This window comes from Desulfosporosinus lacus DSM 15449 (assembly GCF_900129935.1).
GTDB lineage: Bacteria > Bacillota > Desulfitobacteriia > Desulfitobacteriales > Desulfitobacteriaceae > Desulfosporosinus > Desulfosporosinus lacus.
In genome coordinates this window covers 1-753,102 of sequence record NZ_FQXJ01000003.1, presented here as the reverse complement: position 1 = coordinate 753,102, position 753,102 = coordinate 1, and the positions used below count along the sequence as shown (strand labels likewise).

Sequence of the window (753,102 nt, the reverse complement as noted above, 5' to 3'; positions counted from 1 at the left end):
AATTGCCCTTCACCATCGGCACTCGCTTTATCGTGAACTCCCACGAATGGGTTCTCTTGGCAATTGTCCCCTTGCTTTCTGGTCGACTAGGTTAGAGACGGGGGGATGTTTTAGGGTGATTTGGGGTCTTTGAAAGTCAGGGGAAATTGCCCGTTCACACACGTTTCCGTTCCCTGGCTCGTTAGATGCCGAAGGAATTTCGCCAACCTCTGGGCGGCGCAGGATGTGAACCTGGGCGAAATTGCCCTTCAGCATCGGCACTCGCTTTATCGTGAACTCCCACGAATGTGTTCTCTTGGCAATTGTCCCCTTGCTTTCTGGTCGACTAGGCTAGAGACGGGGGGACCGTTTTAGGGTGATTTGGGGTCTTTGAAAGTCAGGGGACTCTTGCCCGTTCACACACGTTTCCGTTCCCTGGCTCGTTAGATGCTGAAGGAATTTCGCCAACCTCTGGGCGGCGCAGGATGTGAACCTGGGCGAAATTGGCCCTTCAGCATCGGCACTCGCTTTATCGTGAACTCCCACGAATGGGTTCTCTTGGCAAGTGTCCCCTTGCTTTCTGGTCGATTATAAATACGATACCCTCGCTTAAGCTTTCTTAAACGAGGGTATCGTATTACTGCTTTAATTCCATTCGTTCTGTCAGGAGTTCCAAACTGTATGACAATTCGTTGTGTTCCCGATCTGTGTACCCTCTGAGCACTTCACTTAAGAATTTTTGTCGTTCGGCGATCACTGCTTCCAGTGCAGCCTTCCCCTTAGATAATAAATGCAGTCTGACTATCCTTCGGTCCTTGTCGTCTCGAACACGTTCGACAAGCTCAACCAGTTCCATTCTGTCTGCTAAATCAGTTGCTGTACTGCAAGCCACAAACAAGCTCTTACATAATTCGCCCATCGTTTGAGGCCCATATTCTTGAATGCTTATAAGGGCATTGAACTGAAGTTCAGAAATTTCCAAGTCTTGTAGAACCGCTCGACCACGTTCAAACAAAATAATATTAGCACGTCTCAAAAATTGCTCTAAGAGTTTTGTTAATTCTCCGTTTGGTACCGCCATTCCCACCCTCATTTCCTAAATATTATAACAATTCTATATTATCATAAATTATAGCCTTGTCCACCAAAATGAAACACGATTAACAAAAAATTGCATAGAAAACGAAAAACGGTTCTTAGTCAATTATTGAACTAAGAACCGTCCCTCGTGCCATGTTTACACCACGTCTTCCTGCCAGTTTGGACAACGACCCCGCACTAGATCCGGTGTTCCGAGCCTTTCCGCTTAGGTTGAACTGGGGGGATAATTGAAAAGGTTAATTGAGCTCGGAGAATTAGGCAGGGCTTCGTTATTATTTTGGTTGCTGCTATCGTTATTATTATTGCTAGCATTGTTGTTAGCATTATTGCTATTGCCATTAGTATTAGTATTATTGCTATTGTTGTTAGTACCGCTGCTTGGTACGACTACTCCTAAGCCCGCGTTTCCGGTTCCGGTATTGGGGACAACTGGATTGGCCGTAACTGCCGACTTAACTAAACTTGCCTTGTATACTAGATTTGTCGCAGCAACGGTCCCATATTTAGTGATAGGAGCCCCCTCAATTCGAATCTGGACTTGCTTGATTGTGGAAAACTGAGTCAATGTATTAACGAGTCCATATAAGGCAACTTCAGGAGAAACTTTGGAGTTAGGTTGCATAAACTCTTTACTTAAATCTACAATAACCACGTTATCTTTAATCGCGATATCCCGCAGGGTGGTGACCGTGGAAACGGAGCTCTGCATGGTCTCTGTCATAATCGGCCCTTTTAACCACTGATTGACCGTCTCTCTAGCCATGCTCACAGTCTTTTGTAATGTCCGTTCTTCCTTCAGTAAGTATTTGCCACTGGTATCCGGGAAATAGAGTGCAATCACCACGCCCTCTCCAGGGGTTGTTGTTGCGGGAAGAGCGGTCCCCTTATCTTCGTTCGCTCCTATCCAGTCCGCTAGCGGAGTGGAGGCTCCATCCTTTTTAACTAATGTCTCCAATGTCCCACAGCCTGTCATGAGAATTAAGCTGAGGAAAATAACCCCCATAAGAATACAATTTCGCGCCCGTACTTTCATACTTTTAGCCCCTTCCTCAGACAAATTTTCGGCTTTTATTAAGGTGATTTAAACTCCACTCGCTGAAGTTTTCTATACCCTCTTTTCTAACCTATGCTTTGTCCAAAAAAATAGTACAGGTTCCTACTATAAAAAGAGCCCTTTGATCTTCTCCCAAAAGAAAAAACGAACCTTTGGCTTGCTTTTCAGAGCGTAGTCTGTCTGACTTTTTCCATCTACTTGAACCGCAGTGGAATGCTCGACGTCCACAAAGCAAAGTGCAGGAAAAAGAACACACCACCAATTTGATCCTTGTCCCTCTCCGATTACCACCCGCAATGCTTCATATTCTCCAGCAGGCAACACTAAGGTCCCATAGGATTTAGTCGGGAAAGGAAAATGCCCATATTCCGTGTGAACGGTATAATTCTTGTTCCAAGCTTGAATTACAGAGAGTGCAATCCCCTCCATATTCGGCTGAATCTGCTTAACAATTTGCCTTGATTCTTCTATGGACTGAGCAGCGGCCAACTGTGGTGCAACGTCTTTTAAGATTGCATCTCTAACCGCCCGCTTCAAGGCTTGGTCTTCGTCACTATCTGAATTGGCCAGGACGTGAAAACGAATTAATTGATCTGGTGTTTGCGCCAGTGATGTTTCTACCTTCGCTCTTCCCACCGCAATAGGCCCTCCAAAGGCCCCAAATGTCAGAATTCCTATCATACTTATAATAATTGCACTGATAATAACTCGAGCTCTCATGCCTAAACCCCTCTTCCGAAAACATTTCTCTCTAATACAAGCCTGTCCAGGAATGTGAAGGTTTAAACAAAGTAGCAACTCTAAACAATAATATTCTCACGGGACAACACCTTTCTCGTATAAAGCACGACTCTCAGCCATAAATATGGGTATCGTGATGTTACATAGAAAGGAGCTTCTTATGCACGACATCTTCGAGATCGTCTGGATCAGTATGATTGCCGGACTGGCTACTACGCTTGGCAGCCTTCTTGTCCTCATGTTTGGCAAACCAAAAGAGCGTATCCTTGCCTCCCTTTTAGCTGGCGCCGGAGGAGTGATGTTAGCAGTTGTGAGCATTGATTTGCTCCCGGAGGCTTGGGAGGTCGGGCCACCAATTCAAGTAGGCTTAGGGTTTGTCCTCGGACTGCTTTTCATGTATCTGGCAGACATTCGCCTCAATGTCTCCCATGACACCCTCCCTCTGTCACGACGACAAAGACTTAAAAAAACCGGCCTGCTCGTCGCTGCCGGTATTGCCTTACATGATATCCCCGAGGGGATGGCCATTGCAGTCAGTCAGGAAGCCGCTCCCGGTCTGGGGTTTTTGATTGCCTTTGGAATTACGTTACATAATCTTCCTGAAGGAATGGCTACGACAGCTCCCTTAAAAATGGCTCAAATCCGTTGGTGGAAGATCCTTCTGCTTAACATCGGAATTGCTTTTTTCACGCCCCTTGGTGCCTTGCTCGGTCTCCTCGCCCTGGAGGGTGTAAAAGATTCCCTCGCCTTCTTTCTGGCCTTTGCAGCCGGTGCCATGACCTTACTCGTTTTTGCTGAGTTGATGCCCCTTTCCCGGGAGCGGCACCCCCGCTACGCGTTGCTCGGTGGTACCATTGGATTCATCTTATTTGCCTCGATCAGTCTGTTGCTTCCAGCCTAAGGGCGTTTTAGCTGGAGCGATAAAGGAAAAAGCATCTATACATAATACGATCCATCAAAGAATTAGCAGGGGCGTAACGAAATAATTTCGTTACGCCCCTGCCTTTTAGAAAAAGATATTTTATAATCATAGAACAATCGTTAAGTTAACTTTTAATTAATCGTTGTTAACGTTGTTAGCCTTTGTGAAATCTTCTGAGCTTAAATATAGCTTCCACTTTACTTAAGCACCTGAGCCGCATAGTCTCCCATTGCTTTATATCCTTTGGCATTGGGATACTTATCATTAATGGTTAACCCGGTTAAATATTTCCCCTCAGTATCAAATAATGCTTTTGAAAAGTCTAAGGTTAAGATTTCCTCCTGCTGAGCGTAACCCCATTCCCATTCTCGAATCTCATTAATACTTTCACTTTCTCCGGGATACTCGATCGGCAAGGCAAGAATAGGGATAATGTGATTAGATTTAGCTTTTTCCACCATAGCTGTAATATTTGTCTGGACTTCGGTAAGGGGCACATCTTGAAGTGCATCCCCAATTCCGGCAAAGATGATGACCCTGCCGGGTTTCTCTGCAACCACATCTGTGTCAAAGCGATCAAGCAAGTCTTTCGCAGTTTGCCTTGATTTCCCCTTATTGATCACAGGGACCTGAAGAACCTCCGCCGTGCGCACAGTCCAAGAATTTTCTGGGTCCAAAGGATAACCGAGGGTAAAAGAATCTCCTAAGGCAACAATCTTCGGGTTGCTTAGTGATGGATTCGTTGTTGTCGAATCAGGATTCACGGGAACAACAGGCGCCTTTTCACCTTGACCCCAAAATCCTGTAAAACCCGCAATCAAGACAATTAAGGCCAGACCAACGGCTACTTGAATTAAGCGTATCTCCAGCCGATATGTTCGCATTAAAAATCCCTCCTTCCTTTATCAATTATTCTACATCCTTGACCACTTTCCTTCTTCATTCAACATTCATTCTAACTGATCTTGTGAACGCATCATACACCAGTATGCACGATGACGCATATTTTGGTATAAGGAAAAAAGGAGGTAGCCTTATGAATTACATTATCAAGGCCCGCGAATTAGGAGAAGCCTTGTCTCAAACTCCGGAAGTTCAAGCATTAAAAGCTGCCGAGGCTTCTATCATGGCCGATCCTATGAGTAAAGAGGCATTTGTTCAATATCAAGAAAAAGAACGCGGGCTTGTAACCACTCAAATGCTCAGTAAAATTGTTCCGGAAAAGGACACCCTAGCCCTTCTCGATCTAAAAGTTCGTTTAATGAACAAACACCCTCTAATTAAAGCCTATTTTGTTCAACAGCAAAACTATGAAAAACTAATGGCTATGGTTAATTTAACCCTGACTACAGCGATGCATGGAATGCCATCTGCCAGTGACCTGCCCATTCCGGAAGAGTTTAAAGGCATGGCCCAGCAAATTCTTGACAAAATCAGTGGTGGGAACGCTATGGAGAAAATGCAAATCACGCCTGACATGTTAAAAGGCATCAAACTCCCTCCCAATCTCTAATCATAGAAGGTGTGATTGAGTAATGAGACCCTCCGGTTATCAGGGAGCACATTTTATCAACGATATCTCGCATCCTTTGACATTAATTGCCTTTCTTATTGTCATTGTATTAGGAGGGTGGGTAACTATACGCGCTTGGTTCTGATGACTAGCAGAAAGGGGGAACGCCGTTATCAACAAACATGACTGTATAGCACCGTTACCGGCGACTCCTTTCTCCTTTTCTATCTTAGTGACAAGCCCTATCCGCCGAAACCTATTGTACTGTCCTGTCAGTTCCATCATATTTCCTTTGGCTAAAACAAAAATTCAGTTTGCTTCTATGATTGTGGCAGGCTTAGATATCTTTATAGCCTTTCTCTTTAAACGTTCTTTGGCTCATCCTCCAGACCTCTCCCGCCCTGCTCCTGAGCAGTATCCTGTGACCTTGACCATGCCGCAGCTAAATCACTTGATACGCTCAGCCCTTAATGGGGAAATCCCTCTGTCTTCATCACAGAGATCTGTTCCTGGGCAAGGCTTTGGTCCCGTCGGACTGGATGAACCGCTTTTCCCAGATAATCTGAGTGTCTCCTTGATCATTTCAGCTCCATTTGCACCCTTCGACGGCAGCCCAGACACATCATTTAATGTCCCATTATTCGAAGTCCCAGGTGTCCCCGGCAACCTAATTATCGCTGTAAGTATACTCATCGCCCAGTTTCTCATCGAACGAGCGGGAGTCGGAAATGGGGACAACAACTCAAATGGGAAGGCTGCCATAAGACGAGCTGAGGGAGGTATTCCATATGTCAATGCCCTTTAAGTCCCCATCCTATCCCGATCGTTTCCCCCCCACTTCTGCCCCTTGTTCAAGACCACCCTTAGATTCTAAGACTTCAGATTCTTGGAATTATACCTTAAAGCGCCTTATACCGCTTCTGGAATATCCAACTGTTGGAGTCGGCCTTCTGGCCTGTACCTTTTTCTTCTTCATTGCCTTTCTTTCAGATCCCATCTTAGCCAATATAACCTCGATGACATTAGGGATCGTCGTAACAATAACTACATTCAGCCTGCTGATATTGATCGTTTTTATTCAGGTATTATTATGAGTCAAGACAATGGCTCTGCCCTTTAAAGAATTATAACTGACGAAGCGGGGTTTATTATAGAATTTAGCAGAGTTCTAACACAAATTAGGGGCCGTAACGAAACTTGAGGTTTTTTCAAGCTGGTGGTGCGTTATCCCAAAATAGAGGACTGTACACCTTGAAGTGGTGAACAGTCCTCTATTATATAAGGGGATTAACAAATAGAGTGGGGATGAAATAAACCGGAAAACAAGTTTCCTTACATCCCCAAAACATCGGATTTAAATAAGTTATTATTATTAGTCAAAGGGTCAAGCTCTTTCTATAACTGATTGGGGCCACCCAGCGGAGGAATGGTTGGCGGAAGCGCAGGGACAGGATTTTCTGGATTTACACCCATCTGATTTAAAGATTGCAGTAACTCTGAATTCATCGGTACTTCTTCCGGAACGATCGGTGCCTTTTTCCTGCCATTCATGAAGCCTGTAATCTTACCCCAGATAGATGTTGCAGTTGTCTTCATGGGGCGGAGAAAAGTCATCACACCCATTGGATCTTTGACTTTCAGAATCAAGGGACCATTCGGAGCTTGCCCCAGCTGTGCGGGATTTTCTGCGGAAACTACCACACGGTCGTAATGATGCAGCGGAACCGGGCTTTGGAAATGAGCACGATAAACTCCTTGACCAACTTGACGCAGAGTTCCTACTAAGAACCCTGTCTTTCCTTTATCATCCACCAAATAAGCAGCATATACCCCCGGTTGTCCCAGTCCGAGAAAAGTTTGCGGTGCCGGAAGATTGGCAATCAGAAGAAAACTATTGTCCGGGGAAATGGTCGCCACCCCATTGCCATTAATCCCTTCTTGGGCAGCTTGTAAGATAAGCTGGCGCGCTTGACCCGGGTTATAGGGGATACCTTGATGATACCCTTGTTCCGGCATATATCCCATACCCGGATTAGGTCCACCTTGTACCGGAGGCGGCCCCTGCCACTGGTTTCCTGGACCTGGGGGGTGCTTAGCTCCAATAAAGCCTCCCCTCATATTTTGGATTTGTCCATCCTTTTGGAAGACTCCACTGGCCTTAAGTCCTGAACCAAGTGTATTGCGAATCGAACCCGGAGAGTATCCCGAGCCAAATTGACCATTGGGTAATTGACCAGGGAACCCCTGCGGTCCGATGGGCTCATAAGGATTGTTCGGTTTATCCCCAACGAACCTCACTATGCTCCCTCCTTTATTCACTTCAATGTAACTTTATATCATGATATGATAGTGCGCATAGAAGGGTTCTGAAAGGAGGACACAATGCCCAAGAAATTGACTCACCCTCTTGCCAAAAAAGTATCTCGCCGTAATTTCTTCCGTGGAATCGGCGGTTTCATAGCAAATCATTGGCTTCTTTCTTCAATCCCCCTTGCCGGAGCAGGAGTCCTCGGCTGGGCAGAATACGACACTCTTACCTTAAAACGCCAAGAGTGGGATTTATATTACCCGAACCTGCCGGCAGCCTTAGAGGGAAAGACCATCTGCCAACTAAGCGATTTGCATCTCGAAACTTTACGAATTTCCCCCAAGAATATATACGAGAGCGTGATGGCTGAAAAACCGGACCTCCTCGTGATTACAGGAGATATCATATCTACCCGCACGGATCTGGATAAATTAGACCCCTATTTGGGGGGATTAACTGCTCCATACGGGAATTTCGTCGTCCTGGGGAACAACGATTACAGTCACCTTTCCCGCACTCTTTTTAAACGCTATCTCCAAGAATTGAACAACATTGGATGGACTCCCTTATTGAACGATGCCGCTTTTCTCCCGAACCTCAACCTTTGGGTCATTGGAATCGACGACCCGGCGACCGCTCATGATGAAGTAGATTTAGCTTACCAAAAAGTATTCTCTTCTCAGCAACTTGCAACTGATCCTCCCTTTCGCCTCGTCTTAGCCCATTCCACAGATTGTCTGGACGATGTAGCAAAAAACGGAGCAGATCTTCTTCTCACGGGGCATACCCATGGCGGACAAATCCGCCTGCCGGGATTCGACCCTCTGATCACCAATACTTATTTAGGGGACCTGGGGTTTTATGAAGGTTACCATGTCATCAATGGAGTTCCCTTGTATATCAATACGGGTATTGGAGAAAGCATGATCCCTTTGCGCTTTAATGTCCCTCCCGAAATCGCTTTCTTCACCTTGCGTAAGGGGAATGCGGAGCCGGGACATCAGACTTCCTAGCGAGGGACTTGTATGAGCCATCGTTCGGTCATACGACGCAGAGCAAACTAACCGTTTAAGCAACTGCTTTGGGGAGCGGGGTTCACCCTTCGGCGATAGTATCATTTTAGGGAACCCGCCTACGGCGATAATCTCCACTGGAGACTATCGTACCAGATGAGCCATCCTTGGCTCACTGGCGGCAGTGTACATCCGCCGGCCATGGATGGCCAAGTGTCCCCGGAGCCCGAAGACACTGTCTTCGCACGGATTAGCCTTCTTGCAGGATGGCGGGAGGGGACCTTGTACACTGCCCCGTATCTGGGGTCGGTCGCTTAAACGGAAGTTTGCTTTTCTGCTTACGTATAGACGTCGCGCTGTCTCACTGCGTCCCTGGTCTTAGGTCAAGGGGGACGTTGCTTGGGAGAAGGCACATTTCATGTGCTCCTTCCTGCCTTCCTTTTGTATACTACGCGTTTCTGGGGTCTGTGCTAATATATAGAATGCTTATTTTTTCTGCTTACTTAGAGACGCCGCTCTCATGTTTCACTGCATCCCTCGGCTTAGGTCAAGGGGAGCGTTGCTTGGGAGAAGGCACATTTCATGTGCTCCTTCTGAGTGTATCTTTGGGGACGGTTCTCAGAACTTTTCAGTTAACCCTGAATTAGCTTATTGGTCCAATCCGCCGAATAAGATGAGGCTGGCTAAATTACGCGCTCGTATACCGAAAGCCCCACAACATCGATTGTTGTGGGGCTTTCGCACTGAGTGGGCCTTTACCTCTAAATGCTGAACGTATGGTTGCCAATTCGTTTGATAACGGTACGGCTCTTAATCCATTGGTCTGTTGCGGTTTTTGGGTTGTAGTAAAAGATTGCTCCATTGGTTGGATCCAGACCGGATAGAGCTGCTTCGGCTGCCTTATAGGCCTGATCATTTGGGTCTAGATGAATTTGTCGATCATTTACCGCAGTAAAGGCTCCGGATTGGTATACGATTCCTTGTATTGTTTTCGGAAAACGAGGATCCTTCAAGCGATTAAGTACAACTGCTCCGACAGCAACTTGTCCCATGAAATCTTCCCCTCTGGCTTCTCCATAGATGACACGGCTCAACAGTTCGATCTCCTGTTCGGAGACTAAACGGCCTAGTCCTCGTGAATGAATCTGGCTTTCAGAGGAGACAGCCGAAACGGCTTTAGAGTTCTCTAGTGTCTGACTGTCGTTTTTAGTTGGCGGGAGCGGGCTTATGGTTAATTTCTCAGGTAACTGAGTGTCTTGGTTTACGAATATTTCGTAGGTTTTGATCTTGGACTCGGTTGATGGAAGTAAGTTGCTTGAATCTGCAGTGGTGTAATCTTCTTGATGGTTTTTTGCAAAAACTGGAATGCTCCGTAAAATACTTACCCACCAAGGTGTATAGGCTTCATCATCTTCTTCAGCAACTTGTTCCCTCTCTGCTGCTTTTACTTTTGCTTGCGCTGAAGTTACCAAGATTTTATCGGTATATTCCTTTACATCCATCGGCTTGAGATCTTCAGATCTCTTCTTTGTTACTGGGGTCGGAACCCATAATGATTGCCCTTCTCTGATTTGATCCGGGCTTTTTACACGGTTAAGCTTTACGAGTTGGTCGACTGTTGTTTGATACCTTTGGGCTAAATCCCAAAGGGTTTCTCCACGCTGAACTACGATTTTCATCGTGGCTATTGAATTAGTATTGAGCCCGTTATTTGCATTGGTAGTAGTTTCGCTCCCTAGCCCCAACACAGGATAAATATTGGCTTGCCATAAAAACAAGCACATTATCCCACATAGGACTATCGCCAAGGATTTCCGACATCGTCGGTGTGGTAATAAAATAAAAATCACCTCTTGATTATTAGACTATTTCTAGTCTTTCCCATTTGAGGTGAGTTTTATAACAACGCAAAATTAAATGCATAATAGTGGCAGAATGCTTAACTATTATTTGTCATAAGCTACTAACGCAAACATATATTATAATGACTAAGCAAAGATAGATTAGTCTCATCTTTTGTTTCGTCAAGCTTGGTAAGTGAGGTGAGGCTGACAACTATGAAGGCTTTTATTAAAAACCTGTTATTGTCGTTTTCTCCCCCCGAAGAAGCCCCGCTCAGCGAGGAAGAACGCCTGCTAATGGAAATCGAAGAGACTAGAGAAAAAATGGACCATGCCTGGAACCGCCTGGATTATGCAGACCCGGAATACGTAGATATTGCAGTACTTGAACTTCTGCTGGTAGAGACCCAATATGGGATTCTTAATAAACGCTATCGTTTGATGTTAGGTATAAACGATAATTCTTACTTCGTACCATCGGCTGCCAAGGCGTTATCCTCTACACTGGAGAAGAATTGCCGAAACCACGCCTTCTATGGCTCTCTACTAAATCGCATTGAAAGCCCCCCCACGAAATCAGTTACTCCCCCATTGAATTCCCCAAATCCTTATCAGTCATAAAGAGCTCCGCCGATTCGGCGGAGCTCTTTAATATCTGTTTGTTATCTGAGCCCTCTCAATATCACATCCACGATTGCCGGATGATCTATCTCCCCTATAGGTCTTGGACCGATAAAAACCCTTTGTTTACAAAACTGATCCAGTGTTCCAATAATACAACAGGTAGCTAATTCTACATCAAGGTCGGATCTTAATTCCCCTTTTTCTTTAGCGCCCTTGACCATCTCTTTGTAATATTCGATAATAACCGACTGAACCGCCATGTAATGAAGACGAATATCTTCCGAAAGGATTTTAATCTGCATAGCAATGTGTACGAACTCCATATGATCGTTCATAAATTGAGCGGTAAAGCTTGAGCAGTTCATAATCTTTTGCTCAATAGACTCTCCCTTTTCCAGACTCTCTTTAAGCCCAATTCTAAATTTCTCCACACTAAATTTGAGTATTTCTTCAAATAAGCGATCCTTGCTTTCAAAGTACTCGTACACTGTTCCTTTTCCGATTCCCGCCTCTTTGGCAATATACTCCATCTTTGCGCCGTCGAAGCCGTATTTAGAAAAAACCCGGATAGCAGCTTTAATTATTTCTGTCTGTTTTTCTTCTCGCGACGCCGTGGGTACCATCTCCTTTAAACTGAGGCGATGATCGATGCTCTTAGATGAACCTCGATCATCCATCGAGCATCGAAGCCAGCCATTAAACTGAGTGCGTTGTCTGAGGTGCAGTGCTTTGCTTTTGCTTTTTCTTTTCCTTTTTACGTTTTCTTGAATCCCGAATATCCTCAAAAATCGTATAAATAACGGGTACAAGCAACAGGGTTGAGACTGTCGAGAGTGCAAGTCCAAAAATTACGACGATCGCCATCGGGGCCATAGTTTCTGAACCTTCTCCAATCCCTAAAGCCATCGGTAACAGACCGAGGATGGTTGCAAGTGTGGTCATCATAATCGGTCGCAAACGAATCGGACCGGCGTTTTCGATAGCCTCTTCTCGTTCCTCTCCCCGCTCTCTGCGTTTTATAATATAATCCACCAAGACAATGGCATTACTCACGGCAATACCTACCAGGAGAATCAAACCGATGAACGAGGGCACGCTTAAGGTTGTTCGGGTAATAAACAGTCCCAACATCCCACCCGAGAATCCCATCGGCAAGGATAGAATAATCGTGAATGGGTGTAATAAGGATTCGAACTGAGATGCTAAAATCATGTAGACGAGGAGGATTGCCAGTACTAAGGCCATCCCCAAATCCGCAAAGGATTCCATCAGTTCTTCATTCTCACCCAATACCTCATACGTATACCCATCCGGAATCGGATACTCGTTTAACTTTGTTTCAATATCTGTCGTGACACTCCTCAAATCCCGGTCGATAATCTGACTCGTAACATGAACCACCCGGGTCTGTCCCGTGCGCTCAATTTGCACCGGACCACGCCCTATCTCAACTTCAGCGACTTGACTGAGAGGAATGGTAATTCCTGAAGGTGTGGGAATCGGAGTCTGCCCCAGGTTTTCAAGACTGGTCTTAAAGGTCTCATCCCCAGAAAGTACGACATCGATTTCCGATCCTTCATAACGATAAGTTGTCGCAGTGGTTCCGGAAATGGTTCCCTTGACAGCCTGGGAAATCTGAGCTGCCGACAAACCAAATTGGGCGGCATTGGGACGATTGACTTTTACAACGACCTCCGGGACCCCGTCCGTCATACTTGTCTTAACTTCACGGGTTCCGTCAACCGACGAGACGATCGTCTGTATCTCCGTTCCTATCTTCTTAAGCTCATCGAGTTCCTCCCCTTTGATTGCAATGTCAATGGGAGTTGTTGATCCTCCCATTTGCATATTATCCGATACTGTCACTTGAATTTCAGCACCGGGGATGTCTTTTGTCAAAGAACGAATCTCATCGCTCACCTCTACGACGCTCCGCGTTCTAGCGTCCAAATCCACTAACTGAATACTGACTGATCCGGTATTGGCCGTATCTCCTCCAAATGACAATCCGCCGCTGGTTCCGATTTGGGTAAAGATTGTTTCAATCTCAGAAATACCTTCCAGCTTCTCCTCGATTTGTGTAACCGTGTTTTCAGTGTCCTCAACCTGGGCTCCATCCGGCATAGTCGCGCTGATTCTTAATTGTCCGACATCTGACGCAGGCATGAATTCCGCTCCCAAGCTGAGTACTGAGGCAGCTGAGAGAACGAAAAGTAATGTTGCAGCCGCCATTACCATCTTTCGATGATGCAAAGCATAGTGGAGAAACTTCTTGTAGACAGCTTCAATTCGCCCAAAGATCTTGTCAAACCCGCGACTAAAGCCGTCGATAAGCCCTTTAATTCCGGTACGTCCCTCCGGAATAGCCCCGGTTTTCATGAGCTTAGCAGAAAGCGTCGGAACTAAGGTTAAGGAAACCAGGAGTGAGGCCATCAGAGATATAGCAAAGGTCATGGCCAATTCCCTGAAAATTATGGACACAGTCCCCTCAACAAAGACGATGGGGAGAAAGACCGCAACTGTGGTCAACGTGGAGGCGAAAACAGCCATCCCGACCTCAGATACCCCTTTAATGGCAGCCTCGTATTTGGAGTATCCTTCCTGGCGATGTCGATGAATGTTTTCCAAGGCTACGATATTATCATCCACCAGACGTCCCATGGCCAGGGTTAATCCCCCCAGAGTCATCATGTTAATAGTGATTCCTGCAAAATAAAGAACTGCAAAAGTCGCCATCATGGCAATCGGAATCGCCGTCGCTGTAATAAAGGTGGTTCTGATATTATGGAAGAACAGGAAAACCACAATAATGGCTAAAATACCACCCATAATAGCTTCATTTTCAACAGTTTTTATGGATTGCTTGATATCAATAGACTGATCCATGACTATATTAACTGTCAAATCAGGGTACTCTTTGGCGAAGGCTTCAACGGTAGCATTTACCTCATCTGCCACTTGAACAGTATTTGTCCCTGATTGTTTTTGAACAGAGACACTAACACTCTTTTCTCCATTTGATTTGGAGATTGCGGTGACTTCCTTATGCTCTATGCCAACATCCGCTATATCTTTTAGTCTAATCTGCCCTCCGCTGGGGAGCGGAATCAAAAGGTCTTTTATTTCCTCCACAGATTCGAACTCACCTGTTGTCCGAATCGTAAGTTCCTGGTTGCCTTTTTGAACCTCACCTCCTGGGGAGTTAAGGTTTTCTGCGCCAATAAGTTGCGCTAAGGAATTAATGGTTAGACCGTACCCGTTCATTTTCTCCAGATGGGTTTTGATCTTAACTTGATCCTCATACCCTCCGACAACCGAGACTGAAGCAGCCCCTGACACCCGCTCAAGTTGTGGTTTAAGCTTATCTTCCGCAATAGACTGCAACTTAGCCAAGTCAGCATCGTGTCCGCTCAGGGTCAGTGTAACTACAGGCATTGCATCTAAATCCAACTTCATGACCATCGGGGCCCCTGCCTCAGAAGGTAAACTACTCTTAATCTGGTCAACCTTCTCCCGCATTTGAAGGGTCGCAAAGTCCATGTCCGTTCCGTTTTTAAACTGTGCTATAACGATTGAGTTCCCCTCAGTTGTTGTCGAAGTAACCGTATCAATATTTTCGACAGTGGAAACGGCTCCTTCCAGAGGATTAGTAATAAGTTTCTCGATTTCTTGGGGACCTACCCCAGTGTACTGTGTCACTACGATCGAAACAGGAACTTCTATGTTCGGCAAAAGGTCAATCGGCAGGCGAGTCAGAGAAATACCACCCAGAAGAATGATAACCAGCATCGCCATAATGATTGTGACCGGGCGCTTAACCGAAACTTCTACTAGCTTCAAGACTCTTCCCCTCCCACAATCTTCACCTTGTGGCCTTCGTCAACTAAGGTTTGCCCTTTAACGATCACCGTGTCGCCCTGGTTCAACCCTTCGAGGATTTCTATGTCCACCCCCGTATCCAGGCCGGTGACAACCTCTTTGGCAACAGCTTTATCTTCTTGTACTATCCAAACAATTGTTTTTTCATTTTTAAGAACGACGGCCTCACTTTTAATCGCCATTACGTCTGCTTTCTCATCAGTAACCAGTTCGACTTTAGCAAACATGCCTGGTTTAATTAAACCGTCCATATTCTCAATCAGAACTTTAAGTGGATAGAGCTGAGTCTTCGGGTCAGCTGAAGGACTAATATTATCAATCTTCCCTGCAAAGTTCTTCTCGGACACCGACGGAACCGTAACCTTTACTTCACGATTCTTATTCAGTCTGTTCACCAAATTCTCCGGAACACTAATCGTGCTATAAAGACTGTCGGCACTCGTAAGGCTTAAAGCGGCTTGGGCGCTCGTTGCCGTATTTCCCACCGTTACATTGACCTGAGAGACGATCCCATCTACAGGGGCAGTCACGGTTGCATTATCCAGAGATTCGCGTGCTTGGGTAAGCTGAACTTCAACCAACTTCAAACTGCTGTCTGAAGCCTGCACACTTAATTGTTCAATCTGGCCGGCATAGGACGATTCCAGCTCCTTGAGTCCTAACTCTGCTTGGTCGAGTTGAGACTTTGAAGCTGCACCGGCATCATAAAGGGCCTTTGTATTGGCTAGAGTTAGTCTGGCATCGGCAATCTTTTCTGAAGCAAGAGCCTTTGTTCTTTCCAGGGAGGTTTTTGCAGATTCCCACTGTTCTTTGCTGTTTTGATATCGAGCTTCAGCTAACTGATAGTCATTACTTAAATCCGTCATGTCGATAGTTAAGAGAACCTCTCCCGCATGAACTGCATCTCCTACCTTCACGTTAACAGACTCAACCTTGCCCTGAACCTTTGGAATGACAGCTACATCGGTCTCAGATGAAACCTTTCCACTCAAAATGGCTGTATTAACGAGGGCTTTATTCCCAACCATTTCTACTTCTACTGGTATGTATTTTTCTTCGACGACGGCAGTGGGCTCACTTCCACTGCACCCTGTCAGCAATCCAAACGCCAACAGCGCCACGATCAGGATCCGGACCTTTCCCTTTTTCCAGGTTTTCTTTTCCAACGCCAATCTCCTCCACTTTTACCCATATATTATCTCTAATCTTCAAAACCGACTGTTCGGTCACTTCTTAGTTATACCTTGAATACCCTTGGAAATCAAGCCTAATTACTAAATAATCTGCTGAAAAATAAGAGTAACCCACCAGTTAAACTGATGGGCTGCTAATTATTTGCTCAGCTGTCTGAAGCTTCCTTTTTCCGTCCTCGAATGTCCTGCCATAAGGCCATTAGTTGTTTTATTCCCTCTAAGAAAACAGCAATAAAGCGCAGTGGATTCTTTCTCATTTCCTCCAGACTCACTGCCACCTCATTCACCGTTCCACCCACTTGCTCACTTGTTTGTCTCACTACGGAGGTAACCGCCTGAACATCCGATAGCAGATAAGGCAAATGAGCATTAATGTCCTGTACTGTCTGCTTAGCTTCATCCGTTAGTTTCCGCGCGGAGCGTATCCAAAGCATTAATTCAACGCCGATCACTCCGAAAATGATAGTAGCTACAAGAGCACACACTTCAAAAACCATGGCTCATCCTCCACTCTGTCGTCCTATCGTCCTACATCCTATCGTCTTATCTTTTCACTTAGATCCTTAATAGCGGCGCCATAGTCCGGATCATAAGGAGGGGTCATGTTTCTCTCACTAATCCTGTCCGTGATCCTGTCGTTCGCCTTAAAGGACTGAATCTTGGAAGTGCCTCCAACTTCTTCACCTCCACTGATCGTATGTGCGATGGCCAGGCCACCCTCTTGCAAGGACTGACCGGAGGCTCCCAGGACTGTCGGATGAATGACCAACCAATAGGTCGTATCCGGAGTTAACTCAACCTGAGGAATCACTTGCATACCATAAGTCCCCAGCGGTTCAAACGTCGAAAGCGTCCTCTCCCCTGTATTGCTGTTAATCAGCTCGATGCTGGAGTTATTTACGCTCTGCCAATCTATCTCCCCTGAGAAATTCACTGTGAATTTCTTGTCCAGCCGAATTTCTGATAGCTGGGCAACTTGGCGATAGCTTGAATAATAATGGAGATAACTTAAAGAAGGTTGTTGTGAATTATTTTCAACCACACCCGACAGTTCACCCCAAGCTTCCCAATAATCATTCGTCCGTGCCATAGCAAGTGCCTGGGTCGAATCTGTTAACATAAGTTCCGCTGCTTTGAGCGAGTCTGCGTGCTGGATTACCACATTGGGGCTAACCCCTACTTTATCGATCTGGTTCCCTAGTGGGGAATAAAAGTGATCCACCGTCATTTTAAGAACTCCGCCATTCTCTAGCGGAAACATGCTCTGAACCGAGCCTTTACCATAGGAGGTAGTTCCGACAATAGTCGCCTTGCCATGATCCTTGACCGCTGCAGACAAAACCTCTGAAGCGCTGGCACTGTTTTCATTGATTAGAAAGATAACCCGTTCATCGATTTTCCAACCGGGATCCCTTGCCTCAATGGGAGAAAGCGTACTGGTCCGGTCCTCTACGCGTACCGCAATATCCGATCCAATAAAATAGCCCGCCAACTCAAGAGCCGAGCTCAAATATCCGCCTCCGTTATTTCTCAAATCAATAATCCAACTATCTGCGTTTTGATCTTTTAACTGCTTAGCTGCAATCTCGAATTCCTCTGGTGTATCACTCCCAAAGGAATTCAGATCCAGGTAGCCTATATGTCCGTCCAATATCTCCCCCGTCACAGTGGGCTCTGAAATCGCTCTGCGCTCAACCTTCAGATCCCGGGTCACTGTGCCTTGCTTTACCTTGAGTTGAACCTTACTTCCTTCAAGGCCCCGAATTAAGTTCACAGCCTCTTCCGAAGTAAGCCCTGCTAAGGATTGCCCGGCGGCACGAGTAATAACATCTCCTGCTTCTAAGCCAACCTCTTCTGCTGGGGAGCCAGCAATGACACTCAATACCTCTACTCCTTCAGGTACCATCTCAATATAAATCCCGATCCCCGTGAAACTCATATTAATACTTCCGACGAAATCCTGGTATTGCTCCGGCGTGAAATACATGGTGTGCGGGTCTCCCAGTCTTTTCAGCGTCTCTTCCACAGTTGGCGCATTTAGGACATCATTTGAAACCGGCTCGACATACCGAGTTTTAATAAGAGAACGAATTTCAGTCAATACTCCGGCGTCGGAAGCCAAGACCATTGTTGAATTACTCAGTATTAAGAGTAAGACGAGCATAATGCTTAAGAGACTGTGACCGACCGCTTTTTTTCGTAAAAATCTTGCTAGCATAGTTTAATAATCTCCCCTCCGAAGTTCCAGACCTCATTATGGATTAGATTCGACGCGGGAATGTAATTACCTTCGACCAGCGCTAAAAGTTCTTTTAGTGTGAAAAGTTCTTTCAACGCATAAAAAAATGCCCTCTATAGTTACCTCACTAAAGAGAGCATTTTTATTCGCTGAATCGAATATCAAAATATTTCATTTATATCGCCTTCCGTTTTGTAATTACATCACCTATAGTGTTTATCGTACCTTCTACATTGCTTACCGTATGTTTTAGATTATCGATCTCTGCCCTATGCACTTGATTGTTATGCTCTATAGCCTTTACAACCAAATATATCTCATCTTGTCTAGACTCTAAGTTATTCATTCTTAACTCTAAGCTATCCATTCGCAACTCTAATCTATCCATTCGTAATTCCATTTTCGACTCTAAATTATCCACTTTTGACTCTAACCCATTCAGTTTATTGAGTATAAGCCCAAGCATCCCTTTAATCTCATTCTCCATTGTTTCACCACCTATCTTTCAAAATTATACCATTCTTAACTCCCTCCAACAAGCTAAATTATACTCAAAAGAAAAGGAAAAGGTCACTAACAACCTTTTCCTGAATATAAAAACCTATTGGCCGTTCCTCTTATTGTCCCTGCCTCTTTGAGGTGCGGCAGTGCCTCCACGGAAATCGGCGCCTTTTCTCCTCGACCAGGTATCCACCTTTTGACCGTAGCCATCACGATGGAAGTTTCCTTGCTGAGGTCTGGCATTCCCCATGTTTCTGCCGCCCATGCTTCTGCCCCGAGCCGGTGCGGCTTCGGTCAAGCGAACTTCGACATTGTCAGGTTCTTTGGTAATAATCTTGAGCGCTGCGGACAAAAGTGTTACTGAATCGTTTTCAGCCAGTAAATCTTCAGCGACTCCTTTATATTTCTCGATGTCTTCTTCTGCAATGACACGCAAGATCTCAGTCATAGTCAGGCGTTGTTGCCCTTGGACTGCTTCTACGATGGTTGGAATAGGTTTACGAATGATTCTTCGCTTAATTACAGATTCAATCAGGCGAAGCATACCTATCTCCCGTGGAGTGACTAAGGTAATCGCCAGACCGGATTTCCCTGCCCGGCCGGTACGGCCTACGCGATGGACATAACTCTCTGGGTCTTGAGGGATATCAAAGTTAAAGACGTGAGTTACTCCGCTGATATCGAGCCCCCGGGCAGCCACATCAGTAGCGACCAAAACTTCTATAGTCCCGTCTTTAAACTGTCTCAGGACGCTGTCTCTCTTGCTTTGAGTTAGGTCTCCATGAATGCCTTCAGCGGAATACCCACGCTTACTCAAGGCCTCAGAGAGCTCATCCACGCGCCGCTTGGTTCGGGCGAACACAATCGACAAATCTGGGGATTGAATATCTAAGATACGTGATAAGACGTCGAACTTTAAACGCTCCGTGACTTCCACGTAATGTTGCTCAATATCAGAGACCGTGACACCGGTCGCTTTAATACTAATCAGCTCTGGGTTCTTCATAAACCGCTGGGCAATGTTTTGAATCTGTCTGGGCATCGTTGCCGAGAAGAGCAATGTCTGGCGTTCTTCAGGGATTTCCTTCAGGATGGTTTCGATATCATCCAAAAAGCCCATATTCAGCATCTCATCCGCTTCGTCCAGAACAACGATTTTGATTTCATGAAGGCGAATCGTTTTCCTTCTCATGTGGTCCATCAAACGTCCTGGAGTCGCCACAATAATATGTGGTCTCTTCTTAAGAGCTCTAATTTGCCAATCGATTCCTTGTCCGCCATAAATGGGTAAGGCATTAATTCGTTTAAATTGCCCGATCTTGTTTAGCTCCTCAGCCACTTGGACCGCTAATTCCCGAGTAGGTGCCAGAACAATCCCTTGTATATGTTCGGCTTGAGACATAATTCTCTCAACCAAAGGTATCCCGTAAGCAGCTGTTTTGCCTGTTCCGGTTTGGGCCTGCCCGATTAAATCTCTACCTTCCATTGCTGTAGGAATCGTCTGTTCTTGAATTGGAGTTGTTTCTTCAAACCCCATGTTGATAATCGATCGAATAACCGGTTCACTTAACGATAAGTCTGTAAATGTAGCCAATACTTTCATTCTCCTTTTTATATGTTATATTCTTTAAGTTTTCCAATTGCGTCCTTATCTATAACTGCGAACTATGACTGCGAAGAAAAAATATCTTATCTATCAATTAACCGCCGAAACAGAATATTCGCGATAGCGCGTGAGTTTCGCCAACGAGAGAAATAGACGCTTTATGGCACCAACTATATATTATACCATAGTTATCCATTAATAGAAAGCACATGAAATAAAATTCTAATCTAGACATACTAAAGGACCTCCGCGTCCGGAGGTCCCAATTGCGCAAGTCAATGGTTCAATAGGGCCTTAACTGACTTACAAAATAAAATTAGCACTAATGTTTGCGAAAGTCAAGATAAATCCACAGATTTACCCCTAGATTGTGGATACATGAATATTTTTCAACTATGCTTGTGGCATTCCTTTTAAAAACCATTCGTAATTGCATTTTGCATTAAACAAATCGATTTGCTTTGTTTTTACTGCATTTTCTTGAAGCTGATAGTTCGTTGTTGCTTCATCCAGTTCCAATTGTGAAATCATCCCTAGGCCTTTCCTGAGTTGAGCTTCTGAAAGCTTCACTTTTTTATCTCCAAGAGTTTGCTCTGCCAGTCGAAGATCGCTTTGAGTTTTCGCGATATTATCGATCATAGTATGATAATTTGATTTTAAGGTGTCATTCATCTGAGTAAGCTTCAAGTTGGCATTAGTTAAATCATAATTTGCCTTCTTATACTGCTTCGATGAGGCTCCATTATCCTTTTTAGCTCTATCAAGAGTAGCTTGATTCATTGTAATCTGTAGTTCCTGCAATTTTATTGCATAACTGTTCTCTAAAGCCTTTTCTAAATCTGCCTCTTCGTCTTCAATGATAAAGTCTTCAACCGTAGCAGGGGTACTCCCGATTACCAAAGTATTTTCTTGATCGTTAAACAAATTTTTAAGTTGGCGCTCTAAAGAAGCTTGTTGAAATTCTGTGCTTTCAAGTTGAGTCTGCAAGTTTACTAAATTAGTTTTAAGCTCATTGATATTATTATGGGAAATCATCCCTAAACTCTCTTGCAACTGCATCGCAACTAGTTGCTTTTCCAAAGTTTTTATGCTTGAGGAGATAGTTAAAATACCTAAATCCGCCTGATTAACACCAATAAATAAACTTTCCGCCGCACGAACAATCAATTCATCGTTCATTGAGTTGTTAAGATCAATCCTAGCTTCCAAAGTAGGACGATCGATTGCACCTCTCTCATATTCCTTTAGTGCATCGAGTAACATACGTTTTTCGGCGTTAATAGCCATTATCTCGCCAGTAGTGATACCTGTACTATCCCTTTGATTATCTAGATCTTCTAGGTCATCCTCTAAATCTTTAATATTTTTCTTTATATTTGAGAAGTCTACTTTATCTTTCAGACTGGAGTTCTTATTGATTTGAACGTCAATATTTTGTTCAGCAATAATACCCTTAATATCCGCGAAGTTGATTACCTTCGTACTCGTTGCGTCAGCAAACGCCATAAAAGGTTGCCCTAAAATTAACATAGTTGATAATATTGATATTCCGATTAGTTTCTTCATATGTAACTTCCTTTCATGATACCTTGTAACTTCCTTTCATGATACCTATGCGCTTATTGTAGTTTACAGTTTTTCTAATGTCAATTGTAATAATAGGTTTATTTGTAACAATTGTGGCTTTTGTATCTCGAGGGAAGGAGCGTGTACACTTCACTCGAGGTTTGCCACCTATTTCAGTGTAGCCTGCTTAAGCAGTTTCCCTTCTTTGGCAATTGGCAATAATAATATCAATAGGCCTGTCAAGATATTTTTCTTTAATAATCTAGCTGTATTTTTCAACAACTTGATCCACGGACAGTTCCTGCTCATTATTTATTACTATATCAACGTTTACTCCACGTTGTTCTCCTTCCTCTACCTGAACCATGACACGTTCAATTCCTTCTTCTGCTTCCAGCTGTTTTGCCAGATCCGTCATCACTCGCAAATGTATTCGCCTTAGACTCAGTCTCCTGATTCACCTGGTCCTCTACTGTTGTTTCCGGAACCGGATTTCGAACCTTAACATCCTGTTATCAAAAGAAACATCGTTATTACACCGATAATCCTTAACTATTTATGCTTAACCACTGTTCTATGTCCCCCTTTTCGATTTATATGGTGGATTCTAACAGATACAATTTCAATTGTAAAGTTAGTGACATAGATAATAAAAAAGAGGCAACCTCCGAGGCGCCAAAAGAGTCCTTTGCCCATGAAAGCAAAAGACTCTTTTCGCGTATTGTCAGAGGTACTTCCTGTCGTTTAGATCCTATCCTAGTGACAATTTATTAGTCTTGTTTCTAAATATATTATAACTTTCGATCTCCCGTTGTTGGCTGAGTACTCAAGCTCTTCTTCTGCTTCTCCAACATATAATTAGTACTAATACCTAGTCCCAAGAGAACCCAAAACACTGGAGCCACTGAAACGACACTATCATTAAAGAATGCTGCACCGAGATAACCACAAACTGCAACAAAGATACCTACACCGGCCTGGGAAACAAAATCACTATAATCACTTCTAAAATAAAGTCTTACGCTCCTGACAAAATAGGCAATGAACAAGGATAAAAGAGCTAAAAGGGAGATAATCCCAGTGTTAAGTCCAACCTGTAAGTATAAATTATGAGGCTTATCCACCACTTGCCACATATCTCCGGAATAAGCATAGGATTTCCCCATAAAGTCATTTTGGGGGAAATAGATTGCAAAGGTATCCGGCCCGTAACCCATAAATAAGGTATGTTTCAGTAAAGGAATTGACCTGGACCAGATGTAACCCCTTGAGGACCCTAACAATTCTTTACCTTCAAACCCCCATTTTTCGACAGGTTCCATATTGACTACCTGACCTTTATTGTTTAACAAAGTTACTTGGTCCTTAGCTAGTTTAAATTTGAATTTCATGTTCCCTTTTGTTAATTGTAAAACATTCGCATCATTCAACTTACCCAAAGTCAGTTTGTAGTCTTTATACCTATCATCTTCTAAATTTAACTTACCTTTACTTTCCTCATAACTCATTTGAATCGGATTACCATCTTTGTCCTTTAAAGCAATTTGATCACCTTCAACCGAAAGTATAAGTATTTCGGTAGATGTCACCAACGTTGCTTGGTTTCCGTTTATATCTAATCCTTGCAAGGGCATATTAGCTTTAGCACCGCCATTATCGGCACTTTGAGTAAACTCCAGGGCATTGTTAATTAAGGAACCTATCCTTGAGCCTAAATACCCATTCGATAGATAATTAAGCCCGAATACTAGAGCTCCTAATATAATCAATCCACTTAGGAAATACTTCCAGTTCTTAATTATCACTTTGTTAATCATAACCATTAAAATTACAATTGCAAGAGTACCACCGAACATACCAGCCCGTGAAGTAGATCCTAGCCAGTTAACTGCCATTAAAAGGGCTAGTAAAGCAAAGAGAACTTTAAGCCATCCTTTTTTCGTAAGGATAAACAGTGCAAAAGTTAAGGGGAAAAGCATGGCCATATAACTACCAACATAGTTAAGGTGATAAAGGGTTGAGTATATTAAATTCTCGCCAAACTGAAACTGCAATTTGTCCGCCATAGGTTCGTAAACCTTAGGTAAAATGAGATTTTTTCCAAAGCCTGATTTAAAGAAATCGTAACCTATATATTGAAATACACCTATAAGGCCGATCATAACAGCTCCCGTAAATAGAGCTACTAAGAGGACTTTGATATGCTCTTCCTTATTCACAAGATTGATGGTGACAAATAAGATAGCCATATAGGCTAAAAGCACGTACATTCCTTCGTATCGATCGGTAAAACCTGTTAACGAGATATCCGTATACTTAGAAAACTCTGTCGAAAGAATCACAAAAAAAGCATAAACTGCCATTGGGATATAATAATAGGTTCCCCTAATCCTATCAAGTCCGTTAAGCATAACAATTAATGCCATAACTCCGACTGCAATGAGGCTACTAATCAAGATCCAAACCATCTTGTAATAAGAGAAAAAGTCCAGATTTTCCTTCTGCCCGGTCCAAAAATCAAAGGATGCCCCGGTTAGTGGTACAACTTTGAGATAAACTATTAAAGGCACAACCGCCAGTAAGAACATTAGAGGCAATAATAAATACCATTTATAGTTTATCTCAGTATTTTTTACAACCATAAATCTCCCCCCCTCCTGAACGTTGGAAAAATTAATAAAAACTTATTTAAGTTAAATATCTAAATTGTCTTCTTGGCTTCTAAGGAACTAAAGTTTAGCTCAGAAATGTGGTACATTCGTAATCCCTTATTTAGGTTAAAGCCAAGTCATATTGTCCATGTAATCGCCCCTTAAAATTGGAATGAGTTTGCTTCTTAAAGGTTCTTCAATGTCCCTCAGTCTCTGGTTATCAATTTTTAAGATATCCACGGTATCCAATTTCAATTTGCCCGCCAATTCCTTGGCAGTCAAGTTTTGGTTTTTTCGGAGCTCTTTGATGGTTTTTTTATCCTTGAACTCCAAGCCAAAAAACAAGGTAATTCCTCCTATCCTTAGAACTTTTATCCCAGATACTTAACAATGTTTTAGTCAACTGTCAAATCTACCGTCTTTACTCACTCAGCCCAAGTACAATGTTCTTCTACTTCTTCCCAGGTCATATAAATTCGGACAATATCCTCCTCAACAAGGTCACTACCCATCTGGACTTCGATAAATTCCAAATCAGTGACAGCCCTTAAACCATGTTTAGCTCCAACCGGAATATCTAACACATCTCCTGGCTTAACACGACATACTACCCCGTTAAAAGCATAAAGACCTTCACCACTAATAATGGTCCAGACCTCACTCCGTTTATTATGATATTGATAACTAAAATTCCTGCCCGCCATTAAGCTTAGCCTCTTAGTTAGAACCTCGTTGCCACCCTCAAACACCGTACGGTCTAAAACTCGATACCACCCCCAACGTCTCTCCTCATACATCGGCCGCAGGTCAAACTTACCCACTAAGTCCTTAATCGACGGACTGGAGTCTTTATCTGTGACTAAAATTCCGTCAGGACTTACAGCTATTACCGCATTGGAGACACCAAGAACCACGACCGGAATATCCAACTCATTAATAACATGGGTATTAATCGAACCCTCACTTAAGATCGCATTACCCACTAGACCATTAGGCATTTCCTCTGTTAAGGTATTCCAGGTACCCAGGTCTTTCCATTCACCATCGTATCTAAGAACGACAATATGCTCAGCTTTTTCCACCACTTCATAATCAAAACTAATTTTAGGCATTGCTGTATATTGTTGCAGCAACTCTTCGTAGTCAGTTGGAAGACCTTTTTGGGTTAGTTGTGAAATAATGTAATTAAGTTTGAATGCAAATACTCCACAATTCCAGAGAGCCTGTTGCTGAATAAGTTTCTCAGCATCGGTGCCCTTGGGCTTTTCCCTAAAATAACTGACCCTAGAATAAGGTCGGTTATCCTGGTTAAGCTCAGGCACGATATACCCATACTTTTCCGAAGGAAACGTAGGAGATACTCCAATGAGTGCCAAATTAGCCTTGGAATCCTCGAGTACCTTCTCCAACTCTTTAATCTTACTAAAAAAACCAACCTCGACATGAGGATCGACAGGTAAGACGACCACTGTCTCATCTAATCCGGTCTTTTCCACGGAATAAAGATAAGAAGCAGCCAAAGCGATCGCCGGAAAAGTATCTCTTCGCTCTGGTTCAACAATCATCGTAACAGCTTGTCCCAATTGACGTTGAATCATATCAACTTGGGATTTACTAGTGGCTACCAATGAAGAATGAGCCAGTCCCACTGAATCCAACTGCTCCCACACCCGTTGAACCATGGAAACTGGTTCACCTTGCTTATTTTGTAGTACTTTTAAAAATTGCTTTGACCTTGCATCATTGGATAAAGGCCAAAGCCTTTTACCAGAACCACCCGAAAGTAAGATTAATTTCATCTTGAACACTCCTAAATATTTATGTAATCTATGTGACCAATCTCAATCAGGAACTGGGTTCGATAATACCCCCAATTCCACTAAGACATTTAGCAAAGACTTCTTGAAATTTTCCTTGCTAAATTCGCCAGCTTTACTCCTTAACAAGGAGGGCTCAAAATCCCCTTGACCTTTACCGCTTAATTCCTCAAAGCGTAAAATCCCTGCCATCATTCCCTCGGCGGTCTGCTCTTTAAATAATACACCCGTTACACCGTCTTCGACAATATCAACCGCTCCACCTTGACCATAAGTAATCACTGGACAACCAGAAGCTAAGGCTTCTACCATAGTTAAGCCAAAATCCTCTTCTCCGGGAAACAGAAAGGCTCGAGCACGGGCTAAATAATCTGCAACGACTAGATCACTCTGGCGACCCAGAAACTTTATCATTTCACCTTTACTACGATCCATAGCCTTTAAGCGTTTTTGCTCCTCACCATCACCAATCACTACTAGATTACGTCCTAAACGATTGCAGGCCTCGATCGCTAAGTCAACCCTTTTATACCCCACTAATCTAGAGACAACCACATAAAACTCTTCCCTTACACAAGTAGACGTAAACCGATCGATATCCACAGGTGGATATACCACGCGTGATTCACGCCTATAATGTTTTCGGATCCGTTCTTGAACCGCATGCGATATGGCAATAAAATGATCCACCCTGTCCGCACTGAGCCGATCCCACATACGAATCCGATGCATTAGCCAAACTGCCAACCAACGCTTTAGACACTTTAAAGATTTCATGTAAAAATGATATGAATCCCAAGCGTAGCGCATCGGTGTATAACAATAGCAGACATGAATCGTCTTAGTCCCAGTGATTACCCCTTTCGCACAAGACGAAGAACTACTGAGGACCAAATCATAATCACTTAAGTCGAATTGTTCAAAGGCATAAGGCATTAAGGGCAACAAGTTTTGATGTTTACGCATGAATTTGGGAAGACGCTGTAAAAAGGACGGGCGAACATCAGCCTCAGCCAAACTTGGCTCCAAGTTAGCCGATTCATATAAGGATGTATAGACAGGAGCATCTGGAAAAAGTTCTAGAAGGACACCTACCACTTGTTCCGAACCGCCCATATTGGTCAACCATTCGTGAACTATGGCGACTTTTAGTTGGTATTCTGGATTTTTCATGTGTACAACTTCTTTTGCATTATTAGTCATCTTGTCCCCCATGTATCAATTCCACTAAGCCAGCCATAGCTTTGATCAGCATCCAACTCCCGAATACTTAAATATCTTTTTAACTTCAATATTCTTGGAAAAGACATTACGCAAATCAAAGAAATAGTCGTTTTTCATAACATCCTTAACTTTGTTCAGGTAGGCACCTCTAAACTGATGCCATTCAGTCAAAAGAATGATAGCATCGGCCCCCTCAGCGGCTTCATACTCGTTTCTACAATACGTCATGGAGTCCTCAATATCTTTTAATCTCCATTTTGCCTCCTTCAAACCCTCGGGGCAATAGGCACGAATTTTTGCACCTACACTGACAAGTGCACGGATAATGTCAATAGAAGGCGCGTCACGCATATCGTCTGTTTCCGGTTTAAAAGATAAGCCCCATATTGCAAAAGTGGCGTGTTCAAGGGGAACCTCTTGCGAAACGGTGCTGATAATCCTTTCGCTCATTTTTCGTTTCTGCTTCTCATTGGCCTTGATAGCCGCTTCAATAACCAGCAATTGCTCATCATATTGATGGGCAATATCTGCAATTGCCTTGGTATCCTTAGGAAAACAGGAACCTCCGTAACCAGGGCCAGCATGTAGAAACTTAGGGGATATTCTACCATCCATTCCCATTCCCCGAGCAATTTCCTGAATATTAGCGCCGACCTTATCGGCAAGCAATGCCATCTCATTAATAAAGGAAATTTTCACTGCCAAAAAAGCATTGGAAGCGTACTTAATCATTTCCGCAGTCTCAAGATTGGTGATTAGAAAGGGCGTCTGATTAATGTAAAGTACATCGTATACCTTTTTCATAATATCAACGGCTTTTTCACTTTCTGCACCAATGACAACTCTATCTGGCGTCAGGCAGTCGCGAACCGCCTTGCCCTCACGGAGAAATTCAGGATTGGATACAATGTCAAATTCAAAGTTGCCACCTCGTCTATCAAGCTCTTCCTGAACAATGTCGCGTACTATTTTTCCTGTCCCAACTGGTACGGTAGACTTGTCCACAATGATCTTATAACCGTTCATGTATTTACCAATACTTTTAGCGACTGCCTGAACATATTGGAGATCGGCGCTTCCGTCATCTTGAGGTGGTGTTCCAACCGCTATAAAAATGACATCGCTTTTTTCAACTGTTTCCTGTATGTCCGTTAAAAAGTGTAGCCTACCTGAAGTGACGTTTTTGTCGAGCAGTTCCTTGAGTCCCGGCTCATAAATTGGTAGAATACCCTTTTTCAGCTTTTCGATCTTTTCCGATACTACATCCATGCAAATAACGTTCATGCCGAACTCTGCCATGATAACGCCCTGCACAAGGCCGACATAGCCTGTGCCAATTACGCCTATGTTATACATAACATCCATTCTCCTTTTGAAATTCCTGTCTATTCGGATCTTGCACCCAATTTATCATAAATCACCCTTTTTTCCGAGAAAAACAGTTGCAAAAAAGAATATTAAATCTCCCATTACTGTCATCACTCGCCCTAACGCCACAGCCAGTAACAAATCCACCTCTACAACTACACCCTTTAAGAGAAATAATAAAACTATTTCTCGCACCCCCACTCCTGCAGGTGCGCCAGGTGTAATCAGTCCAACGAGCCAAGCTATAACATAAGCTCCAACTAATTTAATCACTATATCTATAGTCATAAAACTCGGTGATATAATTACAAGTACTCCCATAAATATTAAACCAGACATTACTAAAAATAATACATGCCATCCCAAGGCCAATGCTAATGATAAATCAAGCCAGCGCCTAATCGCTAGAACTACGACGAGTAACACCATTACAAATAACATTAATGCTAAAAAAGTCGGGAAGCTCTGCCACCACAGTGGCAGAGCCAATAGCCCGAACAAAGCGCCTACGAATGCAATCAGCCCTATTTCCCATACGGAGGATTTAGCCAATGCCCACCCAGGTACCCCTGCCGCCACGCCTAACGCTTGTCTACTAGCGAGATGAAAAATATTGCCCGGAACATATTTAGCCAGTTGTGACATTCCATATACATAAGCGGCCTGGTACAAACCGAGCGGCGCTCTTAGGAACACTAGAATTTGATACCAGGCTAAAACGAGTGCAACATTTATAATTGCGTATAAAATAGCAAGGACTAAAAACGCGAACCAATCGATCGGCTGTATCCATGACAGATCAAGCTTGTCGATATAACCAACTAGCCGAATCACAACAAAAAGTACACCAATAATGGAAAGCGCCCCACCAACCCATGATAAAGCTAATTTGAGTTTATTGAGAACTTCTCCGCGATCTATCATAATATATTGCACCATCCATCAATTGAAAAATCGTAAACTCTTGATTGAATTAGGGTTATCCTGATAATGTTGATCTCCAGACGATCGCCCGGTCGACTAGAGGAAAAGTAATAAATTAAATATTACTGGATCATTGACTTTAGCCTCTGAGACCAGATTCCTATACTATATGTTTTGCACGGCACAATACCATCGTCCAAGGTAGTGGGTTCTTTACTTCTAAAACATTAAAATACTTATTCACGAGGCATAGAAAGCTTTTTTTCGACCAGTGCTGCATATGGCCAGGTGTATTCCCTAAATGGGCTATATATTTACCTCGTGCAAGATTGAGGATACGCCATAATGGTTCCCGAGGTACACTTAAAATTATATAGTTTTTAGCGATCCTTTGTAATGCGGCCATTCCAGCTTCTGGATCTTCCAAATGTTCAAGAACCTCACAGCATACAATCAAATCCGCCGAGTCACGATCATGAATGAGGTCATATATACTAAACTGCTCGAACAACAAATCAGATATTCCCGATTCCACCGCATTAGTTCGGGCTATATTGATTACTTTTCTAGAAAAATCAGATCCCCTAGCCTTAATATTTTCTTGATGCCAACGTAAAACCCAATAACCTTCACCACAACCAATCTCATGAATATCTTTTGGCTTTGTTTTACGTACTAATTCACTTAATGCATTATCATAACCACTCATAATGACCTTGACAATGCGGTTTCTTGAACCATATTTATCATAGGTATTACCTACGACCACACCATCTTCTATTTCACCGTGTGAGGTTTTCATAATAATTCTTCACAACCTTTTATCCGAGCTGTTGCCAAACTTTTTTGACCTAATTCCACTAACCCGACTATGATTAAAGTGATTCCTATCATTTGATTTAAATCAAGCCTCTTTTTTTGAACACTCAATCTTCCTCACTCTATATTGAACATCCTCAAGTATCTTTCGGTTGGCCGCGATAATATCCGCTTGCAATCCAACGATAAAGATTTGCACACCCATTAAAATCAGAACAGCTGATAAAATAAGGGACTGAATATGTCCATCTCCTGCACCTACCAAATAGTAAAACAAAAATCGAACGCCAATGGCAACACCAAGCAAAAAGGCAATGGTCCCCCATGATCCAAAAAACTTAAGAGGCTTGTACATCATAAAAGCTCTTATAATCACCGAGGCAGACCGCTTCATATAGGCCCACATGTTTTTAAACAAGCGGGATTCCCTTGTCTCTGGATTGGTTCGGATGGGAACGGAGGTCATGGCAATTTTATTGTGCCCGGCCTGAATGATAGTTTCCAGAGTGTATGTATACTCGTTTACCACATTCAGACGCATTGCTGCCTCCCGGGAATAGGCGCGAAACCCGCTGGGGGCATCCGGAACTTTTGTCCCCGATGCCAACCGCACCACCCAACTACCTATATACTGAAACTTCTTTTTCTTCCACGAAAAATGCTCAGTCTCATTAATAGGGCGCTCGCCGATAACTATATCCGCTTTTTCCTCCAGAATTGGGCTCACCAACTTTTCGATATCCGCTCCGCGATACTGGTTATCCGCATCAGTGTTGACAATGATATCTGCGCCAAGGTGCAAGCAGGCGTCAATCCCCGCCATAAACCCTTTCGCAAGACCTTTATTTTGCTTAAAAGACACTATGTGGTGAAATCCTAGCTCCTGTGCCACTTCAACGGTTCGATCGCTGCTGCCGTCATTGATGATGAGATACTCTATTTCCTCAATTCCATCAATTTGTTTTGGCAAATCCGCATAGGTTACCGCTAGGGTTTCCTCCTCGTTATAGCACGGTATTTGAATAATAAGCTTCATAATGATTATATCCCCTTTGTTAATTCAGTTAATTAACATTATAATTCTTTCGATAATTTCTGACCAATATCCATGTTTAATCTATCCGATCGTTAATTAGAGGGTTCTTGCTTATCAAGCTCTTAAGGACAGTATGCCTCTTATCAGTATTATTTTTTTGGATACAATTCTCACAAGTATATTTGCCAAATTAGTTTTCGGCGAAAGTAATGAAGCATCTACCAATATGTTAACTGTTATGCTGAATTCCCTTTGCCAGGATTCTATTTTGATTTCACCACGATAAGCTCATATCCATTCAACCTTACTACATCTGATGCACCCACATGCACCCGCACCTCGATGTCATCGACAGACGAATCAAGCGACACCTCACCAGTGGCCAATACACCGGTAGGACCGTTACCTGCAATTGAAAGCGGAAATTTCGCATGTTGGATTGTACCCTTATGTGATACCACATCCACCCATGCATCCTTAATCGCACTGGCCTCACCCTTAACTGTGAGGCGGTAGCGCTCAGCATTGAGAGGCTGATACGGACCGTAGGCTAGAAAACCAGCTTGACTCGTCGTAAACATTACATTCTTCTCAACGCGACCGACTTGATGAAGCGCAAAATCAGTTGTGAAATAATCCCTCTTTAGACCAAGCGGCGGGCTTGGCATATCTGTCGCTAGAATATTTAGAAGTACCGACGAATCTGCCTGCGCTGCATATGCCGGTTTCAGGCGCACCACCGCATAACGTTGACGATGAACAACTTCGAATAATTTTGATGCTTCGAGTTCCTTCTCGGCCGGTTTGAGCTCAGCCTGATATTTGTCCGGGTACGGCCAAGCATGAGCAGCCCAAAGCATGTCAATGTAAGGCAATACCACGGCATTCGCCTCACCCGTCGCGAGCAACTGTGCCACGCGACCTGAAAACCCGGGATCAACCTGATCCATTTTAAACTGTTTCATAATGTCTGGCCAGTGCGTACGTGCTTCGGCCAGATTCTTGTCACCACCGACGTTGAAAGTTCGAATACCCAACTTCGGTGCTAGGTAATTCACCAGAAAATCGTTCCGATACGGCAGAAACGCTACTGTCTCACCAGGCTTAAGATCTTGGGAAAGTGGTTTCACGAGATCATGATCCAATGCTAAAAACATAATACGATTGTTTTTAGCTGCCTGCCATTGACCGGTAAGATTCGGCAGGTTATTCAAAATCAGAAAAACGATTAGACCAATAATAACAAATCGGGCAGAAGAGGACTGCTTTCGCGCCAATAGCAACAACACCAATGCCCAAAATCCAAACATGCCCAAAGCACTCCAGCGATAGGCTGCGCGCATATTATTAAATCCCGGCACATATTTAGACAGAACTGCGTTGCCAGTGGGCGCAATAGCGAGGTCAGCGGGCATTAAAGCACTCATCTGATGGGGCATAGCGATCTGCATGGATTCCGGTTTGGTTGAATCAACCTTCAGCGAGGGACCTAACGCCATATAAAACCCGAAAAGCGCCAATATTAAAAAGCCAGTAGCTAACCTGGAACTTTTACGAGTCGACCACCAGGCCACGGCACCTAATAGAATCAAGGGTAGAGAGAATGTCGTTACCCATACAGACGCGTCACCAAAAAACTGCGCATCTGAACGTGCAACACTTAACCTCAGTAAATCCCATAACCAAAGCATACCCTTCGTTGGGATAGCGATAAACGAGAGATCAAGCCCCCAACCGCGAAAGAAATCCATCAGTGCAGGACTATAATCCGCCTTGCCGATATATAACGCGTAAAGCCCATAAGCCCAACTAAAAGCCAAAACATGAATGGGAAGTGCGTATTTTATTAAATAAGTGCGCATCTCTTTATAATGAATAAGAATATAACCCGCGAAGATACTCGATCCGACAGCAAAAAACATAAAACTGTAGCCATCCATGAATACTGCGATGATAGGAACCACCAAGTATCCAATCATCGACTTCAAATTGGCTCGCCCCATCGTCACAGTATTTACTAGAAAAATCACTACAGTAGAAAAATAGAAAGGCAACAGAGCAATACCCAGACTAAGCATCGAATATCCCGCATGCGCCCAAATGATGGGAGCACTCGTCCACAACAGAGCACCCAACGCAGATAAGGATGCCGACAGCCCCAGAAAACGCCCCACTCGCCAAGCACCCCAGAAAGCCACAGTTAGCCAAACCGCAATCATGATCGTATAGGCGTCAGATGGATTCAACCCCATCGCGATCAATATTCCAGCCGGGTAAGCACCCGCTAAACCGAAGGCGATCGAAGCTGGATGGGGATATCCAAAATTCGTTGCTTGAATGGAAAGTAACGAATTTTGAATAAACGAGAGTGAAAACCCTGTCGTCCAAACAGCCTGTGCCAGTGTCGGTAATGACCAAAAGGGCACCGCACCATTTATAAAAAGCATAAAACACCAAGTAGCAATAGTAAACAGGGAGGCTAGCATACGGTGACTCATAATTAATCTTATATTCATACTTTACTCCGTTTCCTAAGATTCGCAGGCCTCTAAAAATCTCCCAATATTGTCACTACTCGTCCTATCGTAAACGGCCAGCACCAAATCCGCCTCTTTAACTACGCCGTACAAAAAACTGGATAAATTCCCTTACGCCCACTCCGGCAGGTGTTCCTTGCGTGAGTAGTCCAGCGAGACAGACAATACAAAAATGCCCCTACCAGTCCAAGTATCATCCTGGCAGTCAAGGAATCTGGTGAAATTAGTAATAGCACTTCGTTAAGTATTAGCCCAAAAACTACCAAAAAGGATAGCAACCTACGACAATGCCATTGTCTACTAGTCCCACGACATGTGAACAAAAACGAAAAACAATAATGCAAGTAGAATCGAAAACTCAAGCCACTAAGTGACATAGCCAATAAACCAAACAAAGCCAGTGAACAAATTAGTTCCCATCTTCTGAAACCCACCCTGAGCAAATCCGCCATCTAATATTAACATAGGCACTGGTGTTAACTAGAAGTTAGCTCAATACATACCTATAAGCCTCCATAGTTTTATTCAGTGTATTCTCCCAAGTAAATTGCTTTGCTCGTTCGAAGCCCTTTTGCTTCAGTTCTTCTTTTATTTCACGACTGCCAAGAATCCCCCTAATAGTTCTATTCATATCCTCTTGATCACGAGGATCAAAAAGTAACGCCGCATCTCCTGCAACCTCAGGAATAGATGAAGTGTTTGACGCAACTACAGGGGATCCACAAGCCATTGCCTCCAGTATTGGAAGACCAAATCCCTCATACAGCGAAGGAAAAACAAACAGTTCAGCAGAACTATATAAAGCAACAAGTTCCTCTTGCTCAACTGAACCTAGAAAATAAACATTGTTAGCTTTCATAATTCCCTTACTAAACCCGCTTCCCCTCCAGTCCCCCCCCACTACAGCCAAATCTACACTATACTTCTCGCTAATTCCTTCAAAGCTATTTATTAATCGAGCTACATTCTTTCTCGGCTCATTTCCTCCTATCGTCAGGAGAAATGGTCGCCTAAGTCCAAACTTTTCTCTAACGTTTTTTAACCTATTCATTTCGAGAACTGGTTTAAATTCTTTCCCGCACGCCAAAGGAATAACCCTTATCTTTTTGATTGGTACATCTAAGTACTTAATAATTTCATTCATAGAAAATGCTGAATCTGTAATTATCATGGATGACCGTGATATCGCCACTTTTAACGCTAAATTATAATAAGTGCGTTCCACAAATGTCTTGAGATATTGATCGCTAAAGACTAAAGGAATTACGTCATGTATAGTTACAACAGATTTACAGACCTGTTTTATCGGGAGTCCATGATTCATAGGATTATGCAGAATGTCAACTTGATTTTTACGGAGAAGATTCGGTAGTTTTTGCTGCTCCCACCACAGTCTGCTTAAACGGTTTATGTAACCTCGTAGCTTCTGTCTTGAAATTATTACGTTATCTGCAACCGATACCGTCTTTATTGTTGCAGGAAAGAGCTTAGGAAGTCCTTCAAAGAGAGCTTGACTATAATTTCCGATACCTGTTCTTGGCAACGCCCTCATGTCGATTGCCACTTTCATCTCTTGACCTCCATTTTTTATTATAAATGAGCTGTCTCTAAAATACCTCATTAAGCAACTTTTGCGCGCTCTCTCTCCACGTAAGGTAAGGCATCCCTATGGACTGCGGAGTTTTGCCTTCGCTATCCAGTGTTAACCATCTCTCAATGGCGTCTGCCAAAGCTTGTGGTTTCTCTCCCACAAAATAAAATGCATGCTCGGCAGCTACTTCACGAAATACTGGGATGTCACGGGCGATGATGGGCAGTTTATGCTGCGCGGCTTCAACGAGAGGCAGACCGAATCCCTCGCCTTCGCTGGCGGCGATGAGGCAGGTACTTACGGCATAGACCTTTTCTAGATATTCATCGCTGATCCCATCCAGCCAGAACAGATGCTCATTTAGTTTTATGTGGTGACGTAGCTTCTCAATAAGTGCTTCGACCTTCCAGCCTTGCTTACCGACGATAACAAGATTAGCATCAACACCTTTGGCCCAAAGCCGATCCATGGCCTCTAACGTCTGAGCATGACCTTTGCGAGGTTCAATTGTTCCAACCATCAAGAAGCTAGAGCGTTTACGAATTTTCTCTATCACTGCATCGGCATCATCAGACAGACCGCTAGAAGGTACTGAGTTTTTAATGTCCGCACCAAGGTGAAACCAGCCAATCTTGAATGACCGCAGCCGGTGAGGAGCATTTTTCTTGAACCACCCGCTCAGTTCATTAGCCACGGCTTTAGAAATGCACACCGCACCATCACTTTGAAATACCACATCTAGCCAGTCTTTATGCAGTTGTGCAATCCCTTCTGGAAACGCCCGTGGCATCATGAGCGGTAATAGATCGTAGACCATAAACCTAACTTCAGTGCCATGGCGACGCATCTGCTGATAAGTTTCTTGTTGCTTCAGAGCGACATGATGTTGAAGATCCAACCCTAAGAAGAGATCACCAGACCGATATTCGATAGGGTCATCAGTCAAGCCGGTAGTCGGACAGCCTAAAAATCCTGCGGTAAAACGACGCGCATATCGATAGCCCGCATCAAGCGGGGCATACACGGGTTCGACCCGCCACCCTGAAGGCGGATGCTCAAGCCAGACTCGAAGGATACTGCGCACCACGCGCTGGATGCCAGATTTGGCGTCGCCTTGAACCAGCACCGAAATATCAACAAGCAATTGCCTGGAAGCAAGTTTAGTTGGCAATGAATGCGCGATACAACTGGCTAGCGTCTGATAAGCCGAAGAATCCTTCGGCGCAGATTCAATCCGGGCAATCGCCTGCGTCAACCCAGAAATACCTGTAAAAGCTTTCTTGTACATACCCTCGATTGCATCACAATACTGTTTGGCACAAGCACGAGGCGCATTATTGGTAACAATAGCCTCCCGGGCTTGCTCTCCCAGTCTTTGACGCAACGACTCATCCCGCCATAACACCTCCAAGGCCTCCTTGAGCTCATCCTCGCTAAATTCATCTGGAATTTTCCATACCACGTCATCAGGCAGATCTGCCATACTGCCGTTTGCATTAACGATAGTGGGCAGGCCATAATTCATGCAATCCAACACGGCGCCCGATGTTTCACCACGGGAAAGGGTGCGCAACTGCACTCCCACATCAACCGCAGCAAGATATTGACGGAAGGAGGCAATATCCAGCCATCCAGTTACTCTGATACGTTTAGTCAGTCCGCTGTTGCTTATGTCATTAAGTAAGCGCTCTCCATAATCCCCTTTATCGTTTTCCCCTGCAAAAACCAGTATGCAGCTTTGGTTTTTTGCTAGACTTGAACTAAGCCAGGCCTTTAGTAGACGCTCGTTGAGCTTGATTGGGCCTAGCAGACCGAAACTGCAAACGATGAAATCGTCCGCGTCAAAATTCAAGGCTTGACGGGCTCTGGTACGATCTTGCACTGTGGCAGGAATTCGCAAGAGCGGAACTACCAACCAATCTTGAGCCACAGACGCACCGTACCAAGACTCTGCCAGTCGCCGAGAATTTTCAGAGTGCACGATGATGCCCCGTGCATTATGCAGGACGCCGTAATTACAAGGATACTTCCATACTACTTCATCCCGAGAGGTAGCATGGAAGCGTTCTTGCATTGCCTGATAGCCATGCGCCCGATATAATTCAATAGCCCAACAATTTGGGACATCCCCGTTAAAATCTATATGGGAAACGATACCTGATAGGAAAAAATCGTGAAGTACGACCGTGCCAGGGATCTCATCAAGAAGCGCGAACATATGTTGATGAAAAGGGGAATTACCAAAGTGGTAAAGCACCCGGTCATAGCGAGGAGCGTTGGCACGGAACCACTCAACGCTTCGAATGGAACAATTTGCTTTTACCCAAGTGTCAGAAACAGTATCTTGTGCCACAATGACATCGATATCGTAGTAACATGCCAGTTCTGGCAGGAGTTCAGCACTATAGTCACTTATACCACTACGTTCAGGTAGTAATGGGGAAATGTACGCTAATTTTAGTCGGCGCGGCGAGATACAAATTGGCGTTGTCCTTTGTTCCTGATGTGCAAGCCATTTTTCAAAGGTAATAATCGTCTGTTTAGCACTATTCTCCCATGAGAACTTTCTAGCCTGTTCAATTCCGTACTGTTCTAGTTCTTGACGAAAGACGTCATCAACTAGTACTTGAGTCAGTTTTTCAGTAATTGCCATGTCGCTATGAGGATCAAAGAGGGCATCTTCTCTGCCAATAACTTCTGGCAAACTTGTTGTATTTGCACCGATTACTGCCTTTCCACAGCTCATAGCCTCTAGTGCTGGCAGTCCAAAGCCTTCGTGCCAAGAAGGAAAAATAAAGACCTTACAAAGGTTGTAAAGAACAATTAGGTCCTCTTCCGGCACAAAACTAGTAAAAATAACCTCATCGCATGAAAGACCATATTTTATGGCAATATTGTACAATCTTTCGCGGTCCTGTGGCTGAATGGAACAGACTACTGCTAATTGGTGACCATCTCGAAGTGTTTTGGACAACCTTGCATAGGCACGAATCAATCCTTCAATATTTTTACGGTGGTCGATGCCTCCAGTATACATTACGAAAGGACGTAACAGTCCATAGCGTTGACAAATTTCTGTTGCTTGAGTAGTTTTTATTAACTTGGGTTGAAAATGAGATTCGGCTGCTGTAGAGATGTTGATGGAATTGTCCGAAGAAAAGCCAAGATAAGACATGCTCTCCTGCCGTGAAGATTCTGAAATAGCAAGTAACATCTTGGCGCGGCGCAGGTGACCAAGCTTGTTCTCATACCATGACTCGACTAGTGGATTTTCCAGATACGGCTGGCGGTGAATAAGAGGAATTAAGTCATAAAGAATCACCGCTGTCGGGACTGTACTACTCAGCGTATCAATACTTGTAACAGCATCATCATTAAACCCCTCAAAAAGACTACTAATTAAAACGATATCTGGGTTAAGTCTCGCCAAAAATGCCTCTCGGGTTAACTCTGCTACGCGACGGCGCCAAATATTCTCAACATTTGAGCTACTCACCTGTCCTGGCGCATACCAGATGAGGATGTTCTCCTGCGGTAGTAGATCGACGAAAGCTGCACGGATGGGTTCAATGGTATCGGGGAAGAGGCCGTTCAATGCGAGGATTATTTCGTGTTCACCTTGATTAAGCGCTATAGCTTTAGCGAGTGAAAGAGTATAACGACCAATACCACGATTTCGGCTACCAGTTGATTGTGCTCCTTGCATATCCAGTACGATACGCATCAGTTATCCTCCTTTTGGTGCTTAGCAATTGCCCCTGTTAGATCCTCGTAAATGTGTCGTGCATGGCTGCTTAGTTGGGCAATATTGGGGTTCAGATGTAGGTTTTCTGATTGATCAGGTATCGGTAGACGAGATGGCTCAGCGGAACCAGACCGATGTACTAATATGCCATTATTGGATACCACCGAGCGAAGACGGGCTTTGAATTCAGGATGCTTAGCGAGAAGATTTGTACCTTTTGCTTTTAAACTAGGTCTTGCTAGTACATAAAGTACTGCTATGCTCACTGTGCGCTTAACAATACGTTTGGGTAGAGAGAGCATCCAACGTACCATCCTCAATAGGAAAAAAGATAACTGCCGTAGGAATTTCATAACCATACGTAATGGCCCAGTGATACGCCAGGACTTGCTGTGATAAGCAGCTTGCATCTCTTGGTTTAGACCGTCAGCCACCGTCCACCAATGTTGAGAATAATGGTTTAGTTCGTCTATTTTTGCGTTAGCTGTATTCCACTCGTCTTGAAGATGCTGAGCGCGGGCCTGTTGTTCAGTCAACGCAGTTTGTGTTTCTGTGAGCTTTTGATTTAATTCATCAAGTTGTAAAGTTTGATGCTGGTTATTGATCTGTTGTTCAACGATCGTACTATTTTGCTCTGTCATCATTCGATTAATTTCGTCAAGCTGTAAGGTTAGATACTCAATATGTGCGTTGGCTATAGACACCTCTTGGGTAGCAAAGTCATCAAACACATTGGGAGGCGTTATAAAACTTTTTCTGAGTTCTGGATGTTCTTGCGCCACGTAAAATCGATTCAAGCCATCGAAGTATACATAATCGTAATTTGCATTCAGCAAAATAGGTTCCCAGTTTGCATAATCTTCTATTTGAGTGTTCGGTAGCGTAGATTCTACTACCACAATCCACGGCCTAAGTTTAGAAAAATCAATCCCTTCGAGTACCTCATTCTCGGCACCCTCGACGTCAATTTTCAGAAAATGAATCGGAGCTATATGCAGGTTAATACAGATCTCTGTCAAGGTTTTAACATGCACTTTATACTCGACTTTTCGATAACCCCGCTCCGTCTCATGTCGTTCCGCAATTGATTTATCCATGGTAGACAAGCCCGTGTCAGGTAGATCGTAGATTATTGTCTCTCCTGACTGAGCACCCACGGCAACTTGCAGGTTAATGTCCCGTGTACGTTCACTTACTAACCTATTAAACCACTGGGAGACTGGCTCGATATTGATACCACGCCAACCGCGTTCGTAAAACGCCTTAGTTACAGAGTCATGCTGTGGGTCATTTGCACCAACATCGACATAGAATCCTATCTCTACATGCTTAAGCGCCCGCCAGAGCATAACATCTTCAAAATTCTGGGCATAAGAAATAAATCTCATTTACCATACTCCTCTATTGTTATCCTCGACTCGATCCACATACAACCAGCAAAATGCACCTTATCGATATTTATAACATTAAAAACCAAGGCAAGGTCAAGCCATTCGTAGTTAGCTGTAAGGTGCGTGTCACGATCGACCAATGCGGTCTGAATGGAGTAGCTGCCCACTCCCAGGTTTGCTTGAAAGGCGATGACGAATTCATATTCACTTCCAACATTTGGTTTGTTGATAACTTGCTTCGTATGCCAAGTGTTTGTACCATGCATTACTTGGCCTAAACGATCTTTGATACCATAGCCCAATACCAAGGTTTCAATGGATTGATAAACCTTAACCTTGATTCGTAATTCAACCCGCTCACCCACTCCGACATATTCAGCAACTTGACCTTTAGCATTATACAGAGCAACCTCTATTACTTTAGCTTCAGCGGTTCCGGAGCGTGTTTGTATGCCTCCGTTACCCATTACCACCTGTTCAATCGTGCTATTTGCTTTCTCTGCGATTAGAGCATTGTAGTAGTCGGTTATCTCCTCCGGATCGCCATCTCTAAGCAGGTGACCCTTGTCAAGTAAAATAGCCCTATCACATAAGGCCAAGATTGCTCCTTTATCGTGTGAGACAAAAAGAAGGCTTGTCCCTTGTTCTCGAAACTCGCGGATACGATCGAAACTTTTGTGCTGAAAGTAAGAGTCTCCCACACTAAGTGCCTCATCGATAATCAGAATATCAGGACGAAAAGCCGTCGCGACTGCGAAAGCCACGCGCATCTGCATCCCACTTGAGAAAGTGCGCACTGGATCTTCAAAATACTTGCCGATCTCAGCAAATTCCTCAATATTATTAATGACAGTATCGATTTGTTCGCTGGTATAACCCATTAATCCTGCCGAATGATAGACGTTTTGACGGCCGGTGAGGTCTGGATTAAACCCCATTCCTAGTTCTAAAATCGCGGCAATCTTGCCCTTCACTTGCACGCTTCCATTTGTGGGTTTAGTCGTGCCTGTGATGATCTTGAGGAGTGTGCTTTTACCAGCACCATTTTGTCCGATAATCCCCACAGCCTCTCCTGGAGAGAGCGAAAAGCTAATGTCTTCGAGCACCCATGTCTCTTTAGCCGGGTAAACATTCGGGACAAACCATGAAGCAACACGCTGAATTTCGCCTTTATACTGACGGTACGCTTTAGCAACGCCGTTTACGTCCAATGCACCACTCATAAAACATCCACCATTTCCGCACTTGCACGACGATATACAAAGACCGCAAGTAACAGCAACCCTGCTGATATGCATCCAATGACTCCTATTCCTGTCATGTTAGGAGTTTTTTGAAATACAAATATATTATGATACGCCGAGATGATAGGGTACATCGGATTGAGAGCTATATACTTACCATATCCTTTTGGCAAGATCGCCTCCATATAAACTACTGGAGTGAACCAATACCAAATCTGCAAGATGATCGGCATGATTTGTCCGATGTCACGTATAAATACATTAAGTACCCCCAAAAAAAGACCAAGTCCAACCGCAAATGCGATCGTCACAATCATAACAAAAGGTAACCATAAGATAGCTGAGGACACCGTATGACCCAGCATAGCAAAAATTACGATCACAGATACAAGCAAGAGCAGATTGTTCACAAGGGCCGAACCTACGACTATAACTGGAAGGGTGCTTTTAGGAAAAGCAAGTTTTTTCATGGTGTTACCATTATCAATAAAGACAGTCAGGCATCGATTAAAAATCTCAGCGAAGAGTGACCATCCAACAGTTCCAGCCATCAAATAGATCGCATAGGCATACTTGTTTTCAATGCCTGGTAATTTTGCAGACAAAACTTCTGAGAGGATAAACGCAAAGATCACCACTTGCGCCAATGGATTAAGGATCATCCATGCCGCCCCTAGGCGACTTCGTACAAATCGCGCACGAAATTCGTTCACTATAGAAGTTCTAATAAAATAGCGATAGTAATATAGTTCTCTGATCCAGCTCATTTAGTGCTCCCAGCCACTTCACTGCCCACCTGTTTCAGGTCCGCCACGACCATTTTTCGAACAAGTTCCTCAAACCCCACAGCCCGTTCCCAGCCTAATACCTGATATGCTTTATCAGGGTTACCAAGAAGCAGTTCTATTTCTGCCGGACGGAAAAACCGCGGGTCCACAGCCACTAAGACTTTTCCCGTCGCCCGGTCCAGTCCCTTCTCTCCTACACCCTCCCCGGTCCAATCTATTTCAAACCCAGCATGTCGAAACGCCAGTTCTACAAACTCGCGTACCGGGTGAGTCTCACCTGAGGCGATGACATAATCATCCGCTTCCTTTTGCTGAAGCATCAACCACATGGCCTTGACATAATCTCCAGCGTAACCCCAATCCCTTTTGGCATCCATATTGCCCAAGTATAGAGTGTCCTGTAAGCCATACTTAATTCGTGCCACGGCGTCTGTGATCTTTCGTGTCACAAATTCCAAGCCGCGTCGTGGAGACTCATGGTTGAATAAAATACCAGAACATGCATACATCTGGAAACTTTCACGATAATTTTTAGTAATCCAATGCCCATAGAGCTTGGCAACTCCATAAGGACTCCGTGGATAAAAGGGAGTTGTTTCAGTTTGAGGAGTCTCTTGTACTAAGCCGAACATTTCACTGGTTGATGCCTGATAGAAACGCGCTTCAGGCTTCACAACGAGGATAGCCTCGAGCAAATTGGTTACTCCAATAGCGTTAATCTCTGACGTTGCTATCGGCTGCTCCCACGAAGTGGCTACGAAGGATTGAGCGGCTAAGTTATACACTTCGTCTGGTTGTGCGATCTTCATGGCACGGATAAGTGAGGCCATATCTGTCAAGTCGGCATAGATAAATTCAATGTCCTTCTTAAGATGTTCCACAGTTCCAAAGTCAGCCTTACTCTTACGTCGAACAACCCCATATACCTTGTATCCCTTTTCTAACAAAAGCTCTGTTAGATAGGAGCCATCCTGACCAGTTATTCCAGTTATTAATGCGCGTTTCATCTAAACAATCCCTTCCTAGCTCGTTATATTTCTATCTACTTGCACAGTACACGCTTGACCACTGTAGCATATTTCCACGATCATGTTTAAGCATACTAAAACTCAAAGCCGATTCTCCCACTCGGCTAATACCCCTTTCAAACTATCTTCAATAGAATAAATGGGTTCCCATGTAACAGCAGTACGGATTTTATTATTATCCCCTACGGAGTAGATATTCTCCACAGGGCGTAACTTACTTTCGTCAAGCTCTACGCTTAGGTTTCCACGTTCGGCGCGCATAAGATCAAGAATATCACTGATTTTCTTAGCTTCTCCCGAACAAATATTGTACGTTTCGCCCTGTTGACCTTTTTCCGCCAATAAACGATATGCTCTGACAATATCCCTTACGTCTGTAAAATCACGATAAACATCGAGTCGTCCGACTCGAATACTTTCGTCTCGCTTTGAGGCTTCTATTATTTGACGTGCAAAGTCAGGCACCACAAATCCCTCATTTTGTCCGATTCCAATATGATTGAACGGGCGGGTTACTATAACTGGAAGTTTGTACATCTGACCTAACTGTAATGAAATGCGTTCTGATGCATACTTCGATGTAGCATAAGGACTCTGTGGATTCGGGGGCATTGACTCACTAAATCTCTCTCCTAGGCGTCGTCCTGGTCCATAAAGCTCTGATGAACTAACATTAATAATAGCCCGAACATCTTGTCCTTTTAACGATTCCAACAAGTTAATTGTTCCGATCACATTTACTTCAAATGAAGCCTTTGGATCAAGCCAAGAATGTCCGACTGACGCTACACCTGCTAGATGAAATATCATATCAGGCCTTAGTTCTTTCATTGCCCGTTCCAAGGCAATCTGATCCGTTATATTTACTTCTTTATACTGAACATCTGGCAAATCAAACTGTCCCATACCTATTCCACTCACTGAGTAGCCTTTTTCCTGAAGTTCTTTTGCAAGGTATTTCCCTACAAACCCATTAACTCCTGTAATCAGTGCCTGCAATGTTATATTTACCTCCCCTGTTACGCAACCATCTTACGGCGACTACATCTAATTTACGACTCATTCAGGAATCTACTGATCCTTATATCTTAATGGTTATCATCCCAGATTTTTACATGGCACCCTTGCCAAGTAGCACAACGGGGATTGTCTGAATGATTATTTTTGCGTCAAAAACAAGTGACCAGTTATGAATATAATAAAGGTCCATTTGAATCCTGTCTTCATAACTTACGTCATTGCGGCCACTCACTTGCCATAAACCTGTAAGCCCAGGCTTCACACGTAGAATAACATTTCCATGGGTACCATACCGTACAATTTCCTCTGGAACAATAGGTCTAGGACCCACAAAACTAAGGTCGCCTTTTAGAATATTAACGAGCTGTGGTAATTCGTCTAAGCTAAGCTTCCTTAAATACTTACCAAGCGAGGTTATCCTCGGGTCATTCTCGATTTTGAAATTATCATGATAATCTTTTTTTATCTCCTCGTTTTCAAGCAAAGCCGAAAGTTGTTTATCGGAGTCGACAACCATTGTCCTAAACTTATAAATCCGTACTTTCCTTCCATCTAACCCCAATCTTTCTTGAGCGAATATGGCGGGTCCCGATGAACTGAGCTTTACTGTTGTCCATACTAGCACTAGTAACCAAGATGTAAGAAATAATCCAGCAGCCGCTAGGATTACATCCATCACTCTTTTTAACCGTTTTGAGACTCCATCAACAATTAAGTCTTGCGGTCCAAAAATAAGAATTCCTTTATAATTAATTGTCTTTAGTGGTATCGACAATAACCTGCTCACCGAGGGCACTATATATAGTGGGATATAATTGAGCTCACAGTAGGATATCAGTGGCTCCAGCTCACCTACTCTTTCTTCATAAACTAGCATGCCCAGTTCCCTTGGACTCACTACACCTAAGGTGCTAGCCAATTTGCGATGACTGTTAACTATCTCCTCTAGTTCCGTGTTTACCGCTGTCGTTGCTACCACTCTGAGTCCCATTTCTTGAACCAATTTTTCTAAAAGATTATCTGCTGTTAACTCAAATCCAATGGCCATTAACGGTAGTTTAGCCTCATCTCCTAATTTCGACTTATATACTTTCGCTAGCAAATACCTCACTATAATCGCAAATAAAAAATTGACCAAAAAGAATACTGTAAAATAAACACGTGAATAGCTAACACTACGCAGGTAAAAGGACATAACATAAAAAAAAGCTGCACCATATATTAATGAGCGGAAATAAATCTGTGGCTTAACTTTTAATAACTCAGATGTTTCATAATTCCCTGATAGATATAATAAGCCCATGAAGATTATACCGATCATCGATATCATTATCAAATATGCACTTATATTTATCGCTGAAATATCACTCAGGAACTTCATATACCCGACTAAAAAGCCGCTTATGGTATAGACCAATATATCAGAGATGAAAAACTGTACACTTAGTCTGGTTACTCTTCCAGAGTACAACAATTATCATAACCTCCACGTTGTAAGAAAAATTCCGGCATAATTATACTTCTCACTTATTAATTCGACGCTATTCTCATATTTCCTTTATATTAATATGTGCATGTATGGTTTTTAAAGTATAATGTAGCAAGTCATGTGTACTTTTCCAATTTGTTATAGGTTACTGTACGTAATAGTTAAGTATAGATTGTCAATAAAACTGACCACTTAAGTGGTCAATTTTAATTGACAATCTGCAGAAGATTAACCACTCACTGACTATGCACCTGAAGATTAAGCACTCACGAAACTTTTGCAGCTTGTTAGATGTGCTTTCATCCCGATAATTAGAGAAAGAGTCTTTTGCCTAATCAAAGACAAAAGACTCTTTCTTTAGATTGCCTAATAGTTAGCCCATTAGCGAGCTTCCCATTGGAAAGGAGCCATCAGCTACTTCCCACGATCATTGCCTCAGTCTTTACCATTGGCAAGAGCCAATTATTCAAACATGAAGTACTTAACAAAATTAGAATTCAGCTCATCTTTTACAATTGTTACGTTAGTTTTACCGCGAAGATCAGCTAATGTTTCGACAGTAATATCATTGTTGTCTGTTCCATCAAGTACTTCACCGTCAGAAACAAGTTTGTATATTTGTCCGCCGATTGTAACTTCTCTCGAACCAACGTTTACATCTGCAAGACTGATAGCCGCACCGGTTGTTGCATTAGCTATTACACGGCCAGTATACTCAGCCCCAGAAGTATGGATATTAGTAACTAGTTCCGAACTGCTATCGTCTATTTCGAGAACCGCTACATCACCCTTAGCAAGAGTTGCAAGTGTGACTTCGTCCACTGTATAAGTTTTCTCAACGCCATTTACGTAAGCAGTGACTTTCACAATATCTTTGTCTGTGTTGCGAATAATGCTTGTAATAACAGCTTCCTCATAAGATGTATCCGAGGTTGTAGTAGTTTTAATAACTACGGCGATTACCTCGTTATCATCATTGATGATGAAATCTGGATTGCTGATATCGGTGCCTTCGTAATCACTCCATTTTGTAACTGAAACGTCACCAGCTTTGACGTCCACAAGCACGCCACTGTTGTCATAACCTTTCTTTGCATCAAAGACAAGCGTACTAGATAGTAGTTTTTTACCATCGAGATAGGTGTCACCAGCTTCTAGAATAGAAGTTGAGGACTTGAAATCGGCTGAGAAGAATCCAAGCTCTTTCACGTTACCATTATCATCTAATTTGAATTCCATTAGCTTTCCTTCAGTATTGCCAAAGCTAACAGTTACTTGGGTGCCGGCTGAGTTTACTAAAACTAGATCACTACTTACAATAGTTGGATTCCATTCGTCAGTTGCAGTTGGAGTACTATCAATATCATAATCCACGCCATCAACTGTAATTGTATCTAAGTCTTTAAGAGTGAGATCGTATACCTCTTCATCACCATTTTCAAGAAGAACTGAGAACTGAGCTTTAGCATTACCGTAAGTTGATGAGCCATATTCAATATCATCTGTGAGAATAGCTGTTAGTGTATTACTTTCGACATCAGCTAAATCTCCAGCGATGTATACTAAATTACCAGCACGGTCAAAGTAAAGCTTCACATCTCCAGCTGCTTGAAGCTCCTCAGCTGCATCACTATCAACTAAAGCGGTTTCACCGTCTGCATCAATATAGACAGCGCTACTAGCATAGTTAGTGTCATACTTAGTCAATTCGTTTTGGTCATAAACAAAGTCATACGTATCACCATCTACTGTTATCGACTCATAATATACATCGTCGATTGCACCAGTTACTGTTTTGTTGTAAACTTCAGCAAATCCATCTTTGTCATCAGCATCAGTACTGAAGAATAAAACATCACCTTTTTCAAGATCATCAAGAGTAATTACTTTTCCGTCTTTTATGATCGTAGCATCTTCAGCGTCAAATGATCCGCCAGTTCCGGGACCATCAACACCAACGACTTCATCGCCATCAACCTTGTCTACTATTAAGAATTGTTTAAGGTTATACGCACTAACATATTCAACATTTCCAGATTTGTCAAAACCAACCTTTGCAAAGTTGAATTTATCACCCATAATAGCACTTGGGGATGTTGATTCTCCATCTAGATAAAAAGCGTATTTATCATCATCATTAGCATACTCTTCATCTGATGCATCGTACTTATTATCTTCTGTAAGGAGTTTGATTTCATCTACTTTTGTAACTTCAATTGAATCATATTTTGCAGTTGTAGTTGCAAGTTGGGACTTTAACAATTCATTATCTGTGTTGTACCAAACCTGAATAAGCTCACCGAGTACAGCTTGATAATCAAAGTTAGGATCAAGTACTTTAAGAGTTTTAGAAGCACCACTCTTATTGTCAACAACTGTTATTTCTTTATCAGCTACATCAATGTCCACTACACGAGTTTCTAAGGAATATGGACGGTTGAAATTAGCAGTTAAAATTGTACCGTTAGCCTGAACAGTTACTGTGTAATCTGTCAAGTATTGAAGTACGTTTACATTATCTACGTTTGAGAATAACTCTAGTTGAGCGCTCATTCCGTCAGCTGCAAGTGTAACTGTCTTCACACCATAACTAGCAAGTGTCTTAGCATTTTTAATGGAGATATCAGAAGGCTCAAGGGATGTAGTTACGGCTTTGCTGAAATCAACTCTCAAGAAAGTATTTGTATCGTCAAGTGCACTTATCGATACAATTTTAAACTCATTCGTTACTGGTGTAACTTGACCAGCAGCAATCCCTAGGCGTACACTCTCAGAAACAACAAACTCGCCGCCGAGGGCAGTAACTACAGTGCTAGTAGCGGATTTGCTGTATGTGAAAGCAGCTGCAGCAGGAACTGATTTGCCGTCTGTGAGTACGATAGGAGATTTGGTTTGAGCTGCAAGAGGAGCACCTGCGAGAGCATCAATACCAGTTACACCGCTAGCAACATAGACATTGTCAAATTGAAGAGCAGCAGCGAAGTCTTGGATAACTTGGTTGTTGGTGTCATAAGCAGTCATACCAGCGTGACGAGTTGCGCTTGGAAGTCCAGCTACTACTGCATCACTGATGACGCCTGTTCCACCGATAACATCACTGGTTGTAACGCCAGCACTTGCTAAGTAAGCAGCTACACTAGCAGGAAGAGCATCTTTGTTAGTTAAAAGGATTGGTTCATTAGCAGCCGAAGCTACTGCAGCAATGGAGAGTGCGTCTACAACAGTGTTAGCAACTGCAACTTTGGTTACGCCAGTCATTTTCTTAGCGATGTTGACGGATGTTTCAGCACGGTCATATCCACCAAGAGCAACAACTTCAATACCCATAGCTTTTAACTCATCAATAACACTTTGTTTGATAACAGCAGTTCCGCTAGTTACATAGACGGTTTTAACTGCAAGTTTAGTAAGTTCAGCTTTAGTAGCAGCATCAATTGCGTTTCCAGCTCCGGTTAATAGGATAGGAGCTTTCAAGGAAGCTGCGAGTGGGCCAGCGGTCAATGCATCAACCATACCATAGGAGGTTGAGGATGCAAGGATAGCAGCGCCTGTGTAGCCAGTTTGATCAGCGATTTTTACTGCGGTTTGTTCAGCAGTTACACCCGCAAGACGAGTTGGAACTGTTGAAGCAGCGAAAACATTAAAAGGAATCATGCTTAATGTCATACCTGCGATAGCTAAGGTAGCTAAGGCTTTTTTAGTTTTCTTCATGTAGTGAATTTCTCCTCTCGTAATTGGATCTCTTTCTTTTTTGGGAAATGAACCATCTCTCTTTACCAGGACGTCTTTTAGTCGCCCCTCACCCCCTTAAAATGTGTAGCACAATCTTTAGACATTGCGCAATATCTAAAAGCATTCCACAGAATAAGCGGGAGCGTCCCCCCAAAGGATGACGGTATTCATCCCTCCTGTGGCGTACCATTTAGAACGCATGGGAAATGAAGAAACCACAAAAAGGTCTATATTAGCTATATATATTCTTCATCATAGCCAATATTCCTGCTTGTTGTCCGATTTTTTTTATGAGGACTTGCACAAGGCCTAATCCTCTCGGACAAGTTTCAGTCTCCAATGTTACTCGTCTTAGTTTACACTAAAACCAACTAGTTTTCCACCATTAGTCAAAAAATATACTTGCTTCTAATGGAATAAATAAAGTATAGCATATAATTCGACTCTAAATGTGGACATTTTGTGGAGTTTCTACAAAATATTTGTTTTGGTTTGTTTGGCCTGCTTGGTACTTTTAAATACTTTTAAAATTAAACATGCCTTATCTCGAGAATCAATGCCCAATTTCAGGAATACTAAATCATTTATGCCTAGTACCCTTTGAAGCTTAGAATTCCTCGGTATATTCCTTGAGCGGCCGTTTTTTGAAACTCCGGAGAGCTTAGGAGATTTTCTTCGGTTGGGTTGGATAGAAAACCGAGTTCTATTAAGACTGCAGGCATTTTTGTGTTTTTAACTACATAAAAAGGCGAGTTTTTGACTCCACGGTTGGTTAAGCCGATTGATTTGATCAGTTCACCCTGAATATTCTGTGCCAGGGACAAGGATTGATCGGCCACTGGATTTAGTGAACTGTAATAGGTAGTTGTACCGGAGGCAGCAGGATTGCTAAACGAATCGTTATGCAGGCTAACAAATAGATCTGCATTCAGATCGTTGGCGATTTTAGTTCTCGCCTCAAGGTCTGCCCTTTCTGAATAAGCTCCCTCAGCCGGTGAAACGTCAGTGCTTCTTGTTAAGACAACATGAGCCCCCGCTGAACGCAACAATGCTGCGAGATTAAGGCCAACAGGCAAAGTGTTGTTCTTCTCATACGTTCCTGACGCTCCAGAAGCACCTGGATCAGGACCTCCATGCCCTGGATCAACGACAATCGTCAGACCTGCCAACAGGTAGGAAGGTTGCTCGGTACCCTCTAGCATCCCCTTAACTTTATTTGTGATTACAGCCGTCCCTCCTATGATTACGACTTGGAGGGGGCTTTCTGCCGGTCTGGACAAGACCGAATAGGTGGGTCCAGGCAGACTAGTCGTTTGGGTCATGACGATGCTTGCGCGCTGTTTTGCAGCCAGCCCGCCTGCCGCGAGAGCATCGGGAAAGTTTTCACCCGTTACCAAGTACGCAGTTTGAGAAGACAAAGTATCACGGGCAAACTCATAGATTTCAGCCGCAGTTTCATATCGGTCGTTCCCAAAAATCCGTTCTACACTTTTTAAACCACCTAATGTAGCAGAGGATACCACGGCTTCTCCGCCAACGACAATCGTATGCAAATCCCCTTCATCCTGAAGGCTGTCAAGCGCTTGCTGAGTGGAACCAGGCATTTGCTTCGATTTTGTCAGCAGAATCGGAATCTCTTTTGCGCCCGCGTAAGCTGATATTGAGAGTGCATCCGGAAACTGTTCTCCGCTTGCCAAGATGACTTCTCCCTTAGCCCCCACTCGTTCGGCAACTTTTTGAGCTGTTTCATATTGATCATACCCATAAATTCGTTCGGGTTGGTCTAAGCCTGCTTCGACGATATCTTGCTCAACCTTTTGACTTAAAGCTGCGGTTCCTCCTAATAGAATCACTTTCTCAGCACCCAAACGTTTAATTTCTTCCATAACCTTGGCATCGACTCCCCCTGATGGGGTTAACAGAATGGGTGCATCCAACTGATGGGATAGTGGTGCCGCTACTAAAGCATCGGGGAAATTATCGCAATTGGCCAGTAAGACAGTTTCCGCCTGCTCCCACCCATATTTAGAGACGCTTATGGCTGTGTCTATCTGACGCACCCCATAAATTCTTGACGTTTCTAAGGCTAATGGAGTGGCGTAGACCGGATTCTGAAACCCTGCCAGAAATCCCAAGCCTAATGCCAACATCCCTAAGAGTCTCCATTTCAACTTTGCCACTTCATCACTCCTCGTTAGTAGAATCTACACCTATTGACTAATTTGAACAAAACACCCGCTGTTCCTGCCAGACTTTCGTCCTAATTCGAGTTTAAATTACTGAGCCCAGGTTCGCACAGTTTGAACTACATTTTCCGGCAAGGCTAAGGTTCCACCCAAAGCTTCTATCTTATATCCCTGCCAAGACTTTAAAAGGAGAGTCAGACTCGAAGGAATGGGCGACTGTGTGGGGACTAAGACGACTCTCGCTCCGTAGAACGCTGCCCGCACTGCTCCTGTTAAGGCATCCGGGTAATTTTCACCGGTAGCTACTTCTAGCGTGGCTGTGGTCGGCGGATACGCTTGTAAGACGGCAGCTGCGGTGTCATAAGCCGTTATTCCGCTGATTCGTTTAGGAAGAGGCAGTTGCTCCATGACTTTAGACCCGACAACCGCTGTTCCTCCGACTACTAGTGATTCAGTAACCTTGAGATCCTGCAAAGAAGTTTGAGTTTCGGCAGATAAAGTCTGGGGCTGTGTCAGCAAGATCGGGATCCCTTGCCTGGCTGCCCATGATGAGATGACCAGGGCGTCTTGAAAGTAACGTACACTGGCTATGACAGCCTTGCCCTTGGTACCCAGTTCCAGCGCTATCGCTCGAGCGGTTCCTTCTGCTGTATACCCGAAGAGACGCTTTACTTCATACGTTTGTTGAAGTTCTTTTTCGATCTGGACTGAGAGAGCTGCTGTGCCTCCCAAGAGATAGACTTTCTTTGGGGCCAGTCGCTGTATTTCCGCTCGGACCTCTTCTGAAAGACCTGCGCTTGATGAGAGCAGGATTGGGGCCTGCAGTTTATAGGCCAGCGGTGCTCCGGCCAGAGCATCTGGGAATTGGTTGACCTGGGCTAAAATGACCGTATCCGCACCAGTCGTAAAGGTCTCCTTGGAAATCTGTACTGCGGTCCCCTCCGCTGTCACTCCTGCGAAGCGCTGGCTCTGTTGCCCGCTGTTTTGGGCTGTTCCAAAGACATAGATCCCTGGCATATAGAGGCCAAATCGGGCTTCTCCCTTGCCGATTTCCCCGCCTAAGGAGATCCAGCGTGAGCCGGTCCATCGATAAAGGTTTCCTCCTGAGGCACCTTTAAGGGCGGGATCGCTCCATTTTAGAGAGAGCATCTTCTGGGGTGTGGCACTTCCCCAGTTAACTTGAAATGCCGGGGTTAAAAATGTCTCACCCTTTGGCAGGTCAGAAGGAGCAGGCATCGCTTTTAGGGTTACGTTCACTGCTTGATCAAAGGCTTGTGATGGAATGGTTAAATTGATCTGGGTTGATCCTTCAACTGCTTCGATAATTCCACCTAATGAATCAATGACCGCTGGGGATGTCCGTTTATCCAGGGTTTGATTGGTAAGAGTTAAGGCAAGCTTCACATCCACCAGTCCGTGACCATATTGATTATCTTGCCCCGGAGAACCTAGATCTTCAGTCCCTTGCTCAAGAGCCTGAATCACTTGATCTCTGGACCATTCGGGGTGTTGGCTCCAGATCAAAGCCGCTTCCCCTGAGACAAACGGGGCAGCCAGAGACGTCCCGCTTGCGTAGGTATAACCGGATCCCTCCGCTCGTTCCCATCCATCTGTCGGGATGAAATCTCCCGGTGCGGCTAGATCCACTTCTGAACCTGTGGCTGAGTAGCTTGTCACCTTACCGGCTATATCAGTGGCGGTGATTGCCAGAACACGTGGGTCAGAGGCGGGGTAGCTCACACCTGGGTTTGCTTGAGATTCTGAGTCATAATTTCCACTTGCGGCGATTAACAAGCACCCTTTAGTAACCGCATAAGTTACTGCTTGCTTTAAAATATCCGAGGAGACGGACCCATTTTCTGAACCGAGGCTTAGATTAATAATCTGGGCTCCATGATCTGCAGCCCAGATTATCCCCTCGGCTATGGCATCGTCATACCCCACTCCTTTAGCACCAATAGCCTTGATGGGCATAATTTTAGCTTGATAGGCCACTCCGACAATTCCCACGCCGTTGAGTTCAGCGGCCGCAATTCCGGCAACTTGAGTTCCATGTCCATTATTATCCTGATTTGCTCCCGCTGCTTCGCTCCCGGTAATTGCATTGTACCCCGGAACTAAATTCGCCTTCAAATCCGGGTGTTCCAGATCGATTCCCGTATCGACGATGGCAATGGTCACTCCTTGACCGGTCGCCCCCATTTCCCAGGCCCCTTGAACATCCCTATTGATCAGTGGCCATTGTTTAGAAAACAGTGGTTCATTGCTTGGGTTTTCCTCAGCTGCGCTTTGGATGCTCCGTGAATAGTTTTCTTCAGCCCCTGTAATTCCCGGAGTATTTTTAAGTGTTTCTATGACTTCTTGCAAATCGCTCCCCGGAAATTCCAGGGTAGCAAAGTTTAAGGGGCCCTGGCGTATAATCTTTGCGCCAAAGGTTTTTGCCACTAAATCGAGGTTTGTCCCTGGGGCTAAAGATAGGACGACTTGGTGTGAATCTGATTGAATTGTTTCTCCTTGAGCGGTGCCAGGGGGATCAGCCAGCGCAGGTATTGGAGCCGCCCCAAAGTTTAAAAACATTATCCCTGCAATCCCTAAAGACAGCAGTCCGGATTTGGTTCGATAAAACCAGATTTTAAACATCTCTTCAGCCTTTCTTTGCATAAATTTAGGTAACATTCATCTGTGATACTTTTAATTAGGATGTAATACGATAATTCGACAAATTATTCCGCATTCCTTCGCCTACCCTACTGTTATAATTTGGACGTTGTTATTCCTCTCTTGTTGGAAGGATTTTGCCATATTTAAAAGAATAATTAGGCAGTAGGGTCTTTTGTGACTATTTTAGATTTGCTTACCCATCAATGATTGTCTACTTATGGCCGTTAAACATCCCTAAAGACGCTTTTGACACTTAAGCAATTAATTAAGAAAGAGGTTAGCTTATTAATGAACTTTATCACAAAAACCGTCATTAACAAAAAAATCCTGAGTATTTTCTTTAGTTTAATAATTCTTCTAAGTCTTACACCTATACTCCCATTTCAGGAGGTGCAAGCTGCCCCTGCTGAATCTGTCACTGATCGTATTTACGGTAATACACTGTATGATACGGCTGTGGAAATCTCTAAGGAAGGCTGGGATTCCGCCCCTATCGCTGTCCTGGCAACCGGAAAGAATTTTCCAGATGCTCTGACTGGAACCGTCCTCGCTCATAAGGTCAATGGACCCTTGCTGTTGACCGAGTCGGATCGTTTAAGTCCGGTAGTAGCTGCTGAACTCCAACGCCTCGGTACACAAGAGGTATATCTTCTTGGCGGTACGGTTGCTTTGAGTCCTGGGATTGAAAAGTCTCTTAAAGAACTGGGGATTTCTCCTAAGCGTCTCTCGGGATGGGATCAATACGGGACGGCTGCGGAGATCGCCCGCGTAGCAACCCCAAGGTCTAATCAGGCTTTTCTGGTGAATGGGGAGCTTTTTCCGGATGCTTTAAGTATCTCTTCTTATGCTGCTGCTCAAGGGATTCCTGTCCTGCTCACACGTTCGGATGCACTGCCGCTAGAATCCGCTAAAGTACTCGATGAACTTGGAGTTTCCGAGGTGACGTTAGTCGGTGGTACAGCTGTAATTAAAGACAGCATCGAGGAACAGCTGAGCAAGCTCCCTCAACCTGTCAAAGTTACTGCCCGTTATGCAGGGTATGATCAGTACGAAACAAACACCGCAGTCTTAAACCAGTTATCGTTCGATACTTCCAAAGTCTATGTAGCAACAGGACAGAATTTTCCGGATGCCTTAGCCGGGGCAGCCCTGGCTGGAAAGAGCAATACGCCGATTTTATTAATTCCCAGCACCCAGTTAGGGGACTCGACAACCAATTATCTTAATCAAAGACGAGCTTCTGGCTCAGCCTTTACGATTTTCGGGGGGTGGGGTGTTATCAGTTACAAAATGGAGAGCATGATTCGTACCGGTGCTGTCCAACCGCGAGTTTCCCTTCAATATACTCAGGGCGGTTATGGCGGCACAAATGGTATGCTCAATCAGGTCAAATCAATTCCTTCCCCTGCCACAGATTATGCCGATATCATTGCTCCAAGCTGGTATTACCTGGATGATACCGCCGATGGCAATGTCGTTGGAGGGTGGGATGCAACCCCTAATGATTACAAGCAGTTTACTTCCTTCGTTCAATCTCGAAATTTAAAAGTTCTTCCTGTTTTTCAATCCTCTTGGGACACCCCTAAGACAGTTGACACCGTCATGGCTTCAGAAACTACTCGGGCTAAGCTGATTGTAGAAATCATGGATCTGGTCAACAGCGTCAATGCTGACGGGGTCGTGATTGATTTTGAATTTATGAGTAATGATACTGGGCCTTATCTAACTCAGTTCATGAAAGAACTTTACGCCAAACTTCACCCCTTAAATAAGTTAGTGATTCAGGCCGTCATGCCCCGGACAGGTGCTGAAGTCTGGCTCGAAGAGTTTGACTACCCTGCTCTTGCCCCCTATGTCGATTATTTGCACATTATGACCTATGACTACAGCCACGGGGCCCCCGGGCCCATCGCCCCGCTGGATTGGAGCAGCAAGGTTATGAAATATACCCAGGATCAAGGGGTTGACATGCGGAAGGTTCTCCTCGGGATTCCCTACTATGGAGTAGACTGGACCGCTACAGGCAACACCTCCGCTCCCTATAGCCGTGTCTCTCGTGGGCTGCACACCCTTTATGGAACAACTGCGGATAAAGACTTGGGCGGAATGATGGAACTGATAGCACAGTATAATAGTCCAGTCCAACGAGACTCCTCACAGGTCCCTTATTTTAGTTACACGGATACTGCCGGTACTCACACTGTTTATTATGACGATGCCCAAAGCTGGAATGCCAAAATGGGGTTGCTCAGTCAATACGGTCTAGGCGGCGTTGGAGCCTGGTCCCTCTACTGGGCGTCAAACCCTGAAAGTTCTAGTACGATCTTTGCAGTCTTAAAACAACATCTGCGATGATGTTCTAAAAAGGGTAAAAACAGTTAAGCCGTTCACTGAATTTAAGTTACAGTGAACGGCTTCTAATTTATATCTGTTTATATATCTGTGTTATTATTTTTGTGGATTTTGTGTTTACCCAAAGTATCATCGATAACGTGTAAGGAATATCTCTCCTATCATATGAAGTACTCAATCAATGATTTCCCATCGTTCATCATCTGGATATGTTAAGTAGTCTGCATACGTGTACTTCCTAACTTCTTTTGATAATGGCATAACATCTTCCTCCTCGCCTATATATTATACCAAATATTTCAAGGGGTTTCATGTCATGGATTAATATTCATCCATCAGCAAAAATTCTGCCAGATTTTTATGTTTGATACCTTCGATATTATCTTGCCAAAAGTCCTCCATTGTAACAACATATTTTGGATAATGATCTCTTATGCCGAGCAATACCCCAAATTCTCTCTCTACTGTTGATTCTTCCACTAATTTATAGGCTACCTGGACGTAGACTTTTTGTTCTTTTTTCACTGCCACAAAGTCAATTTCCTTATCATCGAACTTTCCAACATACACCTGGTATCCTTTGCGTTTGAGTTCTAAGAAAACTATATTTTCTAGAATTCCTGATATATCTCTATCTTTATAACCCATCACCGCATATTTCAAACCTTGGTCACCAATAAAGTATTTCTCGTTGGTTTGCAAAACCTCTTTGCCCCTCAAATCATATCTCGGAACTCGATAGATGATAAAGGCCCCTTCTAGAGCATTTAGATAATTGTATACTGTTTCTATATCAACCTTTCTCTGTTGATTTTTGAAATAATCAGCTACCTTCTTTGCAGAAAACATATTTCCAATGTTTTCAAAGACGTATTTTACTACCTTCTCCAACAGCTCAATATTTCTTATACGATTGCGCTGGACAATATCTCGCAGAATTGCGGAAGCATAAATATCATTTATGATTTTATAGGCATCCTCACGAGAATAACTAGCTGTATGAATAATTGGGAACCCACCCATTCTTATGAATCGTACTAATTCCTTATGAATATCTGTTGGATCTATTCTGGTAAGAATCTTTTTGAATTCTAGATTCTCTTTAAATGATAAAGGTGTCACATTGATTTCGATATATCTTCCTGCAATATAAGTGGCAAGTTCCGAGGATAATAACTTTGAATTTGAGCCTGTAATATAGATGTCAACATTAAAATCCACTAAAAAAGAATTGATCGCTTTTTCCCAACCCTTAACTTCCTGAATTTCGTCTAAGAGAATGTAACATTTAAGTTCACTTGAAACTTTCGATTTTACAAATGAATATAGACTTTTCGCATTATCCATATCAGAGTGTTCCATTGACTCAAAGTTGATATATATTATGTTTTCATCCTTGACTCCACGCTGTGTTAATTCCTCTTGCAACATCAATAAAATTGATGATTTACCGCTTCGTCTAATACCGGTTAGTACCTTAATTAATGGTTTATCAATAAATGGTCGCAGCTGTTCTAAATATAGTTCTCGTCTAATTATGGCAATCACCCCCTATATAGATTATACCCTATTATCGGTATAATCCAAACCATATTTATAGGTTATAACCATCTAAACCATATAAGATTTATTTGTTTTTCTGTTTTTAATTTTCTTTTAAGATTTCCCTCATTAGACCATATTCCGATTTAGAACTTTCGTGTCTCAATACAACTTTGAATGTTCTTTAAGATATAATTTTGCTGCCAACTATCTTCTTTCCTTAATACACTTGCTTAAAAACGCTCAAATTGTATAATGTTTTAGAATGCTAATCTAGAGAGTATGAGGTGGACATCTTGTTAGTTCTCCTAACAATCATTAATTCAATGCTCATGGTAACGGGGCAAACCCTCTGGAAACTAGGGGCCTCCGGAAAAGAGATACATAGCCTCGGTCAACTCCTGCGCATTTTCTTAAGCCCTTATGTGATTTCCGGCCTCGCGGTGTATGCGTTTGCTTCCGTCCTCTGGATTTATATTTTAAATAAAGGCGAGTTAAGCTATGTCTATCCGATTCAAAGCACGGCCTTTATATTTGCCCTTCTAATAGGAACAACAATTTTCAAGGAACAGCTCACGGCCTCGAAGGTCATCGGAGTTTTAGTGATTTGCCTGGGCGTAATTATTATCACTCGAAAGTAGGCATCAGTATGTGGACATCAGTTAAATATCTGCCAGAGAATCTGCCTGAAACCATTGAAATGACGCGTGAATACTACGGAGATTCCTGGATTTCAGACTCAGACTTCCTGAAGTGGCAGTATGAAGCGAACCCTGCCGGGCCGGCCATGATTCGATTAGCTCGGGATGTCGAGACCGATCAGCTGGCAGGACAATATGTTGTAATCCCCATGCGTTTTAAAGCGTTTAATGAACTCATTGAAGGAACCCTCTCCTTAAACACCCTCACCCGTCAAATCTATGGAGGACAAGGGATTTTTACCGGATTAGCCAAGGCCGTCTATCAGGACTGCGCTGAGCAAGGGTCCCTCTTTTGCTATGGGTTTCCTAATCCCAATTCCTATCCGGGATTCATCAGAAAATTAGGGTTTACAGACCTAGGAAGCGTCCCCCTCTTGCTCCGCCCCTTAAACACCAATGCTTTAGTTAGAAAAAGATTAGGTTCTTTGCTTGCTACTCTCTCCCTGCCATTTCACTTCTATTATAAGGTGAAGGACCGCTCAGATGAACGCTATGAGGTTTATCCACTTACTCCCTCAAATCTCTCTGAGATGAATGCTTTCTGGGCTAAGGTACAGGACAAATACCCCATCATGGGAATTCGTGATGCTGACTATCTCCGCTGGAGGTATTTCGATATTCCCCTTCGCGACTATCAAGTCTACGGAGTTCGCCAGAAAAATAGCACTCAGTTACTGGGATATATTGTGGGACGATGCACAGAAGTAGCCTCTATGTCTTCCGGTATGATTGTTGACTTCCTGGTTGACTCAGAGCATCCTGCCGCAGGAAACTGTCTCGTGAATACTCTTCTGCGCTTTTTTGTCGATAAGAACATGGATTTAGCCGGCTCCCTAATGATGCCTCACACCGAAGAATCCCGTATCCTTAAAGGCAATGGATTCTTTACTTGCCCAAAATCCTTCGAACCTCAGCCCTTTCCGGTCATTTACAGGAGACTTGGACCTTTAAAAGGGAATTATAAAGAAGGAGAAAAGGACGACGATCCTTTTCTCCGACTGAATCAATGGTTTTTAACTATGGGCGATTACGACGTTATATAATTTCCGTTTAGCCTTCTAAATTAGGGTTTGCTAATTTATCGACAAGTCTAGACTTTACACGGATTTACCGGTAGTTCTGCCTAAAATATGTGCATGTAAAAACAGCCTTTGGCCACAAAAACCGTCAGACCCGGCCGGGCTTGTCCAACAATCGACAGCGCTGTCGATTGTTGGACAAGCCGAAGAGGAGGATCCCACCCTTGTCGGGATTGCCCAAAGTCTGATTTTCATTACAATCAATCCAAATGATGATAGGATGAGGATGAGGATTGGTTTTGGCTAATAAAGTTTAATCTATGTAATTTAACTGCTTGTGCAGACGAAAGTTGAGTTAAGCAATGAAGAATATCTTAACCATTGATCTAGAGGAATGGTTTCACGCCAACTATCATGATGACGTTTTTGATAACCAAAAATCGTATGAAGTGCGCATTCTCCGGAACACGGAACGTCTATTAACCCTCTTTGAGGAAAACAAAGCCCAGGCCACCTTCTTTGTCCTAGGCTATGTTGCCGAAAAACATCCCCAACTGATCCGGGATATTGTAGCTGCCGGACACGAAATCGCCTCCCATGGGTATGCCCATCAACTTATTTACAAACAAACACCCAGCGAATTTAAAGAGGACGTGAGCCAAGCTAAGCAACGCGTTGAAGATATTATCGGCACAAGCGTCAAAGGCTACCGAGCCCCTTCATGGTCTATCACTCCAAAATCTCTCTGGGCCTGGGAGATCCTCCAAGACTTAGGCTTTGTTTATGATGCCAGTGTTTTTCCGATTGAAACCTATCTCTATGGCCTGCCCACCGCCCCCCGTTTTCCCTATCACCCAAAATACAATGGAAAAATACTCAAGCTGCTTGAAGTCCCTTCTTCAACGGTGCGAGTGTTAAACAAGAATCTTCCCTTCGCTGGTGGCTTTTACTTCCGAGCCCTTCCCTATCCTGTGATCGCACAGTGCATCAAAACCGTCAACAAAGAGGGTCAACCCGCGATTGTCTATCTCCACCCCCGCGAAATCGACCCAAATCAACCCCGCCTCACCCTCAGCGGCAAAGAAAGCCTCATTCATTATTACGGTATTAATGGATGCGAGCAAAAGCTGATACGCGTGCTGAAGAAGTTTGAGTTCACCTCGATAGAAAAGTATTATAGGCTTTGACACTCCCCACAGATGAATCTGGAGTAAAATTTATTTATAATAAAAAAAACGAGATGGCAGGTTTTATTCCTACAATCTCGTTTCTTATTTTACAGCCTTTAGCCTAGCGATGTCACTCCAATTACTCGCTGTAATTAACTCAACATTTAATAGGTCTTTTCTAATGGATTTGAGATCTCCACTTATCTCCGCTATATTAAACGACATCTTATCATGTTCTGCTTTATTTATCTCTGCCAAATGCTCTAAAGCCTTTAATATCTGCGTATTTTCTTTAATTTGGGTTCCTTGGTTATCTACCTTTTCTGATAGCGTAGTGATCTGTTTTCCCTGGCCGTCTACTTTTTCCGACAACGTAGTGATCTGTTTTCCCTGGCCATCTACTTTTTCCGATAACGTAGTGATCTGTTTTCCCTGGCCATCTACTTTTTCCGATAGCGTAGTGATCTGTTTTCCCTGGCCATCTACTTTTTCCGATAACGTAGTGATCTGTTTTCCCTGGCCATCTACTTTTTCTGATAACGTAGTGATCTGTTTTCCCTGGCCATCTACTTTTTCCGATAACGTAGTGATCTGATGTGATAGACCTTCAAGTGCCTGGAGGATTTTATTTTCCATCCCTTCACATCCTTCTAATCTTAAATATATCTTTAATTATATCATAGCTTGGATGAATTCACTGGACTTTTCTCCTCACAACATATGTTAATTTAAGGCATTGAGCTAAAATCATACAAGACATCATCCTAATATCCCGAAAACTTGCTTCAAGTCAATTGTAAGATCAGTAATGACTCCGCTCTTCAGTTGACAATCCTCCATGAAAATGCTTGGTCTCCCGTATTGATAGTCTTCACCTAATGTAAAAACCATGACGGTATTATCAATGGGGTGTATGATCCAATACTCTTTAACATGGTATTTCTCATAGAGAGCTAACTTTTTTACATAATCAAGGCTAATGGATGTTGGTGAGATGATTTCAATAATTAAATTCGGAGCACCTAAACAACCCTTATCATCTAATTTCGACTTGTCACATACAATCGTAAGGTCCGGTTGGACCACGTTCACTATTTGCTCGTCTTTCTGCTTTGGCTCACTAAAACGAACGTCGAAGGGCGCTGAATATATCTTGCAAGACTTGTCAGCAAGACAGCTACGAATCTGGTAGAATAATTCACCAGAAACTTCCTGGTGTCGACGAGACGGCGCAGCAATGTTGAATGCAATACCATCAAGCAATTCCCACCGCTTGTCATCAGACCACTTTAAATACTCGGCATATGAATATCTCTTATTATCCTTTTGCGCAGGCAATGACATTCACTGACACCTCCGTTAAATAGCTTAAAGCAAGCTTAAAAAATCCGGGGCAACTATAGCTATATTACAATCATACCAATTACGTGGACACGTTAATATCAAAAACTTTGCTTAAATCCACGACTAAATCAGGAAAAATTGACACTGTCACCTTATCCGTTTCGGTATACAGCTCAATCCTTCCATATCTCTTGTTATCCTCTAAAACAAAGACATTTACAAGTTTGGTGTCAGGCTCTACGATCCAATATTCCTTTACACCGACCTTTTCATAAATATTGAATTTTAAAAGCCTATCAATTCGCACTGTAGAGGGTGATAGTATTTCAATTATCAAACTAGGAACTCCATAATAACCAGTTCCTCTTAAGCGACTGTTATCACAAACGACCAATAGATCTGGCTGATAAACATTTGTAACATCTTCCTCAATGTCTTTTTCCTCAATCTCCGGCAAACGTAAATCAAACGGTGACGCAAACACCTGACACTGATTATTGCGCAAATACTCGCCAAACTGCAACATTAATTCTCTAGATATACTTTGATGCTGCCAAGTGGAAGCTGATTGCATATAGGATATTCCATCTATAATTTCCCATCGTTCAGAGTCTGGAAATTTAAGATAGTCAGCAAATGTATATTTCTCCTTTTCTTTTGACAACGACATTTGACTTCCCCCTTACTTATATTGTACCAAATATTTACATGAATAACATCTGGTCTTCTCTCTATAAATAAGACTTTTATGAATTCTTAAGTGAACTCGTTCAACTAAAGATGAATTTAAAAAAACAAGATCGAAAAGTTCTCACCCTCGATCTCAGCCTTAATCTTAACTAGTGACTACCAGTTTGTCTTGTTACTCTATATCCATATTTCGCAAGTAGTATAGTGAGTTGTTTGCCATCAATATCACGCGGAATCCTCATATAGCGACGATCTCTTCCCTAATAAAGTGCAATCGAATAATTCGAGGAACTTTGTCTTCATCAAAGTGACACCGAACTGCATCCTTTGCTCTTTCTCCAATAGCATCAAGAGAATCACTTTCAGTAAATATCGAATAACCTAAAGCTCTCGCAACATAACCGCCTTCTGGGGCTTCTTCGACCAAAAAAATAATCTCCTTGTCCATTATTTCATCTTCTTCTCTATCATTATATTCAATTATGCCACAAAAAAGCCTTCAAGAGTCATTTTTCAAGCAAAACACAGACGAAGACGGTCGCCTTAGTTACAATTATGCTTACCATAATTCATTCTGAGGTTCGGACGCGCTCTCGAACCGTCCAGCACGTCAGCGGCGTAACGTGCTGACGTGTGCAGAAAAGCGCTCCCCCCAAACTAAGCCCAAGGAGCGCCTTTCTAAAAGCCATTCCCTTAAAACTTACCCCAGAGGAGCGCTTTTCTGCTAAGCGGAAGCATCAGTGAAGTCGCGGTCCAGACGTGCGCCGACGGTTCGCGTCCCTCGTAGCGCGCCGCAGGTTCACATGCATCACGCCCTGAGGTTCGGACGCGCTCGCGAACCGTCCAGCACGTCAGCGGCGTAACTTGCTGACGCGTGTATAGAAAACTTGGCTAGCGACAAGCCGCAGGCGAAGTCGGTCGCCTTAGTTGCACTTATGCTTACCATAATTCATGCTTTCGGATAGTGCAGAAAAGCGCTCCCCCCCGTAGCCACTCAAGGCAGGCTTTGTTCAAAAAGCTCTAATCATTCCAAATCCTACTCATCATCGAGTTAAGAATAATCGCCAAACTCACTTTAAACATATAATACCCGCTCTTAAAAGGCGTAATCGACGAACTCCCGGACAAGCGTGCATCCATTTCAACAGAAATTTCTATCACCCGCAGTCTATTCTTAAGCAAAGTAACAATAGCATCGGGTTCCGGATAATCCGTGGAATAATGGGCGGACACAATCCTCAAGGCCTTTTGATTATAAGCACGAAATCCAGAGGTAGGATCCGTAAAATTCTTACGCACAACGGACTGGAGAGTTTTACTCAACAGATAGATTCCTAATCGCCGGGGCCAAGCTGATTTATATGAGGTCTTTTCGAGAAATCTCGATCCAATGGTTACGTCCGCTTCCCCAAGAAGGACAGGATCCACTAATTTCTTGATTTCTTCTCCTCTGTGCTGTCCATCCCCATCAACTTGCAAAGCCACGTCATAGTCGTTCCTTAAGGCATACAAAAACCCGGTTTGTACCGCGCCCCCTATGCCCAGATTAACAGGCAAAGAAATCACTTTTGCTCCATGGGCACGAGCAACCTCGGCGGTCTGATCAGTAGATCCATCATCTATGACCAGCACATCCAGCCAAGGGGATGTTGTAATTAGATTCCTCACAACGGGACCGATATTATCCACCTCATTTAAGGCGGGAACAATCGCTAAAATTCTCATGACTCAACGTCCTTACAGAATGGCTTATTTTCCGGATCAGCAGAGTTTTCTTCCAAGTTTTTTAAGTCATCCTCGAGCAGGGCGATCCGTTGTACCAAGACTCGATTGTTCGAACTTAATCTGGATATCTCTAAAGAGAAATGAACACATAAAACAAACACCAGAATCCCAAAAATGACGAAGATCGCAGACGGAGCATAGTAAATGCCCATCAAGTCCGCTATGTACTCTATCCCATCTTTCCAGAGGGATAAAACAATCATTCCCATTCCTGCGACAATCCAAATCAGAGAATATTCCACAGCTAAACGCCGGCGACGAACTTGCTCAACGATAAAGCCGGTTACAAGTAAGCTGATTATTAGAACGACTAATTGAACACGTGACATTAAACTTATACCCTCCTGCCCGTTCGCCGATTACCTCCAGATAATTTCCCTATGCCCTTAATAGCTATAACTAAAACCAGAGATCCTAAAAGGATCATTCCAGGCATTACCGGCAGGCGATAGCGAGCGCCATCAACTACAGTGATCATACTCACTATAAAACTGTAATAGGCAATAAAAAGTAAGAGAAAGCTGTATTTTTTCAAACTAAAAAGACTAAGCAATGCCCCAACAAGGCCCAAGAGGAGATACCATTTGTCCAGTAGAACTCCCTTGATTTTGTAGGCTCCACCTAAGGTAGGAACCGGTTGCCAAAAAAGGTCCTTTTCTTTGGCAAAGGTTCGCTGCAAAAACAGTACGGGATGTTGAATTATATAAGACACAGCCAATTGCTTATATTCCTTTTCTTGTTCGGGGATGGGCAATTTTTCGATCCGAGCTTTAACTTGGGGGTCATAGCTCGGTTGAGCAAAATAAAAGTATTGATCCGTAATAGTCAAGGGATTATTCCCCAGGTAAAACTCATAGGAACCATAATTTGAGACAGCAATGAACTGATGGTATTTGATGCCATTGCGGATCCACCAAGGGCTCATCACCACCACTGTCATCACAAGGATGACGGCAAAATCCCGCAGAGCCATTTTCAAATTCCAACCCTTGGCCCACCAAATCCAGATTCCCAAAACAGGGAAATAGAGCAACAGGAGCGGACGAACCAGGTTCGAAACCCCCATGGCTGCCCCTAAGAACAAGAGAGTTTTCAGTTTTGGCCGGTCGACTTCTTTCGCATAACGGGCTAATAGATAAAGGAAAAGTGTGATGGTAAAAACATAGGTTGCCTCTGTGAGAACGTACATCCCCCAGAAGGCAAATAACGGATATCCCAGTGTCAAGCAATAGGGGATCCAAGCATACCCCTTGCCAAACAAGAGTTCACCCGTCTTATAAGCGAACACAGCGCTGGCAGCTCCGAGCAGGGAGTGCAGAACAAGGATAACCATCTTAAAATTCATCATGCCAAATATCCCATAAATGACCGCCAAGAGCATAGGGTAGACCGGGCCTACCACATACTCTCGTGTTTGAGCGACTTCTCGGATGACACCGTCATCCCCCTGGACAAAATTCGCTGTATTCACGAGCCCATTGCCATGAAGGAAATTCTCAGCTATGTTGGAATAATGTAAACCATCGGGGGAAATAAAGTAGCCTGCCCCATATGCTCTGAAATATAGGACTTCTACAGTGAGGGCAATGAGAAATAAGAGCCCCGTAAACCACAACTTCTTTCGAAGCACGAAGTTCGAGGCACGAGATTCGAATTCTTGATTTATTCCATACTCTCTAGTCAATAATTTTCCATCCTCTGCCTATTTAGGATCATTGAGAAGTCAAAAGGCTCCCCATTGTTTTTTCATTTGTGCTTGGAATTACCCCGGTCCCACCCAAAATATAAGCTGTTTTGGTCTTTCCGCACAGTCCCTTTAAGTAAGTACTGGTATCCGAATTCAGATCCCCTTTGGGGACGAGAATCATAGGGCTTCCCGTCAAAGCTGCAAAAGCTCCTCCGGATAAGCCATCTGGGAAGGTCTCCCCCGTAGCTATGACGATTGATTCAGAATTTTGGTTAAAGTGTTTCACAATTTGTAACATCGTATCATATTTTGTATTCCCAGCCAAGCGCAAAGGACCATAGGGTTCTAAGGGACCTCCTTTGGCATCAAACGTTGTGGATACCGCAAATTTCCCTCCTACGATGATGGTTTTTGTCACCCCGAAGTCTTTTAGTATTTGCTTAGTGGCCGCGGGCAATTTGTTTTGTTCTGTCAGAAGAATTGGAATCCCTAAAGCCGCTGCCGGAGCAGAAGCCGAGAGAGCATCCGGAAAGCTGGTACTGGAAGCTAAGATCACCTGTGAACTGGGTCCAATCTTCCTGGCAATAGCGGCGGCTGTATCTGCCGCAGAATCTCCGTAGATTCGTTCATAGGATAAACCCTCTTCTACAAGGGTGTTTGTCACTGGCTTCAGTATCGCTCCCTCACCCCCAATGACATAGACTTTAGCATTAGAGGACAGACGTTTTATCTCTTGTAAAACCTCTTTGTCTAACTGATAAGGGGACGTTAAGAGTAAGGGTGCCTTAAGCTTCTTGGCCAAAGGGGCTGCCGCTAAGGCATCTTGGAAGCGGTCTACTCGTGCAAGGAGCACGACTGGGGCAGAATTGTTTGCCCAGCCTGTTTGGGCTATTTTGATCGCCGTGTCTTCTGCCCTCGTCCCATAGAGCCGCTCGATGCTTAACTCCTCGGGGTTTGGGGTTGGAGTCGGAGTCGGAGTCGGCGTTGGCGTTGGCGTTGGCGTTGGATTGGGAGTTGGCAAAGGGTTAGTGCCCTTTATTTTTTCGTACCCGACTCTGGCGCGTTCTGTGAGGTTGGCATCCAGGACTTGTCCCTGCACAACCGTCAAATAGTATTTTGCCGCAGTCTCATTAGAGGAAGCTGTCCCTTCCAGGGCTAATTTATCTGCTTCAGACAAGAGCTTTACATAGGTGTTTTGCAGGCCATTTTTAGCCTGTTCTTCAAGACTGGCGTCCAGATTCGATTGCTGTAATATTATTCCATAGTCCTGGGCAGCAGTCGCATAACTGATGCTGTCTGCAAGCGCCAATTTATCAGCTTCAGCTAAGAGCTTGTTTAAGGCACTAAGATGACCTGTTTGCGCACGTTTCTGGATAGAAGCATCCAGGTCTGGTCCCTGCAAGATTGTCCAGTAGTATTTAGCCGCACTGGCATAGGAAGTGTCGTTCTTTTCGAGCATCAAAACATCTGCTTCCGTTAACAGTTTGCCATAGGCATTAAGAATTTTCTTTTCGACAACCTCTTTATCTGTAACCGATGGGCTCTTATAAGCAGTAACGTAAAATCCTAAAGCATAATACGAACTCCAACGAGCATAGTTGTACCAGTAATCACCATTGGCGGATTCTGCACCGGTTCCTCCACCGGAATCAACCAAGCTGTCTTCATCAATCTCTAAATCTCCTAAATGAATCGAGGCCGGGGTACTCCAACGACCGGATAAGTAAGGAGGATTTACCGGGGGTAAAAGTTCCTTCGGGAATTTTGTGGCTCCCGGCGCAAAGGTTATTGCACTATTGTACTTTTGACCCATCAAACTAAACACTGAATCCTGATAAGCAGTTTTACCTGTTAAGCAATTTGGATTATTTCTTGTTGCCCAACTATTGTAACCCCAGATGGCAAAATACCAGTTTTCTAAAACATTACGGTCCCCGTCACCAATCTTGGGGTAAGCCCGCCATTTTTGGTTGAGCATCTGACAACCAATCTCAATATTATAGTCGATATCATTTTTTAATCTGTCCATAGTCGCTGTGTCCTTGGGATCGTATGAGGAAACTTGCATAATCCCAATTCCAATTCCGTCACGTCCTATTAACGGTTTATCGGTAATAGGCTGTCCGGTGGCAGTATCCAGTTCCCATTGCTTCCATCCACTCTCCATCCAAGCAACTGCTTTGAGGAGTACAGGCGGAATATTATATTTATTGGCCATATCCTCTAACTTTTCACCAATCTCATTATAATAGGCCTTCTGATCTACGGCTGCCATGACCGGTTTAGCCGGGACTAGCTGGATAATAATAAGTCCGATGATAAGTACTGCCATGATCTTCTTGACGCGTTGTGCCCCCATACTCCTACTACCCCTCTCTATGTGTCTAAGACAATATTCCATTTCTTATTCGACACCAAAGGAGAGGATTCCTGCCCAAAAACTGTTTTCCACTTGTAGAAGTGGGAGCCTTACGATTGGATAAAAAAAAGCCCCCTAAATCTAACTGATACAGTTGACCTAGCAGGGCCGAGAGCATACAAGATGAAGTTGATCGCCGCCATTTATACCAGGCGGCCGGAAAAAATCAGAAAACCAAACATCACAAAATGAAAGGTCACCAATATCGCTGACAGATCCCAGATCGGTCCTGTCCCCCAATACTTCCAGGTTTTGTTCTTGCGTTCCAGAAAGTCAAAGCCAATCATCAGTCCCGCATGATAGAGCCCATACAAGACATACTGGAGCTGGGTTCCGTGCCATACTCCCATAATGCCAAAAAGGAAGAGATAACCCACATAGGAAGCCGTATAACGATTTTTAAAGCGCTTTTTCTTAGCTGAATCAAGGACAAAACGCATGTAGATGTAATCTCTAAACCAAAATGACAACGAAATATGCCAACGGTTCCAGAAATCTTTAATATTTTTAGAAATAAAGGGTTTATCAAAGTTGATGGGAGTCTTAATACCCATCAGATAACTGACTCCGATAGCGAACGCGCTATATCCGGCAAAATTAAAGAAGAGATAAAAGCCGTAAACGTACATGTACTTAAGGGTTGGCAGGAATCCAAAGGTCTGGTTCAAGGGCTCAAGCCAATACTTATTGATAAGATAGGCGATAATAAACTTATACAGAAAGCCCCGGAAAATATAGTCCATTCCCTGGATGGCCAGCTCACCATATTCCTGCCGGGTAAGGGGTTTATAGAGATCTGTAACAAAGCGTCGGTAGCGGTCAATCGGACCGGAGGCAATGGTCGGGAAAAAGAGGACAAAACTGATGAAATCCACTAATCGAACCTCTTTAATCAACCCATCGCGAATTTCCATAATGATCCCTGCCGTACGGAAGGTTAAATAGGAAATCCCTATAAACCCGATCACAGTTTGCCAAAATCCCAACGCTATAAAACTAGGGTTAATTTTTACGATCACTAAGGGCAGAATCGCTAAGAAAGTTACCAGATAAAAGACACCGGCGCGATTTTTTCCCAGTGTACTCAGTCGATAGGACAAGTAAAGCCGTACTATAATCCATTGGAACAAAAGATAGCCTTCAATCTGATAGAGCACGCTCAGTGGTCGTCCAATGAGCAGAAGCATACCCAAGGTAGAAAGTAAGACCCAGGCAGCTCGTACTTTACCGGATACTCCGAGAATCCCAAGCAAAACTGCTGGGACCATTGGGATAAGCAAATAGATAAAAAAGGAAAAGTCCTCAAAAGGCGTCATTTATTGGCCTCCCAACAAAGCACGCCGGTCTGCCTTACCATTCGGTGTCATGGGCATTTTCTCGATGAATTTAAACCGGCGCGGGATCATATATTCGGGCAGGTGTCTGCGCAAATCTTCCTTCAGAGCAAGAGTCGCCGTAAATTCGTCTTCCACAGGCTTACTCACTGTAATAAAGGCCTGTAAATATTCCACTTTACCCCGTCGTTCAATGGGTAAAACTACAGCATTCTCAACCATCGCTAATCGCCTGAGATTTTCCTCGATTTCTCCTAATTCGATCCGGTAACCATGAAGTTTAACCTGAAAATCTAACCTGCCTTGGTAAAAGAGGAAGCCCTCTTTAAACAGCCCAGAATCTCCCGTTCGGTAAGCATTCCAAGTTACCCCTTGTTCTTGCCAGCTAAAAAAGGCCTTGGCAGTTTGCTCTGGATTGTTAAGGTAACCCACACTCACATTGGGGCCGGCAATAACCAGCTCCCCCGCCTCTCCCTCGGACAGGGTCTCAGGTCTTTGGGGCAAAATCCCCTTCTCGGCGGCTATCGTTGCCGTGAGGTGATCGGTATCACAAATGAGGACCAGAGCATCCGGTTTAACCCTTCCTACCGGAAGTGGATTAAACCCGTTCAGAATGTCCTGGGTGATGGTCAGGTTAGTTACCGCCACTGTGGCTTCGGTGGGGCCATAGAGATTTTCCACCTTTGCTCGCGGAAAGCGCTGAGCCAGTTTGGAAGCACAATCATGGGTAAGAATCTCTCCGCAGAAGAGAAAACCCTTGACCTGGGGCAACAGGGTATCATTAAAACTGGGATCCATTAAACATACCTCGGCAAAGGAAGGGGTTGATACCCAGTAACTAATTTTCGAGGAAGCCAAGGAGGCAAAGAGTTCTTTGGGGTTAGCAATTTGGTTTTTGTCCACACTCCAAAGGGTCCCTCCTGTACTTAAGGACATATATAAATCCATCACCGAAAGGTCAAAGGAAAAGGGGGCCTGATTGAGAAAGACCTCATTCATTTCCTCTGGCTGAAAGGCCGGGTTGACCCAGTTGAGAAAACTCTCTAAGGCCCCCAGGGTAATCTGAACTCCCTTGGGTACGCCTGTACTGCCGGAGGTGTAGATGATGTAGTAAACTTCATCCGGTTGTACCTGCCATGAGGATGACGGTACTTCCAATTGATATCCCTTAAGGATACTGTCCTGCCCGTCCAGGGAAATCATTTCTTCGATCATAACTTTGGGCGAGGCATCCCCTTTAGGCACAATTTGAGGAGAAAGGACTGTTCTTGCGCCAGAAGCCTCAATAATTTGCCACAGTCGCTCCGCCGGCACGGAGGAATCCACAGGAATATAAGGATGGCCTGCTTTGACGCAAGCCATAAATAATACCAGCATCTCATTTTCTTTATGCCCATACACCACAACCGGAGTTTGGCGAGTTATTCCCTCAGCTAAATTCAGTTCATGAAGCCACACTGCAGCAGCATTAGATCCGCTTTCTAAAGAAGCATAGGTTAAAGCTGAATTCCCATGTCGATGTGCCACCCGCTCCGGACATCTTATGGACCAATCATGGATTTTTTCACTAAGCATGAAACACATTCCCCATTCGCCTAAAAGTTATTGTAAATAAACGGAACTGTAGTTTGTTGCTTTTGCACTAAATAAAGAATAAACAACCCCATCAGGATAAGGTAGTAATAGGCAATTCGGCCACACCATATTAAGGTGGGATTCCATTCCTTAGGTCCCTTCCCTTTCGTGATAAAATCCGTCCAGTACTTCATCGATGTTCACCCACCCTTTCCAGCCCAAGTGCATCGTGTCCTGCAAGAAGTAAGCATCATATTCGTGATCTCCGAAATTTGCAACCGCAAACCCTCTGTCCTTGATCATCTTCTCAGCTCGTAAATAATACGCCTTACGTTCATCTATCGGAAAACCTGTATAATCATACCAAGTTCCATTGACTGGCACAATAATAAACATCGGTTGAGCCTTAGTCTCTTGGAGCAAATTCAACAATAGCTCCAGATCCTGGTATTCAGGCGAGGGATATAGTCCTGAATGGGGCGATGAATTCCTATTCTCCGCGAGCTTGGGTTGTATATTCTCTGAATAGTACTGATCTAAGATGCCAAAGCGATTATTTTGGGCCATTTTTTCACCCTGCCTGGTGGCCTTCTCTTTTAATTCCTGCCATGAGGCAAGAGGCGGTGCCGTTACAGCAGCATTTATTGAAACACTTTTTGGGTTGATTAGCCGGGCGTAGGCAATGGTTTTTAACGCGTCTTGAGCTTCGAGGGCGGCCATTTCAACTCTTCCCCGAACTGCTAATCTCAGACTCCCAAAGCTTGGTTTTTGGCTTGTAAGCAAGTGCTGGTTTAGAAGCGCATAGAGAGTGGGTTGCTCCTCAAAGGCTTCGGGAAAGTCTAAGAGGCGGGTTATTAATGAAGTTTTAGTCTCTGCAGATAAAGAGGAGTTAAAAACCATTTGATAGGCGTGGAGCGGGGAAAAATTCTGTTTAAAATACGCGGGACTGATTCCTTCCGGAGTAAACCATTGTGCAGAAAGTATTACGGCAATTTTTTTGCCCTTAAGAGACTCTCCTAAAGCTGCCATGTTTAGAGCATGGATAATGTCCTGGGTCCCTCCTCTCCCCACAAGAAAAGGGGCAAACCCGGTGGGTTTTCCCTCAAAAAGAAGTGACGGATGAAATTCCGAGACAGCCGAAAATTCTGAAGACCCGTAAACAGGAAGAATATCCGGGGACTCCAGGGCTTTTTCCTGCAAGATCGTACCCTGAAAACTTACAGGAGTTTGGGAGCCGCCGATGGTTTGGGTAACGCCTTGTTTAAGCCAAAAAAGCCCCACAACCTGTTGAGTCAGTGGGCCCATCCAAACTATTGTTACAGCAAAGAGAAGCACGGCAATAAGCATTGGCCCTAGTCGACTTCGAATCATCAACCCCTACGCTCCTCCAGGTAAGCAATGATTTTATTGGCGGTCTCCCATTCCTCACGTTCCATTTCTGTTGGGGCCACTTCAATGGCCAGCTGCTCGTGAATGGCCACAAATAATTCAATGATTCCAAAGGAATCAAGCAATCCATTCTTAAATAATTCCAGATCCGGGTTCCGCTTTATCTCATCTGTACCACAAATATCGGTAAGTATATCAAGAATCTTTTCTCTTATCACGTTTATTCCTCCTCTATGCAAGAACCTTCTTTTCCTATTCGACAAGATAGAAAGCAGTTCCTCCCTGAAACGTCCTGCTTTTTATGAATTGTTCTTAGTATTCTTTAGATCCTTCCCCAATAAATCATAACCATTTATTGGTTATTTATCCCTTATTTTCATTTTAGAGTTATGCTAAAGGTGTTACATTTGTCACATCAGAATTGGCTAAATACTGATTTTAGACCAAGACAAGAAGTTGTCATAGCGCCATTACCCTATACTTTATCCTGAAAGACCTTGCCCCTGAACCTCTTCACGATTCAAACTTAGTTTGCGCGAGACGGCGCTAAGCGAGAACCTTAGAACATTTTTAAGTAATAGACTTGATCCAATCAAGACTAGAATATAAAGACTAAGGGACAGTACTTTGTTTGGCAAAACATAAGGCAGACAGAGCTTATACATGAAAACAGCCTCAAATAAATAAATTTCATAGGAAATCGAACCAATAAACCCAAGCAACCTTGAATAAAGCCCAAATCGCTCCAAAATAATCATCAACGAGACAGTCGCTATGGCGAAACCTAAATTAGAGAGCATGTAAGGTCCTAAACCGAGGGCATTATCCTTGAGGTTAATGAAATATACCGCCAAGCCTGCGATCCCGCTAAAGCTAAATAGTATTGTAATGATTTTCTCACTTAAGTTTTGCAGTCTTACTAGGGCGAAGAGTGCTCCCAGCGGGAACATGACAGCGTGAAGACCCCATTGCCAATAAACTGGTTCCGTGAAACTCACCCTAGAATGATATCGTAAAAGATAGGCAAATCCGAATAGCAACCCGACTTTCAAAACATTAGGTAGCTTAAGGCTGAATACAAGATAGAAAACCAGATACCACATCAAGATAAAGGATATGTACCACATCGTGGCATCCAAAGTGAATTGAAAATCCAAGCCTATTAAAGAAAGCGCGATTGTCCATGTGGGATAAATTATGCCTTTAGTATAATCATACAAAAACCATATCAGAGTCACTAAGGAATAAGGAAGCAATACAGTTCGTAACCGCCGTACAAGGAATTTATGATCGATCCCATTTTTTAAAAAGGATGTTGTCATTCCATAGCCCGAAAGTATTAAGAAAATGGCCACCCCTTGTGCGCCTAAATAACCAAAGGCTGCGTTCTGGCTGTTAATGAACTTTGTCACAAACAGGTGCCCGAAAACAACCAAAAGGATCGCAATTCCTTTTAGCTGTTCTGATGATCGTTTATTCATTAGTAAGCCCCTTTACCGGAGAAGACGACGGAGAAAGTTTTCCACAAAATCGATAAATCCAACCAGATATTCCATCGCCTGACGTATTCCACATCATAGGCGAGGGTTTCTCCCAAGGTTAGTTCACTCCGCCCGTTGACTTGGGCTAATCCAGTGACCCCCGGCAAGACGTTAAGGCGCAGGCGTTGTTCTGGCGTGTAGTGTTTTGCAATATCCGGAACCTCCGGGCGAGGTCCTACAAGACTCATATTGCCAAGCAAAATATTTAGGAGCTGAGGGAGTTCATCCAAACTGGTTTTACGCAAAAACTTCCCGCTCCGTGTAATCCGGGGATCATTTTTCTCCTGGAAAACGAAGTTTTCGAGATTTTCAACTTTTTCCAGCTTTGACTTCATTAAGGCATCCGCATTCGCTGACATCGTCCTGAACTTATAAATAGTATAGGGCTTGCCCCAAAGTCCCACCCGGGTTTGTGTGAAAATGGCCGGTCCCGAAGAATCCAAGCGAATCCAAAGGACTATAAAAAGCCACAACGGTGATATGATCACAAGAAGAACAACAGCGACTAAAAGGTCAAGCAGCCGCTTCAGCGCAAGTTGCCAACGTGAATACATAAGCTCTTTACTTTCAGCAGATGCCGCCAATCTCTGACCCATTGGTTTGTCTCCTTTCCCTATCTTACTTGCGAAAACCCTCGACAATTCGTTCGACAGCTTCAATGACATCTTCCGTATCTTGCTTACTCATCTTCGGATAAAGGGGCAAGGAGATAATACGTTCAAAGGTCGTTTCAGCCTGGGGAAAATCTCCTTTTTGGAAACCGAAGGTATCTCTATAGAAGGGATGCATTGGCACAGGAATAAAGTGCACACTCGTTCCAATCTGTTCCTTCTTCAATTCTTCGATAAACTCTGTTCTGTCTATGGATAGTTTCTCCAGATTTAGCTTTATGATATACAGATGCCAAGCATGGCGGGCATATTCCTTTTCAGGAGGAATTTCCAGTTCGGGCATTTTGCCGAATGCTTCGTTAAATCGCTCGGCTATTTCCAGTCGAACTCCCTGCATGCGCTCGAGCTTTGCCAATTGGGACAGACCGAGAGCCGCCTGAATATCCGTCATATTGTATTTATATCCGGGATGGAGAATTTCGTAGTACCAGGAACCTGACGCCGAATAGCGGTTCCAGGCATTTCGGCTCATGCCATGTGAACTCATTATCCTGATTTTATCGGCAAGGGCCTCATCGTTCGTGGTGACCATGCCCCCTTCTCCCGTCGCCAAGTTCTTTGTGGCGTAGAAAGAAAATGCCGTTGCATTCCCGATGGTACCGATTAATTTCCCTTTGTACTTAGTATACACAGCATGGGCTGCATCCTCTAGTACAAAAAGATTATATTCCTTGGCCAGCTCCATAATTTCATCCATTTCACACGGATGTCCGGCAAGATGAACCGGAATAATGGCTTTAGTCCGGGGGGTTATCTTTTTACGAACTTCGTTGACATCGATGTTCATCGTCACCGGGTCGATATCTGCAAAGATTGGTGTTGCTCCGGTATGAATAATAACGTTTGCAGAGGAAGCAAAGGTCATGGGAGTTGTGATCACTTCATCCCCTTCACCGATTCCCGCAGCCACCAGCGCGAGATGCAACCCTGCCGTGCAGGAGTTCACAGCTATAGCATATTTGACTCCGATATACTCAGCAAAGCGTTTCTCGAACTCGTGGGTTTTGGGTCCCTTGGTAATCCAATTTGATCTGAGACTGTCCACAACTTCAGCAATATCATCCTCTTCAATAAGAGGCAAACCGTAGGTTAAAAATTCTTTACGCATTGGATTTATGTCTCCTTTCAAATTCGAGCATATAAAGAATTAAACTTATCCTTTCTGACTGGTTCGGAGTAATCGCCGATACACGGCTTCCATTTGAGTTACATTTTTTTGCCAATCATAGTGCTTTAGCACATTTGCCCTTCCTTGTCGGCCTAAGCTATCCCTCAGGGCAGGATCTTTAATGAGACGTTCCATAGCCTCGCCTAACTCGGTGATATTCTCTGAAGAAACAAGTAAACCTGTCTCTCCTTCTATAATTACTTCGGTTAATCCGCCAACCCTGCTGGCAATCACGGGACGGGCGCAGGCCGATCCTTCCACTGCTGTTACACCAAAGCTCTCTTGACGGGAAGGAATGACCACAATATCAATACTTCGATAGAAATCAGCAACCTTAGCATTAGGAAGTTGCCCCAGCCATTCAATATATGCGCTAACTCCAAGCTTCTCTGCCAAGTCCTCTAGCTGGCCGCGCTGTGGACCTTCCCCCGCAATCCGCAGACGCGTCTGAGGAAAATGACCATGAACCTGAGCAAAGGCCCCGATCAAAAGATCTAATCCATACACAGAGTGCAGGCCTTTGGCAATGCCGAACACTACGAGATTGTCTGTACTGCCGCTGCCGCTTTTAGGATAAGAAACCTGTTCTCCCTGGGGGGGAGAAAAGTGAGTGGTATCCACTCCAAAGGGAATAATTTCTATAGCTTGTTCCGAGCCAATATAGCGATGCATCTCCTGGGCCATTATTTCACTGCTTGAGCATAGCACATCTGCACGACTCAGAATCCATTTTAACAGTCTTCGATGCAAAAAGGAGGTTCGGGGAAAGGAAAAAATATCACTGCCCCAGGCGGAAATAACCAAAGGATGCCTGCGGGTTAACGCTCCCAGCAAGCCAAAGCTCGTTGCATAATGGGAATGGATCAGATCCGGTTTAATCTCGGCGACCTTTTCCCTGACCCAAGTCTGGCGCAATAGTACATCCACCTTATCACCGGCCAAGCGAGGTATGACATGCACTTTAATCTTTGGCAGCTCTGCAGAGAGAAAACTTAGGATTTCTACCTCCCACCCTCGTTCTGACAGAGCTATGGCCCATTTCTCGGTATGAGTGCTGGCTGCGTTGGCCAATAAGCAAAGTTTAGCCATCCCAGCCCTCTCCCCAAGGTTTCCATTGAATGGCTAGACTCAATCCCCAGAAAGCCCAAACCATAGGGTCTTCGAAAAACCGTCCTTCCCCCTGGGAGCTGAGCCAAACCACGAAAATACTAATTAAGATTGCTTGTGCAAAAGAATTCATCTGATTCAACACACGCAAATTCATACTCGCTATAATAATAAGAAAAACAAACATGCTCACAAGGCCAAGTATGCCCATCTCAGCCGCTACCGTAATTAAACTGGTATGAGAACGAGTGACCGCATCACTCCAAGGCACCAGATAATGGTAGGGCTGTTCTATTGCCCACTGAAAATTTCCCAACCCCACTCCGGTCAAGGGATTTTCGATAAACATGGCCCAACCACCCTTGATCAGGTGCTCACGCTGTCCGAGAGCGCTCATCCCGGTGAAGAGTGTTTCAAACCGGATGCGGATACTTGGGATGAGATAAATAGCAATTGCCCCCACCCCTCCAAGCCCCAGTATACTCCAAGGCGTCCTGGGATTTTTCGCTGAGCTAAGGGCTATAATAACAATTCCTATCAGCAGGGTCAACCATCCTGTTCGCGAAAACGTAACTCCCAGAGCTGCCACTTGGATAAGGAGTGCCAAGGCAGTTCCGATATTTAAAAACCATTCCCGCCGCACGAGAAGGAGTAAAGTCCCCAGGATAGAGATATTCAAATAACGTGCAAACAGATTAGGATCGATGAAACTTGCATTCACCCTTCGTACTCCGGAGATATTAATACCTCCGCCCCAAATCCAGTTCCCACTCAGATATTGGGCTAATCCAATGATTGCAGTAAGAGTCGCCATAGCAAAAATCACCTTAAACACTCGGTCAAAGACTGTTTTTCGGTCCGCACCCAAAGCCATGCTTATCCCGACAGCAAATAGAAGAAGCAAGCGCACCCCTTCATTAATCGTTGTTTGTGGTTGCAAGCTTGTAATCAGTGAAACAAGGACGGCGATGAACAAGGGAATGACCGCCCAAATCAATGGAACCCCAGCAAGACGCTTTAAGGTCTTCCCTATTCCTAATTGAACAAAGCGCACTGCTCCCCAAGCTAACAAGAGAATCATCCCTATGCGCAAAAAGGTTAAAGAGGTTGGTGTTTCCGCACCGCTTTGATAGGGGGGGAACAGCACTTTACTGATATCCCAAGGCACCAAAGCAAAAAACAAGGGAATAATCCAATCACCCCACCGTTTCACACAGCCACTTCCTCTCATTTATAAACTTCTTACCTTCCGGCTATTTCAGCTCTTTTAGCCACTGACTGACAATACTGTCCCAAGAATAATGCTCTTCTACATAGCGCCTGCCGTTCTCTCCCATAGACTTTCCCTGGTCACTTAACTCGTATAGGGAACGAATGGCTTGGGCCATCTCAACAGGGTTTTCCGGTTCAACGGTAAGTCCCGCTCCGGCCTCCCTGATCAGCTCTACGGCTTCCCCTTCTCCACTATAGATAACAGGAACCGCACAGCCCATGGCCGGAAACATCTTAGACGGACGTGCCCCTTCAAAGAGTTTTAGCTTCTTTAAGGGAATTATACTTCCCGCAGCTAAGGACAAATAGCGTGGCATATCTGTAACCGGTTGAAATCCGAGAAATTGCACATTTGGCAACTTCATTTCTCTCGCCATTTCTTCAAGTCTCGGTTTTTCCGTCCCATCCCCTAGAAAGAGAAAATGATACTGTGGTTCAGAACGCAATAAGTTAGCTGCTTCCAATACACTTTCTAACCCCTGCGCGTATCCCATCGTTCCGGTATAGACCAAAACAAATTTATCTTGAAGTCCCAGCTTTTCCTTAAATTCTTGATCTGGTGGAAGGGAGCGAAAGAGATCGAGGTTTACTCCGTTAGGCAAAAAAGCGATTTTCTCAGCCGGTATTCCCCGTTTTATCCAGGTGTCGCGAATTCCTAATGTCACCGCAGACAGTTTCCAAGAACGATTGTACAGCCAAGTTTCCAGTGCCTCTGTCATTCGGATCATGGTCTTATTGCTAACCAACCCCAAAGCTACTGCGGATTCCGGCCAGAGATCTGACACATTAAACACCAGGCGGGCACGTTTAATCCAGCTTCCGAGTACAGCAGTCATCCCCAGAAATAGTGGCGGGGACTCCACGAAAAGGACGTCACAAGGCCCTGCCTTTAGGATTCCCCATAAAGACGAAAAGGTAAACGAAAAATAATTTAAAAGGCGTTTCCAAAAATGTCCCCGTTGCACAGGGTAAACCCAGGTTCGGTAGACGGGTAATCCTTCCACTTCATCTTTCATCGACCAATATCCTCGATACTTTGGCGGAATCACCCCTGAGGGATGATTAGGAAAGGCAGTGACAATGACAACCTCATGCCCCTGGCGCTGCAATCCTTTTGCCAGTTCTTTAAGCCGCACTTGAGCAGCCCCTGTTTCCGGAGGAAAGTATTGGGTCAAAATTAAAAATCGCATTGATTTACCTTCCTTATCCAACTTTCTGAGATTGGAGCAATACTTTATTTATCGCCAATTAAAGTCATAAACTTTAGTATTGGTTAATATTTTTCTTTCCAAACGTTGCTACAATTTGCTCTGCGGCCTTGCCATCACCGAAAATACTCGGACGGTTTTCTGGAGGAGTAAACATCTCTACAGCCTCTAGAATTTTCCCTTCATCCGCGCCAGTCAAGCGGTTCCATCCCACGTCGACTGTTTCGACCCACTCTGTTTCATCCCTCATCGTAATGCAAGGGACACCAGCAAAATAAGCTTCTTTCTGGACTCCGCCTGAATCCGTAACTAACTTTAAAGTATGGGCTTCAAGTGTAATCATATCAAGATAACCGACGGGTTCAATTACGTTAAGTCGATCAAGCAGTGATGTTAAACCCAATTCATGCACGATCTTACGGGTTCGGGGATGTAACGGAAGGACCACAGGCAGCGAAATCTGGGATAATGCTTTTAAGATTTGAGTTAAACGTGCTGGATCGTCCGTGTTTTCAGCGCGGTGTATTGTACCGAGAATATATGATTTTGGTCCTAAATTGAGCGTCTGGAGAATATTGGATTTCTCCTTGGCCAACTGAAGGTTATAAAGAAAAGCATCGTACATGACGTCTCCGTCTTGAGAAACTCCCTCTGTAATCCCCTCAGCGCTAAGGTTCTTAACGGCAGTTTCAGTCGGACAGGAAAGCCAACTGGAAAGATGATCTGTTAAAATTCGGTTGATCTCTTCAGGCATTCTGCGATTAAAACTTCGAAGTCCCGCTTCGATATGGATTACAGGGATATGAAGCTTCGAGGCTGCCAAAGCCCCCGCCAGTGTCGAATTCGTATCCCCGTAGACTAACAGAGCATCAGGAGTTTCTTGAATCAGCACTTCCTCAACCTTTTCCAGGATTGCCCCAGTCTGAGCGCCATGTCGACCAGAACCGATTCCTAGGTGAAAATCCGGTCGAGGAATATGCAATTCATCGAAAAAAATATCGGACATGTTAGTATCATAGTGTTGTCCGGTATGAATTAGTATTTCTTGATGGTCCCTTCTTAAAACACGGGAGACTGAAGCCGCCTTAATAAACTGGGGCCTTGCTCCTACGACCGTTGCAATTTTCATAGTTTCGTATGTTCCTTTCTTATCTGTTGGTTGGCTAACTGAGAGACTGAGACTAACATTGCCCAAAGGATCCAAAGCAACGGTTCTTCATATAATCGTCCTTCTCCTTGAGCACTGACAAAAATCGCTATTACTCCTGCCACTATGCTGGCATTCAAGAAACGCAGGCGCTCATGACGGATTGTACGGGAAATGTCCCACCCTCTTTGGAGTGTCTTGCCAAAAAGAAAATAAAGAACGGTAAAGCCGATAATCCCGGTTTCCGCCAACACGGTAAGGATCGCCGTATGCGACAGAGAAACATAAAAGGTAGAGTAAGGATTGAAGTAAGGATAGATCGTTGTAAAGGCCACTCCAAAGGCCCCCACTCCAATGCCAACCACCGGATGATCCCTCACCATAGCTATTCCCGACCGCCACAAATACTCTCGAATCCCTCCGGAGGCACTCAATAAACCCGTGCGCAAGCTCTCAATCCGTGCCATGATGGCGGGATTAAAGACAGCCGCCGCAACAATAGCGAAAATCATTAGCACCATGGCGGAAAGCGTCAACTTGCGTCGGGGAATGAGAATCACGAAGATAATCGACGAAACACCCAGAGCCAAAATTCCGCCTCGTGAGCCGGTGATTCCCAAGCCGGCACCCTGCAGCAAAATAGCAACGAGCGGTATAAGGCGCGATGACCATGAAGTGCGTCGTTCAAGCTCAGCCACAGAGAACCAGAATGTGACAACTAAAAAACGAGCAAAGATATTTGGGTCAGCGAAGGTAGTGTTAGAACGGCGATTAATGACGACAGCAGAAGTCGGGATGAAAAACCATTCTGTTAGATACTGCACAATGGCAATTAAACCCAGAACCGCTCCAGCTGCAATCAGCGTATAGCCTAAGCGCTGCAAATCCTTTTCGTCTTCGACGTAGGCTATGACAAGGTAAAGGGTGATAACCAAGGAAAGCAAGCGCACGGTTTCTGCAAACGAATGTGCCGGCGCAATAGAAAAGGCCGTTGAAAGCAAGTAAACTCCTAAAAGCGCGATTGGGAGCCATAAAAGGGCGTCTGTCTTTATACGTTTCCAAATCTTAAATTTATTGGCTATGTGTGCCCGATGGTCTTTATGAGTCTGCCAAAGATCACATAACCAACGCAGGCCTAAGGCCAGTTGTGTAAGACGAAAAAAATCTAAGATAGAAACATTAAAACCAGCTAATCGCTCTGGTAAGCTGTAAGCCGGTATGAACATTTTCGAAACCTCAAGGGGAAATGTGACGATAAGTACCGCCGGCAACCACCTGGGACGTTTTACGGCAACCCAAACAATCCCCCACAGATAACCCAAGGTTATTAAAGTCGACGGATAATAGACCCAGCGAAGGATCATATAAAGCCATAATATGGTGACAAAGACCTCAAGAATCAGGAGCAAACGGTTTTCACTCAGATTATTTTTTTCCATCGTGCATCTCCTTTCTCCTCGAGATCCATTTAGTGCTCACCTGCTTAATAAACAAAGTCATCTCTCTTATGTCCTCCCGCGTAAAAATCAAAACGGTTTTAAACTTTTCGCCGCTTTCACGGCGGTAAAAAACATAGTTCAGGGTAAAAAGGGATATGTAAACTAAGCTTGAGGCCATGGAGGCTCCCATAATACCCCAAAGGGGGATGAGAGTAAAATCAAGGATCAAGGTTAGTACGACTGTGATCCCGGAAGAGATACTTGAGTAAATCGGCTTTCCTCGGGCCATTAAATCCCCCGAAAGCACTACAGATCCACCAAGGGCCACAATCCCAGGCAATAATACCAGCAAAGGGTAGAAAGCTCCACTAAAGCGCGCCCCAAAGAAGAGGAGAATCAACGGGTAAGCGATTATAGCCATTCCGAGCGCGGCAAGAAAGGTCAGCATTATGGTTAAGCGCGTGACTTTAGGAGTCATAGAGAAGGTAAGGCTGTCTTTCTCAGAAGCCAGTTTTGGAATGAGAGCCGTATTGACCGCATTGCCCAAGTATCCGACCATTTCGGCGAGGGTGACTGCAGTAGCATAAAGACCAACTTCAGATAGGGGCAAAAATCCGGCGATTATGAAGAGGTCGAGTCGATAGTTAATAACCATCATGACGTTAGCTAAGTAGGACTTAGCCCCATAACTGAGAGTTTGTCTTATATACGACGGGCTAAAGACATGGAAACGCCAGCGAACAATCTTGGCCATTTCCGGCAGCATATACAGGGTTGTCAAAATATTTCCGGCTACCCATATCCCAAACCCAGTGGTCACTGTCAAACGATCCAAGGCAGCCGCTGCCGAAACTCCTGCGGAGAGGACTACGAACTGGACCAGTAAGGCCAAGTTGTACTTGCCTATGGAGTCCAATCCCCATAACACACTCAACCAATAGAGATTAAGCAGTCCGAAAGGAATTGCCAGCAGAATCAATCCCAATTGGAGGGGCGTTACTGCCTGCATGTACCCATTCTTCAAAAAGTGATAAGCAATACTTACACATACCACCATCAACCCGCCCAAAAAAGCAGCCATACCCAGTGAACTTCCCACAGCTTTTTTGCCATCTTCAGGGTTTCGTGCAACGTAGTAAGTATTGGCATAATTCAATCCTAAACTGCACAGCGGTACCAATACCGTGGGGATCTGGACAAGAAAGGAATACAAGCCCTTTCCCACGGGTCCCAGCACGCGAGAGATGATGATTTGAGTTACCATGGAAAAAACAACGCGTCCCAGGGTTCCAAACAGGGTCAAAAAGCTGTTTCGAACAAAACTCATGGGGTTTCACCATTATCAGGATTACCCCACAAGACATCGGGATCCACAGTCTCCCGTGTGACCTCTATACTTGTCGGGAATATGGAAGAATACTTCACCTCTATAACATTCCCGTTTTTCAATTGATCCCTCTGTTCCTTGGTCAGATAAAATGTCCAAGTATATTTGGCATTGGGCTTTGGAGCCAGAGTGATATAGTAGGGATATTTTTCGAAATCAAAATCCCTTTCCAATTCTAGCCCTTTGATCATGGTGGTTAACCAAAGATCAGTAATATAGCCCGTAGCTACTTTTTGGGTATTAGGGGCTGGTTCGACAAGGCTATCCCCCGGCGAGTGATACGTTACCCGAACACTGTTCAGTGTTTTAAGAGTTGCTAGTTTAGCAGCATCAACAATAAAGCGTTGAACTGTGTCCTCTTTAAAGGAGTATACAACACAATAGAATTGATCATTGTTCTTCGGAGAAATTCTCTCTAAAGAATTAATTTCTCCATCCATAATCTTCTCCTCTGGAAAGACGGTCGTCACGTATGAGACATAATTGTCTACCCCAACCCATTCAACCTTTTGACCTGGGCTTGGTTTGTCCTGCGGAGTAACAAAGGAGATTAGGTTTTTTCTGCCTTGAGGTGTTTCCACTTCATAAACTGTTCCCACAAAGAAGTAATGCTTTATATCAATAAGTTGACCTTGACCGATCTCCAATTCTCCGTTAAGAAAACGAGTAGCCCCACTCTGGGCTTCCTGAATTTCCGTTTCTGTAAACGGCCCTTTTACCTGTTTATACCCTGAAAAAACACCCAGGAGCACAAATAGAAACAGGCCGATTAGAACAAGATTCCCTCTGCGCAACGGTCCTAGCTTCCTAACGCTATTTTCCACGGTATACTCCTTCGATCACGCGGACAATTTCTTCTTGCTCCGTTCTTGAAAGTTCGGGATAGCAAGGAATTGCCAAGGCTTCCGTACATGCTTTCTCCGTGATCGGGAAGGAGCCCTCTTTATAGCCCAAATCATGAAAAGCCTTCTGTAAATGCAATGGAACCGGATAATAGATTGCACAGGCGATATCCGCTTGTTTAAGCGCCTCCATCAGTTCCTGGCGACGATCCGACCGTAAGACATAGAGATGATATATGGGGGTGCCCGCCGGATCCCGGCCGGGCAGAGTCAGTGGCAGTTGCCCTAATAGTTCGTCATAAACTGCCGCCTTTTCCCGACGGCCTTCATTCCATCCATTTAAATAGCGTAACTTAACCCGTAAGATGGCAGCTTGAATCTCGTCAAGACGACTGTTATAGCCGATTTTATCATGATAATATTTTACTTGGCACCCGTGGAATCGCAACATACGCAATTCTGAGGCCAAATGCTTGTCGTTAGTGACGATCATGCCTGCATCTCCATAAGCCCCTAAATTTTTGGTAGGGAAGAAACTAAACGTTGCAGCATGTCCGATTGAGCCGGCTTTTTTACTCTTGTATTCTGCTCCAATAGCTTGAGCGGCATCTTCGATGACCTTTAGGTCGTGGCGTGCGGCGATTTCCATAACTCTCTCCACATCCAGCATCTGGCCAAAAATATGTACGGGGATAATGGCCTTTGTCCGAGAGGTTATTTTCTTCTCTAATTGAGTTAAGTCCATGTTAAGTGTCACCGGGTCAATATCAACGAAAACAGGAGTCGCACCAACCTGAGCAATGGTTTCTGCAGAGGCAAAGAAGGTGAAGGGAGTAGTAATCACTTCGTCTCCGGGGCCAATGCCAAAGGCTTTAAGAGTCAGTACTAAAGCATCTGTACCGTTAGCAACCGCGACAGCTTCCTCCGTGCCGCAGAAAGCCGCAACTTCCTTTTCCAAAGCCTTCATCTGCGGCCCCAGAATATATACCGACGAATCCAGCACGCCCATAATGGCTTGATTGATCTCATCCTTTATCGTCAAATACTGAGCCTTAAGATCTAAAAGAGGAATTTTCATTATAATCTTCCCTTTCTCTTCTATATTCAGCCCACAGTACGTGAATTAGTTTGTGGGTTCATTTTGTTGGTCTTTGAAAGTAAGGAGCCATTGTACATTCACACACGTTACGTTTCACTTGCTCGTTGGATGTTGAAGTCTTCAACATCTGCACTCGCTTTACCGTGAACTTCACTAATGTGTTCACTTAGCAGTTGTCCCCTCAATTTCTGGTCGCCCGAGGTGCTATAGCAGCTCCTCCTCAGGTACCGCTCGAAGATCTTTGGCGGGGAACCCTTTAATAACTCGCTTTTCCGTGGTATCTTTGCTAACCAAAGCCCCTGCAGCTACAAAGGTTTCCGGGGCTACCTTCACCCCTGGCAAAAGGATCGAGCCTCCGCCAACACGGGCCCCTCGCTGAATGGTGGGGCCTTTGATTTCTTTAAAGCGTTTTTCAGTCCGTCCCATGTAATTGTCATTAGTCGTCGTAACCATGGGAGCTATAAACACTCGTTCTTCGATTTCCATATAGGCAGTTATATATGAACCTGTCTGTATCTTGGTGAACTCGCCAATCTTGGTGTCATTTTCTACTACTACTCCACTGCCGATAACCACGTTCTGCCCAATCGAACATTTCTCTCGAACGACTGCTCCATCTCCGACAAAGGCCTTATCAGCATAGTTGGTGCCGGCATAAAGAACGGCAGAACAACCTATGGTGAATCCATTACCCATCTGAAGAGAGGGCATATCCGCTTGTGCTTTAACTGTACTCGTTGCCGAAGCCTTCGGTAAACGTCCGATTGAAGAATTGCTGCCGATAAACCCATCTTCCCCAAGAATAGTTTGCGGATAAATGGTGGTATGATCTCCTATGCGGGTACGATGTCCGATTACTGCACCCCGACCAATACTCACGTAATTACCCAGCTTAACTCCGTCCCCGACCTTTGCTCCGTCACCAAGGACACACCCAACTCCCAAGATGACATTTTCCCCAAGCACAACATTTTCTCCGATCACACAAAACGGCCCGACGGTTGTGGTTAAGGGCACGGTTGCACTGTGGGCTATGAGATTATGATTCATTATTCTTCGCTCCTTTCAATAGCGGGGTGGATTTTGATTTACAACGTTCGCTTCATAAGCTACGTAGACCAAATTACCGCTCAAAGCCGTCCGCTCCGACGAGTTCCCGGCAATTCGCCATCCGATGGCCAAGGACGGCCGAGTGTCGCCGGAACCAAGGATGGTGGCAGGCGACCTTGGCTCAGTGCCGGTTGGAAACGTCCTTGTTTCCAACTCGTCTCCGCTGCCTGCTTTTCGCGAAGTTTGGTTAGCTACTCGCTTAAGTCGTTCTCTTTTGTAAATCAAAATCCACGTACTGCTCATGAGAAACGTCCATGATTGTCTTCGTAGCATTTATGGAAAACATGCATAGCCGCGAAGACCCGTAATCTTAGCCTAGGAGAGTTGATTTACAGCAAGTGAGCCCTCTACGTGAGCAGCCCACCAAACTTAGGCCAACCTGCCTTTCATCAGCGGGGCGGGATCCAAGGACGGATCCCGCGCCAACTGAGACACGGATGTCGAATTTGGCGGAACCCCGCCCGCTTGCATTAGCAGGTTTGCCTTTAGTTTGGTCTGCGAGCGTGGGGGCGAAGCGGCTGTAAATCAACTCTCCTCTAACGGAAACACGATCGGCTCCTTCGTCTCCTGGCACTTATAAATCGCCAGAATAATCTCTAATGCCTTGCGTCCCTCTTCTCCCGGAATGGCCGGTACTCTGTCTTCTCGAATCGCTTGAATCATATCTGAGATGATTTCTCGGTGGCCGAAGCCGTAAACGTTTGGAGGGTCCCCTACTTGGCTGGCGAAGATCTTTACTTTTTCCTCTGCGCTGTCTGGGAACTCCCATACTTCGATGCGGTTAACTGCGATTCCGCCAACAATGACGGATCCCGTTTCACCGAAAACGTTTAAGGTCTCTTCAATGTTCGTAGGGTAAATAGTAGAGGCCGCCTCAATGATTCCGATGGCACCGCTTTTAAATTTGATAACGGCTGCTCCCATATCTTCCATTTCAATTTTGCGCATAAAGGTTTCTGTATATCCAAAAACTGACTCCACAGGCCCAAAGGTCCACTGCAGGAGGTCAATGTTATGTATCGACTGATTCATGAGTACCCCGCCGTCATGGAGTTTTGTCCCGCGCCAAGGTGCTTGAGTATAATAGTTATCATTCCGATTCCAACGCACTGTAGCCTGTCCATGAGTCAATTTACCAAAACGTCCATCTTCTAATGCCCCGCGAAGGAGTTTCACTGAGTCATTAAAACGGTTTTGATGAATGACACCTAATTTTACACCCGCTTTTCGGCAAGCCGCAATCATTGCATCCGCTGTTTTCAAGGTCATGGCCATTGGCTTTTCTACAAGTATATGTTTGCCGGCTTCAGCTGCAGCAATTCCGATTTCGGCATGTATTCCACTGGAAGTTGCGATCGTAACGACATCAATGTCTGTCCTTTTCAGCATTTCCATATAATCGGTATAGGGCTCTGCCCCATATTTATCGGCAAAGGCTTGGGCCAACTCCGGCACTATATCACATACGGCGACTAGGTCTGCCTCAGGAAGGGAAACTATAGATTCTGCATGTTTTGGGGCAATTCGCCCACACCCTATAATTGCAAACCGAATTTTGTTTTCTCCGTTCATATAAATACAACCACTCTTTCCTTGATTTATCAGTTCCGAGACTCCCACTTCTTAATTTTAAGAATATGCTGTTCTTTGCTGTACTGTACAGCTTTAAGGGGAATCTGATGATTCCCCTTAAAGCGTGGGTTTCTATACCTCAATCGCCATATTTCAGAGTCTAGATTTTGGCAATCTTCTCACGATTGCTGAGGACATTTTTTGTGGCATTACGGGTATCCACTACGAGTTTAGCCTTGTCAACAACTCTCTCATAATCTACTGCCGTATGATCGGTTAGGATTAAGACAGCGTCCGAATTAGCTAAAACTTCATCCGTCAGTGGGACACTCTCCAAGTGAAGCATACTTCCACCGTGTGGCTCAATAACCGGAATATAGGGGTCATGGTAGGTGATACTTGCTCCTTGCTTACGCAGGAGTTCGATGATTTTCAAAGCTGGAGATTCGCGCATGTCATCAATATCCTTTTTATAGGCTACCCCAAGTACAAAGATCTTAGCATCTTTCAAGCTCTTGTTGACACTATTTAAGGCACGCACGACTTTGTTGATAACATAATATGAAACTTCTACATTGATCTCACCGGCAAGTTCAATGAAGCGGGTATGGAAATCATACTCACGAGCTTTCCAGGTGAGGTAGAAGGGATCAATAGGGATACAGTGACCGCCTACTCCCGGACCGGGGTAAAAGGTTTGAATTCCGAATGGTTTTGTTCCCGCGGCTTCAACGACTTCCCATATATCGATTCCCATGCGGTCACAGAGCATCATTAGTTCGTTCACCATAGCAATGTTTACCGCTCTGTAAGTATTTTCAAAGACTTTGGTCAACTCAGCAGCCGCTGGTGAGGATACGGGAACGACATTGGATATGGTTTGGGTATAGAGTGAATAAGCAATCTCTAAGCATGTGGGAGTCATCCCTCCCACCACTTTAGAGGTGTTTTTCGTACTGAAGCGTTTGTTGCCTGGATCGACGCGCTCCGGTGAGAAGGCGAGGAAAAAGTCGCGACCCACTTTGAGTCCTGTCTTTTCTAATAAAGGCAGAATGACTTGCTCTGTTGTGCCTGGATAGGTCGTGCTCTCTAAGGTGATTATCTGTCCCGGACGAAGATATTTTCTGATCTCTTCTGTCGATGCCTGCATGTAGGAAATATCCGGATCACGGGTGATCGTTAAGGGAGTGGGTACACAAATGATTATGACATCGCATTCCGCTAAGCGCGAGAAATCTGTGGTTGCGATCAACAACCCGCTCTGCACAACATCCTTGAGATCTTCATCTTTGACATCCCCAATATAGTTGTCCGCTGCATTGACGCGGTCAACACGTGCCGGGTTGATGTCAAAACCTGTCACGGGAAATCCGACTTTCCCTTTTTCTACAGCTAAGGGGAGTCCTACATATCCTAAACCGATAACTCCAATTCTTGCTTCATGCTTTTCGACTTTTTCTTTGAGAGCTTTGGCAACCACATCTTCGTCAGTAATTACATTCTGTACGGTTAACATCTTATAAATCTCTCCTTAATCCATTCTAAGACTCCCACTTCTGAAGTGGGAGTTTCACTTTTCTGTTTTGTCTCAAGTCTGGCTTTAGCTAGACTTAGTTCAGTGATTAACTACAACTTTTTCCACCTTCTTACGGAAAGAGGGGATCACGGTCTGCAACAATTCAATAACTTCATCTCTGGTTAAAAAGCTGCCTCGTTCTCGAATGACATGGGTTAACTCTTCCAGGAGTTTTACGTCAATTCCATTCGGTTTTGCAACGAAGATTCTACTGTGTTTAGTCGATGTGACTCCTTCTTCAGCCGTCAATAATTCTTCGAAGAGCTTTTCACCCGGCCGAATCCCTGTGAATTGGATCTTAATATCAACATCGGGTTGGAAACCCGAAAGCCTGATTAGGTCTTTGGCTAAATCCACAATCTTAACTGGTTTCCCCATATCTAAGATGAAGATCTCACCGCCGCGTCCCATGGCACCTGCTTGGATAACTAACTGGGCCGCTTCAGGAATTGTCATAAAGTAGCGAACCATATCCGGATGAGTAACCGTAACTGGGCCGCCTTGAGCAATTTGCCGTTTAAAGGTAGGAATCACACTGCCACGGCTTCCTAAAACATTGCCAAACCGAACGGCTACAAACTTCGTTTGAGAACGAAGATCCAAGCTTTGGATAAGCATTTCCGCGGTACGCTTAGTAGCTCCCATAACACTTGTTGGATTAACTGCCTTGTCTGTAGAAATTGAAACAAAGGTCTTTACTTTTACTTGATCGGCCGCTTCAGCTAAATTCTGTGTCCCAACAACATTATTCTTTAGAGCTTCTTCGGGGTTTCTTTCCATCAAAGGGACATGTTTATGGGCTGCAGCATGGAAGACAACCCCCGGCTTATATCTATTAAAGATTAAGAAAACCTTTTCTCGGTCTTTGATATCCAAGATCTCGGTTATGTAGTCGATTCCCGGGTGTTCGACACGCAATTCTTGTTCGATGTCAAAAATACTGTTCTCCCCGTGTCCAAGCAGAACCAGCTTCCCTGGATTAAACCTGGCAATCTGACGACAGATTTCCGAGCCGATTGATCCACCGGCTCCTGTAATAAACACCGTTTCTCCTGCAACATAACCTGCTACTTCCTCCAGATCAACGGAAACCGGGTCACGACCAAGCAAGTCCTCCACCTGAACTTGTCGAATTGGGTTAACATTTATGTCTCCGCTAATAATGTCATAGACACCCGGCATTATTTTTAAAATGACCCCGGATTCTTCGCATATTTGCACAATTTCGCGAACGGATTCGCCTGAAGCCGATGGCATGGCAATGATAACTTCATCCACGTTATGTCCTTTTACAATACGGGCAATATCGATCCTCGTGCCTAAGACTGGGATTCCAAGTAACTGCAACTTCTGTTTTGAATGATTATCATCGATAAAACCAACTGGGCGACCATCCCGATAATTACGGTTTTTTAATTCTCGTGCAGCTAATACTCCGGCATCTCCTGCCCCAACAATAAGTACTTGTTTCTGCGAGCCTGGGACATGACGATCCAAGGTATTTTCCTGTAAGATCCGCCAAATAAACCGCGAACCTCCAATCAAAAAGACCATTGCCAACCAAAGAAGCACCGCAGCAGTATGCGGCATTCTAACATAAGAGAGAGTGTCAGCATTAGAGAGACCATAAAAATAAACCGCCGCGACAGTTCCGCCCGTTCCAACGGAAACAGCATAGACAATTGAGAGTAACTCCCCTGTGCTTGCGTACTGCCAAAGCCGGTTATACAGCCCAAAGACATAGAAGACCACAAGATATAAAATAGTCCCGCCAATGGCTGTGTGATAATAGGTTTGGTAATAATCTAAAGGTATGCCTTCTTCAAAGCGCAAATAAAAACTGCCGAAAGCTGCCAAGTTGATTAACAAAGCATCAATCAGCATTAAAATCAACGTACGTTTGCGGAATAACACGTTGCTCAACCCTTTCTCGCTACACCTCAACATTAAACTTTATCGTTCTAAAGTTTACTACAACTCACTTGGTTTTACAACTATGAACAATCGGCAGCCTCTGTTCAAGGCAACTCAAAAAATCCCTTTAAAGATCTTAATTTACGATCTATTTCTGCTCTGAGATCCTACTAAATAGTAACTAAAAGGAAGGAAACTAACCAGCCTAATACTTAAATAACTTAAAATAATCGTGACAGCAAATACTATTGGATAAAAAGTCCAACTATCAAAATCTATCTGATAGTTCTTGAGAATTTTGATAGCGGATTGGTTAAAAAAGATATGGATTAGATAGATTCCAAATGAATAATCTCCGATTCTTTTAATAACTTTAGCAAGGATACTTCTCCTTTTCCCAAGAAAGCTCATAGACACATTAAAGAGAAATAAAAAGGAGATGACTCTCAGAACAGGATATATGAGCTCCGGACCTATGAAGAAGTAGGCTGGAATGGAGTCATATCTATAGCCTGTCGTTAAACCGATAATTATAAAAAAACTGGTTCCTAAAGTTAGGGCAATGGACATGATGAATAAAAAGGACTTTGGCAACGTGAATTTCCTCTTAAAGGAGTCAAAATGATCCCAGGTATAAATCCCTAAGCAAAAGTAAAAAAGAAAGCCCATAAAGTTAATTTTTGTACCTGATAAATATGAGGTATGTAGGCCAGCCATAAAAAAGGTCTGTATCATTAACATTAGAACCAACAACAGTTCTGCTCTATTTCTCTGTTTGAATAACGAGTAAATTCTTATGATCAGGGGATAGAGGATGTAAAATTGAATGATGATCGAAAAAAACCATAGATGATATGAAGCATCTGCAAGCCAAATACTATTTAGTAAAAGTGCGAAGTTAGTATCCAACGCGCTATTTTTCATGATGTCCCAATTGTTAAATGCTGTATATAAGATAGAAAACAACAAGTATTGGGGAATAATCGAGCGTACTCTTTTTCTGTAGAACTCCTTTAATGCGAATGACTCACGATAGTTCTTAGCTAACACAACCCCCGATATCAAGATAAACAGCGGCACTGCGAATTGAGAAAAAATATCTACCCATAAATTCACCAGAACCAAGGAATTGAACTGTTTAACTTCTGTAAAGTAGCCTGTTGTATGAATAGCGATTACTGCTAAAACCCCAAATCCTCTTAAATACCCAATTTCCTCAATTATATCGGGTTTGACATTACTTGTTCTGCTTCGAATCATGTTGATATTCCCTTCTCTGATTGGTGGGTTCTCCGAGCGCAACGATTTTCTATATGGAATTCAACGGACGAGTTCACTTGAAGTGCGCCATAAGTTTAACTGAGCACTAGTTTATCATACACCTTAATTTTCTGCATAAAAAAACTCGGCAAGCGCCAAGCGTCGTATCCCACCCGACAATACACCAAGAGTATCAATTTATTCTATTATAAATAAACATACCCTATAGAGTAGCCTTTATTAATTGTCTACTCTATAGGGTATGTTTTATATTTAGACTGTAGCCCTTTTTAACCAATTACTGTATTGTACTCTCTCCCGTGATTACCCAACGCGAATTTTGTTTAACAAGATTGACACGAACTTGAACAATCTGTTCATGCTCTTCCCCGACTGCAGTTCCATCAGTTAAATTGTAATCCCTTGCTGTATAACGATAATCCACTCGCAGGGTGGCAGCGTTTTCAGAGACACTTTCCACATCAACTTGGTCGAAGACTATTTGACTCACATCTAAGCCTATACCTTGTACCAAATACTCTTCTGCCCGCCGCGCATGTTTTTCAAATAAATCCCCCGTATACGCTTTAGCTAGTTTGAGACGAAAGCTAGCCATATCTGTTGATTTCCAGGCTCCGAAAAAAATTCCGATGTTCTGCTTATAGTCTGTGATAACTTGTTGCGCCATGAGTGAATCCTTATTAGAAAGGGAGTGAAGATCACTTTCAGACATGCCGGCTGTTGCAGGGTCTAGCGGCGGGGTCTGAATCGGGTCATTCACGGTACCCGAAACTGTCTGTATCTTATCTTGGCCACGCAACTTGGAGATAAATGAAGTTGGGGAACTCGAATTCGTGAGTAAAGACACACCTAGTGTCCCGACCAGTACACCAAGTCCTAACGCCAGCGCTCCAAACAAATAATTCATCTTACGCATAAAGACCAATATCTCCTTCAAATGGTTTTTATTACTATATTGACCAAAGAAAGGGGATGTTAGACATTTATTTTCTATATTTAATAAAAAATACAAGGCCTGTCCATTATAGACGGCCTTGAGTTATTTATCATTTATTTAATTTTAAAACAATCTTGATCAGCTTCTAACCTTGTAAACACAAGGTCATTCTCCACTAATCCAATTGCCGATTCAATTTTCAACGGAATAATATTCTCAATTTATTCTTTTCGATAGGCCGGTCTCCCTCCGCTTTAGCAGATTGTCAATCCATAAAATAACCAATTTGATGGATCAATATATATAAAAAATCCGAGAGTCTTATAATGCTCATCAAAACATTGTACTTCTTAGTCTTATCTACAAAAACCTCATTATTAACTACAAGGGCGCCATTGTGCACCTTGAATACAATTTAGTGCAGTTAGTTACCGCCTATAATGCTACAGCTAAGCTTCATTTCATTCTTATGTTCATTGCCTCAGTTAATACCTAAATTATGTCCGTTTGGTTGCAAATGGCGTCGCTCCGTAGATTTTTGAACTTGCGTCATTGCGCATAAGATGAGCATCGAGATCGTGAATTCCTTGGTGGAACTGTTCGATCCTGGTTTTATCCTTCGAATCAAACGAATCGATCCCACTGTTTAACAGCACATCCAGGTAACTCGTAAAGGCTGAAGCTTTAGAAGCATTCGCTTCATTTTTATACTGCTTGTCCAGCAATGTTTTATGGAATACGATGTACTTCTTAATGTCTTCTTCGTTCATCTGGGGACCCGCTGCTGGCCCATAGAGATAACCATCTACATATTGGTGGATATTCCATGCGGAGCCAAAGGCTAATGTTTTTGCATCATTGCTTAATGCAGCCTCTCCGAAGAATGCAGTGACAGACGGCGCCAAGTCTATCAGCTTAGTGTCCGGTTCCCTGTACTTATTTTTTGATCCCGAATCACTTTGTGGAGGTGCATTAATGGTCGTGGGTGCTGCAGTGGGCGTTGTTTCCGCTCCTCCTTTTACTGCAGGTGGAGCAGTCCCTTCAGGCAACATCGTGCCATTACTGCCGTTAATACTGTTATTGCCGTCAACGGCTGGTGTTTGAATAACCACCTGGTCAGTAATAGCACTTTGTTGCCTAAAAACCTTCCAGACACTTGGGCCATACACCCCTGCTGCAACAACAGCACCCGCAAGAACTAACGTTCCGGCTAAGGTTACTATCCTCTTTTTGTCTAATGGTATCATTAGTCTCTTCCCTCCTTTAGACTTTTTTTATACTACGAGAGCATTTTACCAATTTTTGGGAGAGAAGGGTGTCGTTTTTGCTGTAGAGTCTGGTTCATTTTCTGTTCTCTATGTTCACGAACTGTCAAAAGCCTTCAAGCAGTCCATATAATTCGCGATAATCAAGCAGCATTGTCCAAAAAAAGTCGGTAATTTAAAGGTAAGGAACCTCTGTAAAATATAAAACCCCCACCAACGCGGTGAGGGTTTAAAATATTATCTGTTCTCGTCTTCCCTTCGAACTAACTCTCGAAGATAGTCAAATAGGTCTTCCGAAAGATCTCCTCTGCGCAGGGCATAGTCGATCGTTGCTTCCACAAAACCTAGCTTATCTCCGACATCATACCGACGACCTTCAAATTCATAAGCGAGTATTTCCTGATAGCGCCCCAGTTCCTTAATTCCATCTGTAAGCTGTATTTCTCCACCCCTGCCAGCTGGCAGACCCTCCAAGATACCAAATATTTCAGGGTTTAAGATATATCGACCCATGATAGCTAAGTGAGTTTCCGGAGCCTCCTCCGGACGCGGTTTCTCTACCATATTCTTGGCCCGATAAAGTCGATCAGCAAACTTCTCCCCATCCACGATCCCATATTTAAGAGTATCCTCGAGTGGAACCTCTTGAACTCCTACTATACTTGCCCCATAGCGCTGATAGTGATTGATCATTTGCTTCAAAGCAGGCACTTCTGAATAAATGACATCATCCCCTAAAAGGACCGCAAACGGTTCGTTACCAATGAATTTCCGGGCACTGTAAATTGCATGTCCCAAACCTAAGGCTTCTTTTTGCCGAACATAATAAATATCCGCCATCTGAGCAATATCCTGAACCAAATCTAGAAGTTCGTCTTTAGCATTCTTTTCCAAGAAAGCTTCAAGTTCCATCGAACGATCAAAGTGGTCTTCAATGGCCCGTTTATTCCGACCTGTCACAATAACAATATCCTCTATTCCAGATTGGATAGCCTCTTCTACTATGTATTGAATAGTTGGTTTATCCACAATCGGCAACATTTCTTTTGGTTGGGCCTTTGTTGCTGGTAAAAAACGAGTTCCCAGCCCGGCTGCCGGTATCACTGCTTTACGTATTCTACGCATGCTAACGCTCTCCTTTGTTATAAGACTTTGTGCGCTCAATTAAGATTTCTTAGGGACTATATAAATCACACATTCTTTCACTAAGAGGGTTTCGACGAGCAGTCATTAATTACCTTCTACTTTTTACATATTTGTAAAATAATACATACGATGAGCTTTTTCATCGTTATTTTCCAAAACATTCCTGGATTCTTTGGAATGCTCTAAAATTATCTTACCATACTAAGAAAATGGAAAAACTTAAACGCTTCTTTATCTACGGAATTATTGGCCTCGTCGTTGAGGTCATATATACGGGTTTAGCTTCCCTTCTCAAAGGGGACTTAAGCATGCAAGGGTTCACCTTCTTAATAATGATCCCCATATATGGACTCTCGGTATTTCTAGAACCCTTACACACCTCTCTGCGCTCTCATTCCTGGTGGATTAGGGGGTTAATTTATCTTGCCGTAATCTGGACGATAGAATATTCCAGCGGTTCGATCTTGGCTTTAATCTTAAGAAGTTGCCCTTGGCAATATAATGACTCGTTAAATATTAACGGGTACATTACCCTCCGAATGGCACCCGAATGGTTTCTTTTCGGATTAGGGTTCGAATATCTCCATGATTTTATGGATAAATTACCCTTCAAAATATAAAGACGATATAAAGACGGATCTCAATATCGCTTCCGCAGCACTGTTGATGAGACTTTTTTCCCTAGTCAGATTAATTAGTCTGACTAAACTATTATAAATGCGTGCCAAAGAATTGTTTTAAGGTTACAACTAAGAACGCAAGAGCGATAGATCGTCCTTGCGTTCTCAAAGTTGTTACTCTTTGACTTATCTTACTTTTCTTTTTCTACAGGAGTTTCCAGTTTTTCCAGAACTTGGTCAACAAGCCCATATTCTTTGGCTTCCTCCGCCGTCATATAATAATCGCGCTCTGTGTCTCTTTCAACTTTCTCAATGGGTTGCCCCGTTCTCTCAGCAAGAATTCTATTCATCTTTGCTTTAGTTCTGAGCAATTGTTTAGCATGAATTTCAATTTCCGTCGCTTGTCCGGAAAGTCCATGCCCACCAATTAACGGCTGATGAATTAAGACTTCAGCGTTAGGCAAAGCTACTCGTTTTCCCTTAGCACCGCTCGCTAAAAGGAATGCCCCCATACTCGCTGCCATTCCGATACAAATCGTACGTACATCTGAGCGAATATATTGCATGGTATCATAAATGGCCATTCCTGCAGTGATCGAACCACCGGGACTGTTAATATACAGATTAATATCTTTTTCAGGATCTTCTGCTTCGAGGAAAAGCATTTGTGCTACGACAAGATTGGAGACATCATCATCAATGCCACCCCCGAGGAAGATAATACGATCTTTCAAAAGACGAGAGTATATATCGTAGGAACGTTCCCCACGATTTGTTTGTTCTACTACCATTGGGACGAGATAACCCATTTACAATTCCCCCTATTCACTTTTATTAAGGATACTGTACTTAACTCATTATATTCTTGCCGATTAACTTTATTTTAGTACAAAGGTCAGTTAAGGTCAAATGATTTGTTGTAAAAAACCTACCTGTATCATATAATCCAGAATTTTCTTCAGATAATCCTCAGTAATATCTGGCCACTCAAACCCGGTTTCATTTAAATAGGCTTGAGTAACATTACTCTCGATCTCAACTTTACGCTCAGGGTCAATATCGCGCTCCTCAGTCAGGTCCAAAACAAATCCACTGAGCGAAGGCAACGACTCTACATAGTATTCAATTAATTCGTAAAACGATTTCATATCTAAAGGCTTAATTCTGATATCCTGTGTATGAAGGATATCGATTAGTTTTGTCATCTCGATTTTCTTATGGTTAAACATGTGAAATACTCGACCAGCTCGTGTATTTGTCTTAATGCTATTAATAATGCCTTGAGCGCATGAATCTACTGGGGTAAATTCCAGTTCCTGATGCAGTTTATCACTTGGAATCGCTCTAATCTCCAGTATCGATTTTAGCTTCTGATAAAAAGCATTTTCGTGAATATTTTCTTGGAATTGACCATCTGAATATCTGCCGGTCAATACTCCTACTCTAAAGATAGCAGCTTGAAGTCCCAATGAGGTTGCTTTAAAAATATTCACCTCTGCCTCAAACTTACTTCTAATATATAAATTATCACGATAATTTTGACCTATATACAGTTTAGTTTCACTAAAACACCCGTTCTCAAATTCACCCGTTAATTGATTCCCAGCAATACTTAGAGTGGATACATGGTTCAAAGGCGTGCCGAAGGTTAAGCAAAAATCAATTACCTCCTGTGTTCCCTGGACATTTACTTTCTCAAAATCAGAATAATCTCCATAATGTTTAACCAGCCCCGCTGCATGAACCACAGTTGAAACATTCTTGCCTAACTCCGTATAGTCTTCAGAAGTTAGGCCAAGAAGTTTTTGGGAAATGTCACCTTTGATAATTTTTATTCTGGTATAGTCACACTTCGCTGATACCGAGAAGTACCTATTAAATAGGCGTCGAAACCGTCTCTCCGTTTCACTCCCGCGAGCTAAACAGTATATAGTGCTTGAAGTATTATTCAAGAGTTCCCAAAGCAGATGCATCCCTAAAAAACCAGTTGCTCCCGTTAAGAGTACGTTCTCCATCAAAACAGGCATCAAGCTTTGTAAAGGTTGATCATAATCCGCATCTGGCTGTGGAAATTCTTCCTCTAACTTAATAATTCTGCTTTCTTCAATTTCTCCCCTTACCTTATCCGAAAGTTGCCGAATCGTAGGATAATCATAAAAGTCCTGCGCATTTAAATCCCATTTTCTAAACCAAATCTCTGTGAGTATCTCGATAATCGCCAGAGAATCTCCCCCAAGAAGAAAAAAGTTATCATCAATGCCGACCTCTCCAACTCCTAATACTTTGGACCATAGTCTAACCAATTCTTCTTCTACTGGATTTCTCGGAGGTATCAGTATTGTATCCTCCAACTCTGCTCTCGATATCGGATCAGGCAGACTCTTTTTATCTACCTTGGAGTTGGGAGTCAGGGGGATCGCGTCAAGCCACACAAATTTTGCAGGAATCATATATTCTGGTAAGCGTTGCCCTAAATATCCTCTCAATTCCAAGGTAGAGCAGACCTTATTTCCGACTAAATAAGCGCAAAGATAATTCTTCTTATTCCCATCCTCACGAGTTATAACAACAGCTTCTTGAACTTGTTCATGTTTAATTAAACATTTCTCAATTTCCCCTAACTCGATGCGAAAACCTCGGACTTTGACCTGATCATCATTTCGACCTAAATATTCAATCTCCCCTTCAGCAGTCCAACGTCCAAGATCTCCGGTTCTGTACATAATTTTCCCTTCATGAAAAGGATCGGGAATAAATCTTTCTTGGGTAAGATCTGGACGATAGAGATATCCTCGAGCAAGCCCTTCTCCTCCAACATAAAGCTCCCCTGTTACTCCCATGGGTACAAGCTCCCTGGTACTATTAAGAATATAAATCTGAGTATTGGCAATAGGCCTTCCTATAGTTACGTGTTCATCTTGAGTTACCTCTTTATACATACACCACACAGTCGTTTCAGTAGGCCCATACATATTGTAAATTCTTGCGGCTGGGGCAACTTTCTGTAAATTATTGAGCACTACTTCAGAAAGCGGTTCTCCCCCGACGAAAATATCCATTAAGGGTGTGAAACCTGCAGAACATTGGGGGTCTTTTAACAAGGATTGGATTTTTGAGGGTGTAGCCTGGAGCATCTCAATATTGTTCTTCTTGACAAGATCGAACAAGAGATTGGGAATTTTCTGTTCAGCTTCATTAGCCATAACCACACATATCCCATAGGATAGCGGTACCAGAGTCTCCATAACAAAGATATCAAAAGCTACTGTGGTCAAGGAAACAATTGCCTTCTTTTCTGAGAAGTAAAAAAATTTCCATAGAGCATGAATAAGATTATTAACTGATCGATGTTCAATCATTACTCCCTTGGGAGCACCCGTTGATCCAGACGTATAAATTACATAGGCTAAATCATTTGGCCTATTAACATTGTCCAGATCCGAGGCTAACCCTGAGTATAATGATGAATCATTAAGATCGATTTGCTCTAAAGCTACGGCTTTTTCCAATTTCCCTACAACTTCTCTTTCTTCAATACTGGCAGGGTTCGTCAGCAACATATGTGTCTGGCTATTATGCAACAGGCCCTCAATTCTCGCAACCGGATATTGGGGGTCAATGGGCAGATAGGTGCCTCCTGCTTTGAGTACTGATAGTATACCGATCATCAGTTCGGGGGAACGATTAAGCATAAGCCCAACAACACTATTTGGAGTTACACCTTTTTGCCTTAAGGTCCTGGCTAGTTGATTGGCACGTTCATTTAATTCTCGATATGTAAGCCTGTTATCATTAACAATTAACGCAATATGCTCTGGTGTTTTCATCACCTGTTCTTCAAACAACTGATGAACTAATTTTCCTTTTGGATAATCTAGCTTTGTAAGGTTAAGTTCATGGACAAGTTTGTATTTATCTTGTGTCGTCAACAGAGAGATTTGGGACAAGGTTTTGGAAGGCTCTGAAATTGCGTCTTTCAAAAGATTTATAAGGTAACGATGAATTTCTTCAACTTCTTCATCACTTAAAGCTTCAACTGAATAATCATAATCGAGCCTCAACATTCCATCATCTTTCCAGTCACTTATGCTAAGAGACAGCGTGTTAATTTCATGTCCATTAAAACTCCAAAAAGTTTCTAGGTCCATGTTTTCTACATCTAATTTAGAAACTTGATACGAAAAAGCGATATCGTTTAAAGTCCCTGAAAAACCGTACTTTGCCCGAATGTCTTTCAGAATCTCTTTATATGGATAGCGTTGGTTTTTTAACAATCGCTTCCATACCTTAGCAGTATGGTCAAGAAATGTTAAGAAGTCCCATTCTCGATCAAGGGTTATAGGAAAAGGTATATTGCTTATAAACATTCCAGCCGTATTCCTCTGTTGATAGTTTGCCCTATTAAGTACTGGAGTCCCAATCACAAGGTCCCGTTTAGATGTTACTTTTGATATGCATAAGGAAAAAATGGCAAAGAAAAATATAAAACCAGAAACATTATGTTTTAGTGAAAAGACTTTAACGTCTTCACAGAGATCACGGGATAACATCATGGTTTTTCTTTTAGCTTGACTATTCCTCTTTCCTCGATTTTTTACATTTAACAAAGTAGGCTCAGGAATTGTCTCAAACAATTGTTGCCAAAAAACTTTACGTTCCATATATTTAGGGGAATCACTATAACTAATCTCTTCTAAAATATAACTTAAGTAAGAAGGTTTTTGTTCTATCTTAAAGGTTTTATAGTTTATTAAATGACTATAGACGTTAAGTACTTCTTTGATAATCATCGTCAGACTCCACGCATCCGAAATAAGATGGTGGAATTTAAAATACAATGCTACTTTAGAGTTTCTTAGTCTAACACAGGCAATATAAAATAAATCAATGTCTAAAAGCTTAAAGGGAACCCGTGTTTGATGATCCTTCCAGTACTCAAACTCTTTTAATCCGTTTGAATGACTAAAATTCAGTCGTTCGATCTGGTATTCCCGGAACTCGGATATAAATTGGCGAGGTTCTCCCTCAACCATAATGAATCTCAAACGAATAGCTTCATGCATTTGGATAATTAAATTAACCGCTTTCTCAAGAACGTCCATATTTATATCTTCTCGGATTATCACACCAACTGCTAAATTAGCATGGCTTGTATTTCCATAAAATGTTTCTATGTCCCATATGGATTGTTGCGGGAAGGTCAGAGGGTAAAGTATTGGATTATTCATCTTCCATCCTCCTAATAATCACTAATATTTTCTCCATCCCTTTATCAAGCTGAAATGAGAAAAATTTAATTATTTGGCTGATAAGGTTACCAAATAGTAACCAATTTTTAAAACTATCGGTAAGTTCTTGAAGGAATGTGATTGATTATGTCGAAATAATAATATGTTTTATCTAACCATATTTGAAAGGTGGCTTTTTTCGCCAATGCCTTCTCCATTCCTAAAACTCCCTGATAAATATGAACAAGAATTTTTTAATGAAATAGTACGTTTAAATTTTTTACGCTCGCGCAATCTTGCACTGGTTCTTTCCCTTCTTAATATTTTATTTATTATTTTTGATATAAAGAATTATCAGGAAGGGCTATGGTATTGGTATACCCCATCTGGGTATTTGACCTTATTTTACCTTCATGTATTCTTAGGCCTTATACTATCAATTTTCCTCCTATTGTCATGGTTCAATAGACTAAAGTCAGAGGACCAAGTACTGACTCGTTGGCATTCTTTGTTGGGGACCTTTTTTTCCGCTTTCATTATCCTTTTCAGTTCCTGTATCTCCATAAACGATCAGCTCCTTCACAATCAAATCACTGTCTTTATTCTTGGTTCTATTTTAATTGCAACCAACAACTACCTAAAACCGATAATCAGTATAACTGTATTTGCTTCTTCCATGATTTTATTTATGATTGGAATTACGTTCTTGCAATCGGATTTAGACGTTCTTAAGGGTAATTATATCAATGGCACAATTCTGATCATTTTCGCATGGTTTCTATCTTTTACTATATATAACATGAAAATTCAAGACTTTATTAGTCAAAAAACGATCCAGCAAAAAAACAAAGAGGTCGAAGACTACAATAACGACCTCATCGAGATCAACAACCGTCTTGAAGAGTCTCTACAGGCCTTAGACGAATCTCAAAATGTAATTTTCACCTTGGCTTCGGCCTTGGAATCTAAGGATACTTATACGCGTGGACATTCCGAGCGTGTTGCAAACTATGCCCTCCAGTTGGCACAGACCCTTGGACTTTCACTCAATGACCAACAAACCGTTTGGCGAGCAGCACAATTACATGATATTGGAAAAATTGGAATACCCGATGCAATCTTAAATAAATCCGGTAAACTTAACGAGGAAGAATGGGAAATCATGCGCTCGCATCCTGAAATGGGAGAAAACATTTGTTCTACACTCAGTTTTGCTCGTAATTTCCTCCCTCTTATTCGCCATCATCATGAACATTTTGACGGAACAGGCTATCCGGATGGATTGAAGGGAGAGGAAATACCCTTTTTAGCTAGAATTATTACGATTGCCGATGCTGTAGATGCCATAACCTCTCATCGTTCCTATCGGCCAAGCCGAACCATCGACTATGCATTAGAAGAATTAGCGATAGGAAAGGGTTCCCAATTCGATCCTTCTATTGTTCAAGCTTTTATTGAGTCCTTTAACTATGCATAGCTGATAGATAAAGGAACTTTGAACTTAACGAAGAATGTTGATCCCATAGGGCTGGATTCGATCGAAATTGTTGCATTATGCCGTGCAACAATTCCGTAACAGACTGCCAATCCTAACCCCGTACCAGTCTCTTTAGTCGTAAGAAAAGGAGTGCCTAGCCGATCTATTATTTCTGGTTTAATACCCGTCCCTTCATCTTGAATGACTAGAATTACTTTTTCGTCCTCAAAGTGTGTTCTTATGGTTAGGCAACCGCCTTTAGACATCGCTTCAAATCCATTTCGGGCCAAATTAAGAATCATCTGACGCATTTCTTTATCATCTAAAATCAGATCGGGAACTACATCAAGTTGAGTCGTTACGCACTTGTCACTCCGAATAGCATCTACCTGAACAAGAGGTAGGATGCTATTAATAATATCATTCAGATTATGTCTGGCAGCCTCAGTTACCTTAGTCCGGCTTATAGAGAGGAATTCCGTAATAATATGATTTGCGCGATCAAGTTCGCTAATCATGAGCGGAATATAGCCGCTGTATTTAGCAGAATTAGTATTTTCACCGAGTAACTGTAGAAATCCTCTAACGGTTGTCATCGGGTTTCTCACCTCGTGACCGATACTTGCCGCCATTTCACCGACCAAATTCATCTGATCCATCCGTGTCATTTCTTTCTCTATCTTCTTTTGAGCAGTAACATCCCTGACAATGGTTGATGCTCCAATAATCGTTTCATTGTGATTCTTAATCGGAGATACAGTCAGATAAACTTCAATAATCCGTCCATCTTTTCTTTGACGAGTAGTCTCATAATGTGAGACAGACATCCCTTGGGAGATGGTTAACATAATATCATCCAGCTCAAACTGCTTGTCCACAGGGAACAACTTTCTAACTGACAAGCCCACCATCTCTTCCTCCGAGTATCCGTAAATACACTCTGCCCCTCTGTTCCAATCAATGACGATACCTTCTAAAGTCATCCCTATAATGCCATCTTCTGTTGACTCGACAATAGATGCCAACCGAAAGATCTTTTTTTCTATTTGTTTGCGTTCACCTACTTCTCGCATGAGCTGATGATTAATTTCTTCCAGTTCCTTCGTGCGTTCTTTTACTAGACGCTCAAGGCTATTTTGATGCAAAAAATCTCGGACTTTAGAATTATAGAGAGTTAACGATAAAACCCAAGAGACAAATATCAGCATAAAAGTATTAATGTAATGTCCATTTAGTATTAGAGAATCCGGCTGATTTCGCGCTATTCCCAGAATAACAATAATGTAGGACAAAAAATAAGCCCAGAAGCTCTCCATCGGACTTAAACTAAAAAAGACAGCTATTATTAGGCAAACCATAATGTAAACTGTCAATTGTCCATGAATCCTTTGGTCCACCCAGCCGGTAATAACTGCAGCCATGACTAAGCAAAAGACCGCAAAACAAATCTCATATACATTATGAACCCATCTTACATCCTCCACTGACTGCAGGCTAATTTTCCAATATAATATTGTGATTACTGTCATTCCAAGGCCAAATACAACATGAGAGTAGAAAAGCCATTCATACCCAGGAGTACTGCTCCAAAGACCCTGTTGATAATTACGGTAATCCGTAAAAAGAAAGAGCAAATCTAATACAAGCAAGACCATTGATAAAATTCTCAGGCGAAAGTAATTTGAAAACAATTTATTCTTAAAGAATTCCTTCTGAGTCTCTTTTATAATAAATTTATTATTTGTTTTGATAGTTTCCATTGTCCACTCCTGTCCAAAATTATGCTTAAACTCATACGATGAAACTTATATATATTCCTTTTTAATTACCAATAATCCTTCTTTTTCTCAAAAAATACCCATCGACTCTTATTCCACTTTAACCCAATTCCGACGCGTGGAATATGATGGAATATAACTTTGGGAAAGGCGGCGAATCAGACGTGCAATCCAAGACAAAATCTCCCCCTTATCCTCCCTATTTTAGCCCTTATCCACTAGCGCCTAACAACTTACGGGGGTATAAACCTTCACTTCCAAACAAGCATAGTTGTTCTACAGCCTGTTTACCTCTTCTTCCTTCAGTGCCCAAGTTTTCTCTTGGCTACTGGGAATTACTATCGCCTGCTCTTTTCGGGACTGCTGGGGCTCTTTTTTTAAGCCTTTTCTCGAGCAAAGATAATCTAGTTAAACAATTTGGAGGAACCCTCTTTAAATTTTCGCTCGTCGGGTATGCTATCGGTGCGACGGTCTCAGTTTCCTTAGCAATATCTGAAGTCATAAAAGAATCCAAAGCTCCCTACAACCATTTACTCTTTCCCATCGGTGGGGGGATTCTCGCAATTATCTTTCTTTTCGGGTCAGAGTATCTACTCCTCTATAGATTTTTCCCTTCCAGTTTTACAGGGAATGTGGGAGATAACTTAGGAATTCAATTTCTTTCATTTTTATATTTGAGCATTACGACGATTGCTACTGCTGACTTAGGCGATATCTTGCCGACCGATATTACGCCCCGTTTGTTGATCGCCACAGAAATAGCCTTTAACCTGTTTACTTTGGCAACCGGAATTCAGCTTCTACTTGCACAAAACAGCTAAAATCAGGGGGATATTTCCAGAAATGTCCCCCTGAAAGATGGCCTTGACAATGTATAATGAATTCATTCGAAAAGATACTTATAATTGGACAAGATTCGTTGTAATATAAAAGGCGAATTAAAATCTATTAATTACAAAGGGGTAATTTAAAGATGAAAATTTTGGGAAACGTAATGGAACAAGTTGTGAAGAAAAACCCGAACGAAACCGAGTTTCACCAGGCTGTAAGAGAGGTCCTAGAATCTATCGATCCAGTTGCTGAGAAGCATCCTGAATGGGTAAATTCTGGAATATTCAGCCGGATTGTTGAACCAGAGAGACAAATCATGTTCAGAGTCTCCTGGGTTGATGATAGTGGAAGAGTTCAAGTAAATCGTGGATTCCGAGTACAATTTAATAGTGCCATCGGTCCTTATAAAGGCGGTTTAAGATTTCATCCATCCGTTAATCTAGGAATTATTAAATTCCTGGGATTTGAACAAATCTTTAAAAATTCACTCACAAGCCTTCCTATTGGTGGAGCTAAAGGTGGATGTGATTTCGATCCAAAAGGTAAATCAGACGGAGAAATCATGAGATTCTGCCAAAGCTTTATGTGTGAGTTATCTAAACATATTGGTGCCGACACAGATGTTCCTGCAGGAGATATTGGTGTAGGTGGTCGTGAAATCGGCTACATGTATGGTATGTATAAAAGAATCCGCAACGAGTTTACCGGTATTCTTACCGGTAAAGGATTAGCCTACGGCGGGAGCTTAGCACGTACTGAGGCTACCGGTTATGGCCTTTGCTATTTCATGGAAGAAGCTCTTAATGCAAAAGGCAAATCCTTTAAGGGTGCGACTGTTACCATTTCCGGATCAGGAAATGTTTCTATTTATGCCGCAGAAAAAGTCCAACAATTAGGTGGAAAAGTTGTTGCGATGAGTGATTCCAATGGTTATATCTTTGACCCAGCAGGAATTAACCTGGACACTGTTAAGCAAATCAAAGAAGTTGATCGACTCAGAATCAGCAAATATGTAGAATCTCATCCAACTGCAACTTACAAGGATGGATGTGCTGATATCTGGAGTGTTAAATGCGATATTGCTCTTCCATGTGCTACTCAAAACGAATTAGACGGACAAGCTGCCCAAACTCTGGTAGCTAATGGATGCTATGCTGTCGGCGAAGGCGCTAATATGCCTTCTACTCCAGAGGCGGTTAATCTTTTCATTGATAAAAAAGTAGTTTTTGGCCCGGCAAAAGCGGCTAACGCTGGCGGGGTTGCGACTTCCGCTCTCGAAATGTCCCAAAACAGTATGAGATATTCCTGGAGTTTTGAAGAAGTCGATGCGAAACTTAAAGACATTATGATTAACATTTACAAAAATGCCAGCGAAGCTGCTAAGGAATATGGCCAAGAAGATAATCTCGTTGTAGGTGCGAACATCGCCGGCTTTATTAAGGTTGCTACTGCGATGTATGCTCAAGGAATTGCTTATTAAGCTTGACTGGTAATGAACTAAGTTTATACGTTTGATAGAGACAAGGCACCTTGGCAAAGTTACCAAGGTGCCTTGTCTATTTTTACACTTAGCTCTTTTCCCTAATCTACACTTATCAGGTAAAATGCCCGTAGAAAGAAACTTATTGTCCTTTGATTAACTATTTGTTTCGGTTACGGCTAAAGCGGCTAAGAAATTCCTTAATTCCTCCACGTTTCTCCGTCGGTTCTTGTACCTTCAAAGTATCTGACAAACGCCCAGCTTCACCTTGTGAATTCGGTCCTTGGAGGTCTGGTCCTCTGAAATTGGAACCTGGAATATTTCCTCCCTGGGGAAATGGCGGATAATTCATTCCCCTTTTCTGCATAAAACGTTCAAGACCCCTCATAGGAAATGGGTTTTGTCCCAAGCTTTGCATAAGATTTGGGGTATTTGGGTTATTAAAAAGATTAAGTCCTCTAATTGACACTCTACCTTCACCTCCTTGACTTGATCTAAATCATGAGACTCCCACTTCGAGTGGTACTCCCGGTTCTGCTTCGGTGGGGGTAAAGTCCCCCACCAAAGTTTCGATGTTCAACTTTTGTTGAACAAGTTCATTAAAGAGATTTAACGATAATGGGCTCCCTAGTGATAGGAAGCCCCGTTTCAGATGAACCTTAGAAGATAACTCCCAAAGCTATTAGAATTAAAATCGCAATCGTGATGATTCCAACTCCTACTCCGGTACCAACAGCGGGAGCAACACGACAACCTCCACCATAACCGTACATATTATTATACCTCCTATATTAGGTGAATTACTTAAACAGTGGGCTCCTTAGAATACAATTCCCATCGCGATGAGGAGCAAAATAATAACAACTACCACTGCAATACCAGCGCCAACGCCGCCAGCTCCGTCAGCTCCGAATGCCATTTAAAATCCCCCTTTCGTTCTTTCTACATTATACGAAGATCCCTCTGTTTTGTTTACATATATTGGTTATTTTTCATTTATTTACTTGTATTTCATAATCAATAACTCCTACTATTGTTAATTACTTATCACAATAGAAAAAAAGACCGTCCCCTTATTTAGAGAACGATCTTATGTCTTTGATTCTTTATTGATGTTCTTTTGATGATCATACCTTTGAGTGTTGATAGTATCCCCTTCTTGTTTAGTTATAATGCTTGTTCTCCACTGGCTCCTGTTCTTATTGTATAAACATTATCCACTGAAGATACAAAGATCTTTCCGTCGCCAATCTCCCCAGTCCGTGCTACTTGGGTAATGACCTCGATGACCTTATCAACATCACTGTCAACAACCACAACCTCGATCTTCACCTTTGGAATAAGATGAATGGTATACTCAACACCTCTATAAACCTGAGTATTTCCTTTTTGTTTTCCACACCCGATCACTTGGGTCACTGTCAATCCATTAACCCCATGTGAACCTAAAGCATCTTTTACATTGTCTAACTTTCCAGGTCGAATAATCGCCTCAATTTTCTTCATAATTAAATCCTCCATCTATAATTTAGTTTGCTTGTTTTTTATCAAGCGACTATGGATGTAACTGACTTACCCCATTAGATAAACTCTGAATATGCGGTTTCTCCATGTAGCGACAAATCCAAACCATTTGCTTCCTGTTCTTCACTGACGCGCAATTTGGTGAACAAGCCTATTACTTTTAATATGACGAACGTTGCTACTACAGCAAACACCACGGTAACTAAAACACTCGTGGCCTGAATACCAAATTGGGACATATTTCCATAGAGCAATCCATCTGCACCAGCTGAATTAATGGTCTTGGTAGCAAAAATTCCTGTAGCCAGTGCTCCCCAAGTTCCTCCAATGCCATGGCATCCGAAGGCATCTAAAGCATCATCATATCCGAATTTCGCTTTCATTACGCTGATTGCGATATAACAAACTAATCCACCTACTAAACCGATAACTATGGAGGAGAGTGGGGTCACAAATCCGCAAGCAGGGGTGATGGCTACTAACCCGCTGATCGCACCGCTGGCTACGCCAAGCATCGTGGTTTTCCCTCGATGGATGCGTTCCACAAATGCCCAGGCAATGGCAGCCGCAGCAGCGGCAGTATTTGTATTAACAAAAACCATTCCCGCTAAACCATTAGCACCCAAGGCGCTCCCTGCATTAAAACCAAACCAGCCAAACCACAGGAGCCCTGCACCTAAAACGGTCATTGGCAAATGATGAGGTGCCATTGATTCTTTGCCGAGTCCTTTGCGCTTTCCAAGTATCAGGGCTGCAACTAAAGCGGAGTAACCGGAACTAATATGAACCACATTTCCTCCCGCAAAGTCTAACGCTCCCATATTCCTTAAGAAACCGCCGATACCCCAGACCCAATGGGCCACGGGATCATAGACAAACGTTGCCCATAACAGCATGAAGAGTATAAATGCAGGAAAGCGCATCCGTTCTGCAATAGCACCGCTAATTAATGCGGGAGTAATTACTGCAAACATCATTTGAAAAGCCATAAAAACAATAGCGGGGATAGTGGCGGCATAATCCGCATTGGGATCCATCCCGACTCCATTTAAACCCAGCCAGTCTAAGCCACCAATTAAACCGTGTTGATCCGTTCCAAAAGCTAGAGTAAATCCAATTAAAATCCATTGCAATGAGATGAGGCCAATGGCAATCCAACTATGCATAAATGTACCAAGAACATTCTTTTTACGAACCATACCACCATAGAAAAGTGCTAAACCAGGTGTCATCAGAAGAACCATAGCTGACGAAACTAAAATAAAGGCTGTATCTCCCGTATCCATAATTATTCCTCCTTACTTCGAAAACTTGGCTAATGCCAAGCCATAAGCCTAGTAAAACAAAAAGGCGCTTTGAGTACTCTTGCGAGTATCCCAAAGCGTCTTTGCTTTGCCTAAATGTATTAACCTATAGGGTTTCGGTTGTGCACAACCTTATGTTAGGTATTCTAGCATAAAGGCCAAACCAATTACAATACTTTCTTTTCATGAATCTTGTATACGTGATTTTCTTTAAGCGGTTCAGCGGACATAGTTCATTAAAACTGACATGATGAGAGGGTTATAGACAAACTCCAAGAATAAAAACAAGATGAGTCCCACAATTCCACCGATCATCGAGCCATTGATCCGAATCCATTGTAAGTCGTTACCCGCTTTATCCTGTACAAACTGATTGAGGTCCTGATCCGTGTACGCTGCCAGCGTCTCCCTCACCATCTGTCCAATCATGTCATGTTCATTTTTGATTACGCGACATAATGTATCCACGATGAACGAATTCACCTTATCCCTAAGTGCTTTATTTTCCTGAATGTTAACCCAATATTTTTCTAGATAGAAGTGTAACATGCGATGCAGGGCATTTGGCTCGGAGGTTAGTGACGGAGAAGTTGCAGTGTTGATGGCCGTCCCTATGACAATTTCTAAAAAGTCCTCAAACAAATGATCTGTCAAAAGATCATCTTTCCAGCGCTCTATCTGGACTTCAAACTCTGGATCTTGAGCCAATGCCACTATTTCAACCATTAGATTGTCCCTCAAAGTTACGCGCAAAGGATTGTTTTGATCTTTCAATTTGCGCAAAGTTAGAAGTAACTCAACTTGCAAGGCATCAGCTGCTTCAGCAAGGTTTAATCCATCTGACATCTCTACAAAACCTAGTAGAGTACGGAATATAGACCCTCCGTTGCTTACCTTTTCTTGCTTTATCTCCTCAAGGTATCGGAGAATAACTTGCCTTGTTTCCCCTTGGGCAGCTTTATCCCACAAACCTTCTGCCAACTGATCTAATCCTTGATCAATATAGCCATGATTCAATGCCCATCCGCTCGCAGCCTCAACCTTGGGTGCTATGAGCCAGGCCTTAGAATTTTCTCGAAGATACACAGAAAGTTTCTTCGCTAACTGGTCCGGAGATTGTCTTTCTATATAACGCTGAAGGTAAGGAGTTAATTTGTTCGTAAGATATACTGAACCGCCTTCCTTTTTAACATAGTTAACAAGGGACTCAATAAAGGGAACTCCTTCAATCTTCTGTCGAATCAGATCAACGCGTAATAGCTCTGACTGCACCATGGACGCAACTGCTTCAATGACCTTTTCCCTGTTTCGCGGGATTAGCGCAGTGTGAAAGCCCCAGCCCAGCGGCTTCTTGAAAATTGCAGTTACAGCAAACCAATCGGCGATTCCACCTACCAAGGCTGCTTCTAGGACAAAATACACTAGCCTGATCCCAAAGTTATGAGGATTAAAATGTTCTATGACTGCTGCACCTATAAAAAGGATAAAAACTGCGGTCAAAACGAGATTTGCCTTTTTCTGATAATTCATGACTGCAACACCATCCCGAGCAAGTAAATCAGCATTCCAGCTAAGCCGCCAACGACTGAGCCGTTAATTCGAATCATTTGCAGATCATTTCCGGCTTTATCCTCAATCAGCTCAACCAGCTTGTCATCTGTCAAAGGATCCAGCCCTTCGCGTACTATGCGTCCGATGGCATTGTGGTGGTATATAATCTGTTTTTCAAGAATACTTTTTACCTCTTCATTGACTTTCGACCTCAAATCTTTATTATGTTCGATTTTTTCAAGATACCCCTGCCAATTGTCCCTTAAATTTACGAGCAGGTGCTCAGTCACAGGCGAGGAGCTCTCAGAGCTTGTCCCTGAGGAACCTGAAACTATGTTCTTTGCCTCCAAAGTTTCCAGTCCCCCATCTAAAGCTTTGATAACCAAGAGATCCAGACGCTCTTGGAGCGAAGTCTTGGTTTTGAGTTCCAAGACAAACTGGAGCAAGGATTCCTTAAGCCACTGTACGACGGTCCCGTCCTGTAATATCATTTTGACCTTTTCTTGCAGGCCATGCGCCAGCTCAGCAGGTGAAGGGAGGAACTTTCCAATCATTTTACGTGTGGAATTGTTTTCTTCATACCTTGTTAAGGCTGCTTCCATCATATTCTTGAGAGTATTCTGAACGACAGGTTGATCTACGAATTTAGTGATTGCCTGACAAATAACCGTCAAGACCCGATCGATATCTCCATGTTCTATTGAAAACTCGATGACTTCTGCCAGAGTTTGAGATAGCTTTAAATCCTTTATGTTCTCTTTAAGCAACTCCTTAATTTGTCCCCTGAGTACTTCCGGCTCCCGATGGTTCCAGATATCCTGCACGAGATTGGCAAGCATAAGATTCACAGTTTCCTGAACTTCCCGCTCCTGAAAGACTCGAATCAGCACTCCAGAAAAATCCCAAGCGGACAGTTTACGTCTAAGTATGTCTTGAGAAAGCAATTCGTGTTGCACCATATCTGCTAAAGCTGTAAAAATTCGTTCTCTGTTCTGGGGAATAATCTCAGTACGCACGACTTTACCTGGCCGAATACCTAGCGGCCGCCGAAAAAGGGCCGTTACCGCAAACCAATCGGCAAGCCCTCCTATCATTCCTGCACTGCATCCACTTGAGATGAGCCCACCAAGAAAACTGCCTTGTAGATAAAATGGATAGCTCACTAAAAAACCTAGGGTAATTCCTCCCAAGGTTAGGTTGGCACTCTGGGTATTATTTCTTTTCGTCATTTTTTTCACCTGCATCAAACATTATGAGGAAATTTCTGGTTTCTTTGTCCCCTCCCTACCTATTCTAGCCTATTTTTTATTCCTATGCCAGTATCCATAACCTTTGTATCTATTTTACTTCCTGCCATCAATCGTACAGAAAGTTCGAGATTAGAGCATATCTATAGAGGCCGGATGCCGTAACGGACTGGTATCAACGACTCAGGCTCAAATAAAGTGTACCCTATAGGATTGACGTTTTTTCAAATGCCTCCTCTATAAGGTACACTTTAAAAATCTTTAACAGAGCTTGAGTCTCTTTACATTGTTGGCGACCTTATGCCTCGTTAGGAACTATTCATAGACCTTCTCTTCCATCAAATGTGCGTTTTCAGCATCTTCCTCGATTGCTCGATGGTTAGACATCTGGGTTTTTAATTCCTTGTAATATTCATGCTGAATAATGAGATCCATCACTTCATTCGTGCCCGTCCAAATCATGATTAATCTTGTATCCCGCAAAAGCCTTTCTACTGGGAACACATTCGTATAGCCAATCCCCCCCATAATTTGCATGGCATCATTAACGACGGCCCAGGCAGTACTGGTGGCAAATTTTTTGGCCTCAGATACTAGGCGTCTGCCTTGGGCCGCCGGCACTCCTGAGTCAATAGCTCGAGCAGTCGTGTAGACTAAGGCGCGTGCAGCATCCAAACGGGTGATGGAATCAGCAACTTTGAAACTCACTGCTTGGAAATCTTTGATAGTGTGATTAAAAGCCTTGCGCTTGGTACTGTAAACTGAGGCTACTTCTAGAGCTGCACGGGCCATGCCTAAGGCTCCAGCCGCACTTGTCATTCTTTCCGGAATCATCATCTGATAGAAAATCTCAGCGGCTCCGTTTTCGGTGCCCAAAAGGTTTTGGCGAGGAATCCGTACATCCTTAAAAACAACACGCCCTGCTCCGCCACCTCTGGTCCCCATTAGTCCGTACACATGCCCGACTTCTACGCCTGGGCCCCGGTCAACGATGAAAGCACTCATGCTTTCATGGGATTTGCCCTCAGGATTGGTCTTGGCATACACCATGAAGTAATCTGCTCCTTCAGCCCCAACGACAAATCTCTTTTGGCCGTTAAGTATAAAATCCTCCCCATCTCGTACCGCAACTGTGGTGGCACCAAAGAAGTCTGAGCCGCCCCGGGGTTCAGTCAGCGCCTCGGCGGTGTAGATTTTCCCTTCTAGAGTGGGTTTTAGGTAGCGTTGTTTTAAGTCCTCCGAACCAAAACGAGCGAGAGCTTCCCCAACGATGGAAGGCAACGAGTAAAGGCAGGCTAAACTGGTGCCTAAAATCCCAATTTCCTCTAAAACTCCGACTTCATCAACCCAGTTAAGCCCCCGACCGCCATACTCTGGGGCAAAACGCAAACCTAAAAGATTTGCTTCTCCAAGATCTTTAATGTATTCAACGGGATAAACCACTTTCTCGGCATCCATATCCAAAATTAATTGCTTGGGGACCTTTTCTTTCACAAAGGCAATTGCCTCGTTTTGCAGTTCTTTTTGGGCGCTGGTCAAAAGAAAGTCGAACATTATTCTCTCCTCCTTGTTCATGGTAGATTTTATTCACTTGACTATCTTATTTGTCCGTTGGCAGGTCATCTTCTTTACGACGTTATTCCTCTGTACATTTCTTCAGTAACTCTGTAAATTGCTGATGATAGTCTAGTAATTCTGCTTTAAGCAGGGTGAATTCTTGGATTTTCTCCTCAAGCTCCTGCAGGCGCTTTTCTCCGTAGGCCACTGCACGTTCCAATTGGAGACCCTCCGTACGATCAATATCATAGAGATTGATCATTTCCTTAATTTCACTCAGAGAAAACCCCAACCTTTTACCTCGAAGAATTAACTTTAAGCGAGCTCTCTCTCGTGCCCCATATAGCCTCTGGCTCATTTTTTCGTGGTGTACTGGGGTCAACAAGCCCATCTCTTCGTAATAGCGAATAGTTCTCGGTGTAATTAGAAATTCTTCTGCTAAATTTGAAATACTCACGAGGGGCTGTTCAACAACCAAAAAATGCACTTCCTTTCAGAATATTAGAGATTACTATTACGAATATTCTGACACCAGTTTACGTTAGCGTCAAGCCCTTTATTTTAAATACCACGTTCCCCATGCATAATTTTTTAAGGATTTTTTATTTTATCTCGTACGGTCAAACTCTATTTTTGAACTTACAAGGATTCCTTGCAAACTATACGTAAATCTTGGAAAACTGGGAACTATAAAAGAAACTCCTCAGAATAGAACCTTACTAAAGGAGGATTCCATGAGCAACAACAACTCTTTAATTAAAGATCCTTATCAACTGTTGGATGACTATATTGACAGCCTCCCCTACAAAAAGGAGAATCTTATTTTAATTCTCCACCATGCGCAAGGACTTTTTGGCTACCTGCCCGACAAGGTGCAATGGCATATTGCACAGAAATTGGACATCCCCTCAGCCAAAGTCTATGGCGTTGTGAGCTTCTATTCATTCTTTACCATGAAGCCCCGTGGGCAACACGTGGCGAACGTTTGCATGGGCACCGCCTGTTTTGTACGAGGCTCTGAGAAGTTACAACAGGAAATCGAGAGTCAACTAGGGATTAAAACCGGGCAAACTACGGAGGATCATCTTTTTTCCTTAGATTCTGTGCGTTGCATTGGAGCGTGTGGCTTGGCTCCTGTCATAACAGTGGATGGAAAAGTCCACGGACGTTTAGAAAATACCGAGGATATTAAAGAGCTTTTTGCTAAGTATCGCTCGGAAGCGACACCCGATGCACAAAGCGAGATATCTAACATCGAACCTATTCAAGACGTGAAGCACGCTACTTGAAACTATTTCGGGGCGCGATACTTAAAAGTTGCAGACTTCAGTTCGGACTTCGAACTTCGAACTCGCGCCTCCGCTCCTCGAACCTCGACTAAAGGAAGGAAAGTCATATGAAACTCAAAGACACCGCTGCGCTGAATGCCCTAAAAACCGAGAGCCTGACTCTTCTTGATAATCGGCGTATTGCTAACCCACTAACGACTATGGACGCCCAAGGCAAACCGCGGCATATTATGGTTTGCGGAGGAACCGGTTGCCACGCTTCAGATAGTCCTGAAATAGCAAAATTACTAAAAGAAGAACTTGACCGGCGCGGATTATCTGATCAAGTTGAAGTGCTCCAAACAGGTTGTTTTGGTTTTTGTGAAAAAGGGCCAATTCTTGAAATCCACCCCGATAATACCCTATATGTAGAAGTATCCACCAGCGATGTAGCAGATATTGTTGAGGAACACTTCGTTCAAGGGAAGCAGCTTGAACGACTTCTCTATATTGACCCCAACACAGAACAGCGTTTTGCTTCCGACCTCCCCTTCTATCATAATCAACTTCGTATCGCCCTCCGCAACTGCAGCTATATTGCCCCTGAAAACATTCGCGAATATATTGCTGCCGATGGCTATCAAGCCTTAGCCAAAGTCCTTTTTAAGATGACCCCTGATTCAGTTATTGAAGAGATAAAAAAAAGCGGCCTCCGCGGAAGAGGCGGCGGCGGATTTCCCACCGGGGTAAAGTGGGAACTAACACGTCAAGGCGAGGCGAAACAACGCTATATTATTTGTAATGCTGACGAGGGGGATCCCGGGGCTTTTATGGACCGCTCTATCCTCGAAGGCGACCCTCACAGCGTTTTAGAGGCGATGCTCATAGCCGGCTTAGCGATCGGATCAACTCATGGATTTATCTATATCCGTGCTGAATATCCACTAGCTATTCACCGTTTAGAAATCGCAATCACCCAGGCGAGAGAGTATGGATTACTTGGAGAAAGAATTCTAGGTAGTGATTTCTGCTTTGATGTTGAAATTAAATATGGAGCAGGAGCCTTTGTGTGCGGAGAAGAAACTGCCCTTATTCATTCCATCGAAGGTGCTCGTGGGGAGCCTTCGGTTAAACCCCCTTTCCCCGCTCAGGAGGGACTGTGGGGCAAGCCCACCTGTGTCAATAATGTGGAAACCTTTGCAAATATCACCTCCATTATTTTAAGAGGAGCGGACTGGTTCTCTAATATCGGAACGGAAAAAAGCAAGGGGACTAAGGTTTTCGCCCTAGCTGGAAAAGTTAACAATGTTGGGCTGGTAGAAGTCCCTATGGGAACGACCCTGCGTCAAATTATTTTTGATATTGGCGGGGGGATCAAACATCATAAGACCTTTAAAGCAGCGCAAACCGGCGGACCTTCTGGCGGATGTATTCCCACCAAATATTTGGACACCCCCATTGACTACGAATCGTTGATCTCCATCGGTTCTATGATGGGTTCTGGGGGATTGATTGTTATGGATGACAGCGATTGTATGGTCAATATCGCGAAATTCTTCCTCGAATTCACAGTAGACGAGTCTTGCGGTCGGTGCACCGCCTGTCGGGTCGGCACAAAACGTCTTCATGAAACCCTGACAAAAATTACGGAGGGCAAGGGAACCTTAGACGATTTAGACAGTTTGGAAAAACTGAGCAAGATTATTAAGGATACCTCACTTTGCGGACTTGGCCAAAGTGCGCCCAATCCTATTCTCTCTACCTTGGAGTATTTCAGGGACGAATATCTGGCCCATATAGTCGATAAATCTTGTCCGGCTGGAGTTTGCAAGAGTTTACTGAGGTATAAGATTACTGACAAATGCAAAGGGTGTACTCTTTGCACTAAACATTGTCCAGCCAACTGCATTTCCGGCTCCGTCAAGGAACCGCACGTTATCGACGAAGAACGTTGCCTCAAATGCGGGGCGTGTATGGAAAAATGTCGATTTGGTGCCATCATTCGCCATTAAGTTACCCCTTAAGGAGGTCTCCGTTATGGATATTCAACTAACAATCAACGACATATCCCTTACCGTTCCGGAAGGAATGTCCATTTTAGACGCTGCTCGAACCATAAATATTGATATTCCAACCTTATGCTACCTCAACCTGCATGAGATGAGAATGAATAATCACATAGCTTCCTGTCGTGTCTGCGTGGTCGAAGTAGAGGGTCGACGAAATTTAGCCCCAGCATGTTCCACTCCTGTATTCAATGGCATGGTCGTTAAAACAGATACTTTGCGTGCTGTCCAAGGCAGACGGACCATGGTAGAACTCCTGCTTTCTGATCATCCCAAATCATGTTTAACTTGTCCTAAAAACCTGGATTGTGACCTCCAATCCCTAGCGGCAGATCTAGGTGTACGAAATATTACCTATGAAGGGGAAGAATCCGAGTTTCCAATTGATAAATCCAGTTTAGCTATTATTCGTGACCCAAATAAATGCATACGCTGTCGCCGCTGTGAAACGATGTGCAACGACGTTCAAACGGTTGGCGTATATTCTGCAGTGGGACGGGGTTTTGAAACAGTAGTTAAAACTGCCTTCGACTTACCTCTACACGACACCTCTTGCACGTTCTGCGGACAATGTGTAGCGGTATGCCCTACTGGGGCCTTGATGGAACTTGATCAAGTAGATAAGGTGTGGAAGGCCCTTAATGATCCGACTCGTTACGTTATTGTAGAAACGGCACCTGCTGTACGGGTCGCTCTCGGAGAAGGATTCGGACTGGAACCGGGAACGATTGTGACAGGAAAAATGGTTGCCGCCCTCCGGAGGCTTGGTTTTGACCGTGTCTTTGATACGGAGTTCGGGGCTGACGTAACGATTATGGAAGAGGCTACTGAGCTGATTCACCGTATAGAACACGGCGGGCGTCTGCCGATTCTCACAAGTTGTTGTCCTGCATGGGTCAAATTCTTTGAGCATCAATTCCCAGATTTACTGGACATCCCCTCAACCTGTAAATCTCCTCATGAAATGTTAGGGGTCTTGTCTAAAAGCTATTATGCTGAGACTTATGGGATTGATCCTCAAAAAATTACCGTTGTCTCGATTATGCCTTGCATAGCCAAAAAATACGAAGCAGCCCGCCCAGAGTTGGGGCAAGATCCGGTCACTCCGGATGTGGACATCGTCATTACAACCCGCGAACTTTCGCGTATGATCAGGGAAGCTGGGATTCATTTTGATCACCTTAAAGAAGAAGACTTTGATCACCCCTTAGGGGAATCAACGGGTGCAGCTGTGGTTTTTGGAACTACCGGCGGCGTCATTGAAGCGGCCTTGCGAACTGCCTACGAGTGGCTGACGGGAAAACCCTTGGAGAACGTGGAATTCGAGTCTCTTCGGGGAATGGATGGAATTAAGGAAGCAGTCATTCCAATTGGAGAGCGTGACTTTCGAATTGCAGTCACACATGGTCTGGGGAATGCCCGAACCATTCTGGAAAAAATCCAATCAGGTGAAAGTCATTATGATGCCATCGAAATAATGGCTTGCCCCGGTGGATGTATTGGGGGCGGAGGACAGCCTTATCACCATGGAAATATAGAAATACTGCAAGCCCGTGCTAATGCCATCTATCAAGAAGACCGCTCCAAGCCTTTGCGCAAATCCCATGAAAATCCCGCGGTACTTAAGCTGTACAAGGATTTTATTGGCGAACCCTACGGAGAAAAAGCCCATCAACTACTCCATACCAGCTTTACAAAGCGTCGAAAAATCTAGCTTCCTTTCCTACTATTTCTTAATGTTAAAGGTTATGATAAACTTTGAGAGTAAATTTTTAAAGAAGTGGTGGGAATATGCAACACGAATTCTCTAGGACTGAGCTTCTTATTGGCAATACTGGTCTGGAAAAGCTTCGTAAAAGCAGTGTTATGATATTTGGAATTGGAGGAGTAGGCTCTTTCACTGTGGAAGCCCTGGCCCGCGCCGGTATTGGCCATTTAATCCTAGTTGACTTTGACGATATATGCCTTACGAATATTAACCGACAATTACACGCTCTCCGCTCCACCGTGGGCGAAGCGAAAGTTGAGGTCATGAAACGGCGAATTCAAGAGATCAATCCGGCAGCCCAAGTGGAAACCATCAAAGAGTTCTATTCGGCGGCTGATGCGGAACGCTTTCTTGATCGAAAGCCAGACTATGTTGTTGATGCCATTGATACTGTTTCCAGTAAAGTCAGTTTGGCTAAAGAATGCTTACTGCGAAAAATCCCCTTTATCTCCAGTATGGGAGCGGGAAATCGCCTTACTGCCGAAAATTACAAAGTTACCGACCTTTCTAAAACTAGCGGAGATCCACTAGCTAAGGCCATGCGCAAATTGCTGCGCAAAGAAGGAATCACTAAAGGAATTAAGGTAGTATTTAGCCCCGACCTGCCGCTTACTCCAATCCCCTCCGACAACGACTGTCGAACAAATTGTATCTGCCCAAGCGGGGATGCCCACTGCGCTGAAAATCGCCAAATTCCTGGGAGCATTTCCTTTGTTCCACCTGTTGTTGGTCTGCTTATTGCCGGAGAAGTTATTCGGGATTTACTTAATTGCGAGATAAATGCGTAGGTTAAAATTTAAATCTTTTTAGAAAGCACTGAAGTCTTAGGACGCTTGTCTTGACTCACCATAGTCTTGAATACGAGAAAAAATACTCCGATATCAATAAGGATATCTCCAACACTAAACATTTGTTTTTTTAATCCTAGGATATCCAGATAGAAACGATCTGCTAAGAAACTCAGGTGAGTCATTGATGTCATCAAACCATGAGTACCTTGTCCCTCTAACAATGCTTTGCGGCTCTCCTCTGGAAGAAACAATGGATCGACGGGCATTACTCCTCCGTTTACACCAATCACAATAGTGTTAAGCAAAATCCCCAGAGTAATCCAACTCATACCTGGGCATGTTCTGTTACGCCATGTGAAAAATAGTAATAAAAAATAGGACCCTGTACCAAGCGACTGAACGAGCCAACTTGAGTCTAGTCCAACTTCTCTAACAGCGGCCCAGTAGAGACCACTTTGTATTATAAGCGCAACTGGGACCAGCCAAGATACCCTTAAAACGAGCTGGCCTAAGCGGTTAATTTTCCCTCCCCATAACAGACTTATTATTAATGCCAGAATTAAAGCTTCTATGAGCATACTTCACCTCTTGAGTAGAAATTAAGCAATTTGCACGTGTTCCACATTAACCCTTTGGGCTACCTCGTCCGTAACCACATTGCAGAAAACTTCTACAATTTTTGGATCTAATTGTGATCCTGCTACCCTTTTCAACTCAGCAATAGCCTCATCATGAGTACGCCCTTTGCGGTAACTGCGATCCGAAGTAATCGCATCATAGGTATCGGCAACAGCAATGATCCGTGATTCCAGTGGAATCTCTTCCCCTTGGATCCCATCTGGGTATCCTTTTCCATCAAACCGCTCGTGATGATGGCGAACTACTTGTCCAATATCAAATAAGAATTTAATACCTTTGATAATCGTTTGACCAATCACAGGATGACTGCGAATAGCCTCCCACTCCACCTCTAGAAGTTCCCCTTCTTTATTTAGGATTACTTCGCTGACTCCAATCTTACCGACATCGTGTAAAGCTGCCGCATATTTAAGAAATTCAATTTTTTCTTCACTCATTTCAATTCCTTCTGCAACAGCGACTGCCAGCTTGCCTACCCTTGCTGAATGCCCGCTGGTATATGTATCCTTAGCCTCTAGAGCCTGGACTAAGGCTTCGACTGTATCGAGATAGTTTTCCCGCATATCGATATAGAGTTGAAAGGCATGCCGAGAAATTAAAAGTGGGATAAATAGCAAGAGGATTCCCTGAGCACCCCAATCTTTATAGATCAATGCTAATAAAAAACCAAGGGGAACAAGTGCCATAAAATTTGGTACAGCCCATCGGAAATTGACAATCCATATTGACCAAGGCGATTTATTAGAAACCAGTCCCAATACTATAGCGACGATTGTCATATTCATTACCATATAAATTGTTGCCGCTATTATATAAAATATTATCGATCTTATTTCAAATTGAAAGAATGGAATTTCTGAATAACTTATTGCAACATGTGCTACGGATAAGGATATTACATATTGTGATGCGTTAAACACACGTTTATAAAGAGGTTGCTCTAAGCTAGCCTTACCAAAGATAAGCAAGCCAGACAAAGCCATTGCTGATAACGTTACTCCTAAGGGAAATAGAATTAGAGAAGAAAGAAAAATGGAATAACTAACCGTCACGTATCCCCCTTTTGGTAGGGCAACGGGCAAGGATTCAGAGGCGATCGCAAGAATACAGAAAATCAAGAAATTGATTAATTGTGTTTTAGTCCAATCTGTATTAATCATATTCCATAGCAATATTATGGTGGCAGAGGTAACAATTATTGTAAAAAATAGCTTGAGTTTAACCGATATATTTTCCATTAGCCACCTCATTATATATTTGGCCGACTTACTCCACAACCGAAATCAAGGTTGCGCACCTAGAAAGAAGGTGAGTTATCCCTGTAACTCTAGAGTCTAGGTTATAGGAACTACCACTTAAAGGTTGCGCCACCGGCGAGTACAAGAGTAACGAGAACAGAGATTGCTTTTAATAATTTGCTCATTGCGGTAAACCTCCTTGATTTTTTATCAAAGGGACAGTTTTACCGCTTCGCTCTTTTTCCGTTCCGCTGTTTTTTCCGCTTCGCTATAGTGAAATAAAACAGATGTACTCCCCGATCTAAATTGTTAAGTGGTCGGCCAAATCTTGCAAAATTAATTGGAGCTGAGAAATCACAGTTTGCGATTAACTGCGTCAAGGGTTGCCTTAACCACAGCTTCTCGATCATCATTTTTGACAATGGCACATCCGGTAAGGGATTGTTCACCCGTAGAGGCAATTAAAGTAATGGAAACTAAAGCAATATGTTGCTTCGCTAGCTGTATAATTCCAACATCTTCAGTAACAAATAAAAGTCCTGAATTGAGAGGTTCAAGTGCTTTAAGTGTCGCCTCAACAAACAGCCGCAGTTTGTTATGAGACGAAGACGGCCCCTCAGCGAGCCCTTCGAGCAGCGTATCTCCTTTTAACATTTCCACTTTAACTTCTGCCATTCCATTAACAGTTCTAAGTGTCACTCCAACTAATTTAAGCCGATTTGACACCTCGATAGCAGAGTTCCCTTTTTCGTTCTCTTCCAGTTGGGCCACACTAATCTTTTTATGGTCAATTTGCAGGTCGAATTGGGCTGCTAAAATCGACTCGACATCCCTTACGATCTGTTTAGGTACTCGTCCTGATCCAGCAAGGATATGAACTTCTTCGATTTCTCCCAGCTGATTAATATTAATTCGAGCAGCTACTACTGATTTAACCTGTTTTATGGCCTGCTCCCAATCTTTAATTGGATAAGGCATCTCTGACATGAAAACACTCCTTAGTATTTCTGATTCCTTTTTTATAGTGCAATGTGTATTTTCGACGTCTACTTGCATTTTCCTTTATTCCCGACTGGTAAAAGTTCTAAAAAATCCTAACTTTTCACAATATAGTAATTTTGAGAACCATTTTCCTCTTTAACAGTTCTTGCTTCCCATATTTCAATGTCATTCCTCATTTTGAAAAATATTAAGGTCCCCTTTACCGATGGTTCAGTAAAAGGGACCTTAAAGGACTTCTCAAGTTTTTTTATGCCATGAACATTTTTACATCATCTTCAACAGTGGAGATGCCTGCAATACCGAAGTTCTCAACCAAAACTTTGACCACATTCGGAGACAAGAAGCCCGGAAGGGTTGGTCCTAAGTGAATGTTCTTTACACCTAAGTGAAGCAGGGCCAGTAACACGATAACTGCCTTTTGCTCGTACCAGGCAATGTTATAGGAGATAGGCAGTTGGTTAATATCATCGAGCCCGAAGACTTCTTTTAGTTTTAAGGCAATTACGGCTAAGGAATAGGAGTCATTACATTGTCCTGCATCGAGCACTCTTGGAATACCGCCAATGTCCCCTAGGTTTAGTTTATTGTATTTATATTTAGCACATCCTGCCGTTAGGATCACAGTGTCCTGAGGCAGAGCTTTGGCAAAATCGGTATAATAGTCCCGGCTCTTCATGCGGCCGTCACAGCCTGCCATAACGAAGAAACGCTTAATCGCTCCTGATTTGACGGCAGCTACAACTTTATCAGCCAGTGCCATAACTTGATTGTGGGCAAATCCTCCAACGATTTCGCCAGTTTCAATTTCCGTTGGGGCTGGACAGCTCTTGGCATGGGCAATCAAGGCGGAGAAATCTTTGGCCTTTCCGTCTGCGCGGTCAGGGATATGCTTTACCCCTTCAAAGCCGACTACCCCAGTTGTGTAGATGCGATCTTTGTAGGATTCTTTCGGAGGAACGAGGCAGTTGGTGGTTAAGAAAACCGGGCCGTTAAAGGAATCAAATTCTTTGTCTTGTTTATACCAGGCATTGCCGTAGTTGCCGACAAAATTGTCATACTTCTTGAAGGCCGGGTAGTAATGGGCTGGGAGCATTTCTCCATGAGTATAGACATCTACGCCTGTTCCTTGGGTTTGAGCGAGCAATTCCTCCAGGTCTTTCAGGTCATGGCCGCTGATCAGAATAGCCGGATTGTTTCTGACTCCGATGTTGACTTTGGTGAGTTCTGGGTTTCCGTAAGTCGTAGTGTTGGCTTTATCTAAAAGGGCCATAACGTCCACACCGTACTTCCCTGCTTCTAAGACAAGCGCTACCAGATCACCGGCTGCCAGTGTATCATCCAGGGTCGCGACCAAAGCCTTTTCGATGAAAGCAAAAATACCGCTTTCTTGATACTCAAGGGTATAGGCATGCTCTGCATAAGCGGCTATCCCTTTTAGTCCATAGGTGAGTAACTCTCTGAGAGAACGGACATCTTCGTTTTCCGTGGCTAAAATGCCGACGGCAACCGCTTTTGCTTCAAATTGGTCTGCTGGCATTGTCCAAGTGGCTGCATCATGCAAGCCTGCTGGAATAGTGCCGCCAGCTTTGAGAATATCTTGCTTGAGTCCTTCACGCAGGGTTAGACCCTCTTGGATTCGTTCGACAAAACGGCTTCTGTCAAAATTAGCATTTGTAATCGTGCTGAAGAGGCTTTCCATGATGAATTTATCTATATCCGGTCGAATAACACTTAGTTCACGTGCTTGAACCGCATAAGTGGCGATTCCTTTCAATGTGTAGATTAGAAGATCTTGCAAATTAGAGACATTTTCCGTTTTCCCGCAAACCCCTTTAATCGTGCAACCGGTTCCTTTAGCTGTTTCCTGACATTGGTAACAAAACAATAGATAACAACTCCTTCATTTATATTTGGCGTCCTTGGGTTTTCCCTGCGCCTTGGTTTCTTTATCCGATGAGCTAATATTATCACTATAAACTGTGCCTTTATGTGATTTGGGTCACGGTTTCAACGTGATAAATTGACAAAGCAAGGCGACTTTCGCGGCCTTGCTTTTAGTAACCTCTAAGATCATGATGCATAATGCTCTCAAACAACTATCATTCTATATTTATGCTTTATTTGTCATCATCAAATTCCTCTTCGTACTTATGCCCTCTGTGCTGATTAAATTTATTGGCAATGATAAAAATTGCTACGAATAATACCAAAAATGTGGCTACGCCAACTACTGCGTTTGGCCAGACATACAACGCTGACTCGGACATCGAATTAAAGATGGACACTGCTGATATAACCACTATGATTGCAACTATTATAATCAAATTCTTTACAGCTTGTTTCTTCCTGCGCTCACCGTAAATACTTATCTTCATCGTATGCATTCTTATAAACTGATACAGCGGAAAAAATATCATAATTACATATTCCGTAATACATTCCTGCAACTCCATCTTAAATATCATAGTCTTTACTAAAAATGATGCTACAACACCTAAAAATACTATAACTGCCATTTCACTTCTGATTTTATTTTTTGCTTGTTCAATTCTTTCATCTTGCATGCTTTTATACCTCCCAAAAAATATCGTCTAATGTTTTACCTAACGTCTTGCATATAGCTATACACAACTGTAATGATGGATTAAATTTCCCGGCTTCAATCATTCCTATGGTCTGTCTCGTTACACCGACTGCTTCTGCCAATTGTTCTTGAGACATATCCAAAATAGCTCTTGCTGACTTCAATCTAAGATTTTTCAAATGCAGTCCCCCTTACATTGCATATTATACAATATAATATGCAATATGTAAACTATATATTGCATATTGTTGAGTGAAAAGGCTCTTTATTCTCTAGGCCACTATTCGCAACAGCCAAACGAGATCAAAGCACCCGAAAATTGTATAATAACAAAGAATCCTGTGGAAACCTCGCTGGCATTTAAGGCCATACCATTTTATAATGTAAAATGGTATGGCCTTAAATGCTAACTAGTTATTAAACTGGAGGAAAAGTATATGTTAGATAATCACAAAGAGCCCCAAATAGCCAAAAGTGTCTATCTCGCTGAAGGCTGTAAAATAAGAGGTGACGTCCACATCGATGAACAATCTAGTGTGTGGTTTAACTCAGTTATTAGAGCCGACCTCGCTAAAATTAAGATTGGCAAATGTTCCAATATTCAGGATTTAGTCGTTATTCACGTGAGCCTAAATCAACCCGTGACAATCGCAGACTATGTTACGATTGGACATTCTGCTATCCTTCATGGTTGCACGATTGGTAAAGGGTCTCAGATCGGAATAGGGGCTATTATTCTTGATGGTGCCGTCATCAATGAGGAAACGTCTGTTGCCGCTGGGGCCCTTGTTCCAGGAAACAAAACTTATCCTCCCCGAGTTATGCTAATGGGAGTACCCGCGCGTGTAGTAAGAGAACTTACAGAAAAAGAAATATCAGCCATGCGTCAAACTGCAGAACGATACATTGGCAAAGCCCAAGAGGCTATGGATGCTTTGATTCCCTAGTGAGTGTTAGTTTTTAATCACGCTGAAAAAATACAGCCTTCACCGCGTAAGTGAAGGCTGTATCCATCTTATACTAGTTAGATCTGCATAGGACTTTGCACTACATTGAAGGCTTATTCGGCCTTTTAAAGCGCCCAAACAGACGGGTGAAAGAGCGTGAAAATGGACTTTCACTGTTACCCTCTTGTTCAGCTGAATATATCCCATCAATTTCATTGATATCCTCAATAATTTGTTCCATATTTATTCTTCGAAAGGGTGTTCTTACTTTATATTGAATAGTAGTCTTATTGTTTTCTTCATTTAATAAAGTCATTGAAATATTTTGTGGCACTATGCTGTGAGCCTCAAAAAGCCGATTTATTTCTTTCACTTTACAAGTTCCGTTGATAGCGACTACTCTTAAGGTCTGACTGTTTCTGAAAAAATACGTTTCAACTGAGCGTTCTAATGTAATAAAAACTAACAGAGTAACAAAGAAAGCCGAGAAATAGAATCCTGCGCCTGCCGCCAACCCAATTGCTGCAACAACCCATAGTGAAGCAGCGGTTGTTAATCCTTTAACCGAAGTTCTATCTCTTAGAATAGTACCTGCTCCTAAAAAGCCTATACCTGAAACGACTTGAGCAGCCAATCGAGCGGGATCCTTATTGACTGAAGCAAAATCATTGAATCCATACATTGATAAAATCATGATTAAAGCAGATCCTAAGGATACTAAGATGTGGGTTCTAAATCCAGCAGGACTATCATTTTTTTCTCTTTCAAATCCTACTATTCCGCCAAAAACACACGCTAGAAAGAGTCTTAAAGCGATCTCATATTCAGTGATATACATTCTTCTATCTTCACCTCTTTCTCAGGACAAACAGTAATTTCTGCATTACAATTGATTTTAAGTTTAATATACTATACGATAAATCCTATTATAATTCCTTTTATTTCATCCACGGCATAATACAGTTTCTTGATAGAGCCTGATAAAAACCATGGAGTAAAGCGAACCGATATATGTACTCCTGTTAGAGAAATGTCCACAATAAAACAGCCCTGTTGGGCTGTTAAAATATTTCCAAACCGACAGGGCAATGATCCGAGCCTAAGATATCATTATAAATAACCGAGTCTTTCAACTGATCTTTCAACTCTGCAGAAACACAAAAGTAATCGATTCGCCAGCCTGCATTGTTAGTTCTGGCATTAAACATATACGACCACCATGTATAGGCTCCTTCTTTAGCAGGATAAAAGAACCTGAATGTATCCACAAAGCCATTCTTAATAACTTCACTAAATTTGTTTCTTTCTTCGGTAGAAAAACCAGCATTCTTTCTATTGGTACTGGGATTTTTAAGATCTATCTCCATATGAGCGACGTTTAAATCCCCACAAAATATAACCGGCTTTAGTTTTTCCAGGTCTTTAACATAGTTTAAAAAGTCTTCTTCCCACCTCATTCTATATTCCAGTCTGGCCAGCCCTCTTTGAGAATTTGGAGCATATACTGTCACTACATAAAACTTTTCGAATTCCAGGGTGATTACCCTGCCTTCTTGATCATGTTCCTCTATACCTATTCCGTAGAGAATATTGACTGGTTCAATCTTGGAGAAGATTGCCGTTCCTGAGTAGCCTTTTTTTTGAGCAAAATTCCAATACTGATAATATCCGTCAAGTTTAAATGGAATCTGTTCCTCCTGCACCTTTGTTTCCTGAATGCAAAATATATCTGCATTTTCTCTGGCAAAGAAATCCAAAAAACCATTTTTTACACAAGCGCGAATTCCATTGACGTTCCATGATACTAATTTCATATATATAAAACTCCTTGCTAGTTTAACTAGTTAAATCAATTCTGTGCAATATCCAATTATAACACACCAATAATGCAATGGGCTTCTCAGAGAAGAAATGTACTTCCTCTCGTTCCAGACTGTAATTGCCTTGCGTCTGCAACGAAGCAGAATATTAAACATCCTCTTATATAAGTGGGTATCCTTTCAATAAACTATTATCCTGCATTGTCTTTCATATTCTTTACCAGCCCTATCTGAGCTGCATAAGCAATCACTTGAGCCCTATTCTCTAGGTGAAGCAGTTCAATAATTCTTCCCATATGATACTTTAACGTCCGCTCTGTTAGCCCCAAAGCTTCTCCGGCTTCCTTATAAGTAATTCCCCTAGCGACCATTTCCAGAATTTCCAGTTGCCGCTCGGTAAGTTGTAGCTTCCCTCTCTTCGTCTCTTCTGATTCATGCCTAAAAAGTTTCTGCTCATGTACGCTGTTGGGTCTAAATTCTTTTAAAAACCGGTCAGCAAGGCCCGCTGATAAAGGAACCTCACCCTTTTCAAGATCAGACAACATCCCGACAAGCTCCTTGGCATTAGTGCTTTTTAATAGATAGCCTGATGCCCCATATTTAACGGCCTCAAAAAGATCCTCATCCTCCTCCGATGTAGTGAGCATGACGACCTTAATATCCGGCATTTCAGCCTTAATCAACTTCAAGGCATCGATTCCACTGCACTCAGGCATCATTATATCCATTAAGATGATATCTGGTTTTAATAGCCGGGCCTGTACAAGCGCCTCTTTACCATCCTTTGCCACACCTGCAACCTTAATACCGTAGGTTTCAAGCAGGTATTGCAGTCCTTCTAGGAATAAAGGATGGTCATCTGCCAGCATCAATTTCATCTGCACTTTTTCATCCTTTCTTGAGAGGTAAACATAACACAATGCGGCTCCCTTTTCCTGTTCCTGATTCGATGTCAATTTGAGCCCCGATTTCCGCCGCCCGCTCCCGCATGATGTTTAGTCCAAACGTCTTCTTCGGCCCCTTATCATATTGAATAATATCGAATCCCTTTCCATTATCCTCTGTGGTGATGCACAGTTGCTCCTGAGTTAGTAAAAACGATATTTTTACACGATCCGCCTCTGAATGTTTTCTGACATTGTTTAAGGTTTCCTTGACAATGTTCAATATATTGAGTCCTACATTCGGCTCCAGTTCTTGGGCTGTAAATCCAATGGGCATATCCAATACTGCATAAATGCCTGCTTGTTCCTCAAAATCCCTAATGTCCTTTTTTAAGGCCGAAATAAAATTTTTCTCCATGGATGAAGCATTCCGGACATTGTGAATATACTCTTTAATCTCATAATGAGCCGATTGGGTAACATTAACCAGCTTATCCAGCTTTGATGATGCCGTATCAACACCTGCGTTTAAAAGCTCTTGCCTGATGCCCTGAGCCTGAAGGTTGATAAAACCCAGCACCTGACCCAAGTTGTCATGCATATCCCTGGCCATCCGTTCCTTCTCTTCAATGACGGCAAGCTTCCGTTGCTGTTTGAGAAACGCTTGTTGGGTCTGCTTTTTTTCAGTAATCTCATAAGTTACTGCTAGCCTGCCTAAAAGCATGCCCTTATTGTCGGTTAGTGGAGAAAGCAATACTTCATAAGCCTTTGACGATTCGTTTGTATTTATAGAAAACTCAGTATGAGTAATACTTCTGTCCATACACGCCTTGGCCAGTTCCGGAATTATAGCGCAAACTTTTTCTGCTCTCTTTGAAGAAACCTGTGAAGCAGTTAACCCTATGATTCTTTCAAAGGAAGGATTAATATCTCGAACACGATTCTGCAAATCGAGCACCATAACACCGGCATCCATGGTCTCAATCACTGTGGTACGTGCCAAAGGCACGAGGTCAAACATCTTAAAACGGAATATTCCCCAGGCAATAATCCAGCCCGCGGGTCCAAAGAACACTGGAGTGATATCGAATCTTTTTACAGGTCCAAACCCCAAAACGTACAGAATATTTGGGATTACAATCAAGCTCATTCCGATGAGGAGGGCAATGGCTTGCTTCCTGTAAATCGTATTCCTAAAAAAAATCGTTCTGATCAGAAGCCCCCATGCGACGATGTTCAATAAATGTGAATAAGCCGCATGAATGAAAAAAGCAAGACCGTATTTTTTGACAATGACCGGAAATAATCCGCTATAATCCATATGCAGGTCATATCTTACTAAACCATGCAGTTCATCTGTCCACACAAGCATGACAATGATTGTCGGTATGACGGCTAACCACAAAACCTTGCGGTTCTGAACCCACTCATCATACCCCGTAAATTGCATACATAAGGCAAGTAAGGTTACCGGAGAATAGCAGTAAGCGAAATACTGCATGTTTGCCCAAAAAAGTTTTGTGGCCAAATCAGTACTGGACATTTCCAGGGCATTAGCCGATGACCAGATGGTAACTACAAACATGCTGAGGATAAAGCCGACGGCACCTTTGACATTTGTTCTCCTCACCAGGGCATAGATACCTAGAAATAATGACATAGCTGCAGAGGCCGCTAAGGGCCATATATACCAAATATATTGAAGCTGCATACTATCCCCCTCGTCAACCACTCAATCCTATGAAAATTCCTGTTAACTTAATTCCTGCTATTAGTTATATAACGGCATTTTTCAGCAAATTCTTTAATTCTTATTGAAGAGGCAATGCTATTCAAAGGCTATTAACGGCACAAAAAAAAGACCTCCTTTGCATACGAAGCAATCGAGATCTCTATTCAGGGATTCAGACAAAAACTGAATTCAAATCAATTTCAAATTCCGGTATCATAGCTACTTTTATTTTATGGTCTTCTGCATAAACTTCAGGTCTGCCATACCTTTTATTTTCCTGAAGAATGAATACGCTAACAAGTTTGTAATCCGGTTCAACAATCCAATATTCCTTAACACCAGCTTGTTCAAATTTATTAAACTTTAAAAGTTTATCGTTCCTAGCCGTTGAAGGCGAGGAAATTTCGATAACCAAGGCTGGCACTCCAAAATATCCTGTTTTTCTAAGTTTACTCTGATCACATACTACAACAATATCCGGTTGCGAGATGATATTAGAGATTTTTTCATCATTTTCTTCATTATCAGGAATACACAGATCAAACGGAGCAGCAAATACCCTGCATGAACTTCCTTTAAGATTAGCGTTAAATTGTGATGTTAATTCCACCGATATTGCCTGATGCTGCCATGTTGGAGCAGCTTGCATATAGGGGACACCATCAATTATCTCCCATCTTTCTTCATCCGGCCAAGTCAAGTAATCTGCATACGTGTATTTTCTTCCTTCTTGTAATAATGGCATCGAAAATACGCTCCTTTAATCGTTATATTATTCATTTGACTACTACTGAAATAATTATACTTTATCGGGTCATATTTATCATCTCTTTATTCCATAATTTTACCATTTTAATAATAAATAGTCCTACCGTATTTTTGGCAAATAAAAACAGTCCTGCTCGGACTGTTTTTATTTGCCAATAGAGTATAGTCCGATAAGTTAAATTCTTATTGGACTTCAGCTTAAAAACCTAGTGTTTATGACTTAGATCTGCGTTCTTTCTCTACCATTTCTTGAGAAACCTTATGGGCTTTTACCCGAATATCTTCTGGGTCTACGGTGATTAATTGTCCTTCACGTACAACTATTCGACCATTGACAATTGTTGTATCCACAATACTGGTATTGCCACAGCAAACCATGGAAACCAAAGGATCATGACAACCCGCAAAAGCAACATCCTCAAGATTAATAAGCGCTAAGTCAGCTGCCTTCCCCTCTTGAAGAATGCCTGTATCGTTTCGTCCCAGTACTTCTGCTCCGCCACGCGTGGCTGCTTTAACTGTTTCGTAAGCAGAAAGTCCCGCATCGGCATACCTTAGGTGATTAAGCAGATAGGCACGACGAACTTCTTCCCACATATTTGAACCATCATTGCTGGCACTGCCATCCACAGCGATCCCCAGTTTGACCCCCGCTTTAATTAATTCACTGGTGCGACAGATGCCGCTGCCTAGCTTCATGTTCGAGGAGGGACAATGTGCTACTCCTGAGTTGGCTAATACTTTAATTTCTCGATCACTGAGATGAATAGCATGAGCAAACCAAACATCGGGCCCTATCCACTCGATTTCTTCCATCAGTTCGACTGGCCGACGGCCATAGAATTCAAGACAGAATTTTTCTTCATCCATCGTTTCCGCAAGGTGGGTATGCAACATAACCCCTGTCCCTGTGGAACGGGCTAACTCTCGGGCTTGGATCATTAAATCCTTACTGACAGAAAAGGGAGAACAAGGTGCAAGGGATAGCCGAGTCATAGCAAATGGAGAGGGGTCATGATAGGTTTCAATCAAACGTTGTGAATCCTTAAGAATCTCATCTTCAGTTTGGACCACTTCATCAGGGGGCAGCCCCCCTTTGCTTTTGCCGAGGGACATGGAACCCCGAGTTGGATGAAAACGAATTCCGATTTCTTGAGCTGCCTGGATTTGACTGTCAATCAAGGTGGCAGGTTGACCTTTGGGGAAGACATAATGATGATCTGTGGTCAAGGTACACCCGGTCCGTAAGAGTTCCGCAAAACCAACTTGTGAACCATAGTAGACCGCGTCAGGTGTTAGGTGCTTCCAAAACTCATAGAGATTTATGAGCCAAGAAAAAAGTGGCATCCCTTGAACTTCGGATAAACCGCGAAAGAGTGTTTGATATAAGTGATGATGAGTGTTGACCAGTCCGGGAATTGCCAACTTCGAGCTGCCGTCGATCACTTCATGCGGTCCGTCATAGGTTAATTGTTTACCTACAGCTCGAATCTGATGTCCATCGATGAGGAGATCCACATTTTTGAGAATTTGATCTTGATCATTACAGGTAACAAGGGTGTGAATATTTTTGATAAGAATTGCCAACGAAATCACGCCCTCCTTTGCTCGATTAATTACATCAAATAAGTATTCTCTTCATAAGAGGGTTGAATTATTTATCCTGGTTAGTTTCAAAACGATAAATGCTTTCTAAAACCACTTTGATTTCTTTGTCCCAGCCTTCCACGAGACGGGTATTTTCTTTTTCATAAACGACTTCTCCCGTTATGAGATTACCAGAAACAGCACAGATGCAGGCTGCTTTCAGTTTGCGAACATGAGCCACAGTGTAAATTGCGGAACTTTCCATTTCAACGTTCATAACACCTAATTTAGCCAGTTTTTCAATCCATTCCTGAGTCTCACCATAGAAGGCATCATCAGAGGCACAAATCCCGACATGAAGTCCAAAATCAAGCTCACTTTTCATACTTCGAGCGGTTTGTATGATCGTATGGGTTAGATCAAGATCTGGAACAGCCGGGAAGCAATCCGGCACATAATAACGCGAGGTTCCTTCATTTTTCATAGAGCCTGAGGAAACAAGGAGATCTCCGATCCGAATCTCAGGTTGTAAAGCTGCAGAACTTCCAATGCGAATAAAAACCTCGGCACCTACATTAGCCAACTCTTCCACCGCGATTGAAGCGGATGGACAACCGATTCCAGTTGAAGTAACACTTACTCCAACCCCTTTATAGGTACCTGTAAAGGTCCGGTATTCTCGATTATTGGCAATGAGAACGGGATCATCCAGGTATTTGGCTACTCGATCTGCACGAGCCGGATCCCCGGGAAGGAGCACATATTTTGCCACATCTCCGGGTTTAACCCGAACGTGGTATTGTATTTTCCCTTGAGTTTGGTCTGCTTTGTTTAGTATTGTCATGATTAGTTCCTCCATTTTAGTGCTCACTGGGAGCAAATATTTTTCCGACGTGGGCAGGTCCCCGGGCCCGCTTAGCGACAAAGGCCAAAACTATTATGGTTGTCAAATATGGAATGATTTCTAAGATTTGGGCTGGAATCGCCAGCCCCTGTGCATTCATCTGCCAGGCAAGGACATAACCGAAGAATATTGAGGCACCGAGTGAACCCAGAGGGGTCCAGCGCCCACAGATCATGGCTGCTAAAGCAATATACCCTCGCCCGGCTGTCATGTTTTTCGTAAATACATTTAACATTCCGATGGAGAGAAAAGCTCCGGCCAGACCGACCAGGGCACACCCTACAATCACGCTCAGGTACATATATCTCCGGACCGGTATACCTAAGGATTGGGCTGCATATGGATTTTCACCCACGGACCGTAAACGAAGTCCCATCTTTGTGCGGTAAAGAAAGAAGTGACTGAGCAGGATGAGTACCAAGCCAATGATCGTGAGATAGCTCATATTATTAAGTATCGGTCCAAGAATAGGGATTGAATCGAGATTGGATATTTGCCCTATTTTGGGTGCGGATGGAGATTGTCCTTTATTGTTAAAGAGCAATTGCAACAGGAAGACGGTTAAACTAGAGGCTAAAATATTGATGGCTACTCCGCTAACTACATGGTCCGCCTTAAATTCGATACAGATGGCCGCATGTAAAAGCCCAAGCACAGCGCCAACTGTTAGCGCAGCTAAAACACCCATCCAGGCTGATTGTGTGTAATAGGAAGTAATGGCAGCTGCAAAGGCTCCAGACAGCATAATCCCATCCAATCCGACATTGACGACTCCAACGCGTTCATTGAACAATCCCCCCAGTGCTCCAATATATAAAGGGGTTGCAATTGCCACAGTAGCTTGGATGATGCTTATAGTAAGAAAGCTAATCATGATTTGTCCCCCTTTAGCATAGAGCGTAAACCGTCACGGAAGAAATGTTCAGCCGCAATGAAGACGATGATTAAGGCCTCTAATATTAAGCCCAGTTCACGAGGGACATTGACCTGTAACGACATGAAGGAAGCTCCATTCTCAAAAGCGCCAAAGAGTATGGCCGCCGGAATGATACCTAAAGGGTGATTCTGACCAAGCAGTGAAACCGCAATGGCCGTAAATCCATAGCCCGGTGAAAAGGAATTGATAAACCGTCCATAAATCCCCAAGGAACGCTCGGCGCCCATCAGGCCGGCAATCGCCCCACTCATAAGCATAGCTCTTAAGACAATGCGTGTGCTTTTAATACCGGCATAGCGTCCGGCACCGGGGTTGAGGCCCGTCACACGCAGATTATATCCCCATGGGGTATAGAAAAGAAAAACATAGATGACGATGGCTAAGACAATGGCTATGATAAAACCTGTATTGAGCTTATTGGGTGGCATAAGTGCCGGAAGAATGGCACTCGGATCAACCTTATACGTTTGAGCGACAGCACCGGGCTCATGGAAAACGCGCACAGTCAGATAAGCGGTCAGAGCATAGGCTACATAGTTTAACATGATCGTAGAAATAACTTCGTGCACCCCAGACTTCACTTTCAGCAAGGCAGGGATGATAGCCCAGACATAACCCGCCAAGGCCGCCGCAGCAAGTGCTAAGGCAATATGAAGGAAAGCCGGGATATTGTGAATACTAAAACCTACGATAGCTCCTGCAATTGCTCCTACGTACATTTGACCTTCTATTCCGATGTTAAATAACCCTGAACGTGTTGCAATTGAAAAAGCCAGGCCGCCAAAAATATAGGGCGTGGCCCGTTGGAGTGTCTCCGCCCAAGAAGAGGGATCGCCAAAGGCCCCTTGGAACATGGCAGCATAAGCTTGCAATGGGTTTTCCCCGATTGCAAAAATAATTACTGCCCCAATTAATAAGGCACTGAGTACGGCTAGGACGGAGGGGAGGATCTGCCAAAAAAAATGTTTTAAGCGACTTGTGTTCACTCTGATCCACCTTCCCCTTCAGGACGAACTCCGGCCATCATCAAACCGATTTCTTCTTTAGAAAGGTGATCCGGAGTATTACATCCCATAAATCGCCCCTGATAGAGTACCGCAACCCTGTCCGACAGGGATAGAACTTCCTCCAATTCATTGGAAACGAGAAGAACAGCGGTGTTCTGGCGACGGCATTCCAGGAGAACTTGATATATAAATTCGATCGCTCCGATATCCACACCCCTCGTCGGCTGAACGGCAATAATCAGTTTGGGGTTGGCATGAAGTTCGCGTCCGATGATTAGCTTCTGCTGGTTGCCCCCTGATAATGTGGTAATTGGTGCTTCCAGGGAAGGGGTCTTGATTTGGAATTCCGTAATGATTTGATTAGCATAATGATCTATACGCTTATTCTGAAAAAGCAAGTTAGAAACAAACTCTTTACCGGTATGATAACCTAATATCGCATTTTCTCGCACATTGAACTCTCGAACGAGCCCGGTTTTAAGGCGATCAGCGGATATGCAACTCACTCCCTTTTGACGGAGATGTGAGGTATCTACACCATTAATGTGTTCACCAAGATAAAGTATTTCCCCTTTTTCCACTTTGCGCAAGCCTAATATTCCTTCGATCAGGGCATCCTGACCATTTCCGGCAACTCCGATGATTCCTAGGATTTCTCCAGCCCGAATGTTAAAGGATAAACCATCTGCCTTCTGATCTCCGTTGACTTGCTCAGTCTGAAGGCCTTGAATCTGCAAAACAAGTTCCGCAGGTTGGGCATCCTCTTTAACCAGATCAAGAACAACGTCACGACCTACCATTTGTCGCGCCAGAATCTTTTCGTTAACTTCTGAGATGGGCCAATGACCTACCGTTCGTCCGTCACGGATGACCGTAACATCATCAGCAAGAGCCATGACCTCATTTAATTTATGGGTTATAAAAATGACAGTACATCCGTCCTTTTTGAATTCCCTTAAAATCTCAAACATCCGATCGATCTCTTGGGGGGTCAACACAGCTGTTGGTTCATCAAGAATAATCAAGCGTGCTCCCCGGTAAAGTACTTTTACAATCTCGAGTCGTTGCTGAATCCCAACAGGTACATTTTCTACTATGGCATCTAAATCTAAGTCTAATCCATATTTTTTACAGATTTCTTCCACTGTTTTTCGGCTGTTCTTATAACTAAGCAAGATTCCTTTTCCAGGTTCTGCACCTAGGATGATATTTTCTAAAACACTTAAAGCCTCTACCAACATAAAATGCTGATGCACCATACCTATTCCATGCGAAAGTGCTTGAAGAGGGGAGGAGAATTGGACTTTCTCCCCCCATAAATAGATTTCTCCTGAATCAGGCTGGTGAAGGCCAAAGAGGCTTTTCATTAAGGTGCTTTTTCCCGCTCCATTTTCGCCGACAATGGCATGAATTGTTCCGGCGCGAACGATTAGATCAATTCCATCATTTGCTTTTACATGGCCGAAGTGTTTTTTCAAGCCATTGATAACAAGGGCTTCCTCTTTCGCCACGGCATATCACCGCCCAAAGTTTATTTCGTTGCTGTTACATCCGTAACTTTAATGCTACCGTCAATAATTCCTTTTTTGATATCATCAAGTTTTTGAAGTTTGTCAGCGCCAATTAGGTCCTTAGTAAATTTCATTTCCGTGACCCCAATGCCACTGTTCGCCACCCCATAGGTATTCGTCCCTGCTTTGAAATTTTTATCCACAGTCCCTTTGATTGAGTCATAAACAGCTACGTCTACGCGTTTCATCATGGAAGTAAGTACTAATTTCTCGGCCATGTAATCCTGATCTGAATTACAACCGATTGCATATTTATTGGCTTCTTTGGCTGCTTCAAAAAGTCCGGATCCTGATCCGCCGGCAGCATGGTAAATAACGTCAACCCCTTGGTTATACATGGTCAGGGCAATACTCTTGGCCTTGGCCGGGTCATTAAAGCTACTGAAGTCAGAACCAATCGGTTGAACTACGACTTGAGCCTTGGGGTTAGCATATTTTGCTCCTTGCTCGTATGCAACGGTAAATCGATTGAGAAAAGGAATATCCATAGCAGGTATTGCTCCAACCTTATTACTTTCCGTCATCATACCTGCTAAGGCCCCCACAAGAAATGAACCCTCATGCTCGTTGAAAACGAGGGATGAGATGTTGTTGCCTTCCACCACAGCGTCAATAATTGCAAATTTAGTATCTGGGAATTCAGGAGCAACCTTTCCCAAGGGTTCGGCCATGTCAAAGCCAACAACGACGACCAGAGCATTACCCGCTTTAGCCAGATCACGTATTAAGCCTTCTTCGGAGGCCAGATCGGGCGGTTCAACTACCTTTAGTTGTACACCAAGTTCGCTCTCAGCTTTTTTTGCCCCTTCATACGCAAGGTCATTAAAAGACTTATCTCCTAAACCGCCAACACCCGTAAGCAGACCTACTTTGGCTTGTTCAGAAGCTGCAGGTTGAGTTTGATCAGTGTTTGATTTCTGAGTACCGCAAGCCGTCAGAGTAAAGAGAATAAAGACAGTTAGCAATAGTCCTAAAAATTTCTTATTTCTTTTCACTTTAAGTCCCTCCCATATTTTTTGAAATTCTTTTTTTAGTTAGTATGTAATGCCCTAAACTATCTTTTTGCCATCACCCCCTTCCATCCTTCGTGAAGTTTAGTCTATATAGGCGACACTGCGGCATAAAGTGAAACGGCAAAATTGATCAACGTAAAATTCAGTGTTATACATTATGGGTTGACCTTCCGCCGAGTATTCGACAGTATCGATTCGGAGCATAGCGGTTCCTACTTTGAGATTGAAAAGAAGAGACATCTTCTCGTCGACAATGCTCGGAATTAATTCAATCACATCGTGGGTAAGTCGACAGTGACAGTGCTTTTCAACAAAAGGAAAAATGGCCTGATGTAATTCTTCCTCGGCAAAATCAAGCTGTCGGAAAAGCTTGCGTGGAATTCGATCAATGCAAAAAGCAGCTGGATTTCCGTCAGCTAAAAAACGTTTTTCAACCACTAATAGTTCTGCATTTTCTTGAAGACATAATTTCTGACTTTCCTCATTCGTTGATAAGCGCCAGTTCTGCGTGACTTCATCAACTGAGGAAATATAGCCCGCTTCCGCTATAAACTTCCCGATTTCTCGAGCAAAGTCTAAGCGAGTTACTAAATGCTCAGCGAATTGGTTAATGATTGTTCCTCTGCCTTGAAATCGAGCAATAAGTCCCTCCCTCTCTAAAACTGTCAAGGCTTCCCTGACAGTGAGCCGACTGATTCCCAACTGGGCGGCCAGGTCCTCTTCGGAAGGTAAGCGAAAATTATCTTTCTCAACCATAGATGTGATATACCCTCGCATTATTTCCAGTGTGTCGAGAACCGCTGTTGATTTTCGAACCTTTCTTACACCCTGCATCTTTCGCAACTCCTCCACCATAATGGCCAATATGCCTGACTATTCGTATAAAGAGGTATAGTCCTCTGATGAATTGATGATTTACAAATTATACTTCTATCGTGGCAGGGGATATTCCTCCTTTGAATATAATAAAAGGATAATTTTCTTTCAGGATCGATATAAACCTTTACATGCTCGAACAGACATCTAAGTTTGAGTGGAAAGTGAACTCGTTCAGCTAAAGCTGAACATCGAGACATAAGGAACACCCACTTGCAGAAGTGGGTGTCTCGGAATTAATAAAAATAGACCTACTGTTAAGCAGGTCCAAATAAGGATACGAGGTCAAGTTATTTACAAGTTTTCAAGAGACTGACTATCTTTAAGCCCAGCTCAGCCTCAAGTCGGTCTTTATGATTTGAAAAATCTATTCCGCTAATTTCTCTAATCTTTTCAAGCCTATAGAGAATTGTCTTGTAGTGAATAAAGAGTTCCTTTGCTGTATGTGTTGCATTACTATTGTTTTTTAAGAACACTTCAAAGGTATTTAATAGGTTGGTTTTATTTTCTCTATCATAAAGAATCAGATTATTAATGGATTTAGGTACAAATTCCGTTAGATCGTTGGTCACTCCTAGTTGACACAACATGCGCATTATCCCGAGTTCCGAAAAGCTTATAAAAGCTTCATTCATTATTCGCCCAATGTTAATCGCATTTTTTGCTTCTCGGTAACTGTCTGAAATATCTTTAATATTGACTGCTATACTGCCTACACCTGTTGAGATATGCATCTTGGGGTATTTCTTTGCAAATAATGCCGAGATTTTAAGAGAGGCCTTTCTTATATCAGCAACGACCGGTGCTTCACTTTTGCCTTGGGTCGGCCACAATACATAAAGTGAATCACTGCTAATCCTCATGAAATGTTTTGTGTATTCATTGATAACATTGGCAACAGTCGAACCGACCTCAGTAATGAAATTTGTCCTCTGTTTTTTGCCTGTTAAGTAATCATTAATATCTAGAAATTCCATTAAAACAATACAGTATGGACCTTTAAGATCCCAGCCTATAATTGATGCGCGTTCCAAGGCAGTTTCTATCAAGATATTCCCGCTTATAAGAGAATCCAGTAAGTCATTCTTAAATCTTCTCTCAACTTCACTAATAGCGAACCTTTTTACAAGCTCAAGAGATATCACTGTTGAGGCATTTTCTAAGATAATATACTCAATATCTGTAAGCCGTTTGTTTATTTCCACAACGACAAGGTAAGCGTTAATCTGATTTAACTGTTGAATGGGTATTACTACTTGAGTGGCTGTAATATTATTTAAATCCGGAAAAACTACTTCCTGTCTGTAATAATAGAATTTCTCATTTAAATTTTCTCTTTGAGTACTATCCTGTACTTCACCGAATGTGGTTACACTAGGATCTGTGGCAGCCATGGCTTTATATTCTTTATCATAAATGATGACGGGGTTGCCAATAAGCTCTTCGAGAACCCTGGATATACCTTCTAATCCTTCTCCTGCAATGACTAATTCTGTGAAATGATCTTGCACTTGCTTGTAGTACTGAAGCTTAGATACTTCTTTATTAAACAATTCCGCCATTACCGGATACATTACATCAACAAATTTAACCTCTCTGCCCAGTTCGATGATGGGAAGACCAAATTCATCTCCGGCTTGAATAATTTCCAGAGGTATTTCCTCGACGACTCTTCCGGTCTTAATAATTAAGGCACTGACTTCTCTTTGGGCCATCTTTCTGATGTAGTCCCTAAAAGACATGATTTCATTCCGTACATTGTAAAGACTAGTCAGTAGAATTTCTCCTCCGGAAAGCCAGTCCACGATATCAGGGACTTCGATAATCGTAATACCTTTGACGATATTATCGGCACGATGCTTTCCCGCCAATAACTTGGCCTCCCGTAATGGTCCTATCTCCATAATATCCCTTACTGTTATTTCCATACTGTATTGTCCTCCTGAAGTGATATCTAATAATCCCTCACTTTGGCATATCCAAATACACTAAAATTTTTATATTAACTATATCCCAACTGGATAAAGGCCGTTCCATTCTTTTATAGTACAATAATATGTAGATAAAGTGAATCCTTCAATAAAACAAGTATTCTTAGAAATGGGGAACGTACATGAAAAGTAAAATAATAAAGGTCCAAACTCTTACCAAAGAAGCATTTGCTCCTTTTGGGCATGTGCTGATGCTTAATCCGGGGCAACCGCTAATTAAACCTGATCCCCCTCAGTTTACTGATCGAATGCCGTTTTCTGTCGATGATGGGGAGGCAGAATTCGTTTATGCTCTTTTGGAAAGGCGCGAGTTCAAATTCTCAAGTATGGAAAGACATCTGAAAGTAACTCAAGGTTTCTTCCCCCTTTATGGTGGACCTGCTATCATTACAGTAGCCCCTGCTACAGATGCGAATGACCTGGAATCATTGCCCTCTGCCAATTCAGTTAAAGCCTTTCTTTTAGAAAGCTACACTGCCTTCGTTATTAACCGAGGCGTTTGGCACGGTATGATCTTTCCGTTAGAAGAAAAGTTCGGCTACATCCTTGCAACACGCCAACAAACAACTGACGAGTCCCTTTCTCCTTTATATGATGGTGACGTTCAAATACGCAATCTAGAAACAACCTTTGAGATCATGTTATAATGTTTCCCTTTAACTTCTTGTCCTAAATTTATTCTAAAATGAGGTTGCAACAAAACTTTTTCCAAATTTTCTTGTTGCAACCTCATTTTTTTGTACGTTTAAATCAAAGACATCCAACTATAACATATGGATGTCTCTGACCAATGTATTCTATTCTGCTAATTTTAATACTGTTTGATACAAAACCTTCGCCCCCGCTGTACAATCCTCTGGGGTACTCCATTCTGCAGGATGGTGGCTAATGCCGTTTTGGGATCTAACAAATATCATCCCGATTGGACAGAGATTCACGACCTGCATTGCATCATGACCTGCACCGCTTGGCAAATGTAACTCTTCAATTCCCAATTCGCGGCAACTTTCGGCAATAGTATCAATAATTTCTGGAGAACAAGGTGCCGGAGGAACACGTTGCAAGAAATCAACCTCGAGTTTCAAACCCCTTTGAGTACAGATATCCTCTGCCTGTGACAGTATGCTTTTTTCAAGTTGTTGCGCGACTTTAATAGAAACATCACGCAGATCGACCGTAAATTCCACCCTCCCCGGGATAATATTGATCCCACCCGGGTAGGCATGAATCTGTCCAACCGTTCCAACTGCACTCTTGGTCGCACGGGTTTCCTTTTCTACAACACCAATAATTTGGGCCGCAGCGGCCAGTGCATCGAATCTTAAGTTCATAGGGGTAGCGCCCGCATGATCCGCCTTACCCGTTACGGTTACCATCAGCCTCAAAGAACTTGCAATTCCTGTGACAACACCGACCTGCAAATTTTCGCATTCAAGTACTTTGCCTTGCTCCACATGAAGTTCGAGATAGGCCTTTATTTCATCCGGTCTGCGGGAAGCTTTAAAAAACTCTTCAGGATTCATTCCACAGCTTTTCATAGCCTCCGCAAGAGAAATCCCCTCGTTATCTCTATACTCTAAGTTTTCCACTTTTAAAGTGCCTGACATCCCTCTGCTGCCCAGCAAACTGAAATTAAAGCGACAACCCTCTTCATCCCTGAAGACATATACCTCTATGGGGTGTTTAGTGCTGATCCCGTTCTCCGTCATACTCTGTAATACTTCTATCCCTGCGAGTACTCCTAAACTTCCATCGAAAATTCCACCGTTAAATACCGAGTCCAAATGGGATCCTATAAGCACAGCAGGAGCATTAGAGTCCTCCCCTTCTTTTCGGCCTATTAGGTTTCCGACTTCATCCTCATGAACAGCTAAGCCAGCTTCTTTCATCAAGTCTTCTACCATTTTAATGGCTTGACGATCTTCCTTGGTAAAAGCCAGTCTTGTAATACCCCCATCTGGATTCTTACCGATCTCCCCTATATCCAACAAATTCTTCCACAATCTATCCGCATTAATCATGTGTCCCACAACCTATACCATAATTATTCTGTAACCCCTTACAGATTGACATCTCTGTTACAGTCCTTTGTATAAATGTAGCAAGCGTTCTTTCTGCTTGAACAATAAAAAGCCTGCGGAACGTAAGGACCAAACCAGATAAAGTCTTCTTCTTTCACTGGGAGCCATTTGTCGTCAATAAGATATACCCCATCTCCCTCAAGAAAGTAGAGCCCGTGTTCTTGTTGATGCGTTTCAACAAATGGATGACTTCCCCCCGGATGAAATGTCAAGGTATGAAAATTAACATCAAAGCCAAGATCAGCCGGAAGAAGATTTCTTACCAAAACATTGTCCATATCATCATAGACTTCATTGGGCAGATCATTAAGATTTCCGAGAACAACTCTTGCCTCATATCCCTTAAGTTTACGATACCTTTGCTTATATAGCAGCAGTCTCCATACCTTTTCAGACTGGTTTGTTAAGGAGACCGCTTGAGATGCGGGTGCAAATACATAGCCATTGTCTTGTAACACAAATTTCTGATCTTCTACTTGAACTGTACCCTGACCATTGATACAGAACACAAATGTCTCAATACCCTCTTCTTTAAATGGCAGTGTTGTTCCTCCGCCCGGCTGAACATCAACTGTGTAGAAAGCAAATTTAGTTCCTAATTCTGGTGAAGCAATAATACTTACTTTACAGTTCTCCAAATTGGGAATCACGTTATTGACGCGTCCTTCGGGTGGAATAACAGCATATCTGCCATGTTTGATAATGGCACGGGTGGCTAATAAATCGTTAGGATAACCCACAAATACTCCTCCTCCTATTTTTTTAAAGATTTGATGTAGCTTTTATCGTGGTTGAGTTAGTATCATCTACCTCAGCCTTTTAAGTTGGTTAAAAAGAATGTTTTTCTGAAACCTGATCGAGTAATCTTTGTATAAATTGTTCTTAGTACCATCCTTCTTAATTATTGGATATTTTCAACCTTTTGTCTTTGGTAATCATGGATAATTATTTAACTATTTAATTATCCTTTGTAAGGGTAAGGGAATTTCAATACGAGGATCTATTCCAAATAATTATTAAAGCCCTTCTCTTATCTATGACAAATAATCTTCCTAAACATACAAAGATCACTTGAATTTCATTACTATAGGTAGACTGCAGTATCCCTAAATATCGCCCTTATACTCTGAAATTCGATAGTTAGGGGTGTGTTCCTGCTTTGGCTAAAGCCCCTCCTAAGACTGCAGGAATTTGGTTATGACTAAAAGGAGACTATTATAGCGAAGGAGCTTTGACCTATTATTGTAATAAAAGGCCTGAAGTAGCCTTTAGTCTTTAATGGGATAAAAACAATTCAAGCTAATTAGCAATGACGGATAATGAAAAATGAAAATATTTAGTATATTCTTGGTGTACACAAAGAGAATAACAATTTTAGTAAACAGAGAGGGGCATAAATGTGTTCAATCTAGTTATTAAAAATGGTAAGGTCGTAACATCGGACAGGATTTTTGAGGCAAGCATTTGTGTGAATAATGGTAAAATCGCCGCAATTGTTGAGGCTGGAAGTCCTATCGAAGCAGAAGAAGTCATAGATGCCAAAGGGAATTATGTATTTCCAGGAGCCATTGACAGCCATGCCCACTTAAACGATCCCGGTTACTGCTGGAGAGAGGACTATACCCATGGAACAGCAGCCGCAGGGGTTGGGGGGTTCACAACTATTGTGGATATGCCTCTTCAAAATGAACCTGCATTGACTGATGGCACGATCTTCGATAAGAAAGTAGAAACCGTTTCTCCCAACGCTTATGTAGATTATTGTTTTTGGGGTGGTCTGGTCGACTACAATTTGGATAAATTAAAAGATTTAGATGAAAAAGGTTGTGTAGCTTTCAAATCCTTTATTGGACCAGTTTCTCCTGATTATGTGTCATTAACCATAGGGCAAGCTAAAGAAGCTTTGGAAATCCTCAAGGATTGTGATGCCCGTGCAGGTTTCCATTGCGAAGATTATTCTATCATCAAATGGGAAGAAGAAAGAGCTAAGAGAAAAGAAAAAAATGATTGGCGAGATTTCCTTAATTCAAGGCCTGTTATTGCGGAATTGATTGCTACTCAAAATATTATTGAACTTGCAAGAGAACTTGATGCCAAAATTCATATATGTCATGTCAGCCATCCAAGAGTTGCAAAAATCATCCGAGACGCTCAGTTGGAAGGCATAGATGTAACCGCTGAAACTTGTGGCCACTACCTTACCTTTACAGATGAAGATGTCATAAGGAATGGGAGTCTGTTCAAATGTGCACCTCCACTAAGAGAAGCAGCTGCCGTCGAAGAAATGTGGGAGTATGTAAACAATGGAACCTTATGCTGTGTTGGTTCTGACCATTCCCCTTGTGAATTAAGTGAAAAGAGTGAAGAAAAGCATGGCATCTTTGGGGCCTGGGGCGGTATCAGCGGACTTCAAAATGTAATGCAGGTTGTATTCAGTGAAGGTGTGATTAAGAGAGGGTATAGTCCTACTTTGCTGGCGAGATCCTTAAGCGAAGGACCGGCTAAGACTTTTGGAATCTATGGTAAGAAGGGCGCCATCGAAGTTGGCTTTGATGCAGATCTCGTAATTCTAGATCCAGGACAGGAATGGAAAATCACACCGGATTCCTTACATTATCTGAACAAAATTTCCGCGTTTGTAGGCTTAAGGGGTAAAGGTCTGCCTGTATGTACATTAGTAAGAGGTCAAGTCGTAGCCAAAGATGGTAAATTAACAGGTCAAAAGGGATTCGGTAAACTTGTGAGAAAAGCCAAATAAGTGAGTGGGGGAACTAGTTCATCTAAAGCTAAACTAGTTTTTCAAGCCTATCAGGCATGCTAATAATAGTAAATTAGGGGGAATATTAATGAGCAAGCGTTATGATGTAATCCTGCGAAACGGGATTCTTGTTTGTTCGGATGGCGTAAAAAAAGCGGATGTTGCTATTTGTGATGAAAAAATTGCAGAAATAGCGACAGAAATATCTGGCGACGCAAAAGAAACTATTGACGCAGCAGGAAAATATGTATTTCCCGGCACAACAGACGGACATGTACATTTTAATGATCCGGGAAGAACAGATTGGGAAACCATCACAACGGGAAGCAGTGCTCTGGCAGCAGGCGGCGGGGTTGCATACTTTGATATGCCGCTTAATTGCAGCCCATGCACTCTTGATGCAAAAAACTTTAATGCCAAGCTTGCTGTGGCGCAGAAGGACTCTTTGGTTGATTATGGATTTTGGGGCGGACTGACTCCCAAAAATTTGGATAAACTTGAAGAGCTTGCAGAATGTGGCGTAATAGGGTTTAAAGCATTTTCCTGTAATAGCGGTATTGATGAATTTGAAAGAATGGACGATTTTACAGCTCTGGTGGGCATGGAAAAATTAGCAAAACTTGGCTTGCCGCTTATGGTGCATTGTGAGAATAATGAAATCACAAGAGATTTGACGTCAATCGCCCTTTCCAATAACAAAACAACCGTACGGGATTATTTTGCAGCCCGCCCGCCAATTACGGAAATAGAAAATGTCTCCCGCATGATTTCACTTGCCGAGGAAACTGGTTGTAAATTAATCATCGCTCACATCAGCACAGCGAAGGCAATCGAGCTCGTTACACAGGCAAGAAGCAGAGGGGTTGACGTCTGCTGTGAAACAATTGGCCATTATTTAATTCTTACAGATGACGATGTAGAAAGGATGGGAACAGTTGCTAAATGTTCACCTCCTATTCGCAATACTGAAAATCAAACTAAGATGTGGGCAAAACTATTAAATGGCGAGATAGCTTTTGTTTCCTCCGACCATTCTCCCTGCGACCCGAAGCTGAAGGACGGTGAATTTTTAAAGGTTTGGGGTGGAATCTCTGCTTGCCAAACAACACTTCCGGCCCTGCTGACTCATGCTTACCATGATAGAAAAGTTGCACTTGAGGATATTGCAAAATTGACCTCGCAAAATGTCAACGAGATATTTAAAATTCAAGGTAAGGGGAAAATTGCTCTTGGCTTTGATGGGGACTTTGCGCTGGTAGACTTGGATAAGGAATTTACGTTGCAGGCGGAGTCTCTTTTCTATAAGCACCAAGTAAGCCCTTATGTCGGAGACCGCTTCCGTGGGACAGTCACACAAACCATACTCAGGGGAACAACTATTTTTAAAGATGGAAAGATTGTATCTAAGCCTATTGGCAGACATCTAAGACCTAATTTGTAAACGACATATTACCTAGAACTAGGGTGACACTAAAAAAGAGAAGGAGTTGGGTGTATAACGATGTCTACTAATACAGAAAGTAACGTTATAAAAGAGACGCAGATCCAACATGCTGCGGGCGTGGATGAATCACTAATTCCGAAAACCGAAAAGGGTAGGACGGTAGGTCCCATAGACTATATGTTCATGTGGATTGGAGACGGTGTCAATTTAGGCAACATGACGCTTGGAGCCAGCCTGGTTGTTGCAGGAATCGCAACATTAAACATGTTTCAGACATTTGCCGCAGCGATCATAGCAATTGGGATCATTTCAACCATCTTTGCTTTAAATGACAGGCTCGGATACAGAACAGGTATACCCTATGTTGTACAGCTTAGAATGTCCTTCGGAGTGAAAGGCTCCGTCATATCATCACTTTTGCGCGGTATCCCCGCCATCGTGTGGTATGGTTTTCAAAGTTGGATTGGCGGTACAGCCTTAAACGAAATCGCGAAGATCCTTACAAGCGGCACCTTTGATAATGTTTTCATTTGCTTTGTTCTGCTGCAGTTAGTACAAATTGGGCTTTCACTGTACGGCTTCCATGCTATTAAATGGGTGGAATCCCTGACATCTATTGTCATTATGCTCGCTCTTGTCTATGTATTTGGCGTTCTTCTAACATCCCACAGCACAGTTATTGCAGAAAAATGGATTCAAGCAAAAGGTTCATGGGGCTTGCCGTTCTTTGCCTTCATAATGATGTTTATGGGGAACTATGCAGCTATCTTTTTAAGCGCTGCGGACTATTCGAGAGAGCTAAAATCTGGCATCAGCAATGCGAAACGGGGATTTTTGTACTTTCTTCCTATTTTAATAGCCTACGGTTTCGTACTCGCAATCGGCGCAATGCTTGCTTCCGCTACCGGCATCTCTAATCCTGTGAAAGCGTTTGCAATCGTGGTAAATAACCCTTATATTACAGTCTTTGTATCTGCGTTTATTGTTATGGGGGCGATTGCCGTAAATATGGTTGCCAATATTATTCCGCCAACCTATGTTATTACCTTAATTACAAAATTGAAATATAAAGTTGCTGTTACCATAACTGGACTGCTTGCCTTATGCTCCTTCCCTTGGGTGCTTGTACAGGATTCTTCGGCAAAGGGTCTTGGTATGTTCATTCTTATCTATTCCGCATTTTTAGGCCCTATTGTTTCAATCTTATTAATCGAATACTATATATTAAGAAAGCAAAAAGTAAATGTTGCAGATTTGTACGAGGAAGACGGTCCTTTTGCCGGATATAACCCAGCAGCGGTGCTTGCTATGCTTATCGGAGCTGGAGCCGCCTTTACAAAAGTCGAGCTGGCATGGATTATTGGTGTTGTTGTGGCAGGCATTTCCTATATTCTTCTCATGAAGTTTGCCTTTAAAGATTCCAAATTCAAAAAAGGTACGATATTTGAGTAATAATTGTATATCTTTTATTGTCTAAAACCCATTTACGCTTATAAATCCCTGGAATGCCATAAACTTGGCCCCAGGGATTTTTTGTATTCACGGTTATCTCCTGTGCCCCATTGAAAACCATGATATATGATTTACATCGAACTTTCATTAATAACTGTATATTATTATAATTTTGGCAAATACTACCATGATATTATTCTAATAGAATTGGAAGGAATCCTCTTGAAGCTACGGAGTTTCTTGTTACTAAGTATCTTATCCTGGGTATTATTTGTGGCGATTACACTAATATCCTCTAGACTTCCGTCTCCCGTGCCAGAACAGGCTGAAGCCGGAAAGTCTGTCTGGCAAAGAAATAATTGCGTAAGCTGTCACACCCTGTTTGGACACGGCGGATATGAAGCGGATGATTTGACTCATATTACCGCTAAGGAGACTTCGGAATACCTCGTTAACTATCTTGTCCAACCGCCGGTGATGCGTCCCAACAAATACGCCCGTCACCCGGCTCTCAACGAAGCAGATGCAGAGAATCTAGTGAACTACCTGGAGTTTGTTCACACCATACCCACTTTGGGGTGGCCTCCTCAGCAAGAAGAAGTGGAGGAGAACTGATGAAGTTGTTCAAGCGGTTTTCTTTTAGAGGTAAAATTGATAAATCTAGTGCTCGAAAACAGCAATTTATTGCCCAAAAGATCAGTCGCAGATATTGTTTTTCCGCAGTGAGCCTATTCGCCCTGCAAAGTGTGGTAGCTTCACTGGGTGCATTGGAATTAGTGATACCGGATTTACCCTCACCGATTCCCTTTGAGTACGGTAGAGCAATCCACTTGGCCTTGGCTGTTCTTTGGCCCCTAATTGGCACCATGGGCATGGTTTACTTTTTTACCACTGCCGAACTCAACAGGGAGATCTATTCCCCCCGTCTGGCCCGCTGGCAGTATTGGCTGGTTATGTTTTTCAGCTTAGGGGTCTTTAGCACCTTAGCCCTGCGGATTGGTAATGGTCGAGAATATCTTGAAGGAATCCCCATTTTATATGTTGGCATATGTATATCTCTAATTCTGGCTTCCTATAACCTTGTCCGAACATTGCTGACAGATAAAAGGAATATTACGCCGGCTGCCGCAACAATGACAGTGGGAGTCATATTTCTGATGTTACTATTGTTGCCGAACACCATTACCTTTAGCAATCCGATCACTGATGAAGCTACCAAGTTCTGGGTAGTACACTTGTGGGAAGAAATGGCCTTCGAACTAACATCCGCCGGCTTCATTGCCACGTATTTCATTGTCTCAGGTCTGGCTCCTCGTACAGAGGTTGAAAAATGGCTTTATCTAGAGGCCGTTTTAGCGGTCGTCGGAGGCTTGTACGGTACCGGACATCACTATTACTGGATTGGTTTTCCCGCTGTTTGGTTAGTTCTTGGTTCGTTGGTCAGCTTGGTAGAGGTCATTCCCGTGGGTATGTTGGTTCGCATGACCTATAAAGGACTGAAATCCACTAAAATTAGGAGTAATCGGGAAAAACTCACCTTGTGGTTGCTTCTCAGCAGTGTATTTCATCATATAATTGGTGCTTCCCTCTTAGGCCTATTTCTTACCGTGCCTTGGATTAATCTTTACACCCATGGGACGTATATTACTTCCGGGCATGCCCATTTAGCCTTATTTGGAAGCCTGGGTTTTGCGGTTTTGGCTGGGTGTTATTACATCCTGAGTCAGGGCAGCCAGCCTACACTCAAAGGGTATAAGGGTGGAGTTCTGGCAGTAATTTTACTTAACAGCGGACTGATCATTATGTCCTCAGCCCTGCTGGTTGCCGGTTTCATGGAGACTTATTTTTGGAGAATCCTCGGTATGGACTTTATGCAAGTCCGTTTCATCCTTAAACCGTATTTAAGTATACGGGCACTGGGCGGAGCGATATTCACTCTCGGGGACCTATTACTTTCTTGGCGTATTTTTAAGGCCTGGCAGGCAACGAGGTCTTACAGGCAGCCAAAGATCTGAAACTTTACTCGTGAGGTCTAGAAATGCAGATTACCATAACTAGTTCGTTTTGGATGTTTCTCCTAATAGTGTTGCTGGCACTTCAATTGCTCTTAGTAATAATACTAATCATTAAACCGATTCTGCGTTATCTTGTGGGGCTGCAGATTCGCGATTTTGTTGGAAAATTACTTTCTGACAAGTATACTCAGAACCTTATGGAAGTATTGCCAGCCGGAAAACGTATTTCGGTGTTAAATATCCTAGAAATCGGGTTGCGCTCGCAGAGTGGAAAAATCATTACACGGCCTATCGGTTCGCCTAAGAAGTTTCCTGGTTTTGATCACCTCATGTTTTCTCCCCACTTAATGACGAGGCTTTCTTTGCCTAAAAGCACCCAGATAAACATGCAGGTGACGATTGGCCCAAAAGCCCATAAGCCTCTTGTAATAAATATTCCCATTATGATTGGCGCTATGGCCTATGGAATAGCACTCAGCGAGGAAGCAAAAAGGGCTTTAGCCAGAGCGGCCAAAACCCTTCAAACTTCTACGTGTTCTGGAGAGGGTCCTTTTTTACCGGAAGAACGCATGGAAGCAGGAAAGTTTGTCTTACAAATTTCACGCTGGGCATGGGGGGCAAGAACTCAGGATCAAATTGACTCTGCTGATATGTTAGAAGTACAAATGGGACAAGGATCGGATATGGGCAGCGTCAGTATAGAGGCCGTAGAATTTCAAGGTCGAGCGCAGGAGCTTTCAGGATTAGCACCTGATGAAGTAGCGACTGGCTTTCCAGCTCCTCCCGGAATTCAAAAACAAAGTGATTGGCCTGGTTTCATGAAAAGTCTGCGTAAAAGGTCAAACGGTATCCCTATTGCGCTAAAAGTTATGGCAACCGGACATCTGGAGGACGACTTAGAGGCCGCGATTCGTTTAGGTTTTGATGCTGTCATTATCGATGGTGCACAAGGCGGTTCCCATGCGACAACCCCGATTAAACAAGATGATTTTGGCATTCCCAGCCTCTTCGCTTTGATTCGTGCAGTAAATTTTTTGAATAAGCAAAGGGTACGTGACCAGATTAGTTTGATCGTAGCCGGGGGATATTTTACCCCTGGGGAGTGTCTTAAGGCTATTGCTTTAGGGGCGGATGCCATCTATATGGCTACCGTTCCCCTTTTTGCCCTTACCCATAATCAAGTCGGTAAAGTGATACCGTGGGAACCTCCTACGACTTTGGTGTTTTACGATTCCCCTGCCAAGAGTAAACTTGATATCGATCAAGCCGCCACAAGTGTAGTCAATACCCTAACCTCCATGGTTTTAGAAATGGAAGAAGGAATGCGCGCTCTCGGAAAAGCATCGTTGAAAGAGCTTAATGCTGATGATCTTGTAGCGATGGATACTCTGAGCGCGGAAGTTACCGGAGTGAAGCGCATCTACTAAACAGTTATTACATTACTAAGCCTCCATCGACATATATGGTTTGCCCTGTCATAAAGCGACTCCAGTCAGAGGCTAAAAACAGGACAGGCCCGGCTACATCCTCTGGAGAAGCGATTCTTCGCAGAGGAGTTTGGGTGAGAATCATTTCTTTTACTTCTTCTTTGGTCTGCCGGCTGGCATCTGTTGGATAGACTAAGCCAGGCGCAACACAATTGACGCGAATGCCGAACTGGCCCAGTTCTGTCGCTAGGTTACGACTGTAACCAACAAGTGCCGTTTTGGCTGTGGTGTATTCATGATAAGGAATAATCGGTCTGGCCACTAGATTACTTACCATATTAATAATACTTCCTTGATTCCTTTTTCTCATGTTCTGAAGAACAGCCTGGCATACATTGTGTGTCGACCGTAAAGAACCATCTATATGCGCCTGATAATCCTCCCAGGTTAGTTCCCATACAAGCTTTCGTTTGTCCGGGTCAAATATATAGGGTTTAAAAGCATTATTGACCACAACATCAATCTTCCCTGCTTCTAACAGAATCTCCTCAACCATGCCTCTGACGGCACCTTCAGACGTGACATCCGCTTTAATCGACCATGCATCCCCACCCGAATTTTTACAGGCAGTAACAACTTTTTCCGCTGCTTCTTCGCTTTGAAGGTAATTAACAACTACTAAGGCTCCTTCTTTAGCGAAAGACTGCGCTATTTCAGCCCCTATGCCACGGCTGGATCCTGTAACTAAGATGACTTTATCTTTGAAGTCCACTTTCTCCCCCCTCTACTTTTTAGGAATGAGGTCTTGAATTACTGCTTGTGGCATATCTAATTTATTCTCGATCAAACCGAGACCTTGATAAATATCCGCTCCTTTTTGCAATACCTCTGGATCAAGGGCTCCAAGTGTCTTATCTTTCGGATCAGAAGAAAGACTGGAACTATTTCTCAAGTCTATAATTTTCAAATTACTATTTACATCCTTTCCGTCGATTGCAAGTTTAACGGCTAAAGAAGCAGCTTCCTGGGGATTATCGATCATCCACTGTGCACTTTGTTGATATCCCTTCAAAAAGCTTATTAAGAGATCCTTTTTTTCTTGATAGGTTTTTTCCGTTACTACAAAAACATCACTGGGTATATTTAAGTAATCTTTGACTTCTATGACATTTACATCACTTAACCCTTTTTGTTTACCAGTTTCTAACCCAGTATCTGTGGCTGCAGTTGCATCCACTTGGCCTTGCATTAAAGGCGCAAAATTTAAAAGGCCGGTTTCTACGATGGTTACATCCTTTTCGGAAAGGCCTGCCTGATGTAAAAGCAAGAGCAAATTCTGACGAGTTCCGCTTGAATGACTATAAACACCGATCTTTTTCCCCTTTAGGTCTTCAGGCTTGGTGATGTTCTTTTCTGTTAAGGAAACAACATTAAAAACATTTTGTGGATAAATATTGTAAATAACTCTTAACTTTTCTCCTTTATCGAGTGCGAAATAGAGTGAACCCGGATCTGTAAAGGCTATATCTGCTGCGCCTGTAAGAATATTTTTGATGGCATCCCCGCCGCCTGCTCCCGGAATAAAGTTAACTTTTATTCCATTCTCCTTATAGAAACTCTTTTCTTCCCCAGCTAACAGATTAGTTTGTTCCGTGATAGGCTGGCTCCAACTGGCTACCTTAACCTCTTCAATTTGTTTTGAACCTGCTGCGTCCTTGTCCTTTGCAGCACAACCACTCAAAAGAACGCCGAAGGCTAATAAGCCGATTCCCAGTAAATACTTAATCTTCATTTGTTTCTTCCTTTCATATAGGTTTTTAAAAATAATCCTTCAATAAGGTTTACACCTAGATAAAGAAGCATTCCCATAAGCGTGAGCAGGATCAAAACTGCAAACATGAGCGGGGTATCCATCATTCCTTGTGAGGCTATGATCAGTGCTCCCAATCCTTCGCTTCCTCCTATGAACTCACCGACAACCGCACCCACGACGGCCAAGACGACTGAAACTCGAAATCCCGCCAAAATTGCCGGCAAGCCAGCGGGTATTTTCAAATGGATAAGAGTTTGCAGGCGAGTGGCACCCAGTATATAAAATAAATCCTTCTTATTGGGGTCAGTATATTGAATGGCTGTTAGAGTATTTTCTAGAAGGGGGAAAAAACAAATCAAGGCTGTAATAACAACTTTAGACGTCATCCCAAAGCCAAACCATAAAATGAAGAGCGGAGCTAAGGCTAACTTTGGAACTGCTTGACTAGCGATGACATAAGGAAACAAAAGCTTTCGCAAAAAATCTATTTCTCCCATTAATACGCCAAGGATAAATCCCATTGTACAGCCAATCGATAAGCCTAACACTATTTCTGTAATCGTCCTAAGAATATGTGGTAGAAAATAGCCACTGCTTAAACCATTCCATAACTCAATAAAAACAGCCGCAGGAGCCGGCAAAACGAGCTCTGACATTGGTCCCGCTATCAATTCCCAACCTATTAACATAAGTAACAAGAGCAACATAGAATAGTATTCAACTTTTTTCATGATGAAACCCCACTAAATGACTGGCGAATTTTTAAGCAGAGCTCATTGAAATAAGTGTCATACCTCATCTTGAAACCGCGTTCTTGCGGAAGATTCACTTTATAATCATGGACAATTTGACCTCCCGACATAATGGCTACATGATCGGATAAATAAACCGCTTCGGTAATATCATGGGTAATAAAAATAACCGTTGTTTTCTGGAGCTGGCAGAGTTTTAATAGATCATCCTGCAGTTCTTCCCGGGTAATAGCATCAACTGCTGCAAACGGTTCATCTAAAAATAACATGCTGGGTCTTTGAATGAGAGAACGAGCAATCGCGACCCTGCTTTGCTGTCCACCGGACAACTCTGTTGGATATTTATCCTTCTGCGAAATAATCCCCATTAACTCAAGTAAGGTTTCTCCGTAATCAAGCTCCCTGCTGTTAGGTTTCCTTTTAAGTGAGATCGGTAAGAGAATATTATCAAAGACCGTTTTCCATTCTAGGAGCGTCGGTGACTGAAAGACATACCCAACTTGAGAAGAAGGCTTTGATACCTCTACCTCTTGCCAGTAAACCTTGCCCTTATCGGGTTTCAAAAGACCTGCGGCAAGTTTCAGTAAAGTGGTTTTACCACATCCGCTTTTCCCTAGTAAACAGTGGAATTCTCCTTCCTCTATTTGCCAGGTGACATCTTTGACTGTCGAGCCCTGTCCTGGATAACTGTAATATATATGATCTAAGGTCAGAAAACCCAAGCGCTCACCCCCTAATCAACGTATGGAGCAAATTTTTCTGCATAAACCTCTGCAGAACATTCAATGTCTACCATATTAATAAGGTCTAATAAATTAAAACGACCATCATGGTGCCAACCGGCTTCGGGGGAAGTCATGCTTCCAAGTCCCGTAAGACGTGTAACTCCTGCTCTTCCCAATAAATCCGAAATATCGAACAGTTCCTTAGGAGTCGAGGCAATCCCCACTGTTTGAAGCAAGGAGCGATAAGGCTTAATATAGTCAATGACTTGTTCCAATTGATCAACTGCAATTACTTTGACGGCCCTATTTAAACAACTGGGATTAATTTCTTGACCCGCTTCCTCGTAGACAACTGTCCAGTTATTCGAGGTCGTTCCAAGAACCTCTTTAGAGGAATTAGAAAAAATATTCAGCTCTTCTTTATGTCTCCAAGCCGCATTAGCCGTTATTTCCTCCAGCGATAGCCCTCGACGCGGATACCTTTTTTCAAAACACTCGAGTTCATGGGCCATATATCTCGCAAACTCTCGCGGAGAAACACTCCCTCCCCTTTGAACATAGAAACAATGAGGGGAATAGCACCCTTGTTGATCATACCGAACAACATCAAGAGCCGCGCTATGTGCGGTCTGCCAGGCCTTGCGTGAGTCTAGACTTGCCCGGGAAATTATACCAAAGCTGATTTTATGTCCGAAGGGAAGGAAACGGGTTGTGAGCGGAATTTTAGTGCCGAGAGAAGCTAAAGACGTGTTACTGCCATAACCTACTACTACATCTGCCTTATTAAGTAAGCAAGATTCACGCTCCTCATCCCCTCCTTTCCACCAAACAATAGCTAGACAATCAGCCAATTTAGGTTCAATCTCTACCAATACTTGAGCGAACAATCCTGCAAACAAAGGCTCTCCACTTGAAACCTTGCCGATGTTCCCCGCTTTTATCAATAATCCGGATATTAGGCTCCAGATTGGAAGAGCGGGGACATTTCCTGCCCAAACATGAGCCACTAACTCCGGTCCCATTGCCTTGGAAAATCCCCCTTTTGGACGAGGTTGAAAGTCATCTAAAAGCAAGGGATTTCCCAAATCCTCGACTAGAAACCGCTGAAGCTGCGGCTTGCGAAAACTCTTTAAGTAAGAGGTAAGACCTAGCCGAATTATTTCTTCATCATACCCTGTAATAATTGGCAACAGTTTTTCTGCCTTTTGCCGGTACTTTGAGCTGCGATCAAGGAATATGGCGATCGATTTGTCAATGATGTTAACAATTTCGTTGATCGTAAAGGATTTTAAAATAAATCGGCTGTTTCTCTTTACTATCTCTGTCAAAGCATCCATCTGGTCACGAGTAAGAAGAGGGATCTGAATTTCCACAGTATCCTGATTCCTTTGGAAAATATGGGTTTTATATTCAAGTACTCCTTCTAGGCATGGTGGCAAATAGCCTCCGACTTCTTTCATAAGGAATTCCCTTTCTTGGCTCGAATAAACTCCTCTAAGGCAAGTGAACACCCTTTGGCTTCCGCTCCCTGGGCCCTTCCTTTAAGAAGAAAACCCGACTCAACCTCGACCCCAATATCTTCAGTAAGGATGGTCGTCACTGAATTAAAGTTTGCCAGATCACAGTGGACAAGCACACCTTGCTCGCCTTTAGGTACCGTTTGTCCTGTCAGAGGATTAATAACTCGTGTGCGTATCCAATGAGGCCCGGACTTAACTGAAGGAATTTCCGCATTACCCTGATCATAGAACTGAGTGCTCAGCTCAGTCATACCATACATGTTGATACAATCCTTCCGGGCTACTCCTAAGCGAGCTGAAAGACGGTCATAAAAATCATCCAGCTCCAAGTGCCTTGAGTTGTTTTTAAATCCACCTGTATCAAGAATGCTGCTCCCCTTTGGCAGGGAGAAAACTCCCCCTATTTTTTCTAATTCATCTAACATATGTACAAAGCTGTAAGATGCACCTAGCAAAGCGTAAGGTTCTCCAGTCCTTTGAGCTTGTTCCAGTCCAGTAATCAAACTTTCTATCTCTAAACCGCGCTCACTTATAAAATAGGAACTATCCTCTGTTCCAAATTCCTTAACGGCAAGGGCTAAGTAATGTGCCAGCGAAGAATTGGGCATCTCTTCTTCCGTCGGGAACAGAATACCCATGCGAATCTTTTCTGAGTTTTTCATGAAGCGTTTATTAAAATTTACTGTCATGGATTGATCATACACCTGCAAAGCCGGATGATAATGTTTTCCCTGAATCCCTTGTGTAGTGCCGCTTGTCATAAAAATCCTTTCGGCTTCGTTCGGATTATTACTGCTTAGAGTAACCTCCTTGAAAGCGTTAATAGGTACAGAAGGAATTTGGCTCCACATTTTAACAGTCCTTGGCGTTCTCCCTTTTTGCAAACAGTAAGCCTGATATGAAAGATTATTTTTGTATTGGTAAGCGAACAGATGCAAAGCCAGATCGTTGAAACCCTCTTCAGAGCTTTGATCCCGCTTAATGAATTGGCAGATAGAATCCATTATTTCTTGCTGACTCATTTTTCTCAAATCCCTTTTTCCAAAATAAAAACACTTTGCCTAGGCAAAGTGCTATTGACTAAAATAACATTCCCTGCGCTGGCATTACCCAACAGGTTCAATCGGTCTACGACATTAGTCGTACTCTCAGCCTGTTCATCAAGCTCCCGATGTTTAATAATATTTATATGCCTAAGTATACTTCTTACCTGGAAGAATTTCAATTCTTCCAGGTAAATCAATAACAAAATGCACTGCCGTAAAATAAAACAAAAACTATTTTCAGAAAAGGTCGAAAAACAATAGTTATTGAAAAATTAGGACTTGCATAAAAGTAAAAGCTTTGGCACACTAAAAACAGAAATTAAAAGATATCACCGACAAGTGAAAAAGAGCGCATCAAATATTTTAGGTCTTGATCCCCGTGTCGTTGCGGCACATCCCGAAAGGAATGGAACCAAAGCATGTCAAACAGTTTGTTGTGGAATCTGACTCTCAATATCGGTCTGTTAGTGCTCATTGCCAATCTCTTGACAAAGAATAAGATAGTACGGCGGATGCTCCTTGAAAAAAGTGGCAACTTATGGAGCCAAGCGACACTTGCCGTTTTTTTTGGTCTTTTTTGTATCCTCTCCACCTATACGGGCGTTCAACTAGAGGGCGTCATCGTAAATACCCGTGTTATCGGAGCATTAGCCGGAGGCATATTAGGCGGTCCGGTCGTAGGCATCGGAGCGGGGTTGATCGGTGGGGTCCACCGCTACTTTTATGATATTGACAGATTTACCTCTGTGGCCTGTGCAGTTTCCACTTTGTTTGCTGGGATCATTGGCGCCGTATTTTACCCTCATTTCCAGCGGGGGAAATGGAATCAGGCCGGCCTTTTTGCCATTACCATCATTTCAGAGGTCGTACAAATGGCTATGATTTTACTGCTCTGCCGCCCTTTTGATATGGCTCTGAGTGTGGTAAAAACCATCGCCCTGCCTATGATCTTTTTAAATTCTTTTGGTATGGTGATCTTTATGGCTACCTTTAAAAATGTATTTATTGAAAAGGACCAAGAATCAGCCAGCAAGATGAGTCTTGCCCTGTCCATTGCAGAGCGATGTCTTCCCTATCTCCGAAACGGTCTTTCCAGCAGAGAGGATCTGAAAAGCGCCGTATCCATCATTCTTTCCTCCGCCATATGTTCCATTGTCATAATAACTGATCGTCAGCAGATCCTTGCCCGGGGACAGACGGATAGCAACCTTGATATCGATGATTTTAAGGAGCTTCCATTGCCTGCAAAACAAGCAATGGAAGACAATCAGTTTGTTACCTTGACTGAGACCAAGAATAATACAAGTTTAAAAGGGATTCTTCGCCACCATACAATCATTGCAGCACCACTCACCAAGATGGATCATCCAGTGGGCTGCCTCATGGTATTTGTAAAGCGTCGCTGGCTTAATCTGGAAGCGGACATCAGCTTTGTTAAAGGCCTTGCTACTTTGTTTTCCACTCAGCTGGAACTTTCTGATATCGACTATCAAAAGCACCTGCGCCAAAGGGCAGAGTTCTCTGCGCTCCAATCTCAGATAAACCCTCACTTTCTATATAACTCTTTGAACACCGTGTCCTGCATTTGCAGAGAAAATCCAGCTCAGGCCAGAGAACTTCTTATGGCACTGGCCACGTATTTCCGGCAAACCTTGGACTCAGACCGTTGTATGATTACCCTTAAAGAGGAAATGGCTCATGTAAATAACTATCTAATTTTAGAAAAGGCCCGCTTCGAAGAAAAGTTGGATGTTACAATCGACGTTCCTGAACATTTGGATTGCCTGGTCCCCGCCCTGATACTCCAACCAATCGTTGAAAACGCTGTTAAGTACGGAGCCGATTCTTATGGTCGCCGCCGCATTAGAATCGTTGCCCGGGAGATTTCAGACAGCGTCTCTATCATTGTCTCAGACTGCGGATCCGGTTTCCCGCCTGATGTGTTAGAGGATCTTCACAACGGTGCCTCCAGTGGCAATCACATTGGTCTTTCCAATGTACAAAAGCGGTTAAAAAGTATTTATGGGGAAGAAAACAGTCTTCGCATCACCTGTATCCCTGAAGGGTCTCAAGTGGAGTTTATGATAACAGATGCCAAGGAAGATACGTATAACACCGACCGGAAGGAGCCTGCTCAATGAGAATCGCAGTCGTTGACGATGAGCGTCCAGCCAGAAGTGAATTAATCCATCAGCTTCTTGATATCGTTCCCAAAGCCATGATATCTGAAGCAGACAGCGGCACTGCCGCCCTTGAAATGATGAGTAAAGATAATTTCGACCTGGTGTTCATCGATATAAACCTGGGTGATATAGAGGGAACGGTTTTGGCCTCCACCGTAAAACAGCTAATGCCCAAGGCCCATATCATCTTTGCCACTGCTTATTCGCAATATGCGGTTCGTGCCTTTGAGATCGGCGTCTCAAACTATATCCTAAAGCCCTTTGACAAGCACCATCTCGAACGGATCGTAGCCAACTGCCGCAAGGAACTGGAGGCTTGCTCAAAGCCTCTTCTGAACAGGTTGCCGGTTAACTGCAATCGCAGAATAGTATTAGTGGATATAGAGTCAATAGTTTTTGTAGAAACGGATAACCGCAGTTGTCTAATACACACTAAAAACGGGGATCTTACGGAAAACCTTTCAATAGGAGAATACGAAAAGAGACTCTCCGGGCATCGTTTTTTTCGTATCCACAAAAGTTATCTGGTTAACTTAGAGCATGTACAGGAGATCTTCCCGTGGCATAATAACAGTTTTGCTTTAAAGATGTCGGGCTATGAAAATGAGATCCTGCCAGTGGGCCGTGAAAAGATTAAGGACCTTAGACAAATACTAAAGATTTAATTTATACAGACTCTGATCCTCAGTCGGTACATCTAACGATATGTACCGGCTGCTTTTCTGTAGAAGCGCCAACCGTTTGATACACCTTTTTCGTTGATTAAGCGTAAATATTCTCATTTAAAACAGGAGCTATTTTATGTAGCTGATTTGGATGATAAAATTCTATAAAATTCAAAGAATTTAGGCACACTCTATTATTCAAAGAATTGAGCATACTCTATCTCGTTGCTCAAGTACGTTTTTTCTAATCTTTTTTTTCTAATCCTATTATTATCATTCATTTCAAATATCCTAAGATGAGGAGGGGAATAGTTTCTTAGAAACCTGTACCTATAAATTTTAAATTATTCGGAGGAGGTTGAATTATGGAAGCTGGCTTAGGTTCATTATTCGTGATGCTCATTTCCCTTGTAATTCTTGTTGTAGGAATAATTAAGCTTAAAGTTCACCCGGTCTTTGCTCTCATCATTGTGGCTATCGGTTCTGCCATTGGCTTTGGAATACCTCTGAAAGATGTTATCAGCACCGTTACAGGAGGCTTTGGCGGTACCATAGGAAGTATCGGTATCGTTATCATTCTAGGGTGTACGATGGGCGTAATCCTTGAACAAACGAGCGGTGCCCTGGTACTCGCCAACACTATATTAAAAATAGTCGGTAAAAAGCGTTCAAGCCTGGCCATGGCCATTTCTGGTTATCTAGTATCTATCCCGGTTTTCAGTGACTCAGCTATCGTTATTCTCTCTCCTGTTGCCCGTGCGCTTTCCGCTCGAGGCGGTGTTCCTCTCTTTGCTTTGTTGGGTGCTCTGAATGCAGGTATCTTGGCAACTCACACGATGGTCCCACCCACCCCGGGCCCTCTAGCCGCTGCAGGCACTTTAGGTGCGGATGTTGGTCTGGTCATCGCTTTTGGTCTCATCTCTGCTTTCGCCTATACTACTGCGGCTACTTTATATTGTAATTCTACGTGGGCTCGCAACAAATATCCTCATGTCTCCAAGATGAGTAATGTTGATACAGTTGTGGGGGAAGACTTCACAATTCAAACTGATAAGAAGCTTCCCAACGCTGCTCTGACTTTTGCTGTCATCCTGGTTCCCGTCTTCCTCATCTGTGCAAACTCCTTTGCTGTCATGTCCATTCCCAAAGGTTCCGCCATCCTTCCTTACCTTGGTTTCATCGGGCACCCTATCCCTGCTCTTTCAATCGGTGTTATCCTCGCTCTGTTCTTGGATACCAGCCTCTTCAGCAAGGATCAGGTCTATGCGTGGTTTGACAGAGCTGTTGAAAGTTCAGGATTTATTATTTTAGCTACTGGCGCAGCAGGAGCTTTCGGTGCTGTCCTCAAGGCCTCCGGCGTCGGCGCCTACCTTGGAGCTCTGATCGCTTCTACTCCCCTGCCCGCTGTGTTCGTACCCTTCTTAGTCGCCTTGCTCCTTTCCGTTTCAAACGGCTCTGCAACGGTTTCCCTTCTGACCGGTTCTGCAATTATCTTGCCGTTGCTTCCATCATTGGGAATCCATCCCGTTATCGGAACTCTTGCCATAGCAGCAGGTTCCTCCTTCTTCTATCATGCTAACGCCAGCCACTTCTGGGTCGTTGTCAAGTCCAACGATCTCTCTATGAAAGAAGGCTATTCGCTGGTCTCAGTCGGTTCCGCAATAGGAAGTGTGGCCGCAATAATTGCAGTTTGGATCATGTCTTTCTTCCTGACTGTATAATAAACGACCTTCACACTGTAACAACTCTGCCGGACGTAGGTTGAGTACTGCACCTCGTATCTTTTAGATATGTGTTATCATATCTGATTGATGCGAGGTATTCATTTTTGCATACAAAAAAGCCTTGAGATCTACATGGATACGTACCTCAAGGTGTTTATAAAAATTTATATTATTTTCCGAAAATTCCCGTGTCATTTAGGAAACGCAAGCGCACTTATCTAAGCCTACAAAAGAAGCAGCAGGTCTTTCCAAAAACAATCTTAGAAAAGTAATTCTCCGTCTATCTTTTTGACTGCTCCATCCTGCTTGTCTTTAAAAATCTAAATATATCACCTGCCTCCCTGTAGAATTGTGAAATCCTTATAAGTAAAGATTGCTCTCGATACGGCCTAATTGTTTCTTGTAAAGTATTATCGAAAGTGGTTTCTAATTTAGCAGCAGTTGCTTCCATTCTAAAGGCATTTACTAAATTGTCTGCGTCTAAGTCAAGGAAACGAGCATAAGAACGCAAAAATCCTACCGTGTAAACCCCGCCGGGAAGAATGCTGTAGTCCCCATCTTCCAATGCTTGCAGGTATTTAGTGCGAATCTTAGTAATTTCCTCGACCTCTTTCAACTCCAGTCCTTTAGCTTCCCTGGCCGTACGTAACTGATGGACAACTTCATTCATATTCAAACCCCCCCTTGTAAGATCAGTGATTAAATACAGTCAACATTATCCAAACCTAATTTAAAGAAGAGAAAACAAAAAGAACTCCACACCAGAGAACTTAGTCCCGGCTGGGGTTCTAATTTCTTCTCCGGCAACCTGGCAATCATGGCAGTAATTGTACTGCTGTAGACCCATGGCTTTGCGTCACACCTTTTCAGATGCTTTGCCTTTATCAGAACGATTTTTCTCTAAATAAAATAGCTAATATATGGGTATTTTATTTAGAAAGACAAAACCGTGTTAAATGATGTCGTATTTTGTTAAAAAACCTCTCGTGAGGTATTTTAACATATTTACCAATAATTTTAAATGTTTTTTTACATTACTTTGAAGCTTCTTTATAATGCAAAAAGCCCTGAGGGCATATCTCATTACGATATGCACTTCAAGGCTTTGCATTATATTTTAAATCTCTTGATATCTTCTTGTAATTTATTAGCACTTTCTTTAGCTCTCAGGATCTGTTCTTTAACCTCATAGGATTTAATGTTTACCTCAGTCGCCCGATTTGCAATATCTGTCGTTCCACTTGCACCTTGATTGGCTGCTTGGGCTACCCCATCAATAGCATGCGATATGTTTTGTATAGACATCAGAAGTTGTTCAGATGTGGCACTAAAATCAGCTACAAGCCCATCTACGAAGTTCGCATCCTCGCTGTATTTTTCTGCTACCTCCAACATAACCTGATAATCATTATTTACGTCGACAGTCACAAAAGACAGCAACCCATTAGAATTTCGGGAGAGATTATCGACTGCGCTTGTTACTTTTGTCGTAACTTCCTGTATTTGCATAACCGCTCCCTTTGATTGCTCTGCAAGTTTTCGTATTTCTTCTGAAACAACCGAGAACCCTCTCCCGGCTTCACCTGCTCTTGCAGCTTCAATTGCGGCATTTAAGGCTAATAAGTTAGTTTGTTCGGTGATTTGCATAATGGCTTCCGTCAATAAATGGATTTGACTGACGACCTGTGATTCTATAATCGCCTTCTCTAGTTTTTCACGAGTATCGATAAATATATCTTCTGCTTTCTTTCGAGCGATATTGACGTTCTTTTTAGTATCTTCCGCTCGCTTGGTGATTTCCCTTGACGAGGTTGCACCTTGTTGAGACTTTTCCGAGATTAATTGAACCGCTTTTTCTATTTCCTGAGTCGTTGCTGACATTTCTTCAGAAGTGGCAGAAGTTTCTTCCATACTTGCAGCCAGTTCTTCAGTTGTAGCAGAGATCTCTTCCAAGCTCGAGGTTAGAGTAATTACGTTGTCCATGGCATCGTGTACTTCCTCTTCGATCGCTGTCGATTCATTCTTAATATTATTAACCAACTGTTTAATCGAATTTTTCATATCATTGATGGCGTTCGTAATTGACCCTATCTCATCTTTTCGGGCCAGGAATTTAGGGTTGATCTCTTGTGAGAAGTCCCCACCGGCAACAAGCATTAAGTATTGAGACGATTGAATGATCGGTGTCGTGATTTTCTTTGTCGTTATCGTAATGAATAAAATTGTGATCAGAAGCATGATGACAGAAACAACCAAAACCATATAGGATATACTTCTTGCACCTTCAGTTAATTCGTTCTCAGACATAAAGGATGCTAAAATCCAGTCCGTTCCCGATACTTTATAGGGATTAACTATGTATTTTTGTCCTTCAATAGTTACATCGAAGGACTGTAAATCTTCAGACACTAGCTTGTCTAGTCCCGCTATCTGAATTTCTTCTAGTTTTTTAAAGTTATTTTCAGAGTTGTTTCCATCCGCTAAAACAACTCCTGTATTATGGACGATCATCGAAAATCCTGTTTCCCCGGTCTTCATGGAGTTCAACATATCACTTATGACGGACTGCTCCACATCGATTCCAATTGTACCCAACAGATTTCCATTCGTGTCTACAAAAGACCTTACATTGCTCGTAATCATAGCATTAGAAATTCCATCAACGTAGGGCTCGGTTCTCACAATTGACCCGCTTCCGCTTAAGCCAATTTTATACCATCCTTTTTCAGGTGGATTGAAATTCGCAGGCAGTTCGGTTTCAGGCCACTGTAGGTAAGTCCCATTTTCCGTGCCAAAATAAACGTACATTGTGCCTGGATGATTTTTTGCATAGTGATCAAAAATGTCATAAATCTCTTGCTCTAATCCACCATTTTGCGAAGGGGTCATTTTGACTTTTTCAGTATTGTTGGCATAGGACGTAATGCCGTTGCTTGCTCCCATAACCAATGGATTTGAAGCCATCATATTAATGTCTTTATCAATCTGATCATAAAAGATTTTGATTGATTTTTCGGCAATTTTCATTTGTTCGTTCGAATTACTAAAATAATCATTTTTAGCCTGTTGGTTAATATAGTAACTCGCAATACCGTCAACAGCTGTTAGAGAAATTATAACAATTATTATCGAAATCGCTAAAAACTGAGTTCGGATGCTTTTAAATTTCATCCATATACCCCCTCCACATAAGTCCGACGTAACCACAAACTAATACACGTTTATGTCACATAATATAACAAGTTTGCACTATTCAGGATCTTCACTATGGCTCTCGTGTATATTATTTTTGATCAGATTACTGTCGGCACTCCTTCTTTCTCCACAAGAAATAGGGGCTAGGATAATTGAGATTTAAGCTGCTCTTTATCCATACTGCAGTCCAGACGTTTGATTTCTTCCCCTTTATCTAATACAACAACTGCGGGTACCTTTTCTATTTGATATTTTCCAGCAAGACTCTTCTTTGTTGCCATATCAACTTTGAATATTTTATATTCATCAGCATTTTCACTAATGAGTCCTTCCAATAAGGTGCTGAATTCTAAGCTTTCATTGACTAAGACATTGAAAAATAATAATAATATCTTTTTATCACTTTGAATAATATTGGAATTAAAATAATTGAGTTCTTCAATGTAACGTTCAGCTGCTACAGCTGCAGTCGCGCCATCCCCTGCTGCGGAGACAACTTGTCTTAAATATTTTACTCGATTGTCACCGACGGCATAAATCCCTTCAAGGTTCGTTTCCATACCTTCATTGACGGGAATATACCCTCTCTTGTCCGTTTCAAGTCCGCTATCTTTGAGAAAATGCGTTGATGGAATCATACCGACGAAGAAGAATACACCCTGACAGGTAAGTTCAGATGAACCGCCTGTTTTTAGATTCTTAATCTTTACCCCTTCTACATTTTCTTCCCCAAGAACTGCTTCAATTGTTGAGTTCCAGATAAACTCCATTTTTTCATTATTAAAAGCTCTTTCTGCACTTACTTTATTACAATCAAGAACTCCTTCATCATGTAAAACAATCACGGTCACTTTACGGGCAAACTTGGTGATGTACATACCTTCTTCAATGGCCTGGTCACCACTTCCAACGACAACAACATCTTCCCCTTCAAAAAACTCCGCATCACAGGTCGCACAGTACGCTACTCCACTCCCTCGGAGTGTTTTTTCTCCTGGGATATTTAAAATTCTCGGTTCACTGCCACAGGCAAGAATAACAGCTTTAGCAGATAGTTCTTTGCCTTTCTTCGTTTTAATTATTTTTTCTTCTTGAGAAAAATCTACACTGATAACCTCTTCTTTTAAAAATTCAACGTTAAAATGCTCAGCATGTTTTTTGAAATCTTTCATGAGATCCGGTCCACTGACTTGGATATATCCAGGATAATTGACGATTTCCCTAGTCGTATCCACTAAACCGCCGATTGTCCCTTTATTGATTACTAAGGTCTTAAGCTTAGCCCTGCCGCCATAAATAGCAGCTGAAAGTCCAGCAGGACCACCTCCGATAATAATCAAATCATAACTATTAGCCATGTCTTCTACATCCCCTTTAAATTTGATTACACTCCAAGGACTTCTGATATTTTCTCTTCAACGCTTTCTTCCTCAACTTTACCGGCAAGTTTTCCTTGATACTCGCCGTTATTGAAAAAGAGGATCTGCGGAACACCTTTTAATGAGAACCGTTGGAATAATTCTTTATCTTCTTCAACATCAACATAATAGAAGCCAAATTTCCCATCATATTGAGGTTTCAATTCTTCTAACATCGGAACGACTTCTTTACATACATGACATTCTTTTTTAGAAAAGATAACTAAACAGGGTTCACAATTATCATAGATAATTTCTTCAAAACGGGTTGAGTTTAGTTGTTGCAAAGACATATTTTCCACTCCTTAAAATCAACATTATTTTTTTGTCTATAATAATCATACAGCAACGGTTTTCCCCGACTTTTGTTGATTACTATGACCGTTTCACTCCTATTTTAAATAGCAACAGCTATCAGAGTGCTTCCTTCTGATAGCTGCGCATAGTGCACTTACTTAAACATCTTCGGAGAAGATCTGGTAAATTGGAGCTCCTTCACATTGTGCAGGGTAACGCAAACCTAGCAATACCGAGACCGAAGGTGCAACGTCAACTTGTCGGATTGTACGATCTGTTGTAAATCCGGGCTTAATACCGTTACCTGCAGCTACAAAGATCGGCGAAACGGATGTCTCAAAGTACCCTTCTGAAGTTGAAATACTATCGCCATGCAATCGATTGTAGCCTTCTTCAACCGAGAAGAAAATATCTCCGCATTCTGGTCCATTAGCACCAATTAACACAGCATCCTTGTTTCTAAGGCAGATGCCAATAACACGTTTACCCGTCCTGTCATCTCTGTAATTATACAAATCAGAGATGATTTGTTCTTCTAAATCATATTTATCTTTGGGGTCCACGATACCATGCTCATCACGGCCCTTGAGATTGATATAAATATAGTTACTACGGATCTGAACGGCCCTTGTCTTCTCCCAATCGACTTCCCTAATGGAATTGCCATTTTCATCTTTTTTCATAACCGTGTAGCCCAGTTCTTCCATGACCTTTGTATTGAGACCACCATATTCTCCAATAATTGGAGGTACGTTTTCTCCCACAATAAGACCATGATCACTCAGAACTAACACTGTCCAACCTTCATCTAATAAATGCATGAACTCGCCAAGATAATCATCTGTTTGGATATAGAATTTTTCGATAAACCCTTGATAGGTTACCTCATCCGTGTGATCCCAAGGTGACAGTGTCTTCCCAAGATGCCATAATTGATGACCTGCACAGTCAATATTGTGAAGATGGGAAAATACTACTTCATAGCCTTTTTTATTGATGCAATAATTCATGCAATCTGCTTGCCATTGGTTGTATTGTACCCAAGAAGGTTCAAAGATTTCGCCTACCAATTCAGCATCTTCCCCGCCGATTAAACTGACAGGTGGAACCACGCCAACATTTTCAACGATTTCACTAAAGAGAGTTTTAGGATGCCATAATTGGTCATTTGCAATATCAAGCGCATTACTAATCCAAAGCCTAACTTTATTACCAACTGGATCAAGTTCTAAGATCTTCATCGAACGGCAGGCAGGTTTAGTGACTTCTTTCTTGGTAACATCATCAATAATACCTGATACCATTTTATCTCGCTCTAGCGTTACGATTGGTGCTTCTGCTTTCTTATTCTTATAAATAGCCACTCGGTCGTATTCGCCAGCTTCATTTTTAAGAATTAAGGCAGGGCGTCTCATGACACCGCCAGAAGTCAAGATCGTGAATTCTTTAGCCCCTTCAGGAGCATTTGCCCAACCTGTAGCATCTTTGAGCGGAGAGTTTACAATATCATAAGCTACCTTACTGCCAATGACTACTTCTGTATCTTCATCGTCCATAACGAAGGTGCGAATTTCTCCGCCTTGACGAGCTGTATCCCCCCACCAAAGTTCCATCATTTCATCGTCAACATCTGCGTCTAAAGAGTCTTCCAAATCGGTAATGATGCATCCAACACCGGCTGGTTTGTCCACCCTTGGCGCATAACGCACTTCTTTAATCTCAGGTGAAGCAACAATTACTTTTTCCCAGTCAAGCTGCGCAACTCCCATATTCACAGAACCTGGTTGCGTACCGTCGACAACACTGAGATTTTCGCTATGAGAGGTTGGGGGCCAAGAACTCCCCGGCCAATGCCAAACAAGTGTCTTTAGGCCAGCTTCAGCTGTGATATTCCAAATTTGTTCAGCCGTACAATTACGAGAGTCCATATTGTAAACGACTGCATCAAGACTTTCCGGAGATTGTCTCCAATAACATGTGATGCCATGGGTTCCAGGATAAGCGCCGGTGGCTAGTGTCGTCCAGCAAGGTGGTGTAATCGTTGGGATTGCCCCAAGCAGACGCAAATCTTCTCTAGCGGATCCGCGTTCAATGAATTTTTGTAAATTGGGCATTTTTCCCTCTGCTAAAAACTTCCGAGTAATTCTAGGGTCCATACCATCCACACCTAATACCAATAACTTTTGGGTAAGTGCTGATCTCTTCAAAATACTCATCTCCTCTTATAAATTGGACTTAAGCTTATGACATCCTCCGAATTAAGCGGAAGAAAATTTGACTTTCTCAAAGGCTGAAGTCCTTTGTTGTTGAACTTGTTATTTCATTCACTTTCAAGTCGAATTATATTCAATTCGCGTTTATGTGTAAAATACCGACTAATTATGCCCCGTATAGTTAAGTTAACTATGGCTCATTAGGGTTTTTAATAGTTAAGTTTTTTGGATGGCCGTGATCAACCATCCTCTTTTGGATACTTTTACTTATTCAACCTCATTATACATTTGACGGCAAAAGGCGGCTTCTGGCTGAAGCCGCCTTTTGCTATTTTCCGGGCTGGTTTTACTGCGACAGCCTATTATGATTAGTCTTCTTCCGGATAATCGACAACTTGCACTTTATCTTCTCCGCCGAAATCCTCTTTGAGCCACTTGAGTAGGGACAGCGACAAGATGATGATAATTGCTATAATGGGTATACTTGTGGCAACCGATGAAAGCTGAACAACCGATAATCCGCCCACCATCATGATAGCCACCCCGATCACTGCAAGGAGTACACACCAGAAAAGTCTCGTCCAGAGGGGAGATTCCTGATCATTTCTAACCTCTTTGCAAGAAATCATGGAAATAATAAAGGCATTGGAATCAATGGTAGTAGCTTGGAAAATAAGCATTACAAATAGGAAATAAGGAATCACAATTTGGGTTAAGGGTAAGGTATGCAAGACTGCGGAAATCATTCCCGCGGGACCGGCGTCCTTCATAATCTGATCAAGGGCCATCCCTTGATTAATCTGAAGATCTACTGTATAGCCGCCGAACACTAAGAAGAACAGTGAACAGCCGATGGACGTTACAACCATCATATTTATAACAACGTTTTTGATCGTTCTCCCCTTGGAGATCCTGGCAACAAATAAGCCGAAATACATAGCCCATGCTGCCCACCAGGCCCAGTAAAATACTGTCCAGTCTTGAGGAAAACCGGATTTGGTAATGGGATCAGTATATAAACTCATCCGTAAAAAGTTAGTAGCTAAAACCCCTAGGTTGTCAACATAAAGTGATAACATAAATAGGGTTGGGCCAACAAGCATGACAAAAGCTAATAATCCCATACATAACCAACTATTTAATTCCGATAACTTTTTGATTCCGCTATTTAAGCCGGATAAAGCACTATAGGTAAATGTTGCTGCAATCACCAGGGTGACCGCAATTTTTACCGTCATAGTATCTTCAATACCCAGATAACCGGCGCTGACAGCCGACATCATTGGTACAACTGTTCCTAAGGTTGTTCCTAATCCCCCGACCAAACCGAGCACAACAAAGATATCGATAGCTTTGCCAACCCATCCATCTACCAGATTCCCCAATAATCCCCGGCAAGCATAGCTTGGGTAGAAGTAGGGTTTTTTTCTAACATAAATCATGTAGGCAAAGGCGATGGCCCCTGGGACAAAGATAGCCCAAGCCGAAAGACCCCAGTGAAATATTCCATAAGCAAGAGCGAATTGCCCAGCTTGTGCTGAAAATGGTTCAGCCCAGTAAGGAGGAAACTTAAGATAATAAAGAGGCTCAGCCATGGTCCAATAAACTAAACCTGCGCCAACACCGCCTGTGAACATCATTGATATCCAGCTGAAGTCTGAGAATTCAGGTTTATCATCTTTTCCGCCTAATTTTACATTGCCATATCTGCCAAACGCCAACCAAAGTGAAAACACAACACAACCCAAAGCAAATAATAACCATAACCAGTCCATATTATAGGTTATAGCTTTTAATATGACTGAAACATAGGGTTGCAGCTCTGTACCAAAAATAAGCATTGGGGCATATAACAGAACACATAAAATAGCACTGCCCCAGAAAACAACAGGATTAATACGAGCATATAGACCTTTAGACTTCTCTTGTGACAAGTTATTCACCCTTTCTTGTGATTTAATCTGAGAACCGGGTTTAAGATTGAAACGATAATCAACTTTAATTAGTTAGTCTGTCCAAGGGCTTGGGGTCATATTATGGCACCCATATAAAAATTAATAAATCGAAATAAGACCGTTAACTTTTCCCCCTTCATGAATTTAAGTTTTAATTGTGATTTCCATCACTTATTTGCAGATTATAAGGTAATATAGGTTTATCTGTAAAATACTTAGTGATTATGCCCCCTATAGTTAATATAGAGAAGGCTTATTAAATTTTCCTATAGTTAAATCTTTACAATTAACCACGATCTCCAATAATAGGTCTAATGATTATTGTTTTCTTACTTTGTTATCTGAATAACTCATAGTATAATGAGGAGTAATAGTTAAGTTCAAAACTCATAAAATAAATTCCGAATCCCAAATTAAGCTATCAAGGATGGTTAGAAATATGCGCTTAGAACAATTATCCTATTTAATTGCTGTCCATGAATCTAAATCAATCTCATTAGCTGCCGAACGCTCTCATATATCCCAACCTGCGCTTAGTTCTGCCATCAGTAAATTGGAAGATGAACTGGGTGTTGTTCTGTTAAAAAGAACAAATGCTGGCGCTTTTCTTACAGAAATGGGAGAACAAATTATTATTATAGCCAAAGAAGTGCTTAATAAGGTTGATGAGATCAAATCCATCGCCCAAGGAGATTCATTTGAGTTAACTGGAAATATCTCAATTGCAGTAGAGCCAAGCATAAATATTACAGTAATGCCTGATATATTAACAACGTTTAAACACAATCATCCTAAAGTTAATGCCATTTTAAAAGTCGGAGAATCGAATAATATTTTGCGAGATGTTCAATCAGGCAAAGCCGATTTTGGCATCATCTTGAAAACTGATGCTTTCTGCAGTTCGAAAGATATTAACTTTAAAGAATTGTTTTCTGATGAATTTGTCATTATTGCTGGGAATAACTGCGAAATGACCATGGGATCGACCACAATGTCTCTCGAAAAGGCTCTTTCTTTGCCTATACTTTTGTACAACACCGAGTACATCACCAATTGCGGAGTATCCAGTGTGTTGCAAAAGTATGGTGATCTTAATGTTTCTTACAGGGTTGACAACTTAGAAATGATGGAAAAGATCTTATCCCAAGGAAAAACCATTGCGTTTGTCCCTCAATTTATGGCGGATGAATATGTCAAATCTAATATGATAAAAAAGGTAACTCTAAGTGATGCTCGTTTAGAGGTTTCAATTATCCTAATTTGGTTGAATCGACACCATCTTTCCATGGTCGAAAAGGAATTTATTAAAGTCATCAAAACCGTCTGTTCTTTAAAAATGCAAAGATAACCTTGGCTATCCAACAACCCCATTTAACGGTTTCCAAGGATGCCAATTTGTTAATAACACACGAAGGCTAAATTTACCCTTTCGCATCAAAAGGGCAAATTTAGCCTTCGTCATTTTGTCTAGCCATTCGTTATTTTTATTGTGAAACACCAAAATCGCGTCAAAAAAATGTAAATTTTAGATTTTTTCACACTTTTTGCACCAGATATTTTATAGAAATTAACGTAATTCCTATTCTGGCAAGCCTCAGTTTTGGATAGTAACAAGGAACTCAGCCCTTATTTTCGCTGTCAGACAGATGTTTTCTTCTGTATGCCTTAGGGGTCATATTCATTTGCTGTACGAAAACGCGATTAAAATAGGATGGATCAGTGAAACCACATTCACTGGAAATGCGATAGGCGGGATAGCTGGTTGTCTCCAACAATTTGCAGGCATGATCTATCTTTAATTTATTGACATAATCTATATAGGTAACCCCTACTTCTTTTTTAAAGATGCGGCTAAAATATTGGGGATTCAAAAAAACGTTGGACGAGACTAATTGCAGGGGCAATTTTTGTTTAAAGTTATCGTGTATGTATTTTAATGATTTTTCAATAGCATATATCTGATTAGTTTCTTGTTCCACAATTTCTTCGTCGGCATGTACCTGGCACGCAGCCACACTAGTCAACAGATCATGGAATACTTTCTTAAAAACGGATGGTTTAACGGGTTTGAGCAAGTATTCCTGAACGCGGAGATGAATTGCTGTCTGTGCATAAGAAAAGTCTGAGCAGGCCGATAGAATCATAACGCATGCCTGGGGAAGAAATTTCCTTATCTCCTGAAGGGCCTGTAAGCCATCCATTTCAGGAAGAAGTATATCCATGACTATTATGTCCGGTCGACACCGTTTAGCCATTTTAACAGCCTGTGTACCGCTTTCACAGGTGATTATTTTATCTGTAGGGAGGAGTTCTTCGGCCACAATCGCTTTGAGAAATTCCAATTCGAGTAATTCATCTTCCACAATTAACACTACGCTCATCACTATCGCCTCGCATTGGGTTTGCTTGGAATCGAGATCGTGACAGTACTTCCACTATAGTCTGATTTAGTGATTTTTAGCCCGTATTGTTCTCCGAAATATCGTTTCAAACGTTTGTCCGTACTGCGAAAACCTATTCCCAGCTTATTTTCCGATTGTTGCAAACCTTCAAGGACTTCTTTGGGGAAACCATTCCCATTATCCATAACAGAAATATTAATGTTATCTTGATACTTTTCGGCATAAATTTTTATTTTGCCCCCGTCCCTCTTAGGAGTAATCCCATGGATTAGAGCGTTCTCAACGATGGGCTGTATGATCATATTGGGTATTCTATAGGCCTTAATCTGATCTGCAATGTCAATGTCATATTCCAAACGATTTTTATATCTTACCTTCTGAATATAAAGGTATTTTTCGATATTATCCATCTCGGCTCCGATGGTGTGTAACTCATCGTCTTGCTTTAAGTTGTACCTCAATAAATCAGAAAGACAGTAAATGAGTTCTTCCGTAGTATGAGATTTTTCAAAATAAGCGATACGGGCTATGGAGTTTAGGGTGTTGAACAAGAAATGGGGGTTAATCACCAAAGACATGTTTTTAGCTTCGAGGTCGATAATCTTTTTTTCCAGCATTTCTTTTTCAATAGACAACCTTACTACAGCCTTATCCGCAGTATTGATGATGCTTTGAGAAAAGTCCTGGCCAATATTTTGGGAGATATGGTTGCATATTTGTTCATGAATTTCAATTTTATTTTCTTCGATAGTTTTTATCGCAGCAATTGATTTCGCAATAGCTGCCGGTTCAATTTTTTTCTCCTTTGCCATGGCCATTATATCAATTAGATATTTCTGATATTCACTATCCGCTGAATAAACCTGCGCCCCGACGAGATAGCCTATGGTTTGGTTGTTAATATTAACTGGCAAAAGAATATTTTCCAGTCCGTGTTGACAGATAAATCGGTCACTCTTACCTGGTTCTAATCTAGAAATATAATCTGAACATATCCGCATTTCATCTTCCTGGCAAATAAATTTGCAAAAATCGGGAGACGGATTAAATTCAAGCAGAATATTGCCTCTGGTATCTACCATCTGTAAAGAAATATTGGATAGGGATAATAGTCCACTATAGCGCGAATACAGATTGGAATCCATTAATTTCTTTAATGTTTCGTCAGTCTTGCTCATGCTCTTCGCCAAACTTCCTTTTCTATGATTAATTCTCTTTTACTTGACGGATTTTCAGGAGAACACCATTCTAAGTGTTTTCAGATTCCTGTTGCGTTTGGCTTAACAAGCTGCCCTTATAATAAAAAAGAAGACATCCGAAGATGCGTGATTCGGTTGCATTTTCATAATACAACAAATTATTTCATTATACAACATTGCTAGGAGTAGGTGTGATCACCGCTCCAGAAAAGATGAAGGTCAAAACCTCCCCTAGGAGATTTTGACCTTTGCTGTAGTGGCTTGTCTAATGGAACATTATGCTTGTTTTTTAACTTGAGGGAGCATCATTTCTACGTCACCGTGTGGACGCGGAATGACATGAACGGAGATTAACTCTCCAACTCGCTGAGCTGCGGCAGCACCGGCATCGGTTGCTGCTTTTACGGCACCTACATCTCCTCTTACCATAACGGTAACTAAAGCACCGCCGACTTTTTCATAACCAATCAGTTGAACATTGGCAGCTTTCACCATGGCGTCCGCCGCTTCAATTGCTCCTACAAGACCTTTGGTTTCAATTAATCCTAAAGCTTCTGATCTACTCATTTTTGTTTCCTCCTAAAATTTTATTTTGTGATTGTTATTTTTGAGGTTGATGCGAGCTGCATGGCATTCGCTTCTTCCGTGTCGATATGAAATTCAAGCGCCGAGGTGTTGTTGGCTCTGATGAGGACATTCGAGTAAGTTCCTCCCCGAAGTCCGTCTATTTGGATGGTTACCAATTCTCCATCCGTAACCCCAAAGTTATGGGCATTATCTAGGGTCATATGAATATGCCGCTGGGCAATCAAAACCCCTTTGGAAAGAAGGATACTTCCTTTGGGACCAATAAGAGTGATTCCCGGAGTTCCTTGCAGGTCTCCAGATGATCTCACCGGCGCGGTTATGCCGAGTTTGAAACAATCTGCCAGGAGAATTTCTACCTGAGTCTCTTTTCGCGCCGGCCCGAGGATGCGAACCTTTTCAATAGTCCCTTTGGGACCAGCCAGGATTAGCGTTTCCTTACAGGCATATTGCATGGGTTGGGACAAATCCTTGGTTTTTGTCAATTGGTATCCTGCACCAAACAAGGTTTCCAAATCCACTTGAGAAAGATGAATATGACGGTTAGATATTCCTACGGGTATGGAGCTTAAATCCGCTTTTAAATACCCCCCTTCTTTGATTGCTTCCAATAGAAGCGCTGCTAAATCGTCATACTTTCCCACGTTTAGTTACCACCTCTTTTTTTCAGGAGCAAAATAACTTCATTCACAACGTTCATAATCTGATCATCGCTAATGGCAGCAGGGCTGTTGCTCTGTGCCACGCAGGCTGAAGAGCTGGAGGTTGTGTTTTCTGTGAAGTCTTTAATTCCATAGGCTATACGTTTAATATTAATCAAGTGCATGGGGGTTACATTATCGGAGGTTGCACTTCCGCCCCAAGTACCACAACCCAGTGTAAAGGATGGGGAAAGTCCTGTACTTGCGCCCACACCGCCTTGGCTGGAGGCTGTGTTGACCAAGATCCTGAAGACAGGTTTTTCAGCGAATTTCATGACCATTTCTTGATTTTCCGTATGAATGGAAAGGCTGTGCCCTACACCGCCGTTATTCAAGAGTTTAATGCACAGGTCACAAGCTTCCTGCCAATCTTTTACGGTATAAAATGCCAGCACGGTAGTCAGCTTTTCGTAAGACAAGGGATATTCTTCGCCCACGCCCTGTTGTTCCCCTAACAGGACTTTTGTGCCCGGAGGAATGGCTATGCCGACACTGTCTGCGATAACTGCAGCGGATCTGCCTACCATTTTCGCATTCATAGCATGGCCGCGGACAAACAATTTTTTGGCAACTTGGTTTGTTTCCGCGGGGGTCATGAAGTATCCACCCTGGCGTCTGAATTCTTCCATAACCTGGTCACGCATACATTCCTCGACGATAACTGATTGCTCGGATGCACATATGGTTCCATTGTCAAAGGTTTTGCTGGCAATAATATTTTTGACGGCTTTTGTAATATTGGCAGTTCTTTCTATATAAGCCGGAACGTTGCCCGGGCCTACACCCAAGGCCGGTTTCCCTGCACTATAGGCAGCCTTAACCATGGCTGAACCGCCTGTTGCTATAATCATGGCGACTTCATCGCATTTCATGAGTTCATTGGTTGCATTCATCGAGGGTTTTGAGATACAGCCAATGATATTAGCCGGTGCACCAGCAGCTACTGCGGCATCATTCATCAGCCTAGCTGCTTGCATGGTGCATTTCAAAGCTGACGGATGCGGAGAGAACACAATCCCGTTACGAGATTTAATGGCAATAATGGATTTGTATATGGCCGTCGATGTAGGATTGGTCGAGGGAATAATCCCCATGAGCACTCCTACAGGTTCAGCGATTTCCATTATTTTATTGACCTTATCGTCTTTGATGACTCCAATGGTTTGCATGGGTTTAATGAATTCATACAGTTCTGTGGAAGCAAAACGATTTTTGAAGATCTTGTCTTCTACTTTGCCGAATCCTGTTTCCTCTACAGCCAGGTTGGCCAGAGAAACAGCATTTTCCTCTGCTGCTTTCACCATATTGCGGATGATCTTCTCAATTTGCTCGCTATTAAACTTTGCAAGTTGAGCCTGTGCCAGTTTAGCCTGACGAGCAATATTTCTGGTCTCTTGCACGGATTGTAAATCATAATCAAAGTTTTCCAATTTGCTATTCCTCCCTCCACGTCTCTATTTATTTTTACTGGCAGACAAGTTTACATATTTATGATCTTGCGCACAGGCTACTTTTGAATCTCCTGCTGATAATATCCCGTGAGTTTCTGGATCAGTAAGTCCTTGTCTGCTTTGGATATGGCTCTTCCTGCTATGCCAAGTTCTTTGTATTCTCTTGCTAAATTTCGGAGTTTCACCACAGTAATCGTTCTCAGGACGTCCAAACTTTTTTCAAGGCCGAATTCCTGTACGAAGGCATCTACCCTCTCTTTGCAGAGTTGGTTCAGCATTATTTGCGCTGACTCAATGCTTTCCTGTCTGGTTTTGGCAGGTTCCGTCAATTCTGTTGCTGTGTCCTGGTTTGGCAAGGGATCGACTATTTTGGCGGTTGGATCAGCGTCTGAAAGAAAGCTTGATTTCTCCTGTGTTGCTACTGGGATTGGTTGCTCCTCAACGGGATTTGCCCTTTCATCAACCATGCTTTCAATCTCCTGATGAGGTCTGGGAATGACATGGTGAGAAACTAAAGACAAGGGACCAATCTTTTCAACCGCAGTTACGCCTGCCTCCACAGCTGCTTTAACAGCTCCCACATCGCCGGTTACGGTGATTGTTACTAGGCCGGCACCTACAAAGGTCCTCCCCACAAGTTCCACTTGTGCCGTTTTTAGCATGACATCTGCACCTTCAATAGCGGGAATGAGCCCGTGAGTCTCAATTAGGCCAAGAGCCTGCATTGCTTACCCTCCTATTGTTGCGCCATAAGATCAGGCCAGTTTGCCGGATAGGTTACGTAAAAGAGTTTGACATAATCGGAGGAACCCCAGGTTACTTTAGAGCCATTAGGTACAAAGAGGACATCTCCCTGGTTAGCCTGATAAGTTTCACCATTGATGGTGATGGTTAGGCTTCCTTCGAGAACAATATCAATCTCTTCATAGCATAATTCCCACTCAAAGCTGGATTTTTCAATGGTCAAAAAGCCTGCGCTCATTTGGGAATCCTCTTTACTGATCACTTCACGATAAGCTACGTCGGTGCTTGAATCGCCTGTGTCAAAGGTCTCGAGGTTTACTGTTCTGCCGCGCACGATTTTAAATCCACTTTTCGGGTCACAATCTGCACGGAAAGGCATTTCTGGAGTTGAAGCAGGGACGCTTTCCAAGAGCCTATTTGCTAGTACCGCTTTTACCACTTGAAAGATCATTTCTGGGTCAATCTCGTTTTCCCGGCTGTCTTTCTTCGGCAGGCCAATCTCTTTACAGGTGTGATTTCCTTCAGCAGATGAGTCTGTAGTAAATTCCACGCCCAGTTCCTTGGCTAAATCCTTAGCTGCCGCTGTAATGATGGTATTGCAGTCTACGCAAAAGACATTTTGTCCCTTTTCCGCTGCTACTTTTACTTCGTTTGCTGAAACTAGTTTTTTCAAGTTCGCACCTCCTTTCAATCGTATCGGGTATAGAAGTTTGTGGTTGTTAATTTTAGAATAGCGATGCCCACAGTTTGTCAGAGGGCGAAGGAATTACCTCTGTATCGACTAACAAGCCCCTTTCGCGAGCAATGGATATTCCAGCTTCGATACCTGCTTCTACTGCGCCAACATCTCCGGTGAAGGTGAAGTAGGCTTTGCCGCCCAGCCCGCTGCCCAAACGTAGTTCGAGAGCTTGTACATCAGCCGCTTTTAGTACCGCATCCGCTGAAATGATCATAGAAGCTAGTGAAAAACATTCCATGATACCCAAGGCCCCGATTCCATCGGGCATGGTTGTGGCCGTGATGGCAGGGAAAATGCCCTGATGAACATTAGCAAGGATAAAGCTGTCTACCAGATATTCTCCTGCCATCTCAACACCAACGCTGATAGAGCTTTCTACGGCGGCAACGTCTCCTTTGATGATGGCAATATATTTACCTGGACAGACAGGTGTCGCACTAACCACTTCCACGTAGGCTGTTTTAAGCATTAAATCTGTTGCATTAATTCCTCTGGCAATACTCGTAAGCTCAATCATACCTATTGCACTATACATACGAACCCACCTTTATCACAATAGAATTATCGTTGATCTCAACCACAGTTCCATTAAAGCTGGAGTGAACGGCAGCTCCAAGACTGTTATCCGGAATTTTGCCAACCAGTTGACCCGCTTTCACCTGTTCGCCGATAGAGACGGTAGGGATTGCCGGTGCTCCAATGTGCTGTCGCAAAGCGATCTGAATGTATTCAGGTCGGAATTCGACCTCGGTCATGGGTGCCGGTTTATCGTAGGCTGTTAAACCGATTTTAATAACTAGACGTTTACTTGGAATAAGGCGATATTCTCTGGCGGATCTAGCTTGAAAATCCATCTGAATCGGCTGATATTTAACCCCTTGTTCTGCCAGTTTTTGCTTGAATAAGACATTGACAGATTTCGGATGAAGATTAACCGGGCAGGAGAATAATTCGCAGGCATTGCATTCACAACATAATTGGGCAATTTGTTGTTCCTTGACATCCTCTAAGTTGTAGCTCAGAGCTCGCATGACTTTATGTGGCTGCATATTGTGTCCTAGAAGATAACGAGGACACAGATCGGTACACATGCGACATTGTTCGCAGGCAGTCTTGCCTATCACTCTTGCTCGATCGGGGCTTACCGTTTTTTTACGGATGAGAAAGTGATCTTTTTTCAGGAGTACATAGCCTTTGCTTTTTTTGGTGACATACCCATCAATATTGTTCATGACAGATCCCATCATGGGACCGCCGTCTATTACGGCATAATCATCTACATTTTCCACTCCGCATTGTCCAATGACCTCCCGAACGGATACCCCCACAGGTACTCTAAAGGTCCTGGGCTGAGGAATATCACCGGCAACAGTGATGTAGGTTTCCGTGACTGGGTTGCCGGCAATGGCCTTACATATATTAAGTGCAGTTTCCGAATTGATAACCACACAGCCCACTTTCAGGGGAATAGATGCTTCCGGGACAATTCGTTGAGTTAGTTCATGAACCAGAACCTGTTCGTCACCAGCAGGATAAATATCTCGGAGTTCCATTACTTCCATATAATCTGACAATCCCAGAGCGGCGATTCTTTCTCGCATGAGGACAATGACCTGTTTGTGTTTGCCCTTAATACCGATGATGGCCTTGCGGGCTTCAATATATCGTCCCGCCGCTTCCATTCCTCTGATGATTTCATCAGGAAACTTCTCCATCAATTGCTGGTCCACTCTGAGCAGGGGTTCGCATTCAGCTCCATTAAGCAATATATACTCGGCTTTGGACGTTAGTTTGGCGTGAGTTGGAAATCCAGCTCCTCCCGCCCCAATAACCCCGGCACCCTTGACAATATTTAGTAGATCCAACGTTTTCCCGCCTCCAGTTTCTTAAAACTTGCAGTCTTCGTCAATGATTCCTACAATGACGGCATCAATCGGTACATCCTCCCGACCCAACATCTTGCGGGCCGAGCTGCCATTACAGACAATCACTCGTTCGCCAACGCCAGCACTGATGGTGTCGGCGGCGATCATGAGACGTCCGGCATCAATACCGCCAAGGACTTCCACCAACATGAATTTCAGTCCTACGAGAGAATCGGCTTTTCTGGTTGACCATATACTATCAATTACTTTGGCTGCTATCATAGAATCTCACCTGTTTTCGCTTCTTTAAATTTATATTGTATTTCCTGAATAGCAGCTTCCACCGACGACGTATCTCCGAAGATGGCGATCATAATCAGATTCTGCGGGCAATGTCCTTTAATGTCTTCTACCACTACTCCCGCCGCTTTTTCCGCAATATCAGCAGCAAAAACCATATCAATCAACCGTCCCTGAACCAGACCTATAGCATCATAGTTCTCGATAGGGATTGTTGAAGCGGAGCCTTTTCGCCGAAAGAGAATATCCACTGTCCCACTGGATGGGGATTTTATAATTCGATATTCCATGTGTGAAACTCACTCCTGTCTAAAGGATTTCCTGTGTGCAGTTAAGTGCAATACCTAAAGGGGTTACAAACATGGGGTTTTGCGGCTTATAGGTGGGAAGGTTGGTTTGTTTGGCGATAATATCTTCGATTCCTTCCAAACAGCAGGTTCCCCCTACCAGATAGATCTCTTTTACTTGGTAGTCACGTATATGGCGACTGATAATGGATGAGACTTTTTCAATGACAGGACGCAATACGGGCATTAGTTCCCTATGATTTTTGAAATCCCGCTTATATTGATCCGCATCCTCAAAGCTCATTTTATAGGCACCGGAAATGACGAGAGAAAAGTGAGTGCCGCCTGTAGGTTCATCGTCGACATGAACTACTTTGCCGTCTTTCAGAATGGCAGTTCCCGTAGTGCCGCCGCCGATGTCGACAATCGCGCCGTCTTGAATCTTGAGTACAGCATTGGCTGCCGTAGGTTCATCTAATACGTTGGTAACTTCAAAACCAGCCCCCTGGACTACATGTTTGATAGCACCTGAGTCAAGGGTAACCGTCCCAGGAGGAAGCGCCGCTGCTGCGTAGATCAGTTCAGCGCCCAGTTTCTCTTCGAGTTCCTGTTTCAATTCTTTAACTATGCGAATTGCACCGATATAATCTACCACCATGCCATCTTTGACAACACTGGCAAAACGATAGGCGCCGGCCACAGGTTGATAATTCTCATCAAGGACTGCCAGGACAATATAGGCTGTTCCCAGGTCAACACCGGTGTAATAAACGGAGGATTTATTTAAGATGGGTGTTGTGATGACTTTCTCAAAATCACGAACGAGTTGATCGCAGTATTGAAAAGTTGCATTTACATTTTCCATTTTCCACCTCCAGAAAACTTCCACATCATTATGCAGAGTATGTTAATGATCAGATTAACCCTATCAATCAGGTCTTGACGTGAACAGACTTGCTTCTCTTCGTCCCAATAGGTTTCCAAAAGTGCTGGTTCAACCTCTCGCAGGGAGGCACGCAAGTGATTTAACAGAGCAATCTCTTTTCCATTTTCCAATCCCAGGTAAAACTCACTGATGTCAATAGATTGTTTCAGATTCTCGGCTCGTGTTTTGATTTCTTCTGCCGTCAATCCCCAAAAATGAAGGTTGTCCGGGACGATCTGTTTCCGCTCAGCGTCTCGCAGGTTTCGGAAGCATTTAGCCAGTGCCATGACTTCCTCTGACAGGGCGAGATCGCCGGTGTGTAAAATTTCTGTGGCAGTCAGGATAAATAAAGATTCTATGCATTCCATTTTTCCAAGCAGCCTCAGAGTAAACCAGTTTTCCCGCACTTGAGTCCGAGTCGTCTCGTCGATTTTTAAAGTTTTGCTGTCACTGCCCTGAGCCTGTACCAGCGTGACTCGTCTGTCCACCAGAAATTGACGGGCTCCTGGGGTAATCTTTGTATCTGGTTCCAGAACATAAGTTTCAAAGGGCCCAGTTTTATATAAATCCCGCAGTTCCATTTCAGTGATGAATTTCATTGCCTCACCTGCCTTTCCTGAAATCTCCTTTTAGCAAACTTCCCATAAATTATTGCTGAAGCGATTAGATTAAAGCGGAAACCTAAAACTAGAGTGAATCAAAGACTATATCTATATCAAAAACTCATTAATTTCTGATGTTTCTTGTTTTCCAAATAAATATTGTTCCAAGGCTTCCACGCCTGTATTGTCGTTTAATGAAATCCAGAAGTAAGGTTCATCAATCCCGATTTTTTTTAACTGTTGAACACACAACTTGGAATTTTCCGGGGCTAAATCAATCTTGGTAATTATTCCAATGACTGGACAAGTAAATGTTTTGGCAAAAGCAGGCGGATATACTTCCCTGGGTTTCGATTGATCAACAAGCATGAGCACATGAGATGCAGCTTGGGCAGTTGCAATCAGATATTTATACATAGAAGCGTTTTCAAGATATGAGCCTGGTGTATCAATGGTATTCTTCCCATAAATAACATCTTGGGTCTTTTTTAAGGGCCTTGTAGAGTCATTCAAAACATTGGCCAGGGTGGATTTGCCTGATTGGGTGGGTCCGACGACCATAATTCGTTTTTTCATGTGCGTGTAATCTTGGCAGGCGTGAAGCCTAACAGCTTTTCCAGGGTGTCATTAATGGCAATCATGGCCGCTTCGACACTTGCCACATCACCGGATATAACCAGTGATCCTGTAAAACGATCAAGAAAACCGATCTCTACGTCAGAGGTCTTTGTGGCAACATCGGCTGCTATAATTGCTGTCTCACTGGGAGTGAGGGTTAAAATTCCAATCGATCCTTGTTCTTCAATGCCTAGACGTTCGTACAAGTCTTGTACGGGCGAAGCTATGATATGAGCCAGCGTGACTTGCTTGCCAGGCACGGATTCTTGGATAATACGTTTTCTGTCAAACTCATCGGCTACACTCACAAAATCCCTCCCTAAGGTATAAGTCTTTAATGTCTGATGACTTCAACTTGTAAGTCATACCCTTTTATGAACTCTTCAATTTTATCTAGCTCTTCTTCTTTGAAGCTCAAATCTTCGCTGATGGCGTATTTTAAGTCCAATTGCTTATATTTGTTAATGCCCAATTTATGATAAGGAAGCAAGTCTATACCCTGAAAGTTTTTATAATCTTTAAAGGACCGGAGAAATTCCAGAGTTCTGCGCAGGGTGTCTTCACTATCATTCAGTCCCCTGATGAGGGGCATCCTGACCTTAACTGTATGCCCGCGGCGTATGAGTTCCGTTAGGTTGTCCAGAATACGTTCATTGCGCACCCCAGTAAGTTCATAATGCCGCTCAGAATCAATTTGCTTAATATCGTATAAAAACAAATCGGTAAACTGTGCAATCATAAGCAGGGAATCCAGTTTTACATATCCCGAGGTTTCAATGGCTGTGTGTATTCCCATACGTTTGCATTCCGTCAACAGGTTGACTGCAAATTCCGGCTGTGCTGTGACTTCCCCTCCCCCAAGAGTGACTCCACCACCTGAACTGTGGTAGAAGGGCAAATCCTGTTGAATAATTTCCAGGACTTCGGAAATGGTTTTGTCTGTGCCAACAATGGATAGTGCCTGCTTAGGACAAACGGTTTCGCACTTTCGGCAACCGACACAGTCGATGCTTCTCTTGACTTTATGCTTGAGTCTTTCATTTTTGGTTTGCAGTTGCCCGTCTTCTCCATCCCGGAAATGATGTATTTGGACGGGACAAACAGGAATACAGTTGCCACAGTCAACGCACAAATCTTCTTTGAACATGACCTGATATTTTCTTTCAAGTCCCTCCGGATTTGAACACCACTTGCATCTCAGGGGACACCCTTTGAAGAAAATTAATGTTCTGACGCCCGGTCCATCATAGATGGAATACTTCTGGACATTGAAGATTCTTGCTTTTCTTTCTAAGATGCTACCGGTTTCTGTACTCATAATGTCCCCATCCCTTTAGAAATCCCTAGCGAAAATTTAAGTCTGATTCCACCCTTTGGGAAGATACTTTTTGAGAAGTCTTCTCCCCTCATCATTAATGGAGTAGTAAATGAGCAATTCTCCCTTGTCATCAAGTTCCACATCATTATCCTCAAGGATATGGTTCGCTTTCATGTCGAGGAGATGATCCGCAAAGACTTTCTTTGTAAACTGTTTTTCTGTGCCATATTCCGGTTTTAGCGCCTTCATAATCTCATCCGGGCTGGCTTTCTTTACCGTGGAAACATAATGAAGCATTCTGAAGCGCAGTGGTAAGGTGTCCGCCATGATTATGCCACCTCTCCTTTCTTGAAGAACTCCTTCGGGTTAATAGCCACTAGAGTAGCCCCTATAACCACCAGAAGACTGCCTATAACCAAGTTCTGCGTAAGGGGGGATTTCAAGAAAACAACAGAGAAGATGACTCCCCACATAACATAGGTTCCGTTAAGAGCCATTCCTTTAGCCACGCCAATGGTAGTGTTAGCCTTATACCACGCCAAGTATGATATCGCTGCCGCCAAGCCCACAATGGCAAATGCCCCGAGAGTTCCAGGCAGAGTGAAAACTTGGGAAACTACAACCCAGCCACCAACGATAGGGAGAATTACAATAGCCAGAAAAAGTCCGGAAGTTAGTTGACGAATATTGATGGCAACCTTTGGGTCAATCATGGACATGCCGAATACTGCCAAAACGGCTTCTGCACCCCAACCTAAGGCGGCTAGTGATGCGAAGAGAAGACCGAGGTAAAAAGTTTCACTGTTCACGCCTTCGGGCGGAACATAGGATATGACGATAGCTCCAACAACGGAGAGCAGCATGCCAGCCCAAACCCGGGGCACAATTTGTTGTTTAAGGAAAATCCGGGAAAGAAGAGCACCAACAATGGGATATAAGGCTGTAATTGTTAAAGCATAAGCAGATCCTGCCAGAGAAATACCCAGTAGGTATCCGCCATTAGCAATGGGTCCACCCAATAAGGCGGCTACACAAACCATTTGACCGGGAAAGGTTTTAAGACTGCGGAGAACTTCCTTTAAACGTCCGGCCCCACCGTTATAGAGGAGCAGCCATAGGCCGGCAAAAGAATCATTGATACAGGCGGCGGCCAGTGGGATGGCAAATATGGCAACATTTTCGCCCATGACAGGTATCATACTTAAAGCAAGGCCCAAGAGTACACTGTTTAAGCCCCAGGTAAAGCCGCTGAAAAGACCTGTGAAGACGCCTTTTTTAGTAAAGTCAGCATTCAGTTTTTCCTTCATCATAATGGCTTTTTGGTTTCCCGATATGCTCATCTAGTCAATACTCTCTCCTTTATGGAGTACCTGAAGAACTTAGATTCTTTAGATATTCCATATAGATTTAAATCATATTAAAAATGCTCCAACACGGTTCTGCTAATAATTTCATCCTGTACTTCCTTGCACAGTTCTACGAAGTAAGCGCTATACCCAGCGACGCGAATGATCAGGTCTCGATATTTATCAGGTTCGATTTGGGCCTTCTTCAAAACTTCATTGTCAACATAGCTGAACTGCATCTGACCATTACCCAGAATGGAAGCTGTTCTGAGCAAAGTGATCAGGCCATTCTCTCCTTCCGGGGTTTCCAGAATGCCGCGCAACAGTTTGAAATTATGCACCATGCCAATATTCATAGACTCGATACTCAACTTGCTGACGGATTTGATGATGGCTGTGGGCCCCAATTTATCGGCACCCTGGGTCGGGCTGATTCCATCTGACAAGGGTGTCCAAGCAAGCCGTCCATTGGCTGTCGCGCCGGTTATTTCCCCGATAGGTGTGTTGTTGGAAATGGAAAGGGTCCCATGAGTAAAGCGCGAATACAACATTTTAAACGTTTGGTGAACTCGTTCTGTCCAGCTGATGATATCTGCGGCAATTTCATCTGCATAGTCGTCATCATTTCCGTATTTTGGTGCATTTAGGCAATCTGTTCGAATGGTTTCGTAGCCTTCAAAGTTTGCTGCCACTGCATCCCCGATTTGTTTGAGGGTATATTTCCTGTCCTCAAAAACTAATTTTTTAATAGCCGCCATTGAATCAGCATAGGTTCCCAAACCGGAGAAGATAAGTCCGGGACCGCAGTTAATGAGAGCGCCGCCGCTTGTAACATCCGTACCTTTTTCCATGCACCCTTCTACCAGTAGGGACATGAGAGGTTTGGGAACAAGGTCTCGATGAACCCGTTGGCTAACAATGGTTCCGACAGCTGACAAGCGAATAATATGCTCAATTTGTTTTTTGCAGGCAGTGTCAAATTCTTCATAGGTCTTGAAATTGTCAAGGTCCCCCGTGTCAAGGCCTTCCATGGTACCTCGCCATTTCATCCTGCCGCGATTCAGAACAAATTCTATAGCAATAGGCCATTGGGTATATCCGGTAGATGTCCATTGATAGATTCTGCCCGATTTTTGCGGTTCTACGCAACCCATGAGGCAATAGTCTCGAGCATCTTCAATGCTGAATCCCTTAGAAAGCATCATTTTGATATGACTGTCATCAAAGTGACAAGCAGGGAACCCAAGTCCCGCTTTCACAACATCTACAATTTTCTTCAGGTATTGTTGGGGGGATTTATTATGAATCCGACAAGCAAGGGACGGTTGATACATTTTGGTAAAACGAACGGCATCCATAATCAGATAAGTCAGGTCATTGGTTGCATCCCCGCCAGTTCTCTTCTGCCCGCCTATGGTGCAGTTGATAAAGGGTTGATAGCCGGCAAAGTATTTCGCTCCCAGTTCACTGGAAAGCCACATGACTTCAGAGCATTTAATAATAAAACAGCTCAACAGTTCGAATGCCTCTAGTTTGTTCATTCGGCCGGATTCCAGGTCGGCCTTGAACATGGGGTAAATGTATTGATCCAAGCGTCCGACGGAAATCCCTGTCTGGTTTTCTTCTACCACAAACAAAGATTCCAAAGTCCAAATGGACTGGAGTGCTTCATGGAAAGTACGGGGAGGATTAGCCGGTACATTAGTGAATATATCAGAAATCTTGTAAAGTTCTTTCTGCCGAACTGAGTCATGCTCTCTGTCAGCCAATTCTTTTGCATAATCAGAAAGCCGTTTGGCATAAGCCAAAATGCCGTCACAAGTCTCAATCTCTGCTTTATAGAAGTAAATCTTGTCCAGATCATCTGGATTTTCCATGGACAATTTGCTCAATCTGTCGACGGCTTCCTGCCTCGCACCGTTGATACCTTTTTTAATCAGTATGACATCATAACCTGGGCAGGTGTCGCCACCACCGTTGACCTGATGATAAGAAAGATCACTGACAAATGATTCGCCTGAAAATGACCATACGCCGGCTTCTTCATATTGTGTCTGACAAACCTCATCCAGGCTCTTGCCTTCCCAATAGGGGAAGATCTCTTCCCGCAAAACCTGCTTGTCTTCCTCGCTGATTTCAAAGGGATCCTGCGCCCGAGTTGACATGGTATCCAGTTCGTCCCGAACCCATCTCCAGGCGATATCCGGGGATACAGCACCGGCTCTCGGCTTCCCGCAGGGATGTCCCACAATCAACTCATCCTTTTGAATTACCAAAGGAGCTGTCTCACAGGCCTTTCTGAAGCACTTAGCCCGAAGAAGAATTTTTGGCAACCCAACATTTTCTTTAGTCACTTGGGTGAAAGCTCTGGCACGATAGATACTGACACTTGGTTTAACTTTTAAATAAGCTGCTTTCAGCCGTTCCAAGCGCGGTGTCAGTCCCTTGATTTCCCCTTCATACGCAGGCGATTTTGTCACAGTGTTTATTGCGGGACTATTCGCGGACAATTCCCTGGAAATCCCCTGAAACAGTTTCATAATGGCGGATGTTTCTTCCGGGGACAAGTGTTTTGTGGCATCCGCAAATTTATTTGAAAACTCTTTGATATCCAACTTTCTTTCCTCCTCTTACTTTAGAAACATAAGCCTCGATGGCATGTACCAAAGTATCTAAACCGGTAACAAACTTTTTCATTACCGCCGTCGCCTCAATCGTCTCCCCATTACTTAAGTAGCTCAAGTAATTTTTCAAGCACCTCTTTTAAATCATCCGTACTTTCAATGGAGAGTTGATCAACACCCTTGGTTATATCCTCTAGCTGACGTACACCATAGCCGACTTTTCGGATATTAATCAGGTTCATGGGGGTGACATTATCAGAAGTATACCCACCGCCTGCCGTACCGGAACCCAAAGTTAATGCCGGGAAGAGATTGGTTGTCGCCCCTATCCCCCCTAATGACGCTGGCGTATTCACCAGTACTCTGGATACTGGTTTTTTTAGGGCAAATTCCCGGATCACATTCTCATTCTTCGAGTGAATGACCAAGGTATGTCCTCGACCTTCATTTATAAGCAATTCTACGCATTTTTCACAAGCATTCATCCAGTCCTTTTCAACGTAAAAGGCCAGAACCGGGCAAAGTTTTTCCCTTGAATACGGATTGTTAGAGGAGACATATTTTTGTTCTGAAATCAATAATAACGTATCCGTTGGCACACATATGCCGCTATGCCGCGCCAACTCTAACGCCGTTTTTCCGACAATCTCTGGATTTAAACTGCCATCAGGACGGAAAAAGAACTTACTGAGCTGAACTGATTCCTGCTCTGACATGAAATGAGCTCCATTTTTCCTAAGCTCTTGCCTTACTTCATCAGCGATACAGCCCTCAGCAACAATGGATTGTTCCGAGGCTGAGACAATTCCGTTATCAAAGGTTCTGCTGACAATGATATCTGCTACGGCCTTTTTTATATCAGCCGAACGCTCAATAAATGCGGGTCCATTCCCCGGGCCACCATAAATAGTCGGTTTTCCAGATGTATACGCTGCCCTGACCATCTTAGGCACACCTGTAATCAGAATGAGAGATGTATCTTTATGGTTCATCAAGGCAACCGTACCGTCCACAGCCAGCGTTCGCAAATATCCGATGGCACCACTTGGCAATCCGCTTTCTTCCGCGGCCTGTATGAGAATATCAAGTACCTTTGTGATTGTTTTTTTGGCCTTAGGATGAGGAGAAAAGACAATAGCATTACCAGACTTTATGGCAATCAGTGCTTTATAAATTGTAGTTGATGTAGGGTTGGTTGAAGGAGGCAAGGCGACAATTACTCCAACGGGTACGCCAATATCCATGGTCTTATTTTCTTTGTCTTCACCGATAATGCCGACAACTTTCATGTCCTTGATTCTCTTATAGAGAAAATCACTCGCAAAAATATTTTTAACAAGCTTGTCCTGCCATTTACCAAATCCTGTTTCTTCATGGGACATCACTGCCAGTTCTCTAGCATGCTTATAGGCTGCTTCAGCCATATTCCCGACGACTTTATCCAGTTTTTCTTGTGGAAAAGCCGCTAGCTCCTTTTGCGCCTCTCGGGCATTTTCCACAAGAATTCGAGCCTCTTGGACGGAGAGCAAATCATTGTCAATTCTATTCATATTCCAGTCGCTCCCCCTTTCCACTCGCAGAATCAATGGTTTAACAAATGCGTTATTTACCAATCGATAACGTATTTGGCGATAATCTTTTCTACCTCCGCATGAGGCCTGGCAATGACAAGGGAGCTATAGATCTGGCCTACCTTGCCTGCTTCTTTGACGCCGGCATCTACCGCTGCTTTCACCGCTCCCACATCCCCGCGAACCACGACGGAAATCAAACCGGAAGCCACGTTTTCATACCCAACCAATTCCACATCCGCAGCCTTGCACATGGCATCCGCAGCTTCTAGCACCGAAACCAGGCTATACGTTTCTATGAACCCTAAAGCACTATTTTTGTCCACACGGGCTCCCCTTTCCAAATTAATGTTTCATTCCGCGTCTATGTCATGACTCGAGACAATCTTGCCTATCCGGCTGATGGGACGCGGCATAACGTGGGAGGCTGTCAACTCGCCGATAGCGGCTGCGGCCGCTGCTCCCTTTTCTACAGCCGACCTTACTGCTGCTACATCCCCTTTAACCATGACCGTAACAAGTCCAGAACCCATATTTTCATACGAAACAAGAACAACGTCAGCAGTTTTACACATGACATCTGCTGCTTGAATTGCCGGAACCATGCCTCTTGTTTCAATAAGACCTAATGCCTCTTCTCCAGAGTATTTCATAGAAACAACCCCTCTTTTTCTTTCTATGCATAGATTTAAACTTTTTAGGATTGTCTTTTTTGTTTTTTAATTTAACCGATAATAATTTGTACTTTAATAATATCCTATGCAGAACAATTTTTTTTGAAGAATGAATATGTATAATTAGCATTATTGTATCCAGCAAAATATAGTTCTTGTACTAAAATGACTTCTTTGAATAATCGAGACATAAGTTTAAAATTCACTCATGTAAATTCATTTTTACAAGCATTGATTTTGTTAGGATTATTTGCTAAAGTAAATTAACAAATAATCCTAAAATCCAAGTTTAATAACTTGGGGGAGATATATATGAGAATGGAAGAATTAGTCCAAGAAAAGCTGCGCCATGCTTTTCTTGATGAAAGCATTGTCTTTGATAAATCCCGCTTTGCCGGGGGACTTACCAATTACAACTACATCATGACTATTAACGGTATCGAATATGTCATCAGGCAACCCGGCGGCATGACGGAACAGATTATTGATCGAAAAATTGAAAGGGTCAATAATATCATTGCCTCTGAGTTAGGTGTGAACTCTGATTGCATTTACTTCGATGAAAACAGCGGCATTAAAATAAGCACAAACATAAAAAATAGCCAAAACTTGGCTCAAACTGATCCTGGCTCACCTGAAAACTTGGATTCCGTTTCTACTATAATGAAAAGAATCCACTCCTATCCCAAGGGTTTTTTGAACCGCTTCGATTGGCAAGCAGAGCTTTCCAAATACGAACTGATTATTCAACAATTACACGGCGACCTTTTCTTTGATTACACAACTCTAAGAGACCAATTAGTCACTTTCGTCCAAAAAAATATCAAAAATACAATTTTGGTGCCCTGTCACAATGACACAGTACCTGAAAACTTTATCATTGACGATACGGGCAAAACATATCTTATAGACTGGGAATATTCTGGCATGAACGATCCCTGTTGGGATGTGGCTGCCTACATCCTGGAATCCAAACTATCTTCAGAAGCTATTCAACTTTTAATTCAGAACTACTTCGGCCAGCCACTGACCCCTATGGAAGAGTTAAAAATAAAATGCTTTATGATGGCTCAAGATTTACTCTGGACAGCCTGGGCTTTAATCAGACATTACAACGGGGATGACTTTCTCGAATATTGCTTGTTTAGATATGAACGTTTCCGAAAGAATATCAAAGCAATGACCAAATCCCCCCATTGTTCCGTTGCCAGCATGGTTACGAGTTGAACACCTCAACAAAAGAAGTACCAATCGACAAATGAAAGAATCATAATTTAAGCCCCGCCTTCACTAAAGAGGCGGGGCTTAAATTACGTATATGAATTTGCGGTTTCCCTAGCAAGCAGAAGTACAAACAGCCAATTTTACTGCTCACCCAAATTAAAATATACATTAAATGTTGAACCTTTAGGACTGGTTTCAACGATTATCCTTCCGTTGTGACGTGAAACTATACCGTAACATACGGCTAATCCTAAGCCAGTGCCTTGTTCCTTGGTTGTAAAGAATGGTGTACCTAGCTTTTCTAGCAAAGACTGTTCAATTCCAGTACCTTGATCCGCTACGACTAAGACTACCTCACATTTAGTACAAAACGTTCTTATTTTTAGCTGCCCGCCACTAGACATCGCTTCGAATCCATTACGAACAAGATTTAAAATCAGTTGGCGTATTTCTTGTATATCAAGTTGTAAATCCGGCACATCATTAAGCTCAATGGCTAATAATTTATCGTTGGTTTGGGCGTCTGCTTGGACGAGCGGCAATGTAGAGGTGACTACGTCATTAATATTGTACCATTCATACATGGTTGGTTTGGTTTTACTAATTGATAGAAACTCCGAAAGAATAGAATTTGCTCGGTCAAGTTCTTCTATCATGAGGCCAAAGTATTCCTTATCTCTTGAGTCTTGTTTGTTCAGAAGCAATTGCAAAAACCCTTTTACTGTGGTCATAGGATTTCGCACCTCATGGCTAATGCTAGCCGCCATTTCGCCGATTAAATTCAACCTGTCAAGCCGCACCATCTCTATCTCAGTTCGTTTACGATCGATGATTTCTTTTGTAAGTAAATTATTAGTAGCTTGTAATTCCTCAGTTCGCTCCATAACTAAATGCTCTAAATAATACTTATGCCGCAAATTCTGTTGCTTAAATTTATAGAGTACTATTGATATAAAATATGATATTACAACTAATAAAAATACGTCCATATAATACCCGAAGCTCATATACGGATCTTCTTGACTAACCGTTAGGGAAATCATAAAAGTAAGGCAGGATAATCCATACAAAAATGCCAAAACCCTCGATTTAAAATTTACCATTACGGCAACTGAAAAGCATGCAATAACATAAACATTACTTGGCCTATTAATCTCTTGACTAATCCATCCAGATATTATAGCTGAATAGTTTAGTGCAAAAAAGGCAAAAAGAATTGCAAATACTTTATGAAATAAAGTTATCTCATTTGCAGAGTGAAGTATAACTCTGTAGGAGACCAAAATAAACATGAGTGTAACCAAAGCTAAAACAACATGAGTATGAAACACATAATAATATGCTTCATTAATTGCCCAGAGGCCCTTCGCTCGGTTATTACAGTCAACAAAAAGAAAAATAAAGTTTATCGAGAATAAAATAAGAGCAAATTTCCTGGTTTGATTATAATTGTCGTAACTCATAATCCCATCAATAGCGTTTTCCTCATCCTCAGAAATTGGTTGCAATCGAAACAATCCCATGCTGTAACCCCTATCCAACTATTATTGATCAATTTCAATGCTGATTACGGTAAGCCCTGCTTACCGGTTGCATGAGGTAATAAAAAAACAGAATTGTATAATTAATGTAAAATTCTACAAGTATTAACACTTTCCTGCTTGATTTCTGTAAATTTCAGGGATCGTTTCGTCCCAATTCAAAATTATTTAGGTCAGATGGTAAGCACTGTCTCAAAGGCCACACTGTATGTGCGAGGGAATCACCTGCGAAATAAATTCAGTTGGTGGTCCCCCCTAAAAATCTAGTCCACAGTCGTATAACGTATTGAGGAAGATTGGTCAAAAAATGAAGAACAGGTGAATCCTCAATTGCTGTTAGTATCTGTTCAAAGTGAACTAAAGGGGGAGACAAGGTGAAGTGTACTTGTGACCATGAAGTTGGACCTTACCACTATTGCCCTAACTGCGGGAGACCTGTTGAAATGAACAATACACTATCAACATCAGAAGATAAAGAGATTACTGAACAGTTGCCTGACGACAAAAACTGTAAGCTTGCGGAAATTAGGGTAAGTGCCCAAATACGTTCTATAAAACCGAAAGAAATCAAGGTTGTCCTTTTCTCAATCTTAGCTGTTTTCCTAGTGGCATCGGGATGGAACTACTGGTTCAAGTCGGTCTATCAACCTAATCAAAGCTTAGCCATGGCTACAACGCTATTAAATATTGGACAAAAACCCGAAGCCGATGAAGCTTTTCGCGCCTTCATCTCCACGTACCCAGAGCACGCCAAAGTTGCCTTCGCTTATGGAAAGTTGTTTGAGCTTAATTTTAGTGACGAAACTAAGTCTGGCGATATTTTGAAAATATTACAGGAGAAATATCCTGCATCAAAAGAGTATGCCAATAGTTTAGCCAAATCAGCTGCCCGAGAGATCAACACTTTCAAACCTCTTTACGATTACTACTATAATACTGGGTACGGAAAAGATAAATATTACCTAGATGCTAAAAGTCTTCTTGACGAACTTAATAGGCTTGGTGATTCAAGCGCCTTTATTTCTGTGGGTGGCCCTGATCTTATTGCCAAACTAAATGAAATTGTTCATCCTGCTTCCGGAGCTATCGAGTTTGAGCTTGCCTTAAGCGACTACATCAACATCGAATCCGTAACATCCGCTGACAAACCAAAGGTCACATTAACCAAAAGTGATGGCACTTTGGCTGAAGTTCAATACGACAATGAGACCGGACTTGTTAGCTCGTATGATCTAGCTCCGGGTAACTACAAATTGGATATTAATATGATAAGAACCTTTGGAGCTCGCCGCGGCAGCTATTTTGGCGGGGAATCACTTACTATTATACCTGGGCGCAAATACAAAGACACTACATACCTGTTTCTGAAAAAGGAGTCTAGCTCAAGTTCTGATAATATAGATCGCCGATATTTGGTCCTAGACAACAATACTCAAAGCATTGTTGCTAAACAAATGGTTGCATCCTCGGATTCGACTGTGCCAATTAAAGTTACTGGAGAGGTTTTGCCTAAGGGCTACAGCATTCCTGATAATGATCATTATCTATTCGACTTAGATAACGATAAGAAAAACGAGCTTATCGCTTATTACCTTAAAACGCGCTCACTCGCTATCTTACATTGGAATGGCATAGCATTTGAGGAGCAAGCTAAATTTCAAATTGGAAGCAACGATTCGAATCTTGACTTTTCGATGTTTCCAATAAGCATTAAATTATATAATCTTGAAGGAATTCCCTTCCCTGTCTTGGGACTAATAACTACAAGTGGTGAGAGCGGGAGTTATCCTGAATTAACCCTTTTAAATTGGAATGGCGAAGACGGATACAACATCATTTGGAATGCTACTGCCGGAGACCGTGGGGATTGGCAAATATCTAAAAACAAGATCGTAATGAGTCAGGACAATTTCAATGTAGGTGCGCATGAAGATGCCAAAACTAGATTTACCCAAGAATACGAATATAATGGCACTGCCTTTGTTTTAGCCAACGCGTATTCATCTGCAACAAGGTAGGAAACTGAGCTGATTTCTAGATTTCGAATATTATGTGTTGCTATAACATTGAGGATCATAACAAAGGTTCTCCAAACAGGATTAACAAAAAGACCAAATCCCAGAGTTAGAGCTCGGGAATTTGGTCTTTTGATATTAAAAGTCTTAAAAAGCTTTCTACTGAACTTGTCTTGGCTAAGGGAAATTACACATGCCATGCTCAACATTATAGGAGGTAAAACATTTCATTTTGTACATTAAGGCGCCTTCGTCATTTTTTCTTAGAATTCGATGATTTATTGTGGAAGGCGAAGCGTACTTAAATTTTGAACTTACCTACGAGTCGTGAAAGATTTTCGCCTATTTTAGCCAAGGCCTCTGCAGATTGACTTACTGAATTCATTGTAGCAGCCTGTTCCTCGGATGCAGCCGAAACACCTTGGGTACTAGCAGCCGTTTGTTCAGCAATGACACCGATATTCTCCACTGATTTAACAGCTTGCGAACTCCCATCGGCCATTTGTTTCGATGCCTCCGTGACTTGCTGAATTTGTTCAACGACTGTTTTGATCTCAGACACAATAGTTCGGAATGAATTCCCCGCAAGATTAACGGCTTCTACACCGGCAGCAACTTCTGCCTTCCCTTTCTCCATCACTCCTACAGCAAGTTTTGTATCATGCTGGATGTCACCAATCAGCGTGGAAATCTGAGAAGCAGACATAGAGGACTGTTCTGCGAGTTTCCTTACCTCTTCAGCGACCACAGCAAAACCTCTTCCTTGTTCTCCCGCTCTTGCCGCTTCGATCGCTGCATTTAAGGCCAGCAAATTAGTTTGTGACGCAATGCCAGTAATAACATCAACAATTTGCCCAATCTGGATAGATTGTTCACCTAACTGAGAAATAACCTCCGCTGTTTGGTCCGTTACCTCACGGATTTGCTCAATCTTCTGCACAGCGTTTCCTGCTTGAAGAGCACCCAATTCTGCGGCATGTGCTGCTTTACCACTACTATGACTTACAATCTCCGCATTCACTGCGACTTGTTGTGCATGGGTAGACAGTTGCCTGATGATTTCGCCAGTATCCCCTACTGAGATAGCTTGCTCAGTTGCTCCCGAAGCAAGTTGACCCAGTGTATCAGCCACTTGTTCACTTGCAGCCGTTGCTTCTTGGGCTGAAGCCGATAATTCTTCGCTCGTTGCACCTAAAGTACTAGCAGTATCGTTAACTTCCATAACAATGCTATGAATGTCCCCAATAAACCGATTAAAATGTTGAGATAGTTTTCCTACCTCATCATTAGTTACAATATTCAACCGTTTGGTTAGGTCTCCATCCCCTTGTGAGATATTCTTTAACACTTCACTTGTTTGTACAATAGGCTTAGTTATTCCTCCAGAAACTATGTAAACGACCAAACCAATTACAAAAATGGCGATCATAGCAACAATGATTGAGAAATTCCGAATTGAGTTTGCTTGCTCCAAGATCGTCGTCATTGGAACGTTAATAACAAGCGACCATGGTGTTATCGTTCTACCAATAGTCACTGGCACGTACAATCGGTAATATTCATCATTAGATATGGTATAACTCTTGCCAGCTGTGATTTCTTCTATAGCTGCCTGATCATCTACCACTTTGCCTATTTTATTCGGATCTGGGTTTGAAACATACTTACCATTATTGGAGATAAGACACGCATATCCGGTATTAAAGGGCTTTATGTCGGCAATCATTTTTTGAATGGTATCTAATGCTATATCAACTCCAACTGCTCCGGCATATGTGCTGTTGTCATTGATCATTATTGGTTCAACTAAACTAATCATTAGGACTTCTTTACCATTTACTTTGTACAAAATAGGATCTGTGACAGTTTCCTTCTGAGTTTTTTTAGGAATTAAGTAAAAGTCCCCTACACCAGGTGTTTCATAGTCTATGAGAGCTTCTAGCTTAATATCTCCTGCCCCCCTGTTCCAATAAGGGATAAATCGACCTGTTGCATCATAACCTGGTTGATTTATATAATTTGCGTCTTTCCCATCGAGTGCATTTGGCTCCCATACCGTCCAGGATCCTAGAAAAGGAAGATTATCATCCAAGACGCTCACTATCATGGAATTCATAGTGGCACGATCGGTGTTGTTTGCCTTTTTAAGTCCTTCGAAAGTTGACCCTAATGTTCTTACCGTGTCCATTGGAACGTTTAATTCATTTGTTACTTGATTGGCATATTGGTATGCGCTGTGTGTTGCAGTTTCGTAAGCAGCTGTCTTTGCCATTTCAACCGATTTTGTGGATACTAGCAAAATAACGCAAACGAACGAAACTAAGACAACGAAACCAGTTGAAAATAATATTTTGTTCCTCAGATTTAAATCTTTTACTGACATTCATATTCCCCTTTCAATGGTACAATTCAAAATGATTATGTTAGCTAAATCTGTCCCGCAAGATGTTCATCATAAGCTGATCAGTTCCCTCAAATATCATTAGATAAGTTGTCATCATAATTTCCTCCTTATAAAACAAAAAGACGCCAAATCAATGATCGGCGACAAATTTTTGTTCGGTAACCCGGCTATCTCCCACACTTAAGGCGAGACCCGTGGCTTTGCGTCCCCAGTTCACACTGAGTTTGCCCTTATCGCAGAATATTAAATTAATCAATTACTAATCAACTAGACTAAAGCAGTAATGAATATAGCACATTGTGCGTTATAATACAATATATCTGCATATAACCAATTATAATCAGTCTCATTACTTCATAGTGAGAAAGAATGTAGTTGCGAAAAACACTTAAAAGTTGCGATATTGTATTAGACCTAAGACAAACGAAAATCCACCTAATTTCGTTTGTTTACCACATTAATAATACTGGAAACTCTTAAATTATTACTAATCTAAGACACCGTCTCTATTATAATCGATGTTATAATAGATATCGACACAACCAAAACTATACGGTATATAGCTCTTTTATATACCATTATTTATAAGGTTAAAAGTCAAAAAATCAGTCTCATATTCTTGGTTTTAGGTCAGTTGTTATTTCTCATGAGTCTTTACTTCATAAAAAAAACGAAGCTGAAGGCATCACCTTCAGCCTCGTTTTTAATTGTTTTAACAAATGCTTGATATGATGGGATTGGATAATGGAGTATCTGGTAACCACTTTATTGTTTTGAAGATCTCATTTCATTTGCAAACAAACTTTGAACAGCATCTGCCTGATCTTGGGTTATAGTTTCTGCCGTTACGAGACTATCCAAGATACTGGAAAATCCGCCTTTGCCTCTTTTCTGATCTCCACTTTCACCCGGATCACCTGTAGGTTTTGCTACTTCGAGAGCCGTTTGGATCGCATCTACTTGAGCCTGTGTTATCGTTCCCGCTGTTACCAGACCATCTAAGACGCTTGCTGAGTCTGAGGACTTCACAGCCTTGAGAGCTGTTTGTATCGCATCCGCTTGTACTTGTGTTAATGTTTCAGCTGTTACCAGACTATCCAAGACATTTGAAAACCGGCCTTCACCTCTTTTCTGATCTCCACTTTCACCCGAATCACCTGTAGGTTTTACGGCTTCGATAGCCGTTTGAATCGCATTTTCTTGAGCCTGTGTTATCGTTCCTGCTGTTACCAGACCATCTAAGACGCTTGCTGAGTCTGAGTCTGAGGACTTCGCAGCCTTGAGGGCTGTTTGAATCGCATCCGCTTGAACTTGTGTTAAAGTTTCAGCTGTTACTAGACTATCTAAGACACTGGAAAATCCGCCTTTTCCTCTTCTCTGTCCACTTTTATCCGGATCACCTGTAGGCTTTGCTGCTTCAAGAGCCGTTTGAATCGCATCTGCCTGAGCCTGTGTTATCGTTCCTGCTGTTACCAGACTATCCAAGTTGTTTGCAAATCCACCTTGTGGTGCGGCTGACTGTATTTGGGCTAAGAAGTTTTGAGTGGGTACAGTGGCTCTGCTTGACTGATTTGCATAAACACCTGCTGTGGACATAAGTGTTGCTATAGCAGTTAGGATTACAATTGATTTTACCTTTTTCATTTGGTACACCCTCCTTAAATTTAGCTTTGTTATCATTGAGCTGGACAAATCTTTATGTAGCAACCCAGTTGTCAGAGATGATTCCTGTATATGTGTGTAACATACCTGAGGATCAACGCTTTTCACTCGAAATGATTGAGTACAATGTTATTATGCAATATCAATCTGAAATTGGTCTGAATCTTACCTTAAAGTTTACTGAAATTCATCTGAATGTATCTTGATCTTGTTGGACACCTTGTCCGACTGAAGGAGTCACCGCAGTTTCTTGTTCCGCAAGATTAACGATTTACTTAATCTACACAATTCTAACAATAAGATAACCGCAATGAGCCCTGTAAACCTATAGCGCTATAAATTTATTGGGCCATATTCCTGTTACCAGACGTCCTTGCTATAATGGTTATGTAAATCTTAAAAACACAGTCGACAGTAAACGAAAGAGATATAAATCAAGGGCCCATATTCTTGATCTCTAATTTGACACCTAAAGAAGTTTATTTAGTAAAAAGGAGCTTCTACATGTTAGCGGAGTTTAAAATTATTAATGACCCCTTGCGTCCTAGTATTTGTACCAATCTTTGTTCAGTTTGTTACCGAAATAGTAAGAATGGGAGTAAAAGCATTGGCTGCTGTTCTTATGAACCAGAATTCTGTCTTTTCGATTTAGTATTTTTATATCTTCATTACCCGGAGTTTTATAAGTTAATCTTAAAAAAAGGTCAGATAATTAAGGGATATAACGGAATAATGCTAGAAATGAAATCCGGCTTCAACCATTGTCCCTTCGCAAGTGACTCGGGTTGTGTCTTACCAAGGGATGCCATAACGCCTCTGTGCCGGTTATTTATATGCCAGGAAGCGGCCATCTTTGGACCAGACATAATCGAAGAAAAATTCGACGAATACTTTTCAAGCAAGGAATATGACTTAAATCTCTTTTTGAATAATAAATTGGTACATGACAAGGATTTTACCAAGGCAAGACTACACAATTTTATAGTGGAATTTTCCCCAACAATAGACACTATGATTTCAGGAATTAATAGAATTAACCCGCCGATAGAAACTTTCAATATAGAAATGAAGATTGAGGATTTTGGAATACTCCTATAGTATTGGATGAACCATTGGCAGATGCGGTAACTCACCATAAAAATTAGATTAGAGCCAATCGAAGGGACTAATCCTTAGAATAACGATGGTAGTTGTTATTGTACTAGAGAAAATGGTTATCTCCATATCCCATGGAGACAACCATTTCTCATATGATGGGTAATGTAAACCCCATCCCAGCTTTTCTTCGCCATTTCTTCCTCAATTATTATACTGGTGACGCTTGTTGGCGTAACTGTACTGTTCGCGTCCTGAACAGTTGGCATATGGCTTGTGCCATCCCATCCTTCAGGGGCACTAACGGTTGTTCCCAGCGAGATCTGCACTTGGATATTTGCTGGTACACTGAGATCAACAGCAGACAATACTGTGAGTACCGGCAGCGAACTTCTGGTAACAGTACCTGCTGAGGGAGTTTGCACTTCTATATATCATTAACCAAATCTGTTATCTGACCTGACGGAACTGTGCCGTATTCCTCTTTTAAAACCCTTGTAAGCCATTGGTAATGATCTGAAATTGCCCGATAATCTCCAAGCGCTTCGAGTGTCTTTAGCAGTCTAAAATTTGCCTCTTCATCGTAAGGTACTAATTCCGTCAGCAGCTTCAAACCTCTTGATACTTGCGCCGCATCTCCTTCTCTAGAGTACACAGAGATAATTTCATTCAGTACTGAGGCGAGTTGCTTTCTTAGTTCCTCATCCTTTTCCATACTCCATAGATAACCCTGCTGAATCAAAAAACCCCTGCCAAAAAGCACACAGGCCTTCTCCACATTAGCATGGGTTGCTTTATCCCCGAGCCTGAAGTCGGACAAAGCCTGCTCCAATTGGAAATAATCACATTCTGCATTTGTTATCGTGAGACAATATTTGTTCCCGCTATAATTAAGCATGATCTCTTGTTTTAGCTTGGAAAAGATGTTCCTGATTTTGCATATAGAGGTCTGTAATATTGGCAGAGCTTTGGCATATTCATACCCCGGCCATAAGTCTTGAATAATAGTATCCTTATGAACGTAACTGTCATGCTTCATGAGCAGGTAGGCAAAAAGTTCTTCTGCCTTGGCCCTCTCCCATTTCACAGGAATACCTCCGATGCTGGTTTCCAACTGGTCAAAGCATTTTATTCTAAGGGCTAAGGACTGGAGTGGCGCCTTTAAAAGAATTTCATGACGGATTTTTCCAATCATCTGCTCGAAACGTTCAAGCTTAATCGGTTTCATGACATAATCCGAAGCATTTAGATCAAAGGCTTGGACAGCATATTGGTCCCAAGCGGTTATAAAGGCTACTTTCATTGACGGATTTTTCTCCAGAAGCTTTTCAGCAAGAGTAATTCCATCCATTTCAGGCATTTCTACATCAATAAATGCCACCTGTGGCGAAATATCCGCCACCTCCTCCAGCGCTTTCAGCGGATTTTGATACTTATTTTCTACTCTCATGAAACCGCTCTTCTCCACAAGCCCGCTTATTTCTTCAAGATTATACCATTCATCATCCACAACGATTGCTTTTATCATCCTATCTTTCACCCCCAACTATGAATCAGCCGTTATATAGGGCAAGGAAAACGTTACAGAAGTACCTCGTCCCATCACACTGGTAATTTTAAGACCTTCTCCGTAATGTTTTAACAGTCTTTTATGGATATTCAAGAGGCCTATTCCAGCCTTTTGATCTGCACTTATTTCTAAGGCCCCGACTCTTTTTTCCCGCATACCTACTCCGTCATCTTTTATTTCAAAGCAAACGTTCCCACCTTCACAGGTGATTTTTAACCAGACATTTCCTCCCTCAGCTTTTTTCATAATTCCATGTCGGATTGCATTTTCAACCAACGGCTGAAGAACAAGTCTTGGAATATTGACTTTAGGAATAATTTCGCAAACGACTTGGAAATTTAGCCTCTCTCGAAATCTTGCTTTTTCAATAGCTACATAGGTGCTGACAGATTCAAGTTCCTTATCCAGCGATACCATAACTGATGTGCTGTCAAAGTAACAACAATTTGCAAGGTATTCACCGAGATTGGCAATCAGATTTTTAGCCTCATCAGGATCCTTTGTTATCATTGAGGAAATGACGCTAAGGGTATTGTTCAAAAAATGAGGCTTAATTTGGGCCTGCAAAAAAGATATCTCATTGGTTTCTGCTTTAGTTAGTGCATTAGAAGTAATGGATTCTAACCTATTTTGATATTTAACAAATAACGAGACATCATTAATTGTAAGTATTTTACCAGTTTGAAAACCATCCTCAGTTATAATTCTTATTATTTCAGCAGAGTAATAATGCGCCTCACCATTAATCATCTTTTGATATTGCAACTTGGCATTTTCGTCCAAGATACCGTTTAACTCTGAATGTGCTTTAATAAAGGAATCAAAATTATGTATATCCGATAGTTTAGTTAGCTCAGGATAAACCTTAAGGAAAGCATCATTAACGTCAATGATATGATCCGTCATATCGATTAGCAGTGTCCCTTCTTTGGACTGGCGGAATACGGTTTGCATCGCTAGGGGAATAGTATTAAAAACTCTAAACTTAAATATGCCAAAAGCATATAAAAGCCCCGAAAAAATTGACACAACGGGATAATAATCGATGCCTAGATAACTTGTATTAGTTGCACCTAAATACACAGAAAGCCAAGGAAACAAGGATGCAATAATCATGATGATGTGGCCGTACCGATGCAAGCGTGGTGATTGAAGATAGGCACGGATATAAAAGGCTGTAGCAATTAATCCGATCAATGTACCGGAAGCAACCATCACAATATACAGCGGACCTTTGCTGGAAACGATCACCGAAAAATATCCATTGCTTTCAAACTGATATAAGGAAATATATTGATGATGTATATTGTTAGTGTAAAAAACTAAAAAATATGATACTGGATGATAGAGCATTACATACTTGGCCATCTTTAGATATTTTTTCGGTGCTCTAACATATTCTAGACTCATCATCAACCATAGATAATGCTCAAGTGGTATTGCTATGTGCTCAATGTTAAACCAGACCATAGCTGAGGATAATTCATTGGAATTTATTTCCCCGATATATCCGCCATTATATATGATTGCTGTTATTAAAAGCAGGATAAAATAATTTGCCCCCGGCATAGTTCGTCTTTTGTAAGCGTATCTGATCAACAGGATGGCACACGGGATTGACGCAGCAAGTAGTAATGTATATGTAAGTCTGACAACATTCATAGGACTCATCCTCTAATTTCCAAGCATTAAATAGGGCTTGCTAGCCAAACCCCACTTTTCTATAAGACTTGCCAGATGCACACCACAACCACAAAAATTTGGGTATTTACAAACCTTCGATGCAAACATTACTTAGATTCCTTAGGCAACATTAAAGAATTACTTTCTGTTAATTTCCACATTTTTCTCCAATTTCCTCCTAAGGTCGATGAAATAGTTCATGAAAAAACAAAACTGCCAAAACTGTTTAAAACAATCCGGCAGAGTATTCAGAGTGAGATTCGTCCCAGCAATAACCCTCTTTCACTTTGAGTAAGTTCATTGAGAATTATGCGTTGTCGAGTTGTCTTTTTAATTTTCTAAACCCAATATACATACTAATACGCCATGGTAGGATCATGCTAAAGGCCAAGATGAAAAAAATGCCGCTCATTTGAGTGGGATCGATATGTATGGTCTCAGCAAGGATAATTTTCCCGATCATTCTTAAAGCAACTAAGCCTATCAAAGCCACTATAAACAGCTTTGATCTTTGGAGATAGATTTGGTTGTCCCGAATTTCAAATTTAGAAGTTTTTATTAAGACGATAGAGAAAAGCATTCCCATAACAACGGAACTTATCAGTTCAGGTAATGTCGGTCTAAACATTGGTAAGATAAACATACTCGCACCAGTTGCCATGAAAAGTGGCGGCAAAATAATTTTTTTCGCTACAGCCGGTTTTTTTGTGTTTCTCAATCGTACAAAATTGACGATAACAACCATTAACAACGACACAATAATTGATGCAATGACTAAAAACTGTTTTGTGAACATAATTAACCTTTCTATCGTCCAGTCTTATACCTATTATAATATAACTCTTTGCCTTTAAAATATAGCAAAGAGTTATATTATTGCAGAGTTAAAGAGATATCGAACTCTTCTCTCATGCTTGCTATTGTTCAATTTTTTAGAATCTGTTTCTAAGTGATATCCTTATTAGAAAATTTCCGTATTGCTAACGTCACAAATCCGAGCATGTAAATGGCTATATAGAGAAACATCCATAGACTTGCTGGTTTGCCACTGCCCGATAAACTGGCAGCAGACATGGCGCTTGCTGCCAGCTCAGAATTCGGAACCATGACCCGTTCCATCGTGCTATAAATCGTTTGGAACGGTGAAATCAAGCTAATAAAAATTCCAGTACCAATGACTGAGTTGTTACTCACGTACTGCCCAATCATCTCGACCATTCCCCCAACATTACCTAAAATGTATATGAAGATCATTAAGATTCCATTGGACACTGCTTTTAAGGACACAGATCCAAACAATGTCAGGCAAAGGACTGCGACTGGCAGTAATAGATACAACAACCATCCTGTCATGATTTGAGAGAATGTTAGACTGGTTATCGTGCTAAGCCCAAAAAAGGCTCCGATGACCAGAATTAAGGAGAAAAGCAATGTTGCGTAGGTACAGGCTAAAATAACCAATCCGCCAAGTTTCCCAAGGATATACTGATAGCGTTGAATGGGACGAGAGAGAATCCCTTGAATGAGTCCTGACTCTAGTTCTGAGGCAATTGCACCCGATCCAAGCATAATAGTTAGCAAAGCTATTAACATGGCCGAAAACTGAAAACCCATTTTCGTTACCATTTGAATCGCAAAAGGCTTAAATTGATTTCCCATGCCATGAGTCACTGATGTGTTGGGAAAATAATTAAGCATTAATGTCCAAAATACCAAGTACAAAAAGGTGACAATCCCCATTATGATAAAGGTTTTTTTACGAATAGCTTCATTTAGCGTTGTGATTAATATTGCTACGATGATTGTCCCTCCTCGCCAACAATCTGCATAAACACAGTCTCAAGCGTCTCTCGATGAGGTGTTAACTCATATAGTGTTACACCATTGGCGATAAGACTAGCTGCAAGGGCAGGAATCTCCTCGTAATCGTTTAAAGAAACTGTTAGACTGCCATCTGCTAGTTTTTGCAATGATTCGTGTTGCTTATTAAGCTTGGCAAACAATTCTTCAGTTAGGCCATTGGCCCGAATTGTTAACAAAATTTTAGTCATTAGTAACTCATCCATCCGCGCGGATTTAACAACTTTACCTTTGTGAATAAAGGTAACACTGTCACAAACTGCTTCCACTTCACTTAAAAGATGACTGTTTAAGAAGACCGTTGTTCCTTCATCTTTCAAAGAAACAATAATGTCTCTGACATCTTTACGACCAATTGGATCCAGAGCAGATGTTGGTTCATCTAGGAAGATCAGTTGTGGATTAGGCAACAGCGCACAGGCTAACCCGATGCGTTGCTGCATGCCTTTACTATATGAACCCACTTTGTAGTTTTCTTGCCCAACGAGTCCTACTAACTTTAAGACCCTGCTAATTTGATCCTTCTTATTTTTCAATTTGAATAGTTGGGCATGGAAATTCAGCAAATCTAAACCTGTCATCCAGTCTTGATAACGGAAAAGTTCAGGCAGGTAACCCATCTTTTCTCTCGCAGAAACATCGCCAAGGGGTCTGCCAAGTACTGTGCCGCTTCCGGATGTCGGAAATACAAGACCCGTTAACATCTTAATACAAGTACTTTTCCCAGCACCGTTTCGGCCAAGGAATCCATAAACTTGCCCAGCTTCTATTGAAAGGTCAATTTGGTCACATGCCGTTTTATTGCCATACTTCTTAGTAAGAGCATGTGTTTCGATAATCATTACCGAACACTCCTAGCGATTTTCGCAAGCTCAGCATCCGTTTTATTACCCATTAATCCATATAAATTACCATCTTTGGTCCAAATCAGCACAGAAGCGTTCTCCATATTGGGCATTTCTTCTGCAGCGATTTTATGAGCTTCTTTCATCGCAGCAAATTTTTCTTCACCATATTTGCTAATCAATTTTTTGCTCATTTCATCCATGGCTGCCTCGTGGGACTTACCATTTGAGCCTTCAAGAGCTTGACTATGGGATCCTGGTGCGATCATATCTTGAGGAATTGTTTCAGTAAATCCCTTTAAATCAGACATAGTGTAGACGTAACCACTTTTCCCTCCCAAATCCACTTCTCTTCCGAAACCAACTAGGACAGGAAGATAGATATCAGAAGTATCTTCCTCGATCTCAGCAAGTTGTTGACGAAGATTCGTAGGAATTAACGGCAATTCTAACATAACATCTCGTAATTCTTTTTTGGCAGCTTGAGGTGCCTCTAAATAGGATTTCTGGGTTGCTACGAATAGGACATCATCATATTTTGCGAATGCTGAAGCTGAAGATACCATAGACATTTCGACATTATTTAGATTGCTGGAAAGCTGTCTAGGACTTTTAACCGCTTTCAGCAGTTCGTTGAAAGCATCCACATCTAACGTGAACGTCATCTTGCTAGAATCCATCGCAGAGATCTCAGGCTTTTGAGATTCTAGTTCCCGTGGCAAACGAAGTTTAAAAGCATCAAACTCCTCGGCCTCTTGCAGTTTTGTTACTTCATGTTGTGGGTGTGAAACAACGTTGATCAGAGAGCTGTGTTCAAAGTTCTTTCCTTTAAAATCTTCTTTCAGATTAGAAATGGTTTGCATTCCTTCTTGCAGATCCGCCATTGTAATTTCAAGGGTTTTCACATTGTTTACACGGAAAATCGATAGAGTATCCAGCGCTAAAGTTTGCACAGGTTTTACAAACGTAATAAGTCCCATCATAAGCACTAGTGAAGCCCCGATTGCTATTTTTCGTTTCATACCATCAGATCCCTTCATAATATAATTTCGCTCCTCCTCTTTTTACATCAAGATTATGTCCTCAATATGACCGTTTCTATTAATTTCTAAATGGCAATTTAACAACAAATGTTGTCCCTTGTCCAATTTCACTGGTAAAATCTATTTCTCCATCGTAGATTTCCACGATCTTCTTAACGATTGCTAAACCAAGACCGCTCCCCTCTTTGGAATGGGATTCATCGACTTGAAAAAATTTTTCAAAGATTCGTCCTTGATCGATTTTGGATATACCGATACCTTGATCCTTGATCTCGGCAATGACCTTGTTCGAGATTTTTCTCGCATGAATAAAAACAGTTCCGGATTCAGCAGAGAATTTGATAGCATTCTCAATTAAGTTCAACCAAATCTGTTGGATCAGGGCTTCGTCACCAGTGTAAACGATTTTCTCTAGATCTATGTCGAGTTCTAAGTTTTTCTTAGACCATTTTTCCTCTAGAAGGACAATCGTCCTCCGAATTTGCTCATCTAAAGAAAACTGTTTCGTGATCTCTGGGATGAATTGATGATCCAGCTTAGAAAGTCGAAGCATATTTGAACTTAAATGGCTTAATCTCTTGGTCTCATCTATGATAATGTTTGTGTAAGCCTGAAAATTTTCTTCCGACAGCTCCTTATCTTGAAGCATTTCAGCGAAGCCTTGGATAGACGCAATAGGGGTTTTGATTTCATGGGATACGCTGCTAATAAAATCTTTGCGGAGATACTCCATATTACCGAGTTCAGTCGTCATTAAGTTGAAATTTTGGGTCAAAACCCCTATTTCATCATTGCTCTTATAATCCATCTTGATTGAAAAATCACCCTTAGCAACTTCTTTTGTTGCATTGCTGATCCGAATGATTGGGTCAGAAATTTTCCGAATCGCGAAGAATAATAGTGAACCTCCCAAGGCTACACATAGGATCAAGGTTACGAACATGAAACTTCCAAAAACTGCATGCGCTTCGCTAATACTCAGATCCCCATGATAGAGCACTAAGAAAAGAATCGTCATCAAAGAAAAAGAAACAAAACAAGAGAAAAACAAGATTCCGATGGCAATCAAGGTACCTTTGGCTCGAATTGAATTTGACAAGTTCTTAGCCATAAATTTTCTCCGCCTTATAACCAAGTCCCCGAATCGTTATGATTTTAAACTCTGGCCTATCTTCGAACTTCTTACGAAGCTTTTTAATGTGGCTGTCCACCGTTCGTTCATCGATATCTGTATCCAGCCCCCAAATTTCAGACATAAGCTGTTGCCTTGTAAAAATTCGCTTTGGATAGCTCAACAGTTTAAATAGGAGCAGAAATTCCTTTTTGGGCAATTCAATCTGAAGGTCTGGCCCAATTATGCTTAAATTATCATAGTCCAGTACGATTTCACCTATCACAATTTTATGTTCATTGGTAATTTTAGCTCGTCTTAGCAGAGCCGCTACTCTCAAAATCATCTCGTTCATATCAATTGGCTTTACCATATAATCGTCTGTACCCAATCTAAAACCTTTCTCTTTGTCCTCAAAGCCTTCTTTAGCCGTCACCATTAAAATAGGCATGCTATAATTTGCTTCTCTAAGGCTTTCAATAAGTTCAAAACCATCCATAAGCGGCATCATGATATCACTAATAATTAAATCGACGTGTTGGTCCTCGAGGATTTTTAGAGCTTCTTGACCATTTTGAGCTTGTAAAACTTTATAACCGGCTTGTTCCAAACGGGTTTTCATTAACATCCGTAAGTTTTCATTATCTTCGACAACCAAAATTGGAAACATGGCAAACCTTCTTTCCAAAGATTACATGCTTATTGTTCATAGTTTGTTGTTTTCACAATTCACTAGGATATTATGCATTGTTAAAATCCCTTTTTCAAATTTACCGCTTTGAGAAGAGTGTAACTTGATAATGTGACTTAAATGTGTCCAAATCACAATAATAATATTTGTTTTGGCAGTTTTTACAATCCCTACACTATTGCCTTGCTCGTTTTACCCACTAAAAAATTCTATAATAGATGATGATCAGAACCCGATAATATGGACAGTGAAACAAAAAACCCCCTATGGTAGAATCAATAACATCTATCATAGGGAGTTTCTATATGGGCATTTGTTTCGCTTTGGGGTTAGGTTCATAACATCGGTTGCTCTCCAGACTAACGTTCCTTCCACACGACAAGAAAAATGTTTTATTTAGTGGCATAACCCAAGGTTCCTAGAGTCATGCCACCTTTACTTGTTGTTTTTCAGTACTTATTTCCCAAGCAATTGTCGAAGCTGTTGCTCGATGTCTTTAGAAATGACAGCCTCTCCTCCGAATAGGGTTACTCCGGTCATTGTCCTAGTTTCGAGAAAGTTTATAACCTGATCTGACAAACTATCCTCTGCTAAGATTATCGGGGCATTGAAGTTAGCCGCATAGACGCTTCCAGCCAAGGCATCCGGAAAGTTCTTACCGGTAGCTATACAGACACTTTGCCCGGACAAATTGAAGTATTGGGCAACGGCCAGAGAGGTTTCATAGCGGTCCTCTCCGCTGATTCTTACAATATTCGTCCTGTCTAACGACGTGATCTGCGCTACTTGATTTTCTGCTGCTGTACTGATAACCCCTTCTCCTCCGATGATATAGACTTTGATGGGCTTAATTTCAGCAATCGTTTCCTGGACTGCTTTACTGAGTCCCTCTTTTTGTACTAATAAGATAGGACTCTGCATACCCGCCGCAATGCTGCTGATAGATAAAGCATCCGGATAGTTTTCTCCATAGACCAATACGATCGGTGTTCCACTCTGGACCTCTAATTGGTCTGCTATTTTGACCGCGGTTTCATAGCGATCTGTTCCACCCAGTCTAATGATCTGGTTAAAACCACTGGCCATTACTTTGGCTTCCATCTCTGCGCTGACCACAGCTGTGCCGCCTAGGATATAGACCGTTCCTTTTCCCTCTAAGTTACTCTTTAGATAGGCTATGATCTTCTCTTGGTCGACCTCTGTGTTACCCACTAAGAGTATGGGCGCATTAAGTTTGTAGGCCAAAACACTTCCCGCTAAGGCATCCGGATAGTTCTCTGCCGTAGCTAAGACGACATTGGAAAGCTTTGTGGTGTAGTTGGCTTTAGCTATTTCTAGGGCGGTGTCCACACTCGTCAGGCCTGCAAGCCGTTTAACCCCTGTAATGGATTGATTCATCTTGAAATCCCATTTTACAATATCTTGTTCAACAGAGATTGTCGGACTCTTATAAGCTTCGTAACCCTCTTTTGTGGCTACAATGTAATAATCTGAAGTCGGGAAAACCATAAAGCCGTATGCTCCGCTTGCATCACTGACTTGGGGATTTTTATTGTTGTTGGGTTTAAAGCCATCAAGGATAGGAAGTTGTACCATAGTATCCGGAGTTTTGCCTGTCCTAAAATTTCGTTCCGTATTCGCATAGTACAAGGTGACATCGACTCCGACAATGGGCTGCCCAGTGGTCGGATCAGTGATGATACCATAAGGGTCAATCAAGGTAATTGAAAGGCTAACTTTCCCGTCACTTCCTACTTTTGCTTCGATGGTTCCGATGGTAATCCTTTGGCCGTTTCCTAGATCATAGGTTACTGTGAAGTTAGAGTCTGTACCATTAGCTAGGTTCTTGATTTGTAAGATTCCATCGGCTGTCAAAGTAATCTCGGAATCGGGGTTAGTTGTGGATGAAAATCCCAGTTTACTTAAATCCACGACTGAACTATGGGTGCTGTTTGGTTGTTGAAATACGATGGCTTCTTTAGAATTAATTTCGATTGTTTTCTTACCGTCTTTTCCAGCTGTAACCCGAGCTTCTATATCCCTCACGATTTGTCCTGTTTTACTATCGGTGACATCCCCTGTTACTGTTGTTGTACTTCCGCTGCTCCCTCCAGATGAGCCGCCGGAGTCTCCCCCTGAACTCGTTGCCGCATTAACCGTGACGCTGATGGTCGTGGTTAAGGCTACACTGTTCGGATTTACCACCCCTGCCGGCAGACTCACGGTTCCGGTTACGCTGAATGTCTGCTCCGTCGTTCTGGTCACAACATAAGATGATGTATTTACATCCCAGCTTACATTGGCATTGACATTACCATTATCAGTAACTAATACCACGTTTGAAGGCAATCCCAACGCTAATGCCGTTTTCGCTGTGCCGTTAGCTACGCCTGTGATGGCGCTTAGGGGCGTGATACTGATTAAGGTCTTATCGGTCGTCGTTGCCGCATCAACGGTCACGTTGATAGTTGTTGTTAAGGCTATACTGCTTGGATTCACTACGCCTGCAGGCAGGCTCACTGTTCCTGTAACGCTGAAGGTCTGCTCCGTTGTCGCGGCCACATCATAAGTTGATGCATTTACATCCCAGCTCACATTGGCATTGACGCTGCCATGATCCGTAACCAGGATCACGCTCGTTGTTAACCCTAAGGCAACAGCCGTTTTTGCTGTACCGTTGGCTACACCCACGATGTCGCTTGGGGCTGCGATACTCATTAAGGTCTTATCGACTGTCGTTGCCGCATTAACGGTAACGCTGATCGTTGTAGTTAACGCTACGCTATTAGGGTTTACCACCCCTGCCGGCAGACTCACGGTTCCACTCACGCTGAATGTCTGCTCTGTCGTTGTGGTTACATCATATGATGATGCATTTACATCCCAACTTATATTGGCAGAGACGTTGCCTTGACCCGTTACCAGGACCACGCTCAATGGTAATCCCAAGGCTGCTGCCGTTTTCTCTGTCCCGTTCGCCACACCTGTGATGGCACTTGGGGTGGTGATACTGATTAAGGAAGTGCTGGCGCTGGTGTAGGTGAACTCGTCACTTAAATTCTTCGCGCTCGTCCCATCCGGCGTTGTCACTGTCACATCTATTGTGCCAGTCCCCGCTGGGGAGGTCACCGTTATTGACGTGTCGCTGATAACCGTCAGATTCGTTCCAAGGGCAGTGCCGAAATTAACCACTGTAGCTCCCGTAAACCCACTGCCGTTGATCGTGACAGTTATCCCGCCCGATTCCGGCCCGCTCGAAGGAGTTATGCTGGATATGACCGGAGATGTAGGTGTGGGAGGTATCGCTTCAAACTCTGCCATCACCGTGACGTTGGCCGCTGGCATAGTGAAGCTGGTACTTGCGCTGCTTGAATCGGCAAAGGTCCCGCCTCCAACAGCCGTCCAGCGGTAGAATTTGTAGTCAGAGGTTGCGGTAGCCGAAATGCTGACCACAGATCCTTCTGGATAATTGCCACTGCTGCCTGTTGTAATAGCCCCGCCCGTACCGGCCGTAATGGTGAGAGCATAAGCAGTTGGCGGTGCCACCGTGATGGGTACAGTTACATTTACTGAAGCATTTCCATCACTCGCTCTTACTACTACGGACGTACTGCCTGAAGCCACTCCTGTCACTGTGACTGTTCCGCTTAAAAGGACTGCTTTTGCCTTTGCAGACTCCGGAGCAGTCATAATATCCGTAATGGTCAATATATCGCCGCTATCGACATCCTCAGCAATATCCGATGCTGTGAAGCTGACCGTCCCTGTTCCGGTTATGCTCTGGGTTGGTACCACGCTCTTAGCTGTAGGAGCATTATTCACAGCCGTTACTGTAAGTGTAACAGTCTTTGAAGCAGTTAATGCTCCACCGGAACCTGTGTTTCCCCCATCATTTACGCCAATTGTCAGGGTCACGGATTCTGTGGAGTTTGCAGCTGTTGTAAAGGCAATCTGGCCAGCTGCTATAAAGGCATTGATATCTGATACTGTACCCGTCAATGTTAAGGTTCCTGTACCTGCTCCGGTTACAGTTACTCCCCCACTAGAAATAGCAGACAGAGTACCACTTGGTACACTGAGAGTCATCGTTTCAGATCCATTACTACCAGCATCTACATCGCTGAAGCTTATCCCTGTTAAAGGCGATGGTAAATTTTCTGTAACCGATATGTCACTAGACGCAGTTACAATAGGCACATCATTCACAGCCGTTACTGTAAGCGTAACAGTCGAAGAATCAGTTTTTGCTCCACCGGAACCTGTTTTTCCCCCATCATTTATACCAATTGTCAGGGTCACGGATTCTGTGGAGTTTGCAGCTGTTGTAAAGGCAATTTGGCCAGTTGCTATAAAGGCACTAATATCTGATACTGTACCCGTCAAAGTTAACGTTCCTGTACCTGCTCCGGTTATAGTTACTCCCCCTCCGGAAGTAGCAGACAGGGCACCGCCTGATACGTTGAAAGTTGCTGTAACAGCTGCACTGCCGGAGTCTATATCGCTAAAGCTGATTCCTGTCAAAGGACACGCCACATCCTCCGTAACTAATATGGAACCCGGTGAAGTAATGATTGGCGCAGCATTCACGTATTCCCCGGTATGGATATACAGATCTTTGGTTCTACCTAGTTGGATCGTAGAATTATTATCAAATATGGTATTACTCAAGGTAAGAGTGCCTGGCCCATAATTAGCATAATACACCCCTCCGCCATCTAAATCCGACACGTTTCCGCTGATCATCGTATCAGTGATTGCAGCCGGGGAATTCAGGTATATTCCACCACCTTGTCCGACGTCAGTTCCGGCAGCAGAGTTTCCTGTTATGGTACTGCTGGTAATAGTGATAATTCCTGCAGCAATATAAGGTCGAATACTCATTCCGCCGCCCTGACTGCTAAGAGATGCATTGTTCAGTATACTCGATAAGCTAATCGCAGCGTTCAAATCTCCTTCTAGAAAAATACCGCCGCCTGGGCCAACGGCAGTATTATTATGGACTACAGTCTTTTCCATGTGGAAAGTGCCCCCTGCCAATCCGGAAATGTGCAGGCCTGCCCCTTCATAACTGCTCTTATTGTTCTCTACAATGCAATTATAAATCGTCACAGTGCTTATGCCGGTATCTGCAGCAATGCCAGCTCCGCCGTAAGGACTTCCCGCACCTACGTTCCCATTGCGAATAGTCAGGGCTTTTAAGGCAACATTATACCCGGTAGCATCCTGAAGCGGATTAATATCAAACACACGCGTATTAGCGGTGTCCACACTATCTGAGGCCTGAATAATAGTTTTAGCTGCATCACCCTCCAAGTCACCATTAGCCCCGATAATGGTAACATGGTTCAAAATCTCCAGTGGGCCTGAAGAGAGTGTATACGTACCAGTCGGCACAATAATAGTATTTGGACCTGTTGCTGAATTACTTTGTTCAATTGCCGATCTAAGGCTGCCTGCGCCGGAGTCACTATAGTTAGTGACAGTATAATTTGCAGCAAAAACCGTCCCAGGCAAAAACACTAAGAAAGCAACCATTGCAAAGAGAATGGCAAGAGCATTTTCTGTAAATTGGCCCAGGTTCAATGACAGTTCGGCACTTGCCCAATAATGTTTCAAACTGATTTTCATTTCAGATTCCTCATTTCTCCGGCGAATTTCTTCGGATATTTCCGGACATAAGAGAATTTTCCATTCCCAATGTAGTCTCGTTATGGACGAGATGGAAAAACGCCCTGCAGAGCAATGCAGAAATAAAAAGTCAGATAAGGCTGCAGGTTATTGTGAGGCAGACTACCCCCAGTTGGGGCTATAGCCTGATTGCTCATCGATTTTAAGTTAGTCGTCAGATCACTGGTATAAGTATTTCCGGTTCTGCGGCCTCTTGGGTGAGCCCACAAAGCACTGTCTGGGCTTTCCTTGGACCCTTCTCCAGCATTTCCTACAACCTGATGAGAATGTGCCGGCAGTTCGGAAACAAGCAAGCTCACCGTATCTGAACCGCTAGTCTCCCCCAGATCATGAGGGGATAAGCCTGAGCCCTGACCAGGGTGCATAGGGGCCATACCCTGAAGGTCAGGTAAGGCAAAGTTGGCTTTCCCATCTCCCCCGTAAGTGGTTCCGAGAAGGGCGAACAGAGCTGTATTTTGAGATAGTGGCAGCAGCTGGCCGTCACAAAAAGCCCAACCCTTGGGAGGAAAATTAAAAGGGAATATACGTATTTCTCCGATAAACGGATCAGCCATTGTTAACTACCTCCTTAATTAGGCGAGGGGAAAATCCCCTGTAAAGCAATACAATAACTAAGGGTCAAAAAAGGTTGCATGTTTTGATGAGCCTGAGAGCCTCCTGCATTCGTTAAGGCTGGAGCATTCAAGGCACAATTAGCTGTCTTATGATAGGTACTTGCCATCGTTGTAGCCCAGATGTTATTTTCAAAGTCCTTTGTCATAGCTTGATTTCCGCTGCCAAGTAGATTATGGGTGTGCGAAGGGAGCTCGCTTATACTTAACGTATGAGCCTGTTCCCCGCCTCCCTCTCCAAGTGTATGCTCACCACCAACATGTAAGGGCACCCGTCCCCGCAGGTCAGGAAGGGCGAAATTAACCCTGCCGTCGCCTCCAAAAGTGGTTCCTAATAGGGAAAATAAAGCCTGGTTTTGGTTTATTGGTAGAAGTTGGCCGTTACAAAGGGCCCAGCCCTTTGGTGCAAATACAATGGAAAAAAGTCTGATTTCACTTAGAAATGGTTCGGCCATTTTGTTTCCTCCTTTAAGTCGGGGATGGAAAAATTCCAAAAAGCGAAATAATAAAACTTACACAAAGGTAAGGCATCATATTAGAGTGAGGTTGGCTTCCCCCCGTGGAAGCTAATAATCCAGGATTCATATTCTTCAAATTATCTGCCTGGTCAGAATACTGATAAAAATTCGACTTGGCCCAGACCGCGTTTTCCGGGTTGTTGGTGTCGCCCGGCCCGGATTGAGCCTGTGCAGGATGTGTGTGGGCAGGTATCTGCTGAACGGTAAGTGTCACCTCTTCAACACCGCCCGTCTCAGCTAATATATAACCGTTACCCTGATGAATGGGGATACGGCCTCTTAAATCCGGCAGCGCAAAGGTTGACATCCCGTCGCCGCCGTATGTTGTACCAATTAATTGAAAAAGGGTTTCGTTTTCACTGATAGGAAGCAGCTGACCTTCACAAAACATCCAACCGGCAGGGGCAAAATTCCCGGCAAACATACGGATTTCTCCAACATAGGGTTGAGCCATATCCAGTCTCCTCTCTAATAAATATCTATAAAATTATTTATCAATAAAACAGTTAAATACAATTTCGTATTGATAACTCCCAGCGGATTCCCGCCCTACCGGAACTAAAAACAATTCGAGTTCTCCCAGTGATTCATGCCTAAGAGAGTAAATCTGCTGAGGCAGAAATTGAGTACCCGGTCCAAGCAGGATTAAGGAAAACTGCTCGTGGGCAGATGTCGAGCCATGGTCAATTATCTTTGACAACACAAGCGGAACATTTCCCGACGCCAATATGACTTCAAATTTGCTGCCTGTCACCGTTTGAAAAGCTGATAAAGAATTATTTAGCAAAGATACCACCCCGTAAGTTAATTTAAATTTTGCATATAGCTAAGATGCCATTCCATGTTATAAAGCAAATCACTTTGTTGAGTAATACAGAAACCTAACCGTTCATACAGCAAACGAGCCCGGTTTGAGACAAGTACGCGCAATACAACCGGCCTGAGGCATGCTTCCGACTCACGCTGCAATGATTTTAAATAAAAGGTACCTATCCCCTGGTTACGAAAAGAGGGTAACAAAGAGATATCCACCAACACGATAGCATCGTCAGTCCGGGCAACAATCAGCCTTCCTGCTTGCTGCTTGTTCATTAATATCACATACCAATCGGCCTCTGGGTATTTCATTCGATAGGCTTGCACCTGAAACCGGTACTGCATACTCACAAACTTTTCGTTTTCCTGCTCACTCCATCCCCAGTTGCGCATTTCTTCTGCCCTGGTGCCGGCATATACTTGAACTAAGAATGTTTCATCCTCCGGAAGCGCTTGAACAAGTCTTAACATGCGTTTTTCCTCACTTAAATGCTTACTGGCCGGTGATGGCAACCAGAGCCGGGCGAGGACCGGAGTCCCCTGGCCGGTGCGGCCACATGCTAGTGGGATTAGCGGCCACCTCAGTTTGTTCACCGGGGTGTTGTACAGTCAGGAATAAAGTCCCCTCGTCCGGTGTAATCCAGGAGCCGGAGAATTCGGCTTCTCTTGGAGCGGAAGCAAACTGCGGTACTCCCCCCGAGACGGGATAGGCTTTTCCGACCAGGTACATTCCGTTGTTTTTAAACTTCGCCCAGGCCCCTTTACCGATCCTGTCGGAAGAAATATCGCTCTGTACCCAAATATTCCCATTGTCGTCAAGGGATAACTTGCCTGGCGAGCTGAAGCCGACTTGACGCCCGCCGGCAGTAAAGAATTCAAATTCAAATCTTATCGCTCCAAGATCACCATCCTCCTCAATACAACGGACAATATGACCGTGAAGGCTGCCTTTGCTATAATCATTTGTGTGCGCTATAAACAGGGAGTTATCAGAAGGGTGTATTTTTATATCGGCAGGCCGGACTGTAGGGGTGGCGCCTAGAATCAGAGCAGCTTCCCGGGGATAAACATAAATATCTGCCGGTTCGTTATACATTCCCAGCAGCACTTCTCTTGTTTGCTTAAGTGTATCAGGGAGTTTAAATTGATAATCGTTAAGACAGGCTTTAACTTTATCGATAATTAACGGGATCCATTCGCCCTTTGCCATATCCGCTGCATAAAGCGCGCCTTCCGTGAGCAGCTCCGAATTGGCTTTGCCCTTTTCCGGGTCAAATTCCCCCTTGCTAATAAACTTATATATACAACCGCCGCTTACATCGTCTCCGGTATATACCACAACTTTTCCGTCTTTACTTAATCCCATGGCAGCATTTCCGTGGTGCAGGCGTCCCAGGGAGGTATGCTTCCTTAATTTGAAAGTGCTGTCAAACGGGTCAACTTCAACGATCCAACCGTAGTGGGTTGAGTTAAAACCTGCAACTCGGCAGGTATCCTCAAAATGACGTTCACAGGAGAGTACCGTGCCCCATAAGGTTTTCCCGGCGGCGGCATTTGCCAAGGTACCCTGAACTATTGCAGCACCACCTACGGCTTTCGCCCCCCGGGCCGGACCTGTAAACTCAAACCGATCCAAACCGGTTATCCGACGAGCATATGTGGAATTGCCGACCATATGCCAAACCCCACTTTTATCTCTTGACACTTCCAGGAGAGTACCTCCCATGTTGTACAATAACTTATTCACCTGGTCTGTGGCATAATGGCCTGATTGTTTCGTTCCCTCAACCCATACGGAACTGCCTGATTCATGGTTAACCCAAAGGATTCCGTGGACATTAGAATCGTTTACCGGGGCATCGTTCAAAGGAAAGAAACAGGGAGAAGCCGGATTGAAACCAAAGGTATCCCCTTTTTCATTTATCTGATCGCCATAAGCTGCCACCACATCATATTTGAATCCTGAAGGCAAAACCAGTTCATCCATATCCGAAGGCTGAATGGGGTTAAATTTAGCGGAAAACATGTTAGTACTTCCATTGAATAAATCATTGCTTTTTTCTGCAGCTTCTGCTTTTTCCGCCAGGGTTCCGAAACCGACGGACATTGCCGCCATCGAAGCCGTTCCTAACCCCATATAAGCTAGAAAGCTTCGGCGAGTTAATTTGTTTTTGTCTTGTTCCATTTTGCTCCTCCTATATTAAATCTTAGAAAACCTTATTGGCTGATGCTCAATTATATTGTTGATATAAACTTTAATCGGCTTAATTGGGGTAATCTATTTCTTGACGGTGCTTCTATTATGATTTTATCAGGGTGTTCTAACAGGATTCTAACAGAAATAAGCCTGTATCAACATTTAAGCTCCAGATAGAAGTTTTTGAACAGATTTCTTTAATTAATTTGATTGTTTGCCCATTAAGACTACTCATTGAGCCTAAAACTCACAGTACGCCAAGACCCTCAGTTCATACTTTCATTTTCTGCACTTTGAGAAAGCCACTTATATGAACTCCGTGATGGTCCCTTGAAATACAAAAAAGCCTTGAGGCTTACAACTTAATGTACCTCAAGGCTTCCGTTTTGTAACTCGCCATTCAAATCTAAAAACCAAGGCTTCTCCAACATGTATCACTTTTCGGTCCAGAGATGAGCGAAACTACCCTATTGGCGTATTGATTTGCTGGTCTCGCCCCTAATGACCTTCCTCAAACGTTTAATCCATGTGCTTTCATAAGAGATAATAACTTTTCACGGTATATATCCTCCATTGTAGTGAGAGGGGATCTGAGATAATCCTTGCAGAAACCCATAGCTGCCATAGCCGCCTTGACCGGAATAGGGTTTACTTCACAAAACAGTGCGTCTATAAGGGGGTAAAGTTTATATTGCTGCTCTGCACTGCCTGTAATGTCACCATTAAAAAAACGGGTGCAAATCTCACGTGTCTGTGCCGGCATAATGTTAGAAAGCACAGAAATGCCGCCAACCCCACCAAGCGCCATAAGTGGAACTATCTGATCGTCGTTGCCTGAATACAAATCAAGCTTGCCATGCACACGCGCCATGGTTTCAACAATTTTAGAAATGTTGCCATTTGCCTCTTTAATCCCTACTATATTTTCGTGTTCAGCTAATACTTCGTAGGTTGCAGGCTCAATGTTTATACCTGTCCTTGAAGGCACATTATAGAGAATGATAGGCTTAGTACTCTTGTCGGCAATTTGAGTAAACATTTTAATCAGGCCTTTTTGTGTAGCCTTGTTGTAATAAGGGGTAACTACGAGCATTGCTTCCGCACCCGCTTCGCAGGCACAATGTGTGAGGTCATGCACGTATTCGGTGTCATTGCTACCTGTGCCAGCAATGATCGGCACTCTGCCTTCTGCGTGCTGAACTGCAAATGTAATTGCCGCTCTGTGCTCGGCGTCAGTTAGGGTCGACGCTTCACCTGTCGTTCCACAAATTACCAGAGCGTCAATCCCTTCTACAATTTGCCAATCGATCAATTTGCCCAACTGCTCATAATTAATTCCTGTTTCGTCCAGAGGAGTGATGAGAGCAGTGGCGATACCTTTGAAAACAGTGTTCTTTTTCATACTAATTCTACCTCTCCTTTTATATAAAAAAATAGCTGATACGGAATCAGCTACTAAATTACCCTATGATTTTTCAATCACGCTGTAATATAGATAGCTCTCCGCATACGCGACAGTTGAACAAATCTTATTTTGTTCAACCAGCCCAGTCCCCACGTAAATGGGACCAACTTCGGCATCTACACCTTTCACCGAAGCTACGGTCTTACGTAAACCTTAACAACTTCGGGTACTGATTATATGATGCACCTCTATCAATTCTATTAAGTCTATTCATATATCGCTATACTTGTCAAGCCCAAATTAATCCTTCTATATTACGTTTTTCTAATTCTTCAATTAGCTTCTGTGCGAATAAGCTATTATAGCATTCTTTAGGGTTCATACTATTCCTCCCCTAAACTCGATTAGTGCAAAACATGAAAGAGTCAAATACAAGATTATGACTGTTTTATTTTAACATTAGTGTTCAAAAATAAATAGTCTGTTTTTCAATCTCTCTTATGTTACACCTAAAAAAGGGAAAGCACTCTACCCGAATCTAATTGCAGATATCTAAGTAAAGATGGATATTATTGAACACTCAAACGCTTGTGGCGAATGGGGTTTTTGTATTTCTTGATCATAAGCTCTTTGAAGCGACCTTTTCAAACAGCATTTTAAACCGCTGTCCTTAACACATTTGTTTATCTCTGTTTAACACAGATACATTTTAACGTCAGAATAGTTTCCCATTGTGTGGGGGTTAGACCCTCTTGTGAGCTTGTGAAAACTTGTTTTTGAACAGGTCTGAATCTTGTGCTATTATGAAAAATATGGCCTGGTGGTCTGACCATTAAACGTCTTTGATCATTATTATCGTATTATTAAGTGGGAGGTTGAGCATGAAAATTCTCGTGTGTATCAAACAAGTACCCGGAACCTCAAAGATTGACGTTGATCCAGTAACAGGTGTCTTAAAACGAGATGGTGTGGATTCCAAAATGAACCCGTACGATTTATTTGCTATAGAAACAGCCTTAAAGCTCAAAGAACAAAAAGGTGGAACGATCCAAGTTATTAGTATGGGACCCCCACAAGCTAAGGAGGTCATTCGAGAAGCCTTTATGATGGGTGTCGACGAAGGTGCCTTGGTTTCGGACCGCAAATTTGCCGGAGCAGACGTCCTAGCAACCTCCTACACAATTTCCCAAGGGGTTCGCCAACTGGACGACTTCGACCTCATACTTTGTGGTAAGCAAACAACCGATGGAGACACTGCCCAGGTCGGCCCTGAAATGGCTGAATATCTCGGCATACCTCATATCGCTAATGTCTTGAGCATCGTCGACCTTAAAGATACGTCCATTCAAGTGGAAATGGACATGGCCAATACAATAGAAGTCGCTGAAATTCAATTCCCTTGTCTCTTAACTGTCGAAAAGGACATTTTTCAGCCTCGACTTCCCTCCTACAAGAAAAAACTGAGTACCAAAGACCGAGAAATTAGAATGATCACCTTCAAGGATTTTCAAGATAACAATGAAACTCGCTATGGGTTAAGTGGATCGCCGACTCAGGTTGAACGAATCTTTCCCCCGTCGGTTAATTCGGATCGAGAAACTTGGACAGGCACCTCAGCAGAGCTTAGTGCTCAAATCGCGGATAAACTCAAACAATTAAAGTTCGTTTAGAGGAGGTAGAGCCATGAGTACGTTAATTTGTCACCAAGAAAAATTGAACGAATCCAACATTCAAGCCTTAGTCGATATTTGCCCATTTGGTGCCCTTGAGCATAAGAATGGAACCCTTGAAATCACCGCAGGCTGTAAAATGTGCAAACTTTGTGTAAAAAAGGGTCCCCAAGGGGTTATGGAATTTATTGAAGACGCAGCCACGACCGTCGATAAAAACTCATGGAAGGGCATCGGAGTCTACGTTGACCACGTGGAAGGGGAAATCCATCCCGTAACCCTGGAATTGATCGGTAAGGCTAAAGAACTCGCCTCCGTCGTCAATTTCCCTGTTTATTGCGTCTTTATCGGCTATAACATTAAAGACAAAGCTCAAGAGTTACTTCACTATGGCGTCGACGAGGTCTTTGTCTATGATTACGAAGAATTAAAGCATTTCCGCATTGAACCTTATACAGCAGCATTTGAGGACTTTATCCAGAGGATTAAACCATCCTCCTTACTGGTGGGGGCAACAACAATTGGCCGCTCATTGGCACCCAGAGTCGCGGCAAGATTTCGAACCGGCTTAACCGCTGATTGTACCACCCTTGAAATGAAAGAAAATACCGACCTGGTTCAAATCAGACCCGCTTTCGGCGGAAACATTATGGCCCAGATCATCTGTCCTAACACGAGGCCCCAAATGGCAACTGTACGATATAAGGTCATGAATGCTCCCGAAAAACAATGTGAGCCCAGTGGTAAGATTACTCTCTGCCAATTAGATCCCCAACAATTGGTCTCCTCTATCAACGTTTTGAAGGTAACCCACAAGCAGATCGAAGAAAACATCTCAGATGCCGAAGTGATTATTGCTGTCGGACGAGCTTTAAAATCCGAGAAAGACATGGCCATGATTAAGGAATTAGCTCAATTATTAGGCGCACAAATAGCAGGCACTCGCCCCTTAGTTGAAGCAGGTTGGATTAATGCCAAACAACAAATCGGTTTATCCGGGAGAACGGTCAAGCCTAAACTGATCATTACCCTCGGAATTTCAGGCGCAGTTCAGTTCACAGCGGGCATGAACAGCTCTGAACAAATTTTTGCTATCAATAAAGACCCCCTTGCTTCCATCTTTAATATTGCTCATTACGGAATCATCGGAGATCTCTATGAAGTTGTTCCTCAACTCATTGAGGATATTAAGGGCTCAAAGCTCCTGGCCTGCGCGCGTTAGTAAACTAGTTTAGCTAATAGCTGAACGTTGCAGAATTGGAACACCACTTGTAGTAAGGGAGTGTCTCACAATTAATAAGGGGAATGACGTCGAGAATCTGATAGATAATCTGACAGTAAATCGGAGGTAATTTCATGAACAACTATAAAGCGCTGGATGCTAAAGATAGAGAGTTTTTAGTTTCACTCTTAGGAGAAGAGCGAGTTTATACCGGAGAAACCATCAGCGAAGATTTTAGTCATGATGAATTAGGTGGTATCAGCCAACGACCGGAGGTTTTAGTCAATGTTCTATCCACCGATGAGGTCTCAAAAATCATGAGCTATGCCTATGAAAACAATATCCCAGTCGTAGCACGAGGATCAGGAACCGGGCTAGTGGGTGCCTCCGTTCCGATCTTCGGGGGAATCATGCTGAATATGTGCGGCATGAATAAGATCCTTGAACTCGACGAAGAAAACCTAACCCTTACCCTAGAGCCTGGCGTGCTCTTGATGGAAATCAGCAAGTATGTCGAAGAACATGATTTGTTCTATCCACCAGACCCTGGGGAAAAATCCGCCACGATTGCAGGTAATATCAACACTAATGCCGGGGGCATGAGAGCTGTAAAGTATGGCGTGACTAGAGATTATATTCGAGGACTGGAAATCGTTCTACCTACCGGTAAAGTTATCAACTTAGGCGGAAAAGTTGTTAAGAATTCCTCCGGCTACAGCGTAAAAGACTTAATCTGCGGCTCAGAAGGAACCTTAGGTATCGTGACTAAAGTGATCTTAAAACTGATTCCTCTGCCAAAGAAAGCTATATCTCTATTACTCCCCTTTCCTGATCTCGATAGTGCCATTAGCACGGTTCCAAAAATCATCAAATCAAAATCCATCCCCACAGCCATCGAATTTATGCAAAGAGAAGTCATTCTAGCTGCTGAGGAGTTTCTGGGCAAAAAATTCCCAGATAACACTTCCGACGCTTATCTCTTATTGACCTTTGATGGCAATAGCACCGAAGAACTGGAAAGTGACTATGAGAAAGTCGCTAACATCTGCCTGGAAGAAGGGGCACTTGATGCCTTCATCATCGACACGGATGAGCGAAAAGAAGCCGTTTGGTCAGCCAGGGGTGCGTTCCTAGAAGCAGTAAAAGCCACAACTACTGACATGGACGAATGTGACGTCGTTGTTCCCCGCAACAAAGTTGCTGAATTTATCAAATACACTGATCTTCTCCAAGAACAGTTTAATGTTAGAATTCGCAGTTTCGGCCACGCAGGGGATGGTAATTTACACGTCTATGTCTTAAAAGATGCTCTAACAGACGCAGAATGGAAAGAGAAACTTGATGAAGTCTTTGCTGCGATGTATAAAAAATCCCGAGAACTCGAAGGACTCGTATCCGGGGAACATGGCATTGGCTATGCCAAAAAAGGCTATATGTTCGACCAATATGAACCGGAATACGTCGAACTTATGAGAAACATCAAACTAGCCTTCGACCCTAAAAACATTCTTAATCCTGGTAAGGTTTGCGAATAGAATACAAAGGGGGCCCTGCCGAGCAGGACCCTTTTGTTATTCTCAGAATTGTTGTCCCATTCTGTGGGGGTCAGACCATTACCTACTGTACTATATCAACAAAAGAAGCTTCATTAAACACGCTTCCATATCTCCGCAAATCATTCAAATCACTCTGTAGTATACCATTATTGTCATATAACTCAACAACTTCAACATCAGATTCTGAAACCTTTGAACCAATGAGCTTATTCACTTGTTTTATAGAGATACGACCTTGGCAAGATACCTTAGAAACTGTGTTCTTCTCACGGTCACGGGCGACAAGAACACAAACTTGTTCTCGACTAATACCTCTGAATTTGGCGGCACCGCCACGTTTCCTGGGCTTGCGATGAGTGATTCCACTTTTTCCTTTCTCTGAGTAAAGGAAATAAGTTTCATCAGCTTCTAAAATACCATTAAATGAGGATATATCCATTTGACGAATTACTCTTTTTCATCCTCATTCCTCGATTCATCATCCCTAAATTTTTATTGCACCAATAAAATCCACCGTCCAAAATAACTTGTCACCGTTTATATTCAACAAACTCTTACACTATCAGTCACAGATTGGAAGCAATTCTTAATGGCTAAAGACCGATGTTCTTTCTGAAATTCATAATATGCGCCAAGTGGTGATTGCCATGCCAAGCGAATAACGCTGTTGTCTTTCTAATACTTAGATCACCGGCATCAGGGTGACGAAACTGACGATTGAGTTCAGCAGGTGATAACGACCTCAATAAAAAGACCCATCGAAAATGAAGAGTTTCAATAAGCTTAAGTGATACATCGACTGGTAAGGCACGAGCATCTTCAAGTTCAGCCCATAATGCTTCATTGAACGGTATTATTGTGGGGAAGTCCTCAGTCAAGGCAAGTTTCACTCTGATGTATGCGTTCATATGACTATCTGCCAGATGATGAATAACTTGCTGAATTGTCCACCCTCCTGGTCTATAGGGAGAACTTAATTGTTCATAAGACAAATCTTTAACTGAATTGACAAGTAATTTTGGCACAGCCTCAATTTGGGCAATAAAGTTATCAACCTGATCCAAACTAACCTCTTCTGAAATATTAAATTGCCCGATGGGATACCTTAGTTTATCCATGTTCCAATAGGCCCCCTTTATTCACTTTTCATCTGAAAACCTTATTCTCAACTGTCTTTTTGACAATGTGCTGATTGATTTGTTTTAGTCCGTCTAGATCCATGACTTTAAGTGTATCTCTGATTGCATCAACCTGCGGAAACTTTGTTCCTCGGGGAAATAGTTTACTAAACTCATGTTCTTTATCATGATGAGATAAAATCAGTACCGGTAAGTTTTGGTCATTCTGTAAAACCCTTCTTCTTCATTTCAGTGACATTACAAAATAATGCCATCCCTGTCTTCATTTTCTTAAAGTTTAGCTTTTCATAGAATATTTCTTTACCTGGTGCAGCATATAATATGAAATTACATTTTGGAAGTGTCTTTATAATATTATTCACTATTAGTCTTCCTATCCCTTTACCTTGGTACTCCGGTAATATTGCTATATCATATATGGCAGCTTGATATGCCCCATCTGAAAGCGCACGACCAAAACCAATTAGTTTATCATCGTCAAAAATAAATACCACTGTATAGCTATTTTCAAAAGCTTTCTTGTGAATTTCTGCAGTGAAACTTGCCATTCCAACTTTTTTCAAAGTTTGAGATACACAATCCCAATTAATATTTGAACAATCGAGCTGAATCTTTAAACTCATCCTTTTTCATCTCCTACATATAGTATAAGTTTTATAATCCAAAAAAATGTTGTTACTTGTTTGTCCAAGGTCTCATTGAAGGGGGATGATACCTCTCGTCTCTCACTTAGTGCCTTGTCCATAGAGCAAATTTACCGTATACTCTCACGATCTGTCAACTACAGAATCACCCTCACCGTTTCAGCTGAGAGTCAAATATATATTAATATACCTAACTACTAGCCATGATGCCACCATTGAGGTGAATATGAAAAGAAGGTACTGTATATTAAGACGAAAAAATAAGCAGCCCATCCGTCAGTACAGTGGAGGAGGAGGGTTGCTTATTTTTTTAGCGATCTTTTTGGCGCTTTTGCTTCTTCTTATTTGAATCGTCAGACCCGTGATAGTAGTAGTAATAGTTGTATTCACCGGTTTTTAAGTCCGCTTTATTGAGAACGGCCCCAAGGATCTTGGCGCCCACTTTATCCAACAATTCTTTAGCTCTTAGCGCATAATCTTTGTTCACTTCTCCTGAGGCCAAGACCAAGATGACCCCGTCAACTTCCTGAGCAAGAACTGCGGCATCGGTCACTGCTATAACGGGAGGGGTATCGATAAGGACTATGTCATATTCCTCACTAAATTCCTTGATCAAACGCTTCATCCGATTGGAACCCACAAGCTCTGCAGGATTAGGAGGAATGGGGCCACCCGTAAGAACCTTTACGCCAGGGACAGCTGTTTCCCTAATATAGTTTCTGTAATCTTGTTCCTGAACTAGGGCAACTGACAACCCTTGTCTATTATCTAAGCCAAATAGTTTATGTTGAGTGGGATTGCGTAGGTCGGCATCGACCACAAGAACGCATTTCCCAGTTTGTGCCATACTCACCGCAAGATTAGCAACCGTGGACGATTTTCCTTCCCGAGGTCCGGAGCTTGTTATCATGATTTTCTTGGTTTCTGAATCCACATCCGTAAACTGAACGTTCGTCCTGAGCGTTCGATAAGCCTCTGAAATTGGAGATTTCGTTTGTTCTATAGTAATTAATGAATATGCCAATTGAATCTTCTCTCCGCCCCTTGTTTCCTGTTCCATTTTGACCTCCTAGATTCGCCTTCTAAACTTGTTCGAAATTTTAATATTTAGGATTAATTTATTTTTTCTTGTAATTTAAATATTGTTCGTTATTTGGAAAGTCTGTCTTCGAGAATCAAAAGGCCGTACATCATACGGCCTTTTCTCATGTAAAATTCCTTAGATTAGTAGTGAAAAACAGAGAGTTGGAATTCCCAACTCTCTGTATGGGACAGGTTATGTCTTCTTCCACACGAAACCCATTACTCTAATTTCACTGTGAACTTTACTAACTCGTTACCATTCCTAGAAGCAGTAATCTCGGCAGTACCTGTAGTGAGGCCTTGAATTTTTGAACCATCCTGGGCAACAGTCGCAATCATAGGATTGGAGCTTGCCCAAACAAGCATACTTGCAAGATTAAATCCATAAGTATTTATCCCTTCGACAGATAGAACAGGTGTATTATCATTATTAGCTAATGTATAAGGTTCCAACGAATCCGAAGTACAGGTAGTTTCGTTGATTTTGGTAACGATTTGAGAACGGATAACCGACATAGCCATGGCTTTTTCTGCGGCATTCGCTGGATCAATAACCGCCCCAACCTGACGCTGAGCTTTAACAAGCATATCTATATTCCAGCCATTGTCTGCGAGCTTTTCATCAAAAACCTGGTACGCGCTTTTCTTGATAACATTGGTCGTAGCAGTTTTCGTCCATCCAATAAGTTTTTCCTTCAGTTCTGTACCTGAACTGTTTACGAGATCTGATAACGCAGATATATTACCATTTTCGTAATCGACTACAAGCTCGTCTTCGATTACGTTTTTAAGCTCTTCTTGCATTGCCAATGCGAAACCATAGAACTCATTTACTTTAATGCCTGGGAAGAGGATGTTGAATGTGTCTAAATTATTTCTTTCAAAATCATTAAGTGCCTGTTTCAAATCGTTTGCGTCACTAGAATAGTTGATCTCTCTAAAACCTTCTAATGCCTCGATGATTTTTGCTTTTACCTCAGCTCTTGTAACACCTTTAGCTTTAAATGCACTAACCACTTGATCTGTCATCAGTCCTTCAGCGGCATCGGTTAAAGCCCCGTCTTGCACTGCAGCCGTCAATTTTGTTCTGGCTTCATTAATGGAATCTTTTTCGTTCTGATTAAGATACCCACGGTAGGACATAATTTGCGTAACAACTTGGTTAAGGTTTGCCGTAGATGATGAACCTCCTCCTTCGTTGACTCCACTGCCTCCACTACCTCCGCTGCCTCCGCTACCTCCGCTACCAGGTGTTACAGGCGTAGCAGGGGTTGCAGGGTTTTTAGCTCTACCTTTAAGAATACGGTTAAGAACACCATCAGGAACAACAGCTGTACCACCTAAAGCGGTTACAATACTTGTCGGGGAAAGTTTGCTACTTACATAAGTTGTATCTTCATTCTCTGATCCGTCAGTGAGAACAATGCCAGCATTATACTTAGCAGCAAGAGGTGCACCAGCCAAAGCGTCAATCGCTGTTTCCCCGTTTGCTACGAGTACATACTCATACTTCAAAACATTGTCAAATTGTTTAAGCACTGCGATGTTCGTATCATAGGCTGTATTTCCGTAATAGCGAGTTGCGCTTGGAAGCTGAGCCTTTACAACATCACTGATCACGGCTGTTCCACCAATTAAATCCGTTGCAGTTACACTCGCATTTGCACTCAGGAACGCTTTAACACTAGCAGGAATTGTGTCTCTTTCGGTTAAGAGAATTGGTTCAGTCTGAGCAGAGGCAATCGATGCGATGGAGAGCGCGTCCTGGTTCAGCCAGCCGTAAGCAACAGCTACTTTGCTTACTGTAGCACCTAGAGATACCAGTTTTCGAGCGATATTCGCAGATGTGGCAAATCGGTCAACTCCAGCGAGAGACTCAACCGTAATACCCATGCCTTTTAAAACATCAACTACAGCTTGGCTGATCACAGCAGTACCACTTGTAACATAAACCTTTGTGACCTTGAGTTTTATGAGTTCAGCTTTGGTGTCAGCATCCAATACGTTTCCAGCCCCGGTCAGAAGGATAGGAGCTTTAAGGAATGTAGCCAGCGGCCCAGCAGTCAGTGCATCAACCATACCATACGAGGTTGAGGATGCAAGAATTGCTGTACCCGTCCAGCCTGTTTGGTCAGCGATTGATACCGCGGTTTGCGCGGCAGTTGCTCCACCTATACGATTCGCCGCTACACCTTCAGCAAAAGCATTAAATGGGATCATAGTGAGTGCCATACCAACAATAGCTAATGAAGCTAAAGCTTTTTTTGCTTTTTTCATGTAGAAATTCCCCCTCTCGAATCTTTTTAGATCACTTTTTTCTCTTAGCGGATGAACTACTTTTTTCCAAGGACGTATTTGTCGTCCCTGACCCCCTGAAAATGATCCAACGCTAAATGTGAATATGATAGTCCATTCTCAAGAGACAGATAATATCCAAATATAGGGATTAATATATTTATACACCTGAACTGTATATACTTGTATATATTATAATATTGTTCCAGTTTATTTAAATCTGTATATACTACAGGGTAAACAAATATATTTTCCAGGTAGTTCCTACAGGTTTTCATATAGACGTTACGCAATAAAGCATTCCACAGAATAACCATAATAGGTTCTATGTCCACCTATATGTATTCTTTATTAAATACATTGTTAAAGTGAAATCTAGAGTCTGCCCTCATCAACGCCTAGAAACACTCAAGAAATCCTCTCGTGCTTCCGAGTCCCCTTCCAACACAACAACGGATTGTTCTTCCCATTCTGGTATGCCTTCCTCCTATTCTTTAATACGAAGCGAATTCTCTCTTTTAAGGGGCTTTCGGCCGAATCTCTGACAAAGATGACAAAACGTGGTAGAAAAGTTTGGCTTTTATAACAAATGGGGTCAAAAAATTCAATGAGGTAAAATGATGGATTAAAAAAGCGTGCCCTACTCGGGGACGCGCTCTTGTTTCTTTAACCACCATTCTGGGTACATTTCTGCACCAAGATTCAATTGGCATGTGCGTTTTCAGGCAGCATGTCAATCCCCAGCTTCTCCCTCAATACCTCCCGAATGTCCTGCGCAGAAATCGGCCTGCCTTTTGTCCCCAATTGGAAGAGTCAGCTGGGAAACCCGATGGCTTTTCTGGCGAATTTGGGACCGTACATGCAACCGTACTCCTGCAGATCCGCCGCTACCGGAACAACGACAGCGTCCGCCGAGATTTCCCAGCCTGAAGTATCCGAAGCTTCGGGGATTTGCTCATGCTCTCTGTCCATCATACATAAATGAAACCCCAGCCTGGGCCCGGCCCAGTAATAAGCCTGGATAAAATCCTCCCCTTCGAAACCGCAGCCCGGCAGGTCCGGAAAAACAACCGTATATTTGCCGCTTATTTTATCCCGCTCTATAATGGCCCAGAAAACATATTTCCTCTTCATCATCCACCATTCCTTACTGCGCATCTCCTCCGGGACGAGCTTGCCCGCTCCACGTCTCGTCCTTAAGCCACACATTCAAAAGATCGTAAACTTTATTCTTATAAGTGATATACGTCTCCTTGTCATTGGGGGCGATTTTGAGCAGCTCTTGCTTCACATCCTTAATGGTTTTATCCAGGTTTTCACAAAGGAAGGCGATATGGTTGGCCCTGACCTTGAGCGCGGTATTAATGAAGTTCGTTTTCATCCTCTCGTAGCCCTTGGCGGATGAGCTTTGTTGGAGCGATTCCAGCGAATCCTTCAGCTGCCTGGCCGTTTTATCGAGTTCCGCTTTGGACGTCTTGACGTTCTCCAATTGGACCTTCAGATTGGCAAGCTCCGTAGTCAGCTCGGTGATGATACCGCTTTGGTCTTCCACTGTCTTCTGGAGGTCTGCGTTCTCCTGCAGGGCCTGGTCTTTTTCCTGTAAAACCCGGTCTTTTTCATGCAGGGTCTGCGTCCGTTCATTGACCGCTTGCCTGAGTTCCTGTTTGGTCATTCCCTCGATATCCATATCGATGATGAATTGCGCCCGTTCCTCCTTTGGGATCCCTAAAAGAAGCACCGCCTGGCTGTAGTTCAAATTCGGATCCGGATCCGAATTTGAGGAGGTAAGCTGTTCGGCTCCGTACTCTTTGAAGATACGCATCAGTTTATTGGCCCTGCTCTGGGAGAAATCGACCGACTCCTCCAGCCACTTGCCCCATTCTCCATACTTGAGCAGGGCCTTGGCCTCCGTCAGCCGCCTTCCGATCTCGACGGCGGCGGCAAGGTAAATCCTCTCAACCTGGTATTTGATCAAGTTAATTTCGGCCGCGATTACCTGGGTGGTGCGTCCGCTGATGACATCAGTTACTGTATCAGTCATGTATCCACACTCCTTGGGGCTAATTACACTCATAGGATATGTGGTCAGGCTTAAGAGTGTGACAACCTCAGTCGTCAGGCTTTTTAATCTAGGGAAGTACCCCGTTGTTTGGTCGAGACAGCAGGGTACTTCCCTTTTTAGAATCTTTTTAATGCCCCCAAGCCTGTAGCAGGCGGTCAATCATTCTCATAGTATATTAGGACAAGAGTGAACAAGCTCAGCTTGTCAAACTGCTGAAGGGAGGGATAAACCATGGCGGTGACAGAGATAACTTTGGATTCGATACTGACAACAAAATACCAAACCGGGACTACGCCGGCAGGCGGCCCGGAGACCCGGAAGAAAAGCTTGAATTATGTGAAGCCTACAGCCACGAGTCAAGACATCTATGATGTTGCAGCGGCTCTATCAAGTTTGAGCCAGTATCCGCTGCTGAATGTTGTACTCGGCAAAAACTGGGAGCTTATTAATGAATAAGCAGCGGGAAAATCTGCCTGAAAGACCGGCTATGAAAAGTCAAAGCAAATCTTTAGGAGGTTATTAAAATGGCAATTATTACAAGCAAGGTGTTAAAACTAACTTTTCTTACTACCGACGGCAAATCCTTCGTTATTTCCGTCCCACAGCCGAGGGAGAACCTGACGCTGTCTGAGGCCCAGACTGTGATGGAAACGGTTATAGCAAAGAATATTTTTAACAGCCCTAGCGGCGAACTGGCCGCGATACGGGATATCAGGGTGATTGACATGACCACTAACGATCTCTACGATCCACCGGTGACGTAAGCAATTTGACCACAGAAAAGGAGGCGCCTTTTGAACTGCACTCAGTTCTTTAGGCGCCTCCTTCTTTGGTCTTCATTCCCGAACACTGGAAAAGCTATAGTTTCCCTTTATTAACTGGAACCAAGCAGTTGGACAAAGCAACGCTTTACTATGTAACAACCTGGACGGCCATAACATAAGATATTGTATCCCTGGTGTTTAAGCCTGAGGCGGATCGAAAAGGGAAGAAACCCGCTGCTCAGCGGGCTTCTTCTTTATTGTCATTATCCTATTCAAGATATGAAAGTGGTGCCTTTGATATTCCGAGTACCTCGCTTATTAAACTTGCCGAATTCTATTAAACAGTTATCAACTATCAGTTGGGACTGACCAATAATAAAAAACCCTATCGCTAAGGGTGATATTCCCACTCATAACATACTCCCATTCATCACCATAATCGAAGCGGTACAGAAAGGTTTTGCCAGGGTATAATCCCAATTCCCCAATTGTGACGTCATCAGCCTGTGGCCCCTCATCAAGGGTTTATTCGGAGGCACACGCGAAGGGTTCTTGTTCGTCTTCACTATTCATCCTTTAAATCGTTATCCGTGCTAGTTGATGAAGCCCCATTAAAATCAAACCTTCACCATCTTCTTCATCACAAACTACCCGGCAAAGGCTCCTTCATCTTCCAGAGAATACCAATTGGTGCTGAACCGTAATGGCTTTGAAAATCGGCAAATCCAATACCAGTAACGGAGATGCAAAAGCCCCCTCTTTCTTATACTCTCTAACAAAAACAACACTACTACTAATTATAGGTAACGGTCTGATGGAAATCTCTTCTTGAACAACAAAAAAAGCCTTGAGGCGTACAACTTATGTACCTCAAGGCTTTCATTATGTATCTCCACCACATTCGAGGGTTTGATTGGTGGAGGCGACCTTACACTATATAAAACCCTGCAATTTAAAGCTACCTTTTAAAAATCACTATTTTGCGCCCCTCCCCAGAGTAGCCTACTTCAGACATATTAGTCTTAACCATTCTGGATTTATACCATAATACCTTACCAGGAAACCCTGAACCCGTTAATATTACTTTATAGAGCAGATAACAAGATTTGAACTCACGACCCTAGGCTTGGGAATTCGATCCCTATAGTTTACCGTGATACTGGTTAACCTCTAGCGGCCTAATATGATGCGGGTTTCGATGCTTTTGATAATATTGATGTTATGCCTTTTTGAAACTTTTTTTGGCGTCGTTGTCGTCAAAATTGTCGTCCAAATTAAGCGAGTTCGATAAACATCTAATTTAAAATCAGGCTTGTTTATTTGAATCACATGTTTATGGCTGCTCTGAAATGGATTTTGTAAATAACAACTTACAATACAGGTGATTACGCGTTACTTTGCTTAACAATGGATACGGGGATCATCATTCGGAGTAAGTAAATTCCTTTCTCAATGTCTATTACCCAATTAAGGAAAACATGAGTTACAGTCAGAAGAGCAGATGTTTTTTTCTTAACTCCTAGGGCAAAGACATAAAAGCAATTGATGCGTATACTCTCCAGCGCCTAAGAGTAGCCAGGATTCACGACCACCCGACCAAAGAAAAGGTCAGGAGTATTTATACTCCTAACCGTATTCGCAAGATGCAGTGGGCACAAAAAGCGGCGCAGAGCACTTGAATAACGTTAATCACAGTTGGTAAACCGTATAACCTCAGTGGGACATGTGCAGTTTGATGAGAGGGAAGCCATTAAAGTGGTTTCCCTACTCTATTATTTTGATTATTTCTTTTAAAGCTCATTTTGTTAACAACCAGACTTTTTAAGCAAAGAGATAAGCGCTGAGTCCAACCTCATTGATAGTCAGTCTATTATGCCTTTTTCTTTAAGATCTTTATAGCTAAACCAAATTTTCCCATTCTCCTTTTTCATGTGTATACCATTGAAAACTCCTGTTGCGTTTTCTGCCGCCATAAATTCATCAGTCATTTCATTAACGTAATATGGGGTATACGGGAAATCTTTAGGAAAACCATAAACTTCGAAATGTCCCGGTAAACTGGATTTTTCACGTCCTACAATACCAAGTTCTAAAAGATCATCTTCACGGGCTGTTATCTTTTCAAAAGTATAACCGCTAACCCAGCCATCTTCAGGAATTACGTAATCAGGTGTTACCGTAACGCCTTTATTATAGTCGATACCTTCAGCTGCATTAAGGTATTGACCAACCATTCTTTCTGCATCAGCGGTAAATCCTAAAAACTCGGCCCAATCCAAATAGACTTGACCAAAAGTGCTTTGCAGCCATTCACTTGACGTCACATCATCTGTCAGACTATATTTGCTTTTCAGATATGATAAATCTGAAAAGAAATGATTACATTCCTTACGAGTATTTGTCACAGTTGTTCCATTGTACTGCCAATAAACTATATCATTGTCATTTAAGCCTCGTAAATCAACTACAGAAACATGATAAGTGCTAGATGTTCCTGTGAAATAAACATCGAATCTATCAGAACCTAGATAGCCCATTAATCTTTGAAAACCTAAATATTCACCAATGCCATTTTCAGTATATAATTTGCTGAGGTCCGTTGTATTATTAGTAGGATTTGTGACTGATGAGTTCTCTTCTAATGTATTATCAGATAAGCTCTGTATTAAATTATCTGAAACAACCGCAGTTCCTCCAAAAACATATATTTCATCTGCATTTGCATAACGATTTTTATAATAATTTTTTGTAGTTGCCAATGGTGATGAGTTATTTACTAAAATAATGGGTGCTTTTACTTTCGAAGCATACAGAGCACCGGTTAACGCATCCGCAAATCCCTCTCCAGTAGCTAAGCAAATGCTATTCGCATTAAAGTCGTTGCCAAATTTTTGATTTATAGCAATATTTCTCTCATATTTGTTTGCCCCGACAATTCGTTCGGGATTAATCAATTGATTGAAGACACTGTCATTAATAATGTTGGAATCACCAATAACATAAGTTTTGCTGACATTTAGCGTAGCAATATAATTCTTAACAACATCTGGAATATTATCTTTTGGAACTAAAATAATTGGAATTTGTTTTAAAGCAGCGATTGGGGCAATTGACAACGCATCTGGGTAATCTTCCCCTGTAGTAACGATTAATTCCGAAGGCATATTTAGTTGTTGCGCAATTTTTATTGCTGTATCATACCTATCATAACCGGCAATACGTATTGTAACAATTCCCATTCCTTGTAGCTTTGTCTCGATAGACATAGGAATGACTGCAGTTCCACCAATAATAAACACTTGCGTAACCTGCAAATCTATTAATGTTTGCTTAGTAACGTCAGGTAAATCATTACTTCTAGTCAATAAAATTGGTGCATTATACTTTTGAGCCAAAACTCCTGCCGATAAAGCATCGGGAAAATTTTCTCCATAAGCTAATACTGCATAATCTGATTGCGTCCACCCCTCCTTGGCAATTTCTACAGCAGTAGAATACCTATCAGTACCTGCTAAACGAGTTATTATTGTTGATGTGCCGGCAAGAGTTGGTATGGTAATAGAAAATAAGATAATAAAAGTAAGTAATACACCTAAAACGTTCTTCTTCATTGTCATAGTCCTTCTTCCTCCCCTTCCTTGTTATGCTAGGAAATATCTGTATTTCTTATTTATTCGACTTTTTAACATATGTTTCCTGCTTTAACTTTTAAAAAATATATACTCTCCTTCTAAATTATCTTCAGGTTTCAAAACTCTAGTGGTTAATCCCACCCCAATTAAAATTAAGGCTTACTAGATAATTTCTATTCAGATACACTAAACAGACAAATCATTCCTCCCCCTAGTTACCTCAGTATTTTTCCACCCTTATCCACTTTTTAACTCGTATACAAAATGCGTTAGTTAAAAACTTCCATTGGAATTGTCAAATTTAGTTTAACCCCTAAACTCGATTCTGATAAAAAGTTAAACTGTGGCAAAGCCCTAATACTTAACGAACCTTAACCCTAAAATAATGGAATGGAGTCTTGAGACATTTTTGAGGAGCAAAGCCTTGATTACTTCGTTTATCCGGCTTTTGCTCAGCAATTTACCCAATGTATGAAATCACTGCCACTGATTGTATATTTCAATCACTTTTCGAATTGTCCTCCACAATTATCTAAATAATGGAGGAGAAAGAATACACCTTCCCCTACCCCATGATTTTAGATTCTTATTCAATTGTTCAAATTCTATGAGCTGCTAAAAACCAATTCGTTCGATACCTTCAGCAGATATAGTCCTTTTAGTAATAGTCTTACCATTTCTCTTTGAGTTGTAAAATGGTTTCTCTGTCGTCTAAATAAAAATAATTGCATGATATTTGATCCTATAAAGATCAAATATAGCACAGCTTCTACGGCATTTCCTTCATGCACAAAGCAATGCTCTAAACCCACATTGGTGTTTTAAGTTATTAAAAATCAAGTTCTCAATATCCCAACGTGCTCTTATTATTTTAAACAATGTCTTCAGCGTCATATCCATACAAGTCGTTACCATAATCTGTGTGTGCTGCTGATTAGTATGTTTAATGGCAAATTTCACATACCGCAACGGCTGCTTCACATTATCCATTGTAAAAGTTGACTCGTAAACTTCTACTTTCTCAAATCCTTTTTCATCTTCCCAAACCTCTACTGCATCCGTCTTATTGACCGTCTTTTTGGCTAACCGCAAACTATTATTGTTATTGTTTTTTGCTCGGACAATCACGTCAATACCCAGGCTTTTGCAGTGATTAATCCAGATAGAATTACAGGCCAGGGCATCATAAACTACAACATCACTTAAGTTTCTATGACTCTTCACGACTTCTGCAATCAGTCTTTTCCCAACATTCAGCTCGCCTTCATCCTTTAAAGCGGAATCTTTTCCGGACTTGTACATTTCAAAACCACTCACCAGCTTGGGGCCAATCCCTACTGTTGACATGACAGCACCACTATGGAAATTATGAGTCTTCTCACCTTTGGTAATTCTCAGGCAATCTGGACAGCTTTTCTTATTGCTACCGAAGAATTTTGTTCTATCTATAGCAACCACGGTATATCCATCAATGGTACCGTTTTCAAAAACCTTATTCTCAACTGCCTTTTTGACGATGTGCTGATTGATTTGTTTTAGTCCGTCTAGACCCATGACTTTAAGCGTATCTCTGATTGCATCAACCTGGGGCAGCTTTGTTCCTCGGGGAAATAGTTTACTAAACTCATGATTCTTTATCATGAAATTTAGCTCATTAAAGCTTTTTATCCTAAGCAAAAAAGCAAAAAGTACAGGCAAAATTACTTGTCCTGTGCAATAAGTTGAGTTAACTCTTCCGTCAGACAGTTTATTCAAACCACGTTCGATGTGGTAAACATTCTTTATATATCTTACTAGTTTTTCAAAGTGGTTTTTTCTCAATTTGACCTCTCTTTCCTCTGAATTTTAACAGAAAGAGAAGTCTGAAAAAAGCTTAAAAACCTCCGAATTTGATACATTTTTATAATTGGTACAAATACCAGTGAAATCAATGGTCTGACTGTGTAGAGGCTAAAGTGCTGTATGACAAATACATTTATGTTCGCTCGAACCTTCATCGTTATTTTCTATGGTTCCTCAGTATTGCGCTCCTATATTACATGATAAAGACTGCAGTCGCTAATGGAGTAGAGCATGCAAACGCCAGGCTGAGAATGATGTCCATGAAATTAAGATAAAGATAACGAAAATGGCCCTCAGTAAAGACTAGGGCTCGTTTCTGTTTTTATTTCTTATCAGCTTTCTTTATATTCATCAGCATTATTTGATACTTATCTAAAACAGCATCTAATATTTGACTTGCAGTTACGACTTCCGGATCCGTAAAGGATTTACCCTCTTTTATCTTGATCATACTTAAGCGTAATGTTTTATTAGCTCTTCAAGTTCAGACATACGTTATCCCTCCTAATGTTAGGGATTAGTATGCTCAGTATTATATATCATAACTTAAAAAAAGCCCCCACCGTTGCCGATGAGAGCTGAGTATATTTTTCCAATGTCTATGAGCGTCATTCTATTGGTCCTTTTTCCTTGATTATAATTCCATTAGTCTCACCATTATCTGTACCATTCTTTAAAGTAATTCCATCACCGTTATTTGTACCATTCGTTCCATCTCCAACCACTTCAACATTACCGTACTTTGCTTTCATCTCATCATCAATCTTCTGTTCAGCTAGGGCTCTTTTATATGCGGCGTCGACCTCAGCTGAATTAATCTTCGGGGATAACTCTATCTCAATAACTGTTGTTTTAGTTGTATTCTGTGAAGGTTGAGTCGCCTGTTGTGGCTGTGGTTGGGGTTGGGGTTGGGGTTGGGGTTGTGTGGATTGTACCGTGGAGGCCGGAGCAGGTTCACTGGGTTGAGGTGTTTTTTCTGTCGTGCTTTCTAAAACTGGAGAAGGGACAGCAGAAACAGGTTCAGGAGAAACCAGTGGTTCGGGTTCAGAGACGGGAGACGATTCAGGTGCCGATGCATCTGAAGAAACAGAATTGTCGGGATTAGAAACAGGCGAATTGGCGTTACTTTGACACCCGGACACAAACAAAAGGGCAAAAAGTAAGATCACGGTCAACAATTTTTTCAATGAAATCCCCCCCTATTCAAACTTTATCTTTTCTCAAGATAACATTATGGATTATCACATTATAGATAGTTTAGATCCTAAAAAAAGAACCATTCATCTTTAAAAAGGTCTTTTCTCCTTCACCCTTTCGACTCTAAATTAAAGAGACTAAGATAAATTGTATTATCTCATAACTTTCTTGCGAAGTAAGGGGAAACGTGTCTAAACGTAACAGAAAGACCCTCACCGTTTCCGATGAGAGCCAAATAAAGAGGAAGAGAAATCTGTTGAGGGGTATTTTATCCATAATAAGGTGGATCGCAAAGCATTCCGTGATCTAAAGAAGAAAGCCTCTGCAGGAGTAGACAACATAACGGTCAAGGAATATACAGAGGAACTGGAATCCAACCTTGGCAAGGCAGTAGAGCAGTTAAAAAGCAAACAATACCGTGCGAAGCTAGTACGCAGAGTGTATATCGACAAAGGCAACGGAAAGAAAAGACCGCTGGGTATACCTGCGGTCTCAGACAAGATCATTCAACGCGCGGCGGCGAAGATTCTAGAGGCAATCTATGAACAGGAGTTCAGTGACCATAGCTATGGATACCGGCCGCATACAGGAGCACAAAAGGCAGTAATAGATTTAACCCATGAACTAAACTTTGGAAAGTATAGCTACATCGTTGAAGCAGACATCCGAGGCTTTTTTGATGCTATTGATCATGATTGGCTCATTCGAATGTTGGAATTGCGCATAGCAGACAAAACATTTCTGAGACTGATCAAGAAATGGCTAAAAGCAGGCATCTTGGACATCAATGGAATGGTTAAACATCCAGTAACCGGATGCCCGCAAGGCGGAGTCATCAGTCCAATTTTAGCGAACATCTACCTGCATTATGCACTTGATTTATGGTTCGAAAAGAGGGTTAAGCCGTCTTGCAAAGGCATGAGCTACATCTGCATATATGCAGATGACTTCGTGTGTGCGTTCCAATACAAACAAGACGCAGTGCAGTTTTACCAAGCAGTAGGAGAGCGCTTAGGAAAGTTCGGACTGGAACTGGCGCAGGAGAAAACCAACATCATAAGCTTTTCACGATTTCGCAAAGAGGAAAACACAAAGTTTGAGTTCTTAGGGTTTGAATTTCGCTGGGGAGTATCCGCCAAAGTCGGAGATATTATCAAACGACGCACAGCACCAGGTAAATTAAGAAAGTCACTGACCGCATTTACAGAATGGTGTAAAGAGATGCGAAACAAACGTTTGAGAAGGATCTTTCCTAAACTCATAGCAAAACTGCGAGGCTATAACAACTACTATGGACTTATTGGAAACTACAGCAGTTTAAGCAAGTTCCATGAACAAGTAAAGAAAATTCTCTATAAATGGCTTAACAGGAGAAGTCAGCGACGTAGTTTCAATCTAGTCGAATTCAGCGCATGTTGGAAAAGATATGGGGTTCCAAAGCCAAGAATTGTCGAGTCGAATCTAGTACAACTTCACTTTGATTTCTGATGCTGGAAGTATGGAAGCGAATACTTTTGAGGAGCCCGGTGCGATAATTCCGCACGCCGGGATCTATGCGGGGGGTGTCGGGTAACCGGCATCTCTACCGTGACTCGGACATCTAAGCTTAATTTATAATCAGTAAGTCTTTTAAGTTGTGAACAAAGATAATCACTAAAAAGAGCTTTTATCTGTCAATGTATCAGCTTTTACTTTGAAGACCGATTGAAGTACATTTGGACATAGAAGGAATAACACATCTATGTCTACGATATAAACAACGCTGAAGGGACCTTCAAGCCTTTAAGCATTAGCATCAAATTTCTTACTTAGCGTCAGAACGGCAAACATATTGACATGAATTCCTCGTTGATTTACAGGCCGCTTCTAATTATGCTTTAACCTTGTAAAACTATAAGCGTTTAATGTCACCTACAGTTTAACTTTGGCCCGAATACAAATAGGGTTCTAATTCCAATAGAAACATATTTTTTTCGCTCATACCGGTAAGAAATTGAATTTTATCTCTATAGGATCCATATTTTTTTACTCAGATAAAAATCGCAGGTGGTTTCTTATGGTATCCATGATAAAGACCACTGACATATGGATTGGTGGCCCTTTTAAAAATATAAATTGCCTTTAAAAAAGGAGGTTTCCTTTTTTAAAGGCAAAAATCATTTCAAACAAAATATATGACTAAATCAGGAGCATATTCTTTCCTCGGGTAAACGGAAGCATATCGTTTCCGTTTGGAAAAAATATCGTTCCGTTGTTAACATACATCATTATTCATATATGGTAATAATTGGTGGAGGCGACCTTACACTATATAAAACCCTGCATTATAAGACTGAATTCAATCATAAATTATCCTTGTAAATAAAAAGAACTTCATTGTATTCAATAGGTTTATAGTCGGCACTTACCGTCCAAAAGTCAATTGCACGGCGAATAAATTTCTTATAATTTAAAACCCTTTTCAAACTATTTGAGTAAAACATATATTTCTTCCGATTTCTATCCTTCTTTTTGTGTCAACGCATTTGCAGTCTTTAGCGAAGTTAAGTTGCCATACATTGGCCTTTAATTTTGTTTTTCCTGATGGAGTTTAAGAGAAAAGTAAATGACTAATGCATTTAAAATATTAGTCATTTTACCTTAAATATAATTTTAGTGAATATAAGTAGGGTTGGATTCCTCAACAACACTTCCATTGATGTTAATTGGCATAGTTGACAAGGTATCTCCCGCAATAACGCGTCTTTCATTGAAAAGTGATTCATCCCCAAATGTCACTATACCCCAAGCAGCAACGAGTCCTGTGATTGCATTTGTTAAAGTATATGATAAGGTGCTATTACTATCTTTGGGTGCAACTTTATTTTTTGCGAAGCCACTTAAGAACGCATTAGTAATACTGCCTGTAATCGAACCTAACACAACACCCTTGATGGGCCATTTATTTAAACCGGCCTTCGTTAAGCTCCATACCATAAATATACCATTAACCGCATTTAAACCCAATGTCATCCAAGCACCTAACAATTGTCCATTCCATTTATTAGCCTGCCTTTTACTCTTTACCCATACGCCTGCAGCCGTACTCCAATAATTACGTTTTGAAATTTTCTGTTTATAAGATGCGTAATCAAATATTGATTGAAATATAAAAGCTAGCCCTCCCGCAAGAATACCTAACATCATACGGTCTTTAGTTTTAGGAATGTTCATAAAAAACCCTCCTTAATTTTTGATTTGTATTCGTGCTATTATGATTCATCTTATATGACTTAATTAGTCTTTGTAGAATTTGCAATTCCCTTCCATGTAAGATTTCCCACTCTGTATATAATATGGTATTTGGAATTAAATATCGTGCTATGAAATTTGTTTCTTTCCAATCGCATTTTAAATTAACTTGGTTCGCTAAACTCCCAACAAACGAAGCTTGGAGTACCGAAACTTCTATCGCTCATTTCAGGCATGCTAAGTTAAATGCGAGATCTCATCTAAAACTTTATGCTGTTTCATCCACACACCCACACGGGTACGACAGCTTTTTGCCAAATACCTACATCTTAAATCTTTAAGTGTTTTCTTCTTTTGATTTTAAATGTAATAATGCGCAACCTATCTATTTTATATGGATGACACACAATACTAACTCCTTTGCAAATTTTCAGTTTAAGTTATCCTTATCTGATTCGATTGTTCGCATTTCCCGAAGTATATGATTAAGTGGGTTGCTCTTATCAGCGTTCTCTCTCACCAACCGAATATACTCTTTTAACAGTTGAACTGTTTCTTCATCCTCATAAGCAGCCACCCGGGCTTCAAGTTCATCAGCATACCTGGAAAGTTGTTCGTGCTTGAACCAATTATTTGCATGAACTGAAATATCATTAATGAGAGAATTCCTATGCGCTTGCCTTTTTTGTTCACGTATCTGCTGCTCTTCCCTTAACTCTTTGGCCTGTTTTTCTTCTGTCTCCCGATCATATTCTAAAACCAACTTTTTGTGGTCAAGATGAGCAGATATTTCATTATCGCAGCATCGTTTGTACAACTCAGTAATCATCATTGGAATTTGATTTTCCAACCGATTATTAACAACATCAATGTATGACAAGTAATCTGATGGCATATTTTCGGAATCATAATAATGCCTTCCTTTGTATATTCGCCAATTGATTTGAAGCCTTCCGTCAAAAACCATTTCATATAGCGGCTTAAACTCTGTCTTTTGATCAGCGAGGTATCGCCGCTTCGATTTGCACTCACATAAGTCAAAAGATATGGTGGTTCCCAATAGCGTTATATTGATATTGTCTTTATCCCCTCGATCAACTGAGGTACTGCCCTTTAACTCCCTAAACGCCTTTAAAATAGTATCAACGATTCTATAAGCACGGTTGCGCTGGCTGTTTGAAACGTTAATTGGAATTATTGGTTCATTGTCGCGGTCCTTTACCTTTTCTAACGGATTCCATAGCTTAATGCCCTCACCCCTAAAGGGGTACTCCTTATCTCTTTCTATTCGATACTCCATTTGCACTTTGTGTTTGGAGATTAGCTCATCGTAATCTTGTATCCGTCCCGGTACTGTCAAACCATTGCACCAATTTGTGAAAATCTCCAATGAACCTTGAGCCAGCAAATCAAAGTCGTGCATATTTTCTAATTGCTCAACAGTCAATTCCTCAAGGTCGAGCAATTCAAGTATACCTTTCTTCCTTTTCGACTGAACCTTAGAAGCATTTGCTTCATCACCATGACTCTCGTAACTGAGTATTGTTTCATTATACGGTGGGAGAGGAGGTCGGTCAGCGACAGGCTTTCCTGCTTTGACTTTTGCCCAATATCCATTTGGCGGCCATGGAATGTTCAATGATTTGCATCTTTTACGTAATCCGTTATCTGAAATACCATATCTAACAGCAACCGTTGTCATCGGCTCTGCCCATATTTCCTCATATAGCGTTTGCCTTATCTTCTTTATATTTTGCGACTCACTCATGCTGTTCTCCTCCATCGCAAAATGCAAAACCGCTACGCAACAAATTGTCGACTAATTCTTCCAATTCGGCATCATTAGCGATACTCTTTGGGATTAAATACCGTTTCTGATTATCATTGAATGCCGCACTCAGCATAGTATAGAAATCATCATAGGTGGGGTGTTTAAATTTATGTAAGTAATAAACATCCAGATCCTCACTGATTTCTTTATATTTCGGGCCATAGGATTCTTGAGTTTTGAAATTTGTAATGTTCAGGCATACAATTGAATTTTTGATTTCAGTTAATGCTCCAAATACCTCCCTTTGGCTATAGGAACTGCTCCTCTTGCTTCCAAGCAGAGCCGGAAAATCAATTGAGAATCTCAGCGGAATCTTTCGTTCACGCAATTGAACCTTTAGCTTTATTAAGTCCTCAATAGTATTTAAATAGCTGATTGGTTTCGGTTTCTGCTTCGACTTCTTGTTTTCTAATCCGTTCACAATGGCAACTTTCATTTGAGTATTCTTTTTCATTTTCTTTTCAAGTATGGAGCAACACGAAATAAATATCTCTTCATCAAATGATGCAGTTTTAACCGGAGCAGTCAACTCTAATACTTTTGGCACGCCAAATTCCTTGAATGATGCTTGCAAGGCGGTTATTAATGACGCCATTTCTTCACTATTCTGCCATACACCCGCATATGTTTGGGAAACGTCTACCCGCAAGATATATGCCCTCTCTGGTTTCTTTTTCAAAATGCCGTCAGTCGTAATGATATGCTCCGTCACACAAGATGCATCTTCAGGATAATTGAGACCGGAGCTGCTCACAGGCAACAAGGCATTAACGTTTCTAACAATATTTACTTTTCCTCTAGATACACAAAGGTTGACGTACTCAGGCCAATAGTCGTCATCGTAGACCATTGAAAACAACCATTCATGCATGACAAGCATTTCCAACTCGCCTCTCTTGTTTTCCAAGAATGGTCTATGCTTGTTATCTTCAAAGATGCGGTCAATATTAAACGGATTATTATTGTAACGATGATTGTAGTTATTTACATAGTATGGTCTTTCCCCATAACGTTCTCGTTCATATTTCACATACCTATCGTTGTAGGTATCAGCAAGATTATATGCAAAAGAAAATAAATTGACGCCATATTGTCTGTAGGTTTCCTTTATCCATTTAACGATGTTGTTATCCAGATGAATCATCTCAGACGGACTCAGACCTTCCGTATTATATTGTTTAAGTTCAGCAATAAGTGTTGTGATATTGTTCTCATATTCCTCCATGTTTGCACCTTTGATCTTATGACTGGTGCTAAAGCTCTTTGCCGCAGAAGAGAAGTCATGCTCAGAATAGAAAAACGGGAAATACGGTAAATCCTCAAGCCACTTATCAATCTCTTTATGTATTCTGATTTTGTATTGCATGTAAAAATCCAAAATGAAGTCTTTGCTTTTCGGGTATCTTTTCTCTATCTCTTCTTCAAGTTTGTCCGTTGCATGTTTTAATTTAATTGTCTCAGCATCGCAAGTCTCCATGGTCAAATACTCGTTGAAGTAAGACATAACATATTTCATGACAACGCTCATGTTTTCCGACTGCTTCGTATAATCGAATTCGTCCAGTTTGTCTGATTTTTTCATTTTGGCAATATACTCATCGATTGTTAGCATGTTACTCACTTCCTCATAAATTTTGGGAGAAAATCGTGATGCATATCAATGAAATTATTCCGGACAATCTTTCAATTCTATATTTACAATTATTATACAACGAAATTTCGTTTATTAAATACACAAAAACTCCGCAAAGTCACACTTCAAACCTTGCGGATACGTTGTTTCTATTCTATGGTTCGCTTTAACTTAGCTTGTCTTATCCAGAATACATCAATTGATACATTAAAACCTTGGCAAATTTACTGGCAACCCCAAGACCAGGCAATCTCTGTGAATGTCAATGAATTACTTTTACATTATCATTCACAGCAATCTCCCATGTTCAAGTGCCCAGATATAATCCGGCTCTGTCCCAGCAAGGTGGCTCTCGCGGAGCACATATAATTTAAATAGCATTTAAATCTAGAGAATACAGCCAATTAAATAGGTTATATATCACCCTACAATTAGGTATTAACTGAAGAACTCTTTTCATACTATACTTTCTTATACAACGAAAAATAACAGCAGTTGTAAGTGACAACCGCTGCTATTTGTATATTGTATTTTACATCATTATTCATATATGGTAATAATTGGTGGAGGCGAGGGGACTTGCACCCCTGTATCGAAGAGCTGCCACATAAGCGTCTACGCGTGTGTCCTTTAATTTAAATTTCGCCAGTCTTGACTCCTAAAGGCAAGGATTCAGTTCAGGCTAGCTCGATAATCTTAGCTAATGTCTCCGAGCATTGACATTAGAGCGTCCTACTTAATTGACACCCTGGTTCTTCATCGTAGGTTCTGAAGGCAGGATGCTAGCGGCACTTAAGCAGCTAGAGCGTAATTATTTTCGTTAACTATTAGGTCCACCGTTTAACGAGACCAGGTGGAATCTCGACGCGCAACCTATGCCACCGCTTCCCCGAGCGAGTCTAAAACGCCCCCATGTAAAAGTTCCACATGCATAGTATAACACATTTAAGCATAAAGCAAAGCGAATATCCATGGAATCTTTACATTATTATGGAAAGATGCTCATTTAAGAATGCCTACATTCTTTTAGTTCAATTTTTCCCTCATTATCTTTTTTTCTTTGAACTGCATTTCATTTCTAGTAAGCTTTATTACGATCTCTTAGTGCCCGCTCAATGTCACGTTTACCTTCTCGTTCGGCAAGAGCCTGGCGTTTATCGTAATTTTTCTTTCCTTGACCCACCGCTAATTCTACTTTTGCCATACCCTTCTTCAAATATATTTTAATGGGGATCAGGGTTAGCCCTTGTTGCTGAATTTTGCCAATCAGCTTATTAATTTCGGCACGATGAAGTAAAAGTTTTCGCGGTCTAAGTGGATCATGATTATATCTGTTTCCCTGTTCATAAGGGCTGATATGCATCTGGTGAACCCAAACTTCGCCATTGTCCAAACGTGCATAGCTATCTTTTAAATTTACCCGCCCGCTACGAATAGATTTAATTTCTGTTCCAGTAAGAATGATCCCAGCCTCCACTCGATCTTCGATATGATAATCGTGGAAAGCCTTTCTATTGTCGGCAACAACTTTAATTCCTTCAGAAGGCATACTACTCCTCCTCTCATCTAGTATTTCAGTATAACACAAATTACCTATTTTAACCAAATAATGATATTTTAGAATACTTGAAATCCCTCATGGAATTATAGTTCCAAGGCATCTGATATCCCCTGCATTGCTTCTAAACCAAATCCCAAGAACTCCTCCAAAGAAAGCCCCAGCTCACTACAGGTGAGAATCTGTTCCCGATTTGCTCCCTTCGCAAATGCTTTTTGATCGAATTTCTTGCGAAGAAAGGGAACATCCACCCCCGAAAGCTTCTTATCCGGTCGAATCAGTGCTCCAGCGACAATGAGACCGGTCATAGGGTCAGTTGCGTAGAGGGCCTTATCTAATAAGGAGTTACGTGGGAGTCCGTGCCGCTCATTGTGAACTTTCACTGCATACACCAGCTCTTCCGAAAAACCCATATTCTCTAATATTTCTGCTCCTTTAAGGGAGTGTTCTTCCGGCAGTTCTTTCGTGTCCTCATAATCGATATCATGGAGAAGGCCCGCCATGCCCCACAAATCGGGGTCTTGATCAAAAAGCTTAGCCAAGCGGATAAGGACTGCTTCTGTTGAGATCATATGTTTTAGTAAGTTCTTATTGTCAACATACTTCGTTAATTCCATATAAGCTTCTTCACGCGTCATCATATCCATCTCCAGCTCACTTTCCAAATCAAAATTATTTCCTTACTATAAGAACCTATTTCCCAATTATGTACCCTTTAACGGTAGCTATTATTGGGTTGCACAATTACATCAGTTTATGTCTTTCAAAAATATCCGCTCATGACTGTTGTAATTCCTTCTTCTCGACAAACCTCTGAAGAAATTCATGAACCTTTAGTATAACCTCATCTCGTTCCTGTCCAAGTGTTAAAATATGTCCGGATTTTTCCCAATAAATCACGCCTGGGTTAACCTGCTGAATTTTTTTCCTAATGATTTCAACACTGATAGGGTTAACCGTCAAATCTCTTGTACTTTGCATTAATAAAGCAGGGCACTTAATTGTATGAAGTTTACTGCGCACCTGGCGAATCCCTCTATTCAAAGAAATCAGGGCATCCACCGGAATCCGTTCATAGACAAAACGCTCCCTTTTTGGTTCTGTTACTGATGAGGCTGCTCTTGATTTAGCTACGGATGCAACTGGTTTTGATCTTGGTTTTTCAACATACGTCATAAAGGGTCTAACGAACCGGAGGAAACGAGTTCTCCGGTCAGCAAGTATCATTGGAGCATTCATAGTAATCAGCCCATCGATTATGCCTAGAGTTCCTAAATGAAGTGCTAACAATCCTCCCATCGACAGTCCTACTCCGATGACAATATCACAAGACTCCCTCAGCTTTCCAACCCCAACTTCGGCGTCTTTAGCCCAGTCCTCCCAGTTCGTTTTTGCCATCTCCTCAGGGCTTGTTCCATGCCCTGAAAGTTTCACTCCAAGGACTGACCAGCCAAACTTAGTTAAACCTTCACCCATTAAACGCATTTCTGAAGGAGATCCCGAAAAGCCATGAATGAGCAAGCAGCCTACACGGTTTCCTGGGAAATAAAAGGGCTCTACTAAGCGTCTTTGTGGTTCCACCAAAGCACCTCCTTAGTCGATGTGCGATACTCAAATATCCGACCGGACTACTATTATTTTGTGAAAAAACACGAGCAAACTGTAAACCCTCGGTTAAAGCTGAACATCGAGGCTTCAATAACGCAGAATCAAATAATGAGTTTGCTAGAAGGATCTATGTGTCAGAGAAGCAATATCCTCTCCGCTAAGTTTTCTATGGATAGGCCTTGGCGATAACCTCCATTGGAGATTATCCTCACTTAAAAACTATCCTTATTCAAGAAGTCAGAAACTCATATTTTTATAGAAAAAATATTATCCACAATAAAGAATAGCACAGAAGGGCACCTCATACGAAGTGCCCCTCATTGATTTTGGTACAGTATAAAGAAGCCAATCTAACCTCTGAGACTTAAGCAATAATAGCTAGTCCTAAAGAACTTAGTAAGAAGACACCCGCTAAAACTCCTGTGAGTTTGGCGAATAATTCGTCCATACCTTTCTTCTTACCAAAGATAGCTTCGCCAGCGCCAGTAATAGTTCCCGATAATCCTGCACTTCTTCCAGACTGAAGCAGTACTGCTGCAATCAGTCCTATCGAACTGAGGATTAAAAGAATTATTAAAGCAATTTGCAAAATAATTCACCCCCCTAAGATAACCCTTTGTTATATTATCACTACAACTTTGTAAATTATCAATAGGCTCATTTTAGCACAAGCGCCTGCAAAACTCAATCAATCCATGAATAGGGGGGTTGAATTGGGGTATGTATTTGCTTTCTGCTAACTTGCCTAGCTATTATCTCGCTAAAGCTTTGCGACCGCGATACACAGCGCTTTCTCCAAGTTCCTCTTCGATTCGGAGGAGCTCATTATATTTGGCAACCCGTTCTGTCCGAGCAGGAGCCCCTGTTTTAATCATGCCTGCATTGACAGCCACGGCGATATGCGCTAGGGTAACGTCTTCAGTCTCACCGGAACGGTGTGAAACTACTGACGTATATCCTGCGCGTTTGGCCATTTCGATGGCATCCAAGGTTTCCGTCAGGGTTCCGATTTGGTTAAGCTTAATAAGAATCGAGTTGGCACACTTCTCTTCAATCCCACGGGCCAAGCGTTTTGGATTGGTAACAAACAAATCGTCACCGATAAGCTGCACCTTGTCTCCCAAGCGCTTAGTCAGGTTGTGCCAGCCTTCCCAATCCTCTTCATCCAGGCCGTCTTCAATGGAAAGAATCGGATAGCGCTCGATCAGACCCTCATAATAATCAATCATCTCGTCCGATGTCTTCTTAACCCCTTCCCCGGCTAAATTATAGATTCCATTTTCGTAAAGTTCTGTTGCTGCCACATCAAGGGCTAAAGCAACGTCTTCACCCGGCTGATACCCTGCTCTCTGAATGGCATCAACTATGCATAACAACGCATCTTCGTTGGACTCTAGACTAGGTGCAAAACCGCCTTCATCCCCAATTGCGGTGGCAAGAGATTTCTCCTTGAGAACGGCTTTAAGACTGTGGTACACTTCTGTCCCCATGCGAAGGGCCTCGGCAAAGCTTGAGGCTCCGACGGGCATTATCATAAATTCTTGAATGTCCACATTATTATCAGCATGTTTACCACCGTTCAAGATGTTCATCAAAGGCACGGGCAGTTCTTTAGCATTTACCCCACCTAAATATTGATAAAGAGGTATTCCTAACGACTCTGCTGCAGCTTTAGCTGCCGCTAAGGATACTCCGAGAATTGCATTGGCTCCAAAATTCCCTTTGTTTTCAGTTCCGTCAAGTTCAATTAACACTCGATCTAAGCCGGGTTGGTCAAATGGATTCAGTCCCTCTACTTCTGGAGCGATAGTCAGATTAACATTCTCAACCGCCTTCAATACTCCTTTACCCATGTAACGGGTATCATCTTCATCCCTAAGTTCAACAGCTTCAAAAGCCCCTGTTGAAGCACCTGATGGAACCGCTGCACGACCTATGATTCCATCTGTGAGAACGACATCGACTTCTACTGTTGGATTCCCCCGTGAATCCAGAATCTCGCGTGCATAGACATCTGTAATAAAGCTCATTGATCAATGTCCCCCTTTTTTATTAGAAATCCCAACTGAGGAGTTTCTAGCTTAATTAAAATATTAGAAAAACTTAGCTAGCGAAAACGCAGGTGCAAGCGGCAGCCTAAGTTGCACTTATACGTTGGCCATGACTCGAACTTAGTTCGGGATCAAAGGGCCACCACGATGGCAAGGTGCCGTGATGGTTGAATGCCTCTAGAGCCTATTGGATAGGATAGAACATATCTGTCTATGTCTTAAGCCTCGTGAATTCCAAGGCTAGTAAATAGCTTAAGATTCGAGCAATGACTTTCCTGTCATTTCCTTAGGAACGGGAATTTGAAGTAGTTTTAAGATAGTGGGAGCCACATCGCACAATGCTCCACCATTGCGCAGTGCTTGTCCTTTATACCTTTCATCAACAAGAATAAACGGTACACAGTTAGTGGAGTGGGCAGTTATGGGGAACAATGTCTTAGGATCCACTTTTTCTTCGGCGTTCCCATGATCCGCAGTCACGAGGAGGGTAGCATTCATTTTTTTAAGTTCCTCATAAATTTGGCCCAAACATTGGTCGACCACCTCTACTGCTTTGACTGTTGCCTCAAACATCCCCGTATGTCCCACCATATCCGGGTTAGCAAAGTTCAGAATGATCACATCATAAGTCGATTCCCGCAGCTGTTTGAGGACAACTTGAGTTATTTCCGTGGCGCTCATCTCAGGCTGCAGGTTATAAGTAGCGACTTTTGGCGAAGGAATAAGGATTCGGTCTTCGCCTGGATAAGGTTCTTCAAGCCCGCCATTGAAGAAGAAGGTTACATGGGCATATTTTTCTGTCTCTGCAATTCTCAACTGCTTTAGCCCTTGATCTGAAAGCACTTCTCCTAAGGTGTTGTCCAAATTCTGTTGAGGAAATGCCACAGGCGCAGGAATCGTCTCATCATACTGAGTCATACATACAAAGTGGACATGGGGGCGATTGGGTCGTTCAAATCCTGGAAACTCTTCATCTACAAAAGCACGTGTGATTTCGCGAGCTCGGTCCGAACGGAAGTTATAGAAAAGGACGCTGTCACCCTCTTGAACTCGGCCCACCGGATTCCCATCCTGATCATCGATTACCGTAGGCAACACAAACTCATCGGTGACACGGGTATCATAGGAAAATTCCACTGCCGATAGGGCCCCTGCGGCGTGCTTCCCTTCCCCGTAAACTATCGCCCGATATCCTTTTTCTAGGCGTTCCCAACGCTCATCCCGGTCCATTACATAGTAACGACCGCTTACTGATGCTATCTTTCCCACTCCTAGTTCTTTGATCTTCTCCTCGAGTTTGACAATATAGTCTTTGGCACTCTGAGGTAAGACGTCCCGGCCATCGAGAATAACGTGGATATACACCTTAGTTAAGTCTTTTTTCTTAGCCATCTCCAGCAGTGCGAATAAGTGATCAATATGAGAATGAACCCCGCCATCGGAGAGCAAGCCCATTAGATGAAGTCCCTTGTTATGTACTCGAGCCTGATCCATGGCCTCGAGCAGGACGGAATTCTCAAATAATGTGCCATCCTGAATCCCCTTGAAAATACGAGTTAACTCCTGATAGACGACCCGCCCTGCTCCCATGTTCAAGTGACCAACTTCAGAATTCCCCATCTGTCCACCTGGCAGTCCTACGGCCTCTTCAGATGCCTGAAGGGTAGTATAAGGATAGTCACTTTCCAGATGTTTGAAATTGGGAATATTCGCCTGGGCAATAGCATTGCCTTCAACAGCGTCTCGGCAACCCCAGCCATCTAGAATCATGAGAAAAAGTGGTTTGGCAACTTCCATTACTATATTCCTTCCATGCGGGCCACGAGAGGACCTGCGTTTTTGATAAGCTTGGCAAAACTAAGGGGATCAAGACTTGCCCCACCGACTAGAGCCCCGTCAACATCAGGCTCTTTCATCAGTTCCCCTATATTTTCGGCCTTGACACTTCCGCCATAAAGAATAGGCACTTTCTCTGCGGTTGGTCCCATAAGTTCAGTCAGAGTGGCACGAATCGCGGCACACATTTCTTGGGCGTCTTGACTCGACGCTGTCTTCCCAGTGCCAATCGCCCAGATAGGCTCATAAGCAACTATTATGCGACTCAAATCTTCAATTGATAAGCCGGAAAGAGCGCGAGACACTTGACCTTGCACCCGCTCCACTGCCTGCCCTTCTTCACGAAGGTTTAAATTCTCTCCACAACACAGAATGGGAGTTAATCCTACCGCTATAGCTTGTTGCACTTTCTTAGCAATTTCCTGATCCGTTTCTCCGAACATTTCCCGCCGTTCCGAGTGGCCGATTATGACATATGTACAGGCTACATCAAGCAACATCTGAGCTGAGATTTCTCCGGTATAAGCACCCTGGTCTGCCCAGGCCATGTTTTGAGCACCTATGTGGACAATACTTTCTTCCAGTTCATTCTTAAGGGCATGAAGGGCTGTAAACGGAGCACAAAGGACTATATCCAGATCAGTAACATCCTTAACCTCATCCAAGAACTTTACTGCATAGTCCTCTGCTTCACTTACTGTTTTGAACATCTTCCAGTTGCCGGCGATAACCGGACGTCGATTAGCCACTTTGTTTGATACCTCCATCTTAATAGTAATTTGTATCTTTTGCATTTTAATTATGTAAATAAGCTCAGTTCGATAACGGTTCTTCCCACTCTATGCACAAGGTGCAACAAGAGATCTCCATTCATATAAGTAAACTTTAGATTATTCTTTGTCCTGCAGAGCGGCAACACCCGGCAACACTTTCCCCTCTAGAAACTCAAGTGAAGCTCCGCCCCCTGTAGAAATATGGGTCATGCGATCCGCTACTTTCATTTTCTCTACAGCTGCCACCGAATCTCCTCCGCCAACAATCGTGATCCCGCCGCAAGTTGCGACCGCTTGAGCGACTCGCTCAGTTCCTTTAGCGAAGGCCTCCATTTCAAAAACACCCATCGGGCCGTTCCAAATCACCGTTTTAGCCGTCGAAATGCGAGCTTCAAATTTCTCAGCACTGGCTGAACCTATATCCAGGGCCATTTCATCTTCCCCAATTTCAGACACTTTCACCGTACGATGAGGGGCATCCGCTTGAAAAGCATGAGCTGCGACCACATCAATCGGAAGTTCCAATTCAATCCCTTTAGCCTTGGCTTTCTCAATGAGTTGCTTTGCCAACTCCACTTTTTCCTCTTCAAGAAAGGATTTTCCCACCTTAAATCCTTGGGCCTTAAGGAAGGTATTCGCCATCCCCCCACCGATGATCAGTGCGTCAACCTTTTCCAGAAGATTTTCAATGACGCCGATCTTATCGCTTACTTTAGCGCCGCCGATAATGGCTACAAAGGGACGTTCCGGCCGTTCCAAAGCATTGCCCATGAAGTCAACTTCCTTTTGCATCAGTAAACCGCAAACGGCTGGTATATAGTGCGTAACCCCTTCGGTTGAAGCATGGGCACGATGAGCGGTTCCAAAGGCATCATTGACAAATAACTCTGCCAACCCAGCTAATTCTTTCGCAAATGCAGGATCATTTTTCTCTTCTTCTGCATGGAAACGGACATTTTCTAGTAAAAGGACTTCCCCGTCTTGCAACGTACTGACAGCTTCCATGGCTGCATCTCCAATACAGTCTTTAGCAAAGGACACTGCTTGAGCCAGCTGTTCGCTTAAATGCTCAGCAACAGGCGCTAAAGAATACTTTGGATTAACTTGTCCTTTAGGGCGCCCCAAGTGAGAGGCAAGAATGACACGTGCTCCTTCTCTTACCAGATACAAAATGGTAGGGAGTGAGGCTTGTATTCGTTTATCATTGGTAATTTGTCCTTGCTCATTTAAAGGGACATTAAAGTCTACTCGAACAAGTACTCGTTTTCCACGTACCTCTACATCTTTTACACTCTTTTTGTTCATACAAAAATCCCCTTTCACCTTGATCCAAGGGTTCAGAATAAAGATAAAGAAAACTTGACTAACGCTAAGCCGTCAGGCGATGACCAAGGATTGCTTACTTTACCCCAAGATTCATACTTTCTGACAGTACAAAAATATACCTTAGTATACCGTAGAAAGACCCTTCTTACTCCCCCGGGGAATTAATAATTCCAATTAACCCAACTTATACTAATTCTACACCAAGTTGCCGTTTCCTGCCCAGCAAGGACTAATCATACAGTTCTTCCTGCTCAGTACTGCTTTTAGCCGCCTTAGCGTGTGGATCATTTCACAATATTATAAAATACTAACCGTTCCGTCGTAAATAACCCCTGAAAGGGCATCTACTGTGATTCTTTGTCTCTCAGAAATCTTAGTCAGAGCGTCTTGAATGCCTATAATGGCTGGAATACCGTATTCTAAAGCCGCAATAGCCGCATGTGAGGTCAAACCAGACTCTTTGATTACTAAGGCCCCTGCCTGAGCGATTAGCGGAATAAATCGGGCATCGGTAGAGCCAGAAACAAGAATGTCGCCCTTTTCAAAGGTATCCTGCTCAGGCTGATGGACTATCCGAGCAGTACCCATATATGATTTTCTGCCTATGCCAATTCCTTTCGCCAAGATTCCACCTACCACCTGGACTTTAATCATATTAGTTGTGCCAACCTTACCTACTGGAACCCCTGCCGTAATCACCACAATATCCCCAGTTTTAATGTACTGTTGTTCAATCGCGGCAGTTACTGCCACTGACAATAATTGATCTGTCCCAGAACTTTCCTGAACTACTAACGGTTCTACTCCCCACTGCAAAGTGAGTTTTCGGGCGACCTCAGCAAAGGGAGTGGCCGCTACTATAAGGGCCTTTGGACGATATTTAGAAATCATCCTTGCAGTTAAACCAGATTGTGTCGGGGTTAGAATCGCGGTTGCATTAAGATCTCGGGCAATACTATAGCTGGCGCAGCTAATAGATTCTGCTACATTAAGATGGGAATAGCGAGTTGTCTTATTGGCTAAAAGCGCTGTTTCTGCGCGTTTGGCAATTTTGTCCATCATAATTACTGCCTCAATCGGAAACTGTCCGGCAGCGGTTTCACCTGACAACATAATGGCATCTGCCCCGTCCAAGATAGCATTCGCCACATCGCTGGCCTCCGCTCTTGTTGGACGTGGTTGACGAATCATGGAATCAAGCATTTGAGTTGCAACAATAACTGGCTTACCGAGTAGATTACATTTGCGAATCATCTCTTTTTGATAAACAGGGACTTCCTCTACCGGCACTTCAACTCCTAAGTCTCCGCGGGCAACCATTACCCCGTCAACAACATCCAGAATTAAATCCAGATTATCTATTCCTTCCTGGCTTTCTATCTTAGCAATAATTTCAACAGTTGCTCCCATTTCCTCTACAATCCGGCGCACAGCCAAAATATCGCTTGCTTTTCTCGTAAATGAAGCAGCTATGAAGTCAATTCCCTGAGTAACGCCAAAACGAATGTCATCAATATCTTTTTCCGTAACACCAGGCAATCTAATCGATACTCCCGGGACATTGACACCCTTTTGTGATTTTAGAATCCCCCCATTACGTACTATGGTCTTAATCTCTTCTTGTTGTACCGCCAGAACTTCTAGATCCAACTGTCCGTCATCGATTAGAATATGGGTCCCCGGAACAACATCTAGCCATAATCTTTTATAAGTAATTCCTACTCTTTCCGAAGAGCCAAGAGCAGTTTTCGTATCCAAAATAAACTCCGTACCTTTTTTAAGTGTAATTCCTGACTCAGAAACCCTACCTGTACGGATTTCCGGCCCTTTAGTATCAAGTAAGATTCCTAAATGTTTCCCTGCCTTTAAAGCTTCCTCTTTCAAAACAGATATTCGCGAACCATGTTCTTCATGTGTTCCATGAGAAAAATTCAATCGTGCAACATTCATGCCTGCCGTAAACAAACGTTGGATTTTTTCTCTGGATTCGCAGGCCGGACCAATCGTACAAATAATTTTTGTCCTTCTCATTACAGTACCTTTCTTATACCATCCATATTATCCTTAGCGGGCAAGCCTAAAACATCCTATCGACAAAAGCCCACGGCCCTGTACGAAATACCATCGACCGAGAATTGATTTCGTCGAAGCAGCCTATCCCAAAAATGAACTCTTTGCGGGAGGACTCTCCCCCCTATAGTTGGGTGGAACTCACCCGATTTTTTTGAAGTAAAGTGGGAGAATCTTAATAGTACATATCCCATAGATGCCGCAAACTGGTAGATACAGCATCGATCCCCTTTGACAAGGCAAGCCTTACGTCTTCTTCAGTTTTCAATAGACCTCCCCCGAGAACCGGGATACCCAGAGCATCCTTCATATCTTGAATTACAAAGCGCGGGACGGTTGCTGGTAAAATTTCAACCGCGTGCGGTTTCACTGTGGATGCCATCTTAATACCTGTTTTAACAGACTCTGAATCCAATACAAACAAGCGTTGAATTACTGTCATCCCTTCTGCACTGGCAAATTTGACCAAGTTCGGTTTAGTCGTAACAAGCCCTCGCAGGCCCATTCTCGCAAGTAAGTGTATCCCGGCTTTATCCTTACCCACTCCTTCGAGCATATCGAGATGCACCATTAAAATCTTATTATCCGCTTGAATCTTTTTTATTATTGAGGGTAGTACATTAATGTCTGCACCCAAAAGAAAGATTGTACCAATATTGGGATGGTGAATTGCCTCATTCAGATCCTCTATTTTTCGAATGGTTGCGCCAATTTTCTTATCTAACATAATGGTTTTCAAAAAATCCATTTGGCCATCCCCCTAGCACTCAAATAAAGAATGGTTTACCCTCTAGCCTTTTGCGAGAATCAGCTTGACTAAATCCAAAATGCGGTTCGAATAACCCCATTCATTATCATACCATGCCAACACTTTAACCATGCGTTCCCCAATCATCATCGTGGATAATCCATCGATGATTGAGCTGGCCGGGTTACCATTAAAGTCACGGGATACGAGGGGTAATTCCGTGTACTCGAGATATCCTTTTAATTTGCCCTCTGCCGCTTGACGTAAGGTTGAATTTACTTCTTCTTTGCTTGTTGACTTGGATAAATTTGCGACGAAATCAACTAAAGAAACATTCGGTGTTGGAACTCTGACAGCTAATCCATTCATTTTGCCTGTTAATTCTGGAATGACTAACGTAACTGCTTTGGCAGCACCCGTGGTCGTCGGAATCATAGATTGATAAGCCGCTCGAGATCTGCGCCAATCTGAGTGTTCCAGGTCTAAAATACGTTGATCATTGGTGACTGAATGAGTTGTAGTCATCATTCCTTGTTCGATCCCAAAAGCATCCAGTAGAACTTTGGCCACGGGCGCGAGACAATTCGTAGTACAAGAAGCATTAGAAATAATATGGTGGTTCAGTGGATCATAGCTATCATCGTTAACTCCCATGACAACAGTAATATCTTCATTTTTGCCGGGAGCAGAAATAACAACTTTTTTAGCGCCAGCTGTTAAGTGTTGAGCGGCAGCATCACGCTTCGTGAAACGTCCGGTCGACTCAATTACAATATCTACTCCCAGCTTACTCCATGGTAAATCCAAAGGGTTTCTCTCAGCCAAAATTTCGATACTTTTCCCGTCTACAATCATCCTGTTTTTATCAAGCTCCACCGAATTCGGAAGAACTCCGTGAACTGAATCATACTTGAACAAATGAGCTAATAAATCCGGACTTCCTAAATCATTAATCGCCACCACTTCAAACGGAAGGGATTTATTCAGGGCGGCTCGCAATGTAAGCCGACCAATTCTGCCAAATCCATTAATCGCTACTCGTACACTCATTTAAATAACCTCCTAAATTTCAAACTAATTTGTCCATCACAACGATATATTCGTCTTTAATCTATCAGACGATATGCTTTAGCCAGGATGTGTACCGGATGCTCAGTAGGGATTCCAGTACCATGCACAATTTGCACTTTACATACACCGCATTCTGTCGTCATACTTTGGAAATCGCCGTGTTGGGAACCTACATTAATTGCTTCAAATAGGCCGCTTCCGATTTTCATAGCTTTTTCATATTTTTCAGCCTTAAAACCGTAACTGCCTGATAAACCACAACATCCTGCATCGATATTACGGATTTTCACTCCCGGGATTAACCCCAAAATCCGCAGTGCTGGCGTTCCGATCCCTTGTGCCTTTAAGTGGCAGGGGGGGTGGTAACCGTAGGATGCCCGGACCTCCTGAAAGTCAAGGGGCAGTTCCCCTTTTTCATGGAGTTGCCACAGGAATTCAAACAAATCATAGGCCTGCGCTCCAATGAGCTGAGCCGATCTTGTCTCCAATTTTGGATAATCTTCTTTCAGTGTTAAACCGCAACTCGTACAGGATGTAATAACCGGTATGCCTGCTTCTAGATAGGGCCGCATTAACTCTAAATTATAACGACCATTTTTGTCGGCCTTTCCAAACTGGCCGTTAGCCTCTAAGGGTAAACCACAGCAATGGAAATCAGGAACTATCGTTTTATATCCCAGATGCTCTAAGAGTCGAATTAGGATACGCCCTGTATCCCCTTCATTAAATCGCGTATAACAACCAGGGAAATAAACAACCTGTTTGTTGGTATTTGTACCAATTCCGACTTTATCCGGCTGTATCTTTAGTGGCTTTCCGTACGCAGGTAAAGGTCCATTCTTGCTGATAGACAATGTTTTATCGAGAGCTAAGCGCACTAATTTAATCTTTAAAACTTGATTAGTCAGAGTGGGCCATATAACTCCAAGCTTGCCAAGGTATTCATTCCGACCCAAAATATACCCTCTCAGGCCCAACCTTAATCCCATTGTATTCTTATGCCGTGCTTTACTAGCAGCTCTTCTTGCCCCGAGAATCATCTCCGTTATTTTGACGCCGGAAGGGCACGTTAACTCACAGGTCTTACAATTACTGCAATCATCCAACGTTGTTTCATCCAGATTAATTTGACCCTTACGAAAACGTTCCATATCCGGGCCTAAACCTTTCGGGCCGATGAAACGCGGATTAACTTTAGCCACCGGGCATTGAGCAGTACACATATTACATTTTTGACAAGCATCCAATCTAGCTGCCAATTCATCTCTTGAATCCACAGTCAAGTCTCCCCCTTTCCTTATAAATGCTTCGTCAAACTAAACTAATTCAGCTGCAGCGTAACCGGATGTAACCGATACCCCTCCGCCACATCTTTGGGTCCAAGGATCCCAGTGGGCAAGCATTCTTCCGACGACATGGACATTATCCCACACCACTTCTCCACGTTCGGGATCAAGCGGACGCATTAATTCATCTGTTTCTACGCCGATCTGGGCAAAGGGTTGAGAAGCAAAGAACTGGGGCTCACTCCATTCTTTCGGTACAAATAGAGGCAGATCAAAAACCCCTTCGTGTATCGATTTTCTTGCCATACCAACTTTGATTCCCCCTCCTAAGAGCCCGCCTGTAGCTAGGATAAACTTCTTGCCTTTTAAACAAAGCGATTTACCCTTGCTATTCACTATAACTTCCTGACACGTCCTAGCCTTATTTTCCGACGGTGACTCTTGGTTCAAAGATACTGCACGAGCCCCGATCATTAATTCACCGCCTAAATCAGTGAACCTATGCTTCAGATATTCCGCAAAATAACGGCCATGCGGACTAGGCACAAATGAACTCATTTCCAAGACCGGCAGAGAGAATTCCTCTATACAAGGTTTTGTGCGAGAAAAATCAACGTACTCCTTTACCAAACTAGGCAACACCACGATGATTTTCTCCTGGGGCTTGTTCCCAACTTGATACTGTCTTTTAATCTCTTCAATTTCATGGGCGAGAACTCTTTGCCCCTCTTCTGACCTCCAGATAGCCGAATAATCTATGCTTGATACACTTTTACCCAGTTTGACCCACTCCGCAAGAGCATCCACTCGCATCCTCTTTGCACTTACCTGCCAACCCGGGAATTCTCTAGCCATGTTAGTCATCACAACCTCTGGAAAGAAATCTTTCAATCCTTCGGGCACTAAGAGTACGAACCTCCCCTGCTCCTGTCGATCCGGAAGAATCATGCTGCGAGGCATGAGATCGCCTTGACGCACGGTACCTAAGACAGTGAAGGCAGACTGTGGTGTTTCATTTATAATATACTCCGGACAGATCTCTTGAACGAAGTGTTGGCCCTGAGCAATATCCTCTGAATTAAATAATGTATAGGGATGTTTAGGCAAATGACGCAAACCCTCGATATCTCCATAATCAAAAATCCCCGAGAAATAAAAGAGTGTTCCGACCCCTTCCGTGACTAAAAGCACCTTTTTACCCCGTTGGGCGGCTCGTATCCCTGCTATCCAACCGGCCAAGCCGCCCCCCACCACTACGGCATCCCACATCTCGTTCACCCCTCACTTTCTTCGGCTTTTAGATCCAGAACGTTTAAAAATAAGGCACGTGCTAATTCACTTTCACGAAGTTGCTCTCCCCAAAGTACTGGAGTAATCCCTCGCCAACGTTCTGCCAATAGAAGCCGATATTCTTTTACGGTTCTCTCCCACCCGCCGAACGCTTCCTGAATCATAGGGGTCGCTCTATAGGAGCAGTAGGCACCTTGACACGTCCCCATTCCTAACCTGGTCTGACGCCGAAGATCATCAAGGGAGTTAACTGCAGGATCTTGTAAGGCATGAATAACTTCCGCTTGAGTGACCATTTCACATTCGCAGACAAACTGCCCAAGCAGCGGTTGACGAGCTATCGCTTCAACGACGGCTCCAGCTTGTTCATTTAACCGTTCCATCATTTTGTTCGCAGCGGCAACCCCTATTAATTGACGAGCTTTATCCCAAACTTCTGCAGGTTGTTCATTGAGCAAGGGTTCTTCTGCGGTTCGGCATGCTGTATCCACCCCTAATTTAGCGGCAACCCAATCGGAAACTTTCTCAGCCATCAAACGATAAGTCGTTAATTTACCACCTAGAATACTAACGAGCCCCTGAACTCCATCCATCTTTTGATGATCTATGATGACAAAATTGCGGCTAACCCCTCGCCCTTCCTGATCTTGGTCTTCAACACTTTCATACAAAGGGCGAATACCAGCGAAGGACCGAACAATACGCTGTTGTTCAATCCCTTCCAACAAGTTTTGGCCCAATTCGATCAAATACGTTATATCTTGCTCATCGACCTGATGATCATCCGGCAATTCCACCGTATGTGAAGTCGTCCCAAAAACAGTCACAGTTTGATGTGGTACAAAAATATCACCATCACCCGGTACCCGCAAACGGTTAATCACACGATTAAACAAGCGTTGGTTAAACACAAGCAGAGACCCTTTATCTTTTAGAACATCAACATTAAAACCTGCCATTGCTGCGATTTCAGCAGACCAAGGACCTGCAGCATTTACCACTATTTCGCTGCGCACTCTCAGCGTTTCACCGGTGATGAGTTCTTCGGCATAGACTCCAATCACTCGCCCATTTTCTAACCAAAGCGATTGAACTTTACAGTACGTTTGATACGTTCCTCCATATTTTTCTGCAGATTTCACGTTCGACCATAGCAATTTAAAACCATCAACTGTAGCATCGGGCACTTCGAAAATCCGTGTTGCCTGTCTTGTTAACAAAGGTTCTAGACGAAACCCCTCTTCAAGCGGAACCTCCCTAACAGGTATTCCCACTTGATCACACCCTTGAAGCCAAAGCTCCAAATAGTTTGGATCATCCCCTTTTAAAAATACAAACCAACCATAGGTATCTTCAATGCAGTGTGCTGCAATGGTTTTCAATATTGTATTTTCCTCAATACACTCTTGAGCTGCTTTATCATCTTTGACTGCATAACGCCCGCCACTATGCAAAAGACCGTGAAATCGCGAACTCGTCCCATGTGCCAAGTCTCCTTGTTCTAACAAGAGCGCTGGTATTCCACGCATACTTAGGTCTCTCAATATACCAACCCCTGTTGCTCCTCCTCCGATTACTACAACTTGAGTACTGATCTCACGCATCCCTATTTCCTCCTTTGCTCGAAATTAAGAAGCACCAAAGAAACCGTTGTATCTCAATGGTTTCTTTGGTGGCTTCACTTATTCTCCGAGCCGCCTTATACAATTTTCTTCACTAACCTCAGATCTCTTGCCATCGCTTCAGCGTCAGAGTCTGGGTTTAGTGCTTAGTCATCTTCCCAATCCTTAGTTCGCTCAACTGCCTTCAGCCAGCCCTTATAGAGTTTCGCCTTCTTCTCTTCTTCCATATCAGGTTCAAAACGCCTATCAAGTAACCAACGGCTCGCCAGCTCTTCTTTGCTCTTCCAGAAGCCAACGGCTAAACCGGCTAAATAGGCTGCTCCCAAGGCTGTTGTCTCAATGATTTCCGGTCTGTCCACTCGAGTTCCTAAAATATCTGCTTGGAACTGCATGAGCAGGTTGTTGGCGACTGCGCCTCCATCGACTCTTAAGGACTTTAAGGATATTCCTGAATCGGCCTCCATGGAACCCAAGACATCTTTGGTTTGATAAGCCAAGGAATCCAAAGCCGCACGAATAATATGGTATTTTGTAGTTCCGCGAGTCAGTCCGAAAATACCTCCTCGAGCGCGCATATCCCAATAAGGAGCGCCCAGGCCAACAAACGCTGGAACAAAATAAACTCCATCTGAATCTTTAACTTTTTTAGCATAATACTCGGAATCTGGTGCAACATCAATTATTTTCAACCCATCGCGCAACCACTGGATCGCGGCACCGGCAATAAAAGTACTGCCCTCTAAGGCATATTCTACCTTACCATCAATGCCCCAAGCAATAGTGGTTAATAAGCCATGTTTCGAGGTGTAAATCTTACTTCCCGTATTCATGAGCATAAAGCAACCTGTGCCATAGGTATTCTTGGCATCCCCTGGCTCATAACACGCCTGCCCAAACAATGCCGCTTGCTGGTCACCGGCAACCCCTGCGATAGGAACCTCAAAACCCAAGAATACCCCTGCATCTGTATTACCATAGACTTCACTGGAATTGCGAACCTCGGGCAACATTTTCTGTGGCACATCAAGCATTTCCAACAGTTCTTTATCCCAATGCAACTCTCGGATGTTAAACATCATGGTTCGGGAGGCATTCGAATAATCTGTGACATGCACTTTTCCACCGGTAAGTTTCCAGATTAACCATGTATCCGTTGTACCAAACAGCAACTCGCCCTTCTCTGCTTTGGCACGAGCTCCTTCAACATTATCTAAAATCCATTTTACCTTAGTTCCAGAAAAATAGGCGTCAACAACAAGACCTGTCTTTTCTCGAACCACATCTTCATAACCCTTAGCTTTTAAATCGTCGCAAATGGTCGTTGTCCTTCGACACTGCCACACGATGGCGTTATAGACTGGTTTTCCCGTATTTTTATCCCAGACCACCGTGGTTTCACGTTGATTTGTGATCCCGATTGAAGCAATCTCATCGACTTTAATGCCCGTTTTTGCAATGAGTTCAGCAATAACTCCATACTGCGTGCTCCAAATTTCATCAGCATCATGCTCAACCCAACCTGCCTTAGGGTAGATTTGAGTGAATTCCTTTTGAGTCACTCCCACAATCTTACTTTCTTTATCAAAAAGGATTGCTCGGCAACTAGTGGTACCTTGATCAAGAGCCATAACATACTTTTTCATGGTGAATCCTCCTTATTTAATTATATTGAAGGTTTTCAAGAGTTACTAGCCCACGTACACTATTTTATATAGAAAAGCGCCAAGCACTCCACCTATGACCGGACCGACAACAGGCACCCATGAGTATGCCCAATCCGACTTTCCTTTTCCCGCTATTGGCAATAAGAAGTGGGCAATTCTGGGGCCTAAATCACGAGCCGGATTGATTGCGTAGCCCGTAGGTCCCCCAAAGGATACCCCAAGTCCCCATACCAAGAATCCCCACAAAAGTGGATTAAGTCCTGTAGCCGTGGCTGTTTCAGAAATTCCAATAGCAAGTCCTACAAAAACCAAGATAAAGGTACCTATCATTTCAGTCAACAGGTTCGCAGGATAATTTCGGATTTGTGGTGCCGTACTAAAAACGCCCAACTTTAGGCCAGGATCTTCAGTTGCTTCCCATTGGTTCAGATAAGCTAGGTAAACTAACACTGCGCCGATAAATGCCCCCAAGAACTGAGCCGCAATATAGATTGGCACCTCTGCCCAAGGAAATTGCCCAATTGACGCTAAGGCAATCGTTACGGCCGGGTTTAAGTGTGCTCCACTGATTGGAGCTGTGGCATAAATCCCCAAAAGAACTCCGACTGCCCACCCTAAGGTAATCATAAATGTGCCACCGTTATTTCCATTAGTCTTGTTTAATAAAACGTTAGCAACTACCCCCGAACCAAATAAAAGGATAATCATAGTACCTATCATTTCAGCTATAAATTTTGCTTCCATCTCAACATTCCTCCTCAATTTCAATTTTCGTCGGAATTTTAATCAATTTTTTAATCTCAAATTTCCCTTTCTTTTTAGAGCTTTATTTTTAAATTATCTCCCCCTTCATCACGATTGGTACATCCTGGTTAAATAAGGATAAATCATCCTAACCTAAGTCAACTGCTAGCAATCCGTTAGTTAGAAAAAATAAAAGCCGAATTATACTAGTCATTCGTCATACGAATTTACTAGTATAATCCGGCTTCTCTAATACTCTAGCCTTAATATATAATTATTCTCTGGTCATTAACGCTTGTACGCCCGTCTCTAATATCAGTATATTCTATCTTTTCCCCCATTTCAATACCCTAACAACATAAATTTCGGAAAATTTGCATTCCTTATTTTTCCTTAATCGAAAGCTTTCTAATTATCCCTTGCCTAATCCTTAATATCTCTTCCTGACCGTCGTCGCCGCAATTCCTAACTCATCACGGTACTTTGCAACTGTCCGTCTAGAAATCTCCATATCTCTAGCCTTTAGGAGGTCTGCTAATTTCTGATCAGAGTAAGGGCATTTAGGATTCTCTGAGGCGATGATGTCACGCAGAACTAATTTAATAACATCAGTAGTTACGCCTGAGTCATTTTGAGTACCACGCCCCATACTATTAGCAAAGAAGAATTTGAATTCGAAAATACCACGGGGAGTTTGAACGTATTTATGGGCAGTTGCTCGGCTGACCGTCGACTCATGAACTCCAATTTCTTCTGCGATATCTCTTAAGGTAAGCGGTTTTAGATGACGAATTCCACTGCGGAGGAATTCATTTTGCCATTTTACGATAGCATCCGCGACTTTATAAAGAGTTAGACGACGTTGCTCAATACTTCGTATGAGCCAGGCAGCGGCGTTTAATTTCTGTTCGACAAATTTGCGAGTGTCAGTTCCCTCATCCTGGCTCAAGGCATCACGGTATGCCTTATTGACTCCTAAGCGCGGGACAGTAATATCATTAACAAGAATAATGAATTCTCCTTCAATCTCTTCAATGACAACATCAGGGACTATATAACGAACTTCCCCCGGGCCTGAAAAACGGAGACCCGGTTTAGGGTCGAGCTTCCGAACTGAGTCAGCCAATTCTTGAACTCGACTTAGGGAAACTTTCAAAGCGTGGGCAATTCGTTGCAACCGTCCTGCTGCCAAGTCTTCCAAATGCTTTAAAAACTCTGGTAATTCAGGAGGGCAATTTATCAGGAGAGGTAATTGCAACGATAGGCATTCCTCTAAATTCCGGGCCCCAACACCCAAGGGATCCAGACTCTGGACTGCTGTCAACGCGTCTTCGACCTCTGCGAGGGAAACATTCATTTCCCGAACAATAACGTCTAACGACAATGTAAGATATCCTTTGTCATTCAGATTCCCAATAATATATTCAGCGATATCTAAAGAACAGGTGACCTTTTGAACATGGAGTTGTTCCAGTAAATGTTCCTGAAGCGTCGGGGCAGCCGCAATAAAGGGATCAAACCGTTGTTTGTCTTCTGTAATCACTCGTTCTTGGCGAACCCGATTTTCATCCTGATCATGAAAATAATCCTGCCAGTCAACTTCCCATTTGTCAATGGGCGGGCTTTCCTCCACCACAGGGGGCTCTGCTTCTTTACTGTCCGTACTTTCTTCTAGATTTTCCAGTAAAGGATTCTCCAAAAGCTGTTCCTCAACATACGTGGAAAGATCAAGTGCGGACAACTGCAAAATCGTAATTGCCTGGCGTAATTCTGGGGTCATAATGAGTTTTTGGGTTTGCTCGAGACTCAGACCATAACCTAACCGCACCTTATTCCCCCCTATATCTATATTTATTCTATCCTTCCATGTTTTAAGTTCCTATCTTCTGGTTCCTGATTCGATCTGCTAACTCATCGATTTTTCTCATTCGATGATTGACTCCAGATTTCCCTACCTTAGGTCGCAACATTTCTCCAAGTTCTTTTAAACTGGCTTCCGAGTAAGCTAACCGCAACTCAGCTATCTCTCGCAAGGTGGGTGGCAAAGACTGAATCCCAATCGTATCGGCTATAAACTGAATGTTCTCCAATTGGCGTACAGCCGCATCAACAATTTTATCAAGATTAGCAGTCTCGCAATTAACTAGGCGATTAACTTGATTTCGCACATCTTTAAGAACTCTAACATTTTCAAATTCTAATAAAGCATGATGCGCTCCGATGAAACCAAGAAAATCCACAATATGTTCACTCTCTTTGAGATATACCACATACCAATGCTTGCGCATGCTCACCTTGGCACCTAGTTTAAATCTATTGATCAATTGACATAACTCTTTGGCATGTTGTTCATCATTACTGACAATTTCAAGATGATAGGTCCCTTCAGGATTATTGATCGAACCCCCGGCTAAGAAAGCTCCCCTCAAATAGGCCTTTTGATCACAACGCTTTTTAATAAGATCCGGTGCAATTCCCAGGTAAATTTGGCCCTTATTATCAACCAGACCTAAGCTCTGTAAGTCTTCTAATCCTCGGGGATGGATTCTAACCAGGTATGAATTGTTTTTGCGAAGTCTCAGCTTGCGTCGTACCACAATATCCACCTGGCGCTTTAGAACATCTTTGGCTAAACGATAAATCTTACGAGCTACAGGTGCACTCTCTGTGATCACATTCAAAGTATATTGTTGATTTGCACTAATTTGCAGTGTTCCATCCATACGGACCAAAGCCGCCAATTCTGCTAAATCACAACAGGGTTTCTGACTGTCTAAGCGGGCAAGTTCTTCTTTCGTAACAGCACTAAAGGACAATTCTCCAGCCCCCTATCTCGTGGTTCGATGTTCGAGATTCGTGGTTCGATTACTGAGTCCAATTCATCGATAATTACACGAATTTATCCTAGCTGTGTTGTAACTCCATCTAAAGAAAGATTCCTCTTATGAATTTTTACGAAGCTTCCGAGTGAGCAAATAGGCATCGACTAAAGCAATACGCTCTCCTATTGGTTTTAAACGAAAAAGTAACCGAATGAGCTCCTTCGCCAGTCGATCTGAATCGTGACGTACGACATTCCCCTCTTGGACTAAATTCGCTTCAAAATACTTCGCCCCTAAATGCTGAACCATTTTAGGATCAGTAACCACCGGAACAGCTTCTTCCTTACTGTAGCGTTTTAAAAGCGGAGCAGTAATTTCACCACGAGAGGCAAGCACTGCATCTACAAAGCCTGCACCACAGTGATCCAGAATCGCTTGCAGGTGATCGGAGACTTTATAGCCATCTGTTTCCCCTTTTTCTGTCATAACATTACATACATAAACACAGGGAGCGCTGGCTTCTCGAATCTTTTCTCTAAGCCCTAAGACCAATAAATTTGGCAAAACACTGGTATAGAGACTTCCTGGCCCTAAAACTATTAGATCTGCTTCTTCAATTGCCTGTATCGCTTCTGGTAAAGGGGTACAATCACTAGGCTCCAGATATACTCTCTTAATTTTACCCTCAGTGACTCGAATCGAAGTTTCCCCAACTACACGGGTTCCGTCTTCTAAATCTGCCATAAGGACTACTTGATCCAAGGTAGTAGGAAACACCTTGCCACGGAGTGCAAACACTTTGCTGACCTGTTCAATTCCCTTTTGAAAATCACCAAAGGTATCGGTTAATCCTGCTAAAAGTAAGTTCCCCAAACTATGTCCCTGGAGTGCTCCACTTTCAAAGCGATAAGAAAAGAGAGTATCCATGATTTCCTCTGTCTCAGCCAATGCGACCAGGCAATTGCGCACATCTCCGGGTGGTTGTATGCCCAATTCATCACGCAGTTTTCCAGAACTTCCCCCATCATCCGAAACTGTCACAATGGCAGTAAGATTACAGGTGTATTCCTTAAGACCACGCAAAAGGGCAGAAAGCCCTGTCCCTCCACCAACCACTACAATCTTCGGTCCCCTTTTCAAATGGTGGCGGGAATAGATCCTATCCACAATTCTCACTTCATTTTCCGGGAGCACAGAAGAAATAATCGAATAAAGCATGTGTTTAAAACCGATGATAATTGCAAAAATTCCAAGGGCGCTAATAATTGCGCCAGTTGGCACGGCAATATGCTTAGTACTACCCGTCAATTGGTAAATAACCTCTCGGAATTGCAACTCCGCATAGCCGATAGCCACCCCATCATTCATGACGGAAAATCCTGTTGCAAAAAGGAAGATTCCCAGAACGGCGAGGATAAACCACCTTTTTACTTTCAAATCGGGGTAAAGCCATTTTAGATATCGATAAAAGGGTTCGTATCTTTTTGGGTTCATCGCGTTATTCCACGCTTTTGGTTTTTTATAGCATCCCTGTGCTTAACAGTGATGGCATAATCACGTTCTATTAAAAAACTCCCTACTCTTTCTGCAATAGCAACGGAGCGATGTTGTCCACCCGTACAGCCAATCCCAATTACCAAATGAGTTTTTCCTTCTCTAATATAATTGGGGAGGATAAACTCCAATAAATTCAAATATTTTTCCATAAATTCCTGGGCCATTTGATTGCCAAAGACGTAGTCTCTGACCAATTCATGCTCCCCAGTTAGAGGACGTAATGATTCCACATAATAAGGGTTCGGGAGAAACCGTACATCCATAACCAAGTCTGCATCCATGGGCATTCCATATTTAAAACCAAAGGATATCACCGAAACAGCCATTTGGCCTAACCCCTGAGCTTTGCAAAAAAGCTCCGCTACTTGACTGCGAAGTTGCTGGGAACTCAAGTTGGAAGTATCTATAATGTTATCTGCTCGAATTCTAAGTTCTTCCAGTTGTTGCCGTTCAGCCTGAATTCCATCTAATACTCGCCCCTGAGGAGAGAGTGGGTGCCTGCGTCTTGATTCTTTATAACGACGAATTAAGGTTTCATCCGATGCATCTAGAAAGAGCACTTCCAGGCGGAAGCCTTCCTTCTCCAGATTGTTTAAAGCTTCACTGAGCGAGGAAAAGAATTCCCCACCTCGCAGATCACAAACAATAGCTGCTTTAGAAACCTTGCCTCTGGACTGAGCACAAAGCTCAGCAAATTTGACCAGAAAAGTAGGGGGTAAATTATCCACACAGAAAAAACCCTGGTCTTCAAGACTTTGCATTGCCTGAGTTCTTCCAGCTCCTGATAAGCCAGTAATAACAATAAGTTCTAATCCTTGTTTATTCATTTTTTCACCTCCTCTTATTATATTATGGCTGCCCCTTAACCGATAAAACTTTTCCAGCTTGCTCTTGGGCATTATTTAGCGCATCCTCAGGAGTGGCATTCCCGGCCAAGACATTACTCCATGCCTCATTTTGCAAGGGAATCAACTTCCACTCCTGTCCGTTCCCCTCCAAAACCCAGGCTTTGGTCAGAGCAATATTTGCCTGAGGAAAAACGCCTTTCTGAGCTTCTGGACGTCCATAATAACTCATATTAGCTGGAAGAAGACTTCCAGCAACCTGCATCGCTGCTTCAACTTCTGGTGAGAGCAATGCCTTTTCAACCGTTTGAATAGCATCCAGCATCGCTGGAGTGGTTTTAATTGCCGAATTAGCAATTCCTAACGTTGTCCCTATCAGCGCTTGCCCTTGTCCACCCAACAAATCGGAAAGAGGCATGCTTCCCCACGGGACATTTAATTGCGTCAACTGCTTTGCGGTACTGGCTCCTGCGATAACATAGGGTGTTTGACCATTAGCAAATGCGGTCAGAGCGGCCGGATCAATACGAAGGACATTCGTACTCCGCCAAGTTAAGATTTGTTGAAGAAACGCCAAATTGTTTGGATCATTTAAACTAATATTTCCGGCATTCATGAACCGCCCACCCTGCCCATTCCACCATGCTGAAAGTGTGGCGGTATCTGGAGAGGCAATAGAAATCCCATTGACTGAGAACAGCTCCGCCAGACTGGCAGGCACTGAAGCAGTGTCCGTTCTAAAATAGAGCAAAGGAATATCCGTCATCCAAGGAAGTGCATACTCCACCTCTCCAAATCGAAAGGCGGTTAATGTTGCAGGAAATGCCTCTTTATCGTTATGTGCGGCAGGCGTCAATGCTCCTTGCCCATAAAGCTCATGGATAATTTCTCTTGAAGCTATAAAAATCTCCGGGCCTTCCCCGCCTGCTTCTGCTTGGTAGGAAAAGGCGGCAAAGTTCTGAGCCGGCACATAGTTAAGTTTAACGATAACCTCAGGATTTGTCTTTACAATCGTTTGAACCTGACCCTCTAAGGCATCCGCCTCTGCCCCTTGCAGAGAATGCCAGATGTCCACAACCGAGGGGGCCGGTCCCCCTGGTTGTCCCGTCTGAGGGGCAGACGAACACCCGGTGACAAGAATGAAACTGACTAGTATATAGAAAACTTGGCTGACGCCAAGCCGCCAGGCACTGTCCATGACTCGAACTGCACTCCATTCATGATTCTTCATATCGGTATGCCTTCACTTTCCCCTGTTGATAGTGAAAAAGATACCAACAAGGTCTGTTGGATTCTTGTAGTAAATCCGACGTAAAATATGCAATCGCTGTATTGCGATTCCACTGCCGCCGGTCCATTTTTTTTACCTCTGGAATTATCATCTCCCAATAAGCATCCTTGCGGATCTTATCCTGCATTGTCTTCCACTGATCTGTTCTCTTCTCCAGCTCCAGGCTGTTTTCATCTTGTAAATAGTCAGGGATGATATTCGGACGTTCCCACATGTAATAATCAAACCTCAAGGCGTCACGGATTATATTCCATGGTATGATGTCCATCCCTTCCCTTTTTTCGGCATCCTGTACGTCTTGGAGAAATTCCCACAGTTTATCAAAGAGGGCTTTGCCTTGCCACTGGCGGGAAAACCAATCCTTCTTGTGCCAAAGCTCTGCAAACTTATGATAAAAATCAAAGGGGGTCGGAAAGAGTTTGAGGACATGTCGTAAGGCGTGCTCAAACTTCCCTGAATTATAATATTTATCCAAAATACTTTCCATGTGTTGCAATTGAAGTATTTCACTATGTGATAAGTCCTTAGTCTCTAAAATCGTATAGGGTGGGTCAGGTACGAACAAGAGTCCATAGCGACTGCTTTGCAGACGCAAACCAGATCCTTTAAGGACTTTGAGAAAGCCTAGCTGAAGCATATCCGGATCTGTCTCATATACCTCATTAAATGATGTCCGAAAGTTTAGCCAGTTTTCCTCAGGTAATCCAGCGATCAGGTCTAAGTGAAGCGGTATTCCAAAGCACCGCATTTCAGCTATATATTTCTTCCACTCTTTAAACCTTTGTGGACGTGAAACTATCTTCAGAGTTGGCTGGTGTGTAGATTGTACTCCTATTTCTAATTGAACTAATCCCCGTGGATAATTTCTGAAGTAGTCCATCCATTCCGCATCTAATAAATCGCCTGCCATTTCGCAGTGAACTCGAATCGACTTGGCATCAGAGTGTAACTCACTTTCCTCTCGTACAATGTCTAAAATTCCAAGAGCATGCCGTTTATTGGCATTGAAGGTTCGGTCCACAAACTTTATGGTTCGGGCACCATTTTTCAACAACTGACGGAACATCTTTCGAAACCTCTCAGGCTCCAAAAAACGGACTCCTTGAAAAGTAGAGGATAAGCAATACTGACAGTTAAAAGGGCATCCCCTAGTCGTCTCAACATAGACCAACCGTCCTGTGAAGTCTTCGTCCTCAGTATAAGGAAACGGCAGATCGTTCATGCTAAGAGGGCTGACTGGAGCGGGATTAAGCATAATTTTCCCGTTCTTTGTCCAAGCAATGCCTTGGACATGAGAGGGATCATGTCCATCCTGCCACGCCTTTAACAGCTCTAAAATGGTTTTTTCCCCTTCACCAATAACAAGAGCATCTACTTCAGGATGCTCCAGAAGAAACTCCTCAGACTCGAAGGATACTTCCGGACCCCCTAAAACAAATCGAGTATTCGGACAGACCGGGTGAAGCTGTCTAATCACCTCCACGGTCTCTTTCAGGTTCCAAATATAACATGAAAAACCAACGACATCGGCCTTGGCTTCATAAATCTCCCCTGCAATCCGATCCAGGTGATCATTAATGCTAAATTCTTTAAGCAAAACATCCGGGTATAACGTACGAACTCCCTCTCGCAAATAGCGAAGGGCTAAATTCGTATGGATATATTTCGCATTGAGGGCAACCAGAAGAATACGCAAAATCGCAACCCCCTTCGCCTTAAGTATAGCGGTTTAACGCTCCCAATGCAATTGTTATGCCAGATTGATAAGGCATAGGGAGCCATCAATAACGTCTTCAGAATGATTACTTATTCTGGAATACACGGTGAATTGTCCAATTATTTAGAATTGGGATACACACGCTGGTACATTTCCGATCTTAATTCAATCCAGCCCAGAATCTTACTATTTTTCCGCCTCAATATCCAAAACAGAATTTGGACAATCCCGACAAGGGTGGTGAAATGAGAACGAAAAAGGTGCCTATCAATAAATTGATACAGGCACCTTTTTCGTTCTCTTTATTGGCAAGCCGCAACTGCTAATTTCAGCTGTTAAATCCGCCTGGAAAAAGAATTGGAGCAACTTTCGGCGTAATCTTTCCGAAGGAGTATCCTTGTTCTTTTAAGAAATGAACAATCAATGGGAGCGCCTCAATGGTTGTAGTTTTGCTTTTTGAATCATGCATTAAAATGATGACTCTTGTTTTGCCAGGCACTTGGGCCTCAATATTTTTGACAAGTTGCTCGGTTAAAACAAGCGGTGCCGCCGCATCCCCACTGCTGACATTCCAATCATAAACCAAGTAATCTTCAGCATCTAATGTGTTGTAATAGTTTACATTGAAATGCCCCTGAGTACCTCCAGGTGCCCTTACCATTCGGGGGCGGATTCCAATAACCTTAAAAATGACTTCTTCAGCTTGTTTAATCTCTGCTAAAAAAGTCTCCGGACTATGATAAACCGAACTGTAATCGTGTGAATAGCTGTGGTTTCCAATCCCGTGGCCCTGTACATATTCATCTTTCAGAAGTTCCGGATAACGCTCAGCCTGTCGCCCCAAAACAAAAAATGTTGCTTTAACACCTTCTTCTCGAAGAATTTCAAGAAGGTGAGGCGTCGTTTCCGGATAAGGACCATCATCAAATGTAAGGTAAGCAATTTTTTCAGGCTCTGCAGCAAACTCTCTCTTCCGCATGGCAAGTCCTGGTGCACTCGGCGGAGTTCCGTCTAAACTATAAAATGGATGGATTGGAGTATCGAGAGGCGATTTTTCAGGCAAAGGAATGACGGGTTTTGCTTCAACCTTTTGATTGGGAACCGGCTCAGCAATTGGTTCAGGACGGGATTCTGTCTTTGGCGCTTCTTGTGTATCTTGAGTTTTGGGGATAGAATTATCGTCCTCTTCACTAACTATGTCTGGCTGGGCGGATTTAATCGTTCCTGAGGAGGTAAGGGATGCTTTGGGCAACTTATCTGATTGACATCCGCCTAGATATATACTCGTTAGAAGTATCAAAACTGCTAACGCTGCATTCCACATTCGGCAATCTTTTGTCCACATTAAGTCTGTCCCACTTTCACGAGGTTCGATTTGGGTATTTTTGGCACTAACTTAATTAGGTGGAGTTTTTAATCTCCACCTAATTAAGTTTTTTGAACTTTATTTTTCTTTGATTTAAACTCGAAATAGTAATATCTTAATAACTAACTCGTAAACGTTTTCCTTTTAAAAAAACACATCCATATCAATATCTTCAAGTGTTTGGCAGCCAGTCAGAACCATAGCCTGTTTCAATTCATTCGTCATTCTCCTTATCGCTAAGGCAACTCCTTCTGCGCCTCCACCGTAACCAGCGATAATAAGGGGTCTCCCAATCATAACAGCATCTGCCCCTAAAGCTAACATCTTCAAAACATCAACTCCCGTACGGACTCCACCGTCAACAATCACCGGGATGCGTCCATCTACAGCCGCAGCGATTTCCGGCAAGACCTCCGCCGTTCCTGGAGTGTAATCAAGTACTCTTCCACCGTGGTTTGAAACGACAATTGCGGCAGCACCAACTTCAACAGCTATTTCGGCTTCCTCAACTGTCATGATTCCTTTAATAATGAAGGGTAATGACGTATTGTCAATGATCGTTTTCAGATCTTCCTTGGTTTTTGGGCTGACAGGGATGGAAACTAAGCCTGCTGCATCTACATCCATACCCACTGCAAGAACTCCTGCTTCTTCTGCCAGACGCAGATAATCAAATACTTCCGGCAATTCCCGCGGCTTCATAAACGGAATACCTAAACCCTGGGCTTTCGCAACCACACCAAGACCTGCCTTATACATTGCGGGGTCAGGCGCATCCCCTGTAGATCCCATGGCCCCCGAAGTTAGGCAACCCTGAATCATAGCCTCAGCCCATTCTTCTTCATTCAAAGCCCCACCCATATTGAAGTTATTACCGGTAATCGGAGCACCGAAGATTGGGGTTTTTAATTCTTGACCAAAAAGTTTGATCTGTGTATTGGGCTTTTTAACACCGTGCAAAGTCCTCAAATTAATGCGATAGGCTGCTAACGCTTCGACATTGTTTTTAAACGATGTCCCTGTGCCCATCCCCCCCATACCAGGAACTTCTCCTACACAAGCCTTACCATTACACTCTGGACAGACTCGACAAAAACCCTTAAGCTTTTCCCGTGCAGTTTGGCGAACTGTTTGGATGTTCATTTTTTTAGTTTCACTCATTTTTTGGCCTCCACTCAAAATTGATTATAAAAAACTAAATACAAACCAGTACTTTATAGAATGCTTATTTCTCATTTGCGATAACTAAGGTTCATGCTAAATCTTACATCCGATACTTATTTCCATTGCAAATGTTATCCTAGCAAAACATATTGTTCGATAGCCTCTGCCACTCCGTCTTCCTCATTTGTGAGTGTCACAATATCTGCCTGTTGCTTTATTTCTTTGCGGGCATTTCCCATGGCTACTCCAACCCCGGCATATTGAATCATCTCTAAATCGTTAAAACTATCCCCTATTGCCATTACTTCTTGTCGGGATATTCCCAAGCGCTCTGCCAAAGCAGCCAGAGCTACGCCTTTATTTACAGTGCCCTCTATTATCTCCAAAAAATGGGGTTTTGATTTTGTAATATGCACTTTTTTTCCATAGCGTTGATTTAACAGAGGGGCCAATTGATCTAGGTCAGACTCTTCCCCGATCACGAGAATTTTCTCAACCCCTTCCGGTTCTTGGGCAAGAATGCCTGGAAGGTCGGCTTCTTCGATGTGAACACTTGCGATCCGCGCATATTCCTCGGACCATTCATTAAGTGTCTGGGCGATAACGCGATCCTTGAGATAGATCTGCGCATAATTCCCCCTTCTCCCTACATCTTGAACAATCTCAGATGCTAAAGCGCTGGGAATTGGGTGCCGAAATAGTATATCTCCACTGACAGCCTGCTGGATCATCGCCCCATGATACGTAATCACAGGAACATCCAGCCCCAGCTGCTTTGCATAAGGACGTGTTGAGATAGGCATACGTCCTGTGGCAATCGTCACTTTTACTCCCTGCATCTGGGCCTTCTGTATTGCTTTTACCACTCGAGGTGAAATTGTGCAATCATCTCTAAGCAATGTATCATCGAGATCCATGGCTACTAAACGAATCGTCAATTTTTTCTCACTCCTCTATCCAAGTCACAAGTACGAGGCTCGATGTTAAAATCGTTGTTTAGACTTTCGGCCAAACTTGTCGAGGTCGTGCTTCTGGTTAGCTCCAATCTATTGATGCCTCTTTATGAATTAGCAAATAGTTTTATCTATTGAGACTTTAGGTTAAATAGCGTTTTAAATACTGTCCGGTATAGGATGCCGGGAAAGACGAAACTTCCTCGGGCTTCCCAGCGATCAGCACTTCTCCGCCCCGATTTCCTCCCTCTGGACCCAGGTCAATCAGCCAGTCTGCAGTTTTGATAACATCCAGATTATGCTCAATGACAAGTACTGTATCTCCCCCGTCCACTAAGCGGTGAAGAACATGGAGGAGTTTATCAATATCTGCCGTGTGTAGGCCTGTTGTCGGTTCATCAAGAATATAGATTGTTCTCCCCGTACTGCGTCGGCTTAATTCAGTAGCAAGCTTAATGCGTTGGGCTTCTCCTCCAGATAAGGTGGTTGCAGGTTGCCCCAGGCGAATATAGCCGAGCCCCACGTCTTGGAGTGTCTGGAGTTTTCGAGCAATCTTCTGGACTACTTGGAAAAACTCCACCGCTTCATCAACTGTCATATCGAGAACTTGCGCAATGGTTTTACCTTTATACCGCACCTCCAAGGTCTCCCGGTTATAGCGTTTTCCCTCGCAGACTTCACAGGGAACATAGACATCAGGCAGGAAATGCATCTCAATCTTAATGATTCCATCTCCACGGCAAGCCTCGCAACGGCCCCCCTTAACGTTAAAGCTAAACCGACCTTGTTTGTACCCTCGCATCTTTGCTTCTGGAGTTATCGAGAAAAGCTCACGAATAAAATCGAAAACACCGGTATAGGTAGCAGGGTTTGAACGGGGCGTCCGACCGATTGGAGACTGGTCAATATCAACGACCTTTTCCAGATGCTCCAAACCTTTTAGTTGATCGTGTGCTCCTGGGCGAACCCGAGCTCGACTAAGTCTGGATGCTAATCCCTTATAGATAATCTCATTGACCAAAGTGCTTTTACCCGAGCCCGAGACTCCAGTCACACATGTAAACAAGCCCAAGGGAATACACGCATGGACGTTCTTCAGGTTGTTCTCTCGAGCACCTATCACCTCTAGCCACTTTCCGTTCGGTTGACGTCGCTCCACCGGCACGCTGATTTGCTTGGCACCACTCAAATACTGCCCGGTCATCGATTCTTTATTGGCCTTGATTTCCTCAATAGGGCCTTCAGCCACTACTCTCCCGCCATGGGCCCCAGCTCCGGGACCGATATCGATTATATGATCTGCGGCAACCATTGTATCTTCATCATGCTCGACCACAATCAAGGTATTTCCGAGATCACGCAACCGTTTAAGGGTCTCCAACAATCTGGCATTATCCCTTTGGTGGAGGCCGATGCTCGGTTCATCTAAAACATAAAGCACACCCATTAAACTTGACCCAATCTGAGTCGCCAAGCGAATCCGTTGTGCTTCTCCACCGGAAAGCGAACCAGCCGCACGGGACATGGTCAGGTAATCCAGTCCTACATTCATTAAGAAACCCAGTCTTTCCTTGATTTCTTTCAAAATCTGGTGGGCAATGGTCTCCTCTTTGGGGGTGAGATCGAGAGTATTTACAAAGTTAATCGCTTCGGTAATTGAAAGACGAGACAAATCGTCAATTGAGATCCCGCCTACCTTCACCGCTAACGCTTCTGGTTTCAGTCGCTTCCCTTGGCACTCTGGGCAAGGGTTTTCGCTCATATACCCTTCAATTTCAGCGCGTACCATATCCGAGGTCGACTCGCGATAACGACGCCCAAATAAGGGAACCAGCCCTTCAAAAGTGGTGTTGTAGGTTTTCAATTGATCAAAAATATTTTGATACTGAAAGGTTATGGGAGTATCCGTCCCATAGAGCAACCCCTTCCATTGCTCTTCACTCAAGTCTTTTAAAGGGGTATCTATCCCAAATTTGAGGTTTTGGGCTACGGCCTCCATCATTTTTGGGTAATAACTTGAACTTGATTTTGCCCAAGGCGCTATTGCACCTGTTGCCAGCGACAGGGAACGATTGGGAATGAGCAGGTCAATATCAACGACAAGGTTTGCTCCTAGCCCGGTGCACGCTGGGCAGGCTCCATAGGGACTGTTAAAAGAAAAAAGACGTGGTGAAATTTCCTCGAGAGCAATCCCGCAATCCGGACAGGCAAAGTTTTCACTGAAACGTAACTCTTCGCCCTCAATGATGTCTGCAATGACGTTTCCCTCTCCCAGTTTAAGAGCTGTTTCTAGAGAATCTGCCAGACGTTCAGCACTTTCGGGTTTTAATGAAATGCGATCGATCACAACTTCAATAGAATGCTTTTTGTTTTTTGCCAGTTCAATTTCTTCACTGAGGTCCCTAGCCTCCCCGTCCACTCTTACCCGAACATACCCTGCCTTTCGAGCGTCTTCTAAGACCTTATGGTGTTCCCCTTTTTTTCCTTTTACGAGTGGGGCTAGGATTTGCACTCTTGTCCGTTCTGGGAGATTCATCAGCAGATCCACCATTTGTTGGACCGTCTGCTGGGAAATAGCTCGGCCACACTTTGGGCAATGCGGATGCCCGATCCGGGCATACAACAAGCGGAGGTAATCAGAGACTTCTGTTGCAGTTCCCACCGTCGAGCGGGGGTTACGGTTAGTCGTCTTCTGGTCAATGGAAATCGCAGGAGAAAGCCCTTCGATGGAATCTACATCAGGCTTGTCCATCTGCCCCAAGAACTGTCGTGCATAGGCAGAAAGGGATTCTACATACCGCCTTTGTCCCTCGGCATAAATTGTATCAAAGGCTAGGGAAGATTTTCCCGAGCCTGACAGCCCTGTGATTACTACAAGTTTATTGCGTGGAATATCGATATCGATGTTTTTCAAATTATGAGCGCGTGCACCACGCACGCGTAGGTAGTCTTGGGTCATGGTTTTCCTCCTAAGTGATGAGTTGGGAAGAGACATTTGATGTTCGCCCAAACAAACTTTCGATTCAAATCGAACATATACGAACTTATTATAAAGTATCCAATATCATTATACAACCGTTCCGATTCAAATTTACCGATAAACAACGCACTGTCCTCTCGCTTCGCTCTTCCTATTTCTTACTTTTTCGAGAAGGCCCCTTTTTCTGTGCTTTATGGTCATAGCGAGTATTTCTTTTGCTCCCGCCTTGTTGACTCGTCATTTTATATTTGTTTTCTTCCCCTTTTAAATCTATCATAGCATCTCGAATTTCAGCTGCCCGCTCAAAATCTAAGTCTCTTGCCGCTAGTCTCATTTCAGCTTCCAGGCTCTTAATAAGTTGTGCCAGCTCGTCAGGAGGAAGCTTTGTCCCATAAGCCTTTTTGAGTTCCGCGACTTTCATTGCCTCTGGAGCATCATGAACTGCCTTGCGTATGGTTTGAGGAGTAATTCCCGACTTTTCGTTCCAGGCCATTTGAATCTCACGGCGTCGGTTCGTTTCATCCAAGGCGTTCTGCATCGAGCGGGTAATTTTATCTCCATACATAATAACTTTACCTTCAGCGTTACGGGCTGCACGACCTATGGTTTGAATGAGTGAGCGATCCGATCTAAGAAACCCTTCTTTGTCCGCGTCGAGAATTGCCACGAGGGAAACTTCCGGCAAGTCCAGGCCTTCCCGTAAAAGGTTAATGCCAACGACTACGTCAATCTCGCCTAAGCGAAGTTCTCGAAGAATTTCCACTCGTTCGAGGGTCTTAATATCTGAATGCAGATACTTCACCTTGATTTCTAAATTTATAAAGTAATCCGTCAGATCCTCTGCCATTCTTTTTGTCAAGGTTGTCACGAGGACTCGTTCATCTTTCGCAATCCGTCTTCTCATTTCTCCTAGCAAATCATCGATCTGACCTTTGGTAGGACGGACGATAACCTCTGGATCCAATAACCCGGTGGGGCGAATAATTTGCTCTGTAACCGTCGGGCAATGTGCTAATTCATAGGGTCCGGGTGTTGCACTGACATAGACACTTTGCTTGATCCTTCGTTCAAACTCGGCAAAGGTCAGTGGTCGGTTATCCAGAGCAGAAGGCAGACGAAAGCCGTAGTTTACCAAGGTAGTCTTACGTGATCGGTCTCCTTCATACATTCCTCTCACCTGTGGAAGGGAAACGTGAGACTCATCCACAAAAAGGAGAAAGTCATCTGGAAAGTAATCTAGCAAGGTGTAAGGAGTCTCTCCTGGCTCACGAAATGTTAAGTGACGAGAATAATTTTCAATTCCATTACAAAATCCCATTTCTCTAAGCATTTCCAGATCATAGCGAGTTCGTTGCTCAAGGCGTTGTGCTTCGAGAAGCTTATTTTCGGAATTTAATAAATCCAGTCGCTCTTCCAGCTCTATTTCAATATTTTCTGCTGCCTGCATAACTTTTTCTTGGGCAGTTACATAGTGTGAGTTCGGAAAAATTGAAACATGATGCCGCTCACCCAAAATCTCCCCAGTCAGCATATTAATTTCATAGATGTGCTCAATTTCATCCCCAAACATATCTACACGAATCACTTGTTCACTAGAGGAGGCCGGATAGATTTCTACAATATCTCCACGCACACGGAAAGTTCCCCGAGTAAACGCTATATCGTTACGGTCGTATTGAATCGCAATCAGCTTGCGTAAAATTTCATTACGATCGATCACTTGCCCCTGTCGCAGGGAAAGGACAAGATCACGGTAATCTTCTGGTGAACCCAAACCATAAATACACGAGACACTGGCCACTACAACCACGTCGCGGCGTTCCAACAAAGAAGCGGTTGCCGAGTGACGCAGTTTCTCAATCTCTTCATTTATCGAAGCATCTTTTTCAATAAATGTATCACTCGAAGGCACATAAGCCTCTGGTTGGTAATAATCATAGTAACTCACAAAGTACTCCACGGCATTCTCCGGAAAATACTCCTTAAATTCACTGTAAAGTTGGGCTGCCAGGGTTTTGTTATGCGCCAATATCAGGGTTGGTCTTTGAACTTTCATAATGATATTGGCCATAGTGAAGGTCTTCCCCGATCCCGTGACCCCCAGCAACGTCTGGTGGTTCAAGCCTTCATTCAGACCTGCAGCCAGCGCATCGATAGCCTGGGGTTGGTCTCCGCCAGGTTGGTATGGGGCATGTATACGAAATTCCATGCGCCACTCTTCCTTTCGATTATATAATAAGTTGCTCTACTCTGTATTTTACATCTACCCTGGTGCTTATACAAATCGAAGCACAAGAATAATTACCCTGCAATGTTTGTTTACAACACAATATATATTTTGGTTGAATTTCCAAGAATTTTAGTTTCTTGAGCTTTTGTCCGATAACAAAGAGACAGGATGTAATTTTACCAAACAACATATCTGTCTCCTTATTTTGTACTTCGTTTTTACTTTTCCTCTTTTTTCGAATCATCCTTCGCCTGATCTCCCTGAGCTTTTTCAGCATCTTTTGGTTGTTCTGCTTGTTGCTTTAACATCTCTGGCGGAACTGTTTTCACCTGTTCATTAACGGTTTTTTCTGTGCCCATTACCTTCCCTTCAGCATCAAGATAATCTCGTGTTGTTTCCGTTTTTATTCGTTCTGTAACTTTCTCAACGCCTGGAGGAACAGGATTTTGCTTATCACCGGACTGCCCGTCTTCTTTCTTATCGGCTGCTTGATCTTTCTCTTGATCTTTTCCTTGGTCCTTCCCTTGATCCTTTTCTTCCTTCCCTTTGGACTCCGCTTGCTCTTTTTGCTTTTTATCTTTTTCCGCAGTTTGCATAGTTGTAGTATAACTTTTTTGAATGACCGCTAAATTAGATGGAGTTACTGCCTTCACTGCTATAACTTTAGCAGGTATTTCCCCTTGCTCGCTGGTAATTGAATTATTTACTTCTAGAGGTTCTTTCTTAATGATTTTCTGTGCCCATTGATAGGCATTGGCACCCTGTAGATAAGGAGAGGTATCAATATCTCCGAATTGAGAACCCTTAGCCATCCTCTCCAAGGATGAGACACTAGCTTGTCCACCAATCAAACTAATTTTTTTGTCTAACTGAGTTTGTTTGAGAACTTCGCTCGCCTGTACCGCCAAGCTTTCATTATGGGCTAAAATTCCTTGCACATTATCAGGGTTCTTTTGAAGAAAGTCGACTAGGCCTGTCCTTGCTACCGATTCAGATCCTTTGGGGCTTGAAATGGTATGTATGGTAATCTTAGGATACTTGCTAAGAATAGCCTTATTTCCTGCTAAAAGTCCTTGGGACCCACTTTCGTTAGGATCTCCTTGCAGTATAACCAATTGACCCTCAGTAACTTTTCCCAATAAAGTCTGAGCCATAAGCTCTCCGGCTTTTTCCTGATCAGGGATAATTATACCTTCAGGTTTTATTCCTGATGGAAGTTGGGTTAAAGCTAAAATTGGAATTTCTTCAGATTGAGATTCTTGTAAAATGCTCGCATCTCCTCCTTGATAAATTAGGATCTTAGCATCTTTTAAAGGAGACTCTTCTTTTGATTCACTATTTATATACTTTACCTTTACATCTTCTTTCTTGGCCAGATCTTCGATTCCTTTTGAAATAAGCAGTTTGTTAGGGTCTTGCTCATTCAATGAAACTGCTATAATTGGTTCACTTTCCTTTTTTGCAGAAGTTTTATTTTTATTTTTCCCTAAAAGATCTTGTAGACTGCAGCCAGTTATGGTTAAACTAAGACATACGGCAATTAAGACAACCAAGAATCGCAATCTTTTTGACATATTACGCACTCCTTTCGGGGTTCTCAAGCAATTCTTTAAATTAGTTTCCCCTAGTCGTCATAAAAAATCCCTGTGAAAAACTTCCTTTGAATATCTGCAAAAATTAAGGAGGGCCTATAGTTGACTATTAAATTGGAACATGTCTTAAAGCGTGTACAAGCTCTTCCGCCCCTGCCCACATCTGCTTTGCGCGTTATTGCCTTAACCAAAAACCCTGCGACAACCGTTAAAGAGCTAGAAACTGTTATCGGCCAAGACCCTTCACTCACAGCTGGTATCTTGCGACAAGCCAATTCTGCGTATTATGGGTACGCCAGACGAATCTCCTCTCTTCAGGAAGCCATCGTCATGCTTGGTTTTCAGGTGACACAAGGGCTAGCAATGGCTTCCGCAGTTGCCCCTCTATTGAAAAATAACCTTATAGGTTACGAGATTGAGCAAGAGGGCCTTTGGAAGCATTCTATGCTTACCGCTATGACAGCGAAACGTCTTTGTCAATATCATAAACTCCCTTTTGGGGATGTTGCCTTTACTGCAGGCTTGCTTCATGATATCGGAAAACTGGTTATCTCTATTTATGTACAGGAAGTGGGGCCTTTTCTTGTCGAGAAAGTAAAAGAGGTAAAACTATCCTATTCCGAACTTGAGGAAAAAGTCATAGGGTATAATCATGCAACTGTTGGTGGGTTCTTGGCCAGGACTTGGTTTTTGCCGGAAGATCTGGTGTCTGCAATTTCCTATCATCATTCTCCGTCACAAGCGCCAAGCTACCCCGAACTCGCCTGCGTAATTCATGTCGCTAACGGGCTTGCAAGTTTACTCGGTATTGGCGGCGGTGTGGACAGTTTATTAAATCCGATACAACAGGAAGCGCTCGATAAACTATCTCTTAAAGAGTCCGACCTTGAGCTTTTGATGGCAGATCTTGGGGAATTCCTTATAGACCCAACCCTATTCAGCTAATGTAATTATTCTAAATTAACTTTGGTATTTAAATCACACAAAATCTGGTTCAATATGGTTTCACGACAACCGTCTACTTGATCAAAATTAACCGCCTCCATGTAGATAGCTTTAAGTTGTGCCCTATTCATTTGCCAAGATGCTAAGGTCTCTATTAACGTTTTGCTTAAAGGACGTTCTAATCCTTGGTCATGCAAATTTTCCGGATTACCTTGCCAGATTGCTAAACGCCTCTCTGGAAAGACTATCCCGATGACTTCATCTGGATTGAGAGGGTGCAAGACGATTTCAATTAATTGCCCTAATTGTTGAGCCTCACGAAGCACCCAATCTAAGGCATCTAGAGTTTCGTCTCCTTCCAACCGAATCTGATCAAAATCCGTCAAGAAATGGGGGGACAGATTAAGCCATCCTTCCGCAGTTAAGCCGTGCAGGAAAAACGGATTTACAACACTTTTTTGCAGTAGTTTAAGAGCATTTTCCGCTAGTGGCCAAGGACCTGTATTCTCTTTTTTAACTTTCAGCTGAGCTGAGTTCCCAAGAATCCAAGAAATGTTCCCTTTATCTAATGGAGGCTTTGTCGTCCTGGACCCTATTAACGACCCTAGTTCAGAAGCTAGCTCTTCTTCCAAAGTCATTTGCAGTTCTTGCAGCCGTTTTTCAATCTCAATTATTGAAGACCTTTGCTTCTCCAACTTCACTTCATCACAGAACAGACTGAAATCAGTGAATTTCTCAACAACACCCGGGGCTTGCCAACGAAGTGGAGAAACCTCCATAGCATCTAACATCCCTAACCCCATCCGAGGCATAATAAACCCTGCCATCGAATCCGGATCCCGTACCGACCGTAGAAAATCGATGTCATATCCTCGATCCAACAATTCTAAACCAACAATCTTTATCAACGTTGATTTACCGGTCCCAGGGCCACCTAACAAGATATAGGCACGTTTCCAACTTGGCATCATATTTGGCAATAAAGATATGTAACCCCTGGTGGTCAGTCCCTCGGCAAAGTAATGTCGCACCCCAGTCTTATTTCTCATGCTTCTTACCCCCGTCGTTTTTTTCGGTCAGCGTAGTCTATGCAAGAAGGGGTAGGAAGGCCACTAAAACGTGGTTCGAATAGGAATAATTAAAGGCACGCTCGATTTTATGAGCGTGCCTTTGCAATCACTATTTTATTTCCTTGGGTTAAAACAAAGTGAAGGATATGTTGATTCTTTTATGCCCTTATTTAAGTTTCCCTTGCAGTGTTTGCAACGCTTTCTGAAGTTGAGCATCAAAGTTAGTGTCTTGAGGGGTGATGGTAGCTTGTTGTCCTTTCCCTAATTCTACCACAACATCTGGTTCGATTCCCTTCTTATGAATATCCAACTTATTAGGCGTTAAGTATTTTGCAGTCGTTAGTTTGACGCTGGTTCCTCCGTCCAAAGGGAAGATTGTTTGAACAATCCCTTTTCCAAAGGTTTTTACTCCCACCAAACTTGCCGTTTCTTTATCCTTAATCGCGCCTGCAACGATTTCAGCTGCTGAAGCACTTTCTTCATTCACAAGGACCACCATTGGCATCCCCAGATATGTACCTGTTGACATCTTAGTATCAACGTTCTCTTGCTTATCTACTATATAAACAACTGGACCTTCTGGAATGAAGTAGCTGGCAACTTGTACCGCAGCATTGAGCTCGCCGCCATGGTTATACCTCAAATCCAGAATAAGTCCTTTGAATTTAGTAATGTTCATGGTATTAAAAGTTTCCTTAAGTTCTGTCCCTGTATCTGAGCCAAACTGAGTTATGCTGACATAGGCAATATCAGGGTTCCCAGGCAATGCTTGCCCATCAACGGTTGGAACAGTTATGTTTTCCCTCGTTAGACTCACAGTAAAGGTCTTATTACTACTCTCTCGATATAGAGCTATATCCACTTTTGTTCCGGGCTCTCCCCGCATCAACCCCACCGCTTTATCCTGCTCCATACCTAAAGTATCCGCATCATTAATCTTACTGATAACATCACCCGATTGAATTCCAGCCCTGCTTGCCGGGGAATTTTTGATCGGACGCAGTACTACGAGCTTTTTAGGATCCTTGAGACTCAGGACAATCCCTATCCCGCCAAATTTTCCTTCAAGCATTTGAAACAGTTCTTGGTTCTCCTGAGCATTCATGTACGTTGAATACGGGTCTCCTAAGATTTCTACGATACCTTTAGTTGCGCCTTCTACAAGCTGAACAGTCGAAACATTTTCTAAGTAATCATTTCGAATAAGTTGTACTACATGCACTAGCCGTCCTACGTTATTGACATTGGCAATTACTACCCCGCTCACTAACGTGGTTACCAATACAGAAAAAACCAGGAAGATGACTCCGATGTTTTTGGCTATTCGTTTCATGTTCCACTCTTGCAATCCAGTAAACCCCTTCCCTTTCTTGCACTAGTCAGAAAGAATAACTTTCTGAATATCCCTTTTTGCCATCCATGGCGTCGCTCTAACCTCGAACACCAGGTTCGAGGTTAGACCAGCGCATTTAGTGCAACTAGGCAATCGCTGACCAAGGATGGCGAAAAAGTGACGCCTTTCAAGGCTTAGCACCAGCCAAGTTTTCTTTAGACTTGCTCTATTATATGCTTATCCTTGCGTAGAAATACTGCTTATCCATTAGTTAGGGAAATACTGTAAAGGATCAGTAGGATTTCCACCTACCCTAACTTCAAAATGCAAGTGTGCTCCTGTACTCCACCCTGTTGAGCCGACAGCCCCAATGACTTGATTGGCTTCAACGGATTGCCCTTCGCTGACATCCAAGCGCGACTGATGCCCGTAGAGCGTGGATATGCCACTGCCGTGGTCAATAATTGTCATATTTCCATAGGCCGTGTTCCAACCCGCCATTATAACTACCCCTGCTCCTGCAGCATGAAGTTTAGTCCCCGTTGGAGCGCCAACATCCGTTCCGGTATGCATACTTCGTTTTTTCGTGATGGGATGAGTCCTCCAGCCGAAGGGGCTGGTTATCTCATAATAGCCTGGTACCGGCCAAGTGGAAATTGTTCCATTGCCTGCCTGAGATCCTTTTCCTGCCTGTGTTGCCTGCAATTTACGAATTTTCTCCGTCAATGCCTTTGACTCGGCTTCCAATCGGTCAATTTCATCAAAAGCAGCTTGCTGGGCTTTCTGATTCTGTTCTAAAGCATTACTTTGCAGGGATTTTTTCTTCTCAAGGTCTGCAGTGACTAACGCAGCTTCTTTTTCGAGCTTTGCGGCTTGATCCCTTTTAGCCTGTAAGTCGCTCTTTTTCTTGGCTATTTGTGCTTTCTGGGATTCAATATCCGCAAGCAGTTGACGATCATTGTCCACTAACTTAGAAAAATACTCCATTCGCGTAATGAAATCACTGAGATCTGTAGACTGAAAGAGAAGTTCCAAATGGCTAATCTGACCACTTTCATAAATTCCCCGTGCACGTTTTCCCAGTGCTATACGTCGGTCATCAAGTTCTTTTTGTTTTTGATCCAATTCCTTTTGTGCAGCGGTAACTTGGGTTTGCGCTTGCACATAGGCAACCTTATTTTGATTCAAAGCGGTCTGAGCCGCAGCAACTTGGGTTTCTAATTGAGCCAGTTGAGTCTTCATCTTTTCCGATGTATAGGTAAGCTTGTTTAGTTGTCCACGAGCTTGATCCTTTTGATTTTGAATATCATTTTTCTGTTGAATACTTTCCCCCAGTTGATCAGCCCGGGTAGGCAATGCCGACGTCCCAAGCAAAAGAAGACTAACTAGCACAGTTGGTATGGCTTTCTTCCCAAACAAACAACCCCACCGTCCTTAAATAAAACTTTATCATAGAAATACTTAGTGACATTTGCACTTCAATATGCCCAAGCAACGGCACAGTACGTGCCTAGTGTCGAATGTACTGCATATGTATACTGGAGTTGTCTACTCAAACAAGGATGTTTGATATTAGAACACCCAGCCTATATGGCAAGGTTTCATGATGGTGAAAGGGCAAGACGAGCAATGAAACTTTACATGTAGACGACAGTGTCCTGCTGACACTGTCGCTGAATGTGCATGCCCCACAGAGTAAGACACTTCCGATCCCTATGCGCGCAGGAATTTCTGCAAAGAAAATAAACTTCCCAGGGCTCCCATCACCATGCCCCCGAGTAATAGGCCTATAGAAACCTGACGAAAGAGAACTTCATTTTGAACCACTGGCAAAAAAGTCAGTGTTGATTGAACATACACTGTAATCCAATTATAGCCAAGTCCAACAATGACAGCTGCAAATGTCCCTCCAACCAGGCCTAAGGCTAACCCTTCAATAAGAAAAGGCCAACGAATAAAACTATTACTGGCGCCAACTAATTTCATAATCTGAATTTCCCGACGACGAGAAAAGACATTCATTTTAACATTAATAGAAATTAGCACAACAGCTGCGATGCCGAAGGCGGCGACTACACCAAAGCCAATCCATCTCAACCATTGTGTGAATTTAAGAAGCTGATCCACAAAGTCCTGTCCATAACGTACTTTGTATAACCCTGGGTTGCTCTCCAACGAGCTAGCCAAAGCTTTAACGTTCTGTGGATCGGTAGCTTTGACTGTCAACTTGTCTGGAAAAGGATTGGTTCCTCCTACATCAGAAACAATATTACCTTGTGATCCACCTATTGTTCTGCCAAATTCTTCTAGAGCCTGTTCCTTTGTTACCAAGGTCACTGACTCTACTCCCGGCATCTGTTCAATCTGGCTTTTCAAGTCCTGTACTTCTTCTGGCGTGTATTCAATTTGCACAAATGCCCCAATCTCTAACTCAGATTCAAAGGATTTAGCCATATTAGCGGCATTAGCTAAGAAAAAAATCGAGTAACCCAAGATCACTAGAGAAACCATAACCGTTACGACGGATGCCAGGCTAAGCCACGGATTTCGTTTCATAGAGTTAATCGTCTCTCTGAAAATATAACCAGAGGAATTAAGCATCGTAGCCATATCCCCCTTTTTCTTCATCACGCGCTACTCGACCATTTTCTATAGCAATGACACGCTTTTGCATCTTATTTACAATAGCCCTGGCGTGAGTAGCCATCACAATGGTCGTGCCACGTTTATTGATATCATAAAGTAACTCCATAATATCCCATGCAGTATCTGGGTCGAGATTGCCGGTTGGTTCATCTGCCACCAATAGTGCAGGATTATTAATAATGGCCCGGGCTACGCAGACCCGCTGTTGTTCGCCGCCAGACAGTTCATGGGGGTATGCTGTCTCCTTTGCCTTAAGCCCAACAAGTTCTAATGTCGCCAGGGTACGGTTTCTAACCTCACGCTTGGCAACTCCGATTACTTCAAGTGCAAATGCGACATTTTCAAAAACCGTTTTGTTCGGCAATAGCTTGAAATCTTGAAAAATCACCCCGATATTACGCCTTAGATAAGGCACTTCCCGGTCTTTCATTCTAACTAAATTCTTGCTGTTGATCTGAACCTGCCCACGGGTCGGAGTCTCTTCACGATATAATAACTTGATTAACGTGGATTTACCGGCCCCACTAGGACCTACCAGAAAAACAAAGTTCCCTTTGCCAATTTTTAGATTGACATCGACAAGGGCTCTGGCACCATTTGGATAAATCTTGGACACATTTGTTAACTGAATCATACAGTCCTCCTTGATTTTGTACGCAGCGCCCCTTTTTTCTCTATAACTCTTATTTTATTCGACACCAGCCGTGGATTTCCTGTCTCTAATTCCAAAACATTCTTATGTTTTGGAATTAGTCAGTAACCGCTTGAAACACGATAATACTAATCAAAGGAACTCACTTAAGTGACTGCAGCTCCGCCTAAGTGAGTTCTTGGGGCTTACGTCGCTTATCGACCCTATTCGAGGGTTATTGTCGGTTATCCATCGGTAGAACATAAAAAGAGACCAGCACTTCAGTATGCTGGTCCCATTAAAAAATCAGATCGACTTTAGAAAATAGGTTTTGCCTTAAATTACTTTTGCTTTTTTGCAAGAACCTCATGAACAGCTTTGATCAACGCCGCTTTAGTCAAACCGTACTTTTCGAGAAGTTCCACGGGTTTCCCTGATTCCCCAAAGGTGTCTTTTAGTCCGACGCGAACTATAGGCGTAGGTTGCCTTTCAGCAAGCACTTCTGAGATCGCGCTTCCCAACCCGCCGATAATGTTGTGTTCCTCTGCTGTCACAACAGCTTTAGTGGTTTTAGCAACACGTACAATCGTGTCTTCATCTAACGGCTTTACAGAAGCAACGTTAACCACACTCACCTTAATCCCCTCGGCGGCTAGATCAGAGGCCGCTTCCAGGGCCATAGAGACCATAATGCCATTAGCCATGATGGCAACATCTGTTCCTTCTTTAAGGACATTTGCCTTCCCAATTTCAAAATGATAATCCTCGTCAAAAAGCAGGGGAACATCCAGACGACCCATCCTTATGTAAACAGGTCCGTAATATTTAGCAGAGGCTAAAATCACTTGGCGTGTTTCCTCTCCATCAGCAGGAACTAAAACAACCATATTGGGAACAGCGCGCATGATCGCCACGTCTTCGATGGCCTGATGGGATCCGCCGTCCTCCCCAACCGTAATTCCTGAATGTGTAGCTGCAATTTTTACATTTAGCTTCGGATAAGCAATAGAATTGCGAATCTGTTCAAATGCCCGTCCAACTGCAAAAATTGCAAAGGTGCTGGCAAATGGGATCTTACCAGCTGCAGCTAAGCCGGCAGCCGTTCCCAGCAGGTTTGACTCAGCAATCCCCATATTAAAAAAACGTTCTGGATATTTTTTACCAAAGTCAGCAGTCTTAGTCGACTTTGATAAATCCGCATCTAAAACAACGACGTTTGGATTTTCCGCCCCTAAAATCAGGAGAGCTTTACCATATGCTTCACGTGTCGCTTGTTTATCAGCCAAGGTTCGCCGCCTCCTCCCGCAGTTCTTTGAGGGCCTGTTCGCCTTGCTCAACTGAAGGCGCATTACCATGCCAACCTGCTTGGTCTTCCATAAAGGAAACCCCTTTACCTTTCACTGTCTTGGCAATGATCATAGTTGGCTTTCCTTTGACCGTTTTTGCCTCAGCAAAGGCTGCTAGCAACGCATCAATATCATGCCCGTCAACTTCAATCACGTGCCAGCAAAATGCCTGCCACTTCTCTAAAAGCGGAGCCGAACACATGACACTGTCAGTTTTGCCATCGATCTGCAACCCGTTATAATCTATGATAGCTGTAACATTATCCAGTTTGTAATGGGCAGAAGCCATCGCTGCTTCCCAAACCTGTCCCTCTGCCATCTCACCATCGCCTAATAAAGCATACACTCGATAATCCTTGCCATCCAACTTTCCTGCGAGGGCCATTCCATTGGCTGCTGAAAGTCCTTGCCCTAAGGAGCCTGTAGACATATCCACACCGGGAGTCTTTTTCATATCAGGATGTCCCTGTAACATATGCCCTGTTTGACGAAGCCCCTTTAACTCTTCCTTGGAAAAATAGCCTTTCTCCGCCAAAGCAGAATACAGCACCGGAGCTGCATGCCCTTTAGAAAGGACAAAACGGTCTCGATCCGCCCACTTTGGATCCTTGGGATTAATTCGCATTTCGTTGAAGAATAACGTTGCCACGATATCCGCAGCGGATAGGCTTCCGCCAGGATGCCCAGATTTCGCAGTAACAAGCATGGATATAATGTCTTGCCGAATAACATTTGCAACTCGCTTTAATTCAATTGTGGTCACTCGATTCCCTCCTTTAACACATCTTCAAATCTGCCTGCTATACTTTGTGGGTTATTGAACAGTTTTAGTCTTCTGAAGAAACGCCGCAATAAATGCATCGATTTCCCCGTCCATTACTGCTGAAACATTTCCAGTTTCCACATTCGTACGATGGTCTTTAACCATACTATAGGGATGGAAGACATAGGAACGTATTTGACTGCCCCAAGCATTTTCTTGTTGCTCGCCTCGAATTTCGGAAATCTCCGTTTCTTGCTCTTTACGTTTAAGTTCCAATAGTTTTGCCTGTAAAACCCGCATAGCTGCAGCTTTATTTTGGGTTTGAGAACGTTCACTCTGACACTGAACTACGATCCCGGACGGCAAATGCGTAATTCTGATAGCAGAATCCGTCTTGTTAACGTGTTGTCCGCCTGCTCCGCCGGATCGATATGTATCAATCCTTAAATCCTCAGTATCAATGGTTATTTCGCCGTTATCCTCAGCGACTTCCGGTATTACATCTACAGAAGCAAATGAAGTATGTCGACGACCTGATGCATCAAATGGCGAAATCCTTACTAATCGATGTACACCCTTTTCAGACTTAACATATCCATAGGCGTTTTCCCCACTGAAGGACAGGGTTGCGCTTTTGATGCCTGCTTCCTCCCCATGTAAAAAGTCCAGGGTTTCCACTTTATATCCATGCCGCTCGCCCCAACGAATATAAAGTCGATAAAGCATTTGAACCCAATCTTGTGCTTCTGTCCCGCCGGCTCCAGCATGGAGAGTTAAAATGGCATTGTTTCGATCGTACTGGCCTGAAAGCAATAACTCTATTTCCAAGGCCTCAAACCTTTGATTAAGCGCTCTTATCCCCTGCTCAATCTCGGGTTCCAGGCTCACATCGTCTTCCTCCGCAGCTAATTGCCAGAGAGTCGCAGTCTCCTCAAGTTCCCGCTCCAGCTCCTCATAAATTTTAACTTTGCCTTGATGCAAGGCTAGCTCCTGCATTATTTTCTGAGCATAGACCGGGTCATCCCATAGATCAGGTCTATGAAATTCCGTCTCTAAGGCACTAATTTTATCAATACGCTTAGCGACGTCAAAGGGAAACCCTCAAATCTGCCAAAGACAGTGATAATGTTTCAAGATCCTTTTTCCAATCAGAAAGCACTCATATTCACCCTTTCCAAAATCCATTTGCTTTCTAAGAAACAATGCGCTAATTCAATCCGTAAGCAGTCAGGCCTACGCTCCTGGATGTTGCTTTTTCTTTGCCCCGCAACACTTTTTATATTTTAACCCGCTTCCACATGGGCAAAGATCATTGCGTCCAATTTGGTCTCCGGTGTGAACTGGTTTACTCGGTTCACCTTCATAGCGGTTTTCTGTTACATTACGAGGCTGCTCTGCAACTTCTTCCCGGACTTGCGGTGTCACCCGCATAACATAACGAACAATATCATCCTGAATGGAGTCAATCATCGCTTGGAACATTTCGTACCCTTCACGCTTATATTCTACGAGTGGATTCTTCTGACCATAGGCACGTAACCCAATCCCCTCTCTCAACATATCCATAGCATCAAGATGATCCATCCACTTGCTGTCTACCACTTGAAGCATTACTGCTCGCTCAACTTCACGCATTAGGTCAGCGCCAAATAACTCTTCACGGCTCTTGTAAAGTGCTTTCGCTTTTTCAATCAGCATTGCTTCAATTTCTTCAGCTGAAAGCTCTGCTAACTCTTCGGGTGATAAATGGATTCCAGGCAGAAAAAATCCTTCTACATAATCAGCTAAGCTAGACAAATCCCATTCTTCCGGAAATGTGCTTTCCCCACTAAACATGCTAATACTATTTGTGGCTGCCTTTTCTATCATGTCCATGATATTGTCATGCAGATTTTCTCCCATGAGAACTGCACGCCGCTGAGCATAAATAACCTCACGTTGCAGGTTCATGACATCATCATAATCAAGTACATGTTTACGAATTTCAAAGTTGCGGTTCTCAACTCGTCGTTGGGCGGTTTCAATAGAACGGGAAATCATTTTAGAGGTAATAGGTATAGAGTCATCCATCCCTAATTTATCCATGATGCCCATAATATTATCGGCACCAAACAAACGCATTAAATCGTCCTCTAACGAAATAAAGAATTGAGTTGATCCGGGGTCACCTTGACGTCCCGCACGCCCTCTCAATTGGTTATCAATTCGTCTGGATTCATGTCGCTCTGTCCCAATAATATGTAAACCGCCTATTTCAGCCACGCCGTCACCGAGAATAATATCTGTTCCTCGACCAGCCATGTTTGTGGCAATTGTGACCATGCCATGTTGTCCGGCTTGAGCAACAATTTCAGCTTCTTTTTCATGGAATTTGGCATTGAGGACTTGGTGTGGAACCCCTCGCCTTTCTAACAAAGTACTTAAGTGTTCCGATCTTTCGACGGAAACCGTTCCTACCAGAAGCGGTTGCCCTTTGCTATGTCGTTCGATGACACTATCCACAACCGCTAAGAACTTACCTTCCTCTGTACGATAAATAATGTCCGGCTCATCTTTACGCAGCAAAGGCTTGTTGGTTGGAATTTCTACAACGTCCAGTTTATAAATCTTGCGAAATTCTGGTTCTTCCGTCATAGCCGTTCCGGTCATGCCCGAGAGCTTTTCATACATTCTAAAGTAATTTTGGAAGGTGATCGTGGCTAACGTTTGTGATTCTTTTTCAATCTTGACGCCCTCTTTAGCCTCTATGGCTTGATGTAATCCTTCACTGTAGCGACGCCCAAACATCAGACGTCCAGTAAACTCGTCAACTATAATTACTTCCCCGTCTTTAACCACATAGTCGCGGTCACGTCTGAAAAGGGTTTGCGCTTTCAAGGCTTGGTTAACATGATGTGCGAGCTCGCTATGAATATCTTCATAAAGATTGTCAACACCTAGCATGCTCTCCACTCGACTTACGCCTTTTTCTGTAAGGGTGACAACACGCTCTTTTTCAATGACCTTATAATCCTCTTCGGTTTTTAGGCGCGGAATAATCATGGCCACCCTGAAATATAACTCAGTAGGCTTGTCCGCTTCACCAGAAATGATCAGTGGTGTGCGTGCCTCGTCAACGAGGATCGAGTCTACTTCGTCCACGATAGCATAATGCAACTCACGTTGAACCAAGGCCTCAGGTCTTGTAACCATATTATCCCTGAGGTAGTCAAAACCAAATTCGTTGTTTGTACCATAAACAATATCTGAAGCATAACTGTTTCGGCGTTGCTCATAGTTCAACCCATGAACAACTAAGCCCACGGAAAGACCAAGAAATTGATGAATACGTCCCATCCATTCACTGTCGCGACGAGCCAAGTAATCGTTGACCGTTATGACATGAACCCCTTTTCCTGATAAGGCATTCAAATAGGCCGGCAAAGTGGCTACAAGAGTTTTTCCCTCCCCTGTACGCATCTCGGCGATCCGGCCATCATGAAGGACCATCCCTCCAATTAACTGTACATCATAGTGTCGCTGATCAAGCACCCTTCGGCCAGCCTCTCGTACAACTGCAAAAGCCTCCGGCAGCACACTCTCCAGACTTTCTCCCTGCTCCAAACGTCCTCGAAATTCAGCAGTCTTACCACGCAATTCGTCATCATTCAAAGCCTGGATCGTCGGTTCAAAGCTATTAATCACTGCAACGCGTTTTTGATACTTTCGTATTTCGCGTGCATTATCATCGAATAAATCTAAAAACCCCATTATGTCCACCTTTCTCAATCTTTGTATATTTCTTAATTCTAACATCCTTGAGATACGACTGCAACCAAGCCTGATGATTAACTCATGGGATATTCTCCCTATTTACCTTCGAACCAAAATAAAATCTGCGGTTCTTTAAATATATATGTAGAAAGGCCCGCATATGCGGGCCTTTCGCTCAATTATTAGCGGCAGATCAGTCCGAGTACACCACGCGATTTGCTCGAACTCTGGCTGATTACGTCTGAGGTTGCAGCAACCCATAGTCTCCATTATTACGCAGATAGACTACATTCATTTCTTGGCTTTCAGCATTTGTAAACACAAAGAATGTATGTCCTACTAAATTCATCTGCATAATCGCCTCTTCTACGGACATTGGCTTAGCAGAAAACTTCTTATTCCGAACAATCTCCTCACTCGGTTCATCGCTCATTGCAACTTGTTGCTTAGGATCATGATCCTTCAGGACTTTAGAGCGCATCCGTTTATTAATACGCGTGCGATATTTATCAATTTGGCGTTCTAATTTCTCAACGACCATGTCGATTGACGAATACATATCTTCGGTTTCTTCTTCGCCACGCAAAATCATACCATTGAGTGGAGCAGTAACCTCCACCCGATGCCGATCACGCTCGACAAGCAAGGTTACTTGAACGTCCATAAACTCGTCAGAGTATTTAGCTAACTTACCCACACGTTTCATAACATACTCTTTAAGGGCGTCTGTAAGTTCGATATGTTTACCACGAATATTAATGTTCATAAATTCAACCCCCTTCTATGCTGGTATATAAGTAATATTCCCGATTTACACAAAAAATCCTGCTTATTTAATATAATGTTTTTAGAAATGATATTTCTCAACTAAATCCCTAAAGAGAGAATCGCTGACATGATATCAACGATTCTCTCTTAACAAATTATACTTTCTTAGGATTAACGGACCATTACATTGGATGCCTGTTCCCCACGTGGGCCTTGAATGACATCAAACTCAACATTCTGTCCCTCTTCCAGGGTACGGAATCCATCCCCCATGACCGATTGAAAATGCACAAAGATATCTTGCCCATTTTCTTGCTCAATAAATCCGTAACCCTTCTGTTTGCTAAACCATTTGACTTTGCCTACCACGTAAAAAAACCCTCCTTGAATTGTCGAAGTCCTAAAGCTTAAGCCTCAACTCGACTAATACTAAGGAGGATACCCAACATTTAGAAAATTTAAACCTTAAACGAATCATAATTACACTCCCAAATTTAATGCACTAAAATTAAAGATCCTAAAACCTCAACACGATTTCGAACCCAAGAAACACGCTGCATCAAAACGACCACTTTTACCTCCAAAAACCACCCCCAAAGAGCGTTTTCTACTAAGCAGAAACACACCAACGGTTCAAAACCCCGTAGCTCACCGCAGGCCTCGCCCACGACTCGAACAGGACGTTTGGGTTATAGAGCATAGCCACGGATGGCTAGAGATGCCGTTGGCTGATAGCGCGGTGCCAGGGAATGGAAAGGAACAGCACAGATGCAACAGAACCGGATGTTCCTAATCCGTTGCGCTAAGGATGGAATAACATGAGGCCTTCCATCCTTAAGGTTCGGACGCGCTCGCGAACCCACCAGCACGTCAGCGGCGTAACGTGCTGACGCGTGCAGAAACCGCTCCTCCCAAGAGCATGACATGCAAAGGCGCTCCCCAGGCCTGCTTAGCCAAAGGAGCGCGTACAATAAGCTTCTCTTATAAAATTTTACTCAAAAACGCCTGAGTCCTTGGATTCTTAGGATTCGCAAAAACCTCGTTGGGCTCTCCCTCTTCCATGATAATCCCCTCATCCATAAAAATCACTCGATCCCCAACCTCACGAGCAAATCCCATCTCATGAGTAACGACGACCATAGTCATCCCTTCTCGTGCCAAATCCTTCATAACCGCTAAAACCTCTCCCACCATTTCTGGATCAAGAGCAGAGGTAGTCTCATCAAAAAGCATAATCTTTGGCTTCATTGCTAAAGCACGAGCAATAGCAACCCGTTGCTGTTGTCCACCAGAAAGGCGATCAGGGTATTCGTCCGCTTTATCATAGAGACCAACTTTAGCCAAAAGCTCTAGGCCAATCTTTCTTGCTTCCTCTTTATTTGTCTTACGAACCACTTCTGGAGCAAGCACAATGTTTTGAATTGCAGTCATATGTGGAAAGAGGTTAAAGCGTTGAAAAACCATACCCACCTCTCGTCGTATCGCATTAACATTGACCTCAGAGTTAAGAGGAATTCCATCGACGATAATCTCTCCACTAGTAGGCTCTTCAAGTTTATTTAGGCAACGCAGGAAAGTGCTCTTCCCCGAACCACTGGGGCCAATGACAACCACCACTTCTTTTTCACGAACATGGCAATCAATTCCTTTAAGAACTTCAAGCTTACCAAAAGATTTATGCAAATTCTTAACGAAGATCATTCTTGCCCAACCTCCTCTCCATATAGGCAACCCATTGGGCAATCAACTGAGTCATTACTAAGTAATACAAGGCAACGGCCATATACATTGGAAGTGGTTGGTAGGTTCGTCCAACGATAATCTTTCCGGTATAAAAAAGTTCCTGTATCGCAATTATGGATAACAGCGAGGAGTCTTTTAGCAAGGCAATAAACTCGTTACCTAAAGGAGGAATCGTCCGTTTAAAAGCTTGTGGAAGGATAACATAACGCAACGCTTGAGCTTGTGTCATCCCTAGCGATCGTGCAGCTTCGGATTGACCACGGTCTATGGACTGAATGCCGGCTCTAAATATTTCAGCAATATAGGCGCCTGAATTAAGGCCCATCGCCAATATCCCTGCCGTATACTGATAGTTATCGGGCATAGTCTGCCATTTAAGAAGCATTGGTATTCCAAAATATACTAGGAATATTTGTACTAATAATGGAGTCCCTCGGAAAAAATCTATATAGGCAATCGCCCCCGCGCGAACAACTTTGTGCTTAGACAGCCGAGCTAAAGCCATGAATAAACCAATTACAACTCCTATCGCCACCGCTCCAGCCGTTAGTTCTAAAGTTAGCAACGCCCCCTTGGCGAGAATAGGCATATTATCTACAACGACATGCCAGTTCATTCCCACAATAATCCTCCTATCTTCAAATTCTTATTCTTTATACTTTATTCTTTACGAAGCTATAATAAATGAAGCAGAATTAGTTCTTTCTGTCTCTCATTTCTCCACTCCATATTACATCGCCTTAAAATTATATATTTTACCGCAAATTTTTACAAGTAAAACTACATGGCCATTAACAGCGTCCATAAAGAGTACATCCGATATCAATTTATGAAATCCTTGTCCGCACCAACGGGACCTAGATTTCAAATGATCAAACAAAGTGTGATTATACAGGGAGGTAGGAGTATATTCAAGGACCAATTTAAACCATTTCGTGTCTATTGAGACTGGCATGAATGTCAGCCCTTTGAGTGTATGAGGGTTAAGGGCAAATTAAAGGGAAAGCACTTTCTTTATTTCAGTGCCTTCCCTTTAGCAAAGTAGTCAAACATGTTTAAAAGAATTATTTGATTTTAGGAGCATCCACTTTGAACCATTTCTTATAGATCTCATTGTATTTTCCATTTTCCATGAGTTTTTTCAATGAGGCATTCATCTTTCCTGCTAATTCAGTATTTCCAAGCTTCATGGCAATTCCATAATATTCTTCACCGGAGTCAGCATTTACAGATTCAATTTGGGCTGTAGGATTTTGGGCTTGGAACCAAAGTACAACCGGCGAGTCAGCCACAACAGCATCCACTCCACCGCTTATTAGAGCATTCATAGCATCCGGGGTTGTGTCATACTTATTTGTTTCCATGCCTTTTTCCTCAACTGCATATTGTCCTGTTGTATTGAGTTGAACTCCAATTTTCTTTCCTTTTAGGTCTGCTAATGATTTAAAATTAGCACCTTTTTTCATGGCTATATATTGGCCGCTTAAAAAATACTTGTCACTAAACAGGACACTTTTGGCACGATCCTCAGTGATTGTCATAGCAGAAATAACCGCCTCATATTTCCCTGCTTGCAAGGCTGGAATTAAACCATCAAAAGCTGCTGTCTCAATATCTACTTTTGTATAGCCCATATCTGCGCCGAGAGCCTGAATAAGCTCAATATCAAACCCTGTCGCTACTTGCTTTTCATCCATAAATTCAAATGGTGCATAGGCGATATCAGATCCGACTCTCAAAACCTTTTCCTCGGGAGCTGGATTCGAAGATGGAGCAGGTGTGTTGGTACTTCCGCATCCGGCAAGTGTCAAAAGACTCAAACTAAGTACTGCAGTTAAAACAAAACGAAATTTTGACCTAAACATTTTTATTCCCCTCTCTTTTGGATGTCTTAGCAAACCCCTCTTAAAGCTTTGGTGTTATGCATCAGCTTATCCTTCTTGCTTCCGATTATACTTAGTTGCGAATAATTATACAATACTTTTTTCATTGATATCTAAGACACCCTCCTGTTATTTTTTCAGGCGTAGATCGAAAACCTCCCTTAGTCCATTCCAAAGTATGTATTCCCATCATAAACTAAGTTATTTTGTTGTTTTATCCAGCGTCCTAAAAAAGTATACTCCCGTTGGATGAATGCTAAATCCACTAATACTCTTGTTGGAGGCAGCCATATCCAAAGAGTTGCTAATAAACACCCATGGCGCATCTTTAACTAAAATTTGTTGAGCATCAGTATAATTCTTAATTCGCTCTTCATTACTTGAACTTTGCTGTGCCTTAAGAAGCAATTCATCATATTTAGGGTTGTTGTACATTGCATAGTTTAAACGACCATTGCCAATTTGGTTTGAATGAAGCAGAGCATATAAGAAGTTATCAGGATCCCCATTATCACCCATCCAGCCGCACAGATATGCTTCGCCTTTTCCGTTCTTCACGTTTTCTTTGTGCTCTTTCCAAGCCGCAGAAGTAATATTAACAGTTACTCCTGCCTCCTTCAGATATCCTTGAATCGCCCTGGCCAGATTGTCTCCACCTATTGGGTTGTAAGGACGTTCATCCGAATAGCTGTTAAGTTCGAAACTTAAATTATTATCATACCCGGCTTCTTTCAATAATTCCTTAGCTTTCGCCGGATCATAAGGATAGGGTTGCAACTCTTTTACATAGCCAAAGAGGACCGAAGGCAAGGGGCCATTGGCCAGTACAGCGTTTCCTTTGTATAAGCTATTGATTATTTCTTCACGGTTAATCGCCATAGATATCGCTTGGCGAACTTTAGGATCGTTAAAAGGTTTACGATCTGCGCGCATTCCCATGTAGTTGATGTTCATACCTGGGGCGGTACTAACGTTAAGTTTGGCATCCCCTTTTAGACGTTCGACATCATCAGGATCAATACCATCAATAATATCTGCTTCGCCGGCTATTAGTTTATTGGCGCGTACGGAGTTTTCTTTTACAACTTCAAAGATCAGTTTATCAACTTTAGGTTTGCCATCCCAATAGTCTTGGTTGGCTTTAAGCGTAATCCTGGCGTCTTTTTCCCAACTTTCAAAGACAAATGGGCCTGTACCAACTGGGTTTGCCCCAAAATCTTTGCCCATCTTTTTAATAGCTTCTGGAGAGCCCATAGGAACGCTGAGCGACATAGCAAGGTTTAGCAAAAATGGTGCATAAGGATTCTTTAGAACAAATTTCACAGTGCTTTCATCAACTGCAACGACTTTATCCACCATACCCAGCGTAAACTCCGAATAGGGCATCTCTGCGGTTTGATTAGGCGGCAGTTGTCGCTCTACGTTGAATTTTACGGCTTCAGCATTAAATGGAGTACCATCATGGAACTTAACCCCTTTTCGGAGCTTAAATGTCCATTCCTTTTCGTCATCTGAAGTAGACCACTCTGTAGCAAGAGAGGGTTCTACTTCGGTGGAACCCTCTCTATACCTCACCAAGGTGTCAAAGACGTTGGCCACAACTTTAGCAGATTCTCCGTCTTCAATGAGTGCCGGGTCTAGACTGATTGAATCCGCTCCCCGTGCAAAAATAACGGTTTTCTCCCCCGCAGTCTGACCTCCGCCAAAGGAATTAATTACGCCGCATCCAGTAAGCAACGTGCTCACTAGAAAAAGGGATGCAAGAACCCCTGCCAATCTTCTTCTCATACTATCTCCTCCTCTTCAATGCCCTTTCTCCTCTTTTATATAAGCAGGAATAATCTTCTATATATTCGATCTTCTTTACACAATCTCCTCTTAGAAAGTAGTCTTTAAATATTCGCCTATTTCCATATTTCCCCTATATAATCAGCTATCCCATTCATGGTGATGCTAAATCACTCTAATACCCCTTTTTTAGCAAAAAGATTAACTCTAGTTCTTGAGTTAACCCATAAAAGTTACTTTATCCCCCTAAGTTACACACAGGAGTGTGTGGATAGTGTGGATAAGTATCGTTTCTGGCCTATTTTTTCGAGAAACCATTGTGGATAACCTTGTTGATATTATTATGCAATATAATATATTAATGCAAACAGAAACTTTTTAAAGGAAAAATAAAAAGCATTGGTCGGCGAATTGCCTACCAATGCTTGTCAATATCAAAATGATTAAATTTTTAAATTAGTATTGATCGCGAGCTGGGCGATGGTGCTGATAGCACTCACGGCAATATACTGGACGATCAGATGTAGGTTGGAAAGGAACCTGAGTTTCTACTCCGCAGTCCCCACAAACGACCGTAAACATTTCACGTGATCTTCCTTCTTGGGAATTACGGTTTTGTTTGCGAATGTTGCGGCATTCACGGCAACGCTGAGGCTCATTTTCGAAACCTTTCTCAGCATAGAATTCTTGCTCCCCAACTGTAAAAATAAAAGTCACTCCGCAGTCTTTACATACTAGATCTTTGTCTTCAAAGGCCATGAAAGATATTCCCCTTACGTAAAAAAATGTAATAGGCTGTGCCCATCCATTTATAATTATAACTCTAATCAGACAAAGGCACAAGTTTTTTTTCAAGGCCAGCGGCTAAGCACAAGCCATAAATTGCTCTTACTCCACTTTCCCTAAGAACCCCTGCAACCGCTTCGAATGTGGCCCCTGTTGTCGTTACGTCATCTATAATCCATACGGTTCGACCTTGATAATACTCCGGTTGTCTCACAACAAATATCCCTTTTAGGTTATGAAGCCGTTCTTGACGGGAGAGTAAAACCTGAGACGATCTTGGCTCGATCCGGTCGACACCTGGAAGAATCGGTAATCCTAATTCCCAGTGTAAAGCAGAGGCAATCACCTCCGCTTGATTAAAGCCTCGTTCTGCCAAGCGGGTTTTATGCATCGGTACTGCAACTATACCATCTACGGCTGGAAGCTGGCTAATAGCCCAATCTGAAAAAGGTCGAGATATTTCTCTAATAAGTCGTGGCTGGGCTTTAAATTTGACAGTTTGAATAAATTCCTTTAATTTTCCCGAATAATGACCCCAGGCAGTAACTTGATCCAGTTGTTTTGGTCCTCTGCCCGCGGCACAATCAAGGCAATATAACTTCTCCGACTGAACCAACTTTCCACACCTTCCGCAACGCCTTAGGTCGGAACGAAGATATTTAGTCCTGCAAGTCATGCAAATTGGACCTTTTTCAGCACCACACAGTGCGCAATATTGTTTATCCACGTACCAAAGCCCGCGACCGACCTTAGATGCTTCCCTCCACAACTCCTTCAAGCCTTCAACCTTCTTTCTCCACGGGGTCAATCAGTCCTAATTCCAAAGCACGTCTGTTTTGTTCCTCAATCCATTGCACTGCAGTCTTCATTGCTGGTGTGATCTGCTTAGCCAAAAACAAAACCCCTCCCCCAGGCCTTTCCCTGGTTCGTCCCACTCTTCCCGCCATTTGCACTAAGGCACGCTCATCAAAAATCGGATGGTCTGCCCCAAGAACCACTACTTGAATCCCAAGCAGAGTAATACCTCGCTCGAGGATAGTCGTACTTATAAAAATATCATATTTGCCCTGTTGCAAGTTCTTTATCTTCATATTGCGCCCCGGATCCGCACTATAACTCCCATCGACGCACCAACCCGAAAAACGTTGTTTAAAGGATTTGATCCAGGGATCAATCCAAGATATTTTGGGGACAAACACCAGCACAGACCCCTGACCTCTTAATGACTCAATATCTTTAGCCCATAAACCTATACTCCCGTTAGCTTCTAGCGAATTTCCAACCCTTATCCAAATTGGAACAGGCAGAGGATTTCGATGATGTCTTGCCGGAAGGCGAATGAGCGAAATTTCCCCTTTTCGAACAGCCTTTAATCCTTCATGAGAAGGAGTTGCCGTTAAGTAAAGTAATTTGCCTCCTGGTCGCAAGGCTTGATTCAGCCCCCATTCCAATGCTCTGTTCCCATGATAAGGGAAGGCATCCATTTCATCCATGAAAATTACATCAAAACACCTCCAAAATCTTAGGACCTGGTGCGTAGTTGCCAGCACCAGTCCCCCCACTTGAAATTTAACTGTGGTGGTCCCAGTCAAAACTTGAATCGGATAATTTGAAAAGTCCCGTTGAAGCCTTGGCGCAATATCATGAATAACATCCTGACGAGGCGCAGCAAAAAGTACTGATTTCCCTTGTGCCAGTGCCCAAGCAGCTGATGGAAAACACACTTCAGTTTTTCCTGCTCCACATGCAGCCCAGAGAAGCGCAACTTTTTCAGATGTGCCTTTGATAATCTCCGATACTTGATCACTTGCTAAACGTTGGGCCTCAGTCAAGTTCCAGTGAGGTTGAAATAAAACCACAGAAGGACCGTCCAAGATAGAACGTTTGTCTCGATACAACACATTCAACGAGTTACTCACACCTATGCTTTGACAACTTTGGCACGTCGCAGCCACTCCATAAAAACTGGGCCACTCTTCTAAATCCTGTTCTCCACAACGTTGACATTGCCAACCTCTTTTATTTTGTTTTACCGAAGGAACCCATTGCGCACATCCCTGCTCTACATTGTAATGAGCAAATTTTGTGATCACCTCATCCATCAGTCCGAGCTCTCGAGCAAGTTCTCGCAGATCCCCTATTGAAAGTTGCCTGCCCCGGACGAGTTGATTAAAGGCTTTCCATGCCTCATTCCCAATATCTGCACTAAGAACTAAGCGCTCTTCAGGCAAGGAAATAACCTCAGGGATTTTCCTCCAAGTTAACTCCATGTCCCAGCCAAAATCTTCTATAATCTTGGAGATACGGCTCTGAATAGCTTGAGGACTCTTTTTGAAATTAAGTGTGTTCTTCTTTGTTAGGCGCTCTAGAACTACTTGAATAATTGCTAACGGAAGAGGCTCACTGAGATAGCTGACTGCTCTCGAATCCCACTCAAGCCTTTCTTGAAAAGGAAAAACACCAACCTCATAGTTATGGTTTAACGTAAGAAAAAAGAGCACCGAAACCCCTCTCCCTGTTCACACTATGTGATCATTTCTCACATCCTGCTTATCACTAAGCGAGTACCCGCTAATCTCCATTTCTGAGAACCGACGCTGCAGACATGCTATGTATTTCTCATTTTGCTCTAGAAACAAATCCGATTTAATCTTAACTTCAATTGATAACGGGAGTTTATCGCCCTTTTGCAGATTAGGTAATGCCTTCTGAAGAAGCCAAAGTCGCTTCTCCATCTCTCCATTTTCTGAGCCCCCGTCGCAAACTAAGAAGACGCTTTGTGATTTATTGCTAAGCCGTTCCTGCCATGCACCTATAAAGTCCTGCCACTTATGAGGAATACTCCACTCATAGCCTGAATTCGCTGTCCAGCAAAAAATAGCTGCAACTAACACAAACCCAATTAAAAAAGTCATATTCTCTCCCCCTGCTTACAACTTATGTTGTGGCAGAAGTTGTGTGAGTTGTCTTTGGCGAGCATAGTCTGCAAGGAGCTTAATATGTTGGGATGGCAGAAAGTTCTTGTGCCCTTGCCAAAGCTTTAGATCCAAATCATTAAGGTCATCTGCCCTTCCTTCAATAGTTTCAGGCACTTCCTCAACCCACTGATAAAGGAGCATAGTCATTTCCGGTTGTGCTTGTCGATTTACCTCGGCCGCATCCCAAACAACCGACTGCGCCCATTCATAGGCTTCTAACTCAAATGGTTGCCATAAAAGAACATCTTTCACAGTCTCTAATCCAGAATCTAGGTTCCCCTGTCTAAGCAAATGCTCTGCCAACTCTTGACGCACCTTAACTTGGGTCTGATCCCGCTTCAAACTCTTACCCCATAGTTCAACACTTTTTTCAGGGTCCTGCTCCCTGCATTGGACAGCCTGCGCATTCCAAATTTGCTCTCTCTCTATCATTTTTGGATTCAAGAGGGCACTCCCACAAATCAAACAGAAGATAAAACTTAAACCGAACATTCCCATGTTGCTCAGCATGAAAAGTAATTTATTTTGTTTTGAAAAGATCGTTCTAAAATAATCACGCCGTTTATGCAAAATGCCAAAAAGCAACCAAAACAAAATCCCTAAGGCCCCAAAAGAAAAGTCTGCGTCCACTAAACTATGCAGTGCTAAAAAGACCAGGGCACTTGACACCTTAAGTTGTGCTTTTGCATCTTCCAATTCAGTCAATGAGCTGATATATTGTTTGTTTTTCCTTCCCCAAATCTTCCAAGCCTTAGCTAACGAAAAACTTCCCCAAATCCCTACACTCAGAATTCCGAGAAATCCCTGATTCAACAAGATATGAATAAAACTCGAATGAGGATCTGCAGTCCAATATGGAAAGTGTTGAACTGCAGGAAAAGCCAACCACCCTCCTGCCTGAGGAACCCCCCCTGAATTCCAAGCTAAACTAATCCCATCTTGGAAATAGACTATTCTTTCCTGCCAACTTGAAGAAGAAAAGCCCCAAGCGGTTAGGTTCTCCCAGGCTGATTTATAATAGAGAGGCATGAGAATTGTTCCCGCAATTCCCAACATAGCCCCCACTAGTCCTCTAAGATATCTGCTTAGTATTTTTGGTCGCTGGTGAAATCTCTGTCGTATGGATAGGCTGGGGCTGTTTTTTTGTAAGTTAACCCTTAAAAAGATCTGTTGAACTCCGAGAACTATAAGAAATAATCCCACACCAGCACGTGAACCAGTCCCCACTAGAGAAACAGCCAGAAAGATTAAAACTAGCTTTCTTTGTGGATATAGTAATAGTGCAGCTCCTAAAAATGCTGCAGCAGCATTAGGGTAACCAAAGACAGAACTCAATCTGCCTCCCACTTTACCGATCCAAGGCAACCAGCCAATGACAGCAATTGCAATGGCTATCCATTCAATATATTGCAGCAAATACCTTTTGGCTTTTTCATCAGAAGAAATTCGAACCCCCAACCGATAGACGAACCAAAAGACTCCCCAACGTAAGGCTTCAAGCAATCCATCTGTATATTTAATGGGATGAAGAAGCCCTAATAAGGAAAAAATGATATATCCCAAAAGTAGGAAATCAGTTAGGCCTAAGCCAGAATACTCCTCAGTCATAAAAATAGATCTTTTGTATAAAAAAGAAGACATGATATAGGCAGAAAGAAGAAATCCAAACAAAAGCCATTCTTGAGGATAATAGAGACCGTGGATAAAAACACTTAATCCTAAAAAAAGAGCTAGGAAGCGTACTGTGTTGCTCCTAGCTCTGCTGTCTTGTTGTAATGTTGCACCAATCACTGGGCCGGATTCTTCCTCTCTAGGAAGAATTTAAGGGTTCCTTCTGCCGCCAGTGCATCTCCGACATAGGCGACACCTCTGGCAACTCCATAAGTCTTGCGCAACTTCACCAGCTCCACCTCTAAACGAAGCTGATCTCCTGGAATAACCTGCCTCTTAAACTTAACATCATCTAAGCCAGCAAATAAACCTAAGTAACCTTCATATTCTGGCTTCTTAAGAATAGCAACGGTTCCAACTTGAGCAAGTGCTTCAATGATCAGCACTCCTGGCATAATGGGATGCCCTGGAAAATGGCCCTGAAAGAAGGAATCATTTATTGTAACGTTCTTAATTCCCACCGCCCTTTTTCCTTCTTCAAGTTCTATGATACGATCTACCAGAAGGAAGGGGTAACGATGTGGAATGATCTTCTGGATTTCTTGGCTTTCTAACACTGAAATTCCTCCTTATTAATCGTGGTTAGTGGCAGACATCTCGAACTGCAAATATCTTTTACCAACACGAGTATGGCAGATATTAACCACTTTGTCTAATGTATGTCATATTGGGTACAAGCTGAGGACAGTTCTCGACTTGCATTCGAATTGCATTCACAGGGTCATGAATTGTGACGAACTGCGAATATCGAACTGCGAGTTGAGAGTATCGCTTGCAGATGTGAACCAATATGTCTTATGATTAAGTATAATAAAAGTATATAACTGCATGCAAACAGTATAACCAAGTTTAGGTCTGAAGGGAAGATGGCCGGGGTATGAAAAAAAAATACAAGATTCTACATATTATTGGTGGCGGTGAAATCGGAGGAGCCGAGCAACATGTGTTATCTCTGCTCAAGGAAATTGACCGGACTCACTTTGATCCTCATCTTGTCTGCCTGACCAAAGGTCCTTTCGCTGACCTAGCCATTGAAAATAAGATTCCCGCCACTACATTCCCTATGCGCTTTCCCCTTGATCTTACTCCCCTGCCCGCTCTTATTAACTGGTCAAGGAAACAAGCAGTCAGCGTCATTCACACCCATGGTTCTCGGGCCAATCTTTTGGGGCGTCTAAGTGCCAGATGGTTAGGCATCCCCAGCTTAACCACTGTCCATAGCTCTCTTGCTCACGATTATCTCTCACCCATATCTGCCATAATAGCTCTAAATCTTGATCGTCTGACCCTGCCCCTAACCTCGGGAATTATCACTGTATCCGAATATTTAGCACAAGAAGTTACGTTAAGAGGCGGTCGAAATATTGAAACCATTTATAATGGTTATTCCTCAATTTCCTTTGACGATCCTTCAACTACTCGCCGCTATTTTCGCGAAAAGTGGGGCATCCCAATGGATGCTCTTGTTGTTGGAACGATTGGCCGGCTCCATCCTGCTAAAGGACAAATGAATTTAATCAAAGCCGCAACACAACTTAACTTGAGATTCCCAAATCTCCACCTCTTGCTTATAGGAGATGGTCCTCTTCGCCAAAACCTAACTGAAGAACTTCAAAGAAGCGCTATTCCTCATACTGTCACAGGCTACCTGCCCAAAGCGTATGAAGCTCTTCGGGCAATGGACCTTTTTGTCTTACCTTCAATCAGTGAAGGTATGGGGCTGGTTCTCCTCGAAGCAATGCAGGCTGGAATTCCGATTGTTGCAAGTGCTGTCGGAGGAATTTCTGAAGTCATTCACAATGAGAAAGAAGGGCTGCTTGTTCCTCCTGGAGATGTTGCAGCGTTAACCACCGCGTGTTCTTCTGTTCTAGAAAATCATACCTTAGCGCAGTCCTTGGTTCGAGCGGGCCAGAACCGCTGGCCTATGTTTTCCATTGATAGTATGATCAGAGAAACTGAACAGGTATACAATCGCTTATTAGAACGAGCCGTTAAGTAATATCAAATTATACATCCAGTAAAGTAATAAAAAATTTAAGAGACAGAAGAATCAAAGGTTGAGCAAATACGCTCAACCTTTGATTCTTCTATTCACTACCGTTTTTCGCGACCATCAAGACTGCCCTTGTCTAGTTTATCATTTTTAGGCTTATTCTCACCCTTGGTTTGTAACAATTCGTACTCAAGGGATGATGGATTCCCTATTCTTAAAAAGCTTGGCAGATTAGCCTTTTTGTTCGCAGCTTTATCACCTCTAGTACTTATATGGTCCCCATCTCCCTTACCTTGCTGTCCTTTATCTTTCTCATTCTCTATCCCTTTTCTGTCGTTCTCTATCCTTATGTCTTTATTGTTCCATATCTCGTTGTTTCTATCGCTCCCTACCCCTTTGTCGCTATCGTTACCTTCGGGTTCACTCTTTTCGTCCTTTTTCCGGTCCTCAATTTCTTTGTTCTGTTGTTTATTCTCTGACTCTTGATCTTTGCCCTTATCAAGCATCCGACCTTCGACCGATGGATATTCATGCCCCTTCTTATCCGCTTTCACCTGAGCCTGAACTTTTGGGTTCTCAAGTAACTCAACTCGTTCTAAAGTATCCCTTAATTTCTCAGGTTGAGTGTTTACCCCTGCCTTTTCAGCGGTCTGCCAAAGCGCATACTCTCCTAATGTCAGATTCTCCCTTTGCGCAAGTTCCCTATCCTGAGGTGTTAAGGCAAAGAAGGTAACTTGCGGAGTGAATCCATTTTCCTCAGTATCCTTTTTAAGCCATGAGACAATTTGATCCTCGCTAAGATTCTTATCTGCTTGCTCTGAAGTGTCAATGATTAGAGGAGAATAGCCTACCACAATCCAAGGTTGCTCAGGGTTAAGGAAATTTTGATTATGGGCCTCCGTTACAATTTGTTCTAAAACCTTAGCAATTGGCTCTCCCTTTAGTTCAATTTTACTAATCAGACGTTCCGCATCCTCGTTTTTAGTCTTTATTTTTAACAAATTCCCTTGTTCATCAATAGTAAATTGTATACTTGGATTAATATCAACCGAGAGCAAGGCTACTGCAGTTGGAGCTTGATACAGGTTCCATGCCAAGAGAGTGGTTAAAACCAAAAGAAACAGCGCCGCAACCCCAGCCCAGGCGCGTAAACCTCCAAAACCCTCCAGAGAAGCCAGCTGAATTTCAATCTCTTCTCCCACTTCGACGTTTTGCCGTCTCTGAACATGGCGAAAGGTACCATTTTCAGCTAAGACCGTATAGCGAGATCCGGATTTTTCCAGAACAACCGCTTTTATTTTTTTCATCCCTTCGCCCCCTTTTCCCGTGGAAGGACATACTCCCGTAAATAAACATAGTCGTTTTGGTTCGCTAAGAGTAAAGCTACAGCCAGAATATACTTTCGACCCCGTTCCAATACCTTTGGATGAATCTGTGTTTTCAAACCTAATGCTTGCATCGGAACTTTCCCTTTAGATTCAACCTGATGCCACAGCTCTAAATCAAAGGCTAATTCTCTAGCTGCCCGAAGCAAAGTCTCTCTAGAATCACGATGTTTAGGGGATACTTCTACCAAGTCCCGAAAGGTGAGCTGGAAAATTCCCAGTGCTTTAGAGAATTGCCGAATCTCTTCCGCTCGCTCACGGTTCTGTTCTTGCTCCCGGAAATCGTCTATTCCCAGATGGACATCCACCCGACGTCCAATGTCGTCTTGATCAAGCGAAATTGACTGCCGCAAACGTTGCCTGCGATGATAATCAATTAACCTGCGTTTCATCAAAACCCGTGCATAAGCTAAAAAAGGTACTCCTCTATCCTCAACAAACAGGTCTATCGCTTCATTAAAAGCGATCAACGCCTCTGATAATTCGTCGTCTCGACCCCATTCCAGAGAGCGAAAACAAGCTTGGCTAGCTACATGACGAATAAACGTTTGAGATTCGGCTAAGAAATCCTCTCGAGCTTCTGAGTCCTCTTTCAAACGCTGCCAAGAACATAGTTCTTCCCATTCTGGCATTTTCTTTCTTCCTCCTAATCTCTTATACGAAACGAATTTTCTCTATTAGGGGGTCATATTAGAAAACCTCTGCCAAAGCACCTTCATTACAAAACGAGGCAATACACTTTGGCGTTTCCAACGCCATGGCTCTTTCCACAAACGATAGAGCCATTCCAATTGAAACTCTTGAATGCGCTTTGGCGCTCGAACAACATTACCCGCAAGCGCGTCGAAGCTACCGCCGACCCCTATACTCACAGTTGCCAAATCTCGATGCTCCGCAATCCAATATTCCTGGCGGGGAGCACCCAGTCCGACAAGAAGAATATCCGGACGAAAGCCTCTGATCCTTTCTATTACTTCAGTTTCTTCCTCCGTGCTGAAGTAGCCGTGAGAATCCTCCCAAGCTATTCCGGAATATTTCTGGGCAACTTGGATTCCTGCCTCCCGGGCTATGCCTGGTTTCCCTCCTAGAAAGAAAATCCGCCATTTATTCTGATCCGCCACCGGAAATAAAGCCTGGATTAAATCTATCCCTGTCACTCGTTCCTGAACCGGAGTTCTTAGCCGCTGAGAAGCCCAAACAACACCGATCCCATCTGCCGTTACTATATCTGCAGAATTAATCAGGTTCCTAATTTGCTGATCTTTACCAGATGCATAGATCATTTCCGGATTAGCTGTAACCACACGTATCTTTACCCTGTTTTCTACAGCCTTCCGAATCTCTTCAACAGTTTCTTGCATAGAATATGTATTTACGGTGATCCCGAGAATATCGACCCTCATGAAAAATCTATTCCTTTCGGATGAATGAAATGGAATTAATGATAAAGCCCAAGGAAAGGGAGCCCCTATCCGAAAAGACTCTGATTTCGGATCGACCACCTATCCTCGGACAATTTTGTTTGTTAATAGTTTTTAATTCACTAAAATTATGCTCTGAAACACTAATACTTTCCTGTCAATACCTTACCCGTACCTAAGGCCACACAAGAAATAGGATCCTCAGCTAAGCTAACCGGTAAGCCGGTTTCACGGGACAGACGGGTGTCAAAGCCATACATCATAGCTCCCCCGCCCGTCATAATTATTCCTTTGTCGAGGATATCAGAGGATAATTCGGGGGGAGTGCGTTCTAAGACTTCTTTAACCCCCGCGACAATTGCATCGATAGATTCCTCAAGTGCAACGAAACACTCTTGAGAATTTACATTTATGGTTTTAGGCAAACCCGTAATTAAATCGCGTCCACGCACATCAATATACGCAGACGGTCTGCCCTCTGAAACGGCTGAACCAACAGCGATCTTGATTTCTTCAGCAGTACGTTCTCCAATCATAAGATTATGCTCCCGTCGGATATACCGACTAATAGCTTCATCGAACTTATCCCCGCCGACTCGAAGGCTTCGTTTGGCCACTATTCCATTAAGCGATAGAACTGCGATATCCGTAGTTCCTCCACCTATATCTACTACCATACTGCCTGTTGGTCCGGAAATATCCAACCCAGCTCCCAACGCCGCTGCATATGGCTCTTCAACCACTTTTACATCTTTAGCTCCGGCCTGGTAGGCTGCTTGCTTAACGGCCCTTTGTTCCACTTCTGTAACTCCTGAGGGAATGCAAACGACAACTCGAGTTTTAAAGAATGGCCATCTCTTGGCTCCTGCTTTCTCCAGGAAATATTTCAGCATGAGTTCCGTGGTCTGATAATCTGCGATCACTCCATCACGCATTGGACGTACAGCAACAATATTTCCTGGTGTACGTCCAATCATTAACCTGGCTTCTTCCCCTACTGCAATTCGTTTATTTGTGTTTCTGTCGATCGCAATAACAGAAGGCTCATGCAGGACAATCCCTTTTCCTTTAGCATAAACCAAAACACTCGCTGTCCCTAAATCTATTCCCAAATCAATCCCAAAATCAATTCCCAACATTATCGGAGATACCCCTTTCGTTAAGCAATAGCTTGTCCATCTAGATAATACTATAAACAAATAGCATAATCTCCCTCTCGGGAGATTCGCTACTTATAATCTTGTTATTGAATTCATTCGCGATAAAATCGCTAATCCCTTTTGATATCCAAGTTTTTTTTCAAATTACCTTAAAGTTCACCCTTCTTCAACTAAAAATACCCTTATCTAGTTCTCTTGGTACTTCTTTCGAGTCGCCTCTCCTCCACGAATATGCCGTTCTGCTTTGTTTGTCTCAAGAATATGCTTTACTTCCATGGATAACTTTTCATTTACTAATGGCAGGCGTTCCGTAACATCTTTATGAACTGTTGACTTAGAAACACCAAAGACATCAGCCGTTTGTCGAACGGTAGCACTCGATTCTAATATGTAAGTTCCAATATCGAGCACCCGTTTGCGTATATATTCTTGCACGCAGAGCCCTCCTTCGTCCACAAGTGTAGTACATTTATATGCATTCCCAACAAAAAAAGACATCCGTAAAAGGATGTCCTCACTTGGTAAATACTGAGATGTTTATTATTGCTCACTTATCTTGTACTTTATCTCCATGCCATACTTCAAAATAACGTTAATTTATCGCTTTTCGCTCCAATCATTCTTCCTTCTGGTTCGCAATTCTGCATACCCAATAAAAAAAGACATCCCTAAAAGGATGTCCTGACTTTAGTAAATACTGTGATTAATTTGATATTAGGGCACTATCCTCTGGACCTGTCCGTTGTGCCACAATTCGTAATGAAGCTGTGGTTGATCACTTTCTCCTTCAGATCCAGGAAATAATCCTACCTGACCTAGCGCTCCCTGAGTTTCTATAAACTCCCCTTCTTGAACTCTAAGGTTATCCAGTCCTCCATAAGTGATTATCCAGCCTTCTCCGCAGTCTAAAGTTACTTTCTGCCCCTGGATAGGATCTGGTCCTGCTTCAATAACCGTTCCTCCGTGTGTAGCTCTAATCATTGTTCCTTCTGACAGAGCATAATCTAATCCAGCATGATAGACATAGTTTCCGAATGCCTTAGAATAGTAATTACCCACGTTTCGAATAGGCTTCCCATTGACCGGACTCGGAAAGTCTTTTATCCCGATTGATGCATTGACTAAATTCTTCTCTCCAAGGACAAGCTTTATTTCTTCCTGTAATTCCGGATCTTGATTAAGACTGTTCGTCATCATCTGTTCTGATTCGGTTACTGATACGCCGTTCGCTCCATTGTTTTTTTCTGTTTTTATAGCAGGAGAAGCCGATACAGCATGAGCAGACTCGTTAGTTAATTTCTGAGGTTTTTCTATAGAAATTTCCGCCCCAGAACTTAGATACCCAATATAAAGGATCAGACCAGCTAGTATGAAGGCAAACCCCCAGACCAAAACCCAGTCTTTTGCTATATGCCAACGTTTCATTCGACTCACCTCTAAATCTATTTTTGCCGAATGTTTCTGCTTTTAGACAGATAAACCTCACCCTTCAATGCTCTAAATGTTATCTAATGTATTGAGTTTTGTTCCGGGATAATAGTATGCTAAAATTTCTTCTGCTTTGATACTCTTTTTGGCTAAATCATTGGCTCCCCATTGTGACATTCCTACAGCATGCCCGTTTCCATACGCAGTTATCGTAAGGCGTTCCGGTTGAATGGCATATTCAATATCTGTCGAGGAGAGTCCTAACATAGTACGGATTTGAGTTGCTGGATACACCCTGCCTAATACTCGAACAGTCTTGGCTCTTCCAACCGATGTCTTGCTTAACACTTGAAAATCTGTTGCAGTCAAAGACCGCGGTGACTCTCTAAGTCCCAACTTCTTATAAAGATCTTGGGTGGTATATACAGTTTTCTTAATATAGCGTTGTAAATTTTCTTCACCTGAATTCACATTTTGTAAATATGGTCGAGATGAGCTCCATACCTCTTCTGATCGCTCTGTGGGCTTTCTTCCGCTGCTGCTGTGGTATAAAGCTTCGATATATTCTCCATTGAACACTAGGACCATTCCTCGAGTTCCAAGCACAGCTTTTTGTATTTTAGTCCGATACCGCCAGTAATTAAGCAATCCCCAATTTTTTCTCATTTGTGTATCAGACAGCCATGCTTGTGATAACACCGTGGTGTCCACATCATATCCCACATCTGGCAGACTGCTTTGCCCTATGCGTTTTGCTGCATAGGTCCGCGATGCAACAGCCTGAGCTTTTAATGCCTCGAGTTCAAATTCCGCAGGCATTTCTGCTGAAACTACCCCTACTAAATATTCTTCAAGAGGTAGTTTTACAACTTCTTTATTGGGCATCAGAACTCTTATTTGTACATCTTCCGGAGTAACCTTCTCCTTCTGCCAGCGCAATACACTCCAGGGAATTACGAAGACAATGCAGAGTGATAATGCAATGAGCCATATCCAATCTTTTTTCATTGAACCCTCCTGCAGTACAAGCATTTTGCTTAAATCTATGCAGAAGGAATACAGAATATGGCAGACATTGAATAAAGAATAACTCTTCATTGCCGTGATGGCGAGAAGGGACCTTTCGGAAACTACATACGATAAGTTATACTTCCTGACTAGTAAAAAAAGAACAAGAGCAGAATAATCTACTTCTTGTTCTTATGCAGGGAAAGCACATTGTACCTGTACGTTAGATACGCAACAACGAGTACTTTAACGCCACAAAAATGAGTGTCACCGAAGGAGCTATGACCTATACTGAACACTTATCGAGTAAGATGCTAGGAAACTGACTCTTCCTCGCGAATAATATTGGCACCTAATCGTGATAGTTTTTCCTCTACCATTTCGTAACCTCGATCAATGTGATGAATTCCCCTAATACTTGTTGTCCCTTCAGATGTCAGTGCTGCTAAGATCAAGGCCGCTCCAGCCCGCAAATCTGTTGCTGTCACAGGCGCAGCATTTAAGCGATTTATTCCTTGAATAATTGCACTTCGACCTTCAATCTTGATATCCGCTCCCATACGCTTTAGCTCATCGACATGCATAAAACGATTTTCAAAGACGGTCTCTGTAATCAATCCTGTTCCCTTTGCCCGAGTTAAAAATGCCATAAATGGAGCTTGTAAATCCGTCGGAAAACCCGGGTGGACCTGAGTTTTAATATCAACCGCATTATAAACGCCGTCTCCACTTATCCTAATCCCATCGTCTTCTTCCTTCATGTGAATTCCGGCTTCTTCCATTTTTGCGATCAATGGCTTTAAATGGTCTGCAATCACATTCTGAACTAAGACATCTCCCCCAGTTGCTGCAGCTAAAAGCAAATAGCTTCCTGCCTCAATGCGGTCAGGAATCACAGTATGAGTTGTACCATGAAATTCTGGAACCCCTTCAATATAGATAATGCTAGTACCAGCGCCACGAACTTTGCCACCCATCTCATTCAAAAAGGTTGCAAGATCTACAATTTCCGGCTCTTGAGCAGCATTTTCTATAAGAGTTGTGCCTTGGGCCATAGATGCAGCCATCATTATATTCTCTGTGGCACCTACGCTTGGGTAATCTAAGTAAATTCGGGCTCCCTTTAAACCCTTTGTCGAAACATCTAAAAAACCATGATCCATTCTAACTTCGGCACCCAAAGCTTCCAAGCCCTTTAGATGCCAGTTAATTGGACGTGATCCAATTGCACACCCTCCTGGGTGAGAAATTCGCACGTGACCTTTTCGTGCTAATAATGGTCCCATTGTAACTATGGACGCCCTCATCTGAGAGACTAGGTCGTACGGGGCCTCAATACAATCTATCTCACGGGCATGGATACTCAGTGTTGAGCCGTTACGCTCCACTGTCGCTCCCAACGCAGAAATTACCCGATTCATTACATTTACATCTAATAAGTCTGGAGCGTCATCTAGTCGTATCGGTTCTTTACATAGCAAACTTGCTGCAATAATTGGAAGAACAGCATTTTTTGCACCGCTTACTGTAATCGTCCCTTCAAGTGGTTTACCGCCTGTAACTGTAAGCTTACTCAAATTCTGAAGACACCCCCCTATCCAAGGATTATGTTAGTTATGGCCTGGCGCCAGATATGTTTATTTTCGACTTGTTTATATTCTCTTTGACCTATCAAATATCCTGCATAATTTCGACTTTTTTCTTGTTTTTTAAGCTAGAATTCCTTGAGCAAGGCGGGGATAGCAAGAACAGATTGCCCTACATTCCCTTTTCCGCGACTTAATAGTTGTATATTGATTTGATCTTGACCCGCGATAACACTCGTCTCAATATTTTTTTGATAAGCTGCGGTAGAAATCATATTATCTATGAGAACCCACTGAGCAGGATCTGCATTCGTCTGGCTTAGATAGGCGGAGATATCTACAGCCTGATTGATACGCTCATCCAGATAAATTTCCCCGCCAGCCTTTTCAATTTGCGGGACTATAGTAGTATACCATGCATAAAGACTATTTTCCTCGCTTTTATTCAGTGTTTGCTGTCCTGTCAGTGTTGCAATTACTTCATTTTCCATCTGCAATTCCTTATAAGTCCATATCCATTCAGGTGTGGGTTTACTCGTTCTGATTGCGACAGGTATATCTCTATCTTCAAACCACAAAATAACACTGACTTCTGCGTATTGTGCCTGTGCTATTCCTGAATTTAGCAGTAAGGGTGCCTCTGACTTTGCTGTCTGTCCGGCATCATTATTTTGTGTCATTGCTAGGGTCTGGCCTCCAAAGCAAATCATCAATGTCCAAGCTAATATAACTATTTTTAATCTAATACGATTGAAATGACAGGCATTTGTGGACTCGTAACTCATGAACATATTATACCCTCTTTTCTCTCCTTCTGGTATTAATCTTAGTTTTACCAAATAGTGAGAAAGCTAACATACCTGCACTAAATATTACACAATTATTTTTAAGTCAACGCGCAAAATAGAAAAAAGCCCCCATTAATGAGGGCCTTTCATCATTTTAACAATGAAATTAGCTATATGAGCTTATTTTTTGTCTCCAGCAGCGTTAAGTCGAGCCGCAGCTCTTCGCAACGCATACTCAGCACGTTGTAAATCGATTTCGTTGGTACGAGACCCTAATCGTTTCAAAGCTCGTTCTTTTGCTTCTACTGCTCGTTTCACATCAATCTGCTCAGCAAGCTCAGCACTGTCTGCGAGAACGACTGCCGCATTATCAACAACTTCGACAAAACCACCTGCGATTGCAGCTTGATTAGTTTTCCCATTAAGGGTGTACCGTATAACTCCTACATCCAGTCCTGCAATTAAGGGTGCGTGGTTTGGTAGAATTCCTAGCTCACCTAATCCTCCAGGAAGAACAACAAACTCAACATTTTCTTTCAGTACGTTCCCTTCCGGAGAGACAATGCGTAGAGAGAATGTTGCTGCCATGGCTTATTCCCCCAATGTCTTGGCTTTTTCGATCACTTCTTCTATGGGCCCAACCATAAGGAAGGCTGCCTCAGACAAGTGATCGTATTTTCCATCCGCAATTTCGTTAAAGCCACGAATAGTTTCTTTTAGCGGCACATACTTTCCTGGCGTACCCGTAAATGCTTCTGCAACGTGGAACGGCTGTGACAGGAAACGCTGGATCTTACGTGCTCTAGCTACGATAAGTTTCTCATCTTCAGATAGCTCATCCATACCAAGAATAGCAATGATATCTTGCAACTCTTTATATTTTTGGAGGATTTGCTGAATACGTCGAGCAACACCATAATGTTCTTCTCCAAGAACTAAAGGTGAAAGAATACGGGACGTGGAATCTAGCGGATCCACGGCAGGGTAAATTCCTATTTCGGAAATAGCACGGGACAGAACGGTAGTTGCATCCAAATGCGCGAACGCAGTTGCTGGTGCAGGGTCTGTCAAGTCATCCGCAGGCACATAGATTGCTTGTACAGATGTGATAGATCCTTTACGGGTGGACGTAATCCGCTCTTGCAATTGACCCATTTCAGTAGCCAAGGTTGGTTGATATCCAACCGCAGATGGCATCCGACCGAGCAAGGCCGAAACCTCAGATCCAGCTTGTGTGAATCGGAAAATGTTATCAATAAACAGCAGTACGTCTTGACCTTGATCATCACGGAAATATTCCGCCATGGTCAGACCCGTCAAGCCTACACGAAGACGAGCTCCCGGTGGTTCGTTCATTTGACCGAAGACCATAGCAGTCTTGTCAATAACACCGGACTCTTTCATTTCGTTCCAAAGGTCGTTTCCTTCACGAGTACGCTCTCCAACTCCGGCGAATACTGAAATACCACCGTGTTGTTTCGCAATATTGTTGATTAGTTCCATGATCAATACTGTCTTACCAACTCCTGCACCGCCGAAGAGTCCAATTTTTCCACCCTTGGAATACGGAGCAAGTAAGTCAATGACCTTAATTCCAGTCTCCAAAATGCGGGTTGAAGGTTCTTGATCTTCAAAGGCAGGAGCTGGCCGATGGATCGGATAATGAGTGTCAGCTTTGACTTCTCCACCGTTATCGATAGGCAATCCCAAGACACTTACCATTCGACCGAGAGTCGCTGGACCAACTGGGACCGTAATCGCTGCACCCGTATCAATTACATCAGTACCTCTTTGTAATCCATCGGTTGAGGACATTGCCACAGTACGCACCGTGTTATTTCCGAGATGTTGAGCGACTTCTAAAGTTATGTTAATATTCTGGTCTGGAACCTTAATCTCAAGGGCGTTATATATTTCCGGAAGTTCGTCGGGCGAAAACTCAACGTCAACTACCGCTCCCAAAACTTGCAAAACCTTGCCGATATTCACAGGCGCGAAACCTCCTTTTTGGGTATTTATGGCAGATTATTCTAAGGCAGCTGCCCCCGAGACGATTTCGGATATTTCCGTGGTTATAGCCGCCTGTCGGGCTCTGTTCATCGCCAGCGACAACCGACCAATCATATCCTTGGCATTATCCGTTGCCGAACTCATTGCCGTCATCCGAGCCCCTTGCTCACTCGCTTTTCCTTCAAGGATCGTCCGAAATATCTGTGTTTCAACATACTTCGGCAACAGCGTGGTAAGGATTGCCTCGGGTGAGGGTTCAAATATATACTGCTTGCCTTGTTTTCCTTCCGGTTGTTTGATCGGAAGTAATTTGACTTGCGTGGGTCTTTGGGTCATCGCTGTGACGAATTCGGTATATAAGAGATATACTTCGTCCGCTTCCCCTTGCTCATAAAGGCGAATCACTTCCTGAGCAATCTGTTTCGCTTGATTATAACTCGGCTCATCCCCGAGTGCTACAAACTCAGCCAAAAACTCTATTTTGCCGCGTCGAAAGAAATCTCGACCTTTGCGGCCTACCGTCACCAGCTTAACCTCTTGCGGTGTTTCGGCAATCAAGCCCGCGGTCTTACGAATAAGGTTTGCGTTGTACCCTCCGCAAAGACCACGATCTGACGTTATCAACACATAAACCACCTTTTGCACTGGCCGCTCTTTCAAGAGCGGATGAACAATATCCACAGGAGCCTGTGCTAAGCGTTCCAAGACTCCTTGCAATTGGCTGGCATAGGGGCGGGCAGCGTTAAGTTTTAGTTGGGCTTTTCTGAGTTTGGCCGCGGAAACCATTTTCATCGCCTTTGTAATCTGCTCCATATTGCGGACGCTACGAATCCTCCGGCGAATATCTTGTGCTCCTGCCACCTCGTTCACCTACTCCTTTATAATCTAGGCTAAAAATCCCTGCTTAAACTCATTAATCGCTTTTTCAAGCTCGGCGATCATTTCTTTGGAGAGCGCCTTCTCAGTTCGAATTTTTCCCAACAGGTCAGCCTTCACGGAGCGCATGAAGCGCAGGTATTCCTCTTCAAACTTCCCGATCTTTTCCACATCAATCTCGTCAACAAATCCTTTAACCGCTGCATAGATGACCACTACTTCTTCTTCGACGGGCATAGCTGAGTACTGACTTTGCTTGAGAATTTCCAGTGTCCGCTGACCTCGCGTGAGTCGCATCTGGGTGACTTTATCCAAGTCAGATCCAAACTGTGAGAATGCAGCCAATTCACGATAGGAGGCGAGATCCAAACGAAGTTGTCCAGCAACTTGTTTCATCGCTTTAATTTGGGCGGAACCCCCTACACGAGAGACGGAGATACCGACGTTAATGGCAGGTCGGAAACCAGAGTTGAAGAGGTCTGCTTCTAAAAAGATCTGACCGTCTGTGATGGAAATCACATTCGTCGGAATATAGGCTGACATGTCTCCCGCTTGAGTTTCGATCACCGGGAGTGCCGTCATCGACCCGCCGCCGAGTTCATCAGACAACTTTGCAGCTCTCTCCAATAAACGGGAATGCAGATAGAAAACGTCTCCAGGGTATGCTTCACGACCCGGTGGGCGTTTGAGCAGTAAGGAAAGTTCCCTGTATGCAACGGCCTGTTTAGAAAGGTCATCATAAACAATCAATACATGCTTCCCATTGTACATGAACTCTTCGCCCATAGCGCAACCTGAATAGGGTGCAATATAGACCATCGGCGCAGGTTCAGAAGCAGTAGCTGCTACAACAATGGTAAACTTCATAGCATCGTGATCTTCTAACGTCTTAACCACGCTAGCGACAGTGGATGCTTTTTGCCCAACAGCAACATAGATACAAATCATATCTTGGCCTTTTTGGTTGATGATCGTATCAATTGCCACCGCGGTTTTACCAGTTTGACGGTCCCCAATAATCAATTCGCGCTGACCGCGACCGATTGGAACCATGGCATCAATGGATTTAAGACCAGTTTGCAAAGGCTCATGAACCGACTTCCGAGCTACCACGCCTGAAGCCTGGGATTCAATCGGGCGAAACTTATTCGACGCAATTTCCCCTTTGCCATCGATGGGTTGTCCAAGTGCATTAACGACTCGGCCGATCAAAGCCTCGCCTACTGGAACTTCCACAATTCGACCTGTCCTTTTGACTTGGTCGCCCTCTTTAATACCTTTGAATTGACCTAGAATAACGCAACCGATATTGTCTTCTTCTAGGTTCATTGCCATACCATAAACGTTACCAGGAAACTCCAAAAGTTCACCGGCCATGGCTTTTTCGAGGCCGTAAACACGAGCAATTCCGTCTCCGACTTGGATAACTGTCCCAACATCTACGATTTCGACAGCCGTATCATAGCGCTCGATTTGCTGTTTGATAATAGAACTAATTTCTTCTGGACGCAAGTTCATCCTGTTATTTCACCCCTACTTCCTGAGGTTTATCTGAGGTTTTTCGTAAATCCTCACGCATTCTATTCAAAGCGTGGGCGACGGTCCCATCCATCACGCGATCTCCGACCTGAATGAGGACTCCTCCAATGAGTTCAGATCGTACTTCGCTGATAATACGGACATCTTTCCCAGTCATCCGGCCAATGGCCTTCTTGAGATTGTCAAGTTGAGAGTCATCCAAGCTAATGGCACTAACCACCTTGGCCTCTACGACTTGACGGGCTTCATCCGCCAGCCGAGTAAACTCACGCTGAATAACCGGCAAGAGATATTCTCTTTTTCGATCAATCAATAGGTGGAGGAACCGACGTGTTGTCTCCCCAAACTCTTCTCCTAAAATTTTGTCCATAATAGACTTTTTGTCACTTGAAGAGATATGGGGATGCAACAAGGCGTTATTAACCTCTTTGTTTCCCTCTACTAGTTTTGTAAGCTCACGCAAATCGGTATCAATCGGATCAAGAGCCGTCTCAGTCGCAATTTTAAACAAGGCTTGGGAATACCTACGAGCAAGTGAGCCATTTATCATTGCATTTCCCCTACCTCTTGAATGAATTGATCTATTAGTTTACCTTGAGTCGTCATGTCAAGTTTTTGCCGAATGATTTTCTCTGCCACTAAAACTGACAGATCGGCTACCTGTGCCTTGACCTCAGTGATCGCCCGATCTCGTTCACGTTCAATATCTACAAGGGCAGATTTTTTGATCTTCTCTGATTCTTCATGAGCAGCGGCTAAAATTTCAGAAGCACGGACTTCACTTACCTTAGTAGCCTTTGCAATCACTTCTTGGGCTTCCTGGCGAGCTTTACGCATTTCCTCTTGGTATTCGCGTTTTATTGTCTCCGCCTGTTGCCGTTCGTTTTCTGCCTGTGTAAGCATGGATTCAATATTAGTCCGCCGTTCTTCCATCATTTTCATTAGCGGTTTCCAAGCATATTTACTTAGTAAATAAACAAGCAACAGGAAAGATAAGACAGTAGCCGGTACAGTATAGTCAAATTGAATAGGATTCCCACCCAATGGTCTACCCCCCTCTCGAGTCTAATTGACGTCGGGATGATTTTTTTCAAGGGAGAACTCTCGTTCCCCCTTGAATTAAGATGGGCGTAACTTCTGCCCATCATGTGAGCTTACTTTGTAAACATGAGAAGCAGGGCTAGTACCCAGCTAAGGAGTGGCAAAGCCTCGATCAAACCGACACCAATAAACATGGTAGCTTGTAATGTAGCTTTAGCCTCCGGTTGACGACCAATACCCTCTACCGTTTTACTAATAACATTACCATTACCAATTGATGCCCCAAGAGCTGCCAAGCCAGCAGCAATTCCTGCACCAAGTGCAGCAGCAGCAGACACGTCCATGGGATTTCCTCCTTTCTTGTTTCCAATAATTTTAAAATATTATTCCCTCAGTGGTGTCGAGCATCACTGAAAACCAACACAGAACGAAGTGCTTAGTGAGCTTCTGTGGTGACAGCTTGGGATACGTATGCTGTCGTCAAAACCACAAATACGTAAGATTGAATGGCTCCGATGAAAATACTGAAAGCTAGCCAAATAGTCGTCGGTAAAATACCGGGCAGTACCCAGATACCAGGTAACATCAAAATTACCCCTAGTAAAATTTCACCTGCGAAGATGTTTCCGAAAAGACGGAAGGCTAGTGTCATTGGTTTAGAGAGCAAATCAATGGCGTGAATGATCACAAACACCGGATATGGTTCAACAAAGTGATGGAAATAATGAGCTCCTTTATGCTTGATACCCAATGATACAACTAAAATAATGGTTAGCAATGCTAATGAAATTGTAGTGTTAATATCAGCCGTTGGAGACATCATGGATGGTCCACTGAAAATATGACCTAATTGAGCAAAATGAACGTCGTGTAGTAAATTAAACGTGAAGTTTGGGATAAGGCCAAGCATATTGGAAAAGAAAACAAACATGAACAACGTTACCAAATAGCTTAGCAGTGGACGTCCCTTTTCATAGTCCATATTATCTGATACAATGCTACGGACAAAATCTATGATCCACTCTAAAACGTTTTGCATTTTACCAGGTTTTCCACTGGTTAAATTGCGTACTCCAAGTAAGACAAATACCATAACAGCGGCCATCGAAATCCAAGTCATGACTAATGTTTTACCATGAAATGTCATACTCCCCAAATGCCACAATACTGTTTCATGCACTTCTTTTATCACCCCTTTCTCCATAGTTTTTTTGTATTGCCACAATGATAAATGATATTATCACCCCTGTAACAATCCCTAACGCTAAAGTAAACAGCCAACTTGACTGGAACCGAGCAACAGCGACGACAATCAGAGTAATCATGCCTAGCCGTGCCATAAAGTTCCTGCGCATCCGTTTGATCGCTGATTGAATATCAAGCTCAGAACTTAGTACCGCTTCACGATGAAGCCACAAAGTATAACCAAACCCAGCCCAATATCCCAGCAAACTACCGAAGAAGACCTGCCTACCCGTTAAAGCTACCCCAATCAACATACAGGCTGTGCCACTCAACAATGCGATAAAGCTACTTCTTATCATCGGATGCTCCCAACTTCATTAAAGTGATTACTAAGTAGCTTCCTCCGAGTACCAGTCCAATTAACATTAAACTGATTGTGAATAATGGTTCTGTTTGCCACCTGACATCGAGGTATCTGCCTAAGAAGAAGCCTCCCCCGACAAGTATAGCCAAGGATGTTGATATATTAGAACCGACTACAAGTGCTTTTTGCCAAGATCTTTGTTCCTCAGCCATATTATTCTTTCCTTATGTATTGAATTTTAAAAAGTGAAACTAAAACTTCTTAATTAGAATCTGCTATTTCAACCAGCGTGCAATATGCTAATTTTAACAATTCCTGCTATATTTTATATATTAGCATACTTCAAGAGGACTTTGTGCTTTTTTTTACAGCATTGAAGAATTTTATGTCCACTCTTAATTTTCTGCAATTATTTCTACAATTCGTTTAGCTGCAGTTCCGTCTCCATAAGGATTACTGGCCAATGTCATTTTTTGATAAGCATTTTCATCCCCTAATAGATGCTTTAGTTCTAAAAATACACCTTCGTATTCTGTCCCCACGAGCAAGACAGTCCCCGCTGCTACAGCCTCAGGACGTTCCGTCGTGTCTCGGACTACCAACACAGGTTTTCCTAAAGACGGGGCCTCCTCCTGAATCCCACCCGAGTCGGTTAAAATCAAATGTGCACGTGCCATTAGGTTTGCAAAGGGCTCATAGTCCATCGGTTCAATAAGATTGACCCGAGGATGAGACCCAAGGACCTCTGTCACAACTTTTCTAACAATGGGGTTCTTATGAACCGGAAAGATAACGTATGTATCAGGAAAGGTATCTAGGGTATTCCTCAAAGCCTGATAAATCTGACGCATTGGCTCACCTAAGTTTTCCCTGCGATGCGTCGTAACAAGAATCATTCGTGATTCTTGTCGTTGGCTCAGGATCTCTTGAATTTCTTTGTCAACAAAACTGTATCCCGGGTTCACCGTAGCAAGTAAAGCATCTATGACCGTATTGCCCGTGACAAAAATCTTTTCAGGAGGAATTCCTTCTTGTTCGAGATTTCTTTTTGCCGTCTCTGTAGGGGCAAAATGGTAGTCGGTTAAAACACTCGCCAGTTTTCGATTCATCTCTTCTGGAAATGGGGAATACTTGTTGCCGGTTCGCAATCCGGCCTCGACGTGGCCAACTGGAATTTGCGCATAAAAGGCAGCAAGGGCAGCCACAAACGTTGTCGTCGTGTCCCCATGTACCAAGACTAAGTCAGGAAGTTCACGTTGGAAAACTTCTTTTAGTCCATTTAATGCCCGAGTTGTGATTTCTGTTAACGTTTGCCCCTGCCGCATAAGGTTTAGATCAAAATCCGGAACGATTTTAAATAACTTTAAAACTTGATCTAACATCTCTCGGTGCTGAGCAGTTACGATAACTTGACAGAGAATTGAATCTTTCTGTCGGAGTGCCCGGATCACGGGTGCCATTTTTATAGCCTCTGGGCGTGTTCCAAATACTACCATCACTTTTTTTCGTTTATTCACTCGGATTACTCCCTTCGATAATCAATCGTTAATCCGACTGCTGACTAAATTAACCTAAGGCAACTTCCTTCACCTTAATCAATTTCGAGACTCCCACTTCTTCAAGAGGGTGTTCCTTATTCTACTTCGGTGACGATGGTCTCGATGTTCAGCTTTAGCTGAACGAGTTCACAGAGCAACACATACATTAGCTAACAAATATCTTCTCCAAATTTCACTAAATCCAATCCTGCTTCTCTAGCCATTTCAACTGCCAGCTGATCAGGATACGAATGAGTGTATATTACTCGCTTAATGCCAGCATTAATCAGCAGTTTTGTGCATAATACACAAGGCTGATGGGTGGTGTACAGATCTGCTCCAGTAATAGCGACTCCATGCTTTGCTGCTTGTACTAAAGCGTTTTGTTCTGCATGCACAGCACGGCAGATCTCATGGCGTTCCCCTGAGGGAACGCCTAAGCTCTGCCGTAAACACCCAACTTCATCACAATGTTGGAGTCCAGAAGGACTCCCGTTATATCCGGTACTTAGGATTTGTTTATCCTTAACCATGACAGCCCCAACTTGGCGGCGCAGGCAAGTTGAGCGTCCGGCTACTACTTGTGCCATTTGGATAAAATAGCTGTCCCAACTAGGACGCTTGCCTTGACTCATCATTTCGTGCCAAACAACCGGTCCCCGGCATCCCCGAGACCCGGTACAATATAACCATGGTCGTTCAACCGCTCATCTACCGCTGCGACAAAGATATCCACATCAGCGTGTGCGTTTTGCACGGCTTGAATTCCCTCCGGCGCTGCGATCAGGCACATTAATTTAATGTTCTTGGCGCCACGTTCCTTTAAAAACGTTATTGCTGCCGCCGCCGAGCCACCCGTTGCCAACATCGGATCAATCACAATAAGATCGCGTTCCGCAATGTCGGGGGGCAACTTGCAATAGTATTCCACAGGCATGAGAGTTTCAGGGTCTCGATAAAGTCCGACATGTCCCACTTTTGCAGCAGGAATTAGGCGGAGCATTCCATCGACCATTCCTAAACCTGCACGCAGAATCGGAACTAATCCGACCTTTCGACCTGCAATCACCTTGCTTTTTGCTATTGCTACAGGGGTCTTCACTTCAATTTCCTGAAGTGGAAAATCACGAGTTACCTCATAGGCCATTAACATCGAGACTTCTTCGACTAGTTCCCTAAATTCCTTTGAACCTGTTTCCTCATCCCGTATTAGAGACAACTTGTGTTGAATTAAAGGATGATCAAGTACTTGAAGCTTTGGCATCGTTTTGGCTCTCCTAACTCCTAATCTAAATTAGTGTATAAGGGAAATTCAGCGCATAAAGAACTGACTATTTCCCGTGCTTGTGACAGTTTATCAGGTTCATTGTGTGAGGTCAAGGCAAGGTCCATCGCTTCCGCTATCCGCTTCATAGCGTCTGGGTTCATGCCCCGCGTTGTGACTGCAGGAGTCCCAAGCCTGATTCCACTGGTGACAAAAGGACTTGCCGTGTCAAAGGGAATCGTATTTTTATTTACTGTAATACCAACTTCATGCAGGATGCCTTCCGCTTCCTTGCCTGTTAACTGTTTAGTCCTTACATCTACAAGCATTACGTGATTGTCAGTTCCTCCTGAAACAAGGCGGAATCCACGATCCGTAAGTGCCTGAGCCAAAGCCTTAGCATTCTCAACGATATTCGTTTGGTAGATTTTGAATTCAGGTTGAAGAGCTTCTCCAAAGGCAACTGCTTTAGCCGCAATAACATGCATCAAAGGGCCGCCTTGAATACCTGGGAAAATTGCTTTATCAATGGCTTGGGCATTTTCAGCTTTACAGAGAATTAAGCCCCCGCGCGGTCCTCTCAAGGTTTTATGGGTAGTAGAGGTCACAAAATCTGCATAAGGCACCGGAGATGGGTGTAAACCCGCCGCCACAAGTCCCGCAAAATGGGCCATGTCAACCATTAATAAAGCGCCCGCTTCATCTGCAATTTCACGCATTTTGACAAAATCTATAATTCTTGGATAAGCACTTGCTCCTGCAACAATCATTTTTGGATGATGTTCAATAGCCAACTGCCGAACCTGATCATAATCAATTCTTTCCGTTTCTGGGTCTACTCCGTAAGGAACTACATTGAAATACACTCCTGAAATATTGACCGGACTCCCATGGGTCAAGTGTCCCCCGTGGGATAAATTCATGCCGAGTATCGTATCTCCAGGTTTCAAAAAAGCAAAATATACAGCCATATTGGCTTGAGACCCAGAATGAGGCTGTACATTAGCATGCTCCGCGCCAAAAATCTCCTTAACTCGTTCACGTGCTAAATTTTCGGCCACATCAACAAACTCACACCCGCCATAATATCTCTTACCTGGATATCCTTCAGCATATTTGTTGGTGAGTACAGATCCTTGAGCAGCCATCACTGCTCGGCTAACAAAGTTTTCAGAGGCTATTAGCTCAATGGTATTCTTCTGACGATTTTCTTCTTGCTCGATGGCTTTAGCAACTTCGGGATCCTGGCTTTTTACCCATTGATTAATATAATCCATGTTAGTTCACTCCTGTTCACAATTTCCTTTAGCTGGGGTCGCGAGGTTTTTTGCTAGTATGTAATAGGGGCATTTCTCGACTGGCATGTATTAAGCATACGCAGCTCGCGGGCCGCCAATAAGGCGCGGTCGGGTGCGTGCCAAGGTGAGGTGAGCTTCACCAAGTTCTTTGACATGTATGCGAATAGGTATTGCTACTGGTCTAAGGTGCATGCCAATAAATGTATCGCCAATATCAATCCCCGCATGTCCTTGAATTCTTTCTACCATAACTGGAGAAGAAAACTCTTCCCATGCTTTGACAGTCATAGCTCCTCCCGCATGAAGCGCCGGAAGAACTGTAACTTCCTCCAGTCTGTAATGCTCCCGGCAAGCACCTTCTACCACTAAAGCACGGTTGATATGTTCACATCCTTGAACAGCTAAATAGATCCCACGCTGGTGCACCCGTTCTAACAAAGGAGGAAGCAATACCTCTGCGATTTCCAAACTGCTTCCCTGCCCAATTTGATGTCCGGCGACTTCACTCGTACTGCACCCTAAGATAAGGATTTGTCGGGACCGGAGTTCAGCCTTTGAGAAGAAGGCATCTAATACCTCATTCCATACTTTAGCCATATCTTGCAGTTTTTCCGCGATGTTTTTGTCCATAAGAAAGGTTCTCTCCTCTCCTTTGTCATTGATTCCATGAAGTTTATCAGTTAGATGTCTTTCCCTCGTTCAATATCAGAAATCAAACTTACACGGAGAGCATGCCTGCCACCTGAAAATGCCGTCTTCAAGAAAATGTCAACAATGTCCAGGGCAAGTCCTGCTCCAATAACTCGAGCACCCAGGGCTAAAATATTAGCATCATTATGTTCTCTTGCCATTCGAGCAGAAAAAGTCTCAGAGCAAACCGCAGCACGGATTCCAGGAATTTTGTTAGCAGCCATAGAAATTCCCAACCCGGTTCCGCAGACGGCAATTCCTAAATCTGCTTCCCCTTTTGTGATTGCACTGCCTACCGCAAAACCGTACTTTGGATAATCAACAGAATCCTTAGAATGGGTTCCAAAATCGAGAACTTCTATTCCCTGAGTCTCTAAATGCGTTCGAATAGCTTCTTTAAGTTCGTATCCACCGTGATCAGCTCCCAGCGCAACTCTCACTCTTAAACCTCCCTCTTTTAGTTCATTATTTATTTCTCTAGATAGTTGTAAAAATCCTGCAAAAGCACAAAATATAGCGACGTTTCACGCCGCTAGTGTAGACATTTTTCTTCTATCTTATGCTTTTTTCTCAGTACTTTCATTACCTGTAAGCAACTGCCTTTTTAAATTACTCAGCAATTCTCTGATTTCCTGCGCCGTCTGACGATAAACTTCTAGTGAACCCATCCACGGATCTAGAATATCTCGTTTTCCATCTCCCCAATCCCCTAAACGCCGGATTTTATGAATACATTGAGGAAAGCGACGCTTTAAGCCTTCTTCTTGCGCTTGAGTCATAGGTATAATCCAATCAGCATCTGCCATAAGTTCATCACTAACTCTTCTTGCACCATACTGAGAAATATCTACATTTTGTTCTTTAAGAATCTTCACCACGTGAGTACTGACCTCGTCTCCATCCCACGCATCGATTCCTGCTGAACTTACTTGAACTGAGTCTCCAAACATTGCCCGGGCCATCCCCTCCGCCAACGGACTGCGACACGTATTTCCTGTACAAACAAACAAAAGTTTCGGCCCCAATAAACTCACCTCATTATTACAAAAGAAGTTTGATTCCAATTAGCAACAGTGCCAGTCCCCCGAATAATTCGGCCTTCTCGCCCAACCTGGTTCCCATTATTCGTCCCAGAACTAAGCCCATTCCTGTCATTAATCCCGCGATCATGCCAATAATCATAACCGTCATAAAAATGTCTGCCCTAATCGTCCCTAGAGAAAATCCTACACTCAGGGCATCTAAACTTACACTTGCTGCCAAGACATAAATACCATAGCCTTTCAGTGTACTGTTACCAGTATTGTTGTTCTTCTGAAAAAGTGCCTCCCTAGCCTCCCCGAATGGAAAACTTTGCTTAGTTGGCCGGTAGACTTTATACAGCATTCGCCCGCCCAAACCAATAAGGACCAAAGCTCCTAACAGACTTGCAAATTGCCCGAGAATCGATCCTAGTGCTTGACCAAGTATCATCCCGCTTAGTGGCATGAATACATGGAATATAGCCACTACCAGGGACAATCTTACCATCATGCTTTTTCGGATACCTGCTAATCCAATTGCCAAAGCCAAGGAGAATGCATCTGCACCCAAAGCAGTTGCAACAGCTACAACCCATACTAAATTCATTCCCTTCCCCTCCGTTCTCTCTATGTATATGCATTGGAAAGGGTTGATTAGACGAATTAGTGACTATATGTGTTGCGTTCGTTTGCCAGCCGCTTTTTCTAAGCGATTCATCACGGCACTCCCCAGGCCAGCTTCTTCGATCCCTTCGACCAAAATCAAATCCATTCTTCTTTCATCACACAACCGTAACCCTTCAAATATGTTGCTTGCCACTTCTTGTGGTCTATCTTTAGAACCTAAAACAAATAAAAGATCGGGAAACCAGTTATGTAAAAGGGATGCACTTTCTAACGTACACAGTACACCGACCTTTTTTAACCTTGCCTGTCCTCTGAGAATTTCTTGTCCCATGCGTTGTACGACTCTATCTCTCAGTCCGCTGACCAGTAGCAACTCGCCCTGTGGAGCGTAGTGCCTATATTTCATGCCTGGCGCTTTGGGAGCCTGGTTTTCCGAAGGAGTGTCTGCACGGACTTCACCCAACACCTCTTCCAACTGTTCCTTGGTAATCCCGCCTGGGCGAAGAATGGTGGGAACTCCCCCGCTCACATCGAGCACAGTTGATTCCAAGCCAACTTCACACGCTCCTGCATCAAGAATTAGGGGAATCTTCCCTTTCATATCACGCCAGACGTGACTTCCTCTTGTCGGACTCGGTTTACCTGATAGATTAGCACTTGGCGCAGCAATCGGAAAGCCGGCTTCTTCGATCAAGCGAAGGGCAACTGGATGACTGGGCATACGTATTGCAACGTTAACTAGTCCAGCTGTTACGATATCCGGTACCAAGGCCGTTTTTGGGAGGATTAAGGTTAAGGGACCTGGCCAAAAATGCTGAACACAAAGTTCTGCCTCAGACGTCCAACTTTCAACTAGATTATTTGCCATAACACGATTGCAAACATGAACAATTAATGGATTATCTTGAGGCCTTCCCTTTGCTTCAAAAATCTTAGCACAAGCAGAAGCATCCAAGGCATTTGCCCCTAACCCATAGACGGTTTCCGTTGGAAAGGCAACCAGTTCTCCTGCTTTCAGCCACTCAGCGCCCTCATTAATTAGTTGAGCTTCAGGGTGGAGTCTGTCAATAGTACTTCTTTTTGTTTGCATCAATGCTCACCTCGCTAAGATCACTCTGTCCCGCCCCGCTAAGTCCGGGAAAACTTGTGTTTTGAAACCCTTCAAGTGAAAAAGACTACAGACGGCTTCGGCCTGATCCCAACCAATCTCCATTAGTACTTTCCCTTGAGGCTTCAATAAGGGACGTATCTCTTCTGCTAAACGACGATAAAAATCCAGACCATCTGATCCCCCTAAAAAGGCCATAGCAGGTTCATGGAAAATCTCAGGAGCGCATTTTTGATAGTCCTCTGTTGAAACATAGGGAGGATTTGTAATGATATAGTCCCAACATTCTCCCCGAATAGAATCCACAAAATCCCCCTGACGCCACTGCACTATAGCTCCCAATCGTTCGGCATTTTGTCGGGCTACCTCTAATGCATCTAAAGAAAGATCGATTCCAACCACCTCTGCGACAGGATAATAATGCGCAATAGAAATTGCAAGCGCCCCGCTTCCTGTACAAAGATCAGCAACCTTAATCACTCGATCCTGACCTTCATCATTTTCCTGCCTTACAAGATCCAGCCACTTCTCGACTAATATTTCGCTGTCTGCGCGGGGGATAAGCACCCTTTCATCAACATAAAAAGAGAGTCCCATGAATTCCTGTCGCTTTAAGATATATTGAAGTGGCATATTCGATGCACGACGCTGGATAAACGCCCTGAATTGTTCATTCTCTTGCTCAGACAGATTACGATCCCAATCAAGGTAAAGACGATCTCGCGTTACCTTTAGCACTTCCGCTAATAACAAGTCCGCGTCAAAGCGAGCATTTTCAATCTCTTTTTTCAAGAGTTCAGTCTCGCCCCAACGCATTCCATCAACTATCTTCAACCCACAAAGCCCCTTCTCGATGTTCGAGATTCGCAGTTCGTGGTTCGAATCTCTACTTTACACATATAACGCCCGAAAAATAAGTTCCCCAAAACCTTAAATAACATTACATATTATTTAAGCCCAGGTTCCTTTATTGAATCTCTGCTTTTAATCTTTCCGCTTGGTCTGATGAGTTCAGAGCTTGGATGATCTCCTCTAAATCTCCCGTCAGGATCGTCTCTAGGCGATGCAGGGTCAAGTTAATCCGATGGTCCGTCACTCGTCCCTGTGGGAAATTAAACGTTCGAATTCGCTCACTCCGATCCCCTGTACCTACCTGACTGCGACGTTCAGACGCCTGTTCTCCACTCGCTTCTTCTTGAGCTTTCTCTAAAATACGAGCACGCAAGACACGCAAAGCCTTTTCTTTGTTCTTAAGCTGGGATTTTTCATCTTGGCAAGACGCAATAATTCCAGTAGGAAGATGCGTAACACGTACCGCCGATTGGGTAGTATTTACACACTGTCCGCCTGGTCCACTCGAACAGTAGACATCAATACGCAAATCATTCGGATTGATAGAGACTTCCACTTCTTCTGCTTCGGGAAGGACCGCTACTGTAGCAGTAGAGGTATGAATCCTGCCTGCCGATTCTGTGGCCGGTATCCTTTGAACGCGATGCACACCACTTTCAAACTTTAATTTACTGTAGGCTCCATGTCCTTCAATGAGGAAAATAATCTCCTTATATCCCCCTGCATCAGAGTAACTAACACTAAGAACCTCTACTTTCCAGCCCTGACCTTCAGCATAGCGGGTATACATCCGATGAAGATCGCCTGCAAATAAGGCAGCCTCATCCCCACCGGCTCCTGCTCGAATCTCCATAATAACGTTTTTCTCATCCAAAGGATCTTTGGGCAAGAGAAGAATTCGAATTTGCTCCTCAAGTTCCTGAGATTGGTTTAAGAGTTTTCCTCGTTCCTGCTCAGCCATCTCCTGCATATCAGAGTCAAGCTTTTCTCGAAGCAACGTTTCGGTCTCCTCTAGTTCATGAAGCACTTCCTGATATTCCCTAAACGTTGTGACAAGATTCGTCATCCCCGCCTGGGCTTTAGCATATTTTTGCCATTCGCTCTGATTAGAAATTATTTCCGGGTCACTGAGGAGCTCTGTGAATTCATCATATTTCCGTTCAATTTCATAAAGTTTTTCTAACATTTTTTACACCTCAAAAAATTACGTAAGTTCTTGACCTGAATCTAATACGCCCTTTAAGGCCCCGCCACCCACAAAGGATACAACCCGACAAAAGCAAATACAAAAATACTTACAACAACGACAATAAGGAGAAAACTCGCCCTGTAGCGCGGATGCAACCTAGGGAATGAACGTTCATTATCTACAGTAAGATCTTGCCCTGCTTCATAGGTAAATATTGCTTTATGCTCTGCACCATGGTATTCTCCACCCTCTTCCTCTCCCAGAGAACGATTGACGGAAAAGGTTAATGCACGCATTCCTCTATCAAAGAATCTACAACTACAACGAGCCCTCGAATCTAGGGTAACTTTAGAATTGATTTAGATGCCCGCCATATTGAACTGGTCTGCTCATCCAATGTCCTCCTCTATTATATCGAGGCGAGATGCGCGAGGTTCAATGTTTAAGGTTAATGATAAAAATATCCTGCCTCACTTCGAACATTACGCAAAAAGCAGAGCTTGCGCTCTGCTTTTCCACCAGCAACGACCGCAGGCCGTTGTTTACATCCCATATTTCTTTTTAAACCGATCAACCCGTCCGCCAGCATCGACAAACCGCTGTACCCCGGTATAGAAGGGATGGCATTTTGAACAGATTTCCACTTTAATGTTCATTCTTGTGCTCCCTGTTGGGATAACTTCTCCACAAGCACATGTAACAGTGGTTTGTTCATATTTTGGGTGAATTTTTTCTTTCATGTCTTCACCTTCTTTCCCATTTGGATCGAGGCGCTCTTTTGTCGCACCTTAAAATACAATTCCAGTCAACTCTTACTATTCTAGCATAAAGATCATTAAGCGGTCAAGGATCGTGATCCTAATTTTATCGTTACCTCTAAATTAACAACCTTTCATGGCATAGCGAGGTTTTTTATCGAAGCTGTGACGTGCTTCAATAAATCTAACCGTCCCGGTCTTTCCTCGAGCCACCACGGTATGTGTTAATGCCCCTTTAGCTGTAAAGGTAACCCCTCGCACCAAGGGACCTTCAGTAATTCCTGTGGCAGCAAAAAAAACATCATCACCGCTTACTAAGTCATCCATTGTCAACAACTTACTAACATCATCAATTCCTAAGGCTTTCGCTCGTGCTACATCTTCCTCATTTTCCGGCCAAAGACGCCCTTGCATTTCTCCTCCAATACATCGAAGGGCTGCGGCCGCGAGAACCCCTTCCGGCGCTCCGCCTATTCCCATCATCATATCCACACCAGTGTCTTCAAAGGCACACGCCACAGCTGGGGAAACATCTCCGTCTGTAATAAGACGAATCCTTGCCCCACAAGCGCGCACATCCTGAATCAGCTTTTGATGTCTTGGGCGATCTAAAATCACGACCGTTATATCCTCCATACTTTTCCCTAACGCCTTTGCTACATTTGAGACGTTCTCGGCTACTGTAGCATCTAAGTTAATCCGCCCAACAGCTGCCGGACCTACGGCAATTTTATCCATATACATATCTGGAGCATGCAGCAGGCATCCCTTCTTCGCTATTGCAACAACAGCTATCGCCCCAGCCATTCCTTTGGCAACAATATTTGTTCCTTCAAGAGGATCGACAGCAACGTCCAATTGGGGTTTGTCTCCATTTCCCACTCGTTCTCCAATGTATAGCATTGGAGCCTCATCCATCTCCCCTTCGCCGATTACCACTGTACCGTCCATGTGAATAGTATCAAAAACGGCCCGCATAGCTTCAACCGCCGCATTATCCGCTGCATCCTTATTCCCTAGCCCAACCCAACGCGCCGAAGCTAAGGCCGCAGCCTCAGTCACTCTAGCAAATTCCATTGTAAGTTCTCTTTCCAATTTCAATTCCCCCTTAAATGCTTAACCTCTTCTTTTAAAACTATAATTATAATAATTATATAGCACATTTTAAATCTATCATCTTATTGTGACATGCTTTTAGAGGTTTTTCAACAACGATTAATATGTAAAACCCTATTAAACGCATAAAAGTTGGCATCAACTTATCTGTATGCAGACAGGCCAATGCCAATTTATATTAAGAAAAGGCCATAAATGGCCGAATGTCCCTATTTCTATCGCTTTTTCCAATCCGCCAAGAATTTTTCAATCCCAGCATCTGTCAAGGGATGACGGAATAGCTGTCTCAATACTCCAAAAGGAACTGTTGCAAAATCTGCTCCTATTTTGGCTGATTCAGTTACATGAACGGGATTTCGAATGCTGGCAGCAATAGTTTTGGTTGTAATTCCATGAACCTGATAAATCTCGCAGATATTTGCTAATAAATCCAATCCATTTTCACCAATGTCATCTAACCTGCCAAGAAAGGGACTTACATATGCGGCACCTGCCCGTGCTGCCAGTAACGCTTGGTTAGCAGTAAACACGAGTGTAACATTTGTTTTAATTCCCTCGCTGCTTAATACTTTTACAGTTTTAAGACCATCTTCAGTCATCGGAATTTTCACTACAATGTTTGGATGAATAGCAGCTAAGACATGTGCTTCCTGCAACATCCCTTCATGATCAAGGGCTATTACTTCTGCACTGATAGGGCCGTTAACGATCCCAACCACCGTATTAAGAAGTTCATGAAAGTCTTTTCCTTCTTTAGCGACTAAACTGGGGTTTGTCGTCAGTCCTCCTATGACTCCCATATTCCAGGCTTGCTTAATTTCTTCGATATTTGCAGAGTCTAAAAAAAACTGCATTCAGCTACCTTCTTTCTAAAAAGTTTATCCGATTGGCTAACCGCCGCTAACACTCTTGAAAGGAAAAATTAGCGGTCCCTTCTCGCCGTCACGACACCTTGCCATCCATGGCGGCGTACTAACCTCCAACATCCTTGTTCGAGTCTTGGCTACAGGGACATTTGGTCATGCCTGGATAACTCCAACTGAAGTATGTTTCCTTTATGCCTTACCGGTGCTCCCAAAAATCCGAATTTTTTCGCGGATTATTGCTGTTGCGGCTTCACGAGCAGGGCCTAACATTTTTCGCGGGTCAATTTCCTTAGAATCTCCTTCAAGCACATGGCGAGCAGCCAAGACAAAGGCTTCACGAATATTAGTATCAATGTTAATTTTACAGATACCTCGTGAAATCGCCTCGCGAAGCGCTTCCTCAGGCACCCCTGATGAACCATGTAAGACTAGCGGAGTAGAAACTCGTTCCCGAATTTTTGTCAGTCGTTCAAAATCAAGTTTCGGAATCCCTTTGTATTGACCATGAGCTGTTCCGATTGCAATTGCTAAGGCATCCACTTGCGTTGCTTGAACAAAATACTCCGCTTCTGCAGGCTCTGTAAACAACGCCTCTCGCTCGCTGACCGTAATATCATCTTCGGTCCCACCTATTTTACCCAATTCGGCCTCTACTGAAATACCTAAAGGCCGAACAGCTTCAATCACTTTGTTAGTTAATGCAATATTATCTTCAAGAAGATGCTTAGACCCATCAATCATGACAGAAGAAAAACCATTACGTGCACACTGCATTACCTGTGCAAAACTTGTCCCGTGGTCTAAGTGCAAGGCAATTGGAACGTTTGCCTTTTCGGCAGCTAATTTAGTTAAGGTTGTAATGTACTCAATTCCTGCGTATTTTATTGCACCTTGGCTCGCCTGGATGATTACTGGTGCATTTTCAGCCTCAGCTGCGGCCACGATCGCCTGCACAATCTCCATATTATTACAGTTAAAAGCACCTATGGCATAATGTCCTTTTTGTGCCTGATCTAATAACTCGACCATCGATACTAACGCCATTTCTTCTCCTCCTCTATTGTACGTGAAACATGCTGGCCACGTAACGGACTATTGATAAGCCAAGTCTTATTCTCTTCTAAATAAACAGATTTTATTCCTTCAATTTGACGAATATTATCTGAACTGTCCGCGTAAATAACTCCCACTGCTTCACAGCATTCACAATAAAGCTCGACGCGATCCGGCAATAATTCAAAAGTTAACTGATGATTTCCACAAGCACACCCTAAATCCCCTTGCCTAGCCAGACGATGAAGATAATCTAATACCCAAAGCATTACTTCAGGATTCTCGAAATCTTCTTCATACCCTAACTCTAGGGCTAATTCCCCAATGGATTTTTCACGCTCACGACAGGCCTGGGTGACTTTTTGCTTCGGTCCGATATACCCAACTGAAGCCCCTACATCAGGGCAAGCGAGCGGTAATGCTTCCTTCCCCCAAATTGCATGGTTGTTCAATCTCAAATAATGGGTCTCCCCACAGTAAGCACAAGCGTAAGCGATGTTGAACTGTCGTCGGTTCCTGCTGGTTAGAGACATCAGTTGACAGCCACAACCACAATGCAGATTCTTGCGTCCTTGACTAGAAAATGCAAAGAGAGAGAGGGCATAGAATTCTAGCTCCCCACATTGGGAGCATTGTATAGCAATAGTCGTATTTGTCGTTAGAATCATAATTCCCACCTCTTCCTACAGCTTATACTTCGTCATGGAAGAAGATTTTCCTGCCTTCCATTAAAGAAAACTAAGGTAGCCCCAAAACCACAACGAAGACCAAGGACGGCCGAGTTTCCCTGTAGTCTATTGATGGCGAGAAGGGACCGAAGGCCAAGGATAGCCGAGTGTCCTGGGCATTCGGCACGAGATACATACTGTAGAGAAAATTTCAATTGGCGGGAACCACTACTTAAGACTATACCTCTGCTAATATATCTCTTACTCGTTCTCTCAATTCAAATAAATCAAAAGGCTTACCCAAGTAATGAAGAATTCCAAGCTCCTTAGCTTGCTCCATATTTTGAGCATCACCATAGGCAGTCATCATAATCACGCCGACTTGACGGTCTAAAACACGAATTTGCCTTAAAGTTTCAATACCGTTCATCCCCGGCATCTTCATGTCCATCAATATAAGATTAGGCTTGAATGTTTTAAGCATCTCAACGGCCTCTTCTCCGTCTGCAGCCATTTCAACCTCATGTTGATCCCCTCGGAAGGTCTCAAAGAGTAGGCGACGCACACCAAGTTGGTCATCTACTATAAGAATCTTAGCCACTCCCCACATCCCTTTCCTTTATCTAATCTAATCTAATCTAAAATGAATATTCTGTATACGTTGATGAAACTCCTTCTTCAATAATTCGTTCTGACAAAATTCGTCCATCTTGTTTATATTTCCTATGTATCCTGGGATTCGCTACTGTCCTGCGCAACGGAATCCTAACCTCATCTCCTAACGCGCAGTCTTGCATACCCACATCAATTACTGTAAGCTGCATACCAATCTTTCCCGCAACACGGACAGTCCGCCCCTTTAATTCTAATCGCTCTTGGCTAAGAAAAATACCTATTAAAGCCGCAAAATTTTTAATTACTATCTTTAGAAAATCAATCCATCCTTGGGGAACAAAGTGAGGAGCTAAACCTAATCCATCTGCATACCCTGCTGGGATCACGGCGAGCTGGGTAACGGACTTCGTACGATAGATGCTTTGATACCCTACATACGTTCCTTTTGGTACTTGGCGCAGATGAACAATCCGGCTTTTAGCAACCCAAGGGTCGCTTAAAACTATTTTCCCGCCAAAACCCTGCCCGGGATAATGCCCAATCAATAGTGTCCCGATACGGACAAAGTCAAGATGCCATTCAGGATAATCCAGAAAAGCAGCACTATTGCAGACGTGTCTCCAAACCGGATGAATCCCCAATTCCTCAAGACGAGCGGTGAGGAGCGTAAACTGTTCATATTGCTCTAATGTATAGCGTTTGTCCCTTTGAGCAGCTCGAGCAAAATGAGTATATACCCCCACAACCTTAAGCTGAGGAGCACTCGCCAAGTTCCTAGAGAGCTCATCCAGCTCAGATAGCCGAAATCCCGTTCTCCCCATGCCTGTCTCCAATTTAAGCTGGACTGATACATGCTGGTTCAAGTCTTCACAAACCTCATTCAACTTGGCAATTGAGGACAATTCGGTAAGCGTCAGTTGCAATTGACCTCCAACAGCCTCCGTCCATTCCTCCTGTGTGGTTGGACCTAACACTAAAATTAGTCCCTTTATCCCATGCTTACGCAATATTAACCCTTCTTCAACCTTGGTAACCGCAAACGCTTCACATCCAACTCGCTCCAAGGCAAGCGCTACTTGAACCGCGCCTAAACCATAGGCATCCGCTTTTACAACTGCCATACATTTCGATTCGGGATGGAGGTGCTTAATTATTTCTTGATAATTGCTTACTATGGCATCCAAGTCCACTTCTATCCAGGTTCCAGCCATGGCGTTATCTCCTCCGCACTCGCCGTAACTTTGATATTAACCCCTTTATAACATCAGAATACAGCGGTTCTAACTGATTCCAGAGAAAATAGGTAACTGGGCGATACACTAGATCCCATTCTCCGATAAACTCAGTATACTCCCCGTTAAACCCCTTCTTAAAGCGATAAAGTCCATAAAGCGGATTATCTTCCGTCAAGTGTCCAGGGACCCCTCGGAAATCATAAAGCGTACACCCCAACGACTTTGCCCAGCGAATCATCTCCCACTGAATTAAGTAGTTAGGCATAACATTTCGATGAGCATTAGACGATGCTCCGTATATATACCAGGCTTTATTTCCAATAACAAATGCCAAAGTACCAGATATGATATTCCCTTCATATTCAGCAATAAACAATTCTCCTAAGCCTACTGGCACTAAAGAATCATAAAGGTCTTCAAAATAGGAATAAGCCCGCACTAAGAAGCGATCACGTTCGGTAGTTTCTTTAAGAACACGATAAAAGTCTGGTAAATCATCGCGCGTCCCTTTTCGAATATGTACCCCTTTCTTCTGGGCCAGACGAATATTGTACCGTGTTTTTTGTTGCATATTACTGAGAAGAGTTTCCTCATCCGGTGAAATATCCAGACGAAACACATACTTAGGCTGAACCCCTTCAAAACCCTTGCCACTCTCAGCATATCTAAATCCTCTGGAAAGCAAATACTGTTCCAATTCCTTTTCAGAAGAGGGCAAATCAGGATCAACCTTGAGAAAAATCGCGCCACGCGATTTTGCTAACTTACGAATCTCAGCCAAAACCAAATCAAATAACTCGACGTTCTTCCAGTCAACCACCGGTCCACGAGAAGCATAAAAGATAGGGATTCCTACAACAGGAATCTTCCGCTCAAGAATAGAGACCGCCGCCACAATTTCACTGCCCTCTTCAACAACCAATCTCCAGGGCACCCATCCCGTCCTGCTCTTAATCTCGCCCCACTCCCAAGACTGGAGTACATGCCCCTTCGAATGTTTAGCTAAAAACTCATTAAAGCGTGTATGTTCATTTTTATCGATCCACCTAGCAACATAGGTCATCGGTTCAGTCCCCTTCCTCTCACCATTCTTCCCATGGTTTTACTCCTCTAATCAGTAATTCAATATTATAAATAGCTTGGCTGTCACCAAACCACTGGCGAAGGCAGTAGCCTTAGTTGAACTTATTCGCTTGCCATGACTCGAACAAGACGTTCGAGGTTAATAGCACTACCATGAATGGCAAGATGCCGTGATAGCCGATTTTCCCTGCCACAAGGATGGCGAGAAGGGACCTTCTAGAAAGTAATAACGATAAGTTAACTTTCTGGCTTAGTACACAGGAAGAGTTCGTACCAGACCCTTAATCTAGGGTTTAGCAGAACTCTCCTAAGTCAAATCTATGATTTCAATATATGTACATCGAACTTTCAATACTATCATTGTTCATTGCCCCATTCTAATTCCCACGTAAGAATAAAAAAGCAAACTTCCGTTAAAGCGCCCCCAGATGCGGGCAGTGTACAAGGTCCCCTCCCGCCATCCATGGACGTCGGATGTACACTGCCGTCGTGGCTACAGGGGCTCTAGACCATCCATGGTCGTCAGACGACGGCACAGGACGTGCCTAGTGCAGGGTGTGCGCCATGGACGGCATAGCACACTGCCGGCTCATCTGGCACGATAGTCTCCAGTGAGATTATCGCCGTAGGCGGGTTCTTTAAAATGATACTATCGCCGAAGGATGAACCCCGCTCCCCTAAGCCAAGAGCTTTAACGGTTAGTTTGCTCTGCGTCGTAGGCACTGAGTGCTGTGTCCCACATGTCCTCTTACTTCAACGTCGCCCTAATAAACTCCCTAAACAGAGGATGTGCCCTGTTTGGTCGAGACTTAAACTCAGGATGGAACTGAGAAGCTACAAACCAAGGATGATCTAAGTACTCAGAAATCTCTACCAAACGACCATCCAGGGAGGTTCCGGAGAACCTTAAACCTACCTTCTCTAACTCCGCTCGGAACTGGTTATTAACCTCATAACGATGACGATGGCGTTCATATACTACTTGGTCTTGATAAGCCTGATATGCTTTGCTGCCCTCTACCAACTTTGCTGGAGAAATACCTAAGCGCATAGTTCCGCCTTTGTCTTCGATGTCTTTTTGCTCGGGGAGAATATCAATAACTGGGTAGGGTGTATCTGCATCAAATTCTGTACTGTTGGCTCGTTCCATGCCGCAAAGATTACGAGCAATTTCTATAATAGCAGTTTGCATACCTAAACAAATTCCCAGAAAAGGGATTTTTCGCTCTCTCGCATATCGAATTGCTTCGATTTTCCCTTCAATCCCGCGGTTTCCAAAACCTCCTGGGACAAGGATTCCATCGACACCATCTAAATACTTCTCAGCGGATTCTTCCTCGATGTTTTCTGAATCAATCCAACGCACTTTTATTTTAGCTCCATGCTCAGTCCCTGCAGACCGCAAGGCTTCTGCCACACTTAGATAGGCATCGGGAAGTGCAACATATTTGCCCACAATGGCGATCTCTATTTCACGTGTCGGGGATTTGATTTTATCCACCATATTCTTCCATTCAGTCATATCAGCTGGAGGGGCTTCTAGTCCGGCACAACGCAGGACAATATCGTCAAAACCTTCTGCTTGGAGCATAAGAGGAACTTCATAAATCGTCGACGCATCCAAGCACTGAACAACAGCTTCTAAATCCACGTCACATAACAAAGCTAACTTTTCCTTCATCTCTTTGGCAAGGGCTTTTTCCGTTCGACAAACAAGAATCGACGGTTGAATGCCAATTCCCCGTAACTCTTTAACAGAGTGCTGAGTTGGCTTTGTTTTCAACTCGCCAGACATAGCTAAATAAGGGACTAAAGTAACATGAATATAGATAACATTCTCTCGCCCGATATCGTTTTTCATTTGCCGAATTGCTTCCAGGAATGGCAAAGATTCTATATCCCCAACGGTCCCGCCAATTTCTGTGATCACGAAGTCAGGATGGCTCTCCCTAGCAACCCGATAGACCCGTTCTTTAATTTCATTAGTGATATGTGGAATAACTTGAACCGTTCCGCCCAAATAATCCCCCTTACGTTCCTTTCGGATAACCGACCAATAAACCTTCCCTGTTGTAACATTGCTGTTTTTCGAAACAGGCACATCAATAAAGCGCTCATAGTGGCCTAAATCCAAATCTGTCTCTGCCCCGTCATCCGTAACAAACACTTCACCGTGTTGATATGGGCTCATTGTCCCAGGGTCAATATTAATATAGGGATCAAACTTTTGTATTGCAACTTTAAAACCCCTATTTTTCAGGAGACAACCTAGGGATGCGGCCGCGATTCCTTTGCCAAGGGAAGACACTACTCCGCCTGTTACGAAAATAAATTTTGTCATGCGCTTTACCATTTCCTTTCAGACCTTTAAATGTAAACAAGTTCCTCTATTTCTCAAGCAGAAGATATATTCCTTACCAGACTATCTTCTGCAACAAAACACATAAATAAAGCTAGTCCGAGAGCCGCACTAGCTTTATTTTTCCGGTCAGAAAAGACTATGTTTTGTGTAAGGGTGCAACCAAGACAAACGACTTCAAGACGTTAGCTTAGTTTTCTTTATCTTCCTGTTCTATTTTAGCTAGACTTATAAAGGATGTCAAGATAAAGGACACCTGACACCAAAAAAGTGGTTCCTAAATCACTTATCGCTTAAAAACAAGACCCCCTCTCTTATATGATGAAGGGGTCTTGATCATCAACTGAGCTTCTTTAAATTCACCGTGCATCCTTACAAATGCGCTAAACATTTACCATCCGAGTGAACTTTCTTTTTTGACGTTTTATGAACTACCACTTTTCTCCGCGTTGCCCTTCATCGGTTTCATCAAATACTTCATCGCTTTCCGAACTGTCTTCATCTAAGGAATCTTCCTCTAATTCTTCTGTATCTAACTTGTCATCTTCATCCAAAGACGCTCTGTTCATCAAAGCAACCGCAGGCGACCGACGAGGCATTTTCGCAGGTTCCCAAACCTTAAGACCCCATTCACCTCGCCCAATAAATGTGAATCTGGTATCCAGATTAATCTGAGTGAGTGCCGCTGCAATCCGTATAGCCTCTTGAGAAATCCCTAAACGTCGAAGTACTTCTTCGATTAAGTTTTGATAATGCATGGGATTACCCTGAGCTTTTAAAACCTCATAAGCTATATCTGCTTCCGTCGGCTTGTCTTTTTTACTTAAAGAGTGGGTCAAAAAACTCCACCGCCCTTCGTCGTTTTGAATATCACTATATTCGGCCCACCCCTAAATATTTCCTGCTTATCGAAACTTTAAACATAATAAATTTACATTCTTTCTGGGGCTGATACACCTAATATAGCTAATACGTTTCCAACAATTTGTTTTACGGCTCGAACTAAGTTCAATCGAGCCCTTCGTAAACCGTCATCTTCAACTAGTACGCGCTGACTGTTATAAAAAGTATGAAAGAGCCCCGCTAAATCAAGCACATAACGAGCTAAGCGATGAGGTTCCATGAGACGTGCAGCGACAATAATCTCGCTCGGCAAATCTGCCATCTTCTTGAGCAAATCCCGCTCCTCCGTGCTGTCAAGTCTTAACAAGTCTTCTTCAGTGGGCGGAGTGCCCAGGTCACCCAGTTCCTCGGATTGCCGTAAAATACTGCATAAACGAGCATGCGCATACTGTACATAGTAAACCGGATTATCAGATGACTGTGCTCGGGCCAAATCCATATCAAATTCCACTGTGGAATCCGGATCCCGCAGATTAAAGAAGAAACGCGCGGCGTCTTTTCCCACTTCATCCATCAATTCACGCAAAGTAATATACTGACCCGACCGTTTAGACATTTTCACTACTTCACCGTTTTGTATAAGACGTACGAGTTGCATTAAAATAATTTGAAGATTATCCGCCTCATATCCTAAGGCCGACATCGCGCCCTTCATTCGAGCGACGTGACCATGATGGTCAGCTCCCCAAATATTGATAACTTTATTAAATCCACGGTCAAACTTGTTGCGATGATAGGCAATATCAGCCGCAAAATAGGTGGGAGATCCATTGCTCCTGATTACTACCTCGTCTTTTTCATCCCCAAATTGAGTAGACCTGAGCCAATGAGCACCTTCTTTTTCGTAAATGTACCCTTTTTTCTCGAGTTCTTCCATTGTAGAACGAACAGCTCCCGAATCATGCAAAGATTGTTCGTTAAACCAAACATCATATTCGACGCCAAAATCCTCCAGTGTTTCTCGAATATTACGCATTTTTTCATCTAAGGCATACCGCACCAAAAACTCTCGTCTTAACCCCTGTTCAACCGATAGATACTTATCCCCAACTTTGGCAATTAAACCTTTTACAGTATCAACCAAGTCCTCCCCATGATATCCGCCTTCTGGAAAAGGGACATCTTGACCAAGCAATTGCAAATACCTAGATTCCAGCGACAAACCAAAATTATGTATTTGATTCCCAGCATCATTAATATAAAACTCACGAGTAACTTCATACCCTGCCTTTGATAATAACGAAGCCAAACTGTCTCCTAATGCCGCACCTCGGGCATTACCCATATGAAGCAACCCTGTGGGATTGGCACTCACAAACTCAACTTGTATCTTTTGACCCTTTCCGATATCTACTTGACCGTAATCATCACCAGCTTTTAACACCTCACCAATAACGCCTGTTAGCCACACGGGGTTTAAGCGAAAGTTAATAAAACCAGCCCCGGCAATTTCAGAAGATTCTATCCATGTTCCGCTCGTTTCCAAGTGTTTTATGAGTGCAACAGCTATATCACGGGGGGAGCGTTTCGCTTGTTTGGCTAAGACCATTGCCAGATTGGTTGCCAAATCTCCGCGCTGCCTTTCCCTCGGTTCTTCCAAAACAAAACTTGGCAATTCCTCAAAATTCAACTCTCCTGCCAATTTCGCCTTATTCGCGGCTTCTAGCAACTGGCTTGTAATCTTTGTCTTTATATTCTCGTAGAGACTCATCAGGGGATATCCTCCTTTACGTTTACCAACAGACCATTGTGACTCACCAATTTATCATCGACAAAAAGGTCATATTCTAGACTAATACGTCCCCCTTGGACTGTCAAGTCATACTCTACTTTGTTAGGCATAACACTTAACCATATTTTACCGTAACAAGTGGTGTAAATACTGTTGTTAAGTACACCCTTTCTAAATTCCTGCGTAAGATCGATGGCGCCTTTTCGATTTAATACCACTGACTCATCTTTAATCGTTATAAATGTTGTCACTTCACCAAGATCCGAAGCAGCATTGCCAGCTTCCTTATATACTACATAGAAAACCCCGTTTCGTTCATAAAACTTCCCAACCGTAAGCAATTCCTGTTGATCCTCATGCCCTTCCGGATACTTCTGTTTACCATTGATTTGGATAGTTGCGTTTATTTGCAATAGAATTGCTCCTTTCTGATGGAAGTGGGGAGCTTTTAGGATAACCAATTTTGCAGCCACTTAATCTGAGATTCAATAATCGGCAAGATACTAATGAATTATAACGTATAAGTGCATAAGTGCCTATTCTCGTTAACTTATAAAAATCCTTTTTCCTTATTAAGAAAATTAATTCCATCATATTCAAGAGCGAGAGGGAAGTTTCCCTCTCGCTTATTTAAGAAAAATTCTTACTTAAGATATTCCCCTCGAGGGGTCTTAATAATTCGTTGAATCTTCTCTTCTGCACCATTAGAAGCATTTAGGTATATAAGATACTCTTCCCCCTGGTATCGACCTCGAAACTCATAACAATAAACTTCTTGGTTCCCACTCTTAGCAATTACGGCTAAGCGACTCTCCAGAACCTGAAAATTGGGACGCAGTTTGCGTACTGCTTGTTCCATTGTGAGTTTCGTTGGAAAAGTCCGTTCGTGATGGAAGGCATAAAATGGCGAAGCGTCAAATCCGACAAGCTTACCGTTGTCCAAAGCGATCATTAAGCGCACCTTGTCCGGGTAAATCCTTACCCCGTCTTTTTCCACAACGGCATCAAATTGAACATAAGAGCCGAATTCTTCACTTGACGTTATCGCAAGCTGCCAGCCTAATGACTGCAAAACAGCCTTGGCTTTATTTGAGGCTTCTTCAACACTCAGGGTCTTGGGCTCAATTGATCGTTGATCACGGTAGAGAGTAATAACACCGCCTTGACGGCTAACTTCCAAATAAGATTCTTTGAAATTCCAAATATAACCGCCCAGTGGCCCCTGTGATTCCCCTGCAAATTCTGGAGAAGCATCAGCATAGCCTACTTTGTTTAAGAAATCCCGTGCCCTTTCAAGGGATTGATCTCGTGTCACATCGCCCGCCGGGAGGCCCAATGGTTTTTCAACAACCCGAGTGGCATACTCTCCCGTATACGAAAACGGCGGAAGCTTCTGTAGACTTGCATCTAACTGATCCAAGCCAGAGCGTACAGATTTTGAAGGAGCTTCTGACCCATCTGCAGCTGCTTCCGCAACTTGAGTGCCTAAACCAAGCCGTTGCCTTAGAGTTGGGTCTGGGTCTGTCCAAACTAACTTTTCTGTGTCCATTCTGAGAATTAAATCCTGAACCTGTTGATTAACTGGCATAAGGCGTTCATGCATATCTCTAAGTGTCTTTTCCTCTTCTGCCGAAATCGTTCCTCCCCCGGCAATTCGCTGGGCCATAGTTCGGGTAAAATCACCGGACTGTGTCAAAAATTGCCCAACATAACTAAGCCCCGTTTGCTGGGCCGGAATTTGTGCGAAGTCTTTAAGTGCTGCATCACTTTTACTTGAAACTTGGCTTAAGTAGAGAATTTTTTGAGCCGGGTTACTAGCCACATTTCCTTTAGCCATATCTGTTTCCACCTGATCGAGATGACTCGCAAAATCGTTTAAGGCTCGGCGGTTATTATTTTCTGCAGCAATACGGTATTCCCCCGCCAGACGGTATTCATTCCATCCCCAGCCCAGTGAGATTAACAAGGCTAAACCCAAAGCACCAATCCAAAATTTTCTGTGCATGTTGTCCCCCTACTTCGTAAACATATGGTTACCGATTTGCTTAATCTGTGGGCGTGACCATATATATTTGTTGGATGTTTTAGCCGGATTAAAAAAGAAGACTGCTCCACCAGAAGGGTCTGATCCACTTATTGCTTCTTGAGCAGCACGAATAGAAGAAGCCGAAGGTGCTAAATTAATCTGTCCATCATCAACACTTGAAAAGGCTCTCGGTTGATAGATAATATCCGCAACTGTTTTCGGGAACGCAGGATCCTTAATCCGATTCAAGATCACGGCAGCCACAGCGACTTGTCCAATGTAAGGTTCCCCCCGTGCCTCCGCGCTCACGGCGCGAGCTAAAAGGTTTGTGTCGATATTTTTATACCCCACAGCCTTTCCTGAAGCATTTGTGCTCTGCCCTGTAAGGCGCTTTAATTCCTTGATGGTTTGAGTTCCAGCCAATCCATCTACTCTTAGCCCATGTTCCTTTTGAAAGCGCCGAATAGCAGCTTCTGTTTTTGATCCGTACTTTCCGTCAACTGTTCCAACAGTATAACCCAACTGGACCAATTTCTTTTGCAACTCAGTTACTTCAGACCCTTTACTCCCTCTGCCTAGTAAACGATCCCCTAAAGCTGCATAGGCAAACCCAGACAGAGCTATGCTAAGTAATAATCCGATGGTGATAACCATCCCCCAAGGTCTAATGTGTAATTTCATACCCTCACCTCACTTTGTTTAATAGTCTTTAGTGTGGCAAAGTTCTAGGAAATTATCCAACATTACCCTAATTATTCTGCAAATATGATTAAGAGTGTCTTTGGAAAATCATATTTACGTTTGCAATAAAAATAGCCAAGGGTTTTAACCCGTGGCTGGATCAGTGAACTCGTTCAGCTAAAGCTGAACATAGAGACTTCGGGGACGTAGGATGGACTCTAAAAACTGTAATTTAGTTTCTGTACTTCTCTCCGTATAAAAGGATAAGCATATCTCTAAAATATGCTTATCCTCAGAAAGATTCTTTAAGAACGAGGGCCTCTAAAAGGTTGCAATGCTCTTGGTTTCCCCAAGATTTCCGCCCAAACAACTCCTTGAACGAGTTCCTTTTTTGTGATAGAAAAACTGAGACCATTCATTACTTGAGGTCCTCTGGGTATACTCTTACTGCGATCTCTCTCTGCATCGAGATTTGTTTCCGCTCTGTTCCGTCCTTGGTAGGCACTGGTTCCTTCGATTCCTTGAGTCCCCTCAACTCCCTGAGTTCCTTCGACCCCTTGAGTTCCCTCTGTTCCTTGAGTCCCTTCCATTTGAACAAAGTTCTCTATGGAGCCCCCCAGTTGAAGCGATTCCAAAGATTCTGCTTGAACAGTCCTCTCTTGGCGAGAACTATTCGTTAAGGATTTTTGCATCTGTTCCCGCCATGATACTTGGGGCGGGTCCTGCAAAGCCTCTCTTATTGTGCGACCATCGGGTAATTTAAATCGATCAGAGAAATTTCCCGGTGATTGTTGTTGCTTACTCTTCTTCAAAAGAGAGACGCCTAACTGATATATTACCCAAATGATAATTACAACCGTGAAGGACGACATGATTTCACCTACTTCTTCGTTGTGCTATCATTGCCCGATTCGCATTTTCCTGTTTGGGCAATGTTTCCTCTCATCTGGGTGTCCGATATGATATTTTGCATGTTGTAATAATCCATAACGCCTAGTTTACCTTCTCTGAGAGCCTGGGCCATAGCTCTTGGAACTTCAGACTCTGCTTCAACAACCTTGGCTCTCATCTCTTCAACAGCTGCTCTCATTTCTTGTTCTCTGGCAACCGCCATCGCACGCCGTTCCTCTGCTTTAGCTTGGGCAATACGCTTATCAGCTTCAGCTTGATCCATCTGGAGCTGAGCTCCGATATTTTTACCGACATCAACATCCGCCATATCAATGGATAAGATTTCAAATGCCGTTCCTGCGTCCAGACCTTTAGCTAACACAGTTTGAGAAATCAACTCCGGCTTTTCTAAAACGGCTTTATGCGACTCAGATGAACCAATGCTCGTCACAATTCCTTCTCCAACTCGAGCAATAATTGTTTCTTCACCAGCACCTCCGACAAGTCGGTCAATATTGGCGCGTACTGTTACCTTGGCTTTAACTCTAAGCTCAATACCGTTTTGTGCCACAGCAGATACAACAGGAGTCTCAATCACTTTTGGGTTAACAGACATCTGTACGGCTTGAAGAACATCCCGCCCTGCTAAATCAATGGCTGCCGCCCGTTCAAAAAGGAGGGGAATAGCCGCACGTTCAGCAGCAATCAAAGCATTCACAACCCTATCGACATTCCCACCTGCCAAATAGTGAGCTTCAAGCTGATCTGTCGTAATCGGCAAACCTGCTTTATGTCCTTTGATTAACGGGTTGACGATTTTTGACGGAACTACTCGTCGCAAACGCATTCCTATTAAGTTGAAAATCCCGACGTTAACCCCTGCCGCTAATGCCGATATCCAGAGTCCAACAGGGATAAAGGTGAGAATTACACTTAAGACTACAAAACCGAGGAAAAACAGAGCAAGTGTTAAATATAATGGGTTCATTCATTGCCCGGTCGAAACCGAGCTCCACCTCCTTATAATGTTTATTTTTCTTCCCTGACAATAATTCGGGTACCCTCAACTCCAATTATTTTAATTGCGGTCCCGAGTCCTATAAACCCTCCTTCCGTAACCACATCTAATTTTACGCCATCAAAACTACCTGTCCCAGCTGGGCGTAACTGTGTAAGAGATATTCCTACTTGCCCCAGATACATTTCATACTGAGGTTTTGGAGCAACATACCCCTCCTTAGCTGTTTGGCGTGTGCTTAACGAGAATCTCTTCCATAAGCGCCTAGTCCTGGGTAACCGAAAACTTAGGTAAATTATGATGCCCAAGACAGTTAGCGCTCCAACTGTGAACATTAAACCTTCTAACAGCGAATCTGTTACCAAAAAGATTCCCGTAATTAAGGATGCCATTCCAAGAATTCCGCTAACTCCAAAACCGGGGATGACGAACACCTCGACAGCCAACAGAGCAATTCCTATCAGAATCAGCGTTATAATAATACCCTGCGACACTGCCCTCTCCTCCTTTTTCTATGCTAAGCGTACTCTCTTACTTTTAATTCTATGTCTCTAAACTGCTTAACCAACGCTTAGCAATTTGTTTATATAAATTGGCTCTCGCCAATAAATTTAGAATAACCAGCGTGGTAACAACCTTTTCCCGGTCTTCCTCAGGCATCTCTTCTTCAGCAAGTGTTTCTTCGACTTCTTTTTCTAAGCCATGCAATGATTTTTCCCAATCCAGCTGAGAACAATCAAAAATTTCACTATAGTATCGATAAAGCTTGGTAGGATTAATTCGGTCATCCGACGTATCTAAAAGGCTTTCATTAACATAACCTAACAAATGAGAAACCTCTTCTAATGACAGTATATCGCGTAAATCATTCATAAGCAGAACGTTGGCAACTTGTTCCCGATTATATTTCCTTTTTAAGGGATTAGGAAGGTACTTTCGTCTGACCCAGTTCTGCACATGTGTAGGATTAATATCGTTCTGACTTACCCTCTTAGCAACTTCAACAACCTGTGCAAGCATCATAGAATCTAATTCCAGATAAGGAAGTGCTTTCTGCTTGGGTTCCAAATCATTCAACACATTGCGAATTGCTTGTAAATGCTTTAAATTCATCATCTCACCTACTCATGTTAATTATTAATTTGTTTAACCATTAAGAAACTTGTTCTTTATGACATTATTATATGATCAATCTGATCATATGTCAATACTTTAATTTCACTTTTCAGTATCACTGTAATACTATATTTGTATTTGTAACATTAAATTTATCTGCTATTTCATGCAGGTACTTACCGTACCCTTGTAGAACAAAGATTCAAATACAAAAAGTGTTGGGAGATGGTAACATGTTTTACGAAGGGAAAATTTACCGTCCGCCGAGTGAGGCCAAAAGCATCATCTTGCAGATCACTGTTGGATGTCAGCATAACGCCTGTACATTCTGTACCATGTATAAGGATAAATCCTTTCGGATCAAATCTCGGGAAGAAATCAACGATATTATTTCCATAGCACATGCCCAAGATTCGGACGCTGAACGAATCTTCTTGGCAGATGGAGATGCGATCGCAGTTGATACATTATTGCTGATTGAGATTCTTGATCAACTTTATAAAAAATTCCCACATCTCCAGCGAGTCGGAATTTACGGAGGTCCCAAAGACATTCTCGCCAAGAGCCCCGAAGAATTAACCGATTTAAAAGCTCATGGGCTTAACATTGTCTATTTAGGTGTTGAAAGTGGCAATGAAGGCATTTTGAAATCCGTTTGTAAGGGTGTCACTGCAGATCAGATGATCTCAGCCGGACAACAGGTTAAGGCGAGCGGTTTAACCCTATCTTGCACGGTTATTATTGGCTTGGGTGGAAAAGCCCATTCACACGAGCATGCTGTTGATACAGCACGTGTTATCAGCGAGATAGATCCCCAATATTTGGGAGCTTTAACTTTAATGCTAGATCGCGAAGCACCTCTGGCTAAAGCCATCAAAGAAGGCACCTTTCAACAACTCACCCCCTTCGAATCTTTAACAGAGCTTCGAACTCTGCTCGAAGCTCTTAACGTATCCCATTGTGTCTTTCGGAGTAATCATGCCTCAAACTACCTGCCGCTGCGTGCTACACTTCCTGAAGACCGAAATGATCTTTTGCAGACTCTTGACAGCGTCATAAAGAATCAAACTACGGAGCGGCTTCGCCCAGAGTATTGGAGAGGGCTTTAGAATTACGCAAAAAAGTGGAAGCGAAAACTGATTGCTCAATTTTCGCTTCCACTTTTTAAGTCCATTTTGCACGGTCCCTTCCCGCCATCCTGCAAGAAGGCTAATCCGTGCGAAGACAGTGTCTGCAAGAAGAGTAATCCGTGCGAAAACAGTGTTTTCGTGGGCTACAGGGACACTCGGCCTTCCTTGGCCAGCGGTCTCTTCTCGCTATATGATAGTGTCAGTATTTCAAGCAACTGCCTGGGCCTGTGTGCTTGGTGGCTAGGCAAGCATTCTTTTATTAACTAATTGAAGCATCTCTTCCACAGCACGTTCAGTGGAATGACCTGGTAAGGCAACCGCTGCCTTTTCCCGCATTTTCTCAACTTCCCCTGGATTCATTAGAAAATGGTTTATAAGCTGTCCCAATTCCGCTTCGGTATGAGCGACTATTCCCGCACCTATTTTTTGTACATAATGTGCATTTTCTTCTTCTTGGCCGGGTATCGGCTTATAGATAACAAGTGGCAAGTGCTTAGTAAGCGCCTCAGAAACCGTTAAACCGCCTGCTTTTGTAATAATCAGATCAGAAATTGACATCAATTCTTCCACATTATGAACATATTCTAACCTTACTATAGGGTTACGGGCCTGAATGATCAGTTCTTTTAAGGATTGATACAGCTTTTCATTTTTCCCGCAAACGATAATAGCTTGGACTGGAACCTTAGAATTTGCAAGCTTTTTGCAGATTCTATTTGCACTTTTCAAAACTCCATATGATCCTCCCATCACTAAAAAGGTAGGAAGATTTGACTTTAGGCCTAACTTGGAAAGTATGTACTTACGATCTGTTTGATCTTCAAATTTTGGGCTTACAGGTATACCCGTCACATGAATACGAGATCCTTCAATCCCCCACGCTATTAAACTACCTTTCACCTCTGTGCAAGCAACTATATATCTATCGACACTTGGATGAACCCAATGACTGTGAACCGTATAGTCTGTGATTATCGTAACCACCGGAACCTTTAGGACCTTTTCGTATCTTAGTTGGGCCAAAACTGAAGAAACAGTAGGATACGTGCATATGATAAAATCCGGTTTGAACACATTAATATATCTAAGAAATTCTTTTCTTCCCAATTTACTTAAAAAACGTTGGCTTAGCGAACGGGGCTGAACCATAGATGTTTTATAATAAAAACGTCCCCAAAGTTTTGGAATATGGTTTATAATTTCACCATAGATATTTTTGATCAGCGTATTAATCGGTTTACTCAAAAAATCTCCAAAATCGAGATGCATAATTATTGCAGAAGGTTCCTGAATTCGTATTCCTTCGATAACTGCTTCAGCTGCCCGCAGATGCCCGTTTCCGAACGACGCAGAAAATACGAGAACCTTTAATTTTTTCAAAGTTCTTATAACCTCCTCTCAACCTTTAGACTTGCAAAAGAAACAATAATTGTACTAACTTGCAAGCTCTCAAGATTATAACTTCTATTATAGGGACATCCTTCATAAAAGAAAAGGAGAATTAGTCCCTACATCGAATTGATTTTAAAAAAACACCTTTTAATTACATCATAAGGAGCAGAAAACATGTCTCATAAAACAAACGCAGCTCGCATATTGGATAAGGGGAAAATCCCTTATGAATTAAAGGAATACGTTGTCGATGAATCTGATTTATCTGCGGTAACCGTTGCTCAAAAGGTTGGTTTAAGTATTGAACAAGTATACAAGACTTTAGTCGCCCGCGGCGATAAAACAGGTATCATTGTGGCTTGTATCCAAGGAAATCACGAACTTCATCTCAAAGGATTAGCAACCCTTAGCGGGAATAAAAAGGTTGAGATTGTCTCATTAAAGGAAGTTCAACCTCTGACTGGTTATATACGAGGCGGTGTTTCTCCCATCGGAATGAAAAAAAACTATCCCGTCTTCATTGACTTAACCGTAACTAAACAAGAGAAAATCTCTGTAAGTGCTGGTTTACGCGGACTTCAACTCTTTCTCAGTCCCAACGATTTAATTTCTATAACCAAGGCTCAGTTAGGAATGATTTCGGCAGCGCTTTGACGACTCTCAAGAGCTTCTAATATAATTCCACGTTAATGAACCGCTCCCATTGGGGAGTGAATTAAGAACATCAAAGAAGAGGTGCCTTTCGACACCCCAAAACTTTAACTTCTTTAGTTAATTACATGCAAAAAATGGATTGCATCCCTGCAGAGTTATTAAAGATACAACAAACTTCAGAGATCAAATTACTCGTCTGGCTCCTACATAAACGGATTTCCAGTACGGTCCGATTGTATAGATTGTTACTCCTTTAGAAGAAGAAGAATTAATAAATTGTCCTCCCCCTAGATAAATTCCATCGTGATCTACAACGCCATTTCCGGAAAACGAGAAAAAAACCAAATCACCTGGTTGAAGATTTTCGAAGGATACCTTAGTTCCTACTGTATATTGATCACGTGAAACCCGCGGCAAGGTAATGCCATTTTGCTTAAATACATAGTAAACAAATCCCGAGCAGTCAAAACCTGTTGAAGGTGAGGTGCCCCCCCATTGATACCTAACCCCTATATATTGTTTTGCAGTACTCAGAATACTATTAACGTTGTTCTGAGTTTGAGCTTGGGGCAGAGTTTGGGGCTGTTTTTGTAAGTAGACTTTATTTAGTGACTTTACTGTCATGGGACCAACTTTTCCATCGACCGCTAGGCTGTTTGCTCTTTGAAAATTCATGACGCCCTCTTTGGTCATATTTCCAAAGATACCATCTGCCTTACCAACATTGAAGCCAACATAATTAAGTTTTGTTTGTAATTCCACAACATCCGGGCCTCTAGAACCTACCTTAAGTAAAACATCCCCAAGTGATGCCTTAGCAGTAGCAGGCAAAGAAAGCATGAGACAAATTAAAAAGAATACAAGGACAATTTTCTTTTTCATTCTTTTCCTCCTTTAATTGTTAAACTTACTTTTTGGCGGATATCTTACGAGTGAAAAACTCCACTACTTCTATATCGGAATGAAAGGTGTAGAATCTCATTCTAAAAATGTCCCACTTTTTCAAGTTATTTACAAGCGGTGAGACAGTGTGAATATGCGGCCTTTAACCTCAATGTCATTAAGTTAAGCTCATGAGAAACCCCAGCGGTAGAAAAGTGATACCGCTGGGGTTGTCGCATACACGGAATAACATAGAAAACACGGGTGTTTTTGAATTTTGAGCAACACAAATGCAGATGCCCGAAAAGCATCTGTAAAAGTCCTATCACACATGTTAAATCTCAAATAATTCTGTACTGGAACCCGACTGCTGAAATCGAATTTTGATATCTAGGAAATTGTCGGCCAGGGCGTATTGGGGAAAGGTGCTTACCTATCAGTTTAAGAACTTGGACCGCTGGAATTAACTCTCTCAAAAATTGACGGCATATATTTAAAGCCACTGGAAAATTTACTCGCAAATCTTTAGGAATACTGATGTGGTGCATGATAATGGAAGAGTAATTGTATAGAATTAGTCTGGCAAAAATCTCTTGCAATATAAAATCCTTCTTTTTGCTGTGCAGACTTGCCAAACCCACAGCATATTTAAGTTCCTTAAAAGATGTCTCAATTCCCCAGCGCAGATTATAGAGCTGTTTTATTTTCTCCGGCGGAAAATCTTCGGCATTGAGATTTGTATAAACCGTTTCATACACACCATCAGCAATAGCGACGCGAACGGCACGAAAATGTAAATCATATAACTTGGAATCTTTCGGTTTAATGAAGTCAAATGTCGTATGTGGCTGTATCCATCGATACCGATGGGGGTATGCTTTTAGAAGCGATAACGTTTCTTTGGTTTGGCGCCGGGTGAGGGTTAACGTGATTTCTTCATCGTATTCCGGGCAATTTGGTAGAGAAAGCCTTGATATAATCCCATAGGATTCTTTCGCTCGGATGATATAGTACCATGATTTCTCCTGAAAATGAGCGATATTGTTGAATGACTCATATCCACGATCCATGATTGCAATTACATTTCCACTGATTTCAGACTGGTCTACCATGGATACTAAGGCTTTATGCTCATTCATGCCTTTCTTGGGTTGCACGGATGCATCGACATAAACCTTGCCCATCAGGTCATACATAGCATCCAAATGCACAAGATTGTAACTTTTGCTATCTTCGCTGTTCCTGATGGAGGAGAATCCATCATTTGAATTTGACGGAAGTCTCAAATCCGAACCGTCAACAGCGAGCAGCCTGTAGTCTTGTAATGAATTCTCCGATACTGCTAACCTTGTAAATTCGTGAAATAGTAGTTTCAGTGCTTCTGGACGAATTTTGTCTCTCTGTTGGACAAATGCTGAGGCAGTTGCAGTCTCTGACGAATAGCCCAGCCAATCATATAATTCTTTTGAAAGGCTGTTGCCTCCCATGCCTACTAGCATAAGCAGCATGGTATGCAGTGATAATTTGCGTTCGCGTGAAAAATCTTGCCCTGGTCGTTTCACACAAGCTGGTAAATCTGCTGTGATTGAGCGTATCGCTTGGTGCAGCGCAGTTCGTACCTGCTCTGGATATGCTTTCTTTTTCATTTTAGAAGGCCTCCTTAAAAATGTCCTCATTTTCAAGGCGAAGCCTTCGATTTTCATTAATTTGTCAAGTGTTTTTTTACAATTGATAAATTTTATATGCCCACCTGTATGTATAAGAAAAACACAACCATCTTAATCTGGATGGTTGTGTTTTTCAGGCCTTAACTTAATGACATTGCCTTTAACCTGGGCATATTCTCTTGAGGCAATCGAAGGCGGGCCCTTTGCCATTTTCGGCACTACTTAGAGCTCAGGCCTGTCAAGTTTTCAAATCTATCAGGCAAAATATTCTTACATTTTTTACTTTATTTTTCATATTCGGGCAAAATAAATCGAGCTATGTAAGGAGGGTGACAAATGAAGTTTCAAATACCAAAATATAAGCAACCAAATTTTGATCAAGAACCTTTTCTATCTGCACCAGACGCCCAGATTGTTGAGGTTAAAATCGATGGGGTGGCACCAGAGCACTATCATGGCCTCTCAATATATCCAGAGTATTTTAAAATTAAAGGCAAGTGGATTTTAGCCACGGAAAGTCGAATGGATGGCGTCCCAGTCTTAGGATCAGATGGAACCATTCAAGTTGTTGAATTTAGAAATCTGAAAATTGGAGATAAAGTAATCGTCGGTCGAACTGAAGGTGGCCGTGAGGGAATCTTTGTTTATGCTAAGGGTTTCAGCTCGAATGACACCGATTCGGAGTTATTTGCTTTTCGTTCTGGTCGTTCTAGAGAAACGGCTTATTCCAAGGATTACAACGAACTCTATGACCTCTTAAATTATGAGAAGGATAATGGCTATATTGTCTGGGTCCTAGGTCCAGCGGTTGTCTTTGACTACGATTCAAGGCAAGCCCTTTCCAGCTTAATATCTAATGGTTTTGCTCATGCTGTCCTTGCCGGAAATGCCATGGCAACCCATGACCTTGAAGCCGCTTTGTTTGGAACTGCTTTAGGTCAAAATACCTATGACCAACAATCTCCCCCAAATGCTCATTACCACCATTTAGACTTAATCAATAAAACGCGAGAAGCTGGTTCAATTAAAGCACTCATAGAAAAGGAAGGCATTAAAGACGGGGTTGTCTATTCTGCCATTACAAATAAGGTGCCCTTGGTCCTTGCTGGCTCAATACGTGACGATGGTCCGCTCCCACCCGTTATCGCAGATGTATATCAAGCCCAAGATGAGATGCGAAAGCACACCCGTAAAGCTACTACACTTATTTGTTTAGCCACTCAGCTTCATACCATCGCAGCGGGAAATATGACTCCTGCCTACACACAAAGAAACGGAGAGATCCGGCCGGTATTTATTTACTGTATTGATATCGCCGAATTTGCAGTAAATAAACTTAGAGACCGTGGTTCGTTGGAGGTTACAACTTTAGTAACTAATGTTCAGGATTTCGTAGTTCATCTAAAAAATAATCTTATTAAAATTGGGGTCGGCTCCTGAGTTGACCATATCTAAAAATTCACAGCAGATCCTAATTCAAAGGCCGCCTACATCTTAGATGCAGGCGACCTTAAGTGCATTTGATTTGAAATAAGCTGTAAGTAATTAGGGCTTGCTAACCAACCCCCTTTTTCTCTTAGGCAGCCAGAATATTACGATTTTCCGCCTTAATATCCAACTCAGACTTTGGTCAATCCGACAAGGGTGGATTGGCGCTATAGCCCTCACGCTTGTATGGGGCTCGGCATATCCTATAGCGGGATCTGAAAAGACATTCCATAAAGGGATTGGCAACCGGTATGAGGATGGAAATTTCAACAGGACGCCTGAGCAAATCCCTTCCGAGGTTAACTTTATCAAGGAACAAAGCAGCAAAATGCTGCTTGGCAACGCCGTTGGGATCGGAGGTTGTTTGACAGAAACCAAAGAGCTGGTACCCCATGGGGAGTGGCTCAAATGGCTGACTGAATCAGTGAGTTACTCCCCCCGTCGGGGAAGAGAGGGCAAATGGTGCATCGATGCACCATTTGATTTTAACTCCACGTACACGGTTTTTTGACGCCGAAGGCTATTTTTTCATGCACATATTAGGCAAAACTACTCGCAAACCCTTGCAAACTCTATACTTTTCGATAAATTATCAAACCCTAATTAGAACGTTCTTACCTTACCATGAAGCAGTATTAAAGCTTTTGTAAATGCTGCTATAAATAGCAAAAGAGCAGAGACAAATTTCTTTTTTGTCTCTGCTCTTAAATACATACTTTACTGTTTTAAATAATCAAGAAAACGTCAGCTCTTTGACCTCAGAATTTCTAAGTTTCTGCTGACTGAGCCCGATAGAATCATCTAATGGATTAGTTAGAGTACCATTTTCATTGCCTTCATCCACCTTGGCTTCGCCCTGATCAGGTACAAATTCTTCGTTAGGCATACCTTACCCCCTTTAATATAGTTCCTTCCAGTATCCCCAATAATACTAAAAAAACCCTGATTTATGGGTAAAGTTAGATATGCTTAATAAAAGAAAATATTTTTATTGTCAGAACCCTCACTTAGGGCTTTCATAAAAAACCGCTAAAATCCCCCGCTATGAAGGAAGCGAGGAGAATCTTTAGCTTTTTTTATTTAGTTAATTGAAAGGAACTCTTTAAGGATACAATTCTATTAAAAACAAGCTTCTCCTGTTTAGAACTTATAGGATCGACGTTAAAGTAGCCATGCCTAAAGAATTGGAATTTATCTTGGGGCTTCGACCCCTTAATATTCGGCTCAACAAAGCCTTGAACTATCTCTAAAGACTGGGGATTAATATGCTCTATAAATGAGCTCTCGTCGTCCTCATCTTGATCTAAAATCAAAGGTTCATATAATCTAAACTCTGCAGGTACGGCTTGCGCGGCATCCACCCAGTGGATCGTACCTTTGACCTTTCTTCCCGTGAAACCTGATCCACTCCTAGTCTCAGGATCATACGTACAATGCAGTTCAATGACTTTCCCACTCTGATCCTTAACTATATTATTGCATTTAATAAAATAAGCATTTTTCAGCCGGACTTCGTTTCCAGGGAAAAGCCTAAAATATTTTGAAGGTGGGTTTTCCATGAAATCATCTTGCTCAATATAAATTTCGCGTGAAAAAGGAATTTGCCGAGTACCCATTTCCGGGTTTTCCGAATTAATTTCAGCTTCTAACATTTCCACTTGGTCTTCCGGATAATTTGTAATGATAACCTTTAGCGGCTCAAGAACAGCCATCGTTCTCGGTGCTTTGAGCTTCAAGTCTTCTCGAATAAAAAACTCAAGCATTTTGCTGTCCACAACACTGTCAGCTTTCGCTACCCCAATTTCACGGGCGAAGCTGCGAATCGCTTCTGGCGTATACCCTCTGCGCCGAAGTCCTGAGATGGTAGGCATCCTTGGATCGTCCCATCCATCTACGACATGCTCGTCGACCAGTTGCTTAAGCTTCCGCTTACTCATAACGGTATTGGTAATGTTTAAACGGGCAAATTCGTATTGATGAGGTATCTCTTGCATTTCACATTCTCGTATAACCCAATCATACAGGGGACGATGATCCTCAAATTCCATCGTACAAATAGAGTGAGTAACTCCTTCTATGGCGTCTTCCAACGGATGTGCAAAATCATACATTGGGTAAATACACCACTTATCTCCAGTATTATGATGAGTTGCATGAGCAATTCTGTATAGCACAGGGTCACGCATATTGATATTGGGAGAAGCCATATCTATCTTAGCGCGTAAGACTTTTTGGCCATCTTTAAATTCGCCTTTGCGCATACGTTCAAATAACACCAAATTTTCTTCTGCGGACCTGTCTCGATAAGGGCTTTTTTGTCCCACCTCTATCAGAGATCCGCGCATTTTGCGAATTTCCTCGGCTGTAGAATCACAAACATAGGCCATACCTTTTTTGATTAGAAGCACGGCGCGATTATACATTTCCTCAAAATAATCTGAGGCAAAAAACAAATTGTCCCATTCATATCCCAGCCACAATACATCTTCCTTGATAGATTCTACGTATTCTGTGTCCTCTTTCACCGGATTAGTATCATCAAAACGCAGATTAGTCTTACCCTTAAATTCATCTGCCAATTCAAAATTGAGAATAATGGATTTAGCGTGTCCAATATGTAAATATCCATTGGGCTCCGGTGGGAACCGTGTGATAATATGATCGACTTTACCTGATTTAAAATCCTCGTTTACAATATTCTTAAGAAAATTCGAGGAGGACTTGTTTTCCATCCTTTATCAACCTTTCTGCTATGCTGATCCTACTTCTGCCAAATTTAACCTTACCCTACATAATACTGCATACCTAGTGAAAGTTCAACTTTTACCTTAAAATAACATCACTACCACATAATAGATGACGGTGCCTAGATATAATGGTTGTCCATATCAACAGATCAAACTTGATTTTATTACGATCAAGAACGGACGAAAATATTTAAAATATTATTCTTGCATCGATACTCATACTATCGCAGGGGCAATTCCAGTACCTGGTATATATTGGAGATATTATTATCTCAATACTAACCGATTATACAATAATATGAATTCTCTTCTTACATAGAAAGGAAATTTATTTATAACGTTTTTAAAAAATCAGTGTATTTTTCAATCCATTCCACGTTCAACCTATTGCGACCTTCATGTTTTGAACGATAGAGGGCCCGATCAGCAGCCAAAATCAATTCCTTCGGTGTCTTGGCTTGTTCCGAGAATCCGGTTACGACCCCAAGGCTCACTGTAACATAATCCGCGCAGGGAGAATTAATATGCGCAATACGCGCCTGCTCAATACAATATCGCAATTCCTTAGCTATTATCTCAGCTCCTACATCGTCCGTGTTAGGCAGGATCACTGCAAACTCTTCCCCTCCATAACGTGCCGGGATATCACCTGGACGCTTTAAGGTCTTCTTAAGAATAGATGCTACCTCCCGTAGACAATCATCTCCTTTAATGTGACCGTAGGTATCGTTAAAGGCCTTGAAGTAGTCGATATCGAGCATAATCAAAGAAAGCGGAGTTTTTTCCCGTTTGGCCCGCCTGCTCTCTTGCAGCAATTCCTGATCAAAAAAACGGCGGTTAGCTATCCCTGTCAAGCCATCTAAAAATGATAAACGCTGTAACCTCTCATTTGCCTCTTGCAATTGGCGTGTGACCTCAAGCAACTCAATTTCTCGAGCTTTTCGACGACCTGTTTCATGTTTCAGTCTCAAGGCTGAACTCACTCTCGCTAATAGTTCCATTCTATCGAAAGGTTTCTTAATGAAGTCCATCGCACCGGCTGAAAAAGCCAGTTGCAGATTTTCTTTTTTCATTGTAGTGGTCACCATGATAACCGGTATATCTGCCAGCCATTCTCTCTTCTTAACATTTCGGCAGGCCTCAATTCCATCAATATCTGGCATTATAATCTCCATTAGGATTAAATCGATCTCGACTATCCCTCGATCTGAATAACTATCGACTAACTCATAGAGTTCCCTTGCCGAATTAACCGTGATAACCTCTGAATAGCCTGACGTAATAAGAAAAGCCTTGATTACTTCTAGACTTAGAGTTGAATCATCAACAATAACTATAGCCATTTCGATGGCCCTCCTCCTGCTTGACCAAGCTTGACTTATACTCGAAAGGTCAGTTCCAGCAACTCCTCAGCACTGACGTGCACTACGCTCCACAGACTCTCCAAGGGGTAACCCTCCTACGCCTCTATTCCGCTTTTATGAGTTTATTCACATAGTACCCACCTGCAACATCATCTAGCTCATCATCTGACAACTTGCATATCGTTAAGGTCATTGCTTCAAAAAGCTCTGTCGCTCCTGCCTTATCCAGAGCCACATCCTGCTCTATGGCCACTGCCAGCAGTTCCTCAGCGCTTTTGCACTTTATCGCCATCTTAAAAAGCTCGTCCCTCTTTTCTCCTAAACCTTCAACAATCTTTTTTATATCCATTTTGACTTCCTCTTCCCTATCAGAATCACTCTATGCTCCGCTGCCAGTCCATGGTGAATCTATGTCTGTTTACTCCCCCCTGCTACGCAGTCCAACTGCTCATACGTCAGTTGCTTTCTTATATCTTGGAGGATCTTGCTAACTTTTCAGGCTTCAGCAGTTCTGGGACTTTATACTTTCGGAGAAATCGGGATTCAGTATGTCCTCTAAAGACTTATAATCCATCTCCATTTCCAGATGGTCCCCTACTGCATGTGGTACTTCAACGCTCACTCCCAGAGTATCTTTTGTAAAATAAAACTTTGCAGAGTGCTGCTTAAAACTTTCTTCCAGGTCCTTGCTGCTGAAATCACTTAATACGTCCTTAAGGACACCTCCCGAATTCAGATCTAAATCCGAGCCATAGGCTATATATTTACCATCTGTGAACTTATTGATAAAGCCATCGCCCATAGTTACTACATCGCTCAAGGTTAGGTTTTTTTCTTTTCTAAGATCGATATTAGCAGTCTGAATTAAGTTGACAGGATAGGCAGAGTCTTTTACTGAGCTTGTTCCCAAGTACTGAATACTGAGTAAGTCTGTTCCTTTATACTTTATCTCGAAGTCCATATCCAACTTCAAACTGCTTATGTCATCCTTATAATTATCCAGAACTTCCAATGCCGATGCCATTATAAGTTTGTTGACGATTTCCTCTTTACCACTGTCACTTAAATTACTTATTTGCGGATAATTAATCATGATAGTCTTGTCCCTAAAGGTTGCCTTGACAATGTCATACTTGTCAGTACTGGTGGTACTAAACTTCTCTTGGACCTTATTCGTGTTATTGCTGGACAGTACAATATCTTTCTTATCACCGCACCCATTAATCATCATAGCTAGGAATAAGAGCGAAATCAGAGCCCATTTCTTCATTACTTTACATCCTTCTTTATCAGTACGTATTAAATCTACTACCCACAATTGTAAGTTCGACTATCTTCCATGGTCATTAAACAATTTATGCGCCTTCCAAGTCCCTCTCAATCGCAAAGAAAAAGGGTTAAGCCGTCTTCTGAAAACTGGAGCAAATGATGTTCTTTAGGTAAGATGGACCGGACAGTCTGATTACCCTATGTTATTATGCTTATCCGATGGGTAATCTCCGTACTCACGAGCCGACTTCTCACCCTTATCGAAGAACCCGCCTGCAACACTATCAAGCTCGTCATCCGACAGCTCACCAGTCTTTAACTGCATTAATTCTAAAAGTACCGTCGCGCTGTCCCTGTCAAGAGTCAGTCCATTTTCCACAGCCAAGGCCATTAATTCCTCAGCAGTTGTGCATTGCGTCCCTTTTATCAGCAGTTCCTCCTTCTTTTCCCCTAGACTTTCCATAAATTTGTTGATATCCATACTCTTGCCTCCCAATTATTGCTTTATATCAACCTCAGATCTTAATCTTATCTGCTGAAGTTTACGTAAATTAATACTTTAATCTTAAGTTTCTATTACATAGTTTTGCGAACTTTTTATCTCATTTAATTTAATATAATGGGCACCCAAATTCTTGAGTGCCTTTTAAACAGGAACTTGTGACCTACCCTTATAGTTTGCCTTGTTTATGCAGAATGTCTCCCATTTCAGAAACAAGTTTCCCAAATATTCGACCAAGTTAAAAACTCTCTAATTTTCAAACGGAACAATTTCCTGAAATAAACCATTCTACATTTTTCTTATATTTCCTTTTAAAAATTAGAAAATAAGTCAAAAAGGCCGAGAAATGATCATGATTGTTGAAATTATTCACCAACTTTAATCTCATAATGATTCTGCACTTTTATGCTTTCAGCAAGCGCTCCTATGAAACTATGTATTAACTTTTACATTTTATGGTTCTTGTCAAAAACTACAGCAGACACTTTCCTATAATCGGTTCCTGTCAAGACCCTTTCCATAAATGCAGACCATTTACTGCTGCAGTGCTCATCATTGGCCTAGCGGATAAGAGAATCCCATCCTTTGTCAAACCATGATGAACATTATATTTAAGCTTCCCATTACATAATTTAGGAATATTCTTTCAGCACATTTCATTTATTCATTCTAATTAATAAGAACTATTTACAACAACCCCTATCAATTTTTATTCTCCGCTATTTATCAGCAACCCAAAAGATTTTTCAAGTAACAACACTTTCCCCCAATTTGTGCTTTCAACTAGTACAAGCAGACCTTTACAACTTATTTGCAAAAGACTGCTTGTATCAATTTATTACTGTGCTTCCAGTCATTTTATAAAATCCTGTGTAGAGTAAGTAAATTCCACCCTTGCAGTGGCACCTTTTTCAACTAAAAACTCACTCAAGCCATATTCTGTGCCGTTATCTGCCCAGTCATATGTATATCCCAATCTTGTCCAGGGGTAGGCATCTTCGAAATAGGAAGTTACTATGTTTGAATCGAACCATTGCATAAAATTCTTATCCACATTTTCAGCAAATTTCACGTTGGTAACATCATTTCTAACTTCACATGAGTATGCAGGCCGTTTAATTTTATCGATTGGTACCCACATAGCTGTAAAATGCGTATATTTTGAGTCGGGTGGCAGGCCAATCAGTTCTTTAAACCTCAAATTCCAATCTGATACACCATTTTCATTGCTTTTATACCATCTGACCATTTCCTTATCGGTAAATGTCCAAACTGCCCCATATTTTAGTGTGACTTGTTGACCGGCAAGATAACTGTCAGGATATTTATGCCAAGTGACAAGTAATACCTCATTTTTATCATTTAACGTTACCAAATCATTGTCCTTTGTTAGTTTTAAGACGGGTAAGATTTCTTCCGGTTCAATGGTCATTGCGTCTTTCACCGCTTGAGTATATAAATATTCTGATGATTTTTGTATGGCAGACGATGAATTCTGAATTGCTGCTTGGGAATTCGAGAATGTACTTACGCAAATTGTGCCGCCGATACTAATTACGACAAGTAAAATTGCAGCAAGCGGAGAAAATAATTTTTGCGTTAAGAAATTTTTCATAAGATAACCCACTTTATAAATTCAATTCTATCAGAAATTTACAGTTTGTTCTACTTGAGGTATTAAAACCCAGACTTGAAATAACACTTACTTACCTCCATTGAAACACCATACCCTGCTAAAATCTCTTAGCACAAGGTTCCCCACACTTTTCACACCTTTGAGATTGTATAGAAAAGCTGGTTTTGTGGTTGTTAGGTAATGTAGGAATAAGCCTATAGGTTCCACCACATTTTGTGCAAAGAACACCTGAATTAGAAGTTCCTCCGGCTACAGCGTCAAGCACGTCATCGATTATTTCACTATCGCTCAACTCTTCCCTTTGTTCTTTGGCTACGTTTTCCAATAATTCTTTGCGAGTCATAATTCCACTTCCCTTCGACTTGTTGTTAACAAGGCCTTGCATTTAATCCAGAGGCGGCATCACACCACTTACAAATAATACGCCCAGATAAAGTATCCCGCCCACAAAATATACACTTTGCCCTTTCATTGTCGTAGTTCACACCACCTCCAACGCTTTCGAGCTCTTCATCCGACAGCTTTCCTTTCGGTAAATGCATTAATTCAAGAATCTTTACTGCTCCTTCGCGATCCAGAGTCACGCTATACTCCACGGCCAGGGCAAGCAGTTCCTCGGCACTTGTGCACTGCGCTCCCTTTCTGAAAAACTCTTCCTTCTGTTCACCTAGACTTTCGATTAAATCTTTGATATCCATTTTGCTTCCTCCTCAGTCATAATTCACATCAAATACTAGGGCAATTCAGCTAGAACTCTTGCCATCTATATAGTTTTGGGCTGTTTTGGAAGGTTTTTGTTAGTCAAGCTTCCATTCTACCCCTAGTCATTGTGTCTAAATTGGTCTCAATTAACAACTCGCTTTCACTGGACGCTAATTCCTCTAGGGTTAATTGAGCCAAGGCTAACAGCATTTTAGTGCGTCCTCCTGGAAGATCAATTTTATCCCGGAAGCGCCTATGAAAAATTTCTAACCTCTCCGCAGAAGCCTTAACTAATTGCTTAAGAATCTCGAAAGCGCCGGCAGATAATGGTGGTGTTCCTCGATAATTATTAATCCTTCCCCCCGCTCTGTGCAAAGGAAAGTCTTCTAGCCCGACAAAGCGCAAGAACCAGTCCGCTCGATAGGTTTTCATAGCAGCAGTTATACCCATGTAATCGGCGATTAGCTCATCCAACATGTTATTACGCATTGAAGAGAAAACTCTGCGTGTAAAATAATGTGCACACTCATGTTCACGCCTAATAACTAGAGAAGCCTCTCTCCATTCCTCAGACGAGATTCCTAGTTCTGAGGCCTGAACAGCACTATAAAAGCCATTGCTTAAAATTATGAAACGATCTTGATACAGCTCTTTTTGGGGAATTAAGCGCCGAAACTCCTGCTGCCAATTTTCTCCACCCCATTTTCTCTCTTTGCCCTCCCACATCCTACGATAGTCTCTGACCCGTCCCCAATTGTTATAGCCAGAGATTATCAGGGCCCCCATAGAATCTGGTATTGGCTGAGGTTCATTTTTCATGGCGAGTGCCCTGACCAGTGACACAAAATCATTGCGGTGCCGGGTAATTATAAGCGGGATTTTGCCGGCAGACGATGAATGTATAACCAAATCTAATAATTCTGACTTTTCAAAATGGAGTCCGGCTTCCCCTGCAGTCAAATCCTTTCCGGCATTAACAACGGCCTTATAACCTTCGGTTGCACTGATACCCTCATGAATCGGAAATTGAAACTGGACTAAATTTTCACGCAGAGTCGCATAGACCCCCTTCGATTTTGCCTCCAAGGCATACTTTTCCCAGGCAGCTACAAAAGGTTCGTCGGAAAGAGGAAAACTCAAAGTCTCAGCATTGTCCTCTCTATGAAAAACATTTTTATTATAATGAAGAAGTTCCGTTATTTCTGCCGCAGTTGCTCCAAGTTCTTGAAGCACATTTCTTCTCACTATTTTTTTGTCCATTTATTTCCTTTCTAGCTGTTTTCCACATCTCAAACTCAAATAATAAATTTTTGCTTTTATTTTCTATGAGTTAATACGTAAGAGCAAAGTTATCATTACACTCTTAGTAGATTTCTTTAATTGCAAATCCCGCGCTTAAATGTTTCTGACAATACATAAAGCATGTATCGTTTTTTGTTGCTCGATGTTAAGGAAGTCGTTGTAGTGGCAAAACAACCTGTTTGATTTATCAGTGAGTTCACTTATGGCTTGAACGAGGATGCCCGCAAAATGAACAATTGTCACAGTCAATTGTTGCTGATGATCGTTGGCAACCACACAACAAACAGCCCTTATCATTCGTCGGTTGACCTATCCCCCCCCCAGCGGCTAGTTCCAATTCGTCGTCACTTAGTTCAGCGTCAAAATGTGATTGATCATTCGTTGAATCAGGTTTTTGCTCTGGAAACTTTTGCAGCAAGCGTTGTAAAAGACTATTTTTAATTCGACTCTCGCCTGAAAAATCCGCACTTTTCACAATCCCTGCCAATTCAAGCAGGGGCGCCAGCTCTCCCAAAACCTCTTTCTCTTCCACATGAGTTAGCAATTTTAATTCGGTTTCACTTTCAATTGTCATAAGATTACTTCGTTCCAACTCCAAATTAAAGTGTTCTGCATAGCGACTTTCTCTCATTGGACTCCTCCCCTCCAGACCCTATACTCGAATACAACCGCCCCATTGCCCGATAAAGTATCACGCCCACATTACTTTCACTGACCCCGATCAGCTTGGCAATACTGCGGTTTTTTAACCCTGACCAAAACTTAAGGGCAATAATGTGACGTTCTCTTTCGCTTAATTCGCCTAAGGCTTCTAAGAGTTTACTTCTTAATTCATTTTCAACAAAGGCTTCTCCCAAATCCTGAGATATTGAAGCAATCTCACCATAGGCCTCAAGGGAAGACAATTGGTTTTTCTCCCTATTTCGAAAATAGTCGGTTATTACATTATGGGCAATAGCAAATAGCCAAGCAGTAAAATTCCCTTTTTCCGGCCTGAAAAGTCTGATGTTTTTAAGTACTTTTTCGAAAATCACGCTGATTAAGTCGTCGGTGGTTTCAGGGTCCTTCACTCGATAACGAACATAGTTATAAATTCTCGTAAAATAGATTTCATAGATTGCAGCAAAGGCTTGCGGATCTCGGCGGGCTTTAACTGCCAACTCTGACATATCAGCTTGTACTATTGAGTTCAACTCCTTTCACCCCCTTTGGTTCTATTAAGCGACTGTCTTTCAACAGGTCTTTATAACTTCTGCTTTCATTTCTTACCCTAAGTTAGGAGGCATAGTTCGCCCACCATGCCTCCTAAGACTGCTAATTGGTCTGATAAACCTTTTCTAGCGAGTTACAGGTCCAGCCTTAGCTCCACAATCAGCACATGTAGGATCGGGTAGTCTCAAATAATGACTTCCGCAGTTTTTACATGTAAAATATTCTCTATAATAAACATTCTCTCTAACCTTTGTACGAAATCCACCACCCGCGACACTATCGAGCTCTTCATCCGTCAACTTGCCTATCGTTACCTGCTTTGCTTCCAAAAGTTCTGTTGCTCCTGCCCCATCCAAAGTTAATCCATACTCTACGGCCAGTGCAAGCAGCTCATCGACACTCGTGCACATTGCTCCCTTTTTAAGAAGCTCCTCCTTGTTTTCTCCCAGACTTTCAATAAAATTATTAATATTCATTTGACTTCCTCCTTCAGTTAAATGTGTCCAACAACAGATTCTTTGTCTGCCGCAGATTCGGTTTTACTTTCTATGAGTGAATACTTATTACTTTAAGTTCTATTACACATCTTTTTACATATTTCTTTAATCTTTTTGCTTATTCATCCCTAATACCTACAAACCCTATCAAAGCAATCGTAAAAATCCCGCCAATTATCCCCATCACCAACGATGAGGACATTCTTAAACCAATGGAAATCATCCCCATCAAGGCCAATTCACTCAAAACAAGTGCACCCAAGAGCGCATATTTTAAAGAAAGATACCCCTGTCCTTTATGGTTTCGCAGGCTTCTAATTGGCATGGTAATTTTGAGCTTGCTCTCTTCCGATGTGAGGACAATAAAAACCGGCAAGCCTATTAGAAGCGGAAATCCAACATCGTTGAATATAATAATCCAAAATAAATTTGGCATCCACATGCCAAACAAGAAATCCCAACCGCAGGCGATAATTATAGCGGATGCAATAGCGGCAATTGTCGAAATCAAAATATACTTGATAATATTTTTATAGCTTTTTACATTGGGCATTTCCTTGCTGCCTGAGATATGCCACAATTTATAAGGCAAATAAGCAGCCAAGAAATTGCCAATGAAGCCTAAGAGAGACCCTTTAGTAAAAGTTCCAAACAAATCAGCGATCAGATTACCGATTCCGCAGCCCCATGCTGCAGCAGGACCTAGAAGAAGCCCAGCTACAACGGGCACAGCATTGACTGGTCGCACCTCAGTAAACCCTTCAATAAGTACCATCACCTTAAAGGGGACAGCCATCCCGATAAACACCAGCACACACAGACCTATTTGTAATAGCTTCTGTTTTGATCTAAAGGGAGATAATAGTTCGTTCATTTTAGCCCCCCATAGCAGAATCGGTCAGAGAGGTTGCTTGATCCATTCTGTTCTTTCTACTTAAAAAGTTGGTCCCAGCAAAAATTGCCCCTACCAGAATAAAAGAAACCCCGATCACATTATTCATGGTCAAGACTTCTGTTTTCCCAAAAGTATTAGGGATAAGTAATGCTAACACCATTGTCACCACAGGCTCAGTGGACGCCATAATGGTTACTGTAATGGGAGAAGCATATTTTTGACTATACATAAGCATGATATAAGCATAGGCCTTGGCAAAAAACGCCAGCATGAAAATATTCGCCAGTATTTCGTTTGTGTACACAATCGAAAAAAAGGTTCTCGGTTCTTCGATAAACCACAACCCAAAACCGATAAGCGCCGTAAAAAACATCTGCCCGATCCCTAGCAACAAGGGATCACTTTTTTTGGTAAAATCGTCAACGATAATAATATAAACTGCCATAAAGAGACAGGCTGCCGTCATGGCAAGAACCCCGTAATTCACTGTCTCTCCCAGCTTGATTCCACTAGTGAAAATAAGACCGGTTAAGATAATTATTATGCCTGCCACGTTGTTTAGACTGGGTTTTCGCTTAAATATCAGCAACAAAAGCGGGACGAACACAATGTTTAAGGATGCAATAAAACTAGCCGCAGAGGCTGGTATCTTCGCTATGCCAAGTCGTTCAAAGACTAAATTCCCGCAGATAATCCCTGCTAAAATCAAACTTCTCCACAGAGTCTGCTTATCAAAATCCTTTAATCTTTTAATGAAAACAAGCGCTAAAATAATGCTGGCAACCGACGTCGTCATAGTCACATAGGCAAAAGCCGAAATAGAGTCAGGGATATTTTTGATAAATATATAAGAGGATGCCCAGCATAGTGTGATGGAAAACAGCACAATATTGGATTCCGCCTTAGTCATTATTTTTCACCCCCTCTTAAACCTTGGTAGTTAACCCTTGTCTTCTTAATGGATTGTCACAACGCCTTTTTTGTTCTTGAAGTCACTTTAGCGCATGATAATAGATTTCCCTCCTCGTAGCGAGTCGGATTTCCACCTTCCTAATTCTTAATCCCTGCAAATTGCCCGTTTCTGCTGACCAACATCTGCAAATCCTGAACATTTACCTTGAGAGCTCCCCCTTCTAAAAAGGCAATAGTTCCGCCTACCCCTTCATACCCTTTGGCGGCATGGAGTATTTCTGATAGTATTTCAGGGTCAGTGCAACCCGTATTAATGCAGGTATCAGTAATGAGTCTCATAGTATCGTAACCTTGCACCGCCCAAATATCGGCTTCCTTATTGAACTTCTGTCTGTATTGTTCTCGAAACTTATTAAGCTTTTCACTTTCCTTAATAATGAGGGTAGATGGGATCACAAGATTTTCTGCATTTTTCTTGTTTTCACTTAATAAATTAGCGGTACTGAATATAGGTTCACCAATTACCGCTAGATTGTTGTCCTTATTCCTGATCATCCCCAGCACTTCATAGGCCCTCTCGGATCCGTATTGGGCGATCACAACACAGTCAACATCTAAGGCCTTCCATCTGCTATAAACCGTTTCAAAATCACTCTGCGAGGAAATATTGGGTACATAGTCCACAACCTTACCTTCCGTACTGGACAAAGCAAGTTCAAAAGCGGTAGCCAGTTCCTCCTGTGAAGTGATTCCATTGTGATAGATGGCAATGCGCTTAAACCCTTTTTGGGCAGCATAGCCCGCCATGGCAGTTCCTAAATCTGCAAAGCTGGGTACATTGCAGAACAGCTTGTTATTCCCTTGATTCATAAGGCTGTCGAAGACACCGTATGGGAAGAATACCAGCTTCCCACCTTCGGAAAGGATACCCGCTGTAGTCTTAGAAACATCAAAATCTTGTAAGTTTATCACCGCTGTCACAGTTTTTTCCGTGCTAAGCCTAGTCGCCATTTCTACCCCTTTATCATAGGACGCCAAATCATCGATGACCTCTGTTTTGACGGTATATCCCTCAGCAGTGTACTCCTTATTCAATACCTCCACCGCTAGTTCAACCCCACTTATAAATGCCCCATCCTCTTTCAACCAGGCTGCATCCCCTAATACCGGAATATAGAGTTCCTTGGGATTGACCTTTTGCTCACTTGCACACCCCATTAGGCTTAGAAGTATAAAACAGATTAAGCCCCAGCCTAAAACCTGCTTTCTTGACAAATTTCCCCTTGCTGCCCTTTGATTAGGCCATTTGTCTGCTTGCAAACTCATGAAAAAGCCCCTCCTTTGCCATTAGTTCTTCAAATGTGCCTTCCTCAACTATCACGCCTCTGTCAAACACTAGAATCTTATCGCACATCTTAATAGTTGAAAGCCTGTGAGCTATCACGATCCGCGTACAGTTTAATGTCGCCAGCGATTCGGAAACAATTTTTTGCGTGATATTGTCCAGGGCAGAAGTGGCTTCATCAAAAAATAGAATCTTAGGCTTGGCCGCAATCGCTCTAGCAATCATAATACGCTGCCTCTGACCCCCAGAAATTCCTCCACTCCCCTCGGAAATCACAGTGTGCATCCCCATCGGCATGGCCAGGATATCCTCCTCAACGCCCGCCATGCGTGCTGCTTGCCATGCATCTTCCAGGGTCAGCCAGGGTGCGGTAACGATGATGTTGGAAAAAATATCTCCAGAAAATAACTTGCCGCTCTGCATCACAACACCCATGTTCTGTCGTACTGAACGAACATCGAGGCTTTCAAGACTAGAACCGTCATAATATACCGCGCCCGATTCAGGTTTCTCAAAGCCTAGTAAAATACGCATCAAAGTAGACTTTCCGCATCCCGTCTTCCCCACAATGCCCACATATTCACCCGGCTTAACTCTCAGGCTTAGATTATTTAGAATTGCCGGTCCGTTCTCAGTATAACGAAATGTTATATTATTCATTTCGATAGAGCCTGACAATCCTGTCACTATCTTCTTAGTCTCGTCAATCTCCGGTACAGTTTCTAAAATAGGTTTTACCATCTCGAGCAAAGGTTTAATATTTGCCAGGCTCATAACAATCTCAGAAAGTTGCAGGATCGCAGCACTTACTGAACCATATGCAACCGTGAAAGCGATATAATTTGAAACGGATACATTAGAGCGGGCGGCAAAATAGTAAAGTATTAAACTCCCGCCCAGAGTAAGGGCTCCTGATACAGCCCCTTGAATCTTCAAAAGAAGCGGTGGAGAATAGGTGACTTTGCCCAAATTTTTATACTTCTCAACCCATTTTGAAAAGACTCTTTTTTCAGCGCCTGCCAGCTTTACCTTCTGAATACCGTTGAATAGTTGGAAAACAAGTCCATTCATTTTTGCTGACAACTTGGTTTGCTTTGTCAATAACCTAATCTGTAATAACCCTGTGAGGATAGTAAATACCAGCATAGAAATTATAATGAGCATAGCGGGCGCAACCAAACTTGAAGCAAAGGTCTGCATCTGAATTATGTACACAAAAGAGAATAGTGCGGTCAGTCCCGATGTCATAACACTATCTGAGAGCATAGAACACAGTTGATTGATACTCATGGTCCTGCTTGACAATTCGCCTGCCGAATAATCCTTAAAAAAGGTCGCTGGCAGAGAAAAGACCCTCGCCATGGCAGCGCTTTGCACGGACATACTAATTTTGTCGCGAAACCGCAAAAGGACGATACTTCTTGTGATTCCAAAAAGCACCGAACCAAGAGTGGCACCAATTAATAAACCTGCCACCGGGAATACATCACTTTTAGTACCCGAAGGAATGACAGAATCAAAAATTTGTTTGCTCATATAAGGAGTAAACATACCAAGCAGGCTAACCAGCAAGCTGGCCCCCAAAACAAGAGCTATATCGGAATGAGAGATTGACCGTAATATATAGAATACCAAATCAGTTATACTCAACTTTTTAGCGGGAAGAGGCCGATAAAAGCAGAATCCCTCATCGTTTAGTTTATCGGCAGTTTTGGCATTCACCTTAACTTTTTTGCCGATATCGGCATCAAAATAGTCATACCCCGATGGAAAGCGGGGCATGATTGCCACTGCCTCGCCCGATATTGTACTGCCCAACAGTGGTCCAGTTCCATCCTTCCACCAACTGCCTTTAAGTTCCACCCGTCGACGCATCACGCCCGATGGGCGCAACATATACTCTAGTTGCTCATTAACATCGGTAACTCCTTCGGGCAATGAAGGTACCTTCACTCGCAAAAAGGTGAGAATTCGCTCGATTTCCCCCTTCACAGCTGGCTGCTTTTCTTTCGACTGAAGTATTTCTTCTCGTTTATTCCCTACAATAACTGCCAGCTCATAAAATGAGCCTTCCATTGCTTTTTGATCATTTTCCAAGCGTTTTTGGAGCTGCTGGTCAAAACTGCGTGTCATTCCCTCACCCCTTTACTCAGTTGTAATGAGCTTTGTGTACATACCCTCTGTTTTTATCAATTCCTCATGTCTGCCACGCTCAACAACCTGGCCTTTATCCAATACGATAATTTCTTCACAATCCCGGATGGTGGAAAGCCTGTGAGCTACAATAATACAGGTAATCCCCCTAGCCTTAATGGAATCCATAATAGTTAGCTCGGTTTTAGCATCCAAAGCGGAAGTAGCCTCGTCGAGTATAATAATGGACGGTTCCAGGGCTAATGCCCTTGCTAGCTCAAAACGCTGACGCTGACCACCGGAAAAGTTTTTGCCACCTTCTTTAATAAGGTGATCATAACCGCCTTCTCGTTGCATAATATCCTCGTGAATCTGAGCATCCTTAGCGGCATTGACAACCGCTACTTGAGAAACAGACGAATCCCACAGGGTAATATTATCTAAAATACTATCTTCAAATAGCACTATATCCTGATCAACGACCGATAAGGAACCAGTGAAGGCACCTCTGTCTATTTCCTCTCTGCGGTATCCATCAAATAGAATCTCACCCGACCATGGCTTGTAAAGCCCAGATATAAGCTTTGCCAGGGTCGACTTTCCACTGCCTGATCCGCCAATCAATGCAACTCGAGAGCCTGGCTTGAGGGTCATACAGAAATTTTCAATCAGAGACGGACTTAATCGATTATATCCAAAGGTCAAATCAGTAATCTCGATAGTCCCAGACAGCTTTTCATAGCTTAACGTCCTTTTCTCGCTTACGGCCTGGTTGTCCTCCACGTCAGTCGGGTAATTCATCACATCTTCCACTCGCTCCATAGATGAGCGCATCTCTTGGAATAGTTGCCCGACATCGACTAATTGATTGACCGGAGAAAGAAACGCTGTCAGAAAAGCCTGAAATGCGATCAAGGTTCCAATCGTAAACTCTCCATCTAAGATCAGGTATACACCAATCATCAATATAGCTGTGTTGGCGAGCTGTTGCAAAAGAGTTGGGACCATTCCTAAATACTGGTTCGTTTTGGCAAGCGCAACCTGGGAATTATTTAGCTTGGCATGATAGCCCGCCCAACGCTCAAAGAAGCCATTTTCGGCACCACTAGCTTTTATTGACTCAATCATTTCTATTCCTGACATGGTCGTTCCAACAAGTTTGCCACCGTCACGCTCCAAAACCCTGCTCATATTCACCCGCTTTTTGGATACAAACCTTAACACCAAAATATTGAGAACAGCGGCTAAAATACCGACAATTGACAGCAGTACACTGTAGCGAAGCATTACCGTCAAAAAGAATACGAGCATGACGACATTGAGAAATACTGGTGCCAGTTTCCCTATCAAGGTATAAGCAATCCGCTCATTGCTGGCCTGTCTCGAGGCAATATCCCCAACAAAACGCTGAGAAAAAAACTCAACCGGCAACCTTAAGACATGCCACATAAACATTGCATTGGCAGTCACTTCAAGCCGTCCTTGGATCTTCAATAGAAAAATTCCTTCTATAACAGCAATCACAAACTGAAAAAGAACTGCCAGCCCTATCGCTATAATAAAGGGCATCAGCCAGTCCGGGTTTTTGCCTGACAAGATATTATCCAGGAAGATCCTTGAAAACACGGGTGTAATCATACCTATACCAGTAGTTAAGATACCCGTTGCAATCACGAAAATAAAGGGTCCTTTCGTTCCCTTCAGCCTCTTTCGGGCAAAGCTCCAGACACTCTTGGGCTTACCTTCCGGTATAAAAGAATCAGTCTTTTCAAATCTAAGGACAATACCTGTAAATGACTTATCGAATTCCTCCATCGAGACCTCAACAGTCCCTTTTGCGGGATCGTTTAAAACTGCCTTGTCCTTCTTAAAACCGTTCAACACTACAAAGTGATTGAAATTCCAGTGGATAATTGCAGGAAAACTAATCGTTCGAAGAGCTATAAGATCCATACGGTACCCTGAGGCCTTAAGTCCATAAGCCCTTGCGGCTCTTAAGATATTCTTTGCACTGCTGCCATCCCTTGACACACCACAATCTAAGCGTACCTGTTCAAGCGGCAACCACTTTCCGAAATATGCCAGCACCATACTAAGGGAAGCCGCCCCACATTCTAGTGCTTCCATCTGCATTACTATCGGGACCTTTGCTATTTTAGGCATGGCGATGGTTCCTTTCTATGTATGGCTTCCTGACGAGTTTAGAAAATCAGCTCATATGGTTTTATCTTTTTAGTCACGATTAAAAGATTGCAATTCGTTCCGATGCTTAAGCTAATCCCCTCGCCCTTTTGATTGGACCATTTAATTTTGTCGGCCGAATCTGGATCGGGGGTAAGAGTAATTCGAACCTCCACACAACTCCCCTCCGGCAAAACTCCAACCGCATACTGTTCACTTCCCAAGGCTGACAGGACGTTGGCTTCTGTCACGGGATATGTCCCGATGCTAGTTATATACCCATACATATAGCCATATTCCTCGCGAGGGGCAAATGAAGGGGATGCCTGAACTTCCATGCCCTCTCTTAACTTCTTAGCAGTGGAAGAAGGTACATAGGTAATAATTTGCTTGTCGTTAGCAAATTTTTCTTGTTTTACAATACTGGCTAGGGCTTGATTAGAGGAAGCTGTTTCATGCACTCCCATAACATTAAGTACAATCCCCGAAACAGGTGCTACTATAAGAGATTTTCTTTCGTATTCTGACCTAAGGGCATTGATTTTTGAGATATCAAGATTTGCCTGAGTACCTAAATTATTAATCTCTTGAATTAAGTCTTCCTGCGGTACAACTGCTATAATTTGACCCGCCTGCACAAAATCTCCGACCTTTACTCGGACATCACTGATACGCCCTCCCGTTTCAGGAATCAATGCAGTTACCCCATTTTGTGGGAAAACAACTCCTTTTACTTGAACACTATCAGGTATACTGCCGAATACAGACCAAAACCCCACAGCGATAAGCAGGGCCATACAGCCTAGCAGCACAACCCACACTCCAGGATTCGTTATTTTTATATATTCATTTAATTGTTCAGGCGAAGATATACGATCAAGGGCTGTCTTACGAAAAATGCTATTGCTATTTTCCATCCTATTACCTCCCACATGTGCACTTTTTCTCTTAAAGCTTTATAATTAATTCATTTCTTTTAAACTAAATCATTAATTAAAGCATTTTTTAGAGAAAGCCGCAATGAAAAGAGCTTAACCCTTCGGATAAAGTTCTTATTTCAACACAAACTCTTCTTTTATGATAAATAAATGCCTAATTAATACTATAAATTGACTTTTTCAGATTACGGTCATTATATTATTATCACTATTATTATGTCAATAAAGTAGTTTTAGAGATTAAGAGAGTAATTTAAGAATTTATGAAGCGACTTTAAATAAGAAATGGTTACCGTCTATATCATAGCGGTAGCCATTCTTTTGTATATTATGTGCGTACAATATAGCCACCACTCTAAATTACTACTTTTCCATACCTTTATGTATTAAACTGCGGACACCAAACCAGTTTGTAATAGCATTAAGCATTGTCAGCAATCTAACGGCAGGTAGCGCCTGTCAAGCAATCCTTTGTCGGCCACGTCCTTTATATGAGATTTCATAAATTCAATAGGCTGTCCGAGCATTGATTTTGGTTCACCGCTGATATACCCCCATGGAAACTCCTCTCTGGGAATGTATTCGAGATATGGCTCTTCAACTGCTAAGGCCAACAATCTCTGATCAATACGAAGCAACAGCTTATTATCCAAAAGATTCTGGATCGCAGTATCGACATCTGAACTACTGAACCCTTTGTCCCGGAATATCTCGCGCACCTGTGTCTCTTTCCCTGCTTGATCGCAGGCCAGATACAACTCACGCTGTATACCGTCAAGGCAGAAACAAGGGGCAACAGCAATAGGCCGAGTATCACGCACCATAATTTCCTTATCGCTTACTTTCATGCTTAGTACTGGCGGGTTCTGACTAATAAAGGCCACACACCACTGAAAAACAGCCCTTCCAAGGTTTCGCACCCCGGGACGGTCAAACAAAATAGCCATTCTCGGGTCGTTTATAGTGGAAGCGTAAAACTCATCTTCAAATGAATAGGAAAGGTCGCTAATTGCATTTGGACTTAATGGATAAATAAGGGCGTGTAAAGGTATAGAAGTAAATTTTAAGGAATAATCAGCCGACTGGCCGAAGTAGTGACTATTCCTTTGGTACTCGACACTGAAAACCCCCGCTGGGGGATATAAATGTGTCAGGAGAGGAACTAATTCAGCCATCTCTTGGTACCAGTCATCCCGATCGTCAGGAAAGTCTTTGAGAATCGCCCAAATAGTGCGCATGCCAAACTGGCGGCACCATTTCAGGGTCTGGATGTTTTGCCAGGCCGTTACCCCTTTACTCAAGGTTTTTAATGCTTCACTGTGAAGGCTTTCTATTCCGGGCTGACACCAAACTATTCCGGCTTGACGCATCATTTCGCATTGCTTCTTCGACATATTCGAACGAATTTCATAGAATAGTTTGTAAGGAGCACCGCGACTGATAAGCTCGGGAATCAAATCGTTAAAACATCTCATGTCCAGGATGTTATCAAGAAACTCGAAGTGTTCCACCCCATAACGGCGGCTGAGCTCTTCCAACTCGGCCAGTACACTCTCGACTGGACGCGACCGGTAGGGGATCAGCGGGGCGTTAAGTCCACAAAATTTGCACTTCCCATGCCAACAACCCCGGGAGGCTTGGATTGGCAAGCTGGGACGGACAATTCTGCCTAGTGTTGGCAAAGATCTGAGCGTTTCGAAGTAGTCCTGATAGACTGGAGTTATCTGATGATCAAAGGAAGTGGCCACGGCCCTGGGTAGACCCACATTGCCATTTTGCTTAGCACTCTGGTATCCAAACTGCCGATGCAGTGGAGCAAATACACCCTCGGGCAAAGCTTCGAGAGGAACCTGGCGACCGTATTCAAATATCCGTTTAGCAAGGGGCAATATAAGATCTTCGCCCTCTCCTGAGACAACAAAATCGACCCACGGGAAATGCTGGTGAGTCGCGCGTCCCATGACTGTTTCACAGTCTGCCCCACCCATCATGGTGATAACATCGGGGTTAATTTCTCGTATCTTCCTGAGTAAGGCTAAGGATGGCACCCGCTGAGACAAACTTGAGGTACAGCCAACGATACGCGGATTAAGTTTGAGTATCTGTTCTGCCAGGCGGGCAGTAAATCTTTCTGCTATTTGACGAATGAAACGCAACTCGTCCTTGCATTCTTCCAAACTCTGCTGTCGTACTTCACCGAGTCTGGCGTGGATTTCACTGACAAAACGATTTTCATCAGGCCGGAACTCTGGAAAGGCAGTTGGAGAAAATGACCATTCGGCTAGTGGGAGGCGAGGATCTCGATGGTGATTTCGTTCATACAATTCCACGCCAATCTCCTCGCAGAAGAGGAGATTGGCGTATATGCTCCTGGCCTCGATTCCCCCTTCTATTAACACGGCCTGTAGCAACCCTAAGGCTAATGAAGGTTTCTCTGGATCACAATAGGGCATGCATACCAAGCAAACGTCCGCTGGCAATTGGGACAACTCAAAGTTTTCTCCGGCCAAATTGTTAATTGGATTGCTTACCAAACAAGCCATACTTTTTACCTCCTCGCAAGTCCTTCTTCGCTCAAACCATCATCCAGCAAACCCTGGTCAAAAAGCTTCTGAATAGAAGCCATTATCGCCAGAGCATCCTTATGCTGAACCACAAGCTCTTCAATCACCTGCCAGAAGGTCAAATTCCTGTGAGAAATTAACTGTCCAAGCTGGCTCAGATGGGGGGATCCCGTCATCTTATGCAACTGGTATTTACTTAGAAGTTGGAATCCCTCCTCCGGCAGGGGAATAAACTCCAGGTCACGGCGAAAGGCTAAGATATCGTCCGACGCAACCTGCTCAGGCATGCATTTATCCATAGTTTCGCGGATAAAATCGTCTAGTTCAGCAGCGCAGGAAAAGTTGCCTTCGGCGTAAACTTGATAGCCTAACGGCCAGCAATTTGAAGGAGGACAGGGACTTATCAACCGCACCGAACGATCCACCATGTTTACCAGGTAACCGGTGAGACAGGCGATGGTATGATCCTGAGCTGACTCCAATTGAGGATTATCAGAAGCAGCCTTGCGATTACGACCGGATTGAGCCCTTAAACTAACCGATGAAGCTGAGTGCTGCATGGCCAACACCGTTAAAGCCAACTCCTCTGCAGAAAAAGTCTCATGAATACGATGCAGGGTATTAGTCGAGAGAATGGAAAAACTATCTCTAGCCATGATATGTTCTCGTCGAAATCGCAACATTTCGCGTGTCCATTCAAGATTGCGCATAGGGGCTGCAATAGTTGTATGAGGATAAACACCTGTGGTTTTGCCAAAATCAGCCACAAACCTAAAATAATCAGGATTATCACTGGGCTCAGTGGCCCAATAACATACCCCGCTGCCAACAGTAGTGCCGAGGTGTTCTACCGCTGCGTTCAGGACATCTTGCCATAGCCGGGCATTCTCCTTGGTATACATAAACACTTCTTGCAGCGGTTCAGCTGCAACACCGCAGAAAGGACAGCCCATCGAACAGCCCTTACTCAATTCGAACGCTATTGTCGTATGTATAATAGCTTTGTTTGTCTCTTCACTCAATTGACTGTGACAACGATTTATCTGACGTTGTCGCCAAGTATTAAAAAGATTACTGGGCGTCTTTTCGTAACATTGTCGCCAAGTTATCCGGTATTGGTCAATAGCATCGGTATATCGCCGCCACAACAGCGCCTGTGGCTTACCTTCTAATTCCGCAACAGGGACTTCCTTCAACAAGAGCATATCCGGTACAAGTGCCGCTGCCTGCACCGGATCAACACCAAATATCCCCTTTGATTGTAACAGGGGGGCACATCCGGCGGCGTTCTCATGAATAGCCTCATAGAATTCAGGGTCCCCAACAGCGCATTCCATAAATCGCTTGATATGTGGGATCAACCTTTTTTCATCGATGTTAGTTTGATTGTTAAAATCCCCACATAAATGCAACTCATCCATATCAGTATCTCCTCAATATTTCCTTGTTCATCATGATAATGACCCGGGGCCTGATGCCAACCGGGTCATATACCAAACTAAACGTTGGCATTATTTAGGTTGCTTAATTTACCCTTAGCTTGGCGTTTTGCAAGATACTCCAAAATTAAAAATTCTACCAGGCCACTAAAATGCCACCATTGCCGCCAGCTACCTTATCCAGCTGTTCTTCAGATAACTCACCCTTTTTGGCGTCGACGTCTGCAACCGTAAAAGTATAGCCCTTGGAGTTAGCGTAGGCTACGATTTTCCCCATATCACTACCCATGTTCTTTATTTCTTTTTGCATTTCCTGATTATCACGAAGGTCTGTGCTGAATCTTTGGATTTCTGTACTCATTTTATTTCTCTCCTTTATTTGTTAGATTTTTTCTAAACTTTGACCCGCCAAGCCCCACATCAGTGAGACTTCAGAATATACTCCCCCTTTCACGTATTTTTCCATATTACTCTTTTAAGTTGAGTTGCCATTTTTAACGACTCAACAACATGGATGGCTTCATTTGTTGTTATCTTGTTTATAAGGGCTTAACTTCCTGTAATTAATTCGTTACCGTCGTTATTAAGCTTAAAAACATATATCTAACTATTTATACAAATAACAACAAATGGTATCACACAGTTTTTTGACCATTTCAATCTTTTTTCTCGTATTCAACCGACATTAGGTCCAAATTAACCCCAGCCGCAACCATATCCAATTCATCATCTTCCAATTCATCATACACATGGGAACTTGGAACTGCTTTTTCTAATATCTTTTTCGCTCGATCCTGGCCCTTTTGAGCATAATCTGCTTTTGCCAGCAACTGTGCGAGGAGTAACAATTCTTTGTACTCTTCATCACCATCCTGACATTCAGATGAAACGATAATTTCTCCAGAAATGATTTTTTCTATATCCAAATTAAATAACTCCAAGGAATTTTTCCCTATCATTACTACACCTCGAATCATATTCGGTTTAATAGACAACCCCTTGTTCTTTTAGAATATCCCTTAATTTTTTTAACGATCGGTACAAAATTGTTCCGACATTACTCTCCGTTAAACGCATCATCCGGGCTATCTGCCGATTTGTCAAGCAGGCACCAAATTTAAAGGCAATAATATTTCTCTGGTGCTCTTCAAGATACATAATTGCCTTGAGGAGAAGTTCTTTTAATTCCCGGTCAATAATCAGATCTTCAAGCTGGGACTTATATTCTACTTTTTCCAAGTTAATAGGTTCAGTTTTGCTACCATTCCGTTTGTGGTAATTAATTATAGTATTGCTGGCTATGGTAAACAGCCATGTGCTGAACATACCTTTTTCTGAGTTATATGTATGGTACTTTACCAATACTTTCTCAAACACTTCACTGACGAGATCTTCAGCTACGTTAGGGTCACCTACCCGATAAACAGTGTATTTATAAAGCTTGGAATAGTATTTAATATATACTTCGGAAAACGCCTCGGATCGCGCTGAACTTACAGTGATATTGTCGGCAATCAATTTACCCCTCACCATCCCTCTTTAAAGCAATCCTATTATTCCTTTCAAAATTACTGCCGAAGTCCTTGTATTCAGGCATCAAGAAATAAGGCTCCAAATCGTATTCTTGAGCCTTTTCTTTTTAGTTTGCTCTATAAATTTTGCCAAATCCGGAGTCAATGCAGGTTCCGGATCTTTAAGAAATGTTAGGCAGACAGCAGTAAATACACTTCTTTGTCTAACAGCGTCAAATATCGCTCTTTTCTTTCATTACTCCTTAGTAGTGATTTTTATGATATATCTTTCGCCATTTTATTACAATGTACTAAAGTACAGCCTCAATTAATAAAACTTTCTCTTCCAGGTTGCACAGGCCTAATAACAGTAGATTTGTACAATCTAAAAAGCCTGTAACTTCAGTTGTTTATCAACCTAAGCTACAGGCTTAAGAAATTATCCCTCTATTGCGACTTTATTTCCGTAAGTACTACAGAAACTTCCACGGTCTTATTATCTCGATAAACTGTGACTGAAACCGTATCACCCGGTTTATACTTCAATAACTGATGGGTTAATTCCAGCGAACTCTTAACTGCTATTCCATTAATCTTAGTCAAGATGTCTCCAGCACGAATTCCTGCCTTTTCAGCCGGGCCGCCAGGAGTAACTTTGGAAATATAAGCACCTTTCGGCCATCCTCGTTGACTGGCATATTCAGGAGTATAACTAGGATCAATTTGAACATTAAGTCCGGGATGACTGGCATATCCCTTCTCAATTAGTTGTTTGATTGTTGGTAAAGCATCTGTAATAGGGATAGCAAAACCCATTCCCTCAAATCCTGGTTCCTGATTCTTAGCCGAATTTATTCCAATCACTTGCCCTTGATAACTCACAAGCGGCCCGCCACTGTTCCCAGGGTTTATGGCAGCATCAGTTTGGATGAGGTTAAAACTTGCTTCTCCCGGAATATTTAAGATTCGATTTGTTGCTGAGACAACACCTGTAGTCACTGAGCGTGCAAATTCTTGTCCGCCAGGATTTCCAATCGCTACCACCGGTTCACCAACTTGAAGTTTTGAAGAATCCCCTATTTGCGCAGCAACTAAGTCTTTTGTATCTGCGATCTGAACCACTGCTAAGTCTGTACGCTCATCGCCGCCTACAAGTTTTGCATCAAGATTGCGGCCATCAGCCATACTTACGATAATCTTTTCTGCTCCAGAGATTACATGGTAGTTAGTGACAATGTAACCATGTTGTGCATCAACGATAAACCCCGAGCCACTGCCTACTTCAGTCGACCCACTTCCTCCAAATAAAGATCCTCGGGATTGAAAATTAGCAATCCCGACAACTGCCGGGCCAGTGGCTTTAGCAATCTGAGTTACTGGAAAATTTGCGCCAGCGTCTGTTGGAATGGTTGGAGTCGTTGGGCCTTCATTCAAACTAACTTGGCTCGTGGGCGTCACTTGTTTATTCCCGTACACGGATGGAACCAGCGCCACGGCGATAATTCCGCCTAATAAGGCACTGACTAAAGCAACAAAAACCGTCGAAAAAAAGCCAGGACCTCTCCGCGAATAATTATTATCCTTATAGTAGTCCATAACTTACCTCCTATTGCTATTATTCCATTAACCTAATCAATTCATGCGGGAAATGCCTTGGAGCAACATCAACAGGGAGCTTTGAATACTCTTTCGATCTTTTCGAGTCTTGAAGAATACGTAAAACAGTAGCCAAAGCGATTTCCGGAGTATTGTTTTCTTGACTTAAATGGGCCAGCACAACTCGTTGGGTGTTTTCCTTAATCCACTCTAAAAGCCCTTCCGCCAACTGTTTATTTTCCAAATGGCCATATTTTCCCCTGATTCGCCTTTTCAGATAGGCCGGATATGGCCCATTCTGTAACCGCTCATCGTCATAATTTGCCTCAACAACAAATGCATCACACCCTTGCAAATGTCGATGCATTTCCTCTGTAATCATGCCGCTGTCCGTGGCAATCCCAACTGCCAAGTCCCTCTTATTCTTCTGCTTGGGTCGTGAGACCTTTAGACCATAACTCTCTCGACTGTCATGTGATGTAGGGTAGAGCAATACATCCATACCTGCGCAAGAAAATGACTCTTGAACCTCAATTCGTTGACCCTCTTCGATCTTCCCTAAGGAATGACTCATAACATTCCAAAGTCCAGCTGTAGCATAGATTGGGATTTTTAATTTTCTGGCTAGAATACCCACTCCACGTATATGATCTACATGTTCATGCGTAACTACAATTCCTTCAATGTCTGAGCAGGAGAGGTGAATCTGGGAGAGGTTATGTAACAGACTCTTTCCACTAATTCCACAATCCACAAGTAAATGCCGATTATTCTCTCCAACAAGAATTGCGTTTCCGGAACTTCCGCTCGCCAAGGTTGTAAAATGCAATATTTGTTCCTCCGTTTTCAGCATATAAATAAACCTTTTTTGGGTGAAGTTCTTCTTAAGCAAAGGTAGTGAACCTATTAGGGGCTAATAGTCACTAATAGAAGAAAAAGATCAGTGACTCCATTCTTATTCATCAATTCCGAGACTCCCACTTCTGCAAGTGGGTGTTCCTTATTCTACGATGTTCAGCTTTAGCTGAACGAGTTCACTGCCGATTTTACTCACCGTTTTTTAAGATAGGATTTGACACTCCGTCCGTTGTCTGATTAGCATTGAGTTGGCTTTGAGCTTGACGAATCAACTCCTCGATAGTCTCTTTCTCTGAACTGTTCTGAGTCAATGGCAGGGCTTTTTGCCACTGATTGATGGCTCCAGCCCAATCCCGCTTTGCTTGAGACAGGAAAATTCCATAGTTAAACAAGGCATTAATGAAATCCGGTTTAATGACTAATGCCTCATTATAACTTTTTTCTGCTAAGTCATAATCCCCGCTATAAAACGCAGAGGTGGCCATATCTACTATGATATTAGGATCTTTATTTGTTTTTAATACTTTTTGGTAAGCCTCGACAGCCTTTTTGAAATTTTCTTGTATCTCAGTAGGAGCAACCGTTTGAGCTGACATTCCTGCATTATAATATTCATTTCCCAGAGCCGTTTGTAACGGAACATTCTCAGGGTCTTTCTTGGCCTGCTCCACCATCGCATCTATGCGCAACTTTTGAGCTTGGTATTCTGCTTTAGCATTAGCTGCACTATAGGCTCCTGTATTAGGTAAAGGGGTATCAGAATCCAAAAAATAACCGATAAAAGCTGAACCAACCATAGCAATACTTACAAGTACAGCAAGAATGCCAGCAAAAATACGTTGTGATTTTTTATTCAAACAGTTCGCCTCCTTGACCATTTAATCCCAAATACCATTGTACCATGTCTTTTTAATCCATCCAACTTTTAATCTTCAATGTGTTCTTATGCCATTTTCCTCTCTGAGAGTAAATATAATGCAGGTGTTTAAACTTTTACATTAAATCTTGTTGGATTTCTTTAACCTTTAGATAAAATGCTACTTCTAAACGCTTTTTCTGAAGCTCACACCCCAAAGTATAAACGTCTGTTAAGCTTTGAGTAAAGGAAACGTTAGCTGCATGGCATCCCCCACTGCAGGCAAAGCGAGCCCAACATTCTCTGCAAAGCGGCTTACTATATACATGAGCTGAACGAAAACTCTTCACCACTTCGTCCTTCAGTTGATGAGGGTTTTCATCGTAAAGCGACCCTAGTTTGTAGGCCTCCTGCCCAACAAACTGGTGACAAGGATAAAGATCTCCCTCCGGAGATATGGCCACGTACTCATGACCAGCGCCGCATCCTGAAAGGCGTTTAATCATGCAAGGTCCCTGATCTAAGGCAATATTAAAGTGGAAGAAATTAAAATCTCTATCTTGAGCACGGCGTAATAATAGCTCCTCACCGAGGCGATCATAGGCTTCATGTATTTTTTCAAGATCTCCCTCTTGAAAAGAGTAAGCATCCTTAGGGCTTGCTACAACAGGCTCCACAGAAATTTGTTTTATCCCTAAATCAGCCATGTGCAAAACATCCCGATCGAAATCCAGATTAAAATGGGTGTACGTGCCCCTAACATAGTAATATGTCCCCAGCGCATAAGGTGAGCTTTCTGGTCGTTTGGCAGCAAACTGTTTGATTAGAGGGGTAACTTTGGCGTAGCTCCCTCGACCATCAGCGTAGGGCCTCATTCGGTCATGGACTTCTGGTCGACCGTCTAAGCTCAAAACCACACTAATTTCCTCTTGCTCAAGAAATTGCTGGATTCTGTCATTCAGTAATACGCCATTAGTAGTCAGCGTGAATTTGATGGTTTTACCATGGTCTTTTCCAGCCTTTCTGCCGTATTCGACTAAGGACTTGATCAACCCAAAATTAAGTAATGGTTCACCGCCGAAGAAATCAACTTCACAGTGATCCCGATGTCCCGACGACTCTAGAACAAAGTCAATCCCCTTCTTACCGGTCTCCACATCCATCATCATTCGACTTCCACCAAAAGCCCCTGTCCCTGCAAAACAATATTCACAGCGTAAATTGCAGTCATGGGCCACGTGGAGGCAGATGGCCTTGACAATTGGCTTTTCCGGGTACATCGGAAGCACGTTCTCCGCCTCTGCGGAAAAAAGTGTACCTTCCTTGCGCAGTTCCTCCAGCTCATCAAGAATCTCAGAAAGTTCTTCCGCAATTACTGTTTTACCTGTTTGCCTAAGGACCTGGCAGATCCCCTCTGTGTTTACAGTTTCCAATATCTCCTGCAACTTCTCAATAGCCTTAATTACATCATAAGCTCCCTCATCAAGGACATGTAAAGAGCCAGAATTGACATCATGTGCGATGAATAAGTCTCCTTGGCGATAACTGTGTACATTCTTTTTAATAGAATACTCCTTGAAATACACTAAATTTAACATTGATATCCAAATCCTCTCTTTTCTGACCCTTGCCAACAGTTACTCTAAACAGAAACAGAACCCAACCCGGTATGCGGGGTGGGTTCTGAGATCCTATGTTTCAAATTAAGCCTGAGGGGCCTTATTTAACACACACTTGGTTACCAACCGTGCACGACGTCTTACAAGCAGATTGACAAGAGGTCTGGCACTTGCCACATCCTCCAGTTTTTGCAGTAGAACTTAAGTTTGCTTTCACAATTGTCTGAATGTGTTTTGCCATTCAAACACCCTCCTCTCGAGACTATCACGTCATTTAATTCATTCTCGATTATAACACAATAATAAGTGGAAAGGCAAAGCCTAACCTTCGTCAAACAGTCTTTTCTTAGTGTATTTTATCTCAAAATATTCTTGAATATATTTGTAAACTAAGTCAAAAGAAAATCCTTTAGAAATAGACCAGAATTTATTAAAGATTTTCATAAAATGTTGACGAATTTGCTAGATTATACATATAATGAAGTGTCACAGAAATAATCTCTGTTAGGTGAGGCTCCTGCATAAACATAGGCCACTGCCCAGAAATGTCGAGAGACGCCAATTGGGTAGAACAGGTATTGCCGACATAAGGTTTTACTTAAGGTGGCTGAGAATACTCTACGCTATGCAGTGCTAAAGCTCAACGAGTAGGGAGGTCAAACGTTTGTTGAAAGACCTTCTATTTTGCCATAGAGGTCTTTTTTATTTTACCCAATATTTTATCTTTTTTAGGTTCAGTAAGGAGGTGGATTTATGGATTCTGGCCCTTATCATTCGTATTATCCAATAATTTATTGCGTACAGAGTCGCTTTGACATTAGGCGCCAGACTCCGTCGCTGAAAGGAGGGAATTAAATGGAGGACTTGAAAGTTCTAGGAGAATTTTACTTCAGTCAATTGCTTAATAAGCCTATTCGAGATGCTAAAGGACGTCGGATTGGTCGATTACTAGACATGGCCATCCGTTGGGACAATGTCTCCCCTCATGTTACAGGGATTCGATATACCAAAGGGGTTCATGATTTAATTCCAGTCAAATTTGTCGCTTCCTTGGATCATGACGGGATGCACCTTAATACCACTTTTAATCCTCTGTTGACATGCCCTTTACACGAGGACGAAACTTTTATTGGCAAATGGCTGTTAGATAAACAAATCATCGACTTAGAAGGCTCAAGATTAGTTCGTGTCAATGACATCTCTTTGTCCTGGGTCTCTCACGAGGATCATAAATATCTCGTTTTAGTTGCAGTAGATATCGGTGTGCGAGGCTTATTTCGCCGATTAGGTGTAGAGTTTTTCTTGAGTCGGATTGAGAATAAATTTGTAGGTTGCCAGTATATTAAACCTTTAGAAAATCGAACGTCTGCCCTTCAACTCACTCGGGAAAAAGAACAACTTCGTCAACTTCATCCTGCAGATATCGCAGACCTTATTGAAGATATGGACTATAAACAACGGGCGACTTTCCTCGATGCTCTTGATTCACAACAAGCCATCGATGCATTGGCTGAGATGGAATTGGATGTCCAGGTTGAAGTGATCACTCAAATGGATGAGGAACGAGCCTCAGATATCTTAGAAGAGATGCCCCCAGATGAAGCTGCAGATATTTTAAGTGAATTGTCTTCAGAAAAATCCGAAGAACTTCTAAGCTTAATGGAATCGGACGATGCCGAAGATGTTCGAGAATTAATGCAATACGAAGAAGACACCGCCGGCTCGCTCATGACCACTGAATATATTGGATTACCGATTTGGATCACTGCTGAACAAGCTATCAACGAATTAAGACGCTTAGCTCCCGAGGCAGAAACAATTTATTATCTATATGTTGTGGATGAACAAGAAACCCTTGAAGGGGTTCTTTCCCTGCGCGAACTTATTATTGCTTCTCCCGAAACTACATTAAGAGACTTAATGCACACAAAAATTGTGAAGATCTCCCCGTATGACGATCACGAAAAGGTTGCCGATATCATCCATAAATATGGTTTACTGGCAGTGCCCGTTGTAAATGCTCAAGATCAAATCTTAGGGATCATCACGGTTGACGATGTATTAGAATTATTAATGCCTGATCGTCCACGAGTGGAAATCTACTCCACCTTGATCGCCCGCCGCCGCCAAGCGAAAGGAGGGCATAGCGAATGAACCTAAAAGCACGTCTTACACTATTCTTTGCCATCATGGGGCCAGGAATAGTCACGGCCTTTGCGGATAATGACGCCGGAGGAATTGCCACTTACGCTGCGGCAGGGGCTAAATATGGCTATTCGCTTATCTTCACTATGCTTATTAGTACGGTACTTCTGGCCATAGCCCAAGAGATCTCAGCCCGTACCGGAGCAGTAACCGGTCGGGGACTATCAGATTTAATTCGGGAAAATTATGGGGTAAAATGGGCATTCTTTGCTATGAGCGTCCTCTTGATTGCTAATTTGGGGACAACTGTTTCTGAGTTTTCCGGGATTGCCACAAGTTTTGAGATTTTTGGAATAAGTAAGTATATCTCAGTACCTGTCATGGCTTTTATCATCTGGTGGCTAGTCATAAAAACAGATTACGCTAAAATGGAGAAAATACTGCTGTTCCTTTGCTTAACCTTTTTTAGTTATGTCATCTCAGGGATTATGGTTAAACCTCCTTGGCCTCAAGTTCTTGTAGAATCCATTACTCCCACCCTCCTCGGCACCCCTGCTTTTTTACTGATGGTGATCGGAGTAATCGGAACCACAATTACCCCTTGGGGGCAATTTTATGTTCAGTCTTCAGTCGTTGATAAAGGAATAACCGCCCTGGATTATCGCTATACGCGCTGGGACGTTCTCATCGGGACCTTCTTTACAGGATTTATTGCTTTCTTTATCATAGTATCCACTGCAGCTACGCTTTTCGCCAACAATATCCCCATAGAGACTGCTAAAGATGTCGCCCTCGCGCTAAAACCGTTAGCTGGGGAATATGCCAGTTTACTGTTTGGTTTTGGATTACTTGGTGCATCTATGTTGGCTGCCTTTGTACTTCCACTAAGCACCGCATATGCTGTTTGTGAAGCGTTCGGCTTTGAACATGGGATCAGTAAATCCCATAAAGAAGCTCCCGTGTTCTTTAGTCTTTATACTGTCCTTATCGTCTTAGGGGCAGCAATTGTCTTATGGCCCGGATTATCCTTGTACCACGTCATGTTAACAACCCAAGTCGTCAATGGAGTACTATTGCCTCCTATACTCATCTTTATGGTTCTGATAGCCAGTAAGAAAAGTATTATGGGCGAGTACGTTAATTCTAAATTTTTCAATGTCATCTCTTGGACATTTACTTTTATCTTAGTATTTCTCACCCTGCTTTTGCTTATATCAACCTTATTTCCTGAATTTATTACTAGTGTTTTCAAAGTCTTGGGTTTTTAGATCCGAGAAGATTGCTATTCGTCATTCTCACCCTTTCAAGACGCAATATGACGTGTTTCAGTAATTGAATAATATTTATTGATTAAATTATCCAGTCTTTGGCTCATTTCGATAATACTAGGATCAGTAAGGCTTCGATGTTTTGCTGAAGCATTTAAATTTACTCGTGCATCTTCAATTAAGTGAATCAAGAATTCAATATCTTCTAATATCATAACTAACACCTCCTTCCTTACGATTTGACTGCATTACCATATATTATTAAGCAAAAGCTCTTAACGAAAGGCCTGTAATTTAATTACAGGGCTTTTGTTTTATGGTTCAAAAGAAGAGATAATTCCTTTACTATAGGTCTTTATGACATTTCAAGTCTACTTACGATTTGGGCCTTACCTGTATTTTTGGCTTTATACATTTCCATATCTGCATTTTCAATAAATATATGGCGATTACTCTCAGTTAAGGCAAGCAATCAGATACTCCCCGTTATGCAAACTTTATCATAGTGGTTATTTGTCATAAAGTCACTTCGTCGGGCAGCGAGTGTTTGCTCACCATATCTCTGAAAACATTATTACACATAATCAGTAAAAAACGTGTCATAAATAGTCGAGATGACTTAAATGACCCTATCTTTCTGTCGTTAATACCCATATTTTCCCTCTTATTGTAATAAAAGTTTAGGGTGATATGTCAAATCCCTGATGGTTGTTAATAAAATGTATATTCCTTGGAATAACGCTTAATCTAGCAGGAGAGACAAACGAAGGAGTGTATTTTATGGGTTTAGGACAGTTAGCATTAGAACTAATTTTAGGCTTTTTTAGTTTATTACTTTTTACTAGATTAATTGGCAAAACTCAAATCACACAGCTTACTGCATTTGACTTTATCTCGGCTCTAATTATGGGCGAGCTTCTCGGTAACGCAATCTATGATGATGACACCGGCGTTGTTGAAATTTTGTTTGCTATTTCTGTTTGGGGTCTCCTAATTTTCGCTATACAACTTGTGGGTCAAAAATCCATTACATTAAGAAAGCTTTTAGAGGGTGAACCTTCCTTAGTCATTCAAAAAGGAGTCCTTAATCGCCAAGCGCTTAAGAAAAACCGTATGAACATCAATGAACTTCAATCTTTATTAAGGGATAAGGATGTTTTTTCCGTTCGAGAAGTTGAATATGGTGTACTCGAAGCAAACGGGTCTTTAACCATTTTACGAAAACCCGAATTCGATGCCCCAACACTTAAAGATCTTAATATTACTGGAAGCCCTAAATCCCTGCCTATGCTTCTTGTAAGTGATGGGATAATTCTCAATCAAGACTTGGTGAAAATAGGCAAAGATGAATCTTGGCTCAAAACCGAACTGGAGAAACAAGGTTATTTTGAAATCAATAATATTTTTTGTGCTGAATGGAGGGAGGAGGATGGTTTATTTGTCATCGAAAAAGATCAAATAATTAATGACTGTTAACTGTTCACTATAAAAAATCCTTACCGTGGATTGAATCGGTATTCGAGCGCTCTATGTTCCAATTTAAGATCCTTAGGCTAAACAAAAATGTCTCACGCTTTTCATTCAGCTGAAAACCGTGAGACGTTTGAGATTAATGGCTTTTTACTTCTAAAAAAACACCATACTAAAATAAGTTATTGAATTAGCTCCATTGTTATATTTGATATTGCATAGAGGTGCTTGTTCAATAACCATAATCCCGAAACTCTCTGTCGCAGGAAACATACGATTCGGATATCTGCATAGTTTCTCTGGATAAGTACATTTAGGGCATAAGTTACATCCTTCAGTAGATAGAATTAGGGCCTCTCTAAATTCATCTCGAAAAATTCGAGCTACTTGCTCGGTAATTAATTCATGAACTAGACGCGTTTCTCTCCATTCGACCGTATCATACTTCTTCTTAAGTTTGGCTAATGAGGTAAACATGAAAGCATTTTCAAAATCTGTACATCTGTTTTTACACTCTTCGACACTTCCAACAGCAGGGGGACATGCCCAAGAAGTCCCATACATTCCACAGACATTTTTTTCACATAAGCCTCTTACCTCATCTGAAAAGATTACTGTATTGGATTTCATAAAAGCATATTCGTGAATGTTTAGATTAGCTTTTTCTTGAGAAATTATTTCTTTAATTTTGGACATTCGCACCCTCGTTTCATTAATAGACTATCGATAGCAGCTACGTTATATTTACCAAATAATTCCTTTCATTCCATTTCCCTAGTAATTCCTTTCATTCCAGATTACAAATCACTTTCATTTGCTTAGATACAAGATATCAAAAATGAAACGAGTAGTATATAGATTATCTCAAACTTTGAAACTTCGCTTGCAGAATTGAACTCATTCAAATTAACCTAATCACTTAACGGGTAAAGCGCTTAAACCCTTCTATTCTGAAATCTAGAAGCCTAGCGAATTCGTGCTATTAAACGAGTATTCAGTAGATGATAGTTTTATGAACAACACAACAGAAACACCAAAATCAGTTGATTATGGTGTTTCTGTTGTGTACCTTTTTTTATCAAATGAGAACGGTGACACATATGGAAATAAACTCTTAGAGACTAAGATGACTATTTAAGAATACATATTTATTCGGGTCAGGGGCCAATTATTATTAACCCCCTTCGTAAACAGGAATTGATGAAGATCGATATTACCCGAATGGAAAGAAGCGGCACATGAGTTTAGATAAAGCCGCCACATCCGAATAAAAGTTTCATCTTTGATCTTCATGGCTAATGTGAGGGAACCCTCAAAATTCTTGATCCAGTGTTCCAAGGTTCGAGTATAGTGTTCGCGAAGGCTCTCTAGGTCAATGAGATAGAATCCGTTGGCGGCCATTAGCCAAACTAGTTCTTGCACTGCAGGAATATATCCGCCAGGAAAAATGTACTTATTGAACCAGCTATTAATTGCCAATTCTTTATATCCTGTAATACAGTGTAAGAGCGATACTCCATTTTCATTCAATAGGGAGCTTACAGCTGAAAAATAACTATTAAGGTGCGCCTTACCTACATGCTCAATCATCCCTACACTTACCACCCGGTCAAAAGTTCTGCCCTCTAATTCCCGGTAGTCGATGAGCTGAACCTCAACCATATCTTGTAATCCCTCGTTTTCAATTCTTTCAACGGTCTTGTAGTATTGTTCAGAACTAAGAGTGATTCCGAGAGCTTTGGACTGATAATCTTTTGCTGCAGCAATAATAAGCTCTCCCCACCCGCAGCCTATATCGAGTAAGGTTTGACCAGGCTGTAAATTCAATTTGCGCAGAATGTGCGCTACTTTGTTACGTTGAGCCTGAAGCAAACTATCTTCTGGAGACTTAAAATACGCGCAGGAATAAGTCATAGTTTCGTCAAGCCATAATCTGTAGAAATCGTTTCCAATGTCATAGTGAAATTGAATATTCTCTTTGCTTTCTCGAATACTGTTCGAGAAAATTTCAAACAACTTTTTATAACCTTTTTTCTGATGGAGAAAGCTGCTCCGATTCTTATAGAGGGACTCAATGACCTTTTGGACACTTCCCACAATATCAATCTTCTTCAGCATATACCCTTCGCCAAAGGCCATATAAGGATCAGTAAAAACTTCTAATTTAGCAATTGGCTCGTTGAAATTAATTCGAAACTGAGGGATCCCCTCTCCATAAATAACAACTTCACCATCCCAAAATTTCACTTCACAAGGATCGACAAAAAGGTTTTTAATTACATACCGGTAAAATAATTTGTCAACATCCATTTTCCCGCCTCCATAATGGCCTACCAGTTCCTCTTAAGAGATAGTCCATAATATGCATAGCTTGGCCTATGTGGAACAATATGAATATGCTGACTCCTATTATTTGCTTTCATTTTGGTATATCCCTTACTTATGTCCCTATCTAAATATATGCAAACAATCTGTCGAGATGACAGGCGGGACAAAAGATCGGTTTTAACCCGATCTTTTCATTTAGAAGCGTCCTTTTACCCAGTTGCAAGGGCCCTCATAGAGTAGCCGGGATGCTTGTACCCCCACATAAATTGCAGATCCTAAAGCAAGCTTATAGGCTATCTTACTGGTACAGTAATGTCAGGAACTCTGGGTGTGGTTACTTTATCAAGTCTATTATTATTTAGTAAATAACATGCAGTTCTAAAAGGAAGCCTTGCGGATGCAGGCATGTGGACTATGCTATACGGTATATTGGGTACTTTAGGTGCTACCAAAGTAAACCTAGTAACACCTCAAACAGTTTTGGCGGAGTTTATAGAGCATACAATATATAGGGCTAAAGCGCTGAAATTTATAATACCTTATCCTGAGGTTGGCCTCAGCGCTTTATTTTTTCTAAAAAAGGTCTGGTTGTCGTCAAAAAGAGCTTTCAAAAAAATAATAACACCGCAATCCCTTGCGATGTCTATGTTTTCGTATGGAGCGGACGACGAGATTCGAACTCGCGATCCTCGGCTTGGGAATTCGATGTCGTTAGTCTTATCTAGTCCTAGGTATTAGTGTTTAAGCCTATCTAGTTGATTATCCGTGTAATTAATCGACCTGCTTTCCCCTCTATTTTTGCCTAATTACAGACTCGTTGTCGTCAAATTGTCGTCAATTATACAATTTAGAATGTTGTTAAAAAATATGTTTGAGCCCCAACGGTACACTGACACGGATCCACCGGAGAAATCGAGCCATCGTTCCGGGCAAAGCGTCCATCCCGCTTATTACCATTCATATTGGTTAGTTACACGAAAGCCTCACCGGTTTCAACCTGCTTAATCGAATGCACATAATAAGGGGATGGCTGACTGATTATTCTACGGATGCGAAATCCAATGCGAAGTACGCCAGGCCATTTCTCCCCATATTATATTTAAATAAGCACAAGCATTCAACCCGTTCATTCGGATCGTTTGCTTGTGCTTTTATAGTACCAATGCGTTGTAGTAATTAAGGTTTATTAATCGCCTACATTTTTGTAGTTGACATCTTGCGGCATTCATCTGCACATGTACGGCATATATCAGCACAATTCTGACAGTGTGTATCCTGGAATTTGGCACACTCACCAGCACAAGCATCGCAAATTGTGGCACACAGATTACAGAATTGCTGACCAAATTCACTATTTCTTGACATGTATTGAGATGCCATAGAACAGATATCTGCACAATCTCTTAGTACCTGGATGCAGTGTATTCTTGCCTGTACATCAGGTTCATTTAGACAAGCAGAGTAGCATTCTTCGCAAGCCTGGAGACAGGCATTACAAGCATCAATGCACGCCTGCATTGTAGGATTCATAGCAGTTGGCATGGGCATTTGATTTACTGCTGAACTCGTTCCTGTGACATTAGTAGTTTGCATTTATTTTCCCCCTATAAAATGTATTTCGATTATTATTATGTAAGATTCTATTGAGATTTATGCAGGCTATAAATTAATTTATAACAAGACAATTGCAAAAAATAAGAAAACCCTAGCCCGTAAAAGCCTGAGGACTAATGATTAACTCGTCTTCTAAAATGGAAGGTAACAGTATTTCTACCCGAACCCCTCGATCTCTCCGATTCACAGTTGAAATCCTTCCCCGGTGTTGATCAGGATACGGTGTACAACGGATAACCCTAATCCAGTCCCTTTCTCTTTCATCGTAAAAAAAGGATCATAGATATAGGGCAGGTCGTCTGGCGAAATGCAGGTCCTCCACCGTTTAAACAAATTGCCTTGTTCGATACCAGCAAAATCCACATTTCTATAAATCATTAGCGTTTATCACTCATAAAAGCTCAAACTGTCTGTAATTTATTTATGGAAAATAATGGCTCATTAAGCTTTCAATACATAAACTATCATGTGGCTCATTAGATATTCAAGATATTGGAGGTGACAAAATGTCAGTTGGAGATTATTATTCGCTATGCCAAAGATACAGAGGTAGAGCAGTTGAAATCGTAACTCATGACGGAAGAATTCACCGAGGTATTATTGGGGATGTTGACAATAACAGCGTATATTTACAACCGCTTAGTCGCACTAGAGATTTGGGTGGCTTCGGCTATGGTTGGTATGGTTATCCTGGTTGGGGTGCAGGAATTGCATTAGGTGCAATTGCTACATTGGCTTTACTTCCGTTATTGTTTATCTAATCTTATATTGGTAAACTTTTGAAGATTTTAAAAGTTGAAAAGACCGGGGGTGTGTTTTGCCCTCGGTCTTTTCATCTATCTGTACGAACGACCTTCTCATTATATGATCTGCAAATTTCTAAGTCATTTTTAAATGAGCAATCTTATCAGTTGGGGCATTAAGTAGTTCGTTAGATGTTAAGCTATTTGCTTCAAGATATTTCTTAACTAAATAGTATCCAACACAGTACCCCGCCATTTTGGGATAAGAACATAATCCATATAATATGTCTTGATGTTTAGGATCAGTTTTTAATATATTTCTGTTTGGGTGTACTAGGTTGTTCCACATTTTCTCTAGCTCATCAGTTGAGTAATAAGATGTCCAGATTGCTACAAACTCTTCACCAAATCTTTCCCGGACTGCATTCTCAGCTAAGCCTTCCAAGATAATTGTGTCCAGCAGTACATAATCCTCTTCACTTTTTTTAAATTTAAATAACCGACATACATGGTTGTATTCATGTGTAAATAATGACCTTATTTCCTTTTCCAAGATATCTCCTGAAATGAATAGAAATAATTTATCTTTAAAGCTTAGGCCTGATTTTCCGTTAAAATCCGATTTAATTTTCCGGTTGTTAGTATCTGATGGAAAGATGAAGATAGGGACGTCGGGCCCTTCCCACGTTTTTTTATGTCGTTGTTTTTCATTTTGTACAATTTCCCATACTTTATTTTCCTGTAATTTTCTCACTTGCTCTTTCCCGTTCTTGAAGGGACGATACATTCCATGTAGGGTTAGGTGATCATAGATTTCGTAAGCTTGAGCGCCATCAAAATACGTTGTTATCTTTTCACACATTTTAATGGGTTGTTCGTATAAATCTTCTAACCAATTGTCTGTTCTAATAACGCTCATATACGCACTCCTTCCTAGCTTTACATCTGGCCTAATACAATATGCAATTATTAAATACACGTTGCGAGGCCTTTTTTATCTCCTCCTCCTGTCTCGACCTAACAACTTTGAATGGGCGGAACAGATACAATTCAGCCCTTTTATCATAATATAATGTAGTTATATAGCAACAAGGATGTGACTGAAATTGAATTACACATATCTCGATTGTTTAGCATCGTTCGGAGTTGGGGGTGCTCACCCTGGAGGTCTTCAACTTACAAAAAGTATTTTATCAAGGGAATATATAGATCAAGAAAAGTCAATTCTTGACGTTGGATGTGGCACAGGTCAGACATCTGCATACATTGCAGAAAAGTACCGATGCTCTGTTACTTCCTTAGATAGTAATAATACAATGTTAGAAAAAGCTAAACAAAGGTTTTTATCCTTACACCCACCTATTAATGTTATGTATGGAAGTGTTGAGAATTTACCTTTTATCGATGGATTATTTGATTTTATCCTGTCAGAATCTGTAACATCGTTTACAGATGTGTCCTTAACAATACAGGAATTTAAAAGAGTGCTTAAACCAAATGGTGTATTACTTGCAATTGAAATGGTACTTGAAAATTCATTTTCTGAGGAAGAATTAAAAACAATAGTTGAATTTTATGGCATTTCTCAATTACTAACTGAATCAGAATGGTTAAACCTTTTTCAAAAGGCCGGATTCAAACAGATAAAAGTAGAAAAATTCAAACAGCAATTTGATGAAAATAATATTGATACTGTTACTGATTTTTCACTTTCGGAAAATATAGATGACAAATTACTAGAAATTTTTGAAAAGCACGAACACTTAACAACAACTTATAAGGATAAACTAGGTTTTTGTATATTTAGGTGTTGTGTTTAATACTACTACAGCTCTTTTCAAGTACAATCAGAGTATCAACAATGAACTGGCTACCACCAATAAAGGTGATAACCAGTTAAATAGTATTTGTTAGAAGATCACACCTAAAGCAATAAGAATCAAAATTGCAATCGCGATAATTCCCACTCCGACCCCAACACCAACGCCACCATAAGCAGCAACTGGGGCAACTGGAGCTACTGGGGGATGACAACATGCCCCGTATCCACCGTATCCGTACATTAATCATTACCTCCCTTTCAATTTAGAACACAATTCCCAATGCGATAAGAAGAAGAATAATCACGACAACTGCTGCGATTCCGGCACCAAAGCCACGTCCTGTTCCACAGCCGCAAGCTCCATCAACTTCGCCAAATGCCATTTGCATTTCCCCCTTTGCCTAAGATAGAACATAATATGTATGGAGTGGAACAGATGGAACAATATGGCAATAGACAATAGCCAATTCTCCAACGCTAGGGAAAATTGGCTATTGTCTAAAACGACGGTATTATTGTTAAACACCCGTCTTCTGAATGTAAGGTAACAGTATTTCCACCCGAACCCCTCGATCCCTTCGATTCACAGTAGAAATCCTCCCCCCGTGTTGATCTAGGATACGGTGTACAACGGATAACCCTAATCCAGTCCCCTTCTCTTTCATCGTAAAAAAAGGATCATAGATATAAGGCAGGTCGTCTGGCGAAATCCCAGGTCCTTCGTCACTGACTGCGAAGCCTACAAAGCCGTCTAGCTGAACTCCTTCTAAATAAATCACCCCGCCCTCGCCTTGAGCATCGATGGCATTAAGTAAGATATTTAAAAAGACTTGCTTAATCTGATCCGGGTCCACCTCAACCTCTTGGTCATCAACAGCATCTCGAGCTTGTTCTAACTGAATATGATTTTGCTGTAGGGCAGGCTGAATCAAGGTGACTCCTTCATCCAAAAGTTTCCCCAACCTAATTTTTCCCCGTACTGGATCTTTGGGCCGAGCAAAGCTCAAGAACTCACTTACCAAGCGATTTAACCGTTCACACTCTTCCAGTAGGACACGACAGTATTGAGTAACGACTCCATCACCATCGTCGCCTTTTTCCTGGGCCAGCATTTGGATACTCACTTTCATAATTCCCAAGGGATTACGTATTTCATGAGCCAAACCAGCACTCATATGCCCTAGGGCCGTTAATCGTTCCGTTTGCCTTATCTCGCTCTCTAATCGTTGGCGTTCCTGCCCTTCTCTCTTTATCTTCTCCACTAATTCCTTTTGAACCGTTAGGGCCAGCTTGTATTTGCGTTTCGCTTTTCGCTCCTCTTCAGACAAAAAACCTGTTAACCAGCCGATGATGTTAATTAAGCCGACTTCTACCCACTGGGTATACTTAGCAGCTGGTGTCAAAGTATCTTGAAAATGCGACATGAGCGGTAGGAAAAGTAACGTTATTACAAAACTAGATAGGATCCCTCCCGCAGGTCCGAAACGCATCGCCGCATAAATCACCGGGATATAATAGGCAAATTGCAAGAGAATGTGATAATCCACGGCGTAATGATAATTCGTATAGTGAATCGTCGTCAAAATCGCGATGACAAGCCCAATCGCAATCAGGTCAAAGAGAGTCCGGGTACGGCTTTGTTCAGGGGGTTCATGCATGTGATTTAGCAATAGACAACCTCCACCCTATCCTTGTTTCCTTGGACCAACGGCTTATTAGAATTATTTTCTAAATCCCCCAATGAGGATCGATTCCGTATTTTTCTAAACGGTATAATAAGGCATGTCTGGAAAGCCCTAACCGTTTTGCCGCTTGGCTTTGGTTCCCACCCGTTTGTTCCAGAGCTTGCTTAAGAAAGGATTTCTCTAGTTCTTCAAGGGAAACTCCCTCTGGCGGTAACTCAAAGGCCCCAATGCGGCCCTTCTCTTCTTTTTTGAGAGAGTTAAAGACGGGCAATTCATCGTTCCCAATCACTGTTCCTAAGGAAATAATCACCATACGTTCTATGACATTTTCCAGTTCGCGCACATTTCCCGGCCATTCATACGCCATGAGCTGAGTAAGGACTCCCGGACCAAGCGTCTTGCCTTGCCCATAAGTTCTAAATTTCTTCACAAAATGGTCTGCAAGGTCAGGAATATCCTCCTGACGTTCCCTTAAAGGAGGAATTGAAATAGGAAAGACACTGAGACGATAAAACAGATCCTCCCGAAATCGTCCTTCCTGAACCTCTTTCAGCAAATCCCGATTCGTTGCCGCAATAATCCGTACATCTACTTTGATGGTCTTCTCTCCCCCGACTCGCTCAAACGTTCGTTCTTGGAGTACCCGCAAAAGTTTAGCCTGGACGTTAAAGGACAACTCGCCAATCTCATCGAGAAAGAGAGTACCTCCATTGGCTAATTCGAAGCGCCCCATTTTTCGGACAAGGGCACCTGTAAATGCCCCTTTTTCGTGTCCAAAAAGTTCCGTCTCCAGTAGGGTCTCTGTCAAAGCGGCACAATTAACCCGAATAAACGGTCCTCCAACCCGAGGACTTAAGCTATGTATCGCATTGGCCACCAATTCCTTCCCCGTGCCCGATTCCCCTTGAATAAGTACCGTAGCTGGCGTGAGGGCGACTCGCTCCACTAAGTGCCTAACCTTTTGCATTGCTTCACTGTTCACAACAATTTGCCAGCCATTACTTTCGACCTCCCCTTTAAGATAGTCTACCTGCTCACGTAGTCTTTCTACTTCGAAGGCTTTCGAGACCGTGATAAGCAGTTCTTCTATATCAAAGGGTTTCATCAAATAATCATGGGCCCCAGCCTTCATGGCCTCAATCGCCGTAGCAGTGCTCCCGTGCGCGGTCATCATAATAATCATTAAATCTGGATAATGCTCTTTAAGCCTCCTCAGAACACTTAACCCATCGAGCTTCGGCATTTTTAAGTCCAATAGGACAAGATCTGGCCGTTCAGCCAATGCTCGCTCTAAGGCGAGTTGCCCGTCCTCCGCTGTCTCCACCTCATAGCCAGCTTTACTCAAGGCCCGTTCCAAAACCCAGCGCATATTCGCTTCATCATCCGCGATTAGAATTTTTCGCATGTTCACCCTCCTCAACTGTGGGATATCCCGCACCTTCGTGAGGGATATCCCACACCATTTTAACCAAAGACCTGTTTTTTAACTCTCGTTACGAGCCTAATTTTCCTTAGCCAAAATTTTAAATGATTATCTTTGATAGACTCTTACTATATTCCACTGAGTGTCCTTATGGATTACAAGCAGCTCATCAACCAAGTCACGATGCCTGTTTAGCTAAACTTGTTCACTCAAATTCCTGGTTTCTAGTTCCGAGTTACTAGTTCCTATTACCTAATTCCTAGTTCGAATCAAGAACTTTAGAGATCTACCCTCGAACTTGGCACAGCTTTTGCAATTACTCTAACCAGAATTCAATTTTAGGAGTGTGCTTCATGAAAAAGAAATTATTATCCCTTATAGGCTTAACTCTAGTGTCTCTTATGATCTTTGCCCTCCCCACGATGGCAGATACTAAACCAGCCGCACCCGACACCCACACTGAGGCTGACATGAAAGACATGTCAGATGACGAAATGTCCGGCCATTCAGAGGGTGAAGCTGCACCGGAAGTGATTGTTGCTACAGAAGGCAAATTCCAAGTGATTGTCCAGTCTGACCCAGTAAAACCGGCGCCGAAGAAACCCGTTAACATCATGATTACCGTGAAAAACGAGGCTACTGGAGAACCTGTCCTCGATGCCTCCGTTAATGTCGAAATGATGCTCATGGAGGCCGGTGCGCATGGTAGCATGGCCGGCATGGACAGTTCCCCCGAAACCCTAAAAGGACAAGCTAAACTCGACAACATGGAACCTGGAATGTACTCAGTCACCCTTACCCCTACAAAACAAGGGGAATGGACCCAAGACGTTCATATCAGTTCTCCGACTCTCGGGGAAACCACCGTCACGGTACCTCTTACCGTTACTAAGACTGGCCCGAATTGGATTCTCATTGGTAGTGTTGGCGGAGTCGTGGTACTTGCCGGCATAGTTGCTCAAATTTTAAAACGTAAGCAATCAGCTTCGAAGGAGGTTTAATAATGAGTCAACCATTACAGCCTAAATCCCCACTAAAAAAGAACTTTCTTAATTTTAAACCTCTCAAATGGTTTTTGCAAAGTTCACTTTATCCAAGCATCTTCCAGTGGGCAGCCGTGCTTGTTTTCGCGGTCATCATGGTCCAAACTTTGGCTGGACCCACCAGCGCCCATGATAACTTCGGTACTGCCGCCACTTGGGTTCTCTGGTGGCCACTCTTACCTCTCTTCTTCTTTCTATTCGGGCGGTTCTGGTGTGGCGTCTGCCCCTTTGGCTTGGTGAGTGATTTGACACAGAAGGTTTTTGGGGCCAATCGCAAGGTTCCTAACTTCCTGAGAAAATATGGACTATGGATCATTGATATCACCTTCATTTTTATCACTTGGTCCGACCACGTTTGGGGGATCGTTGAATCTCCTCGGGGATCTGGTACCCTCTTACTACTCATCTTAGGTGGCGTCATGATCACCGCAATGTTCTTTGAACGCCGTACCTGGTGCCGTTATTTATGCTTCCTCGGGAGTTTATCCGGTAACTATTCCCGAGCTGGTATGCTAGAGCTTCGTGCCGACAAAGAAATCTGCAAAACTTGTACGACTAGGGATTGCTACAAAGGCAATTCAAAAACAGCGGGCTGTCCGATGTTTGAATTTCCGATGGCTATGGAAAATAACGCTAACTGTAATCTATGTGGGAATTGCATCAAAAGCTGCCCCCATGATTCAATTCGAATAAGCCCTCGCAAACCAACCAGCGAATTTTGGTCTATGACTCGGGCACATTTCGAGGAGTCTTTCCTAGCTATTGTTATCGTCGGTATTGTCTTTGTCCAGAATATTACCATGTTGGAATTTTACCAGTCCTATCTTAAGTGGGCAGAGCTGACATTGGGTATCGCTAATAAGGATATCGCTTTTACGATTATCTTTATCATCGCGATGACGACTCCAGTGTTACTCCTTTTCGCAGCGACTGCCGTTTCCAAGCGTTATACTGGTGAAACGATACGTACAGCCTTTGCACGGTTTGGTTATGCTGTCATTCCACTTGACCTTGCATCTCACATGGCCCATAACTTGTTCCATCTTCTAGCAGAAGGAAAGTCAATTTACTACACCTTCATGGGGCTATTTGGAGTGCATATCGAAGGTCCAGCCGACTTCGTTTCTGACCCGACGATTCAAATAATGCAATACGTGCTAGTCATTGCCGGAACTCTCGGATCTCTTTACACGGCCTATAGGATTGCCAAAACGAATTATGGAGCAAAAAAAGCCCTCTCCGTCGCTATGCCGTATCTAGTCATCATCTCGATCTTCGGTGTACTGAACTTTCTAACCTTCGTGGTTAGAATGAGCATGCGGATGTAGTACCCAATAATTTATTGATCCTTTTAAATTAAGTTTTGTTTCATGGAACTTCAGGTGGAGTAAACTCCACCTGGACCCTAGTTCGAATACTCTCTATAATATTTCTTATATAATTTTTCAAGGAGGAATTTCAATTGGAGAATAACCGTGGGAATAAAAATCAAAAATTTACCCAACCACGAAAGAGTAATGCCTTGTTTTACGCAATCGCAGGTCTTGTTACAATAATGATCATGACAGGGTCATACTTCTTAGCTACCAACGACAATAGTCCTAGTTCCTCTGTCAAGGCCTCTGCAGAAACAGGAGAAAAAATAGACTATAGCCAAAACGATAAACTAGAGCAAACTAAAGTCGAAAGCAAGGTTGAAAACGGCAAGGTGATCGTTACAACCCTTAGTACAGTTAAAGAGAAGAAATTTATTTGGACAGAATATAAAGCAAACGGTAAAAGGGTTCCCCTTACCGCCTTTATCCAACCCGATGGAAAGGTCATGATGGCAGTCAGCTTTTGTGAACCCTGTAAAGGAGAAACCTTTCATATCACTAATAATCAAATAGTCTGCAACGTCTGCGGAACGGTCTGGGATCTTCAGACACTCAAAGGAATAAGTGGAGGTTGTCAAACCTATCCGCCGGAAGCACTGACTTACTCCTTAAACGGGGATAATCTAGAGATTCCTCAATCTGTCTTGGACGCATGGGTTCCTAGAGTGTAGTTCTTCAAATAGGCTGGACACTGTGAACAGTTAATCAAACGCACTCGTTTTTACGAGTGCGTTCAATCTAACCAGATTCAACGATCTTTTAGTTCTTGCAACTTAGGAGGTGTCGCTTTATGTCTTTAATAAAGGTCTGTGAAGTCACTAAAACCTACAAAGGTGGAGACGGGGTTGTCGAAGCTCTAAAGGCCATTAATTTAGAGATTGCTGAAGGGGAATTTTTAGCCTTGATGGGTCCATCCGGTTCCGGAAAAAGCACCTTACTCAGTGTTCTGGGTGGGTTAAATCCTCCCACCTCTGGTAAACTCATAATCGACGATATTGATGTTTACGCCTTAGCACCTGAACGGTTAGCCGATTTTCGGCACGAATACGTCGGCTTTGTTTTCCAACAATATCAATTGATCCCCTATCTTACGGCCCTAGAAAACGTCATGCTCCCTCTGGCAATAACTTCTCGCCCGGGAAAAGAACAACAAGAAATGGCTCACACTGTCCTCGAAAAAGTCGGCTTAGGTAGTAAAGCCCTTCGTTTACCAAATCAATTATCCGGTGGAGAACAAAATCGGGTAGCAATCGCTCGAGCTATTGTAAATAAACCCGCCATTATATTCGCTGATGAACCGACTGGAAGCCTGGACTCCAAAACTGCCACTGAACTATTGGAACTATTTCAAGTCCTTAACCGAGACGGTTTAACCATCATTATGGTGACTCATAACAAAGAAAACCTAGCTTGGGTTTCCCGAGCAGTCTATATTCGTGATGGGATTTTAGCCCCAGCTCCTCAAGAGTCCTAAGGAGGAAACTAAATGCGTTTAACAGATATTGCGTTTCAAAATTTACGCCGCCGTAAAATGCGCTCTGCCTTATTGGTGATCAGTGTTGTTATTGGTGTGGCAGCAATTATCTTCCTCTACTCGACTACCCAAGCGATGAAAGAAGATGTCGCCAACAAACTTGATCAATATGGTTCCAATATCCTCATCCTTCCAGATACCGGAGAAGCCATGACGTTTGGCGGTATAACTGTGGAGGCTCCGACTCAGGTCAAAGAACTAGACATGTCCTTACTACCACTTATGCAAACCATTAAAAATAAGGAAACCTTGGCTACTATAGCCCCTAAACTATTAGTCAACACGAACCTCAAGGGTCAAGAAGTTTTGTTGCTCGGAGTCGATTTTCCCCAAGAATTTCAATTGAAAAAGTGGTGGAAAGTCGATGGCCTTTCGAAGAATCAACTTCCGAGCTCAGGCGAAGTTATTTTAGGGAGTGACGTTGCCCTCTCCCTAAATCTTACCCTTCAGCAAAATGTATCGATCAAAGGACAAGACTTCAAGGTAGCGGGAATCATCCAACCGACAGGTTCAGCGGAAAACGATCAGGCTGTATTTATGGATTTAGCGGTCCTTCAAACGCTGGCTAATCGACCCAACGCCATAAGCCTTATCGAAACAGCTGCCTTATGTTATACCTGTCCGATCGAAGAAGTCACTCAACAGTTAAGCGACAAACTACAGGGCACCAAAGTGACGGCTCTAAAGTCAACCCTGGAATCTCGGGATACTACCGTCAATAAATTTAACTTATTTGCTAGAAGCGTCTCCTTGATTCTCTTTCTAGCCAGTAGTTTAGTGATCACCATGACAATGAAATCTTCGGTTGAAGAACGGACCCGAGAAATTGGTATCTTACGGGCAATCGGTTTCCGAAAACGCCACATCATTCAGATTGTCCTCACTGAAGCTGGCCTCTTAAGCTTATTAGGCGGGTTATTAGGATACCTTCTTGGGATGGGTGCAGCCGTTTACTTCGGATCGGCTTTGGTTAAAGCCGAAGTTCTTATCCCTTGGCAATCCGATTTGCTGGTTTATGCCTTGGGCGCCTCTCTTCTAATCGGTCTGCTAGGAAGTCTTTATCCAGCATGGAAGGCAGCGAGACTTGACCCGACTGAGTCTTTGCGCTATATGTAATAACGAGGCGTGAAGTTCGAGGCACGCTGCACGAGAAGCGGCTATGCTTTGAAGATCGATCACGAAGTTCAGATCGTGTTTCCAGACATGATCAAAGAGGGTATAAACGAAGTTCGATGGTGAAGGTTGAAGTCGAACATCGCGCTTCGAACCTCGAACTTTGATATAGGAGGGAACCATGACACTTACGGATATTGCAATTCAAAACCTCCGCCGGCGAAAAGGAAAAACAACCTTTTTAGTTCTGACCTTTGTATTAGTCATCAGCATCACGGTCGCGTTGAATACGCTGGCTAAAAGCATGCATGACGATTTACAGAAAAGTTTAACCCAATATGGTGCCAATGTCGTCATTACTCCCAAATCTGAGCATTTTACACTGAGCTATGGCGGTCTTTCCGTTCCCGGAGTTAATTATGAAGTCAAGCAATTAAACTACGATAGTTTAGCTAGAATTAAGAGTAACCCCGATCTTGCGGTCAGCGGAATTGCTCCTAAAATTATCGGTTCCGTCACCGGGGCTAAGAAACGCTATCTGATCATCGGAGTCGATTTTCCTAACGAACTTAAAATGAAACCCTGGTGGCAGATTAACGGACGACAGCCCGGTGACCAAGAAGTTATTATCGGCTCAGGTATCGCAAGTAAAGAAAATCTAGGGATTGGGAGCACGCTCGCACTGAATCATCAGAACTACCCGATTGTCGGTATTATGGAAGAAACAGGCGGTTCTGAGGATAATGGGGTTTTTACGAATTTCAGCACCTCACGCGCCCTGACAGGCATAGACTCTTGGTCCATGATTGAACTTAATACGGCTCAACCCAATAAAACTGCGGCCTACTTGAGTGAACTATTGCCAGAAGCCAAAGTAGCTGAAATATCTCAATTGGTTCAGGGAGCCAAAGAAAGTGTCGATCGCTTTTCTAACTTTTCCTTAATTACTTCTATTGTCTTAGGAGTTATCGGTGTTTTGATCGTCTTCGTAACTACGTATGGTAACATCAATGACCGGGTAGCGGAACTTGGTATCCTCCAAGCCATCGGTTTTCGTCGGCGTCATATCTATTCCATTCTAATCCGGGAAATCGTCTTGGTTAGTCTTTCAGGAGGAGTTCTTGGTTATCTATCAGGAGAACTTACCCCCATTCTACTTGGCCCAATCGCTTTTCAAAAAACAGTCAGTTTTCAGTTTAACCCCCTGATCGCGTTGACGGCGATTAGCGCCTCACTCTTAGTCGGTATCGTCTCAATATTTTTGGCTCGCCGAGCAATTTCTCTCAACCCTCTAGAAGCACTTTCTTATATCTAAGTGATAAACCCTAATTACAGGATGTCTTCAGGTTGGTACGGATGGCATGAGTTTGACCTACAGGATTGCCGGGGTTAGTCATTCCCTTGTATAATGATCTCAGATAAGTTTGTGGAATTGGAAGGAGTCTGTCGGATCATGAGGATTTTAATCGTCGATGATGAAAAAAAAATCACGACCGTACTCAAAGCCTATCTTCAACAGGAAGGCTTTCAGGTAAGTACGGCCATTAACGGCCTAATCGCTTTAACCATGTTTAAAGAAAATCCTTTTGACCTAGTTATCCTTGATTTAATGCTCCCCGGCATGTCTGGGACGGAGATATGCCGTGAAATTCGCAAGATCTCCTCCATCCCTATTATCATGCTCACCGCTAAAGTCGAAGAAGATGACCGCATCCAAGGCTTAAGTATCGGGGCGGATGATTACATTACAAAACCTTTTAGCCCACGTGAAGTGGTTGCCCGCGTTCGGGCTGTTTTACGACGGACGAATAACGAAACGGCACCCCTAGCAGACGTCATTTCCTATGATAATGGCCTCACCATCGATAACATCCAGCATGAAATCCGACTGAACGATCAGGAAATCTCGTTAACTCCAACCGAGTTTAAAATCTTAGGAGCCCTAGCCAAACATCCTGGACGGGTGTTATCTCGTGGCCAGCTCGTAGAAATTGTTCAAGGCCACGACTTCGATGGAGATGACCGTGTGATTGATGCTCATATTAAAAAGATTCGCCAAAAGCTTGAAACGACTCCTAGCGACCCACAAATTATAATGACCGTTTACGGTATTGGCTACAAGTTTAATCAAAGTGCGGGGGGATAAGATGCGCACAAAATTGTTTCTTTCCACCCTAATCATTGCGATCATTACTCTGACCTTCAGCCTGCTTTCTGTAAACTTCGTCTTCAAACAACAGTTTAGTGCTTATCTAACCCAGGCAAATGAAACAAACTTAGAACAGTTACCCTCTCGTTTGAGTGCCCTTTATCAGACTAAGGGTACATGGGACCCTACGGCTCTGAATGAAGTTACTCACTCCCTCCCAATGGGGACCGTTGTTACACTGACAGATCCAAACGGTAAACTGATAGCCACATTAAACAATACCATGGAAGGGATGATGCATGGACAAGATATGGGTATGAGTATGTCTTCCTATTCCGCTACAAGTTGGAAAACAAAAACCTTTACAGTATCAGGACCCCTCGGGACTTTAGCCACAGCAGAGGTCCGTTACCCTGCAAGCGCACAGATTCTCAATCCCCAAGATGTCGAATTCCAATCCGCAGTCTTTCGCTATCTCCTCTTTGCTGGAGGACTGGCGCTGCTATTTGGGATTATCCTCAGTTACTTCACAAGCCGCCAACTCGTCGCTCCGCTCAGACGATTAACACAAGCAGCTAATCGTATTGGGCATGGGTACCTTGACGAGCGCGTTAACGTTCGCTCCAAAGACGAGGTAGGGCAACTGGCAAACGCTTTTAATGCGATGGCCGACAATTTAAATCGCCAAGAAACCCTCCGCAAACAGTTTACTGCCGATATCGCCCACGAACTGCGTACTCCCTTAACCTCGATTAAAAGCTATATCGAAGCCTTCCAAGACGGCGTCCTCCCTGCAAATGAAGAAAACCTTTCCTCCATTCATGAGGAAATTGACCGATTAGTTGACTTGTCCAGCGATCTAAAGGACTTAAATGTCGCGGAAATTGGTGCTTTACAACTAAACCCTGAACCTGTGGACTTAAAGCCACTTCTAGAAAAAATTCTTCACAGCCTTAACCCCCTCATCCAAGAAAAAGAAATAACTCTATCTTGGCACGCCTCGCAGGAACCCGTGACTATGTCCGGAGACGAGCGCCTTCTGACCCGGCTCTTTTACAATCTGGTGCATAATGCCTATCGGTACTCTAACCAAGGCGGCCAAATAACCGTCGACCTTACCCAATCATCCGATTATTCTCAAATCAGAATTAAGAATACCGGGATGGGCATCTCTGAAGACGACCTTCCTTTAATCTTTGAGCGCTTTTACCGCGCCGACAAATCCCGTACTCGTGAGACAGGAGGAACCGGAATTGGTCTAGCGCTGGTTCGCCAGATTACAGACCTTCATCAAGGCACGATCACCGTACAGAGTAAAGTCGGACATGAAACTGAATTCATCGTCGAGCTTCCGAAAAAGCTAAAAGTGGCTGTGGATTAAAAATCCACGGCCACTTGTATTTAGTGTTTTTGGAGTTACTCGGTAGAATCAACGAGAGAAGATTACGAAGATTAATCAATCTTAAGAAGTCTTGCATTTATAGACACGATTACAGTGCTTAATGACATTAAAGCTGCACCTAAAGCTGGACTTATAACAATTCCTTGATTATACAAGATGCCTGCTGCTAACGGAAGCGCAATGATATTATAGCCTGTAGCCCAAATTAAGTTCTGGATCATTTTCCGATAAGTGGCTTTTGAAAGCTTCAAGATCGTTACTACATCGAGAGGATCACTTCTTACAAGAATCACATCAGCAGTTTCAATCGCAACATCTGTGCCGGCGCTCATCGCTATCCCTAAATCTGCTATAGCTAATGACGGGGCATCATTTACACCATCGCCTGTCATAGCAACGATCTTACCCGCTTTACGAAGCTCATCAATTTTAGATGCTTTTTCTTGAGGGAGTACTTCAGCAATGACCTGATCTAGTTTAAGTATGTCCCCAACATAAGTCGCAACTCTTTGATTATCACCTGTGAGCATAATGGATTCTACCTTCATAGCCTTTAAGGTATCGATAGCTTCTTTAGCTGTTTCTCTTATGATATCCGATAAGGCAATATAGCCTAGAAGTGTCTTTCCCTCTAATACGAAGATGACCGTTTTACCTTCTTGGGCAAGTTTTTCATAATGTTTATCATCAAAGGCGATCTTTTCAGAGCGCATATAACCAGGGCTCACAACCATGACGTCTTTACCTTCTACCGTTGCTTTCAACCCTTTTCCAGGCAGGTTTTGATAGTTTTTAACCTCCTTCATCTTAAGGCCCAAATTCTTTCCTTCTTTTACGATGCCTTTTGCTATCGGATGTTCTGAATTTGATTCCACCGAATAAGCAATGGAAAGTAGTTCGTCCCGAGATATTCCAAGTTCATGAATATCAGTGATTCCGAATTCACCTTTAGTCAACGTACCTGTTTTATCAAATACAACTGCATTCAAGTTTCGAGCGTTTTCGAATGCCGCTCTATCTCGGATTAATAGGCCTCTTTTTGCGCCTATACTCGTTGACACTGCATTAACAAGAGGTGTTGCAAGTCCTAAGGCATGCGGGCAGGATATTATTATTACAGTAACGGCTCTTTCTATAGCAAAGCTTAAATCTTTTCCAAGGAGTATCCATGAACCAAAGGTTATCGTTCCAGCTATAACAGCGATATAGAATAACCACTTGGCTGCGATATCTGCTAATCTCTGTGTACTTGACTTTGAATCTTGGGCTTCACGCACAAATCGAATAACCTGTGATAGGAACGTGTCATCTCCAACTCTTGTTACTTTAAATTTTAGAATCCCTTCTCCATTAATGGAACCACCTATTATTTCGTTGCCATTTTCTTTCGCTACAGGAACGGATTCTCCTGTTATCATTGACTCGTCAACTTCTGATCTTCCATCATATACCAATCCATCGATTGGGATTTTCTCTCCTGGTTTAACGAGCACTGTATCTCCTGTTTTTAAATGTTTTACAGGAATATCTAGGGTCTCGCCATTATCCTGAATAAGATGTGCCTCATCCGGCATGAGCTTTATTAGTTCGGCCAGAGCTTTTGAGGCTCCCATCACGGATTTCATCTCAATCCAGTGACCTAAAAGCATGATGACGATTAATGTAGCTAGCTCCCAGAAGAAATCATTCCCTTGAAGAACAAATACAGTAAGAGTACTGTAGATATAGGCTACTGTTATCGCAAGGGCTATCAGCATCATCATGGCCGGAGATTTTTTCTTCAGTTCATCTCTGGCCCCGGTAATGAATGGTTTCCCTCCATAGATGAATAGTATGGTGGATAGGGCGAACAGTATGTATGCATCACCAGTGAATCTCCAATCGACACCCATAAACATCTGGATCATCGGAGAGAGTAATAATATAGGCACCATAATGATTAATGACACGAAAAACCTTTTCTTAAAATCTTCAACCATCATGGCATGATGATCATGATGTCCCTCCTGTACTGGGCCCTTATGTGCGCTATGATCTTGAGTTTCATGGTTCTTATCGCCATTCTCAGGATGTTCACTATGTTTGTTGCTAACTTGTTCATGTCCGTGATGATTATGCTGATTGTGATTCTTGTGATCCATATAATTTCGATTCGCTCCTTTCTCAATTGGTAATTACATTAATTATAACCTATTCTATTTTATAGTCACTTTCTCCTGCTTTCTATAGAATTTTGCTTATCTATCACTCATTCTCGTGTTATGAAAAACTCTCCGGCCAGTATATTATTCCCAAAATGTCGTCAATGACCCAAGCGGCCAAGTAGGTCTGACGGTTGGCAATCCCCATGTCTTGTTGCATGGGGATTTTATGTCATGTATGACAATTTCCAGTTCACAACTTTGGTCCTAGTCTTAAGAAAGTCCACCTGTTCACTAATCCTTCTACTTCAAACAGCCTTAAAGACCGTAAGAAGTAGTTCTTCAATATCAAAGGGTTTCATTAAAAAGTCATGCACCCCAGCCTTCATGGCTTCTACAGCTGTAACAGTACTTACATGGGCGGTCATCATGATAATCGGCAAATCTGGATAATGCTCTTTAAGTCTCCTAAGGACGCTTAACCCATCCAGCTTCGGCATGTTTAAATCCACAAGAACAAGATCTGGGCGTTCGGCCAAAGCTCGATCGACGGCGACTTGCCCGTCCTCCGCTGTCTCCACGTGATATCCAGCTTTGCTCAAGGCCCGTTCAAAAACCCAGCGCATATTTACTAAGTCATCTGCAATTAAAACCTTACGCATGTCGATCCTCCTTAACTGTGGGATTTCCCGCTTCAGCGGAGAAAGAGGGATAGGTGTCTACCCTATCCCTTGGTCCAAAATATTTCATAATTGATCTTAAGCTTATCTACTCTTATGACCACCGCAGCAACCTGCATCACCTGAACTCTTATCTTGTAAATCCTTCTCAGGACTATCGTGCCCATTGCCATGTTTCTTTCCACCGCCACAACAACCCGCTCCCCCTGGTCGATGCATAAAGAGCATTATTGCGATGAACAAGAAAATCCACCAGTTTTGACTAATAAATTGCCACATTATTAATTCCCTCCCCAAGAAATTCCTCAGCCACCTTTATGATTTTCCACTCATTTACCCTCTAAATCCAGTTTTTGACTTTGATACTGCACAGAATCGATCTCGCCACGGGCATAGCGTTCACGAAGGATATCCATTGATCTATGCTTGCCTAGTCCTCCTGTATTAACGTGCGATGCATTGCGTCGAAATAGATAGATACCCAGTAAAATTATCCCAATCCAAAAGATCAGCATTCCTATCCCCATCATTCCATATCCGCCACTTCCATAACCACCATATCCCCAACCACCCATCATATTGCCCCAGTTACCCATCATATAAATTCCTCCTTAATTTGCTTACTGCTATGCTATGGTTTGACTGCTATTCTTCCATATCCATAGTGTACCGCTTAGATAAGATTAACTCATGAAAAAGTTGTGAATTTCTCATGAAGAAGGGACCCTGATTCGATAATCAAGATCCCTTCCTATACAACTCATTTTTCTAAATCCTGTTTCCGGCTCTGATACTCAGCGGAATCTATTTCGCCACGTGCATACCGTTCTCGCAAGATATCCATTCCACTATATTGACCTAGTCCTCCTGACTGAATGTGCGATGCATTGCGTCGAAATAGATAGATACCCAGTAAAATTATCCCAATCCAAAAAATAAGCATTCCTATCCCCATCATGCCATAGCCACCGCTTCCATAACCACCATATCCCCAACTACCCATCATATTACCCCAGCCACCCATCATATAAATTCCTCCTTCGAACTATTTGATAAAATACAACCTTTGAAGTCTCTCGTCATTCATAAAGTTCACGTCTATTTAGCCTTTTTTAATGGATATTTGCTGCTTTTTCCCCGACAGTTCTTGTTTCCTCTCGAGGTATTCCTCTCTCTGAATTTCACCGCGTGCATATCGTTCACTCAATATATCCAGTGAGTTGTTCGACTGAGCTTGATGACCCTCGCAGCATGACCCTCCAGCATTCGATGAACTAAACATGTAATATCCAATAAAGATTAATAGGACTAAACCAATCATCATGTAACTCTCCCCCTTTTAAGTATTTAATGACCAATGCTGTTCTTCTATATTTTTAGTATAACTCTCAGATTCGATTTAATTATGAATAAGTTATGAATTTCTCATGAAGATGCACAATATTTACCACTTAATTTGCCATATAGTTCTACCGGGAGGTTACTAAACAAAGGGCAGTTCTCCCTGTCATGTGGAGTCACTGTCCTTGTGTGCTAGGGTGGATGATGGTGGTGAAATTATTCTGAACCCATCATATACCCGCCTTTAAATAACAATTCATTTTCATACAGCCTAAAATCATAAAACCCTGCGTGCTCCAATATATCGCTTGGACCAATAGCTCTCAGAAAGACTATGGATGCCTACCCCTTCGCTGGCAGAACCGAGTGTGCGTCCTCCACCAATATATATTCTCACATCCGATGCCCCTGGTTTATAGGTGGTAAAAAACACTAGATCTCCAGGTTTGAGTTGATCACGGCTGACAGGCGTTCCCACCTTATACTGTTCAAATGATGTTCTGGGGAGAGAAACTCCTGATGCCTTAAATACATACTGTATAAAACCAGAGCAATCAAAACCGTCTCTTGTCGTACCACCCCATAGATAGGGAACTCCCTGTAAGCTCATAGCCCGGCTAATGAGCTTATCAACTTCTGCGCTCCCTCTGGATACTTGCTGCGAAACCTTTGGCTCTGTTGCAGCAACTGTTTTCTTCTCCGGAACTATAATTTTGGCGGTACTTGCCGTCGACACATCCTTTGGCTTAGTCTTCGTCTTATCCGTCTGACTATTTTCCGGTATAGCTTGGCCATCTACCTTTGTCGAGTCAGTATCCGGTTTAGGATCACTAACTGTACTATTTTTTTGATTATTCGTTTGAACCTCTGCTTGTTTTGGCAGAGTACTTTTAGCTGATACAAGGTTATAACGGTTCATCTTTTCCTGAATAATCTCTTCATTGCTCTTACTACTTATGGAACTAAAAACTTGTTCCTGAACCGCTGCTTGAGTGGAAACTGTGCTCGAAGTAAGGCCTGATGTCAGAATAATACCTGAGAGAGCTACCAGACTCCCCCATTTTCTTACGGTTGAACCCAAAATGTCATCCACCTTTCTTAGCTTACGAGGTTAGTTGACGGGTTCGGACTAAAGGTTCAAGCCCTACACGTTACAGTAAACGTGATTCACCCCAAAATATATCCCCCGTTCTGAGTGCTTAATACTCAAATTCAGCCACTTATATTATGGTCCTACAATCATATCTTTGTGAATTTCCGTTCTTTCTTTCTTTTTATTTATTAATAACATGATAGGCCAGCAATAAAAAGGGCCAACGAAAAGCTGACCCTCTTTATCACTCTTTAAAATTATACATTTTTAGATTCTACTGAGCTTCTGAGGATTATTCATTATGAGAAGTAATATATATGTATAAATAATACTATAAATTATTTGAAATAAAAAGACTGAATTTTAAAGATGTGAAGTAATAGACATGTACAAAGTTACAAATTTTATAAGAAGACTAATTCCTTAACCTATTGTCTTATGTTGCTTCCCAAGAACGGCATTAGAATGCTTTTAAGGCAACGCGAGGGAGTGACCCCGGCAAAGCTGAAGGAAAGTAGCTGGGCAGTCCTAGAATTGATTTAAACGCTCTGACAAAAGCCCAAAGACAGTCGCTTCATAAACTATATGGGACTTGGAAGGCCATGAGATAACTCCGGTTGAGTACATGCGACAACTTAATCTAAAGACGACTACCTTTTACAAGATCTTAAAGGAATACAGGGAAGCTGAATCTATATCTTAATGGTATATACTAAAAAATCGCAGTTGAAATCTGCGGTTTTTCGCATTATAGGAACATCAACGAAGTGAGACTATGTTTGTAGAGTTCTCAGAAGACTTTCTTAGTTTATGATTGAGTTTCTCGATGATTACTTCTAGTTTATTTACTTTGATATAGTTATCATCTAGTTCCTTTTGCAGAGACTTGTTTAAATGCTCTAGCTGGGTAATCTTACTTTCTAATACCTCGTTTTCCAAGAGGTGTTTCTGAGTCCTTTTTAACCATTGCTTTATTTCATCGTAATGTTCTTGCTTTTTCTTAATATTGCTTAAGGAAAACGTGTCATCGTTTTCGATTTGCTCAATCCTTAAGTCGATATATCTCTTTAATATATCCTTGTTATTATCTATATGTGCTCTGGAAATTTCGGCAGAAGAGGCTATTTTGGACGCGCTAAGCTTTGTTTCCTTTAAAGCCACTGCAATTTGTTCGCGGGCGGAGACCATTTCTTGCAAACAGCCTTCTATTTGTCGTAATTGATCCTTAAACAAAGGCTTAAGGTCATAATAGTTGCCATTATTGATTTTTAAATCTTCTACAAACTTGGCAACTAAGCTATCGGTGCTTTCGGCATCCATTTCAAACACTCCGTTTCAATCCTAGTAAAGCTATTGATTATATCCTCTAATTTAGGATAGTTTTTAACAATAAGCTCAACGCCGTTTAAATCTATCTCTTTCATTAGTAACTCTAACTCAGGGTATAGACTATTTATGCACAGCTTCTCTAGTGACGCACGTTCTAATTCATAAGAACGTTGATATAGCTGGTTCTTCGCAGTCACTTTTTCATTGTGTTCCACGAGTACCATTTTTTCTACGAATCGTTTATATGTAAAGGGCAAATTAACAATGTTAGGTATCTTAACCCGTGCTGAGTACCACTTTTCTTGTAAGGTTAAGCGTTCTTGTCTTTCACATACACGACCCAAGGCATTGAGGCAATAACCAAGCTCCATATCCCTTACAGGGGTCGAAAGAACCTTTACAATTTCTTTGAGGTCATTATGGATACTAAGTTTCTTTCTTCTTAGGAAATTGTTAATGGCTTCATAATTTTCTTTAAAGAATGGATCGTTTAGTTCCTTTTTAATTTCTGCGGAATCAACATTATCGGGATTAGTCTCCAGTAAACCATTTGAAGATGCTCTGAATTTAAACGTTTCTTCGATTATTGTTTTTTTATCATCTCGGAAATAATGCTTTGTCATTTCTTCTTCTAAGTGGTTCATATGGATCTTAATCCATTGTAATGACACCTTATCCTTTAGTTTATTGACAACCGCGACCCTGAATTGATGAAAGTTTATATAATAGAACTCATTGTCCGACTCATCATCAGGTATATACCGAGAACTATTTATATGAGCTTTCTTTACCGTTGTCTTTTTAACTTGATTCTCTAGCTCGTAATGACTTAGTGTATCAAACTTTAAATCCTCTTGATGACGATAGAAAAATGTCATGAAGGGACACTGATAGCCGCTACTGCTAAACTCCTTCCCGCGAGCACTAGGGAATAATAACGAACTGCCTGTTTTTTCTCTGATGGATCTACCTAGTTCATCTAGCTTTTCATATGCTTTAACAGCTTGCGGGGTCATTCTCGTTTGAGCCCATCTTCCATCTTTAGAACGTGTTGTCTTATAAGTCCAGAATTCCATAACATACGCTGTCTGAGCTCCGTTAAATATAGACTCGGAGCTCAGCTTGTTTGTCTCCATTTTCTTCCCCTCACCTTGACGCATTCCAATCTGGGAAAACAAAACAACCTTACCAGCTGTCATTCTTTGAGCTACATCGAGTTCTTCATCATCCAGGTCTTTAATAGCACAAGAAATTATCCTATCGAATAAATCGTTGGGAATGTTGGGAGTTTTGTCATTTTCTATTTGGTATTTAATTAGGCTGCGATTGTAATCAGATAACACTTCCTCGAATTCGTTTTCGCTCCAAGTATGTTCTACATTATCAACTTCCGTCAAGAATTTTCTAAGGTCTTTTAGTACACGTACCTTGCCCGCTTCTTTAAGGTATTTCTTTCTTTCAGACCAATGAATCTCCAAGAGACGAGAAGTAATAGCGCCAGGTGATTGAATATGATGAGATTCTAAAAACTTGATAAATTTTTTAACTGTTAAAAATCCACTTTCCACCGAGCTGTAGCTGTTTCGATCATCGAATAATGACCGCAGGACATATCGCTTAGCCAAGAAACGCAAGCCCGTACTTCTTATATCCTTAAAATTGAATTTATAAAAACTGGTATCATATAACTTACGCTTAACAGAACCAGAGAAATCCCAAAAGTTATTAGCAAAATTCACCGAAGGCGCTATTTGCATATTCAACTCAATATATTTCATCTCGGAAGGGGCATGCCCCGTACCTTCCGAAAGATTAAACAGGGTTTGCGCAACGTTTTTTGAATACCAGTCGGTTTCGTTGATGGCAAGAATTATTTGCTCTACCATTTAGTTTGCCTCCAAATTTCCGGATAATTCCATTAGATAGGCCGAATAGAGATCAATTAAATTTTGATAATATTCCTGTTCTATTCGGATTTCCGATTCCTGTTTTTTCCTAGAATAACGCTCTACCTTCTCCTCGAAAACAGGGATTCTGCTGATCGCTGTTGCAAACTGTTTGCATCTTAAACACACATGATCATCATCATCTGCGTCTAGGGTTATAAGCTTAATACACTCATTTCCAGTACAAGCACCCGCGCCATCTTCCACCTGTTGGAGCCCTTCAATTTCTTCGGGTTTTAAAATGTTGCCCTCGATATCTACATTCCCAATATGCACTTCATAAAACGCCTCAAGATAACGCTTTGTTTGGAATTTCCGGTAATTTTTAGTAGGGATCTTCTCCGATTTGTGACCCGTGGTATAATTCGCTTCTATTGCGGACATTTTACCATCTTCAACTGCTTGCCAAGTATGATCCACAAATGTATGACGGGCATTGTACGCGGTATAATCCAAATTGTTTTCTTTGCATAGAATGTTAAACCACCGAGCATAGTTACTTCCAATCAATTCTACTCGCCTATGGAAAGACGCTCGATGTATAAATATGAATTTTTTCAAGTCTTCGGAGGCGTTCGCTGTTAGGTCTTCTGTCAGGCGAATTGACTCTTCAATTAGATTGATATCCTCAATAAGAAAAGAGGACTCTATATACTCGCCATTTGACACTTTAGAGATATAGCTGATTGTTCCGGTCATGAGTTGTTCAGTCTTTGAAGTAATGCAATTCCTTTCTAAGGAAAGGATCTCGCCAACTCGGAGCTTGGTTTGTATGGATAATTGGAAAATAATAAAATTCAATTTTCCATCTAAATCAGTCGCTTTTTCTCTTAGTAGTGTCTTAATGATTTCAAAATCTTCTTTGGTAAAAGAATTTCCCTCCATATATTTATCGTAAGTTAAACCCTTCAGCTGTTTTAGGGTTAGTTGGTTGATTTTATAGCATCGTTTACTGAGGTGTTTTAGAAATTTCTTGATTGATAATAAGCATCCATTAATTGTAGAGACAGACCGAAGATGACCATCTCCGTAAATAGTTGGTCTTAACTCGACGTAAGCCCGGTAATTCAAGATAAATTGAGTTGAAAACAGTGCCTTTTCTCCGCGAAGAGGGACTACGTTGTTCTGATAGTTGTTAACCGCTGTATTTATAAAATGGGTTAATGTGATTACTTGGGTTGCTGCATAACCGTTACTTTCTTTAGATGCCCATATATAGCTTTTCAATTGGATTCTCAATTCCTCGTCCTCGACTTTAGAGAAATCTAAAGAATGCAGAGATTTACCATGTATTGCGCTGGCGTTTTTAACGTTTAAATCATCAACTAGAAGCCATTTGTCACTCAGAGGTATGGGGTCTTGCGGAGCAAGATATACAAACAGATAGTCAGATTCTAAATGCTGGATGAAGTGTCTCCCTGATATCACTGTCGAATTAAAATCAACAGTATTGAACAATGGGATTGAATTCTCTTTAAGATATTTCTCGTCAATTATTAAATAAAAACTTTTTAATAATCTTTGGAATATTTTGGTAAACTGTTCACTTTTATCTCGGTGCCTCTTGGCAATTTGTTTATAAAACTCCAATTGCTTTACAAATAAGTCCTTCGAAAAATATGTAAGACTCGTAGATTCAGGAGGTTGATCGCTTATGCTTTCATTGAAGTAATATACAAATGCTCTCATATACAATGTTAATGAACTTTCGCAGTCATATTTACGAGAGTATAGCTTGAGAAATATAGCCAACCAATTATGCACTAGCGTATTATCGGTATTTAGATTTATATTACTAAAGTATCCCTCTCTAAACCTTCCGACATCTACATAAAATGAATATATATGTTGTGGTTTTGAACCTAAAGGATAATTTGAATTAAACCCTAAATCGGCATTGCCTTTCCGATGTATATCTTCACCAATGAACAAATGGCTATAAGTAGCGACCTCATGTTGATTATATTTCTCCCCTATGAAAAGATAAAAATTTTGTAAAATTTTTTTCGGATTCACATACCTGTCCTCAAACTTGTGGTATAAAACACAGTAAATCTCCCAACTTAAGTCAGAGATACTAGCGGCGTTATCGTCAATTCCTGTAATAAACCACTCCAATGCTTTCTTGTATCTATCCTTCTTTCCATGGGCCTCGACCCCTTCAAGGCTAAATGTTTGAATATAAGACTCACCAAACTCTAGCAACGTGGATTTTAATTCGCTATCTTGAATCTTGGAATCAACCGAAGTTATATATGACCGTCGTATTTCAACTTGCCACCTATTCTCAAAACGAAACCCTTCAAAATCGTAAAATGCTTTCAGGGCTTGTGCTAAAAGTGACCTTCTTGCAAATTTTTGTAATAAAGCAGGGTATCTTTCCCACGTAAAGTTATCCTCGAATTCCTGTACAAATAACTCCAGTGCATCAATATACTTTCTTTTCTTCCTATGCAAAACTTTTCTGGATGACAGGTTGTCGAAGTTTATTGATTTTATATGGGGCTCACCAAACCTCAATAACGAGGACTTTAATTCTCTATCTTGAATCTCCGAATGGACGAATGAAACATAAGACTTATGGATCTCTTCTTGAAACTCATTCACCGAAGGATATGCCTCCTCGTTTCATTGCTTCATTCTGTTTCCTAAGGGTGACTGCTCTATCTTTAGCGTTAGGTTTATAATAACGCATCACTGTATGTGTACCGCTATGCCGAAGATCATCTGCGAGTTCTTGCTCGTTATGACCCATAACGTGAGCTCTAAACATAGCATAGCCATGTCTGAACAAGTGGCTAAGTCCTTTCTTTTTAGTCTCCACATCAGGTTCAAGGCCAACCTCTTTAAAAATCTCCTTCAAGATATCTCCCCAACCCTTACCTGATAACGGTGTGTAGAGCCCTCTATTGATGAAAATATAGTAATTTTGTCCTTGGTAATCTGTTACTCTATCGGCCTTAGCGTCCTTTTCATAATTTTCCCGTTTCTTTGGGTATTTGGAGAGAAGAAACGGGTCTCTTGACTCATCAATATAGTCTTCGATCAATAGAGACATTTCAGAGTCGATAACAACCTCTTGAAAACCGCCGCCGTTTCCTTTTGCATGGTAAGTTGGGTCGTTATAATCATCCCTGGACTTAATATTCATTACACTCTTTGCGCTTTGGTACGGTTTGTCAGTAAACCTGTTCCTTATAAATAAGAGATTACCACGGACATCCTCGAATGTTAGACCCAATGCTTCCCCCAACCTCAAGCCAAAACGATACATAAGATTAATTAGAACTTTTTCACGCAAAGTGTATTTTTCCTCGATTACTTTTATAATCATTTCATATTGTTCAAAAGTTATATACTCAGGTAACTCTTCGGTATGGAACACTTTTAAGTTTGACTCAAATCCCTCAACAGTTTTTTTGTCTGCATGTCCCAAAAAGCCACCACCAGATTCATAAGATACAACATAAGTGGCTTGAATCGTTGAATCCTTAATATAAAAGATTTTGACGTAAAAATCCCTATACACAGCGAAATATTTGTTAACTGTTTCATTGCGACGAATAGGGCCTAAATCAAAATCCCAAATGGTTCCTCTTTTTTTGCCACCTTTTAAGAAATTTGTTAAGTTGACAAGTTCTATTTCAGATAACCCTTTTTGGTAATTAGATACGTTGAATATTTTTACATAGGCGTAGAGGTGTTTAAGGGCAGTAAATGCAGACTCGCGCTTTTTATATGATTTATTCATCAGTGTAACATTAAGATATTTATTTGCATCCTTTATCCTAATGCCATTCCAATCTACTAGTATAAAGTGAGTTCTTTCCAGTTTATCCTTTATAATAAACCCCATTGCTCCAGTTTGCTGAATTAAATCCCCACTCGAACTGTATTTCTCATAAATTGTTCCCAATCGACTTTCCCTAGCAGTAATAACCCCCATATAAACACCGCCCATTCTTCTTGAGAATATGTATTAGTAGCTGTACCTAGCTCCCATCAAAAAGTTACACTTGCTTGTGAGTATATATAACTAAAACTACATAAGGGGACCAATTGGGACGATGATGACCCGGCGTACTCACTTAAGAGAACGCATTATCGGTTGCTTCTTGAAATGTTCACATGTTCTCTATACAGTTCATTTACGAAAGTAAGTCTAAGCGCACCTGCTTAACACCATAATGATTAAGCAGGTGTTGAAAAGCTCTAATACTAATCCTTTGCCTGTTGTTAAATCATCGTCCCTAGGCTCAAGTTATATAAAAAGGTACACACGCGCTCCTATTCGATAATGGAACACGTCTAGGTGTGTATGAGGGTAACTCAAAACAAGCCTAGAACCCTTACAGAAATAGTAACATCTTGTTATAATAAGCCGTCCACGGTTTATTCCGAATGAGGGTGAAAATGAGAACAAGTAACACAATCATCAATACAATTATTCGGATAATTATTACCCTTACAATTTCCTTGTAGTATTACTTTCATTTTAGTAATGGAGTGCAAATCCTCAGTTTATTCTTTTGCGACACTTGTGTATCGTAACATTGAATGGATATTGGAATGTCCCATCATAATACTGACTTGTGCCGGTGTATACCCTCGTTCCATTATGGCATTGGAAATAAAAAAATGTCGTACCTGTCTTGGAGTTATGTTAGGTAGTTTCCCAATGGAGCAATACTTCTGCCACATTCGGTTTACAGTAATTCGGTCTAGATTAGGATTTTTGTTTGAAACGAACAGGAACTCACTACCAGTGGAATATTTATATTTATTTCTTTCGTTAGCAATGTAATCATTGAGACTACTTATTACCGTATCATTAAGGAAAACCCTTCGTTGCTTATTAAACTTACTGTTCATGATTTCAAGTTCTATTGTTTCTCTGAATTGTTTGATTATAAGTACTTTTGTCTGACAGATATTATCGCAGTCTGTTAGCCTGACACCCAAGGCCTCGCTAATTCTAGCCCCTGTATAAGCAAGTAGATTAAAGAGTGCATAGTCACGTTTTATGCCGTGTTCAAGAATAACCTGCCTAAGTTGGATAATATCTTTTTGGGATATTACAGTAGGAGAGACTAAGCTTTGTCGGATTTTGATCATCATGTTGTTGGTTATTACTATATCCTTCTGGGCTCCACCCTTAACCAAGAACTCGTTATACTTTTTCAGACAGCTGAGTTTATAATTAATAGTGCTTGCAGCCTGATGCATACTTGTTTGCAAGAAGGACCTATAATCTTCCACGTTTTGCTTAATAATTCCGATTGGTTCTTTGTCGTAGGCTTCGCAGAACCAATCGAAGTAGTCTTTCACAGCTCTTTGATAACCTTTTTGGGTGTTGAGGGATTTGTTCTGGGACTTTAGGAATTCCACAAAATTAGCTAACACGGGCGACCAGCTCCCATCCTCTTATAAATAGTGTTTCATTTTTCTATGGGTATTTTACCTCAACTGGACTAATAAAACAATACTATTTAAAATTTGAGCTGAAAGTGAAAAAAATTAATAAATATAACACGCAAATTAGCCGTCAAGCAAGAGATTTGGGTTAAGATGGAGAAATGTTACTACCAAATTGAAGAAGATGACCTGCTACATGGTGTTGTCCTTATAAACTAAACGAAAATTGATAGTTATGATGAAATAATTTCATTATATAATTCATCATTTGAAAGTTCATTAAGAGATCCTTCTTCAATTATCTTCTTAAAAGTTTTCACGAAATGCCGGCACTCTTAACATCATGGAGAATATTAAATTCACTTAGAAAAATTGTTCAGTTTTAAAAATTTCCATTTCCATTCACCAATTGTAAAACAACAATGCGTGGGGTGAGAATTTCAATTTTCTCAACCACGCATTAAAAATTACTTCACAAATTCTTCAAGACGAAGCTTTCTGGACAAAAGAGCTGTACTTTCTAATAATTTTCAACCTTCATGGATATTCCGCCGCACCACAATATTCAGAAATCGGTTGTGCACAAAATGTGCATGATCGTCTCAATAAATCAAGGTAGAGTCCTACCTTACGACGATTGCGATGTCGATGAATTCATTCAAACTAGTTCTAATAGTTACAATAGACTAGACATCATCGGATATTCCTCATCATCGACTGTTCCTCCCGTACTGAAGCGAACTCCGCTATTCAAAAATGCGGATCTAAACACCGAGCCATTCCCATACCTCTGACGTATTGAATCTACTACTCGATCAACCGTTCTCTGCTTCTCGTAATCCTTCTCAAATAGTGAGATTTGCCTGAAATCATTTTGACACAGCTCAGAAACACGAACTCCCAGATGGCGAATAGGTTCACCCTTCCAAAGCTCGTCAAATAATTCGCAAGCCACTTCATGTATCGCGTTTGTACAATCAATTGGCGATAAGATCTTCCTTTGGTGTGAGCAATTATAAAACTCGTTTGTTCTTAATGAAACAGATACCAACCTAGCACAATAGCCCGATTGCCTTAACCTTGCGGCTACAGTCTCTGTCAATGATAACAAGACCAGATGTGCAGTCACCTTATCCTCCACATCGAAAGCAATTGTTGTGGAGTTTCCAATGCCTTTGATTAAAGGTCGGCGATTTTCCCTCACTGGACTGCATTCGATTCCGTTGGCATAATTCCAGACCAACATGCCGTGGCTCATCAGAAATAATTTGATTAGCTTAGGGTCATAATTAGCCAGATCACCAATCGTTGAAATAGCCCTGCTCCTCAACTTCTTCGCAGTTGCACGGCCAACCATAAACAGTTCCTCAATAGGCAGCACCCACATCTTAGATGCGATCTCGTCTGGGAAAATTGTGTGTACTTTATCAGGCTTCTTCAGTTCAGATGCCATCTTAGCTAGGATCTTGTTGGTTGAGACACCAACATTGACAGTAAAACCTAGCTCATTCTTAATCCGATCCTTAATTATGTAAGCAGCTTCCACCGGGTCTTTATATAGTCGTTCCATGTTCGAGAAATCCACAAAATACTCATCAATACTATACTGTTCAATCAAAGATGAATACTCACGGAGAATATCACCAAACGCTTTAGAGCATTGCATATATAGCGAATAATTTGGTGGGACAATAACCAGACCAGGGCATTTTGCACTAGCACTGAATATACTCTCACCTGTTTGTATGTTATATTTTTTGGCAGGGATCGACTTAGTTAATACAATGCCATGACGAGTTACCGGGTCGCCACCAACTACGGAAGGTACGGTTCTTAGGTCTAAGGGGTCGCCATGCTGAAGCCTGTGAACAGCCTCCCATGATAGATAGGCGGAGTTTACATCAATATGAAATATAATCCGTCGACTCATAACTTCACCCTTTACGCAGAACGTTTGTTTCTATTATATAAAAACAAACGTTCTCTGTAAAGGGAAAACGTTCACCAAATAATGGCACAGCGAGTGTAAAATGCTACATTAAATAAGATCCCCGCGTCTGGAGATCTTTCGTGCAATGGCCCATTTGCTTGGCCTCATAAACCATGTAGCAAATAGGAATTGTCTTTTCACACCTAATCACCATGTATACGTCAATCCTGATTCTGACCAACCAATTTACTTTACCTAACAATTTCATTTCCAACCAGCTCATCTATTGGCACGCCAAGCTCAGCGGCTAACCGTGCAAGTATACATATTTGGGGATATATCCGTCCTGCTTCGATGCAATAGAGATGGTTAGTATTCATGCCAACAGTGGCGGCAAATTTTGCTCGATAAAGCTTACGCTCTTTTCTATAATACGCTATGTTTTTACCGAGAGTTTTGTTAGGTGAGAGCATGCGTATCCTCCTTTTCCATAGTGAAGATAGGATTTTAGGAGGTCATGATTTCTAAATGCCCAATCATTTACTAGATACGACCTTACCTTGGGAATTATATAGAGCACCGGGATCACCATCATTATTCCACATGTTCGACTTTGTCCATACCAGAGCACTTGTGCCGGCAACCGCTTTCGGGCCACTCAGAACCTTTAATGTCCCACCTGGGGGAATGGTCGTACCGCCGGGAAAACTATACGCTTGATTTCCTTTTTCACTGACTATCTTCCACCCAGTTAAATCCACTGCTGAACCGCCATTATTGACCAGTGTCACTACTTCTCCGCCCAAATCTATACTGGCAATAGAAACAGAACCAGACGAAGCAGGGGGCTGGATTGCTGGGGTTGGCGATGTAGTCGGGGAAGCGGATGAAGGCATAGAGCCTTTTTTGTTAAAAGTTACCGTCTCCCCATCACAGGTAGCCACGATGGTTCCATCCTGATCCGTCCTAAACAACATAACCCCCGCCCCACCTAGTCTGGATAAGGCAGATGCAGTAGGGTGCCCATAGTCATTGCCTGCTCCCACGGAGATAATCGCATAGTCGGGTGAAACAGCCTTTAGAAATGCGTTGCTGGTAGATGTAGCACTCCCGTGATGACCCACTTTAAGCACTTCCGCTTTCAGGCTCTGACCACTCTTGAGCATCTCGCTCTCTGAAAGTTCCCCTGCATCACCCGTGAATAGAAAGGTTATTTTCCCAAAGGTTAGTCTTAAGACTGCACTATAGTCATTCAGCTCCTCATACGCGCTCCCATTAGGGGCTATGAATTGTCCAGTTAACCCAGGAACATCAAGGGTAACACCCGCTTTAGCCTGGATTCGTTTTGCACCACCCGCGGTAACAGCTGAGATAAAGTATTCAAACGTTTTTGTTGTAGATGAAGCGTTTGGCATATAGACTGCTTTAACTGGAAAGTTCTTTATCACAGTATCAAGCCCACCAATATGATCCTCATGAGGGTGAGTAGCTACCACTGCGGCTAGCACTTTAACCTGTTGTGATTTCAGATAGTTTACCACGTCAGGTCCGTCTGGATTATTGCCCCCATCGATAAGTACCGCTGTGCCATCTGAGGCTTTAATGAGAATACTATCTGCCTGACCGACATCGATAAAATGTACTTGCAAGGTTCCGTTTACCTGCGTGGACGTGGGGGGTGATTGGGTAGGCGAAGGCGTGGCAGTTGATTGGTTGCTTGGCGGTGTGTCCTTGGCTGTTTCGCTGCTGGTGGACGCCTGGCTTGGTTCGGCTAACTTCTGGGTGTTAGCTGTGCCGGTAGTGCTATCCGGGGCAGTAGGTGTCGATTTGTTTCCGCAACCACTACCCAACAAGACTATGCAAACTAATAAGACGAACGCCCATAACAATTTGGATTTCCTCAAAACCAAGATACTACCTCCTATTTGTCAAAAAAGCCCTTCATCATTTCCTCGGCTTTTTGCCTACGCTCTTTGGTAATCGATAGGTCAACAGAAATACTTATGGCAATAACGTCGCCCTCTTTAACGTCCCGAGGCAAAAGAGTGAGTGGGAGATTAAAGGTCGTTCCCTCGTATTCAATAACTGCCCAGTCCCCCTCAAAGCGATCTACGATAAGCATAAAAACCACTCCTAACTTATTGCATTAATATAAAGCCTCCGAACCTCTATGCTTTGTTCGACAACTCACACATAACTAATATACCAGAGTTTAACAATTAGATTATTATTGGGTCGTCCTTGGGTCAACTATGAGTGCAGTGGAGAGTTAATATATTACCTCAGCGCAAAATCATACTTCTGAATAAAATACGCAACCACGTTATAAATACAAATTAAACCAAATAGCAAATTCGTCGCCCACAGTACCCTAATCACACTCTGCTGGTTCTTCAAATTCCTTTTGGCCATATGAATTAGAAAAATGCATAGCAAACCTACTGAGACCAGCTTGAAATAATGGAGAGCATTATTACCGACGAAGTAATCTGCTATTGGATTACCTTCCACTGCCCCATGGCTTATTGCTAGCATGGTGGTTATGTAATCTAGGGCGTTTAACGCGCAGAAAAACAATAGGAGTTTATATACTTTTTTCAGAGTATTACCTCCCAGTCAATAGGTCTTATTCAGCTTCATTACTTCGAACGAACCGACAAAGGTTAGCATCCCATTTCCATCCTGATTGATCTTCGGAATTGCTGCTAAGTAAACTAGTCAAAACGCCATGCTCTGATTCTATCAAAGCGGTCTCGAACCACTCTTCAAGGGATATATTGAGCGATTTGCAGACAGCATCTAATCGGGCTTTGACTTTTTCATCTGCTGGGAAAGCTATGTACATTATGATCACTCCAATATGCGTTTTGATTGGTTAATTAGTTCACGCGCCTCAATGACTCCATTTCGAACAGCAGCTTTGATGATCATGTTAAACACTAGCATACTGATTAGCTTATTTCTCCTTCTCTTTTTAAAACCCTGGTCAGGTCATAAAATGCCTGTTCAATCTGGTCACCGTGGAAACCAATATACTGAAGTCCATCAACGTTTGTGAAATTTTCTATTCCCTCTTGCTTTAACAGAATAGCCTTTTTAAACCCCAGACGTCCTTGGAACAACCCTGCTTCATGAATAACATTTTGCCGGGCTCTTTTGGTACCATCCGCCGTTTCGTCTTCTGCGGTTAGGATTAAAATGGCGAAACTTGCCTGGATTAACATTCGTTCCAATACTGGGACTATTGATTCTCCAGCATGGGATTCAGATTCGTAACTTACGGTGGGTAAGCCCAATTCATCTTGAAGAAATAACCTAGCCCTCGCCCATAGTTTACTTCTCCCGTGACCCACAAATATACAAGGGCTTGTACTTTTTGTATCAGGTACTATCTGTTGGCGTCGTTGTTGGATGGGGAACAGCGCTTCAAAATCTGACTGTTCCATATTTCCCATCCGTGTAACCAACTCCTTTATTTCTTTTACGGTTGGGTCCGAGTCACTAATTTGTTGTGGTGAAAAGTACATCACCCCGGGAGTATGGGTAGGTCGCCATGATTCATAGAATTCATCTATTTTTCTCGTCAGGAGCTGAAAATCCGATTGAGCTGGTAGTACTGTAGAATTAGACAAAGTTTTTTGAAATTGTTTCACGTAATGATTAACCGCGGAAAAAAAAGCTGGATCGGAATCCACAACACTTACCAGCGCATTAACATGCAACTCTAATTCCTCAAAAGCATTCATAATAAGCCTCCCGTGTTTTCATACTTAGTTATAGTTCCTGCTCATCCTGTGAGTAATCATATTGTAAGATTCTTTGTAGTCTGCTAAAATCCTCCAATTTATTGCGATATATAAAAAAAGACGCTTATTCAGCGTCGAAAACATTGGTCAGGATAAAGTTTTTCTACTCAACTCTATTTTACAAATTCAACCCACCCAGCAAATCACTTAACTACCTCAGGGCTTCTTTACCTAGCAAAGGGACACCCTTCCCTTTATCTGGGAATGATGTGGGGCTATTTATTTGGGAATTCCAACAAGACAAAAAATAATTTCTTTCAAAGAGCTTTTTTATGAGAGCGGGATCATATATGATGTTTTATAGACCTTTTCAAGTCCTTTCGCAAAAGGCATTATTGTTCCTTCCCAATAACTTGTGCGGAAAGGTAAAAGAGGTGGTCTTAATGATAGAGCAGGCCCCGGAGTTAAACGAGGGAAGGTCGGGGTGAGTTGGGTTAATCCCTCATATTTATTTTGAGGTAGTAACCTTGTTTCATTTAATTTTAATTTGTTAGGAATCGACTCCCATACCTTGTTGTCAATAATAATGTTGAATGGTTTACTTGCCTGATTCCCCATTTTTGCAGCTAAATTTGTTGTAGAACTTGTCCATATTAAATCATTATTGTCTTCACCTCGAATGCCAACTCTCGAACATAATATATCGCCGAAGCTTATCCCTATACCTATGTCAAAATTTTCAATGTATCCTTTCTCACAAACAGACGGCGCAATAATGTTTCGTACTGCCCATATTAATTCCATAGCAGATGTAACAGCCCCTGTACAAGGAGAGTTGTTAGGATCAAATAAAGCCAGAAGACTATCCCCGTTAAAACTCCTGACTTCTCCGTTGTTTTTCTTAACAATTCTCAATGCACAATTTAGGAAAGCGTTTATCGTTTTTGAAGTTGTTTTTTGCCAATGAGTGTCAGCGTAAATCGATGAATTTCGAATATCTGTAAAAAGTACAGCTGTTCGAATCTTAGCAGCAGTTTCTCCTAAAGTTAGGTCACCTTTAGACGGTATGCGTTTTAAATTCGTTACTTGCAAATCATAGTCCAATATGCGTTTTATCTCTTCATAAAGTTCTTCCTTGAGCCCCATAATTTTACACTTTCTTTCTATGTAAGAATTATATCCATTGAATCGAGTGGGCCATCCATGAAGAAATGATTAGAAACAATAAACCGAGAGCAAATAGTCTATATGCTGAGTAGACACGGAATATTTTTTTTTCGCGGATATAGGAAACCTTGCAAAGTTCAATTATTAGACTTTTTAACAGGTCCTCCGAGATGGAGTCTTTTTTCAATTTCTCAAAGAGAATTTTTGCACTATGTTTAAGATGACTAGTTTTTCTTTCATACAAGCAGTCAATAAAAGATTGCTTTGGAACAATATTGTTGAGATAAAAAGGTATGTTAGCTGTTAAGTTGTCCTTTAAAATGTGTTTTTCCGGTGATGTCATAGGATTAATTGACTTAAATGCTATTAAAAGTGATGATATAAAGCTAAAAATACTTATTGTGCTAACGACCAACGTACATATTGCATAAATTGTTATGGGCAATTTGAAATGTACCAGGATAGCCTGACCCAATGGCACCTGATAGACAGACAATACTCCGGACGCAGCAATAAGTGCCCCTGCCTTAGAATCTGTAAAACGTATGGTTCCTTGTACATCTTCTAACGATTTATATAAGTACTCTAACTGTGTTTTTTTATCCAATATGTAGACCCACTTTCTAGACTGGTTTTAAAAGTTCGTAACCGGTTGATTCTCCAATTCCAAACGGATTAAATCGTAGTTTCCCTCCTTCAGAGGATGGCCATAAATTCTTTACACCTTTACTGACAATAACTTTATTAAACGCTTTTGATAGCTTGTTTGCATTGTTAATACAAACGCCAAACGCTTTAACATCAAAATTATTATCAGTGCCAATTTTTGTAACCACGACCGGGCCGTGATCTACACCAACTCCACAACTAAATTTCCATATCTTATCCTTGTCTAAAAGTGGGTTAATGACACTATTTACAACTTCTAAAAGGTGCAATCCACACAATCCAGCTTGTTGACTTGAATTATAATTAGATGTTTTTGACATTTTACCTCCAAACAAAGCCATAACGCCGTCGCCCATAAAATCTATCACATACCCCCCGTGCTGTTCAATAACGTTACATACACCAGGAAAAAATGCGTGCATTGATATGAAGGTATATTTTGGGTCCATATTTACAGCTCGATGCGTTGAATCACGGATATCGATAAATAACGGACTAAAGTTATCTTTTAAATAATCTCCAAAATCCATCTTATTCGCGCTGTATCCTGGAATAACGTCTGAAATAGCTTCAGCTCTCTCAGAAAAAGATTTACTAATAATACCAGACTTTTCTTTAGCCGTTGTATAGTACTGAAATACAAGTTTACGTGTTTCTTCAATATTGAAACTCATCTAATACATCTCCTCCCCTTTAAAAGTTCTATGATTTTCAGAAGTGTTCATTTCTTCATATAATTTGTGCTACTCACTTTTTTTGCTAACAGCAAGCAAACTTCTCATGTTATATGACAATTCTTGATATAATACTAAATTCCTCCAATTTATTGAGTAATTTTTTAAATCAAAAAAACGCTTAATTAATAAGCGTCAGATTGACAATAATCTTCTACTCAACTCTTCTAGAGACTCAACCCACTCAGAAATTCCCGTAACTTCTTTAGCTCCTCCGCTGTTAATGTAACACCCTTCCCCATCTTAGAATGATCAGGCGACCATTCCCGGATATCATACTTTGGGGCTGCATCATTCCAACTAACAAGGTTTAGTTCTTTCGACCAGCCTTTTGATGATTCTGATAGGACCCCGATTGTTTCTTTGATTTCGAATTTGATTTCTGCCATGGGTTTAACCCTCCTTATAACTGCCGCACGACTTCCTCATCCAGAATCTCTTTTCTCTGTTTCCAATCAGGCATGAGTGAAGTCATAAAATTATAAAATTCACCATCATGATTTCTGTACTTAAAATGGATCAATTCATGCAGCACAACATAGTCAATGCAATACTTGGGCGCTTTGATTAACTCATAGTTCAGAAGGAGGATATTCTTATCTTTAACACATGAGCCCCATCTTGCCTTCATCGTCCTTATCTGAATTTCAGGTTTTTTAATGCCATACTTTTCGATAATTGGATAGACGCGTTCTAGGCTCATTTTGAAGTTAAGACCAGCTTTTTCCCTGAACCAATCATTCATAAGCTTTTCTTTTCGATTATAATTCTTTCTGTCCTTAACGTAGAGATAGATGAACCCCTGGAAATACTTTACGTACTCATCAGAGTCCCGTTCTTCCACTTTAAGTCGATATTGCTTTCCTAAGTATTTAAAAGATTCACCACTCACAAAGTCTTTCTTTGTTGAATTCTCCGGCTGAACATCTTTAAAATAACTGACGTTTTTAAGTATCCAAGGAGCCTTCTCCTTCACAAAATTAAGAACAAACTCTAATGGTACGTTTTCATTTGCTGAAACGACAATGGTCATGTCCGGTTTAACGTTAAGATTGAGATTCTTAACATTTTTTCTTTGGAGTTCAAATTCGATCTCTTTCTCACCAAACTTTATCGTATGCTTTTCCATGATGCGTCTCCTAATACCTTCTAAGTGCAACGGTTTTAACAGCCTCAATGATCCTATCTATTTGTTTATAAGTCAACTCGGGGAAATGCTTCTTTTTCAGAAGGTAAAGTAAACCATCTATTTCCTGCGATATTCTTTTATGTACGTCAGGATTATCGTGCCAATCTACTTTGCAATGTTTTCCGATGATGAGATCCATATCGACCGCAAGTTCAGCTAGAATATCAGTTTTATCTGTGACATCAATATTCTCTGAAATAATTTCTTTTGTCACCCCATAGAATGCCTGTGCATGAAAGTTATGTTTGATCTTTTCCGGATAGGATGCCCCTGAATATCCTTTTCTATAGTCATCCTTAACTTTATGCATTCTTGCAAGGTAGTCGGCTTCAGAGATGCGTTTTTCTCTGTAATCTCTAATAATTTCCTCAATTCGCTCAGAGAATTTCTTGTAAAATATGGGGTTTTCGTCCCATTTCGAATTAATGCTCTTTGTCATTCTCGTTCTAATAGCGTCCGCTTTTGCCCTTGGGGAACCGAGTCTCATGATCTCTTCTTCAAATTCTTCTTCGTTCAGGATGTCTACAGGTGCAGTGATTTGAATGACGTCTTCTGCCGCGATATAAGTATCCATGATATTTCTCATTTTGGCTTCATACTCTTTGTGATCAATCGTGTCGGAATATCTTATTTTTACAGCAGCTCTAAGTTCTTGGTAGAATTTAAGTTCTTTTTTATAGTGGGCAAGATCTTTATCACCAATAGCATTATAGACATGCTCTGATTCTAGGGCAACACCTAAATACTTGCCAAACTGACTCAGTTCATTATAAAAATCATTTCTAATGCCTTCATCGGCAAGAATCAGTTCATACTCCTCTTTGTCATCTCTATTTTTTACATTCTTAAAGATAGCTACCATATTCGAGTATGCCTGACGCAATAAACCGACGGTGCTGATAACATCTACTAGAGCACCTGCAATATCTTCCCCATCAAAGTTTTCAAGGCCAGCGCCAGAGTATGTTTTCATTGCTGAGTCCAGTTCTTCGATAAGCCCTCGATAATCCACGATAAGACCAAAGTCTTTGCCTTCATACAGCCTATTGACTCTAGCAATAGCTTGTAGAAGTGAATGTTCTTTCATGGGCTTATCCACGTAAAGAACAGAGGCCCTTGGCGCATCAAATCCTGTTAAGAGCTTGTCCACTACGATAAGAATATCAATTTCAGTACCATCTACGAATTCGCTTTTAACGTGTTCTTCATATTTCTGTGGATCTGAGTATCCAGCCATCATTTTGTTCCAGTATTTAAGCACTCTGTCTTTTGGTTCTTCGTCTACTTCTTCATAGCCTTCCCGCTGATCGGGGGGTGATATAACAACCGCAGTATTGATATCGCCAAATTCTTCAAAGGCTTCTTGATAACGTATAGCATCAAACTTAGAACTTGTTGCCAGCATAGCCGTGTACTGGGCATTTTCAGTTTTATAAAACTTCATAAAATGAACGTAGATATCATCTGCAATGAGCCTGATTCTTTGTTCCGATGAAGCGATTGCTTCAAATTTACTCCATTTCTTTTTCAATTCTTCAGCTTGCTTTTCGTTTAAATTGCGGGTTATCATCTCAATACGTTTATCAATGGCACTACGGTTAACAGTCTGTTCAACCAGCCTGCCTTCATATAAAAGCGGCACAATTGCCCCATCCTCTACGCCATCTTTAATGGTGTATTTATGAATCATTCTACTACCAAATTTATTGAGAGTGGTTTTATCCTTTTTCATAAGTGGTGTCCCAGTAAAGCCTATATAGCATGCATTGGGAAAGACCCTTTTCATTTTGATATGAAGTTCCCCATACTGTGTTCTATGGGATTCATCGATGAGCACAAATATATTCTTTGATTTAACAGGCTCTTGGTGTTTTGACGCAGTATCGAACTTATGTACAAGGGATGTAATGATGTCCGCTCCATTGCTGTTGATCAGGTCGACCAAGTTGCGACCGCTAGAAGCTCTTTCAGCTTTTAGCCTGGAGTGATTAAAGGTTTTATGGATCTGGCTGTCGAGTTCAATACGGTCTGTAATGACGAGTACCTGAGGGTGCACCTCAGCCATCTCGGAGAGGATATAGCGCGCAAGCATGACCATAGTCAGTGACTTACCTGAACCCTGAGTATGCCAAATAACCCCTGATTGGCGGTTTCCGTTCTTGTCTGTTTCTTTGATCGTTTTGATGATTTCCTTGATTGCGAAGTACTGTTGATAGCGCGCGATCTTCTTGACGTTTTTATCAAACAGGGTGAAGAAGCGCATCATTTCTACAATTCTTCTTGGATGGAAAAGGGCGACGATGTTTTTATCCTGAATGGTTGGAATTCTTCCAACAACCACTTTTTTCAGTTCTCCTTCGAACCATTTGTATTCTTCAGATTCCTCTTTCCAGAAGGACCAGAATTTCTTAGGCGTTCCCGCAGTGGCATACTGTGTCTCATTCTTGTTCGTAGCCATAACAATTTGGACAAATTTAAAAAGCTGCGGAGCATACTCCTTGCTTTGGTTTCGCAACATTTGACTGATCCCTTGGGCAATGGATATCGAAGCTTTTTTGCATTCTATCACTCCAAAGGGAATGCCGTTAATGAACAGTACCAGATCAGGCCTTATCGTTCCCTGACCATCTTCTCTTTCCACACTGAATTCTTCGACTACATGGAAAACATTGTTCTCTGGATCCTCCCAATCAATATAATTAATATTAAAGGATCTGGTTCCATCCATTTCTGACAGTTTTTCTGGATAACTGCGGCCAAGATGTAAAGAGTCATAAATCTTCTCATTAGTTTTAATCAGACCGTCTGTTAAAGCTTCGTCGAGGTCGAGCATGGCTTGTTGAATGCTCTTCTCTGAGAATTTATAATGTTTCCCTATATATTCAAAATTGTTAATAGACTTCAATTGATCATATAAAATATCTTTTAGGATGACATTGTAGAGAGTGCTCCGCATAGTTTCTGCTTTTTCCGGTGGTAAAACAATATAGCCTAATTTACTTAGAACCTCTAAAGCTGGAATCTGGGATATATTTATTTCATCGTAGTCTTTCGCTCTGCTCAAAGATACACCTCGCTTCTATGTGTATATATGACCCTTAACTCTGTACTCTGACGATACCCGTTAATAGGAGTTTCATTAAGCCTTTTTTCTGTATCTTAAGGGTTTCAAGTTCATTTACTAGTAAAGCTATTTCTTCTGTTAGACAGTCCAATATCTGAACTATTTTATTCTGCTCATTAATATCAGAAGGGATATAAATCTTCTCTCCTAAATACAACTTTAAATTGAATGTCATCTTTTCTATATGAACGCCATAACTCGATCTAAGGGCTTTTCTGTACATCACAGGAAGATTACTTAGATAATGATAAAATCTTATGTTAAATTTTTTAGATTCCCTTGAGTTTAAAATTATATATGATCCTGAAACATAATATCCTTCAAAATCTTTTTTCACTTCGCTTAGGGCACCATGAACCACTTGCATTTTTGAAATAAGGAAATCGCCCTCTTTTATCGGCGTTAAGTTTTTTGTAGCAATCTTATATCCATATAACGAGTCTCTATGGAACAAACCTTCAGATCGTCTTCTAACACTTACGAGATCATAAAGCTTATCATCCTCCCATTTTTCTATTCTATTTACCTCTTCAACTAAATCTCCAATTCGTACTTCCTTCCACTCCCCCTCAAACCCCGGCATCCTCACTTCACTAGTTAATAGCTTCTTCATCAGCCCACTTTTTTGGTATTTCTTCTCTTCGATGAGTTGCTCTTTAAGTTCTATGGCTTTGTCCCAAGTTGAGAGGATTATCGAGATCTTTTCTTGTTCGGGGATAGGTGGTATTGCAACTTTAAATGAATGAACATCATTCCTATTTAAAGTTGGCACTCCCGTGCCCGCTGAAAATTTATTTAAATCTATAAAAGTCAGTAAGTAGTAAATGAATTTAGGAAAATTCCCTTTGAAATCCGTAACCCATAAACTAGTATTATGAGGCCAAAATTTCTCTTCGACATAAAACACCTTTCCGATCGTTCCAGACCTTCCAGTAATTACCCCAGGTCCTTTTACCTTGAACTCTGAGTGACTTCTCAATATTCCATTGGAATAACACACTGGATAATGGCCTTCGTTAACACTATCAACTGTTAAATCAAACCCTCTTTGTAAAGGACATGTATCAACTATTTTATTTAAAATCCAGTCTTCTGGGATAATAGCACTATCAATTAACTTGTATCCTTCTGGAAAACTCTTATTTTTTATCCGCTCAATTCTTTCTTTTATCTTCTCATTCAAAATTCCATCCCCCTACAACCCAAGATCCTTTAGAAACATAAACATCTTAGCTTCAACCTCAGCAAGCTCTGATTTAATACTAGTGATCTTTTCAGCTATTTTTTCCATATCCACCGTGTCTTCTTCTTCGAAAGTATCAACATACCTTGTAATGTTGAGATTATAGTTATTTTCTTTTATTTCATCTATTGTCGCAACATAAGCAAATTTCTCAACTGTTTCATGCTTTTCATATGCATCCACAATTCTTTGAAGATCCTCCTCTCTTAACTTGTTCTGATTCTTACCTTTTTCATAGAATCCATCTGCCGATGAATCGATAAAGAGTACGTCTTTTTGATCTCTATTTTGTTTAAATACTAAGACACATGCAGGTATACCCGTTCCAAAGAATAGGTTAGCTGGTAGTCCAATAACAGCATCAAGTAAATTCATATCTATGATTTGTTGTCTGATCCTACCTTCACTCGCTCCTCTAAATAGAACACCATGAGGTAGAACAACAGCCATTCTGCCACCTTCTGCTAAGGAATGAAGCATATGAAGGACAAATGCAAAATCTCCTTTTGATATTGGTGGCACTCCCCAGCTAAATCTTTTATAGGGATCAAGTGATTCTTCCATTTTGAATTCCCTGTCATCACCTTCACCTGCAAAACCCATTGCCCATTTATCTAAAGAAAATGGTGGGTTTGCTACGACTACTTGGAATTTCATCAGTTTGTCATTCTCAATGTGAAGTGGGTTAGCAATTGTGTCGCCCCAAGCAATCTTCGCGTCATCAATATCATGTAAGAACATATTCATTCTGCAAAGCGATTGCGTTTGACCGTTTCTTTCTTGACCATAAATTTGAGCTTTACCAGAAGGAATTTTATTAAATGCTCTAATAAGAAGTGACCCTGATCCACAAGTAGGATCATAGATACGATCATTTTCTTCTGGTTTAACTAGTCTGGATAATAGCTCTGATACTTCTGAGGGCGTGAAAAATTCGCCGCCCTTCTTCCCGGCATCTGATGCAAAATTAGCGATCATATATTCATAGGCATTACCGATAACGTCTTCTTCGATTAGCCTCGATGGTCTAAGATCTAGGTCTTTGAAATCTTCAAGTAAATGCTTAAGCATGGAATTACGTTCTTTCGTATTGCCAAGAATTGATTCGGAATTAAAGTCAATGTTCTTAAACACACCTCTAAGTTTTGTTTTGTTTTCTTCTTCCACATGAGCTAAAGCTTTATTGATGGTTTCTCCAATATCAGGTTGATTTCTTTTATCATAGATATAATCAAAGGTCGATATTTCATCAAGGACAAATCGATTATAGCTCATTTGTCTTTGAACCATTTCTTCATCATTGTTGTATTTATCCATAAGTTCTTCTTTATGTTCTTTATAGATGTCGCTTACATATTTAATGAACAACATTACCAGGACGTAGTCTTTATAAGTCGAAGAATCGATCTTTCCTCTGAAGGTATCGCAAGCTCTCCATAATGTTCCATTTACTTCTTCTTGTGTATATTTTTCTATCATGATTCCAAATCCTCCTATTTCGTCAGTACCAACCTTGCCATTATACCATGACCCATGGACATTTTTCCGAAGTCAATATTTGTTGATTGAGGCTTCTACTCCCTCAAATTATTCCGCTCTAACATTTCTATATTTCCGTACACACCATGACCCGATAAAAAAATATTCTATTCTACGTCCCGCCCATATCTAGTCTTTCACTCAGCCCTGATATAGCAGCACTACTACGTACTCTAATGGACTGGATTCGAACTTTCCTTAGTAGAGATACTAGCTACCTATACATATACGAACGTAACGTTTCGTGGGATAGCCACCCTCCGAGGGGCTACCCAAGATATATGCATCGAGCATGGTTTGACTGCGAGACGGGTGTGTGGAGAGCTTGCGGTACGTCTACTTACGCCGCTAAATCAGGGACCTTTCTTGGATCACAGTTCAAATTGGCAGTCTTTTAGGCCTTAAACATTAAGGCTATTTTTAATATGAAGGAACTGCAAGCATAGTATTACAGTGATAGGATGACCCTTGCAAATCAGGAAACAAAGAGAGATGGTTAACATTCATACGGTTTAATAGAGAAAGAATCTTTCTAGTATTTTTAATATCCTTATATGGAATTATAAATTTTATTAAAATCTCATAATCTTCGAAACCGGAAAACTTTTCTTCGACCCATGCTTCTACATCACTTGATACTGGTATTTTTGTAAATAGTCCACCCTGACTGACCAATCTTGGATTCCCATCAAATAAAGAATCAATCACTTTTAAGGACATTTCTTCACTTAAATCCATTTTTTCGTTTTTTTCTAAGGTACTATATTTATGCAATGCAAAAATTGCGAAACTCTTTTCATTAAACCCATTATCAATTGTATTTGGATAGATAAGTGGTACGTTATTAACAGCGAAAAATGCAGCGAAAAAAGGGGAATTTGTCCAGTCTAATAAAGGTGTGGCCAAGCCATAATGTTGACCCAATGCCCAACACTCATCCTCCAATAACTTAGAAGATGAAAATTCGCATCTTCCTCTGATGGAATATCTAAAATTATCCAAATGTTTCACTCTTAATAAAGGCCTATCTGTCCTATTGAATTTTTTAAGTAATCTATCTAAACTAGATTCGAGTAGCCAGTCGCTTTTTTCCTGCCCTCTCCATATATACTGTTTTGAGTATGTAACGAAGTGCTTATTAATGAAATTACTAAAATCTTCCCATGATTTCATGTTATATGTTACACAACCATTCACTACATCAATATCAGAATAAGGTGATCGTCTCATGACTCCTCCATTCATTGGCTTTCTAATCGCCCAAATTATTCCTCTCTAATATTTCTGCATTTTTCCCTCATATCCTTCCGCGATAGCAAAAATAATCCAATTAAATACAAAGAAGCTAGACCGTTCATAAAAAACGACCTAGCAAATATATTTCCCCGTACACCTCTAACTCCAAAAAGACTATATCCCTTCTTAAACCCGCTCATACCAGGGCTTTCATAAATCACACATATAGCACTATTATCGTCTCCACGTGCCCTGTCCGTATAAAAGAGCTATAAATCACTAAAACCCAGCTATACATATGCAAGGGTCTGAGCTTGTCATATAATTAGATCTAGAACATATCCTGTAGGGGGAGGAGTGATAGTATGTTCGTGAATATTTTTATGATTTGTCTGAGTTCATCTCTGATCGGTCTCATCATTTCATTTTTGAGAGGTAAAGGATTTATCGTCTTATTAGGTTGTTCAGTTCCTTTAATACTCTTTATTGGCGTTTGGGCATTATCTCTATTAATACCATCTTTTTTAATGTCAGCACTTACATTTACAGATACAAATTTATTGTACTATATCACAATAGTCTTGCTTTTAATTGCATTGCTTACAGGTTTTATGTACTTCAGAACGTCTAGAAACAATTCATAATTAATAACTTCTTGAACATTTCTCGCTTTCTCATCAGTCCTATTAAGAACGGATGTTCTCACAAAACCATTTAAAGATGCTCAAATGATACTCTTCCCTTCCAATTCAATTCAACTTAACATTATCGCATGGGAAGGGGCCATAATATAAATGTATTTCTATTTCAATTTAATACCTTTAGGAAAATTTATACGGCGTCTCGTAAGCTCAATCATCAAACATAATATCGCTGCCTTGGCTGCCGTCATTGCCTTTTTCGGACTTTCCGCTATGATTCCCTTGGCTCTTCTGCTTATATATGGCGCTTCATTTTTCATTCCGAATACATCAGTGCAAAATTTCTTGTCAGATATTGTTCAATCCTATGTACCCATCCTGCCAGATGCCAAATTCAACATTGTGAAAAACGTGTCAAGGTTGATCGCGGTGGGTTCGGACCAGGTAGGCATAGTTGGACTGATAGGCTTGCTGTGGAGTACTATGGGCGGATTTGTCTCATTTCAGCAGATTCTTGATATGATATGGGAAAGCCGGAACCGGCGTTCATTTGTCAGGCAATACCTAGTGGGCTTTAGTATGCTCGGAATACTATTGTCTTTGACCATCATTACATCATTAGCAGCAACGGTATCACTTGACTTAATACAAAGAATTTTCATGAGAGGCAACATAACATTTTGGCTAGCACTTTTTCATGACATCTCTCGTATGTCATTTCCGTTACTATTATTTTTGACTTGCTATTTTTGTTATCGATTTTTGCCAACGTCACATACATTCCGAAATTCCTATCTTTTGATTGGCGCCTTGGTTTCGACAATTGGAATATACCTCTCTCGGGAAGTGTTCGCTTGGTATTCGCTGAACTTAGGACATTACGCAATCATCTATGGGAGTCTGGCTTTCATTATGCTGTTTACTTTCTGGGTCTATATCGTCTGCATAATTATATTGTTTGGGGCAGAGGTGGCTGTAGCATTAAGAGCTGTTGGGGAATAATTGAAAAAATATCGATGTAACGATGTATTCTGTACCGTAGGTTACAAACACATTCATAGGCAATTTAGACCCTTCAATCACATGTGAGGTCTAAATTGCCTATGTAGATAGCCGAAATGCAACCGCGACCTACTCTTTTTATCCAGGTAGGCGGCATACTATATATTTTCATTCTGATTACCCTTGGATTGTCACGCCTACAACTCTAGGGGCATATACGTATAGAAATCCTTTTAGTAATAATGAGGCACCTAGTTTGAATATATCGCTGCGTATTATATGAAAAAACTATGCGGTATCACTAATTATGGATACATAAAGGGAGTGAATAATATGAGACTTAATAAGAGAAACCTGGGTATGCCATTGTTTTGCATCTGGCTCATCATGACAGGTCTGGTGCAATTAGTGAGCGTTCCAATACCTGCCCTTGGCACGATATTAGCCCTGCTCGCTATTGCTTCCGGTGCTTTAATCCTTCTTGATAGATAAGCTGCTCGGTTTTATCTTTCCGTTGAACGCACAACCCACTCTTCAACCCAAAAACAAAATGCGCTGGTGTGAGAATTTTGGTATGCTACCCCCAGATGAAATGACCCCAAAAAACTGTTCGTTCTGGGGGTAGCATACCAATTCTCAGCCAACGCATTAATTATTCCAATTAAAAAGATGCTGGATTTATAGAGCATTATGATATTCACTTTTATTCATTAAGCCTCTTATAAGTATACCAACTTCTTCTAGGTCAAACGGTTTAATTATAAAGTATTTAAACAGTCTTTCTTCAAGTGCTTTTTTTATCTCGATGGAATCATAGTATGCACTCATTATTACTACTATTGTTTCTGGTGCTAATTCTCTTAATTTAGCTAGTGTTTCCATACCTCCTAATCCAGGCATCCTTAGATCAAGTAACACCAGACTAGGTTTTTCCTCCATAACAAGTTGTAACGCCAATAATCCGTTAGAAGCTTCCGTTACACTAAAACCTTCTTGTTGCAAAAATACACACATAAGTCGGCGTATACCATTATGATCATCAACAACTAAAATAGTATTATTCACAATAATGATCCCCCTCCTCACAATGGAATTTACAATTCGCTATTCTTCGGCTGTTAATTGATTCACAAGCTCAGTTACGATCTTTTCCAAATTATCTACCTCGTTCAATATAACAATTGAATGATCAATTTTATTATTTATCTTATCCAGTTGTATGAATCCTTTGAGAACTGTTAGTTGGTCAATTAACTTGTCACAAATTCTTAATCTTTGATCTCTTCTCATATTGTACTCCTTCTGTGTAAAAGTCATAAACCCTCTTTTAAATAGATTGAGTTGAGATATTTGATTATATCTCCTGCAATCTACAAATTTTACACTCATCATATGACAATTACAATAGAATTTAGAACAAAATTGCATAATCACACAATATAAAGATCTTCCATTCTAATAGGAAGATCTTTGTGTGATTCTTTTTATTGCCAGAAAATAGGTTCTGCTTCTTTATTTACAACATCCTCAAAGTTATTAGGCAATGAGGATGTCGATTTTTTCTTTGCGGTATCTGCTATAACTCGACGTTCGTTAAATAGTGATTTATCTCCAAATGCAACTATGCTCCAAGAAGCCACAAGCCCAGTAACAATATGTGTTAAAGCATACGACAGATTACTATTGCTATCTTTAGGTGCAACTTTATTATGATCAAAACCACTTAATAAAGCATTTATAGTCGCTCCAAAAGCCGACGCTGAAACTACTCCTTTTACTGCCCATTTATTCAATCCGACTTTGGTAAACATCCAGACCATAAATATACCATTTAATAAATTTAATCCCATAGTCATCCAAGCGCCTAATAATTGTCCATTCCATTTCCCAGCCTGCCTACGACTATTTACCCACACACCAGCAGCTGTTGTCCAGTAAGAACGTTTAGAGATTCCATTTTTAACAGAGGCATAATCAAATATAGATTGAACTATAAAAACTAGCCCCCCAGCAAGGATACCTAACAACATACGGTCTTTTGTTTTTGGAATGTTCATAGTCTACACCTCTCCTTTGTGCTCATTGAGTATAATGCGGTGTTTCTGTTTCACGATAACTTGAAGTCTCCTCCATAAATTTCGGTGTAGGTCGCGAGGATAGGTTCGCTTTTTCTAGCATTGTAGTTTCTTCAAACATAGTAGGATCTCCTAGATTCACAATTGCATAGGACGTTACTGCTCCATATATCGCATTAGCTATCAACGATACATAAAAACTTGCAGTCCTATGCATTTTCACATGAAATAATCCTAGACTCTGACCTACATTATTTAATGTTCCCCAGATGATTGCCCCAAAGGAAAACCCCTTGATAAGATAATGATCTTTACCACTAAATTTCAGCATAAGAAAATTTAATGTACCTAACAAACCTCCAGTAAGCATGTGATAGATTTGACCAATTAAAAAGTTCTCTTTACGTTTAGTTCTGCTCCCTAGCATTAGGATTGATCCAGCTAAACTGCCATACATGAATTCTGTCTTTTTACTTTTCCAGAAAGGGAAATTAAACACGTCCATAGCAATCGTACCTATTATTCCAGAAAAGAAGGAGAGTATTACCCAATCCTTGATTCTATGTTTCAATTCCATTGCCTCCTTTGATTATTATTCTAGTATGTGTTAGTAAATAATTAATATCCACCGAAACTACTGTAAGATCTTCTGCCGTTTGTAAACAATCTGGGAAAAGATCATCGCTATTATTAGTCGTTGAATAGAGAAACCTGAAGAATATATCAAATCAAAGAGTAAATAATAGTAAGTAGATTATAATAATGGGGGTTCGATTATGAACGACTTACAACAACAATATAATCAAGGTAATACCGAGCAGGTTCCTTTTGGAGCTGTACAACACAATTTGGCAGATATTTTACCGACAGCTTCTGAGGTTGGGAACCTTTGGACGAGTTACATGGCTGAATCGATGTCTGTGTGTTTTCTCAAATATTATGTCGCTAAGTCTAAAGACCCCGATATTCACGCTGTCTTACAACGCGCAGTTGACGTCTCAACCCAACGGGTAAGCACAATGCAGGCCATCTATAATTCAATTCAACATCCTATCCCTGAAGCCTATGGTGAAAGGGATGTCGATATCAATGCTAAACAGTTGTTTTCCGAGTCGTTTACACTTAAATATACTCGACTTATGCACAAGTTCATCTTAATAAATTATAGTAAATCCTTAGCTGCGTCCTCTCGTTCTGATTTTCGCAGTTATTATTCCGGAGCCCTAGATACTTCTCAGGAGGTCCATCAAAAAGCAACGGAGGTATTAATTGCAAAAGGGTTGTTGCTAAAAGCCCCCTCCATTGTGACTCCAGACAGGGTAGATTTTGTGCATAACAAAGATTATCTAGGTAATATTTTAGGTCTTGGAAATCAACGACCTCTTAATGCCATGGAAATTGGTAATTTAGTCACAGTGATGGAAACGAAGGAGTTATTGAAAGCCTTGAATTTGGGTTATGGCCAAGTAGTTAAGTCTGAGAAGGTAAAGCGTTTTATATCCCAAGCGAAACAAACTGCTGATCAACAACTAAAGAAACTTGGTTCTTATTTAGAGGATGAAGATTTACCTCAGCCGACCATATCCTCCAATTTAGTGACCCAGTCTACGGAATCTCCACATAGTGACAAATTAATAACAGCTCACGTCACCGTAGCAATAGCGACCATTGTTGCTGAATACGGACTTTCAGCACCCTATACCGCGAGAAAAGATTTAGCATCTACCTTCGCTAAGTTATCAGCTGAGGTTCTTGTTTTAGCAAAGGACGGAGCAGAATTAATGATTGAAAGTGGATGGCTAGAGAAAATTCCAGAAACCGCTAACCGTAAAGAATTAATGAACTAGTTGAGGATTTCCTCCACCCTCATCCCGCTCTTCAATTCAAAAATAAAATGCGATGGTGTGAGAATTTCTATTTTTGGTGTGCACCCCGTCAAGAGGACAATGAAAAAATAGAACGAAGTTTGCTGAATTGCTACCCGTTTAAAAAGCGGGTAGCAATTCTTTATGCGGCCTTTACGTACTGCATATGGAACTCCATCGGTGTCATAATATACAAGCGGCGCTGTAAACGCCGATTATTATAATAGAAGATGTAATCAGCAATGGCTTGAACAAGATGCTCCCGGTTGGTGAATTTGTACCCGTAATACCTCTCGCGTTTCAGGATACCCCAAAAGCCTTCCATCGGTCCATTATCAATGCAGTGAGCCACTCTGGACATGCTTTGCTTCATTTTTGCGGCCTGCAGTTTCGAGTGAAAAATGCGGCTTGTATACTGATACCCCCTGTCCGAATGAAACAGTGGATGTGCTTCAGGATGGGCGGCTACGGCAGCATCAAAGGTATCGAAAACGAGTCTGTTATCGTTGCGATCACCAATGGCATAGGCGACAATGCGCCGATCATACAGGTCCAGGATGGCGCTCAAATATACTTTGTGGACTTCCGGCCCTACGTAGTATTTGAACTCTGTCACGTCGGTCAACCATTTCGAGTTTGGCGCGTCTGAGTGAAACTGACGTAACAGATAATTCTTCGCTATGTATTCCGGCGATGCCGCGTTCCTGGTGCAACCGTGCCTTTTGTATTTAATGGTTGATTTAATATGAAGGGCACGGTTGATCCGAAGGACACGTTTATCATTCACATGAACGTCGTGTCGCCTGTCCAGCTCATCCCGTATTCTGCGGTATCCCATATCAGGATGCTCTTTGTGGATTTTCTCAACAACGTCTGCAATTCGTTCGTTCTCCAACTCGCGGTTGCTCTTCGGATGCGTCAGCCATCGATAATAGGCTGACCGGGTAATGTGCAAAAAGGCACAGAGCTTCCATACCGCAAATGACCGATCCTCAGATAATAGTTTCACTGCTTCATAGGCCGACTGATACCTTACGAAGCTCAGTGTCGCCTCCTCTCCAATTCCTTCACTTTTTTTAACAGTGCATTCTCCATTTCTAGATCAAAGTTTTCCCGTTCAAGCTGAGCTATCCGGTCTCTCAGTTCTTCCTCAGGTGTTCGGCTCGGCAGTGTTCCGGCGCGGTGTCCTCGCCGATCTTCTAATCCCGATTCTCCCATCTCACGGTATTTCTTCGTCCACGTATAGACCTGCTGATATGAAACCTGGTACTTGAGTGCTATCCCTCCATAATCGTTTCCCTTGGATATACACTCTTTTACAATCTGTATCCGCTCTTGTCCAGTCGTATCTCGGCCTTTCGTCATTCGGCTTCCTCCTGTCTGTATTCGGAAATCCTTATGACGATTATACCCCTTCAGCCAATGCTCAAGCACCCTTTTATCTCTGACCCCGTATCTCTCACAGATCTCCCATTTCGACCCTTTTCCTGCCAGATAATCCAGAACAGCTGAGAGCTTGGTCTCTTTTGCATATCTTTTGTTGTGTTCCTTCGGCAGAAATCCTGATGGTCCATCTGTTTTGTATCGGAAAAGCCACTTCCTGAATGTTTCATCAGATACGCCTGCTTCCTGATATGCTGACGTATATCCTATTTTCCCCGAGAGATACAATTCTACTATTCGTATCATCTCTTCTACTGGTATTTTTCTTTGTTGTGGCATAACATAATTACCCCCAGACTGAACAGTTTTTTATTTCACTGTCCTGTCTGAGGGTAGCATACCATTTCTCAACCATCGCATTAAATATTTCTTCGTCAAACTCTTCAAGTAGTGAATCCCTGCTGTTTATAGCATCTAGGATTTCGTCAAACCTCTGTTTCAACCCATCTTTTGATTCAATTACCCTTTCATGCTCCAACCTTTTCTTTCGTACTTCCTCCAGATCTTCAGATATGCTTCTATACTCCTCATTATAGACCTCTGAATCAATGCTGTTATTCACCTGAAACCGGATAAGCCTCTTTAACTCATTTTTCAACTTTTCAATCCTATTATCCAAAGTTTCGGTTTCATTACCTTCTGGTCTTTGCAAAATAATCATTTCGATATTCTCAGTCAACGTTTTTATAAAACTTTGCTTGTTTTCATAAATTCCGTTGAATGTCCGTACAAATGCATCCATCAAAACACTTTCATCGACGGCTTTGGCTTTACAGGCATCCTTACCGTCCATTATGTAAGTTTTGCATTGCCATACAACCTTCTTTGATGTATTCGTGCTGTTCCATTGCCTTCTTTTAAATATATTCCCACAGTCACCGCAAAAAACTTTGGCGCTAAAAGGATATTTGTTACTATATTTATGCCTGTCCCCAACTAAATTACCCCTGAGCAAGGCTCTTCGTTCCTTCTCATCCTGAACCTTGTCGAATATCTCCTTGTCTATGATCGGCAGGTGGTTTTCATCGATCATATACTTTGGTGACTGGCCTTTATTGGGGGTGCGTTTGTGTGTGAGGAAATTAACGGTTATGGTTTTCTGCAGAAGTGCGGCTCCATGATATTTCTCATTTTCCAGCATCCCGCTTATGGTTGAATCCCACCATTTATCCTTTCCAGTGATCGTTTTAATTTTATCCTTCGTTAACCCTTTGGCGATTGCATTGTAACTTTTCCCTTCAAGGTATTCCCTGAACACCCTGCGAACCAGTTCTGCTTGTTCTTCATTTATAACCAGTTCCCCATCCTCATTTTTATCATAGCCGAGAAATCTTGTGGTATTGACGAGCACCCTCCCACTTTCAAATTGTCTAAGTATACCCCACTTTGTAACATCCGATTGATTTCTACTGCTATCTTGTGCCATCCCGCTAAGAATGGTAAGCAAAAGTTCACCACCAGAACCAAGAGTATCAATATTTTCTGTTTCGAAGTAAACGGCGATTCCTTTGTCTTTTAGCTTCCTTACAAAATGTAGGCAGTCCTCGGTATTTCGAGCAAACCTTGAGATTGATTTCGTAATTATCATGTCGATATTACCAGCCATACACTCTTTGATCATTCTTAGAAATTCAGTTCTCTTTGTTGTCGTCGTTCCTGAGATTCCATCATCCGCAAAGATATCGACCAGATCCCAATCTGTTCTTTTACCAATAGTATCAGTATAGTGCTGTACCTGTGATTCGAAGCTCGTTTCCTGCTCTTTCAAATCGGTGCTGACCCTGCAATAAGCGGCCACCCTTTTCTTTGCCCCCAAGGCGAATCCTTTAACCACCTCGACTGGTTTCACCGGAATGACCGTAACAACCTTTTTGACCGCTGCATTTGAAGCCATAAAGTCCCCTCTCATTTTCCTTTATATTCCTTTTGTGGTGACATGATATAATTGCTTGAGACACTAATCAAGTCAAAAAAGACCTTTTATTCTTATTGTCTATGGCCGTAAATTCTTCTTCGTTAATCAGATTCTTAGATTTAAGCATCTGCAATATATGCAAACTCATCAGATAATTAATCAATTGATTTCTCCTCCCAAAATAAAAAGGCTCACCTTGCGGCAAGCCCATTAACTCTAATGAACGACGTTGAACGTAACCCTGCATTTATATCGGATATAATTTCCCAGGATTGGATAATCTAATTTTTATGGAGTTTGATGGACTTACCAGTAATTTAAAGGAGGATAAGGATGAAAGACAGGACATATTATGGTTTATTTGCAGGATTTATTGCAGGTATACTTCAGGCAATATTAAATTTGATATCATATTATTTTAACTTTGCGCAAATACGCATATTAGACTGGATGGCCATAATTATATTTGGCGACAAGCCCATGGATAGCTTGCAAACGGTCATCGCTTTAGTGGCTCGAATTTTTTTTGCGGGAATGTTAGGCATCGTGTTTGCACACCTCATGAAATACTTAAATGACGAGCATTATTTGCTTAAGGGTTGGATTTACGGGATTCTCGTTATGGGACTTCTTTATGGAGTAACAAGTTTATTACAAGTTCCGCAATTAATCTATACGCACACTTATACAGTCATTTCTGACTTTGTAACTTCATCGGTGTTCGGCTTAGTATTGGCAGAATCCTTGAAACGCTTACTTCGCGAGAGGGTATAAATTTGTAGTAAGTCGAGGCGCACCTCGCGGCAAGCCTATTAAATAGACACACATTATTATAGAAGGAAAGTTAATATAACAAACTGGGAAAAGCGAACTTAAGTATCTTTCATAACCCTAATATATGATTGGATATACTATATATAGACTTTTTAAAAGGGGTGGAACCATGAAACTTAATCCAATACAAACGTTAATTTTGACTGTTCAATTGATAGGCATTGCTTTTAACTTCTATGCCATTTACGTAAAAAAAGTTGCAGATTCTGGCGGCCATATTTTTGCGATCTTCATCTTACTGACAATTATGACTCTAAGCTTTATATCCTGGAAGCAAACTAACACCCAAAAACCATAATATATGATACTTCAACAATTTAGGGTAATCCTATTACATGCGATACAAAAACCACTGACATACTGGAACGATATATTTCAGTTCAAAACTCTTCATGCAGCCATTAATCACTCCACGACAACCAAAAATTAGTTCACGACTACCTTCAGACTTTTGCTCATTACGGGTCAATATTTTATCGATATGCACCACAATTGTCTCCCCGTCTTCCATAATCCTATATCTCTCTGGACGTATTATTCCCTCTCTGGAGTGGGTTGTAATCGCCTCGATGGGCTTCATAAGTATCTTCATATTAACCGCACTTTGCCCAGTCTCCGGTAATGCATTCGGTGCATCCTCCAGATCGAATGAGTTTGTTTTGGCACACAGGACATTGGTTATGAGCAATTAACCAAGATTCACAGGGCTCCATGCAATAAGCCTGTCGGGAACATTCTTCACAAACATCTTTCATTACGCCAGCCTCCTTAGTACATATATTCTATTATTAATAGAACTAGTGTTCTTATTATAGACATTCTCTGTAAAAATATCAATGAGAATATCTACCTTAAAATGAGTATATCAGCCCTCTCGGACAAATCGGTGAGGGCTGATATACTTAAACTTTTGGTTCCCACACCTACTTTTTATTGTCCTGTTGAAACGATCGGTACTTCATCTACCACCATTTTTGATTCAGAAACGTTCAACTTACCAAGCTCGAGTTTAACCAGAGTCTTGACTATATCGAGTATGGACTCAATCGGAAGATTCTTTCCGAAAGGAGTTTTAGACAATTCCGTTTGAATAATATTGGTGAAGGACTGGGCTATATCTTCGATCGGAAATCCCTTAACTGGTTGTTGTCTGGCATCAACGTAGCCTTGTCCAAGAATGTATGACGCAGAAACGATGACCAGATAGAGCACATCCTCAGTTGGCATGCCTAACTTGGCTATGGAATTAATCAAAACCAAGATCGTGGCAGCGACGAAGGCCCACAGTTTACGAGATTTCAATTTGTCAGACATAACTTATTCCCCTTTCTAATTAGCCCAAATACTTCGCCACTGCAGCGGCTGTTTGATATTTGTCATTGCCCGAGAGTAGCACTTCATTGGGATGCTTGGTTGTGGGTCCCCCGATAACAATTAACTGCTTAGCACTCATGGCCTCTGCAGGGACTGAACCAGCTGAACGCACGAATATGGCGCAGTTTCCATTCTTTGAAGCTACATCAACACCAGCCCAGAAATCATCCTTCGTGAACAATAAAACAGCTACTTTCAACACATCATTTCCTCCTTGCAGATCCTTTAATAATCTGTCCCAAGGAAATCCGGTTCCAGGACAATTCGCCTTATTAACAGAGTCAATTCGATAGTGGCCGATTATATTATCCCTTGTCACTGGTATGCCTAACGTCCCGACTAGCCACCGATGTAAAGCTAGTGTCGCTTGGTACTGCGCCTCCGGCATTACGTCCCCGCTGTATCCCTCATGTTCGATTGAAATTGTATAGTAATTCGGGTTGACCCCAGAGATAAGAAGAGGCCAAGCCGGTTTATTAACACCGCCATTGGCCCACGCTGGGTTTTTCAGGTCTACATATTGATGAATTTTGCCGTTCTTACCTACGCCGAAGTGCGAGCTTACTTTGCTGGCAGGATTTGCGAACCAGGAGTCTGTACCCGCCAAGGTCCCCGCCATGATGTGATCCACGATGGCTATGAATTTATAACCTTTGGTGGTGCTGAAATGCGGTGACCCCTTCCAGCTAATATTGGGTTTAGTATCCATAATGGACACCCCTTTCTAGTTATTTAATGAGCATGCTCCACAAAATACCGACGATATTTGATACTGCGATCACCAAAACGATCCCCTTTATAACTTCATAATTTTTGGTTGGTTTCTCTTTTATGGTTGTGACATCCATTGTTATTTCTTTCGTTGCTGCCTTTAAATCGGCTAAAGATTCAAGGATTTTTTCTACATTACTCTCAGTTCTTATATTGGATTTTTCTATCAACAACATATTGTGAGAATGGTCTTTACCGTTAGCTTTTAAATCCGCTATATCCATTTCAATCCGATTTAGTCTTACGCCCGTGCTGCTGCATTCGTCCACCTAATGTCCTCCCTTTTGCCAATACAGCTCGTGGGACTCACCTCATTTGTTGGGCTCACCTAATAGCTACTGTAAAAAGCCACCAGTACCACCACATGGTCAAAACCCCTTCCGCTGCTACCCATGTATATCTAAAAAGGGTGGCATAAAAATAACACCCTTTACGGCGTCTGCTCGATAAGCGCTTGAACTTCTGCCCTGTATTTAGCTGGGACTTGCTCGAGGGTTCGTCTGCCATCTTTAATCAATTTGCAATACATTTCTGCCATAACTACACCGTCCCTTTCGCCAACATATCTTCATACATCGTCGCTAATACCTCCATGAGGATTAATTGATTATCGCTTATGTCTTGGATCGTTGGCTGACTGCGAGGTGGACTTATAGGGGTTGGATCATCCATAAAATGTCCATTGCCTTGCTTAATTTGTCCAACTTCCCCTAAATCTGTAATAATGTCATTCGGTTGCAAGATGTATTTCGAGCCTACGTTTTTGGCTCCGACCACAATATTTGCCGAATCTAATGTAATGACCCTCATAGTTAGCTGCCTCCTTAATTAAATTCAATGACCTGCCATCTTATAGTTAGGTTATTTGAGTTATTTTGGGCTACAGATATCGTCGTCGCATTACTCAAAGCAAAACTTGGAAATGCCCCTGCCACATATGTGCCAGTATCTGTCGTTGTAAAACTGGCAAACACGACCGATTTTAAGGGGTCCACACTACTAATGCCGATGGTGGCGGCTGTTAAATTAGTGGTATTAGACCCCCTTTGAACACTTTTAACATTGTTGAACTCGATGACTGTCCACGCAACGATGGAATAATTGAGTGCTGCGGTATTAACATAAAACGCTACATTTGTAGCTGTGGTTAATGCTCCTGCCACGACAATAACGTTAGCGTATTGATTATTCCGCCCGTGAATCGATAACATTAACACTGATTTTGTTAAGTCAATCGCTGATATACCCACATTGACGGTGGTTGCATTGACGGTGGTTGAACCCCTTTGGATACTCTTAACATTGCTCGGAAGCACGTCCACTTTTCCACTTGTAAGCGCTCCATCGTAATAACCCTGCGGAATTGCTTGAACTACTGTGCTTGGGGTGATTACGGTTGCACTACCTACTTTCGTAGGCATCGTTCCTACAATATCTCCTGCGTCCGTGCTTGCTGTTTTCCCAGAGAGAAGGTCCGGCGCAGTTGCATTACCAGAACCACCTTCACCCTGTAGTATAAAATTTGTGCCATCATACCTCAGCGTGTAAATTCCTGTTGCTTTTAGATTGGTGACATCGCTTCCATTGGGTTTTTTAAGTCCCTTAGCACCTTTTCCATTCCAGTTAAGCGTTGAGGCTCCTGTACTATCGACATTGAATTTTACGCATACCGCCATGCCTGCCGTGAGTGTGGTTATCGACGGAGCTGCTATTGCATACGTGTTCGCTGCTCCTGTTGCTGTCCCGGCGTATGGAACTTGTAGCGTGTAATCCATGAAATGCGCAGCGGCATCGTCATATAAGGCTACGCCGCCCACAGCCCCTTTTTGAGATGAAGGTATCGCATTCGTTGCCAGTGTTCCTTGCGCTGCAGTGGCATATGCGGTGGACGCTGTGTAGGCCGCTGTACCGAGTCCAAGGATTGTTTTAACCTCTGCCAGCGTTTTCTTAACGAACACTCCAGCTCCCGAAGAAATTATAAAGTCACTGACAGCCGTAGCGAGAGAGTGGGATATTCTTTTGTCGAGTTCTACTTTTAACCCGGCAGTGTGCACCGCCCTTGTGTTATCCGTTCCCGTCGTTGTCTCCGCTGCAGTCGCCAGTTCGACGTGGCCCTTGACTGTTTCTGAAGCATTTGTCGCTAGGTGTGTCGATAGATCGTCCTGCTTTGCTACCCCGCCAACAGTCCCAAGCTGCGAAGTTTGTAGTGCTGAGTCAGCCTTTGTGCCTTGTGCCGATGTTGCTGCGCCGATGTCACTTGGGTCCAAGACAACGACCCCTGTTTTACTATTAACGCTGGAGACTGGAGCAGTGAAAGTCGGTACACTTATAACTCCTACACCATCCACATTAATACCTGAACCGATCTTAACGACCCCTTTGGTTGCTGCGCTGGCCGGCCCAGTAGTGGCATCAATTTTATCCCAGTTATCGTTAAGCATGGTTTGGATGTTAAAGGTATCAAGCCCATCAGTCGCGGGGTCTTTTTTCAAGAGTCCAAGATTCGGAGTATTCGTCGCCATTACACACCTCCCGCGAATTTATTAAGCGTTGTCAACTGTAGCTCATCGATCGTCATTACTTGGTCAATGTCACGTATGAGATGAAATGAAAACAAATAATCCAACCATAAATAAGCTGGTTTGATTTGCTCTACTGCTATTCTCAAGTCCATAAGATTAGGGGGAATACCTAAGACACTGTTGAATTTTACATGAATGGTTCCGTCAAAGGTTACCTGAACATCCCCATTCGTGAAGGCATCACAGACGGTCTTTATTAGAGCCGCATCTAACTTACCACTCCCGCGCCACTTAGATTTTATGACGCTCCTCCGGTAACTCAGAAGCTTGGTATAATCCGTTGCAATCCCTAGCTCCAACTCATAAATGTCTAAAGCCCAAGTTGCGGTGTCCACATCAAATTGAGCTAAGATGTCGGCAAGTTTGACATCTAGGCTCTCTAATTCTTGGCCTTGGGCATTTAACAGGTCTGAAAACAGTTGGGTATTGCTCAGAAACGGTGGTAAATAACTCTTTAGATTACTCAATGTTAACCACCCCCAAAACCGGGGCCTCCGTTAGTTCCGCTGTATAACTTAACGGGATATTTGAAGTACCAGCATTAATGGTCAAGTCCGAATAATCGAGTATGCCAGCACTGTCCAAGATAGTGGCCCCTAGTTTAGCGTAGCTGACTGTGCCTTCCTTATAGGTGATCGATTTAAAGTGAGTGACTAGGTTCGTTCGCACATTAGTTATCCTTTGATTTTCCGTATAGTTAGCATCCTTCACCGCAATAAAACCAACGTTAATGATCTTTTCAGAGGCACCTTCTACAGTCGTGAAAGCCCCAAAAGGAGCCACGCCAAGCCCAAGGCCCGTTACGCCGGGGTCCATATAGTTCTGCGCCCCAGCTAGGAAGTCAGCACTCGGCGTCTGCTTGTTAGCGTCGATGATGACAAGTTTTACAGTGTTGTTACCAGCCCAAGTGGGGTAGACTCTAACATCGCCGACACCCTCATAATTCTTGATGAGGGCTGTAAACTGAGCAATATTTCCTCCGGTCGCTGGTTTTTGAATGTAATCATAATATCTCTGCAAGAGGGACGCATCGCTTTCGGCGTCGAAGCCATCCTGTGTCGGTTCGGAATTTGTTACACTCACCAAGCCCTGTAACGCGACAGGAAATTGAGTTAGTTGGTTAGCCGGGACCATGCCACTAGCCCCGGCAACAACTGCCTGTACGTCAATAGTTTCTGTAACATCTACGGTTTGCTGCACTAACGACTTAAACCGAATCCCACCCGACGTTTGGACTAAATCACCGACACTAATGGTTCCATTTCCAGTGATGGTGACGGTAGTCTTTGCGTAAGTTGCAGCCTTTCTTGTTAATCCAGTTCGTTGCTGGATTCTAGTAGCGAGTTCATCGCCACTCAGGTTAGATATTTCAATCTTGCTTGCCACTTCGTCAAGGTTTGCTTCTTGCTGGGCTATTTCATGACTTATAGGAGAAAGTGCGTCATAAATTAAAGAACCCTCTGACTTATCTAGTTCAGAGGAAACAGTTCCGAGCATCCTGTTTAAGATAACTGTACTTGTCTCTCTATACACTGACACTCACCTCACCATAGACGGTTGTTACTGTAAAGCTAACATCAGTCTTGCTTCCGTCGATCGTTATATCGATAGTTTTAACGCCCGTTATATAAACATTAACCAGCAACGACTCTTTCAGATAACGTTCAAGCTCGGCTTTCAAAGCCCCGGTTGAGAATCCTTGGTTAATTAACGAATCAAGCTCATGACCATACTTTGAGGTGTAGGCCCGATACCTGTATTTCTTAGTCTGTAGGGCCTTCCACACCCACACCTTGATTGCTTCCTTACCTGTTACGATGGCGTTTTTCCCATCCACGAGCAGGAAGTCATTGTTTTCAAAATCCCACGCATACTCTTTAACGAGTGGTAATTCACTGGGGGTTATTACTGTAGAGTCAATAAGGTTAGTAACGTTGATGACCTCTGACGGAAAGATACTCATACGCTCACGACCCTTGCCAGTACGATATAGGTCTGTTCATCGAGCGTCGGGATCAAGGCGACCAAATTATCTGCCATAAGCCAATCTGTACCTTGCAGTAGATGATCCGCGACCAATAGGTTATCTTTACCGATTTGCAGGTCTCTGAGCTTAATGGTTAAAGGATCCGGCGAAACAACCACTCCTACCTGAACGTAAGGGGTATTGAACTTCGCCCCTTGCGTTCTCATATGGTTGATGATCGCGCTATATGGGTTCTTCATGGCATCACCTCATTCGTTTCCAAAACTGAGACTTAAGGACATTGTATATCTGCCAGTGCCGGGTTCCCATGTGTGGGTATCCCCATCAATGGACATCAGCGCATTTTGAAGAATATCAACATAAACGATTTCGGTGTTGACTGCATACCCTGTACGGCAGTTCCAATTCCCTAAAGCCGGAATGGTCACGGATCGCTTTACGCCAGTAAGCATTCCTTTGGCAACTGCGCTACTATCCTTGTCGACTTCTTGGGTGTAGTTGTCTTGCAATAGGCCATACTCGTCCATCCAACTGGCGTTACTTACTTCCCCGGCGTAATTGTTTTTATTGTCATAGATTTTCACTTTGTTGACCATTCCTTCAAGGGAATCTCGGTAGCTGGTGCTAAGGAGGTTATTACCCGCGCCGTCAAGCCTAGATCGCAACGTATAATCCACAACGATCTGCCCCTTTTCGATCACGCACAGCTTTGTACCATCCATCACCGGAAAGTATCGTTTTCCGTTTGTTTTCGACGCTTGAGTGTACAATTCCATAATGGCTTCATAGCCTGTCTTTTGTGCTATGAGCCTATTCACCTTAAGCCCAGTACTCGCAATGGTTCCTACCTCCACCCCTAGTTCAGAACATATTTTCTTTGTGGCATCTTCCGGGGTAATGTTCACAAAGTTGTATGTCACCTTGGATTTCGTAAGATATATAAGATAATCGTACGCGACAAAGGGCAGTTCTTCGGAGGCTGAATTAATCTCCCGGTCCCAAGCTACGCCTCTAAATATCTCTTTTCCGTCCAACAGGAGCCAGACCTTAGTTCCCGGCCCGATTTGTGTCCGGGGTTGGTTCCTGTCCCAAATCGGGTAGGCGAGTGTGATGTCTAATTTCCTCGCGGCTTGGGCTTTGTCCCCTGAGCAGCTTATGCTCTTAACAACCTTGGTTATATCCCTCACGACCCCGTTGTACAAACTGTAAAGTGTAATCATAGTACTATCGTCCTGTACTCTTTAAGTGCCAAACTGAAATAGACGTCGCCTGTGCCGTCCCGCACCCCGTACTCAAAGGATTCAATTGTACATTCAGTGTTGATTGCTCCCGGTACTATATACCGGATGGGCTTACCGCTGGCCATCCACTTTTCGATTAAGGCGGTGCAAACGTTCGGCTCAGGAAAGGTTTTGTACTGGCAAAAGCTATAACTACGTTTAGGGAAAAAGGATTCTAGAGAAGGTATCTCTGCCAGCTTTGGCTTGCCAATAAAACCAATCTCGCCTAAACCTTCAACCGTAACCGTGCTGTTATTTAACGATTTCTTAATTGAATAGTTCGGTGGAGGGACCGGAAGGCGTAGTGTTTCTGATCCTTGTATTAGCCAAAATTCCATGCCGTCCCTCCTTTACATATTCGCGGCAGCCGCGTCAAGTTTTAGCATGATCGCATTTGCAATTTTATGAACGTCTGCCTCTTCTCTTATGACTGTTCCGTTCAGGTTGACCACGACGTTCTTGCTGGAGCCCCCACCGTTGTATGGGTTTTGGCTTGCTGTTTCTATTCTCTCGCCCTTATGGAGTTTGGCGATGTAACCATCGAAAGGAACATAATTCAGGCCACTAGCGTGACTCCCATCCACACCCCGTGCGGAGCGCATACCCTCCGCGCTGCTGTTCTCCGAGGTGTTAAGGCTAACCCGCGCGACAAGGGGCATATTTACGCCTGGTATTTTATTGATCGTGTCGATGAGGTCGTTGATTAGACCGATGGCCCCGTTTACACCTGTCTTGAAAGCGTTCTCGATCGTTACCCATACTTCCGACGCTTTCGATTTAACGATGTCCCAGTTTTGGTACAAGGCTATTCCAGCGCCAATTAGTAAGCCGATGCCCACAATCACAAGCCCCATCGGATTTAAATTCATGGCGAAGTTCAAGGCTAATTGGGCGGCAGTGACCGCGATGGTTACCAGTTCCGTCGCAATCATCACTGCTTTATAGGCTCCAAAAGCAATGGCAATGCCTGTAATAAAGGGACCAAGGGTGGACCAGTTTGTTTTAAAGAAGTCATAGACACTTGTGGCCTTCTCCAATACCCCACCTAAGATATCTCTAACCATGGGGAGGCCGATGTCGGTCATCCATGATATAACCGGCTTGGCTAGTTCAAAGGCATCTACGAGATACTTTTTCAGGGTCGGGAGTTTACTTACTGCAAACCCGATCCCGTCAGCGATCTTAAGCCCGAATTTGTCCATTTGTGGGCTGTATTTATCAATCAAATCTATGATGGTCGTTAAGGTCGGTTTGAGCCTTTCAAGCATGGCCCTTCCCGTGTCCTGAACCTTAGAGCCTAGATTACCGGTGATCGTGCTCATCAAACCCGACCCGCTTTGAGATAGTTTTTCCGACCCGCCTTTAAAGTAAGGGTTTAACTTTTTACTAACGAGCGTCTGGTAGGCTGTCATGGTTTCCGCATTTGACATGTCGTCGTTTTTGCCTTTGCCTACAAACCCTTTGAATTCTTCTGCGCTGATCTTAAATCCGAATTCTTTCATTCTCTCAAACTCGCCGTTCTTGGCGTCTGCTAGGGCCTCCATCGAGTCGCTAATCGTCTTACCGGGGTTAAGCGCCGCCATATCTCCAGCGAGTTTCACTAAATCCATGGCCCCTGACGTGTCCCCGCCCATGACATTGACAGCCCTTGCACCTGCTCCTATAACCTCCGATGTTGAAAACGGTGTGGCATCCGCATTTTTTCTCAAGTCCTTTATATAACTGTCGCGCATATCCGTTATATCTGCGTCGCTTTTGCCTTGATTGTTCACCCCGATGAAATGTTTCATGGCGATTTCCTGCTGTTCAAGCATTGCCCCGCTTTTTAGTGCAACAACTGCTCCAGCCCCAGCGGCTGCCCCGACAACCAGGGGTACTGCTGCGGCAGTCCTCAAGGCGGCGAGTTTACTGCTGATGCCGCTGATAGCCCGGCTCGCGGTGTCTCGGATGCTGACCAAGGGAGCAATCGCTCGTCTGCCCAGCGCGTTTATCTCGTTGCGAATCCTTTGTCTTTCCCGCGCAGCATTGTCCCGTATTGCCACTTGAGTTACGATTCTAGATCTTAAGGGTTCAATGGCCGTCCGAATCCTTGAAATCGTCCGAGTGGCAGCCGTTGCATTTAACCGAACTTCCATCTGTTGTCGTAGGGTTCTCTGGGTGGCGGCGACGTCTTGTCTAAAGGCAGACTGTTCGCGCCTTACGCCTCGCAAAGTGGCACTCATATTATCTCTAAGTGTCAGTGTGGCCCCGATAACGTGCCCCGCCATGCTCTCACCTCACTAAAAAGCAAGGTCACTTACCAAAATAGACTAAGTGACCTTGCTTCCATTCTTGGGCTTTTTCTTCAAACACTAAGTTCATGCTGGCTGCTAGAAATATCTTCTCTTGACCCGATAACTTCAAAAGGTAGTCCAGAGTGAAGCCTTTCTGCAAGTAATAGTGCAGAAAGTACAGTCCCGGACTACCTTTTATTAGTTTTTTACTGCTTCGACGACACTGACAGAGTCTTTGCCATACCCCGCAAAGTCAACGATCTCTTTCGCAATTGAATCAATCTCCCCAGAATCCAGAATTTGATCCAGTACGTCATACCCGGTAACTCCGAAAGCGGCTTGCAGCTCCGTGTCCTTAAAACTTGGCTCAGTGACGCATTCATAAACCAAGAAGGAGTTCCCCTCGCCCTCACCGATCTCATAGGAGTCCAAGACGGTGGTGCGACTTGGCTTCATGATGGTAATAGTAGCGCCTAAAGATTTCACATAGAGCTCTCTTGTTTCAGTCTTTTTTGCTTTGATCTTGTCAGCATTCGAGATCAGCTCACTAAGGGTTAGTTTTTTCTTTGCTTCCATATTACGATCAGTTTCCTTCCTATACAATGTCAATTGTGTCGATAAAGTCTGCATCACTTGCGGTGAATCCGAATTTATACTCATCCTCACCCTTTTTGGACTGTTCAAACTGAATCAGTGTTAGTTCATCAAACCATACATTCCCGATCGACACCCGTTCGCTCTGCTTTCCCACAGTGTCAGGGTCTTTGAGTTTGCCGATGAGAGTGCTTCTTGGGTCCTCACCCTTTTTCCAGGCTTCGAGAATTTTCTTTTTCCCCCGGCTAAACACCTTTTTAACTTTGAGAGTTCCTTCACCCTTCAGGCCAACGAGCTTTGAGTCCTTATCCATGCCGATCGTTACATCTTCCCGTTCGGCGGTGACCTTTGCCTCAAAGGATTCTAATTCAAAGACCAGTTCTCCGTCCCACCACACTTGCCCCCAGGTGCCATTGACTTGATTATTCCCTCTAATTTTTGCCATGCTTTAGTCCTCCTACACGATCAACATTGAAAAGTCTAAGTCTTCCATAGCGTCAAGAGGGCTTCCACTTGCCCGGACAAAGACCTTGCTCCCTGTGTTGTACTCTTTAAGTTGAGCTGTTGTTAGCTTACTGGTATCGAGTCCGGTCGATTGGAGGAATAACTCTTGTGCATCCAAGTCGATCTCGGCCAGCGCAGTGAAGTTTGGGTCTAGGACTTCATCCGCTTGCAGACCCTTGAAATAGGCGTTGACCGCTGTTAGAAAGAGAACTTTGTTGTCATAGAAGTTGTTGACCTGCCCGACATATTCAGAATCAAAAGTGTCGCGGATATCCTCGCGCATAAGATCGATCGCTTCTAGGATTTTAATCTTCTTAAACTTGGCACCTTTGGCAACAGTTGTAGAAGTTAGACTGTTCACTCCTCGACCAATCTTGATGTGCTCACCGTCGTTGATTAAAATTAGCTTCCCTGCATCGATGTCGTCATCAGGTGTGGTTGTCTCACTGATACTCTCAACTTCGGGAAGAACGAAGTACGTGGAGCTTCGTGTGAATGGCAAACCTGCTAAAATACCTGCGATTCTAGCGCAATATTCGGCGGTTGTATAGGTTTCTCCGTCCACAAGGATATTGTCTGTTGTGAAATTGATGATTCCTTCATGGTCGGACGCACTGTTCGGTAATACAGCCTTAAACGTCTTTTTATCCGTATCCCTGCGTGATTTAATCCAAGTAGAGATGGTGGCAACATCCGCTGTAAGTATGCCGGGTATGGCGAGGTAGTTCCACTTCTTGTTGATTAACCTTGCTAGGGCAGCGCTATAATCTACAGCTTCTGCATCGATTCGTTCGACGATTACTTTGGTCGGTGAGCCAAGGAACGATTTTTGAATGTAATCGAGATTCACTGCCGTCCAGTCCAAGGGGTCGATTTGGGTAACGTCGGTATAGATTTTCGTGTCAAAGGTTTCCTTGGTGGAGTCTTTTAAGATCAGCGCAACAATCCCTCTGGCACTTCGAGCGATGGCCGTTACAGCGAGTGTCTGAAACCTGATATTGATTTGGGGTAACCCCATAGTTGACTACTCCTCCTTTAAATCTAGTTCTTGCATTAACTCGACTGTTTCTTCGGAATAACCTAGACTGTCGTCAAGCTCCGTTGACATGAGCCACTCGTCGTTGACTTCCACGACGTCTATATCCGTTAAGAATTCCAATTCAAACTTAAATTGCAAAACATTGTCGATGAGTTGGTGTCGCTTGCTTTTCAGGGTAATGACCCGATCCCCTATTTTTAGGACATTAAAGAATGCCGTGTTTAGCTGGTCCAGCATTTTCAGGTTTGCTAGGTCTGTCTTTTCCTCTGAAAAGTAATGGATGTTGACCGTCAGAAGTTTTTCTTCGTAGTCTATAGAGGGTGTATCGCTAATGGGCATCAATTGCACAAAAAAAGCAGGGGGTTTAAACCCGTTTAATTCCTCAGTGGCCACAGTCTTGATCGTGCTTACCTTTGTTTTCAAGACATCGATGACTGATCGTTTTATATCAACATATCCGATCATAGGTCTAATTCCTCCAAGGCTGTCGCTATAAAGGCACTTACTTCCCTTGCGAATTCGGACTCTTTTTTTATAACTGCCTTTTCAAGCATATGGACCCCCGGATAAAATCCATACTCCCCATATTGGTTGCTTATCCGGTGCCCATGTTCGTTTAAGTGGGAGAGGGGAGCGTTGTTTGTAACAGTCGATTCAACTAATCTTACAGACGAGCGCCTCTTACCCTTGGTCGCGGTTTTCCAATGAGCTTTCGTGAATCCTGTATCGTCGGGTGTGTCACGTTTAGCTTGAGTCTTTACATCATTAACCTGTTTCCGCATGAATTTTTTAGCTTCATTCGGGAACGTCTCATTAATGACCCGCATAAGATCTCGTTCAAACTCCGTTAGCCCGTTTAGTTCAAAACTACTCATTGTAGACACCTTCTTCTATGAGGGTGCAAAATAGGTGCGTTTCAATATTTTGCTCTTGGTCATTGACCACATGATTGATGTTGTAATTATTACCTTTATACACCACTCGCATGGTCGAATCGAGATCATTCCGATATCTAATAACGATTTCGTGAACGACGCTTTCGCTGTTCTTACCAGCCTGTACTTGTTCCTTTACAAGACTGGTTTCAAATTTGGCCCACAGTTTAATGTAGGTTTGCCACTGTTTTACTTCCTCGCCAACCTCATTCGGAGTCCTAATATAGTTTTGAATTTCGATTCTATTACGTAATTCTCCAATGTTCATAGACTCCCCCCGCCTAGACCATCACTATTTTTTCCTGGCTTAACAGGGCAGCTACTGCAAAGCTTATTTCGCCAGTTCTTAGCTCACTGACCGCCATTCTATTTTCATACCAGTGGCCGATCAGTAATAACATGGCCTGTTTCACTCTAGCTGGGACGGTCTCGGAGGTATCGCCGTATCCACACATAAACCTCACCACGACTGGGTCTAAGGGGTAAAGGTGTTCGTATGGGAAAGCTTTTCCAAAGGGAGGACAAACCCGCCCCAATATTCCGCGATGACTTACGACATAGTCGATCTCAGGAATTAACGTGGTTACGATTCCGGCTGCATTTTTATAAAAAATTTGTTCGATGGTTTGTAGTCTTCCCTTCGGAATCGTGATAGTGCGTAGCGGAAAACTCGGAAGGGCCATCTCCCATGTTTGAGTGATATACGCTCTGTTTTGATAGGTTTCACAATACTCTCTCGCTGCGATAATCAACGAGTTCACATAGGCATCGTCATCGTTGGTATCGAGTCTTAGATGAGCTCGTGCAACGGGTAGGCTCACTGGCTCTGCAGCAGGGGGTGTCATTAAGGTTAAGTTATAGTCCACTTTATCACCGCCCTAAACTAAAGGAACAGGTGTTACCCTGCTCCCTGAATACGAAATATGATTAAACTAAGACCGTACTTGGTACTTCGTTTATAAATCTTCCTTTGCTCAAGATCGCAACAACGCTGCCTGCGATTGCCCCAACGATGACCTCAGTCGACTTCAGTCGCACATAGCTATACCCCGTCAGTGCGAGAGATTGTTCTCGTACAAATACCTTATAGACTTTGTTGCTCGCAGCTGCGGTCGTGAATCCCGTCGCGGGAGCTTGGGTAATCGGGCCATAGGTATCGCCTGTAACACACTCTTGGAATAGGAAAGGAATCGCTGTGGTGAGTGTGGGAGTAGCATCGCTGCAAGCCTCGACCGTTATTGTGGCCGTTCCCACTGCGCCGACACCGCACTGAACGATAAAACAAGCGCTGCCCCATTGTTTCATATTAATCACTTTGGTTGGAACTGCTCCTCCAAAGACATTCGTTGCAGGGGACAAGACGTTTACTACATGGTTTAGTTCATCAATCATACGATCTGTTTCCTCCTCATGGTTTCTTAATTACTAGCGCGCAGCTAATGTAACGAATGGACTAAGGGTATTGCTTCCTTTAAAAGGTTGGAGTGTTGACTTCCAGATCGGCTGACCATCGACTCGGTAAATGAAACGGAAAACACTCTCATCGTAAAGGAACCGCACATGAATCGAAGATGCGGCGTTGAGTCCCCCTTTGTCGATCAACAGATACTGTGAAAGGTCCACCAAGGAGATATCGCCAAGAGATCCTACAGTGTTAGCTTGCTCAACTGGAATCACCGGACGACCGAACAGAGTGCTATATTGCGCTCCGGACACTCCGCCCGCTGGCATATACACTGGGATGCCTCCGGTGCCTACCGTAATTGTCATTTGGCTGAGTTGGGGCTCGACGTCTTGGTTAATTAACCACACTGCGTTTTGGCGGGATCTTCCCCAGCAGCGCGCCCACATGTTCAAGACGTTTTGTGTCACGATCGAACCGTTAGCTTGTCCAGCTTCTTTTGCGACGGTGACAAGTGCGCCACTTTTCATATAGCCAAGAGGTTGCCCTGCTCCGAGACCATTCATGATGACATCGTCCATCCGAAAGCCAAATTCCTCTGCGAACGCTTGACCAATGATAGATTCTAGGGCGGTACTATCTTGGAGAAGTTCATCGGTCGCGTAGCAAAGCCCGGTTAGTTTCTTGAGCTTTAAGCCAACTTTATTAAACTTCGGCTTTGATCCGATCAAGGCATCGGCTTCGTTTTCCCAGTACGATTGAATTCCACCCCAGCGTGATCCGTTGGCTCGGCTTGTTTCGTCGATTCCATTCGCTTCGAGTGAGTTCGACGTTGGACTGATCGGAATTTTACGACACTTTGATGCTAAGATACCTGTTTCGTAGGTTCTCTGGAGCAGCTCCTTGGCGAAATCCTCGCCTACAAGAAACCCTCCGTCGGATGGGACTGATTCTCCCATTCCTGAAGCAGCATTTTGCATGAGCAGTCGTGGGTCTGGGGCTACGCCTTGTTTGGACGCATTAAAGACAGCTGTAAGGAATTCACTGTTGTTCTTCCATAACACTTTTGTGTGGTCCTTTGGTTGCGCCCATAGGGGCTCGTTGACTGCTTTCTTTGCTTCGGCTGCAGCCTTAAGTTCCTCTGAATCCATCACATCCACTTGTTTTTGAACGTCAATTTTGGCATTGACCGCTTGAATTTCTGCAAGTACAGCGTTGATTTCATCGGTGGTCGCCGATTCCTTTGCCGTAATGCCTTGAGCTTTGGCCTTTAAGGCAGCTTTTAGGGCCAACAATCGTTCCATTTCATTCATCCTTGTGCCTCGCTTTCTATTTTTGGGCATAAAAAAAACCTTTAGAGTTCACACTCCAAGGCTAAAATCGCTTTTGCTTTTGCAACGTCTTGTGTTGTGTCTGGTTCGACTGGGTCGATCAACGGGATAGATGCGGGTGGATCGTCCTTTACCGCAATAAATCTAGGGGTGTTTCTATACTTGGCAAGGATTTCAAAGTCTCTAACGCTGGCGGCAATTGCTTTTTCTTCTCCCACCACATCACACAGTCCAAGATCTAGGCACTCTTGGGCTGTTAACCAAGTTTCCGCGTCAAGTAACGCAACAAGATCCTTTCGTTTCATGTCCAAGGCTTTAGTTAGGTAGGTTTCTTGGATGCTCTCACATACCTTGTCCAACGTGTCGGCCATAGCCCGCATCTCATGGGCGTTTCCGTAAACTCCACTCATGGGATGATGAATCATCATCATGGCGTTCGCTGGCATATGGATTGTGTCACCCGCCATAGCGATGACTGAGGCAATGCTAGCAGCCAGACCATCGATGTGCATATTTATCTTGGCCTTATGCCTTTTTAACTGTGAATAGATCGTTTGACCTGCAAAGACATCTCCGCCAGGGGAATTCATGTAAACGTTGAGGGTTGTTATGTCGCCTAGGGCATCGAGTTCTGCCTTGAATGACGTAGGGGTTATTTCGTTCCCATCGCTAAACCAGCCACCTTGTGAATCCGCAATCTCTCCATAAATGGTTAACTCGCCTGCATTGTCAGCCACTTCTTTGAATGCCCAGAACTTCTTTTTAGCTTTCACCTTTTTTGCCACTTTCTCACCTCCTTTCAAGGGCAAAACAAAAAGCACCCAGAAGGTGCTTAAGTTAAACAATATATAGCTACCAAACCACAAACCCTAGTATTCCTAATCATGTAATACTGGGGTCAGCTCGATTTGCCAGACTAAAATAATATCTTGCATTTATGCAAGTGTCGTATATAAACAATGGGTTAAGTCATTCATTCTAAAACTACTCTCGATTGACAATTCACCCTATAAATACCTGTATTAACAACTACTAAAGGTAGCACAATATAACATTAGAATAGAAACCGATATACTTAAATTTTAAGGAGAAGTGAAATATGAATAATCTTGAGGAATCTAATCAAGGTCAGGTTCAACAAGTTTCTTTTGCACCTGTTCAGCATAATTTAGCAAACATTATGCCAACGTCGTCAGAGATTGCATCTCTTTGGGTGAGTTACTTCGCAGAAAGTCAGTCAATTTGTTTCCTCAAAAGCTTTGTCGCTAATTCCAAAGACCCTGATATTCATTCTGTCTTACAACTTGCACTCGATGTCTCAAGCCAACGGGTAAAAAATATGAAGGATATCTATAGTTCGATTAATCATCCTATTCCCGAAGCTTTTAGCGATAAAGATGTAGATGTCAATGCTAGACAGTTATTCGCCGAATCATTTACATTGTCGTACACTAGACTTATGCATAGGTTTGTTTTAATCGATTATGCCAACGCTTTAACTATTTCTTCTCGTCCCGATTTTCGTAATTATTTCTTCGAATGTATAGATAAATCTCAAGAGATAGTCCAGAAAGCCACCGATATACTTTTAGCAAAAGGTCTTTCCATAAAACACCCCCACATTGTTATTCCAGACAGAGTGGATTTTGTACATGATAAAAAATATTTTGGCACAAATATAGGTATGCTTATTGGAGATAAGAGACCTTTAAATGCATTAGAAATTAGTCATATTTTCTCGACTATGGAAACGAAGAAATTACTAAGAATTTTAAATATTGGACTCAAACAAGTTGCTAAGTCTGAAAAGGTTAAGGACTATCTTGATGAAGCTCTTAGAATAGGAGATAAGCAATTAAAAGTTCTAGGTTCTCTCTTAGCGGACGTGGATATACCCCATCCTTCAGTGGCCGATATTTTAATTACAGGTTCTAAAGAATCTCCTATTAGTGATAAGCTAATTTTAAGCCATGTATCTGTAGTTACTGCGTTTATCATTGTTGAATACGGATTTGCCCTAATACATTCAGCTCGAATTGACTTGGGTGCAATATTCGGTGATTTTATTACTGAACTACTACGCTTTGCCAAGAATGGTGCGGATTTAATGATTGAAGCAGGATGGCTCGAAAGGATTCCAGAAACGATTAATCACGAAAAAGAATCAATGCAACATTAACTAGAAAATTTAGTCAGTTTACTCTTTCAACTACCAAAAAACGAACACCAATTCCATATTTTAGGATTCGTTATAATTGGTAATAATTTTATAGATCGAATCAACTATGGCTTTGGTTTGGTCGGCCACTTGGATTTTACCTGCCTCACCCATATTTAGGGGTTGAGTGTAAATGTCACCATTCGGTATAGCCGACATATTTTCAAGTTTGCGAATGTCGTTAACACTGAGCCAACCCCACTGCCTGCCTTGCGCATAAGCAGTTGCCCTGCTCACCGCATCGCCTCGAAGTAAGGCGTCGATTTTGAACTCTATATAGTACCCTGCAGCTCTTTGCTTATCAGTAAGGAGCTGCATATTTATGTTCTCTTCCCACCGTTTGAAGATCGGGAGCATAGTGTACATGACGAATTCGAGACTTTGATGTTCGATGTTATTATTGGTCGAGTGCCCAAGAAGTTGAATTAAGTGCTGTGGGACCCGGTAGATGCGGCAGATATCCTCGGCTTGAAACGACTTACTCTCTAACAATTGGGCATCGACCGGGTTGATCGTGTGGGGGGTGAATTTCATCCCACCCTCAAGAAGCATCGGGGTTCCCGTGCGCTTTAACCCTGAATAATTGTGCTTAAGCTCAATCTTGAGTCGGTTGAACGCTTCCTCTCCAAGTTCGCCTGGGATATCAAAGGAACCGGATGGGTTTGCGCCATTTCTATAAAAATTGACACCAAATTGCTCGTACGACATACCTAGACGGATCGCTGAAGACGCATATGAAATCGGTGAAAGGCCAACGATTCCATCAAGGCTCAGGTTTGGAACATGGAATATTTGATCCCTTGTCAGCTCCTTTTTGGAAATGCCATCCCGGATAGTGTAAATGAGTTTTTTGTTACTAGGGTTCCTCGAAATATCCACAAAGGCATGTTGGTAAGGATACAACCCTACGAGTTGCCCTTTTCCGTTAACGAGCCTCTCGCAGACTGAATTACCTCCTAGGTTCAGTGAGGTCATACACGCCTCTTTGAAATTGAACGGTGACATCTCTTCGTTCGGTTTATAGTGAAGGATGTCATATATGGCGAGGTCGTTGACGGCTTCGCGCTCACCCTTTTGATCCTTTCGGTAAAGCATAGCGGGCATACAGGCGAATGTCTCTGCGAGTACCTTGTTGCAAGCAAAAACCGCCGTGTATTTTAAGGCTGTGGATGGGTCCATCAAAGCATCTCCGTAGGATGGGTTGTCTAGGTCATCTCCGGTTATAAATGCTCTTATATAATCGTCCATGTTGTTCTTGAATAATAGCTTAACTTTTTCGGTGAACTTCACCCTATCACCCCCTCCCTAGAGCAAACTTCTCATCCCGCGTTTTTGGTAGATCGATAGTTCTTCGATGACTGCCGCGCGACAGTGTGCGTTAATTATTGCGGCGATTGGGTCAATTCTGTGGGTGGATTTTGACTTATCCAACATAAACGTTTCATTAGGAGCCATCTTAGTGATTGCGTTTCCCACCGCCCATGCTAGGACTGGGTTGTTATTGTGGACTAGATTTCCCTTGTATACTTCTTCCCGGAAATTCTTAGTGGGTTCTCCAAGTGACGGCATTCCCTGTCGGATGTCAACGCATGTATAGCCTTGATTGGTCATTTCCGTACCGAACATGTTAGCGTTCCATTTATCGTAGCAAAGCTCTTTGGGTATAAAGCCATACTCTTTGGCGGTGGAGTTGATGTACTCCATCACAAAGGCGTAGTCCACAACTTCGCCAGGGGTTAGAGTGATCCAGCCTTGATCCACCCACAAATCGTAGGGGACTTTATCCGTCGCTATCTTTTCTCGAAGTTTTTCCTCCGGCATGAAGGAATGGCACAATACATAATATTTACCCTCGATTTTAAACTCATGGGCTACGCTGGTTAGGTCTAATGTAGCCGACAAGTCAACGCCAATAATACAGTTTTTACCCCGCAGAATCTCTATGTCAAAGGCTTGTCCACATCGGTTCCACTTGCTTAGGTCCATGTACCCAAACTCTCGCATTTGTACCCAGCGGTTGACGGTCTTTGTTAGAAAGTCTCGCATCTTTTCAGGTGCTTCCAACGCTAGATCAAGCCTTCGCCGAATCGACTCAACGCCCTCGGGGTAGCTGCATACAATTGGGTTGGCTTTTGCCCAGACCGCTTCGTCTTTTATATCGTCGTCAGCATCGATCTCATTAACCATGACAAAATAATTGTTGTTTACATAAGGGTTGTCCGGGTCCAGTATGTGCGAAATAAGCTTATATTCAACCGAGTAGCACGGATGGGCTAGGTCAAATCCGGCGGTGGTTATGATCATCAATAAGGGTTGAGGCCTTGCAACCATACCGCTGTCAATGATGTCATACATCTCACTGGTTTTATGTGCGTGATATTCGTCAATGACCCCGCATTGAGGGTTCAGGCCGTCTCCGGTTTTCTCATCCTCTTTGCTGAGTGCGTCCATGATGGACCCCGTCTTTAGGTGTTTGATCTGACCATAGGCTATTTTGAATTTTCCTTTCAAGTCGGGGCATCCCAGGAGCATGGCTTCGGTTTCTTCCCAGACAATCCGGGCTTGCTTTCGTTTGGTCGCTGTGCAATATACCTCGGAAGTTCCTTCCCCAAGGGCCATCAGCTCGTAGCTTCCCACGCAGGCTAAAGATTGTGATTTGGCGTTTTTACGGCCAACTTGCCAGTAAGCTTTACTGAATCGTCGGTAGCGGGTGTCTTTATGAATCCAGCCGTAGATGTTTCCAAACACAAACTTTTGAATGATGTGCGGTTCAATGTTTTGGCCTTTAAGGACCCCTTTGCGGTGCTTGAAGAGTCTCATCCAATCAAGGAATCGTTCAGCGTTTTCCTCGACAAAAACAAAAGGGAACCTTTCGGTCCCTTGGTTGGCTATATCGTTCAAGAATCTTTGACAGGCCCATTGATGCTTTTTGCAAGAGATTATTTCGCCGGATAGAACGGCCTCAGAATACTCGATGAGTTCTACCGTGAGTGACATTATACTGCACCAAATTTCCTCTCAAACTCCGTTGGTGGCTTGGCGATCTCTTTAGGAGCAGCCAATTTCAGTCTTGCCGCAGGCGTCAATCCAAACTCTGTGCAGTATCGTTTATAGACGTCACTGTATTTATTCGATAGCGCAACATATGGGTTGGGTACAATGTTTTTATTCCCGCCCTTGTTTGTGTACGTCACCAACATCCCATGTTTCTCAATTTCAAGATTCGCTTTTATATATTTAGAAAGCGCATCGCAGCAAATCGCAAGCGCACCCACGTCAACATTGGTTAATAGGTTAAGTGTTTGGAGTTCGGCGCTTAACAACGCCCAGTGTTTTTTTGCCTCTGCATCAAGCCAATCCGGACAATCGACTTTGTCCATGTTAGGGCGGTATTTATCTTCGAGTTTCTTTCGAGCTTCGATCTCTGCTTTAGTTAGGTGTTTCTTTCCATCCAATACAACCACATCGATCGGCTTTGGTGGCCTACCTGCCATTGATTTCCCTCCTTCCGTACCCCCTCGGGGTTTAATTAAGGGATATTTTTACAAGCTAAGGGGCACCTCGGTCCTGCTTTTTGATGTTGTAGAGAATTTATGCCCCCCTGGTAAGGTATGGATATTGGCCACTCTTCCTTGAGTTACAAATAAAATGAGCGAGCTGCACATTTTCTCTTTCGTGCGTCCCGCCCTTTACCAAGGGTATTATATGATCGAGTGTTGGACTCATTAGGTGTGGGTGTGGTAACATAGCGTCCACCTTCTCACCACAGATTTGGCAGCACCAATTGTCCCTCTCGAATATTTCTATACTATTAAAACTCTCTATCTTGACCCCTCTCAACCTAGCCCTACGAGTTTGGTTATCCCGTTTGTGTCTGAGTCTTGCCGATGGGGTATGCCTTTGGTTTCTCTCAGAGCATTTATCAGAACAAAACACCCTTCGGCTTGCATACAAATTTGTGGTAAATGTATCCCCACACTCCTTGCAATTCTTAGTGATGAATTCATTAACCACATCAGCCGCTTTCTTTGATGTCCAATATTCCCTATGCTTACGTCGGACTAACTCTTTCTTACAGCCTTCGGAGCAATACCTTTTGTCTGGTCTGCCTTCAAATTCTTTACCACAAACTGCACACGTTACCTTCGGTCTGACTTTTGGTTTTGCTTTTTTATCGGCATAAGAACATTCTCTTGAACAATACGTCTTTCTATCTTTAGTCTTAGGGTGATATTCCTTGCCGCAATATTTACAAGTGTAAACGGTGTTAATCAGACCCTTTGGCTCTCTTACCCTATTTTTAGATCTCCACTTTTCCTTGCATGTGTTGGAACAGTACACCTGTGTTTTTCTTTTGGACTCAAACTCCCCTTCGCAATTTTTGCAGTTCATATACTGTACCCCCAAATTTAGGTATAAGAAAAAGCACAGTGGAGTTCTGTGCTTGTCGAGAGCTATATAAAATTTACTCTCCCTTTGCTGTTCGTTTGTTATGATGAAATTTGCATAAACCCATGAGGTTATTCTTAACCAGCCGTAGCTCCGGGTGCTCTCGTATCTTCTTGATGTGGTGAACTTCTTGTGTGGGGGTTAACTTTTCCTCAAGTAGACAGTCGTGGCACAAAGGATTCTCCCAAAGAAAGACCTTTCGCAGCTTTTCCCAGGCCTTATCGTAACCGCGCTGCCTAGCCGATCCACGCTGCCTGTCATACTCACTGACAGTGTGTTTGTGTTCATCGCAGTAACCGTTAGCGTCCCTTGTTAGTTGGAGGCAGCCAAGCTGCTTGCAGGGCCTAAGTGCTCTCGCTGGCATACTTACTCACCCACATCTTGGTAGGATATCGTCTTCCCATCCCTTAATAAAAAAACACCAGCATTGCTGCCAGCGCTTTCAATATATCGTTTTACTATAACGTCTACATATTTCTCGTCTAACTCCATCGAGTGACACACTCTTTCTGTCTGCTCAGCTGCGAGAATCGTTGTCCCGGAGCCACCAAACAAGTCGAGTACTAGATCGCCTTTATGACTTGAGTTAAGGATCGACTTTGCTACCAGTGCGATTGGTTTCATGGTTGGATGCTCCTCCGATCGCTTCGGCCTTGGGATGTCCCAGACGTCGGTCTGCTTTCTATCCACGAGAGGACAAAGCCTGGAGCTACCTTCCAGCCAGCCGTACCATATCGGTTCGTACTGCGTGTGATAGTCTTTCCGAGATAAGACTAAGGAATCCTTTTTCCAAATGACTGTACTCGACCAGTGATAGCCCTCGTCGGTCAGAACATTCATTAGGCTGCCCCATTCCTGCGCACTCATGACCACGTAGGTCATGCAGCCCGGTTCGCTTACAGCTTTCATGGCACTGAAGGTTTTCTCCATGAATTCCTTGAATTGATCGGTTGGCATACTATCATTTAGGATCGAGCGTGACTTCCAACTTGGGTGATTGGTACTCGAACCATAGTCAACATTCCAAGGCGGGTCCGTGAAAACGTGCCGAGCCTTTTTGCCGTTCATAAGAACTCCCACATCTTCATGTGACGTGCTATCCCCGCACATCAGTCGGTGCTTCCCGAGGAGCCAAACGTCGCCGCGTTTACTCATTGGTGTCTTAATATCCGCCAGTGCCTTATCCGCGTCGAAGTCGTCTTCTTCAACGTCTTCACTCGTAGGGTCAGAATCAACATTCAATTCACTTAGATCAAAACCCGTGAGAGAAACATCAAAGCCGCTGTCGCTGAGGTCTTTTAACAGGTCCTCTAAAAGTGGAGCGTCCCAATCGCCGGATACCTTATTGAGCGCTATATTTAGAGCCTTTTCTTTTTGCACATCCATATCCACCAAAACACAGTCAATTTCTGTCGCGCCCTGTTCAGTTAAAATTTTGTATCGTTGATGTCCACCTACGATGTTTCCGGTTCGCTTATTCCAAATAACTGGCTCAACGTACCCAAACTCTTCAATGCTCCGACGGAGTTTCTCATACTCTGCGTCACCAGGCTTAAGGTCTTTGCGGGGATTGTATTTTGCCGCCATTAATTGTTCTGCGGGTATTTTCTGTATGTCCATTTTTTCCTCCTTAACGTAAAAAAACGCTGATTGAATCGTGTAGAAATAGTAATACTAAAGCTGTAAAGTAAACCTTGTTTCAATACCCCCATGAGTTCTCTGTGAAAATCATTTAAAAATAACCACTCGGGCGGGAGGTTAAAACTGTGGAAAATATAAGATGTGACAATATTGTAGATGAATCCAATAGCCTACAGAACCCACAAGATTCGATTTCATTTACCGAACTTTTTACAACTGAATTTATGAAACTGTATACACAGTATGAATCCATCGAAGATCTACTATCATCCGGTGGATTTGAAGTTAATTCGGAAGAGGATTACGAGGCGATCTCAGATGAAGACATTGATGCTCATGTGTCGAAGACTACCAATTTCAGTTCTTGGAGAGAAATGCTTACCGAAGCCGTAGATGCCTATACTGATTTTGAACATTAAACACTACTGTTTGCTTAGTTATTAAATTTGTCTAAAGAGGCCCTTGAACGCCTTTGTTTTCACGCATCATACGGTCATATTTTTCAAACTCCATGGTTTCCTCATAGAGTATTATTTTCTCATCCTTGCACCGGGTTCCGTTCCAACGTATGCAGTTAACACAGCTCACGAGGAACCCCACTTCGGTTGCTTTAAAACGTCGGCATTTACTCATAATTGCCCTCCTAATAGCAAAAGGTCTCAGCCATCATCTCAAAAAAGGAACGCGACCCGAAGGCCGCGCTTTATAGAAAAAGAGAGAGGAGATCGGAAATACAAAAGGCCCTCGGACGTGTTGTCCAAGAGCCTCTATTAGTTATTTCCACATCTTAATTATAGCACAGTTGATTCTTCCATGTCGGTACGATTCGGTACGAAAGAGTACACTTACCCTGTCTGTTTACTGTTGGGTATATAATTCTGGTACATCTTACCTAACTCTACTATAGCCTTTTTATAGTGCCTTCTTACAGATGTCTTAGACATATAGTACTTGGCCCCAGTCTCAACGAAATTCATCCCGCTGATAACCAAGTCCGTTACTATATTAGATTGTTCCTTTTCTAATAAGGATATGCAAAGGTCTAGTATCTCGAGCTCATATTTTTGGCCCTTATAGCGCTCCACTAATTCCGCTAAATGTTCTTCATTGTTCTCCTCAGTAACACTTTTATACTTTAGAGCGATCTTCGACGTTTTATCCGACACCCCGCTGTTTGATACGCGCTCGCCTTGAGGACTTGTGAACGTCATTTCCTCGATAGTCCTCTCTGCACTTATCCTGTACATCTCATAGTTTTCAATTTTAAATTCCAAGAGGCCGAGACTACGCTTCAATTCATGGTAATTTATGAGCAGCTTATCTACATCAATCATTTGTCTCTTCCTCCTCAAGCAAATAGGCAAAGTTACACGAGTCATGACAGTCATCACATGTGGCGTACATTGCGATCCACCTGAGACTAGTCTGTGTCTAATTCTGATTCTCTACAATGTTTCTCCTAACTCAAATCTTGCGGATTTGGCGACATCTATAGCCATCCCGACGATTGGTAAAATAATGGGATCTGGCATATACCCTATGTCTAGTATGCTTTCCCAAAAATCAGCGTAGACAACACGATCCCGATCTACCCTCGAATCCTTATCTGTCATCAATTGCAGTCTACCTTTATCCACAGCGAATATATCAACCCTCTTGTTGTCATAACACCCAGCGCCACAGTCAGTGGAATCGCGTGCAAAAAGGCAAGCCTGATTCTCCCAAGGTATCCCAACAACTAGTAGCACTGCACAATTCATATCCTCGCTGAAATCACTAAGCATGCCGTGGTATCGATCATCGGGTTGCTCGCCCTTCACCTCAACCCATAGTTTATCGTCTGGCAGCCAAAAGTCTGGTAAGTATAGATCACCGGTACTTAATTCAAATCCCTCTTTCTCGTATTCCCACCGCACACCGAGTGCGTCGAAGAATACTGCCCACCGGGCTTCGAGTCTTGTACGGAATCGGTACCCCTTATATCTTGTCTCGATTGCTTTTGTATTCTTGTGCATACGCTCACCCTTTCAAATCCTTGTAACACATAATCTCTCACACACGTGTATGTGCATAATACGCGTTCTACATAGGGTTATATATATATACCACCCTGTATAATTACTTTTATCTTTAATAGATAATTTACTGATACATCTGATACAACAGGGTCCTATCCCTTGGTATAACTAGGTTTGGGGTGTATCAGATGCACTAATTTTATCTGATACTTTGTAGATACAACTGCTACATTTTTGTATCAGATGTATCAGATAAGTATCAGTAAACATCAAGGCTATCTGATACTTTTTTCGAAGATAGTTTGTAAGCCATAACCAGGTATGCGGGCCCTGTTCTTTCGTTCTTTCCACCCCTGTATTCGACGCAGAATATTGCATATTTCTCTAGCTTCCCAGGGACGCATTGACCCTGCTCTATTGTGTAGGCATTCCGCCCATACCTGGGATGCGCACACACGATTCCGGAGTGGCCCGCCTTCCACCACTTTACCCCACACATCTTCTATGGGTGTCTCGAGCCACTCTTGAATTAATCCGGTACGAGGGTCGTCCTCCATGTGCAGCCCTTGAATACGTGCGGCCTCTTTATCGACCTCCGGTGAGAGTGTAAGTTCTTCACCACTTCTGTACGCTTGCAGAGCCTCTGCCCATATCTGTCCGATCTCGTATTCAGAAAGATCGGTAAATATACTTCTTCTACGCTTCTCTGGGTCAATCACGACTGGCCAAAAGCGGCGGTTTCCCGTCGGGTCCTTTAGAAAATCCATGTTGTTCGTTGTTCCGAAGAATACACACTTCCGTGGAAAATCCGTGATGACCCGGTCATAAGCCACCCGATATTTATCGCTGCGCTTCGTTATGAATTGCTTTATTTCGTCTACTTCGGTTTTGGTCATGCCCGCCAGCTCACCAAACTCAAAAATCCATGCCGATTGAAGATGCTCACCCGCGTCTTTAGAGTCGAAGGTTTTAAGCGAATCGCTAAACCAGCGCCGCGCTAGCATTTGGACGATCGTACTCTTGCCGGCTCCCTGCGGGCCTACCAACACAAGCATATAATCAAATTTGCAGCCTGGCTCATAAAGCCTTTTGACCGCCGCGATAAACATTTTTCTCGTTACTTCTTTAACATAACCCGAATCGTCTGCCCCTAAATAATCTATAAACAACCGTTCCATTCTTGGTATATCGTCACACTGCTGCGCCTCTAGGTACTCAATTATAGGATGAAACCTATTAGTATGCGTAACTTCCGTGAAGGCGTTTTTTATAACACCCCCGGACTTGATTTCATAAGTTTTACCAAACCAGTGCTCCATTCGTCGGTCATCCGATCCCATCCAAGGCTCATAATCCTCCTGCGGTCTTTCCCTGTTCCGCCACGGTAAAACATCACGAATAACTTCTGTATTTCCGAAGGCATCGTAGGCCAGAACACTCTTAAACGGGCCATTGCTTAAAATGATCTCTGCATTATTTGCTGTGGACAAAGGAAGTCCCGTCTTGTGGTTCGTTTTTAGTCGTTCAATCCACGCATCGGCCTCTTCATCCTCGACCCTGTCGAAGTCCTCCGCCAGCTCGGCTAATCGGTCGCGCTTTACTTTGCCATCTTGTGCGGCGAGCGTAGCCATGGCTGTATGGCTGGGTAGTCTATCAATACGAGTTTTATCACTCGCACTGTCGTCCAGGCTGCCAAACTTATGCAATCGTACTAGGTCAAAGGCGTTAACCTCTCTGCCACTGCAGGGGTCGCTCTCGTGATGGGAGTAGGCAAAGGTATCGCCGTCATAGACGACCAGTCCTCCGTAACTACTCGCGCCGACATACGTGTACCTTGTCAAGCTGTCGTCTGTCGATTCGTATGAGTCCGCTAGGAAAATCTCTATGGCTTCGCTGATAGAGTAGCAGCGACAGAACGCACCCACTACTCCTTGTTTTGATTTAGGATCTTCCATCCCCGAGCCCGTTTTCCTTTGGACTTTATCATCCACATGGCGTGGCCATTGCAAAGGGTCCCGCCAATCGCCGTACTCTGACAGAATACTATTGACACTCAGTGGAGCCCCTTCGTAAACCTCCAGAATGGGTTCTGCGTCTTTGCTACAGCTTGGTAGGTACATGAGCCGATGAACCTGAAATGTGGTCTTATCGAAATATTCCATTCCAATCTGCTCTGCCAGTTTACGGCTTATTGCTGCGTATTCGTCGGGATTCATAGCGCGATTAACTGGAATGATTAAACGGTACTTCTGCTTCTCCGGCCTGTGGCTATGCGTAGAGTAGATCGCAAAGGCTGAGCCGCCAAGGACAAGATCTGCTGAAATCATAAAGTAATCGTCGGTAACGTGATCCACATCCAGCGTGATCAAGCTACGGGTGTCTACGTTCTCCTTTTTCCGGCGCCCTCCCCGGACAAGTCCGCCGACGAATGCTGGACCGTCTTTGACGTTGCTACGTGCGGTACTGTTCATCTTGTCATACTCGGCCATTGTCTCGGGCGTGTGTCTGACCTTTTTTAGACGGGTGACGAACTCACCCCACTCCAAGTATTCAACGTTCCAATTTAAGTCTGTACGGTACTTCCCAAAGCTAATGTCTAGTTCCATAAGTATTCACCTCTCGGGGGCCTACTCCTTATTAGGCCGAGTTCTTCTTTCAGCCTATCTTGAATCAAAGACCTCGCATAAAATGTACAAATGATAGGTGTTGAAATCACCTAACTCTGGATCAGTAACTTTACCCGTTGCTATTCCGTAATCTTGGCTAAGCCTCATAGCCTTTTGCTCTAGGCGATTAACCTGACTTATATCGACCTTGATACCACGGATGCTTGCGTAGCCAGCGATCGTGAAATAATCAATAGACCTTATTTCCATTTTGGCGGTTAACATCTTGGTGTCTTCCTCGTGCTGAGCCAGTTTGAGTTTAATATCTTTCATGGATTGCAAAGAGGTAATCATAATATCCTCGATAGAGGTTGGCTTTAACTGTTTGTCCATGTTAACGGAATCCTCCATTTTGTGATGCGTTGCGATTCGTTTAATTTGAAGTTGAAAACAAGCATTAAATAAACCACTTTGTCCCACGTCAGGGACTGTACTTTTGCCACACCCTTAATCTCATCCATCACTCGATAGTAATCGTCGACCAGCGTTTCATAGGCTTTCCAGGCTCTGTCAGTGTTGAGTGATTTCGCATGAAGCCACGCTCCCGTAATGGTCTTTGTTGCGGTTGAAGTTTTTACTGATAATCGCAGTATCTGTTGCATACGCATCGGTCAATTGGGCTGTAGCCAATATTCTATTTTGATACTCGACAGGAATTAGATTACTCATCGTTACCCTCCAATTCATACTTCTTGTGGTATAATCTAAATAGTCATATTTTGTATTTGACCTGCTTGGTGTTGGAGCACCTGCGGGTCTTTTTGTTATTGATCAGGCACTTGTGTTCCCACCTACCTTACGTTCTGCTGGAAACACATCATTCAAAGTTACCCCTAGTGCCCTTGCGATCTTTTGCCCAGTCGGAATAGTCGGATAGCTGTTTTCATTAATGATTTCGTATACAAAAGACTTTGACAACTTCGTCTTTCTAACAATTTCACTAATTTTCATATTCTTTACATCCGCTATTTCCCTAATCTTGTTCATATTTCTCACCCCCATTAGAATTGTATCATTATATCTAACACTCATCAATAGTTGTAACGTTTTGTCGAACTGGTAAATTGATACACCTTGCCCTGTTTTTTCTGTTTACTTTATCGGACATAGTGATATACTAAGTATATCGTACGATATATCGAATCTTTGAATTGGAGGCGTTCTTAATGTTATTAAGACATAATATTAAAAAATTCCGCTTGGGAAAAAAGCTTTCGTTGAGAGCTTTATCTGAGAAATCAGGCATATCAAAAACGACTATAAGTGAAATGGAAAATGGAATTGTAACAAACCCAACTCTTGATACAATGGAAAAGCTATCAGAAGCGTTGGACGTTTCATTTGATTGTCTAACAGGTGAAGCACTCTTCACCATTATCGAGAATAGACTTGAAAAATTAGGGATAACTCTGCCAGAACTATCAAAAAGAGCAGATGTCTCTTTGGATTTTCTCAACAATCTTGAGCGCCTCGATCCGGATGAAGGAGACTATAATACTATGAATCAAATAGCTAAGGTTCTCAATCTGCGGCCCGGAATACTTCATGCGGCACTCGCACGTCAAGAACCACCAGCCTATGATAGTCCAATCATAGGCCACAGTCCGGAGGAAGATTTCACTGTGATAGACGACGAGGCTCCTACCGAATCTAGTTACACTCTTTCAACCCATAAATTAGATAGTTATTACGATGATTTATCCGATGATGAACAAGTAGCAGTTCGGGCTTTTATCGAGACCTACAGACAGATAAAGCGAACAAACCTGAAGGAGTAACTTTGCGTGAGGTAATAAAACACCACTGCCATCCCTTGTCGGAAATAATAGTCGTATTTAAAAATGGGCAGAAATTAGGCCCAGCAGAAATTTTATTTTGCTGGGCCTATCTTAGTAATTCTCTACGTTTCCCACTGTGGGATAGGGGAAATTCTACAAATACACCCAATCCACCAACATTCTTTCAAGGTCGCCGGGTGTGCCCCTTAGACGGGTTTATTGTTAGGGTTGGTAGTGGTGGAAAAACGAACAAATTGACAAGGCCACCTGGCTCAAACAGGCGGCCTTACTCATAAACCAATATCCAATAAGCATGAAACATCATCACAACCGAATAAACAATCAAAACAAGCCACAATGAGCAAGCAACAAACTTACGCGATCTATCCCGTATCTCCCAAAGCACAAAACCTAGCATAACTGGCAGCGATAACTTGACGGTCATAAATACAATGGGGTTTTCTTCAATTAGCCATCGCATCACAGGATTCACTTCTTCAATTACGCCTTGTCCTAGCCCCCAAAGTGTCAATGCACCATCGATAACACTGAGGGCAAATAACACGATAGAACTGACGATGATTGATCTGTCTCTTGACCAAAAGTTCAATTTACTACTCTCCATCTTCAGCCGTCGTTTCCTTATGTTTGATTTTTCGGGTGTAGTCTTTATTCGATTTATGGGGGCGTGTACCAGTATTGAAGAGAGTTCTTGTTCTTCCCTTACGGACTAGGGCTGGTTTATTTTTCATATTTTCGCTCTCCAATACCACAAACTTTCGAGCTTATTCAGTATCACTACTTTGAACAAACCGACAAAGGGTAGCATCCCACATCCACTCTGATTGATCTTCGGAATCGCTGCTCAGGAAATTAGTCAAAACGTCATGCTCTGATTCGATCAAAGCCGTCTCAAACCACTCTCCGAGCGATATATTTAGTGATTTGCAAACCGCTTCAAGTCGGGCTTTGACTTTTTCATCTGCTGGAAAGGCTATGTACATTTAAAGTCACCTCTTTATTCTTGACGTTGCTAGTGCTAAGAATTATCCCATAAATCCTTTGACACACGTAATAATTTCTTGCTGAGATAATACCTTATCAAACTTTTCACGATATAGGGCTTCTGTTTTCATGATATCAATTGATGCTTTGATGAACATTTTATAGTCCGCGTTTAACTCGAAGAGATAGTTCACAAAACCCCATTCAATGGATTCATTATAGTGGGCATCGTAAAGAACTCTCGATTCATCTGGGTTTACAAGGTCCAGTTTGATTACACCTATGCCGTATGCATTGACAAGTCGTCCTAGCTCATCAAGCAGTTCGATATCATTTTGATCTATTTCGGCACAAACTAAATATCCTTTGTTCGTCCAACGTGAGTTTGAGACCGCTTGGAAATAACTTTCCCTAAGGTTGGAGAATTCTATCTTTCGCTTTAGTTCAAATGAAAAAACGCCGATTGGTGTCTGGTTTATTTGTTTTGAAAAGGAAAGAACGCCTTTACTAAAATCTTTAATTGAGGAGACATCAAGCCCAACCATATCAGGATGAATCCATTCATTTTTACCTTTGGGACCACCCTTGGATATTTTGTCATTAATAGTTCTAGTCAATATGTTCATATAGTTATACACGAAGCAGGCTAGGATTTGATGCAGGTCCCGTTCTACCTTGAACGATCAAAAAGTATGTCGTACGAAGCTGATACTCCCTAAGAAGCGGCTTATTCTTTTAAAAATCGTTCTCCGGGTTTCCGTTTTTACAAGAGACTTCTCCGTCAGGAGAAGGCGCAGAAACTCCGGAGTAGCCTAGTTACTATCAATAATCTTTCGAAAATTGATTTTCTGCTTGGCAATTTTCTTGTATATCTTTATCTCTGATTAGACTTGACCTGGTGCCCAAATATTCAGCATATAATTAAAGAAGATTTTTATCAAAATTTCCATAGTAAGCAAATATAAATTAAAGGAATGAGCCCGATTGAATATCGAACTCATTCCTCAATACTTAAAAAATTTCTCTTCTTACTTTTTGGGGTCACTTAAATATTAGTGGCTACAAAAAGTCTTTTTTTTACAAGATTGTTGATGATTAGCTATACAATTAAACAAAATAATTTGAGAATTTAATAATCTATCCTTATATTCTTTTCCTTTAGTAAATATCAAGGAGAAATCTCTTCCAATACCCTGCCTTTGGTCTCTTCTCCAAAAATTCCTACTGCTATTGCTACTAAAATAAAGCAAGCAGCACCCATAATAAATACACCAGTGTTACCTATTTTCGGAAGAAGTACCCCGACGAGAGAAATCCCTATGAGTGAACCAACCCTTCCGATACCAGAAGCAAAGCCTGTTCCTGTTGTCCTTGCCCTTGTTGGATACAATTCAGGCGTATAGGCATATAAAGCTGACCACATTCCAAATAGGCAAAATTGCATACAAAGACCAAATATGATTAAATTCTGTAAGCTGCTTGCTGATCCATATAAGTAGACGAAGCCGGCACAGCCAATTAATTCAAAGATTAAAGCTGGTTTGCGACCAAATCTTTCTACTATATATGCTGCAAATAAGAACCCTGGTATCCCTGCCAAAGAAATTTCAATCGTATAGAAAACAGATTTTGTAACTGAGTAACCTGCCTGTTGGAGTAATGCACTTAACCAAGTTGTAAGACCATAATAACCAAAACATATACTAAACCACATAAACCATACCAATATTGTCCGCTTAGCATAACCCGGTGCCCAGAGTTGCATAAAAGAGAATCTTTTCTCCTTTTTGCGCGTATTATATTCAATATCAGGAACTGGCGGAAGCTCTTTTCCATATGCCTTTTGAACCTTTGCCTCAAAAAAACTCATGACTCTTTCAGCTTCATCATAGCGCTCAACATCATCCAGCCAGCGGGGTGATTCAGGGACAATTTTTCGGAATAAGAAAATAAAGACAGCCGGAATGGCTTGAGCAATGAAAACCCAGCGCCATCCACCTAAAGGCAGTATTAAAAAAACTTCCACCCCTGCAAGTATAAAGCCAATTGGCCACAACCCTTCTAACATTGCAATATAACGTCCGCGGTTTTTGGCTGGCATAAATTCGGAAACTAAAGCTTGCCCAATTGGGAATTCCATTCCCATACCAAAGCCCAGCATAATTCTGAACATAGCAAATTGCTCGGGTGTTTGAGCTAAGGCGCAAAATAAACTACCTAATCCCCAAATGATCATGCTTATCTGAAATATAAGCTTACGTCCCCATCGATCAGCTGCCATTCCGGAAAGTGAAGCACCAAAGGCCATTCCCAAGAAACTAGCACTTGATACCAATCCTGCTTGAGCAGTCGTTAAATTAAAAGTTTCTTTGATTGATCCTAGCACAAAAGTAAGCGATCCTAAATCGATTGCATCAAATAACCAACATGTTACGATAGCAGCAAAAATTAGCCTTTGATAAGATGTTAATGGAAGCCTTTCAAATCTCTGTGCAATCCTAAGATTAACTTGTGCTTGTGACATTTCATTTTCCCCTCCTAATTGATTTTTCTTTAAAACAGTACCTTTTAAACGCTTGATTTAATTACCTCAATAAAATCCCTCCCTTCAGAAGACGTAACTTTAAGGTTTAAGTAAATCTTTATCCGTCTACAATTACTGTTAGTTTCAATTTGGTTTGCAGCATCTTCGAAATTGTATCAACTTGTTCCTGCGAAGGAGGCAGAGTTTCTTCAAGTTCAAATATTTTGCCTAAATTTTTATATTTATTTTGTCCCAGCCTGTGGTACGGCAATAAATGTATTGTTTTTAAACCTTGTTCTTTTACAAACAAACCAATATTTAAGATACTTTTTTCGTCCATATTAAAATCAGGAATTAACGGTACTCTGACAATAATATCCTTGTGTCGTAGTGCGAGTTTCTTTAAGTTTTCAAGCGGTAATTTGTTGCCTGCTTTTGTTCCTTCCCTATGAGCAGAATCTTCAATATGCTTAAGATCATAAAGAAATACGCCTACAAAAGGAATTACTCTTTCGAAATGCTCCCATGCTACGGCACCCGCAGTCTCTATCGCCGTATGTACTCCAAGACGTGTTAACTTTTCAAGGATCTCCAACACAAAACTAGACTGGCGTAAGGGCTCCCCCCCCGAAAATGTGACCCCACCTCCTGAATTTGTAAAGAATTCTTGGTCTTTCAAAACCATTGAAACGATCTCGTCAGTCGTATAATTCTTTCCAATTATCTGTAAAGCCCCACAACAGCACTGCGTTGCACAAATGCCGCATGTATTACAGGTCTGTCTATCAATGCTTAGACCAGTGGAAGTTAATGTCAGTGATTTTTGGGAGCAACAGGAAATACACTCTCCGCATTTCAAACAATTTATTGGATTATGCATTAGTTCGGGATACTGTGATTGGGATTCCGGATTACAGCACCATTTGCACCTTAATGGACACCCTTTTAGAAAAACGACGGTTCTTAGACCGGGTCCATCATGATTACAGAAGCGTTGGATGTTGTACACTATTCCTGTTTCCATTTCTACCTTCCTCAACTCTAAAAAATATCTAAAGAATGGGGGATATAAACCCCCTTTTCATGGGGAGGGGATTACAAAGTTTGATATTCTGTCCGCATAATGATATCTTCCTGGAGCATACGGTCTATACAGTTAAACAGTACGCTGAATCCTGCAACCCGAACTACCAGTAGCGGGTATTTCTCAGGATTCTTTTGGGCATCCCTTAACATTGCGGCGTCAACAACATTAAATTGAATATGCTGGCCTTTGAGCATAAAATACGACTTGATTATCGAGGCAAAGTTTGACAACCCTTTTTCGTCTTTAAGAAAAGATGGTGCTAATTTTACATTTAACAATGCGGCACCGGAGGATTTAAACTGGTCTAAATTAGCTACGGATTTTAACATAGCGGTCACACCGTTTTTATCTCGTCCTTGTGCGCATGAAACCCCGCCATCGGCAAGAAGCATTTCTTGTTTTCTGCCATCAGGCGTTGCTCCAACTTTGTCTGCGAGGAGCACATGACAGGATATACTGTAAAGACCGAATTGGTATTTTCCCCCACGCGGATTGGAGTATTTCTGGATTTCTTTCGAAAACCTTTCTACAACCTCCCTCGCTATTGCATCGACATACGCATCGTCATTGCCATATTTGGGGGCGAGGTTTAGAAGACGCTGCCTTAACTGCTCTGCGTTATTGAAGTTATTCATTAAGGCTACCTTTAGTTCCGCCCAGGTTATTGTCTTATCTTCATAGATAAATTTTTTAATAGCTGCCAAAGAATCGGCCGTATTGGCAAGACTTACGGCATTTGGGCTGGTGAAATTATATTTTGCTCCCCCCTGAAGCGAGGTCTTCCCATTTTCTAGACAATTATGAATGAAAACCGATTCAAAGAGCGTCGGAACCAGACTTCCGTGAACAGAATCGAGAATGTTCGTACAGGCAACATGTTGTTTTAGATAGTAGGAAAGTTGCTCAAAATAAGCTTCTTTGAATTCTTCGAAAGTTTCCAAACACTCTACTTCGCCCGTTTTAAACTGGTATTGTTTGTTCATCACATGATCATGACCGTTAAAAATTGTTAACTCGATCATTTTGGTTAAGTTCAAGAAGCCACCTGGCAGCCACGTCTCGCTAACCCCCGGTACTGTTGCTTCCGCACAACCTACTACGGCATAATCTCTTGCCTCCTGAAGCGTATAACCCTGCTGCAGCATGATCGGGATAAGGATTTCGTCATTATAAAATGCCGGCATACCCGTACCAAACGATGCCACTTCACAGCACCGCGATAAAAAGGTTTCCGGAGACCCATAATACCAGCGGGCTGACAGGGAAGGTTGGGGCAAACCTACTCTTTCGGTTGCGCTGAGACACATGTACGATAATTCATTAACTGCGCATTCTCCTTCCGCAGTTTGGCCGCCAACGATTAAATTCTGAAACATTGGATAGCCGCCAAATGCGATGGAATTTACTTTATCCCGAACTTTGTTGATATCATTGAATTTAACCCAGAGACAATCGATTAATTCCTTGAAAAACTCCTGATCTTCGTCCTTTTTTTCCAGGGGGCCTTTGAGATAAGGGTATATATATTGATCAAACCTTCCGGGAGAAACGCTGTGGCCGTTGGACTCTAATTGCAAGATCAGGTGAATGAACCAGAAAGACTGGAGCGCCTCCCAAAACGTTTCAGCGGGATAGGCAGGCACCTTCTGGCAATTCTTGGCGATTGTCAACAGTTCTTTTTTACGCGTAGGGTCTTCCTCAGAATCAGCAAGGCTCTGGGCCAGATCAGCAAATCGATTGGCAAAAGCAATTGCTGCCTTACACACGATGATTACCGCTAAATAATATTCTTTTTTTGTTGCATAAGAGGGATCTTGGATGTCCAGATTTTCCATTAGTGTCTCTATTTCTTTGATAATCCCTAATAGTCCGTTATCGATGCCATATTTATAGTCAATTATCATATGTCCGACGCCGGATCTCAAAGTTGTTAAGATACAAATCAGGTCCTGGGAAGCTTCTTTGGCTTGAGAAGGAAATAGCTGATAAGCCGCATCCTTGACCGTATTACCCTGCCACTTCGGCAGTATCTGGCGCAGTATTTCTTTATTTTTTTCGCTGATAATAAATTTATCCGCTTCTCTCAGATTAAAGGTATCCAACTCATTAAGAACAAAATCTACCGCATATTCGGGATAAACCGGAGCTCCTCTTAATTTTTCCGCAAGATTGCCGACAATGAGCTCACCTTCATGAATATAGATCCCCATGTTAAGTAAAATTTTTTCAAGGGCATATGCCCGCCTGAGAATATAAGGCTGACTAAGTGTTTCCTCGTAACTTTTAGATATAAGAATTGCTCTGTCCGTACAGATTTCCGGAGTCGTATTGATTAATTCATGCCGAAGTTTTTTAACTCTTCCCGAAGTTTCCTCCATCTTTTGCCAGCGTGTAGGCCTGGTCATCAAATATTTCCCCCTTTCAATAGTTTAGGTCTTACCGGCTAGCGTCCCTGGCAGGACGGATATGGTTTTAAATACTTGTCTGTTTTGCTAGTTTTTCCTTAGCAAGATCATAGGCAACTTCAATACAGATATTTTCTTGTCCTTCGGTGCATTCTCTCTTACCAATTTCCTTAATAATATCCCTGGGATCAACTTGATATTTCTCCCCAGCCCTTTGGGCAAAAAGCAAGAAACTTGAATAACACCCTGCATAACCTAACATGATCCTATCGCTATCGATCTCCATCGCTCTAGGCATTAAAGGTCGTAAATATTGATCACCAATGTCCATGGTCTGATATAAATTAACTCCCGATTCAATTCCCATTCTTCCAAGAACGGCTACAAATATCTCTGTCGGACAGTTACCTGCTCCTGCTCCAAAACCTTTTAAGCAGCAGTCGATGTACTCCGCCCCAGCCTCCACGGCTGCTTTAGAATTAGCAACTGCCAGCTGCAAATTATTGTGACCGTGAAACCCCACGGGAACATCTATCGCCTTTTTCATTGCAGATATCCGCTCAAAAGTTTGCTCGGGTAGCTGGTATCCGCCACCATCTAACAGATATACGACTTCTGCGCCGTAAGATTCAGCCATTTGTGCATAACGTACGGTTTCTTCCACGGGTATTACAGATGCACAAGGCAATACAGAGATCGGAATAAGCCCTAACTTTTTCGCCATTTTGATATGCTGTTCTCCAATATCGACTTCAGAAATCTGGGTACATATTCTCGCATATTTAGCACCAAATTCTTTGGCCAGGTTTAACTCATGCCTAGTCCCAACCCCTGGCAGGATGATAATCGACATATTGCTATTTTTTATCACAGGAGAGACCGCTTCGATATAATCGCGGTCACTCGCTGCTGCAAAACCATATTGCAATGACGAACCTCCCAGTCCGTTGCCGTGGCCAAATTCGATTGCTTCAACACCGATCTTGTCAATCTGTCCAGCAAGAGTTGCCATTTGTTCCGGAGTATACTGATGGCTTTTGGCATGACTTCCATCCCGAAGTGTAAGATCAAATATTTTAATTTTTTTACCCACGGTTATTCCCCCTTCTTAATCTTCAAAAGCCTGTCTCTGGCAATTCTTTCAGCCATAGCAAGGGCCGCACTCGTTTCAATATCCAAATTTCCGCTATATTTCGGCAAATAATCACCTGATCCTTCCACTTCGACCATTACTGTAACTTTATTTCCATCAAATGTGGGAGGAATTTTCATCCGATATCCTGGAACGAACTCTTGTACCTCTTTTACGATATTTTCAACAGACTTCGTTATCTTTTCTTCGTCAACAGTTTCCACCAAAGCATAAATCGTATTGTTCATAATCATCGGAGGTACGGCAGGATTTAGGAGGATAATCGCTTTCCCTTTCTGGGCCTTTCCGATTTCCACTATGCCTCTTGAGGTAGTAATCGTAAATTCATCAATACTTTGCCTGGTCCCTGGACCGGCACTTTTGCTAGAGATTGTGGCAACGATTTCGGCATAGGGTATAGGGGTTACTCTGCTTATGGCATAAACGATGGGAATAGTAGCTTGACCTCCACACGTGATTAGATTAACATTAGGAGCATCAAGATGCTCATTGAGATTTACGACAGGCATAACATAAGGACCAACTGCTGCCGGAGTTAAATCAACTGCCACTATACCCGCTTCTCTTAAAAGGGGAGCGTGTTTCATATGAGCATTAGCGGTTGTAGCATCAAAAACCAGTTTAATATCATCCCGCTCTAAAATTGCATCAATACCCCTTGCACTTGTTTCTATACCTTCTTCCCTTGCTAAGCGAAGGCCCTCCGACTCCGCAAATATTCCTGTAACAAGTTTTAAGTCCAAATATTTACTTTTTTTAATAACTTTATACATTAAGTCAGTGCCTATATTTCCGGGACCGATTATAGCCACACCTATTTTTTGCATATTAATGTACTCCTTTCTAAATTTAATTTCTTTATTTTTCTAATTATATCTATTCTTAAGAATTGTTTAAACAGACAGTCTGTCTGAATATTTCCGATTTCAATTGCTATTTTTTTATGCATTTTATATACTTTAGTTAAAAATATACAAATTTTCCTCCCAGGTTTTATTATTTTTAGTGCAAAATATACAATTGAAGGTGGGATGCCTCTTATGTTAAATCAAAAATTAGCTCAAGAATTAGTTGAAAAAGCAAGCGCTATTTCTGGTTACAATACACATATTACTAATACCGAGGGAATAATAATCGGTGCATCTGATCGTACACGTATTGGACAATTTCATGAAGCAACCTCGAATATTATCAAGCAAAGGAGATATTGCGAATATACTGCTGAAGAAGCTGCAAAAATCAGGGGTACGCGTGCAGGAAGCGGAAGTCCGATATTTTTTCGTGAAAATATATTGGGCGTAGTTTCTATTAGCGGAGAACCAAATGAGATTCGCAAATATGGGGAATTAGTACGCAATCAGGTTGAGATGATGTGCGAACAAGCATTCCAATACGAATTTATGCAATTAGAGCACCGCGCGAAAGAAGCATTTGTACAAGAAATTATTCGCACCAGCGATGGTACATTTGGAGGACAATTTTTAGGTTATGACTTGACCATCCCTAGAATCGCGGTTTTATTTGAAGTAGCAAGTCGAATTGAGCCTTTTTCAATTGACCAACAACGTCTCAGAGAAGACATTATGAAGGTTGTTAAATCCTTTAGTGATAAACAGGACATTGCTTCATTTATTACATCGAACCGCTTTGTCCTTTTGATGAAATTCGACCCTACATATGATAAAGTACAATCAAATCAGATTATAAAAACGCAGGTGAATCATATTAGAGAAGCAATTAAAAGTAAATCGAATTCAGATCTTTCAATTGGAATTGGAGAATATTATTCTGGTACTCATGGTTTACCTAATTCATATAAGGATGCTTTTCTTGTACTTGAAATGCTGAAAAAATTTCATTTGAACCCCGGTATTTATCATATAAATAATCTAATTCTTGAACAAATTCTAAATAATGTCTCTTCTGATACTGTAAAAAGATTAATATCATCTCCTCGAATGGTTAACCTCTTTAATAATAAACATCAGGAAATTATAAAAACATTTAGAGTTTTTTGCAGCAATAATCTACATACCAGTAAAACCAGCAGAGCAATGTTTCTTCACCGCAATACGCTCCTTTACAGGTTGAATAAGATTAAACAGCTTACCGATCTTGATCCGAACAATTTTTCAGAAGCTATGCAACTTAATCTCTTACTTAATTTAGCTCAAATTCACGGCTTACTTAATTTAGAAAACGAAAAAATCTAAATAAACAACAGAGATCGAGTACTATCCAAATGGCCTTAATAACCTACAAAGCATGGAAATATGAAAACACCAGAAAAAAGAGTGACAGAGGGACGGGGTTATTGTCACACTACAATCTTTGGATTATTCCCCTGCTTATTCCTGTTAATCTCTCAATCATCCTAATCGACAAACCATATACTTCCTTTAGTTTTTTTATGTACGAATTTCTTTTATTTATATCAAACTTTTGGATATCAATTGCATGTCCAACTTTACAATGATTATTGATTATTTTTCTAGCATCTTCATCTGTTAACCGGCGTTTTTCAGGTAAATCCATACATTCATCATCGTTCTCATTGTTTATATATTCAATGAAACGCTTCACTGTTTTTTCTCTATCTGAATTTAAAATATCCAGAGCAAAGTTTATATCAGTCTCATCACTTGCTTCGATATAATCAATGTAATTTGTCCAGATATAGTTTTGAATTTATTTACTATTCCAGCTTTTAAAGGATTCTGAAAAATTATCGAAGTACTGTGAAAAAATATACATCATCTTCTACAGGTTCGCTTTTAAACCAATCCTGAAACAAGTACCCTACCCTGTCATACTTTTTGTTATACCATAAAACATAACTACCACATATCCTTCTCATCACTGTAAATGAAGATGATTACCCATTAACCAATAAGTATATTCATTGTATTCACAAATCTCCTTGTATTTTTGTAAGGTTTGAATAAACTTAGCGCAATCTTCCTCATCTTCAAACAGGGTTTGACGATTTATTCCCCTCATAATGATATGATATATTCCACTTTTACTTTTAATCCTTGCAGCTCTAGGCACGGTAAACACCCCCGTGGCAAATTATACCATACGGGTGTTTGTGTCAACAACCCCGTCCCCTTGTCACTCCTGAAGACATGAAAGATGTCCGCATAATGGGAAAGGCAATACAATTTAAATCGGAGGTGCGGTAAGTGGTGAGTATATTCCTCCACGATTCAATGGTGATGTTGATGCTTTTGAGGGTTTTAAAAAAGCCGTAGACGAAGATCTGCTTAACGAAACTAAGCAAAATAACCTTTTTGACGATGAACTAACAGAAGATGAACAAAGAGCTGTGCGGGCATTTCTTGTGATATACTCAAGAGTTCTAAGTTCTTTCCGAAAAATTCCAAGTTAATTAGCTAAATAAGCCTGATAATTACGTCAGGTACCCATTTTTTCAGACGTATCAGACTCCAGTTGTTGATAGGCTTGGATTTTTGATAAAGTCGCATAATAACTGAGATTGCGAAAATTCCAAGATAGCTCTTGTTGGACCACCGAACGGACGGTTTCTACTGATGGAAGCTGTGATGATCTGGTCCGGAGCCAACCTGAGAATTTTTGCCAAACTAAGGTTGGATATGTTAGCGAAATGATCGTCAAGATTCCCATAGCGATACAACTTAAAAACGTGAAAACTTCGATAGCTCTTGTAGTCGCAAGAATCCGTTCCTTATCGTTGAGTTTTTTTATCGCAGAAAGATCGGTTTTCGTTTTAAAACGTGATAGCTTTGGCAAAGCCTTCGTCCAAAAGTGATAACCAAAACTCCCGATGATATGTTTTAACATTTTGAAGGAAACTTCAATTTTAAACCGGTAACTGTAGGCCAGAATAATTTTCCCTGGATCTTGAGTAAGATCAGAACACATTAAAATCATCATTCTCTCACCGGTCTTCACTAACACGAAACGCACTTTGCGACGAACTGGTTTCCATATAAGATCCAGGCAGAGGTACTGCACCGTCTCGTTCTTTCCATAAAGATTAATATCGATTGTCGTAAACTTTTCTAGACAATTCTTGAAGACGTTTTTAAACACAATCTTTTCGCCATAGATACGAGGGCGCCCTTTGCCCCGTTTTTCAGTTTTTGGGGGTTCTTCTTCAAAGGCAACCGTATTGGATTTTGCCCTCATGATTAGGGTGATTAACTTAGAAGAATGTTTTTGATTGATCGCTTCGACCTCATTAAAGGAAGCCGCACTCGGAAAATAGGCATCTAATAGGAATATTATTTTCTCTGAGGTAGCGTTTACATAACTTCCAGCCATTTGTATCATTTTGACAATGCAAGTTTCTTTCGTTGTTTCGGAGGAAATTTGTTCAGTGGAGTCATCTTTCAAGGAGTTGACTTCATCAATACCATCGTGAAGACCTATATTTAAAGGAACACACTGAGTCGTTGATCCTTCTGCCAGAAGACCAATCATGCCAAATTGGTGACCAAAGATGTATTCTTCTTTTCCCACATTTTCCGAGTCTTGATGCATTTTTTTAACACCAGGCATGTACCGAGCTTCCTTACCAACTTTAATATGATCTCCGATCACGATAGACCGTCCATCAATCTTCACAGGTTTTATGTGTTGCTGAACAACGCATAGCCATAGATGTTTGATATCACTTAACTTAAAAGCTGACGAACGAAAAAAGTAGATCATGGATTCATAATGACAAGAATCCAGATGTAAGCAACCTACAATAGAAGAGACCCCTCGCAAATTTGTTCTCACGAGCATCCCTACAACAATGACGACAAACCAAGAATATGTTTCTTTCCGCTTGAAGCAACATTGAAATCGTTGTAAAATGGTATCGATAAGCTTGAGCATATGTCGTTGTCCCCTTTGTTTTTTTGTGTGAGAACAATAAACTATCAGGGTGACGACATTAAATCAAGCTTATTTTTATTTGGTTTAATTTGGGTTCAACTTTGAACTCTCAAGTGATATATAGAAAACAACTTAATACTGAATAAAAATTGACTCAATTCAGGGGAGTGTTGCACCCTTATGAATATTTCGGTGTGGCAGCGCCACCAGTACGCTCTGTACTATACCACTGTCTCGCTCAGAATGAGCCACCCTGTTGCTGGTTGAACCACTAGCTGTGAGAGTCAAGCAGCACAGGGGGCTCAAAGATTACTGATATACGTTATTCTTGAATCCCCTTGCGTTTACGCATGGAGTCCTCTCCATCAATGAAGATGGTGTATGAATCATGAACAATTCGATCAAGGATTGCGTCTGCCAAGGTGCCTTCACCGATCTTTCCGTGCCAGCCTGCTGGCGCAAATTGCGAACAAAAAATGGTTGAGGTCTTTTGATGCCTAGCTTCAACGATCTCTAGAAGATCACGAGCTTCGTTGTTATTTAAAGGTATGAGGAGCCACTCATCAAGGATTAACAGGCTTACTCGTTTGTACTGCTTCATGACCTTCTGGAAGATACCTTCCCCTCGAGCGACTGCAAATTCATTGAGTAGGTCAGGAAGGCGGATGTATTTGACCGTGTAAAAGTTGCGACAAGCCGCAATTCCAAAGGCGCAGCTCATGTAACTTTTGCCAGCACCAGATGCGCCAAGAATAATTAAATTGTGGTTTTCTTGAACATAATTGCAGGTTGATAGACGTGTAATTTGAGTTCTATCAAGCTTTCTGTCAGCATGGTATTCTATATCCTCGATGCAAGCATCGCTAAAATAGAGTTCTGATTTTCGAATAAGACGGCTAATTTATTGTTTTTTCTTCTAGCCCATTCAGTATCGACCATAAGGCCAAAACGTTCTTCAAAGGACAGGTCCTTGAAGGATGGATCATCTAACTGCTTGCGATAGGAGTCAGCCATAGAAGGTAGTCTGAGCTCATTCAGTTTTTGTTACTGTCGTTTCGTTCACCATTATGAGTTCCTCCCATAATAGTCTGCACCCCTTGTAAATCCGAAGTTTGCAGACGTATTATTAGGAACAGTATCTTCTTTGACAACTTTATCGTGACCCGTTTTTAGAATCGTCTGGATGCTCTTATAGCTAGGATTTGGCGTATAGGATAACGCCCTTTCACAGGCAGCTTCAAGACGGTTCACGGCGTATTTGTCGGCCAATTTGAGCAGAGCCATACATGATCGGTAGCCTTGTTGTTCTACTTTGTGCGCTGCAAGAATGGCTTGAACCGCTATGGATGTATTAGTACCAACACTTTTCGCCCAGAAGATAAACTGTTCTGAGTTCCAAGCAGCATACTGCTTATGCTCTTCAGGCATATGTTCAACAACCGCGCTGTACTGGCCTTCTCGGCCATGTAGCTTTGGATGTGAACAGACTCGGTGGTTATTGAAGAAGACTTCGATAACCCTCCTGGTGATACGAACATCAACTTTATGTTTAATGTATTCGTACGGGCAGCTGTAATACATTTTCCCCACGGCTATATGATAGTTAAACTGAACGGTTGCGATCTTCCAAGTGGCTAGCTCATAAGGAGCGTGGGGCAGTGGTAGTAGTGCACGTTGCTCTTCTTCCTCAAAGACGCTTAGCCGGCTTCCCGGTTTCTTTTGAAATAATTTGCTGTTAAAGTCCTGCAGTTTAGGAATTATAGCCTCGTTAAGCTCTCTAAGTGAGAAAAACTTCTGACGGCGTAACTCTGCGATGATCCAGGTCGATATGATCCCGACAGTGCCTTCAACTGTGGCTTTATCTTTTGGTCTTCTAACACGAGCAGGAATGACAGCGGTTCCATAATGTTCGGCCATGTCGTGATAAGTCTTATTGATGATCGGTGTGTACCATGACGTATTTTCGACACCGGTCTTAAGATTATCCGGAACTAGAATTCTGGTAACCCCTCCAAAGAACTGATAGGCGTTGACATGTGCCGCAATCCAGTTTTCCTGGTTCATTGATAAGAACGCTTCGACATAGGCATATTGGCTAGAAGATAATGCCGCGACAAAAACGTAGGCATCCATAGCTTCGCCTGTGTCACGATCGATAATTGTGGCTGTTTTGCCTGCCCAGTCGACCTCCAGTAGTTCTCCGGGCTTGCGGTCGATGTGCATGGTAGCTTTTGTAACATTAGCATACTCACGGTAGTATTTGCAGAACTGCGTGTACATGAAGGGCACTTCATGACTAAGCCGACATGTTTCACAGTACTCATTCCAAACAAGGCTTAAGGTAACCCCGTTTTTCGCCATTTCTTTATGGACGTAGTCATAGTCTGGTAGCCTTCTAGAACTTGGAACTTGACGCTCTGGGAAGAGACATTCGATTAAATCACCGTCTGACATGCCTTTTGGTAGTGGCCACGAAATCCCTTGTTCTTCTGCTCGTTTTAAGGTGTTTGACACTGTGTTTCGCGAACACTCGCAACTTGCTGAGATGCCACGCTGACTGATCCCTTGGCTACCTAGCCGAAGGATTTCGCGGTAATTGGTCATTGATATGACCTCCTTGGATTTATTTACACTACCAATGTAGTGCATAAATCCAATCTACCACTAAATATGTACGAGTGGTTCACCATGCGTGAAGGTGGTATAGTTATAGCGCGACGATGGCTCAACCTGCGCGTATCGGCTGCTCTTGCAGAGCATATTATTCACCTTATATTAAGCGCTTACAAATAACATATATTTGCTTGGTATACACCCAATCGACAACATCTGAACAGTTAAGGCCGCCTGACATCAAACAGGCGGCCTTGACTTATCTATTGAATAATTGAACTGACCCCCAAAATTTAGACAAAATAATTGAGGTAGGGCTTCGCCCTAGAGTTTATCGCTTTAGTTCTCCTCAAAGGAAATAATGAGGGACGAAACTATAATCCGTCCCTGCATTTCCCCCGGCAGAAACCAATTTGGCGCTCAGGTTGCTCTCCAGCATTGCCCTATCCTCCGATAATTGGCAAGAGCCAATCATAGTCTAACCAATGTTCGTTTGTTCCTATTCTTTTATCCATTACGCAGTTTCCTGTAATAGTCTGTATTCTATTGGACTCATATAATTAAGCTTTTTCTTAATTCTTTTGTGATTATAGTACTCTAGATACGCATGAAGTTCCTGAACAAAATGTTCCACGGACTCAAATTCCTGGTTGTATAGTAATTCAGATTTTAGGTGGCCAAAGAAGTTTTCCACTACAGCATTATCTAAACATGTAGCCTTTCGCGACATACTTTGCTGGATTCCTTTCGTCACCAAAGCCTCTTGATATGCCGCCATACGGTATTGCCATCCTTGATCCGAATGTAGCATCAGACCGGTATTGTCAGGTATCTTTTTAAAGGCCCTTTCTAACATTACCATAACCTGTGAAAATCGAGGATGATTAGAAATGTCGTAGCTGATAATTTCTCCATTATATAGATCCAATATGGGAGATAAATATATCTTTTGGCCATAGAGATGAAACTCTGTAATATCAGTAACCCACTTTTCATTGGGTTTCGCTGCTTGAAATTCGCGGTTTAACAGGTTTGGGGCAACTTTCCCTACATTACCCCGATACGAGTTGTATTTTTTTATTCGTACAAAACAATATAGGTTTGATTCTTTCATTAGTTTCATTACCGTTTTATGGTTTATGACAATACCTTGTTTCTTTAGCTCAGCAGTTATCCGACGAGAACCATAACGCCCCTTGTTTTCAGTAAATATCTGCTCCATTACAGGGCGAATCGTAGCATACTTGTCTGGTTTGCATTGGGATTTAGTGAAATAGTAATATGTGCTTCGAGGAATACCCGCTATTTTTACCAGCTCATTAACTTTATATTTACGCCTTAGCTCGTGTACTATTTGAGCTTTATCCTTGTTCGTGACTTTTCCTTTTTCCGGACTAAGGCGTTTAATTTTTTTAGATATTCATTCTCCATTCGTAACCTATTGAGCTCATTCTGAATTTCATCAGGCAATGAAGACTCGTCCACATTGGAATGCTTTAACTTCCGTGGTGTTACAAGATTTTTATGATCTTTGTTTTGTGTGAGTGGAATTACATTAATCAACTCACTTTTATGTTTTGAAGCATCGGAGTTAAAATAATTCTTACCTTTTTCGAGATACAAACGTATCCAAGTTTGGACCATCTTATGAGTTACACCATATTTTCGTGCTGTCTCCCTTAGACCCATATGATCGGTTAGCACTTCTTCAACTGCACTTAGTTTAAAGTCTCCAGAGTAGTGCTTCAGTTTCTGACCCTTGATAACCATCTTGGAACCCCTTTCATAAACAAAATGATTATATCATAATGTCCAATATTTTGAACTATACCCCCTTAAGTAGACACGAAAATGAAATGTAGTGTAGACTAAATTAAGGGGGTATAGTTCACTATAGGGTACATTTTATCACAAAGAACAATCTGGCCCAATATTTTCCCCCGTACACTCTGTCACTACAAAAAGAACATCCTACTCTAGGACCCGCTCATATCAAGGCTTTCACCCAACCCAGATATAGCACTACCACGCACTCGACGTGCCCAGTCCACGGGAACATATAGTCCTAAATAAACCTTCAATGGAGTAACACCAACGCACTCTGTGCATGGAAACTTATCTCCTGAAACGTTCGTCAAGTATAGTTTTTCTGTGCCAAAGAATCGAGCTTGTGGAGTTTCATCACTGGTCTTAATAACTTCCTCAGGCCCACTCTATCTATCTCTGTGCTGGCTGTATCTAATTCTAACCAATACGAATCTGCCAAAGTCTTTCTTAGTCCTTGACGATACCGTTTTGCGCTTGTTGTTACAACTGTCCTTCTCTGTCTTACTGCATATCCTTGTGATTAGTTACCCCAACCTGTAATCCATCTAACTATTGCCGGTAATTTGTAAGACATAATAAAACCCACTATCCGGTGGGTTTTATACTAATTATTTAAATAAAAGCTCCGTAAAGTTGTTTTGTATATAAAAGTAATATTATGGTAATAACTATATTTATGTGACTTATAGTCTACTTTTTTACCTTGTAATATTAAAAAATATTCCTAATTTTTACTCTAAGACCATTAGCAATCTTTTCAAGACTAATGATAGAGATATTTCTTCTACCATTTTCAACACTGTTAATGTACGTCCTATCAAGCCCAGATAGAAGTGCTAACTCTTCTTGTGATAAATTACGTTCTCTTCGCAATTCTTTAATTTTGTTACCAACTGAAATTCTAATATCCATTTCCATCATCACTCCGATTAAACATTAGTTTATTCGGAATGATGACTATAGTTCAACGGACTATAAGTCACGTTTCACTTCTTATGTTTAAATACTTACTTATGAGATTAACGAAAAAAGCCTATTATTAAGGGAGGGTCTATCCATTGTCAAATGTCATACAAGCAAATCTCCTTATCCGTGGCACACGCCCAATGTTAATCCATCATTTTGGCCCCGAAGCGATACCTTTGGAACGTAGAGAAAGATCAGGTGTTGCTGGTAATGATCCGGAGGAATGGAAACGCACAGTACTAATGACTGATAACCGTCAGATATTCGTACCCTGCGAATATATTTTAGCTAATTTCCGCGCCGGGTCTAAAATTGCTTTTGGTTCTCGAGGTGGTCATTCGACAAAACTAGCTGCGTGTCTCCATATAGCCGACGAAAATATTCTTTTTAACCGCTTTGTTCCAGAAAATCTACATGAATTTATTAATTGTACAGAGGCTGATGTTTATCTAGATGTTCGAGGAGTTAAACAACCAACCACTAAGGCACGAAATGTCCGTTATCGTGTTGCCTTATCACCTGGTTGGCAGTCAAGATTTTCGGTAGTATGGGACAAAACTCTAATAAGCAGAGAAGAAATGCACTCAATCGTAATTCATGCCGGACAATTTGTGGGACTAGGGGATGGTAGAACTATTGGTTTCGGCCGGTACACGGTAGAGGAATTCGATTTACAAGGTGAGGAGGCGGAAATTCGTTATGCCACGTCATCGGCCACCTAATTATGTTTGGCAGGACATCCGTCGGAAGGTCTGGCTACGGGACAGAGAAAAATGTCAACACTGTGGCCAAATAGTAGAACTTCGTACTTGTCATATTGATCATATCAGATCTGGAAAGTTGGCCGGCAACCAGCTAAGCGAACTACGAACTCTGTGCAGGAGGTGTCACGTTACTCGAATAGATTCGCGACACAGAGGGATGATTGCTTCTGCACTTAGGGATGGTATCATTCCTGTACATTGGCGCGAGCTTTTGTGGGAGGGTTGATATATATGGGGCACGGCACGGTTGGTATGGTTCGGTTCGGCAAGGCGAGGTAAGGCAAGGTCTGGACAGGTAGGGTGAGGTCACAAAAGATGGGCGTGTAGTTTATTTACACTTCCCATCTTTTGTTTTCATTACTAACCAGTATTCCGACGTTGTTGTAGATCATTCTGTTGTACCTGTTTATATCTGCATTTACTTAAGATTGAATCTCTAAATGTAACAAGCCCTCTTGATCTGCTAGCTGAATTGGAAAAGACTGATGATTGAGGTTTTAAGATATATTCCTAAACTACGGCACAAACTATACTAGTCCACATTTTACAAGCGTCTATTAGACATTTAGCCTCTTATAGATTTTAACCCCTTAAAAATATGGTGTTGTGCTTCATCAATAAACGGTGTATTAAATAATAGAACATTATCTTCCGTACTCAGGCCATTATTTAGATTCTCACTTTTTAAATTCCTAAAAAGTGAGGCATATTCGACAGAATATTGAACATCTCGTGATGAGCAGAAATCTAATAATTCTTTATATCCAGAGTTATTCTGAACTTGCCAATCTTGAGTAAGTTCTTGTGGTATTATTTTTTCATTTTGGATAAGTTTACGAACACTTGCTGTCACTCCGCCAAATCCACCCAAAAGAAAAAAAGGACGCTTCATTTCAACTGCAATGATAATTTCCTCCAATACACCCGGCATTCTGCCCTTATATGGCCTTCATTTATAGGTTCAATATCCAAAAAACAGCATATAAAATCATCTTTATAAATTTATCTCTGATGGTATTTCCTTGTTTACAATTTTACAGAATATACAGTTTACCTTTTCTATAGGCATTTGCTTCTTATTATCCTCCCGCCTGTTAATGTTTTAATAGAACTCGTAATAAACTTAATAATGATATAGTAACAAGGCCGATACCCCCATTTTTTTTCCATTTTCACTGTTCTTGCTTCTGACATAGGCATTCTTTCTTTTATCCAATCAATATATCTTTTGCTACCAGATAGAATTAATAAACTTATTCCTGAAATTAACGCAAAAAGCCATAACGATAAGTTAAACCAATCAAACACCATTTAGTCTCCTTCCACAGCTACTGATTCACTACTTCCTACATAGACGTCATATGGATAACCAGAAGTGTTGATAGACAATTTGATACGTGGAAGGCCAAGGAGAATACTGCAGTTGATTCATGAAAGCATTGAATCTGAAAATCTAAGCCTTTACAAATTGTTTAGCAATATGAAGGAAAATCAACATCTTTAGAGAGAATATATAATGGATGACTGACCTAAACGGAAGTTGGATTGCTTTGGGCGAAAGAGTAGTATTAGAATTGAATGATGGAAATTGTTTTCAGGACATACAAAGTGACTAAGGGTGACATTTTGGTTTATAGGCACAAACCACTCGATGTTTGCCCATATTACTCCAGAAAGGTTATGGAGGAATTTAAATGGATAACAATTCGAATATAATAAGTTGGTCTGAAGAGTTTATTAAAAAAGAAATTATGCACATTGGAGATTTAAAGGCTAAAGGACATACTGCAAAATATATACTTGATCTTAATGCATTTTCTTATGAAGCATTAGAGCATTGCGGATTACCTAAAAGTTATTTAGTTCCCACGGCAGAACCTCAAAAAATGAGCATCGAGGAATGGGATGCCCACACAAGCGCCGAACACAAATGGGAATATGATGGAACTCCTTTTATGGACAGGCATCAAAGAGATAGAGTAATGCTCGGCTTAATATTTAGCGCAGGACTTAAGCATTTGTTGGAAATATTGCCTTCGGAATCAATACAGGAACTGAAGAAATTACTAATACTTAAATGAAATATAAATTTGATTTGAGTTATTTGCCAAGAGTTTAAGCATTTAGCAAACTGGTTAAGCATAAGTTCTTGGAATTTATCATTCTCCAAAACTTTATGAGTAGCTGGCTTATATTTATTCATGTCCTAATTCTAGATAAAACAGCTAATTTCGCAATGATCCTCGCTTGGAGCGCCTTTTTGTATACGGTTTAGGGAACTAACTCAAGATCACCTAATCATCGCATAACTTCATTGCAAAGTAAGGGGAATCCTGTCTTTAAAATGATAAACGGATGAATTTAGGTTTTATAACACAAAAAAGGCCTCAGCAGTTGATGCCAAGGTCTACATACGTCTTCCGTTGTTCAAAATAGCTAAAATATTTTTATATCTTAGGGTCTGTCTTTTATTTTGGTTGGTTTCATAGCTTAATCATTCTTTAAATGGGAGTTTAGCAAAGTTGAGTACGGAGCCAGATCCCCCTGTAGTAGAAGGATATAGTCTGATTGTATTGTATTTTATCCTGACCCTGATGATAGTAAATTTTATCGCGGATATAGCGGTGCTTGGAGGGAAATCTAATGCCATTAGATCTAGATACCCTCGGAGCTGTAAGTCGTAAGCTTAGTGCGTATAAGGCGGAAACAACTAGTGCGTAGTAGACGGATGAGACGATATAACAAGATAAATTGGATTGATGACGCATAAGCCTATGGAAAAGGGCTTTTTTATTTTGTTCAAAAGGGGGAGGTATCTAGTGGAAGAAACTTTTGCTGTCAAACCGGTTGGAGTTAAGTATATATGTGACTCTTGTAAGAAAGGAGAAATGCTACCTACAGAAAATATAAGGATGTTCGAAAAACATCTTGAATATACACATAGATGCAATAAATGTGGATTCGAAAAAGATTTTACGGAAAAATATCCTTTAATTAGATACGCACAAACATAGACATTGACCAATTTAGTCCTTAATATGTATATATTACCTATAAATATATTATGTTAGGGGCTAATAATATTGAATTGGATTGTAGGCAATAAAGATTGGATTTTTAGTGGAATAGGTGTCGCAGTTTTGACTTTTGTCATCAGCTTAATAGGTTATTGTGTCAAGAAAATGAAACACACAAGTCAAAGTATTACTTCAGGAGATAATTCAAATAATGTTCAAGGTGGTAACGACGTAAACGTTACTATAGGTGATAAAAATGCTCGGAGATAAAAAGGAAATACAAGCGGGGGATGGTTCGACAAATATTCAGGGAGATAAAGTTACAGTAGTGGTAAATCAGGGTCTAAGTTATACTGAAGTAAGACAAGTTTCCATGGATGTATTTGAAAATAATTTCTATGATTTAGGGGAAAAGGTTAAAAAACTGGTAAATGAACGTGCAGAGGAAATACTTAATAAATATTTAAAGCGTCTAGCGGAAGAATCTCCCGAATCGATAAACAACACTGAAGATCCTGATATACGTTCATCGATTTTTGAGGTCCAAAAAAGTTATGCAAGACTTGGAGATAAAGAAATCTCTGATTTATTAGTTGAAGTTTTAATTAAAAGAACTATAAATCCGGGAGAACCCTTCATAAAATTAGTTCTTAACGAAGCACTCACTATTATCCCCAAATTAACTACAAAACAGATAAATATACTATCTTTAATTTACTTAGTAAAATACTTGAGTTTCATACCTCAATTTAATGTATCTTTTGATACGTATAGTCAATTAATACAACCATTTTTAACGAAGATAGAAATTCCAACAAATGAGATTTTTTATCAACATCTCCAATATTGTGGGTGCGTATCAATAAGCATCGGCGAAGCGAATTTTGATACTATTATGATTCATAAATTCCCCTATTTATTTAAAAACAATGAAGATTTAAATCCGGCACTTAATTTACACCCTCATTTAGTTCATATTAAAAGTATTTGGAATAGCTCTAAATTATGCAATAGTACCCTATCAAGTGTTGGGATCGCAATTGCTCTTAATAATTTAAAAGTAAAAGCGGGTTATGACTGGAATCTAAATTTGTGGATTCATGAATAGCAGGTGTCAATTGATATATTAGACCGATTATATGGCAAAAGTATATTCGTCAAAGGCCCATTTAGTCTACTAGTGCAATTGGTGCTAATAAGGGTTTACTTTGCCTTCAATATTACGCGAATTAAAGAAATACCAAACATTCCTAAACAATCGACTATAATATTCAGCTAGTGGTTCAACCAACAACAGAGTGGCTCATTCTGAGCGACAGTGGTATAGTACGGAGCGTACTGGTGGCGCTGCAACGGTTCTTCCGCAATTATGAGTAACGGGTATCAGTAGAATAATGCGAAGTAACGGTGTAAGTCAGTCGTTACGGGTATGTGGGAAAGTGAACCTGATTCTTGTTCAGCGTACCGCTTATCTATTCTTTCTTAATTCTACTTATGCAAGCTCATTAGTCTTTTTGACTGGAGATTGCGCATAACGTTTCGTGCATTACATTTCATATAGCCCAGATTTCGGGAATTCACTGTTATCCGATGCGTCAAACATTTATATTTGTTTGAGTTTCTCAAGTTTTTCTCTCTGTTGAATGTACTGTCCAAAGAAGGGATGTTCAAAATGATAATTGTTTAAAATTAAATCCTTGTTCTTAAATGGTATATTGGTTTGTGTTAAAACATAGTACGAAATAGTGGAAACTAATAAAGCTTCCGTAGCTTCCATAATAACACTGATTTGTTCAGTGTTATATTTTAGTCCTTTAATAAGATCAGAGTGAATAAATTTACTTCGGACATGCCAAATAGGTTCGTATATCTTCTTTCTTGAATAACCTAATATTTCTCGAATGAAATTTAATATTCCATCTTTACTTGCAATTGGGCTTTCAAAAATTTCAGCCCCGCAATTCTCACATATTATTTTCTGAGCTCCCTGGCAGTGTAATAGTTCAGAAATCCCCTCTAAAGCAGTCACCCATAATATTATCTTTTCTTCTTCTCTGTCTGAAATTTTCCCCTTTCTATAACAACGAAGTGGATAAACCAAATTTAAAGGGATATTATCCTTTAACCAAATTCCAAAATCATAGTTCAGAGCTGGCGAATAAGAATGGCTTTGAATTGGTGATTCTACATCCTTTGGGGCTCTATATGACATTCCTACGACTAATTTATTTTCTTCAGAAGCACTGCTATCAAGCCATTTAATAATCCTATATGGACTAAGTGAAAGGAATGTTAACCAAGAACAGAATGTCTCTACAATATTTTGAGCTATAAGCCAGGACTGTATCATATCCTCCGCATCAGTTATAACTTTAATTTCCACAAACCTTTGCTTATTAGCTTCTTCAATTAAACCGACTTCGTTAGGAGTAATGAGACCACGAATAATTATTGGATTATTTAATTTAGTAGGTTGAAAAGTCCATACATCGTCACAAAGATTAATGGTTAAGGACTGTATAGGCCCCCCAAATACATCATGTGGAAAATGTACAATACTTCTAACTGTATACCTCAAGGTCTCCCTCCTACTTTTCCATCCAAGTGTCGGATAACGTCCTAGGGATACCTGACGCGTCTAAACAGTTTCCATGGGGTTATTTAAGGCGTACACCCCTCGAATACCTCACCCTAAATAATTAACTTTAATTACATTTATAGGTAATTTAAAATTGAAATTTACATAAAATCATATTCCAAAAACCATATTTACTACTTCCCATTATTCACCATTCATTACCTATTTCCTGCAACCTGGTTGCCCTTCCCTTATTTTATCTTTGAAGGTCTATCGTCCACGGTCCACAGTCGATAGTCAAGACACCTACCACTATTCCGATCCAACATCAAGAAAGGCCCTTCCTGCTTCGTAGGATAAGGCCTTTCTTAGATGAATCTTGTAGCTATTGTCTTTAAATCAGTGCACCTTTAGTTAGCTAACTCTTAGAATTCTTCATATAGATTTCCAAATCTGGTTATTAAATCAAAATAATTTGTCAAATAAAAAGGGATTTTTATGTTTAATAAAGAATAAATAAACAGTTAGCCATATTTAGAAAAAGGCATACGGAATTAAATTTGTTAGGAGATAGATATTCAAATGACAAACACTGAACAAACACAAACCAACTTAATTAATTTGCAAACTAATATTAGTCTTTGCTTAACTTCTGGTTATAAGACATTAATAGGGGCTAAAGATGAAGTAGATTATCGAAATGCAATATGTAATATTCATAATGGTGTTGAACTGTTAATGAAATATTATTTAAAGGAGAAAAATGAATTTATCATTTATGATAAAATAGATCATGATTTATTGTTATATGGTAATACGGATCTAATTAAAGTAATAAAAAAAGTCTATCCCCCAAATACCATTAAATGGTTTGATTGTATTAACCTTTTGGGGTATTTCTCTGAACTTCCGGGCCAATATTTAAATGAATTAAAAAAGTTAAATGGCCTTTGTAATAGTCGTAAACATTTTGAGTATTATAGTAGCAACAAAGATTCAAAAAAACTATTAATCGCCTATATATACCCATTTATTAAAGATCTTCTATCTGAATTAATTCTAAACGTTAGTGATTTTATAAAAAAGGATTATGTTGTGTCTACACTTGAGAAGTATAAAACTCATATTGACAATGAGATAATGAATAAACTTATTGAAAAAATAGCCAGAGCCAAAAACCATTACTTCGAGGAATTAACAGAAGAAGAAAGAATACAAAAAACTGCAACACAAGATTATACAATAATTAAAAAAGATAAATTAATTATTTGTCCAGCCTGTAAGAAAGATGCTTTGCTTTCAAGATCATTGAGTTTAATGCAAGAAGATGCTGAAACATCTTCTGTTATCAAAAGAAAAGTTATTATATCACAATTTAGTTGCCATCATTGCGGATTAAATATAACAAACTACGATCAATTAAAATATGAATTCAAGGAAGAGGAAGAAGTTCTACCCGATGTTTTAGTTGGACAATTTTTAGAAACTTTTCAAGGTCGCCCGAATGAAGATTATGGCTGCCCAGATGACGATTGTGATTGCCCTAATGATTGCCCAGACGACGATTGTGATTGCCCTAATGATTGCCCAGATGACGATTGTGATTGTCCTAATGATTGCCCAGATGACGATTATGATTGCCCTAATGATTGCCCAGATGACGATGATTGCCCGGATGACGATTGTGATTGTCCTAGGGGTTAATTATTGAAGTCCTTCGGTAATATGTCAAGACCCTAAGTGAGCAAAATTTTTAGTAAGTTAATAACCGAGGTCAAAAAAGGCAACAAAAAACCTGCTCATCCCCAAAAGTACATGGGAATAAGTTACAAAAATGGGAGTTTGATTATCAGGTTTTATGCTTAGCTTGCATTCCCCCTATTGCCATGTGGTGTATAGATTTGGTTGCTGCGTAGCAGAGCATCAACCATACGGACGAGTTTACGTGCAGTAAGCACGAGAGCACGGCGATGATGGTGAGTCTTACTTTCCGAAAACTTACGTTGGTAGAAGGCTTTGTACTCTGGTTCCTTTTGGCGTACTAAGTTAGCAGCCTGGATGATATAACTGCGCAGGTAGGTGTTGCCGGTCCGGGTTAAGGGTGTGTCATCGGCCGTAAAATTACCTGACTGGTGAGAACGCCAGGTTAACCCAATGAACTTTGCTAAGGCTCCTTCATTCGGAAAACGACGGATGTCTCCAATTTCAGCAATAATACCCGCCGAAAGCACAGGACCAATACCGGGAATGGTAATGAGTGTATTAGGGAAATGCCTAATCTCTGCTTCAATCGCCTTATCGATTTTCTTTACCTGCTTCTCTAAAGTGTGGATGGTTTCGATGCTCGTGGCCAGGATAAGGTTAATGGGTTGCAATAGACTTCCACGTAGTCGATGGGCCTTGCGGGCGGCTTCCTTCAACTCTCTGGCTTTGGCTACCGGATCCTCGAAATGACTTCTTCCTTTCTCCATGAGGAAATCAATTAGTTCATCAAGCGGTCGAGCCGCAACCTCTTCTGGAGAAAAAAACTCAAGCGTCAAGGATTCAGAAGTAGCGCCGAACGTGTTGCTAAAAACCGCACCTTGGGCAAGAGTGCTAAACTTCAAGAACAAGTTCGTGAGAAAATAGGTCTTCTCTCTGGAGATCATCTCAATCAGATGACAACGAAAGCGAGTGAGGCGCTGTAACGGTAAGTAGCGGAAATCGATCTGAGAGCCCTCCGGGAGTCGGCCGAAGCGTAAACGCTCGGCAATGACCCAGGCATCAATCCAGTCGTTCTTGGGAAGGTCCACATAAGCCTTCTTGAAATTAGCAACGACCTTAGGGTTAAAGGAATAAATTTGGGGATGCATTGGTGCTAAGCAAGGGTCTTCCGCCAAGAACATTTGTAACGGCCAACTGTACACGGAAGTGGCCTCTAGACCAATAACCAGCCGGTCCTCTTTATCTTTAGCGCAGGCTTCAGAGAGATATCGGGCAATTTGCTCACAACCAGGCTTATCATTCAAAACCCGTAGTTTTTTAACCGGTTCATTACCCCGCTCATCTAAGATTCGCACTTTAAAATCACTGGAACTCACATCAATACCGACAAATAAACTCAATTAAAATCACCTCACTTTCTGAGTTAAAGACTTTGTAAGATTAACGTTGGGACCAGGCACCACAACAGGTCAACAACCTCGCCGAATCAGCACTTGTCTTAAAAGGACTTTGGATCCAGCCGATCTGCTACCATCGGAAGGGGTTCCCTTTAAGCTGTGCAACCTTCGAGTTAAAAGTTCAAATTGTGGGCTGGCAGTCAGACTTCAAAAGAGGTCAAAAGCCTCAAGGAGTGAAAGGCCTTACCAGAACGAACCTCACGGTACCATTTTGCCTGAAATCCCAACAAAATTGAATACTCTTTTTTGTGTCAGAAAACAATCTGAGGAATCTTTAATCAGGTATTCCTCATTCTGAGCCTGTGGACAGTGCCAGCCTATGGAAAAGCCTCTTTGGGTCAGTCTTAAAAGAGCTTTCCCACAGGCTTTGGACAAGTCGAATTTGAAGTTATCCTTAGGGGTTGACTTGTCCACACTGCCCACAGGCACGACGACTGCATAGGGTATGCGTTATTCTGCGCGCATCTTGTTGATGTTGACCAAACAAATGAATTTCCAGTTTTCTTTGGTCATATTAATACCCCACGTTCCATTAGTTTTTTGAACTCGTGGGGCAGAAACTAGATTTATTATACGAGGAGTATTGTTAATGCAGATTTATATTGTACCTACTTATGAATGTAATTTAAGTTGTCCCGGTTGTTATTCTAAGAAGAATAAAACGGATTTCAGTGATTATCTCTCATGGGTGAATTTTATAAAAATTTACAATAAGTTTAAAGATGAATGCAATAAATTCGCATTTATAGGTGGAGAGCCTGCAAAATGGAAATTTATTAATGAAGCCGTGTTGTTCTTGAAAAACAAAGGAAAGAAAGTAACTATTTTTACAAATGGTACCATACCAATTTATACAAAGCCTACTAACGTAATCGTTAATGGAACTAACCTTTTTAATTTAAATATTAGAAATACTATACTAGAACAAATTAAAGCCTATAGAAATCAAAGGGTAAAAATAGCTTTGAGGTTTAACGTAAATGATTCTTTTAGTAATGAAATGCTTAAAGAAGCTGTAGCAATTTCTAAAGAATATGCTAATTCCGTATCAGTCTCCATTATGTTCCCTGCGGAATTTACAAAAAGCCTTGGCGATTTGGTTTATTCTCTTTGTAACCAAGTAACGCTGACTGGAACAAAAGTACGTATTTCTAGGGCTACTCCCTTATGTATTTTTTCTTCTGAACAAAAAAGCTATCTCCAGACCAATTGTAGGCTTAGTGGACAATGTTCGTTACCTAATAATTCAATAGTAATTCTGCCTGATGGCGAGACAATACAACCATGTGTTGAATTAAACATATATAAAAACCTTAAAGAACTTACTTCTTCTTCCCCCAGAAATTTATTCTTCGATGAAATTAAGAATATAAAAAGTAAAGAGAATTCTGCATGTTCAGGATGCGAATTGTTTATAACAAAACAGTGTTGTGGAGGTTGTTTATCCTATAAATAGGGATCAAGCATTTAAGATAAACTCATTTGCTTATCCCTACTCCTCCTCTTACTCTCCCGCCTTGCCTCCGTACACTTCTCACAGTACAATGATTCCCTTTTCCCATACGGCTGTGCCTTCGGCATATCACTCCCGCAAACCGGACAAAGCCCTTCAGCAATCCTACGTTCTCTCAGCTTCTTCTGCCGATATCCGTTAGAATGAGCCTTACAGCAAAATCGCTGTCCATTGGCCGTAGGAACGAACGTTAGACCACATTCTAAACACTCTTTAGATTCAATTTTCTTCCCCCCCTTAGCTTGTTCCAAATGTCTTTCCTCAAAGCTTGCTTCAATCTGTTTTGGAGTAAGCTTTTTCTTTTTACCTTTACAGGTTTTTCTGCTTCCGTTTCTGTCGTGAATTCCTCCGGTTTTTGCAGGACTAATCTATTTCTGAAGAATCCTGTGAACTCTCTAACAGTATTAGTAATTTCACTGTGACTATCGGTAGCCAAACTTCACCAAAAACCAATTCGCCTCGCAAAGCCATAGATCCTTTCCATGCTGGTATGAATTATCTTTATTCAGTGCTTGAAACTAAAATTAAAACAGCTTGCATTATAAGCGGGGTTGATCCGGATTTTGATGCGGACAAGCCAAATAGAACTTCCCCAGTATTTTACAATGATCGGTCCTTGCTTTTCAATGATAGCTACGTTTGGACAAAAAATCCTGGGGGAAAGTGGCAACTCTGATACTCAGTGTATTTGTTTGGATAAGAGGCATACCCTACCCTTATTTTAGATTGAACACCATTAGAAGAAACTACTAATCAATAAATGGATTGAGATTGATTGATTGATTGATTGTGGCTATGCAAGCCAATATAGTTCCTCCCTCTTAACTGGGTCGGAGCTTTTACTGTTATGAGGGCTTGTTTTCGTAATCAACAAAGTGTTCAAATCAATTACAATGTCAGGGATAGTTGATATAGATACAATATCTGTGTCGGTATAAACATCGGGTCTACCATATCTGTTGGTTTCCTGTAAGGTGAAGGCAGTTACAAGTTCTTCATTATGATCGACTAACCAATACTCATTGGCACCTACCTGCTCGTACCTATTGTACTTATGTTTTCTATCCTTTTGTGCCGTTGAGGGGTCTATAACCTCAATAATAAGTTCTGGAACCCCTATGCACCCTTCGACATGCGTCTTTGCTCTATCACCTACTACAGCTAGGTCGGGATAGACGTAGTTGATTTCGCTGAACCACACGGTGCATGGTCAAGAAAAAAGCACTGCACTTTTGATCCTTAAAACAAGCGCGGAACTCCCGATCTATCATTTGCGACTATGGCTGAATGCTTGGCAGATGGCACGTACGGATCATCATAAATAATACCTTCAATTCGATCCCAACGATCTATTTTCACCATCTCTTTTAGCTTTTTCATGCACTCATCTAGCGATACAGCTTTATCATTTATCATTTTATTTATCAAAATGGTATTTTTAAGTTCGTCATCTGAATCTGCGATTTCATCTTCCACCCATATACCCTCTTTCGAAAAAAATGGTATCTATATTATATCATGCTGGATAGAAATGGGGCCTCTCCTTTTAGAAGAAACCCCAAACCGAAAACTCCTATAATTATAAAGACGTTCGTTCTACCTCGGATTGTAGTCCGCGCAATCGTTGATGTCTTCGCCTTCTAATTCATCCTGCTCTTCAAAACTGAGATAATTGTAGTTATTTCGTCCTCCGCCGTCTAAACACTCTTCCTCCAACATTGACACAGTTATTGTACAAATGCATTACTCTACCCACCCTTTCTAATAAATAGGTATAGTGTTGCACGGCCTAGCAGAGTGTAGACACGCCTCGTGGAATCTCTTCAAGACAAAAAAAGGTTTCTCCCGCCGAAGCAATGGTAACAAACGAGTAATTATAACTGCGCATTATAATGGATTAAAGAAGATACAGAATCTCAAGTGACTTCAAAAGCATCTAGATACTCAGATTAGCGGAAGAACCGCTGCAACACCGAAATACTCACCTAGCAAGTTTTAAGCGGCGTACTGGAGGAAAATGTATAAAGCTACTAGGAAAAATGCTCCAGGGCACTCATATAGAATCAATGATAGAGATAATGCTTAAAATGGGAAAATCCCTTGTTGTTCAAGGTCTTTTTCCATTTTTATTTAATTATTATATTAAGTACTGCTAAACATTGAGAAAACTATTCGCTAGAGAATCATCTATGATGATAACATGAGATTGCAACCGATTTTACACCTACAAATACAACCCTGGCTTAGTGAAAAGCCATAGTCGAGGTCGAGCCGCAGCCCAAAGCATCACTTGGAAAATAACCTAAAGATATAAATCGTCATACTTACCCTTAAGTTCGGGCGGAACTGGGAGTTTTCCTGATCCCTTAGGTGCTTTAGCAGGGTTTGGATTTGCGTTGAGATACTTCTCCCAGTGGATTTCCCTAAATAATGTCTCTGGACAGAGGCGGACATTCATTTCCGGACTTTCGATCCAAAGTGGGGTCATATTATCAATTATCTTTATGAATTGATCAATCGCCCTACCTTTATCCAACATCTTATCTATTGCATTTTTTGCTTCTTCTGAATCAGACCCAAAATTTTTGCCTGTCATTTGATTGAGATGCTCGATGATTTGCCTTCTAGAATCCGAGCGATCAATGCCGGATGAAACTCTCTTTGACCTACCTCGTTTCTTTGGTGTTTGTTCACTCTCGTCATGAAGCTCAGTGAAGAGGCTTACCTGTGCTTGAGACTCAGTGGGTTGCTGAGAGGTGATTGAAGACTCTGTGAGGTATCCTATTTCTAAGTTGAGTATTTCTTCTGCATCAACCAAAGCGTTCCTTTGCTCCGCAAATATAGCCCTTAATTCTCTTTCAAATTCAGAAATTTTCCTGCGAATTAACTCTTCGATTGCATCCGTTGGCTCAACGAACTTTACTTCCTCGTTAACCTTAGAGTTTACTGTATGAGCTGCCACCTTCTCTTTAAGAGGGGCGAGAGGGATAGACTTTGCTTTCATGCAAATTAATTCTATCGTCCCAGGGTCGCCGCACAGTAAATTTCGAAGGACTTGAACCTTAGTTCCAGCACCTAGACTCTTGACTAAAGCGTCGAAGCGGCGTTCTCGTTCCTCGTCCAATCTAATTGTTATGACATCAGGCACTTTTTCGTTTTTCTTATCGTTTTCCATAGCAATGTCGTAGATGTCTATGACCCGCAAGGTTTTGGCCTTGGCCTCAATATCATCAATTATAATTGGATCGAGGGACAATAAATTACGAACCAAAAATGGTCTCTTGAGCCCAAGACGTTTCACCAAGGCATCGAAACGTATTGTGTAATCCTTCCCGAGTCTAAAAGGAATCATTGCCGCCATGTAACGCCACCCCTTTGTATTACTTTATATATACACCATATACTCACCATATACTCTCAGTATAGCGTAGTCAAGGTTACCTGCAAGGGTAATGTGTAATAGAAAGAAATAAAATTGTGAACTGTTGAATAATTAGATATTAAAATAGCATGTTGGATTAATAACTAATCCAACATGCTATTTTATTTTTGCGTTATTAGACTCCTGAAGACATAAAGCCTTTATCGCCTCGATCTGTGGAGGGTAACTCATCAACTGGAATGAAATTAACCTTAGCAAAGGGGATCATAATCATTTGAGCTATTCGATCTCCAGCTTTCACACGCTTAGGCCAAAAACTCAAATTGATAGTAATGGCCTGCCAAATTCCAGTATAACCAGAGTCAACTGTTCCGGGAATGATAAAAATACCTTGCGAACTTAACCCCGAGCGACCTGTAACACGACCAAAGTAGCCTCGGGGAATAATTGCCTGTATATTAACGGGAATTTTTATTTTTTGAAAAGGCCAAAGTATTTTATCGGTTAAAGATAATAAGTCATATCCAGCATCTTGCCCTGGTCTTTTATTGAATGGGAATCCTAAAGAGCTATCCGGCAATTTTATTGGTAAGTCAATTTCCAACATAAGATGCTTACACCTCTAAATATTATTCGAGTCTCTCTAAACAATTAAAAGGGTATATCGTCCAGAAAGATCTCCCAACGACGTTTTCTATAGGGAGAAATCCCCAAGCTCGAGAGTCGTCACTATTATTGCGGTTATCTCCCATAACAAATACGGGACAGAATTCACCTTGCATCGTTTCTTGAACATAAGGTTCATAAGCCATTGACCATTGCGCTCATACTAAGAAAAACAAAGCAATTACATTAAATACAATCATATGCAAAATCGAAAAACCAATCAAGGACGAATTATGTATTGCAAAATAAAAAGACCGCTCGAACTATATATATAGTTAAAGAGTGTACCATAACATAATAATTTATCTAATTATACAGTCTTATGTGTATAAAAGGCTGTTTTTTTTATGTTCCAAAAGGATACTCATAGTAAACAATGTACCAACTAACAAATCTCAGTTTAGGGTATTTAGGCTACGGGCAGGTCATGTTACAGCAAGTGGTATCGGAAATGGTTAAGTTGTGAATTGTACAAAAAAGGCTTGTTGTTTCATAAATACATCTGCGGATTTATGAACAACAAGCCCTCTTTAACTATAACAATGTGTACAAACATAAATTACCCCCCAAAACAGCTCAAAGCCTTATCTATCAACCATTTCACAGCTTGTACATAAATGTTAGGTATCATATTCTTCCATTAGCCCTACTCTAGTGCCGCTTCAACTGTAATTGTCTCTACTACACTCACGGCCTTGTCTGATGCTTTGGCAACAATCGAAAGCTCTTCGTCTTCGACCAAGGTGACGCCTTCGTTTAATTCCAGACTAAAGTCACCTGTTCCATCAGCTACCGCTGTGCCAATTACGGTTTCTCCTCTCAAGAGGCATACCTTTGCCCCAGCATCAGTGGTGCCTGAAATCTCGGTGTCTCCAACCCTGACAGGGCCAGGTACTTCTGGTTGGGTTGTTTTGACTAGCGCTGCGACTACCGTGACTTCCGTATGGTTGCTCTCAGTCTTGTCTGGTGCAGTGGCAGTTATAATTAGTATATCTTCTTCGGATAGAGTTACTTCGCCATCTAACTCCACCATATAAGTACCTGTGGTTTCATCCGCTGTTGCTGATCCTAGTTCAATGTCACTTCTCTTGATACTTACTGTTGCCCCCTCTTCTGCAGTTCCCATAATCATGGTTTCTCCGGCACCGACCGTTCCCATGACTGTTGGTTGAGTTGTTTGGGCTTGCGCAACTGTGACACTTTCAACTTCACTTATAGCCCTTTCTACTGCTTTAGCAATAATCGAGAGCACGTCATTTTTGTTCAGGTCTACACCGTCGTTTAATGTCACCGTGAAGGTACCTGTTTCATCAGCTGTCGCTATGCCTATTACAGTTTCGTCTCTTAAAACGCATACCTTTGCCCCAGCATCAGTAGTGCCAGAAATCTCGGTGCCTCCAACCCTGACAGGCCCAGGTACTTCCGGTTGGGTTGTTTTGATTAGCGCTGCGACTACCGTGACTTCCGTAGGGTTGCTCTCAGTCTTGTCTGGTGCAGTGGCAGTTATAAATAGTATATCTTCTTCGGATAGAGTTACTTCATCATCAAATTCCACCATATAAGTACCGGTGGTTTCATCAGCTGTTGATGTGCCAAGTTCGATGTCACTTCTCTTGATACTTACGGCTGCCCCCGCTTCTGCAGTTCCCATAATCATGGTTTCTCCGGCACCGACCATTCCCATGACTGTCGGTTGTGTTGATTGGATTAACGCGGCTGCTACTGTTACAGGCGTAGCATTACTCAAGGTCTTGCCAGGTACTAAGGCAGTTATCGAAAGCACTTCGCCCTCGATTAAGGTTACTCCACCGTTTAAAGTCACCACGTAAGTGCCTATGATTTCGTCCGCTATCCCTATGCCAATTTCGGTTTCGATTCCGCTTTTCTTGACGCTTACAGTTGCTCCGGCTTCAGCAGTTCCTGAGATCGTAGTATCTCCAGCTCTGACCGTTCCCGGAACCGGAGGTTGCTCTGTTTGAATAACGTCTGTATCTCTATCTCGATCACGATCAACGGATGGGAGATCGCCTAGATCCGTAGGAGTATCCGTCGATTTTTTACCATTTACGATTCCACCACCGCTTACTTTAATATCTCCGGTGGCACTCAAGACCGTTATTTTCGCACCGCTTTCTACAACGATTTCAGATGCTCCATTTGTCTCCAATCTGTCGATTTGGCCTGATAACAAAGTAATAGATGAGTTATCCTCAATCGTTACATTAGAAAACTGCCCTGCTAACTGAATTGAATCCGGAGTCGTTGCCCCAGTCACCGTAACGGTAGGGATAACCGCACCATCTGCAGCCGTTAGTTTCACGCTCCCGTTCAGGGAAATATCGTTAGAGAATGTTCCTTGGAGTTGCACATTGATAGGTACTTTACGTTGAGGCTGAACAACCATTGGCCCGATATTCGCTCCGCTTTTTGATTCTACAGTCGCATCGGATTGAACTAGAGTAGACCCAAATATCGATCCTGTTTCTGCCACGATATGGACAACGGAGGAACTTGAGACGATTAGACTATCTGCTTTGGTTTCCTTTAAGTAAATACTGCGGTCTGCACCCGATAGAACTACAATTCGTGTGGCTTGCACACCGTCTAGAGTCGCAGAGCCGTCCTTGCCTGGATCGAGAAATAACGTACCGTTTACGACGACATTTTGCAGTGTTACGCCATTGGCAGTAATAAGAATATTGCCATTAACCGTTTTATCCCTAAACGTTTCATTGGGAGTATTTAATTGGACAGCCCCATCCAAAATATCAGACTGGCCGGGTTGGATATAGCCTAAGCTTTGAATGGCCGAATCCGACATCACTGCCGTTCCTCCGAGAATCCCAGGATTCTTAAGGGCTATGTTTGTTTGGATAAACCCTTTAGTACTATCTGGAACGGCTTCTTTATTGGACAGTACGATCGCACCACCTAATTTAGCCGTCATTGGAGCACCTGTCAACGAGTCAATAAGACTTGACTCACTCCCATTTGCGAAGAACATGGTGCCACCGATAATAAGGTTTTCAAATTTTTTGAGAACTTCTGTGTTTGTGTCAAAACGATCATATCCACCGAGTCTACTGGCGTTTGGCAATGCATCCTTTACAGTGTCAGAAACAACTGCGGTTCCACCAATGACATAAGTCTTGCTTATTCCTAATGACTTAATAAAATCCGACACAACTGTCGGAACGGAATCTTTGTCCACTAGCAGAACTGGGATACCTTTGGCTGCCGCAATCGGGGCTATCGATATTGCATCAACGTTAGCATAGCCATTTGTCACTACGATTTCATTAAACGGCTTAATCTTTTGGATTTCCTTCGCAATGTTTACAGCCGTTTCATACCGATCATAACCACCTATCCTCACAGCTTGAATGCCGACTGAGTAAAGGTCATTCACTACTTTAGCAGATATGACTTCCGTTCCACTGACTAAATAAACTTTAGTTACCCCCAGCTTTTTTAACTCTGTCATTGTACTAGTTGGTACAGAGTCTTTGTCAGCAAGAAGTATTGGTCCATCGACTGCTGTGGCAAGACTTGACGAGGCAAGCGCGTCTACCATATTCTGATCACCAGACGGTGCTAGGACTGCGGTGCTGGCCGACTGCCAGCCATGGTCTGCGATCTGAACTGCTGTGCCATACCTGTCATACCCACCAAGACGAGTAAGAGTATTGATTAAGCTCTGAGTTGACTGAACATTGTACGTTGATTTCACTTGCACCTCGCTGGCCATAGCTACTCCAGGAGTTAATCCCGCAGTTAATGAGAGTGCTGTGATAGCTAGCGATGCAACAAGCCTATTAGAATAAATGCTTGACACCTAACTAATTCCTCCTCTTTTCTTTTTCTTTTGTTTATCTAGAATATCTCCTAGATATAACAATCTTTATCTTGCCAGTGTAATGATACTTAATCATTTTGAATAAGCTACGAATTTCTTGTGAATTTCTTGTGAATTTTCAAGAAACAATCATGCCGTTTCTTTGATCCAGAATTGGAAGTATGATGAACTGCACTACAAACTGTCGCCTAAGCGTAATAAGCGCACGATTGAATAGAGGCTGAGATCTTATCCTCAGCCCCTAATCATAACAACTTGTAGTTGGATCAATGGGTTTCCTCTAAGATTTTGGCCCAGTAAGACAGAGATAATTACTTCACTTACTTTGTTCTCAGACTGTTCGATTTCAATTATCCGGACCAACTCACTGCAGTGTGAGTAAAATGCGGCAACTTGCATGTTTTTCTAATTCATATAATCCTTGCTTAAACTATTCGCTATTAACTCTTGATCATGGAGTAGGCTGATTAAGATGAGCTCATCTTTGGTCTGTGACGTTCGAGCATTGGTGAGAATACTGAGAGACCGCGAAACGGGAGCATCTTGAATTCTTAATGTCTTAAATATTTTTCGGTCGCATTCGTTACTGACAGTTAACGAAGAGATCATGGAAATTCCCAGTCCAGCTGCAACCACTTGCTTGATCGCCTGAGTACTTCCCAGCTCCATCGTTACATTCAATTGATCTGGATCAAGCCCTCTCTCTTTAAAGGCCATTTCCATCACCTTGCGAGTCCCAGAACCAGCCTCTCTTGTCACCAGCCGTTCATTTGGGAGTTCAGCTAGAGAAATACTTGTCCTTGAAGCCCAGGGGTGAGAATAGGGAACCACGACTACCAACTCATCATCCCAGAAGCTCTCTACAGTAAGGTCCTTATGCTGGGAAGTTGGCCCCTCAATCAGGCCAATATGAAAGTTATTCTCTAAAACCGCTTGACTAATTGACTCCGTATTTGCGATCTTCACTTTGAAGTCCACGCTTGGGTGGGACTTAAACAAGAGCGCCAATATATTGGGAAGAATATATTCTCCAATGGTTGAACTCGTACCGAGGCATATGACCCTTCTCTGATTTTTTGCCACAGCGCTCATCTCTTCTTTGCAACGGTCCAGAATGTTTAAGATCGTCCGAACACTTTCATAGAAAATCTTGCCCTCTTTAGTCAGAGTAACCCCTTTATTGCTACGGTCGAAAAAACAAGTGCCATACGCATATTCTAGATCCTTAATCTGCAAACTTACACTGGGTTGACTCATGTGGAGATTCTTAGCTGATAAGGTAATATTATTGGTTTCTGCTACGTCTTTGAACACAAGAAAGCGCTGCTCTATGATGTTGCATCTCCCTCCCTATATTCTTAAGGCTATCTTTAAATCTTACTACATTGTTGTAGTTAGCCCTTTCTCACACAGAAACAATTAACGCTAATCTTTTATAATCAGCTTTTTTTCCAATAGATCGCATAGTTCATTAAACAATACGCCATCTTCAATTTTGAGGTTTACTTTACGTAAATGTTTTAAAAACTCAATAGGAATGCTTTCTTTCGAGCTAACCTCATTGGCTCCTATAAATTCATTGATTGCAATTGTTATTGTTTCTATATCTTCTCTACTTACAATTTGCATGCTTTAGCCTCGGTTCTCTTTATTATAAAAACTATGATTGCACTACATAACCCGTAACTGCTCATTTCTAATCTACCAGATATTCTAAGGAATCATCCACAAAAAGTGCTGAGGACTATCCTCAGCACTTTAAATTAACTAATGAAATCAATTCCCCTTAGACTCATGGCTGGAATTTCATGAATTTAATGACTTACGTCAAATTACACCATGTCTGGATCCCCTCAAAAGAGTCGTGCTCTCCTAAACATAATCAACTTATTAATTGTTGATAACCCTGTAACCAGCCTCATCAATAGCCTTTGTAAGCGATGAACGGTCTGCGGTTCCGACTACTACTGCCTGTTTCTGAGCTAAATCCACTTCTGCATGAGTAACTCCAGGTACCTTCAATAACGCCTTCTCCACTGAACTTTTGCAATGTCCACAAGTCATTCCCTCAATTTTTAAGACAATCCCATCTTGAGGATTCAAGGTATTCCCCCCAGAATTGTCTTGCTTCGAATGTCCACAGCAACCCATTTTACATCGCTCCTTTTTATAATTAGATATGCTTAATATTTTGCCCCAATTGAGGCAGTGCTTAACCATCAAGATCTAGTGATTACTGTCTTAGAAATTCATCATGTTACTTCCCGACTTCGCTGTCCCACTACCATTCATCATTGTACTTTCAGAACTGGTAACACCACTTCCGTTGGTCATCATGTTCCCTCCAGATTGAGTCATAAATTCGTTCATTTTATCCAGATTATCTTGTCCCATTAAGGCTTTAACATTCGGATCTGAATTCATAAATTCTTGCATTGCCTTAACATCCCCTGTTTGCATAGCATCCTGCATCCCCTGTGAATTATGAAGATTTTGCATATCCTTCGAATTCATAAGCTCTTGGTGTTGCTCCGGCGAAAACGTTTGCTGCATGAAGCCTTGCATCTGACCAACCCACCCGTTCCCTGGTTGCTCGGTCGTTCCAGCCATAGCAGGTAAAGCTACAAGCCCAATTGCCAGTGTTGCAGTTCCTAAAATCGCTGTAATTTTTTTATTAAATTTCCACATTGTATATTCCCCCTAATTTTTTATTCTATGTTCTACCGCTTTGCGGATCTTCCATGTCCTTAGTTTAACCTAAGCTTTCGATTATCTCATGAAAAAGTTGTGAATTTCTCATGAACAAAGGACCCTGATTTTTACTTCAGGGTCCTTTCCTTCAGAACACGTTTGAAATCTATTTTGCAGCTAAGGCTTCCTTAACCAAGGGTTGTAACGCTGGATCTTTAAGCATAGCTGAGAATGTCGCTTTCATTTTAGGATCGGACATGATTTGTACCATAGGCTTATACATGGATGGATCAGACATAATGCCCACCATGTTAGCCTGATTTTCCCCACTCCCCATGATACCCATCATATTTTTTTGTACATTGCTATCTTTCATCATATCAACCATCACAGGCATCATTTGGGACGACCCCATGATTTTAACCATGGACTGGCGCGAATCCGGCGAACTTAATACATTCATCATTTCTGTGGGATTGCTCGTCATATATTGGGTCATGTTGCTAGAGTTCATCATATCTTTGGATTGACCACCACAACCGGCTAAACTTAACGTGGCAATAGAAATCAGAGCTACAAAAACAATCGATTTAATTTTCTTATTCATAATTTCATCTCCTACTCTTTAAATCAGTGTTAATAATAATTTCTGTTCGCAAGTGAACTCGTTCAACTAAAGTTGAACATTGAGTCTTCGGTGGGGGTACGACTCCTACTAGTAGAAATGGAAGTCTTACAATTGGATGAATCGAGCAAACTCAACCGTAGGACAAGGACTATAATATTATTACAAACCACGAAATGAGCGGCTACCAGAGGACAAGGAATACAAAGAATGTCCCAAGGTCAAATATTATAAAATTAACTCGTTTTCTATAAGCAGGCACCTCCTATAATTATGGGATAGAATTATTTCTTAACTCCAACAACGCGATTAAGGAAACTTACTTTCAGATTGACTTAAAACTCCATCTGAAAATAAGTTGAACTATCTAGGGGCAGTTTCCTTATCTGTGTCGGAAAATTTCATACTCTTCTTATATTCTTTTTAAATCACACTTTTATAGGGAATTTACTACTAAGCTTCGTTAGGAAAAAGTCCTCCTACGCCGGTAAGTATTCCTATAGGGATCACGGCTACGGCGATACTCTTCACAGGTGACTATCGTAAAGGAACATGGTAACTGGAGGTGTTTACATATCAGAAAGCTCATTATTCTGCCTAGACTAAACAATGAGCTAATACCCTTCCTTCTAAAAGACTACATATTAGCAGGAAATGGTACGATTCTTCCCGCTTTGTTTTGCTTTTAAAAGCGCTTTATCTGAAGCAACAATAAGGTCATTAATCACTAGACCATCGTCAGGATAACTCGAAACGCCCAAAGAAACAGTTATCTGCGGATATGCTTGATGATCAAGTTGACTTATTGCCGACCTAATTTTTTCGGCCATTCTTAAGGCGTTCTTTTTATCACAATCCATTAGAATAAGAGTTATTTCCTCTCCGCCATATCTATAAACACGGTCGCTCCCGCGGACACAGGCTTTAATGGTCTCTCCGACCTTTCTGAGTACATTATCCCCAATATCATGGCCAAAGCGGTTGTTAAAATCCCTAAAATTGTCAATATCAAGGAATATAAGGGAGTATAAACCACGACCGTCAACATCTTTAATTGCCTGATCAAATGCCCTTCGGTTTAGAAGTCCCGTTAAGCTATCCGTCATTAGGTTAGACTTCAACTGCTGGTTTAAGTGTTTTAGTTTCTCATTCCTTCTATAATAAAGAACAGCCACGATAAAATTCACTACTCCAAACAAAACTCCCAATAAAATACAATGCAAAAGAGTGATATTGGACTGTGACATAGGCATGAAATACAAGAGTACCGCTGCATAAATTATCCCCGTCAATATCATAGCTATTAGCAACCATAACTTACTCATACGACAAAAACTCCCTCTTCTTAAGTGATCGCCAAAAGTTTCTTTTCACAATCTAAAAAAGCATCTACTACATCCGGATCAAAATGCTGATTTTTATCCGCTACGATTCTATTCATCGCTTCTAGATGGGAGAGCTCTTCCTTATAAGATCTCTTAGATCGAATTGCATCATACGCATCACAGAGGGCGAAAATCCTTGCCTCTAGAGGAATCTCCTCACCCACAAGCCCCTCGGGGTATCCTTTTCCGTTAAATTTCTCGTGATGATATGCGCATATATTCATCCCCATTTCGAGAAATGACTCCGTTAAATGGTATTTTGCGATCGTCTCTCTGAGTACATTTTGACCAGTAAGTACGTGTTGTTTCATTTCATCAAACTCTACATCCGTCAATTTTCCATTTTTTAATAAGACTGAGTCGGGTATTGCTACTTTTCCAATATCGTGCAACGTGGCAGCGTAATAAAGATTGTCTAAAAAGTCACGAGTAATAACCTTCTTATACTTTTTATGTATACTTAATTGTCGGGCTAAGATCACGGCATAATCTCTTGATCTTTCTAAATGCTTCCCGGTCTCTGGATCACGCCCCTCTGCCAAAGTGGCCAGTGAAAAGACGATAGCCTTTTGTGTGTTAATTGTCTTTTTCAAGACTGAAAAATTCGTTAGAATGCTGTACACGACTAAGCTGAGAAATAACAGAAACAAGGCTCCGAACAGGTAGACTAGTTTCCCTAAAGTTACTTTCAATAAAGGATATTGATGATAGGCGGCAATGATAAATGGTTGTTCAGCAAAGATCTTAACCCTGGAATAATGGATCATTTCCAGATCAGTAATGGGGTACCAACCAGAGCTACCCGTTAAGGCATAACCAAGGTTTTTGATATCAAACGTTCCAACTTTCTGATCGAAGAAAATATCTGTACCTTCATCCGTTTGAATAAACAATTGGATGTTAGCGAGTATCTCAAAGACATTAATTAAATCAAGATCGATGAACGTGACTCCTTTTTTCACTGCGCTATCACTGAATAAAGGCAAGGCTAGTGTCATTAATACCCTCTTCGTTGTTTTAGACCCTTCTTTTTCTGTTGCGTAATAAATGGGAGAAAACGCTATCTGCCCTTTCTCCAAGGCAACAGCTTTTTCGAAAAGTTTTCTATGTATCTCACGATTACTTAAGGCATTTGGCCAAGAAAGTGCTCTTAACGTTTCGCTTTCGACCTTTACCATCTCTGCACCTGACAGATTTGTAATCGTCATCTGGTACGATTGTTTACCCTCTAAAAAATCCGTCAGCACTTTCTCCGCTCTACTTTTTTTTATCGGATCAAACTCTTGGGCAAAGTACGATTTTAGATCAGGTAACGCTAAGACGAAGTCTAAGTCCCGCTGAAGATCTGAAAAATAATTGCTAATAATAGTTTTCCCCGAAGTAACTTCCGCCATTGTTTTTTGACTTCTCCATTGCGCTTCCTCTTCATAGACCTGCCTCGACACTATGTATAATGATATTCCGAAACCTACTAACAAAAGGAAAATGACTATCAGATAAACCAAGTTTTGGCGTATTAACTTTCTTATTAAGAAAAAATCTCCACCTGACTGAGTAGGGAAAAGCCTCATTATTTCGTAATCCTCTCAGATTATTACACCAATGGTTTTTATAACATAGTATAACAGCTGACGCAGTTAAGTAGTGAAAATAATATTAATTTGTCAAATAAAGTGTTGAAGTTGACATCACAATTCCCTAGTAAATGATTAATGATACTACACAATTATGAATTTCCTGTGAATGTGGAACAAACCATCGACCATTTGCTGCTCAGAATAAACCATTTTGCTGATAGCTGCTTTCTTAATAAGAAATTTTCTAAACAAATGCATGCAGGATAATTGTTTTCTCTACAGAATAATACATAATTAAGAGATTTGTAGTACATAAAGGAGTGAATTGTTTGAAATTGGAGAATAGAGGGCTGGGCTTCCAGGTCACAGTCTTGATGCTGTTTATTGCTTTGGCAGCAGGAGTGGTCGGAACTATCGGAATTTACGGGATGTATCAAATGAATGCTACTTCGAATATGGTTTATGAACAAGATGTCATTCCATTAAACCATCTCTCCGAAATGCGTTTCGCTGCCCAGGTCTATCGGTCGGATGTCGCTTTAGCAGTCAGTGCGCGCACCCCCGAAGAACGGCAGGTTTACTTAGCTGATATTATCGAGAAAAGTAAGGATATAGAAGAGCAAATGAGCCAGTATGAAGTTATTTCAAAGTCTGCCCAAGATTCAGATTCTTGGAATCAGTTTAAAGTCACCTGGAATGATTATGTAAATGCATCAAAAATTTCGATCAATGCCGCCGAAGAAGGCCGTATTGAGGATGCTAAAGCCCACATGTATGAGGTCGCCGGAACTAAACATCAGTTAGCTGGGGATACCCTCCAAAAGATAGTCGACTCTAAAATGGATGAGGTAAACATGCACAGTACTATGACCACCAACGAGATCTTCAAGAAGGCAACACGCGTTTCAGTCATTCTTGTTGTGATTGATGTCTTAGTTAGCTTTGTCATTGGCTGGTTTTTGAGCCGTGCACTTAGTAAGATGATGCGTAGTTTTGTACTCAATGCTAACGAAATCGCCTCAGGGGATATTGGTCGGAGGAAGAAATCCCCTTGGAAAGCTTGGAACCGTGAAGGTGCTGAACTGCTAAAAGCCTTTGACGATATGGGGCTCTCTTTGAGAGATACCATTACTAAAGTTGTCGACATGGCAAGTCAATTGACACGAACCGCTCAGGAAATGCGCTTAGGCGCCGAACAATCGGCACATGCGGCAGAACAGGTCGCCTCCTCGGCGAGTGAAATTGCAACCGATGCTGAACTGCAAGTCCAGGAGATGACAGAGAATCATAAACGGATAAGTCTAATGATCGATGAACTAAGCCAAACAGAACAAGATGCTGAAAAAGTAAGCCTAGCATCCAGTCGTTCCGCTGATCTTTCGCGCAATGGAAATATCGCCCTCGGACAAGTGGTCAAGCAAATGGATGAAATAGAGAGTCAAGTTCATAGTCTGAGCCAGGTGATTGGAGACGTGGATGAGAAGTCCAAGGAAATCGCTAAAACGGTGCAAATCATCGACAGTATTGCGCAACAAACCAACCTCTTAGCATTAAATGCTGCGATTGAAGCTGCACGTGCTGGAGAAAACGGTCGGGGATTTGCGGTTGTCGCTGAAGAAGTCCGCAAACTTGCCGAGCAAGTTCAAACTAGCTTGGTTGATATTTCTCAGCGAGTGCAGGAAATGCAACGGGCTTCTCGAAGCGCCCATCAAGGAATGAAAACTAGTGTGGATAGTGTCAATCAAGGCAGTACTTACTTAAAAGAAATATCCAATCAATTTACTGTAATCCTCAGTTCAGTAGAAGTGAGTGCTGGATTGGCGCAGGACATTGAAACCACCGTGCAGAAAGTACAACAGGACGGTGAACAAATCAAGATTGGCATGCAAACCGTCGTAAAACAAGCTGAATCCACCTCAACGGGCACACAGACCACAGCTGCCGCTGCAGAGGAACAAAACGCCTCTGTCGAGGAATTGTTCGCCTCGGCAGAAAGCTTAAACGATTTAGCTAAGGATTTGAAGCAGTTAATGGATTATTTTAAACTCTAATACCAATCAAATTTTAAAGATTTGAATGAGAATGTAGCATAGTCTGAGAAGCCAATATCTATTTTAGGAATGTAATACCAAGGAGTTTATAAGTTAAAAGTCTTTTCAGAAAACCAATAAAAGTTGACTAAAGTTTGTAACCTTAGTCAACTTTTATTCATTAAACTTCTTATTGTTCCCTTACCGAAATTGCAATCTTATAGAGGATTGTAAGGAGCAGGATCCCAATTGCATATACACCCAGTGTCACGGATATCTCGGTGTAGGTTATTACATATTCAGTGACTCTCTCAAAGGAATTTGGAATAAATCCGCCAATCACCAGACCCATTCCTTTGTCAATCCAATTAGCTACAATAATCGCTACAAGGGCGAAGGGCAAGATCTTATCGTTCTTTCGCGTACTCGGAAAAAGCAGCAATCCACTTCCTACAAAGGCAAGAATGGTGGCTGTCCACATAAACGGAACCAGTCTTGTCTGGCCGTCGAGCCCGACGAAGAGATACTTTAGGGGAGCCATGGCTTCCGGTATATTACTATAAAAAGCTGTGAAAAACTCCAGAACGTAGAAGAAAATATTTGCGACCATAGCATAGGTAACAATCTTGACTAGAGATTGTATTGCCCCAACGCCCGGGTCTGGTTCAAATTTACTAATCTTTCTTACCAATAAACACAAAAGAATCAGAATTGCTGGACCCGCTGCAAAAGCAGATGCCAGAAATCTCGCTGCCATTATTGCAGATAACCAGAGATGCCTTCCCGGTAGACCAGCGTATAGAAACGCTGTCACCGTATGAATACTGACTGCCCAAGGGATGGAAAGGTAAATGATCGGTTTTAACCACGCCGGTGTTGGGGTTCCTTTACTCTCAGCGCCAAGTGTCGTCCAGCCAATAAGGATGTTGAGCACGAGATATCCGAATAGGACCAACATATCCCAAAACATTATGGATTGTGGGCTCGGATAACGTATCACATTAAAGATTCGCAAGGGTTGACCCAAATCGACAATAATAAAGAGCATACTCATGATTACCGAGGGGATTGCTAAAAATTCACCGAGGATGACCATCTTACCAAATTTCTTAAAGTCATGCAGATAGTAGGGTAAAACAAGCATAACAGCAGAAGCAGCGACCCCCACGAGGAACGTAAACTGAGCGATGTACAAACCCCACGATACATCCCTACTCATACCCGTTAATCCCAGGCCATAGCTGTATTGATTAATGTAAGAGTAGAAGCCTACCGAAATGACAGCAAGTAAGAATAAAACCCATGTCCAGTATCGTCGACTACCTGTCAAAGCTCTTTCAAGCAAGATCCTCACCCCCTACCAGGTAGTAGCCGCTCTTTCTTAAAAACCGCCTTCTGATTATTCTCATTTCGTGGTGTCCTTTTGCCAAATATGGCAAGTCCAACAGTTCGGATTTACAGCTGTATGAGTATGGCATGAAACACAGAATTGCTCAGACTCTTTTGAGGCCGGATCAAAATGACAGTTTACGCAGGTTTGAAGATTATTTTCGAATGACTTTCCTTGACTATTTGTATATACCGTTTTGCCATTGCGCACGGCTTCCTCTCTCCATTGGCTCAGAAGTTTCATATGATTGGCCCTCATCCATTCCACAGGCTCGACACATTCCTTAACCGCTAGTTTCTGTATAGCGGGAGTATTAAGATTTATTACAGGTCCCGGGTTGGATTTCCCCATATTATAGAAAAACGGTATGCTCAGTAAAGCAACGAAGACAACAAGCGCCGCAATTATTTTTCCTCCCTTGTACATTATCCATCACCCTTCTTTTGCGTTGTTAGGATCACCCGTATAGTCTTTAGTCAATGCCCTCTCTTTATACGCCTTTCAGGAACCTGCAACCACAACATTGTTTCCTACATATTATCTCTAAAAATACAGTCGCTTATGTGGACTAAGTTCAGGTGCGATCACTATACAAATTAAAGTCGGGAAAAAGGCAAAAATTATCATCCCACTTTCTCAAGAAAAAGATGACTCCTGTACTGTGAAGCGCGTAATCATCTCCGCAAAAAAGGAATTCCTAAATAAGAACACTTTGAGCGATCTCCAAAATACTAATGCAACGTGAATCCTCAGAGTGAGACCGAGCCAGATTAGCAGGACCGTAAGAAAAATATAAGCATAGACCGAATAAAATTATTCCATACACCCCGTACCGCCCATGTATCACATGGTGTTCGGTGCTCATAAATAACTTATCTTAATAATCCTTGGTACACGTTGCGCAGCTCTTCATATATTGTAATGAAGGGGGCGTTTGTGATGTCCGGTAATCAGCCAGGAGGGCTTTGTGGAGAATCGCTCAATATGGGGATCTCCATATTCGCACCTATTAGTTCAGTGCACGGGAGTTCCTCTCTTTTATTTGCTCAACCTCTCTTAACAGGAAGTGTTTTTGCATCAGCCGCTGTTTTAATAGGCTCAGAATTCTTTCTCTTCATTGCAAATCACCTATTCCACCTTAAAAGCATACCTGTTCTTGATGCGAGGAATGGGCAAACAGTGCAAATGTCGCTTACTGAGCTTCAAGAATTCTTGCGGTGGATGGCAAACGGTATCGGCGTGTCTCAAAATTCAAACCGAGTAACTGATGGAGGAGACGGAAATGTACTTTCAAATGAGGCTGGACGGATAGATCATAGCACTGGCTTTCTAACTGTCACGTCCCCAGAAGCCCCCCTCACCGTTGCCATATATATATCTGCAAACTATTCGAATGAGCCATTCACGCCCAGTATTTCATTTTATCTCCCCATACTGGTTTTTCCAGGCATAAGAGGAGCGTTACCACTTCTCATACTGGGGTTGCTTGCTACAATCTTTGTGAGGGCGGTTGTGCCACCTGAATCTACGGGCGCAAAGCCACTTCCTAAACCCGAACCCGAACCTGAACCTGAACCTAGGACGCGGATGAATAATCCTTTAACCTATTCAGCAAATGATCTTCTGCAATTGCTCACTAAGTTCAGAAAAAATCTCGGGACAAAATAAGTAAACTTTATAATATATATTAAAAAGGCTTTCAGTGGCTTCTGAGTCCCTGCACACCAGTTGGAAGATTGAGTTGGGTCCTACTGACACTGCACTAAACCGCCGCACGGTGGCTCTTTTAAGCTCTAACTGAGATATATAATTCATCATATTATCCTTTCTGCAAAGTTTTCAGCCAAATCTGTCTCTGTGCGACGATTGGGCTGTTTTTATTTCCTTTCCTGGGCGTACAAATAAAGTTCCCCCGCACCCTCGTGCTTCGATTATTCCAACTTAAGACCAATTTGTTTAATCCATTATTCACAAGAAATTCATAAGTACTTCATAGTAAATTCATAAAGATATGATAACTTGAGCAAGTGGGTGACAACTTGTAATAAAAAAAGGAGATGCCACATGAAAAAACTCATTAGCTTGGTGATCCTTGGTGCGCTTCTTATGCTTGCACCAGCCCAAACAGTTCAGGCTGCTATCGGAGATACTTTGTTAAAGGTAGGAACAACCGGTTCAGAGGTTGTTCAAGTTCAAACCAAACTTAACTCCTTAGGTTATAACGCTGGTAAAGTCGATGGCATCTTTGGATCAAATACTCAAGGAGCTGTAAAAGCGTTCCAATCCGCTCAATCCTTAAGCTCAGACGGCGTCGTTGGTCCAATTACGGGTAATCGGCTTAACACTCTATATGCTACCAAAGTTAGTCAAAAAAGTAATACCCAATCCCTCCAAGAGAAAGCAAATGCTATTATCTCAACTGGTAAAAAGTATATCGGTATACCCTATTTATGGGGTGGGACATCTCCTGGGACAGGTTTTGACTGTTCGGGTTATGTTCAATATGTCTTTGCCCAAAATGGAATTTCTTTACCAAGGGTTTCCCGTGATCAATACAAAGTTGGAACTTCCGTAGACTTCAATAACCTCCAGCCGGGAGACCTAGTCTTCTTTTCCTTTGCTAAAAATGGGATTATCGATCACGATGGTATTTATGTAGGAAACGGTCAGTTCATCAACTCGTCCAGCTCCAAAGGGGTTACCATTTATGATCTTGGCCCCTATTGGAAATCTGTTTATGTTGGCGCAAAAAGTGTGCTCTAATCGTTTCCAGCAAATTAACTTGATTTAAATCGTTGGGGATACCCCTAAACGATAAAAGCTCAGACCTTGATAAAATCGGTCTGAGCCTTTCTTTATACTTATCAGTGGCATCCTAGCAATGCCTAATTTAAGACGTCTTCTTCGGCTTGGAAACGACAATACCTAGTCCATCAAATAAATAGAACAGTCCAAATCCGTACCACATGGTGTAGACAAGGTAGAAGCTGAGCAGAAAGGTGAGACTTAATTTATTCTCACGAACCTGCTTTATTTCAACGCCGTAGTAATTGTATGCCGGCTCAACGGCCTTTTGCAGCACTTTAATCAAGGCAGCTCCCTCTTGAAACTGTGATTTAGCTTTTAGTGAGGAGTCAATTTTCTTTAAAGAACTGTACCAGTTGTAGGTTGCTTCACGACCATCGTAACCATATTTGGTTTCCAATGATTTGCTATCATTGTGATACATAAAGTCACTGTCAGCCACTACGGAGCCTAAGATTTTGCCAAAATCTCCATCGATAGTTACCGAAGACTCATTAACAGTCGCGCTTACACCAGCCGCAGTGTACAATTTAGCCCATTTAAAGGCGTCTTCAGATGATGAAGCTTTAACGGTGAGGTTAATGTCTTTTCCAGTTTGACTCTCAGCAACTTCCTGAGCCTCCATGATAAAATAGGCAGAACCCTTAGACAAAGAGTTAAACATATCATCGGCGTATACCAGACCATTTCTGCCGTTACCGAAGTTTGGCGACATCATCCCAATGAAGACAAGCACAAACGTTCCAAGCAGTGCAAGGCCAATAGTAAAAGTCTTCTTGTTTCGAACTGCACTCATTAGGTAACACCTCCTTTGGTTGCCTTGACATTATTCTCTTCGGCAGACTCGGCCCGAAGCTTCGGGATATTCATGATAAACGTGCCTATGATCCAGGTGGCAAAAACGGTAACTAAGCCGAAGAATAGCCATACTCCAAGCGTAGTGATAACCCACCCGCCGAGGTAGATAGGGAAATATAGCCCATTTGAGATAATTTCTCAGGCAATGCAAAGAGTCTGTTGACAAAGCCCGCCAAGATGGCCAAGGCGTAGAAGGCTTTGATCTGACTACCTGGGACCACTTTCGTGGTGATGGCTCCGATTTGGATCCCTAGTAACGAACCCAGTAGCATACCCATGGCTAGTGTATAGAACACGTAACCGTAGACGGCGTATTGTGATATGGAACCGTAACCAGCTGTAAAGATAATTTGGAAAATATCAGTACCTACAGTTGTTGCAGTAGAGATCCCCAGTCCGTACACAAACATTGGGAAGGTGACGAAACCGCCGCCAACACCGAGAATGGAAGCTAAAAAGCCCGTTATTGCTCCGCATACTGCTACAAAGACGCCGGAAATCCTTCTCCCGCCGGGGACGACGTGCTCATCAAATTTAATCATCGGAGCAAGGTTAATGGCTTGCAACTTTGCTCCCAACGCTGGCATTTTCTCTGGGCCTCCGTGAGCGTCGCCACCTCTACTTTTCCTGGTTCTAAAATAATCGCTAAAAGCAAAAACGCCCAGGAATCCCAGCAGAACCACGTAGATGGAGCTTATTACTAAATCACTTATTACAGGGTTATAGTTAAATAACGCACGATTTAACTTACCGCCCCCTGTGACCCCCAGTCCAGAACCAACTAAAAAGGCGATGGCTAGACCCACATGAACGTTACCCATTTTTTTGTGTAGTGTGGTGCCCATGATGGCCTTTGCAAAGATGTGAAACATGTCAGTCCCTACTGCTAGGATACCCTTTACTCCTAGGCTCATCAGCGCAGGGGTGATGACAAAGCCTCCGCCTGCCCCTATGGCACCTGTGATAAGACCAGCAATGACACCCACGGCTATTGAGCCGTAAAAAGTTGCAGGTGAAAAAAAAGACGGGCCGAAGGCTGATTTGCCTCCAATAAAGGCCGGCAAAGTAGATGCAGCGTGGACCATTGCCGGAATGAGTAGGGGCAGGGCCATTATGAGCAGTATCAATAATTTCTTGCGATTTTTAATAATTTCAAAAGAAGTTTCGATCTCCCACTGGGCATGCGCCCTGGAGGCATACATAAAGGAGTTGTATAAATTTCTCATTGTCGTGTTTCCCTCCTCCATTTTAGTTATTACGTGCCCTCACACGTCCTCACTTTTCAAAAGCTCTGTGATAATAACTTGTCACAAATTTTTTTGCGATAAGTTATAGGTTTGCCTTTTTTCTTGATGAGGTATCCATTTAACTTAATAGCTAAACTGATCGTAAATTCCCCAAAACTTGTGATTATAAGAACAAGGCAAGGATTCCTTTCGCCTTTTCAGCTACTAAATCTTGACATGTTCCGGTCCCTATCTATCAATTATATATAGGCTTTCGGCATTTGCCGTGGCAGTTGGGACAAGGGTTTCCTTTAAACAACTTTATAGCATTCCTCCTATATTTGTGGGAGGTTTTTTATCCTACAAAATTGAAAAGTAACGGCGGATCTTCGTCATTGCCTACAAGTGATGCGAAAATTCACAGTTACATAATTAACCCAGTTAACTTTGCGTAAAACATAAACAATAATACTTAATACCAAGGCTTAGTGTCCATAACATTGAACAATTTTAGACTAGAATAAGACAATAACAGTACTCTCTCCATACATTTATTCCTTGTGTTCAATCGGCATAAACGTGCCAAAGGGCAGTTTCTCCCTGAAGAAGTCACTGCCCTTTAGTTTATCGTTAGCTAATTCCCTTTTTACTTTGCATCAATAGTTTTAATAATGGGTCCCTGCCAGTTTTCAAGCCAAACCTGGCCTGTGTATCCATTAACGTTAAGTTCGGCGTAATCCTTGCCGTCTTTTTGAACCATGAACTCATAGTACCCAGGCGCTAGCTCCGGTTTTCCGATTGAATATCCTTGACCCATTTTAGTTACGTACTCTTGAGCGCTCTTCACAGCCTGTTCTTCACTGACCGTAACCGTCCCAGTGTTTCCCCAATTCATAGGTCCGTATTTGGTGTTCCACATAATATTGGGACCCATTTCAGTTATGATCTGTCCGCCCTTTTTGTAAACAAACACTTCATAGGCTTTAGCTCCTGTCGCTCCCTCTTTGAGCTCTACTTCAAATCCATTTGCAAATTCATGAAGTTCGCCCACGACAACATCCTGGTTAGTTTTTTGAGTATACGCCTTCGTAATGGCTACTACTTGATCCGATGTGGTGACTTCGCCGTTTGTTAGATCAATACCTAAGCTTTTTGCATCATAACCACCGCCCATCATGCCATAGCCTCCACCGGTTCCAGCAACACCCTGTCCACCCATCACGCCATAGCCTCCACCGGTTCCAGCAACACCCTGTCCACCCATCACACCATAGCCTCCACCGGTTCCAGCAACACCCTGTCCACCCATCATACCGTAACCTCCACCGGTTCCATTAGCACCCAGGCCACCCATCATACCGTAACCTCCACCGGTTCCATCAGCACCCTGTCCACCCATCATACCGTAACCTCCACCAGTTCCAGCAGCACCCTGTCCTCCCATCATACCGTAACCTGCTCTGTAGCCATTGGACTCCGGAGTAGTAACTGTATTCGATTCATTGGTCGGAGAAGACGGTGTTTTAGAATTTACCTCGCTGCTTCCCAAGGTATCATTGACAGTTCCTTGATTTTGAGTTGTAGCAACAGTTGCTACACCCAATGTTTGTCCGACGGATTGGGCGGCTACTGACCCAGAGTTTAGGGCGAAAGCCGTACCCGAAAGCGCCATCACGCCTGCAATTGATAATCCAACAATCCATTTTTTCTTATTCATCATATTTCCTCCTTAATTTTACCCAAGAATATTTTCACAACTACTCTGACTTCATGTCTCAAAGTATATCTAATCAATTCGAATAAGCTGTGAATGAGTTATGAATTTGTTATGAATTTTACGCTCGGGTTCAATAAAAGCATGAAAAGGCATGGAGGAAGTCATGACGAAGGGACCCTGATTGATATTCAGAATCCCTCTGTCCATTCACGCATTAACAGTTTCGGTTATTCTTAATTAAAGAAACGATGTGTTTAGTTCGTTAGGTAGGAGATAATGAGGCTTGGTTACTAAACATTCTGAGCATACATATCATTACAACACGATCGCCCTCTACCAGGATGAGCTCCTGTTCCACTTGATTCTGGGTAAGATATCTTTGAGCGTCGGAAAAGATCTTTCGTGCATCAATGATACTTTTGTATTTTCCTACAATGCCGTTTGACTTCTTCCCCTTCAAGATGAGCATCGATCATCGTCCTTTCGCAGGCTACCTTTCGAATTACTTCTTTTGTTCAAAGGATATGGGATCTTTAGTCCCCAGCTTTTCCTGTTGATCCTTTTTATCCTGTTGATGTCCTCCGCAGCACCCACCCGCACCTCGTCGATGCATAAAGAACATCAGTCCGAAGATAAGAAAATACCATCCATATTGGTTTAAGAACTCTAACATAACGATTCAGCCTCCTTCAATTTTATATATCATTAATCTAGTTTTTCGCAGTCCTCGTTGACAACGTCAATACAGCGGCAGAAACAAGGGCTATAACAATCATCCCCATACTACTCCATTGTGCTGAAGTCCAGTTGAATAGATAACGTGCGCCATCCCCTCGTAAAAATTCTAATCCAAACCGTCCCAGTGAATAGAGTACAATATAGCTGACAAAGAGGATACCCTTCGGCAGTTTGAGCCAACGCGGAAGGATTAAGATCAGAGCAAAAACAATCATGTCCCATTGCCCTTCCCATATCTCTGCTGGCCATAAGGGTTCGCTTCCATAAGCCTCATAAGCCGGAGTACCTGGGGGATAAACTAGGCCAAAGCCTTGGTTCGTCGGACTACCATAGGCATCCCCATTAAGAAAGCAAGCAATTCTTCCCAGCCCTTGCCCCAAGATAATCCCTGGGGCGGCAATATCAGCCATTTTCCAAAAATCAAGCTTATACTTACGAGTATAGATCCATCCCACTATGAAAGCGCCAACCAAACCTCCTTGAATAGCCATGCCTCCGTGCCATATCATGAAGCTTTCGACGAGATGGAGAGAATAGTACTCCCACTCGTAGAAAAGGACTTGCCAAACACGGGCTCCTATAATGGCTCCGATTACAGCAAAAAGAACCAAGTCGATAAGGTGCTGGCGGTATTCCTTTTCAGAAAAGGCCAAATGATAGGCTACCCCTAAGCCAATTAATATCGCTAGGGCAACCACTACACCGTAAGATCCAAGAGAAAATCCCCCAACACTGAATAAAGTTTGCAGCAAACCTCGTTTCCTCCTTCAGAACAGTTTTAAAATCAAAGTTAGTTTACTAACTATTCCTCTATCATTTGGACAGTTCTATGACCTGTTTTTGCCACTTAAACCTGGATAGATGTCATAAATAACACTGTCACTTCTTGAGCATCCACATTCTTTATCCCATGACCTTCTTCTTTATCACCGGAATGACGATCGGCATAAAGACAATCATACTCAGGATGAAAACCCAAAACATGCCGCCAATTCTGGCCACAGCAGTATAGGTAGTTCCGTTCACCCACGTGATGACCAGAAATATAAGGGTTATCGCCAGCGAAAGCGCAGTATAAACCACGAAAGACTTCCTAGCGGCTTTTGCTTCTAACTCGTTCATAGTAAAACCTCCTCCTTAGCGTGCTGTTTGTGGTTGGGGTACCGAGTGCGCACTGGTTTTTAACTGGTCCTTACGGAACGATGGTTGGTAGCGTTTTAAAAGGAGTGTGTTCATCGTTACCGATACCGAACTCATGGCCATAAAGAAGGAAGCAAGTTCCGGGCTAACTAAAAACCCTGTGAATGGATACAGGATACCCGCTGCTAAGGGGATCCCTGTGATATTGTAAACGAAAGCCCAGACCAGGTTTTGTTTAATCTTGCGCATGGTAGCTCTCCCGATTTCAATGGCTCCTACTACATCGCGGATATCACTCTTGATGAGGATAATATCGCCTGTTTCTTTGGCAACGTCTGTACCGGAACCAATGGCAATTCCCACGTCGGCCTGAGCTAAGGCTGGAGCATCGTTGATCCCATCCCCAACCATGGCTACTTTCAGACCTTTCTCCTGAAGCTTGATTACTTCGGCGGCCTTATCTTGGGGCAGCACTTCTGCAAGCACTGTCGTGATTCCCACTTGCCGGGCGATGGCTTCTGCCGTCCGACGGTTATCCCCGGTAATCATCGCGACTTGCACACCCATTTGCTGCAAGCGTTCCACGGCTTCTTTAGCATTTTCCTTGAGGATGTCCGCCACTGCGATGATCCCAGCAGCCTTACCGTCAACAGCGATCAGCATAGCAGTCTTGCCTTCTTCCTCGAACTGTTCCATTTTTTGGTTCAAGTTTCCAATATCGATCTTCTGCAGCTTCATCAATCGGCGGTTTCCCATCAAGATTGTCTGTCCTTGATAAGTTGCTCGCACACCATGTCCCGGTATCGCTTCAAAATCATCTGTATCTCCAACAGACAATCCTTTTTCCTTGGCCCCGCGTACAATCGCTTCACCTAATGGGTGCTCAGATGGCTTTTCCGTGATCGCTGCCAGCCTTAACACATCATCCTGGGCAAAGCCCGCTGTCGTAAAGACGTCAGTCACAGCAGGTTCCCCTTTGGTTAGCGTCCCGGTCTTATCGAAAATAACCGCATTCAGCTTGCTGCTGGATTCTACTGCATCGGCCCCTTTGAATAAAATACCGTTCTCCGCCCCCTTACCCGTACCGGCCATTATTGCACTGGGGGTAGCCAAACCGAGAGCGCAGGGGCAAGAAATGATCAAGGTCGTCACTGACAAGAGCAGGGCGAAACCAAAGACACCGACTTCCGCTAAGCTATAGGGCGAGAAAACAAACTGGCTTGTCGGTAAGAAATAAGCATCGTAACCAATAAAGAACCAGAAGAAGAAGACTATCAAAGCGAGGACATGTACCCCAGCAATGAAATGACCAGCTACAAAATCCGCTAGTTTTTGGATGGGGGCCTTGGTAGCTTGGGCGTCTTCCACCATTTTGATGATTTGGGCCAGAGCGGTTTCGCCACCAACTCTGGTTGCCTTGAATTTAAAAGAACCCGTCTTATTTATGGTAGCACCAGTGACCTGTGATCCGGCGCGCTTTTCCACCGGCATGCTTTCCCCGGTGATCATCGCTTCATCAACCACTGAATAACCGTCGGTAACTTCGCCGTCCACCGGTATGCTTTCCCCGGGCCGCACAAACACAATATCCCCGATCTCCACCTCATCGACGGCAATCTCTACTTCTTCACCATTGCGGATCACCCGCGCTGTTTTGGCCTGCAAGCTCATCAGATTGCGGATCGCCTCCGAAGTTTTACCCCGGGTGAGCGCTTCCAAATAGCGCCCTAAAACGATGAATGCAGTCAGCAAAGCGGCTGACTCGAAAAAAGCAGCTCCCCGCCCGCCAAATCCAGCATCGGGCCAAAAGGTATTGATGGTGGCAATAAGATAAGAGGCCCCAATCCCTGTTGCGTAGAGTAAGTTCATATCCGTGGCGCCACGTTTTAGACCGTTCCAACTGTGTTTAAAGAACTGCCAACCGGGAATAAAGGCGATCGGTGTAGTCATTGCCCAAAGAACATAAACATTGCCCAGAAACTCTGGCACAAAATAAGGGAAAATCCACATATCCCGGAACATACCAATCATCACCAAACTGGCTAATGGCCAAGCAATCCACATATTGCGAGTCTGGAACCGAAGTTCCTTTTGCCGCGCCTCTTTCTCTCGGTCTAACGCTTCCTGGCCTGTTACCTTCTCGCTAGCTTCATAACCCATAGCTTGGATCTCTTTTTTGATCCGGGTTTTATCCACGGCTCCGGGGTAAAACTTTATCTTGGCTGACTCAGCCGGTAAATTAACGACCACAGAGGTTACTCCCGGCATCCCCTTGATAGTCTTTTCGACTTTAGCGACACAAGCCGCACAACTCATACCGCGCACCGTGAGCAAGACTTCCTCCTCCGGCACCTCGTACCCGATGTCTTGAATCATCTTAACCATCTGGGGGACTCCGATTTGATTACTCTCATAAGTCACAGCCGCCTTACCCGAAAGCAAATTCACATGCACTTCTTGCACACCGGTCATGGTTTTTAAGGTTTTTTCCACTTTTGCCACACAAGCGGCACAAGTCATACCCTGTACCGGCAAACTTACCTGAGCCAAATGTTCGCTTCTTGTTGTTTCACTCATAACGTTTCCCTCCAACTAGCAATCTGTTTCAGATACCCTTTTGCTGTTTATTATTGACCGATGATTATCTCATCATGCGAAACACTGTTTTTAGTACTTCGTCTACTACCTCCGTGTCTCCAGTTTCTAAACGTTCTCTCACGCATGATTTCATGTGCTTTTCCAAAAGTAACTTCGATACCCCGTCAAGGGCAGCCTGAGCTGAGGAGATTTGATTTAAGACGTCATCACAATAATCTCGGCGCTCAATCATTCCTTTAATGCCCCGAATTTGACCCTCGATCCGGTTCATCCGTACGATGAGCTGCTGGATCGTCTTTTCGTCATGATGACTCCTGAGTTTACTGTCTTTTCCGTCATATCTTGGCAACAAGAAATCTTTTTAACCAGTCCGTTCATTGATTCACCACCATTTCAACTATAGTATAGGGGGCTACCCTATATGTTGAAGTTTAAAAAAAGCAACCACAATGGGTATACTGATAAAATTGATCCTGTACTTAGTGTGACTCAATGATACGATAAACTTATGAATAACTTGTGAATTTCTTATTAGAAAAGTTGTAATTATTTTAAAGGGCTGTAACTCCCAGCGGAGACACGACCCTTTTTCCAATTACCCAGTATTATTGAAACACTTATAATCTTTCAAAACACATTAATGCCCGTGGATATCTTTCCCTTGCTCTTGCTGTTGCTGAGACGGTGGGAAAACGTCTGAGATCGCTTGTGGCAAGGCTGTCATTACCAAGACAATTGAGATAACTGAAGATATAAGATAAACCCATGCAGCAGGACGGTCATAACTCCATTTACGTTTAGCAACACGAATAAACCACGCTGAAAACACAAGAGAAACCACTAAGAAGATAATCTTTACTGGCGGAGATAGCGATAATAGACTTGAGCTTAGAGTAGTTAGACCCAATGCGATTAAAAGAGTATGAACCCAATGGTGGGAAGAAGCAACAATTGCAAAAGAAACTGAACCTATGGCTTTAATGATACCTTTATCCTTTTTTCTGTCCTGAACCGCTTCGCACTCATTCATATGTGTTCCTCCTTAGTATGTTAAGATTTGTCACCTTGGCGATGGTACATTGAGTTAGCATCTTCTATTATTTCCTCCTTGTCACTCTTAGCTTTGACTAGCTTCTACCGGTTTATTGTAACAAGCGAATATGACTAAGTTATGAATCACCTATGAATAACTTATGAAAAATCGGAAAGGCAGACATTTTCGTTAGTATGGATACGGGAGGAACTTGAAGTCGCATTATCTGCCGATACTCAAAATGATTTGGGAGCGAAATATAACGAGAACAGACTGCATTTAAATGCTGCCTGTTCTCTTCTTACTTAACCAAAGTTAACTTAGTTTTTCACAACCAGGTTAAGCTCGATCTTCATTAGTTATTCACATTGTTATTGTAGTATGTAATATTAATATCTCTAATTGAAACAATAGATATTATCTACCTACAAAAAAGAGAATGAAGAGGCGACAAGAATGAAAAAGAAAGTCATTATAATTGCGTTTGCATTGACAGTTTTAGGTGGGGCATACTACTTCTTTTCTACTCCACAGGTAAAAGCAACGGAATTTAACTTAGATATCAAGGAAACTGCGTGGGAAATACGGGCAGGATTGACAACAAACGTTTGGAGTTATGGTGGCACTGTTCCCGGTATGCCGATAGTAGTGAAGAAAGGCGATACTGTTCGCATCTCCGGTATTAACAATCTGCCTACTTCAACAAATATCCACTGGCATGGTCTCGTGGTTCCCAATGATCAGGATGGGCCAGGAAAGACCATAGAGCCAGGCAAGCGCTTTACTTATTCGTTCAAGGTCAATGATTCTGGAACATACTGGTATCATTCTCACTACCGCCCGGTACTAGACCAAGTTGATAATGGTTTGTATGCCCCATTTATTATTAAAGCTCCCGAGGATGACTTGTATAGTGGTGATCATGTGCTCGTTTTGGATGACTGGTATCTAGATGCCAAGGGTAACCGCTTACAAGGCACCGCTAGAGGGGATATGGAGAGATTCGGTAATGTTGAGACAGTGAATGGAAAAACGGACTCGGCGATTGAGCCACTTGTACTGCGCAAAGGGGAATTGCATAAATTGCGCTTTATCAATGCCTCTACAGCAGCTGTCCATACCATCAAAATTAGCGGACATAAATTCCGTGTCACTCACACCGACGGTCATCCCTTGGCAGAACCTTATGAAACAGATACGATTACCCTGTCCCCCGCTGAACGAATTGATGCCGAAGTAGCAGCTGTGGGGGAGGAAGAGAAAAGTTATCTGATAGAAAGTGAGCGCAGCGAACTGGGAATTAAAATTCCTATTAACTATCAGGTAGGTCAGGTTTCAACGGTACTATCACCTTTTGTTCCTCCTCAGTCCATAGCTATACCAGAGATAGATAACCGTACCCCTGATTATACGCTGACCCTTAACTCTGTGATGGATATGGCGGCTAATGGGCAATCTAGTAACCTGGGGGGTGGGCATGATATGACGTCTATGCCCATGCCAGCCACTGAATCAGGCGCTATGGATAGCATGATGCGCTGGACCATTAACGGAAAGTCCTATCCCGATACTTATCCAATAGCGGTAAAGTTGGGGGAAGTTGTTAAACTTCGTTTGTGGAACAAGGATGTAAGTACCGCAGAAGAAATGGATCATCCGATTCACATCCATGGTACCGCTTTTCAGATTGTTTCTTTGAACGGTAGCAAACCTGAGCGAGAAACCTGGAAGGATACTGTTAATGTCCCTGCTGGCGAGTATGTAGATATTGCCTTTACCATGACTAATCCAGGCACGTGGATGCTGCACTGCCATATACTTGACCATGAGGATGGCGGAATGATGACAAGTATAGTGGCAAAGTAAGTATATTTAGCACGCATTGAGAAAAGGGCCAGCGATAATTGTAAGGCTGGCCCTTCGTTAATGATAATGTTTGTCTTTATAAACTTACCTGAGCTGAGAGCCGTTGATCCAACGGGTGACTCTTTCGCTCCATTAATTACTCGGGGAGAAAAGTTTCACAGTCAGTCATTTCAGTGCTCGTTGCATTTGGAGATTGAACTTCGATTTTATCTGCATAGCAATGATCCCCTGAGCCATAATAATGGCATGTGTTTACGACACATTTGATCCCACCGTTAGGTTGAGACATTTTTTTAGCGTGTCCAGTCATAGTTAGAACTCCTCCTTTGTTTTAAATTCACTAGTATTATGATCTAACCGAAATGATTATATGAATAATAAATCTCATAACTTATGCCATTAGTTAGTTATAATTCATATTAAAGCGGCTAAGGTTAAAAATCCTCAGTCGCTTTTTATTGTCTTCTGTTCATTTACCCTCTAGATCCTTTTTTCGGCTCTGATACTCTGTCGAATCTATTTCACCACGCGCATATCGTTCACGCAAGATGTCCATTCCACTATATTTACTTTGCCCTCCAGTATGATTGTGCGAATCAGTACGCCGAAAAATATAGATTCCCAGCAAAATAATCCCAATCCAGAAGATGAGGTGCATTCCAAATCCCGCCATCCCCATCATCCCATAGCCGCCACTTCCATACCCCCCATAGCCCCAACCACCCATCATATAAATAAATCCCTCCTTCAATTATATTATTAAACTCCAACATATTATCTCTGAATACATTGTCAATTATGTAGGATGCAGTTCTCTTTCAAAAAAACCATGCTCACTTGTTATGTTCATAAGTTATTCACAACTTATACATGAGTTTTTCATTTTAATTCGTTATAGTTCATTTAGAACTTGTCCCAAGAAAAAGATGGAGGTAATAATAATGAAAAAGATTTTCACAATAATTACAACTGGATTTATGATTATGGCTTTCTCCAACGTCGCTTTTGCATCAACAGCAGTTTCCCAAATGGCTACAACTAAGGGTGGTCAAGCTGTAGCACAATGTGCTCAAAAAATGGATCAAGGCGTATCTCAGTGTGCCCAGAAACCGATTTGCAATGAATTAAGCATGAATAATGATTTAATTACCAAATAAACCAATACCTACTTAAGGTCCATTGGCTGTAAACTCTATCTTATGCCTTTATTCACCCGTTAGAACGCAATAATTGCATTGAGGCAGCCCATGGGCCTTTTTCTTTTAAGTTACTTTCACAATGTTAAATTTTTGATAGTTCTCCTTGATGGCGTATACGATTAACTAATCGGGCCAAGAAGACTTCTATGAATTTACAGGCTTGAAGAAATGATTAAAGGCTCAGACCCATATTTATGGTCTGAGCCTTTAATATTCTAAGCTCGGGTATGCCACGTTCAGGGATTTATCTTCTCATAGATCCCATCATAGTCTTGTCGCTTGATTGTTGGACTGACTGCTGAGAAGATTTGGAATTGTCCTGGTGGTTCGTTTCAGCCATTTCTTGTATATGTTGGGAATCTCTCATCTGGTCATTCATTTGAGTGTTCATCGGCATAGTCTGCATCTGAGTATTTACTGACATATCTTGCATTTGAGTATTCGCTGGCAGGTTTTCCATCTGATCAGTCATGGACACGTTAGAATTCCTCATTTGATCGGAGATATCTGTTTTATCTGGAACTATTTGAGTAGGTTGAGCGGTTTCGACCTGCTCAACTTCTGTGCTTGTGACATCCTTGTTATCCATATAGGTTTGAGTATTTGGCGTCATTGGTTGCAGGTCCGTGGTATTGTTATCACTTGTTGCAGCGGTTACGACCCCAGCCACTCCCAGTACCATAGCCATTGATAATGAAACCATTAGAGCTCTCTTTTTCATAATTCATTCAATCCTTTCAAACTAAGTTTTTTAAGTGTTTGCTTTCTCCGATTCTAATACAAGTTTGAGATTATTGTCTGACTGTCACCTCCTGTGTCGCCAAAGTATTCGTACACCTGTTGCATTTTCGAGGGGTAGGTTAAGAATTTTCTTAACCTACTTTTTTCTGGTACCCCCTTAAATTCAGATAATACGAGAGTAATCTATTAAATGGAGGGTTTGAATTGCCAGAATTAATGATTGAGCAATTTTCGATACTAGCCAAAAAAAGGAAATGGACTTTCTAGAGAGAGTTTATACAAAATCACAAACCGTTAATAATACAAGGTCAGCTCCAACCTCTGTAAACGATCTCTCACCTAGGGACATGATGAGGTGCTTCTATCGTCAAGAGAGGGGTTCGCGCACTAAAAAAAGGGCTGCCCTGAAAAACATCTAAGGTAACCCCAAAAGAAAGAAAGAAAGAAAGCAAATCAAGCTACCCACTTTAGATAGGCTCTTAATGTATAATTAACAACTTAAGACACTATCCTCCGCCCGTTTTTATTATTGAGTGATAAGTAACAGAATGATTATGACTCAGTAAAATATAGTAAATTAAACGCAAGGAGTTGATTATATTGGTCAACAGATACATGGGGTATCCTGGATTTAAGCCAGGTGATAAAGTTGTATCCCTCGCAATTCATCCACCGGAGATTCAAAGCGGAACTAAAGCGACTATAGTTTCACCGAAAGTAGAGGGGCTTTATGCAGTTCAATTACCTAATGGGGAACTCCATCGGTGGTTTGCTTGGTCTGAGTTGGAGGCCGTTAATTCTAACCCTAATTGTAATGGAATCCATCAGAAGGGGGTGTTTGTCAGGATATTAAATGATCAAGGGCATCCTCATATGATTCATAAGGGTATGATTGTCAAAGTGGTTAAGGTTATTCCACAGACTCTTTTTTATGATTTAAGAATGGAGAATGGAATGTACCACAGATGGCTTGCTGATTTTGAGCTCATACCCGCAAACTTAGTTTGAGGAGGGATCAGTCAAATTAGACCAATTTTCCTAATTCTCTATTCACAAGAAATTCATAAGTTTTTCATAGGAACTTCATATATAAATGCTACCTTGAGTTAGTAGGTCAACTTGTAAAAAAGAAACGCTCTGTTATAGAAGAAAACTAATTAGCGCTAGAGGTCCTTGGAGATTAACTAGATTTTAAACTCAGCAAGACGTCTAAAGGCTTAGACCCTAATGGTCTGAGCCTTATTTTATCCTAATCAAAAAGAATAATGCCAGCTTCACTAAGATTCATCTTACCAGTCTACTCATGTCCCATCCCAGTCTAGCTGCTTGATCTAGTTTTTAAGCCTAGCTGATCAGCACTGGTTAGAAATATTATGCTTGCTTGTTCCAGCCATTTCTTAAAGTGTTAAGGATTAAGTTTTTTAGCAGCTTTTTTCACCGGGTACCCCCCAAATTTCAGTTACATATACGAAGTTAATCTATTAAGTGGAGGGGTTGAAGTGCCAGAAGTAACGATTCAGCAAACTTTACTACTTGCTAAAAAAGGAAACGAACTGTCTAGAGAAGAGTTTATACAAAATCACAAACCATTTATGATCAAGATCAGCTCCACCCTCTGTAAACGCTATCTCACCTGGGGACATGATGAGGAGCTAAGCATCGCGTTAGTTGCTTTTAATGAAGCGATCGACAGTTTTAACCCTGACGATCGGGCGTCTTTCTATGGTTTTGCTAAAACGGTGATTACGAGACGGTTGATTGACTACTTTCGCAAAGAGTCTAAACATCAAGTGCTCTCGCTTACCCCGATGGAGCCTGACAAAGATGATCTCTATGATTATGAATCAGCCGCCTCGTTTAAACACTATAAAGAGGATGAACAAAAAAGTGATTTTGCTGAAACGGTGAAAAGCTATACCACCGTACTAGCCGAGTATGGGATAATATTCGAAGACTTAGTTGAAGCTTCCCCAAAACATAAAGACAGTAAGGCAACTCTCTGGAGAGTCGCCCAAGAACTTTGTGAACACTCAAATTTATTAAAACACCTGACTAAAACAAGGCTTTTACCGCTTAAAGAGTTAGAACTCCTTACCGGCGTGAAGCGAAAGGTTCTAGAAAGGGGTAGAAAATATCTCATCGCAACCACTCTAATCCTATCAGACCCAGAATTCGAGTCTTTGAAAGGTTTTACACAGATGGACTCTATCGTCCAAGAGAGGGGTTAGCTTAATGAAAAAGACATCGGGCATTGTCATGAAGACATCAAAAAAAGTCACCATTCTTTACACTGAAAGCGGTGACTATCTAGAAATTAAAACGCCTAAGGGCGCTCCTACTCTCGGACAGGTCCTTGAAATCGAGCTACCTGAGCCTAAACCTTTAAGACATCGACTCCTCAAATTTGGTTCTGTGGCTGCTATCCTGCTACTCGCCTTGTCGCTAAGTGTTTTCAACTTTATCTCTGGGCCTAATACGGCTGTGGCTGCTGTTGTGATCGATATGGACTCTAGCATAGAATTATTAATTAACCGTGATGCTAAAGTTCTTAAGGCAATTGATGTAACGCAAAGGTCCGGAGATTCACCCGCCAATCAACAGCTTCAAGGGATGGACCTCTATACTGCTGTAGACTTGATCATCGATAGAGCGCATCAACAAGGTGTCTTTAATCAAGCTAACCCCTTGATCCTGACAAGTATTATCCCGCTGGATGACCAACCAGTCGATGTTATCGATCAGGGTAAACTCCGAGAATCCATCGAGCGCCATATGCGTAATGAAAGCATCTCTGCTAACATGATGGTTATTAAGGCAGATGAAATTACCCGTAACGCAGCTCAAAGCCTTGGTATGAGTGTCAATCATTATCAAATTTATAAGCGAATTCAGGAAAAGGGATTGATTGTCACTACGGATGGTTCTAATTCGAAGGATACCCATCATATGTTGGCCGAGGCAAATACGACCTTACTGTCACTTTTCCCTAAAGAAAGCATGATTATATCCCCTCCAAACGGGATGCATGAAGAAAATTCCAACTCAATGGGTAATTCGATGACGGGTGAAAGTACCCCCACTGATTCCTCCGAGTCTGGATCAAATCAATCCTTACCCAACAAAGCTGATGAGTCAACATCTTCCGGATACACTATGCCTGGCAGCCAACATGAGAGCGGTGAGGCTTTAGAATCTATACCAACACCCATGCAAGGTAACTTAGACAGTTCAGAAGGCTCAGGAGAACATCAAATGATGCGTTAAAGCACTGACGCCTTTGATAGAATCAACTTAAGCATGACCTCTTCTGGAGTACCAAAAATCCCATCCCCTTTCTCTCCTTTGAATATTTCGGTGCGGTAGCACCACCAATACGCTTAGTACTGAGCCACAATTATTCACTCCTTCAATCCTTACAGTAATTTGATTAGGGAGACATACGATTGATTGGTATGCAGTCTCTATCCATCCTGTGTCTGAGCAAATGGATTTTGGACAAATATCCAGATTTATTTCACACTTATTCGCCCATTATTAACCTAGACATGACTGAATATTCGACGTGACAGCCCCCCCGATACGCTCTTGGCTGAGCCACATTTGATGGCTCTCACGGAGCATATTCAATGACAATGGTATATGAATATTTGAACTGAACCCCAAATATTGGACATTATGATATAATCATTTTGTTTATGAAAGGGGTTTCAAGATGGTTATCAAGGGTCAAAAACTGAAGCACTACTCTGGAGACTTCAAACTAAGTGCAGTTGAAGAAGTGCTAACCAATCATATGGGTCAAAGAGAGACCGCACGAAAATATGGTGTAACTCATAAGATGGTTCAAACCTGGATACGTTTGTATCTCGAAAAAGGTAAGGATTATTTTAACTCCGATGTTTCAAAACATAAAAGTACGTTGATTGATGAAATTCCACCCATTCAAATCTTAGATCATAAAACCCTAGTAACACCACGGAGGTCAAAGCATCCCAAGGTGGACGAATCCTCATTACCTGATGAAATTCAAAATGAACTCAACGTGTTACGAATGGAGAATGAGTATCTAAAAAAATTAAACGCCTTAGTCCGGAAAAAGGAAAAGTCACGAACAAGGATAAAGCTCAAATAGTACACGAGCTAAGGCGTAAATATAAAGTTAATGAGCTGGTAAAAATAGCGGGTATTCCTCGAAGCACATATTACTATTACACTAAATCCCAATGCAAACTGGACAAGTATGCTGCGATTCGCCCTGTAATGAAGCAGATATTTACTGATAACAAGGGGCGTTATGGTTATCGTCGGATAACTGCTGAGCTAAAGAAAAAAGGTTTAGTCATCAATCATAAAACGGTGATGAGACTAATGAAAGAATTAAACCTGCATTGCTTTGTACGAATAAAAAAATACAACTCGTATCGGGGTGATGTAGGAAAAGTTGCCCCAAACCTGTTAAACCGCGAATTTCAAGCAGCAAAACCCAATGAAAAGTGGGTTACTGATATTACAGAGTTTCATCTCTATGGCCAGAAGATATATTTATCTCCTATATTGGATCTGTATAATGGAGAAATTATCAGCTACGACATTTCAAATCATCCTCGATTTTCACAGGTTATGGGAATGTTAGATCGGGCCTTTAAAAAGATACCTGACAATACCGGTCTGATACTACATTCAGATCAAGGATGGCAATACCGCATGGCAGCCTATCAAGAGGCTTTGGTGGGGAAAGGAATCCACCAGAGTATGTCGCGAAAGGCTACATGTTTAGATAATGCTGTAGTGGAAAACTTCTTTGGCCACCTAAAATCTGAATTACTTTATAACCAGGAATTTGAGTCCGTGGAACATTTTGTTCAGGAACTTCATGCGTACCTAGAGTATTATAATCACAAAAGAATAAAGAAAAAGCTTAACTATATGAGTCCAATAGAATACAGATTGTTACAGGAAACTGCGTAATGGATAAAAGAATGGGAACAAACGTACATTGGTTAGACTATGATTGGCTCTTGCCAATTATCGGAGGATAGGGCAATGCTGGAGAGCAACCTGAGCGCCAAATTGGTTCTGCCTGGGGAAATGCAGGGACGGATTTTAGTTTCGTCCCTCATTATTTCCTTTGAGGAGAACTAAAGCGATAAACTCTAGGGCGAAGCCCTACCTGAACTATTTTGTCTAAATTTTGGGGGTCAGTTCATATTTCGGTGTGGCAGAGCCACCAATCGGTGGCTCTCGCGGAGCATATTATTCAGTATATGGAAGAGATAAACAAAGATCATGTATCTAAAAAGAATAAAAGGAAGAAGCAACTACAAGCGGCGAAATAGAAGTTTCGAGGGGACGATCCTTAAAATATAGTAACTGAAATCAAGACACAACAAGTAGGGCAGTGTCTTCCGTTGTGGAGACACTGCCCTTGCTTTACAGTACTGGAGATAACCAGAAGAGGATGCCTCTAGTGAGATCCCATTAATTAGGCAATTCCTAAGTGGATCTTCAGTCTCTGACCGATATAGATCAGATTAGGGTTCTTTATCGAAGGATTCATGTGAACTAAATGCTGAATGGAAGTGTGGTGATGATGAGCTATCTTCCAAAGGGTTTCCCCTCGCTTTACTGTATGAAACATCATATGCATGGTCAGCACTCCTTTTACTAATTTTATCCATAATACTCTTGGCAGTATTAAGAAGTGCACGGTCATACAACATGTCTTTTAGTTTTGATTTACACTATGTAAATATACCCTCTTCACATCACCCAAATAATAACATATTTTTAGCTGGAACGAAAATACACTTCTAATGACTTAAGGACAGTCTCTCCACTGCATTCGCCTTATCCTGCTCAGACGGCTGAGTATAAATTCGCGTAGTATTTAAACTCTTGTGCCCCATAATCTCAGCGACCATTTCCAGTCCTTCACCAGTTTTCAGTAGATTCCGGGCAAACGTATGCCTCAGTGAGTGGGGGTGAAGTTCCGGTAGTTTCGCTAGATAAGCGTACTGGTCGATAACCTGCCGAATCCCGCTGGCCGTTAGACGTCCAGTTCCCATCCCCCGCTGACTTAAAAATACCGGCCCACTTGTGCGACCGTTCAAATAATCGGTCAGGACTTTCCGTGTATCGCTATTGAGGGGCACTGTGCGAAATTTACCCCCTTTCCCCTGCCGTACTTTAAGACTTCCGGAGCGATCCCCAATAATGAGATCGTCAATATCCAAAGCGGCCACTTCGCTAATACGAAGGCCAGTGTTTAGCATGAGCGTAATCAGTGCAATATCTCGTGGTATGCTTTCGCGTTCCACAGCACGAGTAAGTGAGCGTTGGTCCAACCTCTCTAGCCCTTGAGGTGCAGAGCGTACCTCTTCCACATATGATGGCATTGGTATATTCTGACCGATAAAGTCCAGCCAGTTTGCAATAGCAACGAAGGAAAGATTGACTGTCGATGGAGAACGCTTAAGGTTGATTAATAAGTAGGATTTGTATTCACGCAGGTCTGTAGGAGTAACACGCTCATGAGTAAGTGTTTCTCCATTCGTCGATTCATACCACTTAGCAAAACGCAGCACTCTCTGCCGATAGGCTCTAAGGGTGTTTTCACTTTTGTTGGCATGATGAAGATGTTCTAACCATGCGTTGAGATCTGGGACGTTGGTCGTTGGCAAAGACATCACCTCTTTTTCTTTTTGATTCGCCCTGGGATTCCTCCTATGTTTTGGGCTTAAAATCTTATCTCCTGAGTTTTTCGACACTTAACGACCATAACGGCTGCGAGCATAGTGTTTGAAACCCTCAGGCCATAAGCTTTTCTAAAAACAGTCCTATCACGGTTACTCAAGAACCCAAGAGATAATGTATATTATCTCTTATACTTATCTGCTATTTGCAGCATACATAATACGTCTTATGGGGCTCCATGACATCAGGTTTGTAAAGCGCTAGATGGTGTGTTCAGATCATCATGGCCCCACTGAGAGATCGTAGAGACATCAGATGAATGACAATTGAGTAAGGTTCACACTCATCGCCTCTTGTTTTTTCACTTCGGAACTCGTCAGTAAGTGGTAATTATTTAGGCAACCATTTCAGTTGGCTCCATCGCTTGGTGAGATTTGACATGGTGCAACCACATCATCAGTCTCCTTTATTCCTAGATACTCTGAGGTTTAATTTCTTTTGTTCCGAAAGAATCTTGGTCGGAAATTTTATAATAATAATTAATTGGTACGTTAAACATATTAGCTGCATTCTGAAGTATAGTCTTAATTGTATTTGGAGACATTTTGCCAGGGTTCTCTTTAAACATTAAATGATAAAATGATGCCCAAAAAATTGCTGCGTCACGAAATTCAATATTTTTTTTAGGACCAGCTAAAGAATAACAACCGGTACGGGGAATCATCTCTTTTGCAAGTTGTTCATTTACAGCAGAGCATGCTGAGATAAATAATCTCCTTTTCTCTAAGTTTGGTCCAACAATATGACCAAACTCGGAGAAAGAAATCTTTTCATCTAACGTGGTATAAAGAGAAGTACTATTACCATGACATGATAAATGGAGATACCTATAGTCACTTTCATAGAATTTGCCTAAAATCATTTTTAGTTCTTTTTTCGTCCGGATATAATAGTACCTTGGTTTCTTACCTGCGAATTCTAATATTTGCGACAAAAATTTTCCTTCGTATAGATTATCTTTTTCATCTTTCCAATCTAAAGACTCAATAATAAACACATCAGCCTTACTTGACATCTAATTTCCCCCGTAAAAATGATTTTTCCGGCCCTGGATGGCCGTTTAACTTTTAGGTATTCCCTCAGCGTAATAAACCACTTTCATCAATTCTAAGTTGCGGGAATGCCGAGTTACCGGATGGATACATCACCAGGAGCTCCCCCAGACTCTAATCCGAAGGCAGCCAACACTGTTTGGGTTACGGATATAACCTATGTTTACACCCTATCTAGATTTGCCTATCTGACGAGTGTGATGAATCTGTTTTCTAGGAAAATTATAGGATGGCAGGTATTGGATCGTTTATCCACAGAACATGTATTAAAGGCCTTTGAAAATGCTATAATGAATCAAAAAATTAGTCAGCCTGTAGTAATCCATAGCGACAGAGGAGTTCAGTTTGTCTCTAAAAGCTATTTAGAGGGTACTCCAGCAGCCCATTTTATTCACAGTTCCTCAAAGAAGGGAACCCCCTACAATGCATGTATAGAAGCCTTCCATGCTTTAATTAAACCCGGAATTAATGACTTATCTCAAATTCTGTTCCAAAGACTATAAATAGGAAATCTAACGAATTTTTCTTTTTCGCTTGGAGGTAACTTATCATAATGAAGTTTTGCCCCACTCGAATTTCCCAAGAGTATATATGCTGCTGTTAAAATATTATCGTTCACATTACCATTTTCTACCAATGAGTATAGTTGCTTTATTTCGTCTTCATTAAGAGGTCTATTGCGTTTAATCGTCTGCAAGTAATTTAACAACATTGCATGAATATTTTCATTATCGTTGCAGGACGCTATTAACCACTCAGAAAGCTTCTGGGCTGCTTTTAATAACTCTTTATTTTTCAAGACACTCTCATCATAAGCAAGAAGCATATCCAGAAGAAGGTGTAAAACTTGTCCATGAAATAGCTTGCTACACTTTACTATAAAAATATCATTGTAAATAGCTTCATAATCAATGTTAGAGAGCTGAAGAAAATTTTCTTTATTCATGATTGTGTATTGTGATGTATCAAACTCGCCATACTCTTCGTTTTTAACACGTAATGCTATATTGTCATTAAAGAAGTTTGAAAGAAGATACAAGTTGTTCTCTTGCTTTCTCGCAATAAGCATAATACAAAGATTAGCAATCGTCATTTTACCTATAGGCTCGATAACTTCAGAATTGCCAAACGAGACTGCCTTGTGATGAACAAAGGCTTCTATCAGTAACCTTATATTTGCCTCATCTACATCTGATAAGTTTGAACAATCCAAGTCATCCTTTACTCCAACCTCATCTAATGCTAATCGTACATTTTTAAGGTGCTCCAGATGCTCCTTTCGCTCCTCTATTCTAAACCTCTTAATCTCCACTGGATTAGCTGGTTTAAACGGCAAATTAATATCCCCAATATTAATAGAGAGACTTTCAAACATATTTATCAAAAAAGCCTCGTCGGTAATTCTTTGTCGAAGTGTTCCCTTTAAATCAAACTTTAGAGTTAGATCATTCATTAGTTTTTTAAATTTAATAATGGTGCTCTTTCCAAAATGTAATTCTCCAGAGTCTTTTTTATGGACAACTTCATAATTGTCATAGTATAGTTTGCCATTACAAAAAACCGGGTTTTCCAGAGTTGTCCCAGCAAAAACTAGGTCGCTCATTATATCTACAGGGATTTTAAGCCCCAATGGAGTAGTCGCATAAATATATACACTATGACTAAAGAGATAGTCAAATGGAGAATTTTCATTTCGAGTGCTTGTAAATCCAAAACTCATCTCTTTTAATTGCCCCATTTTTGACAATTCTTCTACAGACATTATCTCTATGTTACTGATGCTTTTTTGCAGATCTCTATCCCTTAAAAAATTAAAGAACAAATCAACCTTTTCAGTATTATCTGTAGGAAACTGCGTTAGGGAGGCTGATATTGTTTTTTGTTTCCTCGCCTTACTTAATAACTGTTTTATTTTAAACGGAAGCAAATCAGTATAATATATCCTTGTATTACCATCCTGAGAAACATAAACCACAAAGTAAATAGCTCCGTTTTCGGTTAGATACTTGCGTAAATCATCTGTTCGGATAGGATATATTATTGTATCTTTTGTCAAGTCGATACTTTCTTTACTTTTAACTTGTACAGGGACTCGACCCTTGCAAAATTCATTTGATTTGCGTTTATGAGAAAAAACATAAATGTTGCCGTCCCAGATGGGCTCTTTGTCTCGTTCGCTAATGTAAGGAGAAAGATAGTCTGTAATGGAAACACTGGTCTTTACTGCCGATGTCGCGATTACCTCTGTATCCATTGCGCCACTCCTTTTTGCCCATAATATATTAAAGCTACGAAGTATATCTACCTTAAAAACCATTTCAATTAATCCCGCCAGGAATGTGCAGTCGTTATATAAAAGACTCCCTGTTGAGTCTATCCTACTTACCCTTAAACTCCCTGCCCGCCTGATCATATGCAACAATATATTTAATCTCATCGAAGTTGATTAGACTTTGCTCCACTAGGTAATTAGTCGACTTGCCGTCTGAAAGTTCTCTCGGTCCACGAGTAAATGAATCTAAGAGCAAACCATTCTTTTCTGTTCTTTTCTTCGTGACAAAGCCCACACTATCAATAGTAACTGTTCTTTTCCCCTTGTTTCTTACAATAATGTTGATAAAATCTGTATCATCGTCATAATCGCTTGAACCATATACACGCATATTGGGCTTTACTTCTACCGTTACATTAACCCGGTCCCGTAGAAAGTTTAATACTTGGATTACTAGTAAAAACGTAGATATTATTGCTGCGTACCATGATACAGTAGTTGCAGAAATTGTAAATGAAATTGGCAAAACATTAATCCTCCTTTTCGAACAATCATTACTCCCACTAAATTGCCAGTCAATTTGTATTAATTACAATATCACGGGGGAATCTTTGTACAAACAAAAGTACAATAAACGTTCGTTTTTTTGTACTTTGATCAAAAGGGTCGCATCATTTTTGGTGTGCACCCCGTCAAGAGGACAATGAAAAAATAGAACGAAATTTGCTGAATTGCTACCCGTCTAAAAAGCGGGTAGCAATTCTTTATGCGGCCTTTACGTACTGCTTATGGAACTCCGTCGGCGTCATAATATACAAGCGGCGCTGTAAACGCCGATAATTATAATAGAAGATGTAATCAGAAATGGCTTGAACAAGATGCTCCCGGTTGGTGAATTTGTACCCGTAATACTCTCGCGTTTCAGGATACCCCAAAAGCCTTCCATCGGTCCGTTATCAATGCAGCGAGCCACACTGGACATGCTTTGCTTCATTCCTGAGGCATGCAGTTTCGAGTGAAAAATGCGGCTCGAACGCTGTCCCCCCATAATCGTTTCCATTGGATATGCACTCTTTTACAATTTGTATCCTCTCTTGTCCAGTCGTATTTCGGCCTTTCGTCATTTGGCTTCCTCCTGTCTGTATTCGGAAATCCTTATGACGATCATACCTCTTCAGCCAATGCTCAAGTTGCCTTTTATCCCTGACCCCATATCTCTCACAGATCTCCCATTTCGACCCTTTTCCTGCCAGATAATCCAGAACAGTTGACACCCCTACGCCTGAACCAAGAACTGAACGAGCATGTGAGGGTAGTCAGCCACCCCGGCGGGGTTCGCCCAGATAGCAGAACCTTCTGATCGAGGACGGGGCGGAGGCGAGGAAGGATAAACTGATTTCCGTCCAGTAATTTGTTACTCCTATTTAGCAACTGCTTGATCTATCTGATGCATCGGTTCCTGTACCCACGCGAACTCATAGGGTAACGTTTTATAAAATCGAGCCCACATGAGGTTGATCCATAAACAAGATTCCAATATGTCTCCACTGGCCCAACTGATCCATTCGATAAAAGTTCCCTCGGGGTGGGAAAAAACATCCCTAAGCACTAGTAAATAAGCGCACCTCTCCCTTTCCCAAAGCGATATCACTCCTATTTTTACAGCATGGTCAAGAAGTTGGGATTTGTTTCGAGGAAGCGGATCGCCCTTGGCTGTAACTTTTCTTGCTACTTTTCCATTGGCCCACTTCAATATTTTTTCTCGAGGCCCTGACATTATTTCTACAACTTGGACTCCTTCAATTTCTGCTGAAACCTCAACCTCCGCAGTTCCAAGCCATTCATCATACAACGCCCTCAGAGAGGCTTCTAATGCCAGTACCACATAATGAACCGAAATCGTGAAGAATTCCCATTCATGGTAAGCGTTCACATATAATAATCTTGCACGCTGCATGACTTGTTCAATGTCATCAGGACAAATCGTGAGCAATCCTGAACTTCTTTGCATGTCACTGACTAAATCTGATGCAGAAATTTTAATTACTTGACCACCAATCATTCTAGTCACAGATTTTATACGTATGTCCGGTTCTCCGCTTGGAATGCGTATCTCAATTGGTCGAAATCCAAGAGCATCCAGTACTTGACCACGCAACTGCACTAACCGATCCTGTTCGTCACTTATCATGGATTCTATGGCTTGTTTAAGCATTGAAACTGGAAAATACTTTTCGAATTGTTTACCCTTTGGTACTATCATCCAAACATCCTGATTTCTAGGATCGAAGGTCTCATCCCATTGTGCATCTGCATTCATCAACATTTTATGAAACTCACTTGGTGGAGGATTTTCTATATACTCGTATGTACCTTTGCCTAGTCTAAACCGTAGAAGATAAAATGTATCTATACAATACCACTCGACTGGACAAGGAACTACTTGTTTGACAATCCTGATCCCTGCCAGAACTCCAGGAGAGGAACTTCCATCACGTTTTACTTGATTTTCTAATTGTCTTAAAGACCAGCTTTGAGTAGCTATCAAAAAACCTCCGATTTTTATAGACCATGAATCTGGATTTTCAATGTCTAGCGTTAAACTCGGTGGCATTTGGAATCTTCTTGATTTTGACATTTAATTGCGCCCTTCTGCTTGCCCTTTTAAAGAAGAACAATCTTATATTCCCCAGTCCCCCGACATCCTTCACCCCGGCGGTGGCTACGCCACGGAGTGGATAGGCTATCTTCCCATAGTAGAGATACCAGTCACCAACCTATATACAAACGCACATGTTTCACAAGATAGCCACCCCGGCGGAATCTAGCGGGGGTAGAAATGTGGCGAGCTGGTTGTATTGAGTAGATACGTTTTCTTTCATCGACCATGTAGGATACGGGTTACCCATCGACGTTCATTTCTACTTACATGCAAACAAGATGCTCTATTATTCCGAAAAGACTTGCCAATTGCTGTCAGCGCCTAGCGAATCAGTTCAATGGCCTTTGGCCCCATCCCATGTAACTTCTGGACTTCTTCTTCACGGAGCCGAGCGAACTGCTCTAGAGCTTTGCGTTTAAATAATGAAGTATTGTTCTGACACAATTTACAGCTAATATGGCCTCAGCCTCTTCAAGTATCCTATTATTTGGATGTGCAATACTGGCTCTGTTTCTTAAAGTATTAAGGGTGTCAACTATTGTCGCTAACGCACCAAATAACCTCTTCGATTCCTCTGCCCCAGCAGTAATATTGTCAAATGAAGAATGATTTGTACGAACAGTTTTAAACAACTCCGTTAGAGATGCATGCTCTGAGAATGGGATTTTAGCCTTTACACAAATAGCACGCAAATATCCATGTAAAGCGGTATGTACTCGGTCAACAGCACTTGCGGCTCCCGATGTATATATTAGTTGTTGCGAATCTTTCAAGGCCCGTTCAACTACTTCGGTCGTTACCTCAGGTTCAGGTTGCTTAACCAATTCTACAGTTTCTGTACAAACCTCGGCAACGATAAAACGAACATATATTTCAAGCTCTTTAAAGGCTAAAGCAATTTCACGCAACGCTAAAAGAACTTGAGGGCTATTTTTCAGTTCAGCCAACTCTACATATCTTTTTACAGAAGCTGAGGTATGAAGAACAAAAAACTCGTCACCAAAACAATTGGTCCCTTCACTTAAATTAAATGGAATAGTCTCTAATAACTCAGCTGCAAAGTGCTTATTTTGAGCACGAAGCAATTGAGACACTGTGCATTTAAACTCTATCCATTTGTCAAATGACATTGAAGTAGAAAGGATTTCAAATCCTTGAGCACCCGTTCCTGAAAAGAAAACTATCAACTTTTCTCTCTCCTTTTTCCAAAATCAACAATGTCATATAACTTTTATTTACTCACTACGTCGGAATACCTACTTTCTTTTCGCAATAATTCGGATTGTACTCGGTTACTTTGAAAGAGTCTTGATATCCAGTTTGCTATTATGCACACCTGCTCAGCATTATAATTAAATACCATAAATTTGCTTCCTTTTAATAAAAGCTTGCTCGCTTCCCTCAAGAATGGTGCATGTGATTTTTCTTGTTTCAGGTGAATCAATAGAGCCTCTACCTACAATACTCGTTTTAGTATTAGTACTCCTTAAAGGGATAATGAGTTCAGCATCTCCTAAAGCAGCAATATTTGCGTTGTGGGTAACAATTATCACCTGTCTGTGTTCTTTCACTCTTCGTAAATTTCTAACTAAAGTCTTATATATAAACTCACTATCCAAATTATCTTCAGGTTGGTCAATAATCAAAGGCGTATTACTTTTTGAATACAACAATATAGTCAACAATATTGACTGCTGTTGTCCTAAAGATAACTTTGAGAAGTCCTTCGTTATTGACTTCTTTGTACCGTCTGGGGAATCAATAATTTTGGTTACTTTTATTTCGGCTCTATCCTCAAACTCACACCTTTCTAACTTGAACAAGTTTTCTCCGATAGCTAATATATCTAGAATATTTTGTGCTTCGGACGCTGTAAAAACCTTACTTCCATAACTATCTATAATATTCTCTAACAGCCTTGTGTCTTTCATCTGAATTGAATTAAGTAAGTCATAAAGACTCATCTGTGAGGAAACTAATTCTGCCTTCGTTATCTGCCTCCAGTTCATAGCTTTCTGAATTGCTTGAGACAGTTGAGGTGAATATAATCCTTCATGAAATTTAATATGCACCATGTAATCAATAACTGTATTTCTAAGATTGTTATTCATTGTTAACGCAAAAGCTTGTCTCAACTGATATATCTTCACCTTTAATACTTTCCGCTCTTTAATCAAATCTTTTCTTTCTTTATGTTTCTTCTTCAATTCCTCTTCTTTTTCTAACAATTGCGCAAGTTTCATCTTGTAGTCATTAACATCTTTAGTAACTTTTTTAATAAAAATCATATCAAGTTTTATCCCTTGAAGTTCTAGTGTTTTTCTAATCTCCTCGACCCTTTTATAAACGTCAGCTTCCTTCTTTTGCCATGCGCCTAGATATTTTATTAATTCCTCTCTTATTTTTTTTGTGACAGAGTTTAAAACCGTGGAGGTTTTGGTAATTTCTTGCGAATACCCTTCAATTATCTTTTTCACTTCCAGAAATTCAGTTTTTCCCACTACAAGCTTTGAATCATCTAAACTTAGCACATGATTGAGAACCGTTTTATTAGATAAACTATTATTAATTGAATCTGTTAATTGTTTTAAGTTATTAATGAGCTCTTCTCTAAATGATTTTTCTCTGATGAGCCCTTCCTCTAGTTCTACAATTTCTTTAGCTTTTTGGGATTTTAAAATGTTTAATTGCTGTTCTGCATTTAGCTTAGCTTTTTTTATATCAGGTATCATTTTAACGTCTAAAGACAGTCTTTCAATTTGTGTCTGGTTTTCTAATAATTTAGTACATAAATCAGTATCTTGTGATATTAGTGTCTGCATATCTATAAACTCATCAAGGAATTTTATTAAAACTCCAGGATTCTTATCACAATGTTGTATTGTATCCGCCGTTTCCCCTTGCCCATAACTTTCGATTAAAATACTTGTTATTCCATTTTCTATATCAGTTATATTAAAAACATTTCCGGCTTTAACTCTTTCAAGTATTTGCTGCCTTCCAGTTGTATCTTCATATAGAAGAGTTATTTTATCTGGCCAAACTTCACAATCAACAAGATTTCCCCTGGCATCATTTCCTGAACACGACCTTAAAGATTCTAGTATCGAAGATTTCCCTGTCCCCCTACCACCAATGATGCATGTTAGATTTTTACTGAACTTTATAAGTTGCCCATCCAAAAATCCACCTTCAAAATTAATGCCCGCAAAAAAAGGTACTTTATCGGGTACTAAATCTTCAATCCTTGTCCTTGCACCTGAATCTAACAAAGCTATTCTAAAGGAATTAAAGGAAAGTGTATCCATTTTAAACCTAGTAATCTTTTTATTACCTGAAGCATTTTTGCCTAAAGAAGACAATGCATGAGCATCAGAAAATAGAACCTTTGCAATTTCATAACCATTATCCTCAGAAAGTTTTTCTTTCCTCTTCTCAAAGAACAGTCTCCTATTAACATTAGGGTCACTGCTTGAGTACCATATCTCATTGCTTGCTTGTAATATCTCTAGGCCTAGCAAGTTTTCACATAGTAAAATTAGTTGTTTAGAGGGGTCATACTTTGGCATAGTTAACTCAAAACCCGCGTCAATGTCAATATGTGAAGCTATCCCTATCCCTTGATAATTGACAGCAATTGTTAAGATTTCCACAATTCCTGTACAACATATTTTTCTCCCTACTTTACTTGTAGGGTCATCTACTAAACTTAATTTTCCAAAAAATCCGTTAATCAAATCATAGGAGGGACAGTATACCAACAAGTGTCCATTAATTGTTGATAATTCTACCCCAGGTATTACTAAAATATCTTTCCCTTGTGCATATTCTATTGCCCTTTTTACATTACTTATAGAATCATGATCAGTAATGCTAATAACTTGAAGTCCCTCGGCAAGTGCTGTGTCAATAATATTCTCTGGTGTCATATCCGAATCTTTTACATCGTAGGAGCCTCCATAAGAGTGTATATGCAAGTCTGCTCTTCTAAACAATGCCCCACAGCTTACCTGACTAAGATTATCAGTAATATTCATTGCTGTGTCCTCCTCAATTTGCGATTACTTCAGTGTTATAGCTCCCCTATAACGACCATAGATTGATGGTGAACAATGTCCAGGAACTGACGGAAGGAATGGCCAAAGTATAATATTGTCGGTCAGTCTGTCTGTCCAACACTACTTAGAGCTATTTAAACGGCTTTTTAAGCGTCGATGGTACTAGTGCTCGTGTATTTAGGTCTGTTACGCTTTGCGGCAAGTCGGTCGTCAATGTCCGAAGATGGTAAGGAATTGGCCAAAATAGCCCATCACCACTCTTTTTGGCCCTTGAAAGCTCAAAATCAGGGACAAAAAGCCCGTCATAAAATTTATATACAACCGCATAAATGTACACTTGGCGTTTTATGTCGTCAAATCATGGACAATTTACACCGTCATTCTTTTGACTAAATAGCGTATCAGTAACACTTCAGCCCAATATTTATTCTAATTAAATTTCTGTCTTTGAACTATACATAAAGTGCATTTACAAACATGGCAAAAGTTTTTCAATATCATGTTATCTGAACAGAGTTTGCCCTTCTTATGTTTGCTTTTTTCTGTAGCCCACTCGCCCTTATATACCTTACACATATTTCCTCAATTTCCTTCCTAGATCGAAAAAATAGTCCAATAAAAAGCAAAAAAGGCCAAACCGCCCAATATAAAATGTAACCTATAAAGTTTAAAAAGACTTCTCTAAAGGTTACATTTTAAATAAACGATCTGGCAATACAAATACAGTATATTCCCGCATACACTCCGTCATTATTAAGTGTACCCCATTTCAAGGACAATTTGGGTTTTTGGTATTCCAATCAAATAGGTATTTATGCTATACTAGCGGTGCTTTACCACAAGGGAGGATAGGGCAACGCTGAGGAGCGACCCGAGCGCCCGTGTGGGTTTATAAGGGAGGCGGTGCGTATCAGCACCGCTTCTTTTTATTGCAAGCAAGTACTGCCTCCCTGGAAACCAAAGCGAAAAACCTCGGGGCGTGGGGCAGAGCCCCACCTTCATTCTTCGCCTTTTGCTTTTGGTATTGTTAAAGGGTATTCTCCTGTAACGAGATACTTGTAATACTCCCTTGGAGCTAATCTTGCCAAATCCCATTGGTATCGCTCGATGTTGTAATAATCAGTCCAGTCGCTGATCACTTGGTGAATTCCTTCAAATGTTGTGCACTGAGAAATGTCAATTTCATCTTTCATGTGACCGTAAAAGGATAAGTTGCCCGGAACTCTCCATTCTCTTTCGTAATCCAGTGAATATAATTGTTTTTATTTGAAAAATCCAAATTCACAATTTACCAATATTCAGATATTGGTAAATGCTTTTTTGCATCATCAGTTTTATTATATATTACGGCTCTACCACCATTCTTAAAAATAAAGTCTTTTGAAAATCTTAATCCAAATCTCATATATTTATAATTTTCTGCTTTCTTTTTTTTCTAAATACTGCTCATAATACTAGAAAAAATATTTCTCCACCTCCGTTGAAGGCGACGATACTAGAGATGAGTTGCCCTAACCGCAAATCTGGCCATCTACGCTTATTGTATGGCGTAACTTTAAACGTTAATTTAAAACATCAAACAAATCCTCGTCACCGTTTTGCTTCGGTTTTCATTCAATCACTATCCTGTGAATTTTCAGCCAACCCCACTTCCAGCCAAAAAAAGAAATATCATTAAGCCGTCACGAATAATTCTTCTATTCGATCCCTTGAGAAGTTCCAACTCTCAGGAATTTTATCAACCGTTCCGGCCGCATAAGCAGTTATGCCCCATTTGTGTTCCTCTGCTAAGATAGTGTCTCCTCTTCCTCCTGCGGATTTTTTTAGTGTTTCCGCAACTTCATGAGGTGTTGCAAGGTAAAGTCTTGGCAACTCATTCAATGCAGTATTCTTAAATTGAACAAAACAAAAGATAGTTTTTGATTTGTGCTTTTCAAACCATTTATCTACTGCCTGATGATAATCCAATCCTTTTTTATAGTTTTGGGTTAAACCCCATCCACCATCTTGACTTCCTTTCACGGAAATTTTTAAAATCTTTTCCCCTTTTGCAATCATCAAATCATATTCGGGCTGATTTGCTCCATATTGAACTGATACATCGTATCCGCAACGAGCAAACATGCCTGCAGCAAATGCCTCCGCTGCAACTCCGACGTGCCAGGAACTTATCTTCGACATAATTTAATACACCTCAGTTTTTACGAATAAACGTAGAAATTACTCATCACCGGGTATTAAAACCCTTTAAGAATCGCGAGGATTCTTTGGGTTACTGAAATATAAATGAAAGTTTGTATATCGGTTTAAGGAATTGGTATCTGCTTTGATAAAAGTCCAGGTTTCATCATAACTCCCTGTTACTGCAAATTCCGGTGTGTTCAAAAAATCTAGAAATTGTTTGGATGAATCACCATTACAAATCTCAAATTGTGCGTTGAAAGCGTCTGCCTTTGGGAATTTATCTTTTCCTAAAAGGTTCCTTTCCCCATGCAGAACATGATCTAAATTACAGGAAAAGAAATAAACACTATATGGAATGGTTTTCCAAATGCTTTTTAGCGTAATTAGGCGGTTTATAACTGCTTTCTTTTTACAGTTTCTTTGTTGTGTATCTACAATGTTATTTACAAATATTTGATTATCGCTATAATATAGTTTTTTTAGATCAGACGGATCAACGGGGGTCTCTGGAGTTTTTTCAACCAGTTGATTATCAGGAATAAAAGCACCATCCATATCAATTAAATGTACTATTTCACAAAAGTCACGCGCCTTAAAAATCTTACCGCTGAATTCCCTTACAACATCAACTAACTTTGTAGGAATATTGCTAGAATTCACCTCACTTTTGGTAGTAATGTCGCCATTGGTAAGTTTAAATTCTATTCTATTACTATTTATAATTTTGCTTAATACGTAACCTAGGCAGGTTTGATCTGTGATTCCCTCCACAATGAAAAGTATAATCTTTTTACTACCCATCACTTTTTACCTGCCATTCTAAGCGCTCGGCCAATAGCAAAAATATTAGTTGACTCATAGATGCACTCTTTTTGACCACCAAGAATGATATCATGGAGGTACAAATCTCTTAAATTGTTATTAGTATTCACATTCGTCAGCCTGATGTACCTATTCTCTGGATTCGTAGTGGTGAATAAAATAGAATTCTTGTGAAGCATTTCCAAAGGTCTTAAGTTGTGAGAAGTGAAAATGAGCTGCCCTTTCCCCGATTCTTTTACGACTTTCAAAATTTCACCCAGCAAATATTCAAAAATTCCCGCGTCAAGTTCATCAATTGCCAACGTCATAGAGGGATTATTGTGCATCGCAATTATCATATGGAGAATAGATATTATTTTCTTAATACCTTCTGATTCATAACGAATTGGAATTTTATGTCCTTTTCTTACCGAAGCCATTTCTACTCTGATGCCTTCCATCCCATCTTGCATCATTTGTTTTCCCATATTAAACAACTCAACTTGTAGCCCAGGTACTATTTCGCAAAGAACAGTATTCATTACCACAACAACTTCACTTGCACGACAATAACTTTTTTCCGGAATAACCGTTGGTCCATCAAACCGGATAGCAATACTCCCCAGTGAAAGTGCCGAAATAGAATTATCGTTTTCCATCATGCTTACGGGTATCGCAGCGTTTAAAGCCTCAGCATCCCTATTTTGTATAACGAACAAGTCAAAACGGCCAAAATAATTAAGTGATTGAAGAATTTTCACATATGTTGGTACTTTACACTGTAGAATCTGTTTTTGGGTTTCCCTTGAAAAAATAAAGGATGTTGATTGCTTAATAGCTATTTTTTTGCAAACTCGTAATTCCTCGACGATCTTTGAATTCTTTCCAGTGAACTCCTGTAACCTTATATTAGGTTGGAAAACTTTCTCGTCGATTAGACTACAATCTATTAGAGTACGAAAATTACTCCATTTACCGTTTTCAAAATTAGCATATCTAATTTTTTCATATGAAACATAGACAGGATTATAATTTTCCGTTTCTTCATCCCATGTGTCTTTCTCCCTTTTGCATATAATGAATTCATAGATTACTTTATAAAAATTTATAGAATCAGTGAGGCTAAATTCGTATGAAAATTTTGCATGTTTTTGATCTTTTGTAATGTGATTTATCGTTTCTTTGGGCAACACCTTTCCCGCAAGAAGTGCATCCAGTACACTTAGGGCGTGAATAAAGGTTGTTTTTCCTGAACCATTTTGGCCATAAATACCCAATAGATCAGAGGTTTCTTCAAATATGTCATTTCTAAAATTACACGCAAATCTGAAAGCTCCATGTTTTACATTCTGGAAATTAGTAATCTCTGCTTTCTGAATTCTAACAATCATTTTTTCCATTTCAATCACCCCTTTTATCTATTATACCCATCTCTAGCAGAAAGTATATAAACATTTAACAGATCCGTACAAAATGTATGGATCTGTTAAATTAATAGGTATCTTATTGTTTTATATCTAGGCTAATTTTGACGCACTTATAGTAAATCCAGTAGCCAAATTCTTCGAATGAGTGATCACTATTCTTTTATTTTGTTTGACCAAACTTGACAAGTAGTGATATACCACCTCATGAAAGTAGCCCTGCCCTAGATTGATTTTTAATCTAGGGCAGGGCTACTTTCATGCCTAAAAACATTGGGATAGTTAAAGTCCGACCTATTTACGTTAAAATCTCTTTTTAATGCGCTATTGACATTCTCCTTTCTCGACTTGAGTTCACTCGATGTACCTACTGATCGCTGTTTATCTGAATAATATGCTCTGCGGGAGCCACCAATTGGTGGCTCTGCCACACCGAAATATTCATTTATCTCAAGAAACAGCAATCGGATGACAACCAAAGCTATTCAAAATTTCGTTAAGAAATATGTTATTGCTTCTGGTCTTGACCCCAAATCCAGCAGAGCTGAAGACGAAAAGAAGATATTACAGCACATTAATAATAGGGAATTCAGAATGTTATTTGTTTTATTAGATAATAGAAAGTCGCTTTTATCAATTAGTATGAATTGACAGTATTGTTATTAAATTTTCCCTTGATACTAAAAAACATGTGTTTATGTGTATAAGTTTCTTTCTTAAGGTTCGGGCGAAACCCATTTATTGTTCATATATAGCATATAAATATCTTTATTATAATCTTTTTTAAGACATATAATATCTATCTTTTCATGAAGATACTCATATTGTTCTAACTCATATCGAACCTTTGTTATTAAATCTTCAAAGGATAGTTGTCTCGCTTCAGGTTCAAAAAACAATTCAAAACCATATTGAAAAGTTAAGCTGCATAGTAAAGTGCTGAAGATAATTCTATTATCCTTTTTAAATTTGCTATTGTTCACATTGCGAGTTTTCTCAATCGCACCCTTGATTTCTACTAGCAAAGAATCAACAGTTAATTTCATTATCATTTCGTCCATAGCTTCACTGTGGTGATACATAACCAAAAATCCCTTATTTTTATCCTCTAGACTTGCAAGTACACTTGAATAACTCTCTAAACTATCTGCGATAGGGCATACTCTTAATTCAAAATATTCATTTCTCATTTCAAAATTTGTAAGAATAACGTTATTTAGTTCAGCTTCGATCATGTTTTTTGTTTCATTATATGTCTTAGGATTCAAATATCTTAAATCCATGAAAAGACCATTTGTTTTCAATTTTGAAATTAGGTATTTATAAATTCTCTCGGTTGTATTATGGATAGGTGTATACTTATTACTTGGAAGAAAAACTCTCTTGTGTTCAACTTCAATCAAATTATGTGGATTTTTCATATCAAAATAAACATGGTCTGGCTTTTTACCTATTTCAGTTTTTTTCTTCCTCTCATCTGGTTTTTCAGAGAAAATAAATTCTGTCATAAATAGATTATTACAGAAAGGTATAACTGCTTCTATTTCACTATGTTCATAAATATCTCCCAATTTCTCCATTTCTTGTTTTGTTGGCTCGTTTTGACTTAGACAGTCTATATTCCAATAAACAAAAACTGACTTTAAACTTAAATTCAATAGTTTTGGATTACTCAAATTGGAACCTCCATAAATATATTGTTTCAAACCTACACTTGAATTTAACCACACTTCCCATTATAAGACATCGGTACCACACCGAATTAGCTATCAGTTATGTTTGTCCACCGAACACAGGAGAGGAACAGCTACACCTCTCTCTACATTGATATGTTTTCTAAGCCCATAGTAATTCACCTTTAAACCTTCCACGTCTTTCTTAGATTCCCTCCTAAGATCGCGGAAATAATCCAAGAAAATACAAAAATCCAACTTGTTCAAAAGAACCTCTTTTAGCAGTTAACCTAAATCAGCGCACATGCACCATCTGACCATCCTAATCGGTGTTTGAGGAGTATCCGGCTGATGAGTATGTGGATATTTCCCCCTGTGTTCTATGCGTAAGAAATGGTTATCGAACAATGAAGGGTTTGTTTTTATAAGTCACAAATCGCTGTGTTGTTTTCCTCCACAAAACCAGCATCTTCTGCTCTCGAAATATTGACCCGTACTTTTTTCTCCTCTCGATCTCCTTTTGTAAATTTGTCTTACTAAGGTAAATAAGATACCTTTCGAAAGAGGCATATTAATTGATCATATTCTGAGCAATGTCTAAGGCGACCTTCTCTGCATTATCTGGTTAGCACTATTGAAAATAAAGACCTTCTTGAATGAGTGTGCCCTTAGCCTCATCCAATGAGGGAGGCCTGAATATCTGCTACCAGATTCTTTTTCCTTTTAAAAAATCATCCACAGCCTGAGCTTTCTTCTTTAAGAGGGTTTTCTCCGATTACCCATACTTCATCATTACCACTTCTTGTTGAATGCTCTTTGGAGAAGGACAGAGTACCCTTTAAGGGTGATATGGCAGTATGCCCTTTTAAAATCCCGCCAGAAAATATGATTTCTGCTCCGGCGGCAACTGGGAGATTGGTATAGGTAAGAGAGTTTAAATATCCCCCAGAAAGGCTGTAAGAGGATTGGGCATACTTCCCCCTTGATGTTTGGGCTTCGATGATGCCCTCTTGACGGAGCACAGATAAGGCTTCTTTTAGGGTTCTGTAGGCTACCCCTAAACGTTCTGACCAGACTTTTTGAGTTTCAATGACAATTTTATGTTGCTGGAGATCTGCAATGATATCAGCTTCGACTTCCTGGATATGGTCCCTTCTCCGATCACGGGGCTTAGCCCATTTATACCAGCCTTTTATCTGTGCAGATAGGCCCGTTATGGATGAAAGGACACGGGGGGAGGCATGGTGGCGGCCGGCAATGACAGAGCGATAGATTTTCTCAATCTCAGCCATGGGTAGGGGCTCTTTGATGTCTTTATTCCAAGCATGAAGTTTGGTGTGGATTTCCTGTGTAGGGATTCCTGCATCCCATAGGCACAGGCCAAGACCATAAGCCCAGCGGTTTCTTTCACCTTTTTCAGCAACCGACTCTTGAATTCGTTTCCCAGCAGGAGTGGCCAGCAAAGTGCCGATATAGATAACCTTAGGCTTCATTTCCTGGGATGCTTTAATCGGTCGGCGAGCTTCATACCACATAGAGAGTTCTTCCCAGGTAGTTCTGCTATAGGTGTCTGTGTAAACAATATTGGACATGGTTGGACGGCGTACCCAACGTTCTACACCGACGGCGCAGGGATCTGCTTCCAGGGCTTCTACCATGGCTTCATGGATTTTTGAGACTTTGGCCAGAAGGATATCATGGTGGATTCTGAGTGGTTCAGATAAGATATTCCAGGCTTGATAGTGGCCAGGGGTAGCCGTGGTGATAATCAACTCCGGCATGGGGAGACCGGCAGCGTGATAGAGATCAAGAATATCTTCAGTAGTAGTACCTTGAGGCGTATCGAAATCGCAGACAAAAGCCAGGACGTGTCTTACATAGCGACGTTGGCGGCGACGGGCAAAGAAAGTGGATGCAGTGATATAGGTGTAATCTTTGGATTCGAGATCGGGTAACGTCCACAGTAAACGGGGATCTGATTTTATATTGGAGCCGAAAACCAGACCGTGATCTTTCTTTAGGTGGTTGAGTCTATATGGGCTGGTTTCAGGCAGTACGTGAGCATAAACTTCAGATAGCATTGAACCAACCTTTCAAATCAAAATCCCGAGCAAGAAAGCTCGGGATTTTGGCAATTACTTAGGTTTATTAGTCACTGCATGATAATTAGGTTAAGAATTTAATTATCTAAAGTCTTTTGTTCCCGGTCGTGTGCCGGGAATCTTTCTTTTTTATAGGGTATTAAAGGAATGATTAAGATACTCTTAGTCGTTTCTTTTTGATTTCTTCCGGTGGTTTGGCAATTAGGTAATCACTCATGATGTTTGTCCAGATCATGCGGTTAGGATTCGGGTCAAATAGATCTGGTGAGTAAGCAGTAAAGTATACTTGATGCTCCGGATGTTCACTTACGATCTGCCGGAGGGTTTGGCGGTCATTATCTGGAGTAAATGAAAAGAGAAGATTTACAGAGGCATCTTTGACCACTTCAAGCGTTTTATTCAAATCGCTTAGTTCATAAGGTTTTGATGCGGCTGTAATTATCCGAATATGACTCACCATAAAAGCGTTTAGATTTTGCTCATAGTCAAGCATTTTACCAAGATCGAAGATGTTAAAGTCATAGTCTGCTAGACTGAAGTTGACTTTCATGGTGTGAAAATGCACCCCTTTATGCTCAGCACTTTCGTCATTAACCGCGATATCGTAATACGGCAGCCAATTAAGCTGCTTGGTTGGATCGCACTCTACATAAGCCACTTTAGCTCCCAGGCTTGATAGGAAATAGGCCAGATTCAAAGCAGTTGTGGTTGTTCCAGTCTTTCCAGTGATCCCTGCAACTCCTACGGCTATCCCTTTTCTTTCTTTTTCAGTATCCAATCCTAATTTCGTAGTCTTATTGACCACTACATAGTCTACTGGCTCCTGTTCCGACCCCTTCTCTTTTTTGGCTTTCACAGACTCAGTTTGGGACTTAGCCCGTTTCACTTTAGCCCTTGGCTCTTCGATCGGTTGGATTTTGAATCGTTCTGCTTTCTTATAGCTCATTCCTTTGGGACTGATACACTCCAGGATTTCCTTCTTGATCTCCTCCGGATCTTCAACCGTGACAAAGTTTCTTACTCCAGCATCATAGAGTTTGGATAGCAGCTCATCACCTGGTTTCATTCCTTCGGCTAGATAGACTATTCTTGCGTCATACATGGCCCGAAAGCCGAGAATACCTTCAATTAACTCTTCATCAGTGTCGTTAAGGGCTTGATGATCAATTGCAACATACTTGATATGACTGAAGCTACGCATATCTCGGATGACAAACTTCTTCAGGTTAAATTCCCCGGAAAGTTTTTTAATCGGGATAGTTTCATCTTGGATAAAGTCGAATAGACCAAGATTCAAATTACTCGTTAGGTAAAGTAACATCATAATCAACTCCTTGCAGGGTGAAATCGGGATGGATTTCTATGGGCATGGGTTCTCGTTTATCCTGAATGAGCAGGATGACAGCGACAACCAGGATAAAAGTATAGATAAATAATTCAATGATTGTTTTACGTCCCTTCACTAGAATTTTCCTCCTCTTTGCTTCCTTTTGGGGTGTATAGGTAAGGTACCGGGTCCGTATGGCTCCAGGACAATCTGGAGGTTCTGATCTCAAAATGGAGATGGTGGCCAGTGCTGGTACCTGGATTTGGGTCAAGCTCCGGATCTCCTCCTTCTAAACCGATGATGTCACCGGTGAAGATCTCTTGATCGGGAAGGGCGAAGATTTTGGATAGATGGGCATAAAAAGAGTAGAAGGTTTCATCCGGATCATCGTGTTTGATCAAGATGTAATTTCCGTAATTTTTGTCGATCCCTACTTTGACAACTTGACCATCAGCAACACTCTTGATTTCGCTATGCCATTCCGGAGCAATATCAATACCCGTGTGGAAGCTCGATTTACCCGTTACAGGATGGACTCGTTGACCGTAGGGTGAGGTGATTATACCTACTACTGGCATAGGATATTTTCCGTTTAAGATAATGCCTCCCGTTTGGAGGCGGACTTTATCGCCATGCTCCGCACGGAAGGCCTGGAGGGCTGCCATTTCGTTTGGGTTCGTAAAAAAGCCCGCTATGAAAGATAGCGGGCTTGCAAGGATATAGGCAAAGATCATGAGGATTAAAAGAACTAGGGCTATAGGTACTGAAAAGAGAATTAAAAGGTTCCTTCTTCCATCTTCATCGACGGCCAAAGCAGCCAGGCGAAAAAGGACTTTACTGGTTACGGGGTCGGCCATGCGCTCACCTCACTATCTTCCTCCGGCTTTACCCATGTATTCAAATTTGTAATCGGGTATTTCAAAGTTAGCTCTCAGACGTTTTGATCCAACCATAAGAAGCGCTTGACCACGTTGTTTGCTGGCCAACAGCTCTTCCTCTGCATCTGTTAAATTGTAGAGTTCTTTAGTTTCCTTTAAATTGCTTCCATCGGTACCCATGAGGATTTTGAAGCAGGCCATTTCGAGTAAAGGTTGTCCATACATCTTAATTTTAGGATCAAGAAAATCTACTACGCTGTGAGATATAACTCCAAGTGCCCCCTCATATTTCCGAACACCTTTTGAAACATTTCTTAGAAACATAAGACTTTGGGGGACATTTGGGTCAATCATATAGTAAGCTTCATCACAAATAAGCATAACTCTTTGGGTTGGGTCTTTGACCATTTCGTCCCATGCCCATTGCAAGAGATTAAAATATTGAGCGGACTTAATATTATTTGAAGTTGCTTGCAAATCCTTGGTATCTAAACAAACACACTGGGAATCTGATTGAATCGTTGTATGCCCATTCCAAAGAAAACTATCTGAACCTATAGCGATATCCCTAAGTAATAAACCTAAATCATCGTAGTCTTTTTGATAGGGATTATTTCGTTCCTTGGCTTTCTCAGTAATTTGGCCGTGAAGATCCTTCATAATAGGAAAATCGGTATTCTTTAGCTTTTTAATTTCTGTATCCCAAAAGATATTAAACTTGTTATAAATCTCAATGATTTCGCTTTTTAAAATTGCTTTTTGCCTATCACTTAACGAAGGAATATACAGGCTAAAAAAGATTTCTAAGCTTTTGATATATAAAGCCATATCTCCCATTCCATGGCCATCATCAGCGTAGAGGTTATCAGCTTCACTTTCATCATCTTTGGCCGCCGTTCTAATTTGTAGAGGGTTAACTTTTCCTTTAGATCCACCACCGGCATTAATCCAATCGCCATTCAGGTTAAGTGTAAAGTCTCTGTATTCCCGATGGGGGTCAATAAAGATGATCTTAGTGCCCCTCATATATTCTGATAAGCCAATGTGTTTTATATCTGTCGATTTACCGACTCCAATGGTTCCAGTGATAACAAAATTAGAATTTGTTCTATCCCCTCCCCTGATCCACGGGTCCAGAATAATAAGCCCACCTGCTGCATCTTTTGCGAAGTAATAACCCGTTCCATCATTATAACCTGACGAAGCGAATGGAAAGCCTCCAATAAAGCTAGAAAGGGGTACTGGGCGTTGGGTAATGTTTTCTATTTTTTCATCCGTGCCATAAAAAGGAGAAAGCATTTTTAAACCTTCTTTTTGCAGATTAGCGAGGACTCGAACTTTGCATTTTAGTCCGGCTACAGTGCTTTCCACCTTACGGCACACCTTTACGAAAGTTTGATCATCTCTCGCTATAGGCATGACAATGACGCTCATGAGGCCTACCGATTCTCCGTCTTGGTCTATTTGGGCTAGTATCTTTTCTGCGTTATCCGCTGTTCTCACTGCCCTTTGGCGGGTTAAAGGATCTTTTGTGCTTTCTGCGGTGCCCCGATTGAGACGGATGGTTGAAGACAGGGTATCAATAAATGCCCCTGTATCTGTAGGGGTAAAGGTAATAGATACGATGGTGGATGGGATGTTGGTGATTTTCGATAACCACCCATAATCAGGATCTTGATGGTATTTGATCATACCATAGGCTTTGCCTTTGTTTTCGCCAATGGTGAGCGTGTTCCGAGTGAAGTTAAGCCCCATAGGGGTGATGACGTTCAAGAGTGCATTATTAACAGGTATAGACTCTGTTCGTTTTGCCATTTAGATCTCCTTTCGATCAGCACAAAGCAGCAAGACTAAGACTTGCTGCTTTGTGTTAATTCTTTATTCGCCAAGGGTTTCGACTTCGATTTCAAGAGGTTTGCCAGCGAATTCTGGCGATATCAATCGGGTTACAACCTTGCCTGCTTCGATGATAGTGATGGATTTTTCAGCGAGTTTACGAGATAGGGATTTTGAAAAAACAATCTTTAAGTTGTCGCCGTTGGCCTTTAAAAATTCTTTCTGTAGGTTTAGGGTTAATTCGCCTTGAGTAAGCTTCGCTCTTCTTTTCTGGATACATTTTAATCCTACATAGATGAATGTATTTCGACTGAATCGGGAAAGTACAAAGACCGTGAGCAGGCTCCCAGATAGTCCAATTCCAGCCAACAGATTTTCTGTGCTAAAGAAGTTTTCTGGAAATAGGCTTGCTAATCCGAACCATTTTCCTTTGACTTTTGAGTTCATATCCACAATAATCTCTAACTCTTTGAGTGAATCGTTCGCCGAGAGTTGAACTTGGGCTGTTTCTACAATACCTTTTTCCCCTAAAGCATTTGCTACTTGATCTCCAGTCATAGATTTGACTTGGCCACCTTCTCTAACTGTAATGGAATTCAAGAGAACCAGATCTTTAGATATGCTCTCATCGGCAAGGTAAATCCTGTGAGCTCCCATTTCTACATTAGCAAACTGAAAGAAGCCTTTATTATCAGTGTAGGTGACCCTAGGGGTAGAGTGTAGCTCAATCCTGGCATCTGCAATAGGATTGCCTTGGCGGTCTTTGACATAACCTTTGACTACCCCGATTTCCGTAGTTTTTGTCGGTATGTTTAGCAGAGAATTATCTTTCATAGTTCCTTTCACTTGGTTTCCCTTCTGGATCGCAGCTTGGCTAGTCGCATAACGCTCACTTGCGTTACTAGGCTTAGGTTTAGTGGGTGTAGTCTCGGCAGTCTTACTCTTTTCATCTATTGGTGTTTGTGGATTAGGCTCATCGGGGATATTTTCGGGAACGGTTGTCACCGGTACTGTCGGTTTTGGAGTTTCGGGCGCAGGGATAGCCGGTGGTGTAGTTGGAGTAGGATCTATTGGTTTTGAAGGTGTTGGAAGATCTGAACTCCCTGAAGGCTCAGAATTAGGGAGACTTATAACAATAATTTCTGCGGTTGCTAACTTTCCTTCAAATCCTGCTTGGATAATAGCCTTGCCTTCACTTATCCCTATAACTTTTCCTGTGCCATCTACAGATGCGATTTCAGGATTGAGGCTACTCCATGTGGCTACATTAGTTACATTTACCATCTTGTTGTCTGAATAATGAGCCATGGCCTTTAAAGAGAGGCTTTCTCCTCGCTGGAGTTGACTTTGGTCTGGTTCAAGATTCACCGTCTTAACGATAGCAGGGGTTACTTCTACTTGGACCCTTCCTATCACACCCTCTAATTCAGCTTGGACGGTTGTCTTACCTAGGCTTCTACCAATTACCGTACCGTGATTAACGACGGAAATTTCCGGATTAAGACTTAACCAAGTTGCCTGACGGGTCACATCTACCTCGGTTCCGTCAGAGTAAGTGGCCATGGCCGTGAGGGTAAACGCATTACCAAGATTGACCGTTCTTTCCGGCTGCACTTCAATAGAGGTGATGACCGGGTCGGTGACTGTAATTTCTGCTGTTGCTACCTTCCCTTCAAAATTCGCTGAGATCGTTGCATTACCTTTGGCTACTCCGATGATTTTTCCATGATTGTCTACGCTGATATTTTCTGGCGAACTGCTTGACCAGATTACTCCCTCCGTGATCGGGGAGTTGGTATTTGTGATTCCGTTGGAATAATAAGCAGTGGCCAACAATTGCATGGTTTGTCCAACAGGTATTTCTAATGTCCCTGGTTCAATTTCAACTTTAACAATTCTGGTTACAGCCACGGTCAAAGTATAGTTAAAGGGGATATCTATTTCCTCCCCTTTGCCATCTTTGATTTTTATAGAGATTAGATTGTAGCTACCATTTGGAAGATCATCTCCGGTAAACGATACAAACCAGTTATTTGCATCCGGCTCTTCAGAGGGAGTATCCGTTAATTCGAAGGTCTTTTCGCTCTCCCCTACTGTTGCTGATACGATTAATTTATCTCGGTCTAGGTCCCACGCACGTCCGGATAAAGTAAACGCTTCATGATCAGTAATCATCCTATCCCCTGACGGCTCTGTCAGGCTGCCATGATGCTGACGGTTGCTATAGAAGCTATCCTGCATCTTCAAAAATTCATTTTCAATCCTATCGCCATTCCTGGCTTTGACCCAAAGTTCATATTCTGTATCTAGGTTTAGACCATCCAGCACTCGTTCTATTTCGGCAGACCAATCTGAGGTAGCTATAACCGTTCCATCAGACTTTAATCTAACTTCTATAAGGGTTTCAGGCGGTTCTTCATTTTGTTCATTATTGGTAATGTTCAACGTGATACTTTCAGTCGTTGAAGTTGTAATCTCTACTCCGATAGGATCAAGAGCCAAGGTATACCGCTGTACCTCCTCAGAATAATCGCTCTCGTTGCCAACAGAATCTCTGGCTTTGTATTTGTAGTGATACTGCGTATTCGGGGTCAATTCCGTGTCCACAAAAGATTCAGCAGTCCAGCTTCCTACGTCCTCCCCATCACGGTTGTACAGAAACGAGGCTTCATGGAGTCCCGTTGCATCATCCGCCGCATCCGGAGTAACGGTAATCTGGTTTGTACTATCGGCTGTGGCTGTAGGCGCATTAACCGACGGGGGGGCTTTATCAATATTGTCTATGACAAGGGAAACTGTATTGGAATAATTTATGCCATCAGAACTTCTAGCATAGATCGATAAATTTTCTGGTACGATAACCGGTGATTCGTAAGGTAGCCATTCTCCATCATTGAGTTTATATTCCTTAACTGAGGAATCATCCGGATAGTAAATAGTTACCGTTACATCTTGGTTTGTCGGTTCTTCTTGATCCACGTCCCACTGAGGGGGCTCAAGCTTTAGCACATATTGAAATTCAACATCATATTCATACAGATTTTCGTACTCACCCTTATACACTGTTCCTGAATAATCTTGTTTCCAGATACGCGTATCGGAGGCTGGTTTTGTGACTGTGCCTGAATAGTTTTGTGTCCATACTCTTGTATCGGAAGCAGGCTTAGTTACTGTACCCTGATATTTATAGACACGTGTATCGACCGCTGGCTGTTGCCATGTTCCTTTATACCATAAATACAGCATCTGAGGTCCTGGAGGACTTGAGCCTCCACCGCCGTCAAGAGTCATATCATATTGGTCTAACATGATCGTGACACCGTTTTCAGTATAAGGTATTTCAAAATCTAAAGAATCTCCTGGATATAGCTCAAAGTTACCATGTGTATGATGTCCAACTACCTGTATAATTTCTTTTGGAGTTCCTGCTGGAGTATAACTTCCACTATAAACATAAGATGATAGTGTTCCTGTGTATCCTCCACTATTATAATTAGGAGATGTCTGTGCTGTTACAAACATACTGTCAGAAGCTGAGTAACTACCGCTGGAAACATAAGCACTGCCACTCGTTGATAGAGTTCCCGCATATCCATCTGAAGAGTATGAAACCGATGCAGGTAAAGAGCCGGCGCTACCGCCTACACTTGTCACCCTTGTATCCGTCGCTGTTTTACTGTCTTCTGGAATATCACTCCCACTGGCGACATAACTACTCCCGTCTTTAGTTAGAGTCCCGCTATAACCACTTTCATCAGAGTAGGCTATGCTCGATGTAAATGAGTCTGACGACGATGTTTTTTGATCTGTTTCCGTCTTTGAATATTTATTTGGGTTCCACTGAGTTCCTTTAACCTCGCCGCCGGAAAGGTTCAATGTAATTGTGTCACCGGATAGATCATAATCCACAAAACCATTATCCACCGTTAACTGAGTAATAGCTTTTATATTAGGTATATCTAGTGTTTGGATCGTTTCTGGGGTAACTGAGCCGTTAATTCTCACATTTTTTGTATATACAGGTTGTTGGTACCCTTCAATTGCTAACGCTTGATTAGGGAATAGGGCAAAACCCTGAAAGAAAATGAGAAGACTCAGAAAGACAAGCCTAATTCGTTTTTTCATACCATTTCCTCCTTTTAAAGCATTGGGAACGTTGGACTAATATCCGTATCTTCAAGATGAACATAAGCCGGATTATTAATCAGATTACATAACCGAGTGATATCCTTTTCTTTAAGAATTTCACACGGCACTTTGCTGCTCTCGAAGGCCGCTTTTACATCCTTGGTGCGGCGGGAAATATCCTGTTCACAGTCGTCTTCGTAACGTTGCCAAAGGGGTAAATAAAACTGACGTTCAACGACTTCGCCGCTGAGAGCGTAATTGCTGATAGCCGCTGTTTCCTTGCGAAGCAGCTCTTTTTGCTTTGGGTTCGATGATGTGGCTAAGAGTTCAGCGTATTCATTGATGAGAGGGCTTATATCGACCGGGCGGGATACGGCTATGAGTTTGAGGGTCTGCTGATCTCCGGAGAGTTCGGCTGTAAGCCTTCGAGTGAGGGATTCTTTTTCCCGTTGGCTGAGTAGGTCTATGCTGACGGCATCGATTTTTAGATATTGAAAAATAAGATGATCTCTTGTGTAGAGGTATTTGTCCCGAATGTCTTTGACATTTGTGAACTCCTGGGCGGTTTCTTGGTCTTTGTTTTCGGCTTTGCGTTGCTTCTTTTGTTTTTGGATCATAAAGAAATAGACCGCACCTCCGATGAGTACGGTCAATAGAAAGATGGCTATTGAAATTAAGGGATTCATGGTCGTTCTTTCACCTCGCTGTTATTTTGATTTTCACAGAAGGAAAATTAAATTATAGAGTTTAACGTTTAATAGCCCAAAAATGATGGTTATCAAACCTGCTAGAGCATAACTGATACTGACGGAAAAATACTGCCATGTTAAACTGAGGGCAAATAAATAAATCCCTATCCATCCAATCATCAAACTAATAACCAAAAGGAGTGTGAGAAGTTGTTCTATCGTTTTCAAAGGCCTTGTCGAACTATTGTGGCGTTTATCACAGGATTCCTCTTTCTTATTCTTTTTTTCCTTGCAGTTATCTTCCTGCACATTTTTCACCTCATTTCCTTATTTAATCCCTGGATCTACTACGCGACCTCTGCATTAAATCTGTTATTAACCATCAAACTTATATTCTACTTTGGTACCTACAGAGTTTCGTCTATGTTTAACTTATCAATAGAAACTAGGCAATTGACACTTTGTATGAGAATATTCCCCTTCGTTAAAATGGTTAAATCCATGAAGGGTGATACCAGAACCTCAGCGGTAAGATTCTACAAAGATTTTGTTAAGGCAGCCTCTATTGCCGCTGATCGATATCCGGTGGGCACAAAATTCTGTACTAAAACTTGGCTACTCAACTCTTCTATACTTACCCGGCTTAATCGCAAGGGCTTCGAGGTGACGCCGATCAGCCTTAGTAAACCAAGACGATTTCTAATTACAGTAACGGCCAGGCTTGCCCAAGGTAATTGGGACTTGTGGAAAAAGATTAAAGAGGCACAGTTCTATAAAGTTTCTTGGACCAAAAATGAATTAAAAAGACATCAAGCGTTACCAGTAAACTTCGCCGCTTCCCGTGGCCTTTGACTTAAGGGTTATCGGCCATGATCCAAAGGGTCCAAATCCAAAATCGAATTCATGAGATAGGCTTACAGTAAACTCATCATTAAGCTGGATACGATTTCCCGAAAGAAAATTGGCATTCCATGTAATAACGGGATCAAGGCCTGTTTCTTCTTTAAGGTTTTGGATTTTGGTATTGGCCTGCGTCCCTACTTGTCCAGTAATTTCTACCTGACGTCTTACTTCATCGGCAAAGGTATTGAGTTCATGTTTAGCGATAACAACTGGATATATCGCTAATGCTAAAGCTATAACCATCACTGAAGCTAAAACGATAACGGCCGTGTCAAGGTAACCTTCACCACGTTTTGATAAGATGATTTTTTTCATATTTCTCCTCTCCTAAAACATTTCTCCGGTAGCCGTGACTAAGTGCATCCCAATAGCAATGACAAAAACCATGATAAAGCAGCCTAGCAAAGCCAGGGAGTATTTACGCATTTGCCCAGGACGTTTTTGCGCTATCATTTTCAACTTTTGAAATTCAATCTGTTTAAACCCATGGGCCAAGCGCTGAAAATACAGCACGTTATCGTCACCCCTGATGACTCCAATCAGACCGCGCACTACCTCAGACAACATGGAGCTACCTACCCGGGCATCAAGCTTAGATAAAGCTAATTCTTGATTGCCTGTTTTCATGTCAGCCACTGTGATTTCGAGTTCCTTCTCTAGTCCCTTCCCAGCTTTTTTTCTGTGCTTATCTAGAATGGAGACTACATTCCGACTAGCTTTCAGTTCCTGTTCAACGTTGAGTACAAAACGTGGCAATTCATTTTCAATCGCTTCCCGCTTCTTTTTCAATAACCTATCCACGCGCTGAACCTCATAAAAGTAGACATAGATTGCAAGAACAATTAACCCTAGCGCAATGGGAGGAAAAATGAGCAGTGCCGGGATAGTGCCTAAGAGGCAACACCCGGCTTTAACTATAGCTTGAGCCATGTAAGTTTCAGGAGTATATTGAATTCCTGTCGATTTCAAACTGGCTTTAAGCCTTCGTTGTTTATACTCGTTCAAGCGAATCCATGGGGATAATTTGACGGCTAATTGCCAGATCATGGTCTCCGTCGCCTTGGGCTTATTAACTCCTTGCTTTTTGTAACTCAAGATCGTTTTTGTCGCAGCATGGCTAGGTAAATCCAGTTGAGCTGTCAACAAAAAATACACACCTCCTGAGATTAAGCAAGCGAAAAGAATAACTAAAGCTGACACAGTACCTCACCTCACCTCTTATACTCAACGGGCCGAGACAAGCGAATGACTCCGGCCAATGACCAGAAAATGACCAGAATTATTCCAGCCAAGGTTGCTTTCCCCGCACTGGTATACATTATATTGCTGTACCAATTTTTATTGAGGAAATAGAGTAAGGGAATACTCCCTAACACCAAAGAGACCATAGAGATAAATTCTTTAATAGGTCCATAGAGCAGATAATCCAATTCCAGGCCCACAGTTCTCATATCCGATAATTTCCCCACGATGGGATAAAGGGTGAATTTCAGACTTTTGTCCTGCTGGCAGGCGATCACCTGATCAACCCATTCTTTAAACACGTCGTTGTCAATTCTTTCCCGCAGTTTTTCTAACGCTAATTTGACATTGGATGTAATCAACTTATTTTCCTTCAAAAAGGCTTTAAAGGGTTCAACCACTGGCGGATTAAGGACTTCAATGTTTTCTTCTACGGCTAAAATGAAATCGTTACTTCGAATATACGATGTTGTGACAATGGAAAGGGCCGTTTCTAATTCAGCATTGAGCTGTTTTTTATAGGAGGTTGCTGTAAAAATGACATACCAAAAAGGCAAAAGAAAAAATCCTCCAGAGAGGACCGGTATAAGAAAATAGTTGGATGACATTAAGCCAATAAGAATACCCGTAAAGAATAGTACCACTGCTATTAAGGCTAAGATCGAAAACATGGTTGTTTTTTGTGTTACCACAAGAATATCCCATGTCTCATTGATTAGTTTCTTAAGACCCCGTTTTCTCTTTCCTTCGATAGCATCAACCATTCCTTTAAGGGTTACTTTTTCTGCTTGAAGCTTTTGAATCAGCTCTTCAGCCATTTCCACCGGCGACAGCCTTAGGAGTAAAAAGCTCCCTGCCACTAACGCCAGGAACGCAATGAGCGATAACATCATCACTAAACCCTCCTTCCAAAAATTGATCTAATATTAACTTAGGCATCCCATTTTGAATTAAACGCTTTTGCATTCTCTCCGAAATAGGGTTTACCCGCTCAAAATACCCTTTGATTATCGTTTTGCCACCAATAATCTTGTTCTCCACGACATTGTAACGCCAAAGTGTGTGTAGTTTTCGCTCTCCATTAGATAGAATTTCGCATTCTGTTATTTCCATGATTTTTCGAGAATGATCCTCTAGTTCTTTTTGAAATACCACAATGGGAAAAGCTTCAGATACCATATCATCTAAAGTTTTATCATTGAGATCGTATTTTTGCTTACAAAGGGTTCGCATCCGTGGATAAGCCGCCTCACACGAGTTGGTGTGAGTCGTCGTAACCACGGCATGGCCTGTCCGAGCTGCTTCCTGAGCCCCATAAGCTTCAGAGCTTTTCATTTCACCAATACCGATGATGTCCGGATTCGTCGTAAGTCCATATTCCAACAGCTTTTCTACATCAATCACTCGTTTGGGATTATCACTTCTTCGGGTCACTGTATGCACCACATTAGTCATAGTTTTACCCTGCTCATTTTTCTCAACAAGATCAAATTCCCGGTTCTCAACTTCAATAGTGAAAATTCGTTTGTATCGGCGTACTGATTCCAGCAGCCACGACAAGGTCGTAGTTTTCCCCGATCCAGTTGAGCCACCGATGCAAATACTAATGCCATAGCGCAAGAGCAAACTTAGTTCATCCAGCATTTCCGGCGTTGCTGTCCCTTTTTTTACGAAATCCTCCCTGCATAAATGTTGAGGATTAACAATACGAATGGATGCGGAAACACCTACCTTTGCATCCACAACCGGAGGAGCGTAAGCTGTAATCCGAATATTGTTCCGCAAATGACCGCGCACCATGGGACTTTCATCATCAAGAATAGCCCCTGATGGACGAAGTAAACGTTTAATGACATCAAGCGCGTGCTGGGGGGAATTAAAATGTTCATCAAGTGTTATCTTGCGCCCATCCGCCATGTTAAGTTTTATATCGTCCCATGAATTTATATTGATTTCTTCCATATCTTTGGATTCAAGATATTGCGTTAAAAACGATGCTTCTTTCATCTCAAAATAAAGCTTATCCACCAGTTGTTCCTTAGACAGGTTATTAACACCTAAGTTCTTGTCCTCTATAAACTTAGTGATATAGAGTTTAATCTGCTCCTTCTGACGATCATCGTCATCATCAAACGCTGTAGCATAAGTGGTTGATATATACTCTTGGACTTCATCTAACACCAGCTTATAATCACGAATATTAACATTTTGTTTAAACAGATTACTCATCAAATACCTCCAAAGCGAATCTCTTTAATTCTTTTACAAAACTCTTACCTTCTGAAGTCTTCAGAGGATCTAAGAGCCTCCCTTCTAAGCATTGTCGCTCTATTTCCTCAGCAAAAGACAAGAAGAAATCTATATTCCCATAGGCTTCAGCCACTTCCTTCTTAGGGGAATAGCTTTTAAATCCGGATAACGCTTTAAGATGCCTTTCTGTACGAAACGCTTTATTCATGGACAACACAGGTAATTGAGCATCAAAAAAGGACAGTCCCTTTAAATCAGCTGTCCCGCATCGAAGCACTTGATCTGCATCCCTCAGGGCTACAGTGGATAAATCATCTCCTGATAATTGACTTGTACAATCTACAATAACATAATCCACTTTATGGCGAAGCAATAAAAATAGGTCCGCGGCCTTCTCCACGGTATAGTCTGGATAGGATGTACTATTTTCACCTTTCTTATATCCCAATACTCCTATAAACTCTCCATCATTAGGCAATATAAGATTAGACAAGATAGCTTCCTGATTCATATCTGCCTTTGTTAAGAGTATCCCTAAGGATCTCTCTTTAGGATCTATTGTTGGAAAAAGAACAGGTAGCATCGGACAAAGAAGATCGCATAACACCAAGGCAACTGTCTTTTGCTTAGAGGCCAAAATTCTGGCCAGCTTCATGCTAACTACGGTCTTTCCGCTCCCCGGGCTTCCCCAGATTGCGATCATCTGATTACTCCCCACTCGCTGTCCCCTCCTTACCTTCTGGGCTTTGAGAAAAGATGCTTTCCTGAGCAGCCAGAAGCATTTGTTTTTTCTCCTCGTTGCCCCTACTCACTAATGTTGCATGAAGCTTGCCATTTTCCTCATATTCGGCCAGCTTTAAAGCTTGTATTGGGTTGACGCTTAAAATAACTGTCGCAGGAATATCCTGATCTTCAGTTGACTCACCTTGATTTTGCTGATTACTATCCGATCCCTTCTTTGTGGTCACCGCTAATACTTCTACATATTCAAGTTCTGGCAACCGTACAGCTTCCTTTTTTCCATTGTTACCACCTATCGCAATCAAAGAGACAATATCACCATTTTGAAGCTTTCCTGATAACCCTGACGCAAGGCTTTTCAAACTAACTGAAATGGCCACTTTCCCTTCGGGAAGATTATATAGATAAGGGTTATTGAAAAAGGGATCGGAGGATATTTTACTAGATAAAATGTAATCGCCCGGTTTTAGTCCCGCTATCGCATATTTGCCCACTACATCCTCCGCTCGTTTTGCTACATTGCCAGGAAGGTTGTATCCCCCCACTGTCACCTTCTCAATCTTATCCGCGGTTACCCTTTGACCAGCTTCGATATCTTTTTCAACCCTTACAATAACAGTCTGGGCTTTCGCAGCCTTATTGATCAGGGGTGATAGTCCAAAAACAATAAGAAAAGCGAGGATAATACAAGCAATTCCTATGGTTGTTCTGTTTTTGAATCTATTGAGGTTCAATTTTGGCTTAGGTAATGCCTTTTTGATTGGCTCGGATTTCAGGGTATCATCTTTTGTCCTTTGTACTTTCACCGTATTTCGATTTTCAGACGATGGTTTATCCGCTCTTTTTCTAAACACAATGCTTCCTCCTCAAATTACAATTCGTTGTGATACTCCGTCACGATCTAGGGCATAAATCTTAAGGTCTTGTTTTCCATTGAATTCACAGCAACAATCGGCACAATAATAGTGATTTCTACCGACAGAACCAATCGCACGGCTATGACAGACTGGGCAATGAGTAAATCGACTATGGGTTGGGTGACGGTTAGTATACTTCCCTTTCCTCTTATCCAAGTTTCTCCCACCTTCTTAAAATTTAGCGACGAAATTTGTAGCAATGACTAAATCCGCTTTCATTACATCCACCTGTACACCCATAAACCAAAGGGGTACTTCTAAGGTTATTCGAGTTGTGATTGCCAAAGTTTCAGCTCTTATTGAATGATCAGGTTTGAAGGGAGCATTAAGAACATCGACGGTTAGTCCATAAACTTCAAATTCCTTGGCATCTCCCGCCATTTTGGTATGTCGACTTCCATTGGGAGACGTTCCTAAAATTCGATCTAGCTCTGCATAAACGTCTCCCGTACTAAGCCTAGGTAGCCACACCGTTTCATTACGTTCATATCCTCCTGAATAACCACTTTTTAACCCTCCAAATGATGTTTCATAATTCGCGGTCGCTACAGTATTTACAGCGGACTGCACTGCATCTCTCACTCCATATCCAATAATTTGTAGCCGCACATACTCATAGCCTACCATCATGAGCATGAGGAGAACCAAGACGATGGCGGCCACTAAGGGGTAGCCTAATCCCTGTTTATCCCTTAGTACCTTTTTTAATATCAAACATCTCACCTCTCAATTATCGCCTCCTATCATCGCTTCATTATTTCTTCCGGATCGGCAGGAGCAATATGCCAATCATCAATGACCGAACCTTTAAGGGTTAAATAATTGGATTGTGAACCTGTCAGCATCCCTGCCGGAGTCCACATATCAAAAACAACAACTTGAGGCTCATATTCGTTATGATTTTTGGGAAACCAGATTGGCGTAAAGTGTACCCTATCCCCATCTTCAGCATAATGGGAATCCTGATTCACCTTAAACCAAAATTCAGCATTAAAACCTGCCTCCTTCAAGTCAAGTACCCGATTATAGGTGCCATAATCAAATTCGGGGAAATAAACAATAGCGTTTTGGGCTCCTGTGACCATATTAGAATTAGCAGTGAACCAACTTTGAGCAGATACATCTATATCAACTCCGTATCCGGCAGGCATTTGCCATTTATCATAATAGACCGGATCGGGCTTAGCTGTAGGGCAATGCTCATTAGGCAAGATATCCATTCTCACGTCCAATTCCGCAGAATAAGTAATCCATTCATATTCCCAATATCCTGAACCATCCTCTAGCTCTACCCACCAAGCTTTCCACTCCCCCCATGTAGCAGCAAGTTTTTCACTTCTGAGAGGCGGTGACTCTGGCAGCCAATAATCAGGCGTTCTTGCCTCACCTTCCGGATTGAGATCAAAAAGCTTTGTATCGGGTGGAGTAAGTTCCTCCAGCTCAATCACGTTAGCATTGATAGTGGCCGATGAGCTTCCGGCAATACGGGCGGAGTTGTTTCCAGATATGGATATAGATATGGTAACGTCTTGTGGTGTGGATGGAGTATGCCATTTAAACCAAGCGAGTTGAGATCCCCCAGCTGGCATGACCAGTGCATGAGTGCCACTTTGTCCCGTGCTGGTAGTAAAGTGGACATAGGCTTTAGCGTTAGGAGTAATGCGGCTACTGGCATGTACTTCAACGGCAGTAATAACGTCTGTATTCACACGGTATTCCACATCATAGGTGGATGGAGGCTCTTCCGGAGTTCCTGTGGCGTTGGCCGGAAGGAAACGCATCCCCCAACCACCCCCTAGGATGATGCGTTCATTGGCCCAATTGATACCTTCGTCAAGAGGTGATGTAACAGGGTATCCGAACCAGCTATGTTCCAAAACAATGGAATTAGGCAAGGCCCGATGAGTGAGGGCTGTGATCAACTGGCCATCTGCTCCACCACCAAAATTAAAATACCCCAGCTTTTGAGCTAGGGCATATTCTGTGGCAGTGAATGCCAGTTTTGTGGTGCCGTCCTTGAGGTAGGCGATAATGACCGGCTCGTAGACAACAAGCCAGGGAACTTCGTTGAGAAAATTACCATCCGCATCTTTGGAAGGAAGTATCCGATCAGGGGAGACAGTGCCGGTTTCTCCACGTATTGTAAACTGAAGGTCTGAGACTAAGCCTTCTCGTGATGTGCCTTTTTGGTCGGCAAAGTCGTCAATGAGCTCATTTAGAGTATTTGTATCACCAAAATATTCTTTAACTGCTTGTATATTTCCTCCGCTGACAACGGGCGGAGCTGGCGGTGGACTGCTATGAATTCTAATTAGTGGAGACGTGGATGCAGTGAAAGACATTCCGCTTAAATAATCGATTTTGCTACCATTTCCATAAAAAAGGCTGCCACTTGGCAGAGTAAAATGGCCTGGCTGAATATAAATTGGAGCATTCCCAATCATCTTAAACTTGTCCAGATTAGAATCTGATGTTTTAGCCTGATCGGACAGACCCACATACACAGAAACCTTATACAAATATTCGCCTGAGTTATAATGTGCGTATCCTGTTTCTGCTCCGCCTACGCTTCCGTCTCCTCCTTCGGCGTTATCCTCTGCCAGGGTTACTGAAGGAAAAAGCAAGCATAGGCAGAGCAGCATAATCAACATTGTTTTAAGTTTCATAATTTCCTCCTTTTTGCGCAACAAAAAAGCAGCCCAATTGGACTGCTTTTTGCTTACTTAATTCTTAGAACTTATCACCTGTACCCGAAACATACTTACTGTTGGAAGGTGTTGCCTGAGCATTAGAAGCGTTTGCAGGATTCAAAAATGGATTCTGTTCTGGAGGAACTAAGTTACTACCTCCGCTATTACTACCACCAGTATTATTATTCTGCGTTGGCTGTTGCTTTGCAGTTTCAGTAGGCTTAGGCGGTGGATTCTTAGCCGCTTCTTCCTTAGATTCATACCGGGGAGTAGGCTCAACCACAGGCTCAGGAGCCGGTTCATTTATTAACTCAACTTGCTTGCCATTAACCATCGTGGCTTGCTGCTGTTGTGATTGTTTCATCTGTTCCACCAATTTTGCCGCTTCATCTGCAATTTGTTCCGATGATTTGGTGGTTCCAGGGATTGAAGTTTTAACTAAATCCGAATCATTAGCCTGAGTTTGTTCAAACCCTGATTCGTCCCAGCCAACACTTTCTTCCGGTTGAAGTTTCCAATAGATACCGAAGCTTAATCCTACGATGATCGGAATTGCTAAGATTATAGTACCTAATTTAAATCGTTTAGCCTTATTAATTTCTTCCATACTCATTTGTCAGACCTCCTATAAAAGCAAAGTCTACCATCTTAATCCTATTATACTCTACAATGGCATGAAATATCAAGCATTTAAGAGTATATATAAGATATTAAAAGAAAAATAGCTTTAATTCATCTTTTGTTTTTCAGTATCTCTATAGATAAAGACAGCGGTTAGGCTGCCCTTGAAATGGTTAGCGTTCGTATTCGTCTTCATTCTCTTCTAATGTCAATGCAGTCAATGTTTCTATGGCTAAAAGATGATGCATCTGAAGAATTAACTCTGGAAGACTTTTTGTAATGGTTCCCCATAAAACCGCTAAATCGATATTTTCGTAGTCATGTATGATCTTGTTACGCATACCCCGGATGCTTCTCCAAGGAATTTGGGGATTCGCGTCTTGTGTCAAAGGATCCACTTCTTTAACTAGTTCGCCTATCTGACCTATACAAAAAGCACAGGCTGAAATGGTTTTTCGATCATCCATGAACTGTTCGAGATCCATACCACTTATATATTGAACAGCATCCCGGGCATAATTAATCGTTTTTTGTAAGATAATTCTATCCTTGCCGGTCATAAAGTAAGACCCCCCGGCTTTCAATTTCTTCGAAGATAGGCGAACCAGGTTTGATCTCAGAAAGCTCAATGAGATCAACTTGCTTTCCCAAGGTTTGAATTATATCCTCCAATACTCCGTAAAAGTTGATATTCAGCAACTCTCCCCGGCTGTCGATAACAATATCTACATCACTTTTATCAGTTGCCATATCCCTTGCATAGGATCCAAATAATATCGCGCGATAGACAGGAGCAGCGTCAAACACTGGGCGAAGCTTGCTTTTAATCTCATCTGCATTCATCAAAATCACTCCTTATCTTTCCCATTCATAGAGCAGGATTTCCTCTCTCCTATACTCTTTTAAGAAATTTTTACTTAAAGATTCGGTTATTAGTAAATCAATTATGCGTATCTAATTCGTCCTCAAGCTCCAGCCTGAATCTTGATAGTTTAAAGTAGTCTTCTATCTTTCCTCTATCAATCCATAAACCAATAACGCTGTCGAGTACTGCTTCTACTTTGGCATAAGAACCAAAAAGGATAACTCGTTTAACACCATAGCGTTTTACTATATCGACACAATCATTTTGATTCCATTAATCATATAGCTTTGTACCACATAATTAATCATCCTTTTATTTGATAATCGACCAGTTTCCTAAATCCATTCTATGGAAATAGTATACCACAAATTTTAAAATTATTTTCCCTCAAATCTATACCCTGTTTATCTTAACCCCTATTTTTATCTTTATTTTGGAGCAATAAGAAAGATAATCATAGCCCCTGCGGCCAAATAGGGACCAAGGGCAAACGGTTGATTCCGCTTGCCCCTTATCAGGTTAATCAGAATGGATAAACTCAATCCTATTGCACTGGCAGAAAATCCTTCCATAACTCCTAAGACGCAACCGATTCCGGCCATGAGCTTGACATCACCTCCACCAAGGCTTTCGCTTTTCTTCAAAGCCACTAACATAAACGGCATGGGAACAAGAAAGAACCCGAACAGAGAATTCCAGTCAAAGCCTATTAAGCTGATGAGAATGAGTAGAACGTGAATTGTATCGGGAATGATCTTGGTTTTAGCATCGTGGATGGCGGCAAATAATAGTACTGAAAAAAACAATAATCCTTTAATCACTATTAAGCTTTCTGCTGTCATCTGGATTTCCACTCATCTAAGGCTACATAAGGATAATTCTTTTGAGACCGGGCAAAGTGAATCATATTTTTCACTTGATCGACAGCCGATAGATTTGTTTGATCTTTAGTGGACATCATGACACTACCAGCGATGATAACAAACATTGCCAAGACGCAGACCGATATATTTTGCGTGAACAGAAAAGCTAGTAAATCCATTCCTCCACCCAGCAAACATATCAGGGTAGATTGCCTCAATTCAGTTTTACCAAATCCGTCGAAGTATTCCGGTCGAGTCTTGATTCCGACCGGAATATAGAGCGTCTTTTTTGTGTCTTCCATAGGGCCTCCTAAGCATAGTAATAGAATACGATATCTTTTAATTGCCAAATTGATTCAGCAATAATATAAAAGACACCCGCATGAATCGCTCTTTTCTTGTACATAGGACTCTCATCTTCATCTCCCATCATTCTAAGAAAACAAAAGGCTATCCTCATAAATACCCCCGCACGAACTAGCAAAATAATAGCTTTTGTAATCTCATCTACCTCCACCTCCATTCCCCCTTACTTTATTTCATAACTCCTTTGACCATCTGAACCAAACGAGTGGCATGATAGGCTTTCATCATGCCACCGCCTTGACCTCCTGAAAGAATGATAAATTCTTGTAAGAATTTAGGAGTACGTAAAGCCATGACAATGACCGCAAGCGCCCATATCAGATGTCCATTTAGGACAAGAGCCAAGCCCAACTTAAGGAGTGCGATTTGCAACATCACCGTAATCATGGCTTGGAAGAATTTTTGCATGTACGTTTTGAAAACTCCTTGGTCAGAGTCCACCAGACCCACGCAGGCTACCGGAATACCTAGGCGGAGAATCAAAATTTCAAGTCCCGTTTGTAGAAATTTGACATAGAGATAAAGGAGACATCCGAAGAAGATCACGCCGACAATGCCGGTAAGAAGCCCCTTGGAAACGATACCTGTAATAATGCTGGTAAAATCTACAACGACTCCCTGACTAATAATGTTTAACAGCTTGTCGGTTAAATTTTGAACAATGGTCGCCATCCACCCATAGAGGGTAGGAAAGGAGATGGCAACCACTAACGCTTTTACTAAATAGGTTAGATAAAGAATTGGGTCAGTATCCGCATCTCCATCAATCCAAAGGATATAGGTATCGAATCCTTTCTTAATAAACTTTAGAATGATCAGGGAAACTCCAAAAGAAAACAGAATGTTAAAAAGCTCAGATATGACATCTCTCCCTAACATCTGATCTAAAAACTGCTCGGCATAAAATGCCATAGGCACCAAATTGAGAAGCATGCTATCCATGTACTCTAATACACCGGATAAAAGTGCTTCGATTAATACCATTAAAAGAGCTTCCAAGCTTAGACCTCCCTTTCTCTAAAGATGGCTTGTAGAGATAACCCCCGCAAGCCATGAGGCAAGCTTTAGCCATTATAGTCAAACATATCTTCTACCCGGGTATTTAGGTTGGGCAGAACGATATCATGTATCAGGTAATAGAGTCCACTAAGTATTAATGCTCCTAATACTACGGAGATAAGAATCTTTACAGCAGCCCCCGTGGTATCGGACTCCCCACGCCGGTTGGATAATACTCTAATAAGTTTTCCTTTCCCGTTAAAGTAAACCGTAGTCGTTTTTTCATTAATCATACCGTAGGTTTTTTTCATAACACGCTTCCTCCTCATTCTTTACGCGTAATAGTACATAGCAACACTGATTATGACCCCTGTCAGTTCTACACCAAGAACAGATATTAATGCGACAACAATCCTTTTATTCCAGGACTTTTGATCCATCTCATCTGCAGCTCCACGCCTAAGCCAAAAATAGGCCAAAATAGGCACTCCAGCTACTGGAGCAGCAATCATTAAGGCCTTTCCCAAATCCTCAAAGAGCTTCATGGAACCGGTAAAAATCTTGCTACTAGCTATATCCTCAGCAAAAGCAGCATGCGGGAAGCTTAACAAAAAGACAGTCATAAATATGACTGCCAAGATGGTTTTTTTGTAGTTCTTGAGCATACGTTATTATTCACCTCCTTTTATTCGTTATCTTGATGACTAGTAAATCCCTCTTGATATTTTTTGTGAAAGCTCAATCCTTCTTCATCTGGAGACCGGATGGGGACTGTCGAAGATGGTTGCAGACAAGCCGCGGTATAGAATTTCCACACTCCCCATAGTGCAATGTCATTGATATTGACATTGCGCTTAGGTCTCCGGTTTTCACGTAGTTCGCGGATACTTATGTTGTGTTTTTCGTCACCTAATCCGAACATTAGGTTAAAATGAGTTTCTGACAAATCAGGAGCGTACATAATGGCCGGATGACCGCGTGAAGTTATCAAACTGTAGGGACGCAATATTAGCCGAACCTCATCAGGTGTAAGTAGGGATCGGCTCATTAGGCTCGTACTCTGACTCGTAGATGGTGTGGAATACCTTCCATTATTAGCACTTAGGGAATAGGATGAAACGGTGTAAGTTCCTAGCTTTCCTGATAGCTCTTTGAGTGTCTCTTCATCATCTGCCTGAAGGTAAATCCAGTTTTCACAGTTGCCTCGAATAATTCGCGCAATCTCTCTTCCATACTTCTCTTCAAGTTGAGCAAAAGATTGAATAAAAAGATCAAACAGAATACCACGGCTTCGGGCAACCGTCAGTTTGTTGGCAAAGTCAGGAATCTTGACAAAGTTTCCAAACTCTTCAAGGTTAAAGTGAACCCTGTTTTCTAATCGCCCTCCGCGCTGATCTGCGATCTGAACTAATTGCCCGTACAATTGTGAAACAAATAAACTGGCCAGAGAATAAAAGGTGGTCTTTTCATCCGGCAATATGATGAAAATAGCCTGTTTCTTAGATCCCACATCACCAGGGTTAAAATCACTCCGACAAGTCATGGAATAGATGGAAGGATCGGTAAACAAGCGCAGTGTCGATAAGGCAGCCGTATAGAAACTACCTCTTGTCCTCGCCGGTGCCACCTCTGAAATAGCGAGCAAGGCTTTCGCTGGATGTGAATCGGGAAGTCGCTTGACATACTCAAGGATGGGCATCTTGTTATTAATGGTCTTGCACATAAACGCGATAAAGTAGTAAACATTGGTCATGTTCTGGTATTTACGCTTATCCCCTTCCCTATTATCGTATACGACACTCATAATAGAGCTGGCAATCACGGAGGCTTCCCCATCGTTCCAAATTCGCTCCCCTTTCGCTTCCCCAACTAAAGTTGCCGTGATATCCCATGTTGCACTAATCGCTTTAGCTATATCCTCTTGATCGATGGCATCAATGACCGATTGAAGGTAATTGTAGCAATGACTTTTGAGAGGATTTCTAAAATCCAAGGCAACGACTTCATAACCTAACCGCTTAAGATAAGGAAAGGTATATTGGAATAACTCTCCTTTAGGATCAGAAAGAATCATGCTCTCTCCCGATAGCCCTATGGTTCCGATGGTCTGAAGCAGTACTGTTCTGGTTTTACCACTCCCGGTGGCACCAATACATAAGCTATGCCTATCCTTTGCGTTATAATAGAATTTTTGTCGTTTAGTATTTTGGTCTTTTTCCATTCCCAATAGGATACCACCATGATCTAACTTTGTTTTGATAGACACTCTATTGTCTTCATTACTACTCTCAATGTCGTCTAATCCTCTCTTGATCAATTCCTGAATGGTATTATCTTTAGGATTTAAACTATAGCTCTGAAAGGTGGTGTTCTTTTCTTTCTCCGTCATCCACCGTGCAGAGCCGTGCTGCTTCTGCCCTACAGCCACGGGGGTGGAGATCTCAGTCGTAATTTGCATCATGCGGCTTTGGTAGGGTTTGTTGTTACTGAAAAACAGAAAAGCCGCAAAGAGTAAGATAAACCCTTCAAAGCATAAAAAAAGCATCAGGTGAGATTTCACTGATACTAAGCTCTGGATGCAGCTGCTAAGGGTCGGAAAACCAAACTCCAGGGATTTCGTTTTCAGCAGTAAATGTAACAACGTAGAAAAATACACATTGGCCACTGTACCTATGGCAGCGGCCATTCCTGCCATAATTAACCGACGTATTTTATTCAACCCCTGATCACCCTCTTTTCACACTTCCAATTCTTCAAGCTCATGATTATTTGCCTCAGTTAAGCTTAGTCTTAGGTTTAATTCGGGTAAAATGGAGAAATTAATTTTGTTTAAAACTTGGCCGATAGCGGTTAACTCCTCAAAGGTTACTTGTGGGGGATCGATTCTAATGAGTTGCGTTAAACCAGAATAAATCACTTTCAATTCAGCTTCATTTAAAAGCTTATCCTGATCTACCAAGCCCGCTCTCATGGCAAAGTCTTCACAAGCCTTCGAATAGTCGCAGTATCTTTTATTCAAGATGTAGTGGTTAAGACTTAATACTGTCCGATAGCCTGTGGCAAATTGATAACCTTTCTCTCTAATCTTTTTTACAGCCAGAATCTGGTCATTAAAAGCCAAAAGTTTTCTATAGCCCATTTGCTGCATGCCCGAAATAATACAATTTATTGTCGGTGCCGTTTTATGGGCAAATACATATTCCGCCGTTTCTTCAGCAATTCTCTTAACGACTTTACCGCTCCAATCACCACTGAGCTCATTATCCTTATCAATTTGGCAGACCAAAGCATCTCCCGAGTAAATATTGGCATAGATTCGGTGGTTATTAATCAAATCTATCTCATACCCGTCTTCCCTGAGCCGCCTAAACAATTCGTGATACCATGCTTGAGTAAAATCGTCTTTTAATTCATCATAGTCCATCCATTGAAATCCTCCTTTCGTTTATATATAGATTCCTTGAATTGGGCTTAATTGAGAAGTGGTATTTATCTGGATTTGGTTAGGGAACATTTTCCCATTCATCTTCAATCTCGTTATCGTTAACTAACGAATGCTTATTCCAATAAGGAGCACAATAGTTATTCGGCGCTAAAGCATTAAGTTTATCATCATGTATTTGCGCCTCACCTCGCATTATGTTGACAATATTCCCCGCTAATTCTTCCGGAGATTTGTCATACCGTATACGGTCATGCTCCCATGTTCCCCGTGTATCGTTAATACCATTAAGTAACTTAATACCTCGCGCGGGCGGCTGCCATTGCTTTAAATTGTGGGTGTAATCATCTAACAGAAAATCCGTTTCCCTTATGCCGCCCGGAAGATAGTCTTTTTTGTCTGATCCACAAGGTGAAAAGATACGATGCTCTAGGTCCACTTCAGGAAGATATTGATCAAGCCATGCGTTTTTCTCATCCAAAGCATAGGGACTATCTGACAAATAGGCGGATAGTATACTGACTTCAATGTCTGAGTTATGCTTAATGATTTCTTTAACGGACTGAACGACATTGTTAATTGGCTTAAGATTAAGAAAGTATCCTTGTTCATATAATGTTTCCAGCTCGTCAACAGGAGTGAAGACGGCAAGTGTGCCGTCCATATCCACTAATAAACGTTGCTTCTCTGCCATATGGCTTCCCCCTCTCCTAAGATTCATGTTCCCAGTCACCGTCATCCGTCCGATGATCATTTTCTATATCAATTTTTTCTCCCTTAGTTTTGTTATAGTGATCAAAAAAATCGAAGGACTCTAGTGGATTTTCATTATCCGAAATGCTTATCCCAATGTCCTTGAAGTATTCCCGTGCCATTTCTTCAGCAGGAACTTCAGGCATAGCATATTTCGAAACGTCCATATTCCTTGAAAGCATGAGATTCAACAATTCCATTTGAGATTGATCAAACTCTTCTTTTGCAAAAATGCTTACATCTATACCTTTTTCTAACCCATTTTGAATGATAAACATCTGTTGCCAAGAGAAATTCGGATTAGCATAGCAAATAACATCAAGTCCTTTTATTAACCCTATCCTTATTTCGTCCATCTGGTGTCCATCGTATTCTGGCTTCGCATAAACAGAGACATCAACCCTATGTTCTAAACCTATCCGAATAATTCCCATTTGCAACGAATTAAATTCCTTCTTCGCATAGGCTTCGGTGTTCACGCCTTGTTTTTGTCCCAGATGAATTTCATGTAATTGGCTAGCATCAAATCCTTTTATTGCATAGGGTAACAAATCGATACCATTTTCAAGCCCGACTTTAATCTCATTTAATTTTTCACCGTCAATCCCAAGTTGTTTATAGTTTTCTAATGACTCACTGATCTGACTTTGTTTTAACGCTTTTTGTAAATCGTTTAATGCTGTTTCATGAATGTGCCGGTCATGATCATTAGTGTCCTCTTTGACCATCATTTCCAAGGCATTGATCTGTCTCATAATTTTCCCTTTGCTCTCCGGGATCTGAATTTCTGGTATGCTTTCTGACATTTTTTATACCTCCCTTGTAAAGTTTATCGTTCGTAACCTTGACCTTTATCCCAATTCATAATGCTGCCAAATTGAAGGTCTAGAATCTTTTCTCGCAGGGCGTGGCCTTCGAGATGTGACAAGGGATAGTTACGAGACTGGTTTTGCCTATGGTTTTGAGTTGAGAAAAACTGCATTAATACCAAAAGAAAATCAATTTCGGTTGCATTATAAGAATCCATTTTTTCTAGAAGGAGTTGAGCATATTCATTTCCTTGAGCTGCCGACAATGATAGCCAATGAGTAGCCAAGGCTTTATCTTGTTCCACTTCTTTTCCGGCCAGATAAATCTTGCCAAGTTGAAACTGGGCGAATTGGTTACCCTGTTCTGCTGAAGCCGTGAGTAGTTTTAGCCCTGCTTCCACGTCCTTTGCTACATCCTTGCCTTCTACGTACAACTTACCCAAGGTATACTGCGCAAAATTGTTTTCCTGTTCGACAGATGCGCTCAGCCATTTGACGGCTGCTTCTGCATCCTGTGGAATCTCTTCTCCAAACAGATACAGCTTTCCGAGAGCATATTGGGCAAATTGGTTTTCCTGTTCTGCAGACAACTTAAACAATGCCAGAGCTTTGACGATATCCTTTTCTACATGGTTGCCGTCGCGGTAGAGCTTACCCAAGGCATATTGAGCCTGAGCATTGCCATTTTCGGTCGCCTTTCCCAGCCATTCTAACGCTTTCTCTACGTTTTCAAGCCCACTATCTGCCTCAAGATAAATCTTGGCAAGTAAATATTGGGCATTCACATTGCCCAGCTTGGCAGATTGCTCCAAGTACTCGACAGCCCTTACTGCATCTTTTTCTGTGCCGGTGCCCATATAGAGCATTTGACCAAGGCGATACTGGAGCTTGTCATCATGGCTATCGGCCTCTAATGCAGAAAATCCGATAAAAGCACTTTTGAAATATTGATCGGCCTTCTCCGTATCTTTATTGCAGCCTAATCCATCCCGGTACATTTTGGCCAGTTCGTAAGAAGCATAAGGATTTCCTTGGGCCGCTGATTTGCCATAAAGTAAAAACGCAGTCGTATGACTCTGCTCCACACCTTGACCACGGTAGTAAAGACCGGCAAAAGAGTACTGAGCGTATTTGTGGTTTCTAGCGACGGCCATCTCATACCAATCTGCTGCTTCTTCGTAATTCTGAGGTGTTCCCAATCCAGCCGCATACATTTTGCCGATACGGTATTGAGGATAAGATCCCGACTTATCTCTTTCTACTGCCTGAAATGCGATAAGTGCCTTAGTGTACCATTCTTGGGCAGTCTCGGGATTCATCTCCACGCCAAGTCCGTCCATGTGCATCCGGCCCAGATCATGCAAGGCTAGAGCATTGCCGATTTGAGCCTCCTCTAAAAACAATCGGTAAGCTTCGGCAACATTTTGTTCCACCTCTTTGCTGCCATAGAGAAATGTACGAGCTTCTTTGTAACGATCACTCCATTCCATGATGTAGGCGATTTCTTGAAGGTCAACAATTACATTCTCTTTTGACCCATCTTCTTCAAACGCATCTCCAGCCAAAAGGTCTTGCTCTATGTGATTCTCGAATTCATTTCCTTCCGCGGTGATCAAAGCATCTTTAATTTCAATCTCGCCTTGCCCATTTCTATGTTCGTTTTCGATGGTCTGCTCGACAATCACGCCATCTTCAACAGGCATCATTTTTGCAACTTTAGTTGCCAATTCCAACTGTCCGATCTGCCTAGCCATAACCTTGGGATCACCAAATTCTTTGTTGAGGCGGAAGGCTTCCTGCAAAGACTCTTTACTAAGGGTTTTATCCAGTCTCAGGTTTCTGCATTTCCTTCCCTCAGGCGTTGTAAAAGTAATGTCCTTCCGGGTATCTGTCCAATTTACCTGATAGCCAAGTTTTTGCATGTTGGAAATAAAATCGGCTCGGCCAGTAGACGTTTGTTTACATGCGTCAACCGCCAAGCGAAGCTCATGCATCCAACTTTGTTCGCGTTTCTTAGCCCGGTGCTCCCCAGTGGACTCTCTCTGAGTTCCTTTGTGTTCAATGATGCTGAGATCGTAATTTTTACATAGCTCATCTGAAAAGTCTTTCAACTGCTGCATCTGCCAGGGACTTTGCTGCCATTTAAGGCCGGTCTCCATGTTGACAGTGTTAAAAACAAAGTGGTTGTGAAGATGTTCCCGATCCAAATGAGTTGAAACGATTATCTGAAAACCTGAGAACCGCTCAAATTCTTTTGCCAAACGAACGCCGATTTCGTGGACCTGCTGCGGCGTAACCTGCTCGGCCGGATGAAAGGATTGAACGATGTGGATAAACTGTCTGCCCTCTTGCTTGTTGTAGCCAGCTTTAACCATTAGCATCTCTTCAAATGCCGTTTCGGGCACGCAATTAACACCAGTAACGAGATCAGTTTTATTCGGATTCATAATATAGTCCAAGACAACTTTAGAACTGTCTTCATCTTTCAGAACCCTTTCGATGGCCATCATTTCAGTATCAAAATCATTAACTTTGATCTTCTCAGGGTTAGTAATATAGTCAATTGCCTTCTGAAGACTTCTTATTTCTTTGTTCGCGCGATTAATGAATTCAATGACCGCAATATGTCTTTCACCCCATTCATATTTAATTTAAGGTGCACGAGAATTTCAGGATCTTTAATTTTCCCGATGTGGCATAAATGAGTAAGCTGGTTCAGGTTGTTGGCCATTCCACTGAGCTGCCGAAGAAACTTGGGCACGTCTTCGACCACGTAGATGATTCCTCGTTCCTCCATCTGGAGTATGTAGTCAGAAAGATGGCAATTACCGGCGGCTTTCGCTTTTTCCTTAAGTACTTTCTTTTTTTCTTCTGTAACCCAAATCACAACTCGCTTTGGCTTAGCTCTCACTCATCCTCACCTCTTAATAGGTTAGATTTCCATGTCATATTCATCTTTCACTTCGACTTCTACTTCCTCACTGACTTTGCTACCCCAATTCATATTTAGCCGTTTTCTTTCCATTTCTCTTGGGGTAAGCTTCGGATCAGCATAGGAATTCACATCCACGCCATCCTCCAGGCCCCAACGGATCTCCAGCATTTGATCTACGTCATAGGAAGGATCAGCGTACTTTGAAACATCAATTCCCTTTTCCAAACCGATCTCAATTTGCTTAAGTTGCTGAGGATCAAATCTTTCCTGTTTTCTATAATCTTCAATAGTTCTTGCAAGGATGTTTTCTTGAGAGGCTTCTCTCTTGTATTCAACCTCCATGGACTGTTTAACTAAGCGCTCATAATCCTCTCGTAAATATTTGACACTTGTCATGCAATTTTTCGAATAAATATTTATGGCATCTTCCAACTCCTTCAAATTTTCAGGAGTGGCAAGCGTCGGAAAGTCCTTGCAAAAACTAATTTTGCTTGAGATCCCTGAGTACAAAAATGAAGAAACTGCGAACCAATCTTCTCTGTTTGACATATACTACCCGCCTTTCAATCCTCTGTTCAATATCCAAGAGGGGTTTGGGGACGCAGTCCCCATAAGAGGGTTTGGGAGGCACTCCCAACAAGCTACTGGGGTGCGTGAGCACCCAAGTAGGAAGCTTGCCGGGACATAAGACGCAATCTGGGGCGGTGATACTGAAAAAGAAATGCCCCCATTGCTGTCAACAATTGAAGGCATATTTGCATTATTTGGCTCATCTTCATAATGGTCTCCCCTCAAAACCCTGATTGCGTACTCAGAATTGACCAAAGCAGCACAATTTTTTACGGTCTTATTAATTAACGCTGCCCAAGAATTGGGTTTCAGAGTTCCATACCTTCTTCGCAGTCTTCTTCTAGGTCCACTGCAGAGCCTTCAGCTTCTTCAAACTCCTCTTTCTCACAATTCTCTTGGTTGTATCTATCGACTTCCTCTTTCAACTCTTCTACCGGAACAAACACAAAATCTACATTTTCTTTGTAACCTTCTGCTTCAAATGCTTCTTTTGCAATAGCTTCCTTTTCCTGAATAGTAGCTGCGTTATTTAATGGAGGATATTGATTAAAACTTTCCGCTAAATAGGCTATATTCCTTACACTTGCTGAAACAAGAACAACCTTATCATTGGATATTGCATACCTTAACGGTGAACCATCTGATTCCAAATCAGTCTTCATGGTCAGCCTCCTTTATTCGGCTAAATTATAGCCTCTTCTTCGCTTTCCAGGTCTAACGTTGCTTCTGCTTCCCTCCTTTGCTCCATCTCTTTGAAAAAAGAAACTAAATCCTCATTCCAATCTTTTCCCTTGGGGAAATGATGAGCTACTGCGTAATTCGGTTTGTACTTTTCTACCCACCGATCGAGAGCCTGGTGCCCCCATTGATCATTATCCAGGCAGAAAATAATTCGATTGATTTCTGGATGGCCTTTTAAGTAATGTTCAAGCGATACATCACCAAGACAGCCAAGTGCCAACATGTGGTCCTTATTCTCTGACCCAAACTGCTTAAGGAATGCAGTATAACTCAACGCATCAATAGGGGATTCAAAAACTCGGATGGTGTTGCTCAATCCTTTGATACTAAAAGCAAAGGCTTTATCGGAATTTGCGACGTCTCCGCGATAGCTGCTGCCGGTAGTATTCGTGCTGCGAACTGACGCATATCTGGAGATGCCTTCCTGATCATAGCCAACGAAGACACAGGATCGATGAGTGTTTTCATAAATCTTTTTCTGTTTGACCATAGAAATAACAATATCCTTGTCTATCTTTCGTGTATTAATCAGATAGGCAAAGACGTGCTTGTAGGTGCTATTTTTTTCAGGGAGAACAAACTCGCCTTTTTCCTCAGTTTCTTTTTCAATATCCCTTGAAGTCCGATAAAGAAAATTATTTTGATTTTGACTTAGACTAAGTAGCTGTTTTACTGCCTCTACCCAGCTTTTTTTCTCTGTGTACATGACAAATTGGATTGGCCCCCCGCCTGCATTAGCCGAAAAACAGTTCCATTTGCGACCAGCACCGTCAATACGTAAACCGCCAAAGCCAGGAATTTTGTATTCTTTGGGTGTGATTTTCTCAACGGAATAACCAGCCTGACGGGCGTATTCGAGAATATTGATCTGGTTAGCCTGAGCAATCTGCTCATCGGTGAAAAGCTTTCCCATGCAGATTTACCTCCTTTCAATGAATTTGCGGTATTAAAAAAAGACGCAGTATTTTGCGCCTTAAGATTATTGAGTTCAATTGTTACCAATTGTTCTTTTAAGCTTCTCCCGGCCTTTAAGGCTCCAATTCAAGTTCGTCAGCCAAAGAATCGTTATAATAAATCGGTTCATAATTTGCGATATCCTTGCTATTGAAGCAAGACGCTCCCTGTTCTCTTAGGGAATAATAACTCATCCCTCCTACAATGAAATGATCCTTAACCCCAATGCCCAACGGTTCAAAAATGTTAACCAGTCTTTGCGTTATAGCTATATCCTCTGTGCTTGGTGTTGGATCTCCGCTGGGATGATTATGTGCTAAGAAAATTGAAGAACACCTGCAATCCAACGCTCTCTTTAAAATATCTTTCGGATAAACAGCAGCCGAATCGATATCTCCTTCACTCACTACCCTCGTTTCAATTACCTTAAGCTTTGTATCTAGGAAGGTAACCATAAACACTTCCTTATCTCTCTTACCTTCCAAAAAAGATACAAAATATTTACCTACGACAGAAGAGTTACTCAATTCCAACCTTGAATCTTCTATAGTCCTCAGCACATTGTAACTTTTGATCAATTCTTTTAGCAGTTCAATTTTCGCTAACTGCTCAGGAGACGGATGGACTAGATCCGGATAATCAACAATATTAAAAATAGAATTGGATTCAGCATACTCTTTAAGCTGAGCGTAAGATAGGCCGGTAAGTCCGGCCAAGCCATTTAGAAAAAGCTCAGTCAAATACTGATCACTAAAAGAATTCACTGAAGCTCCTCCTTCCTTGCCGTTATAAGAATGCGAATAGCATCAAGTTTTTCCAGTATGGGTAAAGAGAGATCCACTAAGTAAAGATGATCGAAAAGGTTTAGCCCATATTGCTCAAGATAAAGGTTTAGAATTTCTTTTTCAGATTCGTTTGGTTCGGTAAGCTTGATGAGTAGGTCCTTGAATTGTTTAAGTTCTTGATTTTCAGTCGGCATGATTTATTCCCCTTTCTTGTTCGAAATATAAAATTAGTGCCCTCTCTATGATTCGCTCAATCTCTGCTGGTTTCTGACCAGCATTAAAAAATGTCGTTACCAATTTGGGTTTAAGTTTAATTCCGGCTGGCTTTTTCGTTTTTTGGTCATCTTCACCAGAAAGAATTGAATAGATCTTATCGCCTGTTAATTTGCCTCGCTCCGATAGGTCTTTCATTCTTTCCGCTTTAACTATGTCTAGTTTGAAATTGTTAATTGAAATAATATCTTGAATTATTTGCTGCTCGTTTTTAGATAGATAAGATAGATGGAACCCTGGAATAAATGCAATTTCGTTGTTATCCACCCGATCAAGGAGGTCTGTAATGAGCTCATTGAGTCGGATATATCGTTGGATATTAGCTCGGGACATTTTGTTATTATCTGCTACTTTCTCTACACTCCATCGCCGCTGCTCAACTTGAGCAGACCCCTCTGAATTCCTGTATTCATGCGGCTTTTGGGGCGTTTTTAGCTCATTAATTAGCTCTTGTTTTTTTCCAGTTGCCTTGGCTGCTTCAAGCTGCATTTTTAAGGATTTCGCCAACTCTGACGGCAACATATCCGAGGGTGATCGCTGTTCAAAATTGGAAATAGTAACAATTAAGGCGGCTTCATCATCACTGATATTTTCCCGTATGTCTGCTCTGATTTTGGTAAGCCCGGCTAATCGAGAGGCATTAACACGGTTATGCCCCGCTAGAATCTCAAATTTATTGTCAGCAATTAGCCTAACTACAATAGGTTGAATAACACCGTTTTCTTTAATACTCTCTACCATATTGTCTAATCGTTCGCCAGTATAAAGTTTAAATGGATGATTTTCAAAAGGGACAAGGTTGCAAATTTCTAATTCAGTGATCGCTTCCTTATTCCTTTCTATAGGTGTTTCTTCAATCGGACCACCAAACATATCTTCAAGAGATAAGAGTTTTCTTTCACTCATCCGCGTACTCCTTTACAAAGTTCTTGTAGGCTACAGCAACTTTGCCGTTAGGATCAAATTCCACAATGCTCTTGTACTTAAGAACGGCTTCGCCCACTTTGACTGACACGGGAATTTTGTTTTCGTAGATTTTGATATGGTTTCCGTAGGACTCATTGATGAGGTTGACGATTTCTTTGCTGAGTTTTGTCCTTTCAGTAAACATTGTTATGAGAATACCATCAATCTCGATACTAGGGTTGATGCGGCGTTTAACTCGAATAATATTTTTTAGGAGTAGTTCCAGTCCCTTCGCTGATAGATATTGGGGAGCTGCGGGAATCAGGACCCGGTCACAGGCAGCCAGGGCGTTAATCGTTAGCATGCCTAATGAGGGCATGCAGTCGATGATGATGTGATCATAGTAGGGTCTAAGTTGATCAAGGATGGCCTTTAAGGTAATCTCTCGGCTCATGGCAGTAACTAAATTGACCTCGACAGCTGCTAATTCGATGCTACAAGGCAGGATATCGAGGTTATTGAAGGAAAGAATGTAATCACTTCTCTGAGGTAGTTCTTTCTCTTCGATGATATCTGTCATAAGGTGATAGAGCGTTATGGGAAGCTCGTCTGGTCGGTCGATGCCAAAACTCATGGTGAGATTGGACTGGGGATCGCAGTCAACAAGTAGAACTCTTTTCCCCCTCTCGGCTAAGGAATAACCAAGATTGATGGTTGTGGTAGTTTTGCCTACGCCTCCTTTTTGGTTGGCTATAGCAATAATTTCGCATTGATTCATTTACATCTTTCCTTTCGTAAAAAGTTAGCGTTTTCGCCGGGCTTGTGACCGACTTGCCGCATTACCCGCCCTCTTGGGCGGTCACTCTGCGCTCAAAAAGCCCCACAGATCTGTATTTCTGAGAGGCTTACTTATGAACCGGTTACAATGCCTTTACACGTTCCGATATGACTTATAATGTGCTTAATATTTTTCTTTGACCCTCGGCTTTGTCCGAGGCCTTTTCTTTTTGTAGACCAGCTATTCGTAGAAGTCGTTTGCTCATAATGCTGGCTATTTCAAAATCTACGATATCATCATCAAATTCTTTTAATTTTGTACCTAATCCATAAATATGAGAATCAGTTTGTACATCTGGTTTAATTAGCGGCCTCCCCTTCCACGGTTTGTCCGCGTCGGGATATCTTGTGTCTGAAGCTATCTCTACTTCTACCGGTAACTTTTCGGCAGCCCAGGATTCAACTTGTTCGGTGTGATGTTGCATGACTTTGTTTTTTTGGTCATAGCTTGAAAGCTGCTGACTTGCATTGAGATCGGGATCGGCCCAACCCTTTCTATCGTTCATTTTCTCGTAAGCTTGTTCAACGTCATCCCGCAGCTGCTTGGCCTGGTGGGCCAGGTTATTTGTTTCTTCCCAGCTGAGCCCTATAGATTTATAGAGTTTCTTTTTGATCCTGATCAGTTCCTTAGCTTTCATCAGAAACTCCCAGGCCTCTTCCCCATTCCAGGTGTACCGAAGTGCTGTATGTAGCTGAATCTTAAGTTCGAGTTCCAGCACACGCAGGACAGATTCTCTGGTAAAGATATTGCCAGCCACCTTAACATCAAAGCATGGCATAGGGCTTGGTTGTGCCACTCCTTCCCCTACAAAAATTCCTAAAGACTCTTTGATCGTTGCTTTAATCCGACTCTCCATAAGCCGAATGGGCTGACTCAGCCAGTCTTTTTTTTGCAACTCCAACCGTGATCGGCGGGTAGCCTCTTTTGCCTTCTTTTCTTTTTCGGTATCTTTCGGGGCTTTTTTTTGCCCTGCTCTTTCGGCTAGAGCTGCTATGAGAGCTTCTTTGGGGACAACTGCAAGTTCTGGATTTTCGGTGATATTTTGGAGGGCCAGGCGAACGGTTTTAGATTTGGCATTAAGACCCACTTTATCCTGAGATAATTCCGGCCAGATGGCCTGGGCCAGCTCTGAGGATGAGGCCGTAGCCATGCCAGTGATAAGTTTTTCCGCGACCGTCTGGATGATTTCCATTCGATCAGCTCTGATGGAACTGTTTTTTCTGCCCATCGGACGCCCGATGTTTTTCTGTACAGCCTGATTTTTTGTATTTGCCTTGGACATAGCTTCGCCCACACCCTTCCGTCCGACTTTACCGAACCTCTACTGAACATATTAAATTGCGGCTAATTGGGTTCCCGCGACCTCCCGGATGGAGGTTTCGATCCGTACCCAGCGGACCCAAGGCGTATTGACGCTCATCAGGCGGGCGAGTTATGTTTGATGAAATATTCAGCATCTGCAGCTTTCTGGCGTATCATTCTAAGGTAATCTAGAGCACATTCATAATTGCCTTTTTTATAACATCTTCTGTGATCCGCTTCACCCGATCACAGAGGTATTCAGTTTCCCATACCTTTTCAAACGAACTAATATCCAATTAAACCATTCCTTTCAAACCAGTTTCAGCAGCCTCAACTGGAACCCTTGTTACTTATAGCTCCTCTCCTTTCTCTATCAGTTCTTTAATAACGTTTATGCATTCTTCTCTGGTCTGGTTTGTCTTTCCCTCATTTTCATCTATGTATCTTTCATATACATCCTCAAAATAATCCTCATCTTCGAGCATGTCCGCAATGTCTTCCAGGGTATAGTCATGGTTATAAAGGTAGTGAATAAAGTTGGTATAGTGCTCACTCATGCCAAAAGCCCTCTCATACCACTCACTGGCAAGGTCACTCTCATCAGATCCATTAGTATGCCAATCAGTTAAGTCGCCAACAAAAGATGATAAAAGCTCTCCGGCACTCTTGAATCCTGCTTTATAAGCCAGTAGCTTTAAACTGCTATGCTCTTTATCAGTAAGACTGACCTTTAAACCTTTTCTTATCCTGTCTGTCTGCAAGTCCTCATTCTGCTCCTTTGCTCTAAGTAAATAGTATTCGTTCATGCTTTTTTCTCCTTCTGAACTTATTCCCAGCAGAGCCAGCCGAGGATCTCTTTAGTACGTTCCTGTCTGATCAGGAAGCAGCCTTTAACTCTTTTATAAGGTTATCTGGTTTCACTACCGCTTCAAGCGAAATATCCTTCACCTTATTTAGTGCTTGGGTTTGATGCATCGAAGTCATCTCATGGTTTTCATCTTTTAATAAGCTGATTAACCAAAATATTAGCAATCAGGTCAATTGTTGCTTGAGGTTGAGGATGGGGATGGGGTACGGTTCTAACTAAGACCCTTAAATTCAGCTCTTTTTTCATCCTGACCCCTCCATTCTCTTTTGTGCCTCATAAAAAGATAGGAAGTATACCTGTTTGATGGTAAAATATTACTGAATATAATTAGTCTCAAAGTTGAATGTAGTTAAGGGCTAAGTATTCAACATTTTTACTTCTGATTTTCTTTAGGACTAACAAAGATTTTTAACTCAACAAGCTTTTTACACCGTTTACAGATAATGCTTAAGATTATTGAACCTTTAAGTTCATATTCTCCCAGCAGTTTGCCGCACGAGGGACATCGTATTTGATTCATCCTGCCATCCTCCATCCATCGGCTTGTGTATATCTTCACCCATCCATTGCCGTAGAGCATCACGAGATATTTTGATGATCCTTCCAAATCGTCTAGCAGGAAAATCCTTAGTTCGAGACAGATCATAAATCTGTTGGGTTCCTACATCAACTAATTCAGCTACTTGCTCCACTGAAAGAACTAAAGGCAAGCTTTCCCATCTAATCTCAAGTGTAGACTGTGTTTCGCTTTGTATTTTTTCCATGGATTCTTCACCTCTCTCTCCTTATGATTCATTTATGCTGAATTGTTATGGGTTTAATTTTATTTCTTCTTGAGAATTACCGGGGAATTTATTCACCACATTGGTTAAAAAAAATAACTCGTTAAAACTTATTTCTGGAAAAACTTTTAAAGCCCCTTCAATAAACTTCCTGCCTGGCTCTTGATTTTTGTTTAACACCTTGTATAGATGAGATCTATCAATATCCATATCTTTAGCTATATCTGATAACTTTTTTGTTGTTCGTAAGTTTCTGAGAGCTTTTACAAAAGCATCTTTATTTAACATCAATTTTGCCAAATCAAACATCTCCTTTGTTGATAACTTTCACCGCCTTATTTTATTATATCAGCGCGGTGAATAAAGTCAACACTGTCTGGTGAATATTTTACCCATATATTTTGTGCATTTTGTTGCATAAATTCAACATATGAATTACTATAAAATATAGTTAGGAGTGTGTTTTCATGGATTTTGCAGATTATTTGAGTAACCTTATTAAAAATAAAAAATATTCCTATCGCCAACTTGCAATGTTAGCAGATATTGATCATTCTTATATCTCAAAAATGATTAATGGTAAAGCAGGAATTCCTTCTCCTGACATTTTGAAAAAGCTCGCTAAACCGTTAGGGATTAGTTATGAAGAACTTATGAAAGCAGCTGGCTACTTATGTGAAAAAGGCCCTGATCAAGTTTCTCTTCACTCCTACCCTTTTGTTAGAGATACTCCTCTTAACTACAATGACCCCACCGAAAAAATTAAAGCCGCTATCACTAGCGACCCTGAGTTAGCTGAGTTTTGGGAAGAAATTTCACAGCGTGAAGACCTTCAATTAATGTTTAAACAAGCTCGTGATCTTACCCCACAATCCATAAAGAAAGTTATTCGAATTATTAAAGCAATTGAAGATGAAGAAGCTGACGAATAAGAACTGCTCTCCTATTAAAGGAAAGCAGTTCTTGTTATATACATAAATTTCGACATGAATCAACAGGAAGTGACTGAATGGGTGTATTGATTGACTTAATATATGAAAATCCTATAGAAGCTATGGCGACTCACGATATAAAGGTCCATAAACTAAATCTTTGCGCTGATATTGCTGGTTTTGTCTATAAGTCACGTAAGGATATTTATCATATTGTAATTAATTCTAATTTAAATTGGCAAACTCAAACCAAGGTTTTTCTCCATGAAGTCTCTCATATTGAAAATGACCTTCCTAAAGTTGGCTATATCGTTGGGCTTGATATGCGGCATGATCCGATGGAGATTAGGGCCGATTGGGAGGCTAAAGTAACAGCGAAATCATATGGATATTAGGGGGTTATTATACTCTAAAGCTTCAACAAACAACTTATAGTTACGATATTTTTCAATAACAGTTCTTCATCCCAATGGCTTCCAGCAGCAAAAAAGCGAGTAATTTCACTGAGACGCTTTGCTGATAACTAATGGCGAAGCATTACCTAGTTAGATTTGTTTTAGATATATTTGTTATTTAGAAAGGATGCTATTTATGCGAAATTCTTTTATTGGTACTTTCATTATTCTTATTATGAATATATTTATTATACCTTACCTCAATATAGCTAAAGATAATATGATACTACATGGAGATAGTGCTACACATGCAAATAATATTTACTTAATATACTTCGCAGTTATCAATATTACACTTGCAGGAATCGTGTTTGGAATTATTTGGTTAGGTAAGTTAATAATTCATAAGTATTTTACACAATATTAAAAAGGAAACATCGATTAATGATAGATGCTCCAAGCACTCTTATTCAATAACCTAGTTTCCTTATATATCCTATATTGTGTCTTTATTTAATAATATGTAAACCTCATTAAGGAGTTTTCAATAGAAAATCATGTAATACTAAGGAAGGTTTATACTAAAAAGTCTTGATCAATATATATTATACTTTGTAATAAATAGGAGTAGAACGTGCGTTCCGGCGAGGAAGTATGCTATAATTAAACCTGATAGGAGAAATCTGAGTCCAAAAATATAAAACAGGCCGTCTTTTAGAAGGACGGCTATGGGATGAATTTCCCCGCTCTGCTTTACAATATTATTTTGCAAAATAATTGAAATATGCCAGCGGACCTGTTGCCGAAACCGGCCTGAGACCCAGAGCATCAAAAATTTTCAGAGGGCCTAGCGCTCCGCACCTTTTCCTAAGGAAAAAGTGCGGAGTTTTTCTATATAGAGCCCCAAAGTGGAGATGTTCATATGACAGAAGAGACTGCTAAAAAGAAAAAACCGAAAAAGAAAGTAGGGAAGCGGGCCAATAATGAAGGAACAAGAATTAGTGAGCGTGCCGATGGGCGTTGGGAAACAAAGGTTACTACCGGATATCATCCTTTGACCGGTAAACCTAAGCGAAAATCCTTATATGGCAAGTCACAATCGGAAGTAGAAGAAAAACTTGTAGAGTTAAAATATAAACTAAGAACCGGTCAATATATAGAACCGGAAAAAGAAACCTTTGGCGACTGGCTTCTACAATGGCTGTATGTCTATAAGAAACCAATGCCCAATAAAATTCGTATTGAAACATATTCAGACTATGTAGATTTAGCTAAGAAGCATATAATCCCTTTACTAGGGCATCATCTCTTAACTAAAGTACAATCTATTACCTTGCAGGAGTTCTTTAATTACAAGGCCGAATCTGGGCGCCTGGACGGAAAAGAGGGCGGACTATCAACTCGGCGCTTGCATATGATGTATCAGTTGATTAACGGCGCTCTAATTAAGGCCAAAAAACTTAGAAAAATCCCGTCGAACCCTGCAGAAGATGTCGAGTTGCCCAGCATCGTATACAAAGAGTTTGATACCTACTCCCCCGAAGAAGTGGATTGTTATTTAGCAGCTCTAAAAGAAGACCGGCTCTATGCTGTTTTTCTTCTAGAATTAACGACTGGGTTAAGGAAAGGAGAACTCTTAGGGATTCCTGATCATTGTTTTGACCCCAATAAAGGGGAAGTTTATATCATCCAAACTATTAAGCGCAAAAAGTTAGAAGGGGAGGAAAAATCAAAACTTATTTTCTCTCAACCGAAGTCAAAAAAGAGCAAACGAGTTATTCCTCTATTGCCCAAAGTCATTAAAGAAATTAAGCGCTTCCAATCTTTAAAACGTCAAGAAAAAATCCTTTTGGGTCCTGACTATATAGACAGCGGTCTATTATTTACAACTGCTTATGGTACACCCATTGAGCCGCGGAATCTAAATAGAAAACATGCTGCAATTACCAAAACAGCCGGAATCAAACTCCTAAGGGTTCATGATTTGCGGCATACGGTGGCAACCTTGCTTTTAGATGATGGTGAAAACCCAGTTAATGTGAGCGACCTCCTTGGACATGCCAAAACCAGTACCACATTAGATATTTACGGTCATAGTACTCCAGAAGGCAAAATCCGGGCTGTCTCTCGATTTAGCAATTTAATAAAGGCGATAAAATAAACCGGAAAAATCCGGTTTTTCTTTTTAAAAGCTAGTTGTCGTCAAGTTGTCGTCAAAACTATTATCTACACTTCCCATACAACATAAAAAAGCACTGCAATCCCTTGCAGTGCCTACATTTCATATGGAGCGGACGACGAGATTCGAACTCGCGATCCTCGGCTTGGGAAGCCAATGCTCTACCGCTGAGCCACGTCCGCTTAATTATATAAAGGGTTATCCTTTTAGCCTCTTTAGACCATTAGACCCTTTTCCCAACAAAGAAAATTATAAGCGCTAGGACCGAATATGTCAACTCATACTATTTTATGAATTAGTACTTAAAACAATAAGCGTTATTCTCGTTATTTGTATTTCGTCTCTAAGTTCACTTTCAGTTACTCTAAATTGAGTCTGCCCAATTTGCAAGATCTCCACGAAAGTTTTTCGTCAACGTTAGAATCTTGCAATAAGGTTGACTCTTAAAGTGTTCCATATATGGGACAAAACCACTTTTAGCAACAGGGATATCAATTTGACCTGAATGGCCGATACATATTACTTTGCATGAATCATGTACTCTAGTGAATATTTTTCTTAATTCTTGAACCGTAAAATTCTGGCACTCATCAATAATTATAGTCATTTCCTTAAGATTAGTGCCTCTAAGAAATAAGGGGGTTTTAGGATAACACCAAATACTATCCATTACCCGTTTCATACTTACCTTCCTGCGAATAGCTTCATTGACCAGTGCCTCTTCATTATATACACACTGAGCAGGATTCTCATTGATTTCTAAGAGAGCATCCATCAATGGTTGATGGTAGATGCTTTCCTTCTCAGATTGGGTTCCCGGTCTGAAACCCATCGCAGATTCCTGAACTGGATTAAAAATATATGTTAGTGGTTGCTTAAAGAGTTTAGCACAAGCAACTGCAAGAGTTGTTTTTCCAGTTCCTGCTTTAGCATTGACCATCACTAATTGATAATCGAATATCGCATCAACATATTCCCGTTGTTCTGCCGTCAATCTTGGCGCGAACCCAAACAGTAAGTTATTCTCAGGTAATGGCACAGATTTCACCAACCTTATTCTATAAGTCTGATTACGGAAAATCTTAAATTAAATATTTCATTCAATAAAACTTTGTCGGCTTTCCCGCCCTTAAAGACGATCATGCTTCTAGTATTTCTCATAAAGTAAACTTAATTCAAGATTGCTATAAACTTAAGAAGCGGGGGTCACTCTGATGTAAATACTACAAACCAATGGCAAACACCTTAAAACTTCAAATTACGACAAATAAGGTTCTGTTTTTTCCAGAGGAAATTACAGAACCTTGAGAGCTATTTTTTATAGTATAAACAACTTACCTAATTTCCTTAGCTAGACATTATGGTGCCTCAGGACGGAATCGAACCGCCGACACGAGGATTTTCAGTCCTCTGCTCTACCGACTGAGCTACCGAGGCATTAAATTTTTTGGTGACCCGTACGGGATTCGAACCCGTGTAACCGCCGTGAAAGGGCGGTGTCTTAGACCGCTTGACCAACGGGCCTTATAAATGTCAGTATCTCAACACTCTAAAATACTTTTAAATCCGACTTAAAGTAAAGAAATATTTAAAGGACACTCACAAATATGAATATTACACTATGTTGCTATCTCTGTCAAGACTTTTCTATATAATTCTAACGAGCTTTATAGTGAATTTTAAAATTCCACCCTTTTTCTTGAAAAACAGAATTCCATATATCATCTACTTTTTTGTCTTTGCAATACACTGTTAAATTTCAAGAAACTGTTCAGGCATGATATAACTAGAATAGGAACGATATTAAATACCGTTCCTATCTCTTTAGGTCTTTAACATAAGTTACTTAATAATTAAATTTCTTCAAAGTTTGTTGCAGTTCCTCCGCCATATTAGCTAATACGTGACTCGAAGAGGCAATTTCTTCTACCGAGGCCGACTGTTCCTCCGTCGCAGCAGACACAGTTTGCGTCTGGCCAGTAATATCTCTACTTGTCTCATATATATCTGAAACCGATGCGACTATTCTTTCACTACCCATAGCCATTTGTTGGATCTCTTCCGATATCTCCCCAATCTGGGACGAAACCTGATTAATTAATGACGTTATTTCATTAAATGCTTGGCCTGCGGTCTCAGCTACTTGTGTTCCCAGTTTAACTTGTTGTGTGCCCTCATTAATCGATAAAACCGCCTTTTGCGTATCTTGTTGAATACCACTGATCAGCGTGGCAATCTGTTTAGACGCTTCTTGCGATTGTTCTGCTAATTTCCGGACCTCATCCGCTACTACAGCAAACCCTCTTCCTTGTTCACCTGCTCGCGCAGCTTCAATGGCTGCATTTAAAGCGAGGAGGTTTGTCTGAGCTGCTATCCCAGAAATGGTATCCACAATTTGTCCAATTTCTTTAGAACGCTCTCCTAAATTAGTAACCATATCCGCTGACCCTGTTACTGTTCTTTCAATATTGACCATTTGCTGAATCGTCTTGTCAATGGCTTGAGTTCCCTCAGAAGCAGAAAGGGCAGTTTTTTCCGAAGACTTTACGACTACTTTAGCATTCTCTAACATATGCTGAATTCCTGCCGACATTTCCTCTACGCTTGCGGATGTCTCATTGACTGCACTCAGCTGTTTTTCAGCACCCAAGGAAACTTCCGATATTGATAATGCAACTTGCTGCGAGGCTTGTGCAGATTGTTCTGCTCCTATACTCAATTGTTGGGATGAGGCAGCAACTTGCCTCGAGGAGGATGACACTTGTTCAACAAGCTGGATTAAGTTTTCAGTCATAGTTTTGAAAGCTCTTCCTAGTTGACCTAATTCGTCTTTAGAACTAATATTGAGTCCCTCTACTTTAAGATTCCCTTTGGCAATCTCCTCTGCACTAGTTGCCATCGCAACGATCTGATTGGAAATCTTTTTACTCATAATCGTCCCTAAGACGAGTGCTATTCCTAAGGCCAATAATATGGATACTAAAGTATAGATTATACTTACTCTGCCCTTTTGCTGATAATCAAGTTCCTTTGCCGCAACAAGTTTATCAATATCATCCACCCAGTTCCCAGTTCCAATCACCCAATTATAGGGTTGAAATAACAATGTATAACTTCTCTTTGGTAACGCTTCAGTTTCATTTGGCTTAGCAAATTTATAATCTGAATAACCTCCATCCACTTGAGTGCCATTCTTAATAAAGTCCTGTACGAATAGTTTACCATCACTGTCTTTGGAATCATAACGCGACTTGCCCTCAGCAGTATCTCTCCCGAGGAGAACAACATTTACCCCCTCTGTGGTATCAATCCAAAAGTAGTTGCCATTATCGAACCGTAAATTTCTTACTAAATCGGCTGCTTTCTTCTTTGCCTCTTCCTGAGTTAATTCTCCTCTTTGTTGACTGGCATAAATATCTTGAACTAAACTGTGAGCTGTCTGTACTTGAAGCTTAACATTACGATCAAATTGTTCGTACAAGGTATCTCGATATTGTTTTAAGTTAGTTTGTTCTGCTGCTATTAAATTATAAATACTGTACCCTCCGAGAATTGAACCCATAATAAGTGCTGTTGTCACTAACAAAAGAATAATGCGGTACTTTATCTTCGTCATTTCTCTCCTGTCCCCCTTTATCTAATTTGCTTTAAAATAACCTATAATGAAAATGCCCTATAATTTTTTTGACTACAAAAAAATCGCCCCCCTTAAGGCACGACAGAGTCCCGGAGTGGCAGCTCGGCTATCATCACCCTTACGTGGAAGACCCGTAGCTTTGCGTCCTCAGCTTTCGCTAAGTTTGCCTTTGTCAATAGCCTTATGTAATATCGGAAAGATCCTTTTCGATATTTTATTGTTCCTTTTATCTGACTATAGCACAAGGAAAACAATAATTCTATATATTTTTCCCAAATTTCATCAAATTCTGCTTTTTTTATAATATGGGCCCAAAAGAACGCATTTTGCACGAATAATAATTATATATTGTTTTCACTTCAGTTTATTCGATGTTGGTTTTAAGGGAAACTTAAGAAGACAGTAACTAAACACTTTATGTTTAATCACTGTCTTCCTATAATTACAAATTAGTACGCATCACTTATGCACTCCTACGTGATTGTTTAGTCTCTATCTTTTGGCTTTAACTAGATTTAATAGTTTTAAATACTAAACATTTTTAAAGTTTCCTGTAATTCTTCCGCCATATTAGCTAATACCTAACTTGAAGAGGCTATTTCCTCAACTGAGGCTGATTGTTCTTCCGTTGCTGCAGACACAGTTTGTGTCTGTCCAGTGATTTCCTTACTAGTCTCATTGATATCCGATATGGATGAGACTATTCTTTCGCTGCCTGCAGCCATCTGTCGAATCTCTTCAGAGATTTCCTCAATCTGAGACGAAACCTGATTAATCAATTCTGATATTTCGTTAAATGCTTGGCCTGCAGTTTCAGCAACCTCTGTTCCAAGTTTGACTTGATGAGTACCCTCATTAATCGATAAAACGGCCTTTTGCGTATCTTGTTGAATACCACTGATCAGCGTGGCAATCTGTTTAGACGCTTCTTGCGATTCTTCTGCTAATTTCCGGACCTCATCCGCTACTACAGCGAATCCTCTTCCCTGTTCACCTGCTCGCGCAGCTTCAATGGCTGCATTTAAGGCGAGGAGGTTTGTCTGAGCTGCTATCCCGGAAATGGTATCCACAATTTGTCCAATTTCTTTAGAACGCTCTCCTAAATTGGTAACCATATCCGCTGACCCTGTTACTGTTCTTTCAATATTGACCATTTGCTGTATCGTCTTGTCAATGGCTTGACTTCCCTCAGAAGCAGAAAGGGCAGTTTTTTCTGAGGACTTTACGACTACTTTAGCATTCTCTAACATATGCTGGATTCCTGCCGACATTTCCTCTACGCTTGCGGATGTCTCATTGACTGCACTCAGCTGTTTTTCAGCACCCAAGGAAACTTCCGTTATAGCTAATGCGACTTGATGTGAGGCTTGTGCAGATTGTTCTGCTCCTATACTCAATTGTTGAGATGAGGAAGCAACTTGCCTTGAGGACGATGACACTTGTTCAACAAGCCCAATCAAATTTTCGGTCATAGTTTTAAAAGCTCTTCCTAGTTGTCCTAATTCATCTTTGGAACTAATATTGAGACTCTTTACTTTCAAATTACCCTTTGCAATTTCATCTGCATTATTGGCAATCGCAACAATCTGATCAGATATCTTTTTACTCATGATTGTCCCTAATACGAGCGCAATTCCTAAGGCTAATAAGATGGATACTAGGGTATAAATCATACTTACTCTACTCTTTTGATGATATTCAAGTTGCTTTGCTTGAACAAGTTTATCCATATCATCCACCCAGTTTCCAGTCCCAATCACCCAATTATAGGGTTCAAATAGCAAAGAATAACACAAATATTAACTCTATATTCTGCACATAGATCCTGACAGATCTATGTGCAGAATATAGAGTTGCTTTGACTTACTCTTTATACCCAGGTTAGCCCAATGACATAATCAAAGCGTCTGCCCTAAAAAATATTGTTCGTTGAGCCCTTAATACAAATTTTAGCCATGCTGGACACAGCTTCCGATTTTATGGAATGAGATTAGAATTTCTCACTGCCGTAAATCATCTGCTATGCCAACATGGCTAAAACGGTCAATTCTGTTATGGTGGGCCATCCGCGACTCGAACGCGGGACACCCTGATTAAAAGTCAGGTGCTCTAGCCGACTGAGCTAATGGCCCAATATTTGTACCACGAATTAGAATTCTACACGAAAGTATTAGAAGTGTCAATGTTTTTCTTAACTAAAAATTTCCCCGCGTACAATTGTTTGTTCACGTCCAGGACCAATTGCTACCAAAGTAGCTGGTACACCCGACAATTCCTCAATCCTGAGGATATAATTTTGGGCTGCCTGGGGCAGGTCCTCGAAGCGGCGGACTTGTGTAATATCTTCTTTCCAACCAGGCATTTCCTCATAAACTGGTTGGCATTTCTTGAATATCTTTTGACTCTGTGGGAATTCTCGGATAATCTCATCCTCTACACGATACCCAACGCAGATCCTTAATGTCTCAAATCCCGTAAGAACATCTAGTTTTGTTATAGCAAAATCCGAAATTCCGCTCACACGAACAGCATATCTGGCAATAACCGCATCAAACCAACCGCATCGACGCGCGCGGCCGGTAGTGGTTCCAAACTCATGTCCATTCTTCCGCATTTCTTCTCCGGTCTCCTCTAATAATTCTGTAGGGAAAGGGCCTTCTCCCACACGCGTAGTATAGGCCTTAATAACCCCAATTACACGATTAATACGCGTTGGCCCAACCCCTGCTCCTATACAAGCCCCTCCGGCTATCGGATGAGATGATGTGACAAACGGGTAAGTCCCATGATCTATGTCAAGCAAGGTCCCTTGTGCCCCCTCAAAGAGGACTTTCTCTCCTGCTTGAATGCTTACATCAATGGTAAGCGAACTATCGGTCACCATCGAACGAATTCTATCCGCATAACCAAGATAGGTTTCATAAATTTCTTCAAATTTAAGTGCTGCCTTACCGTAGACTTTCACGAACAAGTTGTTTTTTTCGACTAAATTACGCCGTAGTTTCTCAGCAAACTCATCCTTATCTAAGAGATCAATAATTCTAATCCCAATCCTCGACGCCTTATCCATATAAGCCGGACCGATTCCACGTCCTGTGGTTCCAATTTTATGCTCACCGCGTGCCTCTTCTTCCAAGCCGTCAAGCACTCTGTGGTAAGGCATTATGACATGGGCATTACTGCTAATGACTAGCTTTCCCGTCTTAATACCTCGCTTGGCAAGGTAATCTAATTCCTCTAACAAGACCTTCGGATCAATCACCACTCCATTGCCAATCACGCAAGTCTTGTCTGCATAGAGAATTCCCGAAGGAATTAGATGAAGTTTAAACTCTTCTCCATTTGCAACAACCGTGTGACCTGCATTGTTCCCGCCCTGGTACCTTACAACAACATTCGCTTTTTCGGCTAGGAAATCCGTTATCTTGCCCTTTCCCTCGTCCCCCCATTGAGAACCAATTAAAACAACAGCAGCCATATAGATTTTCCTCCCATCTTCAAGCTCTAATCTTCTAATTTCAGTCGTTTAAAGATATTATCCACGTGCTGTAGATGATATCTTAAATCAAACAAGCCCTGAATTTCTTCTTTGGTCAAATAGTTTAGAACACGCGCGTCCTTGGAAACAACTTCTATGAAATCCAACCCTTGATCCCAGGCTTCAAATGCGTTCTGTTGAACCCAGGCATAGGCCTCTTCTCTCATACAACCATGTTCGACTAAGGCCAAGAGAACGCGCTGGGACGATGTCAGTCCAAAGGTTTTCTGGAGATTTCGCTTCATGTGATCTTCTCGAATCTTAAGCCCGGAAATAACTTTTGTCATCTGTCGAAGCATATGATCTAACAGAATACAACTGTCCGGAAGTATGATCCGTTCAACAGAAGAATGAGTCATATCCCGTTCATGCCAGAGCGCAATATTCTCCATAGCGGCCAACGCATTGCCTCGCAGAAGCCTCGACATTCCTGACACTTGCTCACAAATGATCGGATTCCGCTTATGCGGCATTGCAGAGGAGCCCTTCTGTCCGTCTGCAAAAGGTTCCTCTACTTCAAGAATATCTGTGCGTTGTAAATTGCGAATTTCTGTTGAGATTTTTTCGATAGAACCCCCAATTAAAGCTAAGGTTGTCACAAAATGTGCGTGTCTATCCCTTTGCAAAATTTGATTGCTCACCAAAGCAGTCTCCAGACCCAGATGTTGGCAAACAGCCTCTTCTACTTCTGGTGAGACGTTGGCATACGTTCCCACTGCTCCTGAGATCTTCCCCGCACTTACAGAAACTATAGCCTGATCAAGGCGTTCGATTTGACGATCAATCTCGGCAATCCATAGTGCCAGCTTTAAGCCAAACGTTAGTGGCTCAGCATGTATACCATGAGTCCGACCGACCATCACTGTATATTTGCTCTCCAAGGCTCGCTTAACCAACGCCTCTCGGAACTCTATTAAGTCCTTTTTCAGCAGAAGACCTGAATCCTTTAACACAAGGCTTAACGCAGTGTCTTTAACATCTGAAGAAGTCAATCCAAGGTGTAAGTACTTTCCGGATTCTCCAATCTCCTCTACAACTGCTTGCAGAAAAGCAATTAGGTCATGACGCACTACGGCCTCAATTTCTAAAATCCGCTCAGAATTCACTTTTGCCTTAACCCTAATATCTTCCATGGCCTTTTGAGGGATTTCACCACGCTTTGCCATAACTTCAGCAACAGCCAGTTCAACTTCTAGCCAGCGATCATATTCATATCCGTCCTGCCATAACTTTCCCATTTCAGGGTGAGTATATCGATCGAGCAACAAACTTCGCCCCCAGTCATTCTTTCCTCTTAAATGATAATTTTGATTATCTTCCACAAGGGAGTGTAAATATTAATTAATTTTACCCTTGGCCACAATATCTCGGGCAACAACAATCCCTGTCGCCGAAGCTTGCATTAACCCGCGTGTGATTCCCGCTCCATCCCCAATTGCATACAACCTAGGTATTGCTGTTTCAAAGTTTGATTTCACTTTTACTTTAGAAGAATAAAATTTAACCTCCACTCCGTACAATAACGTATTCTTAGAATACATACCGGGTGCGATCTTATCGAACGCCTTGAGAGTCTCAATAAGAGAAGTCAAGTACCGTTCCGGGAGCACATAACTAAGGTCTCCTGGAACAGCAGAAAGAAGCGTAGGAATAGTCGTAGATTTTCGCAAACGACTTTCCGTCGTCCGCCTGCCCTGCAGAAGATCTCCCAGTCGCTGTACCATTACTCCTCCACCTGTTAGCATGTTCGCCAGCCGGGCAATATATCGTCCATATTCAATGGGTTGATTGAAGGGTTCTGTAAAGCGAGTAGAAACCAATAAAGCAAAATTCGTGTTCTTGGTCTTCTTCTCAGGATCCGCATAACTATGCCCATTTACTACAGCAATATCTCCGTCGTAGTGTTCCTCTGATACCACTCCGCCCGGATTGACGCAGAAACTACGTGTTTTGAGGTCATACGTATCTGAATAATAAACCAGTTTAGGTTCGTAAAGTTCACGAGTTAAATTGTCAAGAATTGAGTTTGGTACTTCGACCCTTACTCCAATATCGACTTCATTGTTTTCTGTTACAACGCCTAAGCGAACAGTCTGATCCGCCAGCCAATTTGCTCCCCCTCGTCCGGGGGCAGCAATCACATAACGAGCAAACACTTCATCCAGCTCTTGTTCATCTCGACGTTGGATAGTAGCCCCTATTGCTCCTTCTGAGTCGGCCAAAATATTCTTAACTTCAGCAAGTTCCCAGAAAATCGTATTTGTTTTTTGCATGAGATGTTCATACATCCCCTTTAAGACATCATAGGCCAGCTCCGTACCCAAATGCCGTACTGGACAATGAATTAGCGCAATATTGTGACGAGATGCTTCATACTGAATTTCTTCCACCCGGCGGTTATCTAAGCCATACACTGTTTCCTGAGCACCAAACTCGCGGTAAATTGAATCAGCATAATCAATCAACTCTTGAGCTTGTTCCTCATTCATATACTCAACCAAACGACCGCCTACCGCAGGACTCAAAGACAGTTTACCATCACTGAAAGCTCCGGCACCTGACCATCCCCTAGTGATGGCACACGGATTACATCCTGCACAAACCCCAGTCGTACGAGCGGGGCACTTTCGCTTTTCTATGCTTCGACCACTATCAACAATAAGAATCTTCAGATCTTTATCGTGCTTTGTTAACTCTAAGGCCGTAAAAATTCCGGCCGGACCGGCTCCGATAATTAAGACATCTACATTATGTTTCATTGTTTTCCCTCCTAGAGCCGCTTTCTTTTCTAAATATGAAAAACCCCAGTCGCAAACAATTTTATCTTAACAATCCAGCTCCCCCTTGTCAATCTAATAACCGAACATTAATCAAAAAAATACATAAAACATTCGACATTCTCGTCTCTCTATTTCGCCAAAACAGAACTTGGCCATAACAATATAATATCTATACTTATAAAAATATCCTTCAAGTGCTGGTCAATAGATGTGTGCTAAGTGCCTGCAAGCGGCATGCGGCTCTGACTAGTGCAGAAAAACCCCTCACCGACAAATGGCAAGGGGGATTGTTAAGCACTTTGATGTTGTCGATCCAGGTTTACAAACTTGGTGAATTCTCTAAGAAACCCTAATTCAACGGTTCCTACTGGACCGTTACGGTGTTTTGCAATAATCAACTCTGCTATTCCTTTTTTTTCTGACTCGGGATGATAATAATCATCCCGATAAATGAATGAGATCACGTCTGCATCCGCTTCAATTGCTCCTGACTCCAACAAGTCTGACATCATAGGCCGTTTATCTTGGCGTTGTTCAACCCCTCGATTAAGCTGTGACAAAGCAATGACCGGCACTTTTAGTTCACGAGCAAGCCCTTTGAGAGATCTGGAGATTTGTGCAACTTCCTGTTGGCGGCTTTCAGACTTTTTCCCCACAGACAAAAGCTGCAGATAATCAATAATGATCATCCCTAAATTATGTTCTGTCTTCAATCTGCGAGCCTTCGAACGAAGTTCAGCCAAGGAGATCCCTACGGTATCATCAATAAAGATCGGGGCATCCGAGAGAGGCCCCACTGCTCGCGTCAACTTCGGCCAGTCTGCATCCAGTAAATCTCCCGTCCTTACACGCTGTTGATCAACCATCGCTTCTCCACAAAGCATTCGTTGTACCAATTGTTCTTTGGACATTTCCAAGCTAAAAACTGCAACCGGAACCTTCGCCCGAACTGCCGCATTTTGTGCCATGTTTAAAACAAGCGCCGTTTTTCCCATGGAGGGCCGAGCTGCAATAATCACTAAATCAGAAGGTTGCCAACCCGAAGTCATTCGATCTAATTCCGTAAAAAAGGTTGGAACACCCGTTAGATTTCCTTTATGAGCATAGAGATACTCTATCTTTTCAAAGGTCTCTAATAGAACGTCACGAATAATACTAAACCCATCTTTAACACGTCGGCGAGAAAGATCCAGAATTAATTTTTCTGCTTCTTCCAGAAGGCTGCGGGCCTCTTCCCCTGGCTCATATCCCCGTTCCAGGATACTGCTTGTTGCTCGAATAAGTTGACGCAACAGAGCCTTTTCCGTTACAAGTTTAGCGTAATATTCTACATTTGCGGCAGAAGGTACAGAACGGGCAATTTCAGAGATTGTCGCTATTCCGCCCACCTGTTCCAGACGCCCCTGACGACGTAAAACTTCTGCAACACTTACTAAGTCAACCGGGTCTCCCTTTTCAGAGAGATCTTGAATTGCTGAAAAAATCAAACGGTGATTATCTCTATAAAAGTCATCCGGTTGAAGTATCTCAAAGACAGAACTCCCGGCCTCCGGATCGAGCATCATTGCGCCCAAGACCGCTTGTTCGGCCTCTAAATTCTGTGGTGGAACTTTTATGAGTTCCATATCTTCTCTCCTCCGGTCATACTAACTCTAATATTCTTCATTAATATTTAAATATCAAAAACATGGCTCATAGCCTCTTCGATCGTCCTGACAGGCACCACTTCAATGCCCTGTAAACTTTGAGGTACGTCCGCCATATTTTCAAAGGGGATCAAAACCTTCCGAACTTCAACCTGCTTAGCACCAAAAATCTTTTCATAAATCCCGCCGACTGGTTTAACCTTACCTTGAATAGAGATCTCTCCAGTCACAGCAACATCCTGCCTGAGCGGTTGTTTTTTTAATGCACTGTAAATGGCCAAGGTTGTTGCCAGTCCTGCTGATGGACCGTCAATTTTTGCCCCGCCAATTATGTTAACATGCACATCGTAATTACGTAAATCTTCTCCTGTAAGATCACGAATAACAGCGGCAGCATTAAATACAGCATCTCTAGCCATACTTCCAGCAGTTTCATTAAACCGGATCGTGCCTTTTCCATCTTGTCCTGTGAAGGTAATCGCTTCAATTTCCAATACTGAGCCCAAGAATCCAGCTACCCCCAGCCCTAAAACTCGTCCGATTTCCACGTTGCTTTGGACTTTTCTAAAAATAAAAGGGGTCAGCCGAGCAGAGCGCAGGACTTCATAGACATCCTCACTTGTTACTCTAACTTCCTCTTGTTCTGGGTTGCGATACCTGGCCAGACCGTAAGCATCTGTCAGAATGCTATTAGCTTTGCGTCCCTCTATCACATATTCACTAATAATTTCTGGGACATTATCTTCCAAGCTCACGCCAAGCTTATCCCCGGCTTGACGAATAATGTGTTGAACATCTCTGGGTTCTAAAGGCACAAAGAAAACTTCTGAACAGCGAGAACGCAAGGCAGGATTAAGTTCAGCAGGATCCCGCGTGGTTGCCCCAATCAGAACAAAATCAGCGGGTGCCCCCTCATCAAAGAGTTTCTTTATCCATTGAGGAACTTGGCTGTTTCCCGGATCATAATAGGAAGAATCAAAGAATGCACGCTTATCCTCGAGAACTTTAAGCAACTTATTTAAAAGTAAGGGATCCATTTCCCCAATTTCGTCGATAAAAAGAATCCCTCCATGAGCATCGCTCACCAGACCCATTTTAGGTTCTGGTATACCCGTATCTGCCAGGTCATGCTTCGCACCTTGATAGATCGGATCATGTACCGAACCTAAGAGAGGATTGGTTACATCCCTGGGATCCCATCTTAAGGTTGTGCCATCCACCTCAATAAAGGGTGCATCCTTTGTAAATGGAGAGTGGGGCCGGTTTTTAACCGTTTCTAAAGCAACCCTGGCTGCCGAAGTTTTACCAACTCCAGGTGGACCATATATCAACATATGTTGAGGATAGGGTGTTGCTAATTTGGCCAAAAGTGCTTGTACAGCGCTTTCCTGCCCTACAATTTCTTCCACAGTTTGGGGCCGCAATACATCAAAAGCCGATCGTTTGAGTGAAACAGTATTCATCTTCTCGAGAATGGCTAACTTCTTTAGTGTTTGAGCATTTTCCGGTCCAGCAGTTTCTTTTAGCACATTCATTTTAATTTCTTTAACGTAATCCTGATGACGTTCCTGCATCTTTTCTGAAACTACCCGTTCAAGTCGATCTTCAACTGCACGTCTAGCAATAAGATCTGCTATTTGTTCCTCAATTTCATCTAATATCTGGGGTATCTCCTGGATTTTTGGTATCTGTTGATCCGTAGGATCATCAGATACGATTTTTCGTAATCCGGCGACACGTTCAACAAGTTCATCCGAGCGCATGAGCTTCAGTGCTTCCAATCGGCTGGCCTTAAGCACTAGCTTGTCAGTTCCATAATAATTTGAAAGCAGTACATAAAGTGCTTCTACTTCCCGAATCCACTCTTCCTCATCTTGTAACCGATCACCGAGATTTGCTTGATTTAACCATTTTGTCAAAATCCCTTTCATTGAGGGGACCCCTTTCACGAGAACAGATTATCGATGGTCATGTTTTGTGTTTTCTTTTAGATAGCACTTACATGTACCTGGAGCTTCGCTATCACTTCCGGATGGATCTTCACATGCACTTCATAGCTGCCAAGAGCTTTAATAGGCTCTTTAATATCCAATTTCCGTTTATCTATTTCTACACTATGCTGTTTCTTTAAGGCATCGGCGATTTCTTTACTTGTCACAGACCCAAACAAGCGACCGCCTTCACCTGTTTTTGTCTTAACTTCGATTTGAAGGGCATTAAGTTTATTACCTAATTGAATTGCATCTTCTTTTTCCTTTACTTTGCGGCGATCTTCCAGAGCTTTCTTATGTGAAATATCCTGAATATTGCCTGTAGTAGCCTCAATAGCTAATTTCTTAGGAAAAAGAAAATTTCTGGCATATCCATCTGCAACCTCTAAAATTTGTCCTTTTTTACCCGTTCCTTTGACATCTGCTTGAAGAATAACCTTCATATAAAATTCCTCCTTACGATTCTTCTGGTAAGCGCCGAAAATTCATTACTAAATCAAACAGTCCAAAAATAATTAAACTAACAAAACTAAACATGAAATATATGAAGTTAACAAGAATTAAGGCCCATTTAAGAAACCTAGGAATCCTTGGGGATTGTAAAAAATAGAGATACGCAGAAATCCCCAACACCAGGGTAAATGCAACGTAAACAACCATAAAGTTAATTCCTATTCCGCGAATAACAGGCCAAGAAAACTGATCCCCTAAGAGATAGCATCCGATTCCTAAAACCGCTCCCCAAACCGCATACCAAGGGAGGCGCCAACGGGTGAATGGAATCCATTCCATGTCCCCTTTAAACCAACGCCTCATAACATAGAAGACAAACCCAAACTCAATTATGGCGAGAATCGCGGCGATACTTGGAATGACTAAAGCATAAATGTCAATTCCTTGTTGCAACAAATCTCGGATCTGTACCTCGTTTATGCCTTGTTGTTTCATTATTTCCAACAATCCAGAAACTCGGTATTGTTGAACTGTTGTGTTAATCATGACATTTGCCGTATCAGCATCAAATCCTTGTAAAACAAACGGCAGAGTTTGTACCATTCCTAAAACCGCTGCCACGACAGCACTCCAAAAAAAGTTTACACGTATCGGCCAACCCTTTTGCCACCCAAAAACGCCCAGCAATCCCGCCAGGGGTACAAAGCCAAGGTAATTAATGGCTTCAACCTTAAAAATAACCAAGGCTGCAATATAGCCAATCGCCAAAAAGAATGCAGCTGTAAAAACTCCTTTTCGACGACCCACAATAAACACACTGAATAACAAAAATACTTCCCAAAAAAACCCCCATGTTCCCATTGCGATTCCCATCCCGGGAAAGGTCAAAAGAATCATTCTCGCTAAGTAATCTCGTGCCAATTCATCACTTATAAACATTATCTCCAACTTTCTCCTATTAAAAGTTAATCCTCAGGGGCTAGATAACTTAATAATAAGCTCAAATCTCCCCATTGCTTTTCAAGATTCATTTCGTCCGTATTTTTCAGACCTTCCAAGCGTTGCAACAACATACGATCAAGCCGAGAAAAGTCAAAGCCCAACCTTCTTGCTAATAAATAGCTCATTCCTACAAGGTCTGCCAAGCCCTGAATCATTTCATCCTCAGAACCGCTCAGAGTTCCATGTTGAACAAGCCACTGGGCCTGAATTAGATTAACCTTGAGTTCATCAATAGCTTTTAAGCCTTTAACAACATCTACTTCAATATCCAGGGATGCCCCCTCCTAATCTCCATCCACTTCAGAGACTCCCACTTCTTTTAAGTGAGACTTTTTGTTCTCTGCTACCGATGTTCAGCTTGAGCTAAACGAGTTAATTTTTTGTGCATATACTCTCTAAGAAACAAACTGCGCCTATCGAATACAGTTCGTGATAAACCTACAAATCTCCTGCACCTTTATTGAATGAAAATTTAACCAAGGACCCTTCCAGAAAGTTATATTTTCTTACGTTACCGTAATTTTATACACTTTACTATTATAAAATAGAAAAGGGAGCTCTCGCTCCCTTTTTTCTACTCTACACTATATGGCAATAAGGCAATACTGCGAGCCCGTTTGATGGCCAAGGTTACTTGGCGCTGATGCATAGCGCAGTTTCCAGAAATACGACGAGGCAATATCTTGCCGCGGTCAGTAACATACTTACGTACTTTATGAGTCTCTTTGTAATCCATTGACTCCACTTTGTCTACACAAAAACTGCATACCCGTTTACGTGGGCGACGTCCGCGTTCACGTTTCATACTAATTCTCCCCTTCCCCTGTTAGAATGGGATGTCATCATCCAAATTTACTTCATGTCCAAACGAACTATTTCCGCCTGAAGATTTTGATTCTGTGCTTCCTCCGTCTTTAGGACTCAGGAAACGAACATCTTCAGCAATAACCTCTGTAACCCAGCGTTTTTGACCATCTTGTCCTGTGTACGAACGCACTTGAATTCGTCCATCTACCGCTGCCAGTTTTCCCTTCGCTAAATAATTAGCACAGAGTTCAGCAAGCTGTCGATAGACCACACAATTAATAAAGTCTGTATCTCTTTCCCCTTGAGCATTTTTGTAATTGCGATCAATCGCTAATGTAAAATTGGCGACCGCTACACCTGTTGGCGTATAACGCAATTCGGGGTCTTTCGTCAAACGGCCAATCAAAACGACACGATTTAACATATATGCCCCACCGTCCTTTTAGTCATCTTTTCTAACGGTTAGGAAACGGATTACATCGTCAGATATTTTCATAACCCGCTCAATTTCCTGAGATGTACGGCCTTCGCCTTCAAAATTCATCAGGATATACTGGCCTTCTTTGTAATCATTGATTTCATAGGCTAACCGACGTTTACCCCACTTTTCGACGGTTAGATTTGCTCCGCCATTGCTGGCAACGAGCCCTCCTAAACGATCAACTAGTGCCGTGGTTGCCTCCTCATCTAGATCTGGCCTGATGATATAAAGTAATTCATACGCTTTCATATTTGCACCTCCCCTCGGACTAAACGGCCCCGATTTTACGGAGCAGGGATATTTAGACTACCAAGCAGAAATTATACCATTCTATCCCTTAAAAAGCAACTTTTCTGTTTCAATTTCTCTATAGGTGAAAATACTTCTTACTTTATACGTTAAAGCGGAAGTGAACAATATCTCCATCGTTCATAATATATTCCTTCCCCTCTAAACGAACCAGTCCTTTATCTCTTGCACCATTTATACCGTTGTGCTCCACGAAGTCCTTGTAAGAGACTACTTCTGCGCGAATAAATCCATGTTCAAAATCAGTATGAATTACCCCCGCAGCTTTAGGAGCCTTTGTTCCCTGGTAAATCGTCCAGGCTTTGACTTCGATAGGTCCAGCTGTAAAAAACGTCATGAGGCCTAATAAATGGAAGGCTACTCGAATTAATCGGTCTAGTCCTGATTCTTCGAGCCCCAGGTCTTCCAGAAAAGCATCCTTTTCATCTGCCTCAAGCTCTGCAATTTCCGCTTCAATCTGTGCGCAGACTACAACAACTTCGGCACCCTCTTCGGCAGCAATCGCCTTAACCTGTTGAACATAGGGATTATCAGCTGCTGTAGCTAGTCCAGTTTCACTAACATTCGCTACATAGAGCACCGGTTTTAGAGTCAAGAGCGAAAATCCCTTTAGAATATCCCGTTCCTCATCTGTAAAGGTCAATGAACGAGCCCCTTTACCCTGATTGAACACTTCCTTCAAGCGTTCTAAGAGTGCAATTTCCCCTTGAGCCTTTTTATCTCCCGTTTTCAAGAGTTTCGATGTACGCTCAGAACGCTTCTCTATACTCTCCATATCCGCTAAGACTAACTCAAGGTCAATCGTCTCAATGTCCCGCTTAGGGTTTACATTACCTTCAACGTGGATAACATTCTCATCTTCAAAACAGCGCACGACATGCACAATTGCATCGACCTCGCGAATGTGGGACAAGAACTTGTTCCCCAAGCCTTCCCCTTTACTTGCTCCCTTAACGAGTCCGGCAATATCTACAAACTCGACAGTTGCAGGAACAATCTTCTTAGGATGAACCATATCCGCGAGTTTTTGTAAACGGGAATCAGGCACTTCTACCATTCCAATATTTGGATCTATCGTGCAAAATGGGTAATTTGCGGCTTCTGCACCCGCTTGAGTAATGGCGTTAAACAACGTCGACTTACCAACATTCGGCAAGCCAACAATTCCTGCATGTAAAGTCATGACTGAACCTCCTCATAATACACTGACGAGCTATCTTAACCGATTATATGTGATGTTTTCTTACTCTGCAACCACTCTGCTCATTTTTCATCAGCATGCTGAAGAATTTCCTTTAAATTGCGTTCGAGTTTTACTCTGGGAATCCAAGCTTGATGCTGACATCCTAAACACTGGATACGAAAATCCATCCCTGTTCGCATTACTTTCCAATCTAGACTGCCACAGGGATGAGGCTTACGAAGACGAACAATATCTCCCACATTTAACGGAATCATCATTAATTCCCCTCTCTAAATCGAGGTTCGAAGTTCGAGGCACGAAGCACGGATATGAAAATCGCACATCATTTCTCACCTTCAATAAACTTAAACTTTTATAAAACAATTTTTATATGTCAGTTAAGAATATGTTTTATCACGTATTTTCTTTATCGCGTTTCAAGGGATCAGACATAAAAATATTTTGTTGTGGTGTTCGAATACCTTCTTTTAAAAAAGCGCTGTGAATTTGACGACGCAGTTCTCGCTCCAAGCTCCATTGTTCATTAGGTTGAGTAAATCCAATCACTCTCAAAACAGCATTTCGTTCTCCAAACTGGATGACACCCTGCACTGCAGGGGGATCAATAATTTTATCCCCAAACTCCGTACTGACTGTCTCGCAAACAGAATGCATCACTTTCATGGCCCGGTCTAAGTCTTCATCATAGGGAACCAGTATATCAACTAAAGCCCTCATCTTGCCACGGCTGAAATTGGTAACGGCTGTAATGCTGCCATTAGGAATAATATGAAGTTCGCCGCCCCAGTCCCTTAGATGTGTTGCCCGAATCCCAGTCTCTTCTACAACTCCCGCAAATTGTCCAGTTTGTATATAATCTCCAACGGAAAACTGATCTTCAAAAAGGATGAAAAATCCGCCAATTATATCTTTAACCAGGCTTTGCGAACCAAAACCTAATGCTACACCCAAGACACTAGCCGAGGCTAGAAGAGTCCCAGTGTCAAAATTAAATATGTGTTTAAGCGTATGTAGAATAGCAGTAAAGGTAATTAAATAAAACGACATACTTCTAAGAAGCGAGAACATTGTATTAGCCTTACGTTCATCGAGGATTTTTTTTCCTTTGTGATCCAGTAACGTTCTTCGTAATAAATAAATTATTAACCAATAAGCGACACGCGAGATAACAAGTATTATTACAATATATAATATCGAATTTAAGACAGCAGTTCCGAATTGCTGCCAATCAAAGTGGTTCAAGCTACTCTGAATCCATGCACTATTCATGTATAAGTCTTCCCTTTCAGTTAATCGGTTAGCTCTGATATTTCAGAAATGCATGATACCCGCGTATCATCATCACTAAATCAGCAATCGAGGAGATTTCCCAAGGAGCATGCATACTTAGAATTCCCACACCACAATCCAAGACTTCCATTCCGTATATGGCCATATATTGGGCAATTGTCCCACCGCCCCCTTGATCAACTTTCCCTAATTCGGCTGTTTGCCACGAGATCTTAGCATCATCGAAAATTCTGCGAACCTCAGCAACAAATTCTGGGTTGGCATCACTCGTACCATATTTCCCTCCAGAACCAGTATATTTACTGATAACCAAACCTCGTCCTAAAAAGGCTGAATTACGTTTATCCATAACATCGGCGTAATTAGGATCATATCCACCTGTGACATCCGCGGAAAGTGCTTTAGCTCGAGCCAAAGAGCGCCTAACCATTAACCCGTCGTAGTTTCCATTTTGCAATGTGATAAGTTCCGCAATAAAATTTTCTAAGAAACGAGCTTTCATACCTGTATTGGAATCGCTGCCAATCTCTTCTTTATCCGCAAAAAGAACAATCGTTGTCCACTCCGGTTGCTTTATTTCTTCAATCGCTTTCCATGCAGCAAAAGAACAGATTCGATCATCTTGTCCATATCCGGCAATAAAGCTGCGGTCCAATCCTGCATAACGAGCCTTTCCGGCAGGTACGACCTCTAACTCTGCACTTACAAAATCGTCCTCCTCGATACCATATTTGTCCTTAAGAAAGAGGAGTATCGCTGATTTAACCCGTTCATCACCCTCTCCCGGGGAAGGATTGTGTCCTAACAAAAGATTAAGTCCTTCTCCAGCTATAGCCTCGCGTAATTTCTTGTTATATTGATCCTTAGAAAGGTGTGGGAGTAAGTCCGAAATTGTGAAGATTGGATCTTCTTCATCTTCCCCAATCACAATTTCAGCCTTATGCCCATCGCGCAGGATGACAACACCATGAAGAGCCAGAGGCAAGGCCATCCATTGATATTTCTTGATCCCTCCATAGTAATGGGTTTTTAGAAAAGCTAATCCTTCTTCATAGAGAGGGCGTTGCTTAATATCTAACCTGGGAGCGTCAATATGGCTTGCAATTAAACGGAATCCTTCATTTAATGGTCGGAGCCCTGCAATAGCTAAAATGCCGGCTTTTCCCCGAACAGCCAGACGAACCCTTTGACCAAGCTTAAAATTATCCACTTTATCAAGAGGTATAAACCCGCTTTGATGAGCCCACCCTTCTATGATCTGCCAAGATTCCCTCTCCGTTTTTCCCTTACTCAAAAAGGAGAGGTATTCAATCATCGCTTGATCTTCTTGCTCCGACATCCCTAGTTCATCCCACGCTAATTTTACCTTTTTTGAGCCCACGAAAATCACCCCTACCTGAATTAACTTGGCAAGATTATGCTGCCAGATACTCTAAGTCTTCTTCTTCTCCGTTTGATTTATACGATAGTATGTCCAGCTAAACTCCGGTTACCTGAAGCAGCTTTCCTATATACGATGACTAACCGCTGCATAAATCCCGCCTCCTAAGCAGTCATTAATTGGCGCTAAAACTAAACTCCCCTACCCATTGATAGTGGTTCAAGAAGCTTTTCTCTAAGTTGAGCCGAAAACATCTGGTCTAAGGCGTTAAAAGTCCCTACCAAATAAGGGTAAAGGTATGAGTTCAGGACGAGCCCACTATAACTATGATTCACATCTATTTGTAACAGTGGTGTCAATATGCCTGCCAATACAGATAAACCAATAAGGGAGCTTAGTCCACCAAACAAAAGTCCCCCTCCGCGATTAAACGACCCACTCCAAATACCTAATGGGCGAAGGAGAATAAATACTAATAACTGCATTGCTAACACCACACAATAAAACACAAAGCCAAAGGCTATTAGGCTTAAGATACTGTCAGTAATCGTTCCAGCTAGGCTATGAGTCATTTGTTCAATAGTTTGAGGAATTTCTACACCAGGTAATTCTGCAGAAGGGAGCATACTGCGCCATTCTTCGGGTATTACGCCTATTATGTTTCCTAGGACTTTTTGTTGTAACGTTAAGGCCTTAGACTCTACAGAGGGAATCAGAGTTCGATAAATTACAGGCTCTATCCATTCCCGAAGCGGAAGGTAATGTTCTGTCCAGCGAAGAGCAGCCATGTATTGCCACGATGCCACTAAGAAGCCTGCAATCCAAATGAAAAAATTAAAAATACTTGTTATTAAGCCTCTTTGATAGCCATGCAACGCTCCTAACAAGACAAACCCTATAATAAGCACATCAATCAGATTCACATAGTCCCCCCCTAATAAATCATCCGCTTATTTTCTTATTCTTATGTCAAAAGGCAGCCTCACGCTGCCTCCAAATAAACAAATAAAACCTTACTAGATTTAGTTTCTCCAAGACTTGTCCAATAATTAGACTAAAATGTCCACTCCTAATAATTCGGACCTTGGTTAATGGCGGGGATGCGTGCGAATCGAACACACCTCGGAACGTTCTGCGTCCCGACACGCGGATTTGAAGTCCGGGAGCAGCACCAGCCACCATCCATCCCCCTGCTAACGTCAATAATATTATCACATTCGTATATATTTGGGAAGTAAATAACTCTACCGAAAGATATAGATTATTAATACGTTGTAAAATAGGGTTTAATTTTCCTGAATTTTGTGCACACTAATTATGTATAAGAAGATTTAAACTCTTTTAATGCTTAAACAAAAGGGGGTTAAAAATCATCATGAATCGATCGGATGTTTTATTTTCTAACTTAACTAGTGACCAGATTGAAGACCTTAAAGCCTTAGAAAACAAGTTCAATAGTAAACAAGGACAAGAAACCATCTTAATAGCTTATACAAGTCCAAAATAAATACATACTTTACATTAAGATAAAATTTCATACAGTGAATCAACTTCCTGCAGAATACAGTTCCTCCGCTAATTGACTAATTTAACTGCAGATTAGCAAGTCTGCTCATTAGATATGGTACTTACATTAACTCTTTGACAACATTATAAACTTGCCAAAGTATTCTAACGATTTTTAGATCCTTATCATTTCATTTTATGGATGCCTGCTCGGCTTAATAAGAAGAATTGTCTTCTAAAATTTTTTAAAAAGAGAAGCACTGAGTGAATTAACATTCACTCAGTGCTTTCTTTAGTCGTACACTAACCTCTATTTTTTGATCTGGTATCCCTTTTTTTCTAGGGACGCTTCAACTTCGGCTACTTGATCACCTTGGAGGCGTGCAAGAATTTGAATTTGATTATCTCTGAGATGATATACAGCTAAACTTCCAATATTTACATCAAACTCCTTGGTTGATAGAGCAAGATCTAGCATAACACCAACTTGATCCTTAGTTTCAATCATTACGCGCTGTCCTGGGCTACGAAATCCCATGATATCTAAAAATGCATCCATTATATCTGAGCCTGTGATAATCCCGACTACCTTGCCTTCATCTACGACAGGCAATCCTCCAATTTTGTGATCTCGCATTAGCAAAGCTGCGTCCTCAATTTGAGTGTCAGGGTGACAGGTCACAACCTTTTTAATCGCTACTTCACGAATAGGGGTTTTAGCTATGAGATAGTTGAGTTCAAAAATACTCAAAGTTGTTGCCGGGGAAGGAGAGACCTCGCGAAGATCCCCATCAGTTACTAATCCAACAAGTTTCCCCTTTTCTACGACCGGCATTCGGCTAATCTTCTTTTCTCGCATAAGAGCCATTGTATCAGCAATAGTTTTTTCCGGAGTGACTGTGAAAACTTGAGCTGTCATAAATTGACGAACATACATGTACAATTACCCCTTTCCACTTTAGATCTCGGCCTTGTTAATGTCACTCTTTGGCACCAAGCTAGTGTAGCCGGCAGATGCTTAGAAGCCGCTTTTGTCATGTCCATAAGGCCAAGTGCCCCTGTTGCCAAAACTCAACCAAGGATGGTTGAGTTTTGAGCACCGCCATGACTCGAACAAAGATGTTCGAGGTTAGTACACTGCCATGGATGGCCTAGGCGTCGCGATGGCATAGTGCCGAGATGGCTAGATGGGGCAGATCTGAAAGATCTGCTCTCAGCCTTGTCTTTATATATGCATTTAGCCTCCTAAGTAGGCCTTACGGACTTCTTCACTAGCCGCTAATTGTTTAGCATCTCCTGAAAGCACAATTTTACCTGTCTCTAATACGTAAGCCCGGTTGGCTATAGAAAGCGCCATATGAGCATTCTGCTCTACAAGTAAAATCGTTGTTCCGCTAGCATTAATTTCCTTTATGATTGAGAATATTTGTTTTACCAAGATGGGAGCTAAACCCATTGAAGGTTCATCGAGAAGAAGCAACTGGGGTTTGGACATTAGGGCTCGACCCATCGCTAGCATTTGTTGTTCTCCTCCAGATAAGGTACCCGAAAGTTGGTTTTTCCTTTCAAGCAAACGTGGAAATAACTCATATACTCGTTTCATATCTTCTTTAATACCTGACTTGTCTTTACGCAAGTATGCCCCAAGTTCCAAGTTCTCGATAACAGTCATATTGGCAAACACTCGCCGTCCTTCTGGAACCTGAGATATTCCCTGGGCAACAATAGTTTGTGGAGCTATACTGGCCAGGTCTGCACCTTTAAACATTACCTTGCCATCTTTCGGTCGCAACAATCCCGAAATAGTCTTAAGACTTGTACTTTTCCCTGCACCATTTGAGCCGATTAGGGTTACAATTTCGCCCTGATTAACCTCGAGGGAAATCCCTTTAAGGGCATGAATGGCACCATAGTAAACATTGACATCTTCAAGGACAAGCATCAGACAACCTCCTCCCCTAGATAAGCCTCAATGACTTTGGGATTGCTCTTGATTTCATCTGGTGCCCCTTGAGCTATAATCATTCCGTAATCTAAAACATAGATGCGTTCACACACACCCATAACTAAAGACATATCATGCTCGATTAACAGAATCGTAAGCTTAAACTTTTCCCGTATCCAACGAATAAGATTCATCAGGTCATGTGTTTCTTGAGGATTCATACCTGCAGCAGGCTCATCCAGCAAAAGGAGTTTAGGCTCAGTTCCCAGGGCTCGAGCAATCTCTAACCGTCGTTGTTCACCATAAGGCAAATTCTTCGCAATTTCTTCTGCCTTATGGTCAAGATTAAAGATCTTTAACAACTCCATTGCCTTTCGTTGCATCTCTTCTTCCCCGGCGTAATAGCTTGGAAGGCGAAGGAACGCACTAAAGATTCCGTATGAGCTTCGTTGATGGTAGGCAATCTTGACATTATCTATGACGCTCAAATCGCTAAATAACCGGATATTTTGAAATGTCCGTGCCATTCCTCGCTGGGTGACATGATAGGGTTTAAGCCCTCGCATATCCTTATCCTGAAACAATATTTTTCCTTCTGTTTGTTCGTATACTCCTGTGAGTAAATTAAAAGCCGTAGTTTTTCCGGCCCCGTTCGGACCTATCAATCCGATCAGTTCCCCTTCGTTAATCTCAATGTTTAGATTTGAAACTGCTTTTAATCCACCAAACGACTTAGAGAGTTTTTCAATCCTTAGAAGAGGCATTTTTCTCACCCTTCTTTCCGAGGAAACTTAAGCTAAATTCTTTAGTTCCTAATAGTCCCTTCGGCCTAAAAATCATCATTACTATCAAAAGTATTGCTGTAATCACAAGTCGCCATTCCGGCCAACCAGATAATGCGGCGGAAACAACCGTCATCACCACTGCCCCAAGAATGCTGCCCGTCAAGCTTCCTAAACCTCCAAGTACAACCATAACTAAAATATCAAAGGATTTAAGAAAACTGAACGTTAATGGTTGAATAATGTATAGATAATTGGCATAAATTCCACCCGCTAATCCAGCAAAGAAGGCCCCAATTGTAAACGCCATGATCTTATATTTAGTAGTATTAATACCCATGACATCTGCAGCGATTTCGTTCTCACGAATAGAGATGCATGCTCGACCGTGCGTAGAATAAATAAAGTTCCGAATAATGATAACACTTATAACCATGAGCCAAAAAGCCCATGTCCAAGTGATGGTTTTCGGCACTGAAAATCCTGAAGCCCCTCCGACATACTCCATATTCAAAAAGATAATTCGTACAATTTCCCCAAATCCAAGGGTAGCAATCGCTAGATAGTCTCCCTTAAGCCGTAACGTAGGCAGACCAATCAAAAAACCCGCTAATGCGGACACTAGTGCCCCGGCAAGAAGCGCCAGCATAAGCGGCCCTTGAAATTTAACAACAACAATCGCAGCCATGTATGCCCCAATAGCCATAAAACCTGCATGTCCAATTGAAAACTGACCGGTTATCCCATTAATCAAGTTTAAACTAGTCGATAGAATGATAAAGATACAAACCTGAATCAAAGTAAGCGCTACAAAAGGAGGTAAAATATCCATTAGAATACTGCCCTGAACGATGGCATAAACAAGCAGGACCCCCAGTAAGGTTACAACACTTTGACGATTAATTCGCTTACCCATGTTTGTCACCTACACTTTCTCACGGATGTTCTTACCAAAGAGCCCGCTTGGCTTAATGATGAGAACAAGAATTAGAATTAGAAATGCTACCGCATCCCGCCAAGTCGAGGCTCCCAGACCGCTGACAAAGGATTCTGTAAGCCCTAAGAAGAATCCTCCGACCATTGCACCTGGAATAATCCCGATACCCCCTAGGACTGCAGCCACAAACGCCTTAAGTCCAGGGATGATTCCCATCAAAGGATTAATGGTATTAAAGTATACCCCCATTAGTACCCCAGCTGCAGCGGCAAGTGCAGATCCGATTGCAAAAGTCGCTGAAATCGTGTTGTTTACATTGATCCCCATTAACAAGGCTGCTTCATTATCAAAAGATACCGCACGCATTGCTTTTCCTATCTTTGAATACTTTACAATGACATGTAAAAGTATCATAAGAATGATCGAGGTAAGAATCATGACGATATCGCCATATTTAATGATAATCCCACCGACATTCCAAATCGTATCGGGAAAAACAGGAGGATAAGTACGCATCTGAGGAGATACAACTAACATTCCCCCATATTCCAAGAAAAACGAAACTCCAATAGCCGTAATCAATGATGCAATCCGTGTAGCGTTGCGCAAAGGTTTATAAGCGATCCGTTCAATCAACACGCCAAGGATTGCGCTTACAACCATTGCTATAAGTAACGCTGGAATAAACGACAAATGTAATGTCGTTGTCGCAAACCATCCGGCATAGGCTCCGACCATCATTACATCGCCGTGAGCGAAGTTTATAAGCTTAATAATACCGTAGACCATGGTATAGCCTAGAGCAACTAAAGCGTAGATACTTCCTAGCGAAAGACCATTCACTATCTGTTGCAATACTTGCTCAGTTACATTTCCCATCTTTTCAACTCCCAACTCCGAATAACTATTAAAGAATATGACTTGCGCAATTAACAGATACCTGCCATGACTTGAACAAGATGTTTGAGTTTTGTAACGCCGTCATGGAAAGCGAGAAGGGACCTCTCAGAAAGTATAAACTGACTGGTACAGTCAGTTTATACTTTTCATTCATGGAAAACTCTATAATAATATAGATCTTAGTGAGAAGTTCTCCATCCGTCAGGTGTACCACATGCCGGCATGGGAGTCTGACTTTCTACAAAAAGGAGGGAGGGTTTGTCCTCCCTCCTTCTTTGTGTAACAATTGTGACTTTATCCGATGGTTAGATAAGTTTTACTAAAGTTCGGTTATTATTTTGGATTTACCTTTGTCATAAATACACTCTTGCCGTCTTTGAATTGCAAGATGGCGGCACTTTTGACTGGGTTGTGGGTCGCTGGATCTACATTCAATTCTCCACTGATGCCTTGGAAGCCCTTCATGTTTTCCAGAGCACTCCTCAACTTTTCGGATTCTGTACCCCCAGCATTCTCGATCGCCTTAATTAAGAGGTTTGCCGTATCATAGCCCAACGCCGCAAAGGTATCGGGTTCGGAACTATATTTTTCTTTGAAGTCTTTAATAAATTGGGTCATTCCTGGATCATCCATTGCTCCGTGATTGACATAATAAGTATTCTCGAGAGCTGCTGCTCCAGCAACGTCCACTAATTGAGGGGAGCCCCAACCATCTCCGCCCATGAATGTTTGCTTCATCTCCATTTCACGAGCTTGCTTAACGATTAGTCCGACTTCTTGATAATATCCAGGGACAAAGACTACATCTGGATTAGAAGCTTTGATACGTACCAAGGTGGCACGGAAATCTAAATCACTGCCAGCAACATACTGTTCTTCTTCAACAATTTTACCGCCTGATTTTTCGAAATTCTCCTTGAAAGAAGTAGCTAAACCTTTGGAGTAATCCCCCTTTTGGTCAATAAAAATGGCAGCGGTCTTTGCTTTAAGTGTATCCGTTGCAAAATTAGCGGCTACTTGACCTTGGAAAGGGTCAATAAAGCAGGCCCGGAAGATCCATGGTTTTACTTTTCCGTTTTCAAATGTAACATTGTCCGATGTTCCTGTTGGAGTTATCAAAGGAACTTTGCTATCTGTGACCACTTGGACAGCAGCTAAAGTATTTCCACTTGTCATAGGTCCAAGTATGGCAACTACTTTATTTTGTGTTGCTAGCTTAGTTGAAGCTACGGTCGATTCTCCAGGGTCAGACTTATTATCCGCGGATACGTATTCTAATTGCTTTCCAAGTACTCCGCCTTTAGCATTTTGCTGATCAAACGCTAACTTAATAGCTTTCTCAGCATATTGTCCAAAAGCAGCTGCCCCTCCACTAAGCTCTAAGTTTCCACCAACCTTAATAACTTCGGCTGACTTTTGTCCGCCAGTTGCTCCGCAACCAGTTACGAGAGCAAGACTTAATAAGGCTGCAGTCGCTATTGAAAACATTCGTCTCATCTTTATACCCCTCTCTATATAGGCCATTTATCGGCCTTTCTTTTTCGATCTTCTTTTCCGCCCTTTAAAGAATTTATCTGTATTCTTATGTTCTAATTTGATTTCTTTTCCTCAATTCACCTCCAAATTGAAATGCCCCCGCTGAATTTAACTTGTCAACTATTAATAAAACCCCAATCATATGACAACTCTATTGATCGGGGTACCCTTGAGTCAGAGGCTGTTAGATAACAAACCTCTAATTATATATTCTATATATTATAATACCATTTGACAAGCTATTACCATATAAAGTATCGCTAATTTTAATAGCTATATAATTGGTAATTATTAGGACTTGATCTGAGTGAGTTAACTAGATTCTTAAGTAAATTAAGAAAGAGTAAGCAGCCTTAATTCAAAAGCCTGTTTACTCTATATGATTTATTTCTTTATGTTCAAAATAACTAATCAATAGAGAGTTCTTTTATCTCCCTTACGTTGTGTTAAGCGTTGTTGATCAAAATACTCTAGTAAAGGGACTGTATATTTTCGAGATGTTTCCCATAACTCTCGAACCTCAGCGACTCCAACTTCCCCTTTTAGTTTTAAAACCTCTAACAAACTTAACTTAGCCTGTTGAATATCATCAATTCTAAAATAGAATCCAGTGATAGAGACCCATTCTCCTTGCTCACATAAATACCCAGCGTATTCTTGTATCTCCGCCTTGGGTATTCCACATGTTTCAGATACTGTTCCTAATTCAGGCGGCATTAGTTTGACGTTTTGCCAAATGGCTCGTAATTCATCAAGTCGTTTAATAACTTCAGGAGGAAGTTGCACTCCTTCGTTTGTTCTAACTTTGCTCCCAGAAATACGATAAAAGTTACGTGCATCTCCTTGCTCTAGAATCGTTTGCCAACGTCGGTGTGTCCAAGTTATTCCGAGGCGTGTTTTTAATTCCTCTCTGCTGATCCCTCCCCGCAAGGGGTATTCCTCTTCGTGCGCCCTTACAACCCCAATTAGTTTTGACCTCCAAGCTTCTGCAGACGCCTTTCCCCAGTAGAGACAGACGTCATCTTCCATCCAAATTTCCGATCGTTCTGATTCTTCTAGAGATTTAAGATTATCTTCTAAATCAGCTGAATTTACGTGCAAGCGAACAGCAAGATCTGCAACGCTTCTAGGTTCGTTCATCTCTCTTTCTAAAAGGTCAAGCGGATCCCCTTGGTCCTTAACCCTCATTTGGTCCAATACACTTTCTTTAAACCGTTTTGACTTAAACTCTGCTACGCTCAGAATTTTACCGCCAGCAATTGTATGAGTAGGCGAATAAAACCTTAACACAAAACGGTCGCCTGGCGCAGCAAGAACGGATTCTTCAAGCAGTATTTGGGCGAAACCCTCCTCCCCCGGGGGGATTGTTTCCTGTTCCAAAAGATGTATCCGTCCTAAAACCTCTGTTGTCCCAAGATGGAAACGAACTCGCTGTCTTTGGACTAAGGGCTTTTCTGCGGAAGGAAGATTTGTTATTTTTAAATCTAAAATCTTCCCTACTTTAAATGTCTTTGGTTTTACAAGAACTGAACCTCGATCAACTTCTGCAACATCTACTCCGGCAAGATTTACGGCTACCCTTTGTCCAGCTCCTGCAGAGCTTACTTTATTTTTATAAACTTGCAGTGAACGCACCTTAGCAATTAGGTGGCTAGGCTCAATTGCCAGCTCTTGGCCTAATTCCATAATGCCACTATGCAAGGTTCCTGTCACAACTGTACCAAAACCTTGAATGCTAAAAACCCTGTCAATTGGCATTCTCACTGGACCAGTCGATTTTTTACTTTCTACTTCAGATAATAAATCATCAATTGTTTTTCGGAGTTCATCTATACCTTCACCTGTTTGAGCAGAAACACGGCATATTTGTGCCTGGTTAAATGCGGTTTTTTTAAGTTTTTCGTGGACCTCTTCTGCCATCAGTTCAAGCCAATCTTCATCCACAAGGTCTGTTTTGTTTAGAACTACAATCCCTCGGGGTATCCCCAACAATGTTAAAATATCCAAATGTTCTTGGGTTTGGGGCATAATCCCTTCGTCAGCCGCAATGACAAGTAACACAATGTCCATGCCGCTTGCCCCTGCCAACATCTGACGAACAAAGCGTTCATGCCCAGGAACATCAATCATCCCGACTTGCCTTCCGCTTGGCAACAACATATGTGCAAAACCAAGTTCGATAGAGATACCACGTTGTTTTTCTTCTTTAAGACGGTCTGTATCCATACCGGAAAGAGCCCGAATTAACTGTGTTTTACCGTGATCCACATGCCCAGCGGTCCCTACTAAATAATGTCGTTCATCCATTTTCTTTCCCCTTATCCAGTTCATGAAACCCACTTCTATATGAGGGTATTCCATGTTTTGCTTGGGTGACATAGTCTCTATGTTTAGCTTTAGTTGAACGAGTTCACTTACGTCTCTTAGACCACAATTCTTTAAGCCAACTCGTGAAGGTTTGTTCTTTAGGATTAAGAGCCTTCTTATTTTCTAATCGTTTTGCTGTTTTTATCTCACAAATAAAATCTCCATAACGGTGGAGTTGCTTGTATACTACGCTTAAATTATTATGGGGCAGCGAATAATCAGGATTAATGTGAATCGCTTTCTGATAATATGCCACTGCTTGTTCTAAATCCCCCTCTTCCCGAGCAACATTACCCAGGTTATTTAAGGCATGTACAAGCCTAGAATCGTGATTCAATGCTTCTTTGAAGCATTGCTTTGCCTCATTACGGTGTAGCTTTTTGGCCAAAGCAACACCTAGTTTATTATAAGCCATTGCATCGGTTGGATTTTTACTAAGATATTCTTTCAGGGTTGCTTCAGCCTCATCATAGTCTCGTGCTTCCAAATGATCTAATGCTCTATCATATAAAGATTTCAATAGGCTCACCCTTTGTCATCGTGCCGTTTGGCAACAATTATATTCTATAACACAATATGTAAACAACTGATTATCATCCTGATGTACCTAATCTACTATAGCAAAAATTATACTTGTAAAGCAAATCTCTTTTTTTGTCAATTAATAACCCCTTCTCCAGAAATACAGAATTGTCGGCATAAAAACAAGACCCAAATAGCCAAACAGAGGATATACCAGTTGTACAATCTGGGAGAATTTAACCCCCGCTATCGGTAAGAGGAGAATAAATAATATGAGCGTTGCCTTACCATAGCTTAACCTTCCAAAATCAACCACCCTGCTGATAAGGCTATAACCATTACCTACTGCCGCCGTAATCATTGCTAACCATAAGACAACGACGTAGAAAAAGGCTGGCCAATCTCCTAACTTACCTGCAATTCCAACCATAGGTATTTCTAGACCTAATATATCTGGAAAACGAAGTAAAGACGCTCCTATAGAGAATGCAAATAGCCCTAGAGCTATCCCTCCTACGATTGCTCCCAAGCGTGCACCAGCCTTTTGAATCTCTCGCCCCAGCGATGCAAATACCACCATGGCTAAAGTTACATTAAATGACACGTATAAGATGGCGGAGACCACCCAATTACTCACAATGGGATTTGCGAGCATTACTATAGGTTCGCTGTCTCGCGAAGTCGTGATAAAAATCGCAGCTGTAGCAATTCCTAAGCAAAAAATAAACTTCAAGGGTATAAGGACTGAGTTTATCCATAATACTCCTTCTCCGCGATGCCATAATGCCAGTGCTATGACACAGCCTGTCAAGAGAATACCTAACCATCTAGAGAAGCCAAAATACTCGTAAAATAGAGCTCCACTTCCAGATATCATTGCCAGCATTCCTACAAATAAGAGGACACTTACGAGCATGTCTGCCCATCTACCCAAACGCGGGCCTAATAAATAGGCAAAAAATTCATTGTAGGATGTGATTTCCCAACGAATTTGCAAGTCTAACATGCCACATCCTAGTAACGAAAAAAGCACGGAACTAAGAACAACTCCTGCTAAGCCCCAATAACCAAAGCGGGCAAAAAATTGCTGAATTTCTTGTCCTGAGGCAAATCCAGCTCCCATGACTGCTCCCACATAGGTTGCAGCTACCTGAAATGTCGTTTTCCACTGCATGATTACTCCCTCCTCGCCATCATGCTTATGGCCGAAATAGGGATCTCATGCATAAAAATTATATCTTTTGGGAAATAATTTAGAGAATGCTATATTTTTAGCAATTTCAGGCAAGGAGGTAGCTTGTGAGTTTATTTTCATTATTTACTGAGACTCAGAAAATTAAGGCCCACGTAGATGATTATACTGCTAAAGCAAAACTTGAGATGCGACTTTCTGATCTATTTGTTTCCACTCAGAAACGCCCAACTGTTATTTTGTGCATCGGAACTGATCGCTCGACGGGTGACGCTTTAGGCCCATTAATTGGCACACACCTTTCACGCCTTAAATTACCTCAGCTTAATGTCTATGGTACTTTAGATGACCCTGTACATGCGACTAATCTTGAACAGAACATACTTAATATACAACACAGTTTTTCAAATCCATTCATTATTGCAGTTGATGCCTGTTTAGGACGTTTAGATTCTATCGGCTGTATTACACTTGCGGATGGACCTTTAAAACCGGGGTCAGGTGTTAATAAATCTCTTCCAGAAATAGGCGAAGCCCACATGACGGGCATTGTTAATGTGGGCGGATTCATGGAATATATGGTTTTGCAAAATACCCGTCTCAACTTAGTCTGGCGACTGTCAGAAAATATCAGCTCTCTTATAACTCGTTCTTACTTAAAAGTACGTGTTTAAGCATTAAAGATGATTTAGACTTTTTGTTGCCCTATCATCGCTTTTGATATAACCTCTTTTTCTTCATCTGAAAGCGAGTAGACAGACTGTCCTCCATTAATCGGTTTGGCATATATTCTTGCTTCCTCTCGGCTGTAAATGGAGCTAATAACTAGTCCGTTACAGTCTTGATTCAAGAACGCTACTGCAAAGCTTAAGTCGCTGCCTACATCTTCAAAGGCTCTAAAACGCAGCAATTCGGCACGATCTATGCTAGCCCTTAATTTTAGTTCAATTGGAGTAAGCCTTTCATTACATCTATTAACATTCCGCTCTATTTCAGTAACTTTATGAACATACTCATTTAGTAATTCATCCATTTGTTGTCCATTCATAAACGTCTGCAAGCTTATATATGAACCTTCAAAACGTTTCATTCGACGATATATTGCAATAGATAGTATCAACACTATAAGTAATAAAACGGCTAAGACACTTACAGCCCACCAATATAAAGGCATTATACCCTCTAGTATTGCCAATTATTTACCTGGTTTTTAAATTGAAACCATTTATGTTCCAATTTTCTCCTTGTTGACCAAACAAGTGGTAGATTGAAAGCCTCTCACTTCCTAAATTAACTACCTTAAACCAGGTTTATTCACTTCCTTTCAATTTCAACTTAACCAGCTTTCTAATAATAATATATTTATTATATACAATGCCTTTTGTACTTATTATCCTTACATGCCTAAATGTAGTCTGGTGAACAAAACAGTTAATGGAATAGCAATAAACAATCCTGGTAATAGATTGCCCACTTTAATATCTTTTATTTCTAAAATATTTAGGCCAATTCCTACAATTAGTAACCCTCCGGTAGCACCCATTTCAGTAATGACCTGTGGCGATAGAACTCCTTGTAATAGTCCAGCCGAAAGAGTTAACAACCCTTGATATATGAAGACTGGAATTGCAGAAGCTAATACTCCAATTCCCATTGATGAAGCAAATACCAATGCAGTTACTCCATCTAACATTGCCTTCGCGTAAAGTATTGTGTTATTGCCGGTAAGTCCGCTCTCAAATGCGCCCATAATAGCCATAGCGCCAACACAGTATATTAAGCTCGCTGTTACAAATGCCTTTGTGAATCCTGCTGCTTGCCCATTCTTTGATAGTTTGCGCTCAAGCATTTGTCCAAATTTTTGCAGCTGTTGTTCTATGTCTATTAATTCTCCTACTATTCCACCTAATACCAAGCTTGCGATAACTACTAAAGTGTTTTTAGTTTGCAAAGCCATACTTACCCCAATCAGCAAAACTGCAAGCCCAATTCCTTGAATCACGGTTTTTTTGATTTTATCAGGTAAGGTCTGTCCGAATAATAGTCCTAACAGACCTCCAATTAATATAGCTACTGTATTAACGACGGTACCTAACAACTATATTCCCTTCTTTCTAATAAATGCACCCAAATGTTCCACGTGGAACATTTCTATTTAACAAGCTATTTGATTATGTGAAGAATGTAATTAGTGTCAAATGTTCCACGTGGAACATTCATTGCTAGCTAGAAAGAACAACATATAGTTAAAACATACTAGAAGATTCCTTCTCGCCGTCCTTGTCCAGCGGTTCATTTTCGCCATTCACGGCACCTATGCTATCTATGGAGGTGTATGACCCTCGAACATCCTTGCTCAAATCATGGCGGCACTCTAATTTCGACCATCTTAGGTTGAGTCTTGGCTATGGGGACTTATCGGTTCATGGCCAACGGTAACTTTATGCCATAAGACACTTATAACATAAATGAGGTATACTATCCTCAAACATCCTTATTTGAATTATGTTTATAGGGATACTTGTCTATAAATACAACAGCGCATAAGGCTTCGTCCACCGCTTGTGCCTGTGTCTTGGCGATAGTCATGTTTAATTACTCAATGTTGATGTTCCATAATTCTAAAAGTCGGTTTAACTCATCTTCAGAAAAATACTGCACCTCAATACGACCGCGTTTATAATCTCCTTTAACAATAACTTTGGTCTGGAAACTGGTCCTTAATTTATCTTGAACACTATGGAGTAAAGGATACCGTTCGGGAGCAGGTTTTTCCTTTTCTACTTTTTCTGTAAGCCTATTAATAAGATTTTCGGTATCTCGAACAGACAATTGTTCTTTTGCAGCCTTTTGTGCTGTTAGTACCTGTAAGGAGGTATCTTTAACTCCGAGTAAAACCTTAGCATGGCCTAAAGAAATCAAATTACTTCTAAGTAAGTCGAGAACTGCCTCGGGTAACTGTATTACACGCAAAAGATTAGTCACAGTTGTTCGTGCTTTTCCCACACGCTGTGCAACTTGCTCTTGACTTAACCCATATTCATTAATCAATCTTTCATAGGCTAAGCCTTCTTCCACTGGAGACAAATCTGCACGTTGAATATTTTCAATCAAGGCTCGTTCAGCCATTTCTTGATCACTGCAAACTTGGACTATACATTTGATTGCAGTTAGACCAGCAATTTTGGCAGCTCTTAAACGTCGTTCACCGGCAATAACGAAATATCGTTCTCCAGCTGGCCTTACTAAAATTGGTTGTAAAAGACCATGGAGACGCAACGAGTCTGCCAGATCATTTAACGCTTGTGATTCAAATTCTGTTCTCGGTTGATCTGGATTAGGATCAATAATAGAAACAGAAATTTCCTTGATGCCTGGATCGTCACCTATTTCATCAGGAAGTAAAGCTTGAAGTCCTCGGCCTAGTCCTTTTTTAGACACGTTCTAAGACCTCCTTCGCTAAATCACGATATACTTCTGCACCTCTAGAGCGAGAATCGTAAGTATTAATTGCCTTTCCATGACTGGGAGCTTCACTAAGGCGAACATTTCGCGGCACAATATTCCGGAAGACCTTCTGCGGGAAATATTTTTTGACTTCATCAACGACCTGAATAGAAAGATTAGTACGGGCATCAAACATCGTAAGAAGGGCACCTAAAATATTTAAATTAGGGTTGAGATGCTTGCGAACTCTATCCAATGTATTCATCAAAAGAGTTAACCCTTCAAGTGCGTAGTATTCACATTGGATAGGAATAATAACATCTGTAGCTGCTGTTAAAGCATTCAAGGTAAGAAGCCCTAATGACGGTGGGCAATCAATAAGAATAAAATCAAACTCTTTCTTGACACTTTCGATAGCATTTCTCAATTTACACTCACGCGAATTCTGTGTGACTAGTTCTATTTCTGCACCTGCTAATTCAATTCGAGCAGGAACAACCTCTAAGCCCTTTTGTTCAGTTTTCATAATGACTTGATCCAGAGGGACGTCATTTATAAGAACATCATAAATGCAACGAGTTAGTTTATTTTTGGCAACTCCCATACCACTAGTAGCATTTCCCTGCGGATCCAAATCTAAAAGCAGAACGCGTTTTCCTAGTTCAGACAAACAAGCACTCAAATTTATCGCCGTTGTAGTCTTAGCGACACCACCTTTTTGATTAGCGATAGCGACAACCCTAGTTATCAATAGCCCACACTTCCTTCATCACTCATTACTAAAACCATAATAAATACTATACTCTATGATAGTATCAAACCCCCCCCAATAAAAAAAGCGTATTTAACGCTTTTTTTAAAAATACAAAAAATAATCATTTAATTATGCTCCAACAGCAATAATTTTTGGTAACGGTGAGTATCGACTCTCTTTAAGAGTCTCAGTTTTAATTACTTGTCCATTCATCTTAATAGCACGAAAAGATTTTACAATATATCCAGGCTGACCTTCCTGTTTAATAATCGATTCACCATGAGAAAGAGTCTCATCAACAAGTCGTTGTTCTTCAAAGGGAATAACAGATTCAATCGTATCCGAAATGAGTATTTCCTGTCCAGGAACTACTTTTCCGTACAATTCGATAGTAACTGCATTATTACTCATTTTAGTGCGTATGAGCAAATATCCGCCTGTGTTGTTATTAAATTTTAGATCTAAGTCTGGATAAGCCACCGTAGCATCTTGTCCGAGTGGAACATAAGAAATAGCCAAATCGTGATTACTTCTTTGAGTGACGGATAAATTTGCAAGTAATCCAGTGTTATACAAAGTGCTGGATACTTGACATATTCCTCCCGCTAATCCAGGAACAAACTTACCGTTAACGATTATATAGGCATCTTTATAACCTGCATCTACAGTTCTTTCGCCCACAATCTTATTAAAAGATAAGGTATCCCCGGGCTTGATTATTTTCTTATCCATCGCAATTGCCGCCAAACGGACATTTCCTGATCTTGCGGTTTGTGCAGGATCAAAACGCGTTGTATAACTCGCTAATAAACCGGTAATTTTTTGATCCTCTAATTGAGCCGATGTTAAGAGAGGTAATTGCTCTTTATATTTCACAGTGACTTCTGGAGCTTTAGTAAAAACGTCAATTTCTTTAATTTTAGAAACTAAACCTTCAGTATCAATAACACGTCCGACTTGTTCCTTTTTTATAACCATTGAATTTTGAGGAGAAATCTCAAAAGAAGCATCTGAAGCTGGCTTATTAAATGATTCCAAGTTCTGATTAAGCTTCTGCAATAATTTATCGTCATCCCACTCTTGACTTAAAGTTAAGTTTACTCCTTTTTTAGAAGTAGACAATTTATTGATCAACTTGTTCGCAATTGAACCATTCCTGCTAATCTCATAGGCCTCCCTCAATGCTGAATCAGCAGAAACTATAAGACCTAAATCTTCAAATCTAACATCCTGCGAATATTGATCAACTTTCAGTGTGACATTTTGTCCCATCAAACGTTCAATTTCTTTATCCATTGTCTCTTTTGCTTGATCCTGTGTCATATCACCAACATTTACATCTGAAATAGAGACACCTTCTGCTATGAGATGGTGGTCCCAAGTATAAAGCAGAGCTGAGAGAGTAGCAAGAACTAATACAGTAAGAATAAGTCCTAAAGAAATATAAAACTTCTTACTCTTTTTGAAATTTAGTCCTGTCCTAGGTCTCTTTACAATACCCCGATTTCTTCTACCAGTATCTGTTGCAGAAACTGCATTATCATTCTTTTTACCTAGCCCATGATTTTGTGATTCTTCCAAATTGCCCACCCCTATAACTCCACTAATAATGTACTATATTCATAAATTCGACGTTCTATCGTCATTTTCCTTCACTGTCCATCATAAAAAGACTATTACAGAAAAGAAAGTAGCTGGCGATAACTATAAATATCAAACAATAGGACTTTTCGAAGGAGTTCCTGCCTTACGCGGGTATTGTGAAGGGGTTTGTCCGACCTTTCGGATTAATATAACAGCTCGATGTTCTGCACTGCTTCCTAAATTAAAATGTTCAATTCCCTCTGACATGCCACCTAGAATCTTTAAAGCCTTACCTGACTCAGCCAATTCTTGATCTGCCTGCAGTCCTTTAGCAGCTAGAAAACGCCCCTTAATTTTAAGGACAGGAAGAGCATACTCTAATAGAATTGGTAAACGGGCAACAGCACGCGAACTGACTGTATCAAAATATTTCCTGTATTTTCTATCCCTTCCAAAATCTTCTGCTCTTGCATGAATCGTATTAATGTCTTGCAAATCTAACTTTTCAATAACAACATCAAGAAAATCTAATCTCTTCTTTAAAGAGTCTATTAGCACAACTTTCAGCTCTGGGCGCAAAATTTTTAAAGGAATGCCAGGAAACCCTGCTCCAGTACCCAAGTCTGCTAAATGAATACCTTGGATGAATTTCGCAAGAACCATCGAATCAATAAAGTGCTTTAAAATCACTTCTTGAGGATCAATAATCCTCGTTAAATTTAATCTTTGGTTCCACTCAAGCAAGAGATCACCAAATTGGCAAAGTTGATTGACTTGTAACTCTGTTAATTCACACCCGATGTGCCTATAGGTTAACCCTTTAATCAGGGCCGCATACTCATTGAACACCCATTACTTCTCCCTTCTGCGCCGCTGTTCTAGGGAAACAAGTAAAACGGAAATATCTGCAGGACTTACTCCGGTAATACGAGATGCTTGTCCCAGATTTAAAGGATTTACTTCCATAAGTCTCTGTCTTCCTTCCGTAGATAAGCCTCGAATTTCTTCATGATTGAAGTTTATGGGCAGTATTCGCTCTTCTAACTTAGAAAACTTTTCGATATCAGCCCATTGTTTTTCAATATAACCAGAATACTTTGCTTCAATCTCGGCCTCTTCCAACACTTCCATATCATAGCTGTCTAACTCAGGAAGGAGCTTAATTAAATGTTTAAGAGAAATCTCCGGCCTGCGAATTAAATCTTGAGCACTAATTCCTCCTCGTGTCGGAGTAGATTTTGCCTCAATCATTACTTTTTGAAGTTCTTCACTTAAAGGAGAGAAAAAGGTAGATTTTAAAAGCACTTTGATACTCTCAAAGTTAATCTTCTTTTTATTGAACCGTTGCCAACGTTCCTCATCGACCAGTCCAACTGATCTGCCTTTTTCAGTCAGCCTTAAATCAGCATTATCTTGTCTGAGAACAAGCCTGTATTCAGCTCGAGATGTTAAAAGTCGATAAGGTTCTTTGACCCCTTTCGTAACCAGATCATCCACTAGAACCCCTATATAACCATCTGAACGACGGAGGACAAAAGGATCCCTATTTAATGCACGCAGTGCGGCATTAATTCCAGCCATTAAACCTTGAGCAGCCGCCTCCTCATACCCAGAAGTTCCATTTAACTGACCAGCTGTAAATAATCCTTTTAATAGGCGAACTTCTAAGCTAAGAGAAAGTTGGTGAGGCAGAACATAATCATACTCAATTGCATACCCAGGCCGTAACATTTGGACATGTTCTAAACCAGAAATACTTTGTAATATGTTAACTTGTACCTCTTCAGGCATACTAGTTGATAGGCCCGCAACATAAAGTTCATCGCTTTGCCATCCTTCAGGCTCTAAGAATATTTGATGCGCTTCTCGTTCTGCAAAACGCACTACTTTATCCTCAATTGAAGGGCAATAACGAGGACCTATGCCCTCAATTTTACCTGAATATAAAGGGGCACGATAGAGATTATCACGTATAATGTCATGGGTTTTATTAGCTGTATATCCCAGCCAACAGGCTACTTGTTTAGAAGTATCTCCTTGCCAAAAAGTGCTAACTGTAGGCATAAAGGAAAAACGCCAAGGAGTCTCGTCACCCGGTTGTATACGAAATTTAGAATAATCAACGGACTGACGATGTATTCGGGGCGGCGTTCCTGTTTTAAATCTTCCTAATTCAACTCCAAACTCTTTGAGCGAATCAGACAGTGACATTGCAGGCATCTGACCGTTAGGTCCGCCTTGATACATAGAATCACCAATGATAATCCTTCCACGCAAATAGGTACCACTTGTTAAGACAACATTGTCAGATTCAAATCGTGCTCCTGTGTGAGTCACTACACCATTCACCGCACCATTTTCTACGACAATTCGTTCAACTAATCCTTGAATAACAGTCAATTTTGCTTGAGAAAGTAAAGAATTGCGCATATGAGTTTGATAGGCCTGCTTATCAGATTGTATTCTCAACGCATGAACAGCCGGTCCCTTTCCAGTATTCAGCATTTTGACCTGTAAGGACGTCTCATCTGCGATAATTCCCATTTGGCCGCCTAAAGCGTCTATTTCTCGAACCAAATGACCTTTGGCTGGTCCGCCAAGAGAAGGATTACAAGGCATATGTGCAACAGTGTCTAAATTTAGAGTCAACAAGAGCGTCTCACACCCAATTCGTGCGGCAGCAAGCGCAGCCTCACACCCAGCATGTCCGGCTCCAACAACTATTACGTCGTATTTTCCAGCAAAGTATTCCAAAGTAAATCCTACTTTCCTATACAAAATCGAGAGAAAATATCCTCGAGAAGAGATTCTTGAACATTATGACCCGTTATTTCTGAGACATATTGTAAGGCTTGTCGGATATCAATAGAAAGTATATCCCAAGGCATTCCCTGCTGCAAACTCTCCATAGATTGTTTTAAGGCATTGTCACAATTCATTAACGAGGAAATCTGTCGCACATTAGAGAGTAACGGATCTGTTGAGAGAACAGTCTCTCCTTGATAAACCCTATCTCGAATTGCTTCTTCTAACTCAAAAAATCCCTTATGCTCCTTTACAGAAAAAGGGATGCACAGCCCTTTTTCATAAATTGAAACAGCTTGCTGATCTTTGTGTAGTAAATCTATCTTATTTAAAAGAACAATAACTTTGTCTGAGTACGTATTTAGTATTTGATACTCTACTTCTGTAAGAGGATGATTAGCCTGTACCACCAATAATATCAAGTCTGCAGTTGTTAAAGCCTTCCTGGCTCTTTCAATTCCCAGACGTTCTACGAGATCATTACTCTCACAAATGCCAGCGGTATCCACCAATTGCAGAAGAATTCCACCCACACTGACAGATTCCCTAATTTCATCCCTTGTTGTTCCAGGAATATCGGTAACTATAGCTCTTTCCTCATTTAACAGTGCATTAAGTAAACTTGATTTACCAACATTCGGCTGACCAACAATAACTGTTAATAAGCCGTCCCTTAGTATTTTACCGGTTTTACTTCCAGCTAATAGAAGGGTTATATTCCTAAGAGTTTTATTAATAAGAGATTCCAGAGTTGTTCTATCCAAAGTTTCTACATCATCTTCTGGAAAATCAATACCTGCTTCAATAAAAGCCAGAATTTCTAAAATTTCTTCCCTCAAATTAGTAATTTGATCCGAAAGACCACCATTTAACTGAGATAAGGCTAGATTTGCGGATGTTTCAGTTCGGGAACTGATGAGATCAATAACTGCTTCTGCTTGAACTAGGTCAAGCTTGCCGTTCAAAAATGCTCGCTTAGAAAATTCCCCGGGCCCAGCTAATCGTGCGCCATTACGAATGCATGCTTGCAAAATCCTTTGAGCTACAAATGGACCTCCATGGCAATTGACTTCATAAACATCTTCGCCGGTATAGGAAAAAGGAGCCAACATTTTGCCTATCAAAACTTCATCGAGAACCATGTTTTCATCATGGAACTTACCAAGATTTAAGGTAAAGTTTTCATTGAGAGACCAACGTTCTCTATTCTGAGGAGTAAAGCATTTTTCAAGAATATATCCTGCTTTAGAACCGCTCAATCTTAAAACATGAATACTAGCTTCCCCCATGGCCGTTGCCATTGCAACGATTGTATCTTCCAAAGCATTCATCTCCATTTTTAAAAATATAACCATTATCTATCAAATTTCTAACTCAAATAAAACTTAACTTAAAGTAAGTCTCCTATATTCTTATCTGACATGTAATGTCACATACTCATTTAAAAATAAAAAAGAGGGGTTTACCCCTCTTAGCTTCTTTTAAGTGATATGACAACCCTTCGATTTGGATCATCGCCTTCACTAAAGGTTGAAATTCTAGCTTCTTCCTGCAAAGAAGTGTGTATAATCCGCCGTTCATGAGGGTTCATCGGCTCTAACACTATTCTGGTGCCTGTCCTCTTTACCTTTTCAGATAATCTCTTTGCAAGACGAACCAACGTTTCTTCACGTCTCAACCTATATCCTTCTACATCAACAATAATTCGAACTCTTTCAGACAGTTGTTTAGCAACTGCTAAATTCGTTAAATATTGAAGTGCATCCAGTGTATCTCCACGCCGTCCTATCAGAATCCCAAGTTCTGGACCAGTAATATCAATATGCCAATGTTCTCCATCTTTACTTACCTGAGTATCTGCATTGACTTTAATAGCTTGACAGACTTTCTTAATAAAATCTGCTGCCAACATACCTGGATTATCCTCGTAAGAAACACGCACCCTTGCCAGACGCGTTCCAAAGAGGCCGAAAAAACCCTTCTTGGCAGGTTCCTCCAGTACCTCTACCTTTACTCGATCACGATCTACCGCTAATTCCATAATTCCAGCATTAATAGCCTCTTCAACTGTTTTCCCAGTTTTCTCTGCAATCCTCATGAACGATCCTCCTCACGCCTTACACGTCCCTATATTGCTTTTTTAGTTTTATTAGCTAGCCTGTTATTAATATAAAGTTGTTGAAAAATCGATACAACGTTCATCGTCACCCAATATAAAGCTAACCCGGCTGGAACTGTAACGCTAATGTAAGCAAAAAACACTGGCATGATATATAACATTGTTTTTTGGGTAGGATCTGTGGTAGCATTTGGACTCGTTAATTTAGTTTGCAGATAAGTTGTAGCTGCAGCAAAGATTGGTAAAATTATATGATATGAGAGAGCAAACCCATATACAACTGTTAAGTCAAAGCCTAAAAACAAATGAGCGGAAGGATTTGTTGGGTCATAAGGAAAATGTAACAACGTACTGTATAAAGCCCAAAAAATCGGCAACTGAATGATAATAGGTAGACAGCCGCCCAAAGGATTTACTTGATGTTCTTTATACAACTCCATAACGGCTGCATTCGCTTTTTCTTTATTATTTTTATGTTTTTCTTGAAGTGCTTTAATTTTTGGTTGTAAATCTACCGTTTTTCGCATTGAAGCCATTTGTTTATAAGTTAGCGGAAAAATCAGGGTCTTAATTAACATCGTCAAAAGTATAATCGCAACACCATAATACGGTAAACCTATTGCAGCAGACATACTATAGAGTATGTTTAACAAATAAGTCATTCCTTCAACAATAGTACTCACAGAAGCCCTCCTTAAACTGGGTCGTGCCCACCTGGATGAAACGGATGACATTTTAATATCCGTTTAATTGATTTCCAACTTCCTTTAATTAGGCCGTATTTTAATAGAGCCTGAGCAGAATATTCCGAACAACTTGGATAAAAGCGACAAGTTTGTCCCTTTAGAGGAGAAATTAAAACTTGATATAAACGAATAATCCCAATTAAAATACGTCTCATTAATTTACTCACTTTTTATTAAGGTATTAGCTTTTTTTAAAATATTCATCATATTGCTTTCGACTTCAGAGTAGGAAACTCCTTTGATTCTTGCTCTTGCTATACAAATAATTTGTATATCTTTCCTGATTTCCGTCAAATGAAGCCGGATGACTTCCCTCATAAGTCTCTTTGCTCGATTTCTTTGAACAGAATTCCCTACCTTTTTAGAGGCAATAAAACCAAAACGATTAGGGCCTTTGTAAAAAACATAAATAGCAACATATTTTACAGAGTAATTTTTTCCGAGTTCGAAAATTGATTTGAAGCCCGATTTTTGACGCAAGCGAAACTTTCTTTGTAGCATAACTCCTCCAGGCTTACATACCTTCTATCATATTCTAACTCACTATGCCTTAGTTTAAACGTTTTACAAGTTAGAATGACAGCTTATAAAAATTATTTATCAGATAAACTTGGTTTCCGCCAAGCCACAGGCCTTGGCGGTCGCCATAGTTACACTTAATCGCTGGCCATGGACGACCTGAATGTCCCTGTATGACTCAACCAAGGATGGTTGAGAAAGAGCACCACCATGACTCGAACAAGGATGTTCGAGGTTAGTACACCGCTATAGATGTCATTAGGTACCGTAATGGCGAGAAGGGATCCTTACATAAAGTATGTAACGATTAGTTATACTTTCAGACTGTAAAAAAAAGGCCACATAATTGCGGCCTTAAACTGATAACTTCTTCCGACCCTTTAAACGACGGCGCTTTATTACATTTCGCCCCGTTGGCGTACTCATCCGACTTAAAAAACCGTGAACACGCTTATGACGCCGATTCTTCGGTTGATATGTTCTCTTCAATTTAACGACACCTCCTTTATTTCAAACGAAAAAACATTCGAAGACAATCAAACTTACTTAGAGATTATACTCTAAAAATTTTTAATCTGTCAAGCAAATGACTTTGACACAATGTGGATAACTTATAGTCAAAAAAGTTATCCACTGTGAATAATTTTATAAACAGACGATATTCCTGTTGATAACCCTACCGAAACTTGATATTATATTTCTACAATACCTGACGACAACAACAAATCGTGTTTTCTTTTATTCACAACACGTAATTTGTTTAAGTTATCCACAAATGTGTATAAGTTTGTGTATAACTTTTTTATTGTCATATTTCTTTCATTTTTAGACAAGGGAGGTCCATCAATGCCACCACAGTCGAACTCACTCCAATTATTGTGGCAGGAAACGCTAGAAAAACTAAAAAATGAACTTTCTAAGCCGAGCTTTGAAACTTGGTTGAGTTCTACACGACTTCTTAATATTGATGGAGATACACTTGTCATTAGTGTCCCCAATGAATTTGCAAAAGATTGGTTAGAAAGTCGTTATGCACCTATGATTAGGTCTTCTGTTCAATCCGTTTTAGGTCATTCTGTAAGTCTTCGCTTTATTTTATCTTCTTTAGGAGATACTTATAGTGACGATATATCCTCAACTGAGCCTACAGTTGCAGTTTCTAAACATAATGAACCTATTCCTAATTCACTTAATACCAAATACACCTTCGACACTTTTGTTATTGGTAATAGTAATCGTTTTGCTCATGCCGCTTCCTTAGCTGTGGCTGAATCACCGGCCAAGTCCTATAATCCCCTATTTATTTACGGTGGAGTAGGTCTGGGAAAAACCCACCTCATGCATGCAATAGGGCATCATGTCCTTCAACGATCACCTAATACTAAGGTTATTTATGTTTCTAGTGAAAAATTTACAAATGAGCTGATAGATTCCATCAGAGACGAAAACCCCGAAGAATTCCGCAATCATTACCGAAACGTTGATATCCTGCTAATTGATGATATTCAGTTTTTAGCTGGCAAAGAACGAACTCAAGAAGAGTTCTTTCATACATTCAATGCACTTCATGAAGCTAATAAACAAATTATTATTTCATCTGATCGTCCTCCAAAAGAAATACCAACGTTAGAAGACCGTTTACGATCACGTTTTGAATGGGGTTTAATAACTGATATTCAGGCACCCGATCTAGAAACACGCATAGCTATTCTTCGAAAAAAGGCAATGATGGAAAACCTCCAGGTTCCTAATGAAGTAATGGTTTACATTGCTGACAAGATTCGTTCGAATATACGTGAGCTCGAAGGCGCACTAATAAGAGTAATGGCTTTTGCCTCCCTTAGTTCAATCCCTATAACTGCAGAAGTAGCAGTAGAAGCATTAAAAGATATTATCCCAGCAAATAATACAAAGCAAATAACCATTGATATTATTCAAGAATCTGTAGCAAGATTTTTTAACTTGTCACCTACTGATTTTAAAGCTAAGAAAAGAACCCGTGCCGTTGCTTTTCCCAGACAAATCGCCATGTATCTTTCTCGTCAGCTTACAGATTTCTCTTTACCTAAAATAGGAGACGAATTTGGGGGAAGAGATCATACGACTGTAATGCATGCTCACGATAAAATTACACAAGCCCTAAGCAATGACCCGTTGCTCGAGAAAAAAGTGAATGAAATAATACAACGTATTCAATCCGATTAAAGCTTTAAAATATTGTTCTTAACCTGTGGATAAAATAGTAATAAATTTTTAAATGTGGACACGTGGATAATTTGATCCGGTTGTCCACAACTTTTTCAACATAGGTTTTATCAGTCGTTTAGACATGTCAGTCTACTTATACACATGTTGACAAGCGATACTACTACAACTACTAACTATTATCTTATTATTAATAACCCGGGTTTAGAACGAGCAAGAAATAAAAAAATCTAATTAAAATTTTCTTACTCAAAAATAACAATCACTAAAAAACTACTTCAGATTCTGAAGTCTATTTAATCTTATCCAGGGGATAAAATTTATAGGAGGATTCGATTCATATGAAAATCTTCTGCTCAAAAGATGCACTGCTTTCTGGTGTAAATGCTGTTCAACGGGCTGTTTCTAATAAAAACCCATTGCCGGTCCTTCAAGGAATTTTAATTCAGGCCGATAATCAGTCTTTACAATTTGCAGCTACTGATCTTGAAATGGGGATTCGTTGTGACGTTCCAGCCCAAGTCACTGAGGAAGGGACAATGATCGTTCCTGCTAAACTATTTACAGAAGTTGTTCGTAAATTACCAGATACTACAATCACATTAGAAGAAAAAGATCAACAAATAACAATAGGTTATTACCAATCAGAAATTATTTTGCATGGTTACGATCCAGAAGAATTCCCTTTGCTTCCAGATCTTATAGAACCCTTATCCTTTGAATTACCCACTATGATCTTTAAAAATATGATTAAACAGACCATATTCTCCTGTGCTGCAGAAGAAAATAGACCAGTTTTTAATGGGATACTCTTGCAAATTGAGGGTACAAATATTCGACTAGTGGCCACAGATACACATCGATTAGCCTATATTATTTCTGAAATAACTAATTCGGGAGAATCACGTTTTAGCGGCATTATTCCCTCTAAAACTCTTTCGGAAATTTATCGTTTGTTAAGAGATGAAGATGAGGTCTTGAACATTAGTTACAGCAGTAATCAGGTAGTTTTCCAATTTGGGTCAATTTATCTAATATCGAGGCTTATAGAGGGTCAATTTCCTAACTATAAACAAGTTATCCCTCAAACATGTGAAACAAAAGTGTATTTATCAGTTAAAGAATTTCTTGACGCAGTGGAACGGGCTTCATTGCTATCTCGCGACAAAAGTGGTGCTAATATTATAAGGATAAATGTAGAAAATAATGAGTTGAGAATTGATCAGAGTTCAGAATTAGGCAAAATATCTGAGCAAATAGGCATAGAGATGGAAGGCAAGGATGTAAGGATTGCTTTTAATGCAAAATTTTTGATTGATGCTTTAAAAGTAATAGACAGCGATCGCATTTTATTTGAATTATCTGGACCATTTAGTCCAGGAGTAATGCGACCATTAGACAATCCGAATTATATTTATCTGGTATTACCGGTAAGAACGTCTTAATAATAATTATGATGATAAATAATATGCGCTTACAGAATTTCCGTAATTATGAAAATGAAACTATCCAATTCATGCCTGGAACAAATATTTTAATTGGAGATAATGGTCAGGGTAAGACAAATATTATTGAAGGAATTTATTACTTATTGACTGGTAAATCCTATAGAGTACATCGGGAGCAAGAATTGTTACGTTGGGATCAAAGTGAATTTCATCTTTATGGGGATTTTTTAATGAATGACCGTAAAGTATCGTTGGAAAGTCATTATAAAGATAAAAGGAAAATGGTCAAAATAAACAAAGTATCTTGTCAACGTTTATCCGATTTTGTTGGGACCATAAATGTAATCTTCTTTTCTCCGGATGACCTTGTTATGATAAAAGGGGGGCCTTCGGAAAGAAGAAGATTTTTGGACTTGCATATTGCACAAATGCGCCCAGGACATGTAAGTATTCTAAACGCGTATAATAAAGTGATTCAGCAGAAAAGTGCATTATTAAAGTCTTTTACTGACAAGCATTTGAAATACTCACAATTACAGCTTTGGAATGAACAAATTATTGAATTGGGAGAAAAGATTATTCTCAATAGAGCGGATTTGACGCAACGCTTACAAGATGCAGCTGACCCCATTTATGGAAATTTGTCCTCAAAAAAAGAAAAATTGATGATACTCTACTATGCTTTAGGTAAAAGAACTGCAAATGAAGCTATATCTGAATTTCCAAAATTACTAAATGATAAATTAGATCAAGAGATAGAACGTCAAATGGTTCTTGTAGGACCTCATCGTGATGATTTACAGATACTCCTAAATAATAAGCCAGCACGACTTTATGCATCACAAGGGCAACAGCGGTCTTTAGTGTTGAGCCTAAAACTTGCTGAACTTGAGATAATACGTCAAGAAAAAGGGGAATACCCCCTTCTTTTACTTGATGACGTGTTGTCTGAATTGGACCGTTTTAGGAGAGACTATTTAATAAAGTTCATAGAGTCTTCACACATACAAACTCTTATAACTATGACGAGTGCTGATAATCATCTTGAGTTAGGAACACTTTATTTTGTGGAACAAGGGCACATAAGGAGGGAAACTTAGTTGTATTTACATCTTGGTGGAGATGTTCTGATTAAAAAAGATGAAATTGTTACAATTATAGACTTAGATATGAAAAAAATAAGTCAAACTAACCAAGTATTTTTAGATAAAATGAAGGACCATTATAAAAGTATTTACTATATTTCAGATAAAGGTAAGGAAAAAACCTTAATTGTAACGATAAATGATTTGTATTTTTCTCCAATTTCTTCGATTACATTATTTAGGCGTACTTTTACCGAAATAGGAAATGAAAGTTAAAAATTAAAGCTTTTAGTTTAAATTAGCTTTAAATTGATACATCTTAAATTTTAGTGTACAATAATAAGGTTGAAGGTATTTTTTGGTACTAGTCAAACTTTCATGCTAATAAGGCACCATTGCCATCTATGTGATGTTCTAACTTTGAACATTTCTGTTAGAGTTATGGCCTGCGCATAAGTGCGACTATGGCGACCGCCGGCGAATAAAAGTCTTGGCGCTAGTCAAGTTTTCTATAGGAGGAAACAGCTTTGCAAGAAAATAAAGAGCTACAAGTTCAAAGTACGGGTGATAATTATAATGCAGGGCAAATCGAAGTTCTTGAAGGTTTAGAGGCTGTTCGTAAACGTCCTGGTATGTATATTGGGACCACAGGTCCTCGTGGTCTCCATCATCTTGTCTATGAAATCGTTGATAACAGTATTGATGAAGCGTTAGCAGGATATTGTGATAAAATTGATGTGCTAATTCACGCAGATAACAGTATTACAGTTATCGATAATGGACGCGGAATTCCAGTAGATATACATCCTAAAACAGGTAAACCTGCTGTTGAAGTTGCTTTGACCGTATTACATGCTGGAGGAAAATTTGGTGGAAGTGAAAGTGCCTATAAAGTATCAGGGGGGCTTCATGGAGTTGGTCTAAGTGTTGTAAATGCTTTATCCAAATGGTTGGTTGTTGAGGTTTCCAAAGGAGGCCATGTATATCATCAGGAATATGCAAAAGGCAAGCCGACTACAGAGCTGGCAAACATTGGGACAACCGAGAACAATGGAACTAAGATATCATTTATCCCAGATTCAGAAATATTTGAGGAGACTGTTTACGATTTTGATATTTTAGCTCATCGACTTAGAGAACTATCGTTTTTAAATAAAAGTATTACTATTAATTTAACGGATGAGCGTACTAATGTTAAAGAAACCTTTTTACATACCGGTGGTATTCAAGATTTTGTAATGTACCTCAATAAAAGTAAGGATTGTTTGCATCCGCAACCAATATATATTGAAACAACAAAAGACAATGTTCAAGTTGAGGTTTGTATTCAGTATAACGATAGTTATGCGGAAAATTTATTTTCCTATGCTAATAATATTAATACCCAAGAAGGGGGAACCCATGAGGCGGGTTTTAAGTCGGCTCTAACGAGGGTAGTCAATGATTATGCCCGCAAAAGTAATATGTTAAAAACTGCAGATTCTAATCTTTCTGGAGATGACATCAGAGAAGGATTAACTGCTGTAATTTCGGTTAAGGTTCCTGATCCACAGTTTGAAGGACAGACGAAGACTAAATTAGGTAATAGTGAAATAAGAGGTATAGTGGACTCGGCAACAGGAGAAGGCTTAAATATTTTCCTAGAAGAGAATCCGTCTATTGCTCGAAAATTTATTGATAAATCAGTTCAAGCAGCCCGAGCACGGGACGCAGCCCGAAAAGCGAGGGAGTTAACTCGTCGAAAGAGTGCATTAGAAGGAACCTCTCTTCCCGGTAAACTGGCAGATTGCTCTTGGAAGGAACCTGATTTGTGTGAAATGTACATTGTCGAGGGAGATAGTGCAGGTGGTTCGGCAAAACAAGGCAGAGATCGTCGCTTCCAAGCCATTTTGCCCTTACGTGGAAAAATTCTTAATGTAGAGAAAGCACGGCTCGACAAAATATTAGGAAATACAGAAATTCGAGCAATGATTACTGCGATGGGAACTGGTATATCTGATGATTTTGATATTACAAAAGCACGTTATCATAAACTAATCATTATGACAGACGCTGACGTAGATGGTGCTCATATTCGGACACTATTACTAACCTTCTTTTATCGTTATATGAGACCCCTCATCGAAAATCATTATGTTTATATTGCTCAACCGCCGCTTTTTAAGATAAAGAAAGGGCGAGACATTCAATATGCTTATTCAGATGTTGAATTGGCGAATACCCTTGAAAAAATAGGTCGGGAAAAGGTAGAACTTCAGCGTTACAAAGGTTTGGGAGAAATGAATCCTGATCAGTTGTGGGAAACCACGATGGATCCTGCAAACCGAACTATCTTAAGGGTGACTATGGAAGATGCAATGAGGACTGAAGAAATGTTTACTGTATTAATGGGTGATAAGGTTGAACCTCGTCGTGACTTTATTAATCGCTATGCTAAAGATGTTCGTAATTTAGATACTTAAAGGGGTGCTCATTCATGGCGGATGAACTATTGGGAGGGAAAGTCCTTCCTATTGAAATTGCAGAAGAAATGCGAAAGTCATTTATCGATTACTCTATGAGTGTTATCGTTAGTCGTGCTTTGCCCGATGTGCGAGACGGGCTCAAACCGGTGCATCGCAGAATTCTTTATACTCTTCATGAGTTGGGTTTGACTCCGAACAAGCCTTATAGTAAGTCCGCACGACTTGTTGGGGATTGCATGGGTAAATTCCACCCCCACGGAGATTCTTCAATTTATGATGCGGTTGTTCGTTTGGCGCAAGATTTTGCAAGTCGCTATCCGCTTGTTGACGGACACGGTAACTTTGGTTCAGTTGATGGAGACTCTGCGGCAGCTATGCGTTATACTGAACTGCGAATGGCTAAACTAGCGACTTATATGTTAGCAGATATTGACAAGGATACTGTTGATTTCGGACTTAACTATGATGAAAAACAAGAAGAACCTACAGTATTGCCTTCAAAATTTCCAAATTTGCTTGTAAACGGTTCTTCAGGAATTGCCGTAGGAATGGCAACGAATATTCCACCTCATAATTTAACAGAAGTGGTCCAAGCGACAATTGCTTTGATGGAAAATCCGGAATTATCAATTGACGAACTAATTAATTATATAAAAGGTCCAGACTTCCCAACTGGTGCAACGATCATGGGTCACGAAGGAATCAGATCTGCTTATCTGACTGGAAGAGGTTCAATAAAAATAAGAGCTAAAGCACAAATTGAAAACATGGAAAAGTCGGGTAAGACCCGTATCCTTGTCACAGAAATTCCGTTTATGGTCAATAAAGCTAGAATGATTGAAAAAATTGCTGACCTTGTTCGTGATAAGAAAATTGATGGGATCACCGACCTTAGGGATGAATCGGACAGGTCAGGGATGCGTATTGTTATAGAGTTAAGACGTGATGTCAATCCGAAAGTTATTTTAAACCAACTCTATAAACATACTCAATTAGAAGATACTTTTGGCGTAAATATGCTGGCCTTAGTCAATGGACAGCCAAAAACTCTTACGCTTAAGGATATGATTCATTATTTTATTGAACATCAAAAAGATGTAATTGTTAGAAGAACTAGGTTTGAACTCAATAAAGCGGAGGCAGAAGCTCATATTATTGAGGGACTGAGAATAGCACTTGATCATATTGATGAAGTTATTGAAACCATTCGCTCTTCATCTGATGAATCAAAGGCTAGAGAAAATCTATCAATGCGATTTGGTTTAAGTGAAAAACAAGCCCAAGCCATAGTAGATATGAGATTAAAACGCCTGACTGGATTAGAACGAGAAAAATTGGAGAATCAATACAAGGAACTGATGAAGACTATTGATTATCTTAAATCAGTTCTTGCCTCAGAAGCTATGGTTATTGGAATTGTTAAAGCTGAATTGGAAGAAATAAATCATAAATTTGGGGATTCTCGACGGACACAGATAACGGTTGATGTTAGTAAAATGGATATTGAAGATCTTATTGCAGTTGAAGACGTAGTTGTCACCGTTACGCATTACGGGTATATTAAACGGTTGCCTCTAAATACATACAAGAGCCAGAACCGAGGGGGCAAAGGGGTCCATGGGATGGCTACTAAAGAACGAGATTTTGTTGAACATCTCTTTACAACGACCACACATCACTATATTCTTTTCTTTACTTCACAGGGAAAAGTGTATCGACTGAAAGCACATGAGATTCCTGAAGCAAGTCGAACTGGTAAGGGAACTGCTGTTATAAACCTCTTAAATTTAAGCCAACATGAAATGATAACAGCAGTTATGGCAATTAAAGAGTATAGTCCTGACTTCTTCTTGATCACAGCTACTAAAAACGGCATCATGAAGAAGACAGCATTACAGGAATATGATTCATCCCGAAGAGATGGGTTAATTGCTTTAACCTTAGATGAAGAGGATGAACTTATCGGGGTTAAGTTAACCCAAGGATTGGATGATATTCTTTTAGCTACTAAAAATGGAATTGCCATTCGTTTTCCAGAGTCTGATGTACGTTATATGGGACGTACAGCGCGTGGAGTCAAAGGGATAAAGCTTGAAGCAAACGATTTAGTTGTTGGAATGGATGTTATTGGTGACGAAGGTGAACTCCTAACAATGAGTGAAAACGGATTTGCTAAGCGAACTAATCTTAAGGAATTCCGTGTTCAAGGACGTGGCGGCCGAGGAGTTATTGTCATGAAATTGAATGCTAAAACTGGCACTTTAGTTGGAATCAAAGTTGTTCAAGTTGAAGATGAACTTATGGTAATCACCAATAATGGAATTATGCTTAGAATTCCTGTTTCAAGCATTTCTAATCAAGGACGATCTGCACAAGGGGTTATGGCCATGCGGACCGGTGAAAGCAGTGTAGTAGCGATTGCAAAAGTCTTGATGAAAGATGATGGAGAAATTGAGGAAGGTGATAATTCCGAGGACTCAGATGATGAAGTCTAAATTGACAAAATTTGAGCAAGGTGTTACCATGTCTGAGATTCATAGAATATGTTTATATACATAAACTATTGTTTAACAATTTATCTTGAGGAGGAACTATTATAATGACTGATATTGGCTCATTTAAAGTTAAGACTGGACTTGCAGAAATGCTTAAGGGTGGCGTTATTATGGATGTAACCACTCCTGAGCAGGCAATAATTGCAGAAGAGGCTGGAGCATGTGCTGTAATGGCTTTAGAGCGTGTTCCTTCGGATATTCGTGCAGAAGGTGGAGTTGCACGGATGGCAGATCCCTCAATTATAAAGAACATAATGGCTGTAGTGTCTATTCCAGTCATGGCTAAAGCACGTATCGGACATTTTGTCGAAGCTCGAATTTTAGAAGCTTTAGGTGCTGATTATATTGATGAGTCTGAAGTATTAACTCCTGCAGACGATTCTTATCATATTAATAAACATGATTTCAAGGTGCCTTTTGTTTGCGGGTGCCGTAATCTGGGTGAAGCATTACGGCGAATCGGAGAAGGAGCCGCCATGATCCGTACCAAAGGAGAACCTGGAACAGGTAATGTAGTTGAAGCAGTTCGGCATATGCGTACCGTGATGAGTGAAATGCGTGCTTTGACATTGATGCCGCAAGAGGAGCTTATGACTGCAGCCAAAGATATGGGTGCTCCCTATGATTTGGTTCTTTATGTGGCGGAACATGGTAAACTTCCCGTCGTTAACTTCGCAGCAGGAGGTATAGCTACGCCAGCTGATGCTGCTTTAATGATGCAACTGGGAGTGGATGGTATTTTTGTAGGCTCAGGAATCTTTAAATCGGGTGATCCAAAAGCACGTGCTAAAGCAATTGTTATGGCAACGACCCATTATAAGGATGCAAAATTGCTTGCGGAAATCTCCAAAGATTTAGGACAACCTATGTCGGGAATTGAAATATCTACCCTGACCGAATCTCAGCGTATGCAAGAACGGGGTTGGTAAGAATGAAAAAGCGTGTTGGCGTATTGGCACTGCAAGGTGCTTTTCGCGAGCACCGGCAGGTTTTAGAAAAATTGGGTTGCGATGTTACAGAAGTGCGTCGAACAAGTGATCTTGATGGAATACAGGGTCTCATTATTCCAGGTGGAGAAAGTACAACCATTGGTAAACTCCTGAGAATTGATGAGATGGGTGAAAGAATTAAGGAGCTTGGCGCTAAGGATATGCCAATTTTTGGAACTTGCGCAGGTATGATATTACTTAGTAAAACTATTGTAGACAGTGATCAGTATCGCTTGAACCTTATGGATACAGTAGTAGAACGAAATGCTTTTGGAAGGCAAGTAGCAAGTTTTGAAACGGATCTCCAAGTACCTGCCTTAGGAGTTAATCCCCTGAGAGCTGTGTTTATTAGAGCACCCTATCTTAAGGAAGTGGCCCCTAATGTAGGTATATTAGCAGAGTATAATGGTAAGATTGTCTTTGTGAGACAAGGAAATTTATTAGCCAGTGCGTTCCATCCGGAACTTACTCCAGATAATAGAGTTCATCAGTATTTTTTAAACATGATTGATGAACATTAAGTTCACTAAGGCGACCGCCAAGCGCCTGAAGGGTCCCTTCTCGCCATCCATGGCTACAGGGATACTCGGCCATCCTTGGCCAGCGCTTGGCGCTAGCCAAGTTTTCTTACAGGCATGGGAGGGTGTTAGTATGTTGGATCTCAAATTTGTTCGTAATAACCCTGAAGCAGTTAAAGAGGCATTAGAAAAGCGTCATGTTTCTATTAGTCTCGGCCACTTCTTAAAACAAGAAGAAGAAAGGCGCAAACTACTTTTTGAAATTGAGACTTTAAAGGCCCGTAGAAATTCGGTTTCTGAAGAAGTTGGGCGTCTCAAGAAAAATGGAGAAGATGCTGAAAGTCTCGTTCTAGAAATGAGAGAAGTTGGTCAAACCATTAAAGACTTAGAAGAAACATCAGCGGACATTGTACGAGAGATGGAAAGAGTACTCTATGAAATTCCAAACATACCTCACGCTTCTGTGCCAGTAGGTTTAGACGAAAGTGCCAATGTTCAAGTTCGTGCATGGGGAACCCCTCGAATTTTTGATTTTGAGCCGAAAGCCCATTATGAAGTCGGTGAAAAGTTGGATGTTTTTGATTTTGTCAGAGCTGCTAAGGTTACTGGGGCACGGTTTACCTTTTATAAAGGGTTAGGTGCTAAGCTAGAGCGTTCTCTTATTTCATTTATGCTTGATCGCCATACAACTGGGGGATATACAGAGATACTTCCTCCCTATATGGTCAATCGTGCTTCTATGATGGGGACAGGCCAACTGCCTAAGTTTGAGGATGATGCCTTTAAAATTGTTGGAACAGACTACTTTTTAATTCCTACGGCAGAAGTTCCTGTGACAAATCTTTATCGTGATGAAATATTAGATGGCAGTCAATTGCCAATTCGCCATTGCGCATACAGTTCATGTTTTCGCTCTGAAGCGGGTTCGGCAGGGCGGGATACGAGAGGGCTTATTCGCCAACACCAGTTCAACAAAGTAGAACTGGTCAAGTTCTCACTGCCTGAAAACTCTTATGAGGAGCTTGAATTGCTGACGAAGAATGCCGAAAGTATTCTTCAAGAATTAGAACTTCCTTATCGAGTTATGGCATTATCGACGGGAGATCTCGGCTTTACATCTGCTAAAACCTATGATTTAGAGGTATGGTTACCCAGTTTTAATACCTATAGGGAAATATCTTCTTGCAGTAATTTCGAAGACTTTCAAGCGCGCCGAGCAAATATTCGCTTTCGCAGAGGACCTAAGGATAAGCCTGAGTTTGTCCATACATTAAATGGCAGTGGACTGGCGATTGGACGCACAGTTGCGGCTATTATGGAGAATTATCAGGATAAAGATGGCAGAGTTCGTGTTCCTAAAGTGCTTCAGCCTTATATGGGTGTTGAATATATCGGTTGATAGTTTATCAAAAGAAAATCTTTTATCACTATATTATTTCCAATAAATACTAATTATTACTAGTTGATATTTTTGGACATATATGATATGCTTTTATTCGGTTGTTTTACTTGGAGGGGTGTTCGAGTGGTTTAAGGACCCGGTCTTGAAAACCGGTGACTTCGCAAGGGGTCCGTGGGTTCGAATCCCACCCCCTCCGCCATTAAAGTTTACCATTTGCGTTCGTAGTTCAGCTGGATAGAGCGTCAGACTTCGAATCTGAATGTCGGGGGTTCGAATCCCTCCGAACGCACCATTATTGATGTTCTTGGTTCGATATCCGAGATTCGTATATCGAACTTTTTACTCTTTTAAAACGTTCTAGACATATGATGGTTTTAATATTGCTGTTATGTTCTACTATGGCCTCGTAGCTCAGTGGATAGAGCGGGGGTTTCCTAAACCCTGTCTTGCGGAGGTTCGACTCCTCCCGGGGTCACCATAATCGAGGTAATTATGCTTCATCAAGATTGGATGCGTATGGCGCTTGAACAAGCTCAAATGGCTTTTGAACAAGGAGAAGTTCCGATTGGAGCGGTAGTTGTTCATAATGGTCAACCGATAGCCTTAGCGCATAATGAAAGAGAACAGAAAAATGACCCCACAGCGCATGCTGAGGTTTTAGTAATCCAACGGGCAGCGAAAGTATTAGGAAGTTGGCGATTAAAGGATGCAACCCTGTATGTCACGTTAGAGCCTTGTCCAATGTGCGCAGGAGCTATCATGCAGTCTCGTATAAAGCAACTTGTCTATGGAGCGATGGACCTAAAAGGTGGAGCCACAGGTTCAGTTATGAATGTCTTAGACTATACTTTATGGAACCATAGAGTCGATGTAGTTGCCGGGGTTTTAGAAGAAGAATGCGCTGACATTTTAAAATTGTTTTTCAGGAGATTGCGCTGAATTTTCAGCGGTATCTTATAGTATAGTTTTGGGTGACGCTATATACGGAGGAGTATCGAAGTGGTCATAACGAGAGCGACTCGAAATCGTTTGACGGTGTGAGCCGTCCGTGGGTTCGAATCCCACCTCCTCCGCCATTACATGAAGAATTAAGTGCCTTCGCGGGTGAACGCGAAGGCACTTTTTTGTTGTACAAGAAAGTATAAAATTTTTGATTTGTGGATAACTGATTTGAGCCGTGCGACAGCACGCTTTTTTTACCTAGCATAATTTGGAAGTAATAGGAAACGTTTAGGAAGGGAAAACTAAACTGAAATATTACACATGACAAATAAATGAGAGGTGAAACTAAGTGAAGAAAATTACAGACAGATTTTCGTTAGGTATTATCTCAGGATTAGGAGGTAATCTAGCTAAAATAGCCGTTGAGCAGGTTTCTAACAGAAAAGGATTTTCAAAGAGTAATGGCTACACTACTGCTGCTGGTATTTTTCTAAAAAAACCCGATATTTTATCTCATTATGGGAAAGCCGTAGGTATTATTGCTGACAATATGATTGCAATGGGACTTGGAGTCACCTGCGTATATTGGCTTACTCTAATGGGGAAAGACAGGAACTTTATAAAAGGGGCTGCCTTAGGCGCTGCTGAATGGGGTGTTTTATACGGAATTGCCTCTAGGCTCGGTGCAACTTCCATTTTTCCTGTCAAACCCAAAGATGCTATAGCTACCTTCATATCTCACCTTGCTTTTGGAGTAACAAAAATGACGATAGCAGTAAATTTAGGAGACGAGCGTTTGTTCAAACCTAAAAATTTCACCATGGAAATTCATGAACCACAATCACTACCAAAAATTTAAAGAATGGTGAGCTGAGTCATAAAAATGGCAAGGACTTTAAAAATACCCAGTTTTAAAGGTTCTCGCCATTTTATAGTTTATACTCTAGGTATGTTCCTCCCGTGGAATATTTCGGCCATTTCTTTGGTCAGACGCTGTTTAATTCTTTTCTTTTCGTTAGGAGAAAGTTCCTTTTTAGCCGTGCCAAATAAATAGTTATCGAGATTAAAATCTTTCAAGATCAGTTTAGTATGAAAAATATTTTCTTGATAGACATTTACATCAATCATTTGATAGAGCTCTTTTTTTTCTTTGGCTACATAATTTTGAATGGAATTAATTTTATGATCTATAAAAAACTTTCTTCCTTCAAGATCACGAGTAAATCCTCTAATTCGGTAATCGATTACAGCAATGTCGGAGGAAAAATTTGTAAGAAGATAATTTAGTGCTGTCAGAGGAGAAATCTTACCGCAAGTTGAGACATCAATATCTGCCCTGAAGGTGCTAATCCCTTTATTGGGATGGCTTTCTGGATATGTGTGAACAGTAATATGACTTTTATCAAGGTGGGCAACAACATCCGAAGGAAAGGGTTCATTGATATCTGTTGAAGATGTTGTTTTTTTAAAAATCGTGTCTTCCTGTTCTTCTGAAACAAGCATAGTAACGCTAGCCCCTTGCGGATCGTAATCTTGTTTAGCGATATTTAAAACATGTGCACCAATGATATTGGATACTTCTGTAAGAATCCTTGCCAGACGTTCTGAATTGTATTCTTCATCAATGTATTGAATATATTCCTGTCGATGCTCAGGTGATTTGGCATAGCAAATATCATACATGTTAAAACTCAGGGTTTTTGTAAGGTTATTGAATCCGTATAATTTAAGTTCTTTGAGTTGTCTAATTTCCATGTTCGCCCTCCAAACTTATTAAAATTCAGTCAAAATAAATTTGATAAGAGTAAATTACTATTAACTGAAGGTATAACTTTAGATTAATCTTAAGGAGTGAGTAATAGTCGCAATAAAACCTCTAATTTATAGAGATACACAGCATACTGTACGATATTTAGGATAAAAATATTCAGTAATCAGCAAATAGACAAGGAAATCAGGAAAATACATATATTTACAGGCCCTTAGGCATTGACGTGTCCGTCTGTTTGCGATATAATCTCTCTTGTTCACTAAATTCATCGAAACGCAATATGTTTTTATAGTTTAAGGGACATTTGGAGAGGTGGCTGAGTGGTCGAAGGCGCCCGCCTGGAAAGCGGGTACATTGGGCAACCGGTGTCGAGGGTTCAAATCCCTCTCTCTCCGCCATTTTAGAGGTTTTGAGCCAAAGTATTCGACTTAGGCTTTTTATTTTGCTATAATTGATTTAGCCGTACTAGATGGGGAGGTAGCGGTTCCCTGTAACTTGCAGCCCGCTCTAGCAAGATGGAATTCCCGCGAAAGGTCCACGCCTGTGAAGCTGTCTTTGGAAGGCAACGATGAGATTTTGGTCTCACGCAACAGAACACTCCGAACCGTGTCAGATCCTGACGGAAGCAGCACTAAGGAGAGCGTTTTGTGTGCCGTGAGGTTGCCTGAATTGAGTTTGCCGACCAAGGTAACGTTCGGAGGCGATGGTTCGATCAAGGGTGTACGGCTATTTATTTGAGACAAAGGTGGTCATGTACCATCTTTTTTGGTACTAATTACAAAGTATAAACTGATTTGTTTTAGAAATAATATATTACACTCTGTTTATCGAGGGTGAAAAAAATGGCTTATTTAGCACTTTATCGTGAATGGCGCCCAAAACTATTTAGAGACATAGTAGGACAAGAACATATTACTAAAACCTTGCTGAATGCTCTAAAACAAGAGAAAATCGCGCATGCGTATTTATTCAGCGGCCCGAGAGGTACGGGTAAAACGACCGCTGCAAAAATCTTGGCTAAGGCTATAAACTGCGAACAGCGAGAGGGTGAAGAACCCTGTAATCAATGCTCTTCCTGTATCAGTATTGACCAAGGCTCGGCCATGGAGGTTTTTGAAATTGATGCTGCTTCAAACCGAGGTATTAATGAAATCAGAGATTTGCGAGAGAATATTAAACTAAGTTCGATAAAAGGGAAACATAAGGTTTATATTATTGATGAAGTACATATGTTGACGACAGAGGCGTTCAACGCCTTACTTAAGACCTTAGAAGAACCTCCTCCACAGGTTGTTTTTATTTTAGCCACGACAGAAGTGCAAAAAATACCTTTAACAATCTTGTCACGCGTACAACGGTTTGAATTTCATCGAATTCCAGTTGAAGATATCCAAAAGCGGCTGACTGAAGTATGTACGTCTTTAAAGCGACAAGTTAATTCAAGTGCCTTGGTCGTGATTGCACAGAAGTCTGAGGGAGGACTTCGAGATGCCCTAAGTATCCTAGATCAATGTCTTCTCCAGGATGATCCGATTGGAGTGGAAGAGGTGTATCTGGTACTGGGAATGGTTGGGGAGACCTATAGTTCTCGGTTAGTTGATGAATTGGCTTCTGGCGATTATGGCAAATGTTTAAACTATTTATCTGAGGGTATCCAACAGGGACGAGATCCCCGGCAGATTATTAGAGAGCTCTTAGATTATCTGCGCCAAATGTTGTTAACTGCCTCAACAGGAGAAACTCCTTTGGTAGCACCCCATATTCAAGATTGGTTAATTAAACAAAGTAGACAAATTGGAATTTCCCAAATTCTGCGCTGGATTTCAATACTGTTACAAGGAGAAGGGCAGCTTAAATATGCGTCTAATGCTCGATTAGCTGCCGAACTCTTATTGGTCCAGACCATTCATGAAAGGCAACCCTTAACTTTTAATGGGCAGGAAGAGATTTTAAAGCGGTTGTCTGCCGTTGAACAACAGATAAAAGGGACGCCTGTAATTAGTAAAGAAAATCCAGACGTGAAACCGCTTGTCAGTTCTAAAACGGGTGGAGTGAATACACGAAACGCCGCAGTTAAAACTGTTGAATCAGGGAACTCTATAATCTCTAAGAACACTGCAACAGATAGTGCGCTTGACTTAAGTATAGAGGTTATCCAAGCGCGTTGGAATGATGTTACGGATCAAGTCAAAAGACTCAAAAAGTCTACTCAAGCCTTTTTGATGGAAGGAAAACCAGCCCAACTTAAGGGCAATACATTGATAATTCTATTCCGCGAAGGTTGTTCCTTTCACAAGGACAAAGTTAATCAAGTTGAGAATAGACAGACCATCGAGGAAGTCCTCAAACAAATATTTGGTACTGCCTTAATAATACAAAATCACATGGAAAATGAATTCGAAACTATTGAAACTCTTGAGAGCAGAGACTTAAAAAGTCAAGAACAGGCTTTAATAAACAAGGCTAAGGACATGTTCGGTCCAGATCTCGTGGTGGTTAGAGAATAAGAGTGATTAAAGTAAAGCTTAGAATAAACAAAGATAGGAAGTGTTTTTAAAATGGCAGGTTTCAAAGGAATGGGCGGCGGCGGTATGGGTGGTAATATGAGCCAGATGTTAAAACAGGCTCAAAAAATGCAAGAAGATATGGCAAAAATGCAAGAAGAACTTCAAACTAAGACAGTAGATGCTTCTTCCGGGGGAGGAATGGTTCAAGTAGTAGTGAGTGGGAAGATGGAATTGGTTGAGTTAAAGATCAAACCGGAAGCTGTCGACCCTGAGGATATAGAAATGCTGGAGGATCTTGTAAAAGCAGCCTTAAACGAAGGCTTAAGGAAAGCACAAGAAATGACTAGTAACGAAATGGGCAAATTGACCGGTGGTTTAAAAATCCCCGGATTATTCTAGGTGATCTATGGATTTCTTGAAATATCCACAGCCTTTAGCGGATCTCATAAGCAGTTTAGCCCGTTTACCTGGGATTGGACCTAAAACAGCTGGACGGTTAGCCTTTTACCTCCTTCAACAACCTCAAATTTCTGATAATTTAGCAAGAGCTATTGTAATAGCTAACCGAGATATCAGGAAATGCTCAATTTGTTCAAACTTTACGGACCAAGACCCCTGCGCGATTTGCAATAATACACAAAGAGATCAAACCGCTCTCTGCGTTGTTGAACATCCTAGAGATGTAGTTTCCTTGGAGAAAACCAGGGAATTTAAAGGAGTATACCATGTACTCCACGGTGTGCTTTCCCCAATGGATGGCATTGGGCCAGAGCAGTTGACTATAAAGCAACTTTTAAAACGTTTAGATGGCATCAAAGAAGTTGTTATGGCTATGAATCCCACCGTGGAAGGGGAAGCCACGGCATTGTACTTAGCACGCCTGCTAAAGCCTATGGGAATAAGGGTATCCCGAATAGCGCACGGTTTACCTGTGGGCGGAGATTTGGAATATGCTGATGAGATTACTATTGCGCGGGCATTAGAAGGCAGAAGAGACTTATAAGAAACTAAATGAGACTTTCAATTGTGTAACTGATCAAAGGCTTAACGCCACTAATCATCTGCTTAAAAAGCGGAAAGTTAGTGGCGTTAACTATTAAAAATATCAGTTCAGGAATAGGGGCCATTTGTGAAAAACTAAACTTGTCAGATATAGATTTTATTATTGACCCGTATAACAATAAAAGATATACTGTGTCAAAGGGAACTATTCGGGGCAAGGCCTGAATGTGTTCCCTCAGCCTATTTTTGTACCAGTTTTACAAACATTCAATCTTTTCAAGGCCTGATTTCTCTTCCTTAACTTGCTCAATGGAATTGAAAGAGGGATTGCCATAAGTAGGATTACTTAACTATGAGTCCTAAAAAATTAAATTAATCACATAATTAGGAGGAGAAAAATTATGGCTAAAATGAAGACTATGGATGGGAACGAGGCGGCCGCACACGCTTCATATGCGTTTACTGAGGTTGCTACTATCTTCCCTATCACTCCATCATCGACGATGGCCGAGTTAGTTGACGAGTGGGCTGCTCATGGACGAAAAAACGTTTTTGGACAAACAGTGAAAGTTGTAGAGATGCAATCTGAGGCAGGAGCCGCAGGTGCAGTTCATGGATCACTGCAGGCAGGGGCTTTAACAACTACATACACGGCTTCACAAGGCTTACTTTTAATGATTCCTAACATGTATAAAATTGCCGGGGAACTTTTGCCTTGTGTATTCCATGTGAGCGCTCGTGCTTTAGCAACCCATGCACTATCTATTTTTGGTGATCATCAAGATGTCATGTCCGTACGTGCTACTGGATTTGCTCAACTTTCTTCTCATAATGTGCAAGAAGCTTTAGACTTAGGTTTTATTGCTCACTTAGCGACTGTTAAATCCAGAGTTCCTTTTCTTCATTTCTTTGATGGATTCCGGACCTCTCATGAAATTCAAAAAATTGAAGTGCCAGAATATGAAGAGGTTGCTAAACTCTTAGATATGGATGCAGTTCAAGCTTTCCGCGATGCTTCTTTGAATCCTGAACGTCCTGTACTTCGTGGAACCGCTCAAAATCCTGATGTATACTTCCAAGGTCGAGAAGCTTCTAATCGTTTTTATGATGTTATTCCAGACATGGTTGAACATTATATGCAAGAATATAAGAAACTTACTGGCCGTGAATATCATCCATTCCAATATTATGGTGCAGAAGATGCAGAGTATGTTATTGTGGCCATGGGCTCGATCTGTGACACGATTGAAGAAACTATTGATTATCTCGTTGCCAGAGGAGAAAAAGTCGGCGTTGTTAAGGTTCACTTATATCGTCCGTTCTCCAGCGATTACTTCTTTAAAGTATTGCCTAAATCCGTTAAGAAAATTGCAGTTCTTGATCGTACCAAAGAACCCGGAGCTAATGGAGAACCACTTTATCTGGATGTAAAGGATATTTTCTACTCCAGCGATATGAAACCTGTGATTGTCGGCGGCCGTTATGGTTTAGGGTCTAAAGATACGACTCCTTCTCAAGTCCTGGCTGTTTACAAAAACCTTAAGGCTGAAAGCTCTAAAAATGGTTTTACCATTGGTATAGTGGATGATGTGACTAATAAATCATTGGCAGAGGACGAAGTCATTGACACTGCTCCAGAAGGGACAATTTCCTGCAAATTCTGGGGGCTGGGTGCTGATGGTACTGTCGGTGCTAATAAACAAGCGATTAAGATTATTGGAGATCACACCAAGCTTTATGCACAAGCGTATTTCCAATATGACAGTAAAAAATCCGGTGGAATTACAGTTTCCCATGTGCGCTTTGGTAAAAAGCAAATTAAATCCCCTTATTATGTGACAGGAACGAATTATATTGCATGTCATAACCAAACTTATGTCTACCAATATGATCTTTTAAAAGGGCTTAAACAAGGCGGCAATTTTGTTCTGAATTGTCAGTGGACTCCAGAAGAACTGGAAGAAAAACTCCCTGCTTCAATGAAACAGGCCTTGGCGAAAACCAAAGCTAACTTCTACATCATTGATGCTGTATCAATTGCTCGCAAAATCGGTCTTGGTTCCCGCATTAACATGGTCATGCAAGCTGCTTTCTTTAAGCTTGCCAACGTCATTCCTGTCGAAGAGGCTGTCGACTACCTAAAAGCCTCCGTTGTAAAAACCTATGGTAAAAAGGGTCAAAATATCGTTGATATGAATACAGCGGCTATTGATCTTGGAGTATCTTCCCTCGTCAAAGTTGAAGTACCTGCTGCTTGGGAAAATGGTGACAACGCACAGGCACAAGCGGCTGCAGCTGTGGAAGAGCCAGATTTCATCAAGAACATTCTTCGTCCAATGAATGCCTTAGAGGGAGACAGCCTCCCGGTAAGTACGTTCGCAGGACGTGAAGACGGAACTTTCCCAGTAGGAACTGCTAGTTTCGAAAAACGCGGTATTGCCGTTATCGTTCCAGAATGGCAGATCGAAAATTGTATCCAATGTAACCAATGTTCTTATGTATGTCCGCATGCAGCGATTCGTCCGTTCTTAATTGATGAGGCAGAAGCAAAAAATGCCCCTGAAACCTTTGTGGGTAAGAAAGCAATCGGTAAAGAAGCAGCAGGTTTGCAATTCCGTATGCAAGTGAGTACGCTGGATTGCACAGGGTGTGGAAACTGTGTTGAAGTTTGCCCAGCTAAAGAAAAGGCACTGATTATGAAATCGGCGGCAGAGCAGATGGAACAACAAACTAAGAACTGGGAGTATGCCATTACTCTTAAAAACAAGAGCAAGCTCTTCGATGTAACGACCGTAAAAGGCAGCCAGTTTGCTCAACCGTTATTAGAGTTTAACGGTTCTTGCCCAGGGTGTGGTGAGACTGCCTACGTTAAACTTATCACCCAACTATATGGTGATCGCATGATGATTTCCAATGCTACCGGCTGTAGTTCCATCTGGGGCGGCAGTGCTCCATCAGTGCCATATACCACGAACCAAGAAGGCAAAGGACCCAGCTGGGCTAACTCCTTATTTGAAGACAATGCTGAGTTTGGCTATGGTATGTACTTGGGCGTTCGCCAACAACGCGAAAAACTCCTTGATTTGATGAAGCAAGCCCTCGAGATGGAGATCAGTGCTGAGTTAAAAGAAGCATTCCAAGAGTGGATTGCGGGTTGGGACGATGCTGACGCTTCTAAAGCTGCGACAGCTAAGATCCTTGCAGGTCTCAACGGTTACGTAGGGGATAACAAAGTCCTCGCTGAAATCAATGCTAAGAAAGATCATCTCATCAAAAAATCCCAGTGGATCCTCGGTGGAGACGGTTGGGCTTATGATATCGGATTTGGTGGTTTAGACCATGTTCTAGCCTCTGGAGACGACGTGAATATCTTCGTTATGGATACCGAGGTATACTCCAATACTGGAGGACAATCCTCTAAGTCCACTCCTCGTGCAGCTGTAGCTAAATTTGCTGCTGCAGGGAAGAAGATTCGTAAGAAAGACCTTGGCATGATTGCCATGAGCTATGGATATGTTTATGTCGCGCAGATTGCTTTAGGTTCTAACATGGCTCAAACGATTAAGGTTATTAAAGAAGCGGAAGCCTATAAAGGACCTTCCTTGATCATTGCTTATGCTCCTTGTATCAATCACGGTCTGAAGGCTGGTATGACGAAGAGTGTACAAGAACAGAAGAAAGCGGTTGACGCCGGTTACTGGCACCTCTATCACTACAATCCAGATTTGATTGATCAAGGTAAGAATCCATTCAGCTTAGATTCCAAGGAGCCCAGTGCCTCATTCCGTGACTTTATCATGGGAGAAGTTCGTTACTCTTCCTTGCTGAATACCTTCCCGGAAAGTGCAGAAGAACTGTTCGTAGGCGCCGAAAAGTATGCCAAGGTGCGTTATGAATCCTACAAACGTTTAGCTGACCAAAAGTGGGACTAAGAAATAGTAAACATGTAGCATAGATCGTTACACTCGAAGAGAGCAGGCAAAACCCTGCTCTCTTTTGTTGTGACCAGAAAGAATAAATTTCAGCCAGCGGTCTCTTTTCGCCATCCTTGGTTGAATCATGTTAATTATCATACCTCGAACATTCCTATTCGGAATTTTTGCCTAGCTCATAAAGCTACTAAGGAAACATAAGGATTGGTTAGTTCTACTTTGTCCTTGCGAGCATATGATGTACTATGCTTTAGGCAAAGGAGGATTTTCATGACCTTTGTTTTTTTGGGACTATTTGTAATTTTATTGGCGTTGATTGTACGTTCTTCATTAGGACAACCTCGATTAATCCTCAAAGTCCTAATACATATTTTAGGGGGAATTGTTGGACTGTGGCTTTTTAACTTAATACTAAATGTCATTGGATTAGATATCCCGATTAATCTCTTTACAATTTTAATTGTAGGATTGCTGGGCTTTCCTGGTGTTTTAGCTCTATTAGTGTTACAGTTGCTTGGGATTTAGACGTCTTGCTTTTTTACCTAAGAATTTCATTATAAACAAGTATTTATTTACGGAAAGAATCAGAGAGTGTATGGGGGACTACTTACTGTAGTTCCCCATTTTTTTTATTAAAGTTACCAAAGGGCTAAAACTTAAGAACGAATGCAGAAGAATATATTGGTTGATCAAAACAGGGAGAAGGGGGTTAGGTTATACGTAATAAGGAAGAGAACTAAAGACTGACGAATAATCAACTCGTTGTCGGACAAAATAAGCTATCGGAGGGAGTAACATGGGCAGTTGGATGAAAATGATCAAAGAACTTACCATTCGTCCGAAGGGAAAGCGGCAGATAAGGAAATCTCCCGCGTATTCGTTTGACGAGGATCTAAAAAAGCCTTTATCAGGACAAACAGTAAAGGAGATTTTATCTAAGAGTAGCGATGTGGTCTTCCGTGAGTTTTTCCTCCAAGGGAAAGATCGTATTCCCTGTATGTTAGTAGCGGTAGATGGGTTGGTTGATAAGAATTTACTGGACGAATTTATTTTGAAACCTCTTATGGTGGACTTTGCTGGACATCCAGAATTAGCACAAATGACATTATCCAATGTTATCGATAAAACAATGGAAAGCCTACTCCCGGGTATAGAGATTAAGAAGATATCCAAAATGGGAGATGCTATCGATACAATTTTATCCGGTGATTCAGTAATTTTCTTCGGCAACTTGACGGAGGCTATCGTTATCGGTGCAAGAGGATGGGCTCATCGCGGCGTTGCTGAACCAATTACGGAATCAATTGTCAAAGGACCACGTGAGGGATTTTCGGAAACGCTTCGAATTAATACCTCACTTTTGCGGCGCAAGATTAAACACCCCTCCTTACGGATCATCTCTCTAAAACTTGGAGATATGACAAATACTGACCTTGTAGTTACCTATATTGAGAAAATAGCAAGTCCAGATATCGTCTCGGAAGTTTTCAAGAGGCTGAGCAAAATTAAGATGGATGCCATGCTAGGGAATGGATATATAGAGGAAATGATTGAGGATAATCCTTATTCTCCCTTTCCTCAAATCTCCTTCACGGAGCGTCCAGATGTTCTAGCAGGAAAGCTTTTAGAAGGGAAAGTGGGCATTATTGTCGACGGAACCCCCATAGTGCTTGTGGTACCAGCAATATTAACACAGTTTTTAAATGTAAATGAAGACTACTATCAACGGGCCATGGTTGCCATCCTTTCACGTTTTGTAAGGTATGTAGGAGCATTTGTGGCCATTGTTGCCCCTAGCGTTTATATTGCAGTGACGACGTTTCATCAGGAAATTATTCCAACAGATCTTTTCATGAGTATATCGGCAGGCCGACAAGGAGTGCCCTTTCCAGCCCTTCTTGAGGCTTTTACTATGACTGTCGTTTTAGAAATATTGCAGGAAGCAGGGCTTCGCTTACCAAAACCGATTGGGCAAACGATAGGGATTGTTGGGGCACTTATTATCGGCGATGCAGCTGTGACTGCCGGCCTAGTCAGCCCCCTGATGGTTATAATCATTGGATTGACAGCTGTAGCTAGCTATGCAATTCCAACCTTCGATTTGAGTCTTGCAGTCCGGCTCATTCGATTCCCACTTATGATTTTGGCAGGTGTTCTCGGATTTTTTGGGGTAACTGTGGGTCTTTATGTAATATTAATTCACCTGCTAGGCCTTCGTTCATTCGGAGTGCCATACACTAGTCCGATAGCCCCGTTGCGTATTCGGGCCTTGTTGCAGGATACGTTTGTTCGGGCTCCATGGTGGGCGTTAAAGCGTCGTCCTCAACTTATGGACGTAGAGGATCCCAGACCAAATGGGAAGGGGTAACAATGGAAAGGATTTCACCACATCAATTTACAACCCTAGGAGCGGCCGTACTTATGGGTACAACATTTCTCCCCGTAGCATCGATAGTGACCGGAGTTGGCGGTCGGGATGGCTGGATGAGTGTTTTACCGGGATTTGCAGTGGGGATTCCCTATTGTTTAATGATATTATCCCTTTCGGAACAGTATCCTCGCAAAAACTTATTACAAATTTCGGCGGCGGTTTTTGGGAAATGGATAGGAAATTTCATAGGTTTAATTTATATATTAATTGTCGCTTATCTAGGAGGCTTGTTGCTGGGACAAGTCGGAGATATTTATCAGGCTTCGATTATGCCCTTAACTCCTCTCTGGGTGTTCTTCCTAGGCGGGATCTTTCTTGTTTTGTTCTTGATAAAGTCTGGAATTGAAGTGTTTGCCCGTTTTTCCGAGGTAGTCTTTCCACTGATTGTATTCGCATTGCTTTTAAATGTTGGACTTTCAATACCAAGAATCGAACAAGGGGAACTTCTGCCTATTTTGAGCGAGGGATTTAAGCCACTCTTTCTGGGAGCAATAAAGGTAATACCCTTTGTGATGACCTATATGCTCTTTCTAGCAGGAGTTATTGCTTTTCTCCCCACGGGGAAGCAAGAGCTTAGTCAATTAAAAAAGGGAGTCTGGCGAATTATTTTCTTGGTAGGTATCCTAGACGCTTTAGTAGTCTTAATTCAATTGCTTGTTTTCGGACCAGCAGAGACCATTCGCTTGGTCTATGGGCTGCTTGTTTTAGGAAAATTGGTGGAAGTAAGCCGGACGGTTGCGGGAGTCGAATCTTTATTTTTGGGAGTTTGGCTTTCTGCGGCGATCATTAAAATAGGCTCTCTCTTTTTCTCAGTAATTTGGGGTTTAGAAAGTGTCTTTGGGTTGAAGGGAGTAAAATGGAGACATGCAATAGCAGTCGTATTTTTAGGAATCTCTTTCAGGTTTATAAGGGGGCCCGCCTTAATTACTGAAATTGGGCTTGTTGACGAGTATCTGACTATGCCCTTTGTAGCTCTTTGGATACCTATTCTTTGGGGAGTCTCACGCTGGAAGAGGGGAGCTGGTAATTGACGGATGGAAAGAATCTCCTCACATCAATTCGTGGTTTTAAGCTCAGCGGTACTTATGGGTACAACATTTCTTCCAATAGCCTCGATTGTGACAGAGGTCGCCAGTCGGGACGGCTGGATGAGTGTTATGCCGGGCTTCGCTGTTGGAATTCCATACAGCTTAATGGTTCTTTCGTTGCTGGAACAGCATCCGCAAAAAAACTTACTGCAGATTTCAGAAATATTGTTAGGAAAATGGATTAGTAAAATTACGGGGGTACTTTATATTTTTATCACGTGTTACTTTGGGGGGCTGTTGCTAGGGCAAGCTGGGGATATCTATCAGTCTTCTATTATGCCCTTAACCCCGATTGGAATGTTCTACCTCGGAGGAATTCTACTAGTATTTTACTTGGTTAAGTCAGGGATCGAAGTATTTTCGCGCTTCTCAGAAATACTTTTTCCTTTGATTATTATTGCATTGGTACTGAATATGGGGCTCTCTATTTCGCGAATGGAACAAGGAGAACTTCTGCCTATTTTAAGCGAGGGAATAAAGCCTGTCATTTGGGGCGGGCTCAAAGTAGCACCGTTTGCGATGGAATATATTCTCTTCTTAGCGGGAATCCTTGTATTTCTGCCTACTGGTAAACGAGAGCTTGCCCAATTGAAGAGAGGGGTTTGGCGTGGAGTTTTTTTGGTGGGATTTTTAAATATGATGGTTGTCTTAACTCAAATTTTAATTTTTGGACCTGAAGAAACTGTAAGAATAGTGTATGGCTTACTTGTCTTGGGGAAGATGGTGGAAATAAGCCGGACCGTTGCCGGAGTTGAATCTGTATTTTTAGGAGCTTGGTTGGGGGCCTTGATTATAAAGGTCGGTGCCTTTTTTTTTACGGTGACTTGGGGCTTAGAAACCGTCTTCAATTTGAAGGGATTAAAATGGAATCTTGGAGTGGGAGTCGTGTTTATGGGGATTGCATTTAAGTTTACAAGAGGACCGGACTTAGTTATGGAAATTGGACTTGTTGATAATTATTTGATTCTCCCTTTTGCATCCGTATGGATACTTACCCTTTGGGGAATCTCGCGCTGGAAGGGAGCTGGTATTTCATGAAAACCGATAGGAGAAAAGAGCACAAATTTATTCTAAGGTTGAGCATTATTGCCTGCCTTTTGTTTTTGACAGGATGCTGGGGAAAGAGAGAAGTAGAGGATTTGGCTCCTTTGTTAGGTATAGGGTTTGATCAGGGGGAAAAACCTGGTACTTTTCTAGTTACAGAACAATTTGCCCGGCCTAAAAAAGACAGTTCATCAGGTGCAGAGATTGAGGACCGGACATTTAGCGTTGAGGCTTCAAGTTCCAGGGAAGCTTTCGAGAAGTTTTCTAAAGTCGCTTATCGAACACCGTTTATGGGTTCATTAAAGGTGATAATCATTGGCGAGGATTTTGCAAAATCAGGTGATTTCAATAATGTATTGGATTTTGCACAACGTTATGCTGAATTTCGTCGATCGATGTACATAGTATTAGCTAAAGGAAAAGCTCTAGATCTTTTAAATTTAAAATTACGCTCCGGGCTGTTACCAGCCATGGCAATTAAAAGTAACATTGAAGGCGGGGATGAAATATCAGTCTTCCCAACAGTACGTTTAGGGCATTACCTTACTATTTTGGGCGAAAAAAGTACGGCACCGATTTTTCCCGTAGTTGAGAGTGTAAAGACAGGGGAGGGCGTTGAATATAAAACAGATGTTAAAGATGAGGCGGGAGAGATACGGATACAAGGTGCAGGAGTTATGCGCGGGGATTACTTGGCTGACTTTCTGACTGATGAAGAATCCAAAGGGTATATGTGGTTGGAAAATGATGTTGTACATCGTTTAATTAATACTGTGGATCTTGAAGAAAACAGCATAAAGTTTGGAGGGCAAGTGATAGAATCCAGTACAAAGTATAAAGTTAAAGCTAATAATGACAAAATGGAGTTACAATACAAAATCAAGACAAGTATTGCGATTGATGAAATTATGGGACTTAAGAAACAACTATCGGGGCCGGAGTGGGTAGAATTAGTCAAACAGGCAGAAAAAGACTTTGCCAAGGTAATTGAGAAAGAATGCAATAGTTCAATCAAAAAGGAGCGAGAGTTAGGGCTTGATTTTTTAGGAATAGGGAGGCATATTGAACAGAAAAATTCAAAGTATTGGAAAACCATAAGGGATCAATGGGAAGCAGAGATTGCAGATTTTCCAATTTCTTTAGAGGTACTAGTCACTATTCATCATTCCGGAATGTCAAGCAGCAGCGCGACTAATTCTGGGGGAGAGGGGCAAGAATAGGGGTAGAAGTAACTAGGGGGAATATATAATGATTAAGACAAGCCAGACCCGAACTCAAAGCCCTTCAGAAAACCCTGAGAAAGTTGAAAGGATCGTACCGAACGAAGGTAAGCTCCTTCCCGCGTGTTATCGTTGCACACAGGTTCCGAAAAGGGGCTTATATGACGGCTTTAGAGTACAGGGGATGTTTTTTTGTTCGGATTGCCAGGAAGAACTTTTCACAGCGGAACCGGACTCTCCGGAATACCAAGAATTCTTATTTTTAATTAAAGGTATTTTTTATTAAAATACAGGCATTAATTAAATGTTTACTGCAACAGATTACCATTTGGATGAAAATTTTTCTAATTCATGTTAAACTATAAGGAATACCATGTGTAAACTATAGGTCGTACATTAAGGGGTAAATGGAGGTTCATTGTTCAGTGGGTGATCTTGGAGAGGGATTGAGCCATTATCATAAACAAGGATTTTGCTCTTTCCATACTCCTGGCCATAAAGGTCGACAGGAGTTTTTTAATGATTTCGACTTTGTGAGTTTTGACTTAACCGAACTGCCGGGCCTTGACATGCTTCATTCTCCAAGCGGGATTATTGCTAAGGCCCTGAAAAAAGCAGCGGAGATTTTTGGAGCAGAAGAAACCTTTTTTCTTGTTAATGGTGGGACAGTTGGCAATCAAGCTATGTTTCTCGCTTTAAAAGATACTGCTGATAAACGAGTTGTTGTGGAAAGAAGTTGCCATCGTTCTGTTATGTCGGCTTTAGTTTTGAGTGGATTGAAGCCAGATTATGTGATGCCAATAGTCCATCCGGATTTTAATCTTTCGTTAGGAATTAATTTGGAGAAGCAAAAGATTTTGTGGCATGAGGTTTCTGCCTGTCATGTCACGTATCCAAGTTATTATGGAACGGCTTTTGACTTAAGCGGATTATTGACAGAAAGAATGAATTCAGGTTCTAAGTCACCGATTCTCGTTGATCAGGCACATGGGTCACATTATCTTAGCGAGCTATTTCCAACGAGTGCCTTAAAGCTTGGAGCAGATCTTGTCTTAAATAGCTGTCATAAGACATTGAGTTCCTTGACTCAGTCAGCTATGTTGCATGTTCAAGGAACAAGGATTAGTCGAACCCGTCTGAAACAAAGTCTGGAGCTCCTGCAGTCATCAAGCCCGAGTTATTTGCTTATGTCTTCATTAGAACGGGCGGGAGAATTGGCTTTGGAATTATGGCGCTGGGAAAGTCTTAAAGAAGAAGTCGATGATCTTCATAGAAAAGTAGGAACTTGTTTTCGAATTCTTAGTTCAAAGGATGTCGGAACTTTTGGCATTCACGCAGTGGATTGGTCAAAGATTCTTATTAATACACGTCCACTGGGAGTTTCAGCCCCTCGCTGTGTGGAATACCTTAGAGCAGATTTTGGAATTGAACCAGAATTATGGGATGAGGAAAACATTCTGTTTATGTTAGGCATCGGAAATACTCCTGAGGATGTCCGATTGCTTACGAAAGGGTTAGAAAGTTTAAGAGATTTCGCATCTTCTCTAGCCTTTTCCGAATCGAAAAAGCGATGGGAAAGAGTACAGGGAAAAATTCCGACCTTGCCAAATCCCGTTCTCTCTCCACGGGATGCCTTCTTTGCTCGCAAACGTAAAATCCCTCTTAAGGAGAGTTTGGGTCATATTATTGGAGAAACAATTTCGCTTTATCCTCCTGGAATTCCAGCGGTTGTAATGGGTGAAGAAATGACTTATGAGGCACTATGTATGTTGCTTGCCTCCAAAGAAGGACAATGGCAAGGGTGGGATGGCTTCGAGAGCCAAACAATATGGATAGTTGAGGGGGATTAAGAGATGAAGATGGTGATTGTTCCAACCTTATGAAACTACAGTTAGCTCTTTTAGAGAGAGCAGCGCGTGAAAACCGAGTGGCGCATCTCTTACTGTTTCACGGAGGAAGTGCACTTCATCAACGAGAGGTGGCTCTCCGCTTGGCGCAGATTTTAAACTGCCCTAACGCTGGGTCAGAGGGGCCGTGCCAAGAGTGTCCAACCTGTCGCAAGATCCTTAGCGGCAATCATCCAGATGTTTCATGGTTGAAACCGCTTAAAGCAACTATCGGAATTGAGCAAGTTCTTGCCTGGCAAGAAAAGGCGTACCTTAAGCATTATGAGGGTGAGTATAAAGTTTCTGTCATTGAACAAGCTGATACCTTGACATTGCCGGCAGCAAATTCACTGTTAAAAGTTATCGAAGAACCACCAGAGCGTACCGTAATTATATTATGTGCTGAAAATGCAGAAGGAATATTGCCTACAATTCAAAGTCGTGCTCAGCTGGTATTCTTCCCCAATCTTTCCGAAGAAAGTTGGTTAAGGGGATTAGCAGAGGTGGATGAGCAGGAAGCATCTCTCGCTTTTCGTTTAAGCGGGAGAAATCAGAATTTAGCGGCGGACATTCTTCAGCATGGCGTATTGTGGCTCCAAGAATGGGTAGGAAAATTTCGCACTGCCGTTGAAGAGGAAGACTTTCTAAAACTCTTTGCTCTTTTCCCGATTGATAAGAACCAAGCCCTTCTTTGCTTACAGGTAATGGCGGTACAAGCTCAGGAAGGGATAAAAAATGGTACGATTCGTCCGTATGAATTTTTGGCAATTGGGAAAGCGATCGATGTACTGCGACAACAAGCTAATCCGAGATTAGTGATTGAAGTGTTAGCATTAGAATTATTTCAACAAGGAGGGGCTGGCTGTGATTGAGGTCGTAGGTGTTCGCTTTAAACACGCAGGAAAAATTTATTATTTTTCTCCAGGAGACCTTACACTTGCTGTATCAGATAAGGTAATCGTTGAAACAGCAAGGGGTATCGAATTTGGGGAATTGGTTATCCCTTCTCGTCAAGTTGCAGACGAAGAAGTGGTTCTGCCTTTGAAGCAGGTTATGCGTAAGGCAACGATGGCAGATGAATTATTTGTAGAACAGAATAGAACTAAAGAAAAAGATGCTTTTCAAATCTGCCTAAAGAAAATTTCGGAACACCATTTGCCAATGAAATTGGTAGATGTTGAATATACGTTTGATGGAAATAAGATAATATTTTCCTTCACGGCAGAAGGGCGAGTAGACTTTAGAGAATTGGTTAAGGACTTAGCAGCAATTTTTAGGACGCGTATTGAGCTCCGCCAAATTGGGGTGCGTGACGAAGCTAAGATGCTCGGAGGAGTTGGTTCGTGCGGACGAATTCTTTGTTGCACTTCTTTCTTAGGAGATTTTGAACCGGTTTCAATTCGCATGGCTAAAGACCAAAAGCTCTCTTTAAATCCAACCAAAATCTCTGGAATTTGCGGGCGTCTTATGTGTTGCCTAAAGTATGAAAATGGCTGCTATAGGTCTGAGGATAAAGACCATTGTTCGCGGCAAAATCCTCAAGCTGGGCATAAAGTAATAGAAGTCACGGACGAACATAATACCCGTGCAGAAAGTGTTCTTTCTAAATCTGACGGGAAACCGCAACGTAACAGGAAAGGGGAAAAGTCCAAAGAAAAGAGTGAGAAAGTATGAGCCAATTGACACAGGCCCTTACAGAAGTGGAAGAGAAATTGCGCTCCCTGCTTGAAGAAGTAAGCCGCTTAAAACCCTATGTTCAAGCATTAGAGGATGAAAATACTAAGTTAAGGCGGGAGTGTACTCTGCCTGAAAAAGAGACCGAACGTGTTATTGCTAATGCTGAGCACATTCAAGGGGTAGGCCATGATAATCTTGTCCGTCTATATCAAGAAGGTTTCCACGTCTGTCACCTTCATTTTGGTCAACCATTAGAAGGGGATTGCCTATTCTGTATGGGCTTTCTGAGGAAGGATTAATTTAGGCATGGGAGTACCCTGAGAACTTTGAAATACAAGGAGTCGAAGGCATGTTAGCGAAAGGTACATTATATATTTGTGCGACTCCGATCGGGAATTTAGGAGATATTACCTTGAGGGTGTTGGATACGTTGCGGGAAGTAGACCTAATTGCGGCGGAGGATACACGTCATTCTCGGAAACTATTGCAACATTACCAGATTAATACTCGCATGATTAGTTATCACGAACACAATGAGAAGAAAAAATCCCTGGAACTGGTTGAAAAGCTTAAATGTGGTCAAACGATTGCACTAATTTCTGATGCAGGCTTACCAGGAATTTCTGATCCAGGAACTGAGGTTATACGTCTTTGTCTGATTGAAAATATTCCTGTCGATGTCTTACCTGGACCTAATGCCGCTCTTACAGCTTTAGTTTTATCAGGAATGCCCACCGAGCATTTTGCTTTTCACGGATTTCTTCCGTCGTCAAGCGGGGCAAAGAAACGAAGCCTGGAGCAATTGGCAAATCTTACACAGACTCAAATATTCTATGAAGCACCTCATCGATTGGTAGCAACACTGCAAGGGATGTCAGAGTACTTTGGAGATCGCCCGGCAGCTGTGGTGCGTGAGTTAACAAAGTTGCATCAGCAAGTGCATAGAGGGACTGTTTTAGAGTTGAAAGAAGAATTCGAGAAGTCTGAGCCCCGTGGAGAGTGTTGTATTATCATTGCGCCATATATCCCTATTAAACCCGTAGGAGGCCCCGAAGAATGGCGCTCAGAGGTTAATGAAAGAGTTAATCAAGGATTAAGTAAGAAAGAGGCCATGAAAGAAGTGGCAAAACGTTATGGGGTAAGAAAATCAGAGGTTTACCAAGCACTGCTGGACGGGGAAATGTAAGATGAATGTATGCAACTTTAGAAAATGGAGAGCTGGCCATAAAAAAAGAAGGCCCTTAGGCCTTCAGTAGATTCTGAATTAATAATAGTTCAGTCATCTATGTACTTAGTATGAAATTATACGGCTTTTGAACTTGATTCTGTACTGGCGGCCACATTTTCTCCCATGGCAACAGCGCATTCTCTGCAGACGTTTTTGCCGTGGAAAAGTTGGATATCACTGGCATTACCACAAAATACACAAGCAGGCTCATACTTCTTGAGAATGATTTTTTCTTGATCTACATAGATTTCCAAGGCGTCTTTCTCGTCAATACCTAAAGTGCGGCGAAGCTCTATCGGTAAAACAATACGACCAAGTTCATCTACTTTTCTGACGATTCCAGTTGATTTCATCATTATTCCCCCACTCCCTTACAACAACATTCGACACAAAACTACAGACTTATGATACCAATCGTTCCATATAAAGTCAACCCATTTTTTAAAACATTTTCGTGGTATTATTAGCCTATACAGAAATTTACTTTTGCTCACATATTAATTCTTAATCATGGGCAGACTTGACGAATATGAATTTTTATTTACAAAGATATTTGAGAGGGAGACTTAAACGTGAAATATTACATAACGACTCCAATTTTTTATCCAAATTCCAGCCCCCATATCGGAACTGCGTACACAACAGTTGCAGCAGATGTCTTAGCTCGTTATCATAGATTGCAGGGGGATCAAGTACACTTCTTAACAGGGACGGATGAAAATGCACAGAAAATTGTCCGCACCGCGGAAGCCAATAATACCGAACCTAAGATTTATGTTGATGGGGTAGTAGAACGCTTTAAAGAGTTGTGGCAAGCTTTAGATATTTCTAATGATGACTTTATTAGAACAACAGAGGAACGTCATCAAGTAGTTGTACAACGAATTTTTACTAAACTGTTTGAACAGGGGGACATCTATAAGTCTGAGTATTCAGGCTGGTATTGTACTCCTTGTGAAACCTTCTGGATGGAAAATAAATTAATTGATGGAAAATGTCCTAACGCTGATTGCGGCCGAGAAGTGGAATTGCTGAAGGAGGAAAGTTACTTCTTCCGTCTTTCAAAGTACCAAGGTGCCTTGCTAAAGTATATCGAAGAGCATCCAGCATTTATCCAACCTGTTTCTCGACGTAATGAAATGCTGCGTTTTATTGAAGGTGGTTTAGAGGATCTCTGTGTTTCACGCACCACATTTCAGTGGGGGATTAAAGTGCCGTTTGACCCAAAACATGTTGTTTATGTATGGCTTGATGCTTTGATAAATTATATTTCTGCGCTGGGTTACCCTGATGGAGAGAACTATAAACGTTTTTGGCCGGCCGATGTGCATATTATGGGGAAAGATATTGTTCGTTTTCATGCGGTCATTTGGCCGATTATTCTTATGGCTATCGATATTCCTCTCCCTAAGGTTATCTATGGTCATGGCTGGTACTTGACTAAAGATGGTGGAAAAATATCTAAATCCCGTGGAAATGTACAGGACTCTTTTGCTTTGATCCAGAGATATGGCTCTGATGCCATACGTTACTTTTTATTGCGTGAGATGCAAGCAGGAACTGATGGTACCTATTCAGAGGATAATGTGGTTGAACGTATAAATAGTGATTTGGCTAATGATTTTGGTAATTTTGTATCCCGAAGCTTAGCTATGATTGTCAAGTATCGAGATGGGATAATTCCTCGTCCAAGTCAAGATGGGGAGCTGGAGCTGGAATTGAAAGCTCTGAGTTCTGAGGTTAAAAAGGCAGTCGATGGAAGTTTAAGAAGGTGCGATCCTGCAAGTGCTCTTGAAGAAATTTGGCGTTTTGTGGCACGATGCAATAAATATGTCGATGAGACATCTCCGTGGGCATTGGCTAAACATGAGGAACAAAAAGAGCGCTTAGATACTGTTCTCTATACCTTTGCAGAATGTATTCGAATTATGGCAATTTTGACTGCTCCGTTTATGCCAGGGATACCCTCTAAAATTTGTGAGCTCCTTGGCAAAGATGAAAGGCTGATCAGATGGGAAGAGGCGGATCAATGGGGCATAGCAGAAGCAGGTATAAAGGTCCAAAAAGGTGAACCTCTCTTTCCAAGAATTGATTTAGCACAGTATTTGACAGCAGAGGAGACGGCAACGGTGGACAAAAATCTAAATGAGAGCCCAGAGAGTTTACAGGCACCGGAATTTGAATTTGAGCCAATTAAAGGAGAAATCACCATTGATGAATTTGCTAAAATAGATTTGCGTGTAGGGAAAGTTCTGAGCGCAGAAAAAGTAGAAAAGACAGATAAACTGATGAAGTTGGAAGTTGAAGTAGCTGGAGAAGTACGCACGATAGTCTCTGGTATTGCCAAACATTATTCCCCGGATGATCTCGTAAATCAATACATTGTCCTGGTGGCTAATCTAAAACCTACAAAACTAAGGGGAATTACATCACAGGGCATGATATTAGCGGCCTCACAAGGGGAAGTGTTGGAAGTTATCACCATCAACAAAAAGCTTCCCGGAGGGGCGCGGGTCAAATGATTTGGGATACGCATGCACATATAGATGACCCCAGCTATGCGGATGATTTCCAAGAAGTCGTAACTCGCATGAAATCGGCGGGGATTTCTCGGGTGACGAATGTAGGATATGACCTCCCTTCCTCCGGACGATCTGTGAAGTTAGCACTAGACTATAATTTTATCTATGCGGCGATAGGGGTACATCCACATAATGCTGAAGGGGTGACAGCGGAAACCTGGGAAAAGCTCCTAGAGTTAGCTAAGCAACCCAAAGTAGTGGCTTGGGGTGAAATTGGGCTGGATTATTATCGCGACCTGTCTCCACGCCCTGTTCAAAAAGAGGTCTTTATCCAACAGATAAAGCTAGCGAATGAAGTCGGCTTACCAATTGTTATCCATGATCGTGATGCGCATCATGATATCTTGGAAATTGTTAAGGCCCATCCTCCTCTATATGGAGGGATATTCCATTGTTATTCCGGATCTTGGGAAATGGCAGAGATACTCTTAAAACTAGGATTTTATCTCTCTTTTGCCGGACCAGTGACGTACAAAAATGCTCGACATACAGTCGAAGTAGCAAAGAAAGCCCCAATAGATCGGATTCTCGTGGAGACAGATTCCCCATATTTGACGCCAGAGCCGCGACGTGGAAAGCGCAATGAACCAACCTATGTTCGAGAAGTTGTAATGAAACTTGCAGAAATTAAAAATCTAAGCTTTGAGGATACAGCATTTCACACTATGCACAATGCGGAAAGCGTTTTTAAGCTTGTTTAAGGGACCTTCGTTGCGGAAGGTTCTTTTTTTTTAGGGAATTTCATAGGTTTTGATAAGGAGGGGTAAAATGTATTCTTTGCCGATTACTACTTATTCCGATTATTGGCGCAAAACTAAGTTATGGAGTGCGTACTTTGGAAGCTTGGCAGTTTTAGTCGCTGGTACGAGGTATTCGTCATTAAATGATCCGGATGTCGGGAGAACAATTAAGCCGTCACTGCAATTAGTTAATTCCTTAAGTATAGACAGTGTAAGAAAGGATGAACTGATAGAAGGGGCGCCTGTAAGAAAAGTGAGCAGTGAAGGTCTAGCAGTTCAAGGTTTAACTAACAAAGGACAAATTAGTCGAGGTATTGGAAGTTCGACTCAGGATTATCAAGAAGCACTAAGCGCTGAAATCGAAACAAGGGTGACAAGTAAGATCGAAATAATTGATAAAGAACTGCCTTTTGACACGCAATATGTAGAGTCGGATAAACTTCCCCCAGGTAAGAGTCAAATCCAGGTAAAAGGGGAAAAGGGCACCAGACGTGAGGTCGTAAAGACGTTCAAGGTTGGTGGACAACCCGTTGATCAGCAAGTGCAGTCCTTCTTTGAGCTCAAAGCACCAAAGAAAGAGGTAATTATTCGAAACACCCAACCTATTCCAAAGAAGAAAGTTATTATTCAAAATTCCAGTCCGGGATCTACTAAGGTTGATGTCGATTTAACGAAATTGAACATCAATAAAACTTTGAGTGTTGAAGCGACGGCTTATACGTATACCGGTAATAATACGGCTACAGGTGTCAAGCCTAGAGAGGGCTTAATAGCTGTTGACCCCAAAGTGATCGCTATGGGAAGCCAGGTCTATGTGGAGGGATATGGATATGCCATAGCCGCCGATACAGGTGGAAGTATTCGCGGGAATAGGATTGATGTGTTTTTCTCTACCTTTCGTCAATGTATTGACTGGGGACGAAAGCCAGTCAAAATTCATATCCTAGGTTCCACATAATGGAAATAAATTTTGACAACTGACTACTTATGCCTTAAAATGAAGTTGTTATCAGCATTTTGGAGGGATTTAATGTTTCAGAAGAATCCAACTCAGGTATTGACCTTAGTTCGGACATCTCGTATTGCTCAAATTGTCGTTACCGTATTCACTATTTGCTTGATTGCAATCGTAACAGTGCTATACAATGTAAAAACTATCAATGCTAACATTGATGGGGAACAAGTGCGTATAAGCACAATCTTTGGAACGGTGGGGCAGGCTCTTGAGCATTCATCGAAAATTGAGTTTTATCCAGAAGATATTGTAAGTCCTTCAAGAGATACTAAGGTTACAGATGAGTTGACAGTAGATGTAACAAGCAGCGTTCCAGTTCAGCTCTCAGTTGATGGGCAAATATTCAATACACGAACAGCTAAAGAATCTGTAGGAGAGGCTCTTAGCGAATTATCGGCACGTTATGCACTGGACATTAAAGAGGTAGATGAAGTCAATGCAGACCGTTCAGAATCAGTAACTAATGACATGGATATTAAGGTGTCTAGGGCGATCCCTATTCAAGTAAGTGCAGACGGCAAGAAGTATGATACTTATCTAGCTCCGCGGACTGTTGCTGATACGCTTAAAAAGCTGGGTATTACCTTAGGTACTAAGGATAAAGTTTCCTTAGCTCTTGACCATATGTTAGAGCCTAACGACAAGTTGAACGTGGTACGGGTTTCAAACCATATTGAAACGGTGAAAAGCGAAATTCCCTTTCAAACGGTTGCTCAGCCGGCAGATTACCCAGTTGGGTTACCAGACAGACTTGTCAGTCGTGGATCTAACGGCCTTCAAGAGCAGACGATCAGACTAACACTTGAGGATGGAAAAGAGGTTGACCGTGAGATACTCGGTCAACGAGTGGTTAAACCTCCTACTAACCAAATCGTTTCGCGTGGTGCTCAAACTACAATTTCAAGGGGCGGCAGTACCTTCAGTTTTAAGCGAGCTTATGTCATGAAAGCATCTGCTTATTGTATGCCTGGAGGAAAAACAGCCACAGGGTCATCCGTTAGTAAAGGAATTATTGCAGTCGATCCTAGAGTCATTCCTTTAGGAAAATCAGTATATGTAGAGGGTTATGGTTCTGCTCGAGCTTTAGATACCGGAGGTTCCATCAAAGGGGATCGTATCGACCTTTACATGGATTCCAAGCAAGAAGCACTGTCATGGGGAGTGCGTACCGTTACGGTTTATGTTCAGTAACTTGTTTCTGCAAGAGGCCTTCGCGTTTAAAGCGAGGGCCTCTTTTTATTCTAGAAAGTATATCTTTATTTATCAGCACATACTCTTTAATAGAATCGCGAAACGGGGGAGTGCTGAATGCGATGGCCAAAAGTGATAATAGGAACTAAGTTTGCAATTTTGCTTGTCATTGGTGTGATGTGTACACTGGTACTCTCTGTATTTTGGCAAGGTTCAACTGCTGTTGTCAGTCAATTTGAAAACCGTTATGTGGTAATGCTCGATCCGGGGCATGGAGGATACGATCCTGGAGCGGTTTCCTCTCAGGGTATTTATGAAAAATCGATAAATCTTAAAATTGCCCAAAAGGTTAAAGAGATGTTGATGCCAAGTGGAATAGAAGTATTTCTTACTCGCGAGGAAGATCTAGATTATGTTCCAAATGGGGTTAAGGGAAAAACAACAAAGAAACAAATTGACTTGAATCATCGTATTGAAATGGCTAAAGAAGAAAAAGCGGATATTTTTGTCAGCTTGCATGTTAATGCGACTTTAACGGGTCAAAATTCTGGCGCAGAAACGTTTTATCACTATAAATCTGAATCTGGAAAAAGGTTAGCAGAATTAATTCAACAAGAAATGATAAAAATAAATGGAATGAATCGCAGGATTGCAAAACCCGGAGACTTTTATATCATTAAAAACACTAGCATGCCTGCTGTTATTGTTGAGGTCGGATATCTATCTAGTGCTAAGGAACAGAAGAAATTACAACAAACTTGGTACCAAGAACAACTATCCAGAGCAATTGCCAAAGGAATTTCTAATTATTTTGAACTTCCATAATTAGCTTAAATAGGATATTAACGCTCTATTCTTAGATACATAACCTCTTTTTGAAGCGGGGAAGATAAAGTCAGTTACCGAATCTAGATTAAGGAGTTGAAGTGCGCATGAAACGGTTTCTGACTTTATTGGCGACTAGTGCCTTGGTTTTATGCCTTAGCTTGACAGGATGTACGAATGTACAACCACCGGCTGGTCCCGAAACACCACCGGAGCAAACGGCACAACTGCCAGAAGCCGAGGCAGGGGCAACACGTGAATCCGTATTGGGGCCTGAAAAGCGAGTTGTCATGGGATTTTATACTGACCAAGAGGGACCTGTACCTAGTTCAAAAGAAACTACTTTGAAAAATGGAAAGCTACTAAATGAAGTTGCGTTTTTCTGGTACTCTTTTGACGCGAACGGCAAAGTCATTCCTTCAGGAGAAATTGATCTAAAAATCAAAGATCAGGTTCAAAAAAATGGAGCCAAAGCTTATGCTTTGGTGCATAACATGAAATTAAAAGGGACGGTTGGCTTTGATGAGAATCTAGCGCATAGTGTGTTATCAAATCCGGGGAAAAGGTCAAACTTAGTAACAAACTTGGTTAATCTGACAACTAAAGATAATTGGGATGGAATTTCTATCGATATTGAGAAAACCCCTCCTGGAGACCGGGATAATTTTTCTGCTTTTGTCGCAGAGCTTAAGAAAGCGCTCCAAGCAAAAGATAAAGTCTTAAATATTTCTATCCCTGCAAAGTTTGCAGATTATCCGTCAGATCTATGGTCGGGTGCGTATGATTATGCGGCCATTGGTAAATCCGCAGATCAAATTATTCTAATGACCTATGATGAACATGGGCTGGGTACAACCCAAGGGCCGGTAGCTTCTGAGGGATGGGTTGATCGAGTAATTAAATTCGCTGTGGGAAAAATCCCTAAAGAAAAGATTGTGATGGGTCTCCCAGTATATTCATTTGACTGGGGAACAAACAAGCCAACAATGCCAGATTATCTGTCCTATGCTCAAACGGTTGAGAGAGCTAAAAAGCATGGTGTAGAAATTCATACTGACCCTAACGCTAAAGTTCCACAATTTACCTATACCGCAAATGGGATACGACACGAAGTCTACTTTGAGAACATCGCCAGCTTAAGAGCTAAGATGGACGATGCGCTTAAATACAAGTTACATGGTGTTGCTATTTGGCGTTTAGGTATGGAAGACCCTCAAATCTGGGATCAGCTAATTAAGACGTATGGAACAAATAAAGATACTCAAGAAAAGAAATAAACTTCTTAAATATTTAAAAAGATATTTAAAAGGGGCTGTTGCGAAAAAACTGTTAATTTATCAGTTTTCGCTACGGCCTCCTTTTTAATCTATAACGGCGTCAGCCAAGTTTATAACCCGTTTATTTGAGTATTTCGTCATTCTCGGTTAAGATATAGGAGTTGAAAACGGAGGAATCAAGGATGATAAAGGAACTCATAGTTGTAGAAGGGAAAAATGATGCGCATGCGGTGCGCCTTGCCCTTGGGGAAGTTGATATAATTTGGACCGATGGTTTTGGGCTGACTAAAAAGAAGTTAGAGTACATTGCAGAAATGGCTAACCGACAAGGGGTAATTGTTTTTACTGATCCGGATACAGTTGGAGAGCAGATCCGAAATCGCATTCGAGGGCATGTTCCTCAGGCCAAGCATGTTTATTTGACGAGAAAAGTTGCGACAAAAAAAGGAGATATAGGGGTCGAAAATGCAGCCTTAGAGGAAATCCGTCGCGCCTTTTCTGATATTAAACAAGATCAGGCAACTCCAGACCAGAAGTTCACTATAGAGGATTTAGTGCATACAGGGCTTGTGGGGTTTGCGCGAGCCAGCGAAAATAGGTTAGCTCTTGGGCGCAAGTTGGGAATCGGGGATTCTAATGCAAAACAATTTCTCCATCGATTGAATCGGTTTGGAATTTCCCGTGAGCAGTTTTTTCAAGCAGCAGAGGAGGTGCAACGTGGAGACTTCAGCTGAATATACTCAACGTCTCGTAAAATATGGGGCACGTGCACATAAATCAATGGGTCAGGTTTTTTTGATAAGTGATGAAGTAATTGAAAGCATTGTTTCTGCCAGTACAGTGGAACCAGATGTTCCTCTAGTAGAAATTGGGCCAGGTCTTGGAGTGTTAACTCGTGCTCTTGCTCCAAAGGTACCGAAGATGTGGGCAGTCGAGTTGGATAATCATAAGATTAGCATTCTGAAAAAGGAGCTAAAGGAACACCCCATTGAAATTGTTCATCAAGATGCGTTAAAGCTTGATTTGAAAGATTTATGGGGAGACAGAATGGGCTATTTGGTAGGAAATTTACCTTACTATATTACCAGCCCGCTGATTATGCACTTTCTAGATCAGGCAGATCAACTAAGTGGGATGACGATTATGGTTCAAAAAGAAGTGGCCGATCGGATCGCTGCGGGTCCAGGAAGTAAGACTTATGGAATTTTATCTATTGCTGTTCAGATTTCTGCCAAAGTTACTAAAGTTAGGGATGTTTCGCCAAGTTCATTCTGGCCGGTTCCAAAGGTAACATCAGCGGTAATTAGGTTAGACCTTCGCCCTTACCCAGGGTTTAATGTGAATAAGAGAGACTTCTTTCGAGTGGTTAAAGCTGCCTTTAGCCAACGGCGAAAGACCTTAGGCAATTCGTTGGCCGGCGGGCTGGGGTTAAAAAAAGAAGAAGTCATTGAACGTATGCAAGGTGCCGGAATTTCGGATGGCCGGCGAGCAGAGTCACTGAGTATTGAGGAGTTCCAAGTACTAACAAAAGCCTTCCTATAAACCGGGGATTAATTCAATGTCGCCTAAAGCTCTCCATGTGGAGGGCTTTTATATTTAACGGACAATATTTCGTCTAAAGGGCATAAAACAAGAGAAATATCCAAAACTATAACCTGGGGTTCATTAACGTATAGCCTAATTCATAGTACGAAGCAGACTGAAGAGGTTTGGTAAGATTAATGGAGGGTGAACTGAAGTTTGGGAAAAGGTGTTAAGCATAGCTCAATAAAATGGTCGAGCGTTATTGGTACGGGAGCGACGTCTGTGCTTGCCATTACGGCGCTAATTACTGTCTATTTAACGGTTGCCGCCTGGAAGGTTCAACAAGAGACAACACGTCCTTATTTTGTGTTAAAGGAGTCCCCAAAAGTAGAGCTGGGCGATGAACTTAGTTTAGAATTGAAATTCAATAATGTGGGTATACACCCGGCCATTACTCTCTCAAGTACGACTGTCGTCTTTGATGAGCAGTTATCGGCTGAGCCGATTTACTATGATGAGTCATCAATTGTTAATGAAATACCTAAGGATGCTGCCTCAAGCTTGGTTATGAACATACCTAGTGACGAGCTTTATCCTAAACAACTTAATATTAACGAGCATTACGTGGTTGTTGACTTACAGTATACAGATCCCATCTTGAATAAATCGTATAATCAAACGATTTACATGAAGTGGAGTGGAGTGCGAGAAGGAAAAATGCAACCGACCGTGCATGTGCAAGCAGAGGAAAAGGATGAAATAGTTGATTACTTTCAAAAGCATAGTATTGATCCAAAATCAAGAACTCAATGAACTCCTTATCGACCCTTAGAGGAGTTCGTAATAGGAAGAGAGGATCCTGGAATAATGATATGTTGCTCATAAAACATTCCTTGAGACTTAAGGGATTGTTCCCAATACTCCAGGAGATCAAAACGTCGTTCCGGGTGATATCCCAATAAATTGTGTTTGCCCAGTGATCGAGACGGGGGTTCATTTTGAGCCAGAGATAAGCCCATTAGGCAATCTCCAATGATGGTTTCGGCAATCAGACGGGCATGACGCCGGTGTTTTCTAGGAGAATGGAGCGCTTCGTGGGGAATGGATGCAACTACCTTAATAGTTAAGTTGCTTTTCTTAGCCCAATACAAAGTAAGCGGGGGAATTGCAACTGCTTCGAGAGGAAGACTCTGCAAGGCTCGTTCTGAAAGCGCATGAGGTCCGTGTGTGGGGGTTGCGAGGCCAAGACTTTTAAACAAGTCTAGTTCACGGTTGAGTTTGGCTCTGAATTTAAGGACGAGATTAGCGAGCTTTTGACGATGTGGAATGTAAGGATAACAATTTGTAAGAGCAACATCAATTCCTGACTCAATGGAAGCAAGGAGCTTAACCAGATTCTCATAGATATCTCCCGACATATCTCCATCGACAAATAGTACTCCTTTAACTCCTAGATGTCGCGCATAGAGTGCTCCAATGGCTCTCGGTATATCAATTCCCAGAGGGTCAGAGAAGTAGAGAATATGAATTCGAGTATCAGGGATTGAACGGATAAGTTCAAATGTCCGGTCTGTGCAACCATTGAGAACTAAAATGATGTGACTGATAGGAAGGCGGAGAATGGTGGTCAGAGTTGCCAAGATGCTCTTTTCTTCATTTTTAGCAGGAATAATGGTTGCGAACATCGTGGAGGGCCCCCTTTAACTTAACTTGCTATACTATATGCCGTTTGATTATGTTCGACATAGTATATAGCAATAAAAAGGAGAAGGAGGTCAATCTATGGTTCAGGTTGGGGATATTGTTGCGCGTCTCTCTCATCAACAAGATATCTTTTTCCATGTTGATAAGATACAGGGGAGTTTAAAAAGCAAAGGTTCGGGTTTAGTGATTCTTAAAGGTCTGAATTTAAGACTGTTAGCGGATGCTCCTATCTCCGACCTTGTACTAAAGAGTCCCGTTGAAGTTGCCAACTATGAGCGCGAAGATCATAAAATGATTTATCAGAGATTACACAAATTAACTAATCAAAGGAAGACAGTCCAAGACGATCAAAGAGAATTTTTTGAGATACCGGGCCGGGTATTACAGCTTGATGGGGACCAAGATTATTTACACCAGTGTATCAAGACCTATCGACAAATGGGAATTGAGGCTAAGGGAATTTGCAAGTCGGAAATAGAACAACCAAGGGCTATACGGAAAATTCTGCAGGAAAATCCCGCGGATATCTTGGTGTTGACAGGTCACGACGGATTGATTTCGGGAAAAAAGGATTTTCATAATATGGATAGTTATCGTAGTTCTCGCTATTTTGTGGAATCTGTCTTAGAAGCTCGACGTTTTCAGCATAATCTAGATGCGTTGGTGATTTTTGCAGGCGCCTGTCAATCTAATTATGAAGCAATTCTTTCCGCAGGAGCAAATTTTGCTTCCTCTCCGAAACGCATGCTAATCCATGCCTTTGACCCTGTTTTTATCGTTGAGAGAATTGCTTTTACCCCCACAGACCAAATTGTTTCGGTAAAAGATATCTTGACACACACGATTACAGGGACAGATGGGGTTGGCGGAGTTGAGACGAGGGGGCAGATGAGACGAGGGTATCCTCGAAGCCCTTATTAAGGTGAAAATCAGACAGACGACAGTTATCTTTTAGATGCTTAGGGTGGAGTTAGACACAAGGCAGACGCGGGAATAGTTTTATTGTCTTTTAGACAAGAGAACCGTCTCCCGCGTCAGTTTGTTTAGAATGGTTACCTTTGAATAGTTACCAGGGTTCCAATTTCGACGATTTGGTATAGGTATTCGACATCATGGTTATACATGCGGATACAGCCTTTCGAAACAGCTTGCCCAATGCTTGAAGGGTTGTTAGTACCATGAATTCCATAATGAGGGATAGAGAGTCCCAGCCAACGACTGCCAAAGGCTCCGCCGGGGTACTCCATTTTGGTGGCAATTGTGTAATGGCCCGGTGGAGTGGGGGTTGATCCTTTGCCTACTGCAACAGGATAAGAACAAATTCGTTGAGTCCCTTCATAGAGCTCAAGCAATCGACTGGCCGTGTAAATAACAATTTGGCGGTTGAGCATAGAGCAGAAGCTCCTTTCTTTCTTAATAATTTGGTTTTATCTCATGCTATGTTCGTGATTTCTGAATGTTCGTTGCATAATTGAACCTATTCTGGGTGGAGACTATAGGGAGCTTAGTTCCGATAGAGTTTTTTCCATTTGGAAGTTAGTTGAGCTTATTCAGGGATGCAAGCGATATTCGATGTTCCGTGTTCGAACCACGATTTTGGACTGGAGGGATCAGTTTGACAGAACATGTGGAAGGAAAACTACTTATTATTGGTGGAGCAGAAGATAAAAAGAACGAGTGCAAAATCCTTAAGCGTTTTGTCGAGGAATCAGGCGGCAGAGAAAGCCGTATTACGGTACTGACCGCTGCGACGGAATACCCGCTTCAAGTAGGGACAGAGTACCATGCCTTGTTTCTAGAACTAGGAGCCAAGGAAGTTCAGGTTCTCGATGTTTCAGACCGAATCCAAGCAAATAGGCAAGGCATTGAAAATGAATTTGAGAAGTCAACAGCGATTTTTTTTACAGGTGGTGATCAACTTCGGATTACGGGATTGCTGGGAGGTACCTTACTCGGTCGGAAACTGCAGCAGTTGTACCAAAACGGAATCATTATCGCAGGAACCAGCGCAGGAGCCTCAGTCATGTCGGATACAATGATTGTTGGTGGAGAAGCAGGAACGGCAAAGAAAAATACTTTGTCCATGGCCCCGGGACTTGGACTGCTTCGTTCTGTGGTGGTTGATCAACATTTTGCTCAGCGTGGGCGAATCGGCAGACTTTTATCTGCAATTTCACAAAATCCATATGTTCTTGGCGTGGGAATTGACGAGGATACCGCAATTTTAGTACAGTCTGATGCAAGATTTTCGGTCATCGGAAGCAATACAGTAACAGTGGTTGATGCATCCACTTCGACAACTACGAACGTCTCGGAAACAACTCCAGGACAATCCCTTGTACTAAGCCCAATTTTAATGCATGTTCTATCCGAGGGTTATGGTTTTGATCTAAAACAGAGGGTTTCCCTGCTTTAAGTAAAATCAAACTAATGAGGAATACCAAGAGGGAAAAAGGTTAAAACTAGTGAAGGATATTTGACCCATTGCTTTTAAGGAGGAACAAAAACAAAATGGAGATTAGAGAAATCCAAACAATCGAAGGGGCTAATGTTTACAGCCATCGCCCAATTATTCGAGCGATTGTGGATCTCCAAGAATGGACAGAACGGTTTACTAATGAACTGGAAGATTTCGGGAAGCGACTCGTCGAACATTTGCCCACATTGGATGAGCACTATTGTTCACGGGGTAAACGTGGCGGATTTCTGGAGCGGTTGCAAGAGGGAACCCTTATAGGACATGTCATTGAACATGTGACTATAGAGCTTTTAACCCAAGCAGGGCAAAGTATTAAATATGGCAAAACTATGGTTATACTAGATCAACCTGGTTGGTATGAGATCATCTTCAATTATGAAGCTAAAGCTGGCGCAATTGAGGGATTTAAACAGGGATTTTTGCTTGTGCAAACTCTTCTGAATCAAAACACTTTTGATGTGTCAAGAGCAGTAGAGCAAATTAAGGCTGTCATGGCCAAATGTGAATTGGGGGTTTCTACGCAGGTAATAGTTGATGCTTGTAAGGAACGCGGAATTCCAGTCCATCGCCTTAATGAGGGGAGCCTGTTGCAGTTGGGGTATGGTCGGAACCAAAGACGTATTCAAGCGACGATTACGGATGCAACATCTAGCATTGGGGTAGATATTGCTTGTGATAAAGAAATGACTAAAAAGATACTTAGTGAGGGCGGGGTACCTGTCCCTTGCGGACATATTGTCAGAACGGAAGAAGAAGCTGTGGAGGCTTTCCTTGATATGGGAACCACGGTAGTGATCAAGCCGTTGCATGGAAATCAAGGGAAAGGCGTAACTCTTCAGCTTACAAATGCGGCTGAAGTTAGAGCTGCGTTTAAAGTTGCGCAAACCTATGGTGAATGGGTTATCATTGAAGAATATATTGAGGGACAACATTATCGTTTGGTTGTGGTTGGAGAACGTCTAATTGCCGCTGCCAAGAGAGTTCCAGCTCATGTAACAGGGGATGGGAAATCGACAATTGAGGAATTAGTTGTTCAGACCAATGCTGACCCACTGCGTGGAGATGATCATGAGAAGGTTTTAACGAAAATTAAAATCGATTCAGTGGTGCTTTTGAACTTGACTCTCAAAAACTTGACCCTGTCTTCTGTTCCTGAAAAGGGAGAAGTGGTATATCTGCGGGACAGTGCCAATCTGAGCACGGGAGGGATTGCCGAAGATGTAACCGATCTGGTACATCCTGATAATGTGGATTTGGCAGTCTATGCCTCGAAATTGATCGGGTTGGATGTTGCAGGCATAGATTTAGTCATCGAGGATATTGAGGCATCCTATCGTGAGAGAAGCGGTCATATTATTGAAGTAAATGCAGCTCCAGGAATTCGTATGCACCATTTTCCGAGTAAGGGAAAAGCGAGAAATGTGGGTAAAGCAATCGTAGAGCAAATACTGCCTGCCGGAAATGGACGCATCCCAATTGTTGCGATCAGTGGCACAAATGGTAAAACGACAACTACTCGTATGATTGGTAAGTTGCTTGCAGATCAGCAACTTTTAGTGGGAATGGCTTCAACTGATGGGATATATATTAATAAAAAGATGTGGGTTAAAGGAGATACCACTGGTCCGGAGAGTGCTAAAGCTGTCTTAAGGCATCCCCAAGTTCAGGTCGCTGTTTTAGAAACAGCAAGGGGTGGGATTCTAAGATCAGGTTTAGGTTATGACTATGCGGATGTAGCGGTAATCACCAATGTTTCGAATGATCATCTAGGACAATATGGAATAGAGACGCTAGATGATATTGCTCATGTTAAAAGCCTGATTGCTGAGGTGGTTATGCCTCATAGTTATGTGGTCCTAAATGCGGATGATCCTTATGTAGTTCAGATGGCAAAGCGCACGCAAGGAAGAGTAATCTTCTTCAGTACGGAAAAAGATAACATTCATATTCGTAAACACTTGGGGAAAGGCGGAACGGCTGTCTTTGTACGGAGAGGTACGATTTTGCTTTGCCAAGGTTCGGAAGTTTTTCGGATTTGCTCCGTAAAACAGATTCCTGTGACGTGGGATGGCAAGGCAAAGCATAATATCCAGAATACCTTAGCAGCAATCGCGTCAGGTTGGGCACTTGGAATAGGTACAGCGACCATTAGAGATTCTCTTCAAGAATTCTCATCAGATGCGGAGCATAATCGCGGACGACTTAATCTATATGAACTCGATGGGGTCCAGGTGTTTATTGACTATGGTCATAATGCAGCAGGCATTCAAGAGATTGCTAAGACTCTTAAACAATTTAAAAAGAAATCTCTTGTAGGATGTATCACTGTGCCAGGGGATCGGCCAGATGAAACAGTTCGTGAAGTAGGGAGGATTGCAGCAAAGGGGTTCCAGCGGTTAATTATTCGCGAGGATTCTGATTTAAGAGGACGAAAACCTGGGGAGATTGCTCAATTGCTTTATGATGAGGCGATACTATGTGGAATGGATCCCAAAAAGATAAAAGTAGTACTGCCAGAAATAGAAGCTTTCTCTCAGGGACTTGACAGTTGCGTGCCAGGAGACACATTTGTGATGTTTTATGAGCACTTAGAGCCGATTGAAGAGGAGATTAGAAAAAGAATGGAATTGCAAAAGGCCTTGTCCTATATACCATCTCAGAATGATTGGGTTGTTGGTGGAGAATTCTAGGGCTTGAGACAACAAGGGAAAGTTTATTAAGTATCAAGAGTTAGGAGGGGCGAGGATTATCTTCGCCCTATTTGTTTGTACAGTCAGAAAGTATAAAACTCGTCATTATATACTTTCCAAGCATAAGTGCAACTTTGTCAGCCGTCAGCCAAGTTTTCTAAAAGATTTTACCCAGAGAAGTGCTGGAACTCCAACCTAAAAATATGTATAATGAAAGGAAATACTCTGGCAATGTTCGGAAGAGGTAATGCAAATGGAAGGATCTTTTCTTTCAACGTTCGCAAACGCGAAGATTAATCTGGCTCTAGCCATTCAAGGAATTCGAGAAGATGGGTATCATGAGCTTCAAAGTGTCATGCAATCCATTGTATTGCACGATATTGTTCGGGTTCGTCGTCATGGAGAAACGGTTGTATGTCGTTGTGGAGCATTAAGCGGCCCTAGGAATTTGGCTTATATGGCTGCGGTAGAGTTTTTAGAACTATGTGGACAATCCGAAGGAATTGAAATTGAGATCGAGAAAAATATTCCGATTCAAGCCGGATTAGCTGGAGGGAGTACGGATGCGGCGGCAACCCTGAGATTATTAAATCAGCTCTATGGAGAACCGTTGAGTAAGAAGGAGCTTCTTGCACTAGCGAGCAGGTGTGGGGCAGATGTCGCATTCTGTTTACAGGGTGGAACGATGTGGGCTACTGGACGGGGCGAGCGCCTTGAACAATTGCCCTCAGCTCCCAAAATGAATCTTGTTCTAATTAAACCAATTGATGGGGTGAATACCAGGGAAGCTTACCGTCAGTTTGACTTGGGAGGACAGGGAGGATTGTTAAGGAAAATGGATTGGGAAAAGGCTCTAAGCGGGAATTCGGTTCAGAAAATCGCCGAATTGCTATATAACGATCTTGAGCCGGCCTCGATTCAACTAGTTCCTAATATCCTCGAATATAAGCAGAGTTTACTCGACTCAGGGTGTTATGGAGCATTAATGTCTGGCAGCGGCTCGAGTGTATTTGGGATTGCTCAAGGAGAGCAACACGCCATGCAAGTAGCGGAGAAGTTGAGAAAAAAGGGTTTTAAATATGTTTGGGTGACGAATACTATTTGACAGTAATTGTTTGAAAGGGGATAGTTTGGTGGAGAAACGATTGTTACCGGTAATACTCGATGGTTATAAACCGCTGCGGGAGATTGTTTTTGAATCTATGCGGGAGGCTATTTTGAGCGGCGTTCTCCAACCGGGAGAGCGGTTAATGGAAATTCAGCTGGCTGAAGAAATGGGAGTTAGCCGAACCCCGGTCCGTGAAGCAATTCGAAAATTAGAACTTGAGAATTTTGTTGTAATGATTCCCCGCAAGGGTGCCTACGTAGCCGGCGTTTCGTCGAAAGATGTTGCTGATGTTTTTGAAATCCGATCTGCTCTTGAAGGATTGGCTGCAGGACTCGCAGCCGAACGTATTACGGAGGACGAATTGGAACAAATGGAAAGGGTCTTGTTTTATAAAGCCGGCGAGGGAGAACTGGACTTAGAACAGATTGTAAAGTCTGACACAGATTTTCATGCCTTAGTCTATAGCGCGAGTCGCAATGAACGTTTGATTCAAATTTTAGCGAACTTAAGAGAACAGATTCAACGTTTTCGCGCCACTTCTTTAGCTGTTCCAGGACGAAATAAACTTGCTATTGAGGAGCATCGAATGATTGTTGAGGCTTTAAGAAATCATAATAGCGAGGAAGCTCAATCTTTAGCGATGGCACATATTGTTACTGCAGAGAATGTTATGTTCGATGTACTCAGTATAAAGAATGATCCGGACAAGGTGGATTAAAAAACGTGGAAAAGATGAAAAGAGCGGAACGGATGGTAGCCATCACTCAAGTGTTGATGTTAAAACCGAATGTCCTGACTCCGTTAACTTTATTTGCAGAACAGTTTCGAACGGCTAAGTCTACAATTAGTGAGGATTTGATGGCTGTCAAGGGGAGCTTACTCCATTCAGGGCACGGTCATCTCGAAACCATTTCAGGGGCAGCCGGAGGAGTGCGTTACATTCCAGAGATCTCTAGAAAAGAAGCAACACAAGTCCTTAGTTCACTGGCTGAACGACTGAACGATAAGGAGCGAATTCTTGCCGGGGGCTTCCTGTATATGACCGACTTATTGTTCGATCCCTCAATTTTGCGGCCGTTAGGTTTAATTTTTGCTGGTGCTTTTCGAGATAAGAAGCCTGATGTAGTAGTTACTATCGAAACAAAGGGGATCCCTTTGGCCCTTGTTACAGCTGAGGCATTAGGACTTCCTATGGTAGTCATTCGCAGTGGCAACAAAGTTACGGAAGGTTCTTCAGTCAGTATTAATTATGTTTCTGGATCATCTCGGCGTATTCAAACTATGTCGCTTTCTCGAAGGGCCTTAGAACCTCAGCAACGTGTTCTGATTATTGACGATTTCATGAAAGCTGGCGGGACGGCGTTGGGAATTAAAAACTTGATGGAAGAATTTGAAGCAGACGTTGTCGGAATTGGGATTTTGGTAGAAGCTCAAATAACGGCAGAGCCTAAGCTCGTTGAAGGGTATTTGTCTTTGTTGCAACTCAAGGAACTAAATCCATATTCAGGAAAGACAACGGTTGTTTCTGTTTTTTAGTTTATACAAATGAAATAAGATATTTTTATTATTAATAGAAATTTTCCTAAAATTGAAGCAGGATTTTTTTACCATACAGAGAATATTATTATGAATAGCCCCGGAAAGTGGAAGGGTGGTGAATTCATAATGAATATTACCGATGTGCGGGTTCGGAAGATTAATACAGAAGGAAAGATGAAAGCGGTGGTCTCGGTAACCTTTGATAATGCTTTTGTCGTCCATGATGTCAAAGTCGTTGAGGGTATGAATGGTATTTTTGTAGCGATGCCTAGCCGTAAAACTCCTGAAGGGGAATTTCGTGATATCGCCCATCCCATTTCAGCTGTTGCACGAGAAGTAATTCAAACTGCTGTTTTGAAAGCTTATCAAGAAGCTATTTGAAGAGCTTATTTAGATATTTTAGGCGTGCTAAAGGGGACCTTGCAGTTAGGTCTCTTTTAGCACGCCTAAAAACTTAGGTTAAAGGAAATTTTTGATAAAGCATCTTTAATACTTTCTGCCTAATAAAAAAGGATTCTTTCCTAATTTGGCGAATAAACAATTTTTAGGTATAAAAACGGCTAATGAAATCTTAGTTGCGCTTATGCCATCCGAAAGTTATACTTTACGGGTATATAAAATAAGTAGAGGTTAAACTAGAGCTGGAGGCGAATTAGATTATGTCTAATTTGGTAGCGGTGATCATGGCGGCAGGAAAAGGCACAAGAATGAAATCTAAGTTGCCGAAAGTCATGCATTCATTGGCTGGAAAAACTCTCATTGAACATGTCTTAGATATAGTGGGCCGAGCTGGAGTTGACCGCTCCCTAGTTATCGTAGGGCATGGTCGAGAGGGTGTTGAAGCCCTTATAGAGAATCGAGCGGAGATTGTCGTTCAGACAGAACAGCTTGGTACTGGGCATGCTGTTCTGCAAGCTATGCCTTATTTAGAGGGTGAACAGACCGTTCTTGTCTTAAGCGGGGATCAACCGTTGCTCAAATCTGAGACTCTAAATGAACTTGTTAAGTTGCATCAAGCGCAAGGGGCTAGCGCAACAGTCTTAACATCCTATATGGAACAACCCTTTGGTTACGGTAGGATTATTAAAAAGGGTGAGAAACTCGTTAGAATTGTCGAGGAAAAGGATGCTGCGCCAGATGAACGGGAAATTAAGGAGATTAACACTGGAACATATTGTTTCAAGGGGTCTGCACTTAGAGATGCTCTGACAAAAATTACTACTCAGAACGCACAAGGGGAATACTATTTAACGGAAGTTTTTGATGTTTTACTAAAGCATGAAAAAAAAGTATTGACGTATCGTACTGTGAACTCCCAAGAAGCATTAGGAATTAATAGTCGAGGTCAATTAGCTGAAGCTGAAGGAATTGTTCGGAAAAACATTCTGGAGCATTGGATGTCTGAAGGAGTTACGATTGTAGATCCCGCCTCAACCTTTATCGATGCAGAAGTAATATTGGCTCAAGACGTTACGATTCTGCCATTTACAAGGTTAGTGGGGAAAACAAAGATCGAAGAGGATTCAGTGATCGGTCCCCAGACAAATATAGAGAATTGTACGGTTGGACGCGGTTCTGAAGTAACCTTCTCTGTTGCCAGAGATGCGGTGATCGGAGAATGTTGTCATATTGGTCCTTTTAGCTATTTAAGACCAGGCACAAAACTGGATGCAAGAGTAAAAGTAGGGGACTTCGTTGAAATCAAAAACAGTTGGGTTGAAATGGGGGCAAAAATTCCCCATTTGAGTTATATTGGAGACACACATGTTGGGAAATCCGCGAATATTGGAGCGGGCACAATTACCTGTAACTATGACGGGGTTAACAAACATCACACTAAAATTGGAGATCATGCTTTCATCGGCAGTAATACAAATTTAGTTGCTCCACTTGAAGTGGGGGAATATGCCGTTACGGGTGCTGGATCTACTATTACAAAGAATGTTCCAGCAAAGGCCTTGGTCGTTGAACGGAGTCAACAAGTGGTCAAGGAAAATTGGCATCGCGAAAAGATAAAATAGGGGGCAGAAAGAGGCATGGCAGCAAAAGAATTTAAAATTTTTTGTGGGAATGCTAATCGTCCATTGGCACAAGAAATTGTAGACTATTTGGGAGTACCGCTAGGTGAAGCAAAGATTAAACGTTTCCAAGACGGAGAGACTTGTCTTGCCATAGATGAAAGCGTTCGGGGGGCGGATATTTATGTTGTTCAACCTACCTGCCATCCCACGAATGATAACATCATGGAATTATTAATTATGATTGATGCTATTCGCAGGGCTTCAGCGCGTCGTATTACTGCAGTGATGCCATATTACGGTTATGCTCGTCAAGAGCGCAAGACCAGAGCTCGTGATCCCATTACGGCAAAGCTGATGGCAAATCTAATTACAACCGCGGGAGCGGATCGTGTGGTAACAATGGACTTACACGCTCCAGCAATCCAAGGATTTTTTGATATCCCGCTTGATCACTTGCCTGGTGTCCCAATTCTGGCAGAATATTTTAGAGAAAAAGGCCTGGAAAACATTTGTGTTGTTTCTCCTGATTTAGGTGGAGTTACACGCGCCAGAGACCTGGCTGAACGAATTGGCGCTACGCTTGCTATTATTGATAAGCGGAGACCGGAAGCCAATGTTTCCGAAATAATGCATGTCATTGGCGAGCTGAAGGGCAAAACCGTGATTATGATTGACGACATAATCGATACGGCAGGAACTATTACCCAAGGGGCCCAAGCTCTTGTTGATCGAGGCGCGAAGGAAGTATATGCCTGTTGTACTCACCCGGTATTATCCGGACCTGCTGTCGAACGTTTAGCTAATTCTGTTATTCGGGAGCTCGTTGTGACGAATACGATTCCCTTAACCCAAGAGAAAGTAATTCCTCAGATTAAAGTATTATCCGTTGCTCCACTCTTAGGTGAGGCTATTGTTCGCATTCATGAGGATCTTTCGGTGAGCAAACTTTTCAGCTAAAGAGAACTTGCTGGCCTCAAGCCCATTGGATGGTCGAGTGTCCTTGCGGCCAAGGACTTATGCTTCCAGAGAGTTACGTTTCTGATTAGTGTAAAAAAGGCCCCCGGGGTGTTACCCCAGGGGGTCTTTAGTTGTAGGTATTTTAGAAACAGTCTGTTCAGTGGGTGAGATACCTTCGGTTTCAGGAAAGATGATGGCAGCCTTCTCTGGAGCAGGTTGAGGTTTAACTCTTTCTTTCTTAAAGTAATTACTGATGGTGTGAGTTGTTTCTGAGGCCAGGTTAGATGTTGTGTGAATCAGATTTTTAAATGAATCACTGAGTCCTTTGTCAGACACGGTTAGTGCATTTTCGCTTCCTTTTTGGATTACAATAACATCATGGCCGATCGTAGTAATGTATTCTGCTGAAATCCATGCCTTACCATTTAGAAATCCTTCGAGTTTACCACCTGAGATTTCGATTTGAGTTATTTTTCCGGTACTTGGATCGACGTAGTATTCGTCGGCAGTTCCAAGGGTTTTTCCTGTTTCCGTGACCATTTTTGTTCCGATAATGGTCAGTTTTTCTTTGACCAAATCTAACAATTCAGGTAAGCTGGAGGACTTTTCAACGTGAGATTCCTTGTCAATGGTAATTGCGTCATCGCCTACGCTGACAACTTTAGAATAGGGGATAATGCGCTGATCCTTAAAAAAGCCTTTAGGGTCTACGACGATTGCAGCAAGGGACTTTGTACCAGCATTTAGAATTAGGCTTTTTACATACCCTAGTTGTTGCCCTTCCTGAAGGGAAATGATAGGTAATGACAAGAATTTACGGCTGGGTTTCATAGTTCACCCCCTTTATTTAGTCTTGATCCGTTTTCTATTCTTAAAAGAATGTATTCACTGCATCGAATGAATATGCTTTGGAGGTGATTAGAATGAAGGTTATTGTTGGTCTTGGGAACCCCGGCTCTCAATATGAAGAGACGCGCCATAATATTGGTTTCTTGCTGGTTGATCTGCTGGCAGAAGTTCATAAGTTGCAATTTCGTGCAAAGTTTCAGGGATTATTGGCAGAGGGGAATATTGAGGGGGAACGGCTATTTCTTTTAAAGCCTCAAACATTTATGAATTTGAGCGGCCGTTCGGTGAGTGAGCTTATTCATTTTTACAAAATTGCTCAAGAGGATGTATTAATAGTTCAAGATGATATGGATTTGCCGCTTGGCAAAATCCGTCTGCGTGATCAGGGAAGTGCAGGTGGACATAACGGAATCAAATCCATTCAAGCGGAATTAGGATCGGAAAAATTATGGCGGCTGAAGTTGGGGATAGGTCGTCCGCCAAAAGAGTGGGACCCGGCACGCTACGTGCTCGCTCCCTTCGTGGAAGATGAATTTGCTTTGTTAGATGATGTATTAGGGCGTGCGGAAAAGGCGAGCTATTTATGGATTAAAGGGGAATTTGAGCGGGCTATGAACTTATACCATCGTTAGGTTGAGTATAACCTCCTGTGCTAGGGGTAATTCTACTAGCAAAGGGAGGTGATTACAGGATGAAAATATTTAAAGTCTGCCATGCTTGTGATCGAATTATCGGAGAGATTGAGTTAGATGACTTGACCAGCAATAACACGGATCCTATAATGGATATCATTGGAAACGTGGCATACGCGCTTTGTACAGATTGTCTTAATGACATGAAAACAGAGCCTTGTAACGTATATCATTAATGGAAGGCTTGGCATTGGTCTTTAAAATGGCAAGCAATGACTAGACCGGGATCAATATCGATGAACGCCGCCGTGACCCTTATTTTGGCTTTAGGGGCAGGCGAATGGGGGGCCATACGGACGTTCATCTTTTTAATTACCCGAAAGGATGGACATTTTGAATACTATTCACAGTTATCTTCGTCGGGGGCTCGATATTAAGGAGATTAATCAGTCCTTAAGCCATGGAGAGTGGCCCCAAATGATTTATGATTTAACGGGAAGCCAAAAGGCAGCCTTTGTCGCTCAGCTTTTCCAAAAGTCTAAACCAGGGTTGATTTTAACTTATTCGGAGGAGCAGGCTCAAAAGTGGGCCAATGATTTGCGTACTTGGTGTAATGATCAAACCATTCTGCATCTGCCGACAACGGAATGGCTTCCATTTGAAATATTGGGCAAAAGCAGAGAAACAACCGCAGAAAGAATTCGTGTTTTAAATCAGCTGGCTCACGATCGGAAGTGTACTGTGGTTGCCTCTGTTCTCGCTGTAGAACGACGGTTATTTTCAGTCGATAGATGGAAAAAATTTACACTCGCCTTTGAAATAGGGCAAAAATATAACTTGTCTGAAGTGCTGTCTTTATTAACTACTGGAGGGTACGAACGGATCGAGACGGTTGAAGGGCAAGGTCAGTTTGCCTTAAGAGGAGGGATCTTGGACATTGCCCCCTTGGATGGGGAAGCGGTGCGGATTGAGTTTTTCGATGATGAAGTTGATTCCATTCGAACCTTTGATTTGGGAACGCAGAAATCAACCAGTTCCCAGAATAAGGTCTTGATATCTCCAGCTATGGAATATATCGTAACTAAGGAAGAACTTGGAGAAATGCGCTTTGCAATTCGGGCGGAAGCTCGTAAAACAACAGGTCGTCTTCAACGTTCGGGGAGAAAAGTAGCTGCTGAACGATTACAAAATAAAGTTGATTTATTAGTGGAACGACTTGAACAGGGTATTTTAGACGAAAATGTTTATCCCTTCTTAAGCTTAGTAAATACTCCGCTCGTTCCATTTTTCTCATATCTTACTGACGACCATTTTGTGGTTTTAGATGAGCCGCTTCGTTTAAAGGAACAATTAGAGTTTCAGGCCAATGAACGCTTACTTGAATTTACGCAGCAATTGGAAAACGGTGAGGGAGTTGTTCATCCCGAGTCGCAATTTATTGTCTACGAGGAGTTATTAAAGCATGGTGAACATCACCCCTTGATTGGGCTTTCAACTCTGTTGAGGCAGGCTCCTGGGCTTTCTCCGAAGAGGATATTTAACCTTAACGCTCGACCGTTAACGGGTTTCATGGGAAAGACAAGTAAATTGGTTGATGAGATTGTACATCGTAAGGATGCCGGCAATGTGGTAGCATTATTTGTCGGGGATGAAGATCATGTTGAACGATTAATTCAGGGCTTAAAGGATCGTGGAGTGACAGCATCTCGTAAGGAACTTCTGGATCCGATTGAGGAAGGAAATGTTTATATCTATCCATTTTCGCTTGATCAAGGATTTGAGTTGCCGCTCGGCAAACTAGTTATTCTTACCGAGACAGAAATCTATAAACGAGAGAGTAAGGCGATTGGCAAGAAGCCTAGTGCTCCTGCCCAAAAGAATATATTTATTGCGGACCTTAAACCCGGGGACTTTGTGGTGCATGTCCATCATGGAATCGGTCAATTTACTGGCATAGAGCGGCTGGAAGTGGGCGGTATAGCTAAAGACTATTTTGGAATTCGCTATGCCGGGGAAGACCGACTCTATGTTCCTTTAGATCAGTTGCATCTCCTGCAGAAGTATTTAGGGAGTGCTGGTGAAACCCTGCCTAAGCTTTATAAACTCGGGGGATCTGAGTGGTATAAAGTTAAGCGGAAAACGCGAAGTGCTGTCAAGGAAATGGCTATTGATTTGGTAAAGTTATATGCTCAAAGGGAGGCCGTCCAAGGTTTTGCTTTTTCTCAAGATAATGTCTGGCAAACTGAATTTGAGGAGAAGTTTCCTTATGTTGAAACCCCGGATCAAATTCAGAGTATTGAAGATGTGAAAAAAGATATGATGCGCTCACGTCCCATGGATCGGTTACTCTGTGGAGATGTGGGGTACGGTAAAACCGAAGTTGCCCTTCGGGCAGCCTTTAAAGCTGTGATGGACAGCAAGCAAGTGGCGGTACTTGTTCCTACAACTATTTTGGCTCAGCAACATTTTAATACTTTCAAAGAACGTTTTATCGGGTATCCGATTACCATCGAAATGCTGAGTCGTTTCCGTTCTCAGAAAGAGCAAAAGGAAATAATTCAGGGCCTAAAGGAAGGGCGAATTGATGTTATTGTTGGGACGCATCGCATTCTCTCAGAAGTAGTTAAATTTAGTGATTTAGGCTTATTGGTAATCGACGAGGAGCAACGTTTTGGGGTTGCGCACAAGGAAAAGTTAAAAACGTTAAAGGGGAATGTGGATGTATTGACATTGTCTGCAACTCCGATCCCGAGAACTTTACATATGTCGCTCGTGGGCGTTAGAGATATGAGTGTCATTGAGACCCCGCCCGAAGGTCGTTATCCTGTGCAAACGTACGTTACTGAATTTAGAGCCGATGTGGTACGCGAGGCAATACGGCGTGAGATCCAACGCGGAGGGCAAGTGTTTTATGTTCATAATCGAGTTGAGGATATGGACAAGGTTACTAATTTCTTGAGTCAATTAGTTCCTGAAGCGAGGTTCGGGGTTGCCCACGGACAAATGCGTGAGAGAGAATTGGAACGGGTTATGCTAGATTTTTTAGAACACGAGATGGATGTTTTAGTCTCCACCACTATTATCGAAACAGGCCTTGATATGCCCAACGCGAATACTCTGATTATCGATGAAGCTGATCGTTTCGGGTTGTCTCAACTCTATCAACTGCGAGGGCGCGTCGGGCGTTCCAATCGTAAAGCGTATACGTATCTTTTATATAAACCTCAAAAGGTTCTCACGGAAATTGCAGAAAAACGTCTGGCGGCAATACGAGAATTTACAGAGTTTGGAGCGGGATTCAAAATCGCCATGCGTGATTTAGAGATTCGTGGTGCAGGGAACTTAATTGGCGCTCAGCAGCATGGGCATTTATCTGCAGTAGGATTTGAAATGTATAGTCAGATGCTCAAGGAAGCGGTCCAGGAACTCCGTGGAGAAAAGCTCGAAGAGATTGTCGAGCCGAGCATTGAGCTTCAAGTTGATGCCTTCTTGCCGGATGCCTACGTTGCGGATAATCAAACCAAGGCATCATTATACCAAAGGCTGGCTATGGTGCGAAATGAGGATCAACTCAGTGAGATGGTGGATGAACTGTTGGATCGTTTTGGAACCCCTCCACGTGAAGTCGAGCATCTGATTGAAATTATTCGAATAAAATTACTGGCAAGTTCGTTGAAAATCGAACAAATCCAACAAGCCAAACAAAATGTCAGCCTTCGTTTCTTGGCAAATATCAATTTCCTAACGGGAGAACATTTGATGTCTGCAGCTTCAGCTTCCCCCTATCCATTGTCGTTTAGAACTATGCAAAATGGAAATCTAGAGTGCAAGGTTCGTATCCGTACGCTTGACCAAGAAGTGGCTATTAAGGCTGTCCACAGGGTACTTTCGACATTTTGCGACATTGCTTCAAGGACAACTCCTTGATATACTATTCCCATGTCTAATTGAAAGGGTGTGTCTATATTGAAAAAGTCCCGCGTGGGGTTAATTTATGGAGTCCTGGCGTTGATGTTTGTGACCACGGGGTGCTCTTCGCTGGTTGGCGGTAAATGGGCTGTTAAAGTTAACGAAAGTTCGATTTTAGTAAAAGATTATGATGCCCGCGTTACTGAAGCACAAAAAATTTATGAAAAACAAGGTATGAAATTTGACACTGATCAAGGAAAGCAAGCATTGCCTCAAATCAAAAACCAATTATTAGATCGTATGATAGAAGGGGAACTGATTGCTCAAGAGGTTAAGAAGCTTGGACTTGATCCGGAGGATGCCAAAGTAAAAGAGCAAGAAGATATTATTAAAAAGAATATGGGCGATGAAACAACATTTCAAGATACACTGGTACAGCAGGGTATGACAGAACCTCAATTAAGGAATTTTTTGGCAGTATATGAGAAGGTCACTAGTGAGGTGAAGGTGAGCGATGATGATATAAAGAATTTTTATGATCAAAATATTTCGTATTACAGTCAGCCCGAAAGTGTAAAAGCACGGCATGTTTTGGTTAAAACCGAAGATGAAGCTAAGGCAATTATAGCGCAACTTAGCACGGGAGTTAATTTCGAACAACTTGCGAAAGAAAAGTCCATTGAGCCCGGGGCAAACGAGTCTGGCGGTGATCTGGGAACGTTTACTAAAGGGAAAATGGTTCCTGAATTTGAAGCTGCAGCCTTTGCTCAAGAAGTGGGTACCTTTTCGACAGCTCCTGTAAAAACAGAATTTGGTTATCATGTTATCAAGGTTGAAGCTCACACACAGGCGTCATCACCAGACTTCGCGAAGGTGAAAGATCAAGTGGGGCAAGACGCATTAAATCAGGCAAAAGACACCAAGTTTCAGACGTATTTTGACGACCTTCGTAAAAATGCAAAAATAGAGTATTCTCAAGGATATAAGCCAGAAAGTTAATAAAACGAACGTAAGAGGGCATTTAGAAAATGCCTTCTTATATTTTACCTTGGAAAATAATGAATAATTGGCAAAGTCTAGATATATACTATCATTGAATTTAGCTCGCAAAAGGACAAGACGAAATATGTTTTCGGGAACGACAAAAGGAGGAATGTACGTCTATGAAAGCAACAGGTATAGTAAGAAGAATTGATGACCTCGGTCGTGTCGTTATTCCAAAAGAAATTCGTCGGACTCTTCGTATTCGAGAAGGAGATCCGTTAGAGATTTTTGTGGATCGGGAAGGGGAAGTAATATTAAAGAAATATTCTCCTATCCGTGAATTGGGAGAGTTTGCAAAGGAATATGCTGATTCTTTATTCGAAGCTACTGGGCATATTACTTGTATCGCAGACAGAGATACGATCATTGCAGTCGCGGGTGCGTCAAAGAAAGAGTATCTAAATAAAGCGATAGGACCAGCTATTGAACAAGCTATGGAAGAAAGAAAAACTATTCAAATAGGCGTTGCAGGAGAACATACCTCCTGTAAAAGTTGCCCTGAAAATGAGGATGAAGATTGTAAGGTTACCAGTGAAGTTGTTGCACCGATTATTTCACAAGGAGATCCAATAGGTGCAGTGATCCTAATGTCCAAAGATTTAAATATGAAGATGGGTGAATTGGAGGTCAAGTTAGTTGAAACTGCCGCAGGTTTCTTAGCAAAGCAGATGGAACAATAAACATTAGCAAAGCAATACATAATAAAGCGGTCCTGCCGCTTTATTTTTTATACTCGACAGTTGGGGCGCCTTGCCGTCCACGGTGGTACTCTAATTTCGAATGTCCCAGCCACTCTTCCTTTCTATACCCGTTAGGCAGTTTGTGGTAAACTATTTTAGGAGGTGATACCTAAATGTCTGCGTGTCTTCATGTAATTGGGTTAGGTCCTGCCGGCCTAGACCAGCTAACCCTTGGAAACTATCGGCGTATATGCAGTGCAAAGAAAATCTTTGCGCGTACAGCCCAGCATCCTTGCGTTCAAGAATTAATGGCTGAGGGTGTAAGTGTCGAATCATTTGATGAAATCTATGCTGCAGAAACTTCCTTTGAGGCGGTATATGAAAAGATCACAGAGCAATTACGTAACGAATTAAAAAAGAGGGCTGAGGTCATCTATACAGTACCGGGTCATCCCATGGTTGCAGAAAGGACCGTACAACTTATTGCGGAAAGACTTGCTCCAGAATATAACGTTGTGATTCATCCGGCGATGAGCTTTGTGGATGAGATTTTCAGAGTCTTGAAGTTCGACCCTATCGATGGAGTGTCAATACGAAACTATGATGCCCTCAAAGATGTTGAACTAACAGGGCGGGAATGGCTTGTTATTCCTCAAGTTTATAATAAGTTAATCGCCTCAGAGGTCAAATTAGATCTTATGAATGCCTATCCAGATGATGCATGGGTATATGTAGTCCAGGCTTTGGGAACTAAATTAGAACACGTGGACAAGCTTCCGCTTTACGAGATGGACCATGGAGACTTCGATCATTTAACGACGATTGTTTTGCCTCCCAACTCAGAGGTTATCTCTTTTTATAAGTTGGTGAAAGTTATGAGGACTTTGCGTGCAGAAGGAGGGTGTGCATGGGATAGAGAACAAACACATGATACGTTAAAGCAATATCTGATTGAAGAAAGCTATGAAGTTCTTGAAGCAATCGAAAAAAAAGATATGTATAATTTGTGTGAAGAGTTGGGAGACTTATTATTGCAAGTAGTTTTTCATGCTCAGATCGCTACTGAGGCCAGTATTTTTGAACTTCAAGATGTATTGCGCGGGGTTATTCAAAAAATGATTCGCAGGCATCCCCATGTTTTCGGCGAAGAGCAGGCTGAAACTGCAGATGATGTCATCCTTACTTGGGATAGAATTAAGCTGAAAGAGAAGGAGAGCGATAAGAGAAGAGACTTCTTTAATGATCCCAAGGGGTTGCCGTCACTTATGTGGGCCGCGTCAACTCAACGCAGAGTTGCCAAGACAGGGTTTGACTGGTCAGATATCGAGGGGCCTTGGGGTAAGGTTAAAGAGGAATTACAAGAGCTGGAGGGTGCTTTAACTGATGGGATTGGGATCCGTGAAGAACTAGGTGATTTATTGTTCTCCATCGTTAATCTCGCTAGATTTTTAAAGCTTGATACTGAAGAGGTTTTAAGGGACACTATACATAAGTTTCAGAAACGTTTCCTAAAAATGGTTGAATTAAGCGAGAAAAATGATGTGGATTTTGGGCAACTTTCCCTTGATGAAATGGATATTTTTTGGGAAAAAGCAAAATCCCAAGAAAAAAGTGGCAATAAGGTGTAATATAATCTAAAAAAAGCAGGAGATTGGTTATTTATCGCGAAATATAATTTACGTAGTAGATCAGTTATTTAGGAGGGACTCATTTTGAATAAGGCTGAATTAGTTAGCGCAGTTGCGGAGAAGGCCGACATGTCCAAGAAGGATGCTGAAAAAGCAGTAAAAGCTGTTTTTGAAGTGATCGAGGAATCGTTGGCACAAAGTGAAAAAGTCCAACTAGTTGGTTTTGGGACATTCGAAGTTAAAGATCGTGCAGCACGGACTGGAAGAAACCCACAAACGAAGGAAGAAATCCAAATTCCTGCGGCTAAGGTACCCGGCTTTAAGGCAGGTAAAGCTCTCAAGGACGCGGTACAAAAATGAGTCTTCGGACTGGTGATAAAGTCAGGTTCCATTCTGGAACCTGACTTTGTATATCTGTGAAAGTTTAACTATTTGAGATTTTAAGGCGGGGTTGGTATGCGAATTGATAAATATTTAAAAGTATCTCGACTCATTAAGCGTCGAACGGTTGCTAAAGATGTTTGTGTGGGAGAAAAAATTTCAATTAACGGAAAAGTCGCTAAACCCTCGGCAGATGTCAAGCCAGGGGACCGTATCACTCTGGAGTTTGCAAATCGTGTGATTGAAGTCCAAGTGTTATCGACTCCGAACAGTATAAAAGCTAACGAAGCGCAGACACTCTACGAATTGATTCGAGATGAACGAAAGGCAGAGTCTTAAGTAAAAGACTCTGTTTTTTTATATACCTGGGTTTCACCAAAATTAAGTTGAGGGTCGTGCACATTTTCTGGATTGCTTTTCACTAGACGTACACTCCAGCCCAGTATCATTGCGTAAGAGGCGCAAACAATGCCTCAGTGACCTTAACTCACGAACTGTTAAGGATTACTGTCCGGAGGGAGGAACTAAGCTTAGAGAGCGGGTTTTGACTGAAATCGGTAGGTACTCTAAGTACGCTCTAAGAAACTAACTCCCAAGATGTCTAAAGTACAGGCCAGCTGAATAGGGTTATATGAAGAAAAAGAGTTAGGGGGATGGGGCATGGTCGATAAAGTTGCCAAGGGACATCGCCTTGTCATGCAGAATCGGGAACTTATTGAATTGACAGGGATACTAAAAGTTCAGTCCTTTGACCCCAAGGAAATTGTTCTGGAAACAGAACTTGGGATATTGAGTGTCAAAGGAGATCAGTTAGGCATTAAATTGCTCAATCTTGAGGAAGGTTTAGTGGATCTTCAAGGGTCAGTTGGTGCTTTGATTTATCACCGAAGTTCTAGCAATGCTGCGCGTCGAGGATTTTTGAACCGTGTGTTTCGTTGAAAAGCGAACGATTCCTCCATAGCTTGAAGAGTTAAGAAAGAGAGGAGGAAGAACAATCTCAGAATTCGAGACTTTCTTTTGGGTAATCCTCGCTGGAGCAACCGTCGGTTTGGTTTTTGACTTATATCGCTCTTTTCGTCGCTGGCAAGACTTTGGACAAATTTTAACCTTTATAGGGGATGTGATTTTTTCTTTAATTTCTATAGTAATTCTTTTTTACTTTTTTGAAAGAGCTAACGCGCTAGACTTCCGCTTTTACATTATTTGGGGAAGCCTGCTGGGCTTAGGGCTGTATCTGAAAATATTTAGTGTTTTTACGTTACGTGCTTGTTTCGGATTCTACAGACTGATATCCTATCTTGCAAAACTTATTCACAGAAGCATCAAGATTCCGATTAGGGGTTTGGTAATCATAATGAGACCCCCTTATGCGATATTGCACTGGTTGAGTTTGCTTCTTTATAGAATTGGAGAAGTTATTCTTCTTAAGCGAGCCAGACGTGTTAAAAGAAGGCTCAGAAATTGGTGGAAGGGGCTTCTACCACCAAGAACGAATGGTTAAAATTTTCCAGAGGTCTTGATTCCTTAATACTGAGTGCTATAATGGAATTACCCGTTGGTTTGTAAACGGTTTGTAGACAGATTGTAGGTGATATGTCCACAATCTATCCACAATTTGTGGATAACTTTTAAGCAAGGGCGTGCCACAGTGCAACTAGAAATTCGAGGCTTGGAAAAACTTAGTTTTCGGGAACGCCAAGCAGTGATTCTCAAAGAAAGTGGAAAGTCGCTGGAAGACATCGCAAAACGACTTCATCTCAGTCAGAGTTCGGTCGCGACTCTATTAACCCGCGCAAGAAGTAAAGGGTATGAAATTGTCTGTATCATTCCGGGCGGGGAACTTGGTATAGGAGGAGAGGAATTGGATGAAGAGGGCTCGTCTGAAGAGTAACCCAAAAAATCGCCAAAGGGTCCGAATTCGTCGCAGTTCTATTCTTGTTTTGGTGGTGCTCATGGCGATAGTTGGGAGCTCAGCTTGGCAGATATGGAAACTCCGAACTCGGGTTGAGGATCAACTAGCTCAATTGAATCAAGAAAAGACCAAATTACTTCAACAGGAAAAGATTCTTAATGATGAGATTACTCGGTTGAATACACCAAGTTACATCGAACAGTTAGCCCGAGAACAGCTAGGTCTTGTTAAACAAGGCGAAATTCTCATTTCTCCCAAGAATTAGTACGCCACATTAGTCTACTTAACCTTGACAGGCATGAAATGTACTGCATATAATATAGAGTAAGTATAGATAGATCATCACAAGGAGGAGTTTGCTTCGTATGGCCATTGACGTTGGCAGTATTGTTGAAGGTGTCGTAACAGGGATCACGAACTTTGGGGCATTTATTGAATTACCGGATAGAATCACCGGACTTGTACATATCTCGGAAGTCGCTGATGCCTATGTCAAGGACGTTCGAGATTACTTAAAGGAACAAGATCATGTAAAAGTTAAGGTCATTCACGTTGATGAAAAGGGAAAAATCGGACTCTCAATTAAACAAGCAAATCCCCCTGTTCGCAATGTGAGTCGTGAACGCCGTCTTCCGCCAACAGTGTCCTTTGAGGATAAATTGGCTAAGTTTATAAAAGACAGTGATGAACGTCAGACTGAATTCCGTCGGGCCACAGACTCTAAACGTGGAGGCAGAGGATCAAGCAGATACTAGAACATAACCGCCGGAAAGGCGGTTTTTTTATTGTACTTGTACAGGAAAGTATAAAATTATTAATTTGTGGATAACTGATTTGAGCGCGTGCGACAGCACGCATTTTTATTTCAAAAAATAAAAATGCTGGCATATTTATCAGGCCCATAGTGTTATAGCGAGATTTTAGTGAGATTTACTGTGAACAACGTCGAAAGTTGCTGTGCTTTATTGACTTTACTAGACAAGCTTTGCCAATAATTTGCGTTATAATGTTTCCAATAAATGGTTAAGAGGTGACGTTATGGCAGAATGGGCAACATTAAAACTGGATCAAGGTCTGCGAAGCAGGATTTCAATTGAAAGTGCGTTTCTTCCTTTAATACTAGGGGGAGTGTTGGCGCGAGGAAGCATATTTGGGTTACATCCCTTTGGGGTAGCGTTCGGAGCAGCCTTGATACTGAGAGGAGAAAAAGGGTTTCCTTTTGGTTTGCTGGGTATTCTATTGGGTATGATTTCATTGAACGACATATCTTTCACTTTACAGGGTGTGGCTATGTTAGCCGCTTTAATGGTGATTGTGCCTTCTTTGCGTAAAAAGAAGCATCAGGGGATTTTTTTAGTTGCCATAACGACTTTGATGACAGCACTAGTCCCTTCTCTTTCTATTAGCTTCGCAAATCCTGATCTATATGCATTTCTTATAGTTGCACTTCAGGGGATAATTTCTGGAGGTTGCTCAATTATTTTTTGGTTTGCTTTATGTCATCAAGAGCCCATTTGGAGTGGGGAGTTCCAGAATGAACAAGGAATTGCTTGGCTTTTCATTCTTATTGGTGTAATTAGCGGTCTTCAAGGGGTTCAGGTTATGGGAATCAATTTCCCAATCGTCCTATTGAGTTTCTTTACGTTATTTGTATCGGAACGTTACGGAGCAGGGACGGCTGCGGGTGTAGGAGCATTACTTGGTTTTATGCCTCAATTATCGGTAAATACTCAGAATCTCATAGATGCTGGAATATACGGATTAGCCGGTTTTTGCACGGGGGCTTTTCGGCGGTTAGGTAAACTGGGAATCGGGACCGCTTTTATTTCGGTGATGCTGATACTTACCGTCTTTTTACGGCAGGAGGCAATATATTCGCAGCTCATTTCCTCTACAGTGGGTCTTTTCCTCTTTTTAATATGGCCAGGAGCAACCCCGGAAAAAGATTTCTTAAAACCTAAGGTAATTCCAGAGGTCGAGACCACGGTTTCCAAAGTCAAAGCATTGTCAGAGATTTTCGATCAAATAGCCTTAAGTTATCAAGCGGCAGAGGTAGAATCATTTGAGATACGTCCAGAAGTTCCAGAATTAATGAATGTTCTGGTTGAGCGTGTATGTCATTCTTGCCCAACAATGGATGTATGTTGGAACCGAGAGTTTTATAAAACATACCATATTTTCTTTGAACTTTTTGGATTGGTCGAAAAGCAAACAGACGTAAAGTTACAGGCCTTACCCATCGAATGGAAACGTCATTGCGGGAGATTAAAAGAGATGCTATTGGGAGTGCAGTTTATCATTGAGCAAGAGAAGAACCAAGAAACATGGCGTCGCCGCTTGCTTCTTAATCAAGAAGCATTGTCTCGCCAATTTCTAAATGTTTCGCAGGTCATAGGAAACCTGGCTAAGGAACTTCATACACAGCATAACTGGGAAGTAGTAAAACCATCGAATTTAGCCCGTCGTCGCCGCTTTTTTCTTGATGTGGGGATAACAACATTTACGAAAACCGGAAATGGAATGAGCGGGGATAATTATGCTTCTATTGCTTATTCCACAAAGGAACATGCCTTTGTTTTAAGTGATGGTATGGGTGTTGGGGAAAATGCAGCCAAAATGAGCGCGACGGCATTAACCCTCCTTGAGCAACTCCTGACAACAGGGTTCAAACCTGAAGGTGCGATCCAAGCCCTGAATTCGATTTTGGTATTGCGTTCTCCCGAAGAAAGTTTCGTTACAATTGATATGGCAATTCTTGATTTAGAGTCCACTAACTTAAAGTTAATTAAAGTGGGGGCCTCGCCCTCCTATTTAATCGGTCAAGATGGAGTAAAAGTTATTGAATCTTCAAGCCTTCCTGCGGGAATTTTAAACCAGATTGACACTCCTGTTATTGAATTGGAAATGCAGAGCGGGGAAGCCTTGGTTTTATTGACGGATGGGGTTCAAGATGTCTTGAAGGAAGGAACGGATTGGATCAAAGACTATTTAGAGAAAACGCCCTTAGATAAATCTCAAGAAATTGCAGATCTAATTGGACAGGAAGCCCGCCGTTTGAGCGGAGGGACTTTAGATGATGATGGAATAGTTTTGGTCATTAGAAAAAACTTTTGGAATCAATAATTGCGGAAAAATTTAAGATGTGAGAAACTTGCCTTAAAAGATTAGGTTTAAAGAAGGATATCAGAAATGCGTGTCGAATCAAACTATTGTAATCAAATCTGAAAATGCCCAGCACCGGGAGTTTGTTAAACCGAAAATTCCAAAAAGTTAAGTTTAGGAAATATAACCTCGGAGGTATTTTTATATTAAAAATACGTTTGTGGATATACTAATCACGTTTGATTAGTAATATTGAAGTATAGACCTACGCTTTAATAATAGTTTAACTAATGGTGCGGGTAAGCTTTCCTTTTCTAAGTTACGGGAAAGTAGAAATTTAATTAAGGGAGCGGATTTAAAAATGGCTTGGGATGCAACCAAACTTAAGGACTGGCAAATCGCCGAAGAGGCCGAAAAAAACATGCCTACTGTGGAACAATTAATCGAAACGTTGTCACTCAGAAAAGAAGAAATAATCCCATACGGAAAAACACCAAAAGTAGACTTTCTAAAAATGATGGAGCGCCTTGGAGATAAACCCGATGGTAAATATATTGAAGTAACAGCTATTACTCCAACGCCGCTCGGTGAAGGAAAAACTACGACGACTCTGGGTCTCATCGAAGGACTTGCTAAGAGAGGCAAGAACGTTGGTGGCGCAGTTCGGCAACCGTCTGGCGGCCCAACGATGAATATTAAGGGTACCGCTGCTGGTGGCGGGAATGCTCTCTTGATTCCTATGACTGAGTTTTCCCTAGGACTCACTGGTGATATAAATGATATCATGAATGCCCATAATCTCTGCATGGTTGCCCTTAATGCTCGGATGCAGCATGAAGCAAACTATACAGATGAAGAGCTTGCTAAGCGTGGCTTGAAACGCTTGGACATCGATCCTAAGAATGTTGAAATGGGCTGGGTAATCGATTATGCAGCTCAAGGCCTGAGAAATATTATCATTGGTATTGGCGGTAAAAAAGATGGCTTCCAAATGACATCTAAATTCGGGATTGCTGTTGGATCTGAGTTAATGGCAATTTTGGCTGTCGCTAAAGATCTTCCGGATCTCAGAGAGCGGATTGGCAAAATTATCGTTGCTTATAGTAAAACCGGTCAACCTGTTACCTCTAAGGACTTAGAAGTCGATGGCGCTATGACTGCTTGGATGCGTAACACGATTAATCCAACAATTTGTTACACAGCTGAAGGTCAACCTGTCATGGTTCATGCTGGTCCGTTTGCTAATATTGCTATTGGGCAATCATCCATTATTGCGGATCGGGTTGGTCTCAAAATGTTTGATTATCATGTTACGGAAAGCGGATTCGCAGCAGATATCGGATTTGAGAAATTCTGGAATGTTAAAGCTCGTTTGGGCGGTTTAAAACCGGATGTTTCCGTTCTCGTAGCAACTATCCGTGCTCTAAAAATGCATGGCGGCGGACCTGCAGTCGTACCGGGTCGTCCATTACCTGAAGAGTACACCCAAGAAAATCTTGAACTGGTTGAAAAGGGTTGCGCTAACCTGCTTCACCACCTTGGAATTATTAAAAAGTCTGGAATTGTTCCAGTTGTCTGCATTAACGGTTTCTACACAGACACCCAAGCAGAGATTGACTTAATTAAGAAAATTGTCAGGGATGCAGGAGCTCGTTGTGCTCATTCTGATCACTGGCTCAGCGGTGGAGATGGCGCTTTAGAATTAGCAGATACTGTTATGGATGCTTGCTCAGAAGAATCTCAATTCAAATGCCTCTATCCATTGGAAATGCCGTTGCGTGAACGCGTTGAGCTTATCGCTAAAGAAGTTTATGGGGCAGACGGCGTAGATTGGTCACCTGAGGCAGAAGCTAAAGCTAAGAGATTTGAATCAGATCCATATTATGCTGATTTCTCCACCATGATGGTTAAAACCCATTTGAGTTTGTCCCATGATCCCACTCTGAAAGGTGTGCCAACAGGCTGGAGATTGCCGATTCGTGATATCTTAGTATATGGCGGAGCGAAATTCCTTTGCCCAATGGCCGGAACAATCAGTTTGATGCCTGGTACAAGTTCAGACCCCGCTTACAGAAGAATTGACGTTGATACCAAGACGGGTAAAGTAAGCGGATTGTTCTAAAATGATTGGAAACTAGATTACGGAATATAAGGTTTAGGCCCTGAGCAATCAGGGCCTTTTCAATTCTGCCAAATGAAACCAGAAAAAAGGCGTGTTTGTTTTTGGATAAAGTGATAAACTAGTTGAGTTGGCAGGTTTGAAACGAGTTCTTTCAGTGGAAGATATAACTATTGACACATAATGTATGCATTGGCATGCTCTAATCTAGAACATCTTTGTTTGAGTCATAGCCAGCCATCAGTGTACAAAGGACACCGCCTGCAACCGATCTGAAAGGGGGCGCAAGATGTACGAGAAATTGCGCAAATTCATACTGCCCCAATTAATTCCTTCTGAAGCTAGAGTTATGGTTGCAGTATCCGGAGGGCCCGACTCAATGGCATTAAGTCATATTCTTTGGAGGTATGTACAAGAGGAAAGCTGCAGAGGGATTTCGCTAGTATTAACCCATGTCCATCACGGGGTTCGAAAAGAGTCGGATGAAGAAGCGGACTTAGTTCGACAGATGGCAAAGAAGTGGAATGTGCCTTGTCTAATACATCGTTTTGATGCTAAACAATACGCTAAGACTATGGGTCAATCCTTCCAAGAAGCTGCGCGGGAATGGCGCTACTCTCGCTGGAAAGAGGATATGGCAAAGGAAGGGTGCTTGCTTCTAGCCACTGCTCATCACCTAGGAGACCAAGCAGAAACCATTCTTTTCAGGTTGCTGAGAGGAAGCGGAACAGCGGGTTTAGCGGGAATGTATCCTAGTAAAGGCTCAATTATTCGCCCTTTGTTAACCTTTACAAAAGCAGATATCCTGAATTATTGTGAGAGTGAAGCAGTTCCATATGCCCTTGATCGCTCGAATGAAGAACTGGTTTATGTACGCAATCGAATTCGCTTAGATTTGCTACCAGAATTAGAGAGGAGCTACAATTCTCGTATTCAGGAAGCCTTGGGACGAACAGGAGAACTTTTGCGTTGGGATGAAGAATATTTTGACCAGCAGGTGGAGGCCGCCTGGAAACGGTATCATTATAAAAACTCTGAGGGAACTATCTGCTTAAGCCTAGACGTTTTCGAGGAGCCCGCTGCTATTCTTTCCCGTCTGTTGCGTAAGGCGGCTATGCAGGTCACCCAAGAACCCCGTGGACTTGGTTTTGCCTATGTTGCAAAGATTATGTCCTCTCAGGGTAAGCTCGGTTGGGTTCAGGATTTGCCAGGTTTGAGGGTTAAGATCTCAGAAGTGGGTTTGCAGTTTAGCCCTTCGCATATCAATAGCAGACAAAATGACGGGTTAATGGATGCTTTAAGCGAACAGCGGGGATTAAACTTAGATATACCTTTAGTCGTGGGGCAATGGACTGAAATTTCTGGCTTAAAAATGGCTATTGGCTTATTTAAAGAATGGAATCGTTCTACGCCAAATTATAGTGATAGATGTGAGAACAAGATAGCGGTTTTTAGTCGTGGCCTATTGACTCGCACTTCTGAGCAATCCTTGGTATGTCGTGTAAGGCGGGAAGGGGACAGAATGTGGTTTAAGGGTGTAGGACATAAGCCTCTTAAAAAGGTTTTTCAGGAAGCAAAAATAGCCGATAAAGAGAGAAACTGCGTGCCTTTGATCGCCATAGGGACAGAAGTTCTATGGATTCCCGGGGTTCGCCAAAGCGGACTGTATAATGGCGATTATGATGACGAAAAAATGTATTGTATTCTCACATCACTGAGCGGGTGTTCTAATTTGAATTCATTGTAAAACGCAATACCCCATGGTATAATATGAAGAATTGCTTCTCGGTGAAGCAGCTTCCTAACTAGAGAGGAGGACCATATTTGAAGGTCTTTAAGAATGCGGCAATTTATATACTAATAATTCTCATGGCGATAATGCTAATAAAGTGGTCGACCCCTCCCGTTAGTAAAGAGATTGGTTTAGATTATAACGCTTTTAAAAAGGCAGTAGTAGCGGATCAGGTTAAAAGTGTTGTTGCTGTTGTTGAAAACAATTCAACTAAATATTCCGTCACAATGAAGGATGATGAAAAACACGAGGTGATTGGACTTGCCTCAGACCCACAACTTACCACAGATTTATCCGCGCACGTTCCGTCTTTTGTCATAGAAGAGCCTCCAAAGACACCGTGGTGGGTAGGACTGCTAACCACAATGTTGCCTATTATTGTCATCGTTGGTTTGTTCTTCTTTATGATGCAGCAAAGCCAGGGTGGTGGAAACCGAGTCATGCAATTCGGAAAAAGCAAAGCACGCCTGGTTGGGGAAGATAAGAAAAAAGTGACATTTGCAGATGTTGCAGGTGCTGATGAGGTTAAAGAGGAGCTTCAAGAAGTAGTTGAATTCTTGAAGATGCCGAAGAAGTTTCATGAATTAGGGGCTAAGATCCCTACTGGTGTACTGCTGTTCGGACCTCCTGGAACAGGCAAGACTTTGCTTGCACGCGCTGTCTCTGGAGAAGCAGGTGTACCATTCTTTAGCATCAGCGGCTCAGATTTTGTGGAAATGTTCGTAGGGGTTGGGGCTTCTCGAGTTCGGGATTTGTTTGAACAGGCCAAGAAAAATGCTCCTTGCATTGTATTTATTGACGAGATTGATGCTGTGGGACGGCAACGGGGAGCAGGCTTAGGCGGCGGACATGATGAGCGGGAACAGACTCTTAACCAGCTTCTTGTAGAAATGGATGGATTTAATGGCAATGATGGGGTTATCATCATTGCGGCAACCAATAGAGCGGATGTACTTGATCCGGCACTCTTGCGTCCGGGTCGTTTTGACCGGCAAGTAATTGTCGATGTTCCGGATGTCAGAGGACGTGAAGAAATCCTTAAAGTTCATGCTAAAGGTAAGCCGATGAAGGAAGATGTTGACCTTCAGGTTATTGCTCGTCAAACATCAGGCTTCACTGGGGCAGACTTAGCAAATCTGTTAAATGAAGCGGCACTTCTTTCTGCTCGTCGCAGCGAAACCCAAATTAAGCAGCAGTCGGTGGAAGATTCGATAGAACGAGTTATTGCAGGGCCCGAGAAGAAGAGTCGTGTAATAAGTCCATTTGAGAGAAAACTGGTTTCCTATCATGAAGCAGGGCACGCTTTGTTAGGAGAGCTCCTCACTCATACGGACCCCTTACACAAGGTTTCCATTATCCCGCGTGGACGGGCAGGGGGTTATACCCTTCTTCTTCCGAAAGAAGACCGTAATTATATGACTAAATCCCAACTGCTGGACCAAGTAGTTATGTTACTTGGTGGACGCGTCTCTGAAGCGGTGGTACTTCATGAAATTAGTACTGGTGCATCTAATGACTTAGAGCGGGCCACGGGGATTATTCGAAAAATGATTACTGAATTGGGCATGTCCGAGGAATTAGGTCCACTAACCTTTGGGCACAAAGAAGAGCAAGTCTTCCTAGGCAGAGATATTTCGCGAGATCGCAGTTACAGTGATGCTGTGGCATATTCGATTGATAAAGAGGCTCGACGCATTATCGATGGTTGCTATCAGAAGGCTCAAGATCTGATTGAGCAAAATATCGAAAAACTCCATGCCATAGCTGAAGCATTAATGGAGAAAGAAACCCTTGATGTCAAAGATTTCGCAGCACTGATGGCTAAATTTGATCCTAATCCTGAGGCAGGCAAACAAGCCGAAGGCACGGTAACTCTGGAAAAGGCTGTTGAAGGTCCATTAGATAGTACAGAAACTAAAACTAAGCAAGATACTGAGTTGCCTGGCCAAATAATGGAAAAAGAGTTAGATAAAATTCAATAGTTAGAAAGAGTTTCGATTGTAGAGGAGAGAAGGAAGAATGGAACGTACATTTATTATGCTCAAGCCGGATGCAGTTCAGAGGGGATTAGTCGGAGAGGTAATTAATCGTTTTGAGAAAAAGGGCTTCAAACTTGCGGGTATGAAGTTAATTCAAGTAGATCGTGCCTTGGCGGAAGAGCATTATGCTGAACATAGGGGCAAAGGGTTCTTTGAGCCGACGGTTGGCTACATTATGTCTTCTCCGGTCGTAGCAATGGTCTGGGAAGGTAAAAACGTAGTAGCTTTGGCTCGTGAGTTAATGGGCGCAACAAATCCTGCAAATTCAAACCCGGGATCTATTCGAGGGATGTATGGGATGGATATTAGCAGAAATGTTATTCACGGATCAGACTCGGTTGCCAGTGCTGACCGCGAAATTGCCCTTTACTTTAAACCCGAAGAACTTGTTGACTATCGTAAAGCTGGCGATGAATGGCTGAGTGAATAAATAAGAAATTTAATAAGGGACGCCCGCAGGGGTGTCCTTTTTTCAAATACTAGTCAGATAGTATAACTTATGGTCATCTAGGGCCTGCTAAGTTTTCTAAAGTTGGTATTATGGAGGTGTATCAAATGCATCTGGATAGAAAAGAACGGTCTCTGCTGGGTTTTTCTGCAATTTTGCTAGGATTTCTCTTTGTCCTGCTGATTAAAGCGCAGGGTGTTGCGGGCAGTCAGGTGACACAACAGGAAACTGCTATCCCTAGTTTGATTAAAACGGAACAGGAGAATCAACAGCTTTCCGTAGAAAATGATAAAATAGAGCAAGAATTAATTAAATATGCCCAGGGTCAAAGCGCCTCCTCATTGCTAAATGAGCAAGTAAAAGAAGCCATGATGAATGCGGGCTTAATTGAGCTCACGGGTCCAGGTGTGCAAATCACTTTGGATGACTCCACTCGCGTAGCCACTGGAGAAGAAAACTTAAATAATTTTGTAATTCATGAACAATACATTCAAGAAATTTTGAATGCTCTATGGAATGGTGGAGCGGAAGCTATTGCGGTCAATGGTCAGCGCGTGATGACATATACAGAAGTGTTTTGTGGTGGATCGTTTATCCAGATCAATGGCACTCGTCAAATGCCCCCTTATGTGATTGGGGCTATCGGTGATTCATATAATTTATCTGCTGCCCTTAATTTTTATGGATGGGATAGACTCGGGGAGTATCAGGAACAGTATGGAATAACTCGCAAACTTGAGGTTTTAGACGATATAAAGACTCCGGCTGGCAGATTGAGAGATTATCATTATGCGGAACCCATTAAGGAGGGAACGTAATGCAACGTTGGAAAAGAACCCTAGCTTTACCAGTCACTATGGTAGCGATTGCCCTAGGTTTTTTAATTGCCCTTCAGGCTCAAACTCAAAAGAATGTATCTGCTGCCGAACAAATTAGTGAACAACGTATGTCTCAAATGAAAGCCGTGCTGGTGAATTCTCAGGAGCAAAATGCTCTGCTTCAGGAAAGACATAAGGACCTGTCTGAAAAGCTGGACTTAGCACGTAACCAAGTAGGGACGGATCCTCAACTGCTTGTACATCTCAAACAATTGAAAATGCTTGATGGTACACAAGAAGTAGAAGGACCAGGAATTTTGGTAAGCATCGACGACCGTAATAAAAAGGTAACATTTCCGCTTTATACGGATGAAATTTTAAGAATGATCAATACCTTAAAACTGGCTGGTGCTGAAGCAATCAGCATCAATGGTCAACGGATTGTTGGTTCTACAGATATTGTTTTGAGCGGAAGTTCGACCATCCTAGTAAACAAAGTGCCTATAAATCGTACAGAGGGAAACCCTTATGAATTTAGTGCCATCGGGGATCAGGAAACGCTTCTCGACTATGTTTCCCAACTGGATGGAAAAACTCTTAAAGATAGAGGTATGACTGTAAGTATAGCAAGGAAAACTCTGCGTATCCCATCCTACAAAGGGTCATATTCGTTTAAGGAAGCGAGATCCTTAGCTGACTCAGGGGCTTAAGTTTTGGGGGAAATGAGATGAAATCTTGGGAGTGTGGCTATATGTTACATTCAATGGCTCGCGTCAACCAGCTATTGGACCATGAAGATTATATTTGCTATATAGAGAAAATTGATAATTTAGAAAAGGAACGACGATTTTGTAAACATGGCTTTGCACATGGGTTAAGTGTTGCACGCATCTCCTATGCTTACCTGCTGGAAAAAGGGGATGTAAGTCTGTCTAAAGAAGCAATCTACGCTGCTGCATTACTGCATGATATCGGACGATGGGTAGAATACCAAACGGGTGAAGATCACGCTGAGGCAAGTGCCCGCTTAGCACTCCCCTTGCTTGAAGCGTGTAATTTTTGCCCGGAAGATATAGGGATAATCCTGGGAGGAATCCGTGAACATCGTCGGCATCATGATGACAATCTGACATTACTTGGCGAGGTATTAGCTAATGCGGATGATTGGTCTAGAGATTGTCGATATTGTTCCGCTCAAACTTTATGTCACAAGTTTAAGCCCGCAATGAAACAAGTTGTGTACTAAGGAGGGACCGCAATGCAAATATATGGAATGCGTTGGGTTACGATTGATAACTCGTCAGAAGCTAAGATGGCGTTGACTCAGATTGGATCTGACCCGGCAGGAGTCGCAAACATGGCAGGTAAAGGAATTGGCCGTGCGATAAAATTAGAGCAGGTTCCGTTACGTGTAGCCCATATTCTTAAGCAAGAGATGCTCTCTGTTGGTGGAGATGCTGCAGTTCATCGGGATGTAATCACAAATAGCATAGATGCAACAGATGTTATGTTACTGGGTACAGTTCGGCAACTAGAGCACCTTGCGAAAAAGGTGTCAGCTCAACCATTTGGACTGAAGAAGATCGGCCAGGCCCTCAAGCAGTTACTTATTGCCTTGGAGCCATCGATGACCCGCAGTCTAAATTGTCGAGGAAAAGAACTCATACTGGGAGAGCGCACCCTTGTCATGGGGATTCTAAATGTAACCCCAGATTCATTCTCCGATGGGGGCAGATACGCTAGTATTGAAGACGCTATTTCACAAGCACAACGTTTGATTGACGAAGGCGCAGATATTTTAGATATTGGCGGAGAGTCTACTCGGCCGAATTATGCGGGTGTAAGTGCTGAAGAAGAATGGAAACGCTTAGAGCCCATACTGAAGGCGCTTTTAGAGCGAGTAGCCGTCCCTGTCTCAATAGATACCTATAAGGCGAGCGTCGCGGCTAAAGCGCTTGAAGCAGGTGCTCATATGATTAATGATGTATGGGGATTGCAAAGAGATCCGGATATGGCTAGAGTGGTTGGGGATTACCGAGTGCCCGTAGTTGTAATGCATAATCAGGATGGAACTGTCTACCATCATCTTATGGGGGACATTTTTGCTTTTTTGCAAAAGAGCATCGAATTGGCTGAAACTCAGGGATTGTCAGGAGACCAGATTATTCTGGATCCAGGAATCGGGTTTGGGAAAACAACAGAGCAGAATCTTGAGGTAATGGCCCGTTTAGCAGAATTCAAGACGCTGGGACACCCTGTATTATTAGGGGCTTCTCGCAAATCAATGATTGGAAATACTTTAAACCTAGGGGTGAATGAGCGCTTAGAGGGGACACTGGCAACCAGCGTTCTGGGTGTTGTTTCTGGGGCAGATATTATACGTGTTCACGATGTTAAGGCAAATAGCAGGGCGATACATATGGCAGATGCCATTGTAAGGGGGCAGAGAGGAGTCCATTATGTCGGAGCTTGATGTGATTCACCTTCGTGGACTGGAATTCTATTCTTACCATGGGGTATTACCCGAAGAAAATGTTTTAGGACAGAGATTTTTAATAGATATGGATCTTTTCCACAACTTGAGCCAGGCAGGTTTTTCTGATCGAGTTGAGGATACGATTCATTATGGAGAGGTATACCAAGTTATAAAAGCGTGCGTGACTGAGGGCAGGTATCTATTAATAGAACGCCTGGCTGAAGAAATTGCCCAAAGGGTACTGGGGCAGTTTGCCTGTGAATCAGTGCGAGTAGAGGTACACAAGCCACAGGCACCAATCCCAGGAATTATTAGAGATGTTTCGGCGGAGATTTGGCGAGGCAGGTGAAAGCGATGAAAGTGTATCTAGGGTTGGGAAGTAATATGGGGGACCGAGCTTTTTACCTTAGAGAGGCGATTTCGGCTTTGAGAGGCCGATCAATTAGAATAATGGCGATGTCCCGCATATATGAAACAGAACCCTGGGGGGGGATAGATCAACCTTTATTTTGGAATCTGGTTATAGAGATTGAGACAACCCTGGAGCCTTTGGACCTGCTTCATGTTTGCCAAGAAATTGAACTGAGCCTTGGGAGAGAGCGCAAGGTACATTGGGGTTCAAGAACCATTGACATAGACCTTTTAATTTACGATAATAGAGTAAGTGAGACAGAAGAATTAAGGTTACCTCATCCATACTTGGAAGAACGTGCTTTTGTGATTGCTCCATTAAGGGAAATTGCACCAAAACTCATTCTGCCCTCGGGCAGATCCATAAATGAAGCAGTGGGAGATGGTAAGGTTTATCCCCTTACCTGTTTAACGGAAATCTAATATCAGACAATATCATTCTTGAATTGTACTGATTTAGATTAATTATTTTTTATAAAAATATATCTGAATAGACGGATAAATATTTATTTTCATAAAATTTTAATAATAAACCGCTTAGATCTTGATGACTGAGACGGAGGAGAGAGAAAATATCCTTCACGCTCGTGAAGGTTTTTTTTATACCGATCTGACTTCATGTCGAAATGTGGCACACTGAGAATGGATAATCTATTTTCTTACTGTGAACACCATGGCATGATCAAACTGCGTTTGAAAGGAGGCACGAAATGAAATTTGGAATAATTGGAGCTGGAATAGTAGGTACCGCATTAGCAGTGCAATTAACAGAGGCAGGTCATGAATGTTTAGGGGTTCATACCCGAAGTCGACTCTCATATGAACGGTTTCGAAGTTATCTCAATATTGATCATCTTCTTTTAGAGGAGCTTGTGCCTGCAGTTGATTTTTTGCTCATTACGACACAGGATGGCATGATTCGATCGATTGCAGAGAATCTAGTTGAAAAAGATCTAATTATTCCGGAGCAAATATGGATTCACTGTTCAGGTTCGCTTCCTTCGACCATTCTGCGTGTTCAGGAAGACTTACCTGTGCGTTGCTTGTCGTTACACCCTCTACAGTCCTTTGCAAGTGTGGATAATGCACTGACAATTCTTTCTGGAACGCACTTTGGAGTAGAAGGAGAGGAAGAGGTACTGGGAGAGGAGATAGTGAAAGATCTCGGTGGAATTCCGCATAGAATTTTAGCTGATGAGAAGACACTGTATCATGCTGGCGCTGTTGTTGCCTCGAATTATTTGGCAGTACTTGCTTCATTAGCTGTAGAGCTTTTTGCAGCAGCAGGAATTCAAGGAGAGGAAGCCTTGGCTTCTTTATTACCATTGATGAAAGGGACACTTTCTAATTTAGAGCAAGTAGGGTTGCCACAAGCATTAACCGGACCAATTGCTCGTGGAGATGTACAAGTTATTAAAGGGCATTTAGATCAGTTGCCGTCTAAACTCACGGAGATTTATAAAAGCTTGGGAGTAAAGGCTTTAGAGTTAGGAGAAAACAAGAGGGCTATACAAGGCTTAAGCTACCCTTTAGAGGAGCTAAACACTTTGAAATTGTTGCTTGGCGGACAAAATTTAGACGTTGAATTTCGATAAGAAAGGTGGAGTGAGATGTGAAAAGAACTTCACATATCCAGGAACTGCGTAAGATGATAGCTGAGGAAAAAAAACGGGGACGAAAAATTAATTTTGTGCCTACGATGGGTTTCTTACATCGTGGACATTTATCATTAATTGCGCAAGCCCAACAAAAGGATGCTTTCTTGATAGTGAGCATTTTTGTTAATCCGTTGCAATTTGGCCCCAATGAAGATTTATCACGTTACCCCAGAGACTTAGAACGTGATGTCCGGCTCTTGGAAGAGGCCGGGGTTGATGCCCTTTTTCATCCGACGGTTGAAGAAATGTATCCCAATCCGATGGTTACATTTGTTGAGGTAGGCCAATTAGATGCGATGCTTTGTGGGGCAACTCGGCCTGGACATTTTCGTGGAGTCACTACTGTTGTAAACAAGTTGTTCAATATTGTCCAACCTGACAAGGCATTTTTTGGGCAGAAAGATTATCAGCAGTATCTGATTATTGAACGTATGGTGAGAGATCTTAATCTGCCAATTCAAATTTGCCCTGTCCCTATTGTTCGGGAAGAAGATGGGTTAGCTATGAGTTCCCGCAATATTTTTTTAACCTCTGAACAACGGCAAAAAGCCCAAATCTTGTCCAAGAGTCTTGCTGCCGCAGAGTTAAGCATACAAACGGGGCAACGATCAGCTCGGGAAATTGAAAGGCAACTGCGAGAAAGGATTACTTTTGAGAGTCAGGGTATTATTGACTATGCAGAGGTAAGAGATGCTGGTGACTTGTCTGAAGTAACAGAAATAAAGCGGCCGGTGCTATTAGCTTTAGCAGTTAAATTTGGGACAACCCGTTTAATTGATAATAAAGTAGTGGAGGTTAAGCCGAATGTATAGAACGATGATGAAATCAAAAATTCATAAGGCGGTCGTAACAGAAGCGAATCTTCAATATGTAGGCAGTATTACCATTGATGTCGCTTTGATGGAGGCCGCGGATTTATTGATTAATGAAAAGGTTCAGGTCGTTAACAATAATAACGGAGCAAGGCTTGAAACCTACGTTATTCCCGGAGAGAGAAATTCTGGAGTGATATGCTTAAATGGCGCGGCAGCTCGTCAGGTGCAAGTTGGCGATCAAGTAATTATTATTTCTTATGCGGTGTTAACTGATGAAGAGGCTCATCAGTATACCCCTAAAGTCGTTTTTGTCGATGAAAAAAACCATGAAACTAAGATTGCTTCAGAAGAAGTTCATGGACGGGAATATTGACAAATTTAGTCGAAAGACCTAATCTTCAAAAAAGATTTTGTTACTCAAGGGAGGGCATAATATTTTATGAATTATACCATTAGCCAAGACTTATTTGAGACTTTAGCTGCGGAGATTGAAGTGCTTAAAAAAGAACGCAAAGCAGTTATTTTAGCCCACTATTATCAAAGACCCGAGGTTCAGGATATTGCAGATTTCGTTGGAGATTCTTTGCAACTAAGTCAACAAGCTGCAAATACAGACGCGGAGATCATTGTCTTTTGCGGTGTCCACTTTATGGCAGAAAGTGCAGCTATTCTATCCCCGAACAAAGTTGTAATACTGCCCGATCAAAAGGCGGGTTGCCCAATGGCAGACATGGTTGATGCTGAAGGCTTGCGAGCTTATAAAAAGAGGGTTCCCGAAGTTCAGGTGGTATGTTATGTTAATTCCTCTGCAGAAGTCAAAGCGGAGAGCGATATCTGCTGTACTTCCTCTAATGCGGTGAAAGTAGTGCAGTCTTTACAAGGAGATAACGTCCTATTTATTCCGGACGAAAATCTTGGCCGCTACGCTGCCAAAATTCTTGGGCGTTCCCTTCAGTTCTGGCCTGGTTACTGTAAAACTCATGACCGATTATCGAAGGAAGACATTCAACAAGCGAAGAATGAGCATCCCTCCGCCAAAGTCATAGTTCACCCAGAATGCCGAGAAGACATTTGCGAAGCAGCGGATTATGTTGGCTCTACAGCAGGATTGATAAAGTACGCTCAAAACTCTGAAAACCAAGAATTTATTGTGGGGACGGAGTCAGGAATCTTACATCGACTCCACCAAGTTTGTCCAGAGAAAAAATTCTATCTCGCTTCAGAACGTTTAGTTTGTCCAAATATGAAATTGACAAGCTTAGAAAAGGTAAGAGATGCACTTAAAAACCTCTCTCCACGTGTTACAGTGAAAGAGGAAATACGAGTTAAAGCCAAAGCGGCATTAGAGCGAATGCTGGCCTTATAAGCAGCAGAAGAGCAGGGGATGGGCGTGTTGAGACGATATTTATACCCTTGGTCTAAAACAGGGGTAAAGGTCTTTGATTCGGACGTACTTGTATTGGGAAGCGGAATCGCTGGTTTATACACAGCAATCAAAGCAAGTGAACAATTTAAGGTTACTGTTCTTACTAAGAAAACAATTGAAGAAAGCAATACAGAGCATGCCCAAGGTGGGATCGCGGTAGCCATTGATGAAGCTGACTCTCCAACGTTGCACTTAAATGACACTCTTAAAGCTGGAGCAGGGCTCTGTGACCCTTTGACAGTAAGGATACTAGTGGAAGAGGGGCTTATTTGCGTTGAAGAATTAATGGGCATGGGTGCTCAGTTCGATTACCACGATGGGGAGCTTGCTCTCACCCGTGAAGGTGCACATAGTCAGAGGAGAATACTGCATGCTCTGGGTGATGCTACGGGGTGGGAAATAGAACGTGCTTTGGTTGCCAAGGTAAAGTCATGCCAGAATGTCTCCACATTTGAAGAACGTTTTGTGATTGATCTTTTAGAAAATGATCGAGGGCATATTGTTGGGGCCTTAGTTCTTAATGGAGAAACAGGGGAGCTGGAAAGTCACTTAGCAAATGCAGTAGTTCTGGCAACCGGAGGGTTGGGGCAGGTCTACAGCTTTACAACAAATCCTAGTGTTGCAACGGGTGACGGAATGGCAGTTGCCATGCGTGCAGGCGCAGATTTGATGGACATGGAATTTGTTCAATTTCATCCTACGGCCTTGTTAATCCCTAATGCGCCCCGCTTCCTCATTTCGGAGGCAGTGCGTGGTGAGGGTGCACATTTAATTAACGCGTCTGGGATACGCTTTATGGAAAACATTATTGGGAAAGAACTTGCAGCACGGGATGTTGTTGCTCGAGCAATTTGGGAAGAAATGAATCATGGTTCAGTCTATTTGGATTTTCGACCTATCGGAGAAAAGAGGATCCTTGAGAGATTCCCTACCATATACCAAACGTGTTTGAAGTATGGGATGGATGTATTAACTATGCCTTTACCAGTTGCACCGGCAGCTCATTATATGATGGGCGGAATCGCAACAAACTCCTATGGAGAATCAAGCCTGCCTCATCTTTATGCGGCTGGAGAATGCGCGTGTAATGGGGTCCACGGCGCTAATCGGCTAGCAAGTAACTCATTGTTGGATGGACTGGTTTTTGGAGCGCGTATCGTAGAAAAGATAGGAGATAAGGGTCCTGGTAAACCTCCTTCATGGGAGGACGTACTTAGTCCTGAGGGAAGTCTTAATGGAACGGGAATATATCGATCACAGAAAGCCATAGATGGTCAAAGCTTGAGGACTCATATTCAAGACTTAATGTGGGACAAGGTGGGTATTTTGAGAAATGAAACGGGGCTTAGAGAGGCCGTTGGGTTACTGCTGGGTTGGGAGCGAGAAGTTTTGTCAGCAGGTTCTGTGCATGAACTTGAAACAGTAAACATGTTGACGGTCGGAGTAGCTATTGCCAAAGCCGCTTTAGATCGTAAAGAAAGTCGAGGCGGGCATTTTCGTTCAGATTATCCCGTGCGGCTTGATGAATCCTGGCAAAAGCACTCTCTGCAACATAAGGAGGATAATGATGTACGCTACGTTCCAGTTTCAAGAGCTGATTGATCAGGCATTGATGGAAGATATCGGGACGGGGGATCTGAGCACTAGGATTTTTCCGGAGGATTTAACCAGTTTGGCAAAGCTATATGCTAAACAGGATGGGATAGTCGCTGGTCTGGCACTTGTTGAGCAGGTCTTTCAGCGTGTAGACCAACGGATACAGGTCCATAAATTAGTGAGAGATGGAGATGAAGTCAAGGTAGGAGAGGTTGTAATCGAGCTGGACGGCCCTTTAAGCACTATTTTGCAGGGAGAGCGAACAGCTTTAAATTTTTTACAACACCTCTCAGGAATCGCTACGGCAACAAAGCGTGCCGTTGACCAGGTCACTGGACTTTCGACCTGTATTGTGGATACACGAAAAACTCTCCCAGGATGGCGAGCTTTACAGAAATATGCGGTAAGAGTCGGAGGCGGGCATAACCACCGATTTGGACTCTATGATGCAGTGATGTTAAAAGATAATCATCTTGCTGCAGTGGGTGGATTAACAGAAGCGGTTCAAAGGGTAAGGGACGTGATCGGGCACATGGTTAAGATAGAAGTTGAGTGTGAAACGATCAAACAGGTGGAAGACGCCGTAGCTTGCGGTGTGGATGTGATTATGCTGGATAATATGGGAATCGAGGAAATGCGGGAAGCAGTTCTTTATATTGACCACCGGGCAATCGTTGAAGCTTCAGGGGGGATTCAGGAAGATCAACTTCGTCAAGTTGCTGAGACTGGGGTCGATTTGATTTCAATTGGTGCTTTGACCCATTCGGTTAAGGCCTTGGACTTTAGTCTTGACCTGGGCGAGATTAAAGCCACGACGAGAGCAAACTGGGAAAGAGGACTTTAAATGGGCCAAAAGGAGCGTTATTATGATTCTATTATTTGATGTGGGTAATACAAATATTGTGTTGGGGGTCTACGATGAGAGAACATTAACTCATCATTGGAGGGTGTCAACAGATAAATCACGTACTATGGACGAGTATGCGGTGGTTATTAAAAATTTATTCGATTTAAGCGGCTTGACCTTTCAAGAAATTAGTGCGGTTGTAATTTCTTCGGTAGTCCCACCGGTGATGCCTACGTTAGAATCTCTCGCTCGAAAGTATTTTGGAGTAGAACCTCTTGTCGTGGGGCCTGGCGTTAAAACAGGGATGCCGATTATTTATGATAATCCCAGAGAGGTTGGGGCTGATCGCATTGTGAATGCAGTAGCTGCATATACTAAATATGGAGGACCGCTTGTTATTGTCGATTTTGGAACTGCAACGACATTTTGCGTAGTATCAAAACGCGGAGAATACTTAGGTGGGGCGATTGCTCCAGGAATAGGGATCTCGACAGAAGCCCTCTTTCAAAGGGCCTCAAAATTACCTCGCATTGAAATGGTTAAGCCCACTTCAGTTATCGCAAAAAATACGGTGGCTGGAATGCAATCCGGGATATATTATGGATTCACTGGACAGGTGGATGGAATAGTTAAACGTATGAAAGGGGAATTAGGACCAGAGACCAAAGTAATTGCCACAGGTGGATTAGCCAAAATGATCTCTCAAGAATCGGAAATGATTGAAACTGTCGATCCCTTCTTAACCCTTGAGGGACTTTTATTAATCTACGAACGTAACAGGAAATAGTAATTAAGAGGAATAAGAATATGAAGTTAGGACATTATGAACTTGGAGTCCCGGTATTTCTGGCACCTTTGGCTGGGGTGACAGATAAAGCATTTCGAGAAACAGTCTGTGCAGTGGGCGGAGAGTATGTTTGGACGGAAATGATAAGTGATAAAGCATTAACTTATCAAAACTCGAGAACCTTGAAGATGCTGGATTTGAGTGGAGAAGGGGAACCGAGAATTGTACAGTTGTTTGGTACAGATCCAGAGACAATGGCCCGAGCAGCCCTGTTGGCCGTGAAATCCAGCGCCAATGTTATTGATATTAACATGGGATGCCCAGCACAGAAAATTGTTAAGAATGGTGAAGGATCGGCACTGCTAAAGGATCTCCCCCGTGCGCAAGCTATTGCCTCAGCTGTCGTACAAGCCGTTAATGTACCAGTAACCGTAAAAATTCGTCTTGGTTGGAACGATCAAGAAATTGTGGCCCTTGAACTGGCTAAAGGTCTAGAATCGGTAGGTGTCCAGATGCTAACAGTTCACGCAAGAACCCGTGAGCAATTTTATTCAGGTCATGCTGACTGGGGATGGATTCGGAGGGTAAAGCAAGCAGTAAGTATTCCGGTTATCGGTAATGGGGATGTTTCTAAGCCTGAAGACGCCGGTAGATTAATCGAGCAAACGGAATGTGATGGGGTAATGATCGGACGTGGTGCCTTGGGCAATCCATGGCTTATTCCGCGTACCCAATCTTTTTTAAAAGATGGTATCGTATTGCCTGAACCCTCAATTGAAGAACGGATACAGGTAGCATTACAGCATTTCGAGCGTGTGTTGCGTTATAAGGGTGAAAGAATTGGTCTTAATGAAATGAGAAAACATGCGGTGTGGTATATTAAAGGGATTAGGAAGGCAGCCCAAGTCCGGGATGAAATTATGCAAACGAGATCACCGGGAGAAATGCGAGCTGTCTTAACCCGAATAACAGGATGAAGTGTTATTTTTTGCAGAAAAAACGAATAATTTGATGACATATCTCGTTATAGATAACAGCCGCATCCTTGACAATATTTTGCAAGGTCCTTATAATAACGAGTAATGTAAATGAGGAATCTTTCAAGGAGTTCCTAGATTTAAAAGGAATTACGCATATAACTTTTTAAAAGTGCGCGTTACGAAAAGTATAGAAGCACGATGCGTAGGATGAGAAAAGGGAGCGAGGAAAATATGGCTGAAAAAGAAGTTATTCTAACATTAGAAGGCCTCAAAAAACTTGAGGAAGAGTTGGAGCTATCTAAAACTGTGAAGCGGCGGGAAGTCGCCGGGCGCATTAAGCAGGCCATTGACTTTGGAGATATTAGTGAGAATTCAGAGTATGATGATGCTAAGAATGATCAGGCCTTTATCGAAGGTCGGATTATTACTCTGGAGAAAATGCTTAGAAATGCGCGAATTATTGATGAACTAGAGGGAACAGATGTCGTGGCAGTAGGCACAAAGGTGCTCCTGAAAGACTTGGACTTTGGTGAGGAAGAAGAGTACTTTATTGTCGGATCAGCTGAGGCTGATCCAGGTACCAACAAAATCTCCAATGAATCCCCTGTCGGAAAAGCAGTTTTAGGCCAAACTAAAGGATCTGTAGTTGAAGTAAATGTACCAGCAGGTATTTTACACTATCAAATTCTTGATATTAAGTAGGATCAAGTAAGAGTGTACACTCAAATTTGAGAAAACATTAGAACTAAGTATTTGTAAGTGCAGTGTTTCTGTGACTGGTTTGGCCACGTACAGATGCTGCACTTTATTTATTGAAATTGATTTTTCTTGTTTATTGAAGTCTAAGTTTGGTAAAATTGATAATTAGAGAATAATTTATGGAGGAATAAAGATGGAGAATACCAACGACCTCTGGCGAATTCGCTTAGAAAAACTTGAGATGCTTCGCCAAGCAGATATTGAACCCTATGCTGATCGCTATATTCGAACCCATAAAACTGCTGACATTTTAGAGCATTTTGAAGAATTAGAAGGCCAAGAAGTAAGTATTGCTGGTCGAATTATGAGCAAGCGTGATCAGGGGAAAGTTATCTTTGCACATGTTCAAGACCTTAATGGCCGTATTCAGAGTTATATCCGAATGGACGAATTGGGTCAGACTATGTTTGATTTAATTACAAAATTTGACGTTGGAGATATTGTTGGGGTAAAAGGGAAGGTTTTCCGGACTAAGCGAGGGGAAATATCTATTCATGCGCGTGAGGTTTTACTGCTATCCAAGGCAATGCGCCCGCTCCCAGAGAAGTTCCATGGCCTAACCAATGTAGAAACACGTTATCGCAAGCGCTATTTAGACTTAGTTATGAATCCCGATGTTCGCCAAGTATTTATAACACGAAGTAAAATCATTCGGTTTATGAGAGAGTTTCTAGAAAAACGGGAATTCCTTGAAGTAGAGACGCCCACGTTACATACAATTCCTGGTGGAGCGGCAGCACGTCCATTTAGCACGCATCACAACGCGCTTGACATAGATCTTTATTTGAGGATTGCTCTTGAACTCCCATTGAAACGTTTAATTGTTGGTGGGTTTGAAAAAGTATTCGAGATTGGCCGTACTTTCAGGAATGAAGGAATTTCAATCAAGCACAATCCAGAGTTTACTATGATGGAGCTCTATCAAGCGTTCGCTAATTACGAAGATATAATGGAATTGACCGAAGAGATGATTGCCCATATTGTTCAAAAGATACACGGTACCTTGGAAATTACTTATCAGGGACAACCTATCCAATTCGAGACTCCATGGCGGCGACTTTCAATGCTTGATGGAATTTTGGAGTACTCTGGAGTAGATTTCAGAGAAATAATAACGGATGAACAAGCTCGTCTTGTAGCTCAAGAAAAAGGTTTGCATGTCGAGTCGGATTCATCTCGCGGGAAGATTATCAATGAGTTTTTTGAAGAGTTCGTGGAACCAAAATTGATACAACCGACATTCATAATCGGACATCCCGTAGAAATATCCCCGCTAGCTAAACGTAATGCTGAGCACCCCGAATATACGGATCGGTTTGAAGCCTTCATATATGGACGTGAACTTGCCAATGCTTTTTCCGAATTAAATGATCCTATTGATCAGCGACAACGTTTTGAAGCGCAGGCTGCTGAGCGGGCTAAAGGGGATGATGAGGCTCATATCATGGATGAAGACTTTGTCCAAGCTCTAGAGTACGGGCTTCCGCCTACTGGTGGACTGGGAATTGGAATAGATCGTTTGGTAATGTTATTAACGGATTCTGCGTCAATTCGTGACGTCATCCTATTCCCAACGATGCGGCCAAGAGATGAAAATATTCAAGACGAAGATGTTGAGTAACCTATTAGTATTTAAAGCTACCCGATTTAAGAATTGGGTAGCTTTTGTCAATAAGGGATTATGTTGAAACCCGCTAAGAAATATTGTAACGAAAAATATATTATCCAGATAAACGGAGCATCAGGAAGAATATGCATAGTTTTGGGATATAATAATGATATTATGGATTCAAATCATATTTGAGGAGGGGTATACAGTTATGGTATAGTACTATTTGTTCGCTCGACAAAATACTTGCGAAGAGCGAAGCAAACAAGTACACCTTTAAGAATTTAAGTTTGGAATAAATTAGTATTGACAATGCAAGTTAGAAATGCTAAGATATAACTCGGTCCTAAAGGGACGTAAAATGACATGATGGTCTTTGAAAACTAAACAACAAGGACAGCCAATGAGAGAAACTCGAAAGAGTTTCAAAAGAAATCATGAGCGAATCATCTTCTTCATTGAAGTGAAATAACTTTTTTTGGAGAGTTTGATCCTGGCTCAGGACGAACGCTGGCGGCGTGCCTAACACATGCAAGTCGAACGGAGAATTTCAATAAGTTTACTTAGAGAAGTTTTTAGTGGCGGACGGGTGAGTAACGCGTGGGTAACCTACCCATAAAGCCGGGACAACCCTTGGAAACGAGGGCTAATACCGGATAATCTTA

At 42.0% G+C, this 753,102-nt stretch carries 706 protein-coding genes, 10 tRNA genes, 1 rRNA gene, 2 other RNA genes, 3 pseudogenes and 7 riboswitches; of the genes and pseudogenes, 177 read left to right on the top strand and 545 right to left on the bottom strand.

The annotated features are described in order from the left end of the window. The first annotated feature begins 426 nt into the window (after window positions 1-426). On the top strand, window positions 427-573 hold the full coding sequence (locus BUB11_RS27975) for a hypothetical protein (protein ID WP_207650020.1): 147 nt from the start codon (window positions 427-429) through the stop codon (window positions 571-573). A gap of 43 nt (window positions 574-616) precedes the next feature. On the opposite strand, the gene BUB11_RS03565 is transcribed toward BUB11_RS27975, so the two are convergent. From BUB11_RS03565 to spoIIR, 3 genes are all read right to left on the bottom strand, one after another. Beyond that, window positions 617-1,060 (bottom strand): MarR family winged helix-turn-helix transcriptional regulator, encoded by a 444-nt coding sequence (locus BUB11_RS03565; protein ID WP_073027916.1) that lies wholly within the window; start codon window positions 1,058-1,060, stop codon window positions 617-619. A 225-nt stretch (window positions 1,061-1,285) separates the two neighbouring features. Further along, complete coding sequence (locus tag BUB11_RS03560; protein WP_073027914.1) at window positions 1,286-2,113, bottom strand: GerMN domain-containing protein; 828 nt, start codon at window positions 2,111-2,113, stop codon at window positions 1,286-1,288. Window positions 2,114-2,239: 126 nt separating this feature from the next. Then, window positions 2,240-2,854 (bottom strand): stage II sporulation protein R, encoded by a 615-nt coding sequence (gene spoIIR / locus BUB11_RS03555; RefSeq protein ID WP_073027913.1) that lies wholly within the window; start codon window positions 2,852-2,854, stop codon window positions 2,240-2,242. 181 nt (window positions 2,855-3,035) lie between these two features. Between spoIIR and BUB11_RS03550 the strand changes: the two genes are divergently transcribed. Further along, window positions 3,036-3,776 (top strand): ZIP family metal transporter, encoded by a 741-nt coding sequence (locus tag BUB11_RS03550; protein WP_073027911.1) that lies wholly within the window; start codon window positions 3,036-3,038, stop codon window positions 3,774-3,776. Window positions 3,777-3,994: 218 nt separating this feature from the next. On the opposite strand, the gene BUB11_RS03545 is transcribed toward BUB11_RS03550, so the two are convergent. Then, window positions 3,995-4,681, bottom strand: coding sequence for a GDSL-type esterase/lipase family protein (locus BUB11_RS03545; RefSeq protein WP_073027910.1), 687 nt, complete (start codon window positions 4,679-4,681; stop codon window positions 3,995-3,997). 152 nt (window positions 4,682-4,833) lie between these two features. Here BUB11_RS03545 and BUB11_RS03540 point away from each other — a divergent pair, with 152 nt between their 5' ends. From BUB11_RS03540 to BUB11_RS03530, 3 genes are all read left to right on the top strand, one after another. Continuing rightward, entirely contained in the window at window positions 4,834-5,310 is a 477-nt protein-coding gene (locus tag BUB11_RS03540) for a YlbF/YmcA family competence regulator (RefSeq protein ID WP_073027908.1), read from the top strand. 292 nt (window positions 5,311-5,602) lie between these two features. Then, the gene (locus BUB11_RS03535) at window positions 5,603-6,115 is read left to right on the top strand and encodes a hypothetical protein (RefSeq protein ID WP_345788566.1); all 513 of its coding nucleotides are present in this window, start codon (window positions 5,603-5,605) and stop codon (window positions 6,113-6,115) included. After that, a complete protein-coding gene (locus BUB11_RS03530) occupies window positions 6,099-6,404 on the top strand; it encodes a hypothetical protein (protein WP_073027905.1) in 306 nt (101 codons plus the stop codon). Before BUB11_RS03535 ends, BUB11_RS03530 begins: the two co-directional genes overlap by 17 nt. A gap of 301 nt (window positions 6,405-6,705) precedes the next feature. Here the strand turns inward: BUB11_RS03530 and BUB11_RS03525 are convergent, their stop codons facing one another. Then, a complete protein-coding gene (locus BUB11_RS03525) occupies window positions 6,706-7,608 on the bottom strand; it encodes a hypothetical protein (RefSeq protein WP_073027904.1) in 903 nt (300 codons plus the stop codon). An 84-nt stretch (window positions 7,609-7,692) separates the two neighbouring features. Between BUB11_RS03525 and BUB11_RS03520 the strand changes: the two genes are divergently transcribed. Then, a complete protein-coding gene (locus tag BUB11_RS03520; protein ID WP_073027902.1) occupies window positions 7,693-8,631 on the top strand; it encodes a metallophosphoesterase in 939 nt (312 codons plus the stop codon). Between the two features lie 761 nt (window positions 8,632-9,392). On the opposite strand, the gene BUB11_RS03515 is transcribed toward BUB11_RS03520, so the two are convergent. Then, window positions 9,393-10,415 (bottom strand): cell wall hydrolase, encoded by a 1,023-nt coding sequence (locus tag BUB11_RS03515; protein ID WP_073027901.1) that lies wholly within the window; start codon window positions 10,413-10,415, stop codon window positions 9,393-9,395. A gap of 273 nt (window positions 10,416-10,688) precedes the next feature. Here BUB11_RS03515 and BUB11_RS03510 point away from each other — a divergent pair, with 273 nt between their 5' ends. Next, window positions 10,689-11,093 (top strand): hypothetical protein, encoded by a 405-nt coding sequence (locus BUB11_RS03510; RefSeq protein WP_073027899.1) that lies wholly within the window; start codon window positions 10,689-10,691, stop codon window positions 11,091-11,093. Window positions 11,094-11,134: 41 nt separating this feature from the next. On the opposite strand, the gene BUB11_RS03505 is transcribed toward BUB11_RS03510, so the two are convergent. From BUB11_RS03505 to BUB11_RS03370, 29 genes are all read right to left on the bottom strand, one after another. Beyond that, window positions 11,135-11,773, bottom strand: coding sequence for a TetR/AcrR family transcriptional regulator (locus tag BUB11_RS03505; protein ID WP_242947441.1), 639 nt, complete (start codon window positions 11,771-11,773; stop codon window positions 11,135-11,137). A 19-nt stretch (window positions 11,774-11,792) separates the two neighbouring features. Continuing rightward, the gene (locus BUB11_RS03500) at window positions 11,793-14,936 is read right to left on the bottom strand and encodes an efflux RND transporter permease subunit (protein ID WP_073027897.1); all 3,144 of its coding nucleotides are present in this window, start codon (window positions 14,934-14,936) and stop codon (window positions 11,793-11,795) included. Further along, a complete protein-coding gene (locus BUB11_RS03495) occupies window positions 14,933-16,141 on the bottom strand; it encodes an efflux RND transporter periplasmic adaptor subunit (RefSeq protein ID WP_073027895.1) in 1,209 nt (402 codons plus the stop codon). The genes BUB11_RS03500 and BUB11_RS03495 overlap by 4 nt, the downstream gene beginning before the upstream one ends. Window positions 16,142-16,314: 173 nt before the next feature. After that, on the bottom strand, window positions 16,315-16,665 hold the full coding sequence (locus tag BUB11_RS03490) for a hypothetical protein (protein WP_073027894.1): 351 nt from the start codon (window positions 16,663-16,665) through the stop codon (window positions 16,315-16,317). A gap of 38 nt (window positions 16,666-16,703) precedes the next feature. Then, window positions 16,704-18,386 (bottom strand): S41 family peptidase, encoded by a 1,683-nt coding sequence (locus tag BUB11_RS03485; protein WP_073027892.1) that lies wholly within the window; start codon window positions 18,384-18,386, stop codon window positions 16,704-16,706. Window positions 18,387-18,582: 196 nt separating this feature from the next. Further along, window positions 18,583-18,894 carry a M domain protein gene (locus BUB11_RS03480; protein WP_073027891.1) on the bottom strand — a complete coding sequence of 104 codons (312 nt, stop codon included), beginning with the start codon at window positions 18,892-18,894 and terminating at the stop codon, window positions 18,583-18,585. A gap of 114 nt (window positions 18,895-19,008) precedes the next feature. Further along, window positions 19,009-20,502 carry a degradosome RNA helicase CshA gene (gene cshA / locus BUB11_RS03475; RefSeq protein ID WP_073027889.1) on the bottom strand — a complete coding sequence of 498 codons (1,494 nt, stop codon included), beginning with the start codon at window positions 20,500-20,502 and terminating at the stop codon, window positions 19,009-19,011. 405 nt (window positions 20,503-20,907) lie between these two features. After that, window positions 20,908-22,080 (bottom strand): TolC family protein, encoded by a 1,173-nt coding sequence (locus BUB11_RS03470; protein WP_073027887.1) that lies wholly within the window; start codon window positions 22,078-22,080, stop codon window positions 20,908-20,910. A gap of 262 nt (window positions 22,081-22,342) precedes the next feature. Continuing rightward, window positions 22,343-22,507 carry a hypothetical protein gene (locus BUB11_RS28155; protein WP_242947440.1) on the bottom strand — a complete coding sequence of 55 codons (165 nt, stop codon included), beginning with the start codon at window positions 22,505-22,507 and terminating at the stop codon, window positions 22,343-22,345. A gap of 364 nt (window positions 22,508-22,871) precedes the next feature. Then, window positions 22,872-24,722 (bottom strand): O-antigen ligase family protein, encoded by a 1,851-nt coding sequence (locus BUB11_RS03465; protein ID WP_073027885.1) that lies wholly within the window; start codon window positions 24,720-24,722, stop codon window positions 22,872-22,874. Window positions 24,723-24,857: 135 nt separating this feature from the next. Next, window positions 24,858-25,076, bottom strand: a complete 219-nt coding sequence (locus BUB11_RS03460) for a transcriptional regulator (protein ID WP_073027884.1) — start codon at window positions 25,074-25,076, stop codon at window positions 24,858-24,860. Window positions 25,077-25,156: 80 nt separating this feature from the next. Then, a complete protein-coding gene (locus tag BUB11_RS03455) occupies window positions 25,157-26,530 on the bottom strand; it encodes a sugar phosphate nucleotidyltransferase (protein WP_073027882.1) in 1,374 nt (457 codons plus the stop codon). 42 nt (window positions 26,531-26,572) lie between these two features. Then, the gene (locus BUB11_RS03450) at window positions 26,573-27,751 is read right to left on the bottom strand and encodes a glycosyltransferase (RefSeq protein WP_084110138.1); all 1,179 of its coding nucleotides are present in this window, start codon (window positions 27,749-27,751) and stop codon (window positions 26,573-26,575) included. Window positions 27,752-27,796: 45 nt separating this feature from the next. Then, the gene (locus BUB11_RS03445; protein ID WP_073027880.1) at window positions 27,797-29,128 is read right to left on the bottom strand and encodes a UDP-glucose dehydrogenase family protein; all 1,332 of its coding nucleotides are present in this window, start codon (window positions 29,126-29,128) and stop codon (window positions 27,797-27,799) included. A 54-nt stretch (window positions 29,129-29,182) separates the two neighbouring features. After that, window positions 29,183-30,064 (bottom strand): hypothetical protein, encoded by an 882-nt coding sequence (locus BUB11_RS03440; RefSeq protein ID WP_073027879.1) that lies wholly within the window; start codon window positions 30,062-30,064, stop codon window positions 29,183-29,185. A 160-nt stretch (window positions 30,065-30,224) separates the two neighbouring features. Continuing rightward, the gene (locus BUB11_RS03435; protein ID WP_073027877.1) at window positions 30,225-30,866 is read right to left on the bottom strand and encodes a class I SAM-dependent methyltransferase; all 642 of its coding nucleotides are present in this window, start codon (window positions 30,864-30,866) and stop codon (window positions 30,225-30,227) included. 102 nt (window positions 30,867-30,968) lie between these two features. Further along, on the bottom strand, window positions 30,969-31,919 hold the full coding sequence (locus BUB11_RS03430) for a glycosyltransferase family 2 protein (RefSeq protein WP_073027875.1): 951 nt from the start codon (window positions 31,917-31,919) through the stop codon (window positions 30,969-30,971). A 263-nt stretch (window positions 31,920-32,182) separates the two neighbouring features. Beyond that, on the bottom strand, window positions 32,183-34,435 hold the full coding sequence (locus tag BUB11_RS03425; protein ID WP_073027874.1) for a hypothetical protein: 2,253 nt from the start codon (window positions 34,433-34,435) through the stop codon (window positions 32,183-32,185). A 508-nt stretch (window positions 34,436-34,943) separates the two neighbouring features. Beyond that, on the bottom strand, window positions 34,944-36,026 hold the full coding sequence (locus BUB11_RS03420) for a glycosyltransferase family 4 protein (protein WP_073027872.1): 1,083 nt from the start codon (window positions 36,024-36,026) through the stop codon (window positions 34,944-34,946). Between the two features lie 37 nt (window positions 36,027-36,063). Next, window positions 36,064-39,771 carry a glycosyltransferase gene (locus BUB11_RS03415; RefSeq protein WP_073027870.1) on the bottom strand — a complete coding sequence of 1,236 codons (3,708 nt, stop codon included), beginning with the start codon at window positions 39,769-39,771 and terminating at the stop codon, window positions 36,064-36,066. Then, window positions 39,771-41,180: an FkbM family methyltransferase gene (locus tag BUB11_RS03410; RefSeq protein WP_073027869.1), complete on the bottom strand. Its 1,410-nt coding sequence runs from the start codon at window positions 41,178-41,180 to the stop codon at window positions 39,771-39,773. Before BUB11_RS03410 ends, BUB11_RS03415 begins: the two co-directional genes overlap by 1 nt. Then, window positions 41,177-42,406 carry an ABC transporter ATP-binding protein gene (locus BUB11_RS03405; protein ID WP_073027867.1) on the bottom strand — a complete coding sequence of 410 codons (1,230 nt, stop codon included), beginning with the start codon at window positions 42,404-42,406 and terminating at the stop codon, window positions 41,177-41,179. The genes BUB11_RS03410 and BUB11_RS03405 overlap by 4 nt, the downstream gene beginning before the upstream one ends. Then, window positions 42,403-43,194, bottom strand: coding sequence for an ABC transporter permease (locus BUB11_RS03400; protein WP_073027865.1), 792 nt, complete (start codon window positions 43,192-43,194; stop codon window positions 42,403-42,405). The genes BUB11_RS03405 and BUB11_RS03400 overlap by 4 nt, the downstream gene beginning before the upstream one ends. Next, window positions 43,191-44,222, bottom strand: a complete 1,032-nt coding sequence (gmd, locus tag BUB11_RS03395; protein ID WP_073027863.1) for a GDP-mannose 4,6-dehydratase — start codon at window positions 44,220-44,222, stop codon at window positions 43,191-43,193. The genes BUB11_RS03400 and gmd overlap by 4 nt, the downstream gene beginning before the upstream one ends. A 102-nt stretch (window positions 44,223-44,324) precedes the next feature. Further along, the gene (locus BUB11_RS03390) at window positions 44,325-45,242 is read right to left on the bottom strand and encodes a GDP-mannose 4,6-dehydratase (RefSeq protein WP_073027862.1); all 918 of its coding nucleotides are present in this window, start codon (window positions 45,240-45,242) and stop codon (window positions 44,325-44,327) included. A gap of 112 nt (window positions 45,243-45,354) precedes the next feature. Next, window positions 45,355-46,680 (bottom strand): sugar transferase, encoded by a 1,326-nt coding sequence (locus tag BUB11_RS03385; protein ID WP_282433975.1) that lies wholly within the window; start codon window positions 46,678-46,680, stop codon window positions 45,355-45,357. A 534-nt stretch (window positions 46,681-47,214) separates the two neighbouring features. After that, a complete protein-coding gene (locus BUB11_RS03380; RefSeq protein WP_073027858.1) occupies window positions 47,215-50,463 on the bottom strand; it encodes a cell wall-binding repeat-containing protein in 3,249 nt (1,082 codons plus the stop codon). 611 nt (window positions 50,464-51,074) lie between these two features. Beyond that, a complete protein-coding gene (locus tag BUB11_RS03375) occupies window positions 51,075-52,664 on the bottom strand; it encodes an N-acetylmuramoyl-L-alanine amidase (RefSeq protein ID WP_143159028.1) in 1,590 nt (529 codons plus the stop codon). A 96-nt stretch (window positions 52,665-52,760) separates the two neighbouring features. Next, the gene (locus BUB11_RS03370) at window positions 52,761-55,331 is read right to left on the bottom strand and encodes a S8 family serine peptidase (RefSeq protein WP_242947439.1); all 2,571 of its coding nucleotides are present in this window, start codon (window positions 55,329-55,331) and stop codon (window positions 52,761-52,763) included. Between the two features lie 288 nt (window positions 55,332-55,619). Between BUB11_RS03370 and BUB11_RS03365 the strand changes: the two genes are divergently transcribed. Then, window positions 55,620-57,686 (top strand): cell wall-binding repeat-containing protein, encoded by a 2,067-nt coding sequence (locus tag BUB11_RS03365; RefSeq protein ID WP_073027857.1) that lies wholly within the window; start codon window positions 55,620-55,622, stop codon window positions 57,684-57,686. A gap of 318 nt (window positions 57,687-58,004) precedes the next feature. Here BUB11_RS03365 and BUB11_RS03360 read toward each other — a convergent pair whose 3' ends face one another. Then, window positions 58,005-59,231 (bottom strand): ATP-binding protein, encoded by a 1,227-nt coding sequence (locus BUB11_RS03360; protein WP_242947438.1) that lies wholly within the window; start codon window positions 59,229-59,231, stop codon window positions 58,005-58,007. Between the two features lie 281 nt (window positions 59,232-59,512). Here BUB11_RS03360 and BUB11_RS03355 point away from each other — a divergent pair, with 281 nt between their 5' ends. Then, window positions 59,513-59,866, top strand: coding sequence for an EamA family transporter (locus tag BUB11_RS03355; protein WP_242947437.1), 354 nt, complete (start codon window positions 59,513-59,515; stop codon window positions 59,864-59,866). Between the two features lie 8 nt (window positions 59,867-59,874). Further along, complete coding sequence (locus BUB11_RS03350; protein ID WP_073027854.1) at window positions 59,875-60,969, top strand: GNAT family N-acetyltransferase; 1,095 nt, start codon at window positions 59,875-59,877, stop codon at window positions 60,967-60,969. 54 nt (window positions 60,970-61,023) lie between these two features. Here the strand turns inward: BUB11_RS03350 and BUB11_RS27415 are convergent, their stop codons facing one another. After that, window positions 61,024-61,200 carry a hypothetical protein gene (locus BUB11_RS27415; RefSeq protein WP_159436891.1) on the bottom strand — a complete coding sequence of 59 codons (177 nt, stop codon included), beginning with the start codon at window positions 61,198-61,200 and terminating at the stop codon, window positions 61,024-61,026. A gap of 107 nt (window positions 61,201-61,307) precedes the next feature. Between BUB11_RS27415 and BUB11_RS03345 the strand changes: the two genes are divergently transcribed. Next, window positions 61,308-62,132 (top strand): XrtA system polysaccharide deacetylase, encoded by an 825-nt coding sequence (locus BUB11_RS03345; RefSeq protein ID WP_073027852.1) that lies wholly within the window; start codon window positions 61,308-61,310, stop codon window positions 62,130-62,132. Window positions 62,133-62,216: 84 nt separating this feature from the next. Here BUB11_RS03345 and BUB11_RS28145 read toward each other — a convergent pair whose 3' ends face one another. The 33 genes from BUB11_RS28145 to galU form a co-directional block, all read right to left on the bottom strand. Next, window positions 62,217-62,750 (bottom strand): hypothetical protein, encoded by a 534-nt coding sequence (locus BUB11_RS28145; protein ID WP_242947436.1) that lies wholly within the window; start codon window positions 62,748-62,750, stop codon window positions 62,217-62,219. A gap of 123 nt (window positions 62,751-62,873) precedes the next feature. Next, window positions 62,874-63,458: a Uma2 family endonuclease gene (locus tag BUB11_RS03335; RefSeq protein ID WP_084110135.1), complete on the bottom strand. Its 585-nt coding sequence runs from the start codon at window positions 63,456-63,458 to the stop codon at window positions 62,874-62,876. A 79-nt stretch (window positions 63,459-63,537) separates the two neighbouring features. Beyond that, the gene (locus BUB11_RS03330; RefSeq protein WP_073027851.1) at window positions 63,538-64,128 is read right to left on the bottom strand and encodes a Uma2 family endonuclease; all 591 of its coding nucleotides are present in this window, start codon (window positions 64,126-64,128) and stop codon (window positions 63,538-63,540) included. 258 nt (window positions 64,129-64,386) lie between these two features. Further along, window positions 64,387-64,596, bottom strand: coding sequence for a 2-oxoisovalerate dehydrogenase (locus BUB11_RS03325; RefSeq protein ID WP_073027849.1), 210 nt, complete (start codon window positions 64,594-64,596; stop codon window positions 64,387-64,389). Between the two features lie 572 nt (window positions 64,597-65,168). After that, a complete protein-coding gene (locus tag BUB11_RS03320) occupies window positions 65,169-65,873 on the bottom strand; it encodes a glycosyltransferase family 2 protein (RefSeq protein ID WP_073027848.1) in 705 nt (234 codons plus the stop codon). Then, a complete protein-coding gene (locus BUB11_RS03315) occupies window positions 65,870-66,262 on the bottom strand; it encodes a DUF2304 domain-containing protein (RefSeq protein WP_073027846.1) in 393 nt (130 codons plus the stop codon). Before BUB11_RS03315 ends, BUB11_RS03320 begins: the two co-directional genes overlap by 4 nt. A 5-nt stretch (window positions 66,263-66,267) precedes the next feature. Beyond that, entirely contained in the window at window positions 66,268-67,617 is a 1,350-nt protein-coding gene (locus BUB11_RS03310) for an ArnT family glycosyltransferase (RefSeq protein ID WP_242947435.1), read from the bottom strand. A 28-nt stretch (window positions 67,618-67,645) separates the two neighbouring features. After that, window positions 67,646-69,979 (bottom strand): cell wall-binding repeat-containing protein, encoded by a 2,334-nt coding sequence (locus tag BUB11_RS03305; protein WP_073027844.1) that lies wholly within the window; start codon window positions 69,977-69,979, stop codon window positions 67,646-67,648. A 203-nt stretch (window positions 69,980-70,182) separates the two neighbouring features. Next, the gene (gene dltB / locus BUB11_RS03300) at window positions 70,183-71,355 is read right to left on the bottom strand and encodes a D-alanyl-lipoteichoic acid biosynthesis protein DltB (protein WP_073027843.1); all 1,173 of its coding nucleotides are present in this window, start codon (window positions 71,353-71,355) and stop codon (window positions 70,183-70,185) included. Beyond that, window positions 71,356-72,948 carry a D-alanine--poly(phosphoribitol) ligase subunit DltA gene (gene dltA, locus BUB11_RS03295; RefSeq protein ID WP_073027841.1) on the bottom strand — a complete coding sequence of 531 codons (1,593 nt, stop codon included), beginning with the start codon at window positions 72,946-72,948 and terminating at the stop codon, window positions 71,356-71,358. A 20-nt stretch (window positions 72,949-72,968) separates the two neighbouring features. Next, window positions 72,969-73,142: a teichoic acid D-Ala incorporation-associated protein DltX gene (locus BUB11_RS29025; RefSeq protein ID WP_143159027.1), complete on the bottom strand. Its 174-nt coding sequence runs from the start codon at window positions 73,140-73,142 to the stop codon at window positions 72,969-72,971. Next, window positions 73,099-74,319 carry a D-alanyl-lipoteichoic acid biosynthesis protein DltD gene (gene dltD, locus BUB11_RS03290; RefSeq protein ID WP_073027840.1) on the bottom strand — a complete coding sequence of 407 codons (1,221 nt, stop codon included), beginning with the start codon at window positions 74,317-74,319 and terminating at the stop codon, window positions 73,099-73,101. The genes BUB11_RS29025 and dltD overlap by 44 nt, the downstream gene beginning before the upstream one ends. Further along, the gene (dltC, locus tag BUB11_RS03285) at window positions 74,319-74,555 is read right to left on the bottom strand and encodes a D-alanine--poly(phosphoribitol) ligase subunit DltC (RefSeq protein ID WP_073027838.1); all 237 of its coding nucleotides are present in this window, start codon (window positions 74,553-74,555) and stop codon (window positions 74,319-74,321) included. Before dltC ends, dltD begins: the two co-directional genes overlap by 1 nt. Before the next feature lie 264 nt (window positions 74,556-74,819). Next, entirely contained in the window at window positions 74,820-75,818 is a 999-nt protein-coding gene (locus BUB11_RS03280; protein WP_073027837.1) for an acyltransferase family protein, read from the bottom strand. Next, entirely contained in the window at window positions 75,818-76,474 is a 657-nt protein-coding gene (locus BUB11_RS03275) for a sugar transferase (RefSeq protein ID WP_200797855.1), read from the bottom strand. Before BUB11_RS03275 ends, BUB11_RS03280 begins: the two co-directional genes overlap by 1 nt. 22 nt (window positions 76,475-76,496) lie before the next feature. After that, window positions 76,497-77,657 carry a UDP-4-amino-4,6-dideoxy-N-acetyl-beta-L-altrosamine transaminase gene (gene pseC / locus BUB11_RS03270; RefSeq protein WP_143159026.1) on the bottom strand — a complete coding sequence of 387 codons (1,161 nt, stop codon included), beginning with the start codon at window positions 77,655-77,657 and terminating at the stop codon, window positions 76,497-76,499. A 45-nt stretch (window positions 77,658-77,702) separates the two neighbouring features. Continuing rightward, window positions 77,703-78,806, bottom strand: coding sequence for a glycosyltransferase (locus BUB11_RS03265; protein WP_073027835.1), 1,104 nt, complete (start codon window positions 78,804-78,806; stop codon window positions 77,703-77,705). Beyond that, window positions 78,799-80,037, bottom strand: coding sequence for an O-antigen ligase family protein (locus tag BUB11_RS03260; protein WP_073027834.1), 1,239 nt, complete (start codon window positions 80,035-80,037; stop codon window positions 78,799-78,801). Before BUB11_RS03260 ends, BUB11_RS03265 begins: the two co-directional genes overlap by 8 nt. A 40-nt stretch (window positions 80,038-80,077) precedes the next feature. Beyond that, a complete protein-coding gene (locus BUB11_RS03255; RefSeq protein ID WP_073027832.1) occupies window positions 80,078-81,286 on the bottom strand; it encodes a glycosyltransferase family 4 protein in 1,209 nt (402 codons plus the stop codon). A 73-nt stretch (window positions 81,287-81,359) separates the two neighbouring features. After that, window positions 81,360-82,433 (bottom strand): non-hydrolyzing UDP-N-acetylglucosamine 2-epimerase, encoded by a 1,074-nt coding sequence (gene wecB / locus BUB11_RS03250; RefSeq protein ID WP_073027831.1) that lies wholly within the window; start codon window positions 82,431-82,433, stop codon window positions 81,360-81,362. Next, the gene (locus BUB11_RS03245) at window positions 82,430-83,890 is read right to left on the bottom strand and encodes an O-antigen ligase family protein (protein WP_073027829.1); all 1,461 of its coding nucleotides are present in this window, start codon (window positions 83,888-83,890) and stop codon (window positions 82,430-82,432) included. The genes wecB (BUB11_RS03250) and BUB11_RS03245 overlap by 4 nt, the downstream gene beginning before the upstream one ends. Continuing rightward, a complete protein-coding gene (locus tag BUB11_RS03240; RefSeq protein ID WP_073027827.1) occupies window positions 83,877-85,217 on the bottom strand; it encodes a flippase in 1,341 nt (446 codons plus the stop codon). The genes BUB11_RS03245 and BUB11_RS03240 overlap by 14 nt, the downstream gene beginning before the upstream one ends. Further along, window positions 85,214-86,101, bottom strand: coding sequence for a hypothetical protein (locus tag BUB11_RS03235; protein ID WP_073027826.1), 888 nt, complete (start codon window positions 86,099-86,101; stop codon window positions 85,214-85,216). The genes BUB11_RS03240 and BUB11_RS03235 overlap by 4 nt, the downstream gene beginning before the upstream one ends. Then, complete coding sequence (locus BUB11_RS03230; RefSeq protein WP_073027824.1) at window positions 86,091-87,197, bottom strand: DegT/DnrJ/EryC1/StrS family aminotransferase; 1,107 nt, start codon at window positions 87,195-87,197, stop codon at window positions 86,091-86,093. The genes BUB11_RS03235 and BUB11_RS03230 overlap by 11 nt, the downstream gene beginning before the upstream one ends. A 225-nt stretch (window positions 87,198-87,422) precedes the next feature. Continuing rightward, complete coding sequence (locus BUB11_RS03225) at window positions 87,423-88,268, bottom strand: acyltransferase (protein ID WP_073027822.1); 846 nt, start codon at window positions 88,266-88,268, stop codon at window positions 87,423-87,425. Window positions 88,269-88,283: 15 nt separating this feature from the next. Continuing rightward, window positions 88,284-88,601 (bottom strand): hypothetical protein, encoded by a 318-nt coding sequence (locus BUB11_RS03220; protein ID WP_159436890.1) that lies wholly within the window; start codon window positions 88,599-88,601, stop codon window positions 88,284-88,286. Between the two features lie 252 nt (window positions 88,602-88,853). After that, window positions 88,854-89,900 carry a Gfo/Idh/MocA family protein gene (locus tag BUB11_RS03215; RefSeq protein ID WP_073027819.1) on the bottom strand — a complete coding sequence of 349 codons (1,047 nt, stop codon included), beginning with the start codon at window positions 89,898-89,900 and terminating at the stop codon, window positions 88,854-88,856. A gap of 160 nt (window positions 89,901-90,060) precedes the next feature. Further along, complete coding sequence (locus BUB11_RS03210) at window positions 90,061-91,416, bottom strand: nucleotide sugar dehydrogenase (RefSeq protein WP_073027817.1); 1,356 nt, start codon at window positions 91,414-91,416, stop codon at window positions 90,061-90,063. Between the two features lie 99 nt (window positions 91,417-91,515). Further along, a complete protein-coding gene (locus BUB11_RS03205; protein WP_084110134.1) occupies window positions 91,516-93,390 on the bottom strand; it encodes a polysaccharide biosynthesis protein in 1,875 nt (624 codons plus the stop codon). A 141-nt stretch (window positions 93,391-93,531) separates the two neighbouring features. Further along, complete coding sequence (locus BUB11_RS03200) at window positions 93,532-94,650, bottom strand: acyltransferase (RefSeq protein ID WP_073027816.1); 1,119 nt, start codon at window positions 94,648-94,650, stop codon at window positions 93,532-93,534. Between the two features lie 298 nt (window positions 94,651-94,948). Then, window positions 94,949-95,587, bottom strand: coding sequence for a hypothetical protein (locus tag BUB11_RS03195; protein WP_073027814.1), 639 nt, complete (start codon window positions 95,585-95,587; stop codon window positions 94,949-94,951). Window positions 95,588-96,105: 518 nt separating this feature from the next. Beyond that, window positions 96,106-96,855, bottom strand: a complete 750-nt coding sequence (locus tag BUB11_RS03190) for a hypothetical protein (protein WP_073027812.1) — start codon at window positions 96,853-96,855, stop codon at window positions 96,106-96,108. A gap of 255 nt (window positions 96,856-97,110) precedes the next feature. Further along, entirely contained in the window at window positions 97,111-97,998 is an 888-nt protein-coding gene (gene galU, locus BUB11_RS03185; protein ID WP_073027811.1) for a UTP--glucose-1-phosphate uridylyltransferase GalU, read from the bottom strand. Window positions 97,999-98,228: 230 nt separating this feature from the next. On the opposite strand from galU, the gene BUB11_RS03180 reads away from it, so the two are divergent. Beyond that, entirely contained in the window at window positions 98,229-98,639 is a 411-nt protein-coding gene (locus BUB11_RS03180) for a putative ABC transporter permease (protein ID WP_073027809.1), read from the top strand. A 191-nt stretch (window positions 98,640-98,830) separates the two neighbouring features. On the opposite strand, the gene clpP is transcribed toward BUB11_RS03180, so the two are convergent. Together clpP and BUB11_RS03170 are read right to left on the bottom strand one after the other, a co-directional pair. After that, window positions 98,831-99,448, bottom strand: coding sequence for an ATP-dependent Clp endopeptidase proteolytic subunit ClpP (gene clpP, locus BUB11_RS03175; RefSeq protein WP_073027808.1), 618 nt, complete (start codon window positions 99,446-99,448; stop codon window positions 98,831-98,833). A 96-nt stretch (window positions 99,449-99,544) separates the two neighbouring features. After that, a complete protein-coding gene (locus BUB11_RS03170) occupies window positions 99,545-103,867 on the bottom strand; it encodes a non-ribosomal peptide synthetase (RefSeq protein ID WP_073027806.1) in 4,323 nt (1,440 codons plus the stop codon). Window positions 103,868-104,543: 676 nt separating this feature from the next. Between BUB11_RS03170 and BUB11_RS28140 the strand changes: the two genes are divergently transcribed. Then, entirely contained in the window at window positions 104,544-105,344 is an 801-nt protein-coding gene (locus tag BUB11_RS28140) for an HD-GYP domain-containing protein (protein ID WP_242947434.1), read from the top strand. On the opposite strand, the gene BUB11_RS03160 is transcribed toward BUB11_RS28140, so the two are convergent. After that, on the bottom strand, window positions 105,335-107,104 hold the full coding sequence (locus BUB11_RS03160) for a two-component system sensor histidine kinase NtrB (protein WP_073027802.1): 1,770 nt from the start codon (window positions 107,102-107,104) through the stop codon (window positions 105,335-105,337). The genes BUB11_RS28140 and BUB11_RS03160 overlap by 10 nt on opposite strands. Window positions 107,105-107,427: 323 nt before the next feature. Here BUB11_RS03160 and BUB11_RS03155 point away from each other — a divergent pair, with 323 nt between their 5' ends. Together BUB11_RS03155 and gdhA are read left to right on the top strand one after the other, a co-directional pair. After that, a complete protein-coding gene (locus tag BUB11_RS03155) occupies window positions 107,428-107,943 on the top strand; it encodes a hypothetical protein (RefSeq protein ID WP_242947433.1) in 516 nt (171 codons plus the stop codon). Window positions 107,944-108,095: 152 nt separating this feature from the next. Beyond that, window positions 108,096-109,433, top strand: a complete 1,338-nt coding sequence (gene gdhA / locus BUB11_RS03150; protein ID WP_073027798.1) for an NADP-specific glutamate dehydrogenase — start codon at window positions 108,096-108,098, stop codon at window positions 109,431-109,433. Window positions 109,434-109,593: 160 nt separating this feature from the next. On the opposite strand, the gene BUB11_RS03145 is transcribed toward gdhA, so the two are convergent. The 7 genes from BUB11_RS03145 to BUB11_RS03115 form a co-directional block, all read right to left on the bottom strand. Next, the gene (locus tag BUB11_RS03145) at window positions 109,594-109,902 is read right to left on the bottom strand and encodes a hypothetical protein (RefSeq protein ID WP_073027797.1); all 309 of its coding nucleotides are present in this window, start codon (window positions 109,900-109,902) and stop codon (window positions 109,594-109,596) included. Window positions 109,903-110,600: 698 nt separating this feature from the next. After that, on the bottom strand, window positions 110,601-110,939 hold the full coding sequence (locus BUB11_RS03140; RefSeq protein ID WP_073027795.1) for a P-II family nitrogen regulator: 339 nt from the start codon (window positions 110,937-110,939) through the stop codon (window positions 110,601-110,603). Between the two features lie 74 nt (window positions 110,940-111,013). After that, window positions 111,014-112,243, bottom strand: coding sequence for an ammonium transporter (locus BUB11_RS03135; protein WP_073027793.1), 1,230 nt, complete (start codon window positions 112,241-112,243; stop codon window positions 111,014-111,016). A 237-nt stretch (window positions 112,244-112,480) separates the two neighbouring features. Further along, complete coding sequence (locus tag BUB11_RS03130) at window positions 112,481-113,791, bottom strand: DUF445 domain-containing protein (RefSeq protein ID WP_073027792.1); 1,311 nt, start codon at window positions 113,789-113,791, stop codon at window positions 112,481-112,483. Further along, window positions 113,788-115,041 carry a DUF445 domain-containing protein gene (locus BUB11_RS03125; RefSeq protein WP_073028192.1) on the bottom strand — a complete coding sequence of 418 codons (1,254 nt, stop codon included), beginning with the start codon at window positions 115,039-115,041 and terminating at the stop codon, window positions 113,788-113,790. Before BUB11_RS03125 ends, BUB11_RS03130 begins: the two co-directional genes overlap by 4 nt. Before the next feature lie 333 nt (window positions 115,042-115,374). Continuing rightward, on the bottom strand, window positions 115,375-116,613 hold the full coding sequence (locus tag BUB11_RS03120; protein WP_073027790.1) for an acyl-CoA dehydrogenase family protein: 1,239 nt from the start codon (window positions 116,611-116,613) through the stop codon (window positions 115,375-115,377). An 82-nt stretch (window positions 116,614-116,695) separates the two neighbouring features. Beyond that, window positions 116,696-117,073 carry a MerR family transcriptional regulator gene (locus BUB11_RS03115; protein ID WP_073028191.1) on the bottom strand — a complete coding sequence of 126 codons (378 nt, stop codon included), beginning with the start codon at window positions 117,071-117,073 and terminating at the stop codon, window positions 116,696-116,698. Window positions 117,074-117,350: 277 nt separating this feature from the next. Here BUB11_RS03115 and BUB11_RS03110 point away from each other — a divergent pair, with 277 nt between their 5' ends. The 4 genes from BUB11_RS03110 (at window position 117,351) to BUB11_RS03095 (ending at window position 122,506) form a co-directional block, all read left to right on the top strand. After that, entirely contained in the window at window positions 117,351-117,905 is a 555-nt protein-coding gene (locus BUB11_RS03110) for an NADH-quinone oxidoreductase subunit NuoE family protein (RefSeq protein WP_073027789.1), read from the top strand. Between the two features lie 107 nt (window positions 117,906-118,012). Continuing rightward, window positions 118,013-119,896: an NADH-quinone oxidoreductase subunit NuoF gene (locus BUB11_RS03105; protein WP_073027787.1), complete on the top strand. Its 1,884-nt coding sequence runs from the start codon at window positions 118,013-118,015 to the stop codon at window positions 119,894-119,896. Between the two features lie 25 nt (window positions 119,897-119,921). After that, window positions 119,922-121,664: an NADH-dependent [FeFe] hydrogenase, group A6 gene (locus BUB11_RS03100; RefSeq protein WP_073027785.1), complete on the top strand. Its 1,743-nt coding sequence runs from the start codon at window positions 119,922-119,924 to the stop codon at window positions 121,662-121,664. A gap of 77 nt (window positions 121,665-121,741) precedes the next feature. Next, complete coding sequence (locus tag BUB11_RS03095) at window positions 121,742-122,506, top strand: tRNA threonylcarbamoyladenosine dehydratase (protein ID WP_073027783.1); 765 nt, start codon at window positions 121,742-121,744, stop codon at window positions 122,504-122,506. An 8-nt stretch (window positions 122,507-122,514) separates the two neighbouring features. Here BUB11_RS03095 and BUB11_RS03090 read toward each other — a convergent pair whose 3' ends face one another. From BUB11_RS03090 to BUB11_RS03065, 6 genes are all read right to left on the bottom strand, one after another. Next, window positions 122,515-123,087 (bottom strand): DUF5317 domain-containing protein, encoded by a 573-nt coding sequence (locus tag BUB11_RS03090; RefSeq protein WP_073027781.1) that lies wholly within the window; start codon window positions 123,085-123,087, stop codon window positions 122,515-122,517. 21 nt (window positions 123,088-123,108) lie between these two features. Further along, window positions 123,109-124,308: an HD-GYP domain-containing protein gene (locus BUB11_RS03085; RefSeq protein ID WP_242947432.1), complete on the bottom strand. Its 1,200-nt coding sequence runs from the start codon at window positions 124,306-124,308 to the stop codon at window positions 123,109-123,111. Between the two features lie 432 nt (window positions 124,309-124,740). Beyond that, the gene (locus tag BUB11_RS03080; protein WP_073027777.1) at window positions 124,741-125,373 is read right to left on the bottom strand and encodes a hypothetical protein; all 633 of its coding nucleotides are present in this window, start codon (window positions 125,371-125,373) and stop codon (window positions 124,741-124,743) included. Window positions 125,374-125,635: 262 nt separating this feature from the next. Beyond that, entirely contained in the window at window positions 125,636-127,273 is a 1,638-nt protein-coding gene (gene hcp, locus BUB11_RS03075; protein WP_073027776.1) for a hydroxylamine reductase, read from the bottom strand. 232 nt (window positions 127,274-127,505) lie between these two features. Further along, a complete protein-coding gene (locus tag BUB11_RS03070) occupies window positions 127,506-127,952 on the bottom strand; it encodes a DUF6773 family protein (RefSeq protein WP_073027774.1) in 447 nt (148 codons plus the stop codon). Window positions 127,953-127,956: 4 nt separating this feature from the next. Continuing rightward, on the bottom strand, window positions 127,957-128,151 hold the full coding sequence (locus BUB11_RS03065) for a helix-turn-helix transcriptional regulator (RefSeq protein WP_073027772.1): 195 nt from the start codon (window positions 128,149-128,151) through the stop codon (window positions 127,957-127,959). A gap of 258 nt (window positions 128,152-128,409) precedes the next feature. Between BUB11_RS03065 and BUB11_RS03060 the strand changes: the two genes are divergently transcribed. Beyond that, window positions 128,410-128,919 (top strand): gamma carbonic anhydrase family protein, encoded by a 510-nt coding sequence (locus tag BUB11_RS03060; protein ID WP_073027771.1) that lies wholly within the window; start codon window positions 128,410-128,412, stop codon window positions 128,917-128,919. Window positions 128,920-129,019: 100 nt separating this feature from the next. Here the strand turns inward: BUB11_RS03060 and BUB11_RS03055 are convergent, their stop codons facing one another. From BUB11_RS03055 to BUB11_RS02995, 13 genes are all read right to left on the bottom strand, one after another. Next, window positions 129,020-129,757, bottom strand: coding sequence for an MgtC/SapB family protein (locus tag BUB11_RS03055; protein ID WP_073027769.1), 738 nt, complete (start codon window positions 129,755-129,757; stop codon window positions 129,020-129,022). 223 nt (window positions 129,758-129,980) lie between these two features. After that, window positions 129,981-130,733 (bottom strand): exodeoxyribonuclease III, encoded by a 753-nt coding sequence (locus BUB11_RS03050; RefSeq protein WP_073027768.1) that lies wholly within the window; start codon window positions 130,731-130,733, stop codon window positions 129,981-129,983. 197 nt (window positions 130,734-130,930) lie between these two features. Continuing rightward, complete coding sequence (locus BUB11_RS03045; RefSeq protein WP_073028190.1) at window positions 130,931-131,617, bottom strand: response regulator transcription factor; 687 nt, start codon at window positions 131,615-131,617, stop codon at window positions 130,931-130,933. 10 nt (window positions 131,618-131,627) lie between these two features. Then, window positions 131,628-133,334 (bottom strand): histidine kinase N-terminal 7TM domain-containing protein, encoded by a 1,707-nt coding sequence (locus BUB11_RS03040; protein ID WP_073027766.1) that lies wholly within the window; start codon window positions 133,332-133,334, stop codon window positions 131,628-131,630. 193 nt (window positions 133,335-133,527) lie between these two features. Continuing rightward, window positions 133,528-134,100, bottom strand: a complete 573-nt coding sequence (locus tag BUB11_RS03035; RefSeq protein ID WP_073027764.1) for a Uma2 family endonuclease — start codon at window positions 134,098-134,100, stop codon at window positions 133,528-133,530. A gap of 236 nt (window positions 134,101-134,336) precedes the next feature. Beyond that, window positions 134,337-135,716: an 8-oxoguanine deaminase gene (locus BUB11_RS03030; RefSeq protein WP_143187540.1), complete on the bottom strand. Its 1,380-nt coding sequence runs from the start codon at window positions 135,714-135,716 to the stop codon at window positions 134,337-134,339. Between the two features lie 61 nt (window positions 135,717-135,777). After that, window positions 135,778-136,554 (bottom strand): nucleoside phosphorylase, encoded by a 777-nt coding sequence (locus BUB11_RS03025; protein ID WP_073027761.1) that lies wholly within the window; start codon window positions 136,552-136,554, stop codon window positions 135,778-135,780. A gap of 16 nt (window positions 136,555-136,570) precedes the next feature. Further along, a complete protein-coding gene (locus BUB11_RS03020; protein WP_073027760.1) occupies window positions 136,571-137,488 on the bottom strand; it encodes an ABC transporter permease in 918 nt (305 codons plus the stop codon). Then, window positions 137,485-138,537, bottom strand: coding sequence for an ABC transporter permease (locus BUB11_RS03015; protein WP_073027758.1), 1,053 nt, complete (start codon window positions 138,535-138,537; stop codon window positions 137,485-137,487). Before BUB11_RS03015 ends, BUB11_RS03020 begins: the two co-directional genes overlap by 4 nt. Next, window positions 138,534-140,069 (bottom strand): ABC transporter ATP-binding protein, encoded by a 1,536-nt coding sequence (locus tag BUB11_RS03010; RefSeq protein ID WP_073027756.1) that lies wholly within the window; start codon window positions 140,067-140,069, stop codon window positions 138,534-138,536. The genes BUB11_RS03015 and BUB11_RS03010 overlap by 4 nt, the downstream gene beginning before the upstream one ends. Before the next feature lie 20 nt (window positions 140,070-140,089). Beyond that, window positions 140,090-141,124, bottom strand: a complete 1,035-nt coding sequence (locus tag BUB11_RS03005) for a BMP family lipoprotein (protein ID WP_073027755.1) — start codon at window positions 141,122-141,124, stop codon at window positions 140,090-140,092. Window positions 141,125-141,223: 99 nt separating this feature from the next. Next, window positions 141,224-141,976 carry a GntR family transcriptional regulator gene (locus tag BUB11_RS03000; RefSeq protein ID WP_073027753.1) on the bottom strand — a complete coding sequence of 251 codons (753 nt, stop codon included), beginning with the start codon at window positions 141,974-141,976 and terminating at the stop codon, window positions 141,224-141,226. A 332-nt stretch (window positions 141,977-142,308) separates the two neighbouring features. Next, window positions 142,309-143,946, bottom strand: a complete 1,638-nt coding sequence (locus tag BUB11_RS02995) for a PucR family transcriptional regulator (RefSeq protein WP_073027752.1) — start codon at window positions 143,944-143,946, stop codon at window positions 142,309-142,311. A 185-nt stretch (window positions 143,947-144,131) separates the two neighbouring features. Between BUB11_RS02995 and BUB11_RS02990 the strand changes: the two genes are divergently transcribed. Beyond that, on the top strand, window positions 144,132-144,656 hold the full coding sequence (locus tag BUB11_RS02990; RefSeq protein ID WP_073027750.1) for an ureidoglycolate lyase: 525 nt from the start codon (window positions 144,132-144,134) through the stop codon (window positions 144,654-144,656). Window positions 144,657-144,806: 150 nt separating this feature from the next. Here the strand turns inward: BUB11_RS02990 and BUB11_RS02985 are convergent, their stop codons facing one another. Next, complete coding sequence (locus BUB11_RS02985) at window positions 144,807-146,030, bottom strand: Zn-dependent hydrolase (RefSeq protein ID WP_073027749.1); 1,224 nt, start codon at window positions 146,028-146,030, stop codon at window positions 144,807-144,809. Window positions 146,031-146,068: 38 nt separating this feature from the next. Next, entirely contained in the window at window positions 146,069-146,830 is a 762-nt protein-coding gene (gene allE, locus BUB11_RS02980) for a (S)-ureidoglycine aminohydrolase (protein WP_073027747.1), read from the bottom strand. 659 nt (window positions 146,831-147,489) lie between these two features. Here allE and allB (BUB11_RS02975) point away from each other — a divergent pair. From allB (BUB11_RS02975) to BUB11_RS02950, 6 genes are all read left to right on the top strand, one after another. Beyond that, entirely contained in the window at window positions 147,490-148,848 is a 1,359-nt protein-coding gene (gene allB, locus BUB11_RS02975) for an allantoinase AllB (protein WP_073027746.1), read from the top strand. Between the two features lie 88 nt (window positions 148,849-148,936). Then, window positions 148,937-150,289, top strand: coding sequence for an allantoinase AllB (gene allB / locus BUB11_RS02970; protein ID WP_073027744.1), 1,353 nt, complete (start codon window positions 148,937-148,939; stop codon window positions 150,287-150,289). Between the two features lie 60 nt (window positions 150,290-150,349). Further along, a complete protein-coding gene (locus BUB11_RS02965; protein ID WP_073027743.1) occupies window positions 150,350-151,744 on the top strand; it encodes an NCS1 family transporter in 1,395 nt (464 codons plus the stop codon). A 222-nt stretch (window positions 151,745-151,966) separates the two neighbouring features. Further along, complete coding sequence (locus tag BUB11_RS02960) at window positions 151,967-152,359, top strand: c-type cytochrome (RefSeq protein WP_073027741.1); 393 nt, start codon at window positions 151,967-151,969, stop codon at window positions 152,357-152,359. Next, window positions 152,359-153,759, top strand: a complete 1,401-nt coding sequence (locus BUB11_RS02955) for a cbb3-type cytochrome c oxidase subunit I (RefSeq protein ID WP_073027739.1) — start codon at window positions 152,359-152,361, stop codon at window positions 153,757-153,759. The genes BUB11_RS02960 and BUB11_RS02955 overlap by 1 nt, the downstream gene beginning before the upstream one ends. Before the next feature lie 23 nt (window positions 153,760-153,782). Next, on the top strand, window positions 153,783-155,186 hold the full coding sequence (locus tag BUB11_RS02950; protein WP_073027738.1) for an FMN-binding glutamate synthase family protein: 1,404 nt from the start codon (window positions 153,783-153,785) through the stop codon (window positions 155,184-155,186). Between the two features lie 7 nt (window positions 155,187-155,193). On the opposite strand, the gene BUB11_RS02945 is transcribed toward BUB11_RS02950, so the two are convergent. Genes BUB11_RS02945 through BUB11_RS02920 form a run of 6 tightly spaced genes read right to left on the bottom strand, consistent with a single transcriptional unit; the run spans window position 155,194 to window position 161,018 of the window. Then, entirely contained in the window at window positions 155,194-155,958 is a 765-nt protein-coding gene (locus BUB11_RS02945; RefSeq protein WP_073027736.1) for an SDR family oxidoreductase, read from the bottom strand. A gap of 12 nt (window positions 155,959-155,970) precedes the next feature. Then, window positions 155,971-156,978, bottom strand: a complete 1,008-nt coding sequence (locus BUB11_RS02940; RefSeq protein WP_073027734.1) for an ABC transporter substrate-binding protein — start codon at window positions 156,976-156,978, stop codon at window positions 155,971-155,973. Further along, the gene (locus BUB11_RS02935) at window positions 156,975-157,730 is read right to left on the bottom strand and encodes an ABC transporter permease (RefSeq protein WP_073027733.1); all 756 of its coding nucleotides are present in this window, start codon (window positions 157,728-157,730) and stop codon (window positions 156,975-156,977) included. The genes BUB11_RS02940 and BUB11_RS02935 overlap by 4 nt, the downstream gene beginning before the upstream one ends. Next, window positions 157,727-158,473, bottom strand: coding sequence for an ABC transporter ATP-binding protein (locus BUB11_RS02930; RefSeq protein ID WP_073027731.1), 747 nt, complete (start codon window positions 158,471-158,473; stop codon window positions 157,727-157,729). Before BUB11_RS02930 ends, BUB11_RS02935 begins: the two co-directional genes overlap by 4 nt. Before the next feature lie 11 nt (window positions 158,474-158,484). After that, window positions 158,485-159,936 carry an acyl-CoA reductase gene (locus tag BUB11_RS02925; protein ID WP_073027730.1) on the bottom strand — a complete coding sequence of 484 codons (1,452 nt, stop codon included), beginning with the start codon at window positions 159,934-159,936 and terminating at the stop codon, window positions 158,485-158,487. Beyond that, on the bottom strand, window positions 159,933-161,018 hold the full coding sequence (locus BUB11_RS02920) for a LuxE/PaaK family acyltransferase (protein WP_073027728.1): 1,086 nt from the start codon (window positions 161,016-161,018) through the stop codon (window positions 159,933-159,935). The genes BUB11_RS02925 and BUB11_RS02920 overlap by 4 nt, the downstream gene beginning before the upstream one ends. 52 nt (window positions 161,019-161,070) lie before the next feature. Continuing rightward, window positions 161,071-161,178, bottom strand: a riboswitch (TPP riboswitch). 283 nt (window positions 161,179-161,461) lie between these two features. On the opposite strand from BUB11_RS02920, the gene BUB11_RS02915 reads away from it, so the two are divergent. The 3 genes from BUB11_RS02915 (at window position 161,462) to BUB11_RS02905 (ending at window position 165,611) form a co-directional block, all read left to right on the top strand. After that, complete coding sequence (locus tag BUB11_RS02915; RefSeq protein WP_073027726.1) at window positions 161,462-163,183, top strand: LytS/YhcK type 5TM receptor domain-containing protein; 1,722 nt, start codon at window positions 161,462-161,464, stop codon at window positions 163,181-163,183. Further along, complete coding sequence (locus BUB11_RS02910) at window positions 163,180-163,890, top strand: LytR/AlgR family response regulator transcription factor (RefSeq protein WP_073027725.1); 711 nt, start codon at window positions 163,180-163,182, stop codon at window positions 163,888-163,890. The genes BUB11_RS02915 and BUB11_RS02910 overlap by 4 nt, the downstream gene beginning before the upstream one ends. Before the next feature lie 365 nt (window positions 163,891-164,255). Then, window positions 164,256-165,611, top strand: coding sequence for a GntP family permease (locus BUB11_RS02905; RefSeq protein ID WP_073027723.1), 1,356 nt, complete (start codon window positions 164,256-164,258; stop codon window positions 165,609-165,611). A 283-nt stretch (window positions 165,612-165,894) separates the two neighbouring features. Here BUB11_RS02905 and BUB11_RS02900 read toward each other — a convergent pair whose 3' ends face one another. The 6 genes from BUB11_RS02900 to BUB11_RS02875 form a co-directional block, all read right to left on the bottom strand. Continuing rightward, complete coding sequence (locus BUB11_RS02900) at window positions 165,895-166,284, bottom strand: helix-turn-helix domain-containing protein (protein WP_073027722.1); 390 nt, start codon at window positions 166,282-166,284, stop codon at window positions 165,895-165,897. Window positions 166,285-166,413: 129 nt separating this feature from the next. Next, window positions 166,414-166,504, bottom strand: a riboswitch (cyclic di-GMP riboswitch). Window positions 166,505-166,724: 220 nt separating this feature from the next. Continuing rightward, complete coding sequence (locus BUB11_RS02895; RefSeq protein WP_073027720.1) at window positions 166,725-168,785, bottom strand: methyl-accepting chemotaxis protein; 2,061 nt, start codon at window positions 168,783-168,785, stop codon at window positions 166,725-166,727. A gap of 167 nt (window positions 168,786-168,952) precedes the next feature. Then, window positions 168,953-170,167: a thioredoxin-disulfide reductase gene (gene trxB / locus BUB11_RS02890; RefSeq protein ID WP_073027718.1), complete on the bottom strand. Its 1,215-nt coding sequence runs from the start codon at window positions 170,165-170,167 to the stop codon at window positions 168,953-168,955. 26 nt (window positions 170,168-170,193) lie between these two features. Continuing rightward, window positions 170,194-170,520 (bottom strand): thioredoxin family protein, encoded by a 327-nt coding sequence (locus tag BUB11_RS02885; RefSeq protein WP_073027717.1) that lies wholly within the window; start codon window positions 170,518-170,520, stop codon window positions 170,194-170,196. Window positions 170,521-170,682: 162 nt separating this feature from the next. After that, window positions 170,683-172,731 (bottom strand): alkaline phosphatase family protein, encoded by a 2,049-nt coding sequence (locus BUB11_RS02880; RefSeq protein WP_073027715.1) that lies wholly within the window; start codon window positions 172,729-172,731, stop codon window positions 170,683-170,685. Window positions 172,732-173,105: 374 nt separating this feature from the next. Further along, window positions 173,106-174,671: a BCCT family transporter gene (locus BUB11_RS02875; RefSeq protein WP_073027714.1), complete on the bottom strand. Its 1,566-nt coding sequence runs from the start codon at window positions 174,669-174,671 to the stop codon at window positions 173,106-173,108. A 460-nt stretch (window positions 174,672-175,131) separates the two neighbouring features. Between BUB11_RS02875 and BUB11_RS02870 the strand changes: the two genes are divergently transcribed. Further along, window positions 175,132-176,040: a LysR family transcriptional regulator gene (locus tag BUB11_RS02870; RefSeq protein WP_073027712.1), complete on the top strand. Its 909-nt coding sequence runs from the start codon at window positions 175,132-175,134 to the stop codon at window positions 176,038-176,040. Between the two features lie 271 nt (window positions 176,041-176,311). On the opposite strand, the gene BUB11_RS02865 is transcribed toward BUB11_RS02870, so the two are convergent. From BUB11_RS02865 to BUB11_RS02760, 23 genes are all read right to left on the bottom strand, one after another. Next, entirely contained in the window at window positions 176,312-177,073 is a 762-nt protein-coding gene (locus BUB11_RS02865; RefSeq protein WP_073027710.1) for a response regulator transcription factor, read from the bottom strand. Window positions 177,074-177,075: 2 nt separating this feature from the next. Further along, window positions 177,076-178,272 (bottom strand): histidine kinase, encoded by a 1,197-nt coding sequence (locus BUB11_RS02860; RefSeq protein ID WP_073027709.1) that lies wholly within the window; start codon window positions 178,270-178,272, stop codon window positions 177,076-177,078. 297 nt (window positions 178,273-178,569) lie between these two features. After that, window positions 178,570-178,860: an ethanolamine utilization microcompartment protein EutM gene (eutM, locus tag BUB11_RS02855; RefSeq protein ID WP_073027707.1), complete on the bottom strand. Its 291-nt coding sequence runs from the start codon at window positions 178,858-178,860 to the stop codon at window positions 178,570-178,572. Between the two features lie 20 nt (window positions 178,861-178,880). Then, complete coding sequence (locus BUB11_RS02850; RefSeq protein ID WP_073027706.1) at window positions 178,881-179,522, bottom strand: phosphate propanoyltransferase; 642 nt, start codon at window positions 179,520-179,522, stop codon at window positions 178,881-178,883. Window positions 179,523-179,524: 2 nt separating this feature from the next. Then, on the bottom strand, window positions 179,525-181,009 hold the full coding sequence (locus BUB11_RS02845) for an acetaldehyde dehydrogenase (acetylating) (protein ID WP_073027704.1): 1,485 nt from the start codon (window positions 181,007-181,009) through the stop codon (window positions 179,525-179,527). 77 nt (window positions 181,010-181,086) lie between these two features. Beyond that, window positions 181,087-181,755: a BMC domain-containing protein gene (locus tag BUB11_RS02840; RefSeq protein ID WP_073027703.1), complete on the bottom strand. Its 669-nt coding sequence runs from the start codon at window positions 181,753-181,755 to the stop codon at window positions 181,087-181,089. An 11-nt stretch (window positions 181,756-181,766) separates the two neighbouring features. Next, entirely contained in the window at window positions 181,767-182,447 is a 681-nt protein-coding gene (locus tag BUB11_RS02835; RefSeq protein ID WP_073027701.1) for a cupin domain-containing protein, read from the bottom strand. Between the two features lie 52 nt (window positions 182,448-182,499). Further along, a complete protein-coding gene (locus BUB11_RS02830) occupies window positions 182,500-183,048 on the bottom strand; it encodes a BMC domain-containing protein (protein WP_073027699.1) in 549 nt (182 codons plus the stop codon). Then, window positions 183,041-184,378 carry a 4Fe-4S dicluster domain-containing protein gene (locus tag BUB11_RS02825; RefSeq protein WP_073027698.1) on the bottom strand — a complete coding sequence of 446 codons (1,338 nt, stop codon included), beginning with the start codon at window positions 184,376-184,378 and terminating at the stop codon, window positions 183,041-183,043. The genes BUB11_RS02830 and BUB11_RS02825 overlap by 8 nt, the downstream gene beginning before the upstream one ends. A 21-nt stretch (window positions 184,379-184,399) precedes the next feature. Next, the gene (locus BUB11_RS02820) at window positions 184,400-184,660 is read right to left on the bottom strand and encodes a EutN/CcmL family microcompartment protein (protein WP_073027696.1); all 261 of its coding nucleotides are present in this window, start codon (window positions 184,658-184,660) and stop codon (window positions 184,400-184,402) included. After that, entirely contained in the window at window positions 184,657-184,968 is a 312-nt protein-coding gene (locus tag BUB11_RS02815) for a BMC domain-containing protein (RefSeq protein ID WP_073027694.1), read from the bottom strand. The genes BUB11_RS02820 and BUB11_RS02815 overlap by 4 nt, the downstream gene beginning before the upstream one ends. Window positions 184,969-184,987: 19 nt before the next feature. Beyond that, window positions 184,988-185,830 carry an ethanolamine utilization protein EutJ gene (gene eutJ, locus BUB11_RS02810; RefSeq protein WP_073027693.1) on the bottom strand — a complete coding sequence of 281 codons (843 nt, stop codon included), beginning with the start codon at window positions 185,828-185,830 and terminating at the stop codon, window positions 184,988-184,990. Beyond that, complete coding sequence (locus BUB11_RS02805) at window positions 185,818-186,489, bottom strand: cobalamin adenosyltransferase (protein ID WP_073027691.1); 672 nt, start codon at window positions 186,487-186,489, stop codon at window positions 185,818-185,820. Before BUB11_RS02805 ends, eutJ begins: the two co-directional genes overlap by 13 nt. A 111-nt stretch (window positions 186,490-186,600) precedes the next feature. Next, window positions 186,601-187,068 carry a EutP/PduV family microcompartment system protein gene (locus tag BUB11_RS02800; RefSeq protein ID WP_073027689.1) on the bottom strand — a complete coding sequence of 156 codons (468 nt, stop codon included), beginning with the start codon at window positions 187,066-187,068 and terminating at the stop codon, window positions 186,601-186,603. Further along, the gene (gene eutS, locus BUB11_RS02795) at window positions 187,065-187,418 is read right to left on the bottom strand and encodes an ethanolamine utilization microcompartment protein EutS (RefSeq protein ID WP_073027688.1); all 354 of its coding nucleotides are present in this window, start codon (window positions 187,416-187,418) and stop codon (window positions 187,065-187,067) included. Before eutS ends, BUB11_RS02800 begins: the two co-directional genes overlap by 4 nt. 26 nt (window positions 187,419-187,444) lie before the next feature. Beyond that, on the bottom strand, window positions 187,445-188,428 hold the full coding sequence (gene cutD, locus BUB11_RS02790; RefSeq protein WP_073027686.1) for a choline TMA-lyase-activating enzyme: 984 nt from the start codon (window positions 188,426-188,428) through the stop codon (window positions 187,445-187,447). Between the two features lie 36 nt (window positions 188,429-188,464). Further along, window positions 188,465-188,755 carry a hypothetical protein gene (locus BUB11_RS02785; protein ID WP_073027685.1) on the bottom strand — a complete coding sequence of 97 codons (291 nt, stop codon included), beginning with the start codon at window positions 188,753-188,755 and terminating at the stop codon, window positions 188,465-188,467. A 2-nt stretch (window positions 188,756-188,757) separates the two neighbouring features. After that, window positions 188,758-189,768 carry a DMT family transporter gene (locus tag BUB11_RS02780; RefSeq protein ID WP_073027683.1) on the bottom strand — a complete coding sequence of 337 codons (1,011 nt, stop codon included), beginning with the start codon at window positions 189,766-189,768 and terminating at the stop codon, window positions 188,758-188,760. Window positions 189,769-189,845: 77 nt separating this feature from the next. Continuing rightward, window positions 189,846-192,389 (bottom strand): choline trimethylamine-lyase, encoded by a 2,544-nt coding sequence (gene cutC / locus BUB11_RS02775; protein ID WP_073027682.1) that lies wholly within the window; start codon window positions 192,387-192,389, stop codon window positions 189,846-189,848. Continuing rightward, window positions 192,364-192,516: an iron-containing alcohol dehydrogenase gene (locus BUB11_RS26795; RefSeq protein ID WP_143159025.1), complete on the bottom strand. Its 153-nt coding sequence runs from the start codon at window positions 192,514-192,516 to the stop codon at window positions 192,364-192,366. The genes cutC and BUB11_RS26795 overlap by 26 nt, the downstream gene beginning before the upstream one ends. Then, entirely contained in the window at window positions 192,500-193,948 is a 1,449-nt protein-coding gene (locus tag BUB11_RS02770) for an acetaldehyde dehydrogenase (acetylating) (protein ID WP_073027680.1), read from the bottom strand. The genes BUB11_RS26795 and BUB11_RS02770 overlap by 17 nt, the downstream gene beginning before the upstream one ends. A 56-nt stretch (window positions 193,949-194,004) precedes the next feature. Next, window positions 194,005-194,295, bottom strand: a complete 291-nt coding sequence (locus tag BUB11_RS02765) for a BMC domain-containing protein (RefSeq protein WP_073027678.1) — start codon at window positions 194,293-194,295, stop codon at window positions 194,005-194,007. 27 nt (window positions 194,296-194,322) lie between these two features. Then, a complete protein-coding gene (locus BUB11_RS02760; RefSeq protein ID WP_073027677.1) occupies window positions 194,323-194,622 on the bottom strand; it encodes a BMC domain-containing protein in 300 nt (99 codons plus the stop codon). A 333-nt stretch (window positions 194,623-194,955) separates the two neighbouring features. Here BUB11_RS02760 and BUB11_RS02755 point away from each other — a divergent pair, with 333 nt between their 5' ends. Next, window positions 194,956-195,870 carry a phosphotransferase gene (locus BUB11_RS02755; RefSeq protein WP_073027675.1) on the top strand — a complete coding sequence of 305 codons (915 nt, stop codon included), beginning with the start codon at window positions 194,956-194,958 and terminating at the stop codon, window positions 195,868-195,870. A gap of 137 nt (window positions 195,871-196,007) precedes the next feature. Here the strand turns inward: BUB11_RS02755 and BUB11_RS02750 are convergent, their stop codons facing one another. Continuing rightward, a complete protein-coding gene (locus BUB11_RS02750) occupies window positions 196,008-197,390 on the bottom strand; it encodes an ATP-binding protein (protein ID WP_073027674.1) in 1,383 nt (460 codons plus the stop codon). 461 nt (window positions 197,391-197,851) lie between these two features. On the opposite strand from BUB11_RS02750, the gene BUB11_RS02745 reads away from it, so the two are divergent. Continuing rightward, window positions 197,852-199,426 carry a tetratricopeptide repeat protein gene (locus BUB11_RS02745; RefSeq protein WP_242947430.1) on the top strand — a complete coding sequence of 525 codons (1,575 nt, stop codon included), beginning with the start codon at window positions 197,852-197,854 and terminating at the stop codon, window positions 199,424-199,426. A 298-nt stretch (window positions 199,427-199,724) separates the two neighbouring features. On the opposite strand, the gene BUB11_RS02740 is transcribed toward BUB11_RS02745, so the two are convergent. Both BUB11_RS02740 and BUB11_RS02735 read right to left on the bottom strand, forming a co-directional pair. Further along, window positions 199,725-201,806 carry a methyl-accepting chemotaxis protein gene (locus BUB11_RS02740; protein WP_073027670.1) on the bottom strand — a complete coding sequence of 694 codons (2,082 nt, stop codon included), beginning with the start codon at window positions 201,804-201,806 and terminating at the stop codon, window positions 199,725-199,727. A 175-nt stretch (window positions 201,807-201,981) separates the two neighbouring features. Further along, window positions 201,982-202,066, bottom strand: a riboswitch (cyclic di-GMP riboswitch). Window positions 202,067-202,592: 526 nt separating this feature from the next. Beyond that, complete coding sequence (locus BUB11_RS02735; protein ID WP_084110131.1) at window positions 202,593-203,471, bottom strand: hypothetical protein; 879 nt, start codon at window positions 203,469-203,471, stop codon at window positions 202,593-202,595. Between the two features lie 750 nt (window positions 203,472-204,221). Here BUB11_RS02735 and BUB11_RS28135 point away from each other — a divergent pair. Continuing rightward, window positions 204,222-204,587 carry a hypothetical protein gene (locus tag BUB11_RS28135; RefSeq protein WP_242947429.1) on the top strand — a complete coding sequence of 122 codons (366 nt, stop codon included), beginning with the start codon at window positions 204,222-204,224 and terminating at the stop codon, window positions 204,585-204,587. Window positions 204,588-204,703: 116 nt separating this feature from the next. Here the strand turns inward: BUB11_RS28135 and BUB11_RS02725 are convergent, their stop codons facing one another. From BUB11_RS02725 to dapA, 17 genes are all read right to left on the bottom strand, one after another. Further along, a complete protein-coding gene (locus tag BUB11_RS02725; RefSeq protein ID WP_073027665.1) occupies window positions 204,704-205,009 on the bottom strand; it encodes a hypothetical protein in 306 nt (101 codons plus the stop codon). 2 nt (window positions 205,010-205,011) lie between these two features. Continuing rightward, the gene (locus tag BUB11_RS02720; RefSeq protein ID WP_073027663.1) at window positions 205,012-206,112 is read right to left on the bottom strand and encodes a response regulator; all 1,101 of its coding nucleotides are present in this window, start codon (window positions 206,110-206,112) and stop codon (window positions 205,012-205,014) included. Between the two features lie 18 nt (window positions 206,113-206,130). Next, window positions 206,131-207,816, bottom strand: coding sequence for a histidine kinase N-terminal 7TM domain-containing protein (locus BUB11_RS02715; protein WP_073027662.1), 1,686 nt, complete (start codon window positions 207,814-207,816; stop codon window positions 206,131-206,133). 328 nt (window positions 207,817-208,144) lie between these two features. Beyond that, window positions 208,145-208,633, bottom strand: coding sequence for a CcdC family protein (locus BUB11_RS02710; RefSeq protein ID WP_073027660.1), 489 nt, complete (start codon window positions 208,631-208,633; stop codon window positions 208,145-208,147). Window positions 208,634-208,782: 149 nt separating this feature from the next. Continuing rightward, entirely contained in the window at window positions 208,783-209,622 is an 840-nt protein-coding gene (locus BUB11_RS02705) for an ABC transporter permease (protein ID WP_282433974.1), read from the bottom strand. Window positions 209,623-209,630: 8 nt separating this feature from the next. After that, window positions 209,631-210,539: an ABC transporter ATP-binding protein gene (locus BUB11_RS02700; protein ID WP_073027656.1), complete on the bottom strand. Its 909-nt coding sequence runs from the start codon at window positions 210,537-210,539 to the stop codon at window positions 209,631-209,633. Continuing rightward, on the bottom strand, window positions 210,539-211,582 hold the full coding sequence (locus BUB11_RS02695; RefSeq protein ID WP_242947426.1) for a hypothetical protein: 1,044 nt from the start codon (window positions 211,580-211,582) through the stop codon (window positions 210,539-210,541). Before BUB11_RS02695 ends, BUB11_RS02700 begins: the two co-directional genes overlap by 1 nt. A 61-nt stretch (window positions 211,583-211,643) precedes the next feature. Then, window positions 211,644-212,696 carry a HAMP domain-containing sensor histidine kinase gene (locus tag BUB11_RS02690; protein ID WP_073027654.1) on the bottom strand — a complete coding sequence of 351 codons (1,053 nt, stop codon included), beginning with the start codon at window positions 212,694-212,696 and terminating at the stop codon, window positions 211,644-211,646. Then, window positions 212,689-213,366 carry a response regulator transcription factor gene (locus tag BUB11_RS02685; protein ID WP_073027653.1) on the bottom strand — a complete coding sequence of 226 codons (678 nt, stop codon included), beginning with the start codon at window positions 213,364-213,366 and terminating at the stop codon, window positions 212,689-212,691. The genes BUB11_RS02690 and BUB11_RS02685 overlap by 8 nt, the downstream gene beginning before the upstream one ends. A gap of 477 nt (window positions 213,367-213,843) precedes the next feature. Next, the gene (locus BUB11_RS02680) at window positions 213,844-219,015 is read right to left on the bottom strand and encodes a cell wall-binding repeat-containing protein (protein ID WP_073027651.1); all 5,172 of its coding nucleotides are present in this window, start codon (window positions 219,013-219,015) and stop codon (window positions 213,844-213,846) included. An 80-nt stretch (window positions 219,016-219,095) separates the two neighbouring features. Next, the gene (locus BUB11_RS02675) at window positions 219,096-219,629 is read right to left on the bottom strand and encodes a phage tail protein (protein ID WP_073027650.1); all 534 of its coding nucleotides are present in this window, start codon (window positions 219,627-219,629) and stop codon (window positions 219,096-219,098) included. A gap of 14 nt (window positions 219,630-219,643) precedes the next feature. After that, window positions 219,644-220,141 carry a phage tail protein gene (locus tag BUB11_RS02670; RefSeq protein WP_073027649.1) on the bottom strand — a complete coding sequence of 166 codons (498 nt, stop codon included), beginning with the start codon at window positions 220,139-220,141 and terminating at the stop codon, window positions 219,644-219,646. Window positions 220,142-220,154: 13 nt separating this feature from the next. After that, window positions 220,155-220,658 carry a phage tail protein gene (locus tag BUB11_RS02665; RefSeq protein ID WP_073027647.1) on the bottom strand — a complete coding sequence of 168 codons (504 nt, stop codon included), beginning with the start codon at window positions 220,656-220,658 and terminating at the stop codon, window positions 220,155-220,157. Window positions 220,659-220,691: 33 nt separating this feature from the next. Next, window positions 220,692-220,991, bottom strand: a complete 300-nt coding sequence (locus BUB11_RS02660; protein ID WP_084110129.1) for a DUF6916 family protein — start codon at window positions 220,989-220,991, stop codon at window positions 220,692-220,694. A gap of 17 nt (window positions 220,992-221,008) precedes the next feature. Then, window positions 221,009-221,491, bottom strand: a complete 483-nt coding sequence (locus tag BUB11_RS02655) for a GNAT family N-acetyltransferase (RefSeq protein WP_073027644.1) — start codon at window positions 221,489-221,491, stop codon at window positions 221,009-221,011. 22 nt (window positions 221,492-221,513) lie between these two features. Beyond that, on the bottom strand, window positions 221,514-223,205 hold the full coding sequence (locus BUB11_RS02650; RefSeq protein WP_073027643.1) for a PhoX family protein: 1,692 nt from the start codon (window positions 223,203-223,205) through the stop codon (window positions 221,514-221,516). A gap of 523 nt (window positions 223,206-223,728) precedes the next feature. Continuing rightward, window positions 223,729-224,619, bottom strand: coding sequence for a 4-hydroxy-tetrahydrodipicolinate synthase (gene dapA, locus BUB11_RS02645; protein WP_073027641.1), 891 nt, complete (start codon window positions 224,617-224,619; stop codon window positions 223,729-223,731). 86 nt (window positions 224,620-224,705) lie between these two features. Further along, window positions 224,706-224,881: riboswitch (Lysine riboswitch) on the bottom strand. A gap of 622 nt (window positions 224,882-225,503) precedes the next feature. On the opposite strand from dapA, the gene BUB11_RS02640 reads away from it, so the two are divergent. The 3 genes from BUB11_RS02640 (at window position 225,504) to BUB11_RS02630 (ending at window position 229,049) form a co-directional block, all read left to right on the top strand. Further along, a complete protein-coding gene (locus tag BUB11_RS02640; RefSeq protein WP_073027639.1) occupies window positions 225,504-226,292 on the top strand; it encodes an electron transfer flavoprotein subunit beta/FixA family protein in 789 nt (262 codons plus the stop codon). 13 nt (window positions 226,293-226,305) lie between these two features. Beyond that, complete coding sequence (locus tag BUB11_RS02635) at window positions 226,306-227,514, top strand: electron transfer flavoprotein subunit alpha/FixB family protein (RefSeq protein ID WP_073027638.1); 1,209 nt, start codon at window positions 226,306-226,308, stop codon at window positions 227,512-227,514. Between the two features lie 134 nt (window positions 227,515-227,648). After that, on the top strand, window positions 227,649-229,049 hold the full coding sequence (locus BUB11_RS02630; protein WP_073027636.1) for an FAD-binding oxidoreductase: 1,401 nt from the start codon (window positions 227,649-227,651) through the stop codon (window positions 229,047-229,049). Between the two features lie 193 nt (window positions 229,050-229,242). Here the strand turns inward: BUB11_RS02630 and BUB11_RS02625 are convergent. The 7 genes and pseudogenes from BUB11_RS02625 to BUB11_RS02585 all read right to left on the bottom strand — a co-directional run. Then, a pseudogene (locus tag BUB11_RS02625) lies at window positions 229,243-229,518 on the bottom strand (IS1595-like element ISDess1 family transposase); the annotation flags it as partial. A gap of 145 nt (window positions 229,519-229,663) precedes the next feature. Beyond that, the gene (locus BUB11_RS02620; RefSeq protein WP_073027632.1) at window positions 229,664-230,188 is read right to left on the bottom strand and encodes a YfiT family bacillithiol transferase; all 525 of its coding nucleotides are present in this window, start codon (window positions 230,186-230,188) and stop codon (window positions 229,664-229,666) included. Window positions 230,189-230,409: 221 nt separating this feature from the next. After that, a complete protein-coding gene (locus BUB11_RS02615; RefSeq protein ID WP_073027631.1) occupies window positions 230,410-230,832 on the bottom strand; it encodes a GNAT family N-acetyltransferase in 423 nt (140 codons plus the stop codon). A gap of 331 nt (window positions 230,833-231,163) precedes the next feature. Further along, window positions 231,164-231,877: a CpsD/CapB family tyrosine-protein kinase gene (locus BUB11_RS02610; RefSeq protein WP_073028188.1), complete on the bottom strand. Its 714-nt coding sequence runs from the start codon at window positions 231,875-231,877 to the stop codon at window positions 231,164-231,166. Between the two features lie 278 nt (window positions 231,878-232,155). Continuing rightward, a complete protein-coding gene (locus tag BUB11_RS28130) occupies window positions 232,156-234,213 on the bottom strand; it encodes a cell wall-binding repeat-containing protein (protein ID WP_084110128.1) in 2,058 nt (685 codons plus the stop codon). Between the two features lie 831 nt (window positions 234,214-235,044). Then, window positions 235,045-235,389 (bottom strand): type II toxin-antitoxin system HicB family antitoxin, encoded by a 345-nt coding sequence (locus BUB11_RS02590; protein WP_242947425.1) that lies wholly within the window; start codon window positions 235,387-235,389, stop codon window positions 235,045-235,047. Further along, window positions 235,379-236,272 (bottom strand): DUF3102 domain-containing protein, encoded by an 894-nt coding sequence (locus BUB11_RS02585; protein WP_073027628.1) that lies wholly within the window; start codon window positions 236,270-236,272, stop codon window positions 235,379-235,381. Before BUB11_RS02585 ends, BUB11_RS02590 begins: the two co-directional genes overlap by 11 nt. A 252-nt stretch (window positions 236,273-236,524) precedes the next feature. On the opposite strand from BUB11_RS02585, the gene BUB11_RS02580 reads away from it, so the two are divergent. Together BUB11_RS02580 and BUB11_RS02575 are read left to right on the top strand one after the other, a co-directional pair. Continuing rightward, complete coding sequence (locus tag BUB11_RS02580) at window positions 236,525-236,749, top strand: DUF1659 domain-containing protein (protein ID WP_073027626.1); 225 nt, start codon at window positions 236,525-236,527, stop codon at window positions 236,747-236,749. A gap of 68 nt (window positions 236,750-236,817) precedes the next feature. Continuing rightward, a complete protein-coding gene (locus BUB11_RS02575; protein WP_073027624.1) occupies window positions 236,818-237,057 on the top strand; it encodes a DUF2922 domain-containing protein in 240 nt (79 codons plus the stop codon). A 1,862-nt stretch (window positions 237,058-238,919) separates the two neighbouring features. On the opposite strand, the gene BUB11_RS02570 is transcribed toward BUB11_RS02575, so the two are convergent. From BUB11_RS02570 to BUB11_RS02555, 4 genes are all read right to left on the bottom strand, one after another. Continuing rightward, window positions 238,920-240,674, bottom strand: a complete 1,755-nt coding sequence (locus BUB11_RS02570) for a cell wall-binding repeat-containing protein (protein ID WP_073027622.1) — start codon at window positions 240,672-240,674, stop codon at window positions 238,920-238,922. Between the two features lie 798 nt (window positions 240,675-241,472). Continuing rightward, window positions 241,473-242,330, bottom strand: coding sequence for a transposase (locus BUB11_RS02565; protein ID WP_242947424.1), 858 nt, complete (start codon window positions 242,328-242,330; stop codon window positions 241,473-241,475). Between the two features lie 523 nt (window positions 242,331-242,853). Further along, window positions 242,854-242,982: an aspartyl-phosphate phosphatase Spo0E family protein gene (locus BUB11_RS02560; RefSeq protein ID WP_345788565.1), complete on the bottom strand. Its 129-nt coding sequence runs from the start codon at window positions 242,980-242,982 to the stop codon at window positions 242,854-242,856. Window positions 242,983-243,139: 157 nt separating this feature from the next. Further along, window positions 243,140-243,718 (bottom strand): hypothetical protein, encoded by a 579-nt coding sequence (locus tag BUB11_RS02555; protein WP_073027621.1) that lies wholly within the window; start codon window positions 243,716-243,718, stop codon window positions 243,140-243,142. Window positions 243,719-244,010: 292 nt separating this feature from the next. On the opposite strand from BUB11_RS02555, the gene ltrA reads away from it, so the two are divergent. Continuing rightward, the gene (gene ltrA, locus BUB11_RS02550) at window positions 244,011-245,216 is read left to right on the top strand and encodes a group II intron reverse transcriptase/maturase (RefSeq protein WP_242947423.1); all 1,206 of its coding nucleotides are present in this window, start codon (window positions 244,011-244,013) and stop codon (window positions 245,214-245,216) included. 1,164 nt (window positions 245,217-246,380) lie between these two features. Here ltrA and BUB11_RS02545 read toward each other — a convergent pair. The 32 genes from BUB11_RS02545 to BUB11_RS02385 form a co-directional block, all read right to left on the bottom strand. Continuing rightward, a complete protein-coding gene (locus BUB11_RS02545; protein ID WP_073027617.1) occupies window positions 246,381-246,941 on the bottom strand; it encodes a hypothetical protein in 561 nt (186 codons plus the stop codon). A gap of 448 nt (window positions 246,942-247,389) precedes the next feature. Next, the gene (locus BUB11_RS02540; protein ID WP_073027616.1) at window positions 247,390-248,727 is read right to left on the bottom strand and encodes a hypothetical protein; all 1,338 of its coding nucleotides are present in this window, start codon (window positions 248,725-248,727) and stop codon (window positions 247,390-247,392) included. Beyond that, the gene (locus BUB11_RS02535) at window positions 248,720-250,402 is read right to left on the bottom strand and encodes a hypothetical protein (protein WP_073027614.1); all 1,683 of its coding nucleotides are present in this window, start codon (window positions 250,400-250,402) and stop codon (window positions 248,720-248,722) included. Before BUB11_RS02535 ends, BUB11_RS02540 begins: the two co-directional genes overlap by 8 nt. Before the next feature lie 582 nt (window positions 250,403-250,984). Next, window positions 250,985-251,335, bottom strand: a transfer-messenger RNA (tmRNA) gene (gene ssrA, locus BUB11_RS02530). 166 nt (window positions 251,336-251,501) lie between these two features. Further along, a complete protein-coding gene (smpB, locus tag BUB11_RS02525) occupies window positions 251,502-251,972 on the bottom strand; it encodes an SsrA-binding protein SmpB (RefSeq protein WP_073027613.1) in 471 nt (156 codons plus the stop codon). 95 nt (window positions 251,973-252,067) lie between these two features. Then, the gene (locus BUB11_RS02520) at window positions 252,068-252,619 is read right to left on the bottom strand and encodes an HDIG domain-containing metalloprotein (RefSeq protein ID WP_073028186.1); all 552 of its coding nucleotides are present in this window, start codon (window positions 252,617-252,619) and stop codon (window positions 252,068-252,070) included. Window positions 252,620-252,758: 139 nt separating this feature from the next. After that, the gene (locus BUB11_RS02515) at window positions 252,759-253,562 is read right to left on the bottom strand and encodes an alpha/beta hydrolase (RefSeq protein ID WP_073027611.1); all 804 of its coding nucleotides are present in this window, start codon (window positions 253,560-253,562) and stop codon (window positions 252,759-252,761) included. Window positions 253,563-253,953: 391 nt separating this feature from the next. Beyond that, complete coding sequence (gene secG / locus BUB11_RS02510; RefSeq protein WP_073027610.1) at window positions 253,954-254,178, bottom strand: preprotein translocase subunit SecG; 225 nt, start codon at window positions 254,176-254,178, stop codon at window positions 253,954-253,956. A gap of 163 nt (window positions 254,179-254,341) precedes the next feature. Next, on the bottom strand, window positions 254,342-255,619 hold the full coding sequence (gene eno / locus BUB11_RS02505; RefSeq protein WP_073027608.1) for a phosphopyruvate hydratase: 1,278 nt from the start codon (window positions 255,617-255,619) through the stop codon (window positions 254,342-254,344). Window positions 255,620-255,892: 273 nt separating this feature from the next. After that, complete coding sequence (gpmI, locus tag BUB11_RS02500; RefSeq protein ID WP_073027607.1) at window positions 255,893-257,437, bottom strand: 2,3-bisphosphoglycerate-independent phosphoglycerate mutase; 1,545 nt, start codon at window positions 257,435-257,437, stop codon at window positions 255,893-255,895. Window positions 257,438-257,439: 2 nt separating this feature from the next. Further along, complete coding sequence (tpiA, locus tag BUB11_RS02495; protein WP_073027605.1) at window positions 257,440-258,225, bottom strand: triose-phosphate isomerase; 786 nt, start codon at window positions 258,223-258,225, stop codon at window positions 257,440-257,442. Between the two features lie 141 nt (window positions 258,226-258,366). After that, window positions 258,367-259,554 (bottom strand): phosphoglycerate kinase, encoded by a 1,188-nt coding sequence (locus tag BUB11_RS02490; protein ID WP_073027603.1) that lies wholly within the window; start codon window positions 259,552-259,554, stop codon window positions 258,367-258,369. A 318-nt stretch (window positions 259,555-259,872) separates the two neighbouring features. After that, entirely contained in the window at window positions 259,873-261,606 is a 1,734-nt protein-coding gene (pyk, locus tag BUB11_RS02485; RefSeq protein WP_073027601.1) for a pyruvate kinase, read from the bottom strand. A gap of 214 nt (window positions 261,607-261,820) precedes the next feature. Further along, the gene (locus tag BUB11_RS02480; protein WP_073027599.1) at window positions 261,821-262,393 is read right to left on the bottom strand and encodes a glycerol-3-phosphate responsive antiterminator; all 573 of its coding nucleotides are present in this window, start codon (window positions 262,391-262,393) and stop codon (window positions 261,821-261,823) included. A 42-nt stretch (window positions 262,394-262,435) separates the two neighbouring features. Further along, complete coding sequence (gene gap / locus BUB11_RS02475; protein WP_073027598.1) at window positions 262,436-263,443, bottom strand: type I glyceraldehyde-3-phosphate dehydrogenase; 1,008 nt, start codon at window positions 263,441-263,443, stop codon at window positions 262,436-262,438. Window positions 263,444-263,499: 56 nt separating this feature from the next. Beyond that, window positions 263,500-264,741, bottom strand: coding sequence for an anaerobic glycerol-3-phosphate dehydrogenase subunit C (locus tag BUB11_RS02470; RefSeq protein ID WP_073027596.1), 1,242 nt, complete (start codon window positions 264,739-264,741; stop codon window positions 263,500-263,502). A gap of 39 nt (window positions 264,742-264,780) precedes the next feature. Next, on the bottom strand, window positions 264,781-266,019 hold the full coding sequence (locus BUB11_RS02465) for an FAD-binding protein (protein ID WP_073027594.1): 1,239 nt from the start codon (window positions 266,017-266,019) through the stop codon (window positions 264,781-264,783). A 5-nt stretch (window positions 266,020-266,024) separates the two neighbouring features. Continuing rightward, complete coding sequence (gene glpA / locus BUB11_RS02460) at window positions 266,025-267,644, bottom strand: anaerobic glycerol-3-phosphate dehydrogenase subunit GlpA (protein ID WP_073027593.1); 1,620 nt, start codon at window positions 267,642-267,644, stop codon at window positions 266,025-266,027. Window positions 267,645-267,808: 164 nt separating this feature from the next. Next, window positions 267,809-269,305, bottom strand: a complete 1,497-nt coding sequence (glpK, locus tag BUB11_RS02455) for a glycerol kinase GlpK (RefSeq protein ID WP_073027591.1) — start codon at window positions 269,303-269,305, stop codon at window positions 267,809-267,811. Between the two features lie 45 nt (window positions 269,306-269,350). Next, window positions 269,351-270,070 carry an MIP/aquaporin family protein gene (locus BUB11_RS02450; protein ID WP_073027590.1) on the bottom strand — a complete coding sequence of 240 codons (720 nt, stop codon included), beginning with the start codon at window positions 270,068-270,070 and terminating at the stop codon, window positions 269,351-269,353. Window positions 270,071-270,500: 430 nt separating this feature from the next. Next, window positions 270,501-271,898, bottom strand: a complete 1,398-nt coding sequence (rpoN, locus tag BUB11_RS02445; RefSeq protein ID WP_073027589.1) for an RNA polymerase factor sigma-54 — start codon at window positions 271,896-271,898, stop codon at window positions 270,501-270,503. Between the two features lie 43 nt (window positions 271,899-271,941). After that, window positions 271,942-272,886 (bottom strand): DNA-binding protein WhiA, encoded by a 945-nt coding sequence (gene whiA / locus BUB11_RS02440; RefSeq protein WP_073027588.1) that lies wholly within the window; start codon window positions 272,884-272,886, stop codon window positions 271,942-271,944. A gap of 126 nt (window positions 272,887-273,012) precedes the next feature. Continuing rightward, the gene (locus BUB11_RS02435; RefSeq protein ID WP_073027587.1) at window positions 273,013-274,386 is read right to left on the bottom strand and encodes a gluconeogenesis factor YvcK family protein; all 1,374 of its coding nucleotides are present in this window, start codon (window positions 274,384-274,386) and stop codon (window positions 273,013-273,015) included. Then, window positions 274,383-275,276 (bottom strand): RNase adapter RapZ, encoded by an 894-nt coding sequence (gene rapZ / locus BUB11_RS02430; RefSeq protein WP_073027586.1) that lies wholly within the window; start codon window positions 275,274-275,276, stop codon window positions 274,383-274,385. The genes BUB11_RS02435 and rapZ overlap by 4 nt, the downstream gene beginning before the upstream one ends. Before the next feature lie 22 nt (window positions 275,277-275,298). Next, entirely contained in the window at window positions 275,299-276,525 is a 1,227-nt protein-coding gene (locus BUB11_RS02425) for a type 2 periplasmic-binding domain-containing protein (protein WP_084110127.1), read from the bottom strand. Beyond that, window positions 276,512-278,281, bottom strand: a complete 1,770-nt coding sequence (locus BUB11_RS02420; RefSeq protein WP_073027585.1) for a B12-binding domain-containing radical SAM protein — start codon at window positions 278,279-278,281, stop codon at window positions 276,512-276,514. Before BUB11_RS02420 ends, BUB11_RS02425 begins: the two co-directional genes overlap by 14 nt. Before the next feature lie 349 nt (window positions 278,282-278,630). Then, window positions 278,631-279,647 (bottom strand): polysaccharide deacetylase family protein, encoded by a 1,017-nt coding sequence (locus BUB11_RS02415; RefSeq protein WP_073027584.1) that lies wholly within the window; start codon window positions 279,645-279,647, stop codon window positions 278,631-278,633. A gap of 165 nt (window positions 279,648-279,812) precedes the next feature. Next, window positions 279,813-280,811, bottom strand: a complete 999-nt coding sequence (locus BUB11_RS02410) for an alpha-hydroxy-acid oxidizing protein (RefSeq protein ID WP_073028183.1) — start codon at window positions 280,809-280,811, stop codon at window positions 279,813-279,815. A gap of 152 nt (window positions 280,812-280,963) precedes the next feature. Further along, on the bottom strand, window positions 280,964-281,770 hold the full coding sequence (locus tag BUB11_RS02405) for a Cof-type HAD-IIB family hydrolase (protein ID WP_073027583.1): 807 nt from the start codon (window positions 281,768-281,770) through the stop codon (window positions 280,964-280,966). Window positions 281,771-281,927: 157 nt separating this feature from the next. Continuing rightward, on the bottom strand, window positions 281,928-284,744 hold the full coding sequence (gene uvrA / locus BUB11_RS02400) for an excinuclease ABC subunit UvrA (protein WP_073027582.1): 2,817 nt from the start codon (window positions 284,742-284,744) through the stop codon (window positions 281,928-281,930). A 172-nt stretch (window positions 284,745-284,916) separates the two neighbouring features. Beyond that, on the bottom strand, window positions 284,917-286,974 hold the full coding sequence (gene uvrB, locus BUB11_RS02395) for an excinuclease ABC subunit UvrB (RefSeq protein ID WP_073027581.1): 2,058 nt from the start codon (window positions 286,972-286,974) through the stop codon (window positions 284,917-284,919). A gap of 239 nt (window positions 286,975-287,213) precedes the next feature. After that, window positions 287,214-288,569, bottom strand: a complete 1,356-nt coding sequence (locus tag BUB11_RS02385; protein ID WP_073027579.1) for a sugar ABC transporter substrate-binding protein — start codon at window positions 288,567-288,569, stop codon at window positions 287,214-287,216. Between the two features lie 120 nt (window positions 288,570-288,689). On the opposite strand from BUB11_RS02385, the gene BUB11_RS02380 reads away from it, so the two are divergent. Then, window positions 288,690-289,532, top strand: a complete 843-nt coding sequence (locus BUB11_RS02380; RefSeq protein ID WP_073027578.1) for an HDOD domain-containing protein — start codon at window positions 288,690-288,692, stop codon at window positions 289,530-289,532. Between the two features lie 5 nt (window positions 289,533-289,537). Here the strand turns inward: BUB11_RS02380 and BUB11_RS02375 are convergent, their stop codons facing one another. The 22 genes from BUB11_RS02375 to fabZ form a co-directional block, all read right to left on the bottom strand. Then, the gene (locus BUB11_RS02375; protein ID WP_073027576.1) at window positions 289,538-290,581 is read right to left on the bottom strand and encodes a hypothetical protein; all 1,044 of its coding nucleotides are present in this window, start codon (window positions 290,579-290,581) and stop codon (window positions 289,538-289,540) included. Between the two features lie 187 nt (window positions 290,582-290,768). Next, window positions 290,769-291,950: a S41 family peptidase gene (locus BUB11_RS02370; protein ID WP_242947422.1), complete on the bottom strand. Its 1,182-nt coding sequence runs from the start codon at window positions 291,948-291,950 to the stop codon at window positions 290,769-290,771. 252 nt (window positions 291,951-292,202) lie between these two features. Beyond that, a complete protein-coding gene (locus tag BUB11_RS02365; RefSeq protein WP_073027575.1) occupies window positions 292,203-293,354 on the bottom strand; it encodes a murein hydrolase activator EnvC family protein in 1,152 nt (383 codons plus the stop codon). A 294-nt stretch (window positions 293,355-293,648) separates the two neighbouring features. Next, window positions 293,649-294,536 carry a permease-like cell division protein FtsX gene (ftsX, locus tag BUB11_RS02360; protein ID WP_073027573.1) on the bottom strand — a complete coding sequence of 296 codons (888 nt, stop codon included), beginning with the start codon at window positions 294,534-294,536 and terminating at the stop codon, window positions 293,649-293,651. Then, window positions 294,529-295,215 carry a cell division ATP-binding protein FtsE gene (gene ftsE, locus BUB11_RS02355; RefSeq protein ID WP_073027571.1) on the bottom strand — a complete coding sequence of 229 codons (687 nt, stop codon included), beginning with the start codon at window positions 295,213-295,215 and terminating at the stop codon, window positions 294,529-294,531. The genes ftsX and ftsE overlap by 8 nt, the downstream gene beginning before the upstream one ends. Window positions 295,216-295,553: 338 nt before the next feature. Continuing rightward, the gene (locus BUB11_RS02350; protein WP_073027570.1) at window positions 295,554-296,498 is read right to left on the bottom strand and encodes a transketolase family protein; all 945 of its coding nucleotides are present in this window, start codon (window positions 296,496-296,498) and stop codon (window positions 295,554-295,556) included. Further along, window positions 296,491-297,321 carry a transketolase gene (locus BUB11_RS02345; protein WP_073027568.1) on the bottom strand — a complete coding sequence of 277 codons (831 nt, stop codon included), beginning with the start codon at window positions 297,319-297,321 and terminating at the stop codon, window positions 296,491-296,493. The genes BUB11_RS02350 and BUB11_RS02345 overlap by 8 nt, the downstream gene beginning before the upstream one ends. Window positions 297,322-297,372: 51 nt before the next feature. Then, window positions 297,373-298,480, bottom strand: a protein-coding gene (gene prfB, locus BUB11_RS02340) for a peptide chain release factor 2 (RefSeq protein WP_143159024.1) whose coding sequence is annotated in 2 segments (ribosomal slippage) — window positions 297,373-298,410 and window positions 298,412-298,480 — 1,107 coding nt in all. Because the reading frame shifts where the segments join, the coding sequence is not laid out codon by codon here. 74 nt (window positions 298,481-298,554) lie between these two features. Next, window positions 298,555-301,071 (bottom strand): preprotein translocase subunit SecA, encoded by a 2,517-nt coding sequence (gene secA, locus BUB11_RS02335; RefSeq protein WP_073027565.1) that lies wholly within the window; start codon window positions 301,069-301,071, stop codon window positions 298,555-298,557. A 238-nt stretch (window positions 301,072-301,309) separates the two neighbouring features. Continuing rightward, a complete protein-coding gene (gene hpf / locus BUB11_RS02330; RefSeq protein ID WP_073027564.1) occupies window positions 301,310-301,840 on the bottom strand; it encodes a ribosome hibernation-promoting factor, HPF/YfiA family in 531 nt (176 codons plus the stop codon). A 173-nt stretch (window positions 301,841-302,013) separates the two neighbouring features. Next, complete coding sequence (locus BUB11_RS02325; RefSeq protein ID WP_073027562.1) at window positions 302,014-302,211, bottom strand: cold shock domain-containing protein; 198 nt, start codon at window positions 302,209-302,211, stop codon at window positions 302,014-302,016. Window positions 302,212-302,531: 320 nt separating this feature from the next. Then, complete coding sequence (locus BUB11_RS26790; protein WP_143159023.1) at window positions 302,532-302,768, bottom strand: hypothetical protein; 237 nt, start codon at window positions 302,766-302,768, stop codon at window positions 302,532-302,534. Window positions 302,769-302,823: 55 nt separating this feature from the next. Then, the gene (locus tag BUB11_RS02320) at window positions 302,824-303,543 is read right to left on the bottom strand and encodes an amino acid ABC transporter ATP-binding protein (protein WP_073027561.1); all 720 of its coding nucleotides are present in this window, start codon (window positions 303,541-303,543) and stop codon (window positions 302,824-302,826) included. Next, window positions 303,530-304,201: an amino acid ABC transporter permease gene (locus BUB11_RS02315; RefSeq protein WP_248286333.1), complete on the bottom strand. Its 672-nt coding sequence runs from the start codon at window positions 304,199-304,201 to the stop codon at window positions 303,530-303,532. The genes BUB11_RS02320 and BUB11_RS02315 overlap by 14 nt, the downstream gene beginning before the upstream one ends. A gap of 448 nt (window positions 304,202-304,649) precedes the next feature. Continuing rightward, complete coding sequence (locus BUB11_RS02310; RefSeq protein WP_073027558.1) at window positions 304,650-305,450, bottom strand: basic amino acid ABC transporter substrate-binding protein; 801 nt, start codon at window positions 305,448-305,450, stop codon at window positions 304,650-304,652. 219 nt (window positions 305,451-305,669) lie between these two features. Further along, window positions 305,670-307,256, bottom strand: coding sequence for an ABC transporter substrate-binding protein (locus BUB11_RS02305; protein ID WP_073027556.1), 1,587 nt, complete (start codon window positions 307,254-307,256; stop codon window positions 305,670-305,672). Between the two features lie 456 nt (window positions 307,257-307,712). After that, window positions 307,713-308,015 carry a zinc-ribbon domain containing protein gene (locus BUB11_RS02300; RefSeq protein ID WP_014905249.1) on the bottom strand — a complete coding sequence of 101 codons (303 nt, stop codon included), beginning with the start codon at window positions 308,013-308,015 and terminating at the stop codon, window positions 307,713-307,715. 64 nt (window positions 308,016-308,079) lie between these two features. Next, window positions 308,080-308,820, bottom strand: coding sequence for a ComF family protein (locus BUB11_RS02295; protein WP_073027554.1), 741 nt, complete (start codon window positions 308,818-308,820; stop codon window positions 308,080-308,082). Between the two features lie 4 nt (window positions 308,821-308,824). Further along, window positions 308,825-310,543 (bottom strand): helicase-related protein, encoded by a 1,719-nt coding sequence (locus tag BUB11_RS02290; protein ID WP_073027553.1) that lies wholly within the window; start codon window positions 310,541-310,543, stop codon window positions 308,825-308,827. Between the two features lie 18 nt (window positions 310,544-310,561). After that, window positions 310,562-310,957, bottom strand: coding sequence for a hypothetical protein (locus tag BUB11_RS02285; RefSeq protein WP_073027551.1), 396 nt, complete (start codon window positions 310,955-310,957; stop codon window positions 310,562-310,564). Window positions 310,958-310,972: 15 nt separating this feature from the next. Continuing rightward, on the bottom strand, window positions 310,973-312,811 hold the full coding sequence (locus tag BUB11_RS02280) for an O-antigen ligase family protein (protein WP_073027550.1): 1,839 nt from the start codon (window positions 312,809-312,811) through the stop codon (window positions 310,973-310,975). Further along, window positions 312,808-313,248 carry a 3-hydroxyacyl-ACP dehydratase FabZ gene (gene fabZ / locus BUB11_RS02275; RefSeq protein WP_073027548.1) on the bottom strand — a complete coding sequence of 147 codons (441 nt, stop codon included), beginning with the start codon at window positions 313,246-313,248 and terminating at the stop codon, window positions 312,808-312,810. Before fabZ ends, BUB11_RS02280 begins: the two co-directional genes overlap by 4 nt. A 320-nt stretch (window positions 313,249-313,568) precedes the next feature. Between fabZ and BUB11_RS02270 the strand changes: the two genes are divergently transcribed. After that, entirely contained in the window at window positions 313,569-314,690 is a 1,122-nt protein-coding gene (locus BUB11_RS02270; protein ID WP_073027547.1) for a glycosyltransferase, read from the top strand. A 95-nt stretch (window positions 314,691-314,785) separates the two neighbouring features. Here BUB11_RS02270 and BUB11_RS02265 read toward each other — a convergent pair whose 3' ends face one another. From BUB11_RS02265 to BUB11_RS02025, 50 genes are all read right to left on the bottom strand, one after another. Beyond that, complete coding sequence (locus tag BUB11_RS02265; RefSeq protein ID WP_073027545.1) at window positions 314,786-315,991, bottom strand: anti-sigma-I factor RsgI family protein; 1,206 nt, start codon at window positions 315,989-315,991, stop codon at window positions 314,786-314,788. After that, window positions 315,988-316,701 (bottom strand): sigma-70 family RNA polymerase sigma factor, encoded by a 714-nt coding sequence (locus tag BUB11_RS02260; RefSeq protein WP_073027544.1) that lies wholly within the window; start codon window positions 316,699-316,701, stop codon window positions 315,988-315,990. The genes BUB11_RS02265 and BUB11_RS02260 overlap by 4 nt, the downstream gene beginning before the upstream one ends. A gap of 45 nt (window positions 316,702-316,746) precedes the next feature. Then, window positions 316,747-317,472 (bottom strand): WecB/TagA/CpsF family glycosyltransferase, encoded by a 726-nt coding sequence (locus BUB11_RS02255; RefSeq protein ID WP_073027542.1) that lies wholly within the window; start codon window positions 317,470-317,472, stop codon window positions 316,747-316,749. A gap of 161 nt (window positions 317,473-317,633) precedes the next feature. Beyond that, complete coding sequence (gene mreB, locus BUB11_RS02250; protein ID WP_073027540.1) at window positions 317,634-318,629, bottom strand: rod shape-determining protein MreB; 996 nt, start codon at window positions 318,627-318,629, stop codon at window positions 317,634-317,636. Window positions 318,630-318,836: 207 nt separating this feature from the next. Next, window positions 318,837-319,085, bottom strand: a complete 249-nt coding sequence (spoIIID, locus tag BUB11_RS02245; protein WP_009619498.1) for a sporulation transcriptional regulator SpoIIID — start codon at window positions 319,083-319,085, stop codon at window positions 318,837-318,839. A gap of 279 nt (window positions 319,086-319,364) precedes the next feature. Beyond that, on the bottom strand, window positions 319,365-320,075 hold the full coding sequence (locus tag BUB11_RS02240) for a M23 family metallopeptidase (protein ID WP_073027538.1): 711 nt from the start codon (window positions 320,073-320,075) through the stop codon (window positions 319,365-319,367). Window positions 320,076-320,147: 72 nt separating this feature from the next. Then, window positions 320,148-321,086, bottom strand: a complete 939-nt coding sequence (gene spoIID / locus BUB11_RS02235; RefSeq protein ID WP_073027537.1) for a stage II sporulation protein D — start codon at window positions 321,084-321,086, stop codon at window positions 320,148-320,150. A 314-nt stretch (window positions 321,087-321,400) separates the two neighbouring features. Continuing rightward, window positions 321,401-322,663: a UDP-N-acetylglucosamine 1-carboxyvinyltransferase gene (gene murA / locus BUB11_RS02230; protein ID WP_073027535.1), complete on the bottom strand. Its 1,263-nt coding sequence runs from the start codon at window positions 322,661-322,663 to the stop codon at window positions 321,401-321,403. Window positions 322,664-322,800: 137 nt separating this feature from the next. Beyond that, the gene (locus BUB11_RS02225; protein WP_242947421.1) at window positions 322,801-323,352 is read right to left on the bottom strand and encodes a hypothetical protein; all 552 of its coding nucleotides are present in this window, start codon (window positions 323,350-323,352) and stop codon (window positions 322,801-322,803) included. A 288-nt stretch (window positions 323,353-323,640) separates the two neighbouring features. Further along, complete coding sequence (locus BUB11_RS02220; protein ID WP_073027533.1) at window positions 323,641-324,048, bottom strand: F0F1 ATP synthase subunit epsilon; 408 nt, start codon at window positions 324,046-324,048, stop codon at window positions 323,641-323,643. Window positions 324,049-324,051: 3 nt separating this feature from the next. Further along, window positions 324,052-325,449 (bottom strand): F0F1 ATP synthase subunit beta, encoded by a 1,398-nt coding sequence (atpD, locus tag BUB11_RS02215; RefSeq protein WP_073027531.1) that lies wholly within the window; start codon window positions 325,447-325,449, stop codon window positions 324,052-324,054. A 36-nt stretch (window positions 325,450-325,485) separates the two neighbouring features. After that, entirely contained in the window at window positions 325,486-326,331 is an 846-nt protein-coding gene (gene atpG / locus BUB11_RS02210) for an ATP synthase F1 subunit gamma (protein ID WP_073027529.1), read from the bottom strand. Window positions 326,332-326,355: 24 nt separating this feature from the next. After that, complete coding sequence (gene atpA, locus BUB11_RS02205) at window positions 326,356-327,864, bottom strand: F0F1 ATP synthase subunit alpha (protein ID WP_073027523.1); 1,509 nt, start codon at window positions 327,862-327,864, stop codon at window positions 326,356-326,358. A gap of 4 nt (window positions 327,865-327,868) precedes the next feature. After that, on the bottom strand, window positions 327,869-328,435 hold the full coding sequence (gene atpH / locus BUB11_RS02200; RefSeq protein ID WP_073027521.1) for an ATP synthase F1 subunit delta: 567 nt from the start codon (window positions 328,433-328,435) through the stop codon (window positions 327,869-327,871). Further along, the gene (gene atpF, locus BUB11_RS02195) at window positions 328,432-328,929 is read right to left on the bottom strand and encodes a F0F1 ATP synthase subunit B (RefSeq protein WP_073027519.1); all 498 of its coding nucleotides are present in this window, start codon (window positions 328,927-328,929) and stop codon (window positions 328,432-328,434) included. Before atpF ends, atpH begins: the two co-directional genes overlap by 4 nt. 110 nt (window positions 328,930-329,039) lie before the next feature. Then, window positions 329,040-329,270 carry a F0F1 ATP synthase subunit C gene (atpE, locus tag BUB11_RS02190; RefSeq protein WP_007787575.1) on the bottom strand — a complete coding sequence of 77 codons (231 nt, stop codon included), beginning with the start codon at window positions 329,268-329,270 and terminating at the stop codon, window positions 329,040-329,042. Between the two features lie 92 nt (window positions 329,271-329,362). After that, entirely contained in the window at window positions 329,363-330,106 is a 744-nt protein-coding gene (gene atpB / locus BUB11_RS02185; RefSeq protein ID WP_073028179.1) for a F0F1 ATP synthase subunit A, read from the bottom strand. Continuing rightward, window positions 330,099-330,470, bottom strand: a complete 372-nt coding sequence (locus tag BUB11_RS02180; RefSeq protein WP_073027518.1) for a hypothetical protein — start codon at window positions 330,468-330,470, stop codon at window positions 330,099-330,101. Before BUB11_RS02180 ends, atpB begins: the two co-directional genes overlap by 8 nt. Continuing rightward, complete coding sequence (locus BUB11_RS02175; RefSeq protein WP_073027516.1) at window positions 330,457-330,687, bottom strand: AtpZ/AtpI family protein; 231 nt, start codon at window positions 330,685-330,687, stop codon at window positions 330,457-330,459. The genes BUB11_RS02180 and BUB11_RS02175 overlap by 14 nt, the downstream gene beginning before the upstream one ends. Before the next feature lie 183 nt (window positions 330,688-330,870). Continuing rightward, entirely contained in the window at window positions 330,871-331,992 is a 1,122-nt protein-coding gene (gene wecB, locus BUB11_RS02170; protein WP_073027514.1) for a non-hydrolyzing UDP-N-acetylglucosamine 2-epimerase, read from the bottom strand. A gap of 191 nt (window positions 331,993-332,183) precedes the next feature. Beyond that, on the bottom strand, window positions 332,184-332,648 hold the full coding sequence (locus BUB11_RS02165) for a deoxycytidylate deaminase (protein WP_073027512.1): 465 nt from the start codon (window positions 332,646-332,648) through the stop codon (window positions 332,184-332,186). Continuing rightward, entirely contained in the window at window positions 332,648-333,277 is a 630-nt protein-coding gene (gene upp / locus BUB11_RS02160; RefSeq protein ID WP_073027500.1) for a uracil phosphoribosyltransferase, read from the bottom strand. Before upp ends, BUB11_RS02165 begins: the two co-directional genes overlap by 1 nt. A 20-nt stretch (window positions 333,278-333,297) precedes the next feature. Continuing rightward, window positions 333,298-334,554 (bottom strand): serine hydroxymethyltransferase, encoded by a 1,257-nt coding sequence (locus BUB11_RS02155; protein WP_073027499.1) that lies wholly within the window; start codon window positions 334,552-334,554, stop codon window positions 333,298-333,300. A 90-nt stretch (window positions 334,555-334,644) separates the two neighbouring features. Then, the gene (locus tag BUB11_RS02150) at window positions 334,645-335,205 is read right to left on the bottom strand and encodes a TIGR01440 family protein (RefSeq protein ID WP_073027498.1); all 561 of its coding nucleotides are present in this window, start codon (window positions 335,203-335,205) and stop codon (window positions 334,645-334,647) included. Between the two features lie 50 nt (window positions 335,206-335,255). Beyond that, a complete protein-coding gene (gene rpiB / locus BUB11_RS02145; RefSeq protein WP_073027497.1) occupies window positions 335,256-335,705 on the bottom strand; it encodes a ribose 5-phosphate isomerase B in 450 nt (149 codons plus the stop codon). 117 nt (window positions 335,706-335,822) lie between these two features. After that, window positions 335,823-336,290 (bottom strand): low molecular weight protein arginine phosphatase, encoded by a 468-nt coding sequence (locus BUB11_RS02140; protein ID WP_073027496.1) that lies wholly within the window; start codon window positions 336,288-336,290, stop codon window positions 335,823-335,825. Between the two features lie 16 nt (window positions 336,291-336,306). Continuing rightward, window positions 336,307-336,894, bottom strand: a complete 588-nt coding sequence (locus BUB11_RS02135) for a manganese efflux pump MntP (RefSeq protein WP_073027495.1) — start codon at window positions 336,892-336,894, stop codon at window positions 336,307-336,309. 63 nt (window positions 336,895-336,957) lie between these two features. Beyond that, window positions 336,958-338,004, bottom strand: coding sequence for an L-threonylcarbamoyladenylate synthase (locus BUB11_RS02130; RefSeq protein ID WP_073027494.1), 1,047 nt, complete (start codon window positions 338,002-338,004; stop codon window positions 336,958-336,960). Between the two features lie 6 nt (window positions 338,005-338,010). After that, window positions 338,011-338,856: a peptide chain release factor N(5)-glutamine methyltransferase gene (prmC, locus tag BUB11_RS02125; RefSeq protein ID WP_073027493.1), complete on the bottom strand. Its 846-nt coding sequence runs from the start codon at window positions 338,854-338,856 to the stop codon at window positions 338,011-338,013. Window positions 338,857-338,989: 133 nt separating this feature from the next. Continuing rightward, the gene (gene prfA, locus BUB11_RS02120; RefSeq protein WP_073027491.1) at window positions 338,990-340,060 is read right to left on the bottom strand and encodes a peptide chain release factor 1; all 1,071 of its coding nucleotides are present in this window, start codon (window positions 340,058-340,060) and stop codon (window positions 338,990-338,992) included. 53 nt (window positions 340,061-340,113) lie between these two features. Continuing rightward, on the bottom strand, window positions 340,114-340,359 hold the full coding sequence (locus BUB11_RS02115; RefSeq protein ID WP_073027490.1) for a DUF1385 domain-containing protein: 246 nt from the start codon (window positions 340,357-340,359) through the stop codon (window positions 340,114-340,116). A gap of 246 nt (window positions 340,360-340,605) precedes the next feature. Beyond that, entirely contained in the window at window positions 340,606-340,803 is a 198-nt protein-coding gene (rpmE, locus tag BUB11_RS02110; protein WP_073027488.1) for a 50S ribosomal protein L31, read from the bottom strand. Window positions 340,804-340,944: 141 nt separating this feature from the next. Beyond that, a complete protein-coding gene (glpX, locus tag BUB11_RS02105) occupies window positions 340,945-341,916 on the bottom strand; it encodes a class II fructose-bisphosphatase (RefSeq protein WP_073027486.1) in 972 nt (323 codons plus the stop codon). A 236-nt stretch (window positions 341,917-342,152) separates the two neighbouring features. Beyond that, a complete protein-coding gene (fsa, locus tag BUB11_RS02100) occupies window positions 342,153-342,791 on the bottom strand; it encodes a fructose-6-phosphate aldolase (protein ID WP_073027484.1) in 639 nt (212 codons plus the stop codon). 201 nt (window positions 342,792-342,992) lie between these two features. Then, the gene (locus BUB11_RS02095; RefSeq protein ID WP_073027482.1) at window positions 342,993-343,847 is read right to left on the bottom strand and encodes a class II fructose-1,6-bisphosphate aldolase; all 855 of its coding nucleotides are present in this window, start codon (window positions 343,845-343,847) and stop codon (window positions 342,993-342,995) included. Then, window positions 343,838-344,524: a hypothetical protein gene (locus BUB11_RS02090; RefSeq protein ID WP_073027481.1), complete on the bottom strand. Its 687-nt coding sequence runs from the start codon at window positions 344,522-344,524 to the stop codon at window positions 343,838-343,840. The genes BUB11_RS02095 and BUB11_RS02090 overlap by 10 nt, the downstream gene beginning before the upstream one ends. Before the next feature lie 238 nt (window positions 344,525-344,762). Beyond that, window positions 344,763-345,134: a response regulator gene (locus BUB11_RS02085; protein WP_200797852.1), complete on the bottom strand. Its 372-nt coding sequence runs from the start codon at window positions 345,132-345,134 to the stop codon at window positions 344,763-344,765. Window positions 345,135-345,162: 28 nt separating this feature from the next. Next, complete coding sequence (gene alr / locus BUB11_RS02080) at window positions 345,163-346,350, bottom strand: alanine racemase (protein WP_073027480.1); 1,188 nt, start codon at window positions 346,348-346,350, stop codon at window positions 345,163-345,165. A gap of 4 nt (window positions 346,351-346,354) precedes the next feature. Next, window positions 346,355-347,437 carry a lipid II:glycine glycyltransferase FemX gene (locus BUB11_RS02075; RefSeq protein WP_073027478.1) on the bottom strand — a complete coding sequence of 361 codons (1,083 nt, stop codon included), beginning with the start codon at window positions 347,435-347,437 and terminating at the stop codon, window positions 346,355-346,357. A 542-nt stretch (window positions 347,438-347,979) separates the two neighbouring features. Beyond that, a complete protein-coding gene (locus BUB11_RS26785; RefSeq protein WP_143159022.1) occupies window positions 347,980-348,180 on the bottom strand; it encodes a hypothetical protein in 201 nt (66 codons plus the stop codon). 25 nt (window positions 348,181-348,205) lie between these two features. Continuing rightward, window positions 348,206-349,798 carry a CTP synthase gene (pyrG, locus tag BUB11_RS02070; RefSeq protein WP_073027476.1) on the bottom strand — a complete coding sequence of 531 codons (1,593 nt, stop codon included), beginning with the start codon at window positions 349,796-349,798 and terminating at the stop codon, window positions 348,206-348,208. Window positions 349,799-350,247: 449 nt separating this feature from the next. Then, complete coding sequence (gene rpoE / locus BUB11_RS02065) at window positions 350,248-350,655, bottom strand: DNA-directed RNA polymerase subunit delta (RefSeq protein ID WP_073027474.1); 408 nt, start codon at window positions 350,653-350,655, stop codon at window positions 350,248-350,250. Between the two features lie 92 nt (window positions 350,656-350,747). Further along, window positions 350,748-352,430: an arginine--tRNA ligase gene (gene argS / locus BUB11_RS02060; protein WP_073027472.1), complete on the bottom strand. Its 1,683-nt coding sequence runs from the start codon at window positions 352,428-352,430 to the stop codon at window positions 350,748-350,750. Further along, a complete protein-coding gene (locus tag BUB11_RS02055; RefSeq protein ID WP_073028176.1) occupies window positions 352,430-352,864 on the bottom strand; it encodes a YwiB family protein in 435 nt (144 codons plus the stop codon). Before BUB11_RS02055 ends, argS begins: the two co-directional genes overlap by 1 nt. Window positions 352,865-353,094: 230 nt before the next feature. Next, on the bottom strand, window positions 353,095-354,456 hold the full coding sequence (locus BUB11_RS02050; protein WP_073027470.1) for a PepSY1/2 domain-containing protein: 1,362 nt from the start codon (window positions 354,454-354,456) through the stop codon (window positions 353,095-353,097). A gap of 9 nt (window positions 354,457-354,465) precedes the next feature. Continuing rightward, entirely contained in the window at window positions 354,466-355,158 is a 693-nt protein-coding gene (gene sleB / locus BUB11_RS02045; protein WP_073027468.1) for a spore cortex-lytic enzyme, read from the bottom strand. A gap of 305 nt (window positions 355,159-355,463) precedes the next feature. Continuing rightward, window positions 355,464-355,970: a hypothetical protein gene (locus BUB11_RS02040; RefSeq protein WP_143159021.1), complete on the bottom strand. Its 507-nt coding sequence runs from the start codon at window positions 355,968-355,970 to the stop codon at window positions 355,464-355,466. Window positions 355,971-356,038: 68 nt separating this feature from the next. After that, window positions 356,039-357,037 carry a flotillin-like protein FloA gene (gene floA, locus BUB11_RS02035; RefSeq protein WP_073027465.1) on the bottom strand — a complete coding sequence of 333 codons (999 nt, stop codon included), beginning with the start codon at window positions 357,035-357,037 and terminating at the stop codon, window positions 356,039-356,041. Between the two features lie 41 nt (window positions 357,038-357,078). Beyond that, window positions 357,079-357,561, bottom strand: a complete 483-nt coding sequence (locus BUB11_RS02030; RefSeq protein ID WP_073027464.1) for an NfeD family protein — start codon at window positions 357,559-357,561, stop codon at window positions 357,079-357,081. Window positions 357,562-357,610: 49 nt separating this feature from the next. Further along, entirely contained in the window at window positions 357,611-358,180 is a 570-nt protein-coding gene (locus BUB11_RS02025; protein ID WP_073028174.1) for a DUF1836 domain-containing protein, read from the bottom strand. 236 nt (window positions 358,181-358,416) lie between these two features. On the opposite strand from BUB11_RS02025, the gene BUB11_RS02020 reads away from it, so the two are divergent. Next, window positions 358,417-359,292, top strand: a complete 876-nt coding sequence (locus BUB11_RS02020) for a radical SAM protein (protein ID WP_073027462.1) — start codon at window positions 358,417-358,419, stop codon at window positions 359,290-359,292. Between the two features lie 261 nt (window positions 359,293-359,553). Here BUB11_RS02020 and BUB11_RS02015 read toward each other — a convergent pair whose 3' ends face one another. After that, on the bottom strand, window positions 359,554-360,693 hold the full coding sequence (locus BUB11_RS02015) for an MGDG synthase family glycosyltransferase (RefSeq protein WP_073027460.1): 1,140 nt from the start codon (window positions 360,691-360,693) through the stop codon (window positions 359,554-359,556). A 186-nt stretch (window positions 360,694-360,879) separates the two neighbouring features. Here BUB11_RS02015 and ybaK point away from each other — a divergent pair, with 186 nt between their 5' ends. Beyond that, window positions 360,880-361,359: a Cys-tRNA(Pro) deacylase gene (ybaK, locus tag BUB11_RS02010; protein ID WP_073027459.1), complete on the top strand. Its 480-nt coding sequence runs from the start codon at window positions 360,880-360,882 to the stop codon at window positions 361,357-361,359. A gap of 183 nt (window positions 361,360-361,542) precedes the next feature. Here the strand turns inward: ybaK and BUB11_RS02005 are convergent, their stop codons facing one another. Both BUB11_RS02005 and BUB11_RS02000 read right to left on the bottom strand, forming a co-directional pair. Beyond that, window positions 361,543-362,241, bottom strand: coding sequence for a C40 family peptidase (locus tag BUB11_RS02005; RefSeq protein WP_073027457.1), 699 nt, complete (start codon window positions 362,239-362,241; stop codon window positions 361,543-361,545). 341 nt (window positions 362,242-362,582) lie between these two features. Beyond that, window positions 362,583-363,887 carry an IS4 family transposase gene (locus BUB11_RS02000; protein WP_073027455.1) on the bottom strand — a complete coding sequence of 435 codons (1,305 nt, stop codon included), beginning with the start codon at window positions 363,885-363,887 and terminating at the stop codon, window positions 362,583-362,585. Between the two features lie 357 nt (window positions 363,888-364,244). Here BUB11_RS02000 and BUB11_RS01995 point away from each other — a divergent pair, with 357 nt between their 5' ends. Continuing rightward, a complete protein-coding gene (locus BUB11_RS01995) occupies window positions 364,245-365,348 on the top strand; it encodes a putative NPN-dependent ornithine cyclodeaminase (RefSeq protein ID WP_073027454.1) in 1,104 nt (367 codons plus the stop codon). 112 nt (window positions 365,349-365,460) lie between these two features. Then, on the top strand, window positions 365,461-365,907 hold the full coding sequence (locus tag BUB11_RS29020) for a DUF3102 domain-containing protein (RefSeq protein WP_242947420.1): 447 nt from the start codon (window positions 365,461-365,463) through the stop codon (window positions 365,905-365,907). Between the two features lie 222 nt (window positions 365,908-366,129). Here the strand turns inward: BUB11_RS29020 and BUB11_RS27405 are convergent, their stop codons facing one another. The 29 genes from BUB11_RS27405 to scfA form a co-directional block, all read right to left on the bottom strand. Beyond that, window positions 366,130-366,282, bottom strand: a complete 153-nt coding sequence (locus BUB11_RS27405) for a hypothetical protein (RefSeq protein ID WP_159436889.1) — start codon at window positions 366,280-366,282, stop codon at window positions 366,130-366,132. Window positions 366,283-366,472: 190 nt separating this feature from the next. Next, a complete protein-coding gene (locus BUB11_RS01985; RefSeq protein ID WP_073027452.1) occupies window positions 366,473-368,128 on the bottom strand; it encodes a glutamine--tRNA ligase/YqeY domain fusion protein in 1,656 nt (551 codons plus the stop codon). A 347-nt stretch (window positions 368,129-368,475) separates the two neighbouring features. Beyond that, window positions 368,476-369,486 carry a GGDEF domain-containing response regulator gene (locus tag BUB11_RS01980; protein WP_073027450.1) on the bottom strand — a complete coding sequence of 337 codons (1,011 nt, stop codon included), beginning with the start codon at window positions 369,484-369,486 and terminating at the stop codon, window positions 368,476-368,478. 124 nt (window positions 369,487-369,610) lie between these two features. Continuing rightward, window positions 369,611-369,856 carry a hypothetical protein gene (locus tag BUB11_RS01975; protein ID WP_073027448.1) on the bottom strand — a complete coding sequence of 82 codons (246 nt, stop codon included), beginning with the start codon at window positions 369,854-369,856 and terminating at the stop codon, window positions 369,611-369,613. A gap of 153 nt (window positions 369,857-370,009) precedes the next feature. After that, on the bottom strand, window positions 370,010-370,777 hold the full coding sequence (locus BUB11_RS01970; protein WP_073027446.1) for a polysaccharide deacetylase family protein: 768 nt from the start codon (window positions 370,775-370,777) through the stop codon (window positions 370,010-370,012). A gap of 192 nt (window positions 370,778-370,969) precedes the next feature. After that, complete coding sequence (locus tag BUB11_RS01965; RefSeq protein ID WP_073027444.1) at window positions 370,970-371,257, bottom strand: hypothetical protein; 288 nt, start codon at window positions 371,255-371,257, stop codon at window positions 370,970-370,972. Window positions 371,258-372,131: 874 nt separating this feature from the next. Continuing rightward, on the bottom strand, window positions 372,132-372,893 hold the full coding sequence (locus BUB11_RS01960; RefSeq protein WP_073027443.1) for a hypothetical protein: 762 nt from the start codon (window positions 372,891-372,893) through the stop codon (window positions 372,132-372,134). A gap of 118 nt (window positions 372,894-373,011) precedes the next feature. Continuing rightward, window positions 373,012-373,257 (bottom strand): hypothetical protein, encoded by a 246-nt coding sequence (locus BUB11_RS01955; RefSeq protein ID WP_073027441.1) that lies wholly within the window; start codon window positions 373,255-373,257, stop codon window positions 373,012-373,014. Window positions 373,258-373,282: 25 nt separating this feature from the next. Beyond that, window positions 373,283-373,612: a hypothetical protein gene (locus BUB11_RS01950; RefSeq protein ID WP_073027439.1), complete on the bottom strand. Its 330-nt coding sequence runs from the start codon at window positions 373,610-373,612 to the stop codon at window positions 373,283-373,285. Window positions 373,613-373,715: 103 nt separating this feature from the next. After that, a complete protein-coding gene (locus BUB11_RS01945) occupies window positions 373,716-374,876 on the bottom strand; it encodes a DUF7005 family protein (RefSeq protein WP_073027438.1) in 1,161 nt (386 codons plus the stop codon). Between the two features lie 238 nt (window positions 374,877-375,114). Next, window positions 375,115-375,549: a hypothetical protein gene (locus tag BUB11_RS01940; RefSeq protein WP_073027436.1), complete on the bottom strand. Its 435-nt coding sequence runs from the start codon at window positions 375,547-375,549 to the stop codon at window positions 375,115-375,117. After that, window positions 375,518-376,111 carry a sigma-70 family RNA polymerase sigma factor gene (locus BUB11_RS01935; RefSeq protein WP_242947419.1) on the bottom strand — a complete coding sequence of 198 codons (594 nt, stop codon included), beginning with the start codon at window positions 376,109-376,111 and terminating at the stop codon, window positions 375,518-375,520. Before BUB11_RS01935 ends, BUB11_RS01940 begins: the two co-directional genes overlap by 32 nt. A 144-nt stretch (window positions 376,112-376,255) precedes the next feature. Next, window positions 376,256-376,606 (bottom strand): hypothetical protein, encoded by a 351-nt coding sequence (locus BUB11_RS01930; protein WP_073027434.1) that lies wholly within the window; start codon window positions 376,604-376,606, stop codon window positions 376,256-376,258. A gap of 139 nt (window positions 376,607-376,745) precedes the next feature. Further along, window positions 376,746-377,501, bottom strand: coding sequence for a QueT transporter family protein (locus BUB11_RS01925; RefSeq protein ID WP_073027432.1), 756 nt, complete (start codon window positions 377,499-377,501; stop codon window positions 376,746-376,748). A 1-nt stretch (window position 377,502) separates the two neighbouring features. After that, on the bottom strand, window positions 377,503-378,432 hold the full coding sequence (locus BUB11_RS01920) for a DMT family transporter (protein ID WP_073027431.1): 930 nt from the start codon (window positions 378,430-378,432) through the stop codon (window positions 377,503-377,505). Window positions 378,433-378,572: 140 nt separating this feature from the next. Further along, window positions 378,573-379,760, bottom strand: a complete 1,188-nt coding sequence (locus BUB11_RS01915) for an ABC transporter substrate-binding protein (RefSeq protein WP_073027429.1) — start codon at window positions 379,758-379,760, stop codon at window positions 378,573-378,575. Beyond that, a complete protein-coding gene (locus BUB11_RS01910; RefSeq protein WP_073027428.1) occupies window positions 379,732-381,912 on the bottom strand; it encodes an NHLP bacteriocin export ABC transporter permease/ATPase subunit in 2,181 nt (726 codons plus the stop codon). Before BUB11_RS01910 ends, BUB11_RS01915 begins: the two co-directional genes overlap by 29 nt. Window positions 381,913-381,924: 12 nt before the next feature. Next, window positions 381,925-384,075, bottom strand: coding sequence for an NHLP family bacteriocin export ABC transporter peptidase/permease/ATPase subunit (locus tag BUB11_RS01905; protein ID WP_073027426.1), 2,151 nt, complete (start codon window positions 384,073-384,075; stop codon window positions 381,925-381,927). A 38-nt stretch (window positions 384,076-384,113) separates the two neighbouring features. Further along, window positions 384,114-385,010 (bottom strand): biotin/lipoyl-binding protein, encoded by an 897-nt coding sequence (locus BUB11_RS01900; protein WP_073027424.1) that lies wholly within the window; start codon window positions 385,008-385,010, stop codon window positions 384,114-384,116. 452 nt (window positions 385,011-385,462) lie between these two features. Beyond that, window positions 385,463-387,574, bottom strand: a complete 2,112-nt coding sequence (locus BUB11_RS01895; RefSeq protein ID WP_073027422.1) for a RiPP maturation radical SAM C-methyltransferase — start codon at window positions 387,572-387,574, stop codon at window positions 385,463-385,465. Window positions 387,575-387,579: 5 nt separating this feature from the next. Then, a complete protein-coding gene (locus tag BUB11_RS01890; protein WP_073027421.1) occupies window positions 387,580-389,016 on the bottom strand; it encodes a radical SAM family RiPP maturation amino acid epimerase in 1,437 nt (478 codons plus the stop codon). Window positions 389,017-389,170: 154 nt separating this feature from the next. Further along, window positions 389,171-389,395, bottom strand: coding sequence for a Nif11-like leader peptide family natural product precursor (locus BUB11_RS01885; protein WP_073027419.1), 225 nt, complete (start codon window positions 389,393-389,395; stop codon window positions 389,171-389,173). Window positions 389,396-389,690: 295 nt separating this feature from the next. Next, window positions 389,691-389,960: a hypothetical protein gene (locus BUB11_RS01880; protein ID WP_143159020.1), complete on the bottom strand. Its 270-nt coding sequence runs from the start codon at window positions 389,958-389,960 to the stop codon at window positions 389,691-389,693. A gap of 58 nt (window positions 389,961-390,018) precedes the next feature. Beyond that, window positions 390,019-390,552, bottom strand: coding sequence for an RNA polymerase sigma factor (locus BUB11_RS01875; protein WP_207650019.1), 534 nt, complete (start codon window positions 390,550-390,552; stop codon window positions 390,019-390,021). A 440-nt stretch (window positions 390,553-390,992) separates the two neighbouring features. After that, a complete protein-coding gene (locus BUB11_RS01870; RefSeq protein WP_073027415.1) occupies window positions 390,993-392,141 on the bottom strand; it encodes a S1C family serine protease in 1,149 nt (382 codons plus the stop codon). Between the two features lie 19 nt (window positions 392,142-392,160). Next, complete coding sequence (locus BUB11_RS01865; RefSeq protein ID WP_073028171.1) at window positions 392,161-392,970, bottom strand: MBL fold metallo-hydrolase; 810 nt, start codon at window positions 392,968-392,970, stop codon at window positions 392,161-392,163. A gap of 217 nt (window positions 392,971-393,187) precedes the next feature. Then, window positions 393,188-393,856: a tetratricopeptide repeat protein gene (locus tag BUB11_RS01860; RefSeq protein ID WP_073027413.1), complete on the bottom strand. Its 669-nt coding sequence runs from the start codon at window positions 393,854-393,856 to the stop codon at window positions 393,188-393,190. A 136-nt stretch (window positions 393,857-393,992) separates the two neighbouring features. Continuing rightward, window positions 393,993-395,453 (bottom strand): thioether cross-link-forming SCIFF peptide maturase, encoded by a 1,461-nt coding sequence (gene scfB / locus BUB11_RS01855; RefSeq protein WP_084110124.1) that lies wholly within the window; start codon window positions 395,451-395,453, stop codon window positions 393,993-393,995. Between the two features lie 121 nt (window positions 395,454-395,574). Then, window positions 395,575-395,715, bottom strand: coding sequence for a six-cysteine ranthipeptide SCIFF (gene scfA, locus BUB11_RS01850; RefSeq protein WP_073027411.1), 141 nt, complete (start codon window positions 395,713-395,715; stop codon window positions 395,575-395,577). Between the two features lie 252 nt (window positions 395,716-395,967). Continuing rightward, a riboswitch (M-box (ykoK) riboswitch) is annotated at window positions 395,968-396,133 on the top strand. 196 nt (window positions 396,134-396,329) lie between these two features. Between scfA and BUB11_RS01845 the strand changes: the two genes are divergently transcribed. Together BUB11_RS01845 and BUB11_RS01840 are read left to right on the top strand one after the other, a co-directional pair. Beyond that, window positions 396,330-397,628 carry a magnesium transporter gene (locus BUB11_RS01845; protein WP_073027410.1) on the top strand — a complete coding sequence of 433 codons (1,299 nt, stop codon included), beginning with the start codon at window positions 396,330-396,332 and terminating at the stop codon, window positions 397,626-397,628. Continuing rightward, window positions 397,625-398,887, top strand: coding sequence for an Nramp family divalent metal transporter (locus tag BUB11_RS01840; protein ID WP_073027408.1), 1,263 nt, complete (start codon window positions 397,625-397,627; stop codon window positions 398,885-398,887). Before BUB11_RS01845 ends, BUB11_RS01840 begins: the two co-directional genes overlap by 4 nt. Before the next feature lie 35 nt (window positions 398,888-398,922). Here BUB11_RS01840 and BUB11_RS01835 read toward each other — a convergent pair whose 3' ends face one another. Next, window positions 398,923-399,102, bottom strand: a complete 180-nt coding sequence (locus BUB11_RS01835; RefSeq protein WP_073027406.1) for an aspartyl-phosphate phosphatase Spo0E family protein — start codon at window positions 399,100-399,102, stop codon at window positions 398,923-398,925. 565 nt (window positions 399,103-399,667) lie between these two features. Here BUB11_RS01835 and BUB11_RS01830 point away from each other — a divergent pair. Further along, on the top strand, window positions 399,668-400,363 hold the full coding sequence (locus BUB11_RS01830; protein ID WP_073027404.1) for a DUF421 domain-containing protein: 696 nt from the start codon (window positions 399,668-399,670) through the stop codon (window positions 400,361-400,363). Window positions 400,364-400,513: 150 nt separating this feature from the next. Here BUB11_RS01830 and BUB11_RS01825 read toward each other — a convergent pair whose 3' ends face one another. The 4 genes from BUB11_RS01825 to BUB11_RS28120 form a co-directional block, all read right to left on the bottom strand. After that, window positions 400,514-401,053, bottom strand: a complete 540-nt coding sequence (locus BUB11_RS01825; RefSeq protein ID WP_073027402.1) for a DUF2284 domain-containing protein — start codon at window positions 401,051-401,053, stop codon at window positions 400,514-400,516. Window positions 401,054-401,491: 438 nt separating this feature from the next. Beyond that, the gene (locus BUB11_RS01820) at window positions 401,492-402,667 is read right to left on the bottom strand and encodes an SAM-dependent methyltransferase (protein WP_073027400.1); all 1,176 of its coding nucleotides are present in this window, start codon (window positions 402,665-402,667) and stop codon (window positions 401,492-401,494) included. 1,212 nt (window positions 402,668-403,879) lie between these two features. Beyond that, window positions 403,880-404,278 (bottom strand): four-helix bundle copper-binding protein, encoded by a 399-nt coding sequence (locus tag BUB11_RS01810; protein WP_200797851.1) that lies wholly within the window; start codon window positions 404,276-404,278, stop codon window positions 403,880-403,882. A 204-nt stretch (window positions 404,279-404,482) separates the two neighbouring features. After that, window positions 404,483-404,677 carry a hypothetical protein gene (locus BUB11_RS28120; protein WP_073027396.1) on the bottom strand — a complete coding sequence of 65 codons (195 nt, stop codon included), beginning with the start codon at window positions 404,675-404,677 and terminating at the stop codon, window positions 404,483-404,485. A 128-nt stretch (window positions 404,678-404,805) separates the two neighbouring features. On the opposite strand from BUB11_RS28120, the gene BUB11_RS01800 reads away from it, so the two are divergent. Next, entirely contained in the window at window positions 404,806-405,060 is a 255-nt protein-coding gene (locus BUB11_RS01800) for a hypothetical protein (RefSeq protein ID WP_073027395.1), read from the top strand. Window positions 405,061-405,178: 118 nt separating this feature from the next. On the opposite strand, the gene BUB11_RS01795 is transcribed toward BUB11_RS01800, so the two are convergent. After that, a complete protein-coding gene (locus tag BUB11_RS01795; protein WP_073027393.1) occupies window positions 405,179-405,961 on the bottom strand; it encodes a DUF2268 domain-containing putative Zn-dependent protease in 783 nt (260 codons plus the stop codon). A 187-nt stretch (window positions 405,962-406,148) separates the two neighbouring features. On the opposite strand from BUB11_RS01795, the gene BUB11_RS01790 reads away from it, so the two are divergent. Further along, window positions 406,149-406,862, top strand: a complete 714-nt coding sequence (locus BUB11_RS01790; protein WP_073027391.1) for a class I SAM-dependent methyltransferase — start codon at window positions 406,149-406,151, stop codon at window positions 406,860-406,862. A 90-nt stretch (window positions 406,863-406,952) separates the two neighbouring features. Here the strand turns inward: BUB11_RS01790 and BUB11_RS27725 are convergent, their stop codons facing one another. From BUB11_RS27725 to BUB11_RS01780, 3 genes are all read right to left on the bottom strand, one after another. Next, window positions 406,953-407,105 (bottom strand): hypothetical protein, encoded by a 153-nt coding sequence (locus BUB11_RS27725; RefSeq protein ID WP_200797850.1) that lies wholly within the window; start codon window positions 407,103-407,105, stop codon window positions 406,953-406,955. A 277-nt stretch (window positions 407,106-407,382) separates the two neighbouring features. Beyond that, the gene (locus BUB11_RS01785) at window positions 407,383-408,522 is read right to left on the bottom strand and encodes a two-component system sensor histidine kinase NtrB (protein WP_073028166.1); all 1,140 of its coding nucleotides are present in this window, start codon (window positions 408,520-408,522) and stop codon (window positions 407,383-407,385) included. Window positions 408,523-408,592: 70 nt separating this feature from the next. Then, entirely contained in the window at window positions 408,593-409,954 is a 1,362-nt protein-coding gene (locus BUB11_RS01780) for a sigma-54-dependent transcriptional regulator (protein WP_073027390.1), read from the bottom strand. A gap of 371 nt (window positions 409,955-410,325) precedes the next feature. Between BUB11_RS01780 and BUB11_RS01775 the strand changes: the two genes are divergently transcribed. The 8 genes from BUB11_RS01775 to BUB11_RS01740 all read left to right on the top strand — a co-directional run bounded on the left by BUB11_RS01775 (window position 410,326) and on the right by BUB11_RS01740 (window position 418,568). Then, a complete protein-coding gene (locus BUB11_RS01775) occupies window positions 410,326-410,973 on the top strand; it encodes a FixH family protein (RefSeq protein WP_073027388.1) in 648 nt (215 codons plus the stop codon). A 2-nt stretch (window positions 410,974-410,975) separates the two neighbouring features. Beyond that, a complete protein-coding gene (locus BUB11_RS01770; protein WP_073027386.1) occupies window positions 410,976-412,343 on the top strand; it encodes a 4Fe-4S binding protein in 1,368 nt (455 codons plus the stop codon). A 134-nt stretch (window positions 412,344-412,477) separates the two neighbouring features. Further along, the gene (locus BUB11_RS01765; RefSeq protein ID WP_073027384.1) at window positions 412,478-413,062 is read left to right on the top strand and encodes a DUF2318 domain-containing protein; all 585 of its coding nucleotides are present in this window, start codon (window positions 412,478-412,480) and stop codon (window positions 413,060-413,062) included. A gap of 119 nt (window positions 413,063-413,181) precedes the next feature. Further along, entirely contained in the window at window positions 413,182-413,865 is a 684-nt protein-coding gene (locus BUB11_RS01760; protein ID WP_073027383.1) for an ABC transporter ATP-binding protein, read from the top strand. 12 nt (window positions 413,866-413,877) lie between these two features. Next, window positions 413,878-415,041 carry an ABC transporter permease gene (locus BUB11_RS01755; protein WP_073027381.1) on the top strand — a complete coding sequence of 388 codons (1,164 nt, stop codon included), beginning with the start codon at window positions 413,878-413,880 and terminating at the stop codon, window positions 415,039-415,041. Between the two features lie 178 nt (window positions 415,042-415,219). Next, window positions 415,220-416,353 (top strand): ABC transporter permease, encoded by a 1,134-nt coding sequence (locus BUB11_RS01750; RefSeq protein ID WP_073027379.1) that lies wholly within the window; start codon window positions 415,220-415,222, stop codon window positions 416,351-416,353. Window positions 416,354-416,491: 138 nt separating this feature from the next. Continuing rightward, the gene (locus tag BUB11_RS01745) at window positions 416,492-417,184 is read left to right on the top strand and encodes a response regulator transcription factor (RefSeq protein WP_073027377.1); all 693 of its coding nucleotides are present in this window, start codon (window positions 416,492-416,494) and stop codon (window positions 417,182-417,184) included. Window position 417,185: 1 nt separating this feature from the next. Then, window positions 417,186-418,568, top strand: coding sequence for a sensor histidine kinase (locus BUB11_RS01740; protein WP_073027375.1), 1,383 nt, complete (start codon window positions 417,186-417,188; stop codon window positions 418,566-418,568). 71 nt (window positions 418,569-418,639) lie between these two features. Here BUB11_RS01740 and BUB11_RS01735 read toward each other — a convergent pair whose 3' ends face one another. From BUB11_RS01735 to BUB11_RS01600, 28 genes are all read right to left on the bottom strand, one after another. Then, window positions 418,640-420,730, bottom strand: coding sequence for a copper-translocating P-type ATPase (locus BUB11_RS01735; protein ID WP_073027373.1), 2,091 nt, complete (start codon window positions 420,728-420,730; stop codon window positions 418,640-418,642). A gap of 308 nt (window positions 420,731-421,038) precedes the next feature. Continuing rightward, a complete protein-coding gene (locus BUB11_RS01730; RefSeq protein WP_073027371.1) occupies window positions 421,039-421,392 on the bottom strand; it encodes a response regulator in 354 nt (117 codons plus the stop codon). 102 nt (window positions 421,393-421,494) lie between these two features. Beyond that, window positions 421,495-421,689: a hypothetical protein gene (locus BUB11_RS01725; protein WP_073027369.1), complete on the bottom strand. Its 195-nt coding sequence runs from the start codon at window positions 421,687-421,689 to the stop codon at window positions 421,495-421,497. A gap of 50 nt (window positions 421,690-421,739) precedes the next feature. Further along, window positions 421,740-422,009 carry an SHOCT domain-containing protein gene (locus BUB11_RS01720; protein ID WP_073027368.1) on the bottom strand — a complete coding sequence of 90 codons (270 nt, stop codon included), beginning with the start codon at window positions 422,007-422,009 and terminating at the stop codon, window positions 421,740-421,742. A gap of 161 nt (window positions 422,010-422,170) precedes the next feature. Further along, the gene (locus BUB11_RS01715; protein ID WP_073027366.1) at window positions 422,171-422,437 is read right to left on the bottom strand and encodes an SHOCT domain-containing protein; all 267 of its coding nucleotides are present in this window, start codon (window positions 422,435-422,437) and stop codon (window positions 422,171-422,173) included. A 75-nt stretch (window positions 422,438-422,512) separates the two neighbouring features. After that, window positions 422,513-422,734 (bottom strand): SHOCT domain-containing protein, encoded by a 222-nt coding sequence (locus BUB11_RS01710; protein WP_073027365.1) that lies wholly within the window; start codon window positions 422,732-422,734, stop codon window positions 422,513-422,515. A gap of 294 nt (window positions 422,735-423,028) precedes the next feature. Beyond that, a complete protein-coding gene (locus BUB11_RS01705; protein WP_084110123.1) occupies window positions 423,029-423,832 on the bottom strand; it encodes a C40 family peptidase in 804 nt (267 codons plus the stop codon). Window positions 423,833-423,836: 4 nt separating this feature from the next. Next, a riboswitch (cyclic di-AMP (ydaO/yuaA leader) is annotated at window positions 423,837-423,979 on the bottom strand. A 624-nt stretch (window positions 423,980-424,603) separates the two neighbouring features. Further along, entirely contained in the window at window positions 424,604-425,173 is a 570-nt protein-coding gene (locus BUB11_RS01700) for a hypothetical protein (RefSeq protein ID WP_143159019.1), read from the bottom strand. After that, the gene (locus BUB11_RS26495; RefSeq protein ID WP_084110122.1) at window positions 425,137-427,059 is read right to left on the bottom strand and encodes a hypothetical protein; all 1,923 of its coding nucleotides are present in this window, start codon (window positions 427,057-427,059) and stop codon (window positions 425,137-425,139) included. The genes BUB11_RS01700 and BUB11_RS26495 overlap by 37 nt, the downstream gene beginning before the upstream one ends. After that, the gene (locus BUB11_RS01690) at window positions 427,060-429,726 is read right to left on the bottom strand and encodes a hypothetical protein (RefSeq protein WP_073027361.1); all 2,667 of its coding nucleotides are present in this window, start codon (window positions 429,724-429,726) and stop codon (window positions 427,060-427,062) included. Continuing rightward, entirely contained in the window at window positions 429,719-431,065 is a 1,347-nt protein-coding gene (locus tag BUB11_RS01685) for a site-specific integrase (protein WP_073027360.1), read from the bottom strand. Before BUB11_RS01685 ends, BUB11_RS01690 begins: the two co-directional genes overlap by 8 nt. Before the next feature lie 575 nt (window positions 431,066-431,640). After that, window positions 431,641-432,522, bottom strand: a complete 882-nt coding sequence (locus BUB11_RS01680) for a tyrosine-type recombinase/integrase (protein WP_073027358.1) — start codon at window positions 432,520-432,522, stop codon at window positions 431,641-431,643. 688 nt (window positions 432,523-433,210) lie between these two features. Continuing rightward, window positions 433,211-434,464, bottom strand: a complete 1,254-nt coding sequence (locus BUB11_RS01675; RefSeq protein ID WP_073027356.1) for a DNA polymerase Y family protein — start codon at window positions 434,462-434,464, stop codon at window positions 433,211-433,213. A 251-nt stretch (window positions 434,465-434,715) separates the two neighbouring features. Further along, window positions 434,716-434,937, bottom strand: a complete 222-nt coding sequence (locus BUB11_RS01670) for a helix-turn-helix domain-containing protein (RefSeq protein ID WP_073027355.1) — start codon at window positions 434,935-434,937, stop codon at window positions 434,716-434,718. 63 nt (window positions 434,938-435,000) lie between these two features. After that, window positions 435,001-436,374 (bottom strand): MBL fold metallo-hydrolase, encoded by a 1,374-nt coding sequence (locus BUB11_RS01665; RefSeq protein WP_073027353.1) that lies wholly within the window; start codon window positions 436,372-436,374, stop codon window positions 435,001-435,003. Between the two features lie 11 nt (window positions 436,375-436,385). Continuing rightward, entirely contained in the window at window positions 436,386-436,586 is a 201-nt protein-coding gene (locus BUB11_RS01660; RefSeq protein WP_073027351.1) for a DUF3006 domain-containing protein, read from the bottom strand. Between the two features lie 155 nt (window positions 436,587-436,741). Next, window positions 436,742-437,041, bottom strand: a complete 300-nt coding sequence (locus tag BUB11_RS29015; RefSeq protein ID WP_073027349.1) for a DUF5658 family protein — start codon at window positions 437,039-437,041, stop codon at window positions 436,742-436,744. Window positions 437,042-437,090: 49 nt separating this feature from the next. Further along, entirely contained in the window at window positions 437,091-437,309 is a 219-nt protein-coding gene (locus BUB11_RS01650; protein WP_073027347.1) for a hypothetical protein, read from the bottom strand. 106 nt (window positions 437,310-437,415) lie between these two features. Further along, window positions 437,416-438,210: a TIR domain-containing protein gene (locus BUB11_RS01645; protein ID WP_073027345.1), complete on the bottom strand. Its 795-nt coding sequence runs from the start codon at window positions 438,208-438,210 to the stop codon at window positions 437,416-437,418. 330 nt (window positions 438,211-438,540) lie between these two features. Then, window positions 438,541-439,356: an adenylate/guanylate cyclase domain-containing protein gene (locus BUB11_RS01640; RefSeq protein ID WP_073027343.1), complete on the bottom strand. Its 816-nt coding sequence runs from the start codon at window positions 439,354-439,356 to the stop codon at window positions 438,541-438,543. A 28-nt stretch (window positions 439,357-439,384) separates the two neighbouring features. Next, a complete protein-coding gene (locus BUB11_RS01635; protein WP_242947417.1) occupies window positions 439,385-439,984 on the bottom strand; it encodes a Pycsar system effector family protein in 600 nt (199 codons plus the stop codon). A 16-nt stretch (window positions 439,985-440,000) separates the two neighbouring features. After that, a complete protein-coding gene (locus BUB11_RS01630) occupies window positions 440,001-440,720 on the bottom strand; it encodes an adenylate/guanylate cyclase domain-containing protein (RefSeq protein WP_073027339.1) in 720 nt (239 codons plus the stop codon). A 227-nt stretch (window positions 440,721-440,947) separates the two neighbouring features. Next, window positions 440,948-441,169: a YdbC family protein gene (locus BUB11_RS01625; RefSeq protein ID WP_073027337.1), complete on the bottom strand. Its 222-nt coding sequence runs from the start codon at window positions 441,167-441,169 to the stop codon at window positions 440,948-440,950. A 14-nt stretch (window positions 441,170-441,183) separates the two neighbouring features. Then, on the bottom strand, window positions 441,184-441,909 hold the full coding sequence (locus BUB11_RS01620) for a M48 family metallopeptidase (RefSeq protein WP_073027335.1): 726 nt from the start codon (window positions 441,907-441,909) through the stop codon (window positions 441,184-441,186). Between the two features lie 10 nt (window positions 441,910-441,919). Beyond that, the gene (locus tag BUB11_RS01615; protein WP_073027333.1) at window positions 441,920-445,033 is read right to left on the bottom strand and encodes a type I restriction endonuclease subunit R; all 3,114 of its coding nucleotides are present in this window, start codon (window positions 445,031-445,033) and stop codon (window positions 441,920-441,922) included. A gap of 34 nt (window positions 445,034-445,067) precedes the next feature. Next, window positions 445,068-446,276, bottom strand: a complete 1,209-nt coding sequence (locus BUB11_RS27720) for a restriction endonuclease subunit S (RefSeq protein ID WP_073027331.1) — start codon at window positions 446,274-446,276, stop codon at window positions 445,068-445,070. 12 nt (window positions 446,277-446,288) lie between these two features. Continuing rightward, window positions 446,289-447,815: a type I restriction-modification system subunit M gene (locus BUB11_RS01605; protein ID WP_073027329.1), complete on the bottom strand. Its 1,527-nt coding sequence runs from the start codon at window positions 447,813-447,815 to the stop codon at window positions 446,289-446,291. Window positions 447,816-448,295: 480 nt separating this feature from the next. Further along, window positions 448,296-449,105, bottom strand: coding sequence for an FRG domain-containing protein (locus BUB11_RS01600; protein WP_159436886.1), 810 nt, complete (start codon window positions 449,103-449,105; stop codon window positions 448,296-448,298). An 800-nt stretch (window positions 449,106-449,905) separates the two neighbouring features. Between BUB11_RS01600 and BUB11_RS01595 the strand changes: the two genes are divergently transcribed. Further along, window positions 449,906-450,754 carry a YihY/virulence factor BrkB family protein gene (locus tag BUB11_RS01595; protein WP_073027325.1) on the top strand — a complete coding sequence of 283 codons (849 nt, stop codon included), beginning with the start codon at window positions 449,906-449,908 and terminating at the stop codon, window positions 450,752-450,754. Between the two features lie 333 nt (window positions 450,755-451,087). Next, the gene (locus BUB11_RS27395; protein ID WP_159436885.1) at window positions 451,088-451,246 is read left to right on the top strand and encodes a hypothetical protein; all 159 of its coding nucleotides are present in this window, start codon (window positions 451,088-451,090) and stop codon (window positions 451,244-451,246) included. Between the two features lie 186 nt (window positions 451,247-451,432). On the opposite strand, the gene BUB11_RS01585 is transcribed toward BUB11_RS27395, so the two are convergent. From BUB11_RS01585 to BUB11_RS01570, 4 genes are all read right to left on the bottom strand, one after another. Beyond that, window positions 451,433-451,819, bottom strand: a complete 387-nt coding sequence (locus tag BUB11_RS01585) for a response regulator (protein WP_242947416.1) — start codon at window positions 451,817-451,819, stop codon at window positions 451,433-451,435. Window positions 451,820-451,858: 39 nt separating this feature from the next. Then, window positions 451,859-452,044 (bottom strand): hypothetical protein, encoded by a 186-nt coding sequence (locus tag BUB11_RS01580; protein ID WP_073028160.1) that lies wholly within the window; start codon window positions 452,042-452,044, stop codon window positions 451,859-451,861. Between the two features lie 194 nt (window positions 452,045-452,238). Continuing rightward, a complete protein-coding gene (locus BUB11_RS01575; protein ID WP_073027322.1) occupies window positions 452,239-452,811 on the bottom strand; it encodes a hypothetical protein in 573 nt (190 codons plus the stop codon). 22 nt (window positions 452,812-452,833) lie between these two features. Further along, window positions 452,834-453,400, bottom strand: coding sequence for a hypothetical protein (locus BUB11_RS01570; protein WP_084110120.1), 567 nt, complete (start codon window positions 453,398-453,400; stop codon window positions 452,834-452,836). A gap of 205 nt (window positions 453,401-453,605) precedes the next feature. On the opposite strand from BUB11_RS01570, the gene BUB11_RS01565 reads away from it, so the two are divergent. Further along, on the top strand, window positions 453,606-454,676 hold the full coding sequence (locus BUB11_RS01565) for a DUF3231 family protein (RefSeq protein ID WP_073027318.1): 1,071 nt from the start codon (window positions 453,606-453,608) through the stop codon (window positions 454,674-454,676). 160 nt (window positions 454,677-454,836) lie between these two features. Here the strand turns inward: BUB11_RS01565 and BUB11_RS01560 are convergent, their stop codons facing one another. From BUB11_RS01560 to BUB11_RS28915, 4 genes are all read right to left on the bottom strand, one after another. Continuing rightward, complete coding sequence (locus BUB11_RS01560) at window positions 454,837-455,703, bottom strand: IS3 family transposase (protein ID WP_073027316.1); 867 nt, start codon at window positions 455,701-455,703, stop codon at window positions 454,837-454,839. 32 nt (window positions 455,704-455,735) lie between these two features. Continuing rightward, on the bottom strand, window positions 455,736-456,416 hold the full coding sequence (locus tag BUB11_RS01555; RefSeq protein ID WP_073027314.1) for a helix-turn-helix domain-containing protein: 681 nt from the start codon (window positions 456,414-456,416) through the stop codon (window positions 455,736-455,738). Window positions 456,417-456,423: 7 nt separating this feature from the next. Beyond that, window positions 456,424-458,031 (bottom strand): recombinase family protein, encoded by a 1,608-nt coding sequence (locus tag BUB11_RS01550; RefSeq protein WP_073027312.1) that lies wholly within the window; start codon window positions 458,029-458,031, stop codon window positions 456,424-456,426. A 67-nt stretch (window positions 458,032-458,098) separates the two neighbouring features. Continuing rightward, window positions 458,099-458,263, bottom strand: a complete 165-nt coding sequence (locus BUB11_RS28915; RefSeq protein WP_345788567.1) for an SHOCT domain-containing protein — start codon at window positions 458,261-458,263, stop codon at window positions 458,099-458,101. 122 nt (window positions 458,264-458,385) lie between these two features. Between BUB11_RS28915 and BUB11_RS01545 the strand changes: the two genes are divergently transcribed. Both BUB11_RS01545 and BUB11_RS01540 read left to right on the top strand, forming a co-directional pair. Continuing rightward, window positions 458,386-458,826, top strand: a complete 441-nt coding sequence (locus tag BUB11_RS01545) for a DUF6789 family protein (protein WP_073027310.1) — start codon at window positions 458,386-458,388, stop codon at window positions 458,824-458,826. Between the two features lie 169 nt (window positions 458,827-458,995). Then, window positions 458,996-459,184: a hypothetical protein gene (locus tag BUB11_RS01540; protein ID WP_073027309.1), complete on the top strand. Its 189-nt coding sequence runs from the start codon at window positions 458,996-458,998 to the stop codon at window positions 459,182-459,184. Between the two features lie 33 nt (window positions 459,185-459,217). On the opposite strand, the gene BUB11_RS01535 is transcribed toward BUB11_RS01540, so the two are convergent. The 26 genes from BUB11_RS01535 to BUB11_RS01425 form a co-directional block, all read right to left on the bottom strand. Further along, window positions 459,218-459,478: a hypothetical protein gene (locus BUB11_RS01535; protein ID WP_073027307.1), complete on the bottom strand. Its 261-nt coding sequence runs from the start codon at window positions 459,476-459,478 to the stop codon at window positions 459,218-459,220. 1 nt (window position 459,479) lies between these two features. Beyond that, a complete protein-coding gene (locus BUB11_RS27970) occupies window positions 459,480-459,641 on the bottom strand; it encodes a hypothetical protein (protein WP_207650018.1) in 162 nt (53 codons plus the stop codon). A gap of 175 nt (window positions 459,642-459,816) precedes the next feature. Next, on the bottom strand, window positions 459,817-460,200 hold the full coding sequence (locus tag BUB11_RS01530) for a hypothetical protein (protein WP_073027305.1): 384 nt from the start codon (window positions 460,198-460,200) through the stop codon (window positions 459,817-459,819). A 19-nt stretch (window positions 460,201-460,219) separates the two neighbouring features. Continuing rightward, window positions 460,220-460,969, bottom strand: coding sequence for an N-acetylmuramoyl-L-alanine amidase (locus BUB11_RS01525; RefSeq protein WP_073027304.1), 750 nt, complete (start codon window positions 460,967-460,969; stop codon window positions 460,220-460,222). A gap of 19 nt (window positions 460,970-460,988) precedes the next feature. Beyond that, window positions 460,989-461,300 (bottom strand): hypothetical protein, encoded by a 312-nt coding sequence (locus BUB11_RS01520; RefSeq protein WP_073027302.1) that lies wholly within the window; start codon window positions 461,298-461,300, stop codon window positions 460,989-460,991. Window positions 461,301-461,461: 161 nt separating this feature from the next. After that, a complete protein-coding gene (locus tag BUB11_RS26770) occupies window positions 461,462-461,569 on the bottom strand; it encodes a CD1375 family protein (RefSeq protein WP_143159016.1) in 108 nt (35 codons plus the stop codon). A 2-nt stretch (window positions 461,570-461,571) separates the two neighbouring features. After that, entirely contained in the window at window positions 461,572-461,841 is a 270-nt protein-coding gene (locus tag BUB11_RS01515; RefSeq protein WP_073027300.1) for a hypothetical protein, read from the bottom strand. Window positions 461,842-461,855: 14 nt separating this feature from the next. Beyond that, window positions 461,856-463,553, bottom strand: coding sequence for a hypothetical protein (locus BUB11_RS01510; RefSeq protein ID WP_073027298.1), 1,698 nt, complete (start codon window positions 463,551-463,553; stop codon window positions 461,856-461,858). Continuing rightward, on the bottom strand, window positions 463,553-464,080 hold the full coding sequence (locus BUB11_RS01505; RefSeq protein ID WP_073027296.1) for a putative phage tail protein: 528 nt from the start codon (window positions 464,078-464,080) through the stop codon (window positions 463,553-463,555). Before BUB11_RS01505 ends, BUB11_RS01510 begins: the two co-directional genes overlap by 1 nt. Further along, window positions 464,073-465,146 (bottom strand): baseplate J/gp47 family protein, encoded by a 1,074-nt coding sequence (locus BUB11_RS01500; RefSeq protein ID WP_084110118.1) that lies wholly within the window; start codon window positions 465,144-465,146, stop codon window positions 464,073-464,075. The genes BUB11_RS01505 and BUB11_RS01500 overlap by 8 nt, the downstream gene beginning before the upstream one ends. After that, window positions 465,139-465,576 carry a DUF2634 domain-containing protein gene (locus BUB11_RS01495; protein WP_073027294.1) on the bottom strand — a complete coding sequence of 146 codons (438 nt, stop codon included), beginning with the start codon at window positions 465,574-465,576 and terminating at the stop codon, window positions 465,139-465,141. Before BUB11_RS01495 ends, BUB11_RS01500 begins: the two co-directional genes overlap by 8 nt. Continuing rightward, window positions 465,573-465,839, bottom strand: a complete 267-nt coding sequence (locus BUB11_RS01490; protein WP_073027292.1) for a DUF2577 family protein — start codon at window positions 465,837-465,839, stop codon at window positions 465,573-465,575. Before BUB11_RS01490 ends, BUB11_RS01495 begins: the two co-directional genes overlap by 4 nt. Before the next feature lie 9 nt (window positions 465,840-465,848). Further along, window positions 465,849-466,820: an XkdQ/YqbQ family protein gene (locus tag BUB11_RS01485; RefSeq protein ID WP_073027291.1), complete on the bottom strand. Its 972-nt coding sequence runs from the start codon at window positions 466,818-466,820 to the stop codon at window positions 465,849-465,851. Next, window positions 466,817-467,218, bottom strand: a complete 402-nt coding sequence (locus tag BUB11_RS01480) for a hypothetical protein (RefSeq protein ID WP_073027289.1) — start codon at window positions 467,216-467,218, stop codon at window positions 466,817-466,819. The genes BUB11_RS01485 and BUB11_RS01480 overlap by 4 nt, the downstream gene beginning before the upstream one ends. A gap of 12 nt (window positions 467,219-467,230) precedes the next feature. After that, on the bottom strand, window positions 467,231-469,147 hold the full coding sequence (locus tag BUB11_RS01475; protein ID WP_073027287.1) for a phage tail tape measure protein: 1,917 nt from the start codon (window positions 469,145-469,147) through the stop codon (window positions 467,231-467,233). A gap of 25 nt (window positions 469,148-469,172) precedes the next feature. Beyond that, window positions 469,173-469,313 carry a hypothetical protein gene (locus tag BUB11_RS27965; protein WP_207650017.1) on the bottom strand — a complete coding sequence of 47 codons (141 nt, stop codon included), beginning with the start codon at window positions 469,311-469,313 and terminating at the stop codon, window positions 469,173-469,175. Between the two features lie 38 nt (window positions 469,314-469,351). Beyond that, complete coding sequence (locus BUB11_RS01470; protein ID WP_073027285.1) at window positions 469,352-469,729, bottom strand: phage tail assembly chaperone; 378 nt, start codon at window positions 469,727-469,729, stop codon at window positions 469,352-469,354. A 19-nt stretch (window positions 469,730-469,748) separates the two neighbouring features. After that, a complete protein-coding gene (locus BUB11_RS01465) occupies window positions 469,749-470,192 on the bottom strand; it encodes a phage tail tube protein (protein WP_073027284.1) in 444 nt (147 codons plus the stop codon). A gap of 12 nt (window positions 470,193-470,204) precedes the next feature. Then, window positions 470,205-471,269, bottom strand: coding sequence for a phage tail sheath subtilisin-like domain-containing protein (locus tag BUB11_RS01460; protein ID WP_073027282.1), 1,065 nt, complete (start codon window positions 471,267-471,269; stop codon window positions 470,205-470,207). A 6-nt stretch (window positions 471,270-471,275) separates the two neighbouring features. Then, window positions 471,276-471,755, bottom strand: a complete 480-nt coding sequence (locus BUB11_RS01455) for a phage tail terminator family protein (protein ID WP_073027281.1) — start codon at window positions 471,753-471,755, stop codon at window positions 471,276-471,278. Continuing rightward, complete coding sequence (locus BUB11_RS01450) at window positions 471,752-472,165, bottom strand: HK97 gp10 family phage protein (protein WP_073027279.1); 414 nt, start codon at window positions 472,163-472,165, stop codon at window positions 471,752-471,754. The genes BUB11_RS01455 and BUB11_RS01450 overlap by 4 nt, the downstream gene beginning before the upstream one ends. Then, a complete protein-coding gene (locus tag BUB11_RS01445) occupies window positions 472,158-472,493 on the bottom strand; it encodes a phage head closure protein (protein WP_073027277.1) in 336 nt (111 codons plus the stop codon). The genes BUB11_RS01450 and BUB11_RS01445 overlap by 8 nt, the downstream gene beginning before the upstream one ends. 13 nt (window positions 472,494-472,506) lie before the next feature. Next, entirely contained in the window at window positions 472,507-473,070 is a 564-nt protein-coding gene (locus tag BUB11_RS01440) for a head-tail connector protein (protein WP_143159015.1), read from the bottom strand. An 82-nt stretch (window positions 473,071-473,152) separates the two neighbouring features. Continuing rightward, a complete protein-coding gene (locus BUB11_RS01435; RefSeq protein ID WP_073027273.1) occupies window positions 473,153-473,617 on the bottom strand; it encodes a hypothetical protein in 465 nt (154 codons plus the stop codon). A gap of 33 nt (window positions 473,618-473,650) precedes the next feature. Then, window positions 473,651-474,931 (bottom strand): phage major capsid protein, encoded by a 1,281-nt coding sequence (locus tag BUB11_RS01430; RefSeq protein WP_084110150.1) that lies wholly within the window; start codon window positions 474,929-474,931, stop codon window positions 473,651-473,653. A 50-nt stretch (window positions 474,932-474,981) separates the two neighbouring features. After that, on the bottom strand, window positions 474,982-475,743 hold the full coding sequence (locus tag BUB11_RS01425; protein WP_242947415.1) for a head maturation protease, ClpP-related: 762 nt from the start codon (window positions 475,741-475,743) through the stop codon (window positions 474,982-474,984). A gap of 314 nt (window positions 475,744-476,057) precedes the next feature. On the opposite strand from BUB11_RS01425, the gene BUB11_RS01420 reads away from it, so the two are divergent. Beyond that, window positions 476,058-477,137 (top strand): DUF3231 family protein, encoded by a 1,080-nt coding sequence (locus BUB11_RS01420; protein ID WP_073027269.1) that lies wholly within the window; start codon window positions 476,058-476,060, stop codon window positions 477,135-477,137. A gap of 60 nt (window positions 477,138-477,197) precedes the next feature. Here the strand turns inward: BUB11_RS01420 and BUB11_RS01415 are convergent, their stop codons facing one another. The 6 genes from BUB11_RS01415 to BUB11_RS01390 all read right to left on the bottom strand — a co-directional run bounded on the left by BUB11_RS01415 (window position 477,198) and on the right by BUB11_RS01390 (window position 483,245). Continuing rightward, a complete protein-coding gene (locus tag BUB11_RS01415) occupies window positions 477,198-478,466 on the bottom strand; it encodes a phage portal protein (protein WP_242947414.1) in 1,269 nt (422 codons plus the stop codon). Window positions 478,467-478,481: 15 nt separating this feature from the next. Further along, a complete protein-coding gene (locus BUB11_RS01410; protein WP_073027267.1) occupies window positions 478,482-480,173 on the bottom strand; it encodes a terminase large subunit in 1,692 nt (563 codons plus the stop codon). Further along, window positions 480,173-480,670, bottom strand: a complete 498-nt coding sequence (locus BUB11_RS01405) for a phage terminase small subunit P27 family (RefSeq protein WP_073027265.1) — start codon at window positions 480,668-480,670, stop codon at window positions 480,173-480,175. Before BUB11_RS01405 ends, BUB11_RS01410 begins: the two co-directional genes overlap by 1 nt. A gap of 97 nt (window positions 480,671-480,767) precedes the next feature. Next, complete coding sequence (locus tag BUB11_RS01400; RefSeq protein ID WP_073027263.1) at window positions 480,768-481,568, bottom strand: HNH endonuclease; 801 nt, start codon at window positions 481,566-481,568, stop codon at window positions 480,768-480,770. A 73-nt stretch (window positions 481,569-481,641) separates the two neighbouring features. After that, complete coding sequence (locus BUB11_RS29010; RefSeq protein WP_073027261.1) at window positions 481,642-481,989, bottom strand: HNH endonuclease; 348 nt, start codon at window positions 481,987-481,989, stop codon at window positions 481,642-481,644. 2 nt (window positions 481,990-481,991) lie between these two features. Continuing rightward, window positions 481,992-483,245 carry a site-specific DNA-methyltransferase gene (locus BUB11_RS01390; protein ID WP_073027259.1) on the bottom strand — a complete coding sequence of 418 codons (1,254 nt, stop codon included), beginning with the start codon at window positions 483,243-483,245 and terminating at the stop codon, window positions 481,992-481,994. Window positions 483,246-483,490: 245 nt separating this feature from the next. Here BUB11_RS01390 and BUB11_RS01385 point away from each other — a divergent pair, with 245 nt between their 5' ends. Then, window positions 483,491-483,685, top strand: coding sequence for a hypothetical protein (locus BUB11_RS01385; protein WP_143159014.1), 195 nt, complete (start codon window positions 483,491-483,493; stop codon window positions 483,683-483,685). A 31-nt stretch (window positions 483,686-483,716) separates the two neighbouring features. Here BUB11_RS01385 and BUB11_RS01380 read toward each other — a convergent pair whose 3' ends face one another. The 7 genes from BUB11_RS01380 to BUB11_RS01355 all read right to left on the bottom strand — a co-directional run bounded on the left by BUB11_RS01380 (window position 483,717) and on the right by BUB11_RS01355 (window position 488,937). Further along, window positions 483,717-483,899, bottom strand: coding sequence for a hypothetical protein (locus BUB11_RS01380; protein ID WP_073027257.1), 183 nt, complete (start codon window positions 483,897-483,899; stop codon window positions 483,717-483,719). A 212-nt stretch (window positions 483,900-484,111) separates the two neighbouring features. Beyond that, complete coding sequence (locus BUB11_RS01375) at window positions 484,112-484,600, bottom strand: hypothetical protein (protein ID WP_073027255.1); 489 nt, start codon at window positions 484,598-484,600, stop codon at window positions 484,112-484,114. A gap of 111 nt (window positions 484,601-484,711) precedes the next feature. Further along, window positions 484,712-485,281, bottom strand: a complete 570-nt coding sequence (locus BUB11_RS01370; protein ID WP_052693031.1) for a PDDEXK family nuclease — start codon at window positions 485,279-485,281, stop codon at window positions 484,712-484,714. A 278-nt stretch (window positions 485,282-485,559) separates the two neighbouring features. Next, window positions 485,560-486,915 carry a virulence-associated E family protein gene (locus BUB11_RS28115; protein WP_242947413.1) on the bottom strand — a complete coding sequence of 452 codons (1,356 nt, stop codon included), beginning with the start codon at window positions 486,913-486,915 and terminating at the stop codon, window positions 485,560-485,562. A gap of 1,029 nt (window positions 486,916-487,944) precedes the next feature. Continuing rightward, window positions 487,945-488,283, bottom strand: coding sequence for a hypothetical protein (locus BUB11_RS01360; protein WP_045573630.1), 339 nt, complete (start codon window positions 488,281-488,283; stop codon window positions 487,945-487,947). Window positions 488,284-488,460: 177 nt separating this feature from the next. Beyond that, complete coding sequence (locus BUB11_RS26765) at window positions 488,461-488,619, bottom strand: ORF6N domain-containing protein (protein WP_156146254.1); 159 nt, start codon at window positions 488,617-488,619, stop codon at window positions 488,461-488,463. A 102-nt stretch (window positions 488,620-488,721) separates the two neighbouring features. Beyond that, the gene (locus BUB11_RS01355; protein WP_052693032.1) at window positions 488,722-488,937 is read right to left on the bottom strand and encodes a helix-turn-helix transcriptional regulator; all 216 of its coding nucleotides are present in this window, start codon (window positions 488,935-488,937) and stop codon (window positions 488,722-488,724) included. A gap of 179 nt (window positions 488,938-489,116) precedes the next feature. Here BUB11_RS01355 and BUB11_RS01350 point away from each other — a divergent pair, with 179 nt between their 5' ends. Then, a complete protein-coding gene (locus BUB11_RS01350; RefSeq protein ID WP_052693033.1) occupies window positions 489,117-489,728 on the top strand; it encodes an XRE family transcriptional regulator in 612 nt (203 codons plus the stop codon). Window positions 489,729-490,014: 286 nt separating this feature from the next. On the opposite strand, the gene BUB11_RS01345 is transcribed toward BUB11_RS01350, so the two are convergent. From BUB11_RS01345 to BUB11_RS01310, 9 genes are all read right to left on the bottom strand, one after another. Further along, window positions 490,015-490,338, bottom strand: a complete 324-nt coding sequence (locus tag BUB11_RS01345) for a DUF5658 family protein (protein WP_052693034.1) — start codon at window positions 490,336-490,338, stop codon at window positions 490,015-490,017. A gap of 4 nt (window positions 490,339-490,342) precedes the next feature. Then, window positions 490,343-490,480, bottom strand: coding sequence for a hypothetical protein (locus tag BUB11_RS27715; RefSeq protein ID WP_197079332.1), 138 nt, complete (start codon window positions 490,478-490,480; stop codon window positions 490,343-490,345). Between the two features lie 33 nt (window positions 490,481-490,513). Beyond that, complete coding sequence (locus BUB11_RS01340; protein ID WP_045573632.1) at window positions 490,514-490,732, bottom strand: hypothetical protein; 219 nt, start codon at window positions 490,730-490,732, stop codon at window positions 490,514-490,516. A gap of 42 nt (window positions 490,733-490,774) precedes the next feature. Next, window positions 490,775-491,359, bottom strand: a complete 585-nt coding sequence (locus BUB11_RS01335; protein WP_143159011.1) for a hypothetical protein — start codon at window positions 491,357-491,359, stop codon at window positions 490,775-490,777. A 542-nt stretch (window positions 491,360-491,901) separates the two neighbouring features. Then, window positions 491,902-493,257: an MFS transporter gene (locus BUB11_RS01330; protein ID WP_073027253.1), complete on the bottom strand. Its 1,356-nt coding sequence runs from the start codon at window positions 493,255-493,257 to the stop codon at window positions 491,902-491,904. A 118-nt stretch (window positions 493,258-493,375) separates the two neighbouring features. Beyond that, entirely contained in the window at window positions 493,376-494,281 is a 906-nt protein-coding gene (locus tag BUB11_RS01325) for a glycyl-radical enzyme activating protein (protein WP_045573634.1), read from the bottom strand. Window positions 494,282-494,352: 71 nt separating this feature from the next. Further along, window positions 494,353-496,749 carry a glycyl radical protein gene (locus tag BUB11_RS01320; protein ID WP_052693037.1) on the bottom strand — a complete coding sequence of 799 codons (2,397 nt, stop codon included), beginning with the start codon at window positions 496,747-496,749 and terminating at the stop codon, window positions 494,353-494,355. Between the two features lie 67 nt (window positions 496,750-496,816). Then, window positions 496,817-497,842, bottom strand: coding sequence for a 4-hydroxy-2-oxovalerate aldolase (gene dmpG / locus BUB11_RS01315; RefSeq protein WP_242860128.1), 1,026 nt, complete (start codon window positions 497,840-497,842; stop codon window positions 496,817-496,819). Window positions 497,843-497,844: 2 nt separating this feature from the next. Continuing rightward, window positions 497,845-498,729: an acetaldehyde dehydrogenase (acetylating) gene (locus BUB11_RS01310; RefSeq protein ID WP_045573636.1), complete on the bottom strand. Its 885-nt coding sequence runs from the start codon at window positions 498,727-498,729 to the stop codon at window positions 497,845-497,847. Between the two features lie 213 nt (window positions 498,730-498,942). Here BUB11_RS01310 and BUB11_RS01305 point away from each other — a divergent pair, with 213 nt between their 5' ends. Further along, entirely contained in the window at window positions 498,943-500,115 is a 1,173-nt protein-coding gene (locus BUB11_RS01305; RefSeq protein WP_045573637.1) for a CdaR family transcriptional regulator, read from the top strand. Window positions 500,116-500,224: 109 nt separating this feature from the next. Here the strand turns inward: BUB11_RS01305 and BUB11_RS28110 are convergent, their stop codons facing one another. From BUB11_RS28110 to BUB11_RS01270, 7 genes and pseudogenes are all read right to left on the bottom strand, one after another. Continuing rightward, the gene (locus tag BUB11_RS28110) at window positions 500,225-500,485 is read right to left on the bottom strand and encodes a hypothetical protein (RefSeq protein WP_242860129.1); all 261 of its coding nucleotides are present in this window, start codon (window positions 500,483-500,485) and stop codon (window positions 500,225-500,227) included. 273 nt (window positions 500,486-500,758) lie between these two features. Further along, window positions 500,759-500,953 carry a transposase gene (locus tag BUB11_RS28105; RefSeq protein WP_242860130.1) on the bottom strand — a complete coding sequence of 65 codons (195 nt, stop codon included), beginning with the start codon at window positions 500,951-500,953 and terminating at the stop codon, window positions 500,759-500,761. A 366-nt stretch (window positions 500,954-501,319) separates the two neighbouring features. Further along, window positions 501,320-502,771 (bottom strand): transposase, encoded by a 1,452-nt coding sequence (locus tag BUB11_RS01295; RefSeq protein WP_073027251.1) that lies wholly within the window; start codon window positions 502,769-502,771, stop codon window positions 501,320-501,322. 322 nt (window positions 502,772-503,093) lie between these two features. Next, window positions 503,094-503,837 (bottom strand): annotated as a pseudogene (gene istB / locus BUB11_RS01290) (IS21-like element helper ATPase IstB). Then, window positions 503,837-505,375: an IS21 family transposase gene (gene istA, locus BUB11_RS01285; RefSeq protein WP_073027249.1), complete on the bottom strand. Its 1,539-nt coding sequence runs from the start codon at window positions 505,373-505,375 to the stop codon at window positions 503,837-503,839. The pseudogene istB and the gene istA overlap by 1 nt, the downstream one beginning before the upstream one ends. 523 nt (window positions 505,376-505,898) lie before the next feature. Further along, window positions 505,899-507,154, bottom strand: a protein-coding gene (locus tag BUB11_RS01280) for an IS3 family transposase (RefSeq protein ID WP_427846293.1) whose coding sequence is annotated in 2 segments (ribosomal slippage) — window positions 505,899-506,788 and window positions 506,788-507,154 — 1,257 coding nt in all. Because the reading frame shifts where the segments join, the coding sequence is not laid out codon by codon here. A 768-nt stretch (window positions 507,155-507,922) separates the two neighbouring features. After that, the gene (locus BUB11_RS01270; RefSeq protein WP_242947412.1) at window positions 507,923-508,123 is read right to left on the bottom strand and encodes a helix-turn-helix domain-containing protein; all 201 of its coding nucleotides are present in this window, start codon (window positions 508,121-508,123) and stop codon (window positions 507,923-507,925) included. Window positions 508,124-508,269: 146 nt separating this feature from the next. Between BUB11_RS01270 and BUB11_RS01265 the strand changes: the two genes are divergently transcribed. Continuing rightward, window positions 508,270-508,899 carry a hypothetical protein gene (locus BUB11_RS01265; protein ID WP_084110115.1) on the top strand — a complete coding sequence of 210 codons (630 nt, stop codon included), beginning with the start codon at window positions 508,270-508,272 and terminating at the stop codon, window positions 508,897-508,899. Continuing rightward, window positions 508,877-509,167: an HNH endonuclease gene (locus tag BUB11_RS01260; protein ID WP_073027243.1), complete on the top strand. Its 291-nt coding sequence runs from the start codon at window positions 508,877-508,879 to the stop codon at window positions 509,165-509,167. Before BUB11_RS01265 ends, BUB11_RS01260 begins: the two co-directional genes overlap by 23 nt. A 339-nt stretch (window positions 509,168-509,506) precedes the next feature. Here BUB11_RS01260 and BUB11_RS01255 read toward each other — a convergent pair whose 3' ends face one another. Continuing rightward, the gene (locus BUB11_RS01255) at window positions 509,507-509,872 is read right to left on the bottom strand and encodes a hypothetical protein (protein WP_073027241.1); all 366 of its coding nucleotides are present in this window, start codon (window positions 509,870-509,872) and stop codon (window positions 509,507-509,509) included. Window positions 509,873-510,635: 763 nt separating this feature from the next. Here BUB11_RS01255 and BUB11_RS01245 point away from each other — a divergent pair. From BUB11_RS01245 to BUB11_RS01230, 4 genes are all read left to right on the top strand, one after another. Then, window positions 510,636-511,022, top strand: a complete 387-nt coding sequence (locus tag BUB11_RS01245) for a hypothetical protein (RefSeq protein ID WP_073027239.1) — start codon at window positions 510,636-510,638, stop codon at window positions 511,020-511,022. A 738-nt stretch (window positions 511,023-511,760) separates the two neighbouring features. Then, window positions 511,761-511,955 carry a hypothetical protein gene (locus BUB11_RS01240; RefSeq protein WP_073027237.1) on the top strand — a complete coding sequence of 65 codons (195 nt, stop codon included), beginning with the start codon at window positions 511,761-511,763 and terminating at the stop codon, window positions 511,953-511,955. Between the two features lie 69 nt (window positions 511,956-512,024). Beyond that, on the top strand, window positions 512,025-512,228 hold the full coding sequence (locus BUB11_RS01235) for a hypothetical protein (RefSeq protein WP_073027235.1): 204 nt from the start codon (window positions 512,025-512,027) through the stop codon (window positions 512,226-512,228). After that, on the top strand, window positions 512,215-513,066 hold the full coding sequence (locus tag BUB11_RS01230) for an LPO_1073/Vpar_1526 family protein (RefSeq protein WP_073027233.1): 852 nt from the start codon (window positions 512,215-512,217) through the stop codon (window positions 513,064-513,066). Before BUB11_RS01235 ends, BUB11_RS01230 begins: the two co-directional genes overlap by 14 nt. Before the next feature lie 495 nt (window positions 513,067-513,561). Here BUB11_RS01230 and BUB11_RS01225 read toward each other — a convergent pair whose 3' ends face one another. Next, window positions 513,562-514,536 (bottom strand): hypothetical protein, encoded by a 975-nt coding sequence (locus BUB11_RS01225; protein ID WP_073027231.1) that lies wholly within the window; start codon window positions 514,534-514,536, stop codon window positions 513,562-513,564. Between the two features lie 582 nt (window positions 514,537-515,118). On the opposite strand from BUB11_RS01225, the gene BUB11_RS01220 reads away from it, so the two are divergent. Continuing rightward, window positions 515,119-516,240 carry a hypothetical protein gene (locus tag BUB11_RS01220; RefSeq protein WP_073027229.1) on the top strand — a complete coding sequence of 374 codons (1,122 nt, stop codon included), beginning with the start codon at window positions 515,119-515,121 and terminating at the stop codon, window positions 516,238-516,240. 158 nt (window positions 516,241-516,398) lie between these two features. Here BUB11_RS01220 and BUB11_RS01215 read toward each other — a convergent pair whose 3' ends face one another. Beyond that, window positions 516,399-517,640: an IS110 family RNA-guided transposase gene (locus BUB11_RS01215; RefSeq protein ID WP_073027227.1), complete on the bottom strand. Its 1,242-nt coding sequence runs from the start codon at window positions 517,638-517,640 to the stop codon at window positions 516,399-516,401. 646 nt (window positions 517,641-518,286) lie between these two features. On the opposite strand from BUB11_RS01215, the gene BUB11_RS01205 reads away from it, so the two are divergent. Next, window positions 518,287-519,153: a radical SAM protein gene (locus tag BUB11_RS01205; RefSeq protein ID WP_073027225.1), complete on the top strand. Its 867-nt coding sequence runs from the start codon at window positions 518,287-518,289 to the stop codon at window positions 519,151-519,153. A gap of 11 nt (window positions 519,154-519,164) precedes the next feature. On the opposite strand, the gene BUB11_RS01200 is transcribed toward BUB11_RS01205, so the two are convergent. The 15 genes from BUB11_RS01200 to BUB11_RS01140 all read right to left on the bottom strand — a co-directional run bounded on the left by BUB11_RS01200 (window position 519,165) and on the right by BUB11_RS01140 (window position 533,209). Continuing rightward, window positions 519,165-519,461 (bottom strand): hypothetical protein, encoded by a 297-nt coding sequence (locus tag BUB11_RS01200; RefSeq protein WP_073027223.1) that lies wholly within the window; start codon window positions 519,459-519,461, stop codon window positions 519,165-519,167. A 542-nt stretch (window positions 519,462-520,003) separates the two neighbouring features. Then, window positions 520,004-520,411 carry a Uma2 family endonuclease gene (locus BUB11_RS01195; RefSeq protein ID WP_073027221.1) on the bottom strand — a complete coding sequence of 136 codons (408 nt, stop codon included), beginning with the start codon at window positions 520,409-520,411 and terminating at the stop codon, window positions 520,004-520,006. 38 nt (window positions 520,412-520,449) lie between these two features. Further along, window positions 520,450-520,686 (bottom strand): hypothetical protein, encoded by a 237-nt coding sequence (locus BUB11_RS01190; protein ID WP_073027219.1) that lies wholly within the window; start codon window positions 520,684-520,686, stop codon window positions 520,450-520,452. Window positions 520,687-520,806: 120 nt separating this feature from the next. Then, on the bottom strand, window positions 520,807-520,935 hold the full coding sequence (locus tag BUB11_RS28675) for a hypothetical protein (RefSeq protein ID WP_282433970.1): 129 nt from the start codon (window positions 520,933-520,935) through the stop codon (window positions 520,807-520,809). Between the two features lie 577 nt (window positions 520,936-521,512). Then, window positions 521,513-522,571, bottom strand: a complete 1,059-nt coding sequence (locus BUB11_RS01185; RefSeq protein ID WP_073027217.1) for a conserved phage C-terminal domain-containing protein — start codon at window positions 522,569-522,571, stop codon at window positions 521,513-521,515. Between the two features lie 196 nt (window positions 522,572-522,767). Then, window positions 522,768-523,199, bottom strand: coding sequence for a dCTP deaminase domain-containing protein (locus BUB11_RS01180; protein WP_073027216.1), 432 nt, complete (start codon window positions 523,197-523,199; stop codon window positions 522,768-522,770). Window positions 523,200-523,221: 22 nt separating this feature from the next. After that, window positions 523,222-523,344: a S26 family signal peptidase gene (locus BUB11_RS28100; RefSeq protein WP_427846295.1), complete on the bottom strand. Its 123-nt coding sequence runs from the start codon at window positions 523,342-523,344 to the stop codon at window positions 523,222-523,224. A gap of 560 nt (window positions 523,345-523,904) precedes the next feature. After that, window positions 523,905-527,093, bottom strand: a complete 3,189-nt coding sequence (locus tag BUB11_RS01175) for a cell wall-binding repeat-containing protein (RefSeq protein ID WP_073027214.1) — start codon at window positions 527,091-527,093, stop codon at window positions 523,905-523,907. 426 nt (window positions 527,094-527,519) lie between these two features. Next, window positions 527,520-528,446 carry a LysR family transcriptional regulator gene (locus BUB11_RS01170; RefSeq protein WP_200797860.1) on the bottom strand — a complete coding sequence of 309 codons (927 nt, stop codon included), beginning with the start codon at window positions 528,444-528,446 and terminating at the stop codon, window positions 527,520-527,522. A gap of 93 nt (window positions 528,447-528,539) precedes the next feature. Continuing rightward, window positions 528,540-528,743: a hypothetical protein gene (locus BUB11_RS01165; RefSeq protein WP_073027210.1), complete on the bottom strand. Its 204-nt coding sequence runs from the start codon at window positions 528,741-528,743 to the stop codon at window positions 528,540-528,542. 261 nt (window positions 528,744-529,004) lie between these two features. Continuing rightward, the gene (locus tag BUB11_RS01160; protein WP_282433969.1) at window positions 529,005-529,217 is read right to left on the bottom strand and encodes a CopZ family metallochaperone; all 213 of its coding nucleotides are present in this window, start codon (window positions 529,215-529,217) and stop codon (window positions 529,005-529,007) included. Window positions 529,218-529,355: 138 nt separating this feature from the next. Next, entirely contained in the window at window positions 529,356-529,802 is a 447-nt protein-coding gene (locus tag BUB11_RS01155; protein WP_073027208.1) for a hypothetical protein, read from the bottom strand. A gap of 169 nt (window positions 529,803-529,971) precedes the next feature. Continuing rightward, window positions 529,972-530,412: a hypothetical protein gene (locus BUB11_RS01150; RefSeq protein WP_073027206.1), complete on the bottom strand. Its 441-nt coding sequence runs from the start codon at window positions 530,410-530,412 to the stop codon at window positions 529,972-529,974. A gap of 662 nt (window positions 530,413-531,074) precedes the next feature. Continuing rightward, window positions 531,075-531,755 (bottom strand): GGDEF domain-containing protein, encoded by a 681-nt coding sequence (locus tag BUB11_RS01145; protein WP_073027204.1) that lies wholly within the window; start codon window positions 531,753-531,755, stop codon window positions 531,075-531,077. A gap of 20 nt (window positions 531,756-531,775) precedes the next feature. Beyond that, the gene (locus BUB11_RS01140; protein ID WP_242947411.1) at window positions 531,776-533,209 is read right to left on the bottom strand and encodes an HD domain-containing phosphohydrolase; all 1,434 of its coding nucleotides are present in this window, start codon (window positions 533,207-533,209) and stop codon (window positions 531,776-531,778) included. Between the two features lie 512 nt (window positions 533,210-533,721). Here BUB11_RS01140 and BUB11_RS01135 point away from each other — a divergent pair. Then, window positions 533,722-535,443, top strand: a complete 1,722-nt coding sequence (locus BUB11_RS01135; RefSeq protein WP_073027200.1) for a methyl-accepting chemotaxis protein — start codon at window positions 533,722-533,724, stop codon at window positions 535,441-535,443. A gap of 169 nt (window positions 535,444-535,612) precedes the next feature. Here BUB11_RS01135 and dsrP read toward each other — a convergent pair whose 3' ends face one another. Both dsrP and dsrJ read right to left on the bottom strand, forming a co-directional pair. Further along, window positions 535,613-536,767: a sulfate reduction electron transfer complex DsrMKJOP subunit DsrP gene (gene dsrP, locus BUB11_RS01130; protein ID WP_073027198.1), complete on the bottom strand. Its 1,155-nt coding sequence runs from the start codon at window positions 536,765-536,767 to the stop codon at window positions 535,613-535,615. A 60-nt stretch (window positions 536,768-536,827) separates the two neighbouring features. Beyond that, a complete protein-coding gene (dsrJ, locus tag BUB11_RS01125) occupies window positions 536,828-537,238 on the bottom strand; it encodes a sulfate reduction electron transfer complex DsrMKJOP subunit DsrJ (RefSeq protein WP_073027196.1) in 411 nt (136 codons plus the stop codon). Between the two features lie 513 nt (window positions 537,239-537,751). Here dsrJ and BUB11_RS01120 point away from each other — a divergent pair. Next, window positions 537,752-538,480, top strand: a complete 729-nt coding sequence (locus BUB11_RS01120; RefSeq protein WP_073027194.1) for a hypothetical protein — start codon at window positions 537,752-537,754, stop codon at window positions 538,478-538,480. A gap of 396 nt (window positions 538,481-538,876) precedes the next feature. Continuing rightward, window positions 538,877-539,575: a C40 family peptidase gene (locus tag BUB11_RS01115; RefSeq protein ID WP_073027192.1), complete on the top strand. Its 699-nt coding sequence runs from the start codon at window positions 538,877-538,879 to the stop codon at window positions 539,573-539,575. Between the two features lie 127 nt (window positions 539,576-539,702). Here the strand turns inward: BUB11_RS01115 and BUB11_RS01110 are convergent, their stop codons facing one another. The 10 genes and pseudogenes from BUB11_RS01110 to BUB11_RS01070 all read right to left on the bottom strand — a co-directional run bounded on the left by BUB11_RS01110 (window position 539,703) and on the right by BUB11_RS01070 (window position 548,924). Then, entirely contained in the window at window positions 539,703-540,413 is a 711-nt protein-coding gene (locus BUB11_RS01110; RefSeq protein ID WP_073027191.1) for a hypothetical protein, read from the bottom strand. Further along, a pseudogene (locus BUB11_RS01105) lies at window positions 540,413-541,701 on the bottom strand (sulfite exporter TauE/SafE family protein). Before BUB11_RS01105 ends, BUB11_RS01110 begins: the two are co-directional and overlap by 1 nt. A 646-nt stretch (window positions 541,702-542,347) precedes the next feature. Then, window positions 542,348-543,418, bottom strand: a complete 1,071-nt coding sequence (locus tag BUB11_RS01100) for a peptidase (protein ID WP_073027189.1) — start codon at window positions 543,416-543,418, stop codon at window positions 542,348-542,350. A gap of 262 nt (window positions 543,419-543,680) precedes the next feature. Continuing rightward, window positions 543,681-543,887: a hypothetical protein gene (locus BUB11_RS01095; protein ID WP_073027187.1), complete on the bottom strand. Its 207-nt coding sequence runs from the start codon at window positions 543,885-543,887 to the stop codon at window positions 543,681-543,683. A gap of 33 nt (window positions 543,888-543,920) precedes the next feature. Further along, window positions 543,921-544,091: a hypothetical protein gene (locus BUB11_RS27710; protein WP_200797849.1), complete on the bottom strand. Its 171-nt coding sequence runs from the start codon at window positions 544,089-544,091 to the stop codon at window positions 543,921-543,923. 37 nt (window positions 544,092-544,128) lie between these two features. Beyond that, window positions 544,129-544,908 carry a prolipoprotein diacylglyceryl transferase gene (gene lgt / locus BUB11_RS01090; protein WP_073027185.1) on the bottom strand — a complete coding sequence of 260 codons (780 nt, stop codon included), beginning with the start codon at window positions 544,906-544,908 and terminating at the stop codon, window positions 544,129-544,131. A gap of 151 nt (window positions 544,909-545,059) precedes the next feature. Then, the gene (locus tag BUB11_RS01085; RefSeq protein WP_073027183.1) at window positions 545,060-545,278 is read right to left on the bottom strand and encodes a hypothetical protein; all 219 of its coding nucleotides are present in this window, start codon (window positions 545,276-545,278) and stop codon (window positions 545,060-545,062) included. A 15-nt stretch (window positions 545,279-545,293) separates the two neighbouring features. Continuing rightward, window positions 545,294-547,873, bottom strand: coding sequence for a heavy metal translocating P-type ATPase (locus tag BUB11_RS01080; RefSeq protein WP_073027181.1), 2,580 nt, complete (start codon window positions 547,871-547,873; stop codon window positions 545,294-545,296). Between the two features lie 64 nt (window positions 547,874-547,937). Next, window positions 547,938-548,246, bottom strand: a complete 309-nt coding sequence (locus BUB11_RS01075; RefSeq protein ID WP_073027179.1) for a metal-sensitive transcriptional regulator — start codon at window positions 548,244-548,246, stop codon at window positions 547,938-547,940. A 285-nt stretch (window positions 548,247-548,531) separates the two neighbouring features. Continuing rightward, a complete protein-coding gene (locus BUB11_RS01070) occupies window positions 548,532-548,924 on the bottom strand; it encodes a hypothetical protein (protein ID WP_073027177.1) in 393 nt (130 codons plus the stop codon). A gap of 459 nt (window positions 548,925-549,383) precedes the next feature. Between BUB11_RS01070 and BUB11_RS01065 the strand changes: the two genes are divergently transcribed. Continuing rightward, window positions 549,384-550,793: a multicopper oxidase family protein gene (locus tag BUB11_RS01065; protein WP_073027175.1), complete on the top strand. Its 1,410-nt coding sequence runs from the start codon at window positions 549,384-549,386 to the stop codon at window positions 550,791-550,793. A 136-nt stretch (window positions 550,794-550,929) separates the two neighbouring features. On the opposite strand, the gene BUB11_RS01060 is transcribed toward BUB11_RS01065, so the two are convergent. Further along, complete coding sequence (locus tag BUB11_RS01060; RefSeq protein WP_073027173.1) at window positions 550,930-551,103, bottom strand: DUF1540 domain-containing protein; 174 nt, start codon at window positions 551,101-551,103, stop codon at window positions 550,930-550,932. A 159-nt stretch (window positions 551,104-551,262) separates the two neighbouring features. Beyond that, window positions 551,263-551,520 (bottom strand): SHOCT domain-containing protein, encoded by a 258-nt coding sequence (locus tag BUB11_RS01055; protein ID WP_073028148.1) that lies wholly within the window; start codon window positions 551,518-551,520, stop codon window positions 551,263-551,265. A gap of 214 nt (window positions 551,521-551,734) precedes the next feature. Between BUB11_RS01055 and BUB11_RS01050 the strand changes: the two genes are divergently transcribed. Continuing rightward, window positions 551,735-551,950: a hypothetical protein gene (locus BUB11_RS01050; RefSeq protein ID WP_073027171.1), complete on the top strand. Its 216-nt coding sequence runs from the start codon at window positions 551,735-551,737 to the stop codon at window positions 551,948-551,950. Between the two features lie 286 nt (window positions 551,951-552,236). Here the strand turns inward: BUB11_RS01050 and BUB11_RS01045 are convergent, their stop codons facing one another. After that, complete coding sequence (locus BUB11_RS01045) at window positions 552,237-552,713, bottom strand: hypothetical protein (protein ID WP_073027169.1); 477 nt, start codon at window positions 552,711-552,713, stop codon at window positions 552,237-552,239. Window positions 552,714-553,333: 620 nt separating this feature from the next. Here BUB11_RS01045 and BUB11_RS01040 point away from each other — a divergent pair. From BUB11_RS01040 to BUB11_RS01030, 3 genes are all read left to right on the top strand, one after another. Further along, a complete protein-coding gene (locus BUB11_RS01040) occupies window positions 553,334-553,741 on the top strand; it encodes a hypothetical protein (protein ID WP_073027167.1) in 408 nt (135 codons plus the stop codon). A 491-nt stretch (window positions 553,742-554,232) separates the two neighbouring features. Then, window positions 554,233-554,961, top strand: coding sequence for an RNA polymerase sigma-I factor (sigI, locus tag BUB11_RS01035; RefSeq protein WP_073027166.1), 729 nt, complete (start codon window positions 554,233-554,235; stop codon window positions 554,959-554,961). Window positions 554,962-554,965: 4 nt separating this feature from the next. Then, window positions 554,966-555,997 (top strand): anti-sigma factor domain-containing protein, encoded by a 1,032-nt coding sequence (locus BUB11_RS01030; protein WP_073027164.1) that lies wholly within the window; start codon window positions 554,966-554,968, stop codon window positions 555,995-555,997. Between the two features lie 27 nt (window positions 555,998-556,024). Here BUB11_RS01030 and BUB11_RS26485 read toward each other — a convergent pair whose 3' ends face one another. Continuing rightward, the gene (locus tag BUB11_RS26485; RefSeq protein WP_282433973.1) at window positions 556,025-556,234 is read right to left on the bottom strand and encodes a NusG domain II-containing protein; all 210 of its coding nucleotides are present in this window, start codon (window positions 556,232-556,234) and stop codon (window positions 556,025-556,027) included. A 232-nt stretch (window positions 556,235-556,466) separates the two neighbouring features. Here BUB11_RS26485 and BUB11_RS01015 point away from each other — a divergent pair. Beyond that, window positions 556,467-557,701 (top strand): IS3 family transposase gene (locus BUB11_RS01015; RefSeq protein WP_427846294.1). Its coding sequence is split into 2 segments (ribosomal slippage): window positions 556,467-556,812 and window positions 556,812-557,701, totalling 1,236 coding nucleotides; the frame shifts between segments, so codons are not numbered across the junction. A gap of 514 nt (window positions 557,702-558,215) precedes the next feature. Here BUB11_RS01015 and BUB11_RS01010 read toward each other — a convergent pair. From BUB11_RS01010 to BUB11_RS01000, 3 genes are all read right to left on the bottom strand, one after another. Then, window positions 558,216-558,374 carry a LysM peptidoglycan-binding domain-containing protein gene (locus tag BUB11_RS01010; RefSeq protein WP_242947410.1) on the bottom strand — a complete coding sequence of 53 codons (159 nt, stop codon included), beginning with the start codon at window positions 558,372-558,374 and terminating at the stop codon, window positions 558,216-558,218. A gap of 169 nt (window positions 558,375-558,543) precedes the next feature. Further along, window positions 558,544-559,413, bottom strand: coding sequence for a tyrosine-type recombinase/integrase (locus tag BUB11_RS01005; RefSeq protein ID WP_159436881.1), 870 nt, complete (start codon window positions 559,411-559,413; stop codon window positions 558,544-558,546). A gap of 485 nt (window positions 559,414-559,898) precedes the next feature. Then, window positions 559,899-560,501: a hypothetical protein gene (locus BUB11_RS01000; protein ID WP_073027158.1), complete on the bottom strand. Its 603-nt coding sequence runs from the start codon at window positions 560,499-560,501 to the stop codon at window positions 559,899-559,901. Between the two features lie 120 nt (window positions 560,502-560,621). Between BUB11_RS01000 and BUB11_RS00995 the strand changes: the two genes are divergently transcribed. After that, a complete protein-coding gene (locus tag BUB11_RS00995) occupies window positions 560,622-561,041 on the top strand; it encodes a DDE-type integrase/transposase/recombinase (protein ID WP_159436880.1) in 420 nt (139 codons plus the stop codon). Here BUB11_RS00995 and BUB11_RS00990 read toward each other — a convergent pair. The 19 genes from BUB11_RS00990 to BUB11_RS00900 form a co-directional block, all read right to left on the bottom strand. Next, complete coding sequence (locus tag BUB11_RS00990; RefSeq protein ID WP_073027156.1) at window positions 561,017-562,792, bottom strand: DUF4365 domain-containing protein; 1,776 nt, start codon at window positions 562,790-562,792, stop codon at window positions 561,017-561,019. The genes BUB11_RS00995 and BUB11_RS00990 overlap by 25 nt on opposite strands. A gap of 124 nt (window positions 562,793-562,916) precedes the next feature. Next, window positions 562,917-563,336: a hypothetical protein gene (locus BUB11_RS00985; RefSeq protein WP_073027154.1), complete on the bottom strand. Its 420-nt coding sequence runs from the start codon at window positions 563,334-563,336 to the stop codon at window positions 562,917-562,919. A 238-nt stretch (window positions 563,337-563,574) separates the two neighbouring features. Continuing rightward, window positions 563,575-563,745: an IS3 family transposase gene (locus BUB11_RS29005; RefSeq protein WP_084110110.1), complete on the bottom strand. Its 171-nt coding sequence runs from the start codon at window positions 563,743-563,745 to the stop codon at window positions 563,575-563,577. Window positions 563,746-563,766: 21 nt separating this feature from the next. After that, window positions 563,767-563,934, bottom strand: a complete 168-nt coding sequence (locus BUB11_RS29000) for a hypothetical protein (protein WP_159436879.1) — start codon at window positions 563,932-563,934, stop codon at window positions 563,767-563,769. A 296-nt stretch (window positions 563,935-564,230) separates the two neighbouring features. Beyond that, window positions 564,231-565,448: a hypothetical protein gene (locus BUB11_RS00975; protein ID WP_073027152.1), complete on the bottom strand. Its 1,218-nt coding sequence runs from the start codon at window positions 565,446-565,448 to the stop codon at window positions 564,231-564,233. A gap of 425 nt (window positions 565,449-565,873) precedes the next feature. Beyond that, complete coding sequence (locus BUB11_RS00970; RefSeq protein ID WP_073027150.1) at window positions 565,874-566,659, bottom strand: abortive infection family protein; 786 nt, start codon at window positions 566,657-566,659, stop codon at window positions 565,874-565,876. A gap of 165 nt (window positions 566,660-566,824) precedes the next feature. After that, the gene (locus BUB11_RS00965; RefSeq protein ID WP_073027148.1) at window positions 566,825-569,509 is read right to left on the bottom strand and encodes a TrlF family AAA-like ATPase; all 2,685 of its coding nucleotides are present in this window, start codon (window positions 569,507-569,509) and stop codon (window positions 566,825-566,827) included. Window positions 569,510-570,528: 1,019 nt separating this feature from the next. Further along, the gene (locus BUB11_RS00960; protein ID WP_282433972.1) at window positions 570,529-570,777 is read right to left on the bottom strand and encodes an IS3 family transposase; all 249 of its coding nucleotides are present in this window, start codon (window positions 570,775-570,777) and stop codon (window positions 570,529-570,531) included. Between the two features lie 427 nt (window positions 570,778-571,204). Continuing rightward, a complete protein-coding gene (locus tag BUB11_RS00955; protein ID WP_207650015.1) occupies window positions 571,205-571,654 on the bottom strand; it encodes a hypothetical protein in 450 nt (149 codons plus the stop codon). Window positions 571,655-571,777: 123 nt separating this feature from the next. After that, window positions 571,778-572,515 (bottom strand): hypothetical protein, encoded by a 738-nt coding sequence (locus BUB11_RS00950; RefSeq protein ID WP_073027142.1) that lies wholly within the window; start codon window positions 572,513-572,515, stop codon window positions 571,778-571,780. Beyond that, complete coding sequence (locus tag BUB11_RS00945; protein WP_073027140.1) at window positions 572,515-573,915, bottom strand: AAA family ATPase; 1,401 nt, start codon at window positions 573,913-573,915, stop codon at window positions 572,515-572,517. The genes BUB11_RS00950 and BUB11_RS00945 overlap by 1 nt, the downstream gene beginning before the upstream one ends. 740 nt (window positions 573,916-574,655) lie before the next feature. After that, window positions 574,656-575,615, bottom strand: coding sequence for a hypothetical protein (locus BUB11_RS00935; RefSeq protein ID WP_073027138.1), 960 nt, complete (start codon window positions 575,613-575,615; stop codon window positions 574,656-574,658). A gap of 728 nt (window positions 575,616-576,343) precedes the next feature. Beyond that, window positions 576,344-577,693, bottom strand: a complete 1,350-nt coding sequence (locus BUB11_RS00930) for a primase C-terminal domain-containing protein (RefSeq protein WP_084110109.1) — start codon at window positions 577,691-577,693, stop codon at window positions 576,344-576,346. A 172-nt stretch (window positions 577,694-577,865) separates the two neighbouring features. Next, the gene (locus BUB11_RS00925) at window positions 577,866-579,038 is read right to left on the bottom strand and encodes an HAD family hydrolase (RefSeq protein ID WP_143159005.1); all 1,173 of its coding nucleotides are present in this window, start codon (window positions 579,036-579,038) and stop codon (window positions 577,866-577,868) included. Then, window positions 579,013-579,177, bottom strand: coding sequence for a hypothetical protein (locus tag BUB11_RS27705; protein WP_200797863.1), 165 nt, complete (start codon window positions 579,175-579,177; stop codon window positions 579,013-579,015). The genes BUB11_RS00925 and BUB11_RS27705 overlap by 26 nt, the downstream gene beginning before the upstream one ends. Continuing rightward, a complete protein-coding gene (locus tag BUB11_RS00915; protein WP_073027132.1) occupies window positions 579,164-579,898 on the bottom strand; it encodes a M23 family metallopeptidase in 735 nt (244 codons plus the stop codon). Before BUB11_RS00915 ends, BUB11_RS27705 begins: the two co-directional genes overlap by 14 nt. A gap of 12 nt (window positions 579,899-579,910) precedes the next feature. Further along, window positions 579,911-581,734, bottom strand: coding sequence for a VirB4 family type IV secretion system protein (locus tag BUB11_RS00910; protein ID WP_073027130.1), 1,824 nt, complete (start codon window positions 581,732-581,734; stop codon window positions 579,911-579,913). A gap of 63 nt (window positions 581,735-581,797) precedes the next feature. Next, on the bottom strand, window positions 581,798-585,880 hold the full coding sequence (locus tag BUB11_RS00905) for an Ig-like domain-containing protein (RefSeq protein ID WP_073027128.1): 4,083 nt from the start codon (window positions 585,878-585,880) through the stop codon (window positions 581,798-581,800). Window positions 585,881-585,894: 14 nt separating this feature from the next. After that, the gene (locus BUB11_RS00900; RefSeq protein ID WP_073027126.1) at window positions 585,895-586,569 is read right to left on the bottom strand and encodes a hypothetical protein; all 675 of its coding nucleotides are present in this window, start codon (window positions 586,567-586,569) and stop codon (window positions 585,895-585,897) included. Between the two features lie 492 nt (window positions 586,570-587,061). Between BUB11_RS00900 and BUB11_RS26750 the strand changes: the two genes are divergently transcribed. Then, the gene (locus BUB11_RS26750; protein ID WP_143159004.1) at window positions 587,062-587,424 is read left to right on the top strand and encodes a hypothetical protein; all 363 of its coding nucleotides are present in this window, start codon (window positions 587,062-587,064) and stop codon (window positions 587,422-587,424) included. On the opposite strand, the gene BUB11_RS00890 is transcribed toward BUB11_RS26750, so the two are convergent. From BUB11_RS00890 to BUB11_RS00715, 35 genes are all read right to left on the bottom strand, one after another. Further along, entirely contained in the window at window positions 587,389-587,790 is a 402-nt protein-coding gene (locus BUB11_RS00890; protein ID WP_073027123.1) for a DUF4320 family protein, read from the bottom strand. The genes BUB11_RS26750 and BUB11_RS00890 overlap by 36 nt on opposite strands. A 12-nt stretch (window positions 587,791-587,802) precedes the next feature. After that, complete coding sequence (locus BUB11_RS00885; protein WP_084110108.1) at window positions 587,803-588,621, bottom strand: hypothetical protein; 819 nt, start codon at window positions 588,619-588,621, stop codon at window positions 587,803-587,805. A 65-nt stretch (window positions 588,622-588,686) separates the two neighbouring features. After that, window positions 588,687-589,610: a type II secretion system F family protein gene (locus BUB11_RS00880; RefSeq protein ID WP_242947408.1), complete on the bottom strand. Its 924-nt coding sequence runs from the start codon at window positions 589,608-589,610 to the stop codon at window positions 588,687-588,689. Then, entirely contained in the window at window positions 589,528-590,946 is a 1,419-nt protein-coding gene (locus tag BUB11_RS00875) for a CpaF/VirB11 family protein (protein WP_073027118.1), read from the bottom strand. The genes BUB11_RS00880 and BUB11_RS00875 overlap by 83 nt, the downstream gene beginning before the upstream one ends. Then, window positions 590,939-591,685, bottom strand: coding sequence for a hypothetical protein (locus BUB11_RS00870; RefSeq protein WP_084110107.1), 747 nt, complete (start codon window positions 591,683-591,685; stop codon window positions 590,939-590,941). Before BUB11_RS00870 ends, BUB11_RS00875 begins: the two co-directional genes overlap by 8 nt. Next, a complete protein-coding gene (cpaB, locus tag BUB11_RS00865; protein ID WP_159436877.1) occupies window positions 591,675-592,562 on the bottom strand; it encodes a Flp pilus assembly protein CpaB in 888 nt (295 codons plus the stop codon). The genes BUB11_RS00870 and cpaB overlap by 11 nt, the downstream gene beginning before the upstream one ends. A gap of 12 nt (window positions 592,563-592,574) precedes the next feature. After that, complete coding sequence (locus BUB11_RS00860; protein WP_073027116.1) at window positions 592,575-592,781, bottom strand: hypothetical protein; 207 nt, start codon at window positions 592,779-592,781, stop codon at window positions 592,575-592,577. 15 nt (window positions 592,782-592,796) lie between these two features. After that, on the bottom strand, window positions 592,797-593,339 hold the full coding sequence (locus BUB11_RS00855) for a hypothetical protein (RefSeq protein ID WP_084110105.1): 543 nt from the start codon (window positions 593,337-593,339) through the stop codon (window positions 592,797-592,799). Window positions 593,340-593,368: 29 nt separating this feature from the next. Then, complete coding sequence (locus BUB11_RS00850; protein ID WP_073027114.1) at window positions 593,369-595,291, bottom strand: DUF8195 domain-containing protein; 1,923 nt, start codon at window positions 595,289-595,291, stop codon at window positions 593,369-593,371. A 64-nt stretch (window positions 595,292-595,355) separates the two neighbouring features. Next, entirely contained in the window at window positions 595,356-595,928 is a 573-nt protein-coding gene (locus BUB11_RS00845; protein WP_073027112.1) for a hypothetical protein, read from the bottom strand. Between the two features lie 181 nt (window positions 595,929-596,109). Next, complete coding sequence (locus tag BUB11_RS00840; protein ID WP_073027110.1) at window positions 596,110-596,496, bottom strand: HepT-like ribonuclease domain-containing protein; 387 nt, start codon at window positions 596,494-596,496, stop codon at window positions 596,110-596,112. Further along, entirely contained in the window at window positions 596,480-596,779 is a 300-nt protein-coding gene (locus BUB11_RS00835) for a nucleotidyltransferase family protein (protein ID WP_073027108.1), read from the bottom strand. The genes BUB11_RS00840 and BUB11_RS00835 overlap by 17 nt, the downstream gene beginning before the upstream one ends. Before the next feature lie 450 nt (window positions 596,780-597,229). Beyond that, window positions 597,230-597,643: a prepilin peptidase gene (locus BUB11_RS00825; protein WP_073027106.1), complete on the bottom strand. Its 414-nt coding sequence runs from the start codon at window positions 597,641-597,643 to the stop codon at window positions 597,230-597,232. Then, window positions 597,640-597,966: a hypothetical protein gene (locus BUB11_RS00820; RefSeq protein ID WP_073027104.1), complete on the bottom strand. Its 327-nt coding sequence runs from the start codon at window positions 597,964-597,966 to the stop codon at window positions 597,640-597,642. The genes BUB11_RS00825 and BUB11_RS00820 overlap by 4 nt, the downstream gene beginning before the upstream one ends. An 8-nt stretch (window positions 597,967-597,974) precedes the next feature. Further along, complete coding sequence (locus tag BUB11_RS00815; RefSeq protein WP_073027102.1) at window positions 597,975-598,187, bottom strand: mercury transporter; 213 nt, start codon at window positions 598,185-598,187, stop codon at window positions 597,975-597,977. An 11-nt stretch (window positions 598,188-598,198) separates the two neighbouring features. Next, window positions 598,199-599,029 carry a conjugal transfer protein TrbL family protein gene (locus tag BUB11_RS00810; protein WP_073027100.1) on the bottom strand — a complete coding sequence of 277 codons (831 nt, stop codon included), beginning with the start codon at window positions 599,027-599,029 and terminating at the stop codon, window positions 598,199-598,201. 65 nt (window positions 599,030-599,094) lie between these two features. Continuing rightward, window positions 599,095-599,340 (bottom strand): DUF6133 family protein, encoded by a 246-nt coding sequence (locus BUB11_RS00805; RefSeq protein WP_073027098.1) that lies wholly within the window; start codon window positions 599,338-599,340, stop codon window positions 599,095-599,097. 21 nt (window positions 599,341-599,361) lie between these two features. After that, the gene (locus tag BUB11_RS00800) at window positions 599,362-599,694 is read right to left on the bottom strand and encodes a hypothetical protein (protein ID WP_073027096.1); all 333 of its coding nucleotides are present in this window, start codon (window positions 599,692-599,694) and stop codon (window positions 599,362-599,364) included. 20 nt (window positions 599,695-599,714) lie between these two features. Next, window positions 599,715-601,748, bottom strand: a complete 2,034-nt coding sequence (locus BUB11_RS00795; protein WP_073027094.1) for a VirD4-like conjugal transfer protein, CD1115 family — start codon at window positions 601,746-601,748, stop codon at window positions 599,715-599,717. A gap of 18 nt (window positions 601,749-601,766) precedes the next feature. After that, entirely contained in the window at window positions 601,767-602,453 is a 687-nt protein-coding gene (locus tag BUB11_RS00790) for a hypothetical protein (protein ID WP_073027092.1), read from the bottom strand. A 79-nt stretch (window positions 602,454-602,532) separates the two neighbouring features. After that, window positions 602,533-603,165, bottom strand: coding sequence for a 5' nucleotidase, NT5C type (locus BUB11_RS00785; RefSeq protein ID WP_073027090.1), 633 nt, complete (start codon window positions 603,163-603,165; stop codon window positions 602,533-602,535). A gap of 16 nt (window positions 603,166-603,181) precedes the next feature. Then, window positions 603,182-604,030, bottom strand: a complete 849-nt coding sequence (locus BUB11_RS00780; RefSeq protein ID WP_073027088.1) for a hypothetical protein — start codon at window positions 604,028-604,030, stop codon at window positions 603,182-603,184. A gap of 23 nt (window positions 604,031-604,053) precedes the next feature. Beyond that, on the bottom strand, window positions 604,054-606,540 hold the full coding sequence (locus tag BUB11_RS00775; RefSeq protein ID WP_073027086.1) for a relaxase/mobilization nuclease domain-containing protein: 2,487 nt from the start codon (window positions 606,538-606,540) through the stop codon (window positions 604,054-604,056). A gap of 74 nt (window positions 606,541-606,614) precedes the next feature. Next, window positions 606,615-606,944 (bottom strand): MobC family plasmid mobilization relaxosome protein, encoded by a 330-nt coding sequence (locus tag BUB11_RS00770; RefSeq protein ID WP_073027084.1) that lies wholly within the window; start codon window positions 606,942-606,944, stop codon window positions 606,615-606,617. A 21-nt stretch (window positions 606,945-606,965) separates the two neighbouring features. Next, window positions 606,966-607,517, bottom strand: a complete 552-nt coding sequence (locus tag BUB11_RS00765; protein ID WP_073027082.1) for a hypothetical protein — start codon at window positions 607,515-607,517, stop codon at window positions 606,966-606,968. 329 nt (window positions 607,518-607,846) lie between these two features. After that, on the bottom strand, window positions 607,847-608,200 hold the full coding sequence (locus tag BUB11_RS00760; RefSeq protein ID WP_073027080.1) for a hypothetical protein: 354 nt from the start codon (window positions 608,198-608,200) through the stop codon (window positions 607,847-607,849). Between the two features lie 20 nt (window positions 608,201-608,220). Continuing rightward, window positions 608,221-609,192: a DUF3991 and TOPRIM domain-containing protein gene (locus BUB11_RS00755; RefSeq protein WP_073027078.1), complete on the bottom strand. Its 972-nt coding sequence runs from the start codon at window positions 609,190-609,192 to the stop codon at window positions 608,221-608,223. A gap of 115 nt (window positions 609,193-609,307) precedes the next feature. Then, window positions 609,308-609,997 carry a JAB domain-containing protein gene (locus BUB11_RS00750; RefSeq protein ID WP_073027076.1) on the bottom strand — a complete coding sequence of 230 codons (690 nt, stop codon included), beginning with the start codon at window positions 609,995-609,997 and terminating at the stop codon, window positions 609,308-609,310. Then, window positions 609,994-610,212 (bottom strand): hypothetical protein, encoded by a 219-nt coding sequence (locus BUB11_RS00745; protein ID WP_073027075.1) that lies wholly within the window; start codon window positions 610,210-610,212, stop codon window positions 609,994-609,996. The genes BUB11_RS00750 and BUB11_RS00745 overlap by 4 nt, the downstream gene beginning before the upstream one ends. Further along, window positions 610,202-611,197: a ParB N-terminal domain-containing protein gene (locus BUB11_RS00740; protein WP_073027073.1), complete on the bottom strand. Its 996-nt coding sequence runs from the start codon at window positions 611,195-611,197 to the stop codon at window positions 610,202-610,204. Before BUB11_RS00740 ends, BUB11_RS00745 begins: the two co-directional genes overlap by 11 nt. After that, a complete protein-coding gene (locus tag BUB11_RS00735; protein ID WP_068965010.1) occupies window positions 611,190-611,975 on the bottom strand; it encodes a ParA family protein in 786 nt (261 codons plus the stop codon). Before BUB11_RS00735 ends, BUB11_RS00740 begins: the two co-directional genes overlap by 8 nt. A 172-nt stretch (window positions 611,976-612,147) precedes the next feature. Next, window positions 612,148-613,317, bottom strand: a complete 1,170-nt coding sequence (locus BUB11_RS00730; RefSeq protein WP_073027071.1) for a hypothetical protein — start codon at window positions 613,315-613,317, stop codon at window positions 612,148-612,150. A 370-nt stretch (window positions 613,318-613,687) separates the two neighbouring features. Further along, window positions 613,688-614,143 carry a hypothetical protein gene (locus BUB11_RS00725; protein WP_068965012.1) on the bottom strand — a complete coding sequence of 152 codons (456 nt, stop codon included), beginning with the start codon at window positions 614,141-614,143 and terminating at the stop codon, window positions 613,688-613,690. 532 nt (window positions 614,144-614,675) lie between these two features. Beyond that, window positions 614,676-614,969, bottom strand: a complete 294-nt coding sequence (locus tag BUB11_RS00720; protein WP_073027069.1) for a helix-turn-helix domain-containing protein — start codon at window positions 614,967-614,969, stop codon at window positions 614,676-614,678. A gap of 45 nt (window positions 614,970-615,014) precedes the next feature. After that, on the bottom strand, window positions 615,015-615,287 hold the full coding sequence (locus tag BUB11_RS00715; protein ID WP_073027067.1) for a helix-turn-helix transcriptional regulator: 273 nt from the start codon (window positions 615,285-615,287) through the stop codon (window positions 615,015-615,017). Between the two features lie 167 nt (window positions 615,288-615,454). Between BUB11_RS00715 and BUB11_RS00710 the strand changes: the two genes are divergently transcribed. From BUB11_RS00710 to BUB11_RS00695, 3 genes are all read left to right on the top strand, one after another. Next, window positions 615,455-615,919 (top strand): helix-turn-helix domain-containing protein, encoded by a 465-nt coding sequence (locus BUB11_RS00710; protein ID WP_073027065.1) that lies wholly within the window; start codon window positions 615,455-615,457, stop codon window positions 615,917-615,919. A 77-nt stretch (window positions 615,920-615,996) separates the two neighbouring features. Next, a complete protein-coding gene (locus BUB11_RS00705; RefSeq protein WP_073027063.1) occupies window positions 615,997-616,314 on the top strand; it encodes a hypothetical protein in 318 nt (105 codons plus the stop codon). 922 nt (window positions 616,315-617,236) lie between these two features. Continuing rightward, a complete protein-coding gene (locus BUB11_RS00695; RefSeq protein WP_073027059.1) occupies window positions 617,237-618,475 on the top strand; it encodes a tyrosine-type recombinase/integrase in 1,239 nt (412 codons plus the stop codon). A 125-nt stretch (window positions 618,476-618,600) separates the two neighbouring features. On the opposite strand, the gene BUB11_RS00690 is transcribed toward BUB11_RS00695, so the two are convergent. From BUB11_RS00690 to BUB11_RS27385, 24 genes are all read right to left on the bottom strand, one after another. Continuing rightward, window positions 618,601-618,675, bottom strand: a tRNA-Gly gene (locus BUB11_RS00690). A 182-nt stretch (window positions 618,676-618,857) separates the two neighbouring features. Further along, the gene (locus BUB11_RS00685) at window positions 618,858-619,532 is read right to left on the bottom strand and encodes a PhoH family protein (RefSeq protein WP_073027057.1); all 675 of its coding nucleotides are present in this window, start codon (window positions 619,530-619,532) and stop codon (window positions 618,858-618,860) included. Between the two features lie 322 nt (window positions 619,533-619,854). Next, window positions 619,855-619,930: transfer RNA gene (locus BUB11_RS00680), tRNA-Phe, on the bottom strand. Window positions 619,931-619,941: 11 nt separating this feature from the next. Beyond that, a tRNA-Glu gene (locus tag BUB11_RS00675) sits at window positions 619,942-620,017 on the bottom strand. 322 nt (window positions 620,018-620,339) lie between these two features. Continuing rightward, window positions 620,340-622,109, bottom strand: coding sequence for a methyl-accepting chemotaxis protein (locus tag BUB11_RS00670; RefSeq protein ID WP_073027055.1), 1,770 nt, complete (start codon window positions 622,107-622,109; stop codon window positions 620,340-620,342). A 114-nt stretch (window positions 622,110-622,223) separates the two neighbouring features. Continuing rightward, a riboswitch (cyclic di-GMP riboswitch) is annotated at window positions 622,224-622,308 on the bottom strand. A gap of 403 nt (window positions 622,309-622,711) precedes the next feature. Continuing rightward, window positions 622,712-623,890: a methyl-accepting chemotaxis protein gene (locus BUB11_RS00665; protein ID WP_242947407.1), complete on the bottom strand. Its 1,179-nt coding sequence runs from the start codon at window positions 623,888-623,890 to the stop codon at window positions 622,712-622,714. A gap of 295 nt (window positions 623,891-624,185) precedes the next feature. Continuing rightward, a tRNA-Lys gene (locus tag BUB11_RS00660) sits at window positions 624,186-624,262 on the bottom strand. A gap of 59 nt (window positions 624,263-624,321) precedes the next feature. Beyond that, window positions 624,322-625,608, bottom strand: a complete 1,287-nt coding sequence (locus tag BUB11_RS00655) for an adenylosuccinate synthase (RefSeq protein WP_073027054.1) — start codon at window positions 625,606-625,608, stop codon at window positions 624,322-624,324. A gap of 26 nt (window positions 625,609-625,634) precedes the next feature. After that, window positions 625,635-626,933 carry an adenylosuccinate lyase gene (purB, locus tag BUB11_RS00650; protein ID WP_486598917.1) on the bottom strand — a complete coding sequence of 433 codons (1,299 nt, stop codon included), beginning with the start codon at window positions 626,931-626,933 and terminating at the stop codon, window positions 625,635-625,637. A gap of 72 nt (window positions 626,934-627,005) precedes the next feature. Next, entirely contained in the window at window positions 627,006-628,427 is a 1,422-nt protein-coding gene (locus BUB11_RS00645) for an NAD(P)/FAD-dependent oxidoreductase (protein ID WP_073027049.1), read from the bottom strand. Between the two features lie 311 nt (window positions 628,428-628,738). Beyond that, a complete protein-coding gene (gene dnaB / locus BUB11_RS00640) occupies window positions 628,739-630,073 on the bottom strand; it encodes a replicative DNA helicase (RefSeq protein WP_073027047.1) in 1,335 nt (444 codons plus the stop codon). 47 nt (window positions 630,074-630,120) lie between these two features. Next, window positions 630,121-632,025, bottom strand: coding sequence for a Lon family ATP-dependent protease (gene lonC / locus BUB11_RS00635; protein WP_073027045.1), 1,905 nt, complete (start codon window positions 632,023-632,025; stop codon window positions 630,121-630,123). 56 nt (window positions 632,026-632,081) lie between these two features. Continuing rightward, window positions 632,082-632,528, bottom strand: coding sequence for a 50S ribosomal protein L9 (rplI, locus tag BUB11_RS00630; RefSeq protein ID WP_073027043.1), 447 nt, complete (start codon window positions 632,526-632,528; stop codon window positions 632,082-632,084). A gap of 13 nt (window positions 632,529-632,541) precedes the next feature. Then, entirely contained in the window at window positions 632,542-633,477 is a 936-nt protein-coding gene (locus BUB11_RS00625; RefSeq protein WP_073027041.1) for a DUF2232 domain-containing protein, read from the bottom strand. Between the two features lie 26 nt (window positions 633,478-633,503). Beyond that, complete coding sequence (locus BUB11_RS00620) at window positions 633,504-633,806, bottom strand: MazG-like family protein (protein WP_073027039.1); 303 nt, start codon at window positions 633,804-633,806, stop codon at window positions 633,504-633,506. Window positions 633,807-634,114: 308 nt separating this feature from the next. Continuing rightward, window positions 634,115-634,345 (bottom strand): 30S ribosomal protein S18, encoded by a 231-nt coding sequence (gene rpsR / locus BUB11_RS00615; RefSeq protein ID WP_007787675.1) that lies wholly within the window; start codon window positions 634,343-634,345, stop codon window positions 634,115-634,117. Window positions 634,346-634,366: 21 nt separating this feature from the next. After that, window positions 634,367-634,771, bottom strand: coding sequence for a single-stranded DNA-binding protein (locus tag BUB11_RS00610; protein WP_073027037.1), 405 nt, complete (start codon window positions 634,769-634,771; stop codon window positions 634,367-634,369). Between the two features lie 18 nt (window positions 634,772-634,789). Continuing rightward, complete coding sequence (rpsF, locus tag BUB11_RS00605) at window positions 634,790-635,077, bottom strand: 30S ribosomal protein S6 (RefSeq protein WP_073027035.1); 288 nt, start codon at window positions 635,075-635,077, stop codon at window positions 634,790-634,792. Window positions 635,078-635,219: 142 nt separating this feature from the next. Next, the gene (ychF, locus tag BUB11_RS00600; protein ID WP_073027033.1) at window positions 635,220-636,320 is read right to left on the bottom strand and encodes a redox-regulated ATPase YchF; all 1,101 of its coding nucleotides are present in this window, start codon (window positions 636,318-636,320) and stop codon (window positions 635,220-635,222) included. Between the two features lie 80 nt (window positions 636,321-636,400). After that, window positions 636,401-636,595: a DUF951 domain-containing protein gene (locus tag BUB11_RS00595; RefSeq protein WP_073028140.1), complete on the bottom strand. Its 195-nt coding sequence runs from the start codon at window positions 636,593-636,595 to the stop codon at window positions 636,401-636,403. 139 nt (window positions 636,596-636,734) lie between these two features. Beyond that, entirely contained in the window at window positions 636,735-637,610 is an 876-nt protein-coding gene (locus tag BUB11_RS00590) for a mechanosensitive ion channel family protein (RefSeq protein WP_073027031.1), read from the bottom strand. Between the two features lie 28 nt (window positions 637,611-637,638). Further along, window positions 637,639-639,012 (bottom strand): aminopeptidase, encoded by a 1,374-nt coding sequence (locus BUB11_RS00585; RefSeq protein ID WP_073027029.1) that lies wholly within the window; start codon window positions 639,010-639,012, stop codon window positions 637,639-637,641. 191 nt (window positions 639,013-639,203) lie between these two features. Then, window positions 639,204-639,935, bottom strand: a complete 732-nt coding sequence (locus BUB11_RS00580) for a CvpA family protein (RefSeq protein ID WP_073027027.1) — start codon at window positions 639,933-639,935, stop codon at window positions 639,204-639,206. A 169-nt stretch (window positions 639,936-640,104) separates the two neighbouring features. Further along, window positions 640,105-640,202: transfer RNA gene (locus BUB11_RS27385), tRNA-Sec, on the bottom strand. A 185-nt stretch (window positions 640,203-640,387) separates the two neighbouring features. Between BUB11_RS27385 and BUB11_RS28665 the strand changes: the two genes are divergently transcribed. Beyond that, window positions 640,388-640,519 (top strand): hypothetical protein, encoded by a 132-nt coding sequence (locus BUB11_RS28665; protein WP_282433968.1) that lies wholly within the window; start codon window positions 640,388-640,390, stop codon window positions 640,517-640,519. Between the two features lie 309 nt (window positions 640,520-640,828). Here BUB11_RS28665 and BUB11_RS00570 read toward each other — a convergent pair whose 3' ends face one another. From BUB11_RS00570 to BUB11_RS00530, 9 genes are all read right to left on the bottom strand, one after another. Continuing rightward, the gene (locus BUB11_RS00570) at window positions 640,829-641,455 is read right to left on the bottom strand and encodes a CBS domain-containing protein (RefSeq protein ID WP_073027023.1); all 627 of its coding nucleotides are present in this window, start codon (window positions 641,453-641,455) and stop codon (window positions 640,829-640,831) included. A gap of 300 nt (window positions 641,456-641,755) precedes the next feature. Further along, the gene (locus tag BUB11_RS00565; protein ID WP_073027021.1) at window positions 641,756-642,460 is read right to left on the bottom strand and encodes an ABC transporter ATP-binding protein; all 705 of its coding nucleotides are present in this window, start codon (window positions 642,458-642,460) and stop codon (window positions 641,756-641,758) included. Continuing rightward, window positions 642,460-643,227: an ABC transporter ATP-binding protein gene (locus BUB11_RS00560; protein ID WP_073027019.1), complete on the bottom strand. Its 768-nt coding sequence runs from the start codon at window positions 643,225-643,227 to the stop codon at window positions 642,460-642,462. Before BUB11_RS00560 ends, BUB11_RS00565 begins: the two co-directional genes overlap by 1 nt. After that, complete coding sequence (locus BUB11_RS00555) at window positions 643,208-644,161, bottom strand: branched-chain amino acid ABC transporter permease (RefSeq protein ID WP_073027017.1); 954 nt, start codon at window positions 644,159-644,161, stop codon at window positions 643,208-643,210. The genes BUB11_RS00560 and BUB11_RS00555 overlap by 20 nt, the downstream gene beginning before the upstream one ends. Before the next feature lie 9 nt (window positions 644,162-644,170). After that, on the bottom strand, window positions 644,171-645,061 hold the full coding sequence (locus tag BUB11_RS00550; protein WP_073027015.1) for a branched-chain amino acid ABC transporter permease: 891 nt from the start codon (window positions 645,059-645,061) through the stop codon (window positions 644,171-644,173). Between the two features lie 354 nt (window positions 645,062-645,415). Next, complete coding sequence (locus BUB11_RS00545; protein ID WP_073027013.1) at window positions 645,416-646,579, bottom strand: ABC transporter substrate-binding protein; 1,164 nt, start codon at window positions 646,577-646,579, stop codon at window positions 645,416-645,418. Window positions 646,580-647,029: 450 nt separating this feature from the next. Further along, window positions 647,030-648,925 (bottom strand): selenocysteine-specific translation elongation factor, encoded by a 1,896-nt coding sequence (selB, locus tag BUB11_RS00540; protein WP_073027011.1) that lies wholly within the window; start codon window positions 648,923-648,925, stop codon window positions 647,030-647,032. A 103-nt stretch (window positions 648,926-649,028) separates the two neighbouring features. Beyond that, window positions 649,029-649,505, bottom strand: a complete 477-nt coding sequence (locus BUB11_RS00535; protein ID WP_073027009.1) for a tetratricopeptide repeat protein — start codon at window positions 649,503-649,505, stop codon at window positions 649,029-649,031. Window positions 649,506-649,646: 141 nt separating this feature from the next. Beyond that, entirely contained in the window at window positions 649,647-650,681 is a 1,035-nt protein-coding gene (locus BUB11_RS00530; RefSeq protein ID WP_073027007.1) for a YkvI family membrane protein, read from the bottom strand. A 125-nt stretch (window positions 650,682-650,806) separates the two neighbouring features. Between BUB11_RS00530 and yyaC the strand changes: the two genes are divergently transcribed. After that, the gene (yyaC, locus tag BUB11_RS00525; RefSeq protein ID WP_073027005.1) at window positions 650,807-651,373 is read left to right on the top strand and encodes a spore protease YyaC; all 567 of its coding nucleotides are present in this window, start codon (window positions 650,807-650,809) and stop codon (window positions 651,371-651,373) included. A 14-nt stretch (window positions 651,374-651,387) separates the two neighbouring features. On the opposite strand, the gene BUB11_RS00520 is transcribed toward yyaC, so the two are convergent. The 13 genes from BUB11_RS00520 to rpmH form a co-directional block, all read right to left on the bottom strand. After that, window positions 651,388-651,873, bottom strand: a complete 486-nt coding sequence (locus tag BUB11_RS00520; protein ID WP_073027003.1) for a DUF4446 family protein — start codon at window positions 651,871-651,873, stop codon at window positions 651,388-651,390. Between the two features lie 222 nt (window positions 651,874-652,095). Continuing rightward, window positions 652,096-652,797, bottom strand: coding sequence for a DUF554 domain-containing protein (locus BUB11_RS00515; RefSeq protein ID WP_073027002.1), 702 nt, complete (start codon window positions 652,795-652,797; stop codon window positions 652,096-652,098). A gap of 497 nt (window positions 652,798-653,294) precedes the next feature. Beyond that, window positions 653,295-654,140 carry a ParB/RepB/Spo0J family partition protein gene (locus BUB11_RS00510; RefSeq protein WP_073027000.1) on the bottom strand — a complete coding sequence of 282 codons (846 nt, stop codon included), beginning with the start codon at window positions 654,138-654,140 and terminating at the stop codon, window positions 653,295-653,297. Next, complete coding sequence (locus tag BUB11_RS00505) at window positions 654,133-654,894, bottom strand: ParA family protein (protein WP_073028138.1); 762 nt, start codon at window positions 654,892-654,894, stop codon at window positions 654,133-654,135. Before BUB11_RS00505 ends, BUB11_RS00510 begins: the two co-directional genes overlap by 8 nt. Before the next feature lie 135 nt (window positions 654,895-655,029). Further along, window positions 655,030-656,490 carry a VanW family protein gene (locus BUB11_RS00500; protein ID WP_242947406.1) on the bottom strand — a complete coding sequence of 487 codons (1,461 nt, stop codon included), beginning with the start codon at window positions 656,488-656,490 and terminating at the stop codon, window positions 655,030-655,032. Window positions 656,491-656,613: 123 nt separating this feature from the next. After that, window positions 656,614-657,333 carry a 16S rRNA (guanine(527)-N(7))-methyltransferase RsmG gene (gene rsmG / locus BUB11_RS00495; RefSeq protein WP_073026998.1) on the bottom strand — a complete coding sequence of 240 codons (720 nt, stop codon included), beginning with the start codon at window positions 657,331-657,333 and terminating at the stop codon, window positions 656,614-656,616. A gap of 3 nt (window positions 657,334-657,336) precedes the next feature. Further along, window positions 657,337-659,238 (bottom strand): tRNA uridine-5-carboxymethylaminomethyl(34) synthesis enzyme MnmG, encoded by a 1,902-nt coding sequence (gene mnmG / locus BUB11_RS00490; protein ID WP_073026996.1) that lies wholly within the window; start codon window positions 659,236-659,238, stop codon window positions 657,337-657,339. A gap of 8 nt (window positions 659,239-659,246) precedes the next feature. Continuing rightward, window positions 659,247-660,611 carry a tRNA uridine-5-carboxymethylaminomethyl(34) synthesis GTPase MnmE gene (gene mnmE / locus BUB11_RS00485; RefSeq protein ID WP_073028135.1) on the bottom strand — a complete coding sequence of 455 codons (1,365 nt, stop codon included), beginning with the start codon at window positions 660,609-660,611 and terminating at the stop codon, window positions 659,247-659,249. Between the two features lie 149 nt (window positions 660,612-660,760). Continuing rightward, window positions 660,761-661,387: an RNA-binding cell elongation regulator Jag/EloR gene (gene jag / locus BUB11_RS00480; protein ID WP_073026994.1), complete on the bottom strand. Its 627-nt coding sequence runs from the start codon at window positions 661,385-661,387 to the stop codon at window positions 660,761-660,763. A 29-nt stretch (window positions 661,388-661,416) separates the two neighbouring features. After that, window positions 661,417-662,091 carry a YidC/Oxa1 family membrane protein insertase gene (locus BUB11_RS00475; protein WP_073026993.1) on the bottom strand — a complete coding sequence of 225 codons (675 nt, stop codon included), beginning with the start codon at window positions 662,089-662,091 and terminating at the stop codon, window positions 661,417-661,419. Window positions 662,092-662,102: 11 nt separating this feature from the next. Next, window positions 662,103-662,309 carry a membrane protein insertion efficiency factor YidD gene (gene yidD / locus BUB11_RS00470; protein WP_073026991.1) on the bottom strand — a complete coding sequence of 69 codons (207 nt, stop codon included), beginning with the start codon at window positions 662,307-662,309 and terminating at the stop codon, window positions 662,103-662,105. Window positions 662,310-662,313: 4 nt separating this feature from the next. Then, entirely contained in the window at window positions 662,314-662,655 is a 342-nt protein-coding gene (gene rnpA, locus BUB11_RS00465) for a ribonuclease P protein component (protein ID WP_073026989.1), read from the bottom strand. Window positions 662,656-663,027: 372 nt separating this feature from the next. Next, window positions 663,028-663,162, bottom strand: coding sequence for a 50S ribosomal protein L34 (gene rpmH, locus BUB11_RS00460; protein ID WP_007777819.1), 135 nt, complete (start codon window positions 663,160-663,162; stop codon window positions 663,028-663,030). A gap of 357 nt (window positions 663,163-663,519) precedes the next feature. On the opposite strand from rpmH, the gene dnaA reads away from it, so the two are divergent. The 15 genes from dnaA (at window position 663,520) to BUB11_RS00385 (ending at window position 677,141) form a co-directional block, all read left to right on the top strand. Then, complete coding sequence (dnaA, locus tag BUB11_RS00455) at window positions 663,520-664,878, top strand: chromosomal replication initiator protein DnaA (RefSeq protein ID WP_073026987.1); 1,359 nt, start codon at window positions 663,520-663,522, stop codon at window positions 664,876-664,878. Window positions 664,879-665,219: 341 nt separating this feature from the next. Beyond that, window positions 665,220-666,323 (top strand): DNA polymerase III subunit beta, encoded by a 1,104-nt coding sequence (gene dnaN, locus BUB11_RS00450; RefSeq protein ID WP_073026985.1) that lies wholly within the window; start codon window positions 665,220-665,222, stop codon window positions 666,321-666,323. 8 nt (window positions 666,324-666,331) lie between these two features. Further along, window positions 666,332-667,426, top strand: coding sequence for a DNA replication/repair protein RecF (gene recF, locus BUB11_RS00445; protein WP_073026983.1), 1,095 nt, complete (start codon window positions 666,332-666,334; stop codon window positions 667,424-667,426). Further along, the gene (remB, locus tag BUB11_RS00440; protein ID WP_073026981.1) at window positions 667,427-667,687 is read left to right on the top strand and encodes an extracellular matrix regulator RemB; all 261 of its coding nucleotides are present in this window, start codon (window positions 667,427-667,429) and stop codon (window positions 667,685-667,687) included. A 251-nt stretch (window positions 667,688-667,938) separates the two neighbouring features. Continuing rightward, entirely contained in the window at window positions 667,939-669,873 is a 1,935-nt protein-coding gene (gene gyrB, locus BUB11_RS00435; protein ID WP_073026979.1) for a DNA topoisomerase (ATP-hydrolyzing) subunit B, read from the top strand. A gap of 14 nt (window positions 669,874-669,887) precedes the next feature. Beyond that, entirely contained in the window at window positions 669,888-672,371 is a 2,484-nt protein-coding gene (gene gyrA, locus BUB11_RS00430; protein WP_073026977.1) for a DNA gyrase subunit A, read from the top strand. Between the two features lie 104 nt (window positions 672,372-672,475). Beyond that, on the top strand, window positions 672,476-673,360 hold the full coding sequence (gene pdxS / locus BUB11_RS00425; RefSeq protein WP_073026975.1) for a pyridoxal 5'-phosphate synthase lyase subunit PdxS: 885 nt from the start codon (window positions 672,476-672,478) through the stop codon (window positions 673,358-673,360). 2 nt (window positions 673,361-673,362) lie between these two features. After that, window positions 673,363-673,941 carry a pyridoxal 5'-phosphate synthase glutaminase subunit PdxT gene (pdxT, locus tag BUB11_RS00420; protein WP_073026973.1) on the top strand — a complete coding sequence of 193 codons (579 nt, stop codon included), beginning with the start codon at window positions 673,363-673,365 and terminating at the stop codon, window positions 673,939-673,941. 130 nt (window positions 673,942-674,071) lie between these two features. Next, window positions 674,072-675,337, top strand: coding sequence for a serine--tRNA ligase (serS, locus tag BUB11_RS00415; protein WP_073026971.1), 1,266 nt, complete (start codon window positions 674,072-674,074; stop codon window positions 675,335-675,337). Window positions 675,338-675,449: 112 nt separating this feature from the next. After that, window positions 675,450-675,539 (top strand) — tRNA-Ser (locus tag BUB11_RS00410). Between the two features lie 16 nt (window positions 675,540-675,555). Then, window positions 675,556-675,632 (top strand) — tRNA-Arg (locus BUB11_RS00405). 108 nt (window positions 675,633-675,740) lie between these two features. Continuing rightward, window positions 675,741-675,818 (top strand) — tRNA-Arg (locus BUB11_RS00400). Between the two features lie 14 nt (window positions 675,819-675,832). After that, on the top strand, window positions 675,833-676,279 hold the full coding sequence (gene tadA, locus BUB11_RS00395; RefSeq protein ID WP_073026969.1) for a tRNA adenosine(34) deaminase TadA: 447 nt from the start codon (window positions 675,833-675,835) through the stop codon (window positions 676,277-676,279). A gap of 46 nt (window positions 676,280-676,325) precedes the next feature. Next, window positions 676,326-676,416 (top strand) — tRNA-Ser (locus BUB11_RS00390). 215 nt (window positions 676,417-676,631) lie between these two features. Next, complete coding sequence (locus BUB11_RS00385; protein ID WP_073026967.1) at window positions 676,632-677,141, top strand: hypothetical protein; 510 nt, start codon at window positions 676,632-676,634, stop codon at window positions 677,139-677,141. Between the two features lie 77 nt (window positions 677,142-677,218). Here the strand turns inward: BUB11_RS00385 and speD are convergent, their stop codons facing one another. Then, window positions 677,219-678,037: an adenosylmethionine decarboxylase gene (gene speD, locus BUB11_RS00380; protein ID WP_073026965.1), complete on the bottom strand. Its 819-nt coding sequence runs from the start codon at window positions 678,035-678,037 to the stop codon at window positions 677,219-677,221. A gap of 322 nt (window positions 678,038-678,359) precedes the next feature. Here speD and BUB11_RS00375 point away from each other — a divergent pair. The 17 genes from BUB11_RS00375 (at window position 678,360) to rsmI (ending at window position 696,026) form a co-directional block, all read left to right on the top strand. Then, window positions 678,360-678,451, top strand: a tRNA-Ser gene (locus tag BUB11_RS00375). Window positions 678,452-678,513: 62 nt separating this feature from the next. Further along, an RNA gene (gene ffs / locus BUB11_RS00370) (signal recognition particle sRNA large type) lies at window positions 678,514-678,779 on the top strand. A gap of 116 nt (window positions 678,780-678,895) precedes the next feature. After that, entirely contained in the window at window positions 678,896-680,560 is a 1,665-nt protein-coding gene (gene dnaX / locus BUB11_RS00365) for a DNA polymerase III subunit gamma/tau (RefSeq protein ID WP_073026963.1), read from the top strand. A 51-nt stretch (window positions 680,561-680,611) separates the two neighbouring features. Further along, window positions 680,612-680,959 carry a YbaB/EbfC family nucleoid-associated protein gene (locus BUB11_RS00360; protein WP_073026960.1) on the top strand — a complete coding sequence of 116 codons (348 nt, stop codon included), beginning with the start codon at window positions 680,612-680,614 and terminating at the stop codon, window positions 680,957-680,959. Window positions 680,960-680,966: 7 nt separating this feature from the next. Beyond that, window positions 680,967-681,563 carry a recombination mediator RecR gene (gene recR / locus BUB11_RS00355; protein ID WP_073026958.1) on the top strand — a complete coding sequence of 199 codons (597 nt, stop codon included), beginning with the start codon at window positions 680,967-680,969 and terminating at the stop codon, window positions 681,561-681,563. A gap of 400 nt (window positions 681,564-681,963) precedes the next feature. Continuing rightward, on the top strand, window positions 681,964-685,494 hold the full coding sequence (gene nifJ / locus BUB11_RS00350; RefSeq protein WP_073026956.1) for a pyruvate:ferredoxin (flavodoxin) oxidoreductase: 3,531 nt from the start codon (window positions 681,964-681,966) through the stop codon (window positions 685,492-685,494). 270 nt (window positions 685,495-685,764) lie between these two features. Continuing rightward, the gene (locus tag BUB11_RS00345; protein WP_073026954.1) at window positions 685,765-686,019 is read left to right on the top strand and encodes a pro-sigmaK processing inhibitor BofA family protein; all 255 of its coding nucleotides are present in this window, start codon (window positions 685,765-685,767) and stop codon (window positions 686,017-686,019) included. A 271-nt stretch (window positions 686,020-686,290) separates the two neighbouring features. Next, on the top strand, window positions 686,291-687,862 hold the full coding sequence (locus BUB11_RS00340; RefSeq protein WP_073026952.1) for a spore germination protein: 1,572 nt from the start codon (window positions 686,291-686,293) through the stop codon (window positions 687,860-687,862). Between the two features lie 2 nt (window positions 687,863-687,864). Continuing rightward, window positions 687,865-688,956: a GerAB/ArcD/ProY family transporter gene (locus BUB11_RS00335; protein ID WP_073026950.1), complete on the top strand. Its 1,092-nt coding sequence runs from the start codon at window positions 687,865-687,867 to the stop codon at window positions 688,954-688,956. Window positions 688,957-688,959: 3 nt separating this feature from the next. Next, a complete protein-coding gene (locus BUB11_RS00330; protein WP_073026948.1) occupies window positions 688,960-690,051 on the top strand; it encodes a GerAB/ArcD/ProY family transporter in 1,092 nt (363 codons plus the stop codon). After that, on the top strand, window positions 690,048-691,277 hold the full coding sequence (locus BUB11_RS00325; protein ID WP_073026946.1) for a Ger(x)C family spore germination protein: 1,230 nt from the start codon (window positions 690,048-690,050) through the stop codon (window positions 691,275-691,277). Before BUB11_RS00330 ends, BUB11_RS00325 begins: the two co-directional genes overlap by 4 nt. Window positions 691,278-691,305: 28 nt before the next feature. Beyond that, window positions 691,306-691,563 carry a sigma factor G inhibitor Gin gene (locus tag BUB11_RS00320; RefSeq protein ID WP_073026944.1) on the top strand — a complete coding sequence of 86 codons (258 nt, stop codon included), beginning with the start codon at window positions 691,306-691,308 and terminating at the stop codon, window positions 691,561-691,563. A 139-nt stretch (window positions 691,564-691,702) separates the two neighbouring features. Next, a complete protein-coding gene (locus BUB11_RS00315; protein WP_200797848.1) occupies window positions 691,703-693,127 on the top strand; it encodes an aminotransferase class I/II-fold pyridoxal phosphate-dependent enzyme in 1,425 nt (474 codons plus the stop codon). A 29-nt stretch (window positions 693,128-693,156) separates the two neighbouring features. Then, window positions 693,157-694,035 (top strand): DNA polymerase III subunit, encoded by an 879-nt coding sequence (locus BUB11_RS00310; RefSeq protein WP_073026940.1) that lies wholly within the window; start codon window positions 693,157-693,159, stop codon window positions 694,033-694,035. Continuing rightward, on the top strand, window positions 694,028-694,837 hold the full coding sequence (locus BUB11_RS00305; RefSeq protein WP_073026939.1) for a PSP1 domain-containing protein: 810 nt from the start codon (window positions 694,028-694,030) through the stop codon (window positions 694,835-694,837). The genes BUB11_RS00310 and BUB11_RS00305 overlap by 8 nt, the downstream gene beginning before the upstream one ends. Further along, window positions 694,834-695,139, top strand: coding sequence for an initiation-control protein YabA (locus BUB11_RS00300; protein ID WP_073026937.1), 306 nt, complete (start codon window positions 694,834-694,836; stop codon window positions 695,137-695,139). The genes BUB11_RS00305 and BUB11_RS00300 overlap by 4 nt, the downstream gene beginning before the upstream one ends. A gap of 50 nt (window positions 695,140-695,189) precedes the next feature. Then, window positions 695,190-696,026 carry a 16S rRNA (cytidine(1402)-2'-O)-methyltransferase gene (rsmI, locus tag BUB11_RS00295; protein ID WP_073026935.1) on the top strand — a complete coding sequence of 279 codons (837 nt, stop codon included), beginning with the start codon at window positions 695,190-695,192 and terminating at the stop codon, window positions 696,024-696,026. Window positions 696,027-696,142: 116 nt separating this feature from the next. Here rsmI and BUB11_RS00290 read toward each other — a convergent pair whose 3' ends face one another. Continuing rightward, on the bottom strand, window positions 696,143-696,421 hold the full coding sequence (locus BUB11_RS00290) for an AbrB/MazE/SpoVT family DNA-binding domain-containing protein (protein ID WP_073026933.1): 279 nt from the start codon (window positions 696,419-696,421) through the stop codon (window positions 696,143-696,145). A 219-nt stretch (window positions 696,422-696,640) separates the two neighbouring features. On the opposite strand from BUB11_RS00290, the gene metG reads away from it, so the two are divergent. The 9 genes from metG (at window position 696,641) to BUB11_RS00245 (ending at window position 706,035) form a co-directional block, all read left to right on the top strand. Continuing rightward, the gene (metG, locus tag BUB11_RS00285; protein ID WP_073026931.1) at window positions 696,641-698,590 is read left to right on the top strand and encodes a methionine--tRNA ligase; all 1,950 of its coding nucleotides are present in this window, start codon (window positions 696,641-696,643) and stop codon (window positions 698,588-698,590) included. Then, window positions 698,587-699,351, top strand: coding sequence for a TatD family hydrolase (locus BUB11_RS00280; protein ID WP_073026929.1), 765 nt, complete (start codon window positions 698,587-698,589; stop codon window positions 699,349-699,351). The genes metG and BUB11_RS00280 overlap by 4 nt, the downstream gene beginning before the upstream one ends. A gap of 67 nt (window positions 699,352-699,418) precedes the next feature. Continuing rightward, window positions 699,419-700,348, top strand: a complete 930-nt coding sequence (locus BUB11_RS00275; protein WP_073026927.1) for a G5 and 3D domain-containing protein — start codon at window positions 699,419-699,421, stop codon at window positions 700,346-700,348. 72 nt (window positions 700,349-700,420) lie between these two features. Further along, window positions 700,421-701,596 (top strand): resuscitation-promoting factor, encoded by a 1,176-nt coding sequence (locus BUB11_RS00270; protein ID WP_073026925.1) that lies wholly within the window; start codon window positions 700,421-700,423, stop codon window positions 701,594-701,596. A gap of 117 nt (window positions 701,597-701,713) precedes the next feature. Further along, the gene (locus tag BUB11_RS00265; RefSeq protein WP_073026923.1) at window positions 701,714-702,421 is read left to right on the top strand and encodes an N-acetylmuramoyl-L-alanine amidase family protein; all 708 of its coding nucleotides are present in this window, start codon (window positions 701,714-701,716) and stop codon (window positions 702,419-702,421) included. A 107-nt stretch (window positions 702,422-702,528) separates the two neighbouring features. Beyond that, window positions 702,529-703,698, top strand: coding sequence for a glycosyl hydrolase family 18 protein (locus BUB11_RS00260; RefSeq protein WP_073026921.1), 1,170 nt, complete (start codon window positions 702,529-702,531; stop codon window positions 703,696-703,698). A gap of 182 nt (window positions 703,699-703,880) precedes the next feature. Next, window positions 703,881-704,432, top strand: a complete 552-nt coding sequence (gene rnmV, locus BUB11_RS00255; protein ID WP_073026919.1) for a ribonuclease M5 — start codon at window positions 703,881-703,883, stop codon at window positions 704,430-704,432. Then, complete coding sequence (gene rsmA / locus BUB11_RS00250) at window positions 704,416-705,240, top strand: 16S rRNA (adenine(1518)-N(6)/adenine(1519)-N(6))-dimethyltransferase RsmA (RefSeq protein WP_073026917.1); 825 nt, start codon at window positions 704,416-704,418, stop codon at window positions 705,238-705,240. The genes rnmV and rsmA overlap by 17 nt, the downstream gene beginning before the upstream one ends. A gap of 198 nt (window positions 705,241-705,438) precedes the next feature. Next, a complete protein-coding gene (locus BUB11_RS00245) occupies window positions 705,439-706,035 on the top strand; it encodes a hypothetical protein (protein WP_073026915.1) in 597 nt (198 codons plus the stop codon). 5 nt (window positions 706,036-706,040) lie between these two features. On the opposite strand, the gene BUB11_RS00240 is transcribed toward BUB11_RS00245, so the two are convergent. Continuing rightward, window positions 706,041-706,907 (bottom strand): glycosyltransferase family 2 protein, encoded by an 867-nt coding sequence (locus BUB11_RS00240; RefSeq protein WP_073026913.1) that lies wholly within the window; start codon window positions 706,905-706,907, stop codon window positions 706,041-706,043. A 97-nt stretch (window positions 706,908-707,004) separates the two neighbouring features. On the opposite strand from BUB11_RS00240, the gene yabG reads away from it, so the two are divergent. Continuing rightward, complete coding sequence (gene yabG, locus BUB11_RS00235; protein ID WP_073026911.1) at window positions 707,005-707,847, top strand: sporulation peptidase YabG; 843 nt, start codon at window positions 707,005-707,007, stop codon at window positions 707,845-707,847. Window positions 707,848-707,978: 131 nt separating this feature from the next. Here the strand turns inward: yabG and BUB11_RS00230 are convergent, their stop codons facing one another. Then, window positions 707,979-708,317 (bottom strand): L,D-transpeptidase, encoded by a 339-nt coding sequence (locus BUB11_RS00230; protein WP_073026909.1) that lies wholly within the window; start codon window positions 708,315-708,317, stop codon window positions 707,979-707,981. 224 nt (window positions 708,318-708,541) lie between these two features. Here BUB11_RS00230 and BUB11_RS00225 point away from each other — a divergent pair, with 224 nt between their 5' ends. The 8 genes from BUB11_RS00225 (at window position 708,542) to BUB11_RS00190 (ending at window position 717,720) form a co-directional block, all read left to right on the top strand. Beyond that, window positions 708,542-709,342: a cyanophycinase gene (locus BUB11_RS00225; protein WP_073026907.1), complete on the top strand. Its 801-nt coding sequence runs from the start codon at window positions 708,542-708,544 to the stop codon at window positions 709,340-709,342. Window positions 709,343-709,437: 95 nt separating this feature from the next. Next, window positions 709,438-712,095, top strand: coding sequence for a cyanophycin synthetase (gene cphA, locus BUB11_RS00220; protein ID WP_073026905.1), 2,658 nt, complete (start codon window positions 709,438-709,440; stop codon window positions 712,093-712,095). A gap of 253 nt (window positions 712,096-712,348) precedes the next feature. Next, window positions 712,349-713,200 (top strand): 4-(cytidine 5'-diphospho)-2-C-methyl-D-erythritol kinase, encoded by an 852-nt coding sequence (gene ispE, locus BUB11_RS00215; RefSeq protein WP_073026903.1) that lies wholly within the window; start codon window positions 712,349-712,351, stop codon window positions 713,198-713,200. Between the two features lie 28 nt (window positions 713,201-713,228). Beyond that, window positions 713,229-713,921: a GntR family transcriptional regulator gene (locus BUB11_RS00210; protein WP_073026901.1), complete on the top strand. Its 693-nt coding sequence runs from the start codon at window positions 713,229-713,231 to the stop codon at window positions 713,919-713,921. Window positions 713,922-713,926: 5 nt separating this feature from the next. Then, window positions 713,927-714,739 (top strand): pur operon repressor, encoded by an 813-nt coding sequence (gene purR / locus BUB11_RS00205; RefSeq protein WP_073026899.1) that lies wholly within the window; start codon window positions 713,927-713,929, stop codon window positions 714,737-714,739. 129 nt (window positions 714,740-714,868) lie between these two features. Further along, entirely contained in the window at window positions 714,869-715,123 is a 255-nt protein-coding gene (gene spoVG, locus BUB11_RS00200) for a septation regulator SpoVG (protein WP_007777981.1), read from the top strand. Window positions 715,124-715,401: 278 nt separating this feature from the next. Further along, a complete protein-coding gene (gene glmU, locus BUB11_RS00195; protein ID WP_073026898.1) occupies window positions 715,402-716,763 on the top strand; it encodes a bifunctional UDP-N-acetylglucosamine diphosphorylase/glucosamine-1-phosphate N-acetyltransferase GlmU in 1,362 nt (453 codons plus the stop codon). A 15-nt stretch (window positions 716,764-716,778) separates the two neighbouring features. Beyond that, window positions 716,779-717,720: a ribose-phosphate diphosphokinase gene (locus BUB11_RS00190; RefSeq protein WP_073026897.1), complete on the top strand. Its 942-nt coding sequence runs from the start codon at window positions 716,779-716,781 to the stop codon at window positions 717,718-717,720. Between the two features lie 111 nt (window positions 717,721-717,831). Here BUB11_RS00190 and BUB11_RS00185 read toward each other — a convergent pair whose 3' ends face one another. After that, the gene (locus BUB11_RS00185) at window positions 717,832-718,551 is read right to left on the bottom strand and encodes a PRC-barrel domain-containing protein (RefSeq protein WP_073026896.1); all 720 of its coding nucleotides are present in this window, start codon (window positions 718,549-718,551) and stop codon (window positions 717,832-717,834) included. A gap of 92 nt (window positions 718,552-718,643) precedes the next feature. Here BUB11_RS00185 and pth point away from each other — a divergent pair, with 92 nt between their 5' ends. From pth to BUB11_RS00015, 35 genes are all read left to right on the top strand, one after another. Continuing rightward, window positions 718,644-719,201 carry an aminoacyl-tRNA hydrolase gene (gene pth, locus BUB11_RS00180; protein ID WP_073026895.1) on the top strand — a complete coding sequence of 186 codons (558 nt, stop codon included), beginning with the start codon at window positions 718,644-718,646 and terminating at the stop codon, window positions 719,199-719,201. A gap of 59 nt (window positions 719,202-719,260) precedes the next feature. Continuing rightward, the gene (locus BUB11_RS27700) at window positions 719,261-719,437 is read left to right on the top strand and encodes a hypothetical protein (protein WP_200797847.1); all 177 of its coding nucleotides are present in this window, start codon (window positions 719,261-719,263) and stop codon (window positions 719,435-719,437) included. A gap of 148 nt (window positions 719,438-719,585) precedes the next feature. Continuing rightward, the gene (gene mfd, locus BUB11_RS00175; RefSeq protein ID WP_073026894.1) at window positions 719,586-723,128 is read left to right on the top strand and encodes a transcription-repair coupling factor; all 3,543 of its coding nucleotides are present in this window, start codon (window positions 719,586-719,588) and stop codon (window positions 723,126-723,128) included. 84 nt (window positions 723,129-723,212) lie between these two features. Next, window positions 723,213-724,109, top strand: coding sequence for a peptidylprolyl isomerase (locus BUB11_RS00170; protein WP_242947451.1), 897 nt, complete (start codon window positions 723,213-723,215; stop codon window positions 724,107-724,109). A gap of 164 nt (window positions 724,110-724,273) precedes the next feature. Then, complete coding sequence (gene spoVT / locus BUB11_RS00165; RefSeq protein WP_073026892.1) at window positions 724,274-724,834, top strand: stage V sporulation protein T; 561 nt, start codon at window positions 724,274-724,276, stop codon at window positions 724,832-724,834. 173 nt (window positions 724,835-725,007) lie between these two features. Continuing rightward, complete coding sequence (gene yabN, locus BUB11_RS00160) at window positions 725,008-726,462, top strand: bifunctional methyltransferase/pyrophosphohydrolase YabN (RefSeq protein WP_073026891.1); 1,455 nt, start codon at window positions 725,008-725,010, stop codon at window positions 726,460-726,462. 84 nt (window positions 726,463-726,546) lie between these two features. Further along, window positions 726,547-726,822: an HU family DNA-binding protein gene (locus BUB11_RS00155; RefSeq protein WP_045574054.1), complete on the top strand. Its 276-nt coding sequence runs from the start codon at window positions 726,547-726,549 to the stop codon at window positions 726,820-726,822. A 96-nt stretch (window positions 726,823-726,918) separates the two neighbouring features. After that, window positions 726,919-727,182, top strand: a complete 264-nt coding sequence (locus BUB11_RS00150; protein WP_073026890.1) for an RNA-binding S4 domain-containing protein — start codon at window positions 726,919-726,921, stop codon at window positions 727,180-727,182. A gap of 321 nt (window positions 727,183-727,503) precedes the next feature. Continuing rightward, entirely contained in the window at window positions 727,504-727,782 is a 279-nt protein-coding gene (gene yabP / locus BUB11_RS00145; protein WP_073026889.1) for a sporulation protein YabP, read from the top strand. A gap of 55 nt (window positions 727,783-727,837) precedes the next feature. Further along, window positions 727,838-728,344, top strand: coding sequence for a spore cortex biosynthesis protein YabQ (gene yabQ / locus BUB11_RS28995; RefSeq protein ID WP_073026888.1), 507 nt, complete (start codon window positions 727,838-727,840; stop codon window positions 728,342-728,344). Window positions 728,345-728,491: 147 nt separating this feature from the next. Then, on the top strand, window positions 728,492-728,734 hold the full coding sequence (locus BUB11_RS00135) for a sigma factor-like helix-turn-helix DNA-binding protein (protein WP_073026887.1): 243 nt from the start codon (window positions 728,492-728,494) through the stop codon (window positions 728,732-728,734). Continuing rightward, complete coding sequence (locus BUB11_RS00130; RefSeq protein ID WP_073026886.1) at window positions 728,709-729,020, top strand: FtsB family cell division protein; 312 nt, start codon at window positions 728,709-728,711, stop codon at window positions 729,018-729,020. Before BUB11_RS00135 ends, BUB11_RS00130 begins: the two co-directional genes overlap by 26 nt. A gap of 100 nt (window positions 729,021-729,120) precedes the next feature. After that, complete coding sequence (locus BUB11_RS00125; protein ID WP_073026884.1) at window positions 729,121-729,510, top strand: S1 RNA-binding domain-containing protein; 390 nt, start codon at window positions 729,121-729,123, stop codon at window positions 729,508-729,510. 283 nt (window positions 729,511-729,793) lie between these two features. Beyond that, window positions 729,794-731,878: a SpoIIE family protein phosphatase gene (locus BUB11_RS00120; RefSeq protein WP_073026882.1), complete on the top strand. Its 2,085-nt coding sequence runs from the start codon at window positions 729,794-729,796 to the stop codon at window positions 731,876-731,878. 340 nt (window positions 731,879-732,218) lie between these two features. Continuing rightward, complete coding sequence (locus BUB11_RS00115) at window positions 732,219-733,979, top strand: formate--tetrahydrofolate ligase (protein ID WP_073026880.1); 1,761 nt, start codon at window positions 732,219-732,221, stop codon at window positions 733,977-733,979. A 286-nt stretch (window positions 733,980-734,265) separates the two neighbouring features. Continuing rightward, a complete protein-coding gene (gene tilS, locus BUB11_RS00110; RefSeq protein WP_073026878.1) occupies window positions 734,266-735,723 on the top strand; it encodes a tRNA lysidine(34) synthetase TilS in 1,458 nt (485 codons plus the stop codon). Between the two features lie 77 nt (window positions 735,724-735,800). Continuing rightward, window positions 735,801-737,750 carry an ATP-dependent zinc metalloprotease FtsH gene (gene ftsH / locus BUB11_RS00105; protein WP_073026876.1) on the top strand — a complete coding sequence of 650 codons (1,950 nt, stop codon included), beginning with the start codon at window positions 735,801-735,803 and terminating at the stop codon, window positions 737,748-737,750. Window positions 737,751-737,787: 37 nt separating this feature from the next. Further along, complete coding sequence (ndk, locus tag BUB11_RS00100; protein ID WP_073026874.1) at window positions 737,788-738,237, top strand: nucleoside-diphosphate kinase; 450 nt, start codon at window positions 737,788-737,790, stop codon at window positions 738,235-738,237. Between the two features lie 125 nt (window positions 738,238-738,362). Then, a complete protein-coding gene (locus BUB11_RS00095) occupies window positions 738,363-739,073 on the top strand; it encodes a DUF881 domain-containing protein (protein WP_073026872.1) in 711 nt (236 codons plus the stop codon). Continuing rightward, window positions 739,073-739,783, top strand: a complete 711-nt coding sequence (locus BUB11_RS00090) for a DUF881 domain-containing protein (RefSeq protein WP_073026870.1) — start codon at window positions 739,073-739,075, stop codon at window positions 739,781-739,783. The genes BUB11_RS00095 and BUB11_RS00090 overlap by 1 nt, the downstream gene beginning before the upstream one ends. A 41-nt stretch (window positions 739,784-739,824) precedes the next feature. After that, complete coding sequence (locus BUB11_RS00085) at window positions 739,825-740,319, top strand: HD domain-containing protein (RefSeq protein ID WP_073028133.1); 495 nt, start codon at window positions 739,825-739,827, stop codon at window positions 740,317-740,319. Between the two features lie 12 nt (window positions 740,320-740,331). Next, the gene (gene folP, locus BUB11_RS00080; RefSeq protein ID WP_073026868.1) at window positions 740,332-741,546 is read left to right on the top strand and encodes a dihydropteroate synthase; all 1,215 of its coding nucleotides are present in this window, start codon (window positions 740,332-740,334) and stop codon (window positions 741,544-741,546) included. Continuing rightward, window positions 741,533-741,898 (top strand): dihydroneopterin aldolase, encoded by a 366-nt coding sequence (gene folB, locus BUB11_RS00075; protein ID WP_073026866.1) that lies wholly within the window; start codon window positions 741,533-741,535, stop codon window positions 741,896-741,898. The genes folP and folB overlap by 14 nt, the downstream gene beginning before the upstream one ends. Window positions 741,899-741,903: 5 nt before the next feature. After that, complete coding sequence (folK, locus tag BUB11_RS00070) at window positions 741,904-742,383, top strand: 2-amino-4-hydroxy-6-hydroxymethyldihydropteridine diphosphokinase (RefSeq protein ID WP_073026864.1); 480 nt, start codon at window positions 741,904-741,906, stop codon at window positions 742,381-742,383. A 287-nt stretch (window positions 742,384-742,670) separates the two neighbouring features. Beyond that, window positions 742,671-743,555 (top strand): Rossmann-like and DUF2520 domain-containing protein, encoded by an 885-nt coding sequence (locus BUB11_RS00065; protein WP_073026862.1) that lies wholly within the window; start codon window positions 742,671-742,673, stop codon window positions 743,553-743,555. Between the two features lie 17 nt (window positions 743,556-743,572). Further along, complete coding sequence (gene panC / locus BUB11_RS00060; protein ID WP_073026860.1) at window positions 743,573-744,430, top strand: pantoate--beta-alanine ligase; 858 nt, start codon at window positions 743,573-743,575, stop codon at window positions 744,428-744,430. Continuing rightward, on the top strand, window positions 744,423-744,806 hold the full coding sequence (gene panD, locus BUB11_RS00055) for an aspartate 1-decarboxylase (protein WP_073026858.1): 384 nt from the start codon (window positions 744,423-744,425) through the stop codon (window positions 744,804-744,806). The genes panC and panD overlap by 8 nt, the downstream gene beginning before the upstream one ends. A gap of 66 nt (window positions 744,807-744,872) precedes the next feature. Continuing rightward, the gene (gene nadA / locus BUB11_RS00050; RefSeq protein WP_073026856.1) at window positions 744,873-745,799 is read left to right on the top strand and encodes a quinolinate synthase NadA; all 927 of its coding nucleotides are present in this window, start codon (window positions 744,873-744,875) and stop codon (window positions 745,797-745,799) included. Window positions 745,800-745,817: 18 nt separating this feature from the next. Beyond that, window positions 745,818-747,461 carry an L-aspartate oxidase gene (gene nadB, locus BUB11_RS00045; protein WP_200797846.1) on the top strand — a complete coding sequence of 548 codons (1,644 nt, stop codon included), beginning with the start codon at window positions 745,818-745,820 and terminating at the stop codon, window positions 747,459-747,461. Next, a complete protein-coding gene (nadC, locus tag BUB11_RS00040; protein WP_073026852.1) occupies window positions 747,427-748,299 on the top strand; it encodes a carboxylating nicotinate-nucleotide diphosphorylase in 873 nt (290 codons plus the stop codon). Before nadB ends, nadC begins: the two co-directional genes overlap by 35 nt. Before the next feature lie 22 nt (window positions 748,300-748,321). Next, window positions 748,322-749,089 (top strand): type III pantothenate kinase, encoded by a 768-nt coding sequence (locus tag BUB11_RS00035; RefSeq protein ID WP_073026850.1) that lies wholly within the window; start codon window positions 748,322-748,324, stop codon window positions 749,087-749,089. 20 nt (window positions 749,090-749,109) lie between these two features. After that, complete coding sequence (gene dusB, locus BUB11_RS00030) at window positions 749,110-750,066, top strand: tRNA dihydrouridine synthase DusB (RefSeq protein WP_073026848.1); 957 nt, start codon at window positions 749,110-749,112, stop codon at window positions 750,064-750,066. Window positions 750,067-750,300: 234 nt separating this feature from the next. Next, window positions 750,301-750,771: a transcription elongation factor GreA gene (gene greA, locus BUB11_RS00025; protein ID WP_073026846.1), complete on the top strand. Its 471-nt coding sequence runs from the start codon at window positions 750,301-750,303 to the stop codon at window positions 750,769-750,771. A 190-nt stretch (window positions 750,772-750,961) separates the two neighbouring features. Then, window positions 750,962-752,449: a lysine--tRNA ligase gene (gene lysS / locus BUB11_RS00020; protein ID WP_073026845.1), complete on the top strand. Its 1,488-nt coding sequence runs from the start codon at window positions 750,962-750,964 to the stop codon at window positions 752,447-752,449. A gap of 463 nt (window positions 752,450-752,912) precedes the next feature. Continuing rightward, window positions 752,913-753,102: ribosomal RNA gene (locus BUB11_RS00015) — 16S ribosomal RNA — on the top strand; the annotation flags it as partial.

Bases quoted from the DNA above. Each gene is read 5' to 3' on its own strand.
- BUB11_RS27975 (WP_207650020.1), top strand. From the start codon at position 427: ATGCTGAAGGAATTTCGCCAACCTCTGGGCGGCGCAGGATGTGAACCT.
- BUB11_RS03565 (WP_073027916.1), bottom strand. From the start codon at position 1,060: ATGGCGGTACCAAACGGAGAATTAACAAAACTCTTAGAGCAATTTTTG.
- BUB11_RS03560 (WP_073027914.1), bottom strand. From the start codon at position 2,113: ATGAAAGTACGGGCGCGAAATTGTATTCTTATGGGGGTTATTTTCCTC.
- spoIIR (WP_073027913.1), bottom strand. From the start codon at position 2,854: ATGAGAGCTCGAGTTATTATCAGTGCAATTATTATAAGTATGATAGGA.
- BUB11_RS03550 (WP_073027911.1), top strand. From the start codon at position 3,036: ATGCACGACATCTTCGAGATCGTCTGGATCAGTATGATTGCCGGACTG.
- BUB11_RS03545 (WP_073027910.1), bottom strand. From the start codon at position 4,681: ATGCGAACATATCGGCTGGAGATACGCTTAATTCAAGTAGCCGTTGGT.
- BUB11_RS03540 (WP_073027908.1), top strand. From the start codon at position 4,834: ATGAATTACATTATCAAGGCCCGCGAATTAGGAGAAGCCTTGTCTCAA.
- BUB11_RS03530 (WP_073027905.1), top strand. From the start codon at position 6,099: ATGTCAATGCCCTTTAAGTCCCCATCCTATCCCGATCGTTTCCCCCCC.
- BUB11_RS03520 (WP_073027902.1), top strand. From the start codon at position 7,693: ATGCCCAAGAAATTGACTCACCCTCTTGCCAAAAAAGTATCTCGCCGT.
- BUB11_RS03515 (WP_073027901.1), bottom strand. From the start codon at position 10,415: ATGTGCTTGTTTTTATGGCAAGCCAATATTTATCCTGTGTTGGGGCTA.
- BUB11_RS03510 (WP_073027899.1), top strand. From the start codon at position 10,689: ATGAAGGCTTTTATTAAAAACCTGTTATTGTCGTTTTCTCCCCCCGAA.
- BUB11_RS03505 (WP_242947441.1), bottom strand. From the start codon at position 11,773: ATGGATGATCGAGGTTCATCTAAGAGCATCGATCATCGCCTCAGTTTA.
- BUB11_RS03490 (WP_073027894.1), bottom strand. From the start codon at position 16,665: ATGGTTTTTGAAGTGTGTGCTCTTGTAGCTACTATCATTTTCGGAGTG.
- BUB11_RS03485 (WP_073027892.1), bottom strand. From the start codon at position 18,386: ATGCTAGCAAGATTTTTACGAAAAAAAGCGGTCGGTCACAGTCTCTTA.
- BUB11_RS03480 (WP_073027891.1), bottom strand. From the start codon at position 18,894: ATGGAGAATGAGATTAAAGGGATGCTTGGGCTTATACTCAATAAACTG.
- BUB11_RS03470 (WP_073027887.1), bottom strand. From the start codon at position 22,080: ATGAAGAAACTAATCGGAATATCAATATTATCAACTATGTTAATTTTA.
- BUB11_RS03465 (WP_073027885.1), bottom strand. From the start codon at position 24,722: ATGGTTGTAAAAAATACTGAGATAAACTATAAATGGTATTTATTATTG.
- BUB11_RS03455 (WP_073027882.1), bottom strand. From the start codon at position 26,530: ATGAAATTAATCTTACTTTCGGGTGGTTCTGGTAAAAGGCTTTGGCCT.
- BUB11_RS03450 (WP_084110138.1), bottom strand. From the start codon at position 27,751: ATGACTAATAATGCAAAAGAAGTTGTACACATGAAAAATCCAGAATAC.
- BUB11_RS03445 (WP_073027880.1), bottom strand. From the start codon at position 29,128: ATGTATAACATAGGCGTAATTGGCACAGGCTATGTCGGCCTTGTGCAG.
- BUB11_RS03440 (WP_073027879.1), bottom strand. From the start codon at position 30,064: ATGATAGATCGCGGAGAAGTTCTCAATAAACTCAAATTAGCTTTATCA.
- BUB11_RS03435 (WP_073027877.1), bottom strand. From the start codon at position 30,866: ATGAAAACCTCACACGGTGAAATAGAAGATGGTGTGGTCGTAGGTAAT.
- BUB11_RS03430 (WP_073027875.1), bottom strand. From the start codon at position 31,919: ATGAAGCTTATTATTCAAATACCGTGCTATAACGAGGAGGAAACCCTA.
- BUB11_RS03425 (WP_073027874.1), bottom strand. From the start codon at position 34,435: ATGAATATAAGATTAATTATGAGTCACCGTATGCTAGCCTCCCTGTTT.
- BUB11_RS03420 (WP_073027872.1), bottom strand. From the start codon at position 36,026: ATGAAAGTGGCAATCGACATGAGGGCGTTGCCAAGAACAGGTATCGGA.
- BUB11_RS03415 (WP_073027870.1), bottom strand. From the start codon at position 39,771: ATGCGTATCGTACTGGATATGCAAGGAGCACAATCAACTGGTAGCCGA.
- BUB11_RS03410 (WP_073027869.1), bottom strand. From the start codon at position 41,180: ATGAGATTTATTTCTTATGCCCAGAATTTTGAAGATGTTATGCTCTGG.
- BUB11_RS03405 (WP_073027867.1), bottom strand. From the start codon at position 42,406: ATGAGTGGTGCATTGGACGTAAACGGCGTTGCTAAAGCGTACCGTCAG.
- BUB11_RS03400 (WP_073027865.1), bottom strand. From the start codon at position 43,194: ATGAGCTGGATCAGAGAACTATATTACTATCGCTATTTTATTAGAACT.
- gmd (WP_073027863.1), bottom strand. From the start codon at position 44,222: ATGAAACGCGCATTAATAACTGGAATAACTGGTCAGGATGGCTCCTAT.
- BUB11_RS03380 (WP_073027858.1), bottom strand. From the start codon at position 50,463: ATGAAGAAAACTAAAAAAGCCTTAGCTACCTTAGCTATCGCAGGTATG.
- BUB11_RS03370 (WP_242947439.1), bottom strand. From the start codon at position 55,331: ATGCAAAGAAAGGCTGAAGAGATGTTTAAAATCTGGTTTTATCGAACC.
- BUB11_RS03365 (WP_073027857.1), top strand. From the start codon at position 55,620: ATGAACTTTATCACAAAAACCGTCATTAACAAAAAAATCCTGAGTATT.
- BUB11_RS03350 (WP_073027854.1), top strand. From the start codon at position 59,875: ATGTGGACATCAGTTAAATATCTGCCAGAGAATCTGCCTGAAACCATT.
- BUB11_RS27415 (WP_159436891.1), bottom strand. From the start codon at position 61,200: ATGAAAATCAGACTTTGGGCAATCCCGACAAGGGTGGGATCCTCCTCT.
- BUB11_RS03345 (WP_073027852.1), top strand. From the start codon at position 61,308: ATGAAGAATATCTTAACCATTGATCTAGAGGAATGGTTTCACGCCAAC.
- BUB11_RS28145 (WP_242947436.1), bottom strand. From the start codon at position 62,750: ATGGAAAATAAAATCCTCCAGGCACTTGAAGGTCTATCACATCAGATC.
- BUB11_RS03335 (WP_084110135.1), bottom strand. From the start codon at position 63,458: ATGTCATTGCCTGCGCAAAAGGATAATAAGAGATATTCATATGCCGAG.
- BUB11_RS03330 (WP_073027851.1), bottom strand. From the start codon at position 64,128: ATGTCGTTGTCAAAAGAAAAGGAGAAATATACATTTGCTGACTATCTT.
- BUB11_RS03325 (WP_073027849.1), bottom strand. From the start codon at position 64,596: ATGGACAAGGAGATTATTTTTTTGGTCGAAGAAGCCCCAGAAGGCGGT.
- BUB11_RS03320 (WP_073027848.1), bottom strand. From the start codon at position 65,873: ATGAGAATTTTAGCGATTGTTCCCGCCTTAAATGAGGTGGATAATATC.
- BUB11_RS03315 (WP_073027846.1), bottom strand. From the start codon at position 66,262: ATGTCACGTGTTCAATTAGTCGTTCTAATAATCAGCTTACTTGTAACC.
- BUB11_RS03305 (WP_073027844.1), bottom strand. From the start codon at position 69,979: ATGGGGGCACAACGCGTCAAGAAGATCATGGCAGTACTTATCATCGGA.
- dltB (WP_073027843.1), bottom strand. From the start codon at position 71,355: ATGACGCCTTTTGAGGACTTTTCCTTTTTTATCTATTTGCTTATCCCA.
- dltA (WP_073027841.1), bottom strand. From the start codon at position 72,948: ATGCTTAGTGAAAAAATCCATGATTGGTCCATAAGATGTCCGGAGCGG.
- BUB11_RS29025 (WP_143159027.1), bottom strand. From the start codon at position 73,142: ATGAAGTACTGGACGGATTTTATCACGAAAGGGAAGGGACCTAAGGAA.
- dltD (WP_073027840.1), bottom strand. From the start codon at position 74,319: ATGATTCGAAGTCGACTAGGGCCAATGCTTATTGCCGTGCTTCTCTTT.
- BUB11_RS03280 (WP_073027837.1), bottom strand. From the start codon at position 75,818: ATGAATAAACGATCATCAGAACAGCTAAAAGGAATTGCGATCCTTTTG.
- BUB11_RS03275 (WP_200797855.1), bottom strand. From the start codon at position 76,474: ATGGGTCAGAGATTGGCGGCATCTGCTGAAAGTAAAGAGCTTATGTAT.
- pseC (WP_143159026.1), bottom strand. From the start codon at position 77,657: ATGCGTAAAGAATTTTTAACCTACGGTTTGCCTCTTATTGAAGAGGAT.
- BUB11_RS03265 (WP_073027835.1), bottom strand. From the start codon at position 78,806: ATGGCTAAACTTTGCTTATTGGCCAACGCAGCCAGCACTCATACCGAG.
- BUB11_RS03255 (WP_073027832.1), bottom strand. From the start codon at position 81,286: ATGCGATTTTTAATTTTGACCCAATACTTTCCTCCGGAAACAGGGGCT.
- wecB (WP_073027831.1), bottom strand. From the start codon at position 82,433: ATGAAAATTGCAACGGTCGTAGGAGCAAGGCCCCAGTTTATTAAGGCG.
- BUB11_RS03245 (WP_073027829.1), bottom strand. From the start codon at position 83,890: ATGGAAAAAAATAATCTGAGTGAAAACCGTTTGCTCCTGATTCTTGAG.
- BUB11_RS03240 (WP_073027827.1), bottom strand. From the start codon at position 85,217: ATGAGTTTTGTTCGAAACAGCTTTTTGACCCTGTTTGGAACCCTGGGA.
- BUB11_RS03230 (WP_073027824.1), bottom strand. From the start codon at position 87,197: ATGAAAATTCCTCTTTTAGATCTTAAGGCTCAGTATTTGACGATAAAG.
- BUB11_RS03225 (WP_073027822.1), bottom strand. From the start codon at position 88,268: ATGAATCATAATCTCATAGCCCACAGTGCAACCGTGCCCTTAACCACA.
- BUB11_RS03220 (WP_159436890.1), bottom strand. From the start codon at position 88,601: ATGCTACGAAGACAATCATGGACGTTTCTCATGAGCAGTACGTGGATT.
- BUB11_RS03215 (WP_073027819.1), bottom strand. From the start codon at position 89,900: ATGAACGGAGAAAACAAAATTCGGTTTGCAATTATAGGGTGTGGGCGA.
- BUB11_RS03210 (WP_073027817.1), bottom strand. From the start codon at position 91,416: ATGTTAACCGTACAGAATGTAATTACTGACGAAGATGTGGTTGCCAAA.
- BUB11_RS03200 (WP_073027816.1), bottom strand. From the start codon at position 94,650: ATGATTCGAAGCAGAACAAGTAATGTCAAACCCGATATAATTGAGGAA.
- BUB11_RS03195 (WP_073027814.1), bottom strand. From the start codon at position 95,587: ATGCGTAAGATGAATTATTTGTTTGGAGCGCTGGCGTTAGGACTTGGT.
- BUB11_RS03190 (WP_073027812.1), bottom strand. From the start codon at position 96,855: ATGATACCATTAGACAAAAAGAGGATAGTAACCTTAGCCGGAACGTTA.
- galU (WP_073027811.1), bottom strand. From the start codon at position 97,998: ATGCGTAGAATACGTAAAGCAGTGATACCGGCAGCCGGGCTGGGAACT.
- BUB11_RS03180 (WP_073027809.1), top strand. From the start codon at position 98,229: ATGGAAAAACTTAAACGCTTCTTTATCTACGGAATTATTGGCCTCGTC.
- clpP (WP_073027808.1), bottom strand. From the start codon at position 99,448: ATGGGTTATCTCGTCCCAATGGTAGTAGAACAAACAAATCGTGGGGAA.
- BUB11_RS03170 (WP_073027806.1), bottom strand. From the start codon at position 103,867: ATGAATAATCCAATACTTTACCCTCTGACCTTCCCGCAACAATCCATA.
- BUB11_RS28140 (WP_242947434.1), top strand. From the start codon at position 104,544: ATGATTTTATTTATGATTGGAATTACGTTCTTGCAATCGGATTTAGAC.
- BUB11_RS03160 (WP_073027802.1), bottom strand. From the start codon at position 107,104: ATGGAAACTATCAAAACAAATAATAAATTTATTATAAAAGAGACTCAG.
- gdhA (WP_073027798.1), top strand. From the start codon at position 108,096: ATGAAAATTTTGGGAAACGTAATGGAACAAGTTGTGAAGAAAAACCCG.
- BUB11_RS03140 (WP_073027795.1), bottom strand. From the start codon at position 110,939: ATGAAGAAAATTGAGGCGATTATTCGACCTGGAAAGTTAGACAATGTA.
- BUB11_RS03135 (WP_073027793.1), bottom strand. From the start codon at position 112,243: ATGGATACGGGAGATACAGCCTTTATTTTAGTTTCGTCAGCTATGGTT.
- BUB11_RS03130 (WP_073027792.1), bottom strand. From the start codon at position 113,791: ATGAATTATCAGAAAAAGGCAAATCTCGTTTTGACCGCAGTTTTTATC.
- BUB11_RS03125 (WP_073028192.1), bottom strand. From the start codon at position 115,041: ATGACGAAAAGAAATAATACCCAGAGTGCCAACCTAACCTTGGGAGGA.
- BUB11_RS03120 (WP_073027790.1), bottom strand. From the start codon at position 116,613: ATGTTCGACTTTCTTTTGACCAGCGCCCAAAAAGAACTGCAAAACGAG.
- BUB11_RS03110 (WP_073027789.1), top strand. From the start codon at position 117,351: ATGAGCAACAACAACTCTTTAATTAAAGATCCTTATCAACTGTTGGAT.
- BUB11_RS03105 (WP_073027787.1), top strand. From the start codon at position 118,013: ATGAAACTCAAAGACACCGCTGCGCTGAATGCCCTAAAAACCGAGAGC.
- BUB11_RS03100 (WP_073027785.1), top strand. From the start codon at position 119,922: ATGGATATTCAACTAACAATCAACGACATATCCCTTACCGTTCCGGAA.
- BUB11_RS03095 (WP_073027783.1), top strand. From the start codon at position 121,742: ATGCAACACGAATTCTCTAGGACTGAGCTTCTTATTGGCAATACTGGT.
- BUB11_RS03090 (WP_073027781.1), bottom strand. From the start codon at position 123,087: ATGCTCATAGAAGCTTTAATTCTGGCATTAATAATAAGTCTGTTATGG.
- BUB11_RS03085 (WP_242947432.1), bottom strand. From the start codon at position 124,308: ATGATTAATACAGATTGGACTAAAACACAATTAATCAATTTCTTGATT.
- BUB11_RS03080 (WP_073027777.1), bottom strand. From the start codon at position 125,373: ATGTCAGAGATGCCTTATCCAATTAAAGATTGGGAGCAGGCCATAAAA.
- BUB11_RS03070 (WP_073027774.1), bottom strand. From the start codon at position 127,952: ATGCAAGATGAAAGAATTGAACAAGCAAAAAATAAAATCAGAAGTGAA.
- BUB11_RS03060 (WP_073027771.1), top strand. From the start codon at position 128,410: ATGTTAGATAATCACAAAGAGCCCCAAATAGCCAAAAGTGTCTATCTC.
- BUB11_RS03055 (WP_073027769.1), bottom strand. From the start codon at position 129,757: ATGTATATCACTGAATATGAGATCGCTTTAAGACTCTTTCTAGCGTGT.
- BUB11_RS03050 (WP_073027768.1), bottom strand. From the start codon at position 130,733: ATGAAATTAGTATCATGGAACGTCAATGGAATTCGCGCTTGTGTAAAA.
- BUB11_RS03045 (WP_073028190.1), bottom strand. From the start codon at position 131,617: ATGAAATTGATGCTGGCAGATGACCATCCTTTATTCCTAGAAGGACTG.
- BUB11_RS03040 (WP_073027766.1), bottom strand. From the start codon at position 133,334: ATGCAGCTTCAATATATTTGGTATATATGGCCCTTAGCGGCCTCTGCA.
- BUB11_RS03035 (WP_073027764.1), bottom strand. From the start codon at position 134,100: ATGCCATTATTACAAGAAGGAAGAAAATACACGTATGCAGATTACTTG.
- BUB11_RS03025 (WP_073027761.1), bottom strand. From the start codon at position 136,554: ATGACAATACTAAACAAAGCAGACCAAACTCAAGGGAAAATACAATAC.
- BUB11_RS03020 (WP_073027760.1), bottom strand. From the start codon at position 137,488: ATGATTAGCTTTCTTACTATAAGCATCATCCAAGCTACTGTGGCAATT.
- BUB11_RS03000 (WP_073027753.1), bottom strand. From the start codon at position 141,976: ATGCAGGGTGTAAGAAAGGTTCGAAAATCAACAGCGGTTCTCGACACA.
- BUB11_RS02995 (WP_073027752.1), bottom strand. From the start codon at position 143,946: ATGGAAATAACAGTAAGGGATATTATGGAGATAGGACCATTACGGGAG.
- BUB11_RS02990 (WP_073027750.1), top strand. From the start codon at position 144,132: ATGAAAAGTAAAATAATAAAGGTCCAAACTCTTACCAAAGAAGCATTT.
- BUB11_RS02985 (WP_073027749.1), bottom strand. From the start codon at position 146,030: ATGATTAATGCGGATAGATTGTGGAAGAATTTGTTGGATATAGGGGAG.
- allB (WP_073027744.1), top strand. From the start codon at position 148,937: ATGAGCAAGCGTTATGATGTAATCCTGCGAAACGGGATTCTTGTTTGT.
- BUB11_RS02965 (WP_073027743.1), top strand. From the start codon at position 150,350: ATGTCTACTAATACAGAAAGTAACGTTATAAAAGAGACGCAGATCCAA.
- BUB11_RS02955 (WP_073027739.1), top strand. From the start codon at position 152,359: ATGAAGTTGTTCAAGCGGTTTTCTTTTAGAGGTAAAATTGATAAATCT.
- BUB11_RS02950 (WP_073027738.1), top strand. From the start codon at position 153,783: ATGCAGATTACCATAACTAGTTCGTTTTGGATGTTTCTCCTAATAGTG.
- BUB11_RS02940 (WP_073027734.1), bottom strand. From the start codon at position 156,978: ATGAAGATTAAGTATTTACTGGGAATCGGCTTATTAGCCTTCGGCGTT.
- BUB11_RS02935 (WP_073027733.1), bottom strand. From the start codon at position 157,730: ATGAAAAAAGTTGAATACTATTCTATGTTGCTCTTGTTACTTATGTTA.
- BUB11_RS02925 (WP_073027730.1), bottom strand. From the start codon at position 159,936: ATGAAAGAAGTCGGAGGCTATTTGCCACCATGCCTAGAAGGAGTACTT.
- BUB11_RS02920 (WP_073027728.1), bottom strand. From the start codon at position 161,018: ATGAGTCAGCAAGAAATAATGGATTCTATCTGCCAATTCATTAAGCGG.
- BUB11_RS02915 (WP_073027726.1), top strand. From the start codon at position 161,462: ATGTCAAACAGTTTGTTGTGGAATCTGACTCTCAATATCGGTCTGTTA.
- BUB11_RS02910 (WP_073027725.1), top strand. From the start codon at position 163,180: ATGAGAATCGCAGTCGTTGACGATGAGCGTCCAGCCAGAAGTGAATTA.
- BUB11_RS02905 (WP_073027723.1), top strand. From the start codon at position 164,256: ATGGAAGCTGGCTTAGGTTCATTATTCGTGATGCTCATTTCCCTTGTA.
- BUB11_RS02900 (WP_073027722.1), bottom strand. From the start codon at position 166,284: ATGAATGAAGTTGTCCATCAGTTACGTACGGCCAGGGAAGCTAAAGGA.
- BUB11_RS02895 (WP_073027720.1), bottom strand. From the start codon at position 168,785: ATGAAATTTAAAAGCATCCGAACTCAGTTTTTAGCGATTTCGATAATA.
- trxB (WP_073027718.1), bottom strand. From the start codon at position 170,167: ATGGCTAATAGTTATGATTTGATTATTATCGGAGGTGGTCCTGCTGGA.
- BUB11_RS02885 (WP_073027717.1), bottom strand. From the start codon at position 170,520: ATGTCTTTGCAACAACTAAACTCAACCCGTTTTGAAGAAATTATCTAT.
- BUB11_RS02870 (WP_073027712.1), top strand. From the start codon at position 175,132: ATGCGCTTAGAACAATTATCCTATTTAATTGCTGTCCATGAATCTAAA.
- BUB11_RS02865 (WP_073027710.1), bottom strand. From the start codon at position 177,073: ATGAGCGTAGTGTTAATTGTGGAAGATGAATTACTCGAATTGGAATTT.
- BUB11_RS02860 (WP_073027709.1), bottom strand. From the start codon at position 178,272: ATGAGCAAGACTGACGAAACATTAAAGAAATTAATGGATTCCAATCTG.
- eutM (WP_073027707.1), bottom strand. From the start codon at position 178,860: ATGAGTAGATCAGAAGCTTTAGGATTAATTGAAACCAAAGGTCTTGTA.
- BUB11_RS02840 (WP_073027703.1), bottom strand. From the start codon at position 181,755: ATGCAGGCTCTTGGCCTAATTGAGACTCACGGGCTCATTCCCGCTATT.
- BUB11_RS02830 (WP_073027699.1), bottom strand. From the start codon at position 183,048: ATGTATAGTGCAATAGGTATGATTGAGCTTACGAGTATTGCCAGAGGA.
- BUB11_RS02820 (WP_073027696.1), bottom strand. From the start codon at position 184,660: ATGATAGCAGCCAAAGTAATTGATAGTATATGGTCAACCAGAAAAGCC.
- BUB11_RS02815 (WP_073027694.1), bottom strand. From the start codon at position 184,968: ATGGAATATCGAATTATAAAATCCCCATCCAGTGGGACAGTGGATATT.
- eutJ (WP_073027693.1), bottom strand. From the start codon at position 185,830: ATGGAAAATGTAAATGCAACTTTTCAATACTGCGATCAACTCGTTCGT.
- BUB11_RS02805 (WP_073027691.1), bottom strand. From the start codon at position 186,489: ATGAAATTCATCACTGAAATGGAACTGCGGGATTTATATAAAACTGGG.
- BUB11_RS02800 (WP_073027689.1), bottom strand. From the start codon at position 187,068: ATGAAAAAACGAATTATGGTCGTCGGACCCACCCAATCAGGCAAATCC.
- cutD (WP_073027686.1), bottom strand. From the start codon at position 188,428: ATGAGTACAGAAACCGGTAGCATCTTAGAAAGAAAAGCAAGAATCTTC.
- BUB11_RS02785 (WP_073027685.1), bottom strand. From the start codon at position 188,755: ATGGCGGACACCTTACCACTGCGCTTCAGAATGCTTCATTATGTTTCC.
- BUB11_RS02780 (WP_073027683.1), bottom strand. From the start codon at position 189,768: ATGAGCATATCGGGAAACCAAAAAGCCATTATGATGAAGGAAAAACTG.
- BUB11_RS02770 (WP_073027680.1), bottom strand. From the start codon at position 193,948: ATGAATAGAATTGACAATGATTTGCTCTCCGTCCAAGAGGCTCGAATT.
- BUB11_RS02760 (WP_073027677.1), bottom strand. From the start codon at position 194,622: ATGAAATACTCTGGAGAAGAGGCATTAGGTCTTATTGAAACAAGAGGC.
- BUB11_RS02755 (WP_073027675.1), top strand. From the start codon at position 194,956: ATGAGAATGGAAGAATTAGTCCAAGAAAAGCTGCGCCATGCTTTTCTT.
- BUB11_RS02750 (WP_073027674.1), bottom strand. From the start codon at position 197,390: ATGGGATTGTTTCGATTGCAACCAATTTCTGAGGATGAGGAAAACGCT.
- BUB11_RS02745 (WP_242947430.1), top strand. From the start codon at position 197,852: ATGAACAATACACTATCAACATCAGAAGATAAAGAGATTACTGAACAG.
- BUB11_RS02740 (WP_073027670.1), bottom strand. From the start codon at position 201,806: ATGTCAGTAAAAGATTTAAATCTGAGGAACAAAATATTATTTTCAACT.
- BUB11_RS02735 (WP_084110131.1), bottom strand. From the start codon at position 203,471: ATGAAAAAGGTAAAATCAATTGTAATCCTAACTGCTATAGCAACACTT.
- BUB11_RS28135 (WP_242947429.1), top strand. From the start codon at position 204,222: ATGCTAGAAATGAAATCCGGCTTCAACCATTGTCCCTTCGCAAGTGAC.
- BUB11_RS02720 (WP_073027663.1), bottom strand. From the start codon at position 206,112: ATGATAAAAGCAATCGTTGTGGATGATGAATGGTATAATCTTGAAGAA.
- BUB11_RS02715 (WP_073027662.1), bottom strand. From the start codon at position 207,816: ATGAATGTTGTCAGACTTACATATACATTACTACTTGCTGCGTCAATC.
- BUB11_RS02710 (WP_073027660.1), bottom strand. From the start codon at position 208,633: ATGTTCACAAAACAGTTTTTAGTCATTGCATCAATTATTGTGTCGTTG.
- BUB11_RS02700 (WP_073027656.1), bottom strand. From the start codon at position 210,539: ATGATTATCGAAACACATGCTCTTACTAAGAAGTATGGCAATAAAACG.
- BUB11_RS02695 (WP_242947426.1), bottom strand. From the start codon at position 211,582: ATGAAGGGATCTGATGGTATGAAACGAAAAATAGCAATCGGGGCTTCA.
- BUB11_RS02690 (WP_073027654.1), bottom strand. From the start codon at position 212,696: ATGGCTAAGAACTTGTCAAATTCAATTCGAGCCAAAGGTACCTTGATT.
- BUB11_RS02685 (WP_073027653.1), bottom strand. From the start codon at position 213,366: ATGTTTCCAATTTTGGTTGTCGAAGATAATGAAAACTTACGGATGTTA.
- BUB11_RS02680 (WP_073027651.1), bottom strand. From the start codon at position 219,015: ATGAAAATCAGTTTGAAACATTATTGGGCAAGTGCCGAACTGTCATTG.
- BUB11_RS02675 (WP_073027650.1), bottom strand. From the start codon at position 219,629: ATGGCTGATCCGTTTATCGGAGAAATACGTATATTCCCTTTTAATTTT.
- BUB11_RS02670 (WP_073027649.1), bottom strand. From the start codon at position 220,141: ATGGCCGAACCATTTCTAAGTGAAATCAGACTTTTTTCCATTGTATTT.
- BUB11_RS02665 (WP_073027647.1), bottom strand. From the start codon at position 220,658: ATGGCTCAACCCTATGTTGGAGAAATCCGTATGTTTGCCGGGAATTTT.
- BUB11_RS02655 (WP_073027644.1), bottom strand. From the start codon at position 221,491: ATGTTAAGACTTGTTCAAGCGCTTCCGGAGGATGAAACATTCTTAGTT.
- BUB11_RS02650 (WP_073027643.1), bottom strand. From the start codon at position 223,205: ATGGAACAAGACAAAAACAAATTAACTCGCCGAAGCTTTCTAGCTTAT.
- dapA (WP_073027641.1), bottom strand. From the start codon at position 224,619: ATGAAAAAGAACACTGTTTTCAAAGGTATCGCCACTGCTCTCATCACT.
- BUB11_RS02640 (WP_073027639.1), top strand. From the start codon at position 225,504: ATGAAAATTCTCGTGTGTATCAAACAAGTACCCGGAACCTCAAAGATT.
- BUB11_RS02635 (WP_073027638.1), top strand. From the start codon at position 226,306: ATGAGTACGTTAATTTGTCACCAAGAAAAATTGAACGAATCCAACATT.
- BUB11_RS02630 (WP_073027636.1), top strand. From the start codon at position 227,649: ATGAACAACTATAAAGCGCTGGATGCTAAAGATAGAGAGTTTTTAGTT.
- BUB11_RS02620 (WP_073027632.1), bottom strand. From the start codon at position 230,188: ATGGATAAACTAAGGTATCCCATCGGGCAATTTAATATTTCAGAAGAG.
- BUB11_RS02615 (WP_073027631.1), bottom strand. From the start codon at position 230,832: ATGAGTTTAAAGATTCAGCTCGATTGTTCAAATATTAATTGGGATTGT.
- BUB11_RS28130 (WP_084110128.1), bottom strand. From the start codon at position 234,213: ATGAAAAAAGCAAAAAAAGCTTTAGCTTCATTAGCTATTGTTGGTATG.
- BUB11_RS02590 (WP_242947425.1), bottom strand. From the start codon at position 235,389: ATGCGCAGTAAGGAATGGTGGATGATGAAGAGGAAATATGTTTTCTGG.
- BUB11_RS02585 (WP_073027628.1), bottom strand. From the start codon at position 236,272: ATGACTGATACAGTAACTGATGTCATCAGCGGACGCACCACCCAGGTA.
- BUB11_RS02580 (WP_073027626.1), top strand. From the start codon at position 236,525: ATGGCGGTGACAGAGATAACTTTGGATTCGATACTGACAACAAAATAC.
- BUB11_RS02575 (WP_073027624.1), top strand. From the start codon at position 236,818: ATGGCAATTATTACAAGCAAGGTGTTAAAACTAACTTTTCTTACTACC.
- BUB11_RS02570 (WP_073027622.1), bottom strand. From the start codon at position 240,674: ATGACAATGAAGAAGAACGTTTTAGGTGTATTACTTACTTTTATTATC.
- BUB11_RS02565 (WP_242947424.1), bottom strand. From the start codon at position 242,330: ATGATAAAGAATCATGAGTTTAGTAAACTATTTCCCCGAGGAACAAAG.
- BUB11_RS02560 (WP_345788565.1), bottom strand. From the start codon at position 242,982: ATGATCAAGATAAAAGAGGGTAAATCCTTTACGGATCCGGAAGTCGTA.
- BUB11_RS02545 (WP_073027617.1), bottom strand. From the start codon at position 246,941: ATGAACATTCCTAAAACTAAAGACCGTATGATGTTAGGTATTCTTGCG.
- BUB11_RS02540 (WP_073027616.1), bottom strand. From the start codon at position 248,727: ATGAGTGAGTCGCAAAATATAAAGAAGATAAGGCAAACGCTATATGAG.
- BUB11_RS02535 (WP_073027614.1), bottom strand. From the start codon at position 250,402: ATGCTAACAATCGATGAGTATATTGCCAAAATGAAAAAATCAGACAAA.
- smpB (WP_073027613.1), bottom strand. From the start codon at position 251,972: ATGCCTTCTGAAGGAATTAAAGTTGTTGCCGACAATAGAAAGGCTTTC.
- BUB11_RS02520 (WP_073028186.1), bottom strand. From the start codon at position 252,619: ATGACGCGTGAAGAAGCTTATATGGAATTAACGAAGTATGTTGACAAT.
- eno (WP_073027608.1), bottom strand. From the start codon at position 255,619: ATGAGCTTTATTACAGATGTCTATGCACGCGAGATTCTGGATTCACGG.
- gpmI (WP_073027607.1), bottom strand. From the start codon at position 257,437: ATGGAAGTTGCCAAACCACTTTTTCTCATGATTCTAGATGGCTGGGGT.
- BUB11_RS02490 (WP_073027603.1), bottom strand. From the start codon at position 259,554: ATGAACAAAAAGAGTGTAAAAGATGTAGAGGTACGTGGAAAACGAGTA.
- pyk (WP_073027601.1), bottom strand. From the start codon at position 261,606: ATGAGAAGGACAAAAATTATTTGTACGATTGGTCCGGCCTGCGAATCC.
- BUB11_RS02480 (WP_073027599.1), bottom strand. From the start codon at position 262,393: ATGGATTTTTTGAAAACCATTATGTTAGATAAGAAAATTGGCGCAACC.
- gap (WP_073027598.1), bottom strand. From the start codon at position 263,443: ATGAGTGTACGAGTAGCGATTAATGGATTTGGCAGAATTGGTCGGCTT.
- BUB11_RS02465 (WP_073027594.1), bottom strand. From the start codon at position 266,019: ATGTGGGATGCCGTAGTGGTGGGGGGCGGCTTGGCCGGTTGGATAGCA.
- glpA (WP_073027593.1), bottom strand. From the start codon at position 267,644: ATGCGTGAGATCAGTACTCAAGTTGTAGTAATCGGAGGAGGAGCAACA.
- glpK (WP_073027591.1), bottom strand. From the start codon at position 269,305: ATGAAAAAGTATGTTATGGCTCTTGATCAAGGTACCACTAGTTGCCGA.
- BUB11_RS02450 (WP_073027590.1), bottom strand. From the start codon at position 270,070: ATGGAAGCAAAATTTATAGCTGAAATGATAGGTACTATGATTATCCTT.
- BUB11_RS02435 (WP_073027587.1), bottom strand. From the start codon at position 274,386: ATGAACCCAAAAAGATACGAACCCTTTTATCGATATCTAAAATGGCTT.
- rapZ (WP_073027586.1), bottom strand. From the start codon at position 275,276: ATGAATAAACAAGGATTAGAACTTATTGTTATTACTGGCTTATCAGGA.
- BUB11_RS02425 (WP_084110127.1), bottom strand. From the start codon at position 276,525: ATGAAGAATCATGAATGGAGTGCAGTTCGAGTCATGGACAGTGCCTGG.
- BUB11_RS02415 (WP_073027584.1), bottom strand. From the start codon at position 279,647: ATGTGGACAAAAGATTGCCGAATGTGGAATGCAGCGTTAGCAGTTTTG.
- BUB11_RS02410 (WP_073028183.1), bottom strand. From the start codon at position 280,811: ATGAACATCCAAACAGTTCGCCAAACTGCACGGGAAAAGCTTAAGGGT.
- uvrA (WP_073027582.1), bottom strand. From the start codon at position 284,744: ATGACCCAAGACTACCTACGCGTGCGTGGTGCACGCGCTCATAATTTG.
- uvrB (WP_073027581.1), bottom strand. From the start codon at position 286,974: ATGGAATTTCGTATACATGCCCCATACCAACCTGGCGGAGACCAACCC.
- BUB11_RS02385 (WP_073027579.1), bottom strand. From the start codon at position 288,569: ATGTCAAAAAGATTGCGATTCTTGGTTGTCTTAATTGCCGTATGTCTT.
- BUB11_RS02375 (WP_073027576.1), bottom strand. From the start codon at position 290,581: ATGAGAAATAAGACTGGGGTGCGACATTACTTTGCCGAGGGACTGACC.
- ftsX (WP_073027573.1), bottom strand. From the start codon at position 294,536: ATGCTTAATTCCTCTGGTTATATTTTCAGAGAGACGATTAACTCTATG.
- ftsE (WP_073027571.1), bottom strand. From the start codon at position 295,215: ATGATTCAGTTAACAAATGTGTCCAAGATTTATCCAAATGGTGCCAGA.
- secA (WP_073027565.1), bottom strand. From the start codon at position 301,071: ATGGGGTTTTTAGATTTATTCGATGATAATGCACGCGAAATACGAAAG.
- hpf (WP_073027564.1), bottom strand. From the start codon at position 301,840: ATGAACATTAATATTCGTGGTAAACATATCGAACTTACAGACGCCCTT.
- BUB11_RS26790 (WP_143159023.1), bottom strand. From the start codon at position 302,768: ATGTCATGCTCTTGGGAGGAGCGGTTTCTGCACGCGTCAGCACGTTAC.
- BUB11_RS02320 (WP_073027561.1), bottom strand. From the start codon at position 303,543: ATGATCTTCGTTAAGAATTTGCATAAATCTTTTGGTAAGCTTGAAGTT.
- BUB11_RS02315 (WP_248286333.1), bottom strand. From the start codon at position 304,201: ATGAACTGGCATGTCGTTGTAGATAATATGCCTATTCTCGCCAAGGGG.
- BUB11_RS02310 (WP_073027558.1), bottom strand. From the start codon at position 305,450: ATGTTTAGGTCAAAATTTCGTTTTGTTTTAACTGCAGTACTTAGTTTG.
- BUB11_RS02305 (WP_073027556.1), bottom strand. From the start codon at position 307,256: ATGAGAAGAAGATTGGCAGGGGTTCTTGCATCCCTTTTTCTAGTGAGC.
- BUB11_RS02300 (WP_014905249.1), bottom strand. From the start codon at position 308,015: ATGGCCTTTGAAGACAAAGATCTAGTATGTAAAGACTGCGGAGTGACT.
- BUB11_RS02285 (WP_073027551.1), bottom strand. From the start codon at position 310,957: ATGACTTTTTTAATTGGGTTTGTGTTAGTTGCAGCTATTTTTTGCTGG.
- BUB11_RS02270 (WP_073027547.1), top strand. From the start codon at position 313,569: ATGAAAAAAAAATACAAGATTCTACATATTATTGGTGGCGGTGAAATC.
- BUB11_RS02265 (WP_073027545.1), bottom strand. From the start codon at position 315,991: ATGAAAAAAATAAAAGCGGTTGTTCTGGAAAAATCCGGATCTCGCTAT.
- BUB11_RS02260 (WP_073027544.1), bottom strand. From the start codon at position 316,701: ATGCCAGAATGGGAAGAACTATGTTCTTGGCAGCGTTTGAAAGAGGAC.
- BUB11_RS02255 (WP_073027542.1), bottom strand. From the start codon at position 317,472: ATGAGGGTCGATATTCTCGGGATCACCGTAAATACATATTCTATGCAA.
- mreB (WP_073027540.1), bottom strand. From the start codon at position 318,629: ATGTTGGGAATTGATTTTGGGATTGATTTGGGAATAGATTTAGGGACA.
- BUB11_RS02240 (WP_073027538.1), bottom strand. From the start codon at position 320,075: ATGAAACGTTGGCATATAGCAAAAGACTGGGTTTTGGTCTGGGGGTTT.
- spoIID (WP_073027537.1), bottom strand. From the start codon at position 321,086: ATGAAAAAAGATTGGATATGGCTCATTGCATTATCACTCTGCATTGTC.
- BUB11_RS02225 (WP_242947421.1), bottom strand. From the start codon at position 323,352: ATGACACAAAATAATGATGCCGGACAGACAGCAAAGTCAGAGGCACCC.
- BUB11_RS02220 (WP_073027533.1), bottom strand. From the start codon at position 324,048: ATGGCAGCAACATTCTCTCTACGCATTGTCTCTCCGGAAGGGAACGTA.
- atpA (WP_073027523.1), bottom strand. From the start codon at position 327,864: ATGAACTTGCGTCCAGAAGAAATTAGTTCTATTATCAAACAGCAAATC.
- atpH (WP_073027521.1), bottom strand. From the start codon at position 328,435: ATGATAAATGGCTCACTTGCTCGTAGGTATTCCCAAGCCTTGTTTAAA.
- atpE (WP_007787575.1), bottom strand. From the start codon at position 329,270: ATGGACGTGTCTGCTGCTGCTGCACTTGGTGCAGGAATTGCTGCTGGC.
- BUB11_RS02180 (WP_073027518.1), bottom strand. From the start codon at position 330,470: ATGATAAGAAGTAGCTTTATCGCATTGTTGAGTGGCACAGCCTGTATG.
- BUB11_RS02175 (WP_073027516.1), bottom strand. From the start codon at position 330,687: ATGGCTGAGGAACAAAGATCTTGGCAAAAAGCACTTGTAGTCGGTTCT.
- BUB11_RS02165 (WP_073027512.1), bottom strand. From the start codon at position 332,648: ATGAGTCAAGGCAAGCGTCCTAGTTGGGACAGCTATTTTATCCAAATG.
- upp (WP_073027500.1), bottom strand. From the start codon at position 333,277: ATGCCAAAGCTTCAAGTACTTGATCATCCTTTAATTCAACACAAGTTG.
- BUB11_RS02155 (WP_073027499.1), bottom strand. From the start codon at position 334,554: ATGGATTATATTAATCAATGGGTAAAAAGCCAGGATCCCGAAGTTGCT.
- BUB11_RS02150 (WP_073027498.1), bottom strand. From the start codon at position 335,205: ATGGACAAAAACATCGCGGAAAAACTGCAAGATATGGCTAAAGTATGG.
- BUB11_RS02135 (WP_073027495.1), bottom strand. From the start codon at position 336,894: ATGAATTTAGTATGGGTTGTAGCTGTTGCAACTGCTTTGGGTGCAGAT.
- BUB11_RS02130 (WP_073027494.1), bottom strand. From the start codon at position 338,004: ATGCAAACAAAAAGAAGTACTATTGACAGACTCCACCCTGAAGCTCAA.
- prfA (WP_073027491.1), bottom strand. From the start codon at position 340,060: ATGTTAGAAAAACTTTATGAAATTGAACGGAAATATGATGAATTCACA.
- BUB11_RS02115 (WP_073027490.1), bottom strand. From the start codon at position 340,359: ATGCGTGCATTAACCTTTTCCGTCAATCGTTCTCTGGGAGAGGAAGAG.
- rpmE (WP_073027488.1), bottom strand. From the start codon at position 340,803: ATGAAAGAAAAAATTCACCCAAAATATGAACAAACCACTGTTACATGT.
- fsa (WP_073027484.1), bottom strand. From the start codon at position 342,791: ATGCAGTTTTTTTTAGACTCTGCAAATATCGAAGAAATTAAGCAAGCC.
- BUB11_RS02095 (WP_073027482.1), bottom strand. From the start codon at position 343,847: ATGGCGTTAGTATCGATGGTCGAGTTATTAGATCAGGCACAAAAAGGA.
- BUB11_RS02090 (WP_073027481.1), bottom strand. From the start codon at position 344,524: ATGATTCTAACGACAAATACGACTATTGCTATACAATGCTCCCAATGT.
- BUB11_RS02085 (WP_200797852.1), bottom strand. From the start codon at position 345,134: ATGTGGGGAGTGGCTAAGATTCTTATAGTAGATGACCAACTTGGTGTG.
- alr (WP_073027480.1), bottom strand. From the start codon at position 346,350: ATGGCTGGAACCTGGATAGAAGTGGACTTGGATGCCATAGTAAGCAAT.
- BUB11_RS02075 (WP_073027478.1), bottom strand. From the start codon at position 347,437: ATGACCTATGTTGCTAGGTGGATCGATAAAAATGAACATACACGCTTT.
- pyrG (WP_073027476.1), bottom strand. From the start codon at position 349,798: ATGACAAAATTTATTTTCGTAACAGGCGGAGTAGTGTCTTCCCTTGGC.
- argS (WP_073027472.1), bottom strand. From the start codon at position 352,430: ATGAGTCTCTACGAGAATATAAAGACAAAGATTACAAGCCAGTTGCTA.
- BUB11_RS02050 (WP_073027470.1), bottom strand. From the start codon at position 354,456: ATGCACAGAAAATTTTGGATTGGTGCTTTGGGTTTAGCCTTGTTAATC.
- sleB (WP_073027468.1), bottom strand. From the start codon at position 355,158: ATGAAATTACACATTAGACCTTGGGGGATGGTTATCACCATCGGATTA.
- floA (WP_073027465.1), bottom strand. From the start codon at position 357,037: ATGAACCCATTATATTTAACACTTGCTCTGTTTTTCCTCGGTTTTGTA.
- BUB11_RS02025 (WP_073028174.1), bottom strand. From the start codon at position 358,180: ATGAATTTAAAGCATTTACAAGCAATTCGCAATGTGTTGAATGATTTG.
- BUB11_RS02020 (WP_073027462.1), top strand. From the start codon at position 358,417: ATGTTTTACGAAGGGAAAATTTACCGTCCGCCGAGTGAGGCCAAAAGC.
- ybaK (WP_073027459.1), top strand. From the start codon at position 360,880: ATGTCTCATAAAACAAACGCAGCTCGCATATTGGATAAGGGGAAAATC.
- BUB11_RS02005 (WP_073027457.1), bottom strand. From the start codon at position 362,241: ATGAAAAAGAAAATTGTCCTTGTATTCTTTTTAATTTGTCTCATGCTT.
- BUB11_RS02000 (WP_073027455.1), bottom strand. From the start codon at position 363,887: ATGAAAAAGAAAGCATATCCAGAGCAGGTACGAACTGCGCTGCACCAA.
- BUB11_RS01995 (WP_073027454.1), top strand. From the start codon at position 364,245: ATGAAGTTTCAAATACCAAAATATAAGCAACCAAATTTTGATCAAGAA.
- BUB11_RS27405 (WP_159436889.1), bottom strand. From the start codon at position 366,282: ATGCCTAACGAAGAATTTGTACCTGATCAGGGCGAAGCCAAGGTGGAT.
- BUB11_RS01985 (WP_073027452.1), bottom strand. From the start codon at position 368,128: ATGGAAAACAAGTCCTCCTCGAATTTTCTTAAGAATATTGTAAACGAG.
- BUB11_RS01980 (WP_073027450.1), bottom strand. From the start codon at position 369,486: ATGGCTATAGTTATTGTTGATGATTCAACTCTAAGTCTAGAAGTAATC.
- BUB11_RS01975 (WP_073027448.1), bottom strand. From the start codon at position 369,856: ATGGATATAAAAAAGATTGTTGAAGGTTTAGGAGAAAAGAGGGACGAG.
- BUB11_RS01970 (WP_073027446.1), bottom strand. From the start codon at position 370,777: ATGAAGAAATGGGCTCTGATTTCGCTCTTATTCCTAGCTATGATGATT.
- BUB11_RS01965 (WP_073027444.1), bottom strand. From the start codon at position 371,257: ATGGATATCAACAAATTTATGGAAAGTCTAGGGGAAAAGAAGGAGGAA.
- BUB11_RS01960 (WP_073027443.1), bottom strand. From the start codon at position 372,893: ATGAAAAATTTCTTAACGCAAAAATTATTTTCTCCGCTTGCTGCAATT.
- BUB11_RS01955 (WP_073027441.1), bottom strand. From the start codon at position 373,257: ATGACTCGCAAAGAATTATTGGAAAACGTAGCCAAAGAACAAAGGGAA.
- BUB11_RS01950 (WP_073027439.1), bottom strand. From the start codon at position 373,612: ATGGATATCAAAGATTTAATCGAAAGTCTAGGTGAACAGAAGGAAGAG.
- BUB11_RS01945 (WP_073027438.1), bottom strand. From the start codon at position 374,876: ATGGACAAAAAAATAGTGAGAAGAAATGTGCTTCAAGAACTTGGAGCA.
- BUB11_RS01940 (WP_073027436.1), bottom strand. From the start codon at position 375,549: ATGAGAGAAAGTCGCTATGCAGAACACTTTAATTTGGAGTTGGAACGA.
- BUB11_RS01930 (WP_073027434.1), bottom strand. From the start codon at position 376,606: ATGAATATTAATAATTTTATTGAAAGTCTGGGAGAAAACAAGGAGGAG.
- BUB11_RS01925 (WP_073027432.1), bottom strand. From the start codon at position 377,501: ATGAACGAACTATTATCTCCCTTTAGATCAAAACAGAAGCTATTACAA.
- BUB11_RS01920 (WP_073027431.1), bottom strand. From the start codon at position 378,432: ATGACTAAGGCGGAATCCAATATTGTGCTGTTTTCCATCACACTATGC.
- BUB11_RS01915 (WP_073027429.1), bottom strand. From the start codon at position 379,760: ATGAGTTTGCAAGCAGACAAATGGCCTAATCAAAGGGCAGCAAGGGGA.
- BUB11_RS01910 (WP_073027428.1), bottom strand. From the start codon at position 381,912: ATGACACGCAGTTTTGACCAGCAGCTCCAAAAACGCTTGGAAAATGAT.
- BUB11_RS01905 (WP_073027426.1), bottom strand. From the start codon at position 384,075: ATGCCTAAAATAGCAAAGGTCCCGATAGTAATGCAGATGGAAGCACTA.
- BUB11_RS01900 (WP_073027424.1), bottom strand. From the start codon at position 385,010: ATGGAAAATAGCAATAGCATTTTTCGTAAGACAGCCCTTGATCGTATA.
- BUB11_RS01895 (WP_073027422.1), bottom strand. From the start codon at position 387,574: ATGGCTTGTTTGGTAAGCAATCCAATTAACAATTTGGCCGGAGAAAAC.
- BUB11_RS01890 (WP_073027421.1), bottom strand. From the start codon at position 389,016: ATGGATGAGTTGCATTTATGTGGGGATTTTAACAATCAAACTAACATC.
- BUB11_RS01885 (WP_073027419.1), bottom strand. From the start codon at position 389,395: ATGAGTACAGAAATCCAAAGATTCAGCACAGACCTTCGTGATAATCAG.
- BUB11_RS01870 (WP_073027415.1), bottom strand. From the start codon at position 392,141: ATGGACTACTATAAGGATAATAATTATTCGCGGAGAGGTCCTGGCTTT.
- scfB (WP_084110124.1), bottom strand. From the start codon at position 395,453: ATGTTAAATTTAGTGTATTTCAAGGAGTATTCTATTAAAAAGAATGTA.
- scfA (WP_073027411.1), bottom strand. From the start codon at position 395,715: ATGGCAAAACACATTCAGACAATTGTGAAAGCAAACTTAAGTTCTACT.
- BUB11_RS01845 (WP_073027410.1), top strand. From the start codon at position 396,330: ATGGAGGACTTGAAAGTTCTAGGAGAATTTTACTTCAGTCAATTGCTT.
- BUB11_RS01840 (WP_073027408.1), top strand. From the start codon at position 397,625: ATGAACCTAAAAGCACGTCTTACACTATTCTTTGCCATCATGGGGCCA.
- BUB11_RS01835 (WP_073027406.1), bottom strand. From the start codon at position 399,102: ATGATATTAGAAGATATTGAATTCTTGATTCACTTAATTGAAGATGCA.
- BUB11_RS01830 (WP_073027404.1), top strand. From the start codon at position 399,668: ATGGGTTTAGGACAGTTAGCATTAGAACTAATTTTAGGCTTTTTTAGT.
- BUB11_RS01825 (WP_073027402.1), bottom strand. From the start codon at position 401,053: ATGTCCAAAATTAAAGAAATAATTTCTCAAGAAAAAGCTAATCTAAAC.
- BUB11_RS01820 (WP_073027400.1), bottom strand. From the start codon at position 402,667: ATGGATGTTGACAAATTATTTTACCGGTATGTAATTAAAAACCTTTTT.
- BUB11_RS01810 (WP_200797851.1), bottom strand. From the start codon at position 404,278: ATGCAAACTACTAATGTCACAGGAACGAGTTCAGCAGTAAATCAAATG.
- BUB11_RS28120 (WP_073027396.1), bottom strand. From the start codon at position 404,677: ATGATTTATAGAAATGTGGATTTTGCTGGTATCGAACAAGGCAATTTG.
- BUB11_RS01800 (WP_073027395.1), top strand. From the start codon at position 404,806: ATGTCAGTTGGAGATTATTATTCGCTATGCCAAAGATACAGAGGTAGA.
- BUB11_RS01795 (WP_073027393.1), bottom strand. From the start codon at position 405,961: ATGAGCGTTATTAGAACAGACAATTGGTTAGAAGATTTATACGAACAA.
- BUB11_RS27725 (WP_200797850.1), bottom strand. From the start codon at position 407,105: ATGTACGGATACGGTGGATACGGGGCATGTTGTCATCCCCCAGTAGCT.
- BUB11_RS01785 (WP_073028166.1), bottom strand. From the start codon at position 408,522: ATGCATGAACCCCCTGAACAAAGCCGTACCCGGACTCTCTTTGACCTG.
- BUB11_RS01780 (WP_073027390.1), bottom strand. From the start codon at position 409,954: ATGCGAAAAATTCTAATCGCGGATGATGAAGCGAATATGCGCTGGGTT.
- BUB11_RS01775 (WP_073027388.1), top strand. From the start codon at position 410,326: ATGAAAAAGAAATTATTATCCCTTATAGGCTTAACTCTAGTGTCTCTT.
- BUB11_RS01770 (WP_073027386.1), top strand. From the start codon at position 410,976: ATGAGTCAACCATTACAGCCTAAATCCCCACTAAAAAAGAACTTTCTT.
- BUB11_RS01760 (WP_073027383.1), top strand. From the start codon at position 413,182: ATGTCTTTAATAAAGGTCTGTGAAGTCACTAAAACCTACAAAGGTGGA.
- BUB11_RS01755 (WP_073027381.1), top strand. From the start codon at position 413,878: ATGCGTTTAACAGATATTGCGTTTCAAAATTTACGCCGCCGTAAAATG.
- BUB11_RS01750 (WP_073027379.1), top strand. From the start codon at position 415,220: ATGACACTTACGGATATTGCAATTCAAAACCTCCGCCGGCGAAAAGGA.
- BUB11_RS01745 (WP_073027377.1), top strand. From the start codon at position 416,492: ATGAGGATTTTAATCGTCGATGATGAAAAAAAAATCACGACCGTACTC.
- BUB11_RS01740 (WP_073027375.1), top strand. From the start codon at position 417,186: ATGCGCACAAAATTGTTTCTTTCCACCCTAATCATTGCGATCATTACT.
- BUB11_RS01735 (WP_073027373.1), bottom strand. From the start codon at position 420,730: ATGGATCACAAGAATCACAATCAGCATAATCATCACGGACATGAACAA.
- BUB11_RS01730 (WP_073027371.1), bottom strand. From the start codon at position 421,392: ATGCGTAAGGTTTTAATTGCAGATGACTTAGTAAATATGCGCTGGGTT.
- BUB11_RS01725 (WP_073027369.1), bottom strand. From the start codon at position 421,689: ATGTGGCAATTTATTAGTCAAAACTGGTGGATTTTCTTGTTCATCGCA.
- BUB11_RS01720 (WP_073027368.1), bottom strand. From the start codon at position 422,009: ATGATGGGTAACTGGGGCAATATGATGGGTGGTTGGGGATATGGTGGT.
- BUB11_RS01715 (WP_073027366.1), bottom strand. From the start codon at position 422,437: ATGATGGGTGGCTGGGGTAATATGATGGGTAGTTGGGGATATGGTGGT.
- BUB11_RS01710 (WP_073027365.1), bottom strand. From the start codon at position 422,734: ATGATGATTGGTTTAGTCCTATTAATCTTTATTGGATATTACATGTTT.
- BUB11_RS26495 (WP_084110122.1), bottom strand. From the start codon at position 427,059: ATGGTAGAGCAAATAATTCTTGCCATCAACGAAACCGACTGGTATTCA.
- BUB11_RS01685 (WP_073027360.1), bottom strand. From the start codon at position 431,065: ATGGGGGTTATTACTGCTAGGGAAAGTCGATTGGGAACAATTTATGAG.
- BUB11_RS01675 (WP_073027356.1), bottom strand. From the start codon at position 434,464: ATGAGTCGACGGATTATATTTCATATTGATGTAAACTCCGCCTATCTA.
- BUB11_RS01670 (WP_073027355.1), bottom strand. From the start codon at position 434,937: ATGCTCTCACCTAACAAAACTCTCGGTAAAAACATAGCGTATTATAGA.
- BUB11_RS01660 (WP_073027351.1), bottom strand. From the start codon at position 436,586: ATGCTTATCGTAGATCGCTTTGAGGGGGACTGGGCAGTTATTGAATAC.
- BUB11_RS01650 (WP_073027347.1), bottom strand. From the start codon at position 437,309: ATGTACATAGCTTTCCCAGCAGATGAAAAAGTCAAAGCCCGATTAGAT.
- BUB11_RS01645 (WP_073027345.1), bottom strand. From the start codon at position 438,210: ATGAATGCTTTTGAGGAATTAGAGTTGCATGTTAATGCGCTGGTAAGT.
- BUB11_RS01640 (WP_073027343.1), bottom strand. From the start codon at position 439,356: ATGGGGCTCAAGGAAGAACTTTATGAAGAGATAAAACGCATATTGGAC.
- BUB11_RS01630 (WP_073027339.1), bottom strand. From the start codon at position 440,720: ATGAGTTTCAATATTGAAGAAACACGTAAACTTGTATTTCAGTACTAT.
- BUB11_RS01625 (WP_073027337.1), bottom strand. From the start codon at position 441,169: ATGGCAGAAATCAAATTCGAAATCAAAGAAACAATCGGGGTCCTATCA.
- BUB11_RS01620 (WP_073027335.1), bottom strand. From the start codon at position 441,909: ATGGAAAAGCATACGATAAAGTTTGGTGAGAAAGAGATCGAATTTGAA.
- BUB11_RS01605 (WP_073027329.1), bottom strand. From the start codon at position 447,815: ATGATAGAAAAATATACACAAGAAGAAGTAAATGGAACATTATGGAGA.
- BUB11_RS01600 (WP_159436886.1), bottom strand. From the start codon at position 449,105: ATGAGACGATCACCTTATTCTGATATTGATGTAGTGAATGGTTGTGTA.
- BUB11_RS01595 (WP_073027325.1), top strand. From the start codon at position 449,906: ATGTATTTCTATTTCAATTTAATACCTTTAGGAAAATTTATACGGCGT.
- BUB11_RS27395 (WP_159436885.1), top strand. From the start codon at position 451,088: ATGAGACTTAATAAGAGAAACCTGGGTATGCCATTGTTTTGCATCTGG.
- BUB11_RS01580 (WP_073028160.1), bottom strand. From the start codon at position 452,044: ATGAGAAGAGATCAAAGATTAAGAATTTGTGACAAGTTAATTGACCAA.
- BUB11_RS01575 (WP_073027322.1), bottom strand. From the start codon at position 452,811: ATGAACATTCCAAAAACAAAAGACCGTATGTTGTTAGGTATCCTTGCT.
- BUB11_RS01565 (WP_073027318.1), top strand. From the start codon at position 453,606: ATGAACGACTTACAACAACAATATAATCAAGGTAATACCGAGCAGGTT.
- BUB11_RS01555 (WP_073027314.1), bottom strand. From the start codon at position 456,416: ATGCCACAACAAAGAAAAATACCAGTAGAAGAGATGATACGAATAGTA.
- BUB11_RS01550 (WP_073027312.1), bottom strand. From the start codon at position 458,031: ATGGCTTCAAATGCAGCGGTCAAAAAGGTTGTTACGGTCATTCCGGTG.
- BUB11_RS28915 (WP_345788567.1), bottom strand. From the start codon at position 458,263: ATGGGCTTGCCGCAAGGTGAGCCTTTTTATTTTGGGAGGAGAAATCAA.
- BUB11_RS01545 (WP_073027310.1), top strand. From the start codon at position 458,386: ATGAAAGACAGGACATATTATGGTTTATTTGCAGGATTTATTGCAGGT.
- BUB11_RS01540 (WP_073027309.1), top strand. From the start codon at position 458,996: ATGAAACTTAATCCAATACAAACGTTAATTTTGACTGTTCAATTGATA.
- BUB11_RS01535 (WP_073027307.1), bottom strand. From the start codon at position 459,478: ATGAAGATACTTATGAAGCCCATCGAGGCGATTACAACCCACTCCAGA.
- BUB11_RS27970 (WP_207650018.1), bottom strand. From the start codon at position 459,641: ATGAAAGATGTTTGTGAAGAATGTTCCCGACAGGCTTATTGCATGGAG.
- BUB11_RS01530 (WP_073027305.1), bottom strand. From the start codon at position 460,200: ATGTCTGACAAATTGAAATCTCGTAAACTGTGGGCCTTCGTCGCTGCC.
- BUB11_RS01525 (WP_073027304.1), bottom strand. From the start codon at position 460,969: ATGGATACTAAACCCAATATTAGCTGGAAGGGGTCACCGCATTTCAGC.
- BUB11_RS26770 (WP_143159016.1), bottom strand. From the start codon at position 461,569: ATGGCAGAAATGTATTGCAAATTGATTAAAGATGGCAGACGAACCCTC.
- BUB11_RS01515 (WP_073027300.1), bottom strand. From the start codon at position 461,841: ATGAGGGTCATTACATTAGATTCGGCAAATATTGTGGTCGGAGCCAAA.
- BUB11_RS01510 (WP_073027298.1), bottom strand. From the start codon at position 463,553: ATGGCGACGAATACTCCGAATCTTGGACTCTTGAAAAAAGACCCCGCG.
- BUB11_RS01495 (WP_073027294.1), bottom strand. From the start codon at position 465,576: ATGAGTATCTTTCCGTCAGAGGTCATCAACGTTACTAACCTTATTGAC.
- BUB11_RS01490 (WP_073027292.1), bottom strand. From the start codon at position 465,839: ATGAAGAACCCATATAGCGCGATCATCAACCATATGAGAACGCAAGGG.
- BUB11_RS01485 (WP_073027291.1), bottom strand. From the start codon at position 466,820: ATGATTACACTTTACAGTTTGTACAACGGGGTCGTGAGGGATATAACC.
- BUB11_RS01480 (WP_073027289.1), bottom strand. From the start codon at position 467,218: ATGGAATTTTGGCTAATACAAGGATCAGAAACACTACGCCTTCCGGTC.
- BUB11_RS01475 (WP_073027287.1), bottom strand. From the start codon at position 469,147: ATGGCGGGGCACGTTATCGGGGCCACACTGACACTTAGAGATAATATG.
- BUB11_RS01470 (WP_073027285.1), bottom strand. From the start codon at position 469,729: ATGGAAGCAAAGAAAAAACTAACCCTTAGTGAGCTGATCTCGAATGCT.
- BUB11_RS01465 (WP_073027284.1), bottom strand. From the start codon at position 470,192: ATGGCAAAAATTAGAGGGAATAATCAAGTCAATGGCACCTGGGGGCAA.
- BUB11_RS01460 (WP_073027282.1), bottom strand. From the start codon at position 471,269: ATGGGGTTACCCCAAATCAATATCAGGTTTCAGACACTCGCTGTAACG.
- BUB11_RS01455 (WP_073027281.1), bottom strand. From the start codon at position 471,755: ATGATCGGATATGTTGATATAAAACGATCAGTCATCGATGTCTTGAAA.
- BUB11_RS01450 (WP_073027279.1), bottom strand. From the start codon at position 472,165: ATGAGTAGTTTTGAACTAAACGGGCTAACGGAGTTTGAACGAGATCTT.
- BUB11_RS01445 (WP_073027277.1), bottom strand. From the start codon at position 472,493: ATGAACATTGGAGAATTACGTAATAGAATCGAAATTCAAAACTATATT.
- BUB11_RS01440 (WP_143159015.1), bottom strand. From the start codon at position 473,070: ATGACACCCCCTGCTGCAGAGCCAGTGAGCCTACCCGTTGCACGAGCT.
- BUB11_RS01435 (WP_073027273.1), bottom strand. From the start codon at position 473,617: ATGATTGATGAACTAAACCATGTAGTAAACGTCTTGTCCCCTGCAACG.
- BUB11_RS01430 (WP_084110150.1), bottom strand. From the start codon at position 474,931: ATGGAACGATTGTTGGCCCTAAAAGCTGCCTTAAAGGCCAAAGCTCAA.
- BUB11_RS01420 (WP_073027269.1), top strand. From the start codon at position 476,058: ATGAATAATCTTGAGGAATCTAATCAAGGTCAGGTTCAACAAGTTTCT.
- BUB11_RS01410 (WP_073027267.1), bottom strand. From the start codon at position 480,173: ATGTCACTCACGGTAGAACTCATCGAGTATTCTGAGGCCGTTCTATCC.
- BUB11_RS01405 (WP_073027265.1), bottom strand. From the start codon at position 480,670: ATGGCAGGTAGGCCACCAAAGCCGATCGATGTGGTTGTATTGGATGGA.
- BUB11_RS01400 (WP_073027263.1), bottom strand. From the start codon at position 481,568: ATGAACTGCAAAAATTGCGAAGGGGAGTTTGAGTCCAAAAGAAAAACA.
- BUB11_RS29010 (WP_073027261.1), bottom strand. From the start codon at position 481,989: ATGCCAGCGAGAGCACTTAGGCCCTGCAAGCAGCTTGGCTGCCTCCAA.
- BUB11_RS01390 (WP_073027259.1), bottom strand. From the start codon at position 483,245: ATGGACATACAGAAAATACCCGCAGAACAATTAATGGCGGCAAAATAC.
- BUB11_RS01385 (WP_143159014.1), top strand. From the start codon at position 483,491: ATGAAACTGTATACACAGTATGAATCCATCGAAGATCTACTATCATCC.
- BUB11_RS01380 (WP_073027257.1), bottom strand. From the start codon at position 483,899: ATGAGTAAATGCCGACGTTTTAAAGCAACCGAAGTGGGGTTCCTCGTG.
- BUB11_RS01375 (WP_073027255.1), bottom strand. From the start codon at position 484,600: ATGATTGATGTAGATAAGCTGCTCATAAATTACCATGAATTGAAGCGT.
- BUB11_RS01370 (WP_052693031.1), bottom strand. From the start codon at position 485,281: ATGCACAAGAATACAAAAGCAATCGAGACAAGATATAAGGGGTACCGA.
- BUB11_RS28115 (WP_242947413.1), bottom strand. From the start codon at position 486,915: ATGGCTACGCTCGCCGCACAAGATGGCAAAGTAAAGCGCGACCGATTA.
- BUB11_RS01360 (WP_045573630.1), bottom strand. From the start codon at position 488,283: ATGGACAAACAGTTAAAGCCAACCTCTATCGAGGATATTATGATTACC.
- BUB11_RS26765 (WP_156146254.1), bottom strand. From the start codon at position 488,619: ATGAGTAATCTAATTCCTGTCGAGTATCAAAATAGAATATTGGCTACA.
- BUB11_RS01355 (WP_052693032.1), bottom strand. From the start codon at position 488,937: ATGAACAAGATTAGGGAAATAGCGGATGTAAAGAATATGAAAATTAGT.
- BUB11_RS01350 (WP_052693033.1), top strand. From the start codon at position 489,117: ATGTTATTAAGACATAATATTAAAAAATTCCGCTTGGGAAAAAAGCTT.
- BUB11_RS27715 (WP_197079332.1), bottom strand. From the start codon at position 490,480: ATGAAAAATAAACCAGCCCTAGTCCGTAAGGGAAGAACAAGAACTCTC.
- BUB11_RS01340 (WP_045573632.1), bottom strand. From the start codon at position 490,732: ATGTACATAGCCTTTCCAGCAGATGAAAAAGTCAAAGCCCGACTTGAA.
- BUB11_RS01335 (WP_143159011.1), bottom strand. From the start codon at position 491,359: ATGAACATATTGACTAGAACTATTAATGACAAAATATCCAAGGGTGGT.
- BUB11_RS01330 (WP_073027253.1), bottom strand. From the start codon at position 493,257: ATGTCACAAGCACAAGTTAATCTTAGGATTGCACAGAGATTTGAAAGG.
- BUB11_RS01325 (WP_045573634.1), bottom strand. From the start codon at position 494,281: ATGGAAACAGGAATAGTGTACAACATCCAACGCTTCTGTAATCATGAT.
- BUB11_RS01320 (WP_052693037.1), bottom strand. From the start codon at position 496,749: ATGACCAGGCCTACACGCTGGCAAAAGATGGAGGAAACTTCGGGAAGA.
- BUB11_RS01310 (WP_045573636.1), bottom strand. From the start codon at position 498,729: ATGCAAAAAATAGGTGTGGCTATAATCGGTCCCGGAAATATAGGCACT.
- BUB11_RS01305 (WP_045573637.1), top strand. From the start codon at position 498,943: ATGTTAAATCAAAAATTAGCTCAAGAATTAGTTGAAAAAGCAAGCGCT.
- BUB11_RS01295 (WP_073027251.1), bottom strand. From the start codon at position 502,771: ATGCTCAAGCTTATCGATACCATTTTACAACGATTTCAATGTTGCTTC.
- istA (WP_073027249.1), bottom strand. From the start codon at position 505,375: ATGACCAATTACCGCGAAATCCTTCGGCTAGGTAGCCAAGGGATCAGT.
- BUB11_RS01270 (WP_242947412.1), bottom strand. From the start codon at position 508,123: ATGGATATTAGAATTTCAGTTGGTAACAAAATTAAAGAATTGCGAAGA.
- BUB11_RS01260 (WP_073027243.1), top strand. From the start codon at position 508,877: ATGCCACGTCATCGGCCACCTAATTATGTTTGGCAGGACATCCGTCGG.
- BUB11_RS01255 (WP_073027241.1), bottom strand. From the start codon at position 509,872: ATGCCGGGTGTATTGGAGGAAATTATCATTGCAGTTGAAATGAAGCGT.
- BUB11_RS01245 (WP_073027239.1), top strand. From the start codon at position 510,636: ATGGATAACAATTCGAATATAATAAGTTGGTCTGAAGAGTTTATTAAA.
- BUB11_RS01230 (WP_073027233.1), top strand. From the start codon at position 512,215: ATGCTCGGAGATAAAAAGGAAATACAAGCGGGGGATGGTTCGACAAAT.
- BUB11_RS01220 (WP_073027229.1), top strand. From the start codon at position 515,119: ATGACAAACACTGAACAAACACAAACCAACTTAATTAATTTGCAAACT.
- BUB11_RS01205 (WP_073027225.1), top strand. From the start codon at position 518,287: ATGCAGATTTATATTGTACCTACTTATGAATGTAATTTAAGTTGTCCC.
- BUB11_RS01185 (WP_073027217.1), bottom strand. From the start codon at position 522,571: ATGGCGGCAATGATTCCTTTTAGACTCGGGAAGGATTACACAATACGT.
- BUB11_RS01180 (WP_073027216.1), bottom strand. From the start codon at position 523,199: ATGTTGGAAATTGACTTACCAATAAAATTGCCGGATAGCTCTTTAGGA.
- BUB11_RS28100 (WP_427846295.1), bottom strand. From the start codon at position 523,344: ATGGGAGATAACCGCAATAATAGTGACGACTCTCGAGCTTGGGGATTT.
- BUB11_RS01165 (WP_073027210.1), bottom strand. From the start codon at position 528,743: ATGCAAATTGTAAGTAGAGAAGATATAGAAACAATAACAATTGCAATC.
- BUB11_RS01155 (WP_073027208.1), bottom strand. From the start codon at position 529,802: ATGTGGAAATTTAATAAAAAAATTACAGCGATTTTAGGAACTGCAACA.
- BUB11_RS01150 (WP_073027206.1), bottom strand. From the start codon at position 530,412: ATGAATAAGAAAATTAAATCGATTGTTTTTGTAGCTCTGATTTCTATT.
- BUB11_RS01145 (WP_073027204.1), bottom strand. From the start codon at position 531,755: ATGAGTAAGTTATGGTTGCTAATAGCTATGATATTGACGGGGATAATT.
- BUB11_RS01140 (WP_242947411.1), bottom strand. From the start codon at position 533,209: ATGGCGGAAGTTACTTCGGGGAAAACTATTATTAGCAATTATTTTTCA.
- dsrJ (WP_073027196.1), bottom strand. From the start codon at position 537,238: ATGTACAAGGGAGGAAAAATAATTGCGGCGCTTGTTGTCTTCGTTGCT.
- BUB11_RS01120 (WP_073027194.1), top strand. From the start codon at position 537,752: ATGTCCGGTAATCAGCCAGGAGGGCTTTGTGGAGAATCGCTCAATATG.
- BUB11_RS01115 (WP_073027192.1), top strand. From the start codon at position 538,877: ATGAAAAAACTCATTAGCTTGGTGATCCTTGGTGCGCTTCTTATGCTT.
- BUB11_RS01110 (WP_073027191.1), bottom strand. From the start codon at position 540,413: ATGAGTGCAGTTCGAAACAAGAAGACTTTTACTATTGGCCTTGCACTG.
- BUB11_RS01100 (WP_073027189.1), bottom strand. From the start codon at position 543,418: ATGAATAAGAAAAAATGGATTGTTGGATTATCAATTGCAGGCGTGATG.
- BUB11_RS01095 (WP_073027187.1), bottom strand. From the start codon at position 543,887: ATGCTCATCTTGAAGGGGAAGAAGTCAAACGGCATTGTAGGAAAATAC.
- BUB11_RS27710 (WP_200797849.1), bottom strand. From the start codon at position 544,091: ATGTTAGAGTTCTTAAACCAATATGGATGGTATTTTCTTATCTTCGGA.
- BUB11_RS01085 (WP_073027183.1), bottom strand. From the start codon at position 545,278: ATGAACGAGTTAGAAGCAAAAGCCGCTAGGAAGTCTTTCGTGGTTTAT.
- BUB11_RS01080 (WP_073027181.1), bottom strand. From the start codon at position 547,873: ATGAGTGAAACAACAAGAAGCGAACATTTGGCTCAGGTAAGTTTGCCG.
- BUB11_RS01070 (WP_073027177.1), bottom strand. From the start codon at position 548,924: ATGAATGAGTGCGAAGCGGTTCAGGACAGAAAAAAGGATAAAGGTATC.
- BUB11_RS01065 (WP_073027175.1), top strand. From the start codon at position 549,384: ATGAAAAAGAAAGTCATTATAATTGCGTTTGCATTGACAGTTTTAGGT.
- BUB11_RS01060 (WP_073027173.1), bottom strand. From the start codon at position 551,103: ATGACTGGACACGCTAAAAAAATGTCTCAACCTAACGGTGGGATCAAA.
- BUB11_RS01055 (WP_073028148.1), bottom strand. From the start codon at position 551,520: ATGGGTGGTTGGGGCTATGGGGGGTATGGAAGTGGCGGCTATGGGATG.
- BUB11_RS01050 (WP_073027171.1), top strand. From the start codon at position 551,735: ATGAAAAAGATTTTCACAATAATTACAACTGGATTTATGATTATGGCT.
- BUB11_RS01045 (WP_073027169.1), bottom strand. From the start codon at position 552,713: ATGAAAAAGAGAGCTCTAATGGTTTCATTATCAATGGCTATGGTACTG.
- BUB11_RS01030 (WP_073027164.1), top strand. From the start codon at position 554,966: ATGAAAAAGACATCGGGCATTGTCATGAAGACATCAAAAAAAGTCACC.
- BUB11_RS01010 (WP_242947410.1), bottom strand. From the start codon at position 558,374: ATGATGTTTCATACAGTAAAGCGAGGGGAAACCCTTTGGAAGATAGCT.
- BUB11_RS01000 (WP_073027158.1), bottom strand. From the start codon at position 560,501: ATGTCAAGTAAGGCTGATGTGTTTATTATTGAGTCTTTAGATTGGAAA.
- BUB11_RS00995 (WP_159436880.1), top strand. From the start codon at position 560,622: ATGGATACATCACCAGGAGCTCCCCCAGACTCTAATCCGAAGGCAGCC.
- BUB11_RS00990 (WP_073027156.1), bottom strand. From the start codon at position 562,792: ATGGATACAGAGGTAATCGCGACATCGGCAGTAAAGACCAGTGTTTCC.
- BUB11_RS29000 (WP_159436879.1), bottom strand. From the start codon at position 563,934: ATGACGAAAGGCCGAAATACGACTGGACAAGAGAGGATACAAATTGTA.
- BUB11_RS00975 (WP_073027152.1), bottom strand. From the start codon at position 565,448: ATGTCAAAATCAAGAAGATTCCAAATGCCACCGAGTTTAACGCTAGAC.
- BUB11_RS00965 (WP_073027148.1), bottom strand. From the start codon at position 569,509: ATGAATATTACTGATAATCTTAGTCAGGTAAGCTGTGGGGCATTGTTT.
- BUB11_RS00955 (WP_207650015.1), bottom strand. From the start codon at position 571,654: ATGTTTGCTCGTTGCGGATACGATGTATCAGTTCAATATGGAGCAAAT.
- BUB11_RS00950 (WP_073027142.1), bottom strand. From the start codon at position 572,515: ATGGGTAGTAAAAAGATTATACTTTTCATTGTGGAGGGAATCACAGAT.
- BUB11_RS00945 (WP_073027140.1), bottom strand. From the start codon at position 573,915: ATGGAAAAAATGATTGTTAGAATTCAGAAAGCAGAGATTACTAATTTC.
- BUB11_RS00930 (WP_084110109.1), bottom strand. From the start codon at position 577,693: ATGCTATCTGAAGTTTATGCTCACGTACTGCCTGAAACCAGCCCATAT.
- BUB11_RS00925 (WP_143159005.1), bottom strand. From the start codon at position 579,038: ATGATGTTACTTTACCTAACGAGTAATTTGAATCTTGGTCTATTCGAC.
- BUB11_RS00915 (WP_073027132.1), bottom strand. From the start codon at position 579,898: ATGGCCGACCCCGTAACCAGTAAAGTCCTTTTTCGCCTGGCTGCTTTG.
- BUB11_RS00910 (WP_073027130.1), bottom strand. From the start codon at position 581,734: ATGGCAAAACGAACAGAGTCTATACCTGTTAATAATGCACTCTTGAAC.
- BUB11_RS00905 (WP_073027128.1), bottom strand. From the start codon at position 585,880: ATGAAAAAACGAATTAGGCTTGTCTTTCTGAGTCTTCTCATTTTCTTT.
- BUB11_RS00900 (WP_073027126.1), bottom strand. From the start codon at position 586,569: ATGAATCCCTTAATTTCAATAGCCATCTTTCTATTGACCGTACTCATC.
- BUB11_RS26750 (WP_143159004.1), top strand. From the start codon at position 587,062: ATGGTTAAATCCATGAAGGGTGATACCAGAACCTCAGCGGTAAGATTC.
- BUB11_RS00890 (WP_073027123.1), bottom strand. From the start codon at position 587,790: ATGAAAAAAATCATCTTATCAAAACGTGGTGAAGGTTACCTTGACACG.
- BUB11_RS00880 (WP_242947408.1), bottom strand. From the start codon at position 589,610: ATGATGTTATCGCTCATTGCGTTCCTGGCGTTAGTGGCAGGGAGCTTT.
- BUB11_RS00875 (WP_073027118.1), bottom strand. From the start codon at position 590,946: ATGAGTAATCTGTTTAAACAAAATGTTAATATTCGTGATTATAAGCTG.
- BUB11_RS00850 (WP_073027114.1), bottom strand. From the start codon at position 595,291: ATGAAACTTAAAACAATGTTGATTATGCTGCTCTGCCTATGCTTGCTT.
- BUB11_RS00845 (WP_073027112.1), bottom strand. From the start codon at position 595,928: ATGAGTATGGAAGAAATTAATAAGGCTAAACGATTTAAATTAGGTACT.
- BUB11_RS00840 (WP_073027110.1), bottom strand. From the start codon at position 596,496: ATGACCGGCAAGGATAGAATTATCTTACAAAAAACGATTAATTATGCC.
- BUB11_RS00835 (WP_073027108.1), bottom strand. From the start codon at position 596,779: ATGAATGCAGATGAGATTAAAAGCAAGCTTCGCCCAGTGTTTGACGCT.
- BUB11_RS00825 (WP_073027106.1), bottom strand. From the start codon at position 597,643: ATGACAGCAGAAAGCTTAATAGTGATTAAAGGATTATTGTTTTTTTCA.
- BUB11_RS00820 (WP_073027104.1), bottom strand. From the start codon at position 597,966: ATGGAAGACACAAAAAAGACGCTCTATATTCCGGTCGGAATCAAGACT.
- BUB11_RS00815 (WP_073027102.1), bottom strand. From the start codon at position 598,187: ATGGAGGTGGAGGTAGATGAGATTACAAAAGCTATTATTTTGCTAGTT.
- BUB11_RS00805 (WP_073027098.1), bottom strand. From the start codon at position 599,340: ATGAAAAAAACCTACGGTATGATTAATGAAAAAACGACTACGGTTTAC.
- BUB11_RS00800 (WP_073027096.1), bottom strand. From the start codon at position 599,694: ATGCTCAAGAACTACAAAAAAACCATCTTGGCAGTCATATTTATGACT.
- BUB11_RS00790 (WP_073027092.1), bottom strand. From the start codon at position 602,453: ATGGACTATGATGAATTAAAAGACGATTTTACTCAAGCATGGTATCAC.
- BUB11_RS00785 (WP_073027090.1), bottom strand. From the start codon at position 603,165: ATGGCAGAGAAGCAACGTTTATTAGTGGATATGGACGGCACACTTGCC.
- BUB11_RS00780 (WP_073027088.1), bottom strand. From the start codon at position 604,030: ATGTCAGAAAGCATACCAGAAATTCAGATCCCGGAGAGCAAAGGGAAA.
- BUB11_RS00775 (WP_073027086.1), bottom strand. From the start codon at position 606,540: ATGGCCATCGAAAGGGTTCTGAAAGATGAAGACAGTTCTAAAGTTGTC.
- BUB11_RS00765 (WP_073027082.1), bottom strand. From the start codon at position 607,517: ATGTCAAACAGAGAAGATTGGTTCGCAGTTTCTTCATTTTTGTACTCA.
- BUB11_RS00760 (WP_073027080.1), bottom strand. From the start codon at position 608,200: ATGAAGACTGATTTGGAATCAGATGGTTCACCGTTAAGGTATGCAATA.
- BUB11_RS00755 (WP_073027078.1), bottom strand. From the start codon at position 609,192: ATGGGAAAGCTTTTCACCGATGAGCAGATTGCTCAGGCTAACCAGATC.
- BUB11_RS00745 (WP_073027075.1), bottom strand. From the start codon at position 610,212: ATGCCGACTGAAAATCAAGAACTTAAACAATTCAAGGACCTACTCATC.
- BUB11_RS00740 (WP_073027073.1), bottom strand. From the start codon at position 611,197: ATGAGTGAAAGAAAACTCTTATCTCTTGAAGATATGTTTGGTGGTCCG.
- BUB11_RS00735 (WP_068965010.1), bottom strand. From the start codon at position 611,975: ATGAATCAATGCGAAATTATTGCTATAGCCAACCAAAAAGGAGGCGTA.
- BUB11_RS00730 (WP_073027071.1), bottom strand. From the start codon at position 613,317: ATGTCCAAGGCAAATACAAAAAATCAGGCTGTACAGAAAAACATCGGG.
- BUB11_RS00725 (WP_068965012.1), bottom strand. From the start codon at position 614,143: ATGAACGAATACTATTTACTTAGAGCAAAGGAGCAGAATGAGGACTTG.
- BUB11_RS00720 (WP_073027069.1), bottom strand. From the start codon at position 614,969: ATGGAAAAAATACAAAGCGAAACACAGTCTACACTTGAGATTAGATGG.
- BUB11_RS00710 (WP_073027065.1), top strand. From the start codon at position 615,455: ATGGATTTTGCAGATTATTTGAGTAACCTTATTAAAAATAAAAAATAT.
- BUB11_RS00705 (WP_073027063.1), top strand. From the start codon at position 615,997: ATGGGTGTATTGATTGACTTAATATATGAAAATCCTATAGAAGCTATG.
- BUB11_RS00695 (WP_073027059.1), top strand. From the start codon at position 617,237: ATGACAGAAGAGACTGCTAAAAAGAAAAAACCGAAAAAGAAAGTAGGG.
- BUB11_RS00670 (WP_073027055.1), bottom strand. From the start codon at position 622,109: ATGACGAAGATAAAGTACCGCATTATTCTTTTGTTAGTGACAACAGCA.
- BUB11_RS00655 (WP_073027054.1), bottom strand. From the start codon at position 625,608: ATGGCTGCTGTTGTTTTAATTGGTTCTCAATGGGGGGACGAGGGAAAG.
- BUB11_RS00645 (WP_073027049.1), bottom strand. From the start codon at position 628,427: ATGAAACATAATGTAGATGTCTTAATTATCGGAGCCGGTCCGGCCGGA.
- dnaB (WP_073027047.1), bottom strand. From the start codon at position 630,073: ATGGAACTCATAAAAGTTCCACCACAGAATTTAGAGGCCGAACAAGCG.
- lonC (WP_073027045.1), bottom strand. From the start codon at position 632,025: ATGAAAGGGATTTTGACAAAATGGTTAAATCAAGCAAATCTCGGTGAT.
- rplI (WP_073027043.1), bottom strand. From the start codon at position 632,528: ATGAAGGTTATTCTTCAAGCAGATGTCAAAGGAACGGGTAAAAAAGGA.
- BUB11_RS00625 (WP_073027041.1), bottom strand. From the start codon at position 633,477: ATGTTTATAAGTGATGAATTGGCACGAGATTACTTAGCGAGAATGATT.
- rpsR (WP_007787675.1), bottom strand. From the start codon at position 634,345: ATGAAACGTGAACGCGGACGTCGCCCACGTAAACGGGTATGCAGTTTT.
- BUB11_RS00610 (WP_073027037.1), bottom strand. From the start codon at position 634,771: ATGTTAAATCGTGTCGTTTTGATTGGCCGTTTGACGAAAGACCCCGAA.
- rpsF (WP_073027035.1), bottom strand. From the start codon at position 635,077: ATGAAAGCGTATGAATTACTTTATATCATCAGGCCAGATCTAGATGAG.
- ychF (WP_073027033.1), bottom strand. From the start codon at position 636,320: ATGACTTTACATGCAGGAATTGTTGGCTTGCCGAATGTTGGTAAGTCG.
- BUB11_RS00595 (WP_073028140.1), bottom strand. From the start codon at position 636,595: ATGATTCCGTTAAATGTGGGAGATATTGTTCGTCTTCGTAAGCCTCAT.
- BUB11_RS00590 (WP_073027031.1), bottom strand. From the start codon at position 637,610: ATGAATAGTGCATGGATTCAGAGTAGCTTGAACCACTTTGATTGGCAG.
- BUB11_RS28665 (WP_282433968.1), top strand. From the start codon at position 640,388: ATGAATCGATCGGATGTTTTATTTTCTAACTTAACTAGTGACCAGATT.
- BUB11_RS00570 (WP_073027023.1), bottom strand. From the start codon at position 641,455: ATGTATGTTCGTCAATTTATGACAGCTCAAGTTTTCACAGTCACTCCG.
- BUB11_RS00565 (WP_073027021.1), bottom strand. From the start codon at position 642,460: ATGCTTGTCCTTGAAGATGTCAATGTTTACTATGGTGCCATTCATGCC.
- BUB11_RS00560 (WP_073027019.1), bottom strand. From the start codon at position 643,227: ATGCCTCTTCTAAGGATTGAAAAACTCTCTAAGTCGTTTGGTGGATTA.
- BUB11_RS00555 (WP_073027017.1), bottom strand. From the start codon at position 644,161: ATGGGTAAGCGAATTAATCGTCAAAGTGTTGTAACCTTACTGGGGGTC.
- BUB11_RS00550 (WP_073027015.1), bottom strand. From the start codon at position 645,061: ATGGGAAATGTAACTGAGCAAGTATTGCAACAGATAGTGAATGGTCTT.
- BUB11_RS00545 (WP_073027013.1), bottom strand. From the start codon at position 646,579: ATGAGACGAATGTTTTCAATAGCGACTGCAGCCTTATTAAGTCTTGCT.
- selB (WP_073027011.1), bottom strand. From the start codon at position 648,925: ATGGATGAACGACATTATTTAGTAGGGACCGCTGGGCATGTGGATCAC.
- BUB11_RS00530 (WP_073027007.1), bottom strand. From the start codon at position 650,681: ATGCAGTGGAAAACGACATTTCAGGTAGCTGCAACCTATGTGGGAGCA.
- BUB11_RS00520 (WP_073027003.1), bottom strand. From the start codon at position 651,873: ATGCCTTTATATTGGTGGGCTGTAAGTGTCTTAGCCGTTTTATTACTT.
- jag (WP_073026994.1), bottom strand. From the start codon at position 661,387: ATGAGGATTGCAGAGAAAACTGGGAAAACAGTTGAAGAGGCTATTAAT.
- yidD (WP_073026991.1), bottom strand. From the start codon at position 662,309: ATGAGACGTATTTTAATTGGGATTATTCGTTTATATCAAGTTTTAATT.
- rnpA (WP_073026989.1), bottom strand. From the start codon at position 662,655: ATGCTACAAAGAAAGTTTCGCTTGCGTCAAAAATCGGGCTTCAAATCA.
- dnaA (WP_073026987.1), top strand. From the start codon at position 663,520: ATGCCACCACAGTCGAACTCACTCCAATTATTGTGGCAGGAAACGCTA.
- dnaN (WP_073026985.1), top strand. From the start codon at position 665,220: ATGAAAATCTTCTGCTCAAAAGATGCACTGCTTTCTGGTGTAAATGCT.
- recF (WP_073026983.1), top strand. From the start codon at position 666,332: ATGATGATAAATAATATGCGCTTACAGAATTTCCGTAATTATGAAAAT.
- gyrA (WP_073026977.1), top strand. From the start codon at position 669,888: ATGGCGGATGAACTATTGGGAGGGAAAGTCCTTCCTATTGAAATTGCA.
- pdxS (WP_073026975.1), top strand. From the start codon at position 672,476: ATGACTGATATTGGCTCATTTAAAGTTAAGACTGGACTTGCAGAAATG.
- pdxT (WP_073026973.1), top strand. From the start codon at position 673,363: ATGAAAAAGCGTGTTGGCGTATTGGCACTGCAAGGTGCTTTTCGCGAG.
- serS (WP_073026971.1), top strand. From the start codon at position 674,072: ATGTTGGATCTCAAATTTGTTCGTAATAACCCTGAAGCAGTTAAAGAG.
- tadA (WP_073026969.1), top strand. From the start codon at position 675,833: ATGCTTCATCAAGATTGGATGCGTATGGCGCTTGAACAAGCTCAAATG.
- speD (WP_073026965.1), bottom strand. From the start codon at position 678,037: ATGGAAATTAGACAACTCAAAGAACTTAAATTATACGGATTCAATAAC.
- dnaX (WP_073026963.1), top strand. From the start codon at position 678,896: ATGGCTTATTTAGCACTTTATCGTGAATGGCGCCCAAAACTATTTAGA.
- BUB11_RS00360 (WP_073026960.1), top strand. From the start codon at position 680,612: ATGGCAGGTTTCAAAGGAATGGGCGGCGGCGGTATGGGTGGTAATATG.
- recR (WP_073026958.1), top strand. From the start codon at position 680,967: ATGGATTTCTTGAAATATCCACAGCCTTTAGCGGATCTCATAAGCAGT.
- nifJ (WP_073026956.1), top strand. From the start codon at position 681,964: ATGGCTAAAATGAAGACTATGGATGGGAACGAGGCGGCCGCACACGCT.
- BUB11_RS00345 (WP_073026954.1), top strand. From the start codon at position 685,765: ATGACCTTTGTTTTTTTGGGACTATTTGTAATTTTATTGGCGTTGATT.
- BUB11_RS00340 (WP_073026952.1), top strand. From the start codon at position 686,291: ATGGGCAGTTGGATGAAAATGATCAAAGAACTTACCATTCGTCCGAAG.
- BUB11_RS00335 (WP_073026950.1), top strand. From the start codon at position 687,865: ATGGAAAGGATTTCACCACATCAATTTACAACCCTAGGAGCGGCCGTA.
- BUB11_RS00330 (WP_073026948.1), top strand. From the start codon at position 688,960: ATGGAAAGAATCTCCTCACATCAATTCGTGGTTTTAAGCTCAGCGGTA.
- BUB11_RS00325 (WP_073026946.1), top strand. From the start codon at position 690,048: ATGAAAACCGATAGGAGAAAAGAGCACAAATTTATTCTAAGGTTGAGC.
- BUB11_RS00320 (WP_073026944.1), top strand. From the start codon at position 691,306: ATGATTAAGACAAGCCAGACCCGAACTCAAAGCCCTTCAGAAAACCCT.
- BUB11_RS00310 (WP_073026940.1), top strand. From the start codon at position 693,157: ATGAAACTACAGTTAGCTCTTTTAGAGAGAGCAGCGCGTGAAAACCGA.
- BUB11_RS00300 (WP_073026937.1), top strand. From the start codon at position 694,834: ATGAGCCAATTGACACAGGCCCTTACAGAAGTGGAAGAGAAATTGCGC.
- rsmI (WP_073026935.1), top strand. From the start codon at position 695,190: ATGTTAGCGAAAGGTACATTATATATTTGTGCGACTCCGATCGGGAAT.
- BUB11_RS00290 (WP_073026933.1), bottom strand. From the start codon at position 696,421: ATGAAATCAACTGGAATCGTCAGAAAAGTAGATGAACTTGGTCGTATT.
- BUB11_RS00280 (WP_073026929.1), top strand. From the start codon at position 698,587: ATGATTTGGGATACGCATGCACATATAGATGACCCCAGCTATGCGGAT.
- BUB11_RS00275 (WP_073026927.1), top strand. From the start codon at position 699,419: ATGTATTCTTTGCCGATTACTACTTATTCCGATTATTGGCGCAAAACT.
- BUB11_RS00270 (WP_073026925.1), top strand. From the start codon at position 700,421: ATGTTTCAGAAGAATCCAACTCAGGTATTGACCTTAGTTCGGACATCT.
- BUB11_RS00265 (WP_073026923.1), top strand. From the start codon at position 701,714: ATGCGATGGCCAAAAGTGATAATAGGAACTAAGTTTGCAATTTTGCTT.
- BUB11_RS00260 (WP_073026921.1), top strand. From the start codon at position 702,529: ATGAAACGGTTTCTGACTTTATTGGCGACTAGTGCCTTGGTTTTATGC.
- rnmV (WP_073026919.1), top strand. From the start codon at position 703,881: ATGATAAAGGAACTCATAGTTGTAGAAGGGAAAAATGATGCGCATGCG.
- BUB11_RS00240 (WP_073026913.1), bottom strand. From the start codon at position 706,907: ATGTTCGCAACCATTATTCCTGCTAAAAATGAAGAAAAGAGCATCTTG.
- yabG (WP_073026911.1), top strand. From the start codon at position 707,005: ATGGTTCAGGTTGGGGATATTGTTGCGCGTCTCTCTCATCAACAAGAT.
- BUB11_RS00230 (WP_073026909.1), bottom strand. From the start codon at position 708,317: ATGCTCAACCGCCAAATTGTTATTTACACGGCCAGTCGATTGCTTGAG.
- cphA (WP_073026905.1), top strand. From the start codon at position 709,438: ATGGAGATTAGAGAAATCCAAACAATCGAAGGGGCTAATGTTTACAGC.
- ispE (WP_073026903.1), top strand. From the start codon at position 712,349: ATGGAAGGATCTTTTCTTTCAACGTTCGCAAACGCGAAGATTAATCTG.
- spoVG (WP_007777981.1), top strand. From the start codon at position 714,869: ATGAATATTACCGATGTGCGGGTTCGGAAGATTAATACAGAAGGAAAG.
- glmU (WP_073026898.1), top strand. From the start codon at position 715,402: ATGTCTAATTTGGTAGCGGTGATCATGGCGGCAGGAAAAGGCACAAGA.
- BUB11_RS00190 (WP_073026897.1), top strand. From the start codon at position 716,779: ATGGCAGCAAAAGAATTTAAAATTTTTTGTGGGAATGCTAATCGTCCA.
- BUB11_RS00185 (WP_073026896.1), bottom strand. From the start codon at position 718,551: ATGAAACCCAGCCGTAAATTCTTGTCATTACCTATCATTTCCCTTCAG.
- pth (WP_073026895.1), top strand. From the start codon at position 718,644: ATGAAGGTTATTGTTGGTCTTGGGAACCCCGGCTCTCAATATGAAGAG.
- BUB11_RS27700 (WP_200797847.1), top strand. From the start codon at position 719,261: ATGAAAATATTTAAAGTCTGCCATGCTTGTGATCGAATTATCGGAGAG.
- mfd (WP_073026894.1), top strand. From the start codon at position 719,586: ATGGACATTTTGAATACTATTCACAGTTATCTTCGTCGGGGGCTCGAT.
- BUB11_RS00170 (WP_242947451.1), top strand. From the start codon at position 723,213: ATGTTTGTGACCACGGGGTGCTCTTCGCTGGTTGGCGGTAAATGGGCT.
- spoVT (WP_073026892.1), top strand. From the start codon at position 724,274: ATGAAAGCAACAGGTATAGTAAGAAGAATTGATGACCTCGGTCGTGTC.
- yabN (WP_073026891.1), top strand. From the start codon at position 725,008: ATGTCTGCGTGTCTTCATGTAATTGGGTTAGGTCCTGCCGGCCTAGAC.
- BUB11_RS00150 (WP_073026890.1), top strand. From the start codon at position 726,919: ATGCGAATTGATAAATATTTAAAAGTATCTCGACTCATTAAGCGTCGA.
- yabP (WP_073026889.1), top strand. From the start codon at position 727,504: ATGGTCGATAAAGTTGCCAAGGGACATCGCCTTGTCATGCAGAATCGG.
- BUB11_RS00130 (WP_073026886.1), top strand. From the start codon at position 728,709: ATGAAGAGGGCTCGTCTGAAGAGTAACCCAAAAAATCGCCAAAGGGTC.
- BUB11_RS00125 (WP_073026884.1), top strand. From the start codon at position 729,121: ATGGCCATTGACGTTGGCAGTATTGTTGAAGGTGTCGTAACAGGGATC.
- BUB11_RS00120 (WP_073026882.1), top strand. From the start codon at position 729,794: ATGGCAGAATGGGCAACATTAAAACTGGATCAAGGTCTGCGAAGCAGG.
- BUB11_RS00115 (WP_073026880.1), top strand. From the start codon at position 732,219: ATGGCTTGGGATGCAACCAAACTTAAGGACTGGCAAATCGCCGAAGAG.
- tilS (WP_073026878.1), top strand. From the start codon at position 734,266: ATGTACGAGAAATTGCGCAAATTCATACTGCCCCAATTAATTCCTTCT.
- ndk (WP_073026874.1), top strand. From the start codon at position 737,788: ATGGAACGTACATTTATTATGCTCAAGCCGGATGCAGTTCAGAGGGGA.
- BUB11_RS00095 (WP_073026872.1), top strand. From the start codon at position 738,363: ATGCATCTGGATAGAAAAGAACGGTCTCTGCTGGGTTTTTCTGCAATT.
- BUB11_RS00090 (WP_073026870.1), top strand. From the start codon at position 739,073: ATGCAACGTTGGAAAAGAACCCTAGCTTTACCAGTCACTATGGTAGCG.
- BUB11_RS00085 (WP_073028133.1), top strand. From the start codon at position 739,825: ATGTTACATTCAATGGCTCGCGTCAACCAGCTATTGGACCATGAAGAT.
- folP (WP_073026868.1), top strand. From the start codon at position 740,332: ATGCAAATATATGGAATGCGTTGGGTTACGATTGATAACTCGTCAGAA.
- folB (WP_073026866.1), top strand. From the start codon at position 741,533: ATGTCGGAGCTTGATGTGATTCACCTTCGTGGACTGGAATTCTATTCT.
- folK (WP_073026864.1), top strand. From the start codon at position 741,904: ATGAAAGTGTATCTAGGGTTGGGAAGTAATATGGGGGACCGAGCTTTT.
- BUB11_RS00065 (WP_073026862.1), top strand. From the start codon at position 742,671: ATGAAATTTGGAATAATTGGAGCTGGAATAGTAGGTACCGCATTAGCA.
- panD (WP_073026858.1), top strand. From the start codon at position 744,423: ATGTATAGAACGATGATGAAATCAAAAATTCATAAGGCGGTCGTAACA.
- nadA (WP_073026856.1), top strand. From the start codon at position 744,873: ATGAATTATACCATTAGCCAAGACTTATTTGAGACTTTAGCTGCGGAG.
- nadB (WP_200797846.1), top strand. From the start codon at position 745,818: ATGGGCGTGTTGAGACGATATTTATACCCTTGGTCTAAAACAGGGGTA.
- nadC (WP_073026852.1), top strand. From the start codon at position 747,427: ATGTACGCTACGTTCCAGTTTCAAGAGCTGATTGATCAGGCATTGATG.
- BUB11_RS00035 (WP_073026850.1), top strand. From the start codon at position 748,322: ATGATTCTATTATTTGATGTGGGTAATACAAATATTGTGTTGGGGGTC.
- dusB (WP_073026848.1), top strand. From the start codon at position 749,110: ATGAAGTTAGGACATTATGAACTTGGAGTCCCGGTATTTCTGGCACCT.
- greA (WP_073026846.1), top strand. From the start codon at position 750,301: ATGGCTGAAAAAGAAGTTATTCTAACATTAGAAGGCCTCAAAAAACTT.
- lysS (WP_073026845.1), top strand. From the start codon at position 750,962: ATGGAGAATACCAACGACCTCTGGCGAATTCGCTTAGAAAAACTTGAG.